Origin of the sequence: Caulobacter sp. 1776 (genome assembly GCF_040545685.1) — a bacterium.
Taxonomy (GTDB): domain Bacteria; phylum Pseudomonadota; class Alphaproteobacteria; order Caulobacterales; family Caulobacteraceae; genus Caulobacter.
In genome coordinates this window covers 168333-1069179 of record NZ_JBEPMI010000001.1, presented here as the reverse complement: position 1 = coordinate 1069179, position 900847 = coordinate 168333, and the positions used below count along the sequence as shown (strand labels likewise).

Annotated in this window: 837 protein-coding genes, 7 tRNA genes, 11 pseudogenes and 3 riboswitches (2 of these 858 only partly in view); of the genes and pseudogenes, 466 read left to right on the top strand and 389 right to left on the bottom strand. The window is 68.0% G+C overall.

The genetic code is table 11. The annotated features are described in order from the left end of the window. Positions 1-648, top strand: the 3' portion of a protein-coding gene (locus ABIC66_RS05025; protein ID WP_354068275.1) for an XdhC family protein. Its footprint begins 447 nt before the window's first position; only the last 648 of its 1095 coding nucleotides appear in the window; its start codon lies beyond the left edge, outside the window; the stop codon is at positions 646-648. Between the two features lie 111 nt (positions 649-759). On the opposite strand, the gene ABIC66_RS05020 is transcribed toward ABIC66_RS05025, so the two are convergent. Next, positions 760-1515, bottom strand: a complete 756-nt coding sequence (locus ABIC66_RS05020; protein ID WP_354068274.1) for a creatininase family protein — start codon at positions 1513-1515, stop codon at positions 760-762. A gap of 140 nt (positions 1516-1655) precedes the next feature. Between ABIC66_RS05020 and ABIC66_RS05015 the strand changes: the two genes are divergently transcribed. The 5 genes from ABIC66_RS05015 to ABIC66_RS04995 all read left to right on the top strand — a co-directional run bounded on the left by ABIC66_RS05015 (position 1656) and on the right by ABIC66_RS04995 (position 7397). Beyond that, positions 1656-2606, top strand: coding sequence for a GAF domain-containing protein (locus ABIC66_RS05015; protein WP_354068273.1), 951 nt, complete (start codon positions 1656-1658; stop codon positions 2604-2606). Between the two features lie 118 nt (positions 2607-2724). Beyond that, the gene (gene adh, locus ABIC66_RS05010; protein WP_354068272.1) at positions 2725-4245 is read left to right on the top strand and encodes an aldehyde dehydrogenase; all 1521 of its coding nucleotides are present in this window, start codon (positions 2725-2727) and stop codon (positions 4243-4245) included. Between the two features lie 203 nt (positions 4246-4448). Then, complete coding sequence (gene acs / locus ABIC66_RS05005) at positions 4449-6389, top strand: acetate--CoA ligase (protein WP_354068271.1); 1941 nt, start codon at positions 4449-4451, stop codon at positions 6387-6389. Positions 6390-6423: 34 nt separating this feature from the next. Continuing rightward, positions 6424-6981: an SRPBCC family protein gene (locus ABIC66_RS05000; protein ID WP_354068369.1), complete on the top strand. Its 558-nt coding sequence runs from the start codon at positions 6424-6426 to the stop codon at positions 6979-6981. Continuing rightward, positions 6978-7397: a thiol-disulfide oxidoreductase DCC family protein gene (locus ABIC66_RS04995; RefSeq protein ID WP_354068270.1), complete on the top strand. Its 420-nt coding sequence runs from the start codon at positions 6978-6980 to the stop codon at positions 7395-7397. The genes ABIC66_RS05000 and ABIC66_RS04995 overlap by 4 nt, the downstream gene beginning before the upstream one ends. An 8-nt stretch (positions 7398-7405) precedes the next feature. Here the strand turns inward: ABIC66_RS04995 and ABIC66_RS04990 are convergent, their stop codons facing one another. Beyond that, positions 7406-9937, bottom strand: coding sequence for an HWE histidine kinase domain-containing protein (locus ABIC66_RS04990; RefSeq protein ID WP_354068269.1), 2532 nt, complete (start codon positions 9935-9937; stop codon positions 7406-7408). Next, on the bottom strand, positions 9924-10514 hold the full coding sequence (locus tag ABIC66_RS04985) for a biliverdin-producing heme oxygenase (protein ID WP_354068268.1): 591 nt from the start codon (positions 10512-10514) through the stop codon (positions 9924-9926). Before ABIC66_RS04985 ends, ABIC66_RS04990 begins: the two co-directional genes overlap by 14 nt. Before the next feature lie 161 nt (positions 10515-10675). On the opposite strand from ABIC66_RS04985, the gene ABIC66_RS04980 reads away from it, so the two are divergent. Continuing rightward, positions 10676-13543 carry a M16 family metallopeptidase gene (locus tag ABIC66_RS04980; protein WP_354068267.1) on the top strand — a complete coding sequence of 956 codons (2868 nt, stop codon included), beginning with the start codon at positions 10676-10678 and terminating at the stop codon, positions 13541-13543. 35 nt (positions 13544-13578) lie between these two features. Continuing rightward, complete coding sequence (locus ABIC66_RS04975) at positions 13579-14811, top strand: flavin monoamine oxidase family protein (protein WP_354068266.1); 1233 nt, start codon at positions 13579-13581, stop codon at positions 14809-14811. On the opposite strand, the gene mscL is transcribed toward ABIC66_RS04975, so the two are convergent. The 6 genes from mscL to aroA form a co-directional block, all read right to left on the bottom strand. Then, positions 14804-15214 (bottom strand): large-conductance mechanosensitive channel protein MscL, encoded by a 411-nt coding sequence (gene mscL, locus ABIC66_RS04970; RefSeq protein ID WP_354068265.1) that lies wholly within the window; start codon positions 15212-15214, stop codon positions 14804-14806. The genes ABIC66_RS04975 and mscL overlap by 8 nt on opposite strands. A 71-nt stretch (positions 15215-15285) precedes the next feature. Continuing rightward, positions 15286-15576 (bottom strand): integration host factor subunit beta, encoded by a 291-nt coding sequence (locus ABIC66_RS04965; protein WP_010921415.1) that lies wholly within the window; start codon positions 15574-15576, stop codon positions 15286-15288. A 117-nt stretch (positions 15577-15693) separates the two neighbouring features. Further along, entirely contained in the window at positions 15694-17652 is a 1959-nt protein-coding gene (locus ABIC66_RS04960; RefSeq protein WP_354068264.1) for a DUF3857 domain-containing protein, read from the bottom strand. 111 nt (positions 17653-17763) lie between these two features. Next, positions 17764-19473: a 30S ribosomal protein S1 gene (gene rpsA, locus ABIC66_RS04955; RefSeq protein WP_354068263.1), complete on the bottom strand. Its 1710-nt coding sequence runs from the start codon at positions 19471-19473 to the stop codon at positions 17764-17766. 170 nt (positions 19474-19643) lie between these two features. Further along, positions 19644-20285, bottom strand: coding sequence for a (d)CMP kinase (cmk, locus tag ABIC66_RS04950; protein WP_354068262.1), 642 nt, complete (start codon positions 20283-20285; stop codon positions 19644-19646). 1 nt (position 20286) lies between these two features. Continuing rightward, on the bottom strand, positions 20287-21618 hold the full coding sequence (gene aroA, locus ABIC66_RS04945) for a 3-phosphoshikimate 1-carboxyvinyltransferase (protein ID WP_354068261.1): 1332 nt from the start codon (positions 21616-21618) through the stop codon (positions 20287-20289). A gap of 119 nt (positions 21619-21737) precedes the next feature. Here aroA and ABIC66_RS04940 point away from each other — a divergent pair, with 119 nt between their 5' ends. The 4 genes from ABIC66_RS04940 (at position 21738) to ABIC66_RS04925 (ending at position 23442) form a co-directional block, all read left to right on the top strand. Next, complete coding sequence (locus tag ABIC66_RS04940; RefSeq protein WP_354068260.1) at positions 21738-22205, top strand: TIGR02300 family protein; 468 nt, start codon at positions 21738-21740, stop codon at positions 22203-22205. Positions 22206-22417: 212 nt separating this feature from the next. Further along, a tRNA-Ala gene (locus ABIC66_RS04935) sits at positions 22418-22493 on the top strand. 169 nt (positions 22494-22662) lie between these two features. Continuing rightward, a complete protein-coding gene (locus tag ABIC66_RS04930) occupies positions 22663-23088 on the top strand; it encodes an Hsp20 family protein (RefSeq protein WP_354068259.1) in 426 nt (141 codons plus the stop codon). 84 nt (positions 23089-23172) lie between these two features. Next, on the top strand, positions 23173-23442 hold the full coding sequence (locus ABIC66_RS04925) for a DUF1150 family protein (RefSeq protein WP_354068258.1): 270 nt from the start codon (positions 23173-23175) through the stop codon (positions 23440-23442). A gap of 49 nt (positions 23443-23491) precedes the next feature. Here ABIC66_RS04925 and ptsN read toward each other — a convergent pair whose 3' ends face one another. The 9 genes from ptsN to ABIC66_RS04880 form a co-directional block, all read right to left on the bottom strand. Beyond that, positions 23492-23956 carry a PTS IIA-like nitrogen regulatory protein PtsN gene (gene ptsN / locus ABIC66_RS04920; protein WP_354068368.1) on the bottom strand — a complete coding sequence of 155 codons (465 nt, stop codon included), beginning with the start codon at positions 23954-23956 and terminating at the stop codon, positions 23492-23494. 87 nt (positions 23957-24043) lie between these two features. Further along, a complete protein-coding gene (gene hpf, locus ABIC66_RS04915; RefSeq protein WP_354068257.1) occupies positions 24044-24676 on the bottom strand; it encodes a ribosome hibernation-promoting factor, HPF/YfiA family in 633 nt (210 codons plus the stop codon). 62 nt (positions 24677-24738) lie between these two features. Further along, complete coding sequence (locus ABIC66_RS04910; protein WP_354068256.1) at positions 24739-25350, bottom strand: exopolysaccharide biosynthesis protein; 612 nt, start codon at positions 25348-25350, stop codon at positions 24739-24741. Positions 25351-25403: 53 nt separating this feature from the next. After that, positions 25404-26897 carry an RNA polymerase factor sigma-54 gene (gene rpoN / locus ABIC66_RS04905; protein WP_354068255.1) on the bottom strand — a complete coding sequence of 498 codons (1494 nt, stop codon included), beginning with the start codon at positions 26895-26897 and terminating at the stop codon, positions 25404-25406. Between the two features lie 205 nt (positions 26898-27102). Beyond that, the gene (gene lptB / locus ABIC66_RS04900) at positions 27103-27861 is read right to left on the bottom strand and encodes an LPS export ABC transporter ATP-binding protein (protein ID WP_354068254.1); all 759 of its coding nucleotides are present in this window, start codon (positions 27859-27861) and stop codon (positions 27103-27105) included. A 9-nt stretch (positions 27862-27870) separates the two neighbouring features. Then, positions 27871-28446, bottom strand: a complete 576-nt coding sequence (locus tag ABIC66_RS04895; RefSeq protein WP_354068367.1) for an LptA/OstA family protein — start codon at positions 28444-28446, stop codon at positions 27871-27873. A gap of 62 nt (positions 28447-28508) precedes the next feature. Next, entirely contained in the window at positions 28509-29129 is a 621-nt protein-coding gene (gene lptC, locus ABIC66_RS04890; protein WP_354068253.1) for an LPS export ABC transporter periplasmic protein LptC, read from the bottom strand. A 10-nt stretch (positions 29130-29139) separates the two neighbouring features. Next, positions 29140-29757: a ribonuclease D gene (locus tag ABIC66_RS04885; RefSeq protein ID WP_354068252.1), complete on the bottom strand. Its 618-nt coding sequence runs from the start codon at positions 29755-29757 to the stop codon at positions 29140-29142. 150 nt (positions 29758-29907) lie between these two features. Beyond that, positions 29908-29994, bottom strand: a tRNA-Leu gene (locus ABIC66_RS04880). Positions 29995-30163: 169 nt separating this feature from the next. On the opposite strand from ABIC66_RS04880, the gene ABIC66_RS04875 reads away from it, so the two are divergent. After that, positions 30164-31129 carry a complex I NDUFA9 subunit family protein gene (locus ABIC66_RS04875; RefSeq protein WP_354068251.1) on the top strand — a complete coding sequence of 322 codons (966 nt, stop codon included), beginning with the start codon at positions 30164-30166 and terminating at the stop codon, positions 31127-31129. Between the two features lie 45 nt (positions 31130-31174). Here the strand turns inward: ABIC66_RS04875 and gltB are convergent, their stop codons facing one another. After that, a complete protein-coding gene (gltB, locus tag ABIC66_RS04870; protein WP_354068250.1) occupies positions 31175-35698 on the bottom strand; it encodes a glutamate synthase large subunit in 4524 nt (1507 codons plus the stop codon). A gap of 17 nt (positions 35699-35715) precedes the next feature. Further along, entirely contained in the window at positions 35716-37164 is a 1449-nt protein-coding gene (locus tag ABIC66_RS04865; protein WP_354068249.1) for an NAD(P)-dependent oxidoreductase, read from the bottom strand. A gap of 230 nt (positions 37165-37394) precedes the next feature. On the opposite strand from ABIC66_RS04865, the gene ABIC66_RS04860 reads away from it, so the two are divergent. Continuing rightward, positions 37395-38198 carry an undecaprenyl-diphosphate phosphatase gene (locus ABIC66_RS04860; protein ID WP_354068248.1) on the top strand — a complete coding sequence of 268 codons (804 nt, stop codon included), beginning with the start codon at positions 37395-37397 and terminating at the stop codon, positions 38196-38198. Between the two features lie 29 nt (positions 38199-38227). Here the strand turns inward: ABIC66_RS04860 and ABIC66_RS04855 are convergent, their stop codons facing one another. Then, positions 38228-38659, bottom strand: coding sequence for a PaaI family thioesterase (locus tag ABIC66_RS04855; RefSeq protein WP_354068247.1), 432 nt, complete (start codon positions 38657-38659; stop codon positions 38228-38230). Between the two features lie 119 nt (positions 38660-38778). Between ABIC66_RS04855 and ABIC66_RS04850 the strand changes: the two genes are divergently transcribed. After that, positions 38779-40392, top strand: a complete 1614-nt coding sequence (locus ABIC66_RS04850; RefSeq protein WP_354068246.1) for a cisplatin damage response ATP-dependent DNA ligase — start codon at positions 38779-38781, stop codon at positions 40390-40392. Between the two features lie 108 nt (positions 40393-40500). Here ABIC66_RS04850 and ABIC66_RS04845 read toward each other — a convergent pair whose 3' ends face one another. Together ABIC66_RS04845 and ABIC66_RS04840 are read right to left on the bottom strand one after the other, a co-directional pair. Next, on the bottom strand, positions 40501-41751 hold the full coding sequence (locus tag ABIC66_RS04845) for a multidrug effflux MFS transporter (RefSeq protein WP_502910293.1): 1251 nt from the start codon (positions 41749-41751) through the stop codon (positions 40501-40503). A 94-nt stretch (positions 41752-41845) separates the two neighbouring features. Continuing rightward, on the bottom strand, positions 41846-43006 hold the full coding sequence (locus ABIC66_RS04840; RefSeq protein WP_354068245.1) for a DegT/DnrJ/EryC1/StrS family aminotransferase: 1161 nt from the start codon (positions 43004-43006) through the stop codon (positions 41846-41848). A 157-nt stretch (positions 43007-43163) separates the two neighbouring features. Between ABIC66_RS04840 and ABIC66_RS04835 the strand changes: the two genes are divergently transcribed. Further along, positions 43164-44153 (top strand): mechanosensitive ion channel family protein, encoded by a 990-nt coding sequence (locus ABIC66_RS04835; RefSeq protein WP_354068244.1) that lies wholly within the window; start codon positions 43164-43166, stop codon positions 44151-44153. Here the strand turns inward: ABIC66_RS04835 and ABIC66_RS04830 are convergent. The 6 genes from ABIC66_RS04830 to ABIC66_RS04805 form a co-directional block, all read right to left on the bottom strand. Beyond that, positions 44083-45258 (bottom strand): trans-sulfuration enzyme family protein, encoded by a 1176-nt coding sequence (locus tag ABIC66_RS04830; protein WP_354068243.1) that lies wholly within the window; start codon positions 45256-45258, stop codon positions 44083-44085. The genes ABIC66_RS04835 and ABIC66_RS04830 overlap by 71 nt on opposite strands. A 198-nt stretch (positions 45259-45456) precedes the next feature. After that, positions 45457-46887, bottom strand: a complete 1431-nt coding sequence (locus ABIC66_RS04825) for a pyridoxal-phosphate dependent enzyme (protein ID WP_502910292.1) — start codon at positions 46885-46887, stop codon at positions 45457-45459. Between the two features lie 81 nt (positions 46888-46968). Further along, positions 46969-47202 (bottom strand): hypothetical protein, encoded by a 234-nt coding sequence (locus ABIC66_RS04820; RefSeq protein WP_354068241.1) that lies wholly within the window; start codon positions 47200-47202, stop codon positions 46969-46971. Positions 47203-47355: 153 nt separating this feature from the next. After that, positions 47356-48009 (bottom strand): fructose-6-phosphate aldolase, encoded by a 654-nt coding sequence (gene fsa / locus ABIC66_RS04815; RefSeq protein ID WP_354068240.1) that lies wholly within the window; start codon positions 48007-48009, stop codon positions 47356-47358. A 73-nt stretch (positions 48010-48082) separates the two neighbouring features. After that, complete coding sequence (gene rfbD, locus ABIC66_RS04810; RefSeq protein ID WP_354068239.1) at positions 48083-48961, bottom strand: dTDP-4-dehydrorhamnose reductase; 879 nt, start codon at positions 48959-48961, stop codon at positions 48083-48085. Continuing rightward, positions 48958-49503 carry a D-glycero-alpha-D-manno-heptose-1,7-bisphosphate 7-phosphatase gene (locus ABIC66_RS04805; protein WP_354068238.1) on the bottom strand — a complete coding sequence of 182 codons (546 nt, stop codon included), beginning with the start codon at positions 49501-49503 and terminating at the stop codon, positions 48958-48960. Before ABIC66_RS04805 ends, rfbD (ABIC66_RS04810) begins: the two co-directional genes overlap by 4 nt. A 98-nt stretch (positions 49504-49601) precedes the next feature. Here ABIC66_RS04805 and ABIC66_RS04800 point away from each other — a divergent pair, with 98 nt between their 5' ends. Next, entirely contained in the window at positions 49602-50765 is a 1164-nt protein-coding gene (locus tag ABIC66_RS04800) for an AGE family epimerase/isomerase (protein WP_354068237.1), read from the top strand. A 12-nt stretch (positions 50766-50777) separates the two neighbouring features. On the opposite strand, the gene ABIC66_RS04795 is transcribed toward ABIC66_RS04800, so the two are convergent. Together ABIC66_RS04795 and ABIC66_RS04790 are read right to left on the bottom strand one after the other, a co-directional pair. Beyond that, complete coding sequence (locus ABIC66_RS04795) at positions 50778-52088, bottom strand: mannose-1-phosphate guanylyltransferase/mannose-6-phosphate isomerase (RefSeq protein ID WP_354068236.1); 1311 nt, start codon at positions 52086-52088, stop codon at positions 50778-50780. A gap of 95 nt (positions 52089-52183) precedes the next feature. Then, positions 52184-54220, bottom strand: a complete 2037-nt coding sequence (locus ABIC66_RS04790) for an NAD(+) synthase (protein WP_354068235.1) — start codon at positions 54218-54220, stop codon at positions 52184-52186. A 199-nt stretch (positions 54221-54419) separates the two neighbouring features. Between ABIC66_RS04790 and tkt the strand changes: the two genes are divergently transcribed. Continuing rightward, the gene (gene tkt / locus ABIC66_RS04785) at positions 54420-56378 is read left to right on the top strand and encodes a transketolase (protein ID WP_354068234.1); all 1959 of its coding nucleotides are present in this window, start codon (positions 54420-54422) and stop codon (positions 56376-56378) included. Between the two features lie 195 nt (positions 56379-56573). Here tkt and ABIC66_RS04780 read toward each other — a convergent pair. Next, positions 56574-56649, bottom strand: a tRNA-Ala gene (locus ABIC66_RS04780). Positions 56650-56761: 112 nt separating this feature from the next. Here ABIC66_RS04780 and ABIC66_RS04775 point away from each other — a divergent pair. From ABIC66_RS04775 to ABIC66_RS04765, 3 genes are all read left to right on the top strand, one after another. Further along, positions 56762-57076 (top strand): YggT family protein, encoded by a 315-nt coding sequence (locus tag ABIC66_RS04775; RefSeq protein WP_354068233.1) that lies wholly within the window; start codon positions 56762-56764, stop codon positions 57074-57076. Then, positions 57069-57353: a DUF167 family protein gene (locus ABIC66_RS04770; protein WP_354068232.1), complete on the top strand. Its 285-nt coding sequence runs from the start codon at positions 57069-57071 to the stop codon at positions 57351-57353. Before ABIC66_RS04775 ends, ABIC66_RS04770 begins: the two co-directional genes overlap by 8 nt. A 183-nt stretch (positions 57354-57536) precedes the next feature. Then, on the top strand, positions 57537-59285 hold the full coding sequence (locus ABIC66_RS04765) for an ATP-binding protein (protein ID WP_354068231.1): 1749 nt from the start codon (positions 57537-57539) through the stop codon (positions 59283-59285). Here ABIC66_RS04765 and ABIC66_RS04760 read toward each other — a convergent pair. The 4 genes from ABIC66_RS04760 to ABIC66_RS04745 all read right to left on the bottom strand — a co-directional run bounded on the left by ABIC66_RS04760 (position 59237) and on the right by ABIC66_RS04745 (position 63079). Continuing rightward, positions 59237-59692 carry a very short patch repair endonuclease gene (locus ABIC66_RS04760; RefSeq protein ID WP_354068230.1) on the bottom strand — a complete coding sequence of 152 codons (456 nt, stop codon included), beginning with the start codon at positions 59690-59692 and terminating at the stop codon, positions 59237-59239. The two genes, ABIC66_RS04765 and ABIC66_RS04760, sit on opposite strands and share 49 nt — an antisense overlap. Continuing rightward, positions 59689-60882, bottom strand: a complete 1194-nt coding sequence (locus ABIC66_RS04755; protein WP_354068365.1) for an FAD-dependent oxidoreductase — start codon at positions 60880-60882, stop codon at positions 59689-59691. Before ABIC66_RS04755 ends, ABIC66_RS04760 begins: the two co-directional genes overlap by 4 nt. An 11-nt stretch (positions 60883-60893) precedes the next feature. After that, positions 60894-61880, bottom strand: coding sequence for a cysteine synthase A (gene cysK / locus ABIC66_RS04750; RefSeq protein WP_354068229.1), 987 nt, complete (start codon positions 61878-61880; stop codon positions 60894-60896). Positions 61881-61954: 74 nt separating this feature from the next. Continuing rightward, positions 61955-63079, bottom strand: coding sequence for a DNA cytosine methyltransferase (locus tag ABIC66_RS04745; protein WP_354068228.1), 1125 nt, complete (start codon positions 63077-63079; stop codon positions 61955-61957). Between the two features lie 158 nt (positions 63080-63237). Here ABIC66_RS04745 and ABIC66_RS04740 point away from each other — a divergent pair, with 158 nt between their 5' ends. Next, positions 63238-63675 (top strand): COG3650 family protein, encoded by a 438-nt coding sequence (locus tag ABIC66_RS04740; RefSeq protein WP_354068227.1) that lies wholly within the window; start codon positions 63238-63240, stop codon positions 63673-63675. Positions 63676-63717: 42 nt separating this feature from the next. Here ABIC66_RS04740 and ABIC66_RS04735 read toward each other — a convergent pair whose 3' ends face one another. The 6 genes from ABIC66_RS04735 to ABIC66_RS04710 all read right to left on the bottom strand — a co-directional run bounded on the left by ABIC66_RS04735 (position 63718) and on the right by ABIC66_RS04710 (position 69656). After that, the gene (locus ABIC66_RS04735; RefSeq protein WP_354068226.1) at positions 63718-64995 is read right to left on the bottom strand and encodes a serine hydrolase domain-containing protein; all 1278 of its coding nucleotides are present in this window, start codon (positions 64993-64995) and stop codon (positions 63718-63720) included. 94 nt (positions 64996-65089) lie between these two features. Beyond that, positions 65090-65968: a glucose-1-phosphate thymidylyltransferase RfbA gene (gene rfbA / locus ABIC66_RS04730; protein WP_354068225.1), complete on the bottom strand. Its 879-nt coding sequence runs from the start codon at positions 65966-65968 to the stop codon at positions 65090-65092. 125 nt (positions 65969-66093) lie between these two features. Then, positions 66094-66957 (bottom strand): dTDP-4-dehydrorhamnose reductase, encoded by an 864-nt coding sequence (rfbD, locus tag ABIC66_RS04725; protein WP_354068224.1) that lies wholly within the window; start codon positions 66955-66957, stop codon positions 66094-66096. After that, a complete protein-coding gene (gene rfbB, locus ABIC66_RS04720; protein WP_354068223.1) occupies positions 66957-68024 on the bottom strand; it encodes a dTDP-glucose 4,6-dehydratase in 1068 nt (355 codons plus the stop codon). Before rfbB ends, rfbD (ABIC66_RS04725) begins: the two co-directional genes overlap by 1 nt. A gap of 63 nt (positions 68025-68087) precedes the next feature. Beyond that, positions 68088-68930, bottom strand: a complete 843-nt coding sequence (gene purU / locus ABIC66_RS04715) for a formyltetrahydrofolate deformylase (RefSeq protein ID WP_354068222.1) — start codon at positions 68928-68930, stop codon at positions 68088-68090. 90 nt (positions 68931-69020) lie between these two features. Beyond that, positions 69021-69656 carry a glutathione S-transferase N-terminal domain-containing protein gene (locus tag ABIC66_RS04710; protein ID WP_354068221.1) on the bottom strand — a complete coding sequence of 212 codons (636 nt, stop codon included), beginning with the start codon at positions 69654-69656 and terminating at the stop codon, positions 69021-69023. Between the two features lie 111 nt (positions 69657-69767). Between ABIC66_RS04710 and argE the strand changes: the two genes are divergently transcribed. Then, positions 69768-70949, top strand: a complete 1182-nt coding sequence (gene argE, locus ABIC66_RS04705) for an acetylornithine deacetylase (RefSeq protein ID WP_354068220.1) — start codon at positions 69768-69770, stop codon at positions 70947-70949. A gap of 137 nt (positions 70950-71086) precedes the next feature. On the opposite strand, the gene ABIC66_RS04700 is transcribed toward argE, so the two are convergent. Then, complete coding sequence (locus ABIC66_RS04700; protein ID WP_354068219.1) at positions 71087-72109, bottom strand: glycosyltransferase family 2 protein; 1023 nt, start codon at positions 72107-72109, stop codon at positions 71087-71089. A gap of 37 nt (positions 72110-72146) precedes the next feature. Between ABIC66_RS04700 and rfbC the strand changes: the two genes are divergently transcribed. The 3 genes from rfbC to ABIC66_RS04685 all read left to right on the top strand — a co-directional run bounded on the left by rfbC (position 72147) and on the right by ABIC66_RS04685 (position 75033). Continuing rightward, complete coding sequence (gene rfbC / locus ABIC66_RS04695) at positions 72147-72704, top strand: dTDP-4-dehydrorhamnose 3,5-epimerase (RefSeq protein ID WP_354068218.1); 558 nt, start codon at positions 72147-72149, stop codon at positions 72702-72704. A gap of 149 nt (positions 72705-72853) precedes the next feature. Continuing rightward, a complete protein-coding gene (locus ABIC66_RS04690) occupies positions 72854-73753 on the top strand; it encodes an alpha/beta fold hydrolase (protein ID WP_354068217.1) in 900 nt (299 codons plus the stop codon). A gap of 77 nt (positions 73754-73830) precedes the next feature. Then, on the top strand, positions 73831-75033 hold the full coding sequence (locus tag ABIC66_RS04685; protein WP_354068216.1) for a threonine ammonia-lyase: 1203 nt from the start codon (positions 73831-73833) through the stop codon (positions 75031-75033). Positions 75034-75090: 57 nt separating this feature from the next. On the opposite strand, the gene bamJ is transcribed toward ABIC66_RS04685, so the two are convergent. After that, positions 75091-75588 carry a BamJ family beta-barrel-assembly machinery protein gene (bamJ, locus tag ABIC66_RS04680; RefSeq protein ID WP_354068215.1) on the bottom strand — a complete coding sequence of 166 codons (498 nt, stop codon included), beginning with the start codon at positions 75586-75588 and terminating at the stop codon, positions 75091-75093. 162 nt (positions 75589-75750) lie between these two features. Here bamJ and ABIC66_RS04675 point away from each other — a divergent pair, with 162 nt between their 5' ends. Next, positions 75751-76626 (top strand): UTP--glucose-1-phosphate uridylyltransferase, encoded by an 876-nt coding sequence (locus ABIC66_RS04675; protein ID WP_354068214.1) that lies wholly within the window; start codon positions 75751-75753, stop codon positions 76624-76626. Between the two features lie 119 nt (positions 76627-76745). Here ABIC66_RS04675 and queG read toward each other — a convergent pair whose 3' ends face one another. The 5 genes from queG to ABIC66_RS04650 form a co-directional block, all read right to left on the bottom strand. Next, a complete protein-coding gene (gene queG / locus ABIC66_RS04670; RefSeq protein WP_354068213.1) occupies positions 76746-77864 on the bottom strand; it encodes a tRNA epoxyqueuosine(34) reductase QueG in 1119 nt (372 codons plus the stop codon). Beyond that, positions 77845-78531 (bottom strand): FtsZ-binding protein FzlA, encoded by a 687-nt coding sequence (gene fzlA, locus ABIC66_RS04665; protein ID WP_354068212.1) that lies wholly within the window; start codon positions 78529-78531, stop codon positions 77845-77847. Before fzlA ends, queG begins: the two co-directional genes overlap by 20 nt. A gap of 115 nt (positions 78532-78646) precedes the next feature. After that, the gene (rfaE1, locus tag ABIC66_RS04660) at positions 78647-80098 is read right to left on the bottom strand and encodes a D-glycero-beta-D-manno-heptose-7-phosphate kinase (RefSeq protein WP_354068211.1); all 1452 of its coding nucleotides are present in this window, start codon (positions 80096-80098) and stop codon (positions 78647-78649) included. Positions 80099-80129: 31 nt separating this feature from the next. Continuing rightward, positions 80130-81050: a cation diffusion facilitator family transporter gene (locus ABIC66_RS04655; RefSeq protein WP_354068210.1), complete on the bottom strand. Its 921-nt coding sequence runs from the start codon at positions 81048-81050 to the stop codon at positions 80130-80132. A 133-nt stretch (positions 81051-81183) separates the two neighbouring features. Continuing rightward, a complete protein-coding gene (locus ABIC66_RS04650; protein ID WP_354068209.1) occupies positions 81184-82269 on the bottom strand; it encodes a citrate synthase/methylcitrate synthase in 1086 nt (361 codons plus the stop codon). A gap of 75 nt (positions 82270-82344) precedes the next feature. On the opposite strand from ABIC66_RS04650, the pseudogene ABIC66_RS04645 reads away from it, so the two are divergent. Then, a pseudogene (locus ABIC66_RS04645) lies at positions 82345-83522 on the top strand (citrate/2-methylcitrate synthase). Here the strand turns inward: ABIC66_RS04645 and ABIC66_RS04640 are convergent. Beyond that, positions 83498-84526: a ligase-associated DNA damage response exonuclease gene (locus tag ABIC66_RS04640; RefSeq protein ID WP_354068208.1), complete on the bottom strand. Its 1029-nt coding sequence runs from the start codon at positions 84524-84526 to the stop codon at positions 83498-83500. The pseudogene ABIC66_RS04645 and the gene ABIC66_RS04640 sit on opposite strands and share 25 nt — an antisense overlap. 25 nt (positions 84527-84551) lie before the next feature. Between ABIC66_RS04640 and ABIC66_RS04635 the strand changes: the two genes are divergently transcribed. The 3 genes from ABIC66_RS04635 (at position 84552) to ABIC66_RS04625 (ending at position 85795) form a co-directional block, all read left to right on the top strand. After that, positions 84552-85064: a PaaI family thioesterase gene (locus ABIC66_RS04635; RefSeq protein ID WP_354068207.1), complete on the top strand. Its 513-nt coding sequence runs from the start codon at positions 84552-84554 to the stop codon at positions 85062-85064. Next, positions 85061-85480, top strand: a complete 420-nt coding sequence (locus tag ABIC66_RS04630) for a PaaI family thioesterase (protein ID WP_354068206.1) — start codon at positions 85061-85063, stop codon at positions 85478-85480. The genes ABIC66_RS04635 and ABIC66_RS04630 overlap by 4 nt, the downstream gene beginning before the upstream one ends. Positions 85481-85696: 216 nt before the next feature. After that, on the top strand, positions 85697-85795 hold the full coding sequence (locus ABIC66_RS04625; RefSeq protein WP_354068205.1) for a hypothetical protein: 99 nt from the start codon (positions 85697-85699) through the stop codon (positions 85793-85795). A gap of 79 nt (positions 85796-85874) precedes the next feature. Here the strand turns inward: ABIC66_RS04625 and ABIC66_RS04620 are convergent, their stop codons facing one another. Further along, entirely contained in the window at positions 85875-86795 is a 921-nt protein-coding gene (locus tag ABIC66_RS04620; RefSeq protein ID WP_354068204.1) for a histone deacetylase family protein, read from the bottom strand. Between the two features lie 81 nt (positions 86796-86876). Here ABIC66_RS04620 and ABIC66_RS04615 point away from each other — a divergent pair, with 81 nt between their 5' ends. Next, entirely contained in the window at positions 86877-87731 is an 855-nt protein-coding gene (locus tag ABIC66_RS04615; protein WP_354068203.1) for an acyl-CoA thioesterase, read from the top strand. On the opposite strand, the gene ABIC66_RS04610 is transcribed toward ABIC66_RS04615, so the two are convergent. The 5 genes from ABIC66_RS04610 to ABIC66_RS04590 form a co-directional block, all read right to left on the bottom strand. Beyond that, positions 87712-88290, bottom strand: coding sequence for an NUDIX hydrolase (locus ABIC66_RS04610; RefSeq protein WP_354068202.1), 579 nt, complete (start codon positions 88288-88290; stop codon positions 87712-87714). The two genes, ABIC66_RS04615 and ABIC66_RS04610, sit on opposite strands and share 20 nt — an antisense overlap. 21 nt (positions 88291-88311) lie before the next feature. Further along, entirely contained in the window at positions 88312-88878 is a 567-nt protein-coding gene (gene rimM / locus ABIC66_RS04605; protein ID WP_354068201.1) for a ribosome maturation factor RimM, read from the bottom strand. A gap of 53 nt (positions 88879-88931) precedes the next feature. Continuing rightward, positions 88932-89459, bottom strand: coding sequence for a 30S ribosomal protein S16 (rpsP, locus tag ABIC66_RS04600; protein WP_354068200.1), 528 nt, complete (start codon positions 89457-89459; stop codon positions 88932-88934). 25 nt (positions 89460-89484) lie between these two features. Further along, positions 89485-91011 (bottom strand): signal recognition particle protein, encoded by a 1527-nt coding sequence (ffh, locus tag ABIC66_RS04595; protein WP_354068199.1) that lies wholly within the window; start codon positions 91009-91011, stop codon positions 89485-89487. A 339-nt stretch (positions 91012-91350) separates the two neighbouring features. After that, positions 91351-91857, bottom strand: a complete 507-nt coding sequence (locus ABIC66_RS04590; protein ID WP_354068198.1) for a DUF1993 domain-containing protein — start codon at positions 91855-91857, stop codon at positions 91351-91353. Positions 91858-91973: 116 nt separating this feature from the next. Between ABIC66_RS04590 and ABIC66_RS04585 the strand changes: the two genes are divergently transcribed. Beyond that, entirely contained in the window at positions 91974-92405 is a 432-nt protein-coding gene (locus ABIC66_RS04585; RefSeq protein ID WP_354068197.1) for a CBS domain-containing protein, read from the top strand. 64 nt (positions 92406-92469) lie between these two features. Here the strand turns inward: ABIC66_RS04585 and mdh are convergent, their stop codons facing one another. Continuing rightward, positions 92470-93432 (bottom strand): malate dehydrogenase, encoded by a 963-nt coding sequence (gene mdh / locus ABIC66_RS04580; RefSeq protein ID WP_354068196.1) that lies wholly within the window; start codon positions 93430-93432, stop codon positions 92470-92472. A gap of 147 nt (positions 93433-93579) precedes the next feature. On the opposite strand from mdh, the gene ABIC66_RS04575 reads away from it, so the two are divergent. Further along, the gene (locus tag ABIC66_RS04575; RefSeq protein ID WP_354068195.1) at positions 93580-94638 is read left to right on the top strand and encodes a MaoC family dehydratase; all 1059 of its coding nucleotides are present in this window, start codon (positions 93580-93582) and stop codon (positions 94636-94638) included. Then, entirely contained in the window at positions 94631-95059 is a 429-nt protein-coding gene (locus ABIC66_RS04570) for an HIT domain-containing protein (protein WP_354068194.1), read from the top strand. Before ABIC66_RS04575 ends, ABIC66_RS04570 begins: the two co-directional genes overlap by 8 nt. Here the strand turns inward: ABIC66_RS04570 and ABIC66_RS04565 are convergent. Together ABIC66_RS04565 and ABIC66_RS04560 are read right to left on the bottom strand one after the other, a co-directional pair. After that, on the bottom strand, positions 95056-96075 hold the full coding sequence (locus ABIC66_RS04565) for a hypothetical protein (RefSeq protein WP_354068193.1): 1020 nt from the start codon (positions 96073-96075) through the stop codon (positions 95056-95058). The genes ABIC66_RS04570 and ABIC66_RS04565 overlap by 4 nt on opposite strands. Positions 96076-96095: 20 nt before the next feature. After that, on the bottom strand, positions 96096-96980 hold the full coding sequence (locus tag ABIC66_RS04560; RefSeq protein WP_354068192.1) for an HpcH/HpaI aldolase/citrate lyase family protein: 885 nt from the start codon (positions 96978-96980) through the stop codon (positions 96096-96098). A gap of 117 nt (positions 96981-97097) precedes the next feature. Here ABIC66_RS04560 and ABIC66_RS04555 point away from each other — a divergent pair, with 117 nt between their 5' ends. After that, positions 97098-97481: a DUF2237 family protein gene (locus ABIC66_RS04555; RefSeq protein ID WP_354068191.1), complete on the top strand. Its 384-nt coding sequence runs from the start codon at positions 97098-97100 to the stop codon at positions 97479-97481. A gap of 28 nt (positions 97482-97509) precedes the next feature. On the opposite strand, the gene thpR is transcribed toward ABIC66_RS04555, so the two are convergent. After that, a complete protein-coding gene (gene thpR, locus ABIC66_RS04550; protein WP_354068190.1) occupies positions 97510-98049 on the bottom strand; it encodes an RNA 2',3'-cyclic phosphodiesterase in 540 nt (179 codons plus the stop codon). Positions 98050-98055: 6 nt separating this feature from the next. Further along, the gene (locus tag ABIC66_RS04545; protein WP_354068189.1) at positions 98056-99105 is read right to left on the bottom strand and encodes an aldo/keto reductase; all 1050 of its coding nucleotides are present in this window, start codon (positions 99103-99105) and stop codon (positions 98056-98058) included. 187 nt (positions 99106-99292) lie between these two features. Between ABIC66_RS04545 and ABIC66_RS04540 the strand changes: the two genes are divergently transcribed. Beyond that, positions 99293-100045, top strand: coding sequence for a Bax inhibitor-1/YccA family protein (locus ABIC66_RS04540; protein WP_354068188.1), 753 nt, complete (start codon positions 99293-99295; stop codon positions 100043-100045). A gap of 116 nt (positions 100046-100161) precedes the next feature. Then, positions 100162-100506: a hypothetical protein gene (locus ABIC66_RS04535; RefSeq protein ID WP_354068187.1), complete on the top strand. Its 345-nt coding sequence runs from the start codon at positions 100162-100164 to the stop codon at positions 100504-100506. A gap of 4 nt (positions 100507-100510) precedes the next feature. Here ABIC66_RS04535 and ABIC66_RS04530 read toward each other — a convergent pair whose 3' ends face one another. From ABIC66_RS04530 to acnA, 3 genes are all read right to left on the bottom strand, one after another. Continuing rightward, positions 100511-100858, bottom strand: coding sequence for a DUF2794 domain-containing protein (locus ABIC66_RS04530; RefSeq protein WP_354068186.1), 348 nt, complete (start codon positions 100856-100858; stop codon positions 100511-100513). Between the two features lie 568 nt (positions 100859-101426). Further along, positions 101427-102170 (bottom strand): DUF1223 domain-containing protein, encoded by a 744-nt coding sequence (locus ABIC66_RS04525; RefSeq protein ID WP_354068185.1) that lies wholly within the window; start codon positions 102168-102170, stop codon positions 101427-101429. A gap of 167 nt (positions 102171-102337) precedes the next feature. Continuing rightward, on the bottom strand, positions 102338-105028 hold the full coding sequence (acnA, locus tag ABIC66_RS04520) for an aconitate hydratase AcnA (RefSeq protein WP_354068184.1): 2691 nt from the start codon (positions 105026-105028) through the stop codon (positions 102338-102340). A gap of 182 nt (positions 105029-105210) precedes the next feature. Between acnA and ccmA the strand changes: the two genes are divergently transcribed. Both ccmA and ccmB read left to right on the top strand, forming a co-directional pair. Next, positions 105211-105825, top strand: a complete 615-nt coding sequence (gene ccmA, locus ABIC66_RS04515; RefSeq protein WP_354068183.1) for a heme ABC exporter ATP-binding protein CcmA — start codon at positions 105211-105213, stop codon at positions 105823-105825. Then, positions 105822-106487: a heme exporter protein CcmB gene (ccmB, locus tag ABIC66_RS04510; RefSeq protein ID WP_354068182.1), complete on the top strand. Its 666-nt coding sequence runs from the start codon at positions 105822-105824 to the stop codon at positions 106485-106487. The genes ccmA and ccmB overlap by 4 nt, the downstream gene beginning before the upstream one ends. A 111-nt stretch (positions 106488-106598) precedes the next feature. On the opposite strand, the gene ABIC66_RS04505 is transcribed toward ccmB, so the two are convergent. Beyond that, positions 106599-107492, bottom strand: coding sequence for a DMT family transporter (locus tag ABIC66_RS04505; RefSeq protein ID WP_354068181.1), 894 nt, complete (start codon positions 107490-107492; stop codon positions 106599-106601). Positions 107493-107741: 249 nt separating this feature from the next. Between ABIC66_RS04505 and ABIC66_RS04500 the strand changes: the two genes are divergently transcribed. The 4 genes from ABIC66_RS04500 to ABIC66_RS04485 all read left to right on the top strand — a co-directional run bounded on the left by ABIC66_RS04500 (position 107742) and on the right by ABIC66_RS04485 (position 110082). Then, on the top strand, positions 107742-108425 hold the full coding sequence (locus ABIC66_RS04500; RefSeq protein ID WP_354068180.1) for a Spy/CpxP family protein refolding chaperone: 684 nt from the start codon (positions 107742-107744) through the stop codon (positions 108423-108425). Between the two features lie 243 nt (positions 108426-108668). Next, on the top strand, positions 108669-109412 hold the full coding sequence (ccmC, locus tag ABIC66_RS04495; RefSeq protein ID WP_354068179.1) for a heme ABC transporter permease CcmC: 744 nt from the start codon (positions 108669-108671) through the stop codon (positions 109410-109412). Then, entirely contained in the window at positions 109409-109573 is a 165-nt protein-coding gene (ccmD, locus tag ABIC66_RS04490) for a heme exporter protein CcmD (RefSeq protein WP_354068178.1), read from the top strand. The genes ccmC and ccmD overlap by 4 nt, the downstream gene beginning before the upstream one ends. Further along, entirely contained in the window at positions 109570-110082 is a 513-nt protein-coding gene (locus tag ABIC66_RS04485) for a DsbE family thiol:disulfide interchange protein (RefSeq protein ID WP_354068177.1), read from the top strand. The genes ccmD and ABIC66_RS04485 overlap by 4 nt, the downstream gene beginning before the upstream one ends. A 7-nt stretch (positions 110083-110089) precedes the next feature. Here ABIC66_RS04485 and ABIC66_RS04480 read toward each other — a convergent pair whose 3' ends face one another. Then, positions 110090-110473 carry a hypothetical protein gene (locus ABIC66_RS04480; protein ID WP_354068176.1) on the bottom strand — a complete coding sequence of 128 codons (384 nt, stop codon included), beginning with the start codon at positions 110471-110473 and terminating at the stop codon, positions 110090-110092. A 119-nt stretch (positions 110474-110592) separates the two neighbouring features. Here ABIC66_RS04480 and ABIC66_RS04475 point away from each other — a divergent pair, with 119 nt between their 5' ends. Continuing rightward, the gene (locus ABIC66_RS04475; protein ID WP_354068175.1) at positions 110593-110868 is read left to right on the top strand and encodes a hypothetical protein; all 276 of its coding nucleotides are present in this window, start codon (positions 110593-110595) and stop codon (positions 110866-110868) included. A 37-nt stretch (positions 110869-110905) separates the two neighbouring features. On the opposite strand, the gene ABIC66_RS04470 is transcribed toward ABIC66_RS04475, so the two are convergent. The 3 genes from ABIC66_RS04470 to ftsY all read right to left on the bottom strand — a co-directional run bounded on the left by ABIC66_RS04470 (position 110906) and on the right by ftsY (position 113132). Next, positions 110906-111466: a MarR family winged helix-turn-helix transcriptional regulator gene (locus ABIC66_RS04470; protein ID WP_354068174.1), complete on the bottom strand. Its 561-nt coding sequence runs from the start codon at positions 111464-111466 to the stop codon at positions 110906-110908. Between the two features lie 109 nt (positions 111467-111575). Continuing rightward, a complete protein-coding gene (locus ABIC66_RS04465) occupies positions 111576-112187 on the bottom strand; it encodes a septation protein IspZ (RefSeq protein WP_354068173.1) in 612 nt (203 codons plus the stop codon). 3 nt (positions 112188-112190) lie between these two features. Then, positions 112191-113132, bottom strand: a complete 942-nt coding sequence (gene ftsY, locus ABIC66_RS04460) for a signal recognition particle-docking protein FtsY (protein WP_354068172.1) — start codon at positions 113130-113132, stop codon at positions 112191-112193. A gap of 91 nt (positions 113133-113223) precedes the next feature. On the opposite strand from ftsY, the gene ABIC66_RS04455 reads away from it, so the two are divergent. Next, on the top strand, positions 113224-113868 hold the full coding sequence (locus ABIC66_RS04455) for a trimeric intracellular cation channel family protein (RefSeq protein WP_354068171.1): 645 nt from the start codon (positions 113224-113226) through the stop codon (positions 113866-113868). An 8-nt stretch (positions 113869-113876) separates the two neighbouring features. Here ABIC66_RS04455 and ABIC66_RS04450 read toward each other — a convergent pair whose 3' ends face one another. Genes ABIC66_RS04450 through dapF form a run of 6 tightly spaced genes read right to left on the bottom strand, consistent with a single transcriptional unit; the run spans position 113877 to position 118192 of the window. Then, positions 113877-114254: a helix-turn-helix domain-containing protein gene (locus ABIC66_RS04450; RefSeq protein ID WP_354068170.1), complete on the bottom strand. Its 378-nt coding sequence runs from the start codon at positions 114252-114254 to the stop codon at positions 113877-113879. Beyond that, a complete protein-coding gene (locus ABIC66_RS04445) occupies positions 114254-114547 on the bottom strand; it encodes a type II toxin-antitoxin system HigB family toxin (protein WP_354068169.1) in 294 nt (97 codons plus the stop codon). Before ABIC66_RS04445 ends, ABIC66_RS04450 begins: the two co-directional genes overlap by 1 nt. Positions 114548-114592: 45 nt before the next feature. Then, on the bottom strand, positions 114593-115024 hold the full coding sequence (locus tag ABIC66_RS04440) for a GFA family protein (RefSeq protein WP_354068168.1): 432 nt from the start codon (positions 115022-115024) through the stop codon (positions 114593-114595). A gap of 4 nt (positions 115025-115028) precedes the next feature. After that, complete coding sequence (locus ABIC66_RS04435; RefSeq protein ID WP_354068167.1) at positions 115029-115994, bottom strand: endonuclease/exonuclease/phosphatase family protein; 966 nt, start codon at positions 115992-115994, stop codon at positions 115029-115031. An 8-nt stretch (positions 115995-116002) separates the two neighbouring features. Then, on the bottom strand, positions 116003-117334 hold the full coding sequence (gene mtaB, locus ABIC66_RS04430; RefSeq protein WP_354068166.1) for a tRNA (N(6)-L-threonylcarbamoyladenosine(37)-C(2))-methylthiotransferase MtaB: 1332 nt from the start codon (positions 117332-117334) through the stop codon (positions 116003-116005). 3 nt (positions 117335-117337) lie between these two features. Beyond that, on the bottom strand, positions 117338-118192 hold the full coding sequence (dapF, locus tag ABIC66_RS04425; protein WP_354068165.1) for a diaminopimelate epimerase: 855 nt from the start codon (positions 118190-118192) through the stop codon (positions 117338-117340). A 100-nt stretch (positions 118193-118292) separates the two neighbouring features. On the opposite strand from dapF, the gene ABIC66_RS04420 reads away from it, so the two are divergent. The 3 genes from ABIC66_RS04420 (at position 118293) to ABIC66_RS04410 (ending at position 122263) form a co-directional block, all read left to right on the top strand. Further along, positions 118293-120467 carry a prolyl oligopeptidase family serine peptidase gene (locus ABIC66_RS04420; RefSeq protein WP_354068364.1) on the top strand — a complete coding sequence of 725 codons (2175 nt, stop codon included), beginning with the start codon at positions 118293-118295 and terminating at the stop codon, positions 120465-120467. A gap of 102 nt (positions 120468-120569) precedes the next feature. Beyond that, positions 120570-121670, top strand: coding sequence for a GNAT family N-acetyltransferase (locus tag ABIC66_RS04415; RefSeq protein ID WP_354068164.1), 1101 nt, complete (start codon positions 120570-120572; stop codon positions 121668-121670). A 41-nt stretch (positions 121671-121711) separates the two neighbouring features. Next, positions 121712-122263, top strand: a complete 552-nt coding sequence (locus ABIC66_RS04410; RefSeq protein WP_354068163.1) for a hypothetical protein — start codon at positions 121712-121714, stop codon at positions 122261-122263. Positions 122264-122282: 19 nt separating this feature from the next. On the opposite strand, the gene ABIC66_RS04405 is transcribed toward ABIC66_RS04410, so the two are convergent. Beyond that, entirely contained in the window at positions 122283-122618 is a 336-nt protein-coding gene (locus ABIC66_RS04405) for a DUF2218 domain-containing protein (RefSeq protein WP_354068162.1), read from the bottom strand. 22 nt (positions 122619-122640) lie between these two features. Further along, positions 122641-123240 carry a PadR family transcriptional regulator gene (locus ABIC66_RS04400; protein WP_354068161.1) on the bottom strand — a complete coding sequence of 200 codons (600 nt, stop codon included), beginning with the start codon at positions 123238-123240 and terminating at the stop codon, positions 122641-122643. Between the two features lie 247 nt (positions 123241-123487). Between ABIC66_RS04400 and ABIC66_RS04395 the strand changes: the two genes are divergently transcribed. The 6 genes from ABIC66_RS04395 to ABIC66_RS04370 are packed head-to-tail and all read left to right on the top strand — an operon-like array spanning position 123488 to position 127617. After that, positions 123488-124378, top strand: a complete 891-nt coding sequence (locus ABIC66_RS04395; RefSeq protein WP_354068160.1) for an MlaA family lipoprotein — start codon at positions 123488-123490, stop codon at positions 124376-124378. After that, positions 124375-125043: an MlaC/ttg2D family ABC transporter substrate-binding protein gene (locus ABIC66_RS04390; protein ID WP_354068159.1), complete on the top strand. Its 669-nt coding sequence runs from the start codon at positions 124375-124377 to the stop codon at positions 125041-125043. Before ABIC66_RS04395 ends, ABIC66_RS04390 begins: the two co-directional genes overlap by 4 nt. Before the next feature lie 29 nt (positions 125044-125072). Beyond that, positions 125073-125597, top strand: coding sequence for an outer membrane lipid asymmetry maintenance protein MlaD (gene mlaD, locus ABIC66_RS04385; RefSeq protein WP_354068158.1), 525 nt, complete (start codon positions 125073-125075; stop codon positions 125595-125597). Between the two features lies 1 nt (position 125598). Further along, on the top strand, positions 125599-126411 hold the full coding sequence (locus ABIC66_RS04380) for an MlaE family ABC transporter permease (RefSeq protein WP_354068157.1): 813 nt from the start codon (positions 125599-125601) through the stop codon (positions 126409-126411). After that, complete coding sequence (locus ABIC66_RS04375) at positions 126408-127178, top strand: ABC transporter ATP-binding protein (protein ID WP_354068156.1); 771 nt, start codon at positions 126408-126410, stop codon at positions 127176-127178. The genes ABIC66_RS04380 and ABIC66_RS04375 overlap by 4 nt, the downstream gene beginning before the upstream one ends. Continuing rightward, entirely contained in the window at positions 127168-127617 is a 450-nt protein-coding gene (locus tag ABIC66_RS04370; RefSeq protein ID WP_354068155.1) for a hypothetical protein, read from the top strand. The genes ABIC66_RS04375 and ABIC66_RS04370 overlap by 11 nt, the downstream gene beginning before the upstream one ends. On the opposite strand, the gene ABIC66_RS04365 is transcribed toward ABIC66_RS04370, so the two are convergent. After that, positions 127614-128516 (bottom strand): hydrogen peroxide-inducible genes activator, encoded by a 903-nt coding sequence (locus ABIC66_RS04365; RefSeq protein WP_354068154.1) that lies wholly within the window; start codon positions 128514-128516, stop codon positions 127614-127616. The two genes, ABIC66_RS04370 and ABIC66_RS04365, sit on opposite strands and share 4 nt — an antisense overlap. 230 nt (positions 128517-128746) lie before the next feature. Here ABIC66_RS04365 and ahpD point away from each other — a divergent pair, with 230 nt between their 5' ends. Together ahpD and creS are read left to right on the top strand one after the other, a co-directional pair. After that, a complete protein-coding gene (gene ahpD, locus ABIC66_RS04360; protein WP_354068153.1) occupies positions 128747-129301 on the top strand; it encodes an alkylhydroperoxidase, AhpD family in 555 nt (184 codons plus the stop codon). A 162-nt stretch (positions 129302-129463) separates the two neighbouring features. After that, positions 129464-130837, top strand: a complete 1374-nt coding sequence (gene creS, locus ABIC66_RS04355) for a crescentin (protein ID WP_354068152.1) — start codon at positions 129464-129466, stop codon at positions 130835-130837. Between the two features lie 202 nt (positions 130838-131039). On the opposite strand, the gene ABIC66_RS04345 is transcribed toward creS, so the two are convergent. From ABIC66_RS04345 to ABIC66_RS04335, 3 genes are all read right to left on the bottom strand, one after another. Beyond that, positions 131040-131573 (bottom strand): SRPBCC family protein, encoded by a 534-nt coding sequence (locus ABIC66_RS04345; protein ID WP_354068151.1) that lies wholly within the window; start codon positions 131571-131573, stop codon positions 131040-131042. 63 nt (positions 131574-131636) lie between these two features. Further along, the gene (locus tag ABIC66_RS04340; protein WP_502910287.1) at positions 131637-132677 is read right to left on the bottom strand and encodes a TraB/GumN family protein; all 1041 of its coding nucleotides are present in this window, start codon (positions 132675-132677) and stop codon (positions 131637-131639) included. A gap of 182 nt (positions 132678-132859) precedes the next feature. Beyond that, positions 132860-134986, bottom strand: a complete 2127-nt coding sequence (locus ABIC66_RS04335; protein WP_354068149.1) for a M3 family metallopeptidase — start codon at positions 134984-134986, stop codon at positions 132860-132862. Positions 134987-135107: 121 nt separating this feature from the next. Between ABIC66_RS04335 and ABIC66_RS04330 the strand changes: the two genes are divergently transcribed. From ABIC66_RS04330 to xth, 4 genes are all read left to right on the top strand, one after another. Next, positions 135108-135956: a glutamate racemase gene (locus tag ABIC66_RS04330; RefSeq protein ID WP_354068148.1), complete on the top strand. Its 849-nt coding sequence runs from the start codon at positions 135108-135110 to the stop codon at positions 135954-135956. 105 nt (positions 135957-136061) lie between these two features. Continuing rightward, entirely contained in the window at positions 136062-138542 is a 2481-nt protein-coding gene (locus ABIC66_RS04325; protein ID WP_354068147.1) for a DNA translocase FtsK 4TM domain-containing protein, read from the top strand. Positions 138543-138788: 246 nt separating this feature from the next. Beyond that, positions 138789-139433 (top strand): outer-membrane lipoprotein carrier protein LolA, encoded by a 645-nt coding sequence (locus ABIC66_RS04320; protein WP_354068146.1) that lies wholly within the window; start codon positions 138789-138791, stop codon positions 139431-139433. A gap of 241 nt (positions 139434-139674) precedes the next feature. Next, positions 139675-140481, top strand: a complete 807-nt coding sequence (xth, locus tag ABIC66_RS04315) for an exodeoxyribonuclease III (RefSeq protein WP_354068145.1) — start codon at positions 139675-139677, stop codon at positions 140479-140481. On the opposite strand, the gene ABIC66_RS04310 is transcribed toward xth, so the two are convergent. Continuing rightward, positions 140478-141350, bottom strand: a complete 873-nt coding sequence (locus ABIC66_RS04310; protein ID WP_354068144.1) for an SDR family oxidoreductase — start codon at positions 141348-141350, stop codon at positions 140478-140480. The two genes, xth and ABIC66_RS04310, sit on opposite strands and share 4 nt — an antisense overlap. 92 nt (positions 141351-141442) lie before the next feature. Between ABIC66_RS04310 and ABIC66_RS04305 the strand changes: the two genes are divergently transcribed. Then, on the top strand, positions 141443-142279 hold the full coding sequence (locus tag ABIC66_RS04305; RefSeq protein ID WP_354068143.1) for a helix-turn-helix transcriptional regulator: 837 nt from the start codon (positions 141443-141445) through the stop codon (positions 142277-142279). 40 nt (positions 142280-142319) lie between these two features. Here ABIC66_RS04305 and ABIC66_RS04300 read toward each other — a convergent pair whose 3' ends face one another. The 6 genes from ABIC66_RS04300 to ABIC66_RS04275 all read right to left on the bottom strand — a co-directional run bounded on the left by ABIC66_RS04300 (position 142320) and on the right by ABIC66_RS04275 (position 147200). Beyond that, the gene (locus ABIC66_RS04300; RefSeq protein WP_354068142.1) at positions 142320-142652 is read right to left on the bottom strand and encodes a hypothetical protein; all 333 of its coding nucleotides are present in this window, start codon (positions 142650-142652) and stop codon (positions 142320-142322) included. Positions 142653-143508: 856 nt separating this feature from the next. Continuing rightward, entirely contained in the window at positions 143509-144222 is a 714-nt protein-coding gene (gene dnaQ / locus ABIC66_RS04295; RefSeq protein ID WP_354068141.1) for a DNA polymerase III subunit epsilon, read from the bottom strand. Between the two features lie 31 nt (positions 144223-144253). After that, complete coding sequence (coaE, locus tag ABIC66_RS04290) at positions 144254-144853, bottom strand: dephospho-CoA kinase (RefSeq protein WP_354068140.1); 600 nt, start codon at positions 144851-144853, stop codon at positions 144254-144256. Between the two features lie 3 nt (positions 144854-144856). Beyond that, a complete protein-coding gene (aroE, locus tag ABIC66_RS04285; protein ID WP_354068139.1) occupies positions 144857-145708 on the bottom strand; it encodes a shikimate dehydrogenase in 852 nt (283 codons plus the stop codon). After that, complete coding sequence (locus tag ABIC66_RS04280) at positions 145705-146298, bottom strand: Maf family protein (protein WP_354068138.1); 594 nt, start codon at positions 146296-146298, stop codon at positions 145705-145707. The genes aroE and ABIC66_RS04280 overlap by 4 nt, the downstream gene beginning before the upstream one ends. After that, positions 146295-147200, bottom strand: coding sequence for a pyruvate, water dikinase regulatory protein (locus ABIC66_RS04275; protein WP_354068137.1), 906 nt, complete (start codon positions 147198-147200; stop codon positions 146295-146297). Before ABIC66_RS04275 ends, ABIC66_RS04280 begins: the two co-directional genes overlap by 4 nt. 435 nt (positions 147201-147635) lie before the next feature. Between ABIC66_RS04275 and hemE the strand changes: the two genes are divergently transcribed. The 4 genes from hemE to rho all read left to right on the top strand — a co-directional run bounded on the left by hemE (position 147636) and on the right by rho (position 151915). Continuing rightward, the gene (gene hemE / locus ABIC66_RS04270) at positions 147636-148682 is read left to right on the top strand and encodes a uroporphyrinogen decarboxylase (RefSeq protein WP_354068136.1); all 1047 of its coding nucleotides are present in this window, start codon (positions 147636-147638) and stop codon (positions 148680-148682) included. Then, complete coding sequence (gene hemH / locus ABIC66_RS04265; RefSeq protein ID WP_354068135.1) at positions 148679-149710, top strand: ferrochelatase; 1032 nt, start codon at positions 148679-148681, stop codon at positions 149708-149710. The genes hemE and hemH overlap by 4 nt, the downstream gene beginning before the upstream one ends. Further along, positions 149674-150174, top strand: a complete 501-nt coding sequence (locus ABIC66_RS04260) for a CopD family protein (protein WP_502910303.1) — start codon at positions 149674-149676, stop codon at positions 150172-150174. Before hemH ends, ABIC66_RS04260 begins: the two co-directional genes overlap by 37 nt. Before the next feature lie 283 nt (positions 150175-150457). Then, entirely contained in the window at positions 150458-151915 is a 1458-nt protein-coding gene (gene rho, locus ABIC66_RS04255; protein WP_354068133.1) for a transcription termination factor Rho, read from the top strand. A gap of 86 nt (positions 151916-152001) precedes the next feature. On the opposite strand, the gene ABIC66_RS04250 is transcribed toward rho, so the two are convergent. Next, positions 152002-152967 carry a quinone oxidoreductase family protein gene (locus ABIC66_RS04250; protein ID WP_354068132.1) on the bottom strand — a complete coding sequence of 322 codons (966 nt, stop codon included), beginning with the start codon at positions 152965-152967 and terminating at the stop codon, positions 152002-152004. After that, on the bottom strand, positions 152967-153662 hold the full coding sequence (locus ABIC66_RS04245; protein ID WP_354068131.1) for a dienelactone hydrolase family protein: 696 nt from the start codon (positions 153660-153662) through the stop codon (positions 152967-152969). The genes ABIC66_RS04250 and ABIC66_RS04245 overlap by 1 nt, the downstream gene beginning before the upstream one ends. 112 nt (positions 153663-153774) lie before the next feature. Here ABIC66_RS04245 and ABIC66_RS04240 point away from each other — a divergent pair, with 112 nt between their 5' ends. The 6 genes from ABIC66_RS04240 to ABIC66_RS04215 all read left to right on the top strand — a co-directional run bounded on the left by ABIC66_RS04240 (position 153775) and on the right by ABIC66_RS04215 (position 159804). Beyond that, entirely contained in the window at positions 153775-154017 is a 243-nt protein-coding gene (locus ABIC66_RS04240) for a DUF6489 family protein (RefSeq protein ID WP_354068130.1), read from the top strand. Between the two features lie 4 nt (positions 154018-154021). Next, positions 154022-155362: a tRNA uridine-5-carboxymethylaminomethyl(34) synthesis GTPase MnmE gene (gene mnmE, locus ABIC66_RS04235; RefSeq protein WP_354068129.1), complete on the top strand. Its 1341-nt coding sequence runs from the start codon at positions 154022-154024 to the stop codon at positions 155360-155362. 169 nt (positions 155363-155531) lie between these two features. Continuing rightward, positions 155532-157403, top strand: a complete 1872-nt coding sequence (gene mnmG / locus ABIC66_RS04230; RefSeq protein ID WP_354068128.1) for a tRNA uridine-5-carboxymethylaminomethyl(34) synthesis enzyme MnmG — start codon at positions 155532-155534, stop codon at positions 157401-157403. Beyond that, a complete protein-coding gene (gene rsmG, locus ABIC66_RS04225) occupies positions 157393-158043 on the top strand; it encodes a 16S rRNA (guanine(527)-N(7))-methyltransferase RsmG (RefSeq protein ID WP_354068127.1) in 651 nt (216 codons plus the stop codon). Before mnmG ends, rsmG begins: the two co-directional genes overlap by 11 nt. Next, the gene (locus ABIC66_RS04220) at positions 158033-158836 is read left to right on the top strand and encodes a ParA family protein (protein WP_354068126.1); all 804 of its coding nucleotides are present in this window, start codon (positions 158033-158035) and stop codon (positions 158834-158836) included. The genes rsmG and ABIC66_RS04220 overlap by 11 nt, the downstream gene beginning before the upstream one ends. A 53-nt stretch (positions 158837-158889) precedes the next feature. Then, the gene (locus ABIC66_RS04215; RefSeq protein ID WP_354068125.1) at positions 158890-159804 is read left to right on the top strand and encodes a ParB/RepB/Spo0J family partition protein; all 915 of its coding nucleotides are present in this window, start codon (positions 158890-158892) and stop codon (positions 159802-159804) included. A gap of 217 nt (positions 159805-160021) precedes the next feature. Here the strand turns inward: ABIC66_RS04215 and holA are convergent, their stop codons facing one another. The 4 genes from holA to ABIC66_RS04195 all read right to left on the bottom strand — a co-directional run bounded on the left by holA (position 160022) and on the right by ABIC66_RS04195 (position 164848). Beyond that, positions 160022-161074 carry a DNA polymerase III subunit delta gene (gene holA, locus ABIC66_RS04210; RefSeq protein ID WP_354068124.1) on the bottom strand — a complete coding sequence of 351 codons (1053 nt, stop codon included), beginning with the start codon at positions 161072-161074 and terminating at the stop codon, positions 160022-160024. Between the two features lie 3 nt (positions 161075-161077). Continuing rightward, positions 161078-161593 (bottom strand): LPS assembly lipoprotein LptE, encoded by a 516-nt coding sequence (lptE, locus tag ABIC66_RS04205; RefSeq protein ID WP_354068123.1) that lies wholly within the window; start codon positions 161591-161593, stop codon positions 161078-161080. A gap of 5 nt (positions 161594-161598) precedes the next feature. After that, positions 161599-164184, bottom strand: a complete 2586-nt coding sequence (leuS, locus tag ABIC66_RS04200; RefSeq protein ID WP_354068122.1) for a leucine--tRNA ligase — start codon at positions 164182-164184, stop codon at positions 161599-161601. A 136-nt stretch (positions 164185-164320) separates the two neighbouring features. Further along, complete coding sequence (locus tag ABIC66_RS04195) at positions 164321-164848, bottom strand: DUF3576 domain-containing protein (protein WP_354068121.1); 528 nt, start codon at positions 164846-164848, stop codon at positions 164321-164323. Positions 164849-165103: 255 nt separating this feature from the next. Here ABIC66_RS04195 and ABIC66_RS04190 point away from each other — a divergent pair, with 255 nt between their 5' ends. After that, complete coding sequence (locus ABIC66_RS04190) at positions 165104-165514, top strand: NtrZ family periplasmic regulatory protein (protein WP_354068120.1); 411 nt, start codon at positions 165104-165106, stop codon at positions 165512-165514. 3 nt (positions 165515-165517) lie between these two features. Here ABIC66_RS04190 and ABIC66_RS04185 read toward each other — a convergent pair whose 3' ends face one another. Further along, a complete protein-coding gene (locus tag ABIC66_RS04185; protein WP_502910283.1) occupies positions 165518-166153 on the bottom strand; it encodes a thiamine phosphate synthase in 636 nt (211 codons plus the stop codon). On the opposite strand from ABIC66_RS04185, the gene ABIC66_RS04180 reads away from it, so the two are divergent. Next, the gene (locus ABIC66_RS04180; protein ID WP_354068118.1) at positions 166152-166820 is read left to right on the top strand and encodes a YggS family pyridoxal phosphate-dependent enzyme; all 669 of its coding nucleotides are present in this window, start codon (positions 166152-166154) and stop codon (positions 166818-166820) included. The genes ABIC66_RS04185 and ABIC66_RS04180 overlap by 2 nt on opposite strands. A 46-nt stretch (positions 166821-166866) precedes the next feature. Here the strand turns inward: ABIC66_RS04180 and ABIC66_RS04175 are convergent, their stop codons facing one another. Beyond that, positions 166867-167376 (bottom strand): L,D-transpeptidase family protein, encoded by a 510-nt coding sequence (locus tag ABIC66_RS04175; protein WP_354068117.1) that lies wholly within the window; start codon positions 167374-167376, stop codon positions 166867-166869. Positions 167377-167450: 74 nt separating this feature from the next. Between ABIC66_RS04175 and ABIC66_RS04170 the strand changes: the two genes are divergently transcribed. Next, entirely contained in the window at positions 167451-168137 is a 687-nt protein-coding gene (locus tag ABIC66_RS04170) for a response regulator transcription factor (protein WP_354068362.1), read from the top strand. A 137-nt stretch (positions 168138-168274) separates the two neighbouring features. On the opposite strand, the gene secB is transcribed toward ABIC66_RS04170, so the two are convergent. Continuing rightward, positions 168275-168763: a protein-export chaperone SecB gene (gene secB / locus ABIC66_RS04165; protein ID WP_354068116.1), complete on the bottom strand. Its 489-nt coding sequence runs from the start codon at positions 168761-168763 to the stop codon at positions 168275-168277. Positions 168764-168908: 145 nt separating this feature from the next. Between secB and timA the strand changes: the two genes are divergently transcribed. The 3 genes from timA to ABIC66_RS04150 are packed head-to-tail and all read left to right on the top strand — an operon-like array spanning position 168909 to position 171286. Continuing rightward, positions 168909-169517, top strand: coding sequence for a TIM44-related membrane protein TimA (gene timA, locus ABIC66_RS04160; protein ID WP_354068115.1), 609 nt, complete (start codon positions 168909-168911; stop codon positions 169515-169517). Next, the gene (mltA, locus tag ABIC66_RS04155; protein WP_354068114.1) at positions 169517-170689 is read left to right on the top strand and encodes a murein transglycosylase A; all 1173 of its coding nucleotides are present in this window, start codon (positions 169517-169519) and stop codon (positions 170687-170689) included. The genes timA and mltA overlap by 1 nt, the downstream gene beginning before the upstream one ends. Before the next feature lie 15 nt (positions 170690-170704). Continuing rightward, positions 170705-171286 carry a Smr/MutS family protein gene (locus tag ABIC66_RS04150; RefSeq protein ID WP_354068113.1) on the top strand — a complete coding sequence of 194 codons (582 nt, stop codon included), beginning with the start codon at positions 170705-170707 and terminating at the stop codon, positions 171284-171286. A 31-nt stretch (positions 171287-171317) separates the two neighbouring features. Here ABIC66_RS04150 and ABIC66_RS04145 read toward each other — a convergent pair whose 3' ends face one another. The 6 genes from ABIC66_RS04145 to ABIC66_RS04120 form a co-directional block, all read right to left on the bottom strand. Next, positions 171318-172391, bottom strand: a complete 1074-nt coding sequence (locus ABIC66_RS04145) for a winged helix-turn-helix domain-containing protein (protein WP_354068112.1) — start codon at positions 172389-172391, stop codon at positions 171318-171320. Between the two features lie 160 nt (positions 172392-172551). Beyond that, a complete protein-coding gene (locus ABIC66_RS04140; RefSeq protein WP_354068111.1) occupies positions 172552-174687 on the bottom strand; it encodes a M13 family metallopeptidase in 2136 nt (711 codons plus the stop codon). 103 nt (positions 174688-174790) lie between these two features. Then, positions 174791-175270 carry a copper chaperone PCu(A)C gene (locus ABIC66_RS04135; RefSeq protein ID WP_354068110.1) on the bottom strand — a complete coding sequence of 160 codons (480 nt, stop codon included), beginning with the start codon at positions 175268-175270 and terminating at the stop codon, positions 174791-174793. Positions 175271-175291: 21 nt separating this feature from the next. Further along, the gene (locus ABIC66_RS04130) at positions 175292-177337 is read right to left on the bottom strand and encodes a TonB-dependent receptor family protein (RefSeq protein WP_354068109.1); all 2046 of its coding nucleotides are present in this window, start codon (positions 177335-177337) and stop codon (positions 175292-175294) included. Positions 177338-177401: 64 nt separating this feature from the next. Then, the gene (locus ABIC66_RS04125; RefSeq protein ID WP_354068108.1) at positions 177402-177776 is read right to left on the bottom strand and encodes a DUF2946 family protein; all 375 of its coding nucleotides are present in this window, start codon (positions 177774-177776) and stop codon (positions 177402-177404) included. Between the two features lie 119 nt (positions 177777-177895). After that, the gene (locus tag ABIC66_RS04120) at positions 177896-178549 is read right to left on the bottom strand and encodes a DUF2799 domain-containing protein (protein WP_354068107.1); all 654 of its coding nucleotides are present in this window, start codon (positions 178547-178549) and stop codon (positions 177896-177898) included. A gap of 256 nt (positions 178550-178805) precedes the next feature. On the opposite strand from ABIC66_RS04120, the gene ABIC66_RS04115 reads away from it, so the two are divergent. The 4 genes from ABIC66_RS04115 to ABIC66_RS04100 all read left to right on the top strand — a co-directional run bounded on the left by ABIC66_RS04115 (position 178806) and on the right by ABIC66_RS04100 (position 182501). Further along, positions 178806-179927, top strand: a complete 1122-nt coding sequence (locus tag ABIC66_RS04115; RefSeq protein ID WP_354068106.1) for a Yip1 family protein — start codon at positions 178806-178808, stop codon at positions 179925-179927. A 149-nt stretch (positions 179928-180076) separates the two neighbouring features. Further along, positions 180077-180325, top strand: coding sequence for a helix-turn-helix domain-containing protein (locus ABIC66_RS04110; protein ID WP_354068105.1), 249 nt, complete (start codon positions 180077-180079; stop codon positions 180323-180325). Between the two features lie 24 nt (positions 180326-180349). Further along, positions 180350-182140: a cation:proton antiporter domain-containing protein gene (locus tag ABIC66_RS04105; protein WP_354068104.1), complete on the top strand. Its 1791-nt coding sequence runs from the start codon at positions 180350-180352 to the stop codon at positions 182138-182140. Positions 182141-182153: 13 nt separating this feature from the next. Beyond that, on the top strand, positions 182154-182501 hold the full coding sequence (locus ABIC66_RS04100; RefSeq protein WP_354068103.1) for a RidA family protein: 348 nt from the start codon (positions 182154-182156) through the stop codon (positions 182499-182501). A 79-nt stretch (positions 182502-182580) separates the two neighbouring features. Here ABIC66_RS04100 and ABIC66_RS04095 read toward each other — a convergent pair whose 3' ends face one another. The 6 genes from ABIC66_RS04095 to ABIC66_RS04070 are packed head-to-tail and all read right to left on the bottom strand — an operon-like array spanning position 182581 to position 186650. Then, complete coding sequence (locus tag ABIC66_RS04095; protein WP_354068102.1) at positions 182581-182907, bottom strand: phosphoribosyl-ATP diphosphatase; 327 nt, start codon at positions 182905-182907, stop codon at positions 182581-182583. Next, positions 182904-183689, bottom strand: a complete 786-nt coding sequence (hisF, locus tag ABIC66_RS04090) for an imidazole glycerol phosphate synthase subunit HisF (RefSeq protein ID WP_354068101.1) — start codon at positions 183687-183689, stop codon at positions 182904-182906. The genes ABIC66_RS04095 and hisF overlap by 4 nt, the downstream gene beginning before the upstream one ends. Continuing rightward, on the bottom strand, positions 183689-184423 hold the full coding sequence (gene hisA / locus ABIC66_RS04085) for a 1-(5-phosphoribosyl)-5-[(5-phosphoribosylamino)methylideneamino]imidazole-4-carboxamide isomerase (protein WP_354068100.1): 735 nt from the start codon (positions 184421-184423) through the stop codon (positions 183689-183691). The genes hisF and hisA overlap by 1 nt, the downstream gene beginning before the upstream one ends. Beyond that, positions 184411-185052 carry an imidazole glycerol phosphate synthase subunit HisH gene (hisH, locus tag ABIC66_RS04080; RefSeq protein WP_354068099.1) on the bottom strand — a complete coding sequence of 214 codons (642 nt, stop codon included), beginning with the start codon at positions 185050-185052 and terminating at the stop codon, positions 184411-184413. Before hisH ends, hisA begins: the two co-directional genes overlap by 13 nt. 11 nt (positions 185053-185063) lie before the next feature. Then, complete coding sequence (hisB, locus tag ABIC66_RS04075) at positions 185064-185654, bottom strand: imidazoleglycerol-phosphate dehydratase HisB (protein WP_047413828.1); 591 nt, start codon at positions 185652-185654, stop codon at positions 185064-185066. A gap of 6 nt (positions 185655-185660) precedes the next feature. After that, positions 185661-186650: an adenosine kinase gene (locus ABIC66_RS04070; RefSeq protein ID WP_354068098.1), complete on the bottom strand. Its 990-nt coding sequence runs from the start codon at positions 186648-186650 to the stop codon at positions 185661-185663. Positions 186651-186795: 145 nt separating this feature from the next. Between ABIC66_RS04070 and ABIC66_RS04065 the strand changes: the two genes are divergently transcribed. Then, positions 186796-187653 carry an ATP-grasp domain-containing protein gene (locus tag ABIC66_RS04065; protein ID WP_354068361.1) on the top strand — a complete coding sequence of 286 codons (858 nt, stop codon included), beginning with the start codon at positions 186796-186798 and terminating at the stop codon, positions 187651-187653. Between the two features lie 92 nt (positions 187654-187745). Here the strand turns inward: ABIC66_RS04065 and nth are convergent, their stop codons facing one another. After that, positions 187746-188441, bottom strand: a complete 696-nt coding sequence (gene nth / locus ABIC66_RS04060) for an endonuclease III (protein ID WP_354068097.1) — start codon at positions 188439-188441, stop codon at positions 187746-187748. Between the two features lie 81 nt (positions 188442-188522). Here nth and ABIC66_RS04055 point away from each other — a divergent pair, with 81 nt between their 5' ends. Next, positions 188523-188999 (top strand): DUF2244 domain-containing protein, encoded by a 477-nt coding sequence (locus tag ABIC66_RS04055; RefSeq protein ID WP_354068096.1) that lies wholly within the window; start codon positions 188523-188525, stop codon positions 188997-188999. A gap of 58 nt (positions 189000-189057) precedes the next feature. Continuing rightward, on the top strand, positions 189058-189966 hold the full coding sequence (locus ABIC66_RS04050) for a methylated-DNA--[protein]-cysteine S-methyltransferase (RefSeq protein WP_354068095.1): 909 nt from the start codon (positions 189058-189060) through the stop codon (positions 189964-189966). 16 nt (positions 189967-189982) lie between these two features. Here ABIC66_RS04050 and hslU read toward each other — a convergent pair whose 3' ends face one another. The 3 genes from hslU to hslV all read right to left on the bottom strand — a co-directional run bounded on the left by hslU (position 189983) and on the right by hslV (position 192794). Further along, a complete protein-coding gene (gene hslU / locus ABIC66_RS04045; RefSeq protein ID WP_354068094.1) occupies positions 189983-191275 on the bottom strand; it encodes an ATP-dependent protease ATPase subunit HslU in 1293 nt (430 codons plus the stop codon). Next, on the bottom strand, positions 191272-192126 hold the full coding sequence (locus ABIC66_RS04040; protein WP_354068093.1) for a DUF4440 domain-containing protein: 855 nt from the start codon (positions 192124-192126) through the stop codon (positions 191272-191274). The genes hslU and ABIC66_RS04040 overlap by 4 nt, the downstream gene beginning before the upstream one ends. Positions 192127-192194: 68 nt before the next feature. Then, positions 192195-192794, bottom strand: coding sequence for an ATP-dependent protease subunit HslV (gene hslV, locus ABIC66_RS04035; RefSeq protein WP_354068092.1), 600 nt, complete (start codon positions 192792-192794; stop codon positions 192195-192197). Between the two features lie 5 nt (positions 192795-192799). On the opposite strand from hslV, the gene ABIC66_RS04030 reads away from it, so the two are divergent. After that, entirely contained in the window at positions 192800-193552 is a 753-nt protein-coding gene (locus ABIC66_RS04030) for a HesA/MoeB/ThiF family protein (protein WP_354068091.1), read from the top strand. A 68-nt stretch (positions 193553-193620) separates the two neighbouring features. Continuing rightward, on the top strand, positions 193621-194577 hold the full coding sequence (locus ABIC66_RS04025; RefSeq protein ID WP_354068090.1) for an alpha/beta fold hydrolase: 957 nt from the start codon (positions 193621-193623) through the stop codon (positions 194575-194577). A gap of 3 nt (positions 194578-194580) precedes the next feature. Here the strand turns inward: ABIC66_RS04025 and ABIC66_RS04020 are convergent, their stop codons facing one another. Then, on the bottom strand, positions 194581-195567 hold the full coding sequence (locus ABIC66_RS04020; protein WP_354068089.1) for a 2-hydroxyacid dehydrogenase: 987 nt from the start codon (positions 195565-195567) through the stop codon (positions 194581-194583). Positions 195568-195639: 72 nt separating this feature from the next. On the opposite strand from ABIC66_RS04020, the gene ABIC66_RS04015 reads away from it, so the two are divergent. From ABIC66_RS04015 to ABIC66_RS03995, 5 genes are all read left to right on the top strand, one after another. Beyond that, positions 195640-196188 carry an SH3 domain-containing protein gene (locus ABIC66_RS04015; RefSeq protein ID WP_354068088.1) on the top strand — a complete coding sequence of 183 codons (549 nt, stop codon included), beginning with the start codon at positions 195640-195642 and terminating at the stop codon, positions 196186-196188. 59 nt (positions 196189-196247) lie between these two features. Beyond that, positions 196248-196763: a 3-hydroxyacyl-[acyl-carrier-protein] dehydratase FabA gene (fabA, locus tag ABIC66_RS04010; protein ID WP_047413814.1), complete on the top strand. Its 516-nt coding sequence runs from the start codon at positions 196248-196250 to the stop codon at positions 196761-196763. Positions 196764-196849: 86 nt separating this feature from the next. Then, positions 196850-198064: a beta-ketoacyl-ACP synthase I gene (gene fabB, locus ABIC66_RS04005; RefSeq protein ID WP_354068087.1), complete on the top strand. Its 1215-nt coding sequence runs from the start codon at positions 196850-196852 to the stop codon at positions 198062-198064. A gap of 18 nt (positions 198065-198082) precedes the next feature. Further along, positions 198083-199984 carry an O-linked N-acetylglucosamine transferase, SPINDLY family protein gene (locus tag ABIC66_RS04000; RefSeq protein WP_354068086.1) on the top strand — a complete coding sequence of 634 codons (1902 nt, stop codon included), beginning with the start codon at positions 198083-198085 and terminating at the stop codon, positions 199982-199984. A gap of 76 nt (positions 199985-200060) precedes the next feature. Further along, a complete protein-coding gene (locus ABIC66_RS03995; protein ID WP_354068085.1) occupies positions 200061-200876 on the top strand; it encodes an enoyl-ACP reductase FabI in 816 nt (271 codons plus the stop codon). Positions 200877-200882: 6 nt separating this feature from the next. On the opposite strand, the gene ABIC66_RS03990 is transcribed toward ABIC66_RS03995, so the two are convergent. The 4 genes from ABIC66_RS03990 to ABIC66_RS03975 form a co-directional block, all read right to left on the bottom strand. Then, positions 200883-201491 (bottom strand): TetR/AcrR family transcriptional regulator, encoded by a 609-nt coding sequence (locus ABIC66_RS03990; RefSeq protein WP_354068084.1) that lies wholly within the window; start codon positions 201489-201491, stop codon positions 200883-200885. Next, positions 201491-203104 carry a DHA2 family efflux MFS transporter permease subunit gene (locus ABIC66_RS03985; protein ID WP_354068083.1) on the bottom strand — a complete coding sequence of 538 codons (1614 nt, stop codon included), beginning with the start codon at positions 203102-203104 and terminating at the stop codon, positions 201491-201493. The genes ABIC66_RS03990 and ABIC66_RS03985 overlap by 1 nt, the downstream gene beginning before the upstream one ends. 14 nt (positions 203105-203118) lie before the next feature. After that, positions 203119-204234 carry an HlyD family secretion protein gene (locus ABIC66_RS03980; RefSeq protein ID WP_354068082.1) on the bottom strand — a complete coding sequence of 372 codons (1116 nt, stop codon included), beginning with the start codon at positions 204232-204234 and terminating at the stop codon, positions 203119-203121. A 133-nt stretch (positions 204235-204367) separates the two neighbouring features. Next, complete coding sequence (locus tag ABIC66_RS03975) at positions 204368-206161, bottom strand: methyl-accepting chemotaxis protein (protein WP_354068081.1); 1794 nt, start codon at positions 206159-206161, stop codon at positions 204368-204370. 394 nt (positions 206162-206555) lie between these two features. Here ABIC66_RS03975 and ABIC66_RS03970 point away from each other — a divergent pair, with 394 nt between their 5' ends. Next, positions 206556-206699 (top strand): hypothetical protein, encoded by a 144-nt coding sequence (locus ABIC66_RS03970; RefSeq protein WP_354068080.1) that lies wholly within the window; start codon positions 206556-206558, stop codon positions 206697-206699. A 10-nt stretch (positions 206700-206709) separates the two neighbouring features. Here the strand turns inward: ABIC66_RS03970 and dut are convergent, their stop codons facing one another. After that, positions 206710-207180 (bottom strand): dUTP diphosphatase, encoded by a 471-nt coding sequence (gene dut, locus ABIC66_RS03965; protein WP_354068079.1) that lies wholly within the window; start codon positions 207178-207180, stop codon positions 206710-206712. A gap of 57 nt (positions 207181-207237) precedes the next feature. Next, positions 207238-208446 carry a bifunctional phosphopantothenoylcysteine decarboxylase/phosphopantothenate--cysteine ligase CoaBC gene (coaBC, locus tag ABIC66_RS03960; RefSeq protein WP_354068078.1) on the bottom strand — a complete coding sequence of 403 codons (1209 nt, stop codon included), beginning with the start codon at positions 208444-208446 and terminating at the stop codon, positions 207238-207240. Between the two features lie 144 nt (positions 208447-208590). Here coaBC and ABIC66_RS03955 point away from each other — a divergent pair, with 144 nt between their 5' ends. Continuing rightward, positions 208591-209160 carry a hypothetical protein gene (locus ABIC66_RS03955; RefSeq protein WP_354068077.1) on the top strand — a complete coding sequence of 190 codons (570 nt, stop codon included), beginning with the start codon at positions 208591-208593 and terminating at the stop codon, positions 209158-209160. Positions 209161-209281: 121 nt separating this feature from the next. Here the strand turns inward: ABIC66_RS03955 and ubiB are convergent, their stop codons facing one another. Together ubiB and ABIC66_RS03945 are read right to left on the bottom strand one after the other, a co-directional pair. Further along, the gene (gene ubiB / locus ABIC66_RS03950; RefSeq protein ID WP_354068076.1) at positions 209282-210790 is read right to left on the bottom strand and encodes a 2-polyprenylphenol 6-hydroxylase; all 1509 of its coding nucleotides are present in this window, start codon (positions 210788-210790) and stop codon (positions 209282-209284) included. Between the two features lie 4 nt (positions 210791-210794). Next, positions 210795-211553 carry a class I SAM-dependent methyltransferase gene (locus ABIC66_RS03945; RefSeq protein ID WP_354068075.1) on the bottom strand — a complete coding sequence of 253 codons (759 nt, stop codon included), beginning with the start codon at positions 211551-211553 and terminating at the stop codon, positions 210795-210797. An 82-nt stretch (positions 211554-211635) separates the two neighbouring features. Between ABIC66_RS03945 and mutM the strand changes: the two genes are divergently transcribed. The 7 genes from mutM (at position 211636) to ABIC66_RS03910 (ending at position 217292) form a co-directional block, all read left to right on the top strand. Next, positions 211636-212499 carry a bifunctional DNA-formamidopyrimidine glycosylase/DNA-(apurinic or apyrimidinic site) lyase gene (mutM, locus tag ABIC66_RS03940; protein ID WP_354068074.1) on the top strand — a complete coding sequence of 288 codons (864 nt, stop codon included), beginning with the start codon at positions 211636-211638 and terminating at the stop codon, positions 212497-212499. Between the two features lie 50 nt (positions 212500-212549). Next, on the top strand, positions 212550-212705 hold the full coding sequence (locus tag ABIC66_RS03935) for a hypothetical protein (protein ID WP_502910302.1): 156 nt from the start codon (positions 212550-212552) through the stop codon (positions 212703-212705). Further along, a complete protein-coding gene (locus ABIC66_RS03930) occupies positions 212705-212887 on the top strand; it encodes a DUF3606 domain-containing protein (protein ID WP_010918311.1) in 183 nt (60 codons plus the stop codon). The genes ABIC66_RS03935 and ABIC66_RS03930 overlap by 1 nt, the downstream gene beginning before the upstream one ends. A 292-nt stretch (positions 212888-213179) precedes the next feature. Then, on the top strand, positions 213180-213968 hold the full coding sequence (locus ABIC66_RS03925; RefSeq protein WP_354068072.1) for an enoyl-CoA hydratase: 789 nt from the start codon (positions 213180-213182) through the stop codon (positions 213966-213968). A gap of 146 nt (positions 213969-214114) precedes the next feature. Then, positions 214115-214390 (top strand): 30S ribosomal protein S20, encoded by a 276-nt coding sequence (gene rpsT, locus ABIC66_RS03920; protein ID WP_004617408.1) that lies wholly within the window; start codon positions 214115-214117, stop codon positions 214388-214390. A gap of 403 nt (positions 214391-214793) precedes the next feature. Then, positions 214794-216269 (top strand): chromosomal replication initiator protein DnaA, encoded by a 1476-nt coding sequence (gene dnaA, locus ABIC66_RS03915; RefSeq protein ID WP_354068071.1) that lies wholly within the window; start codon positions 214794-214796, stop codon positions 216267-216269. Between the two features lie 156 nt (positions 216270-216425). Further along, positions 216426-217292 (top strand): class I SAM-dependent methyltransferase, encoded by an 867-nt coding sequence (locus ABIC66_RS03910; RefSeq protein WP_354068070.1) that lies wholly within the window; start codon positions 216426-216428, stop codon positions 217290-217292. Here ABIC66_RS03910 and ABIC66_RS03905 read toward each other — a convergent pair. After that, positions 217264-217875 carry an alpha-ketoglutarate-dependent dioxygenase AlkB gene (locus ABIC66_RS03905; RefSeq protein WP_354068069.1) on the bottom strand — a complete coding sequence of 204 codons (612 nt, stop codon included), beginning with the start codon at positions 217873-217875 and terminating at the stop codon, positions 217264-217266. The genes ABIC66_RS03910 and ABIC66_RS03905 overlap by 29 nt on opposite strands. A gap of 93 nt (positions 217876-217968) precedes the next feature. On the opposite strand from ABIC66_RS03905, the gene ABIC66_RS03900 reads away from it, so the two are divergent. The 8 genes from ABIC66_RS03900 to ABIC66_RS03865 all read left to right on the top strand — a co-directional run bounded on the left by ABIC66_RS03900 (position 217969) and on the right by ABIC66_RS03865 (position 231272). Continuing rightward, entirely contained in the window at positions 217969-220647 is a 2679-nt protein-coding gene (locus ABIC66_RS03900; RefSeq protein ID WP_354068068.1) for a M1 family metallopeptidase, read from the top strand. Between the two features lie 326 nt (positions 220648-220973). Next, positions 220974-222875, top strand: coding sequence for a molecular chaperone DnaK (dnaK, locus tag ABIC66_RS03895; RefSeq protein ID WP_354068067.1), 1902 nt, complete (start codon positions 220974-220976; stop codon positions 222873-222875). A 160-nt stretch (positions 222876-223035) separates the two neighbouring features. Continuing rightward, positions 223036-224193 (top strand): molecular chaperone DnaJ, encoded by a 1158-nt coding sequence (dnaJ, locus tag ABIC66_RS03890; RefSeq protein ID WP_354068066.1) that lies wholly within the window; start codon positions 223036-223038, stop codon positions 224191-224193. A gap of 233 nt (positions 224194-224426) precedes the next feature. Further along, positions 224427-224738 carry a hypothetical protein gene (locus ABIC66_RS03885; RefSeq protein ID WP_354068065.1) on the top strand — a complete coding sequence of 104 codons (312 nt, stop codon included), beginning with the start codon at positions 224427-224429 and terminating at the stop codon, positions 224736-224738. 33 nt (positions 224739-224771) lie between these two features. Next, positions 224772-227471 (top strand): DNA mismatch repair protein MutS, encoded by a 2700-nt coding sequence (gene mutS / locus ABIC66_RS03880; RefSeq protein ID WP_354068064.1) that lies wholly within the window; start codon positions 224772-224774, stop codon positions 227469-227471. Between the two features lie 20 nt (positions 227472-227491). Further along, positions 227492-230314, top strand: a complete 2823-nt coding sequence (locus ABIC66_RS03875) for a [protein-PII] uridylyltransferase (protein WP_354068063.1) — start codon at positions 227492-227494, stop codon at positions 230312-230314. 175 nt (positions 230315-230489) lie between these two features. Next, positions 230490-231026 (top strand): hypothetical protein, encoded by a 537-nt coding sequence (locus ABIC66_RS03870; RefSeq protein ID WP_354068062.1) that lies wholly within the window; start codon positions 230490-230492, stop codon positions 231024-231026. 75 nt (positions 231027-231101) lie between these two features. Next, positions 231102-231272: a hypothetical protein gene (locus ABIC66_RS03865; RefSeq protein WP_354068061.1), complete on the top strand. Its 171-nt coding sequence runs from the start codon at positions 231102-231104 to the stop codon at positions 231270-231272. A 17-nt stretch (positions 231273-231289) separates the two neighbouring features. Here the strand turns inward: ABIC66_RS03865 and ABIC66_RS03860 are convergent, their stop codons facing one another. Continuing rightward, complete coding sequence (locus tag ABIC66_RS03860; protein WP_354068060.1) at positions 231290-233743, bottom strand: glycoside hydrolase family 9 protein; 2454 nt, start codon at positions 233741-233743, stop codon at positions 231290-231292. A gap of 158 nt (positions 233744-233901) precedes the next feature. On the opposite strand from ABIC66_RS03860, the gene murJ reads away from it, so the two are divergent. From murJ to ABIC66_RS03845, 3 genes are read left to right on the top strand one after another with little or no spacing between them, the layout of a single operon-like run. Continuing rightward, positions 233902-235536: a murein biosynthesis integral membrane protein MurJ gene (murJ, locus tag ABIC66_RS03855; RefSeq protein ID WP_354068059.1), complete on the top strand. Its 1635-nt coding sequence runs from the start codon at positions 233902-233904 to the stop codon at positions 235534-235536. A 55-nt stretch (positions 235537-235591) separates the two neighbouring features. Then, entirely contained in the window at positions 235592-236626 is a 1035-nt protein-coding gene (gene trpS / locus ABIC66_RS03850; protein WP_354068058.1) for a tryptophan--tRNA ligase, read from the top strand. A 31-nt stretch (positions 236627-236657) separates the two neighbouring features. Continuing rightward, positions 236658-237149, top strand: coding sequence for a universal stress protein (locus ABIC66_RS03845; protein ID WP_354068057.1), 492 nt, complete (start codon positions 236658-236660; stop codon positions 237147-237149). Positions 237150-237356: 207 nt separating this feature from the next. Here ABIC66_RS03845 and ABIC66_RS03835 read toward each other — a convergent pair whose 3' ends face one another. Next, a complete protein-coding gene (locus ABIC66_RS03835; RefSeq protein ID WP_354068056.1) occupies positions 237357-238625 on the bottom strand; it encodes a cytochrome P450 in 1269 nt (422 codons plus the stop codon). A 123-nt stretch (positions 238626-238748) separates the two neighbouring features. Here ABIC66_RS03835 and ABIC66_RS03830 point away from each other — a divergent pair, with 123 nt between their 5' ends. From ABIC66_RS03830 to trmB, 15 genes and pseudogenes are all read left to right on the top strand, one after another. After that, positions 238749-239321: a NifU family protein gene (locus tag ABIC66_RS03830; protein ID WP_354068055.1), complete on the top strand. Its 573-nt coding sequence runs from the start codon at positions 238749-238751 to the stop codon at positions 239319-239321. A gap of 116 nt (positions 239322-239437) precedes the next feature. After that, positions 239438-240025, top strand: a complete 588-nt coding sequence (locus tag ABIC66_RS03825) for a malonic semialdehyde reductase (protein WP_354068054.1) — start codon at positions 239438-239440, stop codon at positions 240023-240025. Positions 240026-240027: 2 nt separating this feature from the next. Then, a pseudogene (locus ABIC66_RS24155) lies at positions 240028-240099 on the top strand (hypothetical protein); the annotation flags it as partial. 90 nt (positions 240100-240189) lie between these two features. Next, positions 240190-240834, top strand: a complete 645-nt coding sequence (locus tag ABIC66_RS03820; RefSeq protein WP_354068053.1) for a DUF1131 family protein — start codon at positions 240190-240192, stop codon at positions 240832-240834. 3 nt (positions 240835-240837) lie between these two features. Continuing rightward, positions 240838-241485: a tRNA (adenosine(37)-N6)-threonylcarbamoyltransferase complex dimerization subunit type 1 TsaB gene (tsaB, locus tag ABIC66_RS03815; protein WP_354068052.1), complete on the top strand. Its 648-nt coding sequence runs from the start codon at positions 240838-240840 to the stop codon at positions 241483-241485. Further along, entirely contained in the window at positions 241482-241934 is a 453-nt protein-coding gene (gene rimI / locus ABIC66_RS03810) for a ribosomal protein S18-alanine N-acetyltransferase (protein WP_354068051.1), read from the top strand. Before tsaB ends, rimI begins: the two co-directional genes overlap by 4 nt. Before the next feature lie 45 nt (positions 241935-241979). Further along, positions 241980-242387: a Fur family transcriptional regulator gene (locus ABIC66_RS03805; protein WP_354068050.1), complete on the top strand. Its 408-nt coding sequence runs from the start codon at positions 241980-241982 to the stop codon at positions 242385-242387. Positions 242388-242555: 168 nt separating this feature from the next. Next, positions 242556-243920, top strand: a complete 1365-nt coding sequence (gene miaB / locus ABIC66_RS03800; protein ID WP_354068049.1) for a tRNA (N6-isopentenyl adenosine(37)-C2)-methylthiotransferase MiaB — start codon at positions 242556-242558, stop codon at positions 243918-243920. Continuing rightward, positions 243917-244861, top strand: a complete 945-nt coding sequence (locus ABIC66_RS03795) for a PhoH family protein (RefSeq protein WP_354068048.1) — start codon at positions 243917-243919, stop codon at positions 244859-244861. The genes miaB and ABIC66_RS03795 overlap by 4 nt, the downstream gene beginning before the upstream one ends. A 20-nt stretch (positions 244862-244881) precedes the next feature. Further along, positions 244882-245337: an rRNA maturation RNase YbeY gene (gene ybeY / locus ABIC66_RS03790; RefSeq protein ID WP_354068360.1), complete on the top strand. Its 456-nt coding sequence runs from the start codon at positions 244882-244884 to the stop codon at positions 245335-245337. A gap of 8 nt (positions 245338-245345) precedes the next feature. After that, positions 245346-246269, top strand: a complete 924-nt coding sequence (locus ABIC66_RS03785) for a hemolysin family protein (protein ID WP_354068047.1) — start codon at positions 245346-245348, stop codon at positions 246267-246269. Continuing rightward, entirely contained in the window at positions 246266-247825 is a 1560-nt protein-coding gene (lnt, locus tag ABIC66_RS03780) for an apolipoprotein N-acyltransferase (protein WP_354068046.1), read from the top strand. The genes ABIC66_RS03785 and lnt overlap by 4 nt, the downstream gene beginning before the upstream one ends. Before the next feature lie 61 nt (positions 247826-247886). Next, positions 247887-248321, top strand: a complete 435-nt coding sequence (locus tag ABIC66_RS03775) for a helix-turn-helix domain-containing protein (protein ID WP_354068045.1) — start codon at positions 247887-247889, stop codon at positions 248319-248321. A gap of 144 nt (positions 248322-248465) precedes the next feature. Beyond that, the gene (gene metK, locus ABIC66_RS03770) at positions 248466-249689 is read left to right on the top strand and encodes a methionine adenosyltransferase (RefSeq protein WP_354068044.1); all 1224 of its coding nucleotides are present in this window, start codon (positions 248466-248468) and stop codon (positions 249687-249689) included. A 92-nt stretch (positions 249690-249781) separates the two neighbouring features. After that, positions 249782-250462, top strand: coding sequence for a tRNA (guanosine(46)-N7)-methyltransferase TrmB (trmB, locus tag ABIC66_RS03765; RefSeq protein WP_354068043.1), 681 nt, complete (start codon positions 249782-249784; stop codon positions 250460-250462). A 40-nt stretch (positions 250463-250502) separates the two neighbouring features. Here the strand turns inward: trmB and ppa are convergent, their stop codons facing one another. Further along, positions 250503-251036 carry an inorganic diphosphatase gene (gene ppa / locus ABIC66_RS03760; protein WP_047413770.1) on the bottom strand — a complete coding sequence of 178 codons (534 nt, stop codon included), beginning with the start codon at positions 251034-251036 and terminating at the stop codon, positions 250503-250505. A gap of 262 nt (positions 251037-251298) precedes the next feature. On the opposite strand from ppa, the gene rimP reads away from it, so the two are divergent. The 12 genes from rimP (at position 251299) to pnp (ending at position 264397) form a co-directional block, all read left to right on the top strand. Next, positions 251299-251889: a ribosome maturation factor RimP gene (gene rimP, locus ABIC66_RS03755; RefSeq protein WP_354068042.1), complete on the top strand. Its 591-nt coding sequence runs from the start codon at positions 251299-251301 to the stop codon at positions 251887-251889. Between the two features lie 2 nt (positions 251890-251891). Next, complete coding sequence (nusA, locus tag ABIC66_RS03750; RefSeq protein ID WP_354068041.1) at positions 251892-253559, top strand: transcription termination factor NusA; 1668 nt, start codon at positions 251892-251894, stop codon at positions 253557-253559. Between the two features lie 79 nt (positions 253560-253638). Beyond that, the gene (locus tag ABIC66_RS03745) at positions 253639-254289 is read left to right on the top strand and encodes an RNA-binding protein (protein ID WP_354068040.1); all 651 of its coding nucleotides are present in this window, start codon (positions 253639-253641) and stop codon (positions 254287-254289) included. A gap of 293 nt (positions 254290-254582) precedes the next feature. After that, positions 254583-257648, top strand: a complete 3066-nt coding sequence (gene infB, locus ABIC66_RS03740) for a translation initiation factor IF-2 (protein ID WP_354068039.1) — start codon at positions 254583-254585, stop codon at positions 257646-257648. 117 nt (positions 257649-257765) lie between these two features. Beyond that, positions 257766-258281 carry a DUF2939 domain-containing protein gene (locus tag ABIC66_RS03735; RefSeq protein ID WP_354068038.1) on the top strand — a complete coding sequence of 172 codons (516 nt, stop codon included), beginning with the start codon at positions 257766-257768 and terminating at the stop codon, positions 258279-258281. Further along, positions 258278-258892 (top strand): hypothetical protein, encoded by a 615-nt coding sequence (locus ABIC66_RS03730; protein WP_354068037.1) that lies wholly within the window; start codon positions 258278-258280, stop codon positions 258890-258892. Before ABIC66_RS03735 ends, ABIC66_RS03730 begins: the two co-directional genes overlap by 4 nt. Positions 258893-258982: 90 nt before the next feature. Next, complete coding sequence (locus ABIC66_RS03725; RefSeq protein ID WP_354068036.1) at positions 258983-259339, top strand: YciI family protein; 357 nt, start codon at positions 258983-258985, stop codon at positions 259337-259339. Between the two features lie 57 nt (positions 259340-259396). After that, complete coding sequence (locus ABIC66_RS03720) at positions 259397-260182, top strand: dienelactone hydrolase family protein (RefSeq protein WP_354068035.1); 786 nt, start codon at positions 259397-259399, stop codon at positions 260180-260182. Between the two features lie 100 nt (positions 260183-260282). Further along, positions 260283-260726 carry a 30S ribosome-binding factor RbfA gene (gene rbfA, locus ABIC66_RS03715; RefSeq protein ID WP_354068034.1) on the top strand — a complete coding sequence of 148 codons (444 nt, stop codon included), beginning with the start codon at positions 260283-260285 and terminating at the stop codon, positions 260724-260726. 3 nt (positions 260727-260729) lie between these two features. Beyond that, positions 260730-261662, top strand: a complete 933-nt coding sequence (truB, locus tag ABIC66_RS03710; RefSeq protein WP_354068033.1) for a tRNA pseudouridine(55) synthase TruB — start codon at positions 260730-260732, stop codon at positions 261660-261662. A gap of 14 nt (positions 261663-261676) precedes the next feature. After that, a complete protein-coding gene (rpsO, locus tag ABIC66_RS03705) occupies positions 261677-261946 on the top strand; it encodes a 30S ribosomal protein S15 (RefSeq protein WP_354068032.1) in 270 nt (89 codons plus the stop codon). A 300-nt stretch (positions 261947-262246) separates the two neighbouring features. After that, positions 262247-264397: a polyribonucleotide nucleotidyltransferase gene (gene pnp / locus ABIC66_RS03700; RefSeq protein ID WP_354068031.1), complete on the top strand. Its 2151-nt coding sequence runs from the start codon at positions 262247-262249 to the stop codon at positions 264395-264397. A 99-nt stretch (positions 264398-264496) separates the two neighbouring features. Here pnp and ABIC66_RS03695 read toward each other — a convergent pair. Next, positions 264497-264637: pseudogene (locus tag ABIC66_RS03695) on the bottom strand (hypothetical protein); the annotation flags it as partial. 677 nt (positions 264638-265314) lie between these two features. On the opposite strand from ABIC66_RS03695, the gene ABIC66_RS03690 reads away from it, so the two are divergent. Further along, positions 265315-266151, top strand: a complete 837-nt coding sequence (locus ABIC66_RS03690) for an alpha/beta fold hydrolase (protein ID WP_354068030.1) — start codon at positions 265315-265317, stop codon at positions 266149-266151. 159 nt (positions 266152-266310) lie between these two features. Here ABIC66_RS03690 and ABIC66_RS03685 read toward each other — a convergent pair whose 3' ends face one another. Together ABIC66_RS03685 and ABIC66_RS03680 are read right to left on the bottom strand one after the other, a co-directional pair. Then, positions 266311-267012 (bottom strand): ribonuclease T2, encoded by a 702-nt coding sequence (locus tag ABIC66_RS03685; RefSeq protein WP_354068029.1) that lies wholly within the window; start codon positions 267010-267012, stop codon positions 266311-266313. 152 nt (positions 267013-267164) lie between these two features. Continuing rightward, positions 267165-267797 carry a LysE family translocator gene (locus ABIC66_RS03680; RefSeq protein WP_354068028.1) on the bottom strand — a complete coding sequence of 211 codons (633 nt, stop codon included), beginning with the start codon at positions 267795-267797 and terminating at the stop codon, positions 267165-267167. A gap of 20 nt (positions 267798-267817) precedes the next feature. After that, positions 267818-267900, bottom strand: a riboswitch (ZMP/ZTP riboswitch). 208 nt (positions 267901-268108) lie between these two features. On the opposite strand from ABIC66_RS03680, the gene ABIC66_RS03675 reads away from it, so the two are divergent. The 4 genes from ABIC66_RS03675 (at position 268109) to ABIC66_RS03660 (ending at position 275801) form a co-directional block, all read left to right on the top strand. Then, positions 268109-270448: a TonB-dependent receptor gene (locus ABIC66_RS03675; RefSeq protein ID WP_354068027.1), complete on the top strand. Its 2340-nt coding sequence runs from the start codon at positions 268109-268111 to the stop codon at positions 270446-270448. A gap of 136 nt (positions 270449-270584) precedes the next feature. Continuing rightward, on the top strand, positions 270585-271268 hold the full coding sequence (locus ABIC66_RS03670; RefSeq protein ID WP_354068026.1) for a Fe2+-dependent dioxygenase: 684 nt from the start codon (positions 270585-270587) through the stop codon (positions 271266-271268). Positions 271269-271366: 98 nt separating this feature from the next. Beyond that, on the top strand, positions 271367-274075 hold the full coding sequence (locus tag ABIC66_RS03665; protein WP_354068025.1) for a PAS domain S-box protein: 2709 nt from the start codon (positions 271367-271369) through the stop codon (positions 274073-274075). 73 nt (positions 274076-274148) lie between these two features. After that, entirely contained in the window at positions 274149-275801 is a 1653-nt protein-coding gene (locus ABIC66_RS03660; protein ID WP_354068024.1) for an MFS transporter, read from the top strand. Here ABIC66_RS03660 and ABIC66_RS03655 read toward each other — a convergent pair. Both ABIC66_RS03655 and ABIC66_RS03650 read right to left on the bottom strand, forming a co-directional pair. Then, positions 275794-276684, bottom strand: a complete 891-nt coding sequence (locus ABIC66_RS03655; protein WP_354068359.1) for an NAD(P)-dependent oxidoreductase — start codon at positions 276682-276684, stop codon at positions 275794-275796. The genes ABIC66_RS03660 and ABIC66_RS03655 overlap by 8 nt on opposite strands. A 23-nt stretch (positions 276685-276707) precedes the next feature. Beyond that, positions 276708-277022 carry an MliC family protein gene (locus ABIC66_RS03650; protein ID WP_502910280.1) on the bottom strand — a complete coding sequence of 105 codons (315 nt, stop codon included), beginning with the start codon at positions 277020-277022 and terminating at the stop codon, positions 276708-276710. 217 nt (positions 277023-277239) lie between these two features. On the opposite strand from ABIC66_RS03650, the gene ABIC66_RS03645 reads away from it, so the two are divergent. The 6 genes from ABIC66_RS03645 to ABIC66_RS03620 all read left to right on the top strand — a co-directional run bounded on the left by ABIC66_RS03645 (position 277240) and on the right by ABIC66_RS03620 (position 282141). After that, a complete protein-coding gene (locus ABIC66_RS03645) occupies positions 277240-277770 on the top strand; it encodes a (2Fe-2S)-binding protein (protein ID WP_354068023.1) in 531 nt (176 codons plus the stop codon). Further along, on the top strand, positions 277767-279947 hold the full coding sequence (locus ABIC66_RS03640; protein WP_354068022.1) for a xanthine dehydrogenase family protein molybdopterin-binding subunit: 2181 nt from the start codon (positions 277767-277769) through the stop codon (positions 279945-279947). The genes ABIC66_RS03645 and ABIC66_RS03640 overlap by 4 nt, the downstream gene beginning before the upstream one ends. 61 nt (positions 279948-280008) lie before the next feature. After that, positions 280009-280692 (top strand): LuxR C-terminal-related transcriptional regulator, encoded by a 684-nt coding sequence (locus ABIC66_RS03635; protein WP_354068021.1) that lies wholly within the window; start codon positions 280009-280011, stop codon positions 280690-280692. A gap of 180 nt (positions 280693-280872) precedes the next feature. After that, positions 280873-281325: a hypothetical protein gene (locus ABIC66_RS03630; RefSeq protein ID WP_354068020.1), complete on the top strand. Its 453-nt coding sequence runs from the start codon at positions 280873-280875 to the stop codon at positions 281323-281325. A 176-nt stretch (positions 281326-281501) separates the two neighbouring features. Next, on the top strand, positions 281502-281939 hold the full coding sequence (locus tag ABIC66_RS03625; protein WP_354068019.1) for a hypothetical protein: 438 nt from the start codon (positions 281502-281504) through the stop codon (positions 281937-281939). Beyond that, on the top strand, positions 281917-282141 hold the full coding sequence (locus ABIC66_RS03620) for a hypothetical protein (RefSeq protein WP_354068018.1): 225 nt from the start codon (positions 281917-281919) through the stop codon (positions 282139-282141). Before ABIC66_RS03625 ends, ABIC66_RS03620 begins: the two co-directional genes overlap by 23 nt. Positions 282142-282190: 49 nt before the next feature. On the opposite strand, the gene ABIC66_RS03615 is transcribed toward ABIC66_RS03620, so the two are convergent. Continuing rightward, the gene (locus ABIC66_RS03615; RefSeq protein ID WP_354068017.1) at positions 282191-282814 is read right to left on the bottom strand and encodes a nucleotidyltransferase family protein; all 624 of its coding nucleotides are present in this window, start codon (positions 282812-282814) and stop codon (positions 282191-282193) included. Positions 282815-282844: 30 nt separating this feature from the next. Here ABIC66_RS03615 and moaA point away from each other — a divergent pair, with 30 nt between their 5' ends. The 5 genes from moaA to moaC are packed head-to-tail and all read left to right on the top strand — an operon-like array spanning position 282845 to position 285611. Continuing rightward, positions 282845-283879: a GTP 3',8-cyclase MoaA gene (gene moaA / locus ABIC66_RS03610; RefSeq protein WP_354068016.1), complete on the top strand. Its 1035-nt coding sequence runs from the start codon at positions 282845-282847 to the stop codon at positions 283877-283879. Position 283880: 1 nt separating this feature from the next. Beyond that, positions 283881-284120, top strand: coding sequence for a MoaD/ThiS family protein (locus ABIC66_RS03605; protein WP_354068015.1), 240 nt, complete (start codon positions 283881-283883; stop codon positions 284118-284120). Next, entirely contained in the window at positions 284117-284560 is a 444-nt protein-coding gene (locus ABIC66_RS03600) for a molybdenum cofactor biosynthesis protein MoaE (protein ID WP_354068014.1), read from the top strand. The genes ABIC66_RS03605 and ABIC66_RS03600 overlap by 4 nt, the downstream gene beginning before the upstream one ends. Positions 284561-284569: 9 nt before the next feature. Beyond that, entirely contained in the window at positions 284570-285124 is a 555-nt protein-coding gene (moaB, locus tag ABIC66_RS03595; protein WP_354068013.1) for a molybdenum cofactor biosynthesis protein B, read from the top strand. A 13-nt stretch (positions 285125-285137) separates the two neighbouring features. Next, positions 285138-285611 (top strand): cyclic pyranopterin monophosphate synthase MoaC, encoded by a 474-nt coding sequence (gene moaC, locus ABIC66_RS03590; RefSeq protein ID WP_354068012.1) that lies wholly within the window; start codon positions 285138-285140, stop codon positions 285609-285611. 6 nt (positions 285612-285617) lie between these two features. Here the strand turns inward: moaC and ABIC66_RS03585 are convergent, their stop codons facing one another. Genes ABIC66_RS03585 through tsaD form a run of 5 tightly spaced genes read right to left on the bottom strand, consistent with a single transcriptional unit; the run spans position 285618 to position 289228 of the window. Continuing rightward, positions 285618-286397: a class I SAM-dependent methyltransferase gene (locus ABIC66_RS03585; protein ID WP_354068011.1), complete on the bottom strand. Its 780-nt coding sequence runs from the start codon at positions 286395-286397 to the stop codon at positions 285618-285620. 56 nt (positions 286398-286453) lie between these two features. Then, entirely contained in the window at positions 286454-286819 is a 366-nt protein-coding gene (locus tag ABIC66_RS03580) for a Rieske (2Fe-2S) protein (protein WP_354068010.1), read from the bottom strand. Between the two features lie 4 nt (positions 286820-286823). After that, positions 286824-287105, bottom strand: coding sequence for a YciI family protein (locus ABIC66_RS03575; protein WP_354068009.1), 282 nt, complete (start codon positions 287103-287105; stop codon positions 286824-286826). 15 nt (positions 287106-287120) lie between these two features. Then, positions 287121-288128 carry an NAD(P)H-dependent glycerol-3-phosphate dehydrogenase gene (locus ABIC66_RS03570; RefSeq protein WP_354068008.1) on the bottom strand — a complete coding sequence of 336 codons (1008 nt, stop codon included), beginning with the start codon at positions 288126-288128 and terminating at the stop codon, positions 287121-287123. Beyond that, the gene (tsaD, locus tag ABIC66_RS03565) at positions 288125-289228 is read right to left on the bottom strand and encodes a tRNA (adenosine(37)-N6)-threonylcarbamoyltransferase complex transferase subunit TsaD (protein WP_354068007.1); all 1104 of its coding nucleotides are present in this window, start codon (positions 289226-289228) and stop codon (positions 288125-288127) included. The genes ABIC66_RS03570 and tsaD overlap by 4 nt, the downstream gene beginning before the upstream one ends. Positions 289229-289299: 71 nt before the next feature. Here tsaD and hemC point away from each other — a divergent pair, with 71 nt between their 5' ends. The 6 genes from hemC (at position 289300) to ABIC66_RS03535 (ending at position 293945) form a co-directional block, all read left to right on the top strand. Further along, a complete protein-coding gene (gene hemC / locus ABIC66_RS03560; RefSeq protein WP_354068006.1) occupies positions 289300-290268 on the top strand; it encodes a hydroxymethylbilane synthase in 969 nt (322 codons plus the stop codon). 3 nt (positions 290269-290271) lie between these two features. Next, positions 290272-290958: a uroporphyrinogen-III synthase gene (locus ABIC66_RS03555; protein ID WP_354068005.1), complete on the top strand. Its 687-nt coding sequence runs from the start codon at positions 290272-290274 to the stop codon at positions 290956-290958. Positions 290959-291001: 43 nt separating this feature from the next. Next, positions 291002-291907 carry a COG4223 family protein gene (locus ABIC66_RS03550; RefSeq protein WP_354068004.1) on the top strand — a complete coding sequence of 302 codons (906 nt, stop codon included), beginning with the start codon at positions 291002-291004 and terminating at the stop codon, positions 291905-291907. Then, on the top strand, positions 291904-293448 hold the full coding sequence (locus ABIC66_RS03545; protein WP_354068003.1) for a heme biosynthesis protein HemY: 1545 nt from the start codon (positions 291904-291906) through the stop codon (positions 293446-293448). The genes ABIC66_RS03550 and ABIC66_RS03545 overlap by 4 nt, the downstream gene beginning before the upstream one ends. A gap of 40 nt (positions 293449-293488) precedes the next feature. Next, positions 293489-293564, top strand: a tRNA-Thr gene (locus ABIC66_RS03540). A 69-nt stretch (positions 293565-293633) separates the two neighbouring features. After that, entirely contained in the window at positions 293634-293945 is a 312-nt protein-coding gene (locus ABIC66_RS03535; RefSeq protein ID WP_354068002.1) for a hypothetical protein, read from the top strand. Positions 293946-293952: 7 nt separating this feature from the next. Here the strand turns inward: ABIC66_RS03535 and ABIC66_RS03530 are convergent, their stop codons facing one another. From ABIC66_RS03530 to ABIC66_RS03500, 7 genes are all read right to left on the bottom strand, one after another. Further along, complete coding sequence (locus ABIC66_RS03530; protein WP_354068001.1) at positions 293953-294579, bottom strand: hypothetical protein; 627 nt, start codon at positions 294577-294579, stop codon at positions 293953-293955. 130 nt (positions 294580-294709) lie between these two features. Further along, the gene (locus tag ABIC66_RS03525; RefSeq protein ID WP_354068000.1) at positions 294710-296923 is read right to left on the bottom strand and encodes a 3-hydroxyacyl-CoA dehydrogenase NAD-binding domain-containing protein; all 2214 of its coding nucleotides are present in this window, start codon (positions 296921-296923) and stop codon (positions 294710-294712) included. Between the two features lie 25 nt (positions 296924-296948). Next, positions 296949-298154, bottom strand: a complete 1206-nt coding sequence (locus ABIC66_RS03520) for an acetyl-CoA C-acetyltransferase (RefSeq protein WP_354067999.1) — start codon at positions 298152-298154, stop codon at positions 296949-296951. 66 nt (positions 298155-298220) lie between these two features. Further along, positions 298221-298598: a hypothetical protein gene (locus ABIC66_RS03515; RefSeq protein WP_354067998.1), complete on the bottom strand. Its 378-nt coding sequence runs from the start codon at positions 298596-298598 to the stop codon at positions 298221-298223. Next, positions 298595-299758, bottom strand: a complete 1164-nt coding sequence (locus tag ABIC66_RS03510) for an acyl-CoA dehydrogenase family protein (protein ID WP_354067997.1) — start codon at positions 299756-299758, stop codon at positions 298595-298597. The genes ABIC66_RS03515 and ABIC66_RS03510 overlap by 4 nt, the downstream gene beginning before the upstream one ends. 2 nt (positions 299759-299760) lie before the next feature. Further along, complete coding sequence (locus ABIC66_RS03505; protein WP_354067996.1) at positions 299761-301554, bottom strand: acyl-CoA dehydrogenase C-terminal domain-containing protein; 1794 nt, start codon at positions 301552-301554, stop codon at positions 299761-299763. Between the two features lie 85 nt (positions 301555-301639). Further along, positions 301640-302119, bottom strand: coding sequence for a MerR family transcriptional regulator (locus ABIC66_RS03500; RefSeq protein ID WP_354067995.1), 480 nt, complete (start codon positions 302117-302119; stop codon positions 301640-301642). A gap of 194 nt (positions 302120-302313) precedes the next feature. Between ABIC66_RS03500 and ABIC66_RS03495 the strand changes: the two genes are divergently transcribed. After that, positions 302314-302958, top strand: coding sequence for a S24 family peptidase (locus tag ABIC66_RS03495; protein WP_354067994.1), 645 nt, complete (start codon positions 302314-302316; stop codon positions 302956-302958). 15 nt (positions 302959-302973) lie between these two features. Here the strand turns inward: ABIC66_RS03495 and ABIC66_RS03490 are convergent, their stop codons facing one another. Further along, on the bottom strand, positions 302974-303183 hold the full coding sequence (locus tag ABIC66_RS03490; protein WP_354067993.1) for a hypothetical protein: 210 nt from the start codon (positions 303181-303183) through the stop codon (positions 302974-302976). A gap of 232 nt (positions 303184-303415) precedes the next feature. After that, entirely contained in the window at positions 303416-305074 is a 1659-nt protein-coding gene (locus ABIC66_RS03485) for a lysine--tRNA ligase (protein ID WP_354067992.1), read from the bottom strand. 195 nt (positions 305075-305269) lie between these two features. Between ABIC66_RS03485 and ABIC66_RS03480 the strand changes: the two genes are divergently transcribed. Next, complete coding sequence (locus ABIC66_RS03480) at positions 305270-305692, top strand: helix-turn-helix domain-containing protein (protein ID WP_354067991.1); 423 nt, start codon at positions 305270-305272, stop codon at positions 305690-305692. Between the two features lie 4 nt (positions 305693-305696). Here ABIC66_RS03480 and ABIC66_RS03475 read toward each other — a convergent pair whose 3' ends face one another. Continuing rightward, a complete protein-coding gene (locus tag ABIC66_RS03475; protein ID WP_354067990.1) occupies positions 305697-306575 on the bottom strand; it encodes an isoaspartyl peptidase/L-asparaginase family protein in 879 nt (292 codons plus the stop codon). Between the two features lie 70 nt (positions 306576-306645). Between ABIC66_RS03475 and ABIC66_RS03470 the strand changes: the two genes are divergently transcribed. From ABIC66_RS03470 to ABIC66_RS03450, 5 genes are all read left to right on the top strand, one after another. After that, positions 306646-307644 carry an NADPH:quinone oxidoreductase family protein gene (locus tag ABIC66_RS03470; protein WP_354067989.1) on the top strand — a complete coding sequence of 333 codons (999 nt, stop codon included), beginning with the start codon at positions 306646-306648 and terminating at the stop codon, positions 307642-307644. Positions 307645-307747: 103 nt separating this feature from the next. Then, on the top strand, positions 307748-308659 hold the full coding sequence (locus tag ABIC66_RS03465) for a WecB/TagA/CpsF family glycosyltransferase (RefSeq protein WP_354067988.1): 912 nt from the start codon (positions 307748-307750) through the stop codon (positions 308657-308659). Between the two features lie 75 nt (positions 308660-308734). Then, on the top strand, positions 308735-308926 hold the full coding sequence (locus ABIC66_RS03460; protein ID WP_354067987.1) for a hypothetical protein: 192 nt from the start codon (positions 308735-308737) through the stop codon (positions 308924-308926). Between the two features lie 101 nt (positions 308927-309027). Then, complete coding sequence (locus ABIC66_RS03455) at positions 309028-309918, top strand: SDR family NAD(P)-dependent oxidoreductase (protein WP_354067986.1); 891 nt, start codon at positions 309028-309030, stop codon at positions 309916-309918. Next, entirely contained in the window at positions 309915-310808 is an 894-nt protein-coding gene (locus tag ABIC66_RS03450; RefSeq protein WP_354067985.1) for a DMT family transporter, read from the top strand. Before ABIC66_RS03455 ends, ABIC66_RS03450 begins: the two co-directional genes overlap by 4 nt. Here ABIC66_RS03450 and ABIC66_RS03445 read toward each other — a convergent pair. After that, positions 310796-311782 (bottom strand): NAD-dependent epimerase/dehydratase family protein, encoded by a 987-nt coding sequence (locus tag ABIC66_RS03445; protein ID WP_354067984.1) that lies wholly within the window; start codon positions 311780-311782, stop codon positions 310796-310798. The genes ABIC66_RS03450 and ABIC66_RS03445 overlap by 13 nt on opposite strands. 3 nt (positions 311783-311785) lie before the next feature. After that, positions 311786-313093, bottom strand: coding sequence for a UDP-glucose dehydrogenase family protein (locus tag ABIC66_RS03440; RefSeq protein WP_354067983.1), 1308 nt, complete (start codon positions 313091-313093; stop codon positions 311786-311788). 201 nt (positions 313094-313294) lie between these two features. Between ABIC66_RS03440 and galE the strand changes: the two genes are divergently transcribed. From galE to ABIC66_RS03425, 3 genes are all read left to right on the top strand, one after another. Continuing rightward, the gene (gene galE, locus ABIC66_RS03435; RefSeq protein ID WP_354067982.1) at positions 313295-314278 is read left to right on the top strand and encodes a UDP-glucose 4-epimerase GalE; all 984 of its coding nucleotides are present in this window, start codon (positions 313295-313297) and stop codon (positions 314276-314278) included. A 135-nt stretch (positions 314279-314413) separates the two neighbouring features. After that, the gene (locus ABIC66_RS03430) at positions 314414-316846 is read left to right on the top strand and encodes a bifunctional diguanylate cyclase/phosphodiesterase (protein ID WP_354067981.1); all 2433 of its coding nucleotides are present in this window, start codon (positions 314414-314416) and stop codon (positions 316844-316846) included. Positions 316847-316971: 125 nt separating this feature from the next. Then, positions 316972-319365 (top strand): PAS domain S-box protein, encoded by a 2394-nt coding sequence (locus ABIC66_RS03425; protein ID WP_354067980.1) that lies wholly within the window; start codon positions 316972-316974, stop codon positions 319363-319365. On the opposite strand, the gene ABIC66_RS03420 is transcribed toward ABIC66_RS03425, so the two are convergent. Then, positions 319346-320875, bottom strand: coding sequence for a helicase HerA-like C-terminal domain-containing protein (locus ABIC66_RS03420; protein ID WP_354067979.1), 1530 nt, complete (start codon positions 320873-320875; stop codon positions 319346-319348). The two genes, ABIC66_RS03425 and ABIC66_RS03420, sit on opposite strands and share 20 nt — an antisense overlap. Before the next feature lie 101 nt (positions 320876-320976). On the opposite strand from ABIC66_RS03420, the gene ABIC66_RS03415 reads away from it, so the two are divergent. The 4 genes from ABIC66_RS03415 to ABIC66_RS03400 all read left to right on the top strand — a co-directional run bounded on the left by ABIC66_RS03415 (position 320977) and on the right by ABIC66_RS03400 (position 329859). Continuing rightward, positions 320977-322110, top strand: coding sequence for an AI-2E family transporter (locus ABIC66_RS03415; protein WP_354067978.1), 1134 nt, complete (start codon positions 320977-320979; stop codon positions 322108-322110). A 303-nt stretch (positions 322111-322413) separates the two neighbouring features. Continuing rightward, the gene (locus tag ABIC66_RS03410; protein ID WP_354067977.1) at positions 322414-327240 is read left to right on the top strand and encodes an NAD-glutamate dehydrogenase; all 4827 of its coding nucleotides are present in this window, start codon (positions 322414-322416) and stop codon (positions 327238-327240) included. A gap of 56 nt (positions 327241-327296) precedes the next feature. After that, positions 327297-328619, top strand: coding sequence for an MFS transporter (locus ABIC66_RS03405; RefSeq protein ID WP_354067976.1), 1323 nt, complete (start codon positions 327297-327299; stop codon positions 328617-328619). Positions 328620-328656: 37 nt separating this feature from the next. Beyond that, entirely contained in the window at positions 328657-329859 is a 1203-nt protein-coding gene (locus tag ABIC66_RS03400) for a DUF418 domain-containing protein (protein WP_354067975.1), read from the top strand. Here the strand turns inward: ABIC66_RS03400 and ABIC66_RS03395 are convergent. The 3 genes and pseudogenes from ABIC66_RS03395 to ABIC66_RS24150 all read right to left on the bottom strand — a co-directional run. Continuing rightward, complete coding sequence (locus tag ABIC66_RS03395) at positions 329856-330614, bottom strand: dienelactone hydrolase family protein (RefSeq protein WP_354067974.1); 759 nt, start codon at positions 330612-330614, stop codon at positions 329856-329858. The two genes, ABIC66_RS03400 and ABIC66_RS03395, sit on opposite strands and share 4 nt — an antisense overlap. Before the next feature lie 10 nt (positions 330615-330624). Further along, on the bottom strand, positions 330625-332214 hold the full coding sequence (gene purH / locus ABIC66_RS03390; protein WP_354067973.1) for a bifunctional phosphoribosylaminoimidazolecarboxamide formyltransferase/IMP cyclohydrolase: 1590 nt from the start codon (positions 332212-332214) through the stop codon (positions 330625-330627). Between the two features lie 29 nt (positions 332215-332243). Continuing rightward, positions 332244-332324, bottom strand: a riboswitch (ZMP/ZTP riboswitch). A 46-nt stretch (positions 332325-332370) separates the two neighbouring features. After that, positions 332371-332483 (bottom strand): annotated as a pseudogene (locus ABIC66_RS24150) (hypothetical protein); the annotation flags it as partial. A 722-nt stretch (positions 332484-333205) separates the two neighbouring features. Here ABIC66_RS24150 and ABIC66_RS03385 point away from each other — a divergent pair. The 3 genes and pseudogenes from ABIC66_RS03385 to ABIC66_RS03375 all read left to right on the top strand — a co-directional run bounded on the left by ABIC66_RS03385 (position 333206) and on the right by ABIC66_RS03375 (position 335860). After that, entirely contained in the window at positions 333206-334150 is a 945-nt protein-coding gene (locus ABIC66_RS03385; RefSeq protein WP_354067972.1) for a cation diffusion facilitator family transporter, read from the top strand. Positions 334151-334291: 141 nt separating this feature from the next. After that, a pseudogene (locus ABIC66_RS03380) lies at positions 334292-334378 on the top strand (hypothetical protein); the annotation flags it as partial. 174 nt (positions 334379-334552) lie between these two features. Next, on the top strand, positions 334553-335860 hold the full coding sequence (locus ABIC66_RS03375; protein ID WP_354067971.1) for a GTP pyrophosphokinase: 1308 nt from the start codon (positions 334553-334555) through the stop codon (positions 335858-335860). Positions 335861-335922: 62 nt separating this feature from the next. Here the strand turns inward: ABIC66_RS03375 and ABIC66_RS03370 are convergent, their stop codons facing one another. The 5 genes from ABIC66_RS03370 to ABIC66_RS03350 all read right to left on the bottom strand — a co-directional run bounded on the left by ABIC66_RS03370 (position 335923) and on the right by ABIC66_RS03350 (position 340515). After that, positions 335923-336165, bottom strand: a complete 243-nt coding sequence (locus ABIC66_RS03370; RefSeq protein WP_354067970.1) for a hypothetical protein — start codon at positions 336163-336165, stop codon at positions 335923-335925. A 52-nt stretch (positions 336166-336217) separates the two neighbouring features. Next, a complete protein-coding gene (locus ABIC66_RS03365) occupies positions 336218-337951 on the bottom strand; it encodes a heparinase II/III family protein (RefSeq protein WP_354067969.1) in 1734 nt (577 codons plus the stop codon). Between the two features lie 9 nt (positions 337952-337960). Continuing rightward, positions 337961-338620 (bottom strand): ribulose-phosphate 3-epimerase, encoded by a 660-nt coding sequence (gene rpe / locus ABIC66_RS03360; RefSeq protein WP_354067968.1) that lies wholly within the window; start codon positions 338618-338620, stop codon positions 337961-337963. A gap of 147 nt (positions 338621-338767) precedes the next feature. Beyond that, a complete protein-coding gene (locus ABIC66_RS03355) occupies positions 338768-340051 on the bottom strand; it encodes an RsmB/NOP family class I SAM-dependent RNA methyltransferase (RefSeq protein WP_354067967.1) in 1284 nt (427 codons plus the stop codon). 50 nt (positions 340052-340101) lie between these two features. Beyond that, on the bottom strand, positions 340102-340515 hold the full coding sequence (locus ABIC66_RS03350) for a hypothetical protein (protein ID WP_354067966.1): 414 nt from the start codon (positions 340513-340515) through the stop codon (positions 340102-340104). Positions 340516-340612: 97 nt separating this feature from the next. Here ABIC66_RS03350 and ABIC66_RS03345 point away from each other — a divergent pair, with 97 nt between their 5' ends. Next, complete coding sequence (locus tag ABIC66_RS03345; RefSeq protein ID WP_354067965.1) at positions 340613-340825, top strand: DUF1674 domain-containing protein; 213 nt, start codon at positions 340613-340615, stop codon at positions 340823-340825. Positions 340826-340867: 42 nt separating this feature from the next. Next, on the top strand, positions 340868-341311 hold the full coding sequence (locus tag ABIC66_RS03340; RefSeq protein WP_354067964.1) for an ester cyclase: 444 nt from the start codon (positions 340868-340870) through the stop codon (positions 341309-341311). A gap of 229 nt (positions 341312-341540) precedes the next feature. Here ABIC66_RS03340 and ABIC66_RS03335 read toward each other — a convergent pair whose 3' ends face one another. Beyond that, the gene (locus ABIC66_RS03335; protein ID WP_354067963.1) at positions 341541-343355 is read right to left on the bottom strand and encodes an FAD-binding oxidoreductase; all 1815 of its coding nucleotides are present in this window, start codon (positions 343353-343355) and stop codon (positions 341541-341543) included. A 108-nt stretch (positions 343356-343463) separates the two neighbouring features. Between ABIC66_RS03335 and ABIC66_RS03330 the strand changes: the two genes are divergently transcribed. Next, complete coding sequence (locus ABIC66_RS03330) at positions 343464-344330, top strand: LytTR family DNA-binding domain-containing protein (protein ID WP_354067962.1); 867 nt, start codon at positions 343464-343466, stop codon at positions 344328-344330. A gap of 178 nt (positions 344331-344508) precedes the next feature. On the opposite strand, the gene ABIC66_RS03325 is transcribed toward ABIC66_RS03330, so the two are convergent. Continuing rightward, positions 344509-346383 carry an alpha/beta fold hydrolase gene (locus ABIC66_RS03325; protein ID WP_354067961.1) on the bottom strand — a complete coding sequence of 625 codons (1875 nt, stop codon included), beginning with the start codon at positions 346381-346383 and terminating at the stop codon, positions 344509-344511. 198 nt (positions 346384-346581) lie between these two features. Between ABIC66_RS03325 and ABIC66_RS03320 the strand changes: the two genes are divergently transcribed. Both ABIC66_RS03320 and ggt (ABIC66_RS03315) read left to right on the top strand, forming a co-directional pair. Next, the gene (locus ABIC66_RS03320) at positions 346582-348828 is read left to right on the top strand and encodes an FG-GAP-like repeat-containing protein (protein ID WP_354067960.1); all 2247 of its coding nucleotides are present in this window, start codon (positions 346582-346584) and stop codon (positions 348826-348828) included. A gap of 63 nt (positions 348829-348891) precedes the next feature. Then, positions 348892-350592: a gamma-glutamyltransferase gene (gene ggt / locus ABIC66_RS03315; RefSeq protein ID WP_354067959.1), complete on the top strand. Its 1701-nt coding sequence runs from the start codon at positions 348892-348894 to the stop codon at positions 350590-350592. 2 nt (positions 350593-350594) lie between these two features. On the opposite strand, the gene ABIC66_RS03310 is transcribed toward ggt (ABIC66_RS03315), so the two are convergent. Then, positions 350595-350918: a low molecular weight protein tyrosine phosphatase family protein gene (locus ABIC66_RS03310; protein ID WP_354067958.1), complete on the bottom strand. Its 324-nt coding sequence runs from the start codon at positions 350916-350918 to the stop codon at positions 350595-350597. A 2-nt stretch (positions 350919-350920) separates the two neighbouring features. Further along, positions 350921-351610 (bottom strand): orotidine-5'-phosphate decarboxylase, encoded by a 690-nt coding sequence (gene pyrF, locus ABIC66_RS03305; RefSeq protein WP_354067957.1) that lies wholly within the window; start codon positions 351608-351610, stop codon positions 350921-350923. An 83-nt stretch (positions 351611-351693) separates the two neighbouring features. On the opposite strand from pyrF, the gene ABIC66_RS03300 reads away from it, so the two are divergent. Both ABIC66_RS03300 and ABIC66_RS03295 read left to right on the top strand, forming a co-directional pair. Continuing rightward, entirely contained in the window at positions 351694-352392 is a 699-nt protein-coding gene (locus ABIC66_RS03300; RefSeq protein ID WP_354067956.1) for a MarC family protein, read from the top strand. 46 nt (positions 352393-352438) lie between these two features. Next, positions 352439-353695, top strand: a complete 1257-nt coding sequence (locus ABIC66_RS03295) for a UbiH/UbiF/VisC/COQ6 family ubiquinone biosynthesis hydroxylase (RefSeq protein WP_354067955.1) — start codon at positions 352439-352441, stop codon at positions 353693-353695. A 108-nt stretch (positions 353696-353803) separates the two neighbouring features. Here ABIC66_RS03295 and ABIC66_RS03290 read toward each other — a convergent pair whose 3' ends face one another. From ABIC66_RS03290 to ABIC66_RS03275, 4 genes are all read right to left on the bottom strand, one after another. Further along, entirely contained in the window at positions 353804-354004 is a 201-nt protein-coding gene (locus tag ABIC66_RS03290; RefSeq protein WP_354067954.1) for a Trm112 family protein, read from the bottom strand. Positions 354005-354029: 25 nt separating this feature from the next. Then, on the bottom strand, positions 354030-354710 hold the full coding sequence (locus tag ABIC66_RS03285; protein WP_354067953.1) for an LON peptidase substrate-binding domain-containing protein: 681 nt from the start codon (positions 354708-354710) through the stop codon (positions 354030-354032). A 10-nt stretch (positions 354711-354720) separates the two neighbouring features. After that, the gene (locus ABIC66_RS03280) at positions 354721-355620 is read right to left on the bottom strand and encodes a tetratricopeptide repeat protein (protein WP_354067952.1); all 900 of its coding nucleotides are present in this window, start codon (positions 355618-355620) and stop codon (positions 354721-354723) included. Positions 355621-355908: 288 nt separating this feature from the next. Then, positions 355909-356415, bottom strand: a complete 507-nt coding sequence (locus ABIC66_RS03275; RefSeq protein WP_354067951.1) for a prolyl-tRNA synthetase associated domain-containing protein — start codon at positions 356413-356415, stop codon at positions 355909-355911. Positions 356416-356697: 282 nt separating this feature from the next. Between ABIC66_RS03275 and ABIC66_RS03270 the strand changes: the two genes are divergently transcribed. Next, positions 356698-357444 (top strand): DUF6065 family protein, encoded by a 747-nt coding sequence (locus ABIC66_RS03270; RefSeq protein WP_354067950.1) that lies wholly within the window; start codon positions 356698-356700, stop codon positions 357442-357444. 87 nt (positions 357445-357531) lie between these two features. Here ABIC66_RS03270 and rhaT read toward each other — a convergent pair whose 3' ends face one another. Next, positions 357532-358596, bottom strand: coding sequence for an L-rhamnose/proton symporter RhaT (gene rhaT / locus ABIC66_RS03265; RefSeq protein WP_354067949.1), 1065 nt, complete (start codon positions 358594-358596; stop codon positions 357532-357534). Positions 358597-358695: 99 nt separating this feature from the next. Then, positions 358696-360042: a phosphoglucosamine mutase gene (gene glmM / locus ABIC66_RS03260; protein ID WP_354067948.1), complete on the bottom strand. Its 1347-nt coding sequence runs from the start codon at positions 360040-360042 to the stop codon at positions 358696-358698. A gap of 159 nt (positions 360043-360201) precedes the next feature. Here glmM and glmS point away from each other — a divergent pair, with 159 nt between their 5' ends. Next, positions 360202-362034 carry a glutamine--fructose-6-phosphate transaminase (isomerizing) gene (gene glmS / locus ABIC66_RS03255; RefSeq protein WP_354067947.1) on the top strand — a complete coding sequence of 611 codons (1833 nt, stop codon included), beginning with the start codon at positions 360202-360204 and terminating at the stop codon, positions 362032-362034. A 311-nt stretch (positions 362035-362345) separates the two neighbouring features. Here the strand turns inward: glmS and ABIC66_RS03250 are convergent, their stop codons facing one another. Further along, positions 362346-363746, bottom strand: coding sequence for an amino acid permease (locus ABIC66_RS03250; protein WP_354067946.1), 1401 nt, complete (start codon positions 363744-363746; stop codon positions 362346-362348). Positions 363747-363912: 166 nt separating this feature from the next. Further along, positions 363913-365094 carry a class I SAM-dependent methyltransferase gene (locus tag ABIC66_RS03245; protein ID WP_354067945.1) on the bottom strand — a complete coding sequence of 394 codons (1182 nt, stop codon included), beginning with the start codon at positions 365092-365094 and terminating at the stop codon, positions 363913-363915. Between the two features lie 58 nt (positions 365095-365152). Between ABIC66_RS03245 and ABIC66_RS03240 the strand changes: the two genes are divergently transcribed. From ABIC66_RS03240 to ABIC66_RS03230, 3 genes are all read left to right on the top strand, one after another. Continuing rightward, on the top strand, positions 365153-365614 hold the full coding sequence (locus ABIC66_RS03240; protein WP_354067944.1) for an SAM-dependent methyltransferase: 462 nt from the start codon (positions 365153-365155) through the stop codon (positions 365612-365614). After that, positions 365611-366129 carry a GNAT family N-acetyltransferase gene (locus ABIC66_RS03235; protein WP_354067943.1) on the top strand — a complete coding sequence of 173 codons (519 nt, stop codon included), beginning with the start codon at positions 365611-365613 and terminating at the stop codon, positions 366127-366129. The genes ABIC66_RS03240 and ABIC66_RS03235 overlap by 4 nt, the downstream gene beginning before the upstream one ends. A gap of 103 nt (positions 366130-366232) precedes the next feature. Beyond that, positions 366233-368215 carry a hypothetical protein gene (locus tag ABIC66_RS03230; RefSeq protein WP_354067942.1) on the top strand — a complete coding sequence of 661 codons (1983 nt, stop codon included), beginning with the start codon at positions 366233-366235 and terminating at the stop codon, positions 368213-368215. Here the strand turns inward: ABIC66_RS03230 and ABIC66_RS03225 are convergent. The 3 genes from ABIC66_RS03225 to ABIC66_RS03215 are packed head-to-tail and all read right to left on the bottom strand — an operon-like array spanning position 368212 to position 369716. Beyond that, entirely contained in the window at positions 368212-368667 is a 456-nt protein-coding gene (locus ABIC66_RS03225; protein ID WP_354067941.1) for a nuclear transport factor 2 family protein, read from the bottom strand. The two genes, ABIC66_RS03230 and ABIC66_RS03225, sit on opposite strands and share 4 nt — an antisense overlap. A gap of 13 nt (positions 368668-368680) precedes the next feature. Further along, entirely contained in the window at positions 368681-369316 is a 636-nt protein-coding gene (locus ABIC66_RS03220) for a lysoplasmalogenase (RefSeq protein ID WP_354067940.1), read from the bottom strand. Next, positions 369306-369716 carry a YkvA family protein gene (locus ABIC66_RS03215; protein WP_047413665.1) on the bottom strand — a complete coding sequence of 137 codons (411 nt, stop codon included), beginning with the start codon at positions 369714-369716 and terminating at the stop codon, positions 369306-369308. The genes ABIC66_RS03220 and ABIC66_RS03215 overlap by 11 nt, the downstream gene beginning before the upstream one ends. Before the next feature lie 71 nt (positions 369717-369787). Between ABIC66_RS03215 and ABIC66_RS03210 the strand changes: the two genes are divergently transcribed. Continuing rightward, on the top strand, positions 369788-370570 hold the full coding sequence (locus ABIC66_RS03210; protein WP_354067939.1) for an SDR family NAD(P)-dependent oxidoreductase: 783 nt from the start codon (positions 369788-369790) through the stop codon (positions 370568-370570). Between the two features lie 47 nt (positions 370571-370617). On the opposite strand, the gene ABIC66_RS03205 is transcribed toward ABIC66_RS03210, so the two are convergent. From ABIC66_RS03205 to ABIC66_RS03195, 3 genes are all read right to left on the bottom strand, one after another. Beyond that, on the bottom strand, positions 370618-371211 hold the full coding sequence (locus ABIC66_RS03205) for a CC0125/CC1285 family lipoprotein (protein WP_354067938.1): 594 nt from the start codon (positions 371209-371211) through the stop codon (positions 370618-370620). Between the two features lie 156 nt (positions 371212-371367). Then, complete coding sequence (locus ABIC66_RS03200; protein ID WP_354067937.1) at positions 371368-372000, bottom strand: LysE family translocator; 633 nt, start codon at positions 371998-372000, stop codon at positions 371368-371370. A 32-nt stretch (positions 372001-372032) separates the two neighbouring features. Continuing rightward, positions 372033-372440: an MAPEG family protein gene (locus tag ABIC66_RS03195; RefSeq protein WP_354067936.1), complete on the bottom strand. Its 408-nt coding sequence runs from the start codon at positions 372438-372440 to the stop codon at positions 372033-372035. A 145-nt stretch (positions 372441-372585) separates the two neighbouring features. Between ABIC66_RS03195 and ABIC66_RS03190 the strand changes: the two genes are divergently transcribed. Then, a complete protein-coding gene (locus ABIC66_RS03190; RefSeq protein WP_354067935.1) occupies positions 372586-372786 on the top strand; it encodes a KTSC domain-containing protein in 201 nt (66 codons plus the stop codon). 58 nt (positions 372787-372844) lie between these two features. Here the strand turns inward: ABIC66_RS03190 and ABIC66_RS03185 are convergent, their stop codons facing one another. The 3 genes from ABIC66_RS03185 to ABIC66_RS03175 all read right to left on the bottom strand — a co-directional run bounded on the left by ABIC66_RS03185 (position 372845) and on the right by ABIC66_RS03175 (position 376535). Beyond that, positions 372845-374071, bottom strand: coding sequence for an argininosuccinate synthase (locus ABIC66_RS03185; protein WP_354067934.1), 1227 nt, complete (start codon positions 374069-374071; stop codon positions 372845-372847). Between the two features lie 97 nt (positions 374072-374168). Continuing rightward, positions 374169-374531, bottom strand: a complete 363-nt coding sequence (locus tag ABIC66_RS03180; RefSeq protein WP_354067933.1) for a hypothetical protein — start codon at positions 374529-374531, stop codon at positions 374169-374171. 3 nt (positions 374532-374534) lie between these two features. After that, a complete protein-coding gene (locus tag ABIC66_RS03175) occupies positions 374535-376535 on the bottom strand; it encodes a potassium transporter Kup (RefSeq protein ID WP_354067932.1) in 2001 nt (666 codons plus the stop codon). A 199-nt stretch (positions 376536-376734) separates the two neighbouring features. Between ABIC66_RS03175 and ABIC66_RS03170 the strand changes: the two genes are divergently transcribed. The 4 genes from ABIC66_RS03170 (at position 376735) to rlmN (ending at position 380312) form a co-directional block, all read left to right on the top strand. Next, a complete protein-coding gene (locus tag ABIC66_RS03170; RefSeq protein WP_354067931.1) occupies positions 376735-377175 on the top strand; it encodes an Rrf2 family transcriptional regulator in 441 nt (146 codons plus the stop codon). A 145-nt stretch (positions 377176-377320) separates the two neighbouring features. Beyond that, entirely contained in the window at positions 377321-377932 is a 612-nt protein-coding gene (locus tag ABIC66_RS03165; RefSeq protein ID WP_354067930.1) for a flavodoxin family protein, read from the top strand. Between the two features lie 171 nt (positions 377933-378103). Further along, on the top strand, positions 378104-378904 hold the full coding sequence (locus tag ABIC66_RS03160; RefSeq protein ID WP_354067929.1) for an SDR family NAD(P)-dependent oxidoreductase: 801 nt from the start codon (positions 378104-378106) through the stop codon (positions 378902-378904). A gap of 196 nt (positions 378905-379100) precedes the next feature. Further along, positions 379101-380312, top strand: a complete 1212-nt coding sequence (gene rlmN, locus ABIC66_RS03155) for a dual-specificity RNA methyltransferase RlmN (protein ID WP_354067928.1) — start codon at positions 379101-379103, stop codon at positions 380310-380312. Here rlmN and ABIC66_RS03150 read toward each other — a convergent pair. After that, positions 380309-380638: an ArsR/SmtB family transcription factor gene (locus ABIC66_RS03150; protein ID WP_354067927.1), complete on the bottom strand. Its 330-nt coding sequence runs from the start codon at positions 380636-380638 to the stop codon at positions 380309-380311. The two genes, rlmN and ABIC66_RS03150, sit on opposite strands and share 4 nt — an antisense overlap. Positions 380639-380699: 61 nt before the next feature. Here ABIC66_RS03150 and ABIC66_RS03145 point away from each other — a divergent pair, with 61 nt between their 5' ends. From ABIC66_RS03145 to ABIC66_RS03135, 3 genes are all read left to right on the top strand, one after another. Then, on the top strand, positions 380700-381149 hold the full coding sequence (locus tag ABIC66_RS03145) for an SRPBCC domain-containing protein (protein ID WP_354067926.1): 450 nt from the start codon (positions 380700-380702) through the stop codon (positions 381147-381149). Positions 381150-381243: 94 nt separating this feature from the next. Next, positions 381244-381672 (top strand): DUF350 domain-containing protein, encoded by a 429-nt coding sequence (locus ABIC66_RS03140; protein ID WP_354067925.1) that lies wholly within the window; start codon positions 381244-381246, stop codon positions 381670-381672. Positions 381673-381698: 26 nt separating this feature from the next. After that, on the top strand, positions 381699-382532 hold the full coding sequence (locus tag ABIC66_RS03135; protein ID WP_354067924.1) for a S1 family peptidase: 834 nt from the start codon (positions 381699-381701) through the stop codon (positions 382530-382532). 19 nt (positions 382533-382551) lie between these two features. Here ABIC66_RS03135 and ABIC66_RS03130 read toward each other — a convergent pair whose 3' ends face one another. The 10 genes and pseudogenes from ABIC66_RS03130 to rdgB form a co-directional block, all read right to left on the bottom strand. After that, positions 382552-383976 (bottom strand): AmpG family muropeptide MFS transporter, encoded by a 1425-nt coding sequence (locus ABIC66_RS03130; RefSeq protein ID WP_354067923.1) that lies wholly within the window; start codon positions 383974-383976, stop codon positions 382552-382554. Between the two features lie 36 nt (positions 383977-384012). Beyond that, complete coding sequence (locus ABIC66_RS03125; RefSeq protein WP_354067922.1) at positions 384013-385569, bottom strand: response regulator; 1557 nt, start codon at positions 385567-385569, stop codon at positions 384013-384015. Between the two features lie 36 nt (positions 385570-385605). Then, positions 385606-387136 (bottom strand): annotated as a pseudogene (locus ABIC66_RS03120) (YifB family Mg chelatase-like AAA ATPase). Positions 387137-387244: 108 nt separating this feature from the next. Next, on the bottom strand, positions 387245-388198 hold the full coding sequence (gshB, locus tag ABIC66_RS03115) for a glutathione synthase (protein WP_354067921.1): 954 nt from the start codon (positions 388196-388198) through the stop codon (positions 387245-387247). Positions 388199-388305: 107 nt separating this feature from the next. Beyond that, positions 388306-388668, bottom strand: a complete 363-nt coding sequence (locus tag ABIC66_RS03110; RefSeq protein WP_354067920.1) for a hypothetical protein — start codon at positions 388666-388668, stop codon at positions 388306-388308. Continuing rightward, positions 388665-389480 carry a SirB1 family protein gene (locus ABIC66_RS03105; RefSeq protein ID WP_354067919.1) on the bottom strand — a complete coding sequence of 272 codons (816 nt, stop codon included), beginning with the start codon at positions 389478-389480 and terminating at the stop codon, positions 388665-388667. Before ABIC66_RS03105 ends, ABIC66_RS03110 begins: the two co-directional genes overlap by 4 nt. Position 389481: 1 nt before the next feature. Then, on the bottom strand, positions 389482-389889 hold the full coding sequence (locus ABIC66_RS03100) for a YraN family protein (protein WP_354067918.1): 408 nt from the start codon (positions 389887-389889) through the stop codon (positions 389482-389484). After that, on the bottom strand, positions 389889-390761 hold the full coding sequence (gene rsmI / locus ABIC66_RS03095) for a 16S rRNA (cytidine(1402)-2'-O)-methyltransferase (protein ID WP_354067917.1): 873 nt from the start codon (positions 390759-390761) through the stop codon (positions 389889-389891). The genes ABIC66_RS03100 and rsmI overlap by 1 nt, the downstream gene beginning before the upstream one ends. A gap of 37 nt (positions 390762-390798) precedes the next feature. Continuing rightward, complete coding sequence (hemW, locus tag ABIC66_RS03090; protein WP_354067916.1) at positions 390799-391941, bottom strand: radical SAM family heme chaperone HemW; 1143 nt, start codon at positions 391939-391941, stop codon at positions 390799-390801. Next, complete coding sequence (gene rdgB / locus ABIC66_RS03085) at positions 391934-392536, bottom strand: RdgB/HAM1 family non-canonical purine NTP pyrophosphatase (protein WP_354067915.1); 603 nt, start codon at positions 392534-392536, stop codon at positions 391934-391936. The genes hemW and rdgB overlap by 8 nt, the downstream gene beginning before the upstream one ends. A gap of 27 nt (positions 392537-392563) precedes the next feature. On the opposite strand from rdgB, the gene ABIC66_RS03080 reads away from it, so the two are divergent. The 4 genes from ABIC66_RS03080 (at position 392564) to ABIC66_RS03065 (ending at position 394343) form a co-directional block, all read left to right on the top strand. Then, the gene (locus tag ABIC66_RS03080; protein WP_354067914.1) at positions 392564-393169 is read left to right on the top strand and encodes a glutathione S-transferase N-terminal domain-containing protein; all 606 of its coding nucleotides are present in this window, start codon (positions 392564-392566) and stop codon (positions 393167-393169) included. A 174-nt stretch (positions 393170-393343) separates the two neighbouring features. Continuing rightward, positions 393344-393460, top strand: coding sequence for a hypothetical protein (locus ABIC66_RS03075; protein ID WP_354067913.1), 117 nt, complete (start codon positions 393344-393346; stop codon positions 393458-393460). Positions 393461-393552: 92 nt separating this feature from the next. After that, entirely contained in the window at positions 393553-394086 is a 534-nt protein-coding gene (locus tag ABIC66_RS03070) for a DUF2975 domain-containing protein (protein WP_047413646.1), read from the top strand. A gap of 17 nt (positions 394087-394103) precedes the next feature. After that, complete coding sequence (locus ABIC66_RS03065; RefSeq protein WP_354067912.1) at positions 394104-394343, top strand: helix-turn-helix domain-containing protein; 240 nt, start codon at positions 394104-394106, stop codon at positions 394341-394343. Here the strand turns inward: ABIC66_RS03065 and ABIC66_RS03060 are convergent. The 3 genes from ABIC66_RS03060 to rph form a co-directional block, all read right to left on the bottom strand. Next, the gene (locus ABIC66_RS03060) at positions 394340-395125 is read right to left on the bottom strand and encodes a retropepsin-like aspartic protease family protein (protein ID WP_354067911.1); all 786 of its coding nucleotides are present in this window, start codon (positions 395123-395125) and stop codon (positions 394340-394342) included. The two genes, ABIC66_RS03065 and ABIC66_RS03060, sit on opposite strands and share 4 nt — an antisense overlap. Before the next feature lie 3 nt (positions 395126-395128). After that, positions 395129-396106, bottom strand: a complete 978-nt coding sequence (locus tag ABIC66_RS03055) for a S1C family serine protease (protein WP_354067910.1) — start codon at positions 396104-396106, stop codon at positions 395129-395131. A gap of 64 nt (positions 396107-396170) precedes the next feature. Further along, on the bottom strand, positions 396171-396887 hold the full coding sequence (gene rph, locus ABIC66_RS03050) for a ribonuclease PH (RefSeq protein ID WP_354067909.1): 717 nt from the start codon (positions 396885-396887) through the stop codon (positions 396171-396173). A 150-nt stretch (positions 396888-397037) separates the two neighbouring features. On the opposite strand from rph, the gene hrcA reads away from it, so the two are divergent. From hrcA to ABIC66_RS02985, 13 genes and pseudogenes are all read left to right on the top strand, one after another. Then, positions 397038-398114 carry a heat-inducible transcriptional repressor HrcA gene (hrcA, locus tag ABIC66_RS03045; protein WP_354067908.1) on the top strand — a complete coding sequence of 359 codons (1077 nt, stop codon included), beginning with the start codon at positions 397038-397040 and terminating at the stop codon, positions 398112-398114. Between the two features lie 12 nt (positions 398115-398126). Next, positions 398127-398765, top strand: coding sequence for a nucleotide exchange factor GrpE (gene grpE / locus ABIC66_RS03040; RefSeq protein WP_354067907.1), 639 nt, complete (start codon positions 398127-398129; stop codon positions 398763-398765). A gap of 146 nt (positions 398766-398911) precedes the next feature. Continuing rightward, the gene (dnaN, locus tag ABIC66_RS03035; protein ID WP_354067906.1) at positions 398912-400030 is read left to right on the top strand and encodes a DNA polymerase III subunit beta; all 1119 of its coding nucleotides are present in this window, start codon (positions 398912-398914) and stop codon (positions 400028-400030) included. Between the two features lie 142 nt (positions 400031-400172). Beyond that, on the top strand, positions 400173-402119 hold the full coding sequence (locus ABIC66_RS03030; protein WP_354067905.1) for a S9 family peptidase: 1947 nt from the start codon (positions 400173-400175) through the stop codon (positions 402117-402119). A 140-nt stretch (positions 402120-402259) separates the two neighbouring features. Beyond that, a complete protein-coding gene (locus ABIC66_RS03025) occupies positions 402260-402547 on the top strand; it encodes an ArsR/SmtB family transcription factor (RefSeq protein WP_354067904.1) in 288 nt (95 codons plus the stop codon). 69 nt (positions 402548-402616) lie between these two features. Beyond that, entirely contained in the window at positions 402617-402988 is a 372-nt protein-coding gene (locus ABIC66_RS03020) for a VOC family protein (protein ID WP_354067903.1), read from the top strand. A 220-nt stretch (positions 402989-403208) separates the two neighbouring features. Continuing rightward, positions 403209-404372 (top strand): DNA replication/repair protein RecF, encoded by a 1164-nt coding sequence (recF, locus tag ABIC66_RS03015; protein ID WP_354067902.1) that lies wholly within the window; start codon positions 403209-403211, stop codon positions 404370-404372. Then, positions 404369-406834 (top strand): DNA topoisomerase (ATP-hydrolyzing) subunit B, encoded by a 2466-nt coding sequence (gene gyrB, locus ABIC66_RS03010; protein WP_354067901.1) that lies wholly within the window; start codon positions 404369-404371, stop codon positions 406832-406834. The genes recF and gyrB overlap by 4 nt, the downstream gene beginning before the upstream one ends. Positions 406835-406956: 122 nt before the next feature. Continuing rightward, positions 406957-408092: pseudogene (locus ABIC66_RS03005) on the top strand (methyl-accepting chemotaxis protein). 360 nt (positions 408093-408452) lie between these two features. Continuing rightward, complete coding sequence (locus ABIC66_RS03000) at positions 408453-409046, top strand: hypothetical protein (RefSeq protein ID WP_354067900.1); 594 nt, start codon at positions 408453-408455, stop codon at positions 409044-409046. 71 nt (positions 409047-409117) lie between these two features. Then, the gene (locus ABIC66_RS02995) at positions 409118-410386 is read left to right on the top strand and encodes an outer membrane beta-barrel protein (RefSeq protein ID WP_354067899.1); all 1269 of its coding nucleotides are present in this window, start codon (positions 409118-409120) and stop codon (positions 410384-410386) included. Positions 410387-410450: 64 nt separating this feature from the next. Further along, on the top strand, positions 410451-412670 hold the full coding sequence (locus ABIC66_RS02990) for a GumC family protein (RefSeq protein WP_354067898.1): 2220 nt from the start codon (positions 410451-410453) through the stop codon (positions 412668-412670). Then, positions 412660-414615 (top strand): O-antigen ligase family protein, encoded by a 1956-nt coding sequence (locus ABIC66_RS02985; protein WP_354067897.1) that lies wholly within the window; start codon positions 412660-412662, stop codon positions 414613-414615. Before ABIC66_RS02990 ends, ABIC66_RS02985 begins: the two co-directional genes overlap by 11 nt. Here the strand turns inward: ABIC66_RS02985 and ABIC66_RS02980 are convergent. Then, positions 414609-415262, bottom strand: coding sequence for a sugar transferase (locus tag ABIC66_RS02980; protein ID WP_354067896.1), 654 nt, complete (start codon positions 415260-415262; stop codon positions 414609-414611). The two genes, ABIC66_RS02985 and ABIC66_RS02980, sit on opposite strands and share 7 nt — an antisense overlap. 200 nt (positions 415263-415462) lie before the next feature. On the opposite strand from ABIC66_RS02980, the gene ABIC66_RS02975 reads away from it, so the two are divergent. After that, positions 415463-415615, top strand: coding sequence for a hypothetical protein (locus tag ABIC66_RS02975; protein WP_354067895.1), 153 nt, complete (start codon positions 415463-415465; stop codon positions 415613-415615). A 172-nt stretch (positions 415616-415787) separates the two neighbouring features. Here the strand turns inward: ABIC66_RS02975 and ABIC66_RS02970 are convergent, their stop codons facing one another. After that, entirely contained in the window at positions 415788-416633 is an 846-nt protein-coding gene (locus ABIC66_RS02970) for a transglutaminase-like cysteine peptidase (protein ID WP_354067894.1), read from the bottom strand. 260 nt (positions 416634-416893) lie between these two features. Here ABIC66_RS02970 and ABIC66_RS02965 point away from each other — a divergent pair, with 260 nt between their 5' ends. The 4 genes from ABIC66_RS02965 to ABIC66_RS02950 all read left to right on the top strand — a co-directional run bounded on the left by ABIC66_RS02965 (position 416894) and on the right by ABIC66_RS02950 (position 422398). Further along, positions 416894-417682 (top strand): metallophosphoesterase family protein, encoded by a 789-nt coding sequence (locus tag ABIC66_RS02965; RefSeq protein WP_354067893.1) that lies wholly within the window; start codon positions 416894-416896, stop codon positions 417680-417682. An 87-nt stretch (positions 417683-417769) separates the two neighbouring features. Then, positions 417770-418369, top strand: coding sequence for a polysaccharide biosynthesis/export family protein (locus ABIC66_RS02960; protein ID WP_354067892.1), 600 nt, complete (start codon positions 417770-417772; stop codon positions 418367-418369). Positions 418370-418571: 202 nt separating this feature from the next. Next, complete coding sequence (locus ABIC66_RS02955) at positions 418572-420542, top strand: hybrid sensor histidine kinase/response regulator (RefSeq protein ID WP_354067891.1); 1971 nt, start codon at positions 418572-418574, stop codon at positions 420540-420542. A gap of 83 nt (positions 420543-420625) precedes the next feature. Further along, positions 420626-422398 carry a hypothetical protein gene (locus ABIC66_RS02950; RefSeq protein ID WP_354067890.1) on the top strand — a complete coding sequence of 591 codons (1773 nt, stop codon included), beginning with the start codon at positions 420626-420628 and terminating at the stop codon, positions 422396-422398. Between the two features lie 46 nt (positions 422399-422444). Here ABIC66_RS02950 and ABIC66_RS02945 read toward each other — a convergent pair whose 3' ends face one another. The 9 genes from ABIC66_RS02945 to ABIC66_RS02905 form a co-directional block, all read right to left on the bottom strand. Further along, entirely contained in the window at positions 422445-423545 is a 1101-nt protein-coding gene (locus tag ABIC66_RS02945) for a protein-glutamate methylesterase/protein-glutamine glutaminase (protein ID WP_354067889.1), read from the bottom strand. Between the two features lie 8 nt (positions 423546-423553). Next, positions 423554-424417 (bottom strand): CheR family methyltransferase, encoded by an 864-nt coding sequence (locus tag ABIC66_RS02940; RefSeq protein WP_354067888.1) that lies wholly within the window; start codon positions 424415-424417, stop codon positions 423554-423556. A 50-nt stretch (positions 424418-424467) separates the two neighbouring features. After that, positions 424468-424938 (bottom strand): chemotaxis protein CheW, encoded by a 471-nt coding sequence (locus ABIC66_RS02935; RefSeq protein ID WP_354067887.1) that lies wholly within the window; start codon positions 424936-424938, stop codon positions 424468-424470. Continuing rightward, positions 424938-426566 (bottom strand): methyl-accepting chemotaxis protein, encoded by a 1629-nt coding sequence (locus ABIC66_RS02930; protein ID WP_502910301.1) that lies wholly within the window; start codon positions 426564-426566, stop codon positions 424938-424940. The genes ABIC66_RS02935 and ABIC66_RS02930 overlap by 1 nt, the downstream gene beginning before the upstream one ends. A gap of 99 nt (positions 426567-426665) precedes the next feature. After that, positions 426666-428471, bottom strand: a complete 1806-nt coding sequence (locus ABIC66_RS02925) for a methyl-accepting chemotaxis protein (protein ID WP_354067885.1) — start codon at positions 428469-428471, stop codon at positions 426666-426668. Positions 428472-428484: 13 nt separating this feature from the next. Further along, the gene (locus tag ABIC66_RS02920; protein ID WP_354067884.1) at positions 428485-428985 is read right to left on the bottom strand and encodes a chemotaxis protein CheW; all 501 of its coding nucleotides are present in this window, start codon (positions 428983-428985) and stop codon (positions 428485-428487) included. A gap of 14 nt (positions 428986-428999) precedes the next feature. Then, positions 429000-430958: a chemotaxis protein CheA gene (locus ABIC66_RS02915; protein ID WP_354067883.1), complete on the bottom strand. Its 1959-nt coding sequence runs from the start codon at positions 430956-430958 to the stop codon at positions 429000-429002. Next, positions 430955-431320 carry a response regulator gene (locus ABIC66_RS02910; RefSeq protein WP_252632901.1) on the bottom strand — a complete coding sequence of 122 codons (366 nt, stop codon included), beginning with the start codon at positions 431318-431320 and terminating at the stop codon, positions 430955-430957. Before ABIC66_RS02910 ends, ABIC66_RS02915 begins: the two co-directional genes overlap by 4 nt. Next, a complete protein-coding gene (locus ABIC66_RS02905) occupies positions 431317-431637 on the bottom strand; it encodes an STAS domain-containing protein (RefSeq protein ID WP_354067882.1) in 321 nt (106 codons plus the stop codon). The genes ABIC66_RS02910 and ABIC66_RS02905 overlap by 4 nt, the downstream gene beginning before the upstream one ends. 297 nt (positions 431638-431934) lie before the next feature. Here ABIC66_RS02905 and ABIC66_RS02900 point away from each other — a divergent pair, with 297 nt between their 5' ends. The 8 genes from ABIC66_RS02900 (at position 431935) to ABIC66_RS02865 (ending at position 440731) form a co-directional block, all read left to right on the top strand. After that, positions 431935-432285, top strand: a complete 351-nt coding sequence (locus ABIC66_RS02900) for a hypothetical protein (RefSeq protein ID WP_354067881.1) — start codon at positions 431935-431937, stop codon at positions 432283-432285. Between the two features lie 99 nt (positions 432286-432384). Then, on the top strand, positions 432385-434331 hold the full coding sequence (locus tag ABIC66_RS02895) for a 2Fe-2S iron-sulfur cluster-binding protein (RefSeq protein WP_354067880.1): 1947 nt from the start codon (positions 432385-432387) through the stop codon (positions 434329-434331). After that, on the top strand, positions 434331-435056 hold the full coding sequence (locus ABIC66_RS02890; protein ID WP_354067879.1) for a hypothetical protein: 726 nt from the start codon (positions 434331-434333) through the stop codon (positions 435054-435056). Before ABIC66_RS02895 ends, ABIC66_RS02890 begins: the two co-directional genes overlap by 1 nt. Next, on the top strand, positions 435053-435769 hold the full coding sequence (locus ABIC66_RS02885) for a cytochrome C (RefSeq protein ID WP_354067878.1): 717 nt from the start codon (positions 435053-435055) through the stop codon (positions 435767-435769). Before ABIC66_RS02890 ends, ABIC66_RS02885 begins: the two co-directional genes overlap by 4 nt. Before the next feature lie 193 nt (positions 435770-435962). Further along, a complete protein-coding gene (locus ABIC66_RS02880; RefSeq protein WP_354067877.1) occupies positions 435963-436307 on the top strand; it encodes a hypothetical protein in 345 nt (114 codons plus the stop codon). Between the two features lie 154 nt (positions 436308-436461). Beyond that, entirely contained in the window at positions 436462-437982 is a 1521-nt protein-coding gene (locus tag ABIC66_RS02875; protein ID WP_354067876.1) for an aldehyde dehydrogenase family protein, read from the top strand. Positions 437983-438086: 104 nt separating this feature from the next. Continuing rightward, positions 438087-439790: a copper resistance system multicopper oxidase gene (locus tag ABIC66_RS02870; protein WP_354067875.1), complete on the top strand. Its 1704-nt coding sequence runs from the start codon at positions 438087-438089 to the stop codon at positions 439788-439790. Continuing rightward, the gene (locus ABIC66_RS02865) at positions 439787-440731 is read left to right on the top strand and encodes a copper resistance protein B (protein ID WP_354067874.1); all 945 of its coding nucleotides are present in this window, start codon (positions 439787-439789) and stop codon (positions 440729-440731) included. The genes ABIC66_RS02870 and ABIC66_RS02865 overlap by 4 nt, the downstream gene beginning before the upstream one ends. A gap of 68 nt (positions 440732-440799) precedes the next feature. Here ABIC66_RS02865 and ABIC66_RS02860 read toward each other — a convergent pair whose 3' ends face one another. From ABIC66_RS02860 to ABIC66_RS02850, 3 genes are all read right to left on the bottom strand, one after another. Next, the gene (locus ABIC66_RS02860; RefSeq protein WP_354067873.1) at positions 440800-441423 is read right to left on the bottom strand and encodes a response regulator transcription factor; all 624 of its coding nucleotides are present in this window, start codon (positions 441421-441423) and stop codon (positions 440800-440802) included. Positions 441424-441563: 140 nt separating this feature from the next. Then, positions 441564-442931: an MFS transporter gene (locus ABIC66_RS02855; protein WP_354067872.1), complete on the bottom strand. Its 1368-nt coding sequence runs from the start codon at positions 442929-442931 to the stop codon at positions 441564-441566. After that, on the bottom strand, positions 442928-443473 hold the full coding sequence (locus ABIC66_RS02850) for a hypothetical protein (RefSeq protein ID WP_354067871.1): 546 nt from the start codon (positions 443471-443473) through the stop codon (positions 442928-442930). Before ABIC66_RS02850 ends, ABIC66_RS02855 begins: the two co-directional genes overlap by 4 nt. A 132-nt stretch (positions 443474-443605) precedes the next feature. Here ABIC66_RS02850 and ABIC66_RS02845 point away from each other — a divergent pair, with 132 nt between their 5' ends. Further along, complete coding sequence (locus ABIC66_RS02845) at positions 443606-444505, top strand: LysR family transcriptional regulator (protein ID WP_354067870.1); 900 nt, start codon at positions 443606-443608, stop codon at positions 444503-444505. Between the two features lie 157 nt (positions 444506-444662). Here the strand turns inward: ABIC66_RS02845 and ABIC66_RS02840 are convergent. The 4 genes from ABIC66_RS02840 to ABIC66_RS02825 form a co-directional block, all read right to left on the bottom strand. Further along, a tRNA-Arg gene (locus ABIC66_RS02840) sits at positions 444663-444739 on the bottom strand. Between the two features lie 68 nt (positions 444740-444807). Next, positions 444808-446124, bottom strand: coding sequence for an NCS2 family permease (locus tag ABIC66_RS02835; RefSeq protein ID WP_354067869.1), 1317 nt, complete (start codon positions 446122-446124; stop codon positions 444808-444810). Next, positions 446121-447188 (bottom strand): purine nucleoside permease, encoded by a 1068-nt coding sequence (locus ABIC66_RS02830; RefSeq protein ID WP_354067868.1) that lies wholly within the window; start codon positions 447186-447188, stop codon positions 446121-446123. Before ABIC66_RS02830 ends, ABIC66_RS02835 begins: the two co-directional genes overlap by 4 nt. 95 nt (positions 447189-447283) lie before the next feature. After that, the gene (locus tag ABIC66_RS02825) at positions 447284-448246 is read right to left on the bottom strand and encodes an ABC transporter ATP-binding protein (protein ID WP_354067867.1); all 963 of its coding nucleotides are present in this window, start codon (positions 448244-448246) and stop codon (positions 447284-447286) included. 229 nt (positions 448247-448475) lie between these two features. Between ABIC66_RS02825 and ABIC66_RS02820 the strand changes: the two genes are divergently transcribed. The 4 genes from ABIC66_RS02820 (at position 448476) to ABIC66_RS02805 (ending at position 451169) form a co-directional block, all read left to right on the top strand. Beyond that, positions 448476-448712, top strand: coding sequence for a zinc-finger domain-containing protein (locus ABIC66_RS02820; RefSeq protein ID WP_354068357.1), 237 nt, complete (start codon positions 448476-448478; stop codon positions 448710-448712). Continuing rightward, positions 448713-449147, top strand: a complete 435-nt coding sequence (locus ABIC66_RS02815) for an acyl-CoA thioesterase (RefSeq protein ID WP_354067866.1) — start codon at positions 448713-448715, stop codon at positions 449145-449147. 940 nt (positions 449148-450087) lie between these two features. Beyond that, complete coding sequence (locus tag ABIC66_RS02810) at positions 450088-450513, top strand: GNAT family N-acetyltransferase (protein ID WP_354067865.1); 426 nt, start codon at positions 450088-450090, stop codon at positions 450511-450513. Positions 450514-450608: 95 nt separating this feature from the next. Beyond that, complete coding sequence (locus ABIC66_RS02805) at positions 450609-451169, top strand: hypothetical protein (RefSeq protein ID WP_354067864.1); 561 nt, start codon at positions 450609-450611, stop codon at positions 451167-451169. Here the strand turns inward: ABIC66_RS02805 and ABIC66_RS02800 are convergent. After that, positions 451166-452062, bottom strand: a complete 897-nt coding sequence (locus tag ABIC66_RS02800; RefSeq protein ID WP_354067863.1) for a LysR family transcriptional regulator — start codon at positions 452060-452062, stop codon at positions 451166-451168. The genes ABIC66_RS02805 and ABIC66_RS02800 overlap by 4 nt on opposite strands. Before the next feature lie 93 nt (positions 452063-452155). On the opposite strand from ABIC66_RS02800, the gene ABIC66_RS02795 reads away from it, so the two are divergent. The 3 genes from ABIC66_RS02795 to ABIC66_RS02785 are packed head-to-tail and all read left to right on the top strand — an operon-like array spanning position 452156 to position 454000. Then, positions 452156-453160: an aldo/keto reductase gene (locus ABIC66_RS02795; protein ID WP_354067862.1), complete on the top strand. Its 1005-nt coding sequence runs from the start codon at positions 452156-452158 to the stop codon at positions 453158-453160. A 42-nt stretch (positions 453161-453202) separates the two neighbouring features. Continuing rightward, positions 453203-453598 (top strand): PaaI family thioesterase, encoded by a 396-nt coding sequence (locus ABIC66_RS02790; protein ID WP_354067861.1) that lies wholly within the window; start codon positions 453203-453205, stop codon positions 453596-453598. A gap of 6 nt (positions 453599-453604) precedes the next feature. Further along, positions 453605-454000 (top strand): SRPBCC family protein, encoded by a 396-nt coding sequence (locus tag ABIC66_RS02785; RefSeq protein WP_354067860.1) that lies wholly within the window; start codon positions 453605-453607, stop codon positions 453998-454000. A 27-nt stretch (positions 454001-454027) separates the two neighbouring features. Here the strand turns inward: ABIC66_RS02785 and ABIC66_RS02780 are convergent, their stop codons facing one another. The 3 genes from ABIC66_RS02780 to ABIC66_RS02770 are packed head-to-tail and all read right to left on the bottom strand — an operon-like array spanning position 454028 to position 455115. After that, positions 454028-454444, bottom strand: coding sequence for an SHOCT-like domain-containing protein (locus tag ABIC66_RS02780; RefSeq protein ID WP_354067859.1), 417 nt, complete (start codon positions 454442-454444; stop codon positions 454028-454030). 12 nt (positions 454445-454456) lie between these two features. Continuing rightward, positions 454457-454720: a hypothetical protein gene (locus ABIC66_RS02775; protein ID WP_354067858.1), complete on the bottom strand. Its 264-nt coding sequence runs from the start codon at positions 454718-454720 to the stop codon at positions 454457-454459. Continuing rightward, positions 454720-455115 carry a DUF2089 domain-containing protein gene (locus tag ABIC66_RS02770; protein WP_354067857.1) on the bottom strand — a complete coding sequence of 132 codons (396 nt, stop codon included), beginning with the start codon at positions 455113-455115 and terminating at the stop codon, positions 454720-454722. Before ABIC66_RS02770 ends, ABIC66_RS02775 begins: the two co-directional genes overlap by 1 nt. Before the next feature lie 198 nt (positions 455116-455313). Between ABIC66_RS02770 and ABIC66_RS02765 the strand changes: the two genes are divergently transcribed. Beyond that, positions 455314-457413: a catalase gene (locus ABIC66_RS02765; RefSeq protein ID WP_354067856.1), complete on the top strand. Its 2100-nt coding sequence runs from the start codon at positions 455314-455316 to the stop codon at positions 457411-457413. Between the two features lie 53 nt (positions 457414-457466). Here ABIC66_RS02765 and ABIC66_RS02760 read toward each other — a convergent pair whose 3' ends face one another. The 5 genes from ABIC66_RS02760 to leuC form a co-directional block, all read right to left on the bottom strand. After that, entirely contained in the window at positions 457467-459086 is a 1620-nt protein-coding gene (locus tag ABIC66_RS02760; protein WP_354067855.1) for a long-chain fatty acid--CoA ligase, read from the bottom strand. A 107-nt stretch (positions 459087-459193) separates the two neighbouring features. Next, on the bottom strand, positions 459194-460246 hold the full coding sequence (gene leuB, locus ABIC66_RS02755) for a 3-isopropylmalate dehydrogenase (RefSeq protein WP_354067854.1): 1053 nt from the start codon (positions 460244-460246) through the stop codon (positions 459194-459196). A gap of 14 nt (positions 460247-460260) precedes the next feature. Further along, on the bottom strand, positions 460261-460563 hold the full coding sequence (locus ABIC66_RS02750) for a putative quinol monooxygenase (RefSeq protein WP_354067853.1): 303 nt from the start codon (positions 460561-460563) through the stop codon (positions 460261-460263). A 131-nt stretch (positions 460564-460694) separates the two neighbouring features. Continuing rightward, on the bottom strand, positions 460695-461303 hold the full coding sequence (gene leuD, locus ABIC66_RS02745) for a 3-isopropylmalate dehydratase small subunit (protein WP_354067852.1): 609 nt from the start codon (positions 461301-461303) through the stop codon (positions 460695-460697). Beyond that, positions 461303-462745, bottom strand: coding sequence for a 3-isopropylmalate dehydratase large subunit (gene leuC, locus ABIC66_RS02740; RefSeq protein ID WP_354067851.1), 1443 nt, complete (start codon positions 462743-462745; stop codon positions 461303-461305). Before leuC ends, leuD begins: the two co-directional genes overlap by 1 nt. Before the next feature lie 124 nt (positions 462746-462869). On the opposite strand from leuC, the gene ABIC66_RS02735 reads away from it, so the two are divergent. Then, a complete protein-coding gene (locus tag ABIC66_RS02735; protein ID WP_354067850.1) occupies positions 462870-464423 on the top strand; it encodes an MFS transporter in 1554 nt (517 codons plus the stop codon). A gap of 343 nt (positions 464424-464766) precedes the next feature. Here ABIC66_RS02735 and ABIC66_RS02730 read toward each other — a convergent pair whose 3' ends face one another. Continuing rightward, positions 464767-465729 carry a LysR substrate-binding domain-containing protein gene (locus tag ABIC66_RS02730; RefSeq protein ID WP_354067849.1) on the bottom strand — a complete coding sequence of 321 codons (963 nt, stop codon included), beginning with the start codon at positions 465727-465729 and terminating at the stop codon, positions 464767-464769. 93 nt (positions 465730-465822) lie between these two features. Between ABIC66_RS02730 and ABIC66_RS02725 the strand changes: the two genes are divergently transcribed. Continuing rightward, complete coding sequence (locus ABIC66_RS02725) at positions 465823-465963, top strand: hypothetical protein (protein ID WP_354067848.1); 141 nt, start codon at positions 465823-465825, stop codon at positions 465961-465963. A gap of 61 nt (positions 465964-466024) precedes the next feature. Beyond that, positions 466025-467062, top strand: a complete 1038-nt coding sequence (locus tag ABIC66_RS02720) for a M23 family metallopeptidase (protein WP_354067847.1) — start codon at positions 466025-466027, stop codon at positions 467060-467062. Between the two features lie 65 nt (positions 467063-467127). Here the strand turns inward: ABIC66_RS02720 and rplS are convergent, their stop codons facing one another. Together rplS and trmD are read right to left on the bottom strand one after the other, a co-directional pair. Then, positions 467128-467523, bottom strand: coding sequence for a 50S ribosomal protein L19 (gene rplS / locus ABIC66_RS02715; protein WP_354067846.1), 396 nt, complete (start codon positions 467521-467523; stop codon positions 467128-467130). 3 nt (positions 467524-467526) lie between these two features. Next, a complete protein-coding gene (trmD, locus tag ABIC66_RS02710) occupies positions 467527-468264 on the bottom strand; it encodes a tRNA (guanosine(37)-N1)-methyltransferase TrmD (protein ID WP_354067845.1) in 738 nt (245 codons plus the stop codon). 118 nt (positions 468265-468382) lie between these two features. Between trmD and ABIC66_RS02705 the strand changes: the two genes are divergently transcribed. Beyond that, on the top strand, positions 468383-470044 hold the full coding sequence (locus ABIC66_RS02705; RefSeq protein ID WP_354067844.1) for a TadE/TadG family type IV pilus assembly protein: 1662 nt from the start codon (positions 468383-468385) through the stop codon (positions 470042-470044). Positions 470045-470097: 53 nt separating this feature from the next. Here the strand turns inward: ABIC66_RS02705 and ABIC66_RS02700 are convergent, their stop codons facing one another. Then, positions 470098-471033 carry an isopenicillin N synthase family dioxygenase gene (locus ABIC66_RS02700; RefSeq protein ID WP_354067843.1) on the bottom strand — a complete coding sequence of 312 codons (936 nt, stop codon included), beginning with the start codon at positions 471031-471033 and terminating at the stop codon, positions 470098-470100. 174 nt (positions 471034-471207) lie between these two features. Between ABIC66_RS02700 and ABIC66_RS02695 the strand changes: the two genes are divergently transcribed. Together ABIC66_RS02695 and cerH are read left to right on the top strand one after the other, a co-directional pair. Beyond that, positions 471208-471879 (top strand): YiaD family glycine zipper/OmpA-like lipoprotein, encoded by a 672-nt coding sequence (locus ABIC66_RS02695; RefSeq protein WP_354067842.1) that lies wholly within the window; start codon positions 471208-471210, stop codon positions 471877-471879. A 105-nt stretch (positions 471880-471984) separates the two neighbouring features. Next, a complete protein-coding gene (gene cerH, locus ABIC66_RS02690) occupies positions 471985-473043 on the top strand; it encodes a ceramide hydroxylase CerH (RefSeq protein WP_354067841.1) in 1059 nt (352 codons plus the stop codon). 17 nt (positions 473044-473060) lie between these two features. Here cerH and ABIC66_RS02685 read toward each other — a convergent pair whose 3' ends face one another. The 3 genes from ABIC66_RS02685 to ABIC66_RS02675 are packed head-to-tail and all read right to left on the bottom strand — an operon-like array spanning position 473061 to position 475825. Beyond that, positions 473061-474962: a monovalent cation:proton antiporter-2 (CPA2) family protein gene (locus ABIC66_RS02685; protein ID WP_354067840.1), complete on the bottom strand. Its 1902-nt coding sequence runs from the start codon at positions 474960-474962 to the stop codon at positions 473061-473063. A 6-nt stretch (positions 474963-474968) separates the two neighbouring features. After that, a complete protein-coding gene (kefF, locus tag ABIC66_RS02680) occupies positions 474969-475562 on the bottom strand; it encodes a glutathione-regulated potassium-efflux system oxidoreductase KefF (RefSeq protein ID WP_354067839.1) in 594 nt (197 codons plus the stop codon). After that, positions 475562-475825: a hypothetical protein gene (locus tag ABIC66_RS02675; RefSeq protein WP_354067838.1), complete on the bottom strand. Its 264-nt coding sequence runs from the start codon at positions 475823-475825 to the stop codon at positions 475562-475564. The genes kefF and ABIC66_RS02675 overlap by 1 nt, the downstream gene beginning before the upstream one ends. Between ABIC66_RS02675 and ABIC66_RS02670 the strand changes: the two genes are divergently transcribed. Beyond that, positions 475731-476381, top strand: a complete 651-nt coding sequence (locus ABIC66_RS02670; RefSeq protein ID WP_354067837.1) for a CoA transferase subunit A — start codon at positions 475731-475733, stop codon at positions 476379-476381. The genes ABIC66_RS02675 and ABIC66_RS02670 overlap by 95 nt on opposite strands. Further along, entirely contained in the window at positions 476381-477022 is a 642-nt protein-coding gene (locus ABIC66_RS02665; protein WP_354067836.1) for a 3-oxoacid CoA-transferase subunit B, read from the top strand. The genes ABIC66_RS02670 and ABIC66_RS02665 overlap by 1 nt, the downstream gene beginning before the upstream one ends. Before the next feature lie 179 nt (positions 477023-477201). On the opposite strand, the gene ABIC66_RS02655 is transcribed toward ABIC66_RS02665, so the two are convergent. After that, positions 477202-478779 carry a glycosyltransferase family 39 protein gene (locus tag ABIC66_RS02655; protein ID WP_354067835.1) on the bottom strand — a complete coding sequence of 526 codons (1578 nt, stop codon included), beginning with the start codon at positions 478777-478779 and terminating at the stop codon, positions 477202-477204. A gap of 187 nt (positions 478780-478966) precedes the next feature. Between ABIC66_RS02655 and ABIC66_RS02650 the strand changes: the two genes are divergently transcribed. Continuing rightward, the gene (locus ABIC66_RS02650) at positions 478967-481381 is read left to right on the top strand and encodes a TonB-dependent receptor (protein WP_354067834.1); all 2415 of its coding nucleotides are present in this window, start codon (positions 478967-478969) and stop codon (positions 481379-481381) included. A gap of 158 nt (positions 481382-481539) precedes the next feature. Continuing rightward, entirely contained in the window at positions 481540-482541 is a 1002-nt protein-coding gene (locus ABIC66_RS02645) for an agmatine deiminase family protein (RefSeq protein ID WP_354067833.1), read from the top strand. Positions 482542-482580: 39 nt separating this feature from the next. Here the strand turns inward: ABIC66_RS02645 and ABIC66_RS02640 are convergent, their stop codons facing one another. Next, positions 482581-483657 (bottom strand): hypothetical protein, encoded by a 1077-nt coding sequence (locus ABIC66_RS02640; protein WP_354067832.1) that lies wholly within the window; start codon positions 483655-483657, stop codon positions 482581-482583. Between the two features lie 92 nt (positions 483658-483749). Here ABIC66_RS02640 and aguB point away from each other — a divergent pair, with 92 nt between their 5' ends. Continuing rightward, positions 483750-484628 (top strand): N-carbamoylputrescine amidase, encoded by an 879-nt coding sequence (aguB, locus tag ABIC66_RS02635; protein ID WP_354067831.1) that lies wholly within the window; start codon positions 483750-483752, stop codon positions 484626-484628. Between the two features lie 184 nt (positions 484629-484812). On the opposite strand, the gene ABIC66_RS02630 is transcribed toward aguB, so the two are convergent. After that, a complete protein-coding gene (locus ABIC66_RS02630; protein ID WP_354067830.1) occupies positions 484813-485634 on the bottom strand; it encodes an acid phosphatase in 822 nt (273 codons plus the stop codon). A gap of 146 nt (positions 485635-485780) precedes the next feature. On the opposite strand from ABIC66_RS02630, the gene ABIC66_RS02625 reads away from it, so the two are divergent. Next, the gene (locus ABIC66_RS02625) at positions 485781-487820 is read left to right on the top strand and encodes a TonB-dependent receptor (RefSeq protein ID WP_354067829.1); all 2040 of its coding nucleotides are present in this window, start codon (positions 485781-485783) and stop codon (positions 487818-487820) included. Positions 487821-488086: 266 nt separating this feature from the next. Continuing rightward, positions 488087-488875 (top strand): SapC family protein, encoded by a 789-nt coding sequence (locus ABIC66_RS02620; protein WP_354067828.1) that lies wholly within the window; start codon positions 488087-488089, stop codon positions 488873-488875. A gap of 72 nt (positions 488876-488947) precedes the next feature. Here ABIC66_RS02620 and ABIC66_RS02615 read toward each other — a convergent pair whose 3' ends face one another. Further along, positions 488948-489340: a hotdog family protein gene (locus ABIC66_RS02615; RefSeq protein WP_354067827.1), complete on the bottom strand. Its 393-nt coding sequence runs from the start codon at positions 489338-489340 to the stop codon at positions 488948-488950. A 165-nt stretch (positions 489341-489505) separates the two neighbouring features. On the opposite strand from ABIC66_RS02615, the gene ABIC66_RS02610 reads away from it, so the two are divergent. Continuing rightward, a complete protein-coding gene (locus ABIC66_RS02610; protein ID WP_354067826.1) occupies positions 489506-491662 on the top strand; it encodes a protein-disulfide reductase DsbD family protein in 2157 nt (718 codons plus the stop codon). Positions 491663-491666: 4 nt separating this feature from the next. On the opposite strand, the gene ABIC66_RS02605 is transcribed toward ABIC66_RS02610, so the two are convergent. Then, on the bottom strand, positions 491667-492398 hold the full coding sequence (locus ABIC66_RS02605; RefSeq protein WP_354067825.1) for a DUF1353 domain-containing protein: 732 nt from the start codon (positions 492396-492398) through the stop codon (positions 491667-491669). Positions 492399-492500: 102 nt separating this feature from the next. Next, positions 492501-492995, bottom strand: a complete 495-nt coding sequence (locus ABIC66_RS02600) for a hypothetical protein (protein WP_354067824.1) — start codon at positions 492993-492995, stop codon at positions 492501-492503. A 109-nt stretch (positions 492996-493104) separates the two neighbouring features. Here ABIC66_RS02600 and pgi point away from each other — a divergent pair, with 109 nt between their 5' ends. Then, entirely contained in the window at positions 493105-494724 is a 1620-nt protein-coding gene (gene pgi / locus ABIC66_RS02595; protein ID WP_354067823.1) for a glucose-6-phosphate isomerase, read from the top strand. Between the two features lie 42 nt (positions 494725-494766). On the opposite strand, the gene ABIC66_RS02590 is transcribed toward pgi, so the two are convergent. The 3 genes from ABIC66_RS02590 to ABIC66_RS02580 form a co-directional block, all read right to left on the bottom strand. Beyond that, entirely contained in the window at positions 494767-495054 is a 288-nt protein-coding gene (locus tag ABIC66_RS02590) for a hypothetical protein (protein ID WP_354067822.1), read from the bottom strand. A 91-nt stretch (positions 495055-495145) separates the two neighbouring features. Further along, positions 495146-497218 (bottom strand): TonB-dependent receptor plug domain-containing protein, encoded by a 2073-nt coding sequence (locus tag ABIC66_RS02585; RefSeq protein ID WP_354067821.1) that lies wholly within the window; start codon positions 497216-497218, stop codon positions 495146-495148. 183 nt (positions 497219-497401) lie between these two features. Beyond that, on the bottom strand, positions 497402-497611 hold the full coding sequence (locus ABIC66_RS02580; RefSeq protein ID WP_354067820.1) for a hypothetical protein: 210 nt from the start codon (positions 497609-497611) through the stop codon (positions 497402-497404). Positions 497612-498639: 1028 nt separating this feature from the next. Here ABIC66_RS02580 and ABIC66_RS02575 point away from each other — a divergent pair. The 7 genes from ABIC66_RS02575 (at position 498640) to ABIC66_RS02545 (ending at position 509469) form a co-directional block, all read left to right on the top strand. Then, positions 498640-498888, top strand: coding sequence for a hypothetical protein (locus ABIC66_RS02575; RefSeq protein WP_354067819.1), 249 nt, complete (start codon positions 498640-498642; stop codon positions 498886-498888). Between the two features lie 748 nt (positions 498889-499636). After that, positions 499637-501496 (top strand): DUF6119 family protein, encoded by a 1860-nt coding sequence (locus tag ABIC66_RS02570; RefSeq protein WP_354067818.1) that lies wholly within the window; start codon positions 499637-499639, stop codon positions 501494-501496. Positions 501497-501750: 254 nt separating this feature from the next. After that, a complete protein-coding gene (gene hisS / locus ABIC66_RS02565) occupies positions 501751-503256 on the top strand; it encodes a histidine--tRNA ligase (protein WP_354067817.1) in 1506 nt (501 codons plus the stop codon). 2 nt (positions 503257-503258) lie between these two features. Then, on the top strand, positions 503259-504404 hold the full coding sequence (locus ABIC66_RS02560) for an ATP phosphoribosyltransferase regulatory subunit (RefSeq protein ID WP_354067816.1): 1146 nt from the start codon (positions 503259-503261) through the stop codon (positions 504402-504404). Beyond that, positions 504401-505372 (top strand): ATP phosphoribosyltransferase, encoded by a 972-nt coding sequence (gene hisG, locus ABIC66_RS02555; RefSeq protein ID WP_354067815.1) that lies wholly within the window; start codon positions 504401-504403, stop codon positions 505370-505372. The genes ABIC66_RS02560 and hisG overlap by 4 nt, the downstream gene beginning before the upstream one ends. A 437-nt stretch (positions 505373-505809) precedes the next feature. Continuing rightward, entirely contained in the window at positions 505810-506700 is an 891-nt protein-coding gene (locus ABIC66_RS02550) for an alpha/beta fold hydrolase (RefSeq protein WP_354067814.1), read from the top strand. A gap of 108 nt (positions 506701-506808) precedes the next feature. Continuing rightward, positions 506809-509469 (top strand): glycoside hydrolase family 3 protein, encoded by a 2661-nt coding sequence (locus ABIC66_RS02545; RefSeq protein WP_354067813.1) that lies wholly within the window; start codon positions 506809-506811, stop codon positions 509467-509469. A gap of 51 nt (positions 509470-509520) precedes the next feature. Here the strand turns inward: ABIC66_RS02545 and ABIC66_RS02540 are convergent, their stop codons facing one another. Together ABIC66_RS02540 and ABIC66_RS02535 are read right to left on the bottom strand one after the other, a co-directional pair. Beyond that, positions 509521-510768, bottom strand: a complete 1248-nt coding sequence (locus ABIC66_RS02540; RefSeq protein WP_354067812.1) for a M24 family metallopeptidase — start codon at positions 510766-510768, stop codon at positions 509521-509523. Between the two features lie 91 nt (positions 510769-510859). Next, entirely contained in the window at positions 510860-511267 is a 408-nt protein-coding gene (locus ABIC66_RS02535; protein WP_354067811.1) for a helix-turn-helix domain-containing protein, read from the bottom strand. Positions 511268-511342: 75 nt separating this feature from the next. Here ABIC66_RS02535 and ABIC66_RS02530 point away from each other — a divergent pair, with 75 nt between their 5' ends. The 9 genes from ABIC66_RS02530 (at position 511343) to ABIC66_RS02490 (ending at position 521583) form a co-directional block, all read left to right on the top strand. Beyond that, positions 511343-512176, top strand: coding sequence for a class I SAM-dependent methyltransferase (locus ABIC66_RS02530; protein WP_354067810.1), 834 nt, complete (start codon positions 511343-511345; stop codon positions 512174-512176). A gap of 73 nt (positions 512177-512249) precedes the next feature. Continuing rightward, positions 512250-512891, top strand: a complete 642-nt coding sequence (locus ABIC66_RS02525; protein ID WP_354067809.1) for a TetR/AcrR family transcriptional regulator — start codon at positions 512250-512252, stop codon at positions 512889-512891. Further along, positions 512888-513886 carry an HlyD family secretion protein gene (locus ABIC66_RS02520; protein WP_354067808.1) on the top strand — a complete coding sequence of 333 codons (999 nt, stop codon included), beginning with the start codon at positions 512888-512890 and terminating at the stop codon, positions 513884-513886. Before ABIC66_RS02525 ends, ABIC66_RS02520 begins: the two co-directional genes overlap by 4 nt. Further along, the gene (locus tag ABIC66_RS02515; protein ID WP_354067807.1) at positions 513883-514818 is read left to right on the top strand and encodes an ABC transporter ATP-binding protein; all 936 of its coding nucleotides are present in this window, start codon (positions 513883-513885) and stop codon (positions 514816-514818) included. Before ABIC66_RS02520 ends, ABIC66_RS02515 begins: the two co-directional genes overlap by 4 nt. Further along, a complete protein-coding gene (locus ABIC66_RS02510) occupies positions 514815-515954 on the top strand; it encodes an ABC transporter permease (RefSeq protein WP_354067806.1) in 1140 nt (379 codons plus the stop codon). Before ABIC66_RS02515 ends, ABIC66_RS02510 begins: the two co-directional genes overlap by 4 nt. Before the next feature lie 447 nt (positions 515955-516401). Then, entirely contained in the window at positions 516402-517610 is a 1209-nt protein-coding gene (locus ABIC66_RS02505) for an OmpA family protein (RefSeq protein WP_354067805.1), read from the top strand. Positions 517611-518106: 496 nt separating this feature from the next. Beyond that, a complete protein-coding gene (locus tag ABIC66_RS02500; protein ID WP_354068356.1) occupies positions 518107-519984 on the top strand; it encodes a ribonucleoside-diphosphate reductase subunit alpha in 1878 nt (625 codons plus the stop codon). Between the two features lie 221 nt (positions 519985-520205). Beyond that, positions 520206-521165, top strand: coding sequence for a lipid A-modifier LpxR family protein (locus tag ABIC66_RS02495; protein ID WP_354067804.1), 960 nt, complete (start codon positions 520206-520208; stop codon positions 521163-521165). A gap of 82 nt (positions 521166-521247) precedes the next feature. Beyond that, on the top strand, positions 521248-521583 hold the full coding sequence (locus ABIC66_RS02490; protein ID WP_354067803.1) for a hypothetical protein: 336 nt from the start codon (positions 521248-521250) through the stop codon (positions 521581-521583). 9 nt (positions 521584-521592) lie between these two features. On the opposite strand, the gene ABIC66_RS02485 is transcribed toward ABIC66_RS02490, so the two are convergent. The 5 genes from ABIC66_RS02485 to ABIC66_RS02465 form a co-directional block, all read right to left on the bottom strand. Beyond that, positions 521593-522861, bottom strand: a complete 1269-nt coding sequence (locus tag ABIC66_RS02485) for a patatin-like phospholipase family protein (RefSeq protein ID WP_354067802.1) — start codon at positions 522859-522861, stop codon at positions 521593-521595. A gap of 22 nt (positions 522862-522883) precedes the next feature. After that, entirely contained in the window at positions 522884-523600 is a 717-nt protein-coding gene (gene trhA, locus ABIC66_RS02480) for a PAQR family membrane homeostasis protein TrhA (RefSeq protein ID WP_354067801.1), read from the bottom strand. Between the two features lie 132 nt (positions 523601-523732). Further along, positions 523733-524518 (bottom strand): sulfite exporter TauE/SafE family protein, encoded by a 786-nt coding sequence (locus ABIC66_RS02475; RefSeq protein ID WP_354067800.1) that lies wholly within the window; start codon positions 524516-524518, stop codon positions 523733-523735. A gap of 49 nt (positions 524519-524567) precedes the next feature. After that, the gene (locus ABIC66_RS02470; protein WP_354067799.1) at positions 524568-525596 is read right to left on the bottom strand and encodes an aspartate-semialdehyde dehydrogenase; all 1029 of its coding nucleotides are present in this window, start codon (positions 525594-525596) and stop codon (positions 524568-524570) included. Positions 525597-525802: 206 nt separating this feature from the next. Beyond that, positions 525803-527128 (bottom strand): energy transducer TonB, encoded by a 1326-nt coding sequence (locus ABIC66_RS02465; protein WP_354067798.1) that lies wholly within the window; start codon positions 527126-527128, stop codon positions 525803-525805. A gap of 126 nt (positions 527129-527254) precedes the next feature. On the opposite strand from ABIC66_RS02465, the gene polA reads away from it, so the two are divergent. Together polA and ABIC66_RS02455 are read left to right on the top strand one after the other, a co-directional pair. Beyond that, a complete protein-coding gene (polA, locus tag ABIC66_RS02460; RefSeq protein ID WP_354067797.1) occupies positions 527255-530146 on the top strand; it encodes a DNA polymerase I in 2892 nt (963 codons plus the stop codon). A 292-nt stretch (positions 530147-530438) separates the two neighbouring features. Then, entirely contained in the window at positions 530439-532358 is a 1920-nt protein-coding gene (locus ABIC66_RS02455; protein WP_354067796.1) for a methyl-accepting chemotaxis protein, read from the top strand. A gap of 61 nt (positions 532359-532419) precedes the next feature. Here ABIC66_RS02455 and ABIC66_RS02450 read toward each other — a convergent pair whose 3' ends face one another. Together ABIC66_RS02450 and ABIC66_RS02445 are read right to left on the bottom strand one after the other, a co-directional pair. Next, positions 532420-532554, bottom strand: coding sequence for a hypothetical protein (locus tag ABIC66_RS02450; RefSeq protein WP_354067795.1), 135 nt, complete (start codon positions 532552-532554; stop codon positions 532420-532422). A 295-nt stretch (positions 532555-532849) separates the two neighbouring features. Continuing rightward, positions 532850-534037 (bottom strand): acetyl-CoA C-acyltransferase, encoded by a 1188-nt coding sequence (locus ABIC66_RS02445; protein ID WP_354067794.1) that lies wholly within the window; start codon positions 534035-534037, stop codon positions 532850-532852. A 264-nt stretch (positions 534038-534301) separates the two neighbouring features. Between ABIC66_RS02445 and ABIC66_RS02440 the strand changes: the two genes are divergently transcribed. Continuing rightward, positions 534302-536689: a TonB-dependent receptor gene (locus ABIC66_RS02440; RefSeq protein ID WP_354067793.1), complete on the top strand. Its 2388-nt coding sequence runs from the start codon at positions 534302-534304 to the stop codon at positions 536687-536689. Positions 536690-536724: 35 nt separating this feature from the next. Here the strand turns inward: ABIC66_RS02440 and ABIC66_RS02435 are convergent, their stop codons facing one another. The 5 genes from ABIC66_RS02435 to ABIC66_RS02415 all read right to left on the bottom strand — a co-directional run bounded on the left by ABIC66_RS02435 (position 536725) and on the right by ABIC66_RS02415 (position 540798). Then, positions 536725-537132 (bottom strand): YybH family protein, encoded by a 408-nt coding sequence (locus tag ABIC66_RS02435; protein WP_354067792.1) that lies wholly within the window; start codon positions 537130-537132, stop codon positions 536725-536727. A 66-nt stretch (positions 537133-537198) separates the two neighbouring features. Beyond that, complete coding sequence (locus tag ABIC66_RS02430) at positions 537199-537900, bottom strand: TPM domain-containing protein (RefSeq protein ID WP_354067791.1); 702 nt, start codon at positions 537898-537900, stop codon at positions 537199-537201. A gap of 1 nt (position 537901) precedes the next feature. Beyond that, positions 537902-538672: a TPM domain-containing protein gene (locus ABIC66_RS02425; RefSeq protein ID WP_354067790.1), complete on the bottom strand. Its 771-nt coding sequence runs from the start codon at positions 538670-538672 to the stop codon at positions 537902-537904. 109 nt (positions 538673-538781) lie between these two features. Beyond that, entirely contained in the window at positions 538782-539417 is a 636-nt protein-coding gene (locus tag ABIC66_RS02420; protein ID WP_354067789.1) for a LemA family protein, read from the bottom strand. Between the two features lie 79 nt (positions 539418-539496). Further along, positions 539497-540798 carry an acyl-CoA dehydrogenase family protein gene (locus ABIC66_RS02415; protein WP_354067788.1) on the bottom strand — a complete coding sequence of 434 codons (1302 nt, stop codon included), beginning with the start codon at positions 540796-540798 and terminating at the stop codon, positions 539497-539499. A 139-nt stretch (positions 540799-540937) separates the two neighbouring features. On the opposite strand from ABIC66_RS02415, the gene ABIC66_RS02410 reads away from it, so the two are divergent. From ABIC66_RS02410 to sugE, 11 genes are all read left to right on the top strand, one after another. Then, positions 540938-541351, top strand: a complete 414-nt coding sequence (locus ABIC66_RS02410; protein WP_354068355.1) for a hypothetical protein — start codon at positions 540938-540940, stop codon at positions 541349-541351. Positions 541352-541619: 268 nt separating this feature from the next. Next, complete coding sequence (locus ABIC66_RS02405) at positions 541620-541958, top strand: DUF8200 family protein (RefSeq protein ID WP_354067787.1); 339 nt, start codon at positions 541620-541622, stop codon at positions 541956-541958. Between the two features lie 153 nt (positions 541959-542111). Next, positions 542112-542351, top strand: a complete 240-nt coding sequence (locus tag ABIC66_RS02400; protein WP_354067786.1) for a hotdog fold domain-containing protein — start codon at positions 542112-542114, stop codon at positions 542349-542351. 193 nt (positions 542352-542544) lie between these two features. Then, the gene (locus ABIC66_RS02395) at positions 542545-543099 is read left to right on the top strand and encodes a F0F1 ATP synthase subunit delta (RefSeq protein ID WP_354067785.1); all 555 of its coding nucleotides are present in this window, start codon (positions 542545-542547) and stop codon (positions 543097-543099) included. Positions 543100-543148: 49 nt separating this feature from the next. After that, positions 543149-544681 (top strand): F0F1 ATP synthase subunit alpha, encoded by a 1533-nt coding sequence (gene atpA / locus ABIC66_RS02390; RefSeq protein ID WP_047412015.1) that lies wholly within the window; start codon positions 543149-543151, stop codon positions 544679-544681. 34 nt (positions 544682-544715) lie between these two features. Then, positions 544716-545591, top strand: a complete 876-nt coding sequence (locus ABIC66_RS02385) for a F0F1 ATP synthase subunit gamma (RefSeq protein WP_354067784.1) — start codon at positions 544716-544718, stop codon at positions 545589-545591. Positions 545592-545638: 47 nt separating this feature from the next. Further along, entirely contained in the window at positions 545639-547264 is a 1626-nt protein-coding gene (atpD, locus tag ABIC66_RS02380; RefSeq protein ID WP_354067783.1) for a F0F1 ATP synthase subunit beta, read from the top strand. After that, a complete protein-coding gene (locus tag ABIC66_RS02375; protein WP_354067782.1) occupies positions 547264-547515 on the top strand; it encodes a hypothetical protein in 252 nt (83 codons plus the stop codon). Before atpD ends, ABIC66_RS02375 begins: the two co-directional genes overlap by 1 nt. Next, positions 547515-547775 carry an ATP synthase F1 subunit epsilon gene (locus ABIC66_RS02370; protein ID WP_354067781.1) on the top strand — a complete coding sequence of 87 codons (261 nt, stop codon included), beginning with the start codon at positions 547515-547517 and terminating at the stop codon, positions 547773-547775. The genes ABIC66_RS02375 and ABIC66_RS02370 overlap by 1 nt, the downstream gene beginning before the upstream one ends. Positions 547776-547944: 169 nt before the next feature. Beyond that, complete coding sequence (locus ABIC66_RS02365; protein WP_354067780.1) at positions 547945-548694, top strand: hypothetical protein; 750 nt, start codon at positions 547945-547947, stop codon at positions 548692-548694. A 122-nt stretch (positions 548695-548816) separates the two neighbouring features. After that, positions 548817-549137 carry a quaternary ammonium compound efflux SMR transporter SugE gene (gene sugE, locus ABIC66_RS02360; RefSeq protein WP_354067779.1) on the top strand — a complete coding sequence of 107 codons (321 nt, stop codon included), beginning with the start codon at positions 548817-548819 and terminating at the stop codon, positions 549135-549137. A gap of 104 nt (positions 549138-549241) precedes the next feature. Here sugE and ABIC66_RS02355 read toward each other — a convergent pair whose 3' ends face one another. The 5 genes from ABIC66_RS02355 to pdxR all read right to left on the bottom strand — a co-directional run bounded on the left by ABIC66_RS02355 (position 549242) and on the right by pdxR (position 554855). Beyond that, entirely contained in the window at positions 549242-549991 is a 750-nt protein-coding gene (locus ABIC66_RS02355; RefSeq protein ID WP_354067778.1) for an alpha/beta hydrolase, read from the bottom strand. 54 nt (positions 549992-550045) lie between these two features. Then, positions 550046-551527, bottom strand: coding sequence for an alpha/beta hydrolase (locus tag ABIC66_RS02350; RefSeq protein ID WP_354067777.1), 1482 nt, complete (start codon positions 551525-551527; stop codon positions 550046-550048). A gap of 29 nt (positions 551528-551556) precedes the next feature. Then, positions 551557-552045 (bottom strand): RNA pyrophosphohydrolase, encoded by a 489-nt coding sequence (locus ABIC66_RS02345; RefSeq protein WP_354067776.1) that lies wholly within the window; start codon positions 552043-552045, stop codon positions 551557-551559. A gap of 40 nt (positions 552046-552085) precedes the next feature. Beyond that, entirely contained in the window at positions 552086-553270 is a 1185-nt protein-coding gene (locus ABIC66_RS02340) for a divergent polysaccharide deacetylase family protein (RefSeq protein WP_354067775.1), read from the bottom strand. Positions 553271-553469: 199 nt separating this feature from the next. After that, positions 553470-554855 (bottom strand): MocR-like pyridoxine biosynthesis transcription factor PdxR, encoded by a 1386-nt coding sequence (pdxR, locus tag ABIC66_RS02335; protein ID WP_354067774.1) that lies wholly within the window; start codon positions 554853-554855, stop codon positions 553470-553472. A 132-nt stretch (positions 554856-554987) separates the two neighbouring features. Here pdxR and ABIC66_RS02330 point away from each other — a divergent pair, with 132 nt between their 5' ends. The 3 genes from ABIC66_RS02330 to ABIC66_RS02320 are packed head-to-tail and all read left to right on the top strand — an operon-like array spanning position 554988 to position 556644. Then, on the top strand, positions 554988-555560 hold the full coding sequence (locus ABIC66_RS02330) for a DUF1579 domain-containing protein (RefSeq protein WP_354067773.1): 573 nt from the start codon (positions 554988-554990) through the stop codon (positions 555558-555560). A 2-nt stretch (positions 555561-555562) separates the two neighbouring features. Further along, positions 555563-556144, top strand: coding sequence for a DUF1579 domain-containing protein (locus tag ABIC66_RS02325; protein WP_354067772.1), 582 nt, complete (start codon positions 555563-555565; stop codon positions 556142-556144). Next, positions 556141-556644 carry a GNAT family N-acetyltransferase gene (locus ABIC66_RS02320; protein ID WP_354067771.1) on the top strand — a complete coding sequence of 168 codons (504 nt, stop codon included), beginning with the start codon at positions 556141-556143 and terminating at the stop codon, positions 556642-556644. The genes ABIC66_RS02325 and ABIC66_RS02320 overlap by 4 nt, the downstream gene beginning before the upstream one ends. Here ABIC66_RS02320 and ABIC66_RS02315 read toward each other — a convergent pair. From ABIC66_RS02315 to ABIC66_RS02280, 8 genes are all read right to left on the bottom strand, one after another. Next, the gene (locus tag ABIC66_RS02315; RefSeq protein ID WP_354067770.1) at positions 556582-557484 is read right to left on the bottom strand and encodes a TolB family protein; all 903 of its coding nucleotides are present in this window, start codon (positions 557482-557484) and stop codon (positions 556582-556584) included. The two genes, ABIC66_RS02320 and ABIC66_RS02315, sit on opposite strands and share 63 nt — an antisense overlap. A 57-nt stretch (positions 557485-557541) precedes the next feature. Then, the gene (locus ABIC66_RS02310) at positions 557542-558933 is read right to left on the bottom strand and encodes a S41 family peptidase (protein ID WP_354067769.1); all 1392 of its coding nucleotides are present in this window, start codon (positions 558931-558933) and stop codon (positions 557542-557544) included. Between the two features lie 115 nt (positions 558934-559048). Beyond that, positions 559049-560104 (bottom strand): murein hydrolase activator EnvC family protein, encoded by a 1056-nt coding sequence (locus tag ABIC66_RS02305; RefSeq protein WP_354067768.1) that lies wholly within the window; start codon positions 560102-560104, stop codon positions 559049-559051. A 15-nt stretch (positions 560105-560119) separates the two neighbouring features. Beyond that, positions 560120-560584 (bottom strand): 23S rRNA (pseudouridine(1915)-N(3))-methyltransferase RlmH, encoded by a 465-nt coding sequence (gene rlmH / locus ABIC66_RS02300; protein WP_354067767.1) that lies wholly within the window; start codon positions 560582-560584, stop codon positions 560120-560122. 138 nt (positions 560585-560722) lie between these two features. Then, positions 560723-561154: a ribosome silencing factor gene (rsfS, locus tag ABIC66_RS02295; protein WP_354068354.1), complete on the bottom strand. Its 432-nt coding sequence runs from the start codon at positions 561152-561154 to the stop codon at positions 560723-560725. 144 nt (positions 561155-561298) lie between these two features. Continuing rightward, positions 561299-561949 carry a nicotinate-nucleotide adenylyltransferase gene (locus ABIC66_RS02290; RefSeq protein ID WP_354067766.1) on the bottom strand — a complete coding sequence of 217 codons (651 nt, stop codon included), beginning with the start codon at positions 561947-561949 and terminating at the stop codon, positions 561299-561301. Continuing rightward, positions 561915-563189: a glutamate-5-semialdehyde dehydrogenase gene (locus tag ABIC66_RS02285; RefSeq protein ID WP_354067765.1), complete on the bottom strand. Its 1275-nt coding sequence runs from the start codon at positions 563187-563189 to the stop codon at positions 561915-561917. Before ABIC66_RS02285 ends, ABIC66_RS02290 begins: the two co-directional genes overlap by 35 nt. A 105-nt stretch (positions 563190-563294) precedes the next feature. Further along, positions 563295-564203, bottom strand: a complete 909-nt coding sequence (locus ABIC66_RS02280; RefSeq protein ID WP_354067764.1) for a class I SAM-dependent methyltransferase — start codon at positions 564201-564203, stop codon at positions 563295-563297. Positions 564204-564343: 140 nt separating this feature from the next. On the opposite strand from ABIC66_RS02280, the gene ABIC66_RS02275 reads away from it, so the two are divergent. Further along, positions 564344-564901 (top strand): TetR/AcrR family transcriptional regulator, encoded by a 558-nt coding sequence (locus ABIC66_RS02275; RefSeq protein ID WP_354067763.1) that lies wholly within the window; start codon positions 564344-564346, stop codon positions 564899-564901. 30 nt (positions 564902-564931) lie between these two features. Here ABIC66_RS02275 and ABIC66_RS02270 read toward each other — a convergent pair whose 3' ends face one another. The 3 genes from ABIC66_RS02270 to ABIC66_RS02260 are packed head-to-tail and all read right to left on the bottom strand — an operon-like array spanning position 564932 to position 566790. After that, positions 564932-565771 (bottom strand): aldo/keto reductase, encoded by an 840-nt coding sequence (locus ABIC66_RS02270; protein WP_354067762.1) that lies wholly within the window; start codon positions 565769-565771, stop codon positions 564932-564934. Between the two features lie 21 nt (positions 565772-565792). After that, positions 565793-566467, bottom strand: coding sequence for a Pr6Pr family membrane protein (locus tag ABIC66_RS02265; RefSeq protein WP_502910300.1), 675 nt, complete (start codon positions 566465-566467; stop codon positions 565793-565795). Further along, on the bottom strand, positions 566434-566790 hold the full coding sequence (locus ABIC66_RS02260) for an MmcQ/YjbR family DNA-binding protein (RefSeq protein WP_354067760.1): 357 nt from the start codon (positions 566788-566790) through the stop codon (positions 566434-566436). The genes ABIC66_RS02265 and ABIC66_RS02260 overlap by 34 nt, the downstream gene beginning before the upstream one ends. Before the next feature lie 34 nt (positions 566791-566824). Here ABIC66_RS02260 and ABIC66_RS02255 point away from each other — a divergent pair, with 34 nt between their 5' ends. Then, complete coding sequence (locus ABIC66_RS02255; RefSeq protein ID WP_354067759.1) at positions 566825-567709, top strand: NAD-dependent epimerase/dehydratase family protein; 885 nt, start codon at positions 566825-566827, stop codon at positions 567707-567709. A 130-nt stretch (positions 567710-567839) separates the two neighbouring features. Here ABIC66_RS02255 and ABIC66_RS02250 read toward each other — a convergent pair whose 3' ends face one another. The 5 genes from ABIC66_RS02250 to ABIC66_RS02230 form a co-directional block, all read right to left on the bottom strand. After that, positions 567840-568379 carry a CxxCxxCC domain-containing protein gene (locus ABIC66_RS02250; RefSeq protein ID WP_354067758.1) on the bottom strand — a complete coding sequence of 180 codons (540 nt, stop codon included), beginning with the start codon at positions 568377-568379 and terminating at the stop codon, positions 567840-567842. Further along, positions 568379-568813, bottom strand: a complete 435-nt coding sequence (locus ABIC66_RS02245; protein WP_354067756.1) for a YkgJ family cysteine cluster protein — start codon at positions 568811-568813, stop codon at positions 568379-568381. The genes ABIC66_RS02250 and ABIC66_RS02245 overlap by 1 nt, the downstream gene beginning before the upstream one ends. 73 nt (positions 568814-568886) lie before the next feature. Further along, positions 568887-569240 (bottom strand): VOC family protein, encoded by a 354-nt coding sequence (locus ABIC66_RS02240; RefSeq protein ID WP_354067754.1) that lies wholly within the window; start codon positions 569238-569240, stop codon positions 568887-568889. Positions 569241-569284: 44 nt separating this feature from the next. Then, the gene (locus ABIC66_RS02235) at positions 569285-569944 is read right to left on the bottom strand and encodes a class I SAM-dependent methyltransferase (RefSeq protein WP_354067752.1); all 660 of its coding nucleotides are present in this window, start codon (positions 569942-569944) and stop codon (positions 569285-569287) included. Between the two features lie 31 nt (positions 569945-569975). Beyond that, positions 569976-570926 carry a fatty acid desaturase family protein gene (locus ABIC66_RS02230; protein WP_354067750.1) on the bottom strand — a complete coding sequence of 317 codons (951 nt, stop codon included), beginning with the start codon at positions 570924-570926 and terminating at the stop codon, positions 569976-569978. Between the two features lie 69 nt (positions 570927-570995). Between ABIC66_RS02230 and ABIC66_RS02225 the strand changes: the two genes are divergently transcribed. Then, on the top strand, positions 570996-571346 hold the full coding sequence (locus ABIC66_RS02225) for a lysozyme inhibitor LprI family protein (RefSeq protein WP_354067748.1): 351 nt from the start codon (positions 570996-570998) through the stop codon (positions 571344-571346). Between the two features lie 121 nt (positions 571347-571467). Here ABIC66_RS02225 and ubiA read toward each other — a convergent pair whose 3' ends face one another. Further along, positions 571468-572397 carry a 4-hydroxybenzoate octaprenyltransferase gene (ubiA, locus tag ABIC66_RS02220; RefSeq protein ID WP_354067746.1) on the bottom strand — a complete coding sequence of 310 codons (930 nt, stop codon included), beginning with the start codon at positions 572395-572397 and terminating at the stop codon, positions 571468-571470. A gap of 153 nt (positions 572398-572550) precedes the next feature. Here ubiA and ABIC66_RS02215 point away from each other — a divergent pair, with 153 nt between their 5' ends. The 3 genes from ABIC66_RS02215 (at position 572551) to ABIC66_RS02205 (ending at position 575068) form a co-directional block, all read left to right on the top strand. Beyond that, complete coding sequence (locus ABIC66_RS02215) at positions 572551-572796, top strand: hypothetical protein (RefSeq protein WP_354067744.1); 246 nt, start codon at positions 572551-572553, stop codon at positions 572794-572796. Between the two features lie 165 nt (positions 572797-572961). Then, complete coding sequence (locus tag ABIC66_RS02210; RefSeq protein WP_354067742.1) at positions 572962-573243, top strand: DUF454 family protein; 282 nt, start codon at positions 572962-572964, stop codon at positions 573241-573243. 31 nt (positions 573244-573274) lie between these two features. After that, positions 573275-575068 carry an ABC transporter ATP-binding protein gene (locus tag ABIC66_RS02205; RefSeq protein WP_354067740.1) on the top strand — a complete coding sequence of 598 codons (1794 nt, stop codon included), beginning with the start codon at positions 573275-573277 and terminating at the stop codon, positions 575066-575068. On the opposite strand, the gene ABIC66_RS02200 is transcribed toward ABIC66_RS02205, so the two are convergent. After that, entirely contained in the window at positions 575065-576858 is a 1794-nt protein-coding gene (locus tag ABIC66_RS02200; RefSeq protein ID WP_354067738.1) for a DUF4153 domain-containing protein, read from the bottom strand. The two genes, ABIC66_RS02205 and ABIC66_RS02200, sit on opposite strands and share 4 nt — an antisense overlap. 139 nt (positions 576859-576997) lie before the next feature. Between ABIC66_RS02200 and ABIC66_RS02195 the strand changes: the two genes are divergently transcribed. After that, positions 576998-577381 (top strand): iron chaperone, encoded by a 384-nt coding sequence (locus tag ABIC66_RS02195; RefSeq protein WP_354067737.1) that lies wholly within the window; start codon positions 576998-577000, stop codon positions 577379-577381. On the opposite strand, the gene ppk2 is transcribed toward ABIC66_RS02195, so the two are convergent. Then, positions 577378-578142: a polyphosphate kinase 2 gene (gene ppk2, locus ABIC66_RS02190; protein ID WP_354067735.1), complete on the bottom strand. Its 765-nt coding sequence runs from the start codon at positions 578140-578142 to the stop codon at positions 577378-577380. The genes ABIC66_RS02195 and ppk2 overlap by 4 nt on opposite strands. Positions 578143-578188: 46 nt before the next feature. Here ppk2 and ABIC66_RS02185 point away from each other — a divergent pair, with 46 nt between their 5' ends. Together ABIC66_RS02185 and ABIC66_RS02180 are read left to right on the top strand one after the other, a co-directional pair. After that, a complete protein-coding gene (locus ABIC66_RS02185; RefSeq protein WP_354067733.1) occupies positions 578189-578905 on the top strand; it encodes a 16S rRNA (uracil(1498)-N(3))-methyltransferase in 717 nt (238 codons plus the stop codon). A gap of 151 nt (positions 578906-579056) precedes the next feature. Next, a complete protein-coding gene (locus ABIC66_RS02180) occupies positions 579057-580418 on the top strand; it encodes a glutamate--cysteine ligase (protein WP_354067730.1) in 1362 nt (453 codons plus the stop codon). A 27-nt stretch (positions 580419-580445) separates the two neighbouring features. On the opposite strand, the gene ABIC66_RS02175 is transcribed toward ABIC66_RS02180, so the two are convergent. Both ABIC66_RS02175 and ABIC66_RS02170 read right to left on the bottom strand, forming a co-directional pair. After that, positions 580446-580598, bottom strand: a complete 153-nt coding sequence (locus tag ABIC66_RS02175; RefSeq protein WP_354067728.1) for a hypothetical protein — start codon at positions 580596-580598, stop codon at positions 580446-580448. An 84-nt stretch (positions 580599-580682) separates the two neighbouring features. Then, a complete protein-coding gene (locus tag ABIC66_RS02170) occupies positions 580683-581210 on the bottom strand; it encodes a DUF427 domain-containing protein (protein ID WP_354067726.1) in 528 nt (175 codons plus the stop codon). Positions 581211-581421: 211 nt separating this feature from the next. On the opposite strand from ABIC66_RS02170, the gene ABIC66_RS02160 reads away from it, so the two are divergent. After that, positions 581422-583326, top strand: a complete 1905-nt coding sequence (locus ABIC66_RS02160) for a peptide MFS transporter (RefSeq protein ID WP_354067725.1) — start codon at positions 581422-581424, stop codon at positions 583324-583326. Positions 583327-583457: 131 nt separating this feature from the next. On the opposite strand, the gene ABIC66_RS02155 is transcribed toward ABIC66_RS02160, so the two are convergent. Beyond that, the gene (locus tag ABIC66_RS02155; protein ID WP_354067723.1) at positions 583458-585515 is read right to left on the bottom strand and encodes a TonB-dependent receptor plug domain-containing protein; all 2058 of its coding nucleotides are present in this window, start codon (positions 585513-585515) and stop codon (positions 583458-583460) included. 198 nt (positions 585516-585713) lie between these two features. Between ABIC66_RS02155 and ABIC66_RS02150 the strand changes: the two genes are divergently transcribed. Next, positions 585714-586211, top strand: a complete 498-nt coding sequence (locus tag ABIC66_RS02150; RefSeq protein WP_354067721.1) for a GNAT family N-acetyltransferase — start codon at positions 585714-585716, stop codon at positions 586209-586211. A gap of 42 nt (positions 586212-586253) precedes the next feature. Here the strand turns inward: ABIC66_RS02150 and tldD are convergent, their stop codons facing one another. The 4 genes from tldD to ABIC66_RS02130 all read right to left on the bottom strand — a co-directional run bounded on the left by tldD (position 586254) and on the right by ABIC66_RS02130 (position 589479). Beyond that, positions 586254-587690 carry a metalloprotease TldD gene (tldD, locus tag ABIC66_RS02145; protein ID WP_354067719.1) on the bottom strand — a complete coding sequence of 479 codons (1437 nt, stop codon included), beginning with the start codon at positions 587688-587690 and terminating at the stop codon, positions 586254-586256. A 64-nt stretch (positions 587691-587754) separates the two neighbouring features. Continuing rightward, the gene (locus tag ABIC66_RS02140; RefSeq protein WP_354067718.1) at positions 587755-588573 is read right to left on the bottom strand and encodes a GIN domain-containing protein; all 819 of its coding nucleotides are present in this window, start codon (positions 588571-588573) and stop codon (positions 587755-587757) included. 19 nt (positions 588574-588592) lie between these two features. Beyond that, entirely contained in the window at positions 588593-589156 is a 564-nt protein-coding gene (locus ABIC66_RS02135) for a DUF1700 domain-containing protein (RefSeq protein ID WP_354067716.1), read from the bottom strand. Beyond that, positions 589153-589479, bottom strand: a complete 327-nt coding sequence (locus tag ABIC66_RS02130; protein ID WP_354067715.1) for a PadR family transcriptional regulator — start codon at positions 589477-589479, stop codon at positions 589153-589155. The genes ABIC66_RS02135 and ABIC66_RS02130 overlap by 4 nt, the downstream gene beginning before the upstream one ends. Before the next feature lie 360 nt (positions 589480-589839). Here ABIC66_RS02130 and coxB point away from each other — a divergent pair, with 360 nt between their 5' ends. From coxB to ABIC66_RS02070, 12 genes are all read left to right on the top strand, one after another. Beyond that, the gene (coxB, locus tag ABIC66_RS02125) at positions 589840-590766 is read left to right on the top strand and encodes a cytochrome c oxidase subunit II (RefSeq protein ID WP_354067713.1); all 927 of its coding nucleotides are present in this window, start codon (positions 589840-589842) and stop codon (positions 590764-590766) included. A gap of 25 nt (positions 590767-590791) precedes the next feature. After that, positions 590792-592456: a cytochrome c oxidase subunit I gene (gene ctaD / locus ABIC66_RS02120; RefSeq protein ID WP_354067711.1), complete on the top strand. Its 1665-nt coding sequence runs from the start codon at positions 590792-590794 to the stop codon at positions 592454-592456. Between the two features lie 103 nt (positions 592457-592559). Continuing rightward, positions 592560-593567 carry a heme o synthase gene (gene cyoE, locus ABIC66_RS02115; RefSeq protein WP_354067709.1) on the top strand — a complete coding sequence of 336 codons (1008 nt, stop codon included), beginning with the start codon at positions 592560-592562 and terminating at the stop codon, positions 593565-593567. Beyond that, complete coding sequence (locus tag ABIC66_RS02110) at positions 593564-593725, top strand: cytochrome c oxidase system small membrane protein (protein WP_354067707.1); 162 nt, start codon at positions 593564-593566, stop codon at positions 593723-593725. Before cyoE ends, ABIC66_RS02110 begins: the two co-directional genes overlap by 4 nt. Continuing rightward, positions 593703-594353 (top strand): cytochrome c oxidase assembly protein, encoded by a 651-nt coding sequence (locus ABIC66_RS02105; protein ID WP_354067706.1) that lies wholly within the window; start codon positions 593703-593705, stop codon positions 594351-594353. Before ABIC66_RS02110 ends, ABIC66_RS02105 begins: the two co-directional genes overlap by 23 nt. A gap of 69 nt (positions 594354-594422) precedes the next feature. Further along, positions 594423-595295 (top strand): cytochrome c oxidase subunit 3, encoded by an 873-nt coding sequence (locus ABIC66_RS02100; RefSeq protein ID WP_354067704.1) that lies wholly within the window; start codon positions 594423-594425, stop codon positions 595293-595295. A 73-nt stretch (positions 595296-595368) separates the two neighbouring features. Further along, positions 595369-595731, top strand: a complete 363-nt coding sequence (locus ABIC66_RS02095) for a DUF983 domain-containing protein (RefSeq protein WP_354067702.1) — start codon at positions 595369-595371, stop codon at positions 595729-595731. Beyond that, the gene (locus ABIC66_RS02090; RefSeq protein ID WP_354067701.1) at positions 595724-596410 is read left to right on the top strand and encodes an SURF1 family protein; all 687 of its coding nucleotides are present in this window, start codon (positions 595724-595726) and stop codon (positions 596408-596410) included. The genes ABIC66_RS02095 and ABIC66_RS02090 overlap by 8 nt, the downstream gene beginning before the upstream one ends. Further along, positions 596410-597807, top strand: a complete 1398-nt coding sequence (gene thrC / locus ABIC66_RS02085; protein WP_354067700.1) for a threonine synthase — start codon at positions 596410-596412, stop codon at positions 597805-597807. Before ABIC66_RS02090 ends, thrC begins: the two co-directional genes overlap by 1 nt. A gap of 46 nt (positions 597808-597853) precedes the next feature. Beyond that, entirely contained in the window at positions 597854-599125 is a 1272-nt protein-coding gene (locus ABIC66_RS02080) for a M16 family metallopeptidase (protein ID WP_354067698.1), read from the top strand. 42 nt (positions 599126-599167) lie between these two features. Next, on the top strand, positions 599168-599746 hold the full coding sequence (locus ABIC66_RS02075; protein WP_354067697.1) for a GNAT family N-acetyltransferase: 579 nt from the start codon (positions 599168-599170) through the stop codon (positions 599744-599746). Positions 599747-599782: 36 nt separating this feature from the next. Further along, a complete protein-coding gene (locus ABIC66_RS02070; protein WP_354067696.1) occupies positions 599783-601450 on the top strand; it encodes a putative bifunctional diguanylate cyclase/phosphodiesterase in 1668 nt (555 codons plus the stop codon). Position 601451: 1 nt separating this feature from the next. Here the strand turns inward: ABIC66_RS02070 and ABIC66_RS02065 are convergent, their stop codons facing one another. Beyond that, positions 601452-602042 (bottom strand): YqgE/AlgH family protein, encoded by a 591-nt coding sequence (locus ABIC66_RS02065; RefSeq protein ID WP_354067694.1) that lies wholly within the window; start codon positions 602040-602042, stop codon positions 601452-601454. Positions 602043-602170: 128 nt separating this feature from the next. Here ABIC66_RS02065 and ABIC66_RS02060 point away from each other — a divergent pair, with 128 nt between their 5' ends. Then, positions 602171-602653: a peroxiredoxin gene (locus ABIC66_RS02060; RefSeq protein ID WP_354067693.1), complete on the top strand. Its 483-nt coding sequence runs from the start codon at positions 602171-602173 to the stop codon at positions 602651-602653. Between the two features lie 43 nt (positions 602654-602696). Here ABIC66_RS02060 and ABIC66_RS02055 read toward each other — a convergent pair whose 3' ends face one another. Beyond that, complete coding sequence (locus ABIC66_RS02055) at positions 602697-603140, bottom strand: MarR family winged helix-turn-helix transcriptional regulator (RefSeq protein ID WP_502910279.1); 444 nt, start codon at positions 603138-603140, stop codon at positions 602697-602699. A 122-nt stretch (positions 603141-603262) separates the two neighbouring features. Here ABIC66_RS02055 and ABIC66_RS02050 point away from each other — a divergent pair, with 122 nt between their 5' ends. Next, on the top strand, positions 603263-604231 hold the full coding sequence (locus ABIC66_RS02050; protein WP_354067692.1) for an alpha/beta fold hydrolase: 969 nt from the start codon (positions 603263-603265) through the stop codon (positions 604229-604231). 64 nt (positions 604232-604295) lie between these two features. Here the strand turns inward: ABIC66_RS02050 and ABIC66_RS02045 are convergent, their stop codons facing one another. Further along, positions 604296-606050: an acyl-CoA dehydrogenase family protein gene (locus ABIC66_RS02045; protein ID WP_354067691.1), complete on the bottom strand. Its 1755-nt coding sequence runs from the start codon at positions 606048-606050 to the stop codon at positions 604296-604298. 233 nt (positions 606051-606283) lie between these two features. Between ABIC66_RS02045 and ABIC66_RS02040 the strand changes: the two genes are divergently transcribed. From ABIC66_RS02040 to ABIC66_RS02030, 3 genes are read left to right on the top strand one after another with little or no spacing between them, the layout of a single operon-like run. Continuing rightward, positions 606284-606916: a YceI family protein gene (locus tag ABIC66_RS02040; protein WP_354067690.1), complete on the top strand. Its 633-nt coding sequence runs from the start codon at positions 606284-606286 to the stop codon at positions 606914-606916. A 39-nt stretch (positions 606917-606955) separates the two neighbouring features. Beyond that, positions 606956-608230 (top strand): YceI family protein, encoded by a 1275-nt coding sequence (locus ABIC66_RS02035; protein WP_354067688.1) that lies wholly within the window; start codon positions 606956-606958, stop codon positions 608228-608230. Further along, positions 608161-609138 (top strand): L-threonylcarbamoyladenylate synthase, encoded by a 978-nt coding sequence (locus tag ABIC66_RS02030; RefSeq protein ID WP_354067687.1) that lies wholly within the window; start codon positions 608161-608163, stop codon positions 609136-609138. Before ABIC66_RS02035 ends, ABIC66_RS02030 begins: the two co-directional genes overlap by 70 nt. Here ABIC66_RS02030 and ABIC66_RS02025 read toward each other — a convergent pair. Next, positions 609135-609530, bottom strand: coding sequence for a type II toxin-antitoxin system VapC family toxin (locus ABIC66_RS02025; RefSeq protein ID WP_354067685.1), 396 nt, complete (start codon positions 609528-609530; stop codon positions 609135-609137). The two genes, ABIC66_RS02030 and ABIC66_RS02025, sit on opposite strands and share 4 nt — an antisense overlap. Beyond that, positions 609527-609811: a type II toxin-antitoxin system VapB family antitoxin gene (locus ABIC66_RS02020; protein WP_354067684.1), complete on the bottom strand. Its 285-nt coding sequence runs from the start codon at positions 609809-609811 to the stop codon at positions 609527-609529. Before ABIC66_RS02020 ends, ABIC66_RS02025 begins: the two co-directional genes overlap by 4 nt. Positions 609812-609877: 66 nt before the next feature. On the opposite strand from ABIC66_RS02020, the gene ABIC66_RS02015 reads away from it, so the two are divergent. Next, entirely contained in the window at positions 609878-611287 is a 1410-nt protein-coding gene (locus ABIC66_RS02015; RefSeq protein WP_354067682.1) for an FAD-binding oxidoreductase, read from the top strand. Here the strand turns inward: ABIC66_RS02015 and ABIC66_RS02010 are convergent. Beyond that, positions 611284-611595 carry a hypothetical protein gene (locus ABIC66_RS02010; RefSeq protein ID WP_354067681.1) on the bottom strand — a complete coding sequence of 104 codons (312 nt, stop codon included), beginning with the start codon at positions 611593-611595 and terminating at the stop codon, positions 611284-611286. The two genes, ABIC66_RS02015 and ABIC66_RS02010, sit on opposite strands and share 4 nt — an antisense overlap. Before the next feature lie 74 nt (positions 611596-611669). Between ABIC66_RS02010 and ABIC66_RS02005 the strand changes: the two genes are divergently transcribed. The 9 genes from ABIC66_RS02005 to ABIC66_RS01965 all read left to right on the top strand — a co-directional run bounded on the left by ABIC66_RS02005 (position 611670) and on the right by ABIC66_RS01965 (position 618533). Beyond that, positions 611670-612071, top strand: a complete 402-nt coding sequence (locus ABIC66_RS02005; RefSeq protein WP_354067680.1) for a DUF1801 domain-containing protein — start codon at positions 611670-611672, stop codon at positions 612069-612071. 45 nt (positions 612072-612116) lie between these two features. Next, complete coding sequence (gene yaaA, locus ABIC66_RS02000) at positions 612117-612884, top strand: peroxide stress protein YaaA (RefSeq protein ID WP_354067679.1); 768 nt, start codon at positions 612117-612119, stop codon at positions 612882-612884. A 111-nt stretch (positions 612885-612995) separates the two neighbouring features. Then, the gene (locus ABIC66_RS01995; RefSeq protein WP_354067677.1) at positions 612996-613793 is read left to right on the top strand and encodes a 3-hydroxybutyrate dehydrogenase; all 798 of its coding nucleotides are present in this window, start codon (positions 612996-612998) and stop codon (positions 613791-613793) included. Positions 613794-613909: 116 nt separating this feature from the next. After that, a complete protein-coding gene (locus tag ABIC66_RS01990) occupies positions 613910-614968 on the top strand; it encodes a patatin-like phospholipase family protein (protein WP_354067676.1) in 1059 nt (352 codons plus the stop codon). Then, a complete protein-coding gene (locus ABIC66_RS01985; RefSeq protein WP_354067675.1) occupies positions 614965-615384 on the top strand; it encodes an NUDIX hydrolase in 420 nt (139 codons plus the stop codon). The genes ABIC66_RS01990 and ABIC66_RS01985 overlap by 4 nt, the downstream gene beginning before the upstream one ends. A 205-nt stretch (positions 615385-615589) precedes the next feature. Further along, positions 615590-616351 (top strand): site-2 protease family protein, encoded by a 762-nt coding sequence (locus tag ABIC66_RS01980; RefSeq protein ID WP_354067674.1) that lies wholly within the window; start codon positions 615590-615592, stop codon positions 616349-616351. Positions 616352-616413: 62 nt separating this feature from the next. After that, the gene (locus ABIC66_RS01975; RefSeq protein WP_354068352.1) at positions 616414-617196 is read left to right on the top strand and encodes an SDR family NAD(P)-dependent oxidoreductase; all 783 of its coding nucleotides are present in this window, start codon (positions 616414-616416) and stop codon (positions 617194-617196) included. A 138-nt stretch (positions 617197-617334) separates the two neighbouring features. Beyond that, entirely contained in the window at positions 617335-617472 is a 138-nt protein-coding gene (locus ABIC66_RS01970; RefSeq protein ID WP_354067672.1) for a hypothetical protein, read from the top strand. Positions 617473-617567: 95 nt separating this feature from the next. After that, positions 617568-618533 carry an NAD(P)H-dependent flavin oxidoreductase gene (locus tag ABIC66_RS01965; RefSeq protein ID WP_354067671.1) on the top strand — a complete coding sequence of 322 codons (966 nt, stop codon included), beginning with the start codon at positions 617568-617570 and terminating at the stop codon, positions 618531-618533. On the opposite strand, the gene ABIC66_RS01960 is transcribed toward ABIC66_RS01965, so the two are convergent. Next, positions 618530-619288, bottom strand: coding sequence for a Crp/Fnr family transcriptional regulator (locus tag ABIC66_RS01960; protein WP_354067669.1), 759 nt, complete (start codon positions 619286-619288; stop codon positions 618530-618532). The genes ABIC66_RS01965 and ABIC66_RS01960 overlap by 4 nt on opposite strands. A 108-nt stretch (positions 619289-619396) precedes the next feature. Here ABIC66_RS01960 and ABIC66_RS01955 point away from each other — a divergent pair, with 108 nt between their 5' ends. After that, the gene (locus ABIC66_RS01955) at positions 619397-619939 is read left to right on the top strand and encodes a hypothetical protein (protein WP_354067668.1); all 543 of its coding nucleotides are present in this window, start codon (positions 619397-619399) and stop codon (positions 619937-619939) included. Here the strand turns inward: ABIC66_RS01955 and ABIC66_RS01950 are convergent. Beyond that, positions 619932-620141 (bottom strand): hypothetical protein, encoded by a 210-nt coding sequence (locus ABIC66_RS01950; RefSeq protein WP_354067667.1) that lies wholly within the window; start codon positions 620139-620141, stop codon positions 619932-619934. The genes ABIC66_RS01955 and ABIC66_RS01950 overlap by 8 nt on opposite strands. 179 nt (positions 620142-620320) lie before the next feature. Here ABIC66_RS01950 and ABIC66_RS01945 point away from each other — a divergent pair, with 179 nt between their 5' ends. From ABIC66_RS01945 to ABIC66_RS01925, 5 genes are all read left to right on the top strand, one after another. Beyond that, positions 620321-620749, top strand: coding sequence for a TIGR02301 family protein (locus tag ABIC66_RS01945; protein ID WP_354067666.1), 429 nt, complete (start codon positions 620321-620323; stop codon positions 620747-620749). Positions 620750-620782: 33 nt separating this feature from the next. After that, positions 620783-621745 (top strand): SPFH domain-containing protein, encoded by a 963-nt coding sequence (locus ABIC66_RS01940; RefSeq protein ID WP_354067665.1) that lies wholly within the window; start codon positions 620783-620785, stop codon positions 621743-621745. Positions 621746-621749: 4 nt separating this feature from the next. Further along, positions 621750-622211, top strand: coding sequence for an NfeD family protein (locus ABIC66_RS01935; protein ID WP_354067663.1), 462 nt, complete (start codon positions 621750-621752; stop codon positions 622209-622211). Between the two features lie 90 nt (positions 622212-622301). After that, a complete protein-coding gene (locus ABIC66_RS01930; protein WP_354067661.1) occupies positions 622302-623228 on the top strand; it encodes an ABC transporter ATP-binding protein in 927 nt (308 codons plus the stop codon). Further along, positions 623225-623986 carry an ABC transporter permease gene (locus tag ABIC66_RS01925; protein WP_354067659.1) on the top strand — a complete coding sequence of 254 codons (762 nt, stop codon included), beginning with the start codon at positions 623225-623227 and terminating at the stop codon, positions 623984-623986. The genes ABIC66_RS01930 and ABIC66_RS01925 overlap by 4 nt, the downstream gene beginning before the upstream one ends. 88 nt (positions 623987-624074) lie before the next feature. On the opposite strand, the gene ABIC66_RS01920 is transcribed toward ABIC66_RS01925, so the two are convergent. Both ABIC66_RS01920 and ABIC66_RS01915 read right to left on the bottom strand, forming a co-directional pair. After that, complete coding sequence (locus ABIC66_RS01920) at positions 624075-624554, bottom strand: recombinase family protein (RefSeq protein ID WP_354067658.1); 480 nt, start codon at positions 624552-624554, stop codon at positions 624075-624077. A 74-nt stretch (positions 624555-624628) separates the two neighbouring features. After that, positions 624629-625483 carry an SDR family oxidoreductase gene (locus ABIC66_RS01915; RefSeq protein WP_354067657.1) on the bottom strand — a complete coding sequence of 285 codons (855 nt, stop codon included), beginning with the start codon at positions 625481-625483 and terminating at the stop codon, positions 624629-624631. A gap of 120 nt (positions 625484-625603) precedes the next feature. Between ABIC66_RS01915 and ABIC66_RS01910 the strand changes: the two genes are divergently transcribed. Further along, entirely contained in the window at positions 625604-625975 is a 372-nt protein-coding gene (locus ABIC66_RS01910; RefSeq protein ID WP_502910278.1) for a winged helix-turn-helix transcriptional regulator, read from the top strand. A 37-nt stretch (positions 625976-626012) separates the two neighbouring features. Here ABIC66_RS01910 and rnhA read toward each other — a convergent pair whose 3' ends face one another. Genes rnhA through ispH form a run of 3 tightly spaced genes read right to left on the bottom strand, consistent with a single transcriptional unit; the run spans position 626013 to position 628414 of the window. Continuing rightward, the gene (gene rnhA / locus ABIC66_RS01905; RefSeq protein ID WP_354067653.1) at positions 626013-626462 is read right to left on the bottom strand and encodes a ribonuclease HI; all 450 of its coding nucleotides are present in this window, start codon (positions 626460-626462) and stop codon (positions 626013-626015) included. Then, the gene (gene thrB, locus ABIC66_RS01900; protein WP_354067652.1) at positions 626459-627412 is read right to left on the bottom strand and encodes a homoserine kinase; all 954 of its coding nucleotides are present in this window, start codon (positions 627410-627412) and stop codon (positions 626459-626461) included. Before thrB ends, rnhA begins: the two co-directional genes overlap by 4 nt. Positions 627413-627454: 42 nt before the next feature. Then, positions 627455-628414, bottom strand: a complete 960-nt coding sequence (gene ispH, locus ABIC66_RS01895) for a 4-hydroxy-3-methylbut-2-enyl diphosphate reductase (RefSeq protein WP_354067650.1) — start codon at positions 628412-628414, stop codon at positions 627455-627457. A gap of 142 nt (positions 628415-628556) precedes the next feature. On the opposite strand from ispH, the gene ABIC66_RS01890 reads away from it, so the two are divergent. The 11 genes from ABIC66_RS01890 to ABIC66_RS01840 all read left to right on the top strand — a co-directional run bounded on the left by ABIC66_RS01890 (position 628557) and on the right by ABIC66_RS01840 (position 641346). Continuing rightward, on the top strand, positions 628557-629270 hold the full coding sequence (locus tag ABIC66_RS01890; protein ID WP_354067649.1) for a Tat pathway signal sequence domain protein: 714 nt from the start codon (positions 628557-628559) through the stop codon (positions 629268-629270). Then, on the top strand, positions 629267-631069 hold the full coding sequence (argS, locus tag ABIC66_RS01885; protein WP_354067647.1) for an arginine--tRNA ligase: 1803 nt from the start codon (positions 629267-629269) through the stop codon (positions 631067-631069). The genes ABIC66_RS01890 and argS overlap by 4 nt, the downstream gene beginning before the upstream one ends. 240 nt (positions 631070-631309) lie before the next feature. Next, complete coding sequence (locus ABIC66_RS01880; RefSeq protein WP_354067645.1) at positions 631310-633814, top strand: zinc-dependent metalloprotease; 2505 nt, start codon at positions 631310-631312, stop codon at positions 633812-633814. A 251-nt stretch (positions 633815-634065) separates the two neighbouring features. Then, positions 634066-634156, top strand: a riboswitch (glycine riboswitch). Positions 634157-634322: 166 nt separating this feature from the next. Beyond that, positions 634323-635432 (top strand): glycine cleavage system aminomethyltransferase GcvT, encoded by a 1110-nt coding sequence (gcvT, locus tag ABIC66_RS01875; RefSeq protein ID WP_502910277.1) that lies wholly within the window; start codon positions 634323-634325, stop codon positions 635430-635432. A gap of 15 nt (positions 635433-635447) precedes the next feature. Further along, positions 635448-635813 carry a glycine cleavage system protein GcvH gene (gcvH, locus tag ABIC66_RS01870; RefSeq protein WP_354067643.1) on the top strand — a complete coding sequence of 122 codons (366 nt, stop codon included), beginning with the start codon at positions 635448-635450 and terminating at the stop codon, positions 635811-635813. 124 nt (positions 635814-635937) lie between these two features. Beyond that, positions 635938-637284: an aminomethyl-transferring glycine dehydrogenase subunit GcvPA gene (gene gcvPA / locus ABIC66_RS01865; protein WP_354067641.1), complete on the top strand. Its 1347-nt coding sequence runs from the start codon at positions 635938-635940 to the stop codon at positions 637282-637284. Beyond that, positions 637281-638858: an aminomethyl-transferring glycine dehydrogenase subunit GcvPB gene (gene gcvPB / locus ABIC66_RS01860; RefSeq protein ID WP_354067639.1), complete on the top strand. Its 1578-nt coding sequence runs from the start codon at positions 637281-637283 to the stop codon at positions 638856-638858. The genes gcvPA and gcvPB overlap by 4 nt, the downstream gene beginning before the upstream one ends. A gap of 133 nt (positions 638859-638991) precedes the next feature. After that, positions 638992-639411 carry a hypothetical protein gene (locus ABIC66_RS01855; RefSeq protein WP_354067637.1) on the top strand — a complete coding sequence of 140 codons (420 nt, stop codon included), beginning with the start codon at positions 638992-638994 and terminating at the stop codon, positions 639409-639411. Next, positions 639408-639878, top strand: a complete 471-nt coding sequence (locus tag ABIC66_RS01850; protein ID WP_354067636.1) for a hypothetical protein — start codon at positions 639408-639410, stop codon at positions 639876-639878. The genes ABIC66_RS01855 and ABIC66_RS01850 overlap by 4 nt, the downstream gene beginning before the upstream one ends. Before the next feature lie 389 nt (positions 639879-640267). Then, entirely contained in the window at positions 640268-640393 is a 126-nt protein-coding gene (locus tag ABIC66_RS01845) for a hypothetical protein (protein WP_354067635.1), read from the top strand. Further along, positions 640390-641346 (top strand): beta-1,6-N-acetylglucosaminyltransferase, encoded by a 957-nt coding sequence (locus tag ABIC66_RS01840; RefSeq protein ID WP_502910276.1) that lies wholly within the window; start codon positions 640390-640392, stop codon positions 641344-641346. Before ABIC66_RS01845 ends, ABIC66_RS01840 begins: the two co-directional genes overlap by 4 nt. 215 nt (positions 641347-641561) lie before the next feature. On the opposite strand, the gene ABIC66_RS01835 is transcribed toward ABIC66_RS01840, so the two are convergent. From ABIC66_RS01835 to ABIC66_RS01810, 6 genes are all read right to left on the bottom strand, one after another. Beyond that, on the bottom strand, positions 641562-642425 hold the full coding sequence (locus ABIC66_RS01835) for an NmrA family NAD(P)-binding protein (RefSeq protein WP_354067633.1): 864 nt from the start codon (positions 642423-642425) through the stop codon (positions 641562-641564). Between the two features lie 123 nt (positions 642426-642548). Further along, positions 642549-643058: a F0F1 ATP synthase subunit B gene (locus ABIC66_RS01830; RefSeq protein WP_354067632.1), complete on the bottom strand. Its 510-nt coding sequence runs from the start codon at positions 643056-643058 to the stop codon at positions 642549-642551. 9 nt (positions 643059-643067) lie between these two features. Beyond that, positions 643068-643601: a F0F1 ATP synthase subunit B family protein gene (locus tag ABIC66_RS01825; protein ID WP_354067630.1), complete on the bottom strand. Its 534-nt coding sequence runs from the start codon at positions 643599-643601 to the stop codon at positions 643068-643070. Between the two features lie 32 nt (positions 643602-643633). Beyond that, entirely contained in the window at positions 643634-643858 is a 225-nt protein-coding gene (locus tag ABIC66_RS01820; RefSeq protein WP_004615714.1) for a F0F1 ATP synthase subunit C, read from the bottom strand. A gap of 48 nt (positions 643859-643906) precedes the next feature. After that, positions 643907-644677 carry a F0F1 ATP synthase subunit A gene (locus ABIC66_RS01815; RefSeq protein WP_354068350.1) on the bottom strand — a complete coding sequence of 257 codons (771 nt, stop codon included), beginning with the start codon at positions 644675-644677 and terminating at the stop codon, positions 643907-643909. Positions 644678-644702: 25 nt separating this feature from the next. Next, positions 644703-645083: an AtpZ/AtpI family protein gene (locus tag ABIC66_RS01810; RefSeq protein ID WP_354067628.1), complete on the bottom strand. Its 381-nt coding sequence runs from the start codon at positions 645081-645083 to the stop codon at positions 644703-644705. A gap of 360 nt (positions 645084-645443) precedes the next feature. On the opposite strand from ABIC66_RS01810, the gene ABIC66_RS01805 reads away from it, so the two are divergent. Both ABIC66_RS01805 and ABIC66_RS01800 read left to right on the top strand, forming a co-directional pair. After that, positions 645444-645833: a DUF6481 family protein gene (locus ABIC66_RS01805; RefSeq protein WP_354067626.1), complete on the top strand. Its 390-nt coding sequence runs from the start codon at positions 645444-645446 to the stop codon at positions 645831-645833. A 69-nt stretch (positions 645834-645902) separates the two neighbouring features. Continuing rightward, positions 645903-646688: a TSUP family transporter gene (locus tag ABIC66_RS01800; protein ID WP_354067624.1), complete on the top strand. Its 786-nt coding sequence runs from the start codon at positions 645903-645905 to the stop codon at positions 646686-646688. Here ABIC66_RS01800 and smc read toward each other — a convergent pair. The 4 genes from smc to ABIC66_RS01780 form a co-directional block, all read right to left on the bottom strand. Then, positions 646685-650128, bottom strand: a complete 3444-nt coding sequence (gene smc, locus ABIC66_RS01795; protein ID WP_354067623.1) for a chromosome segregation protein SMC — start codon at positions 650126-650128, stop codon at positions 646685-646687. The two genes, ABIC66_RS01800 and smc, sit on opposite strands and share 4 nt — an antisense overlap. A 22-nt stretch (positions 650129-650150) precedes the next feature. Then, a complete protein-coding gene (locus tag ABIC66_RS01790) occupies positions 650151-650759 on the bottom strand; it encodes a thioredoxin domain-containing protein (protein WP_354067621.1) in 609 nt (202 codons plus the stop codon). Beyond that, positions 650759-651373 (bottom strand): DsbA family protein, encoded by a 615-nt coding sequence (locus tag ABIC66_RS01785; protein ID WP_354067619.1) that lies wholly within the window; start codon positions 651371-651373, stop codon positions 650759-650761. The genes ABIC66_RS01790 and ABIC66_RS01785 overlap by 1 nt, the downstream gene beginning before the upstream one ends. A gap of 123 nt (positions 651374-651496) precedes the next feature. Then, a complete protein-coding gene (locus ABIC66_RS01780; protein ID WP_354067618.1) occupies positions 651497-652039 on the bottom strand; it encodes a DUF721 domain-containing protein in 543 nt (180 codons plus the stop codon). 46 nt (positions 652040-652085) lie between these two features. On the opposite strand from ABIC66_RS01780, the gene mutY reads away from it, so the two are divergent. Next, complete coding sequence (gene mutY / locus ABIC66_RS01775) at positions 652086-653147, top strand: A/G-specific adenine glycosylase (protein WP_354067617.1); 1062 nt, start codon at positions 652086-652088, stop codon at positions 653145-653147. A gap of 123 nt (positions 653148-653270) precedes the next feature. Next, positions 653271-653909: a glycoside hydrolase family 25 protein gene (locus ABIC66_RS01770; RefSeq protein ID WP_354067615.1), complete on the top strand. Its 639-nt coding sequence runs from the start codon at positions 653271-653273 to the stop codon at positions 653907-653909. A 202-nt stretch (positions 653910-654111) separates the two neighbouring features. Here the strand turns inward: ABIC66_RS01770 and ABIC66_RS01765 are convergent, their stop codons facing one another. Then, positions 654112-655188, bottom strand: coding sequence for a site-specific DNA-methyltransferase (locus tag ABIC66_RS01765; RefSeq protein ID WP_354067614.1), 1077 nt, complete (start codon positions 655186-655188; stop codon positions 654112-654114). A 111-nt stretch (positions 655189-655299) separates the two neighbouring features. Between ABIC66_RS01765 and ABIC66_RS01760 the strand changes: the two genes are divergently transcribed. After that, positions 655300-655857 (top strand): hypothetical protein, encoded by a 558-nt coding sequence (locus ABIC66_RS01760; protein ID WP_354067612.1) that lies wholly within the window; start codon positions 655300-655302, stop codon positions 655855-655857. Between the two features lie 7 nt (positions 655858-655864). On the opposite strand, the gene rnhB is transcribed toward ABIC66_RS01760, so the two are convergent. After that, positions 655865-656509 (bottom strand): ribonuclease HII, encoded by a 645-nt coding sequence (gene rnhB / locus ABIC66_RS01755; RefSeq protein WP_354067611.1) that lies wholly within the window; start codon positions 656507-656509, stop codon positions 655865-655867. Positions 656510-656574: 65 nt separating this feature from the next. On the opposite strand from rnhB, the gene ABIC66_RS01750 reads away from it, so the two are divergent. From ABIC66_RS01750 to ABIC66_RS01740, 3 genes are all read left to right on the top strand, one after another. After that, on the top strand, positions 656575-657480 hold the full coding sequence (locus tag ABIC66_RS01750; protein ID WP_354067609.1) for a glycoside hydrolase family 16 protein: 906 nt from the start codon (positions 656575-656577) through the stop codon (positions 657478-657480). 54 nt (positions 657481-657534) lie between these two features. Then, on the top strand, positions 657535-658080 hold the full coding sequence (locus ABIC66_RS01745; protein WP_354067608.1) for a hypothetical protein: 546 nt from the start codon (positions 657535-657537) through the stop codon (positions 658078-658080). Positions 658081-658142: 62 nt separating this feature from the next. Further along, entirely contained in the window at positions 658143-658751 is a 609-nt protein-coding gene (locus ABIC66_RS01740; protein ID WP_354067607.1) for a DsbA family protein, read from the top strand. Positions 658752-658931: 180 nt separating this feature from the next. Here the strand turns inward: ABIC66_RS01740 and ABIC66_RS01735 are convergent. Beyond that, positions 658932-659000 (bottom strand): annotated as a pseudogene (locus ABIC66_RS01735) (hypothetical protein); the annotation flags it as partial. Between the two features lie 409 nt (positions 659001-659409). Between ABIC66_RS01735 and ABIC66_RS01730 the strand changes: the two are divergent. Both ABIC66_RS01730 and ABIC66_RS01725 read left to right on the top strand, forming a co-directional pair. Continuing rightward, positions 659410-659649: a hypothetical protein gene (locus ABIC66_RS01730; RefSeq protein ID WP_354067605.1), complete on the top strand. Its 240-nt coding sequence runs from the start codon at positions 659410-659412 to the stop codon at positions 659647-659649. Positions 659650-659666: 17 nt separating this feature from the next. Beyond that, positions 659667-660662, top strand: coding sequence for a DUF6976 family protein (locus ABIC66_RS01725; protein ID WP_354067604.1), 996 nt, complete (start codon positions 659667-659669; stop codon positions 660660-660662). 289 nt (positions 660663-660951) lie between these two features. Here the strand turns inward: ABIC66_RS01725 and ABIC66_RS01720 are convergent, their stop codons facing one another. Further along, entirely contained in the window at positions 660952-661509 is a 558-nt protein-coding gene (locus ABIC66_RS01720; RefSeq protein ID WP_354067602.1) for a sugar O-acetyltransferase, read from the bottom strand. 11 nt (positions 661510-661520) lie between these two features. Beyond that, positions 661521-662111 carry a DNA-3-methyladenine glycosylase I gene (locus ABIC66_RS01715; RefSeq protein ID WP_354067600.1) on the bottom strand — a complete coding sequence of 197 codons (591 nt, stop codon included), beginning with the start codon at positions 662109-662111 and terminating at the stop codon, positions 661521-661523. A gap of 126 nt (positions 662112-662237) precedes the next feature. Between ABIC66_RS01715 and ABIC66_RS01710 the strand changes: the two genes are divergently transcribed. Further along, on the top strand, positions 662238-662663 hold the full coding sequence (locus tag ABIC66_RS01710) for a hypothetical protein (protein WP_354067598.1): 426 nt from the start codon (positions 662238-662240) through the stop codon (positions 662661-662663). Between the two features lie 16 nt (positions 662664-662679). Here ABIC66_RS01710 and ABIC66_RS01705 read toward each other — a convergent pair whose 3' ends face one another. Continuing rightward, the gene (locus ABIC66_RS01705; RefSeq protein WP_354067596.1) at positions 662680-663492 is read right to left on the bottom strand and encodes an alpha/beta fold hydrolase; all 813 of its coding nucleotides are present in this window, start codon (positions 663490-663492) and stop codon (positions 662680-662682) included. A 4-nt stretch (positions 663493-663496) separates the two neighbouring features. After that, a complete protein-coding gene (ygfZ, locus tag ABIC66_RS01700; protein WP_354067595.1) occupies positions 663497-664306 on the bottom strand; it encodes a CAF17-like 4Fe-4S cluster assembly/insertion protein YgfZ in 810 nt (269 codons plus the stop codon). 108 nt (positions 664307-664414) lie between these two features. Here ygfZ and ABIC66_RS01695 point away from each other — a divergent pair, with 108 nt between their 5' ends. After that, positions 664415-665608, top strand: coding sequence for a glycosyltransferase family 9 protein (locus tag ABIC66_RS01695; RefSeq protein WP_354067594.1), 1194 nt, complete (start codon positions 664415-664417; stop codon positions 665606-665608). A 130-nt stretch (positions 665609-665738) separates the two neighbouring features. Next, positions 665739-667073: a dihydroorotase gene (locus tag ABIC66_RS01690; RefSeq protein WP_354067592.1), complete on the top strand. Its 1335-nt coding sequence runs from the start codon at positions 665739-665741 to the stop codon at positions 667071-667073. 148 nt (positions 667074-667221) lie between these two features. Here the strand turns inward: ABIC66_RS01690 and ABIC66_RS01685 are convergent, their stop codons facing one another. Together ABIC66_RS01685 and ABIC66_RS01680 are read right to left on the bottom strand one after the other, a co-directional pair. Next, the gene (locus ABIC66_RS01685; protein WP_354068349.1) at positions 667222-668439 is read right to left on the bottom strand and encodes an RNA polymerase sigma factor; all 1218 of its coding nucleotides are present in this window, start codon (positions 668437-668439) and stop codon (positions 667222-667224) included. A gap of 14 nt (positions 668440-668453) precedes the next feature. Beyond that, a complete protein-coding gene (locus ABIC66_RS01680; protein ID WP_354067591.1) occupies positions 668454-668804 on the bottom strand; it encodes a YciI family protein in 351 nt (116 codons plus the stop codon). Positions 668805-669032: 228 nt separating this feature from the next. Between ABIC66_RS01680 and ABIC66_RS01675 the strand changes: the two genes are divergently transcribed. Next, positions 669033-670823 (top strand): feruloyl-CoA synthase, encoded by a 1791-nt coding sequence (locus ABIC66_RS01675; protein WP_354067589.1) that lies wholly within the window; start codon positions 669033-669035, stop codon positions 670821-670823. A gap of 94 nt (positions 670824-670917) precedes the next feature. Then, complete coding sequence (locus ABIC66_RS01670) at positions 670918-672459, top strand: acetolactate synthase large subunit (RefSeq protein WP_354067587.1); 1542 nt, start codon at positions 670918-670920, stop codon at positions 672457-672459. A 59-nt stretch (positions 672460-672518) separates the two neighbouring features. Here ABIC66_RS01670 and ABIC66_RS01665 read toward each other — a convergent pair whose 3' ends face one another. Next, on the bottom strand, positions 672519-673910 hold the full coding sequence (locus ABIC66_RS01665; RefSeq protein WP_354067585.1) for a hypothetical protein: 1392 nt from the start codon (positions 673908-673910) through the stop codon (positions 672519-672521). 126 nt (positions 673911-674036) lie between these two features. Between ABIC66_RS01665 and ABIC66_RS01660 the strand changes: the two genes are divergently transcribed. The 6 genes from ABIC66_RS01660 to ABIC66_RS01635 all read left to right on the top strand — a co-directional run bounded on the left by ABIC66_RS01660 (position 674037) and on the right by ABIC66_RS01635 (position 678857). Continuing rightward, a complete protein-coding gene (locus ABIC66_RS01660; protein ID WP_354067584.1) occupies positions 674037-675122 on the top strand; it encodes an MBL fold metallo-hydrolase in 1086 nt (361 codons plus the stop codon). 45 nt (positions 675123-675167) lie between these two features. Then, positions 675168-675608 carry a MarR family winged helix-turn-helix transcriptional regulator gene (locus ABIC66_RS01655; RefSeq protein WP_354068348.1) on the top strand — a complete coding sequence of 147 codons (441 nt, stop codon included), beginning with the start codon at positions 675168-675170 and terminating at the stop codon, positions 675606-675608. Beyond that, positions 675608-676378, top strand: coding sequence for an enoyl-CoA hydratase-related protein (locus ABIC66_RS01650; RefSeq protein WP_354067582.1), 771 nt, complete (start codon positions 675608-675610; stop codon positions 676376-676378). The genes ABIC66_RS01655 and ABIC66_RS01650 overlap by 1 nt, the downstream gene beginning before the upstream one ends. A gap of 126 nt (positions 676379-676504) precedes the next feature. Continuing rightward, complete coding sequence (locus ABIC66_RS01645) at positions 676505-677476, top strand: SDR family NAD(P)-dependent oxidoreductase (protein ID WP_354067581.1); 972 nt, start codon at positions 676505-676507, stop codon at positions 677474-677476. Further along, on the top strand, positions 677476-677991 hold the full coding sequence (locus ABIC66_RS01640; protein ID WP_354067580.1) for a hypothetical protein: 516 nt from the start codon (positions 677476-677478) through the stop codon (positions 677989-677991). The genes ABIC66_RS01645 and ABIC66_RS01640 overlap by 1 nt, the downstream gene beginning before the upstream one ends. After that, complete coding sequence (locus ABIC66_RS01635) at positions 677988-678857, top strand: SDR family oxidoreductase (protein WP_354067579.1); 870 nt, start codon at positions 677988-677990, stop codon at positions 678855-678857. Before ABIC66_RS01640 ends, ABIC66_RS01635 begins: the two co-directional genes overlap by 4 nt. Here ABIC66_RS01635 and ABIC66_RS01630 read toward each other — a convergent pair. Further along, positions 678854-679195, bottom strand: coding sequence for a TfoX/Sxy family protein (locus tag ABIC66_RS01630; protein ID WP_354067577.1), 342 nt, complete (start codon positions 679193-679195; stop codon positions 678854-678856). The two genes, ABIC66_RS01635 and ABIC66_RS01630, sit on opposite strands and share 4 nt — an antisense overlap. Between ABIC66_RS01630 and ABIC66_RS01625 the strand changes: the two genes are divergently transcribed. Next, on the top strand, positions 679194-679673 hold the full coding sequence (locus ABIC66_RS01625; RefSeq protein ID WP_354067575.1) for a GNAT family N-acetyltransferase: 480 nt from the start codon (positions 679194-679196) through the stop codon (positions 679671-679673). The two genes, ABIC66_RS01630 and ABIC66_RS01625, sit on opposite strands and share 2 nt — an antisense overlap. Positions 679674-679705: 32 nt before the next feature. Here the strand turns inward: ABIC66_RS01625 and ABIC66_RS01620 are convergent, their stop codons facing one another. Next, positions 679706-680974 carry an MFS transporter gene (locus ABIC66_RS01620; RefSeq protein WP_354067573.1) on the bottom strand — a complete coding sequence of 423 codons (1269 nt, stop codon included), beginning with the start codon at positions 680972-680974 and terminating at the stop codon, positions 679706-679708. Positions 680975-681071: 97 nt separating this feature from the next. Between ABIC66_RS01620 and ABIC66_RS01615 the strand changes: the two genes are divergently transcribed. The 7 genes from ABIC66_RS01615 (at position 681072) to ABIC66_RS01585 (ending at position 685747) form a co-directional block, all read left to right on the top strand. Beyond that, positions 681072-681116 (top strand): hypothetical protein, encoded by a 45-nt coding sequence (locus ABIC66_RS01615; RefSeq protein ID WP_354068347.1) that lies wholly within the window; start codon positions 681072-681074, stop codon positions 681114-681116. 62 nt (positions 681117-681178) lie between these two features. After that, positions 681179-681712, top strand: a complete 534-nt coding sequence (locus ABIC66_RS01610) for a GNAT family N-acetyltransferase (RefSeq protein WP_354067571.1) — start codon at positions 681179-681181, stop codon at positions 681710-681712. Between the two features lie 32 nt (positions 681713-681744). After that, entirely contained in the window at positions 681745-682338 is a 594-nt protein-coding gene (locus ABIC66_RS01605; RefSeq protein ID WP_354067570.1) for a DUF1285 domain-containing protein, read from the top strand. Beyond that, the gene (locus tag ABIC66_RS01600) at positions 682335-682985 is read left to right on the top strand and encodes a CoA pyrophosphatase (RefSeq protein WP_354067569.1); all 651 of its coding nucleotides are present in this window, start codon (positions 682335-682337) and stop codon (positions 682983-682985) included. Before ABIC66_RS01605 ends, ABIC66_RS01600 begins: the two co-directional genes overlap by 4 nt. A gap of 93 nt (positions 682986-683078) precedes the next feature. Further along, positions 683079-684332: a CCA tRNA nucleotidyltransferase gene (locus ABIC66_RS01595; RefSeq protein WP_354067568.1), complete on the top strand. Its 1254-nt coding sequence runs from the start codon at positions 683079-683081 to the stop codon at positions 684330-684332. 24 nt (positions 684333-684356) lie between these two features. Continuing rightward, positions 684357-685061: a glutamine amidotransferase-related protein gene (locus ABIC66_RS01590; RefSeq protein ID WP_354067566.1), complete on the top strand. Its 705-nt coding sequence runs from the start codon at positions 684357-684359 to the stop codon at positions 685059-685061. A 38-nt stretch (positions 685062-685099) separates the two neighbouring features. Further along, positions 685100-685747: an Isoquinoline 1-oxidoreductase subunit gene (locus ABIC66_RS01585; protein WP_354067564.1), complete on the top strand. Its 648-nt coding sequence runs from the start codon at positions 685100-685102 to the stop codon at positions 685745-685747. Here ABIC66_RS01585 and ABIC66_RS01580 read toward each other — a convergent pair. Further along, entirely contained in the window at positions 685734-686366 is a 633-nt protein-coding gene (locus ABIC66_RS01580) for a TetR/AcrR family transcriptional regulator (RefSeq protein ID WP_354067563.1), read from the bottom strand. The genes ABIC66_RS01585 and ABIC66_RS01580 overlap by 14 nt on opposite strands. An 85-nt stretch (positions 686367-686451) precedes the next feature. Here ABIC66_RS01580 and ABIC66_RS01575 point away from each other — a divergent pair, with 85 nt between their 5' ends. Further along, positions 686452-687096 (top strand): O-methyltransferase, encoded by a 645-nt coding sequence (locus ABIC66_RS01575; protein ID WP_354067561.1) that lies wholly within the window; start codon positions 686452-686454, stop codon positions 687094-687096. 4 nt (positions 687097-687100) lie between these two features. On the opposite strand, the gene hemF is transcribed toward ABIC66_RS01575, so the two are convergent. Next, positions 687101-687973: an oxygen-dependent coproporphyrinogen oxidase gene (gene hemF, locus ABIC66_RS01570; protein WP_354067559.1), complete on the bottom strand. Its 873-nt coding sequence runs from the start codon at positions 687971-687973 to the stop codon at positions 687101-687103. A gap of 158 nt (positions 687974-688131) precedes the next feature. Here hemF and ABIC66_RS01565 point away from each other — a divergent pair, with 158 nt between their 5' ends. Further along, positions 688132-689421, top strand: coding sequence for an acetyl-CoA C-acyltransferase (locus ABIC66_RS01565; RefSeq protein ID WP_354067557.1), 1290 nt, complete (start codon positions 688132-688134; stop codon positions 689419-689421). A gap of 152 nt (positions 689422-689573) precedes the next feature. Here the strand turns inward: ABIC66_RS01565 and ABIC66_RS01560 are convergent, their stop codons facing one another. After that, positions 689574-689639, bottom strand: coding sequence for a hypothetical protein (locus tag ABIC66_RS01560; protein WP_125155815.1), 66 nt, complete (start codon positions 689637-689639; stop codon positions 689574-689576). A 72-nt stretch (positions 689640-689711) separates the two neighbouring features. On the opposite strand from ABIC66_RS01560, the gene ABIC66_RS01555 reads away from it, so the two are divergent. Beyond that, positions 689712-690014: a helix-turn-helix domain-containing protein gene (locus tag ABIC66_RS01555; protein ID WP_354067556.1), complete on the top strand. Its 303-nt coding sequence runs from the start codon at positions 689712-689714 to the stop codon at positions 690012-690014. Here ABIC66_RS01555 and ABIC66_RS01550 read toward each other — a convergent pair. Both ABIC66_RS01550 and phaR read right to left on the bottom strand, forming a co-directional pair. Then, entirely contained in the window at positions 690011-690334 is a 324-nt protein-coding gene (locus ABIC66_RS01550; protein ID WP_354067554.1) for a hypothetical protein, read from the bottom strand. The two genes, ABIC66_RS01555 and ABIC66_RS01550, sit on opposite strands and share 4 nt — an antisense overlap. Positions 690335-690383: 49 nt before the next feature. Next, on the bottom strand, positions 690384-691037 hold the full coding sequence (gene phaR, locus ABIC66_RS01545) for a polyhydroxyalkanoate synthesis repressor PhaR (RefSeq protein WP_354067553.1): 654 nt from the start codon (positions 691035-691037) through the stop codon (positions 690384-690386). A 218-nt stretch (positions 691038-691255) separates the two neighbouring features. Here phaR and ABIC66_RS01540 point away from each other — a divergent pair, with 218 nt between their 5' ends. From ABIC66_RS01540 to ABIC66_RS01525, 4 genes are all read left to right on the top strand, one after another. Beyond that, the gene (locus ABIC66_RS01540; RefSeq protein ID WP_354067551.1) at positions 691256-692431 is read left to right on the top strand and encodes an acetyl-CoA C-acetyltransferase; all 1176 of its coding nucleotides are present in this window, start codon (positions 691256-691258) and stop codon (positions 692429-692431) included. Positions 692432-692539: 108 nt separating this feature from the next. Then, positions 692540-693262 carry a beta-ketoacyl-ACP reductase gene (locus ABIC66_RS01535; protein ID WP_354067549.1) on the top strand — a complete coding sequence of 241 codons (723 nt, stop codon included), beginning with the start codon at positions 692540-692542 and terminating at the stop codon, positions 693260-693262. 129 nt (positions 693263-693391) lie between these two features. Further along, the gene (locus ABIC66_RS01530; protein WP_354067548.1) at positions 693392-694174 is read left to right on the top strand and encodes a DUF4908 domain-containing protein; all 783 of its coding nucleotides are present in this window, start codon (positions 693392-693394) and stop codon (positions 694172-694174) included. 221 nt (positions 694175-694395) lie between these two features. Then, complete coding sequence (locus ABIC66_RS01525) at positions 694396-695385, top strand: LacI family DNA-binding transcriptional regulator (protein WP_354068346.1); 990 nt, start codon at positions 694396-694398, stop codon at positions 695383-695385. Positions 695386-695393: 8 nt separating this feature from the next. Here ABIC66_RS01525 and ABIC66_RS01520 read toward each other — a convergent pair whose 3' ends face one another. The 3 genes from ABIC66_RS01520 to gloB all read right to left on the bottom strand — a co-directional run bounded on the left by ABIC66_RS01520 (position 695394) and on the right by gloB (position 697193). Further along, positions 695394-695834 (bottom strand): hypothetical protein, encoded by a 441-nt coding sequence (locus tag ABIC66_RS01520; protein ID WP_354067546.1) that lies wholly within the window; start codon positions 695832-695834, stop codon positions 695394-695396. A 151-nt stretch (positions 695835-695985) separates the two neighbouring features. Next, a complete protein-coding gene (locus tag ABIC66_RS01515) occupies positions 695986-696435 on the bottom strand; it encodes a cupin domain-containing protein (protein ID WP_502910275.1) in 450 nt (149 codons plus the stop codon). Between the two features lie 8 nt (positions 696436-696443). Next, positions 696444-697193, bottom strand: a complete 750-nt coding sequence (gene gloB, locus ABIC66_RS01510) for a hydroxyacylglutathione hydrolase (RefSeq protein ID WP_354067542.1) — start codon at positions 697191-697193, stop codon at positions 696444-696446. Positions 697194-697259: 66 nt separating this feature from the next. Here gloB and ABIC66_RS01505 point away from each other — a divergent pair, with 66 nt between their 5' ends. Further along, a complete protein-coding gene (locus ABIC66_RS01505; RefSeq protein WP_354067540.1) occupies positions 697260-698066 on the top strand; it encodes a class I SAM-dependent methyltransferase in 807 nt (268 codons plus the stop codon). A gap of 72 nt (positions 698067-698138) precedes the next feature. Then, on the top strand, positions 698139-698483 hold the full coding sequence (locus tag ABIC66_RS01500) for a P-II family nitrogen regulator (protein ID WP_010918409.1): 345 nt from the start codon (positions 698139-698141) through the stop codon (positions 698481-698483). Positions 698484-698584: 101 nt separating this feature from the next. On the opposite strand, the gene ABIC66_RS01495 is transcribed toward ABIC66_RS01500, so the two are convergent. Beyond that, positions 698585-700159, bottom strand: a complete 1575-nt coding sequence (locus ABIC66_RS01495) for an MFS transporter (RefSeq protein WP_354067538.1) — start codon at positions 700157-700159, stop codon at positions 698585-698587. A gap of 94 nt (positions 700160-700253) precedes the next feature. Between ABIC66_RS01495 and ABIC66_RS01490 the strand changes: the two genes are divergently transcribed. Next, on the top strand, positions 700254-701765 hold the full coding sequence (locus ABIC66_RS01490; protein WP_354067537.1) for a phospholipase D-like domain-containing protein: 1512 nt from the start codon (positions 700254-700256) through the stop codon (positions 701763-701765). Here the strand turns inward: ABIC66_RS01490 and ABIC66_RS01485 are convergent. Genes ABIC66_RS01485 through metX form a run of 3 tightly spaced genes read right to left on the bottom strand, consistent with a single transcriptional unit; the run spans position 701722 to position 704332 of the window. Next, positions 701722-702501, bottom strand: a complete 780-nt coding sequence (locus ABIC66_RS01485; RefSeq protein WP_354067535.1) for an endonuclease/exonuclease/phosphatase family protein — start codon at positions 702499-702501, stop codon at positions 701722-701724. The genes ABIC66_RS01490 and ABIC66_RS01485 overlap by 44 nt on opposite strands. Further along, the gene (gene metW / locus ABIC66_RS01480) at positions 702498-703181 is read right to left on the bottom strand and encodes a methionine biosynthesis protein MetW (RefSeq protein ID WP_502910274.1); all 684 of its coding nucleotides are present in this window, start codon (positions 703179-703181) and stop codon (positions 702498-702500) included. Before metW ends, ABIC66_RS01485 begins: the two co-directional genes overlap by 4 nt. Further along, positions 703178-704332, bottom strand: coding sequence for a homoserine O-acetyltransferase MetX (gene metX / locus ABIC66_RS01475; RefSeq protein WP_354067534.1), 1155 nt, complete (start codon positions 704330-704332; stop codon positions 703178-703180). The genes metW and metX overlap by 4 nt, the downstream gene beginning before the upstream one ends. A 77-nt stretch (positions 704333-704409) precedes the next feature. Between metX and ABIC66_RS01470 the strand changes: the two genes are divergently transcribed. From ABIC66_RS01470 to ABIC66_RS01445, 6 genes are read left to right on the top strand one after another with little or no spacing between them, the layout of a single operon-like run. Beyond that, complete coding sequence (locus ABIC66_RS01470; RefSeq protein WP_354067532.1) at positions 704410-704922, top strand: SixA phosphatase family protein; 513 nt, start codon at positions 704410-704412, stop codon at positions 704920-704922. Then, a complete protein-coding gene (locus tag ABIC66_RS01465) occupies positions 704919-705263 on the top strand; it encodes a DUF952 domain-containing protein (RefSeq protein ID WP_354067531.1) in 345 nt (114 codons plus the stop codon). The genes ABIC66_RS01470 and ABIC66_RS01465 overlap by 4 nt, the downstream gene beginning before the upstream one ends. Then, positions 705260-706318, top strand: a complete 1059-nt coding sequence (locus ABIC66_RS01460) for a quinone-dependent dihydroorotate dehydrogenase (RefSeq protein ID WP_354067529.1) — start codon at positions 705260-705262, stop codon at positions 706316-706318. The genes ABIC66_RS01465 and ABIC66_RS01460 overlap by 4 nt, the downstream gene beginning before the upstream one ends. An 8-nt stretch (positions 706319-706326) precedes the next feature. Beyond that, positions 706327-707076, top strand: a complete 750-nt coding sequence (locus tag ABIC66_RS01455) for a TVP38/TMEM64 family protein (RefSeq protein WP_354067527.1) — start codon at positions 706327-706329, stop codon at positions 707074-707076. Between the two features lie 9 nt (positions 707077-707085). Next, positions 707086-708579, top strand: a complete 1494-nt coding sequence (locus tag ABIC66_RS01450; RefSeq protein WP_354067526.1) for an ATP-binding protein — start codon at positions 707086-707088, stop codon at positions 708577-708579. An 11-nt stretch (positions 708580-708590) separates the two neighbouring features. Then, positions 708591-708821 (top strand): hypothetical protein, encoded by a 231-nt coding sequence (locus tag ABIC66_RS01445; protein ID WP_354067524.1) that lies wholly within the window; start codon positions 708591-708593, stop codon positions 708819-708821. Between the two features lie 116 nt (positions 708822-708937). Here ABIC66_RS01445 and ggt (ABIC66_RS01440) read toward each other — a convergent pair whose 3' ends face one another. Next, entirely contained in the window at positions 708938-710683 is a 1746-nt protein-coding gene (ggt, locus tag ABIC66_RS01440; RefSeq protein ID WP_354067523.1) for a gamma-glutamyltransferase, read from the bottom strand. Between the two features lie 254 nt (positions 710684-710937). On the opposite strand from ggt (ABIC66_RS01440), the gene ABIC66_RS01435 reads away from it, so the two are divergent. Then, positions 710938-711014, top strand: a tRNA-Arg gene (locus ABIC66_RS01435). Positions 711015-711260: 246 nt separating this feature from the next. On the opposite strand, the gene ABIC66_RS01430 is transcribed toward ABIC66_RS01435, so the two are convergent. The 3 genes from ABIC66_RS01430 to ABIC66_RS01420 form a co-directional block, all read right to left on the bottom strand. Continuing rightward, positions 711261-714038 carry a M16 family metallopeptidase gene (locus ABIC66_RS01430; protein ID WP_354067521.1) on the bottom strand — a complete coding sequence of 926 codons (2778 nt, stop codon included), beginning with the start codon at positions 714036-714038 and terminating at the stop codon, positions 711261-711263. Positions 714039-714178: 140 nt separating this feature from the next. Then, a complete protein-coding gene (locus ABIC66_RS01425) occupies positions 714179-714937 on the bottom strand; it encodes an anti-sigma factor family protein (protein WP_354067520.1) in 759 nt (252 codons plus the stop codon). After that, on the bottom strand, positions 714934-715491 hold the full coding sequence (locus ABIC66_RS01420) for an RNA polymerase sigma factor (RefSeq protein ID WP_354068344.1): 558 nt from the start codon (positions 715489-715491) through the stop codon (positions 714934-714936). The genes ABIC66_RS01425 and ABIC66_RS01420 overlap by 4 nt, the downstream gene beginning before the upstream one ends. 69 nt (positions 715492-715560) lie before the next feature. Between ABIC66_RS01420 and ABIC66_RS01415 the strand changes: the two genes are divergently transcribed. From ABIC66_RS01415 to ABIC66_RS01405, 3 genes are all read left to right on the top strand, one after another. Continuing rightward, on the top strand, positions 715561-716790 hold the full coding sequence (locus tag ABIC66_RS01415; protein ID WP_354067518.1) for a S8 family serine peptidase: 1230 nt from the start codon (positions 715561-715563) through the stop codon (positions 716788-716790). A 100-nt stretch (positions 716791-716890) separates the two neighbouring features. Further along, complete coding sequence (locus ABIC66_RS01410; protein WP_354067516.1) at positions 716891-717634, top strand: hypothetical protein; 744 nt, start codon at positions 716891-716893, stop codon at positions 717632-717634. Between the two features lie 190 nt (positions 717635-717824). Then, a complete protein-coding gene (locus ABIC66_RS01405) occupies positions 717825-718136 on the top strand; it encodes a DUF1244 domain-containing protein (RefSeq protein WP_354067515.1) in 312 nt (103 codons plus the stop codon). A 3-nt stretch (positions 718137-718139) separates the two neighbouring features. Here the strand turns inward: ABIC66_RS01405 and ABIC66_RS01400 are convergent, their stop codons facing one another. Together ABIC66_RS01400 and ABIC66_RS01395 are read right to left on the bottom strand one after the other, a co-directional pair. Continuing rightward, a complete protein-coding gene (locus tag ABIC66_RS01400) occupies positions 718140-719078 on the bottom strand; it encodes a family 43 glycosylhydrolase (protein ID WP_354067513.1) in 939 nt (312 codons plus the stop codon). A gap of 10 nt (positions 719079-719088) precedes the next feature. Beyond that, positions 719089-722289: a glycoside hydrolase family 2 TIM barrel-domain containing protein gene (locus ABIC66_RS01395; protein WP_354067511.1), complete on the bottom strand. Its 3201-nt coding sequence runs from the start codon at positions 722287-722289 to the stop codon at positions 719089-719091. Positions 722290-722738: 449 nt separating this feature from the next. On the opposite strand from ABIC66_RS01395, the gene ABIC66_RS01390 reads away from it, so the two are divergent. The 4 genes from ABIC66_RS01390 to ABIC66_RS01375 all read left to right on the top strand — a co-directional run bounded on the left by ABIC66_RS01390 (position 722739) and on the right by ABIC66_RS01375 (position 732387). Beyond that, on the top strand, positions 722739-725798 hold the full coding sequence (locus ABIC66_RS01390; protein ID WP_354067510.1) for a TonB-dependent receptor: 3060 nt from the start codon (positions 722739-722741) through the stop codon (positions 725796-725798). 89 nt (positions 725799-725887) lie between these two features. Continuing rightward, positions 725888-728440, top strand: coding sequence for a GH92 family glycosyl hydrolase (locus ABIC66_RS01385; RefSeq protein ID WP_354067508.1), 2553 nt, complete (start codon positions 725888-725890; stop codon positions 728438-728440). 55 nt (positions 728441-728495) lie between these two features. Next, a complete protein-coding gene (locus tag ABIC66_RS01380; protein WP_354067506.1) occupies positions 728496-731027 on the top strand; it encodes a glycosyl hydrolase 115 family protein in 2532 nt (843 codons plus the stop codon). A gap of 10 nt (positions 731028-731037) precedes the next feature. Further along, a complete protein-coding gene (locus ABIC66_RS01375) occupies positions 731038-732387 on the top strand; it encodes a glycoside hydrolase family 27 protein (protein ID WP_354067505.1) in 1350 nt (449 codons plus the stop codon). Here the strand turns inward: ABIC66_RS01375 and ABIC66_RS01370 are convergent, their stop codons facing one another. The 5 genes from ABIC66_RS01370 to ABIC66_RS01350 form a co-directional block, all read right to left on the bottom strand. Next, positions 732388-734679 carry a GH92 family glycosyl hydrolase gene (locus ABIC66_RS01370; protein ID WP_354067503.1) on the bottom strand — a complete coding sequence of 764 codons (2292 nt, stop codon included), beginning with the start codon at positions 734677-734679 and terminating at the stop codon, positions 732388-732390. Between the two features lie 6 nt (positions 734680-734685). Continuing rightward, positions 734686-735693 carry an ABC transporter permease gene (locus tag ABIC66_RS01365; RefSeq protein WP_354067502.1) on the bottom strand — a complete coding sequence of 336 codons (1008 nt, stop codon included), beginning with the start codon at positions 735691-735693 and terminating at the stop codon, positions 734686-734688. After that, a complete protein-coding gene (locus tag ABIC66_RS01360; protein WP_354067500.1) occupies positions 735690-737231 on the bottom strand; it encodes a sugar ABC transporter ATP-binding protein in 1542 nt (513 codons plus the stop codon). Before ABIC66_RS01360 ends, ABIC66_RS01365 begins: the two co-directional genes overlap by 4 nt. 8 nt (positions 737232-737239) lie before the next feature. Next, positions 737240-738214 (bottom strand): sugar ABC transporter substrate-binding protein, encoded by a 975-nt coding sequence (locus ABIC66_RS01355; RefSeq protein ID WP_354067498.1) that lies wholly within the window; start codon positions 738212-738214, stop codon positions 737240-737242. Between the two features lie 218 nt (positions 738215-738432). Beyond that, positions 738433-739047, bottom strand: coding sequence for a DUF2306 domain-containing protein (locus ABIC66_RS01350; protein WP_354067497.1), 615 nt, complete (start codon positions 739045-739047; stop codon positions 738433-738435). 106 nt (positions 739048-739153) lie between these two features. Between ABIC66_RS01350 and ABIC66_RS01345 the strand changes: the two genes are divergently transcribed. Next, on the top strand, positions 739154-739912 hold the full coding sequence (locus tag ABIC66_RS01345; protein WP_354067495.1) for a LytTR family DNA-binding domain-containing protein: 759 nt from the start codon (positions 739154-739156) through the stop codon (positions 739910-739912). On the opposite strand, the gene ABIC66_RS01340 is transcribed toward ABIC66_RS01345, so the two are convergent. Next, complete coding sequence (locus ABIC66_RS01340) at positions 739909-740922, bottom strand: LacI family DNA-binding transcriptional regulator (RefSeq protein WP_354067494.1); 1014 nt, start codon at positions 740920-740922, stop codon at positions 739909-739911. The two genes, ABIC66_RS01345 and ABIC66_RS01340, sit on opposite strands and share 4 nt — an antisense overlap. A 253-nt stretch (positions 740923-741175) precedes the next feature. Between ABIC66_RS01340 and ABIC66_RS01335 the strand changes: the two genes are divergently transcribed. The 15 genes from ABIC66_RS01335 (at position 741176) to ABIC66_RS01265 (ending at position 763062) form a co-directional block, all read left to right on the top strand. Beyond that, positions 741176-742624, top strand: coding sequence for an MFS transporter (locus ABIC66_RS01335; protein WP_502910298.1), 1449 nt, complete (start codon positions 741176-741178; stop codon positions 742622-742624). Positions 742625-743135: 511 nt separating this feature from the next. Further along, complete coding sequence (locus ABIC66_RS01330; RefSeq protein WP_354067491.1) at positions 743136-746504, top strand: TonB-dependent receptor; 3369 nt, start codon at positions 743136-743138, stop codon at positions 746502-746504. 60 nt (positions 746505-746564) lie between these two features. Next, entirely contained in the window at positions 746565-748115 is a 1551-nt protein-coding gene (locus ABIC66_RS01325) for a tryptophan halogenase family protein (protein ID WP_354067489.1), read from the top strand. Then, positions 748112-749623 carry a tryptophan 7-halogenase gene (locus ABIC66_RS01320; RefSeq protein WP_354067487.1) on the top strand — a complete coding sequence of 504 codons (1512 nt, stop codon included), beginning with the start codon at positions 748112-748114 and terminating at the stop codon, positions 749621-749623. The genes ABIC66_RS01325 and ABIC66_RS01320 overlap by 4 nt, the downstream gene beginning before the upstream one ends. Then, positions 749616-750656, top strand: coding sequence for a cupin-like domain-containing protein (locus ABIC66_RS01315; protein ID WP_354067486.1), 1041 nt, complete (start codon positions 749616-749618; stop codon positions 750654-750656). The genes ABIC66_RS01320 and ABIC66_RS01315 overlap by 8 nt, the downstream gene beginning before the upstream one ends. Further along, positions 750653-751432, top strand: coding sequence for a DUF6445 family protein (locus ABIC66_RS01310; protein WP_354067484.1), 780 nt, complete (start codon positions 750653-750655; stop codon positions 751430-751432). Before ABIC66_RS01315 ends, ABIC66_RS01310 begins: the two co-directional genes overlap by 4 nt. Next, positions 751429-753462: a glycoside hydrolase family 97 protein gene (locus ABIC66_RS01305; protein WP_354067482.1), complete on the top strand. Its 2034-nt coding sequence runs from the start codon at positions 751429-751431 to the stop codon at positions 753460-753462. Before ABIC66_RS01310 ends, ABIC66_RS01305 begins: the two co-directional genes overlap by 4 nt. Before the next feature lie 134 nt (positions 753463-753596). Continuing rightward, entirely contained in the window at positions 753597-754388 is a 792-nt protein-coding gene (locus tag ABIC66_RS01300) for an ABC transporter permease (protein WP_354067480.1), read from the top strand. A 10-nt stretch (positions 754389-754398) separates the two neighbouring features. Beyond that, positions 754399-755151: an ABC transporter ATP-binding protein gene (locus tag ABIC66_RS01295; RefSeq protein WP_354067478.1), complete on the top strand. Its 753-nt coding sequence runs from the start codon at positions 754399-754401 to the stop codon at positions 755149-755151. Then, a complete protein-coding gene (locus ABIC66_RS01290; protein WP_354067476.1) occupies positions 755148-756068 on the top strand; it encodes a class I SAM-dependent methyltransferase in 921 nt (306 codons plus the stop codon). The genes ABIC66_RS01295 and ABIC66_RS01290 overlap by 4 nt, the downstream gene beginning before the upstream one ends. Continuing rightward, on the top strand, positions 756065-758524 hold the full coding sequence (locus ABIC66_RS01285) for a glycoside hydrolase family 99-like domain-containing protein (RefSeq protein WP_354067475.1): 2460 nt from the start codon (positions 756065-756067) through the stop codon (positions 758522-758524). Before ABIC66_RS01290 ends, ABIC66_RS01285 begins: the two co-directional genes overlap by 4 nt. Next, positions 758521-759759, top strand: a complete 1239-nt coding sequence (locus tag ABIC66_RS01280) for a glycosyltransferase family 61 protein (RefSeq protein ID WP_354067473.1) — start codon at positions 758521-758523, stop codon at positions 759757-759759. Before ABIC66_RS01285 ends, ABIC66_RS01280 begins: the two co-directional genes overlap by 4 nt. A gap of 3 nt (positions 759760-759762) precedes the next feature. After that, positions 759763-760938, top strand: coding sequence for a glycosyltransferase family 61 protein (locus tag ABIC66_RS01275; protein ID WP_354067471.1), 1176 nt, complete (start codon positions 759763-759765; stop codon positions 760936-760938). Then, positions 760935-762032 (top strand): esterase-like activity of phytase family protein, encoded by a 1098-nt coding sequence (locus ABIC66_RS01270; protein WP_354067469.1) that lies wholly within the window; start codon positions 760935-760937, stop codon positions 762030-762032. The genes ABIC66_RS01275 and ABIC66_RS01270 overlap by 4 nt, the downstream gene beginning before the upstream one ends. 127 nt (positions 762033-762159) lie before the next feature. Next, a complete protein-coding gene (locus tag ABIC66_RS01265; RefSeq protein WP_354067468.1) occupies positions 762160-763062 on the top strand; it encodes a LysR family transcriptional regulator in 903 nt (300 codons plus the stop codon). Here ABIC66_RS01265 and ABIC66_RS01260 read toward each other — a convergent pair. From ABIC66_RS01260 to ABIC66_RS01250, 3 genes are all read right to left on the bottom strand, one after another. After that, positions 763059-763418 carry a response regulator gene (locus ABIC66_RS01260; RefSeq protein ID WP_354067466.1) on the bottom strand — a complete coding sequence of 120 codons (360 nt, stop codon included), beginning with the start codon at positions 763416-763418 and terminating at the stop codon, positions 763059-763061. The genes ABIC66_RS01265 and ABIC66_RS01260 overlap by 4 nt on opposite strands. Then, positions 763415-764560 (bottom strand): sensor histidine kinase, encoded by a 1146-nt coding sequence (locus ABIC66_RS01255; protein WP_354067464.1) that lies wholly within the window; start codon positions 764558-764560, stop codon positions 763415-763417. The genes ABIC66_RS01260 and ABIC66_RS01255 overlap by 4 nt, the downstream gene beginning before the upstream one ends. Positions 764561-764768: 208 nt before the next feature. Further along, entirely contained in the window at positions 764769-766037 is a 1269-nt protein-coding gene (locus ABIC66_RS01250; protein WP_354068343.1) for a dicarboxylate/amino acid:cation symporter, read from the bottom strand. Between the two features lie 98 nt (positions 766038-766135). Between ABIC66_RS01250 and ABIC66_RS01245 the strand changes: the two genes are divergently transcribed. Next, a tRNA-Arg gene (locus ABIC66_RS01245) sits at positions 766136-766212 on the top strand. Between the two features lie 243 nt (positions 766213-766455). Here the strand turns inward: ABIC66_RS01245 and ABIC66_RS01240 are convergent. Then, a complete protein-coding gene (locus tag ABIC66_RS01240; RefSeq protein ID WP_354067462.1) occupies positions 766456-767616 on the bottom strand; it encodes a DUF3800 domain-containing protein in 1161 nt (386 codons plus the stop codon). 6 nt (positions 767617-767622) lie between these two features. Between ABIC66_RS01240 and ABIC66_RS01235 the strand changes: the two genes are divergently transcribed. Then, a complete protein-coding gene (locus tag ABIC66_RS01235; protein ID WP_502910296.1) occupies positions 767623-768897 on the top strand; it encodes a TnsB C-terminal domain-containing protein in 1275 nt (424 codons plus the stop codon). Positions 768898-769075: 178 nt separating this feature from the next. Here the strand turns inward: ABIC66_RS01235 and ABIC66_RS01230 are convergent, their stop codons facing one another. Continuing rightward, entirely contained in the window at positions 769076-770074 is a 999-nt protein-coding gene (locus ABIC66_RS01230; protein ID WP_354067459.1) for an aldo/keto reductase, read from the bottom strand. Between the two features lie 25 nt (positions 770075-770099). Next, on the bottom strand, positions 770100-770675 hold the full coding sequence (locus ABIC66_RS01225) for a flavodoxin (RefSeq protein WP_354067458.1): 576 nt from the start codon (positions 770673-770675) through the stop codon (positions 770100-770102). A 224-nt stretch (positions 770676-770899) separates the two neighbouring features. Between ABIC66_RS01225 and ABIC66_RS01220 the strand changes: the two genes are divergently transcribed. Together ABIC66_RS01220 and ABIC66_RS01215 are read left to right on the top strand one after the other, a co-directional pair. Continuing rightward, entirely contained in the window at positions 770900-771793 is an 894-nt protein-coding gene (locus tag ABIC66_RS01220; protein WP_354067456.1) for a LysR family transcriptional regulator, read from the top strand. Between the two features lie 106 nt (positions 771794-771899). Continuing rightward, positions 771900-773033, top strand: coding sequence for an alpha/beta hydrolase family protein (locus ABIC66_RS01215; RefSeq protein ID WP_354067454.1), 1134 nt, complete (start codon positions 771900-771902; stop codon positions 773031-773033). Between the two features lie 121 nt (positions 773034-773154). On the opposite strand, the gene tpiA is transcribed toward ABIC66_RS01215, so the two are convergent. Beyond that, positions 773155-773907 (bottom strand): triose-phosphate isomerase, encoded by a 753-nt coding sequence (gene tpiA / locus ABIC66_RS01210; RefSeq protein WP_354067453.1) that lies wholly within the window; start codon positions 773905-773907, stop codon positions 773155-773157. Positions 773908-774044: 137 nt separating this feature from the next. Between tpiA and ABIC66_RS01205 the strand changes: the two genes are divergently transcribed. Then, positions 774045-775649: a DUF1593 domain-containing protein gene (locus tag ABIC66_RS01205; RefSeq protein ID WP_354067451.1), complete on the top strand. Its 1605-nt coding sequence runs from the start codon at positions 774045-774047 to the stop codon at positions 775647-775649. 98 nt (positions 775650-775747) lie between these two features. Here ABIC66_RS01205 and ABIC66_RS01200 read toward each other — a convergent pair whose 3' ends face one another. Further along, complete coding sequence (locus ABIC66_RS01200; protein ID WP_354067450.1) at positions 775748-777352, bottom strand: carboxylesterase/lipase family protein; 1605 nt, start codon at positions 777350-777352, stop codon at positions 775748-775750. Positions 777353-777532: 180 nt separating this feature from the next. On the opposite strand from ABIC66_RS01200, the gene ABIC66_RS01195 reads away from it, so the two are divergent. Further along, positions 777533-780181: a TonB-dependent receptor plug domain-containing protein gene (locus ABIC66_RS01195; RefSeq protein ID WP_354067448.1), complete on the top strand. Its 2649-nt coding sequence runs from the start codon at positions 777533-777535 to the stop codon at positions 780179-780181. A 171-nt stretch (positions 780182-780352) separates the two neighbouring features. Here the strand turns inward: ABIC66_RS01195 and ABIC66_RS01190 are convergent, their stop codons facing one another. From ABIC66_RS01190 to ABIC66_RS01180, 3 genes are read right to left on the bottom strand one after another with little or no spacing between them, the layout of a single operon-like run. Next, positions 780353-781822, bottom strand: a complete 1470-nt coding sequence (locus ABIC66_RS01190) for an FGGY family carbohydrate kinase (RefSeq protein ID WP_354067447.1) — start codon at positions 781820-781822, stop codon at positions 780353-780355. Next, the gene (locus ABIC66_RS01185) at positions 781822-782781 is read right to left on the bottom strand and encodes a transketolase family protein (RefSeq protein ID WP_354067445.1); all 960 of its coding nucleotides are present in this window, start codon (positions 782779-782781) and stop codon (positions 781822-781824) included. Before ABIC66_RS01185 ends, ABIC66_RS01190 begins: the two co-directional genes overlap by 1 nt. Continuing rightward, the gene (locus tag ABIC66_RS01180; RefSeq protein ID WP_354067444.1) at positions 782778-783584 is read right to left on the bottom strand and encodes a transketolase; all 807 of its coding nucleotides are present in this window, start codon (positions 783582-783584) and stop codon (positions 782778-782780) included. Before ABIC66_RS01180 ends, ABIC66_RS01185 begins: the two co-directional genes overlap by 4 nt. A gap of 303 nt (positions 783585-783887) precedes the next feature. Between ABIC66_RS01180 and ABIC66_RS01175 the strand changes: the two genes are divergently transcribed. The 10 genes from ABIC66_RS01175 (at position 783888) to maiA (ending at position 793395) form a co-directional block, all read left to right on the top strand. Continuing rightward, positions 783888-784559, top strand: a complete 672-nt coding sequence (locus ABIC66_RS01175; RefSeq protein ID WP_354067442.1) for a DUF2291 family protein — start codon at positions 783888-783890, stop codon at positions 784557-784559. Continuing rightward, positions 784556-786106: a sugar ABC transporter ATP-binding protein gene (locus ABIC66_RS01170; protein WP_354067440.1), complete on the top strand. Its 1551-nt coding sequence runs from the start codon at positions 784556-784558 to the stop codon at positions 786104-786106. Before ABIC66_RS01175 ends, ABIC66_RS01170 begins: the two co-directional genes overlap by 4 nt. A gap of 8 nt (positions 786107-786114) precedes the next feature. Then, a complete protein-coding gene (locus ABIC66_RS01165) occupies positions 786115-787188 on the top strand; it encodes an ABC transporter permease (protein ID WP_354067438.1) in 1074 nt (357 codons plus the stop codon). Positions 787189-787196: 8 nt separating this feature from the next. Further along, a complete protein-coding gene (locus ABIC66_RS01160; protein WP_354067436.1) occupies positions 787197-788078 on the top strand; it encodes a DeoR/GlpR family DNA-binding transcription regulator in 882 nt (293 codons plus the stop codon). Continuing rightward, positions 788075-789037, top strand: coding sequence for a D-ribose ABC transporter substrate-binding protein (locus ABIC66_RS01155; RefSeq protein WP_354067434.1), 963 nt, complete (start codon positions 788075-788077; stop codon positions 789035-789037). The genes ABIC66_RS01160 and ABIC66_RS01155 overlap by 4 nt, the downstream gene beginning before the upstream one ends. Positions 789038-789070: 33 nt before the next feature. After that, positions 789071-790054: a sugar phosphate isomerase/epimerase family protein gene (locus ABIC66_RS01150; protein ID WP_354067433.1), complete on the top strand. Its 984-nt coding sequence runs from the start codon at positions 789071-789073 to the stop codon at positions 790052-790054. A gap of 106 nt (positions 790055-790160) precedes the next feature. Continuing rightward, positions 790161-790940 carry an IclR family transcriptional regulator gene (locus tag ABIC66_RS01145; protein ID WP_354067431.1) on the top strand — a complete coding sequence of 260 codons (780 nt, stop codon included), beginning with the start codon at positions 790161-790163 and terminating at the stop codon, positions 790938-790940. Positions 790941-791025: 85 nt separating this feature from the next. Next, a complete protein-coding gene (gene gtdA / locus ABIC66_RS01140) occupies positions 791026-792072 on the top strand; it encodes a gentisate 1,2-dioxygenase (protein ID WP_354067429.1) in 1047 nt (348 codons plus the stop codon). Further along, positions 792069-792767 (top strand): fumarylacetoacetate hydrolase family protein, encoded by a 699-nt coding sequence (locus ABIC66_RS01135; protein WP_354067428.1) that lies wholly within the window; start codon positions 792069-792071, stop codon positions 792765-792767. Before gtdA ends, ABIC66_RS01135 begins: the two co-directional genes overlap by 4 nt. After that, positions 792760-793395, top strand: coding sequence for a maleylacetoacetate isomerase (gene maiA / locus ABIC66_RS01130; RefSeq protein WP_354067426.1), 636 nt, complete (start codon positions 792760-792762; stop codon positions 793393-793395). Before ABIC66_RS01135 ends, maiA begins: the two co-directional genes overlap by 8 nt. A gap of 13 nt (positions 793396-793408) precedes the next feature. Here the strand turns inward: maiA and ABIC66_RS01125 are convergent, their stop codons facing one another. Continuing rightward, the gene (locus tag ABIC66_RS01125; RefSeq protein ID WP_354067425.1) at positions 793409-794719 is read right to left on the bottom strand and encodes an MFS transporter; all 1311 of its coding nucleotides are present in this window, start codon (positions 794717-794719) and stop codon (positions 793409-793411) included. Positions 794720-795227: 508 nt separating this feature from the next. Here ABIC66_RS01125 and ABIC66_RS01120 point away from each other — a divergent pair. The 4 genes from ABIC66_RS01120 (at position 795228) to ABIC66_RS01105 (ending at position 801902) form a co-directional block, all read left to right on the top strand. Continuing rightward, positions 795228-796631, top strand: a complete 1404-nt coding sequence (locus ABIC66_RS01120) for a DUF1593 domain-containing protein (protein WP_354067424.1) — start codon at positions 795228-795230, stop codon at positions 796629-796631. Positions 796632-796696: 65 nt separating this feature from the next. Further along, positions 796697-798997: a TonB-dependent receptor gene (locus ABIC66_RS01115; protein WP_354067422.1), complete on the top strand. Its 2301-nt coding sequence runs from the start codon at positions 796697-796699 to the stop codon at positions 798995-798997. Positions 798998-799105: 108 nt separating this feature from the next. Continuing rightward, positions 799106-801589, top strand: a complete 2484-nt coding sequence (locus ABIC66_RS01110; protein ID WP_354067421.1) for a glycoside hydrolase family 3 C-terminal domain-containing protein — start codon at positions 799106-799108, stop codon at positions 801587-801589. Next, on the top strand, positions 801525-801902 hold the full coding sequence (locus tag ABIC66_RS01105) for a TetR/AcrR family transcriptional regulator (RefSeq protein ID WP_354067419.1): 378 nt from the start codon (positions 801525-801527) through the stop codon (positions 801900-801902). Before ABIC66_RS01110 ends, ABIC66_RS01105 begins: the two co-directional genes overlap by 65 nt. A 24-nt stretch (positions 801903-801926) precedes the next feature. Here ABIC66_RS01105 and ABIC66_RS01100 read toward each other — a convergent pair whose 3' ends face one another. The 4 genes from ABIC66_RS01100 to ABIC66_RS01085 form a co-directional block, all read right to left on the bottom strand. Further along, positions 801927-802535 (bottom strand): helix-turn-helix domain-containing protein, encoded by a 609-nt coding sequence (locus ABIC66_RS01100; RefSeq protein WP_354067418.1) that lies wholly within the window; start codon positions 802533-802535, stop codon positions 801927-801929. 184 nt (positions 802536-802719) lie between these two features. Beyond that, positions 802720-803409: an alpha/beta hydrolase gene (locus tag ABIC66_RS01095; RefSeq protein WP_354067416.1), complete on the bottom strand. Its 690-nt coding sequence runs from the start codon at positions 803407-803409 to the stop codon at positions 802720-802722. Positions 803410-803627: 218 nt separating this feature from the next. Then, positions 803628-804548 carry a helix-turn-helix transcriptional regulator gene (locus tag ABIC66_RS01090; protein WP_354067415.1) on the bottom strand — a complete coding sequence of 307 codons (921 nt, stop codon included), beginning with the start codon at positions 804546-804548 and terminating at the stop codon, positions 803628-803630. 47 nt (positions 804549-804595) lie between these two features. Then, positions 804596-805279 carry an alpha/beta fold hydrolase gene (locus ABIC66_RS01085; RefSeq protein ID WP_354067413.1) on the bottom strand — a complete coding sequence of 228 codons (684 nt, stop codon included), beginning with the start codon at positions 805277-805279 and terminating at the stop codon, positions 804596-804598. Between the two features lie 368 nt (positions 805280-805647). On the opposite strand from ABIC66_RS01085, the gene ABIC66_RS01080 reads away from it, so the two are divergent. After that, a complete protein-coding gene (locus tag ABIC66_RS01080) occupies positions 805648-807018 on the top strand; it encodes a DUF418 domain-containing protein (protein WP_354067412.1) in 1371 nt (456 codons plus the stop codon). Positions 807019-807183: 165 nt separating this feature from the next. Continuing rightward, positions 807184-808134 carry a hypothetical protein gene (locus tag ABIC66_RS01075; protein WP_354067410.1) on the top strand — a complete coding sequence of 317 codons (951 nt, stop codon included), beginning with the start codon at positions 807184-807186 and terminating at the stop codon, positions 808132-808134. A 175-nt stretch (positions 808135-808309) separates the two neighbouring features. Here the strand turns inward: ABIC66_RS01075 and ABIC66_RS01070 are convergent, their stop codons facing one another. The 4 genes from ABIC66_RS01070 to ABIC66_RS01055 all read right to left on the bottom strand — a co-directional run bounded on the left by ABIC66_RS01070 (position 808310) and on the right by ABIC66_RS01055 (position 812717). Beyond that, positions 808310-809128 carry an alpha/beta fold hydrolase gene (locus tag ABIC66_RS01070; RefSeq protein WP_354067408.1) on the bottom strand — a complete coding sequence of 273 codons (819 nt, stop codon included), beginning with the start codon at positions 809126-809128 and terminating at the stop codon, positions 808310-808312. 203 nt (positions 809129-809331) lie between these two features. Continuing rightward, positions 809332-810219, bottom strand: coding sequence for an AraC family transcriptional regulator (locus ABIC66_RS01065; RefSeq protein ID WP_354067407.1), 888 nt, complete (start codon positions 810217-810219; stop codon positions 809332-809334). 71 nt (positions 810220-810290) lie between these two features. After that, positions 810291-811046: an alpha/beta fold hydrolase gene (locus ABIC66_RS01060; RefSeq protein WP_354067405.1), complete on the bottom strand. Its 756-nt coding sequence runs from the start codon at positions 811044-811046 to the stop codon at positions 810291-810293. 129 nt (positions 811047-811175) lie between these two features. Further along, positions 811176-812717 carry a cation:proton antiporter gene (locus ABIC66_RS01055; RefSeq protein ID WP_354067404.1) on the bottom strand — a complete coding sequence of 514 codons (1542 nt, stop codon included), beginning with the start codon at positions 812715-812717 and terminating at the stop codon, positions 811176-811178. Between the two features lie 293 nt (positions 812718-813010). Here ABIC66_RS01055 and ABIC66_RS01050 point away from each other — a divergent pair, with 293 nt between their 5' ends. Then, the gene (locus ABIC66_RS01050; protein ID WP_354067403.1) at positions 813011-813847 is read left to right on the top strand and encodes a glycine betaine ABC transporter substrate-binding protein; all 837 of its coding nucleotides are present in this window, start codon (positions 813011-813013) and stop codon (positions 813845-813847) included. Position 813848: 1 nt separating this feature from the next. Here the strand turns inward: ABIC66_RS01050 and ABIC66_RS01045 are convergent, their stop codons facing one another. After that, positions 813849-816761, bottom strand: coding sequence for an ATP-binding protein (locus tag ABIC66_RS01045; RefSeq protein ID WP_354067401.1), 2913 nt, complete (start codon positions 816759-816761; stop codon positions 813849-813851). A 296-nt stretch (positions 816762-817057) separates the two neighbouring features. Here ABIC66_RS01045 and ABIC66_RS01040 point away from each other — a divergent pair, with 296 nt between their 5' ends. The 4 genes from ABIC66_RS01040 to ABIC66_RS01025 all read left to right on the top strand — a co-directional run bounded on the left by ABIC66_RS01040 (position 817058) and on the right by ABIC66_RS01025 (position 822349). After that, the gene (locus ABIC66_RS01040; RefSeq protein ID WP_354067399.1) at positions 817058-817648 is read left to right on the top strand and encodes an RNA polymerase sigma factor; all 591 of its coding nucleotides are present in this window, start codon (positions 817058-817060) and stop codon (positions 817646-817648) included. A gap of 115 nt (positions 817649-817763) precedes the next feature. Next, entirely contained in the window at positions 817764-820673 is a 2910-nt protein-coding gene (locus ABIC66_RS01035; protein WP_354067398.1) for a TonB-dependent receptor, read from the top strand. A 25-nt stretch (positions 820674-820698) separates the two neighbouring features. Beyond that, the gene (locus ABIC66_RS01030) at positions 820699-821739 is read left to right on the top strand and encodes a DUF4880 domain-containing protein (RefSeq protein ID WP_354067396.1); all 1041 of its coding nucleotides are present in this window, start codon (positions 820699-820701) and stop codon (positions 821737-821739) included. 175 nt (positions 821740-821914) lie between these two features. Then, a complete protein-coding gene (locus tag ABIC66_RS01025) occupies positions 821915-822349 on the top strand; it encodes a YybH family protein (RefSeq protein WP_354067395.1) in 435 nt (144 codons plus the stop codon). An 854-nt stretch (positions 822350-823203) separates the two neighbouring features. On the opposite strand, the pseudogene ABIC66_RS01020 reads toward ABIC66_RS01025, so the two are convergent. The 5 genes and pseudogenes from ABIC66_RS01020 to ABIC66_RS01000 all read right to left on the bottom strand — a co-directional run. Then, positions 823204-826020, bottom strand: a pseudogene (locus ABIC66_RS01020) (type I restriction endonuclease subunit R); the annotation flags it as partial. 10 nt (positions 826021-826030) lie between these two features. Continuing rightward, positions 826031-827089, bottom strand: coding sequence for a restriction endonuclease (locus tag ABIC66_RS01015; RefSeq protein WP_354067393.1), 1059 nt, complete (start codon positions 827087-827089; stop codon positions 826031-826033). Then, positions 827086-827922 (bottom strand): annotated as a pseudogene (locus ABIC66_RS24145) (restriction endonuclease subunit S); the annotation flags it as partial. The pseudogene ABIC66_RS24145 and the gene ABIC66_RS01015, both read right to left, overlap by 4 nt. 494 nt (positions 827923-828416) lie before the next feature. Beyond that, entirely contained in the window at positions 828417-830252 is a 1836-nt protein-coding gene (locus ABIC66_RS01005; protein WP_354067390.1) for a type I restriction-modification system subunit M, read from the bottom strand. Between the two features lie 108 nt (positions 830253-830360). Then, positions 830361-831350 (bottom strand): HNH endonuclease, encoded by a 990-nt coding sequence (locus ABIC66_RS01000; RefSeq protein WP_354067389.1) that lies wholly within the window; start codon positions 831348-831350, stop codon positions 830361-830363. A 230-nt stretch (positions 831351-831580) separates the two neighbouring features. Between ABIC66_RS01000 and ABIC66_RS00995 the strand changes: the two genes are divergently transcribed. The 4 genes and pseudogenes from ABIC66_RS00995 (at position 831581) to ABIC66_RS00980 (ending at position 836175) form a co-directional block, all read left to right on the top strand. Next, positions 831581-832828, top strand: coding sequence for a hypothetical protein (locus ABIC66_RS00995; protein WP_354067388.1), 1248 nt, complete (start codon positions 831581-831583; stop codon positions 832826-832828). Positions 832829-832900: 72 nt separating this feature from the next. Further along, positions 832901-833376: pseudogene (locus tag ABIC66_RS00990) on the top strand (hypothetical protein); the annotation flags it as partial. 403 nt (positions 833377-833779) lie between these two features. Next, positions 833780-835057, top strand: coding sequence for a glycerate kinase type-2 family protein (locus tag ABIC66_RS00985; protein ID WP_354067386.1), 1278 nt, complete (start codon positions 833780-833782; stop codon positions 835055-835057). Next, positions 835054-836175 carry a tartrate dehydrogenase gene (locus tag ABIC66_RS00980; RefSeq protein WP_354067384.1) on the top strand — a complete coding sequence of 374 codons (1122 nt, stop codon included), beginning with the start codon at positions 835054-835056 and terminating at the stop codon, positions 836173-836175. Before ABIC66_RS00985 ends, ABIC66_RS00980 begins: the two co-directional genes overlap by 4 nt. 119 nt (positions 836176-836294) lie before the next feature. On the opposite strand, the gene ABIC66_RS00975 is transcribed toward ABIC66_RS00980, so the two are convergent. Together ABIC66_RS00975 and ABIC66_RS00970 are read right to left on the bottom strand one after the other, a co-directional pair. Beyond that, on the bottom strand, positions 836295-838448 hold the full coding sequence (locus ABIC66_RS00975) for a TonB-dependent receptor (protein WP_354067383.1): 2154 nt from the start codon (positions 838446-838448) through the stop codon (positions 836295-836297). 151 nt (positions 838449-838599) lie between these two features. Next, a complete protein-coding gene (locus tag ABIC66_RS00970) occupies positions 838600-839361 on the bottom strand; it encodes a GntR family transcriptional regulator (protein ID WP_354067381.1) in 762 nt (253 codons plus the stop codon). A 143-nt stretch (positions 839362-839504) separates the two neighbouring features. Between ABIC66_RS00970 and ABIC66_RS00965 the strand changes: the two genes are divergently transcribed. The 5 genes from ABIC66_RS00965 to ABIC66_RS00945 all read left to right on the top strand — a co-directional run bounded on the left by ABIC66_RS00965 (position 839505) and on the right by ABIC66_RS00945 (position 844450). Then, positions 839505-840842: a CitMHS family transporter gene (locus ABIC66_RS00965; RefSeq protein ID WP_354067379.1), complete on the top strand. Its 1338-nt coding sequence runs from the start codon at positions 839505-839507 to the stop codon at positions 840840-840842. Between the two features lie 211 nt (positions 840843-841053). After that, positions 841054-842439, top strand: a complete 1386-nt coding sequence (locus ABIC66_RS00960; protein WP_354067378.1) for an acyclic terpene utilization AtuA family protein — start codon at positions 841054-841056, stop codon at positions 842437-842439. Further along, positions 842439-842747: a DUF4387 domain-containing protein gene (locus ABIC66_RS00955; RefSeq protein ID WP_354067376.1), complete on the top strand. Its 309-nt coding sequence runs from the start codon at positions 842439-842441 to the stop codon at positions 842745-842747. The genes ABIC66_RS00960 and ABIC66_RS00955 overlap by 1 nt, the downstream gene beginning before the upstream one ends. A gap of 20 nt (positions 842748-842767) precedes the next feature. Next, a complete protein-coding gene (locus ABIC66_RS00950; protein ID WP_354067375.1) occupies positions 842768-843202 on the top strand; it encodes an acyl-CoA thioesterase in 435 nt (144 codons plus the stop codon). A 192-nt stretch (positions 843203-843394) separates the two neighbouring features. Continuing rightward, positions 843395-844450: an AbrB family transcriptional regulator gene (locus ABIC66_RS00945; protein WP_354067374.1), complete on the top strand. Its 1056-nt coding sequence runs from the start codon at positions 843395-843397 to the stop codon at positions 844448-844450. Positions 844451-844485: 35 nt separating this feature from the next. Here the strand turns inward: ABIC66_RS00945 and ABIC66_RS00940 are convergent, their stop codons facing one another. Further along, positions 844486-845178, bottom strand: a complete 693-nt coding sequence (locus tag ABIC66_RS00940) for a Crp/Fnr family transcriptional regulator (protein ID WP_354067372.1) — start codon at positions 845176-845178, stop codon at positions 844486-844488. A 92-nt stretch (positions 845179-845270) separates the two neighbouring features. Between ABIC66_RS00940 and ABIC66_RS00935 the strand changes: the two genes are divergently transcribed. The 6 genes from ABIC66_RS00935 (at position 845271) to ABIC66_RS00910 (ending at position 855772) form a co-directional block, all read left to right on the top strand. Then, the gene (locus tag ABIC66_RS00935; RefSeq protein ID WP_354067370.1) at positions 845271-846038 is read left to right on the top strand and encodes a class II aldolase/adducin family protein; all 768 of its coding nucleotides are present in this window, start codon (positions 845271-845273) and stop codon (positions 846036-846038) included. Between the two features lie 176 nt (positions 846039-846214). Further along, positions 846215-847609 carry an MFS transporter gene (locus ABIC66_RS00930; RefSeq protein WP_354067369.1) on the top strand — a complete coding sequence of 465 codons (1395 nt, stop codon included), beginning with the start codon at positions 846215-846217 and terminating at the stop codon, positions 847607-847609. Further along, a complete protein-coding gene (locus ABIC66_RS00925) occupies positions 847599-849257 on the top strand; it encodes a hydantoinase B/oxoprolinase family protein (protein ID WP_354067368.1) in 1659 nt (552 codons plus the stop codon). The genes ABIC66_RS00930 and ABIC66_RS00925 overlap by 11 nt, the downstream gene beginning before the upstream one ends. Then, positions 849254-851380 (top strand): hydantoinase/oxoprolinase family protein, encoded by a 2127-nt coding sequence (locus tag ABIC66_RS00920; protein WP_354067367.1) that lies wholly within the window; start codon positions 849254-849256, stop codon positions 851378-851380. Before ABIC66_RS00925 ends, ABIC66_RS00920 begins: the two co-directional genes overlap by 4 nt. 193 nt (positions 851381-851573) lie before the next feature. Beyond that, complete coding sequence (locus tag ABIC66_RS00915; protein ID WP_354067366.1) at positions 851574-854519, top strand: TonB-dependent receptor domain-containing protein; 2946 nt, start codon at positions 851574-851576, stop codon at positions 854517-854519. Between the two features lie 26 nt (positions 854520-854545). Next, on the top strand, positions 854546-855772 hold the full coding sequence (locus ABIC66_RS00910; RefSeq protein ID WP_354067365.1) for an MBL fold metallo-hydrolase: 1227 nt from the start codon (positions 854546-854548) through the stop codon (positions 855770-855772). A gap of 226 nt (positions 855773-855998) precedes the next feature. Here the strand turns inward: ABIC66_RS00910 and ABIC66_RS00905 are convergent, their stop codons facing one another. The 4 genes from ABIC66_RS00905 to ABIC66_RS00890 all read right to left on the bottom strand — a co-directional run bounded on the left by ABIC66_RS00905 (position 855999) and on the right by ABIC66_RS00890 (position 862731). Further along, positions 855999-856931 carry a LysR family transcriptional regulator gene (locus tag ABIC66_RS00905; protein ID WP_354067363.1) on the bottom strand — a complete coding sequence of 311 codons (933 nt, stop codon included), beginning with the start codon at positions 856929-856931 and terminating at the stop codon, positions 855999-856001. A gap of 41 nt (positions 856932-856972) precedes the next feature. Next, positions 856973-857977, bottom strand: coding sequence for a phosphoglycerate dehydrogenase (locus tag ABIC66_RS00900; RefSeq protein ID WP_354067362.1), 1005 nt, complete (start codon positions 857975-857977; stop codon positions 856973-856975). Between the two features lie 163 nt (positions 857978-858140). Continuing rightward, entirely contained in the window at positions 858141-860255 is a 2115-nt protein-coding gene (locus tag ABIC66_RS00895; protein ID WP_354067360.1) for a hybrid sensor histidine kinase/response regulator, read from the bottom strand. 382 nt (positions 860256-860637) lie between these two features. Further along, positions 860638-862731, bottom strand: coding sequence for a beta-galactosidase (locus ABIC66_RS00890; protein WP_354067358.1), 2094 nt, complete (start codon positions 862729-862731; stop codon positions 860638-860640). A gap of 738 nt (positions 862732-863469) precedes the next feature. Here ABIC66_RS00890 and ABIC66_RS00885 point away from each other — a divergent pair. After that, entirely contained in the window at positions 863470-866550 is a 3081-nt protein-coding gene (locus ABIC66_RS00885; protein ID WP_354067356.1) for a TonB-dependent receptor, read from the top strand. Between the two features lie 229 nt (positions 866551-866779). Continuing rightward, positions 866780-867769, top strand: a complete 990-nt coding sequence (locus ABIC66_RS00880; RefSeq protein ID WP_354067354.1) for an alpha/beta hydrolase — start codon at positions 866780-866782, stop codon at positions 867767-867769. A 5-nt stretch (positions 867770-867774) separates the two neighbouring features. Here the strand turns inward: ABIC66_RS00880 and ABIC66_RS00875 are convergent, their stop codons facing one another. Then, the gene (locus tag ABIC66_RS00875) at positions 867775-868101 is read right to left on the bottom strand and encodes a DMT family transporter (RefSeq protein WP_354067353.1); all 327 of its coding nucleotides are present in this window, start codon (positions 868099-868101) and stop codon (positions 867775-867777) included. Then, positions 868098-868742 carry an FMN-dependent NADH-azoreductase gene (locus ABIC66_RS00870; protein ID WP_354067352.1) on the bottom strand — a complete coding sequence of 215 codons (645 nt, stop codon included), beginning with the start codon at positions 868740-868742 and terminating at the stop codon, positions 868098-868100. Before ABIC66_RS00870 ends, ABIC66_RS00875 begins: the two co-directional genes overlap by 4 nt. A gap of 95 nt (positions 868743-868837) precedes the next feature. Here ABIC66_RS00870 and ABIC66_RS00865 point away from each other — a divergent pair, with 95 nt between their 5' ends. Continuing rightward, the gene (locus tag ABIC66_RS00865; RefSeq protein WP_354067351.1) at positions 868838-869689 is read left to right on the top strand and encodes a LysR family transcriptional regulator; all 852 of its coding nucleotides are present in this window, start codon (positions 868838-868840) and stop codon (positions 869687-869689) included. On the opposite strand, the gene ABIC66_RS00860 is transcribed toward ABIC66_RS00865, so the two are convergent. The 6 genes from ABIC66_RS00860 to ABIC66_RS00835 all read right to left on the bottom strand — a co-directional run bounded on the left by ABIC66_RS00860 (position 869673) and on the right by ABIC66_RS00835 (position 878298). Continuing rightward, positions 869673-871307 carry an alkaline phosphatase D family protein gene (locus ABIC66_RS00860; RefSeq protein WP_354067350.1) on the bottom strand — a complete coding sequence of 545 codons (1635 nt, stop codon included), beginning with the start codon at positions 871305-871307 and terminating at the stop codon, positions 869673-869675. The two genes, ABIC66_RS00865 and ABIC66_RS00860, sit on opposite strands and share 17 nt — an antisense overlap. A gap of 84 nt (positions 871308-871391) precedes the next feature. Then, complete coding sequence (locus ABIC66_RS00855) at positions 871392-874631, bottom strand: TonB-dependent receptor domain-containing protein (protein ID WP_354067348.1); 3240 nt, start codon at positions 874629-874631, stop codon at positions 871392-871394. A gap of 93 nt (positions 874632-874724) precedes the next feature. Further along, positions 874725-875729: a FecR family protein gene (locus tag ABIC66_RS00850; RefSeq protein ID WP_354067347.1), complete on the bottom strand. Its 1005-nt coding sequence runs from the start codon at positions 875727-875729 to the stop codon at positions 874725-874727. Then, on the bottom strand, positions 875698-876300 hold the full coding sequence (locus tag ABIC66_RS00845; RefSeq protein ID WP_354067346.1) for an RNA polymerase sigma factor: 603 nt from the start codon (positions 876298-876300) through the stop codon (positions 875698-875700). Before ABIC66_RS00845 ends, ABIC66_RS00850 begins: the two co-directional genes overlap by 32 nt. Before the next feature lie 131 nt (positions 876301-876431). Next, positions 876432-877937, bottom strand: coding sequence for a M56 family metallopeptidase (locus ABIC66_RS00840; RefSeq protein ID WP_354067345.1), 1506 nt, complete (start codon positions 877935-877937; stop codon positions 876432-876434). Further along, a complete protein-coding gene (locus ABIC66_RS00835; protein ID WP_354067344.1) occupies positions 877930-878298 on the bottom strand; it encodes a BlaI/MecI/CopY family transcriptional regulator in 369 nt (122 codons plus the stop codon). The genes ABIC66_RS00840 and ABIC66_RS00835 overlap by 8 nt, the downstream gene beginning before the upstream one ends. Before the next feature lie 106 nt (positions 878299-878404). On the opposite strand from ABIC66_RS00835, the gene ABIC66_RS00830 reads away from it, so the two are divergent. Beyond that, complete coding sequence (locus tag ABIC66_RS00830) at positions 878405-880576, top strand: TonB-dependent receptor domain-containing protein (RefSeq protein WP_354067343.1); 2172 nt, start codon at positions 878405-878407, stop codon at positions 880574-880576. Between the two features lie 18 nt (positions 880577-880594). Here ABIC66_RS00830 and ABIC66_RS00825 read toward each other — a convergent pair whose 3' ends face one another. The 6 genes from ABIC66_RS00825 to ABIC66_RS00800 form a co-directional block, all read right to left on the bottom strand. After that, a complete protein-coding gene (locus ABIC66_RS00825) occupies positions 880595-881629 on the bottom strand; it encodes a phosphatidylinositol-specific phospholipase C domain-containing protein (RefSeq protein WP_354067342.1) in 1035 nt (344 codons plus the stop codon). Positions 881630-881734: 105 nt separating this feature from the next. Further along, positions 881735-884392 (bottom strand): TonB-dependent receptor, encoded by a 2658-nt coding sequence (locus tag ABIC66_RS00820; protein WP_354067341.1) that lies wholly within the window; start codon positions 884390-884392, stop codon positions 881735-881737. A 127-nt stretch (positions 884393-884519) separates the two neighbouring features. Next, positions 884520-885506, bottom strand: coding sequence for a FecR family protein (locus ABIC66_RS00815; protein ID WP_354067340.1), 987 nt, complete (start codon positions 885504-885506; stop codon positions 884520-884522). Then, positions 885496-886104 carry an RNA polymerase sigma factor gene (locus tag ABIC66_RS00810; protein ID WP_354067339.1) on the bottom strand — a complete coding sequence of 203 codons (609 nt, stop codon included), beginning with the start codon at positions 886102-886104 and terminating at the stop codon, positions 885496-885498. Before ABIC66_RS00810 ends, ABIC66_RS00815 begins: the two co-directional genes overlap by 11 nt. Continuing rightward, complete coding sequence (locus ABIC66_RS00805) at positions 886092-888941, bottom strand: TonB-dependent receptor (protein WP_354067338.1); 2850 nt, start codon at positions 888939-888941, stop codon at positions 886092-886094. Before ABIC66_RS00805 ends, ABIC66_RS00810 begins: the two co-directional genes overlap by 13 nt. A gap of 122 nt (positions 888942-889063) precedes the next feature. Then, positions 889064-889807, bottom strand: coding sequence for a Crp/Fnr family transcriptional regulator (locus ABIC66_RS00800; protein WP_354067337.1), 744 nt, complete (start codon positions 889805-889807; stop codon positions 889064-889066). A 34-nt stretch (positions 889808-889841) separates the two neighbouring features. On the opposite strand from ABIC66_RS00800, the gene ABIC66_RS00795 reads away from it, so the two are divergent. The 6 genes from ABIC66_RS00795 (at position 889842) to ABIC66_RS00770 (ending at position 896108) form a co-directional block, all read left to right on the top strand. Next, positions 889842-891875, top strand: coding sequence for a TIR domain-containing protein (locus tag ABIC66_RS00795; protein ID WP_354067336.1), 2034 nt, complete (start codon positions 889842-889844; stop codon positions 891873-891875). Between the two features lie 26 nt (positions 891876-891901). Continuing rightward, positions 891902-892309, top strand: coding sequence for a hypothetical protein (locus ABIC66_RS00790; RefSeq protein WP_354067335.1), 408 nt, complete (start codon positions 891902-891904; stop codon positions 892307-892309). Between the two features lie 11 nt (positions 892310-892320). Continuing rightward, positions 892321-894072, top strand: a complete 1752-nt coding sequence (locus ABIC66_RS00785; RefSeq protein WP_354067334.1) for a tetratricopeptide repeat-containing protein — start codon at positions 892321-892323, stop codon at positions 894070-894072. Between the two features lie 347 nt (positions 894073-894419). After that, on the top strand, positions 894420-894641 hold the full coding sequence (locus tag ABIC66_RS00780; protein WP_354067333.1) for a hypothetical protein: 222 nt from the start codon (positions 894420-894422) through the stop codon (positions 894639-894641). After that, positions 894634-895908 carry a hypothetical protein gene (locus ABIC66_RS00775; protein ID WP_354067332.1) on the top strand — a complete coding sequence of 425 codons (1275 nt, stop codon included), beginning with the start codon at positions 894634-894636 and terminating at the stop codon, positions 895906-895908. The genes ABIC66_RS00780 and ABIC66_RS00775 overlap by 8 nt, the downstream gene beginning before the upstream one ends. 11 nt (positions 895909-895919) lie before the next feature. After that, on the top strand, positions 895920-896108 hold the full coding sequence (locus ABIC66_RS00770) for a hypothetical protein (protein WP_354067331.1): 189 nt from the start codon (positions 895920-895922) through the stop codon (positions 896106-896108). On the opposite strand, the gene ABIC66_RS00765 is transcribed toward ABIC66_RS00770, so the two are convergent. Together ABIC66_RS00765 and katG are read right to left on the bottom strand one after the other, a co-directional pair. Beyond that, a complete protein-coding gene (locus ABIC66_RS00765) occupies positions 896096-896530 on the bottom strand; it encodes a transcriptional repressor (protein WP_354067330.1) in 435 nt (144 codons plus the stop codon). The two genes, ABIC66_RS00770 and ABIC66_RS00765, sit on opposite strands and share 13 nt — an antisense overlap. Positions 896531-896639: 109 nt before the next feature. Beyond that, positions 896640-898829 (bottom strand): catalase/peroxidase HPI, encoded by a 2190-nt coding sequence (gene katG, locus ABIC66_RS00760; RefSeq protein ID WP_354067329.1) that lies wholly within the window; start codon positions 898827-898829, stop codon positions 896640-896642. A 101-nt stretch (positions 898830-898930) separates the two neighbouring features. Between katG and ABIC66_RS00755 the strand changes: the two genes are divergently transcribed. From ABIC66_RS00755 to ABIC66_RS00745, 3 genes are all read left to right on the top strand, one after another. Beyond that, entirely contained in the window at positions 898931-899836 is a 906-nt protein-coding gene (locus tag ABIC66_RS00755; RefSeq protein ID WP_354067327.1) for a LysR substrate-binding domain-containing protein, read from the top strand. A 75-nt stretch (positions 899837-899911) separates the two neighbouring features. Then, entirely contained in the window at positions 899912-900538 is a 627-nt protein-coding gene (locus ABIC66_RS00750) for a DUF4129 domain-containing protein (protein ID WP_354067326.1), read from the top strand. After that, positions 900535-900847 carry the start of a DUF4350 domain-containing protein gene (locus tag ABIC66_RS00745; RefSeq protein ID WP_354067325.1) on the top strand. Its footprint extends 908 nt past the window's final position, so only the first 313 of its 1221 coding nucleotides appear in the window; it begins with the start codon at positions 900535-900537; its stop codon lies beyond the right edge, outside the window. The genes ABIC66_RS00750 and ABIC66_RS00745 overlap by 4 nt, the downstream gene beginning before the upstream one ends.

Sequence of the window (900847 nt, the reverse complement as noted above, 5' to 3'; positions counted from 1 at the left end):
CTGGTCGAGAAGATCGCGCCCGACGATCCGGCGGCCCGCACCCTGCTGGACCTGGCCGCCGCCCGCGCGCCGGCCTTCTGGGTCACCGACGGCTTGAAGCGCCTGTGCGTCGAGGAGCCGCAGGCGCTTTGGCCCGGCGCCTTCGAGCGCGCCTACGACCCCGCGCCGCGGCTGGTGGTGCTGGGCGCCGATCCGACGGCCCTGGCGGTGGCCAGCCTCGGCGCGCAATCGGGTTTCGAGACCTTTCTGGTCCGGCCCAAGGGTCCAGCCGCGCCGCCGCCCCTGGCCAACGTCGCCTATCGCCGCGAGGCGGCCGGCGAAGCCCTGGCCGCGATCGGTCTCGACGCCTGGACCGCCGTCGCCGTCTGCGGCCACGACATCGAGCTGGACCACGCCGCCCTGCTGGCCGCCCTGCCCTCGCCCGCGCCCTATGTCGGCCTGCTGGGCGCGCGGCGGCGGCTGCCGGAGCGGCTCGCGCGGCTGAAGGCCGCGGGCCTGACCGACCGCGACCTCGCCAAGCTGCGCGCGCCCATCGGCCTCGACCTCGGCGGTAAGGCGCCGTTCGAAGTCGCCGTGGCGGTGATCGGCGAGATCATGGCCACGCGGCATGGGCAACCGGCGTTGGCGCGGCGGGTGGAGAAGGCTTGATTTCTCCTGTCATCCCGGAAGCCTCGCAGAGGCTATCCGGGACCGGCGGAAATACGGCGTTTGTCGCGGTCCCGGCTCTCCGCTTCGCTGCGGCCGGGATGACAGGAATTTCTAAACCGGCGCCATCTCCGCCCCGAACGCCGCGATGTCCTCAAGCAGCGCGTTGGCGGCCATGTCGACCAGCTCGCCGCCCTTTTCTGGCGTGGCCTGGGCCGGGTCCGAGCCCATACGGCCGTCGGCGTAGCGGGCGCGGAAGTCGAGCGCCTCGCGGATCGGCCCCGTGGGGGCGATCTTCGGCTCGTAGGGCGTCGTCTTGATCGTCTCCGGATAGGCCCACTGGGTCACGGCGATCTCGGACGGGGTGGCGTGGCTGCCGTGGCCGGTCGGGAATTGGCGGTTGGCCAGGCCGTTGACGCCGGCCAGGTCCCACCAGTTCTTCAGCTTCAGGGCGAACGGCGCGCGTTGCTGGCGGAAGCTGTAGTCGGCGTAGATCTCCGAGAACGCCGCCTCGATCGAGGCGACGTTGCCGCCGTGGCCGTTCAGGAAATAGATCCGCGTGAAGCCGTGCGCCCCCAGCGAGCGCACCCAGTCGCCGATCGCGGCGATGAAGGTCGAGGGCCGCAGGAAGATCGTCCCCGGAAAGGCCAGGTGATGCTGGGCCATGCCGATGTTGAAGGTCGGGGCCACCAGGATCCTGTCGCCGGCCCGCTTGCTGGCCTCGTGAGCGATGATTTCTGGGCATAGCCAGTCCGTGCCCAGCAGGCCCGTCGGGCCGTGCTGCTCGTTCGAGCCGATCGGCACCACCACGGCCTGGCTGGTCTTCAGGCGGGCCTCGATCTCGGACCAGGTCGACAGGGCGAGCAGCATGGGAAACTCCTGGAAACGGTCCGTCCGTTTACGCCCAAACCGCGGTCGCGACACCGTAAAACGCCGTACTTGCATCGCGCCGAGGCCTGGCCTCATGCTGTCCGCCTGGCCGGGGAAGACCCGGCCGCGGAGGAAACGCGATGGCCGAGGGCCATGCCGATCGGGTCTTGTCGGTGCTGCGCGACGGCTCTGCGCCGGCCCTGTCGCCGATCGCCGCCTCATGGCGGCGCTGCCTGACCCAGCATCATCTCGATCCCGAGAACCGTAAGCCGCCCGAGACGCTGTCCGGCGCGGAGTTGCGCGAGGCGCAAGAGCGCATGGGGCCGCTGCTGGCCGCGGCCCAGGACAATCTGGACGCCTTGTTCCAGGCGGTCGGCGAGGCCGGCTGCTGCGTGCTGTTGACCAACGCGGAGGGCGTCCCGGTCGATCGCCGCGGCGTGGCGGGTGACGACGCGGTCTTCCGCCGCTGGGGGTTGTGGCAGGGCGCGGTCTGGAGCGAGGCGCGCGAAGGCACCAACGGCATCGGCACATGCCTGGCCGAACAGCGCGTGCTGACGATCCATCGCGACCAGCACTTCCATACCCGTAACATCGGCCTCTCGTGCACCGTCGCGCCGCTGTTCGACCCGCGGGGTCGCTTGGCGGGCGCCCTGGATGTCTCGTCGTGCCGCCCCGGGTTGGAAGGGCTGTCTAGTCTGGTCGAGCGGATCGCCGCCGACGCCGCCCGTCGCATCGAAATCCGCGCCTTCCGCGAGGCCTTTCCCAAGGCGCGGATCGTGCTGCTGCCCGAGCAGGACGGCGAGCGCGCCTCGGTCCCGATGCTGGCGGTCGACGGCGACGACCTGGTCATCGGCGCCACCCGGGCCGCGCGCCAGGCGCTGAAGCTGACCGACGAAATCCTGCGCCGAGGCTTGCCCTCGCCGGACCGTTCCGCCGACCTCGACGAGGCCGAGCGCGCCGCCGTCCGCCGGGCGCTGAGCCAGTCGGGGGGCAATGTCTCGGCCGCCGCCGCCCTGCTGGGCCTGTCGCGCGCCACTCTGAACCGCAAGCTCAAGCGCCTGGACCTGGCGCGCGGTCGCGAGTTCCACTGAACCTGTCTCGGATTTGAGACACTTTGAACGGCGCTGTTCGGCGCCCGGCTTCGCCGGCGCCAGCACGGGGCGCAGGTTTGCCTCAGACGCCCGCCGAAAAGGCGGCACGGAGGAAACCATGACCAAACCCGAATTCATCGAGTCCCTGTCGCGTCCGCCGTTCAAGGCGCGCTACGACAACTTCATCGGCGGCCAGTGGGTCGCCCCGGCCGATGGCCGCTACTTCGACAACAGCTCGCCGATCCACGGCAAGAAGATCTGCGAGATCGCCCGCTCGCAGGATATCGACATCGAGCGCGCCCTCGACGCCGCCCACGCCGCCAAGGCCGCCTGGGGCAAGACCAGCGTCGCCGAACGGTCGCGGATACTGCTACGCATCGCCGACCGCATGGAGGAAAACCTCGAGACCCTGGCCACCGCCGAGACCTGGGACAACGGCAAGCCGATCCGCGAGACCCTGGCCGCCGACATCCCGCTGGCCATCGACCACTTCCGTTATTTCGCCGGCTGCCTGCGCGGCCAGGAAGGTTCGATCTCCGAGATCGACCACGACACCGTCGCCTATCACTTTCACGAGCCGCTGGGGGTGGTCGGCCAGATCATCCCGTGGAACTTCCCACTGTTGATGGCCTGCTGGAAGCTGGCCCCGGCCTTGGCGGCCGGCAACTGCGTGGTGCTGAAGCCCGCCGAGCAGACCCCGGCCTCGATCATGGTCTGGGCCGAGCTGATCGGCGACCTCCTGCCCGCCGGCGTGCTCAACATCGTCAACGGCTTCGGCGTCGAAGCCGGCAAGCCGCTCGCCTCGAGCCCGCGCGTCGCCAAGATCGCCTTCACCGGCGAGACCTCGACGGGCCGGCTGATCATGCAGTACGCCAGCCAGAACCTGATCCCGGTGACCCTGGAGCTGGGCGGCAAGTCGCCGAACATCTTCTTCGACGACGTGATGCGCGAGGACGACGATTACTTCGACAAGGCGCTGGAGGGCTTCACCATGTTCGCCCTGAACCAGGGCGAGGTCTGCACGTGCCCCAGCCGGGCCCTGGTGCAGGAGTCGATCTACGAGCGGTTCATGGAAAAGGCGCTCGAGCGCGTCAACGCCGTGGTCCAGGGCAGCCCACTGGATCCGGCCACCATGATCGGCGCCCAGGCCTCCGAGGAACAGCTGAACAAGATCCTCGGCTATATGGACATCGGCCGCGACGAAGGCGCCAAGCTGCTGGCCGGCGGCCATCGCAAGATCCTGCCGGGGCAGTTGGCCGACGGCTACTATGTCGAGCCGACCGTGTTCGAGGGCCACAACAAGATGCGGATCTTCCAGGAGGAAATCTTCGGCCCGGTCCTGGCGGTGACGACCTTCAAGACCGAGGACGAGGCGCTCGCGATCGCCAACGACACCGCCTTCGGCCTCGGCGCGGGCGTGTGGAGCCGCGACGCCAACCGCTGTTACCGCTTTGGCCGGGGCATCGAGGCCGGTCGCGTCTGGACCAACTGCTACCATGCCTATCCGGCCCACGCGGCCTTCGGCGGCTACAAGCAGTCGGGCGTGGGCCGCGAGACCCACAAGATGATGCTCGACCACTATCAGCAGACCAAGAACATGCTGGTCAGCTACAGCCCCAAGGCATTGGGTTTCTTCTAATCGCCGATTGAACTGTCATCCCGGCCCAGCGCGAAGCGCGGCGAGCCGGGACCGCCGGAAGCGCCGAGCTTTCTACGGTCCCGGCTCTTCGCTTCGCTGCGGCCGGGATGACAGGTTTGCCGCCGAGAAACCGCAATGGTCTTCTTGCGTCCAGCGGCTGGCTTCGCCTATTCCGGCGGCCAACGAAATACGGGAGTGCGGCTGTGAGCGACGGACAGGTTTTTCCGGTTCCCCAGGACCTGGCGGAGCAGGCGCATATCGACGCCGCCGCCTATGACGCCGCCGTGGCCCGCGTCGAGGCCGACCCCGAGGGCTATTGGCGCGACATCGCCGCGCGCCTGGACTGGATCAAGCCGCCGACCCGGATCAAGGACGTCTCCTACAACAAGGACGACTTCCGTATCCGCTGGTACGAGGACGGCGTCCTCAACGTCTCGGCCAACTGCCTGGACCGCCACCTGCCCGCCAAGAAGGACGACGTTGCCCTGATCTTCGAGGGCGACGAGCCGGGGACCTCCAGCACCCTGACCTACGGTCAGCTGCACGAGGAGGTCTGCCGCATGGCCAACGTCCTCAAGGAGCTAGGAGTCAAGAAGGGCGATCGGGTCACGATCTACCTGCCGATGGTTCCGGTGGCCGCCGCCGCCATGCTGGCCTGCGCCCGCATCGGCGCGGTGCACTCGGTGGTGTTCGGCGGCTTCTCGCCCGACAGCATCGCCGGCCGCATCAAGGACTGCGAGTCGCGGATCGTCATCACCGCCGACCAGGGCCGCCGCGGCGGCAAGCGCGTGCCGCTGAAGGCCAATGTCGACGAAGCGCTGCTACAGTGCCCCGAGGTCGAGAAGGTGCTGCTGATCCGCTGGACCGGCGCCGAGGTTCCGCTCGTCAAGGGCCGGGACGTGGTCTGGAACGACGTCCGCGACACGGTGTCGGCCGACTGCCCGCCCGAGCCGATGAACGCGGAGGATCCGCTGTTCATCCTCTACACCTCGGGTTCGACGGGAAAGCCCAAGGGCGTGCTGCACACCACCGGCGGCTACCTGGCCTGGGCCTCTTGGACCTTCTGGGCGGTGTTCGACTACAAGCCCGGCGAAGTGTTCTGGTGCACGGCCGACGTGGGCTGGGTCACCGGCCACAGCTATGTCGTCTACGGCCCGCTGGCCAATGGCGGGACCAGCCTGATCTTCGAAGGCGTGCCGAACTATCCGACCCCCAGCCGCTTCTGGGAGGTGATCGACAAGCACAAGGTCGAGATCTTCTACACCGCCCCGACGGCCCTGCGCGCCCTGATGCGCGAGGGCGACGAGCACGTGACCAAGAACGATCTGTCGTCCCTGCGCGTGCTGGGCAGCGTCGGCGAGCCGATCAATCCCGAAGCCTGGCTCTGGTACCACCGCGTGGTCGGCAAGGAGCGCCTGCCGATCGTCGACACCTGGTGGCAGACCGAGACCGGCGGCATGCTGATCACCCCGCTGCCGGGCGCCACGGCCCTGAAGCCGGGCTCGGCCTCCAAGCCGCTGCCGGGCGTCAAGCCGCAGCTGGTCGACGCCGAAGGCGCGGTCCTGGACGGCGCGACCGAGGGCAATCTCGTCATCACCGACAGCTGGCCGGGCCAGATGCGCACGGTCTATGGCGACCATCAGCGGTTCTTCGAGACCTATTTCTCGACCTATCCCGGCAAGTACTTCACCGGCGACGGCTGCCGCCGCGACGGCGACGGCTACTACTGGATCACCGGCCGGGTCGACGACGTGATCAACGTCTCGGGCCATCGCCTGGGCACCGCCGAGATCGAGAGCGCCCTGGTCGCCCACGAGGCCGTCGCCGAGGCCGCCGTGGTCGGCTATCCGCACGACATCAAGGGCCAGGGTGTCTACGCCTATGTCACCCTGAAAGCCGGCGTCGAGGCGACCGACCCACTGCGCAAGGACCTGATCCTGTGGGTCCGCCACGAGATCGGCCCGTTCGCCGCCCCGGACATCCTCCAATGGGCGCCGGGCCTGCCCAAGACCCGCTCGGGCAAGATCATGCGCCGCATCCTGCGCAAGATCGCCGAGAACGAACTGGGCAGCCTGGGCGACACCTCGACCCTGGCCGACCCTTCGGTGGTCGACGATCTGGTGAAAAATCGAGCCGGCGCGTAGCGAAGAGCGCGCCGGCCGCGTTAGCTTCAGCATGATGCGCCGGCTTGTCGTTCTTTTCGCTTTTCTCGTCCTGGCCGGCCCCGCCCGGGCGGCCGCCGAGTGGGACATAAAGGGCGACGGCATCGCGGTCGAAGCTCATGCCGACGACCACGGCCGGGGGATGGTGCGCGCCAGCGTCGACATCGCCGCCCCGCCGGCCGTCGTGTTCCGCGTCATCCTCGACTGCGACCGCGCCGCGCGGATGAGCCCCGGCGTGAAGAGCTGCCGCGTCGTCTCCCGCGCGCCCGACGGGACCGAGATCCGCGAGCACACGGTCAAGTGGGGCTTCTTCCTGCCGACCTTGCGTTCGACCTCACGCGTGACCCTGGAGCCGGACCGGGAGATCCACTTCACCTGCATCGGCGGCGACATACGCGCCTGCGACGGGTCATGGCGGCTGGAGCCGCTGGACGGCGGACAGCGCACCCGGGTCATCTACGACATGTGGGCCACCTCGCCGTTCGCGGTCCCCGCCGGTCTGATCAGCGGCATGATGCGCCACGATGTGCCGCAATCGCTGAGGGCCCTGCGGCGGGAGTGCGAGGGCGGATGAACGAAGATCGGCTAGCGCCGGACGGCCTGATGCTGTTCGACGGCGTCTGCCATCTCTGCGACGGGACGGTGCGGACGGCGCTGCGGCTGGATCGTGACGGCGTGATCCGCTTCACGCCCCTGCAGTCTCCCTATGGTCGGGCTCTCGCCCGCGCCCATGGCCTGGATCCGGACACGCCCGAAAGCTTCCTGTTCCTCGACCACGGCCGCCCCCTGGCCAAGACCGCCGCGATCGGCGCGCTGCTGCGCCGCCTGCGCGCGCCTTGGCGCTGGCTGGCCTTCGTCGACCGCCTACCGCGCAAACCGATGGACGCCGCCTACGACTGGATCGCGACCAACCGCTACCGGCTGCTGGGCAAGAAGGACCGCTGCATGGTCCCGACGGCGGAACAGCGGGCGCGATTCGTGCTGGACTAGCGCGCGTCCTAAAACAACGCCGCCACGCTCTCGGCGCTGTAGGGCTTCTGCAGCACCGGCGACTCTTTGAACCGGTCCGGGAAGGCGGCGCTGTCGCCGAAGCCGGTGCCGAACGCGAACGGCACGCCGGCGGCTTGCAGGGCGTCGGCGACCGGGAAACTGGTCTCCGCGCCCAGATTGACGTCGAGGATCGCGAACGGCGGCAGACCATCGGCCAGGGCGTCCAAGGCCTGGGCGACGCTGGACGCCACCGTCACCTGCCTGACGCCTAGACGGGTCAGCATGTCCTCCAGGTCGAGGGCGATGATCATGTTGTCTTCCAAGACCAGCATCCGGTCGGGCGCGCGGACCGGCGTATCCGTACGCCGGGGCTGAGACACGGCGGCCGTGACGCCGTCGGTGCTGACATAGCGACCGGGGATGCGGATCCGGGCCTGGAAGCCTTCGGGCCGGTAGTCGAGGCTCACCTCGCCGTTCAGGTCGTGCGGGATCGAGTGCTCGATGATCGTCGAGCCGAAGCCCCGCCGGGTCGGCGGCTTGACCGGCGGACCGTCGCGCTCGCGCCAGTCGATCATCAGGTCGCCCTTGGCGTCGCGCGCCCAGTCGATCGTCACCTGGCCGCGCTGGTCACACAAGGCGCCATACTTGGCCGAGTTGGTCATCAGCTCGTGGATGACCAGCGACAGGATCGAGAAGGCGTCGGGGGCCAGGGCGGTCGGCGCGCCATTGAGCTTCACGCGCTCGGCCTTACCAGACAGGTTGGGCCCTGACAGATAGGCCTCGGCCTCGGCGGTGATCAGATCGCTGAGCGCGCCCGGCCCCCATTGGTGGCGGGTGATCTGGTCGTGAGCTCGGGCGAGGGCCTGGACCCGACCGCCGATCACCTCGGCGAATTCCTCGACGCTGGAGACACCCGAGCGGCTCTGGCTGATCAGGCCGCGGATCAGGCCGAGGATGTTGCGCACCCGGTGGTTCAGCTCGGCGATCAGCAATTCCTGGCGCTGGTTGGCGCGCTGACGCTCCTCGTCGGCCAGATCGGTCAGGCGGAAGACGATCTCCAGCAGGCTGGCGCGCATGCCCTCGGCCAGGGAACGCTCGACCAGGGTCCACGGCCGGCTCTGGCCGCGCACGGTCTCCTCCCACGCCTCGAAACTCTTGCGCGGGGTCAGGCGGTCGCCCAGCGGCCCCACCTGAACCAGCTTGGCCGGCTGTCCGGCCCAGACCACGGTCGTGGCTTCTTCCTTGCGAAAAAAGATCAGGTAGTCGCGCGGAGCCCGCGACAACGGGATGGCCAGCATGCCGGCCGCCTTGCCCGTCCAGGCGGCGGCCGAGGGCAGCAGGGTGGCGATCTCGTTGGTGGCGAACACCGAGTGGGTGTCCTTGTCGCGCAACAGGCGGATCAGGGTATGGACGTCGCTGGCGTCGGGCGTTGAATCGCGCAGGGTCAGCCGCCCCCCCAGCCACACGGCCAAGCCGTCGCAGTGCACCAGCCGGCAGAGGTCGTCGAGATAGGGGCTGAGACTGTCGGCGCCGGCGCTGGCCTTGACCACCGCGTTCATCATGCGGTCGTGCAGGTTGCGGGCCTCGGCCATGCGCCGGGTCTCGATCTCGCGCTCGCGGCTTTCCAGGGTCAGGGAGAAGAGCTGGCCGAACAGCTCGGCGGCCGTGCGGCGCTCGTAGCTGATATGCTTGGGGGCGTAGTGGTGGCACGCGAACAGGCCCCACAGCTTGCCGTCCCGCAGGATCGAGATCGATAGTGAGGCCGCCACGCCCATGTTGCGCAGGTACTCGATATGGATCGGCGAGACGGCCCGCAACATGCTCATCGACAGGTCGACAGGCTCGCCCGTGGCGCTCACGCGCGGGACGATCGGCGAAACCTCGGCGTCGACGTCGACGATGATCCGCAGCCAGTTTCGTTCGTACAGGGCCCGGGCCTGGACGGGGATGTCGGAGGCCGGATAGCGCTGACCCAGGAACGACCCGATCCCCGGGCGCACCGACTCGGCGATCACCTCGCCGGCGCCGTCATGGCCGAAGCGATAGACCATCACCCGATCGAACTCAGTCAGGGCCCGCACCTGGCGGGCGGCCTCGTGACAGAACTCCTCGAAGGTCGGCCGCGCGGCGATCCGCATGGTCATCGAGCGTACGGCCGAGGCCGCCTCGATCAGCGGCTCGGCCTGACTCGGTTCGCCCTCGACGATCAGCAGGCGGCCGGAATAATGCAGGGCCAGGTCGAAGTCCTCGCCGCCATCCAACAGCGGCTGGCCGAACATGCGCTCCACCGCGTCGGCGCCGCGCATGATTTGCAGGCGGCCACGGATGTTGTGGATGGCGTGGCCGCTCATCACCTGGCCTAGCGGCTTGCCCAGCAGGTCTTCGGCGGCGACGCCTAGATAGCGCAGGGTGGTGGTCGAGGCGTGGACCACCAGCCAATCGGAATTGACCGCCAACAGGAAGCCGAACGGCTGCACCGAGCCCAGGATATGGATCGGTTCCCGATCGCAATTGGTCAGATCGACTTCAAACCCGGACATGGGCGCCGGTTCGGGCATTCGGGGCTCCAGTCGGGGCTAGGGTCTCGAACGCGTCCGAGAAGCACTGAAACCCATATCGCGCACCCCGCTCGGCGGCGTCTGTCTCGAACCCGACTTTGGGTATTGCATCAAGCCAAGTTAGAAAGGTTCGCCACAGATCCTCCTCCTCGCCGTGCGCCAGATAGGCCAATGGCAGGCCGGCGCCGGCCGCGCGGACCCGGCGAGCGAGAAAGCGAGCGCCTAGTCTGGACCCCTCCAGCACGTAGAGCAGGCCCGCGCCAAAGTCGCGGGACGGGACGAAACAGGGCGAAGATGGAGGAACGTCCAGACCCATCGCGACGAGGTCTTTGGCCAAGACGGCGCGCCGCCCGCGCTGGGGCCAGTCGGGCAGCCATTCGGCGACGCCGGCCCGCTCGAGAGCCAGTTCCATGGGCGCCAAGGCGATGGCCGAGGCCGTCAGGAACGCGCCATAGCCCCGCGGCGTGTCGATGCGCCAGCCGGAGACGACGTCGTCCAGCGCGGCGTGGCTCGCGGAGGTCGCCGCGCGCAGGCGATCGCGGAGCGAGATGTCTGGCAAGATTTCTCCCACGGCGGACCAACCCTACGACGCCGAGGGGGCGAGACGAGTGTTCGTAACTCAGTGGGCGCGGTTTGGTTCCGCCACATGACAGCACGGTAAGGTTTACCGCGCGAGGGGCGGTGCTAGGGTCGCGCGGACTGTTCAGGAGACCTTCGCGCATGATCCGCACCGCCAAGCTGGCCCTTGTGGCCGCGGCCCTTTCCACCACGGCGCTGTCGCCCTTGGCCATGGCGGCCACGCCGGCGAAGGCCAAGCCGAAACCGGCCGCCGCCGCGCCCAGCGCCTCCGCGATCAAGGTCCCGCCGATCGTCTATCAGCAGCGCGTGCTGGCCAATGGCATGAAGGTGTTCACCTCGCGCGACACCACCACCCCGAACGTCTCGGTGCAGGTCTGGTACGGCGTCGGCTCCAAGGACGATCCGAACGGCCGCTCGGGCTTCGCGCACCTGTTCGAGCACCTGATGTTCAAGGCCACGCGCAACATGCCCAGCGAGACGCTGGATCGCCTGACCGAGGACGTGGGCGGCTTCAACAACGCCTCCACCTGGGACGATTTCACCAACTATTACGAGGTCGCGCCCGCCAACCACCTGGAGCGGCTGATCTGGGCCGAGAGCGATCGCCTCAAAGCCCTGGTCATCGACGAGGCGGTGTTCGCGTCCGAGCGCGACGTCGTGAAGGAAGAGCTGCGCCAGCGCGTGCTGGCCGATCCTTATGGCCGCTTCTTCGCCCTCTCGATCCCGCAGCAGTCGTTCACGACTCACCCGTACAAGCGCCCCGGCATCGGCTCGATCGAGGAGCTGGACGCGGCGACGGTCGACGACGTTCGCGCCTTCCACGCCACCTACTACCGCCCGGACAACGCGGCCTTGATCGTCGTCGGCAATTTCGACCAGGCCAAGCTGGATGCGATGATCGACCAGTACTTCGGCCCGCTGACCGCGCCGGCCGCGGCGATCCCGAAGGTGACCACGGTCGAGCCGGCCCGCACGGGTCCCAAGGTCGTCAACACCTACGGCCCCAACGTGCCGCTGCCGGCCCTGGCCGTGACCTGGCTGGCGCCGGCCGCCGCCGACAAGGACACCCCGGCCCTGACCGTGCTGGACGCGGTGCTATCGGCTGGCAAGTCCTCGCGGCTCTATGACAGCCTGGTCTACGACCAGAAGATCGCCCAGTCGGTGTTCTCCAGCGCCCCGAATAACGCCCAGCCGGGCCTGTTCTACGTCGGCGCCGTCATGGCCGGCGGCAAGACGGTGGCCCAGGGCGAGGCGGCCCTGCGCGCCCAGGTCGCCCGCGTCCGCGACGGCCTCGTCACCCCCGCCGAACTGGCCGAGGCCAAGGCCGGCCTGCTGGCCGACGCCGTCCGCAAGCGCGAGGAGATCGACGGTCGCGGCTTCGCCATCGGCTACGCGCTGGAAACCGAAGGCGACGCCGCCAGCGCCAATACCAGCCTGGCCAAGCTGCAGGCCGTCACCGCCGCCGACATCCAGCGCGTCGCGCGCAAGTACCTGGCCGACGACCGGCGCACCGTGATCCGCTACCTGCCGGAAAAGGACCGCCCGGCCGGCGAGAAGGACGCCACCCCGCCGATTCCCAAGGTGGCCTCGGTCAAGTTCGACGGTCCGGTCACGACCCTAGCCCCCGAAGGCGAACGCCAGAGGCCGCCGGCCGTCGCGGCTCCGGTGCCGGCCGTCCTGCCGACCCCGGCCGAGAAAACCCTGGCCAACGGTCTGCGGGTCATCGTCGCCAAGTCCAGCGACCTGCCGCTGATCACCGCCGACCTGACCGTGCGCGGCGGGGCCAGCTCGGATCCTACCGGCCTCGCCGGCACGTCCAGCCTGACCGCCGAACTACTGACCGAGGGCACCACCAGCCGCTCGGCCACCCAGGTGGCCCGCGAGACCGAGGCCCTGGGCGCAGATCTCGAGGCCGGCTCGGGTTGGGAGGCCGCCTCCCTGACCCTCAGCGTCACGGCCAACAACGCCGCCCCGGCCATGGCGATCATGGCCGACGTCGCCGAGCACCCGGCCTTCTCGGCCGAGGAGCTGGACCGGGTCCGCACCGAGACCCTGGACGGCCTGTCGGTCTCGTACCAGCGCCCAGGCACCCTGGCCGCCTACGCCACCGCCCCGGTGCTGTACGCCGGCTCGGCCTATGGCCACGTGGCCGGCGGCACGCCGGGTTCGTTGCCGAAGATCAAACGCACGGATCTCGCCAAGACCCACGCCGCCTACTGGCGCCCGGACAACGCCGTGCTGGTGCTGACCGGCAACCTGACCCCCGAGGCCGGCTTCGCCCTGGCCGAGAAGGCATTCGGGTCGTGGAAGAAGCCCGCCTCGCCGCCGCCGGCCCCGCCGGCCGCGCCCACCGGCTACCAGCCGCGCAACATCGTCATCGATCTGCCGGGCACGGGTCAGGCAGCCGTGGTGCTGGCCAAGCCGGCCATCACCCGCGCCGATCCGAACTACTACCAGGGCGTCGTCGCCAACACGGTGCTGGGCGTCGGCTTCAGCTCGCGCCTGAACCAGGAGATCCGCATCAAGCGCGGCCTGTCCTATGGGGCCGGCTCCAGCCTGACGCCGCAGGGCCGCTTCGGCGGCTTCTCGGCCCGGGTGCAGACCAAGAACCCATCGGCCGGCGAGGTCGTCACCCTGACCCGCGCCGAGCTGACCCGCCTGGCGGCCGAGCCGGCCACGGCCGGCGAGCTGACCGCCCGCAAGTCGGTGCTGGTCGGCAATTTCGGGCGCGACCTCGGCACCTCTGAGGGCCTGGCCAACATCCTGGGCAATCTGGCCGTCTACGGCGTGCCGCTGACCGAAATCCAGAGCTACGCCGCCAAGGTCGAGGCTGTCTCGCCGGAGGAAGTCCAGGCCTTCGCCAAGGCCAAGCTGGATCCGGCCCAGATGAGCGTCATCGTCGCCGGCGACGCCAAGGCCATGGGCGACGACCTGGCCAAGGCCGCGCCGAACGCCACGGTGATCCCGGCCGCCAAGCTGGACCTCGACGCGCCGAGCCTGCAAAAGTAGGGAAACTCCAGGTCCCACGATCCGATTGAGGTCTCATGGACGAGGTCGACATCGCGATCGTGGGCGCCGGCGCCGCCGGCCTGGCCGCCGCCGAGCAGGTGGCCGCCAGCGGGCTTTCGGGCCTGTTGCTGGAGGCTCGCGACCGGCTGGGCGGGCGCGGCCATACGATCCAGACCCCGATCGGTCCGATCGATCTCGGCTGCGAGTGGCTGCACTCGGCCGACCACAATCCGTTGGTGGCCAAGATCCAGGGCCTGGGCCTGACGATCGACAAGACCCCGCCGCCCTGGGGCAACCTCGCCGACAATCCGGTCTTCACCCCCGACGAGCGGGCCGAGTTCGGCGAAGCGTTCCAGGCGCTCGACGCGCGAATCGAGGCGGCGGCCCGTGACGGCGGCCCCGACCGCCCGGCCTCGGACCTGATGGAGCCTGGCAATCGCTGGAACCCGCTGCTGAACGCCTTCAGCGCCTTCTACAACGGCGCGGAGTTCGACCAGGTCTCGCTGCACGACTACGCCGCCTACGAAGACACCGAGGTCAATTGGCGGGTGGCCGAGGGCTATGGAACCAGCCTGACCCGTCTGGCGCCGGCCAACCTGCCGACCCGCCTGTCCTGCCCGGTCGCGATGATCCGCCACGACGGCCCGCGCGTGATGCTGCAGACGCCACGGGGCGACGTCTCGGCGCGGGCGGCGATCATCTGCGTGCCGACCGCGATCCTGGCCACCGGCGCCCTGCGCTTCATGCCCGCCCTGCCGGACAAGCTGGACGCCGCCGCCGGCCTGCCGCTGGGCCTGGCCGACAAGGTGTTCCTGCGTCTGGACGAGCCCGAGATGTTCCTGCCCGAGACCCAGGTCTATGGCGACCCCCACGTGACGGCGACGGGGGCCTATCACCTGCGGCCGCTGCACAGGCCGATGATCGAGGTGTTCCTGGGCGGCGCTCACGCCCGATCGCTAGAAGGCCAGGGCCCTGGCGCGGCGGCGGCGTTCGCGATCGAGGGGCTGGTCGCGATCTATGGGAGCGACGTCCGCAAGAAGATGCACCTGATGGCCGAGACCCACTGGGCCGCCGACCCGTTCGCTGGCGGGTCCTATTCCCACGCCTTGCCCGGCCACGCCAGCGCGCGGGCGACGCTGGCCGCGCCGGTCGACCAACGCCTGTTCTTCGCCGGCGAAGCCTGCAGCGCCAACGCCTTCTCGACCGCCCACGGCGCGTGGCGGACCGGCGAGGCGGCGGGACGCGCGGCGATCGCGGCGCTTACCTAGGCTTGGCCAGCAGGTCGCGAATCTCGGTCAGCAGCTTTTCTTCCGGTGTCGGCGCGCTGGGCGCGGGCTCCTCGGCGTCGGCGCGGCGGATGCCGTTGACGACCTTGACCAGCAGGAACACCACGACCGCGACGATGAAGAACTGGATCAGGGTGTTGATGAAGGCGCCGTACTGCACGGCCACCTTCTCGACCGCCTCGGTCGCCGGATTCTCGGGGCGCAGCACCCATTCCAGCTTGGAAAAGTCGAGGCCGCCGGTCAGCAGGCCGATCGGCGGCATGATCACCTGGTCGACCAGGCTCTTGACGATGCCGTTGAACGCCGCGCCGATGATCACGCCGACGGCCAGCTCGATGACGTTGCCGCGGGCGATGAACTCGCGGAATTCCTTGACGACGCTCATGACAAATCCCTCGCCACCTCAAACACGGCGAAGAGGCTGAAGCCGTTCGCCGCTCAGGGCAAGCTTGAGGCCTATTCGTCGCCGTCCGCGTTCAGCCTGGCGCGCAGCTCCTTGCCGCTCTTGAAGAACGGCACGTGCTTGGCGCGGACGTCGACCGCCTCGCCGGTGCGCGGGTTGCGGCCGGTGCGAGCGGGACGCGAGCGGACCGACAGGGCCCCAAAGCCCCGCAATTCGACACGGCCGCCGTCCTCCAGCGCGCCAATCATACGCTCGAGGATCACGCCGACGACTCGTTCGACGTCTTTCTGCGTTAGGTGCGGATTTTCATTCGCGAGCCTGGCGATGAGTTCAGACTTGATCATCGATATCCCCGGAACGCCCCTGGGAGGAAAGGGCGCGAGCGGACCTTTGCCCAACGATGGCTGAGTCTTCAAGGGGTTGCGTGCGATTCTCGAACGAGGTTCGGTTAACGTGGCCCCTCATGCGCCCTTCGGCGCGCGGACGATCTGGGCTTGCTCGGACATCTGGCGGCGAACCCTGTTGACCGCCTCGGCCTCGGCGGCGGGAATCTCCCGGCCCAGCGACCGGGCGCTGTCGACGAAGCGGGCGACCCCATCCTTGACCTCGGCGAGCTGGCGCACCTGGTCGTTGGCGATGCGGCCGTCGAAGGTGGGTCCCTTTACGGTGAATCCGGCGCCCCGGTTCGGCAGGACCACTTCGGTCGTCGTGACGGTGTAGGTCGGGAAAGGCGTGACATAGGGCGCGTCGACATTGGGACCGGGCTCGCGGCGCGGGAAAAGGGTCGGCTGGCCGGCCCCGCTTCCCGGTTTGCGCCACTCACGGACGCCCAGATCATCGTTCAGCCGCCATTCCATTTCGGCCGTTCCGACCATGGTCATCGTCGTTTCGCCCAGGTCCGACACCGACCATTCGATCCGATCGAGCGTGATCCAGCCGTAAGCGGCCGAAAAGCTCTGCTTGAATTGACGGTCGAGATCCGCACGGGGCGCAACCTCCAGCATGCGGGCCAACACCAGCCCCTTGTCTCCCCGCAGCGTCAAGGCCACCCGCACGGAGGCCGGCTTGTCGAGACCCGCGGAAGCGTCGATGCGCATCACGCCCTCGGCTTCGGGCTTGCTCAGCGGCGGCTGCTCGATCGACTCCAGGCTGGCGCCGGCCGCGCGGACCGGCAGGCCCCAGCGCCACGCCGGCGGCTCCAACGTGTCGAGGCCGCCGCGATCGCCGTTCCGCGTGCCGTCCAGCCAATAGGACTTGCCGTCGATGCGGGCCCGGACCAGCACGTGGTTGAACTGGGCGGCGGCGGGAACGCGCTGGTCCAAGCCATCCGGTCCCAGGGTCATCACCATCACCGGCTCGGCCTCGACACCCAATTCGCGCAGGATGGCCATCAGCAGCACCGTCTTGCCCTTGCAGTCGCCGAAGCGACGCGACCACGTCTGGTCGGCGGCCGCGGGCCTGTAGCCGCCTTCGCCCATACCCAGGAACAGATAGCGGGTCTTGTCCTCGACGAGCTTCAAAGCGGCGAAGGCGCGCGTCTTGGCGTCGGGATTCGCGGCGGCGATGGCGGCGATCTCGGCTCGCAACGGCGAATCCGGAGCCAGGATCGCCGCCTTGGCGTAGAGGGGCGCCATGCGCGCGGAAACGTCTTCCCAGCCGCGATAGGTGGTGGCCTGTAGTTCGCCCACGCGGGCGAAGCGGACCGGCGCGCCGACCGGCATCTTCGGCGCCGCGGCGGCGCTGAGATCGACCAGCAGTTCGTGCATCCGGCCCGTCTTGGAGAGCTTGGGCTCGGGGAAGGCCGTGGTGGTCTTCCAGGTCAATGGCGTCACGTCGTCCCACAACAGACGCACGCGGTAGCGGCCGGCGATGCCGGACCAGCCCATGCGCTCGAAGTCATTGGTGCGTCCGCCCACTACGGGGTCGCGACGTTCCTGGGTATAGGCCCAGTCGACGGTGTCGCCGACCTGCAGGTCGTTAAGCTGAATCGAGGCGGTCATCCGCCCATCTAGCATCGCCCGCTCGAGGTTCTTCTCGCGGCGCAGGACCAAGACGTCCTTGCCGTCCTTCAGCAAGTCGATGCGCTGGCCGTCACGGATGATCGCCAGCGAATGCAGGGTGACGGTTTCGCGCTCGGGATCCCAGGTCAGATTGCGCGAGCCGCCCTGCAGGCCCTCCGATCGCAGGATCTTGACCACGCGGCGGTTGTAGTAGGCCGAGCCCGCGGCATCGTGCAGGGATTGGTTGTCGTCCAGCAGCAGCTGGGTCGCTGGAGCTTGGTCGTCAGCCGGCGGAGCCGGGATCTCGGCCACCTGCACCCATTTGGCGGGCGGGGCGTAGACGGGCTTGTCGGCGGCGTGGGCCGCGCCGGCCAGCATGAACGTCGACGCGGCGACGAAGGCCGTCAGGTACTTGCTCACGAACACCCCCAGGACTCAACCTTGGATGTTTTTGGCAGGGTTTCGCGCAAAAGAAAACGGCGGCGGGATCGCTCCCGCCGCCGTCGCTTCAACTCCGATTGGAGCGGAAGACTATTCCTTGGTGGCGCGCTCGCGCAGAGCCGCGCCCAGGATGTCGCCCAGCGAAGCGCCGGAGTCCGACGAGCCGAACTGCTCGATGGCTTCCTTCTCTTCGGCCATTTCCAGCGACTTGATCGACAGCGAGACGCGGCGCGCGGCCTTGTCCACGTTGGTGATCTGAGCATCGACGCGGTCACCCACGGCGAAGCGCTCGGGGCGCTGTTCCTGACGATCGCGCGACAGGTCCGACTTGCGGATGAAGGCCGACATCGGCGCGTCGTCTTCACCGAAGCGGACTTCGATGCCGCCCGTCGTGACTTCCGTCACGGTGACGGTCACGGTCTGGTTCTTGCGGAAGGTGTCGCCCGACATCGGGTCGCCGGCCAGCTGCTTGATGCCCAGCGAGATGCGTTCCTTCTCGACGTCGACGTCGAGAACCTTCGCCTTGACCACGTCGCCCTTCTTGTAGCGGGCCATGGCTTCTTCGCCCGGCGCGCTCCAGTCGATGTCCGACAGGTGCACCATGCCGTCGATGTCGTTGTCGAGGCCGACGAACAGACCGAATTCGGTCGCGTTCTTGACTTCGCCTTCGACGGCCGAGCCGACCGGGTGCGCTTCCAGGAAGGCTTCCCACGGGTTGGCCAGGGCTTGCTTCAGGCCCAGCGACACGCGGCGCTTCGACGGATCGACGTCCAGCACGACCACGTCGACTTCCTGCGAGGTCGAGACGATCTTGCCGGGGTGGACGTTCTTCTTGGTCCACGACATTTCCGAGACGTGCACCAGGCCTTCGACGCCGGCTTCCAGCTCCACGAAGGCGCCGTAGTCGGTGATGTTGGTGATGCGGCCCGTGAACTTGGCGCCGACCGGATACTTGGCTTCGACGCCGTCCCACGGATCCGACTGCAGCTGCTTCATGCCGAGGCTGATGCGCTGGGTGTCCGGGTTGATCTTGACGATCTGGACCTTCACGGTGTCGCCCACGGCGAGCACTTGGCTCGGGTGGTTGACGCGCTTCCAGCTCATGTCGGTGACGTGCAGCAGGCCGTCGATGCCGCCCAGGTCGACGAACGCACCGTAGTCGGTGATGTTCTTGACGACGCCTTCGCGGATTTCACCCTCTTGCAGCTGCGACACCAGTTCGGTGCGCTGCTCGGCGCGGGCTTCTTCCAGGATGGCGCGACGCGAGACGACGATGTTGCCGCGCGGACGGTCCATCTTGAGGATGGCGAAGGGCTGTTCCTTGCCCATCAGCGGACCGACGTCGCGCACCGGGCGGATGTCGACTTGCGAGCCCGGCAGGAAGGCCGAGGCGCCGCCCAGGTCGACCGTGAAGCCGCCCTTCACGCGACCGACGATCGCGCCCATGACGGGTTCGTTGCGGGCGTAGACGCCTTCCAGACGGGTCCAGGCTTCTTCGCGCTTGGCCTTTTCGCGGCTGATGACCGCTTCGCCCATCGCGTTTTCGAGGCGTTCCAGGAACACTTCGACCGTGTCGCCGGTCTTGATGACGGCCTTGCCGTTCTCGTCGACGCCGAATTCCTTCAGCTGGACGCGACCTTCGGTCTTCAGACCGACGTCGATGATGGCGAAGTCCTTTTCGATCCCGACGACCAGACCCTTGACGACGGTGCCTTCGGCGAAGTCGCGGCCGCCCATCGAGTCGTTGAGGAGCGCTTCGAAATCGTCGCGCGTCGGGTTGAAGCTCATATCGTCAGCCATGCTGATCTTTGGTCTCTAAGGTTGGGGGAAGCCCTGTGGTGAGCGCCGCTGGAGAAAGCGGTTCTCGGGATTCCGGATGAAAGGGTTTGTCTGCGGATCCCGCGATGTTCTCTCTATCGCGGCGAGGTCGGCGGTGGATTTGCCCGGCGAGGCCCGTTTTCGCATGGAAATCAGGCTTCGTGGCGGGCGCGCGCGTCCTCGACGATACGGCGGGCCGCATCGAAGGCCTGCTCTATAGTCATTTCCGACGTATCGAGCAAGACGGCGTCGGCGGCCTGTGTCATCGGCGCGTTCTCGCGGCCGCCGTCGCGTTCGTCGCGCTTGCGGATATCGGCCAGGATCTCGTCGAACGTGACGCTTTCGCCCTGCCCGACCAGCTGCTTCCAGCGGCGGTCGGCGCGGACCTCGGGGCTGGCGGTGACATAGAGCTTGGCCGGCGCCTCGGGGGCGATGACGGTGCCGATGTCGCGGCCGTCGATCACCGCGCCGGACGCCTGGGTCGCGAAGGCGCGCTGCAGGTCGAACAGGGCCGAGCGCACGCCCGGATGCACGGCGCAGCGGCTGGCCGCCTCGCCGGCGGCGCGGGTGCGCACCTCGGGCTTTTCCAGTTCGGCCAGATCCAAGCCCCGGGCCGAGGCCTCGGCCGAGACGGGATCGTCCAGGTCGCCGCCGGCCGCCAGGATCCGCACCCCGACGGCGCGGTACAGCAGGCCGGTGTCCAGCATCGGCAGGCCATAGGCGGCCGCCAGGCGCGCGGCGATCGTGCCCTTGCCCGAAGCGGCGGGTCCGTCGACAGCGATCACGAAGCCCATGTCAGGCCTCGGCGAGCGTGGCGCCCAGCCCGCGCATCAGGTCGGCGAAGCCCGGGAAGCTGGTGGCGATCATGCCCGGCTCGTCGACCGAGACGGCCTCCTGGGCGGCCATGCCGAGAATCAGATGACTCATGGCGATCCGGTGGTCGCCGTGCGTCTCGACCGTCGCCCCGCCGCGCGGCGGCTGGCCGGTCCCGTGGACGATGAAGCCCTCCGGCTCCTCCTCGACGTCGACGCCGCAGGCCTCGAGGCCGGCCGCCGTCAGGGCGATGCGGTCGCTTTCCTTGACCCGCATCTCGCCGATGCCGCGCATCACCGTGTCGCCTTCGGCGAAGGCGGCCGCGACGGCCAGGATCGGGTATTCGTCGATCATCGACGGGGCGCGCTCGGGCGGCACGACCACACCCTTGAGCTTCGAGTAACGCGCGGTGATGTCGCCGACCTCCTCGCCGCTGGCCATGCGGCGGTTCGCGATCACCAGATCCGCGCCCATTTCCCGCAGCGTCGTGAACAGGCCGGTGCGCAGGTCGTTCAGCATCACGCCCTCGACCGTCACCTCGGAGCCCGGGACGATCAGGCCGGCCACCAGCGGGAAGGCCGCCGACGACGGATCGCCGGGCACGGCCACGTGCGTGCCGGTCAGTTTCTGGCCTTCGGGCAGGCGCACGTGGCGGATGGTCTTGTCGCCGACCTTGCGGTCCTCGACGATCACCTCGGCCCCGAAGGCGCGCAGCATGCGCTCGGTGTGGTCGCGCGTGGCCTCCGGCTCGATCACCTCGACGCCGCCCTCGGCGTGCAGCCCAGCCAGCAGTACGGCCGACTTCACCTGGGCCGAGGCCATCGGCAGGGTGTAGTTCAGGCCGCGCAGATTTCCGCCCTTCAGGGTCAGGGGCAGGCGGCCCTTGTCGCGGCCCATCCAGGTCGCGCCCATCTTGGCCAGCGGCTCCAGCACCCGGCCCATCGGACGGCCGCGCAGCGAGGCGTCGCCGGTGAAGGTCGAGCACATGGGAAAGCCCGCCGCCGCGCCCATGATCAGGCGCACGCCGGTGCCGGCGTTGCCGCAGTCGATCACGTCGGCGGCTTCCGAAAAGCCGCCCTGGCCCTCGATGCGCCAGCGCCCGACGCCCTCCTGCTCGACGCGCGCGCCAAAGGCCTGCATGGCCCGCGCGGTGGCGAGAACGTCATCGCCTTCCAGAAGGCCCTCGACCGTCGTCGTCCCGGTCGCCAGCGCGCCCAGGATCATCGATCGGTGTGAAATGGATTTGTCGCCCGGAGCGCGAACAGTCCCTCGCAGAGCGCCTCCGGGGGCGCTCCTCAATCCAGCCGCCGTCATGCCGAAACCGGCTCCTCAAAGATCAGGTGGTTTGCGCGAAGGGGATTGCTTTTGACAGCGGGCTCTCGCCATGGCAAGTGACCCGCCGCTTTTCCCATCCGGATCAAAGGGTCGCCAACTTGGCCAATCCCGAATTGGGCGCAAAACAAATTTGCCCCAACTGCCAATCCAAATTCTACGATCTCGGCCGTCGTCCGGCCGTGTGCCCCAAGTGCGGCGAGTCGTTCGACCCTGAAGAGGCGCTGAAATCGCGCCGCGTCCGGGCTCGCTCGATCACGCCGGACTATGACGCCGAGGACGAGAAGCCCGCCCCCGCTCCCAAGGACGAGGACGGCTTCGAGGACGAGATCGATGAAACGCCGGAAATCGACAAGGTCGAGCCGGACGTCATCGAGACCGAGGACGAAGACGTCGATCCGGGCGCGCCGGCCCCCGCGGGCGGCGACGACCTGGGCGTCGACTTCGCCGAGGACGAGGATCTCGCCGAAGACGAGGCCGACGACGTTCCGTTCCTGGAGGACGAGGACGACGACGACATCCTCGAGGACGAGATCGAGGGTCTGCCCGGCGAGGGCGACGAAGACTAATCTCGTGCGACAGCCGGTTTTGGCGTGCTGAAACCGGCTGTCCACAGGGGTTTTTCGGGGTGCGACACTTTTCTCGAAAAAAGTTCGAGAAGAGGCTTGATCCCAAAAAAATCCCGGACTAGGTTCCGCGCCTCTTCGGGGAGCGACACCAGTCGAAGCACCGAAGAGACCAAGGATTTCCGAGAGTTACCGCAAGGTCGCTGGAAAAAATTGGGGCTATAGCTCAGCTGGTAGAGCGCTTGAATGGCATTCAAGAGGTCAGCGGTTCGACTCCGCTTAGCTCCACCATCAAGGCCCGGACGGAAACGTCCGGGCCTTGTCCATTTCTGGGCCCAAGTTCCCCGCTCCTCTTGAACCCTTCGTCCACGGCCTCCACATCTGGATCCGTGTCGTGGGGCCTCGCGCCGATCCTCGGGTTTGTCTCCGCGAACGAAGTCGCTTCAGCGAGGACTTCGCGATGACCCGGACGATCCTGTTCGACAGCCCCTTCCTGCTGGGCTTCGAACACACCCGAGACCTGATCGAGCGCGCCGCCAAGGCCGCCTCGGAAAGCTATCCGCCCTACAATGTCGAGCAGGCCGACAACGGCGGCGTGCGCATCACCTTGGCCGTGGCGGGGTTCTCGCCCGACCAGCTGCAGGTGACCATCGAAGGCGGCCAGCTGATCGTGGCCGGCAAGCGCGATCAGGACGGTCGCATCGAGGCCGAGCGGGCCTTCCTGCACCGGGGCATCGCCGCCAGAGGCTTCGTGCGCACCTTCGTCCTCGCAGAGGGCATGGAGGTGACCGCCGCGACTCTCGAGCACGGCCTCCTGCACATCGACCTCGCCAGGCCCGAACCCGAGCGCCTGATCAAGAAGATTCCCATTCGCAGCGCGGGCTGAAAGGCCGCGCGGAACTCGCCCCTACCGGCGCGGCGCTGAACCGGCCGGGAAACGGCGCGTTCCCTCATCAAGGAGGTGGTCATCATGACGCCCAACACCCACCACAACCCGCTCTTCACGAGCGAAGCCTTCGCGGCCCTTGGCGCGCCCGACCTCGTCTATGTCCGCCCGATCAAGGCGGCCGAGATCCTCGCCGACGTCCCGGAGGGCGTGGAGGATTTCAACCTGGCCCCGGACCAGACGCTGTACGCGGTGTGCCGCGCCGATGGCGCGCGCCTGGCCGTCATGATCGATCGCGACACGGCGATCGCCGCCGCCCTGGCCCACGAACTGGCCCCGGTGTCGGTCCACTAGCCCAAGACGCGAAAAGGCCGTCCAGGGGCTTCCCTGACGGCCTGGCGGGTTAGGCCGCCGTGCTGGTCGCCTCGTGCGTCAGCAGAACATGGATGGCGTCGGCCGAGCGGGCCTGGCGCAGGGCCGAGCGGGTCTCCGGCTGGCGCATCATTCGCGCCACCCGGGCCAGGGCCCGCAGGTGCTGGGCGTTGGCCTCGCGCGGGGCGAACAGCGCCACAAGGAGATCCACCGGCTTGTCGTCCAGGGCGTCGAACGCCACTGGCGTATCCAGACGCACCAGAACCGCGCGGACGCGGTCCAGCCCGTCCAGGCGCGCGTGCGGAATGGCCACACCCTCGCCCACGCCGGTCGAACCGGCGGCCTCACGCTCGATGAGACCTTCCAACGCGACGTCGGCGTCGACGCCCAGAACCCGGGCGGCGACGTCGGCGACCATGGAAAGAGCTTGGCGTTTGCCCGGGGCGGAGACGCGCAGCGCCACAGCTCCCGGGTCGAGAAGATCGCCGATGGTCATGGACTTCCAACGCTCGCTCATTGTCGACCGCCTTGGCGCCGTCGCCGCGAGTCCGCCGACGACGCCACCCACCATGCCATGGAGAGGTTAGCTCGCCGTTGACCCGTGCCCGTTCAGCGACTTCGTGCGTTCGGGGTCGATCCAGCCGATATTCCCGTCTGGACGCCGGTAGACCACGGACAATCCGCCATGGGCGGCGTTCCTAAACACGATTGCCGGGTAGGCGGTCAAGTCCAGTTCCATGACAGCCATGGAAACGGTCATCGTCTTCACCGCGGCCTGGGTCTCCGCGATGACCATCGCCGCGGGCGCGCCCGTCGGGTGGTCGGCGTCCACATCCCAGTCGTGCTCTTCGCCTTCGTCCACGTCCGGGGCTCGAAGGACGAACATGGCGGCGTTCTCGACCTGCTTGGCCGTGGCCGCCGGCGAGTGGCTCTTCAGCCGCCTCTTGTATCGTCGAATCCGCGTGTCGATCTTGGCCAGGGCCGAGTCGAACGCCGCGTGCGCGTCGCCGCCCGATCCATGGCTGATGAGTTGCTGACCCGAAGCCAGCTTTACCGAGCAATCGACACGGAAGGCGTAGCCATCCTTGCTGACCACGACCTCGGCGGCGCCGCCGCGATCGAAGTATTTCCCAATGCTCAGGGCGATTTCGTCGGAGACTCGCGCTCGCAGAGCCTCGCCAACGTCGACATGCTTGCCGGAAACTTGGACTTGCATGAGCTAACAACGCGCCTGTCGGAGACGGGTGTCAAGCGGCGCCATCGGTCCTTAAGGGACCATCAGACAAGGCCGGAAAAAACACTCAGAAGCTTGCGTACGGCCATGATCACGACATGGGCGCTCACGAACAATAGGGCGCCGCTTCCGAGCGCCATCAGGTAGCCGAGGAGCGCCAGGACGCCGTCCCGCTGAAGCAGCGCCAGGGCCAGGACAGCGACCGTCGCGCCCGGCGCCAGATTGCCCAGCGGGATAGGCAGGACCAGCACCAGGGCCAGCAAGGTGCAGACCACGCCGATCGCCCGCTCGCCGAGCGGTGCGAACATTGGCCGCAGCCGCGGCCGGGTGATCAGCTCCATGCTGCGGACGATCGGCGCCAGCCGTCGGAACAGGCCGCGCAGGTCGTCACGCGTCAGGGGCCTCTCGCTCAGGCCGCGCGGCAGCCACGGGGTGTCGGCGCCCATGGCGATCTGCGGGGCCAGGAACAGGATCGGCAGCGATAGAATCGTCGAGGAGCCGGGCGGCAACGGCAGGGTGTTCAGCAGGCCGAAGACCAGCAGCATGGCCCCGAACGCGCGGCTGTCGAACGCTTCCAGCATCTCGCCGACGGTCAGGACCGGGCTGGCGTCCTCGCCGAAGCCCTCGATCACGTCCGCCAGACTCTTCTCGATCATCCCAACTCTTCCCAACGCACGGAAACGCGCGCGAGCGTTTCGGGATCACACGATCAGGCGGTTTCTTTCATCAGGCGACGACGCTCGACCGACGAGGGGATCCGCAAGGCCTCGCGGTACTTGGCCACGGTCCGGCGGGCGATGTCGACCCCGGCGGCCTTTAGAATTTCGACAATCGCGTCGTCGGAGTGCACGTCGGCCTCGCTCTTCTCCGCGTCGACCAGACCCTTGATCTTGTGACGGACGCTGGCCGCCGAGTGGGCTTCGCCGCCTTCCGACGACTGGATGGCCGAGGTGAAGAAGAACTTCAGCTCGAACACACCGCGCGGGGTGGCGATGTACTTGTTCGAGGTGACCCGGCTGACCGTGCTCTCGTGCATGCCGATAGCGTCGGCGACGGTTTTCAGGTTCAGCGGGCGCAGGTGCTCGACGCCGAAGGCCAGGAAGCCGTCCTGCTGGCGGACGATCTCGCTGGAGACCTTCAGGATGGTCTTGGCGCGCTGGTCCAGGCTCTTCACCAGCCAGTTGGCGGTGGCCATGCAGTCCGAGACGAAGGTCTTTTCCTGGTCGGTGCGCGCGCCCTTGGAAATCCGGGCGTGATAGCGCTGGTCGACCAGCACGCGTGGCAGGGTGTCGGTGTTCAGCTCGACGTGCCACATGCCGCCTAGGCCCTCGCGGACCATGACGTCGGGCACCAGGGTCTCGGCCGGCTCGCTGTGATAAGCCGCGCCGGGGCGAGGGGTCAGCGCGCGGATCTCGGCGATCATGTCGCGCAGATCCTCGTCGTCCACACCACAGATGCGGCGCAAGCCGACCATGTCGCGCTTGGCCAGCAGCTCGAGATTGTCGAGCAGGGCGGCCATGCACGGATCGTAGCGGTTCAGGTCCTTCAGCTGCAGCGCCAGGCACTCGCGGACGTCGCGGGCGAAAACCCCGACGGGCTCGAAACCCTGCAGGACGGCCAGGGTCTCCTCGACGAGCTCCAGCTTGCAGCCCAGGCGCATGGCCAGGTCGACCACGTCGAGGCGCAGGTAGCCGCCCTCGTCGACGGCGTCGATCAGGATCTCGGCGATGGCGTTGCGGGCCGGCGACAGAGCCGCCTGGACCAGCTGTTGGCGCAGGTGCGCGGACAGGGTCGGGGTGTCGGTCAGGGCGCGTTCGTAGGTGTCGTCGCCCTCGAACGAGCCGCCGCCGCCGGCGCGCGACCAGTCGATCTGGCCGCCAGCGTGTTCGGCTTCAGCCCCGTCGCCGGTGGCGCGCTCGCCCGGCGAGACATCCTCGGCCGGCGCATCCATCTCGCGGCCGGCCGTGGTGTCGGCCACGACGTCGACCTGGGTCTGGCTGGCGGCGCGCTCGGCCTCGACCTCACCGGCGGGCTCGTGCTCGCCTTCGTCGCGGTGCAGGAGCGGATTGCGCTCCAGCTCCGCTTCGACGAAGGCGTCGAGCTCGATGTTCGACAACTGCAGCAGCTTGATGGCCTGCTGCAGCTGCGGGGTGATGACGAGGCCCTGGCCCTGCCGGAGCTCTAGTCGGTGGCTGAGCGCCAATGCGCCCTCCTGACAAATCGAACAACTTCGATCGCCATTGAAGGGCCAGTTTGGTTAACGGGTCGCCAACGCCTGCAATTCTTGGGCCGGTGCGACGTTCCGCCCCGGAAAATATCATGCCAAAGCTATTAACCCTTGCCGGACAATGACTTGATCCGGCCGCGGAGGGGTGACGCAGGCGATTTTTGCCCACCCCTGCGCGCATTTAGTCACCTAATCGGGGCTCGCTGAAGCTGTCGCCCAGATAGACGCGCTTAACTTCCGGATTGTCGACGATCTCGCGCGGCGAGCCCTCGAACAGCACTTCGCCGGCGTGGATGATCGAGGCGCGGTCGATGATGTCCAGCGTCTCGCGCACATTGTGGTCGGTGATCAGGATGCCGATGCCGCGGCTCTTGAGGTAGCCGATCACGTCGCGGATATCGGCGATCGCCAGCGGATCGATGCCGGCGAACGGCTCGTCCAGCAGCATGAACGACGGTTCGCTGGCCAGGGCCCGGGCGATTTCCACGCGGCGGCGCTCGCCGCCCGACAGGGCCACGGCCGGCGACTTGCGGATGTGGGTGATGCGCAGCTCCTCAAGGATGCTCGTCACCTGTTCGCGGGCCTTGCGCGGGTCCTTCTGGCGCATCTCGACCACGGCCATGACATTCTGCTCGACCGTCATGCCCCGGAAGATCGAAGCCTCCTGCGGCAGGTAGCCGACACCGAGGCGGGCGCGCTGGAACATCGGCTGGGCGGTGATGTTCTCGCCGTCCAGATAGATCGCGCCGTAGTCGGCGGCGATCAGGCCGGTGACCATGTAGAAGCAGGTCGTCTTGCCGGCGCCGTTGGGCCCCAGCAGACCGGCCACTTCGCCGCGCTTCAGCCGCAGGGAGACGTTCTTGACGACCGGACGGTCGCCGAACGACTTGCCCACGGAATCGACGAACAGGCCGTCCATGTCTTTGGAGGTCAGGGTCATGAACCGGTCCTAGCGCGGGGCGGCGGGCTGTTCGGCCGCGGCCGGCGCGTCGGCGGTCTTCTTGCTGTCGTCCTGATAGAACACCGCTCGCACGCGGCGCTTGGAGGCGCGGCCGGGGGTGCTGGATTCCAGCTTGGCGTCGTTGGTCTTGGTATTGACCGTCAGCTTGTCGCCGCGGGCCACGTCCTTGCCCTTGACCAGCACCACGTCGCCGGTGACCACGGCAATGTTGTTGTCGAAGGTGTAGACCGCGCGGTCGCCGCGCGAATACTGCTGTTCGCTGGCCAGATAGACGCCGCCCTCGGCCTCCATCCGCTGGGCCGAGCCACAGGCGTTGGCCGCGTCGGCGCCAGCGCCGGCGCCAGACTTGCGGGCGCTGTAGATCGTGACCTTCTGGGCGCGGAGGCGCGAGCGGTCCTGCAAGATCTCCACGTTGCCGGTGAAGATCGTGATGCACTTGCTGTTGATCGTTTCCTGGTTGTCGGCGGAAACATCGATCGGCGCGCTCGAGTCGCTTTGCCGGGCGTGGGCCGAACCGCCGGCCAGGATCAACGCGGTCGCCGCCGCCGCCGTCCATCGCTTCATCAGAACCATGTCCTTATCCGTCGCTGTTCGCGCCTTACGCGAACCTGCGCCATTTGTCTTCTTTACTGCCGTTCGAACCGCGCGCGAACCCCGCCTCGGAAGACGATGCGATCGCCCTTGTCATATACGGAGTAGGCGCGAGATTGCACCTGTCCGCTGGGACCTTCGCCATTCATGGTGGTCTCACCCGAAACATTTCCGGTCTTGGTGTCCACGAAGGATTCCTCCGACGCGAAACGGTAACCGGTGCCATCGTCCAGCCGGACGTCGTCCTTCAGGTTCAGGCCGAAGTTGTCCTGGCGATAGACGCCGTGCTTGGCGGTCATACGCGTCGGGGTCGGCGAGCCGAGATCCAGGGTCAGGGCCGGATCATCCAGGATGATCCGACGCGGATCGTTGTCGTCGCGGATCGCCGAACGCGCCGTGATCATGAAGCTGCGCCCGTCGGTCGACTGGCCGTAGAAGCGCGGCGTGATCAGGCGGATCTCGGTCTTGGCCTCGGCCGGCGGATGGGTGGCGGCCATGTAGGTGCGCCACCCGACCTGTGACGCCACGGCGAGCAGCAGGATCGCGATCGCGGCCGGCAGCAGGATGCGCGCGGCCAGCACGCGGCGCGAGCGACGGCGCCAGCGCGCGAGGTCCGCGCTCATCGCTCGTCCGGTCATGACCGCGGTGGGGTGCATCCGTCCGCCGTCAGCTATGGGCGAAGATGTCGACCTCTTCCCAGCCGGCCAGGTCGAGCGAGGCGCGGTGGGGAAGATAGTCGAAGGCGTGCTGCGCCAGGGCCATGCGGCCTTCGCGTTCCAGCATGATGTTTAGCTTGTCGCGCAGGGCGTGAAGATGCAGCACGTCCGAGGCCGCATAAGCCACCTGCTCGGGCGAAAGCGCCGGCGCGCCCCAGTCCGACGACTGCTGGACCTTCGACAGCTCGACGCCCAACAACTCGCGCGTCACGTCCTTCAGGCCGTGGCGGTCGGTATAGGTGCGGGCCAGCTTCGAGGCGATCTTGGTGCAGTAGACGGGCGCGGTCACGACTCCCAGATGGAGTTCGAACATGGCGATATCAAAGCGGCCGAAGTGAAAAAGCTTCAGAATGGCCGGATCGGTCAGCAGGGCCTTCAGGTTCGGGCAGTCGTAGGTCGGCCGCTTCAGGCGCACCACGTGCGCGTCGCCGTCGCCCGACGACAGCTGGACCACGCACAGCGGGTCGCGGCCCAGGCGCAGGCCCATGGTCTCCGAATCGATGGCGATGACGCTCGCCCCGGCGAACACGCCGTCGGGCAGGTCGCCCTCGTGAACAAAATTGGCCAAGTCTCAGAAATCTCCGGCGAGGATACCGCGCTGACGCGCCGAGCCACACGCCCGATATAGGCGCGCGTCACTTATACTCACGATGAACGGGATATCTATCCGTTGGGAAGTTTGGCGCCACCCCGCTTCTCGAAGAAGCTTGGTAAGGGGTGGTGCCCAGGAGAGGACTCGAACCTCCACGACCTTTCGGTCACTGGCACCTGAAGCCAGCGCGTCTACCAATTCCGCCACCTGGGCCCGCGGGAGCAACCGGTTTAGGTCGCCGCGAGGCCGGGACGTTTAGGGAAAGCTTCTGACCGCGTCAACAGCCAAAAATCGACAAATCGTGATTTCGTTGCGAACAGGGCCGTGGTCGTCTAATCCCCCCTTGATCGCGATGGGTCATCGCATGCGACGAGGAATGAAGATGCAGGGTCTTGTCACGGTGTTCGGCGGCACGGGTTTCGTGGGCAGCCAGGTCGTGCGCGCTCTGGCCAAGGCGGGCCATCGGGTGCGGGTGGCCGTGCGCCAGCCCAATCTCGCCTATCGCATGCGCATGCTGGGCGATGTCGGCCAGATCGAGGTGGTCCAAGCCAATGTCCGTAATCCCGCCTCCGTGGCCCGCGCCCTGGACGGCGCCGAGGGCTGCGTGAACCTGGTGGGCGTGCTCTGGGAGAGCGGCCGCCAGAAGTTCCAGTCGGTGCACGTCATGGCCGCCAAGACCGTGGCCGAGACCGCCGCGAAGCTCGGCGTCAGGCATCTGGTCCATGTCAGCGCCCTGGGCGCCAAGGCCGATTCCGAGTCGAAATACTTCCGCACCAAGGCCGAGGGCGAAGCCGCTGTCCGCGCCGCCTTCCCGGGCGCGACGATCGTGCGGCCGTCGCTGGTGTTCGGCGTCGACGACAAGTTCTTCAACAAGTTCGCCCAGATCGCGGCCCTGGCCCCGGTCGTGCCGCTGGTCGGCGGCGACAGCCGCATCCAGCCGGTGTTCGTCGGCGACGTCGCCGCGGCGATCGCCAAGGCCGTGGCCAGCCCGGCCGCCGTCGGCGTGACCTACGAGCTGGGCGGCCCGACCGTCTACACGATGCGCGAGATCCTGCAGCTGGTGCTGACCGAGACCGGACGCGCCCGCCCGCTGGCCCCGCTGCCCTGGCCGATCGCCTCGCTGCTGGGCGCGCTGGGCGACCTCCAGGCCGGGATCATCCCGCTGGCCCCGCCGGTGACCTCCGACCAGGTCGAGATGCTGAAGAGCGACAACGTCGCCGACGGCGGCCTGCCGGGCCTGGCCGAGGTCGGGGTGATCCCGACCTCCGTCGAGGCCGTGGTCCCGACCTATCTCTATCGCTACCGCAAGGGCGGCCAGTACGCCGAGACCCCGGCGGGCGCGTTCTAGAGGCTTCAATTCCCCTCTCCCATCGCGGGAGAGGGGAACTCGTGATCAGGCGCGTTCGTGCACCGCTTCCTCGGCCGCCAGCGGCTGGGGCAGGCGGCTGATCATTTCCTTCGGGCAGACCTGCCAGAACTGGCCTCGGACCCGATCCCAGTCGCGCAGCAGGGTCTCGGCGAACACCGAATCCGTCTCGCGGGCGTGCTCGGCGATCAGCGAACGCAGCACGCCTTCCCAATAGGGCGAGGCCAAGCGCTGCACGACGATGCTGTCGGGATTGATGTTGTCCTCGAAGCGGTCGTGCTGGTCGAGCACGAAGGCCATCCCGCCGGTCATGCCCGCGCCGAAGTTGCCGCCCGTCGGACCCAGGATCACCACCTGGCCGCCGGTCATGTATTCGCAGCCATTGGCGCCGCAGCCCTCGACCACCGTGGTGGCGCCCGAGTTGCGGACCGCGAAGCGCTCGCCCGCCTGGCCGGCCGCGAACAGCCGGCCCGAGGTGGCGCCGAACAGCACGGTGTTGCCGATCAGGGTGTTGGTCTCCGGCGCCGCCAGGCCCCGGGCCGGCTTGATGACGATCGTCGCGCCCGACAGGCCCTTGCCGACGTAGTCATTGGCTTCGCCGGTCAGTTCGATGCGCAGGCCCTGGACCGCGAAGGCGCCCAGGCTCTGACCGGCCGAGCCCTTCAGCTGAACGGTCAGGTGGCCCGAGGGCAGACCCTTCATGCCGAACTTGCGGACGATGTGGCTGGACGTGCGCGTGCCGATGGTGCGGGCGGTGCTGCGGACCGTGTAGGTCAGCTGCATCTTCTCGCCGCGCTCCAGCAGCGGCGCGGCGTCGCGGACGATCTGGGCGTCCAGCGTGTCCGGCACCGCGTTGCGGCCGACCACCGTGTTGTACGGCTTGTTGGCGCCCGGATCGGCGCGAACTAGCAGCGGGTTCAGATCGAGGTCGTCCAGGTGCTCGCCGCCGCGGCTGACCTGGGCCAGCAGGTCGGTGCGGCCGACGATCTCCTGCAGGCTCTTGAAGCCCAGACCCGCCAGGATCTCGCGCACCTCTTCGGCGATGAACGTGAACAGGTTGATGACCTTGTCCGGCGTGCCGGTGAACTTGGCGCGCAGGGCCTCGTCCTGGGTGCAAACCCCGACCGGGCAGGTGTTGGAGTGGCACTGGCGGACCATGATGCAGCCCATCGCCACCAGCGAGGCGGTGCCGATGCCGAACTCCTCGGCGCCCATCATGGCCGCGATGACGATGTCGCGGCCCGTGCGCATGCCGCCGTCGGCCCGCAGGACGACGGAGTGGCGCAGGTTGTTCAGCGTCAGCACCTGGTTGGCTTCCGACAGGCCCATCTCCCACGGACCGCCGGCGTACTTGACCGAGGTCTGAGGCGAGGCGCCCGTGCCGCCGACGCCGCCGGCGACCAGGATCACGTCGGCCTTGGCCTTGGCCACGCCGGCGGCGATGGCGCCGATGCCGGTGGCCGCGACCAGCTTCACCGTCACCCGGGCGACCGGATTGATCTGCTTCAGGTCGTAGATGAGCTGGGCCAGGTCCTCGATCGAATAGATGTCGTGGTGCGGCGGCGGGCTGATCAGCATCACGCCGGGCGTCGAGTGACGCAGACGGGCGATCATCTCGGTGACTTTGAAGCCGGGCAGTTGCCCGCCCTCGCCGGGCTTGGCGCCCTGGGCGACCTTGATCTCCAGCTCGACGCACTGGTTCAGATATTCGGCGGTGACGCCGAACCGGCCCGAGGCGACCTGCTTGATGGCGCTGTTGGGGTTGTCGCCGTTCGGCAGCGGCTTGTAGCGCGCGCTGTCCTCGCCGCCTTCGCCCGAGACCGACTTGGCGCCGATGCGGTTCATGGCGATGTTCAGGGCGCCATGCGCTTCAGGACCGAGGGCCCCGAGGCTCATGCCCGGCGTGACGAACCGCTTGCGGATCTCGTTGACGCTCTCGACGTCGTCGGTCGAGATCGGGTTGCGGTCCGAGCGCCAGTCCAAGAGGTCGCGCAGCTGGATCGGCTTCTGGGTGCGCAGGCCGTTGGACCAGCGGCGATAGAGCTCATAGTCGCCGGTGTCGCAGGCCGTCTGCAGGGTGTGGATCAGACGCGCCTCGAAGGCGTGGGCCTCGCCCGAGCGGCGAGCCTTGTACAGGCCGCCGACCGGCAGGGTGACGGCGGCCGTACCCCAGGCCTTGCGGTGCAGCTCGACCGTCTTGCTCTCGATGCCGGCTAGGCCGATGCCCGAGATGCGCGAGGGCATGCCAGGAAAGAACTCGGCCGCCAGGGCGCGCGACAGGCCGACGGCCTCGAAGTTGTAGCCGCCGCGGTACGAGGAGATGACGCTGATGCCCATCTTGGAGATGATCTTCAGCAGGCCGCCCTCGATGGCCGTCTTGAAGTTGATGCAGACGTCGCGCAGCGACTTGTCGCCGACCAGGCCGCGCTCCAGGCGGTCCTGGAAGCTTTCCTGGGCCAGGTAGGCGTTGACCGCCGTGGCCCCGACCCCGACCAGCACCGCGAAATAGTGGGTGTCCAGGCACTCGGCCGAGCGAACGATGATCGACACGTAAGAGCGCAGGCCCTTGGCGACCAGGTGGGCGTGGACGCCGCCGGTGGCCAGGATCATCGGCAGGCCGACGCGGTCCTCCGCGCTGGCCTCGTCGGTCAGGACGATGGCGCCGCAGCCGCGCAGCACCGCGTCCTCGGCCTCGGCGCGGATGCGGTCGAGGTTGGCGCGCAGAGCGTCGCCGCCCCGGGCCTCGGGCGCCGGCAAGGGCATGGTGCAGTCGATGACCGCGACGTTCTTCTCGCCCAGCAGACCGTGGATCCGCTCGTACATGCCGGTGGTCAGCACGGGGCTTTCCAGCACGTACACATCCGCTTGCGCGGCGTCCTGGGCCAGGATGTTGCCGAGGTTCTTGAAGCGGGTCTTTAGGCTCATCACGCCGGTCTCCCGCAGAGGATCGATCGGCGGGTTGGTCACCTGGCTGAAGTTCTGGCGGAAGTAGTGCGATAGCGGCCGGTACTTCTCCGACAGCACCGCCAGCGGCGTGTCGTCGCCCATCGAGCCGACGGCTTCCTTGCCTTCCTCGACCATCGGGGCGAGGACCATCTCGATGTCCTCGAGGCTGTAGCCGGCGGCGGCCTGGCGGCGCGTCAGCTCCTCCCGGCCATACTTGCGCGGCTCCGGACCCGGGCCGATCTCCTTCTCGAGATCGACCATGTTGCCCAGCCACTCGGTGTAGGGGTGGCGTTCGGCCAGTTCGTCGATGATCTCGTTCTCGCCGTAGAGGCGGCCCTCGGCCAGGTCGATCGCGATCATCCGGCCCGGCGAGATCGCCAGCTTGCGAGTGATGCGGGCTTCGTCGACGCCGCACATGCCGGCTTCCGAGCCCATGATCACCAGGCCGTCGTCGGTATAGGCCACACGTAGCGGACGCAGGCCCGAGCGGTCCTTGCCGGCCACGACCCAGCGGCCGTCGGTGGCGCACAGGGCGGCCGGACCGTCCCAGGGCTCCATCACGGCGTTGCAGTACGAATAGAGCGCCTTGTGGGCGGCCTTCATCTTCGGATTGTTGGCTTCTGGCACCAGCAAGGCCTTGGCCATCGGCGCGTCGCGACCGGCGCGCACCAGCACCTCGAAGGTGTTGTCGAGGTTGGCGCTGTCCGAGCCGCCCGGCTGGATCACCGGCTTCACGTCGTCCCCGAACTCGCCGAAGGCCTGGGCGGCCATCTTGATCTCGTGGGACTTCATCCAGTTGACGTTGCCCTTGATCGTATTGATCTCGCCGTTGTGGGCGAGCATCCGGAAGGGCTGGGCCAGACGCCACTGCGGGAAGGTGTTGGTCGAATAGCGCTGGTGGAAGATCGCGACGGCGGCGGCGAAGCGGTCATCCTTCAGGTCGGGATAGAATTCGTCGATGTGTTCGGCGAGGAACATGCCCTTGTAGATCAGCGACTTGGCCGAGAACGAGCAGATGTAGAAGTCGCTGATGTTCTGGCTGTGGACGCGCTTTTCGATGCGCTTGCGGCACAGAAACAGGGCGCGCTCCAGCGCCTCGCCTTCCAAGCCGGCCGGACCGGCCAGCATGATCTGCTCGATTTCCGGACGGGTGGCGTTGGCCTTCTCGCCGATCACCGAGGTGTCGACCGGCACCTGGCGCCAGCCATAGATGTAGAAGCCGAAGCGCAGGGCTTCCGCCTCGACGATCGTGCGGCAGGCCTCCTGGGCCCCCAGGTCGGTGCGCGGCAGGAAGATCTGGCCGACGGCGACAGGGCCCGAGCGCAGGGCGTGGCCCGTGCGGCGCACCTGGTCGACGAAGAAGTCCTGCGGGACCGAGACCAGCACGCCGGCGCCGTCGCCGGTCTTGCCGTCGGCGTCGATCGCGCCCCGGTGCCACAGGGCCTTCAGGGCCTTGATCGCCAGCTCGACGACCTCGCGGCGCGGCTGGCCGTCGATGGCGCAGACCAGGCCGACGCCGCAGGCGTCGCGCTCGGTCGACGGGTCGTAGGCGTGACCGTCGATCAGCGCCTGGCGGTTCTTCAGATAGAGGTCCATCTGGTCCATGGTCTTGGTCCTCTCTCTTATTCCGCCGCGATCAGCGCGGGCGCGCCGACCTTGGCCTGCAGGTAACGGTGGATGGCGTCGGCGGCGTCGCGGCCGTCCTTGATCGCCCAGACGACCAGCGAGGCGCCGCGGACGATGTCGCCGGCGGCGAACACGCCGTCGAGATTGGTCATCTGGTTGCGGACGTCGGCCTTGACCGTGCCCCAGCGGGTGACCTTCAGGTCGGGGGCGGACCAGGCTTCCGGCAGGTTCTCGGGCTCGAAACCCAAAGCCTTCAGCACCAGCTGGGCCGGGCGATCGAAGTCGCCGCCGGGGATTTCCTCGGGGCTCTGACGGCCCGAGGCGTCCGGGGCGCCCAGGCGCATGCGGATCGCGCGCACGCCGGTGACGGCCTCGGCCTCGCCCGACAAGGCGCGCGGGGCGGCCAGCCATTCGAAGGTGACGCCTTCTTCTTCCGCGTTGGCCACTTCGCGCATCGAGCCCGGCATGTTGGCCTTGTCGCGACGATAGAGGCAGGTGACCGAGGCCGCGCCCTGGCGGATGGCGGTGCGCACGCAGTCCATGGCGGTGTCGCCGCCGCCGACCACCACGACGTCCTTGCCCTCGGCGTTCAGCTCGCCCGACTCGTAGGCCGGCACGGTGTCGCCCAGGCCCACGCGGTTCGAGGCGATCAGATAGTCCAGCGCCGGGGCCACGCCCTTGTTGCCGGACCCGGGCGCGGTCAGGTCGCGGGCGGCGTAGACGCCGACGGCGATCAACACCGCGTCGTGCTGAGCGCGCAGGTCTTCCAGGGTGGCGTCCTTGCCGACCTCGAAGCCCAGCCTGAACACGACGCCGCCGTCGGCTAGGCGACGGGTGCGGCGCTCGACGACGTCCTTTTCCAGCTTGAAGCCCGGGATGCCGTAGATCAGCAGGCCGCCGGGACGGTCGTGGCGGTCGTAGACGGTGACATCATAACCCGCCTCGCGCAGCATCTCGGCCGCCGCCAGGCCGGCGGGGCCCGCGCCGATGACACCGACGGACTGACCGCGCGCCGGACCGGCGACCAGCGGCTTCACCCAGCCCATCTCCCAGGCCTTGTCGGTCAGGTAGCGTTCGACCGAACCGATCGTCACGGTGCCGTGACCCGACTGCTCTATGACGCAGTTGCCTTCGCACAGACGGTCCTGGGGGCAGATCCTGCCGCAGACTTCCGGCATGGAATTGGTCGCCTGGGACAGGGCGTAGGCTTCTTCCAGGCGGCCCTCGGCCGTCATCCGCAGCCAGTCGGGGATGTTGTTGTGCAGCGGGCAGTGGGTCTGACAGAACGGCACGCCGCATTGCGAGCAACGCGAGGCCTGCTCGGAGGCCTTCGCATCGATGAAGTCGGCGTAGATCTCGTGAAAGTCACCGGAACGGTCGGCGGCCGCACGCTTTTCGGGCGTCTTGCGGGCCACCGTCGTGAATTTCAGCATGCGCTCGGCCATGCGACTTCCCTCGTCTCCCTCACGGGAGAAAAATTGCTCGGACGGGCCTATTACGGACTCTTTGGCGCAATAAGAATGTGTTGGTCAAAAATATAGACTTATATATCCGGGCCAAGGGCGAGATCCTTGAGATCGACTCTCAACAGACCTCCATATTAGTCCACTTTGTGGATTTACGACCTATTTACCGTGTCGGGCGCACGCCAGGGGCGGGGTTTGGAGCCGAACACATGCCTGACTGGTTGAGCGCTATCATTCTGGGTCTGGTCGAGGGGCTGACGGAATTCATTCCCGTCTCCTCCACCGGACATCTGCTGCTGACCAAGGAGCTGATGGGGCTGAAGGATCCCTCGTGGGACACCTTCATCGTGCTGATCCAGCTGGGCGCGATCCTGGCCGTGGTCGCCCTCTATTTCTCGCGGCTGTGGAACGTGCTGATCGGCCTGCCGACCAAGCCGCAGGCGCGGCGCTTCGCGTTGAGCGTGATCATCGCCGTCCTCCCGGCCTTCGCGGCCGGCCTGCTGCTGCACGACCTGATCAAGAAGTTCCTGTTCGAAAGCCCGCTGATCATCTGCTGGTCGCTGCTGATCGGCGGGATCATCCTGCTGGCCATCGACAAGAAGGCCCCACCGGCCGTCGATCACGACGCGATGGATCTGCCGCTGCACAAGGTGCTGATCGTCGGCCTGTTCCAGTGCCTGTCGCTGGTCCCTGGCGTGTCGCGCTCGGGCTCGACCATCGTCGGGTCGATGCTGTTCGGCATCGAGCGCCGGGCGGCGGCCGAGTTCAGCTTCTTCATGGCCATCCCGATCATGGTCGGCGCCTTCGTGCTGGACGTCTACAAGAACCGCGACGCGCTGGACGCCGGCCATGTCGGCATCGTGGCCATCGGCTTCGTGGTGTCGTTCCTGTCGGGCCTGGTGGTCGTGAAATACATGCTCGACTTCGTCGGCAAGCGCGGCTTCGCGCCATTCGCCTGGTGGCGGATCGCGGTCGGGATCGCCGGCCTGGCGGTGCTGTACCTTCACCACTGAGGACGTTTCCCCTCGCGGGAAAAGCAAACTCAGGCCGCGGCCTTCGCCTCGGTCAGCTTGAACGTCGCCCGGGCGCGCGCGACGGCGACCCCGTCCGCCCGCACCGTCGCCTCGGCGAAGCAGATCGAACGGCCCAGCTTGACGAAGTCGGTGTCGAATTCGAGCCATTGGCCCAGCTTGGCCGCGCCCAGATAGTCCAGGGTCAGGGACACGGTGACCAGGCCGCCGGCCTGTTGCCGGGCGGCCGTTAGGTTGACGCCGACCGACAACCCCATGGCGTTGTCGGCCAGGGCCGCCAGGAAGCCGCCGTGCGGCATGCCGCGCGAATTGCAGTGGACCTCGCGCACCCGCGTCGCCAGCACCAGCCGGTCCGGCGCGGGCTTGGCGTGGAGCGGCTCCCACGGATCGGTCAGCGGGCTCTTGCGCGTATGAGGGCCGAAGCCCTCGGGGATGTCGTCCATGGCCGCCTCGCTAGAATTCAAACAGTTGTTTTAATCTAGCAGTGCTTGCCCTCTTGCGCGAGGGACCTGACGCTCTCGATATGAGAACGGGCTGAACAAAGGGAGCCGCTCGACATTCCATGTCCATGCGCGCCTTCGCTCACCTGCTGGACCGGCTGTCCCTGACCAGCTCGCGCAACGCCAAGCTGACCCTGATCGCCGACCACCTGCGCAATACGCCCGACCCCGATCGCGGCTACGCCCTGGCGGCCCTGACCGGCGCGCTGTCGTTCAACGCCGCCAAGCCGGCCTTCATCCGCAAGGCGGTCGAGGCGCGGATGGACGCCCAGCTGTTCGCCTGGTCCTACGACTATGTCGGCGACCTGGCCGAGACCGTCGCCCTGGTTTGGCCCGCCAAGCCCGGGGCGAACCGGCCGCCGGAACTGTCCGAGGTGATCGACGCCCTGCACTCGGCCTCGCGCGCCGAGGTCCAGCGGCTGATCGAGGGCTGGCTGGACGCCCTGGACCCCGACGGCCGCTGGGCGCTCTTGAAACTGATGACCGGCGGCCTGCGGGTGGGCGTCTCCTCGCGCCTGGCCAAACAAGCCTGCGCCAATTTCGGCGGGGTCGAGATCGGCGAGATCGAGGAGATCTGGCATGCGATGGCGCCGCCCTATGGCGATCTGTTCGCCTGGCTGGAGGGCCGTTCCGAACGCCCCTCGCCCGACGCGCCGGGCCGGTTCCGGCCGGTGATGCTCGCCCAGCCGATCGACGAGGCGGTCGACTTCGCCAAGCTGGATCCCGCCGACTACGTCGCCGAATGGAAGTGGGACGGCATCCGCGTCCAGGCGGTCAGCGAGCGCGGCGAGCGCCGGCTCTACACCCGCACGGGCGACGACATCTCCGCGAGCTTCCCCGACGTGGTCGAGGCGCTGGACTTCGAGGGCGCGATCGACGGCGAGCTGCTGGTCCTGCGCGACGGCGCCCTCGCTCCGTTCGGCGACCTGCAGCAGCGGCTGAACCGCAAGACGGTCGACGGCAAGCAGCTGACGAACTTCCCGGCCGGCATCCGCGCCTACGACCTGATGCTGGACGGCGAGGAGGACCTACGCGGCCTGCCCTTCGTCGAGCGCCGCGCGCGGCTGGAGGCGTTCGTGGCGCGGCTGAGGACGACGCGCATCGACCTGTCGCCGCTGCAGCCGTTCGCGACCTGGGAAGAACTGGCCGCCCTGCGCCTCGACCCGCCCGAGGGCGACGCGCGGCTGTCGGAAGGCCTGATGCTCAAACGCCGCGACAGCGTCTACGAGCCGGGCCGCCCCAAGGGTCCGTGGTTCAAGTGGAAGCGCGACCCGCACCTGATCGACGCGGTGCTGATGTACGCTCAGCGCGGCCACGGCAAGCGGTCCAGCTTCTATTCGGACTATACGTTCGGCGTCTGGCGCGAGGACGAGGAGGGCCGGCGGGCCCTCACCCCCGTCGGCAAGGCCTATTTCGGCTTCACCGACGAGGAGCTGAAGCTGATCGACAAGTTCGTCCGCGACCACACGATCGAGCGCTTCGGCCCGGTGCGCTCGGTGCGGGCCGATCAGGAATTCGGCCTGGTGTTCGAGGTCGCCTTCGAGGGTCTGCAGCGCTCGACCCGCCACAAGTCCGGCGTGGCCATGCGCTTTCCCCGCATCAACCGCATCCGCTGGGACAAGCCGTCGCGGGAGGCCGACGCGTTGGCGACGCTGGAAGCGATGCTGGACAACTAGAGTTGTCATCCCGGCCGCAGCGAAGCGAAGAGCCGGGACCGCGAGAGGCTCAGAGCTTCCGGCGATCCAGGCTCGGCGCGCCAATGCGCTTGGCCGGGATGACAGCCTTTAGCGCGCGGCCGCCGGAGCCTGGACGACCTGGCCAGCCTGAAACAGCTTGCCCCTCTCGGTGGCCAGCACCATCAGCAGCCCCGCCAGGCCGAAGCCGGTGAAGCCCAGGGTCAGCGGCACCGTCGTGCCGTCGAACATCTGGCCGATGACGAAACCACACAACGCGCCGCCGACCGTGGTGATGAAGCCCTGGATCGAGGCGGCCGCGCCAGCCACGTGGCCCAGCGGCTCCATGGCGATGGCCCCGAAGTTCGACATCACCAGACCAAAGCAGAACATCATCGCGGCCTGCATCAGGGCGAACGAGACCAGGGTCTCGTGACCGGTCGCCGCCACCACCGCATGGGCGGCGGCGACGCCGATGAAGCCGATCAGCGCCCAGTGCGAGACCTTGCGCATGCCGAGCCGTTCGACGATCCGCGCGTTCAGCAGCGACGAGACGGCCATGGACCCGGCGATGCCGGCGAAGATCAGCGGGAAGATGTCGCCCGCGCCCAGCACGTCGACGAACACCTGCTGCGCGGAGTTCAGGAAACCGAACAGGCCGCTCAGCACCAGGGCCGCGGCCAGGGTGTAGCCCATGGCGATCCGGTCGGTCAGGGCGATCCTGAACGCCGAGGTCACGCCTGAAACCGAGATCGGGATACGGTCTTTCGGGTCCTGGGTCTCGGGCAGCTTGATCGCCGCCCAGGCCATGACCACCAACCCGAAGATCGACAGCACGCCGAAGATCCAGCGCCACGAGGCGAACAGCATGATCGCCTGGCCCAGCGAGGGCGCGATCACCGGCGTGGCCAAGAAGACGATGAAGGCCAGCGACATCACCCGCGCCATCTGGCGGCCGGCATAGCAGTCGCGGACGATCGACACCGACAGCACCCGCGTCGAGGCGGCGCCCAGGCCGGTCAGGAACCGCGCGATCAGCAGCATCTCGAACGAGGTCGAGAAGGCGCAGAGGGCGGCGAACAGGGTGTAGAGCGTCAGGCCGACCATCAGCACCGGCTTGCGTCCATAGCGATCGGCCAGCGAGCCATAGGCCAGCTGGGCGACGCCGAAGCCGAGCAGATAGGCGGTGATCACCCACTGGCGGGCGTTGGGATCATGGATCCCCAGCGCCTCGCCGATATGCGGCAGGGCCGGCAGCATCGAGTCGATGGCCAGGGCGTTGGTGGCCATCATCGCCGCGATCAGGGCGACGAACTGGCCGAAGCCCATGCCGGGATGCGGCGAGGGATTGGTGTCGGACATGGCGTTTCTCGCGGGGGCTGACGCCCCGGCCACGAGACGCATACGCGCGGCATATAGGGCCTGGCGCGTCGGACGCCAGTCCCTACGGCGTCGATCAGCCGTTGAAGGCTCGGATCGCGTCGATGATCTTCGCCTGATCGGCCTCGCCCAGATAGGGATGCATCGGCAGGGCCAGCACCGTCTCGGCCTTGGCCTCGGTGACCGGCAGGCCGCCCACGCCCCGCGGGAAGCGGGCGTAGGGCGCCTGCACGTGCATCGGGACAGGATAGTAGACCGCCGTCGGTATCCCCTGCGTCTTCAGGTGCGCGGCCAGGCCGTCGCGGTCCGCGTGCTCGATCACGTACTGGGCCCAGACCGAGACGCCGCCGTCGATCACGGTCGGGGTCGACAGCACCGCGCCCTTCAGACCCTGCGCATAGCGATCGGCCACGGCCTGACGCAGCTGGATCTCCTCGGCGAAGATCGCCAGCTTCTCGATCAGGATCGCCGCCTGGATCGTGTCGAGGCGCGAGTTCATGCCGATGCGGGTGTTCAGGTACTTGGGGTCGTGGTCGAAGGTCTTGCCCGCGAGGTCCGGACCGACCGCCTTGCCGTGGACGCGGTAGCTGTCCATCAGGTCCCAGAGCGTCGCGTCATTGGTCAGCACCGCGCCGCCGTCGCCGTAGCAGCCCAGCGGCTTGGCCGGGAAGAAGCTGGTGGTGGCCACGTCGGCCCAGCGCAGCGGGTGCTGGCCGTTCAGTGTGCAGCCGAAGCCCTGGGCGCTGTCGGCGATCAGCTTCAGCCCTTCGCGGTCGCAGATCGCCTTGATCGCCGGGTAGTCGGCGGGCTGGCCGAAAAGGTCGACGGCGATGACCACCTTCGGCGTCAGCCGTCCCTCGGCCTTCACGCCGGCGATGGCGGCTTCCAGCTTGGCGGGATCGAGATTGTAGGTCTCCGGCAGCACGTCGACGAACACCGGCGTCGCGTCGACCCACGGCACGACCTCCGGCGTCGCGGCGAAGGTGAAGGACGGGCAGAACACCGCGTCGCCCCGGCCCACGCCCCAGGCCATCAGCGGCAAGGCGATAGCATCGGTGCCGTTGGCGCAGGACAGGGCGAGCTTGGCCTGGCCGAATTCGGCGAGCTTGGCCTCGAACTCGCGGACCTGCGGACCCATGACATAGGCGCCGCTGTCCAGCACCTTGGCGATGGCGGCGTCGATCTTGTCGCGGATCCGGCGCTGCTGCGCGGCGAGGTCGATGAAGGGCATGCTCATGGCGCACGCTCTAGTGTCGGTTCATGACGATTTCGAGCCAATTGATGTAACCGACTGTTTCCCGACACTGTTTGGCCGCGGATAGACGGCTCCGGACGGAACCGCCAGCGCACGCTCTCGTTGACCGAAGCGCGCGGGGGCGCCTATCGAGAGCTCCATGAAGACCAAGCCCACCCTGATCCCGGCGGACGCGTCGCTGCCGTCGCTCGCCAATGTGAAAGCCGACGAGACCATGTTCGGACATTTCCTCGACTGGCTGGGCAAGCTGGCGGTGAACCTGGTGGTCGCCGCCCTGATCCTGATCGCCACCTTCTGGTTCGCCGGACTGGCGGCGCGGTTCATGCGTCGGACCCTGACCCGCGTGCATCGGAACAATCCAGACCCGACCCTGGAGAGCTTCAGCGCGTCCCTGGCCCGTTACGCCATCGTGGCCATCGGCCTGGTGGCGGTGCTGCAGCAACTGGGCGTGCAGACCACCTCGATCATCGCCGTGCTGGGCGCGGCCTCGCTGGCCATCGGCCTGGCCCTGCAAGGCGCCCTGTCGAACGTGGCGGCCGGGGTGATGATCCTGCTGTTCCGGCCCTATCGCGTCGGCGACTTGATCGAGACCTCGACTCGCCAGGGAACGGTGAAGGCGCTGGATCTACTGTTCACCGAGATCGCCACGCCCGACAACGTCAAGGTGATGATCCCCAACAGCAAGGTGTTCGGCGACGTGATCCTGAACTACTCGACCCACCGCAACCGGCGGGCCGACGTGCTGTTCAAGGTCCCCTTGAAGACCGACCTCGTCCAGGTGCTCAAGCGCTTGCGCGAACGCGCCGAGAGCGACCCGCGCATCCGCAAGGACCCGGCCCCGATGATCGAGGTGACCGACCTGTCGGAAGCGTTCGCCCAGGCCGCGATCCGGGTGTGGACGGCGGCCGCCGACTTCGGTCCGGTCAAGACCGACCTGATGCTGGCCGCCCATCTGCTGGCCGAGGACCCGGCGCGCGCCGACCTGCCGCCGCCGCGTCCGACGAAGGCCAAGGACCCCTCACCGGTCATGCCGGGCGAGGGCGAGCACCATCACCTACTCAGCCTGATAAAGCCGCGTCGAGGTCGGAAATCAGATCCCGGCAAGACTCGATCCCCACCGAAAGCCTGATAAGGCCGTCGGAGATTCCCAAAGCCGCGCGCTGCTCGGCCGGGATCGAGGCGTGGGTCATGATCGCCGGATGCTCGATCAGGCTCTCGACCCCGCCTAGGCTCTCGGCCAGGGTGAATAGCCGCGTGCGCTCGAGCATCCGGCGGGCCGGCGCGAGGCCGCCCTTCACCTCGGCCGAGATGATGCCGCCAAAGCCGCCGATCATCTGCCGCCTGGCCAGGTCGTGCTGCGGATGGCTTTCCAGGCCCGGATAGATCACCCGCTCGATGGCCGGATGCTTTTCCAGCCAGCGGGCGATCTCCAGGGCGCTGTCGCAGGCGCGTTGCATGCGCAGGGCCAGGGTCTTGACCCCGCGCAGGGCCAGGAAGCTGTCGAACGGTCCCAGCACCGAGCCCACCGCGTTCTGCAGGAACTTCATGTTTTCGGCGACCTCGGCGTTCTCGCCGACCACCGCCACGCCCGCCACCACGTCGGAGTGGCCGTTCAGGTACTTTGTGGCCGAGTGCATGACGATGTCGAAGCCCAGCTCCAGCGGCCGCTGGATGAAGGGGCTCGCGAAGGTGTTGTCGGCGACGGTGACCAGGCCGTGCGCCTTGGCGATCGCGGCGATGCCCGCCAGGTCGGCCAGGCGCAGCATCGGGTTGGTCGGGGTCTCCACCCAGATCATCCGCGTCGCCGGGGTGATCGCCGCCTCGACCGCCGCCAGATCGCCCATGTCGACGAAGCTGAAGGTCAGGCCCGCCGAGCGCTTGCGCACCTTGTCGAACAGCCGGAACGAGCCACCGTAGAGGTCGTCGCTGGCGATCACGTGCGCGCCGCTGTCCAGGGTCTCCAGGATGGTCGACGCCGCCGCCAGGCCGGAGGCGAACGCGAAACCGGCCGTCCCGCTCTCGAGGTCGGCGATGCAACGCTCGAACGCGAAGCGGGTCGGGTTGTGGCTGCGGCTGTACTCGAAGCCCTTGTGCTCGCCCGGACTGGACTGGACATAGGTCGAGGTGGCGTAGATCGGCACCATCACCGCCCCCGTGGTCGGGTCGGGATATTGGCCGCCGTGGATGGTGCGCGTGGCGAAGTCCAGACGGTTCTTGCCGGGGGTGTCGGTCATATGAACTCTCGATCGGAAACAGTGAGAATGGGCTGGCGAACCTGACGCGACAACGCCCCAACGTCCGATTTCCCCGGCGAAAGCCGGGGCCCAGATTCATCCAGAGCAGTTTGGGGTGACGCGCCCTTCCACAGAACGAGACAATCCCGTCCGCGGGTTCGATCTGGACCCCGGCTTTCGCCGGGGAGAGCGGGGATATTAGGCGCTCATCCGCAGGTGATTGATCAGGTCGACCCGGGTGATCACGCCGAGGAACTCCTCGCCGTCGACGATCAGGGCGACCTCGTCGCGGTCGAACACCTCGGGCAGGGCGTCGACCGACTGGTGCGCCTGCAAGGTCTTCACCTCCCGGGTCATGGCCTCGCCGACCGGGGTCTTGAAGCGCGCGCCACGATGGTCGTCCGCGCCCTCGACGGCGGCCAGGATGTCGCTCTCGTCGAGGATGCCGACCAGCCGGCCGCGATCGACCACCGGCAGCTGGCTGATGTCGGACGAGCGCATGCGATTGTAGGCCGTCATCAGGGTGTCGTCAGGCCCGATGGCGATCACGCCGCCCTCGGCGTAGCGCTTGGCGATCAGGTCGCGCAGGTCGCCGTGCATCTCGCGCCCGTCGAAGCCGTGGGCGGCCAGCCACAGGTCGTTGAACATCTTGGTCAGGTACTTCGACCCGGTGTCGCAGACGAGGGTCACGACCCGCTTCGGCTCGGTCTGTTCGCGGCAGTATTTCAGCGCGGCGGCCAGCAGGCAGCCGGAAGACGAGCCTGCGAGAATGCCCTCCTTCCGCAGCAGCTCTCGGGCGGTCTCGACGCTCTCGCGGTCGCTGATCGAATAGGCCTTGGACACCAGGTCCATCTGGGCGTTGGCCGGGATGAAGTCCTCGCCGATGCCTTCGACGATCCAGGACCCGGCCTCGCCGAAGGTCCCGGTCTCGACATAGTCGCAAAGGATCGAGCCGACCGGGTCGGCCAGCACCATTTTCGTCTTCGGTGAATGGGTCTTCATGTACCGGCCGACGCCGGTCAGCGTCCCGCCCGAACCGACCCCGACGACGATCGCGTCGATGTCGCTGTCCATCTGGGCCAACAGTTCCGGCGCCGTCGTCGTCTCGTGGGCCAGCGGATTGGCCGGGTTCTCAAACTGGTTGACGTAGAGCGCGCCGGGGATCGACTGGGCCAGGGTCTGGGCCATGTCCTGGTAGTATTCCGGATGGCCCTTGCCGACGTCGCTGCGGGTCAGGCGCACGTCCACGCCCATGGCCCGCAGGTGCAGGATCTTCTCCCGCGCCATCTTGTCGGGGACGATCAGGATCAGCTTGTAGCCCTTCAGGGTCGCGACCTGGGCCAGGCCGAGGCCCGTATTGCCCGCGGTGGCCTCGATGATCGTACCACCGGGCTTGAGGCGACCGTCCGCCTCGGCCGCCTCGATCATCGAACGGGCGACGCGGTCCTTGATCGAACCGCCGGGGTTCTGGTTTTCGAGCTTCAGGAAGAGCCGGCAAAGGCCGGTGTCGAGATGCTTGACCTCGACCATCGGCGTGCGGCCGATCAGGTCGAGCGCGCAACCGGCCATCCTGGGAAGCGAGTCTTGGGGAAGTGAGACTGGGAGAAAGCCCGTTTTGGGGTCGTTCATGGCGCAGCTCCGCTGCAGGGTGAAACGATTTCCCCTAGATAGGCGCGGTTCTTGGAATAGGGGAAGCCCCTGCGGCGCGCTCTAGGCGGCGCCCGCGGTCCCGCGCTGGTTCAGCCACTCGCTGGCGAACTTGCGGCTGAGGCAGACGTCCTCGAACACGACCTTGCGCAGCTGGCCCAACAGCTCGGGCGTATCGTGGACGATCACGAACGGAAACCCGTTGGCCGACAGGAATCCGTGAAGGAATCGCGAGAAGCGATCGGCTTCTTCGGGACCGGCCAGACGGACTTCGGTCTCTGCGGCAGTCGGAACCATGGGCGTGGCCCTCTGTGAACGGACCACCTCTAACGCACGAACTCGCATTTGCGAACCAGCTTCGCCTTTGCGAAATAAACTGTGATCACTTGATCGCCTCCCGGGCGAGCGGAAAACTCGCCCGGGAACGCGCGATCCTTACAGGATCACCAGTTACAGGATCGATTGGCCCGTGCTGGCCCAATCTTTCAGGAACTGCTCCAGGCCCTTGTCGGTCAGCGGGTGCTTGTAGAGTTCGCCAAACACGGCCGGCGGGATGGTGACGACGTCGGCGCCGATGATCGCGGCTTCCTTGACGTGGGCGGCGTTGCGCACCGAAGCGGCCAGGATCTCGGTCTCGTAGCCGTAGTTGTCGTAGATCGCGCGGATGTCGCGGATCAGGTCCATGCCGTCGAAGCCGTAGTCGTCCAGGCGGCCGATGAACGGCGAGATGTACGTCGCGCCGACCTTGGCGGCGAGCAGGGCCTGGGTCGGCGAGAAGCACAGGGTGACGTTGGTCTTGATCTCTTCGTCGGCGAAGGCGGCGCAGGCGATCAGGCCGTCGCGGGTCAGCGGGATCTTCACGACCACGTTCGGGGCGATGGCGGCCAGCTTCTTGCCCTCGGCGATCATGGCGTCGGCGGTGGTGGCGGCCACCTCGGCGCTGATCGGACCGGGGACGAGGTCGCAGATCTCGGCGATCACTTCCAGCATCGGGCGGCCCGACTTGGCGATCAGGGTCGGGTTGGTGGTGACGCCGTCGACCAGGCCGGTCGAGGCCAGATCGGCGATGACCTTGGTGTCGGTGCTGTCGAGGAAGATCTGCATGGGTCTTTTGCGCTGCTTTTTTCTGGAAAAGTTGGGCCTGGGTTTATCCCGAGCGCGCCCGCCACGCCAGCGCCTAGGCCGGGAAACCCGCCACGAGGCGGTCGGCCGTGCGTTCGACCGCCGGCCGCCAGGGCTCCGGCGTGAACCCGAACACCGCTTGCAGCTTGCCAGTGTCGAGCGGCGAGCGCGGCGGACGCGGGGCGGGCTCGGCGAAGGCGGCCTGGGTGGTCGGCTCCAGCCGCGCCCTGGTCAGCGGATCGCGATCGATCGCGGCCTTGGCGAAGTCGAAGCGGCTGGTCTCGCCGGCGTTGGCGAAATGGAACAGGCCGAAGATCGGATCCCCGGCCGAGGCGGCGGTCCAGCGCGGCGCGGCGGCGACCAGAAAATCGGCCAGGGCCTCGCCGTCGGTCGGCGTGCCGAACTGGTCGGCCACCACTTTCAGCACCTCGCGCTCGCGGGCCAGGCGCAGCATGAAACTGACATAGTTTCGGCCATACCGGGAAAAGACCCAGGAGATCCGCAGCACCACCGCCTTGGAATGGGCCAGCACCGCCTGCTCGCCAGCCAGCTTCGAGCGGCCATAGACGTTGAGCGGCCGAGCCTCGTCGCTCTCGACATAGGGTCGGTCCGTCAGGCCATCGAACACCGCGTCGGTCGACAGATGCACGAACGGCAGGTCCCGCTCGGCGCAGGCGGCGGCCATGGCGCCCGGCGCGGCGGCGTTGACCGAGAAGGCCTCTTCGGGCCGCGCCTCGGCCGGATCGACATGGGTGAAGGCGGCCGTGTTCAGCACGAGGTCACAGTCGGCGGCCAGGATCGCCGCGCGCACGGCTTCCGAAATCTCCAGGTCGCAATCGGCGCGGGACAGGGCGACGATCTCGGCCCTGCCCGGCGCGGCGGCCTGGACGGCCGTGGCGACCTGGCCGGTCCGGCCGAACTGCAGGATCCTCATTTGAGCGCCGGCACGCGCTCGCCCAGCACATCGCGGACGAAGGCCCGCAGGTCGCCACCCTTGAACAGGAAGCCCTGCATGCCCGCCCGATTGCCGGCCTCCACATCGATGTGGCGATCGCCGATGATCACCGCCTCGTCCGGCGTCAGGTCCCACTCGGCCAGGCCGCGCAGGATCATGCCGGGATTGGGCTTGCGGTCGGGGTGATCGGCGACGCGATAGGCCTCCACCACCGCGGTCTCATGGAACGGCGAATGGTAAAAGGCGTCGATGCGGCCGCCCAATTCGCCCAGCTGGGCCTGCATGGCGGCGTGGAACCGGTCCATCGCCGCCTCGTCGAAATAGCCTCGGCCGATCCCCGACTGGTTGGTGACCACCAAGACCTTCAACCCCGCCCGGGTCATCGCCGCCACCGCCTCTCGGGCCCCGTCGATCCAGTCCAGCTTGGCCGGATCGCAGACATAGCCATGGTCGATGTTCAGGACGCCGTCCCGATCCAGGAACACGGCCTTCAGCGGCGGAGGAGCAAGGACGCTGGTCATGATGCGAGCACTACCCCGAGCGGCGCCAGATCGCCAGACCACCGTCTTGGCCTGGACACACGACACGCTCTAGAAGGGGACGCCTCCGGGAGTTCTCCATGACCAACGCCTTCGCCGACGCCGCCCGCCTGCGCGACCGCCTCAAGACCTGGGCGACCGAGGCGGCCTATCCGCTGTGGTGGAAGGCGGGAGCCGATCACAAGAAGGGCGGCTTCTTCGAGAAGCTCGACCTGGATGGCAAGCCGGTCCAAGGCCCGCGTCGCGGCCGCGTCCTGCCGCGCCAGATCTATTCCTATTCCGTGGCCGGCGATCTGGGCTGGGCCGGACCCTGGCGCGAGGCGGTCGAGCATGGCCTGTCCTTCTACCTGACGGCCTATCGCCGGCCCGACGGCTTGTTCCGCGCCCTGGTCGGGCCTGACGGCGCCAGCCTGGACGACACCGCCGCCCTCTACGACCAGGCCTTCTCGATGTTCGCCGCCGCCGCCGTGACCCGGATCGCGCCCGAGCGGGCCGACGAGATGCGCCAACTGGCGACGGCCGTGCGCGCCAAGCTGATCGCCACGCGCAAGCACCCCCAGGGCGGCTTCTACCTGACCGATCCGCCCAGCGCGCCGCAGGGCTCCAACGAGCACATGCATCTGCTGGAAGCCTGCCTGGCCTGGTCCGAGATCGACGCCGATCCGGTCTGGCGCGACCTGGCCGACGAAATCGCCGAGTTGGCCCTGTCGCGCTTCATCCAGGCCGAAAGCGGCATGCTGCGCGAGTTCTTCGACCTGGACTGGAACCCGGCCCCGGGCCGCGAAGGCCGCATCTGCGAGCCGGGGCACCAATTCGAATGGGGCTGGCTGCTGCTGCGCTGGGGCAAATTGACCGGCCGCGAGGACGCCACGGCCGCCGCCCTGCGAATGATCGAGGCCGGCGAGACGCATGGGATCAATGAAGACAACGGCGTGGCGATCAACGCCCTGCTCGACGACTTCTCGATCGACGATCCCAACGCTCGCCTGTGGCCGCAGACCGAGCGGATCAAGGCTGGCGCGTTGGCGGCCGAGATCACCGGCGATCAACGCTGGTGGGCCATGGCCGCGGCGGGGGCGGAAGGCTTGATGGCTTATCTGCGCACGCCCACCCCCGGTCTCTGGCGCGACAAGATGCGGCCCAACGGCGACTTCGTCGACGAGCCGGCCCCGGCCAGCTCGTTCTATCACATCCTCTGCGCGATCGTGGAGCTGGACCGGGCGGTCAGCGCCGCCCAGGCTTAGCGCGACGCAAGCTCAGCGCGGCTTGGTGACCAGCAGCGTCGCCGCCCCGATGGCCCGCGCCCGGACCTCGATGTCCAGCGGGATGATCGCGCCGGCGGCGTAGACGTCGCCGTCCATCTCCAACACGCCTTCCAGCACCTGCACGGTCGAGATTGGCAGGACGAAGGTCTCGCCGGCCGGCGCGCGACGCAGCTCGACGTCGAAGCCGTCGGTCGTCACCAGGGTCTCGGTTCCACGGGGCGAGGCGCTCTTGCGCGAGGCGATCGAGCGGCCCTTGGCCTTGAGGCCGTCGACCAGGGTCTTCACGGATTGGCTGTCCTTGCGATGGCAGACCAGCACCGCGTCGGGCTCGACCACCACCACGATGTCGCTGACGCCGATCACGCCGACATAGGGGCCGGTGGTGCGGACCAGCACATTCGACGCGCCGTGCAGGTCGACGTCGCCGTCCTGGGCGTTGCCGTCGTGGTCGCGAACCGAGGCTTCCCAGATCGCGTCCCAGGCGCCCAGGTCCGACCACGCGAAGGCGGCCGGCACGACGGCGGCCTTCGTGGTGTGCTCCATCACCGCGTAGTCGAGGCTGATCTTCTTGGCCTGGGCGAAGGCCTCGCGGTCGAGGCGGCCGACACCCGCTTCAAGCGCCAGCGCCGCGACGCAGGCCCTGCCGGCGGCGGCCACGGTCGGCTCGAACGCCTCGAACTCACCCAGCAGGGTCGAGGCCTTGAAGGCGAAATTGCCGCTGTTCCAGAGATAGCCTTCCAGCAGGTAGCGCTCGGCGGTTTCCTGATCGGGCTTCTCGACGAAGGCCGCGACCTTGCTCACCGAGCCGTCCAGCAGGGCCTCGCCGGGACGGATGTAGCCGAAGCCGGTGGACGGCACGGTCGGCTGCACGCCGAAGGTGACGATCAGGTCCTGCTCGGCCGCCTTGGCGGCGGTGAGGGCCGCCGCGCCGAAGATTTCCGGCTGGGCGATATGGTGATCGGCGGCCAGCATCAGCACGACGCCGTCGGGATCCTGACGCTCGACATAGGCGGCCGCGGCGGCGACGGCCGGAGCGCTGTCACGCGCCTCGGGCTCGACCAGGATAGTGACCCAGACGCCGATCTCGGCGGTCTGTTCGGCCACGAAGCCGACCATGGCCTCGCCGGTGACGATGACGATCTCGGCGACGCCGGGGATGTCCTTCACCCGCAGCACCGTCTCCTGGAACGAGGAGCGGTCGCCGACCAGCTTCAGGAACTGCTTGGGCTGGTCGCTTCGCGACGCGGGCCAAAGACGCGTGCCCGAGCCGCCGCACAGGATCACCGGATAGATCGCACTCAAGACTTGTCCCCACACACATCAGTCTTCGCCCTCCTGATAGAGGGTCATTGCGAAGGCTGCTTAAAGGGAAAGCCGGCGAGAACGAAGAATTTTCGTCAGCTTGGCGTCCCCGCGTGCAGCTCGGCCAGCCATGCGTCGGCGGTGGCGTCCGATGGCATCCGCCAGTCCCCACGCGGAGACAGTGCGCCGCCGGACGAGATCTTGGGCCCGTTGGGCACGGCCGACCGCTTGAACTGATTGGCGAAGAACCGTTTCAGGAAAAGCTCGAGCCAGCGCTTGATCTCGGGGAGATCATAGGCGCGCCGGGCGCTCTCGGGCAGGCCGACCGGCCAGCCGCCCTCGTCCGGGTCATGCCAGGCGCTCCAGGCCAGGAAGGCGATCTTGGACGGGCTCATCCCGTAGCGCGTCAGATAGTAGAGATTGAAGTCCTGCAGGGCGTAGGGACCGACGAAGCTTTCCGTCGCTTGCGTCACCTCGCCCGGCACCAGCTCCGGCGAGATTTCGGTGGCCAGGATGTCTTCCAGCAGCGCCGTGGTCGCCGCGTCGACGTCGCCCGAATGGGCCACGAAGCGGATCAGGTGCTGGATCAGCGTCTTGGGAACCCCGCCGTTGGGATTGTAGTGGCTCATCTGGTCGCCCACGCCATAGGTGCACCAGCCCAGGGCCAGCTCCGACAGGTCGCCGGTTCCGACCACCATGCCCTTATGATGGTTGGCGAGGCGGAACAGATAGTCGGTGCGCAGGCCCGCCTGCACGTTCTCGAAGGTCACGTCATAGACCGCCTCGCCCCTAGCGAACGGGTGGCCGAGGTCGGCCAGCATCTGTTTGGCGGTCGGGCGAATGTCGATCTCTTCGGCCGTGACGCCCATCGCGGTCATCAGCTTCCAGGCGTTCGACTTGGTGCGGTCCGAGGTGGCGAAGCCGGGCAAGGTGTAGCCTCGGATGTCCGAGCGCGGGCGGCCCAGCTGGTCCATGGCCTTGGCGGCGACGATCAGGGCGTGCGTCGAGTCGAGCCCGCCCGAAATGCCGATCACCAGGCTCTTCGATCCGGTCGCTTCGACGCGGCGAGCCAGGCCCTGGACCTGGATGTTGTAGGCCTCGTAACAGTTGTCGCGCAGCTTGGCTGGATCCGACGGCGTGAACGGGAAGCGCTCGATCGTCCGGGCCAGGGGCAGATCCCCTTTCGGCGGCTCGAACGTGAAAGACGCGATCCGGAACGGAACCTTCGGCGGGGCCAGCGCCATCGAGTCCCCGAAGCTGCCGACCCGCATCCGCTCCTGGCGGATCCGGTCGACATCGACATCGGCGTAGGTCCAGGCCGGACCGGTCGAGAACCGCGGGCTCTCGGCCAGCAGATGGCCCATCTCGTGGATGTCGACATGGCCGTCCCAGGCCAGGTCCGTCGAGCTCTCGCCCGCCCCGGCCGCCGAATAGACATAGGCCGCGATGGCCCGCTCCGACTGGCTGGCGCACAGCAGGCGACGGGTCTCGGACTTGCCGATGGTGATGTTGCTGGCCGAGAGATTCAGCAGGATCTCGGCCCCGGCCAGGGCCTGGGCGGTGCTGGGCGGATTGGGCGTCCAGACGTCCTCGCAGATCTCGATGCCGACCGTGAAGGCGGTCGGCGCCTCGGCGCGGAACAGGATATCGGTCCCGAACGGAACGGCCTGGCCGGCCAGGGCCAGGGTCTTGCCGGCCACGCCAGCGCCGGGCGTGAACCAGCGGCGCTCGTAGAACTCGCGGTAGTTGGGCAGGAAGCTCTTGGGCGTGACGCCCAGAACCCGCCCGCCCTGGATCGCCACGGCCGTGTTGTAGAGCCTGCCGGCGTCCCGCAGCGGCGCGCCGACCACGATCAATGGCGCGAGCGCCTCGCTGGACTTCGCCAGGGTGGCGATCGCCGCCTCGACGGCGTCCAGCAGCACGTCCTGCTGCAGAAGGTCGTCGATCGTGTAGCCGGTCAGGCCCAGCTCCGGGAACACGATCACCGCCACGCCGGCGTCGTGCGCCTCGCGGGTCAGGGCCAGCACGCTCTCGGCGTTCGTCGCCGGGTCGGCCAGCTTCACCTTCGGGACAGCGGTCGCCACGCGAACGAAGCCGTGGCGGTAAGGTGAGAAGAACGACGGACTACCCACGGGAGCGGCCTTTCAAGGTTATGCTTAAATTGAGCATAAGTCTGTCTCCCGCTATAACGCCTGCTGACGATGTTGCATAGCGCCCACGAAGCGCTTCCAGGAGGCCCAAACACGGCCCCGCGCGGGTTGACCCCCGGGGGTTCCCATGCGACCTGCCCCCTCGCGCAGCCCTGCAAAACAAAGACAAGACGGTACTTCCATGCCCGTTTCGCCCATCAAGATGGCCGACGCGATCCGCGTCCTTTCCATGGACGCCGTGCACGAGGCCAAGTCCGGACACCAGGGCATGCCGATGGGCATGGCCGATGTCGCGACCGTCCTGTGGGGGAAGTTCCTGAAGTTCGACGCGAGCAAGCCCGACTGGGCCGACCGCGACCGCTTCGTGCTGTCGGCCGGCCACGGCTCGATGCTGCTGTACAGCCTACTTCACCTGACCGGCTTCAAGGCCGTGACGATGAAGGAGATCGAGAACTTCCGTCAGTGGGGGTCGCTGACCCCCGGCCACCCAGAAGTTCATCACACCCCCGGCGTCGAGACCACGACCGGCCCGCTGGGCCAGGGCCTGGCCACGGCCGTCGGCATGGCGATGGCCGAGGCGCATCTGGCCGGCCGCTTCGGCCATGACCTCGTCGACCACCGCACCTGGGTGATCGCCGGCGACGGCTGCCTGATGGAGGGCGTCAGCCACGAGGCGATCAGCCTCGCCGGCCGCCTGAAGCTCAAGAAGCTGACCGTGCTGTTCGACGACAACAACACCACCATCGACGGCGAAGCGACCATCTCCGAGACCGGCGATCAGGTCGCCCGCTTCAAGGCCGCCGGCTGGGCCGTGAAGGTCGTCGACGGCCACGACCACGGCAAGATCGCCGCCGCCCTGCGCTGGGCCACCAAGCAGGACCGCCCGACCATGATCGCGTGCAAGACGCTGATCTCGAAGGGCGCGGGCCCCAAGGAAGGCGACCCGCATAGCCACGGCTACACCCTGTTCGACGACCAGATCAAAGCCGCCCGCGAGGCGATGGGCTGGGACGCCGCGCCGTTCACCGTGCCGGACGACATCGCCAAGGCCTGGAAGAGCGTCGGCCGCCGCGGCGCCAAGGTCCGCAAGGCGTGGGAAGCCAAGCTGGCGGCTTCCCTCCACGCGTCGGACTTCACCCGCGCCATGAAGGGCGAGCTGCCGGCGGGCGCTTTCGCGGCGCTCGACGCCCACATCGCCAAGGCGGTCGAGACCAAGCCGGTCAACGCCACCCGCGTCCACTCCGGCGCGGCTCTGGATCACCTGATCCCGTCGATCCCGGAAATGATCGGCGGCTCGGCCGACCTGACCGGTTCGAACAACACCCTGGTCAAGGGCATGGGCGCGTTCGACACGCCCGACTACACCGGCCGCTACGTCCACTATGGCGTGCGCGAGTTCGGCATGGCCGCGGCCATGAACGGCATGGCCCTGCACGGCGGGATCATTCCCTATTCGGGCACCTTCCTGGCCTTCGCCGACTACAGCCGCGCCGCGATTCGTCTCGGCGCCCTGATGGAAGCCCGCGTCATCCACGTGATGACCCACGACTCGATCGGTCTGGGCGAGGACGGCCCGACCCACCAGCCGGTGGAACAGGTCGCCTCCCTGCGCGCCATTCCGAACCTGCTGGTCTTCCGTCCCGCCGACGCGGTGGAAGCCGCCGAGTGCTGGAAGCTCGCCCTGCAAAACCCGCGCACGCCGTCGGTCATGACCCTGTCGCGCCAGAAGACCCCGCACGTGCGGACCTCGGGCGGCGATCTGTCGGCCAAGGGCGCCTATGAGCTGCTGGCGGCCGAGGGCGGCGAGGCGCAAGTCACGATCTTCGCCTCGGGCACCGAGGTCGGCGTGGCCGTGGCCGCGCGCGACCTCCTGCAGGCCAAGGGCAAGCCGACCCGCGTCGTCTCCACCCCCTGCTGGGAGCTGTTCGACAAGCAGGACGCCGCCTACCAGGCCTCCGTCATCGGCAAGGCCCCGGTGCGCGTGGCCGTCGAGGCGGGCATCCGCATGGGTTGGGAGCGCTTCATCGGCGAGACCGGCAAGTTCGTCGGCATGAAGAGCTTCGGCGCCTCGGCCCCGTTCGAGCGCCTCTACAAGGAATTCGGCATCACCGCCGAAGCCGTCGCCGAAGCGGCTCAATAGACGGCCATCACGCCCCGGGGGCTCAGGCCCCCGGGGCGCCCGCCGGCGCTGCGGCGCGTCGTCGCGGGCGCGAGCCAAGCCTGGGATTCCAAGACCTGCGGCGAGATGACGCTGACGCGCGCGGCGGAGGCATGAACGTGCTCGGCCAAGCCGAGACCGCCTGGCCCGTTCATTTGCGTCTGTCGGAAGGGTCCTTGGTGGAGCCGAGGGGAATCGAACCCCTGACCTCCTCATTGCGAACGAGGCGCTCTACCATCTGAGCTACGGCCCCAAGGAGCGGCGGAGATACGGCCACAGAGCGCGCGCGTCAAGCGGGGTTCTCACCGCGCCTTGCCAGCAACCTCCAGGCGCGGCAAGAAGCTCGGGCGTCCGGACGGAAACCCATGGCCCCGATCATCAATCTCATCTTCTTCATCCTCAACGCCCTGCTGGACCTGCTGTGGTGGGCCATCGTCATCTCGGCGATCCTCAGCTGGTTGTTCGCGTTCGACGTGATTAACCGCCGAAACCAGTTCGTCTACAACGTCGCCACCTTCCTGGACCGCGTCACGGACCCGATCCTGCGGCCCTTCCGCAAGATCATCCCGACGATCGGCGGCGTCGACATCAGCCCGATCATCGTGCTTCTGCTGTTGCGCGGCGTGCAGCTGTTCATCCTGCCGGCCCTGCAGAACACGCTCCTCAACCTGCTTGGCTGAGGTCCTGGTCGTCCGCCTGACACCGCGCGGCGGCCGCGATGCGGCCGACGGCTGGGCGGTGGACGGCGATGGACGGCCTTATCTGAAGGTGCGCGTGGCCAGTCCGCCGGTCGACGGCGCGGCCAACGCGGCCTTGCTGGCCTTCCTCGCCAAGACCTTGAAGATCTCGCGTTCTGCCGTGCGCCTCGCCGCGGGCGACACCGCCCGGCTCAAACGCCTGGAGCTCGACGGGGTCACGGCCGAGGATCTGACGCGAGCCTTCGGCCCTCGTCCCTGATTCCGCCGGAAGGGCAAATTCTTCCTTTGGAAGGACCGGCAGCGACCTCCGGCGCACGATCTCGCCCGCACCCGATCTCGGGCCAACCTATTGACGAGACGGCGTTCTTTCACTTCCTGTAAGCCTCTCGCGACTAGCCTGGTCGTGAGAAGGACCGGAAGGTCCTCGGGGGTGCGGGCGTCCATGAGCAGGACCGAGGTGCAGGGAGACGTGGCTCGCGCCGCCGCCGCGCGGCGTGCGAACACCTGTCTGCGCATCTCCGCCACCGTGGCCATCGGTCTGCTGTGGCAGGTTTATGTCACGGAGATCTGGGGCTGGATCTGGGCCGCGGCCTACACCTGCACCCATTTGCTGGAGCTGTGGGTCAGCCGACCGATCGTGTTGCGTCCCGACGCGCCCGCGCCCGCCTGGCGCCGCCGAGCCGCGACGATCGCGCCGTTCGTCACCTCGACGGTGTTCGGCTCCCTCTCGATCCCGCTGTTCGCCTCGCACGTCCGTTTCGCCCCCACCTTGGCGGGCATGCTGCTGGGCGGCGCCCTGCTGAACGTCGTAGTGGTCAACGCCCGCAGCCGCATCGCGACCGTCATGGCCGCCACGCCGCACGCGATCTACCTGATGATCGTGCCGATCATCGCCAAGGCGGCCAATCCGGGCCCGTCCCTGGCCGACGGACTCTGGTTCGGCTCGGCGATGCTGATCGCCTCGGTCACCGTCGCCAGCCGCACCCTGCACACCGCCTTGAAGGCCGAGGCCGACGCCAAGGCGGAGTCCGAGCGCCGACGCCACGAGGCCGAGGAAGCCGTGGCCGCCAAATCCGCCTTCGTGGCCATGATCAGCCACGAACTGCGCACCCCGATCAGCGCCATCCTGGCCGGCGCCGCGCGCCTGCACAGTGACGTCCCCGAGGCCTCCTCCAAGGTTCACGCCCAGCTGATCGCCGACGCCGGCGGCCTGATGCGCACCCTGCTGAACGACCTGCTCGACTTCTCGCGTCTAGAGGCAGGCCGCATGTCGGTCGAGACGGCCGCCTTCAACCTGCGCCAAGCGCTGTCGGACAGTTTTCGTCTCTGGCGGCCCGAGATCGCCCGCAAGGGCTTGAGGCTGCGCGTCCAAGGCGCCGCGACCCTGCCCCGCTGGGTGGCCGGCGACGCCATGCGTCTGAAGCAGGTGCTGAACAACCTGCTCAGCAACGCCATCAAGTTCACCGAGCGCGGCGAGATCACCATCGTCCTGCACGCCCAGCCCTCGCCCCAGCAGGTGCTGCTGTCGATCGAGGTGATCGATACCGGCCCGGGCATCTCCGAGACCGCCCTGCCGCGCCTGTTCACGCCGTTCGATCAGCTGAACGCCGCCGTCGTGCGCCAGCATGGCGGCTCGGGCCTGGGCCTGGCCATCAGTCGCGAGCTGGCCCGCCTGATGGGCGGCGACCTGACCGCGACCAGCGCGCTCGGCCATGGGGCTCGCTTCACCCTCACCGCTGTCTTGGAAACCGCCGAGGCTCCACGCGTCGAGGAAGAAGATCGCTCGATCACCGGCCTGCGGGTGCTGGTCGTCGATGACCATGTCGTCAACCGCCGCGCCATCGAGCTCGTCCTGCAGCCGTTCGGAGTCGACGCCACCTTGGCCGAATCAGCCGAGCAGGCCCTGGAGCTGCTCGGCTCGGAGGTGTTCGACGCCGTGTTGATGGATGTCTACATGCCCGGCATGGACGGCCGCCAGGCCACCCGAATCCTGCGGGCCGGCGGCGGACCCAATCGCGACACGCCGGTCATCGCCGTCACCGCCTCGGCCACGCCGAAGGACTGGGAGGCCTGCGCGGCGGCCGGCATGAACGCCCACGTCGCCAAGCCGATCGATCCGGCCGAACTGTTCGGCGCCTTGGCTCAGGTGCTGGCGGCGGAGGTCGCCGAGGCTCCGTCCAACGCCGCCTGATCCAGCACCGCCCGCAGGCGCGCCTCCAGGGCGGCCTCATCCTTGAAATCACACTCCCAGATCACCTCGACCCGCCAGCCGGCCGCCGTCAGGGCGTCGGTCGAGCGCGCGTCGCGGGCGACGTTGCGGGCCACCTTGCCCACCCAATAGTCGCGATTGGCCTTCGGCACCCGCGCGCCCCGCGCGCAGTCGTGGCCGTGCCAGAAGCAGCCGTGAACGAAGAAGGCCAGCCTCCGGCCCGGCATCACCAGGTCGGGGTTGCCGGGCAGGTCCTTGCGATGCAGGCGGTAGCGCGCGCCGAGGCCGGTCAGCAGACGGCGCAACGCTCTTTCGGGCGTGGTGTCCCTGCTCTTGACCCGGGCCATGACGGCCGAGCGCTTGGCCTTGTCATAGACGTCGGTCGTCACGGCCGCGTCTCGGGCGGAAAGCGACCCAGGCGCAGGGCGCCGGTCAGCAGCAGGACGCCCAGCTGCTTCAAGCCCGGCCAACGGGACATCGGCGTGAAGAAGAGATCGCGCATCAAGGGCCAGAACGCGCCATGGGCCTGGAAGAGCGGTGTCAGGGCCTTGGAAACCAGCTGGTAGACGCCCGTGTGGCGCCGTCGCTGATCCTGCCAGGCGCGGACGACGACCGCGGTCGGGCGAAGGTCGCGGTCGAGGCGGGCGGCCAACTCGACCGCGTCGACCAGGGCCAGGTTCGCGCCCTGGCCCAGCTGCGGGCTGGTGCCGTGGGCGGCGTCGCCGATCAGCACGCAGGCCTGGCGGTTCCAGCGTCCCACGGACACGTCGCGATAGACGGCGCGGGAGAAGCCCGCCCAGTCGTTCCGCTCCGCCAGCAAGGCCGCAGCTTCAGGCCACAGCGGCGTCAGGCGCTGGTCGCGCCATGTCGCGAAGTCACCGTCCAGGAACGCGTCGAGATCGGCGACCGGCAGCGACCAGAACAGACTGACCTGGTTTTCGGCCCTGTCCGGTCCCCGTCCAACCGGCAGGACCCCGCTCATCACCTCGGCGCGGTGATAGACTTGGCGCAGGGCCCCGGCGAAGCGGTTCTCGGGATCGGACGCGTTGGTCCAGACCGCGCCCCACGGATAGATCGGCGCCCGCGACGCGGGTCGGATCGCCGCGCGCAGTGTCGAGGCCGCGCCATCGCCGATGATCGCCAGGTCGAAAGGCCCGAAAACCCGGCCGTGTTGGTCGTGCAGGACCGGCTTGGCGAGGCTTTCGATCCGGACGATCCGCGCGTCGGTGACGACCTCCACGCCTTCGGGCGAGAGCTCGTCGTGCAGGGCGTCGAACAGCACCGCCCGATGAATGCCCACGCCGTGAGCGCCGGGCCGCCAGTCGCCGTAGTCGAGGTCCATGACCCGACGGCCGCGCGTATCCCTGCCCTCGAGCCGGTCAACTCGGGCGCCGGCGGCGCGGATGGCCTCGTCCAGGCCAAGCGCCTTCAGCGCCGCCAGGCCCGTCGGCTGCAGCAGCAGGCCCGAGCCCAGCGGACGCGGGGCGGCGAAGGCTTCCAGCAGGGTGACCGCATGGCCCCGGCGCGCCAGGGCAAGCGCGGCGGCCATGCCGCCGACGCCGCATCCGACGACGCCGATGCGGAGCGGGATCAGAGACCCTCGAACAGGGCCGTCGACAGGTAGCGTTCGGCGAAGCTGGGGATGATCGTGACGATCGTCTTGCCCTTGTATTCGTCGCGCAGCGCCAGGTCGAAGGCGGCGGTCAGGGCCGCGCCCGAGCTGATGCCGACCGGCAAGCCCTCGACGGCCGCCGCGCGGCGGGCCATGGCGAAGGAGTCGTCGTTGCTGACCTGGACGATCTCGTCGATCACGCCGCGATCCAGCACGCCCGGCACGAAGCCCGCGCCGATGCCCTGGATCTTGTGCGGGCCGGGCGCGCCGCCCGACAGGACCGGTGAGGCCTCGGGCTCGACGGCGACCATCTTCAGCGACGGCTTGCGAGCCTTCAGCACCTGGCCGACGCCCGTGATCGTGCCGCCGGTGCCAACGCCCGAGACCACGGCGTCCACCGCGCCCGCGGTGTCGTTCCAGATCTCCTCGGCGGTCGAGACGCGGTGGATCAGCGGGTTGGCGGCGTTCTCGAATTGCTGGGGCATCACCGAGCCCGGCGTGGCCTCGATCAGCTCCTGGGCGCGGGCGACGGCGCCGCGCATGCCCTTCTCGGCCGGGGTCAGCTCCAGCTTGGCGCCCAGCAGCAGCAGCATCTTGCGGCGCTCGATCGACATGCTTTCGGGCATGACCAGGATCAGCTTGTAGCCCTTGGCGGCGGCCACGAAGGCCAGGGCGATGCCGGTGTTGCCCGAGGTCGGCTCGATGATGGTCGCGCCAGGCTTCAGAACGCCCTGGGCCTCCAGCGCCTCGACCATCGAGACGCCGATGCGGTCCTTGACCGAGGCGATCGGGTTGAAGAACTCGAGCTTGGCCAAGACCTCGCCCTTCGGCTTCAGCTCGGCCGACAGGCGCGGCAGGCGGATCAGCGGGGTGTCGCCGATCGTGTCGATGATCGAGTCGTAGACCTTGCCGCGACCGGCGCGCTTGAAGCGGGTGGCGTCGTAGAGGGAGGAAGCGTCGTCCATCGAAGTGCCTCGGGAGCCTTTAGATTGCGGGAAGCGGCGCAACCCTAGACCCGCGAACCCGCGCTGTCAGGGGGTCATTCGGCGGCGAGGCTTGCAGTTTTGCTATCGAGCAGAGGCTCCAGCAGGCTTTCGGCCAGCCAGCGCACGACCGGAACCGCCACGCCGTCTCCGACCACCTGCAGTCCCGCCGTCTGGGCGCGAGGCAGTTGATAGCTATCCGGCAGGCCCATCAGACGGGCGCCCTCGCGCGGCGTCACCAGCCGCGAGCGGACCTCGCCGTTTTCGATGACCAGCAAGGTCTGGCGCGAGGAACCGCCGCGCGGGGTGCGCAGGCACCCGGCCAGGCCGTCGAACCGCACCTCGGCCCGCTGCTCGCCGCCCCGCATCCGGCGGAAGACCGCCCCGACGGCGCGACCGCCGGCCTTGACGCGGTCCTCGACCGCCTGGCGATGGGCGGGGGCCATCAGGGCCAGAAGCGCCTCCGTGCGCTGGGGCGGGTTCCAGGCCACCGCGGCGTCGGGCTCGAGCACGACGGCGAGATCGGTGTTGCGGGCCGGCGGCGAAGGGACGCCCCACCAGATCCAGTGGGCTTGCAGGTCCTCGGGCAGGCGCGCCGCCGCCTCGCGGACAGCGCGGGTGTGGAACGCGCTGGGTCCTTCCAGGTCGACCGTCGGCAGACGAGTGGCCACGACGAAGACGCGCGGGCGCGACTGGGGCACGAACGCGCCGGCGTCGATCTCCAGGGCGCCAAAGCGGTAGCCCTCTTCGCTCAAAACTCCGCAGAGAGCGGTGAAGTCGTCGCCATGGTGCGAGGTCAGCAGGCCGACCACGTTCTCGATGACGATCACCGACGGGGCGCGGCCTTGGGCCGACAGAGCCTTGATCAGCGTCCAGAAGCCGAAGAAGGCCGAGGACTTGCCGCCCGCCAGGCCCGCGCGGGCGCCGGCCAGGCTGAAGTCCTGGCAAGGGCTGGACGCCCAGGCGAGATCGGCGGTCGGGAGGGCGTCCGCCGTCAGGGCGAAGACGTCACCCTCGTGGAAATGCTCGGCCGCGTCGGCGAAATTGGCGCGATAGGTTGCGGCCTTCACCGCGTCGAAGTCGTTGGCGAAGGCGCAGGTCCAGCCCTCGCCCAGGCCGATGCGGGCCATGCCGCCGCCGGCGAAGAACTCAAGAAAGGAGGGAGAGGCGTTCCGATTCATCGCCCCCGAGTCTAGAGCGTGGCGGCCGAAAGTGTCAGCGGTTTCGGCGCCCGCCACGCTCCAGATTTCGAATGCGAGCCTGTTTATCCGTCGCGGATGATTCCATCCGAAACGGACAGGCTCTAGCCTCACCGGACCTGGAGGGGATAGTCAAAGACATGCGTACCATCGTGCTGATCGCCGCCGCCCTGTTGATATCGGCCTGCGGCCAGTCGCCCATGGGCTCGACCGAGGAGGCGCCGCCGCCGGCCGACGCACCGATCACCGTCGGCCCGGACTATTCCGGCGACTTCGACGCGGTCGGGACGGAGCCGTTCTGGAACGTGAAGATTCGCGCCGCCGCCATGACCCTGGCCCGCCCAGACCATCCGGACGTCGTCACCGGCAATTCCGGCGTGCGCATCGACGGCGAGCAGGGCGTTTTCGACGCGACGGCCGGCGAGCAGCGCCTGGTGCTGCGCCTGACCCCCGGCGACTGCTCGGACGGCATGTCGGACCGCCACTACGGCTATCTGGCCGAGGTCTGGATCGACGGCGAAACCCTGAAGGGCTGCGCCTCGAAGACTCGAGACCTGGCGGCCCAGCCGAAACCCTAGAGCGTATCCGTTTCTGATGTTTCCGTCAGAAGCGGACAGGCTCTAGTCGCCCTTGGGACCCAGATAGTTCGGACCATAGACCGCCGCGCGGAAGTCCCGGTGCAGGCTGGCGTCGAACGGATAGGTCTGGACGAAGAAGACGGCGGTCAGCCGGTTGACCGGGTCGACCCAGAACAGCGTCGTCTCGCGCCCGTCCCAGAAGAATTCGCCCACCGCGCCACGGTTTTCGTCGGCGGTCTGGGGCTGGCTCTTGCGGACCGCGAAGTCGAGGCCGAAGCCGACCGTGCCCTTGCTGGGCAACCACTTCCGTTCCGTGACCCGAGCGTCGAGATGGTCCGTGCCCATCAAGCGGATGGTCGAGGGCTTGAGCAACCGCACCCCGTCCAGTTCGCCGCCGTTCAGCAGCATCCGCGAGAAACGGGCGTATTCGTCGATCGGCGCGACCAGGCCCGCGCCGCCCATGGTCAGGCGGCGGCTGGGGTCGAAGTTCAGCCGACGGGTCTCGGCGTCGTCCTGCCGGGCCAGCTTACCGTCAGGCCCCTTATTGTAGGTCGCCGCCAGCCGCGCGAAGACGGCGTCGGGCTGGGTCCAGCCGGCCTCCTTCATGCCGAGCGGATCGAGGATGTGAGCCCGGACATAAGACTCGAACGGCTGGCCCGAGAGCTTCTCGACGAGCAGGGCCTGGACGTCGACGGCGGCGCTGTAGCTCCACTGCTCGCCGGGATCGAACAGCAATGGCGCGGTGGCCAGGCGACGGCCGAACTCGGCGAGGTCGTTCTTCAGGTTCAGCGGATCGGCCGCCGAGAACGCCGCGTCGGCCGGCGTGGCGGTCCCGCCGTACGAGAAGCCGGCCGTATGACGCATGATGTCGCGGATCAGGATCGGTCGCGACGCCGGGCGCACGCCGCCCTTGCCGTCCGAGACCTTCATGTCGGCGAACTCGGGCAGGTAGCGCGACAGCGGGTCGTCCAGGCCGAACTTGCCCTGCTCCCACAGCTGCATCAGCGCGACTCCGGTGACCGGCTTGGTCATCGAGAAGATCTGCACCAGGGTGTCGCGGCGCATCGGCTTGCCAGCCTCGCGATCGGCCATGCCGGCGAGGCCAAAATAGCGCTCCTGACCATCCTGCCAGACCAGGGCCGAGACGCCGACCGCCCGGCCGCTGTCGACCATGGCCTTCAGCGCCGCGTCGATGCGGGCCCCGTTTATCTTGACCGGCGCGGCGGCCTCGACCGCGGTGGCGGGACGCGCCAGCACCGGCGCGGCGTGAACCGACAGCGCCGCCGCCGCGACGGCGGCGAGGATCATCTTCTTGGGCACGGGGCCTCCCCAACGCTTCTTATGACAGCGTTGAACTGTCGCCTACGACGCCGCGCCTTTCCAGGCCATCGTAGTCGTAGATCGTGGCCTAGGGTCAGGCTTGAGGGTTCGAGGCGATCATCTTGAGGTACGCCCCGTACGGCGACTTGGCGAGCTCGTGGGCCAGGCCCAGCAGTTGCTCGGTCGAGATCCAGCCGTTCTGGTGAGCCACCTCCTCGACGCAGCCGATCTTGAGGCCCTGGCGGTGCTCCAGCGTGCGCACGAACTCCGAGGCCTCCAGCAGGCTGTCGTGGGTGCCGGTGTCCAGCCAGGCGAAGCCGCGGCCCATGCGCTCGACCGACAGGTCCCCGGCCTCGAGATAGAGCCGGTTGATGTCGGTGATCTCCAACTCGCCGCGCGCCGAGGGCTTGAGATCGCGGGCGAAGTCGACGACGCGCTTGTCGTACATGTAGAGCCCGGTCACCGCCCAGTTCGAACGGGGCTTTTCCGGCTTCTCCTCGATCGAGACGGCCTTGCCCGTCGCGTCGAACTCGACGACGCCGTAGCGCTGCGGATCATTGACGAAATAGGCGAAGACGCTGGCCCCGGTCTTCGAGCGCTCCTTGGCGCCCTGCAGGATGCGGCCCAGGCCCGCGCCGTAGAACAGGTTGTCGCCCAGGACGAGGATGCTGGGCTCGTCGCCGACGAACGCGGCCCCAATGCGGTAGGCCTCGGCCAGGCCGTTCGGATTGGCCTGCTCGGCGTAGACGATGTTGATCCCCCACCGGGCGCCGTCGCCCAGCAGGCCCTGGAACAGCGGGATGTCGCGCGGGGTCGAGATGATCATCACCTCGCGCACGCCGGCCATCATCAGAACCGAAAGCGGATAGTAGATCATGGGTTTGTCGAAGACCGGCAGCAGTTGCTTGCTGATCGCCATGGTCACGGGATGGAGGCGCGTGCCCGACCCGCCCGCGAGGATGATGCCCTTCATTACGTCTTCTTCTTCTCAGTCCTGACGGCCGAATCTAGAGCGGAATTCACGAGAGCGTGAGCCCTTTCGCTCCGGGGTCGGCGTTTCAACGCGATGATTTTGAAGATTTTTTGGCGATAACGCTGTCAGGCGTGACCCTTGGCCGACAGATAGCGATCGAGGGCGTCGGTCCAGGGCGGCATGGCGCGGCCCATCGCGGCCTCGAGCTTGGCGTTGGACAGCGCGCTGTAGGGCGGCCGCCGGGCCGGGGTTGGGAACTGGCGGGTCGGGATCGGCGCGACCTCGGCCGCGACGCCGGCCTTGGCGATGATCGCCCGGGCGAACTCGCACCAGCTGGCCACGCCCCCGTTCACGACATGATAGACGCCCGCCGGCGCCTGCGCCGCGATCAGGTCGAGGATCGCCTCGCCCGCGTCCCACGAGCCGGTCGGCGACATCACCTGGTCGTCAACCACGGTCAGGCGGCCGCGCGCCTTGCCGAAGCGGATCATGGTCTCGACGAAGTTGCCGCCCTTGCCGCTGGCCCCGGCCACGCCGAACAGCGAGGCGACGCGGGCGACGATGACGTCGTCATGCTCCAGGCGGGCCAAGTCCTCGCCCAGGGCCTTGGTCGCGCCGTAGACGTTGACCGGCGCCCGGCCGACGTCCTCGGACAGAGGCTCGCGCTCGGCCTGGCCGCCATAGACGTAGTCGGTCGAGATCTGCACCAGCCGCGCGCCCCTGGCGGCGCAGACCCTGGCCAGACGGCCGGCGAAGTGGGCGTTGACGGCGACGGCCGGCGACGGATCCGTCTCGCAGTCGTCGACGCGGGTCGCGGCCACGCAGTTGATGGCGATGTCGAAGGCGAGGTCGTCGAAGGTCGCCGCCGGATCGGTCGCGTCGAGCTGGGCGCGGGTCACCGGAACCAGATCCAGGGCGCGCTGGCCCGCGAGCGCGACCAGATCGGAGCCCAGCTGGCCGTTGGCGCCGAAGAGGGCGATGCGCGGCATCAGGCCGTCTTCAGCCCCAGGCGCTGGCCGGCGTAGCGCTCGCGCAGCGGCGCCCACCAGGCCTCGTTGTCGAGGTACCACTGGATGGTTTTGCGCAGGCCGGTGTCGAACGTTTCCTGCGCCCGCCAGCCCAGCTCGGTCTCCAGCTTGGTGGCGTCGATCGCGTAGCGGGCGTCGTGACCCGGGCGGTCGGCGACGAAGGTGATCAGCTCGCGGCGGCTTTGGCCGGCGATCGGGCGCAGTTCGTCGAGCACGTCGCAGATCGTCTCGACGACTTGCAGGTTGGTGCGCTCGTTGCGGCCGCCGACATTGTAGCTCTCGCCGGGGACACCCTTGGCGGCGATCAGGTGCAGGGCGCGGGCGTGGTCCTCGACGTGAAGCCAGTCGCGGACATTGTCGCCCTTGCCGTAGACCGGCAGCGGCTTGCCCTCGAGCGCGTTCAGCGTGACCAGCGGGATCAGCTTCTCGGGGAAGTGATAGGGTCCGTAGTTGTTCGAGCAGTTGGAGACCACCACCGGCAGGCCGTAGGTGTGATGCCAGGCCCGGGCCAGGTGGTCGGACGAGGCCTTGGAGGCCGAATAGGGCGAGCGCGGGTCGTAGGGCGTGGTCTCGGAGAACAGACCGTCCTCGCCCAGGCTGCCGAACACCTCGTCGGTCGAGATGTGGTGGAAGCGGAAGCTGTCCTTCTCCAGCCCTTCCAGGCTCAGCCAGTGCTCCAGGGCGGCCTGCAGCATGACGTAGGTGCCGACGATGTTGGTCTGGACGAAGTCACCGGGGCCGGTGATCGAGCGGTCGACATGGCTCTCGGCGGCCAGGTGCATGATCACATGAGGTCGAAAGGCCTTGATCGCGTTCGAGACGGCTGCCGCGTCGGCGACGTCGCCCCGCACGAACTGATAGTCGGCCTTGCCCTCCAGCATGGCCAGGCTGGCCGGTGAGGCGGCGTAGGTCAGCTTGTCGTAGTTGAGGATCGCGACGTCGTTCTGGCCGGCCAGGTGGCGACACACGGCCGAGCCGATAAAGCCCGACCCGCCGGTCACCATCACCCGAAGATTCTGCTGCGACATTCGCTGAAAGGTCCTCGGCGATCGAAGAGGCAGCCCGTATCCAGTTTTTAGTGTACGCGCAACCTAGTCGGTGAACACCACCGTCTTGCGACCGTTCAGCAGCACCCGGTCCTCCAGACGATAGCGCAGAGCCCGGGCCAGCACGCGGCGTTCGATGTCGCGGCCCTTGCGGATCAGGTCCTCGGGCGTGTCGCGATGGCTGATGCGTTCGACGTCCTGCTCGATGATCGGGCCCTCGTCGAGGTCGCCCGTCACGTAGTGGGCCGAGGCCCCGATCAGCTTCACGCCGCGCGCGTGGGCCTGGTGATAGGGCTTGGCGCCCTTGAAGCCCGGCAGGAACGAGTGGTGGATGTTGATGCAGCGGCCTTGAAGCTTGGCCGACAGGCCGTCCGACAGCACCTGCATGTAGCGGGCCAGCACGACGATGTCGGTCTTGGTCTCCTGGATCAGTTTCCAGAGATCGGCTTCCTGCTCGAACTTGGTCTCCTTGGTCACAGGCATGTGGTGGAAGGGCAGGCCCGTCAGGTCGATGTGTTCGTAGGTCTCGGCCGGATGGTTGGAGACGACGCCGGCGATGTCCATCGGCAGCTCGCCGATCCGCCAGCGATAGACGAGGTCGGCCAGGCAGTGGTCGAACTTGCTGGCCAGCAACAGCACGCGATAGCGCTCGGCGCGGTCGCGCAAGGTCCATTTCATCTTCAGCGGCGAGGCCAGGTCGCCGAACGCGCCGCGCAGCGCGTCACGATCGGCGTCGTCCGCGTCGAACACCACGCGCATGAAGAACTGACCGGTCTCCTGGTCGTCGAATTGCTGGGCGTCGAGAATGTTGCATCCGCGCTCGAACAGGAAGGCGGAGACCTTGGCGACGATGCCACGCTGGTCGGGGCAGGAGAGGGTCAGGATCATGGTCCGCTCCCTCTAGAGAACCCCGGCGGCGAAGAAAAGCGCCTGAACGCGTGAGGCGAGGCCGATTTTCGCGCGGCGGCCGGAGTTTTCCTAAAGCTTCGGCACGGCCATGCCCTGCTGGACGGCGGGCCGCGCCTGCATGGCCATCAGCCAGTTCTCGACGGCGGGAACGCCGGGCTCGCGGTCCGGCTCGGCCTTGGCCATGGCCGCCAGCGCCGCCTTGGTCCAGGTGAAGGTCGCGATGTCGGCGATCGAATAGTGTTCGCCGGCGATCCAGGGATGGTCGTTCAGCCGCCGGTCCAGCACCCCCAGCAGGCGCGTGACCTCGTCGCCGAAACGAGCGATGGCGGCCGGGATCTTCTCCTCGGCGCGCATGGCGAAATAGTTGTACTGCCCGGCCATGGGGCCCAGGCCTCCGACCTGCCAGAAGGTCCATTCCAGCGCCGCCCAGCGTTCCGGTCCCTCCGTCGCCAGCAGTTGGCCGGTCTTGTCGGCCAGATAGACCAGGATCGCGCCGCTCTCGAACACGGCCTGAGGACCGCCCGGCGCGTCGTTGTCGACGATGGCCGGGATTTTGTTGTTGGGCGAGATGGCCAGGAAGCTCGGCTCGAACTGCTGGTCCTTGGAAAGGTCCACCGGATGGACCCGGTACGGCAGGCCGACTTCCTCCAGCATGATCGAGGCCTTGCGGCCGTTCGGCGTGGTCCAGGTGTAGAGGTCGATCACGTGGCGTCTCCCAGGAACTTCGCTGCGCTTTTCGCGATCAACAACGCGCGGACGCGCGATCTTGCTTCCCGCGGGTAGGCGGCGCGGCGAGAACGGGTCTAGGTTCTGGCCATGGTTTCCTCATCCGAAGTCTTGTCCGACCGCGCCGTTGACCTGCTGGCCAAGCTGGTGGCGTTCGACACCACGTCGCGCCGCTCGAACCTCGCGCTGATCGAATGGGTCGAGGGCTATCTGGCCCATCTCGACATTCCCTCGCGCCGGGTGCCGAACGCCGACGGCACCAAGTCGAACCTGATGGCCACCATCGGCCCGGCGGTCGAGGGCGGGATCGTGCTGTCCGGCCATACCGACGTGGTGCCGGTCGACGGCCAGCCGTGGTCCAGCGATCCGTGGGTGCTGACCGAGCGCGACGGACGGCTGTACGGCCGCGGAACCTGCGATATGAAGGGGTTCCTGGCCTTGGCCCTGGCCGCCGCGCCGGACCTGGCCCAGGCGACGCTGTCGCGGCCGGTCCACCTCGCCTTCTCCTATGACGAGGAGGTCGGGTGCCTGGGCGCGCCGGACATGATCGAGGTGATCGCCACCGACCTGCCTCGACCCGCCCTGGTGGTGGTCGGCGAGCCCACCGACATGGTCGCCGTGCGCGGCCACAAGGGCATCGCCAGCTTCATCGTCACCGTGACCGGCCGCGAGGCCCATTCCAGCCTCACCCACCTGGGCGTCTCGGCCAACATGGCGGCGATCAGGCTGATGGCGATGCTGGTCGAGCTTTCGGAAAGACTGGAGCGCGAGGCAGATCCCGCGTCGCTGTTCATTCCCAAGGGCGCGACCCTGACCGTCGGCCAGATCAATGGCGGCACGGCCGTCAACATTCTAGCCCGCGAGTGCGTGTTCGTCTTCGACCTGCGCACCCCGGCCAATCTCGATCCGATGGCGCTGCTCGCCGACTTCTTCGCGGCGGCCGAACGCATGGACGCCGAGATCAAGGCCAGGGCGCCCGAAGGCGGCGTCAAGATCGAGCGCCGCTCGCTGACCCCGGCCTTCGCGCCCGAGGACAACGGCGTCGCCGAGGCCTTCGCCCGCAAGCTGACCGGCGACAACGGCCCGCCCCGCGTCGTGCCCTACGCCGCCGAGGCGGGTCAGTTCCAGGGCGCGGGCTTCTCGACCGTGATCTGCGGCCCCGGCTCGATCGACCAGGCTCACCAGCCCGACGAATATGTCGAGATCAGCCAGATGCAGCGCGGCGCGGCCTTCATGCGCCGGCTGATCGAGGATTTGACAGTCTCCCCATAGACCGATCTCCCCGGCGAAAGCCGGGGCCCAGATGGGAGAACATTGAAGTGGGATCTATGAGCGCGGCGCTCTTCCACTCAGCCCGGGCGCTTTGAGATCTGGATCCCGGCTTTCGCCGGGAAGAGCGGGATTCTAGTTTAAGCCCCCCGCCACTTCCGAATAACGAACCGCCGGCCGATGAACGCTGCCGGGTCGATCGACATCACCCGCAGGATCGCGCCCGGCGAGGCCTTGCGCCGGGCCTGGATGGCGCGGCGGTCGGCCAACACTTGGTCGAGGTCCTCACGCTTCAGCGCGGCCTTGATGCCCCGAATGGCTGGCGCGACGTCGCCGCGACGCCAGTGCAGCAGCAGCAGGCCCGCCGTCACCGCCACGTGCAGTGGCAGGGTGACCGGAAACAGCCAGCCCGGCGTGTTCTTGACGAAGGTCCAGACCCGGTTGCGCGAGCCGTGGAAGATCGAGAAGTCCGAGCGCACGCCCGTGCTGGCCGACCCGACGTGGGCGACCTTGGCCTTGGGCAGCAACAAGGTCGGCTGGTCGTAGAGGCGCAGCCGGTAGCCCAGGTCGACGTCCTCGCAGTAGCAGAAATAGCGCTCGTCGAAGCCCCCGACCTCGAGGAACAGCGCGCGATCGATCAGCATGGCCGCGCCGCAGGCCGAGAACACTTCGCCCTCGGGGAGAACGGACGGCTGACGGCGGCCATACCCGCCGCGGAACGGTATGCCCGCGCTGGTGACGTTGTCGCCGGCTCCATCCAGCAGGCCCGGCCGGTCGGTCGACAGCTGCAGCGAGGCGAAGCTCTTCACCGTCGGGTGGCGTTCGGCTCCCGCCATCAGCTCGGCCAGCCAGTCGGACTCGGCATAGGCGTCGGGGTTGAGTAGGACCAACCAGCGCCCCTTGGCCCGGCGCGCGGCCAGATTGTTGCCGGCCGCGAAGCCGAGATTGGCGCCGGCCTCGACGAAATCGACCCACGGATGGGCCTTGGCCGCCGCCTGCGGGGCGCCGTCGGTCGAGGCGTTGTCGATCAGGATGGTCTCGAAGTCGCGGAAGGTCTGGGCTTCCAAGCGCTTCAGACATTCTTCCAGCGTCGGACCGCTCTGGTAGGAGACGATCACCACGGTCACCGCCGGGCCCTTGTGTTCAGTCGTCTCAGGCGGCATCGGTGGCCAGTTCGTTTCTCAAATCAAAGTACGCGTCATGAAGATCACGCCGCTGGCGATCCCCGAAGTGCTGCTTATCACGCCCGCGCGCCATGGCGATGAGCGCGGCTGGTTTTCCGAGACCTTCCGCCAGTCGGCGCTGGAGGAAGCCGGATTTAAGGCCGCCTTCGTGCAGGATAACCACGTGCGGTCGACCACCCGCGGCATCCAGCGCGGTCTACACTATCAGAAGCCGCCCCACGCCCAGGACAAGCTGCTGCGTTGCGTGGTCGGCTCGATCTTCGACGTGGCGGTCGACATTCGAAAGGGCTCGCCGACCTACGGCCAATGGGTGGGGGCCGAACTCTCGGCCGAGAACCGCCAGCAGCTGCTGGTCCCCAAGGGCTTCGCCCACGGCTATGTCACCCTGACCGACGCCTGCGAGGTGCTCTACAAGGTCACCGACTACTACGCCCCGGCCGCCGAAGGCGCGGTGCGCTGGAGCGATCCGGCCGTCGGGATCGACTGGCCGTTGCCGGCCGCTGAGATCACCGCCAACGCCCGCGACGAGGCCGCACCGCTGTTGGCGGAGATCGAGACGCCGTTCGAATACTAGCGCCCAATACCGCTCTCCCCGGCGAAAGCCGGGGCCCAGATTCACCCCGGGCGTTTGGGGTGTTCACGCCATAGGCCTCGACCAAACCCGCCAACTCTGCTGGGTTCGATCTGGACCCCGGCTTTCGACGGGGAGAGCGGAGTATGGGAATGGCTTACACCGACTTCTTCTGGACCTCGCACGAAGGCCTGCCGCTGCACGCGCGGGACTACGCACCCGTTGGCGAGACCCGGAAGCTGCCGGTGATCTGCATCCACGGCCTGACCCGCAACGCCCGCGACTTCGAGGACCTGGCGCCGCGCATCGCCGCCACTGGCCGCCGGGTCCTGGCCGTCGACGTGCGCGGCCGGGGCCTGTCGGCTCACGACCCCAACCCGATGAACTACCATCCGGGGACCTACGCCGCCGACGTGCTCTCGCTGCTCGCCGCGGCCGGGATCGAGCGGGCGGTGTTCGTCGGCACCAGCATGGGCGGGCTGATCACCATGGTGCTGACCTCGATCAAGCCCGAGGCGATCGCCGCCGCCGTGCTGAACGACGTCGGCCCCGAGCTGTCGCCCGTCGGCCTGGCCCGCATCGCCGGCTACACCGGCATGGCCGGCCGGTTCGAGACCTGGGTCGAGGCGGTCGCCTACGCCAAGGCGATCAACGCAACGGCCTTTCCGGACTACGGCCCCGAGGACTGGGACATCTTCGCCCGCCGCCTGTTCGACGACAAGGACGGCGGTTTCGTCCTGGCCTACGACCCCGACATCGCGGCGCCGATCAAGGCGGCCGCGGAAGCCCAAAAGGCCGCCCAAGACGCGGGCGGACAAGCGCTCGCCCCGCCGGACATGTATCCGCTGTTCCGGGCCCTGGCGAAGGACAGGCCGTTGCTGTTGGTGCGCGGCGGGATCTCGGACCTGATCGATCCGGCCATCGCCGAGCGCATGCGCGCCGCAGCCCCCGCCATGGCCTATGCCGAGGTCCCCGGCGTCGGCCACGCCCCGATGCTGACCGAGCCGGAAGCCTGGGCCGCGATAGAAAAGCTGCTGGACGGCGCGCCCTAAAGGGGTGTGCCCGGATGGCTTGGCCGTGCTAGACGCCCGGCCACGGCTCGTTTCTCGCCGCGACAGAGTGCTGACCGATGACCCTCGACCTCGCCGCCATCCAAGCCGCCGCTGGCCGCCTGAAGGGTCAGATCGAGCGCACGCCCTGCCGCCACTCCAAGACGCTGTCGAAGATCACCGGCGCCGAGGTGTGGGTGAAGTTCGAGAACCTGCAGTTCACCGCCGCCTACAAGGAGCGCGGCGCGCTGAACAAGCTGATGCTGCTGTCGGACGCCGAGAAGCAGCAAGGCGTCATCGCCGCCAGCGCCGGCAACCATGCTCAAGGGCTCGCATACCACGGCGCCCGCCTCGGCGTGCCGGTGACCATCGTCATGCCCAAGACCACGCCGTTCGTGAAGGTGCAGCACACCCGCGACTTCGGCGCGACGGTGATCATCGAGGGCGAGACCTATGACGACGCCAACGCCCACGCCCGCAAGCTGCGCGACGAGCAGGGCCTGACCTTCGTCCACCCGTTCGACGACTACGACATCATGGCCGGCCAGGGCACGATCGCCCTGGAGATGCTGGAGGACGCACCGGACCTCGAGGTCCTGCCCGTGCCGATCGGCGGCGGCGGCCTGATCAGCGGCGTGGCCACGGCGGCCAAGGCGCTGAAGCCCGACATCCGCATCATCGGCTGCGAGCCGGCCATGTATCCGTCGTTCACCGCCCGCATGCGCGGCGTCGCGGCCCATTGCGGCGGCCAAACAATCGCCGAGGGCGTGGCGGTCAAGCAGGTCGGCGACCTGACCTACGGCGTCGTCCGCCCGCTGATCGACGACGTGCTGCTGCTGGAAGAGCCGCACCTGGAGCAGGCCGTCTCGCTGTACTGCAATGTCGAGAAGACCATCGCCGAAGGCGCGGGCGCGGCTTCGCTGGCGGCGTTGCTGGCCTATCCGGAGCGCTTCCGAGGCAAGAAGTGCGGCCTGATCCTGTGCGGCGGCAATATCGACACCCGCCTGCTAGCCTCGGTCCTGACCCGCGAACTGGTCCGCGCCCAGCGCCTGGCCTCCCTGCGGATCATCGGCGACGACCGCCCGGGCCTGCTGTCGACCGTGGCCCACGTGATCGGCGCGATGGGCGCCAACATCATCGAGGTGAACCACAACCGCCTTGCCCTCGACGTCCCAGCCAAGGGCGCGGAGTTCGACATCACCATCGAGACCCGCGACGCCCAGCACACCCAGGAGGTCATGGATGCGCTGCGCGAGAGCGGGTATCCGCCGCGAGTGGTTTAAGCGCGTCAGGCGAAGCGTGTGCGGTTCGCCGCCCGGACGCGCGCCAACTAAGAGGCCCTATTCTTTCGGCTTGCCCGGGCCGATGCGATTCACGTCCAGCAGTTCGATGCGGAAGATCATCACGCTGTTGGCCGGGATCGGGCCCTTGTCCTCGGCGCCATAGCCCAGGGCCGGCGGCACGTAGAGGATCCACTCGTCGCCGGCCTTCATCCGCTGCAGGGCGATGACCCACGCGGGCACCAGGCCGTCCAACGGGAACACCGCCGGTACGCCGCGCTCGTAGCTCGAGTCGAACACCGTGCCATCCAGCAGCTTGCCTTCGTAGTGGACCTTGACCTCGTCGGCCGTGGTCGGGTGCAGGCCGCCCGGGGGGCCTTCGCGCACCACCTTGTACTGCAGGCCCTGGGGCAGGGTGACCACGCCGGGCGCCTTGGCGTTCTTGGCCATGAAGGCCTCGGCGACGGAGAGGTTCTCCTGCGCCTTCTTGTCGGGGCCGCAGGCGGCCAGGGTCAGGCCGGCGGCGGCGAGGGTGAGAAGCAGGACGCGGCGATGCATGAGAAACCTCGAACAAGCAGGCCGCTCAGCTAGCACGGACCGCTCGGGAATCCATCTCCGGTCGATCACGGGCCGACCTCGGCGACTTTTCACGGAACAGTGGTGGCTTTCGTCGACGAGCTTTCCTAGAAACGGCGTCCCGTATACTCAGACGAGCCGCTCATGAAACCCGTCCGCAAAGCCGTCCTTCCCGTCGCCGGTCTGGGCACCCGCGTGCTGCCCGGCACCAAGACCACGCCGAAGGAATTGCTGAACGTCGTCGACCGGCCGATCCTGTCCTACATCGTCGAGGAAGGCCGCAAGGCCGGCATCGAGCACTTCGTCTTCGTCACCGGCCGCGGCAAGGGCGCGATCGAGGACTATTTCGACCATCAGGTCGAGCTGGAAGCCCAGCTGGAAGCCAAGGGCAAGACCGATATCCTCCAGCAGCTGCGCGACGAGCTGCCCCGGCCGGGCGAGATGAGCTTCGTGCGCCAGATGGCCCCGCTGGGCCTTGGCCACGCGGTTTGGTGCGCCCGCGACATCATCGGCGACGAGCCGTTCGCGGTCATGCTGCCCGACGTCATCGTCGACGCCGACCCGTCGGCGCTGGGCCAGCTGATCGAGGTCTACGACAAGGTCGGCGGCGGCAACGTCATCGGCGTCGAGGAAGTGCCGGACAGCGAGACCCACAAGTACGGCATCGTCGCGCCAGGCGAAGTGAACGGGCGCCTGGCCACCATGACCGGCATGGTCGAGAAGCCGGCCCAGGGCACGGCGCCCTCGAACTGGTCGATCGCCGGCCGCTACATCCTGCAGCCCGAGATCTTCGAGCTGCTGGCCAGCCAGGAGAAGGGCGCTGGCAACGAGATCCAGCTGACGGACTCGATGGCCAAGCTGATGACCCGACAGCCGTTCCACGCCTATGTCTACGAGGGAAACACCCACGACTGCGGCGACAAGATCGGCCTGCTACGCGCCAATGTGGCCCTGGCCCTGAAGCGCCCGGACCTGGGCGCGGCGGCGCGGGCGGCGGTGGAAGCGGCGCTGAAAGCCTAGGGCAGAGGACACTCCCCCACCTGACCTCGCTATGCGAGGTCGTCCGCCCCCAAAGGCGGGCGGAGGGTTCCCTCTTCCCCCTCCGGGGGAGGAGGGCCGTCAGGCCCGGAGGGGGCAAGTCATTCCCACTCCGCCAGCACCTCAGCGTCAGCCTCGACGCCTCGCAAAACCAGCGCCCCTTCTCCAACGAGCCGCCGCGCCGCCCAAGCCGCCGCGCCGCGCACCACCGGCGCCGGATCGCGCAGCAAGGGCTCGACCGCCGCCATCAGACCGACGTCCCCGCTGTTGCCAATCGCGTAGAGCACGTTGCGCACGAAGCGATCACGTCCGATGCGCTTAATCGGGTTCTTCGAGAACAGCGCCCGGAACTCGGCGTCGTTCAGCACCGCCAACTCGGCCAGGGACGGCTGCTTCAACGCCTCGCGCGCCCGCAGCTTGGCCTCGCTCGACAGCGACGCGAACTTGTTCCACGGACAGACCGCCAGGCAGTCGTCGCAGCCATAGATGCGATTACCCAGGGCGGGCCGGAACTCGGCCGGGATCGGACCCGCCAGCTCGATGGTCAGGTACGAAATGCAGCGCCGCGCATCCAGCTGGCGCGGCGCGGGGAAGGCGTCGGTCGGACAGACGTCCAGGCAGGTCCTGCACGAGCCGCAGCGATCGACCTCGGGCGCGTCCGGCGGCAGGTCCAGGGTGGTCAGCACGCTGCCCAGGAACAGCCACGAGCCGAACTGGCGCGAGACCAGATTGGTGTGCTTGCCTTGCCAGCCCAGGCCGGCCCGCTGGGCCAGCGGCTTTTCCATCAGCGGCGCGGTGTCGACGAAGACCTTCACATCCTGTCCGAACCGGCGATGCATCCAGCCGGCCAGCAGTTTCAGACGCTTCTTGATCACGTCGTGATAGTCGTCGCCTTGGGCGTAGACCGAGATGGCGGCGTCGCTCTTGGCCTTTAACTGCTCCAGCGGGTCGACGTCGGGGCCATAGTTGACACCCAGCACCACCGCCGATTTGGCGTCGGTCCACATGGCCGTCGGATGCGAGCGCCGGTCCAGCGTCTCTTCCATCCAGCCCATGTCGCCATGCCGCTCGGCCTCGACGAATTCGCGCAGCCATTCGCCGTTCGGCCAGGCGGCCGCGGCGTCGGCGAAACCGCAGATCGAGAACCCCAGGCTCAGGGCCTCGGCGCGGATCTCGTCCTTGATCGTTTGGGAGTCGGTGTCAGAAATCGAGGTCGTCATAGTGCGCGGCCGGCGCGAGGCCGGGCCAGCGGTCGGCCAGGATCGGCCGGAAGCACGGCCTCGACTTCAGCTTCATGTACCACGTCTTGGCGGTCGGGAAGTCCTTCCACGGGACGTCGCCGAAATAGTCGATCACCGACAGGTGCGCGGCGGCCGCGAAGTCGGCCAAGCTCATGCGGCGGCCGGCCAGCCAGTCGCGGGTTTGCAATAGGCCGTCGACATAGCCCAGGTGGGCCCGCAGCGCCTCACGCCCCTGGCGCAGGGCGGCTAGGTCCGGCGCGCCCATGCGCAGCAGGCGCTTTTCCATCTTCTCGTGCAGCAGGAAGCCGTTGACTTCGTTGTCGAACTTGCGGTCGAACCACTGCAGCAGGCGGCGGGCCTCGGCGCGTTCGGCCGGGTCGCGGCCCAGCAGCGGCGGTTCTGGCTCGGTCTCCTCGATATGCTCGAGAATGGCGCGGGTCTCGCAGACCACGAGATTGCGCTGGTTGCGGGTCTCGACCAGCACCGGCGGCATGCCCGACGGATTCAGCGACGTGAACTCCGGCGGCATCTCCCAGTACCGGACCGGGATCTCGACGAACGGCAGCCGCTTCTCGCCCAGCGCCAGACGCACCTGCCGCGAGGCGGGGTCGAGGGGGAAGTGGTGGAGGGTGCGTTCGACGCTCATGCCCAGGTGCGCTCAGGCTGCATCGAAAGAGCGATGCGCCGCTTTGCTTAACAAGATGTTGCTGAACGCGGTTTACCCAAGAAAAGCAGGCCTTTGTGCGGCGCTTTCGGGCGGATCAACTGTTCATGCGGGCGATGAGGTTGGTCGTGCTCTGACCCTGCTTGAGCTCCGCCAGCACCACCTTGCCGCCATAGCCCAGCACCACGTCCGAGCCGACCACCGTCTCGACCGTGTAGTCGGCGCCCTTGACCAGAACGTCGGGCCGGAAGGCCTTGATCAGGTCCAGCGGCGTGTCCTCGTCGAACAGCACCACCAGGTCGACCGAGGACAGCGAGGCCAGCACCGTGGCGCGTCCGGTCTCCTTCTGCACCGGCCGGGTCGGGCCTTTCAGCTTCGAGACCGAAGCGTCGGTGTTGAGGCCGACGATCAGGCGGTCGCAGGCGGCCTTGGCCTGTGAGAGCAGCGAGACGTGGCCCGGGTGCAGAAGGTCGAAGCAGCCGTTGGTGAAGCCCACCTTCAGGCCGCGCGCCCGCCAGCCGTCGACGATCTCACGCGCGTGGTCGCGGTCGGCGATCTTGATTTCGCCCGGCTCGCCCTCGGCCGAGCCCGCGCGAGCGGTCAGTTCGGCGGCGGTGACGACGTCGGTGCCCAGCTTGGCGACGACCAGGCCGCCGGCCAGATTGGCCAGGCGGGCGGCGTCGGCCAGGCTGGCGCCCGCCGCCACGGACAGGGCCAGGGTCGCGGCCACGGTGTCGCCGGCGCCCGAGACGTCGAACACCTCGACCGCCGTCGCGGGCAGATGCAGCGGCGACTGGCCGCGCTCGGCCAGGGTCATCCCCGCGCCGCCGCGGGTGATCAGGGCCGCTTGCAGGCCCGGCGCCATGGCCAGGATCGCCGCGCCGGCCTCCTCGGAATCCTCGTCGCTGTTATCGATGATTCCCGTGGCCTCGGCGGCCTCCTTGCGGTTGGGCTTGATCAGGGTCGCGCCGTCGTAGCGGGCGAAGTCGCGGCTCTTGGGATCGACGATCACCGGCTTGCCCGCCGCGCGGGCGGCGTCGATCGCTCCGCGCACGACCGAGGCGGTCAGCACGCCCTTGGCGTAGTCGGACAGCACCACGACATCGACGGTGGCCAGGCGCGCCTTGAATGCCGCCAGCAGGGCCGCGCCGTCGCCGGGGCCGCGATCCTCGCGGTCGACGCGCAGCATCTGGTGCGAGCCGGAGATGTAGCGGACCTTTTCGGTCGTGCGGCGCCCCGCATCGACGATTAGTTCGGCGTCCAGACCGGGCTCGGCGTCGATCATGCCGCGCAGGGCCGCGCCGGCTTCGTCCTGGCCGACCAGGCCGATCAGCACCGCCTTGGCCCCCAGGGCCGCGACGTTGCGGGCCACATTGCCGGCCCCGCCCAGCATGGCCGTTTCCTTCTCGACCGCGATCACCGGCACCGGCGCCTCGGGCGAGATGCGGTCGACCGCGCCATAGATGAAACGGTCCAGCATCACGTCGCCGAGGACCAGCACGGTCTTGCCGGCGAAGGCGCGGGGCAGGTGGGCGAGCGTGTCGTTCATACGGAGTTCCGTACCCTCACGCCCCGAAAACTCAACCCTCGACGCTCTCGGCGAAGACGCCGCCATGCTTCTCGGCCAGCCCGCGCGGATCGGGGTGGATGATGATGTCGGCCGAGGGATAGGCCTCCAGCAGACGGTTCTCGGCGGCGACGATGATGGCGTGGGCCTCGGCCAGCGAGATGTCCGACGCCAGGTCGGCGTGCATCTGCATGTGGATATAGGGACCAGAGGCCCGCGTGCGCAGCTGGTGCACGCCCAGCAGGCGCGGATCCGCGATGGCCAGGGTCACGATCCGCTCGCGGTCCTCCTCGGGCAATTCGCGGTCAAGCAATTGGTTCGAGGCCTCCCGAAACACGCCGATCGCGCCCCAGATCAGCCACAGCGCCACCAGTAGGCCCGCCGCCGCGTCCATCCAGGACAGACCCAGCCACGCGGCCGCCCCCACGCCGACCAAGGCCACGGCGTTCGAACCGAGATCCGCCGCATAGTGGGCCCGGTCGCCGGCGATGGCGATCGAACCGCTGGCCTTCAGCACCCGGCTCTGAGCCGTGATCAACGCTAGAGTCAGGGCGATCGAGACGATCATCACGACCACGCCGGCCACGCCGTGCTCCACCGGACGCGGATTGAAGAAGGCGTTGACGGCCTCGCGCCCGATCAGCGCTCCCGAAGCGAACACCAAGCCGCCCTGCAGCAGGCTGGAGAACGCCTCGGCCTTGCCGTGGCCGAACCGGTGCTCGGCGTCCGGCGGGACGGCCGCGTAGCGCACGGCGTACAGCGTGATCAGCGAGGCCACCAGGTCCAGGGCCGAGTCCGACAGCGACGCCAGGATCGCCACCGACCCGCTGGACCGCCAGGCGATCGCCTTGACCACGATCAGAACCGTCGCCGTGGCGACGGACAGAAGGGCGACATTGCGAGTGGCCTTGGGGTCGGCGGCGGATAGGGACATGGTCGCAGTCTAGCCGCCCAACCGTCGTTGTCATCCCGGCCGCAGCGAAGCGGAGAGCCGGGACCGCGGAAAGCTCGGCGCCTCCTGCGGTCCCGGCTCGGCGCGCTTCGCGCTTGGCCGGGATGACAGCCTTCTAAGCCGCCGCCCTCACCACCGGCCCCACATAGACTGACTGCGGCCGGATCAGTCGCCCGCCCGCCAGCTGCTCGCGCGCGTGGGCCAGCCAGCCCGCGACCCGACCCATGGCGAAGACGCAGGTGAAGCTGGACGGCGGCAGGCCCAGGGCCTCGAGCAGCAGCGCGGTATAAAACTCGACATTGGTGTCCAGCGGCCGATCGGGCTTGTGCTCGCGCAGGATTTCCAGCGCCGCTCGCTCGACGGCCTCGGCGAAGACCAGGCGGCCGGGCAGGCTGTCGGAGGCCGCCGCCAGTTTGCGCACGGCCGCCTTCAGGGCGTCGGCGCGCGGGTCGCGGACCCGATAGATGCGATGGCCGAAGCCCATCAGCCGATCACCCCGCGCCAGCGCCCTTTCCAGCCAGGGCCGAGCGTTCTCGGGCGTATCGATCTCGTCGAGCATCTCGATCACCGGTCCCGGCGCGCCGCCGTGCAGCGGACCTTTCAAGGCCGACAACCCGGCCAGGACCGCCGAGGTCAAGCCCGCGCGGGTCGAAGCCACGACGCGGGCGGCGAAGGTCGAGGCGTTGAGGCCGTGATCGCAGACCGTGACCAGATAGGCGTCCAGCGCCGCGGCCTCGGCGTCGCTGGCCGGCGCCCCCCGCGTCATCCGCAGGATGTCGGCGGCGTGCGACAGGGCAGGATCGGGCGCGACCGGGCGCTCGCCCTTGGCGACGCGCAGCACGGCCGGGGTGAAGACGGCCGGCGCCGCGATCAGCAGGAGGGCGGTCGGCAGGTCGTCGCCGTCGGGCAGGCGGGCCAGCAGGGCGCGCATGGCCTCGATCGGCTCGCGGCGGGCCAAGCCCTCGTCCAGGGCGGCGACCTCGGCGAAGGCGCGGACCCGGGCCTCGCCCAGGGCCGGCGCGAGATCCGAGGGCGCATCCTCGAAGAAGCCGTCGAATAGCAGGTGCGCGGCCTCCTCATAGCGGGTGCGGCCCGCGAGATCCTCGACGGCGTAGCCGCGGATCACCAAGCGGCCCTTGGCGCCGTCGACATCGGACAGAACGGTGCGGGCGGCGATGACGCCCTCAAGACCATCGGACATATGCGGTCTCCTTTCGCGATGGAAGAAACGCCGATCGCACTTGACCGTCAATCTTGATCAATATAATCAATCTATATGGCGGACTGGCTCGACGCGGAACAGGTTCTGGAACGGTTGGGGATCCGACCCCAGACCCTCTACGCCTATGTCAGCCGAGGCCGGATCGAAGCCTCCGCCCATCCGCGGGATCCGCGCCGCAGCCTCTATCGCGCCTCGGACGTCGCCGCCCTGGCCCAGAAGAAGGCGCGCGGCCGTCGCGCCGCCGACGTCGCGGCCGAGGCCATCGCCTGGGGCGAGCCGGTGCTGCCCTCGGCGATCACGACGATCGCCGGCGGCCGCCTGTGGTATCGCGGCCGCGACGCCGTCCAGCTGGCCGAACAAGGCCTGACCCTCGAGAACGTCGGCCGATTGCTGCGCGGCGGGCATGGCGCGGCGCTGAAGTCATCCCGCCGGCCCGAGCCGCCGGTCGCCGATAGCGCCCGCGCCCGCCTGTTCCTGACCCTGGCCGCCCGCGCCGGTCGCGAGCCGCCCGCTCGCGGCCGCGCGCCGCTGGCCTTGGCGATGGAAGCCGCCGATCTGCTGGAGGCCGTCGTCGACGCCGCCACCGGCCAGGCCGGCGAGGGCCCCGCCCACGCGCGCTTCGCCGCCGCCTGGGGTCTGGACGCCGCCGGAGCCGATCTCGTCCGACGGACCCTGGTGCTGTTGGCCGACCACGAGCTGAACGCCTCGACCTTCGCCGCCCGTGTGGCGGCCTCGACGGGGGCGTCCTTGTCGGCCGCCTGCCTGGCGGGGCTTTCAGCCCTGTCGGGACCGCTGCATGGCGGCATGGCCGCGCGGGTCGAGGCTTTCGTCGAGGAAGCCGAACGGCGCGATCCTGGCCACGCCGTGTCGGCCAGGCTGGCGCGCGGCGCGTCGATGCCCGGCTTCGACCACCCGCTCTATCCGGACGGGGATCCGCGGGCGGCGGCGCTGCTGGCGGCGTTCGCGGCGCCGCCGTTGCTGGCCGAGCTCCGCGCGGCGACCGAAACGGCCACCGGTCTCGCGCCGAACATCGACTTCGCCCTGGTGAGCCTGGCGCGAACCCTCATCCTCCCCCCGGACGCGCCCTTTATCCTGTTCGCCACGGCCAGAAGCGCCGGCTGGGCGGCGCACGCGATCGAACAACTACAGACGGGGCGCCTGATCCGACCCCGCGCCCGCTATGTGGGCGAGACGCCGCCGCTCTGATCTACTCTCCCTCTTCCTCGTCATAGCCGACCAGGCGCAGCGCTCGCGCCGGCAGACCTTCCAGCTCGCACCAGCGCTCCAACGCCTCTTCCCGGCCGTGGGTGATCCACACCTCTCCCGGACGCAGCTCGCCCAAGGTCGCGGTCAGCTCGTCCCAGTCGGCATGGTCGGACAGGATCAGCGGCAGCTCCACGCCGCGTTGCCGCGCCCGGGCCCGCACCCGCATCCAGCCCGAGGCGAAGCAGTCGACCGGATCCGGGAACCGCCTCGACCACCGGTCAGCGACGGCGCTGGGCGGCGCCATGACGATCTGGCCGGCGAAGGCCTCTTTCGGGCCCGAGGCGGTGGCCGGGGCCAGCGGACCCAGCGCGACGCCATGCGTCTCGTAGAGCGCGTTCAGCCGCTCCAGGGCCCCGTGGACGAAGATCGGCTTGTCCCAGCCGCATTCGCGAAGCAGCCGGATCACCCGCTGGGCCTTACCCAGGGCGTAGGCGCCGACGATGTGACAGCGATCAGGAAACTGTTCGACCGAGGCCAACAGGCTCCTGATCTCGCCGGCGTCGTCGGGATGGCGGAATACCGGCAGGCCGAACGTCGCCTCGGTGATGAACACGTCGCACGGCACGGGCTCGAAGCGGGCGCAGGTCGGGTCGCGGCGGCGCTTGTAGTCGCCTGAGACCACCATGGTCAGGCCCTTCCAGCGCACCACCGCCTGAGCCGAGCCCAGCACGTGGCCGGCCGGGACCAGGGTCACCTCGACGCCGTTGTGCGTGAAGCTTTCGCCATAGGGCGCCGCCTGGCGTCGACCGGTGAAATCCTCGCCATAGCGCGCGGCCATGATCGCCAGGGTCTCGGGCGTCGCCGCCACCGCCCCGTGACCGGCTCGGGCGTGGTCGGCGTGCCCATGGGTGATCACCGCCCGGTCCACGGGACGGACGGGGTCGATATAGAAGTCTCCCGGCGGGCAGTAGAGCCCGTCCGGCCGGGGACAGAGAAGGTCTTCGGGCTTGATCACGGCTGGATATGACAACGCCTGAGGCGGTAAGCCTATCCTCATGAGCGATCCAGAAAACCGCAACGAACAGACACGGCTCATCGCCACGGCGATGAACGAGGGCAGCCCGCAGGCCAAGGCGCTGGGCTTCTCGACCCTGGAGATCGGCGACGCGGTCGCGATCCTGAAGGTCCCCTACCGTCCCGAGATCGTCGGCGATCCCGAGACCGGCGTGATCGCGGGCGGCGTGGTCACCACCCTGCTCGACCACGCCAGCGGCCAGGCCGTCCATGCCTCGATGGAGACCTGGACCTCGATCGCGACCCTGGACCTGCGCATCGACTACATGCGGCCCGCCGAGCCTGGGCTGGACGTGCTGGCCCGGGCCCATTGCTACAAGCTGACCCGCTCGGTCGCCTTCGTCCGCGCCGTCGCCTACGACCGCGACCCCGAGGACCCCGTGGCCACCGCCCAGGCGACCTTCATGCTCGACTCGAGCGCCGGCAAGAAGCCGGGCGCCAATCTCAAGCCCTCGCGCGCGCCGCGCGCCCAGACGGGGAGCGTGGACCAATGAGCGAGCCCGACACCCGCCTGGTCTCGATGCTGGACTCGATCCCCTACGCCCGCTTTCTGGGAATCCGGGCCGAGCTGGCCGGCGACGAGATGACCGCGGTCCTGCCGTTCGCCCATCACATCGTCGGCAATCCGATGCTGCCCGCCATCCACGGCGGGGTGCTGGGCGCCTTCATGGAGATGACGGCCCTGGCCCAGCTGTCGGTCGCCGCGCCGATGAAGCGCCAGCCGCGCACGATCGACGTCTCGATCGAATATCTGCGCTCGGGCCGCCCCCTGACCACCTATGCCCGGGCCAGCATCAAGAAGCTGGGCCGGCGGATCGCCAACGTCCATGTCGAGGCCTGGCAGGAAACCCGATCTGCCCCGATCGCGACCCTGCGGGGACTCTTTTTGGTGGCGCCCAGCGAGGATTAACAGGCGCGTCCCGGAACGATGGTCTCAAAGGATAAAGTTTCCCGAGAAACTAAATATAGCGACGACATTACTCCTCTGTAATGCCGGTTATGCGCGTCAACGTTTCTTAAATCGGCGTCATGAAGCAAGGGTAACGTGCATTAACCGAGGCGAGCTCCTATATCCCTGATCACCGGACGCCAACGGGCGCCGGACAACAAAACAGGGATCAAGACCATGACCATCAAGACCAACGCCGTCGCCGGCCTCGCTTCGCTCGTTCTCGCGGTTCTGCCGCTCGTCGTCATCGCCGGTTCGCTCGCTTCGAGCCTGTAAGTGATCGCCGCGTAACCTCCGTCGGCGCCGCTCCTTCAGGAGCCGGCCGACGGAGATGGCGATCGCCCAAGAACGACTATTACTTGCTTGAAGAATAAAGAGATTTCGCCGTCCGATGCAGGATGGCGTGGCGAGCCGCCAGACGATCGATATCCACGTCGTAGCCGCCGCCGATGACCCCGACCACGGGGATCTCAGAAGAAAGACAAGCGCCCAGGACATAGGCCTCTCGCCGCTCCAGACCGTGATCGGTCAGCGACAGCCGGCCTAGCTTGTCGTCCGCATGCGGATCGACTCCCGCATTGAAGAAGACGATGTCCGGCCGGACGCTGCTGAGCAGCGCCGGCAGGATCTCCCCCAACCTTTCCAGATAGATCTCGTCGCCCGCGCCGTCGGCCAGTTCGACGTCGAGATCGCTGACCGCCTTGCGGTGCGGGAAGTTCTTCTCGGCGTGCATCGAGAGGGTGAAGACGCTGGGATCGCCCTCGAAGATCCGCGCCGTGCCGTCGCCCTGATGGACGTCAAGATCGACGACCAGGACCTGGCTGACCAGGCCTTCGGCCTGCAGCCGCCGCGCCGCCACCGCCACGTCGTTGAACACACAGAATCCCGCTCCGCTCTCGGCGGCGGCGTGATGGCTGCCGCCGGCCGTGTTGCAGGCGATCCCGTGCTCCAGCGCCAGCCGCGCGGCCAGCAGGGTGCCGCCGGTCGCCGCGCGAGCCCGCGTCGCGACGCTGTCCGTATTGGGCATGCCGATCCGCCGGACCACCTCCGCCGGTAGCGACAGCTCGATCACGCCCCGGACGTAGTCCTCGGTATGGACCAGCCGCAGGGTCTCGACATCGATGAACTCCGGCCGCGCGAAGCCGTCCGGACCCGGAACGCCCTCGGCCTCCAGCACGCTGGCCAGGCGCGAGAACTTGTCCATCGGGAAGCGATGCCCCGCCGGCATCTCGGCGCGGAAGGCGGGGTGATGGACGATCGGCGGGACACGGGACATCGGCCCACGATGGGGAGCGAGACCGCATGACGCAAGGTGACGTCTTGCGGCGGCGCCGAAGCGGGCCTATCGCACTGCGCCATGCAGACGACCGAGACCCTCGCCGACATCCTCGACCTCGAACCGATCGAGGTGAACCTATTCCGGGGCGTCAGCCCGAACGACGGCTTTCCGCGCATCTTCGGCGGGCTGGTGATCGCCCAGGCCCTGCTGGCGGCCTACAAGACCGTGCCGGATCGGCTCTGCCACTCGCTGCACGCCTATTTCATCCGCCCCGGCGACGTGAACGCCCCCGTCCTGTACGAGGTCGAGCGGGCCCGCGACGGCGGCACCTTCACCACTCGGCGGGTCGCGGCCATCCAGCATGGCGAGCAGATCTTCAACCTAGCCGCCTCGTTCCAGACGCCGGAAGAGGGCTTCGAGCACCAGTCGGACATGCCCGACGCCCCCGATCCCGAGACCCTGCCGACGGCGGCCGACGCCTTCAGGGCCATGGTCCCGCCGATCCATCCGAAGATGATCGCCCAGGCCGAGCGCCCGAACCCCGTCGACCTGCGCTGGGTCGACATGCAGAACCCGGTCGCGCCGGTGAAGAAGTCCGGGACCAAGGAAGTCTGGATGCGGGCCAAGGCCCCGCTGGGCGACGACGTGAAGATGCAGCAGGCCGCCTTGGCCTACGCCTCGGACATGGCGTTCATGGAAAGCGCCCTGCGGCCGCACGGCCTGATCTGGACAACGCCGGGCCTGCAGGCCGCCAGCCTGGACCACGCCATGTGGTTCCACCATCCGTTCGACTTCAACGCCTGGACCTTGTTCGCTCAGGACAGCCCCAGCGCCTCGCAGGGTCGCGGCCTGGTGCGCGGCCAGATGTTCAGCAAGGACGGCAAGCTCCTGGCCTCGGTGGCCCAGGAGTGTCTCATGCGGGTTCGGAAGTAAGCTCGATCTTCGCCACGCCGGCGACCGCCAGGCCGCGCAGCAGCGACGCCGCCTGCATGCCGACCGTGAGCTCGCCCGCCAGGGCCATGCGCAGCGCCTCGGCGGCGGAGACCCAGAACGGTTCGATCCGCTCGCGGGGATCATCCTTCGGCGCGGCCACCCGGACGACGTCGCGGGCTAGGATGATGTGGACGCGGTTGGTGTGGGTGCCGGCATTGGGCCGGGTCTCGCCGATCAGGCTGAGCGTCCCGGCGCAGCCCGCCTCTTCCAGCAATTCGCGCCGCGCGGTCTCCACGGGATCGGTCTCGCCCTCGTCCATGCCGCCGGCCGGCAGCTCGACCGAGAGATCGCCCAGACCGTGGCGGTACTGGCGGACCAGCAGGACATTGTCGTCGGCGTCCAGCGCCACCAGCTCGACCCAGTCGCGATATTCCAGAACATAATAGGGCGCGACCACCGCACCCTCGTCGGTGACGCAGTCGTCGGCCCGCAAGCTGATCCAGCGGTCCTTGTGGACATGGCGCGAGGCGGTGACCCGCCACTTCCCATCAGAACCCAAGGCGCGCTCCTTCGCGGAAAATCAGTCCCGATCGCCCAGCTCTTCGTCTTCCGAAGGGCCCTCGGGCTCGCCGACCAAGGCGGGCGGGTCGGCCAGGATCACACCTTCGCCGATCTTCACCTCGGGCACAGCCTCGCGGGTGAACGGCAGGTACCAGGTCGGGCCGCCAAGGTCGGGGGTGATCTCGAGAATGTCGCCGGCGCCGAAATTCTGGACGCTCTTCACGCGGCCCAGCAGGACGTCGGTGTGGACGTGACGGACCGGCAGGCCGACCAGGTCGCTCAGATAGAACTCGTCCTCGTCGGGCTCGGGCAGGGCCGAGCGCGGGACATAGAGGCGCAAGCCGCGCAGAGCGTCGGCCGCTTCCTTGGTGTCGATCCCGACGCAACGGCAGACGACGCCGTCCTTGGTCGGGCGGGCCGAGGCGATGGTCAGGGCCGGCGAGCCGTCCTGGCGCTTCAGCGCCTTGAAGGCCGCGATGTTCATCGGCTCTTCGGTATAGGTCGAAATCCGCACCTCGCCGCGCACGCCGAAGCCGCCGGCCACGCGGCCGACCAGGATCAACGGGTCCTTGGGAGATACGGTCATCGCGCAGACAGAGTCGCGCCGTCGCCTCGCAAGAGACGACGGCGCTGGAACCCTTAGCCTTCCGAAGCGTCTTCGGCCGGCGCTTCAGCGGCGGGCGCTTCTTCGGCGGCGACTTCAGCGGCCGGAGCTTCTTCGGCCGGAGCCTCTTCCACGGCCGGAGCGGCGGCGGCCTCAGCGGCGGCAGCGGCGGCGGCGGCCTTCTCGGCTTCGGCGGCGGCCTTGGCGTCGATCTCGGCTTGCTTGCGCTCTTCGTCGCGCTGAGCGCGCTCGGCCGAACGCTCTTGAGCCTTCTTGCCCGGAGCGCCCTTCTGCGGGTTGTTGCCGTGGGCCCAGGTGGTCAGGCCTTGGGCGGCCAGGAAGCGGGCGACGCGGTCGCTGGGTTGGGCGCCCTTCTTGAGCCACTCCTGGATCGACTCGACCTTCAGGGTCACGCGAGCCGGGTCATCCTTCTTGAGGAGCGGGTTGTAGGTGCCGACCTTCTCGATGAAGCGGCCATCGCGCGGCGAGTGGCTGTCGGCGATGACGATCGAGTAGTACGGACGCTTCTTGGCGCCGCCACGGGCGAGACGGATCTTCAGCATTTGAGGTAGTCCTTGGTCTAAAGTTCTATTTCTTGAACGGGTTGAAGCCGGGCAGGCCCAGGCCGGAGAGAGGGTTGGGCTTGGCGTCGCCGCCGCCCCCGAGGCCCGGCAGACCGGGCAGCCCCGAGAGGCCTTGGCCTCCCGCTGCATTGGGATCGGGCTGGGGCATGCGCCCCCCGCCCATGTTCTTCAGGCGCGCCATGTCGCCGCCGCCCATCATCTGGGCCATGCGGGCCATGCCCTTGCCGCCGTCCTTGGACATGGCCTTGAACATGTCGGCCATCTGGCGGTGCTGCTTCAGCAGCCGGTTGACCTCGGCGACGTCGACGCCAGCCCCGGCCGCGATGCGGCGCTTGCGCGAGGCGGCCAGTACGTCGGGCTTCTTGCGCTCAAGCTTGGTCATCGAGCTGATGATCGCCTGCTGGCGGCGGAAGATGCTGTCGTCGATGCCGCTCTCGGCGATCTGCTTCTTGACCTTCTGGACGCCCGGCAGGAGGCCCATGATGCCTTCCATGCCGCCCAGCTTCTGCATCTGGGCCAGCTGCGCCGACAGGTCATTGAGGTCGAACTGGCCCTTGGCCAGCTTCTTGGCCATGCGCTCGGCTTCGGCATGGTCGAGGTCGGCGGCGGCCTTCTCGACCAGCGCGACCACGTCGCCCTGGCCCAGGATGCGGCCGGCGACACGGCGGGCGTCGAACACGTCCAGCGCGTCGATCTTCTCGCCGGCGCCGAGGAACTTGATCGGCAGGCCGGTGACATGGCGCATCGACAGCGCCGCGCCGCCTCGGCCGTCGCCGTCGGCGCGGGTCAGGATCAGGCCGGTCAGCGGCAGGCGCTCGTGGAACGCCTTGGCCGTGCGCACGGCGTCCTGGCCGGTCAGGCTGTCGGCGACCAGGATGGTTTCGGTCGGCGTGGCGATGCGGGCGATCTCGGCCGCCTCGCTCATCATCGCCTCGTCCAGCGTGGTGCGGCCGGCGGTGTCGAGGATCAGGACATCGTAGCCGCCCAGCTTGGCCGCCGTCAGGGCGCGCTTGGCGATGTCGACGGCGCTCTGGCCCGCGACGATCGGCAGGCTCTCGACCTCCACCTGTTTGGCCAGGGTTGCCAGTTGCTCCATGGCGGCCGGGCGGCGGGTGTCGAGCGAGGCGACCAGCACCTTCTTGCGCTCGTGCTTCGAGAGACGCAGGGCCAGCTTGCCGGTGGTGGTGGTCTTGCCCGAGCCCTGCAGGCCGGCCATCAGGATCACCGACGGCGGGTTCAGGGCCAGGGTCAGGCCGGTCGGAACCTCGCCGCCCAGCATGTCGACCAGGCCGTCATAGACGATCTTGACCACCTGATCGGCCGGCTTGACCGAACGGATGACGGCTTCGCCGGCGGCCAAGTCCTTGGCCTTGCTGATGAAGTCCTTGACGACCGGCAGGGCGACGTCGGCCTCGAGCAGGGCGACACGGACCTCGCGCAGCGCCTCGTCGATGTCCTTTTCGGACAGCACGCCGCGACCGCCGAGACGCTCGAAGACGCCGGAAAGTCGCTCTGTAAGGCCGTCGAACATGTCGAACCCTGTTGAATTACAAGTTCCAAACGCGATCAGCCCCCGTGGACGATCACGTCGACGGGGGTCCTCGCCGTCCTCGTCCAGATGGATCCTGCGCTAACAGGCTGGGGTCGTGACGGTGGAGGCGCTGCTGATAAAGCGCCGGAAGCCGGGGCTTATGTCTCAAAAAGCTCAAAGAGTCAAAAGCGCCTTTGATTCCGCTCTTCCCGGCGAAAGCCGGGACCCAGATGGAGGGGCGCTGGGGCGGGCTCTAGGCGCGCCGCGCCGTTCCAATCATCCCAAGCGGCATGAGACCTGGGCCCCGGCTTTCGCCGGGGAGAGCGGATGTAGGAAGGGTCAGGCCGTGCCCAGGAAGTCGCGCTTGCCGACCTCGACGCCGTTGTGGCGCAGGATCGCGTAGGCCGTGGTGATGTGGAAGAAGAAGTTCGGCATCGCCTGGCCCTGCAAATAGTCCAGGCCCTTGAAGGTGTAGGTTTCGCCGCGGCGGACCAGTTGGATGTCACGCTCGTGGCCGCCTTCGAACGCGGCCGGGTCCAGGCCCTCCAAATAGGCGATGGCGCGCTCGACGCGGGCGATCAGGTCGGCGAACGAGGTCTCGACGTCGTCCCAGGCCGGCACGTCGACGGCGGCCAGGCGCGCCGCGCCGCCCTTGGCGAAGTCGGTGGCGATCTGCACCTGGCGGATCAGCGGGAACATGTCGGGATAGAGCCGCGCCTTCAGCAAGGCGTCGGGGTCCCACGCCTTGGCCTCGACTAGGGCGGCGGCCTTGGCCAGCACGCCCTTCAGACCCTTCAGGCCCTGGATGAACACGGGCACGCTGGCCTGATGGATCGAGATCGACATGGGAAACTCCAAGAGAAGATGCGCCTAGATAGGGCCACCGCGTCCCGACCGGAAGCGGAACGGTTCGCCGACCCGGCGGGTTTTAGAGCCTCGAGTTCAACCCGAGAGGTTCCACCATGAAAGTCAGCGACGCCATGACCAGCCAGGTCTCGGTCGCCCGCCCCACCGACACCATCCGCGACGTCGCCCAGGTGATGGCCCGGGTCGAGAGCGGGGTCGTCCCCGTGGTCGACAACGACAAGGTGGTGGGCGTGGTCACCGACCGCGACATCGTCCTGCGCGTGGTCGCCGAGGGCCGCAGCTTCGACAGCCCCATCTCGGAAGCCATGTCCGACGGCGAGGTGCTGAGCGTGAAGGAGGACGACATCCTGGCCGACGCCACCGCCAAGATGGCCAGCAACCAGGTCCGCCGCCTTGTGGTGCTGAACGACGCCGGCAAGCTGACCGGCATCCTGTCCCTGGGCGACGTCGCCAAGGACTACGGCGCCAAGCAGGTCGGCAAGACCCTGGAGGAGATCTCCCAAGAAGGCGGCGAGGCGGCGCACTAGGCGTCAAAGAAAAAGGGCGGCCCCGCGAGGAGCCGCCCTTCTCGTATCAGGTTGTCGCCAGGGTTTAGACCAGCGAGCCGTCGATGGCCTTGCAGGCTTCCATCAGGCCCTGAACCGACTCGACCGACTTGGCGAACATCGCCTTCTCGGCGTCGTTGGTGTCGAACTCGACGATCTTCTCGGCGCCGCCGGCGCCGATGACGACCGGCACGCCGACATACAGGCCCGACAGGCCGTATTGGCCGGTCAGGTAGGTCGCGCACGGCAGGACGCGCTTCTTGTCCTTCAGGTACGAGGTGGCCATGGCGATGGCGCTCTCGGCCGGGGCGTAGAAGGCCGAGCCGGTCTTCAGCAGGGCGACGATCTCGCCGCCGCCCTTGCGGGTGCGCTCGACGATGGCGTCCAGCTCTTCCTGGGTCAGGAAGCCGGCCTTGACGGCGTCGGGCAGCGGCAGGCCGCCGACCGTCGAGTGACGGACCATCGGCACCATGTCGTCGCCGTGGCCGCCCAGGGTCCAGGCGTGGATGTCCTCGACCGACACGCCGGTCTTTTCGGCCAGGAAGTAGGCGAAGCGGGCCGAGTCCAGGACGCCGGCCATGCCGATGACCTTTTCCTTCGGCAGGCCCGAGAACTGCTGCAGGGCCCAGACCATCGCGTCGAGCGGGTTGGTGATGCAGATGACGAAGGCATTCGGGGCGTGAGCCTTGATGCCTTCGCCGACGGCCTTCATGACCTTCAGATTGATGCCCAGCAGATCGTCGCGGCTCATGCCCGGCTTGCGCGGCACGCCGGCGGTCACGATGCAGACGTCGGCGCCGGCGATGTCGGCGTAGTCGTTGGCGCCCTTCAGGGCCACGTCCTTGCCGAACACGGCCGAGGCTTCGGCGATGTCGAGCGCCTTACCTTGCGGAGTGCCTTCGGCGATGTCGAACAGGATCACGTCGCCCAGCTCTTCGCGAGCGGCGATGTGGGCCAGGGTGCCGCCGATCATGCCGGCGCCGATAAGGGCGATCTTCGCGCGAGCCATGGGGTCTCCATCAAGGCTGTGGACAGTGGAATGTCGCGGCGCGGTCTAGACCCGTCGCGGCCCGGCCTCAAGCCCTCTTTCCCGTTTCGCTGCACTGCGGCAAAGATGGGTGAACAACGATAAGAGGCGCCAAGGGCGAGGGGCACGATGAGCAAGACCGATCCAGGCCATTTCTTCGAGGACTTCAAGCTGGGCCAGAGGCTGGTCCACGCCACGCCTCGGACGGTGACCAGCGGCGATGTCGCGCTGTACACGGCGCTGTACGGACCGCGTTTTTCGCTGTTCTCGTCGGACGAATTCGCCCGGGCCTGCGGCCTCGCCGCGGCCCCGGCGGATCCGCTGGTCGCCTTCCACGTCGTGTTCGGCAAGACGGTGCCGGACATCAGCCTGAACGCCGTGGCCAATCTCGGCTACGCCGAGGGCCGGTTCCTGGCCCCGGTGTTCCCGGGCGACACGCTGAGCGCGGTCTCGGACGTGATCGGGCTGAAGGAGAACTCCAACCGCAAGACCGGCGTCGTCTATGTCCGCACCACCGGCGTCAACCAGCGCGGCGAGGCGGTGCTGAGCTATGTCCGCTGGGTGATGGTCCGCAAGCGCGACGAGGCGGCCGAGATCGCCGAGCAGGCCGTCCCGACCCTGTCGGCGGCCGTGGCCCCGGCCGACCTGGTCGCGCCAACCGGCCTGGACTTTTCCGGCTACGACTTCGCCCTCGCCGGCGCGCCGCACGCCTTCGAGGACTATGTGGTCGGCGAGAAGATCGACCACGTCGACGGCATGGCGGTCGAGGAGGCCGAGCACCAGATGGCCACCCGCCTTTGGCAGAACACCGCCAAGGTCCATTTCAACCAGTTCGAGCGGAGCAAGGACCCGTCCGGCAAGCGCCTCGTCTATGGCGGCGTGGTGATCTCGACGGCCAAGGCGCTGTCGTTCAACGGTCTACAGAATGCCGGCCTGATCCTGGCGATCAACGGCGGGCGGCACGTGGCCCCGTTCTTCGCCGGCGGCACGGTGTTCGCCTGGAGCCAGGTGCTGGACAAGGCCGAGATCGAAACCCCCGGGGGCGGCGTCGGCGCTCTGCGCCTGCGACTGGTGGCGACCAAGGACCGGCCCTGCGACGACTTCCCGGACAAGGACGGCGAAGGCGTCTACGATCCGGCCGTCATCCTCGACTTCGACTACTGGGCGGCGGTTCCGAAACGTGGCTGAAGACTTTTCGCTCGATCCGGCATTCGTCGCCACCTCGCACGAGGTCGCCGACCTGCCGCTCTGCGAGGTCCGCCTGCAGGACGACGCCCGCTATCCATGGCTGGTGTTGATCCCGCGCCAACTGGGGCTGCGGGAGATCGAGGAGCTGGATGTCGGTCATCGGATCCAGCTGATGGAGGAGATCGTCCTGGCCGGGACCGCCGTGCGGGCGATCGGGGCGACGCTGGGCCTTACGGTCGACAAGCTGAACGTTGGAGCCTTGGGCAATGTCACCGCCCAGCTGCACATCCATGTTATCGGGCGTCGCAGGGATGATCCCGCTTGGCCGGGCCCGGTCTGGGGCCATAGTCCCGCCGCCCCGTATTCGACCGGGGCCTTGGCCGCGCCGATCGAGGCAGCGCGCAAGGCGTTGAAGGGCTAGCGCCGCTTCTTCTTCGACGCGCTCTTCTTGCCCACCGTCGCCTTGCCTTTGCGGCCGGCGGTCGCCTTGGCCTTGCCGCCCTTGCCCTTCTTGAGGCTCGAGGCCTTGCCGCGCTTGGCCGCGGCGGCGCACTTGGCCTTGGCGGCCTTCAGCGCCTTGCCCTTCTTGCCCTTGGTCGAGCAGGCGGGTGTCGGGTCGGCGACCGAACGGCTGACGGCGGCCCGCTGGGCGACCGGCCAGACATAGGGGCCGCGGCCTTGACCTTCATAGCCGGGCGGGGCCTGGGGCAGGAGGTGATCGGCGACCACCGCCTGGCTAGCGCCGTTCTCGACCAGTTCGCCGGACCAGCGCTCGTAGCCGGTCGGCCGCAGGGTCAGGACCGAGGACTGGCCGCCCTTGGGGCTGAAGCGGGCGACGACCTCGTCGCCGTCATGGCGCAGGTCCTCGATCAGGCCGGTCGAGCCCACGGTCCCCGGCCGCCGGACGTCGCGCCAGGCGCCTTCCAGCTGGCCCTGGCCGCCGGCCTTGTCGACGATCTGCAGGGCGTAGATCTGCGCGCCGTCGGCGCCGGTGATCCGCCAGCCGCCGTCCAGCGGACCCTGCAGGTTCTGGGCGGCCGCGATCGAGCCCTTGACCCGCATCTCGTAGACCTGGGCCTTGGTCAGGTCGCCGCCCGGCGTGACCGGCGCCTCGGGCTCGGGCGGCGGAATGGGAAGGATCGTCGCCCTGTGCTTCGGCGCCGGCGTGTTGGCGGTCTCGGCCGTTTCTTCGTCGGTGGTCTGGTTGCTCTGCGCGATCAGGTCCGCCAGCGGATCCAGCGCCTGCGGGATCTGGGCGGAATCCATGGCCGGCGCGTTCGGAACCGCCGTGCTGACCGGCGCCTCGGCGCTCGGAACCGGCGCCGGAGTGGGCGCGGGCGGGGCCGCCACCTGGGGAAGCGGCGCGGGGGTCGCGGTCGGGACCTGCGCCAGCGCCGGGCTGGCCATCAGGACGACGGAAAGAACGATAGCCCGCATTCGCAACCTTCTAGTGCCCCTTAGGCGTTGGCCGCGCGCCCCGCGATGGCCTCCGCCACCGCGACAAGACGCTGGGCCTGCGCCAGATGCAAGCGCTCGGCCATCTTGCCGTCCACCCGCAACGCACCTTTGCCAGCATTTTCGGGCGCGTTGAAGGCGGCGATGACCGCCTGGCTCCAGGCGATGTCCTCGGGCGAGGGCGAAAACACCCGGTTGCAGATCGGCAGGTGCTTCGGATGGATCAGCGTCTTGCCGTCGAAGCCGAAGTCGACGCCCTGGACGCAGACGGCCTCGAGCGCGTCGAGATCATCGATGTCGTTGTGCACCCCATCCAGGATGGTCAGGCCGTGGCTGCGGGCGGCGGCGACCGATAGGGTCAAGAGCGGCAGGAACGGCGCGCGGTCGGGCGTCTGGCGAGCCCGCATCTCCTTGGCGAAGTCATTGACGCCCATCACCCAGGCCGCCAGGCGTGTGCCGTGGTGAGCGGCGGCGATCTCCCAAAGGTGGAAGGCGGCCTTGCCCGTCTCGATCATGGTCCACAGGCGGGTCGCCGGCGGCGCGGCGTTCAGGTGCTGATCGTAAAGGCGGACATCGGCCGCGTCGTTGACCTTGGGGACCAGCACCGCGTCCGGCCCCGCCTCGGCGGCCGCCTTCAGGTCGTCGGCGCCCCAGGGGGTGTCGAGGCCGTTGACCCGGATCACCACCTCCCGCGCCCCGAATCCGCCAGCCTTGACCGCCGCCACGGCCGCTTCGCGCGCCGCCGGCTTGGCTTCGGGCGCCACGGCGTCCTCGAGATCCAGGATGATCACGTCGGCGTCCAGGGTCCGGGCTTTCTCGACCGCCTTGGCGTTCGAGGCCGGCATGTAGAGGGCGCTGCGGCGCGGACGATCGGTTGGAACGGTCATGAAACTCCCCTGCTTTTCTATCTGTTGACGTGACCTTAGCATTGCTGCGTCGCAGCAAAAGCCTTCCCCGCAGGAGAACCGACTTGGCGCCGGCCCGTGCGGGTCTAGGATCGCCGCATGAGCACCACCCGGTACGACAAGAGCGCCAAGAACGTCCTGGGCGGCGAACTCGCCGCCTGCTCACTGGAGCCGGTCACCGGCTTCTACCGCAACGGCTGCTGCGAGACCGGGCCGCATGACCTGGGCCTGCACACCGTCTGCGCGGTGATGACCGACGACTTCCTGGCCTTCTCGAAGGCCCAGGGCAACGACCTGTCCACGCCGCGTCCCGAACTGGCCTTTCCAGGACTGAAGGCCGGCGACCGCTGGTGCCTGTGCGCCGGCCGCTGGAAAGAGGCCCTCGACGCGGGCATGGCGCCGCAGGTGGTGCTGGACGCCACCCACGAGGAGATGCTGGCGATCGTCACCCTGGGCGTGCTCAAGGATCACGCGGTGGCGTGACCACCACGGAATTAGCCGCCGCCCCTTCTCATCTCCGCAGCGGATATTCCCGCTCCAGCCGATAGGCCGAGCCCTCGTGGGTCCGCCAGCTGGAATAGAGACCGAACCGGTCCACCCGGAAGCTCGGCGAATGCAGCAGGTTGTTGGCCTGAACCCAGGCGCCGACCTCGGGAACGGCGGGACGCTTCAGATAGGCCAGGGTCACGTGCGGCGTGTAGAGCCGGCCCTCGGGCTTCAGCTCGACCGCGCGGGCCGCGCGCTCGTTGGCCTTCTGCAGGTGGCGCAGCGGCGCGCTGTCGCCGACCCCGGCCCAGACGGCGTGGATGTCGACGCCCTCGCCGAAGACGCCGGCCCCGGTCAGCTCCAGATCGAAGGCCGGCGTATCGATCTCGGCCAAGGCCTCATCCAGCTCGGCCGCCACCGGCTCCTGCACGTCGCCGATGAAGCGCAGGGTGATGTGGAACGCCTCCAGCGGCCGCCAGCGCGCCCCCTCGATCCCGTGCTGGCGCGACAGCAGACCTTGGCCGATCTCCGGCGGGACAGCGATGGCGGTGAACAGGCGGATCATCGGCGCCTACGGGCAGGGATTGGGCTGGCGGGCGTGGATGGCGTTGACCGCCTTTTCCAGCTCATCGGTCCAGGTCACGTCGAAGGCGTCGATATTGGTCTTCAGCTGCGCCATCGAGGTGGCGCCGATGATCGTGGCGGTGACGAAGGGCCGGGTGTCGCAGAACTTCAGGGCCAGTTGCGCGGGGTCAAGACCGGCCCGGGCCAGGTCGACATAGGCGCGGAACGCCTCCTGGGCGCCGGGCCCCTCGTAGCGCTGCATGCGGTTGTAGAGCGCCTTGCGCGAGCCGGCCGGCAGCTGACCGTCCAGGTACTTGCCGGTCAGCTGGCCCTGGGCCAGCGGCGAATAGGCCAGCAGCCCGACCTGCTCGCGCATGGCGATCTCGGCCAGGCCGTATTCGAAGGTGCGGTTGGCCAGGTGGTAGGCGTTCTGGATCGAGGCGATCCGCGGCAGACCCTTGGTCTCGCTCTCGGCCAGGAACCGCATCACCCCCCAGGGGAATTCGTTCGAGACCCCGATGTGGCGGATCGAGCCCTTCTTCACGTGGACATCCAGCGCCTCCAGGATGTCGCCGAACGGTTCGAAGTCCTGGTCGTAGTCCCTATAAGTCTGGCCGCCGAACACCCGCACCTGCCGGTCGGGCCAGTGCAGCTGGTAGAGGTCGATATAGTCGGTCTTCAGGCGGCGCAGCGACCCTTCGACGGCCTCGTCGATCTGGGCCCGGGTCTGGCGGGTGACCGAACCGTCCTTGCGCATCCAGGGCAGGCCGCCGAACGCCGCGCCCTGGCCAGCCACCTTCGAGGCCAGAACGACCTCGTGGCGCTTGCCGGTCTTGGCGAACCACGAGCCGATGTATTCCTCGGTCCGTCCCTGGGTCTCGGCGCTCGGCGGGCTGGCGTACATCTCGGCCGTGTCCCAGAAGGTGACCCCGCGCCCCAGCGCGTAGTCCATCTGATCGTGCGCCTCGGCCTCGGTATTCTGCGAGCCCCAGGTCATGGTGCCCAGGCAACAGCGCGACACCGACACGTCCGTCCGGCCCAGCTTGACGTAGTCCATGGGAGGTCCTTCGCCTTCTTTTGATCTCTTCCCACGTTCATAAGGGGTCGCGCGTCCTCTTGGAAAGCGCTCCGCCTTTCGCGAACGCATACCATGAACGCATTTTAGGGGGATTGCGCGACGGGCCAGGACACCCGATATTTCGAAGGCGTCCACCGTGGACGCTCTAGCTCAAGGGCTTAATACGATGAACGACTTCAACCGCGGCTACGCGCGCTCGATCCCGGCGGATCGCGCCGACATGTCGGTTGACGCCGGCCTGCGTAGTTTCATGCTCGGCGTCTACAACAAGATGGCGCTGGGCCTCTTGCTGTCGGCCGTTCTGGCCTTCGCCACCAGCTACTATGAGCCGGTCGCGAGCGCTCTCTACGTGCTGACCCCGGACGGCCGCCTGGCCGGCTTCACCCTGCTGGGTACGGTTCTCCGCTTCGCGCCGCTGGCCATGATGCTGGTCTCGATGTTCGCGATGCGCAATCCGACCGCCCGTTCGTCCGGCATCCTCTATTGGGCGCTGGTGTCCTCGATCGGCGCGGGCCTTGGCCTGTGGCTGATCGTCTACAACGTCCAATCGGTGTTCGCGACGTTCCTCGTCACGGCCATCGCCTTCGGCGGCCTCAGCCTGTTCGGCTACACGACCAAGAAGGACCTGTCGGGCTTCGGCAGCTTCCTGATCATGGGCCTGATCGGTCTGGTGATCGCCTCGCTGGTCCAGATGTTCCTGCACCTGCCCGGCCTCAGCTTCATCATCAGCATCCTGGGCGTCCTGATCTTCGCGGGCCTGACCGCGTACGACACCCAGAACCTGAAGATGACCTACTATCAGCTCGGCGGCGATCAGCAGTCGGCGGCCGTGGCCACCAACTACGGCGCGCTGAATCTCTATCTGAACTTCATCAACCTCTTCCAATTCCTGCTCAGCCTGATGGGCGGCCGCCGTTAAGGCGAGCCCGAGCCATGAACGACGAAGCCCCGGCGGGAAACCGCCGGGGCTTTTTCTTTGGCCGCGCTGGCTCTTCGACCGGATCGCGCCCACATTGCCGAGGGATGGAGACCAAAATGATCCGAGCCGTCGCCCTGACCACCGCCTTGATGTTGGCGACGAACGCCCACGCCGAGACGACCATCCCGGCCTATCCGCCGATCGCCAGGACACCGAACCTCTCCACGCCCCTGAATCTCAAGCCCGTAACTCCGGTCGAGCTCCGCTACGCCCAGGCGCGCGCCCCCTTGCCGCGCGGCGTGGCTCGCACGGCGATCGAGCGCCGAGACGGCGGAATCTCGGGCGGCGTTGGGGTCCTGTGCGGCATCCAGCCCAGCGCCGACAACAGCGGGGTCGGCGCGGCGCGCGGCTACGACAACGAAGGCCGTTTCGTCGGCGCCAAGCTGGGCTTCTCGTTCTGAAGTCTCAGTCGACGACCGAGAACTTGCCCTTCTCGAACACCCGCAGCACCTGGGTCAGTTCGTGACCACGCTTGAGGATCATGCCGCCCTGGCCGAGCACCGACCAGGCGCCCTGCTTGCGCGCTAGCGCCGGACGCTTCTCGACGCGATAGAGCGGGGCCTCGGCCGTATGGCGGAAGATCGAGAACACGGCGCAGTCCGAAAGACCGGCGATGCCGTAGTCGCGCCACTCGCCGGCCGCGACCATGCGGCCGTAGAGGCGCATCAGCTGGTCCAGTTCGCGCCGCTCGAAGAACACGACGCCGCCGGTGCCAGAACCAGACGGAGGGGAGGGCTGGGAGTCCAAGGCCATCGGCGGAATCTAATCCCAAATCGGACGATTGGAACAGCGCTCCTCACGAATTCCACCGACGGCCTATCGTCCGTGTCGCGCCGGTCACGCCCGCCGGAAATGACATCGCGCGGTCATGGTGCGCCTCGATATGACCTTATTTCGGTCCCGCGCCCGCCTGTTTGCGGGTCGATAACAACATTGTCGGCTGATCGGACACCCTGTGGTCCAGGATCCTGAACAGCCCCCCCAGCCCCCAGATCGCGGGCCGGTCGGCCGACAAACTCTATATCCCCTCCCCCCCAAATGAGCCCGCGCGGTCCTCCCCCACCGCGCGGGTTTTTTGCGTTCGCGCGCTATAGCGCACGACCCATCGGTCCGCCCTGAAACGACCTTTGTTTGGTCCAGCCCTCGCCCGGATGAGCCGCGATAAGGAAAGCGTCGACGAAGAGCGGACCGGGTCCTGTCCAGCCCCCCCAGCCCTCCCGGTCACGAGACGCTTCTCGCCGACACGCAAAAGGAACCCGCGTGGCTAGTCCCCTCCAGCCGCGCGGGTTTTTTGTCGTCTGAAGTCTCGAAAAGGGCGTGCTCAGCGCTCCGGCGCGGGGGCTTCCAGCACACCCAGGATGCGGCCGCCCTTGGCGCCCTGCACCAGAATCACCGTCTCGAGATCCGCGTCGGCCGCGGCCGGCAGGCGATACAGCTTGGGCCGGCCCGCCCACGGACCCAGCTTGATCAGCTCGCGCACCACGTTGCGGTGGACCAGGGTCTGGCCCTTGTTGTCGCCGCGCTTCACCGCGATGTCCTGCTCGCGCGGGTCGTAGCGCAACAGCCAAACCTCGCCGCCGCCGCGCGGGGCGGGGCCGGAGCCGACGGCGACGCGGGTCTTGCCCACGAACTGCATGTCCGGCGGGTTGAGCGGGGCGCGAGCCGCGGACTTCACGATATCCTCGACCGCCTCGGCCTTGGTCCCGGACGCCTGGACGCGGCCGCCGACCACGATCTGCGGCGTGGGCACGTCGCGCAGGGCGAACTTCTTGGCATAGGCCCGTTGGCGTTCGGCGAAGGCCGGCTTGGCGAAAGTGTCCTTCCAGCCGAGATAATCCCAGTAGTCGACCGAATAGGTCAGGGCCAGGACGCCGTCGCGCTTGGACAGATCGGCCGCCAGCTGATTGGCCTTGCCGCAGGACGAGCAGCCCTGGGCGGTGAACAGCTCGACCACGACGGGCGTCTTCGCCTTTTCAGGCTGAGCCTGAGCGGCGGAGCCCCAGGACAGGGACGTGGCGACGCCGGACAGGGCCAGGCAGAGCAGGGAAAGGGCGGCCTTACGCATTGCGGGTCACTTAAGCCAAGAACGCCCCGGATAGCCGTTCACGAGGCCGTGAATAGCACCGGTCCATGGGGAGAAAAGGTGGAGACATCGTTGTCAGAGCGTCCCGCAACGAAAACGGCCGGCCCCGCGAGGAGCCGGCCGTCTCTTTCACGCGTCGATCGCGACGCTCAGCCGGCCGACTTGGCCAGATTGCGCAGCACGTAGTTCAGGACGCCGCCGTTCTTGAAGTATTCAAGTTCGGTCGGCGTATCGATGCGGCAGCGGACCGGGAAGCGGGCGATGCGGCCGTCGGTCGGGCGGTAGAGCTCGACGATCAGCTGCTTGCGCGGCGCCAGATCGGTGAGGCCGCGGATCGAGACGATCTCCTCGCCGGTCAGCTCCAGCTTCTGCCAGCCGTCCTGGACGAACTGCAGCGGCAGCACGCCCATGCCGACCAGGTTCGAGCGGTGGATGCGCTCGAAGCTTTCGCAGATCACCGCGCGGACGCCGAGCAGCTTGGTGCCCTTGGCGGCCCAGTCGCGCGACGAGCCGGTGCCGTATTCCTTGCCGCCGAACACGACGGCGGGACGGCCTTCGGCCTGATACTTCATGGCCGCGTCGTAGATCGACATCACTTCGCCGGTCGGGAAGTGCTTGGTCACGCCGCCTTCGATGTCCGGCGTGATCTTGTTGCGGATGCGGATGTTGGCGAACGTGCCGCGCATCATCACCTGGTGGTTGCCGCGGCGGGCGCCGTAGCCGTTGAAGTCCACCGGCTCGACGCCGTGATCGATCAGGTACTGACCGGCCGGGCTAGTCGTCTTGATCGAACCGGCCGGGCTGATGTGGTCGGTGGTGATCGAGTCGCCGAACACGGCCAGGACGCGGGCTTCCACGATGTCGGTGACCGGAGCGGGGGTCATCGACATGTTCGGGAAGTACGGCGGGTTCTGGACGTAGGTGGAGTCGCCCTCCCACGCGTAGGTCTGGCCGCCGGTCACCTTGATGCCCTGCCAGTTCTTGTCGCCCTTGAAGACGTCGCCGTAGCGGGTGGCGAACATCTTCTCGTTGATGGCCTTGCGCTGCAGGACGGCGATGTCCTCGTTCGAAGGCCAGATGTCCTTCAGGAAGACGTCGTTGCCCTTCTTGTCCTGGCCGATCGGCTGAGTGGCCAGGTCGATCTTCATCGTGCCGGCCAGGGCGTAGGCCACCACCAGCGGCGGCGAGGCCAGGTAGTTGGCGCGGACGTCGGGGTTCACGCGGCCTTCGAAGTTGCGGTTGCCCGACAGCACCGAGCACGCGACCAGATCGGCCTCGTTGATCGTCTTGCTGATGGCTTCCGGCAGCGGGCCCGAATTGCCGATGCAGGTGGTGCAGCCATAGCCGACCAGGTTGAAGCCCAGGGCGTCCAGCGACTTGGTCAGGCCGGCCTTGGCCAGGTAGTCGGTGACCACCTGCGAGCCGGGGGCCAGCGAGGTCTTCACCCACGGCTTGACCTTCAGGCCCTTGGCGACCGCGTTCTTGGCCAGCAGGCCAGCGGCGATCAGGACCGAGGGGTTGGAGGTGTTGGTGCACGAGGTGATGGCCGCGATGACCACGTCGCCGTGACCGACATCGAAGCTTTCGCCTTCCACCGGGGCGCGCAGGTCAGGCTGTTCGGCCTTGCCGAACTCACCGGCCAGCGACTCGGCGAACTTGTACGAGGCGTCCGACAGCAGCACGCGGTCCTGCGGGCGCTTGGGGCCGGCCAGCGACGGCAGCACGCTCGACAGGTCCAGCTCCAGGGTGTCGGTGAAGGTCGGCTCGGGCACGCCCGGCTCCCACCACAGACCCTGCTCCTTGGCGTAGGCTTCGACCAGGGCGACGCGTTCCGGCGTACGGCCGGTGCCCTTCAGATAGGCGATGGTCGAGGCCGAGATCGGGAAGAAGCCGCAGGTGGCGCCGTATTCCGGGGCCATGTTGGCGATCGTCGCCTGGTCTTCCAGGGTCAGGTTGGCCAGGGCGTCGCCGTAGAATTCGACGAACTTGCCGACCACGCCCTTCTTGCGCAGCATCTGGGTGACGGTCAGCACCAGGTCGGTCGCGGTCGCGCCTTCCGGCATGGCGCCGGTCAGCTTGAAGCCGATGACTTCCGGGATCAGCATCGGGATCGGCTGGCCCAGCATGGCCGCTTCGGCCTCGATGCCGCCCACGCCCCAGCCCAGGACGGCCAGGCCGTTGACCATGGTCGTGTGGCTGTCGGTGCCGACGACGGTGTCGGGATAGGCGACTTCCTCGCCGTCGACCGCGTTGGTCCAGACCGTTTGGGCCAGATATTCCAGGTTCACCTGGTGGCAGATGCCGGTGCCGGGCGGGACGACGCGGAAGTTGTTGAACGCCGACGAACCCCAACGCAGGAAGCGATAGCGCTCGATGTTGCGCTCGTACTCGCGCTTGACGTTGTCGTCGTAGGCCTTGGGGTTGCCGAAGTTGTCGACCATCACCGAGTGGTCGATGACCAGGTCGACGGGGTTCAGCGGGTTGATCTTGGCCGGGTTGGCGCCCAGGGCGACCATGGCGTCGCGCATGGCGGCCAGGTCGACGACGGCGGGCACGCCGGTGAAGTCCTGCATCAGCACGCGCGCCGGGCGGAAGCTGATTTCGTGCTCGACCGCGCCCTTGTTGGCCAGCCAGGCGGCCACGGCTTTCAGGTCGTCCTCGTTGACCGAGACGCCGTCTTCGTTGCGCAGCAGGTTTTCCAGGAGCACCTTCATCGAGACCGGCAGCGATGAAGTTCCGGTCAGACCGGCTTCCTCGGCGGCGCGAAGGCTGTAATAGACATAAGACTTGCCGCCGACGGTCAATTCGCGACGGGCTTTCAGGCTGTCCACAGACGCCATTCTAAGGATCCTTCTCTGTCCACGGCCGCCCGAAAACCACTCCCGGGATCACGCGCTGATCGGAAGGGACACACAGGTTCCGCCTCCGCGCCGCGTACCACCCAAAACGACTGGAGGGGGACGACCGCGCGCTTCTTAGCGCTGCCGCCGTCGAACGTCCATGTCGCGCGGGGGGTCTTGGCGTGTTGAGAGTTGTTCTCATTCAGGATCTGGCGATCACGCGCGGCGAGCGGCGGTTGTTCTCGCACCTGGATCTGACCCTGCGCGCCGGCGAAGCGGCCGCCCTGGTCGGCCGCAACGGCGCGGGCAAGACCAGCCTGCTGCGCGCGGTCGCGGGCCTGCTGCGGCCGGCCGAGGGGACCGTCGGCTTCGAAGGCGAGGCCGGCCCGATCGAGGCCGAGACGGCGCGGGCCGAGCACCTGCACCTGCTGGGCCACCAAGACGGGCTGAAGTCCAGCCGCACCGCCTGGGAGGAGCTGCGCTTCCAGACCTTGTGGACCGGCGGGACCGAGGATGGCGCCCGCGCGGCGGCCAAGCGCTTCGACCTCTCCCGCCTTCTGGACCTGGAGGTCCGCCGCTTGTCGGCCGGCCAGCGCCGGCGCCTGGCCCTGGCCCGCCTGGCGGCCAGCCCGCGGGCGCTGTGGCTTCTGGACGAGCCCATGGCCCCGCTGGACGCGAGCCAGCGGGCGGCGTTCGGCGCCGTGATGGCCGAGCACTTGGCCGCCGGCGGCATGATCCTGGCTTCCGTCCACGATCCGCTGCCGATCCCGGCGCGAAACGTGGAGATCGGCGCATGAAGGCGTTCGGCGTCCTCCTGCGGCGGGAACTGGCCCTCGCCTGGGGCCGGGGCGGCGGGCCGCTTCTGGCCCTGACCTTCTACGCCTGTGTCGTCGTGCTGCTGCCGATGGCGTCGGGTCGCGCGCCGGAGCGTCTGGCCGCCATCGCGCCGGGCGTCGCCTGGCTGGCCCTGGCTCTTGCCGCTCTGCTGTCCCTCGAAAGATTGTTCGAGCGCGACTACGAGGACGGAGCCCTGGATCTGCTCGCCATAGGCCCCGCGCCGCTGGAGGCCGTGGCCGTCGCCAAGTGTATGGCCCAGTGGCTGGCGACCGGCGCGCCCCTGGCCCTGGCCGCCCCGGTCGCGGCCCTGATGCTGGGCGCGGACCTCAAGGTCATGCCGCTGCTGGTGCTGTGCGCCCTGGCCGGCGGCCTGGCCTTCGCCTTCCTGGGCGGCCTGGGCGCGGCCCTGGCCCTGGGCAGCAAGCGCGGCGGTCTGTTGGTGGCGGTGATCGTGCTGCCGCTCTACGCCCCGCCGGTGATCTTCGGCGCCGGGGCGCTAGACGGCTTCTCGGCCGGCCTGCCCTGGACGGGCGGGCTGCTGCTATTGCTGGCCTACTGCGTCGGGGCGGTGGGGCTATCGCCGCTGGCCATGGGCGCGGCCTGCCGCAACGCGCTGGATTGAAAAACCCTGTCATCCCGGCCGCAGCGCAGCGGAGAGCCGGGACCGTAAAAAACTCGGCCTATCCGGTGGTCCCGGATCGGCGCGCTTCGCGCTTGTCCGGGATGACAGCTTTCACGGCGTCGGCGCCACCGTCGCCTGCAACGCTCCCGCGGCGGCCTTCTTCTCCCCCAGCACCACCGCGAAGCTGCCGCCGATGATCAGCAGGCCGCCGGCGAGCAGGGCCGCGGTAAGATGGTCGCCGAACAGCAGCACGCCGCAGGCCGCGCCGATCAGCGGCTCGATATTGATGAACACCCCGGCGCTGGCCGCGCCGACCTTGGAGGCCCCGAACTGCCAGGCCGCCGTGGCCAGCAGGGTGGCCAGCACCCCCTGGGCGACGACGGCGGTCCAGACCGCCGGGCCGAGATCCAGTTTCGGCGCGCCGTGCATGACGAACGCGATCGGCAGGATGGTGAAGGCCGCCACGATGATCGACACCGCCGGAATGGCCATCGGATTCGAGGTCTTGGGCGCGCGACGCAGGGTCAGCAGCCAAGCCAGGAAGATGAACAGCGCGCCGATCGATAGCGCCACGCCATAGGGCGAACTGGCGCCGTCCGGCTTGCCGGCGATCAGGGCCGCGCCCAGGGTCGCCGCCGCGACGCCGCCCCACGAGGCCTTGGAGACCTTCTCGCCCAGCACCTTGGCGCTGACCGCGATCAGGGCCGGCATGGCGCCGACCAGAAGCGCGGCGACCGTGACGCTGACATGGGCCAGGCCCTCGAACTGCACCAGGAACGCCACGCCGTAGAGCACGCCCGCCAGCAGCACGATTGGCGAGCGGAACAGGGCGCGGACCTCGGGACGGCGCAGGGCGAACGGCGCGGCGGCCAGGGCGGCCACGGCGAAGCGCAACAGCACCATATGGGCCGCGTCGGTCTCCGTCAGGATCAGCTTGCCGGTCGGGAAACCCAGGCCCCAGCAGATCCCCGCGAGGGCCAGGGCGACGAAAGCGATCGACTTCATGCGGACTCCCTATCCCCAGAGGGGCCGGAAACGAGAATAGCCGGGCGGGACGCACGGCGCGGCGTGCGTCTTCTGGAGGATGGCGTGTCCCGGAATTGGCAGCTGACATAGCGCGCGCCAGCTGGAGCGCAAGACGGCCGCGTCTCCGCCGCCCGCCAAACATGTAACATTGTTCATGGACGCGGACATTTTCGCGCCATATCCCGATGGCCAAGCTCTCGTCATCATTACGACAGGGAGCTCACAACCATGCGTAAAACGCTTACCCGACTGGCGCTCGCGGGCGCCGCCGCCACCGTTCTGGCCGCCGGCGCGGCCGTGGCCCAGGTTCCGCCGCCGCCTCCGGCCCCGGCGGCTCCGCCCGCCCCGCCGATGCCGCCCATGCCGCCCATGCCGCCGATCGAAGCGCTGATGGCCATGGGGCCGGGCATGGGTGACATGATGTTCATGCATCATGGCCGCGCCGCCGATCCGGAGAAGCGCGCCCAGCGCCTGCGCGACGTCCTGCAGCTGCGCCCGGACCAGGACCCGGCGCTGAAGGCCTATGTCGAGGCCACCACGCCGAAGATGATGGTCCGCAAGGAAGACGTCTCGAAGGACAAGGCCGACAAGCTCGACAAGCCCGGCCTCGATAGGAAGGACGGCGACCGGATGGAATGGGCCGACGCCAAGCCGCTGACCACGCTGGAGCGCCTCGACCGCATGACCAAGGCGGCCGACGCCATGAAGCAGCGCGCCGAGGCCACGCGCGCCTTCTATACGGCCTTGACCCCCAGCCAGCAGAAGACCTTCGACGTGCTGGGCATGGGCGAGGGCCCGGGCGGCGACTTCGGCGGCGACGGCGACCACGTCTTCATCCGCCGCTTCGACGCCCGCGCCCCGATCGTCAAGGACGGCGAGCGCAGGATCGTCATCCAGCGGAAGGTGGGCTGACGCCCACCGGGCAGCGGAAGGTGGGCTAACGCCCACCGGGCAGCGGAAGGTGGGCTAACGCCCACCGGGCAACGGAAGGTGGGCTGACGCCCATCGAGCAGCGCAAGGTCGGCTGACCCCGACCGGGCGTGAAGGCGCGGCGGGCCTGCAACCGCCGCGCCTTCTCCCGCTTTCCCCCGTCTTCCTTGGCTCCGTAGCGATACGGCCATTGCCCGCGCGGTCCCGCCGCTCTAAGCAGCCGACATGGACGCGCGCCACACGTTCGATTTCCTGACCAATCCCGAGCGGTTCATGGCCTTCTCGCGGTGGGCCGCGCCGTTGCTGGGCGCCTTGTCCGCCGCCGCCGCGATCGCCGGCCTGGTCCTGACCTTCCTAGTCCCCGAGGACTATCAGCAAGGCGACACGGTGCGGATGATGTTCATCCACATCCCAGCCGCCTCGCTGTCACTGTTCATCTATGTCTGCTTGGGCGTCGCCAGCTTTCTGGCTCTGGTGTTCCGCCAAGCCCTGGCTGATCTCGCGGCCCAGGCCTGCGCCCCGCTGGGCGCGGTCTACACCGCCCTGGCCCTGATCACCGGGTCGCTGTGGGGCAAGCCGATGTGGGGGACCTGGTGGGTCTGGGACGCGCGCCTGACCTCGGTGCTGGTGCTGCTGCTGTTCTATCTGGGCTACATGGCCCTGCGCGGCGCGCTCGAGGACGAGCAGAAGGCCGCGCGCGCCGCCGCCATCCTGGCCCTGGTCGGGCTGATCAACCTGCCGATCGTCAAGTTCTCGGTCGAGTGGTGGAACACCCTGCATCAGGGCTCTTCGACCTTCATGGCCGCCAAGGGCGACGGCTTGCCGGCGATCTACGCCTGGCCGGCCGTGCTGATGGGCCTGGCCTATCTGGGCGCGTTCGGATCGCTGTGGCTGACGCGCATCCGGGCCCTGGTCTGGCGGCGCAAGGCCCGGAGCCTGGCCATGAAGCTGGCGGAGGGCGCGCGATGAGCTTCGACTTCGACGCCGGCAAGTACGCCGTCTATCTGTGGCCCGCCTTCGCGATCTCAGCGGTCGCCTTCGCCTGGATGATCGCCGATAGCGTCCTGACGGCCCGTCGCTGGAAACGCGAGACCGATCGGCTGCAGGCCGAATTGGACGGCGCCCCGTGAAGCGCTGGCTGGCCTTCGCGCCCCTGGCCGTGCTGCTCGGCCTGGCGGCCCTATTCGCGGGCTTCGCCCTGAAGCGCGACCCGCACGTCCAGCCGCACGCCCTGGTCGGCAAGCCGATGCCGGCCCTGTCCCTGCCCGACCTGGCCGACGGCCGGCCGGAGCCGATCCGCGCCGCGACCGACGGCCCGGTCCTGGTCAACTTCTTCGCCTCGTGGTGCGCGCCGTGCGAGATCGAGCATCCGCAGCTGATGGCGCTGAAGGCCCAGGGGGTGAAGGTGGTCGGCATCGCCTACAAGGACGCCCCGGCGAACACCCAGGCCTTCCTGACCCGCCTGGGCGATCCGTTCGCCGAGCGCCTGGTCGACCGCGACGGCCGCGCGGGGCTGGAGTTCGGCGTCACCGGTGTGCCGGAGACCTATCTGGTCGGTTCCGACGGCATGATCTTGGCCAAGCACACCGGCCCGCTAACCCCCGACGCGGCCGAAGATCTGCTGAAGAAGGCGCGCTGAGCCGGGCCTATTTCAGGCAAGCGCGGGACGAGCCGGTCTGAAGCTTCAGCCCGCCGATAATGGCTTGCGCCTCCGCCTTCGTGGCCGGCCTGAGCGCGCCGTTCGCGTCCGTCATCTGATACGCGCAATCGCGATCACGGTGGGGCGGCGCTTCGTCGGACGTCCGCTGCTCGACCAGCATGCGGTCGGGCGCGGACCAGACAGCGGTCACGTCGGTCACCAGCGTCTTGTGGTCGCGCGACTGCACCCAGATCTCGCCCTTGTCGCTGACCGAAATCTCATAGCCGTTCGGCAACGTCTGCTTGGTCGCGAACATCGAGCCGACGATCGCGGCGATGAACAGGGCGGCCGCCGCGAGGACGATCAGGAAGACAATCTTCTGGCGGGTCACGGGGGGTCTCCAGACACCATTTGGCGCGCGGGGTGCGCTCACAGGTCGCGGAGCTATCGCGTTAACGCGGCGTTGACCATACTCGCCGACCTTCCGTTAACCATGATAGACTTCGAGTCATGAGCACCGTCCGTCCCGCCGGTTGGCCGTCCGTCCCGTCGAACCCCGCCTCCGCGCCCGCCAAGGGCCCGGGCGCCCAGACGCGCGCGGCCTTCTTCCAGGCGGCCCTGACGGACACCGCTCCTGCCCGCCCGGCCACCGCGCCGTCGACCGTGCAGATGCAGACCCTGGCCCAGCCGCAGCAGCGTCAGGCCCCTCAGAAGCCCTTCGTGCAGCCGGACGCCCAGCCGCAGAAGATCCTGCGTCCGGGCTCGCTGCTGAACATCGTGGTTTGATTGGGTCCCCGCTTTCGCGGGGATGAGCGGTAGAGGATCAGGCCGCCTTCTTCGCGGCCTTGTCCTTCTTGGGCTTCTTGTCCTTTTTCGGCTTCTCGGCCTTCGTCGCCTTGGCCTTTTTCAGCTTGGGCTCGGGCTCGGCCGGGTGAAGCTCGGCGCCGGCCATGTCGGCGAGCAGGTCCAGGAAGCCCTCGCGCTTGCCGGGCTTCAGCAGGGCCAGGATGCGCGCGTCGGCCATGGCGACCATCGGGCGAATGGCTTCAAGGGCCTCGCGGCCGGCGTCCGTCAGGCGGACGCTGTTGGCGCGGGCGTCCTCGCTGGAACGTTGGCGCTCCAGGTGGCCCTTGGTGATCATGCGGGCGACCATGTCGGCCAGGGTCGAACGGTCGATGCCGGTGGCCCGGACCAGGGCCGTCTGGGTGACGCCCTCGTTCTCGGCCACGGCGGCCAGCACGGCGAACTGGCGTTGGGTCACCCCGGCCTCGCCGCACTCCTCGGCATAGATGTCGAGCGCCAGTTGCAGGACCCGGTGAAGCAGATGGCTGGGCGAACGCTCCAGCAGCCCCGCGACCGGCTTGTCGCCCTTGCTCTTGGCCATCCTGACGCCCCCTGTCCGCGCGGCCGTCGCTCGGCCGACGGATCAAGGCTATCACCCTAACACGTCGGTTTGACGACAACGGTCCGTGGACGGTGGAAAGTGTCGGGACCTAGAAGCCGACGTCCGGCGGCTCCACGGCGGCGGGCTCGTCGCCCTGGGCCATATGCTTCATGATGAAGGGGACCTGGCTGAAGGTGAACAGCACGGCGAGGCCGATCAGCACGAAGCGGAAAATGACCCAGTGCTCCGTCGAGAGCGTATTGCGGACCACCTCGTTGGCCAGCGCCGCGAAGGCGAAATAGCCGCCGTAGCGCAGGGTCAGGGTCCGCCAGGCCGCGTCGGCCATGTGGATGGCGTCGCCCATGATCGCCCGCAGCGGCGCGCGTCCGGTCAGGGCGCCGCCGAACATGAACACCGCCAGCGAGGCGTTGATCACCGTCACCTTGACCTTCAGGAAGACCTCGGAGTGGAACACCAGGCCCAGCACGCCGAAGACCAGGGCCATGGCGCCGTAGAATAGCGGCAGCAGGGCCAGGCGACGTTCCACCGCGAAGCCGATGGCCAGGGCCGCGACCGAGGCCGCCACCAGCACCCAGGTCGCCTTCTGGAAGTCCTTGGTGATGAAGAAGGTCGCGCCGAACGCCAGGGTGGCGCCATAGTCGACGACCGTCCGGACCCAGCCGTTATTCTTTTTCGGGGGCGTCTCGACCGCTTCGCTCACGGATCAGTCCTTCAGGCCGACGAGGGAGCGCGAGAACGCGCGGGCGTCGAACGGTTGCAGGTCCTCGACCCCTTCGCCGACGCCGATCAGCTTGATCGGGCTGTCGGAGGCGCGGGCCACCGGCACCAGCACCCCGCCGCGCGCGGTGCCGTCCAGCTTGGTCATGACAATCCCGGACACGCCGACCTGGTTGCCGAAGATCTTTTCCTGGGCCAGGGCGTTGCGGCCGACGGTGGCGTCCAGGACGAGCAGGGTCTCGTGCGGATAGTCGGGGTCGACCTTCTTCACGACACGGATGACCTTGAGCAGCTCGTCCATCAGGCCCTGCTTGTTCTGCAGGCGGCCGGCGGTGTCGATCAGCACGACGTCGTAGTGCTCGGCCTTGGCGCGCTCGACGGCCTCATAGGCCAGGGCGGCGGCGTCCGAACCGGTGGGCTTGGCCATGAAGTCGGCCCCGGCCCGGTCCGCCCAGACCTTCAGCTGCTCGACGGCGGCGGCGCGGAAGGTGTCGCCAGCGGCGATCAGGACGCGGGCGCCCTTCTCGGTCAGGTCGGCGGCGATCTTGCCCAGGGTCGTGGTCTTGCCCGAGCCGTTGACGCCGATGAACAGCACCACATAGGGGCGCGGGCCGGCCAGCGGGTCGAAGCTGCCCTGGCGGTCGGCCAGCTCGGCGGCGATCAGCTCGGCCAGGGCTTCCTTGACCTCGTCGTCGCTGGACGACTTGCCGAAGCGCGCCTTGCCGAACGCTTCGGTGATGCGGGCGGCGATCTGCGGACCGAGGTCGGCCTCGATCAGCATCTCTTCCAGCGCGTCCAGCTGTTCCTGGTCGAGGGGCTTCTTGGTGAAGACCCCCGTGACCTGCTCGGTCATCTGCTGCGACGACCGGGTCAGGCCGGACGTCAGGCGCTGGAACCAGCCTTTTTTCTGTTCGGGCTTGTCGCTCATCCGCGCCCCTTTAGTCGAACGGGCGAAAGTGTAAATCGGATATTACCGGCGCAGGGTTCACGGACGCGGCGCCGTCATGGCATCAACGGGCATGGACGTGCACCTAGACCCCCTCGGGACCGCGCTTTTCTGGCTCGACTACGCCGCCGCGGCCGTTTTCGGGGCAACGGGCGCCCTCGCGGCGGCCCGACGCAAACACGACATCATCACGTTCGGATTCTTCGCCGCGATCACCGGCGTGGGCGGCGGGACCCTGCGCGACCTGCTGATCGGGGCGCCGGTCTTCTGGGTGCAGAGACCCGGCTACATCCTGGCCTGCCTGGCCGCCGCCACGGTCGTCTGGCTGCTGGGCAAGCGCGGCTGGCGATTCCGGGCCCTGCTCTGGCTCGACGCCCTGGGCATGGCCGCCTACGCGGTCGTCGGCACGGCCAAGGCGCTCAGCCTGGGTGTCCATCCGTTCAGCGCCGTGGTCATGGGCGTGCTGACCACCGCCTTCGGCGGCGTGATCCGCGACGTGCTGGCCGAGGAGCCGAACCTCTTGCTACGCCGGGAGATCTACATCACCGCGGCCCTGCTGGGCGCGAGCGTGTTCGCCGTGCTGAAGTTGCTGGGCGCGCCGTTCTGGCCGGCGGGGATTACGGGGTTCGTCGCGGCGTTCGGGCTGCGGGCGGCAGCCTTGAAGCTGGGGTGGAGCCTGCCGGGGTTCGCGGGGGAAGACGACGCTCGGGACGCCTAGGCTGGATCTCAGGCGGCTTCGACGTCTTCGATCAGGGCCTGAACCGGAATGTTCCACGACTTCGACAACAGCCTCACCTGGGGCAAGGTTAGACCGCGGCGTCCGTTCAGGATCTCGGATGCGCGAGAACGAGAACCCAGAAGCGCAGCCAGGTCCGACTGTCCCAGACCCTTGCGATCCATGGCGAAGCGGATCGCCTCCGCCGGACCCGTCGCGGGCATCGGGTACTGGTCTTCTTCGTACTTCGCCAGCAGCAGGCCCAGCAGTTCGAACCGATCGCCCTCGTCGCTGCCCGCTTCAGGCTCGTTGTCGAAGAAAGCTTCGAACGCCGCCAGGGCCGCCAGATAGCCCGCCTCGTCACGAATGATCTTGATATCCGTCGCCATTACACGGTCTCCGGGTCGATCTTGTCATAGTCGGCATGCGTGCCCACGAACTTCACCAGAACCTGCTTGAAAGTGTAGGAAATACGCACCACCAGACGATAGTTGTTGCCGCCGATGTCAAAGATAACGCGGTTGTCGCCTACGAAATCGACGCTGCGGAAGTCGTTCTTGATGTCCTGCGGCGTCAGCCATTCGGCGGCTCTCGCATGGTCGTACCACGCGATCAGCGGCCCCCTGGCGTTTGGATGTATCGTCCAGAACGCTTGCAAGACTCTCTTGGCGACGACATTCACGGCGAGAGCCTATCATGTTCCCAAATATGGAACAAGAGTCCAGCCTCAGAGATCGTGATCCGGATGCTGCCGCGACACCACCGGCCCGCTCGGCCCGAGCGCCGGACGCACTGGCATGTCGGCCAGATGCTCCATCCAGGCCGGCCGACCTTCCACGGCCAGCTGCACCGCCGGTTCCACGGCCGACGGGTCGTCGAAGGCGAACACCGCCAGGTCGATCCGGTCGTCGCTCCACTCGTAGGTCAGCGGCGTGCCGCAGGCGGCGCAAAAGCCGCGCTGGATCTTGTCCGAGCTCTGGAAGGTCGAGCGCTGGCCGCGCGTCCAGGTCAGGTCGGCGACATTGACCGACACCAGCGCCCCGAACGGTCCGGCGAAGGCCTTCTGGCACATGCGGCACCAGCAGATCGAGGCCCGCTGAGGCTGGCCCTCGACCCGAAACCGCACCGCGCCGCACTGGCAGCCGCCGCTCAACGCCATGGCTCTATCCCTTGGGAGTGAGTTTGAAAGTCACCTTGTAGCCGTCGTGGTCCGACAGCACCGGCTCGCTGGCGCCATCGAATGTGGCCTCGACCGCCGTCGGCGTCACCTTGACCGCGTCGCCATCGAGGAAGCCGATCAGATCCTGGGTGTCCAGCCACGGCGCGTCGCCGTCGTACGAGATCTGAGTGTCGCAGGTCTTGGGCCGCTCGTGGCACCAACGGCTGACCACCTCGAACGGATAGTCGTTCATCACGTGGTCGAAACGATCGGCCGAGTGCATGACGTTGAAATCGCCGCCGACGATCAACGGCGCGCCGGGCGTGCGATCGGCCTGCATGAAGCGCTTCAGCTCGTCGGCCTGCAGGTGGTGCGCCGCCGTGGCCCGGCTGCGCGGCACGCCCGAGGCGCCCTTGGAGTTCAGATGGGTGTCGGCGATCTCGACCGGGACCGGCAGGCCGGGGACATGGATCGCCACCAGCATCACGCCCTTGTTGGCCAGGCAGTCCAGGCCCGCGCAATAGCGATAGGCGTGCGACTTGACCCACGCGATCGGATGGTTGGACAGCACCCACAGGCCGCTGGAGCCCCACTTGCCCAGGCCCTCGCCCTTGCGACGGTACTTCACGCGCCGGAAATCGGGCCGTTCGCCCTGGGCGAAGTAGTTCGGGTCGCGCTGGCCCTTGCGCGGGCCGCGCGCGACGTACGGATAGCCGCTTTCGTCGATCAGATCCCAGATCTCGTCGCGGAAGCCTTCCTGGATCAGGACGACGTCGGGCTCGGCGCCCTTGGCGCGCATTGCCGCCAGTTCATGGCCGATCTGTTTCAGCGCCGTGCCGCGACCCGACCGAACCGGCCAGGGCAAGCCCTCGACATTGTAGGTCATGACGCTGAGCGTCACCGGCTTGGGTTCCGCGCGCGCCGGGACGCCGGCCAGCAGAGCCAGCGCCAGGGCGGCGGAACCGAACACCCGCGGGCTCAGGCGGCGCGCTCCGCCAGGACATGGCTGCCGTCGTGACCCGTCACGGTGAAGGCGACGATCTCGCCCAGCGGGGCCTCGCCTTGGAAGCGGATCTCGGTGAAGTCGTCGGCCCGCGCCACGCCTTCGCGCTCGACCAGGCCTGGCAAGGTTCGGCCGACCTGGCTTTGCAGATGGCGTTCCAGGCCGCGCTGACCGGCTTCGCGCAGACGGCGGGCGCGGTCCTTGATCACGGGACCCTTCACCGGCGGCATCCGCGCGGCGGGCGTGCCGGGGCGGGCGCTGTAGGGGAAGACGTGCAGGAAGGCCAAACCCGCTTCCTCGACCAGCTTCAAGGTGTTCTCGAACGCCTCGTCGGTCTCGGTCGGAAAGCCGGCGATCAGGTCGGCGCCGAAGGCGGTGTCGGGACGCACGCGGCGGACCTCGGCGACCAGCTTCAGGGCGTCCTCGCGGCTGTGGCGGCGCTTCATGCGCTTGAGGATCAGGTTGTCGCCGGCCTGAAGGCTGAGATGCAGATAGGGCATCAGGCGCGGCTCGGTCTCGAGCAGCTTGAACAGATCAGGATCGATCTCGGCCGCGTCGATCGACGACAGGCGCAGGCGCGGCAAATTCGGGACCATCCGCAAGATCCGGCCCACCAGTTGGCCTAGGGTTGGCTGCCCCGGCAGGTCGGCGCCCCACGAGGTGACGTCGACGCCGGTCAGCACGACCTCGCGATAGCCCTCGGCGGCCAGCTTGCGGACCTGCTCGACGACCTCGCCGGCCGGGGCCGAGCGCGAGTTTCCTCGGCCATAGGGGATGATGCAGAAGGTGCAGCGGTGGTCGCAGCCGTTCTGGACCTCGACATAGGCCCGGGCTCGGTCCTTGAGGCCGTCGATCAGGTGACCGGCGGTCTCCTTGATCGACATGATGTCGTTGACCCGCACGCGGGTGGAGGTGTCCAGCAGCGCGCCCGGCGCGGCCTTCTCGGCATTGCCCAGCACGAGGTCGACCTCGGGCATGGCGGCGAAGGCGGCCGGATCCACCTGGGCGGCGCAGCCAGTGACGACGATCCGCGCGTCCGGCCGTTCGCGGCGGGCCTTGCGGATCGCCTGGCGGGCCTGGCGCACGGCCTCGTTGGTCACAGCGCAGGTGTTGAACACCACCGCGTCCGACAAGCCGTCGGCCGCGGCGCGGGCGCGGATCGCCTCGCTCTCATAGGCGTTCAGGCGGCAGCCGAAGGTGACGACGTCGACGCCGTCCGGGCCGGACAGCGTCGTGGCCGGACCGCCCTCCTCGCCCACGTCAGGCCTGGGCTTCGGCGTCGCCTTGATGACGGTATAGGAGGCCATGGCTCAGGCCGCGACCAGCTCCGGCAGCTTGCCGGCGAAGTCCATGCTGATCGGGCCGGTCATGATCACGTGGCCGTCGCTTTCGCGCCACTCGATGACCAGAGACCCGCTTTCGAACTCGACGCGCGCCTTGCGGTCGGTCAGGCCGCGACGCACGGCGGCGACCTGGGCGGCGCAGGCGCCGGTGCCGCAGGCCAGCGTCAGGCCCGCGCCGCGTTCCCAGACCTTCAGCTGGATGTGATCGCGGGCGGCGATATGGGCGAAACCGACATTGACCCCTTCCGGGAACAGCGGGTGGTGCTCGACCAGCGAGCCCGCGCCCGTGGCGAACGCATCATCAACGGGAGCGTCGACGAAAAACACCACGTGCGGATTGCCCATCGAGACGCAGACCGGCGTGTGGACCAGCGGCGCGTCGATCGGACCGACCTGCAGCTCCACGCGCTCGGTGTTCATCTCTTCCGAAAGCGGGATCTGGGTCCAGTCGAGGCCCGGCGGGCCCATGTCGACGGTGACCAGCTTATCGCCGGCCGCCACGCCCGACAGACGGCCGGCGACGGTGTCGAACGCCACGGCGTCCTTGCCGGCCGACTGCATCAGGAGCCATGCCACGCAGCGGGTGCCGTTGCCGCAGGCGCCGGTTTCCTCGCCATCCGAATTCCAGAACCGCACATAGGCGCTCGCGCCCTCGGCCCGCGGCGGGTCGATGGCGATCACCTGGTCGCAGCCGATCCCGCCATCTCCCCGCTTGGCGATCGCGCGGATCTCCTCGGGGGTCGGATCAAAGGTCTGCGTAGCGGTCTCGATGACGACGAAGTCGTTGCCGAGCCCGTTCATCTTCAGGAAGGTGCGGCTCATAGGGCGGCTATATAGTGGAAAAGCCGCGCCAAGTCAGGGGACGGGTGGACGCGGACGCCGCCACGCGGTCAAGCTGGGCGTTCCGCCGATGGATTCCTATATGCGCAAGCTGTTCCTGACCCTCCTCGCCTCCTCCGCCTTTGTCTCCGGGAGCCTGATGACCCTGACCCCCGCGATCGCCGCCGAACCCGATAAGCCCGCCGCCGCAAACACCCTTGGCGAGGCGCGAACGCCGCTCACCGAGCTGGGCAAGGACGATCCCTATCTGTGGATGGAGGAGATCGAGGGGACTCGCGCCATGGACTGGGCCAAGGCCCAGAATGGCAAGACCCTCCCCGTGCTGCAGGGCGACGCCCGCTACGCCGACTTGGAAGCCAAGGCCCTGGCCATCCTGAACGCCAAGGACCGGGTGCCCGGCGTGTCGTTCGCCGGCGACGGATCCCTGCGCAACTTCTGGCAGGACAAGGAGCACGTGCGCGGGATCTGGCGGACGACCACACTGGACAGCTACCGCACCGACCAGCCGGACTGGGAGACGATCCTCGACATCGACGCGCTGTCCAGGGCCGAGGGCGCCAACTGGGTGTTCAAGGGCGCCAGCTGCCTGCCGCCGCGGGACACGCGCTGCCTGATCACCCTGTCGAACGGCGGCAAGGACGCCGTGACCGTCCGCGAGTTCGACACGACGACCAAGACCTTCGTGGCGGGCGGCTTCGTCCTGCCGGAGGGCAAACAGAACTACACGTGGCTGGACCAGGACACTCTACTGGTGGGCCGCGAATGGAAACCCGGCGAGCTGACCAAGTCCGGCTACGCCTACGTCCTGAAGACCTTGAAGCGCGGCCAGGCCCTGGACCAGGCGACCGAGGTGTTCCGGGGAACCGACGCCGACGTCTCGGTCAGTCCCTTCGTGCTGCGCGACGCCGACGGCAGGGCCATGGCGGTGATGGCCCAGCGGGGCGTCACCTTCTTCGAGAGCGAGGTTTATCTGCTCGAAGGCGCCAAGCCCGTGAAGCTGGACTTGCCGCTGAAGAGCTCGATCCAGGGCTATGTCGCCGGTCAGATGGTCGTGCTGATGGAGCAGGACTGGCCGGAAAAGGGCTTCAAGACCGGCGACCTGATCAGCTTCGACCTGGCCAAGCTGAAGGCCGCGCCGGACAAGGCTCCGGCCACGCTGGTGCTGCGTCCGACCGCCCGCCAGTCCGTCGAACAGGTGACGACCACACGCACCAAGCTGGTCGTGGGCCTGCTGGACAACGTCAAGGGCGCGGCGCGGGTCTATAGCCACGGCTCCAAGGGCTGGACGTTCCAGCCCTTGGACCTGCCGGCCAACAGTTCGATCGGGCTGGGCTCGACCGCCGAGGTCGACGAGCGGCTGTTCGTCACCGTCACCGGCTACCTGACCCCGACCACCTACTGGCTGGCCGATGCGGGTTCTTTGAAGCTGGAGCAGATCAAGGCCTCGCCGGCCCGGTTCGACGCCTCGACCCACGTGGTCGAGCAGTTCGAGGCCACGTCCAGCGACGGGGTGAAGATCCCCTACTTCGTCGTGCGGCCCCGGGGTCTGAAGTATGACGGCGGCGCGCCGACCCTGCTCTATGCCTATGGCGGCTTCCAGCAGGCCATGACCCCCGGCTATTCGGGCGTGATGGGCAAGCTGTGGCTGGAACGCGGCGGCACCTACGTGGTCGCCAACATCCGCGGGGGCGGCGAGTTCGGTCCGGCCTGGCACGAGGCCGGCCTGAAGGCCAACCGCCAGAAGGTCTATGACGACTTCTTCGCCGTCTCCCAGGACCTGATCAGTCGCAAGATCACCTCGCCGCGCCGCCTGGGGATCATGGGCGGCAGCAACGGCGGCCTGCTGATGGGCGTCGCCCTGACCCAGCGGCCCGAGCTCTACAACGCCATTGTCGTGCAGGTGCCGCTGTTCGACATGATCCGCTACAGCCAGATCGGGGCTGGCGCCTCTTGGGTGGGCGAGTATGGCGATCCAGCCATACCGTCGGAGCGAGCCGTCATCGCCAAGTACGACCCCTATTCCAACCTCAAGGCCGGCCAGAAATATCCCGAGGTTTTCATCGAAACCTCGACCAAGGACGATCGCGTCCACCCGGCGCACGCGCGTAAGGCGGCCGCGCGGCTCGAGGCGCTCGGCTATCCGGTGCTCTATTACGAAAACATCGATGGCGGCCACGCGGCCAGCGCCAACCTGGCCGAGACCGCCCGCCGCCAGGCGCTGGAATACACCTATCTGACGCGCAAGCTGATGGACTGACCCCGGGCGCGACACGGCGTTTAGATAACGCCGTGTCGTCAACCCTAAGGAAAGTTATCGGCGTCACGATGCGCCGCGACTCATCCCGTTGGGACCACCCTCTTGCCTATCCAAGTCGTCAAAGCCCTGGACCTCTCGCCCGCCGACATCGCGCGGTGGGCCGAGCTTCAGCATGGCCAGGCGCGGCTGGATTCGCCATTCCTGTCTCCGCAATGGGCTCTGGCCGTGGCCAAGGCCCAAAATACGAAGGAGGGGGGCGAAAAGGGCCACGAAGTGAAGGTGGCGATCGAGCGCGGACCCGAGGGCGAGGCGATAGCCTTCCTGCCGGCTCGCGTCCGCCAGGACGTGGCCATGCCGGTCGGCGCGCCGATGTGCGACTACCAGGCCCTCGTCTCGGCCCCCGGCGTCGCGATCGACCCGCGCGAGCTGCTGGCGGCCCTGCACGTCGACCGCATCGATTTCTGCCACATGATGGCCGACGACGTGACCCTGGGCCGCCACGCGCGCGGCCAGGCCGACAGCTGGGTCGTCGAAACCCCCGACGGCTATGAGGCCTACGCCGCCGAACGCAAGGAAGCCGGCGTCGGCCTCTTGAAGGACATCGACAAGAAGCGTCGCAAGGCCGAGCGCGAGGTCGGCCCTTGCCGCTTCACCGCGATGTCGGAAAGCCGCGCGGCCTTCGACCAGTTGATCGCCTGGAAGCGCGTGCAGCTGCTGCTGACCCACCAGACCGACCTCTTCAAGGCCCCATGGGTCAACAAGCTGCTGGACGACGTCTTCGCGCGCCGCGATCCCGACTTCGGCGGCGGGCTCTACACCCTGCACCTGGGCGAGCGCCTGGCCGCCGTGCACTTGCACTTGCGCGGCGAGCACACGATCCACGGATGGCTGATCGCCCATAATCCGGATCTCGAGCGCTATTCGCCGGGCCTGATGCTGTTCCAGGACATTCTGAAGAGCATGGATGGAACGCCGTACACGCGCCTGGACCTCGGCACGGGGGATTACCGCTTCAAGCGCGAGCTTTCCAACGCGCGTCAGACCGTGGTGTTCGGCTTCCTGGGCTCGCCCTCGGTGCCGACCCTGGTGCGCCACGCGGTCTACGGCGTCCGCAGCGTGGCCGAGGCCCTGCCCCTGGGCCGGATCTCGGAGATCCCCGGCAAGGCCATGCGCCGCATGGATCTGCTGCGCGGGCTGCACTAGAGCCTGTCCGTCGATCAAGGTTCACCTTAGGGTGGAGCGCCATGATCAAGACCCTGATTGAAACAGCGTTCAGCAAGACGGCGGAATTTTGGGGGGAGGCCGACCCCGCGCTCGACGCGCTGCGCCCGCGGTTGTGGCCGCCGACGCCCTTTCGCGACGAAATTCCAACCTTGGCCCCGGGCGTTCGTCGGCCATGCAGCCCGATGCTGAAGGCGCGCTTCGAGCACTGCGGCCGCTGGATCACCGCTACCCATGGCCATTGGCTTTCGCTGACCGACCTGGAGGCGCTGTGGTCAGAGGCCGAGACGGCGGCCGATCCGTTTCTTCAGGCCGTGAAGGACGCGCAGATCGCCGGCCAGGAAGATTGGCCGAACGAAGCCTCGGGCCTGTTCCGCCCAGAACGCCTCACGCTGTTCGCCGGCAGCGACTACACCTACGAGAAAATCTACCTCCTGTGGCTGGACTTCGAGGACGAGCCGGAAGTCTGGGCCTACGACGCCAACGGCGAGTCCCGCTATAGGGACCTGGCCGTCTATCTTCAGGCCTATATCGCGGACGATGTCGGCGCCGCTTCGATCTCCTGGCGCGCCTGACGCGATTTGGTGATGCAATTTAGTGCATCGCGTTGATCCGGATCGCCCGCGGATCCACCCCGCCGGCCGCCCAGGCGCGGGTCCAGCCGTAGCGCAGTTCGCCCTCCCGGAAAGCGAAGCGATCCAGGTGCTCGGCGACGACGTCTTCCAGCCGGGCCAAGCCCTCCAGATCGGCGGCCTCGATCGTGATGTCCAGGCCGTCCGGATGGGCCGTCATCCGGCAGGTCCCTAGCGGCAGCGGAAACAAGGCCGAGGTCGCGTCGTAGCGGACCTCGAACTTGTGGCTCCAGTGCTTGGCCAGTTGCGTCATGTAGCGGGCCGCCCTTTCGGTGGCGACGCGGGCGTGGCTTTCCATGGGCTATGCCTCCGGCGCGGGTTCAGAGCGTTTCGATCGCCGATGCGGCGTCGTCCAGCGCCTTGGCGATGGCCGCGATCTGCTCGGCGGTCAGCTGGCCGCCATGCAGCTTGAGCCGTAGCGCCGTCTTCAGGTTCTCGCGGGCCCGCAGGATCTGCGGCGAGAAGGCCGCGCTGGCCGAGGCGGCTTCGGCCATGCGTTCGAACAGCGAACGGACCGGCGCGTCGTTGCTGGCCAGGAAGGCCTCGCCCTCCGGGGTGATCGTGTAGAGCTTCTTGCCGCCGCCGGCGTCGCTGGCGGTGACGTAGCCCAGCTCTTCCAGCAGGGTCAGGGTCGGATAGACCACGCCGGGGCTAGGGCTGTAGGCGCCGCCGGCCGCCGTCTCGATGGCCTTGATCAGCTCGTAGCCGTGGCTGGGCTTCTCGGCGATCAGCTTGAGGACCACGAAGCGCAGGTCACCGTGATCGAAGAACCGGCCCATGCGACCGCCGCGACCGCGCGGGCCCCCATGGAGACCGCCGTGATGCGGACCGCCGTGAAAGCCGAACGGATGGCGGCCGTGATGTTCGTCGCCGTGACCGCGCCAGTGGCCGCGGTGGTGATGTTGATGTCGTCCAAACATGTGGTTTTAGATCCTGTTTCGTTATATCGGAATTATAGATATATCGGATTGGCGGGCCGTCAAGAGCTATTTCGATATATCTAATTGTATCGCCGAGATCGAAACGAGGCGGGGCGCCGCTGGCGCTCGCAAACGAATCACCGTTTTGCAGCCGCCCCGTCCAAGTCGAGCGTCTTCCGTGCAACACGCGAGAAGCGTCACCGGAAATAGTCGCTTTCAATCTTGATACGGAAAGCGTCGTGAATACATGCCGCGTATGAGAAGCAGGAGCGCAAGCGTGCCAGACCAGGATCAAAGCCCGGACCAGACGGTCATCGGACGGCGTTTCGCCGCCGCTGGACTGGTCGCGGCCGCCAGCCTGCTGGCCCTGGCCCCCGCCGCGCGCGCCGAGGATCAGATCCCCACCGTTCCGGCTTCGGCGGCCTCGCAAGGCGCGACCGGCGCGCCGGCCAATGACCCGCTGGAGGGCCTGAACCGCGCCTCGTTCAAGCTGGGCATGGGCCTGGACAGCGTCCTGCTGGCTCCCGTCGCTCACGGCTATATGGCCGTCACCCCACGCGTGGTGCGCAACCATGTCAGCTCGGCGGTCTACAATCTGGGCGAGCCCAACACCGTCATGAACCTGGTGCTGCAGGGCAAGCCGAAGCGGGCCATGCGCTCGACCACGCGCTTCGTCGTCAATTCGACGGTCGGCGTGCTGGGCCTGTTCGACGTGGCCGCCAAGATGCACCTGCCGCGCCGCGACGCCGACTTCGGCCAGACCTTCGGCAAATGGGGCGCGGGCCCCGGCGCCTATGTCTATGTGCCGGTCATGGGCCCGCTGAATGTCCGTGACGGCGTCGGCCGCGCGCTGGACATCGTCACCGACCCCGTCTCGATGTTCGTCGGCGGCCTGGACACCGACTTTGGCAAGGCCCGCACCGCCGTGACGATCGTCGACCTGCGCGCGGCGACCGATCCGGCCTTCCAAGCCCTGAAGGACGCGTCCGACCCCTACGTCACCACCCGGTCGGCCTATACCCAATATCGCGAGGCCTTCATCCGCCAGGCCACCGGCGAGGCTGAAGAGCTGCCCGATTTCGACACACCGCCCGTCGCCTCGCCGACCACTCCCAAGGCGGCGACGCCCAAACCATGACCTCCCCCGGTAAGACCATGAAAAACACCCTTTCGACCCGGCGCGGCGCCAACGCCGCGCTTTTGGCTTTCTTCGGGGCCGCGGCCCTGGGCGTCGCCAGTCCGGCCCTGGCCCAGGCGCGCGACCCCGGCGCCGAGGCCTTCGTCCAGGCCAAGGCCCAGCGCGTGATCACCGTGCTGGCCAACAAGAGCATGAGCGACACGCAGAAGAAGCAGATCTTCCACCAGGCGGTGGACGAGCTGGCCGACGTGCCGAAGATCACCAACTTCGTGCTGGGCAAGTACGCCCGCACCATCACCCCCGACCAGCGGGCCCGGTTCACGCCGGTCTTCCGAACCTATGCCGAAAACGTCTATCAGAGCCGCATCGACGACTATCGCGGCGAGCAGCTGAAGGTGACCGGCTCGGTCGTCCGCAAGCCGGGCGACGTGATCGTCAACAGCGTCATCTCCGGCGGCCAACTGAGCCAGCCCGTGCAGGTGTCCTGGCGCGTGCTGGGCGGCGGCGCGAGCTGGAAGGTCGTCGACATGCAGTTCAAGGGCATCTGGCTGGCCATCACCCAACAGCAGGACTTCGTCTCGACGATCGACAACGCCGGCGGCAACATCGACGTGCTGATCAGCCAGCTCCAGAAGAGCGGCTCGGGTTCTTCGGGTCGCCGCTAGGCGATCCGGGGCTTAAGATTCAAGGGGATTTGATCTTGCGCGAACAGTGGGCCGAGACGGCCATGGGCGTCGTCGTCCTCGCCCTGGCGGCGGGGTTCATGACCTATTCGCTGAGCGTGGGCGGCGTCCACATGAAGCGCGGGAACTATGAGATCAGCGCCAAGTTCGGCGAGGCCGGCTCGCTGGCCCCCGGCGCGGCGGTCAGCGTCGCCGGCGTCAAGGTCGGCACGGTCTCGGAGGTCGTTCTGGAGCCGAAGACCTATCTGGCCGTGGCCAAGCTGAGCATCGATCCGACCGTCAAGCTTCCGGCCGACTCGACCGCCAAGATCACCAGCGACGGCCTGCTGGGCGGGGCCCACATCGCCATCGCCCCGGGCGCCTCGCTGGAGGACCTGAAGCCGGGCGGCGAGATCGAGAATACGCAAGGCGCTGTCGACATCTTCGGCTTGATCGGCTCGGTGATCCGTCCGCAAGGCGGCGGTTCGAGCGAAGCCGGAACGTCCGCGACCCCCGCGCCGGCCAATCCGGCCACGCAACCCGCCGCGAGCTACTGACATGGCCCCGGCCGAGGCGGCCCGGCGGGTCGCCGCCAATCCCATCCAGGTTCTGGGGCGCTCGACCCTGGCCGCCGTGCGCACGGTCGGCGCGGTCGGCGTCTTCGCCGTGCGCGGGGCCGTCGCCGCCCTGACCCCGCCCTGGTTCCTGAGCCAGCTGTGGCGCCAGATCGTGGCCATCGGCTTCTTCTCGCTGCCGGTGGTGGGCCTGACCGCCGTGTTCACCGGCGCGGCCCTGGCCCTGAACATCTTCACCGGCGGCGGGCGCTTCAACGCCGAGCAGGTGATGCCGCAGATCGTCGCCCTCGGGATCACCCGCGAGCTCGGCCCGGTGCTGGCCGCCCTGATGCTGGCCGGCCGGGTATCGGCCGCCATCGCCGCCGAGATCGGGGCGATGCGCGCCACCGAGCAGATCGACGCCATGCGCACCCTGTCAACGGACCCGTTCCGCTACCTAGTCGGCCCGCGCCTGTTGGCCGGCGTGCTGATGCTGCCCCTGCTGACCGCGGTCGCCGACACCATCGGCGTCGCCGGCGGCTGGCTGGTGGCCACGCGGGTGCTGGAATTCAACCCGACCATCTACATCCGCAACACCATCGACTTCCTGCAGACCTGGGACGTCGTCTCGGGCCTGATCAAGGCGGCGGTGTTCGGCTTCATCGTGGCGCTGATGGGCTGCTATCACGGCTACAATGCCTCGGGCGGGGCGCGAGGCGTCGGCCGGGCCACCACCCACGCGGTGGTGTCGTCGGCGATCCTGATCTTCGCCTCCGACTATCTGCTCACCACCTTCTTCACTCACGCCGCCCAATGACCGCAGCGATCCCAAAGCTCGCCTGGAAGGGCGTGACCAAGCGCTTCGAGGGCCGCGCGGTCCTGGACGGCCTCGACCTGTCGGTCGCGCCGGGCAAGTCGCTGGTGATCATCGGCGGCTCGGGCCAAGGCAAGTCGGTGACCATCAAGACCGCCCTCGGCCTGATGCGCCCCGAGGCCGGCAAGGTCGAACTGGACGGCAAGAACGTCGTCGGCCTGTCGGAGGGGGCGCGCCGCAAGCTGTTCTCGCGGATCGGCGTGCTGTTCCAGGGCGCGGCCCTGTTCGACAGCCTGACCGTCTGGGAAAATGTCGCCTTCCGCCTGATCAACGCCGATGGCGTGCCGCGCAAGGAAGCCCGCGAGCGCGCGATCGAGGCCCTGGAGCAGGTGCGCCTGGCTCCGGCCGTCGCCGATCGTTTTCCTTCCGAACTGTCGGGCGGCATGCAGAAGCGCGCCGGCCTGGCCCGCGCCGTCGTCGCCCGGCCGGAGATCCTGTTCTTCGACGAGCCGACCACGGGTCTGGATCCGATCACCGCCGCGGCGATCAACCAGCTGATCTCCGACCAGGTGCGCCGCCTCGGCTCGACCGCCGTGTCGATCACCCACGACCTGGCCTCGGCCCAGACGATCGGCGACGAGATCGCCATGCTGCACGACGGCAAGATCATCTGGCGCGGCCCGGCCGCCGAGCTGCGGACCACCGACAATCCTTATGTTCGCCAGTTCGTGGAAGGCCGCGCCGAGGGTCCGATCTCCCATGCGGTCTAGAATCGTCGCGGCCGCGCTGCTGGCGGCCAGCCTGGTCGCGGGAAGCGCCCAGGCCCAGTCCTATGTCCGCGCTGACTGTCAAAGCCTGGTGGGTGTCGCGCCCAATCGCTACGACACGCCCGAGCATGAGCGCTGGTACAGGCGGTTCTGGACCGGCAATTGCGACCACCTGGCGTTCTGCGTGCCCGGCTCGCCGAACTGGAACGACATCGTCGGCAAGCTGCTGGTCAAGGGCGGCCCCTCCGAACGCCCCGGCGTCCTGCCCAAGGCCTGCCGCCTGGGCCAGCTGGTCGGGCTGGAATGGTCACGCGAAAAGGTGATCCGCAAGATCGACACCAGCGACCTGCGGGGCTTCAACAAGATCCTGGAATCGTCGAACGACACCCTGAAGGGCCTCGACAAGGTCGAACAGGCGGCGCGCGCGAAGCTGGCCCGCTAGGCAGCCTCTCGCAGCGTTTCCGCCAGCAGCTTGCCCTCGACGACCCGGCTCGACCCGGCGCGCCAAGCCACGACGATTTCGCGGCTGGGATGTTCGGCGGCCAGCGGCCGGATGGTGATCGCCGTCTTGTCGGTCAGGCCCGCCTGCACCGCCATGGCCGGCAGGAACGAAACGCCCAGGCCCGAGCCGATCATCTGCACCAGGGTCGGCAGCGAGGTGGCCGCGAAGCTTTCCTCCTCGCCGACGCTCTTGGACGGCTCCAGCCCGCAGGCGGCCAGGGCGTGGTCGCGCAGACAGTGGCCGTCTTCCAGCAGGATCAGATCATCGCCACGCAGGCTGTCGGGATCGACCCGGACCGACGCCGCCATCGGGTGGTTGGCCGGCGCCGCGGCCAGCAATTCGTCGTCCTCGACGTGGGCCCAGTCTAGGCCGGCCATGTCGTAGGGCAGGGCGATCAGCGCCGCGTCGAGCGCGCCGCTCTTCAGGGCCGCGATCAGGCGGTGGGTCAGGTCCTCGCGCAGAAACAGCTTCAGCTTCGGAAAGCGGTCGCGCAGCACGGGCAGGGCGCGCGGCAGCAGATAGGGCGCCACGGTCGGGATCACGCCCAGACGAAAGCGGCCCGCCAGCGGCTGGCCGGCGCCGCGCGCGGCCTGCACCAGGTCCTCGGCCCGCGTCAGGATGTCTTCGGCCCGCCGCACGGCTTCCTGGCCGGCGGCGGTCAGGATCACACCCGAGCGCGCCCGGTCGACCACCGGCGCGCCCAGGATCTTCTCCAGTTCCTGGATGCCGGCCGACAGGGTCGGCTGGGTGACGAAGGCGCTCTCGGCGGCGCGGCTGAACGAGCCGTGCTCGGACAGGAGCTTCAGATATTGCAACTGGCGAAGGGTCGGGAGGAGCATGAGGGCTATATAGGGCGGATCTATCGAGATGCAAAAAACTATCGATTGGATAACTGAACCGCCGGAGCGTAGCCAGATCGCACGGTGATGTTCCGGCGTTTCTCCCCCACCGACGCCGACCACCCCGCCAGTCCCGGTCCGCCCGCGTCTCCCCCTCCCCACGGCGCGGACCGGGACGAACCGTCCCCGCCGATGCTAAGCCGCTGATCCCTGTCCGACGGAGCGCTCCCATGTCGATCGAGGCCCTGCGGGCCCAGCTGCCCGCCTATGCCCGCGATCTGGGAACCAACCTCTCGGTCGTGGCTGGGGAAACGGTGCTGTCGGATCAAGCCCGGTGGGGCTGCTTGGTCGCCAGCGCCTACGCGGTCGGCGAGCCCGAAACCTTGTCGGCGATCGAGATCGCGGCCCGGGAGGCCGGCCTCTCGCACGAAGCCTTCGAGGCCGCGAGGACGGCGGCCGCGATCATGGCCATGAACAACGTCTATTTCCGCGCCCTGCACCTGATGCGATCCCCGGACTACAAGGCCTTACCTTCGCGGCTGCGCATGAACCGACTAGCCCACCATCCCGGCGTGGAGACCGTCGACTACGAGCTCTGGTGCATGGCCGTCTCGGCCATCAACGCCTGCGGCGCCTGCCTCGACAGCCACGAGGCCGAGCTGCGCCAACGCGGCGTGCGGCCCATCCAGGTGCAGGCCGCCCTGCGCATCGCGGCGGTTGTGAGCGCCGTGGGCCGGGTGCTGGCGGCCGAGTCCGTCGGGCGTCCCCAATTTTCGGGGATTTGAAACCGGTCCGCGACGCCCGGTCGCGGGCCAGCGGCCCTTGGCGCCCCTCGACATTCATCTTGTCCGTAAACTAAGTTGTTAACCTCTGGGTAAGAGATTCGCGGCTTCCGCAAGGCGTTCCTTCAGGACGTGGCGGGCTCGCATGGGGCGAAGGTGGGCTAGATGAGACTGCTGTCGAAGAATTCTCGTGAGAACAAATCCGGCAAGCCGACCGTTCTGGGTGAGGAAACCCGGATCGAGACCGTGCAGCACCAGATCGAATCCACCCAGGCGATCGGCCAGCGCTACGAGACCATCCACGGTGGCCTGGACAGCATCGGCCGGGTCATGGAGCACCTGAAGGCGATCGAGCCGCTGATCGCCGAGATCCGCGGCCCCGTCGCCCAGGAGTTCGAGGCGCGCCGCAGCGAGCACGCGGAACTGATCGCCCTGCGCTCCAACTACGACCAGGCTCAGCGGATCATCGCCCAGATCCAAGCCGAGGAGCGCGAAGTGTCCGCGCGCCTGGCCGCCGCCGAAACCGCGCTCGGCGAATCCGAAGCGCGCCGTCAGACCCAAGAGACGACCCTCGAGGACAATGCGCTCGAGATCGATCGCCTGCGCAACGCCCTGCTGCAGTCGGACCTGAAGGTCTCTAGCCTTGACGCCAGCTTGCGCGACTCCACCGCCCGCATCGAGCACCTGGCGCAGGACCTCGAAGGTCTGCGCGCCCAGGCTCAGGAGATCGACGCTCGTCGTGGCGACGCCGAGGCCGCCCTGGCCCGCGCCAACCAGGACAACGCCCTGCTGGGCGAGGAAGCCGCGACCCTGAAGAAGCGCGTCGACCAAGCGGGCCTGGACGTGGCGCGCCTGTCGCGCATCGAAACCGACCTCGAAGCCCAGATCGCCGCCGAACGCGCCCGCGTCCAGGCGATCGAGAACGCCCTGGCGGCCCATCAGACCGACAGCGGCCGCACCATTCGCGGCCTGGAGAGCCAGGTCGAGGCCGCCCGCGCCGAGATCTCGGCCCTGCAGACCCGCCTCGAGACCGCCACCGGTCGCGCCGACAAGCTGGAAGAGATGAACGGCCAGATCTCGGCCCGCCTCGCCGAGTCCTCGGCTCACCAGAAGGCGGTCGAGCGCCGCGCCGGCGATCTCAACGTCGCCCTGGAGCGCGCCCTGGACCGGATCCGTACGCTGGAAGAAGAGTCGGACGGCCTGCGCCAGCGCCACGCCGGCGTCGACACCGCCCGCGCCACCGCGATCGAGCGCGCCGACCAGCTGGCCAAGAACGCCGTCGCCCAGGACAAGGCCATGAAGCGCGCCGAGGAACGGGCCCAGCAACTGCGCACGCGGCTCGACGCCATGCAGGAAGCCCAGGACCAGCTGCGCCGCGAACACGAAGAGAAGGTCGCCGAGCTGCAAGGCACGATCGAACGCCTCACCTCGGAAGCCGCCCTGGCCGAAGGCGCCCTGGAAGCGGCCCGCCGCGACCGCTCGCGCCTGCAGATGGCCCTGCTGGGCGCGTCGGACGAGGGTCTTGCCGAAGCGGGGTGAGGTTCATCTCTCAACGAAAGCTGGACTCAGATGCAAGACGCCCGCGCGCCGAAAGGTTCGCGGGCGTTTCTGCATGCGCCTGCCATCAACCCGTGTCATCCCGGCCGTAGCGAAGCGAAGAGCCGGGACCCAGGGACCACCGCACTGGGCTTGGCCCTGGGTCCCGGGTCGGCTACGCCGCCCGGGATGACACGGGTTGTTGTTACTTGAGGCCTTGGGGTCCCTCGGCCGCCGCCTTCAGCCCCGCCACCTGCTGGCCGACCACGCCGTCCACCGGGGCGGCGAGCTTGTCCAGGCCGCCCTTGAAATAGCCGCCGACGTCATAGGTGACGGTCACCGTGGTCTGGCCGTCCTTCTCGGCGAGCAGGACGGTGAGGGCGCCGCTCGCGCCGGAGGTCTGCAGCGGACCCAGGGCGCCGGACAGCACCAGCTTTTGCCCGGGCGCGGCATAGACCGTGGTCATGTGCAGCACCGAGCCGCCGTTCGGCAGGCGCTCGCAGAAGCAGCCGCCCGAGGCCGCCCCCAGGGACAGATTGGCGGACGCGCCCGACCAGGTATGTGCGGACACCCACCATTTCGAGGGCTGCACCAGGGTCGCCCAGACAACGCTGGCCGGCGCGGCGACCACGACCTCGTGACGGATCTCGAAACCGCTAGGCTGGGCGTCGATCACCGCCGCCCGCGCGCTTCCGGCCGCCAGCAGCGCCAGGACTGTCGCGGCGATCGTCATCTTCATGGATTTTCCCTCCCGAACCCGACGCAAGGCTGGGGGCAGGGCGGGGAGACCGTCAAGAGCCCGTTATTCGACCGGTGAACTCACGGTCGCGCCCCCGGCCTTCAGCCGATCCAGCACGCCATTGGCCGGCAACAGGAAACCCAGATCGACCACCGCCACGGTGACGCCGGGACGCTTCAGGGCGTCTGTCATGGCGTCGGTGGTCTGGATCACGCCTTTCTCCAGCAACGCCGGGCCGCCCGGCGCGCGCAGCAGGCAGCGCTGAACGGCGCTGGCCCGATAGCGAGCGCGGACCGAGCCCAGGTCTCCCTGCGCCCAGTCGCCGCCGATCGTGGTGGAGTGGGCGCCGTCGTAGGCGATCTCGTCCAGCGCCACGCGCAGGCAGTAGAGCTGGTCCTCGTCCGAAAGCTTGGACGCGATCGTGGTCACCGCGCTCATCCGGTACTGGCCGACGGCCTTGACCTTCAGCTTGCGGGCCTTGGCCATGCGCTCGATCGTGCTGACCGGCTTGGCTTCCGACAGGCCCGCCGCCTGGCGGAAGTCCGACAGCAGCAGGAAGCCCGCCACGGCCGGCCGCCAGTTCTTGTAGTCGCCCGCGCGCTTGCGGGCCTGGGTGCGGGACTCGATGAATCGGGCCTTCAGGTCGGGCGGCAGCTGATCTTCCAGATTCTTGCCCATCGGCTGGCGCAGGCCGCCGCCGAATTTGAAAATGAAGCCGGCGATCTGGGTGACGCCTACCGAGGCCTCGGGCGGAACCAGCACCAGGCTGGCCTTGTCCAGCGCCTTGTTCAGGCGCGGGCTTTCCCACTTCAGCTGGTGGGGCAGGGGCGGGGCCGAGCCGAGGATGTAGAGCTTGGCGCCGTCCTTCTCGACCAGCCAGATGGCCGGACCAGGCGGCTTGGCGACGACGGTCAGCTCGGCGACCACCGCGCTTTCGTCCTGGGCCGGGGCGGCGCCGAGGTCGACGGTGGGCGGCGGCGCAGGGGTGGTCTGGGCGGCGGCCGGCATGGCCAAGGTCAGGCAAATGGCCAGAGGAACGAGCTTTGACGCGATCATCGATACTCCTTCGGCCCCGCGACTGCATAACGCGCGCCGTCGCTTCATGGAACTTCCCGCCTGTAACGAGAGAAGGAGGGTTTTGTCCGCTCCACTTTATTTCGTCATCCCGGCCGAAGCGAAGCGTAGAGCCGGGACCCAGGGGCAACCGCGATGCGCCGGCCCTGGGTCCCGGATAGCCTCTACGAGGCTTCCGGGATGACGAGGATTGTGGCCCGTGTTCTCTAACCTTAAGCCCCAGCCGGGACCGGGAAGCCCCGATGCCGCATCAGCGCCCCGATCTTCACGTCGCGGCCGCGGAAGGCGCGGAACTGGTCGACGGGGTCGACCGTGTTGCCCTTCGACATGATGGTCTCATACAGCCGCTTGGCGGTCGGCTTGTCGTAGAAGCCGCCCGGCGCCTCCTGGAAGGCTTCGGCGACGTCGGCCGTCAGGGTGTCGGCCCACAGATAGCTATAATAGCCGGCCGAATAGCCGTCGCCCGAGAACACGTGACCGAACTGCGGCGTGCGGTGCCGCATAACGATCTCCTTGGGCATGTTCAGCTTGGCCAGTTCCTCGCGCTCGAACTTGTCCGGGTCGATGTCGACGTCGCCGGCCAGGTGCAGCTTCATGTCGATCAGGGCGCTGGCCAGATATTCGGTCGTGCCGAAGCCCTGACCGAACTTGCCGGCCGCCTCGATCTTATCGACCAGGGCCTGGGGGATCGGCTTGCCGGTCTGATAGTGCAGGGCGAACTGGTTCAGCACCTCTTTGGTCGGCAGCCAGTGCTCGTTCAGCTGGCTGGGGAACTCGACATAGTCCCGCGCCACGTTAGTGCCCGACACGGTCGGATAGGTCGCATTGGCGTTCAGGCCATGGATGGCGTGACCGAATTCGTGGAACAGGGTGACGGCGTCGTCCCACGAGATCAGTAGGGGCTCGCCGGGCTTGCCCTTGATGAAGTTGGCGTTGTTCGAGACGATCGTCGTGATCTCGCCCTTGAACCGCTCCTGGGTGCGATAGGCGTTCATCCAGGCGCCCGAGCGCTTGCCGGGGCGGGCATAGGGGTCGAAGTACCAAAGGCCGACGTGCTTGCCGGCGCGGGTCACCTCATAGACCGTGATGTCCTCGTGATAGACGGGGATGCCTTCCAGCTTCTTGAACTGGAAGCCGTACAGCTGGCCCGATGCCCAGAACATGCCCTCGCGCAGCTTGTCCAGCTGCAGATACGGCTTCACTTCGTTCATATCGAGGTCGTACTTCGCCTTGCGGACCTTCTCGGCGTAGTACCGGTAATCCCAGGACTCCAGCTTGAAGCCGCCCCCCTCCTTGTCGATGATCGCCTGCATGTCGGCGACGTCGATGGCGACCTGGGCGATGGCCGGGGTCCAGACCGCCTCCATCAGGGCCATGGCGTTCTCGGGCGTCTTGGCCATGGCGTTCTCGAGACGCCAATGGGCGTGCGTCTTGTAGCCCAGCAGCTTGGCCCGCTCGACGCGCAGCTTCAGGATCTTGGCGATGATGGCGTTATTGTCGGTCGCCCCGCCGTTGTCGCCGCGATTGACGAAGGCGCGCCAGACCTTTTCGCGGGCCGCGCGGGCCGGGGACTCGGTCAGGAACGGATCGACGCTGGAGCGGGTGTTGACGACGATGAACTTGCCCGGAAGCTTGCGGGCCGTGGCGTTCGAGGCGGCGGCGGCTTTCAGGCTTTCCGGCAGGCCGACCAGGTCGGCGTCGGTCAGCTCGATCCAGGTGTTCTCGTCGGCCAGCAGGTTCTGGCTGAACTTGGTGAACAGGCCGGCCAGCTCGGTGTTGATCGCCCCGACCCGAGCCTTGGCGGCCGCGTCCAGCTTGGCGCCGGCGCGCACGAAGTTGGTGTAGTAGATCCACAGCACCCGCTGCTGTTCCGGCGTCAGCTTGGCCTTGTCGGGCGAAGTGTAGACGGCCTCGATACGGGCGAAGAGCGCCGCGTTCTGGGTGATCTTGTCGCCGTGCGCCGAGAGCACGGGATCCATCTCCGCCTCGACGACCTGGAACTCCGGCGTGCTCATGGTCGAGCCCCAGATGCCGTAATAGGTCTGGACGTCGTTCAGCAACCGCCCGGCGTCTTCCAGCGCCGCGATCGTGTTGGCGAAGGTCGGCGCGGCTCTGTTGGCGGTGATCGCGTCGATCTCGGCCAGGTTCTTGGCCATGGCCGCCTCGATGGCCGGCTTGAAGTCGGCGACCTTGACCTTGTCGAAGGCCGGCACGCCGCCATAGGGGCCGGTCCACTTGGCGGTCAAGGGATTGGTCGTCTGGGCCATGGACAAGCTCGGATTGAGGGCGGCGACCGCGCCGGTGGCGGCGGCTGAAGCAAGGAACGTACGACGTTGCACGGAGTGTCTCCGGTGAAGATTTGCAGCGACCCTAGGGCATGGCTCCATGGGCGTCACATGACAGGACCGTAACCTTTCCAGCCACGTGGACGGCGCCGGCTTTGGCGGCTACAGCTTGCCCATGATCGGCGTCTTCGACTCCGGCGTGGGCGGCCTCTCGGTCCACCGCGCCCTCGTGCAACGTCTGCCGCGCGCGGACTTCACCTATCTGGCCGACCAGGCCAACGCGCCCTATGGCGTGCGGACCGGCGAGGACATCGTCGATCTCACCCGCGCGGGCTGCGAGCGCCTGTTCGACCGCGGCGCCAGCCTGGTGGTCCTGGCCTGCAACACCGCCTCGGCCATCGCCCTGCGCCGGCTGCAGCAGACCTGGCTGCCCGGCTATCGCAAGGCCCTGGGCCGGCCGGTCAACATCCTGGGCATCATCGTGCCGACCATCGAGGCCGCCACCGGCCTGCCCTGGGAGCACGAGGCCGAGCGACGCGGCGAGAAGGTCGAGCAGCTGGACATTCTGGGCGTGTTCGCGACCCCGGCCACGGTGCGCTCGCGCGTCTACGAGATCGAGATCGACAAGCGCAAGCAGGACCTGGCGGTGTTCTCCGAACCCTGCCCGCAGCTGGTGCCGCTGATCGAGGGCGACGCCAGCGCGGTCGAACTGGCCAAGGCGGTTGAGGGCCACGTCCAGGCGCTGAAGACCCGCATCGGCCGCTTCCCCGACCGCGTGGTGCTGGGCTGCACCCACTACGAGATCATCGCCGACATCTTCCGCGCCGCCTTGCCGGCCGGGACGCCGCTGATCCAGCAGCCCGCCTCGACCGCCGACGCGCTGGAGCTCTATCTCGAGCGCCATCCGGAATATCAGCAGGGAACCGGCGGGAGCCGCGTGTTCCTGACCACGGGAACGCCGGGCCCGCAGAACGGCCTGGTCCAGGGCTTCTGGGGCGGTCCGGTGGCGTTCGAGGCCGCGTAACCCGCGACGTTGTGAATCATTTCCTGACGAACGCCGTAAACGCCTCTTAACGCTCTTCGGGCACAACATCGCGGTTCGACCCATTCTGGCGGGTCGCGAGATGAGTTGAGTTCGGAGACTTTCATGGCGCGAGCCGCGCGGCGATCCACGACGGAGCTCCTCTGGGACGCCCTCCGTTACAGCTGGGTCCAGCCTTGGACGGCCCGGTTCCGGGGTGGAATCGTCACCGTGATCGGGGCGGTGCTGCTGCTGGCCATCGCGACCTACAACGCCACCGATCCCAGCTTGAACGCCGCCACCGGCGAGGCGGCCCGCAACGCTCTGGGCGGCCCCGGCGCGGCGGTCGCCGACCTGCTGATGCAATCGCTGGGCCTGGCCGGCTGGGGGGTCGCCCTGCTGATGCTGGTGTTCGGCGTCACCCGCGTGGCCCAGGCCGACCCGGACGCCGAGCGCAAGGATCTGCGCCAGCGCGCCGTCGTCGGCGCGCTGGGCCTGCTGGCCTTGTCGGCCACCCTGGCCGCGCCGCCGCCGCCGGCCATCTGGCAGCTGGAGAAGGGTCTGGGCGGCTTCTGGGGCGACGCCCTGCTGCACATGGTCGCCGGAACCTTGCGCTACGCCCACATCCCCGGCGCGACGATCATCGCCGCCGTCCTGTTCGCCATCGCCGCCATCGTCGCCCTGGGCTTCGCGATCGGCGTGCGCGAGGTCGATCCTGACGCCATCCACACCGCCGTCGCCAACGCCTTGCAGCCGCGCGTTCGCCCCGAGCCGGAGCCCGTCGCCGCGCCCGTCAAACCCGCCCGCGTCAAGAAGGATAGGGCCGAGGCTCCGGCCAAGCGCGACCGTCCCGGCCGCCTGCCGCCGCTCGAGGCCGACGAAGACGACGGCGTGGTCGCCGCCCCGACGCCAATCGCCAACGAGCGCGCCTATACGCCACCGCCCGCCGCCCAGAGCGACGAGGACGAATTCGAGGACATGCTCGACGCCCGTCCGATGGCGATCGCCAAGCCCAAGACCGTGCCCAAGGAGTCGGGCCGCGAGCAACGCGAGCAGCAGAAGGCCTTCGACTTCGACGACGAGGCCGGCTTCCAGCTGCCCGAACTGGCCATGCTGGCCAAGTCCAAGCCGCGCTCGTCGGAAGTCGACGCCGGCGCCCTGCGCCAGAACGCGCGCCTGCTGGAAAGCGTGCTGGCCGAGTTCGGCGTCAAGGGCCAGATCGACCAGATCCGCCCCGGCCCCGTGGTCACCATGTACGAGCTGGTGCCGGCCCCCGGCGTCAAGACCGCCCGCGTCGTGGCCCTGGCCGACGACATCGCCCGCTCGATGAGCGTGATCTCGTGCCGCGTCGCCGTGGCCCAGGGCCGCAACGCCATCGGCATCGAAATGCCGAACCAGCGCCGCGAGACCGTCTATCTGCGCGACCTGCTGTCCAGCGCCGACTACGAGAAGGCCAGCCAGATCCTGCCCATGGCCCTGGGCGAGACGATCGGCGGCGAGCCCTATATCGCCGACCTGGCCAAGATGCCCCACCTGCTGATCGCCGGCACGACCGGCTCGGGCAAGTCGGTCGGCGTCAACGCCATGATCCTGTCGATCCTGTACAAGCTGCCGCCCGAGAAGTGCCGCTTCATCATGATCGATCCGAAGATGCTGGAACTGTCGGTCTATGACGGCATCCCGCACCTGCTGGCCCCCGTCGTGACCGATCCCAAGAAGGCCGTCGTGGCCCTGAAGTGGACCGTCCGCGAGATGGAGGACCGCTATCGCCGCATGTCCAAGATCGGCGTGCGCAACATCGGCGGCTACAACGAGAAGGCCAACGAGGCCGCGGCCAAGGGCGAGCATTTCGAACGTACGGTTCAAACGGGGTTCGACGACGCCGGCCGGCCGATCTACGAGACCGAACAGATCCGTCCAGAGGCCATGCCCTATCTGGTCGTGGTCATCGACGAGGTCGCCGACCTGATGATGGTGGCCGGCAAGGACATCGAAGGGGCCGTTCAGCGTCTGGCCCAGATGGCCCGCGCCGCTGGCATCCACCTGATCATGGCCACCCAGCGCCCGTCGGTCGACGTGATCACCGGCACCATCAAGGCCAACTTCCCGACCCGGATCAGCTTCCAGGTCACCAGCAAGATCGACGCTCGCACCATCCTGGGCGAGCAGGGCGCCGAGCAGCTGCTGGGTCAGGGCGACATGCTGTATATGGCCGGCGGCGGCCGCATCACCCGCCTGCATGGCCCGTTCGTTTCCGACGGCGAGGTCGAGCAGGTCGCCAAGTTCCTGCGCGACCAGGGCATCCCCCAGTATCTGGAGGAGGTCACGGCCGGCGGCGACGAGGAACAGGAAGAGGCCATCGAGGGCGCGTTCTCGGGCGAGGGCGGGGCCAACGATCTCTACGACCACGCCGTGGCCGTGGTCACCCGCGACCGCAAGGCCTCGACCAGCTACATTCAGCGCCGCCTGCAGATCGGCTACAACCGCGCCGCCTCGCTGATGGAGCGGATGGAGAAGGAGGGCGTCGTCGGCGCCGCCAACCACGCTGGCAAGCGCGAGATCCTGGCCCCACCGCCGCCGCCGATGTAAATCCTGTCATCCCGGACAAGCGCGCAGCGCGCCGATCCGGGACCGCCGAAAACTCCGAGCCTGCCGCGTTCCCGGCTCTCCGCTCCGCTGCGGCCGGGATGACAGGGTTTGTTGCGGGAGGCCGGGCAACTTCCGGCCCAGCTTCGGCGTTCCCACCTCCCAACCTGAACGGCGCTTCATCGGAGCGCCGGAAAATGGCCCCGCGGCGGCCTTCGCGTAGGCCAAGGTTGGCGCTAAGGAGTCCGTATGACCAAGACCACACGCCGTATCCTGCTGGCGGCCGGCCTAGCCGCCGCCATCGCCTCTCCGGCGCTCGCTCAGACCGCGCCGACGCCCGCCATTCTGTCGACCGAGCAGAAGGCCCTGCTGGACAAGGCCACCGCCTATATCCAGGGCCTGTCGTCGGCCAAGGGCCGCTTCGTGCAGACCGACGCGCGTGGAACCCAGACGCAGGGAACCTTCTATTTGCAGCGTCCGGGCAAGGCCCGGTTCGCCTACGACCCGCCAGCCGGCCTGCTGGTCGTCAGCAATGGCAACAACGTCAACATCTTCGACAGCCGGCTGAAGACCTATGAAAGCTATCCGCTCAGCAAGACGCCGCTGAACCTGCTGCTGGCCCGCGAGGTCCGGCTGGATCGCGGCGTGGTCATCACCGACATCCGCCCGCTGGCCGACGGCTTTACGATCGTGGCCCAGGACGCCAAGCGCCAGGCGCTGGGCAAGATCTCGCTGGATTTCTCCAACGCCCCGGTCGCCCTGATGGGCTGGACGGTCACCGACATCAAGGGCGGTCAGATTCGCGTACGGCTCAGCGATTTCGCCGAGACCTCGGACCTGGATCCGAAACTGTTCGTGCTGACCGATCCCCGGCGGAAGGTCGGCAAGCCCTAGCCCCTTAAGGATTGTGACATTCCCACAACAGGCAAGAATCAACCCGCTTTGGGGTTGACTTAAAGTTTGGACGTGGCATATTTAACACGCATGGCGATGAGCGACCGACCCGCTCTTCGCGAACCGTGCCGGATCCTATCCCCTCCCGGCGGCGGCATGAGAGACTAGACTTTTGCCCCGGCGCCGATGCGCCGGGGCATTTTTCTTTCCGATCTCGAGATTTCCGGGCTAGAGCGCTGACATGCGCCTCCGTATCGCCACCTGGAACGTCAATTCCGTCCGTTTGCGCGCCGAACAGGCCGCCCGTTTCGTCGACGAGCAGGCGCCCGACGTTCTGTGCATGCAGGAGATCAAGTGCCAGGAGGGCGAGTTTCCGCGCGAGGCCTTCGCCGCCATGGGCCTGCCCTATCTGAAAATCGCCGGCCAGAAGGGCTGGCACGGGGTGGCCATCGCCTCGCGCCTTCCGTTCGAGGATGTCCCGACCCTGATGAATTGCCGCGAGGGCCACGCCCGCTGCGTCGCGGTCAAGGTGGCCGGGGTCGATATCCAGAACTTCTACATCCCGGCCGGCGGCGACGTGCCCGACCGTACCGTCAACACCAAGTTCGATCACAAGCTGGACTTCTACGAAACCCTGACGGCCGCGCTGAAGAAACGCGATCCCAAGGCGCCGCTGATCGTCACCGGCGACCTGAACGTGGCTCCCGGCGAGAACGATGTCTGGAGCCACCGCCAGATGTCGAAGATCGTCAGCCATACGCCGATCGAACTCGAGGCCTTCGCGGGCCTGATGGATTCGATGGATTTCCTCGACCTGCCGCGCCTGGCCACGCCGGAGCCCGAAAAGCTGTTCTCGTGGTGGAGCTATCGCGCCGCCGATTTCCGCAAGTCCAACCGCGGCCTACGCCTGGACCATATCCTGGCCAGCCCCGGCCTGCGCGACGCCGCGATGCTGGACGGCAAGGTCAGCGCCCGGGTGCATGACGACGTCCGCGAATGGGAGCGGCCTAGCGACCACGCGCCGGTGACGGCGGATCTGAAGATCTAGCTGTCGAAATACCCGGCCGTTTCGAGATCCTCCATCAGGCTGGGACCGACGGGGGCCCAGCCCAGCGTCTCGCGGGTCCAGGCGGCCGAGGTCGCCGCGTCCATGCTGGCGAACATGGCGAACCAGCCGAAGTGCTCGGGCGAGCGGCTCTCGACCGGAACGCCCAGGCCCTTGCCGATCGCGGCGGCGATGACCTTGAACGGCACGGCCTGCTCGGCGACGGCGTGATAGCGCTCGCCGCCCGCGCCGCGTTCGATCGCCAACCGATAGAGGCGAGCGGCGTCCATGCGGTGAACGGCCGACCACTTGTTGTCGCCTTCGCCGATATAGGCGGCGACGCCCTTTTCGCGGGCCAGGCCGATCAGCATCGGCACGAAGCCGTGGTCGCCCGCTCCATGGGTCGTCGGCGCCAGGCGGACCACCGAGGCCCGCACGCCCCGCGCGACCAAGTCGTCAGCCCCCAGTTCCGACAGGCGTGGCGAGGCTTGTCCGGGCCGGTCCTCCTCGGTCGCCAGACGGCCGGGCGCCAACATGGCGGTGCCCGAGGTCACCAGGATCGGCTTTGTCGTGCCCTCCAGCGCGCCGCCCAGGACCTCGATCGCGCGGCGGTCCTGTTGAGCGTTCTGCGCGAACTTCGAGAAGTCGTGGTTGAAGGCGGTGTGGATGACGCCATCGCAGGCGGCCGCGCCCCGAGCCAGACCCTCCAGATCATCCAGATCGCCGCGCTGGGCCTGGGCGCCCGCGGCTTCAAGCTGAGCCTCACCGATATCGGAACGGGAGAGACCCAGCACCTGATGACCGTGAGCGAGCAGGTCCTGAACGACGGCCGAGCCGACGAAGCCGGTCGCGCCGGTGACGAAAATACGCATGGGCTGATCTCCGAGATGTTCTCCCGGTCAGAAAATGCTCTAAGCTGATCCTGGTAAAGTAGTGAGCTTATACGGGTATAAGAGCTAACAGCATGAACGCGCCGATTCCGAACGAGAACCGGTTCGGGGCCTATCTCCGCGACCGACGGATCAAGCTGGACGCCGCCGCGCTGGGTTTTTCCGGCCCGCGACGGCGTACGCCTGGCCTCCGCCGGGAGGAGGTCGCCCAGCGCGCCCATATCAGCGCCACCTGGTATACTTGGCTGGAACAAGGCCGCGGCGGGGCGCCGTCTGGCGATGTGCTCGACCGCATCGCCCGCGCCCTGCTGCTGACCGATGTCGAACGCGAGCACCTGTTCCTACTGGGTCTCGGCCGGCCGCCCGAGGTTCGATATCGCGAGACCGAAGGTGTTTCGCCCCGGCTGCAGCGCGTGTTGGACGCGCTGGATCCCAGCCCGGCCATGATCAAGACCCTGACCTGGGACATCATCGCCTGGAATCGGGCGGCCTTGGCGGTCTTCGCCGACTACGCGCTGTTGCCGCCCGAGGAGCGCAACATCCTGCGCCGCCTGTTCCTGGATCCAAGAGTTCGAGCAATCAATCCCGACTGGGACAGCGTGGCGCGCTTCGTGGTCGCCGCTTTCCGGGCCGATGTGGCGCGCGCCGGGGCCGGGGCCGAGGCTTCGGTCAACACTCTGATCGATGAGCTGTCGCGCGGCAGTCCGGAGTTCGCGGCGCTGTGGGCCGACAATGACGTGCGCTACCATGGCGAAGGTCTCAAGCGGCTGCACCACCCGGCGCTAGGACCGATCGCGTTCGAATATTCGGCCTTCGCGGTCGACGGCCGGCCGGACCTGGGGATGATCGTCTACAATCCCGCGACGCCACAGGATCTCGACCGCGTGCGGGCGTTGGTGGAAGCGAGTTGAACTGGCGTCCGGCTTAGGGTGGTGAGCGACTTTCCCCAATTCAGTAGCAACCGCGCGGCGCGGTGTACCGCGTTCCGATCATTGTCCGCTGTCTCTGGATGAAAACGATCTTTCCGATGTAACAATTCGGTGTCGCGTCCAATTTCACGATCTGCTGCTGCCCGTTGACGTCGATGACGGCAAAGGTCTCGACGCTCCCCCGCCGGCCAAGTTTCCGAAACTCAACAACCTTGCCCTCTGTGTTGCTGACGGCGGCGAACGGACTGACGACCAGGGCGATGAGGGCGAGGCCTACAATCGCCAAAACGAATCCCACGGATTCTTTGCGCCAAACCCACCAAGCATAAAGATTGTCGAGGCGGCGAGCTTCCATAGCTCAAGGCTATTCGAGAGCGTGCGATCTGTCGCTGGGAACGTCCGCCAAGGGTGGGGAGCGAACATTTCCAACTTCCGCTCTCCCCGGCGAAAGCCGGGGCCCAGATCGAACCCATCGACGGTGGATAGGTTGACGGGCGTTTCTCGGATCATCCCAAACCGCTCAGGCTGAATCTGGGCCCCGGCTTTCGCCGGGGAGAGCGGGAGAAGGGGAGCTTTGTTCTGACAGGGTGTAACCACTCACCCTCCCATGCTGCGCATGGGCCCCTCCCTCTCTCTCAGAGAGAGGGATTCACGGGGATTGAGCCTGCTGTATCCCCGGCGTTCGCGAGATCGAACCCCACGAATTCAACCACTTCTCACTTTTACGCGGCTCTGAATGATCCGCGTTCAAACCCGCCCCATACTCAGAGCCGTCCCCGTCGCGAGGGGAGGGCGCTTGGATCCGGCCCAAAGCGGCGACGGGGATAGGTTGAGCGGGGCCGCGTGGGCGCCGCCTCGGTTCGGGTGGTGGTCTGTTCGTGGATAGATCCGGGACCACACGAAGGCCGAGGGGTTAGGCGAGCGCGGAGCGACAGGGCGGTGATCGATCTAAAGCCGCCTATCGTGGATCGCCGAGCTGGAGACGGAATAGCCGATCCAGTTGGTCCGCGCCCGTCCGGGGGTAACGGAGGCCCGAGCAGACAACGCTCACGCCCGCCGTCCTCACGGCAAAGAACAGCCTGGCGGAGCGGTCGTCCGAGCCGAAACGTAAAATCAAACTCACGGTCTCCGGGTTCGCCCGGCCGCTCCGTCGCCTCCCCAACACCTTCAGCGGTCAGGCCGCGTGAAGCGGAGGACGCATGAGCGAAACCCTAGCCCTCGGCCGCGACGACTCCAAACTGGATCCAAAGCGCCTTGTCCTTGAGGTTCTTGCGGATCCAGGCGGCGTGGACTTCGCGCTCGGCGTCGGTCGAGCGGGGCGCCAGCGGGCGGGGCCTCGACCCGTACGATCCCTGGATCGCCGCCGAGACCGCCATCGCCGACACGGCGTGGGTCAGTTCCAGGGCGCGTTCCTTGCCACCCTGCAGTTCCAGATAGACCTCGGCCAGCAGGTGGGCGTCGATCAGGGCCCCGTGCTTGTCGCGGCTTTCCAGGCTGATCTTGAACCGCTTGCAGAGCGCGTCGAGCGAATTGTACATGCCCGGAAAGCGCTTCTTGGCCATGGCCAGGGTGTCGATCCAGCGATCCTCGTGAACCGGCGCGCGGCCGCACTTTTCCAGCTCGAAATTGACGAACGAGCGGTCGAAGGCGGCGTTGTGGGCGACGACGACGCTGTCGCCGACGAACTCGATGAACTTGTCGGCGATCTCGTGAAACTTCGGCTTGCCGGCCAGGAAGGCGCCGGACAGGCCGTGGACCTTCTCGGCCTCGGCCGGCATGTCGCGTAGCGGGTCGCAATATTCGTGGAACGAGCGGCCGGTCGGCATGAAGTCGACCACCTCGATGCAGCCGATTTCGACCAGGCGATCGCCCGTCTTCGGATCGAAGCCGGTGGTTTCAGTGTCGAGGATGATTTCCCGGGCCATCGCCCTTCAATGCCGCCGTTCGAGTCCCGCATCAAGCGGCGCTGGAAGTTCTCAACAGAGTCAGAAGGTCGCGCACCTGCTGGCGCGCGTGGTCCAAGCCTTGCCCCGTATCGATGACGAAATCGGCGCGGGCGCGCTTTTCGGCGTCGGGCAGCTGGCGGGCCAGGATCGCCTCGAACTTTTCAGAGGTCATCTCGGGCCGGGCCAGGACCCGGGCCCGCTGGACGTCGGCCGGGGCCGAGACCACCACGACCTTGTCGACCTTCTTCTCGCCGCCGGTCTCGTAGAGCAGGGGGATGTCGAGCACGACGATGTCGGCGCCCTTGGCCTCGGCGTCTTCGAAGAAACCGATCCGGTGGGCGCCGACCAGCGGATGGACGATCGCCTCCAGCTTGGCCAGGGCCTCGGAGTTGCCGACCACGGCGGCGCTGAGCTTGGCGCGATCGATCGCGCCGTTCATGACGACGCCGGGAAAGGCCGCTTCCACGGGACCGACGGCGCCGCCGCCGAAGGCGTACAGCGCATGGACGGCTGCGTCCGAGTCGTAGACCGGTACGCCTTCGGCCTGGAACATGGCCGAGGTTGTCGACTTGCCCATGCCGATCGAGCCGGTGAGACCCAGGATCAGCATCGCTTAGCCCTCGCCCAGGATCCGCAGCAGCATGCCGCGCGCATCGACCTCGGCGGGCGGAGCCACGCCGTACATCCGCTCGAAGCTCGGGACCGCCTGGCGCAGCAGCATTTCCAGGCCATCGACCGTACGGCGACCGACAGCCTCGGCGCGGCGCAGGAATTCGGTGCGCAGCGGCTTATAGACCATGTCCATGACCACGGCTGTCTCCGGCGTCAGGGTGAGGTCCGCCGCCGGACCTTCACCGCCGCCCAAGCCCAGCGACGTGGCGTTGATCACCAGGCCCGCGTCGGCGAGCAGGGCCGGAAGGTCCGCGTCGCCGGCCGCGATCACCTTTTCGGCGAATGCGTCCGCCAGCGCCTGGGCGCGGGCGACGGTGCGGTTGACGATCCGCACTTGGGGCGCTCCGGCCAGCAGAAGGGCGGCGGTCGCCCCGCGCGCCGCGCCGCCGGCCCCGAGGATCACGACCGGCGCGGCCGCGACGTCGAAGCCTGGCGCCTGCACGGCGATCGCGCCCAACAGCCCCGGGCCGTCGGTGTTGTCGGCGTGGATCGACCCGTCCGCCTCGAAGATCAGCAGGTTGGCCGCGCCGGCCATGCTGGCGAGATCGCTGGCCTGGTCGGCGGCGGCCAAGGCGCGTTCCTTGAAGGGAATCGTGACGTTGAGGCCGCGGATCGCGCCGCCCCGGAAACCCTGCACGAAGGTTTCGAAATCCTCGGGTCGCGGGGCGAACGGCGCATAGACGGCGTCGAGCCCGGCGGCTCGGATCCAGGCGTTGTGGATCAGCGGGCTCATCGAGTGCTTGATCGGCGCGCCGCAGACCCCGCCGACCACGGCGGCTCCAGAGATCGTCATGCGGCGACAGCTCCGTGAAGACGCAGAAAGTCGAGCAGGCCGATCAACGGCAGGCCCAGGATGGTGAAATAGTCGCCGTCGACCCGGTCGAACAGCTGCACGCCCTCGCTCTCCAGTTCGTAGCAGCCGACCGACCACAGCAGGGCTTCGCCGCGACGTTCGATATAGGCGTCGAGCCAAGCCTCGCTGAACGGGCGCACCGAAAGCTTCGCGCTCTCGACGATCCGCCAGATCGGCTGGCCGTCGCGGGCCACGACGACGGCCGAGTGCAGCTTGTGGGTCTGGCCGCGCAGGTCCAGCAGGCGCGCGCGGGCCTCTTCCAAAGTGTCGACCTTGTCGATCAGCTTGCCCTTGAGGTCGAGGGTCTGGTCGGCGCCGATCACCAGGCCCGGCCGCCGGGCCGAGACCTTGACCGCCTTCATCTCGGCGAGCGCGTCGGCGATGTCGCGCGGCGTGACCTCTTCCGCGAGAAGGCCGGCCTTGGCCGCATCCTCGTCGACGCCGGGGCGAACCGCCTCGAAGGCGACGCCGGCGTTCTTCAGGATCATCTGACGCGCGGCGCTGGTCGAGGCGAGCGTGACCGGCGTCATCCGAGGACCTCGACCTTGCCGCGACCGCCCGACAGCAGGTTGATGATCGCCGCCGCCGTCTCCTCGACCGAGCGGCGGGTGATGTCGATGACCGGCCAGTTCATCCGCTCGAACAGGCGGCGGGCGGCGATGATCTCCGAGCGCACGGCGTCGCTATCGACATAGTCGCTCTCGCGGTTCTCCTTCAGCGAGAGCAGGCGGTTGCGGCGGATCTGGATCAGGCGGTCGGGCGAAGTGATCAGGCCGACGATCAGGGTGTTCTTCAGCTCGAACAGCTCGGGCGGCGGCGGCCGACCCGGGACCAGCGGCACATTGGCGGCGCGCACGCCCCGGTGGGCTAGATAGATGCAGGTCGGAGTCTTGGAGGTCCTCGACACGCCCACAAGGATCACGTCGGCCTGGGTCAGGTCCTGGCCGCCTTGGCCGTCGTCGTGGGCGATGGCGTAATCCAGCGCCTCGATGCGATCGAAATAGTCGTTGGTCAAAGCGTGCTGGGCGCCGACCCGGGTCGAGATCCGCGCGCCCAGATAGCGCGACATGGCGCTGATCACCGGGTCGAGCGCGGCGATGCAGGGCATTTCCAGCTTGCGGCAACCTTCCTCGAGCGCGGCGCGCAGGCCTGGATCGACGATGGTGTGCATCACCACGCCCGGGGCGCCGCCGATCTCTTCCAGCGCCCGATCCAGCTGCCGGGTGGAACGGACCAGCGCGTAGATGTGTTCGATGGGCAGGATGTCGGTGAAACGGGCGCACACCGCGCGCGCCATGGCGTTGAGCGTCTCGCCCGTGGAATCCGAGACCAGGTGGATATGGAAGTAGGTGGCGAAGCGCGGCGGCAGCCGCTCGCTTTCGCCCTGAGCCAGACTCTCCTGTGGATCATCCGTTAACGGTTGTTTAACCACTTGCCCTGCCTCTGGGGACGCCCGGGCGCCGATGGGCCTCCGAGGCGTCGTGACATGGCGCCGCTGTGATCAACGGTCGCATTGCCCGCGTATCATCCCCAGGCTCGCCCCGCATCCCCCGAAGTCTGAATTCCGGCTGTCCAAACACCGGGGAAGAGTCTCGCGAGGGGTTTTTCGCCCGCCGTTTCGCGTTAAGAATTCATTAAGGTCTTCAACGACCTGTCAGGTCGTCCACATGATTAACAAAGCCTTAACCACATGTGGGAAGCCTTGGGGGCAAGCGCGGATCAGGTGTGGGAGTCACGCGCCCGCCAGAGGTTTTCCCCACTATGCAGTTGCCCTCCAACCCCCTCCTACAATCTTAATTTCTTATTAAGAAATGATAGGAGTCTTACGGACTTGAGCCCGAGCCCAGGCCGGGCTTTAACCCGAGCCATGACGTCTCCGGTCCAGACTCCCAAATTTCTCTCCGCGCTTTCGGGCGAGAGCCATGCGAACCCTCCGATCTGGTTCATGCGGCAGGCGGGCCGGTATCTGCCCGAGTATCGCGCGGTGCGAGCCACGGCCCCGGACTTCATCAGCTTCTGCTTCGATCCGGAGAAGGCGGCCGAGGTCACGCTGCAGCCGATGCGGCGCTTTCCATACGACGCGGCCATCGTGTTCGCCGACATCCTGCTAATCCCCGGCGCGCTAGGCCAGAAGGTGTGGTTCGAGGCCGGCGAAGGTCCGAAGCTGGGTGACATGCCGTCGATCGAGTCCATGGCCGAGAAGGCCGGCGAGGCGGGCAAGTCTCTGTCGCTGATCGGGGAGACGCTGACCCGGGTTCGTTCGGCGCTCGATCCGGACAAGGCCCTGATCGGCTTCGCCGGCGCGCCGTGGACGGTGGCGACCTATATGATCGAGAAGGGGTCCAGCGATCGCAGCGGCGCGCGGACCTATGCCTACCAGCACCCCGAGCAGCTGGACGCCTTGATCCAGGTGCTGGTCGACTCGACGATCGACTACCTGGCCATGCAGGTCGACGCCGGGGCCCAGACGCTGAAGCTGTTCGAGAGCTGGGCCGAGGGTCTGTCCGAGCCGCTGTTCGATCGTCTGGTCACCCAGCCGCACATCAGGATCATCGAGGGGTTGCGCGCGCGGGGCGTCACCGTGCCGATCATAGGCTTCCCGCGCGGGGCCGGGACCTTGGTCGAGGACTATGCGGCCAAGACCCCGGTGCAGGGCGTGGCGCTCGACACCCAGGCTTCCGCCAAACTGGGCCGGTCGATCCAGAAGACGAAGACCATCCAGGGCGCTCTGGATCCGCTGCTGCTGCGGGCCGGCGGCGATGCGCTGCTCAAGCGCGTCGATGAGCTGCTGGAACAATGGAACCAGGGTCCCTACATCTTCAACCTGGGTCACGGCATCCTGCCCGATACGCCGATCGCTCACGTCGAGGCGGTGCTTGAGCGGGTGACGGGCCAGAAGGTTCGCGGTCAGTGAACAGGAAGCTCGCCGTCGTCCTGTTCAATCTCGGCGGGCCAGACGGTCCGCGCGCCGTGCGGCCCTTCCTGTTCAACCTGTTTCGCGATCCCGCGATCATCGGCCTGCCGGCGATCGCCCGCTATCCGATCGCGGCCCTGATCGCCACGACGCGCGAAAAGACCGCCAAGGCCAACTACGCGATCATGGGCGGCGGCTCGCCGTTGCTGCCGGAGACGGAGAAGCAGGCGAGGGCGCTGGAAGCCGAGCTGGCGCGGACCCTGCCCAGTGTCGAGGCCAAGTGTTTCATCGCCATGCGCTACTGGAACCCGCTGACCGGCGAGACGGCCAAGGCGGTCAAGGCGTTCGCGCCGGACGAGATCGTCTTGCTGCCGCTCTATCCGCAATACTCGGCGACCACGACCGCATCGTCGCTGAAGGCTTGGCGGGAGATCTATTCCGGCGGCGGTCGTCAGACGACGGTCTGCTGCTATCCGACGGACGCCGGCCTGGTCGACGCCCATGCCCGCCTGATCCGCGAGACCTGGGAGAAGGCCGGTTCGCCGGCCGATGTCCGGCTGCTGTTCTCGGCCCACGGTCTGCCGGAGAAGGTGATCCTGGCCGGTGACCCCTACCAGAAACAGATCGAGGCCACGGCCGCGGCGGTGGCCGCCAAGCTGCCGGCCGGTCTGGACTGGACGGTCTGCTACCAGAGCCGGGTCGGGCCGATGAAGTGGATCGGCCCCTCGACCGACGACGAGATCCGTCGCGCCGGGGCGGAAGGTAAGGGCGTGATCGTCACCCCGATCGCCTTCGTCTCCGAGCACGTCGAGACCCTGGTCGAACTCGACCATGAATATGCCGAGCTGGCGCGAGACGTCGGGGTCGCGTCCTATGTCCGCGTGCCGGCCCTGGGCGCCGCGCCGGAATTCATCGCCGGCCTGGCTTCGACGGTCGGCCGGGCTCTGCCCGCCGGCGGAGTCGTCCCCGGAAGCGCCTGGCGGTGCGGTGAATTCAACTGTCCGTGCAAGGAAGGAGCTCAGGCGTGATCGATTTCCTGGTGGCGCATTTCAACCTGGTACGTGGTCTGCACATCCTGTCGGTCATCGCCTTCATGGCCGGGCTGCTCTACCTGCCGCGCCTGTTCGTCTATCACACCAAGGCCGCGCTGGGCTCCGAGATGGACGAGACTTTCAAGGTCATGGAGCGCCGGCTGCTGCGCGGGATCATCAATCCGGCCTCGATCGCGACCTTCGTGTTCGGCCTGGGCCTGATCGTGGCCGACAGCCAGATCCGCGGCTGGAGCTTCCTGGCTGAACCGTGGATGGCCACCAAGCTGGTTTGCCTGGTCGGGCTCTACGGTTGGCACGGCTTCCTGTCGGCTTCACGCAAGAAATTCGAGCGTGGCGAGAACACCCGCTCGGAGACGTTCTGGCGCGCCACCAACGAGATCCCGTTCCTGCTGGCGATCGTCATCGTGATCTCGGTGACGACTAAGTTCCTGAACCACTGAAGGCCGACAGTATGACCGGCGGTGCTTGACCCGCCGGTCCTCGCGTGGTTTGCATCTCAGGTAGGACCAGCACCCTGTGTTGATCCGATCTTTTCACGGACCGGCGCCCGTCCTGGCGCGCCCCGCGAGCGGTTCCGCTCCAAGGTCCGTCCCCCGAACGATCCGCGTCATCGTCAACCGACGCGCTCGCCTGGTTCGCCCCGATGGGTTGGCTCGGCGTGATCCTTGAAATTCTACCGGCCGGACTCCGTCGTGGGGTCCGCGCCCTGACTTGAGTCTTGTCATGACCGAAGAAACCGAAAACGAAATCCCCGCGTCGGACGATGGGGCCGCCGAAGAGGCGACCACCGAAGAGTCCTCGGACGTCGTCGTCGATACGACCGCCGAAGCCTCCGCGGATAGCCAAGAGATTGGGACCGAAGCCGACGGCGACGACGACGGCTCCGGCATCGCCGAGGCCGTCGCGGCCCTGGGCCTGAAGTCCATGTCCCTGCAGGAGCTGAAGGAGAAATCCCCGGCCGATCTGCTGGCGTTCGCCGAGACCTTCGAGGTCGAGAACGCCAACTCCATGCGCAAGCAGGACATGATGTTCGCGATCCTGAAGACCCTCGCCGAGGAAGGCGTGGAGATCTCGGGCTCGGGCACCATGGAAGTGCTGCAGGACGGCTTCGGCTTCCTGCGCTCGCCGGAAGCCAACTACCTGCCGGGCCCGGATGACATCTATGTCTCGCCGTCGCAGATCCGGAAGTATGGCCTGCGCACCGGCGACAGCGTCGACGGCGCCATCCGGTCGCCGCGTGAAGGCGAGCGCTACTTCGCCCTGACTAACGTCTCGAAGATCAATTTCGAGAGCCCGGACAACGTCCGACACAAGGTCCACTTCGACAACCTGACGCCGCTCTATCCTGAAGAGCGCCTGAACATGGAGCTGCCCGATCCGACCGTTAAGGATCGCTCGGGCCGCGTCATCGACATCGTCGCTCCGCTCGGCAAGGGTCAGCGCTGCCTGATCGTCGCCCCGCCGCGCGTGGGCAAGACGGTCATGCTGCAGAACATCGCCAAGTCGATCGAGACCAACCACCCCGAGTGCTACCTGATCGTCCTGCTGATCGACGAGCGCCCGGAAGAAGTCACCGACATGCAGCGCACGGTGAAGGGCGAGGTCATCGCCTCGACCTTCGACGAGCCGGCGACCCGTCACGTGCAAGTGGCCGAAATGGTCATCGAAAAGGCCAAGCGCCTGGTCGAACACAAGCGCGACGTCGTCATCCTGCTGGACTCGGTCACGCGCCTCGGCCGCGCCTACAACACCACCGTCCCGTCGTCGGGCAAGGTGCTGACCGGCGGTGTCGACGCCAACGCCCTGCAGCGGCCGAAGCGCTTCTTCGGCGCGGCGCGCAACGTGGAAGAGGGCGGTTCGCTCTCGATCATCGCCACGGCTCTGATCGACACCGGCAGCCGGATGGACGAAGTGATCTTCGAAGAGTTCAAGGGCACCGGTAACTCGGAAATCGTCCTGGACCGCAAGGTCGCGGACAAGCGCATCTTCCCGGCCATCGACGTGCTCAAGTCGGGCACTCGCAAGGAAGAGCTGATCACGCCGCGCGACCAGCTGCAGAAGACCTACGTCCTGCGTCGGATCCTCAACCCCATGGGCGCCTCGGACGCGATCGAGTTCCTGCTCGACAAGCTGCGTCAGTCCAAGACCAACGGCGACTTCTTCCAGTCGATGAACACCTGAGTCCAGGCGGACTCAGCCGGATACGAGAAAGGCGCCGGTCTGACCCGGCGCCTTTTTTGTTGGTTGGTCGTACCTGGACTCTGGCCCTACGGGATCAGCAGGGTCGCCCCGGTCGTACGTCGGCCTTCTAGCGCTTCATGCGCCGCACGCGCTTCGGCGAGCGGGAAGGTCTGGCCGATGTCGATCTTCACCGCGCCCGAGCCGATCACCGCGAACAGCGCTTCGGCGCTTTCGTCCAGCTCTTCGGTCGAGGCGATGTAGTCGAACAGGCGGGGGCGGGTGACATAGGCCGACTTGGCCCCGAGCTCCAGCGGCGCGAATGGCGGGACCGGACCCGAGGCGTTGCCGAAGGTGACCAGCATCCCGCGCTTGGCCAGGCTCTTCAGACTGGCCTCCCAGGTGTCCTTGCCGACGCCGTCATAGACCACGGCCACGCCCCGACCGCCGGTGATCTCGGCCACCTTGGCCGCCACCTCGTCCCGGCTGTAGTCGATGACATGATCAGCACCGAGGTCGCGGGCGATAGCGGCCTTGGCCTCGGAGCCGACCGTGGCGATCACCGTCGCGTCGAGGCCCTTGCACCACTGGACCAGGATCTGGCCGACGCCGCCGGCGGCCGCGTGGATCAGAACGGTATGGCCAGGTTTCACGTGGAAACATCGACGGACCAGGAACTCGGCGGTCATGCCCTTGAGCAGGGCCGCCGCGGCGATCTCCAGACTGACACCGTCGGGAACCTTCACCGCGCGGTCAGCCGGCAGCACCGCCGCCTCGGCATAGGCGCCCAAGGTTCCGTTGTAGGCGACGCGGTCGCCAACCCGAAAGCGGGTGACGCCGTCACCGATCGCCTCGACGATCCCGGCGGCCTCCAGCCCGATCACCGCCGGCGTCTTCAAGGGGTAGAGGCCGGTGCGGTGATAGGTGTCAATATAGTTCAGCCCGACGGCTTGGTGCCGGACCAGGATCTGACCAGCGGCGGGCGAGGGGACGGGCAGGTCGACAACCTCGAGCACCTCCGGGCCGCCGGCCCGAACTGCCTGGATCGCCAGCATCAGCCCAACACCTTCTTGAAGAAGGTCAGGCTGCGGCCGTTGGCCTTGGCCGCGTCGGCGGCGTCGTAGTGCGCGCCGCCTTCGCGGGCGAAGGCGTGGTCGCGATTGGCATAGGTATGGATCTCGATCTGCGGATGATCCTTCAGCGCATTGAGGATGACCTGCTGGGCCTCGGGCGGCACGAACTGGTCCTTCTCGGCGATGTGCATCAGCAGCGGCTTGTTCAGCTTCTCGGCCTCGCCGACCCGCTTCTCGATCCCGACGCCATAGTACGAGACGCTGGCGTCGACGTCGGTGCGGGTCGCGGTCAGGAAGGCCAGCAGGCCGCCCAGGCAATAGCCGACCGCGCCGACCTTGCCGTTGACGCCGTCCAGTTTGCGGGCCGCGGCGATCGTGGCGGCGATGTCGCCGACCCCGGCGTCCACGTCGAACGCATTGAACAGTTCAAAGGCGCGCTTCCACTCGGCTTCGCTCTGATCGGTGATGTCGATGCCGGGCTCGATCCGCCAGAACAGGTCCGGACAGATGGCGACGAAGCCCTGGGCGGCGAGGCCGTCGCAGATGTCGCGCATCACCTTGTTGACGCCGAAGATCTCTTGAATGACGACGATGGCCGGGGCGCTCTCTGCCTTGGGTCGCGCCACATAGGCCGAAAAGGCGCCGTCAGGCGTTGTGATCGTGAGGGTCTCGCTCATCGGGGCTCTCCGTCCTCAAGCGTCGATGTGACTTTCGACCAAAGCGCTCTAACCTGTGCCGACGGGCCATGCCCCATAACAATATCGTGCCCTGACCGAAGGGAACTTCCTGATGAAGATGACGATCGAGATCGACTGCACGCCCGTCGAAGCGCGGAGCTTTCTAGGCCTGCCTGATGTCAGTGGTTTGAACGAGCACCTGGTCAAGGAAATGCAGAATCGCATGGACGCCAACATGGCCATGCTCGCGCCCGAGGAGCTGATGAAGAACTGGATGGCCTTCGGCGCCGGGGCGCAGGAGCAATTTCGCAAGCTGATGACGGCCGCCGCGGGCGCCGCCGCCGGGAAGCCTTGAACGCATGACGGATACGATCTTCGCCCTGGCCACCGCGGCGGGGCGAGCGGCGGTGGCCGTGGTGCGTGTGTCGGGTCCAGCGACCCAACCGACCGTCGAGGCGCTGTGCGGCAAGGCGCCGAAGCCGCGCCTGGCCGCCTTGCGAAAACTGCGCCATCAGGGCGTCGACCTGGACGAGGCCCTGGTCCTGCGATTCGAACGGCCGGCCAGCTATACCGGCGAGGATAGCGCCGAGTTTCACGTGCATGGCGGCCGGGCCGTCGTCGAGGCGCTGCTATCGGCCCTGGTCGATCTGGGACTGCGGCTGGCCGAGCCCGGCGAGTTCACCCGGCGCGCCTTCGAGAACGGTAAGCTGGACCTGGCCCAGGCCGAGGGAGTCGCCGACCTGATCGACGCCGAGACCGAAGCTCAGCGCAAGCAGGCGCTCGGCCAGGTTGGTGGGGCGCTGAGCCAGCGCTACGACCGCTGGCGCGATCTGTTGATCCAGTCCCTGGCCATGCTGGAAGCGGCGGTCGACTTCCCGGATGAGGATCTGCCGGAAGAGGTGGCCGAACGGGCGCGGCCGGGCTTGCGTCTCTTGAACGCCGAGCTCGACGCGGCTTTGGCCGATATTTCCCGTGGCCGCCGGGTACGCGATGGTTTCCGTATCGCGCTACTGGGGGCGCCGAACGCCGGCAAGAGCACCTTGCTGAATGGCCTCGTCGAGCGGGACGCCGCCATCGTCACCGATACGCCAGGCACTACTCGGGATGTCATTGAGGTTCCCTTGGTCCTGGGCGGATACAAGGTGTTGGTCGCCGATACCGCTGGGATCCGCGAAACGGCCGATGCGATCGAGGCCGAGGGCGTTCGCCGAGCGAGGGCCTGGGCTGAGGAAGCTGACCTAAGGCTTTGGGTGGTCGATGGGTTTCACGTGAAACATACGGTGAAGCTTGAAGATGCCGTTCGCCCTGGAGACTGGCTTGTGCTGAACAAGGCGGACATCTCGGAGGTTTCGGATCTCGATGCCGTCGAGGCGCGATGGTCGGGGGAGGGTATGACGGTTGTTCGATTGTCGGCCAAATCCGGTGACGCCATTAGCGGACTTCGCGAGGACTTGGCCGCCTATGTGGCGGACGCTTTGTCCGGCGCCGAGTTCCCTGCGGCCACCCGTCTACGCCACGCGGAGCGCTTGACCGAAGCCCAGAGCTATGTGGCCCGCGCGCTTTCCGACGTGGGGCTGGAAGTTGAACTGGCCGCCGAGGATGTGCGCCTGGCGGCCCGCGCTCTGGAAAAGATCACGGGTCGTGTCGATCCCGAGGACGTCCTGAGCCGCGTCTTTTCGACCTTCTGCATCGGCAAGTGATGCTCGCCGCGAAGCGCCCCCTATATTATCCACAGCGCGCTCACAGCTGCGGCGGGGGTGTTTCACGTGAAACGCCTTTGAGTCACATCGACCCGCTCGCCTGATTGGCGTATAGATCGAGTCCAGCGCCCCCGCTCCAATCCGGGGGCGTTCGCATTGAGGCGAGTCGTTGTCCAACACCTGGGATGTCATTGTCATCGGCGGCGGTCACGCCGGCTGCGAGGCGGCGGCCGCCTCGGCGCGCGCGGGCGCGCGCACCCTGCTGCTGACCCACAAGCTTGAAACCATCGGCGAGATGTCGTGCAACCCGGCCATCGGCGGCCTGGGCAAGGGCCACTTGGTCCGCGAGATCGATGCCTTGGATGGCGTCATGGGCCGCATGGCCGACAAGGGCGGCATCCAGTTCCGGATGCTGAACCGTTCCAAGGGCCCGGCCGTGCGCGGGCCTCGCGCTCAGATCGACCGCAGGCTCTATCGCGAGGCCATGCAGGCCGAGCTGGCCGCCACGCCAAACCTCGAAATCATCGCCGCCGCGGCCGAGGACCTGATTGTCGAGGACGGTCCCGGCGGAAAAGGGCAGGTGGCCGGCGTGATCGACGGGGCAGGGCGGTCCTACCGCGCTTCACGTGTGATCCTGACGACCGGCACCTTCCTGAAGGGCCTGATCCATCTGGGCGAGACCCGGACTCCGGCCGGCCGGGTGGGCGACCAGCCCTCGATTGGCCTGTCGGATCGCCTCTACAGCCTTGGCTTCCAGATGGGCCGTCTGAAGACCGGCACGCCGGCGCGCCTTGATGGTGCGACGATCGCCTGGGATCGGCTGGAGATGCAGCCGGGCGATGACGAGCCCGTGCCGTTCTCGTTCCTGAACGATCGGATCGACACGCCGCAGATCGCCTGCGGCATCACCTTCACGACCGCCGAGACCCACCAGATCATCGCCGATCGCCTCGGCGAGTCGGCCGTGTATGGCGGTCGCGCCACGGGGATCGGGCCGCGCTATTGCCCGTCGATCGAGGACAAGGTCGTCCGCTTCGCCGACAAGACCAGCCATCAGGTGTTCCTGGAGCCGGAGGGTCTGGACGACACGACGGTCTATCCGAACGGGATCTCGACATCGGTCTCGGAAGAGACCCAGCTGCTGTTTCTGCGCACGATCCCCGGCCTCGAGGCCGTGGAGGTCAAGCGCTACGGCTATGCGATCGAATATGACTATGTCGATCCGCGCGAGCTTTACGCCACCCTGGAGACCAAGCGGCTGCCGGGTCTCTATCTGGCCGGCCAGATCAATGGCACCACCGGTTATGAAGAGGCGGGGGCCCAGGGCCTGGTCGCCGGCCTGAACGCGGCCCTGGCCGTGCAAGGCCGGGAGCCGGCCGTCTTCGCACGTGACGAAGCCTATATCGGTGTGATGATCGACGACCTAGTCACGCGGGGCGTCACCGAGCCCTATCGCATGTTCACCAGCCGGGCCGAGTTCCGCCTGACCTTGCGCGCCGACAACGCCGACCAGCGGCTAACCGATCGCGGGATCGAACTGGGCGTTGTGGGCGAGATCCGCGCCAAGGCCTGGGCCGAGAAGAAGGCGCGGTTAGAATCGGCTCGCGCCTTCGCGCGATCCGTCAGCCTGACCCCGAACGAGGCGGTGAAGGCCGGATTTAAGGTCAATAGCGACGGCGTGCGCCGCGACCTGTTCGCCATGCTGGCCTATCCCGACGTGACCCTGGACGATCTCGGCGCGATATGGCCTGAGGTTTTCACGTGGAACAGCGACGTTCGCGAGCAGATCGAGATCGAGGCGGCCTATGCCGGCTATCTTGATCGCCAGCGCGCCGACGCCGTGTCGCTGCGCAAGGACGAGGATCTGCGCCTGCCGGCCGATCTGGACTACACCGAGATCGGTAGTCTCTCCAACGAGGTCCGCGAGAAACTGGCGCGCGTGCGGCCGCTGACCCTGGGCCAAGCGGCCCGTATCGAGGGCGTGACCCCAGGGGCGCTGACCGCGCTGCTGGCCCACGTGCGACGCAGCCGTGCAGCCTGAGTCCGTCTCCATTCTTGAACCGGCGCTTGACGCGGCGGGCTATCAGGCCCTGACCGGGTACAGCGACGCTCAGATCGCCGATCTGGCCCGCTATCAAGACCTGCTGGCCGAATGGAACGCGGTGATGAACCTCGTCGGCCCACTGACCATCGCCACATACTGGACTCGCCATGCGCTGGACAGCTCGCAGCTGTTGACCATGGCGCCGGACGCCCTGACCTGGGCCGACCTCGGCGCCGGGGCCGGCCTGCCCGGCGTGGTGCTGGCCATCCTTTTGAAAGGCCAGGAGGGCGCCAAGGTCCATCTGGTCGAGAGCATGGCCAAACGCTGCCGCTTCCTCGAAGTGGCCGCCAAGGCGCTGGACCTGCCCGTCGAGATCCACAACGCTCGCGCCGAGACCCTGAAGCTGAAGGTCGATGTCGTCACCGCGCGAGCCTGCGCGCCGATGGCCAAGCTGCTCGGTTTCGCCGAGCCCTATCTGCACCGTGGCGCGATCGGCCTGTTCCTGAAGGGACAGGATGTCGCGGCCGAGCTTTCCGAGGCGTCGCGCGCTTGGAAGTTCGCCAGCGAGCTACGACCTAGTCAAAGCGACCCCCGCGGCCGCATCGTTCAAGTGAAGAGGCTTTCCCGTGTCCGCTAATCCTCTCCGCGTCCTCGCCATCGCCAATCAGAAGGGCGGAGTGGGCAAGACCACGACCGCCATTAACCTCGGCACCGCCCTGGCGGCTTGCGGGGAACGGGTGTTGCTGATCGACGCCGACCCGCAGGGTAACTGCTCGACCGGTCTGGGCATCGGCCGCACGGCGCGCCGGACCACGCTCTACGACGTGCTGATGGGCGAGTCGCCCGTCGTCGACGCCGCCGTGAAGACCGAACTCCCTGGTCTGGACGTCATACCGGCCGATGCCGACCTGTCCGGCATCGAGATCGAACTGGGTCAGACCGCGCGGCGGTCTTACCGTTTGCGAGACGCTCTCGAGTCGATCCGCGCCAACGGGCCCTACACCTATGTGCTGATCGACTGCCCGCCGTCGCTGAACGTGCTGACCGTCAACGCCATGACCGCCGCGGACGCGGTGTTCGTGCCGCTGCAGTGCGAGTTCTTCGCCCTGGAAGGTCTGACCCAATTGATGCGGACGATCGAACGGGTGCGCGGCAGCCTCAATCCGCGCCTCGAGATCCAAGGGGTGGTGCTGACTATGTACGACCGCCGCAACAGCTTGTCCGAGCAGGTGGCCAGTGACGTTCGCGCCCACTTCGGCGACAAGGTCTATGACGCGGTCATTCCACGTAACGTCCGGGTCTCGGAGGCGCCGTCGTTCGGCAAGCCCGTGCTGCTGTACGATCTGAAGTGCGCCGGCAGCCAGGCCTATCTGAAGCTGGCCCGCGAGGTGATCAGCCGCGAGCGCGACCGCCAGGCCCAAGCCGCCTGAAGGCGGCCCGACCCAGTACCTGAGTAACGAACCTAAGCTTGACTGAGAATGTGATGGAGTCCGTCGTGGTGGGAGAGCCGGGTATGGCCGAAGGGCGTCGTGGTTTGGGACGCGGTCTGTCCGCCCTGCTGGGCGAGGTCGAGACCGCGCCGGCCCAGGCGCCGGGCGACAACGTCGGCGGGTCGCGCGACGCGCCGATCGAGCTCCTGAAGCGCAACCCCGACCAGCCGCGCCGCACCTTCCGTGAGGACGATTTGGAGGATCTCTCCAACTCGATCCGCGAGAAGGGCGTGCTGCAGCCGATCCTGGTGCGGCCGTCGCCCGATACGCCGGGCGAATATCAGATCGTCGCCGGCGAGCGCCGGTGGCGCGCGGCCCAGCGCGCCGGCCTGCGGGCCGTGCCGATCATGATCCGCGAACTGGACGACCTGGCGGTGCTGGAAATCGGCATCATCGAGAACGTTCAGCGCGCCGACCTGAACATTCTGGAAGAGGCGCTCTCCTACAAGGTGCTGATGGAGAAGTTCGAGCGCACCCAGGAGAACATCGCCCAGACCATCGGCAAGAGCCGCAGCCACGTGGCCAACACCATGCGCCTGCTGGCCCTACCGGACGAGGTGCAGTCCTACCTGGTTAGCGGCGAGCTGTCGGCCGGTCATGCCCGCGCCATCGCCGCCTCGGCCGACCCGGCGGCCCTGGCCAAGCAAATCATCGAAGGCGGTCTGTCGGTTCGCGAGACCGAGGCTTTGGCCCGCAAGGCGCCCGACCCGCGCCCGACCAAGAACAAGGGCGGCCGTCCGCCCCGGGTGAAGGACACCGACACCCAGGCCCTGGAAGCTGACCTGTCATCGGTCCTCGGCCTCGACGTGTCCATCGACCATCGCGGTTCGACCGGCACCCTGACCATCACCTACGCGACGCTCGAGCAGCTCGACGATCTATGCAACCGCCTGTCGCGCGGAGTCTGATCGAACGCACCTAAAAGGGTGCGATCGCCCGGTTTTCGGGTGCGTCAAAATCGCCTCTGTCGCGCACCGAACGGCGCCTCTCCGTACTCCGGGAGGCGCCGTTTTCGTGAGAAGAAGTCCGTCCACCGCGTTTTCCGCTGCAAACCCTTCTCAGATAAGGCTTTCTCGAAAGTCGTCCACAGGCGCGCAAAGGACCTGTTTTCGGGGTGTTTTGGGGTTAAAGCCCCAACCGCCGCGCGCGGCCCGCGATCATCAGCGCCAGACGCTCGGCGATCAACTGGTCGGGCGAGCCGGAGGTCTTGCAGGCGCGGTCGGCGGTGAGCACCTCGCCCTGGATGTCGAGGATCGCCTCCAGGTTCCAGGCCCGCGCCTGGCGCAGGAATTCGCGCTCCTGTTTCCAGAACACGCCCGCGGCCTTGGCGGCGGCCTGCAGGTCGACTCCGTTCTTGTGCAGGGTCAGGACCCGGCGCAGGCGACCCAGATAATAGCCCATGGCCCGGACGGCGGCCGGACCGCCTTCGCCCTCGGCCGCGGCGCGGCGCAGGGCGGTCTGGGCGGCGCCGGCCTTGCCGCCGAACGCATCGGCGGCCGCGTCGCTGAGCGAGGCCTCCGGCTCGACGCCCAGGAAGTCGGTCAGGTCGGCGGCGGTGGCGTTGATGCCGCTGTTGGGGCCAAGATAGAGGGCAAGGCGTTCGATCTCGGCGCGGGCGACGCCGCGTTCTTTCGGCAGGCGCGAGACGAATAGGTCCAAGGCCTCACCATTCAGGCTGACCTTGTCGTTGGCCAGGGTGTCGCGGGTCAGGCGGGCCAGGTCGCCGGCCTCGTCCTCGTAGCAGGGAATGACGGCGCAGCCATTGGCCTTCTCGCCGACCTTGCGCAGCTGGGACTCACGGCCGAGCGCTCCGGCCTCGACCAGGAAGAAGGCTTCGGGATTGAGCTGGCCCTCGACGTGACGCGTCAAGGCCTCGGCGGCCTGCTTGTCCGGCCCGGCTTTGTCGCCGGACAGGCGCAGGCGCACCAGGCGACGCCCGCCCATCATCGACAGGGCCGACAGCTCGTCTTCCAGCTTGGCCGGGTCGGCGTCTAGATCGCTGTCGGTCAGCTGGGCGGTGTCGAAGGGATCGTCCGGGCGCTCGACCACGCGCTTGGCCAGGGCGTTGGCGCGATCGCGCACCACGCCCCGATCCTTGCCGTAGAGCACCACGGCCCGGATGTCCGGGGTCGGCTCCCGAAGGAAGCGTTCGACGTCCGGACGCTTGGAGAGGATCATGCCCTAGGCCGGCTTCTTGCCCGCCAGCCAGGTGGCGAGGTCCAGCTGGATCTTGCGCGCGGCTTCGGTCGCCGCCCGCTCCTGGCCGTCGTTCTGGGCCGCGATGGCGGCATAGGGCTGGTCGGCGGAATCGTAGGTCACCGAGACCTCGGTCCGGCCCTTGTGGGCCTCCACTCCGGTTCGGGCGTCCAGCAGGCGCCAGTCGACACTCATCCGCAGCTCGTAGCGATTGGCGACGCTGTCCAGGCGTACGCCACGGGAGAAGCGTTGCTCATTGACGCCGAGCGCCAGCTTGTAGGCCACCGGATCGCCCGGGCGATGGGCCAGAGCGTCGTCCAATTGCTCGCGCAGCAGGTAGCCGCCCCGGCCTTCGGCCGCGACGGTCTCGATGCTGGAGAGCCCACCCTCGACCCCAGGACGGCCGTACAGGGGCGTGAAGCCGGCGCAGGCCGACAGAACCGTCGTCGACAGCGCGGCCAAAAGAAGTTTTGGGGCGCCGATCAGCAGGGTGCGTTTCATCGGTCTCAATTAGCCACGATGTTGACGATACGATCCTTGACCACGATCACCTTGCGGACCGTGACGCCCTCAAGGTGGGCCAGGACGTTCGGATCCGCCAGAGCGATTTTCTGGACTTCGTCCTCCGGCGCGCCGGCCTTGACCTTGATCTCGCCACGACGCTTGCCGTTGATCTGGATCGGCAGGATGCGCTCGTCGTCCGCGGCCAGGGCCGGGTCGGCCTTGGGCCAGGGCGCGTTCACCACCATGCCTTCGCCGCCGATGCTGGCCCAAGCTTCCTCGGCCAGGTGAGGCGTGAACGGCGCGACCAGGCGCGCCAGGATGTTCAAGGCCTCGGCGCGAGCGGCCAGGACGCCTTCCGAAGCGCCTTCGGCCGGCGCGGCCTTCAGGGCGTTCAGGAACTCGTACAGGCGGGCCACGCCGCTGTTGAAGCGGAAGCCTTCGATGCTGTCGGTGACGAAGCCGATCAGCTTGTGGGCGGCCTTGCGCAGGGTCACGGCCGTATCGTCCGCCGGATCGTGGGCGAAGTCTCCGGCCGGCTGGCTGTCGAACTCGTTCCACAGACGGTGCGTGAAGCGCCAGCTGCCCTCGACGCCCGAGTTCGTCCACTGGACGTCGCGCTCGGGTGGGCTGTCGGACATCACGAACAGACGCGCGGAGTCGACGCCGTACTGCTCGAAGATGTCCTCGGGGGCGACGACGTTCTTCTTCGACTTCGACATCTTCTCGATGTCGCCAATGATGATCGGCGCGCCGGTCTTGGCGTGCTTGGCGGTGCGGCTATTGCCCTCGGCGGTGACCACTACGTCCGACGGCTCGACCCATTCGCCGGCCTCGTTCTTGTAGGCTTCGTGGGTGACCATGCCCTGAGTGAACAGGCCCGCGAACGGCTCTTCGACCGACAGCAGGTCCTCGTCCTTCAGGGCGCGGGTGATGAAGCGGGCGTACAGCAGGTGCAGGATCGCGTGCTCGACCCCGCCGATATACTGGTCGACGGCCAGCCAATAGTCGGCCGCGGCCTTGCCGACGGGCTCGGCGGCGTGGGTGTCGGCGAAGCGGGCGAAGTACCAGCTGGAGTCGATGAAGGTGTCCAGCGTGTCGGTCTCGCGCTCGGCGCGGCCGCCGCAGGACGGACAGGTGGTGTGACGCCAGGTCGGGTGGCGCAGCAGCGGGTTGCCCGGCTTGTCGAAGGTGACGTCCTCGGGCAGGACGACCGGCAGCTGGTCTTCCGGTACGGGTACGACGCCGCAGGCCTCGCAGTGGATGACCGGGATCGGGCAGCCCCAATAGCGCTGACGCGAAACGCCCCAGTCGCGCAGGCGATAGACCGTCGCGCCCTGGCCCTGACCCGCTTGTTCGATACGGGAGACGGCCTCGGCCTTGGCGGCCTCGATGTCCATGCCGTCCAGGAATTCCGAGTTGAAGATCTTGCCGGGGCCGACATAGGCTTCCTTGCCGACCGTGAAGGTCGCCGGATCCTCGCCGTTCGGCAGCACCACCGGCAGGACCGGCAGGTCGTACTTGCGGGCGAAGTCCAGGTCGCGCTGGTCGTGGGCCGGACAGGCGAAGATCGCGCCCGTGCCGTAGTCCATCAGGATGAAGTTGGCGATCCAGACGGGCAGGGTGATCGACGGATCCAGCGGATGCTTCACCCGCAGGCCCGTGTCGTAGCCCAGCTTTTCGGCGCTTTCGATCTCGGCTTCCGAGGTGCCGCCCTTGCGGCAGTCCGCGACGAATTGCTGGATCTCGGGGTTCTCGATCGCCAGGCGCTCGGCCAGCGGATGCTCGGGCGCGATGCCGACGAAGCTGGCGCCGAACAGGGTGTCGGGACGGGTGGTGTAGACCTCCAGGCCCTCGGCCATGCCGTCGGGCGCTTCGCCCTCGAACTGGAACCTGAAGCGCAGGCCCTTGGAGCGGCCGATCCAGTTTTCCTGCATCAGGCGAACCTTGTCGGGCCAGCGGTCCAAGGTCTTCAGGCCGTCGATCAGGGCGTCGGCGTAGTCGGTGATGCGCAGGAACCACTGGGTCAGCTTACGCTTTTCGACCGTCGCGCCCGAGCGCCAGCCCTTGCCGTCGATGACCTGCTCGTTGGCCAGGACCGTCATATCGACCGGGTCCCAATTGACCGAGGCTTCCTTGCGATAGACCAGGCCGCGCTTCAGCAGGCGCAGGAACCAGGCCTGCTGCTTGCCATAATATTCCGGGTCGCAGGTGGCGAACTCGCGCGACCAGTCGACCGAGATGCCCAGCGACTTCAGCTGCTCGCGCATGGCGGCGATGTTGTCGTAGGTCCAGCCCTTGGGGTGGACGCCACGCTCCATGGCGGCGTTCTCGGCCGGCATGCCGAACGCGTCCCAGCCCATCGGGTGCAGGACGTTGAAGCCCTGGGCGCGCTTGTAGCGGGCCACCACGTCGCCCATGGCGTAGTTGCGGACGTGGCCCATGTGGATGCGGCCCGACGGATACGGGAACATCTCGAGCACGTAGTATTTCGGACGGCCGTCGTTGATCTCGCCGGTCTTGAAGACGTCGGCCTTGGCCCAGGCGTCACGCCATTTGGGCTCGGTGTCTTTGGGGTTGTAGCGGGCCATCGGAAACCAGGATCTTGATACGGAAAAGCGCGCTCAAGAAGCGCGTCCGCGACAAGTTATGCGGTTTCGCGGCTGGAGCGCGCTGAGAAAATAGGGCGTCAGGGTCCTCTTCGCCGGGAAGAGGACCCTTGGGGCCTTAGCCCTTGATGTTCGAAAGGCGAAGCTGACGGGCGCGGGTCAGGATCGCGTTCTCGATGTCGGTGGCGGTCTGGTCGGCGACCGGAGCGTCGACCCAAGCGCCGTTGATGTCCTTGGTCTGCTTGAACACCGTGACGTTCAGGCCGTCGGCGCGCAGGCGGGTGTCCAGGATGTAGACGGTCGCCTTGAAGCGCTCGGCCGGGGTTTCCGGATTCACGTACCAGTCGGTGACGATGACGCCGCCGTACGGGTCGGCCGAGGCCAGCGGCATGAAGGCCAGGGTGTCGAGGCTGGCGCGCCACAGATAGCCGTTGACGCCGATCGAGCCCTCGGTGGCCGGAGCCTTGCTGCCGCCGCCGAAGCGCTTGAACGGGTTCAGGCCCGGTTCGTCGCTTTGCGTCGAGAAGGTCTTCGGGGGCTTGTCGCTGCTGCAGGCCGAAACGCCCAGTACGGACAGAGCCAGGACGCCCGCGGCGACGCCGCGCATCACAGACCCACGCTCAAACGCCATAGTACCTCGCTCCAAATGTCTCGCCGACGCGACTTCGCGCAGCCTGGCGCGCCCCCGCGGCCGGGAGCCGGTCTATAGCATGGCTACGCCGGCTCAAAACAGGAATCGCGTGGCCGCGTCGCCACAGGAGTCGATTGAATCGTTCAATTCAGCCTGAAGTGCGACCAAAGCGCGGTTGACCGCGTTCGAGCCAAGCCTTTAATCGCAATGTAAGGGGCTCGTTCCTATATGGGATGGGTGGGGACAACTGAGTATAGGCGGCGAGTAGCGATGGTCGCGATGCGTTTCTTCCTGGCGGGGACTGCCGCGCTGATCCTGACAGGATCGGCGGCGACGGCGTTCGCCCAGGCCAAACCGCACGCCGTGGCGCCTGACTTCAGCGTCAAGAACGACTTCACCAGCGCCGCCGCCGGCGTCCAATACCAGCAGGATGACAAGCGCACCCTGCGTTGGGACGCCAAGAAAGGCCGTTGGGGCCTGAAGCTCGACCTCGACCAGCCCTCCAGCCGTGAAATGGAACTGCAGGATGTGCAGGCGGGCGCCTATTTCAAGGTGACCCCGTCGATCCGCGTCGGCGGCGCCGTCAGCCTGGGCGAGAACAACCCGGCCTTGGCCGCTCGCAAGGCGCAACAGCCCGACCCGGCTCCGCGCGTCCGCCTGGAAACCGCTTTCAAGTTCTAGGGGCTAGCCCGACAGGGCTTCGACCGCCGCGATCCCGGCGACCCCGCTACCGATCAATCGCGTGACCGTACGCGCCCGCACGCCGCCTAGCGCGTAGACGGGCAGGGCGGTGGCCGCGATCAGCGTCTTCAAAGCCTCGACGCCCAGCGGGTCTCCCGCCGACGGGCTGTTGCTGGGGAAAACCGGCGAGACCACGACCGCATCGGCCCCGGCCCTTTCGGCGGCCCGCACGGCGCCCTCGTTATGAGCGGCGACGGTGATCAGGTAGCGAGCGTGCTCGGCGCGCAGACGCGGGATGTCGGCGACCAGCCGTTCGGGCATGTGCAGGCCATGCGCGCCAATGCCCTCGGCCAGGTTGGCGTGGGCCCCGACTAGCAGCAGCAGGCCACGTTCGTCGGCGATAGCCCGCAAGCGACGCCCTTGCTCGACCGCGTCGGGCGCGCCGAAGGCGCGAAATACGATCCCGGCCCCTCGCGGCAAACGCTCGGCCACGATCATTGGGTCCGGAACCCGGGCTGGATCGGTGAAGAACAGCAGATTGGGCAGGGTTAAGCCGCGCGCGGTCCTTGGCGGGAAGGTCCCGGCCGCACTAGACAGGATTTCCAGTTCGCTCACGGTTCCGTCCAAGGCCGCCCCCATGTCGCAAGCCCTCGCCGCCGTCCAGGCTAGCATCGCCGCCGCCGAAAGCCGAGCCGGTCGTCCGATCGGTTCGGTGACCTTGGTGGCGGTGTCCAAGACCCAGCCCTGGGAGCATGTCGCGCCCGTGCTCGCGGCGGGACAGAAAGTGTTTGGCGAAAACCGGGTCCAGGAGGCCATGGAACGCTGGGGCGGGCGCCGCGAGGGTCTGGAACTGCGCTTGATCGGGCCGTTGCAGACCAACAAGACGCGCGAGGCGGTCGGCTTTTTCGACGTCATCGAGACGGTCGATCGCGACAGGCTGGCTCGCGTCCTGGCCGACGAAATCCAGCGCGCCGGCAAGGCTCCGCGCCTCTATGTCCAGGTCAATACCGGTGAGGAGCCGCAAAAGGCCGGCATCGTCCCCGCCGAGGCCGACGACTTTGTCGCCGCCTGCCGGAAGACCTACGGCCTGACGATCGAGGGTCTGATGTGCATTCCGCCCGTTGACGCAGATCCCGCGCCGCACTTCGCCGGCCTTCGGGCCATCGCTGCGCGCAACGGGGTCGAGAAGCTGTCGATGGGCATGAGCGACGACTTCGAGACGGCGATCGCCGAGGGGGCGACCTCGGTGCGGGTCGGGTCGGCGATCTTCGGCCGTCGTGACTACGCTCTAGAGCCAAAAGTTTAGAGCGCGTTTTAAGAGCGAAACCGCTCGCACTTTCGCCCAACGCGCTCTAGTTGGCGACGATCTCGATCGCGTCGCCCGGCTTGGCGGCCGCGAGCACCGCCTCGATATCCGAGCGCGCCAGCGCCACGCAGCCCTCGGTGCCGGGATAGCCGTCCCGGGCCAGGTGCATGAAGATCGCCGAGCCCAGGCCCGGGACCGGCGGATCGTCGTTGTGCCCCAGGATGACGACCAGGTCGTAGACGTGATCGTCGCGCCACATGCGTTCGGCGCTGGCTGGATAGGGCAGGGCGACGGGGCGGTTGTAGTTCGGATCGCCGGGGGCGTCGCACCAGCCATCCTCGGGTCGCGTGGCGCGGACGGGCAGGGCGGTGGTCGGGCCGTCCGGATAGACATCCGGCCGATACCGGACCTCGCGCAGAACCCAGGTTCCGAGCGGGCTCTTGTTGTCGCCCTCGCGCTTGTCGCCCCCGGCGATCACACCGGCCTTGCCGATCGCGCAGCGCAGGATGCGTCCCTCTAGCTCGAAGCGGCCGTCGGCATGGGCGCGGAACAGCATGGACGGGCGACTCCTCGGACTAAAGGCTCTACCGGGGTTGTCCCCGGGGGCCGCAGCGGTGCATGTTTCCCCTTATGGCGCAACGCAAGACCCTTCTGCTGATCGACGACGACGACGACCTGCGCGGCGCCTTGGCCGAACAGCTGGCCCTGCACGAGGAGTTCGCGGTCGCCGAGGCCTCGAGCGCCGGCGAGGGCGTGCGGGTGTCGCGCGAGCTCAAGCCCGACCTGATCCTGCTGGACGTCGACCTGCCCGACATGGACGGCCGCGAGGCCTGCCGGCTGATGCGCAAGAACGGGGTCACCGCCCCCGTGATCATGCTGACGGCCGCGGCCAGTGACAGCGACACGATCCTGGGTCTGGAGTCCGGCGCCAACGACTATGTCACCAAGCCCTTCCGCTTTGGCGTGCTGCTGGCCCGCATACGCGCCCAGCTGCGGAGCTACGAAGCCTCGGAAGACGCGCTGTTCCGCATCGGTCCCTACGAGTTCCGCCCCTCCGCCAAGCTGCTGGTCGACGAAAAGCAGAAGAAGGTGCGGCTGACCGAAAAGGAAACCAACATCCTCAAATACCTCTACCGCGCCGGCTCCAAGCCGGTCTCGCGCGAGGAGCTATTGACCGAGGTCTGGGGTTACAACGCGGGGGTGACCACCCATACGCTGGAAACCCACGTCTACCGCCTGCGCCAGAAGATCGAGCCCGATCCGGCCGTGGCGCGGATCCTGATCACCGAGATGGGCGGCTATCGGCTGCAGCCGTAGCGACCAATTGGTCAACAAAATCCGTGTCATCCCGGATCGCGCGAGCGCGTCCGGGATGACATGTTATTGTTTGGGAAAAGAAAAGGGCCCGACCTTTTTCGATCGAGCCCTCTCCAAAATCACGACCGCCTAAAATCCTAGGCGTTGCCGACGACTTGGCCTTCGGCCTGAGCCTTGCGCGCGGCGTAGACGCCGGCGAAGTCGATCGGATCGATCAGGAACGGCGGGAAACCGCCCTCGGCCGTCACGTCCGAGATCAGGCGGCGGGCGTACGGGAACAGGAAGCGCGGGCACTCGATCAGCAGCACCGGCTCGAGATCTTCCTCGGTGACGCCTTCGATGTGGAACAGGCCGCCATAGACGACTTCGACGTGGAACACGGCCTGCTCCTCGCGCAGGGCGCGGGCCGAGAGCTTCAGATCGACTTCGAACAGACCGTCGGGACGACCGCGGGCGTTCATCTCGACACCCATATCGATCGCGGGCTGGGCCGCGCCGGCGCGCAGGCTGTCGGGGGCCAGCGGGTTCTCGAACGAGAAGTCACGAACGAACTGGGCCAGGATGCGGATGCCCGATTGTCCCGCGGTCGCTTCCGAAGTCGCCTCGGGGGCGGTCGTGTCGGTCATTAGGATAAAATCCGTAATCGGCGGCTAGAACGCCTGAAGAATGGTGGGCGCTGCTACCATGGGGGCCCGTCAGGCGCAACGCTAGGCGCCTGACGAGAGAACGCGTCTCGCCTATATAGACATGATCATCAGGGCCAAAAGCCCGTTGCCGGACTTTGAAGTGCTCCAGATCCTGTTCCTCGCCGTGGTCGCCGCGGTCGTCCTGTACCAGCTTTACGCCACCCTGGGCCGCCGGGTTGGTCGCCAGCCCGAAGACGCCGCCGTCACGGCGCAGTCCGGAGGCGGCAGCGCGCCGGTCGACGCCCATCCCGCCCTGCGCACCGAAGGCGTGGCGGCGCTGAAGTCCAAGCAGCCCGACTTCGATCCGACCAAGTTCCTGGCCGGCGCCCGCTCGGCCTATGAGCAGATCGTCAGAGCCTATGCCGAGGGCGATCGCGAGACGTTGAAGCCCTTGCTGGCCCCCGAGGTGATGAGCAATTTCGAGCAGGCCATGGTCGCGCGCGAGACCGCTGGCCGCACCGAGAAGATCGAATTCCTGACGCCGCCGCGTCTGGACCTGGAGCGCATCGACGTGGCCGGAGACCTGGCCAAGGCGGTGGTGCGGATTCTGGCCGAGGTGCGCACCCGCACCAAGGACGAACGCGGCGAAGGCGTCGACGATCGCCGAACGGCCGAGCTCTGGACCTTCGAGCGCGAGGTCAAAAGCGCCAATCCGAACTGGCAGCTCTCATTCGTGGCCGCCGCCGAGGCGTGATGATCCGCGTCTCGACCTCGTCCCTCCTCAGGCCGCTGGCCCTGGCTTCGGCGCTGCTGGTCACCGCTTGCGCCAGTTCGATAACGCCGCTTCCGCCCGTGGCGACTGGAACAACCGCGCCGCCGCCGGTGACGACCGCGCCGCCGCCGAGTTCGAGCCTGCCGCCGACCGCGTTGTCGTTTTCCAGCCTGGCGGGCTGGTCGCAGGAGGATCACCTGGCGGCGCTCGACGCGTTTCGCGCCGGTTGCGGCGTCTCCAAGGATCCGGCGATGTCGCGGGTCTGCGATCGGGCTCGCGCCGCCATCGTCCAGGACGAGTCGAGCGCGCGCTTGTTCCTGGAGACCAATTTCCGGCCCGAGCCCGTCGGTGACGAAGGCCTGCTAACCGCCTATTTCGCTCCGCAATACGACGCGCGGATGTCGCGCAACGACGAGTTCAGCGTTCCCGTGCGCGGCCTGCCCGCCGACCTGGTGGTGTTGGACCTGGGCGCGTTCGAGCCCGCCTTCGTCGGCAAGAAGATCACCGGCCACGTCGAGGGCCCGACCTTCGTTCCCTATCCGGATCGCGCCGCCATCGAGGCGGCCCCGACCGACAAGCCGCTGGCCTGGATGCGGCCCGAGGAACTGTTCTTCCTGCAGATCCAAGGTTCAGGCGTCCTGGTGCTGCCCGACGGCCGCCGGGTGCGCGCGGCGTTCGCCGGCTCGAATGGCCGGCCCTTCGTGGGCATCGCCAACGCCATGCGCGACAGGGGCCTGCTGCCCGACAACAACACCTCCGGCGACGCCATTCGGAGCTGGCTGGCGGCGCATCGCGGGCCGGAGGCCGACGCGATCATGCAGCTGAACCCACGCTACGTGTTCTTCAAAATGACCGCTGACGACGGCCAGGAGGCTGTCGGCGCCGCCGGCGTGCCGCTGCCGGCCGGTCGGGCCATCGCCGTCGATCCCAGCCGCCACGCCATGGGCGGCCTCTACTGGCTGGATGCCGCCGCGCCGAAGCTGGCCGGAGCATTTCCGGCCTATCGCCGCCTGGCCGTGGCCCTGGACACTGGCGGGGCGATCAAGGGCGAGGTCCGCGCCGATCTCTATATGGGCTCGGGTCCGGCCGCCGGGGCCGAGGCCGGTCGCGTGCGCCACGCCCTGCGTCTCTACCGGCTCGTCCCCCAACGCTGATGTGGACGCCCTGACGTGGCCAAGAAGCCGCCGCCCCCTCCAGCGAAAATGGGGCCCGAGGACGACCGCCGCCTCTGGAAGCTCGTCGCCTCGACGGTGACGCCGCGCGCCCCGGAAAAGCCCGAGAAGATGCGCAGCAAGGCCCGGATCCGACCGGTGAAGAGCGCCACGGCCCTGCCGCTGGAGCAGCCGACCCACCTGGCCTCGATCGCGCCGTTGCGGGTCAGCCCCGAGGAGCTCAAGCCGGCACCGGTGAAGGTCCTCAAGAACCCGGCCGATCGCATCGAGCCCAATCGCAAGCGCCGCATCGTCAAGGAACACGACCCGATCGGGGCTCGGCTCGACATGCACGGCCTCGACCAGGACCAGGCGCGGGCGACGCTGGAGGGCTTCATCCGCCGCGCCTATGACGACGGCCATCGCGCGGTGCTGGTGATCACCGGCAAGGGCAAGATCGGGCATGGCGTGTTGAAGCAGCGCACGCCCGAATGGCTGGCCGGGCCCGCCGTGCGCGAGATGATCGCCGGCGTGTCGACCGCCGACCAGCGGCACGGCGGCGAGGGGGCGCTGTATGTGGCGCTGAAACGGAAGGGTTGAGGGTCGAAGGCGGATTCCCGCTCGACGCCCCCTAGGTCTCTCGCGCCGTTACTTCGCCCGCCCATCGCCGCGCCGCCTGCAGTCCCCCGACCAGACCGGCCGAGAACAGCGCGCCTTCGAGCGCGCCGGTCAGGGCCTGGGTGATCGGGCCGAAGCCGTGCTCGCCGAACACGCCGACTAGGCGCAGGCGCGAGTCCGGGAAGCTGTGCGCCAGCAGGTCGAGGCTGCCGCCCAGCAGGCGCCCGCCCAGCAGCGGAATGACCAGGCCGGCAATGCCGCCGACCAGCCCGGCCAGCGCGATCCGATACGGAAATCCGCCCGAGGCGCGGCGGGCCAGTCCGGCGCCCAGGCCCACGGCCGCGCCCAGGGCCGCGCCCTCGAGCCCGCCGGTGATCCCGCCCGGCGCGCGGCCGAACAGCAGGGTCAGAGCGTCCAAGCCCAGCAGCTTGAACATGGCCCCGACCAGCAGCCCACCGATCGCGCCGCCTAGCGGGCCGCGCCACCAGGATGACCGGCCGGGCAGGGCCTCGCCCGTCGCGATCCCGAACGCGACGCCGGCCCCGCCGACCAGGGCGATGGCGACGGTCAGGCACAGCAGCACCAGCAGGGCCGAGACGGCGCTCGCCCCTGGCTGGGCCGCGCCCACGAGCCCGTAGAACAGTCCGCCCAGCCCGCCGGCCAAGCCGGCGCCCAGCGTTCCGGCCGTACCGAGCAGCAGGGTTCCGCGCCAGGCGGGGTGATTGGACGGGGAAGGCGCGCGGGCCGCGGCGGCCTCCGCCGGCGCCTCGATGCCAACGATCGGCGCGATGAACCGATAGCCGTGCTTGGGCGCGGTCTGGATGAAGCGCGGAGCGCTGGCGTCGTCGCCGAGCGCTTTGCGCAAGGTGCGGACGCATTGGGTCAGGGCTTCGTCGGTGACCGGAACGCCGCCCCACACCTCGTCCAGGAACCGGTCCTTGGTGATCAGCTTGCCATGCTCGCGCACCAACAGGGCCAGGGCGTCGAAATAGCGGGCGTTGAGGGTGACGGGGACGCCGTCGCGAGTCAGCTGGCGATCGGCGAGATCGAGGTTGAACCGTTCGAAGTGAAAGCCGCCGGAAGCCAAGTCGGAGAAACCTCGTGGGACCCGGCGCGCCGCGCGGCCGAAACGGGAGACTCTTGCATGGCCGGGCGAAAGGCAAGGCGGTGGTCCAGCCGTGGCGCGGCCACGAAAAAGGCCGCCGGTCGCCCGGCGGCCCTCCGTCTTCCGATCGGATAGGGCGAACCTACCAGATCTTCACGCGGTCTTCCGGGGCGACGTACAGCTTGTCGCCCGGCTTGATGTCGAACGCGGCGTACCACCCCGGCTGATTGCGGATGGTGCCATTGACGCGGTAGTAGGCCGGCGAGTGTGGGTCGCTGGCGATCTGCTGCTTCAACGCGTCGTCGCGGGTCTTCTGGCGCCACACCTGGGCCCAGCCCAGATAGACGCGCTGGTCGCCGGTGAAACCGTCCAGGACCGGTGAGGGCTTGCCCTGCAGCGAGACGTGATAGGCGTCCAGCGCGAAGGCCAGACCGCCCATGTCGCCGATGTTCTCGCCCATGGTCAGGCCGCCGTTGACGTGCATGCCCGGGAACGGCTCGAACGCCGAATACTGGGCGCCCAGCTTGGCGGCCTGGGCGTTGAACTTGGCGGCGTCTTCCGCCGTCCACCAGTCGCGCAGCACGCCGTCGCCGTCGGACTTGCGGCCCTGATCGTCGAAGCCGTGGCCGATCTCGTGGCCGATCACGCCGCCGATGCCGCCATAGTTGATGGCCGGATCCGCGTCGGGGTGGAAGAACGGCGCCTGCAGGATGGCGGCCGGGAACACGATCTCGTTGTTGACCGAGTTATAGTAGGCGTTGACCGTCTGCGGGGTCATGCCCCATTCGGTCTTGTCGACCGGCTGGTTCAGGCGCTCGACGTCGTGGCGGTAGTCCCAGCTCCCGGCGCGCTGGGCGTTGCCGTAGGCGTCGCCTTCCTTGATCTCCAGCTTGGAGTAGTCGCGCCACTTGTCCGGATAGCCGATCTTGACGGTGAACTTGGTCAGCTTTTCCTGAGCCTTGACCTTGGTCTCGGCGCCCATCCAGTCGAGGTTGTCGATGCGAGTCTTCAGGACGGTGCGGATGTCGCCGACCAGAGCGACCATCTTGGCCTTCGACTCCGGCGGGAAGTAGGCGGCGACATATTCCTTGCCGACCGCTTCGCCCAACATGCCGTTGACCGCGGCGACACCGCGCTTCCAGCGCGGACGCTGCTCGGGTTGGCCGGCCAAGGTCTTGTTGCGGAACTCGAAGCTGGCGTCGACAAAGCGCTTGGACAGCAGGCCCGCGCCGCCATCGATCACCTTGAACGCCTGCCAGGCCTTCAGGGTCTCGAGCGGGGTGTCGGCGTAGATCTTGGCGAACTTCGGGAACGAGGTGTTGGTCGTCACGATGAAGCGGTCGACCTTGGGCAGCTCGGTGCCGACCAGATACTTGTTCCAGTCGTAGCCCGGCGTCATCGCCTGCAGCTCGGCCAGGGTGGCCGGGTTGTAGGTCTTGTCGCGGTTGCGGCGCTCGACGCGGGTCCAGGTGGCCTCGGCCAGCTTGGTCTCGAAATCGACGACGGCCTTGGCGTTTTCGGCCGGATTGGCCCAGCCGCCGAGGGTCAGCATCTTCTCGACATAGGCCAGATAGGCCGTTTTCTTGTCGGCGAACTTAGCGTCGAGATAATAGTCGCGGTCGGGCAGGCTGAGGCCGCCGGTCGAGGCGTAGACGGCGTAGCGCTGCGGGTTCTTGGCGTCGGTCGAGATGCCCAGGCCGATCAGGGTCGTGTAGGGCGTGACCGAGCTGCGACCCATCAGGGCGGTGAACTCGTCCTTGGTCTTGACCTTCTTGACGCCGTCCAGCCACGGCTGGATCGGCTTGGCGTCCAGCTTTTCGATCGCGGCTTCGTCCATGAACGCGCGGTAGGCGGCGCCGATCTTGGCCTTCTCGCCGGTCGCGGCCTTGTCGGCGGCGGCGCCCTCGATGATCGCCTTGGTGCGGGCTTCCGATAGCTCGGCCAGCTTGTCGAAGTTGCCATAGCGGGTGCGGTCCGACGGGATCGTCGTCTTGGCGTCCCAGGCGCCGCTGGCGAACTTGTAGAAGTCGTCGCCCGGCTTCACGGAGGTGTCCATGCCCGAGAGATCGAAGCCCCAGGTTCCGTAGCGCGGCGATTCCAGGGAGGTCACGTCGCCCGAGGCCGCCCCTTCGGCCAGCGAGGGGAGCAGGGATTGCACGACGCAGGCGTCGTCGATGCAGGGATGTTGTTCGTGGGCCCCCGTTTCGAAGGCTTGCGCCCCGAAGGCAGACATCGACAGGGCGGCGATCGCCGCTGCGCCGAACCAAACTCTTTTCATGGAAATCGCGTCCGTTGGTGTGAGCTGGCGGCAATCTGCAACGGCGCGAAAATTTTGCTCCCTTAAAAAAAGTTCATGTGGCCCATTTTTTGGAACGCCGTTCTCAGTGCTCGTGCTCCGACGCCGCCTGTCCGCTGGGCGGCGTCAACTGGACGATGAGTTCGACCCGAACCTTGCGGCCTTTGTCGAAGACTAGCGTTATGGGAAGTTTTTGCCCCACGCCTTGCGCTTGTTTCAAGCCTAACAGCATGAAGTGGTAGCCGCTCGGCGCGAAGGCGACCTGGCCGCCAGCCGGGATCACGACGCCGGCGTCCTGGCGGCGCATGGTCATCATCCCGCCCGCCATCGCCGACTGGTGGATCTCGATCTTGCCGGCCGCGGGGCTTTCGGCGCCCTTCAGGGTCACGGGGGTCTTGCCGGCGTTGACGATGGTCAGAAAGCCCACCCCGTTCATGCCGGCCTGGGCCGGACGGCTCCACGGCTGGCGGATGGTCAGGGCGCCGAGCTTGTAGTCGTCGGCCAGGGTCGTGGACGGGGCGACGATGGCCGCGAGAGCGAAGGCGGTGGTCAGCAAACGTGTCATGATGGGCTCCTCATCTCGTTATCAAAAATCGACCGTGACGCCGCCGAACACGGAGCGTCCGTCGCCGGGCCAGAGCGTGGCGGTCGTGGCGGTCCAAACGATCGCGGCTTGAGTGTTGGACACATAGGCCTTGTCGGCCAGGTTCCGCGCATCGACGAACACCGAGACGGCGGGGGTGATCTTCCAGCCGGCGTTGAGGTTCAGGATCGCATAGCCCGACGCTGTCCGGGTGTTCTTGTAGTCGATCCAGGGATTGCTCGCCGACCACTCGACCGACGGAGCCACGAACCAGCCGCGCGGATCGTCGTAGCGAACCTCCGAGCGGTAGAAGCTCTTCGGCACGATCGGCAGACGGTTGTCGCCGAACTGGACGTCATTTCTGAAGCGGAAGTCCGACAGGGTCCAGGTTTGGCGCAGGCGCCAGCGCGGGGCCGGCGCCCAATCCAGCGCCGCCTCGATCCCCTGGTGGATGGTCTTGTCGGCGTTGAAGGTCGCGGCCGGGATCGACGAGGTCACCGCATATTGCAGCATCTCGTCCTTCAGCCGGGCGCGATAGAGCGTCAAATCGTAGGTGAATGGCCCCCGATGGCCGCGCGCGCCGATCTCGCCCGTCCACGCCTTCTGGGCGCGGACTCGGGTGAAGCCGGTGTTGGTCGGGGTCATGGCGCTGAAGTTCGGGGGTTCTACCGAGCGGGTCAGGTTGGCGAACAGCTGGTTTCCAGCCTCGGCCTGCCAGAGCAGACCGATTCGCGGCGAGATCCAGTTGTAGGTCTTGTCGGCCTTCAGGTTGAAGGTCGTGGCGACGCCCGGTACGGCGAAGCTGGCATAGTCCCGTTCAGCCTGGCCCCAGGTCGCGCCGGCCACGACGGCCACCCGGTCGGTGACGAACAGGCGGCCCTCGCCGAAGACGTCGATCGCCTTGGCGTTCTGCAGGGTGCGCGAGGTCGGCGCGCCGCGAGCCCCGCGGTTGTTGAGGTAGAAGTTGGAGTCCATGTCGCCGCTGCGGAACCAGGCGCCGAAGAAGGCGTCGGCGCGCTTGCCGCCCAGCGCGCCATCCCAGTCGAACCGACCGAAGGCGCCGTAGTTGCGGCTCTGCTGGTCGACCACCTGGAAGATCGGGTGGTCCAGGTCCTTCCAGACCGCATAGACCGCGCCTTGAAAGACCAGGGTCTGGTTGAGGCGCCAGGTGGTCGCCAGCGAACTCCGCACGCCGCGCTGGTTGCGGCCCTGGTCGCTGGCGAGAGCGCTGGCCGCCGACTGGCGGGAATTGGTTGCGAACTGGGCCACCGTCAGCGACCCGGGGATCTCCTGGTTGATGTTCGAGCCGTTGACGATGAAGCGGACCTCGCGGTCCTGACCGAACGCGCGGCCGATGTTGAGCGCGCCGAACTGGATGTTCTGCTGGCTCTGCGCGCGCCAGCCCTGGCTGGTCTGATTGGTGGCGGCGACGAAGATGTCCCAGTCGCCGATCTGGCGAGCCAAGGCGACATGCTCGCGCGCCAGGCCGAACGAGCCGCCGTCGAGGCGGACCTGGTTCCGAAAGCCGGCGTCCTTGCCGGTCGGCGTGACCATGTTGATCGCTCCGCCCAGCAGGGCGCCGCCGAAGCGCAGGGCGTTGCCGCCGCGATAGACCTCGGCGTAGCGGGTGTTCAGGGGATCGGCCACCTGGCTGTCGCCATAGCCGTCGGCTTCGTTCAGCGGCACGCCGTCCTGGGCCAGCAGCAGGCCGCGGTTATGGCTGGCGTTGCCGATGCCCGAGCCTCGGATCGAGATCCGGATGTCGCCGCCCCACTTGCGTTGGGCGTAGACGCCGGGCGCATCGCGCAGCATGTCGTCGAGCGCCAAGGCCTGGCGGTCGATGTAGCTTTCCCGTGAAATTACCGAGACCCCGCCTGGCGTTTCCGATAGGCGGCGGCGCGCGGCCGCGACGACTGGCGGGTCCTCGGGATTGAGGCGGGCGGTAACGATGACCGACGAGACCTGGGTGTCTTCGGCGGCGTGCGCGGCGGGTGCGAGGACGGCGAACGCGGCGGCGCCCAGGAGGGCGTGGCGAAAAACGAGCGACATGGAGAGGGTATCCGAGAACGTGACGAGGCGCGCGGCGTCTTCAACGCGGCGCGGCGGCGAAAGGTCAGGCGTTCAGGGACAGGGGCGGGCCTTGGCTGGGCGGCCGGGGCGGGGCGCGGGCGTAGCCGCGCACGCCGAGCACGCGGGCGACCGGCGTCTCGACGACTTGGGCGTACTGGACAGGCGCGATGGCCGGAACCGGCGCGTCCAGGGTGACGGCCAGGGCGGCGCCGACGCAGTCGGAGCATTTCAGCCCCATGAAGCCCTTGGCGGGCGCGGTGCGGACCGAGCCGTCGTCGCCGAGGATGACGACCTTGGAGCCCTCGGCCGAGCAGATGACGAACGCCGAGCCGCTCTCGCGCAGGTCATGGGCCATGGCCGCGCTGGGCGACAGCACCTGGACGCACACGGCCAGCATCGCCGCGATCGCGGCGAGCAAGGTTCGGAACGGTCCTAGGCGAGTGCGCATGACCCTGTTTGGGTAGGGCCTGATCGCCGTGGGGTCAACGCGACGAGTTGCGGCGGGCGGGGCTGCGGACCCTTAAGGACGGCGCGCCGTCAGAAGTAGCCGTAGCGCGGCATCAAGCGCCGCCGCACCTCGTCCACCTCGATCTCGGCGTCGCGGATCGCCGCTTCCGCCCGTCGGCCGTCCTCGATGGCCTCTCGGCGTTCGCGGCGCAGCCGGGCCAGGCGGTCGCGCAGCTCGCGAGTCTGTTCCTCGGTGAGCTTGGGATTGCGCAGCTCCTCCTCGACGTCGTCCGCCTGGCGCGCGCGCTTCTCGGCGCGACTGTCGGCGATGCTGAGGTCTGACTTGGCCATTTCCAGCCGGTGGGTCGCGGCATAGACGCGTTCGCCGTCGGCGAAGGCCGGCAGGAATTCGGCCTCGGCCGACGCCGGGCAGACATTGGCGTAGGTCCGGCCCTGGCGGCCCTCCCAAAAGCCGTTCGCCTCCGTGCAATAGCGCGTCAGGCCCTGGTCGCGCCCCTGCTCATAGAGACTGGCGTCGGGTGTCACGCCAGCCTTGGCGCAGGCCTTGCCATAGGCGTCGATCTTGCTGGCCGGCGCGCCGCGGCCGCCGTCCCGGTCACCGACCGCCCGCCAGTCAGCGACCTGGCAGTCCTCCTTGCTCATGGTCGCGCAGCTGGACGTCACGACCGCCGCGACGACGACCAACACCCCGACGAGAAGGCTTCGCATGGCGAGGCGATGCATCCCGGACACTCCCCCAAGGTGGCGCTTGGACGAGGTTAGGGCTTGGCCGTGTGAACGGTGGCTGAACGGCGTTCGGCGGCATGGCCTTCGAACACGCCCGCACCGTCGGAAAACCGTTGTTCGACCTTGACGCGAACCATGTGTAGATAAGCTTGTCGGGGCGGGCGCTGGATCCACATGGGAGCGCGTTCGCGAAATGTCGGTAGTTGAGGATGGATCGGCGGGGACCGGTCTGGGGGCCAGGGTCAAGGGCATATTGCTCTCGCCCTCCGCCGAATGGGACAGGATCGAACGGGAGCCCGCCACGGTGGGCGGTCTGTTCACGGGCTATGTGTGCATCCTCGCCGCGATACCGGCCGTCGCCGGCCTGATCGGCGGACAGCTGTTCGGCCACGGCGCATTCGGCATCTCGATCAAGCCCAGCCTGGGCGCGGCGATCACGATCGCGGTGCTGGGCTATGTCGGCGCGCTGGTGATGACCTTCGTGCTGGGCTCGGTGATCGACGCTCTGGCGCCCAGTTTCGGCGCCGAGAAGAACCGCGTGCAGGCCTTCAAGGTCGCCGCCTATTCCGGCACGGCCGGCTGGGTGGCCGGCGTGCTGCAGATCCTTCCCGCCCTGGGTTTCATCGTCGTGCTGGCTGGGCTCTACGGCTGCTGGCTGTTGTTCCTGGGCCTGCCCCGGGTGATGAAGGCTCCGGCCGACAAGGCGCCGGGCTATGCCATCGTCACGATCCTGATCGCCATCGTGGCCGCCGTCGTCATCGCCGCGGCCACCACCGCGATCGGCGGCCTGGCGGGCTATGCCGGGTTCAAGGGTCTCGGCGGCGGCGCGCACGGCGACAAGGTGTCCGGCTCCGTCGAGCTCAACGGTCATAAGGTCGACCTGGGCCAGCTGCAGGCGGCCAGCGAACGCGCCGAGGCTCTGTCGAAACAACCCCAGAAGGCCGTCTCGCCCGATGCGCTGAAAGCCCTGCTGCCGGACAGCGTGGCGGGCTATTCGCGGTCCAGCGTCGAGTCCAGTTCCAGTGGCTCCGGCGATGTCTCCATCGTCGTGGCGACGGGCGAATACCAGCAGAACGACCACGCGTTCCGGCTGGAGATCACCGACCTCGGCCCCATCGGCGCCATGTCGGCCCTGGCGTCGGGCATGGGCGCGCACAGCAGCAAGGAGACCGCCGACGGCTACGAGAAGGTCGCCACTATCGACGGCCGGCTGACCTCGGAAGAATGGAGCCGGGGGTCGAACTCCGGGAAGTATTCTGTGGTCATCGCCGACCGTTTCTCGGTCCAGGCCAGCGGCTCGGCGGCCAATGTCGACGATCTCAAGCAGGCGGTGCGGGCGGTGGACGCGAACCGCCTCGAGGGGCTGGCGCGCTAGCCCGCGAAGCGTCCGAGCCGCCGCGCGGCTCGGACGCGTGTCAGGATTCCGGCAGGTCCGACGCGGCGTCCTCGCGGCGCGCGGCGCTTGACTGTCGTCTCTTTAGGTCGTACTCAACCAATATGGGTGACTAAACCCGGGTACGCCAGATGCCACACGCGAAAATTCTCCTTCCGGCGCAATGCCGGGCCGCCCGCGGACTGATCAACTGGTCCCAGGGCGAACTCGCCGATCGAGCGGGGGTGTCGCGCAGCACGGTCAAGGACTTCGAGACCGAACGCCACGCGTTGCACCATAGCACCGAACGCCTCCTGATCGACGCGATCGAGGCGGGCGGGGTGTCGCTGGTCGCGGCCGACGAGGCCGGGGCGGGCGTGCGGTTCAGGCGGCCGGACTAGAAGCAAGACAGACAAGGAGGGCGCGTGGCGCACGAGGTATCCCCAGAGAGCTACAAGGACCTGGTCCTGTTCCTGGCGACCGCCGGCATCGTCGCGCCGATTTTCAAGCGCCTGAAGATCAATCCGATCCTGGGCTACCTGCTGGCGGGGGTGATCCTGGGGCCGTTCGGCCTGGGCCGGTTCATCCCCTACGCCCCATGGCTGGACTACGTCACCGTCGACAACCCCGACGAAATCGCCCAGCTGGCCGAGTTCGGGGTGGTGTTCCTGCTGTTCATGATCGGGCTGGAGCTGTCGTGGGAGCGACTGCGCCTGATGCGAAGGCTGGTGTTTGGCCTGGGCGCGGTGCAGGTGATCGGTTGCTCGCTCGCCTTGGGCGCGGGGGCCATGTTGCTGGGCCAGGGCCCGGTGGCGGCCCTGACCATCGGCGCGGCCCTGACCCTGTCCTCGACCGCCATCGCCGTGCCGGTTCTGGCCGAGCGGCGCCGGCTGCATTCGGACGCCGGCCGCGCGACCTTCTCGGTCCTGCTGTTCCAGGATCTGGCCGTCGCGCCGATCCTGATCACCCTGGCGATCCTGGGGCGCGGCCAAGGGACGTTTCAGCTGAAGGACTTGCTGGCCCTGGCCCCCGCCGCGATCGGCCTGGGCGCGATCGTGCTGGTCGGGCGTCTGGCCCTGCGACCGATGCTGAAGTCCGTCGCCAAGGCCAAGAGCGAGGAGATGTTCATGGCCGCCTGTCTGCTGGTGATCATCGGCGCGGGCATGGTCAGCGCGTTGTCAGGTCTCTCGATGGCCCTGGGCGCCTTCGTGGCCGGCATCCTGCTCGCCGAGACCGAGTATCGTCACGAGGTCGAGGTCAAGATCGAGCCGTTCAAGGGGCTGCTGCTCAGCCTGTTCTTCGTGTCGCTGGGCATCCGCCTGGATCTGTCGCTGCTGGTCGCCCAGCCGGGCGTGATCCTGGCCACCGCGCTCGGCCTGCTGGTCGTCAAGGCGGCGATGGTGTTCGGCAGTGGTCTGCTCATGGGCCTAGGGCGCAAGGCGGCGATCGAGACGGCCCTGATCCTGGCGGCCGGCGGCGAATTCGCCTTCGTGCTGCTCGACAACGCCATGAGCGCCAAGGTCGTCTCGCCAGCCATCGGCCAGGCGGTGCTGGTCTCGGCGACCCTGACCATGTTCCTGATCCCCGGCCTTGCGGCCCTGGGTGGTCGTCTCGGCCGCAAGGCCAATGCGCCGCAGACGAGCGAAGCGCCGATGGCGGGTCCCGACCGGGTTGGTCCGGAACCGTCGGGCCAGGTGCTGGTCGTCGGCTATGGCCGGGTCGGAAAGCTGGTCGGCGACATGCTGGGCCGCCATGACCTGCCCTGGATCGCCGTCGAGCGCGACGCTCGCCTGGTCGAGCAGGGCCGCCGCGAAGGCGGTAAGATCTACTACGGCGACGCCTCGCGGCTGGAGCTGCTGGAGCGCTGCGGCCTGGCCACCGCCCGGGCGGTGGTCATCACCATGGACGCGCCCGAGGCGGCCGAGGCGGTGGTCGCCGCGGCGCGTGGGGCCCGGCCGGACGTGCCGATCGTGGTCCGCGCCCGCGACGCCCGCCACGCCGCCCGGCTCTACGAACTGGGCGCCACGGATGCGGTGCCCGAGACCATCGAGGCCAGCCTGCAGCTATCCGAGGCCGTGCTGGTCGACATCGGCGTGCCGATGGGTCTGGTCATCGCCTCGATCCACGAACGCCGTGACGAATACCGCAAGGTGCTGAACCGGCCGGACGCCTTGGGCGGCCGCCGCCGCCGTCTTCGCGACGCCAGCTTGAGATAGGGAGTCTCCGACCATGATCGAACGCATCGGCAAGGCCGCCCGCTGGAGCGACGCCGTCGTCGTCAACGGCCTGGCGTTCCTGGCCGGCCATGTCGCTGAGGAGACCCGAGGCCAGTCCGTCGAGGCCCAGACGCGGGAGGTGCTGGCCCAGCTGGACGACACCCTAGCCCAGGCCGGCTCCAGTAAAGCCAAGCTGGTCAGCGTCACCATCTACCTGGCCGACATCGCCGGCTTCGACGCGATGAACCAGGCTTGGGACGATTGGGTGGACTCCGAGAATCCGCCGGCCCGGGCGACGGTCGAGGCGCGCCTGGCCCACCCGGACTATGCGGTGGAGATGACGGCGATCGCCGCGGTCTAGGTCGCGGCGATCCATGGCGACACGGAGGGCGCTCCAGGTGCGGCCAGGTCGAAAGGCGACCGGGGTCGTCAAGCAGACGTCAGCGCTTCCGCGACGCTTTCTCGGCGATGCCGGACACGCCCTCGCGGGCTTCCAGCTTCTCGGCCACCGCGTCCAGCGACACGCCCGACGCGGCCATCAGCGCCAGCCAGTGGTACAGCAGGTCGGCGCTCTCGGCGGCCAGGGCGTCGGGTCCCTGACCAACGGCCGCGATCACCGTCTCCACGGCCTCCTCGCCCAGCTTCTTGGCGGCCAGGGCGGGATCGTTCAGCAGCTTGGCGGTGTAGGAGGCGGTCGGGTCGCCGCCCTTGCGGCTCTCGATGGTCGCGGCCAGGCGTTCCAGGACGGCGGTCAGGCGGGCGCTCATGCGGCCCCCTTCGACGCGTCGAGGCGCACAGGGATGCCGGCGTCGGCCATGGCCCGCTTGGCCTCGCCGATACTGATCTCGCCGAAGTGGAAGATCGAGGCGGCCAGCACGGCGGCGGCGTGGCCGTCGCGGGCGGCTTCCACCAGGTGTTCGGTTTTGCCGGCGCCGCCCGAAGCGATCACGGGCACGGTCACCGCGCCGGTCACGGCCTTCAGCAACGGGATGTCGTAGCCGATCTTGGCGCCGTCGCGGTCCATCGAGGTCAGCAGGATCTCGCCCGCGCCGCGCTCGACGACCTTCGCCGCCCAGTCAACCACGTCGATGCCGGTGTCCTTGCGGCCGCCATAGGTCCAGACGTTCCAGCCGCCCGAGCCGTCCTCGCGGGCCTTGGCGTCGATCGCCACGACGACGCATTGGGCGCCGAACGCGTCGGCGCCGGCGGCGATCAGGTCGGGGTTCTCGACGGCGGCGGTGTTGGTCGAGACCTTGTCGGCCCCCGCGAGCAGCAGGCGGCGCATGTCCGACACCTGCCGCACGCCCCCGCCCACCGAGACCGGCATGAAACAGACCTCGGCCGTGCGCGAGATGACGTCGAGGATCAGGCCGCGGCCTTCGCTGGACGCGGTGATGTCCAGGAACATCAGCTCGTCCGCGCCGGCCGCGTCATAGGCCCGCGCCTGCTCCACCGGGTCGCCGGCGTCGCGCAGGGCCACGAAATTGACCCCCTTGACCACCCGCCCGTCCTTCACGTCGAGGCAGGGAATGATCCGGGTCTTCAACATCAGGCGACCGCCGCGATCAAGGCTTCGGACGGCTTGATCGTGCCGGCGTAGAGCGAGCGGCCCAGGATGGCGCCGGCGATCTCGACGCCCTTGCGAGCCTTCAGTCGCTCGATGTCGGCCACCGAGGCGACCCCGCCCGAGGCGATGACCGGGATCGAGACCGCGTCGGCCAGCTCGCCCACGCCCTCGACATTGACGCCAGTCAGCGCGCCGTCGCGGCTGATGTCGGTGACGATCAGGGCGGCGACGCCGGCGTCCTCGAAGCGCTTGCCCAAGGTGATGGCGTCCAGATCCGACAGGCCGGTCCAGCCGTCGATCGCGACCTTGCCGTCACGGACGTCGACGGCCACGGCGATCTGTTCCGGCCATAGGCGCGCGGCTTTCTTGACCAGTTCGGGATCGTGCACGGCCACGGTGCCGAGGATCACGCGGCTGACGCCAGCCTCGATCCAGGCCTCGACGCCTTCGAGCGTGCGAATGCCACCGCCCAGCTGCACGGGGATCGAGATCGACTCGAGGATCGACTCCACGGCGGCGGTGTTGACCGACTTGCCCTCGATGGCGCCGTTCAGGTCGACGACGTGCAGCCACGAGAAGCCGTCCTTGACGAAGCGCTGGGCCTGGTCGGCGGGCGAGGTGTTGAAGATCGTGGCCTTCTCCATGTCGCCGTGCAGCAGGCGCACGCACTGGCCGTCCTTCAGGTCGATGGCGGGATAGAGAATCATGGGCGCCATTCCAGGAAGTTGGCGAGCAGGGCGAGCCCCGCGGCTTGGGATTTTTCGGGGTGGAACTGTACGCCCGCCACATTGCCCTTGGCCACCGCCGCCGTGAACGGACCACCGTGGTCGGTGATCGCGACGATGTCGGCGGGGTCGGCCGCCGTCAGGGCGAACGAGTTGGCGTAGTACATGTGGGCGCCGCTTTCGACGCCCGCGAACAGAGGATGGTCGCGTACCAGGGTCACGGCGTTCCAGCCCATGTGTGGAATGGTCAGCGTCGGATCGGCCGGTTCGAGCCTCTTCACCTGGCCGGCGATCCAGTCGAGGCCGGGCGTGACGCCGAACTCCAGGCCCTCGGTGGCCAGGAGCTGATGACCGACGCAGATGCCCATGAACGGAACGCCGCGACCATGCACGGCGGTGTTCATCGCCTCGTACACACCGGACGCATCGAGCCCGGCGCGGCAGGAGGCGAAGGCCCCGACGCCAGGCAAGAAGACGCGATCGGCCTTGGCGACAAGGTCGGGATCAGCGGTGACAACGATGTCGGCGTCGATCGCGGAGCGGCGGGCCGCCTCGCGCAGGGCCTTCTGGGCCGAACGCAGGTTGCCCGACCCATAGTCGATCAGGGCGACGGTCTGCATGAATCAGGTTCCTACAGCACGCCCTTGGTGGACGGAGCCTGGCCGCCGGTCTTCGGGTCGATCTCGACCGCCTGACGCAGCGCCCGGGCCAGGGCCTTGAAGCCGCTTTCGGCTACGTGGTGGGTGTTGTCGCCGTACAGGGTCTCCAGATGCACGCACGCCCCCACGTTCATCGCGAACGCGTGGTGGAACTCCTTGAAGAGCTCGGTGTCCATCTCGCCGACCTTCGGTCGCTTGAAGTCGACCTTCCAGATCAGATACGGCCGATTGGAGAGATCGATGGCGCAGCGCGTCAGGGTCTCGTCCATCGGGATATAGGCGTGGCCGAAGCGCCGGATGCCCTTGAAGCCGTCCAGCGCCTTGTTGATCGCCTGACCCAGCACGATGCCGGTGTCCTCGACCGTGTGGTGCATGTCGATGTGCAGGTCGCCCTTGGTCTCGACCTTCAGGTCGAAGCCGCCGTGGCGCGCGAAGCTCTCCAGCATATGGTCGTAGAAACCAATGCCGGTGGAGATCGTCGAGGCGCCGGTCCCGTCGAGATCGATCCAGACCCGGATCTGGGTCTCCTTCGTCTCGCGGACCACTTCAGCGGTGCGGGCCATTGAATCCTACAGTCCGTTTTGGGCGGCCAGCTCGCGCAGGCTGACCTGCGGGCGCGGACCGTAGTGGTTGATCACCTCGGCGGCGGCCAGAGAGCCCAGCTGGCCGCAGACCGGAAGCGGGCGACCTTGGCTGAGGCCGTAGAGGAAACCGGCCGCGTATTGGTCCCCCGCGCCGGTCGTGTCCACGACTTTTTCCACGGGATAGGCCGAGATTTCGTAAAGCTGCCCGCCGGCGGCCACCACCGAACCCTTTTCGCCGCGGGTGATGGCGGCGATCTCGCTGCGCGCGGCCAGGGCCTTCACGGCGGCGTCGAAGTCGGTGGTCTCGAACAGCGAGCAGACCTCGTCCTCGTTGGCGAAGACAATGTCGCACTGGGTCTCGATGAAGCCCAGCAGGGCGCCGCGATGGCGGTCGACCATGAAGCTGTCCGACAGGGTCATGGAGATCTGGCGGCCGGCGCCGTGGCTCAGCGCGGCGGCCTTGGCGAAGGCGCGGCGCGCTTCGGGGGGGTCGAACAGATAGCCTTCCAGATAGGAATACTTGGCCGCCTCGATGATCGCCGGATCGACGTCGGCCGGGGTCAGCTCCACGCAGGCGCCCAGATAGGTCGACATGGTGCGCTGGGCGTCGGGCGTGACGTTGATCAGACTCTGGGCCGTGGCCGGGCCCTCGGCCAGCGACGGGGTGGTGAACAGGCAACCGATGGCCTTCATGTCGTGGCGGAACACCGCGCCCAGCTGGTCGTCGGCGACCTTGCCGATGAAGGCGCCCTTGCCGCCGAAGCTGGCGACGCCGGCGACGGTGTTGGCGGCGCTGCCGCCCGAGGCCTCGATCGCCGAAGCCATCACGTCATAGAGGCTGGCTGCCCGCGCCGGATCGATCAAGGCCATCGAGCCCTTCACCAGGCCTTCGCGCGCGAGGAAGGCGTCGTCGCATTGGGCGATGACGTCGACGATGGCGTTGCCGATGGCGGCGACGTCGTAGAGCGCGGTCATGGGGCGGAGCAAACCTTTGAAAGAACGGGGCCAAAGGGCCAAACAGCACGGCGATTAAAGGAAGTGACGGCCCAAGGCAACGCGAGCCTTGCCCCGGGGCGGGCGACACCCCAGCTGCGAAGTCCTATCAAGCATGAGTAAACCGATGGTCGACGTTCTGCTCCTGGTCCCCGCGCGAGACGAGCATCGCTATGGCGACGCCTGGGCGAGGCTGTTCGAGCGCCTGGCGATCCCGCTGCGCGCCCACGGCCTGACCGTCGCCGCCCAGCCCTGGACGGACGCGATCGAAAAGGACCAGGCGCGTCTGGTCATGCCGGTGTTGGCCTGGGGCTATCACGGCCGCCAGCCCGAATGGTTCGCCAAGCTGGACGCCTTGGAGGCGGCCGGCGCGAACGTGGCCAATCCGCCGGCGGTGCTGCGCTGGAACTCGACCAAGACCTATCTGGTCGAGCTGGCCGCCAAGGGTGCGCCGATCGTGCCGACCCATGCTCATGATCGGCTGACGATGGACCATGTTCAGGCCGCCTTCGACGCCTTCGGCGTCGACGAGGTGGTGGTCAAGCCGCAGGTCTCGGCCGGTTCGCACGAAACGATCAGGGTCAAGCGTCACGGCTCGCTGGACGGCGGCCCGACCTCGCCGGCCCTTATCCAGCCCTTCCTGCCCGCGGTCGGTGAAGAGGGCGAGCTGTCGCTGTTCTATTTCGACGGCAAGTTCAGCCACGCGGTAACCAAGGTCGCCGTCGGCGGCGACTTCCGCGTCCAGCCGCAATTCGGCGGCCGGGTCAGCGAGATCGCACCCGAGCCCGAGGCCCTGCGCGCGGCGGAGATGGTGCTGGAGGCGGCCGGCGCGGTCCTGACCTATGCCCGCGTCGACCTGATCCGGGGCCTGGACCACACTCCGCAGCTGATGGAGCTGGAGGTCATCGAGCCGGACCTGTTCCTGGAACACACCCACGACGGCGGCGCGGCGTTCGCGACGGCGGTGGCGCGGGCGATCGGCTAACTCGGCAGGCCCCCACCTGACCGCTTCGCGGTCGTCCGCCCCCGGAGGGGGCAGAAGGTTCGCACCGGAGCGCGAAGCGCGGAGGGGGCAAGTCAGGCGCCCAGGAACAGCTCCCGCGACGGGCACAGGTCGCTGATCTTGCAGATCTCGCATTTGGGTTTCCTGGCCACGCAGACATAGCGACCGTGCAGGATCAGCCAGTGGTGCGCCCGGGTCTGATAGGGCGGCGGCACGATCCGCATCAGATCCTGCTCGACCGCGTCGGGCGTCTTGCCGGTCGATAGCTTTAGCCGGTGCGAGACCCGGAAGACGTGGGTGTCGACCGCGATGGCCGGTTCGATGTCCAACTCGTTCAGCACCACGCTGGCGGTCTTGCGGCCGACGCCGGGCAGGGCCTCGAGGTCGGCGCGGTTCAGCGGGACCTGGCCGCCGTGCTTGTCCATCAGGATGTGGGCCGTCGCGATGACGTTCTTGGCCTTGGTGCGGTAGAGGCCGATCGAGGCGATGTAGGGGATCAGTCCCGCCTCGCCGAGCTCGAGCATCTTCTGCGGCGTGTCGGCGACCTTGAACAGCTTGTCGGTCGCCTTGTTGACACTGACGTCGGTGGCCTGGGCCGAAAGGGCGACGGCGGTGACCAGCTCGTAGGGATTTGAATAGTGCAATTCGGTCTTGGGCCGCAGCTCCAGGCTCTCGAAGCGCTGGAACAGCACCTCGACGCGTTCGCGCTCGGCGGGGCTGATCCGCTTAGCGGGCGGCGTTTTCTTTTTCGGCGCGGGGGCTTTGACCATCGGCAGGGACCATGCCGTGATGCGCCCATCTCGCCAAGAAGGGTGGTCGCCAAGCGCCGGGCGGGCCCCTAAATTCGGGACATGGCCCTGCCCATCTACATGGACCGCGTGATCGCCCCGCACCGCTCGCTGACGCCGCAAGGCGCGGCGGTGCTGCTGGGCGTGGTCATGGCGTTCAACGTGCTCGTGGCGATCTTCCTGCTGGTGCTGGGCGCGCCGCCGGTGTTGCCGTTCCTGGGCCTGGACGTGCTGGCGCTCTGGCTGGCCCTGCGCGCCAGCGACCGCGCCGCTCGCCGGGTCGAGCGCGTGCGGGTCACCGCCGAGGCCGTCACGGTCAGCCGCGAGGACGAGAAGGGCGCGCGAACCGTCTGGACCTCGCCGACCGCCTTCACCCGCGTCGACGTCGATCAGCCGGGCGAGCACGAGACCCGCGTGCGCCTGATGATCTACCGCAAGCGCCTGACCCTGGCCCGCTCGCTCAGTCCCGACGAGCGGTTGAGCTTCGCCAACGCCTTGCGGGACGCGATCCGCGCGGCGCGCAGCGAGCGTTGGTCATGACCGCCGAAAATCCGACAGCAAGAACCGGGCGGACGCCGTTATCCCAGGGGCGTAAATTATGACCATGGCATACGACGCATCCCCCCTTTCGACGGCGATTCCCGAGAGCGCGGGCCAGGAGCTGGTCCGTCTGGCGGAACGCTCGGTCGACTATCACCGCATGGCCAAGGCGCTCGACTGGCTGGCCGAGCGGTGGTCCGATCACCCTTCGCTGGACGAGGCGGCCCAGGCCGTGGGCCTGTCGCCGTTCCACTTCCAGCGCATCTTCACCCGCTGGGCCGGGGTCAGCCCCAAGAGCTTCGTCTCGGCCATCGCCCATGCCGAGGCTCGGCGTTCGCTGGAGGCCGGCGGCACGGTGCTGGACGCGGCGTTCGACGCCGGTCTGTCGGGGCCTTCGCGCCTGCACGACCTGTTTATCGCCCAGGAGGCCGCGACCCCTGGCGAGGTGCGCCGGCGCGGCGCCGGTATGCGACTGCGCTGGGGCTGGGCTCCGACGCCGTTCGGCAAGGGCCTGTTCGTGATGGCCGACCGCGGCCTGGCGGGCCTGGCCTTCTCGGATGGCGACGACGAAAGCGTGTTCGCCGACATGCACGCCCGTTTCCCGGCCGCCGACTGGCGCCGTGACGACGAGGCCGCCCTGGCCACCGCCGTCCACGCCTTCGCGGGCGGGGAAGGGCCTTTGCCGATCGTGCTGATCGGCTCGCCCTACCATGTCCAAGTCTGGAAGGCGCTGCTGCAGATCCCGGCCGGCGAGACGGCCACCTATGGCCAGGTCGCCTGTTGGGCCGGCAAGCCCAAGGCGTTCCAGGCCACGGGCGGCGCGATCGGGGCCAACCCGATCTCGCTGCTGATCCCGTGCCACCGGGCGATTGCCAAGAGCGGCCGCCTGACGGGCTATCACTGGGGCCTGGCCCGCAAGGCGGCGATGCTGGGCCTGGAGGCGGTGTCCGCACAGGGCGCGGCTTAGCCGCGCCCATTCCAGGCTAGAGGATGAACCGGCTCAGGTCCGCGTTCGCGGCCAGGGCGCCGATCCGCTCCTGCACATAGGCCGCGTCGATCGCGACCGTTTCACCGCCGCGGTCGGCGGCCGAGAAGCTGATCTCCTCGACGACCTTCTCCATAATCGTTTGCAGCCGCCGGGCGCCGATGTTTTCGACCGAGCCGTTCACCGCCACGGCCGCGTCGGCCAGGGCGTCGATCGCCTCGTCGGTGAAGGTCAGGGTCACGCCCTCGGTCAGCATCAGGGCCTGGTGCTGGCGGATCAGATTAGCTTCCGGCTCGGTCAGGATGCGGCGCATGTCGTCGCGCGACAGGCCTTTCAGTTCCACGCGGATCGGCAGGCGGCCTTGAAGTTCAGGCAGCAGGTCCGACGGCTTGGCGACGTGGAACGCGCCCGAGGCGATGAACAGGATGTGGTCGGTCTTCACCGGCCCGTACTTGGTCGAGACGGTCGTGCCCTCGATCAGCGGCAGCAAGTCGCGCTGCACGCCTTCGCGCGACACGTCCGCGCCCGAGCGCTGCGACGAGCTGGCGACCTTGTCGATCTCGTCGAGGAAGACGATGCCATGGTTCTCGGCCAATTCCAGGGCTTCCTGGGTCAGAGCCTCCTGGTCCAGCAGCTTGTCGCTCTCCTCGGCGATCAGCGGGGTCCAGGCGGCGGAAACGGTGGTCTTGTGGGCCTTGGTGCGACCGCCGCCGAGGGACCGCATCATCTCCGACAGGTTCAGCACCGCCGCGCCCGGCTGGCCGGGGATCTCGAAGCTCTGGCCGCCGGTGTCGGCCAGCTGCAGCTCGATCTCCTTGTCGTCCAGCTCGCCGGCGCGCAGCTTCCTGCGGAAGCTGTCCCGCGCCGCGGTCGAGCCCGGGCCGGTCATGGCGTCGAGGATGCGCTCCTCGGCGGCGGCCTCGGCCTTGGCCTTCACGGCCGCGCGGCGCTTGTCGCGGACCATGGCCAGGGCGCTCTCGACCAGGTCGCGGACGATCTGGTCGACGTCGCGGCCGACATAGCCGACCTCGGTGAACTTGGTGGCCTCGACCTTCAGGAACGGGGCCTGGGCCAACTTGGCCAGGCGGCGGGCGATCTCGGTCTTGCCGACGCCCGTGGGGCCGATCAGCAGGATGTTCTTGGGCGTCACCTCGTCGCGCAGGTCCGCGGGGACCCGGCGACGACGCCAGCGATTGCGCAGGGCCACGGCGACGGCCTTCTTGGCCTCGGTATGGCCGACGATATAGCGGTCCAGCTCGGAAACGATCTCGCGGGGGGAAAACTCAGTCATCGGTCGTTGATCAGGGCCTCGAAGATAAGGCGCCACCCATCGGGGCGCTTCTGCCAGACATGCATATAGTGGGCTGCGACCGAATTTTGACCCGCGTCCTTTCCGATCTCTGGCCAATGAGCCTCGCCATGGGTCCAGACGAAGTCGCCGGCCTTGGACGCGCCGCCGCCGCGCATGGCCAAGGCCATGGTCGTGGGGCGAAGATCCAGGCGAGCCTGGATCGCGTTCGGCGCTTGGGCGCGCAGGCCGCGCGGACCTAGAAGGCGGGCGTCGTCGGCCAGCATGACCTTGTAGGCGCCGGGCGCGTCGCGGCTAGCCGCTTCGGCGAGCTTGGTCTCGGCGGTCCGCACCGCATCGAACGCCTTGGCCGGCGAAAGCTCGCCAGACTGGGCGATCGGACCGATGATGGCCGGCGCCTCCGGTCCCCGCGCTGCTTCGGCATTGGCCGCGCCGCCGCCGTCATAGATCCAGCGCCACTGGCCGTCGGGATCCTTGCGCCAGATGCTGGCGTACCAGCCGCCACGCTTGCCGTTGACCGCCGAGGGGCCGATCGACAGGCCCAGGTCTCCCGACTTGGCGGCCACGATCCAGGCTGGCCACCATTCCAGCTTCGGCTCGCCCTGGCCCGGGCGCGCGCCATAGATCGCCTTGGCGCTGGCGGGCGCGGGATCGAAGACGATGGCGTCGTCGGCCATGTGCTTCAGGAACGAGCCCTTGATGCCCATCGCCAGCCCGTCGGCGGCGAAGGCCCGTTCGGCGGCCTCGATCTGAGCGGCGGGCGGTTTGGGCGTGGCCTGGGCGGCGTGGGCGAAGGCCAGCGCGAAGCCGGCGGTCACAATGGTCTTGAACATGGCAGAATCCTCCCCTGGCCCTAGCCTGGGCGCCGGCGAGGTTTTCGCACCTGGTTTGCGACGAAAGCCTACAGGCTTTCGACCGTCAGGTTGCCATTGGTGTAGACGCAGATCTCGGCGGCGATGGCCATCGCCTTGCGGGCGATCGCCTCGGCCGAAAGGTCCTGGTCGATCAAGGCCTTGCCGGCCGCCAGGGCGTAGTTGCCGCCCGAGCCGATCGCCGCCACCGCGTTGCCGTCGGCCGCTTCGCCCGGCTCCAGCACGTCGCCGACGCCGGTGACGGTGTAGATGGCGGTGCTGTCGGCCACCAGCAGCATGGCCTCCAGCCGGCGCAGGTAGCGGTCGGTGCGCCAATCCTTGGCCAGGTCGACGCAGGCGCGGGCCAGCTGGTCGGGATACTGCTCCAGCTTGGCCTCCAGGCGCTCGATCAGGGTGAAGGCGTCAGCCGTGGCCCCGGCGAAGCCCGCCACCACCTTGCCGCCGGCCAGTCGCCGCACCTTGCGGGCGTTGCCCTTGACGACGGTCTGGCCCATGGAGACCTGTCCGTCGCCGGCGATCACGGTCTGTCCGTTCTTGCGCACCGCCAGAATGGTCGTGCCGTGCCAGTCAGGGAAGGAAGTCGAGCTTTGCATGGCTTCGCATGTGGCGAGGCCGGGCCGGAGGGTCAAGCGCCATGAGTTTTTCGGACACAAGCTTCTCTCAGCGGGAAGTCGAGCGCTACGCCCGCCACCTGGTGCTGCGCGAGATCGGCGGGCCCGGCCAGCAGAAGCTGAAGGCCGCGCGAGTGCTGGTGGTCGGGGCCGGCGGCCTGGGCGCGCCCGCGGCGCTATATCTGGCGGCGGCGGGGATCGGAACGATCGGCCTGGTCGATCCCGACACCGTCTCGCTGTCGAACCTGCAGCGCCAGGTTCTCTATGACACGGCCGATGTCGGCCGCTCCAAGGTCGAGGCGGCGGTCGAGCGGCTGTCGGCCCTGAACCCGCACACGAGCGTCGAGACCCACTCGGTATGGCTGAACGCGACCAACGCGGCCGACCTCGTGGCGCGGTATGACCTGGTGTTGGACGGCACCGACGACTTCGCCACCCGCTTCGCCGTCAGCGACGCTTGCCTGGCCCACGGCAAGCCCCTGGTCAGCGGCGCGCTGGGCCGTTGGACGGGTCAGGTCGGGGTGTTTCATGGCCAGCCCTGCTATCGCTGCCTAGTGCCCGAGACGCCGCCGGACGCCGAGACCTGCGCCCTGGTCGGGGTGGTCGGAGCCCTGGCCGGGGTGATCGGGTCGATGATGGCGCTGGAAGCGGTCAAGCTGGTCGCTGGAGCGGGCGAACCCTTGTCTGGCAAGCTCTTGATCTACGACGCCCTGGCGGCCGAGACCCGGACGGTGCGGATCGGGGCCGATCCCCATTGTACGGCTTGCGGCGCTTGACGGCGGTGGCGGAACATCGTTCGCTGAAGCTCTGAGATGGGCGTCCAGATCGCAGGGGAGAGGGCGAGATGAAGACGCTGGCGCGCGGTCTGGCGACCGCCCTGGTGCTGATCGTCGTCCTGGCGACGGTCGGGTGGCTGCTACTGCAAAGGCCCGACATACCCTACGCCACGCTCGAGACGCGGTATGGCTATGCGGATTCGCGATACGCGGACCTGCCCGGCGGCGTGCGGGTCCACTATCGCGACGTCGGGCCGCGCGATGCGCCGGCCATGGTGCTGGTCCACGGTTTCGGCGCCTCGACCCATGCCTGGGATAGCTGGACCAAGGCGCTGTCGGCGGATTACCGCGTGGTGGTCCTCGACCTGCCCGGCCACGGCCTGACCCGGACCAGCGGCGCCTATGTCGTCCGACCTGACGGCTACGAGGCGGTGGTCGACGATCTGACCCGGCGGCTCGGGCTGACCCGCTTCACCCTCGGCGGCAATTCCATGGGTGGCGAGGTGGCATGGACCTATGCGCTAGACCATCCCGATCGGGTGGAACGCTTGGTCCTGGTCGACGCCGCCGGCTGGCCGACGCCCGGCCGGGGCGGGGCGATGATCTTCAAGTTCCTCGGCAATCCGGTCGGCCGACGGGTGCTGAGGGACATCGAGATCCGCCCGCTGATGATCCAGGGCCTGCGGGCGGCCTATATTGAACCCAAGCTCGTCACCCCGGCCCTGGTCGATCGCTATGTCGAGTTGGCGCGAGGTCCGGGTCACCGCGACATCCTGCTGGGCCAGCGGCCGCGCCGCGTCGCCACGGTCCAGGACCTGTCGCGGATCCACATCCCGACCCTGGTGATGTTCGGCCAGGACGACCGGCTGATCCCGGCCGCCGACGGCGAGAAATTCCACCAGGCCATACCGGGCGCGACCCTGATCCTCTATCCGGGTATCGGCCACGTGCCGATGGAACAGATCCCGCAACGCTCGGCCGACGATCTGAAGGCCTGGCTGACCGCGCATCCGGCTAAGCCTTGAGTCCTACAACATTGACGGGATCACCCGGTCCGGCGGGCGGTGGCCGTCCATGAAGGTCTTGACGTTGACGATGACCTTCTCGCCCATATCGACGCGGCCCTCGATCGTGGCCGAGCCCATGTGAGGCAGCAGCACGACGTTGGGCAGCTTCAGGAGCTTGGGATTGATCGCGGGCTCGTGCTCGTAGACGTCCAGGCCCGCGCCGGCCAGTTCGCCGCGCGCCAGCATGTTGGCCAGGGCGCCCTCGTCGATCACCTCGCCCCGGGCGGTGTTGACCAGCACCGCATGCGGCCGCAGCAACTTCAGCCGGCGAGCCGACAGCAGGTGGTAGGTGGCCGGGGTGTGCGGGCAGTTGACCGACACGAAATCCATCCGGGCCAGCATCTGGTCGAGGCTTTCCCAGTAGGTGCAGCCCAGCTCCTCGGCGATGCGCGGACTGACCGGCTTGCGATTGTGGTAGTGCACCTGCATGCCGAAGGCCTTGGCCCGCCGGGCCACGGCTTGGCCGATGCGGCCCATGCCGATGATCCCCAGCCGCTTGCCCCACAGGCGGCGGCCCAGCATCCAGGTCGGCGACCAGCCGTTGAAGCCGCCGGCCTTCACGACCTCGGCGCCTTCGACGATCCGGCGCGAGGCGGCCATGATCAAGGTCATGGTCAGATCGGCGGTGTCTTCGGTCAGCACGCCGGGGGTATTTGTGACGATGATGCCGCGCGCGTTGGCCGTCGCGACATCGATATTGTCCACGCCGGCCCCGAAATTCGCGATCAGCTTGAGCCGATCGCCGGATCGCGACAGAAGACGGGAGTCGATACGGTCGGTGATCGTCGGCACCAGCACGTCGGCCCGGCTCATGGCGTCGACCAGTTCATCCGCCGTCAAGGGTTTGTCGGAGACGTTCAGTTCGGTGTCGAACAGTTCGCACATCCGCGTCTCCACCGGATCGGGGAGTTTGCGGGTGACGATGACTTTGAGCTTGCGGGCGGCCATGGGCGGTTTGAAAAGCTCTCACTGACGGGCGTTTGAAAGCTGTAGCAAAGGGGCCCGGAGGGGCCAAGCAACATGCCGTCGAAATCAGAACAACGTTCGTCTCGTCCCGGCTCCAGGAGCGGTTTCGCCCTGGCCCTGGCCGGAATTGTGGCGACCTTGGCCGGGCGGGCGCTGGCGGAGGGTCCGAAGATCACCCCCTCAGGTCTGGAGGTGCCGCGCTACGTCTCGCTGAAATACGCCGAGGTCAATGCGCGCAACGGTCCGGACGAGGCCCACCAGCTGCTGTGGATCTACCATGCCAAGGGCCTGCCGGTGCAGGTGGTGGCCGAAACGCGCGAGTGGCGGCGGATCTGCGATCCGGAAGGGGGGCTGGCTTGGGTGCACAAGCGCACCACCGACGGCCGACGCTCGGCCATGCGGGTGCAGCCGACTAATTTGCCCCTGCTCAGCGCGCCCAAGGCCGGGGCCAAGGTCAGCGCCTATCTGAAGGGCCATTCGATCGCCGGTCTCGACAAATGCGAGAAGGGCTGGTGTCGACTGCGGGCCGACGGCTCCTCGGGCTGGGCCAAGGAAAGCGACATTTGGGGCGCCGACCCGGCGGTCCAATGCCACAAGGACTAGGAACGCCCCCTTACAGGGAAACGTTGAGACCTGACCCGCCGCCGTGCTAGGGCGTCCCCATGCAGAAGAACGCCTATACCTTCGAAGAACTCCTGGCTTGCGGCCGTGGCGAGCTGTTCGGTCCCGGCAACGCTCAGCTTCCGGCCCCGCCGATGCTGATGTTCGACCGGATCGTGCGGATCGAGTCCGACGGCGGCAAGTACGGCAAGGGCTATGTCGAGGCCGAGTTCGACATCAATCCCGACCTCTGGTTTTTCGGCTGCCACTTCATCGGCGACCCCGTCATGCCCGGCTGCCTGGGCCTGGACGCCATGTGGCAGCTGGTCGGCTTCTTCCTCGGCTGGTCGGGCGCGCCCGGCCGCGGCCGCGCCCTGGGCGTCGGCGAGGTGAAGTTCACCGGCCAGGTCACCCCGGACGTGAAGAAAGTCGTCTATAAGATCGACCTGAAGCGGGTCATCATGCGCAAGCTGGTCATGGGAATCGGCGAAGGCGTGTTGGAAGCGGATGGCAAGGTGATCTACGAAACCAAGGACCTGAAGGTCGGCCTGTTCACGGCCGAGCAGATGGCGTCTTGATCCGCTAGAAACAGAGATCCATTGGACGAGACCGGCCGTTAGAGAGCCGGGCCCCCGGTGGATTGGGGGGAGAAGAGGATTAAAGCATGCGTCGCGTCGTCGTCACCGGACTGGGGATCGTCTCGTCCATCGGCAACAACGCCAATGAAGTCCTGGCGTCGCTGCGCGAGGCCAAGTCGGGGGTGGTCGCCGCCCCTGAATACGCCGAGCTGGGTTTTCGCTGCCAGGTCCACGCCGCGCCCCAGATCGAGTGGGAGCCGCTGGTCGACCGTCGCGCGGCGCGGTTCCTGTCGCCCGGCCTGGCCTATGCTCACATCGCCATGGAACAGGCGATCGCCGACTCCGGCCTGGAAGAGAGCGAGATCTCGAACGAACGCACGGGCCTGATCGTCGGTTCGGGCGGTCCGTCGACCAGCATCATCGTTCAGGCCGCCGCCACGACCAAGGAAAAGGGTCCTAAGCGGATCGGTCCGTTCGCGGTGCCCAAGGCCATGAGCTCGGGCCCGTCGGCGGTGCTGTCGACCTGGTTCAAGATCCGCGGGATCAACTATTCGATCAGCTCGGCCTGCGCGACCAGCGCCCACTGCATCGGCGCGGGCGCCGAGCAGATCCAGCTGGGCAAGCAGGACATCGTCTTCGCTGGCGGCTGCGAGGAGCTGGACTGGACCCTGTCGAACCTGTTCGACGCCATGGGCGCCATGAGCAGCAACTTCAACGACCGCCCGGCGGTGGCCAGCCGCGCCTACGACAAGGCGCGCGACGGCTTCGTGATCGCCGGCGGGGCCGGCGTCGTGGTGCTGGAAGAGTACGAACACGCCAAGGCGCGCGGGGCCAAGATCTACGGCGAACTGGTCGGTTACGCGGCCAATTCCGACGGTTATGACATGGTCGCTCCGTCCGGCGAGGGCGCGGCGCGCTGCATGAAGTTGGCCATGGCCGAGGCCGGCGGCCGGACGATCGACTATCTGAACCCGCACGGCACCTCGACGCCGGTCGGCGACAGCAAGGAGATGGGCGCGGTGCGCGAGGTGTTCGGCGACAAGGCTCCGATGATCTCGTCGACCAAGTCCCTGACCGGCCACAGCCTTGGCGCCGCCGGTGCGCAGGAAGCCATCTATTCGATCCTGATGCTCAACAACGGCTTCGCGGCCGAGAGCGCCCACATCGAGGAACTGGACCCCGAATTCGCCGACCTGCCGATCCTGCGCCAGCGGGTCGACAAGCCGCTCGAGACCGTGATGTCCAACAGCTTCGGCTTCGGCGGCACCAACGGCACGCTGATCTTCAGCCGTGTCGATTAAGGCGGAAGGGGCGCGTCCTTGTCGACCGCCCGCGACGCCTTCGCCCTCTATCAGGCCGGCCGAATGGCCGAGGCCGCCGCCCTATGCGAGCGGCTGGTGGTTGAGGCGCCCAGCGTCGAGGCCTGGCACCTGCTGGGTGTCTCGCGGCTGGGGCTGAACCAAGCCGAAGCGGCGCTGGTCGCCCTGGAGGCTGGCCTGGCGTTGGATGCTAAGCGACCCGGCTTACTGTCGGCGCGCGCCCTGGCCCTGACCACGCTGGCGCGAGACGAGGACGCGGTGGTCGCGGCGGAAGCGGCCCTGGTGGCCGACGCCGAAAACCCCTTGGTTCTCAACGCGCTCGGCGTCTCCTTCCGCCGACTGGGCCACGCCGAGAAGGCATTGGCGGCTTACGATGCGGCGCTCGGCGTTGATCCCGGTTTCGTCGACGCGCTGTGCAATCGCGGGATCGCCCTGACCGATCTCGGCCGGTTCGACGCGGCCCTGGCGGCGCACGACCGCGCCGTCCGCGCCGCCCCGCGCGCGGCGAAGGCCCTGGCCAACCGCGCGGCCCTCCTGTCGCTGCTAAACCGCCCGGCCGAGGCGGCGCGGGATCTGGAGGCCGTGCTGGAGTTGGATCCGCTCCATCCGCGCCTGGCGGGCGACCTGATGTGGGCGCGCCGCCAGATCTGCGACTGGAGCGAGGACGCGGCGCTGGACATGCTGGTCAAGGCGGACCTGAAGCTGGGCCGGCCGGGCGTGTCGCCATTCGCGGCCTTGGCGCTGTTCGACATTCCAGCCCTCCACCGCCGCTGCGCCGAGCTGACGGCGCCGCCGGCCGTCGCGCCGGTATGGCCGGTTCGACCGCCAGGCGAGCGGATCCGCGTGGCCTATCTGTCGTCCGACCTGCACGAGCACGCCACCGCGCGCCTGTTAGCGGGCGTCCTGGAAGCGCATGATCGATCGCGGTTCGAGATCTTCGCCGTCTCGTATGGCCCCGATCTTCGCGGCTCGATGCGCGAGCGCCTGAAGGCCGCGTTCGAGCACTGGATCGAGGCTCGAAACCTAAGCGACGCGGCGGTTTCGGCCCTGTGCCGCGAGCGCGGGATCGACATCGCCGTCGATCTGAAAGGCTATACCCAGGACGGCCGTCCCGGGATCCTGGCCCATCGCGCCGCGCCGGTTCAGGTCAGCTGGCTGGGCTATCCGGGCACGCTCGGCGCCCATGCCGATATCGTCATCGCCGACGCCGTGACCCTTCCGCCGGGCGCGGAGTCGGACTGGTCCGAGGCGGTGGCGCGCCTGCCGCTCTACCAGCCCAACGACGCCCTTGGGCCGGCCCTACCGCCGCCCAGCCGCGCCGAGGCGGGTCTGCCGGACGACGCCTTCGTCTTCTGCTGCTTCAACAATCCGGCCAAGATCACGCCGGACACCTTCGCGGCCTGGATGGCGATCCTGAAGGCCGCGCCCGGCGGCGTGCTCTGGCTCTATGCCGGCGCGCCGGGGGCGGCCGATAATCTTCGGGCCCACGCGGTCCAGGCCCGGGTGGCGCCGGAGCGTCTGGTCTTCGCGGAACCCACGCCGCACGCCCAGCATCTGGCCCGTCACGCCCTGGCCGACCTGGTCCTCGACACCTGGCCCTACGGCGCCCACACCACGGCCAGCGACGCCTTGCGGATGGCCATACCGGTCCTGACCTTGCCCGGGGCCAGTTTCGCCAGCCGGGTCGGCGCCAGCCTGCTGACGGCGCTGGACCTGCCGGATCTGATCGCGTCCACCCAGGCCGACTACGTCGCCAAGGCCGTCGGCCTCGCCGCCGATCCGGCGGCGCTCGCGGCGCTGAAGGCTCGCCTGAGCGAGGCCCTGAAGACCTCGGCCGTCTTCGACCCGACGGCCTTCGCCCGGTCGCTGGAGGCCGCCTTCGCGGGTATAGCCGTCCGCTGATCGGACCGGAAAGGGTTCCGCACCGCGCCGGCCCCTGCTAACCACGGTCAACGATTTACGAAAGAGGGCCCGACACATGGCCGACGATTACGCGTTCCCCAAGGGCGAGCTGATGCGGGGCAAGAAGGGCCTCGTCATGGGCGTGGCCAACCACAACTCGATCGCCTGGGGCATCGCCAGCCAGCTGGCCGCCCAAGGCGCCGAGATGGCCTTCACCTATCAGGGCGAGGAACTGGAGCGCCGCGTGCGGCCGCTGGCCGAAAGCATCGGCGTCAAGACGATGATCCCCTGCGACGTCACCGACGACGCCTCGATGGACGCGGCCTTCGCCGAGATCGAGAAGGCGTTCGGGACCCTGGACTTCGTCGTCCACTCGGTGGCCTTCGCCAACAAGAACGAGCTGAAGGGCTCGTTCGTGGACAACACGACCCGCGAAGGCTTCCTGCTGGCGATGAACATTTCGGCCTTCAGCTTCGTCGACGTGGCCAAGCGCGCCAGCAAGATCATGCCCAACGGCGGTTCGCTGATCACCATGACCTATCTAGGGTCGGAGCGGACCATCCCGAACTACAACACCATGGGCGTGGCCAAGGCGGCCCTGGAAGCCTCGACCCGCTACATCGCCCGCGACCTGGGTCCCAAGGGCATCCGCGCCAACGCCATCTCGGCCGGCGCCATGCGCACCCTGGCCCTGGCCGGCATCGCCGGCGGCCGCGGCATGATCGCCCAGGGCCGCGCGTTCAGCGCGATGAAGGAGGACACCTCGATGGAAGGCGTCGCCGGCTGCGCCCTGTGGCTGGCCTCGGATCTGGGCAAGTCGACCACGGGCGAAGTCGTCCACGTCGACGCCGGCTTCCACATGATGGGCATGCCGGACGCTGAAGAAGCTTAAGCGCCCTTACGGGGCGTAGGCCCGCATGAACCTTTCGGCCGCCTCCCGCGCGAGGCGGCCGTATTGTTCCGGGGTCTTGTCGGACGGCAGGCGCAGCAGCGAGCGCAGCTGGCTCTGGCCCATGACCATGCCGGAGAAGAACTCGGCGGCTTGTTCGAAGTCCTCGACCTTCATGCGGCCAAGCTCGGTCTCGGTCTTCAGGAACGCCGCCAGCTGCCGGCGCGCGGCGAGGGGACCGGCCTCGAAAATCTCTCGGGCGACGTCGGGCAACTCGCCCGAACCCAGGATGATCACCCGTAGCATCGAATATTTCTTGCCGGTGATCACCGTCTCCAGCACCGAGCGGGCATAGGCCTCCAGGGCGGCGGTCGGGTTGTCGACGGCGCCGGGCTCGCGCAGCGACGCGGTGATGGCCTCGACCCGGCGCTGCATCAGGGCTCGCATCAGCTCCGCCTTGGAGCCGTAGTGGTTGTACACCGTCTGCTTGGACACCCCCGCGCGGCGGGCGATCGCCTCCATAGGGGCCGAGAGGCCGCGCTCGCCGATCACCTCGACGGCGGCGTCGAGGATGGCTTCGGTCTTGGCGACGTCGATCTGTCCGGGGACGCGGGGCATCAGTGGGCGTCCGAAGGCGGCGGCGGGGCGTTGGCGGCGGGTCGGGCCAGCAGCGAGACGCCGGCCGCGACGAAGCAGCCGATGGCCAGCAGGGTGAAGCTGTCGCCGAACGCCATCACGGTGGCCTGCTGCTGCAGGAAGCCGGAGAAGGCCTTGCGCGCCGCGCCGTCGGGGTCCGAGACGCCGAGCTGGGCCATGCGCGCGGCCAGGCCGGCCATCATCGACGCCGCCCCGGCGCTGCCCGTGGTGAGCTTCGACGACATGTCGTCGTAATAGAGCGCCGTCTGCTGGCTGATCGAGGTCGCCAACAAGGCGAGGCCGATGGCGCCGCCGGTGTTGCGGGCCAGGTTCACGAGGCCGGAGGCGTTCTTGACCATGTGCGGCGGCAGGGTGCTCATCGTGACCTGCTGGGTGGCGATCATGGCGATCATGACCCCGACGCCGCGGCAAGCCTGAACGCCGGCGAATTCCCAGAATCCCCAGTCCTTGGTCACGCCGTGGGCCATGTACATGCCCCAGCCGGCCAGAATGAAGCCGATGCACATCGGGATGCGCGGGTCCGTCTTACGCACCAGACGGCCGGCGATCGGACCGGTCAGGAACATCGACAGGCCCGAGACGATCATGGTGGTGCCGACCTCGGACGCCGAATAGTGGCGCACGCGGCCCAGGAACTGCGGCAGAAGGAAGGTGCCGCCGAACAGGCTGGCGCCCGACACGGCGGTCATCATCACCCCGACCGAGAAGTTCCGGTTGGCGAAGGCGCGCAGCTCGACGATCGGATTGCGATAGGTCAGCTGCCGCCAGATGAACAGCGCGCCGCCGATCGCGGCCACGACGGTCAGCCACAGGATGCCGGTGTCGTCGAACCAGTCGTCCTTGGCGCCTTCCTCCAGCACGTACTGCATGCTCATCAGGAAGATCGCCATCACCACCAGGCCGAACCAGTCAAAGCCCTTGGAAAGGCTGGGATCGCCCTTGTCGAACTCGCCCCAGCGGGCGACGCCGAATAGCACCACCAACCCGGTCGGGACGTTGATGAAGAACAGCCACCGCCAGGACAGCGCCTCGGTCAGGTGGCCGCCCAGGGTCGGGCCGACGGTCGGAGCCAGGGTGACGATCAGGCCCATGATCACGCTGGCGGTGATGCGCCGCTCGGGCGGGAAGGCGGTGAAGGCCACGGCGAACACGGTCGGGATCATGGCCCCGCCGATGAAGCCCTGCAGGGCCCGGGTCAGGATCATCATGTCGATCGACGAGCTGAGGCCCGTCAGCACGCTCATGACGATGAAGCCGGTGCACGAGATCAGATAGAGGCGCTGGGTGCCCCACAGGCGCGACAGATAGCCCGACAGCGGGATCATCACGACCTCGGGGATCAGATAGGCGGTCTGGATCCAGCTGATCTGGTCGGTGCTGGCCCCGACGCCGGCCTGGATCTGCGGCAGCGACGCCGCCACGATCTGGATGTCGAGAATGGCCATGAACTGGCCGATGACCATGGCCCCGAAACCGAGGAACAGCTTGGTCCAATCGACCTGCGCCGCCGTGGGCGCCGCCGCGGGAGCCGGCGCGGCGGGGGCCGAGGACGCGGGGAGGGCGGCGTCGGTCATGACGCGTCCCTCCTTTAGCGATCCACGCCCTGGCGGGCGACCTGCGGCGTGATCTGGCCGGCCTCGACGAACGAGGGGCCCGAGCGGTCACGGACGTCGACCTTGATCTCGACCGACAGGCCAGGGCGCAGGGCCGCGCCCAGCTGGCTGCGGTCGACGACGATCTTCACGGGCAAGCGCTGGGTGATCTTGGTGAAGTTGCCGACGGCATTCTCGACCGGGATCAGGGCGAACTCCTGGCCGGTGGCGGGCGCGAAGCTGTCGACCTTGCCGATGATCTTCTGCTTGCCGAACGCGTCGGCCTTGATCTCGACCGGCTGGCCCACGCGGATGCGCGAGACCTGGGTCTCCTTGAAGTTGGCGACGATGTAGGCCTGGCCCAGCGGTACGACCGACATCAGCGCGATGCCCGGCTGGACCAGCTGGCCCGGACGGACCGAGCGGGCTCCGACCACGCCGCCGACGGGCGCGCGGATCACGGTGCGTTCCAGGTCCAGCCTGGCCTGCTCGACGGCGGCGTGGGCGGCGGCGGCCTGGGCGATGGTCTGGGCCTTGGCCGAGCCCAGCGACTGGGCCGAACGGCGCTCGGCCTCGAGGGCGGCCTGGGCGCTGGCGACCCCGGCGGCCGTCTGGGTGGCCGCGGCGCGCTCGGTCTGGACCTTCTGCTGCGAAACCCAGCCCTGGCCCGCCAGGGAACTGTAGCGATCGAGGTCGGCCTTGGCGCGGCCGGCGTCCGCCTGGGCGCTGGTCACGCCGGCGGCCTTCTGGGCGATCATCGCCTGTTCCAGGCTCGACTTGTCATCGATGGCGCGGATAGCCGCATCGGCGGCGTTGGCGTTGGCGATCGCCTGGTCGAGACGGGCCTGGAAGGTCGAGGGATCGATCCTGGCCACCACCTGCCCGGCCGCGACGCGCTGGTTGTCAGCCACCAGCACCTCGGCGACGTAGCCAGAGACCTGCGGGCTGACCTGCACGGTGTCGGCCTGGACGAAGGCGTTGTCGGTGGCCTCGTAGCGCTGCTTATCAAGGAACCAAAGGGTCCCGCCGACCAGGACGCCGGCCAGCACGACCCCGCCCACGATCATCGGAACCAGCTTCTTGCTACCCGCGGAGTTTTCCGGCGACGCCATGACCCACACCCTTGAAAGGCCTCAAGCGCGCCGGATAGTCCCCTCCGGCGCGCGCTTCAAGGGATAAATGGACGCAGGCGTCCAAAATTCAACGGTCACCGAGCAAGTTTTTGGCGAAGGTTTGGTGAAGGCCTCAGGCGGCGCGACGGGTTTTCTGCGCCCCTTCGGCCAGCCGGAAGCGCTGCACCAGACGACCCAGGCCCCGCGCCTCGTTGGACAGGGCGTGGCTGGCGGCCGTGCTTTCCTCGACCATGGCCGCGTTCTGCTGGGTGGCCTGGTCCATCTGGTTCACGGCGATATTGACCTGCTGCAGGCCCGTCGCCTGTTCGGTGGCCGAGGCGGCGATCTCGACCACGATCTGGTTGATCTCCTGGACGCTGGCGATGATCCGCCGCAGCGCTTCGCCGGTTTCGCCGACCAGGCCGACCCCTTCGTCGACCTGGGCGGTCGAGGCGTTGATCAGGGTCTTGATTTCCTTGGCGGCGTCGGCCGAGCGCTGGGCCAGGGCCCGGACTTCCTGGGCCACGACCGCGAAACCGCGGCCAGCCTCGCCCGCGCGGGCGGCCTCGACCCCCGCGTTCAGGGCCAGCAGGTTGGTCTGGAAGGCGATCTCGTCGATCACCCCGATGATGGCGCCGATCTCGCGCGAGCTGGATTCGATCTGGCCCATGGCCGCGACGGCGCGATCGACGACCTGGCCGCCCTTTTCGGCCGCCTTGCGGGCGGTCTCGACCGTGCGGCGGGCGTCGCCGGCGCCGTCGGCGGTCTTGCGAACCGTGGCGGTGATCTCGTCGAGGGCGGCGGCGGTTTCTTCAAGGCCGGCGGCCTGCTGTTCGGTGCGCTTGGACAGGCTGTTGGCCGCCTGGCTGATCTCGCCCGAGCCGGCCTGGATGCCGCTGACCGCGCCGTTGATCACGCCCATGGTCTGGGCCAGTTGGTCCATGGCGGCGTTGAAGTCGCCCTGCAGCTTGCGATAGGCGGGCGGAAAGGCCTCGTTCAAACGGAAGGTCAGGTCGCCGCCGGCCAAGGCCTCCAGGCCCTCGCCGACCTGCGCGACGACAGCGGCCTGTTCGCGGGCGTTGGCCGCGCGTTCCGCCTCGCCACTTTCGCGAGCGCGTTCGGCCTCGGCGCGCTGGTCGGCGGCCACGCCTTCCAGGCGGAGCTTTTCGATCGCGGCCTGTTTGAAGGTGAGCACGGCGCTGGCCATGCCGCCGATCTCGTCCTTGCGGCCCACGGCCGGCACGTCGACCGTATTGTCGCCGCCAGCCAGACGGCGCATGGCCGCGGTCATGGCGGTGACCGGGGCGGCTATGGCGTTCGACAACAGCCAGCCCATCAGGACCGCCGTGCCGACGGCCAAGGCGCCGCCGGCGGCCAAGGTGATGATCCCGGCGTGGAAGGCCTTGGCCTGCTCGACGCGTCGCTGAGCCAATTGCTGGGCCTCGATCTTGGTCATGGCCTCCAGCACCTTGCGGGTGTTGGTCAGGCGGCCGGTCGTGGCGATTTCCTTGCGGGCTCGCTCCAGCGTCGTCGGGTCGTTGGCGTCGGCGATCTGCTTGTCGGCCTCGGCGTGGAACACGTCGACCGCGGCGGACAAGGCCTCGGCGCGGGCCTTCTCGTCAGCGTCCTCGACGCCGTCGGTGAGACGCTTGTAGGCGGCCTGATATTCACTGGCGTACTTTTGGCGCTTCTTCAGGAACGAGGGATCGAGGCTGGCGACGTAGCCGCGCACCGCGTTCTGTTCCTCGACCAGAGCCCCGGTCGTGTCGCTGATCGCGTCGACATAGGCGTAGCTGCGCTCGTTCAGGACGGTGATCTTCTGGATCGAGGCCATGCTGCCGACGACCAGCAAGCCGGCGACGACGACGCCGATGACCAGCACCGCGAATGCCGCCAGCAGCTTTTGCGAAACCTTCAGATTAGACATGAGCAGCGCCCTGGATCCCTTAGTCGACCCAACAACTGCGCGTGCAAGGTTAACAAAGTCGTAGGGCCGCGAAGAAGAGCAGTGTTCGATGAAGTCTTCGAGGTGAAAACAGGCTCGAGTTCCAGTAAATCTCAGGAATCTGAGCTCTTCGCGGCGTTTTGACGCATTAAACTATACTTACAGTGAAGCCTCCTGGGATATAGTCCGTGTTCGGATAGTTGCCGCTCTGCTTCCGAGCGCATAGGTCGCCGGCGACGGCCGCGCGCGATTTCCGCTCGCGCCGGAATCACGGCACAGTAAAAGTCGCTTCCGACGCAACCTTCGCCGCGGACGCGCGTATCTCCTCCGGCGCGAGTGTCCCGCCGGGCCCGCCCTGGTCGCAGGAGCCGCCTCGATGAAGTCCCATCCCCCGACCGGTCAGTCGCCGTTGGACATGATCCGCCCGGTGCTGTGGATGGCGGCGGCCGCTTTCGCGGCCGGCTTCGGCGGCTATCTGATGATCGGCCTCAAGGCCGTCCACGCGGCCCCGACGTTCTAGATCTTCTGGTCTACTTCGAGCCCGTAGAGCCGAATCCGCCGGCGCCGCGATCGGTGGCGTCCAGATCCTCGACCTCGACCAGCGGCCATTGCGGGGCCGCCGCGATGACGCCCTGGGCGATGCGGTCGCCCCGGCGGATCGTGAAGTCCTCTTCGCCCAGATTGATCAGCAACACGCAGACCTGGCCGCGATAGTCGCTGTCGACGGTGCCGGGCGCGTTGACGACGGTGACGCCGTTCTTGAAGGCCAGGCCCGAGCGCGGGCGCACCTGCATCTCCCAGCCGTCCGGGACCGCCACCGAGAAACCGGTCGGGGCCATGCAGCGCGAGCCGGGCTTCAGAACGATCGGCGCGTCCTCCGGCACGTGGGCCCGCAGGTCGAAACCCGCCGCCCCAGCGGTGGCGTAGGTGGGAACCGGCAGGTCGGCATTGCCTTCCCAGCGCTTGAAGCGGATGGCGAGGCCGGCGGGGATGGCGGACATGCGGGCGGTTCCTGGTCTTGGAAAGGCGTCGCCCGGCTGTAGCTGATTTGCGGCGGATCAGGCCAGCGCTTGAGCGATGCGGTGCGCGATCTGGGCCGCGACCTCGTCCTTGGCCGCGCGATCCCAGCGCTCGGTCCCGTCCTTGGTGATCAGCAGCACGGCGTTCTCGCCGCCGCCCATCACGCCAGGCTCGGTGACGTCGTTGGCGATGATCCAGTCACAGCCCTTGCGGGCCAGCTTGGCGCGGGCGTGATCCTCGACGTGGTCGGTCTCGGCCGCGAAGCCGATCACCAGTTTGGGCCTCCGCGGTCCGGTGGCCGAAACCGTGGCCAGGATGTCGGGGTTCTCGACGAAGGTCAGGGCCGGCGGGCCGCCCTTTTCCTTCTTCAGCTTGGTCCCGAAGGTCTCGTCGACCCGCCAGTCGGCGACGGCGGCCACGAAGACCCCGACGTCGGCCGGCAGGGCGGCCTGGCTGGCGGCCAGCATCTGGCGGGCGGTCTCGACATCGACGCGCTCGACCCCGACGGGGGTCGGCAAGGCGACGGGGCCGGCGACCAGGGTCACTTCGGCGCCGAGTTTGGCCAGGGCCTCGGCGATCGCGAAGCCCTGCTTGCCGCTGGAGCGGTTGGTGATCCCGCGCACTGGATCGATCGGCTCGAAGGTCGGGCCGGCGGTCACCAGGGCGCGCTTGCCGACCAATGGGCGATCCTGGGGCCGGGCCGGCCGATCTTCAAGGCGCGCGATGATGGCCGCGAAAATCTCCTCCGGTTCGGCCAGGCGTCCAGGTCCGAACTCGCCGCACGCCATGACGCCTTCGTCGGGCCCGACGAAGCTGACGCCGTCAGCCTTCAAGGTCGCGATGTTGCGTTGAGTGGCGGGGTGCAGCCACATGCGCACGTTCATGGCCGGGGCCATCAGCACCGGCTTGTCGGTGGCCAGCAGGGTGGTGGAGGCCAGGTCTCCGGCCAGGCCGTTGGCGGCCTTGGCGATCAGGTCGGCCGTCGCCGGCGCCACGACCACCAGGTCGGCCGAGCGCGACAGCTCGATATGGCCCATCTCGTGCTCGTCGGTCAGGGAGAACAGATCCTGATAGACCTTGTCCTCGGCCAGGGCGGCCAGGGACAGTGGCGTGACGAACTCGGCCCCGGCCTTGGTCAGGATCGGCCGCACGCCAATGCCGGCCTTGCGCAGTAGGCGGGTCAGGAGCAGCGCCTTGTAGGCCGCCACGCCGCCGCCGACGATCAGAAGAACCCGCTTGTCGCCCACGTTGCGCTCCGCGTCCTGGCGTGTCGTTCGCCCCAGCACATGCCCATGCGCGGGCCAAAGCGCCAGCCCGAAAGATAGGGACTCGACTCCTGTTCCGCTTTCGTTCAATAAACGTCAAAGTAGAGCAATGGGGAGAATACGATCATGAAGATTGCGCGACATCTCTCCACCACCGCGATGACGATCCTACTGTTGGCCGGCCTCTCGGCCTGCGACAGCGGCGCTTCGGCGGTGAAGGCGCCCAAGGCCGGTGAGCGGGCCAGCGCCGAGAGCACGCCGGCGACGGACACGAGCGGCAGGGACGCGGACGGTCGGGACCCGCGACGGAGCGATCCGCGCGACGAACCGGTCAAGCTGGTCTCGGGCAAGCCCTATTGGGCCGCCAACCGCACCCGCTCGGCCGAGGAGAATGCCCAGCGTTCGTTCGAGCGCAACGGCCAGACGTTCGGCGCCAAGTCGGCCGACGACTACGTGGCCAAGGTCCACGCCTTCGTCAGCGATCCGCCCAAGGGCGCGGAAACCCTGAAGCGCGCCAACGGCGACCTGCTGATCTATGATCCGAAGGACAATGTCTTCGCGGTCGTCTCGCGCGAGGGCGCGCCGCGCACGATGTTCAAGCCGGACGAGGGCGCGGCCTATTGGGACGAACAGAAGGCCCGCGAGGCGCGCCGGGCCACCGCCAGCAAGAAGCGGGACCAGGCCGAGAGCGGGTAGGAAGGCTAGAGAGCGCGTTGGACGAAAGTGTGAGCGGTTTCGCCCTTAAAAGGCGCTCTAAACCTTTGACTCTAGAGCCTGTTTATCGAGTTCGGATGATACCATCTGAACTCGACAGGCTCTAGCGCGCCAGCAGCAGGCCTGTCACGAAGGCCGCGCCCGCCGTCGCCGCGCCGACCAGGAACCACAGCAGCGGCCAGGCCTGTTCGCGTTCGACCGTCACGACGGTCGACGCCGGCGGGGCTTCGGCCAGGCGGGCCAGGGCGCGGATGGCGCGCAGGGCTTCGTCAGCGAAGTCCTTGGCCTTGGCGGCGGGCGATAGCTCGCGGCCGATCCAACGGCGCACCACCGGGTCGGCGGCGGCCCAGAGGTCGTGGGTGGGATCGATGCGACGGGCCACGCCCTCGACCGTGACCATGGTCTTCTGCAGCAGGACCAGCTCCGGCCGTAGGGCCATGTCGAACAGGGCGGTGATCTCGAACAGCTGGGCCAGCAGCCGGCCCATCGAGACCTCGCGGGCGTTGCGGCCGAACACCGGCTCGCCGACGGCGCGCAGGGCCTGGGCGAAGGCGTCCATGTCCTGGTGGGCGGGCACGTAACCGGCGTCGAAATGGACCTTGGCCACTCGGGCGTAGTCGCGGTTCAGGAAGCCATACAGGATCTCGGCCAGATAGCGGCGCTCGCCGGGACCCAGGCGGCCGAGGATGCCGTAGTCGACCGCCACCACGGCCGACGGGGCGGCGACGAACAGGTTGCCCTCGTGCAGGTCGGCGTGAAATAGGCCGTGGTCCAGGGCCTGGGCGAGGAAGCCGCGGGTGACGTTCTCGGCCAGGGCCTTGCGGTCGAGGCCCGGCAAGTCCAGCGCGGCGGGATCGGAAAGCGGCGTCCCCTCGGCCCAGGTCAGGGTCAGAACCCGCTTGCCCACACCCTCCCAGCAAACCAGCGGCGCGCGCATATAGGGATCGGTGGCCATGGCCTCGCCCAGCTCGGCGCAGCCGGCGGCCTCGAAGCGCAGGTCCATTTCCAGGTCCAGGGCCCGGATCACCACCTCGACGAACTCGGTCGGCCGCAGGCGACGGGCGGCGGGAGCCAGCTTCTCGGCCAGGCGCGCGGCCAGGCGCAGCACGGCGCTGTCCTGGGCCACGCGACGCTCGATCCCGGGGCGAAGCACCTTCACCGCCGCCTTGCGCCCGTCCAGCAGCACGGCCGGATGCGCCTGGGCCAGGGAGGCGGCGGCGACCGGCTCGCCGATCTCGGCATAGATCGCGTCCAGCGGCTTGCCGAGGTTGCGGACGATCTCGGCCTTGGCCTCGGCCAGCGGGAACGGGGCCAGCCGATCCTTCAGGTGCGACAGGTCCTCGGCGAAGGCGGTCCCGAAGATGTCGGCCCGCGTCGACAGGAACTGACCCATCTTGATGGCGGCGGGGCCCTCGTGCTCCAGCACCCGGGCCAGGCGCTCGCCCGGCCGGCCGCGCCTGGCTGCCGGACCGGCGAACAGCCGCAGCAGCCGCCCCGCCCATCGCGCCGACGGCGGCAGCAGCGGCTCGACCTCGCGCGGGACCAGGGCGTCGGCCCGGACCAGGGCCCAGCCCGCGCCGGTCAGGCGCCAGAAGGCGGAAAGCTTGGTCACGAGCCTAGAGCGCCCAACCCTGGTGCAGGGCCGCGACGCCGCCCGTGAAGTTGGTGAAGCTGACCCGCTTGAAGCCGGCGTTCTCCATCATGCCGGCGAACGTTCGCTGGTCGGGGAAGCGACGGATGCTCTCGACCAGGTATTGATAGGCCTCGCGATCCTTGGCGACCCACTCGCCGACCTGCGGGATGACCTTGAAGCTGTAGGCGTCATAGGCCTTCGCGAGCGCCTCGGTCACCGGCCGGGAGAACTCCAGGCACAGGAAGCGGCCGCCCGGCTTCAGCACCCGGCGCGCCTCGCGCAGGGCCGCGTCGATGTCGGTGACATTGCGGATGCCGAACGAAATCACATAGGCGTTGGCGTAGCCGTCCGGCAGCGGCAGGCGCTGGGCGTCGCCGACGGTCCAGGTGATCTCGGGCTCGCCGCCGCGTTCGATGCCGGCGGCGATCATCTCGGCATTGTAGTCGATGATGTTGATGGTCGCGTCGGGACCGCCGCGCCGGTGCTGAGCGCTCCGAGCCATCTTGGCGAAGCGGCGGGCCATGTCGCCGGTCCCGCCGGCGCAGTCGATGATCACCTCGCCCGGCTGCGGGTTCAGGCGCGCGGCGACCGCGTCCTTCCACAGGCGATGCACGCCCCCGCTCATCAGGTCGTTCATGATGTCGTAGTTCTTGGCGACGCGATCGAAGACCCCGCGCACCAGGCCCGCCTTCAACGAGGCGTCGACATCCGTGAAACCGAAGCTGGCGGAGGTGTTGCTCATGACGTCTTTGGGCCGCGCTCTCTATATGACAGACCGCTCTTAGCTCGCGCCATGCGTCGCGTCATCCGCCGAAGGACCGCCCTTGCCCGAATTGCCCGAAGTCGAGACCGTCCGCCGGGGCCTGGAGCCCGCGCTGTCCGGCGCCCGTCTGTCGCGCGTCCGCGCCAACCGCCCCGACCTGCGCTTCCCGCTGCCCGAGGGTTTCGTCCAGCGGCTGACCGGCGCGAAGATCCTGCGCCTCGATCGTCGGGCCAAATATATCCTGGCCCCGCTGGACCGCGGCGACACCTTGGTGATGCACCTGGGCATGACCGGCCGCTTCGAGATCGCGGCGCCGGAGGGAACCGTACGCCCCGGCGACTTCGCTCGCGAGATCACGCCCGACGACAAGCACGCCCATGTCGTGTTCGAGACCGAGGCGGGCGCGACCATCACCTATCACGACCCGCGCCGGTTCGGCTTCATGGACCTGATCGCCACCGACCGGGTGGACCGCCATCCCTGGTTCGCGACCATGGGCCCCGAGCCGCTGGGCGACGGCTTCGACGCGGGGACGCTCGAGAAGGCCTTCGCCAATCGCAAGCAGGGACCCAAGACCCTGCTGCTGGACCAGCGCACCGTGGCGGGCCTGGGCAATATCTATGTGTGCGAGGCCCTGCACCGGGCCCATATCTCGCCGTTCAAGCCGTCGGGCGGGATCGCCAGGAAGCGCCTCGGTCCGCTGGCCGCGGCGATCAAGGCGGTGCTGGCCGAGGCGGTCGAGGTCGGCGGCTCGACGCTGAAAGACTTCGCCGCCGCCGACGGGGCGCTCGGCTATTTCCAGCACCGCTTCCGGGTCTATGACCGCGAGGGCGACCCGTGCCCGACGCCGGGCTGCAAGGGCGTGATCGCCCGCGAGGTCCAGGCCGGCCGCTCGACCTTCTTCTGTCCCGTCTGTCAGGTCTGAGTTAGGCTCTCCGCATGAGCGACCCGAACGACATCACGCCTGGCCCCGTCATGGGCTCTGACGACGAGACCCCGATCCAGCGCGCGCTGCGCCTGAAGCAGGCCGCGCTCGACGCCCGGCCGCAAGCCCCCCGAGGCGGCCGGTTCCAGCGCCAGCAGTCCAACCGCGCCGTCACGGGCGACTCCCGGCCGTGGGGACAACGCTGATGGCCGGCCTCAAGGACAAGCGCGGCTTCATCGACAAGGATCGGCTGGACCTGACCGAGCGTCAGGCGGTCGAGTATTGGATGAAGCGCTGGGGCGTGACCCGCGACCAGATCACCGCCGCCCATCGCAAGGTCGGCCGGATGACCAAGGACATCGCCGCCGAGCTCGGCAAGAAGCGATAGGGCGGATCGACATTCAGCGACGGGCCCAAATTTCCCGGCCTTCCTGGGCCTTGTGCCCAGGATCCAGCGTTCAGGCTCAGCTGAGTTGGGCTGAGCTCACGGCCTTTCCGCCGCGGAGTCCCGGGAAAGTCTGTATCCGCCGCCGGCATGGGTCCTGGGCACAAGGCCCAGGAAAGCAGGTTTAGGACACCTTTGAGCCCCGCTGAATGTCGATCCGCCTAGCCCGACAGCCGGAGGGCTCCCCAACGCCGCGCGTCTCTCTATAAAGGCGACGCTGCAGCAGGAGACCCCGATGGCCGACTACCAGACCCTGATCGTCGAGGCGCCGGAGAGCGCGCCGGGCGTGACCCTGATCCGCCTGAACCGGCCCGAGGCCCTGAACGCGCTGAACACCCAGCTGCTGGGTGAGCTCGCACAAGCGCTGTCGGCGGCGGAAGCCGACGACAATGTGGGCTGCATCGTGCTGACCGGCTCGGCCAAGGCCTTCGCCGCCGGCGCCGACATCAAGGAGATGTCGGACAAGACCTATGCGCAGATGTTCAAGGCCGACTTCTTCACCGCCGGCGCGCGCGCGGTCGAGCAGTGTCGCAAGCCGATCATCGCCGCCGTCGCCGGCTTCGCCCTCGGCGGCGGTTGCGAGCTGGCGATGATGTGCGACTTCATCCTGGCCGCCGACACCGCCAAGTTCGGCCAGCCCGAGATCACGCTCGGGGTGGCTCCAGGCATCGGCGGCACCCAGCGCCTGACCCGTTTGGTCGGCAAGTCCAAGGCCATGGACATGATCCTGACCGGCCGGCGGATGGACGCCGTCGAGGCCGAGCGCGCGGGCCTGGTGTCGCGGATCTTTCCGGCCGACGCCCTGATCGACGAGACCTTGGCCATCGCCGCCCAGATCGCCAGCCAGTCGCCCCTGGCCGTGGCCATGAACAAGGAACTGGTCGAGGCCGCCTACGAGACGACCCTGACGACCGGCGTCGCCCTGGAGCGCCGCCTGTTCCACTCGCTGTTCGCGTTCGAAGACCAGAAGGAAGGCATGTCGGCCTTCGTCGAGAAGCGGAAGCCGGCGTTCAAGGGGACGTGATCGGCCGCTAATCGATTGCGTCGAACAGGCTTCGAGGATTCCGCCTGTGGACCGTTGACCCCGGCCGGCGCTTCCCGTATATCCGCGCGCTCGATTTCCTCTGCTTCGCGGCTGCCCGCGCGGCTGTCCGTTTGAAGGTCCGACCCATGGCCAATAATCCCGGCGCCAAGAAAGCGATCCGCAAGATCGCTCGCCGCACCGAAGTGAACACCGCCCGTCGCTCGCGCGTGCGCACCTTCCTGCGCAAGTTCGAAGACGCGATCGCCAAGGGTGACGTCGCCGTCGCCAAGGCCGCTTTCGTCGAGGCTCAATCGGAGCTGATGCGCGCGGTTTCGAAGGGCGTCGTCCACCCGAACACCGGCTCGCGCAAGGTCTCGCGTCTGGCCGCTCGTCTGAAGAAGCTGGATAAGGCCGCGGCCTAGTCCAGAATCTGGACGAACGCTGTTCGTCCAACGAAATCAAGTATTTACAAAAGCCGGTCAGGTGTGCCTGACCGGCTTTTGCTTTGAATCCAACGCTCTGTTCCTCACGTTGCAATCTGTGATCTGAGGGGTTGGCTTCACTATTCCCTTGCCAGGCGAGGGGGTCTCGCGAGTCAACAGAAATATCCGCGATCGGACGCAAGTTTTCCGTTTGACCGGCCGGGGCCGCTGGCTAGTTTAAGCGTCTCAGCGCTTCTCCAGTCTTGAACAAAACAAGGCGGCGGCGGACCGATTGCGTTCGCCGGGTAAGAACCTGTGTGTGCTGAGAAAAACGGTCGTACGCCATATGGGGGGCGGCGGCTGATGGGTTGCGACGGTTGTTTTTGTGCGAGGCGGTGGACGAATGACGATGAAGGGCGGGGTGGCCAGCCAGGACTTCTCGGCGACGATCGTGGCGGCTTGCGAGCCGGCGGCGGGCGTATGGTCGAAAGTGACCGTGGCTTTGAAACGCGAGTTGGGCGATGCGGCCTTCGGGTCATGGATCGCACCGGCGATGCTGCGTGAGGCCGCGACCGGTGACGTCGTCTTGGTCACGCCGACGGGCATCGCCCGCGACTGGATCCGCCGCAGCGCCTGGCGCCGTATCGGCGAGCTGTGGTCGGCCAACGACCCGACCGGTCGTCGCATCGACCTGAAGTCGCGCCTGGAGTTCGAGGCCGCTCTGGTCAGCAACGGCGGCGCCTATGTCGAAGCCGCCCCCAAGGCCGCGGCCGCGGAGCCGATCGAGATCGTCCTGCCCGTGTCCAGCGACGTGCCGGCCCCGAGCGCCAAGTCGCCGCGCACCCAGGGCCTGCAGGAACGCTTCACCTTCGAGACCTTCGTTCCGGGTCCGGCCAACGAATTCGCCCACGCCGTGGCGCGCCGGATCGCCAATTGGGCCGATGGCCACTTCAATCCCGTGCTGTTCCACGGCCCCTACGGCTTCGGCAAGACCCATCTGCTGAACGCCCTGGCCTGGGAAGCCATGCGCAACGCGCCGGAAAAGCGCGTGGTCTATCTGACCGCCGAGCGCTTCCTGTCGACCTTCGTGCGCGCCCTGATGGATCGCCAGACGGCGGCCTTCAAGGAAGAGCTGCGCGCGGCCGACCTCCTGATCATCGACGACGTCCACTTCATCGCCGGCAAGCAGTCGACCCAGGAAGAGCTGTTCCACACGCTCACCGCCCTGGTCGAGGAAGGTCGCCGCGTCGTGTTCTCGTCGGATCGTCCGCCGTCGGCCATGACCGAGATGGACGCCCACCTGCGCTCGCACCTGTCGGCGGGCCTGGTCTGCGGCCTGGAGCCGGCGGACCGCTCGCTGCGTCTCGGCATCCTGGAGCGCAAGATCCAGACCCTGTCGGCCGCGCACGGCTTCGAGCCGACCATGCGTCCGGACGTGCTGCAGTTCCTGGCTGACCGCTTCACCGACAGCGTCCGCGAGCTGGAAGGCGCGCTGAACACCCTGTCGGCCCGCGCCGGCGAAGGCCTGTCGCGCATGGCTCTCGACGAGGTCCAGGCCATCCTGCGCCCGCACCTGCGCTCGGGCGAGAAGCGCATCACCATCGACGACATCCAGAAGGCCACGTCCGAGCACTACGGCATGAAGCAGGCCGACCTGCTCAGCGAGCGCCGTAACCGCGCCGTGGCTCGTCCGCGCCAGGCGGCCATGTGGCTAGCCAAGCAGCTGACCACCCGCTCGCTGCCGGACATCGGCCGCCGCTTCGGGGGCCGCGACCACACCACCGTCTTGCACGCCGTGCGCCGCATCGAGGCCCTGCGCGCCGAGGACAGCGCCCTGAACCACGACCTGGAAGTCATCACGCGCAAGCTGCGCGGCTGAACCGGGCGGGGCCGGGACACCGGTTACCGTGAGGCAGACTTGAGAAGGGCCGCTCCGGAAGGGGCGGCCTTTTTCTTTGGAGCCGAGGACGGGTCCTGAGCGGACCTCAGGTTTTTGGGATAGCGCGATCCGGAGCTCGGCGGCTAGATTTGTCCCATGATCGAGCGGGAACCTAGTCGAACGGCCCTGGCGGCCGCCACCTATCGCGCGGCGCATCAGGTGTTCGAGGCCGGGCGCATTTTCAGCGACCCACTCGCCGTTCCCATACTCGGCGACGCCGCCGACCACGTCCTGGCCAACGCCGAGAGCCATCAAGCCCGGCGCGGCATCCTGTTCTTCGTGGTCGCGCGCTCGAAACTCGCCGAGGACGAACTGGCGCGCGCCGTGGAGGCGCGGGGCGTAAAACAGGTCGTGGTGCTGGGCGCGGGGCTGGACACCTTCAGTTATCGAAACCCGTTCGGCGACCGTTTGAGCGTCTTTGAAGTCGATCACCCGGCGACCCAGGCCTGGAAGCATCGGCGGTTGCGCGAGGCGGGCATCGGCGTGCCGAAGAGCCTGACCTACGTGCCTGTCGATTTCGAGCGCGAGAATCTGTCGGAGCAACTCGCCCGGGCGGGCCTGGATCCGGATGTGCGCACCTACTTCATGTGGCTGGGTGTCGCGCCGTATCTGACGCTGCAGGCGATCACCTCGACTCTGGCCTATGTCGCAGGCCATCCCGGCGGGGCCGAAGTTGTTTTCGACTACGGCGAACCGCGGGACGCCGTCGATCCCAGTTTGCGGCCGCAATATGAGCGACGCGCGGCGAACGCCGCCGCCGCCGGCGAACCGTTCCTCAGCTTTTTTGTCCCCGCTGAGCTGGAGGGGCTGCTTCGGAGGCTCGGGTTCGATCGGGTCGTCGATCTCGACCTGCCCGCGATCCTGACGCGGCTGTTTGGCGACGAAGCCGCGGGGGCGCCTTTGCCGCGCGGCGGTGGCCACGTGCTGTTCGCCTCTACCGCGCTCGTCGCAACGTCAGATTGATCCGGCCCCCGCCGGGCACCAGGCTCGACGAGCCCGGCAGGATCCGATCCACGCCGTGGAAGGCCAACCGCGCCGGTCCGGACAGACGGCAGACGTCGCCCGAGCTCAACTTCAGGCTCCGCGTCGGATCCTTGCGCGAGGTCCCGCCGATCCGGAACACCGCCGTGTCGCCCAGCGAGATCGACAGCACCGGGAAGGCCGGGTCGGCTTCGTCGCGGTCCTGGTGCAGGCCCATACGGGCGTCGCCGCGATAGAGGTTGATCAGACACGAGTCCGGCGGTGTCTCCGGATCGCCCAGTTGGGCCCACAGGTCGAGCAGGACCGGAGGCATGGCCGGCCACGGCTGGTCGGTGCCTGGATGGCGATCGACGTAGCGATAGCCGGACGGATCGCTGGTCCAGCCCAGCGGGCCGAACGCGGTCATGGCCACGCTCATCGCCTTGCCATAGGCCGTGCCATAGTGGGCGAAGGGCGCGGCCTCGGCCGCCGCCAGGACGGACGAGACCAGGTCCTTCTGGGCCTGGGCGTCCAGCAAGCCAGGCCAGAGGTCGAACCCGGGGGCGACGGTGAGAGCTTGAAACATTACTGAAATTTAAGACGCGCCATAGGGATGGAAGGTGTTGGTTTGCGCCTCCGGTCGAGGGGGCCGGACGAATTTTCCATATTAGGACCGAACATGCGTCGTCTTATGTCCTCCGCGGCCGCAGCCGTGATTTTGTTCGCCGCCGGCGGTTCGCTCGCCGCCGCGCCGGCCGCCAAGGTCAAGCCGAAGCCGGCGCCCACCGCCCAGATGGGGTCCAAGGGCGCGATGTTCACGACCGTGACCACTCAGTTGCCGCGCAATGTCCGGCCCTCGCACTATGATCTGGCCTTCACGCCCGACGCCGACAAGCTGACCTTCAGCGCCAAGGTCAAGATCGCCATCGAGGTGATCGAGCCGACCAACACCGTGACCCTGCAAGCCGCCGACCTGACCTTCGCCAAGGCCGAGATCGCGGGCATCGGCGCGGCTAAGATCAAGACCGACGAAGAAGCCCAGACCGCCGCCTTTACGTTCGACAAGCCTTTGCCCAAGGGCAAGTACGTGCTGTCGATCGACTACGCCGGCAAGATCTACAAGCAGGCCGCCGGCCTGTTCGCGCTCGACTACGAGACCGAGACCGGCAAGAAGCGCGCGATCTACACCCAGTTCGAGAACAGCGACGCCCGCCGTTTCATCCCGTCGTGGGACGAGCCGTTCTACAAGGCCACCTACAGCGTCGAGGCGACGATCCCGACCGGCCAGATGGCCTTGGGCAACATGCCGATCGCCTCGTCCAAGGATCTCGGCGGCGGCAAGACCCTGGTCAAGTTCGCCACCTCGCCGAAGATGTCGACCTATCTGCTGTTCTTCGGCCTGGGCGAGTTCGACCGCGCCTCGGTCAAGGCGGCCGGCGCCGACGTCGGCGTGGTCACCAAGAAGGGCGACACGCCGAAGGCCGCGTTCGCCTTGAAGTCGGCCGCCGACATCCTGCCCTGGTACAACGACTATTTCGGCACGCCCTATCCGCTGCCGGTGCTGGACAACATCGCCGCTCCGGGCCGCAGCCAGTTCTTCAGCGCCATGGAGAACTGGGGGGCGATCTTCTACTTCGAATACGCCCTGCTGCTGGACCCGAAGATCTCGACCGAGACCGACAAGCAGAACGTGTTCACCACCGTGGCCCACGAGATGGCCCACCAGTGGTTCGGCGACCTGGTCACGATGGCCTGGTGGGACGACCTGTGGCTGAACGAGGGCTTCGCCTCGTGGATGGAGGGCAGGGCGACCGAGCACTTCCACCCCGAGTGGAACGCGGCCCTGACCGCCGTCGGCGGGCGCGAATACGCCATGGGCCTGGACGCCCTGCAGACCACCCACCCCGTGGTGCAGCATGTCGAGACGGTCGAGCAGGCCAGCCAGGCCTTCGACGGCATCACCTATCAGAAGGGCGAGGCCGTGATCCGCATGCTGGAAAGCTATGTCGGCCACGACGCCTGGCGCGACGGCGTGCGCGCCTACATGAAGGCGCACAATCACGGCAACACGGTCAGCGACGACCTGTGGAAGGCGGTCGAGACCGCCGCCAAGAAGCCGATCACCGCGATCGCCCACGACTTCACCCTGCAGCCTGGCGTGCCGCTGATCACGGTCGACAACGCGACGTGCGCCGCCGGCAAGACCACCCTGACCCTGACCCAGGGCGAGTTCAGCAAGGACCTGCCGGACAAGAAGCCGCTGACCTGGCGCGTGCCCGTCACGGTCAAGGCCCTTGGGGGGAGCGAGGCCAAGACCCTGGTCACCGGCGGCAAGGGTTCGGTCACGGTCGACGGCTGCGGCCCGGTCGTGGTCAATGCCGGGCAGAGCGGATACTTCCGCGTCCTGTACGGTCCGCAGCGTTTCTCCGGGATCGTCCAGAACTTCGCCAAGCTGCCGGCGATCGACCAGCTGGGCGTGATGTCCGACGTCTGGTCGATGGGACTGGCCGGCTACCAGCCGCCCACCGACTTCCTGGACCTGGCCAAGGCCACGCCGGCCGACACCGATCCGCAGGTATTGTCCAAGATCGCTGCTACGTTCGGGACCATCGACGGCTACTACGAAGGCATGGCCGCCGAACGGGCCGCGTTCCGCAAGCTGGCCATCGCCCAGCTGAAGCCGATGCTGGCCAAGGTGGGCTGGACCGCCAAGGCTGGCGAGCCGGACAATGTCGCCATCCTGCGCGCGGATCTGATCGGCACGCTGGGTGGCCTGGGCGACGCCGAGGTGGTCGCCGAGGCCACGCGCCGCTTCGCCGCCGACAAGACCGATCCTTCGGCGATCCCGGGTCCGCTGCGCAAGACGATCCTGGGCGTGGTGGCCAAGCACGCCGACGCCGCCACCTGGGACGCCATTCACGCCCAGGCCCAGGCCGAGAAGACGCCGCTGATCCGCAACCAGCTCTACACGCTGCTGGCGGCCGCCGAGGACGAGACCCTGGCCCAGAAGGCCCTGGACCTGGCCCTGACGCCGGAGCCGGGCGAGACCCTGTCCAGCACGATGATCTCGCGCGTGGCGCAAAACCATCCGGACATGACCTTCGACTGGGCCGTGGCTCACAAGGACGCGGTCAACGACAAGGTCGACTCCAGCTCGCGCACCCGGTTCATCCCAGGCCTGGGGGCGGGTTCGTCCAATCCGGCGATGGCCGACAAGATCAAGGCCTACGCCGCGGCCAACCTGGCCGAGGGCTCGCGCAAGGAGGCCGACAAGGCCGCCGCCTCGGTGATGAACCGCGCCAAGATCCGCCAGCAGCGCCTGCCGGCCATCACCGCCTGGGTCTCGAGAGCCGGCTAAAACTCGGATAACACGATATTTTTAGGGCCGCGCTCGCGAGGGTGCGGCCTTTTTTCTGGGCCGTGGCGCCAGATTCCCCCTTGTCGCGAGGGGTTATGGGCTTGCGCCCCGACCTCCATCCCCCATATCCGGCTGCGAAGCGGGGTTGACGGGCTCGTCAACTTCGAACAACGCATTTTGCCCGCTCGACTTTTGTCGACGGACAGAGTGTGGAAACCAACAGTAGAGCGTGCGAACCCACCGGGGACGGAACGAGAAAAACCGGGGCGCTTCCGAGAAGGCCCTCGTCACCGCCGTCCGCCTAAAAGGAGCGAACAGGTACTAGAATGAGCAAGATTATCGGCATCGACCTCGGCACCACGAACTCGTGCGTCGCCATCATGGACGGCAAGAACCCGAAGGTGATCGAGAACGCCGAGGGCGCTCGGACCACGCCGTCGGTCGTCGCTTTCCAGGAAGACGGCGAGCGCCTGATCGGTCAGCCGGCGAAGCGCCAGGCGGTGACCAACCCGACCAACACGCTGTTCGCGATCAAGCGCCTGATCGGCCGCACCGCCAGCGATCCGGTGGTCGAGAAGGACAAGGGCATGGTGCCCTACGAGATCGTCAAGGGTCCGACCGGCGACGCCTGGGTTCGGGCGCACGGCAAGGACTACAGCCCGCAGGAAGTCTCGGCCTTCATCCTGCAGAAGATGAAGGAAGCCGCCGAAGCTCACCTGGGTGAGCCGGTGACCAAGGCGGTCATCACGGTCCCGGCCTATTTCAACGACGCTCAGCGTCAGGCCACCAAGGACGCCGGCAAGATCGCCGGCCTGGAAGTCCTGCGCATCATCAACGAACCGACGGCCGCCGCGCTCGCCTATGGCCTGGACAAGAACGACGGCAAGAAGATCGCCGTCTACGACCTGGGCGGCGGCACCTTCGACGTGTCGATCCTGGAAATCGGCGACGGCGTCTTCGAGGTGAAGTCGACCAACGGCGACACCTTCCTGGGCGGCGAGGACTTCGACCTGCGGATCGTCGACTACCTGGCCGACGAGTTCAAGAAGGAGCAGGGCGTCGACCTGCGCAAGGACAAGCTGGCCCTGCAGCGCCTTCGGGAAGAGGCCGAAAAGGCCAAGAAGGAACTGTCGAGCACCGCTCAGTACGAAGTGAACCTGCCGTTCATCAGCATGAACGCCTCGGGTCCGCTGCACCTGAACATCAAGCTGTCCCGCGCCAAGCTGGAAGCCCTGGTCGACGATCTGATCGCCCGCACCATCGGTCCGTGCGAACAGGCCCTCAAGGACGCCGGCCTGAAGAAGAGCGACATCGACGAAGTGATCCTGGTCGGCGGCATGAGCCGCATGCCCAAGGTCCAGCAGGCGGTGCAGGACTTCTTCGGCCGCGAGCCGCACAAGGGCGTGAATCCCGACGAAGTCGTGGCGCTGGGCGCGGCCGTCCAGGCCGGCGTGCTGCAAGGCGACGTCAAGGACGTGCTGCTGCTGGACGTGACCCCGCTGACCCTGGGCATCGAGACCCTGGGCGGTGTGTTCACCCCGCTGATCGAACGCAACACCACCATCCCGACCAAGCGCTCGCAGACCTTCTCGACCGCCGATGACAACCAGTCGGCCGTGACGATCCGCGTGTTCCAGGGCGAACGCCCGATGGCGCAGGACAACAAGATGCTCGGCCAGTTCGACCTGGTCGGCATCCCGCCGGCGCCGCGCGGCGTGCCGCAGATCGAGGTCACCTTCGATATCGACGCCAACGGCATCGTCCAGGTCCACGCCAAGGACAAGGCGACCAACAAGGAGCACTCGATCCGCATCCAGGCTAACGGCGGCCTCTCGGACAGCGACATCGAGCGCATGGTCAAGGAAGCCGAGGCCAACAAGGCCTCGGACGAGAAGAAGAAACAGCTGGTCGAGGCCAAGAACCAGGGCGAGGCGATCCTGCACTCGACCGAGAAGGCTCTGGCCGAGCACGGCGACAAGGTCGGCGCGCCTGAAAAGACCGCGATCGAGACTGGCGTCACCGAGCTGAAGTCGGCGCTGGAAGGTGAGGACGTCGAGGCCATCCAGGCCAAGACCCAGGCCCTGATCCAGGCCTCGATGAAGCTGGGTGAGGCCATGTACGCCGCCCAGCAAGGTTCGGGCGAAGGCGCTGACGGCGCCGAGTCCGCGGACGACGGCGTGGTGGACGCCGAGTTCGAAGAAGTCGACGACAACAAGCCGGCGAACTAATCGCCATGCGCGCGCCGCGGAACATGCTCGATAGGTCTGTTCCGCGGCCGCGACACCTTGTCTCGCCGCCCGAGGACGCCTTGCGCCGGGCCGCGTGCTATCCCACCTCTTCCCCTATCAACGCCACTTTCGTGGGCCTTTTGGGCGCCAGACGCTGACAATGCGCGACTATTACGAAATTCTCGGCGTGACCCGGACCATCGATGACGCTGGTCTGAAGTCCGCGTTCCGCAAACTGGCGATGGAACACCACCCCGACCGCAACGGCGGCTGCGAGAACGCGACCGGTCGGTTCAAGGAAATCAACGAGGCCTATTCGGTCCTCTCCGATCCGCAGAAGCGCGCGGCCTACGACCGCTTCGGCCATGCCGGTGTCAACGGCGGCGGCGGCGCCGGCGGCTTCGGCGGCGGTCAGGGCTTCGACGCCAGCGACATCTTCAACGACGTCTTTGGCGATGTGTTCGGCGAGATGTTCGGCGGCGGTCGTCGCCAGTCGAACGGTCCCCAACGCGGCCAGGACCTGCGCTACGACCTGGAGATCAGCCTCGAGCAGGCCTATGCCGGCGCCGAGGTCGAGATCAAGGTGCCCGCCGCCATGACCTGCGAGGTCTGCGAGGGCTCGGGCGCCAAGCCCGGCACCAATCCCACCGTCTGCGGCACCTGCGGCGGCGCCGGCCGGGTCCGCGCCACCCAAGGCTTCTTCGCGGTCGAGCGCGGCTGCCCGCGCTGCGGCGGCTCGGGCCGTCTGGTCCTGGATCCCTGCCAGAACTGCGGCGGCCATGGCCAGGTGCGCCGCGAGCGCATCCTGTCGGTCCGCATCCCGGCCGGCGTCGATGACGGCGCCCGCATCCGCCTGGCGGGCGAAGGCGACGCGGGCGCGCGCGGCGGTCCGCGCGGCGACCTCTACATCTTCCTGTCGGTGACCCCGCACGAGCTGTTCGAGCGCGACGGCCTCGACCTGCTTTGCACCGTGCCGGTGCCGATGACCACGGCGGCCCTGGGCGGCGAGATCGAGGCGCCCTGCCTGCTGGGCGGCGAGAACTGCGACGGCAACTGCAAGATTTCCGTCTCGGTGCCCGAGGGCGCCCAGACCGGCAAGACCGTCCGCCTCAAGGGCAAGGGCATGCCGTCCCTGCGCAGCCGCCAGCGCGGCGACCTGGTGGTCGAGCTGTTCGTCGAGACCCCGACCCACCTGTCCGCGCGCCAGAAGGAATTGATGCGCGAACTGGCCGGTCTGTGCGGCGAAAAGCAGAACCCCAAGTCGGCCAACTTCGTCGGCAAGGCCAAGCGCTTCTGGGAAGAGGTCACGGGGACTTAGCGCGCTGAAGCTCTAGCGGAATTTCGGAATCGTTCTATAATTGTTCCGATCTGGCCCTTGAGCCAAGCGCCTGCCCGCTGAGGGGCCTTCCTGATGTCTGATGAGCCCGAGCACGCCCGTAAGGTCGCCGACTTAGCGTTTAGCGAGGCGCTTCAGAAACTTTCTCAGGATCGCCCTCACGCTCCTCCGGAGCCTATCCCTCTAGGCGGTCGGAGGAGACCATCGAAGGGCTAATGGCGGCGTTTGAAGCCGCCGCTCAGCTCGACGATAACGGTAACGAATATTGGTTCGGTCGTGATCTGCGGATTCTGCTTGGCTACGCCAAGTGGGACAACTTTCTTGCCGTCATTGCTAAGGCCAAGGATGCGTGCGTTGAGGCCGGCCATCGATGTGAAGACCATTTTGCCGGCGTCGGGAAAATGGTTCAACTCGGTAGCGGGGCGGAGCGTGAGATCGATGATATCGTTCTTAGCCGTTACGCTCGAAGCATTTTGCAGAAAATGCAAATTGCTCCCTATGTGGATAACCGCGCTCGAACCCCTTAACGCGACCCGCGACGCTCTGTAGTTTCCGGGGCGATGAACGCCCACGCGACGCCCCCTGCCCACACGCTCGACCCCGCCGGCGCGACGCCGGTGATGCAGCAGTTCTTCGAGATGAAGGCGCGGCAGCCCGATGCGCTGATCTTCTTCCGCATGGGCGACTTCTATGAGCTGTTCTTCGACGACGCCTACAAGGCCGCCGCCGCCCTGGGCATCAGCCAGACGTTCCGGGGCACGCACGCGGGCCAGCCGATCCCGATGGCCGGGGTGCCGCAGCACGCGGCCGAGGCCTATCTGTCCAAGCTGATCCGCCTGGGCTTCAAGGTCGCCGTCTGCGAGCAGATGGAAGACCCTGCCGAGGCCAAGAAGCGCGGCTCCAAGTCGGTGGTCCGCCGCGACATCGTCCGCGTCGTGACGCCGGGCACCCTGACCGAGGACGGCCTGCTGGACGCCCGCGGCGCCAACCGCCTGGCGGCCGTGGCCGTGCGCGCGGGCCAGGCGGCGGTGGCGTCGGTGGAACTGTCGACCGGCGAGGTCGAGGTCTTCGCCGTGGCCAAGGAAGGCGTAGCCCCGATCCTGGCGGCCCTGGCCCCGTCCGAGACCCTGGTCGCCGACCGCCTGCTGTCCGACGACAGCTTGTCCCAGACCCTGAAGATCTGCGGCGGCCTGGTGCAGCCGATGCCGTCGGCCCTGTCGGAACCGCAGGCCTCGGAAGCCCGCGTCAAGCGCCTCTACGGCGTCGACACGCTGGATGGCTTCGGCGGGCTGTCGCCGGCCGAGATCGGGGCCCTGGGCCTGATCGCCGCGCATCTGGAAATGACTCAGGCCGGCAAGCTGCCGGCCTTGCGCGCGCCACGTCGCGCGGCCGACGCCGATGTGATGGCCATCGACCCAGCCACGCGCGGCAGCCTGGAAATCGACCGCACCCAGACCGGCGACCGCAACGGCTCGCTGCTGGCCTGCATCGACCGCACGGTGACGGCGGGCGGAGCGCGGATGCTGGCCTCGCGTCTGGCCCGGCCGCTGCTGGACGTCGCCGCCATCGACCAGCGCCTGGACGCGGTCGAGTGGTTCGTCGAACACCGCCAACTGCGCCAGCGCCTGCGCGAGGTGCTGAAGGGCGCCGGCGACATGGCCCGCGCGCTTTCCCGTCTCGCCCTCGGTCGGGGCGGGCCGCGCGATCTGGGTTGTTTGCGCGACACCCTGAAGGTCGGCGAGCGCCTGGCCGGCATGGCGGGCGGTTCGCCCGATCCGCTGTCGCCGCCGCCGTTCGAGCTGGAGCACGCCTTCAAGGCCCTGACCCCGTCGCTGCACGAGGGCCTCTCGCAGTTTCTCAATGTCCTCGAGCAGGGCCTCGGCCCCGACCTGCCGGCCCTGGCCCGCGATGGCGGCTTCGTCGCGCCCGGCGTCCGGCCCGAGCTGGACCAGGCGCGCGGCCTGCGCGACGACAGCCGCAAGGTCATCGCCGCCCTCGAGTCTCAGCTGGCCCTGGAAAGCGGCGTGCCGCTGAAGATTCGCCATAACGGCGTGCTCGGCTATTTCGTCGAGGCCACCGCCGGCAAGGCGGACCCGCTATTCCAGCCGCCGCTGAACGCCACCTTCATCCACCGCCAGACCCTGGCCAACCAGGTGCGGTTCACCACCGTGGAGCTGGCCGACCTGGACGCCCGCATCGCCCAGGCCGCCGAGCGGGCCTTGGCCATGGAGGTCGCCGCATTCGAGGACTGGCGCGAACAGGCCCGCACCCTGGCTGACGCCATTCAGATCGCCGCCGAGGCCCTGGCCCGCCTGGACGTCGCTTCCAGCCTGGCCGAGTGGGCCGAGGACGCCGGCGCGGTGCGCCCGATCGTCGACCGTTCTCTCGCCTTCGACGCCAAGGGGGCCCGGCATCCGGTGGTCGAGGCCGCCGTCAAGCGGGCCGGCGATCCCTATACGCCGAACGACTGCTGCCTCGACGCCTCGGGCGAGGGCGGGCCGCGCCTGTCGATCGTCACCGGCCCGAACATGGCCGGCAAGTCGACCTTCCTGCGCCAGAACGCCCTGCTGGCGATCCTGGCCCAGTCAGGCTGCTACGTGCCGGCCGCTCATTTCCGGTTGGGCGTGGTCGACCGTCTGTTCAGCCGCGTCGGGGCCGGCGACGACCTGGCCCGAGGCCGCTCGACCTTCATGATGGAGATGGTCGAGACCGCCGCCATCCTCACCCAGGCCGGCCCGCGCAGCCTGGTGATCCTGGACGAGATCGGTCGGGGCACGGCCACCTATGACGGCCTGGCCATCGCCTGGGCCTGCGCCGAGGCGCTGCACGACACCAACCGCTGCCGCGCCCTGTTCGCCACACACTATCACGAGCTGGCGACCCTGGAGGAGCGGATGAGCTTCGTCTCCAACCTCAGCCTGCGGGCCAAGGAGTGGAACGGCGACCTCGTTTTCCTGCACGAGGCCGCGCCGGGTCCGGCCGACCGCTCGTACGGCGTCCAGGTCGCCAAGCTGGCCGGCGTGCCCGCGCCGGTGGTCCATCGCGCCCGGGAGGTGCTGGATCGTCTGGAGAGCAAGGACCAGTCACCGGCCAAGCTGGACGACCTGCCGCTGTTCGCGGTCTCGCAAGCCGCTCAGGCGCCCGTCAAAGCGGCGCCGAGCGCCGTCGAGACCTCGCTCTCCGACCTCGATGTTGACGGGATGAGCCCCCGCGAGGCCCTGGAGGCCCTCTATCGTCTTAAGGGTCTGCTCAAGACCTAGCGCGTAACCATATAGAACACATGCCCCGTCGCCTTCGCCCCACCCGCCTGGAACACGTCGTCGACGGACACGTCCTGCGGGCCCGCCTTTCGGCGGCCGCCCTCGATTCGATCGGCAACGAGGCCGAACAGCGCTCGCGCGCCATCGAGATCCTCAAGCAGGCGCTGTTTCGCGGCCGGATGATCGCCAAGGAGCGGCTGGAGAACGGAGCCAGCGGCGTCGAGACCGCCCGGCTGTTGTCGGGCGTCACCGACGAGGTGATCACCGCCCTCTACGACTTCACGACGGTCCACGTGTTCCGGGCCCGCAACCCGACCGAGGGCGAACGCCTGTGCCTGCTGGCGGTCGGCGGCTATGGCCGCGCGACCCTGGCCCCGTTCAGCGACATCGATCTCCTCTTCCTGCGGCCCTACAAGCAGACGCCGCACGCCGAAAGCGTGATCGAGTTCATGCTCTATGCGCTGTGGGACCTGGGCTTCAAGGTCGGCCATGCCTCGCGGACGATCGAGGAGTGCGTGCGGCTGTCGAAGGAAGACTTCACGATCCGCACCTCGATCCTGGAGGCCCGCCGCCTGACCGGCGACGAGCGCCTGGCCGCCGATCTCAAGAAGCGGTTCCGCGACGAGGTGATGAAGGGCACCGGCGCCCAGTTCGTCGCCGCCAAGCTGAAGGAGCGCGACGACCGCCAGGCCCGGGCCGGCGCCAGCCGCTACATGGTCGAGCCGAACGTCAAGGAGGGGAAGGGCGGTCTGCGCGACCTCCACACCTTGATGTGGATCGCCGAATATCTGCACCCAGTCGACCGGCCGGAAGACGTCTTCAAGATGGAGGTGTTTTCGAGCCGCGAGACCAAGGCCTTCATTCGCGCCTTCGACTTCTTGCATGCGGTGCGGGCTCACCTGCACTTCACCACCGGCCGGCCCGAAGAACGCCTGACCTTTGACCTGCAGCCCGAGATCGCTCGTCGTATGGGCTATGGCGACCGGGGCGACGCGCCGGCGGTCGAGCGATTCATGCGCCGCTATTTCCTGATCGCCAAAGAGGTCGGGACTCTGACGCGCGCCTTCTCGGCCAAGCTGGAAGCCGAGCATTTCAAGAACGAGCCGAAAGGCATTTCGCGGTTCCTGCCGGGCGGCCGGCCCAAGCGCAAGGCGCTGGACGTCGAGGGTTTCTACGAGGACGGCGGCCGCCTGAACATCGAGGGGCCCGAGATCTTCGAGGCCGATCCGGTCAATCTGATCCGCCTGTTCAAGATCGCCGACCAGCGCGATCTCGACCTGCACCCGGACGCCTTCACGGCGGTGACCCGCAGCCTGCAGCTGATCACCTCGCGCGTGCGCCGCGACCCCGAGGCCTGCCGGGCGTTCCTGGATCTGCTGGCCCGCGGCAAGCGCAGCTATCGCACCCTGACCCTGATGAACGACGCGGGGGTGCTGGGCCGCTTCGTGCCGGAGTTCGGCCGGGTCGTGGCCCAGATGCAGTTCAACATGTACCACTCGTACACGGTGGACGAGCACACCCTGCGGGCCGTCGGGGTGATCGGCGACATGGCCGCCGGCCAGCTGGTGGAAGACCACCCGCTGTCCGTCTCGATCATGCCGCTGATCGAGGATCGCGAGGCCCTGTTCCTGGCCATGCTGCTGCACGACACCGGCAAGGGCGGCGTCGGCGGCCAGGAGAAGGCCGGCGCCCGCTCGGCCCGCAGCGCCTGCGAGCGCCTGGGGGTCGATCGCAGCAAGGTCGAGCTGGTCGCCTGGCTGGTCGAGAACCATCTCGTGATGAGCGACTTCGCCCAGAAGCGCGACGTCTCCGATCCCGGCACCGTCGCCGCCTTCGCCCGCATCGTCGAGAACCCCGAGCGCCTGCGCCTGCTGCTGGTCATCACCGTCGCCGACATCCGCGCCGTCGGGCCGGGCGTCTGGAACGGCTGGAAAGGCCAGCTGCTGCGCGAACTCTATAACGCCACCGAGGCGGTGTTCCGGGGCGGGCGCGGCAGCGACGCCGCTGCCAATGTCCAGCGCCACCAGGAAAGCGTCGCCGAAAGCGCCCGCGCCGCCCTGCTGGAGACCGACCCGGCCGCCATGGGCTGGGTGGCGGCGATGGAGAATGCCTATTTCAGCGCCTTCTCGCAGGAAGACCTGTTCGAGCACGCCGCCCTGGCGCGCCGGGCGGCCATTCAGGGCGGGGCCGCGGCCGAGGGGCGGGTGCGCCCGGGCCAGAACGCCGCCGAGATCGTGGTCGCCGCCAAGGACCGGCGGGGGCTGTTCGCCGACCTGGCTCTGGCCATCTCGGCCCTGGGCGGCAATGTCGTCGGCGCGCGGGTCTTCACCTCGCGCCAGGGTCAGGCGCTGGACGTCTTCTATGTGCAGGACGTGACCGGCGCGCCGCTGGGCTGCGAGAATCCCCGGGCCCTGCGCCGCCTGGCCGACGCCCTGGAAGCCGCCGGCAAGGGCGACGCCCTGACCGTCGAGCCGCGCCGCGGCGCCGAACAGGCCCGCGCCGCGGCCTTCGCCATCGCCCCGTCCGTCACGGTCGACAACGACGCCTCCAACGACGCCACCGTGGTCGAGGCCTCGGGCCGCGACCGGCCCGGCCTGTTGCACGCCCTGGCCAAGACCCTGGCCGAGAGCGGCCTCTCCATCCAGTCGGCCCATATCGACGGCTACGGCGAGCGGGCGGTCGACGCCTTCTACGTCCAGACGGCGGAGGGCGGGAAGATCACCGACACGCGCAAGGTCAACGCCCTGAAGGCCGACCTGCTGGCCGCTCTCGAGCAGAACGAGGCAACGGCCCCGGCCGCGCGGGCCGGTCTGCGCAAGGCGCGGGCGAGTGTGGCGCGCTAGGGCCCGTCCGTTTCTGATGGCAACAGGAGAAACGTATAAACAGGCTCTATTTCAAACAGTTAGAGCGTGGTGGGCGTCGAAGCCGCTCCCACTTCCGGTCGCCACGCTCTAGGGTCGACAGAATGCGCGAGGCTGCCTAGACCTCTCGGTTCAAGTCTGTGCGGGGGCGTGGCCTATGGCGAAGGACGTGGCGGTGGCGGGGACACGCGAGGCCGCTGAAGCGTGGGCCTTGTGGATCAGGCTCAAGCGCCTGTTCCCAGCCTGGAACTTGTTCCTGGAGGCGTTCTACACGCCCGGCGCCTGGGGCTACATGGGCGTGGATTTCCTCAGCGGCTTTCGCAGGAACCGGTCGACGGTGGAGGCTTTCGCGCTGCTAGAAGGGGTCGACGACGCCACGTTCGACGCCTTATCGGCCTTGGCCAACCTGAACGCCCGCCGACATGACCAAATGGTGCGGGCGGTTGTCTTGTTCTATCTGACCGTGCCGCTCTCGATCGCGGCCCTGACGGCGGACCTGGCGGGCGACAGCATGCTGAATTTCCTCCGCCAGCACAGCACCCTGGCGATCCAGGTCGCGGCGGGCATCACCCTTGGCCCGGTCTCCTACCTGCAGGGCCAGTGGCGTTCGCGGCAGATCGTCGGCGTGCTGGACCTAGTCCGCATCGAGCGCGGCCAGGCGCCCTTCACGGCGCTGGAGCTGCGGGAGGAATAAGGGCGTCCCTTGGCGATCTTCGCGGCTCACCGCATAGTCGCCTCGGCTCCAGACCTAGCCGACACGGGGAAAGACATGAAGCCGCCGATCAAGCGTCTGGCCGATCTGAAGCCCTCGTCACCCTCGGCGGGCGCCTATGCGCGGCCCACCCCGAAGGTGGCGCGGCGCAAGACCGCCAAGGTCCTGACCGACGAGGAGCGCGCGGCGTTCCTGGCGTCGCGGCCAGACCTCGCCTCCAAGCCCTGAGCCCGAGCGGCGTGGGCTCAACGCCCCCGCGCCAGCGCGTCGGCCGTCTGGACCAGCAGCATGTAGCTGGCCGCGACGTTCACGACGTACTCGTTCTCGCCCCACAGGAAAGGCCAGTCCTCCTTGTTCTCGGGCAGGTCGGGCTTGATGATCAGTACGCCCGGCACGACGCCGCCGGCGATGAAGCTGAAGTCGGCGCGGTTGTTGCCGTAGGCCACCTCCTTGGACTGGGTCCCGACGGCCGAGACCAGCGACAGGTTCGAGCCCGGATGGGTTCCGTAGAGATAGTCGAGGGCGCGGAAGACGCCGTCGGCCGGGACGAGGTTCGGGAACGCCTTGTGCAGGGCCGCGTGGGTCAGGCCCGCCTGGACCACCTGACCGCTGCCGGCCCAACCGCCGGTCCCGATGAAGACGCCGAACGGGTTGGCCTTCGACCACTTGGCGTCCTCGGCCATGTAGGCGCGGACGGCCGGCTCCAGGCGGGCCTTGTACGGGGCCGGCATGAATGGGATCGCCTGGACGGCCGTGCGGGCGTTGAACATGAAGCGCTTCTCGACGTCGGGCCACATCGCCTCGATGTGTTGGGCGTATTTCGAGTCCTTGGTGGTGATCAGCAGCTCGACCGTCGCGTCGAACTCCTCGTCGGTCAGGTGACCGCCGGTGGTGTTGCCGTGGCGGAAGTTGTCGGGCGCGTGGGTGTGCTCCTCGTCCCAGACCCGCCGGGCGATCGCCAGGCTCTCGTCAGCCAGGGCGTCGTCGGCCCCGCGCAGGGCGCGACTGGCGGCGGCGAGAGCGGCGATCGAGCCGTAGTTCAGGGCCGTGGACTTGTTGGTGAAGGCCCAGCGGTCGTCCTTGGTCCCGATCACGCCGTCGGTCTTGGTCACGGCGTCACCCAGGTGGGTGTACTGGTCGAGGTCGGGCTCGACGATGCCGTTGATCGCGTGGCCGACCGCGCGGTGCTGGGCGACCAGCTGCAAGGTCCCATGGCGGATCTGCTGGACCAGGTCGGGCTTGCCGTCGGGGATGTGGATCTCGACCCGGCGGCGCGCGTCGTCGACGCTGGTCTGGTCGCGGGTCGGGCGGAAGGTCTCCCAGGTCTCGACCATGTCGCGGACGACCGCGTATTGAGTCTGGGTGCGGATGTCGAAGTCGCCGGCGTCGAACCAGCCGCCGACGTTGAGGCCCGGAATGTGCTCCAGCGGCTTGAACGGCGTGTCGGTGGTCGGGCCCTGGCGATAGAGGTCCAGGTGCTCGTGGTCGACCGGAGCCTGCAGGGCGTCGTCCTTGTGCGCCTCGCCGTGCCAGACGCGATAGGCCTCGTTGACGAACATGTGGTCCATGGCGACGGGGAAATAGACGTCCAGGGTCGGATGCCAGGCGTCGCCATAGACGTCCGGCCCGATGCGGAATGGCGCGGAGCGGACGCCGCCGTAATCGATGACGTAGGCGCCGGGCTGCTTCACGGCGCTGAAGTCGAACCGGCCATAGCCGTAGCGCAGATAGCGGCCCCAGGGCTTGACCGCTCCCTCGAGGGCGGTGGTGAGCGCGCCGGTGTCGGAGAGGCGCAACAGGCGGGCGGTCGCGCGCGGCTTGTCGGTGGCGTCCAGCTCGATCACCGCCGTCTTGGCCTGGTTGGGCGCGTAGCCCAGCTGCGAGTGAGCGATCATCGGCGGCCGGATCCAGGCGGCGTCGGCCTGGGGCGACAGGGTCCATTCCAGCACCTTGCCGGTCTTGCCCGAGGGCAGCAGGCCGCGCGCCACGAACCAACCGTTCTGGGCCTGGTTGCGGCCGTCATAGAGGGCGATCGGTCCGCCGGACGAGGTCAGGGTCACGCGATGGGCCGCGTCCTCCGGCGCCAGCACCAGCCGCGAACCCTGGGCCAGGGGCAGGGGCTCGGCGCGACCCTCGGCGCCCGCGCCGGCGGCCATGTCGCTGGCGGGATACAGCGGGAACAGCCCCGGCTTGCCGTCCGCCATCCAGGTCTTGCGGAAATAGGCGCTGGGCAGGAATTCCAGGTTGAAGCCGGCCTTGCCGTCCAGGGTCGGGGGCAGGGGCCTATCGAGCACGATGCTGATCACGACGTCGCCGCCGCGCGGCTCGGCCCGGATCACATAGCGGAAGCCGTGTTCGGCGTATTCCAGGGTCGCCTCGACCACGCCGGTCTTCGGATCGACCTTACGATCGACCAGCTTGCCGATCGGATCCCACTGGCCCGGGGTGGGCGAGAGGCGCACATCGCCGTTGGTGGCGGTGCGCACGCCGCGCTGGACCAGCTCGACCCCGCTGATCTTCGAGTCGCTGAACAGGCTGTCGTACCAGTTGCTGAACACCAGCACCTCGGCCCCCGGGGCGGCGTAGTAACCGGCCTCGGTCAGCTTCATCGCCGGCTTCGAGGGCGTCGCGGCGCCCTGCGCCAGGGCCGTGGACGACAGCAGGCAGGCGAGCGAAAGGGCGAGCGGGACGCGGCGCATGAGGTTTCCTCCTGGCTCGTCGATCGCGAGCCTTTCATCGAGGGTTGCGGGGCGACGCGAGCGTCGTCAAGGAATTTGTTACCGGTCACATTTGTCAGATAATCGCCGAACGCGCGCCAACCCTTGACGCCTCGCCATGGGCGTCACAGAAGCCGCTGGTGACTGACGCCGTCCCCCCCGCTCCCGCCGAAGAGATCGCGCCCGCCCCCAAGAAGGGCGGCCTGCTGAAATCCTCGATGATCTATTCCGGCCTGACCCTGGTTAGCCGGTTCATGGGTTTCTTCCGCGACCTGGCGGTGTCGTACCGGATGGGCGCCAGCCTGACCCCGGCCGCCGACGCCTACAACGCGGCCCTGGCGTTTCCGAACCTGTTCCGCCGGTTCTTCGCCGAGGGCGCCTTCGCGGCCGCCTTCGTGCCGGCCTACGCCAAGTCGCTGCAGCGCGACGGCGAGGAGACGGCCGACATCCTGGCCGCCGACGCCATGGCCACCCTGGCGGCCTCGACCATCATCATCACCGTGATCTGCCAACTGGCCATGCCGTGGCTGATGATGCTGATCAGCCCGGGCTTCGCCGCCGATCCAGCCAAGTACAAGCTGGCGGTGCTGCTGACCCAGATCACCATGCCCTATCTGCCGTGCATGGCCATCGTCGCGCACCTGTCGGGCGTGCTGAACGCCCGCGACCGCTTCATCCTATCGGCCGGCGCGCCGATCCTGCTGAACATCTTCACCCTGGCGTTCATCCTGCCGCAGAGTTCGGCGGTCGGCGCGGCCCAGTGGGGCTCGGTCGGGGTGGTCGCGGCCGGCGTGGCCCAAGCCGCCCTGCTGACCTGGGGCGTCAACAAGTCGGGGGCCAAGGTCCACTGGCGGCTGCCGCGCTTGACGCCGGAAGTGCGGGAGCTGATCGGCAAGGCCATCCCCGGCGCCCTGGCGGCCAGCGCCACCCAGGTCAACATCTTCATCTCGGGCAACCTGGCCAGCCACGTGGCGGGCGGCCGTTCGTGGCTGGCCACCGCCGACCGCCTCTACCAGCTGCCGCTAGGCCTGGTCGGCGTGGCGATCGGCGTCGCCCTGCTGCCGCGCCTGTCGCGCGCCGTGCACTCGGGCGATCGCGACGACGCCCAGAGCGCCATGGACCAGGCCGTGACCCTGGCCATGGCCTTCACCCTGCCAGCCTCCGTGGCCCTCGTGGCCATGCCCGGCTTCCTGTCGGACGGCCTCTATACCCGTGGTCAGTTCACCGCCTTCGACGCCAGCCAGACAGCGGCGGCGCTGTTCTTCTACGGCCTGGGCACCCCGGCCTTCGTGCTGCAGCAGCTCTATTCGCGCGCCTTCTTCGCGCGCGGCGACACCAAGAGCCCGATGCGCTTCGCCTTGGTCTCGGTGGCGGTGAACGTCGCCCTGGGCGTCCTGCTGTTCAACCTGGTGGGCGTGAAGGGCATCGCCGCCGCGACCGCCGTGGCCTCGTGGGCCAATGTCGCCCAGATGGCCTGGGGCCTGTCGCGCAAGGGCCACTACAGCCCTTCGGGCCAGACTTGGTCGCGCCTGATCCGCATCAGCCTGGCCAGCCTCGGCATGGGCCTGCTGCTGGCCGCCGCCTCGCACTGGCGCGACCTGATCGAGGCGCCGTTGCGCGGGATCGGCCTGACCGGCCACGCGATCGGCGCCAAGGAGTTCGCCCTGGCCCTGACCTGCCTGGCCGGCGCGGCGCTGTATCCGCCACTGCTGTTCCTGTTCGGCGGGGTCAAGCCGGCCGAGCTGAAGGCGGCCCTGCGGCGCGGCAAGGCTTGATCTCCCGCTAGAGATAGCCTTGCCCTCGCCGGATCGCGGCGCTAACCAGCGGGCCATGACCGACCAAGCTCCAGCCGCGTATGCGGGCCCCGCCCGCGTACTCTCGGGCGTCCAGCCCTCCGGCGCCCTGCACCTGGGCAACTATCTCGGCGCGCTGGTGAAGTTCAGCCGCCTGCAGCACGAGATCGACACCTTCATCTTCGTGGCCGACCTGCACGCCATCACCGTCTGGCAGGACCCGGCGCTGCTGGCCCAACAGACCCGCGAGATCGCGGCGGCCTACATCGCCGCGGGCCTGGACCCGGACAAGGCGACGATCTTCCCGCAGTCGGCGGTGCGCGAGCACGCCGATCTGGCCTGGATCTTCCAGTGCGTCGCCCGCCTCGGCTGGCTGGACCGCATGACCCAGTTCAAGGAGAAGAGCGGCAAGCACAAGGAGCGCAGCTCGGTGGGTCTCTACACCTATCCGGTGCTGCAGGCGGCCGACATCCTGGTCTACAAGGCTACCCACGTTCCGGTCGGCGAGGACCAGAAGCAGCACCTGGAGCTGACCCGCGACATCGCCGCCAAGTTCAATCACGACTTTGGCGCCCAGGGTTTCTTCCCGCAGCCCGAGCCGCTGATCCAGGGGCCGGGCGCGCGGGTGATGAGCCTACGCGACGGCTCGGCTAAGATGAGCAAGTCCGATCCGTCGGACTATTCGCGCATCAACCTGACCGACGACGCCGACACCATCGCCACCAAGGTCAAGAAGGCCCGCACCGACCCGGAACCGCTGCCCGAGACCCTGGACGAACTGAGCGGCCGCGCCGAGGCCGACAACCTGGTCGGCATCTTCGCGGCCCTGGCCGGCCGGACCAAGGCCGAGGTGTTGGCCGAGTACGCGGGCAAGGGCTTCGGCGCCTTCAAGCCGGCCCTGGCCGAGCTGGCGGTCGAGAAGCTGGCCCCGGTCGGCGAGAAGATGCGCGGCCTGCTGGCCGATCCGGCCGAGCTGGACAGGATCCTGGCCAAGGGCGCCGCCAAGGCCTCCGAGGCCGCCGCCCCGACCCTGGCCGAGGTCAAGAAGCTGGTCGGCTTCTGGGGGGCTTGAGCTTCCGGCTGAAGCGGCGTCATGTCGGCCCATGACTGACGTCGCCGCTTCGAGCCGCCGCAAGTTCCTGGTCGTCGCCGACGACAGCCCGGAGTTCGCGGCGGCGCTCAAATACGCCTGCCGCCGAGCGTCTTCGACCGGCGGCTGCGTGGCGATGCTGAAGGTGATCGTCCCCGCCGAGTTCGAGCACTGGAGCGGGGTGCGCGAAGAGATCGAGCGCCAGGAGCGCGAGGAAGCCGAGGCCCTGCTGCGGAGCCTGGCCGCCCAGGTCGTCGCCGAGACGGGCCTGCCGCCCGAATTCATCATCAAGCACGCCGACAGCGTCCGCACGGCGCTTAAGGCGGTGGTGGCCGCCGATCCGTCGATCAAGATCCTGATCCTGGCGACCTCTACGGCCGGCCGCGGCCCGGGCCCGCTGATCTCGGCCATCGCCAAGGAAGGCGTCGGGTTCTCGGGGCGCAAGCTGCCGGTGACGGTAGTGCCGGGGGATCTCACGGACGCCGAGATCGAGGAGCTGGCGTAAGGGCGTACTCGAGCGACGCCATACATTTCATCGTGTCATCCCGGCCGTAGCGAAGCGAAGAGCCGGGACCCAGGGGCAGCCGTCCCGCCGTTGCCCCTGGGTCCCGGATAGCCTCTACGAGGCTTCCGGGATGACACGAGTGGTGGATTTATCTTGCTTGTGGCGGTCCGGCTCAGCGCGATCCGCGCTTGGCCGGGATTGCGGGGTTCAATTGCGCGCCGGAATCCGCACCATCATCCGCTCGTAGCCCTTCACGAACGTCGAATAGACTCGCTTGGGCTCCTCCAGCACCTCGATCCTGGGGAAGCGCTTCAGCACCTCTTCCCAGACGATCTTCAGCTGCATCTCGGCCAGGCGGTTGCCCACGCAGCGGTGGATGCCGAAGCCGAACGACAGGTGGCGGCGGGCCTGGGGCCGGTCGATGATGAAGGCGTCGGCGTTCTCGATCACCGTGTCGTCGCGGTTGCCCGAGACGTACCACATGACCACCTTGTCGCCCTTCTTGATGGTCTTGCCGGCCAGCTCGTAGTCCTCCAGCGCCGTGCGGCGCATGTGGGCCAGCGGGGTCTGCCAGCGGATGATCTCGGAGACCATGTTCGGGATCAGGCTGGGATCGGCGCGCAGCTTGGCTTCCTCGGCCGGGTTTTTCGACAGGGCGTAGAGGCCGCCGGTTATCGAGTTGCGGGTGGTGTCGTTGCCGCCGACGATCAGCAGGATGATGTTGCCCAGATATTCCATCGGCGGCATGTCGCGGGTGGCCTCGCCGTGGGCCAGCATCGAGATCAGGTCGCTGCCCGGCTCGGTCTGGTTGACCCGCTCGTTCCACAGATTGGTGAAGTAGCCCAGGCACTCCAGCAGCTCCGCGCGGCGGGCGTCCTCGCTTTCGACGATGCCGCTTTCGGGCGAGGCGGTGGCGACGTCCGACCAGCGGGTCAGCTTGCGGCGCTCTTCCCACGGGAAGTCGAACAGGGTAGCCAGCATCTGGGTGGTCAGCTCGATCGAGACGCGGTCGACCCAGTCGAAGGGCTCGTCGATCGGCAGGGCGTCCAGGATGTGGCCGGCCCGTTCGCGGATCACGCCCTCCAGCTTGGCCAGGTTCGGCGGCGAGACGATCGGGCTCACCGTCTTGCGCTGGATGTCGTGCTTGGGCGGATCCATGGCGATGAACATCGGCAGGACGAAGTCCTCGTCGAAGTTCCGGATCGTGATGCCGCCCAGATGGGCGTCCGACGAAAAGACCTGGTGGGTCGTGTCGACGGTCATGATGTCGTTGTAGCGGGTGATCGACCAGTACGGCCCGGTCTCCTCGTCGCCCTTAGAATAGTGGACCGGGTCCTCTTTCCGCAGCCGCTCGAAATACGGCCACATGGCGTCGGCTTGGAACAGGGCCGGGTCGGCGATGTGATAGTCCTCGAGGGGAATGGAATAGGCCTTCGCCCGGGCCGCCTCTTTCAGGTCAACCGAACCGTCACTCATGGAGATCCTCCCGCGGATCGTTGTTCTCCGGGCATCACGCCAGAAAATGACGCCTGTGTCACTTTCAAAATGCGGCATCGCGCCGGACTTGCGTCACGAGGCCGCGAGGTCCATCTCAGGCCCATGTTCATTCAGACCGAAACCACCCCAAACCCCGAGGTCCTGAAGTTCCTGCCCGGCCGCGAAGTGCTGGGTGACGGCGCGCGGGAATTTCGCACGGCCGAGGAGGGCGAAGTCTCGCCCCTGGCCAAGGCGCTGTTCGACCTGGGCGACGTGACGCGGGTGTTCTTCGGTCCCGACTTCCTGACCGTGACCAAGGGCGAGGACGCCCAATGGCCGCACCTGAAGGCGCCGATCCTGGCCGCGATCATGGACCACTTCACCAGCGGTCGCCCGCTGCTGCTGGACCAGTCCGAGGGTGGCGGCCACGACGAGGACGGCGTCTACGACGAAGAGACCAGCCAGATCGTCGCCGAGATCAAGGAGCTGCTCGACACTCGTATCCGCCCGGCCGTGGCCCAGGACGGCGGCGACATCGTCTTCTCGAAGTTCGAACCGCAGACCGGCGTCGTCTGGCTGCACATGCGCGGCGCCTGCTCGGGCTGCCCGTCGTCGTCGGCGACCCTGAAGGCCGGCGTCGAGAACATGCTCAAGCACTATGTGCCGGAAGTGACCCGGGTCGAGCAGACGCTTTAGATCCGAACTTTTCTTCGCGGCGATACGGTCCTAAGCACGGGCGCATGTTGCCCGCCCGCTCAGGGCGGCTATACTGTAACCACAAAGGTTGCAAATAAGCCCGATAAGGACCGCTCATGGCCAAGCTCGAAGCGCCGACGCTCGCTCAACTGTTCACCGAGGCCCGGACCCGCAACGGCTGGAACCCCGAGCCCCTGCCCGAGAGCCTGCTGCGCGAATTGTACGAACTGGTGAAGTTCGGCCCGACCGCCGCCAACTCGACCCCGGCCCGCTTCTGGTTCCTGACCTCGCCGGAGGCCAAGGAGCGGCTGGCCAAGCACTCGTCGGGCTCGAACGGCGTGAAGATCCGCCAGTCGCCGTGCACGGTGATCGTCGGCTACGACCTCGACTTCCCGCAGACCCTGCCCAAGCTGTTCCCCCACGCGCCGGGCGCCAAGGACTGGTTCCCCGACCCGGTGGCCAAGGAATGGGGCGCGCTGCGCAACAGCTCGCTGCAGGGCGGCTATTTCATCATGGCCGCCCGGGCCCTGGGCCTGGACGCGGGTCCGATGTCGGGCTTCGACAACGCCGCCGTCGACGCCGAGTTCTTCGCGGGCACGAACATCAAGAGCAACTTCATCGTCTCGATCGGCTACGGCACGGAGGAGAACCTGTTCCCGCGCAACCCGCGCCTCGACTTCGACGAGGCGGCGAAGATTCTGTAGAGCTGATAGCGCCCCCTCCGTCTCGCCGCGTATTCGCAGCGATCCACCTCCCCCGCTTCGCGGGTGAGGAGGGTCGACCTTCTCCTCCCTCGCGAAGCGGGGGAGGTGGCGCGGCGCCGACAGGCGACGTGACGGAGGGGGCGCACTCGGGCTAAAAGCGCCGCATGACCCTCCGCCACACCCTCCTCGCCCTGCCGCTCGTGCTGCTCGCCGCCTGCGGGCCGGCCAAGAAGGACGAGACCGCTAAAGCGCCCGCCAGCGCCGAGTCCGGCGCCAAGGCCCCCGTCACCGTCGCCATCGCGCCCTATGCCGGCGGCCCGCTGAAGATCGGCAAGGATGGCGTCGGCCCGATCAACGGCTCCACGGCCTTCGATCTGACGACGCTGAAGGCCCTGTTCCCCAAGGCCAAGGTCGAGAGCGCCTTCCTGCATGCCGGCCAGGGGCCCGCCCTGCCGATCATCAATGTTGAACAGGACAACGTCCCGCTGCTGGAGATCGGCAAGGGCGACGAAGGCGAGATCGCCTATGTCCGCGCCGCCGCCGGCGACGTGCGCGGCCCTAAGGACGAGCAACTGCTGGCCAAGTGGGCCGATCTGGGTTTCACGGTCGACCAGTGCCGGGCCGGCGAGGGGCGCGAGGTCAACCAGACGATCTGCGTGCGTCCCGAAGCCCCGACCGTCTCCTATGTGTTCGGCATTCCCGGCTGGACGGGTAAGGGCCTTCCGCCCGAGGCGGCCTTGAAGGCCAAGGGCCAGTTGAACGAATTGGTCTGGCGTCCCGCCGAGGGCGCGGTCGTCGGCGCCGCCTGATCCATGATCCTGTCGATCGACACCTGCCTCGGCGCCAGCTCGGTCGCCGTGCTGGACGGCGAGCGCGTGCTGGCCGCTCGCAGCGAGCCGATGACGCGTGGCCACCAGGAGCGGATCGGCGTCCTCGCCCGCGAGGCCGCCGCCGAGGCCGGCGTGGCGTTCACCGATCTCGCCCGCGTCGGCGTCACGGTCGGCCCGGGTTCGTTCACGGGCCTGCGCGTCGGCCTGGCCTTCGCCAAGGGCTTGGCCACGGCGCTGTCGATCCCCTGCGTCGGGGTCAATACGCTGGAAAGCCTGGCCTTCGGGACCAAGGGCTTCGTCGCCGCGGTGATCGACGCGCGGATGAGCCAGGTCTATATCCAGGTCTTCGCCGACGGCGTCTCGCTGATGGCGCCGGACGCCCTGGGTCTGGGCGAGGCAGCCGCCCGGCTGGCCGAACTCTATTCGGGCGGACCGGCGACCCTGGTCGGCTCGGGCGCGTCCTTGCTGGCCGATGCGCTGAGCAGCGCGACCGTGCTGAACCCCGCCGCGCCCGATCCCGTCGCGGTCGCCCGCCTGGCCGCCGCCAAGCCCGCGCCGACCCATTCGCCCCGGCCGCTCTATCTGCGCGCGCCTTACGCCACGCTGCCTTCCGTCGGGCCCGCCGCATGAACCTGCGTCCCGTGGGCTCGGAAGCCGCCTTCGATCTCGCCGATATTCACGACAAGGCCTTCGACCGGCCGTGGACGGCGCTGGAGTTCGACGACCTGCTGAAATCGCCCGGCGCCTTCGCGATCCTGGGCGAGGCGGGCGAGCCGGCCGAGGCCAAGGGCTTCATCCTCTGCCGCTCGATCGCGGGCGAGGCCGAGATCCTGACCATCGCCGTCGATCCGGCCGCCCGCCGGCGCGGCTGGGGCGCGGCCCTGGTCGAGATCGCCGCCGGAATCGCCGCCGAAACCGAGTCCGAGGCCATGTTCCTGGAGGTCGCCGCCGACAATCTGGCGGCCATCGCGCTCTACCAGGCGACCGGTTTCGCCAAGGTCGGGGTCCGCAAGGGCTATTATCCCCATCCCGATGGGGCCAAGGACGCGCTTGTCATGCGGCGGGCGCTTAACACTTAGGAACCGACCGCCTATCTTGCCGGCGACTCAGACGGAGGCTCCGCCGTGGATCGACTCGAGAAGGCCTGTATCGAAAAGGGCATGCGCATGACGGACCAGCGCCGCGTGATCGCGCGCGTGCTGTCGTCGGCCGAGGATCATCCCGACGTGGAAGAGCTGCACCGCCGCGCCCATGCCATCGATCCGCACATCTCGATCGCCACGGTCTATCGCACCGTCCGCCTGTTCGAGGAGAGCGGCATCATCGAGCGCCACGACTTCCGCGACGGCCGCTCGCGCTACGAAGAGACCCCGACCCATCACCACGACCACCTGATCGACATGAAGACCGGCAAGGTCGTCGAGTTCGTGGACGAGGAGATCGAGGCCCTGCAGAACGCCATCGCCCGCAAGCTGGGCTACAAGCTGGTGGACCACCGGCTGGAGCTCTACGGCGTGCCGCTGGAGGACTGAGCCGCGGGCTACTTGCCCCCACCTGACCGCTTCGCGGTCGTCCGCCCCCGAAGGGGGCGGAAGGTGATCTTCTTCCCCCTCCGGGGGAGGAGCGCGAAGCGCGGAGGGGGCCAGTGCGACCCCCGCCACTCTTGCGCACACGCCCGCTCGACCCCATAACCTCGCCGGATGAGCGAGACCCCGCAAAAGCGCCTCTTTATCAAGACCTACGGCTGTCAGATGAACGTCTATGACAGCGAGCGCATGGCCGATGTCCTGCGCCCGCTGGGCTATGGCGTCGTGGATGATCCCGAGGGCGCGGACCTGGTGGTGCTGAACACCTGCCACATCCGCGAGAAGGCGACCGAGAAGGTCTATTCCGAGCTCGGCTACATCAAGCAGATGAAGGACCGTAAGGCCCAGGCCGGCGGTCGCATGACCATCGCCGTGGCCGGCTGCGTCGCCCAGGCCGAGGGCAAGGAGATCATGCATCGCCAGAAGGCGGTCGATCTCGTGGTTGGCCCGCAGGCCTATCACCAGCTGCCCGAGCTGATCGCCCGCGCTCACCGGGCGACCGGCGAGCGCCTGGCCGCCGACTTCGCCGCCGACGAGAAGTTCGACGCCCTGCCGGCCGAGCGCCATGTGACCGGCGTCACCGCGTTCCTGACCGTGCAGGAGGGCTGCGACAAGTTCTGCACCTTCTGCGTGGTGCCCTATACGCGCGGCGGCGAGTGGTCGCGACCGGTGAACGACATCGTCGAGGAGGCCAAGCGCCTGGCCGATCAGGGCGTGCGCGAGGTCACCCTGCTAGGCCAGAACGTCAACGCCTATGACGGCGACGGCTCGACCTTGGCGAAGCTGGTGCGCCAGCTGGCCAAGATCGATGGCCTGGACCGCATCCGCTACACGACCAGCCACCCGCGCGACATGGGCGAGGATCTGATCGAGGCCCACGGCGAGCTGCCGGAGCTGATGCCGTATCTGCACCTGCCGGTGCAGGCGGGGTCGGACAAGATCCTCAAGGCCATGAACCGCGACCATACGGCCGAGAGCTATGTGAAGCTGATCGAGAAGATCCGCGCCGCCCGTCCGGACATCGCCATGAGCGGCGACTTCATCGTCGGCTTTCCCGGCGAGCGCGACGGCGATTTCGACAAGACGCTGGAGCTGGTCCGCGAGGTCGGCTTCGCCAGCGCCTTTTCGTTCAAATATTCGCGCCGTCCCGGCACGCCCGCCTCGGCCATGCCCGGCCAGGTCGACGAGGCGGTCAAGGCCGAGCGCCTGGAGCGTCTGAACCAGCTGCTGGACGACCAGCAGCGCGCCTTCAATGCGGCGCAGGTCGGCAAGGTCCTGCCGGTGCTGTTCGAGAAGGTCGGCCGCCACCCTGGTCAGGTCGTGGGTCGCAGCCCATATCTGCAGGCCGTCCATTGCGAGGGCCCCGAAAGCCTGATCGGGACGATCGTTCCTGTCCGTATCGAGAGCGCCGCCAAGATGAGCCTGGGCGGCGTCCTGGAAACCTCTTCCGTCTCGAAAGCCATTTGGGAGACCGCTTGAGTCGCACCCCTGAGTTCCTGCCGCTGTCCGACGACGCGGTCCATGCCGTCACCGGTCCCAGCGGCCGTCACGCCGCCCTGATCGAGGACGCCTTCAAGGTGCTGATCGAGACTCCGGGCGGCGGCGTCACCATCACCGGCGACGCGCGAGGCCGCACGGGCGCCAAGCGGGTGCTGCAGACCCTGGCCGGGCGCGCCGAGGCCGGCGAAGAGGTGGTCGAGGCCGATGTCCGCATCGCCCTGGGCGCCGCCCACGAAGCCGGCGGCCAGGCCTCGCCCCGCGCCGTGCGCAAGGGCAATGTCTCGCCCAAGACCAAGGGCCAGGCCCGCTATATGGAGGCCATGGCCAGCCATCCGCTGAGCTTTGGCCTGGGTCCCGCCGGCACCGGCAAGACTTTCCTGGCCGTGGCCCACGGCGCTGGCATGCTGCTGCGCGGCGAGGTCGATCGCCTGATCGTCACCCGCCCCGCCGTCGAGGCCGGCGAGAAACTCGGCTTCCTGCCGGGCGACCTGAACGAGAAGGTCGATCCCTACATGGCCCCGGTCTGGGAGGCCCTGACCGACATCATGGGCGCCGACCAGCTGCGCCGCCGCCGCGAGAAGCTGGAGATCGAGGTCGCCCCGATCGCCTTCATGCGCGGCCGCACGCTGAGCCACGCCTTCGTCATTGTCGACGAGGCCCAGAACTGCTCGCGCCTGCAGATGAAGATGGTGCTGACCCGTCTCGGGGAGGGCGCGCGCATGGTGGTCACGGGCGACCCGACCCAGGTCGACCTGCTGAACCCGCGCGACTCGGGCCTAGCCCACGCCGTTTCGATCCTGGAAGGGGTCGAGGGGGTGGCGGTCTCGCGCTTCACCTCGGCCGACGTCGTGCGCCACCCGCTGGTCGAGCGTATCGTCAAGGCCTACGACGCCGACGCCCTGCAGAGCACGCCTCGCTAGACATGACGATCACTGTCGACATCGAGATCGAGGACGAGGCCTGGACGGCCGCCGCGCCGGAGGCCGAGGCCCTGGTCTGGCGCGCGGCCCAGGCCGTGCTCGACGCGCATGAGGACATCGAAGGCCAGGGGATCGTGATCCTGTTGACCGACGACGACAGCGTCCAGGCGCTGAACCGCGACTTCCGCCAGAAGGACTACGCGACCAACGTCCTGTCGTTTCCCTCGCCACCCAATCCGGAAGGCCAGATCGGCGACATCGCCCTGGCCTATGGCGTCTGCGCCCGCGAAGCCGCTGAGCAGGGCAAGCCGCTGGACCACCACTTGCAACATCTGGTGGCGCATGGCGTGCTTCATCTCCTAGGATACGACCACGAAGGCGACGACGAGGCGGAAGCCATGGAGTCGCTCGAACGCGAGATCCTGGCGGGGCTGGACGTTCCAGACCCCTATGCCGGTGACGAACAGGGGCGCTGACGAGGGCCATGCCCAGCGACGAGCCTAGTCAACAGCCCGCCGTTCCGGTCCGAAGAAGCCGGGGCGTGCGGGCGTTCCTCCGACGCATGCGCAGGCAGCTGACCGGCGGCGGCGAGGCCGCGCGGCCGCCCGAGCCGCCGCCCCAGGCCGGCGAGGTCGACATCGTCGACCAGGCCGAGGCCTTCCAGACCCTGCGCGTCGCCGACGTCATGACCCCGCGCGCCGACATCGTGGCCGTCGAGCTGTCCGCGCCATTCGAAGCCGTCGTGGCCCAATTCGCCGAGGCCGAGCACTCGCGGATGCCGATCTATCGCGAGACGCTGGACGACCCCGTGGGCGTCATCCACATCAAGGACGTGTTCCGCCTGATGTCCGACGAGGCCAAGCGCCCGGCGGCCGACGATCTGGTCCTGCACAAGCTGCGCCGCGACGCGCTGTACGTGCCCGCTTCGATGAAGGCGGCCGACCTGCTGCTGCGCATGCGCACCAGCCGCATCCACATGGCCCTGGTCATCGACGAGTTCGGCGGCACCGACGGCCTGGTCTCGATGGAGGACCTGATCGAGGCGGTGGTCGGCGAGATCGATGACGAGCATGACGACGCGGCCTCGGCCTCGATCGTGGCGCGGCCGGGCGGCGTGTACGACGCCGACGCCCGCGCGCCGCTGGAGGAGCTGGAAGCCGCGCTCGGCCGCGAACTGGCCCCCTCGGACATGGAAGAAGACATCGACACGGTCGCCGGCCTGGTCGTGGCCCTGGCCGGGCGGGTGCCGCAGCGGGGCGAGGTGATCGCCCATCCCGATGGCTACGAGTTCGAGGTGGTCGAGGCCGACCCCCGCCGCGTGCGGCGCGTGCGGGTGCGCGGCGGTCCCGCGCGGACGCTGGCGCAGCAGGCCGCCGAGGGCGCCCCTGAGGATATTGGCGCCTCGTGAGCGTCTGGATCCGGTTTCGCGAACGGTCCTGGAGCGGACCGGTCCTGGCGCTGGCCGCGGGCCTTGCCGCCGCCCTGGCCCATCCGCCGTTCGGGGTTTTGCCGGGCCTGCTCGGCTACGCCTTGCTGCTGCATCTTTTGGATCAGGCCAGCGACACGAAGCCGTTGCGTTCGGCGTTCTGGCGCGGCTGGCTGGCGGGCCTGGCCTATTTCGGCCTCGGCACCTGGTGGATCGGCGAGGCCTTCCTGGTCGACGCCGCCAACCAGGGCTGGATGGCCCCGTTCGCCGTCGCGGCGATGGCCGCGGGCCTGGCGCTGTTCTGGGGCTTGGCGGGCCTGGTCTATCGGCTGGCGCGGCCCGCAAGCGCTTGGCGCGTCCTGACCTTCGCCGGCGCCTTCGCGGCGCTGGAGTGGACGCGCGGTCACGTCCTGACCGGCTTTCCTTGGAACCTGCCCGGCGAGACCTGGCGGGCGGGCTCTTGGCCCTCGCAGGCCGCCGCCCTGGTCGGGGCCTACGGCCTGACCTGGATCACCCTGGCGATTGCGGCCGCACCGGCGGTCTGGCGGCAAGGCAAGAGCGGCCGGATCGCGCTCGGCGCGGCGGTCGCCGGTCTGGTGGCGCTCTACGGCTATGGCGCTATGGTCCAGTCGCGGCCCCTGGCCAAGGGGCCGCCGATCTCGATCCGCATCGTCCAGGCCGACATTCAGCAGGACGCCAAGTGGGACGCCGCGCGCTTCGCCCAGATCGTCCAGGCCTACGTTTCGCTGACCGCCAAGCCCTATGCGGGCAAGCCGGCCGACCTGGTCATCTGGCCCGAGGGCGCCCTGCCGGCGGCGATCGACGACTATCTCGCGCCCGGAACCTGGGTCCGGCAGGCGATCGTCGACAGCCTCCAGCCCGGCCAGACCCTACTGATCGGCGGCTATCGCTATGAGGGGCCGATCGAGAAACCGACCTACTACAACAGCCTGATCGCGTTGAAGCGCACGGCGACCGATCTCGAGGTCGTCGGGGTCTATGACAAGCACCGTCTGGTGCCGTTCGGCGAATACCTGCCGGCCGAGGCGTTCTTGACCCGGATCGGCTTCAAGAGCCTGGCCCATCTCGGGGATGGTTTCGCCACCGGCCCGCGCCCAGCGCCGCTGCGGGTCGCGCCCGACCTGCTGGTCCAGCCGCTGATCTGCTACGAGAGCCTGTTCCCGGGCCTGGCCCGACGCGACAAGAACGTCAGGGTCCTGATCAATGTCTCGAACGACGCCTGGTTCGGCGTCACCTCGGGACCGCTGCAGCATCTGAACCTGGCCAGCTATCGCGCCATCGAAAGCGCCAAGCCGATCCTGCGCGCCACGCCCACCGGTGTCAGCGCCGTCATCGACGCGCGCGGACGAATCATTCCGGGAACGCGACTGGATCTAGGCAAAGCCGGAGTCATCGACGCGGTTATACCAGGCATGGGTGAGGTTACACCTTTCGACGACTTCGGTGATCTGGCGTTTCTTGCGCTTCTACTGATATCTGCGGTTGCGTCAGCTCGCCTGCGGGCGGGTAAAATCTAATCCTCTATTGCGCGCCTGAAAGACTTAGGCTGAATTAAAACCGCAATTTCAGCTATCAAGCGTGGGTATGAGCGAGCTGTCGGACCCTGAACGCCACCCCAATCCCGTCGACCTGCACGTTGGCGCCCGCATTCGCATGCGCCGCAAGATCCTCGGCGTCAGCCAGGAGCGTCTGGCCGAGGACCTGGGCCTGACCTTCCAGCAGATCCAGAAGTACGAGCGCGGGGCCAACCGGGTCAGCGCCAGCAAGCTCTATGAGATCGCCAAGAGCCTGCAGTCGTCGGTCGGCTATTTCTTCGAGGGCCTGGCCGACACCACCGGCGAGGGCGTCGCGGAAGGCAGTGAGCCGTTCGTCCACGACTTCCTGATGACCTCGGAAGGTTTGGAGTTGGCGTCCTTGTTTCCGAAGATCGTCCGCCCCAAGGTCCGGCGCCGGATCCTGGAGCTGGTCCGTTCGATGGCCGAGGAAGAGGTCGCCAGCAGTGCGGACGACTGACGGCGGGCGTTCTGGCGGGCTGAAAGCGGCCCCAGGTTCTCTCGCCTTGCTCGCATAAACATATCTTTATATGGTTCCGGTCTAACTGGACGCCGAAGCGGACGCCTGTCCGTCCGTGCGCATCCCCAAGGCCGGAGCTGTCTCTTGAACCGTTCGTCCTACATCTTCACCAGCGAGAGCGTCTCCGAGGGCCATCCCGACAAGGTCGCCGACCGGATCAGCGACACCGTCGTCGACGCCTTCCTGACGGTCGACCCGGAAGCCCGCGTGGCTTGCGAAACCCTGGTGACGACCAACCGCGTCGTGCTGGCCGGTGAAGTTCGCGCCGGCAAGCCGGGCGGCGACAAGAAGGCCAACAAGCAGCTCACCAAGGACATCCTCGGCTCGCTCGAGCCCAAGGTTCGCGCGGCGATCCAGGACATCGGCTACGAGCAGAAGGGCTTCCACTGGCAGAAGGCGAAGTTCGCCAACTTCCTGCACGGCCAGTCGGCGCACATCGCCCAGGGCGTGGACGCCACCGACAAGAAGGACGAGGGCGCCGGCGACCAGGGCATCATGTTCGGCTACGCCAGCACCGAGACCCCGGAGCTGATGCCGGCCACTCTGCAGTACAGCCACAACATCCTGAAGCGCCTGGCCGAGCTGCGCCACAGCGGCGAGCTGTCCGAGCTGGAGCCCGACGCCAAGAGCCAGGTAACCCTGGAATACGACGGCAATGGCCGCCCGGTCCGCGTCGTCTCGATCGTCGTGTCGCACCAGCACAAGAAGAAGATCGGCGGCAAGGCCGCGACCTCCAAACGCGTGCTGGACCTGATCAAGCCGCACATCCTGCCGGTGTTCCCGGACGGCCTGATCACCAAGAAGACCCAGTGGCTGGTCAACCCGACCGGTCGCTTCGAGATCGGCGGCCCGGACGGCGACGCCGGCGTCACCGGCCGCAAGATCATCGTCGACACCTACGGCGGCGCCGCGCCGCACGGCGGCGGCGCGTTCTCGGGCAAGGATCCGACCAAGGTCGACCGCTCGGCCGCCTATGCCTGCCGCTATCTGGCCAAGAACGTCGTGGCCGCCGGCCTGGCCGACCGCTGCACCATCCAGATCGCCTATGCGATCGGCGTGGCCCAGCCGGTCTCGTTCCACGTCGACCTGCATGGCACCGGCAAGGTCGATCCGGCCGTGCTGGAAAAGGTCCTGCCCCAGCTGATCGGCGGCGCGACGCCGCGTGCGATCCGCGAGCACCTGCAGCTGAACCGCCCGGTCTACGCCCGCACCGCCGCCTACGGCCACTTCGGCCGCACGCCCGACAACGAGGGCGGCTTCTCGTGGGAGAAGACCGACCTTGTGAGCGACCTGAAGGGTCTGGCGTAAGCCTCACCTTTCGAAACTTTTGGAAACGGGCTCCGATCCAGCCGGGTCGGAGCCCGTTTTCATTTCGCCTTCAAAGCTCTAAGACGCCGCCCATGACCTCCGCTCCCATTCCCCACGGGCCGCTGCGCTCGTTCGGCCGCATCAAGTCGCGCCCGGTCAAGCCGCGCCAACAGGCCCTGCTCGACACCCTGCTGCCCGAGATCGCCGTGCCGCAGGGGCCGTTCCAGCCGTTGGACCTGATGCCCGGCGCCAAGGCCGTGTGGCTGGAGATCGGTTTCGGCGGCGGCGAGCACATGGCGACCCAGGCCGGCCGCAATCCCGAAGCCCTGGTCATCGGCGCCGAGCCGTTCGTCAACGGCGTGGCCAGCGCCGTGCGCCACGTCGAGGAACAGGCCCTGAAGAACGTCCGCGTCCACGAGGGCGACGCCCGCGAGGTCGTCGACTGGCTGCCCGACGCCAGCCTGGACCGGGTGTTCATCATGTTCCCCGACCCCTGGCACAAGGCGCGCCACAACAAGCGCCGCCTGATCCAGCCCGCGTTCGTCGCCAAGCTGGCGCGGGTGATGAAGCCGGGCGGGGCCCTGCGCTTCGCCACCGACTGGGCCGACTACGCCGAATGGACGACCGAGCGGGTGCTGGCCGATCCGAACTTCCGCTTCGCCGACGCGAACGCCGATCGCAACGCGATCCCGGCCGACCACGTGACGACGCGCTACGAGGAAAAGAAGCTGGGCGACTGCGCCCCGGTGTTCCTGGACTTCGTCCGGAAATAGGAAACCCCCTCCCACGAGCGGGAGGGGGCCATCGTCGGATTTAGTACGTCTCGTTGTAGCGCTTGATCGCCGTGCGGATGATGTCGGCGGTCTCGTCCGGATCGGCCCAGCCCGAGATCTTGGTCGACTTGCCCTTTTCCAGATCCTTGTAGTGCTGGAAGAAGTGGGCGATCTGCTCGGTCAGGATGGTCGGCAGGTCGCGCCAGCTGGTCACGCCCGTATAGAACGGGTGCAGCTTGTCGACCGGCACGGCCAGGATCTTTTCGTCCGAGCCGGCCTCGTCGACCATCATCAGGGTGCCGATCGGGCGGCAGCGGATGATCGCGCCCGGCACGACCGGGGTCGGGCCGACCACCATGATGTCGGCGGGGTCGCCGTCGTCGGCCAGGGTGTGCGGGATGAAGCCGTAGTTGGCCGGGTAGAACATCGCCGTGTGCAGAAAGCGATCGACCATCAGGGCGCCGCTTTCCTTGTCGATCTCGTACTTCACCGGCTCGCCGCCCTGCGGGATCTCGATGATGGCGTTCAGATCGTAGGGCGGGTTCACCCCGGTCGGGATCTTGGAGAGGTCCATTGTGACTCTTCGTCTTATGAGGTCCGCGGGGAGGCGGCCTGCGCGGACGGGCTTATAGGCGATTATTGCTGCGGTGCGGAAGTCGGAGTCGGGAGATTTCCCGCCGGAGAGTCGACAGCGCCCGTCAGTTCGCCTATAAAGCGTCCCACATCGTCCGTTAGCGCTAGATAGCGCTTTCGAGCGGCGGCCCGAAAGGCTGCCGCTTTTTCTTTGGTCGCTCGGCGGGTTCGCCCGGCGGCCGTGTTCGAGTTGAGAAACTGCTTTGCGCGGCAAGACGCAAGAAGACCGTGACCTGATCGAGATGCTCGATCCCGTGGCCGAGACCGTCGGCTACGAAATCGTCCGCCTGCGCTTGATGGGCGGCGCTGAGCAGCGTCGCCTGCAGATCATGGCCGAGCGTCCGCTGCAGGAAGACGGCAGCGGCGGCGACATGAACGTCGAGGACTGCGCCCGCCTGTCGCGCGCCGTGTCCGAGATTCTGGACGCCGCCGACCCGATCACCGGCGAATACACCCTGGAAGTCTCCAGCCCCGGCATCGACCGGCCGCTGACCCGCCTGAAGGACTTCGAGGACTATGCCGGCCTGGAGGCCCGCATCGAACTGGATCGCGTGGCCGAGGGCCGCAAGCGCTTCAAGGGCGAGCTGGCCGGCGTCGAGGATGACCAGGTGGGTTTGAACATCGAGGGGGAGGACGACGTTACCGTCTACTTCCCGTTCGCCTGGATCATCGACGCCAAGCTCGTCATGACCGACACCCTGATGGAGCGGGGCGCCAAACAGCGCGCCGCCCGCCTAAAATCAGAAGACTACCAATCCGACAACGACGACCTGTCCGAAAGTGAAGAGGACTGACCATGGCCATCGGCATCGCCGCCAACCGGCTCGAACTCCTGCAGATCGCCGACGCGGTCGCCCGTGAAAAGGGCATCGAGAAGGAAGTCGTCATCGAGGCCATCGAGGACGCCCTGCAGAAGGCCGCCCGCGCCCGCTACGGCGCCGAGCACGACATCCGGGTGAAGATCGATCCCCGCACGGGTGAGACCAATCAGAAGCGCGTGATCGAGGTCGTCGCCGACGACACCGAACTCGAGGGCGAGATCGGCAAGGTCCAGCTGTCGATCGCCAAGCGTACCTGGCGCGACGCCGAGATCGGCAAGATCTACGAAGAGGCCCTGCCGCCGTTCGAGATCGGCCGCGTCCAGACCCAGATGGCCCGCCAGGTCGTCATGCATAAGGTCCGCGAGGCCGAGCGCGAGCGTCAGTACGACGAGTACAAGGATCGCGTCGGCGAGATCGTCAACGGCAGCGTCAAGCGCGTCGAATACGGCAACGTCATCGTCGATCTGGGCCGTGGCGAAGGCATCATGCGCCGCGACCAGTCGATTCCGCGCGAGAACTTCAACGTCGGCGACCGCATCCGCGCCTACATCTACGACGTCCGTCGCGAGACCAAGGGCCCGCAGATCATGCTGAGCCGCGCGCACGGCGGCTTCATGGCCAAGCTGTTCGCCCAGGAAGTGCCGGAAGTCTACGACGGCGTCATCGAGATCCGCGCCGTGGCCCGCGACCCGGGTTCGCGCGCCAAGATGGCCGTCATCTCGAACGACAGCTCGATCGACCCCGTCGGCGCCTGCGTCGGCATGCGTGGTTCGCGCGTGCAGGCGGTCGTGGCCGAGCTGCAGGGCGAGAAGATCGACATCATCCAGTGGTCGGAAGACGAGGCCACCTTCATCGTCAACGCCTTGGCGCCCGCGGAAGTCTCCAAGGTCGTCATGGACGAGGAGGACGAGCGCGTCGAAGTGGTGGTGCCGGACGAGCAGCTGTCGCTGGCCATCGGCCGTCGCGGCCAGAACGTCCGCCTCGCCTCGCAGCTGACCGGCTGGCAGATCGACATCATGACCGAAAGCCAGGAGAGCGAGCGCCGTCAGCGCGAGTTCGCCGAGCGCACCACCCTGTTCCAGGAAGCCCTGGACGTCGACGAGGTCATCGCCCAGCTGCTGGTCACCGAAGGCTTCGCCGCGGTGGAAGACGTCGCCTTCGTCGAGCCGCACGAGATCGCCTCGATCGAGGGCTTCGACGACGAGACCGCCGACGAGCTGCAGACCCGGGCCCGCGAATTCCTCGATAAGGAAGCCGCCGCCCTGGACGCCAAGCGCCTGGAACTGGGCGTCGAGGACGACGTCCTGGCCATCGAGGGCGTGACCCTGGCCATGGCCGTGGCCCTGGGCGAAGGCGATGTGAAGACCGTCGAGGACCTCGCCGGCCTGGTGCCCGACGACATGCGCGGCTGGTTCGAGACCAAGAACGGCGAGCGCGTGCGCGAGCCGGGCATCCTGGAAAGCTTCAACCTGTCGCCGGAAGACGCCGAGGCGCTGATCATGCGCGCCCGCGTCGCCATGGGCTGGGTCGAGGCGCCGCCGGAGCCGGAATACGAACCGGAAGCCGAGTACGAAGGCGACGTCGAGGGTGAAACCGCTGACGAAGCCGTCGCCGAGGAAGCCGCCCCGGAAGAAGGCGCTTAAGCGCCTTCCAGCGATGCGTGACGGCCTCGCGGAGCGATCCGCGGGGCCGTTCGTTCGACAAGGCCAGATCAAAGGATCCATGACCGAAGCCGCCGCGCCCAAGACCCACGCCGAGGCCAATCGCCTGCGCAAGGACATCGTCCTGGGCGAGGCGACCGACGAGGCGCGCCTGGTCCGCTTCGTGGCCGGGCCCGACGGCGTGGTCGTTCCGGACGTGGCCCGCAAGCTGCCGGGCCGGGGAATCTGGGTCCGGGCGGACCGGGACTCGGTGACGACCGCCGCCAAGAAGGGCCTGTTCTCGCGCGCGGCCAAGACCAAGCTGACCGCGCCCGCCGACCTCGCCGATCAGGTCGAGGCGCTCCTGGCGCGTCGGGTTCTGGACAGCCTGGGTCTTGCACGGAAGGCCGGGACCATTATCTCCGGATACGAAAAGGTGGTCGCGGCCCTGGGGACGGGCAACGTCGCCTGGCTGATCGAGGCGTCCGACAGCGCCGAAGATGGTCGCCGCAAGATCTTATCCGCCGCCCGCAAGGCCCCCAGATCGCCCCGTTTGCTGGGCGCGTTCAGTTCGGACGAATTGGGTTTGGCCTTGGGCGGGGAGAATGTGATACACACGGCGCTCCTCGCCGGGCGCGGTCTCGATAGCTGGACATTGGATGTCGAGCGTTTATCAGGCTTCCGCCCGCTTTTGCCTCCCGAATGGTCGGCGAACGGACGCGAGGACGGCTAGAGATCTTCCCGCCTTCGGCGGACAAGAAGACCTCTAACTAAGAGGGCGAGCCTGTTAGCCCTGCTCGGTTTGCCGATCAGGACAGGCTCTAGGGCTTTTCGATCTCACTGGACCCGCCGGTGAAATCGAAAAGCTCTAGAATCTTTGAGGGAGTACGGCCGTCCGGGTCGTGCTCGTGAGTGAAGGGTCGGGAAACGCGCCTCCATCCTTGGGGGTACGTCCAGGCCCCTTTCTCACATGGAACGAGCGGTTTTTTTAGCCGGGTACCGCCTGGCGGAAGTACAAGCGAGCGCATGAGCGACGAGAACGAAAACGGCCGACCCGGCGGACGAGCCCCGATCACGCTGAAGCCCCGTCAGGGCTCGGTGAGCGCCGGGGTCGTGAAGCAAAGCTTCAGCCACGGCCGGACCAAGACGGTGGTGGTCGAAACCAAGCGAACGCGGCCGCATGCGCCCGCGACCGGCAATCTTGCCGCGCCGTCCTCGGCCGAGCGTCGCCATGACGCCCCGCCGCCGCGCCCGCAGCAATCGCAAGGCGGCGGTAACGCCGGCAGCGGCGGCTCGGCCGGCGGTCTGTCGCAGGAAGAACTGCGCGCCCGTCAACGCGTCGTCGACGCCGCTCGCGAGAACCAGGCCCGTCAGGCCGCCGACCAGGCGGCCGCCGAGGCGCGGGCTCGCGCCGCTCAGGACGCCGCTCAGCGCGAAGCCGCCGCCAAGGCCGCGGCCGAACGCGCGGCTTCCGCGGCTCCGGCCGCTCCAGTGGCTCCGGTCGCTCAAGCGCCCGCCGCGCCGGTGACGCCGCCCCCGGCGGCTCCGGCCCAGCCGGTGGCCCAGGCCCCGGTCGCGCCGCGCGCCGAGGCTCCGCGCCAAGACGCCCCACGCCCGGCTGGCCCCGGCCAGACCGGCGCCGGCCAGACCCGCACCTACGAGCCCAGCCGCGAGCGCCGCGACGATCGTCCGACCACGACGACCTATCGTCCGGCCCCGCAAGGCGACCGCCCGTTCAACCAACGCTCGCCGCGTCCCGACGCCGGCGCCAACTTCGGCCAGCGCGCCCCGCGTCCGGAAGGCGACCGCCCGCGCGGTCCGCGTCCCGACGGTGATCGTCCCCAGGGCGATCGTCCGCAGGGCGACCGCGGCGGCTATCGCGGCGACCGCCCCCAAGGTGATCGTCCGCAAGGCGACCGCCCGCAGCAGACCGTGCGCTACTCGGCCCTCGCGCCGCGTCCGGCGCCGGGCGGCCCGCGGGGTCCTGGCGGCCCCGGTGGTCCGCGCGGTCCGCGTCCGGGCGTTCCGGCCTCGGCTCCGGCCACGCCGGAAATCCAGCGCGCCACCCGTTCGGCTCCGCGCCCCGGCGGCGCGGTCATGGACCGTCGTCCCGACGAGGACGAGGATCGTCGCAAGAGCGCGGCCCCCAACAAGGCCGTGTCGCGCGCCAAGGGCGCTCCGCAACGCCGCGAAGGCCGTCTGACCATCCAGGCCGTGGCCGGTGACGGTGAGTCCGCCGACCGCATGCGCTCGCTGGCCTCGGTTCGCCGGGCCCGTGAACGCGAAAAGGAAAAGCGCCGCGGCGGCGTGGCCGAACAGGCCCGCGTCGCGCGTGAAGTCGTCATTCCCGACGTCATCACCGTGCAGGAACTGTCCAACCGGATGGCCGTGCGCGGCGTCGACATCATCAAGTTCCTGATGCGTCAGGGCGTGATGCTGAAGATCAACGACGTTATCGACAACGACACCGCCGAGCTGGTGGCCACCGAATTCGGCCACACCGTCCGCCGCGTGTCGGAAGCCGACGTCGAAGAAGGCTTCATTGGCGCCGACGATCACGACGATCACCTGGAGGCGCGTCCCCCGGTCGTCACGATCATGGGTCACGTCGACCACGGCAAGACCAGCCTGCTCGACGCCCTGCGCTCGACCGACGTGGCCGCCGGCGAACACGGCGGCATCACCCAGCACATCGGCGCCTATCAGGTTCGCCTGAAGGACGGCCAGCGCGTGACGTTCCTCGACACGCCCGGCCACGCCGCGTTCTCGTCGATGCGCGCCCGCGGCGCCAACATCACCGACATCGTGGTGCTGGTGGTGGCTGGCGACGACGGCGTGATGCCCCAGACGATCGAGGCGATCAAACACGCCAAGGCCGCCGAGGTGCCGATCATCGTCGCCGTCAACAAGATGGACAAGCCGGGCTCGGACTCGACCCGCGTGGTCAACGAGCTGCTGCAGCACGAGATCGTCGTTGAAAGCCTGGGTGGCGACACCCAGCTGATCGAGGTCTCGGCCAAGGCCCGCACCGGCCTGGACGACCTGCTGGAAGCCATCCTGCTGCAGGCCGAAGTGCTGGACTTGAAGGCCAACCCCGACCGCACCGCCGACGGCGTGGTGATCGAGGCCAAGCTGGACAAGGGTCGCGGCGCCGTCTCGACCGTCCTGGTCAACCGCGGCACGCTGAAGCGCGGCGACATCGTCGTCGCCGGCAGCCAGTTCGGCCGGGTTCGCGCCCTGCTGAACGAGCGCAACGAGCAGCTGACCGAAGCCGGTCCGGCCACCCCGGTCGAGATCCTTGGCCTGGACGGCGTGCCCTCGCCGGGCGACGCGTTCGCCGTGGTCGAGAACGAGGCCCGCGCTCGCGAGCTGACCGAGTACCGCATCCGCCTGAAGCGCGAGAAGTCGCTGGCTCCGATCGGCGCCGGCGCTTCGATGGCCGACATGATGGCCAAGCTGCAGGACAAGAAGCTGAAAGAGCTGCCGCTGGTCATCAAGGCCGACGTGCAGGGCTCGGCCGAAGCGATCATCGGTTCGCTGGACAAGATGGCCACCGACGAGGTCCGCGCGCGGATCATCCTGTCGGGCGCCGGCGCGATCAGCGAGAGCGACGTCATGCTGGCCAAGGGCGCCGGCGCGCCGGTCATCGGCTTCAACGTCCGCGCCTCGGCGCAGGCGCGAGCCCTGGCCGAACGCGAAGGGGTCGAGATCCGCTACTACGCGATCATCTACGACCTGCTGGACGACATCAAAGGCGTGCTCTCGGGCATGCTGGCCCCGATCCAGCGCGAAACCTTCCTCGGCAACGCCGAGGTCCTGCAGGCCTTCGACATCTCGAAGATCGGCAAGGTCGCCGGCTGTAAGGTCACCGAAGGCGTGGTCCGCAAGGGCGCCAAGGTCCGGATCGTCCGTCAGGACATCGTGGTCCTGGAACTGGGCACCCTGGCGACGCTCAAGCGCTTCAAGGACGAGGTCAACGAAGTCCCCGTGGGTCAGGAATGCGGCATGCTGTTCGCCGGCTTCCAGGACATCAAGGTCGGCGACGTGATCGAGTGCTTCACCGTCGAAGAGATCAAGCGCCAGCTCGACTAAAGCTGGTCGCGAGATCGGAAGATCAGAAGGCGCGGACCGCGAGGTCCGCGCCTTTTCTGTTGAGCCACTGTTATCGCCAGACTGGAAATCGCCCCAATCCGGCGCTACGCCTTTCGTATGCGTATCAAAGCCCTCCTCGCCTTGACCGTGATCGCCGGCTCGCTGAGCGCCTGCGCGACCGCCACCCGCCTCGACGCCGCTGGTGACGTGCACGACCTGCTGATCGCCATCCGCGACAATGACCGCGCGGCCTTCGAGGCCCATGTCGACCGCCAGGCCCTCAAATACCAGATCGAGTCGCGGCTGATGGACGAGGCCCGCCAGCGCGGCGGCCAGAGCAACGGCGTCATGGCCCTGGCCGCCCTGGCGGCGGGGCCGCTGGCCGACGTGGCCGGCGAGGCCCTGATCCGTCCCGAAACCTTCCACGCCGCCGCCAGCTATTACGGCTACACCCCCGACCGGCCGATCCCGGGCCGGGTGGCGATCGCCAGCGCCCTGCGTCCCGTCGGCGACGGCCGGGTGTGCGCGGCCAAGAAGGACGGTCCGTGCATGCTGACCTTCACCCAGGAAGGCTCGACCTGGCGCTTGTCGAGCTTCGATCCGCAAGCCGCGAACCTGCACCTGAAGCGATGAGGCGCGCCGTCTGGGGGGGCGCGGCCCTGGCTTTGCTGGCGACGACCGCCGTCTTGAACTTGTTGGCGGCCTCCGCCGCCGAGGCCGAGACACGGATGTTCTCGTACGACCCGATCTCGCCGGACGCCAAGCGTCTGACCGGCGCGGGCGTGACGATCCTGTTCAACCAGGGCCTCTTGGGTCCCGGTCAGCCGATCAAGGTGCTGGCCACCGGCGTGCCGGCCCAGGCGATGCTTAAGAACGGTCGCCAGAAGGACCTCGGTCCCGGCGGCCTGGCGGCCATGGACGGCGTCGATGCCGACGCCTCGCTCTACGAGGTCGACACCAAGGCCGCCCAGGGCAAGATCTATGTCCGGGCCTTCTGTCCCGGCTCCACCCGCCTGTGGCTGTCGTTCAGCACGATCCTGATCCGCCGCGACCTGCGGATCCAGGCGTTCGGCGACGATCCCAAGGCCGCCAAGGACGCTGGCAAGGACTCTGGCGGCAAGGCCCGCCTCTGCGGCACGCTCGACTTCTCGTATCGCGGCGAATGGCGGCTGCCGAAGGGCCGCGCGCCCGATCCGATGTCCGACTGGACGGACAACCCGCAACATCCCGACACCACGAACTGAGATTTTTCGTCGGCCATGTCGCAATGGGCCGGCCTCGCGCGTCCTAGAGATGTAGCCGGCTCGGATGGAGCGGCCGGCGGGAGACGCGCGATGCGGTTCATGGTGCTGTTGAAGGTCGAGGCGGAGCCGGGTCCGGCGCTGACCGAGGCGATGCGATCCTACGATGTCGAGCTGGCGCGGGCCGGCGTGGCCGATCGGGCGAAGCTGACCGCGCGCGGCGCGAGGATGGCCTCCGACACCGCCGCCGACGGGCGGACCCTGGCCGGCTTCTGGGTCTATGACGTCGACTCCCGCGAGGACGCCGCGGCGTGGGTGCGCCGCTGCCCCGCGCCGCGCGACGGCTCGGCCGAGATCGAGATCCGCCTGCTGATCGCGCCGGACGACATCGGCGAACGCCCCCGCCCCCGCGATCGCAGGCCGGTCTGGGAGCGGGCCATGGCCTTCTGACCTGGCCAGGCGCTCGTCGCCGGTCTAGCCTCACCGCCGGGGAACGAGGGGACGAGCATGGCCGACGATCCGCTGGCGGGGTTCGAGCGCTTCGAGTTCGACGACGGGCGCTGGCGCCGCGAGGTCTTCCGCATCGGCGCGGGGCCGGCGGTGATCGTCATCCACGAGGTTCCCGGCCTGCATCCCGGCGTCCTGGCCTTCGCCCGCGACCTGGCCGCGGCCGGGCTGACCGCCTTTTGCCCCAGCCTGTTCGGCAAGCCCGGCAAGACCGTGACCCGGGGCTACGCGATCGGCGAGATCTTCAAGAACATCTGCGTGCGCCGCGAGTTCAGCGTCTGGAAGGACGGTCGCTCCAGCCCTATCGTCGACTGGCTGCGCGCCCTGGCGCGCCAGGTTCACGCCGAGTGCGGCGGCAAGGGCGTCGGCGCGGTCGGCATGTGCTTCACCGGCGGCTTCGCCCTGGCGATGATGACCGAGCCGTCGGTCGTCGCGCCGGTGCTGTCCCAGCCGTCTCTGCCGCTGAACAACGGCAAGGGTCTCGACTGCTCGGCCTCGGAGCTGGCTTGCGCCAAGCGACGGTTCAAGGACGAGGACCTGTCGCTGCTGGCCCTGCGCTTCACGTCCGACAGACTGGTGCCGAACGCCCGCGTCGAACGACTGAGGGCCGAGTTCGGCGACAAGGTCGAGGTGGTCGAACTGACCGACGAGGACGCCGCGCCCGGCATGCCGATGGCCCCGCACTCGGTGCTGACCCTGCACCTGCACCGCTCGGTTCCCGACAGCGGGAGCATGAAGGCGCGGGACAAGGTGATCGCGTTCTTCCAGGCGAGGGTAGGGGCGTAGTGCTGGACTTTCCGTCCTTGCGGGCCTAGACACCCCGCCTTCCGATTTTCCCCGCGCACCGGCGTTCGATCCGCCGGCCGGGCCGCAAGGATTCCGCGCCATGAAGCGCCACTCTGACAACAAGAAGGGCGCCCCGACGGGCCCCTCGCAACGCCAGCTCCGCGCCGGCGAACTGATCCGCCATGCCCTGGTCGAGATCCTCCGCGAGGAGGAACTGGCTGACGAGGCGTTGCAGAACATCTCGGTCACGGTCTCCGAAGTGCGGATGAGCCCCGACCTGAAGCACGCCGTCTGCTTCGTCGAGCCGCTGGGCGCGGGCCTGACCGGCCAGGACACCACCGAGGTGATCAAGGGCCTGAATCGGGTCGCCAAGTTCCTGCGCGGGCGCCTGGGGCGCTCGATCGACATGAAGTTCACGCCGGACCTGAAGTTCATCCACGACGAGAGCTTCGGGACCGCGGCCTATATGGACCAGCTGTTCCAGGACCCGCGCGTCCAGCAGGACACCCGTCGCCTCTCCGACGTGATCGGCGACGAGGACTAGGGCATGGCGCGCCGTAAGAAGGGCGACGCCGTCTCGGGCTGGCTGTGCCTGGACAAGCCCTACGACCTGACCTCGACCACGGCCGTCGGCCGCGTGCGCCGCGCGTTCAACGCCCAGAAGGGCGGCCACGCCGGCACGCTGGACCCGCTGGCCACCGGCATCCTGCCGATCGCCCTGGGCGAGGCGACCAAGACCGTCCCGTTCCTGATGGACGCCGACAAGGCCTATCGCTTCACGATCGCCTGGGGGCGCGACACCACGACGCTGGACCGCGAAGGCGAGACGACCGCCACCTCGGACGCGCGCCCGACCCGCGAAGAGGTCGAGGCCCTGCTGTCCGGCTTCATCGGCGAGGTCGACCAGGTCCCACCGAACTTCTCGGCCATCAAGGTCGACGGCGAGCGCGCCTACGACCTGGCCCGCGATGGAGTGGAATTCGAGCTGCCGACCCGCAAGGTCAGCATCCACGCCCTGCGCGTGATCGAGGCGGCCAACGCCGACCACGTGACGCTGGAGATGGAGTGCGGCAAGGGAACCTATGTCCGGGCCGTGGTCCGCGACCTGGCCAAGGCTCTGGGAACCTGCGGCCACGTCGCCGAGCTGCGCCGGACGCGGGTGGGCGGGTTTACCGAAGCGACCGCGATATCGCTGGAAACTCTCGAGAATTTGAGCTATGAGGCCCGGCTGTCGGAGGCATTGCTTCCGGTCGAGACCGCGCTGGACGACATCCCGGCGGTGGCCGTGACCGACGAAGACGCCTTTCGACTTGCACAGGGACGCGCCATCGTCCTGCTCCCAAGGCAGGTGGAAACGCTGAAAGCCGAGCTCACGCCCGGCGATCGCACCGTTTCCGCCATGTCGGGGGATCGGCTGGTGGCCCTGTGCGAGATGCGCGCCGGGAAGCTCAATCCGGTGCGGGTCTTCCAACTCACCTGAGCGGAGACAACCCGATGTCGATCACCATCGAGCGCAAGAGCGCGCTCATCGCCGAACACGCCCGTACGCAAGGCGACACCGGCAGCGCTGAAGTCCAGGTCGCGATCCTCTCGGAGCGCATCTCGAACCTGACCGAGCACTTCAAGACGCACAAGAAGGACAACCACAGCCGTCGTGGCCTGCTGAAGCTGGTTTCCCAGCGTCGCCGGCTTCTCGACCACCTGAAGAAGTCCGACGCCGCGCGTTATCAGGCCCTGATCGAAAAGCTGGGTCTGCGTCGCTAAGCGCCAAGGTCCGCCGCCCCGCTCACGCAGGGCGGCGGATCGCGTATCTGGAACCAGGCGTCCCGAGACAGGCCGGGCGTCGCGAAGGTTCAAAAGCGGTTCGACGCTCTCCCCCGGGAGACGTGGCTTTTTCGAAAGACTTGGCCAGAACCGTTCGTCCGTCCGAGGGTTCACGTCCTCAAACCCGCCTGTCGAACTGGATGAGGATTATCGGGCCGGCTCCAAATAGCTCTTCAAGCTAGGCCGTCCGCCCCTGTCCGCCCCGACGGGAATCCGCCCGCGGGAACCGAAAGAAACGAAATGTTCGATATCAAGCGCAAGACGATCGAGTGGGGCGGCAAGACGCTGGTCCTCGAAACCGGTCGCATCGCCCGTCAAGCCGACGGCGCGGTCCTGGCCACCATGGGCGAAACCGTCGTCCTGGCCACCGCCGTGTTCGCCAAGACCCAGAAGCCGGGCCAAGACTTCTTCCCGCTGACGGTCAACTATCAGGAAAAGACCTTCGCCGCCGGCAAGATCCCGGGCGGCTTCTTCAAGCGTGAAGGTCGTCCGTCGGAGAAGGAGACCCTGGTCTCCCGCCTGATCGACCGTCCGATCCGCCCGCTGTTCGTCAAGGGCTTCAAGAACGAAGTCCAGGTCGTCGTCACCGTGCTGCAGCACGACCTCGAGAACGATCCCGACATCCTGGGCATGGTGGCCGCCTCGGCCGCCCTGGTCCTGTCGGGCGCCCCGTTCATGGGCCCGATCGGCGCCGCGCGCGTGGGCTGGATCAATGACCAGTACGTGCTGAACCCGACGCTCGACGAGCTGAAGGAAAGCAAGATGGACCTGGTCGTGGCCGGCACCGCCGACGCCGTGATGATGGTCGAAAGCGAAATCCAGGAGCTCTCGGAAGAGATCGTGCTGGGCGGCGTCAACTTCGCCCACAAGGAAATGCAGACGGTGATCGACGCGATCATCGACCTGGCCGAGCACGCCGCCAAGGAGCCCTTCGCGTTCGAGCCGGAAGACACCGACGCGATCAAGGCCGAGATGAAGGCCATCGTCGGCGCGGACATCGCCGCCGGCTACAAGATCACCAAGAAGCAGGACCGCTACGAGGCGATCGGTAACGCCAAGAAGAAGGCCATCGAGGCGCTCGGCAAGTCGGACACCAATCCGGCCGGCTACGACCCGCTGAAGCTGGCCGCCATCTTCAAGGAACTGGAAGCCGACGTCGTGCGTCGCGGCATCCTCGACACCGGCCTGCGCATCGACGGCCGCGACGTCCGCACCGTACGTCCGATCCTGGGCGAAGTCGGCATCCTGCCGCGCACCCACGGTTCGGCCCTGTTCACCCGCGGCGAGACCCAGGCCATCGTGGTCGCCACCTTGGGCACCGGCGACGACGAGCAGTTCATCGACGCCCTGGAAGGCACCTACAAGGAATCCTTCCTGCTGCACTACAACTTCCCCCCCTACAGCGTCGGCGAGACCGGCCGTATGGGCAGCCCGGGCCGCCGCGAAATCGGCCACGGCAAGCTGGCCTGGCGCGCCCTGCGCCCGATGCTGCCGAGCAAGGAAGACTTCCCCTATACGATCCGCCTGGTCTCGGAGATCACCGAGTCGAACGGCTCGTCCTCGATGGCCACGGTCTGCGGTTCGTCGCTGGCCATGATGGACGCCGGCGTGCCGCTGATCCGTCCGGTCTCGGGCATCGCCATGGGCCTGATCCTGGAAAAGGACGGCTTCGCGGTTCTGTCGGACATCCTGGGTGACGAAGATCACCTGGGCGACATGGACTTCAAGGTGGCCGGCACCAGCGAAGGCCTGACCTCGCTGCAGATGGACATCAAGATCGCCGGCATCACCCCGGAGATCATGAAGCAGGCCCTGGCCCAGGCTCACGAAGGTCGCGCCCACATCCTGGGCGAGATGAACAAGGCCATGGACGCCCCGCGCGAAGACGTCGGCGACTACGCCCCGAAGATCGAGACCATCACCATCCCGACCGACAAGATCCGTGAAGTGATCGGCTCGGGCGGCAAGGTGATCCGCGAGATCGTCGCCACCACCGGCGCCAAGGTCGACATCAACGACGAAGGCACCGTGAAGGTCTCGGCCTCGGACGGCGCCAAGATCAAGGCCGCGATCGACTGGATCAAGTCGATCACCGACGAAGCCGAAGTGGGCAAGATCTACGACGGCAAGGTCGTGAAGGTCGTCGATTTCGGCGCCTTCGTGAACTTCTTCGGCGCCAAGGACGGCCTCGTCCACGTCAGCCAGATCAGCAACGAACGCGTCGCCAAGCCGTCGGACGTGCTGAAGGAAGGCCAGATCGTCAAGGTGAAGCTCCTGGGCTTCGACGACCGCGGCAAGACCAAGCTGTCGATGAAGGTCGTCGATCAGGAGACCGGCGAAGACCTGTCCAAGAAGACCGAAATCGCTCCAGAAGACGCCGTCACCACCTGAGTGACCGTCTCACCGAGGTGAGAGACCAGCGAGCGGGCGGTTCCGAAAGGAGCCGCCCGTTTTGCGTATTGGAGGTGGCCACCGGAATCCTCTCCTTTAGGGAGAGGGAGGGGCCCGCCGCGAAGCGGTGGGAGGGTGAGGGGTTACGGAGTTTGACGGCGTGCCGGCGCTCCGTCCGACGCCGTAACCCCTTACCCCAACCCTCTCCCTATGGGAGAGGGAGCATGAAAGTACGGGGATTGAGCGGCCTCTATCCCCGGCGTTCGCAAGATCGAAGCGAACGAAATCAACGACTTCTCACTTTTACGCGCGTCTGAATGATCCGCGTTCAGAACCGCTGCACAATCAAAGCTGTCCCCGTCGCAAGGGGAGGGCGCTTGGATCCGGCCCAAAGCGGCGGCGGGGATAGGTTGAGCGGGGCCGCGTGGGCGCCGCCTCGGTTCGGGTGGTGGTCTGTTCGTGGATAGATCCGGGACCACACGAAGGCCGAGGGGTTGGCCGAGCGCGGAGCGACAGGGCGGTGATCGTACAAGCCGCCTATCGTGGATCGTCGGGGTCGAGACGGATGTAGCCGATCGACTGGGTCCACGCCCGTCCGGGGGTAACGGAGGCCCGAGCAGACAACGCTCACGCCCGCCGTCCTCACGGCAGAGAACAGCCTGGCGGAGCGGTCGTCCGAGCCGAAACGTAAAATCAAACTCACGGTCTCCGGGTTCGCCCGGCCGCTCCGTCGCCTCCCCACACCTTCAGCGGTCAGGCCGCGTGAAGCGGAGACGCCGTGCGCATCAACCGATGTCTCAATCTGGAAACAATGAGTTTCGATAGTTTCGATTTTCACGACAATCCGCCGCGTCCATTCTCTCTTCATCGGAGCAACGGGACGGGCCAGGCGGCCACCCAGCAGAGGGATAACGGACATGAGCAGCGGCTTCTTCACCACCGACGACGGCACAAGGATCTTCTTCAAGGACTGGGGTCCCAAGACCGCCCAGCCGATCGTCTTCCACCATGGCTGGCCCCTGTCGTCGGACGACTGGGACGCCCAGATGATGTTCTTCCTGGCCAAGGGCTATCGCGTCATCGCCCATGACCGCCGAGGCCACGGCCGGTCGGACCAGACCGACACCGGCAACGAGATGGACACCTACGCCGCCGACGTGATCGCGCTGGCCCGCCACCTCGACCTGAAGAACGCCGTCCATATCGGCCACTCGACCGGCGGCGGCGAGGTCGCCCACTACGTGGCCCGGGCCGAGCCCGGCCGCGTCGCCAAGGCGGTGCTGGTCGGCGCGGTGACGCCGATCATGCTGAAGACCGAGGCCAATCCGGGCGGCCTGCCGCGGGAGGTGTTCGACGGCTTCCGCCAGGGCACGGCCTTCAACCGCGCCCAATTCTTCCGCGACGTCGCCGCCGGTCCGTTCTACGGCTTCAACCGGCCGGGCGCGAAGGTCTCCGAAGGCGTCGTCGACAACTGGTGGCGCCAGGGCATGATGGCCGGCGTCAAGGCGCTGTACGACTGCGTGGCGGCCTTCTCGGAAACCGACTTCACCCAGGATCTGAAGGCCATCGACGTGCCGGTCCTGGTGCTGCACGGCGAGGACGATCAGGTCGTGCCGATCGACGCCTCGGCCCGCCAGGCGATCAAGCTGCTGAAGACCGGCACGCTGATCACCTATCCGGGCTTCCCGCACGGCATGGCCACCACCGAGGCCGAGACCATCAATCGCGACCTGCTGGCCTTCATCGAGGGCTAGGGTTCAAACCGCCAAGTGTCCCGTCATCCCGCGCTTCATGCGCGGGACCCAGGGTTCAGCTTTCACGTGAGAGCGAACTCTCGCTCCGCACCTGCGGCGGACAAATGGGTCCCGCGAACAAGTCGCGGGATGACGGTGATTTCTGAGGGCGTGAAACCCTCACCCCTTCGGCGTCACCTTGACCACCGCGCTGTCCGGCGCGCCATTGCCGCCGCGACAGGCGGCCGGCTTGAACTTCAGGTCCATGCAGACCCAGACCTCGGTCAGACGGCCGTCCTTGACGCGGACATTGAGGCCCTCGGCGGTCAGGTCGCGGTTGCGCTTCAGGAAGGCGTGGCGGATCTGGCCGGCGGTCAGGGTCTCGTCGGGGCCAGGCTTGAGGTCGGGAATGTTCAGGCCTTTGCGCACGTCGCGGGCCTTCTTGAAATAGGCCTCGGGCGTCTCCCACTGGCACGTGCCGTGCGCCTGCCATTCGTGCTGCAGCAGCCAGGGCGAGGGGGTCATGCAGAGATTGGCCTTCACGGTCGCCGGATTGATCGGCGGGCTCGGCCTGCAGTAGCGCGGATGCACCCGGTCCGGGCCGTTGGGCCACAGGCCGTGCACGGTGAAGCCGAAGCGGTTGTTCCGGCACTGGATGATCTTGTCCGACTCCGGGATGCCGGCGCGGCAGGCCTCGGGCGACCAGAAGAGGGCCAGCAGATAGGCGGCGGTCGGGACATCGGTATGGATCTCGCCCGCCGGCGGGATCTCGGCCGGGGCCGGCGTCACGGTCGGCGGGACCGCGCAGGACTTCAGACTGGAGGCCTGGGCCCCGCTCGCGACGATGAGGATGGCGAGTGCGGCGGCGAGGGCGGTCTTCATGGCGCGGATAGGGACCCGCGCCGCCCTCGCCGTCAAGCGGGCCTAGAGCCTGTCCGTTTCTGATGGAATCATCAGAAACGGATAAACAGGCTCTATCTAAACATTTAGAGCGTGGCTGCGCCGAAACCGCTCACACTTTCGGCTGCCACGCTCTAGCGGCGGGCCTCGGTGGCCATCCGCACCGCCAGGCCGCCCAGTACGGTGGCCATCAGCCAGCGCTGGATCAGCGCGAAGCTGGGACGGGTCGACAGGAACGCGGCGATCGTGCCGGCGGTGAAGCAGATCGTCCCGTTGACGATCATGCTGACGCTGATCTGCGACAGGCCCAACGCCAGCGACTGGGTGAGCACTCCGCCGTGCTCGGGCTTGATGAACTGCGGCAGCAGCGACAGGTACAGCATCGCCGCCTTGGGGTTCAGGATGTTGGTCACGAAACCCATGCTGATCAGCTTGGCCGGGCTGTCCTTGGGCAGGTCGCGGACCTGGAACGGCGAGGCGCCGCCGGGCTTGATCGCCTGCCAGGCCAGCCAGCCCAGATACAGCGCGCCGCCGAAGCGCAGGACGTCATAGGCTATGGGCGCGGCCATCAGCAGGGCCGTGATGCCCAGCGAGGCGCAGACCAGATAGACGACGAAGCCCGCCGCCGTGCCGATCAGCGACACGATCCCGGCCCAGCGGCCTTGCGAAATCGAGCGGCTGACGACGTACAGCATGTTCGGCCCGGGGGTCAGGGCCATGCCCAGGCAGACGAGCGTGAAGGCGATCCAGGTCTTGGCTTCGGGCATGGGCGCGGCTCCGTATCGAGGTTGGGCGCCCAGGCGAACGGCTCACGAAGGCCCGCGCTTCCCGAGGGTCTTTTCCCTCTGAACGCCAGTCGCGCGAACACCGAAGCTCTAGCACCGTTCGGCCAGATGGGGGGCGGCGATGGCGCTCGGGAGAGGGAGATGGCGCCGCATCGCCGGCAAGCGTCACTTTTCCGCCACGCTACCCGCAATTGCGAGCGATTATCATTGCGACTGCTTTGCAAGATCGCTAAGAACGCTTCGCAATTTCAAGAGCGACGCCCTCGACGGCGCGCCCCGGGGACTGAACCAACATGCGTAACCCGAACTCAGCCGGCCCCAATGTCGCCGGCGTCATCAGCCGCCCGCGCCGCGCCCTGAGCGCCGCCGCCGTCGCCGGCCTCGCCGGCCTGAGCCTGGCCCATGTCGCCGCCGCCGCTGAAGTCGCCACCGCCGCGCCGGTCGCCACCGCCCCGGCCGCCGACAGCACCGAGGTCTCGACTGTCAAGATCGACGCCAAACGCGTGGCCGACCCGTCGTCGAGCAAGTTCACCGCCCCGCTGGTCGACACGCCCAAGTCGGTGACGGTCATCACCTCCAAGATCATCGAGCAGACCGCCGCCACCTCGCTGACGGACATCCTGCGCACCTCGCCGGGCATCACCTTCGGCGCCGGCGAAGGCGGCCAACCGCTGGCCGACCGTCCGTTCATCCGTGGCTCCAGCTCGGCCAACAACATCTTCGTCGACGGCGTCCGCGACAGTGGCGGCCAGACACGCGAGATCTTCAACCTCGAACAGGTCGAGGTCGTCAAAGGCCCCGACAGCGCCTACAGCGGCCGCGGCTCGGGCGGCGGCAGCATCAACCTGTCGTCCAAGACGCCCAAGGCCGAGAGCTTCGCCCGGGGCGCGGTCGGCGTCGGAACCGACGAATATGTCCGCGCCACCGCCGACCTGAACTACGCCTTCAACGACAATGTCGCGGTGCGCCTGAACGTGCTGGGGACCCAAGGCAATACCCCGGGCCGCAGGGCCGTCGACTTCAGCCGCTGGGGCGTGGCCCCGTCGCTGGCCGTCGGCCTGAACGGCGACACCCAGCTGACGATCAGCTACTACCACCTCGACACCGACCAGACGCCCGACTACGGCATCCCGCTGGTCACCAAGACGACCGAGCCGCGCACCGCCTCGGGCATCCTGGCCGTCGATCGCCGCAGCTTCTACGGCGTCGAGGCGCGCGACTTCCAGAAGACGAAGTCCGACATCGCCACCTTCGCCATCGATCACAAGATCAATGACGACCTGAATATCCGCCAAGTGGTCCGCTATTCGAAGTCGCTGAACGACTACATCGTCACCAATCCGGGCGACGGCGGCGCGGCCCAGTTCGTTCAAGGCCAATGGTGGATGAAGCGTGGAACCAAGACCCGCTGGAATCCGGCCGAGACGGTGGCCGCGGTCACCGACCTGCACGGCAAGACGATGTTCGGCGGCCTGGAGCACAGCTTCGACGTCGGGCTCGAACTGAGCCGCGAGGAAAACCTCAACGCCGCCTATTCGACCTTCACGACCTCGGGCGCGGCCTGCCCGACCGGCTTCACGATCGCGGCGAACACCCTGACCAGCCTGGGCGCGGGCGATTGCACCCTGGTCTATCATCCGAACGACAAGGACAGCTGGAGCGGCGTAATCAATCGCGGGCCGGCCACGCGCACCCTGGCCAAGACCGCCGCGGTGTATGGCTTCGACACCATCAAGTTCGGCGAGCGGTGGCTGCTGAACCTGGGCGTGCGTCACGACAGCTACAAGAGCTCGGGCGTCGACGTCGCGACCACCCAGGCCAACGGCGTCTTCACGTCGGTCACCTACACGCCGCGCCACGGTTCGTGGGACTTCACCAATTACCAGGTTGGCTTGGTCTTCAAGCCGACGACCAGCTCCAGCCTCTACGCCTCGTACGGCACCTCCTCGACCCCGCCGGGCATCGCGGCCGGCGACCAGAACAGCAACGTCTCGACGGGTACGGGCAACCTGGCCACCGTGCAGCTGGAGCCGGAAGACAGCGAAAGCATCGAGCTGGGCGCCAAGGCCAACGTCTTCCACGACACGCTGGCCCTGTCGGCGGCCGCCTTCAAGACGACCCGCAAGAACGCTCAGATTCAGATCGACGCCAACACCTACGCCCAGGTCGGGGAGGTCGAGGTCAAGGGCTTCGAGCTCGGCTTCTCGGGCAATGTCACGCCCAAGTGGCAGGTGTTCGGCGGCTATACCTATATGGACAGCGAACTGGTCCGCGGCGCCTATACCAGCGTCAACCAGGGCGACCCGCTGGCCAACACGCCCAAGCACAGCTTCTCGACCTTCACCACGTATAAGGTGACCCGCAAGATCGCCCTGGGCGGCGGCGCCTATTACGTGTCGAGGAGCTTCGGCGGCAATCAGGGTGGGGCCGGCGGCGGAGCCAACAAGATCTACGCCCCGTCCTATACGCGCTACGACGCCTTCGCCTCGTGGGCCGTCAGCGACAAGGTCGACCTGCAGCTGAACGTCCAGAACCTGACGGACGAACGTTACATCGCCCGCACCAACGGCGTGCACCACGCCGATCCGGCGCCGGGCCGCCAGGCGATCCTGACCGTTAACGTGAAGTACTGATCCTCCCCTCCCGGTGCTTCACGCGCCCCGCTCGACAACGGCGTCGAGCGGGGCGCTTTATTTTTCCGGCTGATGCGGATCAAAGAGAAAGACCGGCGCGACGGCTAAGCCTCGGCGACGACAGGGAACCGTTCCGATGATGCTGCAGATCCCGCAGGTGCTGACCAAGACGCAGGTGGCCGACGCCCGGGCGATCCTGGACGCGGGGCCGTGGGTCGACGGCAACCTGACCTCGGGCTTCCAGGCGGCGCGGGCCAAGACCAACGAGCAGCTGCCGCAAGACTGCGAGGCGGCCCGCACGGTCGGCGAGGCGATCCTGCAGGCGCTGGAGGCTCATCCGCTGTTCGTCTCGGCGGCCCTGCCGCAGGTCATCCTGCCCCCGATGTTCAACCGCTATGGCGAAGGCATGGGCTTCAAGGACCATGTCGACAACGCCATCCGCCGCGATCCGGTCAGCGGCCAGAGGCTACGCACCGACCTGTCGGCGACGTTGTTCCTGGCCGAACCGGACGCCTATGACGGCGGCGAGCTGGTCGTGAACGACCTCTACGGCAGCCACGCGGTCAAGCTGGAGGCGGGCGACCTGATCCTCTATCCCAGCTCCAGCCTGCACCACGTCACGCCGGTGACCCGGGGGGTGCGCACGGCCAGCTTCTTCTGGATCCAGAGCCTGATCCGCGACGACGTCAGACGGACGATGCTGCTGGAGATGGACATCGCCATCCAGCGCCTGGCCCGCCAGGTCGCGGCCGATGACGAGGGGATTCTGTCGCTGACCGGCGTCTATCATAACCTGCTGCGCCAATGGGCGGAGGTCTGAAGGCGCGCGGAATAATGCGTTCAGGGAACATCGGTACGCCTTGCGAACCATAAGTTTACGGTTGCGCTCCACGATCCGCCCAACTTGGCGGAGATCGGATGTCCCAGACGTCGACCCACGATGCGCCTGCTCCCACGCCCTTGCCGTTCGGCGAGGCGGAGGCGGCGCGCTGGTTCTTCGACAACGCCAACGATCTCTTCGCGGTGGTTTCGGCCGAGGGCCGCTTCGTTTCGGTCAATCCCGCCTGGACCGTCCTGACGGGCTGGTCGGTCGAGGAGCTGGTCGGCCAACCCACGATCAAGTTCGCCCATCCGGACAGCCAGCCCGACCTCGCCGACGCCGCGAGGCGGATGCGCGAGACCGGGGCGGCGATCCACGACGTGAAGGTCCGCTGCAAGGATGGGCGCTGGGTCTGGCTGCAAGGCCGCTCGCGCCTCGGGCCCAACGGCGAGATGATCGGGCTGATGCACGACATCACCAAGGACGTGGAAGCCCGCGCCGAGCTGGAGGCCGCCCGCCGCACTCGCGAATTGCTGGCCGAGGCCGCCGGGATCGGGATCTGGAGCTACGATCCCCAAGACCAGCGCATCGACTGGTCGCCGGACGCCTTGGCCTTGCTGGGCCTGTCGCCGTCCGACGTGGCCACGGCCGACCTGTTCCTGGCCCGGCTGCCAGAGGACCAGCGCCAGACGGTGCAGCAGGCCTTTCACCACGCCACCCGGACCGGCGAGGGCGGTACGATCGAATTTCGGCTGCGTGGCGACGATGGGCGTTGGCTGACCTTCCGCAGCACCTATCGCGCCGAGCCCCAGCCGGGCGGCCTCTACGCCCTGACAGGCGTCTCGCAGAACATCACCGACGTGGCCCGTAGCCGCGACAAGGCGATCTGGAGCGAGCGCCGCGCCCGCCGCCTGGTCGAGGACGCGCCGTTCGCGGTCGCGGTCTACGACCTGGACATGCGGCTGCGCCTGGTCAGCCCGCGTTTTCTCGAGATCTTCCGGTCGACCGAGGCCCAGGTGATCGGCAAGACCCTGTCGGAACTCACCAACGGCGGCCGCCGCCGCTTCGTGGCCGGCGTCAGCCGGGCCCTGGAAGGCGAGGTCGTCACCCGGCGCGAGGACCGCCTGTTCGACGCCGAGGGCGTGGAGCGCTCGTTCCGCTGGGAGGCTCGCCCGTGGCGTGATGTGGCCGGCGAGATCGTCGGCGTCATCACCTATATGGACGATGTCACCGCCTTGGCCGCGGCCCGGCGCGAGGCGCGGATCAACGCCCGCCGGCTGAAGGTCGCGCTGGGCGCGGCGCGAGCCGGCGTCTACGAGATCGACTACGAAGGCGAGAGCTTCTGGGGTTCGCCGGAATTCAACCGCATCATGGGCCGCCGCATCGGATTCGAGGATATCCGGCATCAGACGCTGCCGGGACTGCATCCCGACGATCGTGTCGCCTTGCTCGCGGCCGCCTCGGGCTGGCGCGACAGCGGCCGCGACAGGGCTCATGAATATGACGTGCGGCTTGTCGATTCCACCGGCGAAGCGCGCTGGGTTCGGGTCTTCCACGAAACGCGCCGCACGCCCGACGGCGCGCCCCGCAAGGCGTTCGGCCTGGTGCTGGACATCGACGAGAAGAAGAAGGCCGAGCTGGCCCTGGTCGCCGCCGAGCGCGCGGCCCAGGCGGCCAATGAGGCCAAGGCCCAGTTCCTGGCCAATATGAGCCACGAGATTCGCACGCCGATGAACGGGGTGCTGGGCGTCATGCACGTGCTCAAGCGCGAGCTGCCGGCGGGCGACAGCGCCGACCTGCTGGGCGAGGCCCTGGCCGCGGGTCAAATGCTGTCGACCCTGCTGGACGACGTGATCGATATTTCCCGCATCGAGGCCGGGCGGCTTGACCTTAACCACGAGCCGGTGGATCCGCGCGAGCTGACCCGTGGTGTCGCGCGCCTGCTGGCCGGCCAAGCCACACACAAAGGCCTGCGGCTGGAGCTCGATCTGGCCGACGACCTGGGCTGGGTTCAGACGGATCCGACCCGCGTACGCCAGGCCCTGTTCAACCTGATCGGAAACGCCGTAAAGTTCACGCTGCAGGGTTCGGTGACCGTGCGGGTGCGCAAGCTCGCGGACGTCTCGGGCCAGCGCCTGGTCTTCGAGGTGATCGACACCGGCGTCGGCGTGCCCCTGGAGGCCCAGGCGCGGCTGTTCGAGCGCTTCCAGCAGGCCGACGCCAGCACCACCCGCCGCTTCGGCGGCTCGGGCCTGGGCCTGGCCATCACCCGCAAGCTGGCCCAGATGCTGGGCGGCGAGGTCGCGTTCCGCTCCACGCCTGGCGAGGGCTCGACCTTCACCCTGACCATCGACGCTCCGCCGGTCGCGCCGCCCGACGCCGTGGAGGCGCCGGCCGAGGACTTGCTGGCCGGGCTGAAGGTGCTGGTCGTCGAGGACAATCCGACCAATCAGCTAGTCGCGCGTCGCATCCTAGAGCAGCTGGGCGCCTCAGTGCGTGTCGCCGACGATGGGGCCTCGGGCGTAGCCGCGGCCCGCGATGGAGCCTTCAACCTGATCCTGATGGACGTGCAGATGCCGGGCATGGACGGGCTTGAGGCCGCGCGCCGCATCCGGGCCCTGCCGGGCCCCGCCAGCCGCGCGCCGATCATCGCCCTGACCGCCAACGTCATGGCGCACCAGCGGGCCTCGTATCGCGCCGCCGGCATGGACGGCGTCGCCGCCAAGCCGATCGCCCCGGCCGCCCTGGTCGCCGAGATCGTCCGACTGTCGCAGGCCGGCGCCGATGCGCGCGAAGCCGTCGCTTAAGGCCGTTCCTCTCAAGCCCTTTCCCTGAAGCTCTGAACCACGCTAAGCAGGGCGAAAGTCCGGGGAAAAGAACATGGCCGAAGACGCCAAGGAACGCGCCTCCATGCGCACGGTAGTGGCGGCCTCGTCGGCCGGCACGGCCTTCGAATGGTACGATTTCTTCATCTTCGGCAGCCTGGCCCAGGTCATTTCCAAGACCTTCTTCACCGGCCTGCCCGACGCGGCCGGCTATATCGCGGCCCTGGCTCTGTTCGGGGTCGGCTTCGCGTTCCGGCCGCTGGGCGCCCTGGTGTTCGGCAAGATCGGCGACCAGGCCGGCCGCAAGGGCGCGTTCCTGGCCACGGTGCTGCTGATGGGCGGCGCGACCTTCGCCATCGCCTTCCTGCCGACCTACCAGCAGGCCGGGATCATCTCGCCGATCCTGCTGATCGTCATGCGCTGCGTGCAGGGCTTCGCGCTGGGCGGCGAGTACGGCGGGGCGGCCATCTATGTCGCCGAACACTCGCCAGCCAACAAGCGCGGCTGGTCGACGTCCTGGGTGCAGACCTCCGCCGCCTTCGGCCTGTTCGGCGCGCTGCTGGTGATCCTCGCCACCCGCTGGGTCCTGGGCAAGCACGTCGGTCCCGAGGCCTTCGACGCCTGGGGCTGGCGGGTCCCGTTCGCCGTCTCGATCGGCCTGCTGGGCGTCTCGGTCTGGATGCGGATGAAGCTGACCGAAAGCCCCGCCTTCGCCGCGATGAAGGAAGAGGGCCAGGCCTCCAAGGCGCCCTATGCCGAGGCCTTCGGCCAGTGGAAGAACCTGAAGCTGGTGATCCTGGCTTTCCTGTCGATGATGTGCGCCCAGGGCGCCGTCTGGTACACGAGCTTCTTCTACGTCCAGACCTTCATGGAGAAGTTCCTGAAGGTCGATCCGGTCACCATCAATGGCCTGATGATGACCGCCACGGCGATCAGCGCCGTCTTCTACGTCGTGTTCGGCTGGCTGTCAGACAGGGTGGGCCGCAAGCCGGTGATGCTGGGCGGCATGACCCTGGCCCTGCTGTTCTATTTCCCCGGCTTCCATCTTCTGGAAAAAGCCGCCAACCCGGCCCTGGCGGAAGCCTCGGCCAAGTCGCCCGTCGTAGTCGTGGCCGATCCCAAGGACTGCTCGCTGCAATTCGATCCCGTCGGCAAGGCGGCCTTCGTCACCTCGTGCGACATCGTCAAGGGCGCGCTGGCCAACGCCGGGATCTCCTACGCCAACCAGACGGCGCCGGCCGGAACGGTGGCGGTGGTCAAGGTCGGCGGCGTCGAGGTGACGTCCAAGAGCGCGGCGGGCCTGCCGAAGGCGCGGACCAAGGCGGTGAAGACCGGCGTGGAAAGCCAGATCAAGGTGGCCCTGGCCAAGGCCGGCTATCCAGCCAAGGCCGATCCCGCGCGGATGAACAAGCCGCTGATCCTGCTGGTCTTGTTCGTGTTCGTGATCGCCGCCACGGCGCTGTTCGGTCCGCTGGCCGCCTGCCTGGTCGAGCTGTTCCCGACTCGGGTGCGCTACACGGCCCTGTCGCTGCCCTATCATATCGGCACGGGCTGGGTGGGCGGCTTCGTGCCGTTCTTCGCCTTCGCCATCGTGACGGCGGTCGGCAACATCTATGCCGGCCTATGGTACCCGGTGGCCTTCACCCTGATCAGCGTGCTGACCACGGCCTTCCTGTTGCCCGAGACCAAGGAGCGGCCGCTCAACTAGCGGCGGGCAGCACCTCGACGACCACCTCGGCCTGGGTCAGGGCATGGACCAGGGCCGGGTCAACCGCGTGGGTGATCAGGCGGACGATCTGGCGGCCCTCGCGCGCCAGCTGGATCAGATGGTCGGCGTCGACCCCGGCGCCATCGACGCGCTCGACGTCGCGGCGGGCCATCTTCACGACCTCGGGCTCGGCGTCGCCGTCCAGCACCAGCACGTCGGCCGCGCCCAGCGCCCGCACGGCGCGCAAGGTCAGCAGATCGGAAGGGCCCTTGCCGGCGATGAAGCGCACGGTTCCCCGACGGGCCGAACCCTTGGCGAGGGCCTCGCGGAAAAGTTGGCCGGCGCGGTCCATGTCGCCGGCTCGGGCGGCCTCGGCGGCCTCGCCCAGCACCGCGTCGCGCAGGAAGGCTCGACGCTCGTGCAAGGCCGGAAGGGCGCCGCGCACTTCGCTTTGGAATTTCCGCAGCAGGGCGGCCACGCGGCCCGTGCCCTCCGGCACCTGAACCTCGATGTCGTTGCGCAGCATGGTCGCCAGGACCGGCGCGGAGCCGCCGGTGCCGACGGCCGCCACCACCTCGCCGCGGTCGATCACCGCTGGCGTGTTGAAGTCGCAGAGCTCGGGTCGATCGACGACATTGACCAGCACCCGCGCGGCGCGGGCCGCGCTAGCGGCGGCTTGCACGAAGACCTCGTCTGGGCTGGCCACGAAGGCCAGGGTCGCGCCGGTGTACGAGCCGGGCAGATAGGCCGCGTGGCCATCCAAACGGATCACCGTGGCGGGCGAACCCTCGAACAATCGGGCCTTGGCCTCGGCCGCGTCGCCGGCGCCGGCGATCACCACCTTGCGGCCGGCCAGGGGGAAGTAGGCGGGGAAGGAGTCCAACACGAGACCTCGAAAACAGGGATCTATTGCGAGCGGCAGTCGGCGTAAGGGCCGCCGGGGAAGCCCTTGAGCATGGCGTCGGCGCCCTTGCTCCAGATCTCGGCGTCGCCGGCGGCATAGCGCGCGCCGGAGGCCGAGCGGGCCAGCGTCAGGGTCTTGGTCGCGCCGCCCGCCGTCACCACGACGCGCTTGCCGTGCAGGGCGTAGGCGGCGGTGAACCGCTTGCCGGCCTTGCAGCTGTAGCGGATCGGCGCGTCGGTGGCGTCCATCGGCGCCACCGTGGCGCAGCCGGCCAGGGTCGCGGCCAGGACGGCGAAGGAAACGATGACGCGGCGCAAGATCAGGCCTCCATGCGATGCCGAGCGTCAACATAGCGGGTTTCGAACGGCGCCCGCCTAGCTTTCGCCGGCGCGGGCGCGATTTTCCGCCATCGCGCGTTTCCTGTTCGGAACCGCTGCTCAAAATCCTCTGGCCAAGCCCGGAGTGAACGGTGTTAGGTTTGGTCATTGGCGGCCCCGCTGCGCCGCCACCGCTTTCGTTGGGAGACGAAAACGCATGGCCGTGACCCTCGATATCAATGGCAAGCCGACGTCGGTGCAGGCGGCGCCCGAGACCCCGCTTCTGTGGGTGTTGCGCGACGAACTGGGCATGACCGGCACGAAGTTCGGCTGCGGCCTGGCCCAGTGCGGGGCCTGCACGGTCCATCTGGATGGTCAGCCGATCCGTTCGTGCGTCACGCCGATCCAGGCGGTCGGAACCGCCAAGATCACGACCATCGAGAGCCTGGGCGGCCAGCACCCGGTGCAACAGGCCTGGGTGCGCCACGACGTGCCGCAATGCGGCTACTGCCAGTCGGGTCAGATCATGTCGGCGGTCGCCTTGCTGGAGCAGAACAAGAAGCCCTCGGACGAGGACATCGACAACGCCATGGCCGGGAATATCTGCCGCTGCGGCGCCTATCAGCGGATCCGGGCGGCGATCAAGGACGCGGCGGACTTCGGTCCGCCCACCGGCGAGCCGCACGCCGACATCGACGAGGCCATCGTCGCCGGCTCCGGCGCGACCCATCGTGGAGCCGGCCGATGAACGCGCCCTTCAAGCCTTCCGCCGCGCCCAGTCGGCGCGATGTGATCGTCGCCTCGGCCCTGGTCGGCGGCTCGCTGCTGGTCGGCTGCTCGCCCGCCGATATCATGAGCGCCGGCTCCAAGGTCGAGGTCGGGGCGTTCGGGCCCTTCATCAAGATCGCGCCGGACGGCGTGGTGACGGTGATCTCGAAACATCTGGAGATGGGCCAGGGCAACCATGCCGGCCTTTCGGCGATCGTCGCCGAGGAGCTGGACGCCGACTGGACCAAGGTGATGGTCGAACAGGCCCCGGCCAACGCCAAGCTCTACGCCAACGGCGCCCTGGGCGCGCAGCTGACCGGCGGTTCGTCGGCGATCTCCAACTCGTGGGATCAGCTGCGCAAGGCTGGGGCCGGCGCGCGGGCCATGTTCGTCCAGGCCGCCGCCAACAAGTGGAACGTCCCGGTCGGTGAGATCACGGTCAAGGACAGCATCCTGACCCACACGTCGGGCAAGACCGCCGGGTTCGGCGAGCTGCTGACCGACGCGGCCAAGGTTCCGCCACCGACCGACGTCAAGCTGAAGGACCCCAAGACCTTCACCCTGATCGGCACCGACCGGGTGCGCCGGAAGGACGCCCAGGCCAAGAGCGACGGCACGGCCCGCTACACCCAGGACGTCCGCCTGCCGGACATGCTGACGGCGGTGGTCGCCCACGGCCCGCGGTTCGGCGCCAAGGTGAAGAGCGTCGATGCCGCCGAGGCCAAGAAGGTCCCGGGTGTGGTCGACGTCTTCGAGATTCCGACGGGCGTCGCCGTCGTCGCCCAAAACACCTACGCCGCCCGCATGGGCCGCGAGGCGTTGAAACTGGACTGGGACGAGGACAAGGCCGAGAAGCGCGGTTCGGCCGCCATCACGCAACTTTTCAAGGACATCGCGGACGGCAAGAACACCGACACCAAGTGGGAGGCCTTCGATCAGCGCGGCGATGCGGCCTCGCTGAACAGCGCCAAGGGCGCGCAGGTGTTCGAGACGACCTACGAGTTCCCCTACCTGGCCCACGCGACCATGGAGCCGATGAACTGCGTGGCCGCCGTGGACGGCAACAAGGTCAAGCTGACCTTCGGTTCGCAGGGCCAGACCCTGGACCAGCTGGCCGCCGCCAAGATCGTCGGCTGCCTGCCAGGCTCGGTGGAAATCGAGACCCTGTTCGCGGGCGGCTCGTTCGGCCGGCGGGCCAACTTCCAGTCCGACTACGTCGCCGAATGCGTCCACATCGCCAAGAAGATCGGCAAGGGCCGGCCGGTGAAGCTGGTCTGGACTCGCGAGGACGACATGCGGGCCGGCTATTTCCGGCCAACCGTGGTTCACGCCGTGAAGATCCAGCTGGACAAGGACGGCTATCCCGCCGCCTGGCGCCACCGGATCGTCACCCAGTCGATCATGAAGGGCTCGCCGATGCCGGCCGGCAAGGGTCCCGACCAGACGGCGATCGAGGGAACGGCGGGCTCGCCCTATCTGAAGGCCACGCCGATCGTCGACGCCCAGGTGGCGCTGCCGGATGTCGGCGTGCCGGTGCTGTGGTGGCGCTCGGTGGGTGCGACCCACACCGCCTTCGTCATGGAGCACACGATCGACCAGCTGGCCGCCAAGGCCGGCAAGGATCCGATCGAGTATCGCCGGACCCTTTACACCAAGGCCGGCGCCGATCGGCATCTGGCCGCACTGAATCTGGCGGTCGAGAAGGCCGGCCCGACCGCCGCGGCGGGCTGGACCCGGGGCGTGGCCGTGCACGAGAGCTTCGGCTCGGTCGTGGCCCAGGTCGCCGAGGTCAAGCTGCAGGACGGCGTCCCGCGCGTCGGGCGGGTGGTCACGGCCATCGACTGTGGGGTCGCGGTCTCGCCCGACCAGATCGCGGCGCAGATGGAAGGCGGGACCTGCTACGGGCTCTCGGGTGTCCTCTACGGCGAGGTCACCTTGACCGACGGCAAGGTCGACCAGAGCAATTTCGATCGGTACCGCGTCCTGCGGATCAACGAGGCGCCGACGGTGGAAACCAATATCGTGCCTTCCGGCAATCCACCTAGCGGGGTGGGCGAACCGGGCACGCCGGTGATCGGTCCGGCCGTGGCCAACGCCTTGTTCGCCCTGAACAAGACGCCCACCACGCGCCTGCCATTCGTCCGTTCCGAAGCCTGATTGGCGAAAGTTCCCGTCCTGCTCGCTAGACGGGAGCAAATTCGCCAATCATCTTGCCGTCATGGTCGATCGCGTCAGTAAGGCTTTCGAGAAGCTTACCCCCCGGGAGCGGGAAATCCTCCGGCTCATCGCCGCGCATCTCCAATCCAAGGAGATCGCGCGGGCGCTCGGCCTTTCACCCAAGACGGTCGAGATGCACGTGCTCAGCGCGCGCCGCCGGCTGTCGGGCCTGAGCCGCCGCGATGCGGCCTTGGCCTTCGTGGCCTGGGAAGGCGGCGACCCCGGTAATGACTACCGTAAGCGACCAAGCGATCTGGCAGCGCTTCCAGACCCGCCGCTTTCTGATCGAGAGATTGGAAGCGGTCATGAGCGAACGACACAACCCGAACCGGACATCCAGAAAGCCAATCAGGCCGGACGTTTCGGCGGCGGGTGGGGATTGGCGGCAGCGCCGGATGTCGCCGGCCGGAGCGTGGAGCCGGCGCGCGTCGACGTGCGACGCGGCGGCCTCGCTGAAGGTTCGGGCGAATGGCGGGCGGCCTTCCACGACCTCGTCGCCGGCTCTGGCGATGACGTTTCTCATGCACGACCGGCTGCACGACGGGATTGGCGTCATGAGATGAGCAATCTTCAGTGGCTCGGCCTGGTGCTTGGGATCACCGCGCTGACCGCCGTCCTCCTCGCCGTCATCGCGATCGGCGTGCATGAGTTCATCATGGCGGTCCAGCGAATCACCCATCGCTGACCGGCCGCCGCCGACCCCACCACCATCATCGCAGTGCTCATCAACGGGCGGCTTCGGCCGCGCGACGGGATTTCCTTTGCATGAAAAGATCGTGCGCTACATCGTTCGGAGGGAGCATGACCGTGGGGCGCGGGCTGTTCTCCCCGCAGGGCGGGCTGTCGCCCGCACCGAGATTCGAGCTTGGCGTCACTATCCACATTCGAGCTGCTGCTTCCCTTCACCAGCTACCTGTGCGCCTTGGCGACCTGCTGTCTGGCTGTCCTGAAAGGGGATCGCTCTTTGCGCCTCGCGGCGGCGGCCCTGCTCGTCGCCTGGGCCCTGTCGCCGCTTATCAGCAAGGGACACAGGAACGGCTTGGACTATCCAGTCACGATCCTGGATACGCATCTAACGCTGATCTTGATATGGATTTCCATGCGATGGCGGCGGATCTGGTGCGCCGTGCTCGCCGCCCTGACAATGATCGTCGTCATCATTCCGATCGTCGCCACATTCGATCGCGAGATCCACATCTACAATCACGCTGTCTCCAACAACATCGTGTCCGATCTCCAGCTCGTGGTTGTCCTGGTGGCTGTCTGGCTGACCGTCCGCGCCCGGAGACGGGCCGATGAAGGCGCAGCTCCATCCTAGCTTCGGCGACCTGGCAATCGCTCTGAAGCGGGCCAGGGGACTCGAGCAAGCCGCCGCGCGATGTGATTTCCTTTGCATGAAAGGATCGCGCGCGACATCGTCGAGGAGGATCAGGCCCGCGGGGCGGGATCCATGCTTTACGTCGAGCAGGCCGTCGCTCGCATCGGGGTTTGTGCTTGTTCGATCTATTAAGCCCCTACGTCGTCTATCTGCTGGCCCTAGCGACCTGCGGGGCGGCGGTCTGGAAGGGAGATCGACCGCTTCGGCTGGCGGCGGCGGTCTTGATCGCCGCCTGGGTGCTCTCGCAACTGGTGTCGCAGCGGCATCAGTACAGATTGGACTATCCGGTGATAATCATCGACACCAACACGGCGTTGATCTTTGTCTGGATCTCGATGCAGTGGCGACGGCTATGGTGCGCGGTGCTCGCCGCCTTGACGATCGTGGTCGTCGTCATTCCGTTCGTCGCCCTGGCCGATCCCGGTATTCACAAATACAATCAGTACGGCGCCAACAACGTCGTGAGCTGGCTGCAGCTGCTCGTCATCAACCTAGCGACTTGGCTCACCGTTCGCGCCCGGAGACGGGGCGATGAAGGCGCTGGTCGGTCCTGATCTCGACGCCGTCGGCGACGAACAGGATGTCGCCGAGTTCCGCCGCGGCTTCGCGGTGGTCGGCGAGAACAACCGTCGCATCCTGACGATCCTGATCCCCAAGCTGGTGGCCTTGCAGGAGCGGGGCGATTCCGCCGCCGCCCTCAGGCTGATCGCAGAGATCAAGCGCATCGTGACGGGCGGGGAGAAAGCCTTGCATTGAAGAACGGGCGAAGGCCGTCGGTTGGATCCTTGGAGGGAGATCCAGCCCTTCAACGGCCTTCGATGGCGCGGGCGAGATCCTCGGGTCGATCCACATCGAGGTGGATCCCCGGATCCTCGACGGGAACTCGCGCCAGCCGGGCGCCCGCGCTCTCCACGAGGGCGCGGGCGCCTTCGTCTCCGGAAAGGCCGCGCAGGGCCGGAAGCCAGGCCGCGCCGAACAGGACGGGATGGCCGCGTCGGCCCAGATAGGTCGGGGCGACGATCCCATTCAGGCCGTTCAGCGCCTGGGCCAGGCGCGCGGGGGTCGATGGGTCGATCGCCGGCATGTCTCCCAGAAGAACGAAAGCGCCCCCCGCATCGTCCGGCAACGCCTGGGCGGCTGTCCGCAACGATGCGCCCATGCCCTCGTCGGGGCTCTCGACGGAAACCAGGACGAGCCGCTCGGAAGCCTTCAGCCGGGTCGCCGTCGCCTCGATCGCCTTGCGCACGGCCGGATCGGGCCCGATCGCCACGAAAACACGCCGTACGGGGGCCAGGAACGCCGTCAGTAGGGCGCCTGCCACGAGCGGCGCGCCGTTCAGCGGGGCGACAAGCTTGCCGCCGCCGAACCGGGCGCCGCGACCGGCCGCCAGCACGATGGCCTCCAGCGACGTCGTAGCGCTTTGCGTCATGGGCTCCAGCCCCTATTCTTAGGCCCAGACATGACGCCCTATGACGACAGCTCCGCGCAAGCGGTAACGACCGCGCCCCGGCTTATCGACGGCTTTGGCCGCGCCGTGACCTATCTGCGCGTCTCCGTGACGGACCGGTGCGACCTGCGCTGCCTCTACTGCATGTCCGAACACATGACCTTCCTGCCGAAGGCCGAGGTGCTGACGCTGGAGGAGCTGGACCGTCTGGCCTCGACATTCGTGGGCCTGGGCGTGCGCAAGCTGCGCCTGACCGGTGGCGAACCGCTGGTGCGCAAGGGCTTCATGGACCTGGTAGGCGGCCTATCGCGGCACCTGCGCTCGGGCGCGCTGGACGAGCTGACCCTGACCACCAACGGCACCCAGCTGGAACGCTACGCCGTAGAGCTGGCCCGCCATGGCGTGCGGCGGATCAACGTCTCGCTGGACACCTTGAAGCCGGACCTCTTCCGAACCTTGACGCGCGGCGGTGACCTGGCGCGGGTGGTCGCCAGCATCGATGCGGCGCTGGCCGCCGGGATCGCGGTCAAGATCAACGCCGTGGCGCTGAAGAATGACAACGCCGCCGAACTGCCTGAGTTGATCCAATGGGCCCACGCCCGCGGCTGCGACGTGACGCTGATCGAGACCATGCCGCTCGGCGAGGTCGACCAGGACCGGACCGACCAGTTCCTATCGCTGAAGGACGTCCGCCGTGACCTGTCCTCGTTCTGGACGCTGGAGGACATCCACTACGCCACCGGCGGACCCGCGCGTTATGTGCGCGTGGCCGAGACCGGTGGGCGGCTGGGGTTGATCACGCCCCTCAGCAACCATTTCTGCGACACCTGCAATCGGGTGCGCTTGACCTGCACCGGCACCCTGCACACCTGCCTCGGCCGCGACGACGCCAGCGACCTGCGAGCGGTGATCCGCGCGGGAGCGAGCGACGCGGAACTCCAGGACGCGATCTTCGCGGCGATCGGGGCCAAGCCCAAAGGGCACGATTTCCAGATCGCCGCGGCGCGCCCGGCCGTGGCGCGACACATGTCGACGACGGGCGGCTGACATGGCCCGGGTGCTTCTGTTTGGGCGCCTGGCTGACCAGGCCGGCTGGCGCGATCGCGTGATCGCGGCGTCCGACCTCTCCGGCTTGCGCGACGCCTTGGCGGCCGCGGATCCCGACTTGGCCGAGGCTCTGGCCGCGCCCGGCGTGCAGGTCGCGGTCGACAAGGCCATCGTCCGGGGCGAAGCGGCGCTGACCGCCGGAACCGAGGTCGCCTTTCTACCGCCGATGAGCGGCGGATGACCGTCACCCTGACCGCGCGGCCGTTCGAGCCTGGCGCCCTCGTCACCGCCTTCTGCGCCGATCGCGCCGAGACCGGAGCGGTGGCCACCTTCGTGGGTCTGGCCCGGGCCGAGAAAGGCTTGGCGGTCGCGCTGGAGCTGGAGGCCTATCCGGGCTTCACCGACGCGGCGATCGGCGAGATCGTCACGGCCGCCGTCGCGCGCTTCTCGCTGCACGACGTTCACGTCGTCCATCGGACCGGACGCATCGCGCCGGGCGAGGCGATCGTCTTCGTCGCCACGGCCGCCGGCCATCGCCGCGAGGCTTTCGAGGCCTGCGACTTCCTGATGGACTATCTCAAGAGCCGCGCGCCCTTCTGGAAGAAGGAGCACGGCCCGGACGGCGCGCGCTGGATCGAGCCGACGGACCGCGATAGGACCGACGCCGAACGCTGGGACTAGGAGGACGGGATGTCGGAAACAGGCCTGAAGCCGGGTGGCGGGATCAAGCCGGAGCTGCCGTTCAAGCCGGTGCGGATCGCGATCCTGACGGTCTCCGACACCCGCGACGAGTCGACCGATACGTCGGGCCAGCTTCTGATCGATCGTGTCCGGGGCGCTGGGCACGACCTAGCCGGCCGCGCGGTGATCCGCGACGACATCGAGCAGATCCGCGCCCAAGTCCGCGACTGGATCGATAGCAAGGCCGTCGATGCGATCATCAGCACGGGCGGCACCGGCCTGACCGGGCGCGACGTCACCGTCCAGGCCCTGGAGCCGCTGTTCGACAAGAAGATCGACGGCTTTTCGGTGATCTTCCACTTGGTGTCCTACGCCACCGTCGGCCTTTCGACCCTGCAGTCGCGGGCGACGGCCGGGCTGATCGACGGCGTCTTCGTCTTCTGTCTTCCGGGCAGCAACGGCGCGGTCAAGGATGGCTGGGACAAGGTCATCGCCGCCCAGCTCGACAGCCGTCACAAGCCCTGCAACATGGTCGAGCTGATGCCTCGACTTCTTGAACAGTGAGGTTCGCGGCGCCGTGAGCAAGCTCACCCACATCGACGACCAAGGCCGGGCCCGGATGGTCGACGTCTCCGACAAGCCGGCGACGGCGCGCGAGGCGGTGGCCAGCGGCTTCGTGCGGATGAGCCCCGAGACCCTGGCCTTGGCGGTGTCCGGTTCGGGCCGCAAGGGCGATGTCCGGGCCGTGGCCGAACTGGCCGGCGTCATGGCCGCCAAGCAGACCGCCAACCTCATCCCGCTGTGCCATCCGTTGGCGCTGTCGAAGGTGGTGGTCGAGGTGGAGGCGGCCGAAGGCGGATTGGCCGTGACCGCGCGGGTCAAGACCACGGGCCCGACGGGCGTGGAGATGGAGGCCCTGACGGCCGCTTCCGTCGCCTGCCTGACGATCTACGACATGCTCAAGGCCGCCGAGAAGGGCATGGTCATCGAGGCCGTGCGCCTTCTGGAAAAGACCGGCGGCAAGTCCGGCGACTGGACCGCGGGCGCCTAACGACGTCTAGCGCGGGATCTCGGCGATCTTCACCAGGGCGACCTGGCGATAGACGGCGGCGATCTCGAAATAGCGGCCGAAGGCGGCGTGGAACTGGTCGACGGCCTGCTTCACGCCCGGGCCGCCGATCTCGCTGATGTCGTGCCAGTAGTCGTCCAGCACCATCATACCGCCCACGCTCAGCAGGCTGGCGCAGAAGCACAGGTCGATCAGCACGGCCAGCGCCGTGTGGCTGCCGTCGACATAGATCAGATCGAACTGCTCGCCGCGTTCCAGCATCTGGGGCAGGACATAGGTCGAAAAGCCCTTGTGCGTCGCCAGGCTACGGAACCCGCACTTGGCCATGTTGCGGCGGAAGCGCGGCTCGACGGCGTGATATTTCTCTTCCGGGTTTAGGGCCTCGTCGAACCACGGATCGATGACCGTGACCGCCAGGCGCTGGGGCAGCATCCAATCCATGAAGGCCAGGTTGCGGCCCTCGTAAGCGCCGATCTCCATGTAGCGGATCGTCTCGCCTTGCGGACGCTTGGCGGCGAAATCACGCAGCAGCGGGGCCACGAACGGGATGTTGTTGCTGGCCCAGGTCGAGGTGAACTCGAAGCCCGCCTGCTCGGCATGGGCGTTGAAGGCGTCGACCACCGCGTGGTCGCGCTGCCCGCCCAGCATGGTCTTGGCCAGGTTGCCGGCCAGGCGCGGATTGACCTTTGTCAGCGAGCGCAGCTTGGCGAGACCGCCCCGGTGGGTCACCGTCTCGGCGTCGAAATTCATGTCGGTCCCGTCGGCCATGGTCCCGCTCCTCCAATCGGTTGCGGGGACGCTAGGCCAAAGGTCTTAAGGAAGGGTCAGACCGTGACGATCTGGCCGTCGCGAACCTCGACGGGCCAGGGGAACAGCTTGTCGCCCGGGCACGGGCCGGCGACGCAGGCTCCATCTTCGATCCGGAACAGGGCCGCATGGCCGCCGCACAGGATCAAGTCGTTCTCGCGGGTCAGATAGCGTCCGGCGAAGCCCGCCAGCGGCCAGCCGGCATGCGGGCAGCTGTCGAGATAGCCGACCACGAGGTCGTCCTTGCGCACCACGAAGCCGGCGAACAGCGCGTCGCCCTCGCGCCAGCGGAAGCCCTTCGAGCCTGGCGAGGGGATCTCGTCCAAGCCGCACAGCACCGTGCCGGCGGGAGGGCGGGCGGGGTTGTCCAGATCGATCTGCAACGGCCTAGAGCGAGCCGACGCCCACGCGCCAGGACTGGATCTCGGTGCTCTCGAAGACGCCGGCGGCGGTATAAGGATCATTGTCGAGCAAGGTCTGAACTGCGGCCTTGTCCTCGGCCTCGATGATCAGCAGCGATCCGATCGGGGAGCCCGCGTCGCTCAACAGCGGGCCGGCGGCCTTCACCAGGCCCGAGCCGTTCAGGTAATCCAGGTGGGTCGGACGGGTGGCCATGCGCGTCTCGAGCGCGCCGGGCTTGTCTTTGCAGATGATGACGAAGAGGGCCATGCGGCGGTCCTTGTTTTAGGCTTCGGATTTTAGGGGGCGCGAAAGTAGGCCCGCGATCGCGTCGTCGACAGCGACCTCACCGGCCAGGATGGCGGCGACGGCCTCGCAGATCGGAACCTCGACGCCGACCTTGCGGGCAAGGGCGCGGACGGCGGGGGCCGAGGCGACGCCCTCGGCGACCGATACCTTGCCGGCCAAGGCTTGCTCCAAGGTCAGGCCTTGGCCCAGGGCCAGACCGACGCTCATGTTGCGCGACTGCGGGCTGGAGCAGGTCAGCACCAGGTCGCCCAGGCCGCAAAGGCCGGCAAGCGTCTCGGGCTTGGCGCCCAGGGTGACGGCCAGGCGGGTCAGTTCGGCGAAGCCGCGCGTGATCACCGTGGCGTGGGCGTTGCGGCCCAGGCCCTTGCCCTCGACGATGCCGCAGGCGATGGCCAGCACGTTCTTCACCGCCCCGCCGGCCTCGGCCCCGATCAGGTCGTTGGCGGTGTAGGGGCGGAAGGTCGGGATGGCGATCGCCTCGGCGATGGCGCGGCCCAGGGCCTCGTCCTCGCAGGCCAGGGTGACGGCGGCGGGCAGGCTCCGCGCCACTTCGCCGGCGAAGCTGGGCCCGGATAACACCGCGATGGTCGCGTCCGGCAGGGCCTCGGCCGCCACGTCGGTCATCAGCTTTAGCGTGCCCTGTTCGACGCCCTTCGAGCACAGGACGATCGGCGCGCCCGCCTTATGATGCGGCGCGAAGGCGGTCAGGGCCGCGCGCAGGTGCTGGGCGGGCGCGACGGCCAGGATCAGATCGCAGTCGGCGAGGTCGGCCAAGTCCGGCGCGGCCTTGATCGTCGGTTCGAGGTCGATCCCCGGCAGGAAGAGGTCGTTGCGATGGGTCGCGTTGACCGAGGCCACCACCTCGGTCTCGCGGGCCTGCAGGGTGACTTGAAGGCCCGCGCGGGCGCAGACCTGGGCAAGGGCCGTGCCCCAGGCGCCGGCGCCGATGACGCCCACATGGCGGAAGGTGGCTTTATGGGTCATGCCTTGGCTCCCTTGCGGCCGTACGCGTTGGCGGGGTTGGCCAGCGCCGCGGCCTCGTCCAGCGGCCAGCGCGGACGGGCGACGGCGTCGAGGTCGTCGGAGATCCCCAGGGCCAGCCGCTCGGCCCCGGCCAGGGCGATCATGGCGGCGTTGTCGGTGCAATAGGCCAACGGCGGGGCGGCGAACGAGAAGCCGTTCTTCTCGCAGTCGGCCAGCAAGGCCGCGCGCACCGCACCGTTGGCCGCAACGCCGCCGGCGACGACGAAGCGCAGCGCGTCCAGATCGTGGCTTTCCTTGTAGAGCTTCATCGCCCGGTCGACCCGCTCGGATAGCTGGCGGGCGATGGCGGCCTGGACGGCGGCGGCCAGGTCGCGACGCTCATCATCGGTCGTCAGGGTCTCGGCGATCCGCGCGGCGGCGGTCTTCAGGCCCGAGAACGAGAAGTCGCAATCCTTGCGGCCCAGCAAGGCGCGGGGCAGGGCATAGCGGGTCGCGTCGCCGCCGATGGCCAGCTTCTCCAGCGCCGGACCACCCGGATAGGGCAGGCCCAGGCTCTTGGCGATCTTGTCGAAGGCCTCGCCGGCCGCGTCGTCGATCGTGGTGCCCAGGCGCCTACAGGCCCCGACGCCAGACACCTCCAGCAACTGGCAATGACCGCCGGAAACCAGCAGCAGCAGGAACGGATAGGCGATGTCGGCGCCCAGGCGAGCCGAGACCGCGTGGCCCTCGAGGTGGTTCACCGCGACCAGCGGCACGCCGCGCGCCAGCGACACGGCCTTGCCGAACGCCAGGCCGACCATCACCCCGCCGACCAGACCCGGGCCGGCCGTGGCGGCGACGCCGTCGAGGTCGTCGAACGATAGGCCCGAGGCGCGCATGGCCTCGGCGGCGATGGCGTCGATCGCTTCCACGTGGGCTCGAGCCGCGATCTCGGGCACCACGCCGCCGAACGGGGCGTGCTGCTCGAACTGGGTGCCGATGACCGAGGACAGCACCGTGACCGTCCCGTCCTCGGCGCGGCGCACGACCGAGGCCGCGGTCTCGTCGCAGCTGGTTTCGAGGCCGAGGATGGTGAGGCCTGAAGGCTTAAGGGTGGTCATCCGGTTGCGGGCTTCCGGCCGCTCCTGTAGCAGCGAAGATGAATTTCGTTCTCGCAGGTAACGTTCCGACCGTGTCCCGGCAACCTCCCATCCGCATCGGCGCGCGCGGCTCCAAGCTCTCCCTGGCGCAATCGGGCCTGATGCAGGCGCGGATCGCGCACGCGCTCGGCGTTCCGGCAGGCGCTTCCAAGGAGGAGATCGAGGCCGTCGCCCCGCTGATTCCGATCGTCACCAGCGGCGACCGCATCCAGGATCGTCGCCTGATGGAAATCGGCGGCAAGGGCCTCTTCACCAAGGAGATCGAGGAAGCCCTGCTGGACGGCCGTATCGACTGCGCCGTCCACTCGCTGAAGGACATGCCAGCCGAGCTGGCGCCGGGTCTGGTCCTGGCCGCCACGCCGGAACGCGAAGATCCGCGCGACGCCTTCATCAGCCATGTCTGCGAGCGGCTGGAAGACCTGCCCAAGGGCGCGCGCCTCGGCACCGCCTCGCTCCGTCGGCAAGCGCAAGCCCTGCACGTGCGGCCCGATCTCGAGATCGTCATGCTGCGTGGCAATGTCGACACCCGCCTGGCCAAGCTGGAGCGTGGCGAGGCCGACGCCATCCTGCTGGCCCAGTCGGGCCTGAACCGTCTGGGTCTGGGCCACCTCACCAGGAGCTGGCTGGATCCGGACGCTGCGCCGCCCGCGCCGGGCCAGGGCGCCCTGGTCATCGAGACCAGGGCCGAGGACGTCGACGCGCCGTGGCTGGAAGCCGTCCGCTGCCGCGAGACCACGATCGCCGTCGCGGCCGAGCGTGGCGCGCTCTACGCCCTGGAAGGCTCGTGCCGCACCGCCATCGGCGCCCGCGCCGTACTGGACGGCGCGCGCTTGTCCATGGTGGTCGAGGCCCTGACCCCGGACGGTTCGCAACGCTTCCGCCGGCACGGCGCGATCACCCTCACCGGCGCCGACGACGTCGCCGAGGCGCGCGCCCTGGGTCTGGATCTGGGCGGCCAGGTCCGCGTCGAAGGCGGCGGCGCGCTTCTGCTGCCGGAATAGGCCATGGACGAGGCCGCGCCGGTCTGGATCACCCGCGCCCGTCCCGGCGCCCTGGCGACCGCCGACCGCGTGGCGGCCCTGGGCCTTACGCCGTTAGTCGACCCCCTGCTGACGGTCGAGGCCTTGGACGTCGAGATCGACCTGTCCCACGCCACGGCCCTGGCCTTCACCAGCGCCAACGGCGTCGAGGCCTTCGCGCGGCTGTCCAACGAACGCGGCCTGCCGGTCTTCGCGGTGGGGAGAGCGACCGCCAAGGCGGCTCAGAGCGAGGGCTTCGCCACCGTCTCCAGCGCCGACGGCGATGTCGAGGATCTGTGCGCGCTGATCGCCGCCGGAGCGGCCGGCCCGGTGCTTTGGGCGGGGGCCAGGGAACCGGCCGGTGATCTCGTCGGCATGTTGCGGAGTTGCGGCGTGATGGCCAAGGGGGTCGCCGTCTACGAGACGCGCGAGCGGGCTCCGTCCGTGGAAACCCTGGCGCGTCTCGATGCTCCGTTGACGGTGCTTCTTTATTCGCCGCGCGCGGCCAAGGTCCTGGCCGGGATCCTGGGCCGGCGGCGCGCGCCAGGGCTGCGGGCGCTATGCCTCTCCGAGGCCGTGGCCGCGCCGCTGTCGGGGCTGAAAGAACTCGGGTCTGTGGCCTTCGCGCCGCGCCCGGACGAATCCGCGCTGTTGGCGCTGCTCACGGCTTGAGCGCGACGTTGCGCGACGCGGCGGCGTGGGGCACGAATGGGACATGAACGCCGCTCCCGATCCCGCTGAAATCGTCGCGCCCAGCGATCCGGCGCTTTATGCTCGCCGACGGGTGATGGGGCCCAGCGTCTGGATCTGGCTGGTCCTATGCGTCCTTTGCGCCATCCTGGGCGCCAGTGTCGCGCGCTTCGGGCCGACACTGTTCCCGGCCAAGACCAAGCCGGCCGACGGCGCGGTCTCGGTCACGCCCAGCCCGCGCCCGGTCGCCGACCGCGTCGCCGCGGGCTCGGCCCTGCCGATCGACAACAACCAGACCGCCACCGCTCCACCCGTCGCCGACGTCGAACGCCTGGACGGTCGAATCACCGCCCTGGAAACCAGCCAAAAGAGCGTGGCGGACGCCGCCGCGGCGGCCCTGGCGGTCTCCACCCTGGCCGAGGCGGCTGGGACGTCGCGTCCGTTCGGCGAGGAGCTGGCCGGTCTGGAGCGGGTGCTGCCCTCGTCGCCCGACCTTCGCGCGCTCGAACCCCTGGCCCGTCTGGGCGCGCCGACCCGCGCCGGTCTGGCCGTGCAGTTCGGGAACCTGGCCGGCCGCGCCGCCAGCGCCGCGCGCAATCCCGGCGCGGACGCCGATCTGTTCTCGCGAATCCGCTACGCCCTCTCCAGCATCGTCTCGATCCGCCACGTCGGCTCGACCAAGGGGACAACTCCCGACGCCATGCTGGCCCGCGCCCAGAACCTGCTGGACGAGGGCGACGTCGAGGGTTCGGTTCAAGCGCTGGACGCCATTCCCGATCCGGCCCGTGACGTGCTGGCGCCCTGGATCAACGCGGCCAACCGGCGGATCGAGATCGACCGCCATGTCGCCGCCGTGCGCGCCGACGCCCTGGCCGACCTGTCGCGTGTGTCGCGGGCCGCGTCTCCGGCCACCGCTCCGGTCGCGCCATGACCCGCGTCGCTTTCGCGCTGTTCCTGGTCGCCGCCGTCGCGGTCGGCGTCCTAGCCCTGACCGGCGAGCCCGGACGCGCCGCGCTGGAGTGGATGGGCTGGCGCATCGAGATGACCGCCGCCACGGCGGCGCTGCTGACCCTGTTCTCGGCCCTGCTGTTCACCCTGCTGTGGCGCGGCGTGATCTGGATCGTCGAGGCCCCGCGTCGCGCCGCGCGCGCCCGGGCCGAGTCCAGGCGCAAGCAGGCGATCGAGGCCTTGTCGCGCGGCTTCCTGGCGGTCGCGGCCGGCGACGGCTCCGAAGCCCGTCGCCTGGCCCAGAAGTCGGCCGAACTGGCCGAGGACGCGCCGGCCCTCGTCCGGGTGCTCGCGGCGCAGGCGGCGGAAGCGGCTGGCGATCGCGGCGCGGCCAAGAGCGCCTATAGCGCCATGCTCGGCTTTCCTGAAATGCGCCTGGCGGGCCTGCGCGGCCTGATGCACGCGGCCCAGGCCGAGGGCGACAAGGCCGCCGCCGTCCGTCATGCCGAGACCGCCTACGGCCTGGCGCGCACTGCTCGTTGGGCGTGGAGCGCGCTGCTCGAGGCGCGTCTGGAGGTCGGCGACTGGGCCGCGGCGCTGGACCTCGTCCAGGGCGCCCTGGAGCGCAAGATCGTCTCGCCGGCCGTGGCCGAGCGCAGCCGCGCCGCGCTGCTGGCCGCCTCGGCGGCGAGCCTGGAAGAGTCGGCCGAGCCCAAGGCCCGCGCCCAGGCGCTGGACTTCGCGACTCAGTCGGTGAAGTTGAAGCCTGACTTCGCCCCCGGCGTGGTGATGGCCGCTCGGCTGCTGGCCGATGACGGCAAGGTCGCCAAGGCCGGCCAATTGATCGAGGCCGCTTGGAAGGCCGAGCCGCACCCGGCGCTGTGGCTGGCCTATCGCGACCTGAAGACCAACGAGACGCCCAAGGCCCGCGCCCAGCGCCTGGCCGCCCTGGCCGCCCTGAAGCCCGAAGCCCGCGAAAGCCGCATCCTGCGCGTCGAGAGCGCCCTGATCGGCGGCGAACCGATCGCCGCCCGCGCTGTCGCCCGCCTGTTGGACCAAGAGACCCCGACGGCCCGCTTCGCCGGCCTGATGGCCCGCGTCGCCGCCGCCAATGGCGAGGCCGATGAAGCCCGCGCCTGGATCGCGCGCGGCCTCCAGGCCCCGCAGGAGCCCGACTGGTCGGACCTGGATCCGGAAGGCCGCGCCTTCGCCTATCAGCGCGACGACTGGGCGCGGCTGGCGGTCAGCTACGCGGAGACCGGCCAGTTGATCCATCCGCGTCATGAGCGCCGCGAGCGGACGATGAACGACCTGCCCGAACTGCCGTCGGCCTATGCGGACTACGCGGGATCGACATCGTTCATCCACGCGGCCGAGACCGGCGGCGCCATGATGCCCATTCCGGACGACCCCGGCGTGTTCGACGCGCCGCCAATTTCGGACCCGCCGGAAGGGGGGCCGGCGCCCCGCCGCAATTCTGGTGCAAGACGGCGCTTGGCAAGTGGCTCGCGCGCCGCTAAATAGGCGCTCCCTCCGCTCCGGGTTCCGCCCGAAGCGTCCGTGGGCCGCCTTAGCTCAGCCGGTAGAGCGGCGCATTCGTAATGCGTAGGTCAGGTGTTCGAGTCACCTAGGCGGCACCACTTCTTCTCTCCTTCTGATACTGGAACTAGAGACGATAGGGCTCCGTTCGAGTCTCGAAGGAGATTCGCATGTCCGATCGCGTCCCAGGTCACGTCGACGACGAAACCGCGCTGGAAGAGGTCCTGGCCTTTCTCGAATCCCCGCCCGAGGCCGGGAGCGCCGACGATGCGCGGTTCGGGGCGCGGTTGCGGCAGGTGATCGCCGCCTCGATCCCGCTGGACGAGGGCGAGGATCCCGAGGACGGTCCGACGCTTCAGCTGGATGCGGGCCTACGCAAGCGACTGGAGGCGGTGGCCCGGCGACATTCCGAAGGCAAGTATTTCGGCGATCATCCGGACGGCATCGGCCCGACGCTGGGCATGGACGTCGGCAAGTCCTAGCGCCGACTCAGTCGTCCCAGCCCTTGCGCTTCTTCTTCTTGCCCAGGGCGAAGATGCCCGGATAGGGGCCCTTGCCGATACGATAGAGGCACCAGTCGTCGTCCTTGGCGCAGTCGCCGTCAAAGGCGGCCTTCTTGTCCGGGTCGATGGCGGCGTACAGCGGCGCGGTGCGGGAGCGCAGACCGTCGGCCTCGGCGCAGGCGGCCCTTTCGGCCTTGGTCAGGGCGGCGACCTTCTCGTGCCGGCAGCCCAGGCTGCCTCGCAGGCTTTCGCGGGTGGAGTCGCTCTCGTCAGCCAGTTTTCGAGGCGTGAAGCCGGGTGGGGCGACGATGGCCGGCGGACCGCTGGGTTTCGCGGTGGGCGCGGCGGGAACGTCGATGGGCGGTGGCGTGGGAAGGCTTCGAACCGCCCTAGCCGCGAGGGCGGGCGCTGGCGTCGGCGGGGCGAGGCGCTTGGCGGGCGCGTCCAGCAGCTCCGCCTCGATGATCGGCGGCTCGACGAGCCGCGGCATCCAGCGCGCGCCGGAGACCAGGGCCAGCAGCACCACGACGTGGGCGGCGGTGGCCAGGGCCAGGATCGCCAGATCCCGCCGCGAGGGCCGTCGCCAAGTTCCGCTGGCGATCGCCGTACGCATACTGCCTCCTGGCGCCCCCGCCAGAAATGTCGGTAGGCCCGGGATGCGGCGCAAGCGTGGCCATCCCGGATAAGAAAAGGGCCCGGCGTCGCCGCCGGGCCCTCCTCGTTTACACGATGCGGGCCGAGGCTTACGCCGCCGCCTTCTCCTTGACGCCGAAGCGGCCGTAGAAGGTCTCGCCCTTCTCGGCCATTTCGCGCAGCAGGGCCGGCGGGGCGAAGCGCGAGCCGTACTGCTGGGCCAGGCGATCGCAGGTCTCGACGAAGGCCTTCGCGCCGACGCCGTCGATCAGGCTGATCGGGCCGCCGGTCCAGGGCGCGAAGCCCCAGCCCAGGATGGCGCCGACATCGGCCTCGCGCGGATCGACGATGACGCCTTCCTCGAAGCAGCGGGCGGCTTCCACGGCCTGGCGATAGAGCAGGCGGGTGCGGATCTCCTCGATGCCCGCCTTGTCGACATCGGCGATCTTCACCGGGGCCAGGTCGGCCAGGCCCGGCCACAGCGTCTTCTGGCCGTTTTCCGGATAGTCGTAGAAGCCCTTGCCGTTCTTGCGGCCGTAGCGGCCCTCGCCCTCGACCATCTTCTCGATGATCGTGGTGAACGGGCGCTCCTCGTACTTGTCGCCGAGGTCCTTCTTGGTCTGCTGAGCGATCTTGTAGGAGAGGTCCAGGGCGACGTCGTCATGCATCTCCAGCGGGCCGCGCGGCATGCCGGTGGCGCGGCCGACATTGTCGATAATCGCCGGAGCGTAGCCATCGGACAGCAGCTCCATGCCTTCCTGCACGAAGGTGCCGAAGCAGCGGCTGGTGTAGAAGCCGCGGCTGTCGTTGACGACGATCGGGGTCTTCTTGATTTTCAGGACGTAGTCGATCGACTTGGCCAGCGCCTCCTGCGAGGTCTCCTGGCCCATGATGATCTCGACCAGACCCATCTTGTCGACCGGCGAGAAGAAGTGGATGCCGATGAACGAGGCCGGGCGGACGCTGGCCTTGGCGAGGCCCGTGATCGGCAGGGTCGAGGTGTTGGAGCCGAAGATGGCGGTCTCGGCCAGCTGGGCTTCGGCCTTCTTGGTGACCTCGGCCTTGACCTCGCGGTTCTCGAACACGGCCTCGATGACGAGATCGCTGCCCTTGACCTGGTCGTAGTCGGCGGTTGGGTGGATCAGGGCCAGGATGGCGTCACCCTTCTCCTGGGTCAGCTTGCCGCGCGAGACGGCCTTCTTGACCAGGCCCTCGGCGTAGCCCTTGCCCTTGTCGGCGGCTTCTTGGCTCTGGTCGATCAGGACAGTCTCGATGCCGGCCATGGCTTGGACATAGGCGATGCCCGCGCCCATCATGCCGGCGCCCAGGACGGCGACCTTCTTGACGTCGTAGTGCGGCACGCCGGCCGGGCGGCCCGAACCCTTGCCCAGCTCCTGTAGCGACAGGAACAGGGTGCGGATCATGCCCTTGGCCTGGGGCGACATCATCGTCTTCAGGAAGTAACGGGTCTCGATACGGATGGCCGCGTCGAACGGCACCTGCAGGCCTTCGTAGACGGCCTTCATGATGTTCAGCTGGGCCGGATAGTTGCCATAGGTCTGCTTGCGCAACATGGCGTTGCCCATGATGAACACCTGGCTGCCGGTCGGGGTATAGGGACCGCCGCCCGGGAGCTTGAAGTCCTTCTTGTCCCAGGGCGCGACCGGATCGCCCTTGGTCTTGACCCAGGTCTTGGCGGCCTCCACCTCGGTCCCGGCCGGGACGACCTCGTGCACGACCTTGAAGCCCAGGGCCTCGGCCGGCTTCATCGACTTGCCTTCCAGCAGGTACGGCGCGGCGGCCATTACGCCCATCAGGCGCGGCAGGCGCTGGGTGCCGCCAGCGCCCGGCAGCAGGCCGACCTTGGCTTCCGGCAAGGCCAGCTGGATCTTCGGATTGTCGGCCACGACGCGGTAGTGGCACGCGAGCGTCATCTCGAGACCACCGCCCATGGCCAGGCCGTTGATGGCCGCGGCCACCGGCTTGCCGCAGGTCTCCAGGGCGCGGAAGGCCTTATTCAGCGCGAAGCCGGCTTCGAAGGCGGCCTTCAAGCCCTCTTCGCCCGGCTTGCCGCCGCCTCCCCCCAGCGAATTTGGGCCGCCGCTGCCGCCGAGTTCGCCCAGGTCGGCGCCGGCGCAGAAGCCGGTCGTCTTGCCCGAGGTGATGACGGCGCCCTTGATGGCCTCGTCGCTCTTGATGCGTTCGACGACGTCGCCGACTTCCTTGATGACCGACGCGGTCAGGGTGTTCATCGAGCGGCCGGGCACGTCGAAGGTGACCAGGGCCACGCCGTCGGAATCGACCTCGATCTTGAAGTTTTCCATGGTGTCAGTTCCTTGAGGTCGCTGCTTAGACGCGTTCGATGACCGTGGCGGTGCCCATGCCGGCGCCGACGCACAGGGTGATCAGGGCGGTTTCCTTGTCCGAGCGTTCCAGCTCGTCGACCATGGTGCCCAGGATCATCGCGCCGGTGGCGCCAAGGGGGTGGCCCATGGCGATGGCGCCGCCGTTCACGTTCATCTTGTCGTGCGGGATGTTCAGCGCCTGCATCATGCGCAGGACGACGGCGGCGAAGGCTTCGTTCAGCTCGTAGAGGTCGATATCGGAGACCTCCATCTTCAACTTCTTGAGCAGCTTCTCGGTGACCAGCGACGGGCCGGTCAGCATGATCGAGGGCTCCGAGCCGATCGAGGCCGCGCCCTTGATGCGGGCGCGAGCTTTCAGGCCCAGGGCCTCGCCCATCTCCTTGGTGCCGATCAGCACGCCGGCGGCGCCGTCGACGATGCCCGAGCTGTTGCCGGCGTGGTGGACGTGGTTGACCTTTTCCACCTGCGGGTAGCGCTGGGTGACGACGGCGTCGAAGGCCATCTCGCCCATGCCCGTGAACGAGGGGTTCAGCGAGGCCAGGGTCTGCATGGTGGTCGAGCCGCGCACGGTCTCGTCGTGGTCGAGGATCGTCAGGCCCAGCTGGTCCTTCACGCCGATCACCGACTTCTTGAAGCGACCGTCGGCCCACGCGGCGGCGGCGCGCTTTTGGCTTTCGACGGCGTAGGCGTCGACGTCGTCGCGGCTAAAGCCGTACAGCGAGGCGATCAGGTCGGCCGAGACGCCCTGCGGCGCGAAATAGGTCTTGAAGGCCGAGGACGGGTCGGTCGGCCAGGCGCCGCCGTCGCTGCCCATCGGCACGCGGCTCATGCTCTCGACGCCGCCGCCGATGGCGAGGTTTGCCTCGCCGGAGGCGACCTTGGCCGCGGCCATGTTCACGGCTTCCAGGCCCGAGGCGCAGAAGCGGTTGATCTGCACGCCGGCGACGCTCTCGGCGTAGTCGGCGGTCAGGACGGCGGTGCGGGCGATGTCCGAGCCCTGCTCGCCGACCGGGGCGACGCAGCCCAGCACGACGTCATCGACATGCGCGGTGTCGAGATTGTTGCGGTCGCGGAGGGCTTCCAGGACCTGAGTGGCCAGGGACAGGGCGGTGATCTCGTGCAGAGACCCGTCCTTCTTGCCCTTGCCGCGCGGCGTGCGCACGGCGTCGAAGATGTAAGCGTCAGCCATGGAATGGCTCCTTCCTGCGAAGCGTTGTTCGTGTCGTTGATCGGCGGCCGGGAAGCCGGCGCGCCGTTAGGGTTTCCAGTCGCCGATGGGGTACGTGCCGATGGGCTCGCATTTCAGACCGCTGGCGGCGGCCTTGGCCCGGTAGTAGACGCGCTTGCCGAATTGCGGCGGCGGTAGCGAGCAGGCCGTGAAGCCCGAGGTGGTCACCTCCAGCTTCCACTCGGCGATCTTGGAGCGCAGCAGAGTCTGGCAGATGTCCTTGCCGGCCGGCTGCAGCGGCAGCTTGAACGCGCCCGGCTGGGGACGCTTGCCGACTAGTTCGCCGGAATAGGTGAGGGCGCGCGGCCCCTGGACGGCGCGCACGCAGACCACGGCCGAGCGGGCCTCCTGTGTTGGCGCGGCGGCGGGGCCGGCCAGAAGGGCGATCAAGGGAAGTAGGATCACAGCGTCCTCGCGATCAGGAGTTTCATGATCTCGTTCGTGCCGCCGTAGATGCGCTGGATGCGGCTGTCCTTGTACATGCGCGCGATCGGGTACTCGTTCATGAAGCCATAGCCGCCGAACAGCTGCAGGCAGCGGTCGACGATCTTGTTCTCCAGGTCCGAGACCCAGTACTTGGCCATCGAAGCCGTCGCGGCGTCGAGTTTGCCGTCGAGGTGCTGGCCGATGCAGTGATTGACGAAGACCTTGGCCACGGTCGCCTCGGTCTTGCACTCGGCCAGGACGAACTGGGTGTTCTGGAAGTCGATGATCGCCTTGCCGAACGCCTTGCGCTGCTTGACGTAATCGAGGGTCAGCTCCAGCGCCCGCTCGATCGTGGCCATGCCCTGCACGGCGATGTTCAGCCGCTCTTGCGGCAGCTGGCCCATCAGCTGGAAGAAGCCCTGACCCTCGTCGGTCCCCAAGAGGTTCTCGGTCGGGACCTTCACGTCGTTGAAGAACAGTTCGGACGTGTCCTGGGCCTCGTGACCCAGCTTGTCGAGGTTGCGGCCGCGCTCGAAGCCTTCCGCGCCATCGGTCTCGACGATCATCAGCGAGGTGCCCCGCGCGCCGCCGGCCGGATCGGTCTTGGCGACCACGATGATCAGGTTGGCGGTCTGGCCGTTGGTGATGAAGGTCTTGGAGCCGTTGATGACGTACTGGTTGCCGCTCTTCCTGGCGGTGGTCGTGATGCCCTGAAGATCAGAGCCGGCGCCCGGCTCGGTCATGGCGATGGCGCCGACCAGCTCGCCGGTGGCCAAGCGCGGCAGCCAGCGCTGCTTCTGCTCTTCCGTGCCGTAGTGGACGATGTACGGCATGACGATGGCGTTGTGCAGGCTGGCGCCGAAGCCGTCGACGCCCTTCCTGCCCAGCTGCTCCATCAGCACGACCTCGTGGCGGTAGTCGCCACCGGCCCCGCCGTATTGGTCGGGCGTGGAGAGGCCGAGCAGGCCGGCCGCCCCGGCCTTGGTCCACATGTCGCGGTCGACGCAGTGGTTCTTGCGCCACCGCGCGACGGTGGATTCAGGCGCGTGCTCGTCGAAGAACTTGCCCACCGCGTCCTCGAAGATCGCGATGTCCTCTTCGGCCATGAAGGCGGGCTTTTCGACGGCGAGCACGCCCATGATCAGAAGGCCTCCGCGGGCAGGGCCATCAGGGTCGCCGAACCGGTCTTCAGCTTGGCCAGATGAGCGCCGGCGTCGGGCAGGATGCGCTCGATGAAGTAGCGGCCGGTGACCAGCTTGGTGGTGAAGAACGGGTCGGACGAGCCGGCCGCGATCTTGGCGTTGGCCGCCTTGGCCATCAGGGCCCACATGTAGGCCAGGCCCGTCAGGCCGAACAGATGCAGGTAGTCGGTCGAGGCCGCGCCGGCGTTGTCGGGGTTCTGCAGGCCATTTTGCATCAGCCACATGGTGCCGTCCTGCAGCTGGGCCTTCACGCCCGACAGCGCCTCGATGAAGGGCTTCAGAGCTTCGTCGCCATCGTTCTCGCCGATGAACTGGTCGATTTCCTGGAAGAAGGTCATGACCGCGCGGCCGCCCTTGGAGGCCAGCTTGCGGCCGACCAGGTCCAGGGCCTGCACGCCGTTGGTGCCTTCATAGATCAGGGCGATGCGGCAATCGCGCATGAACTGGCTGACCGGGAAGTGCTCCGTGAAGCCGCTGCCGCCGTGCACCTGCACCGCGTTCGAGCAGACCTCGAATCCCTTGTCGGTCAGGTAGCCTTTCAGCACCGGGGTCATCAGGCCCATATAGTCCGAGGACTTTTCGCGGACCGCCGGGTCCGGGTGGACATGCGACAGGTCGCCGTGCAGGGCGGTCCAGAACAGGAAGGCGCGGCCGCCCTCGATCAGAGCCTTGCTCTCCAGCAGCATGCGGCGAACGTCCGGATGGACGATGATCGGGTCGGCCGGGCCTTCGGCGTTCTTGGGGCCGGTCAGCGAGCGGCCCTGGAGGCGGTCCTTGGCGAAGGCGACGGCGGCCTGGTAGGCGGCCTCGCCCTGGGCCACGCCCTGCATGCCGACGCCCAGGCGGGCCTCGTTCATCATCACGAACATGATCTTGAGGCCGGCGTTCTCTTCGCCGATCAGATAGCCCTCGGCGTCGTCGTACTGCATGACGCAGGTGGCGTTGCCGTGGATGCCCATCTTCTCTTCGAGGCCGACGCACTTGACGCCCTGGTTGCGGTCGCCGACCGAACCGTCCGGCTTGGGGAAGAACTTCGGCACGATGAACAGGCTAATGCCCTTCACGCCGGCCGGGGCGCCCTCGATGCGGGCCAGCACCAGATGGATGATGTTGTCCGACATGTCGTGCTCGCCGGCCGAGATCCAGATCTTCTGGCCGGTGATGCGATAGCTGCCGTCGGCCTGCGGGACCGCTTTGGTGCGCAGCAAACCGAGGTCCGTGCCGCAGTGCGGCTCGGTCAGGTTCATGGTGCCGGTCCACTCGCCGGTGACCATCTTGGGCAGGTAGCTTTGCTTCTGCTCGTCCGTGCCGCCGGTGTGGATAGCCGAATAGGCGCCGTGGGCCAGGCCTGGATACATGGAGAAGGCCATGTTGGCCGAGCTCGACATCTCGCTGAAGGCCAGGTTGACGACGTGCGGCAGGCCCTGGCCGCCGTAGGCCGGATCCGAACCCAGGCCTGTCCAGCCCCCTTCGCACAGCTGCTTGTACGCGTCCTTGAAGCCCGGAGGGGTTGTGACGACGTTGGTCGCCGGGTCCAATTTGCAGCCGGTCTTGTCGCCGACCGTGTTCAGCGGGGCCAGGACCTCGCCCGTGAACTGGGCGGCGGCCTCGAGGATCTGTTCCACCGTCTCGAACGGCGCGTCGGAGAAGCCGGGCAGATCGCCGTGCTGATCGATGTTGAGCACGTCGCGCAGGATGAAGGCGTGATCGCGAACGGGCGGCTGATAGGTCATGGAACGGTCCTGGCTAGGATCGGGAGAGGGAACAGATAGGCGGCCGCCGGCCAGCGTTTCTTGAAAGCCGGCGGTGCGAAGGGTCTTACTTGCCCAACATCGCCTCGGCGTGACCGTCGAGGCGGGCGCGCAGCACCTGCTCGTAGTCGGCCGCGCGGGGCAGCAGGTCGGGGCGGATCTCGGCGAGGCGCTTTTCGAGGCGGTTGCAGGCTTCGCGCAGCTCGATCAGGGCGTTGTCGATGTCCTCGCGCTGTTGCTCCAGCGCGTTGGCGCGTTCGCGGAACTTCTTCAGCGAGCGGGCCATCTGCGCCGCGCCCTCGTCGTTCTCGTCATAGAGGTCGAGCAGCTCGCGGATTTCCGACAGCGACAGGCCTACGCGCTTGCCGCGCAGGATCAGCTGCAGCCGGACGCGGTCCTTGTGGGAATAGACGCGGTTTAGGCCCTCGCGAGCCGGATTCAGCAGGCCCTTGTCTTCGTAGAAGCGCAGGGCGCGGGGCGTGGCTTTGAATTCGTTGCAGAGCTGACGGATCGTGAAGGTCCGCTCGGGACGTCGCAGGTCGGCCATGGATGGAAACCTCCCGGAAAGAGGGCCTGGCTACTGCGGCCGGGCCGCTTGGTTATCGGCGATCACCCTAAACCCGATATCGGCCGAACGTCAACGCTTACGTAAACGTCAATCTTGGGACGGTTGCTAGGTTTACTTTCCTAGACCGTAAGGCGTATTTTCCTTGGGAAGGCCGAACGCTAAAGGAGGCGCCGTTGGCGACCCTTTCTCACGGCGAAATCTGGCGGGCCATCGACGCCCTGGCCGAACGTTTCGACATGACGCCCTCGGCCATGGCCAAGATGGCGGGTCTGGACCCAACCAGCTTCAATCGATCGAAACGTGGCTCGGCGGAGGTCGACGGCCGCGCGCGCTGGCCCTCCACCGAGAGCCTGGCCAAGCTGCTGGAAGCGACGGGCGTCAATTTCTCGGAATTCGCGGCCCTGACCGAGCAGCCGCCCGTGCGCGTGGCGCGTGGGCGTGGCGCGCCGTTGATCGGCCTGGCCCAAGCCGGACAGGATGGGTTTTTCGACGAGGCGGGCATGCCGGCCGGGGCCGGCTGGGACGAGGCGCCCGCGCCGGATCTCGGCGAGGGGCTGTTCGCCCTGGAGGTGTCGGGCGCGGTGCTGGCCCCGGTCTATCGCGACGGCGATCGCCTGCTGGTCTCGCCCACGGTCGAACCGCGCAAGGGCGACCGGGTGGTGGCGCGAACGAACACCGGCGAGGTGCTGGTGCGGGAGCTGGGTCGCGTGACGGCCCGGACGATCGAGTTGCTGCCGCTCTGCGGGTCGGGCGACGATCGTCTGCTGTCGCGGGACGAGGTCGCTTGGATCGCGCGGATCGTCTGGGTCAGCCAGTAAGGCCGACCCTGACGGTCAGGTGCGCGGGCAGCTCGCGTGGGTGTCGAGCAGCCAGGCGATCAGCGGGCCAGCCGCCGGATCCGAGCACGAAACGTCCAGGCGATAGGACGCCCAGGTGTCGTTGTGCGCGGCTTCGACGTGAGCGTCGGGGAACTGCTGGATGATTCCGCCAAGCAAGGAATCGAATTCCTGGCGGTCGGTAGGGCGAAGTGTGAACGAAGCCATTGGACTAACCTTGGATGACTAATCTTGGTTCTGATGGTCCGAGCCTAGACTCCGAAACGTGCGCAGACCCTTAATAGCGAATTCAGACTTCGTTCATTTGCGAGGACATGGTGTCGCAGGTCGCGCGGATTCATCCGTCGCGGGTAAGCTGCGCCGTAAAGGCGCGCGGTTGGAGAGCCGTTGTCGAGCGCGCCTCCCTCTCCTGCGACGGGAGAGGGAAGCGAATACAGGTTCAGCCCAGCTTCTCTTCGATCAGGGCGATCGTCCGGTCGATGCCGAAGATCGCCGCGAACGAGCCGAAGCGCGGGCCCTGGCTCTGGCCCAGCAATACCTCGTAGAGGGCCTGGAACCAGGCGCGCAGCGGGTCGAAGCCGTGGGTCTTGCCGACCTCGAACACCTCGTTCTGGATCAGCTCGGCGTCCGGCGCGTCGGCCGGCATGGCCTTCAGCTTGGCCAGCAGGTCCAGCATCGCCGCGCGCTCCTGGTCGGTCGGCGCGCGGAAGGTCTTCGTGGGTTTGACGAAGTCTTCGTAGTAGTTGATCGCGTAACCGGCCAGACGATCGAGCAGCGGCTGGGTCTCCGGCGAGGCGCCGGGGATGTAGCGCGACAGGAAGCCCCAGAGGATTTCCTTGGTCGAGGCGTCGGCGGCCGAGACCAGGTTCAGCATCAGGCTGAACGACACGGGCGAGCCGTACTGCGGCGGGCGACCCGAGTGGATGTGCCAGACCGGGTTGTCCAGTTGCTTGGCCGGCTCCTGGCGGCTGAACGCGTCCAGCTGCTGCAGGTACTCGTCCGTCGCCTTGGGGATGACGTCGAAATAGAGCTTCTTGGCCGACTTGGGGCTCTGGAACATGTAATAAGATAGGCTTTCGGGCGCGCCGTACCGCAGCCAGTCCTCCATGGACAGGCCGTTGCCCTTCGACTTTGAGATCTTCTGGTTGTTCTCATCCAGGAAGAGCTCGTAGTTGAAGCCTTCCGGCGGGACGCCGCCCAGGGCCTTGCAGATCGCGCCCGAGGCCTTGACCGAGTCGATCAGGTCCTTGCCCGACATCTCGTAGTCCACGCCCAGGGCCGTCCAGCGCATGGCCCAGTCGGGCTTCCACTGCATCTTAACGTGGCCGCCGGTGACCGGGACCTCGACCTTGGAGCCGTCCTCGTCCTCGAAGACGATCGTGCCCTTCTCGACATTGCGTTCTAGCGTCGGGACCTGCAGCACCTTGCCGGTGGTCGGGCTGACGGGGAGGAACGGCGAATAGGTCGCGCGGCGCTCTTCGCCCAGGGTCGGCAGCATGACCTTCTGGATGGCGTCGAAGCGCTCGAGGGCCGTCAGCAGCGTCGCGTCGAACAGGCCGCTCTTGTAGCATTCGGTCGACGAGACGAACTCGTATTCGAAGCCGAAGCCGTCCAGGAACGCGCGCAGGCGGGCGTTGTTGTGAGCGCCGAAGCTGTCGTGGGTGCCGAACGGGTCGCGGACGACCGTCAACGGCTTGCCCAGGTCCTCGATCAACGGCTGCTTGTTCTCGATATTGTCGGGAACCTTGCGCAGGCCGTCCATGTCATCGCTGAAGGCGATCAGGCGGGTCGGGATGGCGTCGTCGGTGAGCGCGCGAAAGGCCTGGCGCACCATGGTGGTGCGCGCGACTTCGCCGAAGGTGCCCAGGTGCGGCAGGCCCGACGGACCATAGCCGGTCTCGAAAATCACGGCCTTGGCCAGGGCCGGATAGGCCTTCACCGCTTCGTCGGTTTTGCCGGCGTCGATCAGGACCTTGGCGGCTTCCTGGTCGGCGCGGTCGGGCAAACGTACGCGCAGGACGCGGGCGATCGTGGCGCGGGCTTGCTCAAACGGCCAGGAGCGAGCGTCGCGGGCGAGGGGAGAGAGGCCTTCAAACATGCGCGGGCCTATAAACGGTGTAAGGCCTTAGGGCTAGGGCGCGGCCATCACGCCGCGTGCGAACGAACGGTGCGGCGGATACGCGCGATCGTCCAAAATTTGACAATACACCGTGGAATGTTTGCTCGAATTTTGTAACCCTGAGGCGAAATTCCGTCGGTGACACCGTTGATGATTGCAGGAGGGCGGAGGGAAATGACTTACGAGGCCACCGAGGGGCGGCGCTCCAACGCCGTCGATGCGCATGTCGGCGAACGCGTCCGCATGCGGCGCAAGCTGCTCGGCGTCAGTCAGGACCAACTGGCCGACAGCCTGGGCCTGACCTTCCAGCAGGTTCAAAAGTACGAGCGCGGCGCCAACCGGATCAGCGCCAGCAAGCTGTTCCGTATCGCCGAGATCCTCAACATCGACGTCGCCTACTTCTTCGATGGCCTCCCGGACCCGATCGAGGGCGCGGGTCCTGACGGGACCGTGGCCCATGTCCATGAGGTCATGCAGACTTTCCTGCAAACCTCGGAGGGGGTCGAGCTGGCCGAGATCTTCCCCCGCGTCGCCAGCGGCCGCGTGCGGCGACAGATCCTCGACCTGGTCCGAACCATGGCCGCCGAACAGAAGTAGCCGATCAGAACGCTTCGCTGACGATCGCGCCGTTCGGCAGCAGGGCCGCCCGCTTCAGGCCGCTGGAGGCGAACGGCATGGCGACATTGCCGTCGCGATCCACCGCCACCAGGCCGCCGTGGCCGCCCAGGTCGGCGACGCCCTGGATGGCCGCTCGCGCGGCGTCTTCCAGATTCTCGCGGCCGAACCGCACTCGGTGGGCGATCTGAGCGGCGACGGCGGTGCGGATGAAATACTCTCCCTGGCCGGTGCACGAGACGGCCGCATGCCCGTCGGCCCAGGCCCCGGCCCCGATGATCGGGCTGTCGCCGACCCGGCCCGGCCGCTTGCCGAACACGCCGGCCGTGGAGGTGGCGGCGGCCAGGCGGCCTTCCGCGTCGCGCACCACGCAGCCGACCGTGCCAGTGGGAAGCCTCTCCGGCGGATGGTTGTCCTCGAAGGCCCCCGCCCGCGTGAACCAGGTCTCGGGGTTCTCGACTCTTTCCAGACCCTGATCGCGCGCGAAATCGATCGCGCCCTGACCGGCCAGCATTACGTGCGGCGTCTGCTCCATCACGGCTCGCGCCGCGAGGATCGGGCTCTTGAAACCCTGCAGGGCGGCCACCGCGCCGGCGCGCAGGCTTGGGCCGTCCATCAGGCTGGCGTCCAGCTCGTACTCGCCCTCGGCGTTGGGCGACGCGCCCTTGCCGGCGATGTAGAGGCCGCTAGCTTCCAGCCCGACCACGGTCTCGACGGCGACGTCGAGGGCGCTGGCGCCGTCGGCGAGACGCACGCGGGCGGCCTCGACCAGACGGCGCATATGGGCGATTTCGACGGTGTAGTCATGGCCGCGCTTGGCCCCAGCGCCGCCGTGCAGGGCAAGGCTAAAACATTTGTTTGACATTCTGCTTCCTTGCCCCGACGTCCCGCGCTAGCGTCCAGGCCTCTTAATCAAGAAACGCGGGAGAGGCGAGATGAAGGCGGTGCTCAGCAAGGCGGTCGGCGGACCCGAGACCCTGGTGCTGGAGGAGCTGCCCGATCCCGTCGCCGGCCCCGGCCAGGTGCTGATCGACGTCAAGGCCTGCGGGGTGAACTATCCCGACGTCCTCATCATCGAGGACAAATATCAGTTCAAGCCGCCGCGCCCGTTCGCTCCGGGCGGCGAGGTTTCCGGCGTGATCTCCGCGGTGGGCGAGGGCGTCACCCGCTTCAAGATCGGCGATCGCGTGCTGGCCTCGACCGGCTGGGGCGGCTACGCCGAGAAGCTGGCGCTGGAAGAGGCGCGCTGCACCGCAATCCCGGACAACATGCCGTTCGATGAGGCGGCGGCGTTTGTCCTGACCTACGGCACGTCGTACTACGCCCTGAAGGACCGCGGCCACGTCAAGGCCGGGGAAACCTTGCTGGTGCTCGGCGCGGCAGGCGGGGTCGGGCTGGCGGCGGTCGAGCTGGGCAAGGCCATGGGGGTGCGCGTTATCGCCGCAGCGTCCAGCCAGGAAAAGGTCGATCTGGCGATCAAGCACGGGGCCGACAGCGGCGTTGTCTACCCGCGAGGACCGTTCGACAAGGACGGCCAGAAGGCTCTCGCCGAGTTGCTCAAGGGCGCCTGCGGACCTAGCGGCTGGGACGTCGCCTACGACGCCGTCGGCGGCGATTATTCGGAAGCGACGATCCGCGCGGCCGGCTGGAACGGCCGCTTCCTGGTCATCGGCTTCCCGTCGGGAATCCCGAAAATCCCCTTGAATCTCACGCTGTTGAAGTCTTGTGACATCGTCGGTGTGTTCTGGGGCGCGGCCGTGGCGCGCGATCCGAAGGGCCATGCCCAGAACCTCCGGGAGCTGATGGACCTCTACGCCGCCGGCAAGATCCGACCGTATGTCTCGGAGCGTTTTCCGCTGGCCCGGGCCGGCGATGCGATCGCCCATCTGTCCAGTCGCAAGGCGATGGGCAAGGTTGTGATCACGGTTGATTGAGAGGGTTACCGGCCGCGTGGTTAAATCTCGCTAAGTATGCTTTTTAGCAAAGGAAAAACGACAAATCCGCAGAGTGCTCCCGAGACTAGGAGACTCTGCGGCGATGTCCGTCCAAGAAGAGCAGAGCGTCGCGGCGCCAATCGCCCCGCGCCGTCCATACCGCCTGACGCGGCGGCCCGAAGAGCGCGTGCACGTGCTGGGCGGGACCATGGACCTTGTGCGTCCCGAGGAAGTCTTTCACTTCGTCTCGGGCAAGCTGGATGCGCGCCAGAGCGTCATCGTCGCCAACCACAATCTCCACAGCCTTTATCTGGTCGGTCAGGACCACCAGATCGGCGAGTTCTATAAGGAAGCCGACCTGATCGAGGTCGATTCCGTGCCGCTGATCTTCTGGGCCCGCCTGGTGGGCCGGGCCAGCCGCCGCTTCCACCGCTGCACCTATCTGGATTGGCGCGACGACTTCTGGGCCTTGGCGACCGAGAAGGCGTGGAAGGTCTTTTTCGTCGGCGGCGCCCCTGGGGTGGCCGAGCAGGCGATCGCGCGGATCCGGCAGGATTGGCCCGCCGTCCAGATCGCCAGCCATCACGGCTATTTCGACGTCAGAAACGGCTCGGCGGAGAATACGGCGGTGGTCGAGGCCATTCGCGATTACGCGCCGGACATCGTGCTGGTCGGTATGGGCATGCCGCGCCAGGAAATTTGGACGCTGGAGAATCATAAGGCGTACGGCCCGGCCGCGACCTTCACCGTGGGCGGCGCCTTCGACTACGAGGCTGGCGTCCAGAAGCCCGCGCCGCGCTGGATGGGACCGATGGGCATGGAGTGGCTGTTCCGGCTGATGGCCGACCCGCAGCGGCTCTTCTCGCGCTATTGTATCGAGCCCTGGTCATTGATCGGCCCGGCCTGCAGCGACCTGTCGCGCGCCGTGTCGCGGCGGGTGACGGAAGGCGACTGGCGCGCGGCCGAGGCCGCTCGTTGGGAGCAAATGCGCGCCCGCAACGAAGCGGCGCGCTAGGATGACGAAAATTTTGGGGGCCGCTTGCGGCGTGGTCGCGAGGTTCGCGATCTGGACTAGGGGGCTTGGGGGGCGATGAGTCTGGATATTCGCATCATGACGCTGGAGGCCAACGAGCGCTCCGGCTTCGCGCACCGCGCCGTCGCCGGGGTGGGATTGGTCGGCCTAGGCCTGGCCTGGGCGGCGCTGTTGCTGCCGTGCATGCTGTGGCTGGCCGCCAGCCACCTGGGGCGGCGGCTCGAACCACTGACGCGACGTTTCGCCTGATCCGGCGCGGGTTGAAAGACCTCTAGCCAACGTCTGTTTGCTCCGCGAATATGATCATTGATCACTGACCCGAGAGAGGTCAGGGGCGCGGAGGATATTCCATGGTCGGACGTCTGGACGGCAAGGTCGCCGTCGTCACCGGTGGCTGCTCGGGCATTGGGCTCGGAACCGTCGAGCTCTATGTCGCTGAAGGCGCGCGCGTGGTCGCCGCCGATCTTCAGAACGAAAAAGGCGCGATGCTGGAGAAGCGGTTTCCCGACCGCGTCCGCTTCTCCCGCTGCGACGTCACTTCGGAAGACGATCTAGCCAAGACCATGGCCCTGGCCGAGAGCGACTTCGGCGGCCTCGACATCCTGTTCAACAACGCCGGTCATGGCGGCACGCCCGCGGCGGTGTCGGAACTGACGGTCGAGGGCTGGGACAAGACCTTCGCCCTCCTGGTGCGCGGCCCGGCCATCGGTATGAAGCACGCTCTGCCGCTGATGCTGAAGCGCGGTGGCGGTTCGATCATCAACACCGCCTCGATCGCCGGCCTCCAGGCGGGTTTCGGGCCCCTGGCCTATTCCGCCGCCAAGGCGGCGGTGATCCACATGAGCCGGTGCGCGGCGGCGGAACTGTCGCCGTTGAAGATCCGCGTCAACGCCATCTGCCCCGGCCTGATCGCCACCTCGATCTTCGGCGCCTCGATGGGCCTGCCGCGCGAAGTCGCCGATCAGATGGCGGCCCAGATCGCTTCGATCGGTCCCAAGATCCAGCCGATCCCCAAGTCGGGCCTACCCGAGGATATCGCCGCCGCCGCCCTCTATCTGGCCAGCGACGAGTCCCGGTTCGTGAGCGGGACCCACATCGTCGTCGATGGCGGCATCACGGTCGGTCCGCGCAGCGCTTGGGACAAGAACACGCCCTCGCCGATCCTGGCGGCCATGGGCATTACGCCCGAACAGGCCGAGCAGATGCGCGCCAGCCTGGTCGCCTCCGGCGCGGCCGGGTGACCCTCACGCCAAACTTGCGCGGCGCTCTGTGGATGCTGGCCTCGGCGGTCGGCTTCACGGCGATGACCACCCTGATCAAATTCCTGGGTCCTGGTTATCCGGCCGCCCTACAGACCTTCTACCGCCAGCTGGCTGGCGTGATCGTCCTGCTGCCGCTGATCGCCCGCGACTGGCGCGGAGCTTTCCGGACGACGCGGCCAGGCATTCTGGTCTTTCGGTCCAGCGCGGGCGTGCTGGCGTTGATCATGGGCTTCTACGCCTATCAGAAGCTGCCGCTGGCCGACGCCAACGCCCTGTCCTTCACGCGGACGCTTTGGCTGGTTCCGTTGGCGGCCTTCGTGTTGCGAGAGCCGATCGGTCCTCTACGGATCGGCGCGGCCCTGGTCGGCTTCCTGGGCGTTCTGATCATGCTGCGGCCTGGAGCGGGCGGCGTGGGCGCCTGGATCGGCTGGCCCCAGGCCTGCGCCCTGATCTCGGCCTTCCTATTCGCCCTGACCATCACCGGCATGAAGGTCATGACCCGTGACCACAGCCCGTTCGTGTTGCTGGTCTACGCGGCGGTGCTGGGCCTGGTCTTCTCGATCCCGCCCGCCCTGTTTGTCTGGCGTTGGCCGACCTGGCCGGACCTTGGCCTGCTGGCCGCGATGGGCGTGATTGGCACCCTCACCCAAGGCGCCTACATCAAGGGTATGGAGGCCGGCGAGGCGGCGGTCATGGCGCCGATCGACTATACGCGGCTGGTCTTCGCGGTCGGGGCGGGGCTGCTGCTGTTCCACGAGATCCCGCATCGCGCGACGATCGTCGGGGCCGCGATCGTCGTGGTCTCGACCCTGTTTATCTCGTGGCGCGAGCACCAACTGGCCCAGCGCGCCGCAATTCAGTCGGCATAGGCGCGCCGCCAGGCGACGAAGCGTTCCAGACCCTGGGCCAGCTTGATCTTAGGTTGGTAGCCGCAGAGGGCGCGCAGCTTGTCGACATTGGCGAAGGTGGCGGTGACGTCGCCCGGCTGCATGGGCCGAAACACTTTCTTGGCCTCGATCCCCAATGCGCCTTCCAGCGTGTTGATCATTTCCATCAGCCCGACCGGATCGTTGTCGCCGATGTTGTAGATCTCGTGTCCGCCGCTCGCCGGCGGATGGTCAAGCACGCCGACGATCCCATCGACGATGTCGTCGATGAACGTGAAGTCGCGCGCCATCCTGCCCTCGCCGTACACCTCGATCGGCTCGCCCTTCAGCATGGCCTCGGTGAAGCCGTAATACGCCATGTCCGGCCGGCCCCAGGGACCGTATACGGTGAAGAACCGCAGTCCCGACTGCGGGAAGCCATAGAGCCGGGCATAGCTCTGGCTCAGCAGTTCACATGAGCGCTTAGTGGCGGCGTACAACGAGACAGGCGTATCGGCCGGATCGGTCTCGCGGAAACCGTCGCCGTTCAGCGGCCGGTCGCCATAGACGCTGCTGGACGAAGCATAGACCAGGTGCTCGACGCCGGCGTGGCGGCAAGCCTCCAGCACGGACAGGTGACCAGCCAGGTTGCTGCGTTCGTAGGCGAATGGGTTCTCGATCGAGTAGCGGACCCCCGCCTGGGCGGCCAGATGGACCACCCGGCGCGCGCCGGAGGTCTTCACCAGCGCAGCGAAGGCCTCGTGCTCTGCGATGTCCATGCGGACCATCGTGAAGCCCGGTCGACCTTCCAGACGCGCGGCCCGCGCCGCCTTCAGGGCGGGGTCGTAATAGTCGTTGAAGACGTCGACCCCGATCACCGTCTCGCCGCGATCCAGCAGACGCTCGGCCACGTGCAGGCCGATGAAGCCCGCCGCGCCGGTCACCACGACTGGCGGGACGATGACCGGGGTCGCCATGGGTCAGCCCCGGCCGATGCTTGCATAGGTGAAGCCGTGACGAACCATTTCGCCGGGCTTGTAGACGTTGCGCAGGTCGACGACCGTCGGCGATTTCATCAGCAGCTTCACGCGGTCGAGGTCGAGAGCCCGGAACTGGTCCCACTCGGTCAGGATCACCAGGACGTCGGCATGTTCGGCGGCCTCATAGGCGCCGGTCTTGAAGTCGACGCCCGGCAACAGCTTCTCGGCCTCGTGATGGCCTTCCGGATCGAAGGCCTGGACCTTGGCGCCGAGAGCCTGCAGGGCCGGGACGATATCCAGGCTGGGCGCGTCGCGCATGTCGTCGGTATTGGGCTTGAAGGTCAGGCCCAGGACGCCAATCGTCTTGCCGGTCAGATCGTCCGAGCCGATGGCGGCGGCGACCTTGGCGGCCATGGCCTTCTTGCGGGCGTCGTTGACCTCGACCGTGGTCTCGATCAGACGGGTCGGCGCGCCATAATCCTGAGCGGTCTTGACCAGGGCGATGGTGTCCTTCGGGAAGCAGCTGCCGCCATAGCCAGGACCGGCGTTCAGGAACTTGCCGCCGATGCGCTTGTCTAGGCCAATGCCCTTGGCCACCTGCTGCACGTCGGCCCCAACCTTTTCGCAGAGATCGGCCATCTCGTTGATGAAGGTGATCTTCATCGCCAAGAACGCGTTGGCGGCGTACTTGATCAGCTCGCTGGTGCGGCGGCCGGTGAACACAATCGGTGTCTCGTTCAGCGACAACGGGCGATAGAGCTCGCGCATCACCGCTTGGGCGCGCTCGTCTTCCGAGCCCACCACGACGCGGTCGGGGCGCTTGAAGTCCTCGATCGCCGCGCCTTCGCGTAGGAACTCGGGATTGGAAACCACCGCGAATTGGGCGTCGGGACGCGCCTTCTTGATGATCGCCTCGACCTCGTCGCCGGTGCCGACCGGCACGGTCGATTTGGTGACCACCACGGTGAAACCATCGATCAGGCCGGCGATCTCTTCGGCCGCGGCGTACACATAGCTCAGGTCGGCGTGACCGTCGCCGCGACGCGTCGGCGTGCCGACGGCGATGAACACAGCTTCGGCGTCCTTGATCGCCTGGGCGCCGTCCAAGGTGAAGAACAGACGGCCTTCGCGGACATTGCGGGCCACGAGGTCGTCGAGGCCCGGCTCGAAGATCGGGATCTCGCCTTTCTCCAGCCGCTCGATCTTGCTCGCGTCCTTGTCGATGCAAGTCACGACATGGCCGAAGTCGGCGAAACACGCCCCAGACACCAGGCCCACATACCCAGTGCCAATCATCGCTACGCGCATCGAAGCATCCTGATCTCGGTCAGCGCCAGCCCACACGCGGCGCACCTGCCTAATCCAGCAATCGGCTCGCCGAAGCAAGTCGCGCCGCTAAAGCGCTTGCAGCAATGACATGATGATGACGAAAGCGCCGCTTCCGTGATCTTGGACTTTCAACCTTCGCGCAAACTGTTTAGCGAGAACGATCGTCGCGTGGGGATCTCGATGCAAACCGTTCTGGTGACCGGCGGGGCCGGGTATGTCGGCTCGCACACCTGTCTGGCCTTGGCGGAGGCCGGGTTCCGGCCGGTGGTGTTCGACGATCTGTCCAACGGTCATCGCGAGCACGTGCGGTGGGGGCCGCTGGAAATCGGCGACATCCGCGACGCCGCGCGCCTCGACGCCGTCTTCGCCGCCCACCGGCCGGTGGCGGTGTTGCACTTCGCCGCCCGGATCGAGGTCGGTGAGTCGGTCAAGAACCCTGGCGCCTTCTTCGACAACAATGTCGGTGGCGCGATCACCCTGATCGAGGCCGCGCGGCGGGCGGGGGTCAACGCCCTGGTGTTCTCGTCGACCTGCGCCACCTTCGGCGATCCCGTGAATCTGCCGATGAACGAGAGCCACCCCCAGGCGCCGCTGAATCCCTACGGCCGCAGCAAGCTGATGGTCGAGCAGGCCTTGGCCGACTATGACCGCTATGTCGGCTTCAAGAGCGCGGTGATGCGCTATTTCAACGCCGCTGGCGCCGACCCGGAAGGACGCATCGGCGAGTGGCACGAGCCCGAGACCCACGCCATCCCGTTGGCGATCCAGGTGGCCCTGGGTCAGCGGCCGCATTTCACGATCTTCGGCGACGACTATGACACCCGCGACGGCACGGCGGTGCGGGACTATGTCCACGTGCTGGACCTAGCCGACGCTCACGTCTCGGCGTTGCGCCGACTGTTGGCCGGCGGATCCTCGGAAGCCTTCAATCTCGGGACCGGAACGGGCACGACGGTGCGCGAACTGGTCGACGGCGTCGGCCGGGCGACCGGCGCGCCGCTTCCGATCCAGAGGGCCGCCCGCCGGCCCGGCGACGCTCCGGTCCTGGTGGGCGACAACGCCAAGGCTCGCGCCGAGCTGGGGTGGAACCCGTCGCGCGACCTCGACATCATCCTGTCAAGCGCTTGGCGCTGGCACCAGGCCCAGGCCGCCGCCGGACGCTAGCCCTTAGGTCCGGCGGGAAGATTATTCCCCCGAACCACGGCGCTTTGGGTGTGATGTCGCGAGTACTCTGAGCGAAACGGTTTATTTGCAACTTTCGCTGTAGCTCTCAAGGGATATGACCCTTGGGGGACGTGCGTGCTCAAGTTTCTGACCTGCCTGACGACGCAGCATGACCTGCGCCTGGTGCTTGTCGCCGGGCTCATCTGCCTTGCGGGCTGTTTCAGCACGTTCCGCCTCTATTCGCGGATGCGAGGCGCTCGCGGCGTGGTGCGCGCCGCCTGGCTGCTGCTGACCGGCCTGGTCGCCGGCTCCAGCGTCTGGGCCACTCACTTCATCGCCATGGTCGCCTACACGCCGGGCCTCAAGACGGGCTACAGCCCGACCGGCACATTGATGTCGCTGATGATCGCGGCCCTGTTCATGGCCAGCGGTTTCGCGGTGGCCTCGGCCCAGCGATCGACCACCAACGACTTCGCCGGCGGGGTCCTGCTGGGTCTCGGCGTCGCGGCCATGCACTATACGGGCATGTCGGCTTTCGTGACTCAGGGCCACCTGATCTGGGAGCACGCCACGGTCGGGCTGTCGGCGATCTTCGGCGTGGCCGGCGCGACCACCGCTTTGGTGTCGGCCGGCACGGCTCGCACGATGCGCCGCCAGCTGATGGGCGGGGGCCTGCTCTGCCTAGGCATCGTGGCGCTGCACTTCACCGGCATGGCGTCGATCACCATCGTTCCGGACGCCACGGTCGTGGTGCCCGATCAACTGCTTTCGGGCGGCATGCTGACCCTGGCGGTGGTTTCGATCACCAGCATGATCATCCTGGGCGGCCTTGGCGCGGTCGCCATCGAATCCCAGACTTCACGCTCGGCCCTCGAGCGCATCCGCAGGCTGGCCAACGCCGCCTACGAGGGCCTGGTCGTCGTCCAGTCGGGCCAGATCAACGACGCCAACGCCGCCTTCTGCGAGCTGGTCGGCGCCGAGCTGTCTGAACTGGTCGGTCGCCCACTGCTGGGTTCGATCCTGTCGCTCGACGACACCGGCCCCGACCGCGAGGGCGTCCGCCGCGAAGGCAAGATTCAGCCGCTGGCCGGCGGGCGCGAAATCCCGGTCGAGGTGTTCTCGCGTCTAATGGACGACGGCGCGCGCATGGAGACCTCGGGTCTCACCGTGCTGGCGGTCCGCGACCTGCGCGAACGTCGCGCGGCCGAGGAGAAGATCCGCTATCTCGCCGAGCACGACGGCCTGACCGGCCTGCCCAACCGCAATTCGCTGCAAGCGCGCCTGGCCGCGGCCCTGGACCGTGTCGAGGCCTCGGGCGAGAGTCTGTCGGTCATCTGCATCGACCTCGACCATTTCAAGGAAGCCAACGACCAGCACGGCCACCTGGCCGGCGACGCCATCCTGGTGGAGACCGCTCGTCGCCTGCAGGCCTCCGTGCAGGCCCCGTCCTTCGCCGCGCGCTTGGGCGGCGACGAGTTTATCGTGGTCCAGGTGGCGGGCGGCGACCAACCGACCGCGGCCGCCGAGCTTTCAGGCCGCCTGATCGAGATGCTGTCGGTTCCCGTGGCCTACGAGGGCCAGGAGCTGACGCTGGGCGCCAGCCTGGGCGTGAGCCTCTATCCCGACGACGGCCGCACGACCGAGGCCCTGATGGCCAACGCCGACATGGCGCTCTATCGCGCCAAGGAGAGCGGCCGCGGGGTCTATCGCTTCTTCAAGCGCGAGATGGATGACACCATTCGCGAGCGTCGCAGCCTAGCCCGCGACCTGCGCCAGGGCATCACCGATGAGGAGCTGGTCGTCCACTATCAGCCCCTGGCCCGCGCCACCGACGGCGAGGTCTGCGGCTTCGAAGCCCTGGTTCGCTGGCGGCACCCGACGCGCGGCATGATCCCGCCGCTGGAATTCATTCCGGTCGCCGAGGAAAACGGCCTGATCGGCGCCCTGGGCGACTGGGTCTTGCGCCGCGCCTGCGCGGACGCCGCCTCCTGGGAAAAGCCGCTGCGCATCGCGGTCAATCTCTCGCCGATCCAGCTGCACAATCCGGCGCTGCCGAGCCTCGTCCACGAGGTGCTGATCACCACCGGCCTGTCGCCGTCGCGGCTGGAGCTGGAGATCACCGAGAGCGCCCTGTTCAAGGACTACCAGCGCGCGCTCGACAATCTGCGGCGCCTGAAAGCCCTGGGCGTGCGGATCGCCATGGACGACTTCGGCACCGGCTTCTCGTCGCTGTCGACCCTGCAGTCGTTCCCGTTCGACAAGATCAAGATCGACAAGAGCTTCGTCGAGAACATCCACCGTCACGACCGCGCCACCGTCATCGTGCGCGCCGTTCTGGGTCTCGGCCGCAGCCTGGAAATCCCGGTGGTAGCCGAGGGCGTCGAGACCGAGGAGCAGATCGTCTTCCTGCGCGGCGAGAATTGCACCGAGCTTCAGGGCTACGCCATCGGCCGCCCGGCCCCGGTCGACACGCTGAACGCCTGGACCATGGCGGCCGTCGCGCCCGTCGAGGCCGCTTCGATCGACACGGTGATCGAACCTCGCCGCAAGGCCAAGCGCTCGGCCTGATCCTTTTTTGCCGGAAGCGTCGAACGGATTGGCGGCGCTCGGAACTTAGTGTTCCATGAACCGTCAGGCGTGAGCCGAGCGGAGCCTTGAGGCCTCGCGACGTGTCATCAGGGAGCGTACCGCGGGTGCTGGGACGGACAGCCATCAGGTTCGTGACGGCCGCGGACCGGCGCGAGCTGCGCTACGGCCTCGCGGTGCTGGCGGTCCTGGCGGCGCTGGCCGCGCGGATGGTCGCCGTCCTCGTCACTGACGTCCCATCCAACTTCCCCACATTCTTCGTGGCCGTGCTGGTCGCGGCGATGGTCGGCGGGCTGGGGCCAGGCTTCCTGGCCCTCGGACTCAGCGCGACGATCGCGTGGCGATTCTGGATGGCGGTCGACGGCTCCTGGACGCTGCACACGCGCGAGGCCGTGCAGCTTAGCATGTTCGTGCTCTGTGGGGGCCTGATCGTGGTGCTGGTCGAGGCGATGCGCATCGCGGTGCGCTCCGGCCTGGCCGCCGAGGAACGGTTTCGCTCGGCCCAGGAGGCGTCGCTGGACGCCTTCGTGATTCTGGAGCCGGTGCGCGAGGGCGGCCGGGTGATCGACTTCCGCTGGACCTACGCCAATCCGAAGGCTGATTCGATGCGGCCCGCTGGGACCTCCACCCTGTTGGGTCGCCGCGTGCTGGACGTGTTTCCAGACAACACCGGTCGCGAGATGGTCGAACGCATGAACCGTCTGCTGGCGACCGGCGGTCCCGACGACATCGACGTGCGGCGCGTGATCGACGGCGAGGAGCGCTGGGTCCGGTCAAGCGGCGTCCGCCTGGGCCGCGATCTGGCGGTGACCTTCCGGGACGTGACCCAGGAACGTCGCGCTGCGGCGGCTTTGCGTAGCAGCGAGGAGCTGTTCCGAGGCATGGCCAATTCAGCGCCCGTGCTGATCTGGGCGACGACCGCCCGGGGGCAAGCCGACTGGTTCAATCAGGCCTGGCTAGACTTCCGGGGGCGGACGCTGGCGGAGGAACTGGGGGAGGGCTGGCTCAGCGGCGTGCATCCCGAGGACCTGCAGGCCAGCCTAGAAGCGGCCGACATCGCCGCCGACAGGCGCGAGTCGTTCAATGTCGCCTTCCGCCTGCGTCGCGCCGACGGGGCCTGGCGATGGATCAACAGCGTCGGCGCGCCGCGCTTCGACGAGGCGGGCGAGTATCGCGGCTATATCGGCAGCTGTTTCGATTTCACCGAGACGGTCGAGGCGCGCAAGGATCTCGAGGACCGGGTCGCCGAACGCACCGCGGCCCTTAAGGCCAGCATGGCCGAGACCGCCCACGCCCAGGCCGCCCTCGCCCAGGCTCAACGCCTCGAGACGGTGGGCCGGCTGACCGGCGGCGTGGCGCACGACTTCAACAACCTGCTGACGGTCATCGTCGGCGGGCTGGACATGATTCTGCGCCGGCCGGGCGATACGGCGCGCGTGACCCGATTGGCCGAGGCGGCGCTTGCCGCCGGCCAGAGGGGCGAGCGCCTGACTCGGCAACTGCTGGCGTTCTCGCGCAATCAGGAACTCAAGTTGGAAGTCGTCGATGTCGGCGCGCTGTTGGATCAGGCCGAGCCGCTGCTGCGGCGGGCGGTCGGCGAGGCCATGACCCTGACCCTCCGGCGTGACCCCAGGCCCGTCCGTTCGCGCGTCGACGCCGCACAGCTCGAAGCGGCGCTGCTGAACCTGGTCGTCAACGCCGCCGACGCCACCTCGACCGGCGGGGCGATCAGCATCGTGGTCGAGCCGGTGACCCTGGTCGCGGGGCAGGTGGCCGATACCCCGCCGGGCGACTATGTCCGGGTGGCGGTCAGCGACACCGGCATGGGCATGCCGCCCGAGGTGCTGGCCCGGGTGTTCGAGCCGTTCTTCACCACCAAGGAGGTCGGCAAGGGCACTGGACTGGGCCTGGCCCAGGTCTATGGCTTCTTGCGCCAATGCGGGGGCGGGGTCGGCATAGACAGCGTCGAGGGGCGCGGCACGACGGTCGGCCTCTATCTTCCCGCCACCGACGATATCCCGACGCCGGAAGCGGCGAAGGCCGCGCAGCCATCCCATGATCGCCTGCAGGGCGTTCGCGTGCTGCTGGTCGAGGACGACGCGCCGGTGCGGGAAATCGCCAGCGGGCTGCTGCGCGACCTCGGCTGCGAGGTGACCACCGCCGAGAACGGCGCCTCGGCCCTCGAGGCGCTGGAGGAGGGCGTGGGCTTCGACCTCCTGATGTCGGACATCGTCATGCCCGGCGGGATCAGCGGCGTGGACCTGGCGCGCTCGGTCTCGGTCAACCGACCGGATATGGCGGTGCTGCTGACCACCGGCTACGCCGGCGAGCGCATGGACGTCGCGCCGGCCGATCTGCCATGGCCGGTCCTGCGAAAGCCGTTTCAGGTGGAGCGACTGGCCGAGGTCGTCTCCGCCCTGCTGGCCGCCCGGGAGACGCCGGCGCGCAAGAAGCGCCGCGCGCCGCCCCGCAAGCGCGGCGTCAGCGCCGCCGGCGAGTGAGTCCGCCCAGCAGGCCGCGCATCAGCTCCCGACCCGCCTGGGAGGCCACGGTGCGCACCAGAGTGACGGCGAAGGCCTCGGCCACTGTCTGACGGTTCGAGGCGCGGGGCCGGGCGGCGCGCGCCTCGCGGGCGTCCTCACGTTCGCGGACCTTGGCCTCGGCGGCTTCGCGCCGGTCCTCTTCCGCCTCCTCGCGTGCGGCGTCGGCCTGATGCTGCGCCTGCTGGGCGCGGCCTTGCAGGATCTCGTAGGCGGAGTCGCGATCTCGGGTCTGGTCGTAGACCCCGGCGACCGGGCTCTTAGCCTGCAGCGCCGCGCGCTCCTCAGGCGTGATCGGCCCTAGGCGCGAGGCCGGCGGGCGGATCAGGGTCTTCTGCACGACCTGCGGCGCGCCCTTCTCGTCGAGCGTCGAGACCAGGGCCTCGCCGACGCCGAGCGCCTGGATGGTCTCGGCGGTGTCGAAGTTCGGATTGACCCGGAATGACTGGGCGGCGGCTTTCAGGCCTTTCTGGTCGGCGGGGGTGTAGGCGCGCAGGGCGTGTTGCACCCGGGCGCCTAGCTGTCCTAGCACCGCGTCGGGGATGTCGGCCGGATTCTGGGTGACGAAATAGACGCCGACGCCCTTCGAACGGATCAGGCGCACGACCTGCTCGATCTTCTCCAGCAGCGGCTTGGGCGCGTCGTTGAACAGCAGGTGGGCCTCGTCGAAGAAGAACACCAGCTTGGGCTTTTCCGGATCGCCGACCTCGGGCATCACCTCGAACAGCTCCGACAGCAGCCACAGCAGGAAAGTCGAATAGAGCTTGGGCGACTGGATCAGCCGGTCGGCGGCCAGCAGGTTGACGTAGCCGCGCCCCGCCGCGTCGGTGCGCATGATGTCCTTGAGATCCAGGGCCGGCTCGCCGAAGAAATGCTCGGCGCCCTGGGTTTGCAGGGTCAGCAGCTTGCGCTGGATCGCGCCTACCGTGGCGGCCGAGACGTTGCCGTATTGCGTGCCGATCTCGTCGGCGTGGTCGGCGACGTATTTCAGCGCCGCCTGCAGGTCCTTGAGGTCCAGCAGCAGCAGGCCGTCCTGGTCGGCGACGTGGAAGACGATGTTCAGCACGCCCTCCTGCACGTCGTTCAGCTCCAGCAAGCGCGACAGCAGCAGCGGGCCCATTTCCGAGATGGTGGTGCGGATCGGGTGGCCCTTCTGGCCGAACAGGTCCCAGAACATCACCGGCGGCGCGGCCGGGGACAGCGCCAACTCCATCGCTTCGGCGCGGGCCAGCATCTTCTCGTTCGGAGTGCCGGGCATGGCCACACCCGAGAGGTCGCCCTTCACGTCGGCGGCGAACACCGGCACCCCGGCGTCGGAGAAGCCTTGGGCGATGACCTGCAGGGTGACGGTCTTGCCGGTGCCGGTCGCCCCGGCCACGACGCCGTGGCGGTTGGATCGGTCGAGTCTCTGGGTCACGGGGCCTTCGCCCAACCCGACCAGGATCTCGTTCTCGCCAATCGACAGCGGCATGGGGCCAAACTCCTTGAATGAGGGTTTGAACCTAGCCGGGGCCTTGCGTCGCGCCAATCGGGGCGGTCAAAGTCGGTCGCGTTTCTGGAGAAGTTTTACAAATGCCCGCGCCTGCCCCGCCTCCCGTCACCACGCGCAACGCGGTGGTGTTCCTGGCCGTCATCGCCGGCGGGGTGACGCTGAAGTGGATGCAGGACATCCTCACGCCCCTGGCGCTGGCGCTGTTTCTAGCCGTGATGATCGACAGCTTTTCCCGCGTGCTGACGGTGCGGGCGCCGAAATTCCCCAAGGCGCTGGCCTTGCCGACCGCGGTCGTGCTGTCGCTGCTGCTGTTCGGGGTCTCGATCTGGATCGTCGTCGACAACGGCAAGGAGTTCTTCGACCATTCCTCGGAATATGTGGCCAGCCTCAACGCCATCATCGCCAAGTTCGCGCCGATCGTGGCCAGGCTGGCGCCGGGACTGGAGATGAAGGTCGCGCCGACCATCGGCGACCTGGTCAAGCAGTGGAACCCGCAGCGCTATGTCGGGGACGTGGCGCAGTCGTTCAACAGCTTCGCCACCAGCGCCGTACTGGTGCTGATCTATCTCGGCTTCATCCTAGCCTCGCGGAAGGGCTTCGCCCGCAAGATCGTCGCACTCTTCCCGCATCATTCGCAGCGCGACCAGAACATGAAGCTGTTCCAGCGCATCCGTGACGGGGTGGAGCAATATCTGTGGATCCAGACCGTGACCGGCCTGATGATCGCCGTCGCCGCCTGGGTGGTGATGATGCTGGTGCGGTTGGACAACGCTTTCTTCTGGGCGTTCCTGATCTTCCTGGCCGCCTATATCCCGATCTTGGGCGGGGCCATCGGCTGTTTCCTGCCGCCGGTATTCGCCCTGATCCAATTTCCCGACAGCTTGTGGCCGGCGATCATCCTGTTCGCGGCTCTGCAGTCGATCTTCTTCGTGGTCGGCAACGTCATCTACCCACGCATGCAGGGCGACAGCCTGAACATGGACCCGACCGTGGTGCTGCTATCCCTGGCCCTGTGGGGCGCGCTCTGGGGTGTGCCGGGGATGTTCCTGTCCACGCCGCTGACCGTGGCGACCATGCTGATCCTGGCCCAGTTCGAAGGGTCCCGCTGGATCGCGATCCTGCTCTCCGAAGACGGCGATCCGCAGGGCGAGCGAATGCTGACGGGCAAGGGGCATGGGCCGGCCCCGGACGACTTCCCGGCGCGAAAAACCTAAGGGACGCGAAAGAAATGGACGCGCCTCTTCAACTCCGGACCTTGGTTACTATCTATGCCTTGTCCGGCTCCCCCCACCCGGACACCCCGCCGATCGCGGCCGGCATGGCCGCCGCCATCGAAGCGGAAAACGCCCGCACACCCCCAGCGGGCCCGCGCCGCCGGCTTCCCCCCCGCCGGCGGCGCTTCCGTTTCTCGCCGGGTTTGAGCGCGAACGGCACAAATTATTTCCGATTTCCGACCTAACGGTTGAAGTAAGGCCCAAAAGGGCTAGGTTGCGGCCAAAAATTCGCGAGGAAATCCCATGATCGGTGAAAAAAATGACCTCAAGTCCGCTGAGGTCCCGATCGGCCCGCTGGTAGCCGCCTTCGCCCAGGCCCTGGGTTCTTCGGTCGAGGCGTTGTCGCCCGCCGCGCGCGGCTTCGCCGCCCAAGCCCAGGACGACTGGTCGGCCGAGGAACTGCCTGGCCTGGATGTCGCCGACGTCGCCCGCGCCCTGGCCGACTTCTGGCGCTTCGGCGAGAGCGCCAAGGATCTTTCCGAACCGGCCATCCGTATCCGCCGCGCCGAAGGCGGCGAGACCCCCTCCGATCTGCTCGAGATCGTCCAGCCCGATCGGCCGTTCCTGGTCGACAGCATCATGGGCGAAGTGACCGAGGCCGGCTTCTCGGTCCGGGCCATGTTCCACCCGGTGGCCGATTGCAGCGGCGTCCGCCGCTCGATGATCCAGATTTGGCTGGCCCCGGTCGGCGAAGACCGTGAGGCCGCCTTGGTCCAGAGCGTCCGCGAGGCGCTGGCTGACGTCGCCCTGGCCGTGCAGGACTTCGAAGCCATGCGCGCCCTGATGCGCCGCACGATCACCGAATTGCAGGGCGCGACGACGCCCGTCTCCGCCGCCGAGAAGAACGAGGACTTGGACTTCCTCGACTGGCTGGAAGGCGACCACTTCGTGTTTCTGGGCGCGCGCGTCTACGAATATCCCCGCACCGCCGACGGCGGCTACGCGGCGGAGGAGCCGCTTTACCAGCCCGAAGGCAGCCTCGGCGTTCTGCGCGACCAGGCCCGCACCGTCCTGCGCCGGGGCAGCGAACCGGCCATCCTGTCGGCCCAGATCCGCACCCATATCGACATCGGCGATCCGATCGTCGTGGCCAAGTCGAACCTGCGCTCGCGCGTTCACCGCCGCGGCTACATGGATTATGTCGGCGTCCGCAAGTATGGCGCCGATGGCAAGGCCTCCGGCGAGGTCCGCTTCGTGGGCCTGTTCACCGCCGAGGCCTACGAGACTCCGGCCCACGAGGTGCCGCTGATCCGCAGCAAGGTCGCCCACGTCATCGAGCGCGCCGGCAAGGATCCCGACAGCCACAACGGCAAGCGCCTGCGCAACATCCTCGAGACCTGGCCGCGCGACGAGCTGTTCCAGACCGATGAGGCCCAGCTGCTGGTTACAGCCATGGGCGTGCTGCACCTGTACGACCGGCCGCGCGTCAAGCTGTTCGCCCGCCGCGACCCGTTCGACCGCTTCATCTCGGTGCTGCTGTTCGTACCGCGTGACCGCTATGACTCCGGCGTCCGCGCCCGGGCCGGAGCGATCCTGGCCGAGGCCTTCCGCGGCCGGGTGTCGGCCTATTATCCGAGCTTCTCCGACGCGCCGCTGGCGCGGGTACACTACATCCTGGGCGTCACGCCCGGCGACCATGCGGAGCCGGACCTTGCCGCCGTCGAGGCCGCGATCGCCGAGACCGCCCGCACCTGGGACGACCGTTTCGAGGCCGCGATCCGCGAAGGCTCGACGGGCCGCGTCGCCCAGCTGCTGAGTCGCTACGCCGGCGCCTTCCCGCCCGGCTATCGCGACCAGTACGACGCCGAAGAGGCCCTGGCCGACATCCAAGTCATCGACGACCTGGCCGAGGGCGAGGCCGTCCGTGTCCGCGCCTTCCGCCGCGCGGACGACAGCGCGGTGACCTTCCGTTTCAAGCTCTATCGCCCAGGCGCCGCGGCCCCGCTGGCCGACGTGCTGCCGATCTTGGAGCATATGGGCCTGAAGGCCCTGATCGAGGACGGCTTCAGGGTCTCGCCGGGCGGCCAGCCGGTCTGGATCCACGAATTCGTCCTGCGCGACGAAGCCGGTGAGCACCTGGTGTTTGGCGACGTGAAACAGGCCTTCGAAGCCGCCTTCGTCGCCATCTGGACCGGCCGCGCCGAGAGCGACGGCTTCAACCGTCTGGTGCTGGAGCTCGGCATCGGCTGGCGCGAGGCCGCCTTGATTCGCGCCCTGGCCCGTTATCGCCAGCAGTCGGGCCTGGATCCCAGCCAGGGTGTTCAGGAGCAGGCCCTGTCGGATCATCCGGGTGTCGCGCGCCTGATCCTGGATCTGTTCCAGACCAAGTTCGACCCGGCCGTGAAGGCCGATCTCAAGGCTCGCGAGGAGCAGGCCAAGGCCGTCGAAGGCAAGATCGTCGAGGCCCTGCAAGGCGTCGAGAGCCTGGACGCCGACCGTGTTCTGCGCCGCCTGGCCGCCCTGGTCGGCGCCATCCAGCGCACCAACTTCTACCAGCCGGCCGCCGACGGCGGTCCCAAGCCGTACATCAGCTTCAAGATCGCCTCGCGCGAGCTGGAAGACCTGCCGGCCCCGAAGCCCTATCGCGAGATCTATGTCTCGGCCCCGCACGTCGAGGGCGTGCACCTGCGCTTCGGCCCGGTCGCCCGGGGCGGCCTGCGCTGGTCGGACCGCCGGGACGATTTCCGCACCGAGGTGCTTGGCCTAGTGAAGGCCCAGCAGGTCAAGAACGCGGTGATCGTGCCCGTCGGTTCGAAGGGCGGCTTCTATCCGAAGCAGCTGCCGCGCGGCGGCGATCGCGACGCGATTCAGGCCGAGGCGATCCGCGCCTACAAGACCTTCCTGTCGGGCCTGCTCGACCTGACCGACAATATCGATCCCGACAACAATGTCGTGCCGCCGCCGTCGGTCGTCGTGCATGACGGCGAGGATCCTTATCTGGTCGTCGCCGCCGACAAGGGCACGGCGACCTTCTCCGACATCGCCAATGGCGTGGCCGAGGACTACGGCTTCTGGCTAGGCGACGCCTTCGCGTCGGGTGGTTCGGTCGGCTACGATCACAAGGTCATGGGCATCACCGCTCGCGGCGCCTGGGAGGCGGTCAAGCGCCACTTCCGCGAGCTGGGCAAGGACATCCAGACCGAGCCCTTCACCGTGGTCGGCGTCGGCGACATGTCGGGCGACGTGTTCGGCAACGGCATGCTGCTGTCCAAACAGACCAAGCTGCTGGCCGCGTTCGACCACCGTCACATCTTCCTCGACCCGAACCCGGACGTGGCGGTGTCGTGGGCCGAGCGTGACCGGATGTTCAAGCTGCCGCGCTCGTCGTGGGACGATTACGACAAGTCGAAGATCTCGCAGGGCGGCGGGGTCTTCGCGCGCAGCCTGAAGAGCATCTCGCTGTCGAAGGAAGTGCGCGACCTGTTCGAGATCAAGGCCGAGGCCGTGTCGCCGGCCGAGCTGATGAGCGCGATCCTGAAATCCAAGGCCGAGCTGCTCTATCTCGGCGGCATCGGCACCTATGTGAAGGCCAAGGGCGAGAGCAACGCCGACGCCGGTGACAAGGCCAATGACGCCATCCGCATCAACGGCGCGGACCTGCGGGTCAAGGTCGTGGGCGAGGGCGCCAACCTCGGTTTGACGCAAGCAGGCCGCATCGAGTTCGCCCAGGCGGGCGGCCATATCAACACCGACGCCATCGACAACTCGGCCGGCGTCGACAGCTCCGACCACGAGGTCAACATCAAGATTCTCACCGGGATCCTGGAGCGTGGCGGCGAGCTGACTCGCGAGAGCCGCAACACGCTGCTGGCCTCGATGACGGAGGACGTGGGCCACCACGTCCTGGAGCACAATTACGACCAGACCCTGGCCCTGACCCTGCTTGAGAGCGATGCCGCTTCCGAGGTCGACGCCCAGATTCGCTACATGGTCGACCTCGAACAGCGCGGCCGCCTGGACCGTCGTGTCGAGGGCCTGCCGACCAATACGGCGCTGCTGGAGCGCAAGGCGTCGAACAAGGGCCTGACCCGGCCGGAACTGGCCGTGCTGCTGGCCTATGGCAAGCTCGACCTGTTCGACGACATCGTCGCCAGCCCGGCGCCGGACGATCCGTGGTTCCAGGCGACGCTGCGCGGCTACTTCCCCAAGGCGCTCGATAAGTATGCCGACGCCATGCAGAAGCACCGACTGAAGCGCGAGATCATCGCCACGGTGGTCGGCAACCAGATGGTCAACATGTGCGGCCCGACCTTCGTCAGCCGCCTGAAGGCCGCCGCCGGGGCCGACGTCAATGCGGTGGTCGTGGGCTTCACCGCCGCCCGCGAGATCCTCGGTGTCGATGGCCTGTGGGATCAGGTGAACGCGCTGGACAACAAGGCTTCGGCCGACGGCCAGACCGCGCTTTACAAGGCGCTGGCCTACGCGCTGCGCAGCCTCAGCTTCTGGCTGGCCCGCCGCGCGGTGCGCGACAAGTCGACCGTCAAGGCGCTGGTCGAGGCCTATGGTCCGTCGGTGGCGGCGCTGCGGGCCCTGACCCCGGCCATCCTGTCGCCGTTCGAGCAGAAGACGGTCGCCAAGCGCGTGAAGGCCTATGTCGCCGACGGCGCGCCGGAGGCCCTTGCCCAGGCCGTCGCGGCCCTGCAGCCCCTGACCACGGCCGCTGACCTGGTCGACCTCTCGAACGCCTCCAGCTGGAGCGTCGAGAACGTCGCGCGGCTCTATCACCAGATCGGCGCGGCCTTCGGCTTCGATCGCCTGCGCGGCGCGGCCGGCTCGTTCGTCGGCGGCGACGCCTTCGAGCGTCTGGCGGTCCGTCGCCTGATCGAGGACATGCTGACCGAGCAGACCACGATCACCCAGGCGGTTCTCAAGTTCGCCGCCAACGCCCAGGCGGGTGAGGACGAGGGCGCGGCCAAGGCCGCCATCGCGTCCTGGGCCGCCCTGCGCGGCGATCGCCCCCGGGTGGTCAAGCGGACGATCGAGGACATCGAGCAGGCCGGCGGCGGCTGGACCTTCGCCAAGCTGACCATCGCCAACGCCGCCCTGCGCGAACTCTCCAGCGCCGCTTAAGGCTGGCCCCAACGCCTCCTCTCCCTTAGGAGGGGAGGCCGTCAGGGAGCGTAGAGATGGACCAAGGTGATCGCCGGCGGGTGGCCTGGACGCTCTATGAATGGGCGCAGCAGCCCTACTGGGCGCTGATCGCGACCTTCATCTTCACGCCCTATTTCGCCGCCGGCTTCGTCGGCGACGCGGCCAGGGGGCAGAGCCTGCTCGGCTATGCCGGGGCGGTGTCGGGCTTGGCCATCGCCATCCTCTCGCCCATGGTCGGGGCCAATGTCGATGCGCGGCGCAATCCCAGGGCCTGGCTGATCGGCCTGGCCTTTCCGATGGTGATCGCCAGCGCCGCCCTGTGGTGGGCGGTTCCGGGCGAGACGGGCCGCATCCCGCTGATCCTGGCCTGTTTGGTCGTCGCCGGCGTCGCGACCGAGCTCGGCGTGACGGTGATGAACGCCCTGCTGCCGGTGGTCGCCAAGCCGGGCCAGGTGGGGCGGCTCTCCGGCACCGCCTGGGCTCTCGCCTATGTCGGGGCGCTGATCTCGCTGTTCATCGTCCTCTTCTGCTTCTCGCTGCCCAAGGTTCCGATGCTGGGCCTGTCCAAGGCGCTGCACGAGCCCGACCGGATCGTCGGGCCGATGGTGGCCCTCTGGTTCATGCTGTTCGCCTGGCCGCTGATGCTGATCGCGCCCCAGCCGCCGGCCACCGGCGGAACCAGGCCGCTCGCCGAGCTGTGGGAGACCCTCCGCAGCTTGCCGAGCCGCCCGCACATGCTGAAGTTCCTGGTCGGCCGCATGCTGCTGGGCGACGGCATTTCCAGCTTCATCGCGTTCGGTGGGGTGCTGGCGGCGGGGCTGTTCGGCTGGACGACGACGCAGCTGGGCCTATACGCCATTCTGCTGTCGATCGCCGCGGGGATCGGGACCTTCATCGGCGGCCGGGTCGATCAGAAGATCGGCTCGAAGGCGACCGTGCTGATCGCCACCGGCGTGGTGCTGTTCGGCGCGACCGGGGTCGGGCTGGTCGGCAAGGATACGGTCTTGTTCCTGATCCCGGTCACGCCCGCCCAGCCTGGCGGCCCGTTGTTTTCCAGTACGCCCGAGCGGATGTTCCTGTTCTTCAGCCTGTTCGTCGGCTTGACCTTCGGCCCGGCCCAGGCGTCCTTGCGGGCCTGGATGGCAGAGCTGGCCCCGGCCGGCGAGACCGGGCGATGGTTCGGGCTCTACGCGCTGTCGGGCAAGGCCACGGCCTTCATGGCCCCGCTGGTCATCGCGGTCGGCACGCGCCTGGCCGGAGACCAACGCATCGCCGTCGTGGTCTCAGCGGCGTTCATGGCGCTGGGCGCCCTGGTGCTGGCGACCGCGCCTCGCCGGGCGCCCCCGGTTGTAGCCTGACGCGGAACAGGGCAGGCTCTCGTTCGGAGGGGCGCTCATGACCAAGGATCGCATCGTTCTGCTCGACTCGCTGCGGGGGCTCGGCGTGCTGGGCATCCTGCTGTGCAACGCGCCGGATTTCGCCGTGCCGCCGCCCGTCTCGGAGTCGGCCGCCAACTGGCCACACGGGACGGGTCCCGCGACGCTGGGCGTCTGGATCGTCACCCAGTGGCTGTTCCAGCGCAAGTTCGTGACCCTGTTCGCCATGCTGTTCGGCGTCTCCATCTTCCTGGTCGGCGGCGAGCGGTCCGACCTCGAGCGCGGCGCGATCCTGCGCAAGCGCCTGACCTGGATGGTCGTCTTCGGCCTGCTGCACGGCTTCGCGATCTGGTTCGGCGACGTGCTGTTGAGCTACGCCCTGGCCGGGTTCGCCGTGCTGCTGGCCCGCTCGTGGGCGCCGCGCAGGCTGATCCGCACCGGGGTGACGATCTGGACCGTCTTCACCGTGGTGATGCTGGTCGGCATGAGCGTCGCCGCCTTCTCGCCGCACGAGCCCGCCCAGGCCGTGCTGGAGGCCGCCAAGGAAGTGGCCAAGGGCAAGGCCTCCGAGATCCAGTACGGCGGGACGCTCATTCAGTCGCTGATCCAGAACGCCAAGGATCGGCTAGCCTTCCTGCCGGCCGAACCGATCATCTTCGTGATGACCTCCAGCCTGATGCTGATCGGCCTGGGCTGCTTCAAGGCTGGAGTGCTGACCGGCGAGGCCTCCGACCGCCTGTATAGGCGGCTGATCGCCGTGGGCCTGACCGCCTCGGTCGTGGTCGGCGGGCTGTATGTCGCCCAGGTGCTCACCGGCCTGCCCAGGGCGCTGAGCCTGGTGACCCTTGCGCTGCAGTGGATGCTGGCCCCGCTGACGACGCTGGCCTATGTGAGCCTGATGGTCTTCGCGTCGCGGTCGAAGGCCTGGAGCGCGATCCCGAAGGCCTTGGCGCCGGTCGGGCAGATGGCCTTCACCAACTATCTGATGCAGTCGCTGATCATGACCGTGATCTTCTACGGCGGTCGCGGTCCGGGCCTGCACGGCGAGGTCGATCGGCCCGGCCTGGCGGCGATCGTCGCGGCGATCTGGGTCGTGCAGATCCTGTGGTCGCGCTGGTGGATGGACCGGTTCGAGATGGGCCCGCTGGAGTGGGTCTGGCGCCGCCTCTATCGCGGCCCGACCCGGCTGCGCCGACCCGCCTTGCAGCCGGTCGCCGCCTAGGCGCAGGCCTTCAGGGCCCCGGTGAAATAGCTCTGAACCTCCTGGAACAGGTCGGGCCGGTAGCGGGCCCGGGGATCGTTGGCCTTGTCGTCGTCGAAGGCGTGGGTGGCGTCGGGATAGAAGACCCGGTCCACCGGCAGGCCATCGCGCGCCAGCCGATCCAGCGCCTTGGCCGGCGCCTTCCAGCCGACCACCTGGTCCTTGCCGCCCAGCACCGACCAGACGCGCGGCCCCCACTGTCCCCAGCCGCGGGCCGAGGTCAGGGAAGGATAGCCGGCATAGGGATAGACCAGCAGCGCGCCCTTGACCCGCTCGCGCAGCTTGACCGGATCGGCGTCGACCAGGCCGGTGGCCCGCGCGGCGTTCACCCCGACCGCGTAGCCGTCCATGATCGTCCAGCCGCCATGGCTCCAGCCGGCCAGGAAGATCCGCTTGGCGTCCGCCCAGGCCTGGCCTTCCAGCCAATGGGTCATGGCGAAGACGTCGGCCGAGCGCTTCAACCCGCCCAGCGTCAGGCCCGTGCAGACCAGCAGCTTGCCGTCGAGGGTCGACATCCCGCGGGGCTTCAGCGAATCGACCACCACGGCCGCCCAGCCGGCCGCGACGGCGGCGCGGGCGTAGTCCTCGAGGAACGGCGTCTTGCCGCCGCAGCCGTGCAGGATCAGCGCCACCGGGAAGGGTCCCAGGCCCGCCGGCTTGAACACCCGGGAGTGGCGGGCGACCTGTTCGCCCCAGGCGGCGCTGTCCATGCTCACCTCATGAAGATCAGTGCCGGAACACTCGCACGCCGGTGAAGGCCATTGTGAGGCCAAGCTTGTCGGCCGCCTCGATCACTTCCGGGTCGCGCATCGAGCCGCCCGGCTGGATGATCGCCGTCGCGCCCGCCTCCGCCGCCTGGATCAAGCCGTCGGCGAACGGGAAGAAGGCTTCCGAGGCGCAGGCGCAGCCCTTCAGGTCGAGGCCGAAGTCGGCGGCGCGCAGGGCCGCGATCCGGGCCGAGTCCTTGCGGTTCATCTGGCCGGCCCCGACGCCCAGGGTCTGGCCGGCGCGGGCGTAGACGATGGCGTTGGACTTGACGTGCTTGCCGACCGTGAACGCGAACAGCATGTCGCGGATCTCGTCCTCGGTGGGCTGGCGCTTCGTCACGATCTTCAGGTCGCTGGCCGTGATCCGCGCGTCGTCACGCGACTGGACCAGGAAGCCGCCGGCCACGCTCTTGAACGTGTCGCCGGTCGACAGCGGGTCGGGCAGGCCGCCGGTGACCAGCAGGCGCAGGTTCTTCTTGGCCGCGAACACCGCCACGGCGTCGTCGTCGGCCTCGGGGGCGATGACCACCTCGGTGAAGATCTCGACCATGGCCTCGGCCGCCTCGCGGGTCAGGCGCGAGTTGACCGCCACGATGCCGCCGAACGCCGAGGTCGGGTCGCAGGCCAGGGCCCGCTCATAGGCCTCGCGCTGCGAGCCGCCGACCGCCACGCCGCAGGGATTGGCGTGCTTGATGATCGCCACCGCCGGGCCGGCCGCCGGGTCGAACTCGGCGATCAGCTCGAAGGCCGCGTCGGTGTCGTTGATGTTGTTGTAGCTGAGGTCCTTGCCCTGCAGCTGGGTGGCGGTGGCCACCCCGACGCGCGGGTTCGGGAAGGCGTAGAAGGCCGCCTTCTGGTGCGGGTTCTCGCCATAGCGCATGGTCTGGCGCAGCTCGCCGGCGATGGCCTTGCGGGCCGGGAAGTCCTGGCCGAGCGCAGACGCGAACCAGGCCGAGATGGCCGCGTCATAGGCCGCCGTGCGGGCATAGGCGCGGGCCGCGAGCTGCTGGCGCAAGACCAGGGTCGTCCCGCCGGCCTTCAGGGCTTCCAGCACTTCGGAAAGGTCCGACGGATCGGTGCAGACGGCGACATAGCCGTGGTTCTTGGCCGCCGAGCGGATCATGGCCGGGCCGCCGATGTCGATGTTCTCGACGCACTCGGCATAGGAGCCGCCCTTGGCGACGGTCGCCTCGAACGGATAGAGGTTCACATAGAGGATATCGATGCCGCCGATGCCGTGATCAGCCATCGCCTTGGCATGCTCGGGGGCGTCGCGGACGCCCAGCAGGCCGCCGTGCACCACCGGGTGCAGGGTCTTGACCCGGCCGTCCATCATTTCGGGGAAGCCCGTCAGGTCCGAGACGTCCTTGACCGGGATCCCGGCCGCGGCGATCGCGGCCTTGGTGCCGCCGGTCGAGACCAGCTCGACGCCGGCGGCGTGCAGCACCTGGGCGGCTTCCACCAGGCCGGTCTTGTCGGAGACCGACAGCAAAGCCCTCTTAGGGGAAACCAGATCGGGGGCGGACGGATAGTCGGGGGCGGCGGGCACGGCGGACTCCTGTGGTTTCGTGAAACGGAAAACGGAGCCCAGGCGCGCGGCGTATGAGGTTCGCGCTCCCCGGTGGTTTCCCACCTTCAACGCCAGTCACGCGAACGGGCGGAAAATACGGGGGCGGGCGGGGGAGTCAATGCGGCGTCCACTGGCCCCCTCCGCGCTGACGCGCTCCTCCCCCGGAGGGGGAAGACGGTTTCCTCCGCCCCCTCTGGGGGCGGACGGCCGCGAAGCGGCCAGGTGGGGGCAAGGGACATCGGCTTCACGCGATCGCTCGCTGAAGGTGTGTGGGGAGGCGACGGAGCGGCCGGGCGAACCCGGAGACCGTATGGATTTGTGTGTTTCGGCTCGGACGACCGCTCCGCCAGGTTGTTCTTGCCCGTGAGGATGGGGGGCGTGAGCGTATTTCAGCTCGGGACCCCACTAGCCCCCGGACGGGCGCGGACCAACTGGATCGGCTACATCCGTCTCCAGCTCGGCGATCCACGATAGGCGGCTTTAGATCGATCACCGCCCTGTCGCTCCGCGCTCGGCCAACCCCTCGGCCTTCGTGTGGTCCCGGATCTATCCACGAACAGACCACCACCCGAACCGAGGCGGCGCCCACGCGGCCCCGCTCAACCTATCCCCGCCGCCGCTTTGGGCCGGATCCAAGCGCCCTCCCCTTGCGACGGGGACAGCTATGATTGTGCAGCGGTTCTGAACGCGGATCATTCAGACGCGCGTAAAAGTGAGAAGTCGTTGATTTCGTGGGGTTCGATCTCGCGAACACCGGGGATACAGCAGGCTCAATCCCCGTACTTGCCCCCTCCGAGCCTGCGGCGCTCCTCCCCCGGAGGGGGAAGACGGTCATCCTTCCGCCCCCTCCGGGGGCGGACGACCACGCGGAGCGTGGTCAGGTTGGGGGGCAGCGGTGTTGGCGGGTTTGAACACGCATCCGCCCCTCTGGAAAAAAGGAACACCGCCGCCCGCCCGGCGTTGCCGCCCCATGGCGTCGGCCCCCAAGACCAGCGGTTCGCACAAGGTGGTGTTCGCGGCCCTGGCCGGGAACCTGGCCATCGCCGTGACCAAGTTCGTCGCCGCCCTGCTGACCGGCTCGTCGGCCATGCTGACCGAGGCGATCCACTCCACCGTCGACACCGGCAACCAGGGTCTCTTGCTGCTGGGCCTGGCCCGCGCCGGCCGGCCGCCCAGCCAGACCCATCCGTTCGGCTACGGCATGGAGCTGTATTTCTGGGCGTTCGTGGTGTCGCTGATGATCTTCGCCCTGGGCGGAGCGGTGTCGGTCTATCAGGGCGTCCACAAGATCCTCGAGCCCGAGCCGATCGACCGCGCCTGGATCAACTTCCTGGTCATCGGCCTGGCCGTCCTGTTCGAGGGCGGCTCGTTCCTGGTGGCCTGGCGCGAGTTCAAGGCCGTGCGCGGCGACATCCCGTTCTTCGCCGCCCTGAAGGGCAGCAAGGACCCGTCGATCTTCGCCGTGCTGCTCGAGGACGGCGCGGCCCTGCTGGGCCTGGCCCTGGCCGCCCTGGGCGTGGCCGGCACGGGGCTGGGCCTGCCGTGGGCCGACGGCGCCGCCTCGGTGGCGATCGGCGCCTTGCTGGTGCTGGTCGCCGTCTTCCTGGCCAACGAGACCCGCAGCCTGCTGACCGGCGAGGCCGCCGCCCCCCGCGTCGTCGAGGCCGTCAGCGCCGCCCTGGCCCGCGACCCGCGCGTCGAGAGCGTGGCCGAGGTGCTGAGCATGCACCTGGGCCCCCGCGAGATCCTGCTGGGCGTCACCCTGGACTTCTGCGACGACCTGACCGCCGGCCAGATCGAGGACGCCGCCGACGAGTTCGCGGCGCTGATCCAGGGGGTGGATACGCGGATCACCCGGGTGTTCGTCCGCTCGGGGCGAGCGCGGGCGGCGTATGAGCGGCGCGCGGCGGGGTAGGGAGACGGAATCCCTCTCCCAGAGGGAGAGGGCGGGGCCCATCGCATGGCGATGGGAGGGTGAGGGGTTTCACCGCCAGCCGGCGCAACCCCCGCCACGTCCGACCAACCGCCGTCATCCCGCGCTTCATGCGCGGGACCCATGGTTCAGCTCTCCCGTGAGGACCCATCCCCGCTCCGCACCTGCGGCGGACGGATGGCTCCCGCGCATGAAGCGCGGGATGACGGGATGGGTTTGAGTTCGGTTGAAAGCCCTTCCCGCCCCGCACGCTGCAACCTCCAAGAGATTTGAGGAGGGTTCTGGTCCTGGTGGGGGTTGCTCAAAGTAACACGTAGATGGCTATCGCAACTTGCGCTGCGGACTTAGGTGCGCTTCTCTCAACTTGACCTGGGAGGGGAACCTTTGTCTACGCACGTGATAGATAGCTTTGTGGCCGCATACGCTAGAGAATATGATTTCTATCAGATGGCTGCTCGTATTTGCAGTCAAAAAATAGAATCTCTGCTTCAGGCTCGTGGTATTAGAGCAATAGTAACTTACAGAGCGAAAAGGCCATCAAAGCTTAAGTTGAAGCTCATTCAGAGAAATTCTCAGAGAAAATATAAGGGTTCCGACGAAATAAGGGGGGATATTGCCGATCTGGCCGGCGCGAGGGTTGCCTTATATTTTCCAGCAGATCGGGAGAGGGTGAAAGCCATTATCCATGAAAATTTCTTTGTAGAGCAAGAAAAGAATTTTCCGGAGAGCGGTAAAAAGAAGAGTGGGAAGAGGTTTGATGGATATCATGCTGATCACTACAGAATAACTCTCCTTGAGAAGGGTATGGACGAAGGAGATAAGATGTATTGCTCGGCTCGAGTCGAGGTGCAGGTCGGTTCGGTGCTGATGCATGCGTGGGCTGAGGTCGAGCATGACCTACTTTATAAGCCAGAGAGTGGTAATCTATCAGGCGATGAAAACGCTATTTTAGACGAACTAAATGGCCTCGTTCTCTCTGGCGAGATCGCCTTGGAGCGGCTGCAGAGGGCGCTAGAGCGCAGGCTGAGCGATGCCGAGGCTCCCTTCGACAGTCACTACGAATTGGCGGCCTTTCTAGATCGTTGGGCTCGCCAACTCACGGCGGGCATGAGCATGGAAATAGGCCGCGTAGACGTTTTGTACGAACTTCTAAAAGCTGCAGGGAAGGCAAGCCCGAAGTCCGTAGGTGAGATTCTCAATGGCGTGGAAGTATTTTTCCACGACGACGCGATATCGGATCAAATTATCGACGTTATTCTATCAAAAGATCCAGGAATGTATAAGGAATATTCTTATATTCAATCAAGAATTCGTCACTCAGACTCAATAGTAGGGAGCAAATTCTCCGACGGAGAGATGTCTGACGTTATTGGCCGATTTCTTTCGAAGTGGATTGTTCTTGAGAGAACTCTTACTTTATGGCGACGGGATGAGAGAGCGCCTAGTGGGGTTCGCATAGAGAAGATAGCGGTAGAGGCTTCCTTGAGTCCGGATGCTGCAAGCATTCTCAAGTGGACACGATCCGTTAGAAATCAGCTGGTCCACGGAATTGAAATACCGGCCCGTCAATATCTAATTGACGCCGCTGATGCTTTGACCTCTGTTTTGAATGAAATTTCATTCAGTACCGTGCCGGGGCTTAGCGAGGCATACAAAGAGGCTTCTAGTTTTGTAAGCGAAAAGCGACGATAGCGGTCTTCCTGATCGTAAATTGGATGGACTTCTATCACGTGAGCTTTGCCGAACCTTGTAGGCTAGCCACCAAGCCCAACCCGCTCCACCACCGCCCGAAACACCATCGCCATCTCGATGTGCGTGTGCACGTACCCCCGCTCGAACAGGTACGTCAGCATCCGGTCATAGGCGTCGTCATAGTCCGCCGACGCCACGCTGCCCGGCTCCCGTGCCTGGCGCTCCAGCACCGCCAGCACGTCCGGCGCGTGGGCCGTCAGGGCGGCCAGGACCTCGGAGATCTCGGCGTCGGTGAACTCGGGCACGTGCCGCGCTCGCCCGGGATCCAGCGGCGGCCTTCGATCGAAGCCCATCGGCCTAGCCCTCCGCCCGGGTCAGCTTCCAGCGGATCTTGGCCCCGACCTCGGGGCGGACCTGGCTCTTCAGCACCACCTGGCCGGCCTTGCGGGCCAGGCCGTGGTCGAAGTGGGCGCTCGGGGCGATCTCGACGTCGACGGCGTCGTTGCGCAGCCACCAGCCGATGGTGTTGGGGCCGCGGATCAGCACGCTCTTGCCGTCGCGGGCGATCGAGGCCCGGGCCTCGGGGTGCAGGTGGAAGCGCACGGCGAACGGCAGGTAGCGGCGCGGGCCATCCGCCGCGCCGGGCTCGGCGGCGATCGGCGTCAGGCTGTCCTCGCCGCGCAGCTCGTCATTGACGGCGTCCAGGAACAGGCGGCGGGCGTGGGTCAGGCCGACATGGCGCCAGCCGTCGTGGACGATGTCCAGCCAGACCCCGCCGACGTCGTCGTGGCGCTTGGCCTCGACCTGGGTGGCGCCGTCGACCAGCCAGGCGCCCAGGGCGCGGGCCCGGAAGCCGGACAGCGGCCGGCCGGCCGAGCCGTCGCCGACCGAGACGGTCGAGGCCGCGTCGCTGAGGCGGAAGGCGTGGGCGCCGGCGGCCTCGGGGCTCCAGCCGCAGCTGGTGATCAGGCGGTCCTTGGCGCAGACGATCTCCAGCGCCGCCGGCTGGGCGCAGGCGGCGACGCTGAGGGGGCCGGCGGGCGGGCGGCCGCAGTCGGCGATCACCTCGAGGCTGCCGCCGACCATCCTGTGATAGCCGCTGTGCGGGGCGGCGTTCAGCGGGCGCGGGCCGGCGTCGTCATGAGCCAGGGCCGCGGCGATGACGGCCGGGGCGATGGCCTCGCCGCCGTGGAAGGCCGCCAGGTGGCCGTCGCCCAGGGTGAAGAACCGGGCGGCCGTGGACAGGCGGTCGATGGCGCGCGACAGGCTTTCCGGCGAGGGGCGGCCGCGCTGGCCCAGGGCGTCGTCCAGGGTCAGGAGGTCGAACAGCAGCTCCACGCCCGCTTCCGGCGAGCGGGTGGCGTGGCCGCCGTCGGGCAGGACCATGACGTCGATATGCTTGGCGAAGGCCTTCAGGCCCTTGTCGATCAACGCCTCGCCCGGCTTGCCGGCTAGGACGCAGCCGGCGATCGTGGCGGCGACGGCGCGCTCCAAGGCCCGCTCGGGCGCGCGCCGGATCTCGGTCAGGTGGCGGCCCTGGCGGGCGATGTCGAGGGTCAGGTCGGCGATCTCGGCGTCGCTGCCCTCGGCGGACAGGGCCTTGGCGGCGCAGGCCAGGTGGAAGACCCGCCGCTCGATGCACTCGGCCGACCACGAGAAGCCGTTCCACTTGCCGAACACCCGCCGCCAGTCGTCGATCAGCCGCAGGGCGCGGCGGGCGCCGTCCGAGCCGGCGGCGACCAGGTCGGGCAGCCAGTCGAAGCGGTGCAGGCTGACGGCGAAGCGGCGCGAGGGGCTGGCGGTGTCGAACGGGTCGCCCTCGGCGCCCAGGCGCAGGATGCCGCCGTCCAGGGTCATGACCCCGGCCAGGATCTTCTTGCCCTGTTCGGCGTCGGCCGGACGCGGGTCGTGCGGCCGGGCGGCCAGGCCTTCGGGACGAGGCAGGGACAGGACGAGGCGATGCGGACCGGAGCCGAACCACTCGCGCTCGACGTGGCCGGCGGCCTCGGCGCCGACCGCCCGCCACAGGACGTCGCCGCGCTTGAGGGGCGCGGAAAACCTGGAGCCGTGGGCGGAACGCTTGACGGCCATCGGGTGTGATCAGCCGCCCTTCAGCGCGCGGATGTTGCCGGCATAGGCCTCGCGCCCGCCCTTGAACACCGCCGAGCCGGCGACCAGGGCGGTGGCCCCCGCCGCGATACATTGCGGGGCGGTGGCCGGGGTGACGCCGCCGTCGACCTCGATGATGATGTCGAGCCCAGCCTTGTCGACCAGTTTTCGCAGGGCCTCGACCTTGCGCAGCTGGCCGGGGATGAAGCTCTGGCCGCCGAAGCCGGGATTGACCGACATGACCAGCAGCAGGTCGACGTCCTCCAGGATCCACTCGACGTGGTCGATCCCGGTCGAGGGGTTGAACACCACCCCGGCCTTGGCCCCCAGCTCGCGGATCCGCTTGAGGCTGCGATGCAGGTGCGGGCCGGCTTCCGGGTGAATGCTGATGATGTCGGCCCCGGCGGCGCGAAACGCCTCGAGATAGGGATCCGCCGGGCTGATCATCAGGTGCACGTCGAACGGGATCTTGGCGTGCGGGCGGATGGCTTTGACGATGTCGGGACCCAGGGTGATGTTGGGCACGAAGTGGCCGTCCATCACGTCGACATGCACCCAGTCGGCGCCGGCCGCCTCGATGGCGGCGACCTCCTCGCCGAGCTTGGCGAAGTCGGAGGCGAGGATGGACGGGGCGATGATCGGCGCGGTCATGGTCCTGGGATAACCGCCCCAGCTGAATCTGTCATCCGCATAGGCTGTCATCCCGGGCGGAGCGCAGCGCAGACCCGGGACCGCCGGATACTCGGCGCCTGTCGCGGTCCCGGCTCGGCGCGCTACGCGCTTGGCCGGGATGACAGTTTATTCAGCCTTACGGAAACGCGCGGCGAAGAAGCCGTCCTGACCGCCGTCGCGCTGGTGGGGCAGCAGGCGCAGGGTCCCGCGCGGGGTCAGGCTGGCCTCGGGCGCGCCGCCTTCGCCGGGCGCGATCGGCTCCAGGACCATGTCCGGGCGGCGGGCCAGGAAGGCCTCGACCTGGCCCTCGCCTTCCTCGGGCTCCAGCGAGCAGACGCAATAGACCAGGCGGCCGCCGGGCTTGAGGCGGTCGGCGGCGCTGTCGAGGATCCGCGACTGCACGCCGGCCAGGCTGGCGACGTCGCCGGGACGGGCGGCCCACAGCACGTCCGGATGGCGGCGGAAGGTGCCCGTGGCGCTGCACGGGGCGTCCAGCAGGATGGCGTCGAAGGTCCGCGCGTCCTCCCAGACGGCGGCGTCGGCGGCGACGACCTCGGCGGAAAGGTGGGTGCGCTCCAGGTTCTCGGCCACCCGCTTCAGGCGCGCGGGCGAGCGGTCGAGCGCGACGACGCGGGCCCCGGTCGCGGCCAGCTGCAGGGTCTTGCCGCCGGGGGCGGCGCAGAGGTCCAGCACGCTGTCGCCGGCCTTGAGGTCCAGCAGGCGGGCGGGGATGGCGGCGGCGGCGTCCTGCACCCACCAGGTCCCGTCCTCGAAGCCCGGCCAGGCGGCGACGTCGCCCTTGCGGCGCACGCGTAGCGAGCCGCCGTCCAGGATCTCGGCCTCCAGCACCTCGGCCAGGGCTTCCGCATCGGCCTCGGGCTTGAGGGAGAGGTCGGTGGCCGGCTCGATGGCGATCTGGGCCGCGATCTCGCGGGCCGCGGCCTCGCCGAACGCGGCGGTCCAGCGCGACATCAGCCAGGGCGGGGCTAGCAGGGTCGGATCGTCGCCCGGCGGGCCGTCGCGCAGCAGGCCGCGCAGCACCGCGTTGACCAGGCCCTTAAAGGGGCGGCTGGCCTTGTTGGCCCCGGCCAGCTCGACGCTGGTGGCGACGGCGGCGAAAGCCGGGACGTCCAGATAGAAGGCCTGGGCCGCGCCGAGGCGTAGCAGGTGCATGACCCGATCCGGCGGGGCCTTCTGCAGCTTGGCGGCCAGGGCCCGGTCGATGGGACCCAGATGGCGCAGCACGGCCATGGCCAGGGCGCGGGCGAACGCGCGCTCGCGCGGCTCCAGGAAACGGAAACCGTTGGCGGAGGCGGCTTCGTCGATGCCGCCGCGACGCGACAGGGCCGCGTCGATCAGGGTCAGGGCGGCCTCTCGCGCGGGGAGGCCGTCGTTCAGTTCTTGAGTCACCGCCCCGCCGTGCCAAGAGGCGGCCGCGAGCGCAAGCGGATTCCGCGCGGTCAGGCCGTCGCGGCGGGCGAGGCGGGCCGGAACAGGCCCATGATCACCGTGACGACGAAGACCAGGAAGCCGGTGGCGACCAACAGGCTTCCGATGCCGATCATCGGACCGTAGAGCGCCGGCGGCCCGGCCTGGCCCAGGTACATGTAGACTCCGGGGATCATGAGCAGCACGCCCAGGTTCGACAGGACGAAGTTGGCCAGCTTCACCCACTTGGACACCGCCTGGCCCAGGATGGCGTAGTAGGTTCCCATCAAGCCCAGGCTGGCCCAGCCCAGCAGGTTCAGGTGGGCGTGGGCCGAATAGGTGGCGTGGTTATGGGTGGCCCCCATGGCCAGGCCCCAGCAGACCCCGATCATCGCGTAGAGCGCGGCGGCGGCGAAGAAGGCGTGCGGCCAACGACTGTTGTTCATGTGAAGATCCCCCGATCAGGTAACGCCGATATTTAAAGCCAAGGGTCGAACACTGGCAAGATGGCGCGCGCCGGGGCGATGATGCTAAACCTCGGTGATGGCTGATCTCTCCTCCCCTTCCGATCGTCCGCCCGGCGCCGCGCCGGACAAGGCCCTGAGCCCCGCCGCCCGCCGCGCGCTGGAGGAGGCCGCCGCCCGCCGCGCCGCCGAAGCCGCCCAGGCCCTGCCGCCGGAAAAGGGCGGCCGCGACGGCCCGGAGCCGACCCGCTTCGGCGACTGGGAGAAGAAGGGCGTCGCGGTCGACTTCTGAGGCCGATGGGGCCAGGCTTCCGAAAAACCGTGGGAGGAAGCCATGCCTGATCTCGACGCCGATCTCGCCGAGAGGCGCCTGAAGGTCGTACGCGACCACATGGCCCTGGAGTGCGTCCACGACTGGGACGCGGTGATCGCCACCTTCGACCATCCCCGCTACGAGATGCACGGGCCCGGGACCGTCTTCGACGGCGAGACCGCCGTGCGCGGCTATTTCGCCGCCTCGCGCACGCCCTTCCCCGACCAGGGCAACGAGATCATCGCCATCGCTCACGACGGCGACACGGTGCTGGTCGAGTTCTGGCTGACCGGCACTCACCTGGGTCCGCTGCGGCTTCCCGAGCGCACGGTCGAGCCCACCGGCAAGCCGTTCCGCATCCGCATGGCCGCCACCTTCGAGTTCCCGCCCGGCGGCGACAAGATCATCTGCGAGCGACCCTATTACGACCAGTTCGCGGTGCTGCGGGCGCTGGAGCTGGGGTAGGGGAGATCGGTATTCAGCCGAGACCGCCAAACCTTCGTCATTCCCGCCACAAGGGCGTGCGCCATCCGAGACCGACAATTGCTTGTGGTGAAGGTCTGAAGGTCGGAGATCGGCGACAGAGCCAACGTGCTTCCGACCCTTAGCGGACATTGAAGTCGAGTCTCGGAGTAGGCCGCTAAGGGGCTCATAGCCGGAATTCCGCGCGTCTGCTTTTGGATCCGCTCTCGCGCTAAGCCAACCGCTCGAACCCGTCCGCCGACCACTCGTCCGACCCGACGCCGTGGTGAACGAAGAAGAGACCTGCGGGGTCGTATTTGCGCTTCACCGCCTTCAAACGCGCGTAGTTCGAGCCCCAGAACGCGTGGCCCCAGTTTTTGTTGAAGTAGTTGCTCTCCGAGACGTAGGAGCCGGCCTGAGGCGCGACTTTGAGGAGTTCATAGTTGGCGGCGTCGATGGCGCGGGCGTGGCGTTCGGCCTCGGCCATGTCCGGCGCGTTGTTCGGCAAGCCGGGTAGCGGCGGCGAGTCGCCAGTCGCGGTGATGGCGAGCGCAAAGGCGGTCACCGCCTCGGGGTTGGTCGCTGTGTTGCGCGCGTCGGCGATGCGCTCGGGCGTCCCGCCGGCGAGACCTTTGTTGAAGTGAAGGCCGACTCCGAAGTGGCGGCTCGCGTTGAAGAGCGCATCGATGAGGCGCGGTCGTTCCTCCGGCTGCAGCAGCGAGGCGGGGAGCCAGACCGACTCGTATCCGTGAAGCATCATGGATGTTTGCTCGCCGTCGCCGCGCCCCCAGGCATGATAGTCCGGCGCGCCGGGCCGCGGGTCGAACTTCATCGACGTGATCGACGTGTCCGTCTTCCAGAACGCCGGATCCCAGAGCGTGCGGAATTCGCGCGAGACGATCTCGGGCTCGTCGATGACGTCGAAGTCGCTGGTGTTCGCCTTCACCCAGTCGAGGAAAGGCTTCCAAACCGCGGTGGCCTCGTCCGCGGTGAGGCCTTGCATGGCGATCACTAACGCAAGGGCATTATTGGGCCCGATCACGACATGCTCGCCCCAATGGGCGTTGAAGAGACCGTCGGCGTAGAGGTCGAAGAAGGCCGCCAGCAGGCGTCGATACGCTTCATCCGATTTCGCTCGGATGCGGCCCACGCAGTACCCGAACGAGGTCGGCGCTTCGTGCATCTTCACCGTGACACGGGTGATGACGCCCCAGGCGCCGCCACCGCCGCCCTTTATCGCCCAGTAGAGGTCAGGGTCGGTGCAGGCATTGACGACCCGAATCTTGCCGTCGGCTGTGACGATCTCGGCCTCGAGCAGATTGCCGGCGGCTGAGCCATACGCCTTCGAAAACGAGCCGTAGCCGCCCGACTGGATGTGGCCGGCGACACCCACGGTCGTGCAGCCGCCGCCCTGGACGTACTTGCCGGCCTTGATGGTCACTGCGTAGTAAGCGTCGATCCAGACCGCGCCAGCGCCGATCGAGGCCGCGGGCTGCGCCTCCACCGTTCCCTCGCAGCCCTTGGGGACGAAGGCGTCGTGGAGCTCGACTTGGTTCATCGCGCGGGTCCAGACGAGCAGCGAGTCCGATGCGCAGGAGGTCCCCTGGTAACTGTGGCCGCCGCCTTTGACGACCAGGCGCAAGTGGTGTTCGCGGGCGAAGTTGACCGCGGCGGCGACGTCTGACGCGTTCCGCGCGCGTACGGCCCAGGCGCTGGGCGCTGTCGTCCACGCGTTGAGCCATCCGTAGGCCTGCGTCGCGCCGGCTTGGTCGCCGAGCCAGAAGGGATTGGTGAGCTCGGGAATGAGCCCGGCGCAATCTTTTGCGCCGCCCGCGACGCCGCACGCGCCATAAGGCGAGACGGGCTTTTCGAGAACGCCGCCGACGGTGCGGTTTAGCGCCTCCCATTGGGCGTCTGAGGGCCAGCCGGGATCACCTGGGCGCACGCGGCGGAACGACCGGCCAGCCGCCGCGAGCACGAGCGTCGAGGCTGCGCACCCCATCAGCGGAAGGGCGGCGGCGCTCGTCAGAAACGTCCTGCGTTCCATGGCGATTCTCCGGCGATCACGTAGACTGGCTGCCTACGGCGACGCTGATGCAAGCGGCAAGCGTCGGATGACGACTGGCGTCGGGGCTGGGACAGGCGGAGGTCGGCTGTGACGAGCGGCGCGGAATTCGGTACGGTCGGCTGGCGTCGGCGTCACGTGTTTCTCATGCTGTGGTGCGCGCTTTCGGTCTTCTACCTGATCAACACCACGATCAACGCGATCTCGCAGACGACCGAACTCACCCGCGCGCGCGTCCATTTCGACCCGATCAGGCCCTACGTCTGTGAGTACTCGAGCGCGGTCTTCACCATCGCGCTAGTTCCCTTTGTCGCGTGGATGCTGAAGCTCGCGCGGCCTGGTCGCGCCTTTCGCGGCTGGCTGAGGTTCCTTGCGGCGCACGCGCCGGCGACCGGGGTATACTGCCTCGTCCACGTCGGGGGCTTCTGGGGCCTCAGAAAGCTGGTCTTTCTGGCGTTTGGCGGCCATTTTGCCGGCAAGCTCGACCTCGCCTACGAGTACCCAAAGGACCTCAGGGGCTACGCCTTCGTGCTCGCGCTCACATGGGCGGCGGGCCAGTTCGCCCAGATGTGGGAGCGGGCCGACGCAGCCAAGGCCAGACGGTTCGGGCCGGTCCTTGACATCCGCGACGGCGGTAGCCGGCTCATCCGCGCGCCAGTGACCGACATCGTGGCCACCCGATCCGCCGGCAACTACGTGGAGTTCCACCTCGCCGATGGCAGAAAGCCGCTTATGCGCGCAACGCTCGCCGGCGTCGAGGAGCAGCTGAAGCCGCACGGCTTCCTGCGCACCCACCGTTCGTGGCTGGTCAATCCGCTGCGGGTGCGCGGCATGACCGCGGCGGGCTCTGGCGACTGGACGATCGAGCTGGACAGCGGGGTCGAAGCCCTCCTCTCGCGCAGGTTCCCGCAAGCGTTGAGCGCCCTGAGGCGCTCGGAGCTCCTTGTCCAAGTATGAGCTCTATAGGCTGTCCATCCGACCCGGACCTTAGACTAGGCGAGCTTCGGTTCGCATCGGGCGCGAACCGGCCTTGATCCGGCCACCACGCCAACGGCCGCCATCCGCCCCGAGCAGACCACCGGCCTGTCCGCTTTCGGCGTTGGCGCTAGGCTTTGCCTGCCACGGTCTATCTTCGTCATTTCAGGGCGGGAATGACGGAGCCTTGTTCGCCGACTCTCCCTAGCAGGGCCTCGACCACCCGCTCGGGATGGGTCATGGCCAGGAACCGTCCGGCGTCGGCCACACGGTCGAACCGGCTGTCCGGCAGCGCCTCGCGCCAATAGCGCTCGACGTGGTCGGGGTCGTGCATGGTGTCGTGGGCGCCGATCAGGACCGACCATCGCGCCCCCAGCAACGGCGGGAGCTTGCCGCCGCGCGCGATCGCCACCTGCTCGTTGACATAGCCCTCGATCCGTCCGGTCGCCAGCATGCGCACCGACCGCCAATAGTCCTCGGCGAAGCGTGGGTCGGCGCACGCGGCCTCGTCCGGCGGGCTGCCACGCATCGACTGCACGACCATGCGATGCAACCGCTCCCGGGTCAGGCTTCCCGCCAGCAGGCGCGCGAAGGTTCCGATCAGTTCCGGTCGGCGAAGATAGGCCTCCTTGAAGGCGCCCAGCGGACCGTGCCGGCGGCCGTCCGCGCCGGCGGGCGGATCCGGATTGACCAGGACGACCTGGCCGATCCGCTCTGGCGCGCGCCTGGCCAGGGCCAGCACCGCCTGGGCCCCGCCGCGCGCCACGATGTCGATGGCCGGCAGCCGCAGGGCGTCCAGCAGGGCGATCAGATCCGTGGCGGCCGTGTCGAACGGATCGTGCTCGCCCGCCCGCAGACCTGGAATCGGGTCGCTCATGCCAAAGCCCGGCCGGTCGATGGACAGAACCCGAAAGCCCGCGGCCTGCAGAGCGGCCACGAGGCCGGACGGGGCCAGACGCGACGTCATGCTGGAATGGACGATCATCACCGGCTTGCCGCCGATCGGGCCGTAGTCGCTCCAGGCGATGCGCGTCCCGTCCGCCCGGGGCAGCAGCCGCAACGGCTCCGCCCGCGGATCGGCGAAGCCCAATCGCCCCCGGGTCGCGCCCAGCAGGGCGGCCAGGGCGCTGATGGTCGACACCGTCCGGGCTAGCTCGCTGGCCGAGCCCACTCGCAGGGCGGCGAAAATCTGCTCCAGGTCCTTGCGCACGACCGCCACCGACAGACCCAGGGTGCGGGCCGCCTCCTCCCGCGAGGCGCCGCTGGCGATCAGGACCGTGATCGAGGCCTGCTTCCGCGTTAGGCCCCAGACGTCGACCAGAAGCGGGGCATGGTCGGACTGCGACGGCAAAAATCCGAACGCCAGCCCGGATAGAAGGCCGACGAGCTCTGGCAAGCGGCGCGCGCCCGTGCGGCGATAGACGTCCGAAAGCGCCTCGCGGGCGGTGACGTGCGATATGTCCAGACGCTCGGCGGCCGCCTTGATCGAGCCCGCGCGGACGACGGCTTGGACGACGCGGATCTGCGCCGCCGTCAGGCCGAACGCGGCGCAGGCCCGCTCCAGGGGCCCCGTTCGCGCGGCCAGGGTCGTCAGCACCACCACCTTGCCCGTCGGCGTTTCGGCCAGCAGGTCCGGCGGCAGATGCCAGAGCGGAAACGCCACGGCGGCCGAGGCGTAGACGAAGATCACCGATTCCGGACCGTTGTCGCCGTCGATGGCGACCGGGACCACCACCGGCTTGCCCGAGCGCAGCGCGCGCTGGACCAGGCCCGTGTCGATGTAACGCTCGCCGTGCTCGTCCGCGAACAGGCCCGAGGCGGCCTGGACCGCGCCGCGCGCGTCCAGCACCGCCGCCGCGATGCTCTGGGCGTCGAACAGGGGAAGGAATTCAGCCTCGGCCGCGTCGGTCTCGATCAGGCCGCCCAAGGTGTCGGGCGCGGCCCGAGCCGTCGCCAGAACGGCCTGGGCGTCCTCGAGCACCGCCCGCAGAAAGGGCGCCAGGCGAGGCTCCTCAGCGGGATCATCGTCCGCCAAGCGCCGCCCTCGAAACCATCACCACCAACGCAATCCTCGGAAAATCAAAACGCACCGGAGGGTTCGCGTCGGACCTTGGCCCGCGCCGCGCGCGGCGTCCAGCGACGAACGCCGACACCCTACAAACGGCGATGTCGCGGCCGATTCGACGGGCTAGCTCTCGCCGGGTCGCTCCGTTCGCGATCAGGAAAACGCGTCATGGCCACCAAGTTCCAGACCCAGGACCTTTCGTTCGCGCTGCGCGCCGGTTTCACGGCGGCGTCGGTTCACGAGATCGCTGTCGCGGACTTCAATGGCGACGGCAAGCTCGACGTCGCGCTGTCGTATTTCCTCTATCCGCTGGAGGATCGCGCGGTTCCGATCCGGGTGCTGACCGGCGACGGCGCGGGCGGCTTCACGGATTCGACCGACGCCCTATTCGCCGGCCAGCCGCCGGTGACGGTGCACGGACGCCAGATCGTGGTGGCCGACTTCAACAAGGATGGCCGCGCGGACGCCTTCTTCGCCGATCACGGCTACGACGCCGCGCCGTTTCCTGGCGCGCGCAACGCGTTGTTCCTGTCCTCGGGCGCGACGGGCCTCGTCAACGCGACGTCGCGCCTGCCGAGCCTGGCCGACTACAGTCACTCGGCCGCCGCGGGCGACATCGACGGCGACGGCGACTTGGATCTCTATGTCGGCAACTATAACGGCGGGACCGAAGAGGCCCCGTATTTCCTGGTCAATGACGGCTCGGCCAACTTCACCCTGAGTCGCGCGGGCCTGCCGGCCGATATCGTGGCCGGGCAGTACAATTCGCCAGCCAGCGTGCTGTTCGACGCGGACGGCGATGGCGATCTCGACCTGCTGCTGACGCCGAACGAAACCCAGACCCAGACCGCGCGCCTGCTGAAGAACGACGGCAAGGGCAATTTCTCGGCGCTGTCGGCCTTCGCCATGCCCAAGAACGGGGCCACCGAAACCGTGATCGACGCCAAGGCGGCCGACCTGAATGGCGACGGCAAGCTGGACCTGGTGTTGACCACGGTGGTCGATCTGTTCAAGCCGGGCTCGACCCAGGTCTGGATCAATGACGGCCAGGGCGGGTTCGCCAACGAGACCGCCAAACGCCTGCCGGTCCAGGCGACCGAGGACTGGTACACCCGCACCCAGCTTATCGACATCAACGGCGACGGCCATGTCGATCTGGTCGCGTCGAACAGCCACAAGCAGGCGGTGTTCCTGAACGACGGCGCGGGGCGCTTCGTTCAGCTGCCGGAAGGCTGGCTGAACGTCTCCCAGTACGATCGTCTGCAGGCCGCCGACGTCAACGGCGACGGACGCACGGACGTGATCGCCTGGCGCGGCGTTTGGGATGGCGCCGAGCACATCACCGTGCACCTGGCCGCCGATGCGGGGACCACGGCCAACGGCGGGGCCTCGGCCGACGCCCTGGTCGGGGACGCTCAGAACGAGACCCTGAACGGCCTGGCCGGGAACGATGTGCTGTTCGGCGGCGCGGGAGACGACGCGCTGAACGGCGGCGACGGGGCCGATATCCTGGTCGGCGGCGCCGGGGCGGACCGGATCGACGGCGGGACGGGCGTCGACGAGGCGCGCTATGGCGGCCTGGCGTCGGACTACGCGATCGGGGTCGGCGCGTCCGGCTGGACCGTCACCGACACGCGGGCCAATCCGCGCGACGGCGCCGATACGTTGATCAATGTCGAAAGCCTGCTCTTCGCCGACAAGAGCATGGCCTTGGGCGACGCCACGGTGGGATTGGCGGTCGCCTCGCTGCTGCGGGCCAGCGCCGCGGCGGGCGCCGGCGGGGTTCTGACGGCCGACCTCACGGCCAAGATCTCCGCCGGCGCCATGACCCAGGCCGGCGCCATCGCCGAGGTGGTCAAGGCCGCCGATCAGACGACCTCGGTAGCGACGCTGAGCTACCTGTTCTTCACCGGCAAGATCCCGGGCCAGCCGGGCGTCGACTACCTGGTCTCGGCGACCGGGCCCAACCCCAACAACCTCAACAGCGCCTACTATCAGAGCTTCAACTTCGAGAACCGCTACATCAATTTCGCGGTCAACCTGGGCAAGGTCGGCGAGGGCGCCGCCAAGTTCACGACGGACTACGGCGCGCTGTCGCTGTTCGACGCCACGAAGAAGGCCTATGCGGCGATCTTCGGCGGAACGCCGACCGACGCCAAGGTCCACGCCCTGGTCGACACGCGCGTGGACTATTTCGCCAGCTACGGCGGCGATGGCCCGAACGGCCTGGGGACCAAGGCGGCGATGGTCGGCTGGCTGCTGGCCGAGGCCGAGAAGGCGGATGTCGGGGTCATGGCCCGCTCCAACGCGGCCTGGCTGACCGACCTGGCCGACGGCTCGGCCCCGTTCGCGATCGACATCCTCGATCCGGCCAAGGGCTACTACAAGGCCGACTTCGTCTTCGGCGGGGGCTGAGGGGCGTTTCCCAAGGCCTCACGGCTGGCTAACGTGGCCATTCAACGTCCACGGAGGCTCGCCTTGCGCCTGATCGCCCGGATCGCCGCGACCGTCACGGCCGCCCTTCTGCTGACCGCCTCGCCGACGCTGGCGGCGCCCGCCAAGTCCAAGGCCGTCGCCGCGCGCGCCCTGAACGCCGGGGCGGTGGCCTCGCCCGATCGCTACGGCGCCCTGGCCGCCCAGGAAATCCTCAAGGCCGGCGGCAACGCGGTCGACGCGGCGGTGGCGACGGGGTTCGCCCTGGCGGTCACCTATCCGGAGGCCGGCAATCTGGGCGGCGGCGGGTTCATGACCCTGTACGTGAATGGCAAGCCCTACTTCCTGGACTATCGCGAGACGGCGCCGGCGCGGGCCTCGGCCGACATGTACCTGGGCAAGGACGGCGAGCCGGTCGACGGCCTGTCGCTGTTCGGCAACCTCGCGGTCGGCACGCCCGGCACGGTGCGAGGCCTGGCCATGGCCCACCAGCGGTTCGGCAAGCTGCCGTGGGCGAAGGTGCTGGCGCCGGCGATCCGCTACGCCCGCGAGGGCTTCACCGTGAACGCCCAGTTCGCCGGCATGTTGAAGGACGCCCCGCCGTCGTTCGCTCGCACCAACTTCTCGGCCCATTTCGGCCCGGTGAAGGTCGGGACGCTGTTCAAGCAGCCGGATCTCGCCGCCACCCTCGAGCGGATCGCCAAGGGCGGCGACAAGGGCTTCTACGAGGGCGAGACCGCCAACCTGATCGTCGCCCAGATGGCGCGCGGGCCCGTGAAGGGGCTGATCACCAAGGCCGACCTCGCCAACTACAAGGCCGTCTGGCGCGCGCCGCTGACGGCCCGGTGGCGCGGCTACGACGTGATCACCGCCCCGCCGCCCAGCTCGGGCGGCATCGCGCTGATGCAGCTCCTGCTGATGAAGCAGGACCTCGCGCCGAAGTTCAAAGGGGCCGCCTTGAACGGACCGCGGTATGTCCACCTGGTCTCGGAGATCGAGAAGCGGGTGTTCGCCGACCGGGCCGAATATCTGGGCGATCCGGACTTCGTGAAGGTCCCGGTCTCCAACCTGATCGATCCGGCCTATGTCGCGCGGCGGGCCAAGGAAGTCGACCCGGACAAGCCGTCGCCGACCAAGGCGGTGGCCCCCGGCCTGGAGAAGCCGCAGACGACGCACTATTCCATCGTCGACCGCTGGGGCAACGCGGTGTCGAACACCTACACCCTGAACGGCTGGTTCGGCTCGGGCGTGGTGGTCGAGGGAGCGGGCTTCCTGCTCAACGACGAGATGGACGACTTCTCGGCCAAGCCCGGCGCGCCCAACATGTTCGGCGTGGTCGGCGGCGCGGCCAACGCCATCGCGCCCCACAAGCGGCCGCTGTCCTCGATGAGCCCGACCATCCTGACCAAGGGCGGTCGGGTGGCCATGGTGGTCGGCACGCCAGGCGGCTCGCGAATCTTCACCTCGGTGTTCCAGGTGCTGGCCGACGTCTATGACTTTGGCCTGTCCTTGTCAGACGCCCAGCGGACTCAGCGCTTCCACCACCAGCTGCTGCCCGAGAACACGATCTTCTACGAGCCCTACGCCCCGCCCTCCGACGACCTGAAGGCGGCGTTGGCGGCGCGCGGCTACAAGACCGTGACCCAGGACTACAACGGCGACGTCGAGGCCATCCAAATGGTCGGCCGGACACCGGTTCCGGAAGCGGATCCGCGGGCGCGCGGGGTGGCGATGGTGGTGAACTAGGCCTACCGCCGTAGAAACTGCGGGACCTTCGCCTCCAGGATCCTGACCAATTCCGGATCCATGAACTCGTAGTCGTCGGGGATTCCCAGCACGATCACGCGCGCATTCTTCAGGTGCGGCTTGAAGCGACGCGACAGCTTGTTGCGGTGCGCTTGCTCCATGACCAGCACGAGGTTGGCCCATTCCAGGGCCTCGGGCGTCACCGGATTGCCGCAGCCGTCATCCAGACCGGCGGAAGCGACCTCGATCCCCGGCCAGTTGGCGAACACCTGCTCGGCCGTGGGGCTGCGCAGCTTGTTCTGGCTGCAGACGAAGAGGACGTTCACGCCTACAGCCCCGCGATCTCCGCGACCACCTTCAGCGCCGCCTCGCGCGGGTCGTTGGCCGCCGTGATCGGGCGGCCGCAGACCAGGTGGCTGGCGCCGGCGCGAATCGCCGCTTCGGGCGTGGCGGCGCGGGCCTGGTCGTTCTTGGCCGACCAGAACGGGCGCACGCCGGGCGTCACGATCAGGAACCCCGGGCCGGCGATCTCGCGGGCCAAGGCGGCCTCATGAGGTGACGAGACGATCCCGTCGACCCCACACTCCAGGGCCTGGCGCACCCGGCGCTCGACCAGGTCGCGGGCCCCGAACGCGTAGCCCATCTCCAGAAGGTCGGCGTCGGTCAGGCTGGTCAGCACGGTGACGGCCAGGATCTTCAGGGATGAGCCGCCGCGCGCTTGAACGGCGGCCTTCATCACCTGCGGCTCGGCATGGACGGTCAGCAGGTCGCAGCCGCTCTGGGCCAGGACGCGGGCCGAGCGCTCCACGGTCGCGCCGATGTCGTGCAGCTTCCAATCGAGAAAGATCGACTTGCCGCTGGCCTTCAGCTCGCGGGCCAGGGTCATGCCGTCGCTGGCCAGCAGCTCCAGGCCGATCTTGTAGAACGACACCGCATCCCCCAGCCGCTCGACCATGTCGCGGGCCTCGGCGACGGTGGGCAGGTCCAGCGGAACGATCAGGCGCGGATCGGCGGTCATGTCTTGTCCCCGGGGTTGGCGCGCGCGGTCGTCCGCCCTAGGAAGGGCGTAGGGTCGAGCGCAGCGAAAGGTAAGGACGTCGAATGACCGAGGCCAAACTCGCCGTCAACTTCTTCGTCGCGCTGTTCGCCCTGATCGACCCGATCGGCAACGTGCCGCTGTTCGCCGCCGCCACCCTGGGCGCGGCCGCGGCGGGGCGGCGGATGGTGGCCGTCTATATCGGCCTGTTCATGACCGCGTTCCTGATCTTCTTCTATTTCACCGGGGTGGGCCTCTTGGCCTTCTTCGGCATCTCGATGCAGGCCTTCCGGATCGCCGGCGGCATCATCCTGTTCATCCTCGGCCTGGACATGGTCCGCGACGACTTCACCACCATGTTCGCCGACGCGGCCGAGGGGATCGAGGACCAGTCGCCGCGCGCCTATGCCCGCCAGCGGTTCGAACGGCTGATCGTGCCGTTCGCCATGCCGCTGCTGATCGGGCCGGGCGCGATCTCGACCGTGATCATCTACGCCGCCGAGGCCAAGCCGCTGGGCCTGGCGGGGGCCGGCATCGGGGTGGCGGTGATCGCCGCCGTCTCGGCCGTGGTGGTGGCCGCCTTCTGGGCCGCGCCGCTGATCAGCAAGGCCCTCGGCCGCATCGGCATGAGCATCGTGGTCCGGGTGCTGGGCCTGATCCTCTGCGCCCTGGCGGTGCAGTTCGTGCTGATGGGCGTCGGCGACGCCACCCGCGGGCTGATCCTGCCGGACGCCCAGGCGCCCTATGCGACGGACCATAAGTAGCCGCCGGCGCTGGACAGCCCCGACCGCGAGAGCCCATATCTCCGCCATGCGCGCCTCCCCCCACGACGCTGATGTGATCATCGCGGGCGCCGGCATGGCCGGCTCGACCTTGGCTTTGGCGCTGGTGTCGGGCGGCCTCCGGCCGCTCCTGGTCGACCCCCAGCCGTTCGAGGCCCAGCTGGCCCCGAGCTTCGACGGGCGCAGCTCGGCGATCGCCTATTCCTCGTTCCGCCAGTGGCGCGCGATCGGGGCGGGCGAGGCCCTGGCCCCCCACGCCCAGCGCATCGAGCAGATCCTGGTCACCGACGGCCGCACGCCCGGCGCGGCGGCCCGCAAGGCCTCGCCCGCCTTCCTGCGTTTTGACTCGAGCGAGATCTCGGGCCGCATCGAAGGTGAGCCGCTGGGCTATCTGATCGAGAATCGCCGCATCCGTCAGGCCCTGGCCCAGGCGGTGACCGAGAGGGCGATCCCGGTCATCGCGCCGATGGCGGCCAAGAACCTGGACGTCGCTCCCGACGGCGCGCGCCTGACCCTGGCCGACGGCCGGGTCTTGTCAGCGCCGCTGGCGGTCAGCGCCGAGGGGCGGGGTTCGGTGCTGCGCCAGGCGGCCGGCATCGGCCAGATCGGCTGGGGCTATGGCCAGTCCGGCGTCGTCGCCACGGTGCGGATGGAAAAGCCGCACGAAGGCGTGGCCCACGAATATTTCCTGCCCAGCGGCCCGTTCGCCATCCTGCCGCTGACCGACAATCGCGCTAGCCTGGTCTGGACCGAGAGCACGGCGCGTGGCGAGGCCCTGCGCAATGCCTCGTCCGAGGCCTTCCACGCCCACCTGATGCGGCGGTTCGGCGACTTCCTGGGGACGGTGAGCCTCGAGGGCCCGACCTTTGTCTATCCGCTGTCGCTGTCCCTGGCCGAGCGCATGGTCGCTCCGCGCCTGGCCCTGATCGGCGACGCCGCCCACGGGGTGCATCCGATCGCCGGGCAGGGGTTGAACCTGGGCCTCAAGGACGCCGCCGCCCTGGCCGAGGTGCTGGTCGAGGCGGTTCGCGGCGGCGAGGACATCGGTTCGGAGGCGGTGCTGGAGCGCTACGCCCGTTGGCGGCGGTTCGACACCGTCAGCAACGCGGTGGCCTTCGACGCCTTCGTGCGGATCTTCTCGAACGACAATCCGCTGCTGCGGGTCGCGCGCGGCGCGGGCCTGGCGGTGGTCAATCGCATCGCCCCGGCGCGGCGGTTCTTCATGCACGAGGCTGGCGGCGGGGTGGGCGACCTGCCGAAGCTGCTGCGGGGCGACAGCCTTTAAGGCCCCCTCCGCGCCTGCGGCGCTCCTCCCCCGGAGGGGGAAGACGGTCAACCTTCCGCCCGCCTTTGGGGGCGGACGATCGCGAAGCGATCAGGTGGGGGAGGACCGCTAAGCCTCCAGTTCCCGGGCCTCTTCCGGCAGCATGATCGGCACGCCGTCGCGGATCGGATAGGCCAGCTTGGCGGCGCGGCTGATCAGTTCGCCCTTGGCGCGGTCGTACTCCAGCGGTCCCCGGGTCACGGGGCACACCAGCACTTCCAGCAGGCGCGGATCGACATCGACGGGGGGCGGAGCGGCTTCGGTGGTCATGCGCCCCTCTTACTGGCCCGGTCTTCTATTGAATAGAGGTCGGCTCGTCATCGTCGCTTCCGGCCGCGTCGATCTCGAGCAGGGCGGTCAAGGTCGCCTTGCGTTCGAAGATGGTCTCGGCCTCGAGCAGGGCCTGCTTTTCCATCGGGTCGAACGGCAAGGCCATGGCCAGGCTGTTGATCAGCGCGTCCGACGGCGCGCTCTCGGCGTCGCCCCAGTCGATGGCCAGGCCCCGGTGATCGAGATAGCGCCGCAGGGCCGAGAGCAGGCGGTCGATGTCGGCGGCGGTGCGCGTGCCGGCCCCGTCCTCGCGCAGGTCCGGCTCGAACGGCGTGAAGTCGGCGCGGACTTGACGATAGGGCGTGCGCACCGGCAGCTCCTCGCCGGCCCGGAAGCGGCAGACGCCGGTCAGGGTGATCAGGTAGCGGCCGTCGCTGGTCTCGGCGAAGCTGGTCACCCGGCCCGCGCAGCCGACGGGGGCCAAGGCGGGGCGATTCGGCTCGTCACCCTTGGCCGCGACATGGGGGCGGGTCTGGATCATGCCGATGATCCGTTCGCCCGACATGGCGTCATCCAGCATGTTCAGATAGCGCGGCTCGAAGATGTTCAGCGGCAGCTGGCCGCCGGGCAGCAGCAAGGCCCCGTCCAGCGGGAACACCGGGATCACCAGCGGCAGATCGCCAAGCTTGCGATAGTTCCCCGGCATCCGTTGCTCCCTAGCTGAACAGGATCGACGCCAGCCGCCGCCGGCCTTGCTTGGCCACCTCCGAGGTCGGACCCGCCGCCTCGAACACCGTGAGCAGCTGCTTGCGCGCCGCGTCGTCGTTCCACGCACGGTCGCGGGCGATGATGGTCAGAAGATGGTCGGCCGCCTCCTGCAGGCGGCCGGCCCCGGCCAGGGCCTTGGCCAGCTCCAGCCGGGCCTCGTGGTCGTCGGGATCGGCGGCCAGGCGGTTTTCGAAGGCGGCGGTCTCGGACGGCGCGCTCTCGGCCAGGGCCAGGGCGGCGCGGGCGGCGTCGAGGTCAGGGTCCTTGGCGTCGGCGGGGGCCATGGCCACCACCTCGGCCGCGCCCTCCAGGTCGCCGCCGGCCAGATAGGCGCGCGCCATGCCGCCAAGCGCTTTCAGGTGGGTCGGATCGGTCTGCAGGGCCTGGGCGAAGGCCTGGGCCGCGCCGCCGATGTCGCCGATCTCCAGCGATTCCTTGCCCATGGCGACCAGATCATCGATGGCGCTGGGGCCGGCCGGGCCGATCAGCTTCTCGACGAAGGCCTTGACCTGGCTCTCGGGCAGGGCGCCCTGGAACGCGTCGACCGGACGCCCGTCCACGAAGGCGTAGACGGTCGGGATCGACTGCACGCGCAGCTGGCCGGCGAAGCCCGGATTGGCGTCGACGTCGATCTTGACCAGCTTGACCGCGCCCTTGGCGGCGCCGACGACCTTTTCCAGCGCCGGGGTCAGCTGGCGGCACGGGCCGCACCAGGTGGCCCAGAAGTCGACGATGACGGGCTGGGTCTTCGAGGCCTCGATCACGTCCGCCATGAAGCTGGCGTCCGTGCCGTCCTTGATATGCTCGCTTTTGGGGGGGGCAGCGGGCTTTTCGCCGATCAGGGACATCGGGTCTCTCGTGTACTCAAGGTGGGGAACGCGTCAGCCGCCAAGATGGTCCCTGACGGTCGACTTCGCAACGCTCCGTTCGTGGCAAAGGCACAGGGTTTGCACCCAAAGCCCAACCAAACCCGCCTTCCTAGGCCTTGTGCCTAGGACCCATCGCTCGGGTGTTGCTGCGTCGATCGAAAGCCCGCCCACATCGCCGTATTCTCCTTGGAGAGCCTGAGCCAAGCCGCGCCATGGGTCCTAGGCACAAGGCCTAGGAAGACAATTTCTTGAGATGGGCTTCTTACCTCAGGCGACGACTTCCATCGCTTCGAAGTCGACGATCATCGGTTCGATCCCCAGCGCGGCCAGGAACTTGCGGAAGTCGGCCTGGGAGATCGCCGTGGTGGCGTCGTTGCCCAGCGGATGGAAATTGACCGGGTCGCTTTGCGCCAGGGCTTTGTCCAGCACGAAGCGGACCTGGCGACCGGCGTCGTTGATCAGGCCGAAGGCCGTGACCGAGCCGGGGGTGACGCCCAGGGTCTCGACCATCATCGCCTCGGGGCCGAACGACAGCCGGCCCGAACCGATCACCGTGTGCAGACGCTTCAAGTCGATCCGCGTCTCGCCCAAAGCCGAGATCAGCCACAGCTGACCCTTGGCGTCCTTGAGGAACAGGTTCTTGGTATGGCCGCCGGGCAGGGCCTTCTTGATCTCCAGCCCTTCCTCGACGCGGAACACCGGCGGATGGTCGAGGGTCGTGTGGGCGACGCCGTGCGCGTCGAAGAAGGCGAACAGGTCGGAACGGGTCTTCATGAGGAGGCTGTTTACGGGGCTTGGCGCTGCCTTCCAATTCCAAAACCCGCTCTCCCCGGCGAAAGCCGGGGCCCAGATCCAACCCGGAGCGATTGTTGTCCTGACGCTGAGAAAGGGCGCGATCACCCGAGTCTCCCTGGGTGAATCTGGGCCCCGGCTTTCGCCAGGGAGAGCGGTTTGAATAGGGCGGCGATCGGGGTAGGGCTCGGGACGCTGGACGGCCTCGCCTCACGAGCGCTAGACCAGAACATCTAGGGCAGGAAGACCAAGCAAAGGACCGGCATGGAACTGGAGTGCTATCCCACCGAGAACCGTCCGCCGGAGATCGTGCCGGGCCGCCCTCAACGCGCCTGGATGGATCGGTTCGCCGAGCGCCACCCCTATCGTTGCCTGCCGCTGACCATGGCCAACACCACCGGCTGGGACATCATCTGCCCGGTCGGCTTCTCGATGACCTGGGACGGCGGGGCGCACCAGGAGTGCATCAAGTTCCAGCCCGACCACCCGTATCCGGGCTTTACCGACTTCGTGAAGTCGCACTTCACGCGGGGGGTGGTGACCTTCCACACCGGCTATCTGTTCCGCACCCCGCCGGGCTGGTCGCTGATGGCCATGGGCCCGCCCAACCACGTCAAGGATGGTATCCAGCCTCTGGCCGGCGTGATCGAGACCGACTGGCTGCCGTTCCCGTTCACGATGAACTGGATTTTCACCCGGCCCGGCACGGTGCGGTTCGAGAAGGGCGAGACCTTCTGCTTCATCATGCTGATCCAGGACAAGCCGATGGAGGCGTTCCAGCCGGTGATCCGCTCGATGAACTCAAACCCCGAACTGCGCCGCCAGTACGACGTCTGGGCCGAGAAGCGCAGCGAGTTCAACGCCCTGATCTTCAAGCGCGATCCCGAGGCCACCAAGGAGGCCTGGCAGCGCTTCTACTTCAAGGGCGAATATCCCGAGGAGATCGCGGCCGAGGCCCCCAGCCACCACGTCAACAAGCGGCGGATGAAGTCGCCGAAGGTGGGGATTTAGGCCCTCAACCTGCCATCCCGGCGGTCCCGGATAGCCTCTGCGAGGCTTCCGGGATGACACGATCCTTTTGGCGGCGGATTTACGTCCCTACCGGCCCAGCATGTTGCCGTAGCCGATCACCACGGTGGCCCCGACCAAGAGGGCCACCCCGCTCCAGACCATGTTGCGCACGGCCGGGCGGGCGTCCTTCCATTCCTTGAAGGCAAAGCCCCACAACGTGCCGAAGATGATGATGCTGGCCATGTGCAGGGTCCAGCTGGAGAAGCCGAACTTGCCCATCTGGCTTTCGCCCATCGTGTAGAAGAAGAACTGGAAGTACCACGCCGTCCCGGCCAGGCCGCTCAGCAGCCAATTGGCCAGCAGGGGCGGGCGCTCGCCTTCGTTGGCCGTTCGGCCCAGCCATTGGCCGGCGCTCCTGTTCCTGACGATCAGGATGGCGCACCAGATGCCATTGGTGATCAGCCCGCCGAACATCACCAGGCACAGGGTCGGCAGGCCGGTCCACAGCGGCCCGGCGCCGGCCGCGGCGGCCAGCGCCTTGATCGGCTCGCCCGCCGCTAGGCCGAAGGCGAAGCAGGCCGACATGATCCCGGAGAAGATCGCCACCGCCAGGCCCTTCCTGAAGTCGAACTCGGCGACGGCGGCCAGCTTCTGGTCGGGCGACAGGTCGCCGTCCTTCTTGGCCCCCGCCCAGGCGACCACGACGATGCCGGCCAAGGTCATGACGAGGCCCAGCAGGATGATCCGGCCCGAGGTCGAGCCCAGCAGCACCTCGGCGAAGGTCCCGCGCACCAGCGGCGGAATCAGCGTGCCGAACACGGTGCACAGGCCCAGCACCACGGCCATGCCCAGCGACAGGCCCAGATAGCGCATGGTCAGGCCGTAGCCGAGGCCGCCGAACCCCCACAGGACGCCGAACAGGATACAAAGGCCCGCGACATTGGGCGGGACCTGGCTCATCACGCCGGGCAGGTCGGGGGTGCGCAGGGCCGCGAACAGCCAGGGGGCCAGCAGCCAGGAGAAGATCCCGCCCGTCAGCCAGTAGATCTCCCACGACCAGCGCCGCACGCCCCGGTACGGCACGTAGAAGCTGGCCGAGGCCAGGCCGCCCAGCCAATGGAAGATGACGCCCAGCAACGGGTTGGCGATCATCGCTTCCCTCCCTCATGTTCATCTCAAAATATGAGACGATTTTCTACATGATGGAGTTTTCTGGCGAGAAGGCTAGCCCCAAGGCGACGCTGGGCGGGATCAGGCCGCCTTCACCGCCGAGACGATCGACTTCACCACCTTCTTGACCAGGGCGGGATCGTCGCCCTCGGCCATGATGCGGATCAAGGGTTCGGTGCCCGAGGCGCGGACGACGATGCGGCCGGCGCCGTTCAGCTGGCTCTCGCCGTCGGCGATGGCCTCCTTGACGGTCTTGGCCTCCAGCGGCTTGCCACCGGCGAAGCGGACGTTTTCCAAGAGTTGCGGCACGGGCTCGAACTGGCGGCCCAGGACGCTCATCGGCTGGCCGGTCTGGATCATCACCGCCAGCACCTGCAGGGCGGCGATCAGGCCGTCGCCGGTGGTCGACAGGTCCGACAGGATCAGGTGCCCCGACTGTTCGCCGCCCAGGTTGAAGCCGCCTTCGCGCATGCGTTGCATCACGTAGCGGTCGCCGACGGCGGTGCGCTCGAGCGTCAGGCCCAGGCCGCCGAGATAGCGCTCGAGGCCAAGGTTCGACATCACCGTGGCGACGACGCCGCCGGCCTTCAGCGTGCCGGCCTTGGCGAAGGCGCCGGCGATGATGGCCATGATCTGGTCGCCGTCGACGACCACGCCCTTCTCGTCGCAGATCACCAGCCGGTCGGCGTCGCCGTCCAGGGCGATGCCGATGTCGGCGCGGTATTCGCGGACCATCCGGGCCATGGCCTCGGGATGGGTCGAGCCGCACTCGGCGTTGATGTTCGTACCGTTCGGCGCCACCCCGACCGGGAACACCTCGGCGCCCAGTTCGTAGAGGGCCTCGGGAGCGACCTTGTAGGCGGCGCCGTGGGCGCAATCGATGACGACGCGCAGGCCCGACAGGTTCAGGTGGCGCGGGAAGGTCGCCTTGACGATCTCGATATAGCGGGCCTGGGCGTCGTCGATGCGCTTGACGCGGCCCAGCTCGCGGGGCGTGGCCAGGCCCTCCTGCAGGCCCTCGTCCATCAGGGCCTCGATCCTCAGCTCCTGCGCGTCGGAGAGCTTGTAGCCGTCGGGGCCGAACAGCTTGATGCCGTTGTCGGCGAAATCGTTGTGCGAGGCCGAGATCATCACGCCCAGGTCGGCGCGCATCGAGCGGGTCATCATCGCCACGGCCGGCGTGGGGAGAGGGCCAAACAGCCGCACGTCCATGCCGACGCTGGTGAAGCCCGCGACCAGGGCCGGCTCGATCATGTAGCCCGACAGCCGGGTGTCCTTGCCGATCACCACCAGGTGGCGGCGGTCGTCCTGCGAGCGGAACAGCTTGCCGGCCGCGAGGCCCACGCGCAGGGCCACCTCGGCCGTCATCGGATGCTTGTTGGCCTGGCCCCGGATGCCGTCGGTGCCGAAATAGGCGCGCTTGCTCATGGCGTGTTCTGGTCTCGTCTTGGTCTTGGTCGGGCCGCGAAACGATCCGAAATGCAGATTTATGGGAAGCGTCCTTGAGCGAGTGCTAAAGGCCCGTTTCGAAATCCTCGCGCGGCTAGGGATAATCCTGTCGCCGCGTTCTACAAGGGATCATGGCCCATGTGCGGCATTATCGGCATCGTCGGCAAGGAACCGGTCGCCGACCGTCTGATCGAGAGCCTCAAGCGTCTTGAGTACCGGGGCTACGACTCGGCCGGCGTGGCGGGCGTCGTTGGCGGCCCAGATGGCGGCAAGGTCGAGCGCCGCCGAGCCCAGGGCAAGATCAAGGCGCTGGAAGCCGTGCTCGCCGAAGAGCCGCTGACGGCCACGACCGGCATCGGCCACACCCGCTGGGCCACCCACGGCGCGCCCAACGTCCAGAACGCCCACCCCCACACCGCCGGTCGCGTCACCCTGGTCCACAACGGCATCATCGAGAACTTTGCCGAGCTGAAGGCCGAGCTGGCCGCCGCCGGCCGGGTGTTCTCCAGCGACACCGACACCGAGGTGATCGCCCACCTGATCGACGCCGAGCTGGCCACGGGCCTGCCGCCCCTCGAGGCCTTCAAGGCCACCCTGGACCGCCTGACCGGCGCCTACGCCCTGGCCGTGCTGATCGAGGGCGAGGACAATCTGGTGCTGGGCGCCCGCCGCGGCAGCCCGCTGGTCGTCGGCGAAGGCCAGGGCGAGATGTTCCTGGGCTCGGACGCCCTGGCCGTCGGCCCGTTCACCAACCGGGTGATCTATCTGGACGAGGGCGACTACGTGGCCCTCGACCACGACAGCCATCGGATCTTCGACGCCTCGGGCGCGGCCGTGACGCGGCCGGTGCGGGTGGTCCCGACCTCGGCGGTGATGCTGGAGAAGGGCAATTATCGGCACTTCATGGAAAAGGAGATCCATGACCAGCCGGAAGGCTGCCAGCGCACGATCGCGGCCTATGTCGACACCCTGACCTCGAAGGCCTCGGTCCCGGGCGACGTCGATTTCGCCAAGCTCGACAGGATCCAGATCGTCGCCTGCGGCACGTCCTATATCGCCGGCGTGGTCGGCAAGTACCTGATCGAGCAGCTGGCCGACCTGCCGGTCGATGTCGAGATCGCCTCGGAGTTCCGCTATCGTCAGCCGGCGCTGCGGCCAGGCTCGCTGGTCGTTGCCATGTCGCAGTCGGGCGAGACCGCCGACACCCTGGCCGCCCTGCGCTACTGCAAGGCCAAGGGCATGAAGAGCGCGGTGGTCGTCAACGCCACCGAATCGACCATGGCCCGCGAGGTCGACGTCGTCTGGCCGATCCATTGCGGGCCCGAGATCGGCGTGGCCTCGACCAAGGCCTTCACCGCCCAGGTCAGCGTGATGATCGCCCTGGCCATCGCCGCCGCCAAGGCGCGCGGGACGATCGACGCGACCGAGGAGCAACGCCTGGTCAAGGTGTTGCTGGAAGCGCCGCGCCTGATCGCCGAGGCCATCGGCCTGGAAGACGCCATCAAGGAGATCGCCGCCGACGTCGCCAAGGCGCGGGACGTGCTCTATCTCGGTCGCGGCCCGATGTCGGCCCTGGCCCTGGAAGGCGCGCTGAAGCTGAAGGAAATCAGCTACATCCACGCCGAGGGCTACGCGGCCGGGGAGCTGAAGCACGGTCCGATCGCGCTCGTCGACGACCAGACCCCGATCGTCATCCTGGCCCCGCACGACAGCTATTTCGAGAAATCGGCCTCGAACATGAGCGAGGTCATGGCCCGGGGCGGCCAGGTGATCTTCATCACCGACACCGAGGGCGTGAAGCACGCGCCGGCGGGGGCCAAGGTGGTGGTGACGGCTCCGGCAAGCGACCCGCTGGTTTCGACCCTGGTGATGTCGGCCCCGATCCAGCTCCTGGCCTACCACGTCGCGGTGGTGAAGGGCGCGGATGTGGACCAGCCGCGGAACTTGGCCAAGTCGGTGACGGTGGAGTGATTTCGCTCCACGGGCTCCAATAAACCGCTCATCCCCGCGAAAGCGGGGACCCAAGCGGCCTATCAGCTCCCCAGGCGACCGCGATGGCGCGGGCGTTTGTTCGTGATATGTTCTCGCATTAGGGCGAGACGCGAGAGGGAGCGTTCACCCGCGAGCGGCAAATCAAAAAGTGGAACCGCGCCTGGAAGATCCAACTTATCGAGCCGCTGAACCCTACGGGGTCCGATCTCCATGAGACCCAGAACTGCTAAGTCTGGTTCCGCAGGCTCGGCTTGGGTCCCCGCTTTCGCGGGGATGAGCGGTTTATATTTTCAGGCTCGAAGTTTTGAGTGTTTGGCCGAATACCCGAAATACACCACGCAGGCCCCCGCCACCCAGGCCGCGAACAGCGCCCAGGTGTCCAGCGGCAGGCCGACGATCAGATAGCCGCAGAAGCCCACGCTGATCATCGGCACGATCGGGTACAGCGGGACGCGATAGCCCCTCGGCAGATCGGGCTGCGTCCGCCGCAGGATGATCACGCCCAGCGAGACGATGGCGAAGGCGATCAGGGTGCCCATGCTGGTAAGATTGACCAGGGTGTCCAACGGCACGAACGCCGCCAGCACGGCGATGAAGGCCGCGACGATATAGGTGTTGAGGTCCGGGCCGTGGGTCTTCGGATTCAGCCGCTGGAACACCTTCGGCAGCAGGCCGTCGCGGCTCATGGCGTAGAGAATCCGCGTCTGGCCGTACATGACCACCAGGGTGATCGAGAAGATCGAGATGATCGCCCCGACGCAGAGCACCAGCGAGGTCCAGGCCTGGCCCGTCAGGTTGCGCAGGATCACCGCCAGCCCCGCTTCCTGGCCCTTGAAAGCGGTCCAGGGCTGAGCGCCGACGGCGGCCAGGGCGACCAGGATATAGATGGCCGTGACGATCAGCAGGGACAGTACGATGCCCAGCGGCAGGGTGCGGCGTGGGTCCTTGACTTCCTCGCCCGCCGTCGAGACCGCGTCTATGCCGATATAGGAAAAGAAGATCGACGAGGCCGCCGCCCCGACCCCCGCCACGCCCATCGGCATGAACGGCGTCAGATTGCCGGCGTGGAAGCCGCTGAACGCGATGACCACGAAGAACAGCAAGACGAGCAGCTTCAGCACCACCAGCACGGCGTTGACCGTGGTCGACTCCTTGACCCCGCGCAGCAGCAGCACCATGCAGGATCCGACCAGCACGACGGCCGGCAGGTTGAACACCCCGCCCGCGCCGGGGGCCTTGGCGATCGCATCGGGCATCTTCCAGCCGACCAAGTCGACCAGCATCTCGTTCAGATACTGCCCCCAGCCGACCGCTATGGCCGACGCCGAGACGGCGTATTCCAGCAAGAGGCACGCGCCGACGATGAAGGCCACGAACTCGCCCAGGGTCGCGTAGGCGTACGAGTACGAGGAGCCCGATACGGGGATGGTCGAGGCCAGTTCGGCGTAGCAGAGGGCCGTCAGGGCGGCCGTGATCCCGGCCAGCACGAACGAGACGATCACGGCCGGCCCCGCGGTCGGCACGGCCGTGGTCAGGGCCACGAAGATGCCGGTGCCGATGGTCGCGCCGACGCCCAGCATGGTCAGCTGGAAAAGGCCGATGGTGCGCGGCAGGTGCTCGGGGGGATGCTCGCCCTGAACTTGCGCGACAGGCTTGCGGCGCAGAAGGTCGGCCAGGCGGAACGGGGCCATGGCGGCTCCTTCGGTGGTTCAGTCGGCGCCTATAGCTCACATCGACCGCCAGCCAAACACCTTGTCATCCCGGCCGAAGCGCAGCGGAGAGCCGGGACCGCGACAGCCTCGGTGCTTCCGGCGGTCCCGGATAGCCTCTGCGAGGCTTCCGGGATGACAACGAGCGTTATCCGGCCGGCTTCAGCAGATAATCGCGGGTCAGCGGAACCGCGTCGCGCTTCTTGGCCAGCTGGATCTGGAAGACCATGTGGCCGCCGTGCCGGAAGCCCAGCTCGGCCCCGGCCAAGTAGAACTCCCACATCCGTCGGAAGCGGCCGTCGAACATCGTCGGGATGTCGGGATCGGCCATGAACCGCTCGCGCCAGATGCGGCAGGTCTCGGCGTAGTGCAGGCGCAGGATCTCGACATCGGTGATCCACAGGCCCGCCTGCTCGATCGCCGTGACGATCTCCGACAGGCCGGGGATGTAGCCGCCGGGGAAGATGTATTTCTGGGTGAAGGCGTTGGTCGCGCCCGGTCCGTGCATCTTGCCGATCGAGTGGACCAGGGCGACGCCGTCCTCGTCGAGCAAGCGGGCGATGGTCTCGAAATAGGTTCGGAAGTTCGGGGCTCCGACGTGCTCCAGCATGCCGACCGAGACGATGCGGTCGAACGTCTCGTCGAGATCGCGATAGTCGGTCAGGCGGAATTCGGTCCGGTCCGCGAGCCCGGCCTTCTCGGCGCGCTCCTTGGCCAGGGCCAACTGCTCGGTGGACAGGGTCACGCCGGTCATCCGGGCCCCGAAGTCCTTGGCCAGGGTCATGGAAAGGCCGCCCCAGCCCGAGCCGATGTCCAGGGTCTTCATGCCCGGCTGGATCAGCAGCTTGCGGCCGATCAGCGCCTTCTTGGCGGCCTGGGCCTCTTCCAGCGTCATGTCCGGGCGCTCGAAATAGGCGCAGCTGTACTGCATGTCCGCGTCGAGAAACCGGCGATAGAGGTCGTTCGACAGGTCGTAGTGGTGGGCGACGTTGCGGCGCGAGGCGACGCGGCCGTTGACCTGCTGGATGCGGCGCTTCACCGCCTTGCGGAAGCGGGTGAAGGCCGAGCCGCGCTTGGGCTTGCGCCCGCCGCTCTCGCCGACGATCGTCAGCAGCTGGGGCAGGGTTCCCTGCTCGAAGACCACGTCCTCGTCCATATAGGCCTCGCCGAGGCCGAGGCTGGGATTGGCCAGGCGGCGCAGGCCACGGGCGTTGACGCGGATCACCACCGGCGGTCCCGTGCCGTCCCCGGCCTTGACGACGCGACCTCCGGGCAGATGCGCCGTGAGGTCGCCGGTCTTGATCATTTTACGGAGCAGGGCTTCGATCATGGCGCCAACTTAAGGCGTAGTTTGTCCGCGACAACCTGTCGCACACGGAGAAAGTCACATGACGATCGCGATGACCCCGGTCGGGCGGGTCGAGGGCGGCCGCGCGGTCCCCGAGGACGACGACTGGGGCGGCAGCCGCGCCCGCATCGTCCTGGACGCGACGCGTTTCGACGACGAGGCGCTGATGGGGCTGGAGACCTTCAGCCACGCCGAGGTCGTCTATGTCTTCGACAAGGTTGGCGACGACCAGATCGTCACCGGCGCGCGTCACCCGCGCGGCAACCAGGCTTGGCCGAAGATCGGCATCTTCGCCCAGCGCGGCAAGAACCGGCCCAACCGGATCGGCGTCACGGTCTGCCAGATCGTCGCCGTGAACGGCCGGACGCTGGAGGTCCAGGGCTTGGACGCCATCGACGGCACGCCGGTTCTCGACATCAAGCCGGTGATGAGCGGCTTCGCGCCGCGCGGCGAACACCGAGAACCCGACTGGGCGCGCGAGATCATGGAGAAATACTGGTGAGCCTCGACCTCGTCGTCAGTCGGGCCCGCGCCGACGAGGCGCCGATCATCGCCAACCTGATGCAGTTCTACATCCACGACTTCTCGGCCCTGTGGTTCGACCGCGCGGGGGAAGGCGAACTGGAGCCCGACGGGCGCTTTGCGGACTATCCGCTGCTGGAGACCTACTGGTCGGACCCGTCGCGCCAGCCGTGGCTGTTCCGGATCGGCGGGCGGCCGGTTGGCTTCGCCCTGGTCAACGACGTCGCCCATTCCGAGACGCCGGTCGACCGGGCGGTGGCCGAGTTCTTCGTCGTCCGCAAACACCGCCGGCGCGGCGTCGGCCTGGCCGCCGCCCACGCCCTGTTCGGTACGGCCTGGGGCGTGTGGGAAGCCGCGGTGGTCCGCCGCAATCGCGAAGCCCTGGCCTTCTGGCGGCATGCGGCCGCGACCTATCCCGGCGTGCGCGACATCGTCGAGGAGGACCACGCCGACAGCATGTGGGACGGTGCGATCCTGCGGTTCCGGGTGGGTTAAATCCCCGTCATGTGTCGACTATCGGCTCGACCGAGGGGTGCGTCGTGATCTAAACGGCAATCTCTGATTGGCGCGCAAGATCGCGCCATAGGGGGGACTCTCAATGGCGATCTTTACGTCCGCGGACAATTTCTCGGTCGATTTCACCCGGCTGGACCTGGACCGGATGACCCTGACCACGCCCCTGGGCTACAGCAAGACCTACATCTATCTCCAGTGGGGCAAGTCGCTGGTTGGATGGGATAATTTCGCGGAGATCGGCGGCAGCTGGGACTGGGACCCGAAAGGCTCGAGCGTTTGGTACGCGATCAATACTGGTTCGGTGACCAGCTACGAATTCCGAGGCCAGATCGAGGAGTACAGCCTCACCCACACCGATTTCGAGATCACGGGCTTCAGCTTTCCGGCGAAGGCCATGTGGACCTACCTGGCCGACCCGGTGACCAACATCTTCGCCGCCGACGATTCGATCAGCGGCTCCAATGTCAACGACGTACTTTTCGGCTACGGCGGCAACGATCAGATCTATGGCCGGGGCGGCGCCGACGCGCTGGTCGGCGGCGCGGGAGCCGACATCCTGGACGGTGGGGACGGCGTCGACACGGCGCTCTATTCTGGGGTGACGGCCGATTATGCGGTTACGCGCACCACGAATGGCTGGACGGTGCGGGATCTGCGGACCGGATCGCCCGACGGGACGGACACCCTGGCCAATATCGAACGCTTGGGCTTCTCCGACGGCCTCGTGGCGCTGGACGCCGCCGCGACGACCAATGCCGTGTCTTCGGCAACGGTTTCGGTCCGGACAGCCGACTGGGTGAGCCCCAAACCAACGACGCCCTATCCCGCGGCCACGGCGCGAACCAACACCAGCTTCGTGTTCGACTTCGGAAAGGACAGCGGCGGCTACCTCGTGAAGGACACCTATCTGGGGTACGGCTTCACCTATGATGCGGCGGGCAATCCGATTGGCGGCACGATCACGGGGATGACCCACTACGACAGCGGCGGCAACGCCGTTGGCTATACGGGTATCCTGCTGTCGGTCACCGATGTCGTCGGCCTCTTCCGGACGGGCGATTCCGATGGGATTCGCGCCTATTTCCTGTCCGGAAACGACCAGATCCGCGCCGACGGCAATCATGACAAGTTGCACGGCTATGCGGGGAACGACGTGATCGACGGCGGCAGCGGCTACGACGTCATCTACGGCGACGCCGGTGACGACGTCATCGAGGGCGGCGCTGGAGAGGACATCGCCGCCTACGACGCCGCGATCGCCAATTTCCAGTTCTCCGGGTCGACCAAACTCAAGGAATGGACCTGGATCGTCAGGGACACGCGCAGCAATGGCTTGGGCGTGGACACGCTGACCAGCATCGAAAAGCTGCAGTTCCTGGACAAGACCGTCGACTTGTCAAAGTACGATTCAAGCCTTGGCATCGCCACGCTGAACATCCTGCGAAACGTCGGCGTGACCGAAATCGACGTGATGATCGGGAATGGCCTTATGACCAAGAGCGCCGGCTTGTCCGCGCTGGTCGCGCGCGCCGACGCCACGACGTCGGTGGCGACGATGGCCTACCAGTTCTTCACCGGGAAGATCCCGACCTCGGGCGGCATCGACTATCTCGTCTCTCCGACGGGGCCGAACGCCAACAATCTCAACAGCGCCTACTACCAGTCGTTCAACCTGGAAAACCGCTACATCAACTTCGCGGTGAACCTGGGCAAGGTCGGCGAGGGCAAGGCGGGCTTCGCAGCCAAGTACGGTTCGCTCAGCCTCTTCGACGCCACCCGCGAGGCCTACAAGACCATCTTCGGCGGAACGCCGACGGACGCCAAGGTCCACGCCCTGATCGACAGCCGGGTCGACTATTTCGCCAGCTATGGCGGCGACGGGGCGACCGGCATCGGCACCAAGGCGGCGATGGTCGGCTGGCTGCTGGCCGAGGCGGCCAAGGCGGACGTCGGCATGTATTCCAAGGCCAACGACGCGTTCCTGACCGATCTAGCCGACGGCGCGTCCTTCGCGATTGACCTGGTCGGGGTCTACGGCAAGGCCGAGTACAACTACGCCGGCTAGAGCTTCCGCAGTTCGGGGCAGGCGTCCGGTTCGGCCGTCCAGCTGATGCTGGCGATCCTCCAGGCGCCGTCGGCCTTGGCCAGGGTGAAGACGTCGATTCCGCAATGCAGGGTCTTGCCGTCGCGAGAGACCTCGTAGGGCGCGCTGATCGTGGCCAGGGCGCCGCGACGGATAATGACCGGCGACCAGATCCACTCCTTGATCCCCGGATCCATGTGCTTGCCGAAACTGTCCTCGAAGGCGACGCGGCTGACCTTGACGGTCCCGTCGGCCTGGGTGCGCACGCCCATGAACTGGGCGTTGGGCAGGACGGTGGCGCGCATCGCCTCCGGATTGGCGGCGGCCATGCCGTCGAAGAAGGCCTGGGTCACGGCCAGTACAGCCTTGTCCTCGGGGTCGGCCGCCGGCGGGGCCTGGGCGGCGACGGTGGCGGCGATCATGAGCGCGAGCATGGCGGTCTCCGGTTCAGCTCAGCATGCCATGGGTGATGGCGGCCTGCCCGCCCCAGTAGAGGATCCACACGGCCCAGGCGGTCAGGCGCGGGGAGCCGAGAAGCTTGGCGGTCTTGAACAGATCGAACGAGAGGACGGCGTCCGAGGCCATGAAGGCCAGGGCGCCGACCGTGGTCGGCCAGGCGGGCCGAGGCAGCAGCAGGCTCGAGACCACCATGCCGACAATGGCCAGGACATAGACGACGACGGGGATCCGCAGCTTGCCCAGCGATGACCACAGGGCGCGCAGCATCAGACCGGCGACCACGCCGACCGCGCCGGCGGCGGGCCAGAACCAGACCGGCGGCGCGCCGGCCCGCTCGAGGAACAGCGGGATATAGACGAGGTGACCGACCAAGAAGGCGGCCAGGCCCAGCGGCAGCCAGCGCTTGGGATCGCCGGCCAGGAACGCGTCGCCCAGGGCGCAGAAGGCCAGGGCCACGGCCAGCAGCACCGAGCCGCCGTCCAGATAGGCCAGCACGGCCAGGGCCGCGACCGAGGTGGTCTTGACGATCGTCCGCAGGGCGGACACGGGCTGCTCGACAAATACCAGGCCGTAGGCGAGGGCGCCGCCCGCCGCGATCGCCCAGAGCAAGGCTTCAGGCGTCATCGGAGAGGCGCTGCAGGAAGGCCTGGGCGGCTTCCTTGTGGCGAGGTTTCAGCGTCTTGCCGAGGATGGCGACCAGGGCGGCGAACACCGCCGCGTCGTCGGTGAAGCCGATGGCGGGCAGGATGTCCGGGATCGCGTCGGTGGGCAGGACGAAATAGGCCAGGGCCGCCAGCATCATGCCCTTGGCGGCGGTCGGCGTTTCGGGATCGCGGGCGCACCACCACACCGACAGGGCGTCGGACGCGAACGGGACCTTGGCGGCGACCCGGCGGATCTTGGGCAGGAAGCCGCGCTTCACGCGTTCCTCGTTGACGCGCACCGTGGCCGGAACCAGCGCCTTGGCCGGATCCAGCACCTCGTTGACGTTTACGTCGGGGGACGGTTTGGCGTCGCGGCTCATCGGTTTAAACCCTCACTCAACAGCGAACTTAAACGCAAGTCCCTCCAAACGCGAAGAACTGGGAAACGTCCATGAAACTCGACAACACCGTCGCCGCCGTCGTCACCGGGGGCGCCTCGGGCCTCGGCGAGGCCACCGCCCGCGCCCTGGCCGCCCAGGGCGTCAAGGTCGCCATCTTCGACATGAACGAGGCCGCCGGCCAGAAGGTCGCCGACGACATCGGCGGCGTGTTCTGCAAGGTCAACGTCACCAGCGACGCCGACGTCGACGCCGGCTTCGAGAAGGCTCGCGCCGCCCACGGCCAAGAGCGCGTGCTGGTCAATTGCGCGGGCACCGGCAACGCCATCAAGACCGCCAGCCGCGACAAGGCCACCGGCGAGACTAGGCACTTCCCGCTCGACGCCTTCGACAAGATCATCCAGATCAATCTGGTCGGCACGTTCCGCTGCATCGCCAAGTCGGCCAAGGGCATGCTGGACCTGGAACCGCTGGAGGACGGCGAGCGCGGGGCGATCGTCAACACCGCCAGCGTCGCCGGCGAGGACGGCCAGATCGGCCAGGCGGCCTATTCGGCGTCGAAGGGCGGCGTTATCGGCATGACCCTGCCGATCGCCCGCGACCTGATGAACGACGGCATCCGCGTCAACACCATCCTGCCGGGCATCTTCAACACGCCGCTGATGAACGGCGCGCCCGACAACGTGAAGGCCACGCTCGCCGCCAGCGTGCCGTTCCCCAAGCGCTTCGGCCGCCCCGAGGAATACGCCCAGCTGGCGCTGACCATGATCACCTGCGGCTACTTCAACGGCGAGGACGTGCGCCTGGACGGCGGCATCCGCATGCCGCCGCGCTGATGGCAAAGCGCCCTTCCTCCTCGCGGGAGGAGGGGCGCTTCTGGACTCTATTTCCCGGGTTCCGGCCGGACGATCGTGTTGGCCAGGTTGGCCATGATCTCGCGGGCGTCGTAGGCGCGCGGGTCGCCCTCCGGCTTCTTGCCCTTGTGCATCACGATCTCGGCGCCGGCCTCGAACCGCTCGACGGTGCGGATCTGGGCGCGGTCGGCGAAGAAGGGGTCGCCCCAGAAGGGGTCCCAGGTCCGCCAGCCATAGCCGCCGCCGTAATAGCGCCAGGACGGGCGCCAATAGCCGTACGGATAGCCGAAGCCGAAGCCCGGGCGCATGAACGGATCGGGCTCGACATAGGTGCGGGCCGTGCGGTCGGTGCGGTGATCGGCGGTCTCGAACCAGTCGTAGCCCTGCTGCACGGTCAGCTCGGCCGACCGATAGAGCAGGTAGCGCTCGACCGTCTCGCGCGAGGTCAGGCTGTTGCCGGCGAAGCTGACGCGATAGCGGTCGCCTTCCAGGCGTTGCTCGGAGAACCCGCCGGTGACAGAGCCCGAGGTGACCCGAGGCTGGTACGGCGTCGGGGTGGCGCAGGCCGATAACGTCGCGGCGACCGCCAAAGCGGCGGCGACGACGACCTTTTTCATGGACATGATCTGCTCCTTCAAGCGGAGTCCTTGGTGCTTAGGACAACTCTGGCCGGGCTTTGTGGTTTCGCCAAGGCGCAGTTTGCGTCGCGGCTGAAATCTCTTTTCATTTGGCGCGTGACGGTCGCCGAAACCGGCCTCCACTTTCGGCTGTCACGCTTGCTACCCTCTAGACACGATAAGCACGGCCGCCGTGATCAGCAGGACGCCGACCAGAATGGCGAATCCTCGGCGGAAACCCGGCTCGTTCATGCGGCTGGACAGCGCCGCGCCGCCCAGGCCGTAGCTGGACATGCTGATCAGGTCCATGCCGATGGTGGCGCAGGCGAACATGATCAGCTGCGGGGCCAGCGGTCTTTTGATGTCCAGGAACGGCGGCAGCACGCCGGAGAAGAACAGCAGGATCTTCGGGTTGGCGATCTGGACCATGAACCCGTCCACGAAGGCCGAGCGGCCCTTGCGGACGGTGGCCGAGGCGTGGCTCTCGACGTTCTTGATTCCCGCCCACAGCGACTTCAGCCCCAGCCAGACCAGATAGGCCGCGCCGGCCAGGGCCAGGACGTGAAAGGCTTTCGGAAAGGCGATGATCAGCGCGCCCAGGCCCAGGGCCGAGCCGCTGAACCAGACCAGGGTGGCGGTATTCATGCCCAGCACGCTGATCAGGGCCGCGCCCTTGCCGCGCTCCATGCCCGTGGCGATGGCGAACAGGTTGGCCGGGCCCGGCGTGATGGCCATCACGAACATGGCGACCAGGAAGGCGCCGTAGCGGGCGGGATCGACAGGCAGGTGGTCCATGGCGCGGATATAGGCTCCGCGCCACGGCGGAGCTAGTTACCGATGACGGCGAGGATGTAGATCGCCCGCCCCAGGGCGCCGAACAGCAGCACGGCGGTGGCCAGGCCCTGGATGATGAAACCGACCTCGCGCTTCTTCGGATCGGCGGCGTAGCCTAGGGCGTAGACGATCCGGCCGATCATCCAGACGACGCCCAGGGCGGCGGCGACCAGGTCGTTCCAATAGATCGCGAACAGCCACAGCGAGGGCAGGTAGATGACCAGCCACTCGACGGTGTTGGCCTGGATCCGCAGGTGTCGCTCGAGTTCCGGATGGCCGGTCATGGCTGGGGCGTCGATGCCGGTCCGGCGACGGGCGCCGGGGATGCGCAGGATCATCCAGAAATAGACCAGCAGCGACACCAGGGTGACGATGGCCACGAGCGCGTGGGACTGATGCATATGAAGGTCCTCCCCCGGCGGCTCTGAACGCCGCCCTGAGCGGCGAGTCTAAACGGGACCGGCGTTCGCGCAACCATCGCCGTGGGAACCGCGCCGCGCCTCATTCGCTCCTAGGACTGAACGATCCCTTTTGCGGAGGTCAGCCATGCAGGTGGATTCCACGGCGATCCGAGAGATCGACTACGCTCCCGAACACGGCAAGCTCTTCGTCACGTTCAGCGACGGCGACGAATATGTCTATGTCGGTGTGCCCGAGCGGGTGGGCCAGGCCTTCTTCCGGGCCCCGTCCAAGGGCCGCTTCTTCCAGCGCATGATTCGCGACCGATACCCGTACAACCGGGTCTGAAACGAAAAACGCCCCGACCATCGGCCGGGGCGTCCTCTTATTCGATAGGCGCGAGCCCCTAGCCGCGCTTGTCGCGCTTGGCCAGCACGCGCAGGCGCAGGGCATTCAGCTTGATGAAGCCGCCGGCGTCGCGGTGATCGTAGGCGACCTTGCCTTCCTCGAAGGTCACCAGGTCCTGGTCGTACAGGCTGTAGGGGCTCTCGCGGCCGATGACCGTGACATTGCCCTTGTACAGCTTCACGCGAACGCGGCCGGTGACCTTATCCTGGCTATAGTCGATGGCGGCCTGCAGCATCTCGCGCTCGGGCGAGAACCAGAAGCCGTTGTAGACCAGCGATGCGTACTTCGGCATCAGCTCGTCCTTCAGGTGCATGGCGCCGCGATCCAGCGTGATGCTTTCGATGCCGCGGTGAGCGGCCAGCAGGATCGTGCCGCCCGGGGTCTCGTAGACGCCGCGCGACTTCATGCCGACGAAGCGGTTCTCGACCAGGTCCAGGCGGCCGACGCCGTTGTCGCGGCCCAGCTCGTTCAGCTTGGTCAGCAGGGTCGCCGGGCTCATGGCGACGCCGTCGATGGCGACCGGGTCGCCCTTTTCGAAGTCGATCGTGAAGACGTGCGGCTTATCGGGGGCGTCTTCCGGCGCGATGGTGCGCATGTGGACGAACTCGGGGGCCTCGACCGCCGGATCTTCCAGGACCTTACCTTCCGAGCTGGAGTGCAGCAGGTTGGCGTCGACGCTGAACGGCGCTTCGCCGCGCTTGTCCTTGGTGATCTGGATCTGGTGCTTCTCGGCGAAGTCCAGCAGGGCCTCGCGCGACTTGAAGTCCCACTCGCGCCAGGGCGCGATCACGGTGATGTCGGGCTCGAGGCCGTAATAGCCGAGCTCGAAGCGGACCTGGTCATTGCCCTTGCCGGTCGCGCCGTGGCTGACGGCGTCGGCGCCCATATTGCGGGCGATCTCGATCTGCTTCTTGGCGATCAGCGGCCGCGCGATCGAGGTGCCCAGCAGGTACTGGCCCTCATAGACCGTGTTGGCGCGGAACATCGGAAACACGTAGTCGCGGACGAACTCCTCGCGCACGTCCTCGATGAAGATGTTCTCGGGCTTCACGCCGGCGGCCAGCGCCTTGGCGCGCGCCGGTTCGATCTCTTCGCCCTGGCCCAGGTCGGCGGTGAAGGTGATCACCTCGGCGCCGTACTCGGTCTGCAGCCACTTGAGGATGATCGAGGTGTCGAGGCCGCCCGAATAGGCGAGCACGACCTTTTTCACGGACTTGTCAGCCACGGGCGGGTCCTTTCGGAGAGAAACACAAAGTCGCGCGCCTTCAACGGGATCGGGGCGCGCCGGTCAAGAGCCAAATGGGGCGTTCTAAAGCTGACCCCTAAAGGTCGCCCTCGTCCTGCAACGTCTTGATGACGAAGCGCAGGTGAAACAGCTGGCTCAGCCCCAGGCTGGCGGCGAGGGTGGCGCGCACCAGGAAGATGATGATCGCCCGGGTCGGGTCGTCGGTGAACGTGGCCTGGGTCAGGGTGAACGACAGCAGCACGGCGATCGCCACGACCGGGATGGCCAGCAGGCCCACGGCCTTGGGCGCCCGCCAGGTCGGCTTGCCGTCGAAGCCCCACTGCATCGGGATGGCGACGTCCTTGGGGATCCGCTTCCACGCGCCCTGGGCCGTGGCGGCGATGATGCCCAGGGCGGTGATCGAGAGACCGTCGCCCAGTACGCGAAGGGTCGTTTCCATGGCTTAGACGGTGACCTGGGCGCCGAGCTCGACGACGCGGCCGGGCGGGATCTTGAAGAAGTCGGTCGGGTTGGCGGCGTTCTTCATCAGGTAGATGAACAGGCGGTCCTGCCACAGCGGCATGCCGCTGTTGGCCGACGGCACGATCGAGCGGCGGCCCAGGAAGAAGCTGGTGGCCATGATGTCGAACTTCAGCCCCTGTTTGCGGCACACCGCCAGGGCCTTGGGCAGGTTCGGGCTTTCCATGAAGCCGTAGTTGACGATGACCTTCTTGAAGTCGTCGTTGACCTTCTCGATCGTCACCCGGTCCTCTTCGCGGACGCGGGGCGTCTCGGTCGTGCGGACGGTCAGGATGACGTTGCGCTCGTGCAGCACCTTGTTGTGCTTCAGGTTGTGCATCAGCGCGACCGGGGTCATCTCGGGATCCGAGGTCAGGAAGATCGCCGTGCCGGGCGCGCGGTGCGGCGCACGGGCCCGCAGGATCTCCATCAGGTCGACCAGGGGCACGCTGTCTCGGCGGGTCTTGAGAGTCAGGATGTTGGCCCCTCGGGTCCAGGTCCACATGATCAGCACCAGCACCGCGCCGAACACCAGCGGCAGCCAGGCGCCGTCGGGGATCTTCAGCATGTTCGAGGCGATGAACACCGAATCCAGCGCCACCAACGGGATCAGCAACAGGCCCGTCTGCCACAGCGTCCACTTCCACACCCGGCGGATGACGACATAGGCCAGCAGGGTGTCGACGAACATCGCGCCGGTGACGGCGATGCCGTAGGCCGAGGCGAGCTTGTGCGAGCTGCGGAACGCGAACAGCAGCAGCAGGACGCCAATCAGCAGGAACTGGTTCACGGCCGGCACGAAGATCTGTCCCGCCTGGGTCTCGGAGGTCCGCTTGATCTCGATGCGGGGCAGCAGGCCCAGCTGCACGGCCTGCTGGGTCATCGAGAAGGCGCCGGTGATCACCGCCTGGCTGGCGATGACCGTGGCGATGGTGGCCATGATCAGCACGGGCCAGTAGGCGAAGCCGGGCACCATCTCCCAGAACGGATTGTGGCGCGTGGCGGGGTGGTGCAGCACCATGGCGCCCTGGCCCAGATAGTTCAGGGCCAGGCAGGGAAAGACCAGGCACAGCCAGGAGGCTTGGATCGGGCGTTTCCCGAAGTGTCCCATGTCGGCGTAGAGCGCCTCGGCCCCGGTCACCACCAGGAACACGCTGCCCAGGATCACGAAGCCCAGGAAGCCGTTCTCCAGCAGGAAACGCAGGCCGTACCAGGGGTTGATGGCGCGGAAGATCGACGGGTCGTCGGCCAGGTGCCAGGCGCCCAGCGCCCCCAGGATCAGGAACCAGATCGCCGTGAACGGGCCGAACAGCGACGCCATCCGGTGGGTGCCCTTGGCCTGGACGGCGAACAGCAGAATGAGAATGCCGGCCGAGATCGGCAGAATGTAGGGCGCGAAGACGTGGCCCACCCCCGGCGCGTCCTTCAAACCCTCGACCGCCGAGAGCACCGAGATGGCCGGGGTGATGATACCGTCGCCGTAGAACAAGGCCGCGCCGACCACGCCGAGGAAGAAGACCGCCACCGAACGCTTGCGGCCGATTCCGCCCAGCGCCTTCTGGGCCAGGGCCATCAGGGCCAGGGTCCCGCCCTCGCCCTTGTTGTCGGCCCGCATGAAGAAGATGACGTACTTGATCGTCACGAACAGGGTCATGGTCCACAGGACCAGCGAAACCACGCCTAGCACCGCGTGCTCGGTCGCGGTCGTGCTGCGCGAATGGGCCAGGGCCTCGCGCAGGGCGTACAGCGGGCTGGTGCCGATATCGCCGAACACCACGCCGATCGAACCTAGCGCCATGGCCAGGAAGCCATGGCCCTTCGCGTCGCCATGGCCGTGGCCATTGCTGTCGCCATGGCCGTTGAAGGAGGCTCCGTCCTGCTGCGGAATGTCGGTAGAGGCGGGCGCGCTATCGTGGCCGGATGCGCTAGAGGCTTCGGAAGCCATTCAATCCCTCCGGGCCGCCCTCGCAAAACGCTGTCGGCCGACCCATATCGGTCAAGCGCGGCGCGATACACCCAATCCGCGTCAGGTTCAATCGTCACCCGACGGCGCCTCTTCCTCTTTCTCAGGGAAAGGACCGTTGCGGAGACGAAACAGTTTTCAGTTGAACGCGCGAGCGACGCCCTTACGTTCCCCGGTTGAGATGTCGGACAGTCAGAAATTTCCCGTAGCGGCCCACGCCCTGGCCTATCTGGCGCACAAGGAGGCCTTTTCGGCCGACCGCGCCGTGGCCAGCGCCGAGCTCGCCGCCTCGGTCCCGACCAATCCGGTCGTGGTCCGCCGCGTCACCGCCATGCTGGGCAAGGCGGGGCTGATCGGCGCGCGCGCCGGCGCCAATGGCGGCGCGTGGCTGCTGAAGCCGGCGGACACGATCACGCTCGACGTCGTGCTGAAGGCGGTCAATGGCTGCGCCCACCTCGGCGTAGCCCCCAAGGGCGTTAAGGGCTGCCCGGTCGGCGAGAAGATCCCCGACGCGGTCCGCGCGGCGATCGAATCGGCCGGTGACGCGGCGCACACCCGCCTCTCCGAGATCACCGTCGCCGACCTGCTGAACGGCGCGCACCAGAGCGCCACGGCCGCCTAGCGCCACCGCGACGACGTCTTCAGCGGCGCTGAAACCTGTCTTCAGAAAAATTGCACCACATCTTGTTGCTGTTCCTCTGGCGTCCGCGCTCTCGCGCATTACGTAATCGCTACCGTTTCAGTTTCGAATTCGGAGGGATTTCAAAATGACCACCGTCGCCATCATCTATCATTCCGGCTACGGCCACACCGCCGTCCTCGCCGACAAGGTCGCCGAAGGCGTCCGCGACGCCGGCCAGACCCCGGTGCTGCTGAAGATCGAGAGCGCCGCTCAGGACTTCGGCCCGCTGATCGAGGAAGCCACCAAGGCGGACGCGATCGTCTTTGGCGCTCCCACCTACATGGGCGACGTCTCGGGGGTGTTCAAAGTGTTCGCCGACGCCACCGCCGGCGTCTTCTTCACGGGCGCCTGGAAGGACAAGCTGGCCGCCGGCTTCACCAACTCGCACAGCTTCGCCGGCGACAAGGGCCACGCCCTGGAAAGCCTGACGATCCTGGCCGCCCAGCACGGCATGAACTGGGTGAACCTCGGCCTCGCCCCTCCCGGAGTGACCGCCGCCGAGCGTGGTCCCGACACGCTGAACCGCGTCGGCTCGTTCCTCGGGGTCGCGGGCCAGTCGGACAACGTCTCGCCTGAACTCAGCCCGCCGGCCGGTGATCGCGAGACCGCCCGTCTGCTCGGCGAGCGCGTGGCCAAGGCCGCGGTCCGCTGGACGGTCGGGGCCCACGCCGCCGCCGAACTCGGCAAGGCGGCCTAATCCATCTCCATGGCCGCGGCGGTCTCCCTCCCTAGCCGCGGCCCGGAAGGGGTGCGCACCAGCCCAAGCGGCGCGCCCCTTCCGTCCCCTTCGCTTGAGGGCTTCTTGAACCAAATCGCGGGCCGTGCTCGTCTCCGGCGACGTTTTCGTTTCTGACCGGATCACCCCAGCATGGCCCGCCGTCTCGCCCTGATCACCGGCGCCTCCGCCGGCATCGGGGCCGCTTCCGCCCGCATCTACGCCAGCCACGGCTATGACGTGGCCCTGACCGCGCGCCGGGCCGACCGCCTCGAGGGCCTGGCCGCCGAGATCAAGCTGCGCTCTGGCGTCGAGGCCTACGCCATTCCCGCCGACCTGGCCGAGCCGACCGGCGTCGACACCGTGCTGGCCGCGATCGCCGAGCAGGGCCGCGTCGTCGACGCCCTGATCAACAACGCCGGCTACGGCCTGCCGGGAACCTATGCGACGACCAGCTGGGCCGACCAGGCGACCTTCCTGCAGGTGATGCTGACCTCGGTCTGCGCCATGACCCACAAGGTCCTGCCGGGCATGGTCGAGCGAAGGTTCGGCCGCATCGTCAACGTCGCCTCGCTGGCGGGCTTGGTCCCCGGCGCGGCCGGCCACACGCTCTACGCGGCGACCAAGGGCTTTCTCGTCAAGTTCTCCCAGAGCCTGCACCTGGAGAACCTGTCGACCGGCGTCCACGTGTCCGCCCTGTGCCCGGGCTTCACCTATTCGGAATTCCACGACGCCAACGGCACCCGCGCCCAGGTCAGCCAGGGCGTGCCGGAATGGCTGTGGCTTGGGGCCGACGAGGTCGCCGCCGCGGGCTACGAGGCCGCCGAGGCCAACCGCTCGATCTGCGTGCCGGGCGCGCCCAACAAGGCCATCGCGGCCATCGCCAAGGTCCTGCCCGACGACTGGGCCCTGGCTCTGATGGCCAACCAGGGCGGGCGGTTCCGCAAGGTCTAAAAACAGAGCTGTCATCCCGGACAAGCGCGTAGCGCGCCGATCCGGGACCGCCGAAAGCGCGGCGCTTGTCGCGGTCCCGGGTCTCCGCTGCGCTGCGCCCGGGATGATAGGGATTTTGGTCGCGGGCCGGTCCTTTGGAAAACCGCCCCGGACCTGCTATATGTCCGCCTCGGCCCCCGAAGATCCGGACACCCCCTTGAGCGTCACCCTCGACCTGTCGCGCGTCTCCACCGACGCCGCGCCCGCCCAACCCGTCGCCAAACCGATGATCAACCTCTCGGGCCTCACGCGCCCGCAGCTGGTCGCGGCCCTGGTCGAGAGCGGCGTGGTCGAGCATGGCAAGGCCAAGATGCGGGCCACCCAGATCTTCCGCTGGATGCACCATCGCGGCGTCACCGACTTCGGCCTGATGAGCGATGTCGCCAAGGAGACCCGCGCCCGCCTGGCCGAGACCTTCACCCTCGGCCGCCCGGAGATCGTCGAGCGCCAGGTGTCGAAGGACGGCACCCGCAAGTGGCTGATCCGCATGGCGCCGGGCATCGAGGTCGAAAGCGTCTACATCCCCGGCGTCGGCCGCGCCGGCGCCCTGTGCGTGTCCAGCCAGGTCGGCTGCACGCTGAACTGCAGCTTCTGCCACACCGGCACCCAGCCGCTGGTCCGCAACCTGACCACGGCGGAGATCGTCGCCCAGGTCCAGGTGGCCAAGGACGACCTGGCCGAATGGCCGTCGGACAAGGAAGATCGCCTGCTCTCGAACATCGTGTTCATGGGCATGGGCGAGCCGCTTTACAATCTGGGCCAGGTGGCCGACGCCATCGAGATCATCAGCGACAACGAGGGCATCGGCATCTCGCGTCGCCGGATCACGGTCTCGACCTCGGGCGTGGTTCCGATGCTGGGCAAGCTGGGCGACACCACCCAGGCCATGCTGGCCATCAGCCTGCACGCCACCAACGACGCGCTCCGCGACGAGCTGGTGCCGCTGAACAAGAAATACCCGATCGCCGAACTGATGGCCGGCATCCGGGCGTATCCGGGCCTGTCGAATGCTCGCCGCGTGACCTTCGAATATGTGATGCTGAAGGGCGTCAACGACAGCCCGGACGAAGCTCGCGCGCTCGTGAAGCTGATCAAGGGCATCCCGGCCAAGATCAACCTGATCCCGTTCAACCCGTGGCCCGGCAGCGACTATCAGTGCTCCGACTGGTCGACGATCGAGGCCTTCGCCGCGATCCTCAACAAGGCCGGCTATTCCTCGCCGATCCGCACCCCGCGTGGGCGCGACATCCTGGCGGCGTGCGGCCAGCTGAAGAGCGAGAGCGAGAAGGTCCGGGCCTCGGCGCTGCGCAAGCTGTCGATGGCGGCCATGGCCGGCATGCTGGGCGACGACGAGGACGAGGCGGCCTAAGTCTCCGCCTCCACCGCCTTCTTCAGCCGGCTCAGCATTCCGGCCGCATAGGCCGCGTAGGGGCCAATCCAGCGTTCGTGGAGAGCGTGCACCGGCAGCGCGTCGAGGTGATTCCAACGCTCGCGGCCGCGCCGCTCGGCCACGACCAGGCCCGCCTCCTCCAGCACGGAGAGGTGCTGCATCACCGTGCAGCGATCCAGCGCCGGGAACAGGGCGCACAGCATGCCGGTCGTACGCGGCTCGGCCTTCAGCAGGTCCATGATCTGGCGGCGGACCCGGTGGCCCAGCGCTTTGAAGATCAGGTCCGCTTCGTCTTCATTTGACATGTTATAATTCTATAACATATGGTCGCGACCAGCAAGGTCTGGTCAACGAATGGAGGCATCCATGTCGCACGAATTCACCGTCAGCGGCCGCGTCGCCAAGCCCGTGGCCGAGGTCTTCGAGGCCGTCGCCGATCCCAAGACGCTGTCCGGCTATTTCACCACCGGCGGCGCGCAAGGCCGGCTCGAGACCGGGGCGACCGTCACCTGGGATTTCCACGACTTCCCCGGCGCGTTTCCGGTCGAGGTGGTCGAGGTCGTGGCCAACGAGAAGATCGTCCTGCGCTGGGGCTCGGCCGAGCCGAACGCCACCTACAAGACCACCGTCACCATGACCTTCACCGACACCGGCGACGGCCGCACGCTGGTCAAGATCCACGAGGCGGGCTGGAGCGACACGCCGGCCGGCGAAAAGGCCGCCTTCGGCAACTGCGAGGGTTGGACCGGCATGCTGTGCGCGATGAAGGTCTTCCTCGAGCACGGGCTGAACCTGCGCCAGGGCTTCTATAAGTAGTTCTCATGCTCGCCGGATACGGGCGCCCCCTACGCAAGTCTCATCGACCCGTGGTAGTCAGGGCGCTGTAGGTTTTCGGGGGTAGTCCGCGTCCATGCCGTCCCAGCTTCAGTCGCCCGAGGTCCAGGCCTTCGCCACCGGCTTTCCGGTGACCCTGCTGCACGCCAGCGTGACCCTGGTCATGCTGATCTTGGGCACGACGCTGTACGCCCTGCTGACGCCCCACAAGGAGATCACCCTGATCCGCGAGGGCAACTCCGCCGCCGCCCTGTCGCTGGGCGGGGTGATGGTGGGCCTGGCCATCCCGCTCGCCGTCTCGCTGACCGCCTCGACCTCGGTGATCGAGATCGTCATCTGGGGCGCGGCGACCATCGCCGTGCAGCTGCTGGTCTTCCGCGTCGCCGACATGGTGCTGAAGGGCCTGCCCGAGCGCATCCAGGAGGGCGAGGTCGCCGCCGCCGCCCTGCTGGTCGGGGCCAAGCTGGCCACCGCCCTGATCCTCGCCGCCGCCGTGGCCGGCTGATCGCGACGGTCGGGGGACCTTAACCAGTGCATTTCCCCAAGCTTCCCGATTGGCTGGTCTACGCCGCGGCGGTCAGCGCCCTGGTGATCGTCGCCGTCGGCCGGCAGGAACGTTCGGACGCGCCGCCGCCGCCGCCGCCGGTGCCGGGCGAGGAGGGGCTGCCGCTGGGGCCGTCCTCGCCGTTCGACCCGTCGATCGTGGTCCAGGTGCCCGACAAGCCCGAGCCTGGCTCGGGCACGGCCTTCTCGGTCGGCGACGACGGCACCTGGCTGACCGCTCGCCACGTGGTCGACGGCTGCAAGCGCGCCGCCATCGTGGTGGCGGACGGCCGCGGCGTGGCCGCCAGGATTCACGTCGATCCCAAGGCCGACGCGGCCATCCTGACCACCGAGGGCGGCGCGCCCGCCGTGCCGCTGGGCCTGGACATGCCGCTGCGCCGTGGCGCGCGGGCCTATCATCCAGGCTTCCCGCAGGGCCACGCCGGCGAGGCCGCCTCGCGCCTGCTGGGCCGCGAGAACCTGGTCGTCCACGGCCGGGGCGCACGCACCGAGCCGGTGCTGGTCTGGGCCGAGGTCGGCCGCACCGACACGCTGAAGGGCACCTTGGCCGGACTCTCCGGTTCGCCGGCCCTGGACAGCGCCGGGCGGGTGATCGGCGTGACCGTGGCCGAGGCGCCGCGTCGCGGCCGCATCTATACGACCGCGCCCGAGACCCTGAAGACCCTGCTGGGCCCGCACCGCCGGCCCTCACCGTCCGAGTTCGCGCCCAGCGAGCCGATCACCACCGAGAACTACGGCCGCGTGGCGGACGGGCTGCGCCGCGATCTGCGGGTGGCCCAGGTGGTGTGTCTGGCGGTCTAGAGGTTGGAGAGGCGCTTCCTTACGCCTCCGCCGTCTGAGCCACGCCTTCGGCCTTGGCCGCCGCGATCGCCCTGGCCTGGCGCTGGGCGAGGATCAGGCACAGCAGCACCGCCGGGATGCCGATCGCCGCCGAGCCCAGATAGAAGGTCGAATAGGCTTGCAACAGGGTGCGGCCGCCGGCCTGCAGGCGCTCGACGATATCTCCCGAGAAGCCTTTGAGGATCTTGCCGCTCCAGGCCATGGCCGAGGTCATCAGCGCGTACTGGGTCGCGGTGTAGCCGAGATTGGTCAGGCTCGACATGTAGCCGATCAGAGCGATGCCCGAGATGGCGATGGCGAATGCGTCGAAGGCCATGATGGTCTCGAACGCCGTCAGATGCAGTCCGGCCAGGCTGACCAGCGGATAGTCGCCGCCGTGCATCCCCAGCAGCGCGAAGGCCCCGACGCCGATCGGTTGCAGGATCGCCCCCAGCAGCAGGGTGCGGATCACGCCCAGGCGCACCGACAGCAGGCCTCCGACGGCGATGCCGGCGATGGTCACCGGCACGCCGATGGCCCCGCGCACCACGGCGATGGTCGGCTTGTCCAGGCCCAGGGCCAGGTAATACGGATTGCTCATCGGCCCGCGCATGTAGTCGCACAGGTGATAGGTCGTGATCATCAACAGCATCAGCAGGGCGGTGCTGACCCCGTGGGCTCGGAAGAAGGCGACGAAAGGGCCGGCCACGGCGTCCCAGGCGCCCGCCAGCGAGATCGGCGGCTTGTCCTTGGTCAAGGCCTCCATGGCCTTGTCGGCCCGGGTTGGCTCCTTGGCCAGGATCGAGGCGCCGATGCCGACGACGACCAAGGCGCCGAAGATCCCATAGCTGAGCGCCCAACCGATGGCGGTGGCCACCAGCAGGATCAGCGCCTCGGTGGCGAACATGGCGATGCGGAAGCCCAGGCTGTAGGCGGCGGTCAGCAGGCCCAGCTCGTCCGGATCTTCGGCGATCTCGATGCGCCAGGCGTCGATGACCGTGTCCTGCATGGCCGCCATGATGCCGGTTAGCACCGCGAAGCCGCCCAGCAGGGGCAGGTTGTGCGGACCGGCGACGGCCATGCCGACCAGGCCGACGCCGATGCCGACCTGGGTGACGATCATCCAGCCGCGCCGCCGGCCCAGGATCGCGGCCATGAACGGGGCGGGGAGGTGGTCGACGATCGCGCCCCAGATGAACTTCCAGAGATAGGCGAGCCCCGCCCAGGACAGGTAGCCGATGGCCTTCAGCTTGATGTCGTTCTCGCTGAGCCAGAAGCCCAGGGTGTTGCCGATCAGCATGAACGGCAGGCCCGACGAGAAGCCCAGGGCCAGCATCACGCCGACACGGGGCTGGCCCAGCGCGCGCAGCACTTCCATGAAGCCGCGCTTCTTGCGCCCCGTGGCCGTTCCAGCCGCTCCGGCCATGCGTTTCCCCCGCGCGAGCGCGGTCCCCCTCCGAAATCAGGAGGCGACCTTGGCCCGCGCCGAGGATTTCGTCCAGCCGCTCGCGGCCCCTCCAGTCGTCCAGCGCTTCAAGGCGTCACGCAGGGCTTCCTGGGTGAGGGGCTTGACCAGGAAGTCGTCCATGCCAGCGGCCAGGCAGGCGCGCTTGTCCTCGTCGAAGGCGTCGGCGGTCAGGGCGGCGATCGGGGCGGCCACGCCCTTCGCCCGCAGCGCGCGCGCGGCCTCGACCCCGGACAGACCCGGCATGCGCAAGTCCATCAGGATCAGGTCGTAGGCCCCGGCCACCGCGGCGGCCACCGCCTGCTCGCCATCGGCGACGCGGTCGACCTTGCAGCCCTCGCGTTCCAGCAGGGTGCGGGCCAGCAGGGCGTTGATCGGATTGTCCTCGGCCAGCAGCACGCGCACGCCGTGGGCTACCGCGCCGGCGATGCGGTCGTCGTGGGCGGGAGCGTCCGCCGCGATCGCCCCGTCCTCGCCCTGGATCGCGCCAGCCTGCAGCACCTGGGCGACGAGGGAGGCGGCGCGCAACGGCTTGATCAGATAGCCCGAAAAGCCGGCGGCCTTCAGGCGGTCGATGCGATCGCGCTGCTCGGGCGTCAGCAGCACCACGGCTTTGCGGCCGGAGGGCGGCTTCAACGCGCCCCGCGGACCGGCCAAGGCGGCGTCGATCAGCAGCACGGCGTCGGCCGGCGCGCCCAGCAGGGCGGAGGCGACATCGACGGCGGCGAAGGCGCGGCCGCCGGCGGCCTCGATCTGGCGCACGGTGGCGGCGCGGACGATGGCGTTGGGCGAGGCGACGGCGACGGTCTTGCCGTCCAAGGGCGCGGCCCGCACGGCGGGGGCGGTGATCTCGAACGGCGCCTCGAACCAGAACTCGGCGCCCTGGCCCAGCTCGCCGCCGACCCCGACCTCGCCGTTCATGGCCGACGACAGCCGCGCGACGATGGCCAAGCCCAGCCCGGCCCCGCCCAGCTGGGTGGCGTGGGTGATGTCGGTCTGGACGAAGGCCTCGAAGATGCGGGCGCGGGCTTCGGGCGCGACACCCGGTCCAGTGTCGGCCACCGAGAAGCGGATGTGGCCGTCTTCGGTGGCGGTCGCCGTCAGCATGACGCCGCCGGCCTCGGTGAACTTCACGGCGTTACCGGCGAAGTTCAGCAGGATCTGGCGCAGCCGGCCCTCGTCGGCGCGGATGGTCGGCAGGGGCGAGGGCACGGCCCAGGCGATCTCGACGCCCTTCTCGTGGGCGCGCGGGCTCATCAGCTCGGCGACCTGGCGCAGCAGGCCTTCGATCTCGACGGGCGCGAGGCTGAGCTCGATCGAGGCCGCGCCCAGGCGGGCGAAGTGCAGCACGTCATTGACCAGCGACAGCAGGTGGTCGCCGCTCTCGCGCAGGGCGGTGACGTACGACCGCTGCTCGGCCGTCAGCTTGGTGTTTTCCAGCAGGCGCGCCATGCCCAGCACGCCGTTCAGCGGGGTGCGGAACTCGTGGCTCAGGGTGGCCAACTGCTCGGGCGTGACGCCGGGTCGCCCATCTTTGGTCTTGAAGTCGCTCATGGAGATCGAGCCTACCGGGCGCGACTTAACGGGCGGTCAAGCCGGCGCCGTTTCCTCGCCCGGCGTCGTCGTGCGGCGATGGGCCAGGGCCTCGGCGACGTGGACGCGCTTGACGGTCGGCGCGCCTTCCAGGTCGGCGATAGTGCGTGAGAGGCGCAGCACCCGGGTCCAGCCCCGGGCGCTGATCTTGCCGGCCGGCGGCGCGGGCCAGCAGGGCGCGGCCGGGCTCGTCCAGGCCGGCGATCTTTTCGAGGAACGCGCCTTCCGCGCGGCCATTTAGGCCGTCCAGTGCGCCCAGGTCCTCGGCGCGATCCAGCTGCAGGACCCGCGCTCGGGCGACGCGGGCGGCGAACTCGGCCGAGCCTTCGACGGGCGGCGGCAAGGAGAGGTCGGCGGCGGTGACGGCGGGCATGTCGACGGCCAGGTCGATGCGGTCCATCAGCGGGCCCGAAACCCGGCCCTGATAGTCCCTTTGGCAGCGCGGAGCCTTGCCGCACGCGCCGCGCCCGGCCCCGCCGTGGCCGCAGCGGCAGGGATTCATCGCCGCGACCAGCTGCACCCGGGCCGGATAGCGGACGTGGGCGTTGGCGCGGGCGACCATCACCTCGCCGGTCTCCAGCGGCGCGCGCAGGCTGTCCAGAGCCTGGACGCCGAACTCCGGCAGCTCATCGAGGAACAGCACGCCGTTGTGAGCCAGCGACACCTCGCCCGGCTTGGCCTTCAGCCCGCCGCCCGTCAGGGCGGCCATGCTGGCGCTGTGGTGCGGACTGCGGAATGGCCGCGAGCGGGTCAAGCTGCCACGGGCGATCAAGCCGGCCACCGAATGGACCATCGAAGTCTCTAGGAGCTCGCTGGAGGTCAGCGGCGGCAACAGGCCGGGCAGGCGCTGGGCCAGCATCGACTTGCCCGAGCCGGGCGGGCCGACGAACAGCAGGTTGTGGCCGCCGGCGGCCGCGATCTCCAGGGCCCGCTTGGCGTGCTCCTGACCCTTGACGTCGCGCAGGTCCTTGGGCCGCTCGCCTTCAACGATCGGGCCCGGCGTCGGAGCCGACAGGATCTGGCTGCCCCGGAAATGATTGATCAGCGAGACCAGCGAGCGCGGGGCCAGGATCCGCGTCCCGCCCGCCCAAGCCGCCTCGGGTCCGGAGCCCTCCGGGCAGATCAGCCCCAGGTCCATGGCTCCGGCCGCCATCGCCGCCGGCAGGGCTCCGGCGGCCGGCACGATCCGTCCGTCCAGGGACAGCTCGCCCATGGCCGCCCAGCCGTCGAGCGCGTCCAGCGGAATGACGCCCAGCGCCGCCATCACCGCCAGGGCGATCGGCAGGTCGAAATGGGCGCCTTCCTTGGGCATGTCGGCCGGCGCCAGATTGGCGACGATGCGCTTGCCGGGCAGGGAGAGGCCGAGCCCCGCGAAGGCCCCGCGCACGCGTTCACGACTCTCGGCGACGCCCTTGTCGGCCAGGCCGACGATGACGAAGGCCTGCTGGCCGGTGGTCAGCTGCACCTCGACATCGACCCGCCGGGCCTCGACGCCTTCGAACGCGACGGTGACGACCTTGGCGGCCATCCAAGTGCCTCATGGATAATGACTTTATCCACAAGACACAGCATAGCTCGCGAAATGGAGCAAGAACGAAAAACGAACGTTTCGGGAAATCGCGGTCGTTCCGCAGAGTTACCCACCGTTGCGGCGAATGTCGTCGATGCGATCCCAGAGTAGGGCGGCGGCGTTGATGCCGGTAAAGCGCTTCAGCTGTTGCGCGCCGGTGGGGGAGGTGACGTTGATTTCCGTCAAGTACTCGCCGATCACGTCGATGCCGACGAAGATCAGTCCACGACGCTTTAATTCGGGGCCGATGATCTTGCAGAGTTCCAGGTCGCGGGCGGTCAGCTCCACCGCCTCGGCGCGGCCGCCGACCCGCAGGTTGGAGCGCACCTGGCCGGTGGCCGGCACGCGGTTGATCGCCCCGATCGGCTCGCCGTCGACCAGCAGGACGCGCTTGTCGCCCTTGCTGACGGCCGGGACGAACTTCTGGGCGATGACCTGCTCGCGGCCGATCATGGCGTGCAACTCCAGCAGGGCGTCGAGGTTGGGGTCGTCGGCCAGCAGCCGCGCCACGCCCGAGCCGCCGCCGCCATAGAGGGGCTTCAGCACGATGTCGCCGTGGCGGGCGCGGAAGTCGTAGATCGCCTCGTGGTCCGAGGTGATCAAGGTCGGCGGCTGCACGCCGGGAAAGTCGGTGACGAACAGCTTCTCGGGCGCGTTGCGCACCTCGGCCGGGTTGTTCACGACCAGGGTGTGAGGATGCACCTTCTCCAGGAAGTGGGTGGCGGTGATGTAGGCCATGTCGAACGGCGGATCCTGGCGCATCAGCACCACGTCGACGTCGTCCTTCATGTCCAGCAGCACGGTCTCGCCCAGCTTGGCGTGGGCACCCTTCTCGGCGAACAGCTCCAGCGACTGGGCGCGGGCGAACACCCGGCCGTCCTCCTGCGAGAGCTTGTCGGGCGTGTAGAACCACAGCTTGTGGCCGCGAGACTGGGCTTCCATCATCATCAGGAAGGTCGTGTCGGTGTCGATGTTGATCCCCAGGACGGGATCCATCTGGACGGCGACTCGCAGCGACATGGGGGCTCCTGGGGTTCTGTACGCGCCCCAGCACTAGAGGGCGGCGACTGTCTAGTTAAGTCCGAATAACAGGATTGCGAGGGCTCTTCCGCTACGCCTGGCAAGGGTCAGCGGCCAAGACCGGCGAACCAATCACGGACAGCCAGCCACGCCCACTTCGCCTTCTGGCGGACTTGTCGAGCGTAGAGCCCGTTGGAAGAGACCGTCCTCTGGAACCAGTACACGTTCATAACGCCTAGGAAGGCTTTGTCGGCCACCGGGAAACCCGAAGCGTCGCCAATGACCGAGTCGATGCCGCAACGCGGGCAGAGCGCGGTCGGGAGTTCGTCGTCGAGCCAGTCCTCGATCTCGGCCGGGAGGAAGATTTCGCGGCAATAGAAGCAGCCACATAGGGTGCTTTCAATCACCTCTCGCTGATGCCGCGCGCAGTGCTTGTGAGCGGCGACGAGCGTGTCGTCGGTCGGCGTCAATTTAGCCGCAACCGCATGCGTTCGCGCGCCGCCCGGGCCGCGATGGCCGCGCCGCCGTCCAGGGTCTGGGCGCGGTTGAGGGCCTGCAGGGCCCCGGCCAGAGCGCCCTGACCCTCGCGCGCCGCGGCGACGTCGATCCACGGGCGGTGGTCGTTCGGGTTCAGCAAGGCGCGGCGCAGGGCCGAGCGCTCGGCGCGGGGCCAGTCCTTGGCCTGCTGGGCGCGGGCGAAGATGTTGTTCTGCAGGCGGATCAACACGGCGCGATCCGAGATCGGCGCCATCAACAGCTCCAGCCGCGAGGCGACGTCGGGCATCAGGCCGGTGCGCAGGGCCCGACGCGACAGCTCCGACGGCAGCACCACCCGGCCCTCGCTGAACGGGTCCAAGGCGAGGGGGCCCTCCTCGGTCTCGATGCGCAGCAGGAAGTGGCCGGGGAAGTCGACGCCGTACAGCTCCAATCCAACCTCGCGAGCGGCGTGCAGATAGAAGACGCCCAAGGCCACCGGCAGGCCCTTGCGGCGTTCGGCGATGGCGATGATGTCGGCGTTGTCGGGGTGGTCGTAGGTCAGGACATCGCCGGTCAGGCGCAGATCGCCGGCCAGGGTCTCGGCCACCGCTTCCTCGGGCGACTCGGCCTCGGCGCGACGGCGCAGACGGTCGACGGCGTCGTGGGCCAGGGCGACGGCCGGGGCGGTGTCGCGGCTGGGGTCGTCGTGGACGGCGCAGGCCAGGGCGGCCTGGAACAGGGGGAACGACTCGTCGGGGCCTTCGCCCGCCTTGATCAGGATCTCCTCGGCTTCTTCGCGGGTCATTTCACGTCCCCATCCCGAGGCCATCCGGCCAGGCGTCCGGGAGATGACGCGGGGCCCGGCCTGGCGCCAGGGCGATCAGGTCGAGGCGCACAAAGAGGTCGCGCAGGCCGGTTCGGTGCGCGCTGACATGGGCGGCGGCGCGGCGCAGTCGGTCGCGCTGGGTCGGCGTCACGGCGTCCAGGGCGTCCTCGATCGTCGTTCTTTGCTTGACCTCGACAACGGCCAGGATGCGTCCGCGTTGCGCCAGGAGATCGATTTCGCCGAGCGGCGTCGCCAGGCGGAACCCCAGGATCCGATAGCCCTTGGCCATCAGCCACAGCGCCGCCAGCACCTCGGCCCGGCGACCGAGCTTGCGCGCCGCCGCGCCGCTGGCCTGGCGCGTGCGGACCGGGCGGGCGCCGGCGGCCATCAGGCCTGCTCCTTCAGGGCCAGGGCCTGGCGGTAGAGATCCTTGCGCGACAGGCCGAGCGCCTTGGCGACTTCCGAGGCGGCCTCGCCCAGCGGCAGGCGGGCCATGGCCTCGCGCAGGGCGGCCTCGGCGTCGTCGACGGTGGCGACCTTCTCGCTGCCCGGCCCGACCAGGATGACGATCTCGCCCTTGGGGGCCTCGAAGCGCGGGTCGGCGGCCAGTTCGGCGAGCGAGCCGCGGATGCAGGTCTCGTAGAGCTTGGTCAGTTCGCGACACACGGCGGCCTGACGCGTTCCGCCAAACACGGCGGCCATGTCGGCCAGGCAGTCGTCGACCCGCGAGGCGCCCTCGTAGAAGATCAGGGTGGCGCGGGTGTTGGCGAACTCTTCCAGGAAGGTCCGGCGCGCGGCGCTCTTGGGCGGCGGGAAGCCGGCGAACAGGAAGCGGTCGGTGGGCAGGCCGGCCAGGGTCAGGGCCGCCAGGGCCGCCGAGGCGCCGGGGATCGGGATCACCGGGTGGCCGGCGGCGATCGCCTCGCGGGCCAGGCGGTAGCCGGGATCCGAGACCATCGGCGTGCCGGCGTCGGAGACCAGGGCCACGCGTTCGCCGGCCTCCAGCCGTTCGAGAATGCGAGGGATGGCCCGCTCGGCGACGTGCTCGTCGTGGCGTTCCAGCTTGGTGCGGATGCCGTAGGCCGCCAGCAGCTTGCCGGTGACGCGGGTGTCCTCGGCCAGCAGCACGTCGCAGGCGGCCAGGACGTCGAGCGCTCGCAGCGTGATGTCGCGCAGATTGCCGATCGGCGTCGCCACCAGGTAGAGGCCGGGCGCCAGGGGCGCGTCGGACAGGGCTGGCGGGGGAAGCTGGCGGCTCAACGTGGGAGTGTCCCTTCGACTGTCCGACGCAGGCATATCAGGTCGCGAGCGCGCCTGTCAGCCGGTCGAGTACGAGACGCCCAATGCGGGTCGCGCGCAATCGTTTGGCGTCGTCGGCGAGCAGGCCGGTTTCGACCAGATCACGGACCTTGGGGGCGTCGGGCGTCAGGCCCAGCGCGGTCAACTCGTCGAAGCCGACGCCGTCATCGATGCGCAGGCCCAGCACCAGGCGCTCCTCGGCCGCCTCCTCGGGCGTGAGGATCTCGCGCGCGAAGCCGAACCCGGTCGCGTCGACGGCGGCGACATAGTCCTTGATGGCCCGATGGGCGAGCGTGGCGGCGCGGCCTTCGGGCAGGGCCAGACGACCGTGCGCGCCGGGGCCGACGCCGACATAGTCGCGGCCGCGCCAGTAGACGAGGTTGTGGCGCGAGCGAGCGGCCTCGCCCCGGGCGTGGTTGGAGACCTCGTAGGCGTCGAATCCCGCCGCCTCCAGCACCTCTTGAGTCGTCTCGAACAGGGTGGCGGCCAAGTCCTCGTCGGGGACCTTCAGGGTTCCGCGCCCGACCGCGCGGTCGAAGGCGGTGCCGGCCTCGATGGTCAGCTGATAGGGCGAGACGTGCTCGGGACCCATGGCGATGGCTTCGGCGAGCTCGGCGCGCCAGGCGGCGTCGGTCTGACCCGGCCGGGCGTAGATCAGGTCGACGGATAGGCGCGGGAAGGCCTTGGCCGCCGCCGCGATCGCCCGCCGGGCCGCGCCGGCGTCGTGGTTGCGGCCCAGGGCCTGCAGCGAGGCGTCATCCAGGGCCTGGACGCCCAGTGACAGGCGCTGGACCCCGGCCTCGGCCAGGGCGGCGAAGCGGTCGGCCTCGGCGTCGGTCGGGTTGGCTTCGAGGCTGATCTCCAGGTCGGCGGCGGGCGGCCACAGCCGCTTGGCGGTCTCGATCACCCGGGCGACCTGGGCTGGATCCATCAGCGACGGGGTGCCGCCGCCGAAGAAGATCGACAGCAGGGGCTCGTCGCCGGTCAGGGCGCGCTGGGCCTCCAGGTCGGCGACGATGGCGTCCGCCAGGGCCGCCTGCTCGGCGGTCTTGCCCCGATCGCGGACGACGTTGAAGTCGCAATAGGGACAGATGCGCGCGCAGTACGGCCAGTGGACGTAGACGCCGAGACCGTTACTCAAACAGCGCCGCCTTCAGCTTGGCGAAGGCGCGGGCGCGGTGGCTCATGGCGTCCTTGGCGGCCGGCTCCATCTCGCCGAAGGTCGTATCGTGGCCCTCCGGGATGAAGATCGGGTCGTAGCCGAAGCCGCGCGTCCCCCGGCCCGGGAACACCAGGGTCCCGTCGATCCGGCCCTCGACCACCACGGCCGGACCGTTCGGCCAGGCCACGGCCAGGGCCGAGGTGAACCAGGCCGAGAAGTCTTCCGAGCCAGTCGCCTCGATTCGTTCGGCGACCTTGTCCATGGCCATGGCGAAGTCCTTGGCGGGGCCGGCCCAGCGGGCGGAATAGATACCCGGCGCGCCGTCGAGCGCCTTGACCGACAGGCCGGAGTCGTCGGCCAGGGCGGGCAGGCCGGAGCGGTCGGCGGCATGGCGGGCCTTCAGGAGGGCGTTGCCGACGAAGGTGCTCTCGGTTTCGTCCGGCTCGGGCAAGCCGAGCTGGCCGGCGGTGACGATCTCGAAGCGACCGTCCAGCAGGGCGGCGATTTCGGGCACCTTGCCCGGATTGTGGGTGGCGGCCACGAGCTTCGTTCCCATTTCAAGCTTCAGCGCCATCTCTACAACTCCGGGGGAAATCACCTGATGCGGCTCCTTTACTCCCCAATTTCGCCGTTTGCGCGCAAGGTTCGCGTGCTGGCCATGGAAAAGGGCCTTTTCGACCTGTTCTCCCTGGAGATCGTCGCGCCATTCCAGGACGAGAGCCTTCGGATCCAGAACCCGCTTTGCAAGGTTCCAGCCCTGATCCTGGACGACGGCGAGGCGATCTTCGACTCCGGCGTCATCGTCGATTTCGTCGACGGCCTGGCCACGCCGCGCTTGATCCCGGCCGAGCAGCCGCTCCGCCGCCGCGCCCTGACCCTGGAGGCCGCCGCCGACGGCATGGGCGATGCCTCGGTGCTGGTCGTCCGCGAACGAATGCGGCCCGAGAGCGAGCACCGGAAGGACTTGTTCGAGCGTCAGCTGCGGGCCGTCAACGCCGCGTTGGATCTGTTCGAGGCCGCCGTCCGCGACGGGACGCTCTCGGCCGAGCGTTTCGAGATCGGTGAGATCGCCGTGGCGGTGCAACTGGCCTATCAGGACGTCCGCCAGGTCAGCGCTTGGCGGCCCGACCGGCCGGCGCTTTCCGAGTGGTTCGAACGGGTGTCGAAACGAACGTCGATGGTCGCCACCCACGCCACTGTGACCTAACGGCAACTGTTCCTTGTCCACAGGCATCATTGCCAAAGTTTAATATCGTTTCTCGATAAACAAGATTGGCGGAACGGAAATCGTCCCCTATCTGTTGACTGTGGCGAGGGGTCGAATGTCTCGGCTCCCGTCAGGCCTCGAAAAGGGGCCACGTCTCTCAAACTGGAAAACAAGATGTCCGCCGCCCGCCTGTTCCGCCTCGCCGACAAGGTCGTCATGACCGTCATCACCGCCGCCCTGATCGTGGCCGTGCCGGTGTCGGCTGTCGCGTTCGTGGTGCAGACGCTCTAGGCTGGACTGGGTTTTTCGGGGGAGACACCCGGGTTTTTGACGCCTCCCGCGACGCGGGGCATGTTGCTTAGCGTCGCTGTTGGGGAGCAGCCATGCGCGCCTTAGGGCCTGGCTCCGTATCGAGTTTCCTGAAGATCATCCTCGACGTGATCTACGTCGGGCTATGGATCTTCGTGAGCCTGCTGTCGCTGTTCACGCTGGTCGCCCTGCTGTTCAGCTTCAATCCCGAACTCCTGGCCTCGATGTTGCCGATCAGCGACGCCGTCGAGGCCGTCAGCCGCAATGGACCGCTGTTCGCCGGCGCCCTGGCCGCCTGGGCGCTGCTGCTGGGTGGCTGGATGGTCATCGTCGAGCGGCTGCGCAAGATCTTCGCCACCCTGACCGCCGGCGACCCCTTCCATCCCGACAACGTCGTACGCCTTCGCCTGATCGGCCTCGTCTTGGCGGGGCTGGAGGTCGGCCGCTACGTCTTTTCAGGCATGGCCCGCTGGCTGGCCCCCAAGGCCAAGGTCATCGACGACAGCTTCACCCTGACCGCCTGGTTCTCGGTGCTGGTCGTCTTCGTCCTGGCCGAGGTCTTCCGCGAGGGCGCGCGCCTTCGCCGCGAAGCCGAACTCACGATCTGACCCGGAGCGATCGCCGCATGCCTGTCCGCGTGAATCTCGACCGTGTCCTGCTGGAACGCCGCATGTCGCTGACCGAGCTTTCCGACCGCGTGGGCGTGACCATCGCCAACCTCTCGATCCTGAAGACCGGCAAGGCCCGCGCCGTCCGATTCTCGACCCTGGACGCGTTGTGCCGCGAGCTGCAATGCCAGCCGGGCGACCTGCTGACCTTCGAATACGGCCCGGCGGACGGGCATGACGAGGACGTGGAAGGCTAGTAGGCCCGCCCCTTCTCGTCCTCGCGCCACTTCAGGGTCAGCCGCCGGTCGCGGAATTCGAACGCGTCCAGGCGCTGCAGGAAGCTCATCCCCAGCAGCGACCCGCTCATCGGGGCCTTGTTGACCATCACCCGGAAGCCCTCGAGCTTGATCGGCCCCACCGCCAGGCTGCGGGTGTCGTAGGCGGCGCTGTAGCCCTTGCCGTTGGCGGTCTCGGCCTCATAGCCATAGTCGAGCGTATCGACCGGGAGGCCGAGGCGGCGGGCGTCGTCAGGGCTGAGCACCGTCTGGGTCGCGCCGGTGTCGACCATGAACCGCACGCGCTGGCCATTGACGAGGCCGTCGACGACATAACTCCCGTCCTCGCCCTGCGGCACGACCAGGGTGCGCTCGGCGACCTGGACCGGGGTCCCGACATTGAAAGCCAGCTTCAGGCGCTGCGGTACGTCGGAGAGCTCGGCGCGATAGGCGTAGCCGAGGGCCAGGACGGCGATGATACCGGCCCACAGGGCGGCGTACTTCAGATGCTGGCCGATCGTGCCGCGCATCCCGCGCAGCAGGGCCGTGGAGACCAGCACCACCAGGCCCAGCTGGTAGAAGAGGCTGGCCTTGTCGTCGCTGGTCCGGATCGCCTCGGGAAAAGCGCGCGCCAGGGCCAGCGCGATCAGCGCCACCGCCGTCAGCAGGGCGAGCCACAGCCAGAGGCGATGGCGCGGGACCGGACCAGGCGTCGGCGGCGCGGTGCGTTCGGAGGGATCCCAAGGCCCGCGCGGCGTCGTCATGCCCTAGTTGAACCGCCGCTTCTTCAGCAGGGTGGCGCGGTCCATCGAGCGCACCTCGACCTCGAAGGCGTCGCCTTCGCGCAGGATCTTCAGCGGCACGGTGACGCCGGCGTCGCCTAGGCTCCAGAGCTTCTCGTAGAACTCGGCGAGGTTGGAGACCGGCCAATCGTCGACGGCCAGGATCAGGTCGCCGGCCCGCAGCTCGGCGCGGGCGGCCGGGCCCTTGGGCGAGATGCCGATGATCACGACGTGGTTCTCCATCTCCTGGGCGAAGATCCCCAGCCACGGGCGCGGCGGGTGCGGGGCCTGGCCGCGGGCCAGCTCGTCGAGGATCGGCGGCAGAAGCTCGGCCGGCACGAACATGTTGATCGGCTTGGCCTCCCCGCGGCCGTCGCGACCTTCCAGGGTCAGCGAGCCCAGGCCCACGAGGTCGCCCTTGGGGCCGATCAGGGCCGCGCCGCTCCAGTGCGGATGGGCCGGGCCGGTGATGATGGCGTCGTCCAGCAGATATTCCCAGTAGCCGGCGAACGGCATGCGGGCCAGGACCTGGCCGGCCACGGCATGGGCCCGACCGCCCGCGCCGGCGGCGATGATCGGGGCGCCGGCGTCGAGATCCTTGGCGCTGCCGATGGTGATCACCGGCAGGTCCAGGGGCTCCAGCGCCTGGACCAGGCCCAGGCCCGAGCGGACGTCCAGGCCCAGAACGTGGGCCGGCACGCGCCGCCCGTCGTTGCGGGTCAGCACGACCTCCTCGGCCTCGGTGATCAGATAGGCCATGGTCAGGACGAGGCCGCCGGGACCGACGACCACGCCGTTGCCGACGCGCTCGGTCCCCAGGATGGCGGCCGTATAGGCGTCGGCGGGGACTTGGGCCTCCAGGGCGACCATGGAGGCCAGCACATGGTCGAGATCGAAGCGATAAGCCTCCGCCGAGGGGCGCAGACGGGCTTCGACTTCATGGCCTTCGAACGGGGTGGTCACGCGAGACTCCTAACCTTGAGACAGGAATCTGGGACCGATACCCCGTTCGGACAAGTGGGAAGCCTTAAGCGCCGATCGCCGCGCGCTGCAGGGCGAACAGTTCGTTGATGCCCTTCTCGGCCAGGGCGTACAGCGACTCGAACTCGGCGCGGGTGAAGCCGCGCTTCTCGCCGGTGGCCTGGATCTCGACGATGTCGCCCACGCCGGTCAGCACGAAGTTGCTGTCGGCCTCGGCGCTGCTGTCCTCTTCATAATCGAGGTCGAGGACCGGGGTGTCCTTGAAGACGCCGCACGAGACGGCCGCCACCTGGCCCAGGATCGGGTCGGCCTTCAGCACGCCCTCCTGCAGCAGGTAGTTGACCGCCAGGCGCAGGGCGACCCAAGCGCCGGTGATCGCGGCGGTGCGGGTGCCGCCGTCGGCCTGGATGACGTCGCAGTCGAGGCTGATCTGCCGCTCGCCCAGCGCCTTCAGGTCGACGACGGCGCGCAAGGAGCGGCCGATCAGGCGCTGGATCTCCTGGGTGCGGCCGCTCTGCTTGCCGGCGGCGGCCTCGCGGCGACCGCGGGTGTGGGTGGCGCGGGGCAGCATGCCGTACTCGGCGGTCACCCAGCCGGCGCCCTTGTTGCGCATCCAGCCGGGGACGTTTTCCTCGACCGTGGCGGTGACCAGGACCTTGGTGTGGCCGAACGAGATCAGGCAGGAGCCCTCGGCATAGCGGTTCACGCCGGTTTCCAGCGTGACGGCGCGCAGCTGGTCGGGGGCGCGTTCGGACGGGCGCATGGGAAACTCCTGGTCGCGAGGATATTTGAATGTGTGTGGGTGGCCGCTTATCCTATTGATAGCTGTACATGAAAGAGGCCGACCGCTTTTGTTCGCCGACCGGGTCCCAAACGACACGCCTCGTGACCACCCGTCGCCTAGGGTCGTGAAATGACGCCACCGTTCCGAGGACCGATCGTTCCCGCGCCGGCGCTCGGCGAACTGGACGCCCGCGCCCGCGACATCTTTCGACGGGTCGTCGAATCCTATCTGGAGACCGGCGACCCCGTCGGCTCGCGCACCCTGTCGCGGGCCGGGCTGGCGTTGTCGCCGGCTTCGATCCGCAACACCATGCAGGATCTGGCGCATCTGGGCCTGCTGGACGCGCCCCACACCAGCGCCGGCCGGATGCCGACCCATGCCGGCCTGCGGATGTTCGTCGACGGTCTGCTGGAAGTCGGCGACATCGCCGAACAGGACAAGCGGGCCATCGAGGCGCGGCTGGCGGTCAAGGGCCGCTCGTTCGAGGAAGCCCTGGCCGAGGCCTCGTCGGTGCTGTCGGGCCTGGCCGGCGGCGCCGGGATCGTGGTCACGCCCGTCCGCGAGGGCGGGGTCAAGCACGTGGAGTTCGTGCCGCTGGGCGGCGGCCAGGTGCTGGCGGTCATGGTGTTCGAGGACGGCCAGGTCGAGAACCGGCTGATGCGGCAGGCGCCCGGCGTCACGCCCTCGGCCCTGCAGGAGGCCAGCAACTTTCTCAACGCCCGCCTGCGTGGGCGCACGCTATCCGAGGCGCGGACCGAGATGGGCGCCGAGCTCGACTTCGCGCGTCGTCAGCTGGACGAGACCGCCGCGCGCCTGGTCGAGGACGGCCTGGCCGCCTGGAGCGGCGGCGAGGGCGACGCCCGCTCGCTGATCGTGCGGGGCCAGGCCAACCTGTTGGCCGACGCCCGGGCCCGCGAGGACATCGACCGCGTCCGCCAGCTGTTCGACGACCTCGAGCAGAAGGGCCAGCTGATCGGCCTGCTCGACGATGTGCGCGACGCCGAGGGCGTTCGCATCTATATCGGGGCCGAAACGCGCCTGTTTTCGCTTTCGGGTTCCTCGGTGATCGCGGCGCCCTATATGACGGGCCGTCAGAAGGTGCTGGGCGCGATCGGCGTGATCGGTCCGGCGCGATTGAACTACGCCCGAGTCATTCCGTTGGTGGACTATACCGCCCGGGTGCTCGGTCGGATGATGGATGGATAAGGACTGTACGAGATGACCGACGAGCAAACGCCGGCGGAAGAGATGCCGTTCGAAGGCGAAGATGGCTCCCATGGGGCCGCGCAGGAAATCGAGGCGCTGAAGCTGGAAGTGGCCGCTCTGAAGGAGCAGGCCCTGCGCTACGCCGCCGAGGCCGAGAACACCAAGCGCCGCGCCGAGCGCGAGATGAACGACGCGCGCGCCTACGCGATCCAGAAATTCGCCCGCGACCTGCTGGGCGCAGCCGACAACCTGTCGCGCGCCACCGCTCACAGCCCGAAGGATTCGACCGACGCGGTCGTGAAGAACTTCGTGGTCGGAATCGAGATGACCGAGAAGGAGCTGCAAGGCGCCTTCGAACGCAACGGCCTCAAGAAGATCGACCCGGCCAAGGGCGAGAAGTTCGATCCCCACCTGCACCAGGCCGTGATGGAGCAGCCGTCGACCGAGGTCGCCGCCGGCGGGGTGATCACCGTGCTGCAGGCCGGCTACGAGCTGATGGGCCGTCTGGTGCGTCCGGCCATGGTCGCCGTGGCGGCCAAGGGCTCGACCGGTCCGGCTTCGCCCGAACAGGCGGGTGCCGCAGCCAATCCGTATGCCGGCGCCGGGGCGGATGGCGACAACTCGGGCGGCGCGTTCGACACGAAAGCCTGAACTCGGCGTTTTTGATACCGGGGCGCGCGCGAAATGACGGGCGCGCCCCCTTTCCCCCTTCGCGCTTTGCGATAATGTCGGCGGTCCATTCTCAACGGGGGTAGCGGGCGATTCCCCATGGGCGCCCGCGCGATCTGGACCGCATTATGAAGCTTACGATCGAACGGGCGGCGCTCCTGAAGGCGCTGGGGCATGTGCAGAGCGTCGTCGAGCGGCGCAACACCATCCCGATCCTGTCGAATATCCTGCTGTCGGCGGACGGCAGCACGCTGTCGTTCTCGGCCACCGACCTGGACATGGAGATCATCGACGAGGGCCTGGCCCAGATCGATGTCCCCGGCCAGATCACCGCGCCGGCTCACACGCTCTATGAAATCGTCCGCAAGCTGCCCGACGGCGCCGATGTCTCGCTGAGCTTCAGCGGCGACGACCCCCGCCTGGTGATCCAAGCCGGCCGCTCGCGCTTCAATCTGCCGGTATTGCCGGCCGGCGACTTCCCGGTGATGAGCAGCGACGGCCTGTCGAACCGCATCGCGGTCGACACCAACGAACTGATCCGCCTGATCGACAAGACCCGCTTCGCGATCTCGACCGAAGAGACCCGCTATTATCTGAACGGCCTCTATCTGCACACGGTTAACGAGGGCGGCGAGACCAAGCTGCGCGCCGTGGCCACCGACGGCCACCGCCTGGCCCTGGCCGAGATGCCGGCCCCCGAGGGCGCGGTCGGCCTGCCGGGCGTGATCGTGCCGCGCAAGACCATCGCCGAAGCCCGCCGCCTGATGGAATCGGCCGGCGAGCACGTCGATGTCCAGCTATCGCCGCAGAAGGTGCGCTTCGAGTTCGGCGCGGCCGCCTTGACCTCCAAGGTGATCGACGGCGCCTTCCCGGACTATCTGCGCGTCATCCCGCGCGACAACGCCAAGATCCTGACGCTGGACAACGACCTGTTCGCCAAGGCCGTCGACCGGGTCGCCACCATCTCGGCCGAGAAGAGCCGTTCGGTGAAGCTGGCCGTCGAGCCGGGCCGCATCACCCTGACCGTCCGCAACATGGAAGCCGGCCAGGCCGTCGAAGAGGTCGAGGTCGACTACGACGGCGAGCCCTTCGAAATCGGCTTCAACGCCCGCTATCTGCTGGACGTCTGCGGCCAGATCGCCGGGCCGCAGGCCGAGTTCCGCTTCGCCGATCCGGCCAGCCCGACCCTGGTGGTCGATCCGGTCGATCCGGGCGTGAAATACGTGCTGATGCCGCTGCGGGTCTGATCGGACCCTTGATCTCCCCATAATCCGCTCATCCCCGCGAAAGCGGGGACCCATGCTGAGGATCGTGGGGCGCGCGGCGCGAAATCCCGAGCTTGGCTTGGGTCCCCGCTTTGGCGGGGATGAGCGATGTTTGGAGGGGATCATGAAATCTGGCCTATTCGTCGGCGCGGCTCTGATCGCACTCACCCTGACGACGCCCGCGCTCGCGCAATCGGTCGAGCGCCGCGAGATCGGCAGCCAGATCCTCGAGAACGTGCCGGTCGCGCCGGCCTCGATCCGCGAAGGCTTGGCTCGCTATCAGAACGCCCGCTCGGCCGCGTTCGACGACTGGGCGCCCGCTGGGGTGAATGGGCGCGGCGGCATGGTCATCACCACCCGCTTTGGCAACACCAACCAGTTGCACGTGGTCGCCGCGCCTGGAGCCGACCGCAGCCAGATCACCTTCTATGACGAGCCCGTCGCCAGCGCCCACACCTTGCCGGACGGCAAGATCCTGTTCTCGAAGGACACCGGCGGCGACGAGTGGTTCCAGCTGTTCACGCGCGACGCCGACGGCAAGGTCGTTCAGTTGACCGAACCCGGCACGCGCAACCAGTCGCCGGCCTGGTCTAAGGACGGTTCGGTCCTGGTCTGGTCGCGCGCGGTGAAGGGTTCGGCCGACTACGACGTGCTGATGCGCGATCCGTCCGGCGGGGCGAAGGTGATCTACAAGGGTCAGGGTCAGGTCTCGCCGGTCGCGGTGTCGCCGGACGGCAAGACGGTGCTGCTGGGCCGCTACTTCTCGATCAACGAGTCCAGGTACTGGCTGCTCGACATCGCCACCGGCAAGCTGACCGAGTTCAATCCGGCCAAGACCAAGATCGCCTATGGCGGCGGCAAGTTTACGCCGGACGGCAAAAGCGTGCTGCTGCTTTCTGACGAAGGCTCGGACTTCACGCGCTTGGTGCAGATCGACCTAGCGACGGGCGCTAAGGTTAGCCTTTCGGGTGAGCGTCCGTGGGACGTCGAGGACTTCGCCCTGTCCGATGACGGCCGGATCCTGGCCTATGTCGTCAACGAGGACGGCTATTCGAAACTGGTCGTCCAGGACTTTCGCACCCGCCGCGCCCTGCCGCAGCCGGACCTGCCGGCCGGGGTGGTCTCGGGGATCGCCTTCTCGCCCGACGGGTCGAAGCTGGGCTTCAGCCTGGCGACCCCGACCGCCGCCAGCGACGCCTGGAGCTGGGGCGTGACCGACGCCAAGCTGGAACGCTGGACGGCCTCGGAGCTGGGCGGCCTCGACGCCAAGGCCCTCACGACGCTGGAGCTGATCCGCTACCCGTCGTTCGACAAGCGCTCGATCCCGGCTTTTGTTTATCGACCTAAGCTGGCCGCTGGCCACCGGGCCCCGGTGATCATCGACATCCACGGCGGCCCCGAGGGGCAGTCGCGCCCGACCTTCAACGCCTTCCACCAGCACACGGTGGCCGAGCTGGGCGCGGCGGTGATCGTCACCAACGTTCGCGGCTCGACCGGTTACGGCAAGACGTACCTCAATCTCGACAACGCCGAGAAACGCGAGGACTCGGTCAAGGACATCGGCGCGCTGCTGGACTGGATCAAGACCCAGCCCGACCTCGATCCGAACCGGGTGGTGGTCTATGGCCAGTCGTACGGCGGCTACATGTCGCTGGCGGTGATGACTCACTATTCCGACCGGCTGGCCGGCGGGATCGAGCGCTATGGGATCAGCAACTTCGTCTCGTTCCTGCAGAACACCGAGGCCTATCGCCGAGACCTGCGCCGCGCCGAATACGGCGACGAGCGCGACCCGAAGATGCTGAAGGCCTTCGAGACGATCTCGCCGATGAACAGCGTGTCCAAGATCACCAAGCCGATGCTGGTCATGCAAGGCTGGAACGATCCGCGCGTGCCAAAGTCCGAATCCGACCAGGTCGTCGCCAAGCTGCGCGGCCAAGGGATCGAGACCTGGTACGTGCAGTTCAAGGACGAGGGCCACGGCTTCCTGAAGAAGGCCAACAACGACCGCCGCCGCGAGGTCGAGACCCAGTTCCTGCGGAAGGTGCTGGGGCTGGATGGCGCGAAATAGGAAGCTTAGCCCTTTCGCTCGCTATCTCGATCGGGGCGGCTGCGTCGTGAAACGCGAGCCGCCGCCTGTGAAACACAACGAAAAGCCGAGTGCGAGCTGAGCCGTTGCGCTAACCGTGGCCGTAGACCATACTTAGCCGCATGGATCAGCAAGCCGCCGCGCTCGACGATGTCTTCCAGGCCCTGGCCGATCCGACCCGGCGCGCGATCCTGAGCCATCTAGGGGCCGGGCCGGCCAGTGTCGGCGAGCTGGCCGCGCCGTTCGACATGGCCCTGACCTCGTTCATGAAGCACCTGAAGATCCTGGAGCGATCCGGGTGGATCGTCACCCGCAAGTCCGGGCGCGTGCGGACCTGTTCGATCGTCACCGACCGTTTCGCCGACGTCGGCGCCTGGGTCTACGGTCATCGGGCGCTCTTCGAACGCTGACGTTAGGGTCATATTGCGCGGGCTCACAGGGACGCTAGGGTCCGTTTCATAAGGAAACGGGAGGTGGCCATGGCCAAGGTAAACTACGTGACGGTGGGGTCTAACGACCTGGAGAAGGCCAAGGCCTTCTACGACGCCCTGCTGGGCGGGATCGGCTACAGGCCGCTGTTCGAGCATCCGTCTGGCGGCCGACTCTATCGCGGCGACGGCTGCATGTTCGGGGTCCTGGGGCCCTATGACGGCAATCCGGCCTGCGTCGGCAACGGCATGATGGGCGGCTTCGCGTTCGACACCGTCGAGGAGGTCGACGCTTTCCACGCCAAGGCCCTGGAGCTGGGCGGCACGGACGAGGGCGCCCCCGGCGCGCGGATGCCCAAGGCCTATTTCGCCTATTTCCGCGACCTCGATGGCAACAAGCTCTGCGGCTACAAGTTGGGCTAAGCCCTTCTGAGGGCTGGAATCTTAATTCGAGTCCACGTTCCAGCTTCGCCATGGTCTCGCCACGGAAACTAGGTGAGCATGCGTCTCGGCGGGACCTACATGTCGCGCAAGTCTCTGGAGGGCCATTCCGAGGCGGGCCCGCTCCAAGCGTCCTCATGGAGCGGGTGTCTCGGGCGTCCCCCTGTAGCCCTGGGCGCCGACACCCCTTAAGAACCCCCGCATGGCGTCGGCCGCACTGCTTTCCCTGACCCTGACGGACTTTCGATCCTATGAGCGCGCGCGTCTCGAGACAGGCGGCCGCAGCGTCTATCTGTTCGGGGCCAACGGAGCCGGAAAGACCAATCTTCTCGAGGCCATAAGCCTGCTGACCCCCGGCAAGGGCCTGCGTGGGGCGAGCCTGGCCGAGGTCGGGCGCCGCCTGTCGGGCGAGGCTGTCGGCCGGGCCTGGGCCGTGGCCGCCGAGGTCGAGGCGGGGGAAGACGCGCCGGTCCGCATCGGCACGGGCGTCGAGCAGGGCGGCGCCGCCCGCCGCACCGTTCGCCTCGAGGGTGAGACCGTGCCGCCGGGCCGCCTCGCCGACCATGTCCGTCCCATCTGGCTGACCCCGGCCCAGGATCGCTTGTTCCTCGAAGCGGCGTCCGAGCGCCGGCGGTTCTTCGACCGCCTGGTGTTCGCGGGCGAACCCGCTCATGCGGCCAACGCTAACGCCTACGACAAGGCCCAGCGCGAGCGGATGCGGCTGCTGACCGACGCGGCCGAGACCGCCGCCCCGCCGGACGCCGCCTGGCTGACCGCGCTGGAGGCCCGCCTGGCCGAATCCGGGGCCCTGCTGGCCCAGGCCCGGGCGCGCACGCTTCTGGCGCTCCAGGCCGAGATAGACGGCCGTGGCGACCGTCCTTTTCCCCAGGCGCGCCTAAGTCTGACGGGCGAGTGGGAGAAGATGGCCTTGGACGGCGCGCCGTTCGCCGAGATCGAGCTGAAACTGGCCCAGGCCCTGGCCGTCGCGCGCGGACGCGACGGGGCCGCCGGCCGCGCTTTGACCGGTCCGCATCGCGGCGATCTGGCCATCTTCCACGTCGAGAAGGACCGTCCGGCGGCGGAATGCTCGACCGGAGAGCAGAAAGCCCTGATTTTGAACCTCGTTCTGGCCCAGGCGGCGCGACTTTCGCGTGCGGAATCCGCGCCGAATCCTGTAATATTGCTCGACGAAGTCGCCGCGCACCTCGATCTTACGAGACGGGCCGCGCTGGCCGACGAACTCACGGCGCTCAAGCTCCAGGCCTTCCTCACCGGCACGGACGAGTCGCTGTTCGACCATCTCAAGGGTCGGGCGCTAGGCGTTCGCGTGTGCGACGCCGGCCTGACTACTCTGGAAGACGAATGACCGAGAACACCGAAGACCAAGTTCCCGAAGTTTCGGCCCCCGAAATGTCGACCGAAGAAGCCGCCGCCCAATACGGCGCGGACTCGATCAAGGTGCTGAAGGGGCTGGACGCCGTCCGCAAACGCCCCGGCATGTACATCGGCGACACCGACGACGGTTCGGGCCTGCACCACATGGTCTACGAGGTGGTCGACAACGCCATCGACGAGGCCTTGGCGGGCCACGCCACCAAGGTCCAGGTGATCCTCAACGCCGACGGTTCGGTGACGGTCACCGACGACGGCCGCGGCATCCCGACAGACATCCACGAAGGCGAGGGCGTCTCGGCGGCCGAGGTCATCATGACCCAGCTGCACGCCGGCGGTAAGTTCGACCAGAACAGCTACAAGGTCTCGGGCGGCCTGCACGGCGTGGGCGTTTCCGTCGTCAACGCCTTGTCCGACTGGCTGGAGCTGCTGATCCACCGCGGCGGCAAGGTCCATCAGATGCGCTTCGAGCGCGGCGACGCGGTGACCTCGCTGAAGGTCACCGGCGACTCGCCGGTGCGCACCGAAGGCCCCAAGGCCGGCGAGCTGCTGTCGGGCACGGAAGTGACCTTCTTCCCGTCGCGCGACACCTTCGCGTTCATCGAATTCGACCGGAAGACCCTGGAGCACCGTCTGCGCGAGCTGGCGTTCCTGAACTCGGGCGTGACGATCTGGTTCAAGGACCATCGCGACGCCGAACCGTGGGAAGAAAAGCTGCATTATGACGGCGGCATCGAGGCCTTCGTCCGCCACCTGGACAAGGTCAAGACCCCGCTGCTGAAGGCCCCGATCTCGGTCCGCGGGGTCAAGGACAAGGTCGAGGTCGACCTGGCCCTGTGGTGGAACGACAGCTATCACGAGCAGATGCTGTGCTTCACCAACAACATCCCGCAGCGGGATGGCGGCACGCACCTTTCGGCCTTCCGCGCGGCCCTCACCCGGATCATCACCGGCTACGCCGAGAGCTCGGGCATCACCAAGAAGGAAAAGGTCAGCGTCGGCGGCGAGGACGCCCGCGAAGGCCTGACCTGCGTGCTGTCGGTCAAGGTGCCGGACCCGAAGTTCAGCTCGCAGACCAAGGACAAGCTGGTGTCTTCCGAGGTGCGTCCGGCCGTCGAAGGCCTGGTGCAGGAAGGCCTGGCGACCTGGTTCGAGGAGCACCCGAACGAGGCGCGGGCCATCGTCAGCAAGATCGCCGAAGCCGCCGCGGCCCGCGAAGCCGCCCGCAAGGCGCGCGAACTGACCCGCCGCAAGAGCGCGCTCGACATTACCTCGCTGCCCGGCAAGCTGGCCGACTGTTCCGAGCGCGATCCGGCCAAGTCCGAGATCTTCATCGTCGAGGGCGACAGCGCCGGCGGCTCGGCCAAGCAGGCTCGCAACCGGGACAACCAGGCCGTCCTGCCGCTGCGCGGCAAGATCCTGAACGTCGAGCGGGCGCGCTTCGACAAGATGCTGTCGTCCGACCAGATCGGCACGCTGATCACGGCCCTCGGGGCCGGTATCGGCCGCGACGACTTCAACCCGGATAAGGTGCGCTACCACAAGATCGTGCTGATGACCGACGCCGACGTCGACGGCGCCCACATCCGCACCCTGCTGCTGACCTTCTTCTACCGGCAGATGCCGGAGCTGATCGAGCGCGGCTATATCTACATCGCCCAGCCGCCGCTCTACAAAGCCGCCAAGGGCAAGTCCTCGCGCTATCTGAAGGACGACAGCGAGATGGACGCGTTCCTGATCGACGAGGGCGTCGACGGGGCCGAGCTCGACCTGCCGTCGGGCGAGCGCCGAACAGGCCAGGATCTGCTGGCCCTGGTGCAGCTGTGCCGCCAGGCCAAGGGCAATATCGATCGCTTGGCCGCCCGCGCCCCGTCGTTCGCCGTCGAGCAATCGGCGTTGGCCGGCCTGCTGGGCGACAAGCCGGACATCGCGGCGGCCGCGGCCCGCCTCGATCTCTACGCCGAGGAAGGCGATGGCCCATGGACGGGCGAGCGCGGCGACACGGCCTATGTGTTCAAGCGCGTGCGCCGTGGCGTCACCGAGAGTGTCGTCCTGGATGACGGGCTGCTGCATGCCGCCGATGCGCGTCGCCTGGCCGAACGGGCCGGGGCGCTGGCCGAGATCTTCTCGGGCCGAGCCGTTTTCCGACGCAAGGACAAGTCGACCACCGTCCGAGGGCCGATGGACCTGGTCGCCGCGGTGATGGACGCCGGCCGCAAGGGTCTGACCATCCAGCGCTACAAGGGCCTGGGCGAGATGAATCCCGACCAGTTGTGGGAGACCACGTTGGACGTGGAGGCCCGCACGCTGCTGCAGGTGCGGGTGAACCATGCCGACGACGCCGATGAGATGTTCAGCCGTCTGATGGGCGATCTGGTCGAGCCGCGCCGCGAGTTCATCCAGGAAAACGCCCTCGACGCCGAGGTCGACGTCTAGAGCGACGTTCAGAACGCTCGCTGTTTAAGCGCCGGGCGCCCGTTTCGCGGGCGTTCCGGCGCTTTTTTCGTTGCCGAGGGCGCCGCCCCCTTGGGTGCGACCAGCGGTGTCATCGCGCGGCGGTGACGAGGGCGTCATCTTGCGTGAACTGAGTCGTTTGGCTCAAAAGTTTGCGTGGGGGCGCGTCACGATGGATCAGGACGCAAGTCTTCGTCCGGAACGAATTCTCGACCTGTCGGAACGACTATCCAGCGTGGCGGGCGAAAAGATCGGCGAGATCGCCAGGGTCAACCGCGCGGCCAAGATGCTGTCGATCAACGCTCTGATCGTAGCGGCAAGGGCCGGCGAGGCGGGCAGGGGTTTCGCGATCGTCGCCGAGGAATTCAAGAAGATCTCCACCGAGATCGACGCGGTCGCCGCCGCGCTGGACAGTCAGGTGCGCGCCGATCTGGACGAACTCTCGGCGATCGGCGGGGCGATCCTGGGTCACATGCGCGGTCAGCGCCTGGCGGACCTGGCCTTGAACGCCATCGAGATCGTCGATCGCAATCTGTACGAGCGAACCTGCGACGTCCGGTGGTGGGCCACGGACTCCGCCGTGGTCGCGTGCCTGGCCGACGCCGACGAGGCCGCCCGCCGCTACGCCAGCGAACGTCTGGGCGTGATCCTCGACGCCTATACCGTCTATCTCGACCTGTGGATTTGCGACACCAAGGGGCGGGTGATCGCCAACGGCCGGCCCGGCCGTTATCCCAACGTCGTCGGCCGCTCGGTCGCCGACACCCGCTGGTTCCAGGACGGTCTCGGCGTCGCCACTGGCGATGACTTCGTGGCCTGCGACGTCGAACGCTGCGGCCCGCTGGGCGATGCGCCGGTGGCCACCTACGCCACGGCCATCCGCGCGGGCGGCCAGGCGAAAGGCGAGGCTCTGGGGGTGCTCGGCGTACACTTCGATTGGCGGCCTCAAGCTCAGGCCGTGGTCGATGGCGTGCGCTTGACCCCCGAGGAGCGCGAACGCTCCCGTGTGATGCTCCTGGACCAGAGAGGGCGCGTGCTAGCCGCCTCGGACAATCAGGGTGTTCTTAGCGAAATCTTCCCGCTGGATGTCTCTGCTGGACCGATGGGAAGTTATGCCGACGGCGAAATCACTGTCGGATACGCCTTGACCCCTGGCTATGAGACCTATGCGGGCCTTGGCTGGTACGGATGTCTCGTTCAGCGCCAGCAAATTGCGACGGCGACTTCCGCAGCGGCCTAGTCTTAACCAAGCCTATTGCGGATTATTCGAACTATTTGATCGCCTGAAACGCGAAATCGAACAGATTCGCGGCATTTACCAAGGATTCTGCGCGTACGGCGTTGCCATGCGCGGCCGTACATGGTTTTTTAGGCCTAACCAAACCGCCGATAAAATCTCTGTGTATCTGCCATGGCGGGGCAAGCGCGTCATAATCCTAGTCTAAACGCCTGGTTACGTTCTCTTTCCCGCGAGAGTTGCGCTTCATGTGTGATCTTCGGGGAACGGTCTCGCCGAGAAATCGACGAAAGAGCGCATTCCGGGCTAGAGCATTCGTTTACGTTGTCCTAAAGGGACGCCGTTCAATTGGAGGGAGCAGTCATGGCTTCTCATCGAGTTCGCGCCATCGCCATTAGCTTGGCCGTTGCGCTTGCGCCGCTCGGCGCCGGCCACGTCTGGGCCCAAAACACCCCCGCGCCGACGGCCACGTCGCTGCAGGCTACGATTTCCGCCGCCGCTCAATCGGCCGCCGCCCAGCCGGGCTTCGCCAAGCTGACGGCGACGCAGAAGCTGGCCGCCATCCAGGCCGCCGTGTCCAGCGCCTTGGCCGCCAGCGGCGCTTCGCCGACGGTGATCGCCGCGGCTCTGGTGCAAGCCGTCTCGGCTGGCACCGTCAGCGCCGGCGTCGCCATCCAAGTCGCCGCCGCGGTGGCTCCGGAAATGGCTCAGCAGGTGGCCTCGGCTCCGGCCGTGACCCAGCAGCTGGCCGCCACGGGTCAGTCGGCCACCGTCACCCAGACGGCCTCGACCGATGCCGGCGGCGCGCCGAGCGTGCTGGTCAGCCTGCAAGGCGTCTCCTCGACCTCGACCGGCGGCGACGCTGGCGCGGGCGCGGGTGGCGGCGCGACGACGACGGTCACTCCGGCGCCGTTCGATCCTTGCGCTGGCGTGATCGCCGCTTACTGCGGCAGCTAAACGAAGAAACCTCGGAGCGGACCTGCGTGTCACGACATGCGCCGGCCGCTTCCTATTGGTGGGGATAAGACATGCGAATTCTAACGTGCTCGGCCATTGCGGCCTGCATTGCGTTGACCGCGCCGCAAATCGCTCAGGCGCAGGATCTCGGTTCCAACTTCAAGCGCGACAAGAACGTCTCCGTTCGTCAGCGCCCGCGCCCGGACTACGAAGCGACGGGTCAAAAGGCTGGCGGCTTCACGCTGTATCCGCGCGTGACCGTCGATCTCGAGCATAACGACAACATCTACGCCGTCGCGACCGGCAAGACCGACGACAACATCTGGCGCGTGAAGCCGGAGCTGGCCGTTCGCTCGGATTGGTCGCGTCACGCGCTCGGCTTCTTCGCCGGTGGCAACCTGATCCGTTACGCCGACCACAGTTCGGAAAACGCCGAAGAGTATACGCTGTCGGCCAACGGCCGGATCGATATCGAGCGCGGCTCGAACATCACCGGCTCGGTCCAGACCCAGCACCTCGTCGAACCGCGCACGTCGCCGACGTCGCCCGCTGCCGCCGGCGAGCCGGTTGAATACGACCTGAACCAAGGTTCGATTGCGCTGACGAAGGAATTCAACCGCCTGCGCCTCGTCGGCCGGGTGGAAGATCGCGACTATAACTACGACGACGTCCGCAACATCGCCGGCACCGGCGTGGTCGACCAGGACTTCCGTGACCGCAACGAACTGACCTACGGCGGCAAGGCCGAGTACGCGGTCAGCCCCGACACCGCCCTCTATCTGGCGGCCTCGGGCAACAAGAAGAGCTACGACACCAACGTCGTGACTCAGAACCGCGACTCGGACGGCTATGTTCTGGGCGTCGGCGCCAACTTCGACGTTTCGGAACTGGTCCGCGGCGATATCCAAGTCGGCTACATGAAGCAGTCGTACGACAACGTCCTGTTCAAGGACATCAGCGGCTTCAACGCCGCGGGTCGTGTCGAGTGGTTCCCGACCCAGCTGACGACGATCGGCCTGAACGGTTCGCGCTCGATCGAAGAATCGACGGCTCCGGGTTCGCAAGGCTATATCTCGAACAACCTGGGCGCCTCGATCGATCACGAACTGATGCGCAACGTTCTGCTGTCGGCCGCCTACAGCCACGGCAAGGACAACTACAAGGGCATCGATCGCGACGACAAGCGCGATAACTTCTCGGCGACCGCCACCTACCTGCTGAACCGTCGCGTGGGTCTGTTCCTGACCTACAACTACCTCAAGCAGGACTCGTCGGGCGCGACCAAGGGCGCTTCGTTCAAGGACAACAAGCTGATCGCCTCCGTGGCGCTTCAGTTCTAAAAAACGTCCTCGATCTTATAAACGTCCACGAAACGGCAAGGTTTGCCGATTACTGAGAGTAGTTATGGACGGCTCCGGTTTTGAAACTTCGAACGCTCCGGTGAATGACACCGGAGCGTTGTCTTTTGACCTCAATGTCGCGATCGCGACGTTCAGGCGACGCTTTCGGCTCTTCGCGGCCGTAGCGGTGGTGGTTTTCGCGGCGGTGGTGCTCTTCACCCTGCAGCAGACGCCGCTCTATACCGCTACCGCGCAGGTGATGCTGGACGTCCGCAAGGAACAGGTCACCGACATGAGCGCGGTGCTTTCGGGGCTGCCGGCGGACTCGTCCGTCGTCGACACCGAGGTCGAGGTGCTCAAGTCGCGCTCCCTGGCCAGCCGGGTCGTCAAGGAGATGAAGCTCGAGCAGGATCCGTACTTCAATCCTTATCTGCCGGGCGCCGCCGGTCCGACCGCGTGGCTGTTCACGCTGAAGAAGGCCGCGACGCCGACCGCGACGAACGACGCGTTGGAGCTGCAGCGCCGTCGTGAACGGATCGTCGACAACCTGCTGAGCGGGCTCAAGGTCCGCCGCGCGGGTCTGACCTATCTGATCTCGATCGAATATACCCACGTCGACCCGAAGCGCGCTTCGGAACTGGCGAACGCCTTCGCCAACCTGTACCTGACCGAGCAGCTCGAAGCGAAATTCGACGCGACCCAGAAGGCCAACGAATGGCTGGACACCCGGGTTGGCGAACTGCGCGACCAGGTGGCGCAGGCCGATGCGGCGGTGCAGAACTACAAGATCGCCCACAACCTGCTCAGCGCCGAGGGCGCGACCCTGACCGAGCAGGAGATTTCGGGCCTGAACCAGCAGCTGGCGTTGAGCCGCGCCTCCCAGGCCGAGACCGACGCCCGCCTGGCCATCGCCCGCCAGCAACTGGCGCGCGGCAGCACCGGCGAAGATGTCGGCGAGTCGCTGAACTCGCCCGTCGTCCAGCAGCTGCGCAAGCAGCGCGCCGAGAAGAGCGCTCAGGTCGCGGACCTTGGCGGCCGCTATGGCGATCGTCACCCGGACCTGCTGAAGGCCAAGCGCGAGCTGGCCGATATCGACACCCAGATCCAGGCCGAGATCCGCCGCATCATCTCCAACCTCGAAGCCCAGGCCCAGGTCGCGCGTCAGCGCACCGGTTCGGTGGCGTCGAGTGTGTCGTCGTCCAAGGGCACCCTGGCCGGCAACAATCGCGCCAGCATCGGCTTGGCCGAGCTCGAGCGTAAGGCGCAGTCGGTCAAGACGCTGTACGAGACCCTGCTGGCGCGCTTCAAGCAGACCACCACCTCCGACGGCATCGAGCAGGCGGACGCCCGCGTGGTGTCGCCGGCCAAGATCCCGACCGGCCCGAGCTATCCCAAGCCCTCGCTGAACCTGGCCCTGGGCCTGGTCCTGGCCCTGGGCGCGGGCGCGGCCGCGATCGTGCTGGCCGAGATCCTGATGGCCGGCCTGTTCACCGAGGACGAGGTCGAGCGTCGCCTGGGCCTGCCCTATCTCGGCGCCGTGCCCACCCTGGGCACCACGGTCGACGACTCCAAGGTGCTGAAGGGTCTGTCACCGCCGGATTACCTGCTGGCCAAGCCGCTCTCCAGCTTCGCGGAAAGCCTGCGCAAGCTGCGCGCCTCGATCCTGTTCTCCAAGGTCGGCGAGCCGGTCCAAGTCATCGCGGTCACCTCGTCCCTGCCGGGCGAAGGCAAGACCACGACCACCTTCTCCCTGGCCCGCACCCTGGCGACCTCGGGCGCCAAGGTCATCGTGGTCGACTGCGACCTGCGCCAGAGCGCCATCAGCCAGTTCCTGAAAGAGCCCGCTCCGGTCGGCCTGCTGGAAGTGCTTAACGGTATCGCCACCCTTGACCAGGCCCTGATCAACGACGAAAGCGGCGCGCACATTCTGCCGCTGGCCAAGTCGGCCTATACCCCGCGCGACGTGCTCGGTTCGTCGGCCATGCATCGCCTGTTGCAGGATCTGCGCAACCGCTACGAGATCGTGCTGCTCGACACCGCGCCGCTGCTGGCCATCGCCGACACCCGTATCCTCGCGCCGCACGCCGACGCCGTGGTCATGCTGGTTCGCTGGAAGAAGACGCCAGTGAAGGCGGTGCAGTCGGCCCTGGCCTTGCTGCAAGGCACGCGTGCGTTCATCGCCGGCGTGGCCCTGACCCAGATGGACCTCAAGGCGCAGTCTCGCTACGGCTACGGCGACTCCTACTATTATTACGCGAACTATCGAAAGTACTATGCGGACTAGGACGCGAACGGGCGAGGGCGCGCCGTCGCCCGGAGCGGCCAAGACTCGAAAACTGCAAGTCTCGGAGGGCGTCGCGATCGGCGCCCTCGTTACTTTGATCGTTGCCGAGGTCGTCGCCTTCGGCGCCAGCGATGTGGCGGTCGCCGCTGCGTTCGGTGTTTTGCAAGCGGCGCTGCTGCTTGGTCTGCTGGCGTTCTGCGGCTGGGCCCGCAAAGTCCCCGGCGCCCTGATCGCACCCTGGCCGGGGCTGATTTTTCTGGCCCTGCTGATCGCCGTCGCCTGGAGCCTGACGCCGTTCGGTCCGGGCGGCGCTCACCCGGTCTGGCGCTATCTGGGGCCGACGGGCGGGTCGATCACCGTCGATCGTTCTTCGGTTCTGCTCAACATCCTGCGCCTCGTCGGCCTGGCCTGCGTGTTCCTGGCCAGCCAAATAATCGGCGCGTCCGAAACCCGCCGTCGCGCGCTCGTCTGGTTTCTGCTGCTGGCGCTGGGCGCTTTCGCCGCCGTCGCCATCGTCGACCATGTCAGCCTGCGGGCCGGCCGCCGATTGACGGCGACGTTGCTCAGTCCCAACAGCGCCGCCAGCCTGATGGGAATCGGCGTGATCTTCGCGGCGATGTTCTTCTCCCAAGCCCTTCAACGGGCCGGCGGTTCGCTGCGCCTGGACAAGCTTGGCCTGGACGCCAGCCTCAGCCTCGGCGTCGCCGCCGTGTTCGCGGTGGCGTTGGCCCTGACCGCGTCCCGCGGCGGGATCTTCGCCACGGTCATGGGTCTGGCGGTCTTGCTGACGTGGCAGGTCATCGCTCAGGGACGAAAGGTGAAGGCCGTCGCCATCATCGGCGGCGCCGCGGCCATTCTCGTCGTGGTGGGCGTGGCCATGCGCAGCGCCGAACTCACGGCCGAACGCTTCGCGAACCTGGAAGGCGATGTCGCCGCCCGCAAGGCGATCTTCGAGGTCCACTGGGAGGCCTTCAAGTCTTCGCCCTGGTTCGGCTTCGGCCTGGGCTCGTTCCCGATCGTCAATCAGCTGATCACCACCACCGAGAACCTGCCGGTGCTGTTCGACGTGCGCGCCACCCACAACCTCTATCTCCAGTGGCTGGAGGAGGGCGGGATCGTGGGCGGGGTCTTCATGCTGGCTTGGTTGCTGGTCGCGTTCTGGCGGGCCGGCGTCGATGCGATCAAACCGGGCATGGCCGGCGCGCTGGCCCGGGCGACGATCGCCGCGGCGGTCGCCGTCCTGTTGCACGGCGTTTCGGATTTCGCGGTCCAGGTGCCGGCTCTGCAGGCGCTGTTCGCGGTCGGTCTTGGCGCCATGACCGCGACCGCGCCGCCGCGACGTCGAAGCCGCAAGATCGCCGCGCCCTGGGGGACGATGATCTTCGCCAGCGGCGTTCTGGTTCTCTCGATCCTGGTCGCGGTTCCGCTGGCGGCCTCGCGTTTCGGCGGCGACCTTTCGGCGATGCCCACCGCCTCGGCCGAAGTGCTGGCGACCAGCATCGAGGCCGGTTTGGCCCGCAAGTCATCCGATCCGGCCGCCACGGCGCGGCTGGCGGCGCTGAGCCGCCGCGAACTGGCCATGCGGCCGGGCGCCGGCGGGGCGTGGCTGCGCAAGGCCGCGATCGACTTTCAGAGCGGTGACGTCGCCGCGGCCAATGTGGCGCTTGAGCACTCCCTGGCCGTCGCACCCCTGCAGACCAGCCTGTTCATGAGCCGCACGAAGCTGGCGTACGAAAACTGGCCTTCGCTGACCCCCGCCGCGCGGCAGCAAGTCATGTACCAGGCCCGCGTCGAGTTCGGCCGCGAGAATGGCGAGGGACGTCTGAAGGACTTGGCCAACAGCATCCGCAACCCATCGGGCCGGATCGGCTTGGCCTTCCTGATCGTGGCCGAGCGGGCGGCGAAAGCCCAAGCTCAAGCCCTGACCAAGGTCCAGCCTCAGTAGGCGTTTTCGGCGACCAACAGGCTGGGGATGGTCAGCAGCACGATCTTGGCGTCCTTCAGGATCGACCAGGTCTGGATGTAGTCGATATCGGCCTCGACTCGCCGGCGCATGGCCTCGACCGTGTCGGTGCCGCCCCGCAGCCCTTTGACCTGGGCCCAGCCCGTCAGGCCCGGGCGAGCCTGGTAGCGGACGTAGTATTCAGGGATCCGCATGCCGTAGTAGTCATCATGCGCGGCCGCGTGAGGGCGAGGGCCGACCAACGACATGTCGCCGCGCAGCACGTTCAGCAGCTGCGGCAGTTCATCGATGCTGGTGGCGCGCAGGATCCGACCAAGCCGGGTGACCCGACTGTCGCCGCGCTGAGCCTGGAGCAACTCGGGGCCGTCCTCGCGACAGTGCATGGTGCGCAGTTTCAGGATCTGGAACCGCGCGCCGCCGAGGCCGCCACGCGTCTGTCGGAACAGGGCGGGGCCTGGCGACTCTAGCTTGATCAGAAAAGCGGCGAGCAGCAGGAGCGGCGCGAACAGGGCCAAAAGCAACGCGGACGCCGCGATATCGAGGGCGCGCTTGCGCAAGTCGACAGCGACAAGCGGGAGCGGCCCGCTCAATCCTGGCGCGAGAAGTTCGGTATACGATCCCCCGTCCACCAGATCACCCTCTAACTTCCCCACCACGTCGCGGACTGGTTTCCAGTGCCGGCAGTTCTACGCTAGCGCAAATGATCCATAGCGTCGCGCGGAAAAATCCACAACTCGCGCCGATATGCTTAACGGCCGATAGACTCTGTTCATTTATGCGTCCTTATTTGTAGTGACGTTACATCGAACGGCATCAGGAGTGCTGATCGATGATCGAAGCCAAGCTGTCCTTCACCCAGGTTGAAGCCGCGCCCACCAAGCGCGCCAAGCGCATGGCGCCGCTGCTGGGTCTGGGTTTCGGCGCTGTCATCTCGATGGGCCTCTGGGGCGCCTTGGCCCTGACGGTCAGCCGCATCTTCTAACCGGCCGGCCCCGCTCGGCCGCCCCTCTCCAAGAAGCCCCGGAACCCTTCGCGCCCGCTCCCTCGTTGGAGCGGGCGCGAACGTTTTGGACGGAGGCGATCCCCATCTCGGTCCAACGAAAAAGCCCCGGACCGCGAGGTCCGGGGCTTCTGCCGTCTAGTCGTGAAACGGATCAGGCGGCGGCGCTGGTCCACAGGGCGGTGCCCGGCACTTGCCGCTCGACCCAGCGGTAGTTCAGGTCTTCCCAGGGCGTGGCCCAGGGGGTCAGGTTGTCCAGCACCCAATCGCCGCTTTTCAGCGAGATCATCAGCACCGCGTGGCCCTCGCCGCGCGCGGTGACGGCGACGGCGAGCGACAAGGCGCTCTCCGGCACGCCGGCGGCGATCAGTTGGCGGCGCTTCTCCAGGGCGTAGTCCTCGCAGTCGCCATAGAGCTTGCCGCCAACCAGGCGCGGCAGCGCCCAGTATTCGGGTTGGCCGTAGAGATCCAGGTCGCTGGCCTTCTTGACCTCGCGATTGACGCCTTGGTTGACCTGGTTGAGCAGCTTCAGCTGGTCGCGTTCGGCGGTGCTGGTCCAGGCCAGCACGCTCGGCGCGGCGGGGGCGAACGTGTCGGCGGCCGGCGTGGCGCTCGGGGCGATCTCATGCGGCTCGCCCGCCGGGACGAAGTCTTCGACCTCGGCGATCGTCCAGGCCTCGACGGTCTCGACCGAGATCAAGCGGGCATCGTCTTCAGTCGGAGCCGCGGCGCGGGGCGCCGCAAAGCGATGCTGCGGAGGCGCGCCGACCGACGAGGTCGGGTTGAAGCTCGCCTGGGGGCCGAGGCCCAGCAGGGCCAGCTGGCTGTTCGGCAGGCCGCAGGTGACGGTGTCGCGACGGCACAGCTCGGAGAAGCCCATCGGGGCGCCGACGCCTTCGCCGCGCGGCATGAACGGCATCGAACCGGCTTGAGCGCTGGCGCCGGACATCATCGCGATGGCGCTGATGACTCCGATAACAGTGTTGCGCGTGTTGAACATACCGACCCCGCTGTGTTCGTGAGGTCAGTATTCATTTGGGCTGCCAATTTGAGCTGAATTTAGATGGTTTAATCCAAATGTTCGTCCATGGTAATTTTGAAATTAACTACAATAGAAGTCGAATTTACTTGGTAAATTGCGAGAGAAGGATCATACTAAATTGGAGGTAAATGCACCTCCTCACCGTTGAACCCGGCCGCAGGCTGGGGCAAAATCAGCGAAACTAGTCCCGGCGCTCTGTCGCCACCCTGGCGAGTGCGATGTTCAAGTCCCTGTTCCGTCCCAAGCAGCAATCCCGCCGCCAGTCGTCCACGGACGGCCGCGTGGTTTACGCCGTGGGTGACGTCCACGGGCGGCTCGACCTGCTGGATGGCCTGATCGAGCGGATGACCGAGGACTATCGCGCCTTGGGCCGTCAGGATCCGCCCGTGCTGGTCATGCTCGGCGACTATGTCGATCGCGGCGCCCAATCCTCGGCGGTCGTCGATCGGCTGATTTCCTTGAAGGCCCAGGGGGCCGAGGGGCGCTTCGAGTTTCGCGCCCTGATGGGCAATCACGAAGAGACGATGCTGCACTTCCTTGACGACCCCCAGGCCGGGCCGTCCTGGGTCGAGTACGGCGGCGGCGAGACCATGGCCTCATACGGCGTTCAGCGCCCGGTGGGACGCGCCGAACCGGAAGTCTGGGAACAGACGCGCCTGGCTCTCCGCGCGGCCGTTCCGCCGGCTCACGTGGCCTTCCTCAGCCAGTTGGAATTGGTCGTGGTTTATGGCGACTATGTCTTCGTCCATGCTGGCGTGAAGCCAGGCCTGCCGCTGGATCGTCAGGTGGCCGCCGATCTGCTGTGGATCCGCAACGAGTTTCTCGACAACCCGCACGGCCTCAAGGCCACGGTGGTTCACGGTCATACGCCGGTGGAAGAGGTTTTTGTCGGGCGGCAACGGATCAACATCGATACGGGCGCCTACGCGACCGGCGTCCTGACCGCTGTTAGACTTGATGGCGGCGAACCGAAGATCATTCAGTTCAGTAAAGCGCGCGCGGCCTGAGTCTCCAGCTTGTTCATCTCGCGGTCACGTGCGATGTGGCATTTCAAGATCCAGGTTCGACAAGTCTTTAAGGTGAGAAGCTTCGCCATGATCGGTGTTTCGAAACTCTCGCGCGCTCTCGCGATGCTGGCGCTCGCCGTCTGCATGACGGCTGGCGCCCTGGGTGGAATGGCTCACGCACAGCAGGCGGCGATCGGCGACACGCCTGTCACCGCCCCGCCTCAATCGATGGACTACCTTCTCGGCACCGGAGACAAGGTGCGGGTTACGGTGTACGGCGAGCCCTCGCTGTCCGGCGAGTTCTTCGTCACGGGCAGCGGTTTGATGTCCCTGCCGCTGATCGGCGAGATCAAGGTGGGCGGCATGACCGTCGGCCAGTTTCAGCAGGTCGTGCAGAAGGCGCTGAGCGACGGTTACCTGAAGGAGCCGCGCGTCAGCGCCGAGGTGCTGACCTTCCGCCCTTTCTACATCCTGGGCGAGGTCGAGAAACCCGGCACCTATCCCTACACCTCCGGCCTGACGGTCTTGAACGCCGTGGCCACGGCTGGCGGCTTTACCTACCGCGCCGACAAGAAGAGCGTCTTCATCAAGCACAATGGCGAGACGTCCGAGGTGAAGGGCGCGTTGACCCCGTCGATCACGGTCGCCCCCGGCGACACGATCCGGATTGGCGAACGGTTCTTCTGATCGACGCCGAAAAGCGATACCGGGAGCCCGGCGGATCACCGCCGGGCTTTCGTCGTTCTGGGCCGCGCAAAAAGCTATTTGCGGGTAAATGACACGCGCGGCCGACCGAGCGAGCGCCCTGGGTGCGACGCTCTGTCGAGGACTTAACGGTCTTTTCAACCAAGCGTGACCCTCATACGGGCCCGGAAGTCGCGGACTTTTCATGTCGCAATCAGAGCTCGGTCCAGAGGGCGCCCCCGGCGCGCCTCACGCGGCGCCGGAAACGGCGCCTGGGGCCTACGGCTATCTGGACATCCTCGAAGCCAACCAGGACTGCGCCTGGATCTTGCGCGCCGACGGCGTCGCCGAACACGCCAATCAGAAAGCCCAGACTCTGTTCGGCGCTCTGGAAGCGGGTCCGGGCGCCGCCGCCGTCGACTGGCGCGAGCTCTGGCCGGAGGACAGCCGCTTCTCGCTGGACCGCGCTTTCAAGCTCGCCGCCGGCGGCTCGGTCGCGCGCTTCAGGGCCTTCCTGGGCGGAACGGCGAAGAGCCGCGTCTATTGCGACACCACCATCGCGCCGATCCGCGACGCCGAAGCCCGGATCGTCCGACTTCTGGCGACCGCCCGCGACGTGACCGAGGAGGTCGAGACCCACGGCTTCCTGCGCACCGTGCTGCAGCTGCTGCCGCTGCCCCTCACGGTCAAGAACGTCGAGGACCGTCGCTACGTCCTGATCAATCGGGCCGCCGAGGATGCGCTGGATCTGGTCGCCGACGAGGCGATCGGCAAGGCGGCCGGACAGGTGCTGGGTCCCGAGCGCGCGGCGCGGGCGAGCGCCATCGAGGCCGAGGTGCTGCGCAGCGGCGAGATGCAGGTTCTCGAGGAGGAGGTTCGCATTCCGGGCCAGGCTCCACGCCAGCTGCTGATCAAGACCCTGGCCACCTATGACGACATCGGCGCGCGCCACCTGATCACGCTGGGCGAGGACGTCACCGCCCGGAACACAGCCGCGGCCGCCTTGCGCGCCGCGCTGGAGCAGACCGAACAGGCCAGCCAGGCCAAGAGCGCCTTCCTGGCCAATATGAGCCACGAGATCCGCACGCCCCTGAACGGCATCATCGCCGGCGCCGACCTGCTGTCGAAGATCTGCCCGGACCCGCGCGCCCGCGAACTGGTCGATATCATCGCCGCCTCCGGCCAGAGCCTGGAGCGCCTGCTGTCCGACGTTCTGGACCTGGTGCGCGTCGAGGCTGGCCAGATGGTGATCGAGACGGCGCCGTTCGAACTGGGCGACACCGCTCGCTCAGTCGCCGCGCTCTGCGCGCTGCGCGCCGATGAGAAGGGCGTCGGCTTGACCGTCGCGGTGTCGCCGGCGGCTGACCGGACCGTGCTGGGCGATAGTGCGCGCCTGCGCCAAGTCCTGACCAACCTGATCAGCAACGCCGTCAAGTTCACCGATCGGGGCGAGATCGCCGTGGCGGTGACTCAGGACGCCGACGGCCGGACGCGATTCGAGGTGACCGACACCGGCATCGGCTTCGACGAGGCGATGAAAACCCGGATCTGCGAGCGTTTCCAGCAGGCCGACGCCTCGTTCACGCGCCGGTTCGGCGGCACGGGTCTGGGTTTGGCGATCTCGCGCGAATTGGTCGAGCTGATGGGCGGCGAGCTGTCCTGCGACAGCACGCCCGGCGTCGGCTCGGCGTTTTGGTTTTCCCTGCCGCTGGCGGCCTGCGCGCAAACGCCCGCTCCGGTCGAGGACCTCGCCGAAGCGCCGGCGGGCGCGCCGCGCGTGCTGGTGGCCGACGACCATCCGACCAATCGCAAGGTCGTCGAGCTGATGCTGGCTGACGTCGCCGACATCGTCACCGTCGAGAACGGACTGGAGGCGGTCGAGATGTATAGCCTGGCCGCGCCCGACCTGATCCTGATGGACATGCAGATGCCTGTCATGGACGGGCTCGAGGCCGTTCGCCGGATCCGCGCCTTGGAGGCGACGCGGGCCGCGCCGCGCACGCCGATCATCATGCTGACCGCCAACGCGCGGCCCGAGCACATCCGCGCGGGCCGCGAGGCCGGCGCCGATCTTCACCTGCAGAAGCCGATCACCACCGCCGCCTTGTTCGCGGCGATCGGCGAGGCGTTGGACGGGCGCGCCGAAGCCGACGAGGACACGGCGATCGGCGCCTGACGGCTCCGGAAACCGCGCGATCTTTACCCGACCTTCGCACATCCGCGCGATACTCGGCCTTCAGAAAAACATTCGGCGATTTCATGGGCTTGGCAAACAAAGCGACGGTCTCGGACGTGACGGTCCCGTCCGGTGAAGGCGCGCGGATCGCCGCGCGCCTGGAATCGGCGCGCCAAGTCGTCGAAAGCCGTTTCCTGGAGGCCGGCGACGTCTTGTCGCGGGCGGTCGAGGGTGTCGGCGCCCTGATCGCGGGCCTCGACAGCATGCGCGGCAATCTCGACGCCGACACGGTGACCAACACCACCGCCGACCTAGCCCGCGCGGCCGAGTCCTTGAAGTCACTGCCCGACAGCCTGGGTCAGCGCCGCGAACGGGTGACCGAACTGGTCAAGTTCGGCGATCGCCTGGGCGCGTGCATCGAGGAGATGCGCCAGCACCTGGCCTATCTCCGTGTCTTCGCCATCAACATCAAGATCACTTCTGGCGGCATCGCCGCCGCCGGTCCGGAGTTCGCGATCTTCGCCCAGGAGATCTACGATTGCATCGAGATGGGCCGGATCCAGCTCGATGCGTTCAACAACGAGCTGATGGGTCTGGATCACACGCTACGCGGCGCGCTGAGCCACGAGCATGGCCTGGCCCGCGACTGTGTCGCGCTGCTGCCGGCAGTGCCCGACGCCCTGAACGCCAGCGCCACGGCGATCGCCGCCCACCACGCCAAGATCGTCGAGGTCGCGATGAGCGTCGCGAGCCTGGCCCGCGATGTCCAGAAGAAGGTCGGCGGCGGCCTCGCGGCTCTGCAGATCGGCGACATCACCCGCCAGCGGATCGAACACGTCCAGGCTGGCCTCCATTTCCTGGACGAGTCCCGCGAGATCGCCGGCCTGCCGGCCGAGCCGCGCGCCCGCGCCCACGCGTTCGTGCACCGCCTGCTCGGCGCTCAGCTGGCCGTCATGGCCGAGGACTTCCACCGCGAAGTCTCGCGCATCAACCACAGCGTCATCGGCGTGGCCGCGGACGCCGCCGAACTGCTGCGCCTGCGCGATCTGGCCTCGGGTCAGGCGCCGGGACAGATGGGCGGGGCCGAGACTAACTTTCTCCGCGACCTCGAAGGCAATGTCGGCCAGGCGCTGGCCTTGGTCGGCGACATGACCGCCGGCGAACAGGCCGCCGAGACCGTCAGCCGCTCGGCCGCCGTCTCGGCCCGAGAGTTGACCGAGCGCATCGCCGGCATTCAGAACATACGCGCCGACGTGCAGATGATGGCGCTGAACACGACGCTGAAGTGCAGCCGTATCGGCGAGACCGGCAAGCCGCTGGGCGTCATCGCCATCGAGCTGCGCCAGCACGCCATCCACCTCGAGAAGTCGGCGGGGCTGACCACCAGCGCGCTCGAAGGCCTGTTCGACGCCGCCGAGGCGCTGGGTCAGCGCGAAGCCGCGCAAGACGGCGAAGATGGCAAGGCCGCCGCCGCCGCCGCTGTCCTGAGCGGCGCCGTGGCTCGGATCGGCAAGGCCGGTGACGGTGTCGACACCGCTCTCGAGGCCGTGGCTCGCCAGGGCGCCGAGGTGGTCGACATGTTGCGCCGCGCCGCAGCGCGCTTCGACTTCCAAAAGCAGATCGGCTCGGTGCTCGACACCGCCGCCAACGACCTGCTGGACATGGCTGGCGGCGGTGAGATCTCCACCGGCGACATCGCGGGCGCCTTGCGTCCGCTGGTCGATCGGCTGGCCAAGCAGTACACCATGGCCCAGGAGCGCGAGGTTCACCGCACTCTTACCGAAGGTCTGGGCGAAGGGGCGGCGGAAATCGAAGCTCCGGTCGAGGACGTGTCGGACGACGACCTGCTCTTCTAGCCCGATATCGCTCATCGCCGCCTTCGCGGAATGAGCGGTTTCCGGACTACCGGCTGGCCGCGCGCAGGACTTCCGCCGCCAAGGTCTGCAGGGGAACCACCCGATCGACGCAGCCCAGCGCGATGGCTTCCTTAGGCATGCCGAACACCACCGAGGTCGCCTCGTCCTGGGCCAGGGTGAAGGCGCCAGCCTGTTTCATCTCGGCCATGCCGCGCGCGCCGTCGTCGCCCATGCCCGTCATGATCACGCCCACCGCGTTCGAGCCCGCCGAGCGGGTCGCGGAGCGGAACAGCACATCGACCGACGGCCGGTGGCGCGAAACCAGCGGACCGTCCTTGACCGAGACGTAGTAGCGGGCGCCGCTCCGCTCCAGCAGGGTGTGCTTGTTGCCAGGCGCGATCAGCACCCGGCCGCGCCGCACGGTGTCGCCGTCCTCGGCTTCCTTGACCTCGACCGCGCACAGGCTGTCCAGTCGCTGGGCGAACGAGGCGGTGAACTTCTCGGGCATGTGCTGGACGATGACCATGCCAGGTGAATCTGGCGGCAGGGCTTCGAGCAGGACGCGCAAAGCCTCGGTGCCGCCGGTCGAGGCGCCGACGCAGACCACGGATTCCGTCGTGCGCGCCATGGCCTTGGTCGCCACAGGCGGCGGCAGCATGGCGTCGGCGGTCAGCTTCTTCTCGGGCTCGTGGCCAAATCGGGTGAACTGCGGGACCGGACGCTTGGACCCGGCGATCCTGGCGCCGGCGGCCGCCTTGACCGCGTCGCAGATGCGGATCTTCGACTCCAGCAGGTGGTCGGCCACCCCGACCTTGGGCTTGAGGATGATGTCGACGGCGCCGGCCTCCAGCGCCTGCAGCAGGGTCTCCGACCCCGCCTCGGTCAGCGACGAGCACATCACGACCGGGATCGGTTTCTGGGCCATCAGCTTGCGCAGGAAGGTGATGCCGTCCATGCGCGGCATCTCGACGTCCAGGGTGATGACGTCGGGGATTTCCTCGGCGATGCGCTTGGCGGCCACGAACGGATCCGACGCCACGCCCAGGACCTCGATCTGTGGATCCGAGGCCAGGATCGAGGCCAGGGTCTGCCGCACCGTGGCGGAATCGTCGATGATCAGAACTCGGATCTTCCGGGCCGCGATCATGAGGGTCCTTACCGCTTCTGGAACACGGTATTGGCGATCTGCGTGACCGGCAGGTCGATCCCGACGATCGATTCCGAATGTCCCAGGAACAGATACCCGCCGGGCGACAGATGGTTGCACAGCCGGCTCAGCACCTTGGCCTGGGTCGCCTTGTCGAAATAGATCAGGATGTTGCGGCAGAAGATGACATCGAGGTCGCTCTCGATCGGATAGGCGTCGTCCATCAGGTTCAGGCGGGCGAAGGCCAGCTTGCCGCGCAGGTGCGGCTTGACCCGCACCTCGTTGCGCGAGGCGTCGCGCGCCCGCATCAGGTAGCGCTTGCGACGAGCGATCGAGACGGGCTCGATCATCGCTTCCGAGAAACGGCCGGCGATCGCCTGGTCCAGCACCTCGGTGCAGATGTCGGTGCACAGGATCGAATAGTCGATCTCGCGATGTTTCTCGCAGAACTCGTCCATGATCATGGCGATCGTATAGGGCTCGGCGCCGGTCGAGCAGGCCGAGCTCCAGATTCGGATCTCGCGCTTGCCCTTGGCCGCCAGAGCCGGAAGCCCCTTGGCCACCAGGAAGTCGAAATGGGCCGGTTCGCGGAAGAACTCGGTCTTGTTGGTGGTCACCGCATCGATCAGATGAATGACCTCGGCGTCCATCCCGTTCTCGTCGAACAGGTAGCGGCAATAGGCGTTGACATCGTCGATCCGCGTGGCCCGCATGCGGCGGCGCAGGCGGCCTTCCAGCATGGTGCGCTTGTTGGCCGGCATCTTGATGCCGCTGTAGTCCTGGATGAACGTCGCCAGGCGCTGGAAATTGCGGGCGCTGAGCTGTTCGGTTTCGTGCGCCTGCAGGGTAGCGGCGGCGGCATGTCTCGACACGGGCTTCTCCGTTCGCGGCGTCGGTCGCGCGCGCGATCTTCTCGGCTGCTCTAGGCGGCTTGGCTGAGCGCGGCGGCGTCTTGGCTGGTCAGCAGGCGGGAGAGGTCGAAGATGACCACGAACCCGGTATCCCGACGCACGACGCCCTGGATGTATTCCGAGCGCCACGGCACGCCGATGTCCGGCGCGGCCTCGATCTGGTCGTCCGAAAAGGCCGCGACTTCGATCACCCGGTCGGCGATCAGGCCCAGCGACAGCACGCGGTCGGCGAGCGGCACGTCCAGCACCAGGATCCGCGTCGCGCCGGTCGGGGCGATCGGGGGCAGGCCCAGCTTCAGGCGTAGGTCGATGGTCGGCGTGCCCCGGCCGCGCACGTCGGTCAGGCCCTTCAGATAGCTAGGCCCTTCCGGGATCGCGAACGGGGCCTGGTAGTCGAGGATCTCGCGGACATGGGCGACCGAAACCGCGAAGACCTCGGCGCCGAGACCTAGGGTGACGAACTGGCGATCAGCGGCGGCCATCAAGCATACTCCCGGAAGTCGGCGTCGTCGGCGTCCGGGCCGCCGTTGGTCAGGTCGAGGGCGAAGCCGCCGGCGCGGGCCTGCTGGGCGGCGACCGTCTGGCGCGGCTTGGTGGTGGCCGGCTTACGGGTCATCGTCGCGCTTGCGCGCTTGGCGCCCGTGGAAGCCGTCGGGCGACGCGGCGCATGGCCATTGGCGCTGGTGCGGAAATAGGCGATCGAGGTTTGCAGTTCCTCGGCCTGGGCGGCCAATTCCTCGGAGGTCGCCGACATCTGCTCGGACGCCGAGGCGTTCTGCTGGGTGACCTTGTCGAGCTGCTGAATGGCCTCGTTGATCTGCGAAGCCCCGATATCCTGCTCGCGGCAGGCGGCGCTGATCTCGGCGACCAGCTCGGCGGTCTTGCGAATATTGGGAACGAGAGTCTTCAGCATGTCTCCGGCCGACTGGGCGGCCTTGACGGTCTCGGACGAGACCGCGCCGATCTCGGTGGCGGCGGTCTGGCTACGCTCAGCCAGCTTGCGCACCTCCGAGGCGACCACGGCGAAGCCGCGGCCGTGCTCGCCGGCCCGGGCCGCCTCGACAGCGGCGTTCAGGGCCAGCAGGTCCGTCTGGCGGGCGATTTCCTGGACGATGGTGATCTTCTCGGCGATCGTCTGCATCGCGTCGACGGCCTTGGCCACGGCTTGGCCGGAGGTTTCCGCGTCGACCGCCGACTGGCGAGCGATCTTCTCGGTCTGGGCGGCGTTGTCGGCGTTCTGTTTGATGTTGCCCGCCATCTGTTCCATCGAGGCCGAGGCCTCTTCGGCCGACGAGGCCTGTTCGGTGGCCCCCTGGCTGACTTGTTCCGAGGCCGCCGATAGCTCCTGGCTGCCGGCCGAGACGTTTTCCGAGGCCGAGATCGCGTCGGAGACCACGCCGCGCAAGCGCTCGATCATGACGTTGACGTGGCCCAGCAGGTCGCCGATCTCATCCTTGGTGGTGATGGCGACGGTCTTGGTCAGGTCGCCGTCGGCCACGGCGCGCACGGCGTCCGAAGCGCGGCTGAGGCCCTTGCTGACCGCGACCGAGATGTAGAGGGCGGCGCCGACGGCGATCAGCAGCGAGATGACGGCCAGGACGATCAGGCTGTTGCGGACCGAGGCGAAATCCTCGTCGGCCTTGTCGGTCGCCGCCTGCAGCTGGGCCTGGGACAGTTCGACCAGGTCCTGCACCTGGGCGGCGGCTTCGGTGAGCGCCTTGCGGCCATCGCCCATCGAGACGGCTGCCGCGGCGGCGTCATTGTTGGCGACGGCCAAGGCGTAGACGCGTTCGTGGGACGCGATCAGGCGCTCCCAGGCGCTGCCCAGGGCCTGCCACTTGGGCTTGCCCTCGACCGTGGTCAGGCCCTCGGCCTTGGTCAGCAGCGCGTCGAAGGCGTGCTTTTCCGTCTCGATCGAGCTCTCGAGGGTTCTGACCTCCTCGGGCGTGTCGACCAGGACCATGTTCTTCTCGAACCGCGCCACATTGAGCATGTGGATGTTCAGCTGCTCGGCGGCTTGCAGACGTACGGCCGGGCCGTCGACCATCGCGTTCAGGTCGCTGTTGGTCTCGGACAGACTTTTGAGTCCGAACAGCGTCGCCGTCAGCATAAGAGTAATGATCAGGCCGAAGGCCAGACCGAGCTGCAGTTTTATCGTAAAGCGCATGGCCTTGGTCCTTCGGTGCTCGACGCTGGGTCGCCGTCAGGTTCAGTATTCGGTGAATTCGCGGTCGTCCGCGTCCGGACCGCCTTGGCTCAGGTCGAGGGCGAAGCCTTGAACCCGGGCCTGCTGGACGGCGACGGCGCGGGCCGGGGCCTTGCGCGGTGCGGCCTTGGTCGCGGGCTTCGTGGCGCGAGCCGGCAGGCGAACCACCGGTGCGGGCTTTTGCGCGCCGTGGGCGCCGTTCGACAGACGGAAGTAGGCGATCGAGGCTTGCAGCTCCTCGGCCTGGGCGGCCAGTTCTTCGGAGGTCGCCGACATCTGCTCGGAGGCCGAGGCGTTCTGCTGGGTGACCTTGTCCAACTGCTGGATGGCTTCGTTGATCTGCGAGGCCCCGATGTCCTGTTCGCGGCAGGCGGCGCTGATCTCGGCGACCAGTTCGGCGGTGCGGCGGATGTTCGGCACCAGGGTTGTCAGCATCTCGCCGGCCGACTGGGCGGCCTTGACCGTGTCGGACGACACCGCGCTGATCTCGGTGGCGGCGGTTTGCGAGCGTTCGGCCAGCTTGCGCACTTCCGAGGCGACGACGGCGAAGCCGCGGCCGTGTTCCCCGGCGCGGGCCGCCTCGACAGCGGCGTTCAGGGCCAGCAGGTCGGTCTGACGGGCGATCTCCTGCACGATGGCGATCTTCTCGGCGATCGTTCGCATGGCTTCGACCGCCCGGTTGACCGCCTCGCCCGAAACCTCGGCGTCCTTGGCCGATTGGCGGGCCATCTTCTCGGTCTGGGCGGCGTTGTCGGCGTTCTGCTTGATGTTGGCGGCCATTTCTTCCATCGAGGCCGAGGCCTCTTCGGCCGACGACGCCTGTTCGGTGGCGCCCTGGCTGACCTGCTCCGAGGCCGACGACAGCTCCTGGCTGCCGGCCGAGACGTTGTCCGAGGCCGACATCGCGTCGGACACCACGCCGCGCAGGCGCTCGACCATGCGCTGCAGGGCGATGCCCAGGGTGTCCTTATCCGACAGCGGCTTGGTCTCGACGGTCAGGTCACCGTCAGCGACCTTGTCGGCGATGGCGGCCGTGGCGCGCAGATTCTCGGTCATGCGGTTGACCGTGTCGACCAGATCCTTGATCTCGTCGTTGGTGGTGACGTCGACGCGCTGGTCCAGGTCGCCCAGGGCGACGGCGCTGGCCAGGTCGGCGACCTTGGTCAGGCCCTTGCTGATCGTCAGCGAGATCCAGGTCGCGGCGGCCGCGGCGATCAGGAGCGAGCCCACGATCACGACAATCAGAAAATTCCGCGCGGTGGCGTAGGTCTGGTTGCCTTCCTCGTCGGCGATCGCCAGACGCTGGGCATTGTAGGCGACCAGGTCCTCGACGCGCTGCGAGACGGCGTTGGTCACCGAGCGCTGCACGGTCTGCATCATGCCCACGGCTTCGGCGCGGCGCCCGTTCATCAGGGCGTCGCGCATCCTCAGGTCAATGGCGGCATAGGATTCCCATTCCTGTTCCAGCGCGACCCACTTGGCCTTGGCTTCGGGCGATGTCGCCTTGGCGACCCCTTCCTCGACGAGCGCCTGGACGATCTTGCGGTTCTTGTCGGCCTTCTCGTTCTGGCCGTGCAGCTCTTCGTTGTCGTTGGCCAGGGCCATGTTCTTCTGCGCCCGCGTAACCTGCAGCAGGGCGATATTGGCGGATTGAGCGCGCTGAAGCTGGGCCGCAGGGCCCTTGATCATCGCCGTCTGAGCCGTGTTGATCTTGTTCAGCGCATTGATGCCGAACAGCGTCGAGGCGGTCATCATGACGATCAGGAGACCGAAGGCGAGGCCGAGCTTGAGTTTAATCGTGAAGCGCATGATGGGTCCCGGCTCAGGCTTGGAGCGCGTTGAAAGGCGTGACGGTGACGGTCGATTGGCCGCGCGCGGCGAAGATCTGGTCGAGATCGGGGATGACGATCACGTCGCCGTCCCGGCGGGCCAGCAGGCGAATGAAGTCAGCGCGCCACTGGAGGCCCACGCGCGGCGCCTCCTCGGTGATGGCCCGGTCGATGGTGGTGACTTCGTGGACCTTGTCGGCGCGCAGGCCGATCAGGGTCGGCTCGCCGTCCAGGTCGTATTCGATCACCACGATGCGGCTGTCGATGGTCGCCGCCGTCGCTTCCATGTCGAAGGCCACGCGTAGGTCGACCAGCGGGATGATTCGGCCGCGGAAATTGATCACGGCGCTGACGAACGGCGGCGCGCCGGGCACGCCGGTCTCGGGCAGCAGGTCCAGGACCTCGCGCACGAGGCCGGCCTCCAGGGCGAAGGTCTCGCCGCGCAGATCGAAGGTCAGGGCCTCGATCGGCGCGCCTGAAGTGTCGATGGTCATGGCCGGGGCCCTCATCAGCTGGCGGCGCGCAGTTGCGCGTCCTGGCGTTGGCCGGTGGCCACGAGGTGGCCGATGTCGAGGATCAGGGCCACGCCGCCGTCGCCCAGGATGGTCGCGCCTGAGAAGGCGCCGACCTCGGCGTGGAAACCCGACAACGCCTTGATGACGGTCTGGTGGTCGCCGAGGATCTGGTCGACGACCAGGCCCACGCGCTCGTGACCGGTCGAGACGACGACGATCTTCTGGTGGGCGTCGGGCTCCAGGCCCGTGGCGAACATCTGCCGAAGGCGGATGAAGGGCACCAACTGGTCGCGCAGGGTGATCAGGCTGCGGCCCGTCGAGCGGAGATCCTGCTCGACCGACAGCTCCACGCATTCCTCGACCGAGGACAGCGGGATGACGTAGCGGCTGGTCCCGACCCGCACGAGCAGGCCGTCGATGATCGCCAGGGTTAGCGGGATACGCAGCGAGACGACCGAGCCCTGACCCGGGGTGCTGGTCAGTTCGATGGAGCCGCGCAGACCCTCGATGGTCTTCTTGACGACGTCCATGCCGACGCCGCGACCCGAGAGGTTGGTGACCGCGGCGGCGGTCGAGAAGCCAGGCGCGAAGATCAGTTGCAGCAGTTCGTTGTCGCTCAGCACTTGGCCGGGCTGGATCAGGCCGTTTTCCTCGGCCTTGGCGCGGACCCGGGCGCGGTCGACGCCGCGGCCGTCGTCGGTGATCGTGATCACCACCTCGGCGCCGGACTGGCGGGCGGCCAGCACGATCTGGCCGGCCTCGGGCTTGCCGGCGGCCAGGCGCTGCTCGGGCGTTTCCAGGCCGTGGTCGGCCGAGTTGCGGATTAGGTGGATCAGCGGATCGGCCAGGCGCTCGATCACCGTCTTGTCGAGTTCGGTGGCCTCGCCCTCGGTCGAGAGCTCGATCGTCTTGCCGGTGTCGCGGGCCAGGTCGTGGATCAGGCGGCGGAAGCGGCCGAACAACTGGGCGATCGGCACCATGCGTACGACCATCATGGTGTCGCGCATTTCCGAGGCCAGGCGTTCGATTTCCTCGGCGACGGCGCGCAGGGCGATGTCGCTGCTGCTGGCGGCCAGTTGCTTCAGGCGCGATTGGGCGATGACCAGTTCGCCGACCCGGTCCATCATCTCATCGAGGCGCTCGGCCGGCACGCGCACGGTGTCGCCGCCGGCCTTGGCGCGGCCCTCGTTGGCGGCCTCGACCTGGACCGCGGCGGTTTGCGGCGCGGCGACGGCTTCGACGGCTTCCGGGAGCGTTTCGCGCTCAGCGGGCGCGGCGCTCACGTCCTGGATGTCCAGGGTCATGTCGTCGATCACGAAGATGAAGACATCCTCGATCGCATCGCGACCGTGCGGGGTGACCAGGGTCACGTCCCAGGCCAGGTGGCATTCGGTCGGGACGAGGACGTCGAAGTCGGGCACGGCGTCGGTGAGGGCGGTCACCGTGCACTCGCCCAGTTCGCGCAGCTCGTCGAGCAGGGGCAGGGGACGCGTGCCGTTGACCAGAGCGTCGGCCGGCAGGCTGAATTTCACGCGCCAGGTATTGAGGCCGGGCGCGGCGGACGCGGCGGCCGGACCACCGGCGCTGGCGACCACGCGATGCAACTCGGCCAGCAGGAGGTCGCCCGCGGCCTGTTCGGCGGGGCGTCCGTCGGCGAGGGCGCGCATGTGGTCCTGACAAGCCAGGACGGCGCCGACCAGCTCGGACGTCGCGGCGACCTCGCCCTTGCGGACGCGGTCAAAGGCGGTTTCGCAGTGGTGGGTGAAAGCGGCCAGGGCGTCGAAGCCGAACATGGCCCCAGAGCCCTTCAGAGTGTGGAGCCCGCGGAAGACCGCGTCGACCAGATTGCGATCGCCTGGGCGATGCGCCAGGTCCAGCAGGCCCTGTTCGATCTCCTCGAACAGCTCCTGGGCTTCCTGGCGGAAGATTTCGACGGGGTCCTGGCCGCTCACTTGGCGAGGACCTTCTTGACGACCCGGACCAGCTGTTCCGGGTCGAAGGGCTTGGTCAGCCACCCGGTCGCGCCGGCGGCCTTGGCCTGGGCCTTGATCTCGGCGTCGGACTCGGTGGTCAGGAACAGGATCGGCACGCCGGCCCCGGCGGGGCGCTTGCGCAGCTCGCGGATCATCGCCAAGCCGTCCATGACAGGCATGTTCAGGTCGGTGACGATCAAGTCGAAGCCACCGGCGCTGCCCTTGTCCAGGCCGTCCTGGCCGTTGACGGCCTCGGTGACGGCGTAGCCTTCGCCGCTCAGCGCGATCTTGATGGCCTGCCGGATACTGGCGGAATCGTCGACGGTGAGGATCGCGGTCATTGAGCTGCCCCTTGAAGCCAGAAGGTGGCGCGGTCGGAGGTTTCGTCGTCGAGGAACCCGCCGCGCCGCAGGACTTCCAGTAGAGGACCAGTGGCCGGCGTGTTGAGCGACAGGCCGACGCCGATTTCGCCCGCCTTGCGGCGCGCGGATTCCAAAAGTTGGATGAAGGTCAGATCAATTTCAGTGAGGTCTTCGACGTGGATAACCACGGGTTCTTGCTCATGCAGCAAGGCTCCAAGCTGCTCGTGAGCTTGAGCAATATTCGAGATCGTCACCTCGCCGGCGAACGAAATCGATTTTCTTCCGACGTCAGACAATAATTTCGCCCCTGCAGCAAATAAATATCGCCGTTACGCGAATATTCGCTTGCGTAGAACTTTGGTAGGAGCGCCCTTAAAACAAGGTAAATGAGACAACCTATGGCAGCGCGGCAATTTGTCACGACCTGCTGGCGCAGTCGGCTGGCCGACGGATGGGCGCGCGATTCCACGCCGCCCTATCGGGTGTGACCATTACGTATGCGGGTCCCGGACCTTGGACCTTACTCCTGACGAGGAAGAGAGCTTCTTCCCCTCGGTGTCTCCGAGCGGCAATCAACCTCAAAGGAGAGAACCGTGAACAAGTCGATCGTAGCGGCCCTGGCGGGCCTTGCAATGCTGGGCGCCACCCCTTCCCTGGCCCAGGGTATCGGCCACAAGCTCTTCATGCGGGGCTCGATCGTCGAGACCGACGGCGCTGGCCCGGTCGTCTGCATCGGCAAGGCCGATGGGGCCACCGTCGGCCAGACCCTCGAAGTCTACCGCGCCAAGCAGCTTCCGGGACCGGGCAAGTCGCCGCCGACCTACCGCCGCGATCTCGTCGGCCACGTGATCATCGATCATATCTTCGACGACCATTTCGCGCACGTGCGCGTCGCCGACGGCGCCCCCGCCAAGCACGACATCGTCGAGCTGGTCCGGAACTGACTCACCTTGGAGGGGCGGTCGCCAAACGCCCGCCGGCGCCGATGAAGGACATGTGATCCCGAAAGAGCGGGGATATCGATGCGCCTACGGCCAACCCTCTTGAGGCTCCTCGCGGTCGCGCTGCTGGCCAGCGCCTCCGCGGCGTCGGTGTCCGCGCAGGACGCTGATGAGCACGCCGCCCATCATCCCGCGACCGCCGACGCGGACCCAACGGGCGCCATGGCGCCGGGGTCTGCGCCCGCCGCCGCCATGCCATCAACCACCTCGGCCATGCCGGCCGGCGCGGCCGAGGACGCTGGCATGGCGGAGATGGCGGGCATGATGAGGAAGATGGACACGGCGGCGAGCTGTTGCGGCCCCGGCCAGGATAACGGCCCGTTCTTTTCGCGCCTTCTGACCCTGCCGGACCTCGATCAGAAGGCTCGCCAGGCGTTGGCGAGAGACGCGGAGGCGAGGGTTCATCGCGGCCTTGTGCTCGCGAGCGAGGGCGCCGCCGAAGGCGCGCACGCTTCCGACTCGACCGCACGCGCGGCGGCGGCGCGGAAACTTCGGGAGGGCGCCGATCTCTACGCCAGCGGTGTAGCCGGGAAGAGCGCGCTTGAGGGGGACGCATCGGGACCGACGCTCGCGACCGATTGGTTCCGAACGCAGCTTTCGGTCGGAACCGTCCTGTCGGGCGCGCACACGGCGCATCCTTTCGGGATTTCGCCGGCGCACCTGCTGCTGATGCTGTTTCTGACGCTTTTGAGCGCCAGCCTCATCGCCCTGCAACTGTTTCGTCTTCAGCGCATCCGCAAGATCGTCGCCGTGGCGCCGACTGTGTCAGGGGGCGCGGCTGGGGGCGCGACTGGGGGCGGCCGGGAAGCGGCGGCTCCGGCTACCGCAACCGCCCTGGGCGCGGCAAAGGCCGTGGCCCCAAGCAGCGTTGCAAGCCTGGCGCCGCGCAAGCCGAGAAGCTGGACCGGCGTGTTGCGAGTCGCGCAGATCCTGCGCGAGACTCCCACCATACTGACCTTCCGGTTCGCCGATCCAGCCGCCGACCGCCTGCCATTCGACTTCCTCCCCGGGCAGTTCCTGCAGGTCGAGGTGGAGCCGGAACCTGGCAAGTCCGCACGCCGGTCCTACACGATCGCCTCGTCCCCGACCCAGCGCGCCTATGCCGAACTTTCGGTGAAGCGCGAAGAGCAGGGGGCCGTCTCACGCTACCTCCACGACCACGTGAAGGTCGGAGATCTCGTCAAGGTCTCCGGCCCCTTCGGCGCCTTCACCTTCACGGGGACCGACGCCGACAGCATCGTGCTCATCGCGGGCGGCGTCGGGATCACGCCGATGATGTCGGTCCTGCGCTATCTCACCGACACCGCCTGGCCGGGCGAGATCTTTTTCCTCTACGGCGCGCGGTCGACCGAAGAGTTCGCCTTCCGCGAGGACATCGAGCGCCTCGAACGCCGTCACGACAATCTGCATGTCTTCGCCGCCATGCATCGGGCGCCCGGCGCCGTGTGGCATGGGGCCGAAGGGCCGCTCACCAAGGACATGCTCACCAGCGTGGTCCCGGACCTCGCGCGCCGCCGCATTCATCTTTGCGGTCCGCCGGCCATGATGGCGGCCATGAAGGCCCAGCTCGCCGAGCTTGGGGTCCCCGAGGCGCAGCTCCATACCGAGGCCTTTGGGCCGGCGTCCCTGCCGATGGATCCGCTTGAGCCGCCAACCCAAGCCGCGCCCGTGGCCCAACCCGGTCCGACGCCAGCGTCGCCGGTCGCGATCGGTGCGGAGACGACCGCCGCCACCATCACCTTTTCGGTTTCAGGGGTGTCGGCGCCGTTGCCCGCCAATCAGACGGTCCTCGAAGCCGCCGAGGGCGCGGGAGTCGAGATTCCCTATTCCTGTCGTGTCGGCGAGTGCGGCGTCTGCGTCACCAAGCTCGTCGACGGCGAGGTCACCATGGCCGTCGAGTCCGGTCTCGCGCCGCAGGACAAGGCTCAGGGCTACATCCTGGCCTGCCAGGCCAAGACGACCGGCCAGCCGCTGGTGGTCGAAGCCTGATGCGCGAGCGCGGGGACATCCTCGTGGCGATGCTCGCGGGCTTCATCCTGGTCTTCCCGCTGGGGTTCGTGCTCCACGTCTCGTCGCGGTTTCCGGGGAGCTTCGCCGGCGGCATGCTCGGCATTCTCGCCGTTCTGACGATGCTGTTGACGCTCCCCTATGTCGCGGCCAAGCACATCGGCGTCGTCGACCGCGTCCTGTCGAGATTCGTGGCCAAGCCGACCCTCTTGGCGGTCCATGTCTACGCCGGCGTGCTCGCGCCGCTGCTCGCCCTGTTTCACGCGGCGCATAAGCTGGACAGTCCTCTCGGCGTGATGCTGACCGGGCTTCTGCTGCTCACGGTCCTGAGCGGATTCGTCGGCCGGTTTCTCCTGGCCGAGCTGGCGCGGGCGCTGCGTGGCCGCAAGAGCGAGCTGGCCTCGCTCAAGGCGGCCTATCTGAACCTGCCGCCGCCCCCCTCGGGCGCGGAGCCGCCTCGTCCGCTCGGCCGACTGACCAGCCTGCTGTTCAGGCCGGGCGATCCGCCCACGGCGCCGGCGCCCGCCGACAAGGTCGCGCTGGCCGCCGCGCTGTCGGACAGCGAATACGCCGTGCGGGCGGAAGCGGCGACCAGTTCGCTGTTCGCCAAGTGGCGCCTGCTGCACGTCGTGGCTGGCGTCGTCCTCTATGGGCTGATCCTGCTCCATGTCGGCGCCGCCCTTTATTACGGGCTGCGTTGGCTATGAAGCAGTCGACCCTGCTCTTTGGCCTGTTCGTCGTGGCGCTGCTGGTCGTTCTGATCGGTTTTCCGGCGGTCATGCCGACCAGTACGCCGGCCAACAGCGGCGTAATTGAAGGCCTGGTTTCGCCCGGGCCGCTCTCGGCGGCCCACCAGACCTTCGCTGGCCAGTGCACGACCTGCCACACGCCGCTGAAGGGCGTGGAGAGCAAGACGTGCCTGAGCTGTCATGCCGGGCGGGATTTCGGCGGCAAGCAGTCGACCCAGTTCCACGCGACGGTCGCCGGGTGCGCCGCGTGCCACGTCGAGCACGGCGGCGGCCGCGGCGTCTCCCGCATGAACCATTCCGCGCTGCTGGATCCCAAGCTCTGGAAGCATCCCGTAACGATCCCGGCGGCGGCCAGGAATGCCGGAACCGCCGGCCTGGACTGCGCCAGTTGCCATTCGATCCGGGACCCGCACCAGGGCCTACTCGGCGAGGCCTGCGCCAGTTGCCACACGGTGAGCACTTGGCGCGTCGAGGACTATCGGCATCCCTCGGTCAACTCGGCCCAATGCGCCGAGTGCCACAAGCCGCCGCCCAGTCACCAGATGATGCATTTCAGCATGGTGTCGCAGCGGGTCGCGGGGGAGACCGCGCGCGTTGACCAATGCTTCGCCTGTCACACGACCGATAGCTTCAACAACATCCGCAAGCGAGGCTGGTATGATCACCATTGATTTTGCCGGCGACGCCCTCAGCGCCAGGCTGGCCGTGGCCATTCTTGAGCCGACCGGCGCCCCCGGGCGTCGCTGATGTGAACTCCACGTATATGGCCGCGGATCGCCGCTGCGCATGGTGGCCGCAAGTTGAACCGGCGGCGAAAAACCACGTCCCGTCAGTCAGAACCGGCCCATTTTCTTGGAGAATCCCATGCGCAAGACCTCCCTCCTGATCGCCGCTTTCAGCCTTCTCGCGCTGGGATCGGCCGCACACGCCGAAGACGACATGCAAACGCCCGCGCCGGCGAAGCCGGCGACGACCGCCACACCAAGCCCTCAGCAACAGCAGGGAATGCAGCACGGCGGCGGCAAGATGCACGAGCAGATGATGAAGGACCACGCTGCGGGCATGGCCGGCATGAAGGCCAAGAAGAACCCGCCGGCCTCGTCGGGCATGATGATGGGCTGCAGCGACGGCTCCAGCTGCAAGGACAAGAAGGCGCCCGGCACGACCACCGACAAGCCGGACGCCCCCATGCCGATGAAGGACATGTAACTGGCGCTTAAGAGGAAGAAAGGGCCCGCCCCCGGCATTGGGGCGCGGGCCATTTCCTACTTCAGACGCGGGACGCCAGCCTGCGACATCTACTTATTCACCTCGCGCCTGGGCAGCGAATACCGTTCGACATCAACATTGGAGGAGCGGCGTCATGTTCGAGCAAGCCATCAAGACCGTGAAATCCACGCCGCTCTTCCGCGAGCGCTACGACAACTGGATCGGTGGGCGATGGGTCGCCCCGCTCGGCGGCGCCACGTTCACCGATCATAGCCCGATCAACGGGCGCGCCATCGCGGCCTTCGCCTCGTCCGGGCCTGAAGACGTGGAGCTCGCCCTCGACGCCGCCCACGCCGCCAAGGCGGCCTGGGCCCGGGTGTCGCCTTCGGATCGCGCGCGAATGCTCAATCGGATCGCCGATCGGCTCGAGGAAAACCTCGAGTTCTTCGCGCTCGCCGAGACGATCGACAATGGCAAACCGATCCGCGAGACGCGCGCCGCCGACGTTCCCTTGGCGATCGACCATTTCCGCTATTTCGCCGGCTGCATCCGGGCCGAGGAAGGCGCGATCTCGACCATCGATGACGACACGATCGCCTATCATTTCCGCGAGCCGCTCGGCGTGGTCGGCCAGATCATCCCGTGGAATTTCCCGCTGCTGATGGCCGCGTGGAAAATCGCCCCGGCCTTGGCGGCGGGCAACTGCACCGTGATCAAGCCCGCGTCTCAGACGCCGCTGACCCTTTTGCTCTTCGCCGAGTTGACGGCCGACATCCTGCCGCCCGGCGTCCTCAATGTGCTGACCGGTCCCGGCGGGACCGTCGGTCGCGCGATCGCCGAAAATCCGCGGATCGCCAAGGTCTCCTTCACCGGGGAGACGACGACCGGGCGCCAGATCATGCACTACGCCGCCGACCACCTGATCCCCCAGACGATGGAGCTCGGCGGCAAGTCGGCCAACATCTTCCTGCCCGACGTGATGGATCGGGACGATCGCTTCCTCGACAAGGCCCTCGAGGGGTTTGCGCTTTTCGCGTTCAACAAGGGCGAGGTCTGCACCTGTCCGTCACGCGCGCTGGTCCACGAATCGATCTTCGACAGGTTCATGGAAAGGGCGCTGGCCCGCGTTGCGGCCATCCGTCAGGGCGACCCGCTGGATGCGGCCACTCAAGTCGGCGCCCAGGCTTCCGAAGACCAACTGCACAAGATCCTCGGCTACGTCGAGATCGGGAAGGCCGAAGGCGCCGAATGCCTGATCGGCGGAGAGCGAGCGCTTCCAGGCGGCGAGCTGGACCGGGGCTATTTCGTCCAACCGACGGTGTTCGTCGGTGAGAACCGCATGCGGATCTTCCAGGAAGAGATTTTCGGCCCCGTGCTTTCGGTGACGCGGTTCAGCACCGTCGAGGAGGCGATCGATATCGCCAATGACACGCCCTACGGCCTTGGCGGCGGCGTCTGGTCGCGCAACGGCAACAACGCCTATCGCGTCGGCCGCGCCCTGCAAGCCGGACGCGTCTGGACGAACTGCTACCACGTCTACCCGGCCCACGCGGCGTTCGGTGGCTACAAGGCCTCGGGCTTCGGCCGCGAGAACCACAAGATGATGCTGGATCACTACCAGCAAACCAAGAACCTCCTGGTCTCGTACGACGAGGCCCCCCTGGGTCTGTTCTGATCGGCTGCCCTGGACGCCCCAGGGAATAGGCAATGAAGGCGGCCCTAGCGCCTTCGCCAGCCGCTGCTGGTCATCACATCGACATTCGCTTGAAAGCCACCTCGATGCTTCCCGTCCGCTCGTCCGCCGCCCCCGTCGGAAGGCGCCAGCTCGTTGGCGGCCTTGCGATGGGCGCCTCGCTGGCGCTCCTCGGAAACCCCGCCTGGGCCGTTGCGGCCCAGCGCGCGGCGGCCGAACTCGCCGGCCCCGACTTCGAGCTCGAGATCAGCAAGATCGCTGTCAATCTGACGGGACGGCCCCGCTTCGCGACCGCGGTCAACGGCGCCACGCCAGGCCCGACCCTGCGCTTCCGCGAGGGCGACGTGGTCACCCTCCGCGTCACCAATCGCCTCGACGAGATGACCAGCATCCATTGGCATGGACTCATCGTTCCCGCCGACATGGACGGCGTGCCGGGGATTAGTTTCGGCGGGATCGCTCCCGGCGAGACCTTCACCTATCGCTTCGAAGTCAGGCAGCACGGCACATACTGGTACCACGCGCATACGCTCGCCGAGCAGACGGGTCTGTTCGGCGCGATCATCATCGCTCCAAGGGACGAGGCGGTCGTCGGCGACAAGGTTCAGAGGGACCATGTTGTCATGCTGAGCGACTGGACGGACGAGCCGCCGCTGCAGGTCTTTCTCAATCTGAAGAAGCAGTCCGACTACTACAATTTCGCCCAGCCGACCGCCGGCGATTTCCTCAAGGACGTCAAGGCGCTCGGTCTTGGGGAGGCCGTCAGGCGGCGGGACATGTGGGGCCGCGCCCGCATGAACCCGACGGACTACAGCGACGTCTCGGCGACCACCTACGCCTATCTGCTGAACGGCGCGCCGCCGTCCGGCAATTGGACCGCGGTGGCGCTGCCCGGAGAGCTGGTCCGGCTTCGCTTCATCGGCGCGGGGACGGCGACATTCTTCGACGTGCGCATTCCCGGACTGCCGTTGACCATTGTCTCGACCGATGGGCAGTCGGTCCACCCGGTCACCGTCGATGAGTTTCGCATTGGACCCGGAGAAACCTACGACGTCCTCTTCACGATGCCGGACGAGCGAGCCTACACGATCTTCGCGCAGGCGATGGATCGCACCGGGTATGCGCGGGGCACGGTCGCGCCGCGCACGGGCATGGCCGCAGACGTCCCCGCGCTGGATCCGAGGCCATGGCTGGACCCGGTCGACATGATGGGCGCCATGGCGGCCATGGACATGCCGGCCGGCGCGCATGGGATGCTGGAAACGCCGCCCAAGGCGCGGCACGCCCGCACCGAATATGGCGCGAACACCGACATGCGGGTCGACTATCCGCGCGCCAACCTCGACGATCCCGGCGCCGGTCTACGCAAGCGGACGCACCGGGTTCTGACCTATGCCGACCTCAAGTCCGACGCCCCGGATCCTGACCCGCGCCCCGCTGAGCGCGAGATCGAACTCCACCTCACGGGCAATATGGAGCGCTTCGTCTGGGCGCTGGACGGCGTCAAGCTCAACGACTCCAAGCCGCTCCATTTTCCGGCGAACCAGCGGCTGCGCATGACTCTGGTGAACGACACGATGATGAGCCATCCCATGCATCTGCATGGGATGTGGAGCGATCTGGAGACGCCTGACGGCGCGTTCCAGGTCCGCAAGCATACGATCGTGGTGCAGCCGGCGCAGCGGGTCAGCTTTCGCGTCACCGCCGACGCGGTGGGACGATGGGCGTTCCACTGCCATCTGCTCTACCACATGGCGGCCGGGATGTTCCGGGAAGTCGTGGTCGCATGAGCCAGCCACGAACCTTGAGGGCGGCGGCCATCGGCCTGGCCTGCGCCGTCGCTCTGCCGATGTCCGCCTTCGCCCAGGAGGCGGAGCGGCCGTCTGCCAATCCCGCGGCCGAACCGCCGGCGCGATCCGAGCATCAGGACCATGGCGCCATGGCGATGCCCGACATGGAAAGCGTGAAGCCCTCGGGAAGCCAAACGGCGGACATGGGCCGGATGCAGGGCGGACACGCCCCGGCGGACGCCCGCAATCCGGACGACTATTCGGACGGATACGCGAACTCGACGCTGCCCAACTATGAGATGGCCGACAGGTTGTCGACGCCCAAGGTCCTGGTCGAAGAACTCGAGTTCGTTTCCGGAAACGAAGGGCAGGGCGCGAACTGGTCATTTCTGGTGACCAAGGGGCAGGACGCCGACAAGCTGTGGATCCGCAGCCAAGGGCTGAAGACCGCGCGTGAACGGCTCGACCCGGAATCGAGCGCCGAGCTTCTGTGGTGGCACAGCCGATCGCCGTTCTGGGGGACGCTGCTCGGCGTTCGCCAGGACATCGGCAAAGGGGCGACGACCTGGCTTGCCGTCGGCCTCGAGGGTTTGGCGCCTTACTGGTTCGACGTGCAATTGACCGGCTATGCAGGTGACGACGGCCGGATCGCCGGCCGGTTCAAGGCGTCGTACGACGTTCGTCTCGGCAACCGCCTCATCCTCTCGCCGCAGGTCGAATCCAATATCTACAGCAAGCCGTCGCGCGATCGCGAGCTGGGTAGCGGCCTCAGTAACGTGGAACTGGGTGGTCGACTTCGGTACGAAGTCACACGCAAGTTCGCGCCCTATGTGGGGTTCGTCTGGGAGCGAGCGTTCGGAGGCACGGCCGACTTTCGACGCGCGGACGGAGGCGCGATCAACGAGCGCCGCGTCGCCGCCGGCGTACGGTTGTGGTGGTAAAAAGTCTCTAAATCAAACATTTAGAGCATGATAGCCGCCGAAACCGCTCACACTTTCGGCTACACGCTCTAGCGCTTGGCGCGCCCCATACCGGCGGCAAAGGCGATCCTCAGGGCGTCGGAAAGACTATGGACGCCAAGCTTGGTCATCAGGCTTGCACGATGAACCTCGACCGTTCGCGAAGACACGCCTAGATCATAGGCGATGGTCTTGTTGGGATAGCCTTGGGCCAGCCCTTCCAGGACCTCCTGTTCGCGCGGGGTTAGCGCCGCGACACGCACCAACGCTTCAGTCTCTTCCACCGCCCGAACGTCGGCGTTGTCGAGGCGAGCGAACGCGCGCGCGATCGCGTCCAGCAAGGCCGCCTTCTCGAACGGTTTCTCGAGGAAGTCGATCGCTCCGGCCTTCATGGCCTGAACGGCGACCGAGATGTCGCCGTGTCCCGTGAAGACCACGACAGGCATGTTGATCCCGCGAGCCGCCATCTCGGTCTGCACCTGAAGCCCGTCTATTTCGGGCATCCGGACATCGAGAAGCACACAGCCGGCCTCCACGCTTCGGGCGACTTTCAGGAACTCGACGCCAGACGCATAGGCTTGCACGAGATAGCCCGAGGATCGCAGCATGAATCCCGCGGACTTCCTGATGGCCTCCTCGTCGTCGACCAGATGGACGATTCGTTTGTCTCTCATTCTCTTCATGCATCGGGTGATCTGGCGGGGAAGCGCTACAAGAGGGGTTACGCATCCAGTCGGACCGCCCCCTCAAAATCGTCAGCGCCTAAATCGCCTTTCCCTTGGTGATGCGGTCCAAGAAGCGACCCAAAGGCCGGTCACTGCCGGAGATCGGCTCCCGCAATGGGCGCGTACGCTTCGCGCTCGGTTTTATGAAGAGTGCTGAGTAGGCCGGCGGCCAGGGTCAGAATGGCTCCAATCGCAAGTCCAACGCGCGGGGCGCTCTCGGGCCCAAGCCGGCTGAACAGTAACGTCACCACGACAACTCCCGCTGTCTGACCTGTCAGACGCGCCATTGATTGCAAACCACCCGCCGCGCCGCTGCGCGTCGCCGGAGCCGAAAGGAACATGTTGTGGTTGTTGGTGACCTGGAACAGTCCAAAGCCAAGGCCGCAGAGCATGACGATGGGTATGATAGTGGCTGGCGCCTCGGCCAACGGCCAAACGGAGGCCATGAAGAGGCCGGCGGACAGGAAGGCGCAGCCGGTCGCGCACAGCAGGGCCGTCGTGGAGGGCTTGGCCATGCGCCCGGCCAGTGTCGCGGACACCCCGGCCATCAGCGGCCACGGCGTTATGTAGAGTCCAGTCTCCAGGGGACTGAGACCAAGGCCATGCTGGAGGTAGAAGGGAAGGGCGACCAGCCCCGCTCCCTGGCCGACGAAGCAGCAGACCGACGCGATGACCGATCGCCGGAACGAGGGCGCGCGGAGAAGGTCGAGCGCCAGGAGTGGAGCGGCGTGAGACGCCTCGCGCCGGATCAGCGTCGTCAAGCCCAGAATGGCCCCAGCGCTGGCGGCCACGGCGATGGCCGGCGCCTTCACGGTCATTTCCGCGCCGATGATCAGCAGGCCGAACCCGCACATGCTCAGGGCTAGATTCATCCGGTCGAGCCGCCGCGCAGAGCCGGGTGCGTGTGGAATGGCGCCAGCCATGGCGAGCGCCAGGAGACCGAGCGGCAGGTTGACGGCGAAGAGCCAGGGCCAACTCGCGAGCGACAGGACGAGGGCGCCGACCGACGGTCCGGCTGCTGAGGTGAGGGCGACCACCAGTGCGTTCCAGCCAATGGCGGCGCCTAGCCTGTGGGCGGGCACGATGGTGCGCATAAGGGCAACGCCAAGCGACATCACCGCGGCTGCGCCGAGGCCTTGGCCTAGGCGAGCCATCACCAGACACGCCAAGTTTGGCGCCACTGCGCAGAGACCGGAAGTGGCGGTGAATAGCGCCACGCCTCCGATGAAGACCCGGCGGAGACCTAGGCTCTCGCCCAGCGCCGCGCAGGGCAGGAGCGCCATGATGAGACCGGCTTGGTAGGCGGTGACGACCATGACCACCGAGGCGGGTGAGGCGCGTAGGTCGCGCGCAAGGGTCGGCAGCGCCACGTTCACGATCGAGGCGTCCAGCACCACAAGCATCAGGGCGCTCAGCACCGATGCGATCGCCACGGCGGAGCGGCTGGATGGGGTCATGGCCGAGCCACCCGAAGCACACCGTCCTGATCGGCGTAGCGCGTGATCCGGCGCTCCTGCTTGTCTTCGACCTGCAGGTCGCGTTCGGTGAAGCGAAAGAGCAGGGCGGGGCCGGTGCGGCAATGGGTGTCGTGGATATCGCCCGGCAGGTAGGTCATCGCGGTTCCAGGTCGAACCACGGTCGCATCGCGTTTAACCAGGCGCACCTGCTCGTCCGGATCCGTTATCCGTCCGTAGCTGCCCATCTCGATGTCGCCGCTCTGGACGCCGTACAGCACCCAGCTACGCCCATGATCGTGTGGTCGACGATAGAGACCTGCCTCTTCCGTATGGGCCAGCAGCACGAAGCCATGGTCGGCGTCGCGATAGAGTTCCCGGCTGGCCGGCTTTCCGTTGAGCAGTGCGGCCAGCCAATCCTCGGTCGGAGCGGCATGCAGCAGAGCTCGCAGATGATCCCGGCAATCGGCGATCAGTTCGCTCGAGAGCGGCCCCCAGCTGGACCGAACATCCGCGATGAAGGTTTGAAGCGAGTTCCTGTGCATTGGCTTTCCTCTCGCGCCGAGATCGGGCGTTCGATGAAAGCTAGCGTCAGGTCAGATATGGCGTAATGCGCATAGGTTGCATTGAATCATTGCGTTTGACGCCATGTTCGAAGCCGGTGTTACGCTGCTCGAATGCAAATTCCCGACCTCAACCTTCTGGTGACGCTGGACGTGCTGTTGGCCGAGGGCAGCGTCACGCGGGCGGCCGCGCGGCTTCGCCTGAGCCCCTCGGCCATGAGCCGCGCGCTGGCGCGTTTGCGCGAGGTGACGGGAGACCCCTTGCTGGTGCGGGCCGGGCGGGCGCTGGTCCCCACGCCTAGGGCGATCGAGCTTCGCGACCGTGTCGCTCAGCTGGTTCAGGACGCGCGGACGGTGCTTCGCCCGGTCGGAGCGCTGAATCTCGGGCAATTGAGGCGCGCCTTCACCCTGCGCACCAGCGAAGGGTTCGTGGAAACCTTTGCCCCAGCTCTGATCGCGCGTCTGGCTGTCGAGGCGCCGGGCGTCCAGCTGCGTTTCGTCCAAAAGCCCGATAAGGACAGCAGGCCGCTACGCGATGGTCTCATCGACCTCGAAACGGGCGTGATCGAGGGCGATACGGGGCCTGAACTTCGCACCCAGGTCCTTTTCCGTGACCGTTACGTCGGCATGGTTCGCCAGGGACATGAGATAACGGCGGGCCCGATGACGCCGGAGCGCTATGCGGCCGCGGCCCATGTGGCCGTCTCTCGCGATGCGCTCGCTAGGGGCCTGATCGACGACGCGCTAGCGCGCACCGGCGTCATCCGTGAAGTGGTCACGGTCGTGGGCGGCTTCGCCACGGCGATCGCGCTGGCGAGATCTGCGGGCTTGGTCGCCACCGTGCCTGAGCGTCACACGGAGGGGCTGAGGGACGGCCTGGTCAGTTTCGAACTGCCCATGCGCATCGCTGAATTTTCGGTGTCGTTGCTCTGGCACCCTCGCATGGACGCCGATCCAGCGCATCGCTGGCTGCGGGGGTGTGTGCGGGAGGTATGCGCAGACCCGCGCGGCTAGCCCCGGGGGCGGACTGTTCTTCCCTCTAGCATCTGAACGTCCGGTATCTGGAGATGCGCCAACGGCGACTCTCGGCGCAAAGCCGCGCTCGCCAAGACGCGTATCGATGGCGCCCCCAAGATTGTTGCGCCTGGAGAGCGACCCTTAGGGGGAAGTCTGGCGCACCCGACACGATTCGAACGTGTGACCTTTGCCTTCGGAGGGCAACGCTCTATCCAGCTGAGCTACGGGTGCATGCCGTCCAAGTCGACCCGGGACGGGAAGCGGGTCTTAGCCGAAAGGCCGCGCCCGCGCAAATGGCCTTATGCCTTTCCCATGTAAATGAAGCGGGCGACGAATAGGGCCGCCAGGACGAACAGCAGCCAATCCTTGGGCTTGGCTTGGCCGCGCAGCAGGGTCAGGCCCGCATAGGCGGTGATGCCGAACGCCAGGCCGTTGGCGATCGAGAAGGTCAGCGGAATGGCGATCACCGTCAGGAAGGCGGGAATGGCCACGCCGGGGTCGTCCCAGTCGACGTCGGCCAGGGCGCCGACCATCATCGAGCCGACGATGATCAGGGCCGGGGCCGTGGCGGCGGCCGGGATGGCCTGCACCCAGGGCGCGAAGAACAGGGTGACCAGGAACAGCAGGCCGACCACGATCGCGGTCAGGCCGGTGCGGCCGCCGGCCGCGACCCCCGAGGCGCTCTCGATATAGCTGACCACGGTCGAGGTGCCGGCCAGCGAGCCGCCGATCGTGGCGATCGAGTCGGCCGTGAGAATTCGGTTCAGGCGGGGGATCGTACCATCCGGCTGCACGAGGCCGGCCTTCTTGGTCACCGCGACCAGGGTGCCGACATTGTCGAACAGGTCGACGAACAGGAAGACGAAGATGATCTCGGCCATCGCCATGCCCATCGCGCCATTCAGATGCAGGGCGGCCGGAACGTCGAGCTTGAAGGCCGTGGCGGTCAGGGCGGCCAGGCCGTAGTCGCCGGGGACGATCTTGGCCAGGCCGAGAGCCCAGGCCGCGGCGGCCGCGACGAGAATGCCGATCAGGATCGCGCCCTTCACCCGCCAGACCATCAGCCCGCCCATGACGGCCAAGCCCAGGATGGCCAGGGCGGCCGTCGGCTTGGTCAGGTCGCCGAGCGCGACGGTGGTGGCCGGGTCGGCGACGATGATGCCGGCCTCCTTCAGGCCGATGAAGGCGATGAACAGCCCGACACCCGCCGCCACGGCCGAGAACAGCGGGCGCGGAATGGCGCCGATGATCAGCTGGCGGACGCCCGCCACGGTCAGGATCAGGAACGCGACGCCCGACAGGAAGACGCACCCCAGGGCGGTCTCCCACGGCACGCCCATGCCCTTGACGACGGTGAAGGTGAAATAGGCGTTGAGGCCCATGCCGGGCGCCAGGGCGATCGGGTAGTTGGCGATCAGGCCCATCAGGATGCTGCCGAAGCCCGCCGCCAGACAGGTGGCCGCCGCCACGGCCGCGACGGGCATGCCGGTCTGGCCCAGGATCGTCGGATTGACGATGACGATATAGGCCATGGTCAGGAAGGTGGTGAAGCCGGCCAGCACCTCGGTGCGCACCGAGGTTCCCTGGGCCGAGAGCTTGAAGAACTTCTCGATCATCTCGCCATTCCCCCGATCGACGTCACGTTTGGCGGCGTCGCTTCGTACTTGTCCCAATGCCCCGCCAGCTCGCGGACCACGACCGAGCCCACCCGATAGGCCGAGTCGAACGCGGCCATCGCGCCCTCGCCGTGGAAGGCGCGGGGGAAGGTGGGCGCGCCCAGCGGCGGGCGCGAATAGTTGCTGGCCGTGCGCAGCACCAGGACCCTCTCGAAATCGACCTTGCCGGCCTTGGCGTAGAGGTCGAGCACATCGAGGATCCCCTGGTCCTCGCAGTCGGTCATGGTGAAGGTTCCCGCGCCGTCGGTCCACAGTTTCACCCAGTCCTCGGCCCACTCCGTGCGCTTGGCGCCGTGCCAGAACCGGGTGCCGCCCAGGGCCTCGCCCTTCAGGACGAATGGCGGCTTCTGGGCGTTGGGCTCGCCGACATAGGGCGCGCGCAGGGCCGCGAGGGCCGGAGAGTCGGGGATCGCGGTCTTGGCCGTCAGGCCGTGGGCCCAGTCGACCAGCTGTCCGTTCAGCGCCCAGACCATGCCGGACGAGCCCTTGGCCGAGCCCTTCACATTGGGGCGGTCGGTTTCCAGCGAATAAAGGCCGTACGGCCAGTCGGCGGGGATTTCACGCTCGTCGACCTCGTAGATCGGGTCGGCGTCGACGACGTAGCGGGCCCAGGCGGCGCTGCCGAGCGAGGCGACCTTGGGATCGACCCCGGCGATGCCGGCCACGACCCAGTAGGTCTTGGAGAAGTCGAACTGACCCGACAGGATCAGGGCCGCGACGCTTTCGCGCGCCCGGGCCCGCATGTCGGTCATCACGCCCAGCACGCCGGTCTCGGGCGAGTATCGGGCCGGATGGCGCAGGCCGGGGACGTCGATGGTCTGCTTCAGCGGCAGGCCCTCGACCCAGGGCTGGAACTCGCCGGGCCGATCGCCGGTGACCTCGCCGATCTCGAAGGTGGCGAGCACCACGACCTTGACCGGGATCGGCTTGGTCGTCTCCGCCTGGGCCAGAGGCGCCAGGCCCAGGCACAAGGCCACGACAAGTCCCAGGATCCGCATCGCCATCACGCCCTCCGCACCGAATTCGCGGCGAAGCTGGCGTGCGCCGCGGAGGCTGGCAAGCGACCTTCGCCCCGAAACCGCGAAGGTTCTCCGCCTGATCAGTCCTTGGTCGGATCGGCCGCGTTCGGGTCGCCGTAGGTCAGGGCCAGGAAGACGTCCTCCAGGTCGGGGTCCTCGGTGGCGATGTCCTTGATGTGCACGCCGCTGGCCCGCACGGCCGCCAGCACCTGCTCGACGCTGGACTGGCCGGTGCGATAGCTGACCTGGAAGGCGCCGTTGGCCCGCAGCTTGGTGTCGAAGCCGGCCAGGGCCGGGGCGGTGGTCACCGGATCGTCGGGCGTGACCACGACGTTGCGGCTGTCCATCCGGCGCAGCAGGGTCGAGGTCGGCTCGCAGGCGACCACCTCGCCGCGATTGACGATGGCGATCTCGTCGCACAGCTCCTGGGCCTCTTCCAGATAGTGGGTGGTCAGCACGATGGTGACGCCCAGCTGGTTCAGACCCTGGACGTACTGCCAGAGCTGGCGGCGCAGCTCGACATCGACCCCGGCGGTCGGCTCGTCCAGAATCAGCACCGGCGGCTGGTGGACCATGGCCTTGGCGACCATCAGACGGCGCTTCATGCCGCCCGACAGCTGACGGACATAGGCGTTGGCCTTGTCGCCCAAACCCAGGGCGTTCAGCAGCTCGTCGGTGCGGCGCTCGTTCTTGGGCACGCCGTAGAAGCCGGCCTGGACCTCCAGCGATTCGCGCGGCGTGAAGAACACGTCGGCGGCCAGCTCCTGCGGCACCACGCCGATCGCGGCGCGGGCGTCGCGCGGCCGGGTGTCGATGTCGCGGCCCCAGATCCGCACCGTCCCCGAGCTCTTGCGCACCAGCCCGGCCAGGATGTTGATGAAGGTCGACTTGCCCGCGCCGTTGGGACCCAGCAGGCCGAAGATCGAGCCGCGCGGGACCTTCAGGTCGATGCCGTTCAGGGCCCGCTTTTCCGGCGAGGTCTTGGTCCCGGCATAGGTCTTGTAGAGGCCTTCGGCTTCGATGGCGTAGGCGGGCAGGTCCATGGGCATTCCAGATGGGAGACGGGCAGATCGGGAGGCGACAACGCCGTATGAGGCGCGCGTCGATTGACGGCGCCTTCCGGCGTCGCATAGGTATGCCTCGTTCGCGGCCACGCCAAGGCCACGTCTGAATTCGAAGGTTCCGCCCATGGCGCGCAAGGCCAAGTCCACCTCCGCTCTCGACGCCCTGCCCGGATCGGCGACGGCCGAGCCCACGACGGTTCCGACCGCGATGGACACCCTGGCCCAGGCCGGTCCTGCGCCGGAGACGATCCTGGTCCGTTCGCACCGCATCGCCTGCGACGGCGTCGGCGGGGCCTTGGGGCATCCGCGCGTCTGGCTCGAAATGGGCGCGGCCGGCTTCGTCGATTGCCCGTACTGCGACCGCCGTTTCGTGGCCACCACGGCCGTGGGCGACGAGAACGAGATTCTCGCCCCGGGCGTCTACGAAGGCGCCGGCGGCCACTAGGTGACCGACCTCGTCCCGCCGGAAGAGCGCGCCGAGACCCTGGCCAAGGCCTGGGAGAAGGCCCAATGGCCGCACGAGGCGCCGGTGCTGCGGGCCATCGCCATGCCGTCCGACACCAATCCCGAAGGCGACATCTTCGGCGGCTGGCTGCTGTCGCAGATGGACCTGGCGGCGGCCTCGATCGCATTCCACCGCGCCGCGGGCCGCTGCGCCACCATCGCCATCGACGGCATGACCTTCATCAGCCCGGTGTTCGTCGGCGACGAGGTCAGCCTGTTCGCCAAGGTCGTCCATACGGGTCGCACCTCGCTGAAGGTCTCGGTGGAAGCCTGGCGCCGCCGCCGCGACGGCGAACAGGCCCACAAGGTCACCGAAGGCGTCTTCACGTTCGTGGCCATAGACGAACACCGCAAGCCGCGGCCGCTGCCGATCTAGGCGCGCTTCGGCCGCTTCACGCGGTTCACCGCTGAAGGTGGTGGGGAGGCGACGGAGCGGCCGGGCGAACCCGGAGACCGTGAGTTTGATTTTACGTTTCGGCTCGGACGACCGCTCCGCCAGGCTGTTCTTTGCCGTGAGGACGGCGGGCGTGAGCGTTGTCTGCTCGGGCCTCCGTTACCCCCGGACGGGCGCGGACCAACTGGATCGGCTATTCCGTCTCCAGCTCGGCGATCCACGATAGGCGGCTTTAGATCGATCACCGCCCTGTCGCTCCGCGCTCGCCTCTCCACGGCCCTTCCCGGGATCCCGGATCTATCCAACGAACAGACCCCGGTCCGGACCGCTTCGAGACCACGCGGCCCCGCTCAACCTATCCCCATCGCCGCTTTGGGCCGGATCCAAGCGCCCTCCCCTCGCGACGGGGACAGCTATGAGTATGGGGCGGGTTTGAACGCGGATCATTCAGGGACGCGTAAAAGTGGGAAGTGGTTGATTTCGTGGGGTTCGATCTCGCGAACGCCGGGGATACAGTGCGCTCAATCCCCGTGAATCCCTCTCTCTGAGAGAGAGGGAGGGGCCCATGCGCAGCATGGGAGGGTGAGTGGTTACACCCTCAACCGGCGCGCCGGCACGTCGCCCGCAACAGAGCCAAGACCGTCCTAGGGCTTCGCCTACCCACTCACCCTCCCACGCCTTCGGCGCGGGCCCCTCCCTCTCTCCATGAGAGAGGGATTCACGGGGGGGCGTGCTGGCTTGATGCGAAATCTTCCCGCCCCGGAGGAAGGAGTCCTCCGTCCATCTCGACATCTCCCAACGGCGGAAGTTTGCCAGAGCAAACGTCGACTTTCCATCCCAGCCGTCGTTCGTCAGGTCCGGTTGCGGTCGGTGTGATGTCGCCCCAACATCCCGCCGCCTACAACGATGGAATCACCGAGCGATGCCGGACGTGATCACGACGTGTCGCCTCACCCGAGAGACCGCCGGGCTGCTCGAGACCATCGCCGAAGACGTCTTCGACGCGGACATCGACGCCCGGCGGCTGGCGACCTACCTGGAGTCGCCGGGGCATCTGATGGTCGTCGCGGTTCGCGGAAACCAGGTGATCGGCCAGGTCGCGGCCTATGTTCACGGCCACCCCGATCGAGCGCCGGATCTCTACATCGACAATCTCGGCGTGGCGCCGCCTTTCCAGCGGCGGGGCGTCGCGCGACGCCTGGTCGAAGAGGTCTTGGCGTGGGGCAAGACGCTGGGCTGTGACCAGGCGTGGATCGTCACGGACACCGAGAACACGGCCGCTCGCGCCCTCTACGAGGGCCTGGGCGCGGCGGCCGAGCCGATCGTGATGTTCTCCTACAGGCTCTGACCCGCCGCCATTCTTCAGCAAGACCTCACAATTCGCTCATGCCGCTCACCGGGCGCCCGCGCCAGGGTGCGGGCCTCACTGGAATGGGGATGACGATGACCGAGATGATGAAGAGCAACGGCCGGCGGATCGCGGCGTGGAGCGTGGTGGCGGCCTTGATCGCGACGCCGTGGGTGGCGATGCAATTCACGGCCGAGGTGAAGTGGACGCTGTTCGACTTCGCCCTGTTCGGCGGCCTGCTGGTCGGGTCGGGCCTGGTGCTCGAGTTCGCGGCCTGGAAGGCGCACAGCCTGGCCTATCGGGCCGGCGTCGGCCTGGCCCTGGCGGCGTCCGTGCTGCTGGTCCTGGTCACCGGCGCGGTCGGGATCATCGGCTCCGAGGCCAATGCCGCCAACCTGATGTACGCCGCCGTGCTGCTGGTCGCGATCGGCGGCTCGGCCATGGCGGGCTTCAAGGCGGGCGGCATGGCCCACGCGATGGGGGCCGCGGCGCTGGTCCAGGTCGCGATCATGATCATCGCCCTGGTCGGCGACCTGGGGGCCGGCGGCGCGATCTGGCCGCGCGACCTGATCGGGGCGACGGCGGTCTTCGCGGCGCTGTGGCTGGCCTCGGCCGGGCTGTTTCGCAAGGCGGCCCTGAAAGAGGTGGGGGCTTAGGCGCCGCGCTCGGCCTTCACGAAGTCGACGAAAGCGCGCAGCGGCGCGGGCATGTGGCGGCGGCTGGGATAGTAGAGATAGGGGCCCGAGAACGGCGGCAGCCAGTCGGCCAGCACGGTCTCGAGCCGCCCGGCGGCGATCGACTCCGCCGCGAAGTCCTCGAACGTGGCCAGCAGGCCGACCCCGGCCTCGCAGGCCGCCAGCTTCAGATCGCTGTCGGTCGTGGTCAGCCGGCCGGGCGGATTGAGGCGGATGACCTCGCCGTCCTTCTCGAACTCCCAGGGATAGGACGCGCCGCTGGCGAAGCGGTGGCGGATGCAGGCGTGGTCCAGCACCTCGCGCGGATGGGTCGGCCTGCCGTGAGCGGCGAAATAGGCCGGCGCGCCGACGATGACGAACCGCTGCGGACCCGACAGCGGCACGGCGATCATGTCCTTGTCCAGCCGCTCGTCGTAGCGCACCCCGGCGTCGAAGCCGGCGGCCAGCACGTCGATGAAGCTGTCGTCGGCGACGATCTCGACGGCGACGCCAGGGTTCTGGGCCAGGAACTTCGGGATCAGCCGCGGAAGCGTCACCTTGGCCGTCACCACCGGCACGTTCAGGCGCAAGGTGCCGGTCGGGCTGTCGCGGAAGGCGTTGACCTCGTCCAGCGCCAGGGCGACGTCGGACAGGGCGGGGGACAGGCGCTCCAGCAGCCTCTGGCCGGCCTCGGTCGGCGTGACGCTGCGGGTGGTGCGGTTCAGCAGGCGCACGCCCAGCCGGGTCTCCAGCCGCCGGACCGCCTCGCTCAGCGACGAGGCCGAGACGTTGCGCGGGCCGGCGGCGGCGCGAAAGCCGCGCGCGCGGGCCACGGCCGTGAAGGCGTCGAGATCGGCGAAGTCGGCCTGCTGCATTGTGCGAAATCCAGAACGGCCCGTGCGAACTTGATCGGATTATCGCACGAAGCGATCGCGCGCATAACCCTCCTCGCCCCAAGGAGAGATCTGATGAAAACCCTGAAGCTCGGCCAGACCGGCCCCGTCGTTTCCGCCCTCGGCCTCGGCTGCATGGGCATGTCGGACATGTACGGCCCCAGCGACCGCGCCGAGAGCCTGGCCACCTTCGACGCCGCCGTCGAGGCCGGGGTGACCCTGATCGACACCGGCGATTTCTATGGCATGGGCCACAACGAGATGCTGATCGGCGAGGCGCTGAAGACCCACAAGCGCGATAGGCTGGTGATCAGCGTCAAGACCGGGGCCCTGCGCGATCCGGTCGGTCAGTTCCTCGGCTTCGACGGCCGCCCCGCCGCGATCAAGAACTTCCTGGCCTATAGCCTCAAGCGTCTGGGCGTCGACCACATCGACATCTACCGGCCTTCGCGCCTGGATCCGTCGGTGCCGATCGAGGACACCATCGGCGCCATCGCCGAGATGGTCCAGGCCGGCTATGTCCGCCATATCGGCCTGTCGGAGATGGGCTCGGAGACCATCCGCCGGGCGGCCAAGGTCGCGCCGATCGTCGACTTGCAGATCGAATATTCGCTGATCTCGCGCGGTGTGGAAAAGGACATCCTGCCGACCCTGCGCGAACTGGGCATCGGCATGACCGCCTATGGCGTGCTGTCGCGCGGCCTGATCAGCGGCCACTGGACCATGGACAGCGGCAAGGCCGGCCACGACTTCCGCGGCTTCAGCCCGCGCTTCGTCGGCGACAATCTCGAGGCCAACCTGAAGCTGGCCGAGGCTTTGCGCGCGGTCGCCGAGAGCAGGGGCGCGACCACGGCCCAGGCCGCGATCGCCTGGGTCGCCTCGCGCGGCGACGACATCGTGCCGCTGGTCGGCGCGCGCCGCCGCGATCGCCTGGCCGAGGCCCTGGGCGCGCTGGAGGTCAAGCTGAGGCCCGAGGACCTCGCCGCGATCGAGGCCGCCGTGCCGGTCGAGGCGGTGGCCGGAACGCGCTACGCCGAGGCGATGATGGCCCACCTCGACAGCGAGCGCGGCGCGCGCTGAGCCCTCTTGCGTGACGTCACGGGACGGGCGTGAAATGCGCCCATGAGCATGCCCGTCTTCGACCTCGACCTGCTGCCGTTCGCCGCCCTGATGGGCGTTTCCGTCACGCACGCCGCCCCCGACCGCGTCGAGGGGCGGCTGGTCGTGCGGCCCGACCTGTGCACCGCCGGCGGCATCCTGCACGGCGGGGCGGCCATGGCCCTCGCCGACAGCCTGGGGGCCATCGGCGCCTTCCTGTCGACGCCGGAGGGCAAGCGCACCACGACGCTGGAGAGTAAGACCAACTTCATCGGCTCGGCCAGGGTGGGGAGCACGGTGGTCGCGACGTCGACGCCGCTGCACGTCGGCAAGCGTTCCAGTGTCTGGACCACGCGGATCGAGACCGAGGACGGCAAGCTCGTGGCGGTGGTCACCCAGACCCAGATGACAGTGGAGTAGCGCGCCATGTTCGAGTCCCGGCACATCAGCATCCGGATCCACCGGCCGGCGGCGGAGGTCTACGCCTTTACCCGTGAGCCAGAGAGCTTCGCCAAGTGGGCGGCCGGCCTGGCCTCGGGGCTCGAGCGGGACGGCGAACACTGGATCGCCCACGGCCCGGGCGGCGACGTGACGGTGAGGTTCTCGCCGGAGAACGCCTATGGCGTGCTCGATCACTGGGTGACCTTGCCGGACGGGACCGAGCTCTACATGCCGCTGCGGGTGGTGGCCAATGGCGAGGGGGCCGAGGTCGGCATGACCCTCTATCGGCCCGCCACCATGTACGACGACGCGGCCTTCGATCGCGACGCTGCGGCGGTGGCCCGCGACCTGGCCAAGCTGAAGGCGCTGCTGGAGGCGTGATCGCCTTCGCGGAAGGCCTCGAGCTGGCTATTCGCAGAACACCCGCACGCGGGTGTCGTCGCGATCGACATTGACGGTCAGCTCGCTGAGGCTGGCGACCAGTTCGTCCAGGTTCTCGGGCTTTAGCTGGTTGATGTCGAACGGCAGGCCCTTGCTGGCCATGGCGGCGTTGACCTCGTCGCGGGCGGCCGGCGGGATCAGCGCGCTGAGCCGGACGCCGGCCCGCAGCAGCTGCATCGGCACGCGGACATTGACCTTGGTCGGGCCCTGGCCGTCGATCGTGTCGACCAGCACGTGAAAATAGCGCGGCGGGGCGCTCGCCGACGCGGCGGGCTGGGTCGCGACGGAGGGAGCGTTCAGGGCGTCCAGCAGGCGCTCGGCCTCCTCGGCCGAGACCTTGCCGTCGGACAGCATCTTCAGGATGCGCAGGCGATCGGGGTTCATGGCGACTTTCCTTCAGAGAATGCGGATGCGGACCAGGGCGTGATGGGCGTCGACCTCGACGCTGGTCCCCGAGAGGTTCAGCAGCACCGCGCCCAGCCCAAGGGCCGCGCGATAGGGGGCCATGTGGCGGCAGGCCGGGACCAGCAGGATCAGCGGCGCGAAGGCCAGGGCGAATGGCGCCAGCACGATCCACAGCGGGGTCAGGGGCAGCCACAGACGCACGACGGTCCGGCGGCGGGCGGGCAGGGGCGGCAGGACGGTTCCGACCAGGGCCATCAGCGCGTTCTCCGTTCCAGGGCGGCGATCGCCTCGTCCGCCGAGATCTCGCCGCGCTCCAGCCGGGCCAGCACCTCGGAACGGTCGGCGGCGACGGGCGGCGGGGGCGGCGCCTCGTCGATGAACTCCAGGCTGGCGGCGATGCGGTTCAGCCGCGCCTTCACGGTCGGATAGCTGACCCCGAACAGCTGCTCCATGTCCTTGATCGAGCCGTGGCTGCGGACGAAGGCGGCGACGAACACCTGGTCCTCGGCGGTAAGATTAGCCAGGCGCGGCAGGGCGAAGGCTCCTTCGATGGCGATGTCCTTGCCGATCAGCCGCACGCGCTCGACGACGAACGTCTCGCCGCCCGTCAGTCGGGTCAGGTCCTGCCAGTCGTTGGGGGCGCGTGTCATCGTCCGAGATCCAGTTTCTTGATATAGAACTTAAGAAATTCAATTCAGGAGTCAAGTTTCTTGAATTATCGTTTTTCCAAGCGCGATTGACGCACCCATTTCGCGGCTGATGAGCACGTTGGGAGCTTGGCTGGAGGAACCCCCATCGACGCGGCGGGTTTGGCCCTCGGCCCATTCGGGCGGGACGAGGGAAAGACCATGGACGACGGCTTCACCACCGAGCGCGGCAACGGCGACGAGACCCATCAACGCGTTCCGGAAAAGGGGCCGCACACGCCCGAGGCGCACCTGACCACCAACCAGGGGATCCGGGTCTCTGACAACCAGAACCAGCTGAAGTCCGGCGAGCGCGGCCCGGTGCTGCTGGAGGACTTCGTCCTCCGCGAAAAGATCTTCCACTTCGACCACGAGCGGATTCCAGAGCGGATCGTCCACGCGCGCGGCTCGGCCGCCCATGGCTTCTTCGAGGTCTATGAGAGCCTGGCCGACATCACCAAGGCCGACCTGTTCCAGCGGCCGGGCGAGAGGACTCAGGTGTTCACCCGCTTCTCCACCGTGGCCGGCGGCGCGGGCAGTGTCGATACGCCTCGCGATGTGCGCGGCTTCGCGGTGAAGTTCTACACCCAGGAGGGCAACTGGGACCTGGTCGGCAACAACATCCCGGTATTCTTCATCCAGGACGCCATGAAGTTCCCCGATCTCGTCCATTCGGTGAAGATGGAGGCCGATCGCGGCTATCCGCAAGCGGCCAGCGCCCACGACACCTTTTGGGACTTCATCAGCCTGATGCCCGAGAGCACCCACATGATCATGTGGGCGATGAGCGACCGGACCATCCCGCGGTCCCTGCGGACCATGGAGGGCTTCGGCGTCCACACGTTCCGGCTGGTCAACGCCAAGGGCCAGTCGACCTTCGTCAAGTTCCACTGGAAGCCCAAGCAGGGCGTGGCCTCGACGATCTGGGACGAGGCGGTGAAGCTCGCCGGAGCCGATTCGGACTTCCAGCGCCGCGACCTGTTCGAGGCCATCCAGCGTGGCGACTTCCCCGAATGGGAGCTGGGCATCCAGGCCTTCGACCAGGCCTTCGCCGACAGCCTGCCGTTCGACGTGCTGGACCCGACCAAGATCATTCCGGAAGAGGTGCTGCCGGTGCGCATCGTCGGTCGGATGGTGCTGGACCGCTGGCCCGACAACTTCTTCGCCGAGACCGAGCAGGTGGCCTATTGCCCGGGCAACATCGTGCCGGGCATCGACTTCACCAACGACCCCCTGCTGCAGGGCCGCCTGTTTTCCTACCTCGACACCCAGAAGAGCCGGCTGGGCACCAGCAATTTCCACCAGATCCCTATCAACGCGCCCAAGTGCCCGGTGATGAACTTCCAGCGCGACGGCATGATGCAGATGCTGCAGCCCAAGGGCCGCGCCAACTACGAGCCCAACAGCCTGGCCGAGACGGCTGGCGAGGAGGGCGGGCCGCGCGAGTGCCCGGTGACCGGGTTCAAGACCTTCCCGACCGCGGAGGGCGAGAACGAGCAGGGCGACAAGCTGCGCATCCGTCCCGCCAGCTTCGCCGACCACTACAGCCAGGCGCGGCTGTTCTTCCGCTCGCTGGATCCGGCCGAACAGGCCCACCTGGCCTCGGCCCTGGTGTTCGAGCTGTCCAAGGTCGGCATCGAGGCGGTGCGCACGCGGATGATGTCGAACCTGGTCAATGTCGATCCGGACCTGGCCGAGCGGGTCGGGGCCGGCCTCAACATGGCCGTGCCCAAGGCTTCGAAGGCGGCGGTCCCCGTCCAGGACCTCGACCCGTCGCCGGCCCTGCGGATCGTCAACGGCCCGCGCGCGCCGCAGGACATCAAGGGCCATGTGATCGGCGTGCTGGTGGCCGATGGCTCGGACGCCAAGGCCGTCGACAAGCTGAAGGCGGCGATCAAGAAGGCCGGCGCCGTGGCCAAGGTCATCGCGCCGAAGATCGGCGGGGCCAAGGGCGCCGACGGGACCCTGATCCCGGCCGACGGCCAGCTGGCCGGGACGCCGTCGGTGACGGTCGACGCCATCGCCCTCGTCCTGTCGGAGGACGGCTGCGCGGCGCTGCTGAAGGAGGCCGCCGCCGTCCAGTTCGTCATGGACGCTTTCGGTCACTTGAAGGCCATCGGCGCAACCGACGCGGCCAAGCCCTTGCTGGACAAGGCGGGCGTCGAGCCGGACGAGGGCGTGGTGGGCCTGGGCGACGACTTCATCGCGGCGGCGGCCAAGCGGTTCTGGGATCGCGAACCGAAGGTTCGGATGCTGGCCTAGGGTCGGTGCGTCCTTCGAGCTCGCCTAGGGGCGGGCCTCGAAGGACGCAAAGCCTACCCGCCCAAGTGCCCCTTCCACGCCTCGCGCAGCACCTTCTTGTCGATCTTGCCGGTAGCCGTCAGCGGGACGGGCGCGAAGACCACGTCGTCGGGCGTCCACCATTTGACGATCCTCGGCGTCAGGTAGTCGAGCACCGCGGCCTTGGTGACGTCGGAGCCTTCGTGCGCCTCGATCACCAGCAACGGCCGCTCCTCCCACTTGGGATGCGGCACGCCGATCACGGCGGCGATCTTCACGCCGGGACAGCCGACGGCGACGTTCTCGAGGTCGATCGAGCTGATCCACTCGCCGCCGGACTTGATCACGTCCTTCTGGCGGTCGGTGATGCGCATGAAGCCGTTCGGGTCGAGGGTGGCGATGTCGCCGGTGTCGAACCAGCCGTCCTCGCGCGCCGCGTCGGCGTCCTGGCGGAAGTAGCGCCGCACCACCCAGGGGCCGCGCACCAAGAGGGCGCCGGAGGTCTCGCCGTCCCAAGGCGCGTCGGCGCCGTCCTCGGTCTCGACCTTCAGCTCGACGCCGAACTGCAGCCGGCCCTGGCGGGTCCAGATCGCCTCGTCCATGGCCTCTTCACCGAGGGCGGCGAGGGCGGGAGTCGGGGTGGCGACGACGCCGATCGGGCAGGTCTCGGTCATGCCCCAGATCTGCAGGGTCTGGACGCCGTATAGCCGCTTGAACGCTTCGGCCATGGCGCGCGGCACGGCGCTGCCGCCGATGACCACTCTCTTCAGGCTGGCCGGCCGCTGGCCGGTCTTCTCGAGCCAATCCAGGTACATGGTCCAGATGGTCGGCACGCCGCCGGTGAAGGTGACGCCCTCGCCCTCGATCAAGGCGTGCAGGCTGGCGCCGTCCATCTTGTCGGCGGGCAGGACGAGCTTGGCCCCGCACAGCGGCGCGCTGAACGGCAGGCCCCAGGCGGTGGCGTGGTAGAGGCTGGAACAGGGCATCACGACGTCGAACGCGGTGAAGCCGAACGCGCTGTTCAGGCCTCCGGCCATGGCGTGCAGCACCACGGCGCGGTGCGAATAGAGCACGCCCTTGGGATCGCCCGTCGTGCCCGAGGTGTAGCAGAGGAAGGCCCCGGCGTTCTCGTCGAAGGTCGGCCAGTCGATCGTCTCGGCCTCGCCAGCGATCAGGGTCTCGTACGAGATCGCGCCGACCGATCCGGGGATCGTCCGCTCGGCGTCCGACAGCATGACGAAGGTCTTCACCGTGGTCAGCCGCGGCGCGATCCGCTCGACCAGGGCGGCGAAACTGCGATCGAACAACAGGACGCCGCTTTCGGCGTGGTTGATCGTGTAGGCGATCTGTTCGTCGAACAGCCGCGGATTGGCCGTGTGCAGCACCGCCCCGATTCCGGGCACAGCATAGAACAGCTCCAGATGCCGGTGAGTGTTCCAGGCCAGGGACGTGACCCGGTCGCCGGGCTTCACGCCGAGCTTTCGCAACGCATGAGCCGCCCGGGCCGAGCGGTGGGCCAGGCCGGCATAGTCGTAGCGGTGCAGCGGTTCGTCGACCACCCGGGAGACGATCTCGCGCCCGGCATGGGCCTGGGCGGCGTAGCTCAGAATGCCGCTGATCATCAGCGGCGTCGTCTGCATCAGGCCCGGGATCATCAGCGCCTCCCCACGTTTCTTGTTGCGAGGAGGGTAGGGCGTGAAACGGGTGTTGGGGAAGTGTTTCGACGGCTCCCTCCCCCATCAAGGGGGAGGGAGGCGGTTTACTAAAGCGCCGCCAGCACCGCGTCGCCCATCTGGGCGGTGGTCAGCGAGCCGCCGAGGTCCTTGGTGCGGGCCCCGGTGTCCAGCGCCGTCTTGACCGCCGCCAGCAGGGCGTCGGCGGCCTCGACCTGGCCCAGCGACCAGCGCAGGGCCATTTCGAACGACAGGATGGCGGCCAGCGGATTGGCCACGCCCTTGCCGGCGATGTCGGGGGCCGAGCCGTGGATCGGCTCGTAGAGGCCCGGCTTGCCCTTCGCGCCCAGGGCGGCCGAGGGCAGCATGCCCAGCGAGCCGGTCAGCATGGCCGCGGCGTCCGACAGGATGTCGCCGAACAGGTTGTCGGTGACGATGACGTCGAACTGCTTGGGCGCGCGGACCAGCTGCATGGCGCAGTTGTCGGCCAGGATGTGCTCCAGCTGGACGTCGGGATACTCGCGGGCGTGCAGCTCGGTGATCACCTGCTTCCACAGCAGGCCCGACTCCATGACGTTCGACTTCTCGGCCGAGTGGACCTTGTTGGTCCGACCCCGGGCCAGTTCGAAGGCCACGCGGCCGACGCGCTCGATCTCGCTGGTCGTGTAGACCGCTGTGTCGAAGCCCTTCTTCTGGCCGTCCGGCAAGTCCTCGATGCCGCGCGGCTGGCCGAAATAGACGCCGCCGACCAGTTCGCGGACGAACATGATGTCCAGGCCCGAAACCAGTTCGGTCTTCAGGCTGGAGGCGCCGGCCAGGGCTTCGAAGCAATAGGCGGGGCGCAGGTTGGCGAACACGTCCATGGCCTTGCGCAGGTTCAGCAGGCCGGCCTCGGGGCGCAGGTGGCGCGGGGCGGTGGCCCATTGCGGACCGCCGACGGCGCCCATCAGCACCGCGTCGCTGGCGATGGCCTGGTCGCGGACGTCGTCCAGCAGCGGCGTGCCGTGCGCGTCGTAGCTGGACCCGCCATAGGGCGCTTCCGAAACCTGGAGATCCGGGGTGAGGGCGGCCGCCACGCGGCGCACCTGCGCGCAGACTTCCGGGCCGATGCCGTCGCCGGGCAGGAGGAGCAGGGTGGACATGGAGGGCTTCTCGCTCAGATTTTACGGTAGTCGGAAACGTCGAATGAACTCAGGTCGCGGCCGTGCACGCCCAGTTCGGCGCAGGCGGCGCGCCAGGCGGCCATGTGCGGCGTGGCGCGATGGAACTCCAGCGCCGCCTCGCTCTCGAAGTGCTCGTAGACCCGGATCAGGCCGGGATCCAGCGGGTCTTCGGTCAGGGCGTAGTCCAGGCAGCCCGGCTCGGCGCGCGTGCCCTCGACCTGGGCGCGGAGGTGCGGGCGCAGCTCGGCCAGGCGATCGGGCGCGATGCGGATCGTGCCGGCGAGGATGAGGGTCATGCTGGTCGCCCTATTTCGGTGTCATCCCGGCCGCGGCGCAGCGGAGAGCCGGGACCGCGGCAAGCGCCGACGCTTCCGGCGGTCCCGGTTCTACGCGCTTCGCGCTTGACCGGGATGACAGTTTTTACGGACTACGCCTCCAGCCAGGGCTGGCTGAGCGCGCGCTTGTGCTCGTAGACGTCGATGTCGCCGCCGTGCATCAGGGTCTCGCCGATGGCGTCGAGGCCCTTGAGCATCTTCTCCTTGCGGACGGGGTCGATGTCGAAGCCGATGACCTTGCCCGACGGCGAGACCACGGTCTGGGCCTCGAGGTCGACGCTGACCATGTGGTTGCCGCCCTTGGCCTCGTCCATCAGGAGCGAGAGGTCCGCCGGGCTGACCACCACCGGCAGCAGGCCGTTGTTGAAGCAGTTGTTGTTGAAGATGTCGGCGAAGCTGGTCGAGATCACGCACATGATCCCATAGTCCATCAGCGCCCACGGGGCGTGCTCGCGCGAGCTGCCGCAGCCGAAATTGTCGCCGGCGATCAGCACGCTGGCGTTCTTGTACTCCGGCTTGTTGAGCACGAAGTCCTTGATCTCGTTGCCTTCGCCGTCGAAGCGGAAGTCGTAGAACAGGCCCTTGGCCAAGCCCTCGCGCTCCACGGTCTTGAGGAACTGCTTGGGGATGATCTGGTCGGTGTCGATATTGGCCAGCTCCAGCGGAGCCGCGCGGCCGTCGAGGCGGGTGAAGGCCTTCATCAGACGGTCTCCTCCAGGAAAGTCCGCACGTCCACCAGATGCCCCGCGATCGCCGCCGCCGCCGCCATGGCCGGCGAGACCAGGTGGGTGCGGCCGGCGCGGCCCTGGCGGCCTTCGAAGTTGCGATTGCTGGTCGAGGCGCAGCGTTCCTGCGGAGCCAGCTTGTCGGGGTTCATGGCCAGGCACATCGAGCAGCCGGGCTCGCGCCAATCGAAGCCGGCGGCCTTGAAGATGGCGTCCAGGCCCTCTTCCTCGGCCTGTTCCTTCACCAGGCCCGAGCCGGGCACGACCATGGCCTTGACGTGCGGGGCCACCAGGCGGCCGTGCAGGAAGGCTTCCTGGACCACGGCGGCGGCGGCGCGCATGTCCTCGATGCGGCTGTTGGTGCACGAGCCGATGAAGACGCGGTCGATGCGGGCTTCGCTGATCGGCTGGCCGGCGGTCAGGCCCATATAGTCCAGCGCCCGGTGGGCGGCCGCGCGCTTGTCTGGCGTGGCAAAGCTTTCCGGGTCCGGGACGTTGCCGGTCACCGGGATGACGTCCTCGGGGGACGTGCCCCAGGTGACCATCGGGACCAAGGCCGAGCCGTCGATGACCACGGTACGGTCGAAGACGGCGTCCTCGTCGGTGAAGAAGGTCTTCCAGTGCGACAGGGCCATGTCCCAGGCCGCGCCCTTGGGGGCGGCGGGCTTGCCCTGGATATAGGCGAAGGTCTTGTCGTCCGGCGCGATCAGGCCGGCCTTGGCGCCGCCCTCGATGGTCAGGTTGCAGAGGGTCATGCGGCCCTCCATCGACAGCTCGCGCACGGCCTGGCCGGCGAACTCGATGACGTAGCCGGTGCCGCCGGCGGTGCCGATCTCGCCGATCACGGCCAGGGCGATGTCCTTGCCGGTGACGCCAGGCGCGAGGCTGCCGTCGACGCGGACCAGCATGTTCTTCGCCTTCTTCTGGCGCAGCGTCTGGGTGGCCAGGACGTGCTCGACCTCGGACGTGCCGATGCCGTGGGCCAGGGCCCCGAAGGCGCCGTGGGTCGAGGTGTGGCTGTCGCCGCAGACGATGGTCATGCCCGGCTGGGTGCGGCCCTGCTCGGGACCGACCACATGGACGATGCCGTTGCGGATGTCGCCCATCGGGAAGAATTCGATGCCGTTGTCGGCGACGTTGCGGGCCAGGGTCTTGAGCTGGAGCCGCGCCTCCTCGTCCGCCACCGCGTCGACGCCCAGGGCCTGGCCCTCGGTCGGGATGTTGTGGTCCGCCACCGCCAGCGTGCGGTCGGGACGGCGCACCTTGCGACCCGCCGCGCGAAGGCCGGCGAAGGCCTGCGGGGTGGTCACCTCGTGGATCAGGTGCAGGTCGATATAGAGGATCGCTTCGCCGTCCTGTTCGTTGACGACGTGAGCGTCCCAGATCTTGTCGTAGAGGGTCTTGGGTGTGCGGGTCATAGCGCCCCGCATCTAGGCCTTCGCGAGGGGCGCGTAAAGCGAGGAAACGCCGGAAATCCTTGGTTCGATCGCCTTGTTGCGGTCGTTCGTGCCCCATTGGGGCGCATGGAGGCTCGCGCCGCGCATGTTTTTTGCCCCAACGCCGCAATTGAGCGAGGACGAGCGCGAGCGCGGCCTGCGCCACCTGGTGCTGGAGGCCGGCTTTTCCAACGCGGTCACGGCGGTGACCAGCGGGGTCATCCTGACGGCCTTCGCCCTGCACCTGGGGGCCTCGAACACCACGATCGGCCTGCTGGCGGCGGCGGCCTTCTGGGTTCAGCTGTTGCAGGCGCCCGGGGTGCTGCTGGTCGAGAAGCTGCGCACTCGCAAGCGCATCTCGATCATCGCCAGCTTCGTCAGCCGCCTGGCGATCGCCGGCATGGCGCTGCTGGCCCTGGCGCCGAAGTCGGGGAGCGCGACCCTGGCGGCGCTGGTGGCCTTGCAGGTTATGTACTGCGGTGTCGCCACCTTCGGCGGCTGCGCCTGGAACGCGTGGGTGCGGGACCTCGCGCCCGAGGCGCGGCTGGGCCAGATCTTCGCCAAGCGGACGATCAACGCCACCCTGGTCGGCCTGGTCGCCAGCCTGGCGGCGGCCTTCGTACTGGACCGCGCGCCGGAAGGCTCGACCTGGCGGCCGATCGCCTTCGCCGGCCTCTATGCGGCGGCCTTCGTGGCGGGGCTGCTGAGCTGTCGGGAGCTGGCCCTGACCCCCGAGCCGCGCATGCCGGCCCCAACCGAGACCATTCGCCTGCTGCCGCTGCTGCGCGCGCCGCTGCGCGACCAGAATTTTCGCCGGCTGATCCTGTTCCTGGCCAGCTGGCAGTTCGCCGTGAACCTGGCGACGCCGTTCTTCACGGTGTTCTTCGTCAAGCAGCTGGGTCTGAACATCACCTTCGTGGTGATCCTGGGCGTGGTCAGCCAGGCGACCAACGTGCTGGCGCTGCGCAGCTGGGGCCTGCTGTCGGACCGCTTCGCCAACAAGTCGGTGCTGGCCGTGGCCGCGCCGCTGTTCATCCTGTGCATCGCCGCCATGGTCGGGGCGTCTCAGATCCAGGACAAGACCTGGGTCATGGCCTATCTGGTCGGGCTGCACGCCCTGATGGGCCTGGCCACGGCGGGGGTGACCCTGTCGTCGGGCAATATCGCCATGAAGCTGTCGCCGCGCGGTTCGGCCACGGCCTATATCGCCGCCAACGCCCTGATCAGCTCGGCGGCGGCGGGCCTGGCGCCGGTGCTGGGCGGGGTGTTCGCCGACTTCTTCGCCGCTCGCCGGCTGGAGATCCTGCTGCGCTGGACCAGCCCCGGCGATGTGCTGACCCTGATGCCGCTGCGGGTGTCCAGCTGGGACTTCTATTTCCTGATCGCCTTCGGCCTGGGCCTCTATGCCCTGCACCGCCTGGCCCTGGTCAGGGAGGCCGGTGAGGTCGACAGCCGGGCCATGGTCGGCGAGGTGATCGCCCAGGCCCGCCGCGACGTGCGCAACCTGTCGCCGATCGCGGGCCTGAAGCTGCTGACCGACGTCCCGGCCGCACTGCTGCGCGACGCGCGGGTTCAGCGGCGGCTGCGACGCGCGCGGGAGCGTCAGGCCGAGCGGGACCAGGAGCGCAAGGCCCAGCCTCGACGCAAGCGGCGGGCTTGAACGCCTGGTCCGCTCTCCCCGGCGAAAGCCGGGGCCCAGCTGGAAGAGCGCCGAGGTGGGCTCCATGGACGCCGCGCTTTCCAGCCCACCCGAGCGCCATGGGATCTGGGTCCCGGCTTTCGCCGGGAAGAGCGGAATTCGAGGGACCCCGAACGACATAGGGCGCGCCTGTGTTTCGGCGCGCCCTAGCATCATTTTCAGCCTTCGGGGGCCGATGGCTCCGCCCGAAGAGGGCCGTCCACTAGAAAGGAGACGGTCTGGAAGCCCGACAACGTCGGGGGTGAGTTAACCTTGTCCCAGAACGCGGGTTTGTCAAGACGCGTGCGAACGCACCTAAGCTTGACTATAGCGGACGGTTCAACGGCGAGGCGGTGGGCGCTTCCAGCGGGGCCACGGCCGCGTAGCGGGCGATCAGCGGGTCGGCGGCCGCCTGGGCCAGCACCCAGTCGCGGAAGGCGACGATCTTGCGCGCCCGCGAGCGGTCGCTGGGATAGGCCAGCCAGTAGCCGCCAGTGTAGCGGGCCACCACGTCGAACGGCATGATCAGCCGCCCCTCGGCCAGGTCGCGAGCGAAGAAGATCGGCGAGCCGAGGGCCGCGCCGTGGCTGGCCAGGGCGCTGGCCACCTCCAGCGCCTGAGCGTCCGAGGCCAGGCGCGGGTCCGACCGCTGCGGCCTGGCCGTGACGCCGGCGGCCTGGAACCACTCGTCCCACTCGCGCGCGATGCCGATCCGCGAGACCTCGAGCAGGTCCTCGGGTTTGCTCAAGCCGCCGATCCGGGCCAGGAACTCCGGCGAGACCAGCGGCGTCTGGACGGCGGGCACCAGGAAGTGGGCGGTCATGCCTGGCCATTGGCCGTGGCCGCCGCGCAGGGCCAGGTCGACGCCCTCGCGCGTCAGGTCGATCACCCGGCTGGAGGCCTCCAGCCGCACGGCGATGCGGGGGTGGGCGATCTGGAAGCCGCCCAGGCGCGGCGCCAGCCATTGGCCGCCCAGACTCTGGACCGTGGTGATCGACAGCACGCCGTCCTCGGTCTCGACCAGATCCGAGACCGCCGAGCGCAGCAAGGACATCGCCTCGGTCGCGGCTCGCGACAGGCGCTCGCCGGCCGGGGTCAGGGTCACCTCGCGCGGCAGGCGGTTGAACAGCGGCTGGTCCAGGCGCTGCTCGAGGGCTTTCACCTGCCAGCTGACGGCGGCCTGGGTCACGCCCAGCGCGTCAGCCGCCCGGGTGAAGCTCTTGAGGCGAGCGGCCGCCTCGAACACGCGGATGGCGCTGAGCGGCAGGCGGGCGAGAACGTCTGTCATAAGGTTAGCTTATGAATAGCCAAGGAGGCCGCGTTTGTCACGCGGCCTCCGAACGACGATTTTCGGGTCATCGACAAGCCACGGAAGGCGACGATGATGGACGAAGCTCTCAAGCTCCATAAGGAAACCACGTTTGGCTGGGTGCTGAGCCTGCAGCAGCTGTGGGCGGCGCTGCGCCGACCCGCCAAGTCGGCGGTCGCCGGCAAGCGCCTGCGCTATCTCGCGCCCCGATAAGCACGCCTTGACCTGGCCGCCAGGCTTCCCAAGTCCTTGAGCGAGGCGGAGGGGCGCGACAATGGCGGACCAGGTTACCCGGCGCGCGGTCATGGCCGCCCCTTTGGCCATGGCGTTGGCGTCGGGTCCCGCGCGCGCCGCCGCGCCCGGCCTTCGGCAAGCCCCCGCCGTGGTCCGGGTCGAAGGCCGGCGGCGCGCGCTTTTCGAACTCTGGATCGACAGGACGCCGATCACGACGGTCAGCGTACGTGACGCCGGCAGCGGCGCGCTTCTGCGGACGTTCGAAGGCCACGACCTCGAGGGCCGGCGCGTCACCCAGGCGGACGGCGCGGTGGTGTTCGTCGAGCTCGACCTCCCTGTTTCGACGAAACGGCTGGCCATCGCGGCCGGCGATCAAAGGGTCGAGGCCGATCTGCCGCCCGACCCCGGCCCAATGCTGGGCCCGCCCCTGCGCGGCGGACCCTGGGTCGCGATCTACAAGGCCGAGTGGCCGCGGGGACATCGCCGGGTGTTCTATGCGCCGGACGGCAAGCCGCGCTTGCCGGGTCGCACCGCGATCGACTGGGTGCGCGTCGACGACCGAGGACAGATCGCCACGGGCGACGCCGATCTTGCCCGCAACGCCCTGGGCTACGGCGCCGAGGTGCTGGCCGTCGCCGACGCCACCGTCGCGGCCGCCCGCGATGGCGTCCCCGAGGCGGCCCGTCTCTCCGACAACGGCAAGCATCCCGAGGAGCTGGCGGCGGGCAACTATGTCTCGCTCGATCTCGGCGGCGGCCGTCACGCGATCTACGAGCACCTGATCCCGGGCAGCCTGCGCGTGAAGGTCGGCGACCGGGTGCGCCGAGGGCAGGTGATCGGTCATCTGGGCTTTTCCGGCGACTCCACCGGCCCGCATCTGCACCTGCACGTCGCCGACGCGGCGAGGCCCCTGCTGGGGGAGGGCGTCGGCTACGGCTTCGAGCGTTTCACCCTGCTGGGCCGCTATGACGACCTCGGCCGCCTGGGCTCGGCGCCCTGGAGTCCCCTGGCGGGGCTGGACCCGAAGCGCCGCGACGAGCTGCCCGGCTCGAACGTCGTGGTCCGCTTTACGGGGTAGCGGCCAAAGAAAAAGGCCCCGGCGTTTCCGCCAGGGCCTCGATCTTTTTCCGAAGCTGGAAAGGCTTAGTCTTCCGACGAAGCCGAAGCCTTCGGGGCGCCCGAGCGCTCGGCGATACGGGCCGACTTACCGCGACGGTCACGCAGGTAGTACAGCTTGGCGCGACGGACGACGCCGCGACGCTTCACTTCGATGCTTTCGATGCTCGGCGAGAGCAGCGGGAACAGACGCTCCACGCCTTCGCCGAACGAGATCTTACGGACCGTGAAGCTCTCGTGGATGCCGGCGCCGGCGCGGGCGATGCAGACGCCTTCGTAGGCCTGAACGCGCTCGCGCTCGCCTTCCTTGATCTTCACGTTGACGCGCAGGGTGTCGCCGGGACGGAAGTCCGGGATCGCGCGGGCGGCCAGCAGACGGGCCGATTCTTCTTGCTCGAGCTGAGCGATGATGTTGATCGCCATGATCTATTCTCCTTTGGGCTTACCCGTTTTCGGGCCGCCTTTTGCCTGTTGATTGGCGAGATGCGCTTCCCAGAGATCGGGCCGCCGCTCGCGGGTCGTTTCTTCACGCATACGCTTGCGCCATTGGTCGATCCGCTTGTGATCGCCCGACAGCAGCACCTCGGGGATGTCGAGCCCTTCGAACGTCCGCGGCCTGGTGTACTGCGGATGCTCGAGGAGACCGTCCTCGAAGCTTTCTTCCAGCGTGCTCTCGATGTTCCCCAGCACACCGGGGGCCAGTCGAACGCACGCCTCGATCACGACCATCGCCGCTGCTTCTCCTCCCGCGAGGACAGCGTCTCCGACCGAGACTTCCTCGAACCCGCGGGCGTCGAGCACCCGTTGGTCCACCCCCTCGAAGCGGCCGCACAGCACCACGATGCCGGGCGCCTTGGACCACTCTCTTACGCGCGCCTGGGTCAGGGGCCTGCCCCGGGCGCTCATGTACAAGAGCGGCCGCCCATCCCGCTCCAGGCTATCCAGCGCAGAGGCGATGACGTCCGCTTTGAGCACGGCTCCCGCGCCGCCACCCGCGGGGGTGTCGTCGAGGAAGCCGCGCTTATCCTTGGAAAAGGTCCGAATGTCCAGCGTTTCCAAACGCCACAGATCCTGCTCGGTCCAGGCGGTCCCGATCATCGAGACGCCGAGCGGGCCGGGAAAGGCCTCGGGGAACATGGTCAGGACGGTCGCGGTGAACGGCATCCGGGCTCTTTAGCCGCAGGCGCGCCCGGAGTCGAAGGCGGCGTTCACCAGCGCCATTTCCGGCTTGTTCACCCTCGTCGGCGAAATTCAGGCCGAAAAGCCTCGTCCGGAACCCGCCATGTCGACCCTGAGCCGCCTCTTCCGCCGCCTGAGCGACGGCGTCGTCGCCTTCGGCGGCCGTTTGCGGCGCGACGAACGCGGGGCGATCGCCATCCAGTTCGCGCTGTTGGCCATTCCGCTGACGGTCCTGGTGTTCGCCCTGGTCGACCTGGGCCGGATCAGCCTGCAGCGCCGTCAGATGCAGGACGCTCTCGACGCGGCCACGCTGATGGCGGCGCGATCGACGGCGGTGACGGACGCCGAGTTGGATACAGTTGGCGATGCGGCCTTCGTGGCGGAGATCTCGGGCCTGGGCCTGGGTCTAAGCGCGTCGAGCTCGACCTTCAAGGCGGGCACGGGCAGCCGGGTCATCGGCACGGCGACCGGCTCGATCACGCCGATCATCGCGAACCTGTGGACCAATTCCAGCATCACGGTCACGGCCAATTCCGAGGTCGTCCGCTCGGTCAACAAGCTGGAAGTGGCCCTGGTGCTCGACAACACCGGTTCGATGGGCAGCAACCTCGGCTCGACCCGGAAGATCGACGCCTTGAAGACGGCCGCCAAGTCGCTGGTCGCGACCCTCGCCGCGGCCGCCGCCCGCGCTTCCGAAACCGACGCGGTCAAGATTTCGGTGGTGCCGTTCTCGATGACCGTGAACGTGGGCTCGACCTATCAGTCCTCCAGTTGGATGAGCGGCGCCCAGCCCTCCAGCTACGGCAGCGACATCTTCGCGTCGTCGCAGAACCGCTTCTCCCTGTTGACCAACATGGGCCTGAGCTGGGCGGGCTGCGTCGAGAGCCGCCCGGATCCCTATGACATTCAGGACACGGCTCCGACGTCGGGGACCCCGGCGACCCTGTTCGTGCCGTTCTTCGCGCCGGACGAGCCCGACGACAACACCGTCTCCGCCGGCTGGAGCAACTATCGCGACGCCCGCACCAACTGGGGTGGCGACATCCAGAACAACTGGATCACCAACGACAAATCGAACTCCGGCGTCTGGGCGACCCGCCAGGCCGAGACCAACAAATACGCCTCCAACAACAAGGGCAACATCATCAGCGACGCCAAGACGGGCACGGACTATGGCCCCAATGCCGGCTGCGGGCTGACCAATCTGCTTCGCCTGACGAATGTGCGGACCGCCGCCGGCGCGACGACGGTGACCGACAAGCTCGACGCCATGGTCGCCGACGGCAACACCAACGTCGCCATGGGCCTGATGTGGGGTTGGCACACGATCTCGCCCAACGCGCCGTTCGCGGACGGGGTGGCCTACGGCACACCCAAGACCCAAAAGATCATCGTGTTGCTGACCGATGGCGACAATACCAACGACTACTATTCCAACCCCAACGGCTCCATCTACACGGGCTATGGATACATGTGGGAAGGGCGGCTGAAGAACAGCAGCAATGTCGCCTTGACGGCGTCGTCCTCGGGCGATGAGCGCCGCGACGCGATCGACAGTCGCCAAGCCAAGGCCTGCGTCAACGCCAAGGCGGCCGGAGTGCTGATCTATTCGATCGGGGTGGGGGTCTCGGCGCACTCGAAGAGCATCCTGCAGACCTGCGCCACCTCGACAGACATGTACTATGACGTGACGGACGCCTCGCAGCTGACCAGCGTGTTCAACACCATCGCCGGCGCCATCCAGAGCCTGCGGATCGCCAAGTAGGACGAAGGCCTCCCACTGAGGGAGGCCTTGAATCCGTCGATCATGCGGACTTGCTAGGCCAGCTTGATCTCGCGCAGGCGTTGCTGGAGGAACTCGTCGGCGGTGATCGATTCCGGATAGCGGTCCGGGTTTTCCGGCGTGATGCAGTTGGGCAGGGTCTTGATCTCGTAGTCCGACGCGAAGTGCAGGAAGAACGGCGTCGAATAGCGCGGGATATGGCGGCGCTCGGGCGGCGGGTTCTGCACGCGGTGGATGGTCGAGGGCAGGACGTGGTTGGTCAGCCGCTCCAGCATGTCGCCGATGTTGATGACGATGCAGCCTGGCGGCGGGTTGATCGGCAGCCACTCGCCGTTGCGGTCCAGGAGCTCCAGCCCGCCTTCTTCGGCGCCCATCAGCAGGGTGATGGTGTTGATGTCGCCGTGGGCCCCGGCGCGGACGCCGGTGGCGTCCTGCGGGATCGGCGGATAATGCAGCAGCCGCAGCACCGAATTGCCGTTCTCGATGGTCGGGTAGAAGAAGTCGCGGTCCAGCTTCAGATAGGTGGCGATGGCCTCCAGGACCTTGCCGCCCATGGTGTCGAGCGCGTTGTAGAACCAGCTGACGTCGTGCTTGAAGGCCGGGATCTCGGCTGGCCAGACGTTGTCGGCCATGGTGGCCCGGAAGCGGTGGCCGGGCGGCAGGTCGCGGCCCATGTGCCAGAATTCCTTCAGGTCATGGTGCGTGGCGCCCTTGGCGGTTTCGACGCCGAACGGGATGTAGCCGCGCGCGCCGCCCTTGATCCCGGCATATTGCTTCTTGGTCTCTTCGGGCAGGGCGAAGAACGCCTTGGTGTCGGCGAGGGCCGCGTCGATGCGGTCCTGGGGGATGTCGTACTCCGACAGCACGGCGAAGCCGTAGCGCTCGAACGACGCGCCCAGCTCCTGGGCGAAGCGCGGGAAGTCCTTGCTGTAGAGGGTGAACGAGATCGGTTCGATGGCGGACGTGGACACTTCTTCGAGCCTCAAGCAGCGAGCATCTGGAATGAGTAAGTTCCTTCTTACTACACTGGCTCCGGGACGAAACGAAGGCCGTTCGTCATGGTCCGGGCGCAAGCGTGGAACTTGACCATAAGACGGGCGTTTGCCCGGGTGACGTTGATCTACAACAAAGACACGAGGGTTGCGATGACGCGCAAGTTTGCTTTGGCCGCCGTCTGCCTGGGCGCCAGCGCCTTGGTCGCCTGCACGACCACCGATCCCTATACCGGCATGCCGGTGCGCAACAACACCGGCACGGGCGCGCTGGCGGGCGCCGGGGTCGGGGCGGTGCTGGGCTATCTGACCAACACCAACAAGGGCGAGCAGGGCCGCAAGAACGCCCTGATCGGGGCCGGCATCGGCGCACTCGCGGGCGGCGCCGTCGGCAACTACATGGACCGCCAGCAGGCCGACTTCCGCCGCAGCCTGGAAGGCTCGGGCGTCATGATCCGCCGCAATGGCGACCAGATCGTGCTGGTCATGCCCAGCGACGTGACCTTCGCCGTCGACAAGTCGGACGTGCAGCCGCAGTTCACCCGCGTGCTCGACGACGTGGCCCGCACCCTGAACGCCTATCCGCAGACCACGATCGACGTCGTGGGCCACGCCGACAGCAGCGGTCCTGACGACTACAACCAGACCCTGTCCGAGCGCCGCGCCAGCGCCGTGGCCGGCTATCTGACCGGTCCGGGCCGGGTGCTGCAGGACCGCGTCTTCGTGGCCGGCATGGGCGAGCGCCAGCCGATCGCCGACAACGCCACGCCGGCCGGACGGGCCCAGAATCGTCGGGTCGAGATCATCCTGCGACCCCTGACGTAAGGACTCTTAAGGGCGCGCAATCGTCGCGCCCGTCACGCAAACAGTTGCTTTTCCCGCGCGCCGTCGCCAATTCGTCATCCTCGAATGGCGCGGCGCGAGGTCGAAGTGAACAAGTTGGCGAGCGAGGGCGTCAGTCTGACGAAGCAGGCCTATGGCCTGACCGAAGACCTGATGACGCCCAATGCGGCCGTCTACTGGATCGACCTGGTGATCTCGACCGCCCTGATGTGGGGTGGCTTCTGGATCGCCGCGACGACCGCGAACCTGGCCATCGGCCTGGTCGCGGGCCTGGTCAGCGTATTGGCCCTTTATCGGGCCTTGAGCTTCATCCACGAGCTGACCCACCTGCGGGCCGACGAGACGCCGGGCTTCCGTCTGGGCTGGAACGCGCTGATCGGCATGCCGCTGATGACCCCGTCGCTGATGTACGAGGGCGTGCACAATATCCACCACATCAAGGACCGCTTCGGCACCGCCCTGGATCCGGAATATCTGCCGCTGTCGCGCTTCACGCCGCTGAAGCTGGCCGGCTTCCTGTTCGTCGCCCTGCTGGCCCCGCTGGGCGTGATCCTGCGCTCGGCGATCCTGATCCCGTTGTCGTTCGTGGTTCCGTCACTGCGCGTCTACGTGCGGACCAAGCTGTCGGCGCTGATGATCAATCCCGACTTCGTGCGCGAGGATCTGAACCGCTGGCGGCCCGAATGGGTGGCTCAGGACGTGGCCTGCTGGCTGTGGTCGTGGGCGGTGATCGCCGCCACGGTCATGGGCTGGCTGCCGGTGCGCTTCGTGCTGACGGGCCTGGCGATCTTTTCCGTCGCCACCTTCGTCAACCAGGCCCGCACCCTGGTCGCCCACCATTGGGACAATGACGGGAGTAAGATGACGCTGGACGAGCAGTTCCTGGACTCGGTCAACGTGCCGCCGCCGAACCTGGCGTCCGAGCTCTGGGCCCCGGTCGGCCTGCGCTACCACGCCCTGCACCACCTGCTGCCGCGCCTGCCCTACCACAATCTCGGCAAGGCCCACGCGCGCCTGGCCCAGGCGCTGGGCGCGGACTCGCACTATCATCAGGCCTCGGAAAAGGGCCTGTTCGAGGCCCTGGCCGACCTCTTCCGCCGCGTGGCCCAGAAGCAGCCTGGCGCCGAGAAGGCCGCCGCGCGATAGGCGCGGGGAGAGCGGGCCTAGTCCGCCCCCTCCCGCTCGGCGCGTTCGCGCAGCTCCTCGTCCAGGCTGGCCGTATCCCAGGCCCCGCCGGCGTCGCCGGGGCGCATGCGGTGCAGGTCGGCGTCCAGCAGGCGGTCCATGGTCTGGGCCGCGTCGCGCGAGGCCAGGATATAGGCCTCCTCCTGGCCCCACATCGGGCGCAGCTCCTCGAATACCCGGCGGTCGTGACGACGGAAGAAGGCCGCCGCCCGGTGGGCGCGGTGGGCGCGGAAGCCCAGCTTCTGCAGGGCCGTGGCGCCCAGGGCTAGGGCGGACTCGAAGGTCTCGCGCTCGACCGCGTCGGCCCCGTTGGCCAGCAGGTCGTAGGCGTGGCGGCGGTCCCAGGCGCGGGCCAGGATCACCAGGTTCGGGAAGGCCTTGCGCGCCGTCTCGACCAGCTCGACGGTCTTTTCGCGATCGTCCAGGGCGACGATCAGCATCCGGGCCCGCTCGGCGCCGGCGGCGCGCAGCAGGTCAAGGCGCGTGGCGTCGCCGTAGTGAACCCGGCGGCCGAAGCGGCGCAGCAGCTCGATCTGCTCGATGTCGCTGTCCAGAACCGTCGACTTGAAACCGTTGGCGCTGAGCAGGCGGCCGGTGATCTGACCGAAGCGGCCGAAGCCGGCGATGATGATGTCCGGCTCGCCCTCGTCGAAGTCGCCGGTGTCGGGGACGACGTCGGGAATGGCCGCGTCCATCAGGGCCGCGACCCGCTCGTAGAGGATCATGGCCACCGGGGTCAGGGCCATGGAGACCGCGACGGCGGCGGTGAGCAAGGCGGCCAGTTGGGCGCCGATCACGCCCGCCCCGACGGTGAAGCTCAACAGCACGAAGGCGAACTCGCCGCCCTGGGCCAGGGCCGTGGCCACCGCCATGGCGCCGCGCTTGGGCGCGCCGAACAGGCGGGCGATGCCGTACATGACGATGAACTTCAAGACCATCAGGCCGACGACCAGGCCCAGCAGGGTGAGCGGCTGACGCGCCACCAGCGGCAGGTCGACGCCCGCCCCGACCGTGATGAAGAACAGGCCCAGCAACAGGCCCCGGAACGGCTCGATATCGGTCTCCAGCTCGCGGCGGAACTCGCTCTCGGCCAGCACCACCCCGGCCAGGAAGGCGCCGAGGGCGGGCGAGAGACCGACGACCCGCATCAGGCTGGCCACCGCCACCACGATCAGCAGGGCCGCGGCGACGAAGATCTCGCGCAGGCGGGCCTTGGCGATGAATCGGAACAGCGGTCGGACCAGATAGCGACCGCCGCCGACCACGGCCGCCACGGCGGCGAACACCGACAGCATCTGGGCCCAGACGGGCAGGTTGGCGACGAGGCTGGGGGCGCCATGGCCGCCGCCCTCGGCATGGACCGTCGCGCCGGTGGCCAGCAGCGGCAGCAGGGCGAACATCGGGATGACCGCCAGATCCTGCAGCAGCAGCACCCCGAACGCCGCCCGCCCAACCGGGCCCTGCCGGAGGCCCTTTTCGTCCAGGGTCTGCAGCACGATGGCGGTCGAGGACATGGCCAGGACCAGGCCCACGGCCAGCGCCTTCTGCCAGGGCAGGCCCAGGGCGAGCGAGGCGGCCGCGATGGCCAGGGCCGTGCCGACCACCTGAGCCCCGCCTAGGCCGAAGATCGTCTTACGCATGTCCCACAGCATCGAGGGCTGCACCTCGAGCCCGATCAGGAACAGCAGGATGACGACGCCGAACTCGGCGAACTTCATGACGTCGGCCTGCTCGCCGACCAGGGCCAGGGCGAACGGGCCGATGACCACGCCGGCGATCAGATAGCCCAGCACCGAGCCGAGCCCGAGGCGTTTGGCGATCGGCACCGAGACGACGGCCGCGCCCAGATAGACTAGGGTCTGGGTGAGGAAGTTCTCCATGCGCCCTTACGCCTCCGTTCGCAGGGGTAGCAGCGAGGCCACCCGCGCCTTGTAGCGCTCGGCCTCGGCCTTCAGCGCCGCGTCGTCCTTGACCGAGGCGCCGTGCACCACGAACGGCGTCTCCCAGTCCATGCCGCACAGGTTGGCGGTCTGCTCCAGCGGCCGCAGGAACTCGTCCATCGAGAAGCGGTTGTAGCCGTGCATGTGGTAGGCCTTGGCCGTGCCGCCGGTGGTGCAGGCCACGAACAGCTTCTTGCCCTTCAGGGCCTCGCCGCCCTCGCCATAGGCGAAGCCGTGCAGCCAGACGAGATCCAGCCACTCCTTCATCAGGGCCGGGGTCGAATACCAGAACAGTGGGAACTGCAGGGCGACGACGTCGTGCGCCACCAGGGCGGCCTGCTCGGCCTCGATATCGACCACGAAGTCCGGATAGACCTCGTACAGATCCTTGAAGGTGACGCCGGAAAGGCCCTTGGCCGCCTTGGCCAGGGCGCGATTGGCGCGCGAACGTTCAAGCGCCGGGTGGGCCAGCACCAGCAGCACTCCAGAAGCGGGTTGGGAGGTGGCGGGCGTCACGGGGCCGGTGCTAGCGTCGGTCATCAAGCGACCCTTCGGAAAAATAATTCATCAAGGGTTGAATTTCTTCGTGGCTCGGGCGACACGGTTCGCCAAACACCGGACGTATAGGTCCCGGACAAGGGAGACACCATGGTCGACAAGGTGAAGACAGACGCCGTCGAAGCCCTGGCCGGGCTGCTGTTCGACGGCATGACCATCATGGCCGGCGGGTTCGGCCTTTGCGGAATCCCTGAGAACCTGATCGCGGCGATCCGCGAGGCGGGGACGAAGGACCTCACGGTCATCTCCAACAATTGCGGCGTCGACGGCTTCGGCCTGGGGATCCTGCTAGAGAACCGCCAGATCAAGAAGATGGTCTCGTCCTATGTGGGCGAGAACAAGCTGTTCGAACAGCTCTACCTCAGCGGCGAGCTGGAATTGGAGTTCAATCCGCAGGGCACCCTGGCCGAGCGCATTCGTGCGGGTGGGGCGGGCATCCCGGCCTTCTTCACGCGCACCGGCTACGGCACCCTGGTGGCCGAGGGCAAGGAAGTTCGCGAGTTCGACGGCGAGATGTACGTGATGGAGCGCGGCCTGACCGCCGACCTCGCCATCGTCAAGGCCTGGAAGGCCGACGCCGAGGGCAACCTGATCTATCGAAAGACGGCCCGGAACTTCAATCCGATGATGGCCACGGCCGGCAGGAAGACCGTCGTCGAGGTCGAGGAACTGGTGGTGATCGGCGCGCTGGACAAGGACGCCATCCACACGCCTGGCATCTATGTCGACCGCCTGATCAAGGGCGCGAAGTTCGAGAAGCGCATCGAGCGCGTCACGACTCGTCAGAAGGAAACCGCGTAATGGCCTGGACCCGCGACGAGATGGCCGCCCGCGCCGCCCAGGAGCTGCAGGACGGCTTCTATGTGAACCTGGGTATCGGCATCCCGACCCTGGTCGCCAACTACATCCCCGAGGGCATGTCCGTGACGCTGCAGAGCGAGAACGGCATGCTGGGCATGGGCCCCTTCCCCTACGAGGGCGAAGAGGACGCCGACCTGATCAACGCCGGCAAGCAGACGATCACCGAGCTGGACAGCAGCTCGTACTTCTCGTCGGCCGACAGCTTCGCGATGATCCGCGGCGGCCACATCGCCCTGTCGATCCTGGGCGGCATGCAGGTCTCCGAGACCGGCGACCTGGCCAACTGGATGGTGCCCGGCAAGATGGTCAAGGGCATGGGCGGGGCCATGGACCTGGTCGCCGGCGTCAAGCGCGTGGTGGTGGTCATGGACCATTGCGAGAAATCCGGCGCGCCGAAACTGCTCAAGCGATGCTCGTTGCCGCTGACCGGTGCGGGGGTCGTCGACCTGCTGATCACCGAGCTGGGCGTGTTCGAGATCAACCGCGGCAAGACGGCCGTGAAGTTGATCGAGCTGGCTCCGGGCGTCACGGTCGACGAGGTGAGGTCCAAGACCGAGGCGGCGTTCGAGGTGGCGGTCTAAGGCGCTCAATCCAACGGGTGTCATCCCGGAAAGCGCGCAGCGCTTATCCGGGACCCAGGAGCCGGCGCATCGCGGTCACCCCTGGGTCCCGGCTCTCCGCTCCGCTGCGGGCGGGATGACACGCCGAGGGTTTCAGGCAGTAAGGATGATCCCTCGAAAAGCGCCAGTCGCTCGAAAGCCTATTGCGGTTTCCGCCTCGGTTCCGGCGGCAGGCCGGTGATCGGGTCGCGGGGCAGCGGGGCGAAGCCTTCCGCGATGAACAGGTCGATCCGCCGCGAGCGCTTCTTGTCGAGGCGCACGCGGGCGATCTGCAAGGCGGAGGTGGCCTTGAAGTCCTGCTCGATCTCGGGGCGATAGCCGCCCTCCAGGCTGACGATCAGGGCGCGGCGGCCGTGGTCGGCGTCCAGCGGGGCCTCGGTCTCGGCCTGGTTCTGCGGATGGGCCTCGTGCACCCACATTCGCAGGGGCGGGGCGCCCGGCTGACCGAAATAGTCGCGGCCATAATAGGCGGCGGCGTTGTAGACGAAACGGTCGTCCATCGCGACGGCGCTGACCCCGCCGCGCAGCGCCTGTTCCTCGCGGGTGCGCTCGACGATGGCGCGCACGGTCTGGTCCCAGCCGCGCACGCGCTTGAAGCCGTTCGACAGGCCCGTGGCGTCGGCGGCCTTGGGATTGATCATGCAGACCATGAAGAACACGGCGAACAACGCCTGGAAGGCCAGGCCGCCGATCAGCCAGCGGCGGGCGTTCCAGCGCAGCAGCCAGCCGGCGGCCAGCACCGAGCCCGACACGAAGGCGGCCCCGGCCCAGTTGGCGTTGGCGCGTGAGACGAAGGCCTCGCCGGCCACGATCAGCAGCGGCGGCGCGCAGAAGCACAGCAGCAGCAAGTCGGGCGAGGCCAGGCGCTTCTTGACGCCCAGCCAGATCGCGCCGCCCAGCAGCACGGCGAATGGCACGGGTCCGAACACGCCGAACTGCGAGCCGACGAACTCGATCAGTTCACGGAAATTGAACAGCGTGCGCGCGCCCCAGTTGGCGTTGGAGGCGGTGTGCTTGACCGTCGCGAACTGGTGGCTGGCGTTCCAGGCGAAGTTCGGGGCCAGGGTCAGGACGAAGGCCGTCAGGAACAGGACCGCCGCGGCCAGGCACCAGCGTTCACGGGCCGGCTTCGAGATCACGAAGTGGATGACGATGCTGCCCAAGGCGTAGATCGCGGCGTATTTCGACAGGAACGCCAGGCCCAGGGCCAGGCCCATGCCGGCGGCGACGAAATAGCGGCGCGGCGCGACGGCCTCGGCCAGGTCGACATAGGCCCAGATTGTCAGGGACAGGAAGAACAGCAGCGGCGCGTCGGTGGCCACCAGGCCCGAGGACAGCACCACGCCCGGCATCAGGCTGTAGATCGCCGCCGCGACCAGTCCAGTCCAGCCGCCATACAGGCGCCGCGCGATGCGGTGGACCACCAAGGCGGTGACCCCGTGCAGCAACGGCGCCGACAGCCGCACCCACGGCTCGGCGTCGCCGCCGATGTGGGTCGTCAGCCAGATCAGCCAGGCGATCATCGGCGGCTTGGAAAAGTAGCCGAAGGCCAGCTCGCGCGACCACAGCCAATACTGCGCCTCGTCCGGGTACAGCTCCAGCGGCGTTGTGAACAAGGCGATCAGACGCAGGAGCGTCAGCCCGGCGACCATCAGCAGGGTCGCACGCCAGGCGCGATCTTCGATCGAAAATTCGCGAGATTCGTGAACCGCTTGCATGACGTCTGATTAACCAAGTAAGAAAAAACTGACCAATTCTATCGCGTATCTGGGGCTTTATGACAGTTTGAGAGCGGGCGTGGCGATTCCGTCACCAAACCTTCTAAAACTTTCGCTAAACGGCCCCCAACGGTACGAACCATGCTGGTCAATGGCGGGCGTGTCGAAAACGAGGGGATCCTTGAAGATGAACATGAGAAATTTCGCCCTGGCGACGACCGCGCTGGTCGGTTGCCTGGTCGCCGGCGGCGCCGCGATGGCGCAATCGACGGGTACGGACGCTGTCGAACAGGTGGTGGTCACCGCCTCGACGCTGAAGAACCAGAACGGCGCGATCGTTTCGCAAACCATTCCGAAGTCGCGCTCGACCATCACCCAGGAGTTCATCTCCCGCCAGGTGCCGGGCCAGACGATCCTGGATTCGCTGAACCTGCTGCCGGGCGTCAACTTCACCAACAATGACGCTTACGGCTCGGCCGGCGGCGACATCACCATCCGCGGCTTCGACTCGCAGCGCGTCGCCCTGCTGCAGGACGGCGTTCCGCTGAACGACAGCGGCAACTACGCCATCTATCCGAACCAGCAGCTGGACTCGGAACTGATCTCCAAGGTCGACGTCAACACGGGCACGACCGATGTCGACAGCCCGACGGCCGCGGCCGCCGGCGGCACCGTCAACTACGTGACCCGCAAGCCGGCCGAAGACTTCGGCGGCGTCATCGAAGCGCAAGCCGGCGACGGCAATTTCCGCCGCATCTTCGGCGTGCTGGACACCGGCAAGATCGGTCCGTGGGGCACCACCGCCTGGGTCAGCTACGCCGACGCGATCAACGACGTGTTCAACGGTCCGGGCAAGATCCACAAGAAGCAATACAACGGCCGCATCTATCAACCGATCGGCGACAATGGCGACTTCATCAGCCTGATCGCCACCTACAACCAGAACCGCAACAACTTCATCAACCGGATGAGCCTGGCCCAGTTCCAGGCCGGTACGGGCGTCGGCTACAGCCGTGCGACCTGCAACCGTCCGACCCCGGTCAATGGCACGGCCCAGATCGATACCAACGCGGGCACCTGCTACAAGTACAACATCAACCCGTCGAACAACGGCAACATCCGCGCTCAGTCGCTGTTCCACATCGGTGACAGCTTCATCCTGACCGTCGATCCTTCGTTCCAGTACGTGCTGGCCAACGGCGGCGGCCGCGGTCTGTTCAACGAAAGCGGCAACGGCACCGGCAGCGGCATCATCCGCGGCAGCGCCCTGACGGGCGGCCAGGACCTGAACGGCGACGGCGACACCCTCGACACCGTCCTGCTGTACTCGCCGAACACGACGAATACCCGTCGCTACGGCGTGACCTCGTCGCTGATCTGGAAGTTCTCGGACAGCCAGAGCTTCCGCGCCGCCTACACCTTCGACGAAGCCCATCACCGTCAGACCGGCGAATACACCACGTTCAGCCAGGACACGACGCCGGACAGCGTGTTCGGCGGCAAGGACGGCTACGGCAAGTCGATCAAGCTCTCGGACGGCAGCATCCTGCGCAAGCGCGACCGCGTTTCGGTCGCTACCCTGAACCAGTTCTCGGTCGAGTACCGCGGCAAGTTCATGGACGACAAGGTGCTGGTCAACGCCGGCGTCCGCGCGCCGTTCTTCAAGCGTGAGCTGCACAACTTCTGCTATCAGGCCGACACGTTCACCGCCTACTGCACCAACCAGACTCCGACCGCCGTGGCGGGCACGGACGACGGCGCCGGCCAGACCCTGGTCACCCTGCCGGGTCAAGGCACGACCCAGTACGGTCGTCCGCGCGAGTTCACCCGCAAGTACGACAAGCTGCTGCCGAGCGCCGCGATCAGCTACGCCCTGGCCGATCACCAGTCGGTCTACTTCAGCTACGCCAAGACCCTGTCGGCGCCGCGTACGGACGACCTTTACGACCGGAAGCTGACGAACCCGAACCCGGAAATCACCAACTCGTACGACCTGGGCTATCGTTACCAGTCGCCGACCGTCCTGTTCTCGGCCGCCGTCTGGTACACCGACTTCGCCAACCGTATCGAGCGCGCGTTCAACGAGCAGGACAACATCGCCTTCTCGGTCAACGTCGGCGACGTGAAGAAGAAGGGCTTCGACGCCCAGTTCGGCTTCCGTCCGGAAGACTATCTCTTCTTCTACGCCTCGTTCTCGTACCAGGACTCCGAGCTGCAGCAGAACATCGCCGGCACCACGCTCGGCTCCCTGCTGCTGACCAAGGGCAAGGAACTGTATGAAGCGCCGAAGTACCAAGGCGCGGTGCGCGTCGAATACGACATCACCGAAGCCTTCAGCGTCGGCGTCCAGGCCAAGTGGGTCGGCGAGCGCTGGACCAACCTGACCAACACCGAAAAGGCGCCGAAGTACGCGCTGCTGGACGCGGACGCCCGCTACAAGCTCGACGGCTTCGGCATGAAGGGCTCGTACCTCCAGGTCAACGTGAAGAACCTGGCGAACGAGAAGTACCTGGGCGACCTGGCGGTGAACCCGTCGGGCACCGGCCTCGGCCAGCCTGGCTACCCGCGTACGGCCAGCATCACCCTGCACGCCGCCTTCTAAGCTCGGCGCACAGGTTTCTACGAATGGGGGCGGTCCGGTCACGGGCCGCCCTTTTTCTTTGTCATCGGCGTTTGCTAACTAGAGGCCGCTTGACCCCGGCCCGTTGAAGGGCCATCTGCGCCCCCTTTCGTTTTCCGCCGTTTCCATTGGGCTTTCGAATGACCGTCACCGTTCCCGCCGAGTGGGCTCCGCACCGCGCCATGTGGGTGGGTTTCCCCAGCCACGCCGAGCTGTGGCAGGAGGACCTGGAACAGGCCCAGCAGGAGGTCGCCGATCTGGCCCGCGCCCTGGCCGGTCCGGGGGGCGAGCGCGTGCGCCTGATGGTGGTCGGCGACGAGGCCGAGGCGGCGGCCAAGGCCTTGCTCTCCGACACGACGGTCGAGATCGTCCGCGGCCAGTTCGGCGACATCTGGCTGCGCGACACCGGTCCGATCTTCGTCGACGACAACGGCTCGGCCAGCGCCGCCGGCTTCCAGTTCAACGGCTGGGGCGGCAAGTACAGCCTGGAAGGCGACGACATCGTCGCCGAGCAGATCGCCGCCGCCTCGGGCGCGCCGTTGGTCCGCAACGGCTTCATCCTCGAGGGCGGCGCCCTGGACCACGACGGCAACGGGACCATCCTGACCACCCGTCAGTGCCTGCTGAACGAAAACCGCAACCCCGGGTGGGACGAGGCCTCGGCGACCTCGGCCCTGGCCGACGCGCTGGGCGCCAAGAAGGTGCTGTGGCTGGGCGATGGTCTGCTGAACGACCACACCGATGGCCACGTCGACAACCTGGCCCGCTTCGTCGCGCCCGGTGTCGTGGCCTGTCCGATGGCCTACGGCGCCAACGATCCGAACGCGGAGGTCTATGCCGAGACCGCCAAGCTGCTGGCCGGCATGACCGACGCTCGCGGCTCGCCGATCCAGGTCGCCCGCATCCCCTCGCCAGGCAAGATCCTCGACGAGGACGGCGAGCCGATTCCGGCCTCGCACATGAACTTCCTGATCGCCAACGAGGCGGTCATCGTGCCGATCTACGCCGAGGAGTCGGGCGCCTTCGCCGTCGAGGTGATCAAGGGCCTGTTTCCCGAACGCCAGGTCATTGGCCTGCCCTCCACCGCCATCCTGACCGGCGGCGGTTCGTTCCACTGCATCAGCCAGCAGGAGCCGGCATAGGCGTACTAAACAAATCGTCGGAAACTAGTTCTGCCGCAGCTAGTAGAACAGGTCGTCAGAGGCCGACCTGATCATGCTGTCGCACGGCTCACTGAAATACAGTGTCTTGCCCGAGAAGAGCTGACCGATCTCGCCATGCCGACGATTGGAAAGGCCAAGCGTGCAGCAGAAGGTCTGAGCGGCGTAGTCCTTACCCTCAGGGAACAAAATCCGCATGTTCTGTGGGTGATAGCCGAGACCGAGAAAAACCAGTTTGTCGGCTTGGCGCACGACCTCGGCGATCGTTGAGGCGTGCTCGGTGCCGACCTCTTCGTTATATGTCTTGATCCCTTGCCATGCGTTGATCAGACCATCGGAATATCCTCCGTAGGGCATGGCATTGGTTAAGCCGAGCTCTCCGAGCGAACCGTAGACGTGGTGGATCGGGATGCGTTTGATGTGCGCGTAGGCCTGGTCGGCGGTGAAGCCGCCCAGCGCGATGTAGGCGAGAGCCAGGTATTGCTCGATCGTCCGATCGTAGTTGAAGGTGACGAACGATAGTCCCGCGAACACGTCGTCCAAGTCGCGTCGGCGGACGTTCTCGCCTATCCGATGACGGCGATGAACCTGACCCATCCAGCTATTTGAAAGCTGATTGAGAACTTCGCCGGGTCCGTTGGACTCGATAGCGCCAGGACTCATGAGCGATTTGCGCTCGGCATGGAGGATTTGGCGGGCGATGCATATCTTCGCCACCTTGGCCACCTCCGGACGATCCTGGGCCCATTCGTTCACTAGGTCATCGATCGAATCCTTGGTGTGGATATGATCTCGGATCGTGTGCATGGCCTCCTTGTGGACGCCGAAGAAGCCTCCACTAATGCCCAAGACCCGCTGCACTGAATCTTCAGACGTGTCGCCCGATCCTGCTGCGATCTCATTGGACAAGGCGGCCCGGATCATTCTCGCGAGGTCTGCACCGACCGGCATCTGGTTCGACCGATCAAAGTCGAGGCTCGCGCCAGCACCTAAAACAAAGACCGTTTTCATCGCCACCCCGTCCGCCTGAGCGAACGTTATCGCTGGCGTCTGGGGGGGGTGGCAACCATCGGCAAAGCTTTCAAGGACGCCCGGCATGCGCTAAACGCCGCACGCTCTTGCGAGGAGGCCGCTGTGTCACGACCTAACCCCGTCCATTTGTTTCAACGTTCCTCGCAGGAGCCCGCCTAATGGCCCGCACGCTCAGCGTCGCCGCGATCCAGACCTCGTACGGCATGGATCTGCAGGCCAATATCAAAAAGACGGAAAACTTCATCCGTGAAGCGGCCGCCAAGGGCGCGCAGGTCATCCTGCCGTCTGAGCTGTTCCAGGGGCCGTATTTCTGCGTCGCCCAGGAGGAGCGCTGGTTCGCCGAGGCCCATCCCTGGCGCGAGCATCCGGTGGTCAAGGCCATCGCCCCGCTGGCCGGCGAGCTAGGCGTGGTGATCCCGATCTCGATCTTCGAGCGCGAGGGGCCGCACTATTTCAACAGCCTGGTCATGGCCGACGCCGATGGCTCGCTGCTGGGCCTCTATCGCAAAAGCCACATCCCCGACGGCCCGGGCTACATGGAGAAGTACTATTTCCGGCCCGGCGACACCGGTTTCAAGGTCTGGGACACGCGCTTCGGCCGCCTGGGCGTCGGCATCTGCTGGGACCAGTGGTACCCCGAGGCCGCCCGCGCCATGGCGCTGATGGGCGCCGAGGCCCTGTTCTATCCCACCGCGATCGGCAGCGAGCCGCATGACCCCAGCCTGGACACCGCCCTGCCGTGGCGGCGGGCCATGCAGGGCCACGCGGTCAGCAATGTCATCCCGGTGGTCGGCGCCAACCGCATCGGCTTCGAGCCGTGGGACGGCTATCCGAACGGTGGCCAGACCTTCTACGGCTCGTCGTTCATCGCCGACCATCGCGGCGACCTGGTCAGCGAGCTGGGCCGCGCCGACGAGGGGATCGTCAACGCGACCTTCGACCTCGACTTCCTGACGACGCACCGCGCCGCCTGGGGCTTTTTCCGCGATCGCCGGCCGGAGTTCTACACGGCGCTGGCCAACGGCCGGCCCGCGTGATCCGAACCGACCGCCTGGCGCCGAAGATGATCCGCTGCGGCCGCTTGTGGTGTTCGTGGCTGTCCAAACCCTGCTGTCATCCCGGCCGTAGCGAAGCGAAGAGCCGGGACCACGACAAGCTCGGCGCTTCCGGCGGTCCCGGATAGCCTCTGCGAGGCTTCCGGGATGACAGGGCTTGAAGGCCCTAGCTCCCACACCCCGCCGGCGCGCCCGTGGCCTTCGACGCCGCCACCTCCGCCCGCGCCTTGGCCAGGTCGGCCATGAACGTCGGATCGTCGTGCAGCCGCGTGACCAGGGCCGAGCCCAGGTAGCGGCCGGCCTCGACATCGCTCTGGAAGTGGACGCCGCAGACGATGCGGCTGTCGCCGAACGCCTTGCCGCGCGCCAGGATCGGGCTGGCCTTCTCCGGGACCAGCTCGGCGATCACCGAGGCCCAGGCCCAGCCGATCAAGCCGTGGCCCGAAGGGTAGGAGCCGTCGGTGTCGACCCACGGCTCGCGGGGCACGCAGATCGGCGCGGTGTTGCCGACCGGCGGACGCGGGCGCCGATAGGCCGCCTTGGCCGGCTGGTAGATCCTGGCCGCGTCGTCGGTCATGCGCAGCAGCATGTTGGCCAGGGTCGGGGTCGCTTCGGCGCTGAGGGTGACACCGGCCGCGCACGAGAAGCTCTTCATGCCGTTCTTGCCGGAGAGGTCCGCGTCGGCGATCGCCTGGCGCCAAGTCTCGGTGTTGGCCAGCTTGCGGGTTTCGTCGAACTGGGCGCGCTCGGCCTTGCCGCGCGGCGAGGCCGGCGTCGGCGGCGGGCCGACGATGGTCGCGGCGTCTAGGCCGCCATTTCCCGTCAGGTAGCCCGGTGGCGGCTTCACCCAGCCGGCCGAGGGCGGCGTGGTGGCGACCGGCGCCTGAGCGGCATGGTCGGCGAACGGGTTCGGCACGGCCCGCAGCGCCGAGCAGCCGGCGAGCGCGAGGCCGGAAACGGCGCCGACGACGAGCGCGAAACGGATCATGGGCTGCACCCCTGAGGTCATTCGCCCACAGAAAGCGGGGAAAATCCCGCGTCAAGCGAAAGCGGATTGACGAGCGGATATGTTATTTCATAACACTTCCTCGCGGCCGCTCCCCCGGCCAAGTTTCAGTCGTCTCAGGACCGTCCATGCTTCGTCGCGTCGCCTTCTCCGCCGCGAGCCTCATCGCGCTCGCCGCCGCCGTTTCCGCCCACGCCGCGGAGCCCGTGGCGCCCGCGCCGCCCGCGCCGGAAGACACCGAGGTCTCCAAGGTCGTCATCACCGCCGCGCCCTACGCCGTGTCGCTGGATACGGTGACCAGCAGCGTCAACATCGTCACCCGCGACCAGCTGGACGTGGCCCCACCCGCCGGCCTGGGCGACACGCTGAACGGCCAGCCGGGCCTGCGCTCGACCTTCTATGGCCCCGGCGCCAGCCGCCCCGTGATCCGCGGCCTGTCGGGTCCGCGCGTGATGGTGCTGCAGAACGGCGTCGGCCAGGTCGACGCCTCCGCCCTGTCGCCCGACCACGCCGTGGCCTCGGATCCCGGCGAGGTCTCGCGGATCGAGGTGCTGCGGGGGCCCTCGACCCTGGCCTATGGCGGCTCGGGCATCGGCGGCGTGGTCAACATGATCGACGACCGCGTGCCCTCGACCCCGGCCGCGAACGGCTTCGAAGGCCGCCTGGCCGGCTCGGTCTCGTCGGTCGACGACGGCAAGTCGATCAACGGCTCGGCCAAGTTCGGCAGGGGCCCGCTGGTGTTCGCCATCGACGCCGATCACCGCAAGAGCGGCGACTACGACGTGCCGACCGCGCCCGTCTCGGCTCGCCTGGCCAACCGCGACGGCCTGACGCCAGATCCGGACAGGACGGTCAGGAACACCGACGTCGAGATGGACGCCTATGGCGCCGGCGTCTCCTACGTCCACGACAGCGGCTTCTTCGGGGTCTCGATCAAGAAGGTCGATACGACCTATGGTGTGCCCTATCCGCAGATCCTGGCCCCGATCGACCCCGACGCCGAGGGGCCGGTCTCGATCCACCTGCAGCAGACCCGCTACGACCTGCGCGGCGAGCAGACCGTCGACCTCGGTCCGTTCGACAAGATCCGGCTGTCGGCCGGTCACGCCAAGTACGAGCACGCCGAGGTCTCGGTCGACACCGGCGAGGTCGGCACCCGCTTCCTGTCGAACGGTACGGAAGGCCGTCTGGAGCTGGTCCAGAAGGAACATGACGGCTGGCAGGGCGCGGTGGGCTTCCAGGCCCTTGAGCGCCACTTCTCGGCCATCGGCGACGAGGCCTTCGTGCCCTCGACCGACATCAAGGAATACGGCGTCTTCACCCTGCAGCGCCTGGACAAGGGCGACTGGGGTCTAGACGCGGGCCTGCGCTTCGACAGCCGCGAGCTGAAGACGGCCACGGCCACGCGCAAGTTCGATAACGTCTCGGCCTCGCTGGGCCTGTTCTACAAGCCGGCCGAGCACCAGTTCGTGGCCCTGACCCTGTCGCGCAACGGCCGCGCCCCGACCGAGTTCGAACTGTTCGCCAACGGCCCGCACCCGGGCACCGGCGGCTTCGAGGTCGGCGAGGCCACGCTCGGGTCCGAGAAGGTGACCTCGCTGGAGGCGACCTATCGTTACACCGGCGATCGCCTGCGGGCGGAGGGCCACCTCTGGGGCGCCCACTATAACGGCTTCATCGAGGAGGCCCCGACCGGCGCGGTCGAGGACGACCTCCCAGTGTTCCAGTACTTCCAGACGGGCGCCAAGTTCCACGGCGCCGAGGTCGAGACCTCGTACGTCGCCTGGCGCGGCGGCGAACGCTCGTTGAAGCTGGAAGGCGTCTATGACTGGGTGCGCGGCGAGACCGACCTGGGCGTTCCGGCGCGCATCCCGCCGTGGGCCTTGACCGGCCGCGTCGTCTGGAGCGCGCCTCGCCTCGAGGCCCACGCCGAGGTGCGCCGCGTCGCCAGCCAGAACCGCGTGGCGGCCTTCGAGCTGCCAACCGACGGCTACACCCAGGTCAACGCCATGGTCACCTTCAAGCCGATCGCGGACTCGGCCCTTCGCCTGTTCGTCGACGGCCGCAACCTGACCAACGAGACCATTCGCGAGCACACCTCGTTCCTGAAGGACTTCGCGCCTTCGCCGGGGCGCTCGGTCCGCGTCGGTTTCGCCTGGCGCTTCTAGCGCTCGGCGATACGCGGGACCCTGGCAGCCCCCGGGTCCCGACCGCGCCGGGGCCTGGAACCCTCCCTCCAGGTCCCGGACGGCTCGCCCGCTACGGCGGATCTCAAGCCCAGCGACTCCCGTGGGGGATGAATTCGAGGGGCGGGGTCAGGCCATGACAGCGGCCTAGATTGCCGCTGCCCGCGGGATCGGCTAGAACGCCGAGCCTTTGCGGTCGTCTTGAAGCGTTCGAGCGTCCGTTTCTAAATTTTGTCGCAGAGCTCTTCATGACCACGTCCCAGTCCGCCGGCGAAATCTCCGGCAACGTCCTGTTCTACAATTCGCCGGAGCCGCTGAACCGCGAGCAGCACGCCAAGCTGGCCCTGGTCCACAAGGACAAGCCGTACGGCTTCGCCGCCGCCGGCACCGCGGTGCCGCTGACGGTCTCGGAATTCGCGCCGGCCGCCCTGACCTTCCCGGTGATCTTCGCTGGCGACGAGCGCGTGCCGCTGGCCGTGATGGGCCTGAACCAGCAGGAAAACCTGTTCATCGGCGCCGACGGCTCGATCGAGCCGAACGTCTATATTCCGGCCTATATTCGCCGCTATCCGTTCGTGCTGGCCAATGACGACACGCAAGACCGTCTGATCGTCTGCATCGACCGCGGTTCGGACCTGCTGACCGAGAAGGGCGAGACCCCGCTGTTCGACGCCAAGGGCGAGCCGACCGAATACACTCAGAACTGCATCAAGTTCTGCGACGACTTCGAGGTCGAGCGCCGCCGCACGGACTCGTTCGTCCAGATCCTGAAGGACAACGACCTGTTCGAGCTGAAGAAGGCCATCTTCCAGCCGCAGGACGAAACCGGCGCTCCGGCCGGCGAGCCGGTCACCGTCGCCGAATATTTCGGCGTCTCGGAAGAGAAGCTGAACGGCCTGCCGGCCGCCAAGCTGAAGGAACTTCAGGAAAACGGCGCCCTGGCCCAGATCTACGCCCACCTGGTGTCGCTGCTCGGCTGGGATCGCCTGATCAATAAGACCATGATGAAGCAGCAGGAAGCCGCCAACCTGAACTAAGGTTCGGCCGACGCTGAGAAAATCGAGAGGGCGGCGGGGTTTCGGCTCCGCCGCCTTTTTCTTTGGTGATCGCTACCGCGCGAAGATGCTGCGGGTCAGGCACGAGAAGACCAGGCGGCCGGCCTCGTCGAGCAGGTCGTGCTGGGCGATGACGATGCCCTTGCCCTCGCCGACCGGGTCCTTGCCCATCACCGTCATGCGGCCGCGCAGCAGCTCGCCGACCGGCGGGTTGCGCATCCAGCGCAGGGCGTCGACGCCCAGGCGCTTGGTCTGCGGCCAGGCGGCGCTGGCCTCGATGTCCAGCCGGCTCCAGATCGCGAAGACCATTCCGTCCGGCGCGCCGTTCTCGATCGGCCAGCCAGGCGCGAAGGCGGCTATGAACGCCTCGAGGGCCTTCTCGTCCACGGCTCGAGAGCCCAGATTCACGACCTTGCCGATCTCGATGTCGTCGAACGCGGCGGGCATGGAGGTCTCTCCGAACCGATGAAGCGAGCCTGGTAAGCCAATTCGGACAGAATCATTTCGAATTGGCCGGCCAGCGCGACTGTCCGTTGCGTCTTGACCATTGTCGAGAGGAGGCGGGCAGGCCATGTGTTCGTCCGCAGTCGTTTTTCCCGTCCGGACCCGCGCATGTTCCTGAAGAAAGCCGTCCTCGCCCTGCAGGCCCTGTTGGCGGCGAGCGTCCTGGCTGGCGCGGCCATCGCCGGGCCCGTGGTCAATTCCGGGCATATCGAGTCCGAACTGGTCGCCCAGGAAGCCGGGATCGCGCCGGGCGGCACGGTCTACGTGGCCCTCCGCCAGAAGATCATTCCCGGCTGGCACACCTATTGGCGCAATCCGGGCGACGCGGGCGAGGCGACGCGGATCGCCTGGACCCTACCGGCCGGCTGGAGCGCCGGCGACATGGTCTGGCCGACGCCCAAGAAGGCCAAGCTGGGTCCGCTGCTCGACTATGCTTATGAGGGCGAGGTCCTGATCCCCGTGCCGATCACCGCGCCCGCCGACGCCCAGGTGGGGACGACGATCAGCCTGAACGCCGCCGTTTCCTACCTGGTCTGCGAACAGGTCTGCGTGCCGGAAGACGTCAAGCTGACCTTGCTGCTGCCCGTCGTGGGCGGCGCGCCGGCGGCGGATCCCAAATGGGGCGCGGTGGTGGGCAGGGTGCTGGCCGACGCCCCCAAGCCGGCCGGTCTGAAAGCGGTGTTCAAGTTCGACGGCCAAGCCTTGAAATTGGCGGTCACCGGCGGCCCGCTGAAGGGCGCCGACCTGGCCGGGGCCTATTTCTTCCCCTATTCGCCGAAGGTGATCGAGCACGCCGCCGACCAGGCGATCGAGCGCGGGCCGGAGGGCGTGACCCTGACCCTGAAGCCCGGCTACGACTTCGTCGGCGGCGGCACCGCTCCGGCCGAGTTGGCGGGCGTACTGTCGACCAAGGGCGGGGCCTGGGAAGTCACCGCCACGGCCGGCGAGCCGCCCGCGACCGCCGCGGGCCTGGGCGCGCCGCCGGCCGAAGCCGCGCCGCCCGCGGGCATGACCGGCGGCCTCGTTGGGGCCCTGCTGTTCGCCTTCGTTGGCGGGCTGATCCTGAACCTGATGCCGTGCGTGTTCCCGGTGTTGTCGATGAAGGCCGCCAGCCTGGCTGGCCACGCCCACGACGCCGGCAAGACCCGCCTGCAAGGCCTCGTCTTCCTGCTGGGCGTCGTGGCGACCTTCCTGGCCCTGGCCGGCCTGCTGCTGGCCGTGCGGGCCGGCGGTGCGGCGGTGGGCTGGGGCTTCCAGCTGCAGTCGCCGCTGGTCGTCGCGGGCTTGGCCCTGCTGATGTTGCTGGTGGCCCTGAACATGTCGGGCGTCTTCGAGATCGGGACCTCGGTTCAGAACGTCGGCAGCGGCGCCTCGGCCAAGGGCGGCGCGACCGGCGCCTTCTTCACCGGAGCCCTGGCCGTGGTCGTGGCCGCGCCCTGCACCGCGCCGTTCATGGCCGGCGCCCTGGGCTACGCCCTGACCCAGCCGACGCTCGTGTCGCTGGCGGTGTTCCTGGCCCTGGCGCTCGGCTTCGCCGCGCCGTTCGTCGCCGTGGCCTTCATCCCGGGGCTGCTGAAGCTGTTGCCGCGTCCCGGCGCCTGGATGGACGTGCTGAAGAAGGGCCTGGCCTTCCCGATGTACGGCGCGGCCCTGTGGCTGGTGTGGGTGTTCGCCCAGCAGTCCGGTCCGCTCTCCCTGGCCCACCTGCTGGCCGCCGGCGTCCTGGCCGCCTTCGGGGCCTGGCTCTACGGTCTCGCGCAAGCGCGCCGCGCCGTGGGCGAGCCGGCCCTGGTCTCGCTGCTGATCGCCCTGGCGGCCCTGGGCCTGGCCGTCACCGTCGCGATCTTCGGCGCGCTGGCCGCTCACCCTCCGACCGACGCCGTGACGGCCTCGGCCGAGACGCCGTCGGGTCCGGGTCTGACCGCCGAGGCCTGGTCGCCGGAGAGGGTCAAGGCGCTGCAGGCCGAGGGCCGTCCGATCTTGGTCGACTTCACCGCCGCCTGGTGCGTGACCTGCCAGGTCAACGAGAAGGTCGCCCTGTCGGGGGCCAAGGTCGCCGAGGCCTTCAAGGCCCGAAACGCCGTCTACATGAAGGCCGATTGGACCAATCGTGACCCGGTCATCGCCAAGGCCCTGGCCGAGTTCGGCCGAGTCGGGGTGCCGCTGTACGTGGTCTATCCGAAAAACGGTGGTGCGCCGGTCATTCTGCCCCAGCTGTTGACCGAGGGTTTGGTGATCGAGGCGATCGAGAAGGCGGGGGCTTAAGGCCCTACTTCTTCTTGTCCAGCCCGAACGGAAGCTTGGCCTTCACCTGGTCCAGCGGGGTCTTGGTGACGACCACCGGCGGCGGGGCGACAATCGGGGCGGTCTTGATCGGATAGGCGCGCCAGCCGCTCTGGATCAGGGCGCCGAAGCCTTGGCACTTGGGCAGGTAGCGGACCATGCCGGTGCGCGGCTTGGCGAATGGCGGGGGCTGGGTGAACTCCTGACGCTTGGGGTCGATGAACCGCCAGTCGGTCGGCAGGCCGTAGCCCTTCTCGCCGCCCAGCCGCACGGCCCGGTAGGCGATGTTGGCCTGGAACGAGGGCACGCCGTACTTGATCATCGCCCGCAGGAAGATGGCGTCGGCCTCCTCGCGCTTGCCCGGCTCGCCGATGGTGTAGAGCCAATCGTGGACGATGGCCGCCCGCGCGGTAGGGCCCTGCGGGTCGACGAAGCCCTGGCCGTACCAGGGCACGCTGGCGAAGTCGGTGACGTACCAGCGCGGCACCACGATCACCTTGCCGGTCTCGACGTCGCAATAGGGGAACTCGGCGTCCAGGGTGAACAGCTTGCGGCCGTCCTTGGTCTGGTTGAACAGCATGATCGGCTGCGGCGTCAGCGAGCTGGGCGGCACGGGCGCGACGACGGGCACGAACACCGTGGTGTTCGTTTCGGTGGCGCAGGCGGCGAGAAGCAGGCCGGCGGCCGTCAGGGCGGCGAGGGTCTTGGTGCGGGACATCGAGCAGGTGCGGAGGAGAACCGACGCGGACTTCTGAGCGTCGAGCCGACTTGGAGCAAGCAAGAATGGCGAAGTTTCGGCGCCGAACCGGTCGGCGACGGCTTAGGCCGCCGGCTGCGGCGGGGCGGTGATGACCTCGACATTGTCGTTCAGCAGATAGACCATGTCGCGCAGGGCCAGGTCCTGATCCTTCAGGGTCTTGGCCGCGCCGACCGCGGTCAGCTTCTCGGGCAGATCCTGGCTGATGCCGCGCAGGATGCACTTGAGGTCGTCGACCGCGCCCCGCTCCTTCAGGGTCACGTGGCCCTTCATGTCGAGCGCCGAGAGGTCGGTGATCTTGCCGGAAAAGACGTCGAAGCCTTTCAGCGCCTTGGCCGCGCCGGCCGGATCCGCGCCGGCCAGGGTCTTGCGATAGGCCTCGGTCTCGGCCTTCAGCTGCTTGGCGCGCTTGACGATATCCTGGAAGAGCGGCTCGCCCGCGACGGATGGCGGGACAGCCGGCTGCTGCAGCACGGCCGGGGCCGGGCCGGCGGCCTGACCTGGACTGAACGAAGCCATCCAGAGCATGGCGGAAAAGGCGACGGCGTCACAGGACATCTGTTACTCCCGCAAAAAACGTCATTGGTCTGCCATGACGCGGCGGCGGCTCTTTGATAAGCCCCGTTCCGTAAACAGCGATTTACCACGTTCGAAAGAAGGACTGCCCATGGCCGATCTCGACGCCGCCTGGACCCGCCTGGAAGCCGCCGCCAAGGCCGCCGGCGAAAAGCGCATCGTCGAGTTCTTCGAGAGCGAGCCTGGACGTCTCGATAGCCTGACCCTGGACGTCGCCGGTCTGCACCTCGATCTCTCCAAGCAGGCCTGGGACGAGGCCGGTCTCGAGGCCGCCCTGGACCTGGCCCACGCGGCCGATGTCGAGGGCGCCCGGGCCCGGATGTTCGGCGGCGAGGCGATCAACTCGTCCGAAGGCCGGGCGGTGCTGCACACGGCCCTGCGCGCGGCGGCCGGCGCCGATTTCAAGGCCGGTGGCCAGCCGGTCATGGCCGAGGTCGAGAGCGTCCGCCAGCGGATGAAGGCCTTCGCCGAGGCCGTCCGCTCGGGCGCGATCAAGGGCGCGACCGGCAAGCCGTTCAAGGCCATCCTGCACATTGGCATCGGCGGCAGTGACCTTGGCCCCCGCCTGCTGTGGGACGCCCTCCGGCCGATCAAGCCGCAGATTGACCTGCGCTTCGTGGCCAATGTCGACGGCGCCGAGTTCGCCCTGACCACGGCGGACATGGACCCGGAAGAGACCCTGGTCATCGTGGTCTCCAAGACCTTCACGACCCAGGAGACCCTGGCCAATGCCGGCGCGGCCCGGGCCTGGCTGGTCGCCGCCCTGGGCGAGGCCGGGGCGAACCAGCATCTGGCCGCCATCTCGACCGCTCTCGACAAGACCGCCGCCTTCGGCGTGCCGGACGAGCGGGTGTTCGGCTTCTGGGACTGGGTCGGCGGCCGCTATTCGCTGTGGTCGTCGGTCAGCCTGTCGGTGGCTGTCGCGGCCGGCTGGGACGCCTTCCAAGGCTTCCTGGATGGCGGCGCCGCCATGGACGAGCACTTCCGCACCGCGCCGCTGGAGAAGAACGCCCCGGTGCTGGTCGCCCTGGCCCAGATCTTCAATCGCAACGGCCTGGACCGCCGGGCCCGCTCGGTCGTTCCCTATTCGCACCGCCTGCGGCGCCTGGCCTCGTTCCTGCAGCAGCTGGAGATGGAATCGAACGGCAAGTCGGTCGGTCCAAACGGCCAGCCGGTCAAGCGCGGCACGGCCACGGTCGTGTTCGGCGACGAGGGCACCAACGTCCAGCACGCCTATTTCCAGTGCATGCACCAGGGGACCGACATCACGCCGATGGAGCTGATCGGTGTCGCCAAGTCCGACGAGGGCCCGGCCGGCATGCATGAGAAGCTGCTGTCGAACCTGCTGGCCCAGGCCGAGGCGTTCATGGTCGGCCGCTCGACCGCCGACGTGGTCGCCGAGCTGCGGGCCAAGGGCGTGTCCGAAACCGAGATCGCCACCCTGGCCCCGCAGCGCACGTTCGCCGGCAACCGCCCGTCGACCCTGGTGGTGCTGGAGCGCCTGACGCCCCAGACCTTCGGCGCCCTGATCGCGCTCTATGAGCACAAGACCTTCGTCGAGGGCGTGATCTGGGGGATCAACAGCTTCGATCAGTGGGGCGTCGAGCTGGGCAAGGTGATGGCCGGCCGCATCCTGCCCGAACTCGAAAGCGGCGCGAGCGGCCAGCATGACCCGTCGACCACGGCGTTGATCCAGCGGCTGAAGAAGTAGTCTTGGAGAGGGGCGAGCGCGCGAGGCGCTCGCCCGACTAGATCAGCAGGGGAACCAGCCCTGCCACGACGTCCAGCACCAGAGGCCGGTTTCGCCGCCGCTGGGACGCGGGATGCATTGCGCCAGGTATTGCTTAGCCTCGGAGACGCACGCCAGCCAGCCGGGCGCGCCCGGGTGCAGGTACTGGCCGTCCGCGCCCTCTATGCCTTCGCACCACTGCCAAGCGGCATAGGTGCAGTCGTCAACGCCGGCCTCGGCCGTCGGCGTATGCGCCGCGGTCGCCACCATCAGAGCCACGGCCACCACGGCCGCGCGAAGGAACTTACGCATGGTTGAGCCTCCCATTGCCCATCGACTTTGGGAGGCTCCGGCAAGATTGCAACGGGAAAAATACGCGTTCTAGTTTATTTCTCTTTGGCGCCTAGAACGTCTTCCGCACCCGCAGGGTCACGAACGTCCGCGGATTGATGTCGCGGTCCTCGACGAAGGCCACCGCGCGGTTGGTCGCGCGGTCGGCGAAGACCGTGCGGCGGATGGTGAAGTCGTCCCAGAGGTTCAGCTGGGCGCGGATCGCCAGGGTCGGGGTCGGCTTGTACTCGGCGAAGGCTTCGTAGTAGCCGGCGCCACGCCAGACATTGGTCTGGTCGACGTCGTAGGTGCCCTGGCCCAGCAGCGGCAGCCAGTTGATCCCCCACTGGGTCTTGTACTTCACCAGGTCCTGCTGGAAGCCGATATTGGCCTGGGTCGGACGGATGCCGGTGATCGGCCGGTCCTTGCCGGTCGTCGGGTCCTTCACGTGGGTCTCGTTCCAGTCGTTCTTGAACGTGAACCGGCCGCCCTTGATCCCCAGCTTGTCGGTCGGGATCACGATGTTGACCGACAGTCGGTCCAGCGTCGCGTCGCCGATATTGCCGACCGCCGACAGGCCGCCCGGCAGGGGCAGGCGGTCGATCACCCCGATGATCTCGTCGTGGCGATAGCCGATCGAGACGATGCCCTCGCCCCAGAAGCGGCGCTCGTAGCTCAGCTCCGAGATCCAGCGCTGCTCGGGCTTCAGGTCGACATTGCCGCCATAGACGGTGTTGTCGTCCAGGTCCGACGAGGCGGCGAAGTCCTCGAAGTCCAGCTGGCCCAGCTCGCGCTCGAAGCGGAAGCGGAACTGGTTGTTGGGCTTGGGCGTCCAGGTCGCCAGGAACCGGGGCTTCAGATAGAAGAAGCTCTTCTCGTTGCTGGCGTCGCCCGACTGCTTGATCGTCGACTTCTCGGCCCGCAGCCCGCCTTCCAGGGTCAGCTTCGGATTGACCCGCCAGGTCGCCTTGGTGAAGGCCTCGCCGCGCAGCTCCTCGACCTTGACCGAGGCGCTCGGCAGAGGCACCGCCACGCCGCCGACCGAATAGGCCTGCTTGACGTCCAGCATGTTGTAGGCGACCTCGCCGCCGGCCTCGAAGGTCAGGGCCTTGGACCGCTCGTAGCGGACCAGGCCGCGCAGGATCGATTCGGAGTCGTCGCCGTCGGCCGCGAACCGCTGCTGGGCGCTCTTGACGCCGTTCAGGGTGTCGTCGCTGGTCGAGACGTTGTCGAAGTTCTCGAAGCTGTGGATGGCCCGGGTCTCCAGGTTCCACTTCGGGGCCAGCGGGCGGGTGTAGGTCAGGCCCACCTCGCCCGAATGGCTCTCCTCGTCATAGGCGCTGCGGCGGAAGGCGACCGGCGAGGCCAGCTCCTGCCATTCCTGCCAGTCGTGATTGCCGAAGCGGGCCGTGGCCTCCAGCTTGCCGCCGGCCACCGGGCCCGAATAGTTGCCGCGCACCGAGTGTCCGCCGCCCCAGCCGTCGTTCAGATAGCTCTCGTCGCGGATCAGCTTGCCCGTCCCGTCGTGGCGGACGTTGCGGCCCGCGCCGTTGCTGTCGCTGGACGAGGTGCCGTCGCTGAGCGTCACGCCCCAGCTCTTGTCGCCGTTGGTGGCGGTGAACTGGTAGCTGCCGCCCCAGACGTCGCGGCCGCCGTCGAAGATCTGGTTGTTCCAGGTCAGGATCGACTGGTGGCTGACGCCCTTCTTCAGGACCACGTTCACGACCACGGCGTAGCCCTGCATGTCGACGCCGGGCGCGCCGCCGCGGATCAGCTCGATGTGATCGACGCGGTCGGCCGGGGTGCGACCCAGCACGTTGCTGCCGGTATCGTTCTTCGAGGCCGGGCGGCTGCCGTTGATCAGGATGTTGCCGACCGCGCCCTCGAAGCCCCGGGCCCCCGAGCCGTCGTCGATGGCGAAGCCCGGCACCCGGTCGACCATGTCCTGGGCCGTGTTCGGGCGCTGGGCGGCGAAGAAGTCGGGCTGGAACACCAGCACCCCGGTCTCGCCCGGCAGGGCCTGGGCGGCCGGCGCCTGGACTTGCGCCGGGGCCGGGGTCGACGCGGTGTCGGCTTGCTGGGCGTGAGCGGCGCCGGCGAGCAGAACGGTGGCCGCGGTGGCCAGAAGCATGGACTTGGTCATCACTGTTTCCCCTCAGTGGGGAGAGATCTGCCGGCCGCGCCCGTTCACCTCAAGTTACAAGGCTGAAAGGTGGATTACTTCGGCGACATATTACACGGCCGTCATGATCCTATACCGAGCGGCGCTGTGGATAAGTTTGGCCTCGATCCGGGTTTGACTTAAGAATTGGTGTATAGGGCGCGCCGCTCAGACGATCTTGAGCAGGCGCCGGCGCCACTCTTCCGGGATCGGCGGCAGATCTCGCAGCTCGTCCTCGATGCGCAGCAGCTTCTGGTAGGTCTCACGCAACATCCATTCGTCATAGGCGGCCTTGTGGGCGGCATTCACCGCCTCGGCCACGGCCGGCGAGGATATGGTCAGGGCGCCTTCGTGAGGCGGAGGCTTGGGCTTGGACACGATGGATCTCCTGTTGAGTTGCAAAAAGGCGCGGGGCGACGGTCTTCCGCCGGGAAAGCCGGCGGGCTGGGGAGGCGGCGGAGCGTCCGGGCCAGGCCCGGAGGGTTTTGGTGGAGTACCGTTTCGGCCGGGGCCGGAGCGCTCCGCGCGATCGTTATCCGATGAGCCTTCGGGGCGCGGGGTTTTAACCCGCTCCCGACATGAGGCCCCCGACGGGCGGAGGGAAAGCGACCCCTCCGGACCGCGCGGGCGATTTCAGCCCGCGCCTGGCGCGTCCGCCGAACCTTCGCCGCCAGGGTTTTGTCCCATGTTTCAGGGAACCCGCCGCTGGATCGGTCGCGAAGGCGTCTCCGAAGAGACCCCGACGAGCGCTACCCGCTCGACCGCCCCCACCGCCCGTCAGGTCGCCAGCTGGACGGCCTCCCCAGCGATGGGGCGAGGACAAGTATGGGGGCGGTTTTGGACGCGGATCATTCAGGGCCGCGTAAAAGTGAGAAGTCGTTGATTTCGTGGGGTTCGGTTTCGCGAACGCCGGGGATAGAGGCGGCTCAATCCCCGTGCTTTTTTGTTTCCCTCTCTCTGAGAGAGAGGGAGGGGCCCATCGCGCAGCGATGGGAGGGTGAGAGGTTACACCTTCTCCGAATTGAGCGTCGTCCGCCAAACCCGCCGTGTCATCCCGGAGGCCTCGTAGAGGCTATCCGGGACCCAGGGGGTGCGTGAACGCGGTGCGCGCCGCCCCTGGGTCCCGGGTCTACGCTGCGCTTCGCCTGGGATGACACATGTTGGTTTAGCCTCCTTCCCGCCCCGGGAAGGCGCCATCCTGACACCTCACGGCGAGACGGTCGCCGCTCCGCATCGCCCGCCCGGCGGCCCAAAATGAGCCGACGTCCGCCGCTCTCCGATTGACTCCCCGGTCTTCACGCACCAGAACAAAAAACGAACATTTCGGAGACCGTCATGACGATCCAACGCCTCTCGCCGGGGCGCGCGACCGCGCGCGTGCGCGCCCCCGCCCCCCGGTCGGCGCCATGACCCGCCGCCATTCCCGCGCGGGCATGCGCGACCCGGAGGCCTTTTTCGAGAGCCTGCGGCCGGCGCGCGCGGCCTGCGTGCAGCAGCTGCGCGACCTGCCGCCCAACGGGCCGCACTACAAGATGCTCCAGGTGATCGTCGCCGCCCTGGACGTCGGCGCGGCGTTCTTCACCGATCAGCGCGACTTCTACATCCTCGGGCGCGGGGACGCGGATCGCATGACGGTGTCTGCGGGGGACCGGTAGGGGGGGCCTTCCCGCCCTGGGGCGGTTGGGCGTCGACACCCTGTCAGGCGCCCGCTGCCCCCGCTTTCTCCGTGACGAGCAGATCCTCCCCCGCGTTGCGGGGGAGGTGGCCCGGAGGGCCGGAGGGGGCGCTCATCGCCCACCGTCATTCCCGCCCCCCGGGACCGGCTTCGCCGGCCCGAGGGCAAGCCATGTGGCGGGAACCCCTGGTTCAGCCGACTCGTGAAGCGCCTTGGCGGGCTGGCCCGCCACCCATCCGCCCTCGCGGCGGACAGAGGGGTTCCCGCCACAAGGGCGGGAATGACGAGCGTTTGGGGAGGTGGGTGAGAACCCTTCCCGCCCTCGGGAAGGCGCCATCCTTACATCTCACGGCGAGACGATCGCGGGGCTGTTCAGGTCCGTCAAGGACCGCCTCCGGCGGCCGCGCGCGGCGACGCGGAGCGTCGTCCTTGACAGACCTGACCAGCCCCGCACGCTGCAGCCTCCAAGAGATGTAAGGCTCGCACCGACCGGGGCGGTCGGGTGGCGACACCCCGTCAGGCGCCCGCCAATCCCCGCTCTCCCCGGCGAAAGCCGGGGCCCAGATTCATCCGGAGTCTTTGGGGCTGACGCGCCAGCGGTCGTCTCAATACGAGAGGGAAAAGCAGAGTTCCCCGGTTCGGGTAAGGGCGGAGTGGCGCATTCACCTGTTATGCTTGTTTATAGCCAGTACGCTGATCCATGGGTTGCGGTTTAGGCTGGGGGGCCGATGAAAAAGAAGAAACTGGCCAGTCGTCCTTTTTCGATCTTTCTTCTGAAGAAGGGGTTCGACGAGAAGAACTCGCTAAATGATGGCGCGAAATTAGCGCGGGCAAAAGCAAATAAGCTTCCGCCCGGCGCATCGGTCTTCATATTGGACGGAAAGCCTAGGGAGCCGTGGTGGAAAAATCATTTCGATATTGAGTGGGACCTAAATCAAGTAGGTAAGGGGGCATTGATATTTCTGCCGGTCATGGGTAGATATTTTGCTCTTTCCTTTGGTAATGTCTATCACCACCTTAAAGATGTTTCGTATGAGTATGATTTTGGATTGCTTGTTACGCTAAATTGCCTGAATCCGAAGGAGGTGAAGAGCGCCGATATGGTCGCGCCTGGTGCCTCCCGGCGTAAAAGAACGCAAGTGCCGAATAGTACTGACCTGACGTATCTGGATTTCGACGGAAACAGCGAAATCATAAAGAGCCTGACTGGCGCTGTTAAGCCTGAGTACGAAAACTTATTTCAAAATGTCACTGGTTCTGTATCTTTAAAAGTTAACCTGCGCGTTTCGCCAGGTGAGATGCCTAATCTATGCGGCAAGCTGCTCGATCTTTACGACAGCGATGACTACAAAGAAGCATTTCCGAATATTGCTAATATATCGCCGGTCAGGGATCCGGACGATGTCGCCGAGCTGGAAAAACTTCTCGTTGGGGTCTTCGGGAATCCTGACGATAATTTCGCAATATCTATACCGGATATAGTAGATTATGGGAGCGATCTGTGTGTTAGATTTCACATAGGAAGTATATGGAGTGACGTATATTCTGAAGTGTCTATCGACAGTTTATACGATTTCCTAGGTGAAGATTTTGACTTTTCCGTTGTTGGTATAGACTACATAAAAAATCTTAGAATGGTCTTGACCGATGCGGATGGATATCCCACGGCATCGTATAGTCTCTACAGGTCTCTTGTAACGGATGTTCAGTGGAGGGGGACCATCCATCACCTTTGTGAAGGGAGGTGGTACCGTGTGGAGGCCGATTTTCTTGTAAACTTAAAAGAATATATCGATCATAAATGCAAATTATCTGAACTGATTTCGTATAATCACGATTCAGAGAAAGACGGTGTCGCAATATATAGTGAAGAAAATTATAATAAAGCTGTTTGCATCGCTGATAGTAGATACATTTGTTTAGATAGAACAGATATTAAGCCATCCGGTTCAACAGAAATAGAGCCGTGCGACTTATTTATTGTTGATGCCGGGCAATCGCGCGCCAAGCTTCTGCACATGAAGATTTCTACGAAATCTGCGAGCTTGAGTCACTTGTTCAATCAGGGCGTTAATTCCATAGAGCTTTTGAAGGCCAATAAGAACTCAAAATCGAAGCTGAAAAAGCTAATAGAAGATAATATCGGAGATAACGATCTTAACCTATATCTATCACCCATAGAGAGTGGGCTCTATGAGGTTATTTTTGGAGTAATAACGCGCCTAGACGCGGGAAAAAAATCGGAAAATCTACCTCTTTTCTCTAAGATGAGTTTGAAGAGAAGTATGGAGCGTTTGGATCTTATGGAGGTCCCTAACGCGCTTGTTTTTGTTTCTGATGAAAGTGAGCGAAAAGGAAGTCGGCCCAAAAACCCCTCGATACTTGTTGAGATTTTTGATGACGGAGCCGGGAAGATTGAGGTGCGACCGCGAATTGGCCAACCTGGGTATGATCCGAGCGAGGTAGTCAAGAAGGTGCCGAAGGACGTTCGGGAGGCGCCAGTCGGCAGTCGGTTCCGGTTGGAGGTCAGGCGAAGCGGCAAAGGTGATCTATCCAGCTATCACACATGGAAGTTTGAGCCGGTCTAAGCCGTGGTCTGCTTGTGGCCAATATTCCAGCTTCATGTCCTCACCCCTTCCCCCACCGCTTCCTATCCGCTACACCCCGCACCCGATGACCCGCGCACCGCACCACCACGGCTGCCACCACCATCCGACCTCGCCTCGCGGGATCGGCCGGGTCCGTTCGCTCTAAAGCAGCGACCCAGCCAGAGCCCCGCCTAGCGGATGGGGCTTAAGCGCAAGCGCCATCCGTCGAAGCCTTGAAGACTTAAGGACCGACGATGACTTCCTCCCCCACGGGCCCCGAGACTCCGCAAACCGACGCTCAAGACTTCCGCCCCGAGGCGCGCAGCCCCCGCGGCTTCGCCGACAAGCGCGCCCGCGACCTGCGGGCCGAGCGGGCGATCCTGGAGGCGGTGTCGGCGATCTATGAGCGCTACGGCTTCGAGGCCCTGGACACCGGGGCGTTCGAATATGCCGACGCCCTGGGCAAGTTCCTGCCCGACAGCGACCGGCCCAACGAGGGCGTGTTCGCGCTGCAGGATGATGACGACCAGTGGATGGCGCTGCGCTACGACCTGACCGCGCCGCTGGCGCGGTTCGCGGCCCAGCACTGGGAGACCCTGCCCAAGCCGTTCCGCCGCTACGCGTTCGGGCCGGTGTGGCGCAACGAGAAGCCGGGGCCGGGGCGTTTCCGCCAGTTCATCCAGTGCGACGCCGACACGGTGGGCTCGGCCCGTCCGGAGGCCGACGCCGAGATCATCGCCATGGCGGTCGAGGGGCTGGAGGCCGCCGGCCTGCCGCGCGGGGCGGCGGTGCTGAAGATCAACAATCGCAAGCTGCTCAACGGGCTGCTGACCTCCGCTGGCGCTGAAAGCGCCGGCCAGAAGCTGGCCGTGCTGCGCGCGGTCGACAAGCTGGACCGGCTGGGTGTCGAGGGCGTGCGGCTGCTGCTGGGCGAGGGCCGCCTGGACGAGAGCGGCGACTTCACCAAGGGCGCGGGCCTGAAGGGCAAGGCGGTCGACCAGGTGCTGGACTTCGTGGCGGCGGGGTCGGCCGGCGGCCGCGCGGCGACCCTCGACAACATCGCCAAGGTGATCGGCGGCTCGGCCGAGGGCGACGAGGGGCTCTTGGAGCTGTCGCGGATCGATGCGGCCCTGGCCAGCCTGGGCATCGCCGACGACCAGGCCTTCATCGATCCGTCGATCGTCCGGGGTCTTGAATATTACACCGGCGCGGTGTTCGAGGCCGAGCTGCTGCTGAGCACCACGGACGAGAAGGGAAACAAGGTCTCGTTCGGCTCGATCGGCGGCGGCGGGCGCTATGACGACCTGGTGGCGCGGTTCACCGGGACCGCGACGCCGGCGACCGGCTTCTCGTTCGGCGTCACGCGCCTGGCCGCGGCCTTGCGGGCGGCCGGACGCGAGCCGGGCGGCGTGGCGCGCGGGCCGGTGGTGGTGATCACCTTCGACCAGGCGCACATGGGCGAGTACTTCTCCGTGGTCGGACAGCTGCGCGCGGCGGGCATCGCGGCCGAGGTCTATCTGGGGACCTCGGGCATGAAGCCGCAGATGAAATACGCCGACCGCCGGGGGGCGCCGGCCGTGGTCATGCTGGGGGGCGACGAGATCGCCGCCGGCACGGTGACGATCAAGGACCTCGACGCCGGCCGCATGGCCGCCCAGGCCCTGGTCGACAACGCCGCCTGGAAGGCCGAGCGGCCCGGCCAGCAGACCGTGGCCCGCGACCAGCTGGTCGACGTGGTCCGCAAGATCATCGAGGGGTGAGCATGAGGCTCGAGCGTTCCATTCCGGCGGAGGCGCTCGACGCCATCCGCGCCCCGCTGCTGGCGGCCGGCGCCGCGGCGACCGACGCGCCCGTACTGCAACCTCTGGGCTTGCTGCTCGACCTGGCCGGCGAGGCCATGCGCTCGCGGCTGTTCGTGGTGTCCGGCGACGGCGGCGAGGAGGCCTGCCTGCGCCCCGACTTCACGGTCGCCGTGGCCCGCGAGCACTTCGCGTCCGGCTTAACGAGCGGCCGCTACCGCTACGAGGGCAAGGCGTTCCGCGTCGCCCCGCGCGGTTCGGACCGGGCCGAGGAATTCCTGCAGCTGGGCGTCGAGGCGTTCGAGACCGGCGACCCCGTGGCCGCCGACGCCGAGATCGCCGCCCTGGCCTGGGCCTCGTCGGCCGCCGGCGGACGGTCGGACCTGTCGCTGATCCTCGGCGACGTGTCGCTGTTCGCGGCCTTCGTCGACAGCCTGGACCTGGCCGCGCCGCTGGCCGCCCGGCTCAAGCGCGCCTTCTCGCGGCCGCGCCAGCTGAAGGCCGAGCTGGACGGGGAGGGCGACGCGCCGAGCGCTGAACAGTCGCGGATCGCCGCCCTGCTGGCCGGCCTGCCGGAAGCCGAGGCCTCGGCGGTGCTGCAGGAGCTGTGGTCCCTGGCCGGCATCGAGCCCGTCGGCGGCCGCCGCCCGGCCGAGATCGCCCATCGCCTGGTCGAAAAGGCCGAGACCGCCCGGGCCGGTCGTCTGGACCCGGAGCAGGCCGCCAAGGTCCGCGCCTTCCTGGCGGTCTCGAACCGTCCGGACGCGGCCCTCGACGCCATCGCCGCGCTCGCGGGCCCCCAGGACGCGAGCCTGAAGGCCGCCATCGCCGGCTGGCGTCAGCGCCTGTCGGGCATGGCCGCGCGCGGCGTGCCGCTGGACAGGGCGACCCTGGCCGCCGCGTTCGGCCGGGCCTTCGGCTATTACGACGGCTTCCTGTTCGAGGTGCGCTCGGCCGCGCTCGGCGACGAGCGGCCGCTGGCCGCTGGCGGCCGCTATGACGGCCTGCCGTCGCGGCTCCTTGGTGAACGAGGGGGAGTCTCCACCAACACCGGCGCGGTGGGCTGCATGGTCCGTCCGGCGCGCGCCTATGCGGGAGGCGGCGAATGAGTTCCGCACCGATGATCTTCGCCATCCCCTCGAAAGGCCGCCTGAAGGAACAGGTCGAGGACTGGCTGGCCCAGTGCGGCTTCAAGCTGGACATGACCGGCGGCGCGCGCGGCTATTCGGCCGAGCTGGCCGGCCTGCCCGGCGTCTCGGTGCGGCTGCTGTCGGCGGGCGACATCGCCGCCGGCCTCGACAGCGGCGACCTGCACCTGGGGGTGACGGGCGAGGACCTGCTGCGCGAGCGCGGCGACGACATGGACAGCCGGGTCATGCTGCTGCGGGCCCTGGGCTTCGGCCGCGCCGACCTGGTGGTGACCGCGCCCAAGAGCTGGCTGGACGTCGACACCATGGCCGATGTCGACGAGGTCGGGCACGCGCATCTGGCTAAGACAGGCCGGCGTCTCCGTGTGGCGACCAAGTACGTCACCCAGACCCGGGCCTTCTTCGCCCGCCATGGCGTCGCCGACTACCGGATCGTCGAGAGCAGCGGCGCGACCGAGGGGGCTCCAGCCGCCGGCGCCGCCGAGCTGGTCGTCGACATCACCACCACCGGCGCGACCCTGGCGGCCAACGGCCTGAAGATCCTGTCCGACGGCGTGATCCTGAAGAGTCAGGCCCAGCTGACCGCCTCGCTGATCGCCGACTGGTCGGCCCCGCAGCTGGACAGCCTGGAGCGGCTGCTGGCCGTGGTCGAGGCCAAGGGGCGGGCCGGCAAGCTGGCGACCCTGGTCTGGCCGGCCGAGCAGGACGCGGCCGGGCAGGCGGCGGTAGCGGCATTCGTGGCCAAGGGCGGCTCGCGCCGGGCCAACGGCGCCCTGCTGGCGACCGCCGACCTGTTCGACGCCGCCGCGGCCCTGGCCGCGGCCGGGGTCGAGCCGGTGACCGTGTCGCGTCCGGACTATGTGTTCGAGTCGCGCTCGGCCGTGCTGGATCGTTTCGTCCAAACCCTGGAGGCCAAGCCGAAAAAGTAAGTTTTGACACCCTTGTCAAAAATTGCGGTTAAAATGGCGCGTATCTTCGACCAGGGCGTCCAAACTACGCCTATCGCGTCAAAAATTCGGCCAACCCGTTGCGAAAAAGGGTTTTGATGCGTTGACACCGTCATCAATTTGACGTTTCTAGACACTGCAAGGACGAAACGAGCCCAACAGAGAGCTCCCGTTCTTCGGCGTTTCGGGGAGGAAACGCCCGCCTAGATCGAATGATCGAGAAAATAGCCAGCCCGTCGCGATTATCCCCCGCGGCGGGTTTGGTGTATCTGGGCCATGGCTCAGTTTTTTGACGATATTGTCAAAATTGATCGAGCGGCCTGAAAGCGCTTAGGGCGCCGCGGCGCCGCCGTCCTCCGGATACGTTCCCACGCTTTCGCCGTTAGCCTCCCGACAAGCGGCGAAAAGGCGGCGGAGCCATGATCGCGGGATTCGAAACCGACGAGATCGCCCTGGGTCCTGGGCGGCGCCTCTTCGTCCGGCGCGGCGGCGAGGGGCCGGGCCTGCTGCTGCTGCACGGCTTTCCCGAGACCCACCTGATGTGGCGCGAGATCGCGCCAGGCCTGGCGCGGGACTTCACGGTCGTCTGCGCCGACCTGCCCGGCTATGGCCGCAGCTCGCCGGCCTTGGATGACCCGAACGCCCTCCAGTCCAAGCGCGCCATGGCCTTGCCGCTGATCGAGGCCATGGACCGACTGGGGTTCCCGCGCTTCGCCGTGGTCGGCCACGATCGCGGCGGCCGCGTGGCCTATCGCATGGCGCTGGACCATCCGGACCGCGTCAGCCGGCTGGCGGTGCTCGACGTCATTCCCACCGGCGCGGTCTGGGCGCGCGCCGACGCGCGGCTGGCGCTGGCCTTCTGGCCGTTCTCGCTGCTAGCCCAGCCCGCGCCGCTGCCCGAGCGTCTGATCGGGACCTGCCCGGAGGCCGTGATCGGCGACGCGCTGTCCAACTGGGGCACGCCGGCGAGCGTCTTCCCCGCCGACCTGCGCGCCGCCTATGTCGAGGCGTTGCGCGATCCCGGACAGGTCCACGCCATCTGCCAGGAGTACCGCGCGGCGGCCACGATCGACCGCGAGCACGACGACGCCGACCGCGCCGCGGGACGCCGGATCGACTGTCCTTTGCTGGCCTTGTGGAGCGCCTCGGGCGGCCTGGACTCCTGGTACGCGGACGACGGCGGCCCCCTAGGCGTCTGGCGCGGCTGGGCCACGCGGGTGGCGGGCGAGGGGGTGAACGGCGGGCACTTCTTTCCCGAAGAGCATCCGGCCGAGACGCTGGAGCGGCTGCGGACCTTCCTGCTGGCCTAGGGCGGCGTCGGGGGCGAGCACTCGCGAAGGGCGACTAGACAAGAGCCTAAAGCCCAGGCACTGATCTCGCAAAATGATAGCGCTACCAATCGGCGTGGGAGGAAGTCCATGACGTGCATTTCGGCGGCGATCCGCCATCACACTGGCCTGCGTGCCCTGATGGCCGCCGCCCTGCTGGCGGCGGCCCCGGCCCTAGCCAACGCGACGCCCTCCGAACAAGCAGCCGCCGTCAAGCCCGCGTACCAGGATGTCACCCTGAGCCCGGAGCAGCGCGCCAAGGACCTCGTCGCGCGCATGACGCTCGAGGAGAAGGCGCCGCAACTGGGGCACACGGCGCCGGCGATCCCGCGCCTGGGCGTGCCGGAATACAACTGGTGGAACGAGGGCCTGCACGGCGTGGCGCGGGCGGGCGTGGCGACCGTCTTCCCGCAGGCGATCGGCATGGCCGCCTCTTGGAACACGCCGCTGATGGAGCAGGTCGGCGACGCGGTCAGCACGGAGTTCCGCGCGAAATACCTGGAGCGTGTCCACGCCGACGGCGGCACGGAATTCTACCGTGGGCTGACGGTGTGGTCGCCGAACGTCAACATCTTTCGCGACCCGCGCTGGGGGCGTGGCCAGGAGACCTATGGCGAGGATCCGTATCTCACCGGAAGGCTGGGCGTCGCCTATATTCACGGGCTGCAGGGCGACGATCCGCGATATCTGAAGACCATCGCCACCTCGAAGCACTTCGCGGTCCATAGCGGCCCGGAATCGAACCGCCACCGCGAGGACGTGCATCCGTCCGCCCATGACCTGGAAGACACCTATCTCCCGGCGTTCCGCGCCACGGTGACGGAGGGGAACGTCCAGTCCGTCATGTGCGTCTACAACGCCGTCTACGGCGTGCCGGGTTGCGCCAGCCCCATGCTGCTGTCCGACACGCTGAGGCGAGACTGGGGCTTCAAGGGCTATGTCGTGTCCGACTGCGGCGCGGTCGCCAACGTCTATCGCGAGGACAGCCTGCACTACACCAAGACCGCGCCCGAGGGCGTGGCGGCGAGCTTCAAGGCGGGCACGGACCTGATTTGCGGCGACTACCGCAACAAGATGACCACCGAGCCCGAGAACATCGTGGCCGCGGTTCGGGCCGGCCTCCTGCCGCAGGCGACGGTCGACCAGGCCCTGGAGCGACTGTTCACGGCCCGCATCCGGCTTGGCCTGTTCGATTCCCGCGCGACCGTTTTTCCCCAGATCACCGCCAAGGACTACGACACGCCGGACCATCGGGCGCTTTCGCTGAAGATGGCCAAGGACTCGATGGTGCTTCTGAAGAACCAGGGCGGCCTTCTGCCCCTGGCGGCGCCCAAGACCATCGCCGTCATCGGCCCCAACGCGAACAGCTATGACGCGCTGGTGGGCAACTATTACGGACGCCCGACCAAGCCCGTGACCGTGCTCGACGGGATCCGCGCGCGCTTCCCGAACGCTCGAATTCTCTATGCGGAAGGAACCGGCCTGATCGGGCCCGCCGAGGCGCCCGTGCCCGACGCCGTCCTATGCTCGGACGCCGCCTGCGCGACGCGTGGCCTGCGGGCCTCGCACTTCTCGGGCCCGGAGTTCCACGGGGAGACGGCCACCGGTATCGAGCCCAATGCGAGGGTGCGCTGGAGCGGCGAGGACAGGAACGGGACGGCCCGTTGGACGGGCTTCCTGACTGCTCCGGAGACCGGCGAATACCGCCTGCGGTTCGCCAGCGAGAACGGCTATCGCATCTGGATCGACGACAAGCTGATCGTCGACGAATGGTCGGTGGGCGACGCGCCGTCGATCGCGTCGGGCCGCGTGACCTTGCAGGCGGGGCGCCGCTATGGCCTGCGGGTGGAAGCCGTTCAGCGCGACGCCACCGGCGACCAGAAGCTGGTCTGGAGCCGGCCCAGCGAAAACGGCGACGAGGCGGTGGCCGCGGCCCGGCAGGCCGATGTCGTCATCTTCGTCGGCGGCTTGTCGGCGCGGATCGAGGGCGAGGAGATGAAGGTCGAGGCGGCCGGGTTCGCCGGCGGTGATCGGACCAGCCTCGACTTGCCCGCGCCGCAGCAGAAGCTGCTGGAGCGCCTGCACGCCACGGGCAAGCCGGTCGTCCTGGTGCTGATGAACGGCAGCCCGCTGTCCGTGAACTGGGCGGACAAGAACCTCCCGGCGATCGTCGAGGCCTGGTATCCGGGCGGACAGGGCGGCGCGGCCGTGGCCGGGCTCCTAGCCGGCGACTTCAGCCCCGCGGGGCGTCTGCCGGTGACGTTCTACAGGTCCGCGGACGATCTGCCGCCGTTCGGCGACTACGCGATGTCGGGCCGGACGTACCGCTATTTCAAGGGGCCGGTGCTGTATCCGTTCGGCCATGGATTGAGCTTCACCAAGTTCGCGTACGAGGCGCCGACGGTGTCGAACGCGACCCTCGAGGCGGGCGCGGGCGCGCAGGTCTCGGTTCGGGTTCGCAATGCCGGCGACCGCGATGGCGACGAGGTCGTGCAGCTGTACGTGGAGAAGCCGGGCGACACGGCCGCGCCGGTGCTGGCGGGCTTCAAGCGGATCCACCTGGCGTCCGGGGAGAGCCAAGTGGTGACGTTCGACCTCGACGCCCGCCGCCTCTCGCGGGTGGACGAGGGCGGCGTGCGCAAGGTCGTTCCTGGCCGCTATGTGGTCCACCTCGGCGGCGGCCAGCCCGGCCACGCCACGACCGTCAAGGCGGAGCTGTCGATGACCGGCGAGGAAGTCCTGCCCCGCTAATCCGGCGGGTGGGCGCGAAGGCGGGCGGCGGCTATCGAGCCTTCCTTCCGCTCACCCCATCGGCTTGTCCAGCGACGACGGCGGCTGGCTGAACCAGCGGGGACCGTCGGGCGTCAGGTGGATGCAGTCCTCCAGCCGCACGCCGAACTCGCCGGGGATGTAGATGCCCGGTTCGTCCGAGAAGCACATGCCGGGGGCCAACCGGGTGGTTTCCGACATGACGAAGTTGACCGGCTCGTGGCCGTCCATGCCGATGCCGTGGCCGGTGCGGTGCGACAGGCCAGGCAGCTTGTAGCGCGGGCCCCAGCCCAGGCTCTCGTAGTAGGCGCGCACGGCGCGGTCGACCGAACCGGCCTCGACCCCGACCTTGGCGGCCTCGAACGCCACCTGCTGGCCGCGCTGGACGTCGGTCCAGACCTTGCGCTGCCGGGCGGTGGGCTCGCCGAACACGAAGGTGCGCGAGATGTCGGACTCGTAGCCGCCGACATTGCAGCCGCAGTCCATCAGCACGACCTGGCCCTCGCTCACGACCTGGGGCTGGCGCGAGCCGTGCGGATAGGCGCTGGCCTCGCCGATCAGGATCAGGTTGAAGCTGACCCGTCCGCCCAGCGCCACGGTCCGCTCGGCCATCAGGGCGGCGATGTCGCGCGGGCCCATGCCGGCGCGGACATTGGCGTGGGTGTGGCGCAGGGCCGCGACGGTGATGTCGGCGGCTGTCTGCATCAAAGCGATCTCGGCCGGCGTCTTGATCATCCTGCAGCCGCGGAACACCGCCGCGCCCGACACGACCTTGGCCCACGGCAGGGCGGTGGCGAGGCCGTCGACAATGAAGGCGCGGACCGTCTCCTCGACACCGATCTTGCCGGACGCCAGCTTGCGGTCGGCCAGCAGGCCGGCGGCGATCGCGTAGGGGCTCTCGTCCTCCTCCCAGGGGCGGATCTCGGCCGGCACGCCGAGGCTTTCGCGAATCGAGGGCTCCTCGAACTTCGGCATCACCATGCCGACCTGGCCCTCGCGCGGGATGATCGCCAGGACCGGCCGTTCGCTGCGGCTCCACTGCGCGCCAGTGAAATAGTCCATCGAGGACCCGGCTTCGGTGATGATGGCGGATAGGCCCAGCTTGACCATCAGCGCCTGGGCGCGGGCCAGGCGCGAGGCGCGCTCGGCGGGGCCGATCAGGGTGACGCCGTCGGTCAGCTTCTTGACGCTGTCCTGGCGCGCCCAGGCCGGGGCGGCGACCGCGCTGGCCGCGGCCCCGGCCAGGAAGCCGCGTCGGCCGAGGGTTTGAACTGCGGTCATGTCGATCCTCGAAACCGGGGCGCTCGAACGGGGGCGCTTGAAAAACGGGAACGCTCTTTTCGACCGGTGACGGTCGACCTGACAAGCCTTGCTAGACCGCCTCGGCCCGGTAGCGCCGCCGCGCGCCGGCGACCTTGACGATCCGCAGGAAGTGCGGGCAGCCCATCAGGGTCGGGCGACCGCAGTCGGCGGCGTGGCGCAGGCCGTCGCGCATGCGGGTCAGCTGCTCGATCTTCCGGTCCAGGTCCGCCGCCTTGGCCCGCAGGCGATCGCGGTCGATGTCGGGGCCATCTAGCATCCCGGCGATCTCGTCCAGCGAGAAGCCCGAGGCGCGGCCCAGGGCGATCAGCGACAGCCGCTCGGTGGTATCCGGGGCGAACAGGCGCTTGAGGCCGCGCCGCCCGGTCGAGGCGATCAGGCCCTTCTCCTCGTAGAAGCGCAGGGTCGAGGCCCGCAGGCCCGCGCGTTTCGCCAGTTCGGCGATATCGATGTCGAACATCGCTTGACCTCAAGTGCGCTTGAACTTGCAGGATGGGCGGGTAGGGCGATCCTGGCAATGACGAAGGAGACGACGATGACCGCGACCCCCGAACGCGACATGGCGGCCTATTGGGACCGCGCCGGCCGGGTCTGGGTGGAGCATCAGGCGCTGCTGGACCGGATCATGGCGCCGATCGCCGAAGCAGTGGTCGACGCCGCCGGGCCGGTGAACGGCGAGCGGGTGCTGGACGTCGGCTGCGGCTCGGGCGCGACCACCTTCGCGGCGGCCTGGCGGACGGGTCCCGAGGGCCACGCGGTTGGGGTCGACATCTCGGGCGCGCTGGTCGAGCTGGCCCGCCGCCGCGCGGGCGAGGACGGGATCGAGGGCGTCGAGTTCCTGCTGGCCGACGCGCAGGTCCATGCGTTCGAGACGCCGTTCGACGCGATCGTCTCGCGGTTCGGGGTGATGTTCTTCCCCGATCCCGTGGCTGCCTTCGCCAATCTGCGGCGGGCGATCAAGCCGGGCGGCCGGCTGGCCTTCGCCGCCTGGCGGTCGCCGGAGGAAAACCCGCTGTCGTTGGTTCCCTTGAAGGCGGCCGCGCCGTTCCTGCCGTCGATGCCGGCCTTCGAGAAGGACGCGCCGGGCCGCTTCGCCTTCGCCGATCCGGAGCGTGTACGGACGATCCTGGAGGCCAGCGGCTGGCGCGACATCCAGATCGCGCCGCTGGACGTCGCCAGTCCCCTGACCGCCGACGAGCTGATGACCATGAGCCTGCGCGTCGGGCCGCTGAACCCGATCCTGAAGGACGCCGACGCGGCCTTGCGCGGCAAGGTGGCGGCGGCGGTGAAGGAGGCCCTGGAGCCCTATGTGACGAAGGGCGTGGCCGAGATGACCTCGGCGTGTTGGCTCGTGACGGCGGAGGGGTAGGGTCTTCGTCCTTGAATGTCGTTCGATCCGAGTATATGACTCATGAGTCAGTTATACGCTCGGACCCAAAACCATGCAGGCCGGTTCTCCCAAATGGCGGCGGCGCAGCGAGGCGCGGCCGGGCGAGATCGTCCAGGCGGCTCTCGAAGTGTTCGCCGAGAAAGGCTTCGCCGCCGCGAAGCTGGACGAGATCGCCGCCAAGGCCGGGGTCTCGAAGGGCGCGCTCTATCTTTATTTCGAGACCAAGGAGGACATCTTCCGCGCGGTGGTCCGCGAGGCGGTGGCCCCCAATCTCGACATGGTCGAGGCCGTGCTGGCGCGGGAGGAGCCTCCGTTTCCGGATCTGATGCGGGGCATGTTCGAACATCTCAGCCAGGTGATCGAGACCACGCGCCTGGGGGCGGTGGCCAAGCTCGTCATCGGCGAGTCCCGCAACTTCCCCGAACTGGCGCGCGTCTGGCATGACGAGATCGTCAGTCGCGCCCTGACGGCGCTGAGCAAGGCCCTGGCTCGGGCCCAGATGCGTGGCGAGGTCCGAACCGGTGATCCGCGTCTGCAGGCCTTCAGCCTGATGGGGCCGATCTTGATGGGCGTGATCTGGCAGGAGACGTTCACCCCGGTGGGGGCGCCGGCTCTCAATCTTCGGATCCTGATCCTTCAGCACGCCGACACGGTCTTGTCGGGACTGAAGCCCCGCGTCGGTGTTCGCCCGTGAGCCCCGCCGTCCGCATCGTCGCCGTCGCAGCCGGGATCGGCCTGGCCGGGTTCCTCGGCTGGAGGCTACTGGGCCCCGACGCGCATCGGCCCCATCGCCTGTCCGGCTATGTCGAGGGCGAGACCCTCTATGTCGCGGCCTCGAGCGCGGGGCCGGTCAGCATGGTGGCCGTCCAGCGCGGCGACCGGGTGAAGGCGGGCCAGCCGCTGTTCGCCCTGGACGCCGCCCAGCTGACCGCCGCGCGCGACCAGGCCGCCGCCCAGGTGGCGATCGCGGAGGCCCAGCTGCGCGACGCCGAAAAGGGCCAGCGCCCACAAGAGTTGGCTGTCTACGACGCCGAGCGCGCCGCCGCCGAGGCCCAGGTCCGCCAGGCCCAGGCTGACTTCAACCGCATCTCGCCGCTGGTGCGCAAGGGCATCTACGCTCCGGCCAAGCTGGACCAGGTCAAGGCCGCGCTCGACACCGCCCGCGCCAACGCCGCCGCCGTCGCGCGCCGCAAGAACGTCGGCGAGCTGGGCGCGCGGCCCGACGCGGTGAACGCGGCCCGCTCCGCCGTCGCCTCGGCCCGCGAGACCCTGGCCGCCGCGCAGTCGCGCCTGGACCAGATCAGCCCGCGCGCGCCGATGGCGGCGCGAGTGCAGGACGTCTTCTACCAGCCCGGCGAATGGGCGGCCGCCAACCAGCCGGTCGTGGCCCTGCTGTCCGACGATCGCGTGCGGCTGCGCTTCTTCGCGCCCGAGGCCGAGGTGGCGCGCTATCGACCCGGCGCGACCGTGCGTTTCTCGTGCGACGGCTGCGGGGCCGAGCGAACGGCGCGGATCAACTATGTCTCGCCGCGCTCGGAGTTCACCCCGCCGGTGATCTACAGCCGCGAGGCCCGCCAGCGCCTGGTGTTCCTGGTCGAGGCCCGCCCCGATCCCGGCGCGCCCCTGGCGCCGGGCCAGCCGGTCGACATCGTCCCGCTGGAGGCCGCGCCCAAAGGGGGCGTGAAGTGACCGAGCTGGCCGTCGATGTCCGGGGGCTGAACAAGAGCTTCGGTCCGCGCCACGTGGTGCAGGACGTGTCGATCCAGGTCGAGAAGGGCAAGATCACCGGCTTCCTGGGCCCCAACGGCTCGGGCAAGACCACCACCCTGCGGATGCTGTGCGGCCTGCTGACCCCCGACAGCGGTGAGGGCGAGGTGCTGGGTCTCGACTTCCGCAAGGACGCCGAGGCGGTCAAGCGCCAGACCGGCTACATGACCCAGAAGTTCTCGCTCTACGAGGACCTGTCGATCGAGGAGAACCTCGACTTCGTGGCGCGGGTCCACGAGCTGGACCGCCGCCGCGAGCGGGTGACGCAGAGCCTGGACCGCCTGGGCCTGACCGCCCGCAAGAAACAGCTGGCTGGCAGCCTGTCCGGCGGCTGGAAGCAGCGCCTGGCCCTGGCCGCCAGCGTCATGCACGAACCGAGGCTGCTGCTGCTGGACGAGCCGACGGCCGGCGTGGATCCCAAGGCGCGGCGCGAGTTCTGGGACGAGATCCACGCCCTGTCGGCCGAGGGCCTGACCGTGATGGTCTCGACCCACTACATGGACGAGGCCGAGCGCTGCCACGACATCGCCTACATCGCCTATGGCAAGCTGATGGCGCGGGGGACGGCCGAGGCGGTGATCGACCAGTCGGGCCTGGTCACTTTCCGGGCGGAAGGCCAAACCGCCGAGGGAATGGGGGCCGACCGGTTGTCGCGCGAGCTGGCCGGCAAGCCCGGCGTCTTGATGGCCGCCCCGTTCGGCGCCGCCCTGCACGTCAGCGGAACCGACCGCGCGGCGCTGGAGGCCGCCATCGCGCCCTATCGCAAGCCGCCGCTGGAATGGACCGAGGTCCAGCCGACGCTGGAGGACGTGTTCATCCGGCTGATGAGCCAGTCGTCGGACAATTTTCAATGAGCGCGGGCGCCAAGGGCCTCTCCGGCGCCCGGATCCTGGCGGTGCTGATCAAGGAGTTCATCCAGCTCACCCGCGACCGGCTGACCTACGCCATGATCCTGGTCATGCCGATCGTGCAGCTGATGCTGTTCGGCTACGCCATCAACAACGACCCGCGCGACCTGCCGACGGCGGTTCTGGTCCAGGACCAGGGACCGATGGCCCGTTCGACCCTCTCGGCCCTGGTCAACAGCGGCTATTTCGAGATCGTCCGCACGGCGACCTCGCCCCGGGAGCTGGACGAGGCCGTGGCGCGGGGCGAGGTGCAGTTCGCCCTGACCATCCCCGCCGACTTCACCCGCCGGGTGGTGCGCGGCGACGACGCCCAGATCCTGGTCGAGGCCGACGCCTCCGACCCCGCCGCGACCGGCGGCGCGATCGCGGCGCTCGCTAGCCTGCCGCGCACGGCCCTGACGCGGGACCTCGTCGGCGCGGTGGCGAAACCGGGGGGCGACCCGTTCGAGGTGGTGATCCACCGCCGCTACAATCCCGAGGCCATCACCTCGTACAACATCGTCCCAGGCCTGCTGGGGGTGATCCTGTCGATGACCCTGGTGATGATGACCTCGCTGGGCGTCACCCGCGAGTACGAGCGCGGCACGATGGAGAGCCTGCTGGCCACCCCGGCCCGGCCGATCGAGGTGATGATCGGCAAGCTGACGCCCTATGTGGCGGTGGGCGTGATCCAGACCGTGGTGATCCTGGTCCTGGCCAGGGCGCTGTTCGCGGTGCCGATGGCCGGCGGCTGGCTGGCGCTGAGCCTGGGCGTGCTGCTGTTTATCATCGGGTCGCTGGCCCTGGGCTTCCTGATCTCGACGGTGGCCAGGACCCAGCTGCAGGCCATGCAGATGTCGTTCTTCTACATCATGCCATCGATCCTGCTGTCGGGCTTCATGTTCCCGTTCCGCGGCATGCCGGCCTGGGCCCAGGCGCTGGGCAGCGTGATACCGGTCACCCATTTCCTCAGGGTCGTCCGCGGCGCGCTGCTGAAGGGGCTGGACGCGGCCGCCCTATGGCCAAGTCTATCCGCGCTCGGACTGTTCGTGGCCGCCATCTCGGCCCTGGCGATGGCGCGATATCGCACCACCCTGGACTAGAGCGCGGCAGCCGAAAGTGTGGGCGGTTTCGGCGCCCGCCACGCTCCAAATGTTTGAGCCAGAGCCTGTTTATCCGTTTCTGATGTTTCCATCAGAGACGGACGGGTTCTGGGGCGGAGTCCGTCGAGGACCTGACGAAACCCAAGGGAAGGCGCCGATTTTCAGCGACGATCTGCGAATGCTTGACCATTTCCTGGCCGCAAGCCCTTGCGTGCAAACGGTTCACGTGCGAACCCAGCAAAGCTGACGCTCATCTTCCGTGGAAGTCGGCGGGCACGCTCGAGAGTTGATTCTGAGGGGCGGTCTTGTTTAGCTTTCCTGAGCAATGGGCAGGGGGCGAAACCTGACGAGTGTGTCTTTGCTGACACTTTCCCGTGGCGTTCGCCTTGGTATAACAGCGCTCGGTCGGTCTCCGGCCTGGGCAGGGCAATAGAGGGCTCTTCAACGATGAAACTCAACCTCCTGGCGGGAGTCGCTCTGGCCGCGGTGTTCGCCGCGTCGGGCGTTTCGGCCCAAGAGACCGGCTGGTACGGCGCGGTCGACCTCGGCTACCACTGGCCGCAAAGCCTCAAGACCGAGTCGGACGCCAACGCTCCGGACGGCGCCCACTATCACTGGGCCTGGAAGTCGCAGAACGACTGGACCGGCTTCGTCCGTCTCGGCTACCAGTTCAACCCGCACTGGCGCGCTGAAGTCGAAGGCGGCTATCGCCCCGGCGACCTGGACAGCGTTCACGGCAACGCCGTTCGCAGCCAGCCGATCGCGCTCTGCACCCCGGGCGTGACGCGCACGTCGTCGGCCCAGACCTGCGGTTCGCCGGACGGTTCGATCGACTCGTGGAGCCTGATGGCGAACGTCATCTATGACTTCGCGCCGGACTCGTGGCTGAATCCGTTCCTCGGCGCCGGCGTCGGCATCAACCGTCTGGACGTCAAGGCCCTTGGCCAGTTCAGCGGCGTTCCGGGCGCGATCACGACGACGAACCCCGCGATCCAGAACCTGACGGTGGATGACGACGATATCGCCGTGGCCTGGCAGGCCATCGCCGGTGCGTCGATCAAGGCCACCGACAAGCTGAAGATCGACTTCACCTATCGCTACATCACCGGCGCCGAGCACGCGTTCCAGTCGCAAGGCTCCAACGTGCTGCAGCCGGGCGCCTTCCAGGGCCAGTACAAGGACCAGTCGCTGACCGTGGGTCTGCGCTACTCGTTCGCGTCGCCGCCCCCGCCGCCGCCCCCGCCGCCGCCGCCGCCTCCCCCGCCGCCGCCGCCTCCGCCGCCTCCCCCGCCGCCGCCGCCTCCGCCGCCGCCGCAGTATGAGGCCCGCGAGTTCATCGTGTACTTCCCGTTCGACCAATCGGTCCTGACGCCGGAAGCGCAATCGGTGGTCACGGAAGCCGCGAAGTACGCCAACGATGGTCACGCGACCAAGCTGGTGGTCGTCGGTCACACCGACACCTCGGGTTCGCCCAAGTACAACGCCAAGCTCTCCGAGCGCCGCGCCAAGGCCGTGGCTGACGCCCTGGTCTCGCAAGGCGTCCCCGCCGGCGTCCTCGCCGTCGACTGGAAGGGCGAAAGCGCTCCGGCCGTCGCCACCGGCGACGGTGTGAAGGAACCGCTGAACCGTCGTTCGACGATCTCGATCAACTTCTAAGATCGAATCGCACTGCTACTGGGGAGGGCCCGGCGGAAACGCCGGGCCCTTTCTTTTTGCCGCTCTATTTTTCGTCGAACATCGGCCGCGCGCGGTTCGGATCGTCACGCGGAGCGGCCATGGCGGGCGCGAACCCCCGGTTTCCGGGCGTTCGCTCGCGGCGGCGCTGGGACCCGCGCCGGAGGTCCCATATACAGTCGGCCACCATCCCTTGTGGGCGCCCTGTTAACGAACGCCGTTGTCCGGGGGCGGATGGCTCAAGACGCCTTGCGACGGTCCGTCGCGGGTGAAAAAAGTTCGGTGAGGCAACCCCTTGTCCCGCCTCACAACTTCGGGGCCGTTCACAGGTTGTTAACGAAAAACTCGGGGCCGAGCCGTTGACGAGTCATTCACCCTTATGGCCCCATATCTGGGCTGAGGGGGCTCCTCGGCCACAAGATATAGCGGCTGGGCGGGGTAAACCCCTTCACCGGAACACGCTGATTGAGCAATGGATTTGGTCATGAACGGCAGTGAAGCGGCGAAGACGAACATCCGGAGCGAGGCTCGACTGGCGGCGATCAAGCCGGCCAAACGCCCGCAGCTGGCGCTGGTGCAGAAGGTCCAGGTGGACCGCTCGCGCGACGCCCTGCTGACCGACTTCGGCAAGACCACGCTGGAAGACCGCTACCTGCTGCCGGGCGAGTCGTATCAGGACATGTTCGCCCGCGTGTCGACGGCCTTTGCCGACGACGCCGAGCACGCCCAGCGCGTCTATGACTATATGAGCCGCCTGTGGTTCATGCCGGCGACGCCGGTGCTGTCGAACGGCGGCGCCGATCGCGGCCTGCCGATCAGCTGCTTCCTGAACGCCGTCAGCGACAGCCTGGATGGCATCCTGAACGTCTGGAACGAGAACGTCTGGCTGGCGGCCAACGGCGGCGGCATCGGCACCTATTGGGGCGGCGTCCGGTCGATCGGCGAGAAGGTCAAGGGCCAGGGCCAGACCTCGGGCATCATCCCGTTCATCCGCGTCATGGACAGCCTGACCCTGGCGATCAGCCAAGGCTCGCTACGCCGCGGCTCGGCCGCCGTCTATCTCGACGTGCACCACCCGGAAATCGAGGAGTTCCTCGAGATCCGCAAGCCGTCGGGCGACTTCAACCGCAAGTCCCTGAACCTGCATCACGGCCTGAACATCACCGACGCGTTCATGCACGCCGTGCGCGACGGGACCAAGTTCGGCCTGCGCTCGCCCAAGACCAACGAAGTGCTGCGCGAGGTCGACGCCCGCGCCCTGTGGCAGAAGATCCTGGAGCTGCGCCTGCAGACCGGCGAGCCCTACCTGATCTTTTCCGACACCGTGAACCGCGCCATGCCGGCCCACCAGCGCGAGCTGGGCCTGAGCGTCCGCCAATCGAACCTGTGCAGCGAGATCATGCTGCACACGGGCCGCGACCACCTGGGCAACGACCGCACGGCCGTCTGCTGCCTGTCGTCGGTCAACGCCGAGACCTTCCTGGAGTGGCGCGACCACCCGACGTTCATCGAGGACGTCATGCGCTTCCTCGACAACGTCCTGCAGGACTTCATCGACCGCGCGCCCGACGCGGCCGCGACCGCCGCCTACGCCGCCATGCGCGAGCGTTCGGTGGGCCTGGGCCTGATGGGCTTCCACAGCTTCCTGCAGAGCCAGAACGTTCCGTTCGAGAGCGCCCTGGCCAAGAGCTGGAACATGCGGATGTTCAAGCACCTGCGCCGCGAGGCCGACAAGGCTTCGATCGCGCTGGGCGAAGAGAAGGGCCCGTGCCCGGACGCCGCCGATCGCGGCTCCAAGGAGCGCTTCTCGCACAAGCTGGCCATCGCCCCGACCGCCTCGATCTCGATCATCTGCGGCGGCACCTCGGCGGGCATCGAGCCGATCCCGGCCAATATCTACACCCACAAGACCCTGTCGGGCTCGTTCGCGGTCAAGAACCCCTATCTGGAGAAGCTGCTCGAGGAGAAGGGCCAGAACACCGACGCGGTGTGGGGCTCGATCCTGGAGCACGAGGGCTCGGTCCAGCATCTCGACTTCCTCAGCCAGGACGACAAGGACGTCTACAAGACGGCGTTCGAACTGGACCAGCGCTGGGTGGTCGAGCTGGCCGCCGACCGCACGCCGGAAATCTGCCAGAGCCAGTCGGTGAACATCTTCCTGCCGGGCGACGTCGACAAGTGGGACCTGCACATGCTGCACTGGCAGGCCTGGGAACGCGGCGTGAAGAGCCTCTACTACCTGCGCTCCAAGTCGGTGCAGCGCGCGGCCTATGCCGGCGCCGGCGACAAGGCCGAGACGAGCGGCTTCGACGCTCCGGCCAAGACCGACTACGACGAGTGCCTTGCCTGCCAGTAAGAGCGGCCTGCCTGGCGGATCGGGGACAAAACGAACGGCGGCGTGAGCGATCACGCCGCCGTTTCGCGTCGCCGAGGAACCGTCAGCGTTCGCGGCGGTTCACCATGTGCGCATTCGTCGCCGTAGACAGGTGGCGCGAAGGGCGTAGGCTGGACTTCCGTTGGATTGGGGAATCCGGAATGCGGACCGCTGGGGAGCGAACCGTCCTTTGTGTAGCGGCCATGATCGTGGCCGCGGTCGGCGCCCACGCCACCTCGGCCTGCGCGGCGCAGAAGGCCGGCAAGAGCGCCACGGTGGTAAATGGCGCCGCCCTGGCGGCCGACAAGCCCCCGGCCAGAATTTCCTTCCAGGTGAAGTCTGAAACCGCTCGTCCGCTGAGCCTTTCGTCCAGCACGACCGGCTTCGCCGCGCGCGACGTCGCCGGCGCCGAGAGCGCGCTGGAGGGCGGCTTCGCCCTGTCGCCCGCCGCCAGTGTCGCCGGCGACGCCCGCATCCTCGACGCCGACCGCTACTACGACGGCGCCGGTCCCGTGACCTGGCGCTCGAACGCCTTCACCCGCCAGGCCCAGGCCGGCGGCCCGATCGATTCCGTCCGCCTGTCGGTGGCCGGCGTCTCCAAGACCGCCGCCGTCGCGCCCCTGACCCTGGTCCGCCCGGACGCCGACGCCTACGAGCTGCAGGATATCGACGTCACCGTGACCCGCGGCTGGCCCGCCGCCGTCTCGCTGCAGGGGCGCCGGTTCGCCCTTGACGTGACGCCGCACGCCGGCGTGGGCTTCGGGGGGGCCGGCGGCTCGGCCGAGGCCGGCGCCACCCTGCGCCTGGGCAAGAAGAGGAACATGGGCGACCGGGTGACCGACGCCATCGGCGTGCGCGAAGGCGACGCGACCTTCGGCGACCGAGGGCGCTGGTACATCTTCGCCGCCGCCAGTGGCCGGGCCGTGGGCCTGAACATGCTGCGCGGCCAGAACGGCGACTGGGCCCGCGCGGGCCTTTCGCAGGACGTGACCAGCCGCCTGATCGGCGACAGCCAGGCGGGCGTGGCCTGGCGCAAGGGACCCATGCAAGCCTCGCTGGGCTACATCCACCGCGAGATCAAGGCCAAGGAAGGCATCATGGGTCTCGCCACCCAGAAGGACGACGTCGTGGCCCTGTCCTTCAGCCTGAAGCCCCACTGGTAGAGCCCGCCGCCCCTATAAGGCTTGTGTTTCCGGCCGCTTTCATGCAGCTAGCCGGTTTCCATCCACAGCCGCCAGCGATGTCATGAGCGAGAGCGAGCCCCCGCGCCGCAAGACCCTGAGCCTCAAGAGCGGCGTCGCCGCGCCTGGCGGCCCGCCGCCGCTCGAGCGTATGGTCAAGCCGACGGCGCGCACGGTGATCGTCACGCCTCAGCCGCCGCCGCCCCCTCCGCCGCCGCCGGCCGTAGGCGACTGGAAGTGCAAGCCGTGCGGCACACGGTTCGACCCGCCGACCGACCTGGCCGACGCGGACTCGGTCCGCTGCCCGTCGTGCAACGCCCGTCTGGGCCTGGCCTCGGACTTCCGCGCCGACCCGCCGAACGTCGACAAGCTGCGCGCGCGCTGGCTGAAGAAGGCGTAGCGCCCCGAGCTAAGGCTCCAGCGGCGCTTCGATCCCCACGGGGCCAGGTTCGTCGCGGACGATCACGCCCGTGCCGGTCGAGGTTGGCGGGACCTGTTTCTTGAACAGGCCGCGCCACAGGCTCTGCTCCTCGACGGCGCTGGTCCAAACCGTGCCCCGCATCGCCTGATCTACGCCCGCGTCGTGGATCCGGCGCATCAGGTCGGTCTCGAACTTCAGCAGGTTCATGCCCTCGAAGGCGTTGGGAATCGAGGCCACGCTGAGCGGCAGGTTGTGGCGCGAGCAGAACCCGGCGGCCAGGCTCAAGGCTTGGCGATACGAGAACCGCAGCATGGTGTCGAAGCTGCGGCTCATGATCGAGGCGACGCCGGGCGGTGTCGACTGGGTCGAGGGATCCAACACGGTGTTGACGATCACGTGCACCCGGCCGCGCCGGAAGCGGGGCCCGAGGTTGCGCCAGTGCAGCAGGGCGTCGGGCATCAGGAACAGCGGCGCGGCGACCCCGCCGTCGACGTGCATCTCCTGATAGGCGGCGCCATCGACCTCGACGTCGATCAGCTTGGGCGGAAAGATGCCCGGCACCGAGGACGAAGCCACCAGCAGGGCGCGGAACAGCTTCAGCGCGTCCTCGCCGCCGCGGGTGGCGATCTCGCCCATGTCCCAGACGACGGCCCGCTGGCTGTCGAGATTGGTGGTGGCGATCAGCAGGCGGCGGCCCTTGGCGTGCTCGACCGCGACGGCCTCGACCATCTCCTGGTCTACGAAGGTCTCGACCAGGGCCTCCAGGGATTCGCCCTTGAAAATGCTGGGGCCCAGGGCCGGAGCCAGGCGGCGCAGGCTGAGCAGCTCGGTGGCGTGGCCGCCGACATAGGCGTCGGTTAGGCGCTCGTCCCAGGCCGGGCCCAGGAAGGCCAGGGGCGCGATCAGGGCCCCGGTGCTGACGCCGGTGACGATGGCGAAGTCGGGCCGGCGTCCGGCCTTGGACAGGCCCGTCAGCACGCCCGCGCCATAGGCGCCGCCGGCCGCGCCGCCCGACAGGGCCAGGATGTTGAACTCGTCGCGGCCGATCAGCGAGCGCAGCGGGGCCAGCCGGTCGGCCGCTTGGCGCAGCGTGTCGTCGGCCTGGTCGACGGTGAGGCGAGCGCCGGGAAAGCCGGCGGCCTGCACGTTGCGATCCGAAGGCGGCGTCGGCAGGCGCTTGCCGCGCAGCGGGTCGCTGGATTTCCAGTCCTTGAAGAAGCCCTGGAGGCTGATCTTGCCGGTAGGGTCCCTATCCAATGACAGTCTCCAACGCGGCGGCCTAGCGGGCGCCGGCCAGCACCACGCCCACCAGAACGGCCGCGTAGTGCAGGCCCGCGCCGCCGATCACGTGGCCGTGCCAGATGGCGCGACGGAACTTCAGGCGGCGCATCAGGTAGAAGATGGTGCCGGTGGAATAGACGAGGCCCCCGATGGCCAGCAGCAGCAGCGCCACCCACGACAGGCCGTCGATCATCGGCTTGATGGCGACCAGGACGAGCCAGCCCAGGGCCAGGTACAGGCCGACCCAGAAACGCTTGTCCAGGCCGGGCAGGAACAGCTTGGCCGCCACGCCGACGCCGGCCACGGTCCAGACCGCCGTGGTCATGCCGATGGCCCACCATCCGTGCAGGTTCTGGGTGGTGAACGGGGTGTAGGAGGCGGCGATCATCACGAAGATGCCGGCGTGGTCGAAGCGGCGCAGCAGCGGGCGCCAGCGGGCCTTGGCGAAGTTGTAGGCCGTCGACAGCGACAGCATCAGGATCAGGCCCACCGTGTAGATGCTGACCGCGGCCACCTGCTTCAGGTTGCCCATGCCGAACGCCAGGCCCAGCAGGATGCCGCCGCCCAGCAGGGCGCAGGCCAGGCCGGCCAGATGCACCACCAGATCGGCGCACTTGGCGGCGGGCGTCGGATAGTGGGTCGCGACCGCCGGCGCCGCGACCTCTTGGCCAGCCGGTGCGACGATGATTTCGGTCGAGGTGGTGCTCGCAGTCATGGCCCGCCCATTCGTATGGCAACTACGCCCGAACCCTAGGTTCGTTCCGTGACATATAAGCGGTGATCATCATGGCGGCGAAAGGGCCTGCGCGACACGATCAGCCGGAAAAGATTCCAGGAGAGCGGCGGCCTAAAAGAAAAGGCCGCGCGCGCCATCGAACACCAACTTGCCGCCGACCGCGATCAGCAGGACGTAGATGACCTTGTAGAAGCCCTCGGCCGGCACGCGGCGCACCAGCCAGACCCCGGCCCAGGTCGAGGCGATGGCCAGCGGCAGCAGCACTCCGGCGGTCGCCAGCACCTTCGGCGTGAACTGGCCCAGGGCGATGTAGGCGGGGACCTTCATCCAGTTCACGACCGCGAAGAAGATGGCGCTCGTGCCGATGAAGGTGTCGCGCGCCAGCCGGCGCGGCAGCACATAGATCTGAAAGGGCGGGCCGCCCGCGTGGGCGATCTGGCTGGTGAAGCCGGCCGCCGCGCCGCACAGGGCTCCCAGCCAAGGCCGCGCTGGCCATCCTCCTATGATTTTGGCCTCGACCTGCTCGGCGGCCTTGACCGCGCGCTCGGCCCACAGGCGCTGCAGGGCGAAGACGACCGCGATGGCCCCCACGGCCAGCTCGACCGCGGCCTCCTTGACGAAGGCGGCCAGCGCCCAGCCCAGGAAGATCCCGACCGCCGCCGCCGGCAACATCAGGATCAACAGGCCCTTGTCCCAGCTCTTCCGGAACGACCAGACGCTGACCACGTCCTGGACCAGCAGGATCGGCAGGGTGATCGAGGCGGCCATGACCGGCGAGACGGCCAGGGCCATCATGGGCACCGCCACCACCCCGATCCCGGCGAACCCGCCCTTGGCCAGGCCCAGCAGGATCACGGCCGGGATGGCCACCGCGTAGAAAAACGGATCGGTCAGCATGGGTCGCTGCTTAGCAGTATTCGCCGGGACGGGACGGCCGGATCTGTCCTTAAGCCGGGGTCTTCTGCTTGATCAGGCCCTTGTCGTGCAGGAGCTGGGCGATCTGCACGGCGTTCAGCGCCGCGCCCTTGCGCAGGTTGTCGGCCACGCACCAGAGGGCGATGCCGTTCTCGACGGTCGGGTCGGTGCGGATGCGCGAGACATAGACCGGGAATTCGCCGGCGCTTTCCTTCGGCGTCATGTAGCCGCCGTCCTCGCGCTTATCGATGACTTCCACGCCGTCGGCGTCGCGCAGGATCTCGCGGACGTCGTCCTCGTCCAGCGGGGTCTCGAACTCGATGTTCACGGACTCGGCGTGGCCGACCATGACCGGCACCCGCACGCAGGTGGCGGTCAGCTTGATCGACGGATCCAGGATCTTCTTGGTTTCCGCCATCATCTTCCACTCTTCCTTGGTGAAGCCGTCTTCCATGAAGACGTCGATGTGCGGAATGACGTTGAAGGCGATCTGCTTGGTGAACTTCTTGGGCGGCGGGGCGCCCAGGACGAACACGCCCTTGGTCTGCTCCCACAGCTCGTCCATGCCTTCCTTGCCCGCGCCCGACACCGACTGATAGGTCGAGACGACGACGCGCTTGATCTTGGCCTCGTCGTGCAGGGGCTTGAGCACCACGACCAGCTGCGCGGTCGAGCAGTTGGGGTTGGCGATGATGTTCTTGGGCAGCGTGTTGACGGCGTCCGGGTTCACTTCCGGCACCACCAGCGGCACGTCCGGGTCCATCCGGAAGTGGCTGCTGTTGTCGATGACGATCGGACCGGCCGCGCCGATCTTCTCGCCCCAGGCCTTGGAGATGGCGCCGCCAGCGCTCATCAGCACGATGTCGACGGTCGAGAAGTCGAACTGCTCGAGGTCCTCGCAGCGCAGGATCTGATTGCCGAACGAGACTTCCACGCCGATGGATTTGCGGCTGGCGATGGCGTGCATCTTGTCCACGGGGAATTTGACTTCCTCGAGGATGTTGAACATCTCGCGGCCCACATTGCCCGTGGCGCCGACCACAGCGACCCGGTAACCCATCGCGCGCTCCTGAAATACTGTCCGTCCGCATAGGTCGCGGAGCCGCGTTCCGTACGCTTCATGCCCTGTTGGCGCAAGGCGAGGGTTTCTGAGGTGGGTGTCAGCTCAGTGTAACGCCATACCCGGCAGCCTGCGAAAATCCGGCAAGCTTCGTCGGCCCGCGCCCCGAATGGGGAATTCCGGGAACGATTCTTGCGCTAGCGACTCTATTTCGGGGCCGCCGGTGGGGCGGGGGCGGTGTCGTCCCAAGTGAAGGCGATCGGCAGGGTGATGACCAGGCCGTCGACGGTGTCGCCTTCCTTGGTCCAGGGGTTCATCCGCATGACCGAGGCCACCTTTACCGCCGCCGCGCCGAAGTCGAGGCCGGCCGGGGCCTCACGCACGGCCCTGCACGCGCTCAGGCGCCCTTCGGCGGTGACGACGCACGAGGCCGCGCCGGAACCGGACTTGATCCCCGCCTTGATCGCGGCCGCGGGATAGACCGCCGCCATGCCGTCCGCCGACAGCGTCTGGACCCAGCGAGGCGCCGTCAGCTTGCGTCCTTCCGGCAGCGCCGGGTCGCGAAAACGGAAGGGTATGTCGATGGCCAGCTCCTTCAGTTCGCGGACCTCCTCAGGACTGAAGTTGATGCGAAACGACTTGGACAGCGTCTTGGCGGCCTTTCCGAAGCCCTTTCCACGCGGGCTCTCGGTTATGACGGTGCAGTCGCGCAGGACGCCGGTCTTCTCCAGCTCGCAGCGCAGAGCCGCTTGGCCGGAGGCGAGGCCCGCGGCCTCCTTGGGCCAGGCGGCGTTGATTTCCGCCTGGGTCGGCGCCTGGGCCCAGGGCAGGTCCATGACGAGGCTGGGTCCCGTCGGCAGGTCCCTTGGGACATTGGGCCAGATGACCGGAATGGTCACGTCGCCGCCCGCCACGGGACGACCGCCACGGATGCGCGGCGTCATCCGCAGTTGCGGCGCTAACTGCAGGGCCGCCGCGCCGAAGTCATAGCCGGTCGGTTTCTCGTCATGTACCTTGCAGGCCTCGAGGAAGCCCTCGACCGTCACCTTGCAGAGGATCGTCGCGCGGCCTTTCATGCCGGCTTCGATCGCTTTCTTGGGGAAGACGGCGGCCAGATCGTTCGCCGTGGGGCGCTTCAGCCAGTCCGGCTCCGCATCGCCCGGCGCGAGCAGTGTGAACCAGGTGCGAAGCGGACGTCCCGCCACGGACACGCCCTTTTCATCTTCAGTCTTGATGCGCTCATAACCCACCAGCGACAGCGCGGCCTGGCCGAAACCCTGACCAACGGGGTCTTCCTGGGCGATGACGCAGTCCACGAGCTTGCCGGCGGGGCCCGCCTTGCAGTCCAGCGCCGCCGTCCCGGTCGCGGTCACGCCCTTGGGAAAGGCCGCGCGGACCTTTTCGCGCGGCGCCCATGCGGTCCATACGGGTCGCCAGCCGGTGGCCTGAAGGGCGTTCGGATCCTCGTCCGCGAAGGCGTGGGAGGATAGGCCGGCCGCGAGGAGGGCCAGCAGAACGACACGAGACAGCACTAAAAACCCCATGAACGGGTCGGCGCCCGACCCCTTCGTCGCTCGACCCTAGGTGGATGTTAGGCGATCCTTTTGCCGCTCGCCAGAGGGTTTCCCGGGCGGCCCTCGCCCCCTATGTTGCCGGCCATGACCGACGTCGCCGCGCCCCCCCTTCCGAACGTTTCCGACCTGACCCAGGACGGTCCCGCCGTCCGGCTCTTCCTGGTCGACGGATCGGCCTATCTGTTCCGCGCCTATCACGCGCTGCCGCCACTGACCCGCAAGAGCGACGGCCTGCCGGTGGGCGCCGTCCAGGGCTTCTGCAACATGCTGTGGAAGCTGATGCGCGACATGCAGGGCGACACGCCCACCCACCTGGCGGTGATCTGGGACCATTCGGAAAAGACGTTCCGCAACAATCTCTACGACAAGTACAAGGCCCACCGCCCGCCGCCGCCCGAGGACCTGATCCCGCAGTTTCCGCTGGTCCGCGAGGCCACCCTGGCCTTCGGCGTTCCGGCCATCGAGCTGCCCGGCTACGAGGCCGACGACCTGATCGCCGCCTATGCCTGCAAGGCCCGCGACGTCGGCGGCGAGGCGATCATCGTCTCGTCGGACAAGGACCTGATGCAGCTGGTCGGCGACGGCGTCTCGATGTTCGACCCGATGAAGGGCGTGCGGATCGAGCGCGAGCAGGTGTTCGAGAAGTTCGGCGTCTATCCGGACAAGGTCGTCGACGTTCAGGCCCTGTGCGGCGACAGCGTCGACAACGTTCCTGGCGCCCCGGGCATCGGCGTCAAGACCGCCGCCCAGCTGATCACCGAATACGGCGACCTCGACACGCTGCTGGCCCGGGCCGGCGAGATCAAGCAGCCCAAGCGCCGCGAGACCCTGATCGAGTTCGCCGACCAGATCCGCCTGTCGCGGGCCCTGGTGAAGCTGGACTGCGACACGCCGCTGCCCCAACCGCTGGACGAGCTGAAGGTGCGCGAGCCGGACAAGGAGGTCCTGGCGGCGTTCCTGGAGCAGATGGAGTTCCGCACCCTGGCCCGTCGGGTCGGCGACGGCTCGGCCGCGGCGACACCGGGCACGCTTGACCGCGCTCCGGTCCAGCCCAAGGCCCCGGTCACCAGCGTCTCGTACATGGGCGCGGCCGCGCGCGCCGCCGCCAATCCCGTGGCCGAGCCGATCAGCATCGACCATACGACCTATGTCCGGATCCAGGATCTGGACACTCTGAAGGCCTGGGTCGCCAAGGCCACGGCCAAGGGGATCGTCGCGTTCGACACCGAAACCGACGCCCTGTCGTCGGCCACGGCCGGCCTCTGCGGCGTGTCGCTGGCCATCAATCCCGGCGAGGCCTGCTACATCCCCGTCGGCCACTGCGAGAAGGACGGCCTGGCGCTGGAAGCCGCCGCCGACCTGGTGCAGATCCCGCTGGAGGACGCCATCGCCGCCCTGAAGCCGCTGCTGGAAGACCCGGCGGTGCTGAAGGTGGCCCAGAACGCCAAGTACGACATCGCCGTCCTGGCGCGGCACGGGATCCAGGTCGCGCCGATCGAGGACACCATGCTGATCAGCTACGTGCTGGAGGCCGGTCTGCACGGCCATGGCATGGACGAGCTGTCGGAGCTGTGGCTGGGCCACAAGCCGATCCCGTTCAAGCAGGTGGCCGGGACGGGCAAGGCCCAGATCAGCTTCAAGCACGTGGGCCTGACCGAAGCCACGGCCTACGCGGCCGAGGACGCCGACGTCACCCTGCGCCTCTACCAGACCCTGAAGCCGCGCCTGGCGCGCGAGGGGCTGTCGACCGTCTACGAGACGCTGGAACGCCCGCTGCCGACCGTGCTGGCGATGATGGAGAACAACGGGGTCAAGGTGGATCCCGAGGCGCTGCGCCTGCTCTCCAACGAGTTCTCGATGCGCATGGCCAAGTACGAGGAGCGGGCCCAGGAGATCGTCGGCCGGCCGTTCAACCTGGGCAGCCCCAAACAGATCGGCGACGTGCTGTTCGGCGAGATGAACCTGAAGGGCGGCAAGAAGACCGCCACCGGCCAGTGGTCGACCGACAGCGACGTGCTGGAGGCCCTGGCCCTGGAACACGAACTGCCGCGTGTCCTGCTGGACTGGCGCCAGCTGTCGAAGCTGAAGGGCACCTATACCGAGAACCTGATCGCGGCGATCGCGCCGGGCACGGGACGGGTCCACACCTCCTACGCCCTGGCCGCCACCACCACGGGCCGCCTGTCGTCGTCGGATCCCAACCTGCAGAACATTCCGATCCGCACCGAGGAAGGCCGCAAGATCCGCAAGGCCTTCATCGCCGCGCCGGGCAACGTGCTGATCAGCGCCGACTACAGCCAGATCGAGCTTCGCCTGCTGGCCCACATCGGCGACATCCCGCAGCTGAAGAAGGCGTTCCAGGAAGGCCTCGACATCCACGCCATGACGGCCTCGGAGATGTTCGACACGCCGATCGAGGGCATGGACCCGATGATCCGCCGCCGGGCCAAGGCCATCAACTTCGGCATCGTCTACGGCATCTCGGCGTTCGGCCTGGCCAACCAGCTGGGCATCGCTCAGGGCGAGGCGGGGGCCTATATCAAGACCTATTTCGAGCGCTTCCCGGGCATCCAGGCCTACATGGACGCGACCAAGGCCTTCGTGCGCGAGCACGGCTATGTCACCACGATCTTCGGTCGCAAGATCAACATCCCCGACATCCAGGCCAAGTCGGCCGCCCATCGGCAGTTCGCCGAACGGGCGGCGATCAACGCCCCGATCCAGGGCGCGGCCGCCGACGTCATGCGCCGAGCGATGATCCGCATGCCCGCCGCGCTCGCGGCCGCCGGCCTGGAGTCGCGCATGCTGCTGCAGGTGCACGACGAACTGGTCTTCGAGACCCCCGAGGCCGAGGCCGATCGCGCTTGCGCGGTCATTCGCGAGGTCATGGAAAACGCGGCCAATCCGGCGGTGGCGCTATCCGTGCCGCTGACGGTCGAGGCGCGCGCGGCCCTGAACTGGGACGAGGCGCACTAGGGTCGCGAGGGCGGTTGTGACCGCGACGGCTCCGGAACCGAAATTTTCACCCTGGATGGCCGTCGAGATCGGCATTCTCGTTGCCGCCGCCCTGGTGTGGGAAGCGCTCCCACAACTCCAGGCAAGCCCTTGAGATAGCGCCGGTTTTTCGCCGCCTGCGACGTTCCGTCACGGTACGGTTAACAGCCCGGCAACCTTGCACGCCTCATGAGTAGGGGAACGTGTTCGGGTGCGGAAAGCGCCGTGGCGGCGCATTCGACCCCCGAACCACGCGACAACCTCGGAGGCTGCGGTGAAGTTCGGCAATTTCAGGATCCCCACGAAACTGTTGGTCGTGTTCGGGGTGCTGCTCGCGACCATCGCGACGATGGGCGTGGCGCTGTTCATCAATTCCAAGGTGCTGGAACACTCGGTCGCGCGCACCGATCGCGCCTACAAGGTGATGCAGGCGGCCGACACGGCGACCTACCGCCTGACCCGCCAGGAAAACTCGCTGCGCGGCTACCTGCTCTCGGGTGACGACTATTACGTCAAGCGCATCGAGACGGTGCACAAGGTCAAGTTCTTCGGCGCCCTGGACAAGCTGGACGCGCTGAACGCCGACCACGCCCAGGTCCAGGCGATCCGCGACGCCTATGCCGGCTACCGCAAGGAAGCCATCGACCCGGCCCTGCGCCTGGGTTCGGATCCGGCCACCCGCCCGCAGGCGGTCGAGCTGGTCCGCAACGACGGCGTCGCCGACAAGGCCGTGGTGCCGGTCGAGGACGCCCTGGACGCCATCCAGACCTGGGCCCAGGCGCAGATCGAAGCCGAGGCCCTGGCCCAGAAGAAGGCCCAGGCCGTCTCGAACCTGGTCCTGATGGCCGGCATCCTGCTGAGCGGCGCCATCGCCCTGGGCGGCGGCCTGCTGCTGTCCAGCTCGATCGCCAAGCCGGTGGCCGCCATGACCGCCGCCATGCGCCGCCTGGCCTCGGGCGACAACGCCATCGAGGTGCCGGCCGTGGACCGCGCCGACGAGGTCGGCCAGATGGCCGCCGCCGTGGTTCACTTCAAGGAAGCGGCCATCGCCAAGATCCAGATCGAGCAGGACGCCGAGCGGACCCGTACGGCCGCCGAGCGCGACCGCGCCGCCAATGACGACGAGCGCCGCGCCACCGCCGCCGAACAGGCCCAGGTGGTCGAGGCCCTCGCCTCGAGCCTGTCGCGCCTGGCCGAAGGCGACCTGACCTGCCGGATCGAGGCGCCGTTCGCGGGCCGCTACCAGCAGCTGCGTGACGACTTCAACAAGGCCGTCCTGAAGCTGGAAGACGCGATGAAGGCGATCGTCTCGGCCACGGGCGGCGTCAACGCCGGCGCGGACGAGATCGCCTCGGCGTCCGACAATCTGTCGCGTCGCACCGAACAGCAGGCCGCGAGCCTGGAAGAGACCGCCGCCGCCCTCGACGAGATCACCGCCACGGTCCGCAAGACCGCCTCGGGGGCCAAGGAGGCCTCACAGGTCGTCGCCACCGCGCGTTCGGACGCCGAGCGTTCGGGCCGCATCGTCGGCCAGGCCGTCGCGGCCATGACCGAAATCGAGACCTCGTCGAGCCAGGTCAGCCAAATCATCGGCGTGATCGACGAGATCGCCTTCCAGACCAACCTCCTGGCCCTGAACGCCGGCGTCGAGGCGGCGCGGGCTGGCGAAGCCGGTCGCGGCTTCGCCGTCGTCGCCCAGGAAGTGCGGGCCCTGGCCCAGCGTTCCGCCGACGCGGCCAAGGAGATCAAGACCCTGATCTCGACCTCGACCCAACAGGTCGAGGCCGGCGTGGACCTGGTCGGCCAGACCGGCGAGGCGCTGAGCCGCATCGTCGAGCAGGTCGCCTCGATCGACGCGCTGATGAAGGAAATCTCGGCCTCGACCACCGAACAGGCCACCGGCCTGAACGAGGTCAACTCGGCTGTGAACCAGATGGACCAGGTCGTTCAGCAGAACGCCGCCATGGTCGAGGAGGCCACGGCCGCCACCCATTCGCTGAAGAACGAAGCCGGCAACCTGGCCGAACTGGTCTCGCGGTTCCGCGTCGCCGGCGCGGCGCCGAAAGCCTCGGCCGCGCCGTCGCGTCCTGCCGCCGCCGCGCGTCCGGCGTCGCGGCCGATGTCGCGCCCCTCGGCCCCCGTCTCTCGCGGCTCGGCCGCGGTGGCGGTCAACGAGGATTGGGAAGAGTTCTGATCCGATTCTGATCGGCGAGGACCAGCGGGCTCTCCGGGCGACCGGAGGGCCCGTTTCGCATTCAGCCGCGCTTCAGGTGAACGGTCTCGAACGCCGACTGGGTCGGTTGCGTCCGATTGGCGCTCGGCGCCGGCAGCACGAGACCGATCGCGACGGAGACGAAGAGGGCGGCGGCGAAGGAGGCCTTGAGGGCCATGGCGCTTTCTCGGGTTGGCGTCGTGACGCGACGACCGCGGACGCTGACGAGGGCCTAGATGGCCCCGCCCGCGTGGGGTTCAAGACCCCGCCGAACGAGGGTTTCTCACCGGGCTTGCAGATGTCCTGATCCCACGAAAAAGGCCGGAAACCGCCTCGGCGGTTCCCGGCCTCATTTGACCCTTTGAGCTGCAAAAGGCTGTCATCCCGGCCGAAGCGAAGCGTAGAGCCGGGACCACAAGAAACGCCGAGCTTCCGGAGGTCCCGGCGTTCGCCGGGATGACAGTGGGTTGTGATCAGAAGATTTCGAACAAACCCGCCGCGCCCATCCCGCCGCCGATGCACATGGTCACAACGCCCAGCTTGGCCTTGCGGCGCTTGCCTTCCAGCAGCAGGTGGCCGGCGCAGCGGGCGCCGGTCATGCCGAACGGGTGGCCGATGGCGATCGAGCCGCCGTTGACGTTGTATTTCTCGGGATCGATGCCCAGGCGGTCGCGGCTGTAGAGGCACTGGCTGGCGAAGGCCTCGTTCAGCTCCCACAGGTCGATGTCCTCGACCTTCAGGCCGTGGCGTTCCAGCAGGCGCGGCACGGCGAAGACCGGGCCGATGCCCATTTCGTCGGGCTCGCAGCCGGCGATGGCGAAGCCCTTGAATAGGCCCAACGGCTCCAGGCCCCGCTTGGCGGCTTCCTTGGCTTCCATCACCACCACGGCGGCCGCGCCGTCCGACAGCTGGCTGGCGTTGCCGGCGGTGACGAAGTTGCCCGGGCCCTTGACCGGCTCCAGCTTGGCCAAACCTTCCAGAGTGGTGTCGGGACGGTTGCACTCGTCCTTGGTGACCACGTAGTCGACCAGGCTCTCTTCCTTGGTCTCCTTGTTGACCACCTTCATCTTGGTGGCCATCGGCACGATCTCGTTGTCGAACAGGCCGGCGGCCTGGGCGGCGGCGATGCGCTGCTGGCTGCGCAGCGAATATTCGTCCTGGTATTCGCGGCTGACGCCATAGCGCTTGGCGACGATGTCGGCGGTGTCGATCATCGCCATCCACAGGGCCGGCTTTTCCTTCATCAGCTTGTCTTCGGTGATGTGGAAGCGGTTCATGTGGCCGCCGCCCTGGACCAGCGAGATCGACTCGACGCCGCCGCCGATGGCGACCGGCGCGCCGTCGTTGCGGACGTAGTTGGCGGCCGTGGCGATCGCCTGCAGGCCCGAGGAGCAGAAGCGGTTGACGGTCTGGCCCGAGGTGGTGACCGGCAGGCCGGCCCAGATGGCCGCGTTGCGGGCCACGTTCATGCCGGTGGCCCCTTCGGGCCCGCCACAGCCCAGGACCACGTCCTCGACCTCGGCCCCCTCGAGGCCGGCGCGCTGCACGGCGTGCTGGATCGCGTGGCCGGCCATGGCCGCGCCATGGGTATTGTTGAAGCCGCCCCGATTGGACTTGGCCAGGCCCGTGCGGGCGTAAGAGACGATGACCGCTTCGCGCATAGAGGCGCACTCCCCGTTAAACGTTAGTTTGAATTGCGGCCACCCTAGACCGGCTTTTCGCGGTGCGAAAGATCACCCGTGCGTAAAGGGAAATGGGACCGGTAACGTACGAGATTTTCGAAGTTGTGCGACACCGGTGTCTAAAACGCTGATTTTACTGAAGCTTCGATTGGCGTTGACTTTACCCGATTCGAGCATGAACGCTGGGGTTGCGTCGCGAGCTCGACCTTGCGCCGCGAAAAAACGAGCTCTGGGAGGTTACCAATGACCATCGCTACACCGCGCCGTAGAGCGCGTCGCGCGCTGCTGGGCGCCAGTGCGCTCGCCTCGGTTCTCGCCGCACCCGTCCTGGCGGCGGCGCAGCAGGCCGATCAGAACGCCATCGAGGAGATCATCGTCACCGCCACCAAGCGCGACGCGACGATCCAGGACATCCCCTTCTCGATCAACGCCCAGACCGAAAAGGACATCCAGCGTTCGGGCGCGGTGACTCTGGAGGACCTGTCGCGCAACGTCGCCGGCCTGACCATCCAGAACCTCGGCCCGGGCCAAAGCCAGGTGTCGGTGCGCGGCGTCTCGGCCGGCCAGGTGGTTCGCGACCAGCCGGGCGTCAAGGAACAGGTCGGGGTCTATCTCGACGAGTCCGTGATCTCGCTGTCGCTGTTCACGCCCGACATCGACCTGTTCGACCTGAACCGGGTCGAGACCTTGCGCGGTCCGCAGGGCACGCTGTTCGGCTCCGGCTCGGTCGGCGGCACGATCCGCTACATCACCAACCAGCCCAAGCTGGGCGTCTCGGAAGGGACCTTCGAAGCCAACGCCAACCTGGTCGGCGGCGACGACTTCGGTGGCCACGTGAAGGGCGCCGTCAACATCCCGATCTCGGACAAGATCGCCATGCGCGCGGTCGGCTACCTGACCCGGTACGGCGGCTTCATCGACGCGCGCAAGGAAGGCGGCAAGGTCGAGAAGAACGTCAACGACGGCACGCGGCGCGGCGGGCGGATCTCGTTCCTGATCCAGCCGAACGAGACCATCAACTTCACCCCGCGCGTGGTCTATCAGGAAATCCGAGCGCACGGCTTCAATCGCCAGGAAGCCTTCAATCTGTTCGCCAACAACAACACCACGACCCGGCCGCGGATCCAGCTGGGCGAGCGTGAGCAGTATCTGCTGCTGGACGAGAGCTTCGCCGACAACACCCTGCTGGCCGATCTGACCGCCAATGTGAACTTCGGTGGCGCGACCCTGACCTCGGTCACCAGCCTGATCAACCGCGACATCACCGTGAACCGCGACGCTAGCGCCCTGACCGGCAGCGTCTCGGTCGACCTGGGCTTCCCGGCCGCGGCGGTGCTGCTGCCGTCCAAGCTGGTCGACACCACGGACCTGGAGCAGTTCACCCAGGAACTGCGGCTGGCCTCAACCGGCGACGGTCCGTTCCAATGGGTGATCGGCGGCTTCTATTCGAAGGTCGACCGCGTCTACAACCAGCGCCTGCCAACGCCCGGCTACGACGCCTATACCGACGCCGTCCTGGGCGCTGGCACGTCGGCGGCGGTGGCCAACGGCTTCGAGCGCAACTCGCCCTACGACGCCTATCTGCCCTACGACATCAAGCAGAAGGCCGTGTTCGGCGAAGTGAACTACACGCTGGGCAAGCTGACCGCGACGGCGGGCGGCCGCTATTACGACTTCAGCGAAACCCGGCAGTTCAAGTCGGGCGGCCTGTTCGCCAACGGCGACAATCGCACCGACAAGACCTCGTCGGACGGCTTCACGCCGCGCTTCCTGCTGAGCTACGAGGCGGCCGACCACGTCACATTCAACGCCCAGGCCTCGAAGGGCTTCCGGCTCGGCGGCGTCAACGACCCGCTGAACATCCCCCTATGCTCGGCCCAGGACGCGGCGATCTTCGGCGGCTACCAGTCGTATGACGACGAGACGCTGTGGAACTACGAGGGCGGGGTGAAGTCGCGCTTCGGCCGGGTCACCCTGAACGCGGCGGCCTTCTACACCGACATCAAGAACCTGCAGACCACTCTGGACGCGGGCTCGTGCTCGTCGCGCGTGGTGTTCAACGTGCCCAAGGCCCACACCAAGGGGATCGAGGCCGAGGTCTCGGCGCGGCTGGCCACCGGCCTCGACATCGGCCTCTCGGGCAGCCTGCTCGAGGCCGAGTTCGACTCGACCGTGAAGGACGGGACGGGCGCGGTGATCGGCGGCATCCGCGAGGGCAACCGCCTGCCGTCGGTGCCGAAGTTCCAGGTCTCGTTCGACGTCACCTACAACCACGAGGTCTGGGGCTCCAACGGCTTCCTGAAGGCCTCGGTCCAGCACGTCGGCAGCCGCTTCACCCAGGCCAGCGACCAGGAGAACAACCCACGTTCGTTCGTCTCGAACCTGCCGTTCGGCGGGGCGACCGGCCTGGTTCCGACCATCGTTGACCTGAAACTGCCCAGCTACGAGATCGTCAATCTCAGCGCCGGGCTGGAGATGGCCGACGGGGTGGACCTGACCCTGTACGTCAACAACCTGTTCGACGAGAACGCCCTGCTGTCGTTCGACCGCGAACGCGGCGGCCGGGCGCGCCTGGGCTACTCCATCGGCCAGCCGCGCACGGCCGGCGTGACGGTCAGGAAGTCGTTCTAAAATCCGCCGGGCGGCCGTTCGCGCGGCCGCCCGTTCTACGCCGCCGGCGCCTTGGCCAGCGGGTCGGCGTGGCGATGGATCAGCTTCCAGCCGCCGTCCTCGTGACGGAACAGCTCGGTGACCCGCAGGTGCATCTCGACCGGCTCGTCCTGGCCGGCGAAGCGCACGGTCGCATGCTGCAGGCCGGTCCAGTAGGCGAGGTCGCCGTCGGCGTCGCTGTGGAGGATCTCCAGCGTGGTCTCGCCGCCTTCGAGAAACGACCCGGCGTCGCGGGCATAGACGCTGGCCACCCAGTCGGCGCCTTCCTCGCGTCCGCCGCGCGGGGGAAAGAAGGTGGCCGGGCAGGCCGTCGCCGCGAGCCGGTCGAGCGGACCGGCCTGGCCGTTCACATAGGCCTGGGCCGCCTGGCGGCGGATCTCGAGAAACGCATCGAAATCGGACATGGCGAACTCCTGGACGTCACCAGAAGAAGCGCGCGAGCCGACCTGCGTATCCCTGGCGGCCGCCGCCTACCGCTTTGGCAGGATGGTCAGGCCGTCCGGCAGTTCGTTGCGGTCGTCGCCGCGCGGCGGGACGTGGGTCGCCAGGATGGTTCCGGTGCGGGTCACGGCGGCGACGAAGCCGTCGGCGACCTTGCCGGCCTTCAGGCCCCCGACCAGGTCGGCCACGACCTCGTCCCAGACGGCGTCGGGCGCGACCTTGTAGATGCCCTCGTCGGCGATGACCTCGACCCGATGCTCGGCCAGGGCGGCGAAGATCAGCACGCCGGTGCGGTCGCGGGTGACGTGCAGGCCGTGGCTAAGAAACTGCTCCATGGCCGCGCGCCGGACCCGGGCGGCTTTCAGCGAGCCAGGCGTCAGGGCGCGGCGGACCGACGGGATCGAGACGACCAGGGCCGCGACGACGAACACCACCAGTTGCAGGGCGATATAGGTCGACAGCGCCGACAGGATCGCCCCGTCCAGGGCCGCGGCGTGGCCGATGCTCCAGCCGCCGAACAGGCGGGTCAGCATTTCGGGCCGGAAGCCGGCGAACAAAGCCGCGGCCGGCAGGACCAGGGCCGTGGCCGCCGCCCACACCAGCGGGGTCTCGCGATAGTCGGACACCTCGGGCGCCAGGACGCAGAAGATCTCGCCGGCGGTGGTCCTCTCGGCCTGGGCCACGGCGCCGGCGATGCGGTCGAGATCCTGCGGGGTCATGTGTGTCGCCATCTCACCAGCTCCCCGAACTGCCGCCGCCGCCGAACGATCCGCCGCCGCCGGAGAAACCGCCGCCACCGCCGCCCCAGCTGCTTCCGCCGCCGCCCCGACCGCTATTGTTCAGCGCGCCCAGGATGATCCAGGGCAAGGCCGAGCCCAGGCCGCTGCGACCGCGTCGGCCTCGAAACAGGCCCGAGAAGATGAAGATGATGAACAGCAGGACCAGGAAGCCGACGATCGGCGAGCCCTGGGCCTTGTGACGTTGCGGCTGGCTGGCCTCTGCGATGCGGACCTTGGCCTGGTCGGCGGGCAGGCTGAGCTGCTCGACCAGGGCGTCGGTCCCGGCCACGATCCCGCCCGGCAGGTCGCCGTCGCGGAACTTGGGCAGGATGGTGCTCTGGATGATCACGCTGGACAGGGCGTCGGTCAGCACCGGCTCCAGGCCGTAGCCGACCTCGATCCGCACCTTCCGCTCGTTGGGCGCGACCAGCAGGATGGCGCCGGTGTTCTTGTCCTTCTCGCCAATGCCCCAGGTTCGGCCCAGCTGGTAGCCGTAGTCCTCGATCGGATAGTCCTGCAGGCTGGGCACGGTGGCGACCACCAGCTGGCGGCCGGTCGTGGCCTCCAGGTTTTCCAGCTTGGCGGTCAGGTCGCGCTCGACGTCGGGCGACAGCACCTGGGCCTCGTCGACCACCCGGCCGGTCAGGGCCGGAAACTTCGGCGCGGCGAAGGCGGGGAGGGCCAGCGTCATCGCCAGGACAAGGGCGACCAAAAACCCGCTCATTCCCGCGAAAGCGGGAACCCAAGCGGACTTGGCCACGGCGACGCCGCGCGAAACCGTCAGGCTCGGCTTGGGTCCCCGCTTTCGCGGGGATGAGCGGAGAATTCGCAACTCAGTTGACCTTCGGCGGCGTCGCCGTCGGCGGGGCCGAGAAGTCCACGGTGGGGGCGCTCTGAGCGGCGGCCGAGGCCTGGAACAGCTGGGCCGGCTTCTGGCCGCTGTACATGGTCTTGGCCCAGAACACGCTGGGGAAGGTGCGCAGGGTCGTGTTGTACTTCTGAGCCGTCGAGTTGTAGTCGCGACGCGCGATCGCGATGCGGTTCTCGGTGCCTTCCAGCTGGCTTTGCAGGGCCAGGAAGTTCTGGTTCGACTTCAGCTCGGGATACCGTTCCTGGACGACCATCAGCCGGCCCAGCACGCCCGACAGCTGATCCTGAGCGGCGGCGTATTTCTGGAACGCGGCCGGGTCGGTGATCGTCGAGGCGTCGACCTTGACCTGGGTGGCGCTGGCGCGGGCCTGGGTGACGGCGGTCAGCACGTCCTTTTCCTGGGCCGCGTAGCCTTTCACCGTGGCCACCAGGTTCGGCACCAGGTCGGCGCGGCGCTGGTACTGGTTCTGCACCTCGGCCCAGGCGGCCTTGGTCGCCTCGTCCTGGGTAGGGATGGTGTTGATCCCGCAGCCGGCGAGGGTCGCCGGGATGGCGACGACCAGGGCGACGCGCGCGGCGTTGTGGACGAGACGGTTCATGTATCCTCCATGCGAACATGTATGCTCGCGTAGCGCTGTTAGATAGCGCGTTCCTTGATATACGTCAGGACGCGACAGGTTAAACCTTGTCCATGTCCGCGAAGGCCTGCTTGCGCGGGCCCATGTAGCCGAACAGCCAGGCGGCGACCTTGCGCATCTGGATCTCCTCGCTGCCTTCGGTGATGCGGTAGCGGCGGTGATGGCGGTAGATGTGCTCGAACGGCTTGTGGCGGGAATAGCCGAGGCCGCCGTGGATCTGCATGGCCCGGTCGGCGGCCTCGCAGCACAGGCGATTGGCCCAGTAGTTACACATCGAGACCTTGTCGGAGAGGCGCTGTTCCACCTCGGCCTTGCTCATCTGGTCCATCTCCCAAGCCGTCTTCCTGATCAGCAAACGCAGCATCTCGGCCTGGGTTGAAAGTTCGACGATCGGGAACTGGATGGCCTGGTTCTCGGCCAGGGCCTTGCCGAACGGCTTGCGCGCCCGCGCGTACGCGATGCTTTCTTCAATGCAGTAGGTCGCCGCGCCCAGGCTGGAGGCCGCCTGGCGGATGCGGTTTTCGTGCACGAAGTGCTGGGCCAGGGCCAGGCCGCCGCCCTCGGGCCCGAACATCGCGCTCTCCGGAACCCAGACGTTGGTGAAGCTGACCCGAGGATGGTCGGTCGGCATGTTGAAGGTCCAGAGGTACTCCTCGATCTTGACGCCCGGCGCATGGGCCGGGACCAGGAAGGCGGTGATCCCCTTCGCGTCGCCGTCCTCGCCCGAGGTGCGGGCGAACAGGCAGCAGTGGGTGGCCGCGTGCATGCCCGTGGTCCACATCTTCTGGCCGTTGATCCGCCAGCCAGCTTCGCCGTGGTGCTCGGCCCGGACCGCGCGTGTCTCCATGAAGGTGGCGTCCGAGCCGTGCTCGGGTTCGGTGAGCCCGAAGGTCGGCCGGAAGGCGCCCTTGTCCAGCATGTCGGCGATCAGATGCTGCTGGTCGGGCCGGCCGAAGTCGCGGATCATCAGCACGAACGGATTGTTGCCGACGATCGAGTGCTCGTTCTGCAGATCGTTGAACAGGCCCAGGCCCTTGGCGGCCAGGTGCTCGCGGATCACCGCCATCCAGAGGTTGGAGCCGTCCTTGCCGCCATAGTCGCGGGGCAGGGCGAAGCGGTAGTGGCCGGCCTGATCGGCCAGCGCCCGGGCCTTGGCCAGCAACTCTTCCCAATCGTGCCGGGGCAGGCCGCCGCCGTCCCAGTCGGTGCGGGCCCATTCGCGGCGATGGTCGAAGAAGCGCTGGTTGTCGTCGCGCCCCTGCAGCGGCGCGATCTCCCTGTCGACGAAGGCGTCGAGCTCGGCCAGATAGGCCGTAAGCGCCGGTGACAGTTGGAAGTCCATGGCGAAGCCTCCCTGCACGTCTTTTTGATTTCTGGAGACACTAGGCGCGACGGGCGGCCATGGCCAATCATGCCCTTGCGGAACAACGTCTTAACCCGCTCTTGACCCTGCGTGGTTTAGGGTTTCCGCCATGATCACCATCGCCGCCTTCGCGATCCTCGGCGCCGCGCTCGGACTTTTCGTCCGTCCGCGCGCGTTGGGTGTCGCGCTGCCGGTCATGCTGGCCGCTATCGTGCAGGGCGGCGTGTTCTGGATGGTCGGGGTCATGGCCCAGCAGCCGAACCGCGAGCTGCTGATCGATCGCCTGCAGGGGATCTTCGGCGAGGGCTGGATCGGCGCGGCCGGGCCGGTGGCCGCTGCTCTGATCGGCGCGTCGATGGCCGCCCTGATGAGCGCCTTCACCGACCCGAAGAAGGTCTCGCTGCTGACCGCCGACGGTCTCCAGCGCCGCGTCGGCAAGGATGGCCGCTACGCCCGCGCCCAGGGCATGGTCGAGGACCGCGCCATCCACGCCAAGGCCGAGAGCCGGATCGACCAGATCCTGGGGCTCTAGGGCCTGCCGCCCTCGCCGTTTCCGCGCCACGCTCGCCGGCATCCGCCGGAAACCGCTGTTTTCCGAAAAATCGACGCGCTCGCGAAATTCCGCTTGCGCAATTTCTTATCACTGATATCTAAGCGATGCTTAGTTCGGATCCGAAGCACCGGTGGGGATACCGGCGCCGCCATCCCGAGTGGGGTGTCGAGGGTCTGGGCGGCCAGTGCATAGCTTATCGCCGATCAACGATCTGACCGCAACTTCCCCAACGTCGGAGGGCTTTCTGATGAAGCTCCGTACCCTGGCGGCCGTCGCCGCCGTCTCCGTTTCCATGTTCGCCGGTTCGGCCTTCGCCGACGGCCGCATCGCCGCCGCCCTCGACGCGCCGGTCGCCGCCAAGACCAAGGTCGTCGCCGGCGGCGCCGTCTTCGTTTGTGAAGGCGCCGAGTGCGTCTCGACCCAAGCCCCCTCGCGGGCCCTCACCGCGGTGGCCTGCAAGGCCCTCGCCAAGGAAGTGGGCCGCGTCGCGGCTTTCGGCGGTGAAACCAAGTCGCTGGACGCCGACGACCTGACCCGCTGCAACGCCTCGGCCAAGGGCGGTTCGGCCCTGGCTTCGGCTAAGTAAGAACACGTAGCGCTTTATCCTGAGTACCAGACGCTTTGGGGTCGTCGTTTCTCCGGCCCTGTCTGGCTGTTTCCTCGAGCATTCGCCTGGACGGGGCGGCGGGTCCTTCCCGCCGCCTCTTTTCTTTTTCCCGCCAGTGATTAGTTGACGCCCATGGACACGAGCTTGGCCGCCCAGCTGGAATCCGTACTGCGTAAGGCCGCGGGCGATGGAACGGCCCTGACGTCGATGACCGTCGACTATGGCCCGGTCGCCGCGAGCGACGATCTGGCGCCCAAGGCCTGGGTCGAGCGGGCCACCCGCAGTCTGGTGTTCGCGCAGGGCGAGCTGCGGCGTCCCGACGGCGCGCTGGCGGCGTCGGCCTCGGCCGTGTTCCGCCGCGCCGGAGCCTGAACACCCAAACGCCCGCGCCCCCTTGGTTGCGACTGCGAAAGGCCCGTGTTATCAGGCGCGCGGCTTCGGACGGGGCGGCGCGGCAGCGCCGGCCGTCCATGTGCTTTTCACAAGCGCGCTCAAGCCTTTAAAGCCGCGACAGGGGTTAAACTTCTTGTCGGCGGCCATTTGCAACGCACCGGGCGGATACCAAGTGGCGGACGAAACCAAGGCGACGGATGCGGGTCAGCGCTATGCGCAGTCCCTGTTCGAACTGACGATCGAGAGCGGCTCCCTGACCAAGGTCGAGGCCGACCTTAAGAGTCTGAAGGCGATGTACGCCGACAGCGCCGACCTGCGCCGCCTGATCGCCTCGCCCGCCTTCTCCGCCGAGGACAAGGGCAAGGGCCTGGCCGCCGTCGCCAAGAAGGCCGGCTTCCAGCCGCTGACCACCAAGTTCCTGGGCCTCGTCGCCGCCAATGGTCGGGCCGCCGACCTGATGGGCGCGATCACCGCCTTCGCCGAACTGTCGGCCAAGCACCGCGGCGTCGTCACCGCCGAGGTCGTCTCGGCCGCCGCCCTGTCGCCCGCCCAGTTGAAGGGCGTGCAAGCCGCGCTCGCCGAGGCCCTGGGCAAGACCCCCGAAGTTTCCACGCGCGTCGATCCGTCCCTGCTGGGCGGTCTGAAGGTGCGCGTCGGTTCGCGCCTGTTCGATGCTTCGCTCCGTTCGAAGCTCGATTCCCTGAAATTCGCCCTGAAGCGCGCCTGAGCGTATAAGCGCGCCTTAAAAAATTAGATCGCAGAGAGCCCAGAAGACCATGGACATCCGCGCCGCCGAGATTTCGGCCATCCTCAAGTCGCAGATCGCCAACTTCGGCGAAGAAGCCGCCGTTTCCGACGTCGGCCAGGTGCTGTCCGTCGGTGACGGCATCGCCCGCATCTACGGCCTGGACAACGTTCAGGCCGGTGAAATGCTGGAATTCCCGAAGGCCGGCGTGAAGGGCATGGCCCTGAACCTCGAGCGCGACAATGTCGGCGCCGTGATCTTCGGCGCCGACGCCGAGATCAAGGAAGGCGACGAAGTCCGCCGCCTGGGCGAGATCGTCGACGTGCCGGTCGGCCGTGGCCTGCTGGGCCGCGTCGTCAACCCGCTGGGCGAGCCGATCGACGGCAAGGGCCCGATCCAGTACACCGAGCGTCGCCGCGTCGACGTCAAGGCGCCGGGCATCATCCCGCGCAAGTCGGTGCACGAGCCCGTGCAGACCGGCCTGAAGTCGATCGACACCCTGATCCCGGTCGGCCGCGGCCAGCGCGAGCTGATCATCGGTGACCGTCAGACCGGCAAGACCGCCGTCGCCATCGACACCATCCTGAACCAGAAGGCCGTCAACGCCGGCAAGGACGAGAGCGCCAAGCTCTACTGCGTCTACGTCGCCATCGGCCAGAAGCGCTCGACCGTCGCCCAGATCGTCAAGACCCTGGAAGAGCACGGCGCCCTGGAATACACGATCGTTGTTGTCGCCTCGGCCTCGGAGCCGGCCCCGCTGCAATATCTGGCCCCGTTCTCGGGCTGCGCCATGGGCGAGTGGTTCCGTGACAACGGCCTGCACGGCCTGATCATCTATGACGATCTGTCCAAGCAAGCCGTCGCCTACCGCCAGATGTCGCTGCTGCTGCGCCGCCCGCCGGGCCGCGAAGCCTATCCGGGCGACGTGTTCTATCTGCACTCGCGCCTGCTGGAACGCGCCGCGAAGCTGAACGAAGACAACGGTTCGGGCTCGCTGACGGCCCTGCCGATCATCGAAACCCAGGCCAACGACGTGTCGGCCTACATCCCGACCAACGTGATCTCGATCACCGACGGCCAGATCTTCCTGGAAACCGACCTGTTCTATCAGGGCATCCGCCCGGCCGTGAACGTCGGCATCTCGGTGTCGCGCGTTGGCTCGTCGGCCCAGATCAAGGCGATGAAGCAGGTCGCCGGCCCGATCAAGGGCGAGCTGGCCCAGTACCGTGAAATGGCCGCCTTCGCGAAGTTCGGCTCGGACCTGGACGCCTCGACCCAGAAGATGCTGGCGCGCGGCGAGCGTCTGACCGAGCTGCTGAAGCAGCCCCAGTACGCCCCGCAGTCGGTCGAAGAACAGGTCTGCGTGATCTACGCCGGCACCCGCGGCTATCTCGACAAGATCCCGACCTCGTCGGTTCGCCGGTTCGAGACCGAGCTGCTGGCCCGTCTGCACAGCGCCCACAAGGACCTGCTGGACGGCATCCGCACCAAGAAGGCGCTCGACAAGGATCTGGAAGCGTCGCTGAAGAGCGCGCTCGACAGCTTCTCGTCGACCTTCGCCTAAGCCCCCTCGGAACGCTCGGAGAGAGTAGCGCCGAATGGCCAGCTTGAAGGAAATGCGCAATCGGATCTCGAGCGTCAAGGCGACGCAGAAGATCACGAAAGCGATGCAGATGGTGGCGGCGGCCAAGCTGCGCCGGAGTCAGGACGCGGCGGAATCCGCCCGCCCTTACGCCCGGCGCCTGGCCAGCGTCATCGCCAACCTCGCCGCCGGCGTGTCGGGTGACGGCGCGCCGAAGCTCCTAGCCGGGACCGGCAGGGACGATCGCCACCTGGTGGTCGTCGCCGCCGCCGACCGTGGCCTGGCGGGCGGCTTTACCTCGTCGATCGTCCGCGCCGCGCGGATCCACATCGACGGCCTGATCGCCCAGGGCAAGACGGTGCAGGTGATCTGCGTCGGCAAGAAGGTGACGGCGCAGCTCGCCCGTCCCTACGCCGGCAAGATCGTCGAGACCTTCGACCTGTCGGCCTACCGCCAGTTCACGCTGTCGGTGGCTCAGCCAATCGCCGACGCGGTCACGCGCCTATACGAAGCCGGCGAGACCGACGTCGTCACCCTGTTCTACAGCCGCTTCAAGTCGGTGGTGCAGCAGATCCCGACGGGCCTGCAGCTGATCCCGGCGACCGTTGAGGGCGTCGAAGCGCCGACCGGCCCGACGGCGGTCTACGAGTACGAGCCCTCGGAAGAGGCCATTCTCGAGACCCTGCTGCCGCGCAACCTGACGGTTCAGATCCTGTCGGCCCTGCTGGACAACATGGCCGGCTTCTACGCCAGCCAGATGACCGCCATGGACAACGCCACGCGCAACGCCGGCGACATGATCAAGCGCTACACCCTCGAGTACAATCGTTCCCGCCAGGCCCAGATCACCAAGGAGCTGATCGAGATCATCTCCGGCGCCGAAGCCGTCTGATCCAAGCCTAACGACACAAGCACGCAGAGACCGAAAGACCGCACGCCATGGCCAAGACCCCCGCTAAGGCCCCCGCCGCCGCTGAAAAGCCGGCGACCGCCGCCAAGAAGCCCGCCGCTCCGAAGGCCGCCGCCGCCCCCAAGGCCGCCGCGGTGAAGGCGCCGGCCGCCAAGAAGCCGGCCGCCCCGAAGGCCGCCGCCGCTTCGGCTCCGGTGAGCTCGTCCGTGAACCTGGACGGCGCGACCGGCCGCCTGGTGCAGATCATCGGCGCCGTCGTCGACATCGAGTTCGTCGGCGAGCTGCCGGCGATCCTGAACGCCGTCGAGACCGTCAACACCGCCACCGGCCAGCGCCTGGTGTTCGAAGTCGCCCAGCACCTGGGCCAGAACACCGTCCGCGCCATCGCCATGGACGCCACCGAGGGTCTGGTCCGCGGCCAGCCGGTGCGCGACACCGGCGAAGCCATCCGCGTGCCGGTCGGTCCGGGCACCCTGGGCCGCATCATGAACGTCATCGGCGAGCCGATCGACGAGCAGGGCCCGATCCAGTCGACCCTGTCGCGCCCGATTCACCGCGACGCCCCGACCTTCGCCGAGCAGACCAACACCGCTGAAGTGCTGGTCACGGGCATCAAGGTCATCGACCTGATGTGCCCCTACACCAAGGGCGGCAAGATCGGCCTGTTCGGCGGCGCCGGCGTCGGCAAGACCGTGACGATGCAGGAACTGATCAACAACATTGCCAAGGCCTACGGCGGCTATTCGGTTCTGGCCGGCGTGGGTGAGCGCACCCGCGAAGGCAACGACCTCTATCACGAGATGATCGAGTCGAACGTCAACGTCGACCCGAAGGCCAACAACGGCTCGACCGAAGGCTCGCGCTGCGCCCTGGTCTACGGCCAGATGAACGAACCCCCGGGCGCCCGCGCCCGCGTCGCCCTGACCGGCCTGTCGATCGCGGAATACTTCCGTGACGAAGAAGGCAAGGACGTGCTGCTGTTCGTCGACAACATCTTCCGCTTCACCCAAGCCGGCGCCGAAGTGTCGGCTCTGCTGGGCCGCATCCCCTCGGCCGTGGGCTATCAGCCCACCCTGGCCACCGAGATGGGCAACCTGCAGGAGCGCATCACCTCGACGAACAAGGGCTCGATCACCTCGGTCCAGGCCATCTACGTCCCGGCCGACGACCTGACCGACCCGGCCCCGGCCACCTCGTTCGCCCACTTGGACGCCACCACCGTTCTGTCGCGCGACATCGCCGCCCAGGCCATCTTCCCGGCCGTCGATCCGCTGGACTCGACCTCGCGGATCATGGACCCGCTGGTCATCGGCGAGGAGCACTACACGGTCGCCCGTCGCGTCCAGGAAGTGCTGCAGCAGTACAAGGCCCTGAAGGACATCATCGCCATCCTGGGCATGGACGAGCTGTCGGAAGAGGACAAGCTGGTCGTCTCGCGCGCCCGCAAGATCTCGCGCTTCCTGAGCCAACCGTTCCACGTCGCCGAGCAGTTCACCAACACGCCGGGCGCCTTCGTCCAGCTGAAGGACACCATCCGCTCGTTCAAGGGCATCGTGGACGGCGAGTACGACCACCTGCCGGAAGGCGCCTTCTACATGGTCGGCCCGATCGAGGAAGCCGTGGCCAAGGCCGAGAAGATGGCGGCTGAAGCCTGATGACCGAAGACGCCGATCTGGGTCACTTCTGCTGCGAGGAACTGGCGGAAGCGGTGTCCCCGGACACCAACGCCAGCCTCATCGAGCATGACAGCGGCCTGATCCTGCTGAATCTCGGCGAGCGGGAAGAAGAAGGCGAGACCGGCCTGGTGCTGGCCACGATCCGCTTCTGCCCGTTCTGCGGAACCGAGATCCAGACCGACGAGGATATCGAGGCCGCCCTCGGCGGCGTCGAGGAGACTTTCAACTGATGGCCAAGCTGCACTTTTCCCTCGTGGCCCCGGAACGGGAACTCTTCTCCGGCGACGTGGACCTGGTCCAAGCCCCGGGCACGGAAGGCGATTTCGGCGTCCTGGCCGGCCACGCCCCGTTCATGACCACCCTGCGCGAAGGCAAGGTGACCGTGAAGGACGGCGCGACGACCAAGGTGTTCGACATCCAGGGCGGCTTCGCCGATGTCGGTCCGGACGGCCTGACGATCCTGGCCGAGCACGCCGTCGAGGCGGTCTGATCGGGCCCTCCTGCATAGCTTCCAAAGCGCCCTCGATCCTCGGATCGGGGGCGTTTTCGCGTCAGACGCGACTGTTCGCCGCGCGGGCCGCAAGAAAATTACACTTGTGGCCCCATCTTGGTCTCAATCCGTAGCCATAAGGGTTGCGAGGGATCGTCTGTCGGTTTTAATGCCGACCTCTTGTCTTGTTGGGGATAACCAGCCTATGCGCCTAGCGCTCGTCAGCCTGATCGCCCTCGGCGCGGTCTCGACCACCGCCGTTGCTCAGGAGCAAACCACCGCTCCCGCCGCCATGCCCGCGCCGGCTCCGGCCGCCGCTCCGGCTCCGGCTCAAACCGCCCCGGCGGCTCCGGCGACCGCTCCGGCCGACCAAGCTGCTCCGCCCGTCGCCGCGCCCGCCGCCGGCGCGCCCGCCGAAACCTACACGGCTCCGGTCCGCGGTCCGCGCACCACCGACCCGCTGTCGGTGCGCCTGATGGACGTGCTGGACAAGGTCTGCAAGCCGTCGGTCGCCGGTGGCGACTTCGCCCAGCTGGTCAAGGACTACGGCTTCAAGAAGAAGAAGGAGCAGTGGGTCCTGGCGCTCGAGAAGCCCTACAACATCACCCTGGACAATCCGGGCTCGAACAAGAACGTCTGCACGATCACCATCGACTACGCGCAGACCCCCGAGCAGGCCCAGGAACTGGCCAACGCCCTGCACGACTACGCGACCTGGGAAAACAGCCCGCAGCTGCGCCTGATCCGCAACGATCAGACGATCGGCAGCGACTTCCGCCGCTTCACCGTCTCGTGGGACGACGCCTGGGCCGGCGGCCACGCCGGTCTGGTCTATATGCGCCTGAAGAAGCTCGACGAGACCTCGGTCGGCAAGAACTTCGAGCGCGCCCAGGTCCTCTACAGCACGACCAGCCGCTAATCCGGTTGCTCCGCTTTCTGAGCGGACCTATCTAAACGAAGGCGCGGGGACGACCCCGCGCCTTTTGTTTTGCCTGTGGCGCTTGTTGGGGACGACCCCGCCTTTTCACGAGAGGGCTCGTCGTGGCCTGGATCATCCTCCTCATCGCCGGCGTGTTCGAAGTGGGCTGGGCCGTGGGCCTGAAGTTCACGGACGGCTTCACCAGGCCGATCCCGATCGCGCTGACGGCGGTCAGCCTCGTGCTGTCGATGGGCCTGCTGGGTTGGGCCGTGAAGACCTTGCCGCTGGGTACGGCCTATGCGGTCTGGACCGGCGTGGGCGCGGTCGGCACGGCCATTGTCGGCATCGTTTTGTTCAAGGAGCCGGCGACGGCGGCGCGCCTCGTCTGCCTGGGCCTGATCGTGGCGGGGATCCTGGGGCTGAAGGTGTTTTCGCCGCAATAGAAGCTGTCATCCCGGCCAAGCGCGCCGAGCCGGGACCGCCGGAAACGCTGAGCCTGTTGCGGTCCCGGGTCTGCGCTGCGCTTCGCCCGGGATGACAATAGGGCCTAGGCCGCCGCCCGGCCTTCGCTCGCGATGAACGTCAGGCACCGTTCCGCCACCGCTTCCCAGCCAGGCTCGCCAGGCAGCCAGTGGCTCATCTCGGGGAACACCTCGACGCTCCCGCCCAGGCGCGCGGCCGTCTGGCGGACGGTGGCCGGCGGATGGATGACGTCCTTGCCGCCGGCGATCGCCAGCACCGGGCAACCGGGTGACGAGACGCTGGTGGTCATGAACGGGTCCAGCCACCAGTTCAGGGTCTCCCACAGCGCCCGGCCGCTTTCGGCCGTCATGCGGGCGAAGATCGCCTTGCGCTCGGGACGGGGCAGGCGGTCGACGCTGTAGCGGCGCACGACGCCGTAGTCCGGCGCGATGGCCTGCAGCCAGTAGGGACCGAGGGTGTAAAGGCTGACGGCCGAGACCGCCTCCTCCAGGCTCGCGCCCGAAACGCCCCAGGGCGCGGACGGGGCCAGCAGGATCAGCTTGGAAATCTTCGCGCGGCTGGCGGCCATTTGGGTGACCAGGCCGCCCATCGAATGGCCGATCAGGATCGGCGGCGTTTCGCAGGATTCGGCCAGCCGCGCGATCTGGCGGGCATAGTCGCCCATCGAAACGCCGGCGGCGCTGCTGCGGCCGTCGTGGCCGATCAGATCGGGCGTGAGGACGCGATGGCCGGCCGCCTCGAAGGGGCTACGGAACGCGTCGAAGGTCCAACCGCCGCAAAAGGCGCCGTGGACCATGATCACCGGTGCGCGCATGGACGCCTTGAGCAAACCCCGCCGGCGAAGCAGCCGGCGGGGATCAGCCTACACTTACTTCTTCGCCTTGGGCGAGGTTTTGGCGGGCGCCTTTGTCGCAGGCTTGGCCGCGGCCTTCGGGGCGGCGGCCTTGGCCGGAGCCTTGGCGGCGGGCGCCTTGGCGACGGCTTCGGCCTTCGGCTTGGCTGGCGCCTTCGCGACCGCCTTCGCGGCCGGCTTCGGAGCGGCTGCCTTCGGAGCGGCCGGCTTCGGAGCGGCCGGTTTCGGGGCGGCGGTCTTGGCCGGAGCCTTGGCGGCCGCCGGCTTCGCGGCCGGAGCGGCCTTGGCGGCCGGTTTCGCCGCAGCGACCTTCGGCGCGGGCGCGGGTTTCGCGGCCGGCTTGGCGGCGGCCTTCGGCGCTGCGGCCGGCGCGGCCTTGGCTTTCGCCGGGGCCTTCACCGGGGCCTTCGCCGGAGCGGCGGCCTTGGGCGTGGGCGCGGCTTTCTCGGCGGCCGGGGCCTTGGGTTTGGCGGCGGCCTTCGGGGCGGCGGCCGGCTTCGCGGCCGGAGCGGCCTTGGCTTTCGCGGGGGCCTTTGGCTTCGGCTCGGCCTTTGCGACCGGAGCAGGAGCAGGCGGCGTGGCGGGCGCGACCGGCGCCGCGGCGGGGGCGGGGGCGGGGGCCGGGGTCGGTTCCGCCGCCTTCACGGGTTCGGGCGCCGGCGCGGGGGCTTTCGCCGGCTCGGCGGCCTTGGGAGCCGGAGCGGGCTCGGCGGCCGGGGTCAGTTTCTTGCCCGTCAGCCAGGCGATCACGTCTTCGAGGATCTTCATCGTGTTGGGCTCGTCTATCAGATAGTGGGCGTTGGTGGGGTATTCCTTGTAGTCTGCGGTCGCGTACTTCTCGCCGACCAGACGCGTGTCCGAGGTCGGGGTGGTGCGATCCAAGGCGCCGGCCAGGACCAGCACCGGGACGGTCACCTTGGCGGCGTCGACATACGCGGTCTTGTTCGGATCCTTGTTCGGCCAGGCCAGGTCGGCCAAGACTTGACCGCTGTCATAGACCATCGTGGCGTAAAGGTCGTCATGGCGCGTGGCCGGTACCGCGTTCATGACGCCGTACTTGAAACCGGCCTTCCACATCTTGCCGGCCCGGGTCTCGGGTTTGCTCTGCAGGGCCAGGTTCAGGAAGGTGAAGACGGGCGAGAACTTCGGCTTGCCGCGCGCGTCGGCGGGCGAGGCGGGCGCGAACAGGACCAGGCCCGCCGCGTGGCCGGCTTCGGCGATCTTCTGCGCGATCAGCCCGCCCATCGAATGTCCGATGACCAGCGGCTTCTTGCCGGTCTCCTTGGCCAGGGTCTGGGCCAGGGCGCTCATCTCGGCGACATAGTCGGCCAGGGTCAGGCCCGCGAGGCCGGCCCTGGGCCCTTGCACCGTCCGCACCGCCGATCGGATGGTCGGGGCCTCGACGCGATAGCCTTCGGCCCTCAGCCGAGCGGCGACGGGACCCCAGACGTCCCCCGCGCAGCCGTAGCCGTGGATCAACAGAACCGTGTCCGCCATTCGGTCTCCCCAGCGCGACAGGACCAGGATCAGCTCCTGCGCGCGAACCCTTCGAACGCGGCGACCACCGCTTCGTAGACCCCGCGCTTGAAGGGTACGATCAGTTCGGGTGTTTCGTCGAGCCTGCCCCATTTCCAGGCGTCGAACTCGATGTGCTTGTCCGCTTCCAGATCGATCTCGGACTCGTCGCCGGTGAAGCGATAGGCGAACCAAACCTGCTTCTGGCCGAGCCAGCCGCGCGAGCGCTTCTCGTTGGCCAGAACCTCGGGCGGGAAGTCGTAGGTCACCCAACCCTCGGTGCGGCCCAGTAGTTCGACGGAGGTGACGCCGGTCTCCTCGGCCAGCTCGCGGCGCGCGGCGGTCTCGAGGTCTTCGCCCTCGTCGACGCCGCCTTGTGGGAATTGCCAGTTGTAGGGCGGGGGCTGCTTGTCGCGACGCCCCAGCCACACGCGGCCGTCCGGATGGAACAGGACGACGCCGACGTTCGGGCGATGCTTGGGATAGTCGAGCTCGGTCATGCCAAGCCCTTATCTCAGGAGACTTGGCCGTACGCTAGGTTTAGCGGTGCGCGAGCGCCGACGCCGGGGCCAGCTGCAGGCCGCGCGCCTGCAGGCCGGCGGTCCAGATACGGACCTGGTTGATCGTCACCGGATAGGCGAAGCCCGAGCCCAGCGACTGGCCGCGCCCGGCCGCGCCGTTCTCCAGGGCGCGCAGCTGGGCGTCGATGGCGGTGGCCGACAGTTCGTCGTCGATCACCCGGTCGGCCGAGGCGCGAGCGATCGGGCCGCCGCGTCGCGCGGCCAGGCCGTCGTCGACGAAGGCCAGGCCGCGCGCCTTGAGCACGGCGTTGAAGGTGTTCATCGCCTGGTCGTTCTCGACGAAGCGGGCGCCCAGATAGTTGGACAGGCCGAAATAGCCGGTGGCGCGCGACATCAGCCATTCCAGCTTGCGCACGGTGTCTTCCGGCCGGTTGGCGGCGATCAGCGTATAGGGGCCCGGGTCGTTGGCCGGATAGTCGGCCGGCTCCATCGGGGTCTCCAGCAGCACCTCGTGGCCGTGGGCGCGGGCCAGGTCGATCCAGCCCTGCAGGCCGTCGGCATAGGGCGCGAACGACAGGGTGATCTCGCCCGGCAGCGTCTCGATCGCCGCGCGGGTGGTCTGGGCGTTGAGGCCGAGGCCGCCGATGACCACCGACACCTTGGGGCGGCCGTTGGGCGTGAACGGGCGAGCATAGGCTTCCGCCGCCGTGCGGCCATCCGCGCCGATGATCGGCAAAGGGCCGCCGCCGGGACCGGGCGCGGTCAGGCCGGCGATCGGGGCCTGGGCCAGGCCTGGACCCTGCTGGATCGGCGCGGCGTTCTGGAGGCCTTCCATCGGCGAGGGTTCGCCCGCGATCTCGGTGGTCGGCGGGCCGAACGGATGGCTGGCCAATTCCAGCTGGCCGGGGACCAGGCTGGCCTCGCGCGCGCTCTCGGCGCCCAGCGCCTCGCGCCAGCCTTCGGGAATGTTCTTGGTGGCGCCGATCTTGGTCAGCGGCAGGCGAATCACCGGCGAGCCAGCGTGCGGGTCGCTGGTGATCAGGACCAGCGTCGCCAACGAGAGCAGAAACAGACAGGCCGCGCCGCTGGCGCCGATATAGGGATTGGCCACCGCCGCCATCAGCTTGGCGCGCAGCTCGCCCGACCCGCCCGAAGCGGGCGCGGCGGCGGCGTAGGCGGGCTTGCGTGAGAACGTGACGGCCATGACCCCGTGAGGCTAGCGGGGAAGCTTCGAACATATGGTTAACAAGGTGCTGCGACTGAACCGTGGCGGCGCGGCGCGACGTCGCGGCTGGAGCGTGGCAGCCGAAAGTGTGAGCGGTTTCGGCGGCCGCCACGCTCCAAGTGTTTAAGATAGAGCCTGTCTATCCGTTTCTGATGATTTCATCAGAAACGGACAGGCTCTAGCCCGCTTCGCGGATGGCCCGGACCAGGATCGTGACGGCCTCGTCGATCCGCGCCGCCTCGATCTGTCCGAAGCCCAGCACCAGGCCAGGCGGCGGCGCCCGATCGGCGGCGTAGATGTCCAGGCTGTCGACCGCGACGCCCAGCGCCGAGGCGCGCCGGACCACCGCCTGGGCGACCACCGGCGACCGCAGCAGGGCGGTGAGGTGCAGGCCGGCCGAGGCGGGGATCGGATCCAGCAGGCCCGCGGCGCGCTCGGCCAGGGCCTTGAGCAGCGCGGTCCGGCGCTCGGCGTAGATCCGCCGCATCTTGCGCACGTGGCGGGCCAGGTGCCCCTCGGCGATGAAGGCCGCCAAGGTGGCGTGTTCGATGGCCGGGCCGTGCCAGTCGCTGCGCTCGCGGGCGGCCAGCAAGGCCGGACGGGACCGGGCCGGGGCGACCACGAAGCCGATGCGCAGGGCGGGCAGCAGGCTCTGGGAGAAGGTGCCGACATAGACGACCCGGCCGTCCCGATCCTGGGCTCGCAGGGGCGATCGCGGCGGCGTCTCGAAGCGGAACTCGCCGCCGTAGTCGTCCTCGACGATCAGGGCGTCGTGGCGCGCGGCGTAGGCCAGCAGGGCCTCGCGACGGGCGGGCGAGAGCGCGGTCCCCAGCGGGTATTGCTGCGAGGGCGTGACGCAGATCAGCGCCGCGTCTTGCGGCAAGGCCTCGACGACCAGGCCGTCGCGGTCGACGGGTATGGCGACGACCTCCGCGCCGGCGGCGGCGAAAGCCTCGCGGGCGGCCGGATAGCCGGGATCCTCGACCACGACTTTCCGGCCGGGCGCGACCAGGGTGCGGGCGACCAGGTCGAAGGCCTGCTGAGCGCCGACGGTGACGACCACGTCCTCGGGCGCGCAGGCCAGGGCGCGAGCGAAGGACAGGTGGCCGGCGATCGCCTCGCGCAGCGCCGGATGGCCGGCGGGCTCGCGATAGTCGGCGCTGGCCCGGCTGAAGCGGCGCAGCGTCCGGCCGGTCAATCGCCCCCAAATGTCGAACGGGAAGCTGGCGGTGTCGGGCCGGCCGGGGCGCAGATTGAACACCACGTCCGTCCGCGCGCGGGCGCCGGGCTCCAGCGGCGACTTCGGCGCGGCCCCGGCCACGAAGGTCCCGGCGCCCGGCCGCGAGACGATATGGCCCTCGCTGAGCAGCAGGTCGTAGACCGCCATGGCCGTGTTGCGCGACAGGGAGAGCTGCTCGGCCAGGGCCCGGCTGGCGGGCAGCTGAACGCCGGCGGCCAGGCGGCCGTCCAGGATCGCCGCCTTCAGCTGGGCGTGCAGCCGCTGGCGGACGTCGCGCGATCCGGCCGGCGGCAGCTGCAGCGCGAGTTCGAGGACGACGCTCATCGTCGCCTTTGTGCGCGCGGGCGCGAGCCGGCTCAAGGGACGCCCGCAATGGCGCCCCGAGGTTCGTCGGGATTGGACCTCGCGCCGATCGCGTGTCGGCTCCAGAACCGTCGCGACAGGAGGAGGAACCTTATGAAACGATCGATCACGCTCGGACTGCTGGTCGCGGCTCTGCTGGCCGCCCCGGCCTGGGCCGACCAGGACAACGTCAAGCCCAAGGCGGCGAACCAGGACCTGTCGGGCCTGCACGCCTTCGACCTGCGGGTCGGGACGTGGAACGCCAAGCACCGCCGCCTGAAGGAGCGCCTGGTCGGCGACACCCGCTGGGAGGAATTCACCGGCCAGCAGGTCTGGTGGAAGACGCTGAACGGCCAGGGCAACGCCGACGACAACCTGCTGCGGCTGCCGGGCGGCGACTATTGGGGGCTCACCACGCGAGCCTATGATCCGGCGACGGGCGAGTGGGCGATCTGGTGGCTGGACGCCCGCAGGCCCGGGGTGATCGACACGCCGGTCAAGGGCAAGTTCGTCGACGGTGTCGGGACCTTCTACGCCGACGACACCCTGCGCGGAAAACCGATCAAGGTGCGGTTCACCTGGTCGAACATCACCGCGACCTCGGCCCATTGGGAGCAGGCCTTCTCGCCCGACGGCGGCAAGACCTGGGAGGTCAACTGGTACACCGACTTCGAGAAGGTCGGCTGAATATGGCCTTGGACGTTTGCCGCCGCGACCTTCTGGGCCTGGTCGTGGCGACCCCGGCCCTAGCGGCCGCCCGCGAGGCCTTCGCCGCCGAGGCGCCACCGTCGGGCGCGCGCGGCTCGATCCACGACTTCGACTTCTTCCTGGGCTCGTGGACCGTCCGCCACCGCCGCCTGCGCAAACGGCTGGCGGGGAACGACGACTGGGAAGAATTCGACGGCGCGACCAAGTGCCAGAGCCTGCTGGGCGGGGTCGTGAACCTCAACGAGAGTTTCGCGCGCCGTGAAACCGGTCCCACCGCCGGCATGGGTCTGCGCGCTTACGACGCCAAGACCGATACCTGGGCCGACTGGTATCTCAGCGCCGCCAGCCCGCACGCCCTCGACAAGCCGGGGATCGGCCGGTTCGCGAACGGGGTAGGGACCTTCCTGTCCGACGACACCTTCGAGGGGCGGCCGATCAAGGTGCGCGGCCAGTTCCGCGCGCTGTCGCCGACGCAGGCCCAGTGGGACCAGGCCTTCTCGCCGGACGGTGGGGCGACCTGGGAGATCAACTGGATCATGCGCTACAGCAAGGCACCCGGATGATCGTGCATCGCGCCCTGCCCGCCGATCTCGACCAGCTGGTCCCGCTGTTCGACCGCTACCGTCAGTTCTATGGCAAGCCGTCCGATCCAGGCCGCGCCCGCCGGTTCCTGGGCGAACGGCTGCGACGCGAGGAGTCGGTGGTGTTCCTGGCGGTCGAGGGCGAGGCGACGATCGGGTTCGTCCAGCTCTATCCGGGCTTCTCGTCGATCGGGACCTCACGCACCTTCGTCCTCAACGACCTCTATGTGGAGGCCGACCATCGCCGGACCGGCGCGGGGCAGGCGCTAGTCGAGGCGGCGACGGCCTATGCCCGCCGGGTCGGCGCGGCCGGCCTGTCGCTGGTCACCGGGGTCGACAACACAACGGCCCAGGCGCTGTACGAGGGCCTGGGCTGGACGCGCGAGACGGCCTTCGTCGAATACGGCCTGGCCCTGGCCTCAGGGGACGGGTACCTCGAAGATGTCCATCCGTCCGGGGCCGAGGGCCGGGCAGTAGGCTGAGTAGAAGAACACGCCGGGCCGGCGCGGATCGACCGCCGGCCCGTTGTTGATCTCGGCCGAGCAGTTGACCGGCGCGGCCAGCGGCGCGCGGCCCGCGAACGTTCCATCCGCGCCGCGCGTGGCGACGTGCAGCAACACGCCGCGCTCGGCCTTCAGGTCGCCGGAGCTGAAGACCAGCCGCTTGCCGTCGGCCAGCAGGGCGCCGTCGAAGTCGTCCTGCGGGCCATTGACGCCGGGGCCGAGATTGCGGACCGGGGCCTCGCCCGAAAGCTCGCCCTCGAACAGGTCCTGGCCGCCGGCGCCGCCATGGCCGCTGGACGAGAAGATCAGCTTGCCGTCGTTGGTGGGGCTGGGCGCCCACTCGTCGCCGGGGGTGTTGAAGCGCGGGCCCAGATTGCGCGGCGTTCCGAAGGCCAGGGTCTTGGGATCGCGTTGCACCGCCCACAGGTCGTCGCCGCCCAGGCCGCCCGGCCGGTTGGAGAAGAAATAGACGGTGCGTCCGTCCGGCGAGAACGCGGGGTCGAACTCGTTGGCGGGGCTGTCGAACGCCACCGCCGCGGGCTTGGACCAGCCGTCGCCCTCGCGGCACGTCTGCAGGATCTTCCAGTCGTCCTTGGTGGTGATCGAGCCCCACAGGATGCAGCGGCCGTCGGGACTGAAGGCGGGGCGGACCTCGGTGGCCGGGGTGTCGACGACGCCCGGCAGGAACGGCTTGGGCGCGGGCGCGGCGGCGACGGCCAGGGCGGCGAGCACGAACAGCGGCATGGAGGTCCTCGTGGCGACGGTCGCGGACCATAGCGTTGGATCGACCGAACGCTCCAGGGCGAGAATCGCGGCCACGAAAAACGCCGCCCCGGTTTCCCGGAGCGGCGCTGATCTTCAGCGGAGCGCGAGGCCCTACTTGTTCTGGGTGACCGGGCTCTTGCTGGCCGCCGCGGCCGCCTTGGCGGTCACCTCGGCGATCTTGGCCGCGGGCTTGGGCAGCTTCGGCGTGGCGGCGACCGAACCAGCCTTCAGAACGGCGATGGCGCGCTGCAGCTGGAAGTCGTCCTTCTTGTCGTCGAAGCCGGTCGGCGGCGCCTCGGCCGGGGTGTGGACGCCCACGCGGCTCTTGCCCTCGTCGGCGTTCAGCGCGTTCTTGAAGCTGGCCTCGCTGAACCAGACGCGGTTGGCGATGTCCTGGGCCTGGTCGCGGGTCTGGGCGACCTCGAGGTCCGGGGCGATGCCGGTCTTCTGGATCGAGCGGCCCGACGGCGTGAAGTATTTCGCCGTGGTCAGCTTCAGCGCGCCGTCGGCCCCGCCGCGCAGCGGGATCACGGTCTGCACCGAGCCCTTGCCGAAGCTGGTCAGGCCGACCAGTTCGGCGCGGTGACGGTCCTGCAGGGCGCCGGCGACGATTTCCGCCGCCGAGGCCGAGCCCTGGTTGATCAGCACGACCATCTTCATGCCGTTCAGCATGTCGCCGGGCCGGGCGTTGTAGCGTTGGATGTTGCGCGGATCGCGGCCGCGCTGGCTGACCACCTCGCCGCCGTCCAGGAACACGTCGGCGACGCCGACCGCCTGGTCCAGCAGACCGCCGGGATTGTTGCGCAGGTCGAGGATCAGGCCCTTCATCTGCGGGTTCTTGCCCTTCAGCTCGTTGATCGAGCTGACCAGCGCGTCGGTGGCCTTCTCGTTGAAGCCGGGCAGGCGGACATAGCCGTAGTCGCCTTCCATGCGGGCGATGGCGGCCTTGGGCTTGATCACCTCGCGCACCAGCTTCACGTCGAACGGATCGGTCTTGTCGCGGGCGATGGTCAAGGTCACGGCCTCGCCGGCCGTGCCGCGCATCTGCTTGACCGCCTCGGTGACAGTCAGGCCCAGCACGCTCTGGCCGTTGACGGCGGTGATGTAGTCGCCGGCCTGGATGCCCGCGCGCGAGGCCGGGGTGCCGTCCATCGGCGAGATGACCTTAACGACGCCATCCTCGCTGGTGACCTCGATGCCGAGGCCGCCATATTCACCGCGGGTGGTGTCCTGCATGTCCTCGTAGGCGTCAGGCGCCAGGTAGCCCGAGTGCGGGTCGAGGCTGGTCAGCATGCCGTCCAGCGCCGCCTCGATCAGCTTCTTGTCGTCGACCTCGGTGACGTACTGGTCCTCGACCGTGCCCAGCACGTCGCCGAAGAGCTCCAGCATCTTGTAGGTCTTGGTCTTGGGGGCGTTGTTCGCCTGGGCGATGGGACTGACATAGGCCATGGCCCCCGCGCCGAGGACGAAGGCCGAAACTCCGATGAGCAGATACTTGCGCATTAAGGCCCAGAAGGCTCCCTGGCGGCGCGTGGCGCCGCTTTCGATTGTTTAGCCCCGTCCAACCACTAGTGGCGGCCGTTGGTTTAATTACGGCCACCATTACCGAAAAAGTCGTCTACCGCGACTCCTGTTTGAGCCAGCGTTCCGGGTCCGCCGGCGCGCCGTTCTCACGGACCTCTAGATAGAGTTCCGGATCGGAAGATACATGATCCGGCATCTTTCCGATGGGGGCGCCGGCCGCGACAGATTGTCCGGGCGACGCCGTTATCTGGTCCAGGCCCGCCAGGACCACGTGATAGGCGCCTTGTGACCGCAGGATGAGCACCGCGCCCCAGCCGTTCAGGGTTCCGGCGTATTCGACGGTGCCGGCCGCGGGGGCGGTGACGGTCAGCCCTTTGTCAGTGCGCAGGGTCAAGCCCGGCGACTTGCCGCCGGCCGGCATCTCCTGGCCAAAACGGCGGACGATGGCGCCGGCGGCGGGCGAACGCAGGGTGAGAGGGCCTGTCGGCTCGACCCGGCCCAGGCCGTCGGTCAAGGCGCCTAGGGTGCGCAGTTCGTTGTCCTGGGTCAGGGCTTCCTGGGCGTAGGCGCGCTCGAGCTGGGTCTTTTCGATGATCAGCCGCTCGATCTCGCCCTTGCGGTCGGCGACCACGCTCTCGGCGGTGAACAGCTCGGCCGAGGCGGCGGCGGCCTCGCGGCGCAAGGTCCCGACCGCGGTGGCCTGGCGGGCATAGGCGTCCGCGCGACGCTGCAGCTCCGGGGTCATGGCCCGGATCAGGATCGCCGCCCGCACCGCGTCGCGGGCGTTGGCGGGCGAGACCAGCAAGGCCGGCGGCGGATCGCGGCGGAACAGTTGTAGGGCCGACAGCAGCAGCGACAGCCGCTGCCGGTTGCGGCCGAGGTCAGCCAGGATCGAACGCTCGCGGGCGTTCAAGGCCTCCAGCCGCGCCCGCTTGGCGTCGACATCGGTCCCGGCCGCGATGCGGGCATGGTCCAGCCGGTCCAGCTCGGTCCGCAGGTCCTGGATTTCGCGGCGGGTGTCGGCGGCGGTCTGGCGGTCCTTGGCCCGTTGCGCCTCGATCGCCCGGTCGGCGCGCTGCCAGCCGACCACGGCCGTGGGGACGGCGAGGGCGAGGGCGATCAGGCCGATGGCGAGGCGGCGGCGAAGCATCGAGCCCTTACTGCCCTAATCGCGGTGGTAGGGCGAGCCCGAGAGGATGGTGGCGGCGCGATAGATCTGCTCGGCCAGCATCGCCCGGGCCAGGGCGTGCGGCCAGGTCTGCGGCCCGAACGCCATGGTCTCGTTGGCGGTCGACAGGATCGTGGGATCCAGGCCGTCGGCGCCGCCGATCAGAAACACCAGGCGCCGCGTCCCATCGTCGCGCAGGCGTCCCAGATGGTCGGCGAAGGCGCGGCTGGGGCGGACCTTGCCATGCTCGTCGCAAGCGACGACGTGGGCGCCCTCCAAGTGCGGACGCAGCACCTCGGCCTCGGCGGCCTTGCCGGGCTTGCGCGCTTCGACTTCGAGGATCTCGACCGGCCCCAAGGCCAGGGCGCGACCGGACGCGGTGGCGCGCTGGGCGTAGTCGAGCGCCAGTTGCGCCTCGACCATGCGGCCAAGCTTTCCGACGGTGAGGATGGTGATCTTCATGGACGGAGCCCCAATCCGCTCATCCCCGCGAAAGCGGGGACCCAAGCGGCGTTGGCGGGTTGATCACCGTCCGCGCTATTTCCCGGGAGGGCAGCTTGGGTCCCCGCTTTCGCGGGGATAAGCGGTTTATTCGGAGGATCAGTTCGCCGCGGTGCGGTGCGGGGCGTCGACCGCCCAGATCTTCTCGATGTTGTAGAAGCTGCGCACTTCGGGACGGAACAGGTGGATGACGACGTCGCCGGCGTCGATCAGCACCCAGTCGCAGTGCGGCAGGCCTTCGACCCGCGCCTTGCCGTAGCCGTTTTCCTTCAGCGCCCGCAGCAGGTGGTCGGCCAGAGCGCCGACGTGACGGTGCGAACGGCCGGACGCCACGATCAGGCTGTCGGCGACCGAGCTCTTGTCCGTCAGGTCGATGTGGACGATGTCCTGGGCTTTGTCGTCGTCCAGGCGTTCCAGGATCAGGCGCTCCAGCGCCTTGATGTCCAGGGGCAAACTCAGGCCCGGGGATTCAGTCGAGGACTCGGCGCCGGCCGGGCCTTCGTGCGCACTAAGCGCGGGGTCGCTACGCAGCGTATTGCTCCTTATGGGGTCGCTGTGGACAACCTCCATAGCATGGAATTGGCCGAAAGGTGAGGGGTCGCGCCAGAAAGGGGGCGCGCGCGACGATTCGATCGGCGGCTTGAGGCGTTCGGGCAACGCTGAAAAGCTTGGCTTTTAGCCTTTCTGCCGCGCCCGCATCGCCGTGGAAGAGGCGAAATTCAGCGGCCCCGTGAGGTAGACCCAGGCCGGCGCCGTGGCGTCCGGCAGCCTGGCGGCGGCGCTGGCGGGCCAGCGGGCGAAGGCGAAACGGCGGGCGGCCGGCGAGGTGCGCGCCTTCAGCGCCGCCCACGGCCGCGAGATCACCGCCACCGGCACTTCGCGCATGATCTGGGTCCAGCCGCGCCAGCGGTGGAAGCTCGCCAGGCTGTCGGCGCCCATCACCCAGACGAACTTCACGCCAGGAAAGCGGGCCCGCAGCACCCGCAGGGTGTCGATCGTATATTGCGAGCCGAGGCGGGTCTCGGCGTCCGAGACGATCATGCCCGAGCCGCGCGCCCAGCGCCGGGCTTCCGCCAGCCGTTCGGCCAGGGGGCGGGTCTCGTGCGACGACTTCAACGGATTCTGCGGCGACACCAGCCAAATGACGCGGTCCAGCTCCAGGCGGCGCATGGCGGTCTCGGCCACGTGGGCGTGCCCCTCGTGGGCGGGATTGAAGCTGCCGCCAAACAGGCCGACGCGCATCCCGGGCTCCAGGTGGAACCCGAGGCGCTGGGCGTTGGGCCGGCCGGCCTCAGGGACGAGTCTGGCCGGTCCCGCGAACCACATACTTGAACGTCGTCAGTTGTTCGGCCCCCACCGGGCCGCGGGCATGAAGCTTGTCGGTGGCGATGCCGATCTCGGCCCCGAAGCCGAACTCGCCGCCATCGGCGAACTGGGTCGAGGCGTTGACCAGCACGATGGCGCTGTCGACCTCGTTGACAAAGGCGTCGGCGGCGGCCGCGTCCTCGGTCACGATCGCGTCGGTATGGCCCGAGCCGTAAGCGGCGATGTGCTTGGCCGCGCCGGCCACGCCGTCGACCACGGCCACGGCCAGGATCGGGGCCAGATATTCGGTGGTCCAGTCCTCGACGGAGGCCTTCTTCATGGTCGGCTCGATCGCGCGGGCGGCGGCGTCGCCGCGCAGCTCGCAGCCGGCCTTGATCAGGGCGTCGGCGATCGGTGGCAGCAGGCGCTCGGCGGCGGCCTTGTCGACCAGCAGGGTCTCGGCCGCGCCGCAGACCGACACCCGGCGCAGCTTGGCGTTGACGACGATGTCGACGGCCTTCTTCGGATCGGCGGCGGCATGGACGAAGACGTGATTGAGGCCCTCGAGGTGGCCCAGCACCGGGGCGCGGGCTTCGGCCTGGACGCGGGCGACCAGGCTCTTGCCGCCGCGCGGGATGATCAGGTCGATGGCCTTGTCGAGGCCCGAGAGGATCGCGCCGACGGCGGCGCGGTCGGGCGTCTTCACCGCCTGGACGGCGGCGGCGGGCAGTCCGGCGGCCTTCAGGCCCCGCTCGATCGCCGCGTGGATGGCGAGGTTGGAATGGATGCACTCCGACCCGCCGCGCAGGATCACCGCATTGCCCGAGCGCACGCACAGGGCCGCGGCGTCGGCGGTCACGTTGGGGCGGCTCTCATAGATCATGGCGATCACGCCGATCGGCGTGCGGACGCGCGAAATGTCCAGGCCGTTGGGCCGGGTCCAGCGCGAGGTCGCCACGCCGATCGGATCGGCGATCGCGGCCACGGCCTCGACCCCGGCCGCGACGCCTTCCAGGCGCGCCGCGTCCAGCAACAGGCGTTCCTGCATCGGGGCGGTCAGGCCGTTGGCGCTGGCGCGCGCGATGTCCTTGGCGTTGGCGGCCAGAATGGCGGCGGCGTCCTCGCGGATCGCGGCGGCCATGGCCTGGATGGCGGCGGTGCGCTGCTCTGGCGTGGCCAGGCGAAGCGCGCGCGCGCCCTCGCGGGCCGTCCGGCCCATCCCCGCCATCATCGCCTGCAAGCTGGCGCCCGCGTCGTCCATCGTCCTGGTCTCTGGAAGGTTTTGCTCAGGTTGAGGCTTACCTAGGCGCTTTCAGGCAAGGATGAAACGGCTTTCGTCTGAAAGCGGAGGGAGTTTTGGTGGGGACTAACGGTCGCCATGCCGATGACGCGCGCCGACCCAGCCGGCGAAGACGCCCGAGCCGAAGCGGTGGACGACGCCCAGCACCCCGATCTTCAGAATAACGATGGCGGCGACCAGACCGGTCAAGCCATAGGCGAGGCCGCGCGGCAGGTGCTGGATCCAGCGCTGCAGGCTCACGGCCAGGCCGACATGCAATGTGATCAGCACGGCCAGGGCCGCCAGCGCGCCGATCGCGGCTAGCATGTGGAGCGGGCCGGATTTCGCCGAGCGGTGGTGGGCGACGACCGCGACTGGGAGTTTGGCGGGGTCGGGACAGGCGATCGCCACGTCCAAACCCATCGCCCCCAAGGGGCGGCGCCTGACCGCCAGGCCGGCGACGGACAGCTCGGCCGCGACCTTGTCCATGTCGACGAAGCCGTGGTGATGGACATGACCCGCGCGGCCAAAGTCGACTAGCACCGCGCGACCGCCGGGCTTGAGCACGCGACGGATTTCGGCGCCCATCGCCTGGCGGGCCTCGACCGGGATATGATGCAGCATGAAGGTCGAGAGCACGAGGTCGACCGAGGCGTCCGGTTGCGGAAGGGCCTGGGCCGCGCCCGGCTCGAACACGACATCGACGCCGGCGGCGCGGGCCTTGGCGTGGGCGCGCGCCAGCATCTCGGGCGAGGGATCGACGCCGCGCACCGATCCCGTGCGGCCGACCGCCCGCTTGGCCAGGATGGCGCTGGTCCCGGTGCCGCAGCCGATGTCCAGCACATGCTCGCCGGGACGCGGATCGGCCAAGGCCAGGATGCGGCGGCGCAGCCGCGTCTCGCCGCCCAGGGTCAGCAGCCAGACCAGGAAGTCATAGCGCGCCGCCCTATGGATGGTCAGGCCAAGCGCCGGATGGGCGTGTGTCGGGCCAGTCATTGCGTCCGCTCCAGAAACTGAACACTGTGTCCGGAAACTGACGTGCGGGGCGGAGCCGGACAACCGACAGCCGGGCGCATCTGTCCCGTTCGGGACAGGTGTCCGGCCGGTGTCCGGAAAAAGCCTAAAAGGGGCTTGCGATGGATCGACGTGTGGCGCGGACGCGCGCGACCCTGCAGCGCGCCCTGATCGCTCTGATGCTGCGCAAGGGCTATGACGCGGTCACGGTCGAGGAGATTTGCACCGAGGCCGACATCGGCCGCTCGACCTTCTACGCCCACTTCACCAGCAAGGAGGATCTGAAGCGCAGCGGGCTGGAGGATCAGCTGCGGGGAATGGTCCAGGGCCATCCCGCGGCTTCCGGTTCGGAGCGCGACTTCGGCTTCGTCCTGCCGTTCCTGGAGCACGCGCGCGACCACGTGGATCTCTACCGGGCCCTGGTCGGCAAGGGCGGGGCGAACACGACATTGGCCATGCTGACCCGGATCGTGTCGGACATGGTGCGGGAGGAGTTGGCGAAGTCGCCGCCGATCGCCAAGGGACCGGCGCGGGACATGGCCACCGCCTTCATCGCTGGCGGCTTCGTCTCGCTGGTGACCCGTTGGCTGGACGACGGCGCCCGTCTCCCGCCCGAGCGGCTGGACGTCGTCTTCCGAGGGCTGGTCGTCGACGGCCTGGCCCATCTGGCCGAGGCGTGAGTTCCAACAGCGTGTCCTTGCTCGCGTGGGCTAGTCCGCGTCCCACCGATACGCCTTGTCCAGCCAATCCCCCAGCCGCCCGTCCGGACGCGCCAGGCCATGGATGCGGGTCATCTCGTCGTCCGACAGGTGGAAGTCGAGGATGTCGAAGTTCTCCGCGATCCGCGCGGGATTGCTGGTGCGGGGGATGGCGATGACGCCCTGCTGGATGATCCAGCGCAGGGTGACCTGGCCCGGCGTCTTGCCGTGGGCGCGGCCGATCTCGATCAGGGTCGGGTCCTGGGCGACCTTACCCTGGGCCAGGGGCGACCAGGCGGTGATCGAGGTTCCCAGCGCGTCGGCCTTGGCCTTCAGGGTCTTCAGCGACAGGTAGGGATGGTACTCGACCTGGTCGGTGGCGATCGGGGCCTCCGACAGTTTCGAGGCCTCCTCCAGCAGGGTCGAGGGGAAGTTCGACAGGCCGATGGCGCGGGTCAGGCCGCGCGACCGGACCTCGTTCAGCGCCTTCAGGGTCTCGGCCAGCGGCACGTCGGGCTTGGGCCAGTGCAGCAGCAGCAGGTCGACATGGTCGACGCCCAGCTTTTCCAGGCTCTTCTCGGCCGAGCGCTGCAGGTCGCCGTCGGCGAAATGGTCGATCCAGACCTTGGTGGTCAGGAAGATCTCGTCGCGCTTGATCCCGCTGTTCCTGATCGCCGCCCCGACGTCGCGCTCGTTGCGATAGATCTGGGCGGTGTCGATGTGGCGATAGCCGACCTCCAAGGCTCTTTCGACCAGAGGCGTGGCGGTTCCGTTGTCCAGCTGCCAGGTGCCGAAGCCCAGGGCGGGCATCAGGACGTCGCCCGAGCGAACGGCGGGAACGAGCTTGGACATGAGCAACTCCGAGAAAGGCGGTCAGGCGGATATAGGCTCTGGTCTGGCCAGCGCCACCTTGGCCCGAACGCGCGAGAGGGCGATGAAGACCAAGGCGACCGCCGCGAAGGCCAGGCTCATCTCGATCATGGTCAGCACCACGGCGGGATAGCCGCGCTTGGTCACGTTCATGAACGGGTACGGATACCAGCCCGACAGCGCGCCGTGGACCAGGGTCCAGGCGCCGAACAGGGCCGGGAAGGCCATGGCCTTGATCGCCGCGATCCACCGCGCCTCGCCCTGGCCGCCGCGCAGAGCGACATCGACCAGGAAGGCCAGCGGCGTGATCGTGTGCAGGAGGGTGTCGGAAACCAGCCGCAGCCCCTTGGGATCCCACTGGCTGGCCAGCAGCAGATGGTACACGACGGCGGTGATGGTCAGGTAGGTGGCGATCGCCGCGCGCGGACCGCTTTGCTCGGCCCAGATCGCGAACCGGCTCGCGGGCGCGACCAGGGGCGCGGTCAGCGCCGCGGCGGCCAGCATGTTCGACAGGATCGTGAAGTAGCTGAAGAACTGGACCGACTTCACGGCGGCCGAGACCAGGGTCTCGTCATAGACCATCAGGCCATACTGCAGGGCCGGGCCCAGGCACGCTATGGCCGCGATCAGAATGCGCCAGGCTCTCACAGGGCCTCCGTCGGATGGGCGTCGTCCCAGGCCTTCAACACCTTTTTTGGCGCGGTCGCCCGCCAGTGCCGGGTGAGCAGCCGTTCGACCGTGCCAGGGTGGGCCTGGGCCAGGCGGACCAGCACGTACGGGTAGTTCTTGAAGTGATCGGTGAAATGGAAAGTCTCCGGCTCGGCTTCGAGCAGCATGTCGCGTTCGTCGAACGGCACGCCAGGGCAGACCAGGCTCTCGCCGTCCTCGAACAGGCGGGTCAGGAACTTGCCATGCGCCTTCAGGCAGGGCCGGCCATAGGCGGTCCCGTCCTCGACGCCGGGCAGTTTGAACGCGAAAGCGCGGACGTCCTCGTAGGTCATGGGAACCTCGCTGGAGCGGGACTATATGAGGGGAATGGATTCCGAGACCACCCTGAAGACGCCGGTCCTGGTGCTGGGCGCGACCAGCCTGATCGGCCGCCACCTGCTGGAGCGGCTGAAGGCCGAGGATCTCGACCCGTTCGCGATCAGCCGCCGCCCGCCCCAAGTTGGCGATGGAGGGGGCGAGGCGTGCTGGCTGGACGGCGACCTGAAGGATCCGCGCCTGGCGGAGCACCTGCCGGCCGTGGCCACGGTGTTCTCGCTGTCGCCGATCTGGCTGCTGCCGACCGCCCTGCCGGCCCTGAAGGCGCGCGGCATGGTCCGGCTGATCGCCTTCTCTTCGACCAGCCGCTTCACCAAGGTCGACTCTCCCGACGAGGGCGAGCGGTCGGTGGCGCTGGAGCTGGCGGGGGCCGAGAAGGCGGTCGAGACCTGGTGCGCCGAGCACGGCGTGGCCTGGACCATCCTGCGGCCGACCCTGATCTATGACGAGGGCCGCGACGGCAATGTCAGCCGCATCGCGCGGCTGGTGAAACGCTTCCACGTCATGCCGCTGTCGGGGACGGGCGAGGGCTTGCGCCAGCCGGTCCATGCGGCGGATCTGGCCGAGGGCGCTCTCGCGGCGGCCCACGCGCCGGCCACGCGCAACCGCGCCTACGATCTGGTGGGCGGCGAGACGGTGACCTATCGGGTGATGGTCGACCGGGTGTTCGAGGGCCTGGGCAAGCGGCCGCGCAGCCTGCCGATGCCGGTGTGGCTGTTCGCCCTGATCATGCGCTTGGCCAAGCCGTTCTATCCGGGCGCGACCACGGCCATGGGGACGCGGATGGGACAGGACCTGACGTTCGATTCAGGCGAGGCGGCTCGGGACTTCGGGTGGGCGCCGAGGGCTTTTCGGCCGAGATTTCAGCGCACTTAACTTCTGTCATCCCGGCCAAGCGCGCAGCGCGCCGAGCCGGGACCGCCGCGAGCCCTGAGTTTCTTGCGGTCCCGGCTCTCCCCCCGGCTTTCGCCGGAGTACGGCCGGGATGACACGCTGTTTTGGGCGTTCAGTCCGCGTCGGCCAGCACCATGGCGAACGGCGTCAACGCCCCGTCCTGTTCGACATAGCCGCTGACCAGCTTGCGGTCGGGCGGCAGGACGCCAAGGTCGATCTCTTCGGTCGGGAACACCACGATGCGGCGGTCGCCGAGGCAGACCACCAGCTCGTAGCCGTCCAGGGCCCGGCGCGACATCGCCTTGATGTACGAATAGTACGGCTCGCGGCGCCAGGCGGCCGGCTTGCCGGGGTCGACGACCACGTTCAGCCGCTTACCGTCGCGATCGGAATACATGACGAAGCCGGCCTTGTCGGGGCGCCACGCGTCGCCGAGCTTCTCGGACGTGATCCACAGGCACATGAAGCCCCGGCATGCGAAGGGTCGTTGTTCGTAGTTGCCGCAGCCGCCGCCCTTCTTGAAGTGCGAGCACCAGACGCCGTCGGCCTTGTCCAGGGCCTCGATCGCTAGAACCTTGCAGCACAGGCCGCACGCGCCGCAGGCCTTGCCGGGGGCGGGCATGGGCGGGAGGTCGAGCGCGGCCTGGCTCATCACGCGACGCCCCGTACCAAGCCCAGGTCGATGTCGCCATCGGGACGGACCTCGAAGGCGCGCTGGCCGACCAGCACGTTCAGCGTCAGGCCGTCGGCGGCGCCGCGCGCGGCCCAGGCGCGCAGGGTGGCGTGATAGGGCGCCTTGCGCCAGGCTTCGGGGCTGGCCGGATCGACCTCGACCACCATGCGGCGGCCCTGGTCCTCGCGGTGCAGGACGAAGCGCGCCCGGTCCGGCCGCCACGCGTCGCCGAGGCCTTCGCTCTTGAGCCAGTAGCAGGCGAAATCGGCGCAGGCCCAGGGGCGGTCGACATAGATCGTGCAGCCCGCGCCCTTGCGGAAATGACCACACCAGGCGTGGGGTGGCTTGGCCAGCGCCTCCACGCCCATCAGCTTGCAGCACATGCCGCAATCGCCGCAGCTCTTCTCGCCCATCAACCCCGCCCCGTCGGGACAATCGTCAGGAGGCGGACATTAGCCGGGGTGTGTGACGGTTTGATGGGGGCGCCTACGCGACCCCCGTCGCGCTCCACACGCCCAGTTCGTTGCCCGAGGGATCGGTGAAGTGGAAGCGCCGGCCGCCGGGGAAGCTGAAGATCGGGGCCGTGACCGTTCCGCCGGCCTTCGTCACCTTGTCCAGCATGGCTTCCAGGTCGTGGGCATAGAGAATGACCAGCGGCCGGTCGGTCGAGCCTTCCTGCGGCTTGGCGAAGCCGCCGTCGGCGCCTTGGCCCTCGAAGGCGACATAGTCGGGGCCGTAGTCGACGAAGCTCCAGCCGAAGGCGGCCGAGTAGAAGCTCTTGGTGGCCGGCAGGTCGCCGCCGGGCCACTCGATATAGTCGATCTTGCCGTCCTCACGCATGGCGCGCTCCTCGAGATATGTTCCGCAAATGTTCTAGTTTGCGGTCACGGCAGAGTCCAGACGCTGGTGCGCTTCACGGCGAAATCTTCCAGCTCGCGCGTGGTCTCGACCTGGTACTCGGCCAGTCTCACCAGGTCGTCCTTGCGGAAATAGGTGCGGCCCGGATCGCCGATCAGCACGGCCGCGCCCTTGGCCCGGCCCCGCCGCAGCCAGTCCATCACCGCCTCGGCCATCGGCTTCTCGTAGCAGATGTCGCCGGCCAGCAGCACGTCGGTCTCGGGCGGCGGCGTCTCCAGCAGATTCTTGTCTGTGAAGCCGACCGAGACCCCGTTGGCCTCGGCGTTCAGGCCCACGGCAGCCTCGCAGAAGACGTCGATGTCGGCCGCCAGCACGCTCCTCGCGCCGGCCTTCATCGCGGCGATGGCGACGATGCCCGAGCCGGTGGCGAAGTCGATGACCCGCTTGCCGGCGACGATCTCCGGATGGTCGAGGATGTAGCGCGCCAGGGCCTGGCCGCCCGCCCAGGCGAAGGCCCAGAACGGCGGCGGCAGGCCGATTTCCTCCAGGGCTTCCTCGGTCAGCTTCCAGATCGGGGTGATCTCGTCGGCCAGATACAGCGACAGCTCCGGCGCGTGCGGCGTGGCCTGCAGGCGGGTGTTGTCGCGAATGAAGGCGCGACGGCCTTCCAGGGTCTGGACGATCATCCGTGGCTTAGAGCACGGCGGGCTGGCCGCGTCAGGCGGGAACCGTCTCGGGCCGCGCGGACGCCGCCTTCAGCACGTCGACATAGCCTGGCGCGGTCAGCATGCCGGACGTCAGGCCCTTCCGTTCCAGCAGCCGGTGGGCCAGCGGCAGGTTCCAGCACGGGGTGTGCATGAACAGGTGGTGCTCGGCGTGGAAGTTGACGTGGTAGGGCGCGATCAGCGCGCGCTCGAGCCAGTTGGCGTTGGTGGTGCGGGCGTGGCGGAACGGGTCGGGTTCGTCCTTGGCCACCAGGGCGTGCTCGGCGATGTTGCGCAGGCGGGTGACCAGCGGGAACCAGGTGGCCATCGGCACGATCCACAGCGCCAGCCACGCCCACCACAGGCCCAGGGCCGACAGCACGACCAGGATGCCGAGGTTCCACAGCAGGAACGGCTTCTGCCGCGCGACCTCGCCGGCGAAGATCGCGCCCTTGGGCTGGTCCCCTTTCATCTTCCCGAGCAAGGGCCCGAACCGCTGCTTGAAGAAGGTCTGGCCAGTCAGGTCGCGGACGATCTTCCGTCCCAGCGAGGCGCGCGTGGTCGGGAAGGGCGCGGAGAGGACGAGGTCGGGGTCCTCGGCCTGCTGGGCGTATTTGTGATGGGTCAGGTGATAGGGACGGTACTTGGCCAGAGACGCGCCGGTCGGGGCGGCGCACAGCCACTCGCCCAGCCAGTCGTTGACCTTGAGGTTCGGGTGCAGCCCGCCGTGCGCCGCCTCGTGCATCAGGATGGCCAGGCCCAGCTGCCGCGCGCCGATCAGCATCACGGCGAGAACGTAGGTCAGCGGATTGGGGAAGACGACGAACAGCGCGCCGGCGGCCAGGATCACGGCCCAGGCGTGGGCGACCATGGCGATCCCGCGCCAGGACGAGCGCGCGGAAATCCGCGTCCATTCGTCGGGCGTGAACAGGTCCTGCGGTTTGACGCGGGGTGCGACGGCCATGGAACGATCATCGCACATTCAGCTTAGGCCTGACAGGATGACCCGACGTCACATTTCCCGGAGACCCGCATGCGCCGCCTGATTCCCGTCGTTGTTCTGACCGCTGTCTGCGCCGCTGGCGCAGCGCCCGCCGCCGCCGCCAGCTTCGACTGCCGCAAGGCGCGGACGGCCGACGAGAAGGCGATCTGCGCCGAGCGGTCCTTGAACGACAAGGATGTGCGGATGGACGTGCTGTACGGGATCAACAAGCACACCCTGGCCATGGGCGGGCGCGGCGCGCTGATGGACCGGCAGCAGCAATGGTTGCGCGATCGCCGCGCGTGCGGATCCAGCAAGGCTTGCCTGAACCGCGCCTACGACCAGCGGCTGGGCGAGCTGGAGAACGGCATGCAGCGGATCTACCAGCAGGGTCCGTTCTAGGCCTTGTAAACTGTCATCCCGGCCAAGCGCGAAGCGCGCCGAGCCGGGACCGCCGGAAGCGTCGAGCTTCTTGCGGTCCCGGCTCTCCGCTACGCTACGGCCGGGATGACAATTCTCATGCCTAAAACCGCACCCCTGGCTTCCAAAGGCCCGCCACCAGCCCCGCGAACACCAGCAGCCCGGCGATGGCGTTGGACTTGAACAGCTTCAGCGCGCCTGGGCCATCGTCGATCCGGACGGCGGCGGCCTGGCGCGACAGGTGCAGGGCGAACAGCGCGGCCAGCGGCAGGAACAACGGACCGATGTTCCCGACCCAGCCGGCGGTCATCACCAGCACGAACGAGGCCAGGTAGAAGCCGGCGACGCCGATCTGGACGCGGTCGCCCAGCCGCCGGGTCGAGGACTTGATCCCCGCCAGGGCGTCGTCCTCGATGTCCTGGATCGCGTAGATCGTGTCGTAGCCCAGGGTCCAGAAGATCCCCGAGGCGTAGAGCAGGGCGGCCGACCAGGACAGGTGGCCGACGGCGGCCGCGTAGCCCAGCAGCGCGCCCCAGTTGAAGGTCAGGCCCAGCCACGCCTGCGGCCACCAGGTGATCCGCTTCATGAACGGATAGGCCGCCACCAAGCCCAGTGACAGCACGCCCAGCAGGATCGCCACCCAGCCCAGGCACAGCAGGATCAGCAGGCTGACCAGGCTGCAGCCGACCAGGAACAGCCAGGCCTGCTTCACCGTGATCAGTCCGGCCGGGATCGGCCGCATGGCGGTGCGAGCGACTTGGGCGTCGAAGTCGCGGTCGACGATGTCGTTGAATGCGCAGCCGGCCGCCCGCATCAGGGCCGCGCCGACGAACACGGCCAGCAGCAGCAGCGGATTGGGCCAGCGGCCCTGCTCGGCCGCCGCCAGGGCGATGCCTTGCCAGCCGGGCAGCATCAGCAGCCAAATCCCCGCCGGCCGGTCGAAGCGTCCCAGCTTCAGCCAGGGGCGCAGCCCCTCGGGCGCGTGGCGGTCGACCCAGTTGGTGGCGACGGCGTCGGGCAGGATGGTGCTCATCGGCGAGGCTTAACCCGCAATCGGCGGCCGGGGGAAGACCGGCTTCACGGCGGCCATAGGCAAATCCAATCCTGCCGAGAGGAACGATCAATTGGATTTATAGAGCGGCGCCGGCGAAGGTCGGGTGCAAGAGATCAGACGCAGGAGCTTGTCATGACCACCGCCGCCATTCGCCTGTCCGGCTGGAGCCTGCTGCTGGCCGGCGTCGGGGCCGGGATCGTCCTGCCGCACCCGGTGACGACCGCCTTCTGGACCGCCGCCGCCAAACTGTTCGCGCGCAGCGGCGATCACGGCATGGTCGCGCGCCTGACCGCGGCGACCAAGTTCGGGCCGAAGATTCGGCGCGGCCTGGACCGCCGCCCGTCGCGGCGGATCGGCGGCGTGGCCGAGGCGTTCTAGGTTCCTTTTTTCCTTCCGCTCTTCCGGGCGAAAGCCAGGACCAAATTCATCGGAAGCGTCTGGTGTTGTAGCGCCTACGGGCTCGCCATATCAGGAACGTCTGCGGGCTCGATCTGGGCCCCGGCTGTCGCCGGGGAGATCGGAAATGGGAGGGGCCGTTACTGAATGACTCCTGAGCGCCGTCGCAAACCGCGTCGCCCGCTGACCCGCGCCGAACGCTGGGTCCTGGACGGGCTTGGCGGGGCGTTGCTGGCCACGGGGGCGGTGGGCATCGTCACGCCGGGCCTGCCAACCACGGTGTTCTGGATTGGCGCGGTGCTGTGCTTCCTGAAGACCCGCCCCCACGCCGTGCGCCCCATGCTGCGCGTGCCGGTCGTGGGTCCGGCGATCGTCTGGTTCCTGCGCTGGCGGCCGTTCGGCGGCGGACGGCGCAAGCGGCCGGGATGACGCCGGGGCGCTAAGGCACTATCTCCCCGCCATGACCGACGCTTTCGAGGACGAAGACGAGATCGGCGCCCGCAAGCGCGCGCTGTCCAACCGCCAGGTGCTGGGCTTCATCGCCCGGTTCTGGAAGCGGCGGCCGGTGCTGTTCGGCTGTGGCGTCGGCCTGACCCTGGTGGCGATCGCCTTCGACCTGGCCTTGCCCTACGCCTCGGGCCATCTCGTCGACACCGTGACCAGCAAGCCGCGCGGCGACGCCGGGGCCTGGTCGGCCCTGGCGATGTTCATCGGCGTCTATCTGGCCTTTTCGTTGATCCGCAACCTGGCCATGCGCTTCTGGATCCCGCTGGCGGCGCGGAACATGGAGGAGATGACCAACGAGGGCTTCGCCAAGGTCCAAGCCTTCTCGTCCGACTGGCACGCCGACAGCTTCGCCGGCGCGACCGTCCGCAAGCTGACCCGGGCCATGTGGGGCTATGACAGCGTGACCGACGCGGTGACGATCTGGCTGGGACCTGGGATCATCGTGCTGCTGGGCCTGTCGATCGCCATGCTGGTCCGCCAGCCGATGGCCGGGATCGTCTCCCTGGTCGTGGTCGCGGCCTATCTCAGCGTCAACCTGCTGGTCACCGAGCGCTATGTCCGCCCCAGCAACCTGCGTTCCAATGCGCTGGACTCGAAGATCGGCGGGGCGCTGGCCGACGCCGTGACGTCCAACCCCACCGTCAAGAGCTTCGGGGCCGAGGCGCGCGAGGCCGAGCGCCTGGCCGAGGTGACGGCCGCCTGGCGCGACGCGGTGATGATCACCTGGAACCGCTTCACCGACGTCTGGCTGGGCCAGAACCTGCTGCTGGTTCTGCTGCAAGCGGGCTTGACCGGCTCGATGGTCTGGGCCTGGGCGAAAGGGACCGCCACGCCGGGCGACGTCGCCTTCGCGATCACCGCCTTCATGCTGATGAGCGGCTATCTGCGGAACCTCGGCGAGAACATCCGCATGATGCAGAAGGGTCTGGACGACGCCGAGGACGTCGCGGCCTGGACGCGGCTGACGCCCCAGATCGCCGACGCCCCGGGCGCGCCCGACTTCCAGCCCGGGCCCGGCGCGATCGAGTTCAAGGACGTGACCTTCCGCTACAAGGCGGCCGGCGCGCCCCTGTACGACCGCTTCAGCCTGAAGATCGCCCCCGGCGAGCGGGTGGCGCTGGTCGGGCCGACGGGCTCGGGCAAGTCGACCTTCGTCAAGCTGATCCAGCGCCTGCACGACCTGCAGGACGGGGCGGTGCTGATCGACGGCCAGGACGTCTCGAAGGTCACCCAGGCCAGCTTGCGCCGCGCTATCGCGGTGGTGCCGCAGGATCCGGCCCTGTTCCACCGCTCGCTGCTGGAGAACATCGCTTACGGCAAGCCCGGGGCCACCCGCGACGAGGTCGAGGCCGCGGCGACCAAGGCCCGGGCCCACGACTTCATCCTGCGCCTGCCCAAGGGCTACGACACCCTGGTCGGCGAGCGCGGCGTCAAGCTGTCGGGCGGCGAGCGTCAGCGCGTGGCCATCGCCCGCGCATTCCTGGCCGACGCGCCGATCCTGGTGCTGGACGAGGCGACCTCGTCGCTGGACGTCGAGACCGAAGGCCAGGTTCAGGCCGCCGCCGAGGCGCTGATGGAGGGCCGGACAACGATCGTCATCGCCCACCGCCTGTCGACCGTGCGCGGCGCCGACCGGATCCTGGTGTTCCAGAAGGGCCGGGTCGTCGAGGAGGGCCGGCATGCCGAGCTGACGGCGAAGGGCGGGGTCTATGCCCGGCTCAACGCGATCAGCGCGGGGGTGGTCTAGCGAACGTCCTCGTGGATGACGCCCGATTTGTACCAGCCCATTCCATTCGCGAACGCACCGCTACAGCCATCGCCGGTGGGCGACAGGACGAGGCGCTGATCGCCGACTAGAACGTCGCGACGTGGCGTCGGCTCATCCATCTTCACGGTCCCGGCCTTCAGCGCCGCTTCGATATCGGCGCCGTTGCAGGACGAACTGGCCTGGGCCACGCGCCGCCAGCCGCGATCGGTGGATTTGAACACGTCGAAGCTGCCGCCGCTGGCCAGCAGAACTTCGTCCATGCCGTCGCCGTCGACATCCAGCACCAGGGCCGCGCACTGCATGCCAGCGAGGGTGCAGGTCGAGTCCGAATCGCCGTTCGCCCAGTCCTGGGCGCGGAAGGTCGCCGGCAGGGTCTTGCCCGCCGGATAGACCGGCATGTTGGCGAAGTTCGGCCCCTGCCGAGCGCGGGCGAAGGCTTTCTCCTTCAGGGCGATCGCCTCGCGGGCGCGCTTGGCGACGTCGACGTTCGTGCCGGCCTCGAGCCGATCCAGCGCGTCGCGGCCGTAGCGCCCGCTGTCGAAGCGCAGGAACTGGAAGTCGAACTTGTCGGCCGTGACCTTGCCGGTCTCCAGCCGTTTGACCTGGCTTCCCACCGACAACCTCGCCGGGTCGGCGATCGGGGTGAACAGGGCGATCAGCAGCAGCACCGACACGGCCGCCATGATCAGATTGGTCGGCTCCAGCGGCTTCATCCACGCGCCCGGCCGTACGGCGGCGATGGCGTAGCCGATGGTGAAGCCGATCGCGACGACCAGATAGGCGGTCGCCAGGACCCGGTCCGGCGTCAGGCCGTACTGGTCTACGCGCAGCCACAGGGCGTAGGCGGCCAGGATCACGATCGGGATCAGCAGCAAGCCGGCGGCGCGGGCGGCCAGGCGCGGGACCAGATGCGGTGGCTCTCCGCCGTCCTGATAGGCGGCGTTGACCAGGATGATCAGGGCGGCGGCGGCGGCCAGCAGCAGGGCCGTGGCGGCCTTGGTGCCCCACAGTGGCGCCAGGCCTGTGAAAGGCAGGGTGGCCAGGAAGCCGGCGGCGATCACCACCATCAGCGGCGACAGCCAGGCCAGCAGGGTCAGGCCGACCGTTCTCACGCCACGCACCAGCCCGGCCCGGGCCTCGGTCAGCTGCACGGCCATGTGGACGGCGGCGGCGAACATCAGGCCGGTGGCCGGGAAGGCGAAGGCGGTCTCGCCGATCAGCTTCTGGATCGCCTCGACCCCGATCAGCTTGAACAGCGCGCCGGCGAGGAACAGCAGCAGCCAGAAGGCGCCGGTGAAGGCCAGCGACAGGAACAGACGGATGGCGTTGGTGCAGGCCAGGTCGAAATAGTCGGCGTACGGCGCGACCGGACGCCGCGCGGCGTCGGCCGGCTGGATCAGGTGATGGGCGATGAACAGCAGCGCCGCCGTGGCGACGAAGAGCGGCGGCGACAAGGGGCCGGCCCCCAGGCGCTCGGGCGCGGCGCCGGTCCAGGCGGCGTGGACGGCCAGGATCGCCGCCAAGGCGGCCGCGATCAGGCTCCAGGCGATCAACGACGTCCGGCGCATCGCCGACAGGGCGGCCAGCGGGATCAGCGGGACCATCAGGGCGCAGACCAGCAGCGGCGCGTAGAGCATCGGCTGGGTCGCCGGCCAGGCCTTCGACTCGTCGGCCTTCTGCAGCAGGAACAGAACGATGCCCTGGATCAGGCCGATGGCCAGGCGGATCAGGGCTGAGGTGCGGGCGGCCCTGGCGGTCGTCGTGTCCATGTCCGGCGTCTCCCCAACGGACGCGCACAGCACCACGCCCGCGAGCGGTTGTGAAGCTGGATGCGGACGGTGTCGGCGTCGAGCCCTTCCGATCGTCCTTGTTTCGCGATCAGATGACCGCCCGCTGGAGACGATGACGATGATGAAGCCGCCCGCCGCCTCGATCGACGACTACCTGGCCAAGCTGCCGGCCGACCAGCGCGCGGCGCTGGAGACCTTGCGGGGCCAGATCCGCGCGCTGGTTCCGGAGGCGGAAGAGGCGATCAGCTATGGCCTGCCGACCTTCAAGTTCAGCGGTAACCTCGTCCACTTCGGGGCGGCGGCGAAGCATTGCGCCTTCTATCCGGGCGGGGTGGTCGACCGCTTCGCCGGTCGGCTGGCCGGGTTCGAGACCGCCAAGGGCACGATCCGGTTCCAGCCCGACGCGCCGTTGCCGCCGGACCTGATCCGCGACATCGTCCAATATCGGGTCGTCCAGAACCTGGAGATCGCCGCCGAACGCGCGGCGCGGAGAAAGCGCTAACGCGCCAGCCGCCCGTCCTCCAGGGCCGCCGGCTCGAACGAGAAGATGACGCTGGGGTCCGGCTTGGCGATCCCCTTGACCAGCTTCTTGTCGCCGGCCGCGTGCAGCAGCCAGCGGATGACGTTGAGCCGGGCGGCCTTCTTGTGGTCGGCGCGGACGCAGATCCACGGGGCGACGTCCGGCGAGGAGGTGCGCATCAGCATCTCGTCGCGGGCCTTGGTGTAGTCGTCCCACTTCTCCTCGGCGACCTTGTCGAGGTCGCTGGTCTTGAAGGCCTTAAGTGGGTCGTCGCGGCGCGCCTTCAGCCGCTGGGCCTGCTCCTCGCGGCTGATGTCCAGCCAGAACTTGACGAAGCGAAGGCCGTTCTCAACCAGCATCCGCTCGAACGCCGGCACGTCCTTCAGGAACTGCTCCTGCTGTTCCGGCGTCGAGAAGCCCATCACCCGTTCGACCCCGGCCCGGTTGTACCAGGAGCGATTGAAGATCACCGCCTCGCCGCAGGCCGGTAGATATTCCACATAGCGCTGGAAGTACCATTCGCTGCGCTCGCGCTCGTTCGGCTTGGGCAGGGCCACGACGGTGGTGGCGCGCTTGGACAGGTGCTCGGTGACCCGGGCGATCGCGCCGTCCTTGCCAGCGGAATCGCGGCCTTCGAAGATCACCAGGATCTTCCAGCTGTCCTTGATCGCCTTCTTCTGCATCTCGATCAGGGCGAGCTGGAGCTGGCGAAGCTCATTTTCGTAGTCGTCTGACTTGCTCATGCGCCGACCCTACCCCCGGAAACTGTTGTTGCGCTAGAAAGACGAAATGATCCGTCTCTTCGTTCCCAACGACCTCTCCGCCGGGGCCGGCGTCGTGCCGTCCGTCGACCAGTCGCGCTACCTGACCTCGGTTATGCGCCAGTCGGTCGGCGACGCGGTTCTGCTGTTCAATGGCCGCGACGGCGAGTGGCGGGCCAACATCGTCGAGTCGACCAAGCGCGGCTGCCTGCTGAAGGCCGAGGAGCAGACCCGGCCGATGGCCTACGGGCCGGACCTCGACCTGATCGTCGCCATGGTCAAGCGCGGCCGGGTCGAGACCATCGTCGAGAAGGCCGCCGAACTGGGCGCGCGTAGGGTGCGGCTAGCAGTGACCAGACGAACGAATGTCGACTTCGTCAAGCTGGGGCGCCTGGACGCCATCGCCATGGAGGCCGCCGAGCAGACCGGCCGGCTGGACGTCCCGGAGATCGCCGATCCGGAGAAGCTGGACAAGATCCTCGATGCCTGGGACCCGGCCCGGCTCCTGGTGTTCTGCGACGAGGGCGGCGACGCCCGTCCGGCGATCGAGGCGCTGGCCGGAACCGGCGCGCCGGCCGCCATCCTGATCGGCCCCGAGGGCGGCTTCGCCCCCGAGGAACGCGAACGGCTGCGCGGGCTTTCCTTCGTCACGCCGGTGTCGCTGGGACCCCGCATCCTGCGCGCCGACACCGCCGCCATATCGGCGATGACGCTCTGGCAAGCCGCCGCGGGCGACTGGCGCTAAAAATATATGGCGAAGGTCGCCCCTTGAGGTTCGCAAAGAAAACGCCCAACTGGGAAAACGCCCAACCGGGCGAGACCGAGTTTAGCCGTCGGCGGAGAGAATGGGCCCTCTCCACCCTCAGCATCGCAACCCCTGGGGAGGGACGGCTTGCATGGCCGATACCGCTAGCGTCCAAGAGCGTCCGCTGACGCTCGCCGATCTGACCGACTATTTCGCCCAGGGCTCAAAGCCCAAGGAGCGCTTCCGCGTGGGCGCCGAGCACGAGAAGTTCGGCTTCTATCTCGGTTCGCATGCGCCCGTGCCGTACGAAGGCGGCAAGGGCGTCCATGCCCTGCTGACCGGCCTGCAGCGCTTTGGCTGGAAGCCGGTCATGGAAGGGCCGACCATCATTGGCCTTGAGCGCAACGGGGCCAATGTCAGCCTCGAGCCGGGCGGCCAGTTCGAGCTTTCCGGCGCGCCGCTGGCGACCATGCACGACATCTGCGACGAGACCGGCCAGCACCTGGACGAGGTCAAGACCGTCGCCGACGAGCTGGGCCTGGGCTTCCTGGGACTGGGCTTCTCGCCGCTATGGACGCGCGGCGAAGTGCCGATCATGCCCAAGGGGCGCTACGTGATCATGCGCAACTACATGCCCAAGGTCGGCAATCTCGGCCTCGACATGATGCTGCGCACCTGCACGGTGCAGGCCAATCTCGACTTCTCCAGCGAAGCCGACATGGTCGCCAAGTTCCGCATGAGCCTGGCCCTGCAGCCGATCGCCACGGCGCTCTTCGCCAACTCTCCGTTCACGGAAGGCAAGCCCAACGGCTTCCTGTCGGCCCGCGCCAACGTCTGGACCGATACCGACCCGAACCGCACCGGCCTGCTCGACTTCGTGTTCGAGGACGGCTTCGACTTCGAGCGTTACGCCCGCTACGCGCTGGACGTGCCGATGTACTTCGTCAAGCGCGGCGACAAGTACATAGATGTCGCCGGCCGCAGCTTCCGCGACTTCATCGAGGGCAAGCTGCCCGAACTGCCGGGCGAGATCGCCACGATGAAGGACTGGGCCGACCACACCACGACCGCCTTCCCGGAAGTTCGCCTGAAGACCTATCTGGAAATGCGCGGCGCCGACGCCGGCCCGTGGAGCCGCCTCTGCGCCCTGCCGGCGCTGTGGACGGGCGTGTTCTACGACGACGCGGCCCTGGCCGCCGCCTGGGACCTCTGTAAGGGCTGGACGATCGAGGACCGTGAAGGCCTGCGCCGCGACGTGCCGAAGCTGGCCCTGAAGGCCAAGGTCGCCGGCCGCACCGTCCAGGACGTGGCCAAGGACTTCGTGGCCATCGCCCGCTCGGGCCTGAAGAACCGCGCCCAGCTGAACGGCGGATTCCTGGACGAGACGATCTATCTGGGCGAACTGGAGCAGATCGCCGACAGCGGGATCACCCCCGCCGAGCGCCTGCTGTCGCTCTACGAGGGCGAGTGGAAGGGCGACATCGGCCGCGTCTTCACCGACTGCGCCTACTAGACGACGCGATCGACGGACGGGCGGTCTCTAGAAGATCGCCCGCGCCGCCGCGATGATTCCGACCCACAGGCTCAAGGTCATCGCCAAAGCGAACAGCCGACCCCAGGCGAAACGGCGCTGGGGCAGGGTGGTGGTCGTCGCGTGAACAGCAGACGTCCGGGAATACGAGACGTAGGCCATGGTTTCCTCCGCGCCCCTCTGGTGGGAGCTCGACCTTATGGTCACGCTCCCAGCGGTTAACGCGGGCTTAAGCCCGGCTTGACCCTATAGCGACCCAACGCCGCGGTAGGGGGTGTCGATGTCGCGCTCGACCTGATCGGGGTCGGGCATGTCGACATTGGACGGCCACCGCTCGGCCTGGCTGCTGCCCGAACCGCTGTCGGTGTGGCGCACCACCTCATCGACGTTCAACGCTTCTGTCTCCGCCGCCGTCAGGTCGCCGAGCTGGAATTCGACGTGCTCGGGATAGAAGGCGACGCGATTGCCGATCTGGCCGACGGCCGGGAACGGGTCCTCGTAGGACCACACAGCGTTCTCGATCACCTGGGCGTCGCGATAGATGGTGAAGTAGCTGGCGTCGCCCTTGTAGGGGCAGTGGGTGACCTTGTCGGTCCGGCGCAGGAACACCATCCGCACGTCGTCGCGCGGAAAGTAATAGACCGGTGGATAGTTGGCTTCCTTCAGCACCAGCACGTCGTCGCTGTCGGCGATCTCGTGACCCTCGAACAGGACCCGCACCGTGCTGGGCGCGCGCGTGATGGTGATCGGATGGCTCTCGTCGGGGATCTTCATGGGGGGCTCCCGCTGGAAAGGGTTCGCCGTGCAAACGCGCGAGGCGGCGGCAAAGCTTCAAACCAAAGATTGGGACACCCGGGCCGCCCGGCAAGGCGTTGCTTGTGAAACGCAGGCCCGCGTGATCTTCTCCCCGCCAATTGGGGCCGGCGAGGACGATTTGACCAAGGGGGGTCGGGTTCTCGCCACTCGTCACGTTCAAGGCTAGCGTATGAATATCGTTATCGCCGCGGGCATTCTGGTCACGCTGGTGACCGGCATTCCCGTCGTCATCCAGCTGCTGAAAGGCCATCCGCGCGGCCTGATCATCTGCTTCCTGGCCGAGATGTGGGAGCGCTTCTCCTACTACGGCATGCGGGGCCTGCTGATCTTCTACCTGACGCAGCACTTCCTGTTCGACCCGAAGGTCGCCAGCGGCCACTACGGCTCCTACACCTCGCTGGTCTATATCGTGCCGCTGCTGGGCGGCTTCCTGGCCGACCGCTATCTGGGCACCCGCAAGGCCGTCGCGTTCGGGGCGATCCTGCTGGTCGCCGGCCACCTGACCATGGCGATCGAGGGCAAGCCCGCCGTCCAGACCCTGACCTATGGCGGCCAGGTCTACGAGTTCCAGGCCGAGGGCCGGGGCGACGAACGCGTGGCCAAGATGATCGTGGCCGGCAAGCCCTACGCGGTCACCGCGACCGAGACGGGCGACTTCGCGATCAAGGGCCTGCCCGCCGACGCCGCCGTTCCCGCCGTCCTGGCCAAGGGCCAGTACAGGTTGGACGTGAAGGACCGCGACCCGCTGTACCTGAACATCTTCTGGCTGGCCCTGTCGCTGATCATCGTGGGCGTCGGCTTCATGAAGGCCAATGTCGCCACCCTGGTCGGCCAGCTCTATCCGCAGGGCGATCCGCGCCGCGACCCGGGCTTCACCCTCTACTACTACGGCATCAACCTCGGCTCGTTCTGGGCCGCGATCCTGTGCGGCGTGCTGGGGGTGAATGTCGGCTGGTGGGCCGGCTTCGGCGCGGCCGGCCTGGGGATGCTGGTCGGCTTCCTGATCTTCGTGCTGGGCAAGCCCTGGCTGCTGGGCCGCGGCGAGCCACCGGCGGGCGCCAAGCTGAAGGAAAAGGTCGCCGGTCCGATCTCCCGCGAGATCGTGATCTACGGCGTCTCGATGGCGGCCGTGGTGGTGGTGTTCCTGCTGGTGCAGCACACGCCGGTGGTCAGCGCGACCCTGCTGGCCGGGATGTTCGGCTCGCTGGGCTACATCCTCTGGTTCGCCTTCGCCAAGTGCGAGAAGGTCGAGCGCGAGCGCCTGTTGCTGGCCACGGTGCTGGTGTTGGGCGCGGTGGTGTTCTGGACCCTGTTCGAGCAGGCCGGCTCGTCGCTGAACCTGTTCGCGGCCACCAACGTCAATCTGAAGCTGCTGTCCAAGCCGGTCGAATGGTTCGGCGGCGCGGTGGTGCTGGGCGCGCCCGAGCAGCTGGCCGCCGCTGGGATCTCCACGACCGGCAAGCTGTGGGTCAACACGGCCTTCAACGCCGCCCAGACCCAGGCGATCAACGCCGGCTGGATCCTGATCTTCGCCCCCGTCTTCGCCGCCCTGTGGACGGTGCTGACGGCGCGCAAGATCAACCCCAATCCGATCGTCAAGTTCGGCCTGTCGCTGGTCCAGGTCGGGGCGGGCTTCCTGATCCTGCTGATCGGGGCCCGGTTCGCCGACGGCGCCTTCAAGATGCCGCTGATCTTCCTGGTGCTGATGTACATGCTGCACACCAGCGGCGAGATGTTTATGTCGCCGGTCGGTCTGTCGCAGATGACCAAGCTGTCGCCGCTGTCGATCGTCTCGTTCGTGATGGCCGTCTGGTACATGGCTCTGGCCATGGCCAACCTGTTCGGCGGCTGGATCGCCGCCATCGCCTCGACCGAGACCATCGGCGGCCAGGTGCTGGACCCCGCCGCCGCCATGACCCAGTCGCTGCTGGTGTTCAAGGTGATCGGCCTGGCGGCCATCGGGATCGGCGTGCTGTTCCTGGTGCTAGCGCCGTTCCTCAAGAAGTGGTCGCACGGCTCGGACGACACCACCGTCGCGCCGATCGGCGACCCATCGGTCTCCAGCCAGGCCTAGCGCCCGGCTAGAGGAACGAAGGGCCCCAGCGACGAACTGGGGCCCTTCTCCAAGGCGTGGAGGGGCCACGCCTCACCTCAGGTGGGAACGGCCTTCGCGGTGGCTCAAACCGCGGAGGCCGCTTTCCGCTCCTACCCGAAGCTCTTTCGCACCTTGAGGAACAGGTACGGTTCGAACGGCGTCTCGCGCGTCTCGACCTGGGTGACGATTCCGGACGCGCGGTTGCCCGCGTACAGGACGCGTGTGCGAGTCTTGTGACGTCCGGTCAGGTTGGCCATCTCGGTGCGGATGGTCAGGTCCCGGCGCGGACGCCATTCGAAGAATCCCTGCAGAAACGGCTCGTAGGCGAACGTGCGCACCTCGCCGATGCGGTAGTAGCGCTGCTCGTTCTGGCAGGACGTGCTGGCGCCCCAGCTCCACTTGCCGCCGGGCATGTCACGGGTGAAGCTCACATTGCAGGTGAACGGCGTCTGGCCCGAGATGCGGCGCTTGACGTGGGTGGTGGGATCGGTGACCTCGCTTTCGGCCCACGACAGGCGCGCCTTCAGCTGACCGCCGCTGATCGAAAGCTTGTCGGTCGGCACGGTCACATTGACCTGGTAGAGGTCGTTGACGCCGTCGCCGATATTGCCGGGCGCCTCGAAGACCGACTTGATCGGAATGAGGTCGACGACGTCCTGGATCTCGGCGTGGCGCCAGCTGACGACGACCGCGCCGCCACCCCAGAAACGCTTCTCCCACGCGGTCTCGATCACCCACCGGCGCTCGGGCACCAGGTCCGGATTGCCGGCGTCGACCGTGCCGGTCTCGGTGCCGGCCGACGAGACGAAGTCGCCGAAGTCCAACTGGCCGACCTCGCGCTCGACCCGCACGCGCAGCTGATCGGTCGTGGTCGGCGACCAGGTCGCTAGCACGCGGGGCTTGGGATAGAAGAACGACTTCGACAGGTCGCTGTCGCCGCTCTGGCTGATGCGCGAGACTTCCATGCGGGCCCCGGCCTCGACGTTCAGCTTCGGGCTGGCCCGCCAGATCGCCTTGCCCGACAGTTCGCCGCGCAGTTCCTCGACCTTGACCTGGGCCGCCGGCAGGGGAAGCGAGACGCTGTTCTCGAAATAGGTCGTGTCGCCGTCCAGGACATTATAGGCGCCCTCGAGGCCGGCCTCGAACGACAGGTTGTCCGAGCGCCGGTGCTTCAGCTCCGAGCGCAGGATCGTCTCGCCGGTATCGGTGCGGGACTTGTAGTCGACCGACAGGGTGGGGACGTCGAAGGTCGAGCCGTAGATCTCGCGGCCCAGGTTCTGCAGCGCCACCAGCTGCAGGTCGGTGCGGTCGGAGAGCTTGCGATCGTAGCGGGCGCCGAACTCGCCAGTCCAGTTGTGCAGCTTCTCGCCGGTAACCTCGCGAGCCGGGGCCGGGAAGACCCGAGTGGCGGTCACGTCCCGGTCGTAGCCGAAATATTCCAGCTTGGCGTTGACCTTGGTCTTGCCGCCCAGGATCGGCTGCTCCGCCGCGCCGCGCAGGACGTAGTTGTAGATGGTGTCATAGGCCTTCAGGGCGTCCTTCGAAGTCGGGACGCCCGCGCCGTTGGCGCGCAGGCGCACGCCGCCGTCGTAGGTGTTGTCCGTGCGGTCGATGGTGGCTTTCAGCGAGCCTTCCAGGGCGGTGTCGCCCTCGCGACGCGAGCCTTCCAGCTCCAGGATCGGACCGAAGAAGCCGTCCGGATAATAGTAGGTCTGGAGGTTGACGACCTTCTGCACCTGGACCGTGCGCTTGAGCACGATGTTGGCCATGACCGTGCGGCCCTGCATGTCGATGCCCGGCGCGCCGCCGCGGATCAGGTCGACCCGCTCGACGGTCGGGGCCGCGATCCGGCGCAGCATGTCCTCCAGCGACTCGTTCTTGGTCGTCGGGCGCTCGCCGTTGATCAGCACATTGCCGGAGGTGCCGGCGTAGCCGCGGGCGCTGTCGCCCTGCTCCAGCGTGAAGCCAGGCAGCCGAGTGATCATGTCCAGCGCGGTGCTGGGCTGGGCGGCGGCGAAGAATTCGGGCGGGTAGGGAATGACACCGCGCTGGGCGGGGTCGACGTCCTGGGCGGCCGCGGCCGCCGCGGCGCCAGCCGTGCCGACGGCCTGATCGTCGTCCAGAGGCGCGGCGCCGGCGAGGGCGATCAATAACGCGGTCGCGAACATCGTCGGGGTCCCCCTGCGGCCCCTTCCCGGGGAGCGCTTTTTGATGGGGGCAACGTGGCGGCGGGGCGTCGCCGATGAAAGTTACAAGCGTGAAATGTGGATTAAACCTTGGAAAGGTTGTCATTGATCATCGGCATGGATCGGCTTGCGGCCGGCGGTTCCAGGCCATAGGTGCGGGTCTTGGACGGGAGGGATCCGATGACCGACACCGTGACGCCGCTGACGGCGGAGGATCTCGCCGGCGCGGACGGCGAGGCGCTGCTGGCGCTGAACAACGCCCACGCCGTCGAGCTGTCCTGGCTGGAGCCGGAGCGACTGGCGCATCTGGTCGACGAGGCCTTCGTGGCCCGCCGGGTCGGCGAGGCCGACGCCCTGCTGCTGACCTTCGACCAGGCGGCCGACTACGACAGCCCGAACTTCCTGTGGTTCCGAGAGCGCTACCCGGCCTTCGTCTATGTCGACCGGGTGGTGGTGGCCGACAGCGCGCGGGGACGAGGTCTCGCGCGGCGGCTCTATGACGACCTGTTCGCGGCGGCCAAGGCGGCCGGCCATGAACGGATCGTCTGCGAGGTCAATTCCGATCCGCCCAATCCGGCCTCGGACAGGTTCCACGCCGCGCTGGGGTTCGTTCCCGTCGGGACGGCCGAGATCCACGGCGGCAAGAAGACGGTGACGTATCTGGAGCGGCGGCTCTAAACCCGCTCTTCCCGGCTTTCGCCGGGGAGAGCGGAGTGAGGATTAGACCGCCGTCCCGCCCACCGTCAGGCCGGTGATCTTCAGGCTCGGTTGGCCCACGCCGACCGGCACGCCCTGGCCGGACTTGCCGCAGACGCCGATGCCGGGGTCGAAGTCGAAGTCGTTGCCGATCATCGTCACCCGGGTGAGGGCGCTGGGGCCGTCGCCGATCAGGGTCGCGCCCTTGACCGGGGCGGTGATCTTGCCGTCCTCGACCAGATACGCCTCGGTGCACTGGAAGACGAACTTGCCGTTGGTGATGTCGACCTGGCCGCCGCCGAAATTGGCGCAGTAGAGGCCGCGCTTCATCGAGGCGATCATTTCCTGGGGATCGTCGTTGCCCGCCAGCATGCCGGTGTTGGTCATGCGCGGCATCGGCATGTGGGCGTAGGACTGGCGGCGACCGTTGCCGGTGGCCTTCATGCCCATCAGCCGCGCGCTCATCCGGTCGTGCATGTAGCCGACGAGGATGCCGTCCTCGATCAGGATGGTGCGCTCGGTCGGGGTGCCCTCGTCGTCGACGGTCAGCGAGCCCCGGCGGCCCGGCAGCGAGCCGTCGTCGAACACCGTGACGCCCTTGGCCGCCACGCGCTCGCCGATACGGCCCGAGAAGGCGCTGATGCCCTTGCGGTTGAAGTCGCCCTCCAGGCCGTGACCGACGGCCTCGTGCAGCAGCACACCGTTCCAGCCGGGGCCGAGCACCACGTCCATTTCGCCGGCCGGGCAGGCGACCGCGTCGAGATTGACCAGCGCCATGCGCAGGGCCTCGTCGACCTGGTCTTGCCACTTGTCCGGCGAGATCCAGGCCGCGAAGCCGGCGCGGCCGCCAGCCCCGGACGAGCCGTTCTCGCGGCGGCCGTCCTTCTCGACGGTGACCTGGACATTGACCCGCACCAGAGGGCGCACGTCGCGGATCAGCTTGCCGTCGGCGCGCAGGATCTCGACCACGCGACGCTCGCCGGCCATCGAGGCCATCACCTGGACGACACGCGGGTCGCGGGCGCGGGCGAAGGCGTCGATCTCCTGCAGCAAGGAGACCTTGTCGGAGAAGTCGGGCGACGCGACCGGATTGTCCTCGCCATAGAGCTTTTCGTTGGTCGAGCGCGGCGCCTCGGCCGAGACGCCGGCATGGCCGCGCTTGGCCAGGCTGGCCGAATCGGCGGCGCGGCGGATGGCGGCCTCGCTGATCTCGGCGGCGTGGGCGTAGCCCGCCGTCTCGCCGGCCACGACGCGCAGGCCGAAGCCCTCGCCGCTGTCGTAGGAGGCGCTCTTGAGGCGCCCGTCGTCGAAGACGAAGGCTTCGCTCTCGGAGCGTTCGAGGAACAGTTCGCCGTCGTCGGCGCCGGCCAGGGCCTCGCCCAGGATCGATCGGGCGGCTTGGGGGTCGACGCCGGCGGCGTCCAGCAGGGAAAGCGAAGAAGCGGGGAGAGGAGCGTTCATGAGCCTACAGGTAGGCTTTCCGAACGCGTCCGTCACCCCGCCCCTATTGTCGCAAGCGACCGGATCAGTACTCGCGGCGGATTTCGCCCGAGCCGCTGATCTCGCTGCTGACGAGCTTGGGCTCGGTGCGCAGCTCGACGTCGCCGCTGCCGGAGATGTCGATCTTGGCCTTGCCCGTGGCGAACAGCGCGCCGCCGCCGCTGCCGGAGACGTCGAACACCGCGTCCTTGGCCTTAAGGTCGGCAAGGTTCACGTAGCCCGAGCCCGAATTGTCGACCGCGACGCTGTCGACCCGGCCCGCGGCCTCGACGTCGCCGCTGCCGCTGACCGTCACGGCGAAGGCGGGATGGTCGTAGCGGCGGATCTCCAGATCGCCCGATCCGCGCACGTCGAACTTGGTGACGTCCGGCGCGATGACCGTGATCTTCACGCGGTCGGAGTCGCTCTCCACCCGGATGCCGTGATTGTCGATGGTCAGGCTGTCGTGGTCGATGTCGTCGCCTTCGTCGAGGCTGATGCGGCCGCCATCGACGCGCAGCCGATCGATGTAGCGCTTCGGTCCCGAGGCCACGATCTTGGCCTCCGCGCCCTGGATGAACACCACGTCGACCGGCAGGTCGATGATCAACTGGTCCTTGCCCGTCCAGGCGAAGGTGCGGTCGACGGCCGGCGAAGGTCGCTCGCCGGCGACGCGGATATGGCGGCCCGTGCGGATCACCTTGCCGTTCTCACGGACGATGATGGTGTCACCGTCGTTGTCGAACGGAAGCGTCCAGCCGTTCTTCATGATTTCCGGGCCGGCGATGGCCGCCACCCCGGCGAAGCAGGCGATGGCGAGCGCGAAGCTGGCGACGCCGACAATGAGTGTGTTGCGGATCAACATGGTCCCCTCCTCGCGCCCATCAGGCCTGGTTCATGGCCGGCTTCAGGAGCCGGAAGTGCAGTCGGCCGTACCAGACGACCGCGTTGACGACGCCGACCGTGACGGCGGTCAGCAGGGCGCCGAGGAATGTGGCCGTGGCCATCAGGCCCAGGCCCGCCAGGAAGGCGGTGATCGGCCCGCCCGGGGGCAGGGTCAGCGGCCCCATGGCGAAGACGAAGCCGCCGGCGATGAATAGGGTGATGACCGCGACCAGGACCCCGAACAGCGCTCCCAGCACGCCCATCAGCAGGGGCAGCAGGAACATCACGTCCAGCGCGCCCAGGCCCAGCAGGGCGATGACGGCGGCCACGGCGTTGGAAGGGTTCTTGCGCTCTTCCCACTGCTTGAGGCCGGCTTCGGCGCGCATTTCGCGGGCCAGGCGATCGGGATCGCCGAGCGCGGCGGCCGTCTCGGCCTCGCTGCGGCCCGCGTCCTGGGCGTCGGCGAAGTGGGCCTCGTGGTCGGCGACGATGTCGGCGATCGTGGTCACCGGCAGGCCGGCCAGGCCTCGGCGAAGGCGGGCGATGAATTCGGCGCGGGTCATGCGGAGGCTCCCACGATGTCGTTCACCGCATTGGCGAACGTGGTCCACTCGGCCTTTTGCTGCTCGAGGCTTTGGCGCCCCAGCGTGGTCAGGCGGTAGTACTTGCGCGGCGGACCGCTCTGGCTTTCGACCAGATAGGTCTCGACCAGCCCATCCGACTGCATGCGGCGCATCAGCGGATAGATCGTCCCTTCCCCCATATCGATGTCCCTCGTGAGCCTGCTGGCGATCTCGTAGGCGTAGCTGTCGGCGTGCGAGAGCAGGGCCAGCACGCACAGCGCCAGCACGCCTTTCTTCAATTGGATTTCAATGGCTTCCGGCACGATGTCCTCGCCTCCTTGGATGCTCTCTTCTACCGCCAGGTACTGAGTGATGCAAGGTACCTACTGATGAACGATACGTAATGATGCGGAAAGCCGTTTCGCCGACTTGGGAAGCCGCAGAGCGCTCAGCCGGGGATAACCGGGCAATCCCATGCCCCGCGCGTGGTCTCTGGCGCTTGGCAACCGCTGGCGATGCGCGTATGCAGCCTCCGGACCGGTCCTTGGGGCGGGCTGTGCGTCGATGCGCGACTTAAGGTCGGCGAAGTCGATGGCGGAGCGTCGGATCGAGGATCGTAAGTGCAAGTCGGCGCGGCGCGGCCTCCAGGGGTCGATCCGCCGCCGAAACGGGCCGTGAGGGATATGAAGGCGCAATTTTCGGGGATTCGGCGGATCATGACGGGCGCGTCCGCCCTCGCCGCTACGATGGCTTTCGCGGGGCAGGCCCTCGCCGAGGATCTGATGGGCCAGCCCACGCCGGGCGCCATCGACCTTCAGCCCGCCGCGTCGGAGCTGAAGCACCACGCGATCTGGTTCCACAACATCATCCTGATGCCGATCATCACGGGCATCACCCTGCTGGTGCTGGGCCTGCTGATCTGGATCGTGGTGCGCTACAACAAGAAAGCGAACCCCGTCCCGGCCAAGTTCAGCCACAACACGACGGTCGAGATCGTCTGGACCCTGGTTCCGGTCCTGATCCTGATGGTCATCGCCATCTTCTCGTTCCGCCTGCTGTTCCACTACAACGACATGCCCAAGCCCTACATGACCGTGAAGGCCACGGGCTATCAGTGGTACTGGGGCTACGAGTATCCGGATCAGAAGATCAGCGAGATCGTGTCGCTGCCGCTGACCAAGGAACAGGCGCAGGCCAAGAAGGTCCCGTACCTGCTGGCCGCCGACAAGGCGATGGTCGTTCCCGTCAATCAGGTCGTCCGCGTCCAGGTCACCGGCGCCGACGTGATCCACGCCTTCGCCCTGCCGGCCTTCGGTCTGAAGATCGACGCCATTCCGGGCCGTCTGAACGAAACCTGGTTCAAGGCCGAGCGCACCGGCGTGTTCTACGGCCAATGCTCTGAACTCTGCGGCGTCGACCACTCGAACATGCCGATCGAGATCCACGTGGTCTCGCAGGGCGAGTTCGACGCCTGGGTCAAGGAGAAGGCCGCTCCGCCGGCTCCGGCCGCCGCGCCGGCCGCTCCGGCCGCCGCCGCCGCGACCCCCGCTTCGGCTCCGGCCGCTCCCGCTTCCGCTCCGGCCGCGGCTCCCGCCGCGCCGGCGGCCTAAGATACGATCGCAGGATAGAAGTCCGATGGCTCACGCCGCAGACACTCACGACCACGGCGGTCACGACGACGCCGACCACAAGCCGCCTTTCTTCGCCCGCTGGTTCTTCTCGACGAACCACAAGGACATCGGCACGCTGTACATCCTGTTCGCCATCATGGCGGGCCTGGTCGGCGGCGCCCTGTCGGGCCTGATCCGCTGGGAGCTGATGGAGCCGGGCATCCAGGTGTTCTCGGACACCGGCGTGCTGGCCCAAATGGGTCTGTTCAAGGGCAAGCACGGCTATAACGCCGTCGTCACCGCCCACGCCCTGATCATGATCTTCTTCATGGTCATGCCCGCCATGATCGGCGGTTTCGGCAACTGGTTCGTTCCGATCATGATCGGCGCGCCGGACATGGCCTTCCCGCGGATGAACAACATCTCGTTCTGGCTGCTGGTCGCCGCCTGGGTCCTGCTCTGCACCTCGATGTTCGTCGACGGCGGTCCGGGCCACGGCTTCGGCGGCGGCTGGACGATCTATCCGCCGCTGTCGACGATCGGCCACAAGGGTCCGGCCATGGACCTGGCGATCCTGTCGCTCCACCTGGCCGGCGCTTCGTCGATCCTGGGCGCGATCAACTTCATCACGACGATTTTCAACATGCGCGCGCCGGGCATGACCCTGCACCGCATGCCGCTGTTCGCCTGGTCGGTGCTGATCACCGCCTTCCTGCTGCTGCTGTCGCTGCCCGTCCTGGCCGGCGCCATCACCATGCTGCTGACCGACCGCAACTTCGGCACGCACTTCTTCGACCCGTCGGCCGGCGGCGACCCCGTCATGTTCCAGCACCTGTTCTGGTTCTTCGGCCACCCGGAAGTGTACATCCTGATCCTGCCGGGCTTTGGCATCATCAGCCACATCGTCTCGACCTTCTCCAAGAAGCCGGTGTTCGGCTACCTGGCGATGGCCTACGCGATGGTCGCCATCGGCTTCGTCGGCTTCGTCGTGTGGGCGCACCACATGTACACGGTCGGCATGAGCATCAACCTGCGCGCCTATTTCGTGGCCGCGACGATGATCATCGCCGTCCCGACGGGCGTGAAGATCTTCAGCTGGATCGCCACGATGTGGGGCGGCTCGCTGGACTTCAAGACGCCGATGCTGTGGGCGATCGGCTTCATCTTCCTGTTCACCGTCGGCGGCGTGACCGGCGTGGTCCTGTCGAACGCCGGCATCGACTACAGCCTGCACGACACCTATTACGTCGTCGCGCACTTCCACTACGTGCTCAGCCTGGGCGCCGTGTTCGCCATCTTCGCCGGCTTCTTCTACTGGTTCGAGAAGATGTGGGGCGTGAAATACAACGAGTTCCTGGGTTGCACGCAGTTCTGGATCATGTTCGTCGGCGTGAACCTGGTGTTCTTCCCGCAGCACTTCCTGGGCCTGCAGGGCATGCCGCGTCGCTACGTCGACTATCCGGAAGCCTTCGCCAAGTGGAACTACGTGTCGTCGGTCGGCTACATGATCACCGCCGTGGGCGTGCTCGTGTTCCTGGTCCTGCTGGCGGAGGCCGCGATCCGTCGCCGCAAGGCCGAGGCCAACCCGTGGGGCGAAGGCGCCACCACGCTGGAATGGACCCTGTCCTCGCCGCCGCCGTTCCACCAGTTCAGCGAACCGCCGGTGATCCGGGAAGACGGCCACCACTGAGGCTCGTCGTCCTTAACCGGACTTGAGAAAGCGGGGCGCGGTCGGGATCCTTAAGGGTCCAGGCCGCGCCCTTCGCCCATTGAAGACCGATATATTCCCCTCGATGTCGAAGACCCTCGCCATGACCTCGGAGACCGTTCAGCCGGACACCACAGAGACCGCGCGTTGGCAGGACTATTTCCAGCTGATGAAGCCGCGCGTCATGTCCCTGGTCGTGTTCACCGGCCTGACCGGCCTGCTGGCCGCCCGCGCGCCGATCCATCCGGTGCTGGGCGCGATCGCGGTGTTGTGCATCGCCGTCGGAGCCGGGGCCTCGGGCGCGCTGAACATGTGGTACGACGCCGACATCGACCAGCAGATGCGCCGCACGCGCGGCCGTCCGGTCCCCGCCGGCAAGGTCAAGGCCGAGGAAGCCGCCTCGCTGGGCGTGGTGCTCTCGCTCCTCTCGGTGATGTTCCTGGGCTTCGCGATCAACTGGTTCGCGGCCGGCCTGCTGGCCTTCACCATCGTCTTCTACGCCGTCGTCTACACGATGTGGCTCAAGCGCTGGACGGCGCAGAACATCGTCATCGGCGGGCTCGCGGGAGCGCTCCCGCCCGCGATCGGCTGGGCCGCGGCCACGGGCTCGGCCCCGCTGAACGCGTGGCTGATGGTGGCGATCATCTTCTTCTGGACCCCGCCGCACTTCTGGGCCCTGTCGCTGTACGTCACCACCGACTACGCCAAGGCCGGGGTGCCGATGCTGCCGGTGGTCAAGGGCGCCAAGGAGACGCGCAAGCAGATCCTGCTCTACAGCCTGCTCTTGATCCCGATCTGCCTGTCGCCGGTGCTGACCGGCCTGGGCGGCCCGATCTACCTGGCCGTGGCGGCCCTGGGCGGCGTAGTGTTCCTGATCCTGGCGGCGCGCGTGTTCGCCAGCAAGGCCGGCGACGCGGCCGACCCGCGCGTGGCGGACCGCGCGCTCTACGACGTCTCCGAGGACGAGAAGGCCGCCGGCTCGAAGGCCGCGCGCAACCTGTTCGCCTTTTCGATCCTGTATCTTTTCGCCCTGTTCGCCGCCCTGCTGGGCGAGGCCGTGGCGGGCGTGCGCGCCCTGGAGCTGCTGAAGTGAATCAACCCCCAAACAACCTTGGCGATAAGGACGCGGCCAAGAAGGCTCGGGAAGGGCGCAACATCGCGCTCGGCCTGGGTCTGGTGGCCTTCGTCATCCTGGTCTTCGTCGTCACCCTCGTAAGGCTCGGCGCCAATGTCGCGCATCCCCACCCCTAAGGCGGATCTCACGCCGCAGGAGCTTGCCGCCCGCCGCAACGGCAAGGTGGCCCTGATCTGCGCGGCCGCGTTCTTCGGCATGGTCGGCGCGGCCTATGCCGCCGTGCCGCTGTACAAGCTGTTCTGCCAGGCCACCGGCTTCGACGGCACGGTCCGCAAGGCGGTGGCCAAGCCGACCCGGATCCTGGATCGCAAGATCAAGGTCCGCTTCGACGCCAACATCCGCGAGCTGCCGTGGCGGTTCCAGACCTTGCAGGCCAGTCAGGACATCCGCATCGGCGACACGGGCCTGGCCTTCTTCAAGGTCTCCAACCCGACCGACAAGCCGCAGACCGGCCGGGCCCTCTACAACGTGGTGCCCGAATCGGCCGGTCCGTACTTCCAGAAGCTGGAGTGCTTCTGCTTCACCAGCCAGACGATCCAGCCCCACCAGACGGTGGAGTTCCCGGTCGTCTATTTCGTGGATCCCCAGTTCGCGGACGATCCCGAAACCAAGGGCAAGAACGAGATCACGCTCTCGTACACGTTCTTCCCGGCCGTCGATGACGGCAAGAGCAGCAAAGTGGCCGCTTCGGCGACGCCTCGTATCGTCGAACCCCTTGGCGGCGCACCGTCGAGAGGGCTATAGCGTTCACAACGACCACGGCGCGGGGGGACCAGCGACCGTGCTCAGAGGGATATAAGGGTTAGCAGCAACATGGCCGGCGCCGTCAAACACGACTACCACATCCTTCCGCCCAGCCCGTGGCCCTTCGTGGGTTCGGCCTCGGCCACCGTCATGGCGATCGGCCTCATCGGCTGGATCAAGGGCGGCGTGTTCGGCATCGAGAAGGGCAACTGGGCCATCTTCGCCGCCGGCGTCGCGGGCGTGCTCTACACCATGTTCGGCTGGTGGTCGGACGTGGCCAAGGAAGCCAAGGCCGGCGACCACACCCCGGTCGTCTCCATCGGCCTGCGCTACGGCATGATCCTGTTCATCGCCTCGGAAGTCATGTTCTTCGTGGCGTGGTTCTGGATGTTCTTCGAGATGGCGCTGTTCCATCATCACCGCACGCTGTCGGCGATCGAGGAAGTCCGCACCGCCTGGGCCACCTGGCCGCCCGCCGGCGTCGAGACCGTCTCGCCCTGGCACCTGCCGCTGGTCAACACCCTGACCCTGCTGCTCTCGGGCACCACCGTCACCTGGGCCCACCACGCGCTGCAGGTCGGCGACCGTAAGGGCGCCAAGTGGGGCCTGATCCTGACCATCCTGCTGGGCGCTCTGTTCACCTGCATCCAGGTCTACGAGTACAGCCACATCAACCACGAGCAGCTGTTCTATTCGGAAGCCGCCGTGAACTCGGGCCTCTATGGCTCGACCTTCTTCCTGGCCACCGGCTTCCACGGCTTCCACGTGTTCGTCGGCACCCTGTTCCTGATCGTCTGCCTGATCCGCCTGCTGAACGGCGCCTTTACGCCCAAGCAGCACTTCGGCTTCGAGGCGGCCGCCTGGTACTGGCACTTCGTGGACGTGGTCTGGCTGTTCCTGTTCGCATTCATCTACGTGATCTTCGGGGGCTCGCCCCACTAGATCGAAAGATCCCGAGGGGCCCGGAACGCCAGACAGCGTTCCGGGCCTTTTTCGTTTTGAGGCTTAGTCCACGATGACCAAGACCAACCCCTACGCCGCCGGCGCGCGCGGCCTGTGCCCCCACTGCGGCGAGGGCTATCTGTTCGACGGCTTTCTGAAAGTCGCGCCGCGCTGCGAGGCCTGCGGTTTCGAGCTGGGCAAGTTCGAGACCGGCGACGGCGCGGCGACGTTCGTGATCCTGATCGCCGGGACGGTCTGCGCGTTCGGGGCGCTGTTTTCGATGTTCGCCTGGAACTGGCCGGTCTGGCTGCTGCTGTTGGTCTGGCTGCCGGCGGTGTTCGTGATCACGCTCGGCTTGATGCGGCCGGCCAAGGGCCTGATGGTCGCCGCCCAGATTGCTCAGAAGGCCTCCGAAGCGGGACGGGGCGATGTCTGACGTCCAGACGCGGAAGCCTGGCTTCCCGGTCGGCCTGACGGTCGCGACGGGTATCGCCTTCGCCCTCCTCTGCGGCCTGGGCGCCTGGCAGGTCCAGCGGCTGCATTGGAAGCAAGGCGTCCTGGCGCGAATCGAAACCCTGAAGACGGCGCCGGCCTTGCCGCTGATCCAGGTGCTGACGGCCGACGCCCGGCCCGAGGACCTGGCCTGGACCCGGGTCAGCGTCGATTGCGGCGACGTCGCCGGTGCGTCTCTACCGCTGGTCTATGGTGTCCGCGACGGCGACGTGGTCTGGCGCGCCCAGGCTCCCTGCGCCGTGCTGGCCGGGCCCTACAACATGATCCTGGTGGATCGTGGCGTTGTCTCGGCCCTGACGGGCCAGGTCGCGCCGCCGCCGCGATCCTTCGACGCGCCCCGTCACGTCGTCGGCGTACTGACGCCAATCAAGCAGCTGGGCGGCGACCGCGCCAAGATCCTGAGCCGCTTCCCCGGCCGCAAGCCAGCGCCGCTGGTGCTGATGGCCGAGGCCGAGACGCCGGCGCCCGCCGAAATCGCTCCCGCGCCGCTGCCGGCAGAAATTTCCAATCGGCACCTGGAATACGCCCTGACGTGGTTCGGTCTTGCCGTAACCCTGCTGTTTATCTATGCCGCCATGCTCTGGCGGAGATTGAGACCCTGATGCGCTACGTGTCGACCCGCGGCCAGTCCGCGTCCATCGGCTTCCTGGATGCGGTGCTGGCCGGCCTGGCCCCCGACGGCGGCCTGTACGTGCCCTCCGAATGGCCCAGCTTCTCGGCCAAGGAGATCGCCGGCTTCGCGGGCAAGCCCTACGCCCAGGTGGCCGCCGCCGTGGTCGGCAAGTTCGTCGGCGACGACATTCCGACCGATGACCTGGCCGACATGTGCGAGGAGGCCTACGCCACCTTCGCCCACACGGCCGTCGTCCCGCTGAAGCAGCTGACCGCCAACCGTTACCTGCTGGAGCTGTTCCACGGCCCGACCCTGGCCTTCAAAGATGTTGCGATGCAGCTGCTGGGCCGCCTTTACGACTATGTGCTGGAACGCCAGTCGCGGAAGATGACCATTATCTGCGCCACCTCGGGCGACACCGGCGGCGCGGCCGTCGAGGCGTTCCGGGGCCGCAAGAACGCCCGCATCGTCGCCCTCTTCCCGGAAGGCCGGATCAGCGAGGTGCAGCGCCGGTTCATGACCACGGCGACCGACAGCAATGTCGCCTGTGTCTCGATCCTGGGCTCGTTCGACGACTGCCAGCACATCGTCAAGTCGGCGTTCCAGGATGACCAGTTCCGCCACGCCGTCGACCTGTCAGGCGTCAACTCGATCAACTGGGCGCGGATCGCGGCCCAGAGCGTCTACTACTTCACCGCCGCCGTCGCCCTGGGCGCGCCGCAGCGCGAGGTGGCCTTCGTGGTGCCGACCGGCAATTTCGGCGACGCCTACGCCGCCTTCGTGGCCAAGAAGCTGGGCTTGCCGATCCATTCGGTGACCGCCGCCACCAATTCCAACGACATCCTGGCCCGCGCCTTCGAGGACGGCCGCTATGCGCGCGGCGCGGTGGCGGCGACCCAGAGCCCGGCCATGGACATCCAGGTCGCCTCCAACTTCGAGCGCCTCTATTTCGAAGCCGTGCGTCGCGACGGCGTCGAGACCGGCCGCGCCTTCCGCGCCTTCGCCGACACCGGCCTGCTGGACATTCCGCCCGGCGCCCACGGCTGGATGCGCGAGCTGTTCCGCGGCGCGTCGGTCAGCGAGGCCGACACCGCCAAGACCATGCTGGCGACGCTGAACGAAACCGGCGAGGTCGTCGATCCGCACACGGCCGTCGGCCTGGCCGCCGCCGCGGGCGTGCGTGTCGATCCGTCGATCCCGGTGGTGGTGCTCTCGACCGCTCACCCGGCCAAGTTCCCCGAGGCCGTGCTGGCCGCTACCGGCCTTGCCCCGACGACGCCGCGCGCCACGCCGGACCTCTCCAAGAAGCCGGAGAAATTCGAGCGCCTGCCGGCCGACGGTTCGTCGGTAAAGGCCTTCGTGCGGACCTTCGTGGCCAATAGTTGAGGCCGGACTGGCGTTTAGGCGCGCGAGCGCCTAGATACCGCCGCTCATGACCGCTTCCCTCCGCACCCTCCCCAACGGCGTCCGTGTCGTCTGCGACCCGATGCCGGGTCTCGAAACCCTGGCCCTGACGGTCGTGGCGGGACGGGGAGCGACCTACGAGGATCCGGCGCGCTCGGGCTGGTCGCACCTGCTGGAACACATGGTGTTCAAGGGCGCTGGCGCGCGCTCGGCCCGAGACATCGTCGAGGTGATCGAGAGCGAAGGCGGCTCGATCAACGCCGCCACCGGCTATGAGCGCACCAGCTTCCAGGTCCGCGCCCTGAAGGGCGGCCTGGACCTTGGCATGGACGTCATCGCCGACCTGGTTCGTCGCCCAACGCTGGATCCGGCCGACCTGACCCGCGAGAAGCAGGTGGTCGCCCAGGAGATCGCCGAGGCCGCCGACGCGCCCGACGACTATGTCTTCGACCTGATCCAGCGCGCGGCCTGGGGCGACCATCCGGTCGGCCGTCCGATCCTGGGTAGCGACACGACCGTCGAGGCCGCCTCGGTCGACGCCCTGTCCGACTGGCGCGCCGCGCTCTACGCCGCCGACCGCCTGGTGGTCAGCGCCACCGGCGCCGTGAGCGAAGCCGAGTTGATGGCCGCCGCCGAGCGCGCCTTCGGCGACCTGCCCGCCGCCCCCGGCGCGACGGCGCCGGATCCCGCGAGCTTCATCGGTGGTCCGCGGGCCGAGAGCCGCAAGCTGGAGCAGGCGCATCTGGTGTTCATGCTGCCGGCCTGCGGCTCGCGCGAGGACGACTATTTCGCCCTGCGGATCTTCGCCGAGTGCCTGGGCGGCGGCATGTCCTCACGGCTGTTCCAGGAAGCGCGCGAGAAGCGCGGGCTCGCCTACAACATTGACGCCTATGCCGACACCTACGCCGATCATGGCGCGCTGGGCGTCTATGCCGGCTGCGCGGCCGGCGACGCGGTGGAGACCGCCAAGGTCTGCGCCGAGGAGATCGCCAAGCTGGCGGCTCACATCGAGGACGCCGAGCTGGCCCGCGCCAAGGCCCAGCTGAAGGCCCACATGTTCATGGCCCGCGAGCAGCCGCTGTCGCGCGCCGAGCAAGGCGCCGGACAGGTGCTGCTGTTCGACCGCCTTTATCCGCCGGCGGAGCTGGCCGCCGAGGTCGACGCCGTGACGCCCGCCGACGTCGCCCGCCTGGGCCGGCGCCTGCTGGCCAAGGGCCGCGCCGCCACCGCCGTGCTTGGCGCCAAGTCGGCCCTGAAGGCCGGCGAGGCGTTCGACAAGGCGTTGTTTTCCGCCGCTTGACCGTGGAATGGTGGCGCGAGTGATCGATCCAGAGCTTCGTCCTTGTCCGCCCTTCTGCCGTTCCTGAAGACTAGGCCCCGACTCAAGCTGGAAGGCCGCGCCGTCTATCTGCGGCCGCCGCGTCCGCATGACCATCGCGCCTGGGCCGCCTTGCGCGCCAAGTCGCGGACCTTCCTCGAACCCTGGGAGCCGACCTGGCCGGAGCATGACCTGACGCGGGCGGCGTTCCGAGCGCGCCTCGGCGCCTATTCCCGGGAACTGGAGCTCGGCGAGGCCTATCCGTTCTTCATCTTCCGCCGGGCGGACGACGCCCTGGTCGGCGCCGTGCGGCTTTTCCACGTGCGGCGTGGCGTCGCTCAGACCGGATCGATCGGCTACTGGATCGGCCAGCCCTTCACGCGCCAAGGACTCATGGTGGACGCCGTCGAGACCCTGATCCGCTTTGCTTTCAAGGGTCTTGGCCTTCACAGACTTGAAGCCGCGTGCATGCCCGAGAACCACGCTTCGGCCGCCTTGTTACAGAAATGCGGGTTTTTGGAGGAAGGATATGCGCCCGCTTATTTGAAAATTAACGGCGGTTGGCGAGATCATCGTCTGTTCGGCATGGTCGCGCCCGAGTGAGCGCAACGGACCCTGGCCGACGTACTTGGGACATGCATGTCTTTTCGGGCGGGCGAACGACGGATCTGGGACACCACGGCCACGCTTGAAGCGTTGGGCGCGGCCGATGTCGCCCTGTGGATCTGGGAGCCGGAAGCCGACCGCCTGCGCCTGAACGGCGCGGCGCGCGCCCTGGGCCTGGGGCCGCTGGCCCCGGAATGTTCTTCCGCGGCCTTCCGCGCCCTGGCCCTGCCGCAGGACCGCGCCCAGGCCGAGGAAGTGCTCAAGACCCGCGAGCCGGGCTCCGAGGTCGTCGCCCGCTTCCGTGTGCGCGGCGGCGAGACCTGCCTCTGGCGGGGCGTCTGGCTGGAGGAGGGCGTCCGGGCCGCTGGCGTCGTCGCCCCCGAAACGAAGTTCACGGCTTCCGAGCGCTGCGAGCTTACCGGCCTGCTGGACCGCCGCAGCTTCATCGCCCGCGCCCGCGAGCGCCTGGGCCAGGAGGGCGTGCACGAGCTGGTGGTCGCCGACCTCGACCGTCTGCGCCGCCTGAACGAGGCCCTGGGCCACGAGCGCGCGGATCTCGTCCTGGCCGCCCTGGGCTCGCGCCTGGCCGCCGCCTTCCCGGCCGAGGCCTTGCTGGGCCGGATCGGCGAGGACGAATTCGCCGTGCTGTGCGAACCCCAGGGTTACGAGCCGGCCGAGATGCTGCGCTCGGCCCTGGAGCAGCCGCTGCGCGTGGCCGGCTTCGACATTCACCCGACCCTGTCGATCGGCGCGGTCTCGGCCGAAGGGGGGCTCGACGCGCCCGACGCCGCCGAGCTGCTGCGTCGCGCCGAGCTGGCCGTCGAGGCCGCCGCCGCCGCCGGACGCGGCGGGGCCGCGGCTTACGGCCGCTCGATGGAGACCGACGGCCTCTCGCGTCTGGCTCTGGAGGCCGACCTGCGCGGCGCGATCGGCCGCGGCGAGATCACCCCGTACTTCCAGCCCGTCGTGCGCTTGTCGACCGGCGCGCTGTCGGGCTTCGAGGCCCTGGCCCGCTGGATCCACCCGCGCCGGGGCATGCTGCCGCCCGACGAGTTCCTGCCGCTGATCGAAGAGATGGGGCTGATGAGCGAACTCGGTGCGCACATGATGCACACCGCCGCCAAGCAACTGGCCGCCTGGCGCGACGCGCACCCGGCGATGGGCGCCCTGACCGTCAGCGTCAACCTGTCGACCGGCGAGATCGATCGTCCGGGCCTGGTGGCCGACGTCGCCGAGACCCTGCGCGTCAACCGCCTGCCGCGCGGCGCCCTGAAGCTGGAAGTCACCGAGAGCGACATCATGCGCGATCCCGAGCGGGCCGCGATGATCCTCAGGACCCTGCGCGACGCCGGCGCCGGTCTGGCGCTGGACGACTTCGGCACCGGCTTCTCGTCGCTGTCCTATCTGACGCGCCTGCCGTTCGACACGCTGAAGATCGACCGCTACTTCGTCCGCACCATGGGCGGCAACGCGGGCTCGGCCAAGATCGTCCGCTCGGTCGTCAAGCTGGGCCAGGACCTGGATCTGGAAGTCGTGGCCGAAGGCGTCGAGAACGCCGAAATGGCCCGCGCCCTGCAGTCGCTAGGCTGCGACTACGGCCAGGGCTTCGGCTACGCGCCGGCCCTATCGCCGCAGGAGGCCGAGGTCTATCTGAACGAGGCCTATGTCGACGGCGCCGCGCCGGTGAAGGCGCGCGGCTGATCTAGGCTCGCCCCGCCTGCGCCGACAGGTGGTCCGCCGAAATCCCCAACTTGGCCAGGGCGCGGGTCCATTTGTGCTCGTGGTCCTCGTCGAACAGGATGCCCTCGTCGGCGTCGCAGATCAGCCAGATGTTGTCGCGCAGCTCCTGCTCCAGCTGGCCGGGACCCCAGCCGGCGTAGCCCAGGGCCAGCACCGCCTTGCGCGGCCGGCGCATGCGGCTGGCCATGGCGTCCAGCACGTCGCGGGTGGCGGTCAGGCCCAGGCCGTCGGCCACCGGCAAGGTCGAGTCCGGCGAGTTGAAATCGTCGGTGTGCAGAACAAAGCCCCGCTCGCGCTCGATCGGCCCGCCCAGCAGGACGAGATCGCTCGGAGCCTGGATGTCGGACTTCACGCCCAGGCGCTCCAGCAGCTCGTACACCGTCAAGCCGTCGACCGGGCGGTTCACCGCTAGGCCCATGGCCTGGTCCTCGTCGTGGGCGCACAGATAGAGCACCGTGCGCTCGAAGCGCGGATCCTCGATGCCGGGCATGGCGACCAGAAGCCGCCCCGTCAGAAACTCGCCCTCGTCGTCTTCGTCGATGAAGCTGGCCATGACCCTAGCATTGGCTTTCGATGTGACGGTTTCAAGTCGCGGAACGTTTCAAAGCGCGCTTGGCGACCGCTTCGGCGAGGGATATTCGAGCAGGCGCGACTTCACACGCACAAGAGGAAACACGGCCCATGACGATCAAGGTTGGCGACACGCTGCCCGCGGCCACTTTCATGACCAGCACGGCCGAAGGGCCCGCGCCGATCAGCACCGACGACATCTTCAAGGGCAAGACCGTCGCCCTGTTCGCGGTGCCCGGCGCCTTCACCCCGACCTGCTCGGCCAAGCACCTGCCGGGCTTCAAGGAGAAGGCCGACGAACTGAAGGCCAAGGGTGTCGACACGATCGCCTGCATCTCGGTCAACGACGTCTTCGTGATGAAGGCCTGGGGCAAGGATCAGGGCATCGCCGACGAGGTCCTGCTGCTGGCCGATGGCAACGGCGACTTCACCCGCGCGGTCGGCCTGGACTTCGACGGCAGCAAGTTCGGGATGGGCCCGCGCTCGCAACGCTATTCGCTGATCGCCAAGGACGGCGTCGTGACCCAGCTGCACGTCGAGGAAGCCGGCCAGTTCAAGGTCTCGTCGGCCGAGTACCTGCTGGAACAGCTGTAAGACCGAAGATCCTCCTCCGCGACGCGGGGGAGGATCTGTCTCCTTAGCCCTTCACGATCTCGGATCGCAGCGCCTGGATCCGCGCGTTCAGCGCCCCCAACGCCCCCTCGTCCATGCCGGAGCGATCCATCAGGAGATCGCCTAGACATCCGGTCCGCTCCAGCAGCGCCTGGCCGGCCGGGGTCAGCGTCACCTCGACCTTGCGTTCATCCTCGACACCGCGCCGCCGCGCCACCAGGCCAGCGGCTTCCAGGCGCTTGACCAGGGGCGTCACCGTGCTGGACTCCAGGTCCAGCCGCGCGGCGACGCCGCCGATGGTCAGGCTGTCGGTCTCGCCCAGCGTGCTCAGCACCAGATATTGCGGATAGGTCAGGCCCAACTGGTCGAGCAGGGGCTTGTAGGCCCGCGTGATCGCCATGCTGGTGGCGTAGAGGGTGAAGCAGATCTGCTGGTCCAGCGGGCGCATCTTGGCGTCTCCGATCGTCATGAATCCTTTTTATCACGAAAAATGATATCGCGATAAAGAAAGTCGTGGACACGGCCTCGGTTCGGGTTTAGGTCATTAGTTATCGCGATAACGATTATCGCGGGTACAGATGAGGGATGATCATGAGCCAGTCGAACCAAGCTTCCCGCCGCGGCGTGATGACCGCCGGCCTGGGTCTCGCCGCCGTGGCGGCCGCTTCGCTGGGCGAGGCCGCCCAGGCCGCGACTCCTAAGGCGACCGCCAGCGCTGATCGCGCCGAGAGCGGCTTCGTCACCACCAAGGACGGCGTCCAGATCTTCTACAAGGACTGGGGTCCCAAGACCGCCCAGCCGATCGTCTTCCACCACGGCTGGCCGCTCAGCGCCGACGACTGGGACGCCCAGATGATGTTCTTCCGTCTGAAGGGCTATCGCGTCATCGCCCACGACCGTCGCGGCCACGGCCGGTCGACCCAGACCGACACCGGCAACGAGATGGACACCTACGCCGCCGACGTGATCGCCCTGGCGGACGCCCTCGACCTGAAGAACGCCATTCACGTCGGTCACTCGACCGGCGGCGGCGAGGTCGCCCACTATGTCGCCCGCGCCAAGCCGGGCCGCGTCGCCAAGGCCGTGCTGATCGGGGCCGTGCCGCCGATCATGCTGAAGACCGCCGCCAATCCTGGCGGCCTGCCGATCGAGGTGTTCGACAACTTCCGCGCCGCCTTGGTCGCCAACCGCGCCCAGTTCTTCCGCGACATTCCCGAGGGCCCGTTCTTCGGCTTCAACCGTCCGGGCGCCAAGGTCAGCCAGGGCCTGATCGACAACTGGTGGCGCCAGGGCATGGCCGGCGGCGCCAAGGCCCACTACGACTGCATCAAGGCCTTCTCGGAGACCGACTTCACCGACGACCTGAAGGCGATCGACGTCCCGGTGTTGATCATGCATGGCGAAGACGACCAGATCGTCCCGATCGCCGACAGCGCCCACTTGGCCATCAAGCTGCTCAAGAAGGGGACCTTGAAGACCTATCCGGGCCTGCCGCACGGCATGGCGTCGACCCACCCGGAAGTGATCAACGCGGACCTGCTGGCGTTCTTCAAGGCGTAGATCGTTCCTTCTGTCATCCCGGCCGTAGCGCAGCGAAGAGCCGGGATGACAGAGTACTTGAGGTCTACGCCCCCAGAACCTCCGGCGTCATCGCCTCCAGGTCCGCCGCGCCCAGCATGACCCCGGCCGCCGCGCCCGGGACCTGAGCCAGCACGGTCTCGGCGAACACCCGCGCCAGGGCCCGCTTGCTCTCGGCCCAGGCCGCGTCGGCCTCGCCGGAAGCCGCGAGGGCGCCCTTGGCCAGCATCCAGCCGCCGACCACGTCGCCCAGCAGCTTCTGATAGGCCGTGGCGCCCGACAGGGCGTCGGGCATCGACTTGGCGCGGCGCTCGATCAGCCAGGCGGTGGTCGAGGCGGCCGCGTCGAGGGCGGCTCCCAGGCGCAAGCCGACGGCCTTGAGATCGCTGGCCAGCAGCGCCTCGATCGTGTCGCGGATGTCGTCCATCAGGTCGCCGACCGCCTGACCCTCGCCCAGCATCAGCTTGCGGCCGACCAGATCGATGGCCTGGATGCCGTTCGTGCCTTCGTAGATCGGGGCGATCCGGGCGTCGCGATAGTGCTGGGCCGCGCCGGTCTCCTCGATGAAGCCCATGCCGCCATGGATCTGCAGCCCTTGAGAGGCCGCCCAGACGCCGATGTCGGTCGACCAGGCCTTGGCGATCGGGGTCAGCAACTCCTCGCGCAGCTTGGCGGCCGTGCGCGTGGCCTCGTCGGTCGCGGCGCGGGCCAGGTCGGCGGCGACGGCGGTCGACAGGCAGATGCCGCGCGCCGCCTCGATATGGGCCTTCATCAGAACGAGCGTGCGGCGGATGTCCGGATGATCGAACAAGCGCGACGGATAGGCTTGCGTCCAGGCCGAGCGGCCCTGGGCGCGCTCCTGGCTGAAGGCCAGCGCCTGCTGGTAGGCGCGCTCGGCGATGGCCACGCCTTGCGTCCCGACTTGCAGGCGCGCGGCGTTCATCATGGTGAACATGTTGGGTAGGCCCTGGCCGAGACCGCCGACCAGCTCGGCCTTGGCGCCCTCGAACAGCATCACGCAGGTGGGCGAGCCGTGAATGCCCAACTTGTGCTCCAGCCCGCCGACCCGGACGCCGTTGGCCTCGCCGACCGAACCATCCTCATTGACCAGCACCTTGGGCGCCAGGAACAGCGAGATGCCCTTCACGCCCGGAGGCGCGTCGGGCGTGCGGGCCAGCACGAGGTGCAGGATGTTGTCCGTCGCGTCGTGGTCGCCCCAGGTGATGAAGATCTTCTGACCGGTGATCCGCCAGCCGTCTCCGTCCGGGGTCGCGACGGTGGTCAGGGCCGCCAGGTCCGAGCCGGCTTGGGGCTCGGTCAGGTTCATGGTGCCGGTCCATTCGCCCGAGACCAGGCGCGGCAGATACAGGCGCTTCTGGCGATCCGAACCGTGATGCTCCAGCGCCTCGATCGCGCCCAGGCTCAGCATCGGGCACAGGCCGAAGGCCATGTTGGCGGCCTGGACCATTTCCAGCACGGCCACCTCCAGCGTCTTGGGCAGGCCTTGGCCGCCGTGCTCGGGAGGGGCGGCGAGGCTGGCCCATCCGCCTTGCGCGAACTGCCGGTAGGCGTCCGCGAAGCCGGGGGCGCAGCGGACCACGCCGTTCTCGAGCCTGGCGCCGACCAGGTCGCCCTGGCGGTTCAGCGGAGCCAGCACGTCGGCCGCGAAGGCGCCGGCCGCTTCCAGGACCGCCGCCACCGTATCGGCGTCGGCCTCGGGGAAGGCGTCGGCCAGGCGCTCGAAGCCCGCCGCGTGGCGCAGCGAGAAGGCGAGGTCGCGAACGGGGGCGCGATAGGTCATGGCCGGGCAAGCTCCAGGTTATCAGCGATCTCTTTAGGCGGGCGGACCGTGCGCGCCAAGCGGGGCGCTGGATCCCAGCGATCGCCGCAAGACGGCCATAGTCGCGGTTCATCACAACTAAGTCGGCGCGATCACGGCCTCGTGATCGCCGGCCCCTTACATCCCACGGTGAAGTTCCTAATTCCGAAAAACAGCAACTGATGCTGTTTTAGTTTCTTGGAGCATTTTGCCCGATGTTTCGTCCCTTCGCTTATGTCGCCTTGGCCGCGGCCCTCCTGACCGCCCCCGCCGCCCTGGCCGCGCCGGGGGTCTCGTCGGTCAAGCCGGCCGATCTTCCCGCCGGCCACTATGTGCTCGACAACAAACACGCGGTGCTGACCGCCAAGCTCAAGCACATGGGATATTCGTACTACACCCTGCGCTTCACCAGGCTGGACGCCGACTTCCACTACGATCCCAAGTCGCCGGAAGCCTCGAAGATCAACGTCACGATCGATCCGGCCTCGCTGGACACCGCCACGGGCGCCGACGCCTTCGGTCTGAAGTTCGACAAGGAACTGACCGGTGACGGCTGGCTGGAAGTGGCCAAGTATCCGACCATCACCTTCGTCTCGACATCGATCGATGTCGGCGACGGCCAGCACGGTTCGGTGACCGGCGACCTGACCTTCCACGGCGTCACCAAGCCGGTGGTGCTGGACGTCACGTTCAACGGCGTCGGCTCGGGCATGATCCCGTTGACCACCCGCACGGGCTTCTCCGCCATGACATCGATCAAACGCTCGGAGTTCGGCGTGGGCAAGTATGCGCCGTTGATTGGCGACGAGGTGACCTTGAACATCGAGGTCGAGTTCGAAAAGAAGTAGGTCGAGCTTCAGGACGAATTCAGGGATCTGGGAGACACCATGGCCGCGAGCCGTACGCGATACACGACGGGGGCGATCGTCATTCACTGGCTGATCGCCGCGGCCATCATCTTCCAGATCATCCTGGGCTGGCGGATGGGCGACGGGCCCAAGGGGCCGACGACCTACGCCCTGTTCCAGCTGCACAAGTCGATCGGGATCACCATCCTGCTGCTCAGCCTGCTGCGGCTGGCCTGGCGGCTGGTCAATCCCGTCCCGCTGGCCCCCGCCGATCAGCCCCGCTGGGAGCGTGTCGCGGCCAAGCTGGTGCATGTCGGTTTCTACGTCGTCATGATCGGCCTGCCGCTGACGGGCTGGGTCGTGGTGTCGGCCAGCCGGGTGAACATCCCGACCCTGCTTTACGGGACGATTCCCTGGCCGCACCTGCCGTTGCTGCCTGAGCTCGCCGCTGGCCCCAAGCACCTGTGGCGCGAGATCGGCGAGACCGGGCATGAGCTGTTGGTCAAGCTGACCTATGTCCTGCTGGCCCTGCACCTGGGCGCGGCGGCCAAGCACCAACTGCTCGACCGCGACGCGGTGTTCGGCCACATGGCGCCGGGCGCCCGTCCCGGCTGGAAGGAGCCCCGCGCCTGGCTGGCCGTCGCCGGTCTCGCGGCGGTGATCGCGGCTGGCTATCTGTACATGCCCGCCGTCAAGGCCGCTCCGGCCGCGCCGCCCGTCGAGGCCGCGCCGGCGGAGACTCCCGCCGCCGGGCCGTCGCCCGCCCTGGCCGGACCGCCGCCCGCCGAGGCCGCCGCGCCGGCGTCGGACCTGAAGGACCCCGTTGCCTGGACTATCCAGCAGGGCTCCGACCTGACGTTCACCGCCACCTGGTCGGGCAGCGCCATCGAGGGCCGATTCAAGACCTGGACCGCCGACATCCTGTTCTCGCCCGAAGCGCTGGACCGCTCGAAGCTGACGGTGAATGTCGACATGGGCTCGGCGGCCACCGGCGACGACCAGCGTGATCAGAGCCTGCCCAGCGGCGACTTCTTCGACACCGCCGAGCACCCCAAGGCGATTTTCACCGCCAGCAAGTTCCGCAAGACCGGCGAGGGCAAGTTCGTCGCCGACGGGACGCTGGACCTGCGTGGCGTGAAAAAGCCGCTCAGCCTGCCGTTCTCGCTGAAGATCGACGGCGACACGGCGACCGCGCGCGGTGTAACCACCCTCGACCGGACGACGTTCGGAGTTGGACAGGGCGAATGGGCGTCGACGGACGAAATCGCGGCGAAGGTGAAGGTCAGCTTCGCGCTGACCGCCAAGCGGAAATAGCCGCCGCCGCCGAGGCTTTGCGCGCTGGTGGTCTCGTCCTGCTGCCGACCGAGACGGTCTACGGGCTTGGGGCCGACGCCGCGAACCCGGCGGCCGTGGCGGCGATCTTCGAGGCCAAGGGCCGGCCGCGCTTCAACCCGCTGATCGCCCATGTCGCCGACCTGGAAACCGCCGCGCGGATCGCCGAACTGGACGACCGCGCCTATGCCCTGGCGCGTGAGTTCTGGCCGGGGCCGCTGACCATCGTCGCGCCGATCCGGGACACGGCCGCCGTCTGCGATCTAGCCCGCGCCGGCCTCGACACCGTGGCCATTCGGGTGCCGGGCCATCCGATCTCGCACGCCGTGCTGGAGGCGTTCGGCGGCGCGGTCGTCGCGCCTTCGGCCAACCGCTCGGGCCGGCCGAGCCCGACCACCTATGCCGACGCCATGGCCGAGACCGGCGACAAGGCCGCCGCCGCCCTGGACGGCGGGCGGTGCGCCGTCGGCCTGGAATCGACTGTGATCTCGATCCTGGACGGCCAGGCCCGCCTGCTGCGCCCCGGCGCCGTGACCCGCGTCCAGCTGCAGCAGATCGTCGGCCCGCTGGCCGAAGCCGAGGACGACGCCAAGCGCTCGCCCGGCCGCCTGGCCCTGCACTACGCCCCCGACGCCCCGGTGCGGATCAACGCCAAGGCTCCCAAGGCCGGCGAGGCCTATCTGGCGTTCGGCGGCGGCGCCAGCGGGGAGGGCGTGTTCAACCTCAGCCCGTCGGGCGACCTGGCCGAGGCGGCCGCGAACCTCTTTTCGTTCCTGCGCGCCGCCGACCGCACCAAGCCCTCGGCGATCGCCGTGGCTCCGATCCCGGGGGACGGCCTGGGCGAGGCGATCAACGACCGCCTGCGCCGCGCGGCGGGCTTCATCGGCTAGAGCGCGGGGCGGACGTCGGTCTGGCTGAAGTCGTCGCCCTTGTAGAGCAGCGGCGCGTCGAGGGCCTTGGCCAGGGCGTAGGCGAAGCAGTCGGCCAGATTCAACTTGGCCGGATGACGGCCCTTGCCGAAGCGCAGATAGGCGTCGAGCGCCGCCGCGTCGATGACGGGGTCGCGCGCAATGCGAATACGATAGGCTTCGAGCCATTCATCCATCGCGCCTCGAGACGGGAAATGGCGTCGCGCGATTAGGACCAGGCCGAGCTCCACGTAGTTCATCGGGGAGATCAGAATCTCGTGAGCCTGTTCGATCTGGGCGATATGAAGGGCGCGATCCGCCTCGAACAGTGCGATGGCGACCAGCGCCGAGGTATCGATGACGAGCGTGCTCACTCGTCGATATCGGTGACCCCGGGAATCTCCCAGAGTTCGTCGAAATCGGCCTTCGTGATGGGCGGCAGGAGGCCCGCGCGGGCCTCGGGCGTGAGATATTTCCGGGTGATGGCGTCCATTTCCTCGACGCTGCGGCGTCGTCGCGGAGGCGCTTCGCCACGCTTGGCCGCGAGCCGCTCCTTGACCGCGACCTCGACCGCCGTGGTCAGGCTCTCGCCGGTCAGCTGGGCCAGCTCGCGCACCGCGCGCTCGGCTTCCGGGTTCTTGATCAGGATGCCCATGGGCGCCTCCGTATAGATCGCAGTATATACTGACAGCCTCCCCCTCGAAAGCGTACCGTCTCCGCCATGACCAAGCCCGTTCCCGCAGATGTCGTCTCCCGCCTGAAGGCCGTGCTCGGCGAGGGTGGCTGGAGCCAGGATCCCGACGTGATCGGGCCCAAGCTGGTGGAGTGGCGCGGGCGCTGGAGGGGCGACACGCCGCTGCTGGTCACCCCGCGCACGACCGCCGAGGTCGCCGCCGTGGTCGGGATCTGCGCGGCCGAGGGCGTGGCGATCACCCCCCAGGGCGGCAATACGGGCCTCGTCGCCGGCCAGATCCCGCACGGCGAGATCCTGCTGACGACCGAGAAGCTGAAGGCGATCCGCGACGTCGACCCGATCGACGACGCCATGGTGCTGGAGGCCGGCGTCACCCTTTACGAGGCCCACCAGCAGGCCGCCCGGGTTGGTCGCCGCTTCACCGTGGGCGTGGCCTCGGAAGGTTCGTGCACGATCGGCGGGCTGATCTCGACCAATGCCGGCGGCACGGCCGTCCTGCGCTACGGCATGATGCGCGAGCAGGTGCTGGGGATCGAGGCCGTCCTGCCCAACGGCGAGATTTGGAACGGCCTCAAGCGCCTCCGCAAGGATAATACCGGCTACGACCTCAAGCAGCTGTTGATCGGCGCCGAGGGCACCTTGGGCGTGGTCACCGCCGCGAGCCTGAAACTGCATGCGCTGCTGGCTTCGCGGGCGGTCGCGATCGTCGGTCTGGCCTCGCCGGCCGACGCCATCCAGCTGCTGGCCCGCGCCAAGGACGAGACCGGCGGCGCGGTTGAGGCGTTCGAACTGATGGGCCGTTTGGGCTTCGAGCTGACCGTCCGCAACGTGCCGGGCCTGCGCGATCCGTTGCCCGAGGTCCATCCCTGGTACGTGCTGATCGAGGTCGCCAGCGGCGAGCCCGGCGCGGCCGAGACGGCGCTGGAGCGCCTACTGACCGGCGCCCTGGAAAGCGGCCTGATCGCCGACGCCGCCGTCGCCCAGACCGAAACGCAGATGAAGGCCTTCTGGCGCATCCGCGAAGGCCATTCGGCCGGCCAGAAGCCCGAGGGCGCGGTGTGGAAGCACGACGTCTCGGTGCCGGTCTCCAAGATCCCGGTCTTCATCGCGCGGGCCAATGCCGCGATCGAAAAGGCCTTTCCCGGAACCCGGATCATCGCCTTCGGCCACGTCGGCGACGGCAATGTCCATTACGACGTCCTGAAGGCCACCGGAGGCGACGACGACGCCCACGACGCCTTGCGCGAGGCGGGGGCCAGGATCGTCCACGACATCACCAGCGACCTGTCGGGCTCGATCAGCGCCGAGCATGGCCTGGGGACGATGAAGACGCTGGAGGCTCTGACCTACAAGGATCCGATCGAGGTGGCGGCCTTGCGCGCGATCCGGGGCGCGCTGGACCCCAAGCGGATCATGAACCCGCGGGTCCTGTTCTAGGCCAGCGCCTTCAGGGTGCGGGCCCGCCGGGCGCGTAGCCAGAGCAGGATCAGCACCACGAACGCGCCGGCGGGAATGGTCGCCTTGTAGAAGCCCGGCTGCGATCCTGGCAGCAGGTTGATCGCGAGCGGGATGAAGCCCCAGCGGCCCGTGGATTGCTCCATCCAGAACGCGCCGAGCCCGACGAAGCAGATTACCGCCCAAACGACGCGGAACTTCAGCGTCCGGTCGCGCGCCACCAGGAACAGGGCGACGAACATCGGAATCGGCCAGGCGAGGGCGGCGGCGAGGCCAAGGGCGTTGGACATCTGGCCTTGCTAGAAGGCGCCGGCGATCGCGTCCAGCGTCTCGACATCTCTACGGAAGGCGCCACTCTGGCCCCATGAGCAGGCTCTTCCGGTTCCCGAGCGCCCTGCGGCGCCATCCGGACGTCGAGGCGTGGTTCGCCGGCGGCGACGCGGCGTTGCGGCAGTTGGCCCGGACCTGGTTCGAGCGGATCCGCGACAGCGGCGGCGACATTCGTGAATTGCTGCACGACGGTCATCCGACGGCCTGCGTGGACGACGCGGCCTTCGCCTATGTCGACGCGTTCGGCGCTCACGTGAATATCGGCCTCTTCGAGGGCGCGTCGCTGGACGACCCGGCCGGCCTGCTCGAGGGCGCGGGCAAGCGCATGCGGCATGTGAAGCTTCACTGGGGCCGGCCCGTGGATGAGGCCGCGCTCGGCGACCTCATCGTGGCCGCCTACCGGGACATGCGAGCCCGCGTCGACGCCGAGGCGTAAAGCGCCGTCTAGCGGATCCGGGCCGAACCCTCTATCTCCCCGCCCATGCTGATGGTCATCTCGCCCGCCAAGTCGCTGAACTTCACCGCCCCCGAGGCGGTGCTGCCGCTCACGACGCCCGAGCTGAAGCCGCAGATCGCCGAGTTGGCCAAGGTGACGCGCAAGCTGACCGCGCCCGACCTGAAGCGGCTGATGCACATCTCCGACGCCCTGGCCAAGCTGAACCGCGAACGCTTCCAGAGCTTCGATCCGCAGGTCGAGGATGGGCTGCAGGCGGTGATCGCCTTCAACGGCGACGTCTATGCCGGCCTGGCGGCCCGCGAGCTGGACCGCCCGGCGCTGGAATGGGCCCAGGACCACCTGCGGATCCTGTCCGGCCTCTATGGCGTGCTGCGTCCGTTCGACGCCCTGCAGCCCTACCGCCTGGAGATGGGCACGCGGCTGAAGACCAAGCGCGGCCACAATCTCTATGACTTCTGGGGCGAGACGATCTCCAAGACCCTGAACCAGGCGGCCGAGGGCCACTCCGATCCGACCCTGGTCAACCTGGCCAGCCAGGAATATTTCGGCGCCGTCGACGCCAAGGCCCTGAAGCTGCCGGTCGTCACCTGCCATTTCAAGGAAGAGAAGCACGGCGAGCTGCGGGTGCTGGGCTTCTTCGCCAAGAAGGCGCGCGGCCGCATGGCCCGATACATCATCGACAACCGCATCGACCGCGCCGAGGCCCTGAAGGGCTTCGACTTGGACGGCTACGTCTTCAAGCCGGCGCTTTCGACGCCGGCCGACTGGGTTTTCGCTCGCCCGCAGCCCTGAATTCATCTATCGATGAATTTAATAAGCGCTCGCCTCTCGCAAGGGCGAGCTATATGCTGCATCGCAATATCTTTGGGCAGCATCATTAGGGCGTCAGCCAGGAGCGCGTAGATGGCCGTCGATTTCGGTTTGCAGGGGCAGGTCGCCATCGTCACCGGCTCGACCAGCGGCATCGGTCACGCGCTGGCCGACGGCTTGGCCGCCCAGGGCTGCAACATCGTCATGAACGGCCTGGGCGAGATGAACGCCATCGAGCGGGCCCGGGCCGAGATGGCCGAGGCCCACGGGGTCGAGGTGCTCTATCACGGCGCCGACATGACCAAGCCCACCGAGATCGCCGACATGGTGCGGGCCGCCAAGGCCGAGTTCGGCGAGCTGGATATCCTGGTCAACAACGCCGGCGTGCAGCATGTGGCGCCGATCGAGGAGTTCCCGGACGACAAGTGGGACCTGATCATCGCGATCAATCTCACCTCGGCCTTCCACGCCACCAAGGCGGCGGTGCCGATCATGAAGGAGCAGGGGCGCGGACGGATCGTCAACATCGCCTCGGCCCACGGCCTGGTCGCCTCGCCGTTCAAGTCGGCCTATGTCGCCGCCAAGCACGGCATCCTGGGCCTGACCAAGACCGTCGCCCTGGAGGTCGCCACGTTCGGCATCACTTGCAACGCCATCTGCCCGGGCTTCGTGAAGACGCCCCTGGTCGAGGCCCAGATCGCCGATCAGGCCAAGGCCCGCGGCATCTCGGAAGAGGCGGTGATGAAGGACGTGATCCTGGCCGCCCAGCCGACCAAGCAGTTCGTCACCTTCGACCAGCTGACGGGCATGCTGCTGTACCTGGTCTCCGACGCCGGAGCCTCGGCCAACGGCGCGGCGTTCCAGATCGACGGCGGCTGGGTCGCCCAATAAGTCTAGACATCGCTCCGTTCGTGGACGCGCGATAACCGTCGAAACCGCTCACACTTTCGGCTATCGCGCTTGGGAGGAAGCGCTACTGATCGGGGGCTGGCCCCTCGGGAGTTCGCATGCCGATTCCACCGTTCAAGAAGAAGTCCGGCCCCAAGGGCCTGAGCCTGGCCCTGCAGGGCGGCGGCGCCCACGGGGCGTTCGAATGGGGGATCCTCGACCGCCTGCTCGAGGAGGAAAGCTTCGAGATCCGCGCGATCACGGCCGCCTCGGCCGGGGCGATGAACGCCGTCTGCCTGGCCCAGGGGATGATCGATGACGGCCGCGCGGGCGCGCGCAAGCGGCTCGACTCGTTCTGGCGGCAGGTGAACCGCCAAGGCGGCCGCAACGTGTTCGGCGACACCTCGATCTGGACCAACGCCTTCGCCGGGGGCGCGGACTGGATCAAGAATACCCCCGGCTGGCGCATGGCCGAGACCTTCGCCCTGTCGCTCAGCCCCTACGAGTTCAATCCTTTCAACCTGAACCCGCTGCACGACGCGCTGGAAGCCGAGGTCACCTTCGAGCAGATCCGCGAGAAGAGCCCGCTGAAGCTGTTCATCGCCGCCACCGCCGTGCGGACCAGCAAGGCGGTGATCTTCCGCGAGGCCGAGCTGACCGCTCGCCACATCATGGCCAGCGCCTGCCTGCCGCAGGTGTTCCAGGCCGTGGAGATCGACGGCGAACCCTACTGGGACGGCGGCTTTCTGGCCAACCCGCCGCTGTGGCCGCTGTTCTACGAGGACACGCCTGACGACATCCTGGTGATCACCCTCAATCCGTTCGTCCGCGACGAGACGCCCAAGTCGCCGGGCGAGATCATGGACCGGCTGAACGAGATCACCTTCAACGCCTCGCTGGCCTCGGAGCTGCGGGCTATCGGCTTCGTGCAGAAGCTGCTGGACGAGGGCCTGCTGAAGGACACCGCCCGGGGCCGCTATCGCCGGATGCTGGTCCACGCGATCACCGCCGACCAGCCTTTGGCCGACCTGTCGCTGGCCAGCAAGTTCAACACCGAATGGAGCTTCCTGACCGACCTGAAGGAACGCGGCCGGACGGCGGCCGAGGCATGGCTCGTCGACTGCGGAAACTGCGTCGGGGTGCGCTCCAGCGTCGATTTGAAGGTCGGCTTCCCGTGAGCGGCCATCCCGTGCCGACGGTCGGGGTCGTCTGTCTGCGAGGCGACGAGGTGCTGCTGATCCGCCGTGGGACGCCGCCCCGGCTGAACCAGTGGAGCCTGCCGGGCGGGCGCCTGGAGTGGGGCGAGACGCTGGACGTCGCCGCGCTGCGCGAGCTCAAGGAAGAGACCGGCGTCGACGCCGCGTTGCTGGGCCTGATCGACGTCGTCGACGGGGTGTTCCCGGCCAGGCCGGGCGGGGAGATCACCCGCCACTACGTGCTGGTCGACTACGCCGCCCGCTGGACCGGCGGCGAGCCCGTGGCCGGCGACGACGCGGCCGAGGCCCGGTTCGTGTCGCGGGACGAGGCCATGGCGCTGGTGGAATGGGACGAAACGCGGCGGGTGATCGCGGAGGCGTATGGGCGGTTCGGGTAGATTTCGAATCTTTTCAGCCGCCTTCCTGGGCCTTGTGCCCAGGACCCATGCCGGCCGAGCCTGTGAGATTCAGATCCGCTCGGCGGTCTAACGGCGCCAAATTCAGCCGCCGCGAAGCCAGCCGTACGCTGGGCCCTAGGCACAAGGCCTAGGGAGGCAATTGCAGTGTGCTTGCACTCCAGCTTCATCTCCTCAACATCCGCCCATGACCGTCATCGAAGCCCCCACGCGCCGCGCGCCAATCAGTCCCAACGCCCTGATCCTGATCGCCGCCTGCGTGGCTCTGGGCTGGGCCGTGGCGGCCGGCCTGCCGCCGGTCGGCCCGCTGACGTTCGCCTTCGTCGCCGCGACCTGGGTGCTCAGCGTCGGGATCCACGAGTTCGGCCACGCCTTCGTCGCCCACAAGGCCGGCGACACGACCATCGTCGAGAAGGGCTATCTGACCCTCGACCCACTGAAATATTCGGACCTGGTCACGACGATCATCTTCCCGCTGATCGCCCTGGCCCTGGGCGGCATCGGCTTTCCCGGCGGGGCGGTCTATCTGCGCGAGGACCTGATGCGCTCGAAGGGCTGGCGCGCGCTGGCCTCGCTGGCGGGACCGCTGGGGACACTGGTCGTGCTGATCGTGATCGCCATCGCCCTGCCGTTCGTGGCGTCGAGCCCCCTGGCCAACGCGTTCTCGATGCTGGCCTTGCTGCAGGCCAGCGCCCTGGTGCTGAACCTGCTGCCGATTCCCGGCCTGGATGGTTATGGCGTCATCCGGCCGTTCCTGCCGGACGGATTGCGCGCCAGGATGGTCAAGATCGAGCGGATCGGCTTCCTGATCCTGTTCGCCCTGATCTTCTGGGTCCCCGGCGTCAGCGATTTCATCTTCGCCGTGGCCCTGACGCTTACCGATCTGCTGGGCGTGTCGCGATCGGCCATCCGCGAGGGTTGGCAGACCTTCCACTTCTGGGGCTCTTGACCTTCGGCGTCCGACCGCCTCTCCTTCAAACAATCGTTTCAAGAAGAAATAGGGTGGTCGCCATGGCCTACGCGCCGTTCAACCTGTCGGGCAAGGTCGCTCTCGTCACCGGCGGCAATCGCGGCATCGGCCTGGGCATGGCCAAGGCGATGGGTGAGGCCGGCGCCGACCTGGTGATCTGGGGCTCGAACCCGGAACGCAATCTCGAGGCCGAAAAGCAGCTGACCACCTTGGGCGTCCGCGTGAAGGCCCAGACCATCGACGTCTCCGACGAAGCCCAGGTCGCGGAAGGGATGGAGGAGGCGGTGGCCGCCATGGGCCGGGTCGACAGCGTCTTCGCCAACGCCGGCATCGGCTATGGCTCGCCGTCGTTCGTCGACATGAAGACCGAGACCTATCGCAAGGTGCTGTCGGTCAATCTGGATGGCGTCTTCTTCACCCTGCGCGAGGCCTGCCGCCACATGGTCGAGCGGGCGAAGTCCGGTGATCCGGGCGGTTCGCTGGTCGGGATCGCCTCGCTGGCCGCCATCGAGGGCGCCGCCCGCAACGAGGCCTATGCCGCCACCAAGGGCGCGGTGATCTCGATGATCAAGTCGGTCGCCGTGGAACACGCTCGCTACGGCGTCCGCGCCAACGCCATCCTGCCCGGCTGGATCGCCACCGACATGACCGCCGGCGCCCAGGGCAACGCCGCCTTCGCCGAGAAGGTCATCCCCCGCGTCCCGGCCCGCCGCTGGGGCGAGCCCGAGGACTTCGGCGGCATGGCCGTCTATCTGGCCTCCGACGCGTCCAGCTACCACTCCGGCACGACGATCGTCATCGACGGCGGATACTCGATCTTCTAAGGGTGGGTTTCTTGGACTCTGAAGTCCAATAAAAACCCATTGAAAACAGGCCCTTGCGGAACCGCCTCGGCGGTGAGAAGGTTTCGCTTAAGGCAGTCCGGACATCAGATTTGGGCGCCGAACGAGGAAACGAGAGAGATGACGCCCCAAGACGTTGTCAGCCTGGCCCCGCCACGCGGCTTCCTGACGCTGATCGCTCTGGTCCTGACGGCCATGGCCAGCTGCTTCTGGACGTGCGAGTCGGACGTCGAGGCCGAGCTGGCCCGACACAGGTAGGTTCGGCACAGATAGGCCACGGCTAACCTCGCGGCAGGCTTGCGGGCCTGAGCGAGCCGATCATGCTTCCTGAGTTGACCTCGGGAGGATGGATCATGGGCTTGCGCACACCGCTCTGCGATCTTCTGCATATCGAGCATCCGATCCTGCTGGCCGGCATGGGCGGGGTGTCCTACGCGCCGCTGGCGGCGGCCGTGTCGAACGCCGGCGGCTATGGCGTGCTGGGCATGGCCGGGACCTCGCCGCACTTCATCCGCGCCCAGATGCGCGAGGTCAAAAGCCTCACCGACAAGCCGTTCGGCGTCGACCTGCTGGCCGCCACGCCCGACGCCCTGACCGCCAGCGTCGAGGTGATCATCGAGGAGGGCGCGAGCGCCTTCGTCGCCGGCCTGGGCGTGCCGCTGCCGATCATCGAACGCCTGAAGACGGCCGGGCTGAAGGTCATGGTCGTTTGCGGCGCGGTGAAACACGCGGTCAAGGCCGAGCAGGCCGGCTGCGACGCGGTCATCTGCCAGGGCGGCGAAGGCGGTGGTCACACGGGCCTGGTCGGCACCCTGCCGCTGGTCGCCCAGGCGGTCGAGGCGGTGAAGATCCCGGTCGTGGCGGCCGGCGGCCTGCACGACGGACGGGGGCTGGCGGCGGCGCTGGCTCTCGGGGCGCAGGGCGTCTGGATGGGCACGCGCTTCATCGCCAGTCTCGAGGCCCACGCCGGCGATCTCTACCGCCAGGCGGTGGTCGAGGCGGCCGACGAAGACACGGTCCGCACCCGCTGCTACTCGGGCAAGCCGATGCGGGTGCGCAAGAACGCCTATGTCGAAGACTGGGAGGCGCGGCCGGCCGACATTCAGCCGTTCCCCCAGCAAGCCATGGTCTCGATCCAGGCGGGCGCGATGGGCGGCATCGGCGGCCAGGTCGAGGGACTGGATCCGGACAAGTCCTGCTTCGCCATGGGCCAGAGCGCCGGCGGCGTTCGCGAGATCCTGCCGGCCGGCGAGATCGTGGCGCGGCTGGTCAGCGAGGCCGAGGCGGCGCTCGTCCGGGCGAACGGGTTCCGAACTTAGTCGGCCACCTTCGGCAGCACCTTGCGGAAGTGCGCCTCGACCGCGTCGTGGCACTCGCAGGCGCGCTTTTCGAGGCCGGGGCGGTCCAGAACCTCCACCTTGCCGCGACCGATATGGATGATCCCGGCGTCCTGCAGGGCGCGGGCGACGGCGCTGATCGTCGTGCGCTGCACGCCCAGCATCTGGGCCAGGGTCTCCTGGGTCAGGCGGATCGGCTCGTCGCCCGAGCGGTCGTGGGCGAACAGCAGCCAGCGGCAGGCGCGCTGCTCGATCGGATGCAGGGCGTTGCAGGCCGCGACCTGCATCATCTGGGCGATGAACACGTCGGCGGCGCGATCGAACAGGTCGCCCACGGCGGCGTGGCGGCCCTTGAGCTCCTCCAGCCGGCTGGTCGGCAGGCAGAAGGCGTAGCCGGGCACGCGCACGACGGCCCGGCCATAGGCGGGCTTGAAGCCGGCGCTGACGACGCCGCCGATCGCGCCCTCGAAGCCGATGCTGGCGGCCTCGATCTCCTGGCCGTCGGCGGTGACGACCAGCAGCGAGGCCTGGGTCGGGCCGCAGGGCAGGTAGGTGTGCTCCACGTCGTCGCCCGCGTCGAACAGCACCGCGTCCTGCGGCAGGTCGACCAGCACCAGGTGCGGCGCGAGTTCGGCCAGGGCGTCTGGGCGCAACGCGGCCAGCAGGCGGTTGGACTCATAGGGCGGGGCGCTGGCGCCCTCGGCGGCGCTGCGGACAATACGGGCGGTGGCGGTCATGCGAACCTCCGGTGGCGCTTTCGAGGGGTTAAGCGCGCGGCGAACGGCTTAGTTTCCCGTGGACGGCGAGACTCTTCCGAAGCACCCTCCCGCCGATCGGAGAACGGCATGATCGCGCGGCGACATCTGAGGCGACGGCTCAGTCAATACGGCGCCCTTTGGCTGGGGGCGTTCGTCGTGACGCTGACGGCGATGGCGCTGGCGGTGTTCGCCGCGCGCCTGCCGTTGGCGGAGACCGCCGACCTGGCTCTGCCCGCCGCCTTCGCCCTGCTGGGCCTGGCGGTCGTGGCCGGCGTTGGGATCACCGTGACCAGGGACGTGGGCCTGTCGACCAAGTCGCTGGTCACGGCTCTGGCCCTGCTGCTGATCCTGCCGCTGCTGTGGGCCCCGGTGCTGGCCGTGGTGGTCACGGCCGCGATCGCCGGCGTATCGGTGGAATATTCGCGGGCCTATGCCGAGTTCCGCATCGTCGTCAGCAACCTGATCTATCCGCTGGTCGCCATGCTAGGCGAAGACCCTTTGGTCAATCTCGTCTGGCAAGCGTTCCAGGTCGTCGCCTCGATCGTCGGCGCGATCGCGTCGATTCTGCAGGTGTGGCGGGTGGTCAAGCCGTGGCTGTATGGCCCCGACGAGCTCGAGGAGGCTAGCTGAGGGAAATCGGGCGGGGCAGCACCCAGTCTTCTTGCTGTTCGTGCAGCATCACCGGCAGGCCCAGACCCGCCGGATGCTCGGCCAGGCGGCGGGCCGCGGCGCGCGCTTCGCCGCGCGTCTCGTAGGCGCCAAAGCGCAGGTTGTCGCCGATGATGGACCAGCGATCGCCGACCCGCACGACACCGTAATGCACCTCAGTCATGAGCAGACCTCCTTGCAGTATCCACAGGGAACGCCCGATCCGTGGCCACCGCAAGGCCTTTATCGTCAAAGCTTTTCTGACAACGCTGGACATTCTATCCCCAAGCTCGCGGCGACGGTTGTTCGCCTTTCGGGCGCGGGGCCGTGACAGGCCGACGGGGTTTGGCGATAACAGGCGCCATGTCGCGTCCGTTCCTTCTCGGCGTCGCCCTGGCCGCCCTCGTCGTCTCTCCGGTTCTCGCCCAAGAGCGGGACGCGGGCGAGCGCCAGCGCCTCCTGGACCTCGCCTACGCCCTGGGCGAGAGCCACGCTCTGCGCCAGGTCTGCGAGGGCGAGGGCGATCAGTACTGGCGCGCCCGCATGGTCCGATTGACCGAGGTCGAACAGGCCGACCAGGCCTTCGATGTGCAGATGCGCGAGCGGTTCAACACCGGCTTCGCTTCGCGCCGAAGCGAATATCCGACCTGCGACGCAGCCAGCCGCAAGGCCGAGCAGCAGGCCGCCCGCCGAGGCCAGGCCCTGGCCCAGAAGCTGTCGCGGTCGGTGCGCAAGGCGAGTCCGCCCGTCCATGATCCGGATTCCATGGCGGAAGGCGAAGGGGCGCGCTAACCTCAACCGCAAGGTTGTGGAGGAGGGGGCGTCTTGGGCACGTCGATCGTCGTACTGGTGCTGCTGATCCTGGCGTTCGTGCTGGTGATCAGCGTGATCAAGATCGTGCCGCAGGGGCGCGAATTCACCGTCGAGCGGTTCGGCCGCTACACTCGGACCCTGAAGCCCGGCATCAGCATCCTGACCCCGTTCGTCGAGACGATCGGGCGGCGGGTGAACATGATGGAGCAGGTGCTGGATGTCCCGCAGCAGGAGGTCATCACCAAGGACAACGTGTCGGTGAAGGTCGACGCCATCGTCTTCATCCAGGTGATGGACGCCGCCGCGGCGGCCTATCGGGTCGACAACCTGATCTACGCCATCACCCAGCTGGCCCAGACCAACCTGCGCACCGTCGTCGGCTCGATGGAGCTGGACGAGGTGCTCAGCCAGCGCGACGCGATCAACACCCGGCTGCTGTCGACCATCGACCACGCCACCGGCCCTTGGGGCGTGAAGGTCGCACGGATCGAGATCAAGGACCTGACGCCGCCGCCGGACATCACCAACGCCATGGCCCGCCAGATGAAGGCCGAGCGCGAAAAGCGCGCGGTGATCACCGAGGCCGAGGGCGAGAAACAGTCCCAGATCGCTCGCGCCGAGGGCCAGAAGCAGTCGGCCATCCTGCAGGCCGAGGGCCGCCGCGAGGCCGCCTTCCGCGACGCCGAGGCCCGCGAACGGGAAGCCGAGGCGGAAGCCAAGGCGACGGCCTTCGTCTCGGAGGCCATCTCGAAGGGCGACGTCAATGCGATCAACTACTTCATCGCCCAGAAATACGTCGAGGCGTTCGGTGAGCTGGCCCGCAGCCCGCAGCAGAAGACCGTGATCGTGCCGGCCGACTTCGCTGGCCTGACCGGAACCGTCGCGGGCGTCAGCGAGCTGATCAAGAGCCTGGGCGCCGACGCGCCGCGCCCAGCTGCCACCAGCACGCCGACCGGCGGCAAGCGCGGAGCCTGATCCCATGGACGCCCTGGGAGGCTTCTACGCGATGCATCCGCTCTGGCTGTGGCTGGCGGTCGCGGCCCTGTTCCTGGCGATCGAGGTCGGCACCGGCAGCGGTTGGCTGCTGTGGCCGGCCGCCAGCGCCTTCGCCGTCGCCGTGGTCGCGCAAGTCCTGCACCCCGGCCCGGCGGTCGAGCTGGGCCTGTTCGCGATCCTGACCATCGCCACCACCTATCTGGCGCGACGTTTCCTGCGGCCGGTCCTGGAACCCGACAGTCCCGACCTCAACGACCCGCTGCAACGCCTGATCGGCCAGCGCGGCCAGGTGCTGTCGACGTTCGAGCAGGGCCGCGGCCGGGTGTTCGTCGACGGCAAGGACTGGGCGGCCGAGACCGACGAACCGATCCCGGCGATCAGCCAGGAGGTGGTCGTCATCGGCGTCGACGGCGCGGTGCTGAAGGTGCGAAAGATCCCCACCTGAGGCGGCGCTGCTGACAAGATCGCGAAGCGCCCCTGTTATCCGGGCCGAACCACACCATGTGAGGCGCCATCTAGCCTCTGGGGAGAGCGCGTGACCTCCATCATTTCGGTATCGGGTCTGACCAAGACCTATGCGTCGGGCCATCAGGCCCTGAAGCGGATCGACCTCGACATCCGGCAGGGTGAGATCTTCGCCCTGCTGGGTCCGAACGGGGCGGGCAAGACCACCCTGATCAGCATCATCTGCGGCATCGTCAATCCCAGCGAGGGGACGATCCTGGCCGACGGCCACGACGTGGTGCGCGACTATCGCGCGGCGCGGACCAAGATCGGCCTGGTGCCGCAGGAGCTGCACACCGACGCCTTCGAGACCGTCTGGGCCACGGTGCGCTTCTCGCGTGGCCTGTTCGGCAAGCCGGCCAACGACGCCCTGATCGAGAAGATCCTTCGCGATCTCTCCTTGTGGGACAAGAAGGACAGCAAGATCATGGCGCTGTCGGGCGGCATGAAGCGCCGGGTGATGATCGCCAAGGCGCTCAGCCACGAGCCGACCATCCTGTTCCTGGACGAGCCCACCGCCGGCGTCGACGTCGAGCTGCGCCGCGATATGTGGGAGATGGTCCGCAAGCTGCGCGAGAGCGGCGTCACCATCATCCTGACCACCCACTACATCGAGGAGGCCGAGGAGATGGCCGACCGGATCGGGGTGATCAACAAGGGTGAGATCATCCTGGTCGAGGACAAGTCGGTCCTGATGCGCAAGCTGGGCAAGAAGCAGTTGACCGTGCACCTGCGCGAGCCGCTGACCGCCCTGCCGGCCGGCCTCACCGACCCGTCGCTGAGCCTGGCCAATGACGGCGCCGACCTCGTCTACACCTTCGACGCCCAGGCCGACGACACCGGCATCGCCGATCTTCTCAAGCGCCTCGCCGAGCAGGGCGTCGACTTCAAGGACCTGAAGACCGACCAGAGCTCGCTGGAGGACATCTTCGTCAGCCTGGTGAGGGCCCCGCAATGAACCTGTTCGCGATCAAGGCCATCTACCGCTTCGAAATGGCGCGCTGGTTTCGCACCCTGGCCCAGAGCGTCATCTCGCCGGTCCTGTCGACCAGCCTCTATTTCGTGGTGTTCGGCTCGGCGATCGGCTCGCGCATGCAGGCCATCGACGGCGTCAGCTACGGCGCCTTCATCGTGCCGGGACTGATCATGCTGTCGCTGCTGGGCGAGAGCATCTCCAACGCCTCGTTCGGCATCTACATGCCAAAATGGGCCGGCACGATCTACGAGTTGCTCTCGGCTCCGGTGGCCTGGATCGAGGCGGTGACCGGCTATGTCGGGGCGGCGGCCACCAAGTCGGTCTGTCTGGGCCTGCTGATCCTGGCGACGGCGCGGATCTTCGTGCCGTTCGAGATCGCCCATCCGTTCGTGATGCTGCTGTTCCTGGTCCTGACCTCGATCACGTTCAGCCTGTTCGGCTTCATCATCGGGGTCTGGGCCGACGACTTCCAAAAGCTGCAGATCGTGCCGCTGCTGGTCGTCACGCCGCTGACCTTCCTGGGTGGGAGCTTCTACTCGATCAAGATGCTGCCGCCGATCTGGCAGAAGATCACCCTGTTCAACCCGGTGGTCTATTTGATCAGCGGCTTCCGCTGGAGCTTCTACGGCCACTCCGACGTCAGCGTGGGCGTCAGCCTGGGCATGACCGCCGTGTTCCTGGCCGTCTGCCTGACGGCCGTTTGGTGGATCTTCAAGACGGGTTACCGGCTGAAGGTCTGATCTCCCCAAACGCCGCTCGTCCCCGCGAAAGCGGGGACCCAAGCCGAGTTTGGAGGGCTTATCTCCCGCCGCGCCATCCGCTGAAGAGTCAGCTTGGGTCCCCGCTTTCGCTGGGATGAGCGGATGAGTGGGGAGGGCTGGCCTGCGCCGCCTTCACGCCTTGCGGCCCGCCCTTGGCGATCAGCGCCGCCTCGGCCGCGCGGATCAGCGGCCGCTCGGCGTTGAAGTCCGCCAGCACTTGGCAGGCGGCGAAGAAGGCCGGGTCGGCGCGGGTGTCGATCTCGGGCTGGGCGACGACCAGGGCCAGGCCGCGCGTCTCGAGCCGCGACACCACGTCCAGCAGGTCGACCATCGTCCCGGCCAGGGCGTGCAGGCTCAGCACCGCCAGGGTTCCGCCGTCCTCGAGGGCGGCCAGGGCGCGATCGAGGCCCGGCCGGACCACGCCGGCCGGCAGGCAGCGGTCGCTGAACACCTCCTGGCAGCCCATCAGCAGCAGGCGCTCCTCCTGGACGGGGCTGAAGAAGACGCCGCGCACCGGAGGCACGCGATAGTAGCCGACGAGGTTCATCCGCCGGTGCTTTGCAGACCAGCTGGCCGTTGGCGAGGGATTTCCATCGCTTCCAGCCGGCCGCCCACAGGTTCCTAGCTTGCCGCCTTCAGCGCCGAGGCGACGGCGACCGACAGCGGCGTCGTCGGACGGCCGATCAGGCCCGACAGCTGGCGCCCTTCGTCGAACAGCCCACCCTGGGCGACGCCCACGTCCGACTGGGCGAGGATCGCCGCATACGGGGCCGGCAGGCCGAAGCTCTCCAAGATCCGGGCGTACTCCGCCTCGGGCAGATCGGTGTAGTCGACGGGCTTGGCGGTCTGTCGCGAGATCTCGGCGGCGAGGTCGGCGCGGGTGAAGGCGGTGTCGCCGGCCAGTTCGTAGACCCGGTTCTCCGCGTCTGGCGTCGAGACCACCACGGCGGCGGCCTCGGCATAGTCCTCGCGCGTCGCGGCCGAGATCCGGCCCTCGCCCGAGGCGCCGATCACCGCGCCGGCTGCGATCGCGCCGGCCAAGGCGCCGGTATAATTCTCGACGTACCAGCCGTTGCGCAGCAGGGCGTAGGTAAGGCCCGAGGCCTTGATCAGGGCCTCGGTGGCCCTGTGCTCGTCGGCCAGGGCGATCGGCGTCGTGTCGGCGCGCAGGATGCTGGTGTAGGCGATCCGCTTCACGCCGGCGGCCTTGGCGGCTTCGATGACGTTGCGGTGCTGGGCCAGGCGCTGGCCGACTGCGTCGCTGGAGATCAGCAGCAGGGTGTCGACGCCCTCCAGGGCGGCGACCAGGGTCTCGGGCTTGGCGTAGTCGGCGGCGCGGACGGTCACGCCCAGGTCCGCCGCCTTGGCCGGATCGCGCGCCAGGGCGACGATGTCGCCGGCGGGGGCGCGGGCCTTCAGTTTCTCGATGACGAGACGGCCCAGCTGGCCGGTGGCGCCCGTGACGGCGATGGTCATGATCGTTCTCCGTTGATGACGGGACCGATCTGGGATCCTTGCTTACTTTTCGTAAGTACATACATAAATGTTAGTATGAAAGAAAATCGCACCCCCTCCGCGTCCTTGTCGGAAAAGCTGATGCGCGGCGACGTGATGGCCGCCGGCTGTCCGTCGCGCGAAGTGCTCAAGCACGTGACCAGTCGCTGGGGCGTCCTGGTGCTGATGGCGCTGGAGACGGGCACGCGCCGGTTCAGCGCGCTGCGACGCGGTGTCGGCGGCGTCAGCGAGCGCATGCTCGCCCAGACCCTGCAGCAGCTGGAGGCCGACGGCTTCGTGCGCCGCGTGGCCTACGAGGTCGTGCCGCCGCACGTGGAGTACAGCCTGACGCCGCTGGGCTTAGAGGTCGCCGAGCGAGTGCGTGGCCTGGCCGACTGGATCGAGCTCAATCTCGACCGAATCCTGCCGCATTGGAGCGAAGCCGACAGGGCGGCCTATCCGCCGCCGCCCTAGCTTCAAAAGTTTAGAGCGGGACCGACGCGACCGCGGCCTAAAGAACGCGCGGGTTCGCCTGGCGCAGGCCCTCGTTGGCCAGGGCGTCGGCGCGCTCGTTCAGCGGATGGCCGGCGTGGCCCTTGACCCAGCGCCAGTCGACGTCGTGCCGCTCGCGCGCGGCGTCGAGCCGCTTCCACAGGTCGTCGTTCTTGACCGGGCTCTTGTCGGCCGTCTTCCAGCCGCGCGCCTTCCAGCCGCGGATCCACTCCTGGATGCCCTTCATCACGTACTGGCTGTCGGTGTGCAGCTCGATCTTGCAGGGACGGTTCAAGAGCTCCAGCGCCTGGATGGCGGCCATCAACTCCATGCGGTTGTTGGTGGTCGCCGGCTCGCCGCCGCAGATTTCCTTCTTCTTGTCGCCATAGAACAGGATGGCGCCCCAGCCGCCCGGGCCCGGATTCCCCTTGCAGGCCCCGTCGGTATAGATCGTGACCTTGGGCGTCATGCGAACAGCACGAGCCCTTCGCGATGGACGGCCAGCTTGCGCTCGTATTCCAGCGGATCCTTGGGCCGGACCAGGGCTCCAGCGGGCGTCGCGCCCCAGTCGGCCAGGCGGGTGAGGAAGAAGCGCATGGCCGCGCCGCGGGCCAGGATCGGCAGGGCTTCTTTCTCGGCCGGGCTCAGCGGCCGGCGGCGCTCGTAGCCGTTCAGCAAGGCCTTGCCGGCGGTGATGTTGAAGCTGCCGTCGGGCTCGAAGCACCAGGCGTTCAGGGTCACGGCCACGTCGTAGGCATAGGCGTCGTCGCAGGCGAAATAGAAGTCGATCGCCGCGGCGAACTTGCCGTTCGACTGGAAGAAGACGTTGTCGGGGAAGTAGTCGGCGTGAATCGTTCCCGCCGGCAGATTGCGCGGCCACATCAGGGCCAGTTGCGCCAGGTCGGTGTCGATGGTGGCCGACAAGCCCGGTTTCAGGTCCTCGGCGGCCTTGCGGTGCTTGGCGAACAGCGGCGACCAGGCCTGTTGGCCCAGGTCATTGGCGCGACGGCCAGGATAGCCTTCGCCGGCCAGGTGCAGCCAGGCCAGGCCCTCGCCGGCCTCGCGACAATGGGCCACGGTCGGCTTGCGCGCCGACAGGCCGGGCAGGAACTCGACGATCGCCGCCGGCTTGCCGCGCAGGTTGGACAGCGTCGCGCCCTTGCGGTTCGCGATGGGCCGGGCGCTGGGAAAGCCCTTGTCGGCCAGCCAGGTCAGCATGTTGAGGAAGTAGGGCAGGTCCTCGGCCTTCACCCGCCGCTCGTAGACGGTCAGGATGTAGCGGCCCGTCTCCGTCTCCAGCAGGAAGTTGGAGTTCTCCACGCCCTCGGCGATGCCCTTGAACGCCAGCGGGGCGCCCAGGTCATAGCCTTCCAGAAAGGCTTCGAGTTCCGCGTCGGTGATATCGGTATAGACGGCCATGACGCCGGGATGCTCGACGCGAGGCCCGCGGTCAAGCCGCCGCTAGGCCGTCAGCAACCTCGGCAGCTTGAACGTGATCGTCTCGCGCGCCTCGACCAGTTCCTCGACAGTGGTGTCGAAGCGGGCGGAGATGGCGTCGATGACGCCTTGCACCAGGTCCTCAGGGGCCGAGGCGCCGGCGGTCAGGCCGACGCGCGAGACCCCTTCGAACCAGCTCCAGTCGATCCCGTTGGCGTCGTCGATCAGATGGGCGGCTGTGGCGCCGGCCTTCAGGCCGACCTCCATCAGGCGCACCGAGTTGGACGAGTTCTTCGAGCCGACCACCAAGACGAGCTCGGCCTGCTCGGCCAGGTGCTTGACCGCGTCCTGACGGTTGGTGGTGGCGTAGCAGATGTCTTCCTTGTGCGGGGCGGCGATGCCCGGGAAGCGCTCGCGCAGCAAGGCGACCATGTCGGCGGTGTCATCGACCGACAGGGTGGTCTGGGTCAGGAAGGCGACGTTGGCTGCGTCCTTGGGAACCCAGGCGGCGGCGTCCTTGATGTCCTCGATCAGGGTGACCGCGCCCTCGGGCAGCTGGCCCATGGTGCCGATCACTTCCGGATGGCCGGCGTGGCCGATCAGCACGATCTCGCGGCCGGCGTCGTAGTGCTTCTGGGCCTCGACGTGGACCTTCGAGACTAGCGGGCAGGTGGCGTCCAGATAGATCATCTCGCGCGACTTGGCCTCGGCCGGCACCGACTTGGGCACGCCGTGGGCGGAGAACACCACCGGGCGATCGTCGGGGGCCTCGGACAGCTCCTCGATGAACACCGCGCCCATCGCCTTCAGGCGGTCGACGACGTGGCGGTTGTGCACGATCTCGTGACGCACATAGACCGGCGCGCCGAACTTCTCGACGGCGCGCTCGACGATCTGGATGGCGCGATCGACGCCGGCGCAAAAGCCGCGCGGGCTGGCCAGCACGAGCGAGATCGGTCGACGGATGGGCGTATGGGCGTTCATGACGCGGAAACTAGTCGCTCTAAGCCCCTGGCGCCAGGAGTCTGCGCCGTTGCGACGTCACGCATATGCCTTTATCAGGCTGCATGACGCCGATGGGGCCCATGGCCCCGCTTGGCTCTTCTTTTCTCGAACCGGACGTTTCATGCGCCGCACTCTCCCGCTCGCCCTCAGCGCCCTGATGGCCGTCTCGATCGCCGCGACGACGGTGACGATCGCCCACGCCCAGTCGCGCGGCGACCAAGGCGGCGGCCAGGACGACGACCAGAGCGCCAAGAAGAAGAAACGCGACGAGGAGTGGAACCAGCCCAAGGCTCCGCTGCCGCAGCTGCGCAACGCCGGCCCGTGCCCCTATGTGAAGGTGCTTTACGACGCCAGCCGCTATGTCGAGTTCAAGGACGCCAAGGAATCGGCCGCCCAGGCCGGCTTCACCGGCGAGATCCAGAGCATCGCCTCGGGCTGCGCCTACAAGGGCGACGAGCCGATCAAGATCCGCGTCGAGGCCCTGTTCCAGCTGGGTCGCGGTCCCAAGGCCCAGGGCGACAAGCACGTCTATCGCTACTGGGTGGCGGTGACCGAGCGGAACCAGGCCGTGATCGCCAAGGAATATTTCGACCTGCCGGTGACCTTCGCCTCCGGCCAGGACCGCGCCTATGCGCGTGACACCATCGAACAGATCACCATCCCGCGCGCCGACGCCAAGGTCAGCGGCGGCAATTTCGAAGTGCTGATCGGCTTCGACGTGACGCCGGAAATGGCGGCCTTCAACCGCGAGGGCAAGCGCTTCCGCGTCAATGCCGGCCAGACGGCTCAAGCGCAGCCGAGCCAGACCCCAGCAGGGACGACTACCAAGCAATGAACGATTTGAAGCGGTCCCTGAGCGAAGCGGCCGCGGCCGCTTTCCAGGCCGCCGGACTTGCTCCCGAGTTCGGACGCGTCACCGCCTCCGACCGCCCCGACCTGGCTGATTTCCAGTGCAACGGCGCCCTCGCGGTGGCCAAGAGCGCCAAGCGCAATCCGCGCGAGATCGCCGTCCAGGTCGTCGACATCCTGAAGGGCGATCCGCGCCTGGCCTCGGTCGAGATCGCCGGGGTCGGCTTCATCAACATGCGCGTCAGCGACGAGGCCCTATCGGCCCGCGCCCGCGAGATCGCCTCCGACGACCGCGTCGGCGCCCAGCTGCTGGAAACGCCGCGCCGGGTGCTGATCGACTATGCCGGCCCGAACGTGGCCAAGCCGATGCACGTGGGCCACCTGCGCGCCTCGATCATCGGCGAGTCGGTCAAGCGCCTGTACCGCTTCCGCGGCGACGACGTGGTGGGCGACGCGCACTTCGGCGACTGGGGTTTCCAGATGGGCCTGCTGATCAGCGCCATCATGGACGAGGATGCCTTCATCAACGCCTTGATGCAGAAGCTGCCGGAAGCGCCGCGCGGCTTCTCGTCGGCGGACGAGGCCAAGGTGATGGCCGAGTTCGAGAGCCGGATCACCCTAGCCGATCTCGACCGCATCTATCCGGCCGCCTCGGTGCGCCAGAAGGAAGATCCGGCGTTCAAGGAGCGCGCCCGCAAGGCGACGGCCGAACTGCAGAACGGCCGCTTCGGCTATCGCCTGCTGTGGCGCCACTTCGTCAAGGTCAGCCGCGTGGCCCTGGAACGCGAGTTCCATGCCCTGGGCGTCGACTTCGACCTGTGGAAGGGCGAAAGCGACGTCAACGATCTGATCGAGCCGATGGTCCACCAGTTGGAGGTCAAGGGCCTGCTGGTCGAGGACCAGGGCGCCCGCATCGTCCGCGTGGCCCGCGAGGGCGACAAGCAGGATGTGCCGCCGCTGCTGGTCGTCTCGTCGGAAGGCTCGGCCATGTACGGCACGACCGACCTGGCCACGATCCTGGACCGCCGCAAGTCGTTCGACCCGCACCTGATCCTCTACTGCGTGGACCAGCGCCAGGCGCTGCACTTTGAGACCGTGTTCCGCGCCGCCTATCTGGCTGGGTACGCCGCCGAAGGGTCGCTGGAGCATATCGGCTTCGGCACCATGAACGGCGCCGACGGCAAGCCCTTCAAGACCCGCGCCGGCGGCGTCCTGAAACTGCACGACCTGATCGAGATGGCTCGCGAGAAGGCCCGCGAGCGGCTGCACGAGGCCGGCCTCGGCGCCGAGCTGTCCGAGGCGCAGTTCGAGGACACCGCCCACAAGGTCGGCGTCGCGGCCCTGAAGTTCGCCGACCTGCAGAACTTCCGCGGCACCTCGTACGTCTTCGACCTCGACCGCTTCACCAGCTTCGAGGGCAAGACCGGCCCGTATCTGCTGTACCAGTCGGTGCGCATCAAGAGCGTGCTGCGCAAGGCCGCCGAGGCCGGCGCCACCGCCGGCCGGATCGTGATCCACGAGGCGGCCGAGCGTGACCTGGCCATGCTGCTGGACGCCTTCGAGGGCGCCCTGCAGGAGGCCTATGACAAGAAGGCTCCGAACTTCGTCGCCGAGCACGCCTACAAGCTGGCCCAGTCGTTCTCGAAGTTCTACGCGGCCTGCCCGATCATGACCGCCGACACCGAAGCGCTGCGCGCCTCGCGTCTGGCCCTGGCCGAGACCACCCTGCGCCAGCTGGAGCTGACGCTGGACCTGCTGGGCATCGAAGCGCCCGAGCGGATGTAGGGTTCGCGTCCGAACCGCTGGCTGAGAACGCCCATTAAACCGCTCTTCCCGGCGAAGGCCGGGATTCAGATTCAGCTCGAGCCTTTCGGGGTTTCATCTGGGCCCCGGGTTTCGCCGGGGAGAGCGGCGTTTGGAAAACGCCCGATTGGTAGGCAAGGCCGACTCATGTCGCCGCCCACCCGTTGCAATCTCCACGACACCGCCCGACAGTCCCGGCGTTTCGATGCGTCGGGGAAGCTCATGAACAAGTCCGGGATCGCCATGCTGATGGCGAGCGTCTGCGTGAGCGCGATCGCCGCGCCGGCCTTCGCCGAGAAGGCCAAGGCGCCGGCCAAGGGCAGTGACAAGTTCGCCGAGGCCACCGCCGGACTCGAGCGCAAGGACGGCCTGGTCCCGGTCTTCGTCGACAAGAAGGACGGCAAGATCCTGCTGCTGCTGCCCAAGCCGGGCGCGGACGGGATCGCCGGGCGCTACATCTACCAGACCTACCTGCGGGCTGGTCTCGGCTCGAACCCGACCGGTCTCGACCGCTCGGCCCCTGGCGACACCCAGATCATCGCCTTCCGTCGCGTGGGCGGCAAGGTCGTCGCCCAGTTCGAGAACTGGGGCTTTTCCGCCGCGCGCGGCTCGGCCGACGAACAGAAGGCGGTGGCCGACTCGTTCCCGATCTCCAGCGTCTGGTCGAACACGGTCGAGGCCGAGGCGCCGGACGGCGGGCTGCTGGTCGACGTCACCTCGTTCCTGACCCGTGACGCGCAAGGCGTCGCCAAGAGCCTCAAGCGCAGCAAGCAGGGCGACTTCCGGCTGAACGACGGCCTGTCCTACGCCGACACCGGCGAGGTGAACGTCTTTCCGCTGAACGTCGAGCTGGAGGCGGTCGAGACCTTCGTTGGCGACGATCCGGGCTCCGAGGTGCGCGGCATCGTCCCGGACCCGCGCAATGTCACCCTGGCCCTGCACTACTCGTTCGTGGCCCTGCCCGAGGCCGGCTATCTGCCGCGCCAGAACGATCCTCGGGTCGGGATCATCGACCATACCGTCGCCGACTATTCCGCGCCCTTGAACGCGCCGCTGGTCTATCGCCTGGTGCATCGCTTCCGCCTGGAGAAGACCGATCCGACGGCGGCCCGCTCGCCGGTCAAGAAGCCGATCGTGTTCTATGTCGACCGCGCCGCGCCCGAGCCGGTGCGCTCGGCCCTGATCGAGGGCGGCCGCTGGTGGAACCAGGCGTTCGAGGCCGCCGGCTTCGTGGACGCCTTCAAGGTCGAGGTGTTGCCCGACGGGGTGAGCCCGCTGGACGCTCGCTACAACGTCGTCAACTGGGTGCACCGCCAGACGCGCGGTTGGTCGTACGGTCACGCGGTGGTCGATCCGCGCACCGGCGAGATCATCAAGGGCGATGTCCTCTTGGGCTCGCAACGCATCCGCCAGGACCGGCTGATCTTCGAGGGGCTGGAGGGCGCGGGCGCCACGGGCAAGGGCGGGCCCAACGATCCGATCGAGATTTCTCTGGCCCGCCTGCGTCAGCTGGCCACCCACGAGATCGGCCATTCGATCGGCCTGCAGCACAACTTCGCCGCCAGCGGGTACGGCGGCCGCGCCTCGGTGATGGACTATCCGGCCCCGAAGATCGCCATCAAGGGCGGCCAGCTCGACTTTTCGGACGCCTATGCGCGCGGCGTCGGCGCCTGGGACCGGTTCGTGATCGACTGGCTGTACGGCCCCGCGCCCGCGGGGGCGGACGAGAAGGCCTGGCTGAAGGCCAAGGCCGACAAGAGCCAAGCCGACGGCCTGCGTTACGTGTCCGACGAAGACGCCCGCGCGTCCGACACGCCGCATCCGCTGGGCGCGGTGTGGGACAACGGTTCGGACCCGGTCGCCGAGCTCGACCACCTGATGGCTGTGCGCAAGATCGCTCTGGACCGCTTCGGCCTGGGCAATCTGCCGGCGGGCGCGTCGGTGGCGGACCTGCGGCGCGTCATCGTGCCGATCTATATCTTCCACCGCTACCAGGTCGACGCGACGGCCAAGCTGGTTGGCGGCGTGGACTTCACCTACGGCGCCGAGGGCGACGGCCACGAGGCCAGCAAGATCGTCCCGGCCGACCGCCAGGCCGCCGCGATCGACGCCCTGCTACGCACGCTGACGCCGTCCGCGCTCGACCTGTCCGACAAGGCGCTGGATGTCCTGACCTCGGGCCAGTCGCAGGGGACCGACCACGCCTATGAGATCGAGACGTTCGGCCAGGGCCCGGTCTTCGACCTGCCGGCTACGGCCGAGGTCGCCGCCGATCTCGTCTGGGGCGACCTGTTCGCGCCGGCGCGCCTGAACCGTCTGGTCGAGGCCAGGCGCCGCGATCCAACCCAGCCGGGCGTCGAGGGGCTGCTGGACAGAGCCCTGGCCTTCGCGGCCTTCGACGGCAAGGCGACCGGACGCCAGGCCGAACTGACCCGCCGCGCGCGCCAGCGGATGGTCGTCAACCTCGCCCAGGCCCTGGACGACAAGGGCCTGTCGCCGACCGCCGCGGCGATCATCCGCGCGCGCCTGGCCGACTGGGGCAAGAGTCTCAAGACCGCGGCCGGCGACGCGGCCGACAAGGCCCAGGCCCGCGCCCTGGCCGGGATCGTCGCCGACGAGAGCGGTGACCGCCTGGCGTCGCTGGTCGCCGACGGACGGAGCAAGCTCGTGATCCCGCCCGGTCCGCCGATCGGCGAAGACGACTGGTTCGGGGATTTCGGGCTCTAGGGTCTGGCCTCGGCTAGGGCTTTGAGATCTTTCATGAATTTCAAAGCAACAAATCCGTGTCATCCCGGAAGCCTCGCAGAGGCTATCCGGGACCCAGGGGCCAAGCGCTTTGCGGTAGCCCCTGGGGCCCGGCTCTCCACGCTTGCGCGCTCCGGCCGGGATGACACTGAATAGTTTGCTGCTTATGGAGTCCGGACCCTAGGGCGGGCAGGCCGCGCTTGACTCTGACCCGGCCCTCCCGCATGACCCCGACGACCCCAGCGGGAGACATCGGGATTCGCTCCCGAGGCCGAAGGCGCAACCGCCCCGGAAACGCTCAGGCAAAAGGACCGCGCGGGTTTAGAAACGCTGGAAAGTAGCCTCCCGCAAGGGCGGCTCGCCGAAGGAGCAAGGCCAAACCCAAACAGCAGAGGGGGGCGGCCGGAATCTCTCAGGTCCAAGGGACAGCGGGGGCGCGACCAACCGGCGGACGCCGGTCGTCTCGCCGACCCCGATTGGAGCCCGCCCCGTGTCCGACGATCTCAAGAAGACTCCCCTGTACGACGCCCACGTGGCGCTGGGCGCCCGCATGGTCCCGTTCGCGGGCTATTCCATGCCGGTGCAGTACAAGGACGGGGTGCTGAAGGAGCACCTGTGGACCCGCGAGCACGCCGGCCTGTTCGACGTCTCGCACATGGGTCAGGCCCGCATCCGCGGTGAGAACCCGGCCAAGAGCTTCGAGAAGGTCGTCTCGGCCGACTACCAGGGCCTGAAGCCCGGCAAGCAGCGCTACGGCGTGCTGTTGAATGCCGAGGGCGGAATCGTCGACGACCTGATGACCGCCCGTCCCGACGATGACGGCCTGTTCGTGGTGGTCAACGGCGCCTGCAAGGACAACGACTACGAGATCATCGCCAAGGCCCTGGCTGGCGAGGCCACGGTCACCCGTCTCGAGGACCGCGCGCTGCTGGCGCTGCAGGGCCCCGAGGCCGCCGCCGTGCTGGCCGCGCATGTTCCGGAAGCCGCCGGCATGGTGTTCATGGACACCGTGGCCCTGACCGCCTTCGGCGTCGACGCGATCCTCTCGCGCTCGGGCTATACCGGCGAGGACGGCTACGAGATCTCGGTTCCGGCCGACGCCGCCGAGCGCGTCTGGAACACCCTGCTGGCCGACGAGCGCGTCCGTCCGATCGGCCTGGGCGCTCGTGACAGCCTGCGCCTGGAGGCCGGCCTGCCGCTATACGGCCACGACCTGGACGAGACCGTCTCGCCGATCGAGGCCGGGCTGAACTTCGCTGTCGGCAAGTCGCGCCGCGAGGCCGGCGACTATCTGGGCTCGGCCCGGATCGCCAAGGAGCTGGCCGGCGAGCTGTCGCGCGTCCGCCTGAACCTGAAGGTGCTGGAAGGCGCGCCGGCCCGCGAAGGCGCCGAGATCGCCGACGAAGCAGGCAATGTGATCGGCAAGATCACCAGCGGCGGCTTCGCCCCCAGCCTGGGCTATCCCATCGCCATCGGTTTCGCCCCGCCGGCCTATGCGGCCGTGGGGACGAAGCTCAAGGTCATCGTGCGCGGCAAGCAGGCCGCCGCCGAGGTGGTCGCGACCCCGTTCGTCGCCAATCGTTACGTCCGCAAGATCTGAAAGAGGGCCAGACCAATGCGTTTCACCAAAGATCACGAGTGGGTCATCGTCCAGGGCGACGTGGCCACCGTCGGCATCACCGCCTACGCCGCCGAGCAGCTGGGCGACGTGGTGTTCGTCGAGGTTCCGGACGCCGGCAAGACCGTGAAGCAGGGCGACAGCCTGGCCGTGGTCGAGAGCGTCAAGGCCGCCTCGGACGTCTACGCTCCGGTGTCGGGCGAGGTCGTCGAGGGCAATGCCGAGCTCGGCGACGCGCCCGAGACGGTCAACGCCCTGCCGGAAAGCGGCGGTTGGTTCGCCAAGATCAAGCTGTCGAACCCGGCCGAGGTCGACGCCCTGATGGACCGCGACGCGTACGAAGCGTTCCTGGCCACTCTTTAGCTTTATCTGTCATCCCGGACGGGCGAAGGCCGATCCGGGACCGCTGGAAGCACCACGCTTTCCGAGGTCCCGGCTCTCCGCTGCGCTCCGGCCGGGATGACACGCAAATTTTGATAGGCGCCCAATGCGTTACCTCCCCCTGACCCCCGAAGACCGCGTCGAGATGCTCGGCGCGATCGGCGTCAAGTCGATCGACGACCTGTTCGTCGACGTGCCGGCCTCGGCCCGCCGCGACGGGACCGTCGACCTGCCGTTTCACGCCGGCGAGATCGAAGTCGAGCGCGAGATGGCGGGCCTGGCCCGTCGCAACCGCTCGGCGGGGGAGGGACCCTTCTTCTGCGGAGCCGGGGCCTATCGCCATCACGTGCCGGCCACGGTCGACCACATCATCCAGCGGTCGGAATTCCTGACCAGCTACACGCCGTACCAGCCGGAAATCGCCCAGGGCACGCTGCAGGTGCTGTTCGAGTTCCAGACCCAGGTCGCGGCCTTGACCGGCATGGAGGTGGCCAACGCCTCGCTCTATGACGGCTCGACCGGCGCGGCCGAGGCCGTGATGATGGCCCAGCGCGTCACCCGCCGGAACAAGGCGGTGATGTCGGGCGGCGTCCATCCGCACTACATCGAGACCATCGAGACCCTGGCCCACGCGGCCGGCGTCACGACCCAGGCCATGCCCGCGGCCGTCGACGCTGAGGACGCGGTGATCGCCGCCATCGACGCCGACACCGCCTGCGTCGTGGTCCAGACCCCGAACGTGTTCGGCACGGTCACCGACGTGACCAAGATCGCCGAGGCCGCTCACGCCGCCGGCGCGCTGCTGATCGTGGTCACCACCGAAGCCGTCTCGTACGGCCTGCTGAAGTCGCCCGGCGAGATGGGCGCCGACATCGCCGTGGCCGAGGGCCAGTCGATCGGCAACGGCCTGAACTTCGGCGGCCCCTATGTCGGCCTGTTCGCCTGCAAGGAAAAGTTCGTCCGCCAGATGCCCGGCCGCCTGTGCGGCGAGACCGTCGACGCCGACGGCCGCCGCGGCTTCGTCCTGACCCTGTCGACCCGCGAGCAGCATATCCGCCGCGACAAGGCGACCTCGAACATCTGCACCAACAGCGGCCTGTGCGCCCTGGCGTTCAGCATCCACATGAGCCTGCTGGGCGAGACGGGTCTGCGCCAGCTGGCCGCCCTGAATCACCAGAAGGCGCTCGCCCTGCGCGATGCGCTGAAGGCCGTGCCGGGCGTCCAGATCCTGACCCCGCGCTTCTTCAACGAGTTCGCGATCCGGTTGCCGAAGAACGCCGCCGACGTGGTCGAGACCCTGGCGAACAACGGCGTCATCGCCGGTGTGCCGTTCTCGCGCCTGGACGCGGGCGCGGGCCTGGACGACGTGCTGCTGGTCGCGGCAACCGAGACCACGCTCGACGTCGACATCACCTTCTTCGCCAAGATCCTCAGCAAGGCGGTGGCCCAATGAGCATGAACAACGTCGGCCGCCCCACGCGCCCGGAAACCGCCGCCAATGACGCTGGCGGTCACGAGACCCTGACCGGCGGTCGCGGGCTGCTGCAGGACGAGGCCCTGATCTTCGAACTGGACGGCTGGAACAAGACCGGCGTCGACCTGCCGGAAGCGACCGCGCCGTCGGGCGACCTGGCCGGCCTGCTGCGGGCCGAGCCGATCGGCCTGCCGGGCCTGTCGGAGCCCGAAGCCGTTCGCCACTACGTGCGCCTGTCCCAGAAGAACCACGCCATCGACCTGGCGCTGTATCCGCTGGGCTCGTGCACGATGAAGCACAATCCGCGCCTGAACGAGAAGATGGCGCGCCTGCCGGGCTTTTCCGACATCCACCCGCTGCAGCCGCAGTCGACCGTGCAGGGCGCCCTGCAGCTGATGGACCGCCTGGCCCACTGGCTGAAGACCCTGACCGGCATGCCCGCCGTCGCCCTGTCGCCCAAGGCCGGCGCCCACGGCGAGCTGTGCGGCCTGCTGGCCATCCGCGCCGCCCACGAGGCGGCCGGCAATGGCCATCGCAAGACCGTCCTGGCCCCGACCAGCGCCCACGGCACCAACCCGGCCACGGCGGCCTTCGTCGGCTACACCGTCGTCGAGATCGCCCAGACCGAAGACGGCCGCGTCGACCTGGCGGACCTGGAGTCCAAGCTCGGCGACCACGTGGCCGCGATCATGGTCACCAACCCCAACACCTGCGGCCTATTCGAGCGCGACGTCGTCGAGATCGCCCGCCTGACCCACGCGGCCGGGGCTTATTTCTACTGCGACGGCGCCAACTTCAACGCCATCGTCGGCCGGGTGCGCCCGGGCGACCTGGGCGTCGACGCCATGCACATCAACCTGCACAAGACCTTCTCGACGCCGCACGGCGGCGGCGGCCCGGGCGCCGGCCCGGTGGTGCTGTCGGAGGCCCTGGCGGCCTTCGCGCCGACGCCCTGGCTGGTCCATGGCGACGACGGCTTCTCGATGGTCGAGCACGCCGGCGAGGAGGGGGCCAAGACCGCATTCGGTCGCATGAGCGCCTTCCACGGCCAGATGGGCATGTATGTCCGCGCCTATGCCTACATGCTGAGCCACGGGGCCGACGGCCTGCGCCAGGTGGCCGAGGACGCCGTCCTCAACGCCAACTACATCAAGGCCCGGCTGAAGGACGTGATGAGCCCGGCCTTCCCGGACGGTCCGTGCATGCACGAGGCCCTGTTCGACGACGCCTGGTTGGAGGGCACCGGCGTGACCACGCTCGACTTCGCCAAGGCGATGATCGACGAGGGCTTCCATCCGATGACCATGTACTTCCCGCTGGTCGTCCACGGCGCGATGCTGATCGAGCCGACGGAGACCGAGAGCAAGCAGGAGCTCGACCGCTTTATCGAGGCCCTCCGGGCGCTCGCGGGCGCCGCCAAGGCCGGCGAGACGGAGCGCTTCAAGGGCGCGCCGTTCCACGCGCCGCTGCGGCGCCTGGACGAGACCCTGGCGGCTCGCAAGCCCCGGTTGAGATGGAAACCTGTTGCTACGGCGCCACTGGCCGCTGAATAGCATTCTCCATACCCCTGTTGCGACGGAAGGGCGCCTTTACGGCGCCCTCATCCCTCCACATATCGGAGGGGCGCGTCGGAGCTGACTGGCTTTTCCAGGGAGCAAGCGGGGCGCAAGCTCGTTTGTTCCTCCCATGACTGCTCTCGCCCTCGCCATGTCGCGCGTCCGCCGCCCCGCCGATGATCTCGCCCGCGAGTTCGTCGCGCGATTCCTGCGCGTGTTCCTGGTCGCCCTGGGCGTGGTGCTGATCGCGGCCGGCGCGCTGATCGCGCCGCTGCCGGGTCCGCTGGGCCTGCCGCTGACCGTGGTCGGACTGATGCTGGTGCTGCGCAACTCGTTCAAGGCGCGCAAGCAGTTCGTCCGCTTCCAGCACGCCCATCCCAAGCTGATCTTCCCGCTGCGCCGTCTGCTGCGTCGCGAGCCCGAGGTCGTGCTGGTGGCCTGGCAGCAGGCCCTGCGCGTCGAGCGCCTGATCGTGCCGCGCAAGTGGCGGGTCGCCGTGCGCTGGCGCAAGTCGCTGAAGCGCCGGCCTCTGAAGCAAGCCGGGCGGTGAACGCGATCGCCACCACCATCGACGTCAAGCACAGGGTTCGTCGCCGCGCGCGACTGGCCCTGCTGCTGCGCGAGTCCGCCGCCCGCGCCTTTCGCTGGATCGCCATCGGCTTCGGCACGCTGGTGATCATCGCCGGCGCGGTGCTGACGCCGCTGCCGGGGCACGTGGGCCTGCCGCTGCTGGTCATCGGTCTGATGATCGTGCTGCGCTACTCGTTCCAGGCCCGCAAGACCTTCATCCGCTGGCAGAAGCGCCACCCCAAGCTGGTCTTCCCGATCCGCCGCCTGATGCGTCGCGAGCCCGAGGTGCTGCTGGTCGTCTGGCAGCAGATGCTCCGTACCGAGAAGATGGTCCTGCGCCGGGCCCGCTGGCGGCTGCTGAAGAAGACCCGCAAGCGCGTGAAGCGCTACATCGCGCGGAAGATGGCGAAGAACGGCGCGGAGGCGTCGACCACGGTCGACCTCTGACGCGCCCAGCATGATTCCCCCGCTCCCTGTCCGAACGTGATAGGGTCCTCGGCGAGGCGCTTAGTCACGCCAGATGCCGATCGATCCGCCCCTTCGGCGGGAGATCTTCCGCTCCACGCCGGAGCGCTCGACCTTAGTCATGAGCCAACCTCTATCGTCGTCCGGCTCGCGCCGGGCGCTGGTCGGCGTTCGTGGCCGGTCTCACCAAAAAAGGAAGCCCGATGTCCAAAGGCAATCGCGAAGTCCGCAAACCCAAGACGGCGAAGCCCAAGGTGATCGCCGCGGCGCCCGCCGTCACCCTGCAGACCCTCACGGTCCGCAAGAAGTAGCGCGCCAGCCTTCGACGACTGAGCGCCGCAGCCCGGCGCGTCCGACGAAAGGCCACGACCATGAAAACCTACCCGGGCACGCGCCCGTCCGGTCCCAAGGGTCTCAACGATCCTCGATCGACGGGAAGCCAGCCGACCAAGCCCCGCCCGATCGACCCCAACGCCCTGCGCGGTACGAAGTCTTGATCCGTCCGGCGCCGCACGACCTACAGTTCCGATCGCCCGCCAAGATCGCGTATTTCCTGCTCGTCCATCGCTACCCGGAGCAGTTCAAGCGGCTGTTCAGGGCGATCCACGATCCCGAAAACACCTACCTCATCCACGTCGACAAGAATTCCGGCCCGGCGCTTCAGGCCGAGATCGGCGCGTTCCTGGCCGACTACCCCAACGCCGCCATGCTGGAGAGCAAGCGGGCGCTGTGGGGCGGCTACAGCCTCGTCGACGCCGAACTGCGCGGCATCGCGCGGCTGCTGGAGATGGCCGACGACTGGGACTTCTTCGTCAATCTCAGCGGTCAGGACTTCCCCCTCGCCACCCAGGCCTACATTCGCGACTTCCTGGGCGCGCGACGGGGCCAGGAGTTCATCCGCGTGCTGGACCAGGCCGAGTTTCGGCCCGACACGATGGGGCGCGTGCTCAAGCATGTGGTCGAACTCAAGGACCGTATCGTCGATTCCCTGGCGACCCGGCTCTTCCTCGACGGCGCGACGCCATACATCGGCAATCAGTGGAAGATCGTCAGCCGGCGGTTTTGCCGGTTCGTCTGTCACGACCCATCGGTCGATCGATACAAGAGCTTCTATCGAAACACCTTCATCGCCGACGAAGGGTTCTTCCAGACCGTGATGATGAACACCGCCGAGCATGGCCAGATCGTCAATGACGACCTGCGGATGATCGATTGGGTTCCCGACGGCGACATCAAGCTGCGCCCTCGGACGTTCAGGACCGAGGACGCCGTGGCCTTGACGGAGAGCCCCGCCCTGTTCGCGCGGAAATTCGACGCCGAGGAGGATGTTCGGATCCTCGATATCCTGGAGGCCCACCTCCGCGCGTCGGATGTCGCCAATCCCGCCGAAGAGCTTGATGACCGCCTTCCCGGGCGTGCCCAGGCGTCCGGCCTGAAGGTCGTGGCCTAGGCTCGAAGGGTCGGGAGCGTCGCTCGACCGGGGCGGTCTCTCGGTGCGTCGGCCGTCGAAAGAAAAAGGGCGCGGACCTTGCGATCCGCGCCCTCTGTCTTGTCGAAGGACTCTCGCCGCTATTGCAGCTTGGCGCTCACCTGGCCGATCGCGATGTCGATCAGCGGGGCGTTCTTGGCGCCGGCGAGGCGGGGCGGCCAGGAGGTCTCGGCGGCCTAGCCGCGCGCCTCGGCCAGCGCCGCGATGTAGGCCTCCAGCGTGGTCGGGCCCTTCTCGGTCTGGCTTTCCGGAACCATCTCGCCGTCCAGGGTCGCGCCGGTCATGCGGGCGTAGCTGTCGGCCGCGGCCTGCGAGAAGCCCAGGGCCTTGAAGGCCTCGACCCACTGCTCGCGTGGGGTGACGACGGCGCGTACGGGGCGGCCCAGGGCGCCGGCGAAAGCCTTGGCGACATCGGCCATCGAATAGCGCGCGGGTCCTTCCACATTGACCAGGCCGACATCGTCCAGCCCGGATCTCAGCCGCCGAGCGGCCGCTTGGCCGAGGTCTCGCGGGGCGACCATCGGCAAGATGAAGTCGGCCGGGAACATCGTCTGGACGACGCCGTCCTGGCGCGCGCTCTCCAGGGCCATGTCCCAGTTGGACATGTAATAGGCGGCGCGGTTCCAGGCGGCGGGGATCGGCTGGGCCCGCAGGCCCTGCTCCAGGTCGTAGAGCACGTTCAGATCGCCCAGGCGCTCGCCGGGCTGGGCGCCCATGGTGCTCTCGGCGACCACCTTCTCCAGGCCAGAGCCGTCGAGGGCGGCCAGGATGGCCGCGACCGTGGCGCGCTCGTCGACGTCGGTGTCGCCGCTGACCGCGGCCGGGGGATTGAGCAGGAAGGCGCGGCGGACCTGTTTCAGCAGGGCGCGCAGGGCGTCGACGTCCAGGACATCGACGATCGCGACCTCCGCGCCTCGGCGTAGGAGCGCGCCGGCGTGGTCGGCGCTGTGGACCAGGGCCAGGACGGGTTCGCCGGCCTCCAGCAAGGTGTCGACGACGGCGGAACCGACGTGGCCGGTGGCTCCCAGGATCGCGTACACGGCTCTCTCCGATGGGTTGTGGAAGAGACTAGAAGAGCCGGTCGCGGGCGGAGGTTCCGCCAAACAAAAAGGCGCGGACCTCGCGATCCGCGCCTTCTCTGACTTGTCGAAGGACCCCGGCTGCTACTGCAGCTTGGCGCCCATCTGGCCGATCGCGGTGTCGATCAGCGGGTCGCTCTTGGCGCCGGCGAGGCGGGCGGCCAGGACGGTCTCGGCGGCCTGGGCGGCGAGATCGACGGCGGCGGCCTTTACGTCGGCGGCGGCCTGGGCCTCGGCCTGGGCGATCTTGCGTTCGGCCATCTCGGCGCGGCGCTTGATCTGCTCCTCGAGCTTTTCCTTGGCTTCCTCGGCCATCCGCTTGGCGTCGGCCTTGGCGGCCTCCATCATCGCGGCGGCCTGGCGCTCGGATTCCTCGCGTTGGGCCTTCACGTCCGCGAGCAGGGCCTGGGCCTCTTCACGCAGTTGCTGGGCCTCGTCGAGCTCGGCCTTGATCTTGGCCGCATGGGCGTCGAGCGCGCCGAACAGGGCGCCCGGCAGGACCTTCAGATAGACCAGCAGGCCGATGAAGAGGGCCAGGCCGACCAGAACCCAGAACTCCGGGTTGCCGAGGCTGAACAGGGATTCGTGTTCCATCTTCAGCTCCTAGGCCATGGCCGACTTCAGCTCGGCGGCGGTCGCCGCCTTGCCGGTCAGCTTCTGGACGATCGCGCCGGCCGTTTCCTCGGCGACCACGCGGACCTGGCTCATGGCCTGGTCGCGGGCGGCCTGGATCGAAGCCTCGGCCGTGGCCAGCTTCTCGGCCAGGACGGCCTCTTCCTTGGCCTGACGCTCGGCGGCCTCAGCCGAAGCCTTGGCCTTAGCGTCGGCCGCGGTCTTCTGGGCCTTGGCGCGCGCCTCGGCCACTTCAGCCGCCGCGGCGCGAGCCTGGGCTTCAGCCTCGTCCTTCAAACGACGGGCGTCGGCGATGTCGCCGGCGATCTTGGCGCCGCGCTCGTCGATCGCGCCACTGACGCGGGGCAGAAGCCCCTTCGACAGCACCGCGTAGAGAACGGCGAAGATGAGCAGCAGCCAGACGATCTGACCACCCCAGTGCTCGAACTGCAGCTGCGGAAGGCCGCCGCTTTCGTGCTTGGGGGGTTCAGTCGTCTCGACCGCGCCGTGATGTTCCGTCGCCATGGGCGAAGGCGCCTCTCAGCTAAAAGTGGGAATTACGAGAAGAGGATCAGGAAGGCGATGACCAGGGCGAAGATGCCCAGGGCTTCCGTCAGAGCCATGCCGAGGAACAGCATCGGGCGCTCTTGAGCGGCGGCGGTCGGGTTGCGCAGGGCGCCTTGGAAGTAGTTGCCGAACATCACGCCCAGGCCCACGCCCGCGCCGATCATGCCGAGCATGGCCAGACCAGCGCCGATGTACTTAGCAGCAGCAGCGTCCATAATAGAGACTCCTTAGAAGGGGGTATTGGTTGAAAGACTAAAGGTTGATCAGTGGCTGTCGAGGTGCACGACGTCGTTGAGATAGACGCAGGTGAGCACAGCGAACACGAAGGCCTGCAGGAAGGCCACCATGAACTCGAGCGCCGTCAAGGCGACGACTGAGGAAAGCGCCAGCGCGCCGACGGCCCAGTAGGTCGGAGCCATGGCCAGCAGGATCGCCACGAAGGTCGCGAAGATCTTCAGAACCACGTGGCCGCCCAGCATGTTGCCGAACAGACGCAGGGCCAGGGTGATCGGGCGGATCAGGAACGAGATGAACTCGATCGGCACCAGCAGGAACAGCAGGGGCCACGGCACGCCAGACGGTGCGAACAGCTTGAAGAACTTCAAGCCGTTCTTGGCGAAGCCGACGCCGATCACGGTCAGGATCACCAGCATGCCCAAGGTCAGGGTGACGGCCAGCTGCGAGCTGGCGGTGAAGCCCAGGAAGTTGCCGGTCCAGCCGAACAGCATGCCCTGCAGGTTGCAGAACAGGATCAGCGAGAACAGGGTGAAGACGAAGGGCAGGTACTTCTTGCCGTCGTGGCCAATGATCGAGCTCGTGAGGCCGTCGACCAGTCCATACAGCAGCTCGCCCGTGGTCTGCAGGCGGCCCGGGACGACCGCGCCCTTGCCCGCCAAGGCGTAGAACACGATGATCAGGGTCGCGGCCAGCAACATGGCGGCGATGGAGTTGTTGATCGACAGGTCGATCGCGCCCAGGCCCGGGACAGTCACGGTCGGCAGCGTCACGATCTTCTGGATCATGAACTGGTGCATCGGGTCGATCGGCGTGGCCAAGGCCCTAGTCTCTCTTCTGCTTGGGGACGGTTGGCCCGTCTCCCGTGTCTCCGTCGGCGATCCCCCGAGGGGCGGCCGCCGACGCCTGCGCGCTCATTTTCGTCGCCTTGCGGACGACGGAGAAAATCGCGAGCCCCATGCCGATCAGCAGACCGCCGACCATGCCCCAGGGGCTCGTGTGGACGTAGCGGTCGAGCAACCAGCCGAAGCCGAGACCCACCAATACGCCCCCGATCAAATCGGCCAGGAGGCGATAGCCGTCCTGATTGGCCTTTTCGGACTCCGCTTTCGCGGGTTTTTCCGCCGCTTTCTTCGCCTCAAATGCGTCGAGCCGAGCGTCGAGGCTGTGGAAAGCCTTGTCGTTCGGTTCGTCGGCCTTGGGCATGGGAAGCGGCAGGTCCGAAAGCGCCCGCGGACGCGCCAAAACAAGGCGCTTTTCCGGCCGGCTTGATCGGCGCGGAACCTATAGACCTCGCCGCAGTGCGTCAAGGTGAGCGCGCTGGGCGTCAAGTAGCGGGAATACTTAAGGATTTCGCCGTCGGTCTCGAGGAGGGGCAAAACCATCCTCATTCCGATGCGGTTATCGCGCGGGCCGGCCCTTACCGGATCGACGAGCGTTCCCTATATGGACCGTGCTCTCGCGACATCACTCCCCCTAGGCACGGAGCGATGGAGCCCGATGACGCATTGATTTTTGCGCCGATCTGGGCTTTAGAGCCGCCGCCTCCAAACAACACGAAGATTCATGTCGCACCTGAAGAACACCGGATTCGCCGATCGTATTTCCGCTCAGCAGGAAGCCAAGAAGGCGATGCTGGCCAAGTTCAAGGCTAAGCCCGCCGTCCAGGACCCCGATTTCGACAAGCGCGAAGAGCAACGCGCCGCCGAGCTCGAAGCCGTCCGCGCCGCCCGCGCCGAAGCCAAGGAAAAAGCCCGTCTCGAGGCCCTGGCCCGCGAAGAAGAGATCGCCGCCGCCAAGCGCGCCGAACGCAAGGAGCGCAAGGCGCTCGAAGCCGCCGAGATGCGCGTCCGCAAGGAAGAGAAGGCCAAGGAACGCGACGAGCTTCGCGCCCTGGGCAAGACCAGCAACAGCAAGGCGTCGCGCGCTCACGCGTGGGGCAGCCTCCTGGGCTGATGAAGACGAGGGGTCCTTCGGGGCCCCTTTTTCTTTGCGCGTCGCATCGAACCGGATCATGAGCCGCTCATGGGCCAGGTTCATCTCGACGTCATCGCCACCCTGTTCGTGGTCGCCGCCCTCGCGGGCGCGCTCGACGCCATCGCCGGCGGCGGCGGTCTGGTGACCGTGCCCGCCTTGCTGCTGGCCGGGCTGCCGCCGGTCCAGGCGCTGGGCACCAACAAGCTGCAGGGCGCGATCAGCGCCATCTCCTCGACCAGCGCCTTCGCCCGGCGCGGCCTGATCGACTGGAAGACCGCCCTGCCGGTCGCCGGGGGGGCCGCGATCGCCGGCCTGTGCGGCGCGCTCTGCGTCAGCCTGCTGTCGCCGCAGGTGCTGCGGGCCGTCGTGCCCCTGCTGCTGATCGCCATCGCCCTCTATTTCGGCCTCTCGCGCGCCCTCAAGGCCGAGGACGTCGCGCCGCGCATGGCGCTGATCCCGTTCGCCTGTTTCGTCGCGCCGCTGATCGGCTTCTACGACGGCATCTTCGGCCCCGGCGCCGGGGCCTTCTACATGGTCGCGATCGTCACCCTGCTGGGCTACGGCGTGCTTAAGGCCACGGCCCACACCAAGCTGGCCAACGCCGCCAGCAATGTCGGCAGCCTGTTTCTGTTCATCCTGAAGGGCGCGGTCGTCTGGCCGGTCGGCCTGGCCATGGCGGCCGGCGCGTTCCTCGGGGCGCAGGTCGGGTCGAGGCTGGCGATGCGCTTCGGGCCCAAGCTGATCCGGCCGCTGCTGGTGGTGATCTCGTGCGCCATGGCCGTGAAGCTGCTGGCCGACCCGGCCAATCCCATCCGCCAGGCGGTGGGGTTCTAAGCCGCGACCAGCTTCTCGGCCGTGCTCAGGTCGACGCTGACCAGCTGGCTGACCCCGCGCTCGGCCATGGTCACGCCGAACAGGCGGTCCATCCGGCTCATGGTCACGGGGTTGTGGGTGATGGCGATGAAGCGGGTCTGGGTGCGCCGGCGCATCTCGTCCAGCATGTTGCAGTAGCGGTCGACATTGGCGTCGTCGAGCGGCGCGTCGACTTCGTCCAGCACGCAGATCGGGGCCGGATTGGCCAGGAAGACGCCGAAGATCAAGGCGCTGGCGGTCAAGGCCTGCTCGCCGCCGCTCATCAGGCTCATGCTGGCCATACGCTTGCCGGGCGGGCAGGCGAAGATCTCCAAGCCCGCCTCGAGCGGATCGTCGCTCTCGATCAGCTTCAGCTCGGCCTGGCCGCCGCCGAACAGGGCCTGGAAGAGAGTCTGGAAGTTGGCGTTGATCACGTCGAACGCGGCCAGCAGGCGCTCGCGGCCCTCGGCGTTCAGCTCCTCGATGCCCGCGCGCAGCTTCGTCACCGCGCCGGACAGGTCGGCGCGTTCGGTGCGCATGGTCTCCAGGCGGCCGGCATATTCCTGGGCTTCCTCGTCGGCCCGCAGGTTCACCGGGCCGATCGCATCTCGCTCTCGTTCGAGAGCGAACAGGTGGGCCTCGACCCCGGCGGCGTCCTTCGGCACGGCCACCGCCTCGCCGGCCACGTGGCGGCCCAGCTCCTCGGGCTCCATGCGGGCCTGTTCGCGGATGGCCGACGCGACCTCGGCGAAGCGCTGGCGAGCGCCGTCCAGGTGGGCGACCAGGGCCGCGCGCTTCTCGCGGGCCTCGCCGGCCGCCTGCTCGGCGGCGCGGGCCGCGCGGTCGGCGGTGAGGCGGGTGGTCTCGGCCGTCTCCAGAGCGTCGCTGGCCTTGGCGCGGCGGGCCTCGGCGGCGGCGAACTCGTCGAGCAGCACCAGCAGCCGGTCCTTCAGCACGGCCGGCGCCTCGCGGGCGGCCTCCAGGGCGGCGGCGGCCTTGACGCGATCGCCTTCCAGCGAGTCCGTGCGCTTGGCGGCGGTTTCGGCCCGCTTGGCCCAGTCCGCGCGGTCGCGCTCCAGGCTTTCCAGGCGGCGCTGGCGGCCGGCCCGTTCGCGGGTCTCGACGTCGAGGGCGGTGCGAGCGGCGCTGGCGGCCTCGCGGGCCTGGGCCGAAGCCTGCCGCGCCTCCGCCAGTTTCGGCTGCAGGTCGCCCGAGGTCTGGGTCGCGGCGTGCGCGGCGCGGGCCTCGCTCAGCGCCGCGTCGGCCTCGACCTTCTCGGTCTCGAAGCGGGCGATGGTGTCGTCCAGCGACTGGGCGCGCGCGGCCCGCAGCGCCTGCTCGCGCTCGAACTTGGCGACGGCCTCGCGGGCCCCGTTCAGCAGGCGCTCGGCGTCGGGCGGGCCGCGCCGCTTGTCGCGCAGCAGGTCCTCGACCGAGCGCATCCGGTCGGCGGCGGCCTTCAGGACGGCGGCGGTGGCCTCGGCGCGCGGCGCCATGACGTCGATCTCGGCCTCGACCTCCGAGAGGCGGGTGCGCTGCTCCAGCCGCACGGCGGCGGGTTTGGGCGCGTCGGCGCGGGCCACGAAGCCGTCCCAGCGCCACAGGTCGCCTTCCTTGGACACCAGGCGCATGCCCGGCTTCAGCGCCGCCTGCAGCCGGTCGCCGTCTGCGCGGGCCACCACAGCCACGTGCGAGAGGCGCGCCGCCAGGGCCGGCGGGGCCTTGACCAGCGGGGCCAGCGGCGCGGCGCCCTCGGGCCAGGTCGGCGTCGGCGCCTCGGCCCCGCCCCAGTAGGACGGCGCCCTGGCGTCGAGCGCGGCGTCGAGGTCGTCGCCCAAGGCGGCGGCCAGGGCCGCGCCATAGCCCTTGTCCGGCGCGACGCTGTCCAGCGCCGGGGCGTGGCCGCTCTTGGAGCGCGGCGCGGTCAGCTGGGCCAGGCCTCGAGCCTCGGTGCGCAGGCGTCCCAGCTGGTCCTCGACATTGCGGGCCAGCTGGCGGGCCTGAGCCTCCTGCTCGGCGGCCTTGACCCGTTCGGTCTCGGCCTCTTCCAGCGCCGCGCGGGCGGCGGCCAGGGCGGCCTCGGCATTGGCGAAGCGCTGGCGGGCCTCGGCGGCGGCCGGGTCGACCTCGGGACCGACGGCGGCGCGCTCGGTCCTGGCCTGGTCGAGGGCGCGGTTGGTGCGGTTGGCGCGCGCCTCGGCCTCGGCCAGGCGCGTGGCGGCGGCGCGGCCCTGGGCCTCCTCGGCCGCGACGCGGGCGGCCAGTTGCTCGACGGCGGTTTCGGCGGCGGCGCGGGCGTCCTCGGCGGCCTTGGCGGCGGCGGCCAACTCGGGCCCGCGTTCCGGCGCGGCCGCGACCAGGGCGCGGACCTCTTCGAGTTCGGCGTCGATGCGGGCCAGGGCGAGGGCGGCGTCGTCCTTGGCCTGGCTCTCGCGGGCCTGGTCGTCGTCGATGCGGGCCAGGTCGGCCGCGAGGCGCGCGAACTCGGCGGCGGCGGCCTCGGCCTCGCGCTCTGCGCGGTCCTTCTGGATCGCCAACTGGCCCAGGATCGCCTGGGCGATGGTCGCCTCCTCGCGCAACGGCGGCATGGCGGTCTCGGCGTCGGTGATCGCCACCTGGGCGGCGGCGCTGGCGCGGGCGGTCTCCTCGACCGCGCGCGCGGCCTCGGTGGCGTCCCGCTGGGTGCGCTCCAGGGTGTCGCGGGCCTCGGTCCAGCGGGCGTAAAGCACGGCCCCCTGCACGGCGCGGATTTCCGACGACAGGCGCTTGTACTTCTCGGCCTGGCGCGCTTCCCGGCGCAGGCGGTTCAGAGCCGTTTCCAGCTCGCGGGCCACGTCTTCCAGCCGGGCGAGATTGCTCTCGGCGGCCCGCAGCCGCAGCTCGGCCTCGTGGCGGCGGGTGTGCAGGCCCGAGACCCCGGCGGCCTCTTCCAGGATGCGGCGGCGGTTCTGCGGCTTGGCGCCGATCAGCTCGCTGATCTGGCCCTGGCGGACCAGGGCCGGCGAGTTGGCCCCGGTCGAGGCGTCGGCGAAGAGCAGCTGAACGTCGCGGGCCCGCACCTCGCGGCCGTTGATCTTGTAGGTCGAGCCGGACCCGCGATCGATGCGGCGCACCACCTCCAGCACCGGGTCGTCGTTGAACTGGGCCGGTGCGGTGCGGTCGGCGTTGTCGATGGTCAGGGCGACGTCGGCGTGGTTGCGCGGCGGCCGCGCGCCGCTGCCAGCGAAGATCACGTCGTCCATGCCGCCAGCGCGCATGGCCTTGGCGGAGTTGGCGCCCATCACCCAGCGCAGGGCTTCCAGCAGGTTGGACTTGCCGCAGCCATTGGGGCCGACGATGCCCGTCAGCCCGGGCTCGATCCGGAACTCGGTCGGCTCGACGAAGGACTTGAAGCCCGAAAGGCGCAGGCGCTGGAACTGCACGGACGCGGTCCCGCCCGGGTCCTTAGCCCTTCGCCGCGGTGGCGAAGGCCTTGGACAGGCTGGCGAAGTCGGTGTCGCCCTCGATCGGCGCGCCGTTGACGAAGAACGTCGGGGTGGACTCGATATTGTCCTCGTTCATGGCCTTGAAGAAGCGATCGTTGACCGCCTTCAGGGCGGCGGGATCGCTGAGGGCCGCCTTGAACTGGGCCTCGGTCAGGCCGTACTGCTTGCCGATCGCCTCGAGGCCCTCGAACAGCTGATCGCTCTGATAGATGGCTTCCTGCTTCTGGAAGATCGTGGTCAGCACGTCGAAATACTTGCCCGGGATCCGGCGCGCCAGGATGAAGGCGGCCGCGGCGAACTCCTGGGGCGGGGTCAGGAATTCGCGGAACACCAGCCGCACCTTGCCGGTGTCGATGAAGGCCTTGCGGATCTGCGGCTGGACCGTCGTCCACCAGTGGGCGCAGTGCGGGCAGCTGGCCGAGGCGTAGACCACCAGCTGGACCGGCGCCTTGGGCGAACCCAGCAGCATTTCGCCGGGGACCGGCGGCAGCGGCTTGGCGCGCGCGATCGCCGGGCTCGCCGCTGCGGCTAAACCTGAAACGATCAGCGCGCGCCGGTCGATGGCCATTACTTCGACGCTTCCGCGATGGCGGCGTCCAGCTCGGCCAGGGTGCGCTCGCCGCCCTCTTCGTTGCCGACCTTCTTGCCGTTGACGATGAAGGTGGGGGTGCCCTGGATCTTGTCGGCTTCCATCAGCTTCTGGATGCGCTCGGCCGACTTGGCGGCCTTTTCGTCGGTCAGGCAGGCGTTGAACTGCTCTTCGCTCATGCCGGCCGCCTGGGCGATGGTCAGCAGCTCGCCGCGGATGTCGCCGGTTTGGAAGATGCTGGCCTGGGCGTGATAGATGGCGTCGGTCACCTGGAAGTACTTATCCTTGCCGGCGCAGCGGGCCAGCATGGCGCCGGCGTTGGCCAGGCGCGGCTCGCCGGTCAGCGCCTCGCGCGAGACGTAGTTGACCTTGCCGGTGTCGATGTACTTGGCCTTGAAGGCCGGGAAGACTTCCTCGTTCCACTTGGCGCAGTGCGGGCAGGCGACGGAGGCGTATTCGATCACCGTGACCTTGGCGTTCGGATTGCCCATCGTCATGTCCTCGGCGGTGACCTTGGCCCCCTTGGGACCGCAGGCGGCGAGACTGGCGGCCAGGGCGGCGACGAGGGTGACGCGGGTGATCAGCGAACGCATGAAATGGCCCTTCGGCGGTCGATTGAGAAGTTAAGCCCGATTCTCGTTAGGGAGCGAAAAAGGCGCAACCAAGACGGGCTCAAGAGCTTGAGCGCGAGCCGGTTGTCAATGCCGTAGCAGGCCCTAGCGCTCGGCGTTCAGCACGCCGCGGCCCAGCTTAAGCAGGGCTTGTTTCAACCCGCCCTCCGGTTGCTCGGCCAGGCTGTCGGCCAGCTGCTTTTCCAAGGCCGCGTCCAGCGGCGGCTTGCGGCGCGGGCGCTGGGGAGCGTGCGCAGCGGCGGCCTTGACCGGCCCCTGGACGATACGCAGCCGGGTGACGACGCCCTTGCCCAGCAGCATGTCGAGGCGCGCCGTGATCTGCGGGGCCTGGTGCTGGATCAGCGAGGCCACCGGCCCGTCGACGCGTAGTTCCAGCGCGCCGCCTTCGCCGTTGCGGCCTTTGATGATGCGGACCGGCTCCGTCCGACGCGCGAGTGTGTCGCCGACGATCTCGCGCCAGCGGCTTTGCAGGGCCGCTGGACCTTGGCCGAAGCGGGCCTCAAGGTCCTTCAGCAGCGGCGCCAGGCTCTTACCGGCGGGCGGCGGCGGGCGGCGCTGCGGCTTCGTGCGCTTGCTGCGCAGGATCGCGAGGGCTTCTTCCGGCGAGGGCAGGGGGCGGCGGGCCATGCGCGAAGGCTAGCACGGGGGGCCGGGTTCGCGGTAGGCGAGGAGCATGAAAGACCGCCCTCTTCGTGATCGGGAAGCGATCCGCTCGGCCCTGCTCGCCTGGTACGACCGCCAGGCCCGCGACCTGGCCTGGCGCGTGGGACCGGCCGATCGTCGGGCCGGGGTCCGGTCCGATCCCTATCGTGTCTGGCTGTCGGAGGTGATGCTGCAGCAGACCACCGTGCCGCACGCCACGCCGTATTTCCTGAGCTTCACCCAGCGCTGGCCGACCGTTTCGGACCTGGCTGCCGTCGAGGATGGCGCGCTGATGGCCGCCTGGGCGGGGCTCGGCTATTACGCCCGGGCCCGCAACCTGCTGGCCTGCGCCCGCGCCGTGGCGGCCCAGCATGGCGGGGTGTTTCCGGACACCGAGGCGGGCCTGCGCGCCTTGCCGGGCGTCGGGGCCTATACCGCCGCCGCCGTCGCGGCGATCGCCTTCGACCGGGCCGCCAATGTCGTCGACGGCAATGTCGAGCGGGTGATGGCGCGCTTGTTCGCCGTCGAGACGCCGTTACCCGACGCCAAGCCGGAACTGAAGGCCCTGGCCGGCGAGCTCGTCACCGACGCGCGTCCCGGCGACTGGGCCCAGGCGCTGATGGATCTGGGGGCCACGGTCTGCAAGCCCAAGGCGCCGCTGTGCGACCGCTGCCCGATATCGGCCTGGTGCGCGGCCTACGCGACCGGCGCGCCCGAAACCTATCCGCGCAAGACCCGGAAAGCCGACCGGCCGCGTCGTCACGGCGTGGCCTATGTCCTGACGCGGCGAGACGAGGTCGCCCTGGTCCGCCGGCCGCCGAAAGGTCTGCTGGGCGGGATGCTGGGCTTGCCGACCAGCGACTGGCGCGCCGCTCCGTTCACGGACGCCGAGGCGCTGGCCGCCGCCCCGGTCGCCGCCGCCTGGCGCGAGCTGGGGGCGATCGAGCACGTCTTCACGCACTTTTCCCTGACCTTGCGGGTGTTCACGGCCGAGGCGCTGGATGGCGAATTCGTCTGGACGCCGCGCGAGGGCCTTTCGGCCCTGCCCAGCGTGTTCCTGAAGGCGGCGCGGACGGCCGACCGTCTGCTCTGATATCGAGAATATTTCCCTAGTACAACTCAGAGATTTGCTGGCAAGCTTGACTTCGCGGCGGGGGCCGACAGTTCGCGCCCGGAGACGTCGCGCGTGCGTACCTTTCACACGAGGGAGCGCCCCATGGCCGCTACGATCACGAACACCGTCATCGATCTTTCGCATCACAACACCAAGCCGGACTTCGCCAAGGCCGCGGCCGACGGCCTGCAGGGCGTCATCCACAAGGCCACCCAGGGCCAGTCCGGCGTCGATCCCACCTACGCTCCGCGCCGGCCCAAGGCCGAGGCCGCTGGCCTGCTGTGGGGCGCCTATCATTTCGGAACGGGCAGCGATGGCGTGAAGCAGGCCGAGCACTTTTTGAAGACGGTCGGTCCCGACCACGCCTCGATGCTGCTGGTCTTGGACCTCGAGGGCAATCCGACCGGCCCCAGCATGACCCTGGAAGAGGCCCGCGCCTTCGTCACCCACGTCCGCGCCGTGACGGGCCGGTGGCCGGGGCTCTATTCGGGCCACTACGTCAAGGAGCTGCTCCACGCCCAGAAGGATCCGGTGCTGGGTCAGTGCTGGTTCTGGCTGGCGCAGTACGGCCCGACTCCGGTCGTGCCGCCGGCCTGGGCCAAGTGGACCTTCTGGCAATATACCGACGGCGCGATCGGGCCGGGGCCGCACGAGGTCCCGGGCATCGGCGCGTGCGACCGCGACAAGTTCAACGGCGACGCCGCCAAGCTGACGACGTTCTGGAAGGCCGGCGGAGTTTAGGGTGCGGGACTCGATAAGCAGCCAATTCTTCGTGTCATCCCGGCCGGAGGACCGCGTAGCGGGCCGTAGAGCCGGGACCCAGGACCGCCGCATTGCGCCTGGCCCCTGGTTCCCGGACAGCCTCTGCGAGGCTTCCGGGATGACACGGATTTATGGGTTTGAGATCCGTGGAAGATCTCAAAGCCCCAATTGAGTACGGACCCTAGTTCATCCCCGCCCGGACCTGGGCGCGCAGCACGTCGATCGGCGCCAGGCCGGCGTCGGTCTTGAAGTGCCAGTAGGTCCAGCCGTTGCAGGCCGGGGCCGACTGCACCAGGGCGCCGATCTTGTGGATCGAGCCCGACAGGTCGCCGACCGTGATCGAGCCGTCCGGACGGACCTTGGCGGCGTGATTGCCCTTGGCGCAGTAGAGGGTGTCGCCGGGGCTCAGCAGGCCGGACTCGACGATCGTGCCGAACGGCACGCGCGGCTCGGCGCGCTTGCTGCCCATCACGTCCAGGTCTTCCGGCGCGATCGGCGTGACCTTGGCGATGCGGGCCTTGGCGTGTTCCAGATATTCGGCCTCGCGCTCGATGCCGATGAACTTGCGGCCCAGGCGCTTGGCGGCCGCGCCGGTCGTGCCAACGCCGAAGAACGGATCCAGGATCACGTCGCCCGGCTTGGTCGTCGACAGGATCACCCGATAGAGCAGGGCTTCCGGCTTCTGGGTCGGGTGGGCCTTGGCGCCGTCGGCCCCCTTGATGCGCTCCTCGCCGGTGCACAGCGGGATAGTCCAGTCCGAGCGCATCTGCACCTCGTCATTGGCCATCTTCAGGGCGTCGTAGTTGAAGGTGTAGCGCTTGGCGTTCTGGCTCTTGGAGGCCCAGATCAGGGTCTCGTGGGCGTTGGCGAAGCGGGTGCCCTTGAAGTTGGGCATCGGGTTGGACTTGCGCCAGACGATGTCGTTCAGGATCCAGAAGCCCAGGTCCTGCACGGCCACGCCGACGCGGAAGATGTTGTGGTAGCTGCCGATCACCCAGATCGCGCCGTCGTCCTTCAGCACGCGGCGGGCGGCCTTCAGCCATTCGCGGGTGAATTTGTCGTAGGCGGCGAAGCTCTCGAACTGGTCCCAGTGGTCGTCGACCGCGTCGACCTTGGAATTGTCGGGACGCAGCAGGTCGCCGCCCAGCTGCAGATTGTACGGCGGATCCGCGAAGATCAGGTCGACCGACTTCTCCGGCAGGGCGTTCATCTGCTCGATGCAGTCGCCCAGGATGATGGTTTCCGGCCCGAACTTCATGTCCCGCGTCCCTAAGAAAGAGAACGGAATCATGAGTCTCGCTGGTAAACGCCAGGTGTGGAGACGTGGTTAGCGGAAGGTTAAGGGGGTAGTGTGGCAGCTGGCGATAGTTTGCGGAGCTTCATCTCATCGGCCCGTTTGGTCGCAAAGGCTGAGGGATGGCACGGCGCTATAGCGCTGGCGCTTATTCTTCCTGACATTTGCGGCTCGATTGACTACCCGGATCTTCCGTCGTCGGAACGTTTCATCGCTTGGTGGGACGACCGGCTGAAGCGATGGTTCTCGCTGCCGTTCTTGCCTCGAGGACAAAGTACGTTCGACGTGGATTTCCCTCCGCCACTTGGGCCGAAAATGTCTCCAGAAACGCACCTGTCCGGCTTGGAAGCGTGGGACTTGCGGTGTGCGTTTCTACATTCGGGTCAAACGCTTGGTAGCGACCCGAATCTTTCGCACGACATTCGCTTCTTTGAGCCGCCAACTGCGGCGTCATTTCTGCGCCATGGCGGGACGCTGTTCGTAACGCCGGCTTATCTCGTCGAGCGCGTGTGCTTGGGCGTTGAAGAGTGGATCGAGGAAGCCGAGGTCGACCCTTATCGCGCTTCAATGCTTGTTGACTTGATGAAGTTGGAATCCGCTACCGGGGTGCCGTTGATGGGCGACGGAGTGTAGGACTGGGTCAGTCCAAGAGCTCTTCTATGGACGCCATAGTGAGCTCCCCCGCCAGCGCCGCCTTGACCGGCGCCCAGCCCAGGCGGTGGATCGGCGAGGGGCCCAGCTTGATCAGGCCTTCGACGTGGACGCGCGCGTGATAGCCCTTGTGGCCGGCGAAGCCGTAGCCGGGATAGACCGCGTCCATCTCGACCATGATCCGGTCGCGGGCTTCCTTGGCCAGGATCGAGGCGGCGGCGATCGAGCACGACAGGCTGTCGCCCTTGACCACCGTCTTGATCGGGCAAGGCAGCTTGAAGCGATAGTTGCCGTCGACCAGGGCGATGGCTGGCGTCACCGACAGGCCCTCGATCGCCCGACACATGGCCAAGCCGGCGGCGTGCAGGATGTTGAGCTCGGCGATTTCCTCGATCGAGGCCATGCCGACCGACCACGAGATGGCGACGGCCTTGATCTCTTCCTCCAGGGCCGCGCGGGCCTTGGCGGTCAGCTTCTTGGAATCGTTGAGGCCCTTGGGGACACGGTCGGGGTCCAGGATCACCGCCCCGGCGCTGACCGGCCCGGCCCAGGGACCGCGCCCAGCCTCGTCCACCCCGCAGACCGGTCCCGGTCCACAGGCCAGCTCCAGCATCATGTCGGGTCCGGACGGCATGCACGGGTGTTTAGGCCGGTTCGCGAAGGATGGGAATGTCGCTCCGCCCGACATAGGGTCTGGCGATGACCCTTCGTGCCGCGTTCTCCGCCCTCGCCTTCGCCCTGCTGGGCGCCGTCCCCGGCCACGCCGCCGAACCCGGCGACTGGAAGCTGGTCTGGTCCGACGAGTTCGATGGCGACCGGCTGGACGAGAGCAAGTGGACCTATGCGGCCGACTGCGGCGGCGGCGGCAATGACGAGCGGCAGTGCTATGTCGTCAGCCCCGAGACCGTCGCGGTCGGCGGCGGCGTCCTGAAGCTGACGGCGATCAAGCGCAAGACCACCGGCCTGGCCAACCCCTGGGCCGGCCCCACCGGACCGATGAGGACCGGCGACTACGCCTCGGGCAAGATCCTGACCCAGGGCAAGGCCAGCTGGTGCTATGGCCGCATCGAGGCGCGGGCCAAGGTTCCGGGCGGCCAGGGCGTCTGGCCGGCGATCTGGATGATGCCGGAGACCGGCGCCTACGGCGGCTGGCCCAGGTCCGGCGAGATCGACATCCTGGAGACCATCAATCTGGGCGCGCCTTGTCCGGCCGAGGGCGAGACCTGCGCGGGGGGCCGCGAGAACCGGATCTTCGGCACCATCCACTTCGCCGGCGACGCCAGCGGCGCGCACCGCCAGTACGGCAAGGCCACGCCGATGCCAACCTCGCCCGACGGCTTTCATGTCTATGCGGTCGAGTGGACGCCGGACGCGATCACCTGGTCCGTCGACGGCCGGCGATATGCGCGGGCCGCGGCCGCCGACTGGAAGCGCGACGATCGCGACATCGGCCCCGCGCCGTTCGACCAGCCCTTCCACCTGATCCTCAACCTGGCCTTCGGCGGCCGTTGGCCCGAGGGCGCCAACGCCAAGGGCATCGACGAGGCCGCCTTGCCGGCGACCATGGAGGTCGACTGGGTGCGAGTCAGCCAGCAGCTGCCCTAAAGGCTTGGCCAACGGCGGTCGAGTCCTCTAGATGCGCGCGCTGGGGAACGTCCGATGCGCTTGATGACCAATGTCGCGCCGCTGCTGTGGCTGCTGGCCTCGGCCGGGGCGTTCTTCTTCGTGTTCAAGCCCAGCCGGCAGTGGCCGGTCGTCGGCACGCCAGCCCGGGCGCTGATGGTGTTCGTGCTGGTGTTCGTCGGCGGCGCGGTTCTGGTGGCGGTGACGCGGCCGGAGGATGAGCCGCCGCCAGCGCCAAAGGCCGTCGCGCCCGCCCCGCGCGCCGCCCCGCCGGATCCCGCCCTGGTCCGGGCCCATCCCGAGCGGTATCTGACGCTGTTTCGGGTGAAGGCCGACCGGAACAAGGCCGGCGCGGTGCTGCTGACCGGCGCGGCGATCAACACCTCGGGCCTGCCGATCCGCGAGCCGCGGCTGACCTGCCGGATGTCGAAAAGTGGGACGCCGGCCGGGACTGTCACCACCGTGGTCCACGAGACTGTTCCGGCCGGCGGCAGGCTGATCTTCGCGGCCATCAATCTGGGTCTGGCGGACGGCGCCTGGGACCGCTGGGCCTGCGCGGTCGCCGAGGCCAAGATCGACTAGCCCCGCTTGCGACTCGGCCGACGCCCCTTATGGTGGCGGTTCTGGTCGGAGGAAGTTGATCGATGCACGGTTTCAAGCTCGCGATCGCGGCGATGATGGCGCTCAGCCTGGCCGCGTGCGGCAAGTCGAAGACCTTCGAGGCGCTGCCCGACGACATGGACCTGGGCGCCAAGGACGCCAAGGTCACCGTGGTCGAATACGCCTCGGTCGGCTGCCCGATCTGCGCCAAGTGGCAGAAGGAAGTCTTCCCGGCCTTCAAGGCCAAGTACGTCGACACCGGCAAGGTCCACTACGTGTTCCGCGAGATGCTGGTCGGCGGGCAGGAAGAGGTGACGGTCGCCTCGGCCGGCTTCCTGGTGGCGCGCTGCGCTGGCAAGGACAAGTACTTCGCCGTCAACGACGCGATCTTCGCCAGCCAGCCGGGGGTGTTCTACTCGCCGCGCGAGACGCTGTCGGACATCGCCAAGTCGGTCGGAATGAGCGACGAGCAGTTCAACAAGTGCGTCAGCGACGAGGCCGCGATCACGGCGCTGAACAAGCGCGTCGAGAACAACGCCAAGGCTCACGGCATCGACGCCACCCCGACCTTCGAGATCAACGGCCGCAAGATGGAGCCGGGCTACCACAGCCTGGCCGAGATCGACGCGGCGATCGAGAGCGCGGGAAAGTAGGGATCTGAATCCCTCTTCATAGGGAGAAGGAGGGGCTCGGCGTGAAGCGATGGGAAGGTGAGGGGTTACTGCCTCGCCGATCGGAGCGCCGCCGAAATGTCGCCTGCGCTTCCCGACCGGGAAGAAGCCTTCCATCCCCACCAAGGTCGGCTTTCGGGCCTTACCGGACGCTACTTGCCCCTACCGCGCTGCGCGCTCCTCCCCGGGAGGGGGAAGAAGGAGGGCGTGCGCCTTCCGCCCCCTCTGGGGCGGACGACCACGCAAAGCGTGGTCAGGTGGGGCCTGCGGCGCTGGCCGCTACCCACCCTGAGCAGATGTCGGAAGCGCCAGCCTTTGGGGAGGGATCCATGCCCTCTCTGGGGGAGGGGGCGGCGAACGCTGGTGGAGCGGCCTTCGCCAGCGTCGCCTTAGCTGCGGCGGGCCTTGAGGCGCACCGGAATCCGATGTCCGGCGGCCAACCGGAATTGCCTCGGGCGCACAACGTTCGCGATAGTATTGATCTAGATCAATACTTGATCATTATTTTATGCGACTTACAGTCGCGCGCAATATTAGCTATCCGTTATACCTATTCCTGAATTCTTCCAATAACAAAGCAACGGAAGGGCTGCCAAGGCCCGACAATGCCGCGGCTAGGTCAAGACAAAAGGAGGATGCGATGAGCGGCGACCTGCCTCTCCCCGCCAGGAACGACCCCCGTTGGCGAGATGTTGCGACGGGGCGCATAAATCGCCCGTGGAACACCCTGGCGATGAAGATCATGATGACCCGCGTGCTCAGGGAGACAGGCGCGGATCCCTCGCCGGCCAATGTCGGGCGATGCTCCGATGAGATCTACGCCTTCTTCGAAAAGAACCTCAAGATCGCCCAAGCCGATCTTGCCCTGATCTGCCGCTAACGACAGGAGACACGATCATGTCCAACACCATGCTGGTGACCTCCACCGAAGCCGCGCGGCTGATCGAAGCGGGACGTGTCCTGCTGCTGGCCGGCGACGAAACCCTGCTTGCGAACCTGCCCGAGGGGAGCTGGATCGGCGGCACTTCCGCGAACTTCATCACCGCTGTGGGCGGGGTCGCCAACCAGACCCACATCCTGGCGACCGACATCACCGACCACGCGGCCTCCGTGGACATCAGAGTCTATGACAAAGCCTCGCTGCCAAGCCTGGGCGCCGACTATTCCGAAAACGGCTTCTCGGTGATTCTGCTGCCGGGTCTGAGCGAGATCCAGACTGGGTTCGCACGCAACGTCCAGAACTACGAAGGGGTCTTCAATTCCCCGCTGATCGGCTGGGTCGCCGGCGTCCACCTGTCCGAGATCGGCGCGCGCGCGCCCAAGGTCTTCGCGGGCAATGGCCTGGCGCGCGGAGAAGAGGCCGTGGTCATGCATGTGACCCTGCCGACCGGTTTCCTGGCGCATCTGGACATCGTCAATCTATTCAAGCCCGGCTCGGGCGCGACCATCGCCTTCGATGCCGAAGGTTTCGAAACCAGCGGCGATTGCCAGATCGACGGACAGCCCGCCAATCTCGCCGCCTATATCGCCACCCACGAGATCGACACCAAATTGCCCCTCGTGGCGGATTTCAACGGCGCGATGATCAATGTCTCGATCCAATCGGTCGATCACGAGACAGGGCGCGTCGGTTTCTATGCCCCGGTCTTCAAAGGGGTGACCTATCGCTTCGCCGAACCGGTGGCCGACTATGTCGGCGAGTTCGCGCGACAAACCGGCGAGAAGGCCGAGAAGAGCACCATCTTCTCCTGCAACTGCATCCTGAACTACGAATACGCCAACCTGGAGGGCCAGCGGACTGGCGACTTCGTCGGTCCCGTCACCTTCGGCGAGATCGCCTACATGCTTCTCAACCAGACGCTCGCCTATCTGGCGGTCGACAAGGTCGACTAGGGCGATCGACCGGAAGGAGCGCCTTGCGGCGCTCCTTCAACGCTCAAGCCCCCTTCATCACGTGGCCTCAAGGGCCAGGCCCCACCATTCGCTTCCGGCCTTCGTTCAGCACGGCTTTGTCGGAAAGCCGCGGGCTCGCATGCGCTTCGAAGCGCCGCGGGAGAGGCGGTTGATCCGGGTCAAGGCGCCCCTCCGCTGGCCACCCGTCGGCGACGCTCAAAGCGTCAGCTTCCCACCCCAAGCTGACATCCGCCACTTTGAGTCCTTCGAGCCGCCCGCGCGGCCGGCCTCACTCTTCGATCGAGCGGATGACCCGCGCCGGATTGCCGCCGACCAGCGTATTCGGCGGCACGTCCCTGGTGACGACCGAGCCCGCCGCGACGACGGAATTCTCGCCGATCGTCACGCCGCCGATGACCGTCGCGCCGGCCGCGATCCAGACGTTCCGCTCGATCACGATGGGTTTGGCGACCACGCCGTCCCGCCGCCGCGACGGCGCGAGCGGGTGGCCGGAGGTGATCAGGCTGACGTTCGGCCCGATCATCACGTCGTCGCCGATGTCGAGCCCACCCAGGTCGTAGAAGGTGCAGTTCTGGTTCACGAACACGTTGCGCCCGACTCGGATATGGACCCCGCTCTCGGTGTGGAAGGGTGGGATCAGCGCGAAGCCGTCGTCCAGAGCCTGGCCAATCAGATCGCTGAACACGACCCGGATCCGGTCCATGTCGTCGTAGGTCAGACGGTTCAGCGCGGCGGTGATCGCCATCGCCCGTTTGACGTTCGCTACCATGACGGCCGACTCGGGCGTCCGCCGGAGAATGACCTTGACGTGATCGTCCTTCGCCATCGAGGAACGCCCTAGACCCGCTTGGCCATCGCCTTGCACTCCTCATGGCGGAAGCAGGTCGTCAGGTGGTCGTTGACCAGGCCCGTGGCCTGCATGAAGGCGTAGACGATCACCGGGCCGCAGAACTTGAAGCCCTTGGCCTTCAGGGCCTTGGCCATCTCGACCGCCAGCGGGGTCTGGGCGGGGACCTCGCCGGCGCGCCAGTGGTTCTGGATCGGCGCGCCGCCGACCATGTCCCACAGGAACGCGCCGAAGTCCTCGCCACGCTCCCGCATGTCCAGATAGATCCGCGCGCCCGAGATGGCCGCGTCGATCTTGCCGTTCGAGCGGATGATGCCGGCGTCGGCCATCAGCCGGACGCGGTCGGTCTCGCCGAAGCGGGCGACCTTTTCCGGGTCGAAATCGGCGAAGGCGGCGCGGAAGGCCTCGCGCTTGCGCAGGATGGTGATCCACGACAGCCCGGCCTGGAAACCGTCCAGGACCAGCTTCTCCCAAAGGGCGCGGGAATCCCATTCGGGAACCCCCCATTCGGTGTCGTGATAGGCCTCGTAGAACGGGTCGCCGTTCATGCCTTTCCAGGTGCAGCGGGTGATTTCAGTCATGCGGCGAAGCTAGCAGAAGATCGACGGCTGGCTAGAACTTTTCAGGAACATGCGTCGCGTCGCGACCGGATTCGCGGACTCGTGCGTTCAAAGAGCCGAGGGACCGAACCATCAGAGGAGACGCCGATGAAGCGCCTCAAGACCTTGGCCATGCTCGCCCTGGCGACGGCGGCGGTGACCGCCACGCCCGTCCTGGCCCAACGCCATCACGACCGCGACGACAATCCGCCCGGCCCGCGCGGCGGACCCGGGACTAACTGGGAAAACCCGCCGGGCTGGCGCGGCGGTCCCGGCGCCTCCCCGGATCGCCGCTACTACCGCTGGCACGGTCAGCGCGTCGAGTTCCGCTACAAGAACGGCTACTACTTCAACCGTGACTACGGCTACTACCACCCGCGCTATGGCTGGTGGAATCCGCGCGCCAAGTGCTGGTTCGACAACGACAACAACCCGCCCGGTCCGCGCGGCGGTCCTGGCACCAACTGGGAAAATCCCCCCGGCTGGCGCGGCGGCCCGGGCGCGTCTCCTGACCGCTACGGCAGCTGCCGCTAGCGCCTAGCGAGAGGCTTCAGCCGGCCAGGAACGTCTCGACCTCGGTCAGGAACCTGGCCGGCTGATCCACCATGATGAAGTGGGCGCTATCGTCGATCCGGACGATCTTGGCGCCTTTCAGCGGCGCGTAGGCCGCCTGGTACCAGCCGCCGAACACGGCGGCCGGGGCGGGGCTGGCCTTGTTCCAAGCCCACAGCACCGTGGTCGGGGCGGTGATCTTGGGCAGCTCCGGCGTCAGGTCGGTGACGAGCAGCTCCTCCATCGAACGGCCAATGACCGCGCGGTCGCTGGCCAGGTCATCGGCCAGGAGGACCGGGCGGGCCGCCTCGGTCAGCACTCGGTCGGCGATCGTCCGCGCCTCCTGGGCGGCGAACTGGTCCAGCGGCAAGCTCTCGATCGACCGGCGGATTTCGGCGGCCTTCTCGGCGATCGCTTCCGGCGCCTGGCCGCGGCCGAGGGCGGCGGCGGCGAAGTTCGGAACCATGTCGACCACCATCAGCCGGCCAACCCGATCGGGACGACGCGCGGCCAGCATCATGCCGATCGTGCCGCCCATGGAATGGCCGATCACCGCCGGCGCCTCCAGGCCCTCGGCCGCCATATAGTCCGCCAGCGCCTCGGCCATGCCCGCGCAGACCGCGCCCTCGGCATTGCCCGCCGCGGGCGCGCCGGCGAAGCCCGCGACCTGTATGAGATGGACGCGATGGCGCCGAGCCAGCGCCCGGGCGGTCGGCGCCCAGATCTCGCGCGAGCAGGATAGGCCGGGAATCAGGATCACGTCGGATCCCTCGCCCCGCGTCTCGACGGTAAAGCGGCCGGATAGGGGCATCGCGTCAGCTTCTCGGCAGCCAGTCCGGATGCTCCACGGCGACCGGGCGGCCGTCGGCGGTCAGCGCCGCGCCCTCGATGCGATCCAGGCGCAGCAGGGCCATTGCCCTACCGTCGCGGCCGCTCAGCACCTCGCCGGCCCGCAAGGTCCCGGCCAGCACCTCGGTCCCGAAGGCCGGCGGCGCGCCGTCGAAGCGGATCGGCAGCATGCGGTTCTTGATCGTCCCGCGCCGCTTCATGCGGCTGGTGGTCTCCTGGCCGACGAAGCAGCCCTTCTTGAAGTCGATCCCGGCCATCAGGTCGAAGTCGGCCTCGATCGGATAGGTCGCCTCGCTGCCCCAGTCGGCCGGACCGGGGACGCCCAGGGCCAGGCGGTGAGCCTCGTAGGCCTCTTCGTCGGCGGTCGCCGCGCGCTCGCCATAGGCCCGCGCGCCCAGCGCCGGCAGGCGCGGATCGGCGTAGAGACCCTCACCCGAAACCTCGCCGCCGAACACAGCGAACACCGGCAGGTCGCTGGCCAGCAGCTCGGCCTTGGCGCGGAGCCGGTACATGATCAGGCGGGCCAGGATCGCGGGCCGGTGTTCGGCGGCCACGTCCAGCAGGGCGCCGTCCCCCATTCCTTCTGGCGTCCCCGCCACGAAAAGGTCGTAGAGCAGCTTGCCCTGCGGGGTCAGCAGGCCGGCGAAGCGCAGCTCGCCCGGCGCGAGCGTCTCGACGTCCTGGGTCAGCAGGCCCTGCAGGAAGCTGCGCCAATCGGGACCGGACACGGTGATGACGGCGCGGGAGGCGAGGTGGGCGACGGTAAGCGAGCTCATGCCTCTGATGTGGCGCCGGAGCCCCGTCCGCACCAGTCCCCGAAAACCGGAAAGCTCAACCGTTAACGTGGGATGCGCCGACTCACCGACCGGCCTATAGATGGACCGATGACACAGCGGGCCTTCCCGATTCTCTTCATCACGGCCACGCGCATCGGTGACGCGGTGCTGTCGTCCGGCCTGATCAAAATGCTGGCCGACCAAATCCCCAACGCCCGCTTCACGATCGTGGCCGGCCCGCTGGCCGCGCCGCTATTCGCCCACGTGCCCGGTCTGGACCGGGTCATCGTGATGGAGAAGGGCAAGGGCAAAGGCCACTGGTTCAAGCTCTGGCGCCAGGTGCGCCACAAGAAGTGGAGCCTGGTCGTCGATCTGCGCGGTTCGGCCACGGCCCTCTTTCTGCGCCGCGAGAAGCGGGCGATCTGGAAGAAGCTGCCCGGCGAGGTGGTTCACAAGGTGATCGACGCGGCCCGCACTCTGAAGCTGGAGGGCGACCCGCCCGCGCCGCATCTCTACATCACCCCCGACGTCCAGGCCCTGGCCGACGAACTGCTGGGGGAGGGCGGGCCGATCCTGGCCATGGGCCCGGCCTCGAACTGGATCGGCAAGGTCTGGCCGATCGAGCGCTTCACCCAGACGGCGGCCCAGCTGCTGGACAAGGACGGCCCGATGGCCGGCGGGCGCCTGCTGATCCTGGGCGGTCCCGAGGACACCCGGATGGTCGAGGAGCTGCGCATGGCCTCGGCGCGTGGCCGAACCATCGACCTGACCGGCAAGGTGGATCTGCTGACCGCCTATGCCTGCCTGCGGCGGGCGCGGCTGTTCATCGGCAATGACTCCGGCCTGATGCACATCGCCGCCGCCGCCGGTGCGCCGACCATCGGCCTGTTCGGGCCCTCGGACGAGCGCCGCTACGGCCCCTGGGGCGACAAGGCCGAGGCGGTGCGCGGTCCGCGCAGCTTCGACCAGTTCCTGGCCGTCGATCCCGACCTGACCCAGGCCATCCGCCACATGAGCGACCTGCCGGTGGCCACCGTGGTCAAGGCCGCCAAGGCGCTGCTGGCCCGCACCGAGCCGGCCGCCTCGCCGCAGGAAGCGGTGGTCGAGGAAGCGATCGCCGACGAGGCGGTGGGCGTCGAGGAGGCGCCGGCGGCGGCGGAGACAGTGGTCGCGCCGATAGCCGTGGCCGAGGAACCTTCACCGCAGGAAGATGTGGTCGAGGCCGTTCTCGCCGAGGAACGCGAACTCGAAGAAGCCGCCCCCTCCACCGCTCATCCGCGCGAAAGCGGGGACCCAAGCTGAGCGTGACGCGCTCACCGCGTTGATCCGATCAGCTTCGCATGGGTCCCCGCTTGCGCGGGGATGAGCGGATAATTGTTGCGGGGCTCGAACAGGGCTCCTAGACCGCCCCAGACCCAGCCAGGAGCCGCCCATGACCCAGACCTTCGACCTGATCGTGCGTGGCGGCGAGGTGGTCAATCACGCCGGGCGCGGCTTCACCGACATCGGCGTGCGCGGGGGCAAGATCGTCGCGATCGGCGACCTCTCGCAAGCCAGCGCCGGCGAGGTGTTCGACGCCTCGGGCCTGACGGTCCTGCCTGGGGTGATCGACAGCCAGGTCCACTTTCGCGAGCCGGGCCTGGAGTGGAAGGAAGACCTCGAGAGCGGCTCGCGCGGCGCGGCCCTGGGCGGCGTGGTCGCCGTGTTCGAGATGCCCAACACCGAGCCGACCACCACCGACCCCGAGGCCCTGGCCGACAAGCTGTCGCGCGCCAAGAACCGCATGCACACCGACCACGCCTTCTATGTCGGCGGCACCCACGAGAATGCGACCTTCCTGGGCGACCTGGAGCGCCTGCCGGGTTGCTGCGGCATCAAGGTGTTCATGGGCGCCTCGACCGGCAGCCTGCTGGTGCAGGACGATGAGGGCGTCGAGAACGTGCTGCGCCACGTCAACCGCCGCGCCGCTTTCCACTCCGAGGACGAGTACCGCCTGGCCGAGCGCCGCTCCCTGGCCCGTCCCGGCGACTGGACTAGCCACCCCGAGGTGCGCGACGCCCAGGCCGCCCTGCAGTCGACCCACCGCCTGGTCCGCATCGCCAAGAGCCTCGGCAAGCGCATCCACGTGCTGCACGTGACGACCAAGGAAGAGATCGACTTCCTGGCCCAGAACAAGGACGTCGCCAGCGTCGAGGTCACGCCCCAGCACCTGACCCTGGTCGCGCCGGAGGCCTATGAGCGGCTGAAGGGCTTCGCCCAGATGAACCCTCCAATTCGCGATGCGTATCATGTCTCCGGGGTCTGGCGGGGCGTCGAGACCGGCATCGCCGACGTGCTGGGCTCGGATCATGCGCCCCACACCCGCGAGGAGAAGGCCCGGCCCTATCCCGCCTCCCCCTCGGGCATGCCGGGCGTCCAGACCCTGGTGCCGATCATGCTGACCCACGTGGTCGACGGCCGGCTCAGCCTGGAGCGCTTCGTCGACCTGACCAGCCATGGCGTCAACCGCGTGTTCGGCCTGGCCGACAAGGGCCGCATCGCCGAGGGTTTCGACGCCGACTTCACCATCGTCGACATGAAGGCCCGGCGAACGATCACCCACGACTGGATGGCCACCCGCTCGGGCTGGACCCCGTTCGACGGCTTCGAGGCCAAGGCTTGGCCCAAGGCGACCATCGTGCGCGGGATCGTGGTCATGCGCGACGACGAGATCGTCGCCGAAGGCCGCGGCGAGCCGGTGCGGTTCCTGGAGACGCTGGCGGGCTGAATTTCTTCACCGCTCTCCCCGGCGAAAGCCGGGGCCCAGATTCATCCGGAGCGTCTAGGGCTGACGCGCCATCCGCCTTGACCGCTCCGCATCGCTCGCGGGTTCGATCTGGGTCCCGGCTTTCGCCGGGAAGAGCGGAAATTGGGTGCTATTCGACCTCGCTCCGCCGCCGCGCTAGCCACAGCCGTTCGGCCGGTCCCGGCGCGGCTTCCAGCGCCCGGTCATAGGCCGCCAGCGCCTCGTCACGCCGCCCCAGCCGCGCCAGCAGGTCGGCCCGCACCGCGTGAAACGGCTGGAAGTCGTCCAGGCGTGGCGTGTCCAGCGCCTCCAGTTCGACCAGGGCCACGGCGGGGCCGGCCACCTCCGCCAGGGCGACCGCGCGGTTGATGCGCACGAACGGATCGTCGCGCCAAGCCAGCAGCAGGTCATACAGCCCCAGGATCGCCGACCAGGGCGGCGGGTCGGCCAGCGTACGGCGGACGCACCAGACGCCGTGCAGGGCGGCGCGCAGCTGGCGGGGGCCGGGCGCGTTCAGCCGCGCCGCCCGGCGCAGCAGCGCCTCGCCCTCCTCGATCAGCGAGCGTCGCCACAGCGCCGGGTCCTGCTCCGACAACGGGACCATCGCGCCCTCGGCGTCGAGCCGCGCCGGCCGGCGAGCCTCCGCGAAACGGACCAGGGCGGCGAAGGCCAGGCATTCGGGCTCGTTCGGCAGCAGTTCGGCCAGGATGGCGGTCAGGTCCAGCATCTCGCGCGCAAAGCCGGCGTGGGTCCCGGCCCCGGCCGCGTCCTCGTGCGCCCGGGCGTAGGCGACCTCCAGGGTCGAGAGCACGGCGGCCAGTCGCTCGGGCCAGGCCTCGGGGCCGGGGACCTCGAACGACACCCCAGCCTCGGCGATCTTCTTCTTGGCGCGGGTCAGGCGCTGGAACATGGCCGGCTCGGCGACCAGGAAGGCGCGGGCGATCTCCTGGACCGACAGGCCGCAGACCAGCCGCAGGGTCAGGGCCGCGCGCCCCTCGGGCGCGACGGCGGGGTGGCAGCAGACGAAGATCAGCCGCAACCGCTCGTCGGGGATCAGGCGGGTGTCGGACGCCAGAAGCTCTTCGGCCGTGGGCTCGGGTTCACGCGCGTCGGGCGTCAGGCGCTGGCGAACGTTTCGTTTGCGGATCATGTCCAGCGCGCACCGCCGCGCGGTGGCGTAGAGCCAGGCGGCCGGGTTCAGCGGCGGGGCGGTCGGCCACACGGCCGCCGCCCGCGCGCAGGCCTCGGCGAAGGCCTCCTCGGACAAATCGAGGTCGCGGAAGGTCGCGGCCAAGGCGGCGATGATCCGCCCTCCGGCCTCCCGCGCCGCCCCTTCAAGAGACCTTATGGGGTCGAGCGAGATCAAGCGCCTTCGGTAAGCGGACGGACCTCGATCGATCCGTCGCCGGTCAGGGGGATCCGCTTGGCGATGGCCAGGGCCGCGTCCAAGTCGGGCACGTCGACCAGGTAGAAGCCGCCCAGCTGTTCGCGGGCCTCGGCATAGGGGCCGTCGTGTAGGGCGTGCTCGCCGCCCGTCTTGCGCACCGTGGTCGCCGTGTCGGTGGTGTTCAGTCCGGCGCCGCCTTTCAGGATCCCCTGACCGGCCAATTCACCCGCCAAGGCGCGGTGGGCGGCGACGATCTCGTCCAGCGCGCGGCCGTTGTCGCCGCGGTAGAGGGTCTCGTTCTCGTAGATCAACAGGGCGTATTGCATGGCTTCGTCTCCGATGAGCCCGCGACCACCGCGGCGCTTCGATCCCAGAGACGCGCCGGCTCGACGGGATTCGACAGGCCGGGCGAAAAAAGTCGAGGGGAGATCGATGATCCTCCCCGCGATGTGGGAAAGGCGCGGCCCTTTCACCCCCTTCAGCGGTCTCCGGGTGAAGCGGCGAAGCCGTGTCGTCGATTGAACAGTCGTATGAGCCACGACATAACAGGAGCCATGGACGGATCGACCCCCAGCACGGCCCCCTTCCGCGACGCTCGCTATGCGCCCCGTGCGCTGGAGGTCGAGCGTCACGGCGAGACGCTGATCCTGCGCAATCCGATGCCCTATTCGGACGCGATCCAGACCGTCAGCGCGCCGCTGGCGCGCTGGGCCGCCGAGGCGCCGGACCGGGTCTGGCTGGCGGAACGTGATGGCGAAAGCTGGCGGACGGTCACCTACGCCCAGGCCAAGGCGCGAATCGAAGCCCTGGCCGGGGGCCTCGCGACCCTGGGCCTGACGCGCGGCGCGCCGTTGCTGATCCTGGCCCGCAATGGAATCGACCACGCCCTGATGGCCTACGCGGCCATGAGCCTGGGCGCCCCGGCCGCGCCGGTCTCGCCGCAATACGGCTTGAAGGGCGCGGACCTGACCCGCCTCGCGCACGCGGTCGAGCGCCTGAAGCCCGCCGTCGTCTATGCCGACGACGCCGAGGCGTTCGGCGACGCGCTGGCCACGCCGTTCCTGGCCGGCCTGCCCGTGGTGGCCAGCCGCAACGCCCGGCCCGGCGACGTGGTTTTCGAAGACCTGCTAGCTAGCGCGCCCGTCGCCCCCGTCGCTCAGCCGGACGACACCGCCAAGCTGCTGCTGACCTCCGGTTCCACCGGTCGGCCCAAGGCGGTCGTCTGCACCCACGCCAACATCGCCCTCAACGCCGCCCAGATCGAGGCGTGCTACGCCGATCCCGAGCCGCCGGTGCTGGTCAATTCCGCGCCCTGGAGCCACAGCCTGGGAGCCAACGCCATCCTGCACATGGTGCTGCACCGCGGCGGGACCCTGTACATCGACGCCGGCCAGCCCGCGCCTGGTCGCTTCGCCGAGACCCTGCGCAACCTGCGCGAGGTGGCCACGACCTATCACAATATGGTGCCGGCCGGCTGGGGGATGCTGGTCGGCGAGCTGGAGCGCGACGACGCCCTGGCGGCCCGATTCTTCGAGAAGGTCCGAGTGCTGCAGTACGGCGGCGCGTCGATGGCCCAGTCGATCCTGGATCGCGTCCAGGCCGTGGCGGTGCGGACCGTCGGTGAACGGATCACCTTCGCGGCCGGCTACGGCGCCACCGAGACCGGCCCGACCGCTTGCAACATCCACTGGCTGAACGCCCGCTCGGGCATGGTCGGCCTGCCGACCCCGGGCACCTCGGTCAAGCTCGTGCCCGCCAGTGATGGCGGCAAGTTCGAGATCCGCGTGAAGGGGCCGCAGGTCTCGCCCGGTTATCTGGACCAGCCCGACGCGACCGCCCAGGCCTTCGACGAGGACGGTTTCTACCGCCTGGGAGACGCCGCGCGTCTGGCCGACCCGGCGGACCCGGCGGCGGGCCTGGTGTTCGACGGGCGGCTGGTCGAGAACTTCAAGCTGGCCAGCGGCACGTTCGTGGCGGCCGGCGCCCTGCGGGTGGCGGCGGTGTCGGCGATCGGCGGCGTGGTCTCGGACGCGGTGGTCTGCGGCGAGGGGCAGGACGGCGTCGGCCTGATGCTGTTCCTCGACACAAAGGCCTGCGAGCGGCTCGGGGACGAGGGCGCCGTCAGGGCCGCGATCGTCGAGGGCCTGTCGCGGATGAACGCCTCGGCCAAGGGCGGCGGCGGCAAGGTGGCCCGCGCCCTGATCCTGGACGGCGCGCCCGACGCGGCCAGCGGCGAGCTGACCGACAAGGGCTACATCAACCAGGCCCTGGCCCGCGAGCGGCGGCCCGACGCGCTCGCGCGGCTGTTCGCGGCCCAGCCGGACGACGGCGTGATCGTGCTGTGAACGCTGTCATCCCGGGCGAAGACCCGGGACCGCGACAGGCGCCGGCGCTTCCGGCGGTCCCGGCTTTCGCCGGGATGACAAGGAGAGGAAAGACATGAACGGCGCGGACGCCCTGATCACCACCCTGGCCGACAACGGCGTCACCGCCTGCTTCGCCAATCCCGGCACCAGCGAGATGCAGTTCGTCGCGGCCCTGGACCGCGAGCCGCGCATGCGCAGCGTGCTCTGCCTGTTCGAGGGCGTGGCGACCGGGGCCGCCGACGGCTATGGCCGCATGGCCGGCAAGCCCGCCTGCACCCTGCTGCACCTGGGCCCCGGCTACGCCAACGGCGCGGCCAACCTGCACAATGCTCGGCGGGCGCACACCCCCATCGTCAACGTCATCGGCGACCATGCCACCTATCATCGCGGCTTCGACGCGCCGCTCAACAGCGACATCGCCGCCCTGGCCGCGCCCAACTCGGTCTGGGTCAAATCCGCCGAGAGCGCCGACAGCGTCGGGCCGCTGACCGCCGAGGCCATCGTCGCCAGCTACGGGACGCCCGGCGGTAACGCCTGCCTCGTCCTGCCGGCCGACAGCGCCTGGAACGCGGCGACGGTGAAGGGGCCGGTGGTGACGCCGCCCGCCTTCGCCAAGCCCGACAAAGCCGCCGTCGACAGCGTCGCCAAGGCGTTGTCCTTCGCCCAGACGCCCGTGCTGCTGCTCGGCTCGGGAGCCTGCGGCGAGGTCGCGCTGGCCGCCGCCGGACGCCTGGCCGCCCATGGCGTGCGGGTCATCACCGACACCTTCACCGCCCGGCAGGCGCGAGGCGAGGGCCGGTTCCGGCCCGACAAGCTGCCCTATTTCGCCGAACAGGCGCTGAAGGATCTCGAGGGCGTCGACCTGATGGTGCTGGTCTCGACCCAGCGCCCGGTGGCCTTCTTCGCCTATCCGGACCGGCCCAGCGTGCTCGTGCCCGAGGGCTGCTCGGTCGAGACCCTGTGCGGTCGCGAGGTCGACGCCGCCGCGGCCCTGAACGCCCTGGCCGACGCCGTCGGCGCGCCGGCCGCCGGACCGACCGAGACCTACGTCGCCCCCGCCGCGCCGGCTGGACGCCTCGACGCCTGGGCGATCGGCGCGGCCGTGGCCCGGCACATGCCGGCGGGCGCGGTGATCTCGGACGACGCGGTGACCGCCGGCCTGCCGATCTTCACCCAGACCCGCGCGGCCCGGGCCCACGAATGGCTGTCCCTGACCGGCGGCGCGATCGGCCAGGGCATCCCGCTGGCCATCGGCGCGGCCGTCGCCTGCCCCGATCGCAAGGTCCTGGCCCTGACCGGCGATGGCGCGGGCATGTACACGGTGCAGGGCCTGTGGACCATCGTCCGCGAGAAGCTGGACGTCACCATCGTGGTCTTCGCCAACCACGCCTATCGGATCCTCGGCATCGAGCTTTCCCGCACGGGCGCGGGCAATCCGGGGCCGGCGGCCTCGCGGCTGCTGGATCTGGGCGATCCGCGTCTGGATTGGGTGGCGATCGCCCAGGGCATGGGCCTGGCCGCCGAACGCGCCGAGACCGCCGAGGCCTTCGACGACGCCTTCGCCCGAGCGATGGCCGCGCCCGGGCCGAGGCTGATCGAGGCGGCGATGGGGTGAAAAGAAAAGGCCCGCCGGATCGCTCCGGCGGGCCTCGTCCTTCAGGGTTCAGGCTGGGATCAGCTCTTGACCTTGTTGGTCGGCAGCTTGCAGCCGCCGCCGATGCCCTTGGCCTGGGCGCAGGAGAGGAACTCCTTGGCCGCCGGCTTGGCGACGCCGATCGGATAGCCCAGCACCCAGCCCGGCAGGCCGTCCGAGCAGGCCACTTCGACGAAGCCCTCGGTGTCGGTCGCGCCGATGATGCGGGCGTCCGAAACCTGGCACGAGGCCTTGTTGAAGCCGACCAGGTCCTTGGTCAGGCGGGGGTACTGCGAATCCTTCTTGGTGAAGCTGCAGCGGAACCCGTTCAGCTCGGCGGTGACGCAGTCGAACACCGTGCCGGTGGTGGCGGTGAACACGGCGATGGCGCCGGCGTCGCTGCCCTTGCACTTCAGCTCGACGATTTCCTTCTTCGGGTCGTTGGTCGGCAGCATGCCGTACTTCTCGACGTCGCAGGGGAAACCGGCCTTGGCCGACAGCTTGCTGTAGAAGCCCGCCTGCTCGGTCTGCGCCGCCACCGCATCGGTCATGGTGCAGCCGCCGCCGACGAAGCCGGCCTGGGCGCAGGGGATGGCGCGGGCGAAGGCGCCGTTGGCCGCCGTCTGCTGATAGACATAGCCCTTACCGTCCTGGCAGGCGACTTCGTAATAGTTGTCGGCCTTGGTGCTCAGGATGTAGCGCTTGTCCTTGATGGCGCAGGTGGTGCCGGCCGCTGCGGCGGCGGTGTTCAGCGTATCGACCACGGCCAGCTGGGTCTGGCGATTGGTCAGCTTGCAGCTGACATTGCCGCCTTCATCGTACAGCAGGCAGCTGTTGACCGCGACTTCACCGTTGATGTTCAGCGGGGCGACGGTCTGGACCACATAGCCGGCGCCGCCCTTACAGGCGACTTCGAAGTACGAGTTCTTGGCGCCCGAGCCGATGGCGCGGGTGTTCTCGATATCGCAGGTCACGCCGCCCTTCTTGACGAACGGGGCCAGGCCCGCGCCGGGGTTGGCGTTGCCGGGCAGCACGCAGGCCAGGCCGCCGACCTTGCCGTCCGGGCCCGGTTGGCTCGATTCGAGGCAGGTATAGACCTGCGGGGCCACGTCCTTCTTGGCGATCAGCGCGAAGCCCATGCCTTCATTACAGGCGACCTCGTAGTATTTCGCGCCGGCCTTCTTGTCCTCGCCGATGAAGCGGGCGTCCGAAACCGTGCAGCCGGCGCCGCTGGCCTGGATCAGGGCCGGGGCTTCCTTCATGCCCGCTTCGCGCGACTTGGCGTCGACAGCGGCGGGCTTGCCCTTCTCTTCCTTCGGCGCCGAAATGACAGCGGCCGGAATGAGAATGGCGACCGCGAGGGCGGCCGACAGGCCGATCGCGAAAGGCCTCATGGGAAATGTCTCCTGGGTGTAAATTCCTCGCGCGGACATAAGCGCGTGCTTGTATCAGGGGTCAAGATACCGTCCGACCTAGGCGTGATGATGACTGCCCCAGAGGGCAAAAAATGGGTTGGATCAACGACAAGCGCCGGTTGAACGGCGTCTGGAGGGGACGGAATGCGCGACGGATTCGAGGACGACGAGGCGGGTGAACCGCGCAAGGCGCGGCTGGTCTACCCGTTCCAGACGGCGCCGGAGGTCGGCTCCGGCGACGCGGTCGAGGTCGGGCCCGGCGTGCTGTGGCTGCGCATGCCCCTGGGCGGGTCGCTGCAGTTCATCAACGTCTGGGCGATCGCCGACGGCGAGGGCTGGGCGATCGTGGACACAGGAATCCAGACCCGCGAAACCAGCCAGGCGTGGCGCGACGCCTTCGCCGGCGCGCTCGGCGGCAAGCCGATCACCCGGGTGATCTGCACCCATCTGCATCCCGACCACGTTGGCCTGGCCGGCTGGATGACGCGCAAGTTCGACTGCCGGCTCTGGATGACCCGGCTGGAATATTTCCAGTGCCGGATGCTGGTCGCCGACACCGGCCGCGAGGCGCCCGAGGACGGGGTGAAGTTCTTCCACGCCGCCGGCTGGGACGAGGATGCGATCGAGAACTACAAGGCCCGGTTCGGAGGCTTCGGCAAGGCGATCTACGCCCTGCCCGACAGCTACCGCCGGCTGTCGGACGGCGAGGCTTTCGAGATCGGCGGCCGGACCTGGCGCGTGGTGACGGGGCAGGGGCACTCGCCCGACCACGCCTGCCTGTGGTGCCCCGAGCTGAACCTGCTGATCTCCGGCGACCAGGTGCTGCCGCGCATCTCGTCCAACGTCTCAGTGTTCCCGACCGAGCCGGACGCCGATCCGCTGAGCGACTGGCTGCGGTCTTTGGCCAAGGTCAAGGCGGCCGTGCCCGACGACGTGATCGTGCTGCCGGCCCACAACGATCCGTTCGAGGGCTTGCACGCCCGGATCGACGGCCTGATCTCTGGACACGAGCGCGGCCTGTCGCGCCTGGAAAAGAAGCTGGCCGAGCCCAAGCGCGTGGTCGACACGTTCGGCGCCCTGTTCGCCCGGCCGATCGGCGGCGAGCTGCTGGGCATGGCCACGGGCGAGGCGCTGGCGCATCTCAACTGCCTGATCGGCCGAGGACGGATCGGGCGCGCGGTCGATACGGCGGGGATCGCCTGGTACGCGGCGAGTTCTAGCTCAAGCTAAAAACGCCCGTTTGACATTTCGTACGCGAAATATAGCTTGGCTAACATGTCCGTGCCGCCCGACCGCCGCCTCATCTTCCTGCTCAACGCCGGCCAGCGGCGCGTCCAGCGCTGGATCGAGGCCAAGATGGCGGCCAAGGGCGGCCTGACCGCGGCCCAGTCGGGCGTGCTGTTCTTCCTGGGCGACCAGGACGGCGCCCTGATCGGCGAGGCGGCCGACGCCCTGGACCTGGCCCCTTCGGCCATGACCGGCCTAATCGATCGCATGACTCGCGCCGAGCTGGTCGAACGCCGCGCCGATCCCAAGGACGGCCGGGCCATGCGGCTTTGCCTGACCGACAAGGGCCGCGCTGCCCGCGAGGCGGCCAAGGCCGGGCTGGACGGGATCAACGCCCACCTGACCGAGGGCTTCACGGACGAAGAGATTTGCGTGGTCGCGCGCTGGCTCTCCAGCCTGCAGACCAAGTTCCCCAAGGGAGATTCGTGATGACCGATCAGGTGAAGGTCGAAATCGACGCCGGCGTGATGACCCTCACCCTGGCGCGTCCGGAAAAGAAGAACGCCCTGTCCAACGCCATGTATGGCGTACTGGCCGACAGCCTGGAGGCGGCCGAGAACGATCCCGCCGTGCGCGTCGTGGTCCTCCAGGCCGACGGCGACAGCTTCACGGCCGGCAACGACCTGCAGGACTTCGCGGCCCAGGCCACGGGCGCCTTCACCGGCGAACGCCACGTGATCCGCTTCCTGAAGGCCCTGGCCAACGCCACTCGGCCGCTGGTCGCCGCTGTCCAGGGCCAGGCGGTCGGCGTGGGTACGACCATGCTGCTGCACTGCGACCTGGTGTTCGTCACCCCCGATGCGCGCCTGACCACGCCATTCGTCAACCTGGCCCTGGTGCCGGAGGCCGCGTCGAGCTGGCTGCTGCCGGCTCGCATCGGCCATGCCCGCGCCTATGCCATGTTCGCGCTGGGCGAGGCGATCGATGGCGCTACCGCCGTGGCCTGGGGGATCGCCAACGGCTCGGCCGAATTCTCCGATCTGCGGGCCCGGGCCCGCGCCGCCGCCGACCAGCTGGCCAAGCGGCCGCTGGGCGCCCTGACCGTCACCAAGCGCCTGATGCGCGACGCCGAGAAGATCGCCACCCTGATGGACGCCGAGGGCGCGGAGTTCGCCGCCCGCCTGCAGACAGCCGAGGCGCGCGAGGCCTTCATGGCCTTCGCCGAACGCCGCGCGCCGGATTTCTCGAAGGTCCATTAAAGCTGTCATCCCGGCCAAGCGCGCAGCGCGCCGAGCCGGGATCGCCGGAAGCGCGTGCGTTTGCTGCGGTCCCGGGTCTAGGCTGCGCTCCGCCCGGGATGACAAGAATAGCGGGAGGAAAATATCATGAGTGATCGCATCACCTCGCTCTTCGGGGCCAAGTCGACGGCGCGCGAGGTCGTCGCGGGCCATGACCTGTCGGGCAAGGTCGCCATCGTCACCGGCGCGGCCACCGGCATCGGCGTCGAGACGGCGCGGGCCCTGGCGCTGGCCGGCGCGGAGGTGATCATCGCCGCCCGCAAGCCGGAGCTGGGCGAGGCGGTCGCCAATGCGATCAACGCCGAAGCCGGCCTGAAGCGGGTCAGCTTCGCCATGCTGGATCTCTCCAGCTTCGAGGCCATCCGCCACTTCGTCCACCGCTGGGGCGACCGGCCGATCGACATCCTGATCAACAACGCCGGCGTCATGGCCTGCCCGCTGGCGCGCACCGCCGACGGGCTGGAGATGCAGATCGGCACGAACCATTTCGGCCACTTCCTGCTGTCGGTGCTGCTGGCGCCGAACCTGATCGCCGGGGCGAAGGCGAGCGGCAAGACCTCGCGGCTCGTCTCGCTGTCCTCGATCGGCCATCGGCGGAGCGGCGTGAACTTCGACGACCCGAACTACCAGACCCGCCCGTACGACAAGTGGGAGGCCTATGGCCAGGCCAAGACGGCCAACAGCCTGTTCGCGGTCGGCTTCGACAAGCGGTTCAAGGACCGGGGCGTGCGCGCCAACGCCGTCATGCCCGGCGGCATCATGACTCCGCTGCAGCGGCACATGACCCTGGACGAGCAGCGGGCGATGGGCTGGCTGGACGAGAACGACAAGCCGCGCGAGGGCTTCAAGACCACCGAGCAGGGCGCGGCGACCAGCGTCTGGGCGGCGGTCGGCGACGAGCTCGAAGGCGTCGGCGGACTCTATCTGGAGGACTGCAACCAGGCCGTCCCGTGGAGCCAGGAGCGTCCCTGGAACGGCGTCATGTCCCACGCCCTGGATCCCGAGGCGGCCGATCGCCTGTGGGATCTGTCGGTCAAGACCACCGGCGCCGGCGCCTGATGGAGCGGCGTTCGGTCCTGCGTCTGGCCGGCGCGGCGACCCTGATCGGGGCGGCTGTCGACATCGTCGCGCCGTTCCTGATCTATCCGCGCCTGGTCGAGCCTCAGCCGCATCTGGTCTATGTGGCCATCGACCTGCTGCTGCTGTTCGGCATGCTGGGCGTGCGCTCGGCCACCGCCCGATCGACCGGAACCTTGGCTCTGGCGGGCTTGGCCATCGCCGTGCTGGGCGTGATGCTGGTGCGGACCGCGTCGGCCAAGATCTTCGGCGAGGCCTCGTACGTGATCGCCTCCAGCGTCTGGTCGATCGGCATGGTGGTCTGGGCCGTGGATCTGTTGCGGGCCAAGGTGTTGCGCGTCGCCGCCGGTCTCTGGATCGCGGCCCTCGTCATCGGCCTTGCGGGCGTGGCCTTGAAGGATCACGGTCCCGTCGCGCACGTGGCCAAGATGAGCTTCATCCTAGGCTTCATCGCCGCCGGCGTCGGCCTGATCAGAACGCGTGGAGACCCCGCATGAGCCAGCTGAACTCCCTTGGGGGAAAGACCCTGTTCGTCACCGGCGCCTCGCGCGGCATTGGCCTGGCCATCGCCCTGCGGGCGGCGCGGGACGGCGCCAACATCGTCATCGCCGCCAAGACGGCCGAGGCCCATCCGAAGCTGCCCGGCACCATCTACACCGCCGCCGCCGAGATCGAGGCGGCCGGCGGCCAGGCCCTGCCGCTGGTGGTCGACGTGCGCGAGGAGGCCAGCGTCCAGGAAGCGGTCGACAAGGCCGTCGCCCAGTTCGGCGGCATCGACATCTGCGTGAACAACGCCTCGGCCATCTCGCTGACCGGTACGCTGTCGACCGACATGAAGCGCTACGACCTGATGCACCAGATCAACACGCGCGGCACGTTCCTGACCTCCAAGGCCTGCATCCCGCACCTGAAGAAGGCCGGGAATCCGCACGTCCTGATGCTGTCGCCGCCGCTGGACATGTCGCCGCGCTGGTTCGGGCCGCACGTGGCCTACACCATGGCCAAGTTCGGCATGTCGATGTGCGTGCTGGGCATGGCCGAGGAGTTCAGGGGCGACGGGATCGCTTTCAACGCCCTGTGGCCGCGCACCGGCATCGCCACCGCCGCCATCCAGTTCGCCTTGGCCGGCGAGGAAGGTCTCAAGCACTGCCGGACCGTCGAGATCATGGCCGACGCGGCGCACGCGATCTTCCTGAAGCCGTCGCGGGAGTTCTCGGGCAATTTCCTGATCGACGACACTTTCCTGTACGGCGAGGGCGTGCGCGACTTCGACCAGTACAAGGTCGATCCGACGGCGACCCTGATGCCGGACTTCTTCGTGCCGGAGAGCAGCCAACCGCCGCCGGGGGTGAAGATCGGCTAGCGCTTCTTCTTCCCCGCCGACTTGCGCGCGGCCACCTCCAGCGACTTCCGCGACCACTCGAGCAGAACGTCCTGGTCGTCCAGCGCCTCGGCCGGGGCGGACCAGTAGCTGAGCGGTTTGCCGTCGCCGAACGGATCGAAAATGTGCGCGCCGGCCGCCTCGAACGCGGCCTTCAGCGTCTCGTCGCCCTTCAGATAGAGCACGTCGTCGTCGATCAGCGCGAAGAACAGGCCGTTCGCATAGACGCCGACTCCCCCGAACATGCGGCGCGAGGTGATGTGGCCCAGCGGGGCCAGTTGCTCCAGAACGAAGTCCCGATAGTCCGCAGAGACCGCCATGCCCGTTTCCGTCCGTACCGCCACGCCCGCCGACGCCGCCTTGATCCACCAGTTCATCCTCGATCTGGCGGACTATGAAAAGCTGCTCGATACGGTGGCGGCGACGGAGGCGGACACGGCGGCCGCTCTGTTCGGCGACAGTCCGCGCGCTTTCGCCGACATCGCCGAGCTGGACGGCGAGCCGGTCGGCTTCGCCCTGTGGTTCTACAACTATTCGACCTTCGTCGGCCGGCACGGGATCTGGCTGGAGGACCTGTTCGTGCGGCCGTCGGCGCGGGGCTCCGGCGCGGGCAAGGCGCTGCTGGTCAACCTGGCCAGACGCTGTGTCGACGAAAACCTGGGCCGCTTCGAATGGTCGGTCCTGGACTGGAACGCGCCCTCGATCGCCTTCTATGACAGCCTGGGCGCGGAGACGATGGACGAGTGGATCATCCGCCGCCTGACCGGCGAGCCTCTGCGGAATCTGGCGGGGCTGTAATTTTCATCCTCCCCCGTTTCACGGGAGGAGAACTACTCCAGCCGGTCGGCCTTGCGCAGGTCTGGGAACAGGAAGGCCCACAGCGCCGTCACCGCCATGGCCCCGACGCCGCCGAACACCGCCGCGCCGACCGGGCCGAGCAGCCAGGCCGCCGCGCCGCTCTCGACCTCGCCCAGTTCGTTCGAGGCGCTGATGAACACGCCCGAGACGGCGGCGACGCGGCCGCGCATCGTGTCGGGGGTGACGATCTGGACCAGGGTTTGGCGGACATAGACCGACAGCATGTCGGCCCCGCCCAGGATCGCCAGGGCGATCACCGACAGCCAGACCAGCTTCGACAGGCCGAACACCGCCGTGGCCAGGCCGAAGACGGCGACGCCAGCGAACATGATGCGGCCGGCGTGGCGGCGGATCGGGTTGCTGGCCAGGTAGATCCCGACCAGGGTCGCGCCGATCGCCGGCGCGGCGCGCAGCAGGCCGAAGCCTCCGGGACCGATGTGCAGCACGTCCTTGGCGAACACCGGCAGCAGGGCCGTGGCCCCGCCCAGGATCACCGCGAACAGGTCCAGCGAGATCGAGCCGAAGACGATCTTGTTGTTCCACACATAGGCCAGACCTTCCTTGATCAGCTCGACGCGCGAGCCGGGCTGGGTCTCCGGCCTGGTCTGCTTGCGGATGGCCAGGGCCAGCAGGGCGGCCAGCAGATAGAAGCCGAACGAGGTCCCGAAGGCCGCGGCCGGCGAATGGATCAGCAGCAGGCCGCCCAGGGCCGGCCCGGCGATCGACGCGCTCTGCCAGGCCAGCGAGTTCCAGGCGATGGCGCGGGGCAGCAGCGATCTCGGCACCAGCATCGGCCCCATGGCGCTGCTGGCCGGCGATAGGAAGGCGCGGCTGGCCCCGAACAGCACCGAGATGGCGAAGATCGGCCACAGCTGGTGCGACCCCATCAGGGTCAGGGTCAGCAGGACGGCGGCGCTGATCGCGTCCAGGCCCAGGGTCGTGGCGACGATCAACTTGCGGGTCCGCCGGTCGGCGGTCTCGCCGGCCACCAAGGTCAGCAGAAACAGCGGCAGGAACTGGGCCAGGCCGATCATGCTGACCAGGAAGGCCGACTCCCCGACCGATCGGGTCAGGCGGGCGATCGCATAGACCTGCCAGCCCAGGGCCACCGACTGGATCTGCACCCCCAGGGTGGAGACGAACCGCGCCGCCCAGAAAAGGAGGAAGTCACGTTCCCGCAACAGGGCGCGGGTAGACGTATCGGGTTCGGGCGCGTCAGCGAGGGCGGCGGGGTCGGACATTGGGTCGCAACATAGGGCTCCGCTCCCGCACCGCAACGTTATTGACCTGAGAAAGGCTTGGCCCTACAGCGCGCGCGTCTCTTGGAGGTTTTCAGGCATGCGACGCCTGCGACGAATTCCGCGCGAACGCGCCACGACCTGAAGCCCTCCCACGCGCCTTCGCGTCGGGAGCCCCCGACGTTCTTTCGCATTTCCCGAAGGCCGATGACCTCCGTTCATAAGACTGTTTCCTCCGCGCCCGCCCTTCCGCCGCTGGTCCATGAGACCCCGGCGATGGCGGCGGCTGTCATCCACCTGATCGACCGGGTGTTCGGCCCAGGCCGCTTCGCCAAGTCGTCCGAGCGCCTGCGCGAGGGCAATACGCCGCTGCTCGACTGCTCCTATGTGGCCCTCCGCGACGGCGCGCCTGTGGGCTGCGTGCGGATGTGGCCGGTGACGATCGGCGGCGAGCCGGTCGCGTTCCTAGGGCCCCTGGCCGTCGATCCCGACGAGCGCAGCGCGGGTTTGGGCCAGGCCCTGGTCGAGGCCGCCGTCGAGGGAGCCCGCGCCGCCGGCTGGCGCGCCGTGCTGCTGGTCGGCGACGGCCCCTATTTCGGCCGGGTCGGGTTCTCCAACGCCCACACGGCCGGCGTGATCATGCCCGGTCCGGTGGACCAGCGTCGCGTGCTGCTGCTGCCGCTGCGCCAGGGCGGGGACGAAGGGCTTTCGGGTCTCGTCGCGATCGATCCGCGCGCTTGAGCGGGCGGGCCTAACGGCCTAACTGATCAGCCATGACGGACACACCCCAGACGGCAGGCCTCGAAGGCGTCGCCAAGGCCGCCCAAAGCGCGCAGGTGGGGGCGGCCGGCGAGCGCGGCCTGCCGCCGGTGCACCTCTGGAACCCGGCTCATTGCGGCGAGATCGACATCCGCATCCGCAAGGACGGGGTATGGTTTCACGAGGGGACGCCGATCGGCCGGGAGGCCTTGGTGCGGCTGTTCTCGACCGTGCTGCGCCTGGATCCGGACGGCTATCACCTGGTGACGCCGGTCGAGAAGATGCGGATCACGGTCGAGGACGCGCCGTTCATCGCCACCCGGGTCGACCGGGCCAAAAATAGCGATGGGGGCGACGTGCTCGTCTTCCAGACCAATGTCGGCGACACGGTCGAGGCGGGGCCGGAGAACAAGATCCGTGTCGAGATCGATCCCCAAACCGGCGAGCCGCGCCCCTATGTCCACGTCCGACGCGGACTGGAGGCCCTGATCGCCCGGCCCGTGTTCTACGAGCTGGCCGAGATGGCGCGGCAACGAGGCGACACGTGGGGCGTGACCTCGAACGGCGCCTTCTTCCCGATCGCGCCGCCCGGAGCGACCCCGGCATGACGCGGGAAGAACGCCGCGCCTGGATCACCAGCCGCCTGCATCCGATCGCCGACTACGATCCCAGCCTGGCCAATCCGATCAAGTCCGATTACGACCTCAATCCGGGCCTGAAGGTCGACAATCCGCATGCTCTGCGCCCGGCCGCGGTGCTGGTGGGGCTGGTCGAGCACGAGGACGGCCTGACCGTCCTGCTGACCCGCCGCTCCGACACCCTGCGCAGCCATACCGGCCAGATCGCCTTCCCCGGGGGACGCTGCGATCCCGGGGAGACGCCCTGGGGCACGGCCCTGCGCGAGGCCCAGGAGGAGGTCGCGCTGGACCCCGCCCTGGTGACGGTGGCCGGCCTGCTGCATGGCTATCAGACAGTGACCGGCTTCCACGTGACGCCGGTGGTCGGTTTCATCGATCCGAAGGCGACATTCGTCGCCAGCCCCGAGGAAGTGGCCGACGTCTTCGAGACGCCGTTCTCGTTCTTGATGGATCCAGCCAACCACCAGCGCCAACATCGCGAAGCGCCGACCGGCGAGCGGCGCCACTTCTACGCCATGCCGTGGAACGATCGCTTCATCTGGGGGGCGACGGCGGGCATGCTTCGGTCGCTATACGAGGCGCTCTACGACGAAAGCGGTCGGCAACCCGCCGAATAGGGTGTTTCCCGTCTGGCGGACACCGGGTCACCTGGCCTAACTATGTCGCCCTCGCCCGGGGGGGACGAGGCACGAGCGTGGGGAGTTCGTCATTTGAACAGCGAGTCGATCGGCGCGCCATCGTGGATGACGCTTCCGGAAACGAAGGCGGTGATCGCCGCCCTGGAGGCGCGCGGCTATCCCGGCTGCGCCCGCTTCGTCGGCGGCTGCGTGCGCAACACCGTGATGGGCAAGCCCGTCGACGACATCGACATCGCCACCACCCTGACGCCCGACCTGATCATCGACGCCCTTGAGCAGGCGGGGCTGCGGGCCATCCCGACCGGCGTGGACCACGGCACGATCACGGCCCTATCGGGCGGGCGGCCCTACGAGATCACGACCCTGCGCAAGGACGTCTCAACCGACGGTCGTCGGGCGGTGGTGGCCTTCACCCAGGACTGGGGCCAGGACGCCGAGCGCCGCGACTTCCGCTTCAACGCCCTCTATGCCGACCCCGAGGGCCGCGTCTACGACCCGACCGGCGAGGGCCTCAACGACGCCCGCGAGGGCAAGGTGGTGTTCGTCGGCGATCCGATGACCCGGATCCGCGAGGATTATCTGCGCATCCTGCGCTTCTTCCGGTTCCAGGCCTGGTACGGCAAGGGCGAGGCCGACCAGAAGGCCCTGGCCGCCTGCAAGGCGCTGAAGGGCATGGTCTCGGGCCGCGCCGCCGAGCGGACCCAGAAGGAGCTGATGAAGATGCTGGCCGCGGAAGATCCGCGCCCGGCCTTTCGTCTGATGGCCGCCACGGCGGTGCTGGGCTCGATCCTGCCGGCGGTGAAGTCCTTGGCCCGTTTCGAGGCGCTGGTCGCCATCGAGACCGAGCAACTGTTCGAGAACGATCCGGACCTGCGCTTGGCCGCCCTGATCCCCGACGACCCCAAGGTCGCCGAGCAGCTGGCCGAGCGCTTGCGCCTGCCCAACAACGTCCGCGACCGCATCGTCGACGCGGTCGGCAAGAGCCCGCGCATCGTCTCGTGGATGAGCCCGCGCGAGGCCCGCCGCGCTGTCTACGGCCTGGGAACGCGCACCTTCTGCGACCGGGTCAAGCTGGCCTGGGCGGGCTCTGGCCGCGACTCCACCGCCCCGCAGTGGCGCGCCCTGCTGGCTCTGGCCGAGACCTGGGTCCCGCCGGCCTTCCCGCTGTCGGGCGAAGAGGTGATGACAGCCGGCGTGCCCAAAGGGCCGATGGTCGGCGAGGTGATGCGCGAGATCGAACTCTGGTGGATCGACCAGGACTTCATCGAGGACAAGTTCAGCGCTATCGAACGTCTGAAGGCCGTCGCCCAGGGGATGGTCTACTGAGTTCGTAAGCTTCGGAGGCGTGTCTTGAAGATCGGCCTGCTCGAGACCGGCAACCCGCCGGGCGACCTCGCGGCGACCTATGGCAGCTATTCGGCGATGTTCGAGGCGCTGCTGGGGCCCGAGCACAGCTATAGCGTCTACGACGTCCAGAAGGGCGAGCTGCCGGCCGATCCGGCCGAGAACGACGCCTATGTCATCACCGGCTCGGCGGCCGGGGTCTATGACCCGCTGCCCTGGATCGAGCCGCTAAAGGCGTTCCTGCGCGAGGCCAAGGGCGAGACGCCGCTGGTCGGGGTGTGCTTCGGCCACCAGATCATGGCCGAGGCTTTCGGCGGCAAGGTGATCAAATCCGACAAGGGCTGGGGCGTGGGCCTGCAGGCCTATGAAGTTTCCGACCGCGAGACCTGGATGGACGACGCCCGCCACGTCGCCGTGCCCGGTTCGCACCAGGACCAGGTGATCGAGCTGCCGGCGGGCGCGCGGGTGTTGGCCGGCAGCGCCTTCACGCCTTACGGCGTCCTGGTCTATGAGGACGCCAAGGCGATCTCGATGCAGTTCCACCCGGAATTCTCACCCGCCTACGCCAAGGCCCTGATCGAGGCCCGGCGCGGGACGCGTTTCACCGACGAACAGGCCGACGCCGCGATCGCCAGCTTGAGCGCCGAGAACGACTGCGATCGAATGGCCGCTTGGATCGGCCGTTTCCTGGAGCAGGAAACCCGAGGATAAGCTGGGGCGTTCGAGTCCGGACTTCCGGGAGAAACGCCATGCGAGCCGCTACCCTCGTGATCCTGGCTGGAACTTTAGCGCTGGCCGGCGCCGTGGCCGCCAGCGGCGTCGCCGCGCCCGAGCCCGCGCCGGCTCCCCAGCCGGTCGCGCTGAAGACCGCCGCCAGCTTCCAGTCGATCAAGGATCCGGCCGCGCGCTCGGTCGCGCTGTTCACCGAGGCTGGCAAGGTGATCCAGAGTCCGCGCTGCCTGAATTGTCACCCGGTCCAGCGCGCCCCGACGCAGGGGAACGACCTGCATCCGCACAATCCGCCGATGGTCGCCGGCGACAGCGGCCACGGGCCCGCCGGCATGCCGTGCTTCGCCTGCCACGGCCAGGCCAACGTTCCGACCTGGGGCCAGGACATCAAGAGCATCCCCGGCGATCCGAAGTGGGGTCTGGCCCCCGCCGAGATGGCCTGGCAGGGCAAGTCGCTGGGCGCGATCTGCGGTCAGATCAAGAACCCGGCGACCAATGGCGGCAAGTCGATGGCCGAGCTGCACCATCACATGGCCGAGGACCACCTGGTCGGTTGGGCCTGGAACCCCGGCGCGGGCCGCGTCCCGGCGCCCGGCACCCAAGCTCAGTTCGGCGAGCTGATCAAGGCGTGGATCGACACCGGGGCCAAGTGCCCTAAGGCCGCTTGAGGCTCTTCAGATAGGCCGTGAACATGTCGGCCATCGCGTCGGCATAGACCGTGATCTCCGCCTCGGCGCGCGGGCTTTCCGAGAAGGCCTTGCCCACCTCCTTGAGCGTGGTGGTGATCAGGTCGCCGGCCAGGACACGCGTCTCTTCCGACGCTTCCGGCAGCGCCTCGCGCATGAAGGCGCTGACGATGTCGGTCCCCGAGACCCGGGCCGCCTTGGCCTCGGGCGCGTCGCGATAGAGCGGGGCGGCGTCGTTCAGCGCCGTACGCATCTGCGCTTCCTCGCACTCCGAACGGACGAAGGCGTGCACCAGGGCTCTTAGCCGATCCAGCGGCGGCCTTTCGACATCCTCGAGGATGGCGCGCAGCAGGCCCGTGGTCTGGCGCCACTCGTCGCTCTGCAGTCGAAACAGGATCGCGGCCTTGTTGGGGAAGTACTGGTAGACCGAGCCGACGCTGACCCCGGCCTTCTCGGCCACCCGCGCGGTGGTGAACCGCTGGGCGCCCTCCTTGGCCAGAACCTGAACAGCGGCTTCCAGGATCGCCGCGACCAGCTCGGTCGAACGGGCTTGGCGCGGTTGCTTTCGCGAGGAAATCCGGGGGCTTGGGCGGTCGGGCATCGGGCGTCCGGCAATGCGAATGGGAAACATGACGAATTAGTCGCATTTCTTCGGCCGGCGCAACGACGCGCTTTCGGAGATCTGTATGACGACCTTGACCAAGATGGCGCCGCTGCTGGAGCGCTTGTTCGCGCTCAGCGACGCGGCCCGCCCCGTCTTCTCGGGCGTTCCCGCCGCGGAACGCGATCGCTTGATGCGGAGCAAGACCGAATATCTCGAACTCTACGGTCACCTGAGGGACTTCCCGCTGGCGGTGTCGCGCGAGACGGGCGCGCTGCTCTACATGCTGGCGCGCGGCCAGGGCGCGCGCACGATCGTCGAGTTCGGGACCTCGTTCGGCATTTCGACCCTGCACTTGGCCGCGGCCCTGCGCGACAACGGCGGCGGCCGTCTGATCACGACGGAGTTCGAACCTTTCAAGGCCGAGCGGGCCCAGGAGCACCTGATGGCCGGCGGCGTGTCGGACCTGGTCGAGATCCGCCTTGGCGATGCGCTGCAGACCCTGGCCGCCGACCTGCCCGAGACGATCGATCTCGTGCTGCTGGACGGGGCCAAGGCGCTCTATCCCGAGATCCTGGGCCTGCTGGAAAGCCGCCTGCGGTCGGGGGCGCTGATCGTCGCCGACAACGCCGACTACGCGCCCGACTATCTGGAACGCGTGCGCTCGACGGCGAACGGCTATCTGTCGGTCCCGTTCGCCGAGGATGTCGAGCTGTCGATGCGGCTCTAAGGCCTCACGGCCATTTCACGGCCGGCGGCATCGAGCTGAGGATCGACTCGACATTGCCGCCGGTCTTGAGGCCGAACATCGTGCCGCGATCATAGAGCAGGTTGAACTCGACGTAGCGACCGCGCTGGATCAACTGCTGCTCGCGCTCGTCGGCCGTCCAGGCCTCGCCCATGCGGCGGCGGACCAGGTCGGGATAGATCTCCAGAAACGCGCGGCCGACGTCCTGAGTGAAGGCGAAGTCCCGCTCCCAGTCGCCGCTGTCATGATGGTCGTAGAAGATACCGCCGATGCCGCGCGGTTCGTTGCGATGCGGCAGGAAGAAGTACTCATCGCACCAAGCCTTGTACTTGGCGTGCCAGGTCGGGTCGTACTTGTCGCAGGCCCGCTGGTAGGCGGCGTGAAAGTCGATGGCGTCCGGGAAGTCCTGTTGGCGCTGATAGCCGAGCAAGGGCGTCAGGTCGCCGCCGCCTCCGAACCAGCTCTTGGTCGTGGCGATGAAGCGGGTGTTCATGTGCACGGCCGGCACACGCGGATTGGTCATGTGGGCGATCAGACTGATCCCGGTCGCGAAGAATCGCGGATCCTCGGCCGCGCCTGGCACGCTGGCGGCCATCTCCGGCGTGAACGTCCCGTGCACCGTCGAGACGTGGACGCCGACCTTCTCGAACAGCCGGCCGTGCATCATGCCCATGACGCCGCCGCCGCCAGCCGCGCGATCCCAGGGCTTCTTCTCGAAGCGGCCCGGCTCGTCGGGATAGAGATCGGCCGGGGCCTCGTCCTCAAGCTGTTCGAACGCGGCGCAGATCTGGTCGCGCAGGTTTTCGAACCACGCCTTGGCGCGGGCCTTCTTGGTGTCGAGGTTTTGATCGGTGCTCATGTCTGCCGATTAAGCCTCCCCGCGCTTGCGTGCAAATAGGGTCGAGCGGCTAAGGGGCGCCCAGACGGCGCGGTCGTGGCTTGGTCATGGCGATATTCGACAAGAAGGACGGAGCCGCCCCATATAGGCCAAGGTTTCCGCGCTCTCGGAGTCACGCCATGCCCGTCGCCAAGTCGTCCGCCTCGAAATCCAACGTCTGGCTGGCCGCCGGGGTGCGCACGCCCTTCGCCAAGGTCGACGGGCCGCTGGCCTCGTACGACGCGATCGAGCTCTCAGTGCCGGTCGTGAAGGCGATGCTGGCCAAAGGCGCTCGCCCCGACTTCGCGGTCTGGGGCACGGTCATTCCGAACCTGACCTGGAGCAACATCGCCCGCGAGGTGCTGCTGGACGCCGGCGCCGACCCGACCATCCCGGCCTTCTCGACGATCATGGCGTGTTCGACCAGCATGATCGGGGCGATCCAGGCGGCCGGCATGATCGATGGCCGTGGCCGCGACCTGGCCCTGGTCGGCGGCGTCGAGAGCATGAGCCGGGTGCAGATCGGCCTGTCGGTCGCCCTCTCCGACTGGATCCGCAAGTTCCAGGGGGCCAAGACCGGCCAGCAGCGCCTGGCCGCCCTGGGCGCGCTGAGCCTGAAGGACGTGCGCCTGTTCATCCCCAAGGTCGCCAACCGGGTCACCGGCCTGTCGATGGGCGAACACACGGAGATCACCGCCAAGGAGTGGAACCTGTCCCGCGCCGACCAGGACGCCATCGCCCTGGCCAGCCACCAGGGCGCGGTGAAGGGCTGGGAAAATGGCTTCTTCGACGACCTGGTCATCCCGATCGGCGGCGCCAAGCGCGACACCATCCCGCGCAAGGACAGCACGCTGGAGAAGCTTGCCAAGCTGGGCCCCGCCTTCGACAAGACCAGCGGCAAGGGCACGCTGACGGCCGGCAATTCCTCACCTTTGACCGACGGGGCGGCGGCGATCTGGGTCGGGTCCGAGGCTGGTCTCGCCCGCCTGCCGTCCGAGACGCCGAAGGTCCGGATCGTCGACCACGAGGTCACCTCGATCGACCTGCGCCACGAGGGCCTGTTGATGGCGCCGGCCTATGGCGTGCCGCGCATGCTGGCCCGCAACGGCATGACCTATGCCAACGTCTCGCTGTGGGAGATCCACGAGGCCTTCGCGGCCCAGGTGCTGTCGCACATCGCCGCCTGGGAGAGCGCCAAGTTCCTGTCCGAGAAGGCGGGTGTGGGCGCCAGCCTGGGCGAATTCCCGCGCGACCGTATGAATCCACACGGGGGCAGCCTGGCCATAGGTCACCCCTTCGGGGCCACCGGGGCGCGGATCCTCAGCCAGGCGGTGAAGGAACTGGCGGCCCGTCCGAAGGGCGAGCGGGCCATCGTCAGCATCTGCGCCGACGGCGGCCAGGGTACGATGATGCTGCTGGAGTCGGCCTAGGTCCGGATTTCTTACATCCGCTCTCCCCGGCGAAAGCCGGGGCCCAGATCGAATTCAAGACGTCGCTAATTTCGCTCAGGGCGTTGGCGCATCAGCCCAAAACACCCAGGATGAATCTGGACCCCGGCTTTCGCCGGGGAGAGCGGGTCGGGTTAGGTCAGCGCCGTGAAGATCAGGGCCACGACGGCGACGTCGAAGATGCGGATGGCGACGGACAGCATGCTGGGGCTCGCGGCGATGAATTCACCAACGATTAAGCAAGACCGGCGCCAACGGGCCCGTCGCCGCTGATGGCCCTGTTCTTCGACGCCGCCTGGTACGACGATCGTCTCGCCGAGCGCGGCTTGACCCGCGCCGTCCTGGCCGCCGCCGCGGGCCTGACGGCAGCGGACCTGGCCCTCGCTTTCAAGGACCAGCGCGAGTTGTCGATGCGTGAAGTCGCTGCTTTCGCGGAGCTTTTGGGCGTTTCGCCCGCCGAGGCGGCCGCGCGCGCCGGGATGCGACCGCCGCCGCCGAGCGATAGCCAGCGGATCGCGGCCCTCGAGGCGCGCGTCGCCGTTCTGGAGGCCGAGCTGGCCCGCTTGAAGCGCTAGATGTTGGTCTTCTTCAGCAGGCCGGTCTTGGGACGGCGGTCGGCCTCGCCGGAATATTCCGTCCCGAGATAGGTCGATCTGGCCGTGTCGAGCACTTCCTGCCCACCGCGCAGGCCGCGCTTCTGGCCGGGCTGACCGATGATCTGGGCGGCGAAGGCGGCGAAGCCCTCGCGGCGCGGCGGCCGGGGAGGCGGCGGCGCCTCGTCCTCGACGACGAACACCGTCTCCTCGTCGGCCTCATGACGATCGCCCTCGCGCGGCGCGGGCAGGGCGCGGCGCGCGAGACCAGAGCGTCGAATGGGATCGATCGGGTCGTTCATGGTGAAGACCCTAGGCGCCGGACGGTTAAGAACGGCTGGACCGGTTTGGTTAAGGCTTGTTCGCCAGCTTGGCGAGTTGCTCCTGCATCGCCTCCATCTGGCGCTTCAGGTCGGCCAAGGAATCGTCGCTGGCCGAGGCTTGCGCGGGGGGCGGCGCGGGTTCGGCCTGGGCGGCGGCCGCGGCGTCTTCCGGACGCACATAGGCGAACGGCGAGAACATCTTCATGGCCCGGTCGAACAGCGCCATGTTCTGGCGGATCTGTTCTTCGTAGATGCCCATGCCGGGAATCTTGCCGGGCGCCATGCCGGCGAGTTGGCCGCGCATCCGCTCTTGCTGCTTGGAGAAGCTCTCCAGGGACATTTCGAGATACGACGGCAGGAAGGCCTGCATCGAGTTGCCGTAGAAGCCGATCAGCTGGCGGAGGAACTGGATCGGCAGCAGGTTCTGGCCGCCGCCGCGATTTTCTTCTTCGAAGATGATCTGGGTCAAGACCGAGCGCGTGATGTCGTCGTTGGTCTTGGCGTCATAGACCACGAAGTCGACGCCCTCCTTCACCATGTCCGACAGGTGTTCGAGGGTGACGTACGAGGAAGATGCTGTGTTGTAGAGGCGACGGTTGGCGTATTTCTTGATGATCACGCGTTGGCCGGCCGATTTCTCGGCGCCGGCGGCCGTTTCGCCTTTTTCAGGGTTCTCGGACATTTCGTTCCCTAGGAGAGCGGTTACATCCGCTTTTCGCATCGCACTATCGCTAATGCAAAGGCATGACGCCAGTGGTCTGATGACTTGGAGGCGCCGCCAAGGCGTGAAAATGTGCCCGTGACGAACGCGGTTCGGATGGGCATGGTGATGCTGCATTGCAAAATAACGGACGCCGCGACCGCGAAGGCGTCACCTCAGAACGTCACGGGAGTTTTTCCATGAGCGACATCGTCATCGTCTCCGCCGCCCGCACGCCGGTTGGCTCGTTCAACGGGGCGCTGTCCAGCCTGCCCGCCTCCGACCTCGGCAAGATCGCCATCGAGGCGGCCGTGTCGCGCGCCGGCATCACGGCCGCCGATGTCGACGAGGTGATCCTGGGCCAGGTGCTGCAGGCCGCCGCCGGCCAGGGCCCGGCCCGCCAGGCCTCGGTGAAGGCCGGCATCCCGCTGGAAAGCCCGGCCTGGAGCCTGAACCAGCTGTGCGGCTCGGGCCTGCGCGCCGTGGCCCTCGGCGCCCAGCAGATCGCCGACGGCTCGGCCAAGATCGTCGTCGCCGGCGGCCAGGAGAGCATGAGCCAGGCGCCCCATGCGCAGAACCTGCGCGGCGGCCAGAAGATGGGCGACCTGCAGTTCGTCGACACCATGATCAAGGACGGTCTGTGGGACGCCTTCCACGGCTACCACATGGGTCAGACCGCCGAGAACATCGCCAGCCGGTGGCAGATCACCCGCGAAGACCAGGACAAGTTCGCCGTCGCCAGCCAGAACAAGGCCGAGGCGGCCCAGAAGGGCGGCAAGTTCGACGAGGAGATCGTCGCGGTCACCATCAAGGGCCGCAAGGGCGACACCATCGTCGACAAGGACGAGTTCATCCGTCACGGCGCGACCCTGGAAAGCGTCGCGGGCCTCAAGCCCGTGTTCAACAAGGAAGGCTCGGTCACCGCCGCCAACGCCTCGGGCCTCAATGACGGCGCGGCCGCCCTCGTCTTGATGAGCGCCGACGAGGCCGCCAAGCGCGGCCTGAAGCCGCTGGCGCGCATCGCCTCGTGGGCCAATGCCGGCGTCGATCCCGCGATCATGGGCACGGGGCCGATCCCGGCCTCGAAGAAGGCGCTGGAAAAGGCCGGCTGGAGCGTGTCCGATCTCGACCTGGTCGAGAGCAACGAGGCCTTCGCGGCCCAGTCGCTGTGCGTGGTCCGCGAACTGGGCCTCGATCCGGCCAAGGTCAATGTCAACGGCGGCGCCATCGCCATCGGCCATCCGATCGGCGCCTCGGGTGCGCGGATCCTCACCACCCTGTTGCATGAGATGAAGCGGTCGGGCGCCCAGAAGGGCTTGGCCACGCTGTGCGTCGGCGGCGGCATGGGCGTGGCCATGTGCGTCGAGGCGATCTGAACGCCGCCTAGGGCGGCGCAACCTTAACCGTGGCCGCGCGCTTCCTCTCCTTGCGGGCGCGCGCGGATCACGTGCAACCATAAGAAATCTGCGATCGGGAGAGACAATATGACGAGAGTTGCGTTCGTGACCGGCGGCACGCGCGGGATTGGCCGAGCGATCTGCGAACGACTGGTGGCCGACGGCATGAAGGTCGCGGCCGGCTATTCCGGCAACGAAGAGGCCGCCGCCGCCTGCGCCAAGGAGCTGGGCGTGATGGTGGTAAAGGGCAATGTCGGCTCGTTCGAGGACTGCGCCGCCGCCGTCAAGAAGGTCGAGGCCGAACTGGGTCCGATCGACGTGCTGGTCAACAACGCCGGCATCACCCGCGACGGCATGCTGCACAAGATGACCTACGAACAGTGGTCGGAAGTGATCCGGGTCAACATGGACTCGGCCTTCAACATGACCCGCCCCGTGATCGAGGGCATGCGCGACCGCGGCTGGGGCCGGATCGTCAACATCAGCTCGATCAACGGCCAGAAGGGCCAGATGGGTCAGACCAACTATTCCGCCGCCAAGGCCGGCCTGATCGGCTTCACCAAGGCCCTGGCCCTGGAGAACGCCAAGAAGGGCGTGACGGTCAACGTGATCTGCCCCGGCTATATCGACACCGAGATGGTGGCCGCGGTGCCGGAGAACGTGCTGGCCAGCATCATCGCCGGCATCCCCGTCGGCCGCCTGGGCAAGGGAGAGGAAATCGCCGACATGGTCTCGTTCCTGGCGGGCGAGCGCGCGGGCTTCGTGACCGGCGCGACGCTCAGCCTGAACGGCGGCCAGTACATGGCCTGATCCGGCCGCAACCTTCCCGAAGCCGGGGCTTGACGGCGACTGTTGCTGTTTGGCCTCATGCGCCCGGCTTCGGGGTTTGGACGTTAACACGTCCAAGATTCGCCCCAGTCGGCGGGCAGTACGGATCGCATGAAATTCTGTAAGGCGGAGTTGGGCGACTGGGGCGCTAGGGCGGCCCTGACGATCGCGGCTCTGATGGTCATGGCGGCGTCGGCGAACGCCCAGCAACTTCCGCATTCGCTGCGGGACGCCCTGCTCGGCCACAAAGGCCTGGCCGAGACCCGCCGAGTCGCAGCTCCGCCCGTGGCGCGCTACGTTTCCGAGACCGGCGGCGCCTTCGTCTTCGATCAGGCCGCGCCCCGACCGCTGATGAAGTTCGACAACAGCACCGAGGTCTGGGTGCTGTCGGCCCAGCCGGCCTCGCGCGGCGACGTCATCTATCGCAACGATCTGGGCGAGCCCGTCCTCCGGGTCACCAAGCTGGGCGGGATGATCCTGTTCACCGACGACGCCCCGATGGGCGCGGCTGTCGCCGTATCGGGCCGGGCGTCGTCGATCCAGCCGCCGGCGATCATCTCGTTCAATGTCTTCGTGCAGCGCGTCAGCATCGCCTCCGCCCGCGCCACGCGCGCGGCCCAGCACTTGGTCGAATTCTCGACGGTCGAGGACGTGCGGCCCGAGACCTCGGTGCTGGCCGCCGACTCCGCCACCGTTGTGGCCGAGGCGTTCGAGCGCATGGCGCGCAAGGGCGACCGCTCGCTGATCTCGCGGATCTTCAGGGTGCTGCTGGCCGAGGGCCATAAGCCGTCCGCGGCCCTGAAGGACGGAGCCCTGACCATCACCTATTCGCCGGACCAGGGCCTGGCTGGCCGTCCATCGTCCAAGCGCATCATCAAGGTGATCAACCGCTGACGGGCGGGCTGCAAATCTTGCAAGCGTAACCATAAGCCCTCAGCCGCCGTTTACCCCGCCGGAATATCGGTGTTCGCCAACACGGTCTCGTGGCGTCGCTCCCTGCGCACAACCGCGCATATTGCGACGCCGCCGAGGCTTTTCGCGCGCCCGCAAGGTTCTATTGTCTCGTCATGGATAACCCCGACATCGTGGAGGCCCCCGAGCGCGGGCGGCTGAAGATGGCCGACATCGCCCGCATGGCGGGCGTATCGATCTCGACGGTGTCGCGCGCCTTGGCCGGTAATCCGTTGATTCCCAAGGCGCTGCGCGACCAGATCGTCGAGATCGCCCAAACCCACGGCTATGTCGTCAACCAGTCGGCTCGGTCCCTGCGCCTGCGCAAGACCGACACCATCGGCGTCATCATCCCTCTGGCCTACGAGACTGGGCAGCTGATCTCCGATCCCTTCTTCCTGGAGATGGTCGGGCGGCTGGCCGACGAGATCACCCGGCGTGACTATTCCGTCCTGCTGAACAAGGTGATCGTCACCGAGACGGGATGGCTGGAGCGCATCATCCAGTCGCATCGCGCCGATGGTCTGCTGCTGATCGGTCAGAGCACGCAGCACGCAGCGCTGAACGCGGTCTCCGGCGCCTACAAGCCGATGGTGGTCTGGGGCGCCCAGCTGCCCGGCCAGCGCTATTGCACGGTCGGCAGCGACAATGTCGAAGGTGGCCGCCTGGCCGTCGCGCACCTGGCCGGAACCGGCCGCAAGCGCATCGTCTTTCTCGGCGCGATCGACGCGCCGGAGGCGGCCCTGCGTTTCGAAGGCTACAAGAAAGGCTTGGCCGAGGCGGGGATCGCCTTCGATCCGCGCCTGGTCGTTCCCACGCCGTACACGCTGGAAGAGGCTAAGCTGACGGTCGCGGATTTCCTCGCCAAGGACGTCCCATTCGACGCCGCCTTCGCGTTTTCCGACATCATCGCCCTCGCCGGGATCGGCGCCTTGACCGAGGCGGGAAAGACCGTGCCGGGGGACGTGGCGGTGGTTGGTTTCGACGACATCGTCCTGGCGCGCCACAGCAATCCGCCGCTGACGACCATCCGCCAGGACCTGGCGTTCGGGGCGCGGGCGATGGTCGATCTGCTGTTCCGCCGCATGGCCGGCGAGGACGTCGCGTCGACCCTGGCGCCCGTCGAACTGATCGTGCGCGGCAGCAGCGTCTAGAGGAGGCCTTAAGCCGCCTCGACGCCGATCGTCTTCAGTTCCTTGAGGAAACGCGTCAGGCTGACGTGCGAGCGCTTCAGGCCGTGCACGACTTCCGGGCGGGCCAGGGCGGATGCCGGGACGATGAAACCTTCACGGCCGATGCGCTGGGCCATGCCCTTTTCCAGCATCTCGACGAAGCGGCGACGGACGGTCTCGTAGGGCAGGCCGAGGGAGTCGGCGACCTGGCGGACGGTCAGCGGACGGCGCTCGTGGTCCGGCGGGATGTCGCTGACCTCGGAATAGACGCCGCCGCGGATGTGCGAGCAGTTCCCAGCCCAGAGGGTGGTGAAGACGAGAGCGTAAAGCAGATCCGAACCATGGACTTCGTTGGCGATTTCGACCCAGCGCAGAATGTAATCCGTCGCGTAGCGAGTCGCTGCGCGGGCGTTGACGTACTCTTCGGACATCGGTGACTCGGTTCCCCTAGGTCCGCGCCATAGCGCGACTTGAAAAGGATTGCATGGCTCATCGAACGACGCCATGCGACCAAGTCACCCACTATGAGTACCCCTATCGGGGAGCTGCGACGGGTTGACACGCCCCGTTTCGCGTCGGGGGTCAGCCGCGCGAAGGTGTCCAGTCGGGCGGCGCCATCTCGAAGCCCTCGAACCGGAAGCCGGGCGCCACGGTGCAGCCGACCAGGGTCCAGGCGCCCAGGCTTACGGCGGTCTGCCACCAGGAATTTGGCACGATCACCTGCGGCCGGCACCCCGCGCGCAGGTCGGGTCCGAGAACGTAGGCGGTCGCGCCCTGGCCGTCGGGCGGCGACAGGGTGATCGAGATCGGCGCGCCAGCGTACCAGTGCCAAGTCTCGACCGCGTCGACACGGTGCCAGGCCGACATCTGCTCGGCCTCCAGCAGATAATAGATGCAGGTCGAGGCCGCGCGGCCATCGGGACCGGGCATGTCCTGGAAGGTCTGCCTGTACCAGCCGCCTTCCGGATGCGGCGCGAGATCCAGCATCCGGACGATTTCCTTGGCGCCGAGGTCGCCGGCGATGGCGGTCATGCCGTTGCTCATCCCTTGAAATTGTCCTTGGCGGCCCGGATCTCGGCGAAGGCGTGGGCGGGCGAGGCGGCGTCCGGCCGCAACAGGGGCGCGCGCAGGAACGGATTGGTGGCCTTTTCGGCCGCTATGGTGGTCGGCACGGTCGGCTCGCCTCGCTCGCGGGCGGCGAACACCGCCTCGGCGCGCGCCTTCAGCGCCGGGGCGTCGTCGACCGACAGGGCGAAGCGGGCGTTCGAGGCCGTATATTCATGGGCGCAATAGACGGTGGTGTCGTCCGGCAGGTCGGCGACCCGGGTCAGCGAGTCCCACATCTGCTCCGGCGTGCCCTCGAACAGCCGACCGCAGCCCAGGGCGAACAGGGTGTCGCCGACGAAGGCGATGTGGTCGGCCGCGTCGTGATAGGCGATGTGACCCAAGGTGTGGCCGCCAGCGTCGATGACATCCAAGCGGGTCTCGCCCAGCATGACCACGTCGCCTCCGCGTACGACCCGGTCCAGCGGGGCGATGCGCGTCACCTCGGCCGGGCCGGTGATCGTCGCGCCGGTGGCCTTTTTCAAGGCGTCATTGCCGCCCGCATGATCTGGATGCCAGTGGGTGTTGAGGATCAGATCCAGCGTCCAACCCAGCTGGTCGAGCTGGGCGAGGATGGCCTCTGCGTCGGGCGTGTCGATGGTCGCGACCCTGCCGGTGGCCCCGTCGCGGACGAGAAAGCCGTAGTTGTCGGACAGGCACGGGAACTGGCGGACGGTCAGGGACATGGCGCTTGCTCTATCGCGCCGACGCCGACGCGAATACAAGGATGGCCTCTGCGCCCTGGAGACTCAATGCGCCGCGACGTGCTGGACTTGAGAGCCTTCTACGCCGCCCCGCTGGGCCGCGCGGCGAGGACCATGCTGACCCGCAAGGTCGAGGAAGCCTGGGGCGACACCCGGGACCTGGACGTGCTGGGCGTCGGCTACGCCACGCCGTTTCTCGACGCCGCCCGGACCAACGCCCGCCGGGTCGTGGCGGCCATGCCCGCCCAACAGGGCGTCGAGGTCTGGCCGCACGGCGGCCGCAACCAGGCGTGCCTGGTCGAAGAGACCGCGCTGCCGCTGCCCAACGCCATGTTCGACCGGGTTCTGGCCGTCCACGCCCTGGAGGAGGCCGACGACCCGGCCGCCCTGCTGGCCGAGATCGGCAGGGTGATGGCCCCGACCGGGCGATTGATCGTGGCGGCCTCGTCGCGGGATGGCGTCTGGACCGGAGCGGAGGGCACGCCGTTCGGCCACGGACGGCCCTATAGCCGCAGCCAGCTGGAGAGCCTGATCCGCGAGGCGGGGCTGGAGCCGGCTGGCTGGACCCGCGCCCTCTATGTTCCGCCGATGGGGGCCATGGCCAGCTGGGCCGAGGGCTTCGAGCAGGTCGGGGCGCGCCTATGGCCGCGCTTCGCCGGCGTGATCTTGATGGAGGCGATCAAGCAGACCTTCGCGGTCAAGCCCCGCGGTCACCGCGCGCCGGCCCGGGTCTTCGCGCCCGGCGTCCTGTTGCCCAGTCCGGCCGGGCCGACGCCCGCGCGCCACGCCGGAGGGCGGCCGGTTCCCGCGCAAAAGGCGCCTGTTCATCAGGCGCCGAACGATTGGGAAGGCTGATCTTACTTGGAGCGAAGCGTTTCGACGCCTAGCTTGGAATCGCAACAACCGTTCGCTCCTGGGAGCCGCGCCATGAAGATGATCGTCGCCGTGATTAAGCCGAGCCGCCTGGACGCGGTGCTCGAAGCGGTCACCGAGGCGGGGGCGTCGGGGCTGACGGTCACCGAGGTCCGCGGCTACGGCCGCCAGAAGGGCAAGACCGAGGTCTATCGCGGCGCCGAATACGAGGTGAAGCTGCTGCCGAAGGTCAAGCTGGAGATCGCCGTGCCGACCGACGTGCTCGAGCCCGTCATCGAGGCCCTGCAGCGCACGGCCAACACCGGCAAGATCGGTGACGGCAAGGTGTTCGTCATGGATTTGGAGCAGGCCCTGCGAATCCGCACCGGCGAACGCGACGCCGCCGCGATCGCGGGCTGACCTTAAACCCTGTCATCCCGGCCAAGCGCGAAGCGCGCCGAGCCGGGACCACGGGAAACGCAGCACTTGCCGCGATCCCGGGTCCTCGCCCGGGATGACAGCTATTTTTCTAGCTCCCGCAGGTCGCGCCCGCGTGTCTCCGCCCCGAACCGCGCGGTCAGCAGGGCCGCCAGGGCCAGGGGCGCAATGATCATCAGGGCGGCGATCTTGAGCGGCGGTACGATCGCCAGGATCCCCAGCAGCTGGGCGATCAGCCCGCCCGACTTGCTGCAGGCGGCGATCCAGCCGGTGGCTCGGCCGCGCACGCGCAGCGGATAGCTCTCGGCCGCATAGGGCAATAGGATGGCCAGCAGGCCGTTCGTGCCGATGATCATCAGGGCCACGGGCAGGATCGGGCTGGCGCCGTTCTCGATCGTCAGGACGCCCGCCACGCCGAGGGCGCTGACGACCATCGTGCCGACCAGCGACCACTTGGTGCTCCAACGGCTGTACAGGAACGCGCAGACGAACACCGTCGGGAACGCGATCAAGGCCGACTTGGCCAAGAGTTGGCTGGAAACGCCCATGCTATAGCCCTTGGCGACCAGCTCGGCCGGCAGCCATAGCAGCAGGCCGAAGTTCACCAGACCCCAGGCCACGGCGGCGATGCTGAGCGCGGCCGTCATGCCGGCGAAGCGGCGCTCGATCGGCGGCGCGGTCAGGACATGGTGGTGATCGGCGGCCTCGGCGGGGGTCTCGTCGCGTTCGCGCACCACCGAGCCGAACCGCTTCATGATCGCCTGCGCCGCATCGATCCGGCCAATGGTCATCAGGAACTTGGCCGACTCGGGAATGGCGCCGGACAGGGCGATCAAGATCAGGCCCGTGGGTAGGTTCAGGAACCACATGATCCGCCAACCGAACTCCGGCTGCAGCAGGGCCGACAGACCGGAGGAGGCTAGATAGCCGCCCACCGCGCCCAGGCCGCCGACGAGGACCAGGCTCCAGCCCCGGTGTTTGGACGGCATGGTCTCGGCCAGCAGGGCGTAGACCACGGGCAGCAGGCCGCCGGCGGCCGCGCCCATCATGAAGCACATGCCGACGTTCCACCAGAAATCGGGCATGGCCCCGCAGATCGAGGTGCCGACGAACATCACCGCCGACAGCAGGATCGAGGCGCGGCGGCCGAAAATGTCGGCCAGGATCCCCCAGATGATCGAGCCGGCCACCGTGCCGGTCAGGGCCGCCAATGGCAGCCAGGCGACCATGGCCTTGGAGACCGCGTATTCCTTGATCATGCCCGGCACGACGAAGCCCAGGCTGGCTGGCTTCATGATGTCGATGATCAGCGCCACCACCAGGGTGACCATCAGGCCCCAATGGGCGCGCGACAGCGGCGCGTCCTCGGGCGGAGTGACCTCGACGGTGTGGTGGTCGTGGCTATGGTCGTGGCCGCGACGAGGCAGCAGGCCCCAGCCGGCCAGGGCGCAGCCCAGCGGGATGATCAGCATGCCGATCGTCATGCCTAGGTCCATCGGCATGCCCGCCAGATGATAGCCGCTATTGGCCCCCATCAGGTACATCGGCACGTGCAGCAGCACGCCCGCGGTGACCACCAGGCAGCCCAGCCAGAACGCCCACAGCCTCTGTCGGTCGGACAGGACGTGCGGCGCCTTGGGCGAGTCGATCGTGGTCATGGCGCTTGGGCTCTTGTTTCTACGGGACGTCGTCTTGAAGCGGAGCCATAACACGGGTCCGCGCGTTGTCGCATCTCACACTGCCCAGGATGACATGAGTCCGAACGCCTCCGTCTTTCAACCGGGATACAATTGTTGGCGGGTCGAGCCCGCGGACCGCGTGGCCCTGTTCATCGACAACGACGAGGCGTTCGATGCGCTGAAGCCCCTTATCCTGGCCGCCAAGAAGTCGATCTGGATCCTGGCCTGGGTGTTCGACCCCTTGACCCGCCTCGACCCCGACCGGGTGCGCAAAAGCCGCGACCCGACCCACGCCGATCGCATCGGCCTGATCCTGCGCCGCCAGGCGGCGCTGAACCCCGCCCTGGATGTCCGGGTGCTGACCTGGGACATGCCGTTCCCGATCGCCGCCTCGCAGCTGTTCGGCCCACATCGCGGCGCGGCGTTCTTCGCCGGCTCGCGGGTCAAGTACCGCCTGGACGCCACCCTGCCGGCCAGCGCCTGCCATCACCAGAAGGCGGTGATCATCGACGGGGTCAGCGCCCTCGTCAGCGGCGGCGACATCGGCGTCGATCGCTGGGACGACACCCGCCACTTGGATGACAACCCGCTGCGCCGCCTGCCGACCGGCCGCCACTATCCGGCCCGCCACGAGGTCTCGATGCTGGTCGACGGCCGGGCGGGCGAGGCGATGGCCGACCTGTTCGTAGATCGCTGGAAGGCCTCGGGCGGCGACCCGATCGAACGCCCCGCGCGGCCCGAGGAGACGCCTTGGCCCGAGAACCTGCTACCCGACCTGCGCCGGCTGCCGATCGCCGTCGCGCGCACCTCGGCTGCGTGGCAAGGCCGGCCGGAGATCACCGAGTGCATGCTGCTGCACCTGTCGTGCGTCCGGCGAGCGAAACGGCTGATCTATCTGGAAAACCAGTACCTGACTTCACCGATCATCGTCGAAGCACTGGCCGAGCGCTTGGCCGAACCGGACGGTCCCGAGGTGGTGACGATCGGCCCGGCCCGTAGTCCCAGCTATTTCGACCAGATGACCATGGACAGCGCCCGCACGGCGGCGATCAATCGCCTGCGCGAGGTTGACGTCCACAAGCGGTTTTCGGCCTTCTCGGCCCACACGCCCAAGGGCGCGCCAATCATCGTCCACTCCAAGGTGGCGATCATGGACGACTGGCTGCTACGCATCGGCTCGGCCAATCTCAACAACCGTTCGATCGGCCTCGACAGCGAGTGCGATCTGGCCTTCGAGGCCGCGTCGGACCTGGAGCGCGAGACGATCAGCGCTTTCCTGGGCCGCCTGGTCGGCCACTTCCTGGATCGCTCGACGGCCGACGTCCTGGAGGCCATCGAGCGTGAGGGCGGCCTGGCGGCGGCGATCAATGCGCTGGACGTCAAGGGCGGGCCCCCGCGCCGACTGCAGCCCGTGCCGGCCCGCAAGTTGACGGGCGTTCAGCAGTTCATCGCCGACTGGAGCCTAGGCGACGCCATCGCGCCGGACGACGCCTGGCGGCCGTGGGGGCGCCGCGCTCGGCTGCGGCGTGACATCGCCAAGCTCACAGCGCCGCCGCCGGAGCCTCCGAAGCGTCTGCAGCCGTAATCTCGAGCTCGACCACCAGCGGCAGATGGTCGGACGCCACCCGGGCGCGTCCGTCGAATGGCGAGCTGACGCCGCGCGTCTCCAGGCCCTTGGTCAGGAAGACGTGGTCGATCCGCATGAACGGGAAGCTCGATGGGAAGGTCGCGGTGGCGGGCCTCGGCCAGGTCGGCGTCGGCGCCTGGGCGTCGCGCAAGGCGGTGCGCAGCATCCGGTAGGTCGCCGAATAGGGCGTGGCGTTGAAGTCGCCCAGCACCACGCCGGGCGCCAGCCAACCGTCGGCGCCCATCCAGTCGGGGCCTAGCAGCGCGGCCGCCTGCCGCTTCTGCTCCTGAGGCACCAGGCCAAGATGGGTATTGATGATCTGAACCTTCGTCCCGCCGACCTCGACCTCGACCCACAGGGCGCCGCGCGGCTCCAGGCCCGGAACCCGGCGATAAAGCGGTAAGCCCTTGGCCTTGATCCGGCGCTCGGGCAGGGCGGTCAGGATGGCGTCGCCATAGAGCTCTTCTTCCACGGTCATGGCCGGATGGAAGTGGAAGCTCATCTTCAGCAGTTCGGCGAGACGGTGCGCCTGGTCGACGCCCTTGGTGCGCGCGCGGCGGACGTCCAGCTCCTGCAGGGCCACGACGTCCGGCCGTTCGGCCGCGATGACTTCCGCCACTCGCTCGACGTCGAGCGCGCGGTCCGTGCCCACGCAGCGGTGGACGTTGTAGGTCATGAGACGAAGCGTCTTCATCCGTCGAAGAGATCGCCCGAGCTCGGCGGAAGTTCCCCGCCACCAAGGTTTTGAGTCGGCGCCGACCCGTTGCGGCTGAGCATGAACAGGCAGCTTTCGGCGCGCCAGTTCTCCAGCGCGCTAGCGGGGTTCATCGATCGGGCTGGGCCCTGGCCAGCGAAGGCCACGCAGGCGTCGACGCGCAGATTGAGGTCCGCCGTCAGGGCCAGGAAGTCGGCCAATGTGCAGAGGTGAATGTTCGGCGTCGACCACCACGGCATCGGCAGGGCCTTGGTCTCGGGCATCCGGCCGCGGCTCAGCAGCGACCAGCGCACCCGCCAGTGGCCGAAGTTGGGGAACGAGACGATCGCCCGGTCGGCGATGCGCAGCAGCTCGTCCAGCACGTGGCGCGGGTTGCGCGTCGCCTGCAGGGTCTGGGACAGCACCGCGTAGTCGAACGAGCGGTCGGGGAAGTGGTCCAGGTCCTGGTCGGCGTCGCCTTGCACCACCGACAGGCCTCGCGCCATGCAGGCGGCCACGCCGCTGGCGCTGATCTCCAGGCCGCGGCCGTCGATCTGCTTGTCGTGGCTCAGCAGATCCAGCAGGGCCCCTTCGCCGCAGCCGACGTCCAGCACCCGCGAGCCGGGGCGCACCAGGCGCAGGATCTCGCGGAAGTCCTCGCGGATGATGGTGTTGGTCAAACAAGCCCCCGGTCGCGCTCGGCCGAGGCCAGGAAACCCTCCAGCGCCGAGTCCATCACCGGCTCGTCCAGCAGGAAGGCGTCGTGGCCCTTGTCGCTTTCGATCTCGGCGAAGGCCGCGCGGGCGCCGGCGGCGGTCAGGGCGCGGACCAGGTGGCGGCTCTCGGCGGTCGGGTAGAGCCAGTCGCTGGTGAAGCTGAGCACGCAGAACCGCACGTCGCGCGCCCTTGTGAAGGCCTTGGCCAGCACGCCGCCGTGGCCGGCGGCGATGTCGAAATAGTCGGTGGCCCGGGTGATGTAGAGGTAGCTGTTGGCGTCGAACCGGTCGACGAAGCTGGCCCCTTGGTGGCGCAGGTAGCTCTCGACCTGGAAGTCGGCGTCGAAGCCCCACGACAGGCCGTCGCGCTTCAGCTCGCGACCGAACTTCCGCTGCAGGGCCGGTTCGGACAGATAGGTGATGTGCGCAGCCATCCGCGCCACGGCCAAGCCCTTCTCGGGCCGCACGCCATGGTCGGCATAGGCGCCGCCGCGCCAGTCCGGATCGGCCATGATCGCCTGGCGGCCCACCTCGTGGAACGCGATGTTCTGGGCCGAATGACGCGAGGCCGAAGCCAGGATGACGGCGCTGAAAAGCCGCTCAGGGTAGTCGACCGCCCACTGCTGGGCCTGCATGCCGCCCATCGAGCCGCCGATCACGGCGAACAGGGTGTCGACCCCCAGGGCGGTGACCAGCATGGCCTGGGCCCGCACCATGTCGGCGATGGTGATCATCGGGAACGACAGGCCGTAGGGCTTGCCGGTGGCGGGATTGGTCGAGGCGGGGCCGGTCGAGCCCATGCAGCCGCCGATCACGTTCGAACAGATGATGAAGTGGCGCTCGGGATCCAGCGGCTTGCCAGGACCGATCATGCGCAGCCACCAGCCGGGCTTGCCCGTCGTCGGATGCGGCGAGGCGACGAACTGGTCGCCGGTCAGGGCGTGGCAGATCAGAATGGCGTTCGACTTGTCGGCGTTCAGGGTCCCATAGGTCTGATAGCCGACCTCGAGGCCTTCGATCATTCCGCCCGAATCGAGCCGCAGGGGTTCGTTCGCGGGAAACCGCCAGGTTCCCCCGCCGGACAGGACGGGTGTGAACAGATCGAGCGCAGCCATGTCGCCTTGGAGCGCTTGGCGAAGAAGGTGTCAACCGCCGGCTTCCTGCCGGGGCGGCGGACGGCTATGGAGGTCGCATGGAGCGACTGATCCTGATGCGCCACGGCAAGGCCGAGCGGCACGCCCAGACCGGCGGCGACTTCGAGCGCGCCTTGGCCGACAGCGGGCGGGCCGACGCCGCCGTCATGGGCCGGATGCTGGCCGGTCTGGGCCTGAAGCCCGACCTGATGCTGACCTCGTCGGCCCGGCGCACCCGAGAGACGGCAGAGCAGGTGGCGGCCAGCTTCCCCAAGGCGCGGGTCGAGCTCTCGCGCGACCTCTATCACGCCGACCCGGAAGAGATCGTCCAGGCGCTGGAGGACGAGGGCGATGGGGCCGCGACGGTCATGGTCGTCGGTCACAATCCCGGCATGCACGAACTGGCCCTGCGTCTGGCCGTGCAGGGCGGCGCCTCGCCGATCCAAACCAACAAGCTGCGAAGCCGTTTCCCCACCTCTACGGTCGTGGTGTTCAGCTGGGGCGGCGGCGGTCCCCCGGTGTTGGAACACCTCTTCTATGCGCACGAGAACGGCGGAGCCGGCGGCGAATGACCCTGATCTACAAGATCCTGTCTCGCGTCGAATGGGAGGCCGCCCAGGCCGCCGGCCAGTTCGAGGGTTCGGCCGTCGATCTCGTGGACGGCTTCATCCATCTGTCGGCCGCCGACCAGGCCCAGGAGACCGCGGCCAAGTGGTTCAAGGGCCAGGCCGACCTGGTCCTGCTAGGCGTCGAGGCCGAAGGGCTGGGCGCGGATCTCAAGTGGGAAGCTTCTCGCGGCGGGGCCCTGTTTCCACACCTCTATCGGCCGTTGTTGGTCTCCGAGGTGTTGAGCCAGGCCGATTTGCACCTGGACGCAGATGGCGTTCCGCAACTGGGCGGTCACCTCGCATGAGCCTTCACGACATCGCCGCCCGCGCGCTGCACGCCTTCGATCCCGAGGACGCGCACGGCCTGGCCATTCGGGGCCTGAAGCTGGGCCTGGGCCCGCGCGACGGCGGTCCGGACGATCCGATCCTGGCCGTGAAGCTCGCTGGCCTGGAATTGCCCAACTGCGTGGGCCTGGCCGCCGGCTTCGACAAAAACGCCGAGGTTCCCGACGCCATGCTGGCCGCCGGCTTCGGCTTCGTCGAAGCGGGCACCGTCACGCCGCAGGCCCAGGCCGGCAATCCGCGCCCGCGCCTGTTTCGGCTGACCCAGGACCAAGCGGTGATCAACCGCATGGGCTTCAACAACGACGGTCTCGACCCCTTCGCCCGCCGCCTGTCGGCCCGTCGGGGCAAAGGGGGCGTCGTCGGCGCGAACATCGGCGCCAACAAGGACGCCAGCGACCGCATCGAGGACTATGCCACCGGCCTGACCCGCCTGTGGGGCCTGTCGGACTACTTCACCGTCAACATCTCCTCGCCCAACACGCCAGGCCTGCGCGCCCTGCAGACCAAGGCGGCGCTGGAGGACCTGCTGGGCCGCCTGTCCGAAGCGCGGGAAGCGATGAAGGTCACGACCGGTCGCGACTATCCGATCTTCCTGAAGGTCGCGCCCGACCTCGAAGACGGCGAGGTCGAGGCCATCGTCGAGACAGTGGTCGGCGCGGGCCTGGACGGTATCATCGTCAGCAACACCACCATCGCCCGCCCGGACAACTTGAAGTCGGCCCAGGCCGCCGAGAGCGGCGGTCTCTCGGGCGCGCCGTTGCTGGACGCTTCTACAGCGGTGCTGGCGCGCTTCCATGCCGCGGCCGCCGACCGCGTGACGCTGATCGGCGCCGGCGGCGTCGCCAGCGGCGTGGGGGCCTACGCCAAGATCCGCGCCGGCGCGCGCGCGGTGCAGCTCTATTCGGCTCTGGTCTATGGCGGTCCGGGCCTTGTCACCCGCATCAAACGCGACCTGGCCGCTCGTCTGCGCGCCGACGGCTTCACGGCGGTCGAGGACGCGGTCGGCGCCCGATGACGCGTTCTATGACACGCGATCGCGCCCTGACGCTGCTGCGCCGTTTCGGGCCGCTCGCGGCTATCGTGATCCTGTTCGCGGCCGCCTTCGCCAGCGGCCTGGCCGGCCACATCTCGCTGGAGCAATTGCGCGAGCGGGGCGGTGAGCTGCAGGCCTTCGCCCACGAGCGGCCCCTGCTGTGCGTGGCGATCTATCTGGCCATCTATATCGGCTCGGTGGCGGTCTCGCTGCCCGGGGCCCTGATCCTGTCCCTGACCGGCGGCTTCCTGTTCGGGCCGATCGGCGGCGGCTTCGCGGCCGTGACGGGGGCCAGCGCCGGTTCGACGGTCATCTATCTGGTGTTCCGCACCGCGTTCGGCGACATCCTGCGCCGCAAGCCGGGCGCGTTCCTGGCGCGGGTCGAGGAAGGCTTCAAGGGCGACGCGTTCAACTACCTGCTGACCCTGCGCCTGATCCCGGCCTTTCCGCTGTTGATCGTCAATGTCGCGGCCGGGCTGATGAACATTCCGATCCGCACCTTCGTCCTGGCCTCGGTGCTGGGCATGATCCCGAGCTCATTCGTCTATGCCGGGATCGGCGCGGGACTTGGCCACATCTTCGCGCAAGGCGGGCCCGTGACGCTGGAAACCCTCTTCTCGCCACGGATCTATCTTCCCATCATCGGCATGGGCGTTCTGGCCTTTCTGCCGCCTTTGTGGCGCCATTGGCGCAAAGGGCGCGGAGCCGCGCCGCCGCCAAAGCCTTTGGACGAGAAGTAGCCGCCCCGGATGGTCGAAACGGTTTCGCCGTCGGAGACTGAGCCCGCCCCGCCCCGGAAGCGATTTCCGTGGCCCGGCGGCCTGTCGGCGCGTCTGCTGCTGTTCACCGCCATCGTCGTCACCCTGGGCGGCCTGCTGGTCTTGCCGCCGACCTTGGCCGACTACGAGCGGCAATGGCTGCTAGACCGCGTGCGGGCGGGCGAGCTGGCCTCGACCATCGCCGAGTCCGATCCGAACCTGCGGGTCAGCGACGCGGTCGCCAACCAGATGTTCGACCAAGCCGGGGCCGTTACGGTCGCGGTGCAGGCCGAGGGCGCACGGCGTCTCGTTCTGCCGCCCAAGCAGCCGTTCGAGACGCCCTATCTGGTCGACTTGCGCCGCCAGAATCCAGGCTCGTGGCTGGCCGCGCCCTACTTCACCCTGACCAGCCCCAAGGGCAGCATGGTCCGGGTGATGGCCGAGCCACGCTTCCGGAAAGCCGAGTTCGTCGAGGTCGTGCTGCCAGACGCCCCCCTGAAGGCTTTGCTGGTCACCTATTTCTGGCGCCTCACCGGGATCACCGTCTTCGTCGCCGCCCTGGCCGGCCTATTCGTCTACGCCTTCCTGAACATCTTCCTGGTCCGGCCGATGCAGCGGATCACCCGGGCCATGGAGGCCTTCCGGGGCGATCCCGATGACCCGGCCGCCCGCATCACCGTGTCCAAGCGCCGCGACGAGATCGGCCGCGCCGAGCTGGAGCTGGACCGGATGCAGACCGATCTGCTGACCGCCTTGGCCTCCAAGGCCCGCCTGGCCGCCCTCGGCGAGGCGGTGGCCAAGATCAATCACGACTTGCGCAACATGCTGACCAGCGCCCAGATGGCCTCCGACCGCCTGGCGGCCCTCGGCGATCCCAAGGTGGCCCAGGCGCTGCCGCGCCTGGAGCGCGCCCTGGACCGCGCCATCACCCTGGCCTCGGACGTCATGGCCTATGGCAAGTCCAAGGAGCCGGAGCCGGTCGTGCGGCCGATGTCGCTGCGCCCGGCCCTCGAGATGGCGGCCGAGGACGCGGGCCTGACGCCGCAAGGCGTCGGCTTGGAGACCGTGATCGATCCGCGCGAGCAGGTCCTGGCCGATCCAGACCAGTTGCACCGCATACTGACCAACCTGCTGCGCAACGCCCGCGAGGCCATCGAGGGCGCGCCCGACCGGGGGGGCAAGGGCAAGGTGTTCGTCGAGCTGCGTCGCGCCGACGGCATGAGCATACTGCGCCTGTCCGACGATGGTCCCGGCGTGCCGGAACGGGCGCGCGCCAACCTGTTCCAGCCGTTCGTCGGCTCGGTGCGGCGCGGCGGCACGGGCCTGGGCCTGGCCATCGCCCGCGAGCTGGCCCAGGGTCATGGCGGCGACCTGGCTTTGGTGGAAACCGGTCCGGGAGGCTCGGTGTTCGATCTTACGCTGGCCGGCGTTCCGGACCCGTTGCCCGAACCCGACGATCGCGCCGCCGACGCGTCCGCTTCCTAGGAGAGAGTCCGATGACGACGACCTGGACCATCGCGGTGAAGATCGGGGCGTCGCCGGACAGCGCGCCGATCCACGAGATCACCGTTCAGGCGCCCGACGCCCCGGCCGCCTTGCGCCGCGTGGCGGCGATGATCGCGGTGCAGGACGCGGCGGACGCCGAGCTGCTGATCGACGGCCAGGAGGAGGTTTTCTCTCGCGCCGAGGTCGAGGCGGGCCTGGAAGAGCACCAGGCCCAGACCTGACCGTCTAGAGCGTGGCAGCCGAAAGTGTGAGCGGTTTCGGCGTCCGCCACGCTCCAAATGTTTGAGATAGAGCCTGTTTATCCGTTTCTGATGTTTCCATCAGAAACGGACAGGCTCTAGAGGCCCTTGGCCACGCCTTCGCGGCGCGGATCGGCGCCGCCTTCCAGCACGCCGTTCGGGCGCACGATCACGCCTTGCAGACCCGAGGTCTCCAGTTGGCCGACCTTGAGCGGCACGCCGCGCGCGTTCAGCGCCGCCAGCATCGCCGGACCGAACAGGTCGGCGTCGCCGGAGAACGTGTCGCCGCGCGCCACGATGTTCGGCAGCGACACGGCTTGCTGCATGTTCAGGTTCCAGTAGAACAGCCCGACCATGGCCTTCAGATTGTAGGACAGGATGGCGTTGCCGCCGGGCGAGCCGATGGCGGCCAGGAACTTGCCCTTCCTGTCCAGCACGATGGTGGGCGCCATCGACGAGCGCGGACGCTTGCCCGCCGCCACGGCGTTGGCCGCCGGCGCGCCGTCCTTCTCCTTTGGCGAGAACGAGAAGTCGGTCATCTGGTTGTTCAGGAAGAAGCCGCCGACCATCCGGCCCGAGCCGAAGATGCTCTCGACCGTGGTGGTCATCGACACGACGTTGCCTTGGGGATCGACCACGACGAGGTGGGTGGTGCCGCCCGGCTCCTTGGTCACGTCGACGCCGACCTTCGGGGCGCCCTTCGGATGGCCGAACGGCGGCGCCTCGCCCGCCGTCTGGGTGATCAGCTTGGCGCGCTGGGCGACGTATTTCGGGTCCAGCAGGCCTTTTACTGGCACGGTGACGTAGGACGGGTCGCCCACATAGCGATCGCGGTCGGCGTACATCACCCGCTCGGCCTGGGCTAGCATCGTCCAGGCCACAGGATCGGTGGGCCCACGCTTGCCGATGTCGGTGTGCTCCAGCATCTGCAGCGCCTGGATGACCGCCAGGCCGCTGGACTGCGGATTGGGCACGCAGACGCTGTAAACCTTCCACGGACGGCACAAAGCGTCGGCCGAGCGCGGCTTGTAGGACTTCAGATCCTCCAGCGAGATGCTGCCCGGCAGCTCGCCCTCGTGCACGCGGTCGACGATCGCCTGGGCCAGCGGACCTTCATAGAGGGCCGAGGGGCCCTCGGTCGCGATCCGGCGAACCGTCTCGGCATAGGCCGGGTTCTTCAGCACGTCGCCGGCCCGATAGCGGGTTCCGTCCGGCTTGGTGAAGTATTTCACCGCGTCCGGCGCATTGGCCTGCGGCGCGCGGCTGACGATCATGCCGGCCAGGCGCGGACTGACCACGAAGCCGTCGGCCGCCAGTTTCTCGGCGTCGCTGAACAGCGCGCTCCAGGCGAGCTTGCCGTGCTCCTTCTGGGCTTGGGCCAGCATGGCCACCGCGCCCGGCACGCCGGTGGCGCGGCCCGACAATACGGCGCGCACGAAGGGCAGGGGCTTGCCGTCGGGGCCCATGAACATGTCCGGTCCCGCGCCGCTGGGAGCCTTCTCGCGGCCGTCATAAGCCGTCACCTTGCCGGTCTTGGCGTCGTAGAACACCAGGAAGGATCCGCCGCCCAGGCCCGAGCTCTGCGGCTCGACGAGGCCCAGCACCGCCTGGATGGCCACGGCCGCGTCGACCGCGCCGCCGCCGTCGCGCAAGACGCGCAGGCCGGCCTCGACCGCCAGCGGATTGGCCGCGGCGACCATGCCCTTGGCGGGGGTGGAGTTCACGGCTGGCCTGGGCGTGGGCATGCCCAGCGCGATCGACTCGGCGTGGGCGGCGACCGAGGCCAGGGTCAGTTGAAGACAGGCGGCGAGGGCGAGCAGGGAAGGCGACACGATACGACGCATGCGGATCCTCTTAGGCGGACTCAAGGACCGGCCTGCCCGCCGCTCCGAAAGCGTCCATGGACACCAATCAATCGGTGCTGTCACGTCCAGATAGCCGGCGAACGGCCGTATTTGATCGCTCTGAACCCAGGCCGTGCAAGGGTTGGCTCGCGAGGGAACGCCGGTGCGCGAAACTTTTCGAGATTATCGGTCAAACCGGGCTTGCGTCCCCGGAATGAACGGGCTATCTCCCCCGCCTCGCCGAAAGGCAATGCGCGCCCGTAGCTCAGCTGGATAGAGCATCAGACTACGAATCTGAGGGTCGGACGTTCGAATCGTTCCGGGCGCGCCATTTTCTTCTCATGAAATCGACAAGTTGCCTGCCGGCGCAGGGTTAAATGCGCCCCGGGGTCGCGATCAGAGCCTGGGCGCGGGGCCTTGTCCGCAAAAAGGTAGCGCCAAGGCCGGGCCGGGGCGCGCCGACCGGGAATCTCGATAGCCTCGCCTCGCGCGGATCGCCGTTCAGCGCCTCCTCGAGAAATCATCCGGAAGGGGAGATCGGCCGGGAGGTTCGTCTCCCGGCCTTTTGAGTTTCGGACTACTGAACCGGCTTGGCGTCTGCGTCGATGATCCGCAGGTCTAGGCCCTGGGCCTTTAGTTTCGGCTCGATGACCGCGCGATCGCCGACCACAACCCAGATCAGCTCGTCCGGCTTGATCGCCTTTTTGGCGGCTGTCGTGGCGGTGTCGGTCGTGACTGCCCTCACCTCGCTCGGATAGGCGTCGAAATAGCTATCGGGCAGGTTGAAGTTCACCAACTCCGAGATCGATCCGTAGACGCCCCGGCCAGTTTCCCAATAACCCGGCATCGACAGGGTCAGGCCATTTTGGGCCTTGGCCAACTCGGCGGCGGTGATCGGCTGGTTCCCGATGATGGCCGTCAGCTCCTTGCGGGCTTCGACGAAAGACTCCGCGGTCTTGTCGGTCTGGACGGGCGCGTAGGCCACAAACATCCGCGTGCCCCGGGCGGCGCGCACATAGCTGCCGGCCCCGTAGGACCAGTGCTTGTCCTCACGCAGATTCATGTTCAGGCGCGAGACGAAGTCGCCACCGACGACGGCATTGGCGACGTCGATGGCGGCCTCATCCGCTGGATCGCGCGGCGCCAGAAGGTCGCCGACCATGATCATCGACTGCTGCGCGCCGGGCCGGTCGATCAGATAGACCGCGCCTTTCTTCGGTTGGGTCAGCAGCGGCGGCTTGGTCTTCGCGGGCGCGCCGGCCCAGCCGCCCAGCTGGGCCTCCAACTTCGGCATGATCTGGGCCAGTGTCGTGTCGCCAACGACGATCAAAGTCGCGTTGCGTGGTTGCAGCCAGGCCTTCTGGAAAGCGACCAGATCCTCGCGCGTGATCGAGTCGACGCTGGCTTCGGTGGACAGCAGGCCGTAGGCGCTGCCTTCGCCATAGGCCAGAACCGGCAGGACGCGGGAGGCCATGGCGTTCGGGCTCTGCTTGGCCTGCTGGATCGCGGCGATCGACAGGCGCTTGCGGCGATCGAGGTCTTCTGGGGTGAAGGCGGGATTACGGAGGATATCGGCATAGATCGCCAGGGCCGGATCGAGCGTCGCGGTCAAGGTGCTCAACGACACCGACGCGGTGTCCAGACCATTGGAGCCGCCCGCCGAGATCCCCAGCTGCGCCAGTTCGCGGCTGAGCGTCAGGTTGTCGCGATGGGTGGTGCCGTCAGTCATCATGGCCATGACCAGGCTGGACACGCCGGGCTTCGAGCCGCCGGCCTCGGCCGCCAGGCCCGCATCGAACAGGGTGTTGAACAGCACCTGTGGCGTCTCGTGCCGCTCGGCCACGATGACCTTCAGGCCGTTCGACAGGGTTCCGCGCTGCAGCTTGACGAAGGCCGGAGCCTTGATCGCCCCGACCTCTGGCATGGCCTTGCGATCGGCGCCCGTGTTCGCCGGCTTGTAGTTGGGGAACGGCGTCACGGTCAGGGTGAAGTCACCGTCGGTCAGCCATTTGCGGCCGGCGGCCAAAAGGTCCGAGGCCTTGGCGTCGCGCACCCGTTCGAGACTTTGCTTGTAGGCGTCGGCGTCGCCCAGGAAGACTTGATTCTGGGCCAGGATGTCGGACTTGCCGCCGAAGCCGCCGATCCGCTCGGCCCCGCGCACGAAGTTGGCGAGGGTGTTGGTGCGGACCTTGGCCACCTCCTCGGGCGTCGGGCCATCGCGCATCAGGCGCTGGAATTCCTCGTCGAACGCCTTTTCGACCGCCGCCGGATCGCCGCCCGGCTTGACGGTGATGGTGACCACGAACTGACTGCCAATCTCGCTGGTGTTGAGGCTCGCCCCGACCTGGGTCGCGGTCTGGTCGGTGAAGACCAGGCGCTTATAGAAACGGGAGGTCTTGTCCGAGACCATCACGTCGCTGAGCAGGTCCAGATACTCCAGGTCGGCCGCGCCGAAACCCGGCACGTTCCAGATCTTGTAGATCCGGGCCTGGGGCACGCGGTCCTGCATCTCGGCGCGCTGCGAGCCGGTGCGTTTGGCGGTCCAGGCGGTCTGGCGGGCCACCGGCGGGCCCGAAGGAATGTCGCCGAAGTACTTCTCGGCCTTGGTCCTGGCTTCGGCGACCGTGATGTCTCCGGCCAGGACGATCACGGCGTTGGCCGGGCCATAATAGGTCTTGAACCAGGTCTTCACGTCGTCCAGCGACGCGGCGTCCAGGTCGGCCATCGAGCCGATCACGGTGTGGCCGTACGGGTGATCTCGGTGATAGGTGCTATCGGTGACGAGGTTCCAGACTTGGCCGTAGGGTTGGTTCTCGCCCTGGCGTTTCTCGTTCTGGACGACGCCTCGCTGCTCGTCGAGCTTGGCCTTGTCGATGGCCCCGGCCAACCAGCCCATCCGGTCGCTCTCCAGCCACAGCACCTGGTCGAGCGCGGCGGTCGGGACGTTCTCGAAATAGTTCGTCCGGTCCTTGTTGGTCGTCCCGTTCATGTCGGTGGCGCCCAGCTTCTCCAGCGCCTTGAACCAGTCGTCGTTGAAATGCTCCGAGCCGTTGAACATCAGATGCTCGAACAGGTGGGCGAAGCCGGTCTTGCCCGGAGGCTCGTTCTTGGAGCCCACGTGATACCAGATGTTCACCGCGACGATCGGCGCCTTGTGGTCCTCGTGCACGACAACGGTCAGGCCATTCGCCAGCTTGAAGGTCGTGTGGGGAATGTCGACGATCGGCAGCGGCGCGGCCATCGCGCCGGTGACCTTGGCGGCGGCTTTCGGCGGGGCCTTGGCGGGCGTGGCGGCCAAGGCGGGCGACGCCGCCAATAGAACGGTTAGGGCGGCGCACGCGAACAATTTCTTCATAGTGGTCCCAAGATGAAACGCGCTCCCCGACGAGCAGCGGTTTCACCCTAGGTTGCAAGTTACAAGCTTCACAAGCCCCCTCCCATCCCGGGGAAGAAGATCTGGCCCGCCTTGGCGTGAGCGGATCGTTCCGGGAAGATTTACCTACGCCAACGGCTGGCGAGAGCTTTCGCTTCACCATCGGCGTCCAGCGGCGCGCCCTCGATCAGCGCGTCGACCGCAGACAGCACCGCGGGCGGCGACTCCGATCCGGCCGTCCGATAGGCCGCGGTGGTTTCGGCCTGGATCGGACTGGCGACGCGCAGGCGCCAAACGCCGGCGTCGCGGCAGGCCAGGCCCGCTAAGCCTTCGCGGCCGTTCGGCTGGAAGGTCCGGCAGTAGACCCCGTCATGGTCGCGAAAGGTGAGGCCGATGCGGATCGGCCCCGACGTGTCGGCGGCGACCTGTCCGTCTAGAGCGCGAGCAAGGGGCCCCGAGGCGACGAGCGTCTGCCTGGCGTCGCCGTTCAGACCGACCGCGGCGGGCATGGCCAGCCGGCCGATCGCCAGGCCGACGACAAGGCAGGCCGCCATGCCGGCCCAGGTGGGCAATCGGAAGGGCGGTCGCTCCGGCTTGGTCGATGGCGCTGGGCGGCGACGGGCGGCCAGATCAACGACCTCGGCCAAGCTGGACCGGCCGCCACGGATCGTCTCCAGCAGACGCTCTGGCAAGGGCTCGTCGGCGATTGGACCGTAGTGGCCGGTCAGCAGGGCTTTCAGGTCCTGCTGGGCCTTCAGGCGAGCGGCGAGATCGCCGTCGTTCTTGGCCGTGGCCTCGACCAGAGTGCGCGTGGCCGGATCCAGCTCTCCGTCGACATAGGCGGCGAGGGTTTCGTCGTCGAAGCTGAGCGGGGCGGTCACGGGCGGGCTCCTTGGTCGATGAGCGCGGCCTGCAGGGCCGCGCGACCGCGCGATAGGCGGCTGGTGACGGTGCCGACGGGCGTTTCCAGCACGGCAGCGGCCTCGTCGTAGGACAGGCCCTCGATCAGCACGAGGGCGACGGCGATACGCTGTTCATCGGGCAAGGCCGCCATGGCCCGCTCGACAACCGACAGGCCTAACCGCGCGTCCAGGGTGGCCGAGGCCGGATCGGCCGCGAGCGCGCCCTGTTCGGGCGCGACGGTGACCTTGCTCCAGCGCGAGCGTCGGCGGGCCTCGTCGATCCAGGCGTTCTTCATGATCCGGAACATCCAGCTGTCGAGCCGCGTCTCGGGACGCCACTGATCCCGCCGGAGCAGGGCCCGCTCCAGCGTCAGTTGCGTGAGGTCGTCGGCGTCGGCCGGATCGCGAGCCAGGGCGCGCGCCATCCGCCGCAATCGCGGGGCGTGGGCGACGAGCTCTGTCTGGAATGCGTCCAAGATTCCGCCTTCGTGTTCTCGTTGGATAGAACGATCCGGCCCGAACGTTTCATCCATCATGGAGCCAACGCTTTCATCGCCGCGCCGTCCAGGCCCAGCTAGGGCGCGGGTGCATCCGGGAAATACATGAGCGGACGATTGATCCTCGGCGCCTTCGGCGCGCTAGCCCTGGTCACGACGGCGGTGGGGCAGGTCCTGCCGGGCTTGCCCACGCCGGACCTGCGCGATCCGCTGGGGCGCGTGGACCAGATCGCGCGTGAGCCGCTGGAGCGGGCAGGCGGGGTGGTGAGGGCGCTGGATGTGGCCGATCTTCGACTGGATCGCCTGACCGCCTTGGTCCGCGCCAATCCGCGCGCGCTGGATCTCGACGACCGCGGCCAGGCGGTGGTGCGGGCCGAGGTGCTGGCCATCGCGCCCGACGACGAGGCCTTGGCGCGTTTGGCCGCCGCCGGCTACACGGTGGCGCGGGAGGAGCGCGCCGAGGCTCTGGACCTGCGGCTCGTCGTGCTGCGTCCGCCTGGCGGCTTGAACGTGCGGGCCGCCGTGCGCAAGGCGCGCGAGCTCGACCCAGACGGCGCCTATGACTTCAACCATCTGTACGCCGGAGCGGGAGGAGCCGGTCCGGCGGCTGCCTCGGCCGGCTCGGCGACCGCGCTGCCCGCTGGCCGCGTTGGCCTGCTGGACGGCGGTGTTGATCGCAAACATCCGGCCTTCAAAGGCGTCGAGATCGAGCAGCGTAGTTTCGCGCCAGGCGGCGGCCCCAGCCCGCACGGCACGGCTGTCGCCTCGCTGCTGGCTGGAAAGGGCTACGGCGGATTGGGCGCGGGCTCGCGGGTCTACGCGGCCGACGTCTATGGAAGCGGACCAACGGGCGGCTCGGCCTCGGCGATCGTGGGGGCGCTGAATTGGATGGCCCAGGCCAAGGCGCCAGTGGTCAATGTCAGCCTGGTTGGCCCCGACAACGCCACCCTGCGCGCGGCCGTCAAGGCGCTGGTGGCGCGTGGCTGCCTGGTGGTGGCTGCGGTCGGCAACGACGGTCCGGCCGCGCCGCCGCTCTATCCGGCCTCGTATCCGGGCGTGGTGGCCGTCACCGGCGTAGACGCTAGGGGCCGGCTGCTGCCCGAGGCGGGCAAGGCCGCTCACATCGACTTCGCCGCGCTGGGCGCGGGGGTGAAGGTCGCGACGCCGGGCGGCGGCGCGGCCAGCGTGCGCGGCACCTCCTACGCCGCCCCCGTGGTCGCGGCGCGTCTGGCGGCGCGGCCCGACCTCGCGGCCCTCGCCAATCAAGCCGCCGATCTGGGCGCGCCCGGCCCCGATCCCGTGTTCGGCAAGGGCCTGGTGGGCCGAGCACGCTAATTTCTAAAAAGTTCGCGCGGTGGGGATGGATCGCGACGGACCCGTCGTTGGACCGGGTGGAAGCGCCGACGCGGCGCGGCAAGCCTCGAAGGATATGACGATGTTCAAGCCCTCCCTCTTCCTGACCGTCGCCGCCCTGGTCGGCGCCCTGGCCATCTCGCCGGCCCAAGCCCAGCTGCTGGGCGGCGGCCTCGCCGGCAACGGCGCGGGCAATCTGACCGGCGGCCTTGGTGGTCTGACTGGCTCGGCCGGCGGCATGCTCAGTGGTTCCGGCCAATTCGGCGCGTCCGACCTGGGTGGTCCGATCTCGCGGGTCCGCGGCGCCGGCGACACTCTGCGCGAGCGCACGGCGAGCGCCGGCCGCACGGGCGCTGACACGGTCGGCCGCGTCGGCGGCAAGGCTCGCAAGGCGGCGAGCTCCGCCAATTTGGACGCGGCCGGCGCGTTGACCGGCGCGGGTTCCATCGCCGGCTCCGGCGCCTCGGGCGCGGCTTCGGGCGACGCTTCGGCGCAGGGCGGCGGCCTTGCCCTGCCGGATACGAATGGTGTCGCCTCGGGTGTCTCCAATGTCGCCGCCAACGCCCGCGACCACGCCGGCCAGGTCGCGAGCCGGGCCAAGGGTGGGGCGTCCAGCGCCGCCGATACCGCCCGTTCGGCCAGCTTGAGCGGTTCAGGCGACGGCTCGGCCTCGGCCTCCAAGCGGGGCGCGTCGGCCGAGGCCGGCGGTTCTGGCGGTGGTCTGCTGTCGTCCGCCTCGGCCAATGGCGGCGGCGCGCTAGCTCTATCGGCCGATCGCCATGGCGCCAACGCCTCGGCCAACGGGGCCGCCTCGCGCGGCAACTAAGCCTTCCGGCGGTGCGCGCGCGATCCGTGGGAGAAAGGAGCCGCGCCGCGACCCGGCCACGCCGCCCTGACGCTTCGTCAGGGCGGCGTGCGCGCGTTTGTCGACTTCTCCGCGAGCTGACGCGGCCATTGTCCCGTGGGCGGTCTCCGCCCACATTCGCCGCTTCCAGACCCGCCGCCCGGATTCGCGCATGACCCAGATCGACGATCGTATCGCCGCCGCCGCCTTCCATCGGCTTGTCGAGCACCTGCGCCTACGCGCCGATGTCCAGAACGTCGATCTGATGGGTCAGGCCGGGTTCTGCCGCAACTGCCTGGCCGACTGGGTCAGCGAGGCGTCCGAGGGCGCGATCGGCAAGGAGGCGGCGCGAGAGGCGATCTACGGCATGCCCCAAGCCGAGTGGAAAGCGCGCCACCAGGCGCCGGCCACGCCCGAGCAACTGGCTCGCATGGCGGCGAGCGTGGCGCTGAACGAAAAGCTCCGCGCCACGCGAGACGCTTGAGGCCTATTTGGCCGCCGGCTTCGGCTTCACCTCCACGATCGAACCGTCGGCCGCGTACGTCAGCGGTTCGATGGCGATCGAACGACGGTGATCGCCGCCGCCGGGCAGCAGGTTGTCGTGGTAGAAGAACCACGTCCTGCCCTTGGTCTCGAGGATCGCCTGGTGGTTGGTCGAGATCTTCAGATAGTCGAGGATCACCCCGCGATACGCGTAGGGGCCCATCGGACTGTTGGAGGTGGCGTAGACGATCTGGCCCGGCCAGCCGGTCGAGAAGCTGAAATAGTAGAGACCCTTGCGCTTGTGCAGGAAGGGCGCTTCTCCGTATTTCTTCTTGGAATCGTCGGCCGGGAAGCCGGTGACGACCAGATCCTGGATCGGACCGGCCAGGCTCTTCATGTCCGCGCCCAGCTTGACGATCTTGGGCGCACGGGTCCCGAAGACCATGTAGGCTTGGCCGTTGTCGTCGATCAGCACCTGCGGGTCGATCGGCTCGGCGCCGGCGTTGGCGTCGCGAGCCTTGTCGACCAGAGGCGCGCCGATGGCGTCGGTGAACGGCCCCTCGGGCTTGTCGGCCACGGCCACGCCGATCTTGTCGCCGCCGACCGGGGCGTAGAAGTAGTACTTGCCGTTCCGATAGGCCGCCTCGGGCGCCCAGGCCTTGGCGTCGGGCTTGGCCCACTTGAACACCGACACGCCCAGGAACGCGCCGGCGTCCTTCCAGGTCTTCAGGTCCTTGGAGGTGTAGAGCCGCCAGGTGGTCGAGTCCCAATAGGTCCCCGAATTGGAAGCGTCGTCGGTGGCGTAGAGGTAGTAGCCGCCCTTGAACGCGTGCGGCGACGGATCAGCGTTGAAGCGCGAGCTGATCGGCTCGCCGGCCAGGACGGGCGTGGCGAGCACGCCGACGAGCAGGGCGGCCGCGAACATAGGCGTAAGACGTTTCAAGGCGGAACTCCTATTGCGGCGGCGTCGCCTGGGCGGGGCGCGCCCTGTCGGGGGTCGTGCCCGGGCCGGCGAACGGTTCGAAGCGGAAACTGACGCGAGTCGGCGCAAGGGTGGTCCGGTACTTCATGTGCGGCAGGCCGAAACTGTTCCAGGCGGTGTCGCCGCCGACCCCCCACTGAGCAGAATCGATCAGCAGGGTTCCGTCGCCGTGCGGGACGATGTCGGTGCTTTTCCAGGTCCCTTCCGGACGGCGATAGAGGTCCTCGTAGGGGAAGGCCAGGGCGGCCATCATCAGCGGCCGCTCGCCCGTGATCCGCACGCCTCGGCCCTGGCCGGAGAGCTCCATCCAGCGGACGTCGATCTTGTTGCCGGTGTCCTGAGGGCGGATGTAGTCGTGATTTTGCTCGGCCACGGCGCCGCGCCACAGCCCGATCGGGGCCGAGGTGTAGCGGTCGACATAGCTCTCATGCGGACCGCGGCCGTACCATTCGACGGTCTTCAGGTCCCCGGGCGTCGTGAACCACAGACCCACCCGGATCGGCGGCGGCAGGTCGTCCTTCAGCGGAACGAGGTCGCCCGTGACCGCCACCGAGCCGTCGCCGGCCATGACATAGGTGGTGGTGAAGCGCGCCGCGCCAGCCCCCAGGGCGTGCTCGACGACGACCCGGCCGGCCTTGGCGTCCACGGTCACCGACCGTGTCTGCCGGTCCTTGGTCATTGCCTGCCAGGCGTGCTGCTGGGTCGAAAGGCCGGTGCCGGCGTCATTGTCGGTCTCGGCTCGGAAGAAGTTGGGCTGGCCGCCGCGCGCCAGCACGACGCCGTCCTTGGCATAGCTTTCGACCAAGCCCGTGGCGCGGTCGATCCTCAAGACCGCGCCGGCGGCGGATAGGGTGACGGCGTCCTTGCCGTCGGTCGCCGCCACCGCGCCGGATCGCGCGGCCTCGGCCTTCGGCGTGGACTTCAGCGCGAACTGCTCCCAGCCGACGACATAGCCTTCAGGCGTCAGCGGCACGGCGCCCGCCTTGGTCCTGGCGCGGATCGTGAGGAAGTACTCGGCCCCGGGCTCGCGCGCGGACGGCAGCGGCAAGGTGATCGCCTGACGCTGGCGAGCGGCGGTGCTCAGGTCAGGCAAGGCGCCCGAAGCCACGGCCACGCCGTTCTCCTCCAGCACCCAGTCGAACGTGAAGCCCGAAAGGTCGCGGAAATCGTGGCGGTTGATGACCGTTACGCGGCCGCCGGCTTCGTCGAAGTCCGCGAACTGGATTGGCGAGAGCACCTTCTGGGCTTCGTACAGCTGCGGATTGGGCGTGCGGTCGGACTGGTTCAGGCCGTCGCCGAACTCGATGTCGCCGCCGGGATTGGGACCATATTCGCCGCCGTCGCCCCAGTAGCGGCGACCATCCTTGGTGTAGCGGTACATCGACTGGTCGACCCAGTCCCAGATGAAGCCGCCCTGTAGCTTGTCGTACTTGTAGATGGTGTCCCAATAGTCCTTCAGATTGCCGCCCGAATTGCCCTGCATGTGGGCGTATTCGCACTGGATCATCGGCTGGGTGCGGGTCGGATCGGTGGCCCAGTCGACCATCTTGGTCACGTCGTCGTACATCGGCGCGTAGATGTCGACATAGGCGTTGGGCACGTGCTCCCAGGCCCGCGCGCCCCAGCCGAGATACGAGATCAGTCGGCTCGGATCGCGCTTGCGGGCGGCGGCGGCGGCCTTCTCGAAGTTCTGGCCGATGCCGGCCTCGTTGCCGAGCGACCAGAAGATCACCGACGGGTGGTTCTTGTCGCGTTCGACCATGTTCAGCACGCGACTGACATGGGCGCCTTCCCAGGCCGGATCGAAGCCAATCTGGCGCTTGGCGCGCTGGGCGGGATCGGCGTTGCCATAGCCCATATAGGCGTGGCTCTCGATGTCGGCCTCGTCCATGACATAGAGGCCGTACTCGTCGGCCAGAGCGTACCAGAGCTCGGCGTTGGGATAGTGCGAGGTGCGCACCGCGTTGATGTTGTTGCGCTTCATCAGCTCGATGTCGCGGCGCATCGAGGCTTCGGAGATGACGTGGAAGGTCTCCGGGTCGTGCTCGTGGCGATTGACGCCGCGGATGACGATCGGCTTGCCGTTGACCGCCACGCGGTCGTCCTTGATCTCGACGGTGCGGAAGCCGATCCGCTGCGGCGTGGCCTGGATGATCTGGCCCTTGGCGTCCAGCACCTCGACCAGCAGCGTATAAAGGGCGGGGGTCTCGGCGGTCCATTGGCGCACGCCGGGAACGCTGGCCGATAGGGTCTCGGTTCTGGCCGCCCCCGCCGCGACCTTGCTCTCTTTAGTGAGAACGGCCTTGTCCCCGTCGAGCAGGGTCATGCGGACGGTGACCGGCTGCTCTCGCGTCGTCAGCGCCACGTCGGTCGACAGGACGCCGTCCTTGTAGGCTTTGTCGAGACCGGCGTGGACGAAGACGTCCGTCAGCCGGCTCTTGGGCGCGGCCTTCAGATAGACCGAGCGCTCGATGCCCGAAACGCGCCAGAAGTCCTGGTCTTCGAGGTAGCTGCCGTCGGACCAGCGGTGGATCTGGATAGCGACGACGTTCTTCTGGCCGACCTTCAGCAGCTTGGTGATGTCGAACTCGCTGGGCAGCTTGGAGTCTTCGGAATAGCCGGCCTCTGTTCCGTTGACCCACACCCGATAGGCCGAGCCGGCCGCGCCGATGTGCAGGATGACGTCCTGGCCCGACCAAGTGGCCGGAACTTCGAAGGTCCGCCGGTAGCTGCCGACCGGATTGGTCGCGTGCGGGATCAGCGGGCGGTTGGCCGGGAACGGATAGGTGATGTTGTTGTAGCGAGCCTGGTCGTAACCCTCGGTCTGCCACATGGCCGGAACCTTGATGGTCTTCCAGCCCGACACGTCATAGTCGGGCTTCTCGAAGCCGTCCGGAACCGCGTCCGACGACGGCGAGAAGCTGAATGACCACGGGCCATCCAGGGTCTGGTAGCGCGCCGACTTGGTTTGGTCGCCGGCCAAGGCCGCCGCGCGGCTTTCGAACGGGAAATGCGTCGCGCTGGCCGCGAGCTTGCCCCGGGCATAGACCGCCGGATTCTCCCAGTCCGGACGCGAGGCGTCCACCTGCACCGGTTGAACCTGGATCTCTTCGGCCCGGGCCGCGAAGGCGATCCCCAGCCAAGCCGCGCCCACCATCAAACCCCGCCGCATGCGACCCTCTCCCTGACTCGAGCCGATCCGGCCCGCCCACTATGCATTCGTTTCCAGGCCTTAGTCCCACGATCGGAGCCGAGGCGAATCCGGGCCCGGCCCAAGGCGCGGTCTCGCGAGCGTCCGTCGGCGCCACCGAGGCGCGACCGCCGATGTCGTTCTGCAAGTTGCGGTCGAAAAAGTGGCCTGACCAATATGCATGATCGAAAAATATTTTCTAACGTAAGATTGTGAAAAAATATGCCAATCATGCCAAAAACAGCTTAAAGTTCGTTTTATTTCAATTCGTTATATACGATGTTGCATAATGACAGCAGGCGGAACTTGTCGTCAATCATATTCGTAAGACAAATTGCTGAGCCGTCGACGACCTGATATCGCTGAAGAGGTCAGGCCAATAAGCCGCCAGACAAGGCGGCCAGAAGCACAACTACGGAGGAGGGAATATCGTGAGCACCAAGAATAGCCGAGGGCGGGTCCTGAAGATCGCGCTACTGTCGGCCACGGTCATCGGGGGCATGCCGACTTTCGCCGCGGCGCGTCAAGCCGCTTCGCCGCAGGCCGCGTCTTCGAGCGACACGCTTGAGGCCGTGGTCGTGACGGGCTTCAAGCAGAGCTACGCCAACGCGGTCCGCGCCAAGAAGACGGCCATCGAAATCACCGACGGCATCTCGTCGGACGGCCTGGGCCGCTTTCCGGACCTGAACGTCGGTGAGGCGCTGCAGCGCATCCCGGGCGTCCAGATCAACCGCGAGGCCGAGGGCCGCGACGCCACCATCAACCTGCGCGGCATGCCGGGCGAATATGCCCGCACCACGCTGAACGGCCAGTCGTTCGCCGGCCCCGCGCTGCTGCGCGACAACCAGGGCTCGCCGCTGGGCGCGTTCAATTCCGACATCTTCTCGGCCTTCGTGATCGCCAAGTCGCCGATGGCCAACACCGTGTCCGGCGGCCTCAGCGGCAATGTCGACATGCAGATCGCTCCGGCGCTGTCGCGCAAGGACGGCGGCTTCATGAAGCTGTCCTACGAGCACAACACCCTGGGCGATCTGAACGCCCCAGCGGCCACCATCGGCTACAACAAGCACCTGTCGGACACGCTCGCCCTGTTTGGGACGCTGGCCTACAAGAAAGAAAACTTCCGCCGCGACACCGTCCGCCTCAACAACTACGACTATCTGACGGCGGCGATGACGGGCCTTTCGCCGACGCAGTTCAATGCGGCGTACGGCCAGTACTTCTCCGCCACCGCCTGCCCGACCAGCGCGACCTCTTACTGCCGCTCGCTGGCCCAGGCCCTGGGCGTCTCGGACGCCTCGCCCTATGTCACCAGCAGTACCGGTTCGACCAGCAAGAACGGCGTCTGGGCCAATTCGGCGGTTCGCCAATACACCCGCATGAACGTCGGCAAGGTCTGGTCGGGCTCGGGGGGCATCGAGTGGAAGCCCAACGACAACACCAAGATCGGCCTGGTCGGTTTCGCGACCGACCGCAACCTGCCCGACACCGTCCAGTACTTCCTGATCAATTCCGTCGCGGCGTCGTCCACGCCAGGCGCGGGCACGGTGATCGCCCCGACGGGCTCGCCGATCCAGGTCAATGACGGCCGCTATCTCTATCAGAGCTACTCGTTCGCCAACATGAACGCGCTCTCCTCGACGCGCCTCTATTCACAGCACCAGAAGTCGAAAGGCGTGATCGGCAATATCGACTGGAGCAACGACGACTGGCGCGTCGCCGGCGCCCTGACCCTGTCGTCCGGCTACAACGCTTCGGTCGAGACCGAGGTCGACGTCGTCAACTACACCCGCGCGGGCGGCAACGGCGTCACGGGTACGATCACGACCGGCTTGGGCGATATCGGCGACTTCAAATATTCGACGAGCCCGAATCCGCAGAACTCGCTCACCACCGGCCAGACCTGGACCTGGGGCGGCGTCAACGATCCGACGTCGTTCTACAACAATGGCACGAAGGCCAATTCGACGAACTCGATCTGGCTCCAGGGCACCGAGAGCTTCGCCAAGAACGACCTCAACAGCGCGGCGCTAGACGTCGAGCGGTTCGTGAAGTTCGGCCCGATCAAGAGCTTCCAGGCCGGCGTGCGCCTGGAGCGCGAGAAGTACGTCTCGACGGGCTATCGGGTGCAGGGCTATGGTGCCCAACTGCAGAACGTCACGTCCAGCATGATGGTCACGGCGCCGTTCGTCGACGACTTCATGGGCGGGGTCGCCGGCGACTACAGCCGCAACTGGCAGGTGCTGAACATCCGCGACTTCCTGAACGCGATCCGTCCGGTGACGGTCTATCAGGGCGGCGGCCTGTCCACGCAGGGCTTCAACATCCAGTACGCCGACAGCAGCTACTACGATAAGAACTTCACCAACGAGAACGCCATCAATCAGTTCTACGTCCAGGCGAAGTACGACACCGAGATCTTTGGCCATGGCGTGCGCGGCAACTTCGGCGGCCGCTACGAAGACACCAAGAACACCATCACCACCCTGGACCGCACGACCCCGCCGACCGACTCGATCGGTTCGGCCACGGCGTTCAAGACCGACGAATACGTCAACAAATATCACTACTTCCTGCCGTCGGCGATCTTCGTGGCCGACGTCACCGACGACCTGATCCTGCGCGGCGCGTACTACAAGACCTATGTCCGGCCGCACCCGCGCCAGTACTCGCCGTCGACCAAGGTCAGCCCCGCCCAGATCATCAACACCAGCCTCAGCTCTGGCTCGGTCAGCGTCTATGACGTCTCGGTGGCGATCGGGAACAACAAGCTCCGGCCCTATCTGGCCGAGTCCTTCGACCTGTCGCTGGAGTGGTACAACCGCCCTAATGGCCTGGTCTCGCTGGCCTATTTCCACAAGAACATCACCGGCCGCGTCGCCACCACCACCGATCCGTCGATCATCTGCCCGTCCGACGGCGCGACCTGGGGCTTCGGCGCTCTGTCATGGGATGGCACGTACTGCAACGCCACCAGCCTGAGCAACGCGACCAAGCAGGTCCACGTCAACGCCAGCGGCGCCTACAACCTCGACAAGCCGACCACCGTCGAGGGCGTCGAGTTCAACATCCAGCAGAACCTCGATTTCCTGCCGGGCTTCTGGAAGAACTTCGGGGGCAGCTTCAACTACGCCTACACCAAGTCGAAGAGCCCGGCGATCGCCCCGTTCCCGGGGATCTCCAAACACAACGTCAACCTGATCGGCTACTATGAGACGCCGAAGTACGGCGTGCGCGCGGTCTACAACTACCGTTCGGACTACCCGCTGAACGCCAACGGCACCTACACCGGCGGCGCGCGTTCGGTGCGGGCGCGCGGCCAGATGGACCTGTCGGCGTCCTACAACGTCACCGACGCGATCACCCTGTCCCTGGACGCCTACAACCTGACGAACTCGAAGCGGTTCGAATACGAGAACGACACCCGGGTCTCGCGTTGGGTCGACTACGACGGTCGAACCTTCACCGCGACGGCGCGCGCCACTTTCTGATCTTCACCCCCGTGAAGCCACTTGATAGCCGGTCCATTCGTGGACCGGCTATATTTTCGATATCCGAGCTCCAACTCGAGAGGATCCCCATGTCGGGATTTCGCGCGACGCTCCTGACGATCCTAGCCGCCTTGGCGTTGGGGCCGGCCGCTCAGGCGCAACCCGGCCGGGCTCTCTACAAGCTTCCCGCCCTCGCCGTCGGCCTTGGCAACGACAACGAGGGCGACACCATTCCTGGGCCGACCCGGCCCAACGGCTCCATTCATCCGTCGCCCGAGACCCCCAATCCCAGCAACGCCGGCTACAACGCCGCCGAGCCGATCAGCGGCTTCGCCCAGCTGCATTCGCAAGGATCTGGCGGGGTCACGACCTATGGAACATTCCTGCTGTCGCCTCAGGTCGGTCAGGCCCAGTTCGATGAGGCCGCTCACCTGTCGCCCAAGGCCGACGAGGTCCTGGCCGCCGACGCCTATTCGGTTCGCCTGGCGCGGTACGACACCCGGGTCGAGGTCACGCCGGCCCACTATTCGGCGATCTATCGCCTCAGCTATCCGGACACGGATCAAGCCCAACTGGTCTTCGACGTCACCCGCAAGGTCGGCGGGCTGGTCGCCTCGGACCAGGCCGACATCAAGCTGTTCCCCGACGGCAAGATCATCGGCCACGTCAAGGCCAAGGGCTATTGGAATCCGGCCCTGATCGACATCTGGTTCGTCGCCAAGGTCGACCAGAAGCCCACCGCCTGGGGTGTGTTCAGCCAACAGGATCGCCTGGCCGGCGCCACCGAGGGCAAGGCCGGACCGGACGAGCGCCTGGGCGCCTGGCTGACCTTCAAGACCGCCAAGGATCGGCCGTTGCTGGTCAAGATCGCGGTGTCGTTCACCAGCGCCGAGACCGCCGAAACCCTGCTGGATCGCGAGATCCCCGACTGGAATTTCGACCGCGTGCGCCAGGACAACCAGGCGGCCTGGAACGCGCGGCTCGGCGAGATCGAGGTCTCCGGCCTGTCCGAGGCCCAGACCCGACGGTTCTACACGGCGTTCTACCACGCTTCGACCCATCCCCGGGACCGCAGCCTGGACCAGCCGACCAAGGAACTTGGCAGCCCCAACTGGGACGACCACTACACCCTGTGGGACACCTACCGGACGCTGTTTCCGCTGATGTCGGTGCTGCGGCCCAGCGACTACGCGGCCAATCTCAACTCGCTGATCCACACCTTCGACAAGTTCGGCGCCGCCGACACCGCGATCATCGGCGGCCAGAACTATCATGTCGGCCAGGGCGGCGACGAGGTCGACAACGTGCTGGGCGAGGCGGCGCTGCGCGGGGCCCAGGGCGTGAACTGGGGCGACGCCTGGCGCGTCACCCACTTCAACGCCTTCGAACGCCGTCGCCCGCGCTATCTGGAAAGCGGCTATTTCGGCGTCGGCGACAAGAGCCCCGAGCCGAACAACCAGCGCGCCAAGTCGGGCTCCTCGACCCTGGGCTTCGCGCTGAACGACTATTTCGCCGCCCAGGTCGCCGCCAAGGCGGGCCATGCCGACGAGGCCAGGATCCTGAAAGAGCGCTCGGCCAACTGGCGCAAGATCTGGAACCCCGAGACCACCAGCGACGGCTTCAACGGCTTCCTGATGCCGCGATACCCCGACGGCAAGTTCCAGGATGTCGACCCCAAGCAGGGCTGGGACGGCAAGGTCCACAACAATGTCGGCTATTACGAGGGCACGGCCTGGATCTATTCCTACGGGGTGCTGCACGACCTGCCTGGGCTGGTCGAGGCCATGGGCGGGCGCGTGCGCTTCAACGAGCGCCTGAACCACGCCCTGGACGCGGGCCTGATCGACATCACCAACGAGCCGTCGTTCGCGACGCCGTGGCTGTTCCATGCCGTGGGACGCTCGGATCTGTCGTCCTACTGGGCCGGCGAGGTGTTCAAGCACTTCACCGATACCGCCTATCCGGGCGACGAGGACGCCGGGGCGATGAGCTCCAACTACGTCTTCAACCGCCTTGGCCTGTTCCCGAAGCTGGGCAGCGACCTATTCTATCTGCACGGGCCGCGCCATCCACGCAGCGTCATCCACCTGGAAGGGGGCAAGACGCTGGAGATCCTGGCCGCCAATGCGGGCGCGGATCATCCGTACATCGCCGCCGCCACCCTGAATGGAAAGCCGTTGTCCCGACCGTTCGTCTCCCAGGCGCAGCTGTTGGCCGGCGGCGTGCTGCGCTTCACGATGAGCGCGACACAAGGCCAGTGGGCCTATGACGGCGCGGTGCTGAAGGCGGACAGCGATGTGCCGGCCTTGATCGATGGCAAGACCTCGACCGTCTGGACCGCTTCGGCCGGTCAATCGGCTGTGTTCACCCGTCCCGCGGCGACCTGTCTGAAGGCCTACACGGTCAGCGTCGGTCCAGCCGAGGCCGATCCGGCCGCCTGGCGGTTCAGCGGCTTCGACGGCAAGCGCTGGGTCAAGCTGGACACGCGGCGCGGCGAGCGCTTCGAGCACCGCCACGCGACCTGGACGTTTGCTCTGACCGCCAAGGCCTACGCCCGCTATCGGTTCGAGGTGACCCAGGGCAAGGCCGTGCAAGTCGCGGAAATCGAGCTGATCGCGGCGGACGCGTCGGCCTGCCGTTGATCTGAGCTCAAGGTCCACTACTGTGGCCGATGCGCTATTTGTCTGAGGAATGTCGATGCAGTGGGTTCGATCCGCGACCGTGGGGTTCTGGGCGTTCGCCTTGTGTCTTGGCGCGGCGACCGGAGTCCTGGCGGCCCAGCCCACGCGGACCGCCGCCGAGGCCGAACCGATCTTCAGCGATACGCTCGTGCGCGGTGGTTTCGTGCTGGTCGAGGCCGGCAAGGCGCCGACGATCGTGGTCGATCCCGCCGACGCGGCCGTCGTCCGCCACGCCGCCGATGACCTCGCCGACGACATCAAGACCGTCACCGGCCAGGCGGTCGTCGTAGGGGCCGCGCCCGCCGGCAAGACCGCGATCCTGGTCGGCGCGCTGGGCCACAGCAAGCTGATCGACCAGCTGGTCGCCGCCCGCAAGGTCGACGTCTCGCGGCTCTCCGGCGCCTGGGAGAGCTTCGTGATCGCGTCGGTCGATCGCCCTCTGCCCGGCGTCGACAAGGCCTTGGTGGTGATCGGTAGCGACCGGCGCGGCGCCGCCTTCGGGATCTACGAGGTGGCGCAGGCCATGGGGGTGTCGCCCTGGGCCTGGTGGGCGGACGTCACGCCCCGCCATCGCGACAAGCTCATCGTTCGCGCCGGCGTGCGCCGCTTCGGCCCGCCGTCGGTCCGCTATCGGGGGGTCTTCGTCAATGACGAGGACTGGGGCCTCTATCCGTGGGCGGCCAAGACCTTCGATCCCGAGCGCGGCGACATTGGACCGAAGACCTATCGCCGAATCTTCACCCTGCTGCTGCGCCTGAAGGCCAACACCCTGTGGCCGGCCATGCACCACACGACCGCGCCGTTCAATTCCGATCCGGCCAACGCCAAGCTGGCCGAGGAGTACGGCATCGTCATGGGCTCGTCCCACGCCGAGGCCATGCTGCGCAACAATGTCGGCGAGTGGAAGGACGCCCCCGACAAGTTCAACTACGCGACCAACCCGGACGGCGTGAAGGCTTATTGGGAGGAGCGCGCCAAGACCAATGGCGCCTATGAGAGCCTGTGGACCGTTGGCATGCGCGGCATCCACGACAGCGGCATGGTCGGCCCCAAAACCCTTCAGGAGAAGGTCGACCTGCTCGACAAGATCATCGCCGACCAGCGCGCGATCCTGGCCAAGGACGTTTCGGCCGACGTGACCAAGGTTCCGCAGATCTTCGTTCCGTACAAGGAAGTGCTGGAGATCTATCGGGCCGGCGTGAAGGTCCCGGACGACGTCACCATCGTCTGGCCCGACGACAATTTCGGCTACATCCGGCAGTTCGCCAGCGCCGAGGAGGCCAACCGCAAGGGCGGGGCCGGCGTCTACTATCACCTGTCCTACCTGGGCTATCCACTGTCCTACCTGTGGCTGGGCACGACGCCGCCGGCCCTGGTCCAGGAGGAGATGATCCACGCCTGGGACAAGGGCGCGCGCAACGTCTGGGTCGCCAATGTCGGCGACATCAAGCCGGCCGAGATCGGCGCTAGTCATTTCCTGGAGATGGCCTGGGACATCGACCGCTGGCGCGGCAAGAGCCAGCGCCAGTTCCTGGAGGATTGGAGCCGCCGCGCGTTCGGCCCGACCCTGGCCGGCAAGACCGCCGAGCTGATGGACAGCTACTATCGCCTGAACTTCGAGCGCCGGCCCGAGCACATGGAATGGCAACCCAAGGCCGAGAGCCGGCACCTGTCCAGCTACACGCCCGACGAGGTCAATGATCGTCTGCGCGCCTTCCGCAAGCTGGTCGACGCGACCAAGGCAGCGAGCGCTCAGGTCCCGCCGGACCTGGCCGACGCCTGGTTCGAGCTGGTCGAGTTCCCGATCCGTGTCTCGGCCGCCGCCAACGTCCGGTTCTTCGCCGCCGAGCGCTACAACGAGCTGATCGACGACGACCAGGTCATGGCGCGCTCGGCCGGCGCCGCCGCCGTGGACGCCCAGACCGAGATCACCACCCTGACCGACCGCTTCAACACCAAGATCGCCGGCGGCAAGTGGCGCTGGCTGATGCCCGAGGAGCCGGCCGACAGCCAGTGGCGGATCTACCGCGCCCGACCGGTGCCGCTGCCGGGCGGCGGCTTGATCTCCGATCCCGGCAAGTTCCTGGCCGTGGTCGACGGTAACGCGCCGGCCAATTCACCGGTTATCGAGGCCGAGGCCTTCGCGGCCAACACCGGCTGGCGCTTGGTCGAGGGCGTTGGACGCGGGCGCGGCGTCATGATCGCCGACGCGCCCGGCGCGACCCTGACCTTGAACCTCGAGGTCGCCTCGGCGGGTCGTAGCATCCAGGTGGGCGTGCTGCCGATCTTCCCGGACGGTCAGGGGCAAGAGATCGCGCTGGACGTCAGCGTTGACGGCGCTGCGCCCCAGCGAGTCAGCTGGCCGCGCAATGTCGGCTCGCCGGCCTGGGCCCAGGGCGTTCTGGATAATCTGCTGAAAGCGACCACCGGTCCCGTGCTCTCGCCGGGCCGTCACACGGTCACGATCGTCGCGCGCGCCGGTCGCGTCGGGCTGGACCAGTTGCGACTGGTCACGCCCGAGGTGATCCCGACCCACGAAAACCACTGAGGACACCCCGATGAGCACCCTGAAACTCAGCCGTCGTGGCCTGCTGGGCGCTTCGGCGGCCTTGGGCGCCTTGCCCGCCGCCGCGGCCGCGACCAAGAAGCCCGCGGCCAAGAAGCCGTTGTTGGCCCCCACCCCGCCGATGGGCTGGAACAGCTGGAACAGCTTCGCCACCACCATCACCGAGGTCCAGACGCTCGAGCAGGCCGGGATCATGGCCCGCGAGCTGCGGCCGGTCGGCTACGACATCCTGACCGTCGATATCCAGTGGTACGAGCCGGGCGCCAGCAGCTACACCTACGCCGCCAAGCCGGTCCCGACCCTGGACGACCACGGCCGGCTGCTGCCGGCCCCGAACCGCTTTCCGTCCAGCGCCGGCGGCAAGGGCTTCAAGCCCCTGGCCGACAAGATTCATGCCTTGGGCCTGCGCTTCGGCGTCCACCTGATGCGCGGCGCGCCGCGTCTGGCCGTCGAGCGCGGCCTGAAGGTGCTGGGCACGACCATCTCGATCGCCGATATCGTCGACAAGCGCAGCATCTGCTCGTGGAATCCCGACATGTACGGGGTCGATATGAGCAAGCCTGGCGCCCAGGCCTATTACGACAGCGTCTTCGCCTTGCTGGCCTCGTGGGGCGTCGACTTCGTCAAGGTCGACGACCTCTGCCGTCCCTATGACGCCCACATGGCCGAGATCGAGGCGATTCATCGCGCCATCGGTCGCACCGGCCGGCCGATCATCCTCAGCATGTCGCCCGGCGAGACGCCGGTCGTGCGCGGCGATCACGCCAAGCGACACGCCCAGATGTGGCGCATCTCCGACGACTTCTGGGACGACTGGAAACTGCTGGAGGCCCAGTTCACCCGGCTGGAGAACTGGTCGCCCCATATCGGCGACGGCGGCTGGCCCGACGCCGACATGCTGCCGCTGGGCCGCCTGGCCCTGGGCGAGCGCGACACCAAGTTCACGCCGGACGAACAGCGCACCGTGATGAGCCTGTGGTCGATCGCCCGCTCGCCGCTGATCATGGGCGGCGACTTGCGCCATCTCGACGCCCCGACCAAGGCCCTGCTGACCAATCCCGAGGTCATCGCCGTCAACCAGGACTCGCGCGACAACCGCCCGCACTTCGTCGAGGACGGCATGCGCGCGTGGACCGCCAGGGCCGCGAACGGCGACAGCTACTTGGCCCTGTTCAATACCGGCGACAAACCGCGTGAGGTCGGGGTCGACTTGAAGCTCGTCGGCTTGCCGGCTTCGGTGACGGCGCGAGATCTGTGGGCGCGGAGCGATGCGGGGCGCGCGACGGGACGGTTCAGCGTCCAGCTGCCGCCGCACGGGTCGGGGCTGTACCGGCTGCGCTAGCTACTGCCCGTTCGGCGGCGCCACGAACGTCGTCGCCCAGCCCGTCGGGGCGGGGCCCATGGTCAGCTCCAGCACCCCGCCCTTGGCCAGCTCGTCGTGGGTAATCCAGGCGCGGTCCAGCGGCTTGCCGTTCAGCTTGGCGGCGGTGACGTAACGATTGGCCTCTGACGTCGCCGGGGCCGAGACCACGAAGCTCTTGCCGCTCTCCAGCGCGATGGCGCTGCGCGTGAACACCGGCGCGGCGATGTAGTAGTAGGGCTGGCCGGCGTTCGGATAGAGGCCGATGGCGTTCCAAACGTACCAGCTGCTCATCGCCCCGGCGTCGTCATTGCCCGGCAGGCCGGTGCGCGTCGCGCGATAGTGCTTGGCCATCAGCGTCCGGACGATCTCGTCGGTGCGGTCGGGCCGGCCGGCGTGGATGTAGAGATACGGCGCCAGGATGTCGGGCTCGTTGCCCTGCGAGTAGTGGCCGTCGAACAGGCGGTCGAGCCAGCTCACGAAGCCCTCGCGCCCACCGGTCTTGGCCATCAGCCCGGCCACGTCCTGCGGGACATAGGTCGAGTACTGCAGCGAATTGCCTTCATAGAACGGCGCGTCCCACCACGGCCCGGAGCGGTCCGGATATTCGTAGACGCAGCTGTAGTTCTCGACCCACTCGCCGTTCGGATAGCGGGGCCGTACGCAGCCTAGGCTGTCGTCCCAGAGGTTTTTCCAGTTCGCCGACCGCGCCAGATAGCGCTTGGCGTCGTCGCTCTTGCCCAGGGCCTTGGCCACCACGCCGATGGCGTAGTCATCATAGGCGTATTCGAGAGTCCGCGAGGCCGATCGGGTCTCGGTGAACGGCACATAGCCGAGCTTCAGATAGTCCTTCAGCACCCGGCCCTGCAGGAACGGCTGATCGCTGTCGACCTCGCCGTTCTTGCGGAGCGCCGCATAGGCCAGGGGCAGGTCGAAGCCGCCCAGCTTCTTGACCACGGCGTCGGCGACCAGGATGTCGCCGTTCGAGCCGCCCTGGGTCATGCCGTTGGCGCCGGCGATGCGCGCGTCGGGCATCCAGCCGGTGTGCTTGTAGGTATCGATCAGCGAGCGGAGCATGTCCCGCTGCCGCCGCGGCTGGATCACGGTCAGCAGCGGATGCAGGGTCCGGAACGTGTCCCACAGGGTGTAGAAGTCCTCGTAGTGCGGCTCGTCGGACTTCCACCAGACGTTCTCGCCGGAGAGATCGTGCGGCATGGTGTGGGCGCGGTAGAGGGCGGAATAGAAAATCCGCTGCTGCTCGTCCGTGCCGCCTTGCACCTGGATCTTGGCCAGGGCATCCGACCACTGCGCCTCGGCCGCCTTGCGGTAGCCGTCGAAGTCCCAACCGGGCATCTCCTCGGCCAGGTTGGCGCGAGCCTTGTCGGCGCTGACGAACGACACGGCCAGCTTCATCTGGACCTGACGGCTCTGCGTGGTGTCGAAGGTCAGATAGGCGCCAAGGCGATTGGAGAACTCGCGCTCGGTGTCGTACTCGATCATCAGGCCCCGGCGGTTGGCGGCGCGCTTGACCTGCGCACCGCCTTCGCTGTGACCAACGCCGGGCGTGGTCTCCATCCAGCCCTGGCCGGCCTTCCAGGCTCCGAACGCCTTGGCCGGACGATCGACGACCGCGTGGAAATAGAGCGTGTAGGGCGCGGGGTTCCAGCCGCCCTCGACCGTGACCTCGCCGGCCAGGGTGTGGTCGTCGATCAGCTCGACCTTGGCCAGCCGCACCCGCTGCCCGCGCCCACGCATGGCCACCACCGAGCCGACGTCGAAGATCAGCTGGCTCTCGGCGGCGGCGGGGTAGGTCAGGCGCTGGAAGCCGACCCGGCGCGAGGCGGTCAGTTCGACCTGGATCCGCTCGGCGTCGCTATTGCCGAGTCCGACAGCGTAGTAGCCCGGCGAGGCCCGTTCGTCGGTCTTGCCGAAGTGCAGGTGGTTCAGCTTCAGCGGACCCACGGTCGGCGTGACGCGGAAGTTGCCGTACTTGCCGGACCCGCCGGTGCCGCTGACGTGGGTGTAGGAAAAGCCCATGATCGGGCTCTTGGAATCGTAGCCGTTGGTGTCGGCGTTGGTGGTGTCGGGGCTCAGCGACACGAAGCCGAACGGCACGCCGGCGCCCGGCACGGTGTTGCCGCCCGTGACTCCGCCGCCGTCCACGCCGACGAACGGATCGACCTTGGCGACGAGGTCCGGCGCGGCTTGCGCCCACGCGGCGAGCGGCAGCGCCGTGAGGGCGGCGCCGAGGAGAAGATCGCGCAGAAGCCGCATCGGAGATCAGGCCTTGTGGGTGCGGGCGTAGTGGTCGAAGGCCACCGCGGCGACGATGATCAGGCCGATCACCACCTGCTGGAAGTACGAGGTGACATGCATGATCACCAGGCCGTTCGACAACACGCCGATCAGCAGGGCGCCGAGGATCGTGCCGCCGACGCCGCCGGAGCCGCCGGTCAGGCTGGCCCCGCCGATCACGACCGAGGCGATGACCCGCAGCTCGTAGCCCGTCCCGGCCACGGCCTCGGCCGAGCCCAGGCGCGCCGACAGCAGAAAGCCCGATAGGCCGGCCAGCGCGCCGATCACCGCGTAGACGCTGGTGACGACGAAATCGACATTGACCCCCGACAGGCGAGCGGCCTCGGCGTTGCCGCCGACGGCGTAGACCTGGCGGCCGTAGCGCGTGTAGCGCAGCACCACATGGCCGACGATCGCCACCAGGGCTAAGACCACGATCGGCACGGGCACGAATAGGATCTCGCCCGTGCCCCACCAGCGATAGGCCTCGTTGAAACCCGAGATCGGCCCGCCGTCGTTCAGCAGCAGGGTCGCGCCGCGCCAGACGGTCATGCCGCCCAGAGTGACGATGAAGGCCGGCACGTGCAGCCAGGTGACCGCCTTGCCGTGGACATAGCCGCCCACCAGCCCGACCAGGCTCGAGATGGCTAGGGCGATCAGCCAGCTGGCCGGGGAGTCGCCGACCACGGCGGTGACTACATAGGCGGCCGCCAGAGAGGCGAAGGCCAGCAGCGATCCGACCGCCACGTCGATGCCGCCGATCAGGATCACATAGGTCATGCCGACCGCGATGATCCCGTAGATCGACACCTCGCTGAGGATGTTCAAGGCGTTGCGGATCGTCAGGAAGCGTTCGTTGACCGCCCCGAAGGCGGCGATCAGCAGCAGCAGGAACAGGATCGTCCGGTGCTTGCGAGCGAAGGCCAGCAGGTCGAAACGGCGGCCCGGCCGGGGCGCGGCTTCATCGGGTGAAAGCGTCGGAGAGGCGGTCATTGGGGACGGTGTTCCATTTCGGATGGCGGCCTGGCGCCGGTCGCCATGTAGGCCATCAGGCCTTCTTCGGTGGCCGTTTCGGCCTCGAGGTCGGCGACGACCGCGCCTTCGCGGAAGACGACGATCCGGTCGCTGACGGCCATGACCTCGGCCAGCTCGGAGGAGATCACGACGATCGCCACGCCCTGGGCCGCGAGATCGGACAGCACCTGGTGGACCTCGGCCTTGGCGCCGATGTCGATGCCGCGGGTGGGCTCGTCGACGATCAGCACGCGCAGGGCCAGGGCCATCGCGCGGCCCAGCAGAACCTTCTGCTGGTTGCCGCCGGACAGCTTGCCGATCGGGGTCTCCTGGTCGGCCATCTTGATGCGGAGCTTCTGGCGATAGGTCTCGACGAGGCCGCGCTCGGCGCGTTCGTCGACCCATTGGCCGAGGCGGCTTAGCGGGCCCAGGCTGGGCAGGCTGAGATTGTGGCGGATCGAATGGTCGAGGAAACAGCCCTGCTGCTTGCGGTCCTCGGGGACCAGCATGACGCCGGCTCGGATCGCGTCGCGCGGCGACTTCAGCTTCAGGGGTTTGTCGTCCAGTCGGATCGCGCCCGAGGCGATGGCGTCGGCGCCGAAGATCAGCCGGGCCAGATCCGTGCGGCCGGCGCCGACCAGCCCCGCCAGGCCGACGATCTCGCCGGCGCGGACTTCCAGGCAGATGTCTTTCAGATAGCCGGGCGCCGAGAGGCGGGGATGGCGCGGTGTCACCTTCTCGACCTTCAGCACCACGGCGCCGGGCGGACCGGCGCGGACGCGGCGGACGAACTCGACCGAGCGGCCGACCATCAGCCGGACCATATCGTCCAGCTCGACCTCGGCGACGTCGCCGCTGGCCACATAGCGGCCGTCACGCATCACCGTATAGCGGTCGCACATGGCCTTCACTTCGGCCAAGCGGTGCGAGACGTAGATGACGCTGACGCCGCGGGCCTTCAGGTCCCGGATGATGGCGTGCAGTCGGTCGACCTCGCGGCTGCTGAGCGCGGCGGTCGGTTCGTCCATGATGATCAGCCTGGCGTTCAGGGTCATCGCCTTGGCGATCTCGACCATCTGCTGCTCGGCCACGGTCAGGCGGCGGACGGGCTCGTCGGGATCCAGCGGCAGGCCCAGCTCGCTCAGCAGGGCCCGGGCGTCGGCCCGCAGCCGAGCCCAGTCGACCAGCCCGAACCGTTTGGGCTCGCGGCCCAGATACATGTTCTCGGCGACACTGAGCTCGGGGAACAGGTTGAATTCCTGATAGATCGTGGCGATGCCCAGCTGCTGGCGGCGCAGGGGCGTGTCGCGCGGATCCAGCGGCTGGCCGTCGAACGTGACGACGCCCTCGTCGGCGGCGTGCGCGGCCGACAGGATCTTGATCAGGGTCGACTTGCCCGCGCCGTTCTCGCCCAGCAGGGCGTGGACCTCGCCGGGCCCCACCGCGAGTCGAACCTGGTCGAGGGCCAGCACGCCGGGAAAGCGCTTGCTGACCTGGCTGACGTCCAGAAGAGCCATGGCGCCGACTACTTCACCTCGGCGATGCGTGAGGCCTCGGCGAGATTGGCGCTGGTGATCAGCACCGGGGTCAGGCTGACGCTCTTGGGCGCCGCGCCGGTCTTGATCTTGGCCACGGCCTGGCGAAGGGCGGTGCGGATCTGCTGGCCGGGGTTCTGCTCCACCGAGGCGACCATCTCGCCGGCCTTGATCCTGGCCAGGGCCTCGGGGATGGCGTCGAAGCCCAGCACCTTGACCTGGTCGGGCTTGAAGCCGGCCGCGCGCACCGCTTCCAGCGCGCCCATGGCCATGTCGTCGTTCAGGCACAGGATCACGTTGGGCGGCGTGTCGTGCATCGAGGTCAGGACGTTCTGCGTGACCGTCAGAGCTTGGTCGCGCTTGGAGTTGGCGGTCTGCTCGGTGACGATCTTGAAGGTGGGGCCGCCGGCGGCCAGGCCGTCATGCACGCCCCTGATCCGTTCGATCGAACTGGAGCTGCCCGGGTCGTTGGTGATCACCACGACGCGCGCGCCGGCGGGATAGGTCTTGACCACCCAGTCGGCCATGGCGCGACCGCCGGCGACGTTGTCGGCCCCGACGTGCGGCACGGGCGTCTTGGCGCCGACGATATTGCGGTCGACCGAGATCACCGTCACGCCCTGCTGGGCCAATTCGTCGGTGGCGGTGGCCAGGGCCTTGGAATCGGTCGGGGCCACGATCACCACCTTGGCGCCCTGCACGGCGGCAGCCTCGAGGTCGGCGATCTGTTTGGCGGAGTTGTTCTGGGCGTCCAACACCTGGACCTTGACGCCCAGCTTGCCGGCCTCGTCCTCGAGCTCGCGGCGCATGGCCACGAAGAAGGGTTGCGACAGGTCGTTGAAGCTGACCACGACCTCGGAGGCGTCCTGGCCGCCGCGCGAACACGCGCCCAGCAGGCCGGCCGTCATCGCCAGTCCGGACACCAGGCCGAAAAAGCATCGGCGCGACGGCAGAGGACGGGTCATGGGGCTCTCTTCCTAATGTCGGATCATCGGATGCTGGGCATCACTCTGGTTTTGGGACAGGTGTATGGAAGGCATATTCCATGTCAAGCCAAGTGAGAAATTGTGTTTCAAAATTGACCGTGGCGAGATACCCGGGCGGGGTGTGAGACGCCCGCAATCCGAGCGTCGCAAACGTCAGCATAGCCCATAACCGAGTTCCGCGAAGCGGGGGCGGCGTTCTATTCCGCGCGTCGCCGCAGGTAGACTTCGGCGATCATCAGGTTGGGGACCCAGGCCAGGAACGAAATGGCGCGGTACCAGGACAGGAAGGGCAGGCCCAAGGCCAGGACCAGCGGCAGATAAAGCCGCAGGGTGACCGCCGCCAATGTCAGGGACCAGGAGCGGATCATCCAGCGGCGGTGGTCGGTGAACCGGCCTTCCAGCGCCGCGCGCCAGCCCAGCAGGTTCACGGCGATCCAGACGAGGGCGAGCACGCCGAAGCCGACCGAGGCGATCGGGCCGGCTTGCGAGCCGGGCGCCAGAACCAGGCCGCCAACGCCGCCGACCAGGCAGCCCAGCACATAGGTCCGGCCGATCCAGCGATGGCCGCGCGTAAGGCGCAGGCCAGGCAGGAACTGCAGCGAGCCCAGCAGCAAGGCGGTGACGGCGCCGGCCACGTGGATCACGAGCCAAGGGGCGCCCAGCGGATTGCCGAGCGCCGCCTTCGGCGTCGTCGGCGGATGCAGCAGGTAGCGGGCGGAATAGAGGGCGATGCCGGCGCTGAGCAGCGCGGCCAGGGTCCAGGCGGCGCGCCGGGTAAGGGTCTTGGTCGGGGGAAGGGTCGTCGTACTCAAGGGATGTCCTCACGGTGGTCTCGCCGAACGTCGTTGCGGCGATCGCGACGGCTCGCTAGGCCTTGCTTCGCGAGCGGCGCCGGCGCTGCGCGAACGGGATCGCGGGATGGGGGACAAGATCGGGAGCGGGCGGCGATGGGCCGTCGACCTGGCGATGCTGGTGGCCGTCGGTTTGCTGATGGGATTCCTGGGGCCGTTCGCGTCCGAGCGTTCGCCGGCGGTGCGCCGCTATGTCTACTGGATGATCTGCATGGTCGGCGGCGGGCTGATCGGCATCATTCTGGATCGCCTGCTGGAGCGGCGCCTGCCCTGGACCTGGCGCCGAACGGCCTTGGTCTCGCTGCTGATGACGCCGCCGGTGTCGCTGCTGGTGCTGATCACCGAGCTCGTCGTGATGAACTGGTGGTCCGGCTGGGACGGCTTCTGGAGGCTGCTGCCCCAGGTGTGGCCGATCTCGCTGGCGGTGATGGCCGTGCGGGCCCTGGTCTGGCGGCCCAGGCCGCACCTGGTGGAAACCCGCACCGTTGTCGAACCGCCCCTGCCCGAAGCCGAGGCGGCGTTCCGCAAGCGGCTGTCGGCCCGGCGGCGCGGGGCGCGGCTGATCGCGATCGAGGCCCACGACCACTATCTGAAAGTCCACACCGACGCCGGCGAGGAGCTGATCACCCTGCGCTTCGCCGACGCCCTGGCGGAGCTGGCCAAGGTTCACGGCTGGCGGGTCCACCGGTCCTGGTGGGTGGCGGCCGACGCGGTCGAGGGCGTGCGCTGGCGACGCGGCTCCGGCGAGGTCCGCCTGGCGGGCGGCCTGCAGGCGCCGGTCAGCCGGACCTATGCGCCGGTGCTGAAAGACGCCGGCTGGTTCTAGGCTCCGCAGGACTCCCGGACGATCAGATCGGTCGGCAGGGTCTCGGGCCGATGGTCGCCGTTCTCGTCGAGGATGCGCGAGACCAACAGGCGGCCAGCCTTGGACGTGTCCTGCTTGATGGTGCTGAGCGCCGGGGTCGACAGGCGGCTCAGCATCATGTCGTCGTAGCCGACGATCGCGACGTCCTGGGGCACCTTCAGTCCGGCCCGCTGCAGGGCGCGGATGGCGCCCAGGGCGATCAGGTCCGACGAGGCGAAGATGGCGTCGAACGTCGCGCCCCGCCGCAGCAGCCGACTGACGGCGGCGTCGGCCGATTCCAGCTCGAAATCGACTGGCAGCACCAGGGACGGCTCGGGCTCCAGCCCGCTTTCGCGCAGCGCATCCAGATAGCCTTCGCGACGCTGGGCCGCCTCGGGATGGGTCTCGCCCAGGAACACGATCCGCTTGCGGCCCAGGCGCGCCAGATGCAGCGTCGCGCGGCGGCCGCCCAGGAAATTGTCCGAGCCGATCGAGCAGTACTTCTGGCCGGGCAGCTGGGCGCCCCAGACCACGAAGCGAGCATCCGTGGCGGCCAACTGGTTGAACGCCTCGTGCAGGTCGCCTTGTCCCAGGAAGATCACGCCGTCGGCCCGGTTGGCGGTCGCGGCGAGATAGAGGTCGTCGTAGTTGGCGGGCGCGGTGTGGCTGACGGTGAAGTCGCAGCCGCGGTCGCGGGCGGCCTCGCCGATATTGGCCAGCAGCTCCAGGAAGAACGGGTGGGCCAGCGGCAGCGGACGGCCATGCGTGCGGGGCAGGACGATGGCGATCGCGCCCGCGGCGCCTAGTGGGCCGGCGGGCATGTAGCGGCGGAACGCGTAGCCTTGCTCCTTAGCCAGGGCCCAGATCTTCTGCTTGGTCTTGGTGCTGATCGAATGGTGATCGTTCAACGCCCGCGACACCGTCGAGACGGAAACCCCGGCCAGGGCCGCGAGGTCTTCAAGCGTGATGTTGTTGCTGTTATCGTTGGCCATCGCGCTCTAGCTAATAAGAAAAAGACCGGACGAGCATGATAGCCGAAAGTGGATGCCGGTTTCGGCGGCTATCATGTTCTAATGTTTGAAACGGAGCCCGTTTATCTATTTCGGATGGCGCATCCGAAATAGACGGGCTCCGCGTCGGGGGAAAAGGAAGCCTTTGCCGGGAGAGCCGCAAGACCTTGCGGGCGTGGTCGAGGCCGCGCCGCCGCCGGCCAAGGCCCGCCTGACTTTCCTTCAGATCTGGAACATGTGCTGCGGCTTGTTCGGCGTGCAGATCGTGTGGGGCCTGCAGAACGTCAATACCAGCCGGATCTTCCAGACCCTGGGCGCGGACGTCAACGCGCTGGCCATCCTGTGGATCGCGGCGCCGATCACGGGTCTCTTGGTGCAGCCGATCATCGGTCACCTGAGCGATCGCACCTGGGGTCCCCTGGGGCGGCGGCGGCCGTACCTGCTGTACGGTTCGATCCTGACGGCGATCGCCCTCGTCCTGATGCCCAACGCCCCGACGGTGCTGAGCGCGAGCTTGGCCCTGTGGCTGCTCACCGCCTCGATCAACATCGCCATGGAGCCGTTCCGGGCCTTCGTCGCCGATTCCCTGCCGGATCAGCAGCGGACCACCGGTTTCGCCATGCAGGTGTTCTTCATCGGGGCGGGGGCGGTGTTCGCCTCGGCGCTGCCATGGATACTGACCCACTGGTTCGGGGTCTCGGGCCAGGCGCTTCCAGGCCGCCTGCCGCCATCGGTCCATGTGGCCTTCTATGTCGGCGGCGTCGGCCTGATGGTCGCGGTGCTGTGGACCGTGTTCACCACGCGCGAGACCCCGCCCGAGGACCTGACCTTGGACGCGCCGGTCATCGCCACGCGGACGCCGTCGCCGGAAACCGTGGCCTGGATGCGCCGCAGCGGCCTGCTGTGGATCTCGGCGGCCGCTATCGTCGGCCTCTGCGCCTTCCTCGGCCACTGGGCGCGCGAGATCTACGTGCTGGCGCTCATGGGCGCGATTTTCGGCGGGGCGCAGCTGGCCTCCAGCTGGCTGCGCGGCCAGGGGCGAACCTCGGTCGGTCTCTTGGAAGTGGTCGAGGACATCGTCCACATGCCGCAGGTGCTCAAGCGCCTGGCGGTGGTGCAGTTCTTCACCTGGTTCGGCCTGTTCGCCCTGTGGATCTACGCCACCCCGGCCGTGACCGCCCGCCACTACGATACGGTCGACGCGGCCTCGGCCGCCTACAACGCGGGGGCTGACTGGGTCGGGGTGCTGTTCGCGGGCTACAACGGCGTCGCGGCGCTGGCGGCGCTGGCCCTGCCGCTTCTGGCTCGTCGGATCGGACGCCCGGCCAGCCACGCCCTCTGCCTGGCCGTCGGCGCGACCGGCTTCGCCGGCTTCGTGCTGATCGACGATCCGATGCTGCTGTGGATCCCGATCGTCGGTATCGGCCTGGCCTGGGCGTCGATCATGTCTGCCCCGTACGCCATGCTGTCCAGCGCCGTGCCGCCGGGCAAGATGGGCGTCTACATGGGCATCCACAATCTGTTCCTGGTGATCCCGCAGATGGTGGCGGCCACCGTGCTGGGCCCGTTGGTCGCCCATGTGCTGGGCGGCCAGGCGATCCTGGCCCTGGCTCTGGCCGGCGGCGCCTTCGCCGTGGCGGCCGCCCTGGCCTTGACCGTCCGCGATCACGCCGAACGCGGCTGACCTGACGATGTCAGTCGCGGCGGCGACGCAAACCTTGCGCTGGAGGATGGCGAGTCCGGTCATCGAGCGCCACTATTCACGCCGCGCAAAAATTGCGCAACAGGTTTGCGCCAAACCCGCCTAAAGCCCGTAAGCCAAGGGCTTTGCGTGATATTGCACGACTATTTGCGTAAATTTCCGTAACGTTGCTATTGCAAGCGGCGCAAGTTCGCGCAAAAACGGCGCAACATCGGTAGGGCGACGGCGATGGCGACGTCGACCGCGCGCCTCCGGTGGAGCGAAAATTACGCAAAAATTGCGTGAAGCGCGGAGCGGTGCGTGAGCGCCGGGGGAAACGAAGGAGGGATCCGCGCCGATCGGCGCACGGTGGGCGTCCGAACGCAAAGCGCGGCGGGACGGTCCGAAACCCAACAAGAAGCAACGCCGCGCCGGCTCGATCGGTGAGCGGGCGTGGACCGAGGACAAGACCCGCGATCAGGCGCGGGCGAACAAGACGTTAGGGAGCAGAGGGATGAGGAAGTTCGATTTCGGCCCAGGCCGGAAGACCGTCCTGCGGGGGACTGTTTCGCTGGTGGCGCTCTGCGCGCTCGGTGTGGCTGGCCAGGCCTATGCGCAGGAGACCGCCAAGAGCGACCCGACCGACACTGTCGATGAGGTCGTCGTGGTCGGGGTGCGCAAGTCGCTGGAGACCGCGCAGAACATCAAGAAGAATTCCGACACGGTGGTCGACTCGATCACCGCGACCGACATCGGGGCCTTCCCCGACAAGTCGGTGGCCGAGGCGCTGCAACGCGTGCCCGGCATCACCGTCTCGCGCCTGCAGTCCAGCGACGACAGCTCGCACTTCTCGGCGGAACCGGCCAGCGTGCTGATCCGCGGCCTGACCCAGGTGCGCACCGAGTTCAACGGCCGCGACAGCTTCTCGGCCGACGCCAATCGCGGTCTGAACTTCAACGACATCTCGCCGGAGCTGATGGCCGGCGTCGACAGCTACAAGAACCAGACGGCCGAGATGATCGAGGGCGGCATCGCCGGCACGGTCAATCTGCGCACCCGCCTGCCGTTCGACAGCAAGGGACAGGTGGTCTCGATCACGGCCAAGGCCAACTACGGCGACAAGTCCGAGAAGGTGACCTACGAGTATTCGGGCATCATCTCGAAGACCTGGGACACCAGCATCGGCCGCATCGGTCTGCTGGCCGACTACGCCAATTCGCACGTCCTGACCCAGACCGAAGGCGTGGTCATGCAGCGCCTGGGCACGTTCTGCTCGGCCGGATACCAGGACGCCAGCGGCAAGCCGATCGTCAAGTCGGACGGGACGATCGCCTGTACGGCCAATCCGTACGGCGGGTCGAGCTGGGTGTTCATCCCCGACCAGGTCAACTACTCGCAGGTCGTCTACGACCGTAAGCGGCACGGCACGGCCCTGGCCTTCCAGTACGAGAACAACGAAGGCAACGTCCGCTTCTCGGCCCAGTACAACGACAGCTACTACAAGAACGCCTGGCTCGAGCGCAGCGTGAACGTCGGCATGTTCGGCCTGTGGGCCTCGCCGGCCTTCTCGCCGCAGACGACCGCGTTCATCGCCCCGGCGGCGGGGACATCGGCCTTCACCTTCGGCGCCGACGGCATGCTGACCTCGGGCGTCCTGACCCAGCCGACCGGCGACTGGGGCGGCAGCACGGCCGACAACATCGCCCGGGGTTCCGCCGTCCCCGGCCTGCCGTTCGTCAACTATTGCGGCGCTGGCGCGCCGGCCTGCGCCACCCAGCGCGAGGGCCTCTACATCGAGAACCAGGCCCGGAACTTCAACCACTCCGAGGGCACCAAGGACTTCTCGATGCACCTGGACTGGGATGTCAGCGACAAGCTGAAGACCAGCTTCGACAGCCAGTACATCAAGGCCGACACCAACAACTACGACATCCTGGTCGCCAACCGGACGATGGCCGACGCCAAGTACCAGGTGAACAAGGACGGCACGCCGCAGATCACCCTGCTGCCGGGCTCGAACGTCAACTACGCGCCGGGCGGCCTGGCCAACCCGCACAATTACTGGATCCCGTTCATCCAGGATCACTACGAAGACAACGACGCCAAGGAGCTGGCCCTGCGCGCCGACGCTGAATACAGCTTCGGCAATGGCGGCTGGCTGAACTCGCTGAAGGTGGGCGTGCGCTATGCCGACCGGAAGCAGAACGTCCGCTACTCGACCTACAACTGGTCGCCGGTGGCCGCGCCGTGGAACTGCAATGGCCCGGGCTTCAATGTCGACAACACCGCCCCGACCCCGTACCCGGCCGCCTGCGGCCGCACCGACACCTTCAAGGGCTACGGCGCGGGCATCTGGACCACGGCCGGCCTCGGCGACTTCTACAACGGCAAGGTGTTCCCAAACGGCGACATGGTTTTCCTCAGCAAGGATACGCTGGCGGACCACGACGGGCTGATCAAGGCGCTCTCCGGCAAGACGACCAACTCGCCGATGCAGTGGACCCCGCTGTGCGAGCGCACGACCAATACCGAGGGCTGCTTCATCCCGCCCGAAATGCTGAAGGTCGAGGAGAAGACCAAGGCGGCCTACGCCATGCTGCGCTTCGGCGGTGACGGGGCCACCATCTTCAATGGCGTCGGCGTGACGGGGAATGTCGGCGTCCGTTACGTCCACACCGAGCTGGAGAGCTCGGGCGGCGTGGCGTTCCCGACCAACACCTGGTACGCGACCGCGGGGGCCACGCCGTGTTCAGCGCCCCTGGCGCCTGGAACGGTGACCAACATCTCGTGCTGGCTGAAGCCCGAGTTGCTGGCCTTCTCGAACGGCGGCTCGTCGCTGAACGAATTCGGCAAGTCGCATGACAACTGGCTGCCCAGCTTCAACATCCGCTTCGGCCTGACCGACAAGCAGTTCGTTCGCTTCGCCGCCTCGCGCGCCCTGTCGCGACCGGACTTCGGCCTGCTGCGCAACTTCGTCGGCGTGCAGTCGCCGGCGATCAATGTGACGCCGGACTCGCCGTTCGTGATCTGGAACGACCCGGCCGGCCCGCATACCGCGGCCAACGTCAAGGGCTATAACTTCCAGTTCAACGCCGACTCCGGCTACGCGGCGCTGAAGCCGATCACGGCCGACCAGTTCGACGTGACCTACGAGAACTATTTCACGCCCAGCAGCTCGTTCACGGCGGCGGTGTTCTACAAGAAGCTGAACGGCAGCATCGCCTACGGCGAATTCCTGCGCTCGTTCACCAACAACGGCGCGACGCAGAACGTGCTGGTGCGGGGCCCGCGCAACGGCGACGGCGGCGGCGAGCTGAAGGGCTTCGAGCTGGCCTACCAGACCTTCTTCGACTTCCTGCCGGGGATCTGGAGCGGCCTGGGCATGCAGGCCAACTGGACCCACACCAAGCAGTCGGGGATCAGCAACTCCAATCTCGCCAACCAGCCGGGCTACGCGGCGGGTGGCACCGTCGCCTTCGGCGGCGGCCTGCAGGTCAACGGCGCGGTCATGGACAGCCACCGCCTCGCCGGCATCTCGGACAACGCCTACAACATCGTGGGCCTGTACGAGAAAGGCCCGATCGCCATGCGCCTGGCCTACAACTGGCGCTCGGCCTTCCTGACCAACAACCTCGACTGCTGCATCGGCATGCCGATCTACCAGAAGGCCGCCGGCTTCCTGGACGGTTCGGTCCGCTGGTCGGTCAACGACAAGATCGAGGTCTCGCTGGAAGGCTCGAACCTGCTCAACACCACCTCGGTGTTCCAGCAGCAGGTGTTCGGCGATACCGGCCTGACGCCTGGCGCCAAGGCCGTGAAGAAGGACACCGGCTGGATCCGCAACGACCGTCGCGTCCAGTTCGGCGTGCGCTTCAAGTACTAGGGGCGAGAGGCCCGGCGCCGCGGCGTTCGTCGCGGCGCCGGACTCCATTGAGGTCCGAGCATGCGGACAGACGAAAACACCTTCAGGGTCGTCATCGTCGGCGGAGGCACGGCGGGCTGGATGTGCGCGGCGGGCATGTCGCGCCTGCTGGACCCGCGCGACTACGCCATCACCCTGGTCGAGTCCGACGAGATCGCGACCGTCGGCGTGGGCGAAGCGACCCTGCCGCACATCAAGACCTTCAACGACATGCTGGGTGTCGACGAGGTCCAGTTCATGCGCGAGACGCAGGGGACCTTCAAGCTCGGCATCGAGTTCCGGAACTGGGGCCGGCAGGGCGACGCCTACGTCCACCCGTTCGGCGCGTTCGGCGAGCCGTGGGCGGGCGTCGACTTCCAGCATCACTGGACGCGGGCGGAGCGCAACGGCCTGAACCCCGCGCCACTGCAGGACTACTCCTATGCGGTGGTCGCCAGCCGGGCGGCCGCTTTCGAGTTTCCGAACGAGGACCAGAAGTCGATCCGCTCGACCTATGCCTATGCCTATCATTTCGACGCCGGCCTCTACGCGGCGTTCCTGCGGCGATGGTCGACCGCGCGGGGCGTGGCCCGCGTCGAGGGCATGGTCACCGACATCGCCCAGGACGGCGCGTGCGGCCACGTCACGGGCCTGACCCTGAAGTCGGGCGAGCGCGTCCAGGGGGACCTGTTCATCGACTGCACCGGCTTCCGTTCGCTGTTGCTGGGTGGGTTGATGAAGGCCGAATGGGAGGACTGGACCCAGTGGCTGCCGTGCGATCGCGCCTTGGCGGTCCCGTGCGCCAGAGCCGGCGAGTTCAGCCCCTACACCCGCTCCACCGCCCAGGAGGGCGGCTGGATTTGGCGCATCCCGCTGCAACATCGCACCGGCAACGGCTATGTGTTCTCCAGCGCCTTCATGGACGAAGATCGAGCCCGCGACACCCTGCTGGCTCAGCTGGATGGCCCGGCTCGGATGGAGCCCAAGCTGCTGCGCTTCGCCGCCGGTCGCCGCAGGGCCGGCTGGACCGGCAATGTCGTGGCCATGGGCCTGGCCAGCGGCTTCCTGGAGCCCCTCGAGTCGACCAGCATCTTCCTGATCCAGGCGGCGGTGATCGATCTGATCAATCTGATGCCGACCCGGCGAACGGGCATGGATCCGCGCCTATCGGCGGAGTTCAACCGGCTGTTCGAAATCCAGTACGACCGGATCCGCGACTTTCTCATCCTGCACTATCGCCTGAACCAGCGCGTGGGACAGCCGCTGTGGGATCACGTGCGGACGATGGAAATCCCCGCCAGCCTGGAGGAGACGTTGGCCCTGTGGGAGGGCCGCGCCTACCTGCCGGATTACAGGTACGGGCTGTTCTCGCGCGACAGCTGGTTGTCGGTGCTGGAAGGGCAGGGGCTCATGCCGCGCGCCTACGACCGCCTGGCCGAGGCCATGCCGCTGGACGTGCTGGGCGCCAAGCTGAAGGATCTCGAGACGCGGATCGCCGCCAATGTGGCGACCATGGCCTCGCATGCCGACTTCGTGGCGCGGTATTGTCCGGGGGGCGCCGAGCCCGCGCCCTTGAAGGCGGTGGCGCAATGACCGGCGGGCCCGACAAGGTCGTGGTCGTGGGTCGCGACGCGCCGTTGTGGCTGTCCGCCGCCGTCCTGCGCGTCGCGCTGGAGCCGGCCGGGGTGGCGGTCACGGCGGTGGAGCTGCCCAGCCGGCTGACGTCCGCCAGCGTCCATGCCACCCTGCCGGCGCTGGAGGCCCTGCATGTCCAACTGGGCCTCGACGAGTCGGCGCTGTTGCGGATGGTTGGCGGGACGTTCTCGCTCGGGGGCAACTTCACCGACCTGGCGGGCAAGGCGCCCGCCTTCTTCCACGCCCATGGGACGCACGGCGCGTCGATCGATGGCCGCGACTTCTTCGCTTACTGGCTGAAGGCGCGAGAACTGGGCCTCAACGCCGAGTTCGCGGACTTCTCGCTGACCGCCGCGGCGGCGCGGCATGGCCGCTTCGTGCTGCAGGACGACGAGATCGAGATCTTCGGGCGCTGCGAGTACGGCTATCACCTGCCCGCCCAGGCCTATGCCGGCGTGCTCAAGAGCCTGGCCGTCCGCCGAGGTGTTGAAACGTATCGGTCGGTGAGCGTTTCCGCTGAGCACGGCGAGGGCGGCGACGTGATCGCGCTCAACCTCGACGAAGATCGCAGGGTTGTCGGCGACCTTTTCATCGACACCACCGCCGAGGCCCTGCTGATCGGCGGCGCGCTGGGCGTCGGCCGGGAGTCCTGGCGCGAGGTCTTTCCGGCGGATCGCGTGCTGACCGCGGTCGCGCCGGCCTTCGCCTCGATCCCGGCCTATGGCGAGGTTCGCGCCTGGGCCAGGGGCTGGACGGCCTTGCACCCGACCCAGAACCGGGCCCACATCGTCCAGGCTTACGCTGGTGATCTGTGTACGGATGAAGAAGCGCTGCAAGCCGCTAGCGCCGCCTCCGGCCTGCCCCTGAAGGACGCCTCGGTGGCCATCTCCGACCCTGGCCGGAGGCTGTCGGCCTGGGCGCGCAACGTCGTCGCGATCGGCGAGGCGGCTTGCGCCTTCGATCCGCTGCACGGCGTCGAGCTGCACGCGGTGCAGGTGGGCCTGGTCCAGCTGCTCGGCCTGTTCCCGGTCTCCGCCGAATGGCGGTTCGAGCGGGGCGCCTACAACAGGGCCATGCGCGAGCGGTTCGAGCGGGTGCGCGACTTCCAGCAGCTGCACCATGTCCTGAACCGCTACGGCGTTTCGGATTTCTGGAGCTTGGCCCGCCAGGCGACGCCGTCGCCCGACCTGGCTCATATGATCGCTCTGTTCCGCGCCCGAGGCGACATCGCGCCGTTCGAGCACCAAAGCTTTCCGGACGACAGTTGGCGGGCGCTGTTCGTCGGCCACGGCGTCACGCCCGACAGCCATGCGCCCCTGATCGACACCACCGCGCCGGAGCTGATCAAGCACGAGTTCCGCCGCATCCTGTCTTTCATCAAGAGCCAGGTCGAACGCCAGCCAACCCACGACCTCTATCTGGAAAGCTTCTGCGGTCGAACGCCGCCGGAGGTCGCCCTTGGATAGCGGTCTCGCTATTGATCCCGCCTTGAGCCTGGAGGCCCTGCCGCGCGTGGCCGCCGTCGCCGCGCCGTCGCCGGAAGCCTTCGAGCGCCTGATCGCGGCCGAAGCGCCGGTGGTGATCAAGGGCTTGGTCGACGCCTGGCCCGCCTTGGCGGCCGGTCGCTCGCCGGGGACGATGAACGCCTATCTCAAGGCCATGGACAGTGGCCTGCCGGGCCCGGTCATGGAAGCGCCGGCCAGCAGCCGGGGCCGGTACGCCTATGGCCCCGACCTGCGCGAGTTCAGTTTCTCCAAGCGCAACGCCGGGATCAGCCAAGCCCTGGACCGGATCGAGGCCTTGCTGGGCCAACCCGACGCGCCGTTCGTGGCCATCCAAATGCTGCCCCTGGCCACCCATATGCCCGAGTTCGTGCGGCAGAACCCGATGCCGCTGGTCTCGGCCAAGGTCATGCCGCGCCTTTGGGTCGGCGGGCCGCTGCGGACCCAGACCCACAACGATCGCGACCACAATCTGGCCTGCGTGCTCTCCGGCCGCCGGCGCTTCGTGCTGTTCCCGCCCGAGCAAGTCAGCAACCTCTATGTCGGCCCATTGGAGAATCCACCGCCGCTGTCGCTGGTCGATCCGGAAGGGCCGGACCTGGCCCGCTTCCCCCGCTATCGCGACGCCTACGCCGCCGCCCGCGTGGCGTGGCTGGAGCCCGGCGACGCCCTCTTCATGCCCAAGCACTGGTGGCACCACGTCACTTCGCTCGAACCTTATAACGCCATGGTCAACTACTGGTGGGGCGACACGGCCGTCGGGCTGGAGCGAGCGGTCGATGTCTTCCAGATCGCCCTGCTGGCCCTGAAGGATCTCCCGCCGGGCGAGAAGGCCTATTGGCGCGAGATGTTCGCGGCCTACGTGTTCGGTGAGCGCGGCGAGGCGACGGCGCACATCCCCGAAGGCCTGCGCGGCGCGCTGGGGACTCTGAGCTCCGTCCAGCGCACAGCCCTGAAGCAGCAGCTGAGGATGGCCGTGCTGAGGTCGCCGACATGAGCGTCGCGGCCGCCGTCAAACCCTTGCTGCTCGCGCCCAACATCAGCGTCCGCCTGCGCCATGTCGGCCAGGAGCGCCAGCCGCTGCTGGTGGTCGACGACGTGCTGGCGGACCCGTGGGCCATGGTCGACGCCGCCCGCGCCGCCGAGTTCTACCGGCCGCCGCACACCCACTATCCAGGCCTGAACGCCAATCTGCCCGAAGCCTACTACCGCACGGTGGTCACCGCCCTTCGCGGCCCAATCGAAGCGGCGTTCGACGTATCCGCCAGCGCCGTGCTGAAGTTCTTCGGCTTTTTCGCCCTGGCCACCACGCCAGTCGAGGCCGCGACCCCGGTCCAGACCCTGCCGCACCTGGATGCGCCCGACCCGGACCGCCTGGCCATGGTCCACTATTTCTGCCGGGGCGCGTTCGGCGGCACGGGCTTCTTCCGCCACCAAGCCACCGGCTTCGAGTCGGTCGACGCCGCGCGCCAGGACGCCTACGCGGCCGCCGTCCAAGCCGAACTGGCCGAGGGCCGCACGACCTTCGCTGGCGCGGACACGCCCGGTTACGACCTGATCGACGCGGTCGAAGCCGTGTTCAACCGGCTGATCGTCTATCGCGGCCACGTGCTCCACGCCGGCCTGCTGGGTCGGGGCGGCGGCGCGGCCGATCCCGCCATTGGCCGTCTGACGGCCAATGGCTTCATCGAGGCGGTCCAAGTTCTCCCCCCTGCGTCCCGGCCCCTTTCCTGCGGAGCCGGGGCGCCCTTTTCGAAAGAGACCGTCCGATGAGCTTACGAACCCTCGCCCTGCTGGCCGTCCTGGCCTCCCCGGCGATCGCTCAAGCCGCGGAACGCGAGTGCGCCCAGTCGCCGGGCAAGGTGATCGAGGTGTGCGTCTTCACCCGAGATGGCCAAGCCCTCTACGAGGTGAGCAAGGGCGGCAAGGTCGTACTGGCGCCGGCCCCGATGGGCCTGTCTTTCGCCGGCGAGCCGCAGGCGCGGATCAGCGGAATCACCGCCGCAAAACGCTCGGCCTCGGACACCACCTGGGAGCAGCCCTGGGGCGAGCAACGGGTCATCCGCGACAACCACGCGGAGCTGACCGTATCGCTGGCCGGCGACACGCCGCTGAACAAGAGTTTCGACGTCACCTTCCGGCTGTTCGACGACGGTCTGGGCTTTCGCTACGCCTACACGGCCGTTCCCGCCGCGCAGGCCGTCTCGGTTGTCGACGACCGCACCGAGTTCAAGCCCGTCGGGGCTTATGACGCCTGGTGGTACGAAGCCCTGGGCCAGGAACGCGACGAGTATCTCTACAAGCAGACCGACGCTCGCCGCATCACCCTGGCCGAGACGCCGCTGACGATGCGCCAAAGGAATGAGGGAGAGCTGGGCGGGCTGCACCTGTCGTTCCATGAGGCCGCCCTGGTCGATTTCCCCTCGATGCTGCTCGCCGGCGATGGAGCCGGGACCTACAAGGCCAAGCTGATGCCGTGGCCGGACGGAACCCTGGCCAAGAAGACCGGCGCCTTCATCACGCCCTGGCGCACCGTCCTGATCGGCGATAGCGCCGGGGCCCTGGCCGACAGCCGCATCGAGCTGAACCTCAACGAACCCAGCAAGCTGACCGACACCTCATGGATCAAGCCGGGCAAGTACGTCGGCGTCTGGTGGGAGATGCACCTGCAGCGCTCGACCTGGGGCAGCGGCCCGATCCACGGGGCGACCACCGAGAACACGAAGCGCTACATCGACTTCGCCGCCAAGTACGGCTTCGACGGCGTGCTGGTCGAAGGCTGGAACAAGGGGTGGGACGGCGACTGGATCGCCAACGGCGACAAGTTCAGCTTCACCGAGGCCTATCCCGACTTCGACCTAAAAGCGGTCACCGACTACGGCAAGGCCAAGGGCGTCAAGCTGATCGGCCACAACGAGACGGCCGGCGCGGTGCCCAACTACGAGGCCCAGCTGGAGGACGCCATGAAGCTCTACGAGAGCGTCGGCGTCTCGCAGGTCAAGACCGGCTATGTTCGTCATAGCGGCACGATCCTCGACCAGGACGGCCAGCAGCAGTGGTTCGCCGGCCAGTACATGGTCCGCCACAATCTGCACGTCGCCGAGGTCGCGGCCCGCCACAGGATCTCGATCGACGCCCACGAGCCGGTCAAGGACACCGGCCTGCGCCGCACCTGGCCCAACATGCTGAGCCGCGAGGGTGCGCGGGGGCAGGAGTTCAACGCCTGGGGCGATCCGACCAACCCGCCCGAGCACACGGTGATCATCCCGTTCACGCGGATGCTGGCCGGGCCGATGGACTTCACGCCGGGGATCCTAGACGTCGTCCACGGCAAGACCGAGCTGACCCGGCGCGGTCAGTCGACCATCGCCACCCAGCTGGCTCTCTATGTCGTGCTCTACAGTCCGATCCACATGGCCGCCGACCTGCCGGAGAACTACGAGGCCCGACCGGACGCCTTCCAGTTCATCCGCGACGTACCGACCGACTGGGAGACCTCGAAGACCCTGCAGGGGCAGATTAGCGACTATATCGTCGTCGCTCGCCAGCAGCGTGGAGCCAAGGATTGGTACCTGGGCGCCCTGACCGACGAGCAGCCGCGCAAGCTGACCCAGAAGCTGGACTTCCTGGCGCCGGGCAAGCGCTACGAGGCGCAGATCTATCGCGACGGTCCCTGGGCCGACTTCCGCACCAACCCGAGCGCCCTGACGGTCGAGAAAAGGATCGTCACCGCCAAGGACAGCCTCGACTTCGACATGGCCGCCGGCGGCGGGACCGCCGTGCGCTTAAAGGCCCTCGACTAAAGTTTTTACGCAACAGGTCGAGCGCGAGTTGGGAAACCCGCGCTCGACGACCGTCCAAAGCAATTGTCGCGCGGCCCGGGGCTCTGTAAGCAGGCGCCTTGCTGGTCGCCGCGAGGCGCTAAGGAAGGTCGCGAATGCCGAGTCCCTTGATGGCGGCGCTAAAGGATGTGGGAGACGGGATCCGTCTCGCGCCCCTGTGGTGGCGGCTCGGCCTGGACCAGACGGCGTCGCGCTTCCAGCGTTCGATCCTGGGTCCGTTCTGGATGGCCTGCAACCTGCTGGTCGTCGCCTTCGCCCTGGCTTTCCTGGTCAGCGCCCTGATGGGCGCGGACATCATGGGGAGCTATCCGCAGGTGGTGGCCGGCCTATTGGCCTGGTCACTGGTCGGAACCGCCATGGCCGAGGCCCAGGCGATCTTCCTCTACAATGCCGGCCTGATGCAGAGCCAGCGCCTGCCTTTGACCTTCTATGTCTTCCTGCACGCCCAGAAGGCCGCGACGAACTTCCTGTTCCAGCTGATCGCCTTCTGGACGATGATGCTGCTGCTCCACAGATTTTCGGTTCCGCATTGGACGCTGATCCCCGCGCTGATCGTGATCCTGCTGATCGTTTGCATTCAGGGCTTCATCATCGCCATTCCCTCGACGCGTTTCCGCGACGTGGCGTACATGATGAGCTACGTGGTCCAGTTGCTATTCTATGTGACGCCCGTGTTCTGGACGGCCGACCATCTGAGCCCCAAGGCGCGCAGGATGGTCGAACTCAATCCATTCGCCCATCAGGTCGAGTTGCTGCGCGCGCCGCTGACCGGCCATGCTCCGGCCATGATCGACTGGTGGTGGACGCTGGGCACGACCGGCGTCTTGGCGGTGGTCGCGCTGACGCTGCTGGCCATGTTCCGCAAGCGCGTGGTCTTCTGGCTGTAGGAGCAGGGCGATGACGCACCGGATCAAGCTGACGAACGTCGACCTCGACTACTTCGTCTACAGCCTACGCTCGCAGTCGCTGCGCAGCGCCGTGTTCAACCTGGCGGTCGGCGGCAAGATGTACAAGGCCGCCGGCGACGTCGCCGCGGTCAAGGCGCTGTCGGACATCAACCTCGAGATCGTCGAAGGCGACCGCATCGCCCTCGTCGGCCACAACGGCTCGGGCAAGACCACCCTGCTGAAGGTGATCGCCGGCATCTATTCGCCGACGCGCGGCGAGCTGGAGATCGACGGCGACATCACCTCGATGATCGCCATCAACGCCGGCATCGACATGGAGGCCACCGGCCTTCGCAACATCCACAAGCTGGGTCTGATGCGCCGCCTGTCGCGCAAGGTGATCGACAGCCGCGTGGATGCGATCGCCGAGTTCTCGGGCCTTGGCGACTTCCTGCACCTGCCGGTCCGCACCTATTCGGCCGGCATGCTGGCGCGCCTGATGTTCTCGGTCGCCACCGAGTTCGAGGCCGACATCCTGGTGCTGGACGAGTGGCTCAGCGCCGGCGACGCGGCCTTCGTGCAGAAGGCCGGTCAGCGCATGCACCGGATGGTCGAGGACGCCAAGATCATGGTCATGGCCACCCACGACCACGATCTGGTCCGCCGCGTCTGCAACCGTGTCTGTGAGCTGCAGGCTGGCCGCATCGTCTTCCTCGGCTCGACCGAGGACTGGTTGGCCCACCGGGAATCCCAAGTCGCATGAACGCCCCCGCCCGCCTGCTCGCCCACGAAGACGTCCAGGGCGATGGCTCCGACGCCTGGATCGCGCGCCTGAAGCGCTCGGTCGCCGAGCGCGCCCAGGACGGTCTGGTGTTCCCGGACTTCCCGTCGCCTGAGATCCAGCGGCAATTCGTCGGCTCGGCCTATGAGGACGCGCTTGACGAGGCCGGTAAGTTCTACGCCTTCGCCCAGGAGAGCATGGGCGACCGCGCCTACAAGCGGTCCAGCGGCAAGGGTTATCTGGACTTCGGCTGCGGCTGGGGGCGGATCGGTCGCTTCTTCCTGCGCGACTTCCAGGCCGAGGATATGGTCGGGGTCGACATCGATCCGGGCATGGTCGCCTTCTGCGCCAGCGCCAACCTGCCGGGACGGTTCGAGACCATCGTCAACGGCCAGCCGCTGCCGTTCGCGGACGGGGCTTTCCGCCTGATCACCGCCTATTCGGTGTTCACTCACCTGCCGCCGCCGCTGTTCCGCGCTTGGCTGGCCGAACTGCTGCGCGTGCTGGCTCCGGGCGGCCAGCTGGTGTTCACGGTTGAGCCGCCGCGCTTTCTCGACATGGTCGAGGCCATCCGGCCGGATTCGGACAACGCTTGGATGGCGGCGCTGTCGGTCTTCAAGGATCGCCTGCCGCAGCTGCGCGCCGATCTCGCCAACGAGGGCATCGCCTACCTGCCGTCGGGCGGTGGCGACTACCGCGGACCGGACGTCTATGGCGAGACGGCGGTCACCGCCAAGTTCGTGGCCAAACAGGCCGCGCCGTACGGCGGCGAGGTGGTGCGCTACGTCGACGATCCGGCGCGCTTCTGGCAGGCGGCGGTGGTCATCCGCAAGCGCGACCCCAACGCGCCGCGTGGCTTCCTCGCGCGGCTGATGGCCCGCCTCTCGGGCAAGGCATGACGGCCGGCCTGCCAACTGGCCTGAAGCCCGGCCGCGATGTCGCGGTTCAGGGCCTCGACGCCGAGGGCCGGACGGTCCTGGCGGCGGCTGGCGGCGACCCGCAGATGATCTGGACCCCAACCCGCGCCGAGCGGACGGGTCTGCGCGCGGCCAAGGCCGTGCGGATCGATCTCAAGCTCGAGGCCGTCGACGGCCAGCTGGTCGGTCCGGCCCTCTACGCCGACTGGGGTGACGGTTTTTCGGAGGACTCCTACACCCGCTTGAAGGCCGGCCCGGACGGCTGGTTCGCCTCGCTGCCGGCCCGCAGCTGGCAGCTGACCGGCGTGCGCCTGGATCCGTCGGAAGGCGCGTGCACGTTCACCGTCGCGGACTTCAAGGTCACGCGCATCGGCGACCTGGGCAAGGATCCGCGCGGCCTGAAGGGCGCGGCGATCCAGGCGATCAAGCCGCTGCTGGGGCCGCTGCGCAAGCCGGCTGGCGCGGTCTGGCGGCGAGGACGCGCCGCGTTGGGCCGGACGCGGGCGACGCGTCCGAGCGGCGGCGACACGGGTCCTTTGCGCGCCGCCTACACCCACGCGATACAAGTCTCGAAGAACCTGCGTAGCCCGCACTATGCCGCCCCGATCGCCGCGCCGATCGTCCTGCCGGCCGAGGCGCCGAAGGTGGTGGCCTTCTACCTGCCCCAGTTTCATCCGTTCCCGGAGAACGACGCCTGGTGGGGCAAGGGCTTCACCGAGTGGACCAATGTCTCCAAGGCCCAGCCGCAGTTCCTGGGCCACTATCAGCCGCGCCTGCCGGCCGATCTCGGCTTCTATGACCTTCGCCAGCGCGAGGTGATCGCCCAGCAGATCGACCTGGCCAAGGGGGCGGGCGTCCACGCCTTCTGCTTCCACTACTACTGGTTCGCCGGCAAACGGCTGCTGGAAAGGCCGATCGAGCTCTTCCTGGCCGACCCGACCCTGGACCTGCCGTTCGCCCTCTGCTGGGCCAACGAGAACTGGACCCGGCGCTGGGATGGCGACGAGAGCGACATCTTGATGGGCCAGGACCACTCGCCGGAGGACGACGAGGCCGTGTTCGAGGACATGGCCCGCTACATTCGCGATCCGCGCTACCTGAAGGTCGGCGGCAAGCCTGTGCTGGTGCTGTATCGCCCGGAGATCCTGCCGGATTCCAAGGCCACCACCGACCGCTGGCGGGCGCAGGCGCGGGCCATGGGCGTCGGCGAGCTGCATTTGCTGTGCACCACGGCCTTCGGTTTCCAGGACCATGCCGGCCACGGCTTCGACGGGATCATCGACTTCCCGCCGCACGCCATCGTCGAGGGCGAGATCACCAAGTCGGTGACGCCGCTGCACCCGAACTTCACCGGCAAGGTCTACGATTACCCGACCGTGGTTCAGCACAAGCTGGACGAGCTCTCCCAGGCCGGCGCCGCCTTCGTGCCGGGCGTGATGCCGGGCTGGGACAACCAGGCCCGCAAGCCCTGGGCCGGCCACGCCTTCCACGGCGCCGATCCGGAGAGCTATCTGCATTGGCTGTCGGGCGCCCTGAAGCACGCGGACACAAAGCATCCCGAGGGCCAGGGGCTGGTCTTCGTCAATGCCTGGAACGAGTGGGGCGAGGGCGCCTATCTGGAGCCCGACCGCTGGTTCGGCCACGGCTATCTGCACGCGACCCGCACCGCGCTCGGCGCCTATCTGCCGCGGCTGACCGACGCGCACCCGCTGGTCGCCGAGGCCCAGGCGGGGTTCGCCAAGCGCGCCGAGGCGGTGACCTTGCTGCATCTGTTCTATCCGGAACTGATCGACTGGTTCGCCGAGCGCCTGGCCGCGACCGCCGACGTGCTGGACCTGATGATCACCGTGCCCGAAACCTGGAGCGAGACGGATCTGGCCCGGGTTCGCGCCGCCCTTCCGACCGCGCATCTGGCCATCGCCGAGAACCGCGGGCGTGACATCCGACCGTTCGTCGAAGCCCTGCGCCGGGCGCGGGCCCTGGGCTATTCGGTGTTCTGCAAGCTGCACTCCAAGCGCTCACCGCACCGCGCCAAGGGCGACCAGTGGCGGGCCGAGCTGGTCGACGGCCTGCTGGGTGGCGAGGCGGCGGCCCTGGCCCTGCGCGCCTTCGCCCAGGATCCGAAACTGGGCCTGCTGGCCTCGTCGGAGGCGCGGATGCGGATCGGCGATCCGGACGTCATGGACAACAACCGCGCCACCGTGGATCGGCTCGCGGCCCGCATGGGCCTCAAGCCGCGGCCCGAAACGCCGTTCGCGGCCGGCTCGATGTTCTGGGGACGTACGGAAGCGTTCGCGCCGCTGTCCGACCTGACCGACGCCGAGATCGGCTTCGAGCCCGAACTGGGCCGCGTCGATGGCACGACGGCCCACGCGATCGAGCGGCTGACCGCCGCCATCGTCGCCCGCGCCGGCTACCGCGCGAGTTTCGAGCTGTGAGCAGGCTGACCCGCCTTGTCGGCCGGGTGGGCCGCAAGCTGAAGACCTTGGTTCCAGAGGCCCCGCCGCCAGAGGGTGTCCCGCTGACGGTCGTGGAGGAGGCCCAGACCCTGGTCCGCGTCGCCGATCCGTTGGCGGGGGCGCCGAATGTGATCGGGCCGGTGGTCGAGGCCGCGATCCTCGGCGACGCCGAGGCGCGCGCCTCGCTCGAGGGCAAGAGCGGCGGGGTCGATGTCCCGGGCTGGGCGGACGGCGCCGGCGGCGCCCTGCGCTCGGCCGTCGACCTGGCGCGGGTCAAGGACGTCTGGCATGCGCCGGCCTTCGGGGCGGTGTTCGACGATGCCGGGCAGGTCTTCAGGAGCACGGTGCACGAGGCGCTGTACCTGACCCCGACCCTGGCGGCCCTGCCGCACACGCGACGCGAGGGCGAGGTCACCGTGTTCTCAGCCCCGGCCGAGGCGCCGATCATCCCGCGCGCCACGGTGTTCATGGCCTGGGGCGGCCTGCACAACTACGGCCACTTCCTGATCGACTGCCTGCCGGCCTTGTTGGCGGCCGAGCATGCTGGGGCGCTGGAGGCCTTCCCGGCCGTCAGCCCGCCGCTGCTGCCCTGGCAGGCAGAGCTCCTGACCCTGCTGCTGGGCGCCGACGCGCCGATGCCAACGGTGATCGACGCCCCCGTGGCGCGTCTGGATGAGGCGGTATTCGCCACGCCCATGGATCACTTCCTGCATGCGCCCGGCCCGCCGCTGGACGCCGTGCGCGAGCGGATCCTGGCCGCCGCGGCGGTTCCGTACGACCCGGGCGCGCCGAAGCGGATCTATGTCAGCCGTCTAGGCTCGCTGAAGCGGGTGCTGGTCAACGAGGCCGAACTGGAAGCGGCGCTGGAAGCGCGAGGCTTCATGATCGTCCGGCCCGAGGCCTGGTCGATCCGCGACCAAATCGCCCTGTTCAACCGCGCCGACGTGGTCGTCGCCCCCGCCGGCGCGGCCATGGCCAACATCCTGTTCTGCAAGCCCGGAACCAAGGTCTTCGAAATCCAGCCCAGCAATTTCATCGGCGTGTGGGTGCGCAACATCGCCCTGCTGGTCGGCGTCGATTGGCGCGCCTTCTTCGCGCCGTCGCCGCTGAGCGAGACCGAGATCGTGATGGAAGGCGAGCTTCGTCCGGCCTCGGAGTTCCGCTGGCGGCTGGATCTGCCCGGGTTCCTGACCTTCCTGGACGGCGGCCTCTAGGCCGTGGTCGCCTCGGTCGACATCTCGGCCAGCGAGCGGGTCTCGATGGGCGAGGCCTTGGGCGGCGCGCACCGCGCGGCGCGTGTCCTGTTGATGGGCTCCAGCGGCCCGATCCCGCCGCGCCCGATGCTGTGGCCCTGCGCCGGCGACCTGCTGAACGCGCTGCACGACCAACAAGGCCTGGTCGCGCCCGAGATCGACCTGCTGGTCGCCCACCGCGTCGTCGCGGGCGGGCCCGGCGCGCATCTCAAACTGGACAGTCGATACGTCTATGCCGAGGGGGCTTACCCCTTCTACATCCGACACTGGTACGACAACGCCATCACGCCGGAGGCCTGGACCTTCGACGCGCCGATCCGCGTGAGCCTGCCGCGGGCCTTCGTGATCACCCACTTCAACTACGTCTGGGGTCACTGGCTGACCGAGATGTATCCCAAGCTGTTCCTGATCCGCGCCCTGCTGGCGGCCGGCGTCGTCGCGCCGCTGCTGCTGCCAGCCAGCGCGCCGGCCTATATGAGCCGCATCGCGCGGTTGATCGTTCCGGACCTGGAGATCGTCACGTACAACTCCCAGCGCGAGGCCGTGGAGGTCGGAACGGTCCTGTTGCCGCACATGCTGCACACGGACTACCGGTTCCACGACTTCCTGCGCTGGAGCCTGGAGCGCGAGGCTCTGGCCTGGCCCCGGTCCGGCGCCGTCGACAAGGTGTTCGTCAGCCGCGCGGGCGTCCGCACGCCCCAATCGTTCCGCGAGATGGAGAACGAGGCCGAGATCGAGGGGATCGCCGAGGACCTAGGCCTGACCCTGCTGCGGCCCGAGACCTTGCCCTGGGAGGAGCAGGCGCGGATCTTCTCGCGCGCCCGCGTCGTGGCCGGCGAGTTCGGCTCGGGTCTGCACAACGCCCTGCTGTCACCGGCCGGTTGCCAGGTTGTATCGCTGAACTGGCTGGTCGAGGTGCAGTCGCGGATCGGCAACTTCCGTCGCCATGACGTCGGCTACATCCTGCCTGCCGATGGTCGCCCCCGCCTGCATGCGATCGAGCAGCAGGCCCAGCCGTTCTCGATCGATCCCGCTGAATTCCGCCGCAAGCTCGGCCTCGCCGTGGAGCGCGCCGGAGCGGGGGTGGCCATGGCCGGCTGGGACGACGCACCGATCGTCGTCCCGGAACTGCGGCTATGAGGGGGGTCCTGTTCGCCGCCCTGCTGCTGGCGACGCCGGCGGTCGCCAAGGAGCGCGTATCGCTGATCAAGGCCTGCGAGACGCCCAAGGGTGTCGTCTTCGAGGGCGGTGGCTATGGCGGTATTTCGGGCATCGACCACGATCCGCGCTCGGGTCTCTGGGCGTTCATCAGCGACGACAAGTCCGAGCACGGGCCGTCGCACATTTTCCTGGGCCGCCTCGATGTCCGTCCGACCAAGCCCTGCGGGCCGACACTGGAAAAGATGATCCCGCTGCGGCGCGAGGACGGAGCGACGTTCCCGGATCGCAAGGCCGGGACCGAGGCGGCGGACGGGGAGTCGGTCCGCTTCGATCCCCAAATCCGAGAAGAGGAGCGCCAGGACCTCGTCTGGTCGACCGAAGGCGATTTCGACCACGGCTATCCGCCAGCGGTTCGGCGCATGAAGGCCGACGGAACGCCGGTGGCCCGGATCGTGGTCCCCGACGCCCTGACCTTCCATGCGGGCGGCAGGACCGGGGCGCGCAAGAACGCCACGACCGAGGGCTTAGCCTGGTCCGTGGACGGACGATCCTTGTGGCTATCGATGGAAGGGCCGCTGGTCCAGGACGGCCCGATCCCCTCGGTGGCCGAGGGCGGCCTCGTCCGACTGACCCGGCTGGATCGCGCGGGCAAGCCGCTGGCCCAGTACGCCTACCGCATCGATCCCGTCCAGGCCGCCTCGCCGGTCGGAGTCGGCGACAATGGGGTCAGCGAGATCCTGGCCCTGGACGACCATCGCCTGCTGGTGCTGGAGCGGTCTGGGATCAAGGGCGCGGACGGCCGCTACGGCTATCACGTCCGCCTCTACCTGGCCGACCTAGCCAAGGCCCAGAGCATCTCGAAGGTCGAGAGCTTGGCGGCGACTTCGGTCCGGCCGGCGGAAAAGCGCCTGCTGCTGAACTTCGATAGCCTGGGGATCCGGATCGACAATCTGGAAGCGATGGCCTGGGGCCCGCGCCTGAAGGACGGAACACGCACCCTGGTCCTGGCTTCGGACGACAACTACGACGCCAACCAGACGAACCAGATCCTGGTCCTGCGGTTCGAACGCTAGAGCGTGGCGACTTTTCGATCGCTCGGGCCGACTCTGGGCGAAATCGCGACGGAGGAACCATCTGGACCCCGATCTTCGATGAGATGATCATCGCACTTGTCGTCGAGTCGGTGAGTGAATTTCAGCAATGCGGCCCATTTCCCCCGCCGACCTCGCCAGCTTCCTGGCCATCGCGCGCCACAAGAGCTTCCGTCGCGCCGCCGACGAGCTGGGCTGCACGCCTTCGGCTCTCAGTCACGCCTTGCGCGGCATCGAGGAGCGCCTGGACCTGCGCCTGGTCAACCGCACCACCCGCAGCGTGGCCCTGACCGAGGCTGGCGAGCGCCTGTTCAGCCGGGTGGCGCCGGCCTTCCGCGACATCGGCGACGCGCTGGACGACCTCAACAACTTCCGCGGCCAGCCGATGGGCACGCTGCGCTTCAACGCCTCGCGCGGCGCGGCCCAGCTGATCCTCCTCCCAGCGGTGATCCGGTTCATGGCGCTCCAGCCCGGCGTGAAGGTCGAGATCATCGTCGACGGCGCCCTGGTCGACATGGTGGCCGAGGGCTGCGACGCCGGGGTGCGGTTCGGCGAGACCATCGCCCAGGACATGGTCGCCGTGCCGATCGGCGGCCGCCAGCGCACCGCCATCGTCGCCTCGCCGGCTTTCTTCGAGCGCCATGCCAAGCCGGTCACGCCCGAACAGCTGAAGGACCTGCCCTGCGTGCCCTTCCGCTTCGCCAGCGGCCGTCAATATGCCTGGGAGTTCGAACGCGACGGGGTCGAGCTGAACATCGAGGTCGACGGCCCTCTGATCTTGAATGACCAGGAGCTGTCGATCCAGGCGGCGCTGGACGGTGTCGGTCTGGCTTTCGCGTTCGAGGACCAGGTCGCCGACCTGATCGCGGCGGGCAAGCTTGTTCGGGTGCTGGAGGATTGGTGCCCCTATTACGGCGGCTTCTACCTCTACTATCCCAGCCGCCGCCGCGCGCCGGCGCCGTTGCGAGCCTTCGTCGATTTCCTGCGAGAGGGCGGCGACGGAGCGAGCTAGTCAGCCCGGAACTTGCCGATCGCCAGCCGCAGCGCGCCGACATTGATCGGCTTGGCTAGCACCTCGATGCTCTCGAAGCCCTGGCGCGGCAGGTCGCCATAGCCGGTGGCGAACACGAAGGGCACGCCGCGCTCGCGCAGTTCCTCGGCGACCGGGAACACCATCTCGCCGCCGATATTGACGTCCAGCACCGCGCCATCGGGGGCCGGTTCGCCGCTACCCAGCCAGGCCAGAGCGTCGGTCACAGCGCCGAACGAGCCGGCGACCTCGCAGCCGAGGTCTCCGAGCATGTCCTCGACCATCATGGCCACCAGCGCCTCGTCCTCGACGATCATCACCTTGCTGGGCGGCTTCATGCGGCGAGACTCATCCTTTGCGAAAGCGGGGCGCGCAGGGTGTAGACCACGCCCTGCGGCGTGAAGTCGAGGCTGGCCTTGCCGCTCAGGTCGCGAGCCAGGCCGCGCTCGATCATCTGGCTTCCGAAGCCGCGGCGCTCGGGCGGGCCGGCGACGGCCGGGCCGTTGATCTCCCGCCAAGTCAGGGTCAGCGCCGGCGGTGTGGCGGCCTCGTCGACCGTCCAGCGGATCACCACGCGGCCCTCGGGCGTCGACAGGGCGCCGTGCTTGGCCGCGTTCACCGCCAGCTCGTGCAGGGTCATGTGCACCGAGACCGAGGTCTCGGCGCTGAAGGTCACGGCCGGACCGACGATGTCGAAGCGATCGGCCAGGTCGGGGCTGAACGGCGCTAGGGCCTTGTCCAGTATGTCGTGGAATTCGGCGCGGCCCCAGGCGCGGCGGGTCAGCAGTTCGTGGGCCTGCGACAACGCCAGGATCCGGTTCTCGAACACCTCGGCGAACGCTTCGGGGGAGGGGCTGGCGCGCAGGGTTTGGCGCGAGATCGACTGGACGATGGCCAGGGTGTTCTTCACCCGGTGGTCAAGCTCCTGCAGCAGGAAGGTCCCGTGCTGGCGGGAATCCACCAGGCTGTCGTGCAGGCGGCCGCTTTCCAGGGCCGAGGCGGTGGCGCGGGCCATGACCTGCAGCTTCTGAACGACCTCGGGCGAGGGCGTGTGCGACTTGGCCCAATAGGCGCCGATCGCGGCGACGGGATCCTCCATTCGCACCGGCGTCATCACCAGGCTTTTGACGAAGGTCGGCCGGTAGGCGTCGTGCGGGATGCGGTCGTCCAGATAGATGTCGGGGATCACCACCGTCTGGCGGTTCAGCATCGCCCAGCCGGAGATGCAGGCGGTCAGCGGAAAGCGCTTGCCTTTCCACAGCGGGCCGATCGCGTCCTCGTCGAAGTACCAGCACTGATCGTTGTCACGCAGCACGAAGGCCACGCCGTCGGCCCCGGAGATCCGCCGCGCCGCCTTGCGGACGACGTCGGCCACCTCGGCGATGGTGCGGGTCGCGGACAGCGCCTCGATCGTTTCGATCAGCGTCAGGAGACCGGTATCGGACGGGTTGATCTCGTCTCGGGGCGCTAGATCCAACATTCCTCGAACATCGCACGTCGGTGTATTTGAAACCCTAACATGCGGACGGCGCCGGACAAGCGCGGCCACCATGGCGAGATGCGCGCGATCGCACATGCGCGAGGGTTGAGTAGGGGGCGCGGCGGGGCGCCGGCCAAACGGCCCGGACGGGCGTCCGGCCAGCGAACGCCGATGGCGCAAGGGTTCGGCGCGCCATCGGTCCCAAAAATCAGGCGGCGGCGGGCTCGACCGGCGCGGTCTCGCCGCGCAGGACGCGCGTCAAACGGTCGCGGTCCAGAGCGCCTTCCCACCGCGCCACCACCAGGGTGGCGACGCCGTTGCCGACCAGATTGGTCAGGGCCCGGCATTCGCTCATGAAGCGATCGACGCCGACCAGCACGGCCAGGGCCGCGATCGGGATGTCGGGCACGACCGCCAGGGTCGCGGCCAGGGTGATGAAGCCCGCCCCGGTGACTCCGCTGGCCCCCTTCGAGGTCAGCATGGCCACGCCCAGCAGGGCCAGCTCCTGCCCCAGCGAGATAGGGGTGTTGGTCGCCTGGGCCAGGAACAGCGTGGCCAGGGTCATGTAGATATTGGTGCCGTCGAGGTTGAAGCTGTAGCCGGTCGGGATCACCAGCCCGACCACCGAACGCCGTGCGCCGGCGTTCTCCAGCTTCTCCATCATCTGCGGCAGCACCGACTCCGACGAGCTGGTGCCCAGCACGATCAGCAGCTCCTCGCGGATATAGGCCAGGAACCGCAAGATCGAGAAGCCGCTGGCCCAGGCGATCGCGCCCAGCACCACCAGCACGAACAGCAGCGAGGTGATGTAGAAGGTCGCCACCAGCGCGCCCAGCTGCACCAGCGCACCGACCCCGTACTTGCCGATCGTGAAGCCCATGGCCCCGAACGCGCCCAGCGGGGCCAGGCGGACCACCACGTGAATGACGCCGAAGAACAGTTTGGCGGCGTCCTCCAGCACATTGGCGACCTTGTCGCCGAAATCGCCCAGCCGGGTGCAGGCGAAGCCCGTCAGGATGGCGACGACCAGCACCTGCAGCAGGTTGCCCTCGGAAAAGGCGCCGAAGAAGGTGTCGGGGATCAGGTGCAGCAGATAGGCGACCAGGCCCTCGCCGTGCTGGGCCTTGGCGAGATAGCCGGCGGCGATCGACGGATCGAGGGTCTTGGGATCGATGTTGAAACCCGCTCCTGGCTTTAGGATGCGGCCGACCACCAGGCCTAGGGCCAGCGCCACGGTCGAGACGACCTCGAAATAGACCAGCGCCTTCACGCCCACCCGGCCGAACGCCTTGATGTCGCCCATCCGGGCGATGCCGCCGGCCACGGTGCAGAAGATCACCGGCGCGATGACCAGCTTGATCAGCTTGATGAAGCCGTCGCCCAGCGGCTTCACCGCCACCCCGACCTTGGGCCATAGCGCGCCCACCAGCACCCCCAGGGCGATGGCGATCAGGACCTGGACATAGATCGATTTCAGATGCCGCATCGCGTTGGCCCCCCGCTTCGCGCAAGCTGTTCCGGTGGGGTTCGCACGCCCGCCATCTTGCGCTATTGACCCTGGCCCGCGCGAAGCGGGGCCCAGTAGCTCAGCAGGATAGAGCAGCGCTTTCCTAAAGCGAAGGTCGGGGGTTCGAGTCCCTCCTGGGCCGCCAGCGCTTGTCGGGACCACTGTCGTTCCACGCTAAGGCGTACCCATTTCCACGCTAAGGCCGTCAATAATGCGACGCAGTCGCAATAGTGATGAGTGAGAGTGCGTCTCGCCTGTGATTGATGTGTCAGTTGCTGCCGTTGGCGCCCTCCAGCAGGCGGACATTTAGCCCGCCAGGCGCGGGGCAAAATCGCCTCTAATCGGACACGGTACCTCTCAAGTGGCTGGCTTTTCGCCATTCTGGCGTTTAGCCGCCCTTTGGAAAGAGGATCGAGACCATCTGGTCGACGGGATCGGGGCCAGTACGCAGTGAAAGGGGACCTGCCGAGATGTCGTCGCCAGGCTCGACGCCGTTGATCGAGACATCGCCTAGGAGACTTTGGACTTCGCTTAACAGAACCAAGTCGTCCGGACTTTGGGCGAGCATCTTCGCGCGCAGTCCAGCGAGAAGATCGCACAGCTGGATTGCTGGGCTAGTCTTCGAATCCACCGGCGCGGTTGCGATCACCGGAAGCGGAAATGCCGTAGGCGGGCCATTCGCCGTCGGGTGTAACAGTGCGGGCACGTGAGGAGAGGCAATCTTCGCCCATAACGAACTGGCCTTGAAGAACGAAGCTGATTGATCGTGACGAATATTCAAAGAGACGCCTGGCTTTTTGTTGGTCCAAAAGCTGACACTGCTTAGGATGGAGGTGACCTGGGTCTCTAAAGTGTCGCGAAACGTGGCCATGTCGCTGTGATCATCGAACTCGTCGATCCCTTGAAGAACTGGGCCGAAAAATCCTCGAAGCATCTCGGGCGTACTATTCGCCATTATCGTGAAATGGAATCGTAGCTTTACTAGGTTTTCCTTGGTCGGCGTGTTGGCGAAGGCGAAATAAGCGTTGGTAACTGCCTCATAGAGGCCTGGATCACCGACTTGCGTCAGGCCGAAATAGGTATGGTTAGCAAACCGCTGGATGTAACCATCTTTATAGAGGTCGAAGCCGCGCGAATAAGCCAAGGGCTCGACTAGATGTTCAATGAGCTTTGTCAGCACGCAAAAGCGCTTGTCGAGGTGCCACAGGAAGATGTCCTGAGCGCGGTCGGCCACGAGTTGAGCCAGCTTCACCAAGCGCGCGCGCGAGCCGGGACGTTTCCAGATGTTCTGAAATTTGAACTCGTCGCCCTTGTAGGCAGGGAAGGCTTCGCGGAGAAGGGCCGAGGCGTCCGCGTCGCAGATGATCGACGAAGCCACCACAAGATATGGTTGGACCGGGTCCAGCAAGGCGCGTCCAGTATAGCCGGACTCGTCAAAGAAAAGGTCGGTGACCATGGTTGCGCCCTGCCGGCCGGGTTCATCTGCCGTTTGCACGTGCACTTTTCGGCTATTCAGATAAGGCGTCGCTTGCCACGTCGTCGCGCGCAACAGTGAATTCACGCGCACCCACCAGGGCGGTCGGCCGACCTTCAGGCGGGTGCTCTAGGGCGTCTCGAAAACGCCAGCATCGGCAATGACTGCAAATCACAGTCTTCACCCACGATCTATACTTATCTTCGGATCATCTTCGGTCGGTTTGACGAGATTGTCGTAGACAACGGAAAGGAATTCGCCGGCGTCGCTATGCAGGACGCACTCGCCGATTTCGGCACCTCTCTTCGCCTCGCGCCAGTGGGGTCGCCCACATATAAGGCGGTCGTTGAGCGCCTGTTTGCGACGCTCAATTCCCTGCTGAACACCAAGCTGCCAGGCGGCGTCCTAAAGCCCGATCTGCTGAGGGAGTTTGGCTATGACCCGCATAAAGAAGCGGTTCTGACCCTCACCGAGCTCGAAGAGCTGCTCTGGGAGGCACTCGTTCTTTACCACATCACGCCGCGGCGGGGGGAAGGGTCTCCTCCTGCTTTGCTCTGGCAGGAGAGCGCCAAGCGGCACGGCATCGATGTTATCAGCGGCGACGCCCAGCTTGATAAAATGCTCGGCGCCGTAAAATACCCCTGTCGCCTAACCAGATCTGGTGTCGAGCTTTTTGGTCTCACGTTCCACGACGAGGCCAAGGTCTCGGAACTGCTCGAGGATCTCATCGGCTATGAGCCAGTCCGGCCTCGTCGAAAGGGGTCGGCCACCGCAACCGTGAAGGTCAAATACAACCCAGCTTCCCTGGCTGAGATCCATGTCTGGAACCGGCGCACTAGCCGCTATGTGACCTTGCCATGTGAGGATGAGGCCTACGCCAGCGGAGTCTCTCTTTGGCACCACCGGCAACTTCAGCAGTGGGCCGTACAGAAAGGCGAGGCGTTCTGCAGCGAGGCCGACCGGCTTCGCGTGAAGGCAAACTTGGTCAGCAAGCTTGAGGAGCTAGCCCCCACGCTCAAAGGCAAGGAGCGACGGGCCCTGGCTCGGCTCCAAAATGCTCCGCAGGTGCAATCACGTGCCGATGGACCTGTAGCGCTGGCCTATGCGCCGTCTCGTCATGACGGGCTTGCTCCGATCATTGAGCACGACGCCCTGTCCCCCGATCGGACGGACGGTGGCCAAAAGCCATCGCGTCCAGCGCGAAACAAGAAGCGGTCCGTTCCAAAGGCTCGACGCCAAAAGCCGATCGAGCGTCAGACGCATCTGAAGCCCGAGACCGGTGAACCAAGCGCCCCTGCCGGCAACGCCCTCGACTTCTCCGTCGACCTCAGCACCTGGAAGGAGTTCGAACTGTGAGCTCTCAAGATATCGCGTTGAAGATCGCACGCTACCAGCAGATCTATGTCACTTATTTGTCCGCACGCGACGCTCGGGAGGCCAGCGCCAGGCCGAGCGCCAGGAGATCGCGGCGGCCGACGTCGGCGGTGCTGTTGGTCTTGTCGTCCATGAGGAGCTCTTGTCGCGGTGGGATAGGCTAGCGGCCGGTCTGGGCCAGGACGGCTTCGGGGAGCCGCGCGCCTTGGATCGGGATCTTGGCGGCGGCCTCTTCGATCGAGGCCAGGTCCTGGGCGGTCAGCTCGACGCTCGCCGCGCCCAGGTTCTCGGACAGGCGATGCAGCTTGGTGGTCCCGGGAATCGGCACGATCCAGGGCTTCTGGGCCAGCAGCCAGGCCAGGGCGACCTGGGCGGGCGTAGTCTGCTTCTGCTCGGCGATGGCCTTCAGCAAATCGACCAGCGCCATGTTGGCGGCCCGGGCGTCAGCGGCGAAGCGCGGGGAGATCGACCGGAAATCGGTGGGGTCGAGCTTGGTGGTCTCGTCGATCTTGCCGGTCAGGAAGCCCGCGCCTAGCGGGCTGAAGGGCACAAAGCCGATGTCCAGCTCCTCGCAAGCGGCGAGGATGCCGTTGTGCTCAACATCGCGGGTCCACAGCGAATACTCATTCTGCAGCGCGGCGACCGGCTGGACGGCGTGGGCCCGGCGCAGTGACTCCACGCTGGGCTCGGAGAGCCCGAAGTGCTTGACCTTGCCCGCCGCGATCAGGTCCTTCACGGCCCCGGCGACATCTTCCATCGGCACGGCCGGATCGACGCGGTGCTGGTAGAGCAGGTCGATGTGGTCGGTGCGCAGGCGCTTCAGCTGGGCCTCGGCCACGGCCTTGATGTGCTCGGGCCGGCTGTTGAGGCCGCCGGTACGGGCTCCGGTCTTCAGGTCGATGTCGAAGCCGAATTTAGTGGCGACCACCACCTGGTCGCGGAACGGCGCGACGGCCTCGCCCAACATCGTCTCGTTGTCGAACGGCCCATAGGCCTCGGCGGTGTCGAACAGGGTCACGCCGCCGTCGAACGCGGCACGGATGACGCCCTGAGCTTCTTCATGGGGCGTCGGCGGCCCGTAGGCCGAGCTCAGGCCCATGCAGCCGTAGCCGAGGGCGGAGACTTCCAGGCCGGCCTGGCCGAGTTTGCGCTTTTGCATTGTCTCTTCTCCTGAAAAGTTTGGGTCAAGCGCGGGCGATCGCGCCCAGCCATTGGCGGACTTGGGTCATGGTGCGTCGCTCCTGGTCGGCTTCCATCGAGAAGGTCGGTTCCAGGCGCGCGCCGGGAGCGTGGCGCTCGAGCACCGCCAGGCTGTCGCCCAATCCGTAGCCTCCGTGGGTGATCACGGGGCGGACCGTCTTGCCCGACAGGTCATGGGCGGCCAGGAAGCTGCGGATGATCGGCGGCGCCGTCTCGCCCCAGATCGGAAAGCACAGGAAGACGGTGTCGTAGGCCGAAAGGTTCGCCACGTTCGCCTTGAGAGGCGGACGCACGCCCGCGTCCCGTTCCTGCCGAGCCTGCTCGACGGTCTGCTCGTAGTCTTCGGGATAGGGCGTGGCCGCCTGGATCTCGAAGAGGTCGGCCTTCAGCTCCCGATGCAGCTGAGCGGCGATGACCCGAGTGTTTCCCGAGCGCGTGAAGTAGGCGACCAGGATGCGCGAGGCGCCGGCTGGCGCGGGCTGGTCCTCAGCCGCGCAAGCGCTCGCGCCGGCGGCAATGACCAGGGCGGCGGGAGCCCCGAGGGCGGTGCGACGCGACATGGCCGGGACCTTTCTCATCGTCAGCGTCCCACCCGCGACTGCAGGTGGGCCAGGGCCGAGACCTCCAGACCGCCGCGTTCGAGAATACGCTTTTCCATTTGGTGCTCCGTGTTCTTCAGCGAACGCGGAGCCCCCAGCGCCTTCGCATGCCGAGGAAGATAGATCTGGCCCGTTCCAGCGATTAGGCCCCATAATCGCCATGTCGCTTTTAGTGAGGCTAACAAATGGCACAGGGCTTCGACGAGCTTGCCGCCTTCGCCGCGGTGGCCAGGGAGCGCAGTTTCACGCGCGCCGGAGCCAAGCTCGGGGTCTCGCCTTCGGCGCTCAGCCAGACGATCAAGGGGCTGGAGGCGAGGCTGGGCGTGCGCTTGCTGACCCGGACGACCCGAAGCGTCGCCCCGACCGAGGCGGGCGACCGACTTCTACAAACCGTGGCCCCTCGCTTCGAGGAAATCGAGCAGGCGCTGGCCGCGCTCGCCGACATGCGCGAGCGGCCCGCCGGCACGATCCGCATCACCGCCGGCGAGCATGCGGCGCGCTCGGTCCTTCAGCCGGGCTTGGCTAAGCTGCTGCCGGACTACCCCGACATCCGGGTCGAGATCGTGGTCGACTATGGCCTGGTCGACATCGTGTCGGAGGGGTTCGACGCGGGCGTGCGGCTAGGCGAGCAGGTGGCCAAGGACATGATCGCCCTACGCATCGGTCCGGAAATGCGCATGGCCGTGGTCGGCTCCCCGGGCTATTTCGCAAGCCGTTCTCGGCCGCTGACCCCGCAGGATCTGACCGAGCACAACTGCATCAACATGCGTCTTCCAACCTATGGCGGCCTGTTCCCCTGGGAGTTCGAGAAAGACGGCCGCGAGGTGAAGGTCCGGGTTGATGGCCAGCTGACCTTCAACACCATCCGTCAGCGGCTGGACTCCGCCGTGCAGGGACTCGGCCTGGCCTACATGCCCGAGGACGTCGCCACGGCCTGCATCGCGTCGGGTGAACTGGTCAGGGTGCTGGAGGACTGGTGCCTGCCGTTCTCCGGCTACCACCTTTACTATCCCAGCCGCCGCCACGCCTCGCCCGCCTTTTCGCTGCTTCTGGACGCCCTGCGGTTCAAGGAGCGGTAGCGTCGAGCATTTGTAAGTAAGGCTAAAGGGAGCAAGTCCTTTCCGCCGGCTAATCGCGGGTATGGCGGCGCGATAGCTTCCCTTCGAACACGAAGGGAGATCCGTCATGGGCTTGACCACCAAGCTTTCGCAGCGCGCCAGCCTCGTTGTGCTCGGCGCAATCCTCGGCGGCCTTGCGCTTGCGGGGGCGGCGCCAGCGCAGACGCTCAAGTCCATTCAGGCGCCGGCCAAGTCTCTCGTCCTGAAGGATCGCGGCAGCTTCTTCGTGGGCGGGCGTTCGGTCGAGCAAAAGGCGGGAGAGATCCTGCTGGGCCCGGACGACAGCGTGACCGTCGACCAGATGTACGTCGAGTACATGGTCCCCACCGGCAAGGCCAAGATCCCCGTGGTGATGATCCACGGCGCGGGCCTGAGTGGAAAGAGCTACGACACCACGCCCGACGGACGCATGGGGTGGTTCGAGTACTTCGTCCGCCAATCCCACCCCACCTATGTCGTCGATCAGGTCGGCCGCGCGCGCTCCGGGTTCAACCAGGCGGCCATCAACAACAGGCTGTCTGGCGCCAGCACCGCGCCCACCGCGGTCGTAGCCCCGACCGCGCCCGGCGGGCCGGTGGCGATTGGCCAGGGAGCCTTCCGCTTTGGTGATCGCGTCGGCGTCTGGACCAATTTCCGCTTCGGGCCCCGGTTTGGCGAGGCCTTTCCGGGAGAGCAGTTTCCGGTCGAGGCGGTAGGCGAACTCTCAAAGCAGGCCATACCGGACCTGACCTCCCAAGTGCCGCAACCCAACCCGACCCTCAAGGCGCTGTCCGACCTGGCCAGTGACCTCAAGGGCGCCGTTCTGATCAGCCACTCCCAGTCTGGTCCGTTTCCGATGGACGCGGCGCTGATCGATCCGAAGGGCATAACCGCCATCGTCGCCCTCGAACCGGGCGCTTGCCGGGCGAACTACACAGACGACCAGATCGCCAAGCTCGCGAAGATTCCGACCTTGGTGGTGTTCGGCGACAACCTGACCGCGCCGACGGGGCTGGGGGCGATGACCTGGCAAAACCGGCTCGACGGCTGCCGGGCCTATGCGGCGCGGATCGCCGCAGCAGGTGGGCGAGCGGACATAGTCGCGACGGCCGACCGCGGCATTCGGGGCAACAGCCACATGTTGATGCAGGATAAGAACAACCTGCAGATCGCGGACATTCTCCTCAAATGGATCGATGAGCGGGTCGGGCGACCTCTCTAGCTCGATGCTGAAAGTCGTGTTCCTGGAGCCATCCCAATGTTCGCAACTGGCGCGATTGAGACGACGATCAAGATCCGCGGTCGGTTGCGCTTTGGCCTGGCGGTGACCCCGCTAGGTCGTCCTAGCGGATCGCCGCGCGCACGATAGGCGCGAAGGTGGCGGCGCGCAGGCTGGCTCCGCCGACAAGGACGCCATCGACATCGGCCAGGCCCAGGATCGCGCCCGCGTTGGCCCCCGTGACCGAGCCGCCATAAAGCAGCCGCACGCTTCGGCCCACCTCGCCCAGTCGCACCACGCAGTGGCGACGGATGACGGCATGCATGGCGGCGATCTCCACCAGCGTTGGCGTATGTCCCGCGCCGATCGCCCAGATCGGTTCGTAGGCAATGCTCAACCAGGCGCCGTCGCCAGTCGACGGTAGAGAGGCCTCCAGCTGCCGACCGACTATCGTTTCAGCCTGACCTTGACCGCGGGCCGCCGCCTCTTCGCCCACGCACAGGATCGCCGAGAGCCCGTCCCGGCGGGCCGCCGAGGCCTTGGCCTGGACGATTGCATCGGTTTCGCCGCAGCTCAAGCGCCGCTCGCTGTGCCCGACCAGGGCGAAGCCGCCACCCGCATCGCGCACCATCGCCGCCGACACGCCCCCCGTGAAGGCGCCGCCCGACTCGGGATGGATGTCCTGGGCGCCGACCTGAAGGCCGGGGGCTGCGCGGGCCGCCGGATAGATCAGCGGCGAAGGCATGGCGACCGCGACCTGCACAGGAGCGCAGGCCGTCCCGATCTCGCCGATCGCGGTCAGTTCGGCGAGATCGCGGCGTAGGCCGTTCATCTTCCAATTGCCGACCACCAGCTTGGGGCGCTTCGAGACGGACATGAGGAGTTCCTCGGCCAGCGCCGCTCCGGAGCGGTCTAAAACTGGTCATTCGCGTGCTAGCGGCTTGCAAATTCGAAAGCAAACGAAAATAAACGTGGATATTCGGTGTTTCGCCGGAGTCTCGAGGGAGCGGGAACATGGGAAGGCCTTCGAAGGGCACGGCGTTCGCGTTGATCACCGCCTGGGCGGCGCTGGCGGCGGCGCCGTCTTGGGCTGGGGCAGGGGCGGGTAAGGTCGCGCCGCCGCGCTATCTGGAGACCCCGCCGGGCGCCAAGCCGCGGGTGGTCATCACCGCCGACCCTGAACTGGACGACTCCAACTCGCTGGTCCGTTACCTGCTCTATGCGCCGAGCTTTCGCACCGAAGGTCTGATCTACGCCAGCAGCCAGTTTCACTGGAAGGGCGACGGCAGGGGCACGAAGGGCTTCGTCGCCGGACGGGAGTACACCCGCGTGGGCCGGGAGATCTGTCCCTGCACGTCGTGGCGGTGGGATCCGAAGGAGAGCTTCATCGATGACGCGCTGGACGCCTACGCCAAGGCCTATCCCAACCTGCGCGTCCACGACCCAGCCTATCCGACGCCGGCCGCGCTGCGGGCCAAGGTCCGCTGGGGCAATGTCGAGTTCGACGGCGAGATGGAAAAGGACACGGCCGGCTCGAACCTGATCAAATCGCTGCTGCTGGACAACGAGGAAGCCCCGATCTACCTGCACGCCTGGGGCGGCCAGAGCACGATCGCGCGGGCTCTGAAGTCCATCGAGGAACGGTACAAGGACACGCCGCGCTGGCCGGCGATCCGCGCCAAGGTGATCCGCAAGGCGGTCATCCATCCGTCCGGCGACCAGGACGACACCTACGCCAAGTACATCAAGCCCCACTGGCCGGAGATCCGCTACATGGAGCCCGCGGGCGGGCTCTCGCTGAGCTACCTGTCTCAGCGCACGGTCAGCGAGGACGACGCGGTCTATCTCGGCGCCGACTGGACGCGAAAGAACATCTCCTCGCGCGGCCCCCTGGGCGGGTTCTACCGGGTCTGGGGCGATAGCCGGCAGATGGTGAAGGGCGACATCTTCGACTACTTCGGCGTTCCGAGTAAGAGCCGCGACCAGCTGAAGGCCGAGGGCTACATCGTCTGGTCGCCGGTCGAGGCGCAGGGGTCCTTTATCGGCGAGGGCGACACCGGCACCTTCCTGAACCTGGTCGACAACGGCCTGAACGGCTATCGCGCCGAGACCTACGGCGGGTGGGGCGGCCATCGCGGCGCGGGGCGCTCGGCGATCTCGGGTGAGATGAGCGCCAACGTCTCGGCGGTTGCGTCCGGGCGGGAGCGGGCGTTCGAACGCGCGCCGACCCATCCGTTCATGGCCTCGGCCCAACGTGACTTCGCCGCCCGCTTCGTCTGGGCCACGACGCCGCGCTACGCCGACGCCAACCACAATCCCAGGATCGCGCTGAAGGGCTCGCGGCGGGTCAGCGCGCAGCCGGGCCAGGTCGTGAGCCTGGCCGCGACCGTCGATGATCCCGACCACGACCAGGTCACGGTCCGCTGGCGGCCCTGGCCCCAGGCCGGGACCTATGCCGGCGACGTGGCGCTGGAGGGCGCCGAAGGTCTCGCGACCCGCCTGAGTGTACCGGCGGACGCCAAGCCAGGCGACACCCTCCATATCCTGGCCGAGGCGACGGACGATGGCGCGCCCGCCCTGAGCCGCTATGTCCATGTCGTCGTGACCGTCACGAAATAGGTCCCAGGCAAAACCGCGAAATAGGTTCCCAGGCAAAAGCAAAGGCGAGAGACGGCGTCGACCGTCTCTCGCCCGACGCCAGGAGGCGTCCTTGCGGACTAGGCGCCGATCAGGCGGCGCAGATCTCTCTGCGGATCGCTTTCCACCTTGCTCTCCAGATTGAAGATCATGGTCTGACGTTGGGCCAGATCGTAGCGCGGCCAGGCCGGTAGGGCCGATGTCTGGGGATTGCCGGTCTTGGCGAAAGCGACCCAGGCCGGGTGCATCTGGGCGGCCATGCGGGCGGGGCCGCCGCCGGGGCCGACGAAGAAGCGGATGTTCTCGTACGTGCCGAACACGAACGACAGCTCCATGGCGTGGGCGGCCTTCAGCTTGCCGCCCATGGCGGGGGACTTGTCCCAGTCCATCCGGTACATCCAGACAGGCGCGGGTTGCTTCAGCTTGCGCTCGGCCAGGGTGATGGAGTCGATCCAGAAGGCCTTGGCGGTCTGGAGGGCGATGGTCAGGTCGCCGGGCGTAGCGCCGGGATGGGCGGCGCGCAGGGCGGCGGCGACCTGGTCGGCCTTGGCCGGATAGGCCTCGCGCACCGCCTTTTCGAAGTCCGCGTCCGTCTGCCTGGCGATGGCGGGCGAGGCGGCCAGGAACAGGGTCATCTCGTCGCGATTGGTGCCGATCAGCAGCGGCACGTCGGCGATCCAAGGCTGGGCCTGCGGCGTGAACGGACCGCGCGGTAGCGCCTGGCCGTCGATGCTGGGGACGAAACCGTCGACCAGGAAGCCCTTGCTGGCCCGGTCCTTGACCTTCTCGATGGCCGCCTTCTGGGCGCCGAAGATCGTCTTGGCGTCGACGGCGGCCAGGCTGGCCACATCGCCGGGCTTGACGCCCAGGGTCTCGGTCAGGGCTCCGCCCAGGGCTTGGGCGTAGGCGCGCGGCGCGGCGGTCAGGCCCGCGCCGCTCTGGATGATGGCGCGGTGGAACAGGCCCTTGGCGGGCGGCATGCCCAGCAGCAGCGACACCTTAGCGCCGCCGCCGCTCTCGCCGAAGATCGTGACGTTGCCGGGATCGCCGCCGAAGCGAGCGATGTTGGCCTTCACCCAGCCTAGCGCCTGGACGATGTCCAGCATGCCGGCCAGGCCCGACTGCTTGTAGGCCGGACCCCAGCTGTCGGGCAGCTGGGTGAAGCCGAAGACGTTCAGGCGGTGGTTGAGCGAGACCAGGACGACACCGTCCCGCGCAAAGTGGTCGCCATAGTAGGTGGGGCGGCCGGCCGCGCCCTCCGCGAACGCCCCGCCGTGCAGCCAGACCATGACCGGGCGCTTGGCCGGCGCAGGTGGCGGAGCCCAGACGTTCAGGAACAGGCAGTCCTCACTGTGGGTCTCGGTCGGCGGCGCGTCCGGACCGGGCGACTGCATGGCCGCCGCGCCGAACTTGTCGGCCTCGAGGACCCTCGACCAGTTCCGAGGCGGTTGCGGCGGGCGGAAGCGGAGCTGTCCGACCGGCGGCGCGCCATAGCGAATGCCTCGGAACGTGTACACCCCGTCCTCGATGCGGCCGCGCACGGGGCCGTGGGCGGTCTGGACGACCGGGGTGGCGCCGCCGTCGGGAGCCGAGAGGGCGGGGCGCGAGACGATCAGCGCACCGGCGCCGGCGGCCGCCGCTGACATCATCCAGTCTCGCCGCGAAAGGCTGGCCTTCTCGGTCATTCGCAGTTCTCCCTGGGAGCGCGCGGGTCCACGCCTGCGCTTTGTTTCGTATTGAAATCGAGATACGAAGATATTCGAAGGTGGTCAATTGTCATTCGGAGACTCATCAGTTACGGATGAGGCGTCAAAAGAGATCGAAAGGCCGAAATGAGCCTTCGACATAGGGAGAGGAGAAGGGGCGTGTCAGCGAATATGTTCGAAAGGCGTCGTGCGGGTTTGGTGTCGGCCAGCCTGTTGGCGCTCACGGTCGCCATCGCCGGCTCGGCTACGGCCCAGACGGTCCAGGCGACTCCGGCCGCGGCCAGCGACAAGGCGCAGTCGGATTCCAGCGAGGTGTCCGAGATCGTCGTCACCGGCACCCTGCTGCGCGGTGTCGCGCCGGTCGGGACCAATGTCATCGGCGTGACCCGGGACGACGTGGTCGCCACCGGCGCGGCCTCGACCAACGACCTGCTGGCGACCATTCCCCAGGTCAGCAACTTCAACTCCTTCCCCGCCGGCACCGCCACCTTTGGCCAGCCGATCGCGCAGACGAACCTGCGCGGCCTGGGCGCCTCGGGCGGCACGACGACCCTGGTGCTGCTGAACGGCCACCGCCTGGTCGGGGCTGGCATCCTGCAGACCTATGTCGATCCGACCATCATCCCACCAGGCATGATCGAGCGTGTGGAAGTCGTGCCGGACGGCGGCTCCTCGATATACGGCTCGGACGCCATCGGCGGCGTCGTCAACTTCATCACCCGCAAGCGCATGTCAGGCCTGGAGGCCGACGCCAAGTACGGCATGGCCGATGGCTACCGGACCTTCGACGCCAATGTGACGGCTGGCAAGGACTGGGGCACGGGCTCGCTGTTCGCCTCCTACGCCTATGCCTGGCACAATGAGATCCAGGGCTACGAGCGCGACTATGTCAGCCAGAACAAGGTGGCCCTAGGCGGCACGGACCGTCGGGTGGCGACCTGCGGCGTGACCAACATCCAGGTCGGCGCGACGACCTACGCCCTGCCGGGCCGGGTCGCGGGGACCAAGAACGTCTGCGACTCCACCGACTACGCCACGATCTATCCGCGTGAGAACCGCCACACGGTCTTCGCCACGCTGGACCAGGCTATCAACGACGACCTGACCGTCAACGCCACGGCCTACTACTCGATCCGTCGCTCGGTCACCCAGACCGCCCCGCTGGCGACCAGCGGCGCGATCACCTCGGCCAATCCCTACTTCTCGCCGATCGGGGCCGAGACCAGCCACACGGTGCTGTTCGACTACACCTCGGTGTTCGGCGCGGAAGGCACGCGCAACCCGGCGAAGTTCTCGTCGCGCGGCTTCACGCCGACCTTCGACTACAATATCGGCGACGGCTGGAAGCTGCGCGGCATGGCCAATTTCGGCCACAGCTTCAACCGGACCGTCGAGGCCTCGATCAACACGACGGCCGCCAGCAACGCCCTGCGGGCGACGACGACCGGGACCGCGCTCAATCCGTACAATCTGAGCCAGACGAACCCGGCCGTGCTGGCCGCGATCCGCGATTACACCAACCTCTCCGAGGCCAAGCAGGATCTGGCCGAGGGCCGGCTGGTCGTCGACGGCTCGGTGTTCCAGCTGCCGGCCGGCGACGTGCGCCTGGCCGCCGGCGTCGAGTACCACTACGAGAAGATCGACTCGCGCATCGCCTTCGGCCCGTCGGCGACGCCCAAGACCAACCGCGCCGTCGCCTCGCGTGAAGCCCGGTCGATCTATGGCGAAGTCTTCGTGCCGGTCTTCGAGGCCTTCGACCTGACCGGTTCGATCCGCTACGACGACTATTCCGACGTCGGCGGCACGACCAATCCCAAGATCGGCTTCAACTTCCGTCCCGCCAGCTGGATCACGGTGCGCGGCAACTGGGGCACGTCGTTCCACGCGCCGAGCCTGGCCGACACCACCGGCGCGGTGGACGCCCGCGTGACCTCGCTGGCGATCACGCCCAATCCGGCGCCGGGCAGCGCGCCGACCGACGCCCTGCGGCCTATCCTTTACATCTCCGGCGGCAGCCCGACCCTGAAGCCGGAGTCCGCCGACACCTGGTCACTGGGCGCGGACTTCAAGCCCGACTTCCTGCCGGGCGTCACGCTGAACGTCACCTACTACAACGTCGACTTCTCGAACGTGATCAGCGTCAACGCCGGCGGCTTCAACGGCGGCGCGGGCTTCTACGCCGATCCGACCAACGCGCCGTTCTACATCCTCAACCCGACCTTGGCCCAGGCCACGACCTTCGCGCGGGGCGCCCGGGCCGACAACTTCGACTCCTTGACGGCCTTCTTCGCCAGCAACAATCCGTACGCGATCTACGACCTGCGCCGTTACAACCGCGGCCGGCTGAAGCAGGATGGCATCGACTTCAACCTCGGCTACCGCAAGCCGACGGGCTTCGGCTCGATCTCGGCCAGCTTCGCCGGCACCTACACGCTGAACCGCAAGACCAGCGACTCCAACAACGGGATCTATGTCGACCGGCTGAAGAACGGCTTCAATCACTTCAACTACGTCACCTCGGTGGGCGCAGAGGTGGGGCCGATCACCGGCCGCGTGACCCTGACCCACAGCGGCAGCTATCCGCTGCTGGGCGATCCGGCGCAGTCACGGGTGTCGGCGTTCAATCCTGTCGACGTCTATCTGGCCCTTGACCTGGAGAAGGTCGGCGTCCTGGACCACTCGTCCCTGACGCTGAACATCGACAACATCGGCGACACCGATCCGCCGTTCCGCAATGCCGGCTCCGGCTATGCCAACGGCTCGACCCTGGGGCGCCTGGTCTCAGTTGGCCTGCGCACGAAGTTCTAGACTACCCCCGAAACTTGCTCGCCGAGCGGCCTTGTCCTGCCCTCTCGGCGAGCTTCTTTCGAACCGCATACCGCGCCCCTGGCGCGCGCATGATCGAGGCGGCGTCCAGCGCGACCTTTTCGATTCCAGGATTGCAAGTTGTCCGAGGAGCGTTTCGCCGCTATCGCGCCGTTAGCGCGTCGGGCGCGCCTTGTCGATCGCGGCGCGCCAGCCGCGCCGTATGCGTTCACGCTGGCCGGCGGCCATGCCTGGCGTGAAGCGCAGCGGGGGCGCGTCTTCCGCGCGCAGTGGGGCGCCCAGGGCGTGGGCGGCCATGCGGGCAACACCCAGGGCGCTGGCTTCCGGGCTGTCCGGCCGCGTCACCTCCATCCGCAGAAGGTCCGCCAGCAGCTGCAACAGGAACGTGTTGCGCGTGGCGCCGCCGTCGACACGGATTTCGGTCAGCGGATGCGCCAGGTCGGCCTGCATGGCCTCGACCACGTCGACGATCTGCATGGCGATGGCCTCGAACGTGGCGCGGGCGACGTGGGCCGGCCGGGTGCTCAGGGTCATGCCGGCGATCAGGCCGCGCGCCTGGTCATCCCAATGCGGCGCGCCGAGACCAGCCAGGGCGGGAACGAACACGACTCCGTCGCTGGTCTCGACCGAGGTGGCCAGTTCGGTCAGGGATTGCTCATCGGCCGCGCCCAGGAGCTGGGTCGCGAACGCCGCGGCCTGACCGGAGACGGTGATGTTGCCCTCCAGCGCGTACAGCGTCTCGCCGTCCTGGCCCCAGGCGATGGTGGTCGACAGGCCATGCGCCGAGCGCACCAGGCGGTCGGTGGTGGTCATGATCGACGAGCCGGTGCCGATCGTGGCCTTTACGACTCCCGGAGCGGACTGGACGTGCCCGAACAGGGCGGCGTGGGAATCGCCCATGATCGCGTGGACGGGAATGTCGGCGGCCAGGGCGCTGACGCCGGCGGCGACGTGGCCGAAGCAGGCGTCCGACGCCTTGATCTGGGGCAGCATGTCCAGCGGCACGCCGAACAGGGCGGCAAGGTCCGGATCCCAGGTCAGGGTGCGCAGATTCAAGAGCTGGGTGCGCGAGGCGTTGCTGAGATCGGTCGCGTGGACTTGGCCGCCGGTCAGGTTCCAGAGCAGCCAGCTGTCCACCGTGCCGACGCGCAAGGCGCCGGCGGCCGACAGGCGCGCGGTCTCGGGCACGGCCTCGAGCAGCCAGGCAAGCTTGGTCGCCGGAAATAGCGGATCCAGGCCAAGGCCGCTGCGCTCCGACACGAAAGGCTCATGGCCCTCGGCCCGCAGGCGGGCGCAGCGATCCGATGAACGGCGGCATTGCCAGCTGATCGCCGGCGCGACGGGGCGGCCGGTCTGAGCGTCCCAGGCGACGATGGTCTCGCGCTGATTGCTGATCGCGACGGCCGCGATCCGGTGGCCCGGCGCGGCGGTGACCAGGTCCTCGATTATCGCCACCACGCTGGCCCACAGGTGCTCGGCGTTCTGTTCGCTCCAACCCGGCTGAGGATGGGCCAGGGTCATCGGCCGGCTGGCGCGGGCCATGATCTCGCCGTTCGCGCCGACCAGCAGCGCCTTGGTGTTGGTGGTTCCCTGGTCGATGGCCAGGATCACGTCGCCGGCCATCAGCCGCGCTTCTGCGAGACGACCTCGCGCGCCGCGGCGGCCAGGCCTGCGGCGGTGAGGCCGGCGCGCTCCATCAGCCATTCGGCCGAGCCGGTCGGTTGGAAGCCGTCAAAGCCGACGATGCGCATCGGCGTCGGGCGTCGCACGGCCAGCACCTCGGCGACGGCGCCGCCAAGTCCGCCGCGCACCACATGCTCCTCGGCGGTGACGACCGCGCCGCAGTCGGTGGCGGCGCCGACAATCGCGGCCTCGTCGAGCGGCGCGATGGTCGCCATGTTGACGACGCGCGCCTGGACGCCCTCGGCGGCCAGGATGTCAGCGGCTTGCAGCGCGCGATGGACCAGCGTGCCGGTCGCGATGATCGCCACGTCCGCGCCATCGCGCAGGATCTCTGCCTTGCCGATCTGGAAGGGCGCGCGGTGCTCCAGTTCCGGGACCGGCATGCGGCTGATGCGGATAAAGATCGGCTGATCGCTGGCGGCCGCCGCCTTGACGGCCTCGGCGGTCTCCCAGGGATCCGAAGGCACGATCACGGTCAGGCCGCGCATCGGGCGCAACCAGGCCAGGTCTTCGATCGAGTGGTGGGTCGCGCCCAGCTCGCCATAGGCCACGCCGCTGGAGATGCCGCACAGTTTCACATTGGCCGCTGAGTAGACGACATCGGCCTTGATCTGTTCAAGGGCGCGCGCCGTCAGGAAACAGGCCGCGCCGCTGACGAACGGGATCTTGCCGCCGTTGGCCAGGCCGGCGCCGACGCCGACCATGTTCTGTTCGGCGATGCCGACATTGATCACACGCTCTGGGAAGCGATCGCGGAGCTTGCCCAGCTTGCTGGAGCCGACGCTGTCATTGACGACGGCGACCACGCGCGGATCCTCGACGGCCAGCGCCTCCAGGGTGCGAGCATAGGCGTCCCGGCAATCGAACAGGCCGGGAGTGGAAGGCGCCGCGGCGCTCATGCTTGATCCTCTTCGCCGACGTCCGCGGCGCCAGACAGTTCGGCCAGAGCCTGGGCGTACTGCGCGGCGCTGGGCACGCCATGATGCCAGCTGGCCTTGTCCTGCATATAGGACACACCATAGCCCTTGATCGTGTTGGCGATAACGCAGCGCGGCGCGGCGCGGGGAGAGGCTGGCGGATCCAGGGCCGACAGTAGCTGGGCGTAGTCGTGGCCGTCGATCTCGACCACCTCCCATCCGAAGGCGCGCCACTTGTCGGCCAGTGGCTCCAGGGCGTTGGTGTCCTCGGTGCGGGCGCCTTGCTGCAGGCGGTTGCGATCGACGATGGCGGTCAGGTTCCCGAGCTTGCGGTGCCCGGCCAGCATGGCCGCCTCCCACATGCTACCCTCCTGCAGCTCACCGTCGCCGGTCAGCACGAAGGTGCGATAACCCGATCGATCGATCTGTTCGGCGATGGCGATCCCGATGGCGACGGGCAGGCCGTGGCCGAGCGGACCGGTATTGGTCTCGACGCCGGGCAGGTAGGTCCGATTGGGATGGCCGTTCAGGCGCGAGTTCGGTCGCAGATAGGTCGAAAGCTCGGCCTGGGGAAAGAAGCCGGCGCCGGCCAGCGCTGTGTAGAGCGCGCCGGTGCAGTGGCCCTTGCTCATCACGAACCGGTCGCGGTCGGGGGCGGTGGGCATGCTGGCGTCATAGCGCATGACGCCGAAATAGAGCGTCGCGAGGATGTCGGTCGCCGACAGGTCGCCGCCCGGATGGCCTTGGCCCGCCTCGTAGATCATCTGCAGGCTGCGTCGGCGCATCCAGTTCGCGCGCTCGCGAATATGTTCGGTGCGTTCGGCGCCTTCGTTTTCGCGCCTTGCGTCCAGGGCCTTCACCAATCCGCTCTCCGTGTCGAGCGCTTGGAGTAGCGGTCCGAGTTCTTGGAAACAAGCAAAACTTTCGATTTTCTTCGAATCGCGTCGCTTGTTCGCAACGTTCTCGTCAGGCTCTGCGGGGAAAATGCCGAGACCCGTTTGACAGCCTTGAGCTAGGTGGGCATCTTGCCGGCGCAAAAGAAAATAAACGAAGATCAATCGACGATTTTGGTCGAGTAGGGAGGACGAGTGACGAAGTTGGGTTCGCGTCGGCGCGGCGCGCTAGTCGCCGTCCTGCTCGCCAGCGCCGCCACGGTGGCAGGCTGCAAGGTCGTGACGATCGAGCAGGACCAGGCGATCCGGGCCAAGCGCAGCCTCAATTTCAGCGCCGACGCCTATGTCTCGCGCATCTGGACCGCCCAGGCGCTTCCCGAACTCCAGCATCGCGCGGCGCCCGCCAGGGAGCTTTTTCCGGCGATCGACGCCAATCCCGAAGACGCCGGCGCACGCCTGGGCCGACGCGCCAGTGAAGGCGGCGCCTGGACCTATGTGGTGAGCGGCGAGGGCGTGGTCACGGCGATCGATCATGCTTCGCGCCGTGGCACGGTCGAGGTCGCGCTGGGCGACGGCGTCTCCCGCGCCGTGAAGCTGGAGACCGGTCCGGTGATCATCGGAACGGCCCTCCGCGACGCCCTGCCGTTCATCGCCTTCGACGATTTCTCGGACCAGCTGGCCTATGCCGACGTGGGCCGCGCGCTGACGACGACCGCCCTGGCGCGGGTGAAGTCGACCCTGGAGGGCTTGCGTCCGGGCGAGCGGGTCCGGTTCGTCGGCGCGTTCAATCTGTCGTCTCCGGGCCAGCCGGTCTTCGTGACCCCGGTCTCGATCGAGAAGGTCGCATCCGACGGCGTCGCGCTGTGAGCGGCCAAGCCACCCTGCTCAGCGCGCGGAACGTCGCCAAGTCGTATGGCGCGACGATCGCCCTGCGGGGCGTCGATTTCGACGTCCACGGCGGAGCGGTCAATGTCCTGATCGGCGAGAACGGCGCCGGCAAGTCGACCTTGATGCGGCTGCTGGCCGGCGTCGAGCAGCCGGACGACGGCGAGATCCGGCTGGATGGCGCGCCCGTGCGTCTGCGCTCCGTCCGCGACGCGGCGCGGCAGGGGGTGGGCATCGTCTTCCAGGAGCTGAACCTCTGCGCCAACCTGACGGTGGTCGAGAACATCTTTCTCGGTCGCAACCTCGGGAGGGGCGGCATGATCGATCACGCCGCCGAGCGCCGCCGCGCGGACGAGGCCCTGGCCCGGCTGGGCGCCACGTTCGGCGCCGACACCCCGGTCTCGGCGCTCAGCATCGGCCAGCAGCAGATCGTCGAGATCGCTCGGGTGCTGGTCGAGGACGTCCGCGTACTGATCATGGATGAGCCGACCTCCGCCCTCAGCGAGGAGGAGGTCGCCAACCTCTTCACTGTCATTGGCGAGTTGAAGCGTCAGGGTGTCGGCATCGTCTACATCTCGCACCGGCTGGAAGAGCTGATGCGGATCGGCGACCACGTCACGGTGATGCGCGACGGCGCCGTCGTGGCGTCCGTGCCCGTCGCTCAGGCGTCGGTGCCCTGGATCATCGAGACCATGCTGGGCGAGGCCGCCGTCGCGCCGACGGACCGCGCGTCCGCTAGGGTTGGCGAGGTGGTGCTGGCGCTGGAGGACGTGGTCGTCCGTCGCGGCGACGGCGCCCGGCTGGTCGATGGGATCTCGGCCGAGTTTCGGGCCGGCGAGGTCGTGGCGATCTACGGCCTGCTGGGCGCCGGGCGCACCGAACTCCTCGAATACGCCTTTGGCCTGCGTCGCGGCGCCGGGGAAGTCCGATTTAACGGCGAGGCGATCCAGCGGCTCCCGGCCGCCGACCGTGTGGCCCGGCGCTTGTTGATGGTCCCGGAGGATCGCCAGCGCGAAGGCTTGTTTCAGAACCTGTCGGTGGGCGGTAACCTGGGCTTGTCGAGCCTGGCCCGCTTCGCGCGGCGCGGCTTCGTCTCGGACGCGATCGAGGATCGTTCGGTGCGCTCGATAATCGAGCGGCTGGGGGTGAAGACCCAGTCTCCTCGGGCGCCGATCGGCGCGTTGTCGGGCGGCAACCAGCAGAAGGTCGTCATCGGGCGGTGCCTGCTGTGCGACCCCGTCGCCCTGCTTCTGGACGAGCCGGCGCGCGGCATCGACGTCGGCGCGCGGGCCGAGGTGTTCGCCGCCATGCGGGCGCTGGCCGCCGAAGGTTTGGCCGTCGTGTTCACGACCTCAGACATGCTGGAGGCGCTCGGCATCGCCGACCGGATCCTGGTGATGTCCAAAGGACGGCTGACCGCTGACCTGCCGGCGACCGAGGCCGACGAGAGTCTGCTGGTCCGGGCCGCCAACGGCGCTGTCGTTTCCCCATCCGACCGGCGCGCGCGGCGCGTCGCGCTCGCGCAGTGAAGGTGAGCATGACGTCCATCGCTTCCGATCCGGCCCCTATGGCGGCCCAACCCGTGGGCCAGCCGCTGGCGAAGCCGCCGACGCCGGCCTGGGTCGCCGTGCTGTTCAAGGCGCGGGCCCTGATCGCCCTGGCGCTAGTCACCGCCTTCTTTTCGGCCATGGCGCCGAACTTCCTATCGGTGGCCAGCGTCCTGATCACCGCCAAGCACATCGCCACCATCGCGATCCTCGGGATCGGCATGACCTATGTGATCTTGACCGGCGGCATCGACCTTTCGGTCGGCTCGATCGCGGGTCTGGCGGGGATGATCGGCGGGGCCTTGATCCTGAACGGCGTGACGGCGGGGCCGCTGGGCGTGGTCATCTATCCGTCGACCCTGACCGTGATCGCCGTCGTGGTGGCGATCGGCGGGTTGATCGGCCTGCTGAACGGGACCTTGATCACCCGCTTCGGCGTCGCGCCCTTCATCGCCACCCTGGGCGTTCTATACGTCGCGCGCGGCGCGGCCCTGCTGTGCTCGAACGGCGCGACCTTTCCGAACCTGATCGGCGGGGCCGAGTACGGCAACCAGGGCTTTCCGCTGCTGGGCGCGGGCAGGCTGTTTGGCATACCCGTCCCGGTGCTGATCATGATCGTCCTGGCCGTCGCCGCCGCCTGGGTCGCGGCGAACACGCCGTTCGGCCGTCGCGTCTACGCGGTCGGCGGCAGCGAGCGGGCCGCGTTGCTATCGGGCGTCCGCGTGGGCCGGATCAAGGCCCTGGTCTATGTGATCTCGGGCATGTGCGCGGCCCTGGTCGGTCTGATCGTCGCCTCGGACCTGGTCGCGGCCCACCCGGCCTCGGGCGAGACCTTCGAACTGAGCGCGATCGCGGCCGTGGTGCTGGGCGGCGCGTCTCTGAGCGGCGGCCGGGGCACGATCGGTGGGACCATCATCGGGGCCTGCGTGATCGGCGTGCTGGGCGACGGCATGGTGATGATCGGCGTCAGTGAGTTCTGGCAAATGGTGATCAAGGGTACGGTAATCGTCGCGGCCGTTGTACTCGATCAGTTGCAGGGCCGGATCATCGGCGCGCGAGACTGAGAGCGGACATGGCCAAGGGCACCTCCCCCAAGAGCGAAGTGAAGACTGGACGCGGCAAGACGACGGCCGCCGTCAAACCGCCACGCGCCAAGTCCAAGGGACCGGGGCTGGCGGTGGGCGCGAGCGCGTTGCTTGGCGAACCGCGCCGCATGAAGATGCTGGCCTGGTTCCAGGAAGTCGGCAGCGCCCGCGTGCGCGATCTGGCCGAGGCCTTCGCGGTGTCCGAGGTGACGGTCCGCCAGGACCTGGAGCGCCTGGAGGCCGAGGGGCACATCGTCCGCGAGCACGGCGGAGCCTATCTGAAGTCGGCGCCCCAGCAGGTGCGCGCCATGGCGCTGCACCACCTGGTCAACATGGACGCCAAGCGCCGGATCGGCCAGGCGGCGGCGGCCCTGGTCGAGGATCATGAGACGATCGTCCTGGACGCCGGCTCGACGACCACCGAGATCGCCATGAACCTGGGCGATCGCGAAGGCCTGACGGTGGTCACCAACGCGCTCAATATCGCCCTGATCCTGGGCGCCATCCCGACCTATACGGTCCATATGCCGGGCGGCCAGTTCAAGGCGCCGACCCTGTCGCTGTCGGGCGAGCGCTCGGCCGACTATTTCGAAGGGCTGTTCGCCCAGAAGCTGTTCCTGGCGACCGCGGCGGTGTCGTTCGAGGCCGGCCTGACCTTCCCCGCCATCGCCGACATCGCCGTCAAGCGCGCCATGATCAAGTCGGCGTCGAAGATCTACCTGGCGGCGGACTCCACCAAGATCGGCAAGACCTCCTTCTCGTCGTTGGGCGGGATCGAAAACATCCATTGTCTGATCACCGACAGCGGTATTCGCGACGAGGACCACCGTGCGTTCCTCGACGCCGGCATAGAGGTCATCGTCGCATGAAGCTTGGGCGTCCACGTCTCTGGCTCGCCGTTCTGGCGCTGATCGTCGTCGCCGTGGCGGCGGTCGTCCTGCTGGCGCCGCGCGCCGGCCGATCCAGCCTGATCGTGATCATCACGCCCTCGCTCGACAATCCGTTCTTCGGCCAGGAAGCCGTCGGCGCCGAGCAGCGCGCCCAGGCGCTGGGCTATCGCACGCTGAAGTTCTCGCACGACGACGACGCCTTCAAGCAGAGCCAGCTGATCGACACGGCCATCGCCCGAAGCGCCTCGGCCATCATCCTCGACAACGCCGGCGCCGACGCCAGCGTCGCGGCGGTGCTGCGGGCCAAGTCGGCGGGCGTGCCTGTCTTCCTGATCGACCGCGAGATCTCTAGCCGCGGCGCGGCGGCGGTCCAGATCGTCTCCAACAACTACCAGGGCGCGGCCCTCGGCGCGCAGGCCTTCGCCGAGGCGCTGGCCGAAAAGGGCGACTATGCCGAGCTGGTCGGCAAGGAGTCGGACACCAACGCCTCGATCCGCTCGCGCGGCTTCCACGACGTTCTCGACCAGTATCCCGACCTGAAGATGGTCTCGCGCCAGAGCGCCAACTGGGACCAGGCCCAGGCCTTCTCGGTCATGCAGTCGATCCTACAGGCCCATCCGACCCTGAAAGGCGTGATCGCCGGCAACGACACCATGGCCCTGGGCGCGGTGGCCGCGCTGGAGAGCGCCGGGCGGCGCGATGTCGTGGTGGTCGGCTTCGACGGCTCCAACGACGCGCGCGACGCCATCGCGGCGGGCAAGATGCGCGCGACCGTGCTGCAGCCGGCGCTGCGCCAGGCCCAGTACGCCGTCGAACTGGCCGACCGCTACCTGAAGACCGGCAAGACCGGTGAGCGCGAGAAGCTGCTGATGGACTGCTTCCTGGTCGACCGGTCCAACGCCGCGCGTGTGAACAACTTCGCGCTGACCCAGCGCTGAGGCCTCCCGAAGACCCCAACCGAAAGCGTCCCCATGACCGCCAAGCAACGATACGGCGCCGGCATCTGGCACTTCGCCACCTATGTCGACCGCTACGCCACCGACGGGTACGGGCCGCAACGCGATCTGCTGGAGATGATCGACCTGGCCGGCCAGGTCGAGGACCTCTCGGTGGTCGACATCAACTTCCCGTTCGTCGGCAAGGACGTGTCCCTGACTTCGATCGAACAGGCGCTGGACCGCAACGGCCTCAGCGTCATCGGCATCACGCCCGAGATCTATACCCGCCGCTTCGCCAAGGGCGCCTTCACCAACCCCGACCCGGGCGTCCGTCGTCTGACCAACGAGATGTGCAACGAGGCGGCCAAGATGGTCCGCCACTTTGGCGCCGACTACGTCAAGCTGTGGCCCGGCCAGGACGGCTGGGACTATCCGTTCCAGGTCGACCACAAGGCGCTGTGGACGGCGTCGGTCGAGGGCGTGGCCGAGCTGGCCGCCCAGAACCCCGACCTGAAGTTCGTGATCGAGTACAAGCCGCGCGAACCCCGGGTGCACATGAGCTACGACTCGGTCGCCCGGACCCTGCTGGCGATCGAACGCATGGGTGTTCCCAATGTCGGCATCCTGCTGGACTTCGGCCACTCGCTGTACGGCGGCGAGTCGCCCGCCGACGCCGCCCAGCTGGCGATCGACCACGGCCGGCTGTTCGGCATGGACGTCAACGACAACATGCGCGGTTGGGACGACGACCTGATCGCCGGCTCGGTGCATCCGATCGAGCTGTTCGAGTTCTTCTGGACGCTGCGCAAGAACGGTTGGGACGGCGTCTGGCAGCTGGACCAGTTCCCATTCCGCGAGGACTGCGTCGCCGCCGCCAACAGCGCGATCCGGTTCCTCAAGCGCATCGAGAGGGCGCTGGATCGTCTCGACGTCGAAGGCCTGAAGGCGGCCCAGGCGCGCCAGGACGCCGTCACGGCGCTGGACATAGCGCGGGCCGCGCTGTTCGGCGACGCCTAGCGCGAAGCGCGCTGTCTCTAGGCTATGGTTCGAGCTGAACGTGACGTCTACGAGTCGCCCCCGGGCGGCTCGTGGGCTCGCCCGCCAAGCCATGCTGGAGAAGACCATGATCGATGAGGCCGAAGCCGCCGAATCCCCCGCGCGGCGTCGAGGCATCCAGTCGGTCGAGATCGGGCTGGGCATTCTCGAGGCCCTGGCCGGGCTGGGGCAGGCCTCGACGCTGAGCGCCGTGGCCCAGGCCAGCGGCATGGCCGCGCCCCAGGTGCACCGCTATCTCCAGAGCCTGATCATCGCCGGCATGGCCTACCAAGACCCGGCCACCGGCCGCTATGACCTGGGCCCCAAGGCGCTGAAGCTGGGCATGGCCGCCCTGTCGCGGATCGACGCGTTCCGGCTGGTCGACGCGGCCATAGGCGACTTCACCCGGAGGACCGGCCAGACGGTCCAGATCGCCGCCCTCGGGCCGCTGGGACCGACCATCGTCCGCTGGAACATGGGGCGACCCGCTGTGATGACCTCGTTCAACGTCGGCTCGGTGCTGCCGCTGCTGTACTCGGCGACGGGGCAGGCCTTCCTTGCGTTCACGCCGCCGCTCGAGACCGAGCGCCTGCTGGAGCACGAGCTCAAGACGGGGCCGATGTCCCGGGCCGAGGCCGAGGCCTTGCGCCAGGCCGTCCGCGCGCGCGGCCACGCCCATGTCGAGGGCACGATGGTGCCGGGACTGCGCGCTACCGCCTTTCCGATCTTCGACCTGCAGGGGCGGGCGGTGCTCACCGCCACCGCGCTGCTGCCCGATGCGTTCACGGACGGCCGGCACGAGGCGGCGTTGGCGGAGCTGGGCGCGCTGTGCCGAGAGATCAGCTCCCAGCTGGGCTGGTTCGGCTAGGCAGTTATGCATTGCGCAAGTGATTGCGTAGTGTCAAAAAGTATCCAGCGCGCGCCCTTGGGACGTGGGCGGCGAAGGATGCGTGATGACCCAGCCCAACGACCAGCGCAGCCAGCTGGAAGCGCTCTATGCCGAGATGGCGCCGGCCAACCTGACGCCTCTGTGGGAGTCGCTGGCCCAACTGGTGCCCAAGCGCCCCCAGTCGCCCGCGGTGGTTCATCGCTGGTCCTATGACCAGGCGCGCGACTACCTGATCCGCGCTGGCGACCTGATCAGCGCCGAGCAGGCCGAGCGTCGCGTGCTGATCCTGGAGAACCCCGGCCTTCAGGGGCTGTCGTCGATCGTGCCCAGCCTCTATGCCGGCCTTCAGCTCATCCTGCCGGGCGAGATCGCGCCCGCTCACCGTCACACCCAATGCGCGCTGCGCTTCGTCCTCGAGGGGGAGGGGGCTTTTACCGCCCTGGATGGCGAAAAGGCGATCATGGGGCCGTTCGACCTGGTGCTGACGCCGGGCTGGCAATGGCACGACCATGGCAATCCCAGCGACCGGCCGATGATCTGGCTGGATGGCCTGGACATTCCCACCGTCCGTCACTTCGACGCCGGTTTCGCGGAGTCCTTTCCCGAGAAGACACATCCCGAAACCGCGCCGCCGGGCGACACCTTGGCCCGCTACGGCCGCAACCTGCGCCCCGTGCGCGGTTCCGCGGCCGACCGGCGCCCCGCGCACCAGCCGTTGTTCCACTATCCCTACGCCGACTGGCGACCGGCGCTGGACGCCATGGCCGGAGCGGCGACCATCGATCCGCATCTCGGCCACGCGCTGGAGTTCTTGAACCCGGCCGACGGCGGACCCGTCATGCCGACCATCGCCGCCCAGGTGCGCCTGCTGCCTGCGGGGTTCGAAACCCGAGCCCGCCGCTCGACCGACGGCACGGTGTTCGTCGTGGTCGAGGGCAAGGGCCGGGCGGTCGTCGAAGGCCGCGAAATCGCGCTGGAGCCGCGTGACGTTCTCGTCGTGCCGTCCTGGCAAGAGCTGCGCCTGGGCGCGGCCGACGATCTTGTGCTGTTCAGCTATTCGGACAGGGCGGCGCAGGAGAAACTCAATCTCTACAGGGAGGAATGCGCGTGACCTTGGTGTTCGAGCCTCAGGCGTCGGTCGTGGCCGCGACCAGCGAAGGCCGGGGCTTTCCGGTCCGGCGGGTCTTCTGCATCGGCCGCAACTACGCCGCTCACGCCCGCGAGATGGGCCGCGACCCGGACCGCGAAGCGCCGTTCTTCTTCACCAAGTGGGCCGAGACGGTGGTCCCCACCGGCGCCGTGGTTCCCTATCCGTCGCAGACCGGCGACTTCCACTATGAGGCCGAACTGGTCGTGGCGATCGGCAAGGGCGGTCGCGATATCGCCTCGAGCGCGGCGCTGAGCCACGTCTATGGCTATGCCACGGGCCTGGACATGACCCGTCGGGATCTGCAGCTGGAGGCCCGCGAAAAGGGGCGCCCCTGGGACACCGGGAAGAACGTCGAGCAATCCTCGCCGCTGGGCTTGATCCACACCGTCGACGCGGTCGGCCATCCGGCGACCGGTCGCATCGCGCTGAGCGTCAACGGCGAGGTCCGGCAGGACGCCGACCTGGCCGAGCTGATCTGGCCGGTCGCCGACGTGATTGCCTACGTCTCGCGCTTCTACCGGCTGGAGCCGGGCGACCTGATCTATACCGGCACCCCGGCCGGGGTCGGCGCGGTGGTCGAGGACGACGAGATCGTCGTCTCGGTCGCGGGCCTGTCCGACTGCGTGATCAAGGTCGGGCCGCCGCTCGGTGACTGATCCGGTGACGCTGCACGGCTATTTCCGCTCGACGGCGTCCTACCGCGTTCGCATCGCGCTGAACCTGAAGGGAGTCGGCTATGCGGACGCCTTTCACCACCTGCGCAAGGGCGAGCAACGGGCGCCCGAGTTCCTGGCGGTCAATCCGCAGGGACTGGTGCCCGCGCTGGAGATCGACGGGGCCGTGCTGACCCAGAGCTTGGCGATCTGCGAATATCTGGACGAGCGGTATCCGGAGCCGCCGCTGCTGCCGGCCGATCCGCTGGGGCGAGCCAAGGTGCGCGCCTTGGCCCAGGTCATCGCCTGCGACATCCATCCGGTGCAGAACCTGCGGATCCTGGCCCGCCTGCGCGCCCTGGGCGTCGCTGAACCCCTGGTCACCGACTGGGCGGCCAAGGTGATCGACGAGGGGCTGGAGGCCTGCGCGCGCCTGGTTTCCGACGACGGACCCTATTGTTTCGGTAGGCAGGTGACGCTGGCCGATCTTTGCCTGGTCCCGCAACTGGTCAACGCCCGGCGCTTCGGCGTCGCGTTGCGCTGGCCGCGCCTGCTGGCGATCGAGGTGGCCTGCCTGGCGCTGGACGCCTTCGCCCGCGCTGTGCCCGAGCAGCAGCCCGACGCCGAGTAGAGCGCCCCGGCGTCTAGGCCCGGCGCAGCGCGAACACCGCCGCGGCGGCGACCAGCGCCGGGGCGATGGCGGTCAGCAGCAGCGCTTGCGGTGACCAGCCCATGGCCAGCAACGCCCCGCCGATCGTGGGGCCCAGGATCGAGCCGATCCGCCCCACGCCCAGCGCCCAGCCGATGCCCGTGGACCGCACCGCCGTCGGATAGGCGTTGGCGGTCACCGCGTTCAGGCCGATCTGCGCGCCCGACACCCCGAACCCGCAGGCCGTCGCCGCGGCCAGCAGCAGGGCGGTGTTGGCGCCGGCCAGGGCGATGGCGGCGATGAAGACCGCCGCGGCGAAATAGGCCGCGCTCAGGATCAGATAGGGATCGCGGCGGTCGATCAGCCGACCCAGCACGACGCCGCCGATCACACCGCCCAGGTTCAGCAGGGCCGTAGACAGGATCGCGGTCTTCAAGGGCAGGCCCAGGCTCTTGAGCAGCGACGGCAGCCAGTTGACCAGGAAGTACATGACCAAGAGATTCATGAAGAAGGCCGTCCAGACTAGGAGAGTGCGGCCGGCCCGACCGTCGGCGAACAGAGCGACCACCGGAAAGCGCCGGACCTGGCCGCCATCGCCGCTTTCGGCCCGCACCGAGGCGACGAAGGCCTCGACCGTAAGATCCGGAGCGGCCCGGCGCAGGATGGCGGCGACGAGCGCCTCTTTCCCGGAGCGCAGCGCCAAGAAGCGGGCGGACTCCGGCAAGAGCCCGGCCAGCACCGGCAGTAGCGCCAGCGGCATGGCGCCGCCCAGCAGGAACACCCACGACCAGCCGTGGTCGGCGATCAGGGGCGCGGTGACCAGGCCGCCGATGGTCGAGCCCAGCGGAAAGCCGCAGAACATCACCGTCACCAGCGTCGCCTTGTAGCGGGCGGGGGCGTACTCGTTGGTCAGGGCAATGATGTTGGGCATGGCCCCACCCAGGCCGATCCCGGTCAGGAGGCGCAGGGCCAGCAGCTCATCGATCGTCCGCGCGCGGGCGGTCAGCAGGGCGAAGATCCCGAAGATGGCCACGGACAGCAGGATGATGATCTTCCGTCCGTATCGGTCGGCGGCCGAACTGAGCACGAAGGCGCCGATGGTCAGGCCCAGCAGGCCCGCGCCGAAGATCGGACCGAAGGCGGAGGGGGCCAGGCCCCAGTCCTCGGCGATGCGCGGCGCGACGTAGGCGATCGACTGGGTGTCGAAGCCGTCCAGCATCGCCACCAGTCCGCACAGGACCGTGATGCCGACCTGGAACGCGCCGAACCGCGTATGATCGATCCCCGTCTCGGGCGCCGACTGCATGCCTGCCATCATCTTTCCTTCACGCGTGGAAAACGGTCCCGTCATCGGCCCCCGAGGCCGCGGTCCGCCGCGCCGCGCCGCGCGGGGTAGGCGCGCGGCGGCCAAGGTTGATTGGATTATTTGCCATCGTCAAACTCATTTCGCATGATAAAATTGTATGGGCTGAATTCGGCGTGACCCGAGCCAGGTGCGACGTATGGAGCGACCTACCGAAAATCTTCGAATTATGACCGGTCTCGCACGCTTGTGGATCAGCGATTGTTGAGGCCTTTATTCCCAATAATACACTGATTTTTCATAATAAAAATTACAACCTTGTCCGATTGTCCGGCCTGGCTCGTTGAGGTTGATTGACATGGATCCGAAGGTGGAGCTAGGTTTTCTGACGAAATCGAAGATATTCGAAAGAAAATGCAGAAGACTCAACGTCGACGGCAGGCGCGCTGAATAGCCCAAGGTTGGGCTGACGGCGTCCGCGTCCGCGCAGGGCTTTGCGAGGGGAGGGTCGATGAAGCCTCAAGCCCGACTGTGGTTCGCCGCGCTTGCGGGGCTCGGCGCCCTGTCCGCCGGGACGGTCAGCCAGGCGCTGCCCGCGGCCAAGAAGCCTCGCGTGATCGTCCTGTCGGACATCGGCAACGAGCCCGACGATTCCGAGTCCCTGGTCCGCCTGCTGCTCTATGCGAACGACCTGGATCTCGAGGGTCTGGTCGCCACCACCTCGACCTGGCAGCGCGGACGGGTCCAACCCCAGCTGATGCGCGAGCGGATCGCGGCCTATGGCCAGGTCCTGCCGAACCTGCGCCGCCACGCCGACGGCTATCCCGACGCCGCCACGCTCGATGCGCTGGTCCGCTCCGGTAGCGCCGCCTACGGCATGCGGGGTGTCGGGGAGGGCAAGGACACCGAAGGGTCTCGCCTGATCATCGCGGCGGTCGATCGACCCGATCCCAGGCCGGTCCATGTGTCGGTGTGGGGTGGGGCGCTGGATCTGGCCCAGGCGCTGTGGACCGTCCGCGCGACGCGCACGCCCGAGCAGCTCAAGGCGTTCGTCGCCAAGCTGCGGGTCTATTCGATCTCGGACCAGGACGACGCCGGCCCCTGGGTGCGCCAGACCTTCCCCGACGTCGTTTGGATCGCCAGCGTCCATGGCTGGGGCCAATACGGCCTGGCCGCCTGGACCGGCATTTCGGGTGACGTGCGCCGGCCCACCAAGTGGCCGGCCGCCGAGATGGTCACCAACACCTGGCTGGAAGCCAACGTCCGCCGGGGTCCGCTGGGCGCGCTGTATCCGCCGCACCAGTTCATCATGGAAGGCGACACCCCGGCCTTCCTGTGGCTGATCCCCAACGGCCTCAACGCGCCCGAGCATCCCGAATACGGCGGCTGGGGCGGTCGCTACGTCCCGACCTACGAGGGCGCGGCGCAGTACGGCGACGCCCAGGACACCGTGCAGGGCGCGGACGGGGCCAGCTGGACCAGCAACCAGGCGACGATCTTCCGCTGGCGCGAAGCGTTCCAGAACGATTTCGCGGCGCGGATCGGCTGGACGCTGACCCCCGAGCGCTCGAAGGCCAATCATCCGCCGGCCCTGGTCCTGAACGGCGCCCCTGGCGACGGCGCGGTGGTCCTGCAGGCCAAGGCGGGCGAGACCGTGAAGCTGAGCGCGGCGGGCTCGCGCGATCCCGACGGCGACGCCCTGACCTATCGCTGGTGGCAGTATGCCGAGCCGAGTGGCCGGCCGGGCCTGTCGCCGCCCAAGCTGGATCTCGCCGACGCCGACCAGGCCGAGGCGCGCTTCGTGGTTCCGACCGTCGTCGAGCCCACGACCTACCACGTCATTCTCGAAGTCCGCGACAGCGGCGCGCCAGCGATCACGCGCTACCGGCGGGCCTTGGTCAACGTCCGTCCCTAGACCCTGGCGGGCCCTCGGCGCGACCGTCGCCAACACCAAAAAAAGACAACACTAGGAGAGGTATCATGAAGCGCAGAACGGTCTTGTGTTCGGTCGCTGGCCTGCAAGCGCTGATCGTCGGTCTCGCCGCCAGCGGCGCGCACGCCCAGCAGGCGCCCGCGCCGGAAGCGGCCGCGGCCACCGAAATCGGCGAGATCGTCGTCACGGCCCAGAAACGCACGGAAAACCTGCGCGACACGCCGGTGTCGGTGGCGGTCGTCGGGCCCAAGCAGCTGGAGGCCGCCGGCGTCGCGACGCTGGACGACCTGGGCAAGGCCGTGCCGTCGCTGGTCGCCGCGCCCGCGACCTCGACGCTGCGTCCGTTCTACACCCTGCGCGGGGTCAGCACGAACGTGATCACCGTGGGCTCGCCCAGCGGCGTGGCCGTCATGCTGGACGGCGTGACTCTGGCCCCGGAGTCGCTGGCCGCCCGCCAGCTGACCGACATCGCCAGCGCCGAGGTGCTGCGTGGGCCGCAATCGACCCTGGGCGGCCGCACCGCCTCGATCGGGGTGATCAACATCGTCACCCGCAAGCCGACCGACGTGTTCGAAGGGAGGGCGTCGCTCAGCGCCACCACCGACGACGAGTTGCGCGCCCAGGCCTTCGTGGCCGGGCCGATCAACGACCATGTCGGCTTCTCGCTGTCGGGCTTCCGCAACCGTTCGGAGTTCGTCACCCGCAACTTGGCGACCGGCGACAATGACGTGTCGAAAGCCTCCGGCGTCCGCGGCAAGCTGCTGTTCAAGCCGGCGGAAGGCCTGGATGTCACCCTGTCGGCCAACTATGTCGACGCGCGCGACAGCGGCCAGTTCCAGGCCTTCGTCCAGATCGACCCGGCGGCCCGCTTCCGCGGCTCCTTCGCGCAAAGCGAGGCCCTGGTCGGCGTGACGCCCAGCCGGAAGAACACCGACTACAACACCATCAGCACGCCGGGCCAGCACACCAAGGACCAGCTGTACAGCGCGGTGGTCAACTACGAGGTCGGCGACTTCACCTTCAGCTCGATCACCGCCAAGTCGCATGAAGACCGCGACCTGCGCTACGACGTCTATGGCCAGAAGATCGACTGGGCCTCGCGCCTGTCGGGCGGGACCTATTCCTGGAACAACATCCAGCGCTCGCAGCTCGAGATCGACGGCTTCAGCCAGGAATTCCGCGTCGCGTCCCGCGACCTGGGCTTCGGCCGCGTGCTGGCCGGCCTGTACTATGATCACAGCAAGACCGGCTTCCAGTTCGACCGGCCCGCCTTCGGCACGCCGATCCCGTTCGGTGCCTATCGCGAGGCGAACAACAAGAGCTACGCCGCCTATGTGCGCGCCGACTTCGACCTGACCGACAGCACAACCCTGATCACCGGGCTGCGCTATAACCGCGACAAGATCGGCTACGTCTACAATCTTCAGTACAATACGACACCGGCCAGCAATACGACCCCGTTCATCCGCAAGGGCTCGGACAGCTTCAACACCCTGGTCGGCGACGTCACCCTGAAGCAGGAGATCGGCGCGCGGGCCAATGTCTACGCGACCTATTCGCGGGGCTATAAGCCCAAGGTCTACAACCTCGACGCCACGGTCACGCCGACCAACACGTTCAATCCCGTGAACAAGGAAAAGGTCGACAACTTCGAGGGCGGCCTGAAGGGCGACTACTTCGATCGCCGTGTCAGCCTCAACCTGGCGGCGTTCTACACCACCTACAAGAACTTCCAGGTCCAGGCGGCCGACCCGACCACGGCGGTGCCGACCTTCCAGCTGACCAACGCCGGCAAGGCCAGCACGCGGGGCGTCGAACTGGACGCGACGATCCGGCCGACCGCCGGCCTGACGCTGAACACCTCGATCGCCTATGTGAACGCCAAGTACGACCGCTTCGTGGGCGCGACCTGCTATTCGGGCCAGACCGCCGCCGCGGGCTGCACGACGCAAGGCGGGACCAGCTTCCAGGACCTGTCGGGCGTGCGGCTTTCGAACTCACCGCGCCTGAAGCTGAACGCCGCCGCCGAGCAGCGCTTCGACCTGTCGGGTGACCTGCAGCTGACCCTGGGCGGCGTGGTCAACTACCAGAGTAAGATCAACTTCGACCCGAACAAGAATCCGCTGGCCACCCAGGACGGCTACGCGATCGTCAACCTGTCGGCCTCGATCGGGCGCGCCGATCAACGCTGGTCGGTCACCGCCTTCGTCAACAACGTCACCGACAAGCTCTACCTGGCGAACATCTCGGACGTCGGCGGGCGCTGGGGCAACAAGGCCGCGCTCAGCGGCTGGTACGGCCGCGACGCCCAACGCTACGCGGGCCTGCGTCTCGACGCCCGGTTCTGATCGCCAGGACTATCGCGTTCCTACCTCTCGCCCGGGTCGTTTCGGCCTGGGCGACATTTTTCGTCTGGCGGATCGCGTCCTGTCCGCCGAGGCTGGAGATTGATCCGCATGGCTTCTCGTTCTCGTTTCCTGACTAAGGCCAGCAGCCTGGCGCTCATCGCCTGGACCCTCGCGACGGCGTCGGCGGCCCAGGCCGACAGCGCCAAGGTCGACGGGGCCAAGGTCGACGCCCTGATCGGGCGGATGACCCTGGACGAGAAGATCAGCTTCCTGCACGGCCATGACGATCCGCAGCATCTGGCCGGGGGCGGCTACATCCCCGGCGTGCCGAGGCTGAACATCCCGCCGCTCCGCCTGGCCGACGGCCCGGCCGGCGTGCGGACGTCGCGGACCGCCACCGCCTTTCCCGCGCCGGTCGCCCTGACCGCCACCTTCTCGCCGGACCTGGCCAAGGCCTGGGGCGCGGCTGTCGCCAGCGAGGCCCTGGCCCGCGACCAGCAGGTGCTGCTGGCGCCCATGACCAACAATGTCCGCGTTCCCACGGCGGGCCGTAACTTCGAGACCTTCGGCGAGGATCCGCTCTTGGCGGCGCGACTGGTCGGGGCCAGCGTGAAAGGACTGCAGGACGGCGGCGTGATCGCCACGGTCAAGCACTTCGCGGCCAACAACCAGGAAACCGACCGCAAGACCATCGACGTCCAGGTCGACGAGCGGACGCTGCGCGAGATCGAGTTCCCGCCATTCCAGGCGGCGGTCGAGGCCGGGGTCGGCGCGGTGATGTGCGCCTACAACAAGGTGGGCGGCGTGGCGGCCTGCGAGAACCCGTTCCTGCTGGACAAGGTTCTGCGCCAAGAGTGGGGCTTCGATGGCTTCGTGATGTCCGACTGGGGCGCCACCCATAGCGCCGCGCCGGCGCTGAAGGCGGGTCTCGACATGGAGATGCCGCGTGGCAAGTTCCTGGGTGAGGCGCTGAAAGCGGCGGCGACCAAGGGTGAAGTCAAGGAGGCCGACATCGATCGCTCGGTGCGGCGCATCCTGATCCAGATGGACAAGATCGGCCTGCTGGCCGACGCTACCGCGCGGCCGGCCGAGGACGAGGTCCAGCGCAAGGCTCACGCGGATCTGGCCCTGGATATCGCCCTGGAGGGCGCGGTCCTGCTGAAGAACGACGGGATCCTGCCGCTGGCGCCGGCGGTCCTGAAACAGGCCGTCGTCGTCGGTCCGACCGCCAAGCGCGCGCTGTTCGGCGGCGGCGGCAGCGCCGAGGTCAAGCCGACCGCCCTGGACAACCCTTATGACGCGCTGAGCGCCGACGCTGGCGCCGCCCTGGTCTTCGCCGAAGGCCTGCGCCTGGAGGGAGAGTCCATCCCCGCGGCGGTCCTGAGCTCCGATATCGGTTCGTTCACCGGCGCCATGACCATCGAGAAGAGCCAATCGAGCGCCTGGGAGGGCTGGATCACCGCACCCGAAACCGGCGACTACGAGCTGATGCTGCAGTTCACCCCGGTCGGCGGCCTGGCCCTGGCCGAGGCCGACCGCGGCATGGCCGATGTCGAACTGGACGGAAAGCGCATCATCGAAGGGGGGCGACTGTTCGGCGGCTCGCGACTGATCAAGACCTCGGACGGCCTGCTGAACCAGGGTCAAATAGTACGCCTGGAGGCGGGCGTCCGTCATCGCCTGAAACTGACCGTAAAGGCCTCGGCCGTCGAGCCGTTGCGCCTGCGTCTGGCCTGGACCACGCCGGTCCTGCGCCGGCGCTTGCTGGCCGAGGCCGCCGCGGCCGCCAAGGCCGCGCCCGCTGCCATCGTTTTCGCGCATGTCGAGGGCACCGAGGGCGAGGACAACCGCACGCTCGCCTTGCCCTACCGCCAGGACGAACTGATTGAAGCGGTGGCCGCCGCCAATCCCAACACCGTTGTTGTGCTCAATACCGGCGCCCCGGTGCTGATGCCCTGGATCGATCGCGTGAAGGCGGTCCTGCAGATGTGGTACCCGGGGCAGAGAGGCGGGCAGGCGACGGCCGACCTGCTGGCCGGCAGGGCCAATCCGTCCGGCCGCCTGCCGGTGACCTTCCCGGCGACCGATAACCAGACAGCTGTGGCCCAGCCCGAGCGCTCCCCCGGCGTTGACGGCCGCCAGACCTATTCCGAGGGCGTCCGGGTTGGCTATCGCTGGTATGACGCCGAGGGCGTCAAGCCCCTGTTCCCTTTCGGACATGGCCTGTCTTACACCCGCTTCGACTACAGCGGCCTGAAGGTGACGCCCGCCGCTGACGGCCTGGATGTGGTCTTCACGCTGCGCAACGCCGGACCTTGGGACGGCGCCGAGGTGGCCCAGGTTTATGTCGATGGCCCGACGACGCCTCCGGAGGGGCTGGTTTTCGCACCGCGCATCCTGGCGGGCTTCGAGCGCGTGACCCTGCGGGCCGGAGAGAGCCGCGAGATCCGCGTCAAAGTCGCCCGGCGTGAGCTGTCCTACTGGTCACCGCGCGCCAAGGCATGGCGGTTGCCGCCAGGATCGCGCCATGTGCGGGTCGGTGGCTCGTCGCGCGACCTGCCGCTGGTGCTGGAGGTCAAGTCCGCCCCCTAAGGAGAGCGACGCCACCCGACAGCGCGTCACGGCCATGGCTCGTGAAGTGTTCCGGGAGTTTGGCTTCGAGAAGTCCGCCATGGCGAAGATCGCAGCTCGACTCGGTGGCTCGAAGGCCACCCTCTACGCTACGGCGAATGAGCAGACCGTAAGGCGTGCGCCTGGCGCCGCGAGAACAGTGCTGAACGTCGCCTTCCTGGAGGCGCGCCAACGGCGGCTTGTGGCGCACTGCGCCCTCTATCGCGATCCGGCCAATTGGCGGCGCTTCGCGAACGATGGCGTGTTGGCTTGCCCTCGCCACGGCCGATACTGACGTCGCCCGGCGCATGGCTCGCCGCTAAATCTCGATCGCATGGAGCGTGGCTGGCTCAACCTGCCGGTCCCGCCGCCAGCGATTGGGTGGGGCGCCGACGCGCCGGTGGAAGACGCGTGACATGTGGGCTTGGTCCGCGAACCCGCAGGTCAGCGCGATACCGCAGAGCGGCTCGTCGCTCGTGAGCATCACTTCTTGGGCTCTCTCGACCCGCCGGTCGACGATGAACTGCTGAGGCGATCTGCCGAACGTGGCCTTGAAAGCGCGGGCGAAGTGGGAGGCACTGACCCGAGCCAGCTGCGCCAGCTCGGCGATGCGGATGGTCGCGTGCAGGTGTTCGTCGATATAGGTCAAGGCCCGCTTGGCTTGCCAGGGCGCCAGCGTGGTGGGACCGCCGGCGGTCTTGGTCGAAGTCGTCCGCGACGGCGCCAGCAGGCCCATCGCGACGATGAGCGAATTGCGCACGGTCTCCCGGTCTTTATCCAGGGCGTCGAACGCCTTGGTCACGAGGCGATCGAGCGCCTCCAGCGTCGCGTCCGAAACCGGGGGACGTTCGACTTCGAAGGGGCTGGAGGCCAGGAGGCCGAGGATCGCGGGCGGCGGCGGAGCCGCCACGAGGACTGCGGTCGTCATGGTCATGCTCCTTGGCCGGTCGCCGCGTCGCGGACGGGCTCAAAGGTGGGCGTGGTTGGGTGGGGCATGTTCAATCTCTCTTGGATTGCATGGCAAGATGAGTGGAACCGGTCGCTGGCGCGGCGCACCAGCGGGGAACTGCGATGACGCTGTGTTCGAGACGCGAGGGCGGACGCCCTTGACCTCATTCGCCGAACGACGCCGCGGCGTTGGCGATGAAGTCCGCCACGGCTTGGGGCTGGGACAGCATCGGCACGTGACTGGACTGGAGCACCAAGATCTCAGCGCCCATGCGTTCGGCCGAGTCCTGCTGGGTGGCCGGCGGGACCGTGTGATCGAGCGTCGTGACCACGTACCAGGCCGGTTTGTCTCGCCAGGCGCTGTGCGTGACAAGATCCTGGGTCGTTCGGGCGCCGAAAGGACCTTGGGTGGCGTAGATGATATCGGCTTCTTTGGTCGAAAGATCCTGGGCGAGGTACTTGCGCACCCCGTCGCGCGACAGCGCGACGCGGTCGTCTTTGTAAGGCCTCAGTTCCTCGGTGACGGCGGCCGTCGCGTAACCGCTCCACCAGTCATCGACCGATTGGCCGCTGTCTGGCGCGGCGGCGGCGACGTAGACGAGGCCTTTGACCTGGGCATGGTTTCCGGCCTGGGTGATAACGGCCCCCCCGTACGATTGTCCCACGAGAAGAACGGGTCTGGACTGCATCTCGATCGCCCTTTGAACAATCGCGGTATCTTCGCTGAGCGAGTTCAACGTCAATCGAACAGCGACGGCTTCCAGGCCGCGCTCGGCCAGTAGAGGTATGACTTTCCGCCAAGCACTGCTGTCGAGAAAGTATCCGTGAACGAGTACGATGACATTTAGCGACACGATGACCTCCTCTGTTCAACATCATCCGGCGTTGAAAATACTATGCCAATAAAAATTCCCTTAGGCATTGATGCTTTTTGTCGAAACTGGAAGATTATTGCTTTTGTTCAGTTGAAGCCCGCGAAACCGCGCGAAAATCGGCAGCAGAGGCTGTAAGTGAGAAGTGAAGGTGGAAGAATATTGCTTCTCTAGTGATAAGTTGCGAAGCGTGAAGCTGGTCAGTCGATGACGCGCCGCCGTGCGTGTGCCCGGGCATAGGTCGCGGGCGTGCATCCGACGATGAACCGAAAGCGCCGTGTCAGATGGCTTTGATCGGAAAAGCCCAATCTGTCGGCGATCTCCGCCAACGACAGGTCCGCCGCTTCGATCAGCGCCTTGGCCTGACCGATCTTGCAGAGCTCGACATAGCGGACCGGCGTCGTGCCCGTTTCGGACTTGAAGACGCGGATGAAGTGGAAACGGCTGAGGCCCGCGCGTTTGGCGAGGGCGGACAGATCGGGAAAATTGTGCGTCGTTCGTCCCAGCTGTTCGATGACCCGTCGGATCGCCTCGCGGTCGCTGACCTCGCCGGTGTGGTCCGAGACCGGGTAGACCCCATACTGCGTGACGAAGTGGGCCGTTAGAGCCTCTGCCAAGTGGTGCAGGAGCGGCATGCGCCACTGCGCATCCGGTTTGCGCATCTCCTCGAGGATCGCCCCGCCGATGTACAGGCCAAACAGATCGTTGGCGTTGAGGATGGAGCCGGTCTGGTCGTCCTCCTCACGCAGGAACGGGTTGAGCGCGGACCCGTCGCGAAGCTGGTGCGGATCGATGCCAATCCGAAGGAGGGGTGGAATCGCGCCGGCCAGTCGCGCGGGACTCCCGTTCGGCGCCACGATCAAGTCTCCCGCGCGGCAGGAGATCTCGCGAGACGTCCCTCGGGTCTCGCAGGTAAATTGCCTTGAAGATCCAAGAGCGACCATGACCGCATGGTGGTCGCAGGCCGGAACCGTCAATTCGACGCCGTGACTTCCATTCCGGATGTCGAAGTGCAGGCCCCGAGACGTCGCCGACATGCCCGCGGTGGAGATGGTCCAGCCAGCGAGGCTTGCTCGCACCTGAGCGATGCCGGCAAGCTCGGTCTGGCCATGCGTCTTCATCTCCAATCTCGGTCCGCGTATGGCGCTTTTGGCGAGCGCACCTCCAGCTAGAGCGCTGCCGCCGCGGCGGCGATGACGTCGGCGACGGCGCGGGGGTGGGAGAGCATCGGCATATGCGAACTCTCCAGCACGAGCGTTTCGGCGTTCATGCGGGCTGCGGAATCGCGCTGAAGCTGGGCTGGGATCGTGTGGTCTTGCGCCGCAACGATGTACCAGCACGGCTTGGCGGCCCACGCCGGCCGGCAAATCGGGTCGCTATAACATCGGACCGCCAGTGGGCCTTGCATGGCGTAGACGGCGTCGGCTTCATCCTGAGAAAGATCCTGCGCGAGGTGCTTGCGCGCGCCCTCGCGGGTGAGGGCGACGTAGCCGTCACCGTAGGGCTTGATCTCGGCCGCGCCGGGCTCGGGGTCGTAGTCCTTCCGCCAGCCGTCGAAGGACTGGCCGGCCTCCGGCGCGCCGGCCGCGACATAGACCAGGCCGTTCACGCGCGGATGGCTGCCCGCCTCGGTGATGACCACGCCGCCCCACGCATGTCCGACCAGGACCACCGGCGTTTCGTGTTGCTCAACAATCCGGCGGACCGCCGCGACGTCGTCGGCAAGCGACGTCAGAGGGCTTTGCACCGCGATCACGTCCAGGTCGCGAGCGGTCAGCAGCGGGATGACCTTCGCCCAACAGTACCCGTCGGCGAACGCGCCATGCACAAGTACAACCCTGTCGATCGCCACGCCGTCAGTCCCTCAACCTCTACTGGCTCTGAACTTAAAGGGCGTCGCCTTCGGGTGCGGAGCGGCGATCAGTATTGGTCAGAGCGTCGGAGGCGCGCAGTTAAACGGCGTGAATTGTCGGGGAGGCGCGGACCCGTGGATGAAGTCCGCGACGCCTGAGCCTGATCGTCTTCCCGACGGCTGGCCTTCGGGATCGCCGTCACGTCGCGATGCTGCCGGCCATTTCACGACAATTTACCACCGTTGCCGGGGCGTCCGCGTTAGCCAGCGCCGCTTATCCGCCCGCCGCCTTCACCGATCTCGTCGGACCCTGGGGCCTGGGGCGGTCAACGCGCCACGACGTTCGTCGCGCGAACCGGAGTAATAAGGTGCGCCACCCATCACGTGAAACCACGACCGACCTCAACGGGCGCGGGTCGGTCCTCGCCGCCGCCGACGGACCGGTCGCGCCGACCCAGCGCATCGCCGCGCTCGACGTCCTGCGCGGCTTTGCCCTGCTCGGCATCCTGGTCCTGAACATCGAGACCTTCAGCGGCCCCGCCGCCCTGCACGATGTGCCGCTCGGCCTGGCAAAGCCGGCCTTCGTCGGCTGGCACGCAACGCTGGACCTGGTGATCTTCGCGATCAAATGGCTGTTCTTCGAAGGCAAGATGCGCACGCTGTTCTCAACCCTCTACGGCGCGGGCATTGTCCTGATCACCAGCCGTATCGAGGCGCGGGGGCCCAGCGCCAAAGCCGCCGACATCTTCTGTCGCCGCAATCTCTGGCTCCTGCTCTTTGGCCTTATCCACGGGACGCTGATCTGGCAGGGCGACATCCTCTCCCAATACGCCGTCATCGCGCTGCTGTTCATGTTCCCCTTTCGCAACGTCCCGGCGCGACGCCTCATCGTCCTCGGTCTGGCGATCGGGGTCCTGGGCGGCACCTTGGGCGTTGCCCAGGCCATGGACGTCAAGCAGGTCCTGAGCGCTGAGCGCCTGCGCACCGAAGGCGCGGTCGCCTTGGCCCAGGGGCGGGCGCCGACGCCGGTGCAACAATCGGCGATCGACGACGCGAACAAGGCCAAGGCCGCCGAACCCGCCGAGATCCAGCGCAGCATCGCTCAGGGACGCCGTCCGTATCTGGAGAGTATCTCGTCGCGGACCGCCGGTTATTTCGGCTTCGTCGACATGCTGTTCCACACGGGTTGGATCCTTGAGGTCATCGGCAGCATGTTGCTGGGCATGGGGCTCTTCAAGTCCGGCTTCCTGACCGGCGCCCTGTCTAAAGCGACCTATCTGACGACGGCGTTGGTCGGTTATGGGATCGCCGCGCCGCTCGTCCTGACCGGGGTGGCCATGGTCGCCGCCAGCGGCTTCACCGTCGCGGCCGTCACCCGCTGGATCTATCAGCCCTACGCCGTAGAGATCTTCGCTGGCGCGATCGCCAACGCGTCGATCGTCTTGCTCGTCGTCAAGAGCGGCTGGCTCAGAGGCGTGCAGGCGGCCCTGGCCAATGTCGGACGCACCGCGTTCAGCAACTACATCCTGACAAGTCTGCTGTGTCAGTGCCTGTTCGCCTGGGGCCCTTGGAAACTCTATGGGGCGCTCGACTACTATCAGCAGATCTACGCCGTCCTGGGCGTATGGGCGGTGAACCTCGTCCTCAGCGCCCTGTGGCTACGCGCCTTCACCTACGGCCCGCTGGAATGGGTGTGGCGATCGCTCGTCTACTGGCGCCGACAGCCGATGCGCCGCTGATTCCTTCGGCCTGACCCTGGGCCGCTGATCGCGGGCCAGGGTCAAGCCGTCGGACGGTCATCACCAGGCCTCATCGCGCCGCGCGCCGGCGCCTTCACCGCAACCTCTCGACCATCATGCGGCGCCCTCTCCAGCAGGCGGCGGCGCTTTAGAAGGAGTCGCCCCATGGCGCTATCGATTCTCATGGGTCTGGCCTTGGCCTTGCGCGCGCCCTCCACCGCGCCCCCCATGCCGTGCGCGCCCGTCGCGTTCACCGCCGACGCCGCGCCTGGAGCGCCGGGCTTTCGGCTGAGCAACCATCCGGGCGCGGTCGGCGACCTGCCCTATGTCGAGGCGCGATCGCGCGCCAGCGGCGCCGTCGTGCGCGTCTACTACGATAAAGGACTTGAGGCGGCCGCCCGCTCCGGAGCCGCTTGCCTTGGGCCTATGCTCGACAGGCTGCGCGAGGTCGTCCCGGAGGACCGCCAGGGCCTGCACTGGTCGGCTCTGGTGCTGAGCGCCCACGAGGATTACCGACCGCCGCGCGACAATCCTGAGGCCCGTTGGTCGACGCCCATGCGCAACGGCGGCTGGGACGCGCCGACCCTTGATTTTCTGCTGCGGGTTCTGCCGCACGAGGAGACGCATTTCAGCCAGCACAGACCGGGCGCGCCGCCGCTCGCGCGCTGGTTCGAGGAGGGCCACGCCGAATGGGCCGGGCTCCACGTAACCGAACAGTTCAGGCCAGAGCTCGCCAAGGCGAGGCGGGCCCATCTGGCCGACGCCCGCGCCTCGGAAGGGCCCGTGAAGCTGGGAAAGTGGGGTGGGATGGCGATCAAGCCCGAAGCGCTCGACCGCCAGCTCTCGCCGCAGGACCACGCGCGCCGCGCCGCCGATCCGAGTTTCGTCCCCAAGGGACCGTTCCGCTTCGGACCGGATGATTTCTATAAGGACGAGGTGGCGAGTGAAGCGCGCTATGGCGCGGCGCTGGCGATCTTCGAGGGTCTTGAGCAGCGCCATGGCCGTGTGGCGGTCCAGGCCTGGATCCTGGCGGTGCTGGCCGCTGCGCCGGGCGTCTCGGCCGCCGATCTCTGCAAGACCATGCTCGGAGAGGACATCAGCGGCCTGCTCAACTAGGCGCGAGACGTCGAATGGGTTTGGCGGCTGGGCGGCGCCATCCCGCCTACGCTTGCGTGCGGTATCAAGGAGGGCTCGAGCGTCCTGTTCGCTTCTTCGTCGACGCCGAAACCCGAACCCTCATCGATTTAGGCTCCTCGGTCCTCACCTTAGGCGACGACCGTGGAGCGCATTGTCAGGACTTGATGAACGTCAGGAGGTCGGCGTTCAGGACGTCTGCATGCGTGGTCAGCATGCCGTGCGGGTAGCCGGGATAGGTCTTGAGCGACCCGTTCTTCAGCAGGTCGACCGCGCGCGGCACCGAACTGGCGAACGGGACGACCTGGTCGGCCTCGCCGTGCATGACCAGCACCGGCACGGTGATCTTCTTGAGGTCGTCGGTATAGTCGTCGAGCCAGGAGGCGACCGTCTCGTAGTGGGCCAGGGCACCGCCCATCATGCCTTGGCGCCACCAGTTGGCGATGACCGCCTCCGACGGCGTGGCCCCGTCGAGGTTGAAGCCGTAGAACGGGTTTTCCGGCACGAAGCGGAAGAATTCCGCACGGTTGGCCAGCATGCCGGCGCGGATGGTTTCGAACCATTCCGGCGGCTGACCGGACGGGTTGTCGGCGGCCTTGTACATGTTCGGCGTCAGCGAGGCGACCAGCACCGCCTTGGCGACGCGGTCCTGGTGACGCGCGACATAGCGAGCCACCTCACCGCCGCCCGTCGAGTGCCCGATATGGATCGCCTCGCGCAGGTCCAGGTGTTCGGTGAGGGCCGCAAGGTCGGCGACCCAGTGCTCCATGTCGTTGCCGGTGCTGGGCTGGTCGGATCGGCCGTGGCCGCGCCGGTCGTGGGCGATCACCCGATATCCGTGTTGAAGGAAGAACATCATCTGGGCGTCCCAGTCGTCCGCGGTCAGCGGCCAACCGTGGCTGAAGACGATCGGCTGACCCGATCCCCAATCCTTGTAGAAGATGTTGACGCCGTCTTTCGTAGTGATCGTGGACATCGAAACGCTCCATTTAGGCTTTTAGGCATCAGCCTATTGCTAGAAAATTCATGCGTTGACCTGAGAGGTCTTTCGCTCCAACGGGCCTCGCCTTGGCAAAACCAGATCGTTGATGCGGGATCGTTATCGACCTAATTGGATCGGCAGTATTCGCTGTTCCTGCGCAATTTTGAGCGTTTCCTGCTGAATGAGAAAAGCCATCCTCAACCGCGCTGCTCGGTCCTGAACTGGCGAGGGGTCATTCCGGTATGTCGGCGAAAGAGGCGATTGAAGTTGCTCTGCGAGCCGAACCCCGCCTCGAGCGCGACTTCGCCCATGGACGCGCGGCCTCGCGCCAAGCGGGCCTGCGCATCGCGGATGCGCCGCTCGGTCACATACCGGTGCGGCGAGAGGCCCGTCGCCTTCTTGAACAGGCGACAGAAATGATACTCGCTGAGACAGGCCTGCTCGGCCAATTCGGCCAGGGCCAGCGGTTCGGCAAAGTGGTTCTCGATGTAGTTCATCACCCGCGCGAGCCGTCGGGGATCAAGGTCCGGCTCGGCGCCGTGATGCTGCCATCGGTCGTGTCTGTACTTGGACAGCAGATGGGCGACGAGCATCGAGCGTGCGCCATCGACGAATAGCCTGTCTGTGACCTCTTCTGGACGCGACACGATCGCCCGCAACGCGATCGCGATCTGCACGAGCAGCGGGTCGGTTACCCCGCCCGCAAAGGCCAGACGGGTCTTGGCGGGATCGAGGTCGAAGTCCGCCTCCGCGCTGAAATCGAACGCCGCCGGCGCCAGGTACATGTGCAGGAACTCGACCGGCGCCTTGATCCGCGACACCGTCTCCTCGAGCCCGATGGGATCGATCGACGCCATCCCCTGCTCGATGACGCCCCGACGCAGCACCTTGTTGGCTTCCCGCTCGAACGGGGCGCGGCCGACCAAAGCGACGGTCGTTACGACACAGTGCATCGCGGCCGGCTTCAACGAGCCGGGGTCGATCCGTCGATGTTCGACCCGCAGGTCGCCCCACTCGCGGGGAGGATGAAGGTGCGTGTTAGCCCCGAACCGATCATCAAGAGATGGCGTCACCGCGCGGGTCACTCCTTTCGATCCTTTGTCTGGCGGCGTGGACACAAACCCCGGGGACCGTCGCCAGCCCCCGGGGCGCCGGGTCAATGGGCCGACGCGGCCGCCGTCTCGATGGCGGTGGTAACCTCGTGGGGGTGCGAGATCATGATGGCGTGGCTGCTCTTGACCTCGGTGGTCTTGGCGGAAGCGCGCTTGGCCATGTCGCGCTGGGCCGATGGCGGAATGATCATGTCGTCGCTGGCGACGACATAGTAGGTCGGCTTGGCGCGCCAGGCCGGCGCGGTGATCTTCGTCGCTGGCGCGGCCTGGCCCCACGGCACCTGCGAAACGGCCATGAAGGCGGCCACGTCTCGAGGCGCGTCGGGCGCGAACTGCGCGAGGAACTTGTCCTTGTCCAAGGTCAGGAAGCCGTCCTTGGCCACGATGGGCACGGGCGGGGCGTCCTTGAGGAAGCCCCCGAGCAGGGATTGGACGGACTCGCCCGCGTCGGGCGCGAAGGCGGCCAGATAGACAAGGCTGCGCACCTTGGGATCGACGCCGGCCTCGGTGATCACCGCGCCGCCGTAGGAGTGGCCGACCAGCACGACCGGATAACGCGCTTCGGCGATGGCGCGCCTGGTGGCGGCCACATCGCCGGCCAGGGTCTCTGTGGCGTTCTGGACGACCAGCACCTCGTAGCCGTCGTTGATCAGGTCGTCGTAAACCGCCTTCCAACCGGCGCCGTCGACAAAGGCGCCATGAACCAGAACGACTGAAGTCGAGCGATTGGGCGGGGCGGCGGTGGCGGCGCCGGCGCTGGCCAGCAGCGCGAGCGCTAGAGTGGCGAGCTTGGCTTTCATCGGGGCGATCCTTCCTCGTCGGTGGCGCTCCGCGGAGGAGACGGCACGGTCGATGGTTCTGAGTTCGCACTGATCTGCGCCAGTAAGTTCTGGTGAATCTTCGGCGTGGTCGGCCCCCTAGGACGCGGCTTAGTTCTCCTCGATGTGACGCTCGCGATCATTGCCCAAGGCGACCTCGGTGAAGTCGAGTTCCTCCTGAATGATCAGGAAGGCGTCGGGGCCGACGGCTTGGTCCAGGCAAAGTTCGTCTAGCCGCGTGCGCTGACGACGTGTCGCCTTGAGGCCAAGCGCTCGCCATTGGGCCAGTTTCACGCAGGGGGCCTCGAAGTTCGCCGCCGTCTCCCGCGCCTGAAGCGCAAAGCGCCAGTGCTCCGCCGCTGGCCCCGTCTCCTGGGCGAAGGTTTCGAGCGCCGCGCTCGCCATGGCCGCACGGGTGCTGGCCAACTCCACTGAAAGGTCGCTCTGGTCGTTGAGGCCCAGGAGCTTGACGAGCGGCGCCAGGCTCAGGCCCTGGACCACGAGCGTGGCCAGAACGACGGTGAAGGCGCAAAGGACGATGAGATCGCGCTGCGGGAAATCGGCCGGCAGGGCGAAGGCCGTGGCCAGGGTCACGAGGCCCCGCATGCCGCACCAGCCGATCAGCACCCCCTGCTTGAACGGCGCCGGCTCCAGCGCGCCGCGGAAGAATCGGTAGCGCGCCGCCAGCCGATTGTAGCTCAGGAGCCAGGCCATGCGGATGATGATGACGCAGGCCACCACGGCGGCGCTGAACCAGGCCGCCTGCTCCAGCCTGGCGGAGGACATGTCGGCCACGATGGTGCGCGCCTGCAGGCCCATCAGCAGGAAGGCCAGGACGTTGAGCAGGAAGACGGCGGTGTCCCAGACCGCGTAGCTATGAATGCGCGCCCGCGGCGGCGTCGACAGGTTCGCCGTCCGCGCGATGGTCATGGCGAAGGCCACCAGGCAGAGGATGGGGGAAAGGCCCAGCCGCTCGGCGACCAGCCAGACGGCCAGAGTGCTGACGAGATCCAGGAGGTTGCCGCCGAGGGTGCCGTGCAGCCTTGGTGTGAACCACCGAAAGAGCCGGCCCACCAAGATCCCGAAGATGATCCCGCCCGGCACGGCCAAGGCGATCTTCAACGCCAGCACCCCGTCCACCACCCCATGGGCCTGGGCGGAGGTCGCGACGCTGAAGAGCAGCAGCGCCGACGCATCGTTGAGCAGGCTCTCGCCCTTGAGAACCGTCACCGATCGCCGGGGCATGCTCACCTGGCTGAGGACCGCCGTGGCCGCCGCGGCATCCGGCGGCGCCACGATCGCGCCGAGCGCCAGCGCCGCCCAGAACGGCAAGCCCGCCAGATAGACGCCGGCCGCGGTCACCGCCGCCGCCGTCAGCAGAACCGCCACCACCACCAAGGCCACCAGTGGCCGCCAGTAGCGGCGAAGCGCCGTCAACGGGAAGTCGAAGGCGGCGTCGACGAGCACAGGCGCGATGAAGAGCGGCAGGGCCGTATGCGGGTCCAGGTGGATCCTCGGCGCCTGAGGAAGCAGGGCGAGAACCACGCCCGCGGCGGCCAACATGGCCGGGTAGGGCGCCTTGGTCCGCCGCGCGAGCTGCAGAAGCAGGATCGCGATCGACAACAGCGCCACCACGCTCTCGAGGAAACTCATCTCGCGCCTCCGCCTCTGGAGGCGAAGGCTAGCGGCTCGGGGCGAGCGCCTGAAATTAAGCGCGGTGAAATTTCGACAATGACCCGACGGCGCCGGCTCGCCCTGCGCGCGTTTGGCGGGCTCAGCGTCGATCCTCACCGCAATTGACACGGCTTTACTCGTCTCCCGCCACCGACCCGATAAGCTTTGGTCGGTAACCCCGCGTCCATGACGGGGGCGCGCGTCGCGTGCGGACCGTCCCACCACCGTCATGGTCCGCCGCGCGCGGTCGTTGCGACTGGAGTTTCGCCAGGATGAGCCAGGAGATCGCGGGCGCTGGGGTCGACGGCCGCGATGTCCTGGTCCTGGGGCAGATCAATATCGGTTTCCACGACGTCGTCGGCGCGGTCGTACAGGAGGCTCTGGCGCGGCTGGGCCATCGCGTGCGCGTAATCGCCGACGATTCCGAGGCGATCTTCCGCCGGCTAGAGGAAGGCGCCATCGACCTGATGGTCACAGCATGGCTGCCTGAGGCCAACGCCACCCAGTGGGCGCGGTATGGTCCCGCCGCCGAGGTGGTGACGATCCTCTACAGGGACGCCCGGTTCTTCTGGGCGAGCCCCGACTACATCCCAGAGACAGAGGTCTCATCCATCGCCGATCTCGCGCGCCCGTCGGTGGCGGCGCGGATGACCAAGCTCATCCAGGGCGGCGCGCCAATGGCCGCGATCAACGCCATGTCCCAGCGCGCGATCATCGCCTATGGACTGGACAGACTTGGCTATATGCTGCGGGCGGGATCGCAAGCCGATTGGATCGCGGCCTTTGACGTGGCCGCCGCCGAGCGGCGTTGGTTCGTCTTTCCCTGTTGGACGCCCCAATATCTCAATCGGGATGGCCGCCTGCGCCCCTTGTCCGACCCCCAGCGCATTCTGGGCAGTCTCAACGACGCGGTTCTGGCCGCGCCGCGCGGACGGCTCGCGGCGATCGCGCCCCGGACCCGACAGGCTCTGGAGCGCATGACCATCGGACTGGAGGGGGTCATTGAAATGGATCGGCTCGTCAGCCTCGACGGCCGCACGCCCAGGCAGGCCGCGCGGGCGTGGATGAGCGCCAATAGTCGGCGCGTCGAGACCTGGCTGAAACCTTGAGCTAACGGGCGGCCGCCTGTCTGACCGGGGCGCTGTCGAGCAAGTCGAGCAGTTCGAACGCCCGGCCCAGATCGGGATTGGCGCCGTCCTGGTCGACGCGCGCGCAGAGCGCCCGCAGCAAGGCCGCGGCGTCGGGCAGGCCGCCCGTTTCGCGCCGGCGTTCGACCAGGCAGGCGGCCGCCTTGAGCGCGATCGCCCAGGCGCCGAGCGTTTCGGCCAGGCTGATCGCCTGGCGCAGCGTCGCTTCGGCCGTGTCGTGATCGCCCTCGCGCCATTGGAGTAGCCCCATGACACGCAGGACCTCGGGCATGCACCACTGCTCGTCCTGGCGCAGCGCATGGTCCCGGGCGAGGGTTATGGCGGCCAGGGCCACTTCGGTTCGCCCGTTGTCGAGCGCGGCCTGCGCCAGCGTCAGGGCGTAGTAGGGTAGGCGCCCCAGGAACTGGCTTGCCGTCAGCGCCTCCACCGCCGAGCGCATGGCGTCCACGCCGTCGGCGTCGCCGCGCGCATGCTGGATAGCCCCCGCGAAGAACCGGCTGACCGGGCCGAAGATGCCGATGTCACGGCGGGCGTGGTTCTCGATCAGCGCCGCCAGGTGGGCTTGCGCCGCGTCGATCTGGCCGCTCCACAACGCCACGGGCAGGGCCGCCAGGGCCAGAGCGTTGGCGAGGGAAACGTCGTGACCGATCTCGACGGCGCCGCTCACAGCCGCGGCGACCGCTCGCTGAGCCTGAGCCGCGTTGCCGCGCGTCCAGGCCACGATCGCCAGAGAGGCGCGGATGGCCACGAAGCGGTCGAGTTGGAAGCGGGCGATCCCTGGGCGATGGCCGGCTTCCCGATGCTCGCGCGCCAGCGCGTTCAGCCTGGCGTAGGCGCCGTCCAGATCTCCGCGATAGAAGGCGGTCATCGCCGCCAGACGCTCGCCGTCAGGCCCCGCATCCGCCTCGTCCTCGTCACGCACGATCGCCGCGAACGCCGAAAGGCTTTCCTGAACCTGTCTGTGTCTGCCGCTGAAGGATTGCAGCACCGACCATCCCCAGAGCGCGCGAAGCCGATATTCGACCGAGCCGGCGTCCTCGGCCAAGGTCAAGCTTTCTCGCCAGGCCTCTTCGGCCTGTGGTCCCAACGTCTCGGCGAAGGTCAGCGCCCAGGCATAGGCCAGGCGCAACTTCAGGCGGAACACCGGCTCGAGATCGCCAAGATCCTGCGTGCAGGACAGCGCCCGGCCGACGCGCAACCGGCTTTCATCCACCAGAGAAAGACCCTCCCACAGGGGAATCGCCGCCGCCGTCAGGCGCAGGCCGATCCCGGCCGTCGACGGCGCGCTCAAGGCCCAATCGATCGCCTTGCGCAGGTCGTTCAACCGCGCGGCGTAAAGCGCCCCCCAATCGCCGGGCAGGCGCCAACGCCAGTCATGCTCGGCGCGTTCGAAGAATTGGAGGACCAGCTCGGCGTGGCGCATCAGGGCCCAGGGCTCCTCGCCCGCCTGTTTTAGCCGCTCGGCCGCATAGCTGCGGGTCGTCTCCAAAAGCCGATAACGCAGCTGTCCATCGGCGAAACTCGATGCGAGCAGCGACTTGGCGGCCAGGTTGCTGACGCACCAGGCAAGGTCGGCGTCGAGCAATTGGCTGTCACCCGCCAGACCGACGGCGTCTTCCAAGGAGAAGCTCCCTGCGAACACCGACAGAAGCCGCAGCACCATGGCTTCGCGGTCCGAAAGCAGCCGGTAGCTCCAGTCCAGGGTCGCCAGAAGGGCTTGCTGGCGGGCCGGCGCGTTGCGCGGGCCGTAGTTCAACCACTCGAAGCTCTGCTCCAGCCGCGCCAGCAGACCCCGAACGTCGTGCGACGTCAGGCGGGGCGCGGCCAGTTCGATCGCGAGCGGAATGCCGTCGAGCCGCCGGCAGATCGCGCCGACCGCGGCGACATCGTCCTGGGCCAGTTCATAGCCGACCGCCGTGTTGGCCCGCGCCACGAAGAGCACAACGGCTGGAAAGGCCAGCGCCGCGTCGCGCCCAAGCTCCTGTCCGTCCGGCGGGCACGCCAGCGGCGCGAGGCCGTGAACGCTTTCGTACTGCGAGCGTAGTGGCTCTCGGCTCGTGGCCAGAATGCCGATCTCGGGCAGCGCGGCGCGCAGATGATCGGCCACGACGCTGGTGGCGCAGACGACGTGTTCGCAGTTGTCGAGGATCAGCAGCCGGCGTTGATGGCGAAGGGTCTCGACGATGCCCGCCAGTAGATCGCTGGCGTGCCCGCCAGCGCCGAGCGCCGAGGCGATCGCCGGGCAGACGAGACGAGGATCGCCGATCATCGACAGGTCCACGAAGACCGCGCCGTGTTCGAAGCGCTCGGCGGCCCGGCGAGCCACGGCGAGCGCGACGGCGGTCTTGCCCACGCCCGCGGGGCCGACGATCGTCAGAAAACGGCTCAAGGTCAGGCTTATGGTGAGGGCGGCGACGTCGCCGTCGCGACCGATGATCAACGGGGCGGCGGGCAGGACAAGGTTCGTCGCACCAGCCAAGACTGGCTCGGCGACCGCGCTGACCTTCGTCCCGATCCGAACCTGAGCGGTGAAGCGGTAGCCGCGGCCCGGGACCGTGGCGATATAGGGCAACTGCGGGTTCGGCGAGGGCAGGGTCCGCCGCAGGGCGGCGATGTTGACCTTGAGATTGCTCTCGTGGACGTAGGTGTCCGGCCAAGCGGCGCTCATCAGCTGCTCCTTGCTGACGAGCTCGCCCCGCTGTTCTACGAGCAGACACAGGATGTCGAGCGCGCGCGTACCGACCCGCACCGGGCTTCCGGCGTGCAGAAGCAACCGGCGCTGAGGCACTAGGTCGTAGTCGTCGAAACTAAGGACGCGCTCGCCACTGGAGAGGTGTTCGGCCGTCTGTCGATCGGCCAAGGTCTCCGAGGTCATCGCCTCGCTTGCCTGGTTACCGGTTTCCAAAGTCACGTCGCCAACGTGGAGCTGCAAAGCCGCATCGTGCGGCTGCCTCTAAAGGACGGTCTTGGCGCGCCCTGCCTCCAAGTCACGCAAAGAATTTTTGCCGCGCCGGATATCCAAGGCAGGATCGTCTTCCACACCTATCTCGCCGACGTTCGACAGCGTTGTTCGCGCGCGCCGGTGAAATCGGGTAAACAGGATGGCCGGCCAAGTTCCCGCCGGCGTTGACGCGCCACGACGGCGTGTCTTGCTTCAGGACCCGCCAGGCCGTGTCGCAGCTTCGACCGATCGATACCTGGTTCATCGAGCAGGTGCTGCCGCTCGAACCGGTTCTGCTCGCCGCGGCCCGCAAGCTTGTGGACGACGCCGATACGGCCGGCGACCTTGTGCAAGAAGCTTTTATGCGCGTGCTCGCCAGCGAAGGGTGGGCGCGTATCGAGGCGCCGCAGCCCTACATGCTGCGCATGATGCGCAACCTGGCGATCGAGCGGCTGCGTCGCGCCCGCGTCGCCCGTTTCGATCAACTCTCCCAACTGGAAGGGTTCGAGGTCCCCGATGACGCGCCCGACGCCTACCGGGTCGTGGTCGGACGCCAGCAGATGGCCGCTCTGAACGCGGCGCTGAAGCGACTCCCCGAGCGGTGCCGACGGGTTTTCGTGATGAGGAGGATCGAGGACCGATCGCCTGGGGAGATCGCAAGACGCCTTGGTGTCAGCGTCTCGACCTTGGAAAAGCGGCTTGCCCGCGCCCACCGGCTGATCGCCCAGGCGCTGGTCCCGGCGACGGAGGAGGTCCGAGATGCTCCCGTGGCCAGGGTCGAGGGCGGCGCGCGCCCCCCGCGCAAGGCCGCCCTGCGCTAGCCCACGACGCGCCTGAATGTGCGGCGGCAAGGTGGCCACGAAAAACACTGTTGTTGGAAATGCAATCGTACGAGGGTGCCGATCATCCTTGGTGTGGGGCAAGGCGCGGTCGGACATGGAAGCCAAGACCATGAAGCCGGGCGCCGTCGCCTCGCGGGCGCTACTCCGCATGATGCTGATCTCGTCCGCGATACTGGCCCCGACGGCCGCCCTGGCCCAGCCGCGCGACTTCGACATTCCGCCGCGCGGGCTCGGCGAGGCGCTGAACCTGTTCGCCGGCCAGGCCGGCGTGCAGATCTTCTTTCCAGGGCGTTTGGTGGTCGGGCGTCGCGCGCCAGCCCTCAAGGGGCGCATGGAGCCGCGTCTGGCGCTTGCCAGGCTGATCGCCGGCGCCGGGCTTGAGGTGGCGCAGGACGACGGGCGGATCATCATCCTGCGGGTTGACGGGCGGCCGTCCAGACCGGTTCTCGCCAAGGCGCCGCCTCGCCGCTCAAAACCCGAGGGGCCGCAGGGCGACGCGGCGTCCCCGCTCGAAGCCGTCATCGTCACGGCGGGCCTGCGTTCGGCTGACCTCAAGCGCCACGGCGATACGGTCGGCGACACGGTCACGCAGCTGGAGATCCAGCGCCTGCCCAATCTCGACGCCTCCGACGTTCTGGCCCGTCTGCCGGGGGTGCGGCGCAACGAAACCCAGAGCGGCGAGAGCCGCTACGTCCAGATTCGAGGGCTCAACAACGCCGCCGCCTCCCAGTCGATCGACGGCGTCCTGCTGAGCGACTACGTCAATGCCTCCCACGCGACCTCGACTGAGCTTCTGCCAGCCTACTTCATCAAAACCGCGACCGTCACGACCACGGTGACACCCGATCTCGACGAGAACGCCAACTCCGCCCACGTGGCTTTCACCACGATCTCCGGTCTGGACAGTCAGGGCCGCCACGTCGGCGACGTGCGTGTTCTTGCGGGCGCGGCCAGCCGGGCCGGTGAGCTGGGTGGCGCCTTGCGACCTTTGCGCGTCGTGGGGACCTGGAGGGGAGCGCTCGACCAGAACGGCCGCATCGGCCTGGCGGTGGGCGCCAATCTCGACCGGCTGGAATCTCGCCAGGACGCCGTGTCGGTGACGGGTTTCGACCAGAGCTCAGGTCAATTTATTCCGACCGGCGCCTTGACCCGGGGCGAGACCCATACCCGCACCGAGCGCCGATCGGCGATGGCCAGGCTCGACCTGCGCCCCTCGTCACGCCTTTCCCTGTTCGGCGAATATTTCTTCCTTCGCCACGACTTCATCGCCGACCAACGCACCGCAACGGTAAGCATTGACGCCGGCGACGCGATCGATGCGATGGCGGGCGGGGGCCAGATCCGCGCCGGCGCGGTTAGCTATGGCTTTGGTCGTAGCCACCCCAAACTCACCGACCACATCGTTCAATTCGGCGTCGACTACGATACCCCTGGCGGGGATGCGGTGCGCCTGCGTCTTGGCGCGACGCGCAATCGCGTAACCGCCCAGCCGATCACGCTGGGCGGCGGCTTTGCCGCACCGTCGGGCCTTTCGAGCCGCCCTCTGGTCTATGCCTTCGACCATGGCGCGCTATCGTTCATGCCGGTCGCCGCCGCATCGGCCGGCGATGCGGCCGACTATCGCCTGGCCGAAAAGACGACGATCGGAGACGCCCTCAGCCGCGACCAAAACGCCTTCGCGCGCGCGGACTACGCCCACAACAACTCGGTCGCTGACGAGGGCCTAGGGATCAAGGTCGGCGTGCAACTCAAGACCCAGGTCCGCAGCAACCTTCAGCGCGGCCTTTCCGTGCTCGCTCCGCCGGGCGGGCTCCAGCTTTCGAGCGTCTCGACAGCCACGTCGGTGGCGCTGTTAGAGCCCGTGTCGTGGGACCCCGCCGCGCTCGTCGACCACCTGGCCCTTGAAGGCCGTTCCGCAACCGACGGCAACAGCCTCTATGCGCGCGATCCGGCCGATGGCTTTGGCCAGAACTTCAATGGATCCGAAGTGATCGCGCTCGGCTACGGCATCGCCTCCTTCGGCTGGTCGCGCGGGCGCGTTTCGGGGGGACTGCGGGCGGCCCATACCCATCGCGAGCTTGACGAATACGACCCCGACGCCGTCGGGCGCTACCGCCTGTCGCACTACCAGCAGACCTATTGGCACGTCCTGCCGAGCCTCTACGGCTACTACGATGTCACCTCGGCCCTGAAGCTACGCGCGGCGATGACTCAAACCCTCGAGCGGCCCGCTATCACCAGTGCCGGACGCCGGCAGATTACGAGTTACGATGCGCCGGCGACGCGTTCGATCAGCTACAGCAATCCCTATCTGAAGCCGATCCGCTCGACCAATTATGACGCCTCGGTCGAATACTATTATGGGCGCAGCGCCTATCTGTCGCTGGGCGCTTTCGCCAAAGACCTGCGCGAGATTTCCGCGGCCAGCAGTAGCCAGACGATCGCGCCGGACGGCGTGCGTGAGGTCACCACCTACACCAGCAACGTGCGCGAGGTGAACGGCAAGAAGGTGTTTGGACGGGTGCGGGGGATCGAGATCGCCTGGTCCGATCCCCGGCTCTCGGTGCTACCGCGGGCGCTGGGCAATCTCGGCATGACCCTGTCCTACGTCTATCTGGACTATCGGGTGACGGCGCTGAATGGCGGCGGTGGCGTGGCCCCTACAGACGTGCGCCTCGTGCCATCCGCGCCGCGCGGCTTCGCGAACCTGAACCTGGCCTACAATCGCGGTCCGTTCGCCGCCAACGTCGCCGTCCAGAAGATATCGTCCCTGCCCACCTTCACCTACGATCCGGCCAATGATCGCCGCACCGCGTACGGCGCGCTCGTCGACCTCCAGGGCAGTTGGCAGGTCAGCCGCACTCTGCGTCTCCTCGTCGAGGGCCGAAACCTACTGGATAAAGGCGATATCGATCGCGCGGGCGTGACCGGCTATGGACCCGCCTATCAGATCCGCAGGAACGGTCGCACGGTCTGGGCGGGGTTTCAGATGACGCTGTTTTAAGGTCCGCCGCATCCTGATCCGCGTCTTGCATGCGGAAAAAGGACAGGTTGGCGAACACAAATGTGGTGGTGTTGGCGGGCGTAAACGTCTTCCTTTGTATGCGGATGAAAGGCCCTGTTCCGGCGTGTTCAAGTCTCGGCGATCAACCTTCAGGGACCAAGCGGATCCCGCGCTCGCCGAAGCCGCGCAATGGTTGGCGCGCGCCGACCTTGGGACGCTCGATGAGGCCGCGTTCGAGACGTGGCGCGCCGCCGATCCGCGTCATGCTTTGGCTTTTGTGCGGGTCGCCGACGCGGCCCGGAAGGCGGCCTTGGCGGGCCAAAATGGGCGCGCCGCCCTGCAAGCGCCTCAAGTCTCGCGGAGAGCCGCTGTCGCCGCTGGTCTTGGCGTCCTGGCCTTGGGCGGCGGCGCCCTGGTGGCCGGCAAGGTCAGCGCGCGCGACCGCGCCTCGACCCCCGTTGGAGGAACCAGGCGGGTGGTGCTCCCGCGAGCCGGCGATCTCATCCTCAACACCGACAGCGCCGCCTCCTGGCGGCGAGGTCGTCAGGGTCTGAGCCTCTGGCTTGAACGTGGCGAAATCGCCTTGGACCTGACCGATGGCGCCGCGCCGGTGCATCTTCGAGGCGCCAGAGGCGGCGCGCGCCTGGGGGCGGGTCGCTACAACGCGCGGCTGCGCGAAGACCTGCTCGATCTGACGATCCTGCGGGGTCAAGCCGTGGTGGACGAGTTCGGCGGCGAGGCCATCCAGAAACCAAGCGCGCTGCTTCTGGGGTCTGGTGAGCCGCTGGTCCGGGCGCTCTCGGACCAGGACATCGCCGAGACCCTGGCTTGGCGCGACGGCGACATCCTGTTCGTGGACGAGCCCTTGCCCGCCGCGGTGGTCGAGTACAATCGCCACCTAGTTCGAAAGATCATGATCGCCGATCCTCGCCTCAAGGACCTGCACGTCGGCGGCCGGTTCGACGCCGACGATCCTCGCGGCTTTCTGCGGTCGTTGGAAACGGCGATGGACGTCCACGTGAGCATGTCGGATCGCGAGATCCTACTCTATCGCAAGCGCGCCTGAGCCGCTGGCGGCCTCGCCCCCGTTTTTACTTCATTTTACCGCGCATTATCGGGCGGCTGGGCAATAACCGGCGCGCCCGGCCCGGGCCAACCGCGCCGGTTCGGCGCGCAGCGGTGACCGCGGCGCAGGCCATCGCCCACCCCTGACCAAAGCCCCGAAATCCCGGAGATCCCCCTTGACGAACAGGTTCGCGTTCCTCGCCTGCATGGCCCTGGCGACGGCATCACCCATCGCTGCCCAGGCCTCAGGTCCCGACATCCAAACCCAGGAGGCGCACTGGGCGCGGGCGTTCAACGCCGGCGACATGGATCACGTCGTCGAGCTCTATGACGCCGACGCCTGGCTCGTGATCCCCGGTGCGGCGCCGGTCACGGGGAAAGCCGCGATCAAGGTGGCGCTCGCCCAGATGGCCGCGCACGTCACGAAGATGGATCTTCGCACCCAGTCGGTGCAGGCCCTCGGCGCCGACATCTTGGTGGAAAACGGCGTGGCGAGTTTCGAGACCGACGACGGGGCGGCCAATCCCAAGCGATCCAACTATCAGGTCCTTTGGAAGCGTGACCGGCAAGGTCACTGGCGCATCATCCGCGACGTCGTCAGCCCGCTCTAGGCTTCGTGCTTGGAAAGGCGCGGCTGTCGGAACGCTCTTCGCCGAGACCGGGTGGGTGACCGTCATCGAAATCGCCCGATAGATCCGAGAGCCGGTTGCCTCCACTGGATGTCGCGTTTCTGGAGGCGCGCCAATGTCGGTTATTGGCGCAGGGCGGACGAGGTCTCATGCCGTAGGCAGCAGGACCTCGACCCGACGGGACGATGGGCTAATACTCCTAGCTGGATCTACCCTGAGGAGCGCGGATGTTTGGAAAGCGCAGGCGCACTGAGCCCTTCGTTGGAATGGCTCGCAGGGCCAACGAAATACCCCTGCCTGAGGGTACCGTTTTCTACGAGAAGTGGATTGCTGAGCAGCCGCCGATGATCCCTGGCAGCATCTTTCCTGCGCTGATGGAAGACGTCCCCCTGCCACCCGGTACGATCACCTACGCTGATAAAGCAACATTTCAGCGTGAGGCGGCCAAGCGCCGGCGATCGGCTACCAAGGCGCCAGCTCCTAAGCGCAAGGATTGACGCTAGCTTCCGATAACGCCCGATAGAGGGCGAAGGCCGCTGCTATTAGGTCTTGATCGGACTCTCATCCCGAGTGCGGGCTCGCTCCCGCAGCGCCTCGTACAAATTCCCCGGCCCCAGCAGGATATCCAGCAGCTTCTCGCGCAGCGCCTCCGACGACAGCACCTGCTGGCTCATGCTGGAGAACTGGTCCTCGCTCTCGATCACAGCGTTCAGGAACTCCTCGCGGATCGTCGGCGATGAAGCGAATTGGGCCTTCTTGTTCGCCATGGCCTGGGTCTGGAGGTCCTCGGAACCCAGCATGTGCCCCATGAGCACGCCGTTCAGGTAGATGAGCTGGTTCTCTTCGGTGATCTCGCCCTCGAACAGATCGTTCAGCTTGGCGATGATCTCGTCGAGCCTAGCCTTCTCTTTTTCATGCAGACCGCCGGAGCCCACCTCGGCCATGCCGCTGAGCTTCGGAGCCTCGCCGGTTCCATAGAGGAGGTCCTTCTGGCCCTTGGCCTTCAAGGCGTGGTGCGTCAGACGCAGACCCGACAGATCGACGCCGGGGCGTTCGCGGCCAAACTCCAGAAGCGGCAGCAGTCGGCGGAAGAAGATCGAGCGCTTCTCGATCTCGGTGTTGCCGTAGTCGAAGATCTGGCTGAGGAAGCTGTAAAGCCGCTGGAAGGCGGCCATGTCCCCCTTGAAGAGATCAAGGGCGTTCATGTGGTCGAGCGCCTCGGCGGCGGCGCGCTCGTCGTCCTGGGCCTTGGCCGTCACCCAGGCCTGCTTTGCGGCGGCGAAGGCCTTCACCAGACGATCGGCGACGGGCTCCAGCGCGGCGATCAGGTCGCCTTGCTTGGCCTCGGGGTCCAGTTCGACACGCACCACGCGCTCGATCTCGTGGTCGTCATAGTGACCGGCGGCGTCCAGCTTGGCGCGCAGGTCATAGATCAGGTTCGGATCTGTCGCCGCCTCCAGCTCCGCCGTCTCGTAGTAGGTGCGGAACGCCGTCAGGATGTCCTCGGCGCTGTTGCAGAAGTCGAGGATGTAGGTGGTGTCCTTGCCCGGATGGGCGCGGTTCAGGCGTGACAGGGTCTGCACCGCCTGGATGCCGGCCAGGCGCCGGTCCACGTACATGCCGCAAAGCAGTGGCTGGTCGAAGCCGGTCTGAAACTTGTTGGCCACCAGCAGGAGGTGGAAGTTCTCGGCCTTGAAGGCGTCGCGGATGTCGCGGCCGTTGAGGCCTGGGTTCAGCGCGGCGCTGGTCTCGGTGACCGGGCCAAGTTCCTGATCGGGCACTTCGCCGGAGAAGGCCACTAGCGTGCCCAGCGGATAGCCCATCTTCTGGATGTAAGCGTTGATCGCCACCGACCAGCGCACGGCCTCCTGGCGGCTTCCGAGCACCACCATCGCCTTGGCCTTGCCGTCCAGCAGCGGCTGGACGTTCTCGCGGTAGTGCTCGACGACGATCTGGACCTTCTGGGCGATGTTGTAGGGGTGCAGCCGCACCCAGCGCATGATGCCCTTTAGCGCGGTGTCGCGCTCGACCTCGCGCTCGTCCCACTCCTGGCCGTCATTGGCCAGTTTGAAAGCCAGGCTATAGGGCGTGTAGTTCTTCAGAACGTCGAGGATGAAGCCTTCCTCGATCGCCTGGCGCATCGAATAGACGTGGAACGGCGCGGGCAGGCCGTCGGCGTTCGGCCGACCGAAGAGCTGCAGCGTCTTGGCCTTGGGCGTGGCGGTGAAGGCCACATAGGTGATGGATTTGTCGCTGGCGGCGCGGCCGGCCATGTTGGCTTCCAGCACCGCCTCGGTGTCGATCTCGCCGCCGTCGGCCAGCTCGGCGATCTCGGCGTCGGACAGCATCTGCTTCAGCTTGCCCGCCGCCTCGCCGGTCTGGCTGGAGTGAGCCTCGTCGGCAATGACCGCGAAGGCCTTGCCCTGCGTCGCCGCCTGCTCGCGCACCGCTTCCAGGGCGAACGGGAAGGTCTGGATCGTACAGACGATGACCTTCTTGCCAGCGGCCAGAGCCTCGGCGAGCTGACCGCTCTTGGAGCCGCTCTCGCTCTTGATCGTCGCCACCACGCCGGCCGTGCGCTGGAAGTCGAACAGCGCCTCCTGGAGCTGGGTGTCGATGACGTTGCGGTCCGAGACCACAATGACGCTGGAGAACAGCTTGTTGTCGGCCGCGTCGTGCAGCTCCGACAGGATATGCGCCGACCAGGCGATGGAGTTGGTTTTGCCCGAGCCGGCCGAGTGTTGGATCAGGAACTTGCCGCCGGCCCCCTCGGCCAGAACCTGCGCCGCCAGCTTCCGGGTGGCGTCGAGCTGGTGATAGCGGGGGAACACCACGCTGGTGATGCGCTTCTTGGCGTCCCGCTTGGTCACCATGTAGCGGCCCAGGATCTCCAGCCAGCTATCGCGCGCCCAGATTTCTTCCCAGAGATAGGCGGTGCGATGGCCGTTCGGGTTCAGCGGGTTGCCCTTGCCGCCGTGGTCGCCCTTGTTGAACGGCAGGAAGAAGGTCTCGCGGCCCTGCAGTTTGGTGGTCATGGCCACCTCGCTGTTGCTGAACGCGAAATGGACCAGCGCCCCGCCGGGAAAGGCCAGCAGCGGCTCTTCGCGGCCGCCCTTGGGGCGGGGTTCGCGGTCGAAGCGGTACTGGGTGATCGCGTCTTCGACGCTCTGGGTGAAGTCCGACTTCAGCTCGGCGGTCGCGACCGGCACGCCATTCAGATACAGCACCAGGTCGAGGCAGTTCTCGTTGCCGACCGCGTACTTCACCTGCCGCGCCACGCGCAGGCGGTTGGCGTCATAGCGGCGGACGATCTCGGGGTTCATGCCCATGGCGGGCTTGAACTGGGCCATCTGGATGCGGCCCCGCGCCCCGACGAGTTCGACCCCGTTGCGCAGCACGTCCAGCACGCCGCGCTCGTCCAAAGACTTCCGCACTCGGTCGGCCAGCACCTGCGCCGCCGCCGCGACATTGGCGCGCGAGAGACCGTCCCAGGCCTCCGGCTGGCTGTCTTTCACCCAGGCAACCAGGTCGTCGAGATACAGAGCCCGCGTCCGGTCATGCCGGTCGCCCGCCGCGCCCTCATACAGCCAGCCATTCGCCGCCAGGTGTGCGCAGATCTCGTCCTCAAACCGGATCTCCTTGTGGAGGGACATGGGCGCGCTCCTAGGCGTCGACGCCGGCCACGGGGGACCAAATCTGTTTCAGGGGGATCTTGGCGCGGGTTTCGTCCGAGAGCTGACCATAGCTAGTGAACAGGGCGGTCAGCAGCTCAGGCATCTGCCACAGGCGCACCGAGAAGAACTCGCTGTCGATCAGCTTCTGGGCTGGGCCGTTGACGCCGGCGATGCTGACCAGCAGTCCCGTGCGGGCCTTGGCCGCCTGGACCGAGCCCATCAGCTTCAGCACCACCTCCTGGTTGGCCGGGGCGTCGCCCGACTTCACCTGGACGCAGATGCGGTCTTCACCCAGGCCCAGCCGTCCGCCGGCCGCCAGGATGTCGACCCCGCCGTCGGCACCGGGCGGCGAGACCTTGGTCACATAGCCTTCGATGCGCAGGATCTCGGCGACCAGATAGGCTAGGTCGTGGCCGGCGAAGGCCGACTTGACCAGGGCGATGATCTGTTGGCGGGCGATGTCCTCGACGTCCAGTTCGACATCCTCGGCCTCGGCGTCCCCCGTCTCAGCATCCTGGACCGGCGCCTTGACCGTCGCCAAGCCCTGCTTGCCCAGCAGCGGGCCGGGGTCCTTGCCGGTCTTCAGCACCGCCTCGACCCGGGCCAGGGCCTCGTTGCGCTTGACCTCGCAGATGGTCAGGAAGGCACCGAACGAGTGGCGCAGGTCCTGGGCGAAGGCCTCGCGCGGGACGGCCTCGTTCAGCCATTCGACGGCGCGGGTATGCGGGCAAACGCCGCCCGGCTGATGGAGGTACGCGCCGGTGACCCGGCCGATCGCCACGCCGCTGGTCAGCTTGCGCGGCATTACCACCAGATCGCCGACCGCGATGGTGTTGACGAACTGGTTCAGCTGGGCCGCGAAGTTCCGTTGGGCGTTCTTGCCGCCTTGGGGATCAGACTCGGCGAGCGCGCGGCCGATGGCCTCCCGGTCTTTCAGGCCCGACAGGTCGCCCAGCTCGTTGAAGCCCGGCAGCAGCCGCCCCTGGGTGATGGCCTCCAGCTCCCGCTCGCCATGACGGCCGGCGCGAACGATCCAAAGCCGGGTCATGCGGCCTCCGCTGTCTGGACCAGGCCGCGAACGTCGATCTTGCCGGTGACGGCGGCGGCGATCAGGGCGGCGCGGCGTTCTTGGAGGAGCGTGATGGCGGCTTCCGAGGCGGCGGAGAGGCTGTCAAACTGCTCCTGAACCTCGGCAAGATAACCGGCGATACTGATTTGTTCCTGCATAGGCGGAACTGGAACCATAATCTCGCCGAGGATGCCGATGTTGATTACGTCCATCGTTCCTCCGCGGCTGAGATACGAAAACTGCTCGAACGAAACTGCGCTTCGGAGCAGGACGCATAAATATGTCGGGTCGATCTGATTGTTCGGCCTAAAGCGTATTAGGCGCGGATTGATGATCCCCGGCTCTGCCCCCTGCGGGAAAATTGCGATCTTCCCGAATGTTCCTACGCAGCTAACAAGAAGGTCGCCGACCTCGACGCGATACTGAGAAAGTTCATCGTATTTATCGCTCGATACGTAGTAGTCTCCGATGCTAAAGTCTCCTGGTATAACTTGTTCTTGGCCATAGACGCGGTATCCGGCACTTGAATACATATCTTTAGTGAGCGCTGAGCCAAATGGCCCCGCCTTTATGCTGTCGGCGAGGTTCTTGGCGGGCATGACCTCCCAATGCGCCGGCACCTGGCCGAGCCATTCGACGCCGCTGTCCTTCATCGGGATGGATGGGTCGAGGCCCTTGGTCACGGCGTGGGAGATGACGGCTTGCCGCTTCTCCTTCAGGAGCACGATCAGCCGCTCCTGCGCCTCCACCAGCGCGTCGATCTTGGCGGTTTCCCGATCGAGGAAGGCATCGATAGCGACCTGCTCCTCCGGAGGAGGAAGCGCAACTTTGATGTTCTTGAACTCGTCCCAATAGAGCCGGAGTCGAAAGTCCGTGACGCCTTTCGATAGGCTTTTCATCTCACGGACGGCATTCGGCGTCCTGAGCAGGCGCTCGATAAACACCGTGCTCTGACTGCTGGTGGGACGCGCGACCACGTAAGCCGGGCTAACGGCTCCAACCGTCTGTACAGCGCCAAAGCCGCCCTGCCAGGCCCTCATCATGTTGTAGACGAGGTCATTCGGCTCGACCCGCTTGTATTTCGAGCGATCCTCGCTGCGGGCTACAACACGGTCCATTTCGTCGTCGGCCAGCTCTGTGTCCGAGACGCCGGAGTGGATCGACACGCTTAGAACGGGCAGGTCGTCAGAACCCGGCTCTGATACTTCGCGGAAAAGCGAGTTCAACCGGGTGACCTGCCAATGAGATGGCACGGCGCCGAGCCACTCGACGCCTGTATCGCGATAACTTGGATACGCCAGAGAGCTCACGCCGCCAGCTCCGCGATCATCGCCTTGATCTGGTCGGTCACCGCGCGCAGGTCAGCGTCGATCTGCGCCAGATCACGCGGCGGTTCGAACACATAGAAGTGGCGGTTGAACGGGATCTCGTAGCCAGTCTTGGTCTTGTCCGCGTCGATCCAGGCGTCGGGGGCGTGGGGCAGGACCTCGCGGGCGAAATATGTCTCGACGTCCTCCGACAGCGGCACGTTCTCGGTGTCGCGGCGGGCGCTGTCGGCCTGGGGCTTGCCCTTGTTCTTGCCCTTTTGGCCCAGCACCGCCTTGCCGGTCTCGTCCACCAAAGGCCGCTCGACCGTGATCGTGCGATAGCCAAAGGCGCTGTTGGGCAGGATCTTGGACAGCGGCGCCAGCTTGACCTTGCCGCCCTCCGGCGCGGCCGGCGGGGCAGTTCCGGCCTCAACGATCACCTTCTTGTCCAGCTTGCCCTCGGCGTCGAACACGCTGGCCAGCTCGGCTTCCACGAAGGCGCCGAACAGGCGGGTGATGGCGACGATGTCGTCCTCGCCCATCTCCTTGCGCTTGGAGCCCAGGGACTTGCGCATCTTCCGCCAGAAGCCGCTGGCGTCGATCAGTTGCAGCTTGCCCTTGCGCGCGGCGGGCTTCTTGTTGCTGACGATCCAGACATAGGTGGCGATGCCGGTGTTGTAGAACATGTCGGTTGGCAGGGCGACGATGGCCTCGACTAGGTCGCTTTCCAGCAGGTGACGGCGGATCTCGCTCTCGCCGCTGCCCGCCCCGCCGGTGAACAGGGGCGAGCCGTTCAGGACGATGCCGAACCGGCTGCCGCCATCGACCGCCGGCCGCATCTTGGACAGCAGGTGCAGCAGGAAGAGCAGGGACCCGTCCGACACGCGCGGCAGGCCCGGGCCGAAGCGGCCGTTATAGCCCTGCTGCTCGTGCTCGGTCCGGACGATCTTCTCGACCTTCTTCCACTCCACGCCGAACGGTGGGTTGGACAGCATGTAGTCGAACTTGGCGGCGTGGTGGCCGTCGTCGGACAGGGTGTTGCCGAAGACGATGTTGTCGACCGGCTGACCCTTGATCAGCATGTCGGCCTTACAGATCGCGTAGGACTCCGGGTTCAGCTCCTGCCCGTACATCGACAGCTTGGCGCCGGGGTTCTGTTGAAGCAGGCGCTCTTCGGCGACCGACAGCATGCCGCCGGTGCCGGCCGTCGGGTCATAGATGGTGCGCACCACGCCGGGCTCGCTGAGGGCCGCGTCATCCTCGACGAAGATCAGCTCGACCATCAGGCGGATGACCTCGCGCGGGGTGAAGTGCTCCCCGGCGGTCTCGTTCGACAGTTCGGCGAACTTGCGGATCAGCTCCTCGAACACGAGCCCCATCTGGTGGTTGTCGACGACCTCGGGGTGCAGGTCGATCTTGGCGAACTTCTCGGCGACCATGTAGAGCAGGCCGGCCTTGGCCAGGCGCTCGATCTGGGCGTGGAACTCGAACCGCTCGAAGATGTCGCGCACGGCCGGTGAGAAGGCCTGGAGGTAGGCGTAGAGGTTCGCCGCGACGTTGTCGGCGTCGCCTAGAACACGGGTCAGATCCATCTTGTGGATATTGTAGAACCCCGCGCCCGAGGTCCGGCGAAGGAAGGGATCGGCATCAACGCCCTGGGCGGCGCGCTTTTCGCGCTCGGCCAGCACCGCGGCCTTGGTCGGCTCCAGCACGCAGTCCAGACGGCGCAGCACAGTGAACGGCAGGATGACCTTGCCGTAGTCGGATTGCTTGTAGTCGCCGCGCAGCAGGTCGGCCACGGACCAGATGAAGGCCGACAAGGACTGGTGGTTCATGGACGGTACGCTCCCCTAACAACGCCAGATAGCACGCGCCCTGCGGCGCCAGGCAAGCGGCTTGGCCTGGATATGAGTCGAGCACTGATCTCAGTGGATGTCAGCGGCCTATGCCACGAAGACGTTGGCGCGATGCTCCGCCATGTATCGCGTTTGGGCCGGTGCAAAACTGTCGGCCCGCCACACGGCGCCGGCGTCGGCGAAGCCGGCCTGTCCCCAGTTTAGATGATCGAGACCGAGACGTTTCAGATCGTCCCGATCGACCCGAGGGGAGACTAGAACCTCGCCGTCGTCGTGGAAGCTTATGAAGCCGCGGTCGAAGAGCAGGTCGGCGTCTGGCGTGAGGAGCAACCCGTTCGCTCCATCGAGGCGTTCCCCTGCCGTCTTACACAGCCGCCAGGGCTTGATATGGCTGGCGATGAGAAGCGTGGGGTTGCTCACACCGGTGAGCCGGCAGCAGCGCTCGATCGCCTCGACGTTGGCCCGAAACTTCCCTTGGCCGCGGCGGGCCTGGATGACGCTGCGCCTGACGGTGTCGTCCAGGGTGAGGTCCGCAGCGATACGGCTCTCGACCACATCTTCGAGCAATTCGTTGACGACCTCGAAGCTGAGGCTGTTTGCGCCTGCGCGGTGCAGCGTGATGGCATCGAAGGTGGTCGAGGCGGTGACGACTTCGAAGACGTCCTGCGAGATCTCGGCGAGGTAGGCCTTCTGGTTGCCTGCGCCGTTGCCGGGATTGAGCGGGGAGTAGCGCGTCGGCAGCAGCGGCCGCAGGACATCGATCATCGCCTTCGGGCTGACGACCTGAGACACTGGCACCCAGAAAACGGGGAGGAGCCAGCCTTCATCGCTCCAGTTGGACCCCGTCGTGCCGAATTCCTCCGGCTTGGGCGCGGTGAAGGCGAAGTCGGTGACGCGGCCGACGTAGCGGATGGCTTGAGAGGAGTACGAGAGCACCAGGTCGCCAGGCGAGGCGCGGCGCATGTTGTTGTAGAACTCGCTGCGCGCGCCGTTGCTCTCGGTCTTGGGTGACCAGAGGTACTGCCCGTCGATCTCCTGCCGGGCCGTTTGGTTGTGGTTCACCCACCAGAACTGCATCGCCAAACACGCTAGAGCGAAAAGCTAAGCTTGCTAAGCCCTGGGTTTTAGATCCATCGACGCGACGGCGCGAAAGCGGTTCTGCCGATCTCTGGGTCTGTAGTTCGACTCCCCAAGCTTCTGGCGCTCGCATCCACAGCTGCATTGGATCCTGGAAACGGCTTCGCAACCGGTGCTGACGCTGATCGCCGGCTTTTCGCGCGGTAAGCGCGTTAGTCGTGTCGAGTTTAATGTCGCGTACAGTTTCAGAGAACCAACCCTCCTCGATCTCCGATCAGCCTGGGCGGCGGGGCAGAAGGCCCAAAGCCATCGAGGACAAGCCGAAACCGCTTTGGACCGAATGGACGGACCCGGACGATTTCGCCGAGGCGTTGGACTTGCACATGCGGCGGCATGGCGATTCCGCCTATCATCTCCAGAAGGCGCTGGCGGCCAAGGGGCCGACGGTGAACGTGACGACGCTGCGGACGTGGCGGTTGGGATCGAAGGCGCCCAACGACGCGCCGAGCTTGCGGGCGCTCGGGCTGATCGAGGCGCGGTATGATCTGCCGCCAGGCTATTTCCGCGCCAAGGTCCCGCCGTCGGGCAGGGCGGTGGCGAACCATCGCTTGCCTGGCTTGACGACCGCCGAGCGGCGGCGCCTAGCTTGGCACTTGCCGGGCAACTTCAACCAGTTGTCGCCGGCGAAGAGGGAGGAGATTTTGGACTGGGTGCGGACGGTCGTGGTGTCCGGGTCAACCGAGTATCGCCGCTATCAGGCCGCAGCTATGCGTCAACGCTTCGCCGTCCGCTTCTCTGGCGCCTGCGGCGACTATTCGGTCGCCGTCGAAGATAAGCTCGAAGGCAGCTTCGACCTTCAGGAGCCCGATGCCGAACTGACAGCAGGCACTGTCCCGGCGCCGCCCGCGCTGGAGCAGGAAATGGCGAGCCTGTTGGCGTTCAAGACAGCGGCGCTGACCTCCCGTGGTCTGCAGCGGTCAGGCGTGTGGGGATCGGAAACCGCCTCGCAAAAGGTCGAGCATCTGGGCCTGATGTTTGGTGCGCTGGCAGCGGCGCCGTCCGGCGAGATCGCCGGTGCGAGCGTGTCGCTGACCAAGCTGACGTTCGCCATGCTCGTCTTCCCCGCCGTTTGGGATTGGTACCTCCAGTGGCGGCAGGTGCGTCGTGGCTTCTACACCCAGTGGGAAGTGGAGATGCTCATGCTCGGCGCCGCGCTCACGCGTCGTGAGACTGGGTGGATCCGGCAAACGCCAGGTTTGGCGCAACGCCTGAAGCCGATCTCCGGTTTGATCTCTCAAGCGGAGATCGATGCAGCTCGCTCCGACTGGTATGCTGCTTGCGACGAGATGCATCGCCATGCGCTTCATCGCGCCAAGGAAGTCGCGCGGATCGCGCGCGTCCATCGCGATCCCTTTGAACCCATCCTGGCGATCCTCGAGTCCGATAGTCCTTTGGCTGCCTATCGCCAGATCACATAGGAAATACTGGCTCGGGCGCCGCGCGTCCGTCGCTACCCGGCGCCAGCGGCCGAGGCCTGCCGGGCTTTTCTGATGCTGCGGTTCGGACTGCATCTCGGTGTACGGCAGAAGAACCTGCGACAACTGCTGATCTGCGAGCGCGGGGCGCCGGCTTCGTCGGAGCGTCGGCTGGAAACGCTGAAGTGCGGCGAGCTGAGGTGGAATGACCGGGAGGGCGGCTGGGAGGCTTTCATTCCGGCGGTCGCGTTCAAGAACGCCGGCTCCTCTTACTTCGGTCGCCAGCCGTTCCGCTTGGTGCTGCCGAACCTTGGCGGCCTGTACGACCAGATCAACGCGTATCTCCGAACGCATCGGCCGCGGCTGTTGGGCCGCGCGCCTGACCCTGGAACATTCTTCGTCAAGACCATGAAGGCGACCAGCAAGAGCGCGGCCTATGACCAGAACACGTTCTATGAGGCCTGGCGTCTGGCGATCCAGAGGTACGGGATCTTCAATCCATACACTGGCCGCGGCGCCATCGCGGGCCTGCTTCCTCATGGGCCGCACAACGTGCGCGACGTTCTGGCGACACACATCCTCAAGAAGACCGGCTCCTACGAGCAGGCGAGTTATGCGATCCAGGACACGGCGGAGACAGTGGCCAAGCGCTACGGCCGCTTTCTCCCGAAGGATAAGGCCGCGCTCGCCGCGAAGATCCTGAACAAGGCCTGGGAGGACGCTTAGCGGCCAGCCTAAGGTTGGCGGATGGGCATGGTGGCCAGGGTTAAGTGGTGGCCTCAAGTTGTCGCTTTTCGCCGGCCCTGTGAGATCAAGGGCTTACGCCGACAGGACTAGGTGGCCCCGACACGCTTGTGCGTTGTCGCCTTGCAACTGATTTGATGCGTTTTGCGCATTGGCCTCCGACGCCGCCGAAAGCCTAACCCAAAGCGCGGGGAAGGCCCGGGAGGCAGCGTGGACGACCAGGAGAGCCGCAAGGCCCTGAAGGGGATATTCGAGGCGGCGGTCGCCGCGGCCTCGCCGGCGGTGTGCGTTGCGCCGCACTTGCCGAAGCGACCGGACGGACGAACGGTTGTCATCGGGGCCGGAAAGGCGGCCGCGGCCATGGCCCTGGCGGTCGAGACCCACTGGGACGGGCCGCTGGAAGGCGTCGTCATCACCCGCTACGGGCATGGCGCGCCCTGCGGGAGGATCCGCGTCGTCGAAGCGGGCCATCCGGTGAGCGATGCGGCCGGCCTGGAGGCCACAGCCGACATCGTGCGCATGATCGGCGGCCTCTCGCCTGACGATCTTGTCCTATGCCTGCTCTCGGGCGGCGGCTCGGCGCTCCTGTCGTTGCCGGCGCCGGGCCTTGGCCTCGCCGACAAACAGGCGGTCGGCCGAGCGCTGTTGCGCAGCGGCGCGCCGATTGGCGAGATGAACTGCGTGCGCAAGCACCTCTCGGCGGTCAAGGGCGGGCGGCTGGCCCTGCTGGCCGCCCCGGCCAGGGTCGTCACCCTGGCGATTTCCGATGTCCCGGGTGACGACCCGGCGGTGATCGCATCGGGCCCGACCGTGGCCGACCCGACGACACGTCACGACGCGCTGGCCATCCTGGAAGGACGCGGAATTATCGTCGCGCCGCGGGTCAAGCTCTGGCTCGAGGACCCGCGCAGCGAGACGCCCAAGGTGGTCCCGAGCGGCGACATGCGTCTGGTGGCGCGACCCCGCGAGGTCATGACGGCGGCGGCGGAGGCCGCCCGCGAGCTGGGCTTGCAGCCGTTGGTGCTGGGCGACGCGCTCGAGGGCGAGGCGCGCGCCTTGGGCGCGGCCCACGCCCGCCTGGCCCTGCAGGTGGCCGAGGGCCTGACGCCCGGCCAAGCCCCCGTCGTCCTGATCTCCGGCGGCGAGACCACCGTCACGGTCCAAGGACGCGGACGCGGGGGACGCAACGCCGAGTACCTGCTGGCCCACGCCTTGGGCCTGGCAGGTCGCGCGGGAATCCACGCCCTAGCCGCCGACACCGATGGGATCGACGGTTCGGAGGACAACGCCGGGGCGATCATTGCCCCCGACAGCCTGTCGCGAGCCGCGGCCCTAGGCCTCGAGCCCGCCGAGCGGCTCGGCGACAACGACGCCTACAGCGTCTTCGCGGCCCTGGGCGACCTCCTCGTCACCGGCCCGACCCGCACCAACGTCAACGATTTCCGGGCGACCCTGATCAACGCCCCTTCCGCGGAGAGCCACCCATGAGCAAGGCGCGCCTGCACCGCATCGCGGTCATCCCCGGCGACGGCATCGGCAAGGAGGTGGTCCCGGAGGGCTTGCGGGTCCTGGAGGCGGTGTCGCGCCGCTTCGGTTGCCGCTTCGCCTTCGACCGCTTCGACTTCGCCTCGTGCGACTACTACCTCGCGCACGGCCAGATGATGCCGGACGACTGGAAGGCCCTGATCGGCGGTCACGACGCCATCTTCTTCGGCGCCGTCGGCTGGCCGGCCAGCGTGCCCGACCATGTTTCGCTATGGGGCTCGCTGATCCAGTTCCGGCGCGAGTTCGACCAGTACGTCAATCTTCGCCCGGTCAAGCTGATGCCAGGCGTGCCCAGCCCCCTGGCCGGCCGTCAGCCGGGCGACATCGACTTCTACGTCGTGCGCGAGAACACCGAGGGCGAATATTCCTCGATCGGCGGCCGCATCTTTCCCGGCACCGAGCGCGAGGTGGTCGTGCAGGAGACGGTGATGACCCGCATCGGCGTCGACCGGATTCTGAAGTACGCCTTCGACCTGGCTCAGCGGCGCGAGAAGAAGCACCTGACCTCGGCGACCAAGTCCAACGGCATCTCGATCACCATGCCTTACTGGGATGAGCGGGTCGAAGCCATGGCGCCGGCCTTTCCCGACGTGCGCTGGGACAAGTACCATATCGACATCCTGACCGCGCACTTCGTGCAGCATCCCGATTGGTTCGATGTCGTCGTCGCCTCGAACCTGTTCGGCGACATCCTCTCCGACCTTGGTCCGGCCTGCACCGGCACGATCGGCATCGCCCCGGCCGGAAACATCAATCCCGAGCGGCGCTTCCCGTCGCTGTTCGAACCCGTGCACGGCTCGGCGCCGGACATCGCCGGGCGGGGGATCGCCAATCCCGTCGGCCAGATCTGGTCGGCGGCGCTGATGCTCGACCATCTGGGCGAGCATGAAGCCGCCGCCGCCGTGGTTAGGGCGATTGAAGCCGTCCTGGCCCAGCCGCAGCTTCGCACCCGCGACCTGGGCGGACCGTTGGGCACGCAGGCTTGCGGGAGGGCGATCGCGGACGCCTTGGCGACCGAAGGCGAAAAATCCTCGAAAGGGATGCGGAAAGCCGGGGCGTGAAGCCTGAGGCGTGACGTCTTGGCCGGCGCCGGATCAAGGTCCGCGAAAGGCCGCCAGCTCTTATCCCCGCCCGGGGCTGGCGACCGGCTGAAGGCCGGTCGCCGCGTCGCGGGGCCCCCTCAATGCTTCCAGTTCAGCGTGACGCCGAAGGTGCGGGGCGGATTGTAGGCGCCGAAGTTGGCCCCCAGGAACGTGGCTTGGAAGGTGCGCGTCACCTCGTTGCTGAGGTTCTTGCCCCACAACGATGCCGACCAGTGGTCGCCGGGGGCGGTGTAGATGGCCCGGGCGTCGAAGAAGTTGGTCGGGTCGCGCCGCTCGGGACCTTCGTTGGCGTTGTCGTCGAAGATCATGCTCTCATAGCGGTAGTCGACCGCCAGGCGCAGGTCGCCGCCGCCGGTCAGCATCAGGTCATAGGACGGCGACAGCACCAGCTTGTGCCTGGGCGTGCGCGAGATCCGGTTGCCGGCGTAGTCGACGCCGGGCTCGGGCTCGAACTCGTCGAACTTGGCGTCGGTGTAGCCATAGCTGGCCACCAGGCGCGCGCCCGAAAACGGCCGCCAGGCCAGGTAGGTCTCGTAGCCCTTGATCGTCGCCTTGCCGGCGTTGTCCGTGACGACCGACAGGTTCGGCAGGGTTCGCCGCGTCTGCAGGTCGGAATATTTCATCACGTAGAGGGTGTTGTTCCAGACCAGGGTCCCGCCGAGGAAGCTGCTCTTCTGGCCGATCTCGTACTGGGTGGCGAACTCCGGCTCGAAGCCGTCGCGCGCGTCAGCGGCGCTCGCCGGCGTGTCCTGGAAGCCGCCGCTCTTGAAGCCGCGCGAGGCCATGGCGTAGAGCAGGTGATGCTCGGCCGGCTTGAAGTCGACGCCGGCCCGCCAGGTCCAGGCCTTGTAGCTGTCCGAGATCAGGACGTTGAACCGCTCGCGGGCGCGAAACACGGTGTTTCCCGCCACATTGTCGACCCGGTAGTCCTTGTCGTCCTTGGAGTAGCGCAGGCCGCCGATCAGCGAGACGCGCTCGCTCACCGGCACGGTGACGTCGCCGAAAGCCGCATAGCTCTGGAGCTCGGCTGACTGGGTGTAGATCTCCGTGCCGGGCCGGCCGAGATTGATCACCAGGCTGTCGCGTCGATCGGTCTGGCTGTGGAAGGCGTAGAGGCCCGCCACCCAGCGCACGCGGCTTTCAGGCAGCGATGAAAGACGAAGCTCGTGGCTGGAGAAGTCGCTGGCTTCGTCGTTGCCGCCAGAGATGCCGGCCCGATTGAAGGTGGGGTTGCCACCATCGAAGTCGTAGGCGGCGTGATAGTCGAGGTCGCGATAGGACCCCAGATAGGTGAGGGTGGCGAAGGACAGGTCGACGTCGCCCTGCAGGCGCAGGCCCCAGGTGTCGCGGTTCTGGAAGCCGTTGTCGGAGCCGGCGGTGTGCTTGCGGTCGCGATTGACGGTCCACAACGCCGAGGATGGATCGCTGGTGTCCAGGTCCAGGACGTGTTGCGCCGGGCCGGTCGCGCGGTCGCGCGTACCGTCGAGGCTGGCCTGCAGCCTCACGCCCTCCCGCGGTTCGACGCGCAAGGCCAGGCGTCCGCTGCGGGTGTCCTGGTCCTCGATGTCGCTGCCGGTGAAGGTGTTCTTGACGTAGCCGTCGTGGGCGCGCCAGGCGCCGCTGGCGCGGATGGCGGCCTTGCCGCCCGCGAACGGCGCGTTGATCACGCCCGCGCCTTCGAGGCGGCGATAGTTGCCCGCCGTCAGTTCGGCGCCCGCGTCGAAGCGGTCGAGATCGGGTCTGTGGGAGACGACATTGATCGCCCCGCCGACCACGTTGCGGCCAAAGAGGGTGCCCTGCGGCCCCTTGAGCACCTCGATGCGCTCGACGTCGAAGGCGTCGAAGGCCACGGCGGCGGGGCGGCCGAGATAGATTTCGTCGAGAAAGACGGCCGAACTGGGATCGCCGGCGGCGCCGCGGTCCGAGGAGCCGATGCCGCGGATCGAGATGCGCGGCTGCGAGGCGGGAAAAGCGTCGAACTGCAGTCCGGGCGTCAGACCGGCTACGTCGTCGATCTGGCGGATCCGGGCCTGCTGCACCTGATCGGCCCCGAAGGCCGTCACCGTGACAGGAACCGCCTGCAGGCTTTCGCTGCGCCGCTGGGCGGTGACGACGACCTCCTCGATCTGGGCGACGTCTGGCGCGGCGGTGGTCTGGGCGTTCGCCGATGCGGCGCCGATGAGCGCCAGAAGCGCGGGTCCATAGGCCAAGGCTTTGCGGCTAGCCGCCATGTTCAACTCCCCAATTCTTGTTCTTGCGGCATGGGGCAGCGCCCCGCCGACGCACGACCTTAGGGGAGGTGGATCAAATCCGTCAATAAATTGGATGCAATTGCTATGGAGAATGGATGCGGCTATGACGGACCTTTGGGAGGACCGGGGATCATCGCCGGATAGCGATGGCGTGCAGTCGGGTCCGTGTGGAAAGAACGTGGTCCGTCATGAGCCGTCCTGCCTCGATGCTGTCCTCGGCCTGGATCGCCGCCAGGATCTTGCCGTGCTCGTCCTGGGACTGACGGATATGATCGGGCGGCGTCGCCGGAACCTGGCGAAGACGGGGGGGCACGCAGGCGGCCACCACCGGACACAGGCGCGCCGCGTCACCGAACAGCGGGTAGACCAGCGTCATGCGGATGGCGTTGCGCAGCGAGGCGTTCTGCGCCGCGTGCAGGATCTGGGCGTGGAACTGGCGATTGACCGTGTACCAGTCGAGCTCGATCGCCTGCGACCACGCGCCCTTGTCGACGATCGCGCGCCCGGCCGCTTCGAGAGCCCGAAGATTGTCCAAAGCTTCCCGCGACCAGCCAAGGTCGACCGAGGCGCGCGCGGCCAGCCCCTCGAGCGCGGCGCGGGTCTCGATCGAGTCGAAGATGTCGCCCAGCGACATCGCGCGAACGGTATAACCGCGATTGACGCTGTAGCTGACCAAGCCCTCGGCCGACAGGACCGCCAGGGCGCTGCGGATGGGCGTGCGCGAGACGTTCATCTCCGTGGCCAGTCCCTCGGCGCGAAGCCGCGCATCTGGGGGGATTTCGCCGGTCACGATCCGCTCGCGCAGGCGCGTCAGGACGGTGTGGGTCGACGGCTCGATATAGGGCGTCTCCTGCGCGATCGTGTCCTGGTCCTGGGCTGCCTCGACCGTCATGTCCGCTCTCTGATTGATGCGCCGCGCGGCGCGCCTTCATCTCCATACACCGGGCGGCGCGAGATCGCGCAAGCCGCCGCGAGCCATCGCTTGGACCGGACGATGTCCGTCATCCATCCCATTCCCCAGCCGGAGACCGCTTCGTGATCGAGTTCCTGCGTCAGCCCGCCGTGCTGGGCCTCCTGATGGTCGTGACCTTTATGACCCTGATCATGACCAAGAAGATGTCGGCGGTGGCGGCTCTGCTGATCGTGCCGATCGGCTTTGGCCTTCTGGCCGGCGCGGGCGCGGGCCTTGGCGACATGATCATCAAGGGCGTGCTGCAGGTGGCGCCGACGACCTTGATGCTGTCGTTCGCGGTGCTCTATTTCGCGGTGATGATGGATGCGGGCCTGTTTGATCCGCTGGTGCGCAAGGTGCTCTCCATCGTCGGCGACGACCCGGTGCGCATCAGCCTGGGCACGGCGATCCTGGCCACCGTCGTTTCGCTGGACGGCGACGGCACCACCACGGCCCTGATCGTCATCACGGCCTTCCTGCCGGTCTATCGGCGGGTGGGCATGAACCCGCTGATCCTGGCCACGCTGCTTGGGCTGGCCAACGCGCTGATGAACTATGTGCCCTGGGGCGGTCCGGCGGCGCGGGCGGCGGCCGCCACCCACGTCGATCTCGCCGTCGTCGTCGGTCCGATGCTGGCGCCCGCCGCCGTGGGCCTGCTCGCTGTTCTCCTGCTGGCCTGGCGCTTCGGGATCGCCGAGCGCGAACGGCTGGGCGAGCCCGCCGCGCGCGAGGCCGCCCTGGCGAGCCCCGCGCCCCCGATCTCGGCCATCGCCGAGACCCACGGTCATGCGGATGCGCGCCGCCCCAAGCTCTTCTGGTTCAACCTTCTGCTGACGCTCGTGTTGATCGTCGGCATGGTCTCGGGCCTGGCGCCGCTGCCGGTGCTGATGATGGCCGCCTTCGCCATCGCCCTGACCGTCAACTATCCGTCCCTGAAGGACCAGAAGGCGCGCTTGAGCGCCCATGCCGACAGTGTCGTCAACATCGTGATCCTGCTGTTCGCGGCCGGCGCCTTCACCGGGATCCTGAACGGCGCGGGGATGGCGGACGCCATGGCCAAGACCGCCCTGTCGATGATCCCGCCTCAGGTGGGTCCGTACCTTGCTCCCATCACCGCCCTGGTCAGCATGCCGCTGACCTTCGTGATGTCCAATGACGCCTACTATTTCGGCGTCGTTCCGGTGGTGGCCCAGGCGGCGGCCGGTTTCGGGATCGAACCGGCCGCTATCGCCCGCGCGGCCCTGATCGGCCAACCCGTCCATTCCCTCAGCCCGCTGCTGGCGCCGATCTACCTGGCCTGCGGGTTGTTGGGCGTGGACGTCGCCGACGCCCAGCGCTTCAGCCTCAAATGGGCGGCGGCGATCTGCCTGGTGGTGCTGGCCGCGGCGCTGGCGACGGGCTCGATCCCGCTACGCGCCTGACCGCCTGGTCGCGACCGGCGCGAGGTGAGCACTTCATGTCGGTCGGCGCGACGGGGTCGAACCTCCGCCGTCCAAGCGCTGAACTCGGGCGCGAAACAAGCCGAAGTCCACGTGTGAAAAATGGATGCAATTTATTGACTCATTGCATCCCATTCCTTAGGTCTCTCGCAACAGGCGGCCGCCAGGGCCGCGACCCTCGTGGTGGAAACGCATGTTGAAAGCCCCCATCAAGATCATTGTGCCGTGCGGTTCGCTCGGCGCAGGCGTCGACGAGGCGGAGGTCCGCCGCGGCCTGGCCCTTGGCGCCCACGCCATCGCCACGGACGCCGGCTCCACCGACAGCGGCGCGGCCTATCTCGCGCTTGGCATGTCCAAGAACAATCGCGGCTCGGTCAAACGCGACCTGGCCATCCTGATGAAGGCGGGCGCGGAGGCGAAGATCCCGGTCATCGTCGGGACCAGCGGCCAGGCCGGCGGCGACAAGAACCTCGACTGGACGCGCGACATCGCCCTGGAGATCGCCGGGGAGCTGGGCCTGAAGCCGAAGATCGCTCTGCTCTATGCCGAGCAGGACAAGGCCTCGCTGAAGGCCCGTAACGCCGCGGGCGCCATCAAGCCCCTCGAGCCTCTGGGGCCCTTGGACGACGCCACCATCGACGCTTGCGACCACATCGTCGCGGTGCTCGGCGCCGAGCCCTACATCGCCGCTCTCGAGGCGGGGGCGGACATCATCCTGGGGGGGCGCACGACCGACACAGCCGTGCTTTCCAGCTTCGCCTTGATGAAAGGAGCGCCGTGGGGACCCGCTTGGCATGCGGCCAAGATCGCCGAGTGCGGCAGCCAATGCGCCGTCTATCGCACCAAGGGCGCGGGGGTGCTGATCAGCATCGACGCCGAGGGCTTCGAGGTCGAGCCGCTGAGCCTGGAAAACCGCTGCGACCCCCGCAGCGTCTCGGCCCACATGCTGTACGAGAACGCCAATCCGTTCCACCTGACCGAACCCGGCGGCGTGCTCGATGTCACGGCGGCGCGCTATGCGGCCCTGGACGAGCGCCGCGTGCGGGTCACCGGCTCGGCCTGGCGGGAGAAGCCCTACACGCTCAAGCTGGAGGGCGCGGGCGCTGGCGGGTACCAGACGATCATGCTGGTCGGCATCCAGGATCCGGAGGTTCTTGGCCGCCTGGACGAGTTCCACGACAAGATGCTGGCCGCCCTCAATCGCCGGGTGAAGATGACCATCGGCGAGGCGGCCGGAGACTTCCACATCTCGCTGCGGCTCTATGGTTGGAACGCCGTTTCCGGCGACAAGCCGCCGGAAGGCACGCCGGCGCCGCGCGAGGTGGGGGTCTTGTTCGTGGCCACGGCCGCGACGCAAGATATGGCCACCCAGATCGCCAAGGCTTGCAACGCCTGGTTTTTCCACTTTCCGATCGTCGAGAACGAGGAACTGCCAAGCTACGGCTTCGCCTTCACCCCGGCCGACATCGAGCGCGGGGCCGTCTACGAGTTCAAGCTCAATCACGTGGTCGAGATCGACGACCCCATGGCCCTCGTCCGCACCACCTGGATCGACCTCAAGCAGAAGGAAGCGGCGTGATGACGACCGTCAAGGATGTTTGCCGCCATGTGAGGTCCAAGAACGCCGGGCCCTATTGGGTGACCTTCGACCTGTTCTTTGACGGCGCCGAGACCTTCGAAAAGCACCATGCCAATCCGGCGCTGGGGCCGGCGCTTTTCCAGAAGCTGTTCGGGGCCGACCCGACGCTGGTCCGCCACTACCCCGTTCCCGACCTGAACGTGGTCAAGATCTCCTATGCCCGCACCGCGCCGCAGGGCGGGGTGGTCGAGCGCGACATGCACTGCGGTCAGCAGTTCGTTCGCCTGCTCGACGTGCCGCTCGACTGACCGGACGCGCGGAGCGCGGCATGACGCTCGTCTGCAAGGCGCCGCGCGGCGTCGCGCCCGTCGGGCCGCTGACCGACCATCCCGTCGTCATTCGGCCCGAGGACATCGACCACATGGGCCACGTCAACAACGCGGTCTATCTGCAGTGGGTGCAAGCGGCGGTCATCCGCCACTGGGAGCGGCTCGCCGACGCCGAGGCCGTAACCCGCCATCTCTGGGTGGCGTTGAAGCACGAGATCACCTATCGCCGGCCTGCCTTCCTGGCCGACAGCGTCGTGGCGACCACGGGCATCGAGGCCGCCGCCGGGGCGAAGGCGCGGTTTCGAACCCTGATCCGTCGCGGCGACGACCTGCTGGCCGAGGTGACCAGCCTCTGGTGCTGCCTCGATCACGCGACCCACCGACCCGTTCGCCTGCCTCGGGCGACGCTGGCGCGCTTCGTCGCTCAGGGTTGAGACGATGGAAAGCGCGATGCTCAGGGAAACGACGGCGTCCCTGGCGGCCCTCGGCCAGGTGCTCCTGATCGCCCTCGTCACGGCGACAACGCTCTTGTCTGAAGCCTTGCGCCTCTCGCCTCACCCCGGCGCCGCCCGGAGCGACGAGCGGTGAGCTGGCGGCGAGCGCTTCGGCGGGCGGCGATCCAATGGATGCTGTTGGCGAGCGCGACGACCTTAGCCGACATCGGCCTCGTACTGGTTCATGCCCCCGCCGCGCTTCTTCTGGGACCGCTTGTCTGCGCGATCGCCTTCGGCGTTTGTGGCGCGACGGTGCGCCCTCCCGGCGTCATGCGCTTGGCCAGTTCGAGCCTGATCGGCTGTCTGGTCGCCGTTTCCCTGGGCGCGGCCTTGGGGCCCGCCCTCTTGGGCCACCTTCCAACCTTCGTGCTGATCGGCGTCTCGACGGTGGCGTTGAGCCTCGGCCTGGGCTGGACCCTGGCGCGGGCGGGCTGGTTCGAAGGGGCGACCTCGGTCTGGGGCCTGTCGCCCGGCGGCGCGGCGAGCATGGTCGCCCTGGCCCAGGAGACCGGCGCGGATGCGCGCACCGTGGCCATGATGCAGTACTTCCGCGTCTTGCTCGTCGCGGCCGCGGCGATCGGCCTTTCCCATGTCGCATCGCCCGGCCTGCATGCCGCCCCCGCCAAGGCCTGGCTGGGCGCTGTCGAGCCTCGCGGACTGGCCGAGACCGCGATCTTGGCCCTGACCGGCGCCCTGCTCTCCAAGGCTCTGAAATTTCCGGCCGGCGTATTCCTGATCCCGGGTCTTGCCGGCGCGGTGCTGATAAAGCTCGGCTGGATGCATCCACAGGCGCCCCCGCTGCTGGGCGCCATGGCCTATGCGGTGGTCGGTTGGAATATTGGCCTGAGCTTTACCCCCGCCAGTTTGGCCCATAGCGCCCGCGCCATGCCCCGGATTGTCGGCTCGACCTTGATCCTGATCGCGCTCTGCGGCCTTTCTGGCCTTGCGATCAGCTTGGCCTTCGGCGTCGACCCGCTGACGGGATATCTCTCCACGAGCCCCGGCGGGGTCGACTCGATCCTGATCATCGCCGCTTCGACCCGTGTCGACCTGCCATTCATCCTGGCGGCGCAGGTCATGCGGATTATCCTTGTACTGATGATCGGCCCGTGGGCCGCCGCCCGGGTGGCGCGCTGGAGTCTGCCCAAGGCGACGCCGCGCCCGCCGAATGGGGGCGGGAGCGGCTAACGCCCGGGGCGATTTGGCTAATGGGATTCAATTTCTTACGCCCACGTCGCCGCCGCGCCGCCGAGCTTGGCAAGGCGACGTCGATCGACGATGTCGATACTGGCGTAGCCCAATGCAACCACGCCGTCGGCCTCGAGCTTGCGCAGGCCGCGGTTGAGGGTTTGGCGACTGACGCCCACGACGCCCGCCAATTCAGCTTGGCGAACAGCGACGGGACCCGTCCCGCCGGCTTCGTCGGCGGCCTTGAGAAGCGCTCGCGCGATCCGCGTGGCGACCGGCTGGCCGGCCCTCTGCTCGATGAAGGCCAGGGCCGCGCGCTGGTTGGCGCAGACCAGAAGTCCAAGGTCACGGAAGAGGATCGGGTCTTGCGCGCATAGACGCCCGACGGCCGGTTGCGACAGGTGCAGGAGGCTGGCGGCGCCAAAGGCGATGGCGTCGTGCGGGCGCGGCAGGCCATCCAGGGTCGAAAGCTCGCCAAACCAAGCGCCAGGCCCAAGGATCCGCACAAGGATCTCCATGCCGCTCGCGGGGTAGCCGACCAGCCGGACCTGACCCTCCAGCACCGCCCACAGGCCGTTGGGCGCATCTCCCGCGCCGTAGATCCGCCCCGCGTCGGGTGCGGTGGCGATGCTCGCCGCGTCCAAGACCGCAGCGGCCCGGGCGGGCGTCAGGTCCGCGAACCAGGAACCGGTCTCCAGGATGCGGCGGTGGGCGAGGGTGGGACGCACGAATGCCTCAGCGCAAGATTGTCGCGGTCGCGACAATCTCGATCTCGACCCGGTGCTAGCCTGCGGTCAATCCAAAAGCGGAGGAAACCAACATGACCGTGGCTCTTAAAGTCGCCCCCAGCGTGCGCGAGCGCGTGTCACCAGCCGAGTGGGCCTTGCGTGTCGACCTGGCCGCCGCCTTTCGCCTGGCGGCGCTCTACGGGTGGGACGACCTGATCTTCACCCACATGTCGGTCCGTATTCCCGGACCCGAGCATCACTTCCTGATCAATTCGTACAGCAACATGTTCGAGGAGATCACCGCTTCGAACCTGGTCAAGATCGACCTGAATGGCGACAAGGTCATGGATGGCCCCGGCACGGTGATCCGCGCCGGCTTCGTGATCCATTCCGCGATCCACAGCGCCCGCGAAGACGCCAACGCTGTGATCCACCTGCACACGCCGCAGGGCCAGGCGGTCGCGGCCTCGGCCGAAGGCCTGCTGCCGGTCACCCAAACGGCGATGATCATCTATCACGACCTCGCCTACCATGAGTCCGAAGGCATCGCCGAGGAGATGGAGGAGCGTGAGCGCCTGGTCGCCGACCTCGGCACCAAGAACGCCATGATCCTGCGCAATCACGGCACGATGGCGGTGGGCGAAACCATCCAGCAGGCCTTCCTGCGAATGTATTTCCTCGAGCGGGCCTGCGAGGCCCAGGTCCTGATGCCGACCGGTCTTCACCTGCCCGCCGCCGGCGTGGCCGACGTGATCAAGCGCCAGGTCAGCGGCCCGGCCGCCAAGCTGGTGTCGGAGCAATTCGCCTGGCCGGCGCTGCTGCGCAAGCTCGACCGGATCGACCCGAGTTATCGCGACTAGGCCCGCCGACCGAGCGCGGACAACCAAAAGGCCGCGCTCGGTCATGCCCGAAATCTATTGTTCGATGCACGTTGCGCACTGGACCCTGCAACGCTTCCACCCCGAGATTGAACGCTAATCAGCGATCAGCCGTCGCGAGCGCGCTTCTGGGCGCGGACAACGAAGTTGGGTTGGAAATGACCAAGCAGGCGCCCGGGGACCCCGCACCCCAACGGCAGGATTCTCCCTACGGGTGGTGGGTCTGCGCCGTCCTCTGCCTTTGCTTCACCTTCAGCTACATGGACCGCGCCGTGGTGCCGCTGCTGGTGGGGCCGTTGCAAAAGGCTTTCGGCCTTAGCGACACCGGCATCGGTCTGCTGCAGGGCTTGGCCTTCGCGGTGTTCTACGCCCTGTTCGGTTTTCCGTTGGCGCGGGTCGCCGACAACGGCCATCGCCGAAATCTCATCCTGGCCGGCCTGGTTGTCTGGTGTCTGGCCACGGTCGGCTGCGGCTTGGCCAGGACGACGCCGCAGCTCTTTACCGGCCGCATCATGGTGGCGATCGGGGAGGCGGTCCTGATGCCGGCGGCCGTCTCGATCCTCTCGGACTACTTCTCGACCAAGGCCCGCACGCGCGCGCTCAGCCTCTATTCGATGGGCGTCTATTTTGGCGGCGGACTGGCCCTGGCGCTCGGCGGCGCGTTGATGCGCGCGGTCGGACCAAGGGGGGCGGTCCTTTGGGGCTTTGGTCACCTGGAGACCTGGCGGCTGGTCTTCGTGGTTCTGGGGCTGGCGGGCCTGGCCCTCGTCCCGCTGCTGCTCAGCGTGCGCGAACCGGTGCGCCTCTCCGACGCCGGCGGTAAGGCGCTGGGCGCCAGCAGCCTGTCGGAACTGGCCGCCGAGTTTTCCCGCAAACGCGCGGCCCTTTCCGCGGTGGTCCTGGGCTTTGCGACCCTGGCGCTGGGCGGCACGACCTTCCAGGCCTGGGCCCCGACGCTGTTCGTACGCGAGCACGGCTGGGCCATCAGCCATGCCGGCCAGGCCCTGGGCCTCTTCACCATTGTCCTGGGTCCAGCCGGGGCCATTGTCGGCGCCCTGCTGGCCGAGCGCCTGGCCAAGGCCGGCCACACCGACAGCAAGCTGCGGGTGGCCCTTCTTTCAGCCGCCGGCTGCTGCCTGGCCGGCCTGCTGGCCACCGCGCCGTGGGTGAGCGTCGCCTTCAGCGCCATCGTCTGCATGCAGTTCCTGATCGGCTTCAATTTCGGCCTCGTTCAGGCCTCGCTCGCCGAGCTCCTGCCCAACCGCATGCGGGCCGTGGCGTCGGCCTGCTTCGTCGCCGCCTCCAATCTGCTGGCCGCGACCCTCGGGCCCCTGCTGGTCGGGATTCTCAACGACCGCGTCTTCCAAGACCCGATGATGATCGCGACCTCGATCCGGATCGTGGCGCCGACCGCCTTCGCCCTGGCCGGGGTGGTGCTGATGCTCGGCCTTCGGCCCTATCGCCAGGCCCTGATCCTGGCCGCCGCCAGCCGCGCGCCGGCCGAGCGGCCGCAAACCTCCGCCCAAGCCCAGAAGGCGTCGCATGCTCCCTGACACCCTTGATCCGATCACCCTGGAGATCTGGTGGAGCCGCCTAGTGGCGATCGCCGACGAGGCGGCCACGGCGCTTCTGCGCACCTCGTTCTCGACGGTGATCCGAGAGTCCAATGACTACGTCACGGTCCTGATGAATGCGCGCGGCGAAACGATCGCCGAATGCACCCTGGGCATCCCGGCCTTCGCCGCCCTCGTCGGCCGCGCCACGCGGCAGATCCTGACGACTTTCCCCGCCGATGACTGGCGCGAGGGCGATGTCGTCCTGACCAACGATCCGTGGATCGGCACTGGCCACCTGCCCGACATCGTCGTGATCATGCCGGTCTTCCACGAAGGGCGTCTGGTCGGCTTCGCCGGTTCGGCGGGCCATGCCCCCGACATCGGCGGCGTATTCCGCGGCGGTCCGACCGAGCTGATCGAGGAGGGGGTGCTGATCCCGCCGGTCCGCCTCTATCGCGCCGGCCTGCGCAACGACGACCTCGTGTCGCTGTTCCTGGCCAACATCCGCCAGAAGGACATCGTGCTGGGCGACATCGAGGCCCAGGTCAGCGCCAACAAGGTCTGCGCTCGCCGCGCCCAGGAGTTCCTGCACGACACCGCCCAAGCCGACTTCGAGCGCCTGGGCTCGGCGATCCAGGATCTCGCCGAAAAGGCCATGCGTGACGCCATCGCCGCGCTCCCGGACGGGGTCTATCGCGCCAGCCTCGACGCCGACGGCGCGGAGACCCCGACCCATATCGCCTGCGCCATCACCATCGCCGGCGACCACATGAGCGTCGACTATGCCGGCACCTCCGCCCAGGTCACCCACGCGATCAACAGCGTCTTCAACTACACCCAGGCCTACACGATCTATCCGCTCAAGTGCGTGCTGGACCCGCACAGCCGCCGCAATGAGGGCTCCTACCGCGCGGTCACCGTCACCGCGCCGGAGGGCTCCATCCTCAATCCCACCTTCCCGGCGCCCGTCCTGGCGCGGCACCTGACGGGCCACCTGCTGTCCTGCGTGCTCTACCAGGCCCTGGCCCCGATCATGCCCGAGCGCGTGATCGCCGACAGCGGCGGCGCGCCAGCCCTGCGCGCCCATTTCGCCGGGGAGGACGGCGGACGGCGCTTTGGCCAGCTCTTGTTCGCCAGCGCCGGCATGGGCGCCTCTCGCGCGCGCGACGGTCTTTCGGCCACGGCCTTTCCGACCAATTCGGGGGCGGGCAGCATCGAGGCTCTTGAGGCCGTCTCGCCGTTGCTGTTCCGCAAGAAGGAACTGCGCGCCGATTCCGGAGGCGTTGGGCGTCAGCGCGGCGGTCTCGGCCAAGATGTCGAGGTGGCCAACATCACCCGCGGTCCGATCCAGCTGACCCTGCTGGGCGATCGCGAGCGGCACCCGGCGCTGGGCCTCTTGGGCGGCGGACCCGGCGCGGTCGCCACGGCGGTGATCAGCGATGGGCGTTCCGCGGCGATGAAGTCGCGCACCCTGATCGCGCCCGGCCAGAGCGTCACCATCCGCTTCGCCGGCGGCGGCGGTTACGGTCCGGCGGCCGAACGCTCGCCCGCCGCGGTCGCCGAGGACGTTCGCCAAGGCTTGGTCACGGCCGAGGCCGCCGCTCGCGACTATCCCCAGGTCCAGATCGAGAAGACGCCCGCATGAGCGACAAGACCATCCGCATCGGTGTCGACATCGGCGGCACCTTCACCGACTTCGTCCTGCACGACGAGACCCGCCGCTTGACCCGGCCGGGCAAGCGGCTGACCACGCCCGAAGCGCCAGGACGGGCGATCATCGAGGGCGTTCAACGGCTGCTCGACGAGACGGGCTCCACGATCGACCAGGTCCATAGCATCGTCCACGGCACGACGATGATCACCAACACCGTGCTCGAGCGCACGGGGGCCAAGGTCGGGCTGCTGACTTCGGAAGGCTTTCGCGACATCCTCGAGATGGGGCGCGAGATCCGCTACGACGTCGACGACCTGATGCTCGAGCCGCCGCCGGTGATCGTCCCGCGGCGCTTGCGCGTCGGCATTCCGGGGCGGCTGCTGGCCGACGGCTCGCAACACCAGCCGCTGGACGAGGCGGCGGTGGCCGCCGCGGTGCGGTTCTTGGTCGAGACGGAGAAGGTCGAGGCGCTGGCCATCGGCTTCATGCATTCCTACCGCAATCCCGCCCACGAGGCGCGGGCCCGCGATATCGCCCTGTCGCTCTATCCGGACCTGCTGGTGACGCTGTCGGCCGAGGTCGCCCCTGAGATCCGCGAGTACGAGCGCACCAACACAGCCTGCGTCAACGCCTACGTCCAGCCGCGCGTCCACGCCTATATGAACCGGCTGCAGCAGGATCTGGCGACCCTGGGTTTCGCTGGCGACCTCTACATCATGCTCTCGGGCGGCGGGGTGACCTCGCTGGAGGACGCCAAGCGCTTTCCCGTGCGCCTGATCGAGTCCGGCCCCGCGGCCGGCGCGATGGCCGCGGCCTTCGTGGCCAGAGGCCGCCAAGAGCGCAAGGTGATCTCCTTCGACATGGGCGGCACCACGGCCAAGATGTGCCTGGTCGACGACTTCACCCCCCACCTCAAGCATGACTTCGAGGCCGGCCGGCTGCACCGGTTCAAGCAGGGCTCGGGTCTGCCGCTGAAGGTCACGGTCGTCGACATGATCGAGATCGGGGCTGGGGGTGGCTCGATCGCCGCCGTCGACGGTCTTGGCTTGATGAAGGTCGGGCCGCGCAGCGCCAGTTCCGTTCCGGGACCGGTCTGCTACGGCCGGGGCGGAACCGAGCCGACGGTTACGGACGCGGATCTGTTGCTAGGCTACCTCGACCCCGCTTTCTTTCTGGGCGGCGAAATGGCCTTGCAGGTCGAGGCCGTCCGCAAGGCCGTCGATGAGCGTCTGGCCGGACCGCTGCGCCTCCCGTCGGTTCAGGCCGCGCGTGGGGTGCAGGAACTCGTCAACGAGAGCATGGCCGCGGCGACCCGCATGCATATGGCGGAGAAGGGCAAGGATCCGCGCGAATACGCCATGATCGCCTTTGGCGGCGCCGGGCCCGTCCATGCCTATGGCCTGGCCAAGCTCCTCAAGGTCTCGCGGCTGATCGTGCCGATGGGCGCGGGTGTCATCTCCGCCCTCGGCTTCCTGGTGGCGCCGCCCGCCGTCGATGATGTGCGCGGCTATGTGGCGGGCCTGGACATGGTCGACTGGAACCACGTCAACGGCCTCTTCGACGACATGGCCGCCCGGGCCAAGGCCCTGCTGGAACGCGCCGGCGGCGCCGGCCAGCCTGTCGACCTGCGCTACGCCGCCGACCTGCGCTACGCCGGCCAGGGGTTCGAGGTCACGACCGAGATCCCGGCGGAACGGCTCGACGCGGGCCACGTCGGAACCATTCGGGAGGCGTTCTTCGCCGCCTATGCCGAGCGTTTCGGCCGCGGCGCGGTCGGCGTGCCCTTGGAGGTGGTCAACTGGCGCCTGTCGGCCGTCCTGCCAGGGCGGGACGTCAGCCTGGCGCGGGCGGCGACCGGCGAACCGCCGCTGCGCGGCGTGCGGGAGGTCTATTTCGCCGGCTTTGGCGACGTGCAGACCCAGGTGATCGATCGCTACGCCCTCAAGCCCGGCGACGTGATCGAGGGCGCGGCGATCTTCGAGGAGCGAGAGTCGAGCTACGCCGTCGGCCCCGATGGCCGCACCGAAGTCGATCCTCAGTTCAACCTTGTCACCACCATCTCGGCCAAGACGGCGCTCGCCGGCCACGCGCGCACCAGCCTTTCCCACGTCTAGGGGAGAGGGCCGCCCGCTGGGGAAACACGCCGCCGCGCAAGCGGCGGCGTTGTCGTGTCCGCCGGGGCGGTCATGCAGAACCTCTATTGTTTCATGCGTCCTGACCGTCTGTCGGCTGGCTGCGGCATGGCTTTAGCTCCCGGGGACGAGGCGCGCGCGATGAACGCGCCCGATCAAAGGGGAGTGAAACGATATGACCGTATCGACGAAGACGGCCGTCTATGCGCTTGGCGCGATCCTTTCGATGGGGGCGGGGACCAGTCTCGCCCAGACCGCGCCGGCGCCCGCCGCCGACCAGGCCGCGATCGTCGAGGAGGTGGTCGTGACCGGCTCGCGGATCGCGCGGCGCGACTACACCTCCGACACCCCGATCGTGACGGTCGGCCAGCAGGCCGTGGCCGCCAGCGGCGCGGTCACGCCCGAAGTGGCGCTCAACCAGTTGCCCCAGGTCACGCCCTCGGCCGGCGCCAGCGCCAGCTTCGTCGCGCGCGGCGGTCAGGCCAGCATCAACCTGCGCGGCGTTGGCCAGCAACGAACCCTCGTGCTGGTCGACGGACGGCGCATGCAGCCCTCGGGCGCCGACGGCAGCGTCGACCTCAACGTCATTCCCAACGCCCTGATCGACAATATCGAGGTCATCACCGGCGGGGCCTCGGCCACCTATGGCTCCGACGCCATCGCCGGCGTGGTCAACCTCAAGCTCAAGCGCCACTTCAACGGCGCCCAGATCGACGCCCAGTACGGCGGCAACGAACATGGCGACGGCGCCACCAAGGCGCTCACCGCCATCCTCGGCGCGGACTTCGCCGAAGACCGCGGCAACGCCTTCGTGTCGCTAGGCTATTCCAAGCGCGACCCCATCCGCTTCACCGATCGCGATTGGCTGCGCGGCCAGATCCTGTCGAACGGTCTGGAAAGTTCGATCGTCAATGTCGTGGCCAGCAACCTGCCGGGCCAGGCGGCGGTCAACGCCGTCTTCGCCAAGTACGGGGTGGCGCCGGGGACGGTGTCGCGGTCGGCCCAGCTTTCCACCAACGCGGACAACACGCTGTTCACCCAGGCCGGGGCGGTCAACTATCGCGGCGCGACGAGCGGCCGCTACATCCTCTTCGGCGGCAATGTCTTCAGCGTCGCCGGCGACGAGTTCGTCGCTCAGACGCCCATGACCCGCTACAATTTCGTGGGCCACGCCGACTACAACGTCAGCGACAAGGTCACTGCCTTCATCGACGGGTTGTTCACGACCTACAAGGTCACGACCAACGGCCCGCCGGCCACCGCGGGCTCCTCGTCGGGCAAGCCGGTCACCGTGCCGGTCACCAACCCCTTCATCCCGAGCGATCTGGCCTCGATCCTGGCTTCGCGCGCCAATCCGGCCGCGCCCTTCACGATCACCCAGGCCGGCTACGCCTTCGGCAATCGCGCCGAGCAGGACGACTACGACGTCTACCAGTTCACGGGCGGCCTGCGCGGCAAGCTCGACACCGCCGACATGACCTGGGAGGTCTACGGTTCGCTCGGACGCAGCCGCTATCTGGCCACCGAGCGCAATTACCAGAGCATCGACGCCATGAACCGGCTGCTGGCCGCCTCGGACGGCGGGGCCAGCCTCTGCCAGGGCGGCTTCAATCCGTTCGGCATCCAGCCGCTCTCCAAATCCTGCCGCGACTACATCGTGCGCACGGCCGAAAACCTCACCGTGCTCAAGCAGCGCATCGTCGAGGCCAATCTCCAAGGCCACGCCTTCAACCTGCCGGCCGGGGAAGCGCGCTTCGCCGTCGGCGCCGACTATCGCAAGAACAGCTACGACTTCCGTCCCGACGCTCTGATCCAGACCGGAGAGCTGGCCAATTACTTGCCGATCTTCGCCTCGGCCGGGTCCGACGAAGTGCGCGAGGTCTATGGCGAACTGCTGGTCCCCGTCCTGACCGGCTTGCCGCTGGTCAAGCAGCTCGACCTCGATCTCGGCTATCGCTACTCGGACTACCGCACGGTCGGCGGCGTCAGCACCTACAAGGCCGACTTCAACTGGAAGGTCGCCGGCGCGCTGGGCCTTCGCGGCGGCTATGCCCGCGCCATCCGCGCCCCCAGCGTCGGCGAACTTTACGCCGCCTCGTCGCAGGGCCAGCTGACCCTGGGCAATCCAGGCCTGATCGGCTCGGGTGACCCTTGCGACGTGCGCGGGGCCTACCGCGCGGCGAGCTCGCCCATCGCCGCCCAGGTGCGGGCGCTCTGCATCGCCCAGGGCGTGCCGACCAATCTCGTCGACACGTTCCAGAACTCCAACCCGCGCACGCCCTTCATCACCTCGGGCAATACCGCGCTAGAGCCGGAATCGACCGACACCTATTCGGTCGGGGCGGTGCTGCGTTCGACCTCGAGCAACCCGCTGCTGTCGCGCCTGTCGGCCTCGGTCGACTACTATAGCATCAAGCTGAGCGACGCGATCGGTCAGGTCACCAACACCGTGGCCGCCTCGCAGTGCTTCAACACCGCGATCAATCCGACCTTCGCCAACAGCAACTTCTATTGCGGCCTGCTCAGCCGCCAGGCCGGCACGGGGCAACTGGCTCTTATCCAGAACCCGCAGCTGAATCTGGGCGGCTACAAGACCTCCGGCGTCGACGTGGCGTTCGACTGGTCCGCGCCCTTCGAGGCCTTCGGCCTCAGCGACAAGCTCGGAACCCTGTCTCTGAACGCCACCGTCAACTATCTGGTCGACTTCAAGATCCAGACCCTGCCGGGCGGGCCGTCGCTCGACTACGCCGGCAGCATCGGCAACACCCAGATCGATGTCTTCGCCACCGCCCATCCGACCTGGAAGGGCGCGGCGACCGCGGCCTGGGAGATCGGGCCGGTTCGCACCGCCCTGAAATGGCGCTACCTCGGCGCCATGGGCAACGCCGCCAATGTCGGCACCGGCGGGACGGCCCACGGCGTGCCGGCGGTCAGCTATTTCGACCTCGACGCGCTGTGGAAGGTGCGCTCGGGGCTCGAGCTCCGGGCCGGGGTCGTCAATCTCGCCGACAAGGCGCCGCCGGTGCTCAACGACAGCATCATCGGAGCGCTGCAGACCGAGCCCTACACCTACGACATCGTCGGGCGGCGCTTCTACCTCGCCGTCAAGGCCAGCTTCTAACCTCAGCGGCCTCCAGGAACATCTCCATGCGTCTTCGTTCCACGCTCATCGCGATGCTTGCGATGCCAGCGCTGCTCTGCGCCTCCACGGCCTTGGCTCAAGCAAAGCCCCAAGGCGGCGAGACCAAGCCTCTGCGAGGCCCCTGGAAGCCGGACCTGCCCCTGGCCAAGGCCTATGACGCCTCGGCCAAGGCGCTGGCCCTGGCCGACGATAATCCGCTGATCCGCTGGGAATACCGGGTCTGGTGCGAGACCGGCTATCGTCATCCCGGCGAGGAGGGGACGGGGCAGGTCGTCGACAAGCCCGCCGACTTTTCCCGCGATCTCATTTCGCCCAAGGGCTTCTTCTGGCCGGATCGCGCCGAGACCCCGATGCCGCCCGGCGGGGTGCGCTTCCTCGACAACGCCTGGTACTTCGGCGTCGATGGCCTGGGCGTGGTGGTGGTGCGCACCCCCGACGGTCTCCTGGTCTTCGACACCATGACCAATCCCGAGGAGTTTCAGCGCTACGTTCTGGACGAGATGCCCGCCGCGGGCCTTGATCCCAAGGACATCACCTATGTGTTCCTGGGCCACTTCCACGCCGACCACACCGGCGGCGCCAACACCATCCGTCGGCTCGCCCCCAAGGCCAAGTTCGTCATCGGCGGGCCGGACGCCCGCATCATCGAGCAGGCCCGCGCCGACCTCGAAGCCGGCCGCGAGCCGCCGCGCGCCAGCTCGATCGTGCGCGGCAAGCGGCCGACGACGCCAGAGGGACTGGAGGCCTTGCGCCAGTCTCGGCTCGCCAACCTTCCCGCGGCGCCGCTGGACATCGAGGTCACCGCCCAGCCGGGCCTGATGACCGGGTCCGCGCCGATCCGCACCGGACCCAACACCGAGGTGATGGCGGTGCTCAATCCGGGCCATACCCCCGGGCAGATCTCGGTGATCGTCCCGGTCGAACACCAGGGCAAGATCCACAAGCTTCTGGTGTTCAGCGGCAACGACGAGCCCAAGCAGGCGGCGCAATACGCCATCTCCACCGACTATCTGCGCGCGGTGGCCGACGCCCAAGGCGCGGACGCCTTCATCAACACCCACGCCTATCAGAGCGCCATCTTCCATCACCTGCGCCAGCTGAAGGCCAACCCGGCCGGCCCCAACCCATTGCTGATGGGGACCGACGGTGTCGATCGCTATCTTGGCGTCTTCGCCAATTGCCAGCGGGCCGTGCGCCAAAGGCTGGCGGACGGCACCTGGCAAGCCTGGTGACGCGACGCTGAATCCCTCTCGATCCAAGGCGTTCCCGAGGTCTTGGATCGGGCAAGGCTAGGGCCCCTTCCTCCCCTGGTCGCAACTCGCCGATGGCGCCTGGCGGTTCGGGACGGATATCTCGCGCGGCGTCTTCTTGCCCATGAACGGGCGCGGCGCGGGATCCAGGCGACCTTGGCCCCGGCGCGCCGCCACCCTGTGGCGCGCCGGGTTCTTTCTCTGGCGATCAGGTCGACGGCGCCGTCGTCTCGTATCGGGTCTTCAGCCGCGCCCAGAAGGTTTCGGCCGCCGCGGTCTGGCGCGCGCGGGGTCGGTAGAGACGGATGTCGATCGGGACGTCCCACGGCGCCTCGCCCGCCCGAACCAGCCCGCCATCCTCGAGGTCCCGCGCGATCAAGCTGAGCGGCAGCCACGCCAACCCCCGGCCCGCCCTGGCCATCGCCGCCAGCACCGTGGCCACGTGCGCGGTGAAGGTGGGCGCCAGCCACATCGACGGGCCCTGCAGGGCGTGGGTCGAGGCCAGGATCCGGCCCATGCCCGAGACCTCCCCGAACGCCAGGTAGGGCGCCGGCGCATCGAGGCTGCCGGGCAGGGTGAAGCGGGGCGTGTCGGGCGCGTCCGGGGCCGGCGCGCTGACCGGGACCAGGACATCGCGGCCGATGTCGATCGAAGTGAAGTAGTTGGGCCGAAACGACACCGGCGTCGAAGGATGATGGTGGCAAAGGAGGAATTGGGCCTGGCCTTGCTGCATCATCCGCTCACAGCCGGCCATGTTGTCGGTCACGAGGCTGACCGAAGAGGCCAGGGGCTCCTCGGCCTCGATCTCCTCGAGCCATTGCGGAAAGAAGGTGATCGACAGAGCGTGCGTCGAGGCAAAACGCAGTGTCGAAACATAGCCTTCGGAGACCGCGCGGGTCTGTTCGCGCCCCAGATAAAGACGGCGTAGGAGGTCCTCGGCGGTCGGCTTCCATTGCTCGCCGGCTGGCGTCAGGGCGACGCGGTGGGTGTCGCGGTTGAAAAGCGGGGCGCCGAGCCAGGCCTCGAGCAGCCGCACGCGTCGGCTGAAGGCGGGCTGGGAAACATTGCGGGCCTCGGCCGCGCGGCCGAAATGCTGGTGCTCGACCAGGGCCAGGAAGTCCTCGAGCCAATCAAGCTCCATGAAACCGGGTTCTTCCTTTCGCTCGCCTGACCGCGCGTCGCTCAGAGCCCCGGGCGGCCGTCGGCGACCACACACTCCGGCGCGGGGTCGCCGCCGTCAAGGACGGCCACGACCGCCCGCGCCGCCACCATGTTGGTGCGGTCCAGCCCCTCGCGCGAAGACGCCCCCGAGTGCGGCGTGCCCACGACATTGGGCAGGGCGAGAAGCGCCTGGGAGACCGGCTTGTAGGCCGGGTCGCTTTCGCTGACATAGACGTCGAGGCCGGCCCCGCCGAGGCGACCAGCCCTCAGGGCGTCGAGCAGGTGGGCGTCCTCGACCAGGCCGCCGCGAGCGGTGTTGATCAGGACGGCGCCCGGCTTCATCGCCGCGATGGCGGTCTCATCGATCATGAACCTCGTCCGCGGGGTCAGCGGCGCATGCAGGGTGACGTAGTCGCTGCGAGCGAGGAGGCCGGCCAAGTCCACATACTCCACGCCCGTGGCGGCGGCATAGGCGGCATCAGGATTAGCGGTGTGGACCAGCACCCTGCAGTCGAAGGCCAGCAGGCGCTTGACCACGCTCTTGCCGATCCGGCCAAGACCGACCACGCCAACGGTCTTCTCGCAGAGGTCCGAGCCCATCAGGATCGACCAGTCGCCCTCCAACATCTTCTGCTGCGTCTCGTGAAAGTGTCGACCGACCGCCAGCATCAGGCCGATCACATGGTCAGCGACCGAGGCGTCGTTGCCGCCGGCGGCGATGGCGACGACGCGACCAAGGTCGCGCGCCGCCTCGAGGTCGACGCGCTCGTAGCCAACGCCGCGTCGGGAGATCACCTGAAGATCGGGGAGGGCTTCGAGGAGCGCGCGGGTGACGCGGGCATGCCCGACGATCCAGCCGCCCGCGCCCGCGAGCAATCGCACCAGAGCGTCGTGATCAAGGTCGCCGTCGGCCTTGCCGGGCGGCAGCGGGGCGACCTCCACCTCGCAGTTGTGGGCCCGGAGGTAGGCCAGGGTCCGCTCGTCGAAGAAGCGCTGGGTGACGACGACCTTGCGAGGGCGGGGCATGTCCGGGTTCTCCTGAAATGGCGTTTATCGCCGGAGAAAGAGCGGCCGGGACGAGCTTAGCTAGTCAGCTACGCGCATCGTTTGATTGAAAAAGTGGAATGTGTGGAACGACTATTGTTCGGTCTAAGCGCGGCGGAGAGCGTCGATGCGGCACGGCGTCGGCCTACCGCGCGGCGGCCGCGGGAAGCCTGGCGATCGCGTCGATCAAATCTCGGGCGACAATCGGCTTTGTCAGGAACGCGTCGGCGCCGGCGGCCAGTCCCGCCGCCTGATGTTCCGGCAGCGCATTCGCCGTGAGCATCACGATCGGCGTCGCCCTCGCGCCCGCGCCGCGCTCGGCCTGGCGGATATGGGCGATGGCCTCCAGACCGCCCATGTTGGGCATCTGCATGTCCATCAGAACCAGGTCATAGTCGCCGGGTTGGAAGCGGGCGACGGCTTCTCGCCCGTCGACCGCCATCGTCAGCGCGACATCCAGACCATCGAGCATCAAGGCCACGACTTGGCGATTGATGTCGTGATCCTCGGCCAACAGGATCTTCAAAGTCCGGCGGACATCCAGAGCGAGGTCCGCGGGCGCGGGCGACGGCGGCGCGGGATCGGCCGCCACCACCGGCAGGGGCAGGCGCACCGTGAAGCGCGACCCCTCCCCGGGTGTGGAAACGACCTCGATCTCGCCGTTCATCAGCCGGGTCAGGGAGCGCGAGATCGACAGGCCCAGGCCAGTGCCGCCGAACCGCCGGGTGATCGAGCCGTCGGCCTGCGCGAACCGCGCGAACAGGCGGCGGCCGGTCTCGGCGTCGAAGCCGATCCCGGTGTCGGCGACCGTCAGCTCGACCGCCTGGATCCCTTCGACCTCGGCGGCGGCGTCGATGCTCAGCTCCACCCGACCGCGCTCCGTGAACTTGATGGCGTTCGAGACCAGGTTGCCGAGGATCTGCTTCACGCGCGCGGCGTCGCCGACGTGCCGGTCGGCGACGCGCGGCGCGATCCGCAGGTCCAGGGTCAGATCCTTCTCCTCGGCCTTGGCCCGGAACAGGTCGACGATGGCGCCGCAGGTCGCTCGAAGATCGAAGGTCTCGGGGTGGATCGCCAGCTCCCCGGCCTCGACGCGCGCCATATCCAGCACGTCGTTGAGCAGCACCTGCAGGGAGCCCGCGCTGGTTTCGACCAGTTCGACCATGTCCCTTTGCCGAGGGACCAGATCAGTGCGCGCCAAGGCCCCGACGACCCCAATGATGCCATTCATCGGAGTTCGGATCTCGTGGCTCATATTGGCCAGAAACTCGGACTTCGAGCGGCTGGCCGCCTCCGCCCTTTCCTTGGCGGCGCGAACGACGGCGTAAGCGCGCTCCAGACGTCGGGCGCCGCGGTTGCGCGCGCCAAGCGCGGCGGTGGCGGGCACGGCCGTGGCGAAGGTCGAGGCGATGAACAGCTGGACCATGAACTCCTGACGATAGGGGTCCGTCGGCGCCAGGAAGGCGATCGGTCCATGGCCGTTCGCCGTCAGCGCCATGGTGATCATGCTAGTGGTCAGCACCGACACATAGACCCAGCCTGGCCCGGCCCGGAACGCCGTCAGCACCAGGACCGGCATGACCAGCGTCACGGCGATGAACCGGTCGAAGGCGAAGGCCGCGAACGTCAGGGCGACCGTGATCGCGAGCAGTAACGGGCGCTCCATACGCGCGGCGCCGGTCGCGTCGAACAGGCGCTTCTGCTTGAACGGCAGCAGGGCCGCCGGCGTCGCGATCAGCAGGCCCAGGCCGTCTTCCAGCGTCCATTGCAGCCAGGCGTGGAAGAAATCCTTCGACGCTCCGTCGATCAGCCCCAGCAGGACCTGGCCCGCCACGGCCTCCAGCGCGGCGCTGGCGCCGGCGATCAGAGCGAAGAAGAACAGGCGGCGCGCGCGCGACAGGTCCAGCGCGGCTCCGCAGAAGGTCCGCGTCAACGCGGCCGCGCCGAAGGCCAGCGCCTGGTTGAGGCTGCTGAACACCAGCGCGTGCGTCAGGTCGATCCGGCCGATCCAGTTATGGGCGATGTCGACGCTGAAGCAGGCCAGGCAAAACGCCAGGCCAAGGCGCGGCGACAGCAACAGGATCGCGGCCACCAGCACGCCGTTGGACGGAAAGAAGGCGACAGCGTCGCTGATGTCGCGGCAAAACAGCCAGATGCACAGCTCGACGGCCACATAGGCCATGAACAGGGCCAAGGCGGTGGGAAGGCCGCGGGTCGCGGCGGATGACCGATAGAGGTGAAGGCCAACGGCCGGGCGCAAGCGCCTACGCCCGTTGAGGGTCGCGGCGGTGCTCAGCACGCTTTGACCCCGATCCGCCGCGATGCGGGATCCCGGAGGTGCGGCCCGACGACCGAAGCGCTGGCCGAGCCGTTGCTCAAGCGATTGCGGACGCTGATCACGACGTTTGCTCCAGACCGGGTCCGTGCGCGGCGGGAACGCGATCCAAGATCAACGAACGGTAAAACTCCAGTGCTCTCTTTGTCGCACTCCCGGGGACGCGAGGGGGAGGTGTTGGAGCGGAAAACACCCAACCCACTGCGAACAGCCTGAGGTCCGGCGAGGTTCGGACGTCGCCTTGGCCCTGGGCCCGCGAATGTCCGGAGTCAGGCGCGGTTCCAACATCCGCTCATCCGCGCTTAGCTCAGGGCTTGGCGTCCTCGACAATGGCCACGCCCCAAGGAGGCAGGGTCAATGGCCCGTTTGCCTTGACCGGATTCCCGGAGAGCAGTTCGGTTGCGGCCGAAGCTTTCAGGCTTACGCTCTGAGGCGCGGCCGAATAGTTGAGGACATAGCGCACGGCGTGGCCGTTCGCGAGGACGCCGCGCCGCACGATGATCGGAAAGCGCGCCTCCGGCAGGTCGACGCCGGCCCGGCGAACCTGGTCGCCCAGGATCTTCTCGATCGTCGCGTCCGTCGGCATGAAGCCCACATAGGTGACTTCGCCCCTGCCATAGGCGTTGCGCGTCACGGCCGCATAGGCCGGCCAGGACGGGTGCTTGTAGCGCGCCAGGACGGTGGCGGTGGTGGGGGTCAGGAACTCCATCCACCAGCGAACCTGGTTGTCCTTGGGGCCCACCTCGAAGGGGTCGCCGTCCAGCGAGACGCCTTCGGGTTTTGTGAACTGCTCGTAGCGCACGCCGGCCGCCTCGGTGATCCCACCCGGCTGGGGCGTGTGGCGCACCTTGGTGTTCTCGTCGGAGAAGCCGCTCTTGAAGGTGTAGAGCAGGTGGCCGCCGGCCTTGGCGTAGGCGTTCAGGCGATCGATTTCGGCGTCGCTCGCGGCGTAGAGGGCGGGAACCACGATCAGCTTGTAGTCCGACAGCGGCGTCTTCGAGGTCGGCGACAGGATGTCGACCTCGACATTCATACGATAGAGCGCGTCGTAGAACGGTCGCAGCACGGTGTTGTAGCCGACGTCAGGGTTGATCTTGAACGCGTCGAACCCGCTCAGCGCCGTGTTGCTGACATAGATCGCGACCCGATTATGCTTCTTGAGATTCACCAGCTTGGGGCCGAGGCGCCTGAGATCCGCGCCGATGGACTTGGCCTCCTCATAGACGGCGTTGGGCTGGTAGTCCTGCGAGAGTACGCCGCGCCAGTAGGTCTCGATGGCGTTGGCGGTGCTGGACCAGTGCCAGTACTCGACCATGTTGGCGCCCGAGGCCAAGTGGCTGAAGGCCTGAAGCCGCAACTGGCCGGGGTAGGGCGTCCAGTCCGGAAAGCCCTGGGCCTGGGTCTCGAGCACCAGATAGTTCTGGCCGTCGCGCATCGAGCGCGCCAGGTCGCCGCCGAACGCGATCTCGGCGCCGGTCAGCTTGTCCTGGCTGGGGTGGTAGATATCGACACCGGCCACATCGAGCGCCTGGGCCGCCTTCCAGTGATCCACCTCGGGCTGGACGCCGAACGAGTGGCCGCGCCAGGCAAGGTCGAAATTATGGGTGATGAATTGCCCTGGGCGCGCATGGGCTCGGACCAGCCCCGCCTGCCAGGCTAGGAAGTCGGTGACCAGACCGCGCTGGAACTCGGCGAAGGCGTTGGAGAGGCTGGCGTTGATCGATCCGTTGACCGACGGGAAGTCCTCCCACCGATTGATGCGGTTGCTCCAGTAGTCCAGCCCATAGGCCTTGTTCATGGCGTCGAGATCGGGCCAGCGGCGCTTCATGGTCTCGACGAAGGCGGCCTGCACATTGGGGCCGCTGGTGCTGTAGGCCTTGGTTTCGTTGTCGACCTGGTAGCCGATGACGGCGGGATGGTCCTTCACGTAGTCGACCAGGGCGACGATCACCCGCTCGGCGGCGCGGCGGTAGTCGGGGTCGGTGATGTCCATGTTTTGGCGCCACCCGTATTCCGCGCGACCCTTGGGCGTGACGACCAGGACATTGGGGTGCTCGCGCGCCAGCCAAGTGGGAACGGCGTAGGTCGGCGTGCCGACAATCACCTTGATCCCGTGGCGCTGCATGGCCGCCAGGGTCCGGTCGACGTGGCTAAAGTCAAAGACGCCGGGCTGCGGCTCCAGCGTGCCCCAGGTGGATTCGGCGATGCGGACGACGGTGATCCCCGCCGCCTGCATCATCCGCGCATCCTCCTCGACGCGGTCGGTGGGCGTGTATTCGTCGTAGTAGGCCACGCCATAGAGGATGGTGTCGGGCAGGGCGGCATGGGTCGCTTGGCCAGCGCCCCACGTCAGGGCGAGCGCCAGCAGCAACCCAGGCAAACGCCGGCCGAACCTCGCCATGCCATCCTCCGCTTTTTATGTCTGACTAATGAGCGAATGGAGCCCTGGCAAGGTACGAAGGCGCAACGAAAACACGTTCTCCATCGGGCTCGCGAGAGATCCATCGGTGAAAACATGTCCGACAATTCTACCGGCGTAGGGCTGGCGACTTCGGTGGAAGATGAAGTCGGCTCTGTAGCGGGCCTTGGCCGGGTCGGGGATGTCGATGGCGAACGGGACCGAGCTATTGGCCAGATCCGTCGATCAGGCGTGGTCGGACTTCACCATGTCGCCCTCGATGGAAGCTGGCTGACCGCTGAGTTGGTCGGAGGTCGCCCCCCCGGCACGATACATCGGCCAAAAGTCAGACAAGCTCTAGCGTCGTCTCCCCGGCGGCCCAGCGGCCAGGCCCACTCGACACCGAAATTGTCCAGGACAGTTGACGAGATGTCGACCATGGCTTGCCGTGGTGTGGCATGAAGGACGCAGTGTTCGCGCATTCGTTACCGCTAACATTCGACGAAACTGCCCCAGAACACCCCTCCGCGAGCGCAAACTGGAGCGACAACCGCCTAAAAAACCAAGAGTTTGTCGCGTCGATTGGCCAGGGCGCAGCGAAGTCGGTGGTCTGACCAAGCTGCTCCGACAAGATTGACGACGCCTCGCGATTTGCAGAAGGCTTTGAGCGCGGCAGGTCCGCGAAAAACCAGAGGGTCCGGCAACGTCCGGATCCGGAAAAACCTTCAGGGAGGGGAAGACATGAACGTGTCTCGTGGAGCCATTCGACTGAGCCGTGCGGCGCTGTTGGGCGCGACCGTACTCAGCGGCGGCCTGACCGCCGGCCATGCTTTCGCCCAGAGCGCCCCCGCGGCGGCGCCGGGCGACACGGTCGAGGAAGTCGTCGTCACCGGCTATCGCAAGAGCCTGGCGCAATCGACCGTCGCCAAGCGCGAGACGACCGGCTTCGCCGACGCCATCTTCGCCGAGGACATCGGCAAGTTCCCCGACTCCAACATCGCCGAGTCGTTCAACCGCATTCCCGGCATCACCATCACCCGCGACATCACGGGCGAAGGGACGAACGTCGCCATCCGCGGCCTGGGCTCGAACTTCACCAACGTCACCCTGAACGGCGCGTCGATCGCCGTGGCCTCGTCGGGCGCCACCGACGCGCAAGGCACCGACCGCTCGGTCGACCTCAGCTTCTTCCCGACCGACCTGTTCACCAAGCTGACGGTCAACAAGAGCTATTCGGCCAGCCTGCTGGAAGGCGGCGCGGCGGGTAACATCGACATGCGCTCGGCGCGCCCGTTCGATCGCCCCGGCCAGCACCTGACCATGAACGTCCAGGGCGTGAAGCCGGACGGCGCCAAGCTGGGCGGCAAGGGTTCGCTGATCGCCAGCAAGACCTGGGACAATTTCGGCGTCCTGTTCGGGGTTTCGGGCCAGCGCCTGCACACCGACACCCGCGGCTACGAGACGATCGGCTTCACCAACCCGAACCTGTCGGCGGCCCAGTGCGGCGCGACCAGCGGCTGTAACCCCACGGGCGGCGGCAACTGGACGATCCCGGCCACGGTGCCGGTCGGCGCGGGTGGCGGCCTGGTGGCCGGCACGGTCATCGATCAGGCCTTCCTGCTGGCCAACAACCCGGGCGCTTCGATCCAGCAGATCGACAACGGCCTGCTGCCGCGCCTTGGCCGCCCGTCGGCCGAGTACGGTCGCCGCGACCGCTTCAACGCCGTGGCCAGCCTGGAATGGAAGCCGACCGACGACCTGAACTTCTATGTCGACGGGATGTACGGCTATAAAAACAACGACCTGCTGCGTGAGGACATGGCCTGGATCGTCCGGAACGGGGCGATCATTCCGACCAACACCAAGTACGACAAGACCGACTGCTCGGCCGGCTGCACGGTCACGAAAGGCACCTACGCCAATTCGCAGTTCTTCCTGGAATTCCGTCCCTATCTCGAGAAGACCGAGCTGTGGGGGATCAATCCGGGCGGCGAATGGCGCATCAACGACAAGCTGAAGGTCGAGGCCCAGGCCAACTACACCAAGAGCACCTTCCACCGCGAAAGCCCGACCTTCGGTCCGGTGACCGCGCTGGGCGTCGGTACGACGGTCGACTACACCTACAATCCGACCGGCATCCCGACCATCAAGAGCAGCATCGACCTGAACAACCCGGCCAACTTCGTCTGGACCGGCGGCCGGTTGAACATGCAGGACGAGAAGCGCTGGTATGAGACCAAGGGCGCCCGCGCCGCGGTCACCTGGGGCGACGAGAAGCTGAGCCTGAAGGTCGGCGCCAACTACGACGACGTCTCGCGCACTATCCGCGGCTATGACAACACCACCCCGTGGCAGAACGCGACCTGCGGCAATAATCCCAGCCTCAGCCTGCCCTCGCCCAACGGCCAGCCGCCCTGCCAGGGCCTGAACCAGCCGGGCGCCGCGCCGGCGGGTTATCCGACCTATCCGGGCTACGGCACGGGCTACACGGCCGGCCAGACCGGGACCCTGACCTATGCCGGTTCGCTGATCCCGACCGCCAGCCTGGCCAGCTACCTCAAGCCCGGCCCGGCCGGCTTCGTCACGGTCGACTGGGACAAGGTCAAGCAGGCCACCGGCTACGACAAGCTGCATGACGCGTATGTCGAGAGCGGTGGCTCCAACACCGGCGCCAGCGGCGGCTATATCAACGAGAAGAACAGCTCGGCCTATACCGAGCTGAACGGCGTCACCCAGGTGCTGGACAGCGACCTGCGCTTCAATGTCGGCGTCCGCTACGTCCACACCAAGCAGACGATCGGCGGCCGTGTCTCGCTGGCGGATCCGCGCAACACCCTGCCGGGCGGCGCCCAGCTGCCGGACGGCGCGCGCTACCCGAACGTGACGAACTTCGTCTACACCGAGAACACCTATTCCAAGTGGCTGCCGGCCGCCAACATCGCCTATGACGTCGGCGAGCACGCGGTCGCGCGGGTCGCGGTGTCGGAGACCATGACCCGTCCGGATCCGGCCGCCCAGCTGCCGGGCGTCAGCTTCGGCGCGCCGTCGGCCGACCAGGCCACGATCGGCAACTCGGCCCTGAAGCCGTACTTCTCGAAGAACATCGACCTGGGCTTCGAGTTCTACACCGGCCAGGAAGGCGTGATCGCGGTCAACGCGTTCCGCAAGTCGCTGACCGGCTTCACGACCAACAACGTCGTGACCCAGCCGTTCTCGTACCTGGCCCAGTACGGCATCACCTACGACACCCTGAACGACACCCAGAAGACGGCGATCAACTCGCGCGGCGGCCCGACCGCGGCGCAGGTCCAGATCCAGTCGCAGATCAACGTGCCCAACAAGCTGACGATCAACGGCCTGGAATTCCAGTGGGTGCAGCCGCTCGACTTCCTCACCAGCCGCTTCGGCGTCGAAGGTCTGGGCGTCAACGCCAACGCCACCATCGTCGACCAGACCAGCAACGGTCCGGCGATCGCCTACGGCGTGGCCAAGTACACCTACAACCTGACGGGCTATTACGAGCACAACGGCGTCAGCCTGCGTCTCAGCCACGTCTACCGGAAGGGCTCGCAGTCGAGCGGCGCCAACCAGAACGGCGTCACCGCCGCGGCGCTGTTCTCCGACACCTACAAGCAGACGGACTTCTCCTCGAGCTACGACCTGGAGAAGATCTTCGGCCTGAAGAACGCGCCGCAGCTGACCTTCAACGTGACCAACCTCACCAACGAGGCGCTGCGCTCGCACTTCCAGTACGACAACGCGACCTTCACCTACTACAAGCCCGGCCGCCAATATGTGGTGGGCCTGCGCATGAGCTTCTAGGCGGCGCGGCGCCACGCGCGCCAACGCCGCGACATCGGGTCGGCGTCCTTCCCACGACCCGATGTCATCGACGGCAGGTTGCGACCTCAGTTCGATCTTCCCCTGGCCCGGCGTCATGCCGGGCCATTTTTTTGCGCTGTTGATCGATCAAGGCGAAGCAGGAGACGATCGGACGCATGGGCGCCGGTCGAAATCCCTCGGCCGACGCCGCGCTGGGGAGCCTTCCTTCATGGCCTTGTCACGACGTCATCTGCTGCAGACCCCCTTGGCCCTCGTCGGCGCATCGGCGATGGGTCTGAGCGCCGCGGCCGAGGCCCAAGCCGCGCAAGCCCAGACGGCGCCGGGGGAGATCATCGAACTCTGGCCGCGACCGCCGGTTGGGGCCCTACATCCGGACATGCCCGAGGTCGTCGAGCAGGCCTCCGCCGACCCCCACTACAGCAGCCGGCGCAGGAAGGGCGTCCTCAGGCCCCATATGGTCGCCCGTCCGGCGCCGGCCCCGAACGGCGCGGCCATGCTGATCATCCCGGGCGGCGGGTTTACCTGGAACTATTTCGAGCACGAGGGCTACTACGTCGCGGACATCCTGAACCAAGCCGGCATCAGCTGTTTCGTGCTGTTCTATCGCCTGCCTCAGGACGGGTGGGCCGATCCAGCGAGCGTCGGCCCCGCCGACGCCCAGCGCGCCATGCGCCTGATCCGCGCCCAGGCCGGCCGCTTCCGCATTGACCCCACGCGGGTCGGCGTCATGGGCTTCAGCGCCGGCGGCTTTCTGACCGCGACCTTGGCGACGCGTCATGGCGCGGGGTTCTACGCGCCCGTCGACGCGACCGATCAGCTCAGCGCCCGTCCCCTGGTGGCCGCGCCGATCTACCCCGTGCAGTCGGTCGATCCAGCCTATGCCTACTCGGGCGCCGCTCCGGCGCTGTTCGGCGGCCCGCCGTCGCCCGCCCAGATCCGCGAGTGGTCGCCGGACCTGAATGTCACCCCGGCGGCCGCGCCGACCTTCCTCGCCCACGCCGAGGACGACACCACCGTACCCGTGGCCAATACGGTGCGCCTGCGTGAGGCGATGCTCGCGGCCAAGGTTCCGGTCGAAACCCATCTCTTCGCGCGAGGCGGCCACGGGTTCGGCGTCCGCTCCGAACCCGGCCGCCCCGGCGGCGCGTGGCTGCCGCTGTTTCTCGATTTCGCGCGCGCGGAAAAGCTGCTCGCCTAGGGCGCTCATCCCGAGGCCTTGAGCCCGACGATCCCGACCAGGGTGATCAGGGCGAACACGATCCGGGCGGCGGCCACCGGCTCGCCGAGCAACACGATCCCGACCGCCAGCGAACCGAGCGCGCCGATACCGGTCCAGACCCCGTAGGCGGTTCCGAGCGGCAGGACGCGCAGGGCGCTCGACAATAGGGTGATGAAGGCCGCGAGCAGGCCTAGGGACAGGGCCGACCAGCCCAGGTGCGTCATGCCTTCCGACCGCTTGGTGGCGTAGGCCCAGGCGACGTCGATCAGGCCGGACGCCACCAGCATCAGCCAGGCGAGGCTCGTGTTCATGACTGTCTCCGATGCCGGGCGACCAGACCGTCGAGCTGGTCGCGCGCGGCCGCGCGGGCGGCCGCCTGCACGGCGGCGTCGCCGACCGTGGGACCCGAGAGGACGATCGCAGGATCTTTCAGGCCGATAAAGCCGAGCGCCTCGCGCAGGTAGGGCGCGGCGAGATTGGGGCGCCCCCAGCTGGGGCCGCTCGCGTAGTCGCCGGCGCTGGCCAGCACCACGGTCGTCGGGCGCGGGATCAGCAACGGCCGGTAGCCGTTCGCCGGATCGAACGAAAAGCTCAGGCCCGGCTGGGTGATCAGGTCGATCCAGTGCTTGAGCTTGTAGGGGACGCCGAAGTTCCACATCGGGGTGGCCAGGATCAGGCCGTCGGCGATCCGCACGCGATCGATCAGCTGGGCGATGTCGGCCCAGGCTCTGGCCTCGGCGGCGTCCAGGTCGCGCTTGCTCAGGACGGCGTACTTGGCCGAGAGCAGCGCGCCACCCAGTTCTGGAAGCGGGGCGTCCCAGAGGGCGAGGCGGTCGACCACCAGATCGGGCTCGATCCGGCGAAAGCGATCGACGAAATGGTCGGCGAGGCTGGTGGAGACGGATAGCGGGCCGCGGGGCGAGGCCTCGACATAGAGAAGACGGTGCGACACGAGCGTGTCCTTTCAGCTTGGGTCGCCTGTCATCTAGATCGCACTGTCGCGATTGCACCTTGCGATCATGCGAGGTTCGTTCGCATCATTGCGACATGAAGGATCCGGACCTCGACGACCTGCGCCTGGTCGCGGCCCTGGCCGCCGGCCGGGGCGCCCGCCACGCGGCGCAGGCCCTGGGCGCGCACGTCGCCACCGTCTATCGGCGCCTGCAGGCCTTGGAGGCGCGGCTGGGCCAGCCGCTGTTCGAGCGCGCCGACGGCGACTTCCAGCCCACGCCGGCGGGCGCGGAGCTGATCACCGCCGCGGCAGACGTGCTGGCGCGGCTGGGCGCGCTGCAGCGCCGGCTCGCGGCCGACGACGGCCGCCTGGTCGGGGACTTGTCGGTGACCACGACGGATTCGCTGTTGCCGATCCTGAGCCGCGCTCTCGTCCCGTTCCAGGCCGCCCATCCGGAGGTCCGCCTGAGCCTGACGGTCTCGAACGCGATGGCCGACATGGCCCGGCGCGACGCCGACGTGGCCGTGCGCCCGACCGCCACGCCGCCGGAGACCCTGATGGGCCGCAAGGTCGCGGCCGTGGATTTCGCCGTGTACGGATCAGACGTCGGCGCGCCCGAGCGCTGGGTGGTGCTGGACGACAGCCTCTCCGCGGTTCCCTCGGCCCGCTGGGCCAAGGCGCGCGCCGAAGGGGCCGCCGTCCAGGTCAACAGCATGTGGGCCGCCGCCGAAGCCTGCGCGGCGGGGTTGGGGCGGGCGGTCCTGCCCGGCTATCTGGCCAGGCTGTTTCCGATCGCACCGCTGTCCCCGCCGATCGCGGAGCTGGAGTCGGCCGTGTGGATGCTGTTCCATCCCGACCACAAGACGACGCCGCGCGTGCGCTATTTCGTGCGCGAGGTGTCCGACGCTCTGAAGGCTCTCCTGGCGGCGCCTAGCCCTGGCCCGTGAAGACCCTGCGGCCGCGCTCGACCGACATCCGGTGCGAACCCGCGAGCGCCGTCGACCGGGCCTTGACGGTGCGCAGGAACAGCCACTCGCCTGTGACGCGCTTGGGCGTCACGTCCAGCATCATGTAGCCGCGCTGGCTGGTGTCGGCCCATTTCAGCTCGGGATTGGCCGCCATGAAGCCTCGGGCGACTAAGTTGGGATCAGCCCCCATGTCGCCTTCCATGCCGTTGGAGGTGACGGCCTGGCCGGCGAACTCGACGCCGGCCGGGCGGCCGTCCTCGCGGAGCGCGTAGGCCCAGGCGTTGTGGCTGTCGCCCGAGAGCATGACCAGGTCGGCCTCGGCGGCCTGGGCCGATTTCAGCAGGCGCGAGCGGGCGGCGGGATAGCCGTCCCAGCGGTCCATCCACATCGGCAAACCTTGCGCGGCGGCGCGGATGTCGTTGCGATAGCTGGCGACCTTCTTCTCGGTGACTTCAGGCCTGAGCCAGTCGACGGCCTCCTTGGGCATGACGGTGCGGCCCAGGATCGTACCCATGCCGACCAGCTGCCAGCCGGCGTTGGCCTTCAGGCCGTGGGCCAGCCAGCTCTCCTGGCTCGAGCCCATCATGGTGGCGGACGGATCGCGCCAGGCGCCGTCACGGAACGCCTTCAAAGCCGCGTCGGGATCGGCCGCCTTGAACGCCGCGCCGATGTCGGCCGGGCGGGTGCGAGCCAGCAGGCGGGATTCGGTGCGGTAGAGGGTGGCCAGGGTTCCGATCGGATAGGCCTTCCAGGGCTCGTCCGAGACCGGCATCCATTCGCGATAGACCTGCATGGCCGCGGCGCGGCGGGGGTTCCAGTCGCCTTCCTTGTCCGGCTGATGGTTCTGGGCCCCGCCTTCCCAGCTGTCGTTGGCCGACTCGTGGTCGTCCCACAGGGCGACCATCGGAGCCATCTGGTGCAGGCGCTGCAGGTCGGGGTCGGCGCGATAGCTGGCGTAGCGCAGGCGATAGTCGGCGATGGCCAGGATCTCGGTCGTCGGCTGCAGCATGTCCTTGCGGCCCTCGGCCCAGTCGGCCTCACGGGTCGAGGCGACGCCGTATTCGTAGATGTAATCGCCGGTGTGCAGCCACAGGTCCAAGTCCTGCCGCGCGGCCGCGTGGCCATAGGCATTGAACCAGCCCTGGGGCAGGTTCGAGCAGGAGAACACGCCGAGGCCGAAGCGGGCGACATCGCCGACCGGCAGGGTCTTGGTGCGGCCGACCGGGGACTTGCCGCCGTCGGGCGCGACGAACCGGTACCAGTAGACTGTTCCCGGCTTCAGGCCGTCCACGGTGATCTTGGCGGTCCAGTCGCGATAGGCGCCGGTTCGCACGCTGCCGCCCGCCACCACCTTCGTGAACCCCGGGTCCAGCGCCACCTCGGCCTCCAGTCGCTGGGCCCCGTCGCCGGCGGCGGGGACATAGCGGGTCCACAGCAGCATCGAGTCCGGGCCAGGCTCGCCGCTGGCCACATTGTGGGTGAATCCTGTCGCGCCGAGCAGGTCGGCGGCCAGGCCTCGGCCGGCCGGGAGGATCAGGGCGCCGAGCCCGAGCGCGCCGCCGAGCACGAGACTACGGCGATCGATATTCAGAACCATGACGATCCCCATCAGAAGGAGGGTGGAAGCAAAGAAAAACTCCCGCGACCGGGCGGCCGCGGGAGGTGAAGTTTCAGGGGAAGTCTAGAAGGCGCCCTTGATCCCGACGTTCCACATCGAGCCGTAGATGCTGTACTGCTGCACGCGGTGGCGGTCGTTCGAGTAGATGACGTCCGGCGCGTTGAAGATGTTGCGGCCGGCCAGCATCACCTCGAACTGCTTGTTGATCTTGTAGCTGGCGCTGATGTTCCAGAGCTCGCGCGCGGTGTGGTAGAGGACGCCATTGTTGGCCGTGGTCGGCGTGTTGCCGAGCGCGCTGGTGCGATAGCGGCCCTGGGCGTTGCCGGTCAGCTGAACGTCGAACTTGCCGTGGCTATAGCGCAGGCCCCAGTTGGCGGCGACCTTCGGCGTGTTCACCCGTACGCCGTCGGGCATGACGTGGGTGATCGAGCCACGCAGGCCCAGGCCGCGCAGCATGCCCGGCAGGAAGGTCAGCTGCTGGTCGTACTCCAACACGATGCCGTTGTTGGTGTTGACGCCCGGCAGGTTCTGAGCGCTGCGAAAGGTGTAGCCCGCGTAGTCGACCGGATTGTAGCCCACGTCTTCCGGGTTCACCGTGATGCCGGTCACCTGCATGTCCTTGATGTCTAGCCGGTAGGCCGACACGCCGATCACGCCCGATGGCTCGAGATAGTACTGCAGGCTGGCGAAGTACTTGGTCGAGTGCTCGGGCTTCAGCAGCGGGTTGGGCACGGTGACGAACAGGTTGGTGTCGTCCACGGCCACCACGCCGCCCAAATTGCCGTAGTCGGGGCGCAGGATCGACTGGCTGAAGGCCAGCTGGCCGACCAGCTTCTTGGTGAAGTCGTACTTGACGCCTCCGCTCAGGAACCAGTCGTCATATTCGCCGTGGCGCGTCGAGTAGGTCCCGTTGCGGTACTGATAGGTCAGGCTGGCGACGGTCGGCGTCTTGGGGTCGAAGCCGGCGGCCTTCAGCTCGGCGGACGACCGGATGTCGGCGACGCGAGCGTCGGTCTTGGTCTTCTCATAGCGCAGGCCCAGGTCGAACCGGGCGCGGCCGACGCGCGGCTGGACCTCGAAATAGGCCGCGTTGACCTCCTCGCCGACCTTCTTGTTGTTGTCCAGGCGGCGCTTCAGATTGCCGACGACGTCGGGCGCGAAGTAGTCCGGATGGTCCTTGTAGATGTCGTAGACGGCGTAGTTGCTGTCGGCGCGCCAGGCCTGTTCGTTCAGGTTGCCGGCGTCGAAGCCGTGGATCTGGAACGCATAGTTCTTCGTCCAGGGAATGACCGCCTCGGGGGCTTTCTGGGTCAGATCGCCGGTGGGGCCGACGTATTGGAATTGCTGGTACGAGCCCTCGTTGGTCTTCCAGACGTTGGTGCGATAGGTCGCGCCGGCCAGCACCTTCAGCTGGACGGGGCCGACGGTCAGCGTCTTCTTCAGATCGAGGTTCAGGCCGTACATCTGGTTGGCGGCGTCGGACTCGGATGTGCGGATGTTGTTGCCGATGTCGTCGTCACGATTGAAGCTGGTCGGGTCGCTCCACGAGCGGCCAGCGGTCTGCTTCAGGGTCCAGGCGTTGGAGTCCTCCGACGCGCGGTCCAGCGTGAAGCCGATGCGGGTCAGGTAATCGTCCGTACGCTGAAAGAAGCCCTTGGAATTGTCCCGGAAATTGAACTCCGAGCTGGAATAGCTGCCGCGCAGCAGGGCCTCCCAGGTATCGCCGCGGTACTCCAGCTTCGGCGCGAACAGCCACGAGGGCGTGCCGGCGTAGCGGTGCGAATACTGGGTGTGCAGGCGAGTGTTGGTCCCGTTCGGATTGACCACGATGTGGGTCGCGTTGGAGTCCGCCGTGGTCTGCGACGTCGTCGTCGTGCCGAAGATCAGGTAGGTGTACTGGTTGAAGTACTCGACGTCGTAGAACGAATAGGTGCTGCGCAGGCTGAGCGCCCATTTGTCGGTCAGCTTGTAGTCCACCGACAGGTTGGCGGCCTTGCGGCTGGTCAGCTTGGGACCCGGACGCCACATCACCTGATAGGGAATGACCCGCCCACTGGCGAGATAGGACCAGTCGGTCTGGATACGGTCCTGCTGGACGTAGTTGGCGTTGTAGCTGGCGTTGAACGCGATCCCGAGACGACCGTCCAGGAACACGTCGGCATAGCCGATCTGCGCCGACGGGAAGATGCGGGCGTGCTTCTTGTCGTCGGGGAAATAGGCCTTGGACAGGCCCGAGTCCGACGTGCCGACCGCGCCCAGCTGGAAGCGCAGCAGGCGGCTGTTGCGCTGGAAGGCGTACTTGCTGCGCAGGTTGATGGCGCCGCCGGGCGAGTCGGCGTCCATGTTGGCCTGCAGGGTGTTGTTCAGCTCGATCGAGTCGACGCCGGTGATCGACATCTGCTCGAACGAGTTCTGGCGGCCGTTGTTGTTGTTCGACGTGGCGGTCGCCATCCGGGCGCCGTCGGTCGTGAAGGTCGAGTATTTCGGGTCGAGGCCGCCGATGCGCACGGCCGTGGCGTCCACCTCGGTATAGTCCAGCGACAGGCCGGGCATGTTCTTCATGAACTCACCCACGTCGCCCATGGTCAGGGCGCCGAAGTTGTCGGCCGCGACGACGGTCTTGGCGTTGGTCGAGGCGCGACGTTCCATGATCGCGGCGGCCTGGCCTTCGCGCTTGGCGGTGATCGTCACCGCCTCGACGCCCTCGGACGAGGCGGCGTAGGCCTGTAGCGCGAACTCCACCGTGGCCACCTGGCCGGGGGTGACGGTGACGACCTGCCTGGATTCCTGCAGGCCGGCGTACTTGACCACCACGGTGACGTCGCCGGCCGGGACGTTCGTCAGGCGAAAGTCGCCGTCGCCTTCGGAAAGGGTGACGGACGAGCCGCCCTCGATGCGGACCTCGGCGTTACGCACATATTCGTTAGTGGCGGTATTGAAGACGCGACCGCGAACGACGCCGGCGCCCGCGCTAGCCTGGGGGCGGGCGGCGCCTGGGACGGACGATCGTAGGGTTATGATCTGGCCGTCGTCGGAATCGATCTGCAGCGGCGTGCCGGCGATCAGGCGACGCAGCGCCGTGCGGACGTCCATCGTGCCCTTGACGGCGGGCGTCTGGATGCCCGCGAGGTTGCGGGCCGAGGCCACGATCTGCACCTGACCCTGGCGGGCCAGCTCGGGGATGGCGCGGACGGCCGGCTGGGCCGGGACGTCGAACACGCGCTCCTGGGCGAAGGCCGGCGCGGCGATCGCCATGGCGACGACGGACGCCCCGTAGGCGAGGCGGGAATAGCGAGAAGTCATTGGCTTTACGGCCCCCGATGATCGCGTTGTTTGCGACGTTGCCGGTTGAGAGCCGTCGGCCCGGGGGCTTCCGCTATATGTTGCAAAAACTTCTTATTGCGCGGCCGCCGAAGGCTGGGTCTTGCGGGCCAGGATGACCCTGTCGCCGGCCTGTTCCAGCCGGGCGTCGAACACCCGGGCGACGGCGCGGCTGAACCCCACCGGATCGTTGGCGGCGAACAGTCCAGTGACCGGCTCGCGGGCCAGGGCCGGGTCGTTGATCTCGATACGGGTGTCGCTGTAGCGCGCGAACGCGGCCGCCGCCTGGCGCACGGTCTCGCCCTCGAAGGCCAGCTTGCCTTCGCGCCAGGCCAGGTCGCGGGTCACGGCCTCGGGCGCGATCGGCCGCGGATGCTCGGCCAGGCGATGGCCGGCGTCCGAGAGGGCCAGGCGGGTATTGGCCGTCACGACCAGGGGCGCGCCGCCGAGGTTCGGCGTCGAGACGGCGACCCGGCCTTGGTTCACCAGCAGGTCGACGGGATCCTGGTCCAGCTTGCGGACGCGGAAGCCGGCCTGGGTCGTGCGCAGCCGACGGCCGTTCACCTCGACCACGAACGGACGCGTCTCGTCGCGCGCCACCGCGAAATAGGCCTCGCCCCGCAGCAGGGTGACGAAGCGCTGGCCCTCGTCGTAGCGGACCCGGATGCGGCTGTCGGTGTTCAGCAGCACGGTCGAGCCGTCCTTCAGCGGGGCCATGCGGATCTCGCCGCGCTCGGTGCTGATCACGGTCCCGGCCGCCGCCGTGCCGACGCCCAGCGCCACTAGCGACGCCGTGGCCAGGGCCCCGCCGGTCCAGGCCAGGGCCTGGCGGCGCGAGAAGCGCGGACGCCGGGGTTCGGCGAAGCTCGCCGGGTCGAAGTCGGGGCCCAGCGCCTGGGCCGACTCGCTCATCATTGACACCGCCTGGGCACGCAGCATAGCGCCCTTGCGGCGCGGGTCACCGTCCAGCCAAGCCTGGAACGCTGCTTCCGTCCGCGGGGACAGCGGCCCACGATCCAGCCGCGCCGTCCATTCGGACGCCGCCTGGTCAATGTCGCGACTGGTGTCTCGTTCGGCCATTTATCGGAGTGATCTCTGCTTGCGCATTCCTAGAGGTTTGGGACCGGGTGTTTCCGCTACGACCGAACCAATCAATCAAGAAGAGAATGCCTCGGGATATATGCGTCTCTACCGTGTTCTCGGAGATTCGCATGCGCGCGGCGATCTCGCGCTGCGGCAGGCCCCTGACCCGCCTAAGCACGAAGGCCTCGCGGGTCTTGAGCGGCATGGCCGCGATCGCCCGGGCCAGCTGCCGCAATTCGTCCCGATCGATCGTCGCCCGTTCGGGCGAGGCGGCCTCGTCGGGATGCTCCAGCCGTTCCAGGTCGTCGACGGCGTGGATCTCCACGATGCGCGCGCGGCGGACATGGCGGGTGATCACCGAGCGGGCGACCTGAAACAGGTAGGCGCGGGGATGGCGGATGTCGTCGACGGTCTCCAGCTCGGCCAGGATCGTATAGGCCTCCTGGATGATGTCATCGGGATCGACGCCCGTTGGCGCGCCGCGCGACAGCCAGCCTTTCAACGCGGGTTCGTGCGGCAGGATGTGCCGCAGAAACCACCGTGTTCTTTCCCTGTCGGGGCCGCTCATCCCGGACTCGCTGGCTGGACACTGAGTTCGCCAGCCTGACTAGCGGCCAATTGTGACACTCGATTGGGACGCACGCGGAGGATCGGGCGGCGGGTGGCGCTGACCCTTGGCCAGGCCTTCGGTTGGCGACCCTAGAGCCGCAGCGCCGGACGGCCGGTGTTCTCGGCGTATTCGGATAGGCGCCGGCCTTCCTCGATCTCGTCCGGGGTCTCGGGACGCATGGTGGCGGTGACGACGATCGGCTGGCCGGTCGGCAGGCGCAGGATCCCGGTCTGATTGGGCGCGAGATCGATGGAGCCGGTCAGCTCCGGGCGGAACGCCTTGCCCAGGCTGACCGTGACCCGCAGGCGCTGGCCGTCCTGGACGACGCTGGTGAACAGCGAATAGCGGCTGCCGCTCCGCTGATAGGCCCCCTTTCGGTAGAGCCGTTGCGAGCCGAACGCGGTGAAGTCGGCCCACAGCGGCGGGCCGTCGGGCGCCAGGCCGCTGGCGATCACCCGCACCGCCGAGCCGGGCTCGACGGCGGAGCGGTCGGCGATGGCGCGGATGATTCGAGGATAGCGAAGATCGGCGACCGGCGGGGCTTCCAGCGCCGGTGCGGGCTGAGTCTCGGCTTGGGCCAGGACGGGTTCGGGAGCGGACGCGACCGCCGGCGTCTCGGCCGCCTTGACGCGGGGTCTGGTCGGCTGGCGGGGCGAGGACGACGCGGAGGGCGCGGGCGGCGGCGAAACGACCGCGGGCCGCGCCTGAGCGACCGGGAGCGCTTCCGCGATCAGGACGATCCGGGCGGGACGGGAGGACCAGGTCGCGACCGCGCCAGTCACGCCCAGCGCGACGGTCAGGCCGACGCCCATCAGACGGCGGGCGCGGCTGGGCGAGGGGCGGGACAGCAACCGCACGCGCTGGGCCAGCGGATGGCTGGACCAATGGCAGCCCAGCGGCAGCGGTCGCGCGGCCAGTTGGGTCTTCAGCATGGCCTCTGCATAGGCCTTGCGGGCCTTGGGATGGGCGGCGACCACGCGGGCGTCGCAGGCCAGCTCCTGGTCGATGCGCAGCCAGCGGGTCATGACGTGGCAGGCCGGGTTGAACCAGTTGACGCAGGTCAGCAGGGCCAGGACGGCGTTGACCGGCGGATCGCCGCGTTCGAGGTGGGTCCGCTCGTGGGCCAGCACGACCTCGCGCTCGCGTGGGGTATAGCGCTCGGCGAAGTCGGCGGGGGTCACCACGCGCGGGCGCAGCACCCCGACCACGGCCGGCCCGGCCTTGCCGGCGCGCACGGCGCGGGCGAACTGGACCTGCCGCCGGACTACCCAGGCCAGGCTGGCGATCACGCCGATCAGCCACAGCGCCGCCAGAAGCGGTCCGGGATCGAACGCGGCGGCGCCCGTCGCGGCGGCTTCGGAGAGCATCTCTCCGCCCGCTGGCCCGGCTGGCGCGGGCGGCGCCGGTACGGTCACCCTGATCATCCGGGCCGGAACCAGCATGGCGACCGCGGCCAGAGGCGGCAGGGTCCAGAGGCCGTAGGCGACTCGCGCTCCGAACAGCCGGCGCACCGGCAGACGCGCCGCCATCACCACGGCGACCGCGACCGCCAGAGCTAGATTGGCGCCCAGCAGGACTTCCAGCGCGTCAGTCATCGTCCTCGATGTCCGCGATCAGATCCTTCAGGAGCTTGACGTCCTTGGCCGTCAGGGCCCGGTGCTGCGCGAAGTGCGCCACCAAGGGCGCGACCTCGCCGCCGAAAAGGCGATCCACCAAGCCCTGGCTTTCGGATTGCACATAATCGTCGCGGGAAATCAGCGGACGATAGAGATAGCCGCCGGCTTCGCGGGCGCCGGAGATCGCGCCCTTCTTCAGCAGACGGGTGATCAGGGTCTTCACGGTGCCCGGCGCCCAGTGCTGAGCCTCGCCGACCTCGGCGACGACGCCGTCCGGCGTCAGCGGCCCGCGCCGCCACAGCGCTTCCATCACCTGGCTCTCGGCGCCCGAAATCCGCACGCGTCCGCTCCGCATTACAGAAACTACATTTGTATTCTGAGTGAGAATACAGCTGTATCATACCTCAATCCGTCGCCGACGCCAGCGACCAGAGGGGTAAGTCACAGTGCATATCGGTCTCGTCGGGGTGGCGCTCGCCGCCGCCCAAGCCGCCTCCACCGCTCAAGCGCCGCCCCCAGTGGCGCCGCAAGCCGCGCCCCAGAAGCCGGCCGAGGCCTCGACGGGCGTCAGCGCGGTCACGGTGACCGCCGACGCGCCGGCGGTGCGCACCTCGATCGACCGCCGCAGCTACAGCGTCGCGGGCGATCTCTCGGCCCAGTCGGGCGCGATCGCCGACGCCCTGCGCAACGTTCCCTCGGTCGAGGTCGACGTGCAGGGCAATGTCAGCCTGCGCGGCGATCCGTCGGTGACCATCCTGATCGACGGCAAGCCCTCGGGCCTGTTCCAGGGCGAGGGGCGCGGCCAGGCGCTGCAGCAGATGCCCGCCGAGCGCATCGACCGCGTCGAGGTCATCACCAATCCCTCGGCCGAGTTCCGCGCCGACGGCACGGGCGGGGTCATCAACCTGATCACCAAGAAGGCCAAGGGCGCGGGCCGCACCAGCTCGCTGCGCTTGACCGGCGGCGATTCCGGCCGCAACGGCCTCAGCGGCAATATGGGCTACAACAGCGGCAAGCTGTCGGCCTCGGGTGACATCAACTACCGCCAGGACTTCGCCGACCAGGTCGACTACGAGCGCCGCCAGCAGGCCAGTCTCGACAGCGAGACCAAGGGCGGAACCGAGCTCGATTTCCAGAGCCTGACCAGCCAGGCCACGGTCGACTACGACGTCAGCGACAAGCTGCGTATCGGCGGCGAGGCGCGGCTCAGCCGCTTCCAGCTGGCCGTCGACGCTCAGGCCGACACCAGCCGCCGCGACGCGACCGGCGCCGTCGTCCAGGCCTACGGCCGCGACCTGACCGTCCGCCAGAAGCGCGACAACGGCGCGATCGGCGTCAATCTGCGCCGCAAGTTCGACGGCGATGGCCACGAGCTGACGCTGAAGCTCAGCTATGACGGAGTCGACGACAACCGCACGCGGACCGGCCACACCCTAAACCGCCTGCCGGCCGTCACCGGCGCCTTCGACCAGCAGCGGTTGGGCTACGACACCCGCCAGACCGACTTCAAGGGCGACTATGTCCGACCGATGGGGCCCGGCCAGACGCTGAAGCTGGGCTTCGACCTGCAGTTCGACGACAACGGCTATGTCAATACCGGCCTACGCGGCCCGTCGCTGTCGGGCCTGGTCGTCGACCCGGGCCTGACCAGCCAGTTCCTGTACGAGCAGCAGCTCAGCCAGGCCTATGTCACCTACGAGCGCCCGGTCGGCGAGCTGACGGTGCTGGCGGGTCTGCGCTACGAACAATCGAAGCTGGACCTGACCGCCCTGGGCCGCAAGAGCGACAACGACACCACCCGGCTGATGCCCAGCCTGCACCTGTCTTACAAGCTGAACGACCGGCAGAAGCTGACCGCCAGCTACAGCCAGCGCCTGCAGCGTCCCGGTCCGTTCGATCTCAACCCGGTGCCGTTCCTGCTGGACCCGCTGAACTACCGGGTCGGCAATCCCAATCTGAAACCGCAGCAGACCCACTCGTTCGAACTGGGCTGGCAGTACCGCAAGGCGCCGCTGATGGCTTTGGCGACGCTGTACTATCGCCAGAACGACAAGGTGGTCACCGACGTGGTCACCGACAGCGGCGGCGGCGTCTTCGTCACCACCAAGGCCAATGTCGCCAACACCCGCAACGGCGGCCTGGAGCTGGTGCTGAACGGCAAGCTGACGCCGAAGCTGACCTACAATGTCAGCAGCAACTTCTTCTGGGTCGAACTGGACGGCTCCAACCTCGGCTTTCCGGGCAAGCGCTCGGCCGTCACGGCCCAGGGGCGCGGCAGCCTCAGCTGGCAGGCCACGCCCAAGGACCTGCTGCAGATCAACGGCTTCGTCTCGGGCAAGCGCTTGACGGCCCAGGGCTACGCCATGCCCTCGACGGGCATCGACCTGGGTTATCGCCGCAAGATCGACGACCGCCTGTCGCTGCTGGTCACGGTCCAGGACTTCCTGAACCTCTATCGCGACAAGCAGGTGATCGACACGCCGGCCCTGAAGAGCCTGGTCGTCCGCGACTTCGACGCCCGGATGCTGCGTGTCACCCTGGCCTGGACGTTCGGGACGGGGAAGAGCCGCAAGGACCCCGGCTTCGACTTCCAGGGCCCCGGCGGCCCATCACAGTAGGGGATCCGCAGTAGAGGATCAGCGCTTCGGCGCCGCCGTGAACCAGGGCGGCGACACCACGAAGCTCAAGCCCAACGGGTCGGGCGCGCCGGGATAGTAGTCGCTGCTGATGATCTGCGCGCCCGACCGCACGGCGGCCTGAAGGCGGCTCAGGTCATGGGCGCGGGCCTCGCGGGTGTCGGCGTCGCTGCGAGTGCGGACCAGAAAGCCCTGGGCGACCAGGGCCTTGATGCGCGCCTCCTCGGCCTTGGGATCCTGGATGTTGAACACCGCGGCTTCGGGTTCGGCGACGTCGTAGAGGCCGAACATCATCCGGCCCTTCAGCGACGGATGGCCCTGGCGATAGGCCTGGGCGATGCGCGGATTGGAGTCGAGCACCAGCAGCACCTTGCCGCGCGCCGCCGCCAGGGTCGGCCAGCCGCCGGCGAGAACGGCCTCGCGCAGGGTGGCGGCCGCGCCGCGCACGTCGTCGGGGGCGATGATCCCGCTCCGGCCGAAGGCGGCGATGGCGTCGGCGTCGAGGCTGGCCAGGTCGGCCTCGCTGTACAGGGGCGGGTTGGGAATGGCCGGGGTGTTGAACGGCTCTTCCTTGGTGTTGACGAAGATCACGATCGGATCGTGGCCGGGATGGGCCTTCGACCAGGCGGCGACCTCGCCGAAGCAGGCGGCCAGGGTCAGGCAGTGGGTGCGGGCGTCCACGACGGGCGCGTGCAGCACCTTGGCGCCAGGGCGGTTCATGATCGCCAGCTTGGCGGAGTCTTTGGCGTAGGGCGCGGCGTAGAGGCCGCCCGCGCTGTCGGCATAGGGATCGAATTCCAGCTGGCGCAGGCCGAGGTCCAGCTGGGCCTGGATCGGCGGATGGCCGTACTCGACGCCCGTGGAGCGCTCGCCCATCACCTGGCGCTGGTGGGCCAGGGCGGCGGGGCCCAGCTCGGGACGGTAGCTGTTGTGCGAGCCTAGCACGTGCATGGCGTTGAGCCGGGGCGCCTCGGCCGCGTGGGCGCTCAGCGGCGCCAGCAGGGCGATCGAGGACAGCAGGGCGGGCAGGCGCATGTCGAAACCTCGCGAAAGGAAAAGCCGGACCGGCGCGTCCGCGCGCCGGTCCGGAAGGTGGGGCGGCCGAGATGGCGACCGCCCTGGGGCACACGAGAAGAGGGGCTAGAACTTGCCGCGCAGGGTCAGCGAGACGGTGCGGCCCCAGTGATAGATCTCCATCGGCTGGTCCTTGGTCTTGCCGTAGACGTAGCGGATCTCGTTGGAGAGGTTCGAGCCTTCCAGCGTCAGGGCGTATCGCGGCGTCAGCTGATACGACAGCGACCCGTCGAGCGAGCCGTAGGCGTCGATATAGGCCTGGGCCGTCGTGGTGCTGCCGATCGAGCTCAGATAGCGCGAGCGCCAGAACCAGCCGAGGCGGGCGCTGATCGGGCCCTTCTCGTAGTAGCCGACCAAATTGTAGCTTCGCTTGGACAGGCCGACGAGATCGTCCTTGATCTGACGATTGCCGGCGAAGTAGTTGGCCTGGCTGTCGACCAGGGTGACCGAGGCCTGCACGCCCAGGCCGTCCAACAGGCCGGGTAGGAACGACAGCGACTGGTTGTAGGCCGCCTCGAAGCCGCGGACCTTGGCGTCGCCGCCGTTGACGCTGGTCGACAGCAGGATATCGCCCCGGCCCGGAACCTGGATCGTGGTGTTCTGGGCGGTGATGTAGTTGTCCATCGTCTTGACGAACACCGCGGCGGTCACGGCCGTGGTCGGGGCCGGGTACCATTCCAGCGAGGCGTCGTACTGGTCGGCCAGGAACGGATCCAGGTCCGGATTGCCGCCCGAGGCCGTCGGCGAGTCGCGGCTGACGCTGATGCGCGGGGCGCTGTCGGTGACGTTCGGGCGGTTGACGACGCGCGAGGCCGAGAAGCGGGCCAGGAGGTCGTCACGCAGCTCGACCTTGACGTTCAGGCTGGGCAGCCAGTTGTGGTAGCTCTTCAGATAGCCGACCGGCACCGGGGTCGTGCCACTGGTCAGCGTGCCGCTGGCCAGTTGCTTGGTCTCGGCGTAGCGCACCCCGAGGTTGCCGCTGACCGGCAGGCCGCCGAGGTCGAACTTGAAGTCGCCGCGCGCGTAGGCGCTGTGGATCTTCTGATCGACGATGAACGAGTTGCGCAGGTCGCCCGTCGACCACGGCTGGGCCGCCACCGCCGGCGTGTACAGGCGGTTGTAATAGGCGTCGCGGGTCGGGCTGACCCAGGTGCGCGGCGTATTGCCCGAGAAGTCCGACAGGAAGCCGGAAAACGGCATGGGCTCATAGAAGCTGGAGCCCAGGGTGGTCAGCGGCACATTGAGGATGTCGTTCAGCACCCAGTCGCGACGCAGATAGGTGCGGTTCAGATTGTGCTGTTCGGCGCCGAACGCCAGCTTGGTGAACCAGCCCGAGAACACCCGCGAGCCGTCCAGGCGGAACGTCTCGTCGGTGTCGCGCGAGTCCTTCCAGGTGTAGTCGAAGGCCTGGCCGACATAGTTGGCCGGGTTGGTGTAGTCGACCGGCGTGGTCAGCTGCGGGATCGAGGTGTAGCCGCGCGAGAAGTCGTAGGTCAGCGGGGCGAAGAAGGCGATGCGGTCGCGCGTCGTGGCCTTGCCGTCGGGGTGGTAGCTGCGGGCCCGCGAATAGCCGTACTCGGCGTTGAAGGTCCAGGCGCCGGGCGTCCAGGCCTGCTTGATCCCGAAGATCGCCAGGTCGTGGCGGTTCAGGCTGGTCTCGCGCGAGCCCATCCAGCGGACGTTGTTGATCGTCGCGGCCACGATGGTGTCGCCGACGACCTTCTGGCTGCCGGCCACGAACTGCGGCGTCGCGAAGGTGCTGTCGTCCGGATAGATGTCGAGGCCGAACTCGTCGTAGTCGACGTCCAGGCGGGTCACCAGGATGTCGAGGTCGGTCTGGAAGTCGCCGTTCGGCTTCCACTGGCCCGACAGCGCGCCCGAATAGAGCTTGCGGTGCTCGGTCTCGATCGTCGTACGGGTGCGCGAGGGGGTGTAGAAGCCGCTGCCCACCACCGACTTGAACTTATCGAGGTTCCAGCCGACCTGGTACAGGCGGTCGTTGCGGACGTGGCGCTCGTCGTACAGGCCCGCGGCCAGCAGGCCCAGCGTGCCGTCGGCGCTGGTCCAGCTGCCCAGGCCCGAGACCGACGGATCGGCCTTCTTGCGGACGTCGTTATAGGTCTCGCGCACCGAGAAGGCGGCCTTGTCGCCCAGGTCGAACGGCTTGAACGTCTTGATGTTGATGTTGCCGCCCAGGGCGCCCTCGTCCATGTCGGCGGTCGGGGTCTTCACGACCTCGATCTGCGAGATCAGCTCGGTGGGCAGCACTTCGAAGCGGAACTGGCGGCCCTTGGCGCCGCCGTTCTCGATCAGGTCGTTGACGGCGATCGAACGGCCGTTCAGCTCGGTATATTGGAACTGCGGACCCAGACCCCGTACGCTGACATACAGGCCCGCGCCGCGCTGGCGGTCGATGGTGACGCCGGTGACCAGCTGCAGCGCGTCGGCGGCGTTGCGAGTCGGGAATTTGCCGATGTCCTCGGCGTTGATCGCGTCCAGGCCGTAGGCGGCCGAGCGCTTCAAGGCGGCGGCGGCCTGCAGGCTCTTGCCGTAGGAGGTGACGACGATGGCGTCGACGGCGTCGCCGCTGGCCCCAATGGGGGCTTCGGTGGCGGGCGCGGCGGCCGGATCGGCGGCCTGGGCCTGGCCGGCGCTCAGGGCGGCGAAGGCGAGAATGGCGACGGCGCCGGCGCAGCGCGGCGGCAGGATTCTGGAGCGGATCATGTATCCCCCGATGGTGTCAGGCCCGCGGAGAGGCGCGGGTCCAGGGGGAAGAACGGAAGCGCGCTGGCCCGTCCTCAATCCGCCGTCGGTGAATTATTTGCGACGGGCTATTGAAAACATTGAACTTTCATCCGTGTCGGGACGAACCCGCCGCCGGCGAGATCACCAGGTCCCCGTCGCGCGAGAGGCGGGTCGAGACCGGTAGCACGGCCTCCAGGACGGCGCGGACGTCGTCCAGACGCTCGATGCGGACCGAGCCCGACACGCGCAGCGCGGCCAGGGACGGATCGCCGAGGATCACCTTTCGCCCGGCCGCCCGCGACAACCGCTCGGCCGCATCGCCCAGGCTGATATCGGCGAAGACCAGCCGACCGCTGGTCCAGGCCGCGTCGTTCAGGACATCGCCGGCCTCGGCGCGACCGCCGGCTCCGGCGGCGACATAGCGCTCGCCCGGACGCAGCAGCACGTCAGGCGCGCCGGTCTTGGTCACGCGCAGCGAGCCCTGAGCCAGGGACACGGTCAGGCGGCGCCCGCCGGCGACGTTGAACCGGGTGCCCAGCACGGTCAGGGTTCGGTCGCCGACCGCCACGGTGAACGGGCGGTGCGCGTCGTGGCTGACATCGAAGAAGGCGTCGCCTTCGGTCAAGGCCAAGCTCCGAGCTCGTCGCGAGAACCGAGCGGTCAGGCGCCCGCCGGGACTGAGGGTGACGCGGCTGCCGTCGGCCAGGGTCAGGCGGGCGGCCTCGTGCGGCGGAGCGACGAAGATCTCGGTGCGCGGACGCTCGACCAGCACCGCGCCCGCGACCAGGCCGGCGGCCATCAGGGTGAGACCGCCGACCAGCCAGCGGCGATCCGGCCGGGCCGCACGAACGGGCGGACGGTCCAGCCCGGCGCTCAGGCGGACCGAACGGCGCAGTGCGCGCACCGTGGGGTCCTCGGCGGCGAGGCCCACGGCCAGCCAGGCCTCGCGGGTGTCGGCGATCTCGGCGCGGGCCTCGGCCGATCCGGCGGCCCAGGCGTCCAGCGCGGCCTGCTCGGCCTCGGTCAGCGCGCGGGTGAAGCTGGCGGCGAGGATCCGGCGGGGATCGGATTCAGAGGAGGAGTCAGGCGTCATGTTGGCTTCCGATCGCCTCGCGCAGGCGCGCCAGGGCGGTCATCATGTGTTTCTCGATGGTGCTGGTCGACAGGCCCAGGCGCACGGCGGCCTCGGCCTGGGTCAGGTTCTCGAAGCGGCACAGCACGAACACCGCGCGGACGCTGGGGCTCAGGGTGTCCAGCGCCGCGACCAGGCCACGCAGCCGCTCGCGTCCGGCCAGGGCGGCCTCGGCCGAGGGATCCTCGGCGGGCAGGGCGGGATCGATCTCGACGTGCCGATGGCGCCGTCGCGAGCGCTCGTGGCGCTCATGGTCGATCAGGGCGTTGGCTGCCACCGTGAACACCAGGCCGTCCGGATTGCCCCAATGCAAACGGGCGAAGCGGCGAGACAGGCGCATGAAGACCTCCTGAGTCAGATCCTCGGCGTCCTCGACGCCCACGGACCGCCGCTGGAAGAAGCGCAGCAGCGGCCGGCGATAGCGCGAGAACAGGGCGTCGAAACGGGGCGCGTCGAGCGGCGCGCGGGCCTCGAGGGCCTCGCTGGCCTGGACGGGCCCCTCCTCGTCGGTCGAGGCTCCCCGTTGCGACGCCAGGGTGGGAAAGGTCAGAACGCCCATCGCAGCCTCGTGGACAGGTAACGGCCCCAGTGGTGAATTTCCATCGGCTGGTCGTCGCTCTGACCCTGAACGTAGCGGCGCGCGTCGGTCAGGTTGACGCCCTCGAGCGTCAAGGTCGTGCGGCGGTCGATCCGCCACGACGCCGCGCCGTCCAGCGAGCCGAAGGCCGCCGTCGTGGCCGGCGCGGTGATCGAGCTGCCGATGGTGGTCAGGTAGGCGCTGCGCCAATTGTAGCCGAGCCGCACCGAGGCCCGGCCGCGCTCGTAAAAGGCCAGGAGGCTGTAGTTGGTGCGCGACAGGCCTAGCAGGGCGTTCTTGATCACCCGGTCGCCGGCGAAATAGTTGGCCTGGCTGCGCACCAGGGTCAGAGAGGCCTGCACGCCCAGGCCGTCCAGCGGCGCGGGCAGGGCCTTGAAAGTCCGGCTGTAGGCCAGCTCCAGTCCCTGGATGCGAGCGTCGCCGCCGTTGACGTTGGTCGACAGCAGGATCTCGCCGCGCCCGGGGACCTGGATGAAGGTGTTCTGGGCGGTGATGTAGTTGTCGAGCTCGCGATCGAACACCGCGCCGGTCAGGGCGCCGCCCGAGGGGAAGTACCATTCCAGCGACACGTCGAGCTGGGTGGCCAGGAACGGGTCGAGGTCGGGATTGCCGCCATTGGCCGTCGGGGTGTCGCGGGCCAGGGTGATGCGCGGGGCGTTGTCGACCACGTTCGGACGGCTGACCACCCGCGAGGCGGCCATCCGCAGCAGCAGATCCGGCGTCAGGGCGATCCGCAGATTGGCGCTGGGCAGCCAGTTCCCATAGGTCTTGCGCCATTCGGCCGGGATCGGGTCGGCCCCGCTGGACAGCACGCCCGTCGAGACCTGGCGGGTCCCGGCGTAGCGGATCCCCAGATCGCCATCGACCGCGAGCCCGAACCACTGGCCCGAGAAGTCGGCGCGGGCGTAGGCCGACAGGATCTTCTCCTCGACCACGAACGAGTTGCGCAGGTCCGAGACCGACGGCGGCTGGGCGGCGATTTGCGGGGTGAACAGCCGCTGGTAGAAGGCCCGCGCGTCCAGCGCCACCCAGCGCCGTGGCAGGTCGCCCGGCGTCCCGTCCAGGAAGTCCGACACCGGCGTCTCGCCGTAGTAGTCGTTGCCCAGGCTGGTCAGGGGTGTTCCCAGCAGGCTGTTCAGGATCCAGTCGCGCCGGCGATAGTCGCGCACCCGGCGATGGCCCTCGACACCCAGGCTGAGCCTGCCCGGGCCCAACCGCCGGGCCGCGTCGGCCTTCAACACCGCGTCGGTGTCGCGCGAGTCCTTGAACGTGTAGTCGAAGGCCTGGCCCGCGAAATTGGCCGGGTCGGTGTAGTCGACGGTCGTCTTCAGGGTCGGGCCGGCGCCCCGGCCGCCGCTGAAGTCGTAGGTCAGCGGGGCGAAGAAGGCCGCTCGGGCCCGCACCGTGCCTTGACCGTCCGGGTGATAGCTGCGGGCGCGGGAATAGGCGTAGTCGACATCGATCGCCCAGGGGCCGCCGGTCCAGCTCTGCCGCAGGCCGAAGGCGGCCAGGTCGTGGCGGTTGAGGCTGGTCTCGCGCGAGGCCATCCAGCGGACGTTGTCGATCACCCCGGCCTGAACCGTGTCGCCGACCACGCGCTGGCTGCCCGCCACGAAGGCGGGGCGGGCCAAGGTGGTGTCGTCTGGATAGATGTCGAGGCCGAACTCGTCGTAGTGGGCGTCCAGCCGCGTCACCAGCAGGTCGACATCCGTGCGCCAGGCGGGCGAAGGCCGCCACTGCAGGGCGAAGTCGCCGGACACCAGGCGGCGATCCTCCAGCTCCAGGGTCGGCCGCGTGCGGGTCGGGGTGTAGAGCCCGGCCGGTAGCACGTCGGTGAAACGGTCAAGGTTCCAGCCGGTCTGGTAGAGGCGATCGTTGCGGATCCGGCGGCGCTCGGCCATGCCCGCGGCCAGGAAGCCGAGGCGGCCGCTGTCGTCGATCCAGCTCCACACCCCCGACGCCGCCGGGTCCGGCTTGCTCGCCTGGCCTTGCGAGGCGCGGACCGACAGCACCGACCGGCGGCCCAGTTCCAAGGGCTTGAAGGTCCGCACGTCGATATTGCCGCCCAGGGCGCCCTCGTCCATGTCGGCGGTGGTCGTCTTGACCACCTCGATGCGGTCGATGACGTCGGCGGGCAGGACTTCGAAGCGGAACTGGCGGCCGCGAAAGCCGCCGTTCTCGACCAGGTCGTTCATGGCGATTGGGCGGCCGTTCAGCAGGACATTCTGGAACTGCGGTCCCAGGCCTCGGACGCTGACATAGAGGCCGACGCCGCGATGGCGCTCCAGGCTGACGCCGGGGGCCAGCTGCAGCGCCTCGGCGGCGTTGGCGGCCGGCAGGCGGGCGATGTCCTCGGCGGCGACCGCGTCCAGGCTGTAGGCCGCCCCGCGCTTGAAAGTCAGGGCCCGGTCGAGGCTGGCGCCGTAGGCGGCGGTGACCGTCACCGGATCGACGGGCGTCGCGGTGTCTTCCGGCGCGCGCGCGGGGTCCGATGTCGACGCGGCTCGTCCCTGGGGCTCGATCGCGTAGACGCCCGGGCGCACGCGGCGGGCGCCGAGGCCTTGCCCGGACAACAAGGCGGCCAGGGCCTGATCGACGGTGGTGTCGCGCCGGACAGGGCTCGCCGCCCGGCCGCGCACCAGGCGGGGCTGGAACAGGATCTGCACGCCGCGCTCGACCGCCAGTCGGGTCAGGGCGGGCCCCAGGTCATCGCGGGCCTGGGCCTGGGCTTGGATGGGAAGCGTCGCCAGCGCCGCGATACCGATCAGCGCGGTGCGACAGTCGAGTGGGGCGAGCATTGGCGCGGGACGGTCTCTGAACTCGCCGTCGCGAGCCGATCCGTCCCTAGTCGGCTTGCGTGACGGCTTGACGACACCGTCGCGTCGCGCCGGTCAGCGGGACGACGTCGCTCTCCAGCGAGTCAGAGCTCGCCGCCGATGCGCTCGACCTCGTCGGCCAGGGCCGCCATGTCGAGGATCTTCAGGGTGCGACCGCTCTGGCGGATGATGTTCAGCCCGGCCAGGCGGTTCAGCTCGCGAGTCACCGGCTCGCGCTGGCTACCGACCAGCACGGCCAGTTCGGCATGGGTGGGGCAGGGATGAATGACCGCCGTGTCGCCCTCTCCGCCCGCCGCCGTGGCCATGCGCAGGAGCTCGATATCGACCCGGCAGGCGACCGAAACCGCGGTCAGCTCGAACAGGCGGTCGGTCAGCGCCCGGGTCAGGGTCGCCATGTCCTCCAGCAGCGCCCGCATGAAGCGCGGGGATTCCTCGAACAGGCGGGCGACCAGCCGCTGGGGCAAGCGCACCAGCCGCGCGTCTTCTACCGCCACGATATTGACCGAGCGGGGAAGGCCGTCGATCGCGGCGATCTCCCCGAAATAGCCGCCGGGCGCGATGCGCCGATAGCCGACCTCGCGCCCCGAGCGGGCGTATAGATTGGCCAGCAGGACGCCCTCGAGCAGCAGATAGATGCCGCCGTCCTCATCGCGACGCTGCACGATCATCTCGCCCTTGCCGCAGCGCAGGGTTTCGATCTGCGGCGCCAGGGCCGCCACCTCGTCGGGCGTCATGTGCCGGAACAGCTTGTTGGCGCGATAGTCCTCGGCGCGCGGTTCGACCGCCGGACCCGGCGCGCGTTGGGATGGTGAAGGAATCACGGTCATCGACTACGGTCCTACGCTGTCGAGGGGGCGGCGAATGAGTAACCGGCAGCGCTACAAAGCCTTTATCAGCTATAGTCACCGCGACCGCCAAGCGGCGGAGTGGCTTCATCGCGCTTTGGAGGCTTTTCGCGCGCCCCCCAGGTTGTCGGCGCGCGGCGACGCCAGTATCGCGCGCGATCTGCGCCCGATTTTTCGCGACCGCGACGAGTTGAGCGCCGCCGCCGACCTCGGCGAGACTATCCGCGACGCCCTCGATCGCTCCGACGCGCTGATCGTGCTCTGTTCGCCGACCGCGGCGGCCTCGCGCTGGGTGGACCAGGAGGTCGCTTATTTCCTGAAGGATCGCGGGCCGAGCGCGGTGGTTTGCGTGATCACCCCCGCGACCCCGGACCAAGCCTCTCTGGTCGACATCTTGCCGTCGGCCCTACGCGCCGCCCTGCCCGAGGACGTCGAGCCGCTGGCCGTCGACCTGCGCCGCGACGCCGATGGCAAGCGGCTGGCCCGGCTGAAGATCGCCGCCCGCCTGCTGGGCGTCAGCCTCGATCAGCTGGTCCAGCGCGACGCCCGCCGCCGCGTGCAGCTGATGGCCGCCTTCACGACCCTGGCCGCCGTCGTCACCCTGGGGATGGGCGCGATGACCGTCGCCACGCTCAAGTCCCGCCAGATCGCCCGCGAGCAGCGCGACGAGACCGAGGCCCTTGTGGCCTACATGCTGGGTGACCTGCGCCAGCAGCTGGAGCCGGTCGGGCGCCTCGACGTGCTGGACGGGGTCAGCGCCAAGGTGCTGGCCTACTACGCCAAGGCCCGCACGGACCGGCTGGACGACAAGGCCCTGGCCCAGCGGGCCAAGGCGCAAACCCTCCTGGGCACGATCCGCGAGCAGCGCGGCGACACCGCCGGCGCGCAGGACGCCTTTGGCCAGGCCGCATCGACCACCCACGCCTTGGTCGAGCGCGACCCCGCCAATGGCGACCGCATCTTCGACGAAGCCCAGAACGTCTTCTGGCTGGCCTATATGGAGTGGCGGCGCGGCGACGTCGTGGCCGCCGAGCGCGGCTTCAAGCATTATGCCGAACTGGCCCGGACGCTGGTGAAGCTCGACCCGAACCGCGCCGACTGGCGGGTCGAGGTCGCCTACGCCAACAACAATCTCGGTACGCTGCTGTTCGAACAGGGACGTCCGGAGGAGGCCCTAGTGGCGTTCCGCGCGGCGCTGGCGATTTTCGACGCCGAGCGCCTGCGCGCGCCGAACGACATGAAGCGCCAGAGGGACACGGCCAATACGCATGCCTGGATCGCCGATTCCCTGCTGATCTTCGGCCGGCCTCGGGAGGCGCTCGCCGAACGCGAAGCGGCGGCCAAACTGCTGGACGAGGCCGTGGCCAAGGCGCCGAACGACCAGCGACTGGCCGCCAAGAGCGTCGCGACCCAGCTGGGCCTGGCGCGGCTGGAGTTGGATGTCGGCCGCGCAACCGAGGCCCGCGCCCGCTCACAGGCCGCCATGCGACGGCTGCGCGAACTGGCGGCGCTGGATCCGACGAACGCCGGCTGGCGGGAATATTTGGTCGTCGGCCAGCTGGACGAGGTCGACCGCGCCATCTGGTCGGACCCGTCGGCGGCGCGCGACGCTCATGCGGCGGCCGCCGCGGCGGTCGCGGCGTTGAGATCCGGCGCCAAGGACGCGAGCTGGCGCACCGACCTCGAGGGGCGGCTGGCGCAGCAGGCGATCCTGCTGGCCCAGCGCGCCGGGGATACGGCCAAGGCGCGCGCGCTGGCGCGACAGCTGGCCAAGGACATTCCCACCGCGCCCGGTCCGCATGACGCGGCGATCGAACGCGCGCGCCTGCGGGGTGTCGCGCAACTGGCGATGGGAGAGCCCGCCCAGGCGGTCTCCACCCTGTCGGCGCATCGCGGATCCTTGCCGCCCTCGAGCCTGGATGTCCTGGCCCGCGCCTATCTGGCGCTGGGCCAGCGCGACAAGGCCGAGGCCATTGTGAACAGCTTAACCAAACAGGGTTATGAACATCCCGCTTTCCTTGCCTTCTGGAGAAAACTCTCTCCTGGGTAGAAGGGTGAACAATAGGGGGATTTGAAATGACCGAACCTGTTCCCGGTAAAGTCGTCGAGCTCGTCATCGGGATGGACGAACGCTACAACTTCATGAACTTCGTCAATCCGCTGCGCCCCACCCGGCTTCAGCTGGACCTGAGCGAGCGCTGCGAGCTCGTCTTCACGCTGAGCGACACCCTGATCCGAGCCGGCTGGAGCTTCCAGTCGCGGCCGATCGAGGTCGCCCGTGATTTCGGGGTCAATTTCTCGAGCTATGTCTGGGTGCCGTATTCGATCGACGGCGGTGACCCGTCGCCGCGCACCCGCTTCAAGATCATCTACGAAGATCAACGGATGGGGACGTACAGCTACACCCTGTACATGACCGACTCGCACGGCCAGAAGATCGACCTCGATCCCGACGTCGACAACGGCACGGGCCACGTTCCCTGATCACGGGCGCGATGTTCGACAAGGACAAGATCGCCGCGCTGATCCAGCGCGGCGAGATCCTTGCGGCCTATGACATCGCCCGCGCCGCTCTGGAGGCGGGCGAGACTTCACGCGATATCGCCTACGCCGCCGTGCTCTGCCTCGCGAGGTCGGGCGCGGCGGATTTCGCGCGGGCCGAATATGTCCGGCTGGGCCTGGATCGGGCCGATGACGATCCCGACGCCGTCGCCCTGGGCGCGCGGCTGCTCAAGGATGTGGCCCTGTCCGCGCGCGGCCGTCGCCGCGGCGCCTTCGCCAGGGCCTCGATCCGCCGCTACGAGGCGCTGTTCCAACGCTTTGGCGGCCTCTACGGCGCGATCAACGCCGCGACCATGACCCTGGTGGCCGACGACGCCGCCGGCGCCCGCGCCCGCGCCGCCGAGGCGCTGCGGATCCCGCCGCCGACCGGGCTGACCGGTGAGGCCGCCTACTACGAAGCCGCCAGCCGGGCCGAGGCGCGGTTCCTGACCGGCGATCTCGAAGCGGCGCGCGCCACGATGGTCGAAGCCCTGGCCCACGCCCCCCAGGCCTTCGCCGCCCACGCCTCGACCCTGCGCCAGCTGGAGATGCTGTGCCGCGAGACCGGCGTCGATCCCGCCTGGCTCGCGCCCTTCCGGCCGCCGGTCTGCGCCCATTTCACCGGCCACATCCTGGGCCCCGCCCGCGACGGCGCTCTGTCCGACCACGCTCTGCGCGGCCAGATCGACCAACTGCTGGCCGAGCAGCGCGTCGGCTTCGGCTATGGCAGCCTGGCGGCGGGGGCCGACATCGTCTTCGCCGAGGCGCTGCTGGCGGCCGGGGCGGAGCTGCACGTCGTCCTGCCGGTCAGCCGCGAGTCCTTCGTCGACGTCTCGGTCGCCCCGTTCGGCGCCGACTGGATCGAGCGTTTCGAACGCTGCATGGCGGGCGCGACCTCGATCCGCCACGCCTCGCCGGATCCCTATCTCGGCGACGAGCAGGTGTTCGCCTATTCCAGCCAGGTCGCCATGGGCTGCGCGGTGCTGCGCGCCCAGACCCTGTCGACCGAGGCGATCCAGCTGGCGGTGTGGGACGGCCACGTGACTGGCGGCCCGGCCGGAGTCTCCTACGACCTCGCCTACTGGGCGCGCAGCGGTCGCCGGCGCGCGATCATCGGGGTCGAGCGCCCGCCGCCGCCCCCAGCCCGATCCATCTCGGACGAACCGCCGAGGCGGGCCATGAAGGCGATGCTGTTCGCCGACGTGAAGGGCTTCGGGGCGCTGCGCGACGACCAGATCCCGGCCTTCATCGAGGCCGTCATGGGCCAGATGGCCCGGACCGTGGAGGGGCTGGCCGCGCCGCCCGCCCATGTCGAGACCTGGGGCGACGGCCTGTTCCTGGTCTTCGACCGTCCGGTGGGCGCGGCCCTGGCGGCCCTGGCCCTGCTGGAGGCCCACAAGGCGCTGGACCTGCGAGCGCTGGGCCTGCCGCGCACCCTGGGCCTGCGGATCGGCGGGCACTACGGACCCGTGCACCTGCGCACCAATCCCCTGACCCGGACCCCGGCGGTGATCGGCGCCCACGTGGTGGTGGCCGCGCGTATCGAGCCCGACGTCGCCCCCGGCTCGGCCTGCGTCAGCGAGGCCCTGGCCGGCGCGCTGGCGACTTTCCACGGGGACAGCGTCCGCTGCGGCTACGTCGGCCGCACCCAGGGTCACAAGGGCTTCCCGGTGACGCCGATCTTCAGCCTGACGCGCGCGCCTTAGTCCCGAAAATCGTTCGGCGCGCATGCCAAACGATTGCACGTCTGGCGGGTTTCGGAGAGCGCTGATCTCCGATTTCGCGTGGGTGTGCAGATCCGCACATCAGAAATCGCCATTTCTCCCCATGGTCTAGCTGTCGACCGCGACGAGCAAGGTCCGGGCGGCTGAACGTCCCCGTGGTCCCCTCGCTGGAGGCTCGCATGACCGACACCGTCCTTTCTCCGCGCTCGCCGTTGGCCGCGTGAACCGACTATGGGGCCCGACCACCCGCCGGTCGGGTCCCGCCTTTTCGACAGCTTTCCCCGGGGGCGCGCTCCGCGCGTGACCGCCCGCTCATCAGGAGCCACGCCATGCTTCTCGACCCGACCCAAACCAGCGACGCCCAGAACGCCGTCCTCAACGCCGTGCCGCCGATCGACGACGCGGCGGCGCGCCTGCTCCGCCATGTCCTGAAGGTCTGGGCGCGCGAGCAGGGCCTGCCGGAATCCGACGTGCCGAACCTGATCGAGGGCGTGCTGCACTATGCGACCACCGGGATCCTCGACGGTCGCTTCGGTCGAACCGGTGCGTAGTCTGAGGCTCTTCGTCGACGGGAGGCCCAGCCTCGCCCTGGCTCGCAGCAGCGTGGCCGGCGGCGCCGATGTGCTGGCCCGCCCGGCGATGGCGAGCGAAACCCTGCCCGCGCTGGAGACCCAGGCCTGGCGCCGCCTGTGCCTGATGGTCGCCGAAGGCCGCCGTCGCACCGCGCCGGCCGCCGACATCGCCCGCGTGACCTGGTTCTCGGATCAGGCGTTGCTGGACGCCTGGATCGAGTTCGCCGCGACGGCCGAGACGTGGGACTCGGCCGTGCGCGGCGACGCCCGGACCCTGGCGGAAGACATCGTCAGCTATGCCAAGGACGTCGCGCCCGAGCTCTATCGCCGCCTGGCGGCCCTGCTCGGTCCGCTGAAGACGCGGCCGCCCTCTCTCGAGGAAGCCAAGGCCTGCCAGGCGATCCTGGAGGCGCTGGCCCGCGCCGCCGAGGCGCGGGCCCGCCGCGCGGGCGCGCTGAGCGGCGCGATGCTCCCGTTGACCAAGGCCGCCGAGCGGTTGGGCAAGGCCTTCGCCCGGCGCGAACGCAACCCGGCTGTCCGGGTCGTGCTGCCGCATGTCCCAGGCATGTGCCTGGCTCATGACGACGACGGCTGGGCCTGCGCGAGCGACATGGCGACGTTCGACAAGCGCCAGTCCTGGATCCTGGAACCCAGCGGCGACGCCTACATGCTGATCAGCGCCGTCGATCCCGATCTGGTCCTGGTCGTCGACCAAGACGAAGACCTGATCCCGATGACGCGGACGCCACCGCCGTTCACCTTCGCGGACCGGGGGCCAAGGCCGCGCGTGATGCGCCGCGACCGGGCGCCGGCTAACGCCGCGCGGTTCTTCGTGTCGGTGTCGTCCGACCTCTATCTGCAGAACGTCAGCTACCAGACCCTGGCCCTGGAATGTCCGGGCGACGGCGGCTGGCGGCACGGCGCGCCGGTGGTCACCACGCTGAAGCGCGGCGGGGCCACGCAGCGCTGGGCGTTCGAGCCGCCGCTACGCTCGCGCCAGGAACTGATCTTCCACGACGTCATAGCCCCGGCGGCCTCGCTGGGCCTTGAGGTCGCCGGGCTGGCGCGGCTGCAGGACGACTGGATCGCGATCGCCGACGACCTGCGCGCGGGCGCGGTTCAAGTTCTGACCTGCGCCGAGCGCGACCAGCCGTTCGCCGCCGCCGGCTCGGTGGTCGACGTCCTGGACGGCTGGCGTCGCCTAGCGGCCGAGGCGCGCAACGCCTCGACCGATCTGGCGGGCTGAGGGAGGACCGGATGCTGGAAACCGTCCTGTCCGGCCTGTTCGACGGCTCGGGTCTCGAGGTCGCCCTTCGGATCGGCGCGATCGTGGCCGGCTTCGCCCTGGGCGTCCGTCTGCTGGCCGTGGGCGGACGCACGGCCGACGAGCACGACCGCATCCTGGTCGACGCCGTGCGCCGCCGGGACTCGGCTCACGAGTCCTGAGGCGCCGCCCCAAAGCGGCGAAAGCGCAGGATCACATCCACGCCTTCCGGGTGCTGGGCCAGGGCCTCCCGAACCATCAGCAACAGGGTCTCGGCCGAGACGTGCAGGTCGACGATCTGGGACGAGTCTTCGTAGACGATATGCGAGTGCGGCTCGGGCACGGTGTCGAAGATGAGGTCGGCGGTCGTGGTCGGCAGACGGCCGATCAGGCCATGGTCGGCGAGGGCCTCCAGATGCCGGGCCATGTCGCCGGCGGTCACCGCCAGACCCGCCTCGGCGGCCAATTCGGAAACCTCCGACAAGCCCAGATGGGTCTCCGGCGACTCTCGCAGCAGCGTCAACAGATGCGCCAGCACGCCCCGGCTGGGCAGGCCGGCGCGGCGCAGCTCTTCCTGAAACACGGCGTCCACGGCGTGTGGCATCCGGCCGTCCTCTCCTGGGCCTCCCTTGGCGGAGCGGACGCGGTCTTGTATCGCCGCGTCCTACTCACGGTTCAGACGGGCGCGACCGAAAGATCGCGCCCGCTATCGATCAAGCCAGGTCGAAGCGATCCGCGTTCATCACCTTGGTCCAGGCGGCCACGAAGGCGGCCACGAAGGTGATGTCGGACTCGGCATAGACCTCGGCCAGGGCCCGCAGCTGCGAGTTGGAGCCGAACACCAGGTCGACCCGGGTGGCGGTCCACTTCGGCGCGCCGGTCTTGCGATCACGGCCCTCGAACAGCGCCTCCTCCTCCGAGGTCGCGGTCCACACCACGCCCATGTCCAGCAGGTTGACGAAGAAGTCGTTGGTCAACGCGCCGGGGCGCTGGGTCAGGACCCCATGCTGCGACTGGTCGGTGTTGGCGTTCAACGCCCGCAGGCCGCCGACCAGGGCCGTCATCTCAGGCGCGGTCAGGGTCAGCAGCTGGGCGCGATCGACCAGCAACTCCTCGGCCGTCAGCGGCGAGTCGGTGTTCAGATAGTTGCGGAAGCCGTCGGCCTTGGGCTCCAGCACCGCGAACGAGGCGATGTCGGTCTGGTCCTGCGCGGCGTCGACCCGACCCGGAGCGAACGGGACCTCGACGTCGAAGCCGGCGTCCTTGGCGGCCTTTTCCACCGCCGCCGAGCCGGCGAGCACGATCAGATCGGCCAGAGAGACGGTATTGGCGAAGCCGCTCCGGATCTCCTCCAGCTTGGCCAGCACCGTGGTCAGCTGGGCCGGCTGGTTGACCGCCCAGTCCTTCTGCGGAGCCAGGCGGATGCGGGCGCCGTTAGCCCCGCCGCGCTTGTCCGAGCCGCGGAAGGTCGAGGCCGAGGCCCAGGCCGTGGCGACCAACTGCGGGACCGACAAGCCCGAGGCCAGCACCTTGGCCTTCAGCGCCGCGATGGCGGCGGCGCCGAGCGGCGGATGGCTGGGATCGGGCAGGGGATCCTGCCACAGCAGTTCTTCCTGCGGGACCAGCGGGCCGAGATAGCGGGCCTTGGGGCCCATGTCGCGGTGGGTCAGCTTGAACCAGGCGCGGGCGAAGGCGTCCTGGAACTGGTCCGGGTTCTCGTGGAAGCGTTTGGCGATCGGACCGTAGTTGGGATCCAGCCGCAGGGCGAGGTCCGTGGTCAGCATCATCGGCGGATGAGTCTTGGACGGGTCGTGGGCGTCGGGCGCCTTCGGGCCGGCGTCCGGATCCTTGGGCGTCCACTGGAAGGCGCCGGCGGGGCTCTTGGTCAGCTCCCATTCGTGGCCGAACAGGGTGTCGAAGAAGCCGTTGTCCCAGGCGATCGGATTGGGCGTCCAGGCGCCTTCCAGGCCGCTGGTGATGGCGTGGATCCCGACGCCGCTGCCGAAGCTGTTCTTCCAGCCCAGGCCCTGCTGGCTAAGACCGCCAGCCTCGGGCTCGACGCCCACCTGGGCCGCGTCGCCCGCGCCGTGCGCCTTGCCGAAAGTGTGGCCGCCGGCGATCAGGGCGACGGTCTCCTCGTCGTTCATGGCCATGCGCGCGAAGGTCTCGCGGATGTCGCGGGCGGCGGCCAGCGGGTCGGGCTTGCCGTTCGGGCCTTCGGGATTGACATAGATTAGGCCCATCTGGACGGCGGCCAGCGGCTTGTCGAGCTCGCGGTCGCCGGTGTAGCGCGCGTCGCCCAGCCAGGTGTCCTCGGCGCCCCAGTGGACGTCCTCTTCCGGCTCCCAGACGTCCTCGCGGCCGAAGCCGAAGCCGAAGGTCTTGAAGCCCATGGTCTCCATGCCGACGTCGGCGGCGAAGATCATCAGGTCGGCCCAGCTGATCTTGCCGCCGTACTTCTGCTTGATCGGCCACAGCAGGCGGCGGGCCTTGTCGAGATTGCCGTTGTCCGGCCAGCTGTTCAGCGGGGCGTAGCGCTGTTGGCCCGCCCCCGCGCCGCCGCGGCCGTCGCCGGTGCGGTAGGTGCCGGCGCTGTGCCAGGCCATCCGCACGAACAGCGGGCCGTAATGGCCGTAGTCGGCCGGCCACCAGTCCTGGCTGTCGGTCAGCAGGGCGACGATGTCCGCGCGCAGGGCCTCGATGTCGAGTGTCTTGACCTGGTCGGCGTAGCGAAAGCCGCTCGGCATCGGGTTCGACAGGGCCGAGTGCTGGTGCAGGATCTTCAGGTTCAGCTGGTTGGGCCACCAGTCACGGTTGGAGCGGCCTCCGAAACTGGTGTGGAACCGGACGCCATGCCGCAGCGGGCATTTGGTGGTCGGCTCGACGAGTTCGCTTCCATCCATGGGTCTTCTCCGGTTCTCGCGCTTGAACGCCGGCGGAGTTTGCCTCCAACTTGACGATAAATAGAAGCAGCAAGCTTCAATGGCCGTGATAGGCTGAACCTATGAACCTTCGTGATCTCCGCTATCTGCTGGCCTTGGCCGAACACGAGCATTTCGGGCGGGCCGCCAAGGCCTGCGGCGTCAGCCAGCCCACCCTGTCGGTGCAGATCCGCAAGCTGGAGGATCTGATGGGCGTCGCCTTGTTCGAGCGGAGCAGCAAGACCGCCGCCCCGACCAGCGCCTGCCTGCAACTGATCGACCACGCCCGCGCGGCGGTGACCTCGGCCGAGGCCCTCCTGTCGGCGGCCCGCGCCATGCGCGACCCGCTGGCGGGACGCTTCCGGCTGGGCATCATCCCGACCCTGGCGCCGTACCTGCTGCCGCTGGTGTTCGCGCCGCTGCGCGAGGCCCTGCCGGCCTTGGAGCTGGAGCCCTGGGAGGACCAGACCGTCGCGCTGCTGGAGCGCCTGCGCGCCCACGAACTGGACGCCGCCCTGCTGGCCACCGAGACGCCGGGCCCGGATCTCGTCAGCCGGCCGTTGTTCGCCGAGCCGTTCCTGGCCGCCCTGCCGCCCGAGCATCCGCTGGCGGACCGTGCGGTGATCGCCGAGGCGGACCTGGCGTCGGACATCCTGGTGCTGTCGGACGGCCACTGCCTGCGCGACCAGACGATCGAGGCCTGCGGGACCGAGGCGGCGGCCAGCGGCGCGCTGCGGGCCGCCAGCCTGCCGACCCTGCTGAACATGGTGGCCGCCGGCTACGGCACGACCCTGATCCCCGGTCTGGCGGCCGGGGCGGCGCAGGACGCCGGCATCGTGCTGCGGCCGCTCGCCGCTCGGGCGGGTCGGACGGTGCGCATCGCCTGGCGCGCCCACTTCCCCCGCGCGCCGGTGGTCGAAGCGGTCGGCGAGGTGATCGCCACGCGCCTGCGCGGCTTCGCCGAGGGCGCGGCGACGGGGACGGTATAGGAATTCCGTTGCCGCGCTGTAAGGTTGAGTCGATGATGCGGCTCGAGGATCGGGGCGCGGGCTTCAAGGACGGGCGTGAGGGTATCTGACAAAGCGTCCGGCGGCGCGGTCGAGCAGGCGCACCAGCGCCTGGCGCACGACGCCAGCTTTCAGTTCGACCGCGCGATGGTCGTCCCGCCCAAGACCCCCGACTGGCTGATCTGGCTGGGCAAGGCGCTGCGGGTCGTGGCTCCCTTTCTAAAGTATGTGTTCTGGGCCGGGCTGGCGATCCTGGCCCTGCTGATCCTCTACGCCATCGCCCGCGAGATCCTGCGGCTGCGCAGGCCCGCCGCCCGGCCCGAGGGGCCGCGCCTGACCGCCGATCCGCCCTGGCGGCCGGACGCCGGCGAGGCTCGCGACCTGCTGGCCGCCGCCGATCGGCTGGCGGGCGAAGGACTGTTCCTGGAGGCCGCCCACCTGCTGTTGTTGCGCAGCGTCGAGGACATCCAGAAGCATCGGCCCAGGGCCCTGCGCGTCTCGCTGACCGCGCGCGAGATCGCCGTGCTGCCGGCCCTGCCCGAGGCCGCGCGGCCCGGCTTTGCCAGCATCGCCCGCGTCGTCGAGCGCGGCCTGTTCGGCGGCCGGCCAGTCGATGGCGACGACTTCGCCGCCTGCCGCGCCGCCTACGAGGCCTTCGCCCTGCCGGAGGGCTGGGGCCGATGAGCGCCAAGTCCGGGGGAAATGGCGGCTTCTCGCCGATGACCATGGTCGTGCTGGTGCTGGTCGGAGTGATCAGCATCGCGGGCCTGGGCGTGTTGTCGGCCTATGCGCCGGAGCTGAAGAAGGGCGACGACGGCGGGCCGCACGCCCTGTCGCGCTCGTCGGTCGGCTACGCGGCCCTGGTGCGCCTGCTGCAGGGGGCGGGCGAGCCGGTGCTGACCAGTCGGGGAAACCTGCCGACGGCCGCCGAGGGCGGCTTGATCGTGCTGACTCCGGCCGTCGGTCTGTCGCCGGCCGATCTCGGCGCGTTCG

Excerpts from the sequence above, each read along its gene's own strand:
- ABIC66_RS01205 (WP_354067451.1), top strand. The coding sequence starts at position 774,045 with ATGGGAAGGCCTTCGAAGGGCACGGCGTTCGCGTTGATCACCGCCTGG.
- ABIC66_RS02050 (WP_354067692.1), top strand. The coding sequence starts at position 603,263 with ATGAGCCAGTCGAACCAAGCTTCCCGCCGCGGCGTGATGACCGCCGGC.
- ABIC66_RS03970 (WP_354068080.1), top strand. The coding sequence starts at position 206,556 with ATGAAGTCCCATCCCCCGACCGGTCAGTCGCCGTTGGACATGATCCGC.
- ABIC66_RS03945 (WP_354068075.1), bottom strand. The coding sequence starts at position 211,553 with ATGAGCAACACCTCCGCCAGCTTCGGTTTCACGGATGTCGACGCCTCG.
- ABIC66_RS04505 (WP_354068181.1), bottom strand. The coding sequence starts at position 107,492 with ATGAAGTCGATCGCTTTCGTCGCCCTGGCCCTCGCGGGGATCTGCTGG.
- ABIC66_RS00805 (WP_354067338.1), bottom strand. The coding sequence starts at position 888,941 with ATGCTCGCCCCACTCGACTGTCGCACCGCGCTGATCGGTATCGCGGCG.
- ABIC66_RS03490 (WP_354067993.1), bottom strand. The coding sequence starts at position 303,183 with ATGGCTTCGTTCACACTTCGCCCTACCGACCGCCAGGAATTCGATTCC.
- coxB (WP_354067713.1), top strand. The coding sequence starts at position 589,840 with ATGAAGGCGCAATTTTCGGGGATTCGGCGGATCATGACGGGCGCGTCC.
- ABIC66_RS01070 (WP_354067408.1), bottom strand. The coding sequence starts at position 809,128 with ATGTCCACGATCACTACGAAAGACGGCGTCAACATCTTCTACAAGGAT.
- hisB (WP_047413828.1), bottom strand. The coding sequence starts at position 185,654 with ATGGCCCGCACCGCTGAAGTGGTCCGCGAGACGAAGGAGACCCAGATC.
- thpR (WP_354068190.1), bottom strand. The coding sequence starts at position 98,049 with ATGATCCGCCTGTTCACCGCCATCGCTGTCCCGCCGGAGATCGGCCAA.
- ABIC66_RS01730 (WP_354067605.1), top strand. The coding sequence starts at position 659,410 with ATGAGCGGCGACCTGCCTCTCCCCGCCAGGAACGACCCCCGTTGGCGA.
- ABIC66_RS04370 (WP_354068155.1), top strand. The coding sequence starts at position 127,168 with ATGCGGTCTAGAATCGTCGCGGCCGCGCTGCTGGCGGCCAGCCTGGTC.
- nth (WP_354068097.1), bottom strand. The coding sequence starts at position 188,441 with ATGGTCAAAGCCCCCGCGCCGAAAAAGAAAACGCCGCCCGCTAAGCGG.
- dnaQ (WP_354068141.1), bottom strand. The coding sequence starts at position 144,222 with ATGGCCCGGGAAATCATCCTCGACACTGAAACCACCGGCTTCGATCCG.
- ABIC66_RS02825 (WP_354067867.1), bottom strand. The coding sequence starts at position 448,246 with ATGGACCTGCCCGCCTACGCCATCGAAGCCGAAGGCCTCTACAAGACC.
- ABIC66_RS01540 (WP_354067551.1), top strand. The coding sequence starts at position 691,256 with ATGAGCGACATCGTCATCGTCTCCGCCGCCCGCACGCCGGTTGGCTCG.
- pnp (WP_354068031.1), top strand. The coding sequence starts at position 262,247 with ATGTTCGATATCAAGCGCAAGACGATCGAGTGGGGCGGCAAGACGCTG.
- ABIC66_RS04040 (WP_354068093.1), bottom strand. The coding sequence starts at position 192,126 with ATGTTCAAGACCATTGTGACCGCCGGCTTCGCGCTGGCCTTCGCCCAC.
- coaE (WP_354068140.1), bottom strand. The coding sequence starts at position 144,853 with ATGCTGATCCTGGGTCTCACCGGCTCGATCGGCATGGGCAAGTCGACA.
- ABIC66_RS01765 (WP_354067614.1), bottom strand. The coding sequence starts at position 655,188 with ATGAAGTTCGGGCCGGAAACCATCATCCTGGGCGACTGCATCGAGCAG.
- ABIC66_RS03990 (WP_354068084.1), bottom strand. The coding sequence starts at position 201,491 with ATGCCCCGCGTCCCCGGACAGATCGACGTCGCCAAGACCGAAGCCATC.
- mscL (WP_354068265.1), bottom strand. The coding sequence starts at position 15,214 with ATGAGCGTCGTCAAGGAATTCCGCGAGTTCATCGCCCGCGGCAACGTC.
- dnaN (WP_354067906.1), top strand. The coding sequence starts at position 398,912 with ATGAAGCTTACGATCGAACGGGCGGCGCTCCTGAAGGCGCTGGGGCAT.
- ABIC66_RS00770 (WP_354067331.1), top strand. The coding sequence starts at position 895,920 with ATGCTGGAAACCGTCCTGTCCGGCCTGTTCGACGGCTCGGGTCTCGAG.
- ABIC66_RS02055 (WP_502910279.1), bottom strand. The coding sequence starts at position 603,140 with ATGACGATCGGAGACGCCAAGATGCGCCCGCTGGACCAGCAGATCTGC.
- ABIC66_RS02545 (WP_354067813.1), top strand. The coding sequence starts at position 506,809 with ATGACGTGCATTTCGGCGGCGATCCGCCATCACACTGGCCTGCGTGCC.
- katG (WP_354067329.1), bottom strand. The coding sequence starts at position 898,829 with ATGGATGGAAGCGAACTCGTCGAGCCGACCACCAAATGCCCGCTGCGG.
- ABIC66_RS02885 (WP_354067878.1), top strand. The coding sequence starts at position 435,053 with ATGAAGCAGTCGACCCTGCTCTTTGGCCTGTTCGTCGTGGCGCTGCTG.
- ftsY (WP_354068172.1), bottom strand. The coding sequence starts at position 113,132 with ATGAGCGACAAGCCCGAACAGAAAAAAGGCTGGTTCCAGCGCCTGACG.
- ABIC66_RS02720 (WP_354067847.1), top strand. The coding sequence starts at position 466,025 with ATGGCGGACCAGGTTACCCGGCGCGCGGTCATGGCCGCCCCTTTGGCC.
- ABIC66_RS04405 (WP_354068162.1), bottom strand. The coding sequence starts at position 122,618 with ATGGAAAGCCACGCCCGCGTCGCCACCGAAAGGGCGGCCCGCTACATG.
- ABIC66_RS03685 (WP_354068029.1), bottom strand. The coding sequence starts at position 267,012 with ATGAAGACCGCCCTCGCCGCCGCACTCGCCATCCTCATCGTCGCGAGC.
- ABIC66_RS03075 (WP_354067913.1), top strand. The coding sequence starts at position 393,344 with ATGTCCGCCGCCCGCCTGTTCCGCCTCGCCGACAAGGTCGTCATGACC.
- mtaB (WP_354068166.1), bottom strand. The coding sequence starts at position 117,334 with ATGGCCTCCTATACCGTCATCAAGGCGACGCCGAAGCCCAGGCCTGAC.
- ABIC66_RS01015 (WP_354067393.1), bottom strand. The coding sequence starts at position 827,089 with ATGACCCGGCTTTGGATCGTTCGCGCCGGCCGTCATGGCGAGCGGGAG.
- ABIC66_RS03440 (WP_354067983.1), bottom strand. The coding sequence starts at position 313,093 with ATGCGCGTAGCGATGATTGGCACTGGGTATGTGGGCCTGGTGTCTGGG.
- ABIC66_RS02305 (WP_354067768.1), bottom strand. The coding sequence starts at position 560,104 with ATGCTTCGCCGCCGCCTCGCCATCGGCCTGATCGCCCTCGCCCTCGCC.
- rpsP (WP_354068200.1), bottom strand. The coding sequence starts at position 89,459 with ATGCTGAAGATCCGTCTCGCCCGTGGCGGCGCCAAGAAGCGTCCGTAC.
- ABIC66_RS01960 (WP_354067669.1), bottom strand. The coding sequence starts at position 619,288 with ATGACCGCCACCGCCCGTATTGTCCGCAGCGCCGCCGAGGGCGCCAGC.
- ABIC66_RS03290 (WP_354067954.1), bottom strand. The coding sequence starts at position 354,004 with ATGACCACCGAAGCCGCTCCGCCCCCCGTCGATGTCGATCCGCGCCTG.
- galE (WP_354067982.1), top strand. The coding sequence starts at position 313,295 with ATGCAAACCGTTCTGGTGACCGGCGGGGCCGGGTATGTCGGCTCGCAC.
- ABIC66_RS03340 (WP_354067964.1), top strand. The coding sequence starts at position 340,868 with ATGCCTGATCTCGACGCCGATCTCGCCGAGAGGCGCCTGAAGGTCGTA.
- ABIC66_RS02750 (WP_354067853.1), bottom strand. The coding sequence starts at position 460,563 with ATGACCCTCATCCTCGCCGGCACGATCCGCATCGCGCCCGATCGCCTG.
- ABIC66_RS03190 (WP_354067935.1), top strand. The coding sequence starts at position 372,586 with ATGCAGGTGGATTCCACGGCGATCCGAGAGATCGACTACGCTCCCGAA.
- ABIC66_RS04615 (WP_354068203.1), top strand. The coding sequence starts at position 86,877 with ATGCAGACGACCGAGACCCTCGCCGACATCCTCGACCTCGAACCGATC.
- ABIC66_RS01525 (WP_354068346.1), top strand. The coding sequence starts at position 694,396 with ATGGCCGACATCGCCCGCATGGCGGGCGTATCGATCTCGACGGTGTCG.
- ABIC66_RS01395 (WP_354067511.1), bottom strand. The coding sequence starts at position 722,289 with ATGCGGCGGGGTTTGATGGTGGGCGCGGCTTGGCTGGGGATCGCCTTC.
- ABIC66_RS02470 (WP_354067799.1), bottom strand. The coding sequence starts at position 525,596 with ATGGGTTACCGGGTCGCTGTGGTCGGCGCCACGGGCAATGTGGGCCGC.
- ABIC66_RS01815 (WP_354068350.1), bottom strand. The coding sequence starts at position 644,677 with ATGCACCAGTTCATGATCCAGAAGATCGTGACGCTGCCGACCGTGACT.
- tkt (WP_354068234.1), top strand. The coding sequence starts at position 54,420 with ATGCCCGTTTCGCCCATCAAGATGGCCGACGCGATCCGCGTCCTTTCC.
- ABIC66_RS02695 (WP_354067842.1), top strand. The coding sequence starts at position 471,208 with ATGACGCGCAAGTTTGCTTTGGCCGCCGTCTGCCTGGGCGCCAGCGCC.
- aroA (WP_354068261.1), bottom strand. The coding sequence starts at position 21,618 with ATGACGGCGGCTGGATTGAGGAGCGCCCCCGGAGGCGCTCTGCGAGGG.
- ABIC66_RS02615 (WP_354067827.1), bottom strand. The coding sequence starts at position 489,340 with ATGCCCGCCGCGTTCGACGACATCGAGATCGGCAAGGTCGTGAATCTG.
- ABIC66_RS02685 (WP_354067840.1), bottom strand. The coding sequence starts at position 474,962 with ATGGAGAACTTCCTCACCCAGACCCTAGTCTATCTGGGCGCGGCCGTC.
- ABIC66_RS01550 (WP_354067554.1), bottom strand. The coding sequence starts at position 690,334 with ATGAACGACCCGATCGATCCCATTCGACGCTCTGGTCTCGCGCGCCGC.
- ABIC66_RS01360 (WP_354067500.1), bottom strand. The coding sequence starts at position 737,231 with ATGGCTCTTCTGGACGTCAGCCAGGTCAGCAAGCGCTTTCCCGGCGTG.
- ABIC66_RS00950 (WP_354067375.1), top strand. The coding sequence starts at position 842,768 with ATGACGCTCGTCTGCAAGGCGCCGCGCGGCGTCGCGCCCGTCGGGCCG.
- ABIC66_RS03730 (WP_354068037.1), top strand. The coding sequence starts at position 258,278 with ATGAGGCGCGCCGTCTGGGGGGGCGCGGCCCTGGCTTTGCTGGCGACG.
- ABIC66_RS04250 (WP_354068132.1), bottom strand. The coding sequence starts at position 152,967 with ATGCTGGCGATCCAGGCAGTTCGGGCCGGCGGCCCGGAGGTGCTCGAG.
- ABIC66_RS02530 (WP_354067810.1), top strand. The coding sequence starts at position 511,343 with ATGACCGCGACCCCCGAACGCGACATGGCGGCCTATTGGGACCGCGCC.
- ABIC66_RS03205 (WP_354067938.1), bottom strand. The coding sequence starts at position 371,211 with ATGTCCATGAAAAAGGTCGTCGTCGCCGCCGCTTTGGCGGTCGCCGCG.
- ABIC66_RS04215 (WP_354068125.1), top strand. The coding sequence starts at position 158,890 with ATGGAGTCCGTCGTGGTGGGAGAGCCGGGTATGGCCGAAGGGCGTCGT.
- ABIC66_RS01750 (WP_354067609.1), top strand. The coding sequence starts at position 656,575 with ATGACCCTTCGTGCCGCGTTCTCCGCCCTCGCCTTCGCCCTGCTGGGC.
- ABIC66_RS00945 (WP_354067374.1), top strand. The coding sequence starts at position 843,395 with ATGCTGTTGGCGAGCGCGACGACCTTAGCCGACATCGGCCTCGTACTG.
- hrcA (WP_354067908.1), top strand. The coding sequence starts at position 397,038 with ATGACGCCACCGTTCCGAGGACCGATCGTTCCCGCGCCGGCGCTCGGC.
- mltA (WP_354068114.1), top strand. The coding sequence starts at position 169,517 with ATGATCCGCGTCTCGACCTCGTCCCTCCTCAGGCCGCTGGCCCTGGCT.
- ABIC66_RS04440 (WP_354068168.1), bottom strand. The coding sequence starts at position 115,024 with ATGGCGTTGAGCGGCGGCTGCCAGTGCGGCGCGGTGCGGTTTCGGGTC.
- ABIC66_RS02505 (WP_354067805.1), top strand. The coding sequence starts at position 516,402 with ATGAAACTCAACCTCCTGGCGGGAGTCGCTCTGGCCGCGGTGTTCGCC.
- ABIC66_RS02040 (WP_354067690.1), top strand. The coding sequence starts at position 606,284 with ATGTTTCGTCCCTTCGCTTATGTCGCCTTGGCCGCGGCCCTCCTGACC.
- ABIC66_RS01045 (WP_354067401.1), bottom strand. The coding sequence starts at position 816,761 with ATGACCTCGGAGACCTTGGCCGATCGACAGACGGCCGAACACCTCTCC.
- gcvPB (WP_354067639.1), top strand. The coding sequence starts at position 637,281 with ATGAGCATGAACAACGTCGGCCGCCCCACGCGCCCGGAAACCGCCGCC.
- ABIC66_RS03270 (WP_354067950.1), top strand. The coding sequence starts at position 356,698 with ATGGAACTGGAGTGCTATCCCACCGAGAACCGTCCGCCGGAGATCGTG.
- ABIC66_RS02600 (WP_354067824.1), bottom strand. The coding sequence starts at position 492,995 with ATGTCCTGTGACGCCGTCGCCTTTTCCGCCATGCTCTGGATGGCTTCG.
- ABIC66_RS01740 (WP_354067607.1), top strand. The coding sequence starts at position 658,143 with ATGCACGGTTTCAAGCTCGCGATCGCGGCGATGATGGCGCTCAGCCTG.
- ABIC66_RS01515 (WP_502910275.1), bottom strand. The coding sequence starts at position 696,435 with ATGACCGCCATCGCCGGCGACCTCGGCGCCAAGGAAATCGTCCGGATG.
- ABIC66_RS00860 (WP_354067350.1), bottom strand. The coding sequence starts at position 871,307 with ATGGTTCTGAATATCGATCGCCGTAGTCTCGTGCTCGGCGGCGCGCTC.
- ABIC66_RS04990 (WP_354068269.1), bottom strand. The coding sequence starts at position 9,937 with ATGTCCGGGTTTGAAGTCGATCTGACCAATTGCGATCGGGAACCGATC.
- phaR (WP_354067553.1), bottom strand. The coding sequence starts at position 691,037 with ATGTCCGAGAACCCTGAAAAAGGCGAAACGGCCGCCGGCGCCGAGAAA.
- ABIC66_RS01725 (WP_354067604.1), top strand. The coding sequence starts at position 659,667 with ATGTCCAACACCATGCTGGTGACCTCCACCGAAGCCGCGCGGCTGATC.
- ABIC66_RS01830 (WP_354067632.1), bottom strand. The coding sequence starts at position 643,058 with ATGGAACACGAATCCCTGTTCAGCCTCGGCAACCCGGAGTTCTGGGTT.
- ABIC66_RS03875 (WP_354068063.1), top strand. The coding sequence starts at position 227,492 with ATGCCCCGTCGCCTTCGCCCCACCCGCCTGGAACACGTCGTCGACGGA.
- ABIC66_RS04100 (WP_354068103.1), top strand. The coding sequence starts at position 182,154 with ATGATCGAACGCATCGGCAAGGCCGCCCGCTGGAGCGACGCCGTCGTC.
- ABIC66_RS02415 (WP_354067788.1), bottom strand. The coding sequence starts at position 540,798 with ATGGACTTCCAACTGTCACCGGCGCTTACGGCCTATCTGGCCGAGCTC.
- ABIC66_RS01580 (WP_354067563.1), bottom strand. The coding sequence starts at position 686,366 with ATGCCCGACCGCCCAAGCCCCCGGATTTCCTCGCGAAAGCAACCGCGC.
- ABIC66_RS02405 (WP_354067787.1), top strand. The coding sequence starts at position 541,620 with ATGAAGCTCCGTACCCTGGCGGCCGTCGCCGCCGTCTCCGTTTCCATG.
- ABIC66_RS00850 (WP_354067347.1), bottom strand. The coding sequence starts at position 875,729 with ATGGCCGAACGAGACACCAGTCGCGACATTGACCAGGCGGCGTCCGAA.
- ABIC66_RS01820 (WP_004615714.1), bottom strand. The coding sequence starts at position 643,858 with ATGGACGCTGCTGCTGCTAAGTACATCGGCGCTGGTCTGGCCATGCTC.
- creS (WP_354068152.1), top strand. The coding sequence starts at position 129,464 with ATGAGACTGCTGTCGAAGAATTCTCGTGAGAACAAATCCGGCAAGCCG.
- ABIC66_RS04135 (WP_354068110.1), bottom strand. The coding sequence starts at position 175,270 with ATGACACGTTTGCTGACCACCGCCTTCGCTCTCGCGGCCATCGTCGCC.
- ABIC66_RS01690 (WP_354067592.1), top strand. The coding sequence starts at position 665,739 with ATGACCCAGACCTTCGACCTGATCGTGCGTGGCGGCGAGGTGGTCAAT.
- ABIC66_RS03665 (WP_354068025.1), top strand. The coding sequence starts at position 271,367 with ATGTCCCAGACGTCGACCCACGATGCGCCTGCTCCCACGCCCTTGCCG.
- ABIC66_RS01495 (WP_354067538.1), bottom strand. The coding sequence starts at position 700,159 with ATGACCACGATCGACTCGCCCAAGGCGCCGCACGTCCTGTCCGACCGA.
- ABIC66_RS03060 (WP_354067911.1), bottom strand. The coding sequence starts at position 395,125 with ATGACGACGCCGCGCGGGCCTTGGGATCCCTCCGAACGCACCGCGCCG.
- ABIC66_RS04455 (WP_354068171.1), top strand. The coding sequence starts at position 113,224 with ATGGACGTGCACCTAGACCCCCTCGGGACCGCGCTTTTCTGGCTCGAC.
- ABIC66_RS04305 (WP_354068143.1), top strand. The coding sequence starts at position 141,443 with ATGAACGCGCCGATTCCGAACGAGAACCGGTTCGGGGCCTATCTCCGC.
- thrC (WP_354067700.1), top strand. The coding sequence starts at position 596,410 with ATGCGCTACGTGTCGACCCGCGGCCAGTCCGCGTCCATCGGCTTCCTG.
- fabB (WP_354068087.1), top strand. The coding sequence starts at position 196,850 with ATGCGTCGCGTCGTCGTCACCGGACTGGGGATCGTCTCGTCCATCGGC.
- ABIC66_RS00960 (WP_354067378.1), top strand. The coding sequence starts at position 841,054 with ATGTTGAAAGCCCCCATCAAGATCATTGTGCCGTGCGGTTCGCTCGGC.
- ABIC66_RS00880 (WP_354067354.1), top strand. The coding sequence starts at position 866,780 with ATGGCCTTGTCACGACGTCATCTGCTGCAGACCCCCTTGGCCCTCGTC.
- ABIC66_RS00885 (WP_354067356.1), top strand. The coding sequence starts at position 863,470 with ATGAACGTGTCTCGTGGAGCCATTCGACTGAGCCGTGCGGCGCTGTTG.
- ABIC66_RS04500 (WP_354068180.1), top strand. The coding sequence starts at position 107,742 with ATGCGTAAAACGCTTACCCGACTGGCGCTCGCGGGCGCCGCCGCCACC.
- ABIC66_RS02105 (WP_354067706.1), top strand. The coding sequence starts at position 593,703 with ATGTCGCGCATCCCCACCCCTAAGGCGGATCTCACGCCGCAGGAGCTT.
- ABIC66_RS02935 (WP_354067887.1), bottom strand. The coding sequence starts at position 424,938 with ATGGCCGCCGCTGATCGCCAGTTCGTCACCCTAGGTCTCGGCGCCGAG.
- ABIC66_RS03365 (WP_354067969.1), bottom strand. The coding sequence starts at position 337,951 with ATGGCCGTCAAGCGTTCCGCCCACGGCTCCAGGTTTTCCGCGCCCCTC.
- ABIC66_RS03160 (WP_354067929.1), top strand. The coding sequence starts at position 378,104 with ATGGCCCGCCGTCTCGCCCTGATCACCGGCGCCTCCGCCGGCATCGGG.
- ABIC66_RS02735 (WP_354067850.1), top strand. The coding sequence starts at position 462,870 with ATGTTTTTTGCCCCAACGCCGCAATTGAGCGAGGACGAGCGCGAGCGC.
- ABIC66_RS04655 (WP_354068210.1), bottom strand. The coding sequence starts at position 81,050 with ATGTCCCTATCCGCCGCCGACCCCAAGGCCACTCGCAATGTCGCCCTT.
- ABIC66_RS03870 (WP_354068062.1), top strand. The coding sequence starts at position 230,490 with ATGGCGAAGGACGTGGCGGTGGCGGGGACACGCGAGGCCGCTGAAGCG.
- ABIC66_RS02830 (WP_354067868.1), bottom strand. The coding sequence starts at position 447,188 with ATGGCGATGCGGATCCTGGGACTTGTCGTGGCCTTGTGCCTGGGCCTG.
- ccmC (WP_354068179.1), top strand. The coding sequence starts at position 108,669 with ATGGACGCGCGCCACACGTTCGATTTCCTGACCAATCCCGAGCGGTTC.
- rfaE1 (WP_354068211.1), bottom strand. The coding sequence starts at position 80,098 with ATGAACGACACGCTCGCCCACCTGCCCCGCGCCTTCGCCGGCAAGACC.
- ABIC66_RS03825 (WP_354068054.1), top strand. The coding sequence starts at position 239,438 with ATGGCCAAGCTCGAAGCGCCGACGCTCGCTCAACTGTTCACCGAGGCC.
- ABIC66_RS02010 (WP_354067681.1), bottom strand. The coding sequence starts at position 611,595 with ATGTCCAACGCCCTTGGCCTCGCCGCCGCCCTCGCCTGGCCGATTCCG.
- ABIC66_RS04320 (WP_354068146.1), top strand. The coding sequence starts at position 138,789 with ATGACCAAGACCACACGCCGTATCCTGCTGGCGGCCGGCCTAGCCGCC.
- ABIC66_RS02230 (WP_354067750.1), bottom strand. The coding sequence starts at position 570,926 with ATGGCCGTCGCACCCCGCGTCAAACCGCAGGACCTGTTCACGCCCGAC.
- ABIC66_RS03350 (WP_354067966.1), bottom strand. The coding sequence starts at position 340,515 with ATGAACAACAGTCGTTGGCCGCACGCCTTCTTCGCCGCCGCCGCGCTC.
- ABIC66_RS01935 (WP_354067663.1), top strand. The coding sequence starts at position 621,750 with ATGGACGCCCTGGGAGGCTTCTACGCGATGCATCCGCTCTGGCTGTGG.
- ABIC66_RS02005 (WP_354067680.1), top strand. The coding sequence starts at position 611,670 with ATGAGCAGGCTCTTCCGGTTCCCGAGCGCCCTGCGGCGCCATCCGGAC.
- ABIC66_RS04590 (WP_354068198.1), bottom strand. The coding sequence starts at position 91,857 with ATGTCGATCTCGATCCATCAGGCCAGCGTGCCCGTGTTCATCCAGGGC.
- ABIC66_RS03150 (WP_354067927.1), bottom strand. The coding sequence starts at position 380,638 with ATGTCAAATGAAGACGAAGCGGACCTGATCTTCAAAGCGCTGGGCCAC.
- ABIC66_RS02865 (WP_354067874.1), top strand. The coding sequence starts at position 439,787 with ATGAGCCAGCCACGAACCTTGAGGGCGGCGGCCATCGGCCTGGCCTGC.
- ABIC66_RS04545 (WP_354068189.1), bottom strand. The coding sequence starts at position 99,105 with ATGGACTACGTCAAGCTGGGCCGGACGGACGTGTCGGTGTCGCGCTGT.
- grpE (WP_354067907.1), top strand. The coding sequence starts at position 398,127 with ATGACCGACGAGCAAACGCCGGCGGAAGAGATGCCGTTCGAAGGCGAA.
- hisF (WP_354068101.1), bottom strand. The coding sequence starts at position 183,689 with ATGTTGAAGACCCGGATCATTCCCTGCCTCGACGTGAAGGACGGGCGG.
- mdh (WP_354068196.1), bottom strand. The coding sequence starts at position 93,432 with ATGGCTCGCGCGAAGATCGCCCTTATCGGCGCCGGCATGATCGGCGGC.
- ABIC66_RS04975 (WP_354068266.1), top strand. The coding sequence starts at position 13,579 with ATGGACGAGGTCGACATCGCGATCGTGGGCGCCGGCGCCGCCGGCCTG.
- ABIC66_RS04470 (WP_354068174.1), bottom strand. The coding sequence starts at position 111,466 with ATGGCCAAGAGCAAGGGCGACAAGCCGGTCGCGGGGCTGCTGGAGCGT.
- ABIC66_RS03180 (WP_354067933.1), bottom strand. The coding sequence starts at position 374,531 with ATGGAAACGACCCTTCGCGTACTGGGCGACGGTCTCTCGATCACCGCC.
- ABIC66_RS01295 (WP_354067478.1), top strand. The coding sequence starts at position 754,399 with ATGACGCACCGGATCAAGCTGACGAACGTCGACCTCGACTACTTCGTC.
- ABIC66_RS01625 (WP_354067575.1), top strand. The coding sequence starts at position 679,194 with ATGCCCGTTTCCGTCCGTACCGCCACGCCCGCCGACGCCGCCTTGATC.
- ABIC66_RS03640 (WP_354068022.1), top strand. The coding sequence starts at position 277,767 with ATGAACGCGCCCTTCAAGCCTTCCGCCGCGCCCAGTCGGCGCGATGTG.
- ABIC66_RS03865 (WP_354068061.1), top strand. The coding sequence starts at position 231,102 with ATGAAGCCGCCGATCAAGCGTCTGGCCGATCTGAAGCCCTCGTCACCC.
- ABIC66_RS01780 (WP_354067618.1), bottom strand. The coding sequence starts at position 652,039 with ATGGCCCGCCGCCCCCTGCCCTCGCCGGAAGAAGCCCTCGCGATCCTG.
- ABIC66_RS02070 (WP_354067696.1), top strand. The coding sequence starts at position 599,783 with ATGTCTTTTCGGGCGGGCGAACGACGGATCTGGGACACCACGGCCACG.
- ABIC66_RS01285 (WP_354067475.1), top strand. The coding sequence starts at position 756,065 with ATGACGGCCGGCCTGCCAACTGGCCTGAAGCCCGGCCGCGATGTCGCG.
- ABIC66_RS01745 (WP_354067608.1), top strand. The coding sequence starts at position 657,535 with ATGCGCTTGATGACCAATGTCGCGCCGCTGCTGTGGCTGCTGGCCTCG.
- ABIC66_RS01585 (WP_354067564.1), top strand. The coding sequence starts at position 685,100 with ATGCGAGCCGCTACCCTCGTGATCCTGGCTGGAACTTTAGCGCTGGCC.
- ABIC66_RS01890 (WP_354067649.1), top strand. The coding sequence starts at position 628,557 with ATGCGCCGCACTCTCCCGCTCGCCCTCAGCGCCCTGATGGCCGTCTCG.
- ygfZ (WP_354067595.1), bottom strand. The coding sequence starts at position 664,306 with ATGAGCTCGCTTACCGTCGCCCACCTCGCCTCCCGCGCCGTCATCACC.
- rbfA (WP_354068034.1), top strand. The coding sequence starts at position 260,283 with ATGAAGCGCCACTCTGACAACAAGAAGGGCGCCCCGACGGGCCCCTCG.
- ABIC66_RS01410 (WP_354067516.1), top strand. The coding sequence starts at position 716,891 with ATGTTCAAGCCCTCCCTCTTCCTGACCGTCGCCGCCCTGGTCGGCGCC.
- ABIC66_RS04020 (WP_354068089.1), bottom strand. The coding sequence starts at position 195,567 with ATGGCCGCCCGCAAGCTCAAAGTCATCGTCACCCGCAAACTCCCCGAT.
- ABIC66_RS03525 (WP_354068000.1), bottom strand. The coding sequence starts at position 296,923 with ATGGAAAACTTCAAGATCGAGGTCGATTCCGACGGCGTGGCCCTGGTC.
- ABIC66_RS03415 (WP_354067978.1), top strand. The coding sequence starts at position 320,977 with ATGCCCGCGCCTGCCCCGCCTCCCGTCACCACGCGCAACGCGGTGGTG.
- ABIC66_RS02185 (WP_354067733.1), top strand. The coding sequence starts at position 578,189 with ATGATCCGTCTCTTCGTTCCCAACGACCTCTCCGCCGGGGCCGGCGTC.
- ABIC66_RS00920 (WP_354067367.1), top strand. The coding sequence starts at position 849,254 with ATGAGCGACAAGACCATCCGCATCGGTGTCGACATCGGCGGCACCTTC.
- ABIC66_RS01825 (WP_354067630.1), bottom strand. The coding sequence starts at position 643,601 with ATGGCGACGGAACATCACGGCGCGGTCGAGACGACTGAACCCCCCAAG.
- leuB (WP_354067854.1), bottom strand. The coding sequence starts at position 460,246 with ATGTCCACCCTGCTCCTCCTGCCCGGCGACGGCATCGGCCCGGAAGTC.
- ABIC66_RS02605 (WP_354067825.1), bottom strand. The coding sequence starts at position 492,398 with ATGTCCCGCACCAAGACCCTCGCCGCCCTGACGGCCGCCGGCCTGCTT.
- aguB (WP_354067831.1), top strand. The coding sequence starts at position 483,750 with ATGGCCCGCACGCTCAGCGTCGCCGCGATCCAGACCTCGTACGGCATG.
- ABIC66_RS03225 (WP_354067941.1), bottom strand. The coding sequence starts at position 368,667 with ATGCTCGCGCTCATGATCGCCGCCACCGTCGCCGCCCAGGCCCCGCCG.
- ABIC66_RS04095 (WP_354068102.1), bottom strand. The coding sequence starts at position 182,907 with ATGAGCGCCCGCCTGACCGCCGTCCTGGAACGCCTGGCCGCGACCATC.
- rhaT (WP_354067949.1), bottom strand. The coding sequence starts at position 358,596 with ATGATCGCCAACCCGTTGCTGGGCGTCATCTTCCATTGGCTGGGCGGC.
- ABIC66_RS01445 (WP_354067524.1), top strand. The coding sequence starts at position 708,591 with ATGACGACGACCTGGACCATCGCGGTGAAGATCGGGGCGTCGCCGGAC.
- hisH (WP_354068099.1), bottom strand. The coding sequence starts at position 185,052 with ATGCAGACCGTCGCCCTGATCGACTATGGGTCGGGCAACCTGCGTTCG.
- rimM (WP_354068201.1), bottom strand. The coding sequence starts at position 88,878 with ATGACCGTATCTCCCAAGGACCCGTTGATCCTGGTCGGCCGCGTGGCC.
- ABIC66_RS00780 (WP_354067333.1), top strand. The coding sequence starts at position 894,420 with ATGCTTCTCGACCCGACCCAAACCAGCGACGCCCAGAACGCCGTCCTC.
- ABIC66_RS03830 (WP_354068055.1), top strand. The coding sequence starts at position 238,749 with ATGTTCATTCAGACCGAAACCACCCCAAACCCCGAGGTCCTGAAGTTC.
- ABIC66_RS01090 (WP_354067415.1), bottom strand. The coding sequence starts at position 804,548 with ATGAAGACGCATGGCCAGACCGAGCTTGCCGGCATCGCTCAGGTGCGA.
- hemE (WP_354068136.1), top strand. The coding sequence starts at position 147,636 with ATGACGTCTCCGGTCCAGACTCCCAAATTTCTCTCCGCGCTTTCGGGC.
- rfbD (WP_354068239.1), bottom strand. The coding sequence starts at position 48,961 with ATGAGGATCCTGCAGTTCGGCCGGACCGGCCAGGTCGCCACGGCCGTC.
- ABIC66_RS02930 (WP_502910301.1), bottom strand. The coding sequence starts at position 426,566 with ATGCTGACGGCGACGCTGTTCGGACTCAAAAGTCTGTCCGAGACCAAC.
- ABIC66_RS02440 (WP_354067793.1), top strand. The coding sequence starts at position 534,302 with ATGACCATCGCTACACCGCGCCGTAGAGCGCGTCGCGCGCTGCTGGGC.
- ABIC66_RS02995 (WP_354067899.1), top strand. The coding sequence starts at position 409,118 with ATGCGAATTCTAACGTGCTCGGCCATTGCGGCCTGCATTGCGTTGACC.
- ABIC66_RS04700 (WP_354068219.1), bottom strand. The coding sequence starts at position 72,109 with ATGCCGCCTGAGACGACTGAACACAAGGGCCCGGCGGTGACCGTGGTG.
- ABIC66_RS01790 (WP_354067621.1), bottom strand. The coding sequence starts at position 650,759 with ATGGCCATCGACCGGCGCGCGCTGATCGTTTCAGGTTTAGCCGCAGCG.
- gcvPA (WP_354067641.1), top strand. The coding sequence starts at position 635,938 with ATGCGTTACCTCCCCCTGACCCCCGAAGACCGCGTCGAGATGCTCGGC.
- ABIC66_RS04740 (WP_354068227.1), top strand. The coding sequence starts at position 63,238 with ATGCGTACCATCGTGCTGATCGCCGCCGCCCTGTTGATATCGGCCTGC.
- ABIC66_RS01645 (WP_354067581.1), top strand. The coding sequence starts at position 676,505 with ATGAGTGATCGCATCACCTCGCTCTTCGGGGCCAAGTCGACGGCGCGC.
- ABIC66_RS01335 (WP_502910298.1), top strand. The coding sequence starts at position 741,176 with ATGTGCTGCGGCTTGTTCGGCGTGCAGATCGTGTGGGGCCTGCAGAAC.
- dnaK (WP_354068067.1), top strand. The coding sequence starts at position 220,974 with ATGAGCAAGATTATCGGCATCGACCTCGGCACCACGAACTCGTGCGTC.
- ABIC66_RS01920 (WP_354067658.1), bottom strand. The coding sequence starts at position 624,554 with ATGAACCTCGTCGGCTACTATCGCGTGCCTCCGGTGCGCGGCGTCTTC.
- ABIC66_RS04835 (WP_354068244.1), top strand. The coding sequence starts at position 43,164 with ATGAAGACCAAGCCCACCCTGATCCCGGCGGACGCGTCGCTGCCGTCG.
- ABIC66_RS02575 (WP_354067819.1), top strand. The coding sequence starts at position 498,640 with ATGACCCGCCGCCATTCCCGCGCGGGCATGCGCGACCCGGAGGCCTTT.
- ABIC66_RS02255 (WP_354067759.1), top strand. The coding sequence starts at position 566,825 with ATGGATTCCGAGACCACCCTGAAGACGCCGGTCCTGGTGCTGGGCGCG.
- ABIC66_RS02795 (WP_354067862.1), top strand. The coding sequence starts at position 452,156 with ATGAAAACCCTGAAGCTCGGCCAGACCGGCCCCGTCGTTTCCGCCCTC.
- ABIC66_RS04930 (WP_354068259.1), top strand. The coding sequence starts at position 22,663 with ATGACCCGGACGATCCTGTTCGACAGCCCCTTCCTGCTGGGCTTCGAA.
- ABIC66_RS02820 (WP_354068357.1), top strand. The coding sequence starts at position 448,476 with ATGGACACCCTGGCCCAGGCCGGTCCTGCGCCGGAGACGATCCTGGTC.
- ABIC66_RS02955 (WP_354067891.1), top strand. The coding sequence starts at position 418,572 with ATGTCGCAATCAGAGCTCGGTCCAGAGGGCGCCCCCGGCGCGCCTCAC.
- ABIC66_RS01120 (WP_354067424.1), top strand. The coding sequence starts at position 795,228 with ATGAAGCCTCAAGCCCGACTGTGGTTCGCCGCGCTTGCGGGGCTCGGC.
- ABIC66_RS02065 (WP_354067694.1), bottom strand. The coding sequence starts at position 602,042 with ATGGCCAGCTTCATCGACGAAGACGACGAGGGCGAGTTTCTGACGGGG.
- ABIC66_RS01050 (WP_354067403.1), top strand. The coding sequence starts at position 813,011 with ATGAGCCAGGAGATCGCGGGCGCTGGGGTCGACGGCCGCGATGTCCTG.
- ABIC66_RS02805 (WP_354067864.1), top strand. The coding sequence starts at position 450,609 with ATGACCGAGATGATGAAGAGCAACGGCCGGCGGATCGCGGCGTGGAGC.
- ABIC66_RS03935 (WP_502910302.1), top strand. The coding sequence starts at position 212,550 with ATGGGCTCTGACGACGAGACCCCGATCCAGCGCGCGCTGCGCCTGAAG.
- ABIC66_RS02340 (WP_354067775.1), bottom strand. The coding sequence starts at position 553,270 with ATGGCCGTCACGTTCTCACGCAAGCCCGCCTACGCCGCCGCCGCGCCC.
- ABIC66_RS01855 (WP_354067637.1), top strand. The coding sequence starts at position 638,992 with ATGACTGCTCTCGCCCTCGCCATGTCGCGCGTCCGCCGCCCCGCCGAT.
- ABIC66_RS01705 (WP_354067596.1), bottom strand. The coding sequence starts at position 663,492 with ATGCCCCTATCCGGCCGCTTTACCGTCGAGACGCGGGGCGAGGGATCC.
- ABIC66_RS03245 (WP_354067945.1), bottom strand. The coding sequence starts at position 365,094 with ATGATCGAAGCCCTGCTCCGTAAAATGATCAAGACCGGCGACCTCACG.
- rplS (WP_354067846.1), bottom strand. The coding sequence starts at position 467,523 with ATGGCGATCAACATCATCGCTCAGCTCGAGCAAGAAGAATCGGCCCGT.
- ABIC66_RS04185 (WP_502910283.1), bottom strand. The coding sequence starts at position 166,153 with ATGGGGGCGGCCTTGGACGGAACCGTGAGCGAACTGGAAATCCTGTCT.
- ABIC66_RS03510 (WP_354067997.1), bottom strand. The coding sequence starts at position 299,758 with ATGGGCGTGCTCGCCGTCGAAAAGCCCGCCTTCATGGCCGAAGAGGAC.
- ABIC66_RS02880 (WP_354067877.1), top strand. The coding sequence starts at position 435,963 with ATGCGCAAGACCTCCCTCCTGATCGCCGCTTTCAGCCTTCTCGCGCTG.
- ABIC66_RS05000 (WP_354068369.1), top strand. The coding sequence starts at position 6,424 with ATGCGCCGGCTTGTCGTTCTTTTCGCTTTTCTCGTCCTGGCCGGCCCC.
- ABIC66_RS02845 (WP_354067870.1), top strand. The coding sequence starts at position 443,606 with ATGCAAATTCCCGACCTCAACCTTCTGGTGACGCTGGACGTGCTGTTG.
- ABIC66_RS05015 (WP_354068273.1), top strand. The coding sequence starts at position 1,656 with ATGGCCGAGGGCCATGCCGATCGGGTCTTGTCGGTGCTGCGCGACGGC.
- ABIC66_RS03860 (WP_354068060.1), bottom strand. The coding sequence starts at position 233,743 with ATGCGCCGCGTCCCGCTCGCCCTTTCGCTCGCCTGCCTGCTGTCGTCC.
- ABIC66_RS03530 (WP_354068001.1), bottom strand. The coding sequence starts at position 294,579 with ATGCGTACGGCGATCGCCAGCGGAACTTGGCGACGGCCCTCGCGGCGG.
- ABIC66_RS03130 (WP_354067923.1), bottom strand. The coding sequence starts at position 383,976 with ATGGCCGGAGCGGCTGGAACGGCCACGGGGCGCAAGAAGCGCGGCTTC.
- ABIC66_RS03605 (WP_354068015.1), top strand. The coding sequence starts at position 283,881 with ATGGCCCGGGTGCTTCTGTTTGGGCGCCTGGCTGACCAGGCCGGCTGG.
- tsaB (WP_354068052.1), top strand. The coding sequence starts at position 240,838 with ATGATCCTGTCGATCGACACCTGCCTCGGCGCCAGCTCGGTCGCCGTG.
- ABIC66_RS01470 (WP_354067532.1), top strand. The coding sequence starts at position 704,410 with ATGGAGCGACTGATCCTGATGCGCCACGGCAAGGCCGAGCGGCACGCC.
- ABIC66_RS03645 (WP_354068023.1), top strand. The coding sequence starts at position 277,240 with ATGGCCGTGACCCTCGATATCAATGGCAAGCCGACGTCGGTGCAGGCG.
- ABIC66_RS03175 (WP_354067932.1), bottom strand. The coding sequence starts at position 376,535 with ATGGCTTCCGAAGCCTCTAGCGCATCCGGCCACGATAGCGCGCCCGCC.
- kefF (WP_354067839.1), bottom strand. The coding sequence starts at position 475,562 with ATGACCGACGCTAGCACCGGCCCCGTGACGCCCGCCACCTCCCAACCC.
- ABIC66_RS04575 (WP_354068195.1), top strand. The coding sequence starts at position 93,580 with ATGAGCAAGACCGATCCAGGCCATTTCTTCGAGGACTTCAAGCTGGGC.
- metX (WP_354067534.1), bottom strand. The coding sequence starts at position 704,332 with ATGGCTGCGCTCGATCTGTTCACACCCGTCCTGTCCGGCGGGGGAACC.
- nusA (WP_354068041.1), top strand. The coding sequence starts at position 251,892 with ATGGCCATCGGCATCGCCGCCAACCGGCTCGAACTCCTGCAGATCGCC.
- ABIC66_RS02910 (WP_252632901.1), bottom strand. The coding sequence starts at position 431,320 with ATGACCGCGATCCTCACCGTCGACGATTCCGCCAGTATCCGGCAGGCC.
- ABIC66_RS00975 (WP_354067383.1), bottom strand. The coding sequence starts at position 838,448 with ATGGCGGCTAGCCGCAAAGCCTTGGCCTATGGACCCGCGCTTCTGGCG.
- ABIC66_RS04630 (WP_354068206.1), top strand. The coding sequence starts at position 85,061 with ATGAGCGAGCCCGACACCCGCCTGGTCTCGATGCTGGACTCGATCCCC.
- ABIC66_RS02510 (WP_354067806.1), top strand. The coding sequence starts at position 514,815 with ATGAGCGCGGGCGCCAAGGGCCTCTCCGGCGCCCGGATCCTGGCGGTG.
- ABIC66_RS03335 (WP_354067963.1), bottom strand. The coding sequence starts at position 343,355 with ATGGAACGCAGGACGTTTCTGACGAGCGCCGCCGCCCTTCCGCTGATG.
- ABIC66_RS03620 (WP_354068018.1), top strand. The coding sequence starts at position 281,917 with ATGAAGGCGCTGGTCGGTCCTGATCTCGACGCCGTCGGCGACGAACAG.
- ABIC66_RS01430 (WP_354067521.1), bottom strand. The coding sequence starts at position 714,038 with ATGAAGAAATTGTTCGCGTGCGCCGCCCTAACCGTTCTATTGGCGGCG.
- leuC (WP_354067851.1), bottom strand. The coding sequence starts at position 462,745 with ATGACCCGCACACCCAAGACCCTCTACGACAAGATCTGGGACGCTCAC.
- ABIC66_RS02705 (WP_354067844.1), top strand. The coding sequence starts at position 468,383 with ATGTCGACCCTGAGCCGCCTCTTCCGCCGCCTGAGCGACGGCGTCGTC.
- ABIC66_RS03545 (WP_354068003.1), top strand. The coding sequence starts at position 291,904 with ATGACCCGCGTCGCTTTCGCGCTGTTCCTGGTCGCCGCCGTCGCGGTC.
- ABIC66_RS03295 (WP_354067955.1), top strand. The coding sequence starts at position 352,439 with ATGCGCGCCTCCCCCCACGACGCTGATGTGATCATCGCGGGCGCCGGC.
- ABIC66_RS00930 (WP_354067369.1), top strand. The coding sequence starts at position 846,215 with ATGACCAAGCAGGCGCCCGGGGACCCCGCACCCCAACGGCAGGATTCT.
- ABIC66_RS03405 (WP_354067976.1), top strand. The coding sequence starts at position 327,297 with ATGGACCAAGGTGATCGCCGGCGGGTGGCCTGGACGCTCTATGAATGG.
- ABIC66_RS01980 (WP_354067674.1), top strand. The coding sequence starts at position 615,590 with ATGACCGTCATCGAAGCCCCCACGCGCCGCGCGCCAATCAGTCCCAAC.
- ABIC66_RS02095 (WP_354067702.1), top strand. The coding sequence starts at position 595,369 with ATGACCAAGACCAACCCCTACGCCGCCGGCGCGCGCGGCCTGTGCCCC.
- ABIC66_RS02285 (WP_354067765.1), bottom strand. The coding sequence starts at position 563,189 with ATGGACGACGCGGGCGCCAGCTTGCAGGCGATGATGGCGGGGATGGGC.
- ccmB (WP_354068182.1), top strand. The coding sequence starts at position 105,822 with ATGAAGGCGTTCGGCGTCCTCCTGCGGCGGGAACTGGCCCTCGCCTGG.
- ABIC66_RS04475 (WP_354068175.1), top strand. The coding sequence starts at position 110,593 with ATGAGCACCGTCCGTCCCGCCGGTTGGCCGTCCGTCCCGTCGAACCCC.
- glmM (WP_354067948.1), bottom strand. The coding sequence starts at position 360,042 with ATGAGCAAGCGCGCCTATTTCGGCACCGACGGCATCCGGGGCCAGGCC.
- thrB (WP_354067652.1), bottom strand. The coding sequence starts at position 627,412 with ATGGCCGTCTATACCGATATCACCGACGCGGAACTCGAAGCCTTTCTG.
- ABIC66_RS00910 (WP_354067365.1), top strand. The coding sequence starts at position 854,546 with ATGCGTCTTCGTTCCACGCTCATCGCGATGCTTGCGATGCCAGCGCTG.
- ABIC66_RS03410 (WP_354067977.1), top strand. The coding sequence starts at position 322,414 with ATGATCGGTGAAAAAAATGACCTCAAGTCCGCTGAGGTCCCGATCGGC.
- ABIC66_RS00915 (WP_354067366.1), top strand. The coding sequence starts at position 851,574 with ATGACCGTATCGACGAAGACGGCCGTCTATGCGCTTGGCGCGATCCTT.
- dnaA (WP_354068071.1), top strand. The coding sequence starts at position 214,794 with ATGACGATGAAGGGCGGGGTGGCCAGCCAGGACTTCTCGGCGACGATC.
- ABIC66_RS00955 (WP_354067376.1), top strand. The coding sequence starts at position 842,439 with ATGACGACCGTCAAGGATGTTTGCCGCCATGTGAGGTCCAAGAACGCC.
- ABIC66_RS01720 (WP_354067602.1), bottom strand. The coding sequence starts at position 661,509 with ATGGCGAAGGACGATCACGTCAAGGTCATTCTCCGGCGGACGCCCGAG.
- ABIC66_RS01630 (WP_354067577.1), bottom strand. The coding sequence starts at position 679,195 with ATGGCGGTCTCTGCGGACTATCGGGACTTCGTTCTGGAGCAACTGGCC.
- recF (WP_354067902.1), top strand. The coding sequence starts at position 403,209 with ATGGCGTCGGCCGCACTGCTTTCCCTGACCCTGACGGACTTTCGATCC.
- ABIC66_RS02490 (WP_354067803.1), top strand. The coding sequence starts at position 521,248 with ATGAGCGAGAGCGAGCCCCCGCGCCGCAAGACCCTGAGCCTCAAGAGC.
- ispH (WP_354067650.1), bottom strand. The coding sequence starts at position 628,414 with ATGAACGCCCATACGCCCATCCGTCGACCGATCTCGCTCGTGCTGGCC.
- ABIC66_RS04995 (WP_354068270.1), top strand. The coding sequence starts at position 6,978 with ATGAACGAAGATCGGCTAGCGCCGGACGGCCTGATGCTGTTCGACGGC.
- ABIC66_RS00890 (WP_354067358.1), bottom strand. The coding sequence starts at position 862,731 with ATGGCGAGGTTCGGCCGGCGTTTGCCTGGGTTGCTGCTGGCGCTCGCC.
- ABIC66_RS02060 (WP_354067693.1), top strand. The coding sequence starts at position 602,171 with ATGACGATCAAGGTTGGCGACACGCTGCCCGCGGCCACTTTCATGACC.
- ABIC66_RS03985 (WP_354068083.1), bottom strand. The coding sequence starts at position 203,104 with ATGACCGACGCCGCCCTCCCCGCGTCCTCGGCCCCCGCCGCGCCGGCT.
- rfbD (WP_354068224.1), bottom strand. The coding sequence starts at position 66,957 with ATGCCGCGCATCGCCCTCTTCGGCGCCAACGGCCAGCTGGGCTCCGAT.
- ABIC66_RS02785 (WP_354067860.1), top strand. The coding sequence starts at position 453,605 with ATGTTCGAGTCCCGGCACATCAGCATCCGGATCCACCGGCCGGCGGCG.
- tsaD (WP_354068007.1), bottom strand. The coding sequence starts at position 289,228 with ATGACCACCCTTAAGCCTTCAGGCCTCACCATCCTCGGCCTCGAAACC.
- ABIC66_RS02810 (WP_354067865.1), top strand. The coding sequence starts at position 450,088 with ATGCCGGACGTGATCACGACGTGTCGCCTCACCCGAGAGACCGCCGGG.
- ABIC66_RS03820 (WP_354068053.1), top strand. The coding sequence starts at position 240,190 with ATGACCCTCCGCCACACCCTCCTCGCCCTGCCGCTCGTGCTGCTCGCC.
- ABIC66_RS02925 (WP_354067885.1), bottom strand. The coding sequence starts at position 428,471 with ATGCGCTTCACGATTAAACTCAAGCTCGGCCTCGCCTTCGGTCTCCTG.
- rpe (WP_354067968.1), bottom strand. The coding sequence starts at position 338,620 with ATGACCGCGCCGATCATCGCCCCGTCCATCCTCGCCTCCGACTTCGCC.
- ABIC66_RS02590 (WP_354067822.1), bottom strand. The coding sequence starts at position 495,054 with ATGCGTAAGTTCCTTCGCGCGGCCGTGGTGGCCGTGGCTCTGATGGTG.
- ABIC66_RS04525 (WP_354068185.1), bottom strand. The coding sequence starts at position 102,170 with ATGCGTAAGGCCGCCCTTTCCCTGCTCTGCCTGGCCCTGTCCGGCGTC.
- infB (WP_354068039.1), top strand. The coding sequence starts at position 254,583 with ATGAGCGACGAGAACGAAAACGGCCGACCCGGCGGACGAGCCCCGATC.
- ABIC66_RS02640 (WP_354067832.1), bottom strand. The coding sequence starts at position 483,657 with ATGCCGGGCGTCCTTGAAAGCTTTGCCGATGGTTGCCACCCCCCCCAG.
- ABIC66_RS03100 (WP_354067918.1), bottom strand. The coding sequence starts at position 389,889 with ATGGCCGCCGGCGCCCGCCCGGTCCGCACGCGCCAGGCCAGCGGCGCG.
- ABIC66_RS02385 (WP_354067784.1), top strand. The coding sequence starts at position 544,716 with ATGGCCAGCTTGAAGGAAATGCGCAATCGGATCTCGAGCGTCAAGGCG.
- ccmD (WP_354068178.1), top strand. The coding sequence starts at position 109,409 with ATGAGCTTCGACTTCGACGCCGGCAAGTACGCCGTCTATCTGTGGCCC.
- ABIC66_RS03025 (WP_354067904.1), top strand. The coding sequence starts at position 402,260 with ATGGATCAGCAAGCCGCCGCGCTCGACGATGTCTTCCAGGCCCTGGCC.
- ABIC66_RS04240 (WP_354068130.1), top strand. The coding sequence starts at position 153,775 with ATGAAGATGACGATCGAGATCGACTGCACGCCCGTCGAAGCGCGGAGC.
- argS (WP_354067647.1), top strand. The coding sequence starts at position 629,267 with ATGAACGATTTGAAGCGGTCCCTGAGCGAAGCGGCCGCGGCCGCTTTC.
- ABIC66_RS02365 (WP_354067780.1), top strand. The coding sequence starts at position 547,945 with ATGCCGACCTCTTGTCTTGTTGGGGATAACCAGCCTATGCGCCTAGCG.
- ABIC66_RS01565 (WP_354067557.1), top strand. The coding sequence starts at position 688,132 with ATGCCCGTCGCCAAGTCGTCCGCCTCGAAATCCAACGTCTGGCTGGCC.
- ABIC66_RS04565 (WP_354068193.1), bottom strand. The coding sequence starts at position 96,075 with ATGCGGGCTATCGTTCTTTCCGTCGTCCTGATGGCCAGCCCGGCGCTG.
- ABIC66_RS04180 (WP_354068118.1), top strand. The coding sequence starts at position 166,152 with ATGTCGCAAGCCCTCGCCGCCGTCCAGGCTAGCATCGCCGCCGCCGAA.
- ABIC66_RS01975 (WP_354068352.1), top strand. The coding sequence starts at position 616,414 with ATGGCCTACGCGCCGTTCAACCTGTCGGGCAAGGTCGCTCTCGTCACC.
- ABIC66_RS00820 (WP_354067341.1), bottom strand. The coding sequence starts at position 884,392 with ATGATCCGCTCCAGAATCCTGCCGCCGCGCTGCGCCGGCGCCGTCGCC.
- xth (WP_354068145.1), top strand. The coding sequence starts at position 139,675 with ATGCGCCTCCGTATCGCCACCTGGAACGTCAATTCCGTCCGTTTGCGC.
- ABIC66_RS02175 (WP_354067728.1), bottom strand. The coding sequence starts at position 580,598 with ATGGCCTACGTCTCGTATTCCCGGACGTCTGCTGTTCACGCGACGACC.
- ABIC66_RS03720 (WP_354068035.1), top strand. The coding sequence starts at position 259,397 with ATGGCCGACGATCCGCTGGCGGGGTTCGAGCGCTTCGAGTTCGACGAC.
- trhA (WP_354067801.1), bottom strand. The coding sequence starts at position 523,600 with ATGACTGCGAGCACCACCTCGACCGAAATCATCGTCGCACCGGCTGGC.
- bamJ (WP_354068215.1), bottom strand. The coding sequence starts at position 75,588 with ATGCATCGCCGCGTCCTGCTTCTCACCCTCGCCGCCGCCGGCCTGACC.
- ABIC66_RS02170 (WP_354067726.1), bottom strand. The coding sequence starts at position 581,210 with ATGAAGATCCCCGACGAGAGCCATCCGATCACCATCACGCGCGCGCCC.
- ABIC66_RS01180 (WP_354067444.1), bottom strand. The coding sequence starts at position 783,584 with ATGCGCCGACGCAGCCTGCAGATGATCTACGAGGCGGGCCAAGGCCAT.
- ABIC66_RS04620 (WP_354068204.1), bottom strand. The coding sequence starts at position 86,795 with ATGTCCCGTGTCCCGCCGATCGTCCATCACCCCGCCTTCCGCGCCGAG.
- lptE (WP_354068123.1), bottom strand. The coding sequence starts at position 161,593 with ATGAAACGCACCCTGCTGATCGGCGCCCCAAAACTTCTTTTGGCCGCG.
- dnaJ (WP_354068066.1), top strand. The coding sequence starts at position 223,036 with ATGCGCGACTATTACGAAATTCTCGGCGTGACCCGGACCATCGATGAC.
- ABIC66_RS02610 (WP_354067826.1), top strand. The coding sequence starts at position 489,506 with ATGTTCCTGAAGAAAGCCGTCCTCGCCCTGCAGGCCCTGTTGGCGGCG.
- ABIC66_RS00865 (WP_354067351.1), top strand. The coding sequence starts at position 868,838 with ATGAAGGATCCGGACCTCGACGACCTGCGCCTGGTCGCGGCCCTGGCC.
- ABIC66_RS04800 (WP_354068237.1), top strand. The coding sequence starts at position 49,602 with ATGACCAACGCCTTCGCCGACGCCGCCCGCCTGCGCGACCGCCTCAAG.
- ABIC66_RS03200 (WP_354067937.1), bottom strand. The coding sequence starts at position 372,000 with ATGGACCACCTGCCTGTCGATCCCGCCCGCTACGGCGCCTTCCTGGTC.
- ABIC66_RS00795 (WP_354067336.1), top strand. The coding sequence starts at position 889,842 with ATGAGTAACCGGCAGCGCTACAAAGCCTTTATCAGCTATAGTCACCGC.
- ABIC66_RS02445 (WP_354067794.1), bottom strand. The coding sequence starts at position 534,037 with ATGCGCGAAGCGGTCATCGTCTCTTACGCCCGCACGGGCCTGGCCAAG.
- ABIC66_RS03065 (WP_354067912.1), top strand. The coding sequence starts at position 394,104 with ATGCCTGTCCGCGTGAATCTCGACCGTGTCCTGCTGGAACGCCGCATG.
- ABIC66_RS02240 (WP_354067754.1), bottom strand. The coding sequence starts at position 569,240 with ATGCGTGAGGACGGCAAGATCGACTATATCGAGTGGCCCGGCGGCGAC.
- trpS (WP_354068058.1), top strand. The coding sequence starts at position 235,592 with ATGACCGACCAAGCTCCAGCCGCGTATGCGGGCCCCGCCCGCGTACTC.
- ABIC66_RS03300 (WP_354067956.1), top strand. The coding sequence starts at position 351,694 with ATGACCGAGGCCAAACTCGCCGTCAACTTCTTCGTCGCGCTGTTCGCC.
- ABIC66_RS02045 (WP_354067691.1), bottom strand. The coding sequence starts at position 606,050 with ATGACCTATCGCGCCCCCGTTCGCGACCTCGCCTTCTCGCTGCGCCAC.
- ABIC66_RS04300 (WP_354068142.1), bottom strand. The coding sequence starts at position 142,652 with ATGGAAGCTCGCCGCCTCGACAATCTTTATGCTTGGTGGGTTTGGCGC.
- ABIC66_RS03670 (WP_354068026.1), top strand. The coding sequence starts at position 270,585 with ATGATGCTGCAGATCCCGCAGGTGCTGACCAAGACGCAGGTGGCCGAC.
- ABIC66_RS02435 (WP_354067792.1), bottom strand. The coding sequence starts at position 537,132 with ATGTCCGATTTCGATGCGTTTCTCGAGATCCGCCGCCAGGCGGCCCAG.
- hpf (WP_354068257.1), bottom strand. The coding sequence starts at position 24,676 with ATGCAAGTCCAAGTTTCCGGCAAGCATGTCGACGTTGGCGAGGCTCTG.
- gloB (WP_354067542.1), bottom strand. The coding sequence starts at position 697,193 with ATGTCCCTGACCGTCCGCCAGTTCCCGTGCCTGTCCGACAACTACGGC.
- ABIC66_RS00825 (WP_354067342.1), bottom strand. The coding sequence starts at position 881,629 with ATGCGCCTGCCCGCCCTGCTGTCCTCGATCGCCCTGCTGGCGCCGCTG.
- ABIC66_RS02835 (WP_354067869.1), bottom strand. The coding sequence starts at position 446,124 with ATGATCGAGAAGTTCTTCAAGCTCTCGGCCCAGGGAACCTCGGTGCGC.
- ABIC66_RS02100 (WP_354067704.1), top strand. The coding sequence starts at position 594,423 with ATGGCCGGCGCCGTCAAACACGACTACCACATCCTTCCGCCCAGCCCG.
- ABIC66_RS01555 (WP_354067556.1), top strand. The coding sequence starts at position 689,712 with ATGGCCCTGTTCTTCGACGCCGCCTGGTACGACGATCGTCTCGCCGAG.
- ABIC66_RS03170 (WP_354067931.1), top strand. The coding sequence starts at position 376,735 with ATGTCGGACAGTCAGAAATTTCCCGTAGCGGCCCACGCCCTGGCCTAT.
- ABIC66_RS02850 (WP_354067871.1), bottom strand. The coding sequence starts at position 443,473 with ATGCACAGGAACTCGCTTCAAACCTTCATCGCGGATGTTCGGTCCAGC.
- ABIC66_RS04895 (WP_354068367.1), bottom strand. The coding sequence starts at position 28,446 with ATGAAGCGATGGACGGCGGCGGCGGCGACCGCGTTGATCCTGGCCGGC.
- ABIC66_RS01650 (WP_354067582.1), top strand. The coding sequence starts at position 675,608 with ATGACCGATCAGGTGAAGGTCGAAATCGACGCCGGCGTGATGACCCTC.
- ABIC66_RS04065 (WP_354068361.1), top strand. The coding sequence starts at position 186,796 with ATGGTCGACGTTCTGCTCCTGGTCCCCGCGCGAGACGAGCATCGCTAT.
- ABIC66_RS04555 (WP_354068191.1), top strand. The coding sequence starts at position 97,098 with ATGAGCACCACCCGGTACGACAAGAGCGCCAAGAACGTCCTGGGCGGC.
- ABIC66_RS04055 (WP_354068096.1), top strand. The coding sequence starts at position 188,523 with ATGGCCCTGCCCATCTACATGGACCGCGTGATCGCCCCGCACCGCTCG.
- ABIC66_RS03570 (WP_354068008.1), bottom strand. The coding sequence starts at position 288,128 with ATGACCCATAAAGCCACCTTCCGCCATGTGGGCGTCATCGGCGCCGGC.
- ABIC66_RS02630 (WP_354067830.1), bottom strand. The coding sequence starts at position 485,634 with ATGATCCGTTTCGCGCTCGTCGTCGGCGCCGTTTCCGGCCTCGCGCTC.
- ABIC66_RS01115 (WP_354067422.1), top strand. The coding sequence starts at position 796,697 with ATGAAGCGCAGAACGGTCTTGTGTTCGGTCGCTGGCCTGCAAGCGCTG.
- ABIC66_RS04395 (WP_354068160.1), top strand. The coding sequence starts at position 123,488 with ATGCCGCGTATGAGAAGCAGGAGCGCAAGCGTGCCAGACCAGGATCAA.
- leuS (WP_354068122.1), bottom strand. The coding sequence starts at position 164,184 with ATGGCCCGCTACAACCCCAAAGACACCGAGCCCAAATGGCGTGACGCC.
- queG (WP_354068213.1), bottom strand. The coding sequence starts at position 77,864 with ATGACGACCTCGATTTCTGACACCGACTCCCAAACGATCAAGGACGAG.
- ABIC66_RS02780 (WP_354067859.1), bottom strand. The coding sequence starts at position 454,444 with ATGAACCCCGATCGCCTGCGCATCCTGAAGATGCTGTCCGACGGCAAG.
- rph (WP_354067909.1), bottom strand. The coding sequence starts at position 396,887 with ATGCGCCCGTCCGAACGCGCCCCCGACCAGCTGCGCGCCGTCACGCTG.
- ABIC66_RS02535 (WP_354067811.1), bottom strand. The coding sequence starts at position 511,267 with ATGTTCGACATCGATATCGCCGAACTGGCGAAACGCGCGGGCCTGCGG.
- ABIC66_RS01950 (WP_354067667.1), bottom strand. The coding sequence starts at position 620,141 with ATGACTGAGGTGCATTACGGTGTCGTGCGGGTCGGCGATCGCTGGTCC.
- tldD (WP_354067719.1), bottom strand. The coding sequence starts at position 587,690 with ATGAACGCTCCTCTCCCCGCTTCTTCGCTTTCCCTGCTGGACGCCGCC.
- ABIC66_RS02475 (WP_354067800.1), bottom strand. The coding sequence starts at position 524,518 with ATGCTGACCGATCCGTTTTTCTACGCGGTGGCCATCCCGGCCGTGATC.
- ABIC66_RS04365 (WP_354068154.1), bottom strand. The coding sequence starts at position 128,516 with ATGCTCCTCCCGACCCTTCGCCAGTTGCAATATCTGAAGCTCCTGTCC.
- ABIC66_RS00995 (WP_354067388.1), top strand. The coding sequence starts at position 831,581 with ATGTCGCGTACAGTTTCAGAGAACCAACCCTCCTCGATCTCCGATCAG.
- polA (WP_354067797.1), top strand. The coding sequence starts at position 527,255 with ATGACCGACGTCGCCGCGCCCCCCCTTCCGAACGTTTCCGACCTGACC.
- dut (WP_354068079.1), bottom strand. The coding sequence starts at position 207,180 with ATGTCCGCCATCCCCGCCGGCCTCGCCATCCGCTTCAAGCGCTGGGAA.
- ABIC66_RS03345 (WP_354067965.1), top strand. The coding sequence starts at position 340,613 with ATGGCTGATCTCTCCTCCCCTTCCGATCGTCCGCCCGGCGCCGCGCCG.
- ABIC66_RS01915 (WP_354067657.1), bottom strand. The coding sequence starts at position 625,483 with ATGACCATCGCCGTCACGGGCGCCACCGGCCAGCTGGGCCGTCTCGTC.
- holA (WP_354068124.1), bottom strand. The coding sequence starts at position 161,074 with ATGATCCTCTCCAAGCGTCCGGACGTCGAACGCTTCCTTCGGGAGCCG.
- ABIC66_RS04390 (WP_354068159.1), top strand. The coding sequence starts at position 124,375 with ATGACCTCCCCCGGTAAGACCATGAAAAACACCCTTTCGACCCGGCGC.
- ABIC66_RS01505 (WP_354067540.1), top strand. The coding sequence starts at position 697,260 with ATGCGCCGCGACGTGCTGGACTTGAGAGCCTTCTACGCCGCCCCGCTG.
- dapF (WP_354068165.1), bottom strand. The coding sequence starts at position 118,192 with ATGAGCCGCACCTTCCTGAAGATGAACGGGCTCGGCAACGACTTCGTC.
- ABIC66_RS01075 (WP_354067410.1), top strand. The coding sequence starts at position 807,184 with ATGGCGCTATCGATTCTCATGGGTCTGGCCTTGGCCTTGCGCGCGCCC.
- ABIC66_RS04690 (WP_354068217.1), top strand. The coding sequence starts at position 72,854 with ATGGCTTACACCGACTTCTTCTGGACCTCGCACGAAGGCCTGCCGCTG.
- ABIC66_RS01330 (WP_354067491.1), top strand. The coding sequence starts at position 743,136 with ATGAGGAAGTTCGATTTCGGCCCAGGCCGGAAGACCGTCCTGCGGGGG.
- ABIC66_RS03885 (WP_354068065.1), top strand. The coding sequence starts at position 224,427 with ATGGCGGCGTTTGAAGCCGCCGCTCAGCTCGACGATAACGGTAACGAA.
- ABIC66_RS02135 (WP_354067716.1), bottom strand. The coding sequence starts at position 589,156 with ATGACCCGCGCCGAATTCATCGCCCGCCTTCGCCGAGGCCTGGCCGGC.
- ABIC66_RS01695 (WP_354067594.1), top strand. The coding sequence starts at position 664,415 with ATGACACAGCGGGCCTTCCCGATTCTCTTCATCACGGCCACGCGCATC.
- ABIC66_RS03615 (WP_354068017.1), bottom strand. The coding sequence starts at position 282,814 with ATGACGCAAAGCGCTACGACGTCGCTGGAGGCCATCGTGCTGGCGGCC.
- ABIC66_RS02890 (WP_354067879.1), top strand. The coding sequence starts at position 434,331 with ATGCGCGAGCGCGGGGACATCCTCGTGGCGATGCTCGCGGGCTTCATC.
- ABIC66_RS03735 (WP_354068038.1), top strand. The coding sequence starts at position 257,766 with ATGCGTATCAAAGCCCTCCTCGCCTTGACCGTGATCGCCGGCTCGCTG.
- ABIC66_RS01880 (WP_354067645.1), top strand. The coding sequence starts at position 631,310 with ATGAACAAGTCCGGGATCGCCATGCTGATGGCGAGCGTCTGCGTGAGC.
- mnmE (WP_354068129.1), top strand. The coding sequence starts at position 154,022 with ATGACGGATACGATCTTCGCCCTGGCCACCGCGGCGGGGCGAGCGGCG.
- ABIC66_RS01165 (WP_354067438.1), top strand. The coding sequence starts at position 786,115 with ATGACGTCCATCGCTTCCGATCCGGCCCCTATGGCGGCCCAACCCGTG.
- ABIC66_RS01000 (WP_354067389.1), bottom strand. The coding sequence starts at position 831,350 with ATGCAGTTCTGGTGGGTGAACCACAACCAAACGGCCCGGCAGGAGATC.
- ABIC66_RS01710 (WP_354067598.1), top strand. The coding sequence starts at position 662,238 with ATGAAGCGCCTCAAGACCTTGGCCATGCTCGCCCTGGCGACGGCGGCG.
- ABIC66_RS01340 (WP_354067494.1), bottom strand. The coding sequence starts at position 740,922 with ATGGCCAACGATAACAGCAACAACATCACGCTTGAAGACCTCGCGGCC.
- ABIC66_RS03285 (WP_354067953.1), bottom strand. The coding sequence starts at position 354,710 with ATGCCGGGGAACTATCGCAAGCTTGGCGATCTGCCGCTGGTGATCCCG.
- ABIC66_RS01655 (WP_354068348.1), top strand. The coding sequence starts at position 675,168 with ATGTCCGTGCCGCCCGACCGCCGCCTCATCTTCCTGCTCAACGCCGGC.
- ABIC66_RS01385 (WP_354067508.1), top strand. The coding sequence starts at position 725,888 with ATGTCGGGATTTCGCGCGACGCTCCTGACGATCCTAGCCGCCTTGGCG.
- ABIC66_RS02325 (WP_354067772.1), top strand. The coding sequence starts at position 555,563 with ATGGCCTTGGACGTTTGCCGCCGCGACCTTCTGGGCCTGGTCGTGGCG.
- ABIC66_RS01990 (WP_354067676.1), top strand. The coding sequence starts at position 613,910 with ATGCCGATTCCACCGTTCAAGAAGAAGTCCGGCCCCAAGGGCCTGAGC.
- ABIC66_RS04310 (WP_354068144.1), bottom strand. The coding sequence starts at position 141,350 with ATGCGTATTTTCGTCACCGGCGCGACCGGCTTCGTCGGCTCGGCCGTC.
- ABIC66_RS02985 (WP_354067897.1), top strand. The coding sequence starts at position 412,660 with ATGCGGACTAGGACGCGAACGGGCGAGGGCGCGCCGTCGCCCGGAGCG.
- adh (WP_354068272.1), top strand. The coding sequence starts at position 2,725 with ATGACCAAACCCGAATTCATCGAGTCCCTGTCGCGTCCGCCGTTCAAG.
- ABIC66_RS03835 (WP_354068056.1), bottom strand. The coding sequence starts at position 238,625 with ATGAGTGACGGTTCGGTTGACCTGAAAGAGGCGGCCCGGGCGAAGGCC.
- ABIC66_RS04130 (WP_354068109.1), bottom strand. The coding sequence starts at position 177,337 with ATGTCGCTCGTTTTTCGCCACGCCCTCCTGGGCGCCGCCGCGTTCGCC.
- yaaA (WP_354067679.1), top strand. The coding sequence starts at position 612,117 with ATGCTGATGGTCATCTCGCCCGCCAAGTCGCTGAACTTCACCGCCCCC.
- ABIC66_RS02375 (WP_354067782.1), top strand. The coding sequence starts at position 547,264 with ATGACCGAAGACGCCGATCTGGGTCACTTCTGCTGCGAGGAACTGGCG.
- ABIC66_RS03080 (WP_354067914.1), top strand. The coding sequence starts at position 392,564 with ATGCGGCTCCTTTACTCCCCAATTTCGCCGTTTGCGCGCAAGGTTCGC.
- moaB (WP_354068013.1), top strand. The coding sequence starts at position 284,570 with ATGTCGGAAACAGGCCTGAAGCCGGGTGGCGGGATCAAGCCGGAGCTG.
- ABIC66_RS04775 (WP_354068233.1), top strand. The coding sequence starts at position 56,762 with ATGGCCCCGATCATCAATCTCATCTTCTTCATCCTCAACGCCCTGCTG.
- ABIC66_RS04635 (WP_354068207.1), top strand. The coding sequence starts at position 84,552 with ATGAGCGATCCAGAAAACCGCAACGAACAGACACGGCTCATCGCCACG.
- ABIC66_RS02855 (WP_354067872.1), bottom strand. The coding sequence starts at position 442,931 with ATGACCCCATCCAGCCGCTCCGCCGTGGCGATCGCATCGGTGCTGAGC.
- lptB (WP_354068254.1), bottom strand. The coding sequence starts at position 27,861 with ATGACCCTGACCTCCAAAGACATGGACGGCCTGTTCGTCGATTCCGTG.
- ABIC66_RS01810 (WP_354067628.1), bottom strand. The coding sequence starts at position 645,083 with ATGCCCAAGGCCGACGAACCGAACGACAAGGCTTTCCACAGCCTCGAC.
- ABIC66_RS04765 (WP_354068231.1), top strand. The coding sequence starts at position 57,537 with ATGAGCAGGACCGAGGTGCAGGGAGACGTGGCTCGCGCCGCCGCCGCG.
- ABIC66_RS03400 (WP_354067975.1), top strand. The coding sequence starts at position 328,657 with ATGACCAAGGATCGCATCGTTCTGCTCGACTCGCTGCGGGGGCTCGGC.
- ABIC66_RS04110 (WP_354068105.1), top strand. The coding sequence starts at position 180,077 with ATGCCACACGCGAAAATTCTCCTTCCGGCGCAATGCCGGGCCGCCCGC.
- ABIC66_RS03000 (WP_354067900.1), top strand. The coding sequence starts at position 408,453 with ATGGCTTCTCATCGAGTTCGCGCCATCGCCATTAGCTTGGCCGTTGCG.
- ABIC66_RS03460 (WP_354067987.1), top strand. The coding sequence starts at position 308,735 with ATGAGTCTGGATATTCGCATCATGACGCTGGAGGCCAACGAGCGCTCC.
- ABIC66_RS03635 (WP_354068021.1), top strand. The coding sequence starts at position 280,009 with ATGGTCGATCGCGTCAGTAAGGCTTTCGAGAAGCTTACCCCCCGGGAG.
- ABIC66_RS02155 (WP_354067723.1), bottom strand. The coding sequence starts at position 585,515 with ATGTTCGCGACCGCGTTATTGATCGCCCTCGCCGGCGCCGCGCCTCTG.
- ABIC66_RS03220 (WP_354067940.1), bottom strand. The coding sequence starts at position 369,316 with ATGACGCCTGAAGCCTTGCTCTGGGCGATCGCGGCGGGCGGCGCCCTC.
- ABIC66_RS01420 (WP_354068344.1), bottom strand. The coding sequence starts at position 715,491 with ATGGATGAAACGTTCGGGCCGGATCGTTCTATCCAACGAGAACACGAA.
- ABIC66_RS03445 (WP_354067984.1), bottom strand. The coding sequence starts at position 311,782 with ATGGCGACCCCGGTCATCGTCCCGCCAGTCGTGGTGACCGGCGCGGCG.
- rnhA (WP_354067653.1), bottom strand. The coding sequence starts at position 626,462 with ATGACGCCCAAGGTCACGATCTATACCGACGGGGCCTGCAAGGGGAAT.
- ABIC66_RS01770 (WP_354067615.1), top strand. The coding sequence starts at position 653,271 with ATGGCCGCTACGATCACGAACACCGTCATCGATCTTTCGCATCACAAC.
- ABIC66_RS03215 (WP_047413665.1), bottom strand. The coding sequence starts at position 369,716 with ATGAGCCGCGACGCCAAACCGTCCCCCGACGTAAACGTCAACGAGGTG.
- ubiA (WP_354067746.1), bottom strand. The coding sequence starts at position 572,397 with ATGAGCACCATCCTGCCCGACGCCGTCGCCACCAACTGGGTCGACCGC.
- ABIC66_RS01600 (WP_354067569.1), top strand. The coding sequence starts at position 682,335 with ATGACGCGGGAAGAACGCCGCGCCTGGATCACCAGCCGCCTGCATCCG.
- ABIC66_RS03680 (WP_354068028.1), bottom strand. The coding sequence starts at position 267,797 with ATGCCCGAAGCCAAGACCTGGATCGCCTTCACGCTCGTCTGCCTGGGC.
- ABIC66_RS02035 (WP_354067688.1), top strand. The coding sequence starts at position 606,956 with ATGGCCGCGAGCCGTACGCGATACACGACGGGGGCGATCGTCATTCAC.
- ABIC66_RS03555 (WP_354068005.1), top strand. The coding sequence starts at position 290,272 with ATGGACGAGGCCGCGCCGGTCTGGATCACCCGCGCCCGTCCCGGCGCC.
- ABIC66_RS01800 (WP_354067624.1), top strand. The coding sequence starts at position 645,903 with ATGGGCCAGGTTCATCTCGACGTCATCGCCACCCTGTTCGTGGTCGCC.
- ABIC66_RS04530 (WP_354068186.1), bottom strand. The coding sequence starts at position 100,858 with ATGGCCTTGGACTCCCAGCCCTCCCCTCCGTCTGGTTCTGGCACCGGC.
- moaA (WP_354068016.1), top strand. The coding sequence starts at position 282,845 with ATGACGCCCTATGACGACAGCTCCGCGCAAGCGGTAACGACCGCGCCC.
- ABIC66_RS03725 (WP_354068036.1), top strand. The coding sequence starts at position 258,983 with ATGCGGTTCATGGTGCTGTTGAAGGTCGAGGCGGAGCCGGGTCCGGCG.
- ABIC66_RS01325 (WP_354067489.1), top strand. The coding sequence starts at position 746,565 with ATGCGGACAGACGAAAACACCTTCAGGGTCGTCATCGTCGGCGGAGGC.
- ABIC66_RS03275 (WP_354067951.1), bottom strand. The coding sequence starts at position 356,415 with ATGAAGACCCGTTCCGACCTGTTCGCCTTCTTCGACGCGCACGGCGTC.
- ABIC66_RS01260 (WP_354067466.1), bottom strand. The coding sequence starts at position 763,418 with ATGAAGCCGCCCAGCAAGGTGATGATCGTCGAGGACGAGGCGCTGGTG.
- ABIC66_RS03070 (WP_047413646.1), top strand. The coding sequence starts at position 393,553 with ATGCGCGCCTTAGGGCCTGGCTCCGTATCGAGTTTCCTGAAGATCATC.
- ABIC66_RS01110 (WP_354067421.1), top strand. The coding sequence starts at position 799,106 with ATGGCTTCTCGTTCTCGTTTCCTGACTAAGGCCAGCAGCCTGGCGCTC.
- ABIC66_RS04245 (WP_354068131.1), bottom strand. The coding sequence starts at position 153,662 with ATGAGCGAGACCCTCACGATCACAACGCCTGACGGCGCCTTTTCGGCC.
- ABIC66_RS01035 (WP_354067398.1), top strand. The coding sequence starts at position 817,764 with ATGGAAGCCAAGACCATGAAGCCGGGCGCCGTCGCCTCGCGGGCGCTA.
- ABIC66_RS04685 (WP_354068216.1), top strand. The coding sequence starts at position 73,831 with ATGACCCTCGACCTCGCCGCCATCCAAGCCGCCGCTGGCCGCCTGAAG.
- cysK (WP_354068229.1), bottom strand. The coding sequence starts at position 61,880 with ATGGACGACGCTTCCTCCCTCTACGACGCCACCCGCTTCAAGCGCGCC.
- rlmH (WP_354067767.1), bottom strand. The coding sequence starts at position 560,584 with ATGAAGATCACCATCCTCACCGTCGGAAAGCTTGGCCGCATGGTCGAG.
- rimI (WP_354068051.1), top strand. The coding sequence starts at position 241,482 with ATGAACCTGCGTCCCGTGGGCTCGGAAGCCGCCTTCGATCTCGCCGAT.
- ABIC66_RS01255 (WP_354067464.1), bottom strand. The coding sequence starts at position 764,560 with ATGTTGGATCTAGCGCCCCGAGACGAGATCAACCCGTCCGATACCGGT.
- ABIC66_RS01155 (WP_354067434.1), top strand. The coding sequence starts at position 788,075 with ATGAAGCTTGGGCGTCCACGTCTCTGGCTCGCCGTTCTGGCGCTGATC.
- ABIC66_RS02310 (WP_354067769.1), bottom strand. The coding sequence starts at position 558,933 with ATGCGCAAGTATCTGCTCATCGGAGTTTCGGCCTTCGTCCTCGGCGCG.
- rho (WP_354068133.1), top strand. The coding sequence starts at position 150,458 with ATGACCGAAGAAACCGAAAACGAAATCCCCGCGTCGGACGATGGGGCC.
- ABIC66_RS01665 (WP_354067585.1), bottom strand. The coding sequence starts at position 673,910 with ATGTCCGCGCGAGGAATTTACACCCAGGAGACATTTCCCATGAGGCCT.
- leuD (WP_354067852.1), bottom strand. The coding sequence starts at position 461,303 with ATGAAGGCCTTCACCCGCCTCGACGGCCGCGCGGCTCCGCTGGAGCTG.
- ABIC66_RS04420 (WP_354068364.1), top strand. The coding sequence starts at position 118,293 with ATGCGCAAGCTGTTCCTGACCCTCCTCGCCTCCTCCGCCTTTGTCTCC.
- ABIC66_RS02670 (WP_354067837.1), top strand. The coding sequence starts at position 475,731 with ATGACCATCATGGCCGGCGGGTTCGGCCTTTGCGGAATCCCTGAGAAC.
- rdgB (WP_354067915.1), bottom strand. The coding sequence starts at position 392,536 with ATGGCGCTGAAGCTTGAAATGGGAACGAAGCTCGTGGCCGCCACCCAC.
- ppa (WP_047413770.1), bottom strand. The coding sequence starts at position 251,036 with ATGGACCTCTCCAAGATCCCGACCGGGGTGAACCCGCCCTACGATCTG.
- truB (WP_354068033.1), top strand. The coding sequence starts at position 260,730 with ATGGCGCGCCGTAAGAAGGGCGACGCCGTCTCGGGCTGGCTGTGCCTG.
- ABIC66_RS02960 (WP_354067892.1), top strand. The coding sequence starts at position 417,770 with ATGATCGGTGTTTCGAAACTCTCGCGCGCTCTCGCGATGCTGGCGCTC.
- ABIC66_RS03030 (WP_354067905.1), top strand. The coding sequence starts at position 400,173 with ATGAAATCTGGCCTATTCGTCGGCGCGGCTCTGATCGCACTCACCCTG.
- ABIC66_RS02560 (WP_354067816.1), top strand. The coding sequence starts at position 503,259 with ATGAGGCTCGAGCGTTCCATTCCGGCGGAGGCGCTCGACGCCATCCGC.
- ABIC66_RS03535 (WP_354068002.1), top strand. The coding sequence starts at position 293,634 with ATGTCCGATCGCGTCCCAGGTCACGTCGACGACGAAACCGCGCTGGAA.
- ABIC66_RS03785 (WP_354068047.1), top strand. The coding sequence starts at position 245,346 with ATGCCCAGCGACGAGCCTAGTCAACAGCCCGCCGTTCCGGTCCGAAGA.
- ABIC66_RS02860 (WP_354067873.1), bottom strand. The coding sequence starts at position 441,423 with ATGAGAGACAAACGAATCGTCCATCTGGTCGACGACGAGGAGGCCATC.
- hemF (WP_354067559.1), bottom strand. The coding sequence starts at position 687,973 with ATGAGCACCGATCAAAACCTCGACACCAAGAAGGCCCGCGCCAAGGCG.
- ABIC66_RS01610 (WP_354067571.1), top strand. The coding sequence starts at position 681,179 with ATGACCTCCGTTCATAAGACTGTTTCCTCCGCGCCCGCCCTTCCGCCG.
- ABIC66_RS02260 (WP_354067760.1), bottom strand. The coding sequence starts at position 566,790 with ATGACCTACGAGGACGTCCGCGCTTTCGCGTTCAAACTGCCCGGCGTC.
- fzlA (WP_354068212.1), bottom strand. The coding sequence starts at position 78,531 with ATGAGCGTCGAACGCACCCTCCACCACTTCCCCCTCGACCCCGCCTCG.
- ABIC66_RS01575 (WP_354067561.1), top strand. The coding sequence starts at position 686,452 with ATGACGACCTTGACCAAGATGGCGCCGCTGCTGGAGCGCTTGTTCGCG.
- ABIC66_RS03845 (WP_354068057.1), top strand. The coding sequence starts at position 236,658 with ATGACTGACGTCGCCGCTTCGAGCCGCCGCAAGTTCCTGGTCGTCGCC.
- ABIC66_RS00845 (WP_354067346.1), bottom strand. The coding sequence starts at position 876,300 with ATGAGCGGCCCCGACAGGGAAAGAACACGGTGGTTTCTGCGGCACATC.
- ABIC66_RS03955 (WP_354068077.1), top strand. The coding sequence starts at position 208,591 with ATGAAGATTGCGCGACATCTCTCCACCACCGCGATGACGATCCTACTG.
- ABIC66_RS04830 (WP_354068243.1), bottom strand. The coding sequence starts at position 45,258 with ATGACCGACACCCCCGGCAAGAACCGTCTGGACTTCGCCACGCGCACC.
- ABIC66_RS01530 (WP_354067548.1), top strand. The coding sequence starts at position 693,392 with ATGAAATTCTGTAAGGCGGAGTTGGGCGACTGGGGCGCTAGGGCGGCC.
- ABIC66_RS02235 (WP_354067752.1), bottom strand. The coding sequence starts at position 569,944 with ATGATCGTCCAGACCCTGGAAGGCCGTCGCGCCTTCATTCGCGACAAC.
- ABIC66_RS03280 (WP_354067952.1), bottom strand. The coding sequence starts at position 355,620 with ATGTCCCTGATCGGCGAAAAGCCCGCTGCCCCCCCCAAAAGCGAGCAT.
- ABIC66_RS01955 (WP_354067668.1), top strand. The coding sequence starts at position 619,397 with ATGATCGCGCGGCGACATCTGAGGCGACGGCTCAGTCAATACGGCGCC.
- ABIC66_RS01805 (WP_354067626.1), top strand. The coding sequence starts at position 645,444 with ATGTCGCACCTGAAGAACACCGGATTCGCCGATCGTATTTCCGCTCAG.
- ABIC66_RS02765 (WP_354067856.1), top strand. The coding sequence starts at position 455,314 with ATGGACGACGGCTTCACCACCGAGCGCGGCAACGGCGACGAGACCCAT.
- gyrB (WP_354067901.1), top strand. The coding sequence starts at position 404,369 with ATGACCGAGAACACCGAAGACCAAGTTCCCGAAGTTTCGGCCCCCGAA.
- ABIC66_RS04175 (WP_354068117.1), bottom strand. The coding sequence starts at position 167,376 with ATGCTGTTCCGCGCCCATGCCGACGGCCGCTTCGAGCTAGAGGGACGC.
- ABIC66_RS02180 (WP_354067730.1), top strand. The coding sequence starts at position 579,057 with ATGGCCGATACCGCTAGCGTCCAAGAGCGTCCGCTGACGCTCGCCGAT.
- ABIC66_RS03385 (WP_354067972.1), top strand. The coding sequence starts at position 333,206 with ATGGCGTCGGCCCCCAAGACCAGCGGTTCGCACAAGGTGGTGTTCGCG.
- ABIC66_RS01370 (WP_354067503.1), bottom strand. The coding sequence starts at position 734,679 with ATGCGGCTTCTGCGCGATCTTCTCCTCGGCGCCGCCCTCACGGCGCTG.
- ABIC66_RS04745 (WP_354068228.1), bottom strand. The coding sequence starts at position 63,079 with ATGAATCGGAACGCCTCTCCCTCCTTTCTTGAGTTCTTCGCCGGCGGC.
- ABIC66_RS02245 (WP_354067756.1), bottom strand. The coding sequence starts at position 568,813 with ATGGGCGAGAAGAGCTGCGGCGATTGCGGCATGTGCTGCAAGCTGATG.
- ABIC66_RS04675 (WP_354068214.1), top strand. The coding sequence starts at position 75,751 with ATGAAACCCGTCCGCAAAGCCGTCCTTCCCGTCGCCGGTCTGGGCACC.
- ABIC66_RS01640 (WP_354067580.1), top strand. The coding sequence starts at position 677,476 with ATGGAGCGGCGTTCGGTCCTGCGTCTGGCCGGCGCGGCGACCCTGATC.
- ABIC66_RS02080 (WP_354067698.1), top strand. The coding sequence starts at position 597,854 with ATGACCGCTTCCCTCCGCACCCTCCCCAACGGCGTCCGTGTCGTCTGC.
- ABIC66_RS01925 (WP_354067659.1), top strand. The coding sequence starts at position 623,225 with ATGAACCTGTTCGCGATCAAGGCCATCTACCGCTTCGAAATGGCGCGC.
- ABIC66_RS02320 (WP_354067771.1), top strand. The coding sequence starts at position 556,141 with ATGATCGTGCATCGCGCCCTGCCCGCCGATCTCGACCAGCTGGTCCCG.
- lptC (WP_354068253.1), bottom strand. The coding sequence starts at position 29,129 with ATGCACCCCACCGCGGTCATGACCGGACGAGCGATGAGCGCGGACCTC.
- gltB (WP_354068250.1), bottom strand. The coding sequence starts at position 35,698 with ATGGACCAGATGGACCTCTATCTGAAGAACCGCCAGGCGCTGATCGAC.
- gcvH (WP_354067643.1), top strand. The coding sequence starts at position 635,448 with ATGCGTTTCACCAAAGATCACGAGTGGGTCATCGTCCAGGGCGACGTG.
- ABIC66_RS00980 (WP_354067384.1), top strand. The coding sequence starts at position 835,054 with ATGAGCAAGGCGCGCCTGCACCGCATCGCGGTCATCCCCGGCGACGGC.
- rpsA (WP_354068263.1), bottom strand. The coding sequence starts at position 19,473 with ATGGCTGACGATATGAGCTTCAACCCGACGCGCGACGATTTCGAAGCG.
- ABIC66_RS02030 (WP_354067687.1), top strand. The coding sequence starts at position 608,161 with ATGGGCGTCGACGGACGAAATCGCGGCGAAGGTGAAGGTCAGCTTCGC.
- fsa (WP_354068240.1), bottom strand. The coding sequence starts at position 48,009 with ATGCAGATCTTCCTCGACAGCACCGACACCAAGGTCATCGCCGATCTG.
- ABIC66_RS03930 (WP_010918311.1), top strand. The coding sequence starts at position 212,705 with ATGGCCGGCCTCAAGGACAAGCGCGGCTTCATCGACAAGGATCGGCTG.
- ABIC66_RS02665 (WP_354067836.1), top strand. The coding sequence starts at position 476,381 with ATGGCCTGGACCCGCGACGAGATGGCCGCCCGCGCCGCCCAGGAGCTG.
- ABIC66_RS02950 (WP_354067890.1), top strand. The coding sequence starts at position 420,626 with ATGGGCTTGGCAAACAAAGCGACGGTCTCGGACGTGACGGTCCCGTCC.
- ABIC66_RS04865 (WP_354068249.1), bottom strand. The coding sequence starts at position 37,164 with ATGGCCGAGCGCATGCTGAAATTCACGACGGTGGCCCGCAAGACGCCC.
- ABIC66_RS02650 (WP_354067834.1), top strand. The coding sequence starts at position 478,967 with ATGAACATGAGAAATTTCGCCCTGGCGACGACCGCGCTGGTCGGTTGC.
- ABIC66_RS02215 (WP_354067744.1), top strand. The coding sequence starts at position 572,551 with ATGACCACCGCCGCCATTCGCCTGTCCGGCTGGAGCCTGCTGCTGGCC.
- ABIC66_RS03230 (WP_354067942.1), top strand. The coding sequence starts at position 366,233 with ATGGCGATCTTTACGTCCGCGGACAATTTCTCGGTCGATTTCACCCGG.
- miaB (WP_354068049.1), top strand. The coding sequence starts at position 242,556 with ATGAGCGAGACCCCGCAAAAGCGCCTCTTTATCAAGACCTACGGCTGT.
- ABIC66_RS02270 (WP_354067762.1), bottom strand. The coding sequence starts at position 565,771 with ATGTCCAAGCTCGTTCCCGCCGTTCGCTCGGGCGACGTCCTGATGCCC.
- ABIC66_RS03745 (WP_354068040.1), top strand. The coding sequence starts at position 253,639 with ATGACCGAAGCCGCCGCGCCCAAGACCCACGCCGAGGCCAATCGCCTG.
- ABIC66_RS04140 (WP_354068111.1), bottom strand. The coding sequence starts at position 174,687 with ATGAAAAGAGTTTGGTTCGGCGCAGCGGCGATCGCCGCCCTGTCGATG.
- ABIC66_RS03980 (WP_354068082.1), bottom strand. The coding sequence starts at position 204,234 with ATGGCGTCGCCGGAAAACTCCGCGGGTAGCAAGAAGCTGGTTCCGATG.
- ABIC66_RS01715 (WP_354067600.1), bottom strand. The coding sequence starts at position 662,111 with ATGACTGAAATCACCCGCTGCACCTGGAAAGGCATGAACGGCGACCCG.
- pgi (WP_354067823.1), top strand. The coding sequence starts at position 493,105 with ATGGCCGATCTCGACGCCGCCTGGACCCGCCTGGAAGCCGCCGCCAAG.
- ABIC66_RS02195 (WP_354067737.1), top strand. The coding sequence starts at position 576,998 with ATGATGAAGCCGCCCGCCGCCTCGATCGACGACTACCTGGCCAAGCTG.
- ABIC66_RS04540 (WP_354068188.1), top strand. The coding sequence starts at position 99,293 with ATGAACGACTTCAACCGCGGCTACGCGCGCTCGATCCCGGCGGATCGC.
- ABIC66_RS04050 (WP_354068095.1), top strand. The coding sequence starts at position 189,058 with ATGACCATGGCATACGACGCATCCCCCCTTTCGACGGCGATTCCCGAG.
- ABIC66_RS02725 (WP_354067848.1), top strand. The coding sequence starts at position 465,823 with ATGATGGACGAAGCTCTCAAGCTCCATAAGGAAACCACGTTTGGCTGG.
- ABIC66_RS01635 (WP_354067579.1), top strand. The coding sequence starts at position 677,988 with ATGAGCCAGCTGAACTCCCTTGGGGGAAAGACCCTGTTCGTCACCGGC.
- ABIC66_RS01145 (WP_354067431.1), top strand. The coding sequence starts at position 790,161 with ATGATCGATGAGGCCGAAGCCGCCGAATCCCCCGCGCGGCGTCGAGGC.
- ABIC66_RS02975 (WP_354067895.1), top strand. The coding sequence starts at position 415,463 with ATGATCGAAGCCAAGCTGTCCTTCACCCAGGTTGAAGCCGCGCCCACC.
- ABIC66_RS01190 (WP_354067447.1), bottom strand. The coding sequence starts at position 781,822 with ATGGCCGGCGACGTGATCCTGGCCATCGACCAGGGAACCACCAACACC.
- ABIC66_RS03910 (WP_354068070.1), top strand. The coding sequence starts at position 216,426 with ATGATCGAGCGGGAACCTAGTCGAACGGCCCTGGCGGCCGCCACCTAT.
- ABIC66_RS03250 (WP_354067946.1), bottom strand. The coding sequence starts at position 363,746 with ATGGCCCCGTTCCGCCTGGCCGACCTTCTGCGCCGCAAGCCTGTCGCG.
- ABIC66_RS01415 (WP_354067518.1), top strand. The coding sequence starts at position 715,561 with ATGAGCGGACGATTGATCCTCGGCGCCTTCGGCGCGCTAGCCCTGGTC.
- ABIC66_RS01465 (WP_354067531.1), top strand. The coding sequence starts at position 704,919 with ATGACCCTGATCTACAAGATCCTGTCTCGCGTCGAATGGGAGGCCGCC.
- rpsO (WP_354068032.1), top strand. The coding sequence starts at position 261,677 with ATGTCGATCACCATCGAGCGCAAGAGCGCGCTCATCGCCGAACACGCC.
- ABIC66_RS04820 (WP_354068241.1), bottom strand. The coding sequence starts at position 47,202 with ATGGTTCCGACTGCCGCAGAGACCGAAGTCCGTCTGGCCGGTCCCGAA.
- ABIC66_RS01620 (WP_354067573.1), bottom strand. The coding sequence starts at position 680,974 with ATGTCCGACCCCGCCGCCCTCGCTGACGCGCCCGAACCCGATACGTCT.
- ABIC66_RS01100 (WP_354067418.1), bottom strand. The coding sequence starts at position 802,535 with ATGACGACCGCAGTCCTCGTGGCGGCTCCGCCGCCGCCCGCGATCCTC.
- ABIC66_RS04875 (WP_354068251.1), top strand. The coding sequence starts at position 30,164 with ATGCAGGGTCTTGTCACGGTGTTCGGCGGCACGGGTTTCGTGGGCAGC.
- ABIC66_RS03320 (WP_354067960.1), top strand. The coding sequence starts at position 346,582 with ATGGCCACCAAGTTCCAGACCCAGGACCTTTCGTTCGCGCTGCGCGCC.
- ABIC66_RS01345 (WP_354067495.1), top strand. The coding sequence starts at position 739,154 with ATGGGGGACAAGATCGGGAGCGGGCGGCGATGGGCCGTCGACCTGGCG.
- ABIC66_RS03165 (WP_354067930.1), top strand. The coding sequence starts at position 377,321 with ATGACCACCGTCGCCATCATCTATCATTCCGGCTACGGCCACACCGCC.
- ABIC66_RS03600 (WP_354068014.1), top strand. The coding sequence starts at position 284,117 with ATGACCGTCACCCTGACCGCGCGGCCGTTCGAGCCTGGCGCCCTCGTC.
- glmS (WP_354067947.1), top strand. The coding sequence starts at position 360,202 with ATGTGCGGCATTATCGGCATCGTCGGCAAGGAACCGGTCGCCGACCGT.
- ABIC66_RS02945 (WP_354067889.1), bottom strand. The coding sequence starts at position 423,545 with ATGATCGCGGCCCGGAAGATCCGAGTTCTGATCATCGACGATTCCGCC.
- atpA (WP_047412015.1), top strand. The coding sequence starts at position 543,149 with ATGGACATCCGCGCCGCCGAGATTTCGGCCATCCTCAAGTCGCAGATC.
- ABIC66_RS01310 (WP_354067484.1), top strand. The coding sequence starts at position 750,653 with ATGAGCGTCGCGGCCGCCGTCAAACCCTTGCTGCTCGCGCCCAACATC.
- hisS (WP_354067817.1), top strand. The coding sequence starts at position 501,751 with ATGACTTCCTCCCCCACGGGCCCCGAGACTCCGCAAACCGACGCTCAA.
- ABIC66_RS00855 (WP_354067348.1), bottom strand. The coding sequence starts at position 874,631 with ATGACTTCTCGCTATTCCCGCCTCGCCTACGGGGCGTCCGTCGTCGCC.
- ABIC66_RS02345 (WP_354067776.1), bottom strand. The coding sequence starts at position 552,045 with ATGACCGAGCTCGACTATCCCAAGCATCGCCCGAACGTCGGCGTCGTC.
- ABIC66_RS02225 (WP_354067748.1), top strand. The coding sequence starts at position 570,996 with ATGCGCCGCCTGATTCCCGTCGTTGTTCTGACCGCTGTCTGCGCCGCT.
- ABIC66_RS04925 (WP_354068258.1), top strand. The coding sequence starts at position 23,173 with ATGACGCCCAACACCCACCACAACCCGCTCTTCACGAGCGAAGCCTTC.
- ctaD (WP_354067711.1), top strand. The coding sequence starts at position 590,792 with ATGGCTCACGCCGCAGACACTCACGACCACGGCGGTCACGACGACGCC.
- ABIC66_RS01270 (WP_354067469.1), top strand. The coding sequence starts at position 760,935 with ATGAGGGGGGTCCTGTTCGCCGCCCTGCTGCTGGCGACGCCGGCGGTC.
- ABIC66_RS02150 (WP_354067721.1), top strand. The coding sequence starts at position 585,714 with ATGACCGACACCGTGACGCCGCTGACGGCGGAGGATCTCGCCGGCGCG.
- ABIC66_RS03975 (WP_354068081.1), bottom strand. The coding sequence starts at position 206,161 with ATGTCTAATCTGAAGGTTTCGCAAAAGCTGCTGGCGGCATTCGCGGTG.
- ABIC66_RS01220 (WP_354067456.1), top strand. The coding sequence starts at position 770,900 with ATGGCACAGGGCTTCGACGAGCTTGCCGCCTTCGCCGCGGTGGCCAGG.
- ABIC66_RS04840 (WP_354068245.1), bottom strand. The coding sequence starts at position 43,006 with ATGAGCATGCCCTTCATCGACCTCGCCGCGCAGCAGCGCCGGATCCGC.
- gtdA (WP_354067429.1), top strand. The coding sequence starts at position 791,026 with ATGACCCAGCCCAACGACCAGCGCAGCCAGCTGGAAGCGCTCTATGCC.
- ABIC66_RS01060 (WP_354067405.1), bottom strand. The coding sequence starts at position 811,046 with ATGAAAGCCAAGCTCGCCACTCTAGCGCTCGCGCTGCTGGCCAGCGCC.
- ABIC66_RS01785 (WP_354067619.1), bottom strand. The coding sequence starts at position 651,373 with ATGCGTTCGCTGATCACCCGCGTCACCCTCGTCGCCGCCCTGGCCGCC.
- ABIC66_RS04400 (WP_354068161.1), bottom strand. The coding sequence starts at position 123,240 with ATGTTTGGACGACATCAACATCACCACCGCGGCCACTGGCGCGGTCAC.
- ABIC66_RS01845 (WP_354067635.1), top strand. The coding sequence starts at position 640,268 with ATGAAAACCTACCCGGGCACGCGCCCGTCCGGTCCCAAGGGTCTCAAC.
- trmB (WP_354068043.1), top strand. The coding sequence starts at position 249,782 with ATGACCTCCGCTCCCATTCCCCACGGGCCGCTGCGCTCGTTCGGCCGC.
- ABIC66_RS00790 (WP_354067335.1), top strand. The coding sequence starts at position 891,902 with ATGACCGAACCTGTTCCCGGTAAAGTCGTCGAGCTCGTCATCGGGATG.
- ABIC66_RS02525 (WP_354067809.1), top strand. The coding sequence starts at position 512,250 with ATGCAGGCCGGTTCTCCCAAATGGCGGCGGCGCAGCGAGGCGCGGCCG.
- ABIC66_RS04585 (WP_354068197.1), top strand. The coding sequence starts at position 91,974 with ATGAAAGTCAGCGACGCCATGACCAGCCAGGTCTCGGTCGCCCGCCCC.
- ABIC66_RS01055 (WP_354067404.1), bottom strand. The coding sequence starts at position 812,717 with ATGAGTTTCCTCGAGAGCGTGGTGGCGCTGTTGTCGATCGCGATCCTG.
- ABIC66_RS02870 (WP_354067875.1), top strand. The coding sequence starts at position 438,087 with ATGCTTCCCGTCCGCTCGTCCGCCGCCCCCGTCGGAAGGCGCCAGCTC.
- ABIC66_RS02770 (WP_354067857.1), bottom strand. The coding sequence starts at position 455,115 with ATGACACGCGCCCCCAACGACTGGCAGGACCTGACCCGACTGACGGGC.
- ABIC66_RS01675 (WP_354067589.1), top strand. The coding sequence starts at position 669,033 with ATGGACGGATCGACCCCCAGCACGGCCCCCTTCCGCGACGCTCGCTAT.
- ABIC66_RS03520 (WP_354067999.1), bottom strand. The coding sequence starts at position 298,154 with ATGGCTGACGCTTACATCTTCGACGCCGTGCGCACGCCGCGCGGCAAG.
- ABIC66_RS01365 (WP_354067502.1), bottom strand. The coding sequence starts at position 735,693 with ATGACCGCCTCTCCGACGCTTTCACCCGATGAAGCCGCGCCCCGGCCG.
- ABIC66_RS03690 (WP_354068030.1), top strand. The coding sequence starts at position 265,315 with ATGAGCAGCGGCTTCTTCACCACCGACGACGGCACAAGGATCTTCTTC.
- ABIC66_RS04280 (WP_354068138.1), bottom strand. The coding sequence starts at position 146,298 with ATGACGCCGGTCACGCTCGCCTCGACCAGCGCCGCGCGTCAGATGATC.
- ABIC66_RS00800 (WP_354067337.1), bottom strand. The coding sequence starts at position 889,807 with ATGACCGTGATTCCTTCACCATCCCAACGCGCGCCGGGTCCGGCGGTC.
- ABIC66_RS02625 (WP_354067829.1), top strand. The coding sequence starts at position 485,781 with ATGCTTCGTCGCGTCGCCTTCTCCGCCGCGAGCCTCATCGCGCTCGCC.
- ABIC66_RS04345 (WP_354068151.1), bottom strand. The coding sequence starts at position 131,573 with ATGAAGATGACGATCGCCGCGACAGTCCTGGCGCTGCTGGCGGCCGGA.
- ABIC66_RS01150 (WP_354067433.1), top strand. The coding sequence starts at position 789,071 with ATGACCGCCAAGCAACGATACGGCGCCGGCATCTGGCACTTCGCCACC.
- fabA (WP_047413814.1), top strand. The coding sequence starts at position 196,248 with ATGCAGAAGAACGCCTATACCTTCGAAGAACTCCTGGCTTGCGGCCGT.
- ABIC66_RS03900 (WP_354068068.1), top strand. The coding sequence starts at position 217,969 with ATGCGTCGTCTTATGTCCTCCGCGGCCGCAGCCGTGATTTTGTTCGCC.
- ABIC66_RS03465 (WP_354067988.1), top strand. The coding sequence starts at position 307,748 with ATGTCCGTCCAAGAAGAGCAGAGCGTCGCGGCGCCAATCGCCCCGCGC.
- rfbB (WP_354068223.1), bottom strand. The coding sequence starts at position 68,024 with ATGTCGCAGCAGAATCTTCGGGTGATGGTGACCGGCGGGTCGGGCTTT.
- ABIC66_RS04070 (WP_354068098.1), bottom strand. The coding sequence starts at position 186,650 with ATGACCGCGCTCTACGACGTCGCCGCCATCGGCAACGCCATCGTCGAC.
- ABIC66_RS04965 (WP_010921415.1), bottom strand. The coding sequence starts at position 15,576 with ATGATCAAGTCTGAACTCATCGCCAGGCTCGCGAATGAAAATCCGCAC.
- ABIC66_RS05020 (WP_354068274.1), bottom strand. The coding sequence starts at position 1,515 with ATGCTGCTCGCCCTGTCGACCTGGTCCGAGATCGAGGCCCGCCTGAAG.
- ABIC66_RS04860 (WP_354068248.1), top strand. The coding sequence starts at position 37,395 with ATGCCTGACTGGTTGAGCGCTATCATTCTGGGTCTGGTCGAGGGGCTG.
- rfbA (WP_354068225.1), bottom strand. The coding sequence starts at position 65,968 with ATGAAGGGCATCATCCTCGCGGGCGGGTCGGGCACGCGCCTCCATCCC.
- ABIC66_RS03905 (WP_354068069.1), bottom strand. The coding sequence starts at position 217,875 with ATGTTTCAAGCTCTCACCGTCGCCCCCGGGTTCGACCTCTGGCCTGGC.
- ABIC66_RS03480 (WP_354067991.1), top strand. The coding sequence starts at position 305,270 with ATGACTTACGAGGCCACCGAGGGGCGGCGCTCCAACGCCGTCGATGCG.
- ABIC66_RS01450 (WP_354067526.1), top strand. The coding sequence starts at position 707,086 with ATGGTCGAAACGGTTTCGCCGTCGGAGACTGAGCCCGCCCCGCCCCGG.
- ABIC66_RS03550 (WP_354068004.1), top strand. The coding sequence starts at position 291,002 with ATGAACGCCGCTCCCGATCCCGCTGAAATCGTCGCGCCCAGCGATCCG.
- ABIC66_RS04825 (WP_502910292.1), bottom strand. The coding sequence starts at position 46,887 with ATGAACGACCCCAAAACGGGCTTTCTCCCAGTCTCACTTCCCCAAGAC.
- ABIC66_RS04625 (WP_354068205.1), top strand. The coding sequence starts at position 85,697 with ATGACCATCAAGACCAACGCCGTCGCCGGCCTCGCTTCGCTCGTTCTC.
- ABIC66_RS02760 (WP_354067855.1), bottom strand. The coding sequence starts at position 459,086 with ATGATCCCGGGCCTGATGCAGACGACGCCGCTGATGATCAGCGGCATT.
- ABIC66_RS03195 (WP_354067936.1), bottom strand. The coding sequence starts at position 372,440 with ATGCATCAGTCCCACGCGCTCGTGGCCATCGTCACCCTGGTGTCGCTG.
- ABIC66_RS04855 (WP_354068247.1), bottom strand. The coding sequence starts at position 38,659 with ATGGACGACATCCCCGAGGGCTTCGGCCCTCATACGCGCAAGAGCCCG.
- ABIC66_RS03240 (WP_354067944.1), top strand. The coding sequence starts at position 365,153 with ATGACGATCGCGATGACCCCGGTCGGGCGGGTCGAGGGCGGCCGCGCG.
- ABIC66_RS03575 (WP_354068009.1), bottom strand. The coding sequence starts at position 287,105 with ATGGCCCTCTTCGTCATCATCTGCAAAGACAAGCCCGGCGCGCTCGAG.
- ABIC66_RS02020 (WP_354067684.1), bottom strand. The coding sequence starts at position 609,811 with ATGGGCATCCTGATCAAGAACCCGGAAGCCGAGCGCGCGGTGCGCGAG.
- ABIC66_RS01520 (WP_354067546.1), bottom strand. The coding sequence starts at position 695,834 with ATGTCCGAAGAGTACGTCAACGCCCGCGCAGCGACTCGCTACGCGACG.
- ABIC66_RS04450 (WP_354068170.1), bottom strand. The coding sequence starts at position 114,254 with ATGGCGACGGATATCAAGATCATTCGTGACGAGGCGGGCTATCTGGCG.
- ABIC66_RS04560 (WP_354068192.1), bottom strand. The coding sequence starts at position 96,980 with ATGACCGTTCCAACCGATCGTCCGCGCCGCAGCGCCCTCTACATGCCG.
- ABIC66_RS00925 (WP_354067368.1), top strand. The coding sequence starts at position 847,599 with ATGCTCCCTGACACCCTTGATCCGATCACCCTGGAGATCTGGTGGAGC.
- atpD (WP_354067783.1), top strand. The coding sequence starts at position 545,639 with ATGGCCAAGACCCCCGCTAAGGCCCCCGCCGCCGCTGAAAAGCCGGCG.
- ABIC66_RS01535 (WP_354067549.1), top strand. The coding sequence starts at position 692,540 with ATGACGAGAGTTGCGTTCGTGACCGGCGGCACGCGCGGGATTGGCCGA.
- ABIC66_RS02090 (WP_354067701.1), top strand. The coding sequence starts at position 595,724 with ATGTCTGACGTCCAGACGCGGAAGCCTGGCTTCCCGGTCGGCCTGACG.
- ABIC66_RS02620 (WP_354067828.1), top strand. The coding sequence starts at position 488,087 with ATGACCACGTCCCAGTCCGCCGGCGAAATCTCCGGCAACGTCCTGTTC.
- ABIC66_RS02790 (WP_354067861.1), top strand. The coding sequence starts at position 453,203 with ATGAGCATGCCCGTCTTCGACCTCGACCTGCTGCCGTTCGCCGCCCTG.
- ABIC66_RS04170 (WP_354068362.1), top strand. The coding sequence starts at position 167,451 with ATGGCGCAACGCAAGACCCTTCTGCTGATCGACGACGACGACGACCTG.
- ABIC66_RS04375 (WP_354068156.1), top strand. The coding sequence starts at position 126,408 with ATGACCGCAGCGATCCCAAAGCTCGCCTGGAAGGGCGTGACCAAGCGC.
- trmD (WP_354067845.1), bottom strand. The coding sequence starts at position 468,264 with ATGCCGTTCACCGCGACCGTCCTGACCATGTTCCCCGAGGCCTTTCCC.
- ABIC66_RS04120 (WP_354068107.1), bottom strand. The coding sequence starts at position 178,549 with ATGCATCGCCTCGCCATGCGAAGCCTTCTCGTCGGGGTGTTGGTCGTC.
- ABIC66_RS02730 (WP_354067849.1), bottom strand. The coding sequence starts at position 465,729 with ATGACAGACGTTCTCGCCCGCCTGCCGCTCAGCGCCATCCGCGTGTTC.
- pyrF (WP_354067957.1), bottom strand. The coding sequence starts at position 351,610 with ATGACCGCCGATCCGCGCCTGATCGTTCCGCTGGACCTGCCCACCGTC.
- ABIC66_RS03105 (WP_354067919.1), bottom strand. The coding sequence starts at position 389,480 with ATGACCCGCGAAGAAGCCGAGGAGATCCTGATCAAGGCGGGCGAAGGC.
- ABIC66_RS03505 (WP_354067996.1), bottom strand. The coding sequence starts at position 301,554 with ATGACCTATCAGCCGCCCGTTCGCGATCACGCCTTCATCCTGCGCGAC.
- ABIC66_RS01965 (WP_354067671.1), top strand. The coding sequence starts at position 617,568 with ATGGGCTTGCGCACACCGCTCTGCGATCTTCTGCATATCGAGCATCCG.
- ABIC66_RS02965 (WP_354067893.1), top strand. The coding sequence starts at position 416,894 with ATGTTCAAGTCCCTGTTCCGTCCCAAGCAGCAATCCCGCCGCCAGTCG.
- ABIC66_RS02160 (WP_354067725.1), top strand. The coding sequence starts at position 581,422 with ATGAATATCGTTATCGCCGCGGGCATTCTGGTCACGCTGGTGACCGGC.
- ABIC66_RS03995 (WP_354068085.1), top strand. The coding sequence starts at position 200,061 with ATGGCCGACGATTACGCGTTCCCCAAGGGCGAGCTGATGCGGGGCAAG.
- ABIC66_RS04910 (WP_354068256.1), bottom strand. The coding sequence starts at position 25,350 with ATGATCGAGAAGAGTCTGGCGGACGTGATCGAGGGCTTCGGCGAGGAC.
- hslU (WP_354068094.1), bottom strand. The coding sequence starts at position 191,275 with ATGACTGAGTTTTCCCCCCGCGAGATCGTTTCCGAGCTGGACCGCTAT.
- ABIC66_RS04980 (WP_354068267.1), top strand. The coding sequence starts at position 10,676 with ATGATCCGCACCGCCAAGCTGGCCCTTGTGGCCGCGGCCCTTTCCACC.
- ABIC66_RS01225 (WP_354067458.1), bottom strand. The coding sequence starts at position 770,675 with ATGTCGCGTCGCACCGCCCTCGGGGCTCCCGCCGCCCTGGTCATTGCC.
- ABIC66_RS01290 (WP_354067476.1), top strand. The coding sequence starts at position 755,148 with ATGAACGCCCCCGCCCGCCTGCTCGCCCACGAAGACGTCCAGGGCGAT.
- ABIC66_RS02675 (WP_354067838.1), bottom strand. The coding sequence starts at position 475,825 with ATGACCGTGAGGTCCTTCGTCCCCGCCTCGCGGATCGCCGCGATCAGG.
- ABIC66_RS03210 (WP_354067939.1), top strand. The coding sequence starts at position 369,788 with ATGAAACTCGACAACACCGTCGCCGCCGTCGTCACCGGGGGCGCCTCG.
- ABIC66_RS01680 (WP_354067591.1), bottom strand. The coding sequence starts at position 668,804 with ATGCAATACGCCCTGTTGATCTACGAGAACGAGACCCTCTACCGCGGC.
- ABIC66_RS03585 (WP_354068011.1), bottom strand. The coding sequence starts at position 286,397 with ATGGCCGACGGGACCGACATGAATTTCGACGCCGAGACGGTGACCCAC.
- ffh (WP_354068199.1), bottom strand. The coding sequence starts at position 91,011 with ATGTTCGACGGCCTTACAGAGCGACTTTCCGGCGTCTTCGAGCGTCTC.
- ABIC66_RS01910 (WP_502910278.1), top strand. The coding sequence starts at position 625,604 with ATGCGCGGCGACGTGATGGCCGCCGGCTGTCCGTCGCGCGAAGTGCTC.
- ABIC66_RS02550 (WP_354067814.1), top strand. The coding sequence starts at position 505,810 with ATGATCGCGGGATTCGAAACCGACGAGATCGCCCTGGGTCCTGGGCGG.
- ABIC66_RS03140 (WP_354067925.1), top strand. The coding sequence starts at position 381,244 with ATGCCGTCCCAGCTTCAGTCGCCCGAGGTCCAGGCCTTCGCCACCGGC.
- ABIC66_RS04850 (WP_354068246.1), top strand. The coding sequence starts at position 38,779 with ATGTCCATGCGCGCCTTCGCTCACCTGCTGGACCGGCTGTCCCTGACC.
- aroE (WP_354068139.1), bottom strand. The coding sequence starts at position 145,708 with ATGACGATCTCTGGAGCCGCCGTGGTCGGCGGGGTCTGCGGCGCGCCG.
- rpsT (WP_004617408.1), top strand. The coding sequence starts at position 214,115 with ATGGCCAATAATCCCGGCGCCAAGAAAGCGATCCGCAAGATCGCTCGC.
- ABIC66_RS00810 (WP_354067339.1), bottom strand. The coding sequence starts at position 886,104 with ATGGGCGTTCTGACCTTTCCCACCCTGGCGTCGCAACGGGGAGCCTCG.
- ABIC66_RS02015 (WP_354067682.1), top strand. The coding sequence starts at position 609,878 with ATGACCAAGCCCGTTCCCGCAGATGTCGTCTCCCGCCTGAAGGCCGTG.
- ABIC66_RS01160 (WP_354067436.1), top strand. The coding sequence starts at position 787,197 with ATGGCCAAGGGCACCTCCCCCAAGAGCGAAGTGAAGACTGGACGCGGC.
- ABIC66_RS02425 (WP_354067790.1), bottom strand. The coding sequence starts at position 538,672 with ATGAGCGGGTTTTTGGTCGCCCTTGTCCTGGCGATGACGCTGGCCCTC.
- ABIC66_RS04190 (WP_354068120.1), top strand. The coding sequence starts at position 165,104 with ATGGTCGCGATGCGTTTCTTCCTGGCGGGGACTGCCGCGCTGATCCTG.
- ABIC66_RS00900 (WP_354067362.1), bottom strand. The coding sequence starts at position 857,977 with ATGCCCCGCCCTCGCAAGGTCGTCGTCACCCAGCGCTTCTTCGACGAG.
- ABIC66_RS02990 (WP_354067898.1), top strand. The coding sequence starts at position 410,451 with ATGGACGGCTCCGGTTTTGAAACTTCGAACGCTCCGGTGAATGACACC.
- ABIC66_RS02355 (WP_354067778.1), bottom strand. The coding sequence starts at position 549,991 with ATGCGCGCACCGGTGATCATGGTCCACGGCGCCTTTTGCGGCGGTTGG.
- ABIC66_RS01320 (WP_354067487.1), top strand. The coding sequence starts at position 748,112 with ATGACCGGCGGGCCCGACAAGGTCGTGGTCGTGGGTCGCGACGCGCCG.
- ABIC66_RS01125 (WP_354067425.1), bottom strand. The coding sequence starts at position 794,719 with ATGCAGTCGGCGCCCGAGACGGGGATCGATCATACGCGGTTCGGCGCG.
- ABIC66_RS03475 (WP_354067990.1), bottom strand. The coding sequence starts at position 306,575 with ATGTCAAACAAATGTTTTAGCCTTGCCCTGCACGGCGGCGCTGGGGCC.
- ABIC66_RS01380 (WP_354067506.1), top strand. The coding sequence starts at position 728,496 with ATGCAGTGGGTTCGATCCGCGACCGTGGGGTTCTGGGCGTTCGCCTTG.
- ABIC66_RS02140 (WP_354067718.1), bottom strand. The coding sequence starts at position 588,573 with ATGTTGATCCGCAACACACTCATTGTCGGCGTCGCCAGCTTCGCGCTC.
- ABIC66_RS02275 (WP_354067763.1), top strand. The coding sequence starts at position 564,344 with ATGGATCGACGTGTGGCGCGGACGCGCGCGACCCTGCAGCGCGCCCTG.
- ABIC66_RS01670 (WP_354067587.1), top strand. The coding sequence starts at position 670,918 with ATGAACGGCGCGGACGCCCTGATCACCACCCTGGCCGACAACGGCGTC.
- ahpD (WP_354068153.1), top strand. The coding sequence starts at position 128,747 with ATGTCGATCGAGGCCCTGCGGGCCCAGCTGCCCGCCTATGCCCGCGAT.
- ABIC66_RS02645 (WP_354067833.1), top strand. The coding sequence starts at position 481,540 with ATGACCGTCACCGTTCCCGCCGAGTGGGCTCCGCACCGCGCCATGTGG.
- ABIC66_RS02540 (WP_354067812.1), bottom strand. The coding sequence starts at position 510,768 with ATGACCGCAGTTCAAACCCTCGGCCGACGCGGCTTCCTGGCCGGGGCC.
- ABIC66_RS04845 (WP_502910293.1), bottom strand. The coding sequence starts at position 41,751 with ATGTCCGACACCAATCCCTCGCCGCATCCCGGCATGGGCTTCGGCCAG.
- ABIC66_RS02430 (WP_354067791.1), bottom strand. The coding sequence starts at position 537,900 with ATGGCGACACACATGACCCCGCAGGATCTCGACCGCATCGCCGGCGCC.
- cmk (WP_354068262.1), bottom strand. The coding sequence starts at position 20,285 with ATGGGCTTCGTGATCGCTGTCGACGGACCCGCCGCTTCGGGCAAGGGC.
- secB (WP_354068116.1), bottom strand. The coding sequence starts at position 168,763 with ATGACCGACACGACCGCCCCCGAGGCGACTTCGGAAGCGACCGCGGGA.
- ptsN (WP_354068368.1), bottom strand. The coding sequence starts at position 23,956 with ATGACCATCGGCGATCTTCTCGACCCGGGAGCTGTGGCGCTGCGCGTC.
- ABIC66_RS02420 (WP_354067789.1), bottom strand. The coding sequence starts at position 539,417 with ATGAACCGTCTCGTCCACAACGCCGCGCGCGTCGCCCTGGTCGTCGCC.
- ABIC66_RS02330 (WP_354067773.1), top strand. The coding sequence starts at position 554,988 with ATGAAACGATCGATCACGCTCGGACTGCTGGTCGCGGCTCTGCTGGCC.
- ABIC66_RS00875 (WP_354067353.1), bottom strand. The coding sequence starts at position 868,101 with ATGAACACGAGCCTCGCCTGGCTGATGCTGGTGGCGTCCGGCCTGATC.
- ABIC66_RS01105 (WP_354067419.1), top strand. The coding sequence starts at position 801,525 with ATGTGCGGGTCGGTGGCTCGTCGCGCGACCTGCCGCTGGTGCTGGAGG.
- ABIC66_RS02875 (WP_354067876.1), top strand. The coding sequence starts at position 436,462 with ATGTTCGAGCAAGCCATCAAGACCGTGAAATCCACGCCGCTCTTCCGC.
- ABIC66_RS02280 (WP_354067764.1), bottom strand. The coding sequence starts at position 564,203 with ATGACTGGCCCGACACACGCCCATCCGGCGCTTGGCCTGACCATCCAT.
- ABIC66_RS00840 (WP_354067345.1), bottom strand. The coding sequence starts at position 877,937 with ATGACTGACGCGCTGGAAGTCCTGCTGGGCGCCAATCTAGCTCTGGCG.
- ppk2 (WP_354067735.1), bottom strand. The coding sequence starts at position 578,142 with ATGAGCAAGTCAGACGACTACGAAAATGAGCTTCGCCAGCTCCAGCTC.
- ABIC66_RS00970 (WP_354067381.1), bottom strand. The coding sequence starts at position 839,361 with ATGACGGTCGAGGCAGCCCAGGACCAGGACACGATCGCGCAGGAGACG.
- cyoE (WP_354067709.1), top strand. The coding sequence starts at position 592,560 with ATGTCGAAGACCCTCGCCATGACCTCGGAGACCGTTCAGCCGGACACC.
- ABIC66_RS03455 (WP_354067986.1), top strand. The coding sequence starts at position 309,028 with ATGGTCGGACGTCTGGACGGCAAGGTCGCCGTCGTCACCGGTGGCTGC.
- ABIC66_RS01405 (WP_354067515.1), top strand. The coding sequence starts at position 717,825 with ATGACCCAGATCGACGATCGTATCGCCGCCGCCGCCTTCCATCGGCTT.
- ABIC66_RS02200 (WP_354067738.1), bottom strand. The coding sequence starts at position 576,858 with ATGGACACGACGACCGCCAGGGCCGCCCGCACCTCAGCCCTGATCCGC.
- argE (WP_354068220.1), top strand. The coding sequence starts at position 69,768 with ATGGTTTCCTCATCCGAAGTCTTGTCCGACCGCGCCGTTGACCTGCTG.
- ABIC66_RS02370 (WP_354067781.1), top strand. The coding sequence starts at position 547,515 with ATGGCCAAGCTGCACTTTTCCCTCGTGGCCCCGGAACGGGAACTCTTC.
- ABIC66_RS02350 (WP_354067777.1), bottom strand. The coding sequence starts at position 551,527 with ATGGCGGACACGGTTCTGTTGATCCACGGCTACGGCTGCGCGGGGGAC.
- ABIC66_RS01460 (WP_354067529.1), top strand. The coding sequence starts at position 705,260 with ATGAGCCTTCACGACATCGCCGCCCGCGCGCTGCACGCCTTCGATCCC.
- mutY (WP_354067617.1), top strand. The coding sequence starts at position 652,086 with ATGAAAGACCGCCCTCTTCGTGATCGGGAAGCGATCCGCTCGGCCCTG.
- ABIC66_RS01500 (WP_010918409.1), top strand. The coding sequence starts at position 698,139 with ATGAAGATGATCGTCGCCGTGATTAAGCCGAGCCGCCTGGACGCGGTG.
- ABIC66_RS01200 (WP_354067450.1), bottom strand. The coding sequence starts at position 777,352 with ATGACCGAGAAGGCCAGCCTTTCGCGGCGAGACTGGATGATGTCAGCG.
- ABIC66_RS01355 (WP_354067498.1), bottom strand. The coding sequence starts at position 738,214 with ATGACCCGTCCTCTGCCGTCGCGCCGATGCTTTTTCGGCCTGGTGTCC.
- ABIC66_RS03660 (WP_354068024.1), top strand. The coding sequence starts at position 274,149 with ATGGCCGAAGACGCCAAGGAACGCGCCTCCATGCGCACGGTAGTGGCG.
- ABIC66_RS03470 (WP_354067989.1), top strand. The coding sequence starts at position 306,646 with ATGAAGGCGGTGCTCAGCAAGGCGGTCGGCGGACCCGAGACCCTGGTG.
- hisG (WP_354067815.1), top strand. The coding sequence starts at position 504,401 with ATGAGTTCCGCACCGATGATCTTCGCCATCCCCTCGAAAGGCCGCCTG.
- ABIC66_RS04410 (WP_354068163.1), top strand. The coding sequence starts at position 121,712 with ATGATCAAGACCCTGATTGAAACAGCGTTCAGCAAGACGGCGGAATTT.
- ABIC66_RS02655 (WP_354067835.1), bottom strand. The coding sequence starts at position 478,779 with ATGCAAGCGGTTCACGAATCTCGCGAATTTTCGATCGAAGATCGCGCC.
- ABIC66_RS02775 (WP_354067858.1), bottom strand. The coding sequence starts at position 454,720 with ATGGCCCTGGTCGGAACCGTCCTGCCGCCCCTGCCCGCCCGCCGCCGG.
- ABIC66_RS00905 (WP_354067363.1), bottom strand. The coding sequence starts at position 856,931 with ATGGAGCTTGATTGGCTCGAGGACTTCCTGGCCCTGGTCGAGCACCAG.
- ABIC66_RS02250 (WP_354067758.1), bottom strand. The coding sequence starts at position 568,379 with ATGAGCCAGGCCGCGCTCGACCTCCCGCCCATGCCCGCCCCCGGCAAG.
- ABIC66_RS01485 (WP_354067535.1), bottom strand. The coding sequence starts at position 702,501 with ATGAAGACGCTTCGTCTCATGACCTACAACGTCCACCGCTGCGTGGGC.
- ABIC66_RS02450 (WP_354067795.1), bottom strand. The coding sequence starts at position 532,554 with ATGGCCCTCAAGGCCTCCTTCGCCGCCGCCCTCTTCGTCTCCGTCGCG.
- ABIC66_RS00815 (WP_354067340.1), bottom strand. The coding sequence starts at position 885,506 with ATGACGCCTGACTCCTCCTCTGAATCCGATCCCCGCCGGATCCTCGCC.
- ABIC66_RS01215 (WP_354067454.1), top strand. The coding sequence starts at position 771,900 with ATGGGCTTGACCACCAAGCTTTCGCAGCGCGCCAGCCTCGTTGTGCTC.
- ABIC66_RS01945 (WP_354067666.1), top strand. The coding sequence starts at position 620,321 with ATGTCGCGTCCGTTCCTTCTCGGCGTCGCCCTGGCCGCCCTCGTCGTC.
- acnA (WP_354068184.1), bottom strand. The coding sequence starts at position 105,028 with ATGGCGTCTGTGGACAGCCTGAAAGCCCGTCGCGAATTGACCGTCGGC.
- ABIC66_RS04330 (WP_354068148.1), top strand. The coding sequence starts at position 135,108 with ATGATCGGCGTCTTCGACTCCGGCGTGGGCGGCCTCTCGGTCCACCGC.
- ABIC66_RS01970 (WP_354067672.1), top strand. The coding sequence starts at position 617,335 with ATGACGCCCCAAGACGTTGTCAGCCTGGCCCCGCCACGCGGCTTCCTG.
- ABIC66_RS04805 (WP_354068238.1), bottom strand. The coding sequence starts at position 49,503 with ATGACCAGCGTCCTTGCTCCTCCGCCGCTGAAGGCCGTGTTCCTGGAT.
- rnhB (WP_354067611.1), bottom strand. The coding sequence starts at position 656,509 with ATGCCGTCCGGACCCGACATGATGCTGGAGCTGGCCTGTGGACCGGGA.
- pdxR (WP_354067774.1), bottom strand. The coding sequence starts at position 554,855 with ATGAGCGTCGTCCTCGAACTCGCGCTGCAGCTGCCGCCGGCCGGATCG.
- ABIC66_RS02970 (WP_354067894.1), bottom strand. The coding sequence starts at position 416,633 with ATGTTCAACACGCGCAACACTGTTATCGGAGTCATCAGCGCCATCGCG.
- ABIC66_RS03485 (WP_354067992.1), bottom strand. The coding sequence starts at position 305,074 with ATGTTTGAAGGCCTCTCTCCCCTCGCCCGCGACGCTCGCTCCTGGCCG.
- ABIC66_RS04535 (WP_354068187.1), top strand. The coding sequence starts at position 100,162 with ATGATCCGAGCCGTCGCCCTGACCACCGCCTTGATGTTGGCGACGAAC.
- ABIC66_RS04030 (WP_354068091.1), top strand. The coding sequence starts at position 192,800 with ATGAGTTTTTCGGACACAAGCTTCTCTCAGCGGGAAGTCGAGCGCTAC.
- ABIC66_RS00935 (WP_354067370.1), top strand. The coding sequence starts at position 845,271 with ATGACCGTGGCTCTTAAAGTCGCCCCCAGCGTGCGCGAGCGCGTGTCA.
- ABIC66_RS01305 (WP_354067482.1), top strand. The coding sequence starts at position 751,429 with ATGAGCTTACGAACCCTCGCCCTGCTGGCCGTCCTGGCCTCCCCGGCG.
- ABIC66_RS00765 (WP_354067330.1), bottom strand. The coding sequence starts at position 896,530 with ATGCCACACGCCGTGGACGCCGTGTTTCAGGAAGAGCTGCGCCGCGCC.
- mutS (WP_354068064.1), top strand. The coding sequence starts at position 224,772 with ATGAACGCCCACGCGACGCCCCCTGCCCACACGCTCGACCCCGCCGGC.
- ABIC66_RS03925 (WP_354068072.1), top strand. The coding sequence starts at position 213,180 with ATGGCCGACTACCAGACCCTGATCGTCGAGGCGCCGGAGAGCGCGCCG.
- ABIC66_RS03420 (WP_354067979.1), bottom strand. The coding sequence starts at position 320,875 with ATGCCGCTGTCGATTGGCGAGAACGAGATCCTGGTCGGGTTGGGCGAA.
- ABIC66_RS01185 (WP_354067445.1), bottom strand. The coding sequence starts at position 782,781 with ATGAGCGCCGCGGCGCCTTCCACTCCCGGCCTGTTCGATTGCCGGGAC.
- ABIC66_RS01605 (WP_354067570.1), top strand. The coding sequence starts at position 681,745 with ATGACGGACACACCCCAGACGGCAGGCCTCGAAGGCGTCGCCAAGGCC.
- ABIC66_RS00755 (WP_354067327.1), top strand. The coding sequence starts at position 898,931 with ATGAACCTTCGTGATCTCCGCTATCTGCTGGCCTTGGCCGAACACGAG.
- ABIC66_RS03675 (WP_354068027.1), top strand. The coding sequence starts at position 268,109 with ATGCGTAACCCGAACTCAGCCGGCCCCAATGTCGCCGGCGTCATCAGC.
- tpiA (WP_354067453.1), bottom strand. The coding sequence starts at position 773,907 with ATGTCCGTCTCGAAGCGCCCCAAGCTGGTGGTCGGCAATTGGAAGATG.
- ABIC66_RS02920 (WP_354067884.1), bottom strand. The coding sequence starts at position 428,985 with ATGACCATCGACACTTCAGGCGCGCCGATCGAGGCCCTGACCTTCGAT.
- ggt (WP_354067523.1), bottom strand. The coding sequence starts at position 710,683 with ATGCGTCGTATCGTGTCGCCTTCCCTGCTCGCCCTCGCCGCCTGTCTT.
- ABIC66_RS03500 (WP_354067995.1), bottom strand. The coding sequence starts at position 302,119 with ATGGCCGACCTGCGACGTCCCGAGCGGACCTTCACGATCCGTCAGCTC.
- ABIC66_RS02495 (WP_354067804.1), top strand. The coding sequence starts at position 520,206 with ATGATCGTGGCCGCGGTCGGCGCCCACGCCACCTCGGCCTGCGCGGCG.
- ABIC66_RS01490 (WP_354067537.1), top strand. The coding sequence starts at position 700,254 with ATGAGTCCGAACGCCTCCGTCTTTCAACCGGGATACAATTGTTGGCGG.
- ABIC66_RS04650 (WP_354068209.1), bottom strand. The coding sequence starts at position 82,269 with ATGTCCGATGGTCTTGAGGGCGTCATCGCCGCCCGCACCGTTCTGTCC.
- ABIC66_RS01300 (WP_354067480.1), top strand. The coding sequence starts at position 753,597 with ATGCCGAGTCCCTTGATGGCGGCGCTAAAGGATGTGGGAGACGGGATC.
- ABIC66_RS02570 (WP_354067818.1), top strand. The coding sequence starts at position 499,637 with ATGAAAAAGAAGAAACTGGCCAGTCGTCCTTTTTCGATCTTTCTTCTG.
- gshB (WP_354067921.1), bottom strand. The coding sequence starts at position 388,198 with ATGTCGCTGCGAGTCGCCGTCCAGATGGATCCCGTCCTGGGGATCAAC.
- hisA (WP_354068100.1), bottom strand. The coding sequence starts at position 184,423 with ATGGCGCCCATGATTCTCTATCCCGCCATCGACCTGAAGGACGGCCAG.
- ABIC66_RS03145 (WP_354067926.1), top strand. The coding sequence starts at position 380,700 with ATGTCGCACGAATTCACCGTCAGCGGCCGCGTCGCCAAGCCCGTGGCC.
- ABIC66_RS01995 (WP_354067677.1), top strand. The coding sequence starts at position 612,996 with ATGGCCGTCGATTTCGGTTTGCAGGGGCAGGTCGCCATCGTCACCGGC.
- ABIC66_RS04025 (WP_354068090.1), top strand. The coding sequence starts at position 193,621 with ATGAAGACGCTGGCGCGCGGTCTGGCGACCGCCCTGGTGCTGATCGTC.
- ABIC66_RS02290 (WP_354067766.1), bottom strand. The coding sequence starts at position 561,949 with ATGTGGTTCGCGGGACCGGCCAGACTCGTCCCTGAGGCCGGCCGGCCC.
- purU (WP_354068222.1), bottom strand. The coding sequence starts at position 68,930 with ATGATCCTGACCCTCTCCTGCCCCGACCAGCGTGGCATCGTCGCCAAG.
- ABIC66_RS01455 (WP_354067527.1), top strand. The coding sequence starts at position 706,327 with ATGACACGCGATCGCGCCCTGACGCTGCTGCGCCGTTTCGGGCCGCTC.
- ABIC66_RS01005 (WP_354067390.1), bottom strand. The coding sequence starts at position 830,252 with ATGAACCACCAGTCCTTGTCGGCCTTCATCTGGTCCGTGGCCGACCTG.
- ABIC66_RS02210 (WP_354067742.1), top strand. The coding sequence starts at position 572,962 with ATGACTCCTGAGCGCCGTCGCAAACCGCGTCGCCCGCTGACCCGCGCC.
- ABIC66_RS01230 (WP_354067459.1), bottom strand. The coding sequence starts at position 770,074 with ATGCAAAAGCGCAAACTCGGCCAGGCCGGCCTGGAAGTCTCCGCCCTC.
- ABIC66_RS04015 (WP_354068088.1), top strand. The coding sequence starts at position 195,640 with ATGCCGTCGAAATCAGAACAACGTTCGTCTCGTCCCGGCTCCAGGAGC.
- ABIC66_RS02400 (WP_354067786.1), top strand. The coding sequence starts at position 542,112 with ATGGACACGAGCTTGGCCGCCCAGCTGGAATCCGTACTGCGTAAGGCC.
- ABIC66_RS03020 (WP_354067903.1), top strand. The coding sequence starts at position 402,617 with ATGGCCAAGGTAAACTACGTGACGGTGGGGTCTAACGACCTGGAGAAG.
- ABIC66_RS04380 (WP_354068157.1), top strand. The coding sequence starts at position 125,599 with ATGGCCCCGGCCGAGGCGGCCCGGCGGGTCGCCGCCAATCCCATCCAG.
- rfbC (WP_354068218.1), top strand. The coding sequence starts at position 72,147 with ATGAAGATCACGCCGCTGGCGATCCCCGAAGTGCTGCTTATCACGCCC.
- ABIC66_RS01660 (WP_354067584.1), top strand. The coding sequence starts at position 674,037 with ATGCGCGACGGATTCGAGGACGACGAGGCGGGTGAACCGCGCAAGGCG.
- ABIC66_RS02205 (WP_354067740.1), top strand. The coding sequence starts at position 573,275 with ATGACCGACGCTTTCGAGGACGAAGACGAGATCGGCGCCCGCAAGCGC.
- ABIC66_RS04340 (WP_502910287.1), bottom strand. The coding sequence starts at position 132,677 with ATGAAGCGACGGCGCGCGTTATGCAGTCGCGGGGCCGAAGGAGTATCG.
- ABIC66_RS00785 (WP_354067334.1), top strand. The coding sequence starts at position 892,321 with ATGTTCGACAAGGACAAGATCGCCGCGCTGATCCAGCGCGGCGAGATC.
- ABIC66_RS01375 (WP_354067505.1), top strand. The coding sequence starts at position 731,038 with ATGAGCACCCTGAAACTCAGCCGTCGTGGCCTGCTGGGCGCTTCGGCG.
- ABIC66_RS01265 (WP_354067468.1), top strand. The coding sequence starts at position 762,160 with ATGCGGCCCATTTCCCCCGCCGACCTCGCCAGCTTCCTGGCCATCGCG.
- ABIC66_RS03125 (WP_354067922.1), bottom strand. The coding sequence starts at position 385,569 with ATGAGCGACTTCAAGACCAAAGATGGGCGACCCGGCGTCACGCCCGAG.
- ABIC66_RS02800 (WP_354067863.1), bottom strand. The coding sequence starts at position 452,062 with ATGCAGCAGGCCGACTTCGCCGATCTCGACGCCTTCACGGCCGTGGCC.